At 31.4% G+C, this 922,746-nt stretch carries 852 protein-coding genes, 30 tRNA genes, 18 rRNA genes, 1 other RNA gene and 7 pseudogenes (2 of these 908 running past the window's edge); 575 read left to right on the forward strand and 333 right to left on the reverse strand.

Going from position 1 to position 922,746, the window contains the following annotated elements:
- Nucleotides 1-458, forward strand: the 3' portion of a protein-coding gene (locus ACUXZJ_RS07055) for a C1 family peptidase (protein WP_060383175.1). It extends 487 nt beyond the left edge of the window; the window shows 458 of its 945 coding nt (coding positions 488-945); its start codon lies beyond the left edge, outside the window; the stop codon is at nucleotides 456-458.
- Nucleotides 459-539: 81 nt separating this feature from the next.
- Here the strand turns inward: ACUXZJ_RS07055 and ACUXZJ_RS07060 are convergent, their stop codons facing one another.
- Entirely contained in the window at nucleotides 540-1,817 is a 1,278-nt protein-coding gene (locus ACUXZJ_RS07060; protein ID WP_088466756.1) for a replication-associated recombination protein A, read from the reverse strand.
- Nucleotides 1,818-2,325: 508 nt separating this feature from the next.
- On the opposite strand from ACUXZJ_RS07060, the gene ACUXZJ_RS07065 reads away from it, so the two are divergent.
- From ACUXZJ_RS07065 to ACUXZJ_RS07080, 4 genes are read left to right on the forward strand one after another with little or no spacing between them, the layout of a single operon-like run.
- Nucleotides 2,326-2,664 carry a hypothetical protein gene (locus tag ACUXZJ_RS07065; protein WP_446196139.1) on the forward strand — a complete coding sequence of 113 codons (339 nt, stop codon included), beginning with the start codon at nucleotides 2,326-2,328 and terminating at the stop codon, nucleotides 2,662-2,664.
- The gene (locus ACUXZJ_RS07070) at nucleotides 2,661-2,924 is read left to right on the forward strand and encodes a hypothetical protein (RefSeq protein ID WP_446196141.1); all 264 of its coding nucleotides are present in this window, start codon (nucleotides 2,661-2,663) and stop codon (nucleotides 2,922-2,924) included. The genes ACUXZJ_RS07065 and ACUXZJ_RS07070 overlap by 4 nt, the downstream gene beginning before the upstream one ends.
- On the forward strand, nucleotides 2,921-3,253 hold the full coding sequence (locus tag ACUXZJ_RS07075) for a hypothetical protein (protein ID WP_446196143.1): 333 nt from the start codon (nucleotides 2,921-2,923) through the stop codon (nucleotides 3,251-3,253). The genes ACUXZJ_RS07070 and ACUXZJ_RS07075 overlap by 4 nt, the downstream gene beginning before the upstream one ends.
- Nucleotides 3,253-3,714, forward strand: coding sequence for a hypothetical protein (locus ACUXZJ_RS07080; protein ID WP_446196145.1), 462 nt, complete (start codon nucleotides 3,253-3,255; stop codon nucleotides 3,712-3,714). Before ACUXZJ_RS07075 ends, ACUXZJ_RS07080 begins: the two co-directional genes overlap by 1 nt.
- Before the next feature lie 261 nt (nucleotides 3,715-3,975).
- On the opposite strand, the gene ACUXZJ_RS07085 is transcribed toward ACUXZJ_RS07080, so the two are convergent.
- From ACUXZJ_RS07085 to ACUXZJ_RS07180, 20 genes are read right to left on the reverse strand one after another with little or no spacing between them, the layout of a single operon-like run.
- Nucleotides 3,976-4,137, reverse strand: a complete 162-nt coding sequence (locus tag ACUXZJ_RS07085; RefSeq protein ID WP_446196147.1) for a hypothetical protein — start codon at nucleotides 4,135-4,137, stop codon at nucleotides 3,976-3,978.
- The gene (locus tag ACUXZJ_RS07090) at nucleotides 4,121-4,657 is read right to left on the reverse strand and encodes a hypothetical protein (RefSeq protein WP_446196149.1); all 537 of its coding nucleotides are present in this window, start codon (nucleotides 4,655-4,657) and stop codon (nucleotides 4,121-4,123) included. The genes ACUXZJ_RS07085 and ACUXZJ_RS07090 overlap by 17 nt, the downstream gene beginning before the upstream one ends.
- A 49-nt stretch (nucleotides 4,658-4,706) precedes the next feature.
- Nucleotides 4,707-5,117: a hypothetical protein gene (locus ACUXZJ_RS07095; protein ID WP_446196151.1), complete on the reverse strand. Its 411-nt coding sequence runs from the start codon at nucleotides 5,115-5,117 to the stop codon at nucleotides 4,707-4,709.
- Nucleotides 5,114-5,950, reverse strand: a complete 837-nt coding sequence (locus tag ACUXZJ_RS07100) for a hypothetical protein (RefSeq protein ID WP_446196153.1) — start codon at nucleotides 5,948-5,950, stop codon at nucleotides 5,114-5,116. Before ACUXZJ_RS07100 ends, ACUXZJ_RS07095 begins: the two co-directional genes overlap by 4 nt.
- The gene (locus ACUXZJ_RS07105) at nucleotides 5,947-6,348 is read right to left on the reverse strand and encodes a hypothetical protein (RefSeq protein ID WP_446196155.1); all 402 of its coding nucleotides are present in this window, start codon (nucleotides 6,346-6,348) and stop codon (nucleotides 5,947-5,949) included. Before ACUXZJ_RS07105 ends, ACUXZJ_RS07100 begins: the two co-directional genes overlap by 4 nt.
- A gap of 58 nt (nucleotides 6,349-6,406) precedes the next feature.
- Entirely contained in the window at nucleotides 6,407-7,249 is an 843-nt protein-coding gene (locus tag ACUXZJ_RS07110) for a nucleotidyltransferase (protein WP_446196157.1), read from the reverse strand.
- 1 nt (nucleotide 7,250) lies between these two features.
- Entirely contained in the window at nucleotides 7,251-7,550 is a 300-nt protein-coding gene (locus ACUXZJ_RS07115; protein ID WP_446196159.1) for a hypothetical protein, read from the reverse strand.
- Nucleotides 7,531-8,067 carry a phage holin family protein gene (locus tag ACUXZJ_RS07120; RefSeq protein ID WP_446196161.1) on the reverse strand — a complete coding sequence of 179 codons (537 nt, stop codon included), beginning with the start codon at nucleotides 8,065-8,067 and terminating at the stop codon, nucleotides 7,531-7,533. The genes ACUXZJ_RS07115 and ACUXZJ_RS07120 overlap by 20 nt, the downstream gene beginning before the upstream one ends.
- Nucleotides 8,064-8,345 carry a hypothetical protein gene (locus tag ACUXZJ_RS07125; protein ID WP_446196163.1) on the reverse strand — a complete coding sequence of 94 codons (282 nt, stop codon included), beginning with the start codon at nucleotides 8,343-8,345 and terminating at the stop codon, nucleotides 8,064-8,066. Before ACUXZJ_RS07125 ends, ACUXZJ_RS07120 begins: the two co-directional genes overlap by 4 nt.
- Nucleotides 8,342-8,830, reverse strand: a complete 489-nt coding sequence (locus ACUXZJ_RS07130; protein WP_446196165.1) for a hypothetical protein — start codon at nucleotides 8,828-8,830, stop codon at nucleotides 8,342-8,344. The genes ACUXZJ_RS07125 and ACUXZJ_RS07130 overlap by 4 nt, the downstream gene beginning before the upstream one ends.
- Nucleotides 8,800-9,309: a hypothetical protein gene (locus ACUXZJ_RS07135; protein WP_446196167.1), complete on the reverse strand. Its 510-nt coding sequence runs from the start codon at nucleotides 9,307-9,309 to the stop codon at nucleotides 8,800-8,802. Before ACUXZJ_RS07135 ends, ACUXZJ_RS07130 begins: the two co-directional genes overlap by 31 nt.
- Nucleotides 9,306-10,307 (reverse strand): hypothetical protein, encoded by a 1,002-nt coding sequence (locus ACUXZJ_RS07140; protein ID WP_446196169.1) that lies wholly within the window; start codon nucleotides 10,305-10,307, stop codon nucleotides 9,306-9,308. Before ACUXZJ_RS07140 ends, ACUXZJ_RS07135 begins: the two co-directional genes overlap by 4 nt.
- A complete protein-coding gene (locus ACUXZJ_RS07145) occupies nucleotides 10,300-10,887 on the reverse strand; it encodes a DUF6046 domain-containing protein (protein WP_446196171.1) in 588 nt (195 codons plus the stop codon). The genes ACUXZJ_RS07140 and ACUXZJ_RS07145 overlap by 8 nt, the downstream gene beginning before the upstream one ends.
- Complete coding sequence (locus ACUXZJ_RS07150; protein ID WP_261764989.1) at nucleotides 10,880-11,014, reverse strand: hypothetical protein; 135 nt, start codon at nucleotides 11,012-11,014, stop codon at nucleotides 10,880-10,882. The genes ACUXZJ_RS07145 and ACUXZJ_RS07150 overlap by 8 nt, the downstream gene beginning before the upstream one ends.
- Nucleotides 11,015-11,070: 56 nt before the next feature.
- The gene (locus tag ACUXZJ_RS07155; protein ID WP_446196173.1) at nucleotides 11,071-11,418 is read right to left on the reverse strand and encodes a hypothetical protein; all 348 of its coding nucleotides are present in this window, start codon (nucleotides 11,416-11,418) and stop codon (nucleotides 11,071-11,073) included.
- 27 nt (nucleotides 11,419-11,445) lie between these two features.
- Nucleotides 11,446-11,865 carry a hypothetical protein gene (locus tag ACUXZJ_RS07160; RefSeq protein ID WP_446196175.1) on the reverse strand — a complete coding sequence of 140 codons (420 nt, stop codon included), beginning with the start codon at nucleotides 11,863-11,865 and terminating at the stop codon, nucleotides 11,446-11,448.
- Nucleotides 11,865-13,103 carry a DUF2586 family protein gene (locus ACUXZJ_RS07165; RefSeq protein ID WP_446196177.1) on the reverse strand — a complete coding sequence of 413 codons (1,239 nt, stop codon included), beginning with the start codon at nucleotides 13,101-13,103 and terminating at the stop codon, nucleotides 11,865-11,867. The genes ACUXZJ_RS07160 and ACUXZJ_RS07165 overlap by 1 nt, the downstream gene beginning before the upstream one ends.
- Nucleotide 13,104: 1 nt before the next feature.
- Entirely contained in the window at nucleotides 13,105-13,302 is a 198-nt protein-coding gene (locus tag ACUXZJ_RS07170) for a hypothetical protein (RefSeq protein WP_446196179.1), read from the reverse strand.
- Between the two features lie 11 nt (nucleotides 13,303-13,313).
- The gene (locus ACUXZJ_RS07175; RefSeq protein ID WP_446196181.1) at nucleotides 13,314-14,234 is read right to left on the reverse strand and encodes a hypothetical protein; all 921 of its coding nucleotides are present in this window, start codon (nucleotides 14,232-14,234) and stop codon (nucleotides 13,314-13,316) included.
- Nucleotides 14,234-15,343, reverse strand: a complete 1,110-nt coding sequence (locus ACUXZJ_RS07180; protein WP_446196183.1) for a head maturation protease, ClpP-related — start codon at nucleotides 15,341-15,343, stop codon at nucleotides 14,234-14,236. The genes ACUXZJ_RS07175 and ACUXZJ_RS07180 overlap by 1 nt, the downstream gene beginning before the upstream one ends.
- Before the next feature lie 98 nt (nucleotides 15,344-15,441).
- Here ACUXZJ_RS07180 and ACUXZJ_RS07185 point away from each other — a divergent pair, with 98 nt between their 5' ends.
- The 7 genes from ACUXZJ_RS07185 to ACUXZJ_RS07215 all read left to right on the forward strand — a co-directional run bounded on the left by ACUXZJ_RS07185 (nucleotide 15,442) and on the right by ACUXZJ_RS07215 (nucleotide 23,638).
- Nucleotides 15,442-15,894, forward strand: coding sequence for a hypothetical protein (locus tag ACUXZJ_RS07185; protein WP_446196185.1), 453 nt, complete (start codon nucleotides 15,442-15,444; stop codon nucleotides 15,892-15,894).
- A gap of 2 nt (nucleotides 15,895-15,896) precedes the next feature.
- Nucleotides 15,897-17,477: a phage terminase large subunit family protein gene (locus ACUXZJ_RS07190; RefSeq protein ID WP_446196187.1), complete on the forward strand. Its 1,581-nt coding sequence runs from the start codon at nucleotides 15,897-15,899 to the stop codon at nucleotides 17,475-17,477.
- A complete protein-coding gene (locus ACUXZJ_RS07195; protein ID WP_446196189.1) occupies nucleotides 17,477-17,902 on the forward strand; it encodes a phage protein Gp36 family protein in 426 nt (141 codons plus the stop codon). Before ACUXZJ_RS07190 ends, ACUXZJ_RS07195 begins: the two co-directional genes overlap by 1 nt.
- A gap of 52 nt (nucleotides 17,903-17,954) precedes the next feature.
- The gene (locus ACUXZJ_RS07200) at nucleotides 17,955-20,483 is read left to right on the forward strand and encodes a phage portal protein family protein (protein ID WP_446196191.1); all 2,529 of its coding nucleotides are present in this window, start codon (nucleotides 17,955-17,957) and stop codon (nucleotides 20,481-20,483) included.
- A gap of 128 nt (nucleotides 20,484-20,611) precedes the next feature.
- Nucleotides 20,612-22,606 carry a phage tail tape measure protein gene (locus ACUXZJ_RS07205; RefSeq protein WP_446196193.1) on the forward strand — a complete coding sequence of 665 codons (1,995 nt, stop codon included), beginning with the start codon at nucleotides 20,612-20,614 and terminating at the stop codon, nucleotides 22,604-22,606.
- Between the two features lie 3 nt (nucleotides 22,607-22,609).
- Nucleotides 22,610-23,113, forward strand: coding sequence for a phage virion morphogenesis protein (locus ACUXZJ_RS07210; RefSeq protein ID WP_446196195.1), 504 nt, complete (start codon nucleotides 22,610-22,612; stop codon nucleotides 23,111-23,113).
- 15 nt (nucleotides 23,114-23,128) lie between these two features.
- Nucleotides 23,129-23,638: a hypothetical protein gene (locus ACUXZJ_RS07215; protein ID WP_446196197.1), complete on the forward strand. Its 510-nt coding sequence runs from the start codon at nucleotides 23,129-23,131 to the stop codon at nucleotides 23,636-23,638.
- A 32-nt stretch (nucleotides 23,639-23,670) separates the two neighbouring features.
- On the opposite strand, the gene ACUXZJ_RS07220 is transcribed toward ACUXZJ_RS07215, so the two are convergent.
- The 12 genes from ACUXZJ_RS07220 to ACUXZJ_RS07275 all read right to left on the reverse strand — a co-directional run bounded on the left by ACUXZJ_RS07220 (nucleotide 23,671) and on the right by ACUXZJ_RS07275 (nucleotide 31,881).
- Nucleotides 23,671-23,988 carry a hypothetical protein gene (locus tag ACUXZJ_RS07220; RefSeq protein ID WP_446196199.1) on the reverse strand — a complete coding sequence of 106 codons (318 nt, stop codon included), beginning with the start codon at nucleotides 23,986-23,988 and terminating at the stop codon, nucleotides 23,671-23,673.
- A gap of 48 nt (nucleotides 23,989-24,036) precedes the next feature.
- Complete coding sequence (locus ACUXZJ_RS07225) at nucleotides 24,037-24,387, reverse strand: hypothetical protein (protein ID WP_446196201.1); 351 nt, start codon at nucleotides 24,385-24,387, stop codon at nucleotides 24,037-24,039.
- Complete coding sequence (locus ACUXZJ_RS07230; RefSeq protein WP_446196202.1) at nucleotides 24,362-24,604, reverse strand: hypothetical protein; 243 nt, start codon at nucleotides 24,602-24,604, stop codon at nucleotides 24,362-24,364. Before ACUXZJ_RS07230 ends, ACUXZJ_RS07225 begins: the two co-directional genes overlap by 26 nt.
- Nucleotide 24,605: 1 nt before the next feature.
- The gene (locus ACUXZJ_RS07235; RefSeq protein ID WP_446196203.1) at nucleotides 24,606-25,328 is read right to left on the reverse strand and encodes a DUF2786 domain-containing protein; all 723 of its coding nucleotides are present in this window, start codon (nucleotides 25,326-25,328) and stop codon (nucleotides 24,606-24,608) included.
- A gap of 7 nt (nucleotides 25,329-25,335) precedes the next feature.
- Nucleotides 25,336-25,800: a hypothetical protein gene (locus ACUXZJ_RS07240; RefSeq protein WP_446196205.1), complete on the reverse strand. Its 465-nt coding sequence runs from the start codon at nucleotides 25,798-25,800 to the stop codon at nucleotides 25,336-25,338.
- A gap of 7 nt (nucleotides 25,801-25,807) precedes the next feature.
- Nucleotides 25,808-26,365, reverse strand: coding sequence for a hypothetical protein (locus tag ACUXZJ_RS07245; protein WP_446196207.1), 558 nt, complete (start codon nucleotides 26,363-26,365; stop codon nucleotides 25,808-25,810).
- A gap of 132 nt (nucleotides 26,366-26,497) precedes the next feature.
- Nucleotides 26,498-26,980 carry a M15 family metallopeptidase gene (locus tag ACUXZJ_RS07250; RefSeq protein ID WP_446196209.1) on the reverse strand — a complete coding sequence of 161 codons (483 nt, stop codon included), beginning with the start codon at nucleotides 26,978-26,980 and terminating at the stop codon, nucleotides 26,498-26,500.
- Nucleotides 26,981-26,983: 3 nt separating this feature from the next.
- Nucleotides 26,984-27,223, reverse strand: a complete 240-nt coding sequence (locus ACUXZJ_RS07255; RefSeq protein WP_446196210.1) for a hypothetical protein — start codon at nucleotides 27,221-27,223, stop codon at nucleotides 26,984-26,986.
- Between the two features lie 73 nt (nucleotides 27,224-27,296).
- The gene (locus tag ACUXZJ_RS07260) at nucleotides 27,297-27,755 is read right to left on the reverse strand and encodes a hypothetical protein (RefSeq protein WP_446196212.1); all 459 of its coding nucleotides are present in this window, start codon (nucleotides 27,753-27,755) and stop codon (nucleotides 27,297-27,299) included.
- Nucleotides 27,756-27,845: 90 nt separating this feature from the next.
- Nucleotides 27,846-28,523, reverse strand: a complete 678-nt coding sequence (locus ACUXZJ_RS07265) for a DUF3164 family protein (protein WP_446196214.1) — start codon at nucleotides 28,521-28,523, stop codon at nucleotides 27,846-27,848.
- A 158-nt stretch (nucleotides 28,524-28,681) separates the two neighbouring features.
- The gene (locus ACUXZJ_RS07270) at nucleotides 28,682-29,614 is read right to left on the reverse strand and encodes an AAA family ATPase (protein ID WP_446196216.1); all 933 of its coding nucleotides are present in this window, start codon (nucleotides 29,612-29,614) and stop codon (nucleotides 28,682-28,684) included.
- Nucleotides 29,615-29,643: 29 nt separating this feature from the next.
- The gene (locus tag ACUXZJ_RS07275; RefSeq protein ID WP_446196217.1) at nucleotides 29,644-31,881 is read right to left on the reverse strand and encodes a hypothetical protein; all 2,238 of its coding nucleotides are present in this window, start codon (nucleotides 31,879-31,881) and stop codon (nucleotides 29,644-29,646) included.
- A 155-nt stretch (nucleotides 31,882-32,036) separates the two neighbouring features.
- Between ACUXZJ_RS07275 and ACUXZJ_RS07280 the strand changes: the two genes are divergently transcribed.
- Complete coding sequence (locus ACUXZJ_RS07280; protein WP_446196219.1) at nucleotides 32,037-32,474, forward strand: hypothetical protein; 438 nt, start codon at nucleotides 32,037-32,039, stop codon at nucleotides 32,472-32,474.
- Between the two features lie 120 nt (nucleotides 32,475-32,594).
- Nucleotides 32,595-32,804 carry a hypothetical protein gene (locus ACUXZJ_RS07285; RefSeq protein WP_446196221.1) on the forward strand — a complete coding sequence of 70 codons (210 nt, stop codon included), beginning with the start codon at nucleotides 32,595-32,597 and terminating at the stop codon, nucleotides 32,802-32,804.
- A gap of 98 nt (nucleotides 32,805-32,902) precedes the next feature.
- Here the strand turns inward: ACUXZJ_RS07285 and ACUXZJ_RS07290 are convergent, their stop codons facing one another.
- Together ACUXZJ_RS07290 and ACUXZJ_RS07295 are read right to left on the reverse strand one after the other, a co-directional pair.
- Nucleotides 32,903-33,325, reverse strand: a complete 423-nt coding sequence (locus tag ACUXZJ_RS07290) for a hypothetical protein (RefSeq protein WP_446196224.1) — start codon at nucleotides 33,323-33,325, stop codon at nucleotides 32,903-32,905.
- Nucleotides 33,326-33,450: 125 nt separating this feature from the next.
- A complete protein-coding gene (locus ACUXZJ_RS07295; protein ID WP_446196226.1) occupies nucleotides 33,451-33,648 on the reverse strand; it encodes an XRE family transcriptional regulator in 198 nt (65 codons plus the stop codon).
- 94 nt (nucleotides 33,649-33,742) lie between these two features.
- On the opposite strand from ACUXZJ_RS07295, the gene ACUXZJ_RS07300 reads away from it, so the two are divergent.
- Nucleotides 33,743-34,471 carry a S24 family peptidase gene (locus ACUXZJ_RS07300; protein WP_446196228.1) on the forward strand — a complete coding sequence of 243 codons (729 nt, stop codon included), beginning with the start codon at nucleotides 33,743-33,745 and terminating at the stop codon, nucleotides 34,469-34,471.
- 365 nt (nucleotides 34,472-34,836) lie between these two features.
- Nucleotides 34,837-35,451 carry a rhomboid family intramembrane serine protease gene (locus ACUXZJ_RS07305; protein WP_446196279.1) on the forward strand — a complete coding sequence of 205 codons (615 nt, stop codon included), beginning with the start codon at nucleotides 34,837-34,839 and terminating at the stop codon, nucleotides 35,449-35,451.
- A 45-nt stretch (nucleotides 35,452-35,496) separates the two neighbouring features.
- Here ACUXZJ_RS07305 and rlmB read toward each other — a convergent pair whose 3' ends face one another.
- The 4 genes from rlmB to ACUXZJ_RS07325 form a co-directional block, all read right to left on the reverse strand.
- Nucleotides 35,497-36,237, reverse strand: coding sequence for a 23S rRNA (guanosine(2251)-2'-O)-methyltransferase RlmB (gene rlmB / locus ACUXZJ_RS07310; RefSeq protein ID WP_060383172.1), 741 nt, complete (start codon nucleotides 36,235-36,237; stop codon nucleotides 35,497-35,499).
- Nucleotides 36,238-36,298: 61 nt separating this feature from the next.
- A complete protein-coding gene (locus tag ACUXZJ_RS07315) occupies nucleotides 36,299-37,774 on the reverse strand; it encodes a SusD/RagB family nutrient-binding outer membrane lipoprotein (protein WP_088466757.1) in 1,476 nt (491 codons plus the stop codon).
- A gap of 3 nt (nucleotides 37,775-37,777) precedes the next feature.
- Complete coding sequence (locus ACUXZJ_RS07320; protein ID WP_060383170.1) at nucleotides 37,778-40,990, reverse strand: SusC/RagA family TonB-linked outer membrane protein; 3,213 nt, start codon at nucleotides 40,988-40,990, stop codon at nucleotides 37,778-37,780.
- 82 nt (nucleotides 40,991-41,072) lie between these two features.
- The gene (locus ACUXZJ_RS07325) at nucleotides 41,073-42,758 is read right to left on the reverse strand and encodes a hypothetical protein (protein ID WP_081248765.1); all 1,686 of its coding nucleotides are present in this window, start codon (nucleotides 42,756-42,758) and stop codon (nucleotides 41,073-41,075) included.
- 131 nt (nucleotides 42,759-42,889) lie between these two features.
- Here ACUXZJ_RS07325 and rpsL point away from each other — a divergent pair, with 131 nt between their 5' ends.
- The 64 genes and pseudogenes from rpsL to ctlX all read left to right on the forward strand — a co-directional run bounded on the left by rpsL (nucleotide 42,890) and on the right by ctlX (nucleotide 90,178).
- On the forward strand, nucleotides 42,890-43,270 hold the full coding sequence (rpsL, locus tag ACUXZJ_RS07330; RefSeq protein ID WP_014166289.1) for a 30S ribosomal protein S12: 381 nt from the start codon (nucleotides 42,890-42,892) through the stop codon (nucleotides 43,268-43,270).
- 112 nt (nucleotides 43,271-43,382) lie between these two features.
- On the forward strand, nucleotides 43,383-43,859 hold the full coding sequence (gene rpsG, locus ACUXZJ_RS07335) for a 30S ribosomal protein S7 (RefSeq protein WP_060383168.1): 477 nt from the start codon (nucleotides 43,383-43,385) through the stop codon (nucleotides 43,857-43,859).
- A gap of 11 nt (nucleotides 43,860-43,870) precedes the next feature.
- Nucleotides 43,871-46,015, forward strand: a complete 2,145-nt coding sequence (gene fusA, locus ACUXZJ_RS07340) for an elongation factor G (protein WP_446196232.1) — start codon at nucleotides 43,871-43,873, stop codon at nucleotides 46,013-46,015.
- Between the two features lie 11 nt (nucleotides 46,016-46,026).
- The gene (gene rpsJ, locus ACUXZJ_RS07345) at nucleotides 46,027-46,332 is read left to right on the forward strand and encodes a 30S ribosomal protein S10 (protein ID WP_014166286.1); all 306 of its coding nucleotides are present in this window, start codon (nucleotides 46,027-46,029) and stop codon (nucleotides 46,330-46,332) included.
- A 116-nt stretch (nucleotides 46,333-46,448) separates the two neighbouring features.
- Nucleotides 46,449-47,066 (forward strand): 50S ribosomal protein L3, encoded by a 618-nt coding sequence (rplC, locus tag ACUXZJ_RS07350; RefSeq protein ID WP_060383886.1) that lies wholly within the window; start codon nucleotides 46,449-46,451, stop codon nucleotides 47,064-47,066.
- Nucleotides 47,066-47,695 carry a 50S ribosomal protein L4 gene (gene rplD, locus ACUXZJ_RS07355; protein WP_060383166.1) on the forward strand — a complete coding sequence of 210 codons (630 nt, stop codon included), beginning with the start codon at nucleotides 47,066-47,068 and terminating at the stop codon, nucleotides 47,693-47,695. The genes rplC and rplD overlap by 1 nt, the downstream gene beginning before the upstream one ends.
- 6 nt (nucleotides 47,696-47,701) lie before the next feature.
- Nucleotides 47,702-47,989 (forward strand): 50S ribosomal protein L23, encoded by a 288-nt coding sequence (gene rplW / locus ACUXZJ_RS07360; RefSeq protein ID WP_060383165.1) that lies wholly within the window; start codon nucleotides 47,702-47,704, stop codon nucleotides 47,987-47,989.
- A 10-nt stretch (nucleotides 47,990-47,999) separates the two neighbouring features.
- Nucleotides 48,000-48,824, forward strand: a complete 825-nt coding sequence (gene rplB / locus ACUXZJ_RS07365) for a 50S ribosomal protein L2 (RefSeq protein ID WP_060383164.1) — start codon at nucleotides 48,000-48,002, stop codon at nucleotides 48,822-48,824.
- Nucleotides 48,825-48,830: 6 nt separating this feature from the next.
- Nucleotides 48,831-49,109 (forward strand): 30S ribosomal protein S19, encoded by a 279-nt coding sequence (rpsS, locus tag ACUXZJ_RS07370; RefSeq protein ID WP_014166281.1) that lies wholly within the window; start codon nucleotides 48,831-48,833, stop codon nucleotides 49,107-49,109.
- 8 nt (nucleotides 49,110-49,117) lie between these two features.
- Complete coding sequence (gene rplV / locus ACUXZJ_RS07375; RefSeq protein WP_060383163.1) at nucleotides 49,118-49,528, forward strand: 50S ribosomal protein L22; 411 nt, start codon at nucleotides 49,118-49,120, stop codon at nucleotides 49,526-49,528.
- A gap of 5 nt (nucleotides 49,529-49,533) precedes the next feature.
- Complete coding sequence (rpsC, locus tag ACUXZJ_RS07380; RefSeq protein ID WP_060383162.1) at nucleotides 49,534-50,277, forward strand: 30S ribosomal protein S3; 744 nt, start codon at nucleotides 49,534-49,536, stop codon at nucleotides 50,275-50,277.
- Between the two features lie 18 nt (nucleotides 50,278-50,295).
- Nucleotides 50,296-50,721 carry a 50S ribosomal protein L16 gene (gene rplP, locus ACUXZJ_RS07385; protein ID WP_060383161.1) on the forward strand — a complete coding sequence of 142 codons (426 nt, stop codon included), beginning with the start codon at nucleotides 50,296-50,298 and terminating at the stop codon, nucleotides 50,719-50,721.
- 12 nt (nucleotides 50,722-50,733) lie between these two features.
- Nucleotides 50,734-50,925: a 50S ribosomal protein L29 gene (gene rpmC, locus ACUXZJ_RS07390; RefSeq protein WP_060383160.1), complete on the forward strand. Its 192-nt coding sequence runs from the start codon at nucleotides 50,734-50,736 to the stop codon at nucleotides 50,923-50,925.
- Between the two features lie 19 nt (nucleotides 50,926-50,944).
- Nucleotides 50,945-51,202 (forward strand): 30S ribosomal protein S17, encoded by a 258-nt coding sequence (rpsQ, locus tag ACUXZJ_RS07395; protein WP_060383159.1) that lies wholly within the window; start codon nucleotides 50,945-50,947, stop codon nucleotides 51,200-51,202.
- Nucleotides 51,203-51,204: 2 nt separating this feature from the next.
- On the forward strand, nucleotides 51,205-51,573 hold the full coding sequence (gene rplN, locus ACUXZJ_RS07400) for a 50S ribosomal protein L14 (protein WP_014166275.1): 369 nt from the start codon (nucleotides 51,205-51,207) through the stop codon (nucleotides 51,571-51,573).
- An 11-nt stretch (nucleotides 51,574-51,584) separates the two neighbouring features.
- Nucleotides 51,585-51,896, forward strand: a complete 312-nt coding sequence (rplX, locus tag ACUXZJ_RS07405; protein ID WP_060383158.1) for a 50S ribosomal protein L24 — start codon at nucleotides 51,585-51,587, stop codon at nucleotides 51,894-51,896.
- Nucleotides 51,897-51,898: 2 nt separating this feature from the next.
- Nucleotides 51,899-52,450 carry a 50S ribosomal protein L5 gene (rplE, locus tag ACUXZJ_RS07410; protein ID WP_060383157.1) on the forward strand — a complete coding sequence of 184 codons (552 nt, stop codon included), beginning with the start codon at nucleotides 51,899-51,901 and terminating at the stop codon, nucleotides 52,448-52,450.
- A 3-nt stretch (nucleotides 52,451-52,453) separates the two neighbouring features.
- Nucleotides 52,454-52,723 (forward strand): 30S ribosomal protein S14, encoded by a 270-nt coding sequence (rpsN, locus tag ACUXZJ_RS07415; protein WP_014166272.1) that lies wholly within the window; start codon nucleotides 52,454-52,456, stop codon nucleotides 52,721-52,723.
- An 80-nt stretch (nucleotides 52,724-52,803) separates the two neighbouring features.
- The gene (rpsH, locus tag ACUXZJ_RS07420; RefSeq protein ID WP_014166271.1) at nucleotides 52,804-53,202 is read left to right on the forward strand and encodes a 30S ribosomal protein S8; all 399 of its coding nucleotides are present in this window, start codon (nucleotides 52,804-52,806) and stop codon (nucleotides 53,200-53,202) included.
- A gap of 14 nt (nucleotides 53,203-53,216) precedes the next feature.
- On the forward strand, nucleotides 53,217-53,762 hold the full coding sequence (rplF, locus tag ACUXZJ_RS07425; RefSeq protein ID WP_060383156.1) for a 50S ribosomal protein L6: 546 nt from the start codon (nucleotides 53,217-53,219) through the stop codon (nucleotides 53,760-53,762).
- Nucleotides 53,763-53,773: 11 nt separating this feature from the next.
- Nucleotides 53,774-54,127, forward strand: coding sequence for a 50S ribosomal protein L18 (gene rplR, locus ACUXZJ_RS07430; RefSeq protein ID WP_060383155.1), 354 nt, complete (start codon nucleotides 53,774-53,776; stop codon nucleotides 54,125-54,127).
- Between the two features lie 6 nt (nucleotides 54,128-54,133).
- Nucleotides 54,134-54,658, forward strand: a complete 525-nt coding sequence (gene rpsE, locus ACUXZJ_RS07435) for a 30S ribosomal protein S5 (protein ID WP_014166268.1) — start codon at nucleotides 54,134-54,136, stop codon at nucleotides 54,656-54,658.
- A 12-nt stretch (nucleotides 54,659-54,670) separates the two neighbouring features.
- Complete coding sequence (gene rpmD / locus ACUXZJ_RS07440; protein WP_060383154.1) at nucleotides 54,671-54,853, forward strand: 50S ribosomal protein L30; 183 nt, start codon at nucleotides 54,671-54,673, stop codon at nucleotides 54,851-54,853.
- Nucleotides 54,854-54,865: 12 nt separating this feature from the next.
- Nucleotides 54,866-55,318, forward strand: a complete 453-nt coding sequence (gene rplO, locus ACUXZJ_RS07445; RefSeq protein ID WP_060383885.1) for a 50S ribosomal protein L15 — start codon at nucleotides 54,866-54,868, stop codon at nucleotides 55,316-55,318.
- 14 nt (nucleotides 55,319-55,332) lie between these two features.
- Nucleotides 55,333-56,679 (forward strand): preprotein translocase subunit SecY, encoded by a 1,347-nt coding sequence (secY, locus tag ACUXZJ_RS07450; protein ID WP_060383153.1) that lies wholly within the window; start codon nucleotides 55,333-55,335, stop codon nucleotides 56,677-56,679.
- Between the two features lies 1 nt (nucleotide 56,680).
- Nucleotides 56,681-56,896 carry a translation initiation factor IF-1 gene (infA, locus tag ACUXZJ_RS07455; protein ID WP_026725626.1) on the forward strand — a complete coding sequence of 72 codons (216 nt, stop codon included), beginning with the start codon at nucleotides 56,681-56,683 and terminating at the stop codon, nucleotides 56,894-56,896.
- Nucleotide 56,897: 1 nt separating this feature from the next.
- Complete coding sequence (gene ykgO, locus ACUXZJ_RS07460) at nucleotides 56,898-57,014, forward strand: type B 50S ribosomal protein L36 (protein WP_014166264.1); 117 nt, start codon at nucleotides 56,898-56,900, stop codon at nucleotides 57,012-57,014.
- Nucleotides 57,015-57,016: 2 nt separating this feature from the next.
- Nucleotides 57,017-57,391 (forward strand): 30S ribosomal protein S13, encoded by a 375-nt coding sequence (gene rpsM / locus ACUXZJ_RS07465; protein WP_060383152.1) that lies wholly within the window; start codon nucleotides 57,017-57,019, stop codon nucleotides 57,389-57,391.
- Nucleotides 57,392-57,402: 11 nt separating this feature from the next.
- Nucleotides 57,403-57,786 (forward strand): 30S ribosomal protein S11, encoded by a 384-nt coding sequence (rpsK, locus tag ACUXZJ_RS07470; RefSeq protein ID WP_060383151.1) that lies wholly within the window; start codon nucleotides 57,403-57,405, stop codon nucleotides 57,784-57,786.
- Between the two features lie 123 nt (nucleotides 57,787-57,909).
- The gene (gene rpsD, locus ACUXZJ_RS07475) at nucleotides 57,910-58,515 is read left to right on the forward strand and encodes a 30S ribosomal protein S4 (protein ID WP_060383150.1); all 606 of its coding nucleotides are present in this window, start codon (nucleotides 57,910-57,912) and stop codon (nucleotides 58,513-58,515) included.
- A gap of 25 nt (nucleotides 58,516-58,540) precedes the next feature.
- Nucleotides 58,541-59,533: a DNA-directed RNA polymerase subunit alpha gene (locus ACUXZJ_RS07480; RefSeq protein ID WP_014166260.1), complete on the forward strand. Its 993-nt coding sequence runs from the start codon at nucleotides 58,541-58,543 to the stop codon at nucleotides 59,531-59,533.
- A gap of 62 nt (nucleotides 59,534-59,595) precedes the next feature.
- The gene (rplQ, locus tag ACUXZJ_RS07485) at nucleotides 59,596-60,081 is read left to right on the forward strand and encodes a 50S ribosomal protein L17 (protein WP_060383149.1); all 486 of its coding nucleotides are present in this window, start codon (nucleotides 59,596-59,598) and stop codon (nucleotides 60,079-60,081) included.
- Nucleotides 60,082-60,170: 89 nt separating this feature from the next.
- Nucleotides 60,171-61,283, forward strand: a complete 1,113-nt coding sequence (carA, locus tag ACUXZJ_RS07490) for a glutamine-hydrolyzing carbamoyl-phosphate synthase small subunit (protein WP_060383148.1) — start codon at nucleotides 60,171-60,173, stop codon at nucleotides 61,281-61,283.
- A gap of 54 nt (nucleotides 61,284-61,337) precedes the next feature.
- A complete protein-coding gene (gene eno / locus ACUXZJ_RS07495; RefSeq protein ID WP_060383147.1) occupies nucleotides 61,338-62,633 on the forward strand; it encodes a phosphopyruvate hydratase in 1,296 nt (431 codons plus the stop codon).
- Nucleotides 62,634-63,313: 680 nt separating this feature from the next.
- Nucleotides 63,314-65,704 (forward strand): fibronectin type III domain-containing protein, encoded by a 2,391-nt coding sequence (locus tag ACUXZJ_RS07500; protein ID WP_446196246.1) that lies wholly within the window; start codon nucleotides 63,314-63,316, stop codon nucleotides 65,702-65,704.
- Nucleotides 65,705-65,740: 36 nt separating this feature from the next.
- On the forward strand, nucleotides 65,741-68,476 hold the full coding sequence (locus ACUXZJ_RS07505; protein ID WP_446196248.1) for a hypothetical protein: 2,736 nt from the start codon (nucleotides 65,741-65,743) through the stop codon (nucleotides 68,474-68,476).
- A gap of 8 nt (nucleotides 68,477-68,484) precedes the next feature.
- Nucleotides 68,485-68,877, forward strand: coding sequence for a hypothetical protein (locus ACUXZJ_RS07510; protein ID WP_063743744.1), 393 nt, complete (start codon nucleotides 68,485-68,487; stop codon nucleotides 68,875-68,877).
- Between the two features lie 7 nt (nucleotides 68,878-68,884).
- Complete coding sequence (locus tag ACUXZJ_RS07515) at nucleotides 68,885-70,564, forward strand: hypothetical protein (protein ID WP_145915592.1); 1,680 nt, start codon at nucleotides 68,885-68,887, stop codon at nucleotides 70,562-70,564.
- Complete coding sequence (locus ACUXZJ_RS07520; protein ID WP_060383143.1) at nucleotides 70,561-71,148, forward strand: hypothetical protein; 588 nt, start codon at nucleotides 70,561-70,563, stop codon at nucleotides 71,146-71,148. The genes ACUXZJ_RS07515 and ACUXZJ_RS07520 overlap by 4 nt, the downstream gene beginning before the upstream one ends.
- 260 nt (nucleotides 71,149-71,408) lie before the next feature.
- Nucleotides 71,409-71,963, forward strand: a pseudogene (locus tag ACUXZJ_RS07525) (REP-associated tyrosine transposase).
- 57 nt (nucleotides 71,964-72,020) lie between these two features.
- Nucleotides 72,021-72,524 carry a deaminase domain-containing protein gene (locus ACUXZJ_RS07530; RefSeq protein WP_060383142.1) on the forward strand — a complete coding sequence of 168 codons (504 nt, stop codon included), beginning with the start codon at nucleotides 72,021-72,023 and terminating at the stop codon, nucleotides 72,522-72,524.
- Nucleotide 72,525: 1 nt separating this feature from the next.
- The gene (locus ACUXZJ_RS07535) at nucleotides 72,526-72,942 is read left to right on the forward strand and encodes a hypothetical protein (protein ID WP_060383141.1); all 417 of its coding nucleotides are present in this window, start codon (nucleotides 72,526-72,528) and stop codon (nucleotides 72,940-72,942) included.
- Nucleotides 72,943-73,678: 736 nt separating this feature from the next.
- Entirely contained in the window at nucleotides 73,679-74,233 is a 555-nt protein-coding gene (locus ACUXZJ_RS07540) for an AHH domain-containing protein (protein WP_060383140.1), read from the forward strand.
- A gap of 1 nt (nucleotide 74,234) precedes the next feature.
- On the forward strand, nucleotides 74,235-74,942 hold the full coding sequence (locus ACUXZJ_RS07545) for a hypothetical protein (protein ID WP_060383139.1): 708 nt from the start codon (nucleotides 74,235-74,237) through the stop codon (nucleotides 74,940-74,942).
- Nucleotides 74,943-75,279: 337 nt separating this feature from the next.
- On the forward strand, nucleotides 75,280-75,435 hold the full coding sequence (locus tag ACUXZJ_RS07550) for a hypothetical protein (RefSeq protein WP_235588310.1): 156 nt from the start codon (nucleotides 75,280-75,282) through the stop codon (nucleotides 75,433-75,435).
- Nucleotides 75,436-75,628: 193 nt separating this feature from the next.
- Entirely contained in the window at nucleotides 75,629-76,333 is a 705-nt protein-coding gene (locus tag ACUXZJ_RS07555) for a hypothetical protein (protein ID WP_063743747.1), read from the forward strand.
- Between the two features lie 750 nt (nucleotides 76,334-77,083).
- On the forward strand, nucleotides 77,084-77,602 hold the full coding sequence (locus ACUXZJ_RS07560) for a hypothetical protein (RefSeq protein ID WP_145915593.1): 519 nt from the start codon (nucleotides 77,084-77,086) through the stop codon (nucleotides 77,600-77,602).
- A gap of 142 nt (nucleotides 77,603-77,744) precedes the next feature.
- Complete coding sequence (locus ACUXZJ_RS07565) at nucleotides 77,745-78,347, forward strand: hypothetical protein (RefSeq protein WP_060383136.1); 603 nt, start codon at nucleotides 77,745-77,747, stop codon at nucleotides 78,345-78,347.
- Between the two features lie 183 nt (nucleotides 78,348-78,530).
- Entirely contained in the window at nucleotides 78,531-79,097 is a 567-nt protein-coding gene (locus tag ACUXZJ_RS07570; RefSeq protein WP_060383135.1) for a hypothetical protein, read from the forward strand.
- 79 nt (nucleotides 79,098-79,176) lie between these two features.
- Nucleotides 79,177-79,599 (forward strand): hypothetical protein, encoded by a 423-nt coding sequence (locus ACUXZJ_RS07575; RefSeq protein WP_158512431.1) that lies wholly within the window; start codon nucleotides 79,177-79,179, stop codon nucleotides 79,597-79,599.
- A 131-nt stretch (nucleotides 79,600-79,730) separates the two neighbouring features.
- Nucleotides 79,731-79,958: a hypothetical protein gene (locus tag ACUXZJ_RS07580; RefSeq protein ID WP_446196254.1), complete on the forward strand. Its 228-nt coding sequence runs from the start codon at nucleotides 79,731-79,733 to the stop codon at nucleotides 79,956-79,958.
- Nucleotides 79,959-80,302: 344 nt separating this feature from the next.
- The gene (locus tag ACUXZJ_RS07585) at nucleotides 80,303-80,992 is read left to right on the forward strand and encodes a hypothetical protein (RefSeq protein ID WP_060383132.1); all 690 of its coding nucleotides are present in this window, start codon (nucleotides 80,303-80,305) and stop codon (nucleotides 80,990-80,992) included.
- Nucleotides 80,993-80,997: 5 nt separating this feature from the next.
- A complete protein-coding gene (locus tag ACUXZJ_RS07590; protein ID WP_446196256.1) occupies nucleotides 80,998-81,705 on the forward strand; it encodes a hypothetical protein in 708 nt (235 codons plus the stop codon).
- 130 nt (nucleotides 81,706-81,835) lie between these two features.
- Complete coding sequence (locus ACUXZJ_RS07595) at nucleotides 81,836-82,045, forward strand: hypothetical protein (RefSeq protein ID WP_088467019.1); 210 nt, start codon at nucleotides 81,836-81,838, stop codon at nucleotides 82,043-82,045.
- A 5-nt stretch (nucleotides 82,046-82,050) separates the two neighbouring features.
- Complete coding sequence (locus ACUXZJ_RS07600; protein WP_446196258.1) at nucleotides 82,051-82,797, forward strand: hypothetical protein; 747 nt, start codon at nucleotides 82,051-82,053, stop codon at nucleotides 82,795-82,797.
- A gap of 128 nt (nucleotides 82,798-82,925) precedes the next feature.
- Nucleotides 82,926-83,129: a hypothetical protein gene (locus tag ACUXZJ_RS07605; RefSeq protein WP_446196260.1), complete on the forward strand. Its 204-nt coding sequence runs from the start codon at nucleotides 82,926-82,928 to the stop codon at nucleotides 83,127-83,129.
- Nucleotides 83,129-83,872 carry a hypothetical protein gene (locus ACUXZJ_RS07610; RefSeq protein WP_163444504.1) on the forward strand — a complete coding sequence of 248 codons (744 nt, stop codon included), beginning with the start codon at nucleotides 83,129-83,131 and terminating at the stop codon, nucleotides 83,870-83,872. Before ACUXZJ_RS07605 ends, ACUXZJ_RS07610 begins: the two co-directional genes overlap by 1 nt.
- A 51-nt stretch (nucleotides 83,873-83,923) precedes the next feature.
- Complete coding sequence (locus ACUXZJ_RS07615) at nucleotides 83,924-84,220, forward strand: hypothetical protein (protein ID WP_089047727.1); 297 nt, start codon at nucleotides 83,924-83,926, stop codon at nucleotides 84,218-84,220.
- A gap of 5 nt (nucleotides 84,221-84,225) precedes the next feature.
- Entirely contained in the window at nucleotides 84,226-84,486 is a 261-nt protein-coding gene (locus ACUXZJ_RS07620) for a hypothetical protein (RefSeq protein WP_060383131.1), read from the forward strand.
- Nucleotides 84,487-84,896: 410 nt separating this feature from the next.
- Nucleotides 84,897-86,174, forward strand: a complete 1,278-nt coding sequence (locus tag ACUXZJ_RS07625; protein WP_446196262.1) for an endonuclease V — start codon at nucleotides 84,897-84,899, stop codon at nucleotides 86,172-86,174.
- A 76-nt stretch (nucleotides 86,175-86,250) separates the two neighbouring features.
- Nucleotides 86,251-86,463: a hypothetical protein gene (locus tag ACUXZJ_RS07630; RefSeq protein ID WP_060383128.1), complete on the forward strand. Its 213-nt coding sequence runs from the start codon at nucleotides 86,251-86,253 to the stop codon at nucleotides 86,461-86,463.
- Between the two features lie 336 nt (nucleotides 86,464-86,799).
- On the forward strand, nucleotides 86,800-88,083 hold the full coding sequence (locus ACUXZJ_RS07635) for a citrate synthase (RefSeq protein WP_060383127.1): 1,284 nt from the start codon (nucleotides 86,800-86,802) through the stop codon (nucleotides 88,081-88,083).
- 115 nt (nucleotides 88,084-88,198) lie between these two features.
- Complete coding sequence (rocF, locus tag ACUXZJ_RS07640; protein WP_060383126.1) at nucleotides 88,199-89,155, forward strand: arginase; 957 nt, start codon at nucleotides 88,199-88,201, stop codon at nucleotides 89,153-89,155.
- 87 nt (nucleotides 89,156-89,242) lie between these two features.
- Nucleotides 89,243-90,178, forward strand: coding sequence for a citrulline utilization hydrolase CtlX (ctlX, locus tag ACUXZJ_RS07645; protein WP_060383125.1), 936 nt, complete (start codon nucleotides 89,243-89,245; stop codon nucleotides 90,176-90,178).
- Nucleotides 90,179-90,439: 261 nt separating this feature from the next.
- On the opposite strand, the gene ACUXZJ_RS07650 is transcribed toward ctlX, so the two are convergent.
- Complete coding sequence (locus tag ACUXZJ_RS07650) at nucleotides 90,440-91,075, reverse strand: MarC family NAAT transporter (protein WP_060383124.1); 636 nt, start codon at nucleotides 91,073-91,075, stop codon at nucleotides 90,440-90,442.
- 110 nt (nucleotides 91,076-91,185) lie between these two features.
- Between ACUXZJ_RS07650 and ACUXZJ_RS07655 the strand changes: the two genes are divergently transcribed.
- Nucleotides 91,186-91,542 (forward strand): CoA-binding protein, encoded by a 357-nt coding sequence (locus tag ACUXZJ_RS07655; protein ID WP_060383123.1) that lies wholly within the window; start codon nucleotides 91,186-91,188, stop codon nucleotides 91,540-91,542.
- Between the two features lie 155 nt (nucleotides 91,543-91,697).
- Here ACUXZJ_RS07655 and ACUXZJ_RS07660 read toward each other — a convergent pair whose 3' ends face one another.
- On the reverse strand, nucleotides 91,698-93,215 hold the full coding sequence (locus tag ACUXZJ_RS07660) for a sodium:solute symporter (RefSeq protein ID WP_127822139.1): 1,518 nt from the start codon (nucleotides 93,213-93,215) through the stop codon (nucleotides 91,698-91,700).
- A gap of 282 nt (nucleotides 93,216-93,497) precedes the next feature.
- Between ACUXZJ_RS07660 and ACUXZJ_RS07665 the strand changes: the two genes are divergently transcribed.
- From ACUXZJ_RS07665 to ACUXZJ_RS07790, 26 genes are all read left to right on the forward strand, one after another.
- Nucleotides 93,498-93,932 (forward strand): hypothetical protein, encoded by a 435-nt coding sequence (locus ACUXZJ_RS07665; protein WP_060383121.1) that lies wholly within the window; start codon nucleotides 93,498-93,500, stop codon nucleotides 93,930-93,932.
- Nucleotides 93,933-94,014: 82 nt separating this feature from the next.
- Nucleotides 94,015-94,635, forward strand: a complete 621-nt coding sequence (gene recR, locus ACUXZJ_RS07670) for a recombination mediator RecR (protein ID WP_060383120.1) — start codon at nucleotides 94,015-94,017, stop codon at nucleotides 94,633-94,635.
- Between the two features lie 142 nt (nucleotides 94,636-94,777).
- Nucleotides 94,778-95,563 carry a polysaccharide biosynthesis/export family protein gene (locus tag ACUXZJ_RS07675; protein ID WP_060383119.1) on the forward strand — a complete coding sequence of 262 codons (786 nt, stop codon included), beginning with the start codon at nucleotides 94,778-94,780 and terminating at the stop codon, nucleotides 95,561-95,563.
- Complete coding sequence (locus tag ACUXZJ_RS07680; RefSeq protein WP_063743750.1) at nucleotides 95,563-98,034, forward strand: polysaccharide biosynthesis tyrosine autokinase; 2,472 nt, start codon at nucleotides 95,563-95,565, stop codon at nucleotides 98,032-98,034. Before ACUXZJ_RS07675 ends, ACUXZJ_RS07680 begins: the two co-directional genes overlap by 1 nt.
- Nucleotide 98,035: 1 nt before the next feature.
- Nucleotides 98,036-99,001, forward strand: coding sequence for an SDR family oxidoreductase (locus ACUXZJ_RS07685; protein ID WP_446194636.1), 966 nt, complete (start codon nucleotides 98,036-98,038; stop codon nucleotides 98,999-99,001).
- 12 nt (nucleotides 99,002-99,013) lie between these two features.
- Nucleotides 99,014-100,285 carry a nucleotide sugar dehydrogenase gene (locus ACUXZJ_RS07690; RefSeq protein WP_088418927.1) on the forward strand — a complete coding sequence of 424 codons (1,272 nt, stop codon included), beginning with the start codon at nucleotides 99,014-99,016 and terminating at the stop codon, nucleotides 100,283-100,285.
- A 25-nt stretch (nucleotides 100,286-100,310) separates the two neighbouring features.
- Nucleotides 100,311-101,678 carry a UDP-glucose 6-dehydrogenase gene (locus tag ACUXZJ_RS07695; protein WP_060383115.1) on the forward strand — a complete coding sequence of 456 codons (1,368 nt, stop codon included), beginning with the start codon at nucleotides 100,311-100,313 and terminating at the stop codon, nucleotides 101,676-101,678.
- A gap of 10 nt (nucleotides 101,679-101,688) precedes the next feature.
- Nucleotides 101,689-102,738, forward strand: a complete 1,050-nt coding sequence (gene rfbB, locus ACUXZJ_RS07700; RefSeq protein WP_163444500.1) for a dTDP-glucose 4,6-dehydratase — start codon at nucleotides 101,689-101,691, stop codon at nucleotides 102,736-102,738.
- 68 nt (nucleotides 102,739-102,806) lie between these two features.
- Nucleotides 102,807-103,679 (forward strand): glucose-1-phosphate thymidylyltransferase RfbA, encoded by an 873-nt coding sequence (rfbA, locus tag ACUXZJ_RS07705; protein ID WP_060383113.1) that lies wholly within the window; start codon nucleotides 102,807-102,809, stop codon nucleotides 103,677-103,679.
- The gene (locus tag ACUXZJ_RS07710) at nucleotides 103,676-104,863 is read left to right on the forward strand and encodes a hypothetical protein (RefSeq protein WP_060383112.1); all 1,188 of its coding nucleotides are present in this window, start codon (nucleotides 103,676-103,678) and stop codon (nucleotides 104,861-104,863) included. The genes rfbA and ACUXZJ_RS07710 overlap by 4 nt, the downstream gene beginning before the upstream one ends.
- Nucleotides 104,863-106,077: an O-antigen polymerase gene (locus ACUXZJ_RS07715; protein ID WP_235588364.1), complete on the forward strand. Its 1,215-nt coding sequence runs from the start codon at nucleotides 104,863-104,865 to the stop codon at nucleotides 106,075-106,077. The genes ACUXZJ_RS07710 and ACUXZJ_RS07715 overlap by 1 nt, the downstream gene beginning before the upstream one ends.
- A gap of 5 nt (nucleotides 106,078-106,082) precedes the next feature.
- Nucleotides 106,083-107,132 carry a glycosyltransferase gene (locus tag ACUXZJ_RS07720; protein ID WP_060383110.1) on the forward strand — a complete coding sequence of 350 codons (1,050 nt, stop codon included), beginning with the start codon at nucleotides 106,083-106,085 and terminating at the stop codon, nucleotides 107,130-107,132.
- Between the two features lie 11 nt (nucleotides 107,133-107,143).
- Nucleotides 107,144-109,036, forward strand: a complete 1,893-nt coding sequence (asnB, locus tag ACUXZJ_RS07725) for an asparagine synthase (glutamine-hydrolyzing) (RefSeq protein WP_446194640.1) — start codon at nucleotides 107,144-107,146, stop codon at nucleotides 109,034-109,036.
- A gap of 112 nt (nucleotides 109,037-109,148) precedes the next feature.
- Nucleotides 109,149-110,150 carry a hypothetical protein gene (locus tag ACUXZJ_RS07730; protein ID WP_446194642.1) on the forward strand — a complete coding sequence of 334 codons (1,002 nt, stop codon included), beginning with the start codon at nucleotides 109,149-109,151 and terminating at the stop codon, nucleotides 110,148-110,150.
- A complete protein-coding gene (locus ACUXZJ_RS07735) occupies nucleotides 110,151-111,302 on the forward strand; it encodes a glycosyltransferase family 4 protein (protein ID WP_446194644.1) in 1,152 nt (383 codons plus the stop codon).
- Nucleotides 111,295-111,897, forward strand: a complete 603-nt coding sequence (locus tag ACUXZJ_RS07740; protein ID WP_060383106.1) for a sugar transferase — start codon at nucleotides 111,295-111,297, stop codon at nucleotides 111,895-111,897. The genes ACUXZJ_RS07735 and ACUXZJ_RS07740 overlap by 8 nt, the downstream gene beginning before the upstream one ends.
- Nucleotides 111,887-112,504 (forward strand): acetyltransferase, encoded by a 618-nt coding sequence (locus tag ACUXZJ_RS07745; RefSeq protein WP_201025131.1) that lies wholly within the window; start codon nucleotides 111,887-111,889, stop codon nucleotides 112,502-112,504. The genes ACUXZJ_RS07740 and ACUXZJ_RS07745 overlap by 11 nt, the downstream gene beginning before the upstream one ends.
- Nucleotides 112,497-113,624 (forward strand): aminotransferase class I/II-fold pyridoxal phosphate-dependent enzyme, encoded by a 1,128-nt coding sequence (locus tag ACUXZJ_RS07750; protein ID WP_060383105.1) that lies wholly within the window; start codon nucleotides 112,497-112,499, stop codon nucleotides 113,622-113,624. The genes ACUXZJ_RS07745 and ACUXZJ_RS07750 overlap by 8 nt, the downstream gene beginning before the upstream one ends.
- Before the next feature lie 44 nt (nucleotides 113,625-113,668).
- Nucleotides 113,669-115,618 carry a polysaccharide biosynthesis protein gene (locus tag ACUXZJ_RS07755; RefSeq protein ID WP_060383104.1) on the forward strand — a complete coding sequence of 650 codons (1,950 nt, stop codon included), beginning with the start codon at nucleotides 113,669-113,671 and terminating at the stop codon, nucleotides 115,616-115,618.
- Between the two features lie 3 nt (nucleotides 115,619-115,621).
- Nucleotides 115,622-116,398, forward strand: a complete 777-nt coding sequence (locus ACUXZJ_RS07760) for a polysaccharide biosynthesis/export family protein (protein WP_060383103.1) — start codon at nucleotides 115,622-115,624, stop codon at nucleotides 116,396-116,398.
- 7 nt (nucleotides 116,399-116,405) lie between these two features.
- Complete coding sequence (locus ACUXZJ_RS07765) at nucleotides 116,406-118,775, forward strand: GumC family protein (RefSeq protein WP_446194648.1); 2,370 nt, start codon at nucleotides 116,406-116,408, stop codon at nucleotides 118,773-118,775.
- Between the two features lie 545 nt (nucleotides 118,776-119,320).
- Nucleotides 119,321-121,612, forward strand: coding sequence for a TonB-dependent siderophore receptor (locus ACUXZJ_RS07770; RefSeq protein ID WP_063743768.1), 2,292 nt, complete (start codon nucleotides 119,321-119,323; stop codon nucleotides 121,610-121,612).
- Between the two features lie 92 nt (nucleotides 121,613-121,704).
- A complete protein-coding gene (locus ACUXZJ_RS07775; protein WP_446194649.1) occupies nucleotides 121,705-123,183 on the forward strand; it encodes an ankyrin repeat domain-containing protein in 1,479 nt (492 codons plus the stop codon).
- Nucleotides 123,184-123,186: 3 nt separating this feature from the next.
- Nucleotides 123,187-123,663, forward strand: a complete 477-nt coding sequence (locus ACUXZJ_RS07780) for a DUF2271 domain-containing protein (RefSeq protein WP_014166601.1) — start codon at nucleotides 123,187-123,189, stop codon at nucleotides 123,661-123,663.
- Between the two features lie 7 nt (nucleotides 123,664-123,670).
- Nucleotides 123,671-125,866 carry a PepSY domain-containing protein gene (locus ACUXZJ_RS07785; protein ID WP_446194650.1) on the forward strand — a complete coding sequence of 732 codons (2,196 nt, stop codon included), beginning with the start codon at nucleotides 123,671-123,673 and terminating at the stop codon, nucleotides 125,864-125,866.
- Nucleotides 125,866-126,846 carry an FAD:protein FMN transferase gene (locus tag ACUXZJ_RS07790; RefSeq protein ID WP_077226005.1) on the forward strand — a complete coding sequence of 327 codons (981 nt, stop codon included), beginning with the start codon at nucleotides 125,866-125,868 and terminating at the stop codon, nucleotides 126,844-126,846. The genes ACUXZJ_RS07785 and ACUXZJ_RS07790 overlap by 1 nt, the downstream gene beginning before the upstream one ends.
- Nucleotides 126,847-127,053: 207 nt before the next feature.
- Here the strand turns inward: ACUXZJ_RS07790 and lptB are convergent, their stop codons facing one another.
- From lptB to ACUXZJ_RS07810, 4 genes are all read right to left on the reverse strand, one after another.
- Nucleotides 127,054-127,794 (reverse strand): LPS export ABC transporter ATP-binding protein, encoded by a 741-nt coding sequence (gene lptB, locus ACUXZJ_RS07795; RefSeq protein ID WP_014166604.1) that lies wholly within the window; start codon nucleotides 127,792-127,794, stop codon nucleotides 127,054-127,056.
- A gap of 161 nt (nucleotides 127,795-127,955) precedes the next feature.
- Nucleotides 127,956-128,300: a carboxymuconolactone decarboxylase family protein gene (locus ACUXZJ_RS07800; protein ID WP_192188708.1), complete on the reverse strand. Its 345-nt coding sequence runs from the start codon at nucleotides 128,298-128,300 to the stop codon at nucleotides 127,956-127,958.
- Nucleotides 128,293-129,111 carry a twin-arginine translocase subunit TatC gene (gene tatC / locus ACUXZJ_RS07805; protein ID WP_060383094.1) on the reverse strand — a complete coding sequence of 273 codons (819 nt, stop codon included), beginning with the start codon at nucleotides 129,109-129,111 and terminating at the stop codon, nucleotides 128,293-128,295. Before tatC ends, ACUXZJ_RS07800 begins: the two co-directional genes overlap by 8 nt.
- On the reverse strand, nucleotides 129,112-130,077 hold the full coding sequence (locus ACUXZJ_RS07810; RefSeq protein ID WP_060383093.1) for a KpsF/GutQ family sugar-phosphate isomerase: 966 nt from the start codon (nucleotides 130,075-130,077) through the stop codon (nucleotides 129,112-129,114).
- Between the two features lie 234 nt (nucleotides 130,078-130,311).
- Here ACUXZJ_RS07810 and recQ point away from each other — a divergent pair, with 234 nt between their 5' ends.
- Nucleotides 130,312-132,507, forward strand: coding sequence for a DNA helicase RecQ (gene recQ, locus ACUXZJ_RS07815; protein WP_060383092.1), 2,196 nt, complete (start codon nucleotides 130,312-130,314; stop codon nucleotides 132,505-132,507).
- 457 nt (nucleotides 132,508-132,964) lie between these two features.
- Here recQ and ACUXZJ_RS07820 read toward each other — a convergent pair whose 3' ends face one another.
- On the reverse strand, nucleotides 132,965-134,155 hold the full coding sequence (locus ACUXZJ_RS07820; protein ID WP_060383091.1) for an acyltransferase family protein: 1,191 nt from the start codon (nucleotides 134,153-134,155) through the stop codon (nucleotides 132,965-132,967).
- A gap of 241 nt (nucleotides 134,156-134,396) precedes the next feature.
- On the reverse strand, nucleotides 134,397-135,134 hold the full coding sequence (locus ACUXZJ_RS07825; protein WP_060383090.1) for a tyrosine-protein phosphatase: 738 nt from the start codon (nucleotides 135,132-135,134) through the stop codon (nucleotides 134,397-134,399).
- 119 nt (nucleotides 135,135-135,253) lie between these two features.
- On the opposite strand from ACUXZJ_RS07825, the gene ACUXZJ_RS07830 reads away from it, so the two are divergent.
- From ACUXZJ_RS07830 to ACUXZJ_RS07975, 30 genes are all read left to right on the forward strand, one after another.
- Nucleotides 135,254-136,117: an ABC transporter permease gene (locus tag ACUXZJ_RS07830; protein ID WP_060383089.1), complete on the forward strand. Its 864-nt coding sequence runs from the start codon at nucleotides 135,254-135,256 to the stop codon at nucleotides 136,115-136,117.
- 2 nt (nucleotides 136,118-136,119) lie between these two features.
- The gene (locus tag ACUXZJ_RS07835; RefSeq protein ID WP_060383088.1) at nucleotides 136,120-137,406 is read left to right on the forward strand and encodes an ABC transporter ATP-binding protein; all 1,287 of its coding nucleotides are present in this window, start codon (nucleotides 136,120-136,122) and stop codon (nucleotides 137,404-137,406) included.
- A 10-nt stretch (nucleotides 137,407-137,416) separates the two neighbouring features.
- On the forward strand, nucleotides 137,417-138,301 hold the full coding sequence (locus ACUXZJ_RS07840; protein WP_060383087.1) for a hypothetical protein: 885 nt from the start codon (nucleotides 137,417-137,419) through the stop codon (nucleotides 138,299-138,301).
- A 444-nt stretch (nucleotides 138,302-138,745) separates the two neighbouring features.
- On the forward strand, nucleotides 138,746-139,879 hold the full coding sequence (gene wecB / locus ACUXZJ_RS07845) for a non-hydrolyzing UDP-N-acetylglucosamine 2-epimerase (RefSeq protein WP_106408008.1): 1,134 nt from the start codon (nucleotides 138,746-138,748) through the stop codon (nucleotides 139,877-139,879).
- A 76-nt stretch (nucleotides 139,880-139,955) separates the two neighbouring features.
- Entirely contained in the window at nucleotides 139,956-140,885 is a 930-nt protein-coding gene (locus ACUXZJ_RS07850; RefSeq protein ID WP_063743773.1) for an NAD-dependent epimerase/dehydratase family protein, read from the forward strand.
- Nucleotide 140,886: 1 nt separating this feature from the next.
- Nucleotides 140,887-141,921: a glycosyltransferase family A protein gene (locus ACUXZJ_RS07855; protein ID WP_060383085.1), complete on the forward strand. Its 1,035-nt coding sequence runs from the start codon at nucleotides 140,887-140,889 to the stop codon at nucleotides 141,919-141,921.
- A complete protein-coding gene (locus tag ACUXZJ_RS07860; RefSeq protein WP_060383084.1) occupies nucleotides 141,918-142,574 on the forward strand; it encodes a hypothetical protein in 657 nt (218 codons plus the stop codon). The genes ACUXZJ_RS07855 and ACUXZJ_RS07860 overlap by 4 nt, the downstream gene beginning before the upstream one ends.
- The gene (locus ACUXZJ_RS07865) at nucleotides 142,567-143,733 is read left to right on the forward strand and encodes a glycosyltransferase family 4 protein (protein ID WP_060383083.1); all 1,167 of its coding nucleotides are present in this window, start codon (nucleotides 142,567-142,569) and stop codon (nucleotides 143,731-143,733) included. The genes ACUXZJ_RS07860 and ACUXZJ_RS07865 overlap by 8 nt, the downstream gene beginning before the upstream one ends.
- Nucleotides 143,734-143,737: 4 nt before the next feature.
- Nucleotides 143,738-144,904 carry a glycosyltransferase family 4 protein gene (locus ACUXZJ_RS07870; RefSeq protein ID WP_063743774.1) on the forward strand — a complete coding sequence of 389 codons (1,167 nt, stop codon included), beginning with the start codon at nucleotides 143,738-143,740 and terminating at the stop codon, nucleotides 144,902-144,904.
- Nucleotides 144,883-145,761 (forward strand): glycosyltransferase family 2 protein, encoded by an 879-nt coding sequence (locus ACUXZJ_RS07875; RefSeq protein WP_063743775.1) that lies wholly within the window; start codon nucleotides 144,883-144,885, stop codon nucleotides 145,759-145,761. Before ACUXZJ_RS07870 ends, ACUXZJ_RS07875 begins: the two co-directional genes overlap by 22 nt.
- 349 nt (nucleotides 145,762-146,110) lie before the next feature.
- Nucleotides 146,111-146,902: a glycosyltransferase family 2 protein gene (locus ACUXZJ_RS07880; protein WP_060383080.1), complete on the forward strand. Its 792-nt coding sequence runs from the start codon at nucleotides 146,111-146,113 to the stop codon at nucleotides 146,900-146,902.
- Nucleotides 146,895-147,755: an FkbM family methyltransferase gene (locus tag ACUXZJ_RS07885; protein WP_060383079.1), complete on the forward strand. Its 861-nt coding sequence runs from the start codon at nucleotides 146,895-146,897 to the stop codon at nucleotides 147,753-147,755. The genes ACUXZJ_RS07880 and ACUXZJ_RS07885 overlap by 8 nt, the downstream gene beginning before the upstream one ends.
- A 2-nt stretch (nucleotides 147,756-147,757) precedes the next feature.
- Complete coding sequence (locus ACUXZJ_RS07890) at nucleotides 147,758-148,189, forward strand: acyltransferase family protein (protein ID WP_063743776.1); 432 nt, start codon at nucleotides 147,758-147,760, stop codon at nucleotides 148,187-148,189.
- Between the two features lie 91 nt (nucleotides 148,190-148,280).
- Complete coding sequence (locus tag ACUXZJ_RS07895) at nucleotides 148,281-149,717, forward strand: MBOAT family O-acyltransferase (protein ID WP_446194654.1); 1,437 nt, start codon at nucleotides 148,281-148,283, stop codon at nucleotides 149,715-149,717.
- A 1-nt stretch (nucleotide 149,718) separates the two neighbouring features.
- Entirely contained in the window at nucleotides 149,719-150,627 is a 909-nt protein-coding gene (locus ACUXZJ_RS07900) for a hypothetical protein (protein WP_063743778.1), read from the forward strand.
- 9 nt (nucleotides 150,628-150,636) lie between these two features.
- Nucleotides 150,637-151,797: an acylneuraminate cytidylyltransferase gene (locus ACUXZJ_RS07905; protein ID WP_060383077.1), complete on the forward strand. Its 1,161-nt coding sequence runs from the start codon at nucleotides 150,637-150,639 to the stop codon at nucleotides 151,795-151,797.
- The gene (locus tag ACUXZJ_RS07910; protein ID WP_060383076.1) at nucleotides 151,787-152,659 is read left to right on the forward strand and encodes an N-acetylneuraminate synthase family protein; all 873 of its coding nucleotides are present in this window, start codon (nucleotides 151,787-151,789) and stop codon (nucleotides 152,657-152,659) included. The genes ACUXZJ_RS07905 and ACUXZJ_RS07910 overlap by 11 nt, the downstream gene beginning before the upstream one ends.
- Before the next feature lie 11 nt (nucleotides 152,660-152,670).
- Nucleotides 152,671-154,071, forward strand: coding sequence for a hypothetical protein (locus ACUXZJ_RS07915; protein ID WP_063743779.1), 1,401 nt, complete (start codon nucleotides 152,671-152,673; stop codon nucleotides 154,069-154,071).
- Between the two features lie 87 nt (nucleotides 154,072-154,158).
- A complete protein-coding gene (locus ACUXZJ_RS07920; protein WP_063743780.1) occupies nucleotides 154,159-155,037 on the forward strand; it encodes a hypothetical protein in 879 nt (292 codons plus the stop codon).
- 43 nt (nucleotides 155,038-155,080) lie between these two features.
- Nucleotides 155,081-156,184 carry a glycosyltransferase family 4 protein gene (locus tag ACUXZJ_RS07925; protein ID WP_335583220.1) on the forward strand — a complete coding sequence of 368 codons (1,104 nt, stop codon included), beginning with the start codon at nucleotides 155,081-155,083 and terminating at the stop codon, nucleotides 156,182-156,184.
- On the forward strand, nucleotides 156,181-157,725 hold the full coding sequence (locus tag ACUXZJ_RS07930) for a glycosyltransferase family 2 protein (RefSeq protein WP_060383072.1): 1,545 nt from the start codon (nucleotides 156,181-156,183) through the stop codon (nucleotides 157,723-157,725). The genes ACUXZJ_RS07925 and ACUXZJ_RS07930 overlap by 4 nt, the downstream gene beginning before the upstream one ends.
- Nucleotides 157,715-158,704: a glycosyltransferase family 2 protein gene (locus tag ACUXZJ_RS07935; RefSeq protein WP_063743782.1), complete on the forward strand. Its 990-nt coding sequence runs from the start codon at nucleotides 157,715-157,717 to the stop codon at nucleotides 158,702-158,704. The genes ACUXZJ_RS07930 and ACUXZJ_RS07935 overlap by 11 nt, the downstream gene beginning before the upstream one ends.
- Before the next feature lie 11 nt (nucleotides 158,705-158,715).
- Entirely contained in the window at nucleotides 158,716-159,849 is a 1,134-nt protein-coding gene (locus ACUXZJ_RS07940) for a glycosyltransferase (protein WP_063743783.1), read from the forward strand.
- On the forward strand, nucleotides 159,846-160,907 hold the full coding sequence (locus ACUXZJ_RS07945) for a glycosyltransferase (protein ID WP_060383069.1): 1,062 nt from the start codon (nucleotides 159,846-159,848) through the stop codon (nucleotides 160,905-160,907). The genes ACUXZJ_RS07940 and ACUXZJ_RS07945 overlap by 4 nt, the downstream gene beginning before the upstream one ends.
- 482 nt (nucleotides 160,908-161,389) lie before the next feature.
- Nucleotides 161,390-162,238 (forward strand): O-antigen ligase family protein, encoded by an 849-nt coding sequence (locus tag ACUXZJ_RS07950; protein ID WP_163444481.1) that lies wholly within the window; start codon nucleotides 161,390-161,392, stop codon nucleotides 162,236-162,238.
- Nucleotides 162,228-163,184 carry a glycosyltransferase family 2 protein gene (locus ACUXZJ_RS07955; protein WP_060383067.1) on the forward strand — a complete coding sequence of 319 codons (957 nt, stop codon included), beginning with the start codon at nucleotides 162,228-162,230 and terminating at the stop codon, nucleotides 163,182-163,184. The genes ACUXZJ_RS07950 and ACUXZJ_RS07955 overlap by 11 nt, the downstream gene beginning before the upstream one ends.
- Nucleotides 163,171-164,757: a hypothetical protein gene (locus ACUXZJ_RS07960; protein ID WP_060383066.1), complete on the forward strand. Its 1,587-nt coding sequence runs from the start codon at nucleotides 163,171-163,173 to the stop codon at nucleotides 164,755-164,757. The genes ACUXZJ_RS07955 and ACUXZJ_RS07960 overlap by 14 nt, the downstream gene beginning before the upstream one ends.
- Nucleotides 164,758-165,435 carry a class I SAM-dependent methyltransferase gene (locus tag ACUXZJ_RS07965; protein WP_060383065.1) on the forward strand — a complete coding sequence of 226 codons (678 nt, stop codon included), beginning with the start codon at nucleotides 164,758-164,760 and terminating at the stop codon, nucleotides 165,433-165,435. It begins immediately after the preceding gene.
- Nucleotide 165,436: 1 nt separating this feature from the next.
- Nucleotides 165,437-166,444, forward strand: coding sequence for a glycosyltransferase family 4 protein (locus ACUXZJ_RS07970; RefSeq protein WP_063743785.1), 1,008 nt, complete (start codon nucleotides 165,437-165,439; stop codon nucleotides 166,442-166,444).
- Between the two features lie 84 nt (nucleotides 166,445-166,528).
- Nucleotides 166,529-167,920, forward strand: coding sequence for an exopolysaccharide biosynthesis polyprenyl glycosylphosphotransferase (locus ACUXZJ_RS07975; protein WP_063743786.1), 1,392 nt, complete (start codon nucleotides 166,529-166,531; stop codon nucleotides 167,918-167,920).
- 56 nt (nucleotides 167,921-167,976) lie between these two features.
- Here ACUXZJ_RS07975 and ACUXZJ_RS07980 read toward each other — a convergent pair whose 3' ends face one another.
- Both ACUXZJ_RS07980 and ACUXZJ_RS07985 read right to left on the reverse strand, forming a co-directional pair.
- A complete protein-coding gene (locus ACUXZJ_RS07980; protein WP_063743787.1) occupies nucleotides 167,977-169,104 on the reverse strand; it encodes a lipoprotein N-acyltransferase Lnb domain-containing protein in 1,128 nt (375 codons plus the stop codon).
- 58 nt (nucleotides 169,105-169,162) lie between these two features.
- Nucleotides 169,163-170,239 carry a putative type IX sorting system protein PorV2 gene (locus tag ACUXZJ_RS07985; protein WP_088419304.1) on the reverse strand — a complete coding sequence of 359 codons (1,077 nt, stop codon included), beginning with the start codon at nucleotides 170,237-170,239 and terminating at the stop codon, nucleotides 169,163-169,165.
- Between the two features lie 113 nt (nucleotides 170,240-170,352).
- Here ACUXZJ_RS07985 and ACUXZJ_RS07990 point away from each other — a divergent pair, with 113 nt between their 5' ends.
- Together ACUXZJ_RS07990 and ACUXZJ_RS07995 are read left to right on the forward strand one after the other, a co-directional pair.
- Nucleotides 170,353-171,093 (forward strand): CDP-alcohol phosphatidyltransferase family protein, encoded by a 741-nt coding sequence (locus tag ACUXZJ_RS07990; RefSeq protein ID WP_063743788.1) that lies wholly within the window; start codon nucleotides 170,353-170,355, stop codon nucleotides 171,091-171,093.
- 114 nt (nucleotides 171,094-171,207) lie between these two features.
- Complete coding sequence (locus tag ACUXZJ_RS07995) at nucleotides 171,208-171,951, forward strand: glycoside hydrolase family 25 protein (RefSeq protein WP_335583221.1); 744 nt, start codon at nucleotides 171,208-171,210, stop codon at nucleotides 171,949-171,951.
- A 180-nt stretch (nucleotides 171,952-172,131) separates the two neighbouring features.
- Here the strand turns inward: ACUXZJ_RS07995 and ACUXZJ_RS08000 are convergent, their stop codons facing one another.
- From ACUXZJ_RS08000 to ACUXZJ_RS08030, 7 genes are all read right to left on the reverse strand, one after another.
- Nucleotides 172,132-173,079, reverse strand: a complete 948-nt coding sequence (locus tag ACUXZJ_RS08000; RefSeq protein ID WP_081078431.1) for a M43 family zinc metalloprotease — start codon at nucleotides 173,077-173,079, stop codon at nucleotides 172,132-172,134.
- A 430-nt stretch (nucleotides 173,080-173,509) separates the two neighbouring features.
- Nucleotides 173,510-173,582: transfer RNA gene (locus tag ACUXZJ_RS08005), tRNA-Lys, on the reverse strand.
- Nucleotides 173,583-173,613: 31 nt separating this feature from the next.
- Nucleotides 173,614-173,698, reverse strand: a tRNA-Leu gene (locus ACUXZJ_RS08010).
- A gap of 38 nt (nucleotides 173,699-173,736) precedes the next feature.
- A tRNA-Lys gene (locus ACUXZJ_RS08015) sits at nucleotides 173,737-173,809 on the reverse strand.
- Between the two features lie 20 nt (nucleotides 173,810-173,829).
- Nucleotides 173,830-173,902: transfer RNA gene (locus tag ACUXZJ_RS08020), tRNA-Lys, on the reverse strand.
- A gap of 21 nt (nucleotides 173,903-173,923) precedes the next feature.
- Nucleotides 173,924-173,996 (reverse strand) — tRNA-Lys (locus tag ACUXZJ_RS08025).
- Nucleotides 173,997-174,017: 21 nt separating this feature from the next.
- Nucleotides 174,018-174,090 (reverse strand) — tRNA-Lys (locus ACUXZJ_RS08030).
- A gap of 124 nt (nucleotides 174,091-174,214) precedes the next feature.
- Between ACUXZJ_RS08030 and ACUXZJ_RS08035 the strand changes: the two genes are divergently transcribed.
- Nucleotides 174,215-174,736 carry a shikimate kinase gene (locus ACUXZJ_RS08035; RefSeq protein ID WP_060383882.1) on the forward strand — a complete coding sequence of 174 codons (522 nt, stop codon included), beginning with the start codon at nucleotides 174,215-174,217 and terminating at the stop codon, nucleotides 174,734-174,736.
- Here ACUXZJ_RS08035 and ACUXZJ_RS08040 read toward each other — a convergent pair.
- Genes ACUXZJ_RS08040 through ACUXZJ_RS08050 form a run of 3 tightly spaced genes read right to left on the reverse strand, consistent with a single transcriptional unit; the run spans nucleotide 174,724 to nucleotide 176,194 of the window.
- Nucleotides 174,724-175,221: a phosphoribosyltransferase domain-containing protein gene (locus tag ACUXZJ_RS08040; protein ID WP_060383058.1), complete on the reverse strand. Its 498-nt coding sequence runs from the start codon at nucleotides 175,219-175,221 to the stop codon at nucleotides 174,724-174,726. The genes ACUXZJ_RS08035 and ACUXZJ_RS08040 overlap by 13 nt on opposite strands.
- A 9-nt stretch (nucleotides 175,222-175,230) precedes the next feature.
- Entirely contained in the window at nucleotides 175,231-175,812 is a 582-nt protein-coding gene (locus ACUXZJ_RS08045) for an SAM-dependent methyltransferase (RefSeq protein ID WP_060383057.1), read from the reverse strand.
- A complete protein-coding gene (locus tag ACUXZJ_RS08050; protein WP_060383056.1) occupies nucleotides 175,799-176,194 on the reverse strand; it encodes an RNA-binding S4 domain-containing protein in 396 nt (131 codons plus the stop codon). Before ACUXZJ_RS08050 ends, ACUXZJ_RS08045 begins: the two co-directional genes overlap by 14 nt.
- 76 nt (nucleotides 176,195-176,270) lie before the next feature.
- Here ACUXZJ_RS08050 and ACUXZJ_RS08055 point away from each other — a divergent pair, with 76 nt between their 5' ends.
- Nucleotides 176,271-177,206, forward strand: a complete 936-nt coding sequence (locus ACUXZJ_RS08055) for an FKBP-type peptidyl-prolyl cis-trans isomerase (RefSeq protein WP_123867744.1) — start codon at nucleotides 176,271-176,273, stop codon at nucleotides 177,204-177,206.
- Between the two features lie 47 nt (nucleotides 177,207-177,253).
- Here the strand turns inward: ACUXZJ_RS08055 and ACUXZJ_RS08060 are convergent, their stop codons facing one another.
- From ACUXZJ_RS08060 to ACUXZJ_RS08080, 5 genes are all read right to left on the reverse strand, one after another.
- Nucleotides 177,254-177,904 (reverse strand): alpha/beta hydrolase, encoded by a 651-nt coding sequence (locus ACUXZJ_RS08060; RefSeq protein WP_063743791.1) that lies wholly within the window; start codon nucleotides 177,902-177,904, stop codon nucleotides 177,254-177,256.
- Nucleotides 177,904-178,239 (reverse strand): hypothetical protein, encoded by a 336-nt coding sequence (locus ACUXZJ_RS08065; protein ID WP_063743792.1) that lies wholly within the window; start codon nucleotides 178,237-178,239, stop codon nucleotides 177,904-177,906. The genes ACUXZJ_RS08060 and ACUXZJ_RS08065 overlap by 1 nt, the downstream gene beginning before the upstream one ends.
- The gene (locus ACUXZJ_RS08070) at nucleotides 178,239-179,495 is read right to left on the reverse strand and encodes a dihydroorotase (RefSeq protein ID WP_060383881.1); all 1,257 of its coding nucleotides are present in this window, start codon (nucleotides 179,493-179,495) and stop codon (nucleotides 178,239-178,241) included. Before ACUXZJ_RS08070 ends, ACUXZJ_RS08065 begins: the two co-directional genes overlap by 1 nt.
- A complete protein-coding gene (locus ACUXZJ_RS08075) occupies nucleotides 179,492-181,411 on the reverse strand; it encodes a BatA domain-containing protein (protein ID WP_089047559.1) in 1,920 nt (639 codons plus the stop codon). Before ACUXZJ_RS08075 ends, ACUXZJ_RS08070 begins: the two co-directional genes overlap by 4 nt.
- 106 nt (nucleotides 181,412-181,517) lie before the next feature.
- On the reverse strand, nucleotides 181,518-182,057 hold the full coding sequence (locus ACUXZJ_RS08080) for a DUF4442 domain-containing protein (protein ID WP_235588309.1): 540 nt from the start codon (nucleotides 182,055-182,057) through the stop codon (nucleotides 181,518-181,520).
- Between the two features lie 86 nt (nucleotides 182,058-182,143).
- Between ACUXZJ_RS08080 and ACUXZJ_RS08085 the strand changes: the two genes are divergently transcribed.
- Nucleotides 182,144-184,324 carry an ATP-binding protein gene (locus ACUXZJ_RS08085; RefSeq protein WP_446194667.1) on the forward strand — a complete coding sequence of 727 codons (2,181 nt, stop codon included), beginning with the start codon at nucleotides 182,144-182,146 and terminating at the stop codon, nucleotides 184,322-184,324.
- Nucleotides 184,325-184,981: 657 nt separating this feature from the next.
- Here the strand turns inward: ACUXZJ_RS08085 and ACUXZJ_RS08090 are convergent.
- From ACUXZJ_RS08090 to ACUXZJ_RS08115, 6 genes are all read right to left on the reverse strand, one after another.
- A complete protein-coding gene (locus ACUXZJ_RS08090) occupies nucleotides 184,982-186,328 on the reverse strand; it encodes a DEAD/DEAH box helicase (protein ID WP_060383050.1) in 1,347 nt (448 codons plus the stop codon).
- A gap of 277 nt (nucleotides 186,329-186,605) precedes the next feature.
- Complete coding sequence (gene dnaN, locus ACUXZJ_RS08095; RefSeq protein WP_060383049.1) at nucleotides 186,606-187,724, reverse strand: DNA polymerase III subunit beta; 1,119 nt, start codon at nucleotides 187,722-187,724, stop codon at nucleotides 186,606-186,608.
- Nucleotides 187,725-187,822: 98 nt separating this feature from the next.
- Nucleotides 187,823-189,490 carry a gliding motility-associated ABC transporter substrate-binding protein GldG gene (gene gldG / locus ACUXZJ_RS08100; RefSeq protein ID WP_060383048.1) on the reverse strand — a complete coding sequence of 556 codons (1,668 nt, stop codon included), beginning with the start codon at nucleotides 189,488-189,490 and terminating at the stop codon, nucleotides 187,823-187,825.
- A gap of 1 nt (nucleotide 189,491) precedes the next feature.
- The gene (gldF, locus tag ACUXZJ_RS08105; protein ID WP_060383047.1) at nucleotides 189,492-190,223 is read right to left on the reverse strand and encodes a gliding motility-associated ABC transporter permease subunit GldF; all 732 of its coding nucleotides are present in this window, start codon (nucleotides 190,221-190,223) and stop codon (nucleotides 189,492-189,494) included.
- A 71-nt stretch (nucleotides 190,224-190,294) separates the two neighbouring features.
- Nucleotides 190,295-190,591, reverse strand: coding sequence for a putative quinol monooxygenase (locus ACUXZJ_RS08110; RefSeq protein ID WP_060383046.1), 297 nt, complete (start codon nucleotides 190,589-190,591; stop codon nucleotides 190,295-190,297).
- Nucleotides 190,592-190,616: 25 nt separating this feature from the next.
- Complete coding sequence (locus ACUXZJ_RS08115; RefSeq protein WP_060383045.1) at nucleotides 190,617-191,438, reverse strand: SAM hydrolase/SAM-dependent halogenase family protein; 822 nt, start codon at nucleotides 191,436-191,438, stop codon at nucleotides 190,617-190,619.
- Nucleotides 191,439-191,532: 94 nt separating this feature from the next.
- Here ACUXZJ_RS08115 and ACUXZJ_RS08120 point away from each other — a divergent pair, with 94 nt between their 5' ends.
- From ACUXZJ_RS08120 to ACUXZJ_RS08130, 3 genes are all read left to right on the forward strand, one after another.
- Nucleotides 191,533-192,483: a PhoH family protein gene (locus ACUXZJ_RS08120; protein WP_060383044.1), complete on the forward strand. Its 951-nt coding sequence runs from the start codon at nucleotides 191,533-191,535 to the stop codon at nucleotides 192,481-192,483.
- A gap of 110 nt (nucleotides 192,484-192,593) precedes the next feature.
- Nucleotides 192,594-194,510: a pyroglutamyl-peptidase I family protein gene (locus ACUXZJ_RS08125; RefSeq protein WP_089047670.1), complete on the forward strand. Its 1,917-nt coding sequence runs from the start codon at nucleotides 192,594-192,596 to the stop codon at nucleotides 194,508-194,510.
- A complete protein-coding gene (locus ACUXZJ_RS08130) occupies nucleotides 194,497-194,976 on the forward strand; it encodes a hypothetical protein (protein ID WP_063743794.1) in 480 nt (159 codons plus the stop codon). The genes ACUXZJ_RS08125 and ACUXZJ_RS08130 overlap by 14 nt, the downstream gene beginning before the upstream one ends.
- Before the next feature lie 233 nt (nucleotides 194,977-195,209).
- Here the strand turns inward: ACUXZJ_RS08130 and ACUXZJ_RS08135 are convergent, their stop codons facing one another.
- Together ACUXZJ_RS08135 and hmpA are read right to left on the reverse strand one after the other, a co-directional pair.
- Nucleotides 195,210-195,638: an Rrf2 family transcriptional regulator gene (locus ACUXZJ_RS08135; protein ID WP_060383041.1), complete on the reverse strand. Its 429-nt coding sequence runs from the start codon at nucleotides 195,636-195,638 to the stop codon at nucleotides 195,210-195,212.
- Nucleotides 195,639-195,646: 8 nt separating this feature from the next.
- Nucleotides 195,647-196,843, reverse strand: coding sequence for an NO-inducible flavohemoprotein (gene hmpA / locus ACUXZJ_RS08140; protein WP_088466728.1), 1,197 nt, complete (start codon nucleotides 196,841-196,843; stop codon nucleotides 195,647-195,649).
- A gap of 155 nt (nucleotides 196,844-196,998) precedes the next feature.
- Here hmpA and ACUXZJ_RS08145 point away from each other — a divergent pair, with 155 nt between their 5' ends.
- The 6 genes and pseudogenes from ACUXZJ_RS08145 (at nucleotide 196,999) to ACUXZJ_RS08170 (ending at nucleotide 205,212) form a co-directional block, all read left to right on the forward strand.
- Complete coding sequence (locus ACUXZJ_RS08145; RefSeq protein ID WP_446194674.1) at nucleotides 196,999-197,958, forward strand: phosphoribosylaminoimidazolesuccinocarboxamide synthase; 960 nt, start codon at nucleotides 196,999-197,001, stop codon at nucleotides 197,956-197,958.
- Between the two features lie 128 nt (nucleotides 197,959-198,086).
- Entirely contained in the window at nucleotides 198,087-199,433 is a 1,347-nt protein-coding gene (locus tag ACUXZJ_RS08150) for a hypothetical protein (protein ID WP_446194676.1), read from the forward strand.
- A gap of 350 nt (nucleotides 199,434-199,783) precedes the next feature.
- Nucleotides 199,784-200,614, forward strand: a pseudogene (locus ACUXZJ_RS08155) (IS982 family transposase).
- A gap of 284 nt (nucleotides 200,615-200,898) precedes the next feature.
- Entirely contained in the window at nucleotides 200,899-202,284 is a 1,386-nt protein-coding gene (locus tag ACUXZJ_RS08160) for a hypothetical protein (RefSeq protein ID WP_063743796.1), read from the forward strand.
- A 386-nt stretch (nucleotides 202,285-202,670) separates the two neighbouring features.
- The gene (locus ACUXZJ_RS08165) at nucleotides 202,671-203,432 is read left to right on the forward strand and encodes a cyclase family protein (RefSeq protein WP_446194678.1); all 762 of its coding nucleotides are present in this window, start codon (nucleotides 202,671-202,673) and stop codon (nucleotides 203,430-203,432) included.
- A 475-nt stretch (nucleotides 203,433-203,907) separates the two neighbouring features.
- On the forward strand, nucleotides 203,908-205,212 hold the full coding sequence (locus tag ACUXZJ_RS08170; protein ID WP_158447603.1) for a M43 family zinc metalloprotease: 1,305 nt from the start codon (nucleotides 203,908-203,910) through the stop codon (nucleotides 205,210-205,212).
- 125 nt (nucleotides 205,213-205,337) lie between these two features.
- Here the strand turns inward: ACUXZJ_RS08170 and ACUXZJ_RS08175 are convergent, their stop codons facing one another.
- Nucleotides 205,338-206,426 (reverse strand): M42 family metallopeptidase, encoded by a 1,089-nt coding sequence (locus ACUXZJ_RS08175; protein ID WP_060383879.1) that lies wholly within the window; start codon nucleotides 206,424-206,426, stop codon nucleotides 205,338-205,340.
- Nucleotides 206,427-206,506: 80 nt separating this feature from the next.
- On the opposite strand from ACUXZJ_RS08175, the gene ACUXZJ_RS08180 reads away from it, so the two are divergent.
- From ACUXZJ_RS08180 to ychF, 33 genes are all read left to right on the forward strand, one after another.
- Nucleotides 206,507-207,217 (forward strand): DUF4294 domain-containing protein, encoded by a 711-nt coding sequence (locus ACUXZJ_RS08180; protein ID WP_060383034.1) that lies wholly within the window; start codon nucleotides 206,507-206,509, stop codon nucleotides 207,215-207,217.
- Nucleotides 207,218-207,339: 122 nt separating this feature from the next.
- Nucleotides 207,340-207,618: a hypothetical protein gene (locus ACUXZJ_RS08185; protein WP_060383033.1), complete on the forward strand. Its 279-nt coding sequence runs from the start codon at nucleotides 207,340-207,342 to the stop codon at nucleotides 207,616-207,618.
- Between the two features lie 395 nt (nucleotides 207,619-208,013).
- Nucleotides 208,014-209,529 (forward strand): 16S ribosomal RNA (locus ACUXZJ_RS08190).
- A gap of 72 nt (nucleotides 209,530-209,601) precedes the next feature.
- Nucleotides 209,602-209,675 (forward strand) — tRNA-Ile (locus tag ACUXZJ_RS08195).
- 152 nt (nucleotides 209,676-209,827) lie between these two features.
- Nucleotides 209,828-209,904, forward strand: a tRNA-Ala gene (locus ACUXZJ_RS08200).
- A 219-nt stretch (nucleotides 209,905-210,123) separates the two neighbouring features.
- A 23S ribosomal RNA gene (locus tag ACUXZJ_RS08205) occupies nucleotides 210,124-213,000 on the forward strand.
- Between the two features lie 181 nt (nucleotides 213,001-213,181).
- Nucleotides 213,182-213,290, forward strand: a 5S ribosomal RNA gene (gene rrf / locus ACUXZJ_RS08210).
- A gap of 334 nt (nucleotides 213,291-213,624) precedes the next feature.
- Nucleotides 213,625-215,140 (forward strand): 16S ribosomal RNA (locus ACUXZJ_RS08215).
- Nucleotides 215,141-215,212: 72 nt separating this feature from the next.
- Nucleotides 215,213-215,286 (forward strand) — tRNA-Ile (locus tag ACUXZJ_RS08220).
- A 152-nt stretch (nucleotides 215,287-215,438) separates the two neighbouring features.
- Nucleotides 215,439-215,515 (forward strand) — tRNA-Ala (locus ACUXZJ_RS08225).
- Nucleotides 215,516-215,734: 219 nt separating this feature from the next.
- Nucleotides 215,735-218,611: ribosomal RNA gene (locus ACUXZJ_RS08230) — 23S ribosomal RNA — on the forward strand.
- A 181-nt stretch (nucleotides 218,612-218,792) separates the two neighbouring features.
- Nucleotides 218,793-218,901: ribosomal RNA gene (gene rrf, locus ACUXZJ_RS08235) — 5S ribosomal RNA — on the forward strand.
- Nucleotides 218,902-219,235: 334 nt separating this feature from the next.
- Nucleotides 219,236-220,751, forward strand: a 16S ribosomal RNA gene (locus ACUXZJ_RS08240).
- 72 nt (nucleotides 220,752-220,823) lie between these two features.
- Nucleotides 220,824-220,897: transfer RNA gene (locus ACUXZJ_RS08245), tRNA-Ile, on the forward strand.
- A gap of 152 nt (nucleotides 220,898-221,049) precedes the next feature.
- A tRNA-Ala gene (locus tag ACUXZJ_RS08250) sits at nucleotides 221,050-221,126 on the forward strand.
- A gap of 219 nt (nucleotides 221,127-221,345) precedes the next feature.
- Nucleotides 221,346-224,222: ribosomal RNA gene (locus ACUXZJ_RS08255) — 23S ribosomal RNA — on the forward strand.
- A 181-nt stretch (nucleotides 224,223-224,403) separates the two neighbouring features.
- Nucleotides 224,404-224,512: ribosomal RNA gene (gene rrf, locus ACUXZJ_RS08260) — 5S ribosomal RNA — on the forward strand.
- Nucleotides 224,513-224,846: 334 nt separating this feature from the next.
- Nucleotides 224,847-226,362: ribosomal RNA gene (locus ACUXZJ_RS08265) — 16S ribosomal RNA — on the forward strand.
- Between the two features lie 72 nt (nucleotides 226,363-226,434).
- Nucleotides 226,435-226,508 (forward strand) — tRNA-Ile (locus tag ACUXZJ_RS08270).
- Between the two features lie 152 nt (nucleotides 226,509-226,660).
- Nucleotides 226,661-226,737 (forward strand) — tRNA-Ala (locus ACUXZJ_RS08275).
- Nucleotides 226,738-226,956: 219 nt separating this feature from the next.
- Nucleotides 226,957-229,833: ribosomal RNA gene (locus ACUXZJ_RS08280) — 23S ribosomal RNA — on the forward strand.
- 181 nt (nucleotides 229,834-230,014) lie between these two features.
- Nucleotides 230,015-230,123: ribosomal RNA gene (gene rrf, locus ACUXZJ_RS08285) — 5S ribosomal RNA — on the forward strand.
- 334 nt (nucleotides 230,124-230,457) lie between these two features.
- A 16S ribosomal RNA gene (locus tag ACUXZJ_RS08290) occupies nucleotides 230,458-231,973 on the forward strand.
- A gap of 72 nt (nucleotides 231,974-232,045) precedes the next feature.
- A tRNA-Ile gene (locus ACUXZJ_RS08295) sits at nucleotides 232,046-232,119 on the forward strand.
- A 152-nt stretch (nucleotides 232,120-232,271) separates the two neighbouring features.
- Nucleotides 232,272-232,348 (forward strand) — tRNA-Ala (locus ACUXZJ_RS08300).
- A gap of 219 nt (nucleotides 232,349-232,567) precedes the next feature.
- Nucleotides 232,568-235,444, forward strand: a 23S ribosomal RNA gene (locus tag ACUXZJ_RS08305).
- 181 nt (nucleotides 235,445-235,625) lie between these two features.
- A 5S ribosomal RNA gene (gene rrf / locus ACUXZJ_RS08310) occupies nucleotides 235,626-235,734 on the forward strand.
- Between the two features lie 334 nt (nucleotides 235,735-236,068).
- A 16S ribosomal RNA gene (locus ACUXZJ_RS08315) occupies nucleotides 236,069-237,584 on the forward strand.
- Between the two features lie 72 nt (nucleotides 237,585-237,656).
- Nucleotides 237,657-237,730, forward strand: a tRNA-Ile gene (locus ACUXZJ_RS08320).
- 152 nt (nucleotides 237,731-237,882) lie between these two features.
- A tRNA-Ala gene (locus ACUXZJ_RS08325) sits at nucleotides 237,883-237,959 on the forward strand.
- 219 nt (nucleotides 237,960-238,178) lie between these two features.
- Nucleotides 238,179-241,055 (forward strand): 23S ribosomal RNA (locus ACUXZJ_RS08330).
- A gap of 181 nt (nucleotides 241,056-241,236) precedes the next feature.
- A 5S ribosomal RNA gene (gene rrf / locus ACUXZJ_RS08335) occupies nucleotides 241,237-241,345 on the forward strand.
- Together the 16S, 23S and 5S rRNA genes with 12 tRNA genes alongside form the textbook arrangement of a ribosomal RNA operon.
- A gap of 246 nt (nucleotides 241,346-241,591) precedes the next feature.
- Complete coding sequence (gene ychF / locus ACUXZJ_RS08340; protein WP_088420298.1) at nucleotides 241,592-242,686, forward strand: redox-regulated ATPase YchF; 1,095 nt, start codon at nucleotides 241,592-241,594, stop codon at nucleotides 242,684-242,686.
- Nucleotides 242,687-242,839: 153 nt separating this feature from the next.
- Here the strand turns inward: ychF and ACUXZJ_RS08345 are convergent, their stop codons facing one another.
- Nucleotides 242,840-245,530: a TonB-dependent receptor gene (locus ACUXZJ_RS08345; protein ID WP_060381707.1), complete on the reverse strand. Its 2,691-nt coding sequence runs from the start codon at nucleotides 245,528-245,530 to the stop codon at nucleotides 242,840-242,842.
- Between the two features lie 162 nt (nucleotides 245,531-245,692).
- On the opposite strand from ACUXZJ_RS08345, the gene ACUXZJ_RS08350 reads away from it, so the two are divergent.
- From ACUXZJ_RS08350 to ACUXZJ_RS08365, 4 genes are all read left to right on the forward strand, one after another.
- Nucleotides 245,693-247,555 (forward strand): DNA topoisomerase IV subunit B, encoded by a 1,863-nt coding sequence (locus tag ACUXZJ_RS08350; protein WP_060381708.1) that lies wholly within the window; start codon nucleotides 245,693-245,695, stop codon nucleotides 247,553-247,555.
- 192 nt (nucleotides 247,556-247,747) lie between these two features.
- Nucleotides 247,748-248,128 (forward strand): GxxExxY protein, encoded by a 381-nt coding sequence (locus ACUXZJ_RS08355; protein ID WP_060381709.1) that lies wholly within the window; start codon nucleotides 247,748-247,750, stop codon nucleotides 248,126-248,128.
- Between the two features lie 52 nt (nucleotides 248,129-248,180).
- The gene (locus ACUXZJ_RS08360; RefSeq protein WP_446194684.1) at nucleotides 248,181-249,302 is read left to right on the forward strand and encodes a PDDEXK nuclease domain-containing protein; all 1,122 of its coding nucleotides are present in this window, start codon (nucleotides 248,181-248,183) and stop codon (nucleotides 249,300-249,302) included.
- A 111-nt stretch (nucleotides 249,303-249,413) separates the two neighbouring features.
- Nucleotides 249,414-252,116 (forward strand): DNA gyrase/topoisomerase IV subunit A, encoded by a 2,703-nt coding sequence (locus ACUXZJ_RS08365; RefSeq protein ID WP_446196284.1) that lies wholly within the window; start codon nucleotides 249,414-249,416, stop codon nucleotides 252,114-252,116.
- Nucleotides 252,117-252,131: 15 nt separating this feature from the next.
- On the opposite strand, the gene miaA is transcribed toward ACUXZJ_RS08365, so the two are convergent.
- The 11 genes from miaA to nadA form a co-directional block, all read right to left on the reverse strand.
- On the reverse strand, nucleotides 252,132-253,061 hold the full coding sequence (miaA, locus tag ACUXZJ_RS08370; RefSeq protein ID WP_063744130.1) for a tRNA (adenosine(37)-N6)-dimethylallyltransferase MiaA: 930 nt from the start codon (nucleotides 253,059-253,061) through the stop codon (nucleotides 252,132-252,134).
- Nucleotides 253,061-253,690, reverse strand: a complete 630-nt coding sequence (locus tag ACUXZJ_RS08375) for a CatB-related O-acetyltransferase (RefSeq protein WP_063744129.1) — start codon at nucleotides 253,688-253,690, stop codon at nucleotides 253,061-253,063. The genes miaA and ACUXZJ_RS08375 overlap by 1 nt, the downstream gene beginning before the upstream one ends.
- Nucleotides 253,691-253,733: 43 nt before the next feature.
- Nucleotides 253,734-255,095, reverse strand: coding sequence for an exonuclease domain-containing protein (locus tag ACUXZJ_RS08380; protein WP_063744207.1), 1,362 nt, complete (start codon nucleotides 255,093-255,095; stop codon nucleotides 253,734-253,736).
- A gap of 98 nt (nucleotides 255,096-255,193) precedes the next feature.
- Nucleotides 255,194-255,856, reverse strand: coding sequence for a YggS family pyridoxal phosphate-dependent enzyme (locus tag ACUXZJ_RS08385; protein ID WP_063744128.1), 663 nt, complete (start codon nucleotides 255,854-255,856; stop codon nucleotides 255,194-255,196).
- A gap of 1 nt (nucleotide 255,857) precedes the next feature.
- Nucleotides 255,858-256,910, reverse strand: coding sequence for an acyltransferase family protein (locus tag ACUXZJ_RS08390; RefSeq protein ID WP_063744127.1), 1,053 nt, complete (start codon nucleotides 256,908-256,910; stop codon nucleotides 255,858-255,860).
- A gap of 13 nt (nucleotides 256,911-256,923) precedes the next feature.
- On the reverse strand, nucleotides 256,924-258,150 hold the full coding sequence (locus tag ACUXZJ_RS08395; RefSeq protein ID WP_063744126.1) for a DUF1015 domain-containing protein: 1,227 nt from the start codon (nucleotides 258,148-258,150) through the stop codon (nucleotides 256,924-256,926).
- Nucleotides 258,151-258,223: 73 nt separating this feature from the next.
- The gene (locus ACUXZJ_RS08400) at nucleotides 258,224-259,114 is read right to left on the reverse strand and encodes a 3-hydroxyacyl-CoA dehydrogenase family protein (RefSeq protein WP_063744125.1); all 891 of its coding nucleotides are present in this window, start codon (nucleotides 259,112-259,114) and stop codon (nucleotides 258,224-258,226) included.
- Nucleotides 259,115-259,165: 51 nt separating this feature from the next.
- On the reverse strand, nucleotides 259,166-260,167 hold the full coding sequence (locus ACUXZJ_RS08405) for a PDDEXK nuclease domain-containing protein (RefSeq protein WP_063744124.1): 1,002 nt from the start codon (nucleotides 260,165-260,167) through the stop codon (nucleotides 259,166-259,168).
- Nucleotides 260,168-260,195: 28 nt separating this feature from the next.
- Nucleotides 260,196-261,161, reverse strand: coding sequence for a Gfo/Idh/MocA family protein (locus tag ACUXZJ_RS08410; RefSeq protein WP_063744123.1), 966 nt, complete (start codon nucleotides 261,159-261,161; stop codon nucleotides 260,196-260,198).
- A 49-nt stretch (nucleotides 261,162-261,210) separates the two neighbouring features.
- Nucleotides 261,211-262,785, reverse strand: a complete 1,575-nt coding sequence (gene nadB, locus ACUXZJ_RS08415) for an L-aspartate oxidase (protein ID WP_081248785.1) — start codon at nucleotides 262,783-262,785, stop codon at nucleotides 261,211-261,213.
- On the reverse strand, nucleotides 262,785-263,777 hold the full coding sequence (gene nadA, locus ACUXZJ_RS08420; RefSeq protein WP_060381720.1) for a quinolinate synthase NadA: 993 nt from the start codon (nucleotides 263,775-263,777) through the stop codon (nucleotides 262,785-262,787). Before nadA ends, nadB begins: the two co-directional genes overlap by 1 nt.
- 120 nt (nucleotides 263,778-263,897) lie before the next feature.
- On the opposite strand from nadA, the gene ACUXZJ_RS08425 reads away from it, so the two are divergent.
- Nucleotides 263,898-264,539, forward strand: coding sequence for a protein-L-isoaspartate(D-aspartate) O-methyltransferase (locus tag ACUXZJ_RS08425; RefSeq protein ID WP_060381721.1), 642 nt, complete (start codon nucleotides 263,898-263,900; stop codon nucleotides 264,537-264,539).
- 9 nt (nucleotides 264,540-264,548) lie between these two features.
- Here ACUXZJ_RS08425 and smpB read toward each other — a convergent pair whose 3' ends face one another.
- Nucleotides 264,549-265,004 carry an SsrA-binding protein SmpB gene (gene smpB, locus ACUXZJ_RS08430; RefSeq protein ID WP_060381722.1) on the reverse strand — a complete coding sequence of 152 codons (456 nt, stop codon included), beginning with the start codon at nucleotides 265,002-265,004 and terminating at the stop codon, nucleotides 264,549-264,551.
- A gap of 119 nt (nucleotides 265,005-265,123) precedes the next feature.
- Here smpB and ACUXZJ_RS08435 point away from each other — a divergent pair, with 119 nt between their 5' ends.
- Together ACUXZJ_RS08435 and ACUXZJ_RS08440 are read left to right on the forward strand one after the other, a co-directional pair.
- A complete protein-coding gene (locus ACUXZJ_RS08435; RefSeq protein WP_060381723.1) occupies nucleotides 265,124-266,635 on the forward strand; it encodes a S8 family peptidase in 1,512 nt (503 codons plus the stop codon).
- A 257-nt stretch (nucleotides 266,636-266,892) separates the two neighbouring features.
- The gene (locus tag ACUXZJ_RS08440) at nucleotides 266,893-267,450 is read left to right on the forward strand and encodes a hypothetical protein (protein ID WP_060381724.1); all 558 of its coding nucleotides are present in this window, start codon (nucleotides 266,893-266,895) and stop codon (nucleotides 267,448-267,450) included.
- Between the two features lie 133 nt (nucleotides 267,451-267,583).
- On the opposite strand, the gene ACUXZJ_RS08445 is transcribed toward ACUXZJ_RS08440, so the two are convergent.
- Nucleotides 267,584-269,035 (reverse strand): amino acid permease, encoded by a 1,452-nt coding sequence (locus ACUXZJ_RS08445; protein WP_063744122.1) that lies wholly within the window; start codon nucleotides 269,033-269,035, stop codon nucleotides 267,584-267,586.
- A 607-nt stretch (nucleotides 269,036-269,642) separates the two neighbouring features.
- Here ACUXZJ_RS08445 and ACUXZJ_RS08450 point away from each other — a divergent pair.
- From ACUXZJ_RS08450 to ACUXZJ_RS08490, 9 genes are all read left to right on the forward strand, one after another.
- On the forward strand, nucleotides 269,643-270,395 hold the full coding sequence (locus ACUXZJ_RS08450) for a hypothetical protein (protein ID WP_063744121.1): 753 nt from the start codon (nucleotides 269,643-269,645) through the stop codon (nucleotides 270,393-270,395).
- Nucleotides 270,385-271,776: an RtcB family protein gene (locus ACUXZJ_RS08455; RefSeq protein WP_063744120.1), complete on the forward strand. Its 1,392-nt coding sequence runs from the start codon at nucleotides 270,385-270,387 to the stop codon at nucleotides 271,774-271,776. The genes ACUXZJ_RS08450 and ACUXZJ_RS08455 overlap by 11 nt, the downstream gene beginning before the upstream one ends.
- Nucleotides 271,777-271,784: 8 nt before the next feature.
- Entirely contained in the window at nucleotides 271,785-272,363 is a 579-nt protein-coding gene (locus tag ACUXZJ_RS08460; RefSeq protein ID WP_063744119.1) for a hypothetical protein, read from the forward strand.
- 2 nt (nucleotides 272,364-272,365) lie between these two features.
- Nucleotides 272,366-273,064: a peptide chain release factor H gene (gene prfH / locus ACUXZJ_RS08465; RefSeq protein WP_088466773.1), complete on the forward strand. Its 699-nt coding sequence runs from the start codon at nucleotides 272,366-272,368 to the stop codon at nucleotides 273,062-273,064.
- Between the two features lie 44 nt (nucleotides 273,065-273,108).
- Complete coding sequence (locus tag ACUXZJ_RS08470) at nucleotides 273,109-273,654, forward strand: tetratricopeptide repeat protein (protein WP_063744117.1); 546 nt, start codon at nucleotides 273,109-273,111, stop codon at nucleotides 273,652-273,654.
- 314 nt (nucleotides 273,655-273,968) lie between these two features.
- Nucleotides 273,969-274,514, forward strand: coding sequence for a 3'-5' exonuclease (locus ACUXZJ_RS08475; protein ID WP_201030580.1), 546 nt, complete (start codon nucleotides 273,969-273,971; stop codon nucleotides 274,512-274,514).
- Nucleotides 274,515-274,610: 96 nt separating this feature from the next.
- Nucleotides 274,611-275,549 (forward strand): hypothetical protein, encoded by a 939-nt coding sequence (locus tag ACUXZJ_RS08480; protein ID WP_063744116.1) that lies wholly within the window; start codon nucleotides 274,611-274,613, stop codon nucleotides 275,547-275,549.
- A gap of 116 nt (nucleotides 275,550-275,665) precedes the next feature.
- Complete coding sequence (locus ACUXZJ_RS08485; protein ID WP_063744115.1) at nucleotides 275,666-276,958, forward strand: AAA family ATPase; 1,293 nt, start codon at nucleotides 275,666-275,668, stop codon at nucleotides 276,956-276,958.
- Nucleotides 276,959-276,970: 12 nt separating this feature from the next.
- Complete coding sequence (locus ACUXZJ_RS08490) at nucleotides 276,971-277,750, forward strand: RloB family protein (protein ID WP_063744114.1); 780 nt, start codon at nucleotides 276,971-276,973, stop codon at nucleotides 277,748-277,750.
- Nucleotides 277,751-277,821: 71 nt separating this feature from the next.
- Here ACUXZJ_RS08490 and ACUXZJ_RS08495 read toward each other — a convergent pair whose 3' ends face one another.
- From ACUXZJ_RS08495 to ACUXZJ_RS08565, 15 genes are all read right to left on the reverse strand, one after another.
- Complete coding sequence (locus ACUXZJ_RS08495; RefSeq protein ID WP_145915605.1) at nucleotides 277,822-281,025, reverse strand: VIT domain-containing protein; 3,204 nt, start codon at nucleotides 281,023-281,025, stop codon at nucleotides 277,822-277,824.
- Nucleotides 281,026-281,295: 270 nt separating this feature from the next.
- A complete protein-coding gene (locus ACUXZJ_RS08500; protein WP_235604493.1) occupies nucleotides 281,296-281,679 on the reverse strand; it encodes a transposase in 384 nt (127 codons plus the stop codon).
- Nucleotides 281,680-281,770: 91 nt separating this feature from the next.
- Nucleotides 281,771-283,900: a methylmalonyl-CoA mutase gene (gene scpA / locus ACUXZJ_RS08505; RefSeq protein WP_060381736.1), complete on the reverse strand. Its 2,130-nt coding sequence runs from the start codon at nucleotides 283,898-283,900 to the stop codon at nucleotides 281,771-281,773.
- Nucleotides 283,897-284,964, reverse strand: coding sequence for a PDDEXK nuclease domain-containing protein (locus ACUXZJ_RS08510; RefSeq protein ID WP_446194699.1), 1,068 nt, complete (start codon nucleotides 284,962-284,964; stop codon nucleotides 283,897-283,899). The genes scpA and ACUXZJ_RS08510 overlap by 4 nt, the downstream gene beginning before the upstream one ends.
- Before the next feature lie 85 nt (nucleotides 284,965-285,049).
- Nucleotides 285,050-285,370 carry a hypothetical protein gene (locus ACUXZJ_RS08515; RefSeq protein ID WP_063744113.1) on the reverse strand — a complete coding sequence of 107 codons (321 nt, stop codon included), beginning with the start codon at nucleotides 285,368-285,370 and terminating at the stop codon, nucleotides 285,050-285,052.
- Nucleotides 285,371-285,409: 39 nt separating this feature from the next.
- Entirely contained in the window at nucleotides 285,410-286,741 is a 1,332-nt protein-coding gene (locus ACUXZJ_RS08520; protein ID WP_063744112.1) for a methylmalonyl-CoA mutase subunit beta, read from the reverse strand.
- Between the two features lie 172 nt (nucleotides 286,742-286,913).
- Nucleotides 286,914-288,869, reverse strand: coding sequence for a lipase family protein (locus ACUXZJ_RS08525; RefSeq protein ID WP_063744111.1), 1,956 nt, complete (start codon nucleotides 288,867-288,869; stop codon nucleotides 286,914-286,916).
- A gap of 71 nt (nucleotides 288,870-288,940) precedes the next feature.
- Nucleotides 288,941-289,270: an FtsB family cell division protein gene (locus tag ACUXZJ_RS08530; RefSeq protein ID WP_060381741.1), complete on the reverse strand. Its 330-nt coding sequence runs from the start codon at nucleotides 289,268-289,270 to the stop codon at nucleotides 288,941-288,943.
- 30 nt (nucleotides 289,271-289,300) lie between these two features.
- The gene (udk, locus tag ACUXZJ_RS08535) at nucleotides 289,301-289,909 is read right to left on the reverse strand and encodes a uridine kinase (protein WP_060381742.1); all 609 of its coding nucleotides are present in this window, start codon (nucleotides 289,907-289,909) and stop codon (nucleotides 289,301-289,303) included.
- 102 nt (nucleotides 289,910-290,011) lie between these two features.
- A tRNA-Pro gene (locus tag ACUXZJ_RS08540) sits at nucleotides 290,012-290,086 on the reverse strand.
- 34 nt (nucleotides 290,087-290,120) lie between these two features.
- Nucleotides 290,121-290,195: transfer RNA gene (locus ACUXZJ_RS08545), tRNA-Pro, on the reverse strand.
- A gap of 367 nt (nucleotides 290,196-290,562) precedes the next feature.
- Nucleotides 290,563-291,312, reverse strand: a complete 750-nt coding sequence (gene tpiA, locus ACUXZJ_RS08550; protein ID WP_060381743.1) for a triose-phosphate isomerase — start codon at nucleotides 291,310-291,312, stop codon at nucleotides 290,563-290,565.
- A gap of 71 nt (nucleotides 291,313-291,383) precedes the next feature.
- On the reverse strand, nucleotides 291,384-291,878 hold the full coding sequence (locus tag ACUXZJ_RS08555) for a TlpA family protein disulfide reductase (RefSeq protein WP_060381744.1): 495 nt from the start codon (nucleotides 291,876-291,878) through the stop codon (nucleotides 291,384-291,386).
- The gene (locus ACUXZJ_RS08560; protein ID WP_060381745.1) at nucleotides 291,879-292,964 is read right to left on the reverse strand and encodes a MauE/DoxX family redox-associated membrane protein; all 1,086 of its coding nucleotides are present in this window, start codon (nucleotides 292,962-292,964) and stop codon (nucleotides 291,879-291,881) included.
- A gap of 56 nt (nucleotides 292,965-293,020) precedes the next feature.
- Entirely contained in the window at nucleotides 293,021-293,563 is a 543-nt protein-coding gene (locus tag ACUXZJ_RS08565) for a DUF1599 domain-containing protein (RefSeq protein WP_060381746.1), read from the reverse strand.
- Between the two features lie 67 nt (nucleotides 293,564-293,630).
- On the opposite strand from ACUXZJ_RS08565, the gene folP reads away from it, so the two are divergent.
- Nucleotides 293,631-294,458 (forward strand): dihydropteroate synthase, encoded by an 828-nt coding sequence (gene folP, locus ACUXZJ_RS08570; RefSeq protein ID WP_060381747.1) that lies wholly within the window; start codon nucleotides 293,631-293,633, stop codon nucleotides 294,456-294,458.
- 213 nt (nucleotides 294,459-294,671) lie between these two features.
- Here the strand turns inward: folP and ACUXZJ_RS08575 are convergent, their stop codons facing one another.
- From ACUXZJ_RS08575 to ACUXZJ_RS08615, 9 genes are all read right to left on the reverse strand, one after another.
- Nucleotides 294,672-295,088: a tetratricopeptide repeat protein gene (locus ACUXZJ_RS08575; RefSeq protein ID WP_060381748.1), complete on the reverse strand. Its 417-nt coding sequence runs from the start codon at nucleotides 295,086-295,088 to the stop codon at nucleotides 294,672-294,674.
- A 74-nt stretch (nucleotides 295,089-295,162) separates the two neighbouring features.
- Nucleotides 295,163-295,573, reverse strand: coding sequence for an acyl-CoA thioesterase (locus ACUXZJ_RS08580; RefSeq protein ID WP_060381749.1), 411 nt, complete (start codon nucleotides 295,571-295,573; stop codon nucleotides 295,163-295,165).
- A 10-nt stretch (nucleotides 295,574-295,583) separates the two neighbouring features.
- A complete protein-coding gene (locus ACUXZJ_RS08585; protein ID WP_063744110.1) occupies nucleotides 295,584-297,335 on the reverse strand; it encodes an ABC transporter ATP-binding protein in 1,752 nt (583 codons plus the stop codon).
- Entirely contained in the window at nucleotides 297,322-298,068 is a 747-nt protein-coding gene (truA, locus tag ACUXZJ_RS08590) for a tRNA pseudouridine(38-40) synthase TruA (protein ID WP_060381751.1), read from the reverse strand. Before truA ends, ACUXZJ_RS08585 begins: the two co-directional genes overlap by 14 nt.
- 117 nt (nucleotides 298,069-298,185) lie before the next feature.
- Nucleotides 298,186-298,749: a hypothetical protein gene (locus tag ACUXZJ_RS08595; RefSeq protein WP_060381752.1), complete on the reverse strand. Its 564-nt coding sequence runs from the start codon at nucleotides 298,747-298,749 to the stop codon at nucleotides 298,186-298,188.
- Nucleotides 298,750-298,822: 73 nt separating this feature from the next.
- Entirely contained in the window at nucleotides 298,823-299,404 is a 582-nt protein-coding gene (locus ACUXZJ_RS08600; protein ID WP_060381753.1) for a Maf-like protein, read from the reverse strand.
- Nucleotides 299,391-300,317: a geranylgeranylglycerol-phosphate geranylgeranyltransferase gene (locus tag ACUXZJ_RS08605; RefSeq protein WP_060381754.1), complete on the reverse strand. Its 927-nt coding sequence runs from the start codon at nucleotides 300,315-300,317 to the stop codon at nucleotides 299,391-299,393. The genes ACUXZJ_RS08600 and ACUXZJ_RS08605 overlap by 14 nt, the downstream gene beginning before the upstream one ends.
- A 24-nt stretch (nucleotides 300,318-300,341) precedes the next feature.
- Nucleotides 300,342-300,869, reverse strand: coding sequence for a KdsC family phosphatase (locus ACUXZJ_RS08610; protein WP_063744108.1), 528 nt, complete (start codon nucleotides 300,867-300,869; stop codon nucleotides 300,342-300,344).
- Nucleotides 300,862-301,614 carry a Rossmann-like and DUF2520 domain-containing protein gene (locus tag ACUXZJ_RS08615; protein ID WP_446194708.1) on the reverse strand — a complete coding sequence of 251 codons (753 nt, stop codon included), beginning with the start codon at nucleotides 301,612-301,614 and terminating at the stop codon, nucleotides 300,862-300,864. Before ACUXZJ_RS08615 ends, ACUXZJ_RS08610 begins: the two co-directional genes overlap by 8 nt.
- Before the next feature lie 163 nt (nucleotides 301,615-301,777).
- Here ACUXZJ_RS08615 and ACUXZJ_RS08620 point away from each other — a divergent pair, with 163 nt between their 5' ends.
- From ACUXZJ_RS08620 to ACUXZJ_RS08635, 4 genes are all read left to right on the forward strand, one after another.
- Nucleotides 301,778-302,221, forward strand: a complete 444-nt coding sequence (locus tag ACUXZJ_RS08620) for a hypothetical protein (protein ID WP_060381757.1) — start codon at nucleotides 301,778-301,780, stop codon at nucleotides 302,219-302,221.
- Between the two features lie 150 nt (nucleotides 302,222-302,371).
- The gene (gene ccsA, locus ACUXZJ_RS08625) at nucleotides 302,372-305,503 is read left to right on the forward strand and encodes a cytochrome c biogenesis protein CcsA (protein ID WP_446194711.1); all 3,132 of its coding nucleotides are present in this window, start codon (nucleotides 302,372-302,374) and stop codon (nucleotides 305,501-305,503) included.
- Between the two features lie 19 nt (nucleotides 305,504-305,522).
- Nucleotides 305,523-306,056: a glutathione peroxidase gene (locus tag ACUXZJ_RS08630; RefSeq protein WP_060383802.1), complete on the forward strand. Its 534-nt coding sequence runs from the start codon at nucleotides 305,523-305,525 to the stop codon at nucleotides 306,054-306,056.
- Nucleotides 306,057-306,270: 214 nt separating this feature from the next.
- Entirely contained in the window at nucleotides 306,271-306,885 is a 615-nt protein-coding gene (locus ACUXZJ_RS08635; protein WP_060381759.1) for a glutathione peroxidase, read from the forward strand.
- Nucleotides 306,886-306,904: 19 nt separating this feature from the next.
- Here the strand turns inward: ACUXZJ_RS08635 and ACUXZJ_RS08640 are convergent, their stop codons facing one another.
- From ACUXZJ_RS08640 to ACUXZJ_RS08655, 4 genes are all read right to left on the reverse strand, one after another.
- Nucleotides 306,905-307,969 carry a serine hydrolase domain-containing protein gene (locus ACUXZJ_RS08640; protein WP_446194713.1) on the reverse strand — a complete coding sequence of 355 codons (1,065 nt, stop codon included), beginning with the start codon at nucleotides 307,967-307,969 and terminating at the stop codon, nucleotides 306,905-306,907.
- A 62-nt stretch (nucleotides 307,970-308,031) separates the two neighbouring features.
- Nucleotides 308,032-308,676: a MarR family winged helix-turn-helix transcriptional regulator gene (locus ACUXZJ_RS08645; protein ID WP_060381761.1), complete on the reverse strand. Its 645-nt coding sequence runs from the start codon at nucleotides 308,674-308,676 to the stop codon at nucleotides 308,032-308,034.
- A gap of 5 nt (nucleotides 308,677-308,681) precedes the next feature.
- On the reverse strand, nucleotides 308,682-309,380 hold the full coding sequence (locus ACUXZJ_RS08650) for an SDR family NAD(P)-dependent oxidoreductase (RefSeq protein WP_446194716.1): 699 nt from the start codon (nucleotides 309,378-309,380) through the stop codon (nucleotides 308,682-308,684).
- A 243-nt stretch (nucleotides 309,381-309,623) separates the two neighbouring features.
- A complete protein-coding gene (locus ACUXZJ_RS08655; protein ID WP_060381763.1) occupies nucleotides 309,624-311,045 on the reverse strand; it encodes an SDR family oxidoreductase in 1,422 nt (473 codons plus the stop codon).
- A gap of 276 nt (nucleotides 311,046-311,321) precedes the next feature.
- On the opposite strand from ACUXZJ_RS08655, the gene ACUXZJ_RS08660 reads away from it, so the two are divergent.
- From ACUXZJ_RS08660 to ACUXZJ_RS08700, 9 genes are all read left to right on the forward strand, one after another.
- The gene (locus ACUXZJ_RS08660; protein ID WP_063744104.1) at nucleotides 311,322-312,779 is read left to right on the forward strand and encodes a phytoene desaturase family protein; all 1,458 of its coding nucleotides are present in this window, start codon (nucleotides 311,322-311,324) and stop codon (nucleotides 312,777-312,779) included.
- Between the two features lie 18 nt (nucleotides 312,780-312,797).
- Nucleotides 312,798-313,646, forward strand: a complete 849-nt coding sequence (locus ACUXZJ_RS08665) for a phytoene/squalene synthase family protein (RefSeq protein ID WP_060381765.1) — start codon at nucleotides 312,798-312,800, stop codon at nucleotides 313,644-313,646.
- Between the two features lie 31 nt (nucleotides 313,647-313,677).
- A complete protein-coding gene (locus ACUXZJ_RS08670) occupies nucleotides 313,678-314,151 on the forward strand; it encodes a sterol desaturase family protein (protein WP_174647494.1) in 474 nt (157 codons plus the stop codon).
- 4 nt (nucleotides 314,152-314,155) lie between these two features.
- Nucleotides 314,156-314,884 carry a lycopene cyclase domain-containing protein gene (locus tag ACUXZJ_RS08675; RefSeq protein WP_063744103.1) on the forward strand — a complete coding sequence of 243 codons (729 nt, stop codon included), beginning with the start codon at nucleotides 314,156-314,158 and terminating at the stop codon, nucleotides 314,882-314,884.
- On the forward strand, nucleotides 314,881-315,363 hold the full coding sequence (locus tag ACUXZJ_RS08680; protein ID WP_063744102.1) for an SRPBCC family protein: 483 nt from the start codon (nucleotides 314,881-314,883) through the stop codon (nucleotides 315,361-315,363). The genes ACUXZJ_RS08675 and ACUXZJ_RS08680 overlap by 4 nt, the downstream gene beginning before the upstream one ends.
- A 10-nt stretch (nucleotides 315,364-315,373) precedes the next feature.
- Nucleotides 315,374-316,660, forward strand: coding sequence for a cryptochrome/photolyase family protein (locus tag ACUXZJ_RS08685; RefSeq protein WP_063744101.1), 1,287 nt, complete (start codon nucleotides 315,374-315,376; stop codon nucleotides 316,658-316,660).
- Nucleotides 316,661-316,789: 129 nt separating this feature from the next.
- Nucleotides 316,790-317,212 carry a hypothetical protein gene (locus ACUXZJ_RS08690; protein WP_063744100.1) on the forward strand — a complete coding sequence of 141 codons (423 nt, stop codon included), beginning with the start codon at nucleotides 316,790-316,792 and terminating at the stop codon, nucleotides 317,210-317,212.
- Nucleotides 317,193-317,489: a DUF721 domain-containing protein gene (locus tag ACUXZJ_RS08695; protein ID WP_060381770.1), complete on the forward strand. Its 297-nt coding sequence runs from the start codon at nucleotides 317,193-317,195 to the stop codon at nucleotides 317,487-317,489. The genes ACUXZJ_RS08690 and ACUXZJ_RS08695 overlap by 20 nt, the downstream gene beginning before the upstream one ends.
- A 90-nt stretch (nucleotides 317,490-317,579) precedes the next feature.
- Complete coding sequence (locus ACUXZJ_RS08700) at nucleotides 317,580-319,256, forward strand: thiol-activated cytolysin family protein (RefSeq protein ID WP_081078383.1); 1,677 nt, start codon at nucleotides 317,580-317,582, stop codon at nucleotides 319,254-319,256.
- Between the two features lie 507 nt (nucleotides 319,257-319,763).
- On the opposite strand, the gene typA is transcribed toward ACUXZJ_RS08700, so the two are convergent.
- From typA to proS, 6 genes are all read right to left on the reverse strand, one after another.
- On the reverse strand, nucleotides 319,764-321,563 hold the full coding sequence (gene typA / locus ACUXZJ_RS08705) for a translational GTPase TypA (RefSeq protein WP_060381772.1): 1,800 nt from the start codon (nucleotides 321,561-321,563) through the stop codon (nucleotides 319,764-319,766).
- A gap of 269 nt (nucleotides 321,564-321,832) precedes the next feature.
- Nucleotides 321,833-322,084, reverse strand: a complete 252-nt coding sequence (gene rpsT, locus ACUXZJ_RS08710; RefSeq protein ID WP_014165564.1) for a 30S ribosomal protein S20 — start codon at nucleotides 322,082-322,084, stop codon at nucleotides 321,833-321,835.
- Nucleotides 322,085-322,241: 157 nt separating this feature from the next.
- Nucleotides 322,242-322,313 (reverse strand) — tRNA-Glu (locus ACUXZJ_RS08715).
- A gap of 27 nt (nucleotides 322,314-322,340) precedes the next feature.
- Nucleotides 322,341-322,412 (reverse strand) — tRNA-Glu (locus ACUXZJ_RS08720).
- Between the two features lie 36 nt (nucleotides 322,413-322,448).
- Nucleotides 322,449-322,520 (reverse strand) — tRNA-Glu (locus ACUXZJ_RS08725).
- A 120-nt stretch (nucleotides 322,521-322,640) separates the two neighbouring features.
- The gene (proS, locus tag ACUXZJ_RS08730) at nucleotides 322,641-324,119 is read right to left on the reverse strand and encodes a proline--tRNA ligase (RefSeq protein WP_063744202.1); all 1,479 of its coding nucleotides are present in this window, start codon (nucleotides 324,117-324,119) and stop codon (nucleotides 322,641-322,643) included.
- 98 nt (nucleotides 324,120-324,217) lie between these two features.
- Here proS and ACUXZJ_RS08735 point away from each other — a divergent pair, with 98 nt between their 5' ends.
- The 3 genes from ACUXZJ_RS08735 to rimO all read left to right on the forward strand — a co-directional run bounded on the left by ACUXZJ_RS08735 (nucleotide 324,218) and on the right by rimO (nucleotide 328,392).
- A complete protein-coding gene (locus tag ACUXZJ_RS08735; protein ID WP_063744099.1) occupies nucleotides 324,218-325,351 on the forward strand; it encodes a hypothetical protein in 1,134 nt (377 codons plus the stop codon).
- A gap of 64 nt (nucleotides 325,352-325,415) precedes the next feature.
- Entirely contained in the window at nucleotides 325,416-326,948 is a 1,533-nt protein-coding gene (locus ACUXZJ_RS08740; protein WP_063744098.1) for an OmpP1/FadL family transporter, read from the forward strand.
- A gap of 142 nt (nucleotides 326,949-327,090) precedes the next feature.
- Nucleotides 327,091-328,392, forward strand: a complete 1,302-nt coding sequence (gene rimO / locus ACUXZJ_RS08745) for a 30S ribosomal protein S12 methylthiotransferase RimO (RefSeq protein WP_063744097.1) — start codon at nucleotides 327,091-327,093, stop codon at nucleotides 328,390-328,392.
- 268 nt (nucleotides 328,393-328,660) lie between these two features.
- On the opposite strand, the gene ACUXZJ_RS08750 is transcribed toward rimO, so the two are convergent.
- The gene (locus ACUXZJ_RS08750) at nucleotides 328,661-330,853 is read right to left on the reverse strand and encodes a B12-binding domain-containing radical SAM protein (protein ID WP_063744096.1); all 2,193 of its coding nucleotides are present in this window, start codon (nucleotides 330,851-330,853) and stop codon (nucleotides 328,661-328,663) included.
- A 535-nt stretch (nucleotides 330,854-331,388) separates the two neighbouring features.
- Here ACUXZJ_RS08750 and ACUXZJ_RS08755 point away from each other — a divergent pair.
- A pseudogene (locus ACUXZJ_RS08755) lies at nucleotides 331,389-331,862 on the forward strand (integrase core domain-containing protein); the annotation flags it as partial.
- Nucleotides 331,863-332,049: 187 nt separating this feature from the next.
- Here ACUXZJ_RS08755 and ACUXZJ_RS08760 read toward each other — a convergent pair.
- The 12 genes from ACUXZJ_RS08760 to ACUXZJ_RS08815 all read right to left on the reverse strand — a co-directional run bounded on the left by ACUXZJ_RS08760 (nucleotide 332,050) and on the right by ACUXZJ_RS08815 (nucleotide 344,698).
- Nucleotides 332,050-332,361, reverse strand: a complete 312-nt coding sequence (locus tag ACUXZJ_RS08760) for a hypothetical protein (RefSeq protein WP_446194724.1) — start codon at nucleotides 332,359-332,361, stop codon at nucleotides 332,050-332,052.
- The gene (locus ACUXZJ_RS08765) at nucleotides 332,334-332,813 is read right to left on the reverse strand and encodes a DUF7738 domain-containing protein (RefSeq protein ID WP_446194726.1); all 480 of its coding nucleotides are present in this window, start codon (nucleotides 332,811-332,813) and stop codon (nucleotides 332,334-332,336) included. The genes ACUXZJ_RS08760 and ACUXZJ_RS08765 overlap by 28 nt, the downstream gene beginning before the upstream one ends.
- A gap of 72 nt (nucleotides 332,814-332,885) precedes the next feature.
- Nucleotides 332,886-333,650: a DUF7738 domain-containing protein gene (locus tag ACUXZJ_RS08770; RefSeq protein WP_446194728.1), complete on the reverse strand. Its 765-nt coding sequence runs from the start codon at nucleotides 333,648-333,650 to the stop codon at nucleotides 332,886-332,888.
- Between the two features lie 72 nt (nucleotides 333,651-333,722).
- Nucleotides 333,723-334,487, reverse strand: coding sequence for a DUF7738 domain-containing protein (locus ACUXZJ_RS08775; protein WP_158512437.1), 765 nt, complete (start codon nucleotides 334,485-334,487; stop codon nucleotides 333,723-333,725).
- Nucleotides 334,488-334,543: 56 nt separating this feature from the next.
- Nucleotides 334,544-336,973 carry an HET-C-related protein gene (locus ACUXZJ_RS08780; RefSeq protein ID WP_060381782.1) on the reverse strand — a complete coding sequence of 810 codons (2,430 nt, stop codon included), beginning with the start codon at nucleotides 336,971-336,973 and terminating at the stop codon, nucleotides 334,544-334,546.
- Nucleotides 336,974-336,976: 3 nt separating this feature from the next.
- Nucleotides 336,977-338,896: a type VI secretion system Vgr family protein gene (locus ACUXZJ_RS08785; protein WP_060381783.1), complete on the reverse strand. Its 1,920-nt coding sequence runs from the start codon at nucleotides 338,894-338,896 to the stop codon at nucleotides 336,977-336,979.
- A gap of 33 nt (nucleotides 338,897-338,929) precedes the next feature.
- Complete coding sequence (gene tssD, locus ACUXZJ_RS08790; protein ID WP_060381384.1) at nucleotides 338,930-339,319, reverse strand: type VI secretion system tube protein TssD; 390 nt, start codon at nucleotides 339,317-339,319, stop codon at nucleotides 338,930-338,932.
- A gap of 223 nt (nucleotides 339,320-339,542) precedes the next feature.
- A complete protein-coding gene (tssD, locus tag ACUXZJ_RS08795; protein WP_060381383.1) occupies nucleotides 339,543-339,929 on the reverse strand; it encodes a type VI secretion system tube protein TssD in 387 nt (128 codons plus the stop codon).
- Nucleotides 339,930-340,553: 624 nt separating this feature from the next.
- Nucleotides 340,554-341,417 (reverse strand): sigma-70 family RNA polymerase sigma factor, encoded by an 864-nt coding sequence (locus ACUXZJ_RS08800; protein ID WP_014164868.1) that lies wholly within the window; start codon nucleotides 341,415-341,417, stop codon nucleotides 340,554-340,556.
- A 127-nt stretch (nucleotides 341,418-341,544) separates the two neighbouring features.
- The gene (locus tag ACUXZJ_RS08805; RefSeq protein WP_060381786.1) at nucleotides 341,545-343,713 is read right to left on the reverse strand and encodes a polyribonucleotide nucleotidyltransferase; all 2,169 of its coding nucleotides are present in this window, start codon (nucleotides 343,711-343,713) and stop codon (nucleotides 341,545-341,547) included.
- 156 nt (nucleotides 343,714-343,869) lie between these two features.
- Nucleotides 343,870-344,139 carry a 30S ribosomal protein S15 gene (gene rpsO / locus ACUXZJ_RS08810; protein ID WP_060381787.1) on the reverse strand — a complete coding sequence of 90 codons (270 nt, stop codon included), beginning with the start codon at nucleotides 344,137-344,139 and terminating at the stop codon, nucleotides 343,870-343,872.
- A 103-nt stretch (nucleotides 344,140-344,242) separates the two neighbouring features.
- Nucleotides 344,243-344,698, reverse strand: a complete 456-nt coding sequence (locus tag ACUXZJ_RS08815) for a GAF domain-containing protein (RefSeq protein WP_060381788.1) — start codon at nucleotides 344,696-344,698, stop codon at nucleotides 344,243-344,245.
- A 73-nt stretch (nucleotides 344,699-344,771) separates the two neighbouring features.
- On the opposite strand from ACUXZJ_RS08815, the gene xrtF reads away from it, so the two are divergent.
- From xrtF to ACUXZJ_RS08920, 21 genes are all read left to right on the forward strand, one after another.
- Nucleotides 344,772-345,308 (forward strand): exosortase family protein XrtF, encoded by a 537-nt coding sequence (gene xrtF, locus ACUXZJ_RS08820; protein ID WP_063744201.1) that lies wholly within the window; start codon nucleotides 344,772-344,774, stop codon nucleotides 345,306-345,308.
- Nucleotides 345,286-345,735: an exosortase F system-associated membrane protein gene (locus ACUXZJ_RS08825; RefSeq protein ID WP_060381789.1), complete on the forward strand. Its 450-nt coding sequence runs from the start codon at nucleotides 345,286-345,288 to the stop codon at nucleotides 345,733-345,735. The genes xrtF and ACUXZJ_RS08825 overlap by 23 nt, the downstream gene beginning before the upstream one ends.
- Nucleotides 345,736-345,783: 48 nt before the next feature.
- Complete coding sequence (locus tag ACUXZJ_RS08830; RefSeq protein ID WP_063744093.1) at nucleotides 345,784-346,188, forward strand: HYC_CC_PP family protein; 405 nt, start codon at nucleotides 345,784-345,786, stop codon at nucleotides 346,186-346,188.
- Nucleotides 346,189-346,255: 67 nt separating this feature from the next.
- Nucleotides 346,256-348,256, forward strand: coding sequence for a TonB-dependent receptor plug domain-containing protein (locus ACUXZJ_RS08835; protein WP_060381791.1), 2,001 nt, complete (start codon nucleotides 346,256-346,258; stop codon nucleotides 348,254-348,256).
- A 53-nt stretch (nucleotides 348,257-348,309) separates the two neighbouring features.
- On the forward strand, nucleotides 348,310-348,648 hold the full coding sequence (locus tag ACUXZJ_RS08840; protein ID WP_060381792.1) for a heavy-metal-associated domain-containing protein: 339 nt from the start codon (nucleotides 348,310-348,312) through the stop codon (nucleotides 348,646-348,648).
- A gap of 66 nt (nucleotides 348,649-348,714) precedes the next feature.
- The gene (locus tag ACUXZJ_RS08845; RefSeq protein ID WP_060381793.1) at nucleotides 348,715-349,032 is read left to right on the forward strand and encodes a hypothetical protein; all 318 of its coding nucleotides are present in this window, start codon (nucleotides 348,715-348,717) and stop codon (nucleotides 349,030-349,032) included.
- A gap of 61 nt (nucleotides 349,033-349,093) precedes the next feature.
- Entirely contained in the window at nucleotides 349,094-350,695 is a 1,602-nt protein-coding gene (locus ACUXZJ_RS08850; RefSeq protein ID WP_060383806.1) for a SulP family inorganic anion transporter, read from the forward strand.
- 6 nt (nucleotides 350,696-350,701) lie between these two features.
- A complete protein-coding gene (locus ACUXZJ_RS08855) occupies nucleotides 350,702-351,385 on the forward strand; it encodes a carbonic anhydrase family protein (protein WP_060381794.1) in 684 nt (227 codons plus the stop codon).
- A gap of 5 nt (nucleotides 351,386-351,390) precedes the next feature.
- Nucleotides 351,391-352,026, forward strand: coding sequence for a carbonate dehydratase (gene can / locus ACUXZJ_RS08860; RefSeq protein WP_014166455.1), 636 nt, complete (start codon nucleotides 351,391-351,393; stop codon nucleotides 352,024-352,026).
- A gap of 85 nt (nucleotides 352,027-352,111) precedes the next feature.
- Nucleotides 352,112-352,789, forward strand: coding sequence for a DedA family protein (locus ACUXZJ_RS08865; RefSeq protein WP_063744092.1), 678 nt, complete (start codon nucleotides 352,112-352,114; stop codon nucleotides 352,787-352,789).
- Nucleotides 352,790-352,834: 45 nt separating this feature from the next.
- On the forward strand, nucleotides 352,835-353,227 hold the full coding sequence (locus tag ACUXZJ_RS08870; protein ID WP_063744091.1) for a hypothetical protein: 393 nt from the start codon (nucleotides 352,835-352,837) through the stop codon (nucleotides 353,225-353,227).
- Nucleotides 353,228-353,288: 61 nt separating this feature from the next.
- Nucleotides 353,289-355,778, forward strand: a complete 2,490-nt coding sequence (locus tag ACUXZJ_RS08875; protein ID WP_446194739.1) for a YbcC family protein — start codon at nucleotides 353,289-353,291, stop codon at nucleotides 355,776-355,778.
- A gap of 11 nt (nucleotides 355,779-355,789) precedes the next feature.
- Nucleotides 355,790-357,661 carry a proton-conducting transporter transmembrane domain-containing protein gene (locus tag ACUXZJ_RS08880; protein WP_446194741.1) on the forward strand — a complete coding sequence of 624 codons (1,872 nt, stop codon included), beginning with the start codon at nucleotides 355,790-355,792 and terminating at the stop codon, nucleotides 357,659-357,661.
- 21 nt (nucleotides 357,662-357,682) lie between these two features.
- Nucleotides 357,683-359,287 (forward strand): SulP family inorganic anion transporter, encoded by a 1,605-nt coding sequence (locus tag ACUXZJ_RS08885; protein ID WP_060381797.1) that lies wholly within the window; start codon nucleotides 357,683-357,685, stop codon nucleotides 359,285-359,287.
- On the forward strand, nucleotides 359,281-360,048 hold the full coding sequence (locus ACUXZJ_RS08890) for a DUF2490 domain-containing protein (RefSeq protein ID WP_060381798.1): 768 nt from the start codon (nucleotides 359,281-359,283) through the stop codon (nucleotides 360,046-360,048). The genes ACUXZJ_RS08885 and ACUXZJ_RS08890 overlap by 7 nt, the downstream gene beginning before the upstream one ends.
- Nucleotides 360,049-360,112: 64 nt before the next feature.
- Nucleotides 360,113-361,366, forward strand: coding sequence for a TolC family protein (locus ACUXZJ_RS08895; RefSeq protein WP_060381799.1), 1,254 nt, complete (start codon nucleotides 360,113-360,115; stop codon nucleotides 361,364-361,366).
- 9 nt (nucleotides 361,367-361,375) lie between these two features.
- Nucleotides 361,376-362,467, forward strand: a complete 1,092-nt coding sequence (locus ACUXZJ_RS08900; RefSeq protein ID WP_060381800.1) for an efflux RND transporter periplasmic adaptor subunit — start codon at nucleotides 361,376-361,378, stop codon at nucleotides 362,465-362,467.
- Nucleotides 362,467-363,807: a carbohydrate porin gene (locus ACUXZJ_RS08905; protein ID WP_060381801.1), complete on the forward strand. Its 1,341-nt coding sequence runs from the start codon at nucleotides 362,467-362,469 to the stop codon at nucleotides 363,805-363,807. Before ACUXZJ_RS08900 ends, ACUXZJ_RS08905 begins: the two co-directional genes overlap by 1 nt.
- Nucleotides 363,808-363,818: 11 nt before the next feature.
- Nucleotides 363,819-366,917, forward strand: a complete 3,099-nt coding sequence (locus ACUXZJ_RS08910; RefSeq protein WP_446194745.1) for an efflux RND transporter permease subunit — start codon at nucleotides 363,819-363,821, stop codon at nucleotides 366,915-366,917.
- A 144-nt stretch (nucleotides 366,918-367,061) separates the two neighbouring features.
- Entirely contained in the window at nucleotides 367,062-368,711 is a 1,650-nt protein-coding gene (locus tag ACUXZJ_RS08915) for a hypothetical protein (protein ID WP_446194747.1), read from the forward strand.
- 28 nt (nucleotides 368,712-368,739) lie between these two features.
- The gene (locus ACUXZJ_RS08920) at nucleotides 368,740-369,498 is read left to right on the forward strand and encodes a hypothetical protein (RefSeq protein WP_060381804.1); all 759 of its coding nucleotides are present in this window, start codon (nucleotides 368,740-368,742) and stop codon (nucleotides 369,496-369,498) included.
- A gap of 34 nt (nucleotides 369,499-369,532) precedes the next feature.
- On the opposite strand, the gene ACUXZJ_RS08925 is transcribed toward ACUXZJ_RS08920, so the two are convergent.
- Complete coding sequence (locus tag ACUXZJ_RS08925; protein WP_063744083.1) at nucleotides 369,533-370,789, reverse strand: NAD(P)/FAD-dependent oxidoreductase; 1,257 nt, start codon at nucleotides 370,787-370,789, stop codon at nucleotides 369,533-369,535.
- A gap of 106 nt (nucleotides 370,790-370,895) precedes the next feature.
- Between ACUXZJ_RS08925 and ACUXZJ_RS08930 the strand changes: the two genes are divergently transcribed.
- The 38 genes from ACUXZJ_RS08930 (at nucleotide 370,896) to ACUXZJ_RS09115 (ending at nucleotide 406,213) form a co-directional block, all read left to right on the forward strand.
- On the forward strand, nucleotides 370,896-372,413 hold the full coding sequence (locus tag ACUXZJ_RS08930) for an HAL/PAL/TAL family ammonia-lyase (protein WP_088466556.1): 1,518 nt from the start codon (nucleotides 370,896-370,898) through the stop codon (nucleotides 372,411-372,413).
- A 207-nt stretch (nucleotides 372,414-372,620) separates the two neighbouring features.
- Nucleotides 372,621-373,352 carry a 3-oxoacyl-ACP reductase FabG gene (gene fabG / locus ACUXZJ_RS08935; protein ID WP_060381807.1) on the forward strand — a complete coding sequence of 244 codons (732 nt, stop codon included), beginning with the start codon at nucleotides 372,621-372,623 and terminating at the stop codon, nucleotides 373,350-373,352.
- A gap of 18 nt (nucleotides 373,353-373,370) precedes the next feature.
- Nucleotides 373,371-374,594, forward strand: a complete 1,224-nt coding sequence (locus tag ACUXZJ_RS08940; RefSeq protein WP_060381808.1) for a beta-ketoacyl-[acyl-carrier-protein] synthase family protein — start codon at nucleotides 373,371-373,373, stop codon at nucleotides 374,592-374,594.
- A 1-nt stretch (nucleotide 374,595) separates the two neighbouring features.
- Entirely contained in the window at nucleotides 374,596-374,844 is a 249-nt protein-coding gene (locus ACUXZJ_RS08945; RefSeq protein ID WP_060381809.1) for an acyl carrier protein, read from the forward strand.
- Between the two features lie 6 nt (nucleotides 374,845-374,850).
- Nucleotides 374,851-375,729 carry an LpxL/LpxP family acyltransferase gene (locus ACUXZJ_RS08950; protein ID WP_060383808.1) on the forward strand — a complete coding sequence of 293 codons (879 nt, stop codon included), beginning with the start codon at nucleotides 374,851-374,853 and terminating at the stop codon, nucleotides 375,727-375,729.
- Nucleotides 375,730-375,744: 15 nt separating this feature from the next.
- Nucleotides 375,745-376,644, forward strand: a complete 900-nt coding sequence (locus ACUXZJ_RS08955; protein WP_060381810.1) for a hypothetical protein — start codon at nucleotides 375,745-375,747, stop codon at nucleotides 376,642-376,644.
- A gap of 4 nt (nucleotides 376,645-376,648) precedes the next feature.
- A complete protein-coding gene (locus ACUXZJ_RS08960; RefSeq protein ID WP_060381811.1) occupies nucleotides 376,649-377,782 on the forward strand; it encodes a beta-ketoacyl-ACP synthase III in 1,134 nt (377 codons plus the stop codon).
- Nucleotides 377,782-378,228 carry a hypothetical protein gene (locus ACUXZJ_RS08965; RefSeq protein ID WP_446194752.1) on the forward strand — a complete coding sequence of 149 codons (447 nt, stop codon included), beginning with the start codon at nucleotides 377,782-377,784 and terminating at the stop codon, nucleotides 378,226-378,228. Before ACUXZJ_RS08960 ends, ACUXZJ_RS08965 begins: the two co-directional genes overlap by 1 nt.
- On the forward strand, nucleotides 378,221-378,685 hold the full coding sequence (locus ACUXZJ_RS08970; RefSeq protein ID WP_060381812.1) for a hypothetical protein: 465 nt from the start codon (nucleotides 378,221-378,223) through the stop codon (nucleotides 378,683-378,685). Before ACUXZJ_RS08965 ends, ACUXZJ_RS08970 begins: the two co-directional genes overlap by 8 nt.
- A gap of 2 nt (nucleotides 378,686-378,687) precedes the next feature.
- On the forward strand, nucleotides 378,688-379,092 hold the full coding sequence (locus ACUXZJ_RS08975) for a hypothetical protein (RefSeq protein ID WP_446194754.1): 405 nt from the start codon (nucleotides 378,688-378,690) through the stop codon (nucleotides 379,090-379,092).
- The gene (locus ACUXZJ_RS08980) at nucleotides 379,092-380,087 is read left to right on the forward strand and encodes a BtrH N-terminal domain-containing protein (RefSeq protein WP_088466558.1); all 996 of its coding nucleotides are present in this window, start codon (nucleotides 379,092-379,094) and stop codon (nucleotides 380,085-380,087) included. The genes ACUXZJ_RS08975 and ACUXZJ_RS08980 overlap by 1 nt, the downstream gene beginning before the upstream one ends.
- Before the next feature lie 3 nt (nucleotides 380,088-380,090).
- Entirely contained in the window at nucleotides 380,091-380,846 is a 756-nt protein-coding gene (locus tag ACUXZJ_RS08985; protein ID WP_243825932.1) for an ABC transporter ATP-binding protein, read from the forward strand.
- On the forward strand, nucleotides 380,839-382,119 hold the full coding sequence (locus ACUXZJ_RS08990; RefSeq protein ID WP_089047354.1) for an ABC transporter permease: 1,281 nt from the start codon (nucleotides 380,839-380,841) through the stop codon (nucleotides 382,117-382,119). Before ACUXZJ_RS08985 ends, ACUXZJ_RS08990 begins: the two co-directional genes overlap by 8 nt.
- Entirely contained in the window at nucleotides 382,094-382,543 is a 450-nt protein-coding gene (locus tag ACUXZJ_RS08995) for an acyl-CoA thioesterase (protein ID WP_088466560.1), read from the forward strand. Before ACUXZJ_RS08990 ends, ACUXZJ_RS08995 begins: the two co-directional genes overlap by 26 nt.
- Nucleotide 382,544: 1 nt before the next feature.
- Nucleotides 382,545-383,660 (forward strand): beta-ketoacyl synthase N-terminal-like domain-containing protein, encoded by a 1,116-nt coding sequence (locus ACUXZJ_RS09000; protein WP_060381818.1) that lies wholly within the window; start codon nucleotides 382,545-382,547, stop codon nucleotides 383,658-383,660.
- Between the two features lie 2 nt (nucleotides 383,661-383,662).
- A complete protein-coding gene (locus ACUXZJ_RS09005; RefSeq protein WP_088466561.1) occupies nucleotides 383,663-384,277 on the forward strand; it encodes a 3-oxoacyl-ACP synthase in 615 nt (204 codons plus the stop codon).
- Nucleotide 384,278: 1 nt separating this feature from the next.
- Nucleotides 384,279-384,536 carry a phosphopantetheine-binding protein gene (locus ACUXZJ_RS09010; protein ID WP_446194759.1) on the forward strand — a complete coding sequence of 86 codons (258 nt, stop codon included), beginning with the start codon at nucleotides 384,279-384,281 and terminating at the stop codon, nucleotides 384,534-384,536.
- 79 nt (nucleotides 384,537-384,615) lie between these two features.
- Complete coding sequence (locus tag ACUXZJ_RS09015) at nucleotides 384,616-385,809, forward strand: beta-ketoacyl-[acyl-carrier-protein] synthase family protein (RefSeq protein ID WP_060381821.1); 1,194 nt, start codon at nucleotides 384,616-384,618, stop codon at nucleotides 385,807-385,809.
- 3 nt (nucleotides 385,810-385,812) lie between these two features.
- Nucleotides 385,813-386,874: a beta-ketoacyl synthase N-terminal-like domain-containing protein gene (locus ACUXZJ_RS09020; RefSeq protein WP_089047352.1), complete on the forward strand. Its 1,062-nt coding sequence runs from the start codon at nucleotides 385,813-385,815 to the stop codon at nucleotides 386,872-386,874.
- 59 nt (nucleotides 386,875-386,933) lie between these two features.
- Nucleotides 386,934-387,617, forward strand: coding sequence for a polysaccharide deacetylase family protein (locus ACUXZJ_RS09025; protein WP_318257350.1), 684 nt, complete (start codon nucleotides 386,934-386,936; stop codon nucleotides 387,615-387,617).
- A 12-nt stretch (nucleotides 387,618-387,629) separates the two neighbouring features.
- The gene (locus tag ACUXZJ_RS09030) at nucleotides 387,630-388,253 is read left to right on the forward strand and encodes an outer membrane lipoprotein carrier protein LolA (RefSeq protein ID WP_089047350.1); all 624 of its coding nucleotides are present in this window, start codon (nucleotides 387,630-387,632) and stop codon (nucleotides 388,251-388,253) included.
- Nucleotides 388,243-388,839, forward strand: coding sequence for a hypothetical protein (locus tag ACUXZJ_RS09035; RefSeq protein ID WP_318257349.1), 597 nt, complete (start codon nucleotides 388,243-388,245; stop codon nucleotides 388,837-388,839). Before ACUXZJ_RS09030 ends, ACUXZJ_RS09035 begins: the two co-directional genes overlap by 11 nt.
- Nucleotides 388,840-388,844: 5 nt before the next feature.
- Entirely contained in the window at nucleotides 388,845-389,513 is a 669-nt protein-coding gene (locus tag ACUXZJ_RS09040) for an outer membrane beta-barrel protein (RefSeq protein WP_446194763.1), read from the forward strand.
- A 3-nt stretch (nucleotides 389,514-389,516) separates the two neighbouring features.
- Nucleotides 389,517-389,888 (forward strand): 3-hydroxyacyl-ACP dehydratase, encoded by a 372-nt coding sequence (locus ACUXZJ_RS09045; protein WP_014166418.1) that lies wholly within the window; start codon nucleotides 389,517-389,519, stop codon nucleotides 389,886-389,888.
- Between the two features lie 77 nt (nucleotides 389,889-389,965).
- On the forward strand, nucleotides 389,966-390,448 hold the full coding sequence (locus ACUXZJ_RS09050; RefSeq protein ID WP_446194765.1) for a hypothetical protein: 483 nt from the start codon (nucleotides 389,966-389,968) through the stop codon (nucleotides 390,446-390,448).
- Complete coding sequence (locus ACUXZJ_RS09055) at nucleotides 390,448-391,629, forward strand: DUF2062 domain-containing protein (protein ID WP_081078388.1); 1,182 nt, start codon at nucleotides 390,448-390,450, stop codon at nucleotides 391,627-391,629. Before ACUXZJ_RS09050 ends, ACUXZJ_RS09055 begins: the two co-directional genes overlap by 1 nt.
- Nucleotides 391,630-395,304, forward strand: coding sequence for a 1-acyl-sn-glycerol-3-phosphate acyltransferase (locus tag ACUXZJ_RS09060; RefSeq protein WP_446194768.1), 3,675 nt, complete (start codon nucleotides 391,630-391,632; stop codon nucleotides 395,302-395,304).
- On the forward strand, nucleotides 395,304-396,824 hold the full coding sequence (locus ACUXZJ_RS09065) for a phytoene desaturase family protein (protein WP_446194770.1): 1,521 nt from the start codon (nucleotides 395,304-395,306) through the stop codon (nucleotides 396,822-396,824). Before ACUXZJ_RS09060 ends, ACUXZJ_RS09065 begins: the two co-directional genes overlap by 1 nt.
- Nucleotides 396,821-398,479, forward strand: coding sequence for a C45 family autoproteolytic acyltransferase/hydolase (locus ACUXZJ_RS09070; protein ID WP_446194772.1), 1,659 nt, complete (start codon nucleotides 396,821-396,823; stop codon nucleotides 398,477-398,479). The genes ACUXZJ_RS09065 and ACUXZJ_RS09070 overlap by 4 nt, the downstream gene beginning before the upstream one ends.
- Nucleotides 398,476-399,762 (forward strand): phenylacetate--CoA ligase family protein, encoded by a 1,287-nt coding sequence (locus tag ACUXZJ_RS09075; RefSeq protein WP_446194774.1) that lies wholly within the window; start codon nucleotides 398,476-398,478, stop codon nucleotides 399,760-399,762. The genes ACUXZJ_RS09070 and ACUXZJ_RS09075 overlap by 4 nt, the downstream gene beginning before the upstream one ends.
- A 3-nt stretch (nucleotides 399,763-399,765) precedes the next feature.
- Entirely contained in the window at nucleotides 399,766-400,578 is an 813-nt protein-coding gene (locus ACUXZJ_RS09080) for an SDR family NAD(P)-dependent oxidoreductase (protein WP_446194776.1), read from the forward strand.
- Nucleotides 400,579-401,336: 758 nt separating this feature from the next.
- Nucleotides 401,337-401,570: a hypothetical protein gene (locus ACUXZJ_RS09085; RefSeq protein ID WP_060383810.1), complete on the forward strand. Its 234-nt coding sequence runs from the start codon at nucleotides 401,337-401,339 to the stop codon at nucleotides 401,568-401,570.
- Between the two features lie 102 nt (nucleotides 401,571-401,672).
- Entirely contained in the window at nucleotides 401,673-402,413 is a 741-nt protein-coding gene (locus ACUXZJ_RS09090; protein ID WP_060381834.1) for a hypothetical protein, read from the forward strand.
- A 231-nt stretch (nucleotides 402,414-402,644) separates the two neighbouring features.
- The gene (locus ACUXZJ_RS09095; RefSeq protein WP_060381835.1) at nucleotides 402,645-402,908 is read left to right on the forward strand and encodes a DUF2024 family protein; all 264 of its coding nucleotides are present in this window, start codon (nucleotides 402,645-402,647) and stop codon (nucleotides 402,906-402,908) included.
- Nucleotides 402,908-403,258, forward strand: coding sequence for a gamma-glutamylcyclotransferase family protein (locus ACUXZJ_RS09100; RefSeq protein ID WP_060381836.1), 351 nt, complete (start codon nucleotides 402,908-402,910; stop codon nucleotides 403,256-403,258). Before ACUXZJ_RS09095 ends, ACUXZJ_RS09100 begins: the two co-directional genes overlap by 1 nt.
- A gap of 61 nt (nucleotides 403,259-403,319) precedes the next feature.
- Nucleotides 403,320-403,922 carry a MarR family winged helix-turn-helix transcriptional regulator gene (locus ACUXZJ_RS09105; RefSeq protein ID WP_060381837.1) on the forward strand — a complete coding sequence of 201 codons (603 nt, stop codon included), beginning with the start codon at nucleotides 403,320-403,322 and terminating at the stop codon, nucleotides 403,920-403,922.
- A 201-nt stretch (nucleotides 403,923-404,123) separates the two neighbouring features.
- Nucleotides 404,124-405,710, forward strand: a complete 1,587-nt coding sequence (gene bshC, locus ACUXZJ_RS09110; RefSeq protein ID WP_060381838.1) for a bacillithiol biosynthesis cysteine-adding enzyme BshC — start codon at nucleotides 404,124-404,126, stop codon at nucleotides 405,708-405,710.
- Between the two features lie 83 nt (nucleotides 405,711-405,793).
- On the forward strand, nucleotides 405,794-406,213 hold the full coding sequence (locus ACUXZJ_RS09115) for a nucleoside-diphosphate kinase (protein WP_060381839.1): 420 nt from the start codon (nucleotides 405,794-405,796) through the stop codon (nucleotides 406,211-406,213).
- Between the two features lie 622 nt (nucleotides 406,214-406,835).
- On the opposite strand, the gene ACUXZJ_RS09120 is transcribed toward ACUXZJ_RS09115, so the two are convergent.
- The 5 genes from ACUXZJ_RS09120 to ACUXZJ_RS09140 form a co-directional block, all read right to left on the reverse strand.
- Nucleotides 406,836-407,495, reverse strand: a complete 660-nt coding sequence (locus ACUXZJ_RS09120; RefSeq protein ID WP_060381840.1) for a lysoplasmalogenase — start codon at nucleotides 407,493-407,495, stop codon at nucleotides 406,836-406,838.
- Nucleotides 407,496-407,504: 9 nt separating this feature from the next.
- Nucleotides 407,505-408,770: a sterol desaturase family protein gene (locus ACUXZJ_RS09125; RefSeq protein WP_060381841.1), complete on the reverse strand. Its 1,266-nt coding sequence runs from the start codon at nucleotides 408,768-408,770 to the stop codon at nucleotides 407,505-407,507.
- A gap of 114 nt (nucleotides 408,771-408,884) precedes the next feature.
- Nucleotides 408,885-409,160, reverse strand: coding sequence for an ATP-dependent Clp protease adaptor ClpS (locus tag ACUXZJ_RS09130; protein ID WP_060381842.1), 276 nt, complete (start codon nucleotides 409,158-409,160; stop codon nucleotides 408,885-408,887).
- Between the two features lie 32 nt (nucleotides 409,161-409,192).
- Nucleotides 409,193-410,029: a 50S ribosomal protein L11 methyltransferase gene (gene prmA, locus ACUXZJ_RS09135; RefSeq protein ID WP_060381843.1), complete on the reverse strand. Its 837-nt coding sequence runs from the start codon at nucleotides 410,027-410,029 to the stop codon at nucleotides 409,193-409,195.
- Between the two features lie 289 nt (nucleotides 410,030-410,318).
- A complete protein-coding gene (locus ACUXZJ_RS09140; protein ID WP_060381844.1) occupies nucleotides 410,319-410,813 on the reverse strand; it encodes a GNAT family N-acetyltransferase in 495 nt (164 codons plus the stop codon).
- 35 nt (nucleotides 410,814-410,848) lie between these two features.
- On the opposite strand from ACUXZJ_RS09140, the gene ACUXZJ_RS09145 reads away from it, so the two are divergent.
- The 4 genes from ACUXZJ_RS09145 to ACUXZJ_RS09160 all read left to right on the forward strand — a co-directional run bounded on the left by ACUXZJ_RS09145 (nucleotide 410,849) and on the right by ACUXZJ_RS09160 (nucleotide 414,566).
- A complete protein-coding gene (locus ACUXZJ_RS09145; protein ID WP_446194782.1) occupies nucleotides 410,849-411,529 on the forward strand; it encodes a hypothetical protein in 681 nt (226 codons plus the stop codon).
- Nucleotides 411,530-411,563: 34 nt separating this feature from the next.
- Nucleotides 411,564-413,228 (forward strand): 2-succinyl-5-enolpyruvyl-6-hydroxy-3-cyclohexene-1-carboxylic-acid synthase, encoded by a 1,665-nt coding sequence (gene menD, locus ACUXZJ_RS09150; protein ID WP_089047617.1) that lies wholly within the window; start codon nucleotides 411,564-411,566, stop codon nucleotides 413,226-413,228.
- An 84-nt stretch (nucleotides 413,229-413,312) separates the two neighbouring features.
- A complete protein-coding gene (locus tag ACUXZJ_RS09155; RefSeq protein ID WP_060381846.1) occupies nucleotides 413,313-413,654 on the forward strand; it encodes a DUF2853 family protein in 342 nt (113 codons plus the stop codon).
- Between the two features lie 78 nt (nucleotides 413,655-413,732).
- On the forward strand, nucleotides 413,733-414,566 hold the full coding sequence (locus ACUXZJ_RS09160) for a CvfB family protein (protein ID WP_060381847.1): 834 nt from the start codon (nucleotides 413,733-413,735) through the stop codon (nucleotides 414,564-414,566).
- Between the two features lie 172 nt (nucleotides 414,567-414,738).
- Here the strand turns inward: ACUXZJ_RS09160 and ACUXZJ_RS09165 are convergent, their stop codons facing one another.
- The 9 genes from ACUXZJ_RS09165 to cas13b form a co-directional block, all read right to left on the reverse strand.
- Nucleotides 414,739-415,443, reverse strand: a complete 705-nt coding sequence (locus ACUXZJ_RS09165; protein ID WP_060381848.1) for a DUF6048 family protein — start codon at nucleotides 415,441-415,443, stop codon at nucleotides 414,739-414,741.
- Nucleotides 415,415-415,909, reverse strand: coding sequence for a DUF6452 family protein (locus ACUXZJ_RS09170; RefSeq protein WP_060381849.1), 495 nt, complete (start codon nucleotides 415,907-415,909; stop codon nucleotides 415,415-415,417). The genes ACUXZJ_RS09165 and ACUXZJ_RS09170 overlap by 29 nt, the downstream gene beginning before the upstream one ends.
- A 61-nt stretch (nucleotides 415,910-415,970) precedes the next feature.
- A complete protein-coding gene (rlmD, locus tag ACUXZJ_RS09175; protein WP_060381850.1) occupies nucleotides 415,971-417,383 on the reverse strand; it encodes a 23S rRNA (uracil(1939)-C(5))-methyltransferase RlmD in 1,413 nt (470 codons plus the stop codon).
- A gap of 141 nt (nucleotides 417,384-417,524) precedes the next feature.
- Nucleotides 417,525-418,226, reverse strand: a complete 702-nt coding sequence (locus ACUXZJ_RS09180) for a hypothetical protein (RefSeq protein WP_060381851.1) — start codon at nucleotides 418,224-418,226, stop codon at nucleotides 417,525-417,527.
- Between the two features lie 187 nt (nucleotides 418,227-418,413).
- The gene (locus ACUXZJ_RS09185) at nucleotides 418,414-419,262 is read right to left on the reverse strand and encodes an Rpn family recombination-promoting nuclease/putative transposase (RefSeq protein WP_063744073.1); all 849 of its coding nucleotides are present in this window, start codon (nucleotides 419,260-419,262) and stop codon (nucleotides 418,414-418,416) included.
- Nucleotides 419,263-419,316: 54 nt separating this feature from the next.
- Nucleotides 419,317-420,153, reverse strand: coding sequence for an Rpn family recombination-promoting nuclease/putative transposase (locus ACUXZJ_RS09190; protein WP_063744072.1), 837 nt, complete (start codon nucleotides 420,151-420,153; stop codon nucleotides 419,317-419,319).
- A 54-nt stretch (nucleotides 420,154-420,207) separates the two neighbouring features.
- Nucleotides 420,208-421,056 (reverse strand): Rpn family recombination-promoting nuclease/putative transposase, encoded by an 849-nt coding sequence (locus tag ACUXZJ_RS09195; RefSeq protein ID WP_063744071.1) that lies wholly within the window; start codon nucleotides 421,054-421,056, stop codon nucleotides 420,208-420,210.
- 1,058 nt (nucleotides 421,057-422,114) lie between these two features.
- On the reverse strand, nucleotides 422,115-422,456 hold the full coding sequence (locus ACUXZJ_RS09200) for a hypothetical protein (protein ID WP_418251502.1): 342 nt from the start codon (nucleotides 422,454-422,456) through the stop codon (nucleotides 422,115-422,117).
- Nucleotides 422,457-422,610: 154 nt separating this feature from the next.
- The gene (gene cas13b, locus ACUXZJ_RS09205) at nucleotides 422,611-426,252 is read right to left on the reverse strand and encodes a type VI-B CRISPR-associated RNA-guided ribonuclease Cas13b (RefSeq protein WP_063744070.1); all 3,642 of its coding nucleotides are present in this window, start codon (nucleotides 426,250-426,252) and stop codon (nucleotides 422,611-422,613) included.
- Nucleotides 426,253-426,398: 146 nt separating this feature from the next.
- Here cas13b and ACUXZJ_RS09210 point away from each other — a divergent pair, with 146 nt between their 5' ends.
- Complete coding sequence (locus tag ACUXZJ_RS09210; RefSeq protein WP_060381856.1) at nucleotides 426,399-426,935, forward strand: DUF1697 domain-containing protein; 537 nt, start codon at nucleotides 426,399-426,401, stop codon at nucleotides 426,933-426,935.
- Between the two features lie 32 nt (nucleotides 426,936-426,967).
- On the opposite strand, the gene ACUXZJ_RS09215 is transcribed toward ACUXZJ_RS09210, so the two are convergent.
- On the reverse strand, nucleotides 426,968-428,722 hold the full coding sequence (locus tag ACUXZJ_RS09215; RefSeq protein WP_063744069.1) for a cytochrome-c peroxidase: 1,755 nt from the start codon (nucleotides 428,720-428,722) through the stop codon (nucleotides 426,968-426,970).
- A gap of 180 nt (nucleotides 428,723-428,902) precedes the next feature.
- Nucleotides 428,903-430,354, reverse strand: coding sequence for a DUF839 domain-containing protein (locus tag ACUXZJ_RS09220; RefSeq protein WP_063744068.1), 1,452 nt, complete (start codon nucleotides 430,352-430,354; stop codon nucleotides 428,903-428,905).
- A gap of 260 nt (nucleotides 430,355-430,614) precedes the next feature.
- On the opposite strand from ACUXZJ_RS09220, the gene rocD reads away from it, so the two are divergent.
- Nucleotides 430,615-431,859 (forward strand): ornithine--oxo-acid transaminase, encoded by a 1,245-nt coding sequence (rocD, locus tag ACUXZJ_RS09225; RefSeq protein ID WP_060381859.1) that lies wholly within the window; start codon nucleotides 430,615-430,617, stop codon nucleotides 431,857-431,859.
- Nucleotides 431,860-432,006: 147 nt separating this feature from the next.
- On the opposite strand, the gene ACUXZJ_RS09230 is transcribed toward rocD, so the two are convergent.
- Nucleotides 432,007-432,318 carry a DUF2752 domain-containing protein gene (locus ACUXZJ_RS09230; RefSeq protein ID WP_081248778.1) on the reverse strand — a complete coding sequence of 104 codons (312 nt, stop codon included), beginning with the start codon at nucleotides 432,316-432,318 and terminating at the stop codon, nucleotides 432,007-432,009.
- 46 nt (nucleotides 432,319-432,364) lie between these two features.
- On the opposite strand from ACUXZJ_RS09230, the gene ACUXZJ_RS09235 reads away from it, so the two are divergent.
- Nucleotides 432,365-432,910 carry a Smr/MutS family protein gene (locus ACUXZJ_RS09235; RefSeq protein WP_060381861.1) on the forward strand — a complete coding sequence of 182 codons (546 nt, stop codon included), beginning with the start codon at nucleotides 432,365-432,367 and terminating at the stop codon, nucleotides 432,908-432,910.
- Between the two features lies 1 nt (nucleotide 432,911).
- Here ACUXZJ_RS09235 and ACUXZJ_RS09240 read toward each other — a convergent pair whose 3' ends face one another.
- Nucleotides 432,912-433,832 (reverse strand): hypothetical protein, encoded by a 921-nt coding sequence (locus tag ACUXZJ_RS09240; RefSeq protein WP_060381862.1) that lies wholly within the window; start codon nucleotides 433,830-433,832, stop codon nucleotides 432,912-432,914.
- 84 nt (nucleotides 433,833-433,916) lie between these two features.
- On the opposite strand from ACUXZJ_RS09240, the gene ACUXZJ_RS09245 reads away from it, so the two are divergent.
- The 5 genes from ACUXZJ_RS09245 (at nucleotide 433,917) to dnaK (ending at nucleotide 441,766) form a co-directional block, all read left to right on the forward strand.
- The gene (locus ACUXZJ_RS09245) at nucleotides 433,917-435,572 is read left to right on the forward strand and encodes a hypothetical protein (protein WP_060381863.1); all 1,656 of its coding nucleotides are present in this window, start codon (nucleotides 433,917-433,919) and stop codon (nucleotides 435,570-435,572) included.
- 83 nt (nucleotides 435,573-435,655) lie between these two features.
- The gene (locus ACUXZJ_RS09250) at nucleotides 435,656-436,543 is read left to right on the forward strand and encodes an EamA family transporter (RefSeq protein ID WP_063744067.1); all 888 of its coding nucleotides are present in this window, start codon (nucleotides 435,656-435,658) and stop codon (nucleotides 436,541-436,543) included.
- 168 nt (nucleotides 436,544-436,711) lie between these two features.
- Nucleotides 436,712-437,620 carry a hypothetical protein gene (locus tag ACUXZJ_RS09255; protein ID WP_063744066.1) on the forward strand — a complete coding sequence of 303 codons (909 nt, stop codon included), beginning with the start codon at nucleotides 436,712-436,714 and terminating at the stop codon, nucleotides 437,618-437,620.
- Between the two features lie 868 nt (nucleotides 437,621-438,488).
- A complete protein-coding gene (locus ACUXZJ_RS09260; protein ID WP_060381867.1) occupies nucleotides 438,489-439,394 on the forward strand; it encodes a hypothetical protein in 906 nt (301 codons plus the stop codon).
- Between the two features lie 482 nt (nucleotides 439,395-439,876).
- Nucleotides 439,877-441,766, forward strand: a complete 1,890-nt coding sequence (dnaK, locus tag ACUXZJ_RS09265; protein WP_060381868.1) for a molecular chaperone DnaK — start codon at nucleotides 439,877-439,879, stop codon at nucleotides 441,764-441,766.
- A 442-nt stretch (nucleotides 441,767-442,208) separates the two neighbouring features.
- Here the strand turns inward: dnaK and ACUXZJ_RS09270 are convergent, their stop codons facing one another.
- The 5 genes from ACUXZJ_RS09270 to ACUXZJ_RS09290 form a co-directional block, all read right to left on the reverse strand.
- Nucleotides 442,209-442,727, reverse strand: a complete 519-nt coding sequence (locus ACUXZJ_RS09270; protein WP_256366394.1) for a transposase — start codon at nucleotides 442,725-442,727, stop codon at nucleotides 442,209-442,211.
- Between the two features lie 89 nt (nucleotides 442,728-442,816).
- Complete coding sequence (locus ACUXZJ_RS09275) at nucleotides 442,817-443,152, reverse strand: hypothetical protein (RefSeq protein ID WP_201030578.1); 336 nt, start codon at nucleotides 443,150-443,152, stop codon at nucleotides 442,817-442,819.
- Nucleotides 443,153-443,164: 12 nt separating this feature from the next.
- The gene (locus tag ACUXZJ_RS09280) at nucleotides 443,165-443,425 is read right to left on the reverse strand and encodes an IS1182 family transposase (RefSeq protein ID WP_060383812.1); all 261 of its coding nucleotides are present in this window, start codon (nucleotides 443,423-443,425) and stop codon (nucleotides 443,165-443,167) included.
- 506 nt (nucleotides 443,426-443,931) lie between these two features.
- Nucleotides 443,932-444,312, reverse strand: coding sequence for a RidA family protein (locus tag ACUXZJ_RS09285; RefSeq protein ID WP_060381871.1), 381 nt, complete (start codon nucleotides 444,310-444,312; stop codon nucleotides 443,932-443,934).
- 117 nt (nucleotides 444,313-444,429) lie between these two features.
- Nucleotides 444,430-447,210 carry a putative LPS assembly protein LptD gene (locus ACUXZJ_RS09290; RefSeq protein ID WP_235604490.1) on the reverse strand — a complete coding sequence of 927 codons (2,781 nt, stop codon included), beginning with the start codon at nucleotides 447,208-447,210 and terminating at the stop codon, nucleotides 444,430-444,432.
- A 40-nt stretch (nucleotides 447,211-447,250) separates the two neighbouring features.
- On the opposite strand from ACUXZJ_RS09290, the gene ACUXZJ_RS09295 reads away from it, so the two are divergent.
- The 7 genes from ACUXZJ_RS09295 to bshA all read left to right on the forward strand — a co-directional run bounded on the left by ACUXZJ_RS09295 (nucleotide 447,251) and on the right by bshA (nucleotide 456,543).
- Complete coding sequence (locus ACUXZJ_RS09295) at nucleotides 447,251-448,417, forward strand: N-acetylmuramoyl-L-alanine amidase family protein (RefSeq protein ID WP_235820806.1); 1,167 nt, start codon at nucleotides 447,251-447,253, stop codon at nucleotides 448,415-448,417.
- Nucleotides 448,418-448,447: 30 nt separating this feature from the next.
- Entirely contained in the window at nucleotides 448,448-449,398 is a 951-nt protein-coding gene (locus ACUXZJ_RS09300) for an MlaD family protein (RefSeq protein ID WP_060381873.1), read from the forward strand.
- 29 nt (nucleotides 449,399-449,427) lie between these two features.
- Nucleotides 449,428-450,762 (forward strand): (Fe-S)-binding protein, encoded by a 1,335-nt coding sequence (locus tag ACUXZJ_RS09305; RefSeq protein ID WP_060381874.1) that lies wholly within the window; start codon nucleotides 449,428-449,430, stop codon nucleotides 450,760-450,762.
- Nucleotides 450,763-450,797: 35 nt separating this feature from the next.
- The gene (locus ACUXZJ_RS09310; protein WP_060381875.1) at nucleotides 450,798-451,589 is read left to right on the forward strand and encodes a (Fe-S)-binding protein; all 792 of its coding nucleotides are present in this window, start codon (nucleotides 450,798-450,800) and stop codon (nucleotides 451,587-451,589) included.
- Nucleotides 451,590-451,596: 7 nt separating this feature from the next.
- Nucleotides 451,597-452,079 (forward strand): hypothetical protein, encoded by a 483-nt coding sequence (locus ACUXZJ_RS09315; protein ID WP_060381876.1) that lies wholly within the window; start codon nucleotides 451,597-451,599, stop codon nucleotides 452,077-452,079.
- Between the two features lie 9 nt (nucleotides 452,080-452,088).
- Entirely contained in the window at nucleotides 452,089-455,094 is a 3,006-nt protein-coding gene (locus ACUXZJ_RS09320) for a glycoside hydrolase family 3 N-terminal domain-containing protein (RefSeq protein ID WP_446194796.1), read from the forward strand.
- Between the two features lie 327 nt (nucleotides 455,095-455,421).
- Complete coding sequence (gene bshA, locus ACUXZJ_RS09325) at nucleotides 455,422-456,543, forward strand: N-acetyl-alpha-D-glucosaminyl L-malate synthase BshA (RefSeq protein ID WP_060381878.1); 1,122 nt, start codon at nucleotides 455,422-455,424, stop codon at nucleotides 456,541-456,543.
- A gap of 395 nt (nucleotides 456,544-456,938) precedes the next feature.
- Here bshA and ACUXZJ_RS09330 read toward each other — a convergent pair whose 3' ends face one another.
- On the reverse strand, nucleotides 456,939-457,859 hold the full coding sequence (locus ACUXZJ_RS09330; protein ID WP_063744061.1) for a bifunctional metallophosphatase/5'-nucleotidase: 921 nt from the start codon (nucleotides 457,857-457,859) through the stop codon (nucleotides 456,939-456,941).
- Nucleotides 457,860-457,878: 19 nt separating this feature from the next.
- Nucleotides 457,879-458,631, reverse strand: coding sequence for a 5'-nucleotidase C-terminal domain-containing protein (locus ACUXZJ_RS09335; RefSeq protein ID WP_060381880.1), 753 nt, complete (start codon nucleotides 458,629-458,631; stop codon nucleotides 457,879-457,881).
- Nucleotides 458,632-458,732: 101 nt separating this feature from the next.
- Here ACUXZJ_RS09335 and ACUXZJ_RS09340 point away from each other — a divergent pair, with 101 nt between their 5' ends.
- The 12 genes from ACUXZJ_RS09340 to ACUXZJ_RS09395 all read left to right on the forward strand — a co-directional run bounded on the left by ACUXZJ_RS09340 (nucleotide 458,733) and on the right by ACUXZJ_RS09395 (nucleotide 470,754).
- Nucleotides 458,733-459,251: a DUF6913 domain-containing protein gene (locus ACUXZJ_RS09340; RefSeq protein ID WP_060381881.1), complete on the forward strand. Its 519-nt coding sequence runs from the start codon at nucleotides 458,733-458,735 to the stop codon at nucleotides 459,249-459,251.
- Nucleotides 459,252-459,255: 4 nt separating this feature from the next.
- Nucleotides 459,256-460,137, forward strand: a complete 882-nt coding sequence (dapA, locus tag ACUXZJ_RS09345) for a 4-hydroxy-tetrahydrodipicolinate synthase (RefSeq protein ID WP_060381882.1) — start codon at nucleotides 459,256-459,258, stop codon at nucleotides 460,135-460,137.
- Between the two features lie 111 nt (nucleotides 460,138-460,248).
- Complete coding sequence (locus tag ACUXZJ_RS09350) at nucleotides 460,249-461,043, forward strand: outer membrane protein assembly factor BamD (protein WP_060381883.1); 795 nt, start codon at nucleotides 460,249-460,251, stop codon at nucleotides 461,041-461,043.
- Nucleotides 461,044-461,052: 9 nt separating this feature from the next.
- A complete protein-coding gene (locus ACUXZJ_RS09355) occupies nucleotides 461,053-461,367 on the forward strand; it encodes a DNA-directed RNA polymerase subunit omega (protein WP_014165513.1) in 315 nt (104 codons plus the stop codon).
- Between the two features lie 14 nt (nucleotides 461,368-461,381).
- The gene (gene coaBC / locus ACUXZJ_RS09360; protein WP_063744059.1) at nucleotides 461,382-462,590 is read left to right on the forward strand and encodes a bifunctional phosphopantothenoylcysteine decarboxylase/phosphopantothenate--cysteine ligase CoaBC; all 1,209 of its coding nucleotides are present in this window, start codon (nucleotides 461,382-461,384) and stop codon (nucleotides 462,588-462,590) included.
- Nucleotides 462,583-463,470, forward strand: coding sequence for a type IX secretion system protein PorD (gene porD / locus ACUXZJ_RS09365; RefSeq protein ID WP_060381885.1), 888 nt, complete (start codon nucleotides 462,583-462,585; stop codon nucleotides 463,468-463,470). The genes coaBC and porD overlap by 8 nt, the downstream gene beginning before the upstream one ends.
- A gap of 9 nt (nucleotides 463,471-463,479) precedes the next feature.
- Nucleotides 463,480-465,132: a DNA repair protein RecN gene (recN, locus tag ACUXZJ_RS09370; RefSeq protein ID WP_060381886.1), complete on the forward strand. Its 1,653-nt coding sequence runs from the start codon at nucleotides 463,480-463,482 to the stop codon at nucleotides 465,130-465,132.
- A gap of 41 nt (nucleotides 465,133-465,173) precedes the next feature.
- Complete coding sequence (gene fabV, locus ACUXZJ_RS09375) at nucleotides 465,174-466,364, forward strand: enoyl-ACP reductase FabV (protein ID WP_060381887.1); 1,191 nt, start codon at nucleotides 465,174-465,176, stop codon at nucleotides 466,362-466,364.
- Between the two features lie 442 nt (nucleotides 466,365-466,806).
- Nucleotides 466,807-467,808: a glycosyltransferase gene (locus ACUXZJ_RS09380; protein ID WP_060381888.1), complete on the forward strand. Its 1,002-nt coding sequence runs from the start codon at nucleotides 466,807-466,809 to the stop codon at nucleotides 467,806-467,808.
- Nucleotides 467,808-468,395 (forward strand): dephospho-CoA kinase, encoded by a 588-nt coding sequence (gene coaE / locus ACUXZJ_RS09385; RefSeq protein WP_060381889.1) that lies wholly within the window; start codon nucleotides 467,808-467,810, stop codon nucleotides 468,393-468,395. The genes ACUXZJ_RS09380 and coaE overlap by 1 nt, the downstream gene beginning before the upstream one ends.
- A 68-nt stretch (nucleotides 468,396-468,463) precedes the next feature.
- Entirely contained in the window at nucleotides 468,464-470,047 is a 1,584-nt protein-coding gene (locus tag ACUXZJ_RS09390; RefSeq protein WP_446194802.1) for a sensor histidine kinase, read from the forward strand.
- A gap of 2 nt (nucleotides 470,048-470,049) precedes the next feature.
- Nucleotides 470,050-470,754: a response regulator transcription factor gene (locus tag ACUXZJ_RS09395; protein WP_063744057.1), complete on the forward strand. Its 705-nt coding sequence runs from the start codon at nucleotides 470,050-470,052 to the stop codon at nucleotides 470,752-470,754.
- A 578-nt stretch (nucleotides 470,755-471,332) separates the two neighbouring features.
- Here the strand turns inward: ACUXZJ_RS09395 and ACUXZJ_RS09400 are convergent.
- Both ACUXZJ_RS09400 and ACUXZJ_RS09405 read right to left on the reverse strand, forming a co-directional pair.
- Nucleotides 471,333-471,644: a DUF1493 family protein gene (locus ACUXZJ_RS09400; protein ID WP_063744055.1), complete on the reverse strand. Its 312-nt coding sequence runs from the start codon at nucleotides 471,642-471,644 to the stop codon at nucleotides 471,333-471,335.
- A 9-nt stretch (nucleotides 471,645-471,653) separates the two neighbouring features.
- Nucleotides 471,654-472,226, reverse strand: a complete 573-nt coding sequence (locus ACUXZJ_RS09405) for a hypothetical protein (RefSeq protein WP_063744053.1) — start codon at nucleotides 472,224-472,226, stop codon at nucleotides 471,654-471,656.
- A 127-nt stretch (nucleotides 472,227-472,353) separates the two neighbouring features.
- Here ACUXZJ_RS09405 and ACUXZJ_RS09410 point away from each other — a divergent pair.
- Together ACUXZJ_RS09410 and ACUXZJ_RS09415 are read left to right on the forward strand one after the other, a co-directional pair.
- A pseudogene (locus ACUXZJ_RS09410) lies at nucleotides 472,354-472,754 on the forward strand (transposase); the annotation flags it as partial.
- An 8-nt stretch (nucleotides 472,755-472,762) separates the two neighbouring features.
- The gene (locus tag ACUXZJ_RS09415; RefSeq protein WP_446194804.1) at nucleotides 472,763-472,996 is read left to right on the forward strand and encodes a hypothetical protein; all 234 of its coding nucleotides are present in this window, start codon (nucleotides 472,763-472,765) and stop codon (nucleotides 472,994-472,996) included.
- A gap of 211 nt (nucleotides 472,997-473,207) precedes the next feature.
- Here ACUXZJ_RS09415 and ACUXZJ_RS09420 read toward each other — a convergent pair whose 3' ends face one another.
- The 18 genes from ACUXZJ_RS09420 to blaOXA all read right to left on the reverse strand — a co-directional run bounded on the left by ACUXZJ_RS09420 (nucleotide 473,208) and on the right by blaOXA (nucleotide 491,950).
- Nucleotides 473,208-473,531 (reverse strand): hypothetical protein, encoded by a 324-nt coding sequence (locus ACUXZJ_RS09420; protein WP_060381892.1) that lies wholly within the window; start codon nucleotides 473,529-473,531, stop codon nucleotides 473,208-473,210.
- Nucleotide 473,532: 1 nt separating this feature from the next.
- Nucleotides 473,533-474,096 (reverse strand): hypothetical protein, encoded by a 564-nt coding sequence (locus ACUXZJ_RS09425; RefSeq protein ID WP_060381893.1) that lies wholly within the window; start codon nucleotides 474,094-474,096, stop codon nucleotides 473,533-473,535.
- 117 nt (nucleotides 474,097-474,213) lie between these two features.
- Nucleotides 474,214-475,008 carry a Fic family protein gene (locus ACUXZJ_RS09430; RefSeq protein ID WP_060381894.1) on the reverse strand — a complete coding sequence of 265 codons (795 nt, stop codon included), beginning with the start codon at nucleotides 475,006-475,008 and terminating at the stop codon, nucleotides 474,214-474,216.
- A 6-nt stretch (nucleotides 475,009-475,014) separates the two neighbouring features.
- Entirely contained in the window at nucleotides 475,015-475,227 is a 213-nt protein-coding gene (locus ACUXZJ_RS09435; protein ID WP_060381895.1) for a hypothetical protein, read from the reverse strand.
- A 300-nt stretch (nucleotides 475,228-475,527) separates the two neighbouring features.
- Nucleotides 475,528-477,300 carry an ATP-binding protein gene (locus ACUXZJ_RS09440; protein WP_063744046.1) on the reverse strand — a complete coding sequence of 591 codons (1,773 nt, stop codon included), beginning with the start codon at nucleotides 477,298-477,300 and terminating at the stop codon, nucleotides 475,528-475,530.
- Entirely contained in the window at nucleotides 477,300-478,451 is a 1,152-nt protein-coding gene (locus ACUXZJ_RS09445) for a hypothetical protein (RefSeq protein WP_063744044.1), read from the reverse strand. The genes ACUXZJ_RS09440 and ACUXZJ_RS09445 overlap by 1 nt, the downstream gene beginning before the upstream one ends.
- A gap of 214 nt (nucleotides 478,452-478,665) precedes the next feature.
- The gene (locus ACUXZJ_RS09450) at nucleotides 478,666-479,448 is read right to left on the reverse strand and encodes a hypothetical protein (protein WP_081248777.1); all 783 of its coding nucleotides are present in this window, start codon (nucleotides 479,446-479,448) and stop codon (nucleotides 478,666-478,668) included.
- 168 nt (nucleotides 479,449-479,616) lie between these two features.
- Nucleotides 479,617-480,384 carry a HincII family type II restriction endonuclease gene (locus ACUXZJ_RS09455; RefSeq protein WP_446194805.1) on the reverse strand — a complete coding sequence of 256 codons (768 nt, stop codon included), beginning with the start codon at nucleotides 480,382-480,384 and terminating at the stop codon, nucleotides 479,617-479,619.
- Nucleotides 480,381-481,982: an HsdM family class I SAM-dependent methyltransferase gene (locus ACUXZJ_RS09460; protein WP_446194806.1), complete on the reverse strand. Its 1,602-nt coding sequence runs from the start codon at nucleotides 481,980-481,982 to the stop codon at nucleotides 480,381-480,383. The genes ACUXZJ_RS09455 and ACUXZJ_RS09460 overlap by 4 nt, the downstream gene beginning before the upstream one ends.
- Before the next feature lie 247 nt (nucleotides 481,983-482,229).
- Nucleotides 482,230-483,012, reverse strand: a complete 783-nt coding sequence (locus ACUXZJ_RS09465) for a hypothetical protein (protein ID WP_081248777.1) — start codon at nucleotides 483,010-483,012, stop codon at nucleotides 482,230-482,232.
- A 557-nt stretch (nucleotides 483,013-483,569) separates the two neighbouring features.
- On the reverse strand, nucleotides 483,570-484,271 hold the full coding sequence (locus ACUXZJ_RS09470; RefSeq protein WP_446194807.1) for a hypothetical protein: 702 nt from the start codon (nucleotides 484,269-484,271) through the stop codon (nucleotides 483,570-483,572).
- Nucleotides 484,272-484,602: 331 nt separating this feature from the next.
- Complete coding sequence (locus ACUXZJ_RS09475; protein WP_446194809.1) at nucleotides 484,603-485,838, reverse strand: TCR/Tet family MFS transporter; 1,236 nt, start codon at nucleotides 485,836-485,838, stop codon at nucleotides 484,603-484,605.
- A 133-nt stretch (nucleotides 485,839-485,971) separates the two neighbouring features.
- Nucleotides 485,972-487,356 (reverse strand): IS3 family transposase gene (locus tag ACUXZJ_RS09480; protein ID WP_370515718.1). Its coding sequence is split into 2 segments (ribosomal slippage): nucleotides 485,972-487,041 and nucleotides 487,041-487,356, totalling 1,386 coding nucleotides; the frame shifts between segments, so codons are not numbered across the junction.
- Between the two features lie 387 nt (nucleotides 487,357-487,743).
- Nucleotides 487,744-488,073 carry a DMT family transporter gene (locus tag ACUXZJ_RS09485; RefSeq protein WP_088420000.1) on the reverse strand — a complete coding sequence of 110 codons (330 nt, stop codon included), beginning with the start codon at nucleotides 488,071-488,073 and terminating at the stop codon, nucleotides 487,744-487,746.
- A 71-nt stretch (nucleotides 488,074-488,144) separates the two neighbouring features.
- A complete protein-coding gene (locus ACUXZJ_RS09490) occupies nucleotides 488,145-488,705 on the reverse strand; it encodes a Crp/Fnr family transcriptional regulator (protein ID WP_088420002.1) in 561 nt (186 codons plus the stop codon).
- A gap of 180 nt (nucleotides 488,706-488,885) precedes the next feature.
- Nucleotides 488,886-490,541 carry a DUF262 domain-containing protein gene (locus ACUXZJ_RS09495; RefSeq protein ID WP_446194810.1) on the reverse strand — a complete coding sequence of 552 codons (1,656 nt, stop codon included), beginning with the start codon at nucleotides 490,539-490,541 and terminating at the stop codon, nucleotides 488,886-488,888.
- 55 nt (nucleotides 490,542-490,596) lie between these two features.
- Nucleotides 490,597-490,827: a hypothetical protein gene (locus tag ACUXZJ_RS09500; RefSeq protein WP_431413084.1), complete on the reverse strand. Its 231-nt coding sequence runs from the start codon at nucleotides 490,825-490,827 to the stop codon at nucleotides 490,597-490,599.
- Nucleotides 490,828-491,092: 265 nt separating this feature from the next.
- Nucleotides 491,093-491,950 (reverse strand): OXA-1327 family class D beta-lactamase, encoded by an 858-nt coding sequence (gene blaOXA, locus ACUXZJ_RS09505; RefSeq protein WP_069148676.1) that lies wholly within the window; start codon nucleotides 491,948-491,950, stop codon nucleotides 491,093-491,095.
- Between the two features lie 119 nt (nucleotides 491,951-492,069).
- Between blaOXA and ACUXZJ_RS09510 the strand changes: the two genes are divergently transcribed.
- Complete coding sequence (locus tag ACUXZJ_RS09510) at nucleotides 492,070-493,236, forward strand: tyrosine-type recombinase/integrase (protein ID WP_446196288.1); 1,167 nt, start codon at nucleotides 492,070-492,072, stop codon at nucleotides 493,234-493,236.
- Between the two features lie 2,119 nt (nucleotides 493,237-495,355).
- On the opposite strand, the gene ACUXZJ_RS09515 is transcribed toward ACUXZJ_RS09510, so the two are convergent.
- Nucleotides 495,356-495,676 carry a DUF4377 domain-containing protein gene (locus ACUXZJ_RS09515; RefSeq protein ID WP_081078390.1) on the reverse strand — a complete coding sequence of 107 codons (321 nt, stop codon included), beginning with the start codon at nucleotides 495,674-495,676 and terminating at the stop codon, nucleotides 495,356-495,358.
- A gap of 329 nt (nucleotides 495,677-496,005) precedes the next feature.
- On the opposite strand from ACUXZJ_RS09515, the pseudogene ACUXZJ_RS09520 reads away from it, so the two are divergent.
- Nucleotides 496,006-496,138: pseudogene (locus tag ACUXZJ_RS09520) on the forward strand (IS91 family transposase); the annotation flags it as partial.
- 210 nt (nucleotides 496,139-496,348) lie between these two features.
- Here the strand turns inward: ACUXZJ_RS09520 and ACUXZJ_RS09525 are convergent.
- A complete protein-coding gene (locus tag ACUXZJ_RS09525; protein WP_060381901.1) occupies nucleotides 496,349-497,080 on the reverse strand; it encodes a DUF1266 domain-containing protein in 732 nt (243 codons plus the stop codon).
- A gap of 1,176 nt (nucleotides 497,081-498,256) precedes the next feature.
- On the opposite strand from ACUXZJ_RS09525, the gene ACUXZJ_RS09530 reads away from it, so the two are divergent.
- The 3 genes from ACUXZJ_RS09530 (at nucleotide 498,257) to ACUXZJ_RS09540 (ending at nucleotide 500,436) form a co-directional block, all read left to right on the forward strand.
- Nucleotides 498,257-499,117: an Rpn family recombination-promoting nuclease/putative transposase gene (locus ACUXZJ_RS09530; protein ID WP_060381903.1), complete on the forward strand. Its 861-nt coding sequence runs from the start codon at nucleotides 498,257-498,259 to the stop codon at nucleotides 499,115-499,117.
- A 74-nt stretch (nucleotides 499,118-499,191) separates the two neighbouring features.
- Nucleotides 499,192-500,064: an Rpn family recombination-promoting nuclease/putative transposase gene (locus tag ACUXZJ_RS09535; protein ID WP_063744038.1), complete on the forward strand. Its 873-nt coding sequence runs from the start codon at nucleotides 499,192-499,194 to the stop codon at nucleotides 500,062-500,064.
- Between the two features lie 165 nt (nucleotides 500,065-500,229).
- Nucleotides 500,230-500,436, forward strand: a complete 207-nt coding sequence (locus ACUXZJ_RS09540) for a hypothetical protein (protein ID WP_060381905.1) — start codon at nucleotides 500,230-500,232, stop codon at nucleotides 500,434-500,436.
- Nucleotides 500,437-500,708: 272 nt separating this feature from the next.
- On the opposite strand, the gene ACUXZJ_RS09545 is transcribed toward ACUXZJ_RS09540, so the two are convergent.
- Nucleotides 500,709-500,942 (reverse strand): hypothetical protein, encoded by a 234-nt coding sequence (locus tag ACUXZJ_RS09545; RefSeq protein ID WP_060381906.1) that lies wholly within the window; start codon nucleotides 500,940-500,942, stop codon nucleotides 500,709-500,711.
- Nucleotides 500,943-501,248: 306 nt separating this feature from the next.
- A complete protein-coding gene (locus tag ACUXZJ_RS09550; protein WP_235588342.1) occupies nucleotides 501,249-502,415 on the reverse strand; it encodes a THUMP domain-containing class I SAM-dependent RNA methyltransferase in 1,167 nt (388 codons plus the stop codon).
- Between the two features lie 132 nt (nucleotides 502,416-502,547).
- Here ACUXZJ_RS09550 and ACUXZJ_RS09555 point away from each other — a divergent pair, with 132 nt between their 5' ends.
- The 7 genes from ACUXZJ_RS09555 (at nucleotide 502,548) to ACUXZJ_RS09585 (ending at nucleotide 506,989) form a co-directional block, all read left to right on the forward strand.
- Complete coding sequence (locus ACUXZJ_RS09555) at nucleotides 502,548-503,312, forward strand: class I SAM-dependent methyltransferase (protein ID WP_060381907.1); 765 nt, start codon at nucleotides 502,548-502,550, stop codon at nucleotides 503,310-503,312.
- Between the two features lie 76 nt (nucleotides 503,313-503,388).
- Nucleotides 503,389-504,081 (forward strand): ZIP family metal transporter, encoded by a 693-nt coding sequence (locus ACUXZJ_RS09560; protein WP_060381908.1) that lies wholly within the window; start codon nucleotides 503,389-503,391, stop codon nucleotides 504,079-504,081.
- A 40-nt stretch (nucleotides 504,082-504,121) separates the two neighbouring features.
- Nucleotides 504,122-504,931, forward strand: coding sequence for an N-acetylmuramic acid 6-phosphate etherase (gene murQ / locus ACUXZJ_RS09565; RefSeq protein WP_060381909.1), 810 nt, complete (start codon nucleotides 504,122-504,124; stop codon nucleotides 504,929-504,931).
- Between the two features lie 22 nt (nucleotides 504,932-504,953).
- On the forward strand, nucleotides 504,954-505,181 hold the full coding sequence (locus ACUXZJ_RS09570; protein WP_060381910.1) for a DUF6095 family protein: 228 nt from the start codon (nucleotides 504,954-504,956) through the stop codon (nucleotides 505,179-505,181).
- Nucleotides 505,168-505,707 carry a DUF1572 family protein gene (locus ACUXZJ_RS09575; protein ID WP_060381911.1) on the forward strand — a complete coding sequence of 180 codons (540 nt, stop codon included), beginning with the start codon at nucleotides 505,168-505,170 and terminating at the stop codon, nucleotides 505,705-505,707. The genes ACUXZJ_RS09570 and ACUXZJ_RS09575 overlap by 14 nt, the downstream gene beginning before the upstream one ends.
- Nucleotides 505,708-505,728: 21 nt before the next feature.
- Entirely contained in the window at nucleotides 505,729-506,100 is a 372-nt protein-coding gene (locus ACUXZJ_RS09580; protein WP_060381912.1) for a hypothetical protein, read from the forward strand.
- Nucleotides 506,101-506,134: 34 nt separating this feature from the next.
- A complete protein-coding gene (locus ACUXZJ_RS09585) occupies nucleotides 506,135-506,989 on the forward strand; it encodes a TerC family protein (RefSeq protein WP_060381913.1) in 855 nt (284 codons plus the stop codon).
- 540 nt (nucleotides 506,990-507,529) lie between these two features.
- Here the strand turns inward: ACUXZJ_RS09585 and ACUXZJ_RS09590 are convergent.
- The 3 genes from ACUXZJ_RS09590 to ACUXZJ_RS09600 form a co-directional block, all read right to left on the reverse strand.
- Entirely contained in the window at nucleotides 507,530-508,561 is a 1,032-nt protein-coding gene (locus ACUXZJ_RS09590) for a M28 family peptidase (RefSeq protein ID WP_060381914.1), read from the reverse strand.
- A gap of 257 nt (nucleotides 508,562-508,818) precedes the next feature.
- Nucleotides 508,819-509,856, reverse strand: a complete 1,038-nt coding sequence (locus ACUXZJ_RS09595; RefSeq protein WP_060381915.1) for an RluA family pseudouridine synthase — start codon at nucleotides 509,854-509,856, stop codon at nucleotides 508,819-508,821.
- A 2-nt stretch (nucleotides 509,857-509,858) separates the two neighbouring features.
- Complete coding sequence (locus tag ACUXZJ_RS09600; protein WP_060381916.1) at nucleotides 509,859-510,470, reverse strand: PASTA domain-containing protein; 612 nt, start codon at nucleotides 510,468-510,470, stop codon at nucleotides 509,859-509,861.
- A gap of 196 nt (nucleotides 510,471-510,666) precedes the next feature.
- On the opposite strand from ACUXZJ_RS09600, the gene ACUXZJ_RS09605 reads away from it, so the two are divergent.
- Both ACUXZJ_RS09605 and coaD read left to right on the forward strand, forming a co-directional pair.
- Nucleotides 510,667-511,653: a D-alanine--D-alanine ligase gene (locus ACUXZJ_RS09605; protein WP_060381917.1), complete on the forward strand. Its 987-nt coding sequence runs from the start codon at nucleotides 510,667-510,669 to the stop codon at nucleotides 511,651-511,653.
- On the forward strand, nucleotides 511,653-512,117 hold the full coding sequence (gene coaD / locus ACUXZJ_RS09610) for a pantetheine-phosphate adenylyltransferase (RefSeq protein ID WP_060381918.1): 465 nt from the start codon (nucleotides 511,653-511,655) through the stop codon (nucleotides 512,115-512,117). Before ACUXZJ_RS09605 ends, coaD begins: the two co-directional genes overlap by 1 nt.
- Nucleotides 512,118-512,344: 227 nt before the next feature.
- On the opposite strand, the gene ACUXZJ_RS09615 is transcribed toward coaD, so the two are convergent.
- On the reverse strand, nucleotides 512,345-513,376 hold the full coding sequence (locus ACUXZJ_RS09615) for an AMP-binding protein (protein ID WP_063744034.1): 1,032 nt from the start codon (nucleotides 513,374-513,376) through the stop codon (nucleotides 512,345-512,347).
- Nucleotides 513,376-514,305: a CPBP family intramembrane glutamic endopeptidase gene (locus ACUXZJ_RS09620; RefSeq protein ID WP_063744031.1), complete on the reverse strand. Its 930-nt coding sequence runs from the start codon at nucleotides 514,303-514,305 to the stop codon at nucleotides 513,376-513,378. Before ACUXZJ_RS09620 ends, ACUXZJ_RS09615 begins: the two co-directional genes overlap by 1 nt.
- Nucleotides 514,306-514,370: 65 nt before the next feature.
- Here ACUXZJ_RS09620 and arsC point away from each other — a divergent pair, with 65 nt between their 5' ends.
- Nucleotides 514,371-514,712 (forward strand): arsenate reductase (glutaredoxin), encoded by a 342-nt coding sequence (gene arsC / locus ACUXZJ_RS09625; protein WP_060381921.1) that lies wholly within the window; start codon nucleotides 514,371-514,373, stop codon nucleotides 514,710-514,712.
- Nucleotides 514,713-514,777: 65 nt separating this feature from the next.
- Nucleotides 514,778-517,255, forward strand: coding sequence for a TonB-dependent receptor domain-containing protein (locus ACUXZJ_RS09630; RefSeq protein WP_089047526.1), 2,478 nt, complete (start codon nucleotides 514,778-514,780; stop codon nucleotides 517,253-517,255).
- A gap of 53 nt (nucleotides 517,256-517,308) precedes the next feature.
- Here the strand turns inward: ACUXZJ_RS09630 and ACUXZJ_RS09635 are convergent, their stop codons facing one another.
- On the reverse strand, nucleotides 517,309-517,476 hold the full coding sequence (locus ACUXZJ_RS09635) for a hypothetical protein (protein WP_014165448.1): 168 nt from the start codon (nucleotides 517,474-517,476) through the stop codon (nucleotides 517,309-517,311).
- Nucleotides 517,477-517,598: 122 nt separating this feature from the next.
- The gene (corA, locus tag ACUXZJ_RS09640) at nucleotides 517,599-518,669 is read right to left on the reverse strand and encodes a magnesium/cobalt transporter CorA (RefSeq protein WP_060381923.1); all 1,071 of its coding nucleotides are present in this window, start codon (nucleotides 518,667-518,669) and stop codon (nucleotides 517,599-517,601) included.
- 368 nt (nucleotides 518,670-519,037) lie between these two features.
- Between corA and hutI the strand changes: the two genes are divergently transcribed.
- Nucleotides 519,038-520,273: an imidazolonepropionase gene (gene hutI / locus ACUXZJ_RS09645; RefSeq protein ID WP_063744027.1), complete on the forward strand. Its 1,236-nt coding sequence runs from the start codon at nucleotides 519,038-519,040 to the stop codon at nucleotides 520,271-520,273.
- Nucleotides 520,274-520,358: 85 nt separating this feature from the next.
- Here hutI and ACUXZJ_RS09650 read toward each other — a convergent pair whose 3' ends face one another.
- Entirely contained in the window at nucleotides 520,359-520,742 is a 384-nt protein-coding gene (locus ACUXZJ_RS09650; protein WP_060381925.1) for a nucleoside triphosphate pyrophosphohydrolase family protein, read from the reverse strand.
- A gap of 337 nt (nucleotides 520,743-521,079) precedes the next feature.
- On the opposite strand from ACUXZJ_RS09650, the gene ACUXZJ_RS09655 reads away from it, so the two are divergent.
- Nucleotides 521,080-522,087, forward strand: coding sequence for a GyrI-like domain-containing protein (locus tag ACUXZJ_RS09655; RefSeq protein ID WP_063744025.1), 1,008 nt, complete (start codon nucleotides 521,080-521,082; stop codon nucleotides 522,085-522,087).
- Nucleotides 522,088-522,112: 25 nt separating this feature from the next.
- On the opposite strand, the gene ACUXZJ_RS09660 is transcribed toward ACUXZJ_RS09655, so the two are convergent.
- The 3 genes from ACUXZJ_RS09660 to ACUXZJ_RS09670 all read right to left on the reverse strand — a co-directional run bounded on the left by ACUXZJ_RS09660 (nucleotide 522,113) and on the right by ACUXZJ_RS09670 (nucleotide 523,862).
- Entirely contained in the window at nucleotides 522,113-522,829 is a 717-nt protein-coding gene (locus ACUXZJ_RS09660; protein ID WP_060381927.1) for a tRNA threonylcarbamoyladenosine dehydratase, read from the reverse strand.
- A 24-nt stretch (nucleotides 522,830-522,853) separates the two neighbouring features.
- Nucleotides 522,854-523,489, reverse strand: a complete 636-nt coding sequence (locus ACUXZJ_RS09665; protein WP_060381928.1) for a TatD family hydrolase — start codon at nucleotides 523,487-523,489, stop codon at nucleotides 522,854-522,856.
- Nucleotides 523,490-523,550: 61 nt separating this feature from the next.
- Nucleotides 523,551-523,862: a DUF1684 domain-containing protein gene (locus ACUXZJ_RS09670; protein ID WP_088466699.1), complete on the reverse strand. Its 312-nt coding sequence runs from the start codon at nucleotides 523,860-523,862 to the stop codon at nucleotides 523,551-523,553.
- 279 nt (nucleotides 523,863-524,141) lie between these two features.
- On the opposite strand from ACUXZJ_RS09670, the gene ACUXZJ_RS09675 reads away from it, so the two are divergent.
- The 3 genes from ACUXZJ_RS09675 (at nucleotide 524,142) to ACUXZJ_RS09685 (ending at nucleotide 527,694) form a co-directional block, all read left to right on the forward strand.
- Nucleotides 524,142-525,356 carry an MDR family MFS transporter gene (locus ACUXZJ_RS09675; protein ID WP_060381930.1) on the forward strand — a complete coding sequence of 405 codons (1,215 nt, stop codon included), beginning with the start codon at nucleotides 524,142-524,144 and terminating at the stop codon, nucleotides 525,354-525,356.
- 126 nt (nucleotides 525,357-525,482) lie between these two features.
- Nucleotides 525,483-525,842, forward strand: a complete 360-nt coding sequence (locus ACUXZJ_RS09680) for a BlaI/MecI/CopY family transcriptional regulator (RefSeq protein ID WP_060381931.1) — start codon at nucleotides 525,483-525,485, stop codon at nucleotides 525,840-525,842.
- A gap of 1 nt (nucleotide 525,843) precedes the next feature.
- Nucleotides 525,844-527,694, forward strand: coding sequence for a M56 family metallopeptidase (locus ACUXZJ_RS09685; protein WP_446194824.1), 1,851 nt, complete (start codon nucleotides 525,844-525,846; stop codon nucleotides 527,692-527,694).
- Between the two features lie 748 nt (nucleotides 527,695-528,442).
- On the opposite strand, the gene ACUXZJ_RS09690 is transcribed toward ACUXZJ_RS09685, so the two are convergent.
- On the reverse strand, nucleotides 528,443-529,333 hold the full coding sequence (locus ACUXZJ_RS09690) for a hypothetical protein (protein ID WP_060381933.1): 891 nt from the start codon (nucleotides 529,331-529,333) through the stop codon (nucleotides 528,443-528,445).
- Between the two features lie 124 nt (nucleotides 529,334-529,457).
- On the opposite strand from ACUXZJ_RS09690, the gene ACUXZJ_RS09695 reads away from it, so the two are divergent.
- Both ACUXZJ_RS09695 and ACUXZJ_RS09700 read left to right on the forward strand, forming a co-directional pair.
- Entirely contained in the window at nucleotides 529,458-530,498 is a 1,041-nt protein-coding gene (locus ACUXZJ_RS09695) for a formimidoylglutamase (RefSeq protein ID WP_060381934.1), read from the forward strand.
- A 24-nt stretch (nucleotides 530,499-530,522) separates the two neighbouring features.
- Entirely contained in the window at nucleotides 530,523-531,794 is a 1,272-nt protein-coding gene (locus ACUXZJ_RS09700; protein WP_446194827.1) for a DEAD/DEAH box helicase, read from the forward strand.
- Nucleotides 531,795-532,006: 212 nt separating this feature from the next.
- Here ACUXZJ_RS09700 and ACUXZJ_RS09705 read toward each other — a convergent pair whose 3' ends face one another.
- Complete coding sequence (locus ACUXZJ_RS09705) at nucleotides 532,007-533,146, reverse strand: acyl-CoA dehydrogenase (protein ID WP_060381936.1); 1,140 nt, start codon at nucleotides 533,144-533,146, stop codon at nucleotides 532,007-532,009.
- An 88-nt stretch (nucleotides 533,147-533,234) separates the two neighbouring features.
- Here ACUXZJ_RS09705 and ACUXZJ_RS09710 point away from each other — a divergent pair, with 88 nt between their 5' ends.
- The 3 genes from ACUXZJ_RS09710 (at nucleotide 533,235) to ACUXZJ_RS09720 (ending at nucleotide 536,278) form a co-directional block, all read left to right on the forward strand.
- Nucleotides 533,235-534,305, forward strand: a complete 1,071-nt coding sequence (locus tag ACUXZJ_RS09710; RefSeq protein ID WP_446194829.1) for an anhydro-N-acetylmuramic acid kinase — start codon at nucleotides 533,235-533,237, stop codon at nucleotides 534,303-534,305.
- A 78-nt stretch (nucleotides 534,306-534,383) separates the two neighbouring features.
- A complete protein-coding gene (locus ACUXZJ_RS09715; RefSeq protein WP_446194831.1) occupies nucleotides 534,384-534,962 on the forward strand; it encodes a chalcone isomerase family protein in 579 nt (192 codons plus the stop codon).
- Between the two features lie 89 nt (nucleotides 534,963-535,051).
- On the forward strand, nucleotides 535,052-536,278 hold the full coding sequence (locus ACUXZJ_RS09720; RefSeq protein ID WP_060381939.1) for a Glu/Leu/Phe/Val dehydrogenase dimerization domain-containing protein: 1,227 nt from the start codon (nucleotides 535,052-535,054) through the stop codon (nucleotides 536,276-536,278).
- A gap of 224 nt (nucleotides 536,279-536,502) precedes the next feature.
- Here the strand turns inward: ACUXZJ_RS09720 and ACUXZJ_RS09725 are convergent, their stop codons facing one another.
- Nucleotides 536,503-538,038: a YifB family Mg chelatase-like AAA ATPase gene (locus ACUXZJ_RS09725; RefSeq protein ID WP_088466877.1), complete on the reverse strand. Its 1,536-nt coding sequence runs from the start codon at nucleotides 538,036-538,038 to the stop codon at nucleotides 536,503-536,505.
- A 155-nt stretch (nucleotides 538,039-538,193) separates the two neighbouring features.
- On the opposite strand from ACUXZJ_RS09725, the gene ACUXZJ_RS09730 reads away from it, so the two are divergent.
- The 7 genes from ACUXZJ_RS09730 (at nucleotide 538,194) to ACUXZJ_RS09760 (ending at nucleotide 549,256) form a co-directional block, all read left to right on the forward strand.
- Complete coding sequence (locus tag ACUXZJ_RS09730) at nucleotides 538,194-541,196, forward strand: amidohydrolase family protein (RefSeq protein ID WP_163444727.1); 3,003 nt, start codon at nucleotides 538,194-538,196, stop codon at nucleotides 541,194-541,196.
- 33 nt (nucleotides 541,197-541,229) lie between these two features.
- Nucleotides 541,230-542,531, forward strand: coding sequence for an amidohydrolase family protein (locus ACUXZJ_RS09735; RefSeq protein ID WP_060381942.1), 1,302 nt, complete (start codon nucleotides 541,230-541,232; stop codon nucleotides 542,529-542,531).
- 168 nt (nucleotides 542,532-542,699) lie between these two features.
- Nucleotides 542,700-543,773: a peptide chain release factor 1 gene (gene prfA / locus ACUXZJ_RS09740; protein WP_060381943.1), complete on the forward strand. Its 1,074-nt coding sequence runs from the start codon at nucleotides 542,700-542,702 to the stop codon at nucleotides 543,771-543,773.
- A gap of 176 nt (nucleotides 543,774-543,949) precedes the next feature.
- Entirely contained in the window at nucleotides 543,950-545,977 is a 2,028-nt protein-coding gene (locus ACUXZJ_RS09745; protein WP_060381944.1) for a DUF5723 family protein, read from the forward strand.
- Nucleotides 545,978-546,758: 781 nt separating this feature from the next.
- Complete coding sequence (gene pyrF, locus ACUXZJ_RS09750) at nucleotides 546,759-547,586, forward strand: orotidine-5'-phosphate decarboxylase (protein WP_060381945.1); 828 nt, start codon at nucleotides 546,759-546,761, stop codon at nucleotides 547,584-547,586.
- Between the two features lie 40 nt (nucleotides 547,587-547,626).
- The gene (locus ACUXZJ_RS09755) at nucleotides 547,627-548,457 is read left to right on the forward strand and encodes an ABC transporter substrate-binding protein (protein ID WP_060381946.1); all 831 of its coding nucleotides are present in this window, start codon (nucleotides 547,627-547,629) and stop codon (nucleotides 548,455-548,457) included.
- Nucleotides 548,458-548,482: 25 nt separating this feature from the next.
- Nucleotides 548,483-549,256, forward strand: a complete 774-nt coding sequence (locus tag ACUXZJ_RS09760) for an alpha/beta fold hydrolase (RefSeq protein WP_063744014.1) — start codon at nucleotides 548,483-548,485, stop codon at nucleotides 549,254-549,256.
- Between the two features lie 1,075 nt (nucleotides 549,257-550,331).
- Here ACUXZJ_RS09760 and ACUXZJ_RS09765 read toward each other — a convergent pair.
- Together ACUXZJ_RS09765 and ACUXZJ_RS09770 are read right to left on the reverse strand one after the other, a co-directional pair.
- On the reverse strand, nucleotides 550,332-550,709 hold the full coding sequence (locus ACUXZJ_RS09765; RefSeq protein ID WP_060381948.1) for a helix-turn-helix domain-containing protein: 378 nt from the start codon (nucleotides 550,707-550,709) through the stop codon (nucleotides 550,332-550,334).
- 458 nt (nucleotides 550,710-551,167) lie between these two features.
- On the reverse strand, nucleotides 551,168-551,578 hold the full coding sequence (locus ACUXZJ_RS09770) for a helix-turn-helix transcriptional regulator (protein WP_060381949.1): 411 nt from the start codon (nucleotides 551,576-551,578) through the stop codon (nucleotides 551,168-551,170).
- A 210-nt stretch (nucleotides 551,579-551,788) separates the two neighbouring features.
- Here ACUXZJ_RS09770 and ACUXZJ_RS09775 point away from each other — a divergent pair, with 210 nt between their 5' ends.
- Nucleotides 551,789-552,028, forward strand: a complete 240-nt coding sequence (locus ACUXZJ_RS09775; protein WP_123861986.1) for a hypothetical protein — start codon at nucleotides 551,789-551,791, stop codon at nucleotides 552,026-552,028.
- 1,049 nt (nucleotides 552,029-553,077) lie between these two features.
- On the opposite strand, the gene ACUXZJ_RS09780 is transcribed toward ACUXZJ_RS09775, so the two are convergent.
- The 6 genes from ACUXZJ_RS09780 to ACUXZJ_RS09805 all read right to left on the reverse strand — a co-directional run bounded on the left by ACUXZJ_RS09780 (nucleotide 553,078) and on the right by ACUXZJ_RS09805 (nucleotide 553,681).
- Nucleotides 553,078-553,151 (reverse strand) — tRNA-Arg (locus ACUXZJ_RS09780).
- A 28-nt stretch (nucleotides 553,152-553,179) separates the two neighbouring features.
- Nucleotides 553,180-553,254: transfer RNA gene (locus tag ACUXZJ_RS09785), tRNA-Pro, on the reverse strand.
- A gap of 16 nt (nucleotides 553,255-553,270) precedes the next feature.
- Nucleotides 553,271-553,354, reverse strand: a tRNA-Ser gene (locus ACUXZJ_RS09790).
- A gap of 50 nt (nucleotides 553,355-553,404) precedes the next feature.
- Nucleotides 553,405-553,478, reverse strand: a tRNA-Arg gene (locus ACUXZJ_RS09795).
- Nucleotides 553,479-553,506: 28 nt separating this feature from the next.
- A tRNA-Pro gene (locus tag ACUXZJ_RS09800) sits at nucleotides 553,507-553,581 on the reverse strand.
- A 16-nt stretch (nucleotides 553,582-553,597) separates the two neighbouring features.
- Nucleotides 553,598-553,681: transfer RNA gene (locus ACUXZJ_RS09805), tRNA-Ser, on the reverse strand.
- Between the two features lie 361 nt (nucleotides 553,682-554,042).
- Here ACUXZJ_RS09805 and ACUXZJ_RS09810 point away from each other — a divergent pair.
- The 4 genes from ACUXZJ_RS09810 to ACUXZJ_RS09825 all read left to right on the forward strand — a co-directional run bounded on the left by ACUXZJ_RS09810 (nucleotide 554,043) and on the right by ACUXZJ_RS09825 (nucleotide 558,138).
- Complete coding sequence (locus ACUXZJ_RS09810; protein WP_060381951.1) at nucleotides 554,043-555,218, forward strand: acetyl-CoA C-acyltransferase; 1,176 nt, start codon at nucleotides 554,043-554,045, stop codon at nucleotides 555,216-555,218.
- 84 nt (nucleotides 555,219-555,302) lie between these two features.
- A complete protein-coding gene (locus ACUXZJ_RS09815; protein ID WP_063744013.1) occupies nucleotides 555,303-556,064 on the forward strand; it encodes a C40 family peptidase in 762 nt (253 codons plus the stop codon).
- An 84-nt stretch (nucleotides 556,065-556,148) separates the two neighbouring features.
- A complete protein-coding gene (gene mnmE, locus ACUXZJ_RS09820) occupies nucleotides 556,149-557,537 on the forward strand; it encodes a tRNA uridine-5-carboxymethylaminomethyl(34) synthesis GTPase MnmE (RefSeq protein ID WP_060381953.1) in 1,389 nt (462 codons plus the stop codon).
- 262 nt (nucleotides 557,538-557,799) lie between these two features.
- Nucleotides 557,800-558,138 carry a helix-turn-helix domain-containing protein gene (locus ACUXZJ_RS09825; RefSeq protein ID WP_446194838.1) on the forward strand — a complete coding sequence of 113 codons (339 nt, stop codon included), beginning with the start codon at nucleotides 557,800-557,802 and terminating at the stop codon, nucleotides 558,136-558,138.
- Here the strand turns inward: ACUXZJ_RS09825 and ACUXZJ_RS09830 are convergent.
- Nucleotides 558,131-558,541, reverse strand: a complete 411-nt coding sequence (locus tag ACUXZJ_RS09830) for a hypothetical protein (RefSeq protein ID WP_446194840.1) — start codon at nucleotides 558,539-558,541, stop codon at nucleotides 558,131-558,133. The genes ACUXZJ_RS09825 and ACUXZJ_RS09830 overlap by 8 nt on opposite strands.
- Before the next feature lie 111 nt (nucleotides 558,542-558,652).
- Complete coding sequence (locus tag ACUXZJ_RS09835) at nucleotides 558,653-559,468, reverse strand: hypothetical protein (RefSeq protein ID WP_446194841.1); 816 nt, start codon at nucleotides 559,466-559,468, stop codon at nucleotides 558,653-558,655.
- A 956-nt stretch (nucleotides 559,469-560,424) separates the two neighbouring features.
- Between ACUXZJ_RS09835 and ACUXZJ_RS09840 the strand changes: the two genes are divergently transcribed.
- The 13 genes from ACUXZJ_RS09840 (at nucleotide 560,425) to ACUXZJ_RS09900 (ending at nucleotide 575,247) form a co-directional block, all read left to right on the forward strand.
- Nucleotides 560,425-561,564 (forward strand): site-specific integrase, encoded by a 1,140-nt coding sequence (locus ACUXZJ_RS09840; protein ID WP_446194843.1) that lies wholly within the window; start codon nucleotides 560,425-560,427, stop codon nucleotides 561,562-561,564.
- A gap of 102 nt (nucleotides 561,565-561,666) precedes the next feature.
- Entirely contained in the window at nucleotides 561,667-561,939 is a 273-nt protein-coding gene (locus tag ACUXZJ_RS09845; RefSeq protein WP_446194845.1) for a helix-turn-helix domain-containing protein, read from the forward strand.
- Nucleotides 561,940-562,407: 468 nt separating this feature from the next.
- Nucleotides 562,408-563,061 (forward strand): hypothetical protein, encoded by a 654-nt coding sequence (locus tag ACUXZJ_RS09850; protein ID WP_446194847.1) that lies wholly within the window; start codon nucleotides 562,408-562,410, stop codon nucleotides 563,059-563,061.
- A 20-nt stretch (nucleotides 563,062-563,081) separates the two neighbouring features.
- Complete coding sequence (locus ACUXZJ_RS09855) at nucleotides 563,082-564,389, forward strand: hypothetical protein (RefSeq protein ID WP_446194849.1); 1,308 nt, start codon at nucleotides 563,082-563,084, stop codon at nucleotides 564,387-564,389.
- 162 nt (nucleotides 564,390-564,551) lie between these two features.
- Nucleotides 564,552-564,716, forward strand: a complete 165-nt coding sequence (locus ACUXZJ_RS09860) for a hypothetical protein (protein WP_446194851.1) — start codon at nucleotides 564,552-564,554, stop codon at nucleotides 564,714-564,716.
- The gene (locus ACUXZJ_RS09865; protein ID WP_446194853.1) at nucleotides 564,713-564,892 is read left to right on the forward strand and encodes a hypothetical protein; all 180 of its coding nucleotides are present in this window, start codon (nucleotides 564,713-564,715) and stop codon (nucleotides 564,890-564,892) included. The genes ACUXZJ_RS09860 and ACUXZJ_RS09865 overlap by 4 nt, the downstream gene beginning before the upstream one ends.
- Nucleotides 564,893-565,054: 162 nt before the next feature.
- Nucleotides 565,055-565,648, forward strand: coding sequence for a hypothetical protein (locus tag ACUXZJ_RS09870; protein ID WP_063744012.1), 594 nt, complete (start codon nucleotides 565,055-565,057; stop codon nucleotides 565,646-565,648).
- Between the two features lie 360 nt (nucleotides 565,649-566,008).
- The gene (gene avs1a, locus ACUXZJ_RS09875) at nucleotides 566,009-567,184 is read left to right on the forward strand and encodes an AVAST type 1 anti-phage system MBL fold metallo-hydrolase Avs1a (protein ID WP_063744011.1); all 1,176 of its coding nucleotides are present in this window, start codon (nucleotides 566,009-566,011) and stop codon (nucleotides 567,182-567,184) included.
- Nucleotides 567,185-567,187: 3 nt separating this feature from the next.
- Nucleotides 567,188-572,341, forward strand: a complete 5,154-nt coding sequence (locus ACUXZJ_RS09880; protein ID WP_446194856.1) for a S1 family peptidase — start codon at nucleotides 567,188-567,190, stop codon at nucleotides 572,339-572,341.
- 70 nt (nucleotides 572,342-572,411) lie between these two features.
- Nucleotides 572,412-572,591 carry a hypothetical protein gene (locus ACUXZJ_RS09885; protein WP_446194858.1) on the forward strand — a complete coding sequence of 60 codons (180 nt, stop codon included), beginning with the start codon at nucleotides 572,412-572,414 and terminating at the stop codon, nucleotides 572,589-572,591.
- Between the two features lie 13 nt (nucleotides 572,592-572,604).
- On the forward strand, nucleotides 572,605-572,847 hold the full coding sequence (locus ACUXZJ_RS09890; RefSeq protein WP_145915603.1) for a hypothetical protein: 243 nt from the start codon (nucleotides 572,605-572,607) through the stop codon (nucleotides 572,845-572,847).
- Between the two features lie 160 nt (nucleotides 572,848-573,007).
- Nucleotides 573,008-573,970 (forward strand): Fic family protein, encoded by a 963-nt coding sequence (locus tag ACUXZJ_RS09895; protein WP_201030576.1) that lies wholly within the window; start codon nucleotides 573,008-573,010, stop codon nucleotides 573,968-573,970.
- Between the two features lie 404 nt (nucleotides 573,971-574,374).
- The gene (locus ACUXZJ_RS09900; RefSeq protein WP_063744005.1) at nucleotides 574,375-575,247 is read left to right on the forward strand and encodes an Rpn family recombination-promoting nuclease/putative transposase; all 873 of its coding nucleotides are present in this window, start codon (nucleotides 574,375-574,377) and stop codon (nucleotides 575,245-575,247) included.
- A gap of 434 nt (nucleotides 575,248-575,681) precedes the next feature.
- On the opposite strand, the gene ACUXZJ_RS09905 is transcribed toward ACUXZJ_RS09900, so the two are convergent.
- Nucleotides 575,682-576,668 (reverse strand): endo alpha-1,4 polygalactosaminidase, encoded by a 987-nt coding sequence (locus ACUXZJ_RS09905; RefSeq protein ID WP_060381967.1) that lies wholly within the window; start codon nucleotides 576,666-576,668, stop codon nucleotides 575,682-575,684.
- A gap of 647 nt (nucleotides 576,669-577,315) precedes the next feature.
- Between ACUXZJ_RS09905 and ACUXZJ_RS09910 the strand changes: the two genes are divergently transcribed.
- The 3 genes from ACUXZJ_RS09910 to ACUXZJ_RS09920 are packed head-to-tail and all read left to right on the forward strand — an operon-like array spanning nucleotide 577,316 to nucleotide 579,000.
- Nucleotides 577,316-577,888, forward strand: coding sequence for a TetR/AcrR family transcriptional regulator (locus ACUXZJ_RS09910; RefSeq protein WP_063744004.1), 573 nt, complete (start codon nucleotides 577,316-577,318; stop codon nucleotides 577,886-577,888).
- A 56-nt stretch (nucleotides 577,889-577,944) separates the two neighbouring features.
- On the forward strand, nucleotides 577,945-578,577 hold the full coding sequence (locus tag ACUXZJ_RS09915; protein WP_446194860.1) for an NAD(P)H-dependent oxidoreductase: 633 nt from the start codon (nucleotides 577,945-577,947) through the stop codon (nucleotides 578,575-578,577).
- Between the two features lie 6 nt (nucleotides 578,578-578,583).
- Nucleotides 578,584-579,000 carry an organic hydroperoxide resistance protein gene (locus tag ACUXZJ_RS09920; protein WP_063744002.1) on the forward strand — a complete coding sequence of 139 codons (417 nt, stop codon included), beginning with the start codon at nucleotides 578,584-578,586 and terminating at the stop codon, nucleotides 578,998-579,000.
- A gap of 723 nt (nucleotides 579,001-579,723) precedes the next feature.
- Here ACUXZJ_RS09920 and ACUXZJ_RS09925 read toward each other — a convergent pair.
- From ACUXZJ_RS09925 to ACUXZJ_RS09940, 4 genes are all read right to left on the reverse strand, one after another.
- A complete protein-coding gene (locus tag ACUXZJ_RS09925; protein ID WP_063744001.1) occupies nucleotides 579,724-580,584 on the reverse strand; it encodes a hypothetical protein in 861 nt (286 codons plus the stop codon).
- Nucleotides 580,585-580,902: 318 nt separating this feature from the next.
- Nucleotides 580,903-581,358, reverse strand: a complete 456-nt coding sequence (locus ACUXZJ_RS09930) for an ankyrin repeat domain-containing protein (RefSeq protein ID WP_063744000.1) — start codon at nucleotides 581,356-581,358, stop codon at nucleotides 580,903-580,905.
- Nucleotides 581,359-581,443: 85 nt separating this feature from the next.
- The gene (locus tag ACUXZJ_RS09935) at nucleotides 581,444-582,937 is read right to left on the reverse strand and encodes a catalase (RefSeq protein WP_060381973.1); all 1,494 of its coding nucleotides are present in this window, start codon (nucleotides 582,935-582,937) and stop codon (nucleotides 581,444-581,446) included.
- Between the two features lie 14 nt (nucleotides 582,938-582,951).
- On the reverse strand, nucleotides 582,952-584,421 hold the full coding sequence (locus ACUXZJ_RS09940) for a catalase (RefSeq protein ID WP_063743999.1): 1,470 nt from the start codon (nucleotides 584,419-584,421) through the stop codon (nucleotides 582,952-582,954).
- A gap of 375 nt (nucleotides 584,422-584,796) precedes the next feature.
- Between ACUXZJ_RS09940 and ACUXZJ_RS09945 the strand changes: the two genes are divergently transcribed.
- The 3 genes from ACUXZJ_RS09945 (at nucleotide 584,797) to ACUXZJ_RS09955 (ending at nucleotide 586,096) form a co-directional block, all read left to right on the forward strand.
- Nucleotides 584,797-585,432 carry a peroxiredoxin gene (locus tag ACUXZJ_RS09945; protein WP_063743998.1) on the forward strand — a complete coding sequence of 212 codons (636 nt, stop codon included), beginning with the start codon at nucleotides 584,797-584,799 and terminating at the stop codon, nucleotides 585,430-585,432.
- An 85-nt stretch (nucleotides 585,433-585,517) separates the two neighbouring features.
- The gene (locus ACUXZJ_RS09950; RefSeq protein ID WP_014164670.1) at nucleotides 585,518-585,826 is read left to right on the forward strand and encodes a thioredoxin family protein; all 309 of its coding nucleotides are present in this window, start codon (nucleotides 585,518-585,520) and stop codon (nucleotides 585,824-585,826) included.
- Nucleotides 585,827-585,838: 12 nt separating this feature from the next.
- Nucleotides 585,839-586,096: a DUF6952 family protein gene (locus ACUXZJ_RS09955; RefSeq protein WP_060381976.1), complete on the forward strand. Its 258-nt coding sequence runs from the start codon at nucleotides 585,839-585,841 to the stop codon at nucleotides 586,094-586,096.
- 41 nt (nucleotides 586,097-586,137) lie between these two features.
- On the opposite strand, the gene ACUXZJ_RS09960 is transcribed toward ACUXZJ_RS09955, so the two are convergent.
- The 4 genes from ACUXZJ_RS09960 to ACUXZJ_RS09975 are packed head-to-tail and all read right to left on the reverse strand — an operon-like array spanning nucleotide 586,138 to nucleotide 588,216.
- Nucleotides 586,138-586,767: an arsenate-mycothiol transferase ArsC gene (locus tag ACUXZJ_RS09960; protein ID WP_060381977.1), complete on the reverse strand. Its 630-nt coding sequence runs from the start codon at nucleotides 586,765-586,767 to the stop codon at nucleotides 586,138-586,140.
- On the reverse strand, nucleotides 586,748-587,380 hold the full coding sequence (locus tag ACUXZJ_RS09965) for a class I SAM-dependent methyltransferase (protein WP_060381978.1): 633 nt from the start codon (nucleotides 587,378-587,380) through the stop codon (nucleotides 586,748-586,750). The genes ACUXZJ_RS09960 and ACUXZJ_RS09965 overlap by 20 nt, the downstream gene beginning before the upstream one ends.
- Nucleotides 587,381-587,383: 3 nt before the next feature.
- Nucleotides 587,384-587,848 (reverse strand): DUF6428 family protein, encoded by a 465-nt coding sequence (locus ACUXZJ_RS09970; protein WP_060381979.1) that lies wholly within the window; start codon nucleotides 587,846-587,848, stop codon nucleotides 587,384-587,386.
- 41 nt (nucleotides 587,849-587,889) lie between these two features.
- The gene (locus ACUXZJ_RS09975; RefSeq protein ID WP_060381980.1) at nucleotides 587,890-588,216 is read right to left on the reverse strand and encodes an ArsR/SmtB family transcription factor; all 327 of its coding nucleotides are present in this window, start codon (nucleotides 588,214-588,216) and stop codon (nucleotides 587,890-587,892) included.
- A gap of 116 nt (nucleotides 588,217-588,332) precedes the next feature.
- Here ACUXZJ_RS09975 and tpx point away from each other — a divergent pair, with 116 nt between their 5' ends.
- The 7 genes from tpx (at nucleotide 588,333) to ACUXZJ_RS10010 (ending at nucleotide 595,185) form a co-directional block, all read left to right on the forward strand.
- Complete coding sequence (gene tpx, locus ACUXZJ_RS09980) at nucleotides 588,333-588,830, forward strand: thiol peroxidase (RefSeq protein WP_060381981.1); 498 nt, start codon at nucleotides 588,333-588,335, stop codon at nucleotides 588,828-588,830.
- Nucleotides 588,830-589,204, forward strand: coding sequence for a diacylglycerol kinase family protein (locus ACUXZJ_RS09985; protein WP_060381982.1), 375 nt, complete (start codon nucleotides 588,830-588,832; stop codon nucleotides 589,202-589,204). Before tpx ends, ACUXZJ_RS09985 begins: the two co-directional genes overlap by 1 nt.
- 39 nt (nucleotides 589,205-589,243) lie before the next feature.
- A complete protein-coding gene (locus tag ACUXZJ_RS09990; protein WP_063743997.1) occupies nucleotides 589,244-591,745 on the forward strand; it encodes a DNA translocase FtsK in 2,502 nt (833 codons plus the stop codon).
- A 7-nt stretch (nucleotides 591,746-591,752) separates the two neighbouring features.
- Nucleotides 591,753-592,391, forward strand: a complete 639-nt coding sequence (locus tag ACUXZJ_RS09995) for a LolA family protein (protein ID WP_235588343.1) — start codon at nucleotides 591,753-591,755, stop codon at nucleotides 592,389-592,391.
- 8 nt (nucleotides 592,392-592,399) lie between these two features.
- On the forward strand, nucleotides 592,400-593,860 hold the full coding sequence (locus ACUXZJ_RS10000; protein ID WP_060381985.1) for an LptF/LptG family permease: 1,461 nt from the start codon (nucleotides 592,400-592,402) through the stop codon (nucleotides 593,858-593,860).
- The gene (ribB, locus tag ACUXZJ_RS10005; protein WP_060381986.1) at nucleotides 593,841-594,974 is read left to right on the forward strand and encodes a 3,4-dihydroxy-2-butanone-4-phosphate synthase; all 1,134 of its coding nucleotides are present in this window, start codon (nucleotides 593,841-593,843) and stop codon (nucleotides 594,972-594,974) included. Before ACUXZJ_RS10000 ends, ribB begins: the two co-directional genes overlap by 20 nt.
- Before the next feature lie 126 nt (nucleotides 594,975-595,100).
- Nucleotides 595,101-595,185 (forward strand) — tRNA-Ser (locus ACUXZJ_RS10010).
- A gap of 146 nt (nucleotides 595,186-595,331) precedes the next feature.
- Here the strand turns inward: ACUXZJ_RS10010 and ACUXZJ_RS10015 are convergent.
- The 15 genes from ACUXZJ_RS10015 to ACUXZJ_RS10085 form a co-directional block, all read right to left on the reverse strand.
- Nucleotides 595,332-595,973 carry a DUF6266 family protein gene (locus ACUXZJ_RS10015; protein WP_063743996.1) on the reverse strand — a complete coding sequence of 214 codons (642 nt, stop codon included), beginning with the start codon at nucleotides 595,971-595,973 and terminating at the stop codon, nucleotides 595,332-595,334.
- 1,066 nt (nucleotides 595,974-597,039) lie between these two features.
- A complete protein-coding gene (locus tag ACUXZJ_RS10020; protein WP_446194866.1) occupies nucleotides 597,040-597,528 on the reverse strand; it encodes a GNAT family N-acetyltransferase in 489 nt (162 codons plus the stop codon).
- A gap of 40 nt (nucleotides 597,529-597,568) precedes the next feature.
- On the reverse strand, nucleotides 597,569-597,727 hold the full coding sequence (locus ACUXZJ_RS10025; protein ID WP_201030575.1) for a hypothetical protein: 159 nt from the start codon (nucleotides 597,725-597,727) through the stop codon (nucleotides 597,569-597,571).
- Between the two features lie 156 nt (nucleotides 597,728-597,883).
- Nucleotides 597,884-599,323: a hypothetical protein gene (locus ACUXZJ_RS10030; RefSeq protein ID WP_063743992.1), complete on the reverse strand. Its 1,440-nt coding sequence runs from the start codon at nucleotides 599,321-599,323 to the stop codon at nucleotides 597,884-597,886.
- A 173-nt stretch (nucleotides 599,324-599,496) separates the two neighbouring features.
- Entirely contained in the window at nucleotides 599,497-602,352 is a 2,856-nt protein-coding gene (locus ACUXZJ_RS10035; RefSeq protein ID WP_063743991.1) for a type I restriction endonuclease subunit R, read from the reverse strand.
- Nucleotides 602,353-602,411: 59 nt separating this feature from the next.
- The gene (locus ACUXZJ_RS10040; protein WP_063743990.1) at nucleotides 602,412-602,843 is read right to left on the reverse strand and encodes a hypothetical protein; all 432 of its coding nucleotides are present in this window, start codon (nucleotides 602,841-602,843) and stop codon (nucleotides 602,412-602,414) included.
- Between the two features lie 2 nt (nucleotides 602,844-602,845).
- Nucleotides 602,846-603,325 carry a helix-turn-helix domain-containing protein gene (locus tag ACUXZJ_RS10045; RefSeq protein WP_063743989.1) on the reverse strand — a complete coding sequence of 160 codons (480 nt, stop codon included), beginning with the start codon at nucleotides 603,323-603,325 and terminating at the stop codon, nucleotides 602,846-602,848.
- A 10-nt stretch (nucleotides 603,326-603,335) separates the two neighbouring features.
- On the reverse strand, nucleotides 603,336-603,902 hold the full coding sequence (locus ACUXZJ_RS10050; RefSeq protein ID WP_063743988.1) for a hypothetical protein: 567 nt from the start codon (nucleotides 603,900-603,902) through the stop codon (nucleotides 603,336-603,338).
- A 35-nt stretch (nucleotides 603,903-603,937) separates the two neighbouring features.
- Nucleotides 603,938-605,170 (reverse strand): restriction endonuclease subunit S, encoded by a 1,233-nt coding sequence (locus ACUXZJ_RS10055; RefSeq protein ID WP_063743987.1) that lies wholly within the window; start codon nucleotides 605,168-605,170, stop codon nucleotides 603,938-603,940.
- 2 nt (nucleotides 605,171-605,172) lie between these two features.
- On the reverse strand, nucleotides 605,173-606,741 hold the full coding sequence (locus ACUXZJ_RS10060; protein ID WP_063743986.1) for a type I restriction-modification system subunit M: 1,569 nt from the start codon (nucleotides 606,739-606,741) through the stop codon (nucleotides 605,173-605,175).
- A 104-nt stretch (nucleotides 606,742-606,845) separates the two neighbouring features.
- Nucleotides 606,846-607,697, reverse strand: coding sequence for a hypothetical protein (locus ACUXZJ_RS10065; RefSeq protein ID WP_063743985.1), 852 nt, complete (start codon nucleotides 607,695-607,697; stop codon nucleotides 606,846-606,848).
- A 22-nt stretch (nucleotides 607,698-607,719) separates the two neighbouring features.
- Entirely contained in the window at nucleotides 607,720-607,992 is a 273-nt protein-coding gene (locus ACUXZJ_RS10070) for a helix-turn-helix domain-containing protein (protein WP_014164649.1), read from the reverse strand.
- A gap of 1 nt (nucleotide 607,993) precedes the next feature.
- Nucleotides 607,994-608,275 carry a helix-turn-helix domain-containing protein gene (locus tag ACUXZJ_RS10075; protein ID WP_041253341.1) on the reverse strand — a complete coding sequence of 94 codons (282 nt, stop codon included), beginning with the start codon at nucleotides 608,273-608,275 and terminating at the stop codon, nucleotides 607,994-607,996.
- Nucleotides 608,276-608,384: 109 nt separating this feature from the next.
- Nucleotides 608,385-609,617, reverse strand: coding sequence for a hypothetical protein (locus ACUXZJ_RS10080; protein ID WP_063743984.1), 1,233 nt, complete (start codon nucleotides 609,615-609,617; stop codon nucleotides 608,385-608,387).
- A 37-nt stretch (nucleotides 609,618-609,654) separates the two neighbouring features.
- Nucleotides 609,655-610,956 (reverse strand): site-specific integrase, encoded by a 1,302-nt coding sequence (locus ACUXZJ_RS10085; protein WP_063743983.1) that lies wholly within the window; start codon nucleotides 610,954-610,956, stop codon nucleotides 609,655-609,657.
- Nucleotides 610,957-611,372: 416 nt separating this feature from the next.
- On the opposite strand from ACUXZJ_RS10085, the gene ACUXZJ_RS10090 reads away from it, so the two are divergent.
- The 4 genes from ACUXZJ_RS10090 to ACUXZJ_RS10105 all read left to right on the forward strand — a co-directional run bounded on the left by ACUXZJ_RS10090 (nucleotide 611,373) and on the right by ACUXZJ_RS10105 (nucleotide 618,063).
- Nucleotides 611,373-612,920 (forward strand): type I restriction-modification system subunit M, encoded by a 1,548-nt coding sequence (locus tag ACUXZJ_RS10090; RefSeq protein WP_446196290.1) that lies wholly within the window; start codon nucleotides 611,373-611,375, stop codon nucleotides 612,918-612,920.
- Nucleotides 612,917-614,107 (forward strand): restriction endonuclease subunit S, encoded by a 1,191-nt coding sequence (locus ACUXZJ_RS10095; RefSeq protein ID WP_060381988.1) that lies wholly within the window; start codon nucleotides 612,917-612,919, stop codon nucleotides 614,105-614,107. The genes ACUXZJ_RS10090 and ACUXZJ_RS10095 overlap by 4 nt, the downstream gene beginning before the upstream one ends.
- An 88-nt stretch (nucleotides 614,108-614,195) precedes the next feature.
- Complete coding sequence (locus ACUXZJ_RS10100) at nucleotides 614,196-614,957, forward strand: transposase (RefSeq protein ID WP_060381989.1); 762 nt, start codon at nucleotides 614,196-614,198, stop codon at nucleotides 614,955-614,957.
- Between the two features lies 1 nt (nucleotide 614,958).
- Nucleotides 614,959-618,063 carry a type I restriction endonuclease subunit R gene (locus ACUXZJ_RS10105; protein ID WP_446194870.1) on the forward strand — a complete coding sequence of 1,035 codons (3,105 nt, stop codon included), beginning with the start codon at nucleotides 614,959-614,961 and terminating at the stop codon, nucleotides 618,061-618,063.
- A 223-nt stretch (nucleotides 618,064-618,286) separates the two neighbouring features.
- Here ACUXZJ_RS10105 and uvrA read toward each other — a convergent pair whose 3' ends face one another.
- From uvrA to ACUXZJ_RS10155, 10 genes are all read right to left on the reverse strand, one after another.
- A complete protein-coding gene (gene uvrA, locus ACUXZJ_RS10110; protein ID WP_060381991.1) occupies nucleotides 618,287-621,094 on the reverse strand; it encodes an excinuclease ABC subunit UvrA in 2,808 nt (935 codons plus the stop codon).
- Between the two features lie 890 nt (nucleotides 621,095-621,984).
- Complete coding sequence (locus ACUXZJ_RS10115) at nucleotides 621,985-622,626, reverse strand: hypothetical protein (protein WP_060381992.1); 642 nt, start codon at nucleotides 622,624-622,626, stop codon at nucleotides 621,985-621,987.
- 54 nt (nucleotides 622,627-622,680) lie between these two features.
- Nucleotides 622,681-623,703, reverse strand: a complete 1,023-nt coding sequence (locus ACUXZJ_RS10120) for a hypothetical protein (RefSeq protein WP_060381993.1) — start codon at nucleotides 623,701-623,703, stop codon at nucleotides 622,681-622,683.
- Nucleotides 623,703-624,413, reverse strand: coding sequence for an NRDE family protein (locus ACUXZJ_RS10125; RefSeq protein ID WP_060381994.1), 711 nt, complete (start codon nucleotides 624,411-624,413; stop codon nucleotides 623,703-623,705). The genes ACUXZJ_RS10120 and ACUXZJ_RS10125 overlap by 1 nt, the downstream gene beginning before the upstream one ends.
- Entirely contained in the window at nucleotides 624,401-624,889 is a 489-nt protein-coding gene (locus tag ACUXZJ_RS10130; RefSeq protein WP_060381995.1) for a hypothetical protein, read from the reverse strand. The genes ACUXZJ_RS10125 and ACUXZJ_RS10130 overlap by 13 nt, the downstream gene beginning before the upstream one ends.
- 734 nt (nucleotides 624,890-625,623) lie before the next feature.
- Entirely contained in the window at nucleotides 625,624-626,643 is a 1,020-nt protein-coding gene (locus ACUXZJ_RS10135; RefSeq protein WP_446194874.1) for a YncE family protein, read from the reverse strand.
- A 6-nt stretch (nucleotides 626,644-626,649) separates the two neighbouring features.
- Complete coding sequence (locus tag ACUXZJ_RS10140) at nucleotides 626,650-627,045, reverse strand: thioredoxin family protein (protein WP_060381997.1); 396 nt, start codon at nucleotides 627,043-627,045, stop codon at nucleotides 626,650-626,652.
- 16 nt (nucleotides 627,046-627,061) lie between these two features.
- The gene (locus ACUXZJ_RS10145) at nucleotides 627,062-627,652 is read right to left on the reverse strand and encodes a redoxin domain-containing protein (RefSeq protein WP_060381998.1); all 591 of its coding nucleotides are present in this window, start codon (nucleotides 627,650-627,652) and stop codon (nucleotides 627,062-627,064) included.
- An 84-nt stretch (nucleotides 627,653-627,736) separates the two neighbouring features.
- Complete coding sequence (locus tag ACUXZJ_RS10150; RefSeq protein ID WP_060381999.1) at nucleotides 627,737-628,417, reverse strand: Crp/Fnr family transcriptional regulator; 681 nt, start codon at nucleotides 628,415-628,417, stop codon at nucleotides 627,737-627,739.
- A gap of 563 nt (nucleotides 628,418-628,980) precedes the next feature.
- Nucleotides 628,981-629,502: a superoxide dismutase family protein gene (locus ACUXZJ_RS10155; protein ID WP_060382000.1), complete on the reverse strand. Its 522-nt coding sequence runs from the start codon at nucleotides 629,500-629,502 to the stop codon at nucleotides 628,981-628,983.
- Nucleotides 629,503-631,276: 1,774 nt separating this feature from the next.
- Between ACUXZJ_RS10155 and ACUXZJ_RS10160 the strand changes: the two genes are divergently transcribed.
- Nucleotides 631,277-631,708 carry a hypothetical protein gene (locus tag ACUXZJ_RS10160; protein ID WP_446194877.1) on the forward strand — a complete coding sequence of 144 codons (432 nt, stop codon included), beginning with the start codon at nucleotides 631,277-631,279 and terminating at the stop codon, nucleotides 631,706-631,708.
- A gap of 481 nt (nucleotides 631,709-632,189) precedes the next feature.
- Here ACUXZJ_RS10160 and ACUXZJ_RS10165 read toward each other — a convergent pair whose 3' ends face one another.
- The 5 genes from ACUXZJ_RS10165 to ACUXZJ_RS10185 form a co-directional block, all read right to left on the reverse strand.
- Nucleotides 632,190-633,986, reverse strand: a complete 1,797-nt coding sequence (locus ACUXZJ_RS10165; protein WP_063743974.1) for an acyl-CoA dehydrogenase family protein — start codon at nucleotides 633,984-633,986, stop codon at nucleotides 632,190-632,192.
- Nucleotides 633,987-634,023: 37 nt separating this feature from the next.
- Nucleotides 634,024-634,377 carry a four helix bundle protein gene (locus tag ACUXZJ_RS10170; protein WP_060382003.1) on the reverse strand — a complete coding sequence of 118 codons (354 nt, stop codon included), beginning with the start codon at nucleotides 634,375-634,377 and terminating at the stop codon, nucleotides 634,024-634,026.
- 35 nt (nucleotides 634,378-634,412) lie between these two features.
- The gene (locus ACUXZJ_RS10175; protein WP_060382004.1) at nucleotides 634,413-635,597 is read right to left on the reverse strand and encodes an acetyl-CoA C-acyltransferase; all 1,185 of its coding nucleotides are present in this window, start codon (nucleotides 635,595-635,597) and stop codon (nucleotides 634,413-634,415) included.
- Between the two features lie 93 nt (nucleotides 635,598-635,690).
- Complete coding sequence (locus ACUXZJ_RS10180; RefSeq protein ID WP_063743973.1) at nucleotides 635,691-638,081, reverse strand: 3-hydroxyacyl-CoA dehydrogenase/enoyl-CoA hydratase family protein; 2,391 nt, start codon at nucleotides 638,079-638,081, stop codon at nucleotides 635,691-635,693.
- A gap of 7 nt (nucleotides 638,082-638,088) precedes the next feature.
- Nucleotides 638,089-638,532 (reverse strand): MarR family winged helix-turn-helix transcriptional regulator, encoded by a 444-nt coding sequence (locus ACUXZJ_RS10185; RefSeq protein ID WP_060382006.1) that lies wholly within the window; start codon nucleotides 638,530-638,532, stop codon nucleotides 638,089-638,091.
- A 450-nt stretch (nucleotides 638,533-638,982) separates the two neighbouring features.
- On the opposite strand from ACUXZJ_RS10185, the gene ACUXZJ_RS10190 reads away from it, so the two are divergent.
- The 7 genes from ACUXZJ_RS10190 to ACUXZJ_RS10220 all read left to right on the forward strand — a co-directional run bounded on the left by ACUXZJ_RS10190 (nucleotide 638,983) and on the right by ACUXZJ_RS10220 (nucleotide 644,748).
- Nucleotides 638,983-639,780 carry a helix-turn-helix domain-containing protein gene (locus ACUXZJ_RS10190; protein WP_063743972.1) on the forward strand — a complete coding sequence of 266 codons (798 nt, stop codon included), beginning with the start codon at nucleotides 638,983-638,985 and terminating at the stop codon, nucleotides 639,778-639,780.
- Nucleotides 639,781-639,791: 11 nt separating this feature from the next.
- On the forward strand, nucleotides 639,792-640,463 hold the full coding sequence (locus ACUXZJ_RS10195; RefSeq protein ID WP_060382008.1) for a type 1 glutamine amidotransferase domain-containing protein: 672 nt from the start codon (nucleotides 639,792-639,794) through the stop codon (nucleotides 640,461-640,463).
- A 231-nt stretch (nucleotides 640,464-640,694) separates the two neighbouring features.
- Nucleotides 640,695-641,417 carry a toxin-antitoxin system YwqK family antitoxin gene (locus tag ACUXZJ_RS10200; protein ID WP_063743971.1) on the forward strand — a complete coding sequence of 241 codons (723 nt, stop codon included), beginning with the start codon at nucleotides 640,695-640,697 and terminating at the stop codon, nucleotides 641,415-641,417.
- Between the two features lie 29 nt (nucleotides 641,418-641,446).
- A complete protein-coding gene (gene mnmA, locus ACUXZJ_RS10205; protein ID WP_060382010.1) occupies nucleotides 641,447-642,634 on the forward strand; it encodes a tRNA 2-thiouridine(34) synthase MnmA in 1,188 nt (395 codons plus the stop codon).
- Nucleotides 642,635-642,681: 47 nt separating this feature from the next.
- Complete coding sequence (locus ACUXZJ_RS10210) at nucleotides 642,682-642,894, forward strand: hypothetical protein (protein ID WP_060382011.1); 213 nt, start codon at nucleotides 642,682-642,684, stop codon at nucleotides 642,892-642,894.
- A gap of 250 nt (nucleotides 642,895-643,144) precedes the next feature.
- Nucleotides 643,145-643,543 (forward strand): hypothetical protein, encoded by a 399-nt coding sequence (locus tag ACUXZJ_RS10215; protein ID WP_063743970.1) that lies wholly within the window; start codon nucleotides 643,145-643,147, stop codon nucleotides 643,541-643,543.
- Nucleotides 643,544-643,809: 266 nt separating this feature from the next.
- On the forward strand, nucleotides 643,810-644,748 hold the full coding sequence (locus tag ACUXZJ_RS10220; RefSeq protein WP_060382013.1) for an NAD(P)H-dependent flavin oxidoreductase: 939 nt from the start codon (nucleotides 643,810-643,812) through the stop codon (nucleotides 644,746-644,748).
- A 17-nt stretch (nucleotides 644,749-644,765) separates the two neighbouring features.
- Here the strand turns inward: ACUXZJ_RS10220 and ACUXZJ_RS10225 are convergent, their stop codons facing one another.
- Nucleotides 644,766-645,449, reverse strand: coding sequence for an SIR2 family NAD-dependent protein deacylase (locus ACUXZJ_RS10225; protein WP_446194883.1), 684 nt, complete (start codon nucleotides 645,447-645,449; stop codon nucleotides 644,766-644,768).
- A gap of 113 nt (nucleotides 645,450-645,562) precedes the next feature.
- On the opposite strand from ACUXZJ_RS10225, the gene ACUXZJ_RS10230 reads away from it, so the two are divergent.
- The 7 genes from ACUXZJ_RS10230 to ACUXZJ_RS10260 all read left to right on the forward strand — a co-directional run bounded on the left by ACUXZJ_RS10230 (nucleotide 645,563) and on the right by ACUXZJ_RS10260 (nucleotide 652,600).
- Nucleotides 645,563-646,240, forward strand: coding sequence for a TrmH family RNA methyltransferase (locus ACUXZJ_RS10230; RefSeq protein WP_060382015.1), 678 nt, complete (start codon nucleotides 645,563-645,565; stop codon nucleotides 646,238-646,240).
- A gap of 236 nt (nucleotides 646,241-646,476) precedes the next feature.
- Nucleotides 646,477-647,037, forward strand: coding sequence for a 1-acyl-sn-glycerol-3-phosphate acyltransferase (locus ACUXZJ_RS10235; RefSeq protein WP_060382016.1), 561 nt, complete (start codon nucleotides 646,477-646,479; stop codon nucleotides 647,035-647,037).
- Nucleotides 647,038-647,230: 193 nt separating this feature from the next.
- Nucleotides 647,231-648,376 (forward strand): M14 family metallopeptidase, encoded by a 1,146-nt coding sequence (locus tag ACUXZJ_RS10240; RefSeq protein ID WP_060382017.1) that lies wholly within the window; start codon nucleotides 647,231-647,233, stop codon nucleotides 648,374-648,376.
- 60 nt (nucleotides 648,377-648,436) lie between these two features.
- The gene (locus ACUXZJ_RS10245; protein WP_014165284.1) at nucleotides 648,437-648,916 is read left to right on the forward strand and encodes an Lrp/AsnC family transcriptional regulator; all 480 of its coding nucleotides are present in this window, start codon (nucleotides 648,437-648,439) and stop codon (nucleotides 648,914-648,916) included.
- A gap of 668 nt (nucleotides 648,917-649,584) precedes the next feature.
- Entirely contained in the window at nucleotides 649,585-650,667 is a 1,083-nt protein-coding gene (locus ACUXZJ_RS10250) for an efflux RND transporter periplasmic adaptor subunit (RefSeq protein WP_060382018.1), read from the forward strand.
- Nucleotides 650,667-651,923, forward strand: a complete 1,257-nt coding sequence (locus tag ACUXZJ_RS10255) for an ABC transporter permease (RefSeq protein WP_446194887.1) — start codon at nucleotides 650,667-650,669, stop codon at nucleotides 651,921-651,923. Before ACUXZJ_RS10250 ends, ACUXZJ_RS10255 begins: the two co-directional genes overlap by 1 nt.
- Nucleotides 651,923-652,600: an ABC transporter ATP-binding protein gene (locus ACUXZJ_RS10260; RefSeq protein WP_063743969.1), complete on the forward strand. Its 678-nt coding sequence runs from the start codon at nucleotides 651,923-651,925 to the stop codon at nucleotides 652,598-652,600. The genes ACUXZJ_RS10255 and ACUXZJ_RS10260 overlap by 1 nt, the downstream gene beginning before the upstream one ends.
- Here the strand turns inward: ACUXZJ_RS10260 and ACUXZJ_RS10265 are convergent.
- The gene (locus ACUXZJ_RS10265) at nucleotides 652,590-652,958 is read right to left on the reverse strand and encodes a winged helix-turn-helix transcriptional regulator (RefSeq protein WP_060382021.1); all 369 of its coding nucleotides are present in this window, start codon (nucleotides 652,956-652,958) and stop codon (nucleotides 652,590-652,592) included. The two genes, ACUXZJ_RS10260 and ACUXZJ_RS10265, sit on opposite strands and share 11 nt — an antisense overlap.
- 92 nt (nucleotides 652,959-653,050) lie before the next feature.
- Between ACUXZJ_RS10265 and ACUXZJ_RS10270 the strand changes: the two genes are divergently transcribed.
- Both ACUXZJ_RS10270 and ACUXZJ_RS10275 read left to right on the forward strand, forming a co-directional pair.
- Nucleotides 653,051-653,341 (forward strand): nitroreductase family protein, encoded by a 291-nt coding sequence (locus ACUXZJ_RS10270; RefSeq protein WP_446194890.1) that lies wholly within the window; start codon nucleotides 653,051-653,053, stop codon nucleotides 653,339-653,341.
- Between the two features lie 80 nt (nucleotides 653,342-653,421).
- Nucleotides 653,422-653,664: a nitroreductase family protein gene (locus ACUXZJ_RS10275; protein ID WP_446194891.1), complete on the forward strand. Its 243-nt coding sequence runs from the start codon at nucleotides 653,422-653,424 to the stop codon at nucleotides 653,662-653,664.
- Nucleotides 653,665-653,774: 110 nt separating this feature from the next.
- Here ACUXZJ_RS10275 and ACUXZJ_RS10280 read toward each other — a convergent pair whose 3' ends face one another.
- From ACUXZJ_RS10280 to pyrE, 4 genes are all read right to left on the reverse strand, one after another.
- Nucleotides 653,775-654,344, reverse strand: a complete 570-nt coding sequence (locus tag ACUXZJ_RS10280; protein WP_060382023.1) for a pentapeptide repeat-containing protein — start codon at nucleotides 654,342-654,344, stop codon at nucleotides 653,775-653,777.
- Nucleotides 654,345-654,511: 167 nt separating this feature from the next.
- Nucleotides 654,512-656,329: a DEAD/DEAH box helicase gene (locus ACUXZJ_RS10285; protein WP_063743968.1), complete on the reverse strand. Its 1,818-nt coding sequence runs from the start codon at nucleotides 656,327-656,329 to the stop codon at nucleotides 654,512-654,514.
- A 289-nt stretch (nucleotides 656,330-656,618) separates the two neighbouring features.
- Nucleotides 656,619-657,011, reverse strand: a complete 393-nt coding sequence (locus ACUXZJ_RS10290; RefSeq protein ID WP_060382025.1) for a hypothetical protein — start codon at nucleotides 657,009-657,011, stop codon at nucleotides 656,619-656,621.
- A 19-nt stretch (nucleotides 657,012-657,030) separates the two neighbouring features.
- Nucleotides 657,031-657,678, reverse strand: coding sequence for an orotate phosphoribosyltransferase (gene pyrE / locus ACUXZJ_RS10295; RefSeq protein WP_060382026.1), 648 nt, complete (start codon nucleotides 657,676-657,678; stop codon nucleotides 657,031-657,033).
- Between the two features lie 7 nt (nucleotides 657,679-657,685).
- Here pyrE and ACUXZJ_RS10300 point away from each other — a divergent pair, with 7 nt between their 5' ends.
- From ACUXZJ_RS10300 to ytxJ, 9 genes are all read left to right on the forward strand, one after another.
- Nucleotides 657,686-658,291, forward strand: a complete 606-nt coding sequence (locus ACUXZJ_RS10300; protein WP_060382027.1) for an NUDIX hydrolase — start codon at nucleotides 657,686-657,688, stop codon at nucleotides 658,289-658,291.
- A gap of 590 nt (nucleotides 658,292-658,881) precedes the next feature.
- Nucleotides 658,882-660,552, forward strand: a complete 1,671-nt coding sequence (asnB, locus tag ACUXZJ_RS10305) for an asparagine synthase B (RefSeq protein ID WP_060382028.1) — start codon at nucleotides 658,882-658,884, stop codon at nucleotides 660,550-660,552.
- A gap of 403 nt (nucleotides 660,553-660,955) precedes the next feature.
- Nucleotides 660,956-662,896, forward strand: a complete 1,941-nt coding sequence (gene gyrB / locus ACUXZJ_RS10310; RefSeq protein WP_060382029.1) for a DNA topoisomerase (ATP-hydrolyzing) subunit B — start codon at nucleotides 660,956-660,958, stop codon at nucleotides 662,894-662,896.
- 178 nt (nucleotides 662,897-663,074) lie between these two features.
- Nucleotides 663,075-664,007, forward strand: a complete 933-nt coding sequence (mdh, locus tag ACUXZJ_RS10315; RefSeq protein ID WP_063743967.1) for a malate dehydrogenase — start codon at nucleotides 663,075-663,077, stop codon at nucleotides 664,005-664,007.
- Between the two features lie 192 nt (nucleotides 664,008-664,199).
- On the forward strand, nucleotides 664,200-667,166 hold the full coding sequence (gene secDF / locus ACUXZJ_RS10320) for a protein translocase subunit SecDF (RefSeq protein ID WP_063743966.1): 2,967 nt from the start codon (nucleotides 664,200-664,202) through the stop codon (nucleotides 667,164-667,166).
- An 83-nt stretch (nucleotides 667,167-667,249) separates the two neighbouring features.
- A complete protein-coding gene (locus ACUXZJ_RS10325; protein WP_060382032.1) occupies nucleotides 667,250-667,585 on the forward strand; it encodes a tRNA-binding protein in 336 nt (111 codons plus the stop codon).
- A 570-nt stretch (nucleotides 667,586-668,155) separates the two neighbouring features.
- On the forward strand, nucleotides 668,156-668,614 hold the full coding sequence (msrB, locus tag ACUXZJ_RS10330) for a peptide-methionine (R)-S-oxide reductase MsrB (protein WP_060382033.1): 459 nt from the start codon (nucleotides 668,156-668,158) through the stop codon (nucleotides 668,612-668,614).
- Nucleotides 668,615-668,627: 13 nt separating this feature from the next.
- A complete protein-coding gene (gene msrA, locus ACUXZJ_RS10335) occupies nucleotides 668,628-669,167 on the forward strand; it encodes a peptide-methionine (S)-S-oxide reductase MsrA (protein ID WP_060383815.1) in 540 nt (179 codons plus the stop codon).
- Between the two features lie 10 nt (nucleotides 669,168-669,177).
- A complete protein-coding gene (gene ytxJ / locus ACUXZJ_RS10340) occupies nucleotides 669,178-669,534 on the forward strand; it encodes a bacillithiol system redox-active protein YtxJ (RefSeq protein WP_060383816.1) in 357 nt (118 codons plus the stop codon).
- 343 nt (nucleotides 669,535-669,877) lie between these two features.
- Here the strand turns inward: ytxJ and ACUXZJ_RS10345 are convergent, their stop codons facing one another.
- On the reverse strand, nucleotides 669,878-670,495 hold the full coding sequence (locus ACUXZJ_RS10345; protein WP_063743965.1) for an outer membrane beta-barrel protein: 618 nt from the start codon (nucleotides 670,493-670,495) through the stop codon (nucleotides 669,878-669,880).
- 886 nt (nucleotides 670,496-671,381) lie between these two features.
- On the opposite strand from ACUXZJ_RS10345, the gene pheT reads away from it, so the two are divergent.
- On the forward strand, nucleotides 671,382-673,802 hold the full coding sequence (gene pheT / locus ACUXZJ_RS10350; protein ID WP_063743964.1) for a phenylalanine--tRNA ligase subunit beta: 2,421 nt from the start codon (nucleotides 671,382-671,384) through the stop codon (nucleotides 673,800-673,802).
- 260 nt (nucleotides 673,803-674,062) lie between these two features.
- Here the strand turns inward: pheT and ACUXZJ_RS10355 are convergent, their stop codons facing one another.
- Both ACUXZJ_RS10355 and fahA read right to left on the reverse strand, forming a co-directional pair.
- Complete coding sequence (locus ACUXZJ_RS10355) at nucleotides 674,063-675,250, reverse strand: hypothetical protein (RefSeq protein WP_063743963.1); 1,188 nt, start codon at nucleotides 675,248-675,250, stop codon at nucleotides 674,063-674,065.
- A gap of 78 nt (nucleotides 675,251-675,328) precedes the next feature.
- Complete coding sequence (gene fahA / locus ACUXZJ_RS10360; RefSeq protein ID WP_060382037.1) at nucleotides 675,329-676,612, reverse strand: fumarylacetoacetase; 1,284 nt, start codon at nucleotides 676,610-676,612, stop codon at nucleotides 675,329-675,331.
- 114 nt (nucleotides 676,613-676,726) lie between these two features.
- On the opposite strand from fahA, the gene glyA reads away from it, so the two are divergent.
- The 3 genes from glyA (at nucleotide 676,727) to ACUXZJ_RS10375 (ending at nucleotide 680,459) form a co-directional block, all read left to right on the forward strand.
- Nucleotides 676,727-678,001, forward strand: coding sequence for a serine hydroxymethyltransferase (gene glyA, locus ACUXZJ_RS10365; RefSeq protein ID WP_060382038.1), 1,275 nt, complete (start codon nucleotides 676,727-676,729; stop codon nucleotides 677,999-678,001).
- A 131-nt stretch (nucleotides 678,002-678,132) separates the two neighbouring features.
- A complete protein-coding gene (gene aroC, locus ACUXZJ_RS10370) occupies nucleotides 678,133-679,200 on the forward strand; it encodes a chorismate synthase (RefSeq protein WP_063743962.1) in 1,068 nt (355 codons plus the stop codon).
- The gene (locus ACUXZJ_RS10375; RefSeq protein WP_060382040.1) at nucleotides 679,200-680,459 is read left to right on the forward strand and encodes a dicarboxylate/amino acid:cation symporter; all 1,260 of its coding nucleotides are present in this window, start codon (nucleotides 679,200-679,202) and stop codon (nucleotides 680,457-680,459) included. Before aroC ends, ACUXZJ_RS10375 begins: the two co-directional genes overlap by 1 nt.
- A 139-nt stretch (nucleotides 680,460-680,598) precedes the next feature.
- Here the strand turns inward: ACUXZJ_RS10375 and ACUXZJ_RS10380 are convergent, their stop codons facing one another.
- Nucleotides 680,599-681,174, reverse strand: coding sequence for a GNAT family N-acetyltransferase (locus tag ACUXZJ_RS10380; protein WP_060383817.1), 576 nt, complete (start codon nucleotides 681,172-681,174; stop codon nucleotides 680,599-680,601).
- Between the two features lie 73 nt (nucleotides 681,175-681,247).
- On the opposite strand from ACUXZJ_RS10380, the gene ACUXZJ_RS10385 reads away from it, so the two are divergent.
- The 10 genes from ACUXZJ_RS10385 to katG all read left to right on the forward strand — a co-directional run bounded on the left by ACUXZJ_RS10385 (nucleotide 681,248) and on the right by katG (nucleotide 690,649).
- Nucleotides 681,248-681,529: a hypothetical protein gene (locus ACUXZJ_RS10385; protein ID WP_060382041.1), complete on the forward strand. Its 282-nt coding sequence runs from the start codon at nucleotides 681,248-681,250 to the stop codon at nucleotides 681,527-681,529.
- Nucleotides 681,530-681,905: 376 nt separating this feature from the next.
- Nucleotides 681,906-682,157: a hypothetical protein gene (locus tag ACUXZJ_RS10390; protein ID WP_060382042.1), complete on the forward strand. Its 252-nt coding sequence runs from the start codon at nucleotides 681,906-681,908 to the stop codon at nucleotides 682,155-682,157.
- 145 nt (nucleotides 682,158-682,302) lie between these two features.
- Nucleotides 682,303-683,163 (forward strand): helix-turn-helix domain-containing protein, encoded by an 861-nt coding sequence (locus ACUXZJ_RS10395; RefSeq protein ID WP_063743961.1) that lies wholly within the window; start codon nucleotides 682,303-682,305, stop codon nucleotides 683,161-683,163.
- Nucleotides 683,164-683,230: 67 nt separating this feature from the next.
- On the forward strand, nucleotides 683,231-683,764 hold the full coding sequence (locus ACUXZJ_RS10400; protein WP_060382044.1) for a carboxymuconolactone decarboxylase family protein: 534 nt from the start codon (nucleotides 683,231-683,233) through the stop codon (nucleotides 683,762-683,764).
- A gap of 17 nt (nucleotides 683,765-683,781) precedes the next feature.
- Nucleotides 683,782-684,183: a DoxX family protein gene (locus tag ACUXZJ_RS10405; protein WP_060382045.1), complete on the forward strand. Its 402-nt coding sequence runs from the start codon at nucleotides 683,782-683,784 to the stop codon at nucleotides 684,181-684,183.
- Nucleotides 684,171-684,581 carry an OsmC family protein gene (locus ACUXZJ_RS10410; RefSeq protein ID WP_060382046.1) on the forward strand — a complete coding sequence of 137 codons (411 nt, stop codon included), beginning with the start codon at nucleotides 684,171-684,173 and terminating at the stop codon, nucleotides 684,579-684,581. Before ACUXZJ_RS10405 ends, ACUXZJ_RS10410 begins: the two co-directional genes overlap by 13 nt.
- 1,452 nt (nucleotides 684,582-686,033) lie before the next feature.
- Nucleotides 686,034-686,597, forward strand: a complete 564-nt coding sequence (locus ACUXZJ_RS10415) for a Crp/Fnr family transcriptional regulator (RefSeq protein WP_060382047.1) — start codon at nucleotides 686,034-686,036, stop codon at nucleotides 686,595-686,597.
- 201 nt (nucleotides 686,598-686,798) lie between these two features.
- Nucleotides 686,799-687,476, forward strand: coding sequence for a type 1 glutamine amidotransferase domain-containing protein (locus ACUXZJ_RS10420; RefSeq protein ID WP_060383818.1), 678 nt, complete (start codon nucleotides 686,799-686,801; stop codon nucleotides 687,474-687,476).
- A 64-nt stretch (nucleotides 687,477-687,540) separates the two neighbouring features.
- On the forward strand, nucleotides 687,541-687,933 hold the full coding sequence (gloA2, locus tag ACUXZJ_RS10425; RefSeq protein ID WP_060383819.1) for an SMU1112c/YaeR family gloxylase I-like metalloprotein: 393 nt from the start codon (nucleotides 687,541-687,543) through the stop codon (nucleotides 687,931-687,933).
- A gap of 538 nt (nucleotides 687,934-688,471) precedes the next feature.
- Nucleotides 688,472-690,649, forward strand: a complete 2,178-nt coding sequence (gene katG / locus ACUXZJ_RS10430) for a catalase/peroxidase HPI (protein WP_063743960.1) — start codon at nucleotides 688,472-688,474, stop codon at nucleotides 690,647-690,649.
- Between the two features lie 294 nt (nucleotides 690,650-690,943).
- Here katG and ACUXZJ_RS10435 read toward each other — a convergent pair whose 3' ends face one another.
- The 3 genes and pseudogenes from ACUXZJ_RS10435 to ACUXZJ_RS10445 all read right to left on the reverse strand — a co-directional run bounded on the left by ACUXZJ_RS10435 (nucleotide 690,944) and on the right by ACUXZJ_RS10445 (nucleotide 697,708).
- Nucleotides 690,944-693,346 (reverse strand): alpha-ketoacid dehydrogenase subunit alpha/beta, encoded by a 2,403-nt coding sequence (locus tag ACUXZJ_RS10435; protein WP_060382049.1) that lies wholly within the window; start codon nucleotides 693,344-693,346, stop codon nucleotides 690,944-690,946.
- A gap of 178 nt (nucleotides 693,347-693,524) precedes the next feature.
- The gene (locus ACUXZJ_RS10440; protein WP_060382050.1) at nucleotides 693,525-696,329 is read right to left on the reverse strand and encodes a hypothetical protein; all 2,805 of its coding nucleotides are present in this window, start codon (nucleotides 696,327-696,329) and stop codon (nucleotides 693,525-693,527) included.
- Between the two features lie 549 nt (nucleotides 696,330-696,878).
- Nucleotides 696,879-697,708 (reverse strand): annotated as a pseudogene (locus ACUXZJ_RS10445) (IS982 family transposase).
- 178 nt (nucleotides 697,709-697,886) lie between these two features.
- Here ACUXZJ_RS10445 and ACUXZJ_RS10450 point away from each other — a divergent pair.
- The 6 genes from ACUXZJ_RS10450 to ACUXZJ_RS10475 are packed head-to-tail and all read left to right on the forward strand — an operon-like array spanning nucleotide 697,887 to nucleotide 709,810.
- Nucleotides 697,887-698,213 carry a helix-turn-helix domain-containing protein gene (locus ACUXZJ_RS10450; protein ID WP_201030574.1) on the forward strand — a complete coding sequence of 109 codons (327 nt, stop codon included), beginning with the start codon at nucleotides 697,887-697,889 and terminating at the stop codon, nucleotides 698,211-698,213.
- Nucleotides 698,210-701,203, forward strand: a complete 2,994-nt coding sequence (locus ACUXZJ_RS10455; RefSeq protein WP_063743958.1) for an Eco57I restriction-modification methylase domain-containing protein — start codon at nucleotides 698,210-698,212, stop codon at nucleotides 701,201-701,203. The genes ACUXZJ_RS10450 and ACUXZJ_RS10455 overlap by 4 nt, the downstream gene beginning before the upstream one ends.
- Entirely contained in the window at nucleotides 701,190-702,800 is a 1,611-nt protein-coding gene (locus ACUXZJ_RS10460; protein ID WP_063743957.1) for an Eco57I restriction-modification methylase domain-containing protein, read from the forward strand. The genes ACUXZJ_RS10455 and ACUXZJ_RS10460 overlap by 14 nt, the downstream gene beginning before the upstream one ends.
- Before the next feature lie 5 nt (nucleotides 702,801-702,805).
- The gene (locus ACUXZJ_RS10465) at nucleotides 702,806-704,890 is read left to right on the forward strand and encodes an ATP-dependent nuclease (RefSeq protein ID WP_063743956.1); all 2,085 of its coding nucleotides are present in this window, start codon (nucleotides 702,806-702,808) and stop codon (nucleotides 704,888-704,890) included.
- Nucleotides 704,872-706,803, forward strand: a complete 1,932-nt coding sequence (locus ACUXZJ_RS10470; protein ID WP_063743955.1) for a UvrD-helicase domain-containing protein — start codon at nucleotides 704,872-704,874, stop codon at nucleotides 706,801-706,803. The genes ACUXZJ_RS10465 and ACUXZJ_RS10470 overlap by 19 nt, the downstream gene beginning before the upstream one ends.
- Before the next feature lie 25 nt (nucleotides 706,804-706,828).
- Nucleotides 706,829-709,810: a DEAD/DEAH box helicase gene (locus ACUXZJ_RS10475; RefSeq protein ID WP_063743954.1), complete on the forward strand. Its 2,982-nt coding sequence runs from the start codon at nucleotides 706,829-706,831 to the stop codon at nucleotides 709,808-709,810.
- Nucleotides 709,811-709,890: 80 nt separating this feature from the next.
- Here the strand turns inward: ACUXZJ_RS10475 and ACUXZJ_RS10480 are convergent, their stop codons facing one another.
- Nucleotides 709,891-713,322: a methylmalonyl-CoA mutase family protein gene (locus ACUXZJ_RS10480; RefSeq protein WP_446194909.1), complete on the reverse strand. Its 3,432-nt coding sequence runs from the start codon at nucleotides 713,320-713,322 to the stop codon at nucleotides 709,891-709,893.
- A gap of 125 nt (nucleotides 713,323-713,447) precedes the next feature.
- Here ACUXZJ_RS10480 and ACUXZJ_RS10485 point away from each other — a divergent pair, with 125 nt between their 5' ends.
- The 11 genes from ACUXZJ_RS10485 (at nucleotide 713,448) to ACUXZJ_RS10535 (ending at nucleotide 726,942) form a co-directional block, all read left to right on the forward strand.
- Complete coding sequence (locus ACUXZJ_RS10485; RefSeq protein ID WP_060382058.1) at nucleotides 713,448-714,170, forward strand: DUF4197 domain-containing protein; 723 nt, start codon at nucleotides 713,448-713,450, stop codon at nucleotides 714,168-714,170.
- Between the two features lie 314 nt (nucleotides 714,171-714,484).
- Entirely contained in the window at nucleotides 714,485-716,014 is a 1,530-nt protein-coding gene (gene guaA / locus ACUXZJ_RS10490; RefSeq protein ID WP_063743953.1) for a glutamine-hydrolyzing GMP synthase, read from the forward strand.
- A gap of 96 nt (nucleotides 716,015-716,110) precedes the next feature.
- The gene (locus ACUXZJ_RS10495) at nucleotides 716,111-717,994 is read left to right on the forward strand and encodes a LysM peptidoglycan-binding domain-containing protein (protein ID WP_063743952.1); all 1,884 of its coding nucleotides are present in this window, start codon (nucleotides 716,111-716,113) and stop codon (nucleotides 717,992-717,994) included.
- A gap of 181 nt (nucleotides 717,995-718,175) precedes the next feature.
- Entirely contained in the window at nucleotides 718,176-720,092 is a 1,917-nt protein-coding gene (locus tag ACUXZJ_RS10500) for a PBP1 and LysM peptidoglycan-binding domain-containing protein (RefSeq protein WP_063743951.1), read from the forward strand.
- A complete protein-coding gene (locus ACUXZJ_RS10505; protein WP_060382062.1) occupies nucleotides 720,092-720,496 on the forward strand; it encodes an OsmC family protein in 405 nt (134 codons plus the stop codon). Before ACUXZJ_RS10500 ends, ACUXZJ_RS10505 begins: the two co-directional genes overlap by 1 nt.
- A gap of 220 nt (nucleotides 720,497-720,716) precedes the next feature.
- The gene (locus tag ACUXZJ_RS10510; protein ID WP_060382063.1) at nucleotides 720,717-720,941 is read left to right on the forward strand and encodes a DUF3820 family protein; all 225 of its coding nucleotides are present in this window, start codon (nucleotides 720,717-720,719) and stop codon (nucleotides 720,939-720,941) included.
- A gap of 158 nt (nucleotides 720,942-721,099) precedes the next feature.
- Entirely contained in the window at nucleotides 721,100-722,713 is a 1,614-nt protein-coding gene (locus tag ACUXZJ_RS10515) for a CTP synthase (protein WP_060382064.1), read from the forward strand.
- Nucleotides 722,714-722,792: 79 nt separating this feature from the next.
- Nucleotides 722,793-724,673, forward strand: coding sequence for a membrane protein insertase YidC (yidC, locus tag ACUXZJ_RS10520; RefSeq protein WP_060382065.1), 1,881 nt, complete (start codon nucleotides 722,793-722,795; stop codon nucleotides 724,671-724,673).
- A gap of 377 nt (nucleotides 724,674-725,050) precedes the next feature.
- On the forward strand, nucleotides 725,051-725,359 hold the full coding sequence (locus ACUXZJ_RS10525) for a hypothetical protein (protein WP_060382066.1): 309 nt from the start codon (nucleotides 725,051-725,053) through the stop codon (nucleotides 725,357-725,359).
- A complete protein-coding gene (locus ACUXZJ_RS10530; protein ID WP_060382067.1) occupies nucleotides 725,360-725,695 on the forward strand; it encodes a hypothetical protein in 336 nt (111 codons plus the stop codon).
- Between the two features lie 110 nt (nucleotides 725,696-725,805).
- Complete coding sequence (locus ACUXZJ_RS10535; protein ID WP_063743950.1) at nucleotides 725,806-726,942, forward strand: glutathionylspermidine synthase family protein; 1,137 nt, start codon at nucleotides 725,806-725,808, stop codon at nucleotides 726,940-726,942.
- Nucleotides 726,943-727,166: 224 nt separating this feature from the next.
- Here the strand turns inward: ACUXZJ_RS10535 and ACUXZJ_RS10540 are convergent, their stop codons facing one another.
- The gene (locus ACUXZJ_RS10540; protein ID WP_063743949.1) at nucleotides 727,167-727,967 is read right to left on the reverse strand and encodes a TIGR00266 family protein; all 801 of its coding nucleotides are present in this window, start codon (nucleotides 727,965-727,967) and stop codon (nucleotides 727,167-727,169) included.
- Nucleotides 727,968-728,050: 83 nt separating this feature from the next.
- A complete protein-coding gene (miaE, locus tag ACUXZJ_RS10545; protein ID WP_060382070.1) occupies nucleotides 728,051-728,632 on the reverse strand; it encodes a tRNA-(ms[2]io[6]A)-hydroxylase in 582 nt (193 codons plus the stop codon).
- A 73-nt stretch (nucleotides 728,633-728,705) separates the two neighbouring features.
- Here miaE and ACUXZJ_RS10550 point away from each other — a divergent pair, with 73 nt between their 5' ends.
- The 3 genes from ACUXZJ_RS10550 to ypfJ all read left to right on the forward strand — a co-directional run bounded on the left by ACUXZJ_RS10550 (nucleotide 728,706) and on the right by ypfJ (nucleotide 734,852).
- Entirely contained in the window at nucleotides 728,706-729,932 is a 1,227-nt protein-coding gene (locus ACUXZJ_RS10550) for a glycosyltransferase (protein WP_060383820.1), read from the forward strand.
- An 83-nt stretch (nucleotides 729,933-730,015) separates the two neighbouring features.
- Nucleotides 730,016-733,987, forward strand: coding sequence for a PAS domain S-box protein (locus ACUXZJ_RS10555; protein ID WP_063743948.1), 3,972 nt, complete (start codon nucleotides 730,016-730,018; stop codon nucleotides 733,985-733,987).
- 7 nt (nucleotides 733,988-733,994) lie between these two features.
- Entirely contained in the window at nucleotides 733,995-734,852 is an 858-nt protein-coding gene (gene ypfJ, locus ACUXZJ_RS10560; protein WP_446194918.1) for a KPN_02809 family neutral zinc metallopeptidase, read from the forward strand.
- Between the two features lie 406 nt (nucleotides 734,853-735,258).
- Here the strand turns inward: ypfJ and ACUXZJ_RS10565 are convergent, their stop codons facing one another.
- The 5 genes from ACUXZJ_RS10565 to tsaD all read right to left on the reverse strand — a co-directional run bounded on the left by ACUXZJ_RS10565 (nucleotide 735,259) and on the right by tsaD (nucleotide 739,556).
- Nucleotides 735,259-736,212: a zinc metalloprotease gene (locus ACUXZJ_RS10565; RefSeq protein ID WP_088420720.1), complete on the reverse strand. Its 954-nt coding sequence runs from the start codon at nucleotides 736,210-736,212 to the stop codon at nucleotides 735,259-735,261.
- 355 nt (nucleotides 736,213-736,567) lie between these two features.
- Complete coding sequence (locus ACUXZJ_RS10570; RefSeq protein WP_060382074.1) at nucleotides 736,568-737,077, reverse strand: TrmH family RNA methyltransferase; 510 nt, start codon at nucleotides 737,075-737,077, stop codon at nucleotides 736,568-736,570.
- Between the two features lie 4 nt (nucleotides 737,078-737,081).
- On the reverse strand, nucleotides 737,082-737,732 hold the full coding sequence (locus ACUXZJ_RS10575) for a DUF4159 domain-containing protein (RefSeq protein ID WP_060382075.1): 651 nt from the start codon (nucleotides 737,730-737,732) through the stop codon (nucleotides 737,082-737,084).
- A 69-nt stretch (nucleotides 737,733-737,801) separates the two neighbouring features.
- Nucleotides 737,802-738,506, reverse strand: a complete 705-nt coding sequence (locus tag ACUXZJ_RS10580; protein WP_060382076.1) for a 16S rRNA (uracil(1498)-N(3))-methyltransferase — start codon at nucleotides 738,504-738,506, stop codon at nucleotides 737,802-737,804.
- Between the two features lie 27 nt (nucleotides 738,507-738,533).
- Nucleotides 738,534-739,556 (reverse strand): tRNA (adenosine(37)-N6)-threonylcarbamoyltransferase complex transferase subunit TsaD, encoded by a 1,023-nt coding sequence (gene tsaD / locus ACUXZJ_RS10585; protein WP_060383821.1) that lies wholly within the window; start codon nucleotides 739,554-739,556, stop codon nucleotides 738,534-738,536.
- A 181-nt stretch (nucleotides 739,557-739,737) separates the two neighbouring features.
- Here tsaD and ACUXZJ_RS10590 point away from each other — a divergent pair, with 181 nt between their 5' ends.
- The 6 genes from ACUXZJ_RS10590 (at nucleotide 739,738) to ACUXZJ_RS10615 (ending at nucleotide 748,721) form a co-directional block, all read left to right on the forward strand.
- The gene (locus ACUXZJ_RS10590; RefSeq protein WP_063744192.1) at nucleotides 739,738-744,213 is read left to right on the forward strand and encodes a translocation/assembly module TamB domain-containing protein; all 4,476 of its coding nucleotides are present in this window, start codon (nucleotides 739,738-739,740) and stop codon (nucleotides 744,211-744,213) included.
- A gap of 160 nt (nucleotides 744,214-744,373) precedes the next feature.
- The gene (gene pfkA / locus ACUXZJ_RS10595) at nucleotides 744,374-745,363 is read left to right on the forward strand and encodes a 6-phosphofructokinase (protein ID WP_060382078.1); all 990 of its coding nucleotides are present in this window, start codon (nucleotides 744,374-744,376) and stop codon (nucleotides 745,361-745,363) included.
- Between the two features lie 170 nt (nucleotides 745,364-745,533).
- The gene (gap, locus tag ACUXZJ_RS10600) at nucleotides 745,534-746,532 is read left to right on the forward strand and encodes a type I glyceraldehyde-3-phosphate dehydrogenase (protein ID WP_060382079.1); all 999 of its coding nucleotides are present in this window, start codon (nucleotides 745,534-745,536) and stop codon (nucleotides 746,530-746,532) included.
- A gap of 233 nt (nucleotides 746,533-746,765) precedes the next feature.
- Nucleotides 746,766-747,617, forward strand: a complete 852-nt coding sequence (locus ACUXZJ_RS10605) for an N-acetylglucosamine kinase (RefSeq protein WP_060382080.1) — start codon at nucleotides 746,766-746,768, stop codon at nucleotides 747,615-747,617.
- A 5-nt stretch (nucleotides 747,618-747,622) separates the two neighbouring features.
- On the forward strand, nucleotides 747,623-747,991 hold the full coding sequence (locus tag ACUXZJ_RS10610) for a methylglyoxal synthase (RefSeq protein WP_060382081.1): 369 nt from the start codon (nucleotides 747,623-747,625) through the stop codon (nucleotides 747,989-747,991).
- A 160-nt stretch (nucleotides 747,992-748,151) separates the two neighbouring features.
- On the forward strand, nucleotides 748,152-748,721 hold the full coding sequence (locus tag ACUXZJ_RS10615) for a hypothetical protein (protein WP_060382082.1): 570 nt from the start codon (nucleotides 748,152-748,154) through the stop codon (nucleotides 748,719-748,721).
- A gap of 244 nt (nucleotides 748,722-748,965) precedes the next feature.
- Here ACUXZJ_RS10615 and ACUXZJ_RS10620 read toward each other — a convergent pair whose 3' ends face one another.
- The 3 genes from ACUXZJ_RS10620 to ACUXZJ_RS10630 all read right to left on the reverse strand — a co-directional run bounded on the left by ACUXZJ_RS10620 (nucleotide 748,966) and on the right by ACUXZJ_RS10630 (nucleotide 751,189).
- Entirely contained in the window at nucleotides 748,966-749,676 is a 711-nt protein-coding gene (locus tag ACUXZJ_RS10620; RefSeq protein WP_060382083.1) for a YebC/PmpR family DNA-binding transcriptional regulator, read from the reverse strand.
- A gap of 110 nt (nucleotides 749,677-749,786) precedes the next feature.
- The gene (rsmD, locus tag ACUXZJ_RS10625; protein WP_060382084.1) at nucleotides 749,787-750,374 is read right to left on the reverse strand and encodes a 16S rRNA (guanine(966)-N(2))-methyltransferase RsmD; all 588 of its coding nucleotides are present in this window, start codon (nucleotides 750,372-750,374) and stop codon (nucleotides 749,787-749,789) included.
- The gene (locus ACUXZJ_RS10630; RefSeq protein WP_060382085.1) at nucleotides 750,365-751,189 is read right to left on the reverse strand and encodes a DUF3822 family protein; all 825 of its coding nucleotides are present in this window, start codon (nucleotides 751,187-751,189) and stop codon (nucleotides 750,365-750,367) included. The genes rsmD and ACUXZJ_RS10630 overlap by 10 nt, the downstream gene beginning before the upstream one ends.
- 351 nt (nucleotides 751,190-751,540) lie before the next feature.
- On the opposite strand from ACUXZJ_RS10630, the gene ACUXZJ_RS10635 reads away from it, so the two are divergent.
- Nucleotides 751,541-752,965 carry an ATP-dependent DNA helicase gene (locus ACUXZJ_RS10635; protein ID WP_060382086.1) on the forward strand — a complete coding sequence of 475 codons (1,425 nt, stop codon included), beginning with the start codon at nucleotides 751,541-751,543 and terminating at the stop codon, nucleotides 752,963-752,965.
- Nucleotides 752,966-753,044: 79 nt separating this feature from the next.
- Complete coding sequence (gene kdsB, locus ACUXZJ_RS10640) at nucleotides 753,045-753,776, forward strand: 3-deoxy-manno-octulosonate cytidylyltransferase (protein ID WP_060382087.1); 732 nt, start codon at nucleotides 753,045-753,047, stop codon at nucleotides 753,774-753,776.
- Between the two features lie 92 nt (nucleotides 753,777-753,868).
- Here the strand turns inward: kdsB and ACUXZJ_RS10645 are convergent, their stop codons facing one another.
- A complete protein-coding gene (locus ACUXZJ_RS10645) occupies nucleotides 753,869-754,252 on the reverse strand; it encodes a DUF1573 domain-containing protein (protein ID WP_060383822.1) in 384 nt (127 codons plus the stop codon).
- Between the two features lie 309 nt (nucleotides 754,253-754,561).
- On the opposite strand from ACUXZJ_RS10645, the gene ACUXZJ_RS10650 reads away from it, so the two are divergent.
- Nucleotides 754,562-757,189, forward strand: a complete 2,628-nt coding sequence (locus tag ACUXZJ_RS10650) for a valine--tRNA ligase (protein WP_060382088.1) — start codon at nucleotides 754,562-754,564, stop codon at nucleotides 757,187-757,189.
- Between the two features lie 247 nt (nucleotides 757,190-757,436).
- Here ACUXZJ_RS10650 and ACUXZJ_RS10655 read toward each other — a convergent pair whose 3' ends face one another.
- Nucleotides 757,437-757,931, reverse strand: a complete 495-nt coding sequence (locus tag ACUXZJ_RS10655) for a metallophosphoesterase family protein (protein WP_060382089.1) — start codon at nucleotides 757,929-757,931, stop codon at nucleotides 757,437-757,439.
- A 188-nt stretch (nucleotides 757,932-758,119) separates the two neighbouring features.
- Here ACUXZJ_RS10655 and ACUXZJ_RS10660 point away from each other — a divergent pair, with 188 nt between their 5' ends.
- Together ACUXZJ_RS10660 and ACUXZJ_RS10665 are read left to right on the forward strand one after the other, a co-directional pair.
- Nucleotides 758,120-759,247: a cysteine desulfurase family protein gene (locus ACUXZJ_RS10660; protein ID WP_060382090.1), complete on the forward strand. Its 1,128-nt coding sequence runs from the start codon at nucleotides 758,120-758,122 to the stop codon at nucleotides 759,245-759,247.
- Entirely contained in the window at nucleotides 759,244-760,122 is an 879-nt protein-coding gene (locus ACUXZJ_RS10665) for a glycerophosphodiester phosphodiesterase (RefSeq protein WP_060382091.1), read from the forward strand. The genes ACUXZJ_RS10660 and ACUXZJ_RS10665 overlap by 4 nt, the downstream gene beginning before the upstream one ends.
- A gap of 60 nt (nucleotides 760,123-760,182) precedes the next feature.
- Here the strand turns inward: ACUXZJ_RS10665 and gcvT are convergent, their stop codons facing one another.
- Nucleotides 760,183-761,265 (reverse strand): glycine cleavage system aminomethyltransferase GcvT, encoded by a 1,083-nt coding sequence (gene gcvT / locus ACUXZJ_RS10670; RefSeq protein ID WP_060382092.1) that lies wholly within the window; start codon nucleotides 761,263-761,265, stop codon nucleotides 760,183-760,185.
- A gap of 497 nt (nucleotides 761,266-761,762) precedes the next feature.
- Between gcvT and hutH the strand changes: the two genes are divergently transcribed.
- On the forward strand, nucleotides 761,763-763,265 hold the full coding sequence (gene hutH, locus ACUXZJ_RS10675) for a histidine ammonia-lyase (RefSeq protein ID WP_060383823.1): 1,503 nt from the start codon (nucleotides 761,763-761,765) through the stop codon (nucleotides 763,263-763,265).
- A 155-nt stretch (nucleotides 763,266-763,420) separates the two neighbouring features.
- Here the strand turns inward: hutH and ACUXZJ_RS10680 are convergent, their stop codons facing one another.
- From ACUXZJ_RS10680 to ACUXZJ_RS10695, 4 genes and pseudogenes are all read right to left on the reverse strand, one after another.
- The gene (locus tag ACUXZJ_RS10680; RefSeq protein WP_060382093.1) at nucleotides 763,421-763,987 is read right to left on the reverse strand and encodes a YceI family protein; all 567 of its coding nucleotides are present in this window, start codon (nucleotides 763,985-763,987) and stop codon (nucleotides 763,421-763,423) included.
- A gap of 13 nt (nucleotides 763,988-764,000) precedes the next feature.
- A pseudogene (locus tag ACUXZJ_RS10685) lies at nucleotides 764,001-764,633 on the reverse strand (NAD(P)H-dependent oxidoreductase).
- Nucleotides 764,634-764,636: 3 nt separating this feature from the next.
- Nucleotides 764,637-765,089: a MarR family winged helix-turn-helix transcriptional regulator gene (locus tag ACUXZJ_RS10690; RefSeq protein WP_063743942.1), complete on the reverse strand. Its 453-nt coding sequence runs from the start codon at nucleotides 765,087-765,089 to the stop codon at nucleotides 764,637-764,639.
- Nucleotides 765,090-766,336: 1,247 nt separating this feature from the next.
- A complete protein-coding gene (locus tag ACUXZJ_RS10695; protein WP_446194930.1) occupies nucleotides 766,337-766,762 on the reverse strand; it encodes a hypothetical protein in 426 nt (141 codons plus the stop codon).
- A gap of 85 nt (nucleotides 766,763-766,847) precedes the next feature.
- Here ACUXZJ_RS10695 and ACUXZJ_RS10700 point away from each other — a divergent pair, with 85 nt between their 5' ends.
- Genes ACUXZJ_RS10700 through ACUXZJ_RS10715 form a run of 4 tightly spaced genes read left to right on the forward strand, consistent with a single transcriptional unit; the run spans nucleotide 766,848 to nucleotide 768,112 of the window.
- Nucleotides 766,848-767,075, forward strand: a complete 228-nt coding sequence (locus tag ACUXZJ_RS10700; protein ID WP_088418506.1) for a hypothetical protein — start codon at nucleotides 766,848-766,850, stop codon at nucleotides 767,073-767,075.
- Nucleotides 767,059-767,649 (forward strand): antA/AntB antirepressor family protein, encoded by a 591-nt coding sequence (locus tag ACUXZJ_RS10705; protein ID WP_446194932.1) that lies wholly within the window; start codon nucleotides 767,059-767,061, stop codon nucleotides 767,647-767,649. Before ACUXZJ_RS10700 ends, ACUXZJ_RS10705 begins: the two co-directional genes overlap by 17 nt.
- Nucleotides 767,649-767,792 carry a hypothetical protein gene (locus ACUXZJ_RS10710; RefSeq protein ID WP_163445087.1) on the forward strand — a complete coding sequence of 48 codons (144 nt, stop codon included), beginning with the start codon at nucleotides 767,649-767,651 and terminating at the stop codon, nucleotides 767,790-767,792. The genes ACUXZJ_RS10705 and ACUXZJ_RS10710 overlap by 1 nt, the downstream gene beginning before the upstream one ends.
- Nucleotides 767,793-767,812: 20 nt before the next feature.
- Complete coding sequence (locus ACUXZJ_RS10715; protein WP_446194935.1) at nucleotides 767,813-768,112, forward strand: hypothetical protein; 300 nt, start codon at nucleotides 767,813-767,815, stop codon at nucleotides 768,110-768,112.
- On the opposite strand, the gene ACUXZJ_RS10720 is transcribed toward ACUXZJ_RS10715, so the two are convergent.
- Complete coding sequence (locus ACUXZJ_RS10720) at nucleotides 768,081-768,278, reverse strand: KTSC domain-containing protein (RefSeq protein WP_088420441.1); 198 nt, start codon at nucleotides 768,276-768,278, stop codon at nucleotides 768,081-768,083. The two genes, ACUXZJ_RS10715 and ACUXZJ_RS10720, sit on opposite strands and share 32 nt — an antisense overlap.
- Nucleotides 768,279-768,379: 101 nt before the next feature.
- On the opposite strand from ACUXZJ_RS10720, the gene ACUXZJ_RS10725 reads away from it, so the two are divergent.
- The 18 genes from ACUXZJ_RS10725 (at nucleotide 768,380) to ACUXZJ_RS10810 (ending at nucleotide 778,213) form a co-directional block, all read left to right on the forward strand.
- On the forward strand, nucleotides 768,380-770,467 hold the full coding sequence (locus ACUXZJ_RS10725; RefSeq protein WP_446194937.1) for a hypothetical protein: 2,088 nt from the start codon (nucleotides 768,380-768,382) through the stop codon (nucleotides 770,465-770,467).
- Nucleotides 770,467-771,402 (forward strand): ATP-binding protein, encoded by a 936-nt coding sequence (locus ACUXZJ_RS10730; protein ID WP_088467032.1) that lies wholly within the window; start codon nucleotides 770,467-770,469, stop codon nucleotides 771,400-771,402. Before ACUXZJ_RS10725 ends, ACUXZJ_RS10730 begins: the two co-directional genes overlap by 1 nt.
- Nucleotides 771,402-772,118, forward strand: a complete 717-nt coding sequence (locus ACUXZJ_RS10735; protein ID WP_088420736.1) for an ATP-binding protein — start codon at nucleotides 771,402-771,404, stop codon at nucleotides 772,116-772,118. Before ACUXZJ_RS10730 ends, ACUXZJ_RS10735 begins: the two co-directional genes overlap by 1 nt.
- Before the next feature lie 2 nt (nucleotides 772,119-772,120).
- Complete coding sequence (locus ACUXZJ_RS10740; protein ID WP_376777299.1) at nucleotides 772,121-772,510, forward strand: hypothetical protein; 390 nt, start codon at nucleotides 772,121-772,123, stop codon at nucleotides 772,508-772,510.
- A gap of 2 nt (nucleotides 772,511-772,512) precedes the next feature.
- The gene (locus tag ACUXZJ_RS10745; protein WP_446194940.1) at nucleotides 772,513-772,776 is read left to right on the forward strand and encodes a hypothetical protein; all 264 of its coding nucleotides are present in this window, start codon (nucleotides 772,513-772,515) and stop codon (nucleotides 772,774-772,776) included.
- An 8-nt stretch (nucleotides 772,777-772,784) separates the two neighbouring features.
- Complete coding sequence (locus ACUXZJ_RS10750) at nucleotides 772,785-773,438, forward strand: DUF3164 family protein (protein WP_446194942.1); 654 nt, start codon at nucleotides 772,785-772,787, stop codon at nucleotides 773,436-773,438.
- Between the two features lies 1 nt (nucleotide 773,439).
- The gene (locus tag ACUXZJ_RS10755; RefSeq protein WP_446194944.1) at nucleotides 773,440-773,598 is read left to right on the forward strand and encodes a hypothetical protein; all 159 of its coding nucleotides are present in this window, start codon (nucleotides 773,440-773,442) and stop codon (nucleotides 773,596-773,598) included.
- A gap of 141 nt (nucleotides 773,599-773,739) precedes the next feature.
- Nucleotides 773,740-773,889: a hypothetical protein gene (locus ACUXZJ_RS10760; protein WP_165764122.1), complete on the forward strand. Its 150-nt coding sequence runs from the start codon at nucleotides 773,740-773,742 to the stop codon at nucleotides 773,887-773,889.
- A gap of 225 nt (nucleotides 773,890-774,114) precedes the next feature.
- On the forward strand, nucleotides 774,115-774,405 hold the full coding sequence (locus ACUXZJ_RS10765) for a hypothetical protein (RefSeq protein ID WP_446194946.1): 291 nt from the start codon (nucleotides 774,115-774,117) through the stop codon (nucleotides 774,403-774,405).
- Between the two features lie 133 nt (nucleotides 774,406-774,538).
- On the forward strand, nucleotides 774,539-775,021 hold the full coding sequence (locus ACUXZJ_RS10770) for a hypothetical protein (protein ID WP_446194948.1): 483 nt from the start codon (nucleotides 774,539-774,541) through the stop codon (nucleotides 775,019-775,021).
- 121 nt (nucleotides 775,022-775,142) lie between these two features.
- Entirely contained in the window at nucleotides 775,143-775,403 is a 261-nt protein-coding gene (locus ACUXZJ_RS10775) for a hypothetical protein (protein ID WP_446194950.1), read from the forward strand.
- Nucleotides 775,387-775,719 (forward strand): hypothetical protein, encoded by a 333-nt coding sequence (locus ACUXZJ_RS10780; protein ID WP_446194952.1) that lies wholly within the window; start codon nucleotides 775,387-775,389, stop codon nucleotides 775,717-775,719. The genes ACUXZJ_RS10775 and ACUXZJ_RS10780 overlap by 17 nt, the downstream gene beginning before the upstream one ends.
- Nucleotides 775,720-776,157 (forward strand): hypothetical protein, encoded by a 438-nt coding sequence (locus ACUXZJ_RS10785; protein WP_446194954.1) that lies wholly within the window; start codon nucleotides 775,720-775,722, stop codon nucleotides 776,155-776,157.
- Nucleotides 776,158-776,175: 18 nt separating this feature from the next.
- Nucleotides 776,176-776,403: a hypothetical protein gene (locus tag ACUXZJ_RS10790; RefSeq protein WP_446194956.1), complete on the forward strand. Its 228-nt coding sequence runs from the start codon at nucleotides 776,176-776,178 to the stop codon at nucleotides 776,401-776,403.
- A gap of 13 nt (nucleotides 776,404-776,416) precedes the next feature.
- Complete coding sequence (locus ACUXZJ_RS10795) at nucleotides 776,417-776,701, forward strand: hypothetical protein (RefSeq protein ID WP_446194957.1); 285 nt, start codon at nucleotides 776,417-776,419, stop codon at nucleotides 776,699-776,701.
- A 1-nt stretch (nucleotide 776,702) separates the two neighbouring features.
- Entirely contained in the window at nucleotides 776,703-777,203 is a 501-nt protein-coding gene (locus ACUXZJ_RS10800; RefSeq protein WP_446194959.1) for a hypothetical protein, read from the forward strand.
- A gap of 189 nt (nucleotides 777,204-777,392) precedes the next feature.
- Nucleotides 777,393-777,602 carry a hypothetical protein gene (locus ACUXZJ_RS10805; RefSeq protein WP_088418729.1) on the forward strand — a complete coding sequence of 70 codons (210 nt, stop codon included), beginning with the start codon at nucleotides 777,393-777,395 and terminating at the stop codon, nucleotides 777,600-777,602.
- Between the two features lie 59 nt (nucleotides 777,603-777,661).
- Nucleotides 777,662-778,213 (forward strand): hypothetical protein, encoded by a 552-nt coding sequence (locus ACUXZJ_RS10810; protein WP_446194962.1) that lies wholly within the window; start codon nucleotides 777,662-777,664, stop codon nucleotides 778,211-778,213.
- Between the two features lie 42 nt (nucleotides 778,214-778,255).
- Here the strand turns inward: ACUXZJ_RS10810 and ACUXZJ_RS10815 are convergent, their stop codons facing one another.
- The 7 genes from ACUXZJ_RS10815 to ACUXZJ_RS10845 all read right to left on the reverse strand — a co-directional run bounded on the left by ACUXZJ_RS10815 (nucleotide 778,256) and on the right by ACUXZJ_RS10845 (nucleotide 784,464).
- The gene (locus ACUXZJ_RS10815; RefSeq protein WP_446194963.1) at nucleotides 778,256-778,759 is read right to left on the reverse strand and encodes a hypothetical protein; all 504 of its coding nucleotides are present in this window, start codon (nucleotides 778,757-778,759) and stop codon (nucleotides 778,256-778,258) included.
- 3 nt (nucleotides 778,760-778,762) lie between these two features.
- The gene (locus tag ACUXZJ_RS10820; RefSeq protein ID WP_446194965.1) at nucleotides 778,763-779,314 is read right to left on the reverse strand and encodes a hypothetical protein; all 552 of its coding nucleotides are present in this window, start codon (nucleotides 779,312-779,314) and stop codon (nucleotides 778,763-778,765) included.
- 132 nt (nucleotides 779,315-779,446) lie between these two features.
- Nucleotides 779,447-780,646 (reverse strand): minor capsid protein, encoded by a 1,200-nt coding sequence (locus ACUXZJ_RS10825; RefSeq protein ID WP_446194967.1) that lies wholly within the window; start codon nucleotides 780,644-780,646, stop codon nucleotides 779,447-779,449.
- Nucleotides 780,647-780,708: 62 nt separating this feature from the next.
- Nucleotides 780,709-782,031: a phage portal protein family protein gene (locus ACUXZJ_RS10830; RefSeq protein WP_376777282.1), complete on the reverse strand. Its 1,323-nt coding sequence runs from the start codon at nucleotides 782,029-782,031 to the stop codon at nucleotides 780,709-780,711.
- 3 nt (nucleotides 782,032-782,034) lie between these two features.
- A complete protein-coding gene (locus tag ACUXZJ_RS10835) occupies nucleotides 782,035-782,493 on the reverse strand; it encodes a hypothetical protein (RefSeq protein WP_446194969.1) in 459 nt (152 codons plus the stop codon).
- Nucleotides 782,494-782,495: 2 nt separating this feature from the next.
- A complete protein-coding gene (locus tag ACUXZJ_RS10840) occupies nucleotides 782,496-784,031 on the reverse strand; it encodes a hypothetical protein (protein WP_446194971.1) in 1,536 nt (511 codons plus the stop codon).
- Entirely contained in the window at nucleotides 784,024-784,464 is a 441-nt protein-coding gene (locus tag ACUXZJ_RS10845; protein ID WP_376777279.1) for a DUF1804 family protein, read from the reverse strand. Before ACUXZJ_RS10845 ends, ACUXZJ_RS10840 begins: the two co-directional genes overlap by 8 nt.
- A gap of 57 nt (nucleotides 784,465-784,521) precedes the next feature.
- Between ACUXZJ_RS10845 and ACUXZJ_RS10850 the strand changes: the two genes are divergently transcribed.
- From ACUXZJ_RS10850 to ACUXZJ_RS10955, 22 genes are all read left to right on the forward strand, one after another.
- Nucleotides 784,522-785,559 (forward strand): phage protease, encoded by a 1,038-nt coding sequence (locus ACUXZJ_RS10850; protein WP_446194973.1) that lies wholly within the window; start codon nucleotides 784,522-784,524, stop codon nucleotides 785,557-785,559.
- A gap of 2 nt (nucleotides 785,560-785,561) precedes the next feature.
- Entirely contained in the window at nucleotides 785,562-786,518 is a 957-nt protein-coding gene (locus tag ACUXZJ_RS10855) for a hypothetical protein (protein ID WP_446194975.1), read from the forward strand.
- A gap of 62 nt (nucleotides 786,519-786,580) precedes the next feature.
- Nucleotides 786,581-786,865: a cell wall anchor protein gene (locus ACUXZJ_RS10860; RefSeq protein ID WP_088418749.1), complete on the forward strand. Its 285-nt coding sequence runs from the start codon at nucleotides 786,581-786,583 to the stop codon at nucleotides 786,863-786,865.
- Nucleotides 786,862-787,797 (forward strand): M15 family metallopeptidase, encoded by a 936-nt coding sequence (locus ACUXZJ_RS10865; protein WP_446194978.1) that lies wholly within the window; start codon nucleotides 786,862-786,864, stop codon nucleotides 787,795-787,797. The genes ACUXZJ_RS10860 and ACUXZJ_RS10865 overlap by 4 nt, the downstream gene beginning before the upstream one ends.
- Nucleotides 787,798-787,819: 22 nt before the next feature.
- Nucleotides 787,820-788,206 (forward strand): hypothetical protein, encoded by a 387-nt coding sequence (locus ACUXZJ_RS10870; RefSeq protein ID WP_446194979.1) that lies wholly within the window; start codon nucleotides 787,820-787,822, stop codon nucleotides 788,204-788,206.
- 2 nt (nucleotides 788,207-788,208) lie between these two features.
- Nucleotides 788,209-789,369: a DUF2586 family protein gene (locus ACUXZJ_RS10875; protein WP_446194980.1), complete on the forward strand. Its 1,161-nt coding sequence runs from the start codon at nucleotides 788,209-788,211 to the stop codon at nucleotides 789,367-789,369.
- A 2-nt stretch (nucleotides 789,370-789,371) separates the two neighbouring features.
- Complete coding sequence (locus tag ACUXZJ_RS10880; RefSeq protein ID WP_376777272.1) at nucleotides 789,372-789,812, forward strand: hypothetical protein; 441 nt, start codon at nucleotides 789,372-789,374, stop codon at nucleotides 789,810-789,812.
- A 12-nt stretch (nucleotides 789,813-789,824) separates the two neighbouring features.
- The gene (locus ACUXZJ_RS10885; RefSeq protein WP_376777271.1) at nucleotides 789,825-790,229 is read left to right on the forward strand and encodes a hypothetical protein; all 405 of its coding nucleotides are present in this window, start codon (nucleotides 789,825-789,827) and stop codon (nucleotides 790,227-790,229) included.
- A 176-nt stretch (nucleotides 790,230-790,405) separates the two neighbouring features.
- Complete coding sequence (locus ACUXZJ_RS10890) at nucleotides 790,406-792,121, forward strand: tape measure protein (protein ID WP_446194981.1); 1,716 nt, start codon at nucleotides 790,406-790,408, stop codon at nucleotides 792,119-792,121.
- 1 nt (nucleotide 792,122) lies between these two features.
- A complete protein-coding gene (locus ACUXZJ_RS10895) occupies nucleotides 792,123-792,734 on the forward strand; it encodes a DUF6046 domain-containing protein (RefSeq protein ID WP_088418765.1) in 612 nt (203 codons plus the stop codon).
- Between the two features lie 10 nt (nucleotides 792,735-792,744).
- Nucleotides 792,745-793,710 (forward strand): hypothetical protein, encoded by a 966-nt coding sequence (locus ACUXZJ_RS10900; protein WP_088418767.1) that lies wholly within the window; start codon nucleotides 792,745-792,747, stop codon nucleotides 793,708-793,710.
- Entirely contained in the window at nucleotides 793,707-794,222 is a 516-nt protein-coding gene (locus ACUXZJ_RS10905) for a hypothetical protein (protein WP_446194983.1), read from the forward strand. Before ACUXZJ_RS10900 ends, ACUXZJ_RS10905 begins: the two co-directional genes overlap by 4 nt.
- A gap of 6 nt (nucleotides 794,223-794,228) precedes the next feature.
- Complete coding sequence (locus ACUXZJ_RS10910; RefSeq protein WP_446194985.1) at nucleotides 794,229-794,528, forward strand: hypothetical protein; 300 nt, start codon at nucleotides 794,229-794,231, stop codon at nucleotides 794,526-794,528.
- Nucleotides 794,512-794,808, forward strand: a complete 297-nt coding sequence (locus ACUXZJ_RS10915) for a hypothetical protein (RefSeq protein ID WP_446194987.1) — start codon at nucleotides 794,512-794,514, stop codon at nucleotides 794,806-794,808. The genes ACUXZJ_RS10910 and ACUXZJ_RS10915 overlap by 17 nt, the downstream gene beginning before the upstream one ends.
- Complete coding sequence (locus ACUXZJ_RS10920) at nucleotides 794,808-795,650, forward strand: nucleotidyltransferase (RefSeq protein WP_446194989.1); 843 nt, start codon at nucleotides 794,808-794,810, stop codon at nucleotides 795,648-795,650. The genes ACUXZJ_RS10915 and ACUXZJ_RS10920 overlap by 1 nt, the downstream gene beginning before the upstream one ends.
- Nucleotides 795,640-796,107: a hypothetical protein gene (locus ACUXZJ_RS10925; protein WP_088418382.1), complete on the forward strand. Its 468-nt coding sequence runs from the start codon at nucleotides 795,640-795,642 to the stop codon at nucleotides 796,105-796,107. Before ACUXZJ_RS10920 ends, ACUXZJ_RS10925 begins: the two co-directional genes overlap by 11 nt.
- Complete coding sequence (locus ACUXZJ_RS10930) at nucleotides 796,104-796,925, forward strand: hypothetical protein (RefSeq protein WP_446194991.1); 822 nt, start codon at nucleotides 796,104-796,106, stop codon at nucleotides 796,923-796,925. The genes ACUXZJ_RS10925 and ACUXZJ_RS10930 overlap by 4 nt, the downstream gene beginning before the upstream one ends.
- Nucleotides 796,922-797,266 (forward strand): hypothetical protein, encoded by a 345-nt coding sequence (locus tag ACUXZJ_RS10935; RefSeq protein WP_446194992.1) that lies wholly within the window; start codon nucleotides 796,922-796,924, stop codon nucleotides 797,264-797,266. Before ACUXZJ_RS10930 ends, ACUXZJ_RS10935 begins: the two co-directional genes overlap by 4 nt.
- A gap of 29 nt (nucleotides 797,267-797,295) precedes the next feature.
- Complete coding sequence (locus tag ACUXZJ_RS10940) at nucleotides 797,296-798,054, forward strand: hypothetical protein (protein WP_446194994.1); 759 nt, start codon at nucleotides 797,296-797,298, stop codon at nucleotides 798,052-798,054.
- A gap of 5 nt (nucleotides 798,055-798,059) precedes the next feature.
- Nucleotides 798,060-798,224: a hypothetical protein gene (locus ACUXZJ_RS10945; RefSeq protein ID WP_163444998.1), complete on the forward strand. Its 165-nt coding sequence runs from the start codon at nucleotides 798,060-798,062 to the stop codon at nucleotides 798,222-798,224.
- 193 nt (nucleotides 798,225-798,417) lie between these two features.
- Nucleotides 798,418-799,242 (forward strand): DNA adenine methylase, encoded by an 825-nt coding sequence (locus ACUXZJ_RS10950; protein ID WP_446194996.1) that lies wholly within the window; start codon nucleotides 798,418-798,420, stop codon nucleotides 799,240-799,242.
- Nucleotides 799,243-799,422: 180 nt separating this feature from the next.
- Nucleotides 799,423-801,186, forward strand: a complete 1,764-nt coding sequence (locus ACUXZJ_RS10955; RefSeq protein ID WP_446194998.1) for an SPFH domain-containing protein — start codon at nucleotides 799,423-799,425, stop codon at nucleotides 801,184-801,186.
- 754 nt (nucleotides 801,187-801,940) lie between these two features.
- Here ACUXZJ_RS10955 and ACUXZJ_RS10960 read toward each other — a convergent pair.
- Both ACUXZJ_RS10960 and ACUXZJ_RS10965 read right to left on the reverse strand, forming a co-directional pair.
- Nucleotides 801,941-802,759: a lysophospholipid acyltransferase family protein gene (locus ACUXZJ_RS10960; protein WP_060382097.1), complete on the reverse strand. Its 819-nt coding sequence runs from the start codon at nucleotides 802,757-802,759 to the stop codon at nucleotides 801,941-801,943.
- A 39-nt stretch (nucleotides 802,760-802,798) separates the two neighbouring features.
- On the reverse strand, nucleotides 802,799-803,437 hold the full coding sequence (locus tag ACUXZJ_RS10965) for an NUDIX hydrolase (RefSeq protein ID WP_060382098.1): 639 nt from the start codon (nucleotides 803,435-803,437) through the stop codon (nucleotides 802,799-802,801).
- Nucleotides 803,438-803,539: 102 nt separating this feature from the next.
- Here ACUXZJ_RS10965 and ACUXZJ_RS10970 point away from each other — a divergent pair, with 102 nt between their 5' ends.
- On the forward strand, nucleotides 803,540-803,983 hold the full coding sequence (locus ACUXZJ_RS10970) for a DUF4268 domain-containing protein (RefSeq protein ID WP_060383824.1): 444 nt from the start codon (nucleotides 803,540-803,542) through the stop codon (nucleotides 803,981-803,983).
- A 219-nt stretch (nucleotides 803,984-804,202) separates the two neighbouring features.
- On the opposite strand, the gene purB is transcribed toward ACUXZJ_RS10970, so the two are convergent.
- A complete protein-coding gene (gene purB, locus ACUXZJ_RS10975) occupies nucleotides 804,203-805,546 on the reverse strand; it encodes an adenylosuccinate lyase (protein ID WP_060382099.1) in 1,344 nt (447 codons plus the stop codon).
- Nucleotides 805,547-805,827: 281 nt separating this feature from the next.
- Nucleotides 805,828-806,745 carry a prolipoprotein diacylglyceryl transferase gene (gene lgt, locus ACUXZJ_RS10980; protein ID WP_060382100.1) on the reverse strand — a complete coding sequence of 306 codons (918 nt, stop codon included), beginning with the start codon at nucleotides 806,743-806,745 and terminating at the stop codon, nucleotides 805,828-805,830.
- Between the two features lie 121 nt (nucleotides 806,746-806,866).
- On the opposite strand from lgt, the gene ACUXZJ_RS10985 reads away from it, so the two are divergent.
- Complete coding sequence (locus ACUXZJ_RS10985) at nucleotides 806,867-808,567, forward strand: pseudouridine synthase (RefSeq protein WP_446195002.1); 1,701 nt, start codon at nucleotides 806,867-806,869, stop codon at nucleotides 808,565-808,567.
- Nucleotides 808,568-808,638: 71 nt separating this feature from the next.
- On the opposite strand, the gene ACUXZJ_RS10990 is transcribed toward ACUXZJ_RS10985, so the two are convergent.
- Nucleotides 808,639-809,706 carry a glutaminyl-peptide cyclotransferase gene (locus ACUXZJ_RS10990; RefSeq protein WP_060382102.1) on the reverse strand — a complete coding sequence of 356 codons (1,068 nt, stop codon included), beginning with the start codon at nucleotides 809,704-809,706 and terminating at the stop codon, nucleotides 808,639-808,641.
- 88 nt (nucleotides 809,707-809,794) lie between these two features.
- Between ACUXZJ_RS10990 and ffs the strand changes: the two genes are divergently transcribed.
- The 4 genes from ffs to fsa all read left to right on the forward strand — a co-directional run bounded on the left by ffs (nucleotide 809,795) and on the right by fsa (nucleotide 812,589).
- An RNA gene (gene ffs, locus ACUXZJ_RS10995) (signal recognition particle sRNA small type) lies at nucleotides 809,795-809,893 on the forward strand.
- 77 nt (nucleotides 809,894-809,970) lie between these two features.
- A complete protein-coding gene (locus ACUXZJ_RS11000) occupies nucleotides 809,971-810,963 on the forward strand; it encodes an enolase C-terminal domain-like protein (protein ID WP_060382103.1) in 993 nt (330 codons plus the stop codon).
- 37 nt (nucleotides 810,964-811,000) lie between these two features.
- Nucleotides 811,001-811,807: an SDR family oxidoreductase gene (locus ACUXZJ_RS11005; protein WP_060382104.1), complete on the forward strand. Its 807-nt coding sequence runs from the start codon at nucleotides 811,001-811,003 to the stop codon at nucleotides 811,805-811,807.
- Nucleotides 811,808-811,932: 125 nt separating this feature from the next.
- Nucleotides 811,933-812,589 (forward strand): fructose-6-phosphate aldolase, encoded by a 657-nt coding sequence (fsa, locus tag ACUXZJ_RS11010; protein WP_060382105.1) that lies wholly within the window; start codon nucleotides 811,933-811,935, stop codon nucleotides 812,587-812,589.
- Between the two features lie 501 nt (nucleotides 812,590-813,090).
- Here fsa and kdsA read toward each other — a convergent pair.
- The 5 genes from kdsA to ACUXZJ_RS11035 all read right to left on the reverse strand — a co-directional run bounded on the left by kdsA (nucleotide 813,091) and on the right by ACUXZJ_RS11035 (nucleotide 818,683).
- Nucleotides 813,091-813,909, reverse strand: a complete 819-nt coding sequence (gene kdsA / locus ACUXZJ_RS11015; RefSeq protein WP_060382106.1) for a 3-deoxy-8-phosphooctulonate synthase — start codon at nucleotides 813,907-813,909, stop codon at nucleotides 813,091-813,093.
- 145 nt (nucleotides 813,910-814,054) lie between these two features.
- Nucleotides 814,055-815,638: a DHA2 family efflux MFS transporter permease subunit gene (locus ACUXZJ_RS11020; RefSeq protein WP_060382107.1), complete on the reverse strand. Its 1,584-nt coding sequence runs from the start codon at nucleotides 815,636-815,638 to the stop codon at nucleotides 814,055-814,057.
- A 10-nt stretch (nucleotides 815,639-815,648) separates the two neighbouring features.
- A complete protein-coding gene (locus tag ACUXZJ_RS11025; protein WP_060382108.1) occupies nucleotides 815,649-816,734 on the reverse strand; it encodes an HlyD family secretion protein in 1,086 nt (361 codons plus the stop codon).
- Nucleotides 816,735-816,743: 9 nt separating this feature from the next.
- Nucleotides 816,744-818,063, reverse strand: a complete 1,320-nt coding sequence (locus ACUXZJ_RS11030; protein ID WP_063743940.1) for a TolC family protein — start codon at nucleotides 818,061-818,063, stop codon at nucleotides 816,744-816,746.
- A complete protein-coding gene (locus tag ACUXZJ_RS11035; RefSeq protein ID WP_060382110.1) occupies nucleotides 818,060-818,683 on the reverse strand; it encodes a TetR/AcrR family transcriptional regulator in 624 nt (207 codons plus the stop codon). The genes ACUXZJ_RS11030 and ACUXZJ_RS11035 overlap by 4 nt, the downstream gene beginning before the upstream one ends.
- A 255-nt stretch (nucleotides 818,684-818,938) precedes the next feature.
- Here ACUXZJ_RS11035 and ACUXZJ_RS11040 point away from each other — a divergent pair, with 255 nt between their 5' ends.
- The 5 genes from ACUXZJ_RS11040 (at nucleotide 818,939) to ACUXZJ_RS11060 (ending at nucleotide 826,401) form a co-directional block, all read left to right on the forward strand.
- On the forward strand, nucleotides 818,939-820,153 hold the full coding sequence (locus tag ACUXZJ_RS11040) for an RsmB/NOP family class I SAM-dependent RNA methyltransferase (RefSeq protein WP_063743939.1): 1,215 nt from the start codon (nucleotides 818,939-818,941) through the stop codon (nucleotides 820,151-820,153).
- A 20-nt stretch (nucleotides 820,154-820,173) separates the two neighbouring features.
- Nucleotides 820,174-821,289 (forward strand): endonuclease, encoded by a 1,116-nt coding sequence (locus ACUXZJ_RS11045; RefSeq protein WP_063743938.1) that lies wholly within the window; start codon nucleotides 820,174-820,176, stop codon nucleotides 821,287-821,289.
- 82 nt (nucleotides 821,290-821,371) lie between these two features.
- Entirely contained in the window at nucleotides 821,372-823,759 is a 2,388-nt protein-coding gene (locus ACUXZJ_RS11050; RefSeq protein WP_103681670.1) for an endonuclease, read from the forward strand.
- A 617-nt stretch (nucleotides 823,760-824,376) separates the two neighbouring features.
- Entirely contained in the window at nucleotides 824,377-825,765 is a 1,389-nt protein-coding gene (gene lpdA, locus ACUXZJ_RS11055; RefSeq protein WP_063743937.1) for a dihydrolipoyl dehydrogenase, read from the forward strand.
- Between the two features lie 321 nt (nucleotides 825,766-826,086).
- The gene (locus ACUXZJ_RS11060; protein WP_060382115.1) at nucleotides 826,087-826,401 is read left to right on the forward strand and encodes a rhodanese-like domain-containing protein; all 315 of its coding nucleotides are present in this window, start codon (nucleotides 826,087-826,089) and stop codon (nucleotides 826,399-826,401) included.
- Between the two features lie 294 nt (nucleotides 826,402-826,695).
- Here ACUXZJ_RS11060 and ACUXZJ_RS11065 read toward each other — a convergent pair whose 3' ends face one another.
- Nucleotides 826,696-827,412 carry a potassium channel family protein gene (locus ACUXZJ_RS11065; protein WP_060382116.1) on the reverse strand — a complete coding sequence of 239 codons (717 nt, stop codon included), beginning with the start codon at nucleotides 827,410-827,412 and terminating at the stop codon, nucleotides 826,696-826,698.
- Between the two features lie 293 nt (nucleotides 827,413-827,705).
- Here ACUXZJ_RS11065 and ACUXZJ_RS11070 point away from each other — a divergent pair, with 293 nt between their 5' ends.
- The 6 genes from ACUXZJ_RS11070 (at nucleotide 827,706) to ACUXZJ_RS11095 (ending at nucleotide 833,486) form a co-directional block, all read left to right on the forward strand.
- Nucleotides 827,706-829,859 (forward strand): TonB-dependent receptor, encoded by a 2,154-nt coding sequence (locus tag ACUXZJ_RS11070; RefSeq protein WP_063743936.1) that lies wholly within the window; start codon nucleotides 827,706-827,708, stop codon nucleotides 829,857-829,859.
- A gap of 155 nt (nucleotides 829,860-830,014) precedes the next feature.
- A complete protein-coding gene (locus tag ACUXZJ_RS11075; protein ID WP_060382118.1) occupies nucleotides 830,015-830,638 on the forward strand; it encodes a hypothetical protein in 624 nt (207 codons plus the stop codon).
- 30 nt (nucleotides 830,639-830,668) lie between these two features.
- Complete coding sequence (locus tag ACUXZJ_RS11080; RefSeq protein WP_060382119.1) at nucleotides 830,669-832,003, forward strand: histidine kinase; 1,335 nt, start codon at nucleotides 830,669-830,671, stop codon at nucleotides 832,001-832,003.
- A 39-nt stretch (nucleotides 832,004-832,042) separates the two neighbouring features.
- Complete coding sequence (locus ACUXZJ_RS11085) at nucleotides 832,043-832,342, forward strand: 2TM domain-containing protein (protein ID WP_060382120.1); 300 nt, start codon at nucleotides 832,043-832,045, stop codon at nucleotides 832,340-832,342.
- Between the two features lie 9 nt (nucleotides 832,343-832,351).
- On the forward strand, nucleotides 832,352-832,708 hold the full coding sequence (locus ACUXZJ_RS11090) for a 2TM domain-containing protein (RefSeq protein WP_060382121.1): 357 nt from the start codon (nucleotides 832,352-832,354) through the stop codon (nucleotides 832,706-832,708).
- Between the two features lie 22 nt (nucleotides 832,709-832,730).
- A complete protein-coding gene (locus ACUXZJ_RS11095) occupies nucleotides 832,731-833,486 on the forward strand; it encodes a LytR/AlgR family response regulator transcription factor (RefSeq protein ID WP_060382122.1) in 756 nt (251 codons plus the stop codon).
- A gap of 409 nt (nucleotides 833,487-833,895) precedes the next feature.
- Here the strand turns inward: ACUXZJ_RS11095 and ACUXZJ_RS11100 are convergent, their stop codons facing one another.
- From ACUXZJ_RS11100 to ACUXZJ_RS11110, 3 genes are all read right to left on the reverse strand, one after another.
- Nucleotides 833,896-834,750 carry an OmpA/MotB family protein gene (locus ACUXZJ_RS11100; protein WP_060382123.1) on the reverse strand — a complete coding sequence of 285 codons (855 nt, stop codon included), beginning with the start codon at nucleotides 834,748-834,750 and terminating at the stop codon, nucleotides 833,896-833,898.
- 6 nt (nucleotides 834,751-834,756) lie between these two features.
- On the reverse strand, nucleotides 834,757-835,758 hold the full coding sequence (locus tag ACUXZJ_RS11105) for a glycosyltransferase family 2 protein (protein WP_060382124.1): 1,002 nt from the start codon (nucleotides 835,756-835,758) through the stop codon (nucleotides 834,757-834,759).
- Nucleotides 835,759-836,326: 568 nt separating this feature from the next.
- Nucleotides 836,327-836,773: a type I restriction enzyme HsdR N-terminal domain-containing protein gene (locus tag ACUXZJ_RS11110; protein ID WP_446195013.1), complete on the reverse strand. Its 447-nt coding sequence runs from the start codon at nucleotides 836,771-836,773 to the stop codon at nucleotides 836,327-836,329.
- Nucleotides 836,774-837,016: 243 nt separating this feature from the next.
- On the opposite strand from ACUXZJ_RS11110, the gene holA reads away from it, so the two are divergent.
- The 3 genes from holA to ettA all read left to right on the forward strand — a co-directional run bounded on the left by holA (nucleotide 837,017) and on the right by ettA (nucleotide 840,021).
- Nucleotides 837,017-838,021, forward strand: a complete 1,005-nt coding sequence (holA, locus tag ACUXZJ_RS11115) for a DNA polymerase III subunit delta (protein ID WP_060382127.1) — start codon at nucleotides 837,017-837,019, stop codon at nucleotides 838,019-838,021.
- Between the two features lie 47 nt (nucleotides 838,022-838,068).
- Complete coding sequence (locus ACUXZJ_RS11120) at nucleotides 838,069-838,257, forward strand: CAL67264 family membrane protein (protein WP_060382128.1); 189 nt, start codon at nucleotides 838,069-838,071, stop codon at nucleotides 838,255-838,257.
- A 75-nt stretch (nucleotides 838,258-838,332) separates the two neighbouring features.
- Entirely contained in the window at nucleotides 838,333-840,021 is a 1,689-nt protein-coding gene (gene ettA, locus ACUXZJ_RS11125) for an energy-dependent translational throttle protein EttA (RefSeq protein WP_063743935.1), read from the forward strand.
- A gap of 320 nt (nucleotides 840,022-840,341) precedes the next feature.
- Here the strand turns inward: ettA and ACUXZJ_RS11130 are convergent, their stop codons facing one another.
- From ACUXZJ_RS11130 to ACUXZJ_RS11145, 4 genes are all read right to left on the reverse strand, one after another.
- A complete protein-coding gene (locus ACUXZJ_RS11130) occupies nucleotides 840,342-841,415 on the reverse strand; it encodes a DUF3810 domain-containing protein (protein WP_063743934.1) in 1,074 nt (357 codons plus the stop codon).
- 9 nt (nucleotides 841,416-841,424) lie between these two features.
- Entirely contained in the window at nucleotides 841,425-841,838 is a 414-nt protein-coding gene (locus ACUXZJ_RS11135) for a thiol-disulfide oxidoreductase DCC family protein (RefSeq protein ID WP_060382131.1), read from the reverse strand.
- 10 nt (nucleotides 841,839-841,848) lie between these two features.
- Complete coding sequence (locus ACUXZJ_RS11140) at nucleotides 841,849-844,017, reverse strand: endonuclease MutS2 (protein WP_060382132.1); 2,169 nt, start codon at nucleotides 844,015-844,017, stop codon at nucleotides 841,849-841,851.
- A 96-nt stretch (nucleotides 844,018-844,113) separates the two neighbouring features.
- Nucleotides 844,114-844,566: a glucosaminidase domain-containing protein gene (locus ACUXZJ_RS11145; RefSeq protein ID WP_060383825.1), complete on the reverse strand. Its 453-nt coding sequence runs from the start codon at nucleotides 844,564-844,566 to the stop codon at nucleotides 844,114-844,116.
- A gap of 292 nt (nucleotides 844,567-844,858) precedes the next feature.
- On the opposite strand from ACUXZJ_RS11145, the gene ACUXZJ_RS11150 reads away from it, so the two are divergent.
- Nucleotides 844,859-845,962, forward strand: coding sequence for an SGNH/GDSL hydrolase family protein (locus ACUXZJ_RS11150; protein ID WP_446195018.1), 1,104 nt, complete (start codon nucleotides 844,859-844,861; stop codon nucleotides 845,960-845,962).
- A gap of 556 nt (nucleotides 845,963-846,518) precedes the next feature.
- Here the strand turns inward: ACUXZJ_RS11150 and ACUXZJ_RS11155 are convergent.
- From ACUXZJ_RS11155 to ACUXZJ_RS11175, 5 genes are all read right to left on the reverse strand, one after another.
- Entirely contained in the window at nucleotides 846,519-848,375 is a 1,857-nt protein-coding gene (locus ACUXZJ_RS11155; protein ID WP_060382134.1) for a DUF349 domain-containing protein, read from the reverse strand.
- Nucleotides 848,376-848,955: 580 nt separating this feature from the next.
- Nucleotides 848,956-850,440 (reverse strand): aminotransferase class V-fold PLP-dependent enzyme, encoded by a 1,485-nt coding sequence (locus ACUXZJ_RS11160; protein ID WP_060383826.1) that lies wholly within the window; start codon nucleotides 850,438-850,440, stop codon nucleotides 848,956-848,958.
- 129 nt (nucleotides 850,441-850,569) lie between these two features.
- Nucleotides 850,570-851,016 (reverse strand): sensor of ECF-type sigma factor, encoded by a 447-nt coding sequence (locus ACUXZJ_RS11165; protein WP_103681671.1) that lies wholly within the window; start codon nucleotides 851,014-851,016, stop codon nucleotides 850,570-850,572.
- Between the two features lie 17 nt (nucleotides 851,017-851,033).
- Nucleotides 851,034-851,333: a hypothetical protein gene (locus tag ACUXZJ_RS11170; protein WP_235820800.1), complete on the reverse strand. Its 300-nt coding sequence runs from the start codon at nucleotides 851,331-851,333 to the stop codon at nucleotides 851,034-851,036.
- Nucleotides 851,334-851,453: 120 nt separating this feature from the next.
- Nucleotides 851,454-851,996: an RNA polymerase sigma factor gene (locus ACUXZJ_RS11175; RefSeq protein ID WP_060382137.1), complete on the reverse strand. Its 543-nt coding sequence runs from the start codon at nucleotides 851,994-851,996 to the stop codon at nucleotides 851,454-851,456.
- A 93-nt stretch (nucleotides 851,997-852,089) separates the two neighbouring features.
- Between ACUXZJ_RS11175 and ACUXZJ_RS11180 the strand changes: the two genes are divergently transcribed.
- Nucleotides 852,090-852,743, forward strand: a complete 654-nt coding sequence (locus ACUXZJ_RS11180) for an HAD family hydrolase (RefSeq protein ID WP_060382138.1) — start codon at nucleotides 852,090-852,092, stop codon at nucleotides 852,741-852,743.
- A gap of 163 nt (nucleotides 852,744-852,906) precedes the next feature.
- Here the strand turns inward: ACUXZJ_RS11180 and ACUXZJ_RS11185 are convergent, their stop codons facing one another.
- The 3 genes from ACUXZJ_RS11185 to ACUXZJ_RS11195 form a co-directional block, all read right to left on the reverse strand.
- Entirely contained in the window at nucleotides 852,907-853,644 is a 738-nt protein-coding gene (locus tag ACUXZJ_RS11185; RefSeq protein ID WP_063743932.1) for a YggS family pyridoxal phosphate-dependent enzyme, read from the reverse strand.
- Entirely contained in the window at nucleotides 853,637-854,362 is a 726-nt protein-coding gene (locus ACUXZJ_RS11190; RefSeq protein WP_063743931.1) for an AAA family ATPase, read from the reverse strand. Before ACUXZJ_RS11190 ends, ACUXZJ_RS11185 begins: the two co-directional genes overlap by 8 nt.
- An 815-nt stretch (nucleotides 854,363-855,177) precedes the next feature.
- Entirely contained in the window at nucleotides 855,178-856,413 is a 1,236-nt protein-coding gene (locus ACUXZJ_RS11195; RefSeq protein ID WP_063743930.1) for an SGNH/GDSL hydrolase family protein, read from the reverse strand.
- Between the two features lie 293 nt (nucleotides 856,414-856,706).
- Here ACUXZJ_RS11195 and ACUXZJ_RS11200 point away from each other — a divergent pair, with 293 nt between their 5' ends.
- The gene (locus ACUXZJ_RS11200; protein WP_088420284.1) at nucleotides 856,707-857,552 is read left to right on the forward strand and encodes a DUF2911 domain-containing protein; all 846 of its coding nucleotides are present in this window, start codon (nucleotides 856,707-856,709) and stop codon (nucleotides 857,550-857,552) included.
- A gap of 408 nt (nucleotides 857,553-857,960) precedes the next feature.
- The gene (locus ACUXZJ_RS11205; protein ID WP_063743929.1) at nucleotides 857,961-858,791 is read left to right on the forward strand and encodes a universal stress protein; all 831 of its coding nucleotides are present in this window, start codon (nucleotides 857,961-857,963) and stop codon (nucleotides 858,789-858,791) included.
- A gap of 196 nt (nucleotides 858,792-858,987) precedes the next feature.
- Here ACUXZJ_RS11205 and ACUXZJ_RS11210 read toward each other — a convergent pair whose 3' ends face one another.
- A complete protein-coding gene (locus tag ACUXZJ_RS11210) occupies nucleotides 858,988-859,863 on the reverse strand; it encodes a hypothetical protein (protein WP_063743928.1) in 876 nt (291 codons plus the stop codon).
- A complete protein-coding gene (locus ACUXZJ_RS11215; protein ID WP_060382145.1) occupies nucleotides 859,863-861,296 on the reverse strand; it encodes an MBOAT family O-acyltransferase in 1,434 nt (477 codons plus the stop codon). Before ACUXZJ_RS11215 ends, ACUXZJ_RS11210 begins: the two co-directional genes overlap by 1 nt.
- Nucleotides 861,297-861,593: 297 nt before the next feature.
- Between ACUXZJ_RS11215 and acs the strand changes: the two genes are divergently transcribed.
- From acs to ACUXZJ_RS11250, 7 genes are all read left to right on the forward strand, one after another.
- Nucleotides 861,594-863,501: an acetate--CoA ligase gene (gene acs, locus ACUXZJ_RS11220; RefSeq protein WP_060382146.1), complete on the forward strand. Its 1,908-nt coding sequence runs from the start codon at nucleotides 861,594-861,596 to the stop codon at nucleotides 863,499-863,501.
- A gap of 572 nt (nucleotides 863,502-864,073) precedes the next feature.
- A complete protein-coding gene (locus ACUXZJ_RS11225; RefSeq protein ID WP_063743926.1) occupies nucleotides 864,074-866,743 on the forward strand; it encodes a gliding motility-associated C-terminal domain-containing protein in 2,670 nt (889 codons plus the stop codon).
- A 22-nt stretch (nucleotides 866,744-866,765) separates the two neighbouring features.
- On the forward strand, nucleotides 866,766-867,701 hold the full coding sequence (locus ACUXZJ_RS11230; RefSeq protein WP_063743925.1) for a PorP/SprF family type IX secretion system membrane protein: 936 nt from the start codon (nucleotides 866,766-866,768) through the stop codon (nucleotides 867,699-867,701).
- Nucleotides 867,702-867,759: 58 nt separating this feature from the next.
- Nucleotides 867,760-869,829 carry an OmpA family protein gene (locus ACUXZJ_RS11235; protein WP_063743924.1) on the forward strand — a complete coding sequence of 690 codons (2,070 nt, stop codon included), beginning with the start codon at nucleotides 867,760-867,762 and terminating at the stop codon, nucleotides 869,827-869,829.
- A 143-nt stretch (nucleotides 869,830-869,972) separates the two neighbouring features.
- On the forward strand, nucleotides 869,973-870,407 hold the full coding sequence (locus ACUXZJ_RS11240; RefSeq protein ID WP_060382150.1) for an RrF2 family transcriptional regulator: 435 nt from the start codon (nucleotides 869,973-869,975) through the stop codon (nucleotides 870,405-870,407).
- A 208-nt stretch (nucleotides 870,408-870,615) separates the two neighbouring features.
- Complete coding sequence (locus tag ACUXZJ_RS11245; protein WP_060382151.1) at nucleotides 870,616-871,203, forward strand: Crp/Fnr family transcriptional regulator; 588 nt, start codon at nucleotides 870,616-870,618, stop codon at nucleotides 871,201-871,203.
- Complete coding sequence (locus ACUXZJ_RS11250) at nucleotides 871,203-872,393, forward strand: hypothetical protein (protein ID WP_063743922.1); 1,191 nt, start codon at nucleotides 871,203-871,205, stop codon at nucleotides 872,391-872,393. The genes ACUXZJ_RS11245 and ACUXZJ_RS11250 overlap by 1 nt, the downstream gene beginning before the upstream one ends.
- Nucleotides 872,394-872,479: 86 nt before the next feature.
- Here ACUXZJ_RS11250 and ACUXZJ_RS11255 read toward each other — a convergent pair whose 3' ends face one another.
- The 10 genes from ACUXZJ_RS11255 to ACUXZJ_RS11300 form a co-directional block, all read right to left on the reverse strand.
- Nucleotides 872,480-872,725 (reverse strand): cytochrome C oxidase subunit IV family protein, encoded by a 246-nt coding sequence (locus ACUXZJ_RS11255; protein WP_060382153.1) that lies wholly within the window; start codon nucleotides 872,723-872,725, stop codon nucleotides 872,480-872,482.
- A gap of 3 nt (nucleotides 872,726-872,728) precedes the next feature.
- Nucleotides 872,729-873,310 carry a cytochrome c oxidase subunit 3 gene (locus ACUXZJ_RS11260; RefSeq protein ID WP_060382154.1) on the reverse strand — a complete coding sequence of 194 codons (582 nt, stop codon included), beginning with the start codon at nucleotides 873,308-873,310 and terminating at the stop codon, nucleotides 872,729-872,731.
- Between the two features lie 23 nt (nucleotides 873,311-873,333).
- Complete coding sequence (locus tag ACUXZJ_RS11265) at nucleotides 873,334-875,091, reverse strand: nitric oxide reductase activation protein NorD (RefSeq protein ID WP_060382155.1); 1,758 nt, start codon at nucleotides 875,089-875,091, stop codon at nucleotides 873,334-873,336.
- Nucleotides 875,092-875,187: 96 nt separating this feature from the next.
- Entirely contained in the window at nucleotides 875,188-875,967 is a 780-nt protein-coding gene (locus ACUXZJ_RS11270) for a CbbQ/NirQ/NorQ/GpvN family protein (protein ID WP_063743921.1), read from the reverse strand.
- A gap of 96 nt (nucleotides 875,968-876,063) precedes the next feature.
- Nucleotides 876,064-876,642, reverse strand: a complete 579-nt coding sequence (locus ACUXZJ_RS11275) for an SCO family protein (protein WP_060382157.1) — start codon at nucleotides 876,640-876,642, stop codon at nucleotides 876,064-876,066.
- Between the two features lie 11 nt (nucleotides 876,643-876,653).
- A complete protein-coding gene (locus ACUXZJ_RS11280; RefSeq protein ID WP_060382158.1) occupies nucleotides 876,654-877,493 on the reverse strand; it encodes a formylglycine-generating enzyme family protein in 840 nt (279 codons plus the stop codon).
- A 27-nt stretch (nucleotides 877,494-877,520) separates the two neighbouring features.
- Nucleotides 877,521-878,960 carry a copper-containing nitrite reductase gene (gene nirK / locus ACUXZJ_RS11285; protein WP_060382159.1) on the reverse strand — a complete coding sequence of 480 codons (1,440 nt, stop codon included), beginning with the start codon at nucleotides 878,958-878,960 and terminating at the stop codon, nucleotides 877,521-877,523.
- A 37-nt stretch (nucleotides 878,961-878,997) separates the two neighbouring features.
- On the reverse strand, nucleotides 878,998-880,254 hold the full coding sequence (locus tag ACUXZJ_RS11290; RefSeq protein WP_446195029.1) for an alginate export family protein: 1,257 nt from the start codon (nucleotides 880,252-880,254) through the stop codon (nucleotides 878,998-879,000).
- A gap of 62 nt (nucleotides 880,255-880,316) precedes the next feature.
- Nucleotides 880,317-881,648, reverse strand: coding sequence for a cbb3-type cytochrome c oxidase subunit I (locus tag ACUXZJ_RS11295; protein ID WP_060382161.1), 1,332 nt, complete (start codon nucleotides 881,646-881,648; stop codon nucleotides 880,317-880,319).
- A 15-nt stretch (nucleotides 881,649-881,663) separates the two neighbouring features.
- Nucleotides 881,664-882,098: a c-type cytochrome gene (locus ACUXZJ_RS11300; RefSeq protein ID WP_063743920.1), complete on the reverse strand. Its 435-nt coding sequence runs from the start codon at nucleotides 882,096-882,098 to the stop codon at nucleotides 881,664-881,666.
- 200 nt (nucleotides 882,099-882,298) lie between these two features.
- Between ACUXZJ_RS11300 and ric the strand changes: the two genes are divergently transcribed.
- From ric to ACUXZJ_RS11320, 4 genes are all read left to right on the forward strand, one after another.
- Nucleotides 882,299-883,024 (forward strand): iron-sulfur cluster repair di-iron protein, encoded by a 726-nt coding sequence (gene ric, locus ACUXZJ_RS11305; protein WP_063743919.1) that lies wholly within the window; start codon nucleotides 882,299-882,301, stop codon nucleotides 883,022-883,024.
- Nucleotides 883,025-883,163: 139 nt separating this feature from the next.
- Entirely contained in the window at nucleotides 883,164-884,258 is a 1,095-nt protein-coding gene (locus ACUXZJ_RS11310; protein WP_063743918.1) for a DNA adenine methylase, read from the forward strand.
- Entirely contained in the window at nucleotides 884,258-884,434 is a 177-nt protein-coding gene (locus ACUXZJ_RS11315; protein WP_235588346.1) for a hypothetical protein, read from the forward strand. Before ACUXZJ_RS11310 ends, ACUXZJ_RS11315 begins: the two co-directional genes overlap by 1 nt.
- A 174-nt stretch (nucleotides 884,435-884,608) precedes the next feature.
- Complete coding sequence (locus tag ACUXZJ_RS11320) at nucleotides 884,609-885,367, forward strand: hypothetical protein (protein ID WP_235588347.1); 759 nt, start codon at nucleotides 884,609-884,611, stop codon at nucleotides 885,365-885,367.
- Between the two features lie 862 nt (nucleotides 885,368-886,229).
- Here ACUXZJ_RS11320 and ACUXZJ_RS11325 read toward each other — a convergent pair.
- Nucleotides 886,230-886,703: a hypothetical protein gene (locus ACUXZJ_RS11325; RefSeq protein WP_446195033.1), complete on the reverse strand. Its 474-nt coding sequence runs from the start codon at nucleotides 886,701-886,703 to the stop codon at nucleotides 886,230-886,232.
- A gap of 97 nt (nucleotides 886,704-886,800) precedes the next feature.
- On the opposite strand from ACUXZJ_RS11325, the gene ACUXZJ_RS11330 reads away from it, so the two are divergent.
- From ACUXZJ_RS11330 to ACUXZJ_RS11345, 4 genes are read left to right on the forward strand one after another with little or no spacing between them, the layout of a single operon-like run.
- Complete coding sequence (locus ACUXZJ_RS11330) at nucleotides 886,801-887,028, forward strand: hypothetical protein (protein ID WP_088418506.1); 228 nt, start codon at nucleotides 886,801-886,803, stop codon at nucleotides 887,026-887,028.
- Nucleotides 887,012-887,593, forward strand: coding sequence for an antA/AntB antirepressor family protein (locus ACUXZJ_RS11335; RefSeq protein ID WP_088418508.1), 582 nt, complete (start codon nucleotides 887,012-887,014; stop codon nucleotides 887,591-887,593). Before ACUXZJ_RS11330 ends, ACUXZJ_RS11335 begins: the two co-directional genes overlap by 17 nt.
- Nucleotides 887,593-887,736 (forward strand): hypothetical protein, encoded by a 144-nt coding sequence (locus tag ACUXZJ_RS11340; protein ID WP_163445087.1) that lies wholly within the window; start codon nucleotides 887,593-887,595, stop codon nucleotides 887,734-887,736. The genes ACUXZJ_RS11335 and ACUXZJ_RS11340 overlap by 1 nt, the downstream gene beginning before the upstream one ends.
- A gap of 24 nt (nucleotides 887,737-887,760) precedes the next feature.
- Nucleotides 887,761-888,060, forward strand: a complete 300-nt coding sequence (locus ACUXZJ_RS11345) for a hypothetical protein (protein WP_446195036.1) — start codon at nucleotides 887,761-887,763, stop codon at nucleotides 888,058-888,060.
- Here the strand turns inward: ACUXZJ_RS11345 and ACUXZJ_RS11350 are convergent.
- Nucleotides 888,029-888,226 (reverse strand): KTSC domain-containing protein, encoded by a 198-nt coding sequence (locus ACUXZJ_RS11350; protein ID WP_088420441.1) that lies wholly within the window; start codon nucleotides 888,224-888,226, stop codon nucleotides 888,029-888,031. The genes ACUXZJ_RS11345 and ACUXZJ_RS11350 overlap by 32 nt on opposite strands.
- 101 nt (nucleotides 888,227-888,327) lie before the next feature.
- Here ACUXZJ_RS11350 and ACUXZJ_RS11355 point away from each other — a divergent pair, with 101 nt between their 5' ends.
- The 17 genes from ACUXZJ_RS11355 (at nucleotide 888,328) to ACUXZJ_RS11435 (ending at nucleotide 896,953) form a co-directional block, all read left to right on the forward strand.
- A complete protein-coding gene (locus ACUXZJ_RS11355; RefSeq protein WP_446194937.1) occupies nucleotides 888,328-890,415 on the forward strand; it encodes a hypothetical protein in 2,088 nt (695 codons plus the stop codon).
- A complete protein-coding gene (locus ACUXZJ_RS11360; protein WP_446195038.1) occupies nucleotides 890,415-891,350 on the forward strand; it encodes an AAA family ATPase in 936 nt (311 codons plus the stop codon). Before ACUXZJ_RS11355 ends, ACUXZJ_RS11360 begins: the two co-directional genes overlap by 1 nt.
- Entirely contained in the window at nucleotides 891,350-892,066 is a 717-nt protein-coding gene (locus ACUXZJ_RS11365) for an ATP-binding protein (protein WP_088420736.1), read from the forward strand. Before ACUXZJ_RS11360 ends, ACUXZJ_RS11365 begins: the two co-directional genes overlap by 1 nt.
- A 2-nt stretch (nucleotides 892,067-892,068) precedes the next feature.
- Nucleotides 892,069-892,458: a hypothetical protein gene (locus ACUXZJ_RS11370; RefSeq protein ID WP_446195040.1), complete on the forward strand. Its 390-nt coding sequence runs from the start codon at nucleotides 892,069-892,071 to the stop codon at nucleotides 892,456-892,458.
- A 5-nt stretch (nucleotides 892,459-892,463) separates the two neighbouring features.
- Nucleotides 892,464-892,727, forward strand: a complete 264-nt coding sequence (locus ACUXZJ_RS11375) for a hypothetical protein (RefSeq protein ID WP_163445129.1) — start codon at nucleotides 892,464-892,466, stop codon at nucleotides 892,725-892,727.
- An 8-nt stretch (nucleotides 892,728-892,735) separates the two neighbouring features.
- Nucleotides 892,736-893,389, forward strand: coding sequence for a DUF3164 family protein (locus ACUXZJ_RS11380; protein WP_446195042.1), 654 nt, complete (start codon nucleotides 892,736-892,738; stop codon nucleotides 893,387-893,389).
- Between the two features lies 1 nt (nucleotide 893,390).
- Nucleotides 893,391-893,591: a hypothetical protein gene (locus ACUXZJ_RS11385; RefSeq protein ID WP_446195044.1), complete on the forward strand. Its 201-nt coding sequence runs from the start codon at nucleotides 893,391-893,393 to the stop codon at nucleotides 893,589-893,591.
- 5 nt (nucleotides 893,592-893,596) lie between these two features.
- A complete protein-coding gene (locus ACUXZJ_RS11390; RefSeq protein ID WP_163444441.1) occupies nucleotides 893,597-893,743 on the forward strand; it encodes a hypothetical protein in 147 nt (48 codons plus the stop codon).
- 12 nt (nucleotides 893,744-893,755) lie between these two features.
- On the forward strand, nucleotides 893,756-894,211 hold the full coding sequence (locus ACUXZJ_RS11395) for a hypothetical protein (RefSeq protein WP_127821664.1): 456 nt from the start codon (nucleotides 893,756-893,758) through the stop codon (nucleotides 894,209-894,211).
- Nucleotides 894,211-894,399, forward strand: coding sequence for a hypothetical protein (locus ACUXZJ_RS11400; protein ID WP_127821663.1), 189 nt, complete (start codon nucleotides 894,211-894,213; stop codon nucleotides 894,397-894,399). Before ACUXZJ_RS11395 ends, ACUXZJ_RS11400 begins: the two co-directional genes overlap by 1 nt.
- Before the next feature lie 72 nt (nucleotides 894,400-894,471).
- Nucleotides 894,472-894,804, forward strand: coding sequence for a hypothetical protein (locus tag ACUXZJ_RS11405; protein ID WP_127822262.1), 333 nt, complete (start codon nucleotides 894,472-894,474; stop codon nucleotides 894,802-894,804).
- Nucleotides 894,801-894,995: a hypothetical protein gene (locus ACUXZJ_RS11410; protein ID WP_127821661.1), complete on the forward strand. Its 195-nt coding sequence runs from the start codon at nucleotides 894,801-894,803 to the stop codon at nucleotides 894,993-894,995. Before ACUXZJ_RS11405 ends, ACUXZJ_RS11410 begins: the two co-directional genes overlap by 4 nt.
- Nucleotides 894,958-895,401 (forward strand): hypothetical protein, encoded by a 444-nt coding sequence (locus tag ACUXZJ_RS11415; protein WP_446195047.1) that lies wholly within the window; start codon nucleotides 894,958-894,960, stop codon nucleotides 895,399-895,401. The genes ACUXZJ_RS11410 and ACUXZJ_RS11415 overlap by 38 nt, the downstream gene beginning before the upstream one ends.
- Before the next feature lie 18 nt (nucleotides 895,402-895,419).
- A complete protein-coding gene (locus ACUXZJ_RS11420; RefSeq protein WP_088418725.1) occupies nucleotides 895,420-895,647 on the forward strand; it encodes a hypothetical protein in 228 nt (75 codons plus the stop codon).
- Nucleotides 895,648-895,660: 13 nt separating this feature from the next.
- Complete coding sequence (locus ACUXZJ_RS11425; RefSeq protein ID WP_088418727.1) at nucleotides 895,661-895,945, forward strand: hypothetical protein; 285 nt, start codon at nucleotides 895,661-895,663, stop codon at nucleotides 895,943-895,945.
- Nucleotides 895,946-896,132: 187 nt separating this feature from the next.
- Nucleotides 896,133-896,342 carry a hypothetical protein gene (locus ACUXZJ_RS11430; protein ID WP_088418729.1) on the forward strand — a complete coding sequence of 70 codons (210 nt, stop codon included), beginning with the start codon at nucleotides 896,133-896,135 and terminating at the stop codon, nucleotides 896,340-896,342.
- A gap of 59 nt (nucleotides 896,343-896,401) precedes the next feature.
- Complete coding sequence (locus ACUXZJ_RS11435) at nucleotides 896,402-896,953, forward strand: hypothetical protein (protein WP_446194962.1); 552 nt, start codon at nucleotides 896,402-896,404, stop codon at nucleotides 896,951-896,953.
- Nucleotides 896,954-896,995: 42 nt separating this feature from the next.
- Here the strand turns inward: ACUXZJ_RS11435 and ACUXZJ_RS11440 are convergent, their stop codons facing one another.
- From ACUXZJ_RS11440 to ACUXZJ_RS11470, 7 genes are all read right to left on the reverse strand, one after another.
- Entirely contained in the window at nucleotides 896,996-897,499 is a 504-nt protein-coding gene (locus tag ACUXZJ_RS11440; RefSeq protein ID WP_088418733.1) for a hypothetical protein, read from the reverse strand.
- A gap of 2 nt (nucleotides 897,500-897,501) precedes the next feature.
- On the reverse strand, nucleotides 897,502-898,053 hold the full coding sequence (locus ACUXZJ_RS11445; protein ID WP_088418735.1) for a hypothetical protein: 552 nt from the start codon (nucleotides 898,051-898,053) through the stop codon (nucleotides 897,502-897,504).
- 132 nt (nucleotides 898,054-898,185) lie between these two features.
- A complete protein-coding gene (locus ACUXZJ_RS11450) occupies nucleotides 898,186-899,298 on the reverse strand; it encodes a minor capsid protein (RefSeq protein ID WP_163444989.1) in 1,113 nt (370 codons plus the stop codon).
- A gap of 149 nt (nucleotides 899,299-899,447) precedes the next feature.
- Nucleotides 899,448-900,770: a phage portal protein family protein gene (locus ACUXZJ_RS11455; protein ID WP_088418739.1), complete on the reverse strand. Its 1,323-nt coding sequence runs from the start codon at nucleotides 900,768-900,770 to the stop codon at nucleotides 899,448-899,450.
- A 3-nt stretch (nucleotides 900,771-900,773) separates the two neighbouring features.
- Nucleotides 900,774-901,232, reverse strand: a complete 459-nt coding sequence (locus tag ACUXZJ_RS11460) for a hypothetical protein (RefSeq protein ID WP_446195052.1) — start codon at nucleotides 901,230-901,232, stop codon at nucleotides 900,774-900,776.
- A gap of 2 nt (nucleotides 901,233-901,234) precedes the next feature.
- Nucleotides 901,235-902,770, reverse strand: a complete 1,536-nt coding sequence (locus ACUXZJ_RS11465; RefSeq protein ID WP_446194971.1) for a hypothetical protein — start codon at nucleotides 902,768-902,770, stop codon at nucleotides 901,235-901,237.
- Nucleotides 902,763-903,203 (reverse strand): DUF1804 family protein, encoded by a 441-nt coding sequence (locus ACUXZJ_RS11470; protein ID WP_376777279.1) that lies wholly within the window; start codon nucleotides 903,201-903,203, stop codon nucleotides 902,763-902,765. The genes ACUXZJ_RS11465 and ACUXZJ_RS11470 overlap by 8 nt, the downstream gene beginning before the upstream one ends.
- Before the next feature lie 57 nt (nucleotides 903,204-903,260).
- Here ACUXZJ_RS11470 and ACUXZJ_RS11475 point away from each other — a divergent pair, with 57 nt between their 5' ends.
- The 24 genes from ACUXZJ_RS11475 to ACUXZJ_RS11590 form a co-directional block, all read left to right on the forward strand.
- Complete coding sequence (locus tag ACUXZJ_RS11475; RefSeq protein WP_446194973.1) at nucleotides 903,261-904,298, forward strand: phage protease; 1,038 nt, start codon at nucleotides 903,261-903,263, stop codon at nucleotides 904,296-904,298.
- A 2-nt stretch (nucleotides 904,299-904,300) separates the two neighbouring features.
- Nucleotides 904,301-905,257 (forward strand): hypothetical protein, encoded by a 957-nt coding sequence (locus ACUXZJ_RS11480; RefSeq protein ID WP_446194975.1) that lies wholly within the window; start codon nucleotides 904,301-904,303, stop codon nucleotides 905,255-905,257.
- Between the two features lie 62 nt (nucleotides 905,258-905,319).
- A complete protein-coding gene (locus ACUXZJ_RS11485) occupies nucleotides 905,320-905,604 on the forward strand; it encodes a cell wall anchor protein (RefSeq protein WP_088418749.1) in 285 nt (94 codons plus the stop codon).
- Nucleotides 905,601-906,536, forward strand: coding sequence for a M15 family metallopeptidase (locus ACUXZJ_RS11490; protein ID WP_446194978.1), 936 nt, complete (start codon nucleotides 905,601-905,603; stop codon nucleotides 906,534-906,536). The genes ACUXZJ_RS11485 and ACUXZJ_RS11490 overlap by 4 nt, the downstream gene beginning before the upstream one ends.
- A 22-nt stretch (nucleotides 906,537-906,558) precedes the next feature.
- Nucleotides 906,559-906,945 (forward strand): hypothetical protein, encoded by a 387-nt coding sequence (locus ACUXZJ_RS11495; protein WP_446195053.1) that lies wholly within the window; start codon nucleotides 906,559-906,561, stop codon nucleotides 906,943-906,945.
- 2 nt (nucleotides 906,946-906,947) lie between these two features.
- Nucleotides 906,948-908,108, forward strand: a complete 1,161-nt coding sequence (locus ACUXZJ_RS11500; RefSeq protein WP_446195055.1) for a DUF2586 family protein — start codon at nucleotides 906,948-906,950, stop codon at nucleotides 908,106-908,108.
- A 2-nt stretch (nucleotides 908,109-908,110) separates the two neighbouring features.
- On the forward strand, nucleotides 908,111-908,551 hold the full coding sequence (locus ACUXZJ_RS11505; RefSeq protein ID WP_376777272.1) for a hypothetical protein: 441 nt from the start codon (nucleotides 908,111-908,113) through the stop codon (nucleotides 908,549-908,551).
- 12 nt (nucleotides 908,552-908,563) lie between these two features.
- Nucleotides 908,564-908,968: a hypothetical protein gene (locus ACUXZJ_RS11510; protein WP_376777271.1), complete on the forward strand. Its 405-nt coding sequence runs from the start codon at nucleotides 908,564-908,566 to the stop codon at nucleotides 908,966-908,968.
- 176 nt (nucleotides 908,969-909,144) lie between these two features.
- Nucleotides 909,145-910,860, forward strand: a complete 1,716-nt coding sequence (locus ACUXZJ_RS11515; protein ID WP_446194981.1) for a tape measure protein — start codon at nucleotides 909,145-909,147, stop codon at nucleotides 910,858-910,860.
- Nucleotide 910,861: 1 nt separating this feature from the next.
- Nucleotides 910,862-911,473 (forward strand): DUF6046 domain-containing protein, encoded by a 612-nt coding sequence (locus ACUXZJ_RS11520; protein ID WP_088418765.1) that lies wholly within the window; start codon nucleotides 910,862-910,864, stop codon nucleotides 911,471-911,473.
- 10 nt (nucleotides 911,474-911,483) lie between these two features.
- A complete protein-coding gene (locus ACUXZJ_RS11525; protein ID WP_088418767.1) occupies nucleotides 911,484-912,449 on the forward strand; it encodes a hypothetical protein in 966 nt (321 codons plus the stop codon).
- Nucleotides 912,446-912,961: a hypothetical protein gene (locus tag ACUXZJ_RS11530; protein WP_446194983.1), complete on the forward strand. Its 516-nt coding sequence runs from the start codon at nucleotides 912,446-912,448 to the stop codon at nucleotides 912,959-912,961. Before ACUXZJ_RS11525 ends, ACUXZJ_RS11530 begins: the two co-directional genes overlap by 4 nt.
- Nucleotides 912,962-912,967: 6 nt before the next feature.
- The gene (locus tag ACUXZJ_RS11535; RefSeq protein ID WP_446194985.1) at nucleotides 912,968-913,267 is read left to right on the forward strand and encodes a hypothetical protein; all 300 of its coding nucleotides are present in this window, start codon (nucleotides 912,968-912,970) and stop codon (nucleotides 913,265-913,267) included.
- Nucleotides 913,251-913,547: a hypothetical protein gene (locus ACUXZJ_RS11540; protein WP_446194987.1), complete on the forward strand. Its 297-nt coding sequence runs from the start codon at nucleotides 913,251-913,253 to the stop codon at nucleotides 913,545-913,547. Before ACUXZJ_RS11535 ends, ACUXZJ_RS11540 begins: the two co-directional genes overlap by 17 nt.
- A complete protein-coding gene (locus ACUXZJ_RS11545) occupies nucleotides 913,547-914,389 on the forward strand; it encodes a nucleotidyltransferase (protein WP_446194989.1) in 843 nt (280 codons plus the stop codon). The genes ACUXZJ_RS11540 and ACUXZJ_RS11545 overlap by 1 nt, the downstream gene beginning before the upstream one ends.
- On the forward strand, nucleotides 914,379-914,846 hold the full coding sequence (locus tag ACUXZJ_RS11550) for a hypothetical protein (protein ID WP_088418382.1): 468 nt from the start codon (nucleotides 914,379-914,381) through the stop codon (nucleotides 914,844-914,846). The genes ACUXZJ_RS11545 and ACUXZJ_RS11550 overlap by 11 nt, the downstream gene beginning before the upstream one ends.
- A complete protein-coding gene (locus ACUXZJ_RS11555) occupies nucleotides 914,843-915,664 on the forward strand; it encodes a hypothetical protein (RefSeq protein ID WP_446194991.1) in 822 nt (273 codons plus the stop codon). The genes ACUXZJ_RS11550 and ACUXZJ_RS11555 overlap by 4 nt, the downstream gene beginning before the upstream one ends.
- Nucleotides 915,661-916,005, forward strand: coding sequence for a hypothetical protein (locus tag ACUXZJ_RS11560; protein ID WP_446194992.1), 345 nt, complete (start codon nucleotides 915,661-915,663; stop codon nucleotides 916,003-916,005). Before ACUXZJ_RS11555 ends, ACUXZJ_RS11560 begins: the two co-directional genes overlap by 4 nt.
- A gap of 29 nt (nucleotides 916,006-916,034) precedes the next feature.
- Nucleotides 916,035-916,793: a hypothetical protein gene (locus ACUXZJ_RS11565; RefSeq protein WP_446194994.1), complete on the forward strand. Its 759-nt coding sequence runs from the start codon at nucleotides 916,035-916,037 to the stop codon at nucleotides 916,791-916,793.
- Between the two features lie 5 nt (nucleotides 916,794-916,798).
- Nucleotides 916,799-916,963, forward strand: a complete 165-nt coding sequence (locus ACUXZJ_RS11570; protein WP_163444998.1) for a hypothetical protein — start codon at nucleotides 916,799-916,801, stop codon at nucleotides 916,961-916,963.
- A gap of 193 nt (nucleotides 916,964-917,156) precedes the next feature.
- Nucleotides 917,157-917,981 (forward strand): DNA adenine methylase, encoded by an 825-nt coding sequence (locus ACUXZJ_RS11575; protein ID WP_446194996.1) that lies wholly within the window; start codon nucleotides 917,157-917,159, stop codon nucleotides 917,979-917,981.
- Nucleotides 917,982-918,234: 253 nt separating this feature from the next.
- A complete protein-coding gene (locus ACUXZJ_RS11580) occupies nucleotides 918,235-919,938 on the forward strand; it encodes an OstA-like protein (RefSeq protein WP_446195057.1) in 1,704 nt (567 codons plus the stop codon).
- A 214-nt stretch (nucleotides 919,939-920,152) separates the two neighbouring features.
- Nucleotides 920,153-921,349 (forward strand): aspartate aminotransferase family protein, encoded by a 1,197-nt coding sequence (locus ACUXZJ_RS11585; protein ID WP_088419125.1) that lies wholly within the window; start codon nucleotides 920,153-920,155, stop codon nucleotides 921,347-921,349.
- A 122-nt stretch (nucleotides 921,350-921,471) separates the two neighbouring features.
- Nucleotides 921,472-922,746: the 5' portion of a tetratricopeptide repeat protein gene (locus ACUXZJ_RS11590; RefSeq protein ID WP_063743827.1), read on the forward strand. 126 nt of this gene lie beyond the right edge of the window; 1,275 of the gene's 1,401 nt are visible here — the first part of the coding sequence; the start codon lies at nucleotides 921,472-921,474; the stop codon falls past the right edge of the window.

The raw sequence follows: 922,746 nt of genomic DNA on the forward strand, positions 1-922,746 counted from the left end.
TACAACAAAAAGGAGAATGTGGGGAAGATCAAATGCCTTATGTTGAAGGAGGTTGTTTTATAATGCCATCAGCTAAACAATTGGAGTATGCTACAGAACGCAAGATAAGTTCTTGGAAAAATATTTCAGCAACTAGTGTAGATGATATTAAATATTATTTAAGTAAAAATTATCCAGTGCCAGCTTGTTTTGATTATAATCAATCTTTTGAAGCAATTTCCAGAAATAATTACGTTTGGAATTCTGTATATGGGAAAAGAAATGGAGGACATTGTGTATGTATAGTAGGATATAATGATGTTACGAAACAGTTTAAAGTTCAGAACTCATGGGGTAGATCATGGGGACGTCAAGGTTATTTTTATGTGACTTATGATGCAATAAAACAAGGTGCTTTTAAATGGGCTGCAATTATGTTTCCTGAAGTTAAAACAGAAAAATTACAGCCTTTAGAATAATTATTATATGTTCAAGTAATTGAGCGGTTTAACTGCTTTAGAATAAAACGATATTAATAGTTTAAGTTCTAAAGCAGTTTTTTAATAATCATATTTATTTTTCCATCTGTTTTTTAAAAATTGACGTAATTCCTTTTCTCTAGCATTATCTGCGGGATCGTAAAATTTAGTCGTAGAAATAGTTTCAGGAAGATATTCTTGTTCGGTAAAATTATTTGCGTAATCGTGGGAATATTTGTATTCTTCTCCATATCCTAATTCTCTCATGAGCTTAGTGGGAGCATTCCTCAAATGTAAAGGAACTGGTAAGTCTCCTGTTTGTTTTACTATTTGTTGTGCTTTTCCTATAGCTATATAGCTAGCATTGCTTTTTGCTGAGGTTGCTAAATAAATAGCACATTGACTTAATATAATTCGGCTTTCAGGATATCCTATTGTAGTAACTGCTTGAAAAGTGTTATTGGCCATTATTAGTGCAGTAGGATTTGCATTTCCGATGTCTTCACTAGCTAATATTAACATACGCCTTGCAATGAATTTTACATCTTCACCACCTTCAATCATTCTTGCCAACCAATACACAGCGCCATTAGGATCACTTCCTCTTATAGATTTTATAAAAGCAGAGACGATATCATAATGTTGCTCTCCTGTCTTGTCATACAAAACAGTATTTTTTTGAACCAGTTGCATCACTTTCTCGTTGGTAATTGTAATGAGAGATTCGTTAGTGGCATTAATAATAAGCTCAAAAGTATTTAACAGTTTTCTTCCATCTCCACCTGATAAACGTAACAAGGCTTCGGTTTCTAGTAACTCAATGTTTTTTTCTTTTAAAAAGATATCATTAGTTATAGCACGATAGAGTAGGGCTTCTAAATCGTCTTTTGTAAACGGATTTAAGGTATACACCTGACAGCGTGACAGCAAAGCTGGGATTACTTCAAAACTTGGATTTTCGGTGGTCGCCCCTACAAGGGTTACCCACCCTTTTTCGACTGCTCCTAGTAAAGAGTCTTGTTGTGATTTGCTAAAACGATGAATTTCATCAATGAATAAAATAGGATTTTTAGCAGTGAATAATCCACCACTTTGTTTGGCTTTATCAATAACTTCACGCACTTCTTTTACCCCCGAATTAATAGCACTCAACTCATAAAAAGGGCGATTACTGTTTTGGGCAATAATTTGAGCTAAAGTGGTTTTTCCTGTTCCAGGAGGTCCCCAAAAAATTAGAGAAGGAATAATGCCGTTCTTAATTTGATGGGTCAAAGAGCCTTGATTTCCAACTAAATGAGATTGACTTATATATTCTTCTAAAGATTTAGGACGTATTCTTTCTGCTAGTGGTGCTTTCATAAGGGGTAAAATTAATTATTTCTGACAAAAAATCATTAAAACAGTTTTGGATCTTTTTTTGATAAAGATTTTAGTAATAGAAATATATAAAAAAGAGCTAATTAATAAAAAAATAACTTGTGTGTTTTATAATTGTTTGATTTAGAGATATGAAAGAGAGTGAATTTAAATTTACGCCATCTGTGGTGTTATTACCTTTATATTTTGTTTTGTGTCTTTGGATTGTTTTTTGGGTAGAAAAGGAATTTAAAATAAATCTAACGGAATATGGAATCTATCCTATAATCGGCAAAACCAAAGATAAAGTTTTTTTAAGCTATGAATAAAAGAGAAAAAGTAAAAAAAATAAATAAAATTAGAGTATGAAAGCATCTAAAACACCTCCAAAGTACGACCCAAACGGAGAGATAACTCCATTTCAAGTCAAACGAATAATGCAAAACTGCTCTTACCAAGTCGAAAAGTTAATAGTTGCTTTGAGAGGCATCGTAAAAAGTAGGTTTAAATAATGCTAAAGTGCAAACATACCGAAGATGGTTATTGCTTACGACCAGAAAACGACTATTGCCGCTCCGATGAATGCAAAGGAGTAATTATTGTTGATGATGTTAATACCAACCCGACACCAATAATAAAACCTTGTAAACACAACCCACAATTAAAATGTGAGTGGCCTATTTACTGCGAAAATTATAAGTGTGATTTTGCCGATATAACACCCGAAAACTGCGACCATAAAGATACAAGTATCGTTGTTATTGATGTTGTTATAAACTGCGAAAAAACCGCCTTACAATGCGATTATTATGGAAAGATTATAACAGAACCTAAAACCGACTGCAGATGAATGAATTTGACGAATATAATATCAGATACCAATCACCAGGTTTGTTATTCAATAGCGAAATTGAGAGAATAATTATTGATTTTGTTGATAAAAATAATTTGAGTTTACCTGATGACTTTAAAAGAAGTAATTATAGATTTTTTCAACAAATACATCCGACTGGAATTGAATATTCATTTTTATTCCTAGCTAGAAAAAAAACAGATTCCGAAATATTAAGGGAACAAATAGAATTTCAAATCAAACAATTAGAAAGATGAAAATAGACCTAAAAATAACATTTTCACAACTGGAGGTTTTAGTTTCTGCCTTTTCAGTAATCACAGAACCTCCTATTCAACATCGGGACACTCGAGTTGCCAGAAGCGTATTAGACAAAGTGATGGTTAAGATTGAAAAAAAGCATATTGATGAGAGTATGAAATCATCGCTTTTTAGCCAAAAGAAGAAATTTAAACTTTCATTTGAATATTACGAGGCTCACTTTTTAGAGAAGTTTTTAGAAATAATAATCACTTTTTGCGATAAAGACTACGAGCGTACAGTTTTGACTCGAATAACGGCAGAAATCAATCAGAAACTAGCATAATGGAACAATTCACTACCTACAGAGCCAAAGGCAAAGAAATAGGTTTGGTTTTCCTTTTTAAATACGATTTAAAAGGTAATTTAAAGCTATTTGAAATTGCAGAGGGCGAACTCAACCAAAATCAAATAAAGTGGCTTTTTACGGGCTATTTGCCACAGGATGCCACATACCAAGATGTTAAAGAGTTACTCTCAAAATTGCAAACCAATTTCCCTGCAGATGAAAGTATAATGCGCTCCATCTGGATGAAAGATAAAAAGTATTTGAAAGTATTTGAAATTGAAAAATCGGTTGCCAATTTATCCTTTGAGGCCCTTTGGAACTTGTACGATAACAAAGTAAAAAAATTCGAGTCCGAGAAGTCATTCAAGAAGCTAAAGGAAGCCGATATAATTAAGTGCTTTTTATCGGTGCCAGGATACAACAAATACCTCCAAAGAAAAGACTGGAGTAAAGCATAAAGAAAAAACACTTTTCAATTTTATTACTTGTACTCATTGTAATGAAGTTATTAGAACAAGCATTTTTACTAATAAAACAATATTTTAACGGACAATATCCACTTGTAAATAACAGAGACGAATATTTTTTTAACAAATTAGTCGAAATTCGAAATCGTTTTTACAACCCATTATTATAAAAAAAAACCGCTACTCTTTACAGAATAGCGGTTTTTTTTTTAAATGTTGGAGGACTTTTTTTTACATCTCCCTCCAAAGAGATTATTTTACGCCATCTTGCGAAAATACAAGCCCGATACCTGCCAATATAGCCGTCAAGGCTTCAATTGCTTTTGTTTTATCATTGATGAATAATAATACGCCCGACACTATAGAAACAACGCCTGCTGACGTTGTTTTCCAATTCTTAAAAAATAATTTCATTTTCGTTGTATATTTTTATTTTTACAATTTCACTACCTATACCCAAACATAAATAGCGTATGCCGTTTATGGTTGTAATGGCTAAATGGCCGATGATATTTGACGGGGCACCTGAAGACAACACAACGCCTGTACCGGTTGAAGCAGGTAACATAAATGTATTGTTTGTTTTGCCATAGGATGGGGCTATTCCTGTAAATACATTAAGTGTTTTATTTAAGAAATAGATGCTGTTGTTGGTCAGTTCTAAAGAAGAAAATGAATCGCTAAACTCGAGACCATTTTCTTTAAACGTTGTTTTATTATTCATGGCAGTACCATATTCACATGCTGGAGTGCTAAGAAGTATTCCTTGTAGTGTAGGCGGTATTGATTCGCCAATGAGGGTTCTTTTATCTACTTGCTTAACCATGCCGGCGGTGTCACGCACGAGTACTTTATCGGTACCTGTGCCTGGGGGTACGTTTGCCAGTCGTAAGGGTTTCAAAATGGCTTGGGTGGTCTGCGCACCTGCTATCATCCCGATAGCTAAGGTGCAAATTAAAAATAATTGCTTCATTTATTGTATATTAAATAGCTCCTTGGGAATTCCCCTCTCTAGGTACTTTAGAAAAATATATTTGGTTTACCACATCGTAAGAGGTTATGCTGTGTGTATCGCCACCTAAATAAACGCCCTCTATATATATGTCGCCTTGGGGGACGTTGATTATTGTTTTAACAAAGTCGCCAGCCTCAATGGCTGGGGCTATGTTACTGAATCGCTTGTACACAAGGGTGTCGCCTTTTGGAATTACTCGTATGCGTTGCATTTGTCTCGTTTCGTTAATAGCGTTATACACCTGTATAATACCCTCTATTTGGTTGATTGGTATTTTTTCGCTTTTATGAAAATACGAGTCCATCCATTGCCAAAATTGCTCCTGCGTGGGTGTTTCTCCAGTTTTAAACCATTGTTTTATTTGTTCTTTATCGGTCATATTCCTTTGTATTGAATGAATTTAACTACTCTATACGGTGACATGTTATTATGAGGTCTGTCTTTACCTTGGCTGGCAATTCCTGAAAATCCTAATCCTCCTCCAGTGCCTACGCCATCATATCCGTGTGCTAAAAATGATGAATCGCCTCCCGGACTATGATTATGCGCTGGTATTTCGTCAAGTATTAATTTATGCTCACGAACACCACCAGCATAACCTAGTTGATTTAAATTATAATTCTTTAAATCGCCGTTAGTGTTACTATCATAGGCATCGTCGTGACCAATAGGCATGCGCCCTTTTAAGGGTACGTATTCAATCCAGCCTGCTGGTATTTCGTTTGCAGGGCGATCCCATAAGGCAATCATATCTTTTGGAACATTACTAACAGGACGTGCCTCCAATTGCCTCACTCTTTCTATCAATTTTTCAAGTTCTGTTTTTTCTGCCTTCTCTTCGGTTAATTTTACGGTTGTCTTAGCACGCTTAAAATCTGACCAATTATAAACCGTTGAACCTATTCCAAACATGGCTTTTCTAACAAAAAGCACCTCTTTATTAGTACCATCTTTAAACTCTCGTTTGTAGGCGGTTTCTTTTATGATGATGGTTGGTGATTTCACCCCTCCCACAAATTCAAGTACTTCACCATTCAAATAGATAACTCCTTTGTTTATTATCCCGTTAGTTTCCTCGCATCCTGAAAGAATCGCATAATTTCCAGCTATTTCGCCCAAGTTGTTCAAGATAGACCAGCTTGTTTGCATATCGTTAAGCGTTTGTGTCTTGATAGGGAAACCACCGCTTTGGTTAAAATTTTGATAATTCATATTGTTTCAATTCTGTATCGCTTTCCCGCTAGTTTGTAATATTTTATAAGATAATTCAGCTTGTGATGGTTGATTTTACCGACTAATTCCGCAGGAACATAAACCACAAAATCAACGCCTGTATTTTCGTATTCTTCGTCTGAATAGACAAATAAGGTATCGCCTAAAAAAACCTTTTCACTTTCGTCTTGAGTAAAAATATATTCCTGAGCAAATGAATCACCGTCATCAATATAAATGCGCCTTTTTTCTTTGTCAAATTCATCATTTAACACCTTTTCCAACTTGCAAACCTGTCCGTTATGCGCCAGCCTATACCAATCCTTTTCACGTGATTTCACCCAATCTTTATAAATCAAATCAATAGGCTTTGTAAGGCATTGCAAAAAAGCTATCATTTTGGATTTTCTTAAGAAAGTTGGCAAGAGCAACACCACCAGCTTACGGTAATTGATGTTATACCACATACGCAATTGAGCTTTGGTTGTCTAATTCAAAATAACCCGCCTCAGGGATGTTTTTTATATTTATGCTCTTGTAGTCTTCATACCTACGGGTGTCATTGTTATACGTTGAACTTTGAATGTTTGAAATATTGACGTTTTCAACCCCCTCAACCGCTCGTAACTGTGCGATTAAATCATTTACCACGAGTTCACCATCAAAGGGCAAATTTTTAAGATAGCTCTTCAAAGCTAATTCTACCGCCTTTTTAGCCGTTCTTATATTTGTTCCATCGGTTGCTAGCACTAACGGATTTATAAACACTTCCATTTTTACAAGAAGTTTATCCGCTGGGTTGTTGACGATTAAAAATTTCACGCCTGCATAGCGTATTTTTTTAATATAATCCGTGAATCGCATAAGTTCTTTATCAGTCAGTTTTCTAAGTTCGCTACCTTCTTCACCTGCAATCTTGATAATTAAACGACTGCTTTCTATTCCTTCTTCAGGGATCGAACAATATTTGATAATTTTTGAGCTTTCAATTTCCGTATCACTAGCCCCCGCGTTATCAAACTGGTCATCATCTTGTTTTAAATCGAATCCCATTTGAAACGCTAACGCCATATTGCGATACCAGCGAGCTGTTCCGGGTTTGTATTCATAAATTACGGTGTCAATTTCTTTTTTGTGTGTATCGAATAACTTTTCTAGTGTCCAAATACAAACCGCAACGATATAAGTCATCAGCCTATAAATAGCCGTTTTTGAAGTGCTGTTTAATTCCGCTAATTCGGGTGTACTTCGAATTTCGGTGAGCATTATGTTTTGTATTTCGGATATTTCTCTTGCCATTTTAGCCTACTTTAAAATTTTGTTGAATTATCATATACCCAATACCAGTGGGGTTGTTCACTGGTTTTTCTAGGTCAGCGGTTAGAGCGGTGGCGGGTTGTTGATTGTATTTTTTTAAATAGTCAACCACTTCTCTAAACTCTTTTCCTGATTGTTCTTTGATTATTTCGGATGCTGGTTTTAGATTATCCGTAATAGATAGATTATTGAGAATAGCCAACTCTATTGCACTTTCGACATTACCCATATACTGAACGGATATATCAAAAATTGACTGGGCGTTAAGTACTTTTAGTTTCATCTATTTCAAATTTTTCATAAAACTGTTTGTTTATAATTCGAATTAATACCGAAGCGTATTTATAACCAAGGTTATTTAGATTTTCTAACAGGGAAATAAACAATTGCCAAATTATACCTAACAAAACCGCCCAATACAACCAAATAAAAGGGTCTACTTCATAGCCCATAATTATGGGGAATTCTGAATTTTTAGAAAATTGATTTAGAATGTAAATTGGTACTAAATAAGTAGCGATTTTAAGCAACATTCTCCCAAACTTTCGACTACTATGACTTTCGCCTTTTTTAAACGATGCTTTTACACCTGTAAACCATTCGAAAACCAGTAACACAACATAGGCTGTAAAAAATGCGACGTTGAAACCAAAAAGCGTATTAACAGAGCAAAAAGCAAAAGCCAGTAAACTATCTAAAAGGATTATTTTTCTATCCATTGTATGCCCAAACGTACTCTTTAAAAAGTCTTTAAAATTTAAAAAACCAAACCCATTTAGGATATAATCTATTGTTTTCATACATCAATTTTTAACTGACCATTTATTAAGTCAATTTTGCAATTTTTATAATTATCCTGTTCTAACTGAACTTTTAAATCTCTTATAAATTCAGCTTCTGAAACATTTGTCTTTAAATAATTAACAATTCCGAAGCCAAGAGTTGGATGCTGTTTAAACTCACCCTTAACTGATTCAAGTATATGTTCAACATGACGTTGGTCTGACGGAGCTAATGAAAAATCACCGTTTATGAAAAATAAGTCACCATCTTGATCTAATTCAAAATCTTTATTCATTTGAGTAAATTTTTAAATTTTCCTTTTAAATTTTTCAAAAGTAGTTTTGAATCAGGCGACACAGTTCCTGTCCCGTTAGGTGTTATGATATTTAAATCACTTATATTTTTTATCAAATCTTCCAATAAGTCACCAAGACTATTTGTTCCGTCTGAAATTTCAACTTTATCATTTTCTATACCCACTAAAATAGAACCTACTTTTAGCTCAATCCGTTCAATTTCGCTATATCCAACTATCAACGTTTCGCTTGGCTGGTTCTCAATTTCAAGCACAATTACCTGACTATTTATTTTAGGAACTACTTGTATAAAGCTTTTAGCTTTTTCTTCCAAAGCGCTCAAACGAACATCTAATAACTCAGCTCTTCCTTCTCGTTTAACGGTACAGGTGTTTTCTTGTACTGTTTCAACCTTGCCTAATGATGTTACTGCTCTTAAATGTTTTCCTACTTCTAAGGCAACGGCACGGCTAAACGCTTCCATAACTGTACTGCTTTAAAAATCATCCATAAGAAGAAAACTCCTGAAAAAAATTTCCCTAAACTGCACCATAATACTTCCCACCAAGTAAGGGGCTTTTTCACAAGCTTAGGAGGCATAATAATTGTTTTGTTATTCAGCTCTCTTATATGCTTTTCTTTCCATTGAAGAAAAAGCCTTTTCGCTTCCTGTTTACAATTAACAGTTAGAATACCGTTACTAAGTGCTGTATTTATTTTTAAAGATTCTTTAAACTTGGTTTTAGTGTCTTTTAAATTCTTTTCAATCAAAATAGGCTTGCCGTTTTTACACTCAATAAGTGCTCTATAAAATGTACTATCAGCCTGCAACTCAACAACGGTGTCTCTAATAATGGTTTCAATTATTTTTTGGTGTTGTTCTTGTTCAATTGGCTTTGCCGTTTTACAAGAAAAAAATAAGCTTGTTAAGGCTAATATTGATACTTTAATTTTTGTTTTCATTTATTTAGTTTGTAGGATAATTTACTTTGCCTTTTAAAGCCATCTGTTTCGTTTAATAATATTTTTACGCTATCCACCAAATACCTACCGTCTCTATGCTGGTCAGGATAGTTAGGGTCTCTTAAATCAACACAATCCCCATGTTCTACAGTAGGTACTGCCCAGCCATCAATTGTTCCAGTGTAACCACTTCGTTTGCGGTTTTTGTACTCGTTTTCTGCCAGTTGCTCAATAGCTTTTTTCGCCATGTTTAACGGAGCATTGATATTTATTTCATCTCCCCCTTTTTCTCCATATTCATAAAAAACTTTTTCTTTTCCTTTTTGGGGCGAGGTAACTTTTACTAACACTTTTCTAGCCTCACTAGTTTCAAATTTTAAATCCGTTGATTTTCTTATATTTTTTCCAAAAATATAGTTATGAGTTTGGTGCGGTTTTAAATCTATAAGTAAGCCAACTATTAGCTTTTTTTCTTTAAAATAGAACCATAACCGACAATCTTTTTTTAATTTTTCAAACACTTCAAAAGCTGAAGCGTTGTCAATCATAAACTTTCCTAAATCCATATCTACAACTTCGGTTTCATAAGTAGGAAGTAAAAAGCTTACTATATCTTTAAGACTGCAACTACTAAAAGTTTTACTTACTTTAGGTAGTTTCTTTAATTTGTACATTTCGTCTTCGCACTCTAAAACTAAAGGAATATCTGCACCAATATTAGCTATATAACCTTCAAACTCTTTGTTCAATTTTCCGTTATAACCTGCTTCTATTAGTATTGTGTCGCCTTTGTTTATGAGTTCGAAAATACTTTTGTTAGCAATAGATTCTTTCGAACCATTTTTCTTTAGATTATTAAACTCCCTTGGAAGCTCTATTTTAGCAGTGTCCGAAAATTTATCGATGCTTTTATCTATCTCTATGCTTTTAATCTGAGTTATCACCAATTTACCACCTATGGTAATTCTTATTTGAATATTATAATAATGACTATTCATTTGGATTAGATAGTGAATATGCTACTTCTTTTATGCTTCGAGCGGATAAATTAAAACGAACAGTGTCTGTATAACCTTCCAGTGGTTCGATATGAACCGCTTGAAAATAAATACTATCAATACCTTTGTCTAAAAACTGATTTCCTGAAACTTTCACAATGTTATTGTAATCAAACAGCTCTACTAAATCTTCTATTTTTTCTTTAGGATAGGCTCTATTTTCTACATCTATCAAAATTCCTGTTATATTGATAACCCAGTTAGACGTTCCCCAGCGTTCAATTACTACATTATCCGATCCGCTAACTTCCGTTTCTATAAGCTTTTTCTCTTTTGAGAAATTAAGCATCAGTGGCGGTGCAAAAATTCCAGTGTCGTCAAGTAGCATTGCCCCGAAAACCATTTTGTTACCGTCAAACTTAAAGGTAACTTCTTCTTGTGTTTCTGATTGATTTTGATAATATTCAACCTTGTACTTATTATCTTCTTTAACTACTACAGCTTTACTTTGAAATGCTACACCAAATGCAGTAGCGTAACGCATTGCAAGATTTATAAGTATTGAAGCCCCATCATCCATTACCCGACATTTTAGAGATTCCTAATATTCCTTTTTCTGATAACCAGCGTACTTGCGCCCATTTGCTAGCCCATGTTTCATCGTCTAACTCCTCAGGGAAGGGGATGTGTAGAAAGTGACTAATCATTGCGTCTACTTTATAATACAAATCCCCATCATCTTTGTAATTTAGACTTAATTCTTCTAGGCTCTTTCCGACTTTCCCTGTCTAATAGGCATAAGTTCTGTTAGTGCGGTAAAAGCGCTGTAAAATAGTCCGTCATCCGCTAAAACTTTTTCTTTATCAGTTAAAACACAGTTCTTAACCACGATTTCCTGAGCTTTTAAAGGGTCTATTCTTTCGAATTTTTGATACTGCCCAATCACTTTACGTTTTGGTACTACTGCCATCACTTCTAAGAATACGGTTTCCTCATCATTAGCAGGTAAAGTCAATTTTCGTAAATCACTACCATGTTCTGCTTTTAATGTTGCTATTGTTTCCTCCGATACTTTTCTTGTAACTTCTTGAGTGTTTTCTTTATTTGACATTTTTTAAAATTTTTAATAATTACTATTTTATGATGCAATATTCAACGCTACATCCAAAGCAAACAGTTCATACTGTTTCTCTAACCCCATATCACCAGTTACTTCCCTTCCTTCATTTTTGAATTTTGCAACTACTTTGTCCACTACTATTAAATTGTATTCATTGATGAACTCAATAGTTATCGTGAAGGGCTTTATATTTAGTAGGCTATTGCCTTGTGATGCAACCTCTAAAGGAACTGCATCGTGCATCGCTAAGGTGAATGAAGCCGAAGGGGTTATTTTTCCCATACTCCATGATGTTGCTTTTGCTCCTAACGAATGGTTTAACTGATGCTCCTGCTCATTGCCGTATGAGATACTTTTGACCTCAATTGGCACACCATTGATTTGAACTTTCACATCGGCACTATCATAAGCCTTAGAATTTCTAATTAAATCAGCCATTACACTTGTGTTTTAAGATTAATAGTTCCTTGAATTTCTCCAATAGTACCCTTTGGTACGATGACAAAAGAGACAATCAAAGTTTTTTGAACCAGTAAGTCGGAGCTTTTATCGACAATTGTCTTGCCGTAGGAAATATTTCCTTCTTTAATCATTTGGGCAAAAACTCTATTCCCGATATCTTCTAAGGCAACAATTGTAGCTGGAGACAAATTACCTGTAGCCTTATCCACAAACCAATCAGTTTTAACTTTAGGTAAATAGGCAGTCCTTAGCTTTCTTACCGCCTTTGTCATAACACTACCATAAGCAATAGTGTGTTCATTGATCACTTTATCAGAATCCATTTTAATAGGCGCACAAACGTGGTCATTATTGATTCTAACTCCAGCAAGTCCTGTGTAATTAATTCCAAAAACAAACCCTTTATTTTCTAAAGTTTGTAAGTCCGAATAACAATCAATGTTCAATACATGAGAAGATAAGGCAGGTTCTATCCATGCGTCTTTCGTTGCATCCGTAATATTAAAAAGCTCATTATTACCAATGTTTTGATGCACCAAAGCCTTTGAGGCTACACCTAAAACAGTTCCTATGTCAGCATACTTTCTAGCCAAGCCTGTTTTAGATTCAGCGTACTGATAATCTTGACCGATAAAAACAGTAACCTTATCTGCCTCTAAATTTGTTAAATCACGCAAATTTGCAACCGATGACGCTGAGCCGTTATAATGATACCCTTCTAAGAAAATTTGGCAAGGCATATTATTATCATAGCTCCAATTATAAAGAGCTTGTGCTTTAGAAATTCCGTCGATTACATTTTTAGGCAAGCCATTTAACATAATAGGCGTATCATTTGCGGGCAAATTAACAGCGATACCCAAGAGAGAAACATAGCCACCAGCATACACTAGAAGTTTTTTTGCTGATTCTGTCATATCAGAAATAGTTTTGTTTTGCTCAACTAGCATAATATATAACGGATTCCCCTCTTTGGCTAGACGATAGTATTCGTCAATGTGTCTAAAAACATTTACATTGTTAGCAGTGTCAAACTCAAGAGTAATCCCCTTTGATTTTGCATCATTTCGATTGTAGATAACAAATGGTTTTTGAAATTCAAGCCCTTGCGGTACTGGTGAAGAGACAATAAGCGCAGTAACTCCCTCAGAGTTATCCAAAACACTAGCCCCCTGTTTCCCTTTTTGTAAATTGAATCCTTTTAAATCTGCCATTTTATTTATCCTCTTTAGTAGCTTTATCGCTAGTTTTCTTTGCTGGCTTTATCTCCTCAACTTTATCCTTTTCCTTAGTAGCATTGAGTGCCATGTCTTTATCTGTAAAGTATTCTCCTTCAATGGTGAAGTACACAGTTTTAATATTAGGTTGCTCTTCTAAAATTTGCAGAGCAATTTCTTTTTCTTCAGCTGTCATAACTTTGATTTTTAAGCGTTATCTGAAATTATCGCACCGAACCCATGTTCTTGAATCTTATCGCACAATCCGTAAGCGTGTAAACGCAATTCGCTTTTAGGGTCTGCACTTCTTGTATCTCCAGACATTGGTTTATACTGAACCTTCACATCTTCGATATGGTAAACAGTATTAGGCTGATAAAAGAAAATTGACGCTTTTTGATCCCCTTGTACGGTTGTTGCCCCTAATGATTTTAGTTTACCATTACTAGTATATAAAGGTGTGGTCACATTTTCAAAAAGATTCAAATTGTAAAACCTTTTAATTTTCCCAGTTAAAGGATCAAATACCAAGTTATTTCTATGATTAGCAGTTCCTGCTTCATCATACATTAAATCCATACGATGCACCGTATTAAGTACGAGTTGCAAAGCATTTTGGTCTTTTAGATTTAAAGTCGCAACTTCCTCTAAGAAGTTTAGCATATCGGTATAGGTTAAACGCTTTCTTCCGTTAACAGTTGCCCCAGTAGTTCTAATAACAGGCATTTTACCTGACTTATGTTCTGATGGCGCAAGCTTATTTAGAGCATAATCTCGAACTCCAATTTTAAAACTATTAAAATGCTCTTCCTTAATAGCACTTTCCTTGTTAAACGCTAAAGCCCTTGCTTCACTATCACTACACTCAGTTGGTGTAGTATCTAATTTATCCCATTCAACAAGTGTTTTTTCACCATCCATTTTACTTGCTGTAAAATCATTAGTTTTATTAACATAGAATCCTACATTATTAACTAACTTATTAAATCGAATACCGTCAGCAGTTACGGCATTAGGATTTGGTGCTTTTAAAACACCAATAAAATCATCATTATAGTTTCTGAAATCTTCCAGTAACTGAGGTTCAACGTACTGCTGTAACCATAAACCTGTATTAGTTGTAGGCATTATTTTTTATATTTTTGATTAAACAATTTTTGAAATTTATCGGGATTAGCCGATGCCATAGCTTCAAGACCTTTCGGGTCTTCTTTTTGCCATTGATCAAACGTCCACTGGTCAGTTCCTTGTTGAGCATCAGCATTTGTAATCAGTGCAGAGATGTTTGGAGCTGTCGGTTTAACTCCTTCTAATACTTTTGCAAGGGCATCGAAACCAGCCTTTTCTCCAATATTTTCGTACAATTGGCGGTCTTCTTTTTTCAAAATCCCTTTTGCTTCAACTCGGTCTAAATAAGCTGTTATTTGACTTTTCTTATATTGTTTAAGCTCATTCAAAGCGTCGTTTTTTTCATCACGCTCTGTTTGTATTTGGCTCTGTAAGGCTTCTAAAACCGCAGTATCAGAACTTTGGGCTGTCACGTTAGGCAATTTTAAAGCCTGAATAATTAACTGTTTCATATTATCGTCTAATTTTTGACTATTCAAGTTTGGCATTGTGAGCAAAGAAGCATAAGCAGAAAAAACATCACTTGGTTGCATTTGCTCGGTTTGTATTTCTATAGCTGGTTGAACTACCCAAGGGACAATCTCACTCACTAATCCCATATCTAAACATTCTTGAGCATTGAACCAATGATCACCAATCATTAAATCATCAATTTGCCCTGCTGTCAAGTTTGTTTTTGTACTTAGACGCTCTTTAAAAGTGCTTTCCATTTTTCGAAGTAAAGAGGCTTGACTCTCTAATTCGGAAGCTGTTCCACTGCCGTATACGCTGGGAGCATGAATCATTACAAAACCATTATCTACTATCTTTACCTTATTGGATGCTAGAATGATTATGGCTCCCATCGATGCAGCTATACCGTCTATAATTATTTCAATATCACTTGTACTTTTATTGATGGCGTTAAACATTAAATTCCCTTCAAAAACACTTCCTCCATCTGTATGTAGCCTAATTGTGATTTGTGAATAAGATGACTCTAGGCGGTTCAGTGTTTCACAAAACCAAGTGCCGTCTCCCTGCCAAATACTACCGTATGCGTATAGTGTGTTTTCTATGGTTTTAATTAACATTTGTTTTTGATTTATCGTTTTGTATGATGCAAACATAAGGGAGGTTTTTGGGTTAGCTTTTTTCTAAAGAAAGGTTTGCACTTTTATTTAACTTACTCTTAATGAGGGGGTAGTTTTGAAAAAATATTATAAAAATGACAAAACTTACCCGTGTAAATAACCACCCGATGTATGCTATTTGCGAGCGTATGTATGTAGAGGAAGGTTTGACCAAGAAAGCTATTTCCAGTGCTACAGGAGTTTCAGAACAAACCATAGGCAAGTGGAGCAAGGGCGTTGGTGAAAGCAACATTTCTTGGGACGAAAAGAAAAACCAATACAAGGCTACGCCTCACAATATAAAAAAGATTCTTATTGATGAATTATCACATCTTGCCTCGGGTGGCGAAGCTACCCTTGATGTAAAAAGTATAGCCGAAGTTAGAAAGACCATTGAGCAACTTTCCGACAAAACATCGGTACAAGTTGTTTTCACGGTATTTAAAGAATTTGATAGTTGGGTGGCTACGCAAGACCCTGAAATTGCAATACTTTTTTTAGAGTGGCATAAAATGTTTTTACAGTTCAAAGCTTTGCAGGAGAATTAATTATGTCGCAAAAATTAAGCAAAAACATAGAAAAACTTTTAGCTAGTTATGACGAGCATTGTCGTTCCATAAAGCAGACCACGCACGTAAATGTTAATGACACACCACAAGAAAAAAGGAAAAAAAGATTAGAATTAGAAAAAAACTATGTGAAGTGGTTTGAGGAGATATTCCCCCAGTACGCCAATGTTCCATGCGCTCCTTTTCATAAGAAATTAGCTAAAATCATAATTGAAAATGAGGTGGTTGATTTACTTGCTGAAATATATCGGAGTGGTGCAAAATCAGTTCACTTGTCTTTAGGGATTCCGATGTTCTTATACGTGACGGGAAAGTTACGTTTTATGCTTTTGGCATCTCAAAGTGAAGATAAAGCCAAAAAATTAATTTCAGATATACAAGCTAATTTCTCACATAATCAACGCTTTTTACATTATTACGGTAAACGCTATAAGTTTGGCGATTGGTCAAATGGTGATTTTACAACTACAGACGGTGTTAAGTTTATGGCGCTAAGTGCCAACCAGTCACCAAGAGGATTACGAGAAGGTAATTCACGACCAGATTATATCGTAATTGATGATGTTGATACAAGACAAAGGTGCAATAATGATGAACTATCTAAGAAATTATTTGATTGGGCTTGGGAAGACTTAAAAGGAACATTTGACGAAGGAAGCCCACGTAGACGGTTTGTGGTTGCAAATAATAATTTTCACAAGAACACTTTAATTAATCAGTTAAAAAAGGAGTTTCAAGGCTACATTATTAAGGCAAAAGAAAGCGGATTCCCTGTGCGTCATTTTATAGTATCAGTACCAGCTGTGAAAAACCTAACCACTTTTGAGCCTAGTTGGGAGGCTAAAACATCAGCCGATTATTGGAAAGAAAAATTTAATACAACACCCTACCGCTCCTTCATGCGCGAATATCAACACGTACATATTGTTGAAGGTTCAATTTTTAAAAATGAGTGGATAGATTTTGTTACCCCATTGAAGTTAAATCAATACGAAGCCTTGGTTTTTTATGGGGATTTATCATATAAGGACGCAGGCGATTTTAAGGCAATGGTTTTTGTTGGTAAAACAGGTTTAGAATTTCACGTACTAGATTGTTTTGTTAGACAAACTTCAAGAAACAACACGGCTCTTTGGCTTTACGAAAAAGTAGCACAGGACAAACTTCTTGAATTAAATGTTAATTATTGGATTGAAGGATTATTTGCAATGGATGAGTTTGTAAATGATTTTGACAATGTAGGTGCACAGTTAGGCTGGTATATTCCAGTTAGAGCTGACAAAAAGAGTAAATCTGATAAGTATGATCGAATTGAATCGATGGCAGGATATTTTGAAAGGCGAAAAGTAAAGTTTAATAAAGCACTTGAAAATAATAATGATTTTAAAGAATTATTAAATCAGCTTTTAGCATTTCAAAAAGGAAGTGGGGCGCATGACGACGCTCCCGATTCATTGCAAAGTGCTATAGTAAAGCTAAACACAGCTTCAATTATTAACAGCATACCGCCTAAAATGGTGAGTAGAAAAGAAGTTATACAAAATCAAAAAAACAGGTTCTAATGAGTTTTATTTTAGAAGAAGATTATTCAGCATTAATTAGAAGTGAAATAAAAGATATTTTACTTGAAAATTACTCACCACAAAAATTGAGTATTGCACAGGATATGGCAATTAGCCAAATTAAAAACTATTTAAGCGGTAAATATGATGTGTCTACAATTTTCAATGCACAAGGTAAAGAGAGAAATCCGCATCTTGTGATGGTTGTTATTGACTGTACCCTGTACCATTTATACACATCCGCAGGAGCTCGTAAAATAAGTGAAATTAGATCGCAACGTTATCAAGATGCCATTGACTGGCTTAAAGAAGTTGCCAAAGGGGAAATTACCCCCGATTTACCTAAAATGACCGATTCAAACAACCAAGTAATGACGGGATTCAAGATTAGTAGCAAAAACAAACCATCAAACCATAGATGGTAATTCTTTAAACCATCTTTAAACTTCGATTTAAGCCATTTTAAAATAAAACACAATGAAAGTATTAGGTTTTGAATTTTCAATTAAAAAAAGCCCCGTTTCTGCAATTCAAGAAAAGACACGCACAAATACAAACCCTGCTATTTTAAACATAGTAAGTTCGTTTAAGGATAATTCAAGAAAAGACATACAGAAATGGAGGGATGCCCTAGCAATGGCAAACCATCCAAAAGAACCTAAATTAAACTTATACTATGACCTAGTTGATGACCTTCTTACAGACGGGCATTTGCAAAGCCAAATACAAATGCGGAAAATGGCTACTTTGAATACAGAATTTGAAGTATACAATCGCAAAACAGGTAAGACGAATGAAGAACTCACAAGTCTAATCAATAATCAATGGTTTTATGAGTTTTTAGAAATCACACTAGATAAGATAATTTTTGGTCACACCCTTGTTGAATTCAAAGAGTTTTCAGGCGACAAAGTGAATTTATCTGTTATCCCAAGACGTAACGTAGTACCAGCATTCAAACGTATTTATCCCGATTTGTCTAAAAGAGAGTTTTTACAATATGATAATGAAAATTTCAAGCCTTGGCTACTGCCATTAGGTAATGGAAACGATTTGGGCATAATAAACAATATCATCCCTAACCTTATTTGGCTAAGAAATGTATTTCAATCATGGGCTGAGTTTTGCGAAAAGTTTGGTTTACCTTTAATTACAGCCACCAGTTCCGCTAGTGACAATACCACTATAGAAAGAGTACATCAAATGCTTTTAGAATTAGCTGAAGCCTCTGTGGGTACATTTCCTCACGGTACAGAAATAAAATTCAATGAAGCTAACAGAACCGATGCCTTTAGAGTCTACAAAGAATTTATTCAATCTAACGCTGAAGTTGTAAGTAAACTACTTGTGGGAAGTTCTACACTTTCTGACCAAGCTGGTAATAGGTCGCAAACAGAAGTACATGAACGAACCTTGGACGGTAAAATTGCTATGGCTGACAAACGAATGATTGCCTTTGCTATTAACGACCAATTATTTGACTTGTTAATACTACAAGGCTACAAGATTACTCCTGACGATGTGTTTAGATTTAAAACAGCACAACAAGAGGTAGACATTAGTCAACTATGGACAATTACAAGCGGAATGATAAATAATGGCTTTACAATAGACACAAATTGGTTATCACAAACTTTCAATATTCCATTGACTTTAGAAAAGCAAAAAACGCCAAAACTTGATGCTACAGCACAAGTAAAAAAAAAATCTCAACCCGTAGCCTATAGCGTTGCAAATAAATGCGGTTGCGAGCCATTAGCTCTAGGAAAAAGCATAAGCTCCTTGTTAGATTCTCTTTGCAAAGAACTGGCACTAGCGGTATGGAATAACCAAGAAACAAAGGGAATTTTAGGACGTATGATACAAGCTGAAGGCTTGGAGCTATTACAAGGCTTGCGAAGCAATTTTAAAACTATCAATCCTTATACAGGTGCTGACGTACTTGCTTTACAAATGATGGAATACAATATTTTTATGTTTGCTACATCAAAGGCTGAAAAAAGAATGGCATCCATGAGCCAGTTATTAATTGATAAAAACAAAAAAGAACTGAGAAGCTACCAACAATTTGAATTATTATGTTTACAAGAATCGGAAAATTTAAACCGTAATCATTTACGAACAGAATATAATTTATCCGTTGCAGTTGGTCAAAATTCAGCTTCCTATTATCGTTTTATGAACGAAAAAGATACCGTTACCTCTTATGTGCAATATCAAACTATTGGTGATGATAAGGTGCGCTCAGCACATGAAGTATTAAACGGTAAGATTTTTAACTTATCAGATAAAGAAGCTATGGATTTGTTTCCCCCTAATGGTTTTGGTTGTCGTTGTGAAATGCTACAATACATAGGTGAAACAGAAGGAGTAGTAACTAAGGGAGCTGAGGCGAAACGATTATTAGAACTTACTGATTCTAAATTTAAAGGTTCTGCTTTTGATATTAATCGAGGCGACTTAAAACAAGTGTTCACGAAAAAAGAATTTTATGTAGATGCAAAAGGATTGCCTGAAAAAATTAACGACATGACTTTTGACAAATATCAATTAAAACTATATGAGGAATTTAAAGACTCTTTAAATAGTGTTCAATTGGATCAAACCATCACCCCGAAAAACGTAAAAGAACTGTTCAGAAAAGATAAAGAATCCGATTACATGGGTTTTTCTGATTACTTGGATAGGAAATTGATTTTGTCAGAAAAAGACTTTGATAGACACGTGCAAGGCTATTATACAGGTAAAGACGAATTAAGGCATCAACTGTTTCCACATATTCAAGAGGTACTATCTAACCCTGATGAACACTGGTATTTTGATTATAAAAACAATGGTCAAAAATTCCAAAGTCGATATATTAAATTTTACAAAGATAGAGCTATCGTTGTGGATTGCGACATAGACCCGAAAACCAAGTCGTTAAAAATAAACACATGGTATAATATGAAACAAGCAGACCACTTCGTTAGAAAAGGTCTGCTTGTAGAGAGGAAGAATCTTTAAGGCTTACCCCTTTTTCTCTAAACGAGTGGGTTTTATATGCATCCTATCCTCAGCTTTTCGGTAGCTTTAATTTAGAGCCTTAACTATTCAAAGACAAAAGTAATAAAATAATCAATACAAATATAAAAATGGCATCAGCTAAATTAACTATGCTCTTGGATTTGAGTGATAAAGTCAGTTCCAAGTTTGCTAAAATTCAAAACAAATTCGAGCGTGGGGCTTCACGAATGCGGGAATCATTCAGTGAAATAACGGGTGAAATTCCATTTTTAGATAAAGCATTAGATATAGCAACTAATAAATGGATTTTGCTAGGTGCTGGTATTATGGGGGTAGCCACCTTATTAACCAGTGCTACTAAACAAGCCAGTGACTGGCACACACAGCTAGCGGAGGTCAATGTCACAGCGGGAATGTCACAAAAAGAATTGCAAGGGCTCTCTAATAAATTACTAGATATAGGTTCAAGAAATGTAGCACCATTAGAAGAAGTTCCAAAGGCTTTTAATCGTATTATTTCTGCTGGTTTAGATGTAAACCAATCCATGGAAGCTCTTGAACCCACCCTAAGAGCTGCTAAAGCAGGATTCGTCGATATTGAAACGGTAGCTTCAGCTGGTATTGGAACTATGATGTCATCAGGAAAGGACATAAATCAAGTGTATGACGTACTTTTTCAAACTGTTAAGGCGGGTAATGCTAGCTTTAAAGATATAGCTAATTACTTACCTAAAGTTGTGCCTTTAGCTAGAAAGTTAGGATATGAGCTTGAAGATACCGCAGGAGCATTCGCCTCATTAACTACTAAATTAAGTGCTGAGCAATCAACTACAGCGCTTGAGGGAATAATGAGGTCGCTGGCAAATCCTGATGTAGCCATAGGAAAAACAGATAAAACTGGGAAAATGGTTAGTGGTTTTAAATCATTAGGTATAGAAGTTTTTAATACTTCAGGAAAAATACGCCCAATGGTTGAAATTATAGAGCAATTAAATCAGAAAATGGCGGGTTTAACTGACAAACAAAGAGCTGAGCAGTTTAGCAAATTAGGATTGGACGAATCAGCTTCTCTAGGTTTTAGCGTATTAATGCAAGATATAGAGGGATTGCAAAAGGCAACAGAGGGCGCTTTTAATTCTGCGGGTGCATTAAATAAAGCCTATTTTGATTCACTTACACCTTTAGAACAATGGTCTATTATTCAAAATCAGGTAAAAGCCATAATGATAAAACTAGGCGAAAAAATACTACCACTTGTAGCCAGTGCCATAGATGCACTAAGACCTTTTATAGATGCTTTATACAATAATTTTGACGATATTGTTAGTGTTCTAAAAGTACTCATTCCTGTAGCGGGCGGGTTATTTTTGTTTTTCAAAATTGCAACTGCTTTTCAACTTGCGTCAAAGGCAGTACAGGGATTAACAGTTGCTCAATGGATTTTAAATACAGCCATGAGTGCTAACCCTATTGGTCTAATTGTAGTAGCTATCGGGGCTTTAATTGCTTATATCACGATTGCCATTGTGAAATTTGAAAAATTTGGAGCTTTAATGTTATGGCTAATGGGGCCTATTGGGCGTGTTATTTCGGCTTTTATGCTTATACGTACACATTGGGACAGTATTACTGAAGCATTTCAAAACGGAGGGATAATAGGAGGCTTAAAGCGAATAGGAATTGTTCTTTTGGATGTATTTCTAAAACCTTTACAGCAATTATTAGAGAAATTATCTAGTATTCCATACATAGGTAAATTTGCTAAAGGTGCATCTAAGGAGCTATTAGGTATTCGCACAAAAATGGAGCTGGTAACACCCGAGGAAAAGGAATCAAAAAAAGAGACGAAACCTAAACCTAAGGTAGATCCTTTAAAAGGGCTGTACGATTCCATGCCCACTACTAAAGACAATAAAGAAGGTAAAACCAAATTGGCTAGTGATGTAAATAAAGTTACAGGGGAAAGTCAACAAATCAGGAATATTACTTTTAACATTGGCTCAATCATTAAAGGGGATATAAAAATGAATGATCCAAAAGTACAAGGAATGACTCAAAACGAGTTTGAGAGTTATTTAGAAGAAATGTTTATGCGAATGGTTAGAAATGCGGAAAATGCTTAAAAAATGGACTTAGAATTTAGAGACGAATATTTTGAAAAATTAAGCCGTATCAGTAGACACGGCTTTTTGAAACGACTAACGGAACATGCTGGGGTAACGGCGGTTAATTTTTCTAAACAACGCTTTGTTGATAAAAACTGGAAAGACAAAGGTACTGAGCCTTGGGTGGCAAGAAAACGTAAAGGAAGGGGAAACTCTTTAATGGTTGATTCTGCAAGATTAAAAGAATCAATAAGAAAAATAGCTAGCGGAAATTACTTTGTTTATGTAGGAACAGATGTGCCTTATGCAAAAGTACATAACGAAGGGGGGGATACCACTAAAACAGTAAATATTAGAAGCCATCAACGCAAACGTAATGGTCGATCGCATAATGTGAAGCTTCATACAAGAACGAGTCATTTCAAAGTGCCTAAAAGACAATTTTTAGGTGATTCAGAGTATTTAGCCAAAGGACTTGAAATGATGCTTAAAAGAGCTATTGAAGAAGAATTAAACCAATCTTAAACCTACTTTAAAGAAATGAAAGAGTTTTACCAAAAGATGGTGAGTGTGTTCAATGATGAACAAACCAAGGAAATTTATAGAAGTCAAGGCGTTTTACCTGTACGATTTGTAGACTTATACGCTGGTCAAGATTACGACCCGCAAAATTTTGATGCCCATTTATTTCCTGCTTTATTCGTTCATTGGAATGTTGACCATACTAGTCAAACTGCTACGATGACAATTAGGCTTGCCTATGAACAGTTAAGAGATTACTCCTCTGTGAGTTCTAACGCTAAAGAAGCTTTGAAATTTTTAGATTTCGTAAGAATAACAAACAAAATACTAGTCTCTTTCCACACAAAAAATACTGGGCGACTAGTGCTTGTAGGGGAAGAACTGGCGGTAGCCGATACTGTGGTGGATGTTTATGTTTTAACCTATAACTGCCGTTACCAAGGGATGTTAACCCCTAAAGAATATACAAAGGTAGGAATTGAAAATATACAAATAGAAGCTGATTTATACCAAAAAATGCTAGACTAAAAAAGCAGGCATTTAGCCTGCTTCTTTAGATGTTAAATGGAATCAAGTGCTTTTAGTGATTCATCTAATGTATCGAGTACTTTAGTTGTTTCTTTAGTAAAGTTGATCATTTGTTTTCCAAATTCCTCCTTCGTTAAGCATCCTTCAACTTTATTATCTACCATAGCAACAATATGCGTGTCATATATCCAATAAGAAGCTCCTAAAAGCGCTATTTCCTGTTTCTCTTTTGGCTCACCAACTAAATGAACTACTTCTTTAGTTGCCATTCCAACTTTAATTTTCGAGAAATCAGCCTTATTACATGATACTGCTAAAATAAAAGATAAAGTCAAGATTATTTTTTTCATATTTTTAATTTGTTTTTATGTTTTGTAAAATTATAAATTATAACTAGCTTATTTGTTTTTTTTACTTAAAATATCAATCCATGAATCTACTTTTTGTAGTTGTTTTTCGTAAAACTCACATATTGAGTTATCTTCATGATCCATAAAATCGAAATGCATTAAATAGACTTGATTCAATTCATGACCACTATAAATCCCTTTGTAACTACTTAATAATGCAGATTTGGCAAATGAATTTATTTCAAAAACAACTTTCTCACCTTGTAGTAATTTTTGAATACAAAGGCGTTGTACTTTTGTCAGTTTTGAAAAAAGCTCTTTCTTAAGCCTATTTACTCTTTCCTCTCTAAAAAGGATAAGCTCATCATGAGCGTTAATTTTCAATTGTTTTTTTCTCATTTTTATCGTTTAAAATAGTTAATTGTTCTATCTTTTTTTGTTTATAATCGATTATTCTTTTTAGCCGTTCTATTTCCTTTGTCTGCTCAATATGCTGGTCTAAAGCGTAAAAAAGGATTTCAGGAACGGTTTTAAAACCTTTTTTCGTCTGTACTTCTTCCATTTGCTTGCGTTGTTCAGTGGTGAAGCTTCGAATGTAGGTGCTTTGTTTAATCATACTAAAATGTCAGTTTCAATGAGGTTTTATCAACAGGTTGTGTTGATAGACCTTGAATCAAATTGATTTCTTTTCCTTTTTTTATCCCTTCCTCCATCGCTTCTAATTCGCCCGTTATAGGTCTGGATTTCTGCGTAAGTATTTTTAAATCTAACTTTTGAAAATCTTGTTTAACACGTTTATTTTTTTCTAAAACTATCAAACCGTAACCTTCAGGAATGTTAGATTTTCTATTTTCATACATTTCTCTCATTTTCTCCTGAACTTCTATAAGAAACCCTTTTATAAAGCTTGATGATAGTGTCCTGCCGTGATAGTTTTTTCTTAACTTCATGTATTTATCAGACTTAACAAATCTATCCTTTTCATTTAGACACGTTTTTGTTATAACATAATAAAAATATCCGCATAAATCTACATCTTGCTCATGTCCAAAAAACACTATTCGTTTACTATTATAGTAATATTCACAATCAAAAAGTCTAGCTAGACTGTTGTAAAATATAGTCAAATCAAATCCTGATTTTGTTAGTTCGAATTGTTTTGAAAGACATTTTTCAATAACCTGTTCATCCTTTAAATCATACTCTGAAATAAAAAACTCGGTCATCAATTGATTAGCTTTGTTTAATGCTGACTCCATTTCTTCTTTTGTAGCCCCATTGTCCACGGTTTTTGATAGTAGCGCTTTAATTTTGCCTTTTATTCTTTCTTTGTTTTCCATATTTCAACTATTTATTACTATTAAACCCTTTTGCTCCCTTCCAAATACGCTCAATATTTTGCGAGTAATTAAATGTTTCCTCGCTGGCTTGATCCTTATGCGCTCGTAGGCTGTTATTTTCTGCTAATTCAAAACGTTCCTCAGCATACTCTGAAAAAAAACGTAGCATTTTTGCAGAATTTAGTGCTTCAAAAAACTCTCCATATTTGCCCGAAATAATACGTTTGGTAAGTAGTGTGAGGTCTGTAATTTTTAAATACGCAAAGTCATTTATAATTTGTGTAGCGCACCATTCTATTTGATCCTCAGTAAGCGGTTTGTTCAAGTTTAATATATCATTAATGTAAATAAGCCACACCATAACCAAGCCTTTTGAAAAATTATCGCCTTTATCCCTACGAATTGCGCCTAAGCTTGGCGCATTTATATTCATGGCATCCTCTATTTTTATTACTTTATAGGCGTGTGACATGCAGTTTTTAGGACTGTAACGATTCAATAATTTTTCGTTGGAAACTGTCGCTATATTTGATTTTTGAACCACTATTACTTTGTTTGACATCTTGTAAAAGTTTATTAAGTTGGCTATTTATATACTTTAAGTCGGTGTTTTTATGGTGAAACTTATCTAGCTTATTCCAGTTATTCAAAAGGTTTTGCCAGACTTGTAAAGTTTCTTCTTGTGTAGTACATACACTTTGCAGGTAACTAATAATTTGTTTTAAACATTTACCATCTATTCCTGTAAACTTGGGAGGGAATCCTGTATAATTTTCATAAAAAGAGAACCAAGAAGTATTAAATTCTTGAAACAAATTCTTTTCTTTTACTACTTCCGTATAGCTTACAGTGTCTTTTAAAGTAGCTTTAAAACTTGTTAAATCACCTAACGTAGGCGGGAGTATTTTTCCTATTTTGTCCCATAAATTCGGGAGCATTTTACCTTTTTTTAGTTTTACAGATTCTAGTTTTCCTGACTTTGAATAAGTAAGTACAAAATGGCAGTCTGTTTTTATTGTGTGTGCGACTATTTGCATTATTCAAATTTTGGTTTGCCGATTACTTCTTTACACTTACAGCATACTTGTACTGTTTTTTCAACCGTTGTCCAAACCTCCAGTACTTTGGTGTAAGTACTGGAGTGGAAACATACGGTTTTTATACTTTCATTATTTTGTTTCATATTTTACATATCCGCTGGTGTCTTTAGCTAGTTTTGCTAATTGCCTCCATGTTAGATTTTTTTTCTCAAAGTGTGGCATATCTTTAAATCTTATCCAGCTACCACCCCAAACCCAACCATGCAGAGCAAAAATCTTAACACATTCCATCCAATCGGCTATTTGGTCATTATCCCAGTCCTTAGCCGTATCCCAACTAGCCGTTTTACCGTCTATAATTAGGCAGATGTCGACCGCAAATCCATAATTATGAATAGACTCACCGCCTTTAGCATTGGTCACTTTTTTTCCTTTCTTACTCCTGCCTATGGCGTACAAATCATTTTGTTCTTCGATAGTTCGTAAGCCTTGAGTGATTCGTACTTGCGCTTTACCTTGTAAAGCTTGATTACAACTATCGATAATCTTTGCCATTTCTACCCTTACGGAAGGGTGTAACTTACTGATGCGTTCCTGAGTAACTTTGTCCATGTTTTAAATATTAAAAAGTGTTAATTGATTATGCGTGTGTTCCACTTGGGTAATCTTTCTTAATTCTTGTTTAGCTGGAGTACCTAGGTAACTTGAAAATGTACGCTCGCAAATCTTATACTTGGGATAAATTATTTTCCAGTATATTTCCTTTTGCGTTAACCCTTTTTTGTATTTCTCATGAATTGTTATGTCTTGAATTTCAATAATACGTTTGTAAAGATTTTTTTTATTGTACGCCATGCCTAAAAAAGAATTTAATTTTTACCTTTACTTTGCTAAGAGGAAAGGCTTGTCAGGTATGGCAGGTCTTTTTTTAATTTTGGCTTAAATCATTTAAACCTAACTCATTATACCAAGCTGTTGTGTGAGGTATCATTTTAGCTCTTGAAACTTTAACACTCATCGCTTTGAATTGTTGAATTAGCTGTGGAAATTCGGATATTTTATATTCATTTAAAGATTTTTTAAAGATGCTTTTATGTATCATAAAACGATTAAATGTTACCCATGAATCAGGCGTGTATATCCCAATGAATTGCGCTTCTTTAATAATAATTGAGCGAAGTCTTTTTAACTCTCTTTCTTGCTCCATTTCAATTAAAAAATCAATAGCTGATTTCTTAGGAAAAAAACGATTGTAAAGCGCTTCAATTTCTTGACTTGAAAGCTCATTAATATCAGTAGTCCGCTTAGTTTCCATGTACACAGCCTGACCTAATGCCGAGGCACTAAATTTGCTACATAAAGCCTTAATTTTGTCTTGTATATTCATAATATCTTTTTTTATGCCCCTGTATAAACAGGGGACATTTAAAACTTTGCTCCCGCCCAGTACTCGAAACTGGGAGTGTGCCTCTCGGGATTATTCTTGATTTTCGTCTTTTATCAAGAAACTCAAATCAAAACCTTTTGGAAAATTCATCGAGGATATTGAAAGGGGTAAATGCTGGTCAATTCCTACGTTATTTTGAAACGAAGCTTGAATAAACCAAGCTGAACGTCGTGGCGAATAAGCATTTTCAATAATTTCAACTCCCTCCAGTAATTCAAAATTTTTATATTCTTTTGTAATCTGCTTTAGTTCCATTACTCGTTTTGGGTCTAAGTCCCCTTTTTTATCAGGTTTAAGCAGGTTGTTTATCTGTTTTACCAGCTTAGCAGTATCTTCATCTTTTATTAGCGAATTAATGAAGTTCTTTACTTTAGCAACCCCCATAAAAACGGTATCATCATAACTAGCAGTAACATGATAACCTATGGTGATTGTTTGTCCATTACTAGCACTAAAGGTGTGTGATTTCTGATTGGTTTTTGTGCTGTAGGTTTCAAACTTTAATTCTATAAGCTGTTTTAGACCTTGGTAGATTTCAGCTTTTATAACTTCGCCATCTTCTGACCACTGTTTTAATCTGTTGAACAATTGCGGAATGTGTTCCTCTTTTAAATCGTTAAAAGCCTTTTTATTTGCTTCTTTTTTCTCATTTCTACGAGCTAATTCGTTTAAAATTTCATCATCTGATAATTGTGCTAACACTTCCATCTTATTGTATTTCTGTTTGTATGTTATAATTGTGTTTTAAAAGTTCTTTTACTTTATCGTTTTCTATTAATTCAGGGCTTATGTAGATTGTTTTTCTGCGGGCTTTTACTCTTGCACCTAGTTTTTTTAAACACTTGTATAAGTAATACCGCTTTTGATTAATATCTGCCATGATGTATTGAGCTTAATAGTTCTGCCGTTATTGGTTCATTTGTTTCGGTTACTTCCTTTATTGCCTTTGTTAGGATGTTTTTCAACGTGTCAAAATCCTTTATTCTCATAACAAGCCAGTTAATCAGTCTTTTAGAAGTAATCCCCATTTCAAAGCATATATTTTCAATATCCTGCGCTATATCTTCAACACATCTACCACGATCTGAAAAACGGCGGGCTGTTTGTCTGAAATTTTGTTTGTTACGTTCAAATCCTTTGCTTAGGATTTCATTAATTCCCATCCCCACTAAACCAAATGCTACACGTCCTTCCAGTAAATCGGCTAGTGTTTTAATTACATTGATGTAGCCCGTTTTCCCTTTGATGTGTTCAGCTTCATCTATATACAGGATCACATCTTCTAATGACAGTAATTTTTTTACTACTCGTTTTATAATAGCTCCAGCTGTACCATGTGTTTCAACTCCTACTGTTTCAGCTATGTTTACGGCAAATTCTTTGCTGTTTTCTATTGCTGAAGCTGTTACTAGGAAAGTATTCGTGGGGAATTGTCGTTTATATTCTTTACAAGCGTATGTTTTACCCGATCCTGTGTCACCATCAAAAGTAAAACGCTTTTTTTCAGTACGAGCTTCATGTATAGTGGTCATAAAAAGCATGAAATTTGTTGTATCAAAATGCCTCCATAATTCCGCTTTTATTTCATAACCAATTACTTTACAAATAGCCTCATAATATTTGTCCTTTATTTCCGACTTTGCGATGCTTGTTTTTCCCTGTAAAATGTTTGATACATAAGCTTCGCCAATTCCTGCAACACGAGCCAAATTGGCTTGATTCGTATTTTTTTCAATTAAATACGTTTTTATAGCCTCGGGAATCTCTTTTGTTTTTTGAAAATTGTTTAATTTTGTCATAACTTTTTTTATTCGTTAGTTTCCATATATTAAGCACTAGCTTGATTGTTTAAGTTCTCCTGTAGTTGGGAGAACTTTCTTTTTGCCCTCTCTAGTCGTATTTCTTCGGCAGTTTTAGGCTTTTCCTTTTGGCTTTCCATTGCCTCGTTATATTGTTCTTTTCTTACCCCTAATTTTGCTTGATGCATATACGGTAATTCGCTTATTTCTTGAGTTTCTTCCTCATCATCATCATCATAAAATAAAGCATCAAAAATTTCTTTAACTTGTGTTGAAAAATCATCAGCTCGATTTATTTGGCGTTGCTTTCTTGCTAAATGATAATTTAAAGCCTGATCTGTTAATTCGTCTGATTCAGCCTGTGACTGACTAGCTTTAATTGCAGGTAAACAAGTCATTAAATATTTACCGTCCAAGCTGTACAAATCTGCCATTTCTTCATCCCAAACCACTCGTACTTCAGCTGTTTTGTAATGATTAGCTTTTTCTATCACCTCCATACTGTCAATGGGGTCAGGTAGCTCAAAAAGGAAGTCTTTTGTATTGTTATACCCGCCTAATGATTTACTCACTTTTATAAAACCACGCATATAAGCTGGGTTTACTTTTGTGTGATTTGCGTTTAGATAACGAAGTACTCGTTTATCCATGGCTTCACATTTTGGGTTTTTGTTTTCAAATCGCTCATTAGGCGATAATCCGTCAGCCCTTTTGGTTTCATTCCATCGCTGTACGATGTCATAAAACTGTATTATAGCCTCTTCATACGTAGGTAAATCATCAATTTCAAAATAATCAGGGTTTGATTGCCCCTCTATTCCAACATTCCATGAGGTAGAACCAAAGTTACTTAGCCCTCTAAGACTGTTTTTGAATAATCTGAATTGCATCTCGGCAGGATTTGCTTGTGAGTTACCCACTTGAATATTTCTAACCTTATTAAAAACCATATTTAAAAGGTCTTTACTTTCGCTAGAAGTATAAGCTGAGTGGTTATCACTCACAAACTCAAACATAGTTTGGTAATTACAGCTTTCCATTGCCATTTTTATTGCTTTATCTAGCATAGGGAAGGTTTCGGTACTTTCACCTTTATTTGCTACGCTCCATCCTACAATTTTACCTGAAGCAACATCTGATATAAGCATCACATACAACTTGCGGGATTTTTTATCCCCTTTTCTATTGTTGTAACGGTAGTTGATTGTTCCTGAGCCATCAGCACAAAACAACGAATGCGCAAATTGTAATTTAGCAGAAGGAACATAGGTCAAAGAGCTTTTTTTGTACCAATCTTCACCATGACGTTCTTTTAGCGTTAATAGTTTCAGACTATTTATTCTAAATGCCCTCGTGTATGTCTCATAAGAAATAGGCGTAATATCAAAGTACTGTATTGTGGGTATGTAAAAACTTACATATTGCTGACGCTTATTTAGTTTTTGTCCGCCTCCAACATTCATAAAGCCGTAAAACATAATCGCTTGGTGTATATTGATAATTTTTTCTTCACCAGTTTCTTCGTCATATATTTTTAGTTTACCAGCTTTTAAAGCGTTGATATTTTTGTATTTTTTAGAAATTAAAGCATTACGCTGGTTTAGAGTATTTTCCGATGGGAATGAATCAATTTTATTTCGTAAATACTCTCCGCTGGATACGTTTAAACCTTCTAAATTAAGAGGTTGTACTAATTCTGCACAAATAGTATAGAAGTCAGACTTAGTTTGTATACCAAGCTCTTTATAAAATTCGTTATTTGAGGTTTGCTTAATAAATACACACCACGCTCTAGCCATCATTAACTGAGTAGCTTTTTCCTGACTAAATCCAATTTCAGCATTAAAACGATAATAATTAACATCTGAACTATCATATAGTTCCTCTACGTGTTTTACGATGCTTTCTTTTGCATAGTTTTTTAACTCGCCTTTGCTTAATGATTCAAGTTCAGCGTAAGCCTCTTTTATATCGTTAAGCGTACCTAATTTGCTACGATAAAAACAAGGTTTGCGATCAGGAATATTATCGTAACAATAATAAAAAGTACCGTTTACTCTTGCCCAGCGCCAACCTTTACCGCTATCGGGTAAGTATGTTTTACTCTTGGCTAAATCACACGCACGTACTGTTTTTTTATACCGTACTCTTAGGACAGTAAATTGCTTCTCATTAATCTCAAATAATGCCGTCACAAGGCGTTGTGACAACCAAAACGTTTCCGTTTTGTCTGCTTTACGCAATAGTATGTCGCTTTGTTTGTACATGGGTTAATGAATTGAATTAAATTTGTTTGTTCCCGCCCAGTACTCGAAACTGGGTGTGTGCCTCTCGGGATTTTGCTTTTTTTAAAAAAAGGTAATTACCTTTGTTTGAATATCTTTATTACCTTTTAATAATAAATTAAACAACTTTGTAAGAGATGAGTCTTGAAAATTATCTTCTAAAATCGAATGCACCCGCTCAAGAGATACGCTATGCTTTTTCTGAGCAAGAGGTTGAACAACTTTATAATCTCGTATCAACGATGAAATTTCCTGAGTATTTACGCTTTGTTGGGGAGAATCTTGAAGACATTCAAAAATATACTGCAATAACAGATTCTCAACGCAAGCAGAAGAAGTGGGTGAATCACAGTAAAAATTTACTGATTCGCATGGCAGCTTTACAACTTGCTGATGCAACTGTCGAATTTTTGAATGATATATGTGATATTGCGCTGGTGGTAGATTCAGGATCTTACCGTAAATTTCATTCAATAATTTCGACAGGTCTTTTTGATAAGATTCTTTGTAATCCTTTCTTTTATTTCCCATTTCAAGAAGATGAGTATAGTCCAAATCCTTGGAAAACCTTTTAAATTCGTTTTTTGCCATTTTTTTAATTTTTAAATTTGTTCCCGCCGTGGTGTCGAAACCACGCAATGCCGTGGCGGGATAAATCACTATATTTACCCTCTCAATTATAAAATTTTAGTGATATGGAAAATGAAATTTTAAAAGAAGCTTTTTTTAAGGCTGTATCTAATCATTGTGCTATTCAGACTTTAAATGAAATCGTACTTACTAATGAACAAAAGGTTCTTTACAAAGAGATTTACTTAAAAAATATGGCTAAATATGCTAAAGAACTAGAGGCAAAATATTCTATAAATCTTGATCTTGAATCAATCTTAAAAAAAGCTCTTTAAAAAAATCCTCTTTAAATTTTGTTTCTTCTTCTTTTATAACTTCTCGTATTAATGGTGCGAAAAGTTGTTTTAATACTTTCTTTATCATTTGTACATTTTTATATTACTTCAAGTAGTGTTTTCTGTTGATTGAAAGCCTCTTTAAAAGAATTGGTGTGTAATTCGAATACTTTCCCCGTAGTATCTGAAACAACCTCTTTGAAATGTTCTTCGGCTAACCTTCTGAATTCTATTACTTCATGATGCCCTAGTGTTAGACTTACCACTCCATCGGGGTTTTTAAACTTAACAGATACACAATTACCATTTTGAAGTGCAAATGATTCGTTTTTATGCTTTTTCGAAATACTACTTAATGCGTTGTAATCCTTCTCAAATCCTAGCACGTCATAACTCCAGTTTACATGCTTTAAATATTTTTCTTTATATCGGATAATAGCTATTGTTAATCCTGAATTAATTAAATCGGTGACAAGTCCTCTTTTAAATTCAATTGTTTCACTGTATTCTAGTTCTTTCATATTAACGGTAAATGGTTTTTATATAAATCCCAAACAACAACATATAGTTTGCGGTTACACTTTTTTTTAATTGACAATCGTACACCATACGACTTTCAAACTTTATTGCTTTACTGAGCAGTTTTCTAACAATTTTCTTTAGTGTTTTCATTTTGTATAAGTTTTTCTAGTTCTTGTTTAATATTTAATCCCTTACCTCGCTTTGGAATGCGTTCACCTCTAGCAATTTGACCTACATACATTTCACATGTATTATACTTTCGAGCTATTACCTGATAAGGGGTAGGTACTCGATGGTTAATTTTTTGTGCTATCGTTTCCATATTTTCTTATTTTTGCTTAATTATTACACCGCAAATATAGAGTATTTACTCTATAAAACAAATAAAAATAGCAAATAATCTAAATAAACAACTTGTGATTACAGATCGTATACTGCAAATAATTGATTATAAAGGAATAAGTAAGTCTAAGTTTTACAAAGATACTGGGTTGTCAAACGGGTTTTTAGACAAAGTTAAGGATATTGGGGTTTCCAAAATTGAGTATATACTCAAAGCTTATCCCGAAATAAATATAAATTGGTTGTTATTAGGAACAGGAGAAATGTTGGTGACGAAAGATGAAAATTTTACTAACAAAATAAACGATAGTTTAATTGTTAGTAAAAATGATTCAAAACCAAATATGTATAAAAACCTAACAAATGAAGAATTAACAGGTTTTGTAACTGAATCAAAACAGGGTATTCCTTTATTGCCTTTTGATGCTTTTGCAGGGATAGGTGATAGTAGTGTGGCAGGGGTCGATTTTGACACTATAGAGGATCGTTATGTAGTACCTCTGTTTGATGGTATCAAAATAGACTTTATGATACCTGTAAGAGGCTCTAGTATGTATCCTAAGTATAATAGTGGTGATGTGGTGGCGTGTAGATTAGTAAATGAATTACTTTTTGTTCAATGGAATAAGGTATATGTTATTGATACCGTGAGTCAAGGGGTAATAATGAAGAGATTACTAAAAAGTAGTGAAGCTAACACAGTGGTTTGCAAAAGTGACAATAAGGATTACGGTGAGTTTACAGTACCTATGTCTGATATTCGAAGTATTGCACTAGTAGTTGGCGTAATTCGTCTGGAATAGTCTTTGAAAAATCTACAATTTTAAAATTTACAAACACACAACATTGAAAAGTCTACATTTTAAAAACAAGCACTCATGTAATTGTAAAAAATCTACTTTTTAAGCATAGGTTTACAAAGCAGTTATTTGCTGTATATTTAAGAGATGGCTTTTCTTAATTTGTATAGGTTCAAAGCATTTATTATTAAATTACACTTTAAGACAATTAAAGTGCGCCTTTTTTGGTGTTTATTAAACCTTGGTTTCATTTTTTATTCAATTTATTAAATCAAAATGAAACCAAATTAATGTTTTTTAGGGATTAAGCCTTTATATTTGGTTTTAATAATTATAATCCCCGAAGTTTGGCGGGGTTGAGAGGTGTCTTGTTTAGTCCTTTTTTGCATGGTGATATAGGGCATTTGTTCAATAATTCTTTGCCTTTGCTTTTTTTATTAGCCTGTTTGCGTTATTTTTATAGGGAACACTCTTCTTTGGTTTTATGGTTGGGATTGCTTTTATCAGGTTTAGGTACTTGGTTAATAGGTAGAGAAAATTATCATATAGGAGCAAGTGGATTGGTGTATGTTTTGGCTTCTTTTATTTTTTTTAAAGGGATTCAAACGGGATATTATAGATTAGTAGCTTTGTCTTTTACAGTAATTTTGTTATATGGGGGAATGATTTGGTATATCTTTCCAAGTGTAGAGGAACATATTTCTTGGGAAGCTCATTTATCGGGTTTTTTGGTAGGTTTGGTTTTTAGTTGGTTATATGATGCGCCAGTATATCAAAAACCACTGATATATGACTGGCAAGAGCCAAATTATGATTCTAAAAAAGATCCTTTTATGAAACATTTTGATGAGGATGGTAACTTTGTTTCGAGTTCTAAAATGCGTCAAATAGAATTAGAAAAATGGATTTATTTTGTTTCAAATCTTCCTGTCATGTATGAAGTAAAAAAGCCTGATGAAACATCAGGCAATAACTATAATTAATTGCAAACTCAAGGTAATACAATATTGCTTTAAATGTATAATATATTAAATTTCTTGTCTTTGTCTTACTGTTTCGTATAGGAAAGCACCACATGCTACCGAAACATTTAAGGATGAAATAGTGCCAAACATAGGAAGTTTAGCTTTCTCGTCAACAATTTTTAGAACAGATGGATTTACTCCTTTATCTTCGCTTCCCATAATAATAGCAAGAGGTTCTTTTAAGTCAATGTCGTAAATATTATTGTTGGTTTTTTCAGTAGCAGCTATTGTTTTGATACCCGAGCCTTGAAGGTAGAAGACAGCATCTTTAATATGATCAACTTTACAAATAGGGATATTGAAAACAGCACCAGCAGATGTTTTTACGGTGTCACCATTTACGGGAGCAGAACCTTGCTTTTGAACAATGATACCATCTACACCAGTACATTCTGCAGTTCGGATAATAGCACCAAAGTTACGAGCATCACTTAATTGGTCTAAAATTAGGAAAAGAGGAGTTTTTTTATTTTCTGTTACTCTTTCTACCAAATTTTCTAAGCTAACAAAAGAAATAGGGGCAATGGTAGCAACAGCTCCTTGATGATTATTTGAGGTTAAACGATTTAACTTTTCAATAGGGACGTAACTAAAGTTAATATTGTTTTTCTTTAAAGTTTTGAGTAATTCTTGCATTAAGTCTCCTTGTGCATCTTTTTGAACAAAAACTTTATCTATTTCTTTTTTTGCATGTATAGCCTCAAGGATGGCTCTGATTCCGAAAATTTGGTTGTCTTTTTCCATGGAGGCAAAGATAAAAAAAAAGTGTCAAATTTTTAATTTGACACTTTTATTATAAAAAGGTTTAATTTTTATCCCAGAAAATTTTGGTGTATAATTTATCGCCACCAATAGCTTGTGAGGCTTGTGTGTAATTTAAACCGTTTATTGTTGATTCAGATATAGGATAAGTATATCTAACTGGAACTTTTTTGTCCGCTGCAGCTACGGCTTTTGTAGGAGCTTTTAATATAGGATAATCTAGTCTTCTGTAGAAAGTCCAAGATTCAAAACCTCTATTATACATAGCTACCCAAGCTTGCATACCTATTTTTTCTTTCCAACTACCAGTGGCTGTTGTGTAGTTAATTGTAGGTTGAGACAAGTAAGTGTTAATGTCAGCTGGAGGAATATTCCAATAATTCATTGATGCTGTAATAGCACTATTATAATAATGTTCAGCATTATTTCCAACTGTATAACCTCTTTCAGCTGCTTCAGCTAATAAGAAATTGATCTCAGCTGCGTCAATAAGAACTCCAAAAGCATCTGATTTTTTGATTAAGTCTCCAATATGAGAATAGGAGGTTGCGTATGGATTAGCATTCTGAGCTCCATAAATACCACCTACATAATTATTTTCCAATTTAGTGAAAAATACACTCCTTCTAGGATCCGTAAGAGAATTCATGTAGTCGACAATTGTTTTTGCAGGGACAAAATCATTTCTATTGCTAGCTACTAAATTGTCATAAATGGGATTATATGTAGGAGCAGATGGTGAATACTTAAACAAGGCGTTATCGTTGTTAGATACTATTAAGCCTCCAGCTACTGCTGTTTCTACTGTTTGCTTAGATAAAGCTGGATTGAAATCGCTTAAGTTTATACCCAATTTTACTTTTAAAGAATTTGCGAATTTAAACCATTTTTCAACATTTCCATTGTATACTAAATCACCACTTTTAAAGCTCTCAGAGTGTAAATCTAGATTATTAATTGCATTATTTAATCTGTTTATCAAATCTGAGTATATTGTTGCTGCATCATCGTATTTCGGTAAGATGTTAGCTTGGTTTTTTAATGATTCAGTATATGGCACGTTCCCAAAAGTGTCAACCAAATTTTGATAAGTATAAACTCTTAAAATTTCAATTATTGCTTTCTTATTTGTTTGTATCTTTACCCAGTCAGTAGCTGATGTTTTATCAGGTTTTATTTCGTTTTGAATAACCTCTTCTGCGGACTTTAAATTTCCTAATACATCTCTGTATAAATTATTCCAATGAAAACCAGGGATATTTCGGTTTATTAGGTTATATCTGGATTCTGCAGTATATAATGTGGCTGCCCAATATTGTGAAAAATACCTAAAAACATTTTCGTTAACGCTAGGAGATGCTAACTGATCAGATATGCCTTTTTGAGAATTGCTTAATAATGATTCAGCGGAAACATCATAAGCTTTTTTACTATCATCATTAAAATTTAAATCTTCGCTTATACAGCTTGTTATTAATAATGATGAAATTGCTGTTAATTTTATTATCGTTTTTTTCATTTCTTAGAAGTTGATTTTCATGTTAAATGAATATGTTTTAATTGCTGGCATTACACCTGATTGAAATCCTTGAATATTTCCAGCTGAAGAACCTGCTTCAGGATCACTATATGGTGTATTTTTATGTATTATCCATAAATTACTTCCTAATAAACTAAAGCTAACGTTAGAAAGATCTAGTTTTTCGATGTATTTATTAGGTAAGTTATATGTTAATCCAACTTCTCTTAATTTAATGTATGAAGCATCGTAAATATAAGCTTTATTTGGATTAGTGTCAGTGCTAAAGGCCGTTCCTCCCGACGAAGAGGCATCTGCTATAATATTGTTAGGTTGTCCGTTTTCTAAGACTCCAGGTAGTATGATACCCCCATTGTTTGCGTTTCTTACGGGTACTCCTAGATGGTTTAATCCCGTTGTTTCAGGATATATACCTGTTTCTTGTCCATACGCCTGGTCTAAAGAATAAACATTACCTCCTTTTTTAACATCAATCAAAAAGTTTAAGGAAAAATCATTATATCTAATTTTGTTACTTAGACCTCCTATCCAATCAGCTTGTATAGTTCCAAGTACTTTATTGTTTTGTGTTAAATAAAATCCATTTGAACCTACTACCTTGTTGCCATTAGCGTCATATACATAGTCAGTTCCTCTTAATGTACCATAAGCTTCGCCTACGGTTGCGTTCAAAGATACACCTCCTTGAAAGTTTGCTAAAAGTAAATTGTCTCTTCCTTGGTTTAAGGATTTAACAATATTGATGTTTTTCGACCAATTAAGACCAACTTCCCAAGAGAATTTTTGCGTTTTTATAGGGCTTCCAGATAAGGCAATTTCAATACCTTTATTTTCCATTTCTCCAGCATTAATACGCGCAGATGTATAACCAGTTGCTCCAGTCTGTGGGACGTTAAAAATTTGATTAGTGATATTGGTTTTATAAAGTGATAAATCTAGATTTACTCTATCATATAGTCCTAGTTCTAAACCAGCTTCTATTGATTTTTGAACTTCGGGTTTTAATTTTCCTTGTTCGTAATAAGTTGTAGAATTACCAAATAAAGGATTTCCATCTATGATTCCGTTAAAAGCACGTGAGCCTAATCTTCCAAAAGCTAAATCATTACCTACTTCAGCATAATTTACTCTTAATTTAGCTAGATTTAACCAGTCTTTTTTGATTATTTCGGATAATATCAAACTTGTACCTAGAGAAAAGTAATTGTATTTGTTTTCTGCTCCTAATAAGGCCGTACTTTCATCATGGCGTATTGTTCCTTCTAGATAAATTATTTTTTTATAATCTAACGTTCCTTGGGTGTAGATTCCGCTTTTTTCATATTTTAGTTCTGATTGAAGTGGGGCAAGAAATACATTAGAATTTTGTAATGAATACAAGTAAGGTTTTGCAAGACCTCCTGTAGTTGATCCAAATAAACTTCTTGAGTTCGCTTTTTTAAATGTATATCCTCCTAAAATTCTTGCGCCAAAATCTTTACTTATATTAAATTTGTAAGTAGCTATTAAATCATAAGTTTGTTGTAAGAAATCTCTTGTAAAAATACTGTAACCAGAAGAAGCATTACCTCCCGTTATACCAAAGTTTTCAGCATGACTTCCTATTGCTTTTCTTAGTTCTTGGTTGTCGTATGAATATTCTAGTGTAGCTCTTCCTAAAATATTTAAATTTTTTGAAATATCATAACTAAGGCTACTACCTGTTAGAACCCTAGTTCTTGTGTCTGTTTCGTAATTTTCATATCTATCCCAGTATGGGTTATTCCAGAAGTTCGCTCTTAAATCACCATTTGTAGGGTCTATTTGATTCCATGTTATATTTTGTTTTGTTCTGAAATATTCTTTCTCTAATTCTTTAACATCTACGTTCACTGGCCACCATTGTCTAAAACCAGTTATTATATTGTCTCCGTAACCTGTTGCATTTCTACCTTTTGTACTTTGGTCAGTAAATGTAATAAAGGTATTTGATTTTAATTTATTTGTAAAATCTCTTGAGAAGTTACCATTAATTGAGTTTTTATTCAAACTACTGTTTGGTAAAATTCCAGTTTCATTGTTATTTGTATACGATAAATTATAAGCAGATTTTTCATCTCCTCCATTGAAATTGATATTATTTACAGTGGAAAAAGCAGTTGTAAAGAAACTGTTAGGGTCATTTGAAGCTGCTACCCAAGGAGTAGCTTTTCCATAGTTGGGGTTTCCTATTACAAATGAATTCCATTGGTATACCAATTGGTTAGGATTGAAAGCATTTCCGTAAGAAGCATCATCTCCTGTTGAATTTACTACAGCATTAGGATTGCCAAAAATATCAGCATTATAGTTACTGCCTTCACCAGCATAACCCCCTCCATATTCTTTCTGATATGTTGGTAAGGTTTGCTTATTTGCATTTGATATAGATAATGTTGAACTTATACTGATTCCTAAGGCAGTTCTTTTTTTACCTTTTTTAGTTGTAATAATAATAGCTCCATTTGCAGCTTCACTACCGTATAGGGCGGTTGCAGAAGTGCCTTTAAGAACATTTATAGATTCAATATTATTTGGATCTATATCAGAGGCAGAGTTACCAAAATCAAAGCCTTGTCTTCCACTTGCTGTGTCGGAATCATTTAGGTTAGAATTGTTGATAGGTACTCCGTCAATTACGATAAGAGCTTGGTTATTACCAGTTAAGCTTTTTGTACCCCTTAGGACGATATTACTAGAACCTCCGAAATTAGAATTATTTCTTATTTCTAGACCTGCAACTTTACCAGATAGGTTATTAATGAAATTACTAGTCGGAACTTGGTTAATTGTGGCCGCATCAAGTTTTTGTGTTGAATATCCTAATGATTTTTTTTCTCTTGATATACCTTGAGCTGTAACTACTACTTCTCCCAAAACTTTAGAATCGTTTTGCATTACGGTGTTCATTATGTTAGAAGCTCCAACAACTTTTGAAGTTTCTTTCATTCCCATAAAAGAGAAGATTAAAGTTTCTCCTTCTTTCGCCTTAATGCTGTATTTACCATCAAATCCCGTTGAAGTTCCACGTTGTGTACCTTTAACTAATACATTTACTCCAGGTAATGGTCCAGAAGCATCTGTTACCACTCCAGTAATAGTTTTCTCTTGTGCAAAAGAAAACTGAACTGTCAACACTATCAGTAGTGTGTAAATCCATTTAAATTTTGATCTCATAAAATAATTAATTGATTAGTTCATGCAAATATGTGAAATAAATTTTAAAGTTTATTTTTTTTATTTTATTTTTTAGTGATTATTATAAATTAAAAGATAAATTTATATGAAAAATAGAATTTTTAATCTTTAAGTCAGTATTATTGCTTCTTCCATTGCTATATTGTATGTGAATAAGACTTTTTTTGTTGATTAAATAAAAACCTAATCCAAAACTTTTTAAGTCGTTCTTTGTTTTTAAAGTTGCATCTTCGGTATGCGCGTAGTCAATAATACTGTGTATGTATAAGTTGTGGTTGATTTTATATCGATATTCTGATATGATTGAAGTTAAGAAATGAGCTTGAAGGCTATTGTCGTTAAAACCTCTGATGGAGTTAATTCCGCCGAATCGGAATAATTCATTGGTTAAATAAAAATTGCTGTTTAGGTAATAATTTTGACTTTTAATGAATAAGCTGTTTTGGTTGTTGAATAAGAATAGATGAGATAATTCTGCGGATATGAAATATTGTGTTGTATGGTTTGTTGTGTTTCTTTTTCCAGCTCCTGTTTTAAAGATCAGATTCGTTTTTTCGCTAAACGGTGTTTCGTTTGAAATTTGATTTGTCAATTGAAAGCTAATAGTATAAAAATAATTTTTATAATCTGTTAGTGTTCTTAGTTTTGAGTTTTGTATGTCGCTTGATTCAGTTTCTTGGTAACCTATATAACAACGAGTGTTGTAATTTATTAAATATCCTAATTCTATTTCGGATTTTGTTTTCTGAAAAGTGCTGTCTTGTTTGAAAAAGTTTAAATCGCCTTTTAAAGATAATGAAGTTCTGAATATGTAAGGTATTTCAGAACTTAAATTAAAAAGAGATTGCTGATCTCCATTATTGTTCCAGTATAGATTAAGTTTTTCTCCTGAATTTAATGTGTTTAGTAATTTTAAATCTAAATGACCATTTAGTTTTAGTTTGTTTTTTAAAGAAGTGAATCCGATATAGCCGTCAAAGGTGTTCTTTTTTTGTTTTTCTAAATAAGCGTAAATTATAGTTGAGTCCTTTGAGAAAAGAACTTCTTCTTCTTTTATTGTTTTGCAAAAAGGAAATTTTTTAAAACTATTTTTAATTTCTATAGAAATATTTTCATTAAAAGTTTTTCTTTGATAGTGTTTTTGTATGTGATGTAAATGATTTTTTGGAAAGTTGGAATAGCCATTTATTCGTATTTCGCTAATACTTCTTTTTGTGTCTTTAGGAATTGTGATTTCTGTATATAAAATTTGTTTTTCTTTCTTTATGTTGGAGAGTTTTATTTCAGTTAAAGGAAATCCTTTTTTTTCTAATATCTTAGTGAAATTTAAGAGTTGTGTGTCTAGGTTTTTAAAATTTATTTTTAAAGTGTCCTGTTTTTCCTCTAATAAGATTTTATGATTTCCTAGGTAAATGTGGATTTTTTGTATACGACTCCCGAGTTCATATTTTATGATGCGTGTGCTGTCGTTAAATTTAGTGTTGGATATTATTTTTTGTTCTATGTAGCCTTGTTGAGTTAAGGTTTTAGTGATTTTATTGATTTCTTTAAAAAGAGAAATAGAATCAAGATGTTTTTTTGAAAAGGGTATAGAATCTATTATTTTGCTTTGATAGGTAGAGTTTCCTTTGATTTCTAGGTAAGTGTATTGTCCCCAGTTTTTGTGAGGAAAAATAAAAAAAAATATGATATAATAAAAAGGTTTCAAGGCTTGTCTTTTGGGGTAAAAATAATGTAAAAAAATCATTTTGATTGTGTAGAAAAGAATAGTGCTGAAAATTAATGTTTTAGAGTTTGTTTTTTTGGAAATTATATATACCTTTGCAGCCCGCGTAAATAGCGGGATTTTATAAACTAGTAAATAATTTAGTATTAATTATGCCAACAATTCAACAATTAGTAAGAACTGGAAGAGCCAAATTAACTAAGAAGAGTAAATCGGCTGCTTTGGATTCTTGTCCTCAAAGAAGAGGGGTTTGTACGCGTGTATATACTACAACGCCTAAAAAGCCAAACTCTGCAATGCGTAAAGTTGCGCGTGTACGTTTGACTAACGGTAATGAAGTAAATGCTTACATCCCAGGAGAAGGACACAATCTACAAGAGCACTCGATAGTATTAGTTAGAGGTGGAAGGGTAAAAGATTTACCAGGAGTTAGATACCACATCGTACGTGGTGCTTTGGATACTGCCGGAGTTAACGGTCGTTTACAAAGAAGATCTAAATATGGTGCTAAACGCCCTAAAGACAAAAAGTAATTTTTAATTAAGTAAAGAGTGAAAAGTGAAAAGTAATTAGTGAAAAGCGAAGAGCTGTAAACTTGAAACTTCAAACTTGAAACTTGAAACTTTAAAAAAGTAACAAAAAGAAATGAGAAAAAGACAGGCCAAAAAAAGACCTCTTTTACCAGATCCAAAATTTAACGATCAATTAGTTACACGTTTTGTGAACAACTTAATGTGGGATGGTAAAAAATCGACTGCTTTTGCAGTATTCTACGATGCTTTAGAGATCGTTGAAACTAAAAAGCAAGATGCTGAAAAGACATCATTAGAAATTTGGAAAGATGCTTTAACTAATGTTATGCCTCACGTAGAAGTTCGTTCTCGTCGTGTGGGAGGTGCTACTTTTCAAATACCAATGCCAATTCGTCCAGATAGAAAAATTTCTATGTCGATGAAATGGTTAATTCTTTATGCTAGAAGAAGAAATGAGAAATCTATGGCAGCTCGTTTAGCGTCTGAAATTTTAGCTGCGGCTAAAGAAGAAGGTGCTGCTGTTAAGAAAAGAATGGATACTCATAAAATGGCGGAAGCTAATAAAGCATTCTCTCACTTTAGATTTTAATTCGTAAAGAAATGGCAAGAGATTTAAAATATACTAGAAATATTGGTATTGCTGCTCACATCGATGCAGGTAAAACTACCACTACAGAGCGTATCTTGTTCTATACAGGTAAGTCTCACAAAATTGGTGAGGTGCACGATGGTGCTGCTACTATGGACTGGATGGCTCAGGAGCAAGAAAGAGGTATTACTATTACTTCTGCAGCTACAACTTGTACTTGGAATTTTCCAACTGATCAAGGTAAAAACATTGCAGAATCTAAGCCTTACCACTTTAATATTATCGATACTCCAGGTCACGTTGACTTTACAGTAGAGGTAAACCGTTCATTACGTGTATTAGATGGTTTAGTATTCTTGTTTTCTGCAGTTGATGGTGTTGAGCCTCAATCTGAGACAAACTGGAGATTAGCTGACCAATATAGAGTTCCTCGTATGGGATTCGTAAATAAAATGGACCGTCAAGGTTCTAACTTCCTTAATGTGTGTCAACAAGTTAAGGATATGTTACGTTCTAATGCAGTAGCTATTACATTGCCAATCGGTGAGGAAAACGATTTTAAAGGAGTAGTTGACTTGGTGAAAAATCAAGCTATTGTATGGCATGATGAAACACAAGGTGCTACTTTTGATATTATTGATATCCCTGCGGATATGGTTGATGAAGTAAAGGAATATCGTTCTAAATTAATTGAAGAGATCGCTTCTTATGATGAAAACTTATTAGATAAGTACATGGAAGATGAAAATTCAATTACTGAAGACGAAATTAATAACGCGTTACGTGCTGCGACTATTGATATGGCTATTATTCCAATGTTATGTGGATCTTCATTCAAAAACAAAGGAGTTCAGTTCATGTTAGATGCAGTTTGTAAATATTTACCATCTCCTTTAGATAAAGAAGGTATCGAAGGTATTCACCCTGATGATGCAGATTTATTAGAAGAAGATCAAACTAAAATCTTACGTCGTCCAGATGTAAAAGAGCCGTTTGCTGCTTTAGCATTTAAAATTGCTACTGACCCTTACGTTGGTCGTTTAGCGTTCTTCCGTGCTTATTCTGGTCGTTTAGATGCAGGTTCTTATATCTTGAACACGCGTTCAGGAAATAAAGAACGTATCTCTCGTATCTACCAAATGCACGCTAACAAGCAAAATCCAATCGAATATATCGAGGCAGGTGATATTGGAGCGGCAGTAGGTTTTAAAGATATCAAGACAGGTGATACAATGTGTGATGAGAAAAATCCTATCATCCTTGAATCAATGAAATTCCCTGATCCAGTAATTGGTATCGCTATTGAGCCTAAAACAAAAGCTGACGTAGATAAAATGGGTATGGCTTTGGCTAAATTAGCTGAAGAAGATCCAACATTTACAGTTAGAACTGATGAGGCTTCAGGTCAAACGATTATCTCTGGTATGGGTGAGCTTCACTTAGATATCTTAGTAGACCGTATGAAACGTGAGTTCAAGGTTGAAGTAGATCAAGGAGAGCCTCAGGTAGAGTACAAAGAAGCCTTTACAAAATCTGCGCAACACCGTGAAGTTTATAAAAAACAATCGGGTGGACGTGGTAAATTCGGTGATATCGTTTTCCGTTTAGAGCCAGCTGAAGCAGGAACTGTTGGATTAACGTTTGTTAATGAAGTTAAAGGTGGTAACGTTCCTAAGGAATATATTCCAGCTGTTGAAAAAGGTTTTAGAGAAGCTATGAAACAAGGTCCTTTAGCAGGATATGTTGTGGATAGTTTAAAAGTAACTTTATTAGACGGTTCTTACCACGCGGTGGATTCAGATGCTTTATCTTTTGAATTAGCTGCTAAATTAGGTTACAAAGAAGTGGCAAAAGCTGCTGGAGCTGTAATCCTTGAGCCAATCATGAAAATTGAAGTTATCACTCCAGAAGAAAACATGGGTGATATCGTAGGTGACTTAAACCGTCGTCGTGGTCAAGTAAATGATATGGGTGATAGAAACGGTGCTAAGACTATTAAAGCAAACGTTCCATTATCAGAAATGTTTGGTTATGTAACTACTTTAAGAACATTATCTTCAGGTCGTGCTACATCAACAATGGAATTTTCTCACTACGAAGAAACTCCATCTAACATTTCAGAGGCAGTAATTAAGAAAGCTAAAGGTAACGCTTAATTTTTAAGAAAATGAGTCAAAAAATCAGAATAAAATTAAAATCTTACGATCATATGTTGGTTGATAAATCAGCAGAAAAAATCGTAAAAACTGTAAAAAGTACAGGTGCAGTAGTTACTGGTCCAATTCCATTACCTACTAACAAAAAGATTTTCACTGTGTTACGTTCTCCGCACGTAAACAAAAAATCAAGAGAACAATTCGAAGTGAGTTCATATAAAAGATTGTTAGATATTTATTCTTCATCTTCAAAAACGATCGACGCTTTAATGAAATTAGAGCTTCCAAGTGGAGTAGAAGTTGAAATTAAAGTGTGATAAATCACTTAAATTAAAATATTTAAGCATTATGTTTTGATATTCAAAACATAATGCTTACTTTTGCGCACTCAAAATTAGAGTTTTATATATTATTAATAATTAATTATTTAAGTATGTCTGGGTTAATCGGAAAGAAAATCGGAATGACTAGCATCTTCGACGAGAACGGGAAAAATATCCCTTGTACTGTTATTGAAGTTGGTCCTTGCGTTGTTACCCAAGTCAGAACCAATGAGGTTGACGGGTATGAGGCTCTTCAACTTGGTTTCGATGACAAATCTGCAAAGCACACTACAAAAGCTGCTGAAGGTCACTTCAAAAAGGCTGGGACAGTTGCGAAAAAGAAAGTTGTTGAATTCCAAGGGTTTGAAAATGAGCACAAATTAGGTGATGTGATCACTGTAGACTTATTCGCTGAAGGTGAATTCGTAGATGTTCAAGGTGTTTCTAAAGGTAAAGGTTTTCAAGGGGTTGTAAAACGTCACGGATTTGGTGGTGTTGGACAAGTTACTCACGGTCAGCACAACCGTTTAAGAGCACCAGGTTCAGTAGGTGCTTCATCTTATCCTTCTAGAGTATTCAAAGGAATGCGTATGGCTGGAAGAATGGGTGGAGACAATGTTAAAGTTCAAAATCTTAGAGTTTTAAGAGTAGTTGCTGAAAAGAACCTACTTGTTGTTAAAGGATGTGTTCCTGGGCATAAAGACTCTTATGTAATCATTCAGAAGTAATGGAAGTAAAAGTATTAGATATCAACGGAAAAGATACTGGAAGAAAAGTACAGCTTTCTGATTCAGTTTTCGCAATTGAGCCTAATAACCATGCTCTTTACTTAGATGTGAAACAATATTTGGCTAATCAACGTCAAGGGACACACAAAGCTAAAGAAAGAGCTGAAGTTGCTGGTAGTACTCGTAAAATTAAAAAACAAAAAGGAACTGGTACTGCTCGTGCAGGATCTAAAAAGAGTCCTTTGTTTAAAGGAGGAGGAACTGTTTTCGGTCCAAGACCAAGAAACTATTCTTTTAAATTAAATAAAGCATTAAAGCGTTTAGCTCGTAAATCTGCTTTAGCTTTAAAGGCGAAAGAATCTAACTTAATCGTATTAGAAGACTTCGGTTTCGAAGCTCCAAGTACTAAAAATTTCATTAACGTGTTAAAAGCGTTAGGGTTAGAAAACAAAAAATCATTGTTCGTTTTAGGTGGTGAAAACAAAAATGTTTATTTATCATCTCGTAACTTACAAAAATCTTCTGTAATCACTAACTCAGAATTAAGTACTTATGCGATATTAAACGCAAATAATTTAGTTCTTTTAGAGGGATCTTTAGAAGGAATCGAACAAAATTTAAGCAAATAATAGGCCATGAGTATCATTATAAAACCTATCGTTACAGAAAAAGTAACTAAAGACGGAGAAATATTCAACCGTTTTGGTTTCGTTGTAGATAAAAAAGCTAACAAAGTTCAAATTAAGAAAGCTGTTGAGGCTGCTTATGGTGTAACTGTTGTAGAGGTAAATACAATGAATGTACGTCCAGATCGTACTACTAAATATACAAAAAGTGGTATGATATCAGGGAAAACTAATGCTTATAAAAAAGCAATCGTACAAGTTAAAGAAGGAGAAACAATTGATTTTTACAACAACTAAGTAAAGTAAGATGTCAGTAAGAAAATTAAAACCTATTACCCCAGGTCAGCGTTTTAGAGTTGTTAATGGTTTTGACGCCATTACTACTGATAAGCCGGAGCGTTCATTAATCGCGCCGAAAAAATCATCTGGAGGTAGAAATAGTCAAGGAAAGATGACTATGCGCTATACAGGCGGTGGTCACAAACAAAGATATCGTATCATTGATTTCAAAAGAACTAAAGATGGTATTCCAGCTACAGTGAAATCAATTGAGTATGATCCAAACAGAACTGCTTTTATCGCGTTATTAGCTTATGCTGATGGTGAAAAAAGATATATCATTGCTCAAAATGGTTTAAAAGTAGGACAAACTGTTATTTCAGGTGCTGATGTAGCTCCAGAAATCGGTAACACTATGCCATTAAGCAAAATTCCTCTAGGAACAGTAATTTCTTGTATTGAGTTACGTCCAGGTCAAGGTGCAACAATCGCTCGTTCGGCAGGTACATTTGCTCAGTTAATGGCTCGTGATGGTAAATATGCTACTATCAAAATGCCTTCTGGAGAAACAAGATTAATCTTATTAACTTGTACTGCAACAATCGGAGCAGTTTCTAACTCTGACCACCAGTTAATTGTTTCTGGTAAGGCAGGTAGATCTAGATGGTTAGGTAGAAGACCAAGAACTAGACCGGTAGCAATGAACCCAGTTGATCACCCAATGGGTGGTGGTGAAGGACGTTCATCTGGAGGTCACCCACGTTCAAGAAAAGGTTTACCAGCTAAAGGTTATAGAACCCGTGCTAAACAAAACCCGAGCAACAAGTATATTGTAGAACGTAGAAAGAAATAATAAGATATGGCACGTTCATTAAAAAAAGGACCTTTCGTACACTATAAATTAGAGAAGAAAGTATTGGAGAATGCTGAAGCAGGAAACAAGAATGTTGTTAAAACTTGGTCTAGAGCTTCAATGATTACTCCTGATTTCGTAGGACAAACAATCGCAGTTCACAACGGTCGTCAATTTGTTCCAGTATATGTTACTGAAAACATGGTAGGACATAAGTTAGGTGAGTTTTCACCAACTAGATCTTTTAGAGGTCACGCTGGAGCTAAAAATAAAGGTAAAAAATAAAAGAAGACATGGGAGTTCGTAAAAGAGAAACAGCAGAGGCAAGAAAAGAGGCTAATAAGTCTATCGCATTTGCTAAGTTAAATAACTGCCCTACTTCACCTAGAAAAATGCGCTTAGTAGCAGACTTGGTAAGAGGTCAGAAAGTTGAGAATGCACTAAACATATTACGTTTTAGTCAAAAAGAAGCTTCAAGAAAATTAGAAAAACTTTTATTATCTGCAATCAATAACTGGGAGCAAAAAAATAGTGAAGGTGATGTAGCTGAAGCAGGCTTATTTGTAAAAGAGATCAAAGTGGATGGTGGTATGATGTTAAAAAGATTACGTCCAGCACCACAAGGTCGTGCACACAGAATTAGAAAACGTTCTAATCACGTAACAATCGTATTAGGATCAATTAATAACACACAAAGCAATTAATAAAGATGGGACAAAAGACTAATCCAATCGGAAATCGCCTTGGTATCATCAGAGGATGGGATTCTAACTGGTATGGTGGTAATGACTACGGTGATAAAATCGCTGAAGATTACAAAATCAGAAAGTATATCCACGCTCGTTTATCAAAAGCTAGTGTGTCAAAAGTAATCATCGAGAGAACTTTAAAACTTGTAACCGTTACTATCACTACTGCTAGACCTGGTATCATTATCGGGAAAGGTGGTCAAGAGGTAGACAAGTTAAAAGAAGAACTTAAGAAAATTACTGACAAAGAGGTTCAAATCAACATCTTTGAAATCAAAAGACCTGAGTTAGACGCTTATTTAGTTGCTAATAGCATCTGTCGTCAAATTGAAGGTCGTATTTCTTACAGAAGAGCAATCAAAATGGCTATTGCAGCTTCTATGAGAATGAACGCTGAAGGTATCAAAGTAATGATTTCTGGTCGTTTAAATGGTGCTGAAATGGCACGTTCAGAAAGTTTCAAAGAAGGACGTATTCCTCTATCAACTTTCAGAGCTGACATTGATTATGCTTTAGCTGAAGCGCATACTACTTATGGTAGAATGGGGGTTAAAGTATGGATCATGAAAGGTGAAGTTTACGGTAAAAGAGACCTTTCTCCACTTGTAGGTATGGATAAAAAAGCTGCACAAGGTGGTAAGGGTGGTGATGCTCCACGTGGTGGAAAATCAAACGGTAAACAAGGAGCTCGTAAAAGAAAGTAATTTTTAAATTAAAGAAAAATGTTACAGCCTAAAAGAACAAAATACCGTAAGGTACAGAAAGGTAGAATGAAAGGGAACTCTAATAGAGGTCACGAACTTTCAAATGGAATGTTTGGAATTAAATCGGTTCACGAAACAGGTGCTTTCTTAACTTCACGCCAAATCGAAGCGGCTCGTATTGCAGCAACTCGTTATATGAAACGTGAAGGGCAATTATGGATCAAAATTTTCCCAGACAAACCTATCACTAAGAAGCCTCTTGAAGTACGTATGGGTAAAGGTAAAGGTGCAGTTGAATACTGGGCTGCTGTTGTTAAACCAGGAAGAATTATGTTTGAGGTAGGTGGCGTACCACTAGCAGTTGCAAAAGAGGCTTTACGTCTTGCAGCTCAAAAATTACCAGTAAAAACTAAATTCGTCGTTGCTAGAGATTTCGAAGCATAATATAAGAAGATTATGAAACAATCAGAAATTAAAAATCTATCTGCAGCTGAGTTACAAGAAAAGCTAGTTCAATTAAAAAAGACTTATGCCGACCTGAAAATTGCTCATGCTATTTCTCCAATCGAGAATCCACTTCAAATTAGAAGTATCAGACGTTCAGTAGCGAGAATCGCAACTGAATTAACTAAAAGAGAGCTTCAATAAATAGTATTCAGCTGAAAAGATGGAAAAAAGAAATTTAAGAAAAGAGAGAGTTGGTGTTGTTACTTCTAACAAAATGGATAAGTCTATTGTTGTTTCTCAAGTAACTAAAGTAAAACACCCATTATATGGTAAGTTCGTGTTAAAAACTAAGAAATATGTTGCACACGACGAAAAGAATGACTGTAACATTGGTGATACAGTGAAAATCATGGAAACTCGTCCATTAAGTAAAACTAAGTGTTGGAGATTAGTTGAAATCATTGAAAGAGCGAAATAATTATGGTACAACAAGAATCAAGACTAAAAGTAGCAGATAATACGGGAGCTAAAGAAGTTTTAACTATCCGTGTTTTAGGTGGAACAAAAAGACGTTACGCCTCAGTTGGTGACAAAATTGTAGTAGCTATCAAAGATGCAACTCCTAACGGAAACGTTAAGAAAGGTGCGGTTTCAACTGCAGTTGTTGTTAGAACTAAAAAAGAAGTAAGAAGAGCAGATGGATCTTATATCCGTTTCGATGATAACGCTTGTGTGTTGTTAAATGCAGCAGGTGAAATGAGAGGAACTCGTGTATTCGGTCCAGTAGCTAGAGAACTTCGTGAAAAACAATTCATGAAAATTGTATCATTAGCACCAGAAGTGCTTTAATTATTATTACGATGATGAAGCTAAAAATAAAATCAGGTGACACTGTAAAGGTTATCGCAGGTGACCACAAAGGTGCTGAAGGTAAGGTTTTACGTGTAATTCGTGAAAAAAACAAAGCGGTAGTTGAGGGGGTAAATATAGTGTCTAAACACACTAAGCCAAGTGCTCAAAATCCTCAAGGTGGAATCGTTAAAAAAGAAGCTCCTATACACGTTTCAAACTTAATGTTAGTAGATGCTAAAGGTAATGCTACTAAAGTTGGTTTTAAAGTAGAAGGAGATAAGAAAGTAAGATTTTCAAAAAAATCTAATCAAGTATTATAGTGATGGCTTATATACCTAGACTAAAAGAAGAATATAAGAGCAGAGTAATTGCTGCTCTTACAGCTGAATTCGGTTACAAAAACGTAATGCAAGTTCCTAAATTGGAAAAAATCGTTTTAAGTAAAGGAGTTGGTGCAGCGGTTTCAGATAAGAAACTTATCGAATATGCTGTAGAAGAATTGACAAAGATTACTGGTCAAAAAGCAGTAGCTACTATTTCTAAAAAAGACGTTGCGTCTTTTAAATTAAGAAAAGGGATGCCAATTGGTGCAAAAGTAACTTTACGTGGAGAAAGAATGTATGAGTTTTTAGATCGTTTGATCACCGCTTCATTGCCACGTGTGAGAGACTTTAACGGTATTAAATCTACAGGTTTTGACGGTAGAGGAAATTACAACCTTGGAGTTCTTGAGCAAATTATCTTCCCTGAAATTGATATCGATAAAGTAAATAAAATTACGGGTATGGATATTACTTTCGTAACATCTGCACAAACAGATAAGGAAGCAAAATCATTATTAGCTGAATTAGGTTTACCTTTTAAAAAGAATTAAGACATGGCTAAAGAATCAATGAAAGCCCGCGAGGTGAAAAGACAAAAAACGGTAGAAAAATATGCAGAGAAAAGAAAAGCTTTGTTAGAAGCTGGAGATTATGTATCTTTGCAAAAATTACCAAAGAATGCTTCGCCAGTTCGTTTGCACAATCGTTGTAAATTAACAGGTAGACCAAGAGGGTATATGCGTCAATTCGGTATTTCACGTGTAACTTTCCGTGAAATGGCAAACCAAGGATTGATACCAGGAGTTAGAAAAGCTAGCTGGTAAGATTATAAAAGAGATTATTAACAGGTTATAGGTTCAACCCACGAGTGTGGGTTGAAAACCATAACCGCAATTTTGTTTATATGTATACAGATCCAATTGCGGATTTCTTAACAAGAATTAGAAATGCTTCGAAGGCAAGCCACAAAGTGGTAGAGATTCCTGCATCTAATCTTAAAAAAGAAATCACAAAAATCTTATTCGATCAAGGTTATATCCTTAGCTACAAATTCGAAAATGAGACTGTTCAAGGAACAATCAAAATCGCTTTAAAGTATGATAAAGATACTAAGGAAGCGGTAATCAAGAACATTCAAAGAATTAGTAAACCAGGTTTACGTAAGTATGCAGGTGCCACTAAATTACCTAGAATTTTAAATGGTTTAGGCGTTGCTATTGTCTCTACTTCTAAAGGAGTAATGACTGACAAGCAAGCTAGACAGTTAAATGTAGGTGGTGAGGTAATTTGTTACGTATACTAAAAAAGAGTTAAGAGATGTCAAGAATAGGTAAAAGTCCAATCGCCATTCCTGCTGGAGTAACTGTAGAATTAAAAGATTCAGTTATTACTGTAAAAGGGAAATTAGGAGAGCTTTCTCAAGAGATTACTGACAACGTAACAGTAACTATTGAAGAAAATCAGGTTCTTGTTTCAAGAGCTGCAGATAGCAAAGAAGAAAGAGCTCAACATGGTTTATTTAGAGCTTTAATTAATAACATGATTACTGGTGTATCTACTGGTTTTACAAAAGAATTAGAATTAGTAGGTGTTGGATACCGTGCTTCTAATCAAGGGAATAAACTTGATTTAGCTTTAGGGTATTCTCATAATATCGTTTTAGAAGTAGCTTCAGAGGTAACTGTGGAAACTGTTTCTGAAAAAGGTAAAAATCCTATTGTAAAGCTAACTTCTTATGATAAACAATTATTAGGGCAAGTAGCGGCTAAAATCCGTTCTTTCCGTAAGCCTGAACCATATAAAGGAAAAGGTATTAAGTTTGTAGGTGAAGTATTAAGAAGAAAAGCAGGTAAATCAGCTTAAAAATTAAGATTATGTCATTAACAAAATCTGAAAGAAGACAAAGAATACAGTACAGAATTAGAAAAATTGTAAGCGGTACAGCTGCAAGACCTCGTTTATCTGTATTCAGAAGTAACAAAGAAATCTATGCTCAGCTTATAGATGATGTAAATGGTGTTACATTATTAGCAGCTTCTTCTCGTGAAAAAGAGGTGGATGCTAAAGGTACTAAAATTGAAGTAGCAGCAGTAGTTGGAAAATTACTTGCTGAAAAAGCTTTAAAAGCAGGTATCGATACAGTAACATTTGATAGAGGTGGTTATTTATACCATGGTCGTGTTCAATCATTAGCAGAAGGCGCTAGAGCGGCTGGATTAAAATTCTAAGAAATTATGTATCATAATTATAAAAACGTAGAACTAGTAAAACCAGGAGGTCTTGAATTGAAAGATCGTTTGGTTAGTGTTAATCGTGTTACTAAAGTTACTAAAGGTGGTAGAGCATTTGGTTTTTCAGCTATCGTAGTAGTAGGTGACGAGAACGGTGTAGTGGGTCACGGATTAGGAAAATCTAAAGACGTTTCTGAAGCTATTGCAAAAGCAGTAGAAGATGCTAAGAAAAACTTAGTAAGAATTCCTTTGAGTGGACAATCTGTGCCACACGAACAAAAAGGTAAGTTTGGTGGAGCTAGAGTATTATTAATGCCAGCTTCTCATGGTACTGGAGTAATTGCAGGTGGTGCTGTACGTGCGGTTCTTGAATCAGTAGGAGTTCACGATGTATTATCTAAATCTCAAGGTTCTTCTAACCCTCATAATGTGGTAAAAGCAACTTTTGATGCTTTACTGCAAATGAGAAGTGCAGTTACTGTGGCTAAACAAAGAGGAGTATCTTTAGAGAAAGTATTCAAAGGTTAATTCAAGGAAATTATGGCTAAGATATTAGTAAAACAAGTAAGAAGCATTATTAATTGTCCTCAGGATCAAAAGAGAACAATGCAAGCTTTAGGACTTCGTAAAATGGGTCAAGTAGTTGAGCATGAAGGAACTCCTGCTATCCTTGGAATGGTAAATAAAGTTAAACACTTAGTTTCTACAGAAGAAACTAAATAACAAATGACTGTTATGAATTTAAGTAATTTACAGCCAGCTGAAGGTTCAACACATAACCAAAATAAAAGAGTAGGTAGAGGAGAAGGTTCTGGTAAAGGTGGTACTGCTGCACGTGGTCACAAAGGAGCTAAATCTCGTTCAGGTTACTCTAAAAAAATTGGTTTTGAAGGAGGGCAAATGCCTCTTCAAAGACGTGTTCCTAAGTTTGGTTTCAAAAATATCAATAGAGTTGAATATCAAGGTGTAAACTTAGATACTTTACAAGCTCTAGTTGATAATGGTGTTGTAACTGATACAGTAGATTTTGCTACTTTAGTTGCAAATCGTTTAGCTACTAAAACTGAAGTTGTTAAGATTTTAGGTAGAGGTGAGCTTAAAACTAAATTAAAAGTTAGTGCACACAAATTCACAGCATCTGCTAAAGCAGCTATTGAAGCAGCTGGAGGAGAAGCTATAGAATTATAAATTTTCTAGACACGATGAAAAAATTTATTGAATCGTTACAAAACGTTTGGAAAATTGAGGAACTAAGAAACAGAGTCCTATTTACATTAGGACTTCTGTTAGTTTATCGTTTCGGAGCTCACGTAACATTGCCGGGAATTGATGCGACTAAGTTGCAAGGGTTAACCAATCAGACTGATAAAGGTATTGGTTGGTTAATTAATGTATTTACGGGAGGTGCTTTTTCACAAGCATCTGTTTTTGCGTTGGGTATAATGCCTTATATTTCTGCTTCAATTGTAGTTCAGTTAATGGGAATCGCTATCCCTTATTTGCAAAAATTACAAAAAGAAGGAGAAAGTGGAAGAAAAAAGATGAACCAAATTACAAGATGGTTAACTATTGGTATTACGTTAATTCAAGGTCCTGGTTATATTTATAACTTATACCGTACTTTACCAGGTGAAGCATTTTTATTAGGATTTAATTCATTTGCTTTCTTGTTCTCATCTGTATTAATTTTAACTACTGGTACTTTATTTGCGATGTGGTTAGGTGAAAAAATTACAGATAAAGGTATCGGAAACGGTATTTCGTTGTTAATCTTAGTAGGTATTGTTGCTCGTTTACCACAAGCATTTGCTCAGGAGTTTTCATCTGCTGTTTCTCAAAACAACGGAGGTTTAATGAAGATTGTTGTAGAAATCATCGTGTGGTTACTTGTCATTATTGCCTGCGTTTTAATGACTATGGCAGTTAGAAAAGTGGCAGTGCAATATGCACGCCGTACCGTTTCTGGAGATCTAGAGCAAGACTTGATGGGGGGTAATCGTCAATTTATTCCTTTGAAGTTGAATGCTTCAGGTGTTATGCCAATCATTTTTGCGCAAGCTATTATGTTTATACCTGCTGCCGTGGCTGGTTTATCATCTTCTGAAACAGCTCAATCGATCAGTACAAGATTCCAAAATATATTTGGTTGGGAGTATAATTTAGTGTTTGCTACGTTAATTGTAATTTTTACGTACTTTTACACTGCTATTACTATGCCAACAACAAGAATGGCTGATGATTTAAAGAGAAGTGGTGGTTTTATCCCAGGAGTTAAGCCTGGAATGGAAACAGCTGACTTTTTAGATCATGTGATGTCTTTAATTACATTCCCAGGAGCTATCTTCTTAGCATTGTTAGCTGTGTTCCCAGCTATTGTTATGAATGTGTTAGGAGTACAGCAACAATGGGCATTGTTCTTTGGTGGTACATCACTCTTGATTTTGGTTGGAGTTGCAATAGATACAATTCAGCAAATCAATTCATACTTGTTGAATCAGCATTATGATGGTTTGATGAAAACAGGTAAAAACAGAAAAGCAGTAGCTTAATATGGCAAAACAATCAGCAATTGAACAAGATGGAACAATTATAGAGGCATTGTCCAATGCCATGTTCCGTGTAGAATTAGAAAACGGGCATGTTGTAATTGCTCACATTTCTGGAAAAATGCGTATGCACTACATCAAATTGTTACCTGGTGACAAAGTGAAACTAGAAATGAGCCCTTACGATTTGTCTAAAGCAAGAATTACTTATAGATACTAAAATGAAAGTAAGAGCATCAATTAAGAAGAGAAGTGCGGAATGCATTATCGTTCGTAGAAAAGGAAGATTATACGTTATTAACAAAAAGAATCCTAGATTTAAACAAAGACAAGGATAATTATGGCAAGAATAGCAGGGGTAGATATACCTAAAAACAAAAGAGGTGTCATCGCTTTGACATATATCTTCGGAATTGGAAAAAGTAGAGCTATCAAAATCTTAGAGAAAGCTCAGGTAAGCCAAGATAAAAAAGTGTCTGAATGGAATGACGATGAAATCGGTGCAATCCGTGAAGCGGTTTCTTATTACAAAATTGAAGGAGAATTACGTTCTGAAACATCATTAAACATCAAACGTTTAATGGATATCGGATGTTACAGAGGAATCCGTCACAGATCTGGTCTTCCTTTAAGAGGTCAAAGAACTAAGAACAATTCTAGAACAAGAAAAGGTAAAAGAAAAACTGTTGCTAACAAGAAGAAAGCAACTAAATAATAATTAGTAATATGGCGAAAGCAAATACAAAAAAACGTAAAGTTGTTGTTGAGTCTACTGGTGAGGCGCACGTAAGTTCAACTTTTAACAACATCATCATTTCTTTAACAAACAAGAAAGGTGAAGTTGTAGCTTGGTCATCTGCTGGTAAAATGGGTTTCAGAGGTTCTAAAAAGAATACTCCGTATGCAGCTCAAATGGCAGCAGAAGATTGCTCAAAAGTTGCTTTAGAAGCTGGTCTTAAAAAAGTGAAAGTGTTTGTAAAAGGACCTGGAAACGGAAGAGAATCAGCAATCCGCTCAATCCATAACTCAGGTATCGAAGTGACAGAAATTATTGACGTTACTCCATTACCACACAACGGATGTCGTCCTCCAAAAAGACGTAGAGTTTAAGGATGTTTGAATTTTTAACATCTTTATAGTTTGATTTAATTAAGTATAACTAGGTTGAATATAGATTATCGGAGGATAAATAAGACCTGAATTCATAATCTCAACCTTAAAAATGTATTAGAAATGGCAAGATATACTGGTCCAAAAACTAAAATTGCTCGTAAATTTGGCGAAGCAATCTTCGGAGATGACAGAGCCTTCGAAAAAAGAAACTACCCTCCAGGGCAACATGGTTTAGCTAAAAAAAGAGGTAAAAAATCTGAATATGCTGTTCAGTTAATGGAAAAGCAAAAAGCTAAATATACTTATGGTATTTTAGAAAAACAATTCAGAAATTTATTCGAAAAAGCTTCTGCTGCTTCTGGTGTAACAGGTGAAATCCTTTTACAATTATGTGAAGCTCGTTTAGATAACGTAGTTTACAGAATGGGTGTGGCACCTTCAAGAAGAGCTGCTAGACAAATTGTAACTCATAGACATATTACAGTAAATGGTGAAGTGGTTAACGTTCCTTCTTACCATTTAAAACCAGGTGACAAAGTTGCTGTTCGTGAAAAATCTAAATCTTTAGAATCAATCGAACGTTCTTTAGCTGCTGCTTCTCAAGTATATGAGTGGATCGTGTGGAATAATGATACAAAAGAAGGTACTTTTGTTTCTGTTCCTCAAAGATTACAAATCCCTGAGAACATTAAAGAACAACTAATTGTCGAATTGTACAACAAATAATAATAATTGACATCAGTCGAAATTTATGGCAATATTTAATTTTCAGAAGCCCGATAAAGTTATCATGATCGATTCTACTGATTTCGAAGGCAAATTCGAATTCAGACCTCTTGAACCAGGTTACGGATTGACTGTTGGTAACGCTTTAAGAAGAGTTTTACTTTCTGCTCTTGAGGGTTATGCTATCACTTCTATTCGTATTGAAGGAGTGGATCATGAGTTCTCTACTATACCTGGTGTTGTAGAAGACGTAACTGAAATTATCCTTAACTTAAAACAAGTACGTTTTAAACGTCAAATTGAAGATATCGATAACGAATCAGTTTCTATTTCTTTATCAGGTAAAGATCAAATTACTGCTGGTGATTTTCAAAAATTTATTTCAGGTTTCCAAGTGTTAAATCCTGAATTAGTAATTTGTAATTTAGACAGCAATGTAAATTTGAACATGGAAATGACGATCGAGAAAGGTCGTGGTTATGTTCCAGCAGAGGAAAACAAAAAACAAAATGCTGCAATCGGTACTATATTTACTGATTCTATCTTTACACCTGTAAAGAATGTGAAGTACGCTATCGAAAACTTCCGTGTTGAGCAAAAAACGGATTATGAAAAATTAGTTTTTGAAATCAAAACAGATGGTTCTATCCATCCTAAAGATGCTCTAACTGAAGCGGCTAAGGTATTAATTCACCATTTTATGTTATTCTCTGATGAGAGAATCACTCTTGAGGCTGATGAAATTGCTCAAACAGAATCATATGACGAAGAATCGTTACACATGAGACAGTTATTGAAAACTAAGTTAGTTGATATGGACTTATCTGTAAGAGCATTAAACTGCTTAAAGGCTGCTGAAGTTGATACATTAGGAGACTTAGTATCGTTCAACAAACATGACTTAATGAAATTCCGCAATTTTGGTAAAAAATCATTAACTGAACTTGATGAGTTAGTTGCCAATAAGAACTTAACGTTCGGAATGGATTTGTCAAAATATAAGTTAGATAAAGAATAATAGCCTTCATATTTTGCTCTCCAAGGTGGATTGATGCAAGATGAAGTTTAAAAAGCAACGTCATGAGACACGGAAAAAAAGTAAACCATTTAAGCAGACAGACTGGACATAGAAAAGCTATGTTAGCTAATATGGCATGTTCGTTAATCGAGCATAAGCGTATTAATACAACTGTAGCTAAAGCTAAAGCACTTAAACAATTTGTTGAGCCTTTAGTAACAAAATCAAAAGAAGATACTACTCATAATCGTCGTACAGTTTTCGCTTACTTAAGAAATAAATATGCGGTTACTGAATTATTCAGAGATGTAGCTGCTAAAGTAGGTGACCGTCCAGGAGGATATACTCGTATCATCAAGTTAGGTAACCGTTTAGGAGATAACGCTGATATGGCAATGATTGAGTTCGTAGACTTCAACGAAATCTATAACGGTGGTAAAAAAGAAGTTAAAAAAGCTAAAAGCCGTCGTGGTGGAGCTAAAGCTAAAAAAGCTGAAGGTGCTGCTGAAACTCCTGCAACTGAAGAATCTTCTGAATCTGCAGAATAATATGATGCTCAATTCATAAATATAAAAAAGGATAAACTTATTGGTTTATCCTTTTTTTTTTGAATAAATTTGTCAAACTTTTTTTAACAATGCAACACACAACAAAACAGTCTGCGACTTTACTTCTGGCAGACGGAACAATTTTTCACGGTAAATCTGTAGGAATATCAGGCAAAACTTTTGGAGAAGTTTGTTTTAACACAGGTACTACGGGTTATCAAGAAATTTTTACCGACCCTTCTTATTTTGGTCAAATCATGGTTACTACTAATGCACACATTGGTAACTATGGGGTAAATGCAGCGGAAGTAGAATCTGAAAAAATTATGATTTCAGGGTTAGTTTGTAAAAATTTTTCAAGTTCTCATTCACGCCCAAATTCTGAAAGTAATCTTTTTGATTATTTTAAAAAAGAAAATTTGATTTGTATATCAGATGTTGACACTCGTGCTTTAGTGAGTTATATTCGAGATCATGGTGCGCAAAACGCGGTAATCTGTACTGATGATACATCAATAGAAGAGTTAAAAAAAGAATTAGCAGCTATTCCAGATATGAAAGGTCTAGAATTAGCTTCTAAAGTTTCTACTACTGAGCCTTATTTCTTTGGTGATGAAAATGCAACGTATAAAATTTCAGCTTTAGATTTAGGGATCAAAAAGAATATCTTACGTAATCTTGCTAAACGAGATTGTTATATTAAAGTTTTTCCTTATAATGCTTCTTTTGAAGATTTAAAAGGTTTTGATCCTGATGGTTTTTTCTTGTCTAATGGTCCTGGTGATCCAGATCCTCTTTATAGTGCACAGGAAGTAGCTCGTCAAATATTAAATGAAAATAAACCCTTATTCGGTATTTGTTTAGGTCACCAAGTAATTGCATTAGCTAATGGTGTATCTACTTATAAAATGTTTAATGGTCACCGTGGAATTAACCACCCCGTAAAAAATTTAATTACTGGTAAAGGAGAAATTACTTCACAAAATCATGGTTTCGCTGTAAACAGAGATGAATTGGAAAAACATACAGATTTAGAAATTACACACGAACATTTAAATGATGGTACGGTTGCGGGTATGAGAATGATAAATAAAAATTGTTTTTCAGTTCAATATCACCCGGAAGCCAGTCCTGGACCTCACGATTCATCGTATTTGTTTGATCAATTTGTTGAAAATATAAAAAAATATAAAATTAAATAATAACTGTTTTAGAAAATCTATTTTTGATTTCTAAGATCTAAAAACTTAAACAAAATGAGTATTATAATAAAAATCCATGCAAGACAAATTTTAGACTCGAGAGGAAACCCTACGGTTGAAGTAGATGTAGTAACAGAAAACGGTATTTTAGGTCGTGCGGCAGTTCCTTCTGGGGCCTCTACAGGCGAGCATGAAGCCGTTGAATTACGTGATGGCGGTACTGCATTCATGGGGAAAGGTGTTATGAAAGCCGTTGAAAATGTAAATACAACTATTGCAGAAGCTTTAGTAGGTACTTCTGTTTTCGAACAAAACCTTATCGATAAAATTATGATCGATTTAGATGGAACAGCTAATAAATCTAAATTAGGAGCTAATGCTATTTTAGGAGTATCATTAGCAGTAGCTAAAGCGGCGGCTAACGAGTTAGGCTTGCCTTTATATCGTTACGTAGGAGGAGTGTCTGGAAATACGCTACCTGTACCTATGATGAATATCATCAATGGCGGTTCGCATTCAGATGCGCCTATTGCTTTTCAAGAGTTTATGATTATGCCCGTAAAAGCAACTTCTTTTACGCATGCTATGCAAATGGGAACTGAAATTTTTCATAATTTAAAGAAAGTTTTACACGATAGAAACCTTTCTACGGCAGTAGGAGATGAAGGTGGTTTTGCTCCTAATTTAGCGGGTGGTACTGAAGATGCTTTAGATTCAATCAAATTAGCAGTAGAAAAAGCAGGTTATACTTTTGGTGATGATATTATGATTGCTTTAGATTGTGCCGCTTCTGAGTTTTATGTAAACGGAAATTATGATTATACAAAGTTTGAAGGCGAAAAAGGGAAAATAAGAACTTCTGCAGAACAAGTAGAATATTTGGCAGATTTATGTGCTAAATATCCAATCATTTCAATTGAGGATGGAATGTATGAAGATGATTGGTCTGGTTGGAAATTATTAACAGAAAAACTTGGTAATAAAGTACAATTAGTAGGTGATGATTTATTTGTTACTAATGTTGAGCGCTTATCTCGTGGTATTTCGGAAGGTATAGCAAATTCAATATTGATTAAAGTAAACCAAATTGGTACGTTAACAGAAACAATTGCAGCCGTAAATATGGCACATAACGCAGGATATACCTCTGTAATGTCTCATCGCTCTGGAGAAACAGAAGATAATACTATTGCAGATTTGGCAGTAGCTTTAAACTGTGGTCAAATCAAAACAGGTTCAGCTTCACGTTCAGATCGTATGTCAAAATATAACCAGTTATTACGTATCGAAGAAGAATTAGGAGATGTAGCCTATTTTCCAAAAGAAAATGCTTTTAAAATAAATAAATAAAAACTTTGATATTTTAAAATCCTGATTGACTAGTCAGGATTTTTTATTTGAACATTGTGATGAAGTCCAAAGATATACGATTCTAGCTAGAAATGTTTATGCGTATGCTATTTAAAATTTGAATTTTATTTTATGATAATTATACTTACTTCTTTTTAGAGCATAGATCCCCAAAGAAATAATCATAATAATATGATTTAAGTGAAAATAAAAACTTTTTTAATATAAAGATCACATTTCGATGAATTCAAATTAGAAAAGTATAATATTTATAAATCAAAAAGGATGCTTGTTTTTGATGTTCAAGATAAGGAACAAAATAGAGTTTATAAAAAATAGATATAAGCTAGGATTCATAGTTTTTTACAAAAAAGATAAAGAAACTTATTGTTGTGCAATTCGTAGTGTCTAATCTAGAAGATTTTAGGACCCAAAGAAAATCTAGATTTAAACAATTCCTACAACAAAACAGTAATAAGTTTAAAAAACCAATATTACCAACAATTCAAAAAGGCAAAAGAACCGCTAGGAATCGTTGAAGCATTAGTAGTTAAAGGAATAGACACTTATGTAAAAAACTACAAAGAAAAATTTAAAAATAAGTCATAAAGACAGGAGTCATTTTTCACTCCATATAACTGATAAAAAATAAACAAACAAAATTCAATAAAAAATTGAATATGAATAGATTAAAATATTTTTTCTACCTTCTGTTACTACTGTTAAATAGCGTAGGATGGTCACAACTTTACCCAGTACAAGTAAACAGCAGCGTATTTCCTCCTTATTTATCCAGTTTGTCGAGCTATGCTACAACAGTTGATCAAAAATATCTAGTCAATATCTACACAGCGGATCTAAATGTTGTTCATCGTCAAGTACGATTACAGCTATACATAGAAGGAAATGGTATTCAAGCCCAATCCCTTCCAATGGTACAAGGTGCGCCCATTATGTACCTAAACGGAGGCGAAACCCTACAACTATCCAATCTAGATCTAGCCCCTTATTTTCAATTAGAAAACCTATCCGGAATTAATCAAAACCAATACAGCGGTACCTTACCACAAGGCAATTACAAATACTGTATAGAAGTATATGATTTTATAACCAACCAGCGAATTTCACAAAAATCCTGTACCTTCTATTATTTTGTATACAATGAACCCCCGTTACTGAATAGCCCTAGTAATCATGAACTGGTTGGTTTTCAAGACCCCCAAAACCTTATTTTTACCTGGACCCCGCGACACCTCAATGCCGTAAATATAGAATACGAATTTGAACTAGTAGAACTCCTAGACCAGCAAGTACCCTCTAACCATGCCTTTCTAACCAGCATACCCTTATACAAAACCACCACCTCCACGACCGTTTTACATTACGGTCCCGTAGAGTCCCAACTAATTGCAGGACGTAAATACGCTTGGCGCGTAAAAGCACTAAGTCAACCTGGATTTGGCGATAAAGCCATATTTAATAACAATGGTTATAGCGAAATTTTTGATTTTATCTACCCAGGTAATTGCCCCCCTCCAAAATTCGTAGTAGCTATTTCCCTTAATGCCACCCAATCCAAAATTACGTGGCAAACCAATCCCGACTTTGTAGATTATAAAATAGAATACCGTAAAAAAGGAACCAATAGTTGGTACCCAACAGCCTACTACAATAACGAAGCCAAACTATACGATCTAGAAGCAGGAGCAACCTACGAATATCGAGTAGGAGGAGAGTGCATAGGAGGACTTATAAATTATACCCCCGTAGAAGAATTTACCCAACCCCGTAAAGAAGAAATAGCCATCAAATGTGGCATAAAACCCAATATAGATTTAAGTAATACAACCCTTTTTGAAGGAGAATTACCCAATGATCAAATCATTCTTGCAGGCGATTTTTCCATCAAACTCACCGAAGTAAGAGGCAAAAGAAGCTATAGCGGCAAAGGCTACGTGAACGTCCCTTATTTATCCTTTGTAAAAATAGGCGTAGAATTTAAAGACATTACCCTTAATACAGACTTTAGGCTAGTAAAAGGCGAAATCAAAGCCCTATATGATCCAAGTTGGAAAAATATAACAGATCTCAGTAGCCTATACGATCAAATAGAAGACGGTTTTGATCTTCTTTCCCCCGATACCGAAGAACATCAATTTCAAACCAATTTTGATATTCCCGATCTGTCACATATTACAGTAAACAGTAATGAAGTAGTAGTCACCGGTACTAATGGACAAACCCAAAGTTTTGATCTAGACCCCAAAGAACTCATAATCATCCGCGACCCCAAAGGAAACGTATATGCAGTGCCCCCAGGAAGCGATAAGCCCGTGGTTTTAAATGAAGGACAAGCCGCAGGATTTATTCCTGATGCTTCTAATACACAAGGAATTACCAGCGCAGGCATGGTAACAAAGCTAGCTCCTATAGCCGCTCGTGTTACTTTTGAGCGATCGGCAGAAAGTAAGTATGCTGACGATGTAATGCCTGCAAAAGCACATCCTGACATTCAAAAACTATACAAAACCATTGCTGACGGAGCGACACCTTATACTTTATATCATAAAGGAATCCAAAATGATGGAAAAGGAAGTCGTAGTTTTGATTTTATAGATGCAGTAATAGCCGTTAATGGTACAACAATAAAGCCTGAGAGTATCCTATTTAATATCAAAGGCAGCGTGGCTAAAAAAATAGGGGGGCTGGTTATGAAAAATGGCAAGGCCTATCAACGACTAGAAGTACCCGTATATCATAGCTCAACCCCTGAGGAACTATTGGCACTAATACCAGGAAAAGACGGAGCCAAGCACCAAGTATTAGGCGCGGCAAAAATTATTCCAATCAAAACACAAACGGATGTAAATATAACCTTAGTACCCGTAAATAATGCGACCATACCTGATGGGATCGCTACGCAACTTAATGCCATTTATGCAGATGCTGGAGTACAATTTAAAGTGACAATTGCGCCCAACCATGAAGTAGCAAAAAACACCTTAGAATGTGGTAAAGATGCCCTATTAGAAAAATTATCCGAAGACCAATCGCAATTTGTAGAGCAATAGAAAGCGGGTAAAGACATCCAAAAAGACCAATACTATGTGTTTGTTACCAAGGGGATTACCCCAAGTAGAGCCATTTCAGGTTTCATGCCACGCCATTCACAATTTGGTTTTGTGTTTACCAATCAAAGTGGAGAAGAGGTAAAAGCAGGCAATGACCTAGCAACAATAATTGGGCACGAATTAGGACACGGCGTATTCGAGTTGCAGCACCCATGGGAACAATTTTCGACAGGTGATAAAAACAGTAATACCCCTTGGTTAATGGATTATGCTTTGGGCACAAAACTAGCTTATCCACATTGGCAACGCATTAGCCACCCTAAATTTGGGGTGTATGTGTTGGATGGAAGTGAGAAGGGGGAGAATGCAGTTAATGATAAATTAAGCGATACTTTCTTAAATAAAGATGGTAAATCCGTAACATTTGTTACACCTGATGCTCAATTGGTGAGTTTTAATAAAAATGAAATTGTTGAGTATAATCTAGTTAGTGGGGGTGTTTCTGGTTCACAAGATAATTTGAGCTATAATCCAGATTTGCCATATGGTAGTTTAAGAAAGATAAAGCTAAAAAAAGGCAATACAAATATTGAGTACAATTATAAAGCAAACATCGGTTATGTGAATGTTTCCAATGAAAAAGATGTTTATGAAGATAAAACTAATTTCGATACTATTGATGGATTTTTGTTTTTAATGACTGGTGAAAGTAATAAATGGTGGTTGTATAAACTTCCTTTAACAAGGTCTAATCAACTTCAAAAAATAAGCAAAAGCCCTGATTCAGTTGTTCTTTTAGAATATTTGAATAAAGTTTCACCATACACTGTTGGTTTATCTGATAAGAAAGTTTTACTAAGTGACAAAATTTACAGTGAGTGTCTTTATTGTAGAAGTGAATTAACTTTAAAATTATTAAATGGTAATATTGGAAAAATTCAACAGATATATATAGATAAAGTAGCTGAAATAGCTAATGTTTACCCTCAATTTTTTGATGAATTTAGAAAGGATAGTGTGTGGGAAAGCTGGTTTGAAAATTTTTTAATATCACCAGATTTTTCTCAAAGTTGGAGAAGCTATGAAACTACTAATTATAGTTCAGCAGAATATGTGAAATACTCAGAGTTAAAACAATTATTAGAAAATGATAAGAGAAAATACTTTGAAAAATATTTAATAAATCTAAAAGCATTTATTCAAAAAAGAAAAAATACTTTAAATAAATGTTTAGAAAATGTTTTGAATAATATAGATTCAGATAAGGCTTTAACAGATAGTCAATTAGAATGCCTCAAATATGCTACCGAAATTGAATATCAGAAAATAGACGTAAATAAGGCTAAAAATTTATTCAAATCATTAGTTAGAACGACGTTGAATACTAACGATAAAGAAAAAATCGCTATTAACTTATTCAAGTATGTTAAATTTAAATCAAATGAAATCATAGAATTTGTTGAAAACGAGAAAGTCTATTTTCGTTTGTACAATTACGAAGTGCCTATTTGGGTTTTACTTTATGATAAAATTAATGACAGTAGTATGTTCTTTTCTGGTGATAATAGAAAGGAACTAATGAAAATATTATATAAAAATTTTATCAATTCTGAAAGGTATAAAAACGAATTGACTAAAATTATCGAAAAATATGGAGCAAAAACACCTGAGGATCTAACTAAAATTTTAAATGATTCTAAAAATGGTATAAAAAATTATACTTATGATTATCAAAATATTTTCAAACGAGGATGGGCTGATTTAAAAAAACTAACAATGACTCCATCTATTGGTTATTGTTATAATTATATTAATTCCAGTAGTGCTTTTTTAAGTTTAGATTCAAAAGTAGTTAAAACTGGTGATTTATATGAGATTGAAGTAAATCAGGTTATAAAAGATGGACTTGTAGCAGAAATGCCGCTTGGAAAAGAAAAATTAAAGCCATTTGATTTTGCTTTGTTCAAAAATATTTCTGAACAGCATTTATTATCTGATTTTAAAACTTCTTTCGATGCAAATGGGAATCCATTGGCAATACCGGTTCCTGCAATTTTGATGTTGTATAGTAGCGATGTAGGTAGCTTGCAAACACAAACGGATATTATTCAAACAAGTCTTGATGTTTTATCCCTTGCTATTCCAGCTGCCCAATTTACAAAACTAGGTAGGGTTTTATTTTATGCAGATAAAATCAGTTCAGTAAGTAGTATGGCTGGAACCGCGTTTAGAGAGGAAAATCCTGCTTTGGCAGAGTTTTTCAATAAAACAAGTTTGATTACTGGAGGTATTTCAGCTACAGATTTAGTTATTAATTCAAAAAATCTTATTAAATCTCCAATTAATGATATTATAAAAAGTGAATATCTTACTGATGCAGGGAAAGTTGAAAAAGCTACCGAAGAATATGCTGATTTTGTATTGAAAAATTTGAGTGAAGAGCAGCTTAATTTGTTTTCAAAAGATACTCGTGCTGCTATTGTAGGATTATTAGAAAAAGATTTATCTGTTTTCTCTAAAATGGATAATGTTGTTTTGGCTAATAAAATTGAAAAGGCAATTGATAAGATTAATGGTGGAGCTTTTGAGCTTTCTAAAGAAGTTTTATCTAAATTGAAGGCAAAAGGAATTTCTGATGATGAAATTAAATTGTTTGTAAAAGACGTTAAAGGAAATCCCGAAATGCTTAAATTAATTAAAACAGATGCAGACGATGTTGTAGACTCTTGGTTACTATTAACTGAAAGAAAATTACCAATTTGTACAAAATAGATTTTTAGATGAAAACAAAAATAAGAATCCTTAAAAAACTTGAAACAAATATCAAATTGTTTGAAAATCACGATCAAAAACCAGCTGTTTTTAATTATTATTGTTCCAATTGTAATGCGTTGAATACAGTAAGTATTGATTTTTTTCAAATTTCAATTGATACCGATGAACTTGTAAAAAATCAGATACTAACGGAAGAGGAGATTTTGAATCATAAAATGTTAATTAAGAATTCTACAGGTGAATTAGTTGTGGATAGAACGTTATATTCCTCTCGTTATATCACTAAAGAATGTGAATTTTGTTCACAAAAAAGCCTAATTATTTTTGGTTTAGGCGAACATAATCCGAATCGTTTTGTATGCAAAATAGCTGGAGTTTGGAGTTATGAAGAAAAATAAAATAGATATGAAAAAAATATATTTTTATGTTATAGCCTTATGGAGTTTGTTTTTTGTAACATCAGGATTTACACAATGTACATTTTCTGAATTAGCAAAAGATTTTTCTCGCAATAGAACTTTAAAAGATTTTGTAAAAAGCGATCCTAAAGCATTTGATGCTTGGTATTTGTTAAATAAAGAAAAGCCTTCTTTAAGAAATAGCCTTTCTGAAGTTAAAATAGTAGCCGAAAATTTTCAAGAAGTAAAAAATGCTGGCGGGTATCAAAAATGGATTGACAAGCTTACAAGTGAAGAAAGAAATGTTCCTATCCCGTTTTTAGATAGTCAGCAAAAATTTGAACAAACAGTTGATGTTTCGAATCTTCCTAAACATTTAAGATCTTTAGCCTATCAATATTATAAAAAGGCAAATAATGAGAATAAATTACATTTATGGCAGCGGTTAGAAGAGATTTTTAAGGAGTATAAAATCAATGGAAATTGGCCTCCATACAATGGCGGATACAATATTGAAAGTGGTGTTTCACTCCAAAAGTATAAAAAATATGATCGTTTTGCTAACCCTATAGGAAACTGGGATGGAGTAGGGGAACCGCTATTGGGAGGCAATTTTACGAGTCCTATTATAAATGATCAGCCCTTTGATTTTTCTTCCAGAGCTTTAAATATACCTGAATCCAATTATACTTTTTATTATGAAATTGAAATACTTGAAGATTTAGGTTTTGATGGTGAACTTGCTGATGTTATTCCTTGGTTTGGATATAAAGGACAAGGGAAACAAATGAAATGGAACATCCCCAAAGACCCTGCGACAGGCAGACCTAAAACGTGGAATAAGCTAGCTGAAGAAGGTAAAGTAAAAATTACAATAAAGGACATTCCTAATGGTAATGCAGAGTTGATTAGAAAATGGAAAGGGTATGTTATTGGGAAAGATGTTGTAGATGGTATTGTTATTACATCAAAAGAAACTCAGTATCTGCAACGATTTAAGAGTAAATTTACGTCACTATCTGATATGGATTTTATAAGAGCATATAGAAGAATTGAGAATGCAGGATTTGATGTAAGAGGACTTCTTCAAAAAACTCAGATTAATGACGACATTGTTAGGCTTGAGAAAATGATTTCTTATGCTAAAAATGACGTTCAGAAAATAAATAATTTATTTGACAAAAATTTGCTATCAGGAGGATACAATCAATTTATAGAATTAGTAGATATATACTTACTAGCTTTTAAAAAAATACCTGTTTCTAATGTAAAGCCAAATTATTTTACTCAAGCTAACAGAATCTTTGATGATATTAATATGAAACACATTATGGATAAACATAGTGCAGAATGCTTCGATTTTAACGTAAATGGAATTTCAAATGATATTGATATGTTTCCTATTGGAACTACACAGCAACAAGTTTCTGCATACATTGATGAAGCATTGACTATATTGAAAAATACTAAAGGAGCTAACTATCCTTTGAATGGCAATGCTGAACTTGTAAAGTTATCTAATGGAATGGAAGTATTTATAGGCTCTAATCTAGGAGTTAAATTACTTAATGCTCCTGGAGTTTTTCCTAATAATGCGAATATAATAGGTCAATTTTATCCTAAAGCAGGAACAGGCGGAATAACAATAAAATCATCTATATTAAAAATAATAAATGAACTACAATGACAAAGATTTTTTTTGAGGTAGAGCTTGCAGAAAACTCTTATATAGGTTTTGAAGACTTAATGGAAAAGGTGGATTACGATGCAGAACTAAAAGCTAAATTATCTAAACCAAAATATAAAAATTCAAGATCTGAAATAGGTAGAGTGACGGTTCAGTTCTTTAAGCATACATTTGTTATTAATGAAGAATACATTGCTGCTGTATTGCTCAATTGTTATGTAAGTGCAGCAAGCAGTATTTTGGATGAAAGTATTTATAAACATAACTTAGAAGTGCTGTATAAAGATTATTTAGAGTTTGATTTTATTGATTGTAGAGATATTGGTGTTCGAATAAGACATTTTGGTTGTAAAACTTATGAAAATGATAAAGAAGAAGGGATTTTTTGGTCATATACAAATTATATGATTCAAGAAATAATGGTTCCCAAAAAGGACTTTATTGAACAAACAATTATCTGTTCAGAACAGTATTTTGCTTATTTAGAGAAAGTGAATTTTCCTGATCCACATTTAGATTCTTGGAAAAATACTGTAAGTGATTTGAAAGTTAAGTTTATTAATTCTGCGATTTTTCAAAGCTAACTTTTTTAGGATGAGACCCTTCGCACCCTATCGCTCGGATTTACACAATCCAAATCTAAGCGTCTAGTTTTCAACGTGGCAGTTAGCGCAGAATTGTACCCTATCGCTCGGATTTACACAATCCAAATCTAAGCGTCTAGTTTTCAACGCGGCAGTTAGCGCAGAATTGTATTCTGTGCCCACAATGACGAGAAAATAAACTAAAAAAACACAATTATAAATTGTGTTTTTTTAGTTTTGTAGTAAATAGTATATAAGCCATGTCAACAAAATATAAAGCCACTGCAACAGAAGATTGCCATTTCATTACCATTACAACTGTAGATTGGATAGATGTTTTTACAAGATTAAATCAAAAGCAAAATATCATAAGCGCATTACAATACTGCCAATCAAACAAAGGTTTAGAGATTTATGCCTATTGCATTATGTCAAATCACATACATATACTCTGTAAAGCTACAGTAGGTTTTATACTAAGTGATGTTATTCGTGATTTCAAAAAATTTACTTCCAAGAAAATTATTCAAACTATCATAGACCAACCCGAGAGCAGACGCGAATGGATATTGGATTATTTTAAAAAATCGTGTGAGCATTTAAAAAGGGATCAGACGTATAAAGTTTGGCAAAATGGATATCATGCAGAGCATATTTTTAGCAACAAATTTATAAAACAAAAATTGGAATAGATTCATCATAATCCTGTAAAAGATAAGATTGTCGATTTACCTGAGGATTATTATTTTAGTTCTGCTAGAAATTATGCTGGTTTAGAAAATGATCTAGAAGTGATACTTTTATATTTGTTTTGAAAGCCAATAGGAGTGGGCACAGAATGCAATTCTGCGCTAACTGTTGCGTTGAGAAATATGTTGAGTAGATCTGAGCGATCGGGTTATGCAAAAGCTAAAATAACTTTTAAGCAATTTAGAGAAGGAAGATTATATGAATTAAAAAGGCAATTCTCGGGACAACAACTTTTAGAGCAAATTCAACAGTTTGATAAAAGAAATTTAGCTTATTTTGAAGGTAAGATTGATAATGTGGATTTAGATTCAAATGATATTAAAATAAGTGGATCTAAGTATGAAGGAGAATCTATTTTTGATGCATATAAAGTAGATAAAGATGGTGGAATAGGAACAGACGGAGCTTGGAGTAGAGAGTTTGATACAGAATATGTAGGTTTGAGTGAAATTGCTCGCAAGTTAGGAGGTAAAAAAGGACAAAAGTTTCCTAATGTTAAAGGACAGATTATAATTTCTTCTGAGCTCCCATATTGTATTTCTTGTCAAGGAGTAATTCAAGATTTTGCAACCATGTTTCCAAATGTAAAAGTTTATCTTGTTGATGGAATAAAAGCCATAAAATGATATGACATATATAGATAATGATACAGCGCCAAACTGTAAGATAGAAGGGAAAAAGTTTGAATGGGGAGAACCTTATAATATTTACACACCTATTTTTAACTTAATAGATTTATCAAGTTCTAGATTAGAAAACTCCATAAAATTATTTGGAGAAAATAATTTTAAACATCAGCTTTTACTAATGTATAATACAATTAATAATTATGATGAATTTGAGAAGATTGTAAACTATGGAGGAGAACAGTTTAATAGAAATGCTATATTAGAATTAATTAATTCATATTTAAAAAAAAATGAAAATCTGGTATCTCCTTGGGATAAATATAACATAGGTTTAGATGAGAATGACTATTTGAGATATATTGAAGGGGAAATACAAGACAAGTTATATTATATAGCTGATAAAATTAATAGATAAAATCCAATCGCGCGGTTTGTAACCCGATCGCTCGGATTTACACAATCCAAATCTAAGCGTCTAGTTTTCAACGTGGCAGTTAGCGCAGAATTGTATTTTGTGCCCACAAAGACGAGAAAATAAACTAAAAAAACACAATTATAAATTGTGTTTTTTTAGTTTTGTAGTAAAAAGTATATAAGCCATGTCAACAAAATACAAAGCCACTACAACAGAAGATTGCTATTTCATTACCATTACAACTGTAGGTTGATTTAACTGTGGATTATTATTTTAGTTCTGCTAGAAATTATGCTGGTTTAGAAAATGATCTAGAAGTGATACTTTTATATATATATGTTTTGAAAGCCAATAGGAGTGGGCACAGAATGCAATTCTGTGCTAACTGTTGCGTTGAGAAATATGTTGAGTAGATCTGAGCGATCGGGGAAATTTTTTATGAGATAATATTGAATTAAGCCCAGAGGAATTAGCAGAAATTTTAGCTAAAAAACTGGATCCAAATAAAAAAGAGATTGTACTTTTATCATGTAATGATTTAGCCAGTGCCCAAGCACTTGCCCAAGCTACTGGTAAAAAAGTTTATACCACTGATGGTGCTATAACGATCTTTGAAAATGGTATAAAACGCGCTGATAATACCAAATGGTATGAGGTATCCTCAGACGGTACAGCAAAAGAACTATCTTCTCCGCCTGTTAAAGAATGTTCGACTTGTACAGGTGAAGGGGTTGAGATGGGGAAACCAAAAGAGTTCATACTAAATACTCCTGAGGATCTATACAAGAAAATAGAATACTATAGACATACTGTTCGTGATGTTTTAGAGACAGAAGAAGCAGTTATTTATGCAAGAAAATACTTTGACAAATATGTTAAAAACCAAAGTTTTGAAGAGTGGTGGGTTTATGCAAAAAAATACAATGTTGCCGATGATCTAAATTTTGAAGTACATCATGTTATTCCTATTAAAGTATTAGAAAAAAATCAAAAACTAAAAGATTTACTTTTCTGGGCTGAAAACAATGGAAAAAGTTTTGAGTTTAATGGATTAGATAATGCAATGCCTTTGCAAAAGAAAAAAGCTGCTATTGATTTGAACGGGCATACAAACCATCCTAAATATGATCAAGCTATGACTGTAAAATTAAATGAGATTCTAGGTAACGATTCTTATTCAGAAATAAGAAAGTTTAACGAAATAAAGAAATTAATAAATAACACTAAAATGAAGCTAGAAAATGATGTTTTATTAGGAAGTAAAGATGTAAATGAAATAATTAATTTATAAAATGAAATATTACAAAATTGCAATTAGAAGTTTTTATGGAGACAGGATAGTTTCAAGCGCAAATTTTATTAATAATCTAAATGAAAATTATTTTAAAAAAATTGGTGATGGAGAAATAATTATTGATGCACCAATTTTTGATTACTTTTTTTTAGAAAGCTTTGATAAAAAAAAATATTGGGATTGGAAATTATTTGATGTTCATCCATTTATTGGTGAATCGAGTAGTATGTTGGGTTCTTTACTTATATCTAAAAAGGCTAAAACAATATTTGACAAATTTAATATCTCAAATCCACATTATTTTTATAGTAGTAACCTAATTTTTGAAAATGATAAATATGATTATTTTATTTTTCAATTTACAGGAAAATTATTATTTAAAGAATTGGCAAAATATATTAGTTTTTCAAAATCAGAGTTTTTAAATCCTGCTTTAAAAACCTTAGTTTCATTTAAAAATATTGATGATTATATTGAAAAAAGTGAAGAGTTATATTTTGAAAAAGATATAGATTTTGTAAAAAAAAAAATAGTATTGAATGAGAAGCTAGATTATTTTCCTATGCAAAGTTTTTTTATAGACAATATAGTTTCGGAAAATCTAAAAGAAGCCATTGAAGAAAATAATATTACAGGCTTTGAATTTTCAGAATTAGATTACGAGATAATTATAGATCCATCACCCGATAGTCCGAGCATTAAGTAATCTTAGGCTATTGCGAGCTTCAAGCTAGTACTCATAAAATTGCGCAACCAAGTAAAGAACCACAATCAGTAGGAGCTTGTGGTTTTTGTTTGTATTTGCCTAAAATCTAATGAGTCGGAAATATAAATTCAATAAAAAAAAGATGCTTATTTTGTAAGTTTGGTTATTGTTAATTGGAGTGATGTATTTTCAAGAGATTTGTATTTTACTATAATAAAACCCGATGGCGCAAACTTGCATTCCGTAACCCGATTGCTCGGATTTACACATCTAAATTCTAAGCATTTTTTTTCACCCGCTGCGCAAAGTCTCCCGACTTTGAGCAACGATATATAAAATGAAAGAATGTTACATTTTAAGAAATCAAGAAAAAGCACATTTCATTACAGCTACAGTTGTAGATTGGATAGATGTATTTACACGACAAGTGTATAGAGATTGTGTGATAGAATGTTTAAATTATTGTGTAGCAAATAAGGGAATGATTGTTTAAATAAGAATATTGACTGTGTATAAAAAAGTCATCTTTTGATAAGTATGTTAGTTAGTAGCTCAAAGTCGGGAGACTTTGCGCAGCGGGGAATGGTTTTCGTTTTTGCAGGTAGCTCAAAACGACCTATAAGTATGCGTGTAAGATTATCAGAAAATGGAGCTGTTAAGAAAAACTATTTAATTTCAAATTAATTATGGAAGAAGTATTAGTTATTATAAATAAATTTTTCAAAGAAAAAGTTTGGGATAAAATTTTAATTGAAATAAATTTTACTGAAGCAGGTGGTTATGAACCAAAACTTACAGTAATTAAATGCGGTGAAAAATATTTATGGGGAGAGTTTGAATTGTTTGACATAGCTGATATAATACATAAAAAGCAAAAAGAAATATTAGATACATCAGAAAAATTTAACAAGGCAAAAATTGAGATTTATCCCGATGGAAAATTTTTAGAACATTACTGGTGGGATTCTGGTCTACAAAAGCAAAACCTTTTAAGTTATGCACAAGTATTTTATCAATGGGCAAATGACAGAATGATGTCTATGATATTTGAGTATGAGAAAGATAATAATTTGTTACCAACACAATATGATAATGATGGAGATTTAGAATACTTGAGTTCTTGGGATGGTGGAGTGTTTACTTTTTACATTAATAAAAATAATGAATTGGAGTATAAAATAGTCCTTATCAAAGATGAAGTTGAAAGAGTCTTGGAAATGCCATTGAAGGATTATTTTATCGAAGGTGTTTTAGAGCATCATAAAATAACAAATACTGAACTTTTAGATGTTTGGAAGCCTTGGAATACATTAATAATTAGGTCTCCCCACACCGGAATACCGTACGATAAAGTGGATGAATATGTAGAGTATAAAACTGTTGTGTCCTAAAAAAGTATCTTATCCCCCGCTCCCGCACGAACCCGATTGCTCGGATTTACACATCTAAATTCTAAGCATTTTTTTTTCCGATCGCTTGGATATGCGCAAACAAAATCTAAGCGCGACAGTTAGCGCAGAATTGTATTCTGTGCACACAAAGACGAGAAAATAAACTAAAAAAAACACAATTATAAATTGTGTTTTTTTTAGTTTTGTAATAAATATTTAGATAAGTCATGTCGACAAAATACAAAGCCACAACAACAGAAGATTGCTATTTCATTACCATTATAACTGTAGGTTGATTTACCTGAGGATTATTATTTTAGTTCTGCTAGAAATTATGCTGGTCTAGAAAATGATCTAGAAGTGATACTTTTATATATATATGTTTTGAAAGCCAATAGGAGTGGGCACAGAATGCAATTCTGCGCTAACTGTTGTGTTGAGAAATATGTTGAGTAGATCTGAGCGATCGGGTATTTGATTACAACTGGGAATATATATTTTTCCCTTTTCTAAAGAACACAATTCCACTCGAAAGGATTTGCTCAGGAGACGAGTCAAGAGTTTTAGAAGAAGTAGCTTTAATCATGAAAAATCCTACTAATCAAGTAGGTGGAAATATTAGAAAGTTTCAAGGGATAGCAACTGACGAGGTTACTAAGATCGAAGTAAGATTAACTGGACCAAACGGCAATTTAAATTTTGACACAGTTTTTCCTTATTAATTAAAACCTAAAATTGATTATGAACTATATGCAAAATTGTAAGGTAGAGAAATTGGACTTTATAGAAACTAATAGAATAATTAAAAACTTCAATCTTAAAAAATATTTTATTTTCATTGACAAACAAGAATTAATAGAAAATTCTTGTTTGTCAAAATTATATACACAGCAGGAATTAGATTCTCTAATCCAAGATGCAATTTATGATGAGTTAATAATCTTGAAATCTGATATTGCCAATTTCAGTTCTATAGAAGAATTTTTGATTTGCAGTATTGTGAAATCTAACTATATTGATTTTCAAAAGATGTTAATTGTAGAGTCTAAAATTTTGAGTTTCAAACAAGAGCTTTTAGAACAAGATTTTCAAGAGATTTTAGAATGGGGTTTTTTTGACTTATTTAACTATGAATTAGAGCAAAAATTAGAATTAAAGTATACACAATTTAAGGGTGCTTTCACATTTTTTGAACACCCATTAAAACCTCTTTTTGCATCCATATTGGATAATAATTATTATTTGTTTATTAATAATTCATATACTTAAATTACTTTAAGTTTACACCAGATGTTGCGGAAAATTTAATAGGTGGAGGGGTTAATAAAGAACATTATAATTTTGGAGAGTTTTCATTAGATATTTTTGATGAATTAAAATTTGAAGATTTGAAACTACATGAGCATGTAATATGGATAAATTAAGATATAACATAATTTCACAAAAATTCATTACGGAATGCAGTCAAGTGCCGTTAATAGAAACTTTACATTCAGGGTGTGGAAAATATAATATTTCACTAGATGTAATTAATACAGATTATATTACTTCGTTTTTTAGAAGTTATGATGTCTCTCAATTGTATTCAATTTATATTGTAGAAAAAGATAATTTTTGTTCTACAGATTATAATGTTATTTCCCTATTCAATAAATTTAATAAAAATATTTTTGTAGTAAAAGTCGAACCACGTTTTTTTATGAATATAGAATATAATAACCTAAATGATTTATCCTTGCCAATATTTTTTATGTCTAATGATATTGAAAATTTGAATATAGAAGATGTTTTAGGTAGTTGTTTGTATGAAAAAAAAATTATTTTAGGTAGTTTTGAAAAAAAAATTGTAAAAGCTGATGTTTTAAAGCTTCTTGAAGGAGTTGGAGTGGTTAATATTGTTAGATTTTATACTCGTATAACTGAAGAATTTATTGAAAATATTTTAAAACTACAGAGCAATGTACTTGATTCTAATGACGATTATGTTATAAAATTAGAGATAGGTTTAGTGTAACTTTTTCCCCAAGCTACTGGTAAAAAAGTTTATACCACTGATGGTGCTATAACGATCTTTGAAAATGGTATAAAACGCGCTGATAATACTAAATGGTATGAAGTATCCTCAGACGGTACAGCAATAGAACTATCTTCTCCGCCTGTTAAAGAATGTTCGACTTGTACAGGTGAAGGGGTTGAGATGGGGGTTACAGGGGCAGGGAAGATTACTACAAGTGCTGAACTTAAAGCATTTTTGAATACAATTGATGAAACAACTACAATAGCTCAGCTGGAACAAAAAGGTATAAAATCATTTTTCAGAGGCACAACTAGAAGTAAAGCCGACAATGCATTATTTCCTGGCAATCCAAATTCACAAGCATTTGGTATTTCAACTTCGACAGATCCAATAAAGGCAACTATCTTTTCAATAGAAAGTGCAACAAGTAATGGGGCTTATAAAGGAGTTTTACAAATTGGATTACCCAATGACTTAAGAAACATTGCTCTTTCTGCTCCCAATTATAGAGTAGCAAAAGAATTAGAAGTTGTCTTAAATACTCCAGCGAATAATTTTGCCAATTTGTCTAAAGTGGAAATTTCAGTTGAAAATGCACGAAAACTTGTTAAAGAGGTTTATGAAGTAGATTTACCATCTAATTTGTCTAGAAATTATGCTGATGAGTTATTGGAAACCATACCAGAATCATCTTTGGATAAAGCATTTGAATTTTATCAGAAAGCTCTACAGTATAATATTAAGTAAAATGGAAAGACAGTTTGAGAAAATATATTTAAAAGTTGAATCCGAAGGGTTGTTTGATGAAAATAAAACTCTCTACCTATTGGATTTACCTAATGCGGATATGCTTAAAAATATTCCAGTAAAGCCAATAAAAAATGAATTGTTTGTATTTGCAAGGGGGTACAACGAGGATTTGAAAATAGGAAGCCTATTTAATGTGATTTTCCCAAGTAAAAATCCTAACGAATATATTGAAAATCTTATTGAATTGAAATACGTATCAGTCAATCCTAAATACGAAATAGATTATTTGCCTAAGGGATACTCCGGTATTTGTCTTTTGAAATTTCAAAATGAGATACCTAATGAGATATTAAAGAAGTTAGCAGGTTATGATGAAAAAAAAGATAATCAAAAACACGATACATTGATTTTGACCCAAAAAGCAGGATTAAAGAAATTGTTGAAAGAAATAGAAACCCTCGCTCCCGCGCGAATCCTTTCGCGTGGTAAAAAAATGTAACATAATTATAAAACAATGAATCCAGTGCATTTTAATCACTGGATTTTTATATAACAAAATAGTATATTTGATTACAACTGGGAATATATATTTTTCCCTTTTCTAAAGAACACAATTCCACTCGAAAGGATTTGCTCAGGAGCTGGGGTTCTTCAGATCAAGTAGCTTTAAGTTTACATGCTTTAGATAATGGCAACTTTTTATGGGATAATATTGAAGTAAGCCCAGAGGAATTAGCAGAGATTTTAGCTAAAAAACTGGATCCAAATAAAAAAGAGATTGTACTTTTATCTTGTAATGATTTAACCAGTGCCGAAGCATTTGTCCCTATCGCTCGGATTTACACAATCCAAATCTAAGCGTCTAGTTTTCAACGCGGCAGTTAGCGCAGAATTGTATTCTGTGCCCACAATGACGAGAAAATAAACTAAAAAAAACACAATTATAAATTGTGTTTTTTTAGTTTTGTAATAAATATTTAGATAAGTCATGTCGACAAAATACAAAGCCACAACAACAGAAGATTGCTATTTCATTACCATTATAACTGTAGGTTGATTTACCTGAGGATTATTATTTTAGTTCTGCTAGAAATTGTGCTGGTTTAGAAAATGATCTAGAAGTGATACTTTTATATTTGTTTTGAAAGCCAATAGGAGTGGGCACAGAATGCAATTCTGCGCTAACTGTTGCGTTGAGAAATATGTTGAGTAGATCTGAGCGATCGGGTTTTCTAAACAAACATCCTCAGTTTGCACGTGGTTTTGTTGGTCACAAACAAGATCCTCTTTATAAAGCAGAAGATTATGAGTTGCTTACTCCAGAATCTATAGAGGAAATACCATTAGATAATAATCTAATAACAACTATTAATGAATGGTTAAAGTATTCGAAAGAAGATGCCAATAGGAGAAATTACTTTAAGATGGGTAAAGACTTTGAAAACTATATTATAAGTAAACTATCTTCTCCAGAATCTTTGGAATATAAAGCATTAGAACAAAAAATTCCAGATTTATCAGAACGATCTATCTATACACAAGTATATTTTTGTATTAATGGAGATCAAACAGGTAACTGTACCAATGAGGGCGATTATTTTATAGCAGACTTTGTATTTGTGAAAGAAATTCAAGTTGGTAATACAAGTATATTAGATGCTAGAATTGAAGACACTAAACTATCTGTTAATACGGATTTTACTAAAAATCAAAAAGCAGCAATGAATTTATCAAAATATTATATTAGGTCAATCCCAACTGAATCAAGAAGTAATCCTATAAAAGGAAATCCTTTGCCTAATTTTCAAAAAGGGGCTTCAGTGTCTAAATCTGGCAGTTTTATTAAAATATACAGCGGTGGTTCTGCTACAAGTTTTGGAGGAGTAAAATAGAATTTATGAACAATAAAATCGAAGAAATACAACATAAAATATCTTATCTGATGGGCATAACTTCTTTAGGGTTTGAGCTAAACTCTTTTGAAGATTATTTTGCAATTTTTTTAAAGCCAAAAAATGATATATCTTATAAAATCGTTTTTTCTCTTTTTCCTGTAAATGATAGAGTTTTTTTTAGCCAATTAAACTATAGTGTTATTTCGTTAAATGTTAACTCTTTGATGTCTTTTTTAGACAAAGGGTTTAATCTTTTGGAAGATACATTGATAGATAGAAAAGGATTTCATAACTCTCAAAAGATTAGGGAGGATATAAATATTCTGGTTTTACATAATACAGAAATTATAGAAAATAATATTTTAGTAGTAGGTGATATTTTTAAAAAATATTATTCAAACTATTCACTCCCTTTCTTTTCTGAATTCCAATCCTTACAAGATATAAATGATAAAATACTTGAGAAAGAAAAATGGCAGGATTGGAGTAACTATATATTCGGCAAAACTTATTTTAAAGCAATGATTATCTTAAAATTGGCAGGCAATGAAAAAGGTTATCAAGAATTTACTGCTATGTACATTTCAAGAATAGAAGAAGGCATAAAAAATGGGAGAGATGATTTGCAACAATATTTAGATGATGTTATTAGATTACATCATTATCTTGAAAGTGGAGCCTATAAAAATTTGCTAAAAAGAGTAAGATAATAATCGAGCTACTAAAATAAACTGTACCAATGAGGGCGATTATTTTATAGCAGATTTTGTTTTTGTTAGAGAAATAAAAGATGATATTACAGGAGAGGTAAAATTAGATATTCGTGTAGCAGATACTAAATTGAGTAAAAATACAGGTTTTACCGATAACCAGAAAAAAGCCAATGGAATGACTGATTTTTATGTAAAATCTATAAATAATGAATCCTTGATAAAAGGAGCTGTGATGAAAGACTTTGTTAAAGATAAAAATGTTAAAAAAACAGGAAAGATAACAAAGATATATAGTAACGGCAGTGGCGGATATACAAAAGGCAATATAACAGAGTAAAAGACATGGAAATATTAAATAGTTTAGATAAAGAAATCGTTTATGGACTATCCATTAGCAGATTGGGATTTTCTCATTTATCTTATGATAAAGATTACAATTTAGGTTTGTTATTTAAAGATACGAAAAACAAGATAGATATTATAACTTATGGTTTTGGTTATGATTATAGAAAGTATAATCCTATAACTGTATGTAAAGAATCATTTAGAGCAGGTATACATTTCAGAGAATTAGATAGTATCTTATATACAGTTTTAGAAGGTAGAATAATTTCAAAGGATACACCTACTCATAGTTATTATATTAATCATCCAATTACTATTAATGAGATTTTAGCCCCAAACATAACCACAGATACTCAGCATACTATAGTTTTTGAAGATAGTATAATAAAGGAAAAAGAATTAGAAAGAGTTGTTGCTGAAACAGATAGTTTTATTAATAAATATTATATTCCTTTCTTTTCTGAATTCCAATCCTTACAAGATATAAATGATAAAATACTAGAGAAAGAAAAATGGCAGGATTGGAGTAACTATATATTCGGCAAAACTTATTTTAAAGCAATGATTATCTTAAAATTGACGGGTAACGAAAAGGGATATCAAGAATTTACTGCCATGTATATTTCAAGAATAGAAGAAGGCATAAAAAATGGGAGAGATGATTTACAACCATACTTAGATGATGTAATTAGATTGCATCAATATCTTGAAAGTGGAGCCTATAAAAATTTGCTAAAAGAGTAAGGTAATGATCTAGCTATTAAAATAAACTGTACCAATGAGGGCGATTATTTTTATTTGTTAAGGAAATAAAAGATGATATTACAGGAGAGGTAAAATTAGATGCAAGAATAGCCGATACTAAGCTATCTGTGAATACAGATTTTACTAAGAATCAGAAAGGAGCATTCTTAAAGCCTTTATATTTACGGTCCACAGATAGGACTCCTATAAATGGTAAGAAAATAGAATGTTTTAATAAGCCTGCTCTTATTCAGAACAAACAGCCTTTTATCAAAATCTACAGTGGAGGTTCTGCTACAAGTTTTGGAGGCGTAAAAATTAATGGAGAATAATGAAAAAACAAATAAAAGAACTCAATCATAATCTTACGCAAAATGTTAATTTTTCTTCCTACGGATTTTCCTTATATGAGGAAGATGAAGTAGACTTTGCCTATAAATATCAACGGAAGGAAAACGATAAGATAGACAAGATAACATATTCGTTTGAAAAAGATAAATGGAGAGAAAAATCTTCCTTATCATCTATTGGTTTTGGAATTGTTTTTCCTATAATCAATACAATAATAGAAAATATAGAATTTGAAGAAAAATTTTATTCTCCAAAGGATGAGTATACGGTAATTCAAATCCCTAACTATGATAAAAAAGTTGACTACTATAGCAATTTAATTGGCAGTACAAATATTATAGAAAACAAGGAAATAAATTTCCAGCACTATGAATATGTAAAATCGGAATTTATAAATCAACTAAAGGAAAATGTTTTGCCTTTTTTCTCTAAATTCCAATCCTTACAAGATATAAACGATAAAATACTGGAGAAAGAAGAATTTTCTAATTACTACAAGTATATTTTTGGTGAAACTGGTGCAAAGGTTTTAATAATTATGAAATTATGCAATAGTAACAAATACCAAGAATATAAGAAATGGTCAGACAATATTATTGCAAAACAGATTGCAGATCCAATGTATGAAGATTATAAAGATATTTTAATAAACCAACAGGGAACAATGGATAAACTTTATAATTACCTTGAAAGTGGAGCCTATAAAAATTTGTTAAAAGAGTAAGGTAATGATTGAGCTACTAAAATAAACTATACCAATGAAGGTGATTATTTTATGGCAGACTTTGTTTTTGTTAAGGAAATAAAAGATGATATTACAGGAGAGGTAAAATTAGATACAAGAATAGCCAATACTAAACTATCAGTTAATACGGATTTTACTAAAAATCAAAAAGCAGCAATGAATTTATCAAAATATTATATTAGGTCTATCCCAACTGAATCAAGAAGTAATTCTATAAAAGGAAATCCTTTGCCTAATTTTCAAAAAGGGGCTTCAGTGTCTAAATCTGGCAGTTTTATTAAAATATACAGCGGTGGTTCTGCTACAAGTTTTGGAGGAGTAAAATAGAATTTATGAACAATAAAATCGAAGAAATACAACATAAAATATCTTATCTGATGGGCATAACTTCTTTAGGGTTTGAGCTAAACTCTTTTGAAGATTATTTTGCAATTTTCTTAAAACCAAAAAATGATATATCTTATAAAATCGTTTTTTCTCTTTTTCCTGTAAATGATAGAGTTTTTTTTACCCGATCGCTCGGATTTACACAATCCAAATCTAAGCGTCTAGTTTTTAACGCAACAGTTAGCTCCCAGCTGCCCGAAGTCTGAGCCATAATTTAAAGATGTAAATGCTTCGCATATGTACTCGGCTGCCCAGAGTCTGAGCCATAATTTAAAGATATGCATGCTACGCAAATGTCTCCTGACTTTGCGTTAAGATAATAATGTAACAATATTTTAAATTTTGCTTTTTCATTAAAAATCAAAATAAGTGATTTATTGAAAAAATAGTTTAATTTGTGGTAGCTCAAAGTCGGGAGACTTTGAACAGCTTGTGGGCACAGAATGAAATTCTGCGAAAACTGTTGCGTTGAAAAATACGTTGAGTAAATCTGAGCGATCGGATATTAAAATTGTTATAAGATGGAAAGTAAAAGGTCAAATTTTTAAACACATGGTTACTTGCCCGCATTGTTTTTATATAACGGAAGGGGTTTTCTTTCCTAATAGTAAATAAAATGATAAAATATTTTGAGCTACAAAACTGGGAAAAATTAAAAGTGAATGGTTCTATAAAACATAATGGTAAATCATTTACAGGAATAAAAGAAAATATAAATTTAGAAAATAACTCATGTAGTAAAGAAACTTATGTAAATGGAATAGATCACGGTTGTTCTTTGCAATGTGGTTTTAAAGATTGTGAATTATATTTGGCTATATATATATATGGGGTAAAAAGGTTCATTTTTAGGTTTCTTATGTCTAAAGAAATTTATAGCACTGAATATGAGTTGTGTTATGATTTTGTTTTATTAAATAATTTTGCTATTAATAATCGTGATAGAAAACAAAGAGAAGTGGGTTCAACTGAAATGTTGATTAGTCGTAATGATTTGGATTATGAAAAGTTAATTGCAAATAATCAAGATATAATAGATAAGTATCATTCTTATGATGAAAAAGGGTATATTGAAATAGATCTAGATACATTTGTTTATGTACATGGAGATGTTGAAAGATATTCAAAAGTTATTGTCGCTTATGCCATTCATAATCAAATGAAAGAATACCTAGGAAAAACAATTCCTGATACATTTATGGAAAAGTTTGTGTGGCAAGAAGAACAAATTGGTAAAACAATAAACGAGGATCAACTGCCAACTGATGTGCAATTTATTGGAGGAGTAACAGTAGCTTATCACGATATTACCCAAGTAATTGTAGCCGTTATCACAGTTATGAATGTAAATAGTCAAGAAATCGTTGACCAAGCAATTTATACTGAGGACAAGATCACTATGCATATTCCAGATGTTTTTGGTTTTAATGAAACGATATGGGCAATCAAAGCTTTTGAAAAATTAACCATAAAACCCCAACTTATTTTTTGTGATGGACACGGTATAGAACACCCTAAAAATATGGGCTTGGCTACTTTTTTGGGCATTCAACTGGATATGCCCACTATAGGTTGCGCTAAAAAACGTTTAGTGGGATATTGCAAAAAAGAAGATTTAGGAGGTAAAAGAGTAGATCATATAGAACTTATATTTGACCAAAAAGTAGTTGGAAAAGCCCTCCGAACAAAAGAAAATACAAACCCAATATATGTTTCTATAGGACATAAGATTTCTTTAGAGACAAGTGTAAATTGGGTGTTAGAAACAACGCAATCAACAAGACTTCCTTTTGTACTTGAAAAGGCAATTGAGATTGCTCGCCAACAGATGCCTGAGCAATTCAGAATCGATTTTATGAATGATGAACCTAATGAATACGGAATTATAAAATGATGAGCTAGGTTGTTTGGTGTGTTTTTTCATTAAAAATCAAAATAAGTGAGGGTGGGCTGATTTAAAAAAATTTGCAATGACAATAATCTATGTTGGAAAAACTGTAGATGATGGAAATAATCCGTCCGTTTATCGTTTTGAAACGGAGTTGTTTTATTGTGGAGATGAGTATGTCCCAGATTCAAGCAAATGGGGTTATCCAAAAGGTGTAAGCAAAGTGGCTTATAGTTTTAGTGAGATGATAAATATTATAGTTGCAGATAAAATTAAACAGCAGAACACTTTATGAAGTTGTTAATTCAAATATTATTCTTTCTAGTAACATGGTTTAGTTCTAATGTAAATGCAACTCCCGCGCGTACAATGCTATTAAGTTAAGGTCTTAATTAGTTTAAATTCAGTTTTTAAATTTTGTTTTATTTATCTGATTTTCCTTACGTCCTTTAGAGGAATGACCTTCTAGAAAAAAAATCTATATATGGTGTTTTTTTCTTTTCTAAAATTGTAAACTTATTGTAAAACATTTATTAAATTTGGAGAAAAGCATTGGGTAAGTTTTGAATTTAATATCAAATCCCTATTTTTGTTAAACCAATTTAAAAAGATAAATACCATAAACTTAATTATGTCAAAAACTGCGATATTAGAATTTGATGGCAATAAATACGAGTTCCCTGTAATGGTGGGTTCTGAGAATGAAACGGCTATCGATATTGAAAAATTACGCACCCTAACAGGAGCGATCACGATAGATCCAGGGTATAAAAACTCAGGTTCTTGTACAAGTGAAATTACTTTCTTAGATGGTGAAGAAGGAATCTTAAGATATAGAGGATATGCTATTGAAGATTTAGCTGAAAACGCTACGTTCTTAGAAGTGTCTTATTTGATTATTTTCGGAGAACTACCAACAAAAACTCAATTAGAAAAATTTGAAAATGATATTCGTAAATATACTTTGGTAAACGAAGAAATGAAGAATATTATTGATGGATTTCCTAAAACAGCTCACCCAATGGGAGTATTATCATCATTAACTTCTGCTTTAACTGCTTTTAATCCTAAAGTAGTAAATGTAGAAAATGAAACCGAGATGTACGAGGCAATCTGTAAAACTATGGGGAAATTCTTAGTAATTGCTACTTGGACATATCGTAAAATGATGGGATTTCCATTAAACTACTATGATAACACGAAAGGATATGTGGAAAATTTCATGCGTTTAATGTTTGAATTGCCTACAGCCCCCTATACCACTAATAAAACAGTTATAGATGCTTTAGATAAATTATTTACACTACATGCTGATCATGAACAAAACTGTTCGACTTCTACAGTTAGAATTGTAGGATCTTCACATGCAGGTTTATTTGCTTCTATTTCTGCTGGGGTTTCTGCACTATGGGGACCTTTACATGGGGGAGCAAATCAAGCAGTGCTTGAAATGTTAGAACAAATTCAAAAAGATGGAGGAGATGCGCAAAAAGCATTAGAAAGAGCTAAGGATAAAGAAGATCCTTTCCGTTTAATGGGCTTTGGACATAGAGTATATAAAAACTTTGATCCTCGTGCAAAAATTATTAAAAAAGCAGCAGACGAAGTGTTAGCAGAATTAGGAGTAAACGATCCAATTCTAAATATTGCTAAACAATTGGAAGAGGCAGCTTTAGTAGATCCTTATTTCGTAGATAGAAAATTATATCCAAACGTGGATTTCTATTCTGGTATAATTTATAGAGCATTAGGGATTCCAACCGATATGTTTACTGTGTTATTTGCCATTGGTCGTCTTCCAGGATGGATTGCACAATGGAAAGAAATGCGTTTAAATAAAGAACCTATCGGACGCCCACGCCAAGTTTATACAGGTTATCCATTACGACCATTTGTATCCATGGATAAAAGATAATTTAAAAATAAATAAAACATAAAAAAGCTTCTTCTCTCAAGGGGCTTTTTTTATATTTGCTATCGAAACAGATGAAATAGATGTTATCAATCATCATCATCCAATCTAAAACTTTATGGGTAAGTCAATTACTTTTCTAATAAACAAATCAGAAATTACAGCAGGTACACGTGGAGCTTCTTTAGGCCCAGAAGCCATTATAACCACAGCAAGGAAAAAAGAAAATTATATTTTTGGTGAGAATGATCTTCAAGAAATTAAAGATGTAAACACTTACCTAGATAAGTCAACAAAATTTCCTTTTGCAAAACGTATAGATGGATTACTTTCTATTTATGAGGAGCTAAATATAAAGGTTTCTTCTCTATTACAAAAAAAACAATTTCCTATTATTTTAGCCGCAGACCATGGTTCTGCTGGTGGAACTATAGCAGGTATTAAATCTGCTTATCCAGATAAAAGAATTGGGGTAATTTGGATTGATGCTCATGCAGATATTCATACGCCTTATACCACACCTTCGGGAAATATGCACGGAATGCCTTTAGCCTCTGTAATGGATATCGATAACTTAGAATGTCAAATAAATAAAGTAGATGAAAAAACAATTGATTATTGGAACCGTCTAAAAAATGTTGGAGGTATAACAAAAAAAATTAACCCAGAAGATCTAGTTTATATAGCTGTACGTGATACAGAGTCTCAAGAAGAAGCTGTTATTGAAAAGTTAGGTCTTAAATGGTATACAGTACAAGATGTCAGAAATTTAGGAATATGGACCTTAGTAAACAATATTAATACACAATTGCATCAATGTGATATCATTTATATTTCGTTTGATGTTGATTCTATGGATCCCCTCTTGACTTCACACGGTACAGGAACTCCAGTGCCTAACGGAATAACACCACAAGAAGCAAAAGATTTATTGGTACATTTAACCTCTAATCCTAAAACGGCTTGTGTAGAAGTAGTGGAAGTAAATCCTTGTTTAGATGAAAAAATAAATACAATGGCGGAAATAGCTCTAGATATAGTAGATTCTATTGTAAATGTAGTAAAAAACAGATGATTAATTTTATAAATAAAAAGTTCTCTCAATCACTAAAATATAATAAGTATCAGTAGTGTTTGAGAGAATTTTTTTTACTAAATAAATATGCAACAAATAACAAATTCTATATTAATGGTGCGACCTGCTTCATTTAGAATGAATGAACAAACGGCAGTAAACAATTATTATCAAAAACAAAAAGACACAATATTACCAGCAACTATTACGACTAAAGCACAACAAGAATTTGATGCTTTAGTTTATAAACTTCGTGAAGCAGGAGTTCATGTAATAGTAGTAGAAGATACGATAGATAGTGATACACCTGATGCGGTTTTTCCTAATAATTGGATTTCATTTCATGAAAATGGAGATATAGTACTATATCCTATGTTTGCCGAAAATCGTCGTTTAGAACGGAGAGAAGATATTCTAGATATATTAGAAGAAAAAGGTTTTGTTATTCAGGAAATAATGGATTACACACTTGCAGAAGAAGATGGCGTTTTTTTAGAAGGAACAGGTAGTATGGTTTTAGATCGCGTACATCAAAAAGCATATTGTGCTTTATCTCCTCGTGCCGATGAAGAATTATTTATTGAATTTTGTGAAGATTTTGAGTTTACTCCTGTTTTATTTAATGCCTTTCAAACAGTTGATGAAGAAAGAGAATTGATTTATCATACAAATGTAATGATGGCTATAGGTGAAACTTTTGCAGTTCTTTGTTCAGAATGTATAGATGATAAAACGGAAAAGAAAAATTTAGTAGAAAATCTAAAAAATGATGGAAAAGAAATTATTTATATTTCCGAAAGTCAAGTAAATGCCTTTGCTGGTAATATGTTACAAGTAAAAGGGAATGATGATAAAACATATTTAGTTATGAGTGAATCAGCTTATAATTCACTGAATAAAGGACAAATTGAACAAATTGAAAAACATACGGCTATTCTATATTCAAATTTAGAGATTATAGAAACCTATGGAGGGGGTAGTGCTCGTTGTATGATGGCAGAGATCTTTTTGCCTAAACAATAAAATATAAAAAATCCCAAGCAAAAAAGTTTGGGATTTTTTTATATGCCTTTTTTGAATCAAAAATTAGGTTAAATATTATAACAAAGAAAATATAAAAGGATTAATTAGATTGTTATTATTTATTGATATTCTGTCTAATTTAGACTAATAAAATTTGATTACGTACTTTGAATGCAAAGAAAAGTAAATAAAAAAAAGACGAATTTAATCAACTCAACTTATTCAAATCTGTGGGATTTGCTTTTAAATTTGATGTATTCATTACTTAATTAGATGACTGTTTTCTATGATTTTTAGAATAGCATTTACAATATACTGAACACCTATTGCAATTACAAAAAAACCAACAATTCTTGAGATAGCCACAATGCCTGCTTCTCCAAGAAAACGAACTAGATAATGAGCACTGTTTAAAACTAAGAAAATAGAAACAGCTACTGCTAAAATAGCGCTTATAGCTAAACTTATAGCTATCCAGTTATTATGTTCTTGATAAAAAGCTATTAATAAAGATATAGAACCAGGTCCCGCTAACAAAGGCATGGCTAATGGAGTAAGAGCGATAGCGTGTTTTTGTTGTGCCTCATCTTCTACCTTTTTGTTTATTCCTTTGCGCTTTTTAACCTTTCCTGACAATAAACCAAAACCAGAATTGGCTATAATCATACCTCCTGCAATTCGTAAGGCTTCTAAACTAATACCAAAAAAGTGCAAGACATATTCGCCTAAAAAATATGACACAATCATAATTATGAATACGTTGATTGCGGTCCATTTAGATGTTTTGGTAAGTTCTTGACGCGTATATCCATTCGTGAGTCCAACAAAAACAGGAATAGCACCAATAGGATTAAGTACCGAAAATAAGGCAGCAAAAATGTAAAAAAATAGATCCATAGTTTTTTTGTAAAATTAAAATTCTAAACGGCTTTATTAGTAAAGAAAATGTTAAGTTCTAGTTTGCTAAGTTTAAAAATAGTAAATTTATTGTTTTAAAAATAGTAAAAATGAAAACTTTAGTTTTAGGAGCTTCTAGTAACCCAGAGCGATACTCGTTTATAGCGATGAGTAGATTGTTGCAATATGAACATGAAGTAATTGCTTTAGGAGTAAAAAACGAACGTGTTTTTGGGATAGAAATTCAGAAAGGATTTCCTCTTTTAGAAGATATACATACAGTTACTTTGTATCTAAATCCGCAACGTCAAAAAGACTATTATGATTATGTAATAGGATTAAAACCTAAGCGAGTTATTTTTAATCCAGGTACTGAAAATTCTGAGTTTTATGATTTGTTAAAAAAAAATAATATCATAATAGAAGTAGCTTGTACACTGGTACTTTTAGGTACTAAACAATATTAAAAAAGATACTTAGAAAGAATTTTTGATATTCAGAACTTTACAAATAAAAGAGAAATCACATCGCGTATTTTGTGTGATTTCTCTTAGTGATAAAAAGTGTCAATTACTCTCTAGAACTTTTCTAAGCACCTCTTTGATGTGTGAAATATATTTTTCTAGAAACGTGTACTATTTGTTGCTGGTTTACTAATAAATAATAAGCCAATGAAAGTAATTAATCCGTTAAAGATTATTAACTCTTCCGCGATGGTATAGCCGTCAAACCATTCAGCAGAGTGAGTTGATAAAAAATAACAAATGATAGGAGAAATTAGACAAATAAAAGGAACTAGTTTATCTCGAACAGTTTTGGTTTTCATGAATAAACCAAAACCATATAAGCCTAATAAAGGGCCGTAAGTGTATGAAGCAATTTTAAAAATCATTTTTACAACGGAAGCATCGTTTACAGTATTAAAAAAAACAATTACTAAAAATATTAATCCAGAAAAAAACAAATGAACGATATGACGTGTTTTTTTAAGTTTTACATCATTATTTAAATTTTTGTCGCCATTTTCGGATTGTTTTTTCTCCATTCCTAAAAAATCAATACAGAATGATGTGGTTAAAGCAGTAAGAGCAGAATCAGTAGTGGCAAAGGTGGCAGCTGTAAGACCTAATAAAAAAACAATAGCCGGAACTAATCCTAATGATTTTAAGGCTATTTCAGGGAACAAGAAGTCTGTCCGAACTACGTTGTTAACCATAGGAATGGCAATGCTGTTTTTTTCTGCATACATATACAGTAATGCTCCTACACCTAAGAAAAAAATATTAATGATCACAAAAATTCCTGTAAATGTAAACATGTTTTTTTGGGCTTCTTTTATGTTAGGACAGCTCAGGTTTTTTTGCATCAAGTCTTGATCAAGACCTACCATGGCAATAGTTACAAAAACCCCTCCTAAAAGCTGTTTCCAAAAATAATTGCCTTTAGAATAATCTTGAAAGAAAAATATTTGAGAATAAGAGCTATTTTTAACTTTTTCAAAAGCTTGTAATGTAGATAAATCTAAACTTTGACAAATAAAAAAGATAGTAAGAAAAACAGAAGATACCAAGAAAAACGTTTGTAAGGTATCCGTAATGATAATAGTTTTAAGACCTCCTTTGTAAGTGTATGCAAAAATTAAAAATAAAGATAGGAATACAGTAACTGTAAAAGGAATTGCATAATAATCAAAAACATATCGTTGCAAAACTATAACCACAAGATAAAGACGAAAGGCAGACCCAATTGTTCGACTAATCAAAAAGATAGAAGCAGCTGTCAAATAACTAATTTTACCTAAACGTTGTTCTATATAACCATAAATAGAAGTCAAGTTCATTCTGTAGTATAGAGGTAATAATACTGTAGCCACAAGGATAAAACCTAAAGCATTGCCTATTACGAATTGAAAATATTTAAATTGTAATTCAGGATTGCCTACTTCTCCAGGTACAGAGATGAATGTAACACCTGATAATGCGGTTCCTATCATCCCAAATGCAACTAAATACCATTTAGAATTTTTATTAGCTTTGAAAAAGGCATCATTACCACTATTGTTTTTGCTCATGAAGTGGGAAATGAAAAATAAAATCCCAAAATAGATAATGATTAAAGAAAGAATTGCAAATGGTGACATAAGTTAAATGGATAATTTTAGTTTTGTATTGCAAGATAGAAAAAACTTGAATTATCTTAAAAAAACAGCTTCTTTTTTTGAGGAATTTGAATACATAAGTGAAAGATTTGTTGTTTTGAAGAATCCCTTATAAACTAGAAGTTCTAGTCAATACATAAGCATAAAAAGAAGAATTTGAATATAATTTTTTATAGATGAAAATTCAATGTGTAGAACTTTTTTATTTCGTTTTTTTTGTGAAAATTTCTGTGTATATTTGTAGTACAAATAATGATTTTTAACATGAAAAAATTTTATAAAATACTAATCATAGCGTTATTCCTGTGTAGTGGAATTGCGTATTCAAACGGTGAGATACATTATACATATTTAATGAAGTTTTTCTTTAATGGAGCTACTTATACTACTGTTCAAGGAAGTTCAATTACTTTTATGAAGAAAGGAACTGATAAGTACGAAGTATCGGGGTTGTCAGGATGTCAATTTAAAGTAAAAGATCTAGTTTTAGAGTTAGTTGAAGAAGTAGGAAATAAAAAAAAGTATAGCTTTTCAAAATGTAAAATAGATTTTTTAGGAGGAACGATAAATAATGAATTTGCTGAATTAAGTTACTTGTTTAAAAAAGGAGGCGAAATTTATATGGATGAAGTAGGTGATTTAGAAATTATTTATGAAGGTGTAGAAGGAGAAAGAAAGATAAAATTTAAAAAGAAATGATTTTAATTTCATCTAATTGATTTTTTAAATCCAAATATGAAAGTGTTTGGATTTTTCTTTTTTTTAAGCGTAATTTTGCCTTATGGATTTTTCTTCAAAAATATTAGAAAATGCAGTGCAAGAGATTGCGCAATTGCCAGGAATTGGAAAACGAACAGCATTGCGTTTAGTCTTGCATTTGTTAAAACAACCTATAGAACAAACAACCTTTTTGACAGGCGCATTATTAAAAATGCGAAATGAAATAAAATTTTGCAAATCATGTCATAATATTTCAGATCTAGACTTTTGTGAAATATGTTCAAACGATAATAGAAATCAAACATTAGTTTGTGTAGTAGAGGATGTAAGGGATGTAATGGCTATTGAAAATACGGGGCAATACAGAGGAATATATCATGTATTAGGCGGTAAAATTTCGCCCATAGAAGGAATAGGGCCAAGTCAGTTAAAAATTAATTCTTTAGTAGAAAAAATAAAATCAGGTAATGTTAAAGAAGTTATATTTGCTTTGAGTTCTACTATGGAGGGAGATACCACTAATTTTTATATTTATAGACAAATAAAAGATTATCCTTTAGTGATCTCTTCATTAGCAAGAGGGATTTCTGTAGGAGATGAATTAGAATATGCAGATGAAATTACTTTAGGACGTAGTATTTTAAATCGAATTCCTTTTGAAAACTCGCTAAGAACTTCTTGAAAATTTAATTTTTAAAGTTTTTCTATTTACAAAATGAAAAACTATATTTGTTTTTTTGAAGTGAATATTTTTTAAAATTTAATCAAAAATAAAAACCTGTTTCTATTGTAAGTGAAATATAAACTGATGTTATAATATTAAAATGAATAAACTATCCTTATATTTATTAACTTTTATTTTATTTACAATTTCTTCTTGTATATCAAACAAAGACGTGATTTACTTACAAGGAAATAGAAAATCTGTTACCTTAGAGCAAGTTGCACTTAAGCCTTATAGACTTCAGATTTCAGATGTACTTTCCATAAAAATTAAAGCTATTGATCCTAAATTAGTAGAAATGTTTAATGTCTCTAGTGTATCGCAAGGAGGGACTTCAGCAGATGAATTGTATTTTGATGGATATCTAGTAAACGATCATGGATATATCAGAATTCCTGTTTTAGGTGATTTACAAGTAGTTGGTTTAACGCTAGAAGAATTGAGAATTAAGATAGAAAAACAACTGCTCTCAGAATATTTTCATAAAGAAGCAGATATCTTTGTTATGGTGAAATTAGGAGGTCTTCGTTATACGATAAATGGGGAGATAAAATCACCAGGAACTAAAGTGTTAATGCAAGAAAAAGTGACAATTTTAGAAGCAATAGCAAATAATGGAGATATTCTTCTTACAGGAGATAGAAAAGAGGTTATGTTGATTCGTCAACAATCTCAAGGTACAGAAATACATACACTTGATCTTACAAATGTTGATCTGCTGAAGTCACCCTATTATTACATTCAGCCAAATGATTATATTTATATAAAGCCTATTAAACAAAAAAATTGGGGATTAGGAACAAATGCTTTACAATCGTTTACTACCATTGTCAGTGCATTATCATTATTGTTTACAACCTTTTTATTAGTAAAAAACGTTAAGTAATGTTAGATATTAAAGATTTTAATTTTTTGGAATCTCAAACTAATTTTGATGTTAAATCTTTTTTAAATAGAGTTTTAGGTTATTGGTATTGGTTTGTGATAACATTATTAATTACCTTTTTTGTAGCTTATCAGATAAATATTAGAAAAGAAAAAATATACAGTATGACTACTACTGTAGCTTATAAAGAAGAAAGTAATCCTTTTTTTACTTCTAATACAAGTTTGATTTTTAACTGGGGAGGAACCTCAGATCAAGTACAAACATTAATGAGTACTCTAAAATCAAGATCTCATAATGAAAAAGTGGTTAAAGAATTACGTTTTTACATTCAATATTTACAAGAAGGAAAATATAACTTAGAAGATGTATACGGAACAACTCCCTTTGTTGTAGATGCTAATATAAATTATCCTCAATTATTAGGAAAACATTTAATAATAGAGTTTGTAACTAAACAAGAATTTATTCTCTCAACTCAATTTGATGAAACCAGTGCAACTCTATATAATTACTCAATTGACGAGTTTACCACAATACCAGTAAATAAAGGAATGTTTTCAAAAAAATTTAAAATAGGAGAACCTGTTGTTTTACCTTTTTTAAATCTTAAATTAAAACTAGTTAAGAATCCAGGTTTTTATGAAAAAAATAAATACATAATCACTTTTGCTGATTTTAATAGCACAGTAGCCACTTATCAAGGAATAGAAGTAGAAAATGATTCAAAAACATCCGCTATTGTTAGATTAAGTTTGCAAGGAACCAATAAGCCAAGGTTAGTAGACTATCTTAATGGAACAGTTAAGTATTTAATCAAAAGTCAATTATTGTCAAAAAATCAATTCGCTCAAAATACAATAGACTTTATAGATAGTACTTTAGTGTCTATGGAAAGAGATTTAAAAAATACTGAAAACGAATTAAGAACTTTTTCAAAAGGAAAAAATATTTTTGAGTTAGAAGAAGGAGGTACCAAATACTCAGATAAATTAACAGAATATGATGTAGAAAAAGAACTATTAAATAGAAAATATAGTTATTACAATTCATTAAAGAGTTACTTAATCAGAAATTCTGATTTTTCTAAATTACCAGCACCCTCCGTTGCGGGTATTGATGACCCTAATATATTAACTAATGTTGCTAAATTAACACAATTATCAGCGGAACGAGCAGAATTATCGTATATTTTAAAAAACGATAAAAAATTTAAAGATTTTGATGCACAAATGGAGGCTTTGAAAAGAGTTCTGTTGGAAAATATAGAATCAGCCAAGCGTTCAGTAAACTCTGATTTAGTTGCTATAAATAGAAAAATAGAAACAGCAGAAAACCTGATTAATAAACTACCAGAACAACAACAAGAATTAGTAAAGATAAATCGTAAATATGATTTAAATAAAAATATATACAATTCTTTTTTAGAAAAACGCAGTGAAGCGAACATAGTAAAAGCGGCAAATCTTTCAGATATTCAGTTTATAGATCCAGCTAAAGATGTAGGAGGAGGATTAATAGGACCTAAAACAAGCACAAATTATGTTTTAGCTTTTCTAATAGGTGTTTTATTTCCTTTGAGTATAATTTTTGTATTGACAATTTTAGATAATTCAATTAACAAAGTAGAAGATATTGAAAGATTAACTCAAATTCCAGTTTTAGGAGTTATTGGACTTAAATACAAGCAATCTAATTTAGCTGTTTTTGAAAAACCAAAATCACCATTAGCTGAAAGTTTTAGAGGAATCCGTTCGTCTTTGCAATTTTTATACAAAAAACAGGTTCAAACAGGAGCTAAAGTTTTGATGATTACTTCTTCGGTAGGAGGTGAAGGTAAAACATTTTGTTCCCTTAATATAGCCTCCGTATTCGCACTAAGTGAAAAGAAAACAGTAGTAGTGGGACTTGATTTAAGAAAACCTAAGTTATTCCAAGATTTTAACCTTACAAATAATGAAGGTGTTGTAAATTATTTAATTGGACAAAAAAGTTTAAATGAAGTAATAAAACATACACATATACCTTATTTAGATCTGATAAGTTCAGGACCTGTACCCCCAAATCCATCAGAATTAATCCTTAGCGAAGGTATGGAGAGTTTAATTAATGAGTTAAAACAATACTACGATTATATAATATTAGATACACCTCCGATTGGATTAGTAGCAGACGCATTAGAATTAACTCCTTTTTGTGATGCTTCTATTTATGTTGTAAGACAAGGAGTAACTAAAAAAGAAATGTTACGTATTGTAAACGAAAAACATAAGACAGGTGTCTTAAAAAGTATAAGTATAGTATTTAATGGGTATCACAATAAATCAAAATATGGTTATGGTTATGGAGATGGCTATGGCTATGGTTATAGCTACGGAGCCTATGGGAATGGATATTTAGAGATAGATAAAAAAGAAACGTTTGTAAAAACGATCATAAATAAAATTGTAAATATTTATAAAAAATCTTAACATGAAGATTGTAATTACTGGTTGTGCAGGTTTTATTGGTTCTAATTTAACGGAATATTTTTTAAGTAAAGGCTACGAGATAGTTGGGTTAGATAATTTTGCAACAGGACATTTGAAGAATATAGAAGACCTGATGTTAAATGAAAATTTTAAATTCTTTGAAGGAGATATTAGAGATCTCGAAATGTGTAAGAAAGTATGTGATGGAGCTGATTATGTGTTGCATCAGGCGGCATTAGGATCTGTCCCTCGTTCTATAAAAGATCCTTTAACATCTAATGATGTAAACGTAAATGGTTTTTTAAATATGTTATGGGCTGCTAAAGAAGCGGGAGTTAAAAGATTTATATACGCAGCAAGTTCATCTACTTACGGAGATTCGGAAAGTTTACCAAAAATCGAAGAAGTTATAGGGAAACCATTATCACCGTATGCCATTACAAAATATGTAAATGAACTTTATGCCGATATTTTTGGGAAAATCTACGGAATAGAAACGATAGGATTACGTTATTTTAATGTATTTGGGAGAAAACAAGACCCAAATGGAGCTTATGCCGCTGTGATACCTAAATTTGTAATGCAATTTATGAAGTATGAAAGTCCTGTGGTAAATGGAAATGGTAATTATTCTAGAGATTTCACTTATATAGACAACGTGATTCAAATGAATGAATTAGCTATGTTAACTCAGGATTCTAGGGCCATAAATACAGTTTTCAATACAGCATTTGGAGAAAGAACAACATTGAATGACATGATTCATATTTTAAAGGAAGAATTGACAAAAAAAGATCCTAAAATTACAGATGTAAAGATTGTTTATGGACCTACTAGAGCAGGTGATATACCACACTCTTTAGCATCTATAGATAGGGCAAAAGATATTTTAGGATATTATCCGTTGTATTCTTTAAGAGAAGGACTGGCAGAAGCAGTGAATTGGTATTATAATAATTTAAAATAAATAGCATAAAAAATGAAGATTGGAGTAATAGGATTAGGTTATGTGGGATTACCATTAGCTAGATTGTTAGCTACTAAATATAATGTAGTGGGTTTTGATATAAATGAAATGCGTGTAAACGATTTAAATAAGGGAAAAGATTCTACTTTAGAAGTAAGCTCTGAACTTTTAAAATCGGTGCTAAAAACTGAGAATAATGATAGCTTGGGGCTTTTTTGTGCATCAGAAATAGAAGAGATAGCTAATTGTAATTACTATATCGTGACGGTGCCAACACCAGTAGATAAACATAATAAACCAGATTTGACACCTTTGTACAAAGCCAGTGAAACGGTTGGGAAAGTGCTCAAAAAAGAAGATATTGTAATATATGAATCTACAGTATATCCTGGAGTAACAGAAGAAGAGTGCGTGCCTGTTTTAGAAAAACTAAGTGGATTGAAATTTAATGAAGATTTCTTTGCAGGTTATTCCCCAGAGCGAATCAATCCTGGAGATAAAGAACATACAGTAGAAAAAATATTGAAAGTAACATCAGGTTCAACACCTGAAGTAGGACAAAAGATAAATGCACTTTATAGTTCAGTTATTACAGCAGGGACACATTTAGCTCCTACCATCAAAGTTGCTGAAGCAGCTAAAGTAATTGAGAACTCACAACGTGATATTAATATAGCTTTTGTAAATGAATTGGCTAAGATTTTTAATCTACTAGATATAAATACACAAGATGTGTTAGCTGCTGCGGGTACCAAATGGAATTTTTTGCCCTTCAAACCAGGTTTGGTTGGAGGACATTGTATAGGTGTGGACCCTTATTATCTAGCGCAAAAAGCACAAGAAAAAGGATATCATCCAGAAATAATTTTAGCAGGACGTCGTTTAAACGATAGCATGGGAGAATATGTAGCATCACAAGTGGTTAAAGTGATGATAAAAAAAGGAATTTCAGTTAATGGATCTAAAGTATTAATGCTTGGAATTACATTTAAAGAAAATTGTCCTGATGTTCGTAATACAAAGATTATAGATGTAATTACAGCCTTAAAAGACTATGGGGTCGAAGTAGTTGTTTATGATCCTTGGATTAGTATTGAAGAAGTTAAATACGAGTATAATTTAGAAGCATTAACAGAATTGCCTTCCGATAAATTTGATGGAATCGTTTTAGGAGTAGCTCATCAACAATTTTTAAGTCTTGATTTTGCTACTTTGCAAAAAGAAAAATCAATTATTTATGATGTAAAAGGAATATTACATTGTAAAGTAGACGGAAAATTGTAACTTTGCCGCTTCATAAAAGAAAATGATGAAAGTTAAGAATATTTGCTGTATAGGTGCAGGATATGTTGGTGGACCTACTATGGCTGTAATTGCACAAAAATGTCCTAATATAAGAGTAACAGTTGTTGATTTAAATGAAGAAAGAATTGCAGCATGGAATAATTCTGAACTTTCAAAACTTCCCGTATATGAGCCAGGATTAGATAAAGTAGTAATGGAAGCTAGAGGTAGAAATTTATTTTTTTCTACTGAAGTAGATAAAGCTATTGACGAGGCTGATATGATTTTTATATCTGTAAATACCCCAACCAAAACCTATGGTGCAGGTAAAGGTATGGCAGCTGATTTAAAATATATAGAACTTTGTGCACGTCAAATTGCACGTGTAGCAAAGACAGATAAAATTATAGTTGAAAAGTCAACACTTCCAGTAAGAACAGCGGAAGCTTTGAAGAGTATACTAGATCATACAGGAAATGGAGTAACGTTTCATATACTATCTAACCCTGAATTCTTGGCAGAAGGAACCGCAGTTCAAGATCTCCACACTCCTGATCGCGTGTTAATAGGAGGTGAAAACCAAGAGGCAATTCAAGCTTTAGTAGAGATATATGCACATTGGGTACCCATAGAAAAAATTTTAACCACAAATGTATGGTCTTCGGAACTCTCTAAACTAACAGCTAATGCTTTTTTAGCCCAACGTGTATCTTCTATTAATGCTATTTCAGAAGTTTGTGAAAAAACAGGGGCTGATGTTAATGAAGTAGCTAGAGCCATTGGAATGGATACTCGTATTGGAGCTAAGTTTCTAAAAGCATCTGTGGGTTTTGGAGGATCGTGTTTTCAAAAAGATATTCTAAATTTGGTTTATATCGCAAAAACATACGGTTTAAATGAAGTAGCCGATTATTGGGAGCAAGTGATTATACTGAATGATCATCAAAAACATCGTTTTGCAAAAAATATAGTAAAAACACTTTATAATACCGTTTCAGGAAAAAAAATAGCCATGCTAGGTTGGGCTTTCAAAAAAGACACCAATGATACGCGTGAATCTGCTGCCATTGATGTAGCTAAGGACTTAGTAATGGAACAAGCAAATGTGGTGGTTTATGATCCTAAGGTTTCAGAAAAGCAGATTTTTATCGATATGATGGGGCAAAGAACAGAAGAATTAGAGGTTGTAACAAATCCCTATTCTGCATGTGAAAATGCACATGCTATTGCTATTCTTACAGAATGGGATGAATTTAAAGAATACGATTGGAAGAAAATATATAACAGTATGTTAAAACCAGCCTTTGTTTTTGATGGTAGAAACATATTAGATCGAAAAAAAATGCAAGAAATTGGGTTTGTTTATAATGCTGTAGGTTCTTCAAACGAATAATTTAAAAAAGATGAAAAAAAATATTTTAATTACTGGAGGAGCGGGATTTATTGGATCTCATGTTGTAAGACAATTCACAAATAAATATCCCAACTATCATATTTATAATCTAGATGCTTTGACTTATGCAGGTAATCTAGAAAATATTAAAGACATTGAAGATAAAGAAAACTACACTTTTTTAAAAGGCGATATAGTAGATGCTGATTTTATTAATGAAATTTTTAAAAAGTATCAATTCGAAGGCGTTTTACATTTAGCAGCTGAATCACATGTAGATCGTTCTATTAAAGATCCCTTAGCTTTTGTTAAGACCAATATCATTGGTACAGTTAATTTATTAAATGCAGCCAAAATGATTTGGGAAGGCAATTACGATGGAAAACGTTTTTATCATATTTCTACAGATGAGGTGTATGGAACCCTAGGGCAAACGGGATTATTCACAGAAAGTACAGCTTATGATCCTAATTCACCGTATTCGGCATCGAAAGCAAGCTCCGATCATTTTGTTCGTGCGTATGGTGAAACCTATGGTTTGCCTTACGTGTTAACAAATTGTTCTAATAACTATGGGCCATATCATTTTCCAGAAAAATTAATTCCTCTTTTCATCAACAATATTATAAATAAAAAACCATTGCCTGTTTATGGCGATGGAAATTATACGCGTGATTGGTTGTTTGTGAAAGATCATGCAGTAGCTATTGATTTAGTATTCCACGAAGGTAAAAATCATGAAACTTATAACATCGGTGGGTTTAACGAATGGAAAAATATCGATTTAGTTAAGCTATTGTGTGCAAGAATGGATGAAAAGTTAGGTAGAAATGAAGGTGAGTCAGCTCAATTGATTACCTATGTAAAAGATCGTCCAGGTCACGATTTGCGTTATGCTATTGATGCAACTAAAATTAATAAAGAGTTAGGATGGAAACCTTCTGTAACTTTTGAAGAAGGTTTAGAAGAAACCATTAATTGGTATTTAGAAAATACGGAATGGTTGAATAACGTAACCTCAGGAGAATACGCTAACTATTACGAAAAACAATATCAATAAACAAATACGTTTTTAGACTTATCAGAATTGAAAAATTCTAATTTCTAAATTCTAATTTCTAAATTTCTATGAAAGGAATTATATTAGCAGGAGGTTCAGGAACCCGATTGCATCCACTAACGCAGGTGGTTTCAAAGCAATTGTTACCGATATATGATAAACCCATGATTTACTATCCACTATCAGTATTGATGTTGGCAGGTATTAAAGAGGTATTAATCATTTCTACACCTCACGATTTACCTAATTTCCAACGCTTATTTGGTGATGGAAGTCCGTTAGGAATGCAATTGTCTTATGTGGAACAGCCTTCTCCTGATGGATTAGCGCAAGCTTTTATATTGGGTGAAGAGTTCATTGGCGATGATGATGTGTGTTTGATTTTAGGGGATAATATTTTCTACGGAGCAGGATTACAAAATTTATTGAATAATGCGGTTAATACCGTAATAGAAAAGAATGAAGCAACTGTTTTTGGCTATTATGTAGATGACCCAGAGCGTTATGGTGTTGCCGAATTTGATGCAAATGGAAAAGTACTTTCTATTGAAGAAAAACCAGAAAATCCAAAATCAAGTTTCGCAGTAGTAGGTTTGTATTTTTATCCAAATTCAGTAGTTGAGATTGCTAAAAATGTTAAGCCATCTCATCGCGGTGAATTGGAAATCACAACCGTTAATCAAACGTATTTAGAACAAGGCGCATTGAACTTGCAGTTAATGGGACGTGGTTTCGCTTGGTTAGATACGGGTACTCATGAATCATTGACCGAAGCGACTGAATTTGTTAAAGCAGTTGAAAAACGTACGGGATTAAAGATTGCGTGTATTGAAGAAGTGGCCTATCGTAAAGGGTTTATTTCTAAAGAAGAGTTTAATAAATGTGCAGATGGCTTAGGTAAAAGTTCGTATGCGGAGTATTTGAGAAAACTAACCCTGTGATTTATAAAGAAAAATTAAATTTTGTAAAAGATTTTTTAAGTCATTCATTGAAGTTATTGAGTTCTGGTTTACTAACGTCTATAGGATTTATAGTTTTGGCTTCTGGTGGATTGAGCTTTATAAAATCGGATATGGCTTTACAACTTATACTTTTTGCCCAATATCAAATGATTGGTTTGACCGTTTGTAAGTTTGGTGTTGATAATCAGTTGTATGCTAGTTTTTTAGTTGATGCTTCAAAGAAATATGATCCCTTATGTTATATGAAAAATAATGGGGTATATTTAGCTTTGTTTTTTTCATTGATAATTTATTTTTTAGAAAAAGATTTATTAAATTCCTTTTTAGTTTTTTTATTGCTAGTATTAGATGTGATTTCAATACTTATAATTGTTCAATTGGGAGCTAGAAGATTATTCGGACAAGTTTTTTTATCTAATTTTTTATCATATCCATTATTTTTTATTGTATTTCTTATATTTGAATTTTTTATGAATCTTAATAAAAGTGAATTTATATTGATTTTCTTATTATGTTCCTTTATTAGATTTTTGATTACTCTCAAATTTTATAATCAAATTGTTGCTATTGAATTAAATCCTAAACTTGAATTTAAGTTGGGGATTCAGCAATTACTGAATTATATATTATTTAAATATGATCAAATAATATTTTCATTAGGAACTGTTTCTATGATATGGTTCGGGTATAATAGTGATGAACTACAAAAATATCTTTTTTTGACAAGATTTCCAGAATTAATATCAGGTGTACTAGTTTCTTTAGTTTTTTTATATGGTTCAGAAATGGTTGTTACTAAAAAGGAAGATTTTTTGAATCATATAAATAAAAATAGATTAGGTATAATTTTTTATTTTTTTTTGCTGGCTTTATTTTTTTTTGTGTATTTATTTTTTTGGAAAGGTAATTCAATAATAACTTATTATGATGTATTACCTTATTTTTTAATTTCGGTAATGATTATTTTTGTTAATATGATTACTCTGGGAATGTTGAAAGTTAAAAAAGTTAACAATCTGAATTTTAATCTGTTTTTGAGTATTTTTTTGAGTATTATATTTCAAATTTTATTAATGTTCTTAGAAATAAAATCTATTGTTTTATGGAGTGTTCCTTTACAGATGTTATTTTTTATTGTTTTAATTTTATTTAAAAAAAAATGATGAGAAGAGATTTGAAATTTTTAATATATGTGCCCTCTTTCTATGGATTTATAACATTTACTTTTTTTTATGTTTCTTATATATTGGGTATAATAGAATATAATGAGTGTAATAATTATTCTCACTTTATATTTATTATAAGTGCTTTGTTTTTTTTTGTATCAAGTTTTCTTTACTTAAAATTGTACAAAAATAGAATTGTTAATGATTTTAATTTTTATTCTTCTTTACAATACTTAGATATAAATAAAATTAAGAGATTTGTTTTTGTTTTTTATAGCTTAGGAAATATTGGATTCATTATGTATTTGGTCAAATTAATTTCTTATTTTGGAGGAGTTAGTTTTTTTCTTGGAATGATTTTTTCAGATGATTCTAAACAAATTAGAATTGAAGGGGATAATTTTTCGGATTCAATAGGAATTCAGCTTAGTTATTTTTCATGGTTAGCGGTTTCTGTTTCTTTATGTGTTATAAAAGAAATGAAAAGTAAGAAAATATATTATCTTTTTATTTTGATTACATTTTTTGAAAATTTACTCTTTATTGATAGGACGAGACCTATATGGATTATTTTTACCTCATTGATTGCTATACTTCCATTTGTTTATCATAAGATTAATAATTTTAAAATTATATTTTACTCTTTATTTTTTATGATAATGGTGTATGGTCTCTTTTCAGCAATAGCAATTTTGGCAGGTAAAGATACTGATGAAAAAATGTATAAAGGATGGGATATTTCTCCATCAGCTCAGAGTTTTGTATACTATGGGACTTCATCTTTTGCTTATTTTAATCACATCATAGAGAACGAAAATATAGATGAGCTAAATATAGATAGAACAATGTATCCTTTATTGAAAATTACAAATTCATTAGGATTAACAGAAGAGCCAAGTTCTTTAATTAACGAGTTTTATTTTATTCCCTCACCTACTAATGTAGGAACTTTTTTAGAACCTTTTTATAGAGATGGAGGTTTTCTATATGTAATGTTTGCCATTTTTTTACACTCCTTTTTATTGAATAGCTTAGGACTCTTTTTTTTGAGAGGGGCAAATCCTTTTGGTTTATATGCTTATTCAAATGTTTGTTATGTTAATTTAATGGCTTTTTTTACCCCTAAAATAAATAATTTTCCAATCTGGCTATTTTTAATGATTGGTGTATATTTTATGATAAGTACAAAGAAAAAATATAAGTTTAAATAATATTCATGGAGTTTATTTTTTTTACAAAATATGATGAGTCGGGACCTAGTAGTCGGTATAGGATATATCAATATATAAAACATTATGAGGCTGAAGGAATAATTTGTAAAGTCTATCCTTTATTTGATAAGAAATATTTCACTGTAAGGGGAGGAGGAAAAGTTGTTTATGTTCTGAGAAGATATTTTCTTAGATTAGTTCAATTATTCAAGATTATACAAATTAAAAATGTATATATTGAATATGAATTATTTCCATATTTCTTTCCTTTTTTTGAGGTTTTATTACATCTTTTTGGAATTAAATATATTGTTGATTTTGATGATGCGATTTTTCATAATTATGATTCACATTCTAATATAATAATAAGATTCTTATTTGGAGATAAAATAAAGAAAGTTATTAAAAACGCTAAAAAGGTAATTACAGGTAGTCCATATTTGACATATTATGCAAAGAAAAATAATATATATGTAGAAGAAATTCCAACTTCTGTTAGTTGTATTAAATATCCTAAACCAAATTTAAAAATTAAAAAGAATAATTTTATTGTGGGCTGGATTGGATCAAAATCTACTAGTGTTAATTTAATAGACCTAGTTCAGGTTTTTAAAAATATTGATGATATTGATTATTGTTTATATTTAGTTGGGTTTGATGTTGATTTGGAATATAAGTTGAAAGGAATTAATTATAAAATTATACCTTGGTCTGCTGATACAGAAGTATACTGGATAAATAAATTTGATGTTGGTATAATGCCTCTTGTTGATAATTCTTTCAATAAAGGAAAATGTGGGTTTAAATTAATTCAGTATATGGCTTGTGCTAAGCCAACAATTTCTACGCCTCTAGAAGCTAATGTTAAAATTAATAGAAATAGAAAAAATCTTCATGCTAATTCTAGCTTTGATTGGGAGATTGAAATTAGAAAAGTTTTTGAAAACAGAGAAGTTTTTAATCGAGTAGGAATGGATAATTATAATTGTTTTCTTGATTTTTATTGTGTTGAAAACAATAAAAATGAATATATATCTATTTTGAAAAAACTATAAAGATATCAGTTATGTGCGGAATAAATGGTTTTGTAATACAATCTATAAATGAACAAGCAGCTATGAATAAGTTAGGGAATATGAATGCTCTTATACATCATAGAGGACCTGATCAAAATGGTTTTTTTGTTAAGTCTTTAGAAAATTGTACCCTTGGTTTTGCCATGCAACGATTATCAATTATCGACTTGTCATCAGGTAAACAGCCTATATCTAGTACAGATGGTAATTATACCATTGTGTTTAATGGCGAAATTTATAATTATCGTGTACTAAAACAACAACTCTTAGATTTAGGGTATCAGTTTCAAACCAAATCAGATACCGAAGTTATTTTGAATCTCTATATTCACTACGGTGTAGATGCTTTCAGTATGCTAGATGGTATGTTTGCTTTTAGTATTTACGATAAAATCAGAAATAAAGTATTTATAGCTAGAGATTATTTTGGCGAGAAACCATTATATTATTCACAAACAGATGAAGGTGTGTATTGGGGAAGTGAATTGAAATCAATAGTCAATCAGTTATCTCGTAAACCTGAAATTTCAAAACATGGATTAAATCTTTATTTTCAACTGACTTATATACCTGCCCCTTTTACTATTTATGATGGGATTTCTAAATTAGAAGCCAATAATTATTTGGAAATTAATTTGAGTAATACAAGTTTTTCTATTCATACTATCAAAGAGTCAGTATATGAAAATTACAGCCAGCTATCAAAGTCTGATGCAGTTAAGGTAAATCACGATTTGGTTCAAGAGTCCGTTTTAAGTCGTTCTGAGTCAGAAGTTCCTTTGGGGACATTTTTGTCTGGAGGGGTTGATTCTTCAATTGTTTCTTTATGTTTAGCGCAACAATCAAATATAAAAATTGATACATTTTCGATAGGTTTTGACAAAAAAGAATTTGATGAGTCGGAAAAAGCAACTACTGTTGCCAATTTAATAGGTAGTAACCATCATAAATTTGTTATTTCTGAGAAAGACTTGATGCAAGATGTAAATCGAATTCTTTTGAATTTTGATGAGCCTTTTGCTGATTCTTCTGCTTTGCCTACTTTTTTAGTAGCACATAAAACACGTCAAAAAGTAACCGTTGCCTTAACAGGTGATGGCGGTGACGAAGTATATGGGGGATATAATAAATATTATATGGGGAAATTAAACCAAAAGTATACTTCAATAGTACCTAAGAGTGTAAATAACTGGATTAAAACAGGAGTGTCAAAATTTGTAGTTAATAAAGATGATCAACGTGGTTTTGCATTTAAGTTAAATAGGCTTATGAATGCAATGAATTATGAAGGAGATTACTATTATAATATTATTTCTTTAGCATTTCAAAAAAATGAATTAGAGAATTTATTGTATTCCAAATTTCAATATGCAGATGCTTTAAGTTATTACAAAGCTAAAATTACTAAAGAAAATTTAGGACTTACAGAATTTAGAAGTATTGATAGAATGTTGAGTTTGGAAGGGGATATGCTAGTAAAAGTTGATCGAACAACTATGTTATCGTCTTTAGAATCTCGTGCTCCATTTTTGAATAAAAAACTCTGGAATTTTACCTCACAGTTACCCGAACATTACCTTTTGAAAGGATTTGACAAAAAACACCTTTTGAAAGAATCATTTAAACAATATTTTCCTGAAAAATTTCTAGATAAATCTAAAAAAGGCTTCGGAGTACCAGTAGGAGATTGGTTAAGAGGGGTTTTAAAGCCAGAGCTTTTGCGTTATGTTGAAACTAAATTTCTTTTAAAGCAAGATCTTTTTAATGCCGCATATATTCAGGAGTTAGTATCGAATCATCTAAGTGGGAAAAAAGATAATACTTTTAGAGTATGGACTTTTTATTGTTTCCAAAAATGGTATTTTGAGACTTATGATAGCTGATTTTTCTATTGATTTAGTTGTATTGATAGAAGTTCTATTGATTAGTTTATTTCTCAAAAAACTTTATTTCAATATAACTAATAAAAAACAGATTTTTTTTCTTTTTTTTCTAATGTTAGAGCATTTTGTTATAGGTTATTTAGGGTATGAAATTATAATTCAAAATCCTATATCGGATATACAAGGTTATCTGATAGAAGTAACAAATACATCTTCTAAAGATCGATTTAATTTTGTTGGACATAACTTTTTTATACATTTATATCGTTTGCTTTTTAAAATAGGATTTAACTTTGAGTTATTGTATTTGCTCTCTGTTTTTTTGAGTTTTATTCCATTTCTCTTATTGTTTAAACGATATTTTGAATTAGATTCAGGAAAAATACATTGGTTACAGTATACTCTGTTAGTGCCCTCTTTTCATTTTTGGAGCGTCTTGCCAGGTAAAGATTGTGTGGTATTTGTAACGTTAGTATTTATATTTTACAAATTAAAAAAGATGAAATTAAGTTGGAGTATTTTAGTGGCATTATTTTTCTTGTTTTTAGTGCGCCCTTACGTAGGAGTAATAGTATTGTTGTCTTTAGTGTTTGTCTTATTTGAAAAATATAAGAATATAATTGATAAAAAGTTTTGGATTCCAATTGTACTACTTTCTTTTTTTGGAGTAGTCTTTTTTATGACCCAATTTGTAAAATTGGAGTCTCTTAGTATTGAATCGATACTGTTGAAATTCGAAGGATATCAAAATTATGTAGAAAAACACACCGCCTCAAACTATTTAGCAGATCTGGGTTATATAGGGAGGGTGTTGATGTTGTTGTGTTTGCCATTATTTTATAAAGTGAATAATGATTTGCAATATGTAACATCAATTGAAAATGCTTTAATCTTGATTTTTATTATGTATTTCTTTTTTAAAAAAATCTACAACCGGACTAGCAATTGGTTAGAATTAGATGTTAAATTTGCACTTTATACATCAATTTTGATATTTCTGTTTCTAAGTACTTATATTTATAATTTGGGGTTAGCTTCCAGAATGCGATTAATGTTTTATCCTCTGTTCTTTTATGTCATGGCGCAGAGTCTAAAAAATGATAAACTAAACTGAATGGTAAAGAAAAAAATAGTTAGGATAACTACAGTTCCTATCTCTCTAGAAAAACTTTTAACGGGGCAGTTGACCTATATGAGTCAATATTATGATGTAGTAGCTATTTCGTCTGAGAATGAGAATTTAGAAAAATTAGGTAAGGAAAATCAAGTGGCTATTTTTTGTTTAAATCTTACTCGTAAAATTACACCAATACAAGACACAATAGCAATTTTTAGATTGATTGTTTTTCTATTGAAAAATAAACCAGAAATTGTACATACCCATACACCTAAAGCGGGTATGGTGGGTATGATAGCGTCAAAAATTGCTGGAGTGCCTCATAGGTTGCATACAGTTGCTGGACTTCCGTTGATGGAAGCAGTAGGAGTAAAAAGAAAAATTTTAAATCTAGTAGAAAAATTAACTTACGTTTGTGCTACTAAAGTCTATCCAAACTCGAAAGGACTTGAAAAATTTATTTTGGAAAATAATTTTGCGCCAAAAGAAAAGATTAAAATTATAGGAAATGGGAGTTCAAATGGAATCAATACAGCATTTTTTGCACCTGAACAAATTTCTGAAGAAGAAACCTTAAAGTTAAAAGCACAGTTAGATATTGCAAAAGATGATTTTGTTTTTATTTTTGTGGGGAGGTTAGTAAAAGATAAAGGAATTAATGAGTTGATTACTGCCTTTACCAATTTGAATTTAAGTAAAACAAAGTTATTGTTAGTAGGGGCGTTGGAATCTGATTTAGATCCTCTATTGCCTGAAACGTTAACTGAAATTGAAGAAAATATAAATATTATAAATGTAGGCTACCAATCCGATGTTAGACCCTACTTTAAGGTTGCTAATGTATTGGTTTTCCCTAGTTATCGTGAAGGTTTTCCGAATGTAGTGATGCAAGCTGGTGCTATGGAATTACCCGCTATTGTTTCTAATATTAATGGCTGTAACGAAATCATTGAAGAAGGAAAAAATGGTTTGATTATTCCAGTGAAGAATAGTAAAGCAATTGAAGAAGCAATGAGAAAAGTATACCAAGAAAAAAGTTTGTTTGATCAACTTAAATCAAATGCTCGTCAGATGATAGTTTCAAGATATGAGCAAAAAATAATTTGGGAAGCGATCCGAAATGAATATGAAAATTTAGAACATGTATAATTTTTTTTTAAAGAGATTGTTAGATTTCTTAGCAACACTCATAGGAATTGTAATTCTAAGTCCTTTTTTTGTCCTTGTTTTTGTTGGCTTGTTTATTGCAAATAAAGGGAATGTGTTTTTCGTGCAACCAAGACCAGGGAAAAATGGAAAAGTCTTTAAAATATATAAATTTAAAACAATGACGGATGAACGCGATGAGAATGGTATACTTTTGCCAGATGCGGATCGATTAACTATTATAGGTAATCTAGTAAGAAAAACATCATTAGATGAAATACCTCAATTGTTTAATGTTTTAAAAGGAGATATGAGTCTAATTGGTCCAAGACCATTATTAACTCAATACCTACATTTGTATAATGATTTTCAGAACAGAAGACATGAGGTTAAACCAGGAATTACTGGTTGGGCTCAAGTAAATGGACGTAATGCTATATCATGGGATCAGAAATTTCAATATGATGTTTGGTATGTTGATAATATTTCGTTTTTAGTTGATATGAAAATTTTATTTTTGACATTTTTGAAAGTAATTAAAAAAGAAGGGATAAATGCCGTTGACTCGGCTACAATAGAACCATTTAATGGACAATAAGATAATATTATACGGAGCTAGTGGGCATTGTAAAGTAATAATAGATATTTTATTTGAAAACAAAATTCAAATAAAAACTATTATTGATGATGTGGAAAAATTAAAAACTATTTTTGATTTTCCAATTATTAATTCTAAAAAATTTAAATTTCATCCTTTTGATAACTGCATAATAGCTATTGGTAATAATTTAACGAGAAAAAAAATTGTCAATACTCTAAATGTTAACTTTGTTATCGCTATTCATCCAAAAGCTATAATATCTAAATTTTCTAGTGTAGATGAAGGGACGGTTATAATGGCTGGTGTAGTTTTAAATGCTCATGTAAAGGTTGGTAAACATTGTATTATAAATACTTCTGCATCTGTTGATCATGATTGTTGGATTGAAAATTATGCGCATATCTCACCAAATGCTTCACTGGCAGGAAATGTTTTTGTAGGAGAAGGAAGTCATATTGGTATTGGCGCTACCATTATACAAGGGATAAAAATAGGGAAATGGTCAACTATTGGTGCTGGAGCAGTTATCATAGAGGATGTGCCAGATTATGCTGTTGTTGTAGGAAATCCCGGAAAAGTAATAAAATATAATTCAAATGAATAATACAAAAATATGGCTTTCTTCTCCTCATATGGGAGGGAATGAGCAAAAGTATGTTAATGAAGCTTTTGAAACCAATTGGGTAGCACCACTAGGGCCTAATGTGAATGGTTTTGAGCAAGACTTAGAAAGATACTTAGGTGAAAATTTAAGCGTTGCTGCCTTAAGTTCAGGAACAGCCGCTTTACATTTAGCTTTAATTCTTTTAGATATTAAAGCAGGTGATGAAGTAATTTGTCAGAGTATGACATTTTCGGCTTCAGCAAACCCTATTGTGTACCAAGGGGCAATTCCTATTTTTGTGGATAGTGAATCAGAAACGTGGAATATGTGTCCAATTGCTTTAGAAGAAGCTATAAAAGATAGAATTTCTAAAGGGAAAAAACCAAAAGCAATAATAGCGGTTCATCTATATGGGATGCCATACAAGCACGATCAAATAAAAGCAATTTCTCAAAAATATCAAATTCCTGTTGTAGAAGATAGTGCAGAAGCATTAGGAAGTTCCTATAAAAAACAAAAATGTGGAACATTAGGAGATATTAGTATACTTTCTTTTAATGGTAATAAAATTATTACAACCTCTGGTGGGGGAGCACTGGTAACAAATGATGTGAATATTAAACAAAAAGCAGTGTTTCTTTCAACTCAAGCTCGTGATGATGCACCTCATTATCAGCATAGTCATATAGGTTATAATTATAGAATGAGCAATATATGTGCAGGTATAGGACGTGGACAAATGGAGGTTTTAAACAAACATGTTGAGTTAAGGAGAGATATGAATCAGTTGTATAAAACATTTTTTGTAAATATTCCGAATATAATTGTTTTAACTGAGCCAACGGATTATTTTTATTCAAATCACTGGTTAAGTGCAGTTGTATTAGAGTCTTATGAACAAAGAGAAGCACTCCGTTTAGCATTTGAAAAAGCAAATATTGAAACAAGACCACTCTGGAAGCCTATGCACCTTCAGCCAGTATTTAAAACATACCCTTATTACGGAGCGAGAATATCAGAGGATTTATTTGAAAGAGGTTTATGTTTGCCTTCAGGTTCTAATTTGACAGAAAGTGAAAAAGAGAGAATTCTCTCGGAACTTCAATTATTTTTTCAGTAATTTGTAGCCCGAAAAAACTAAATTAAAATAATGTTCTTAAAGAAGTGAGAGAGTACTTAAATAAAAAAATTAATAATAAAATTCTGTCTAAAATTGACTTAAATAATGTAGGTTATTTACCTAGATGGTCTGTTCTTTTTCTAGATATTCTAGTAATTAGTTTTGCTACGGCATTAACCTATTATTTATTTAAAGGAATTAATCTTAAATTTATAACAACGCAATACGAAGGAATTAAAATTCCCTTATATTTTTTCGTTAATATTTTCTTCTTTTGGATATTCAAAACGTATTCAGGTATAATTAGGCATTCTTCTATAGTAGATGCTGTTAAAATTTTTTTTGCACAATTTTTTGCTTTTTCATCATTAGTAATAATAGATGCTTTTAGTAAAACTTTTTTTTCCGTAGATTTATATTTTACGACTGCCTTGTTAGTAAACTCTTTTATAGTTTTTTGTTTACTTTTTTTTTATAGAGTTTTTGTAAAAAAAGTATTTGAAATATATTTTTCTAATATTTTAGTAGGGAAACAAGAAATATTACTCATTTATGGTTCAGATGCAAACGCCATAGCTGTTGCAAATGCTTTATTGTCAGAAATACCTAAAAGATTTCATATTAAAGGTTTTATAGATAGATATGAATCTAATGATTCTAAAAGAGCTTTGGGATTACCTGTATTCTCTATAAGAGAAAATATAGTAGATTTATTGAAAGAAAATAATGTTTCAGGTTTAGTTATTGCTGATAAGAGTTTAACAAGAGAAGAAGAGATTCAAATAGTAGAAGAATGCCTAGAAGTAGGTGTTAAAGTTTTTACGGTACCTCTTGTTACAGATTGGGAGAATCAAAAAGAAATTTCAAAGAAAATTAAGAATTTTGAGATAGAAGATTTATTAGATAGGAAGCCAATAGTTTTAAATAATAAAGCGATTTCTAGTACACATACCAATAAAACAGTTTTAATAACAGGAGCCGCTGGTTCTATAGGAAGTGAAATTGTTAGACAAGTAATAGCCTTTAGACCTACTATATTGTTATTGATAGATCAAGCTGAAAGTCCTTTACATAATTTATTAATAGAATTAGATAAGTATGATACCTCCTCCATAGAAATTATAACAAAAGTTGCAGATATCAGAGATAAACAGCGTTTAGATATTCTTTTTAAAAAATATTTGCCTGATATTATTTATCATGCCGCGGCTTATAAGCATGTTCCCTTGATGGAAGAAAATCCGTCACAAGCAATCTTTGTTAATGTAATGGGAACTAGTAATCTGGCTGATTTAGCCGTTCAATACAAAGTAGAACGATTTGTAATGGTTTCAACAGATAAGGCCGTAAACCCAAGTAATGTGATGGGGGCAAGTAAACGAATTGCAGAAAAATACGTTCAGTCACTACACTTTGAATTATTAAAAAATAATATCAAAAGTACAAAATTCATTACAACTCGTTTTGGTAATGTTTTAGGATCTAATGGTTCTGTAGTACCATTGTTTACAAAGCAAATTTCTGAAGGAGGACCAGTAACCATTACTCATAAAGATATAATTCGATATTTTATGACTATTCCTGAAGCCTGTCAACTTGTATTGGAAGCTGGAACTATGGGAAATGGAGGGGAAATCTATATATTTGACATGGGAAAACCTGTTAAAATTTACAGTCTAGCAGAAAAAATGATACGTTTAGCAGGTTTAATTCCAAATGTAGATATTCAGATAAAAGAAATAGGGCTAAGGCCAGGTGAAAAATTGTACGAAGAATTACTAAAAGATGACTCAAAAACCTTGCCTACTCACCACGAAAAAATATTAGTGGCTCAAGATATGATAGAAGACTATAAATGTGTAAAAGAAAATATTAAATTATTGATTGATACTACATTTAATTATTCTAATAATGATATAGTAGGATATATGAAAATGATCGTGCCAGAATTTAAAAGTTTAAATTCAGATTATGAAATTTTAGATAAAAATTGATATATGAGAGGTAAAATTTATTTAATTATTTTTGGAATAATTTCTTTTTTTGTATTAGGATGCTCGCAGCAAAAGAAGATAGCATATTATTCGGATTTGTCTAGTAATTCGAATTTTGAAAATGTAGTTTTTTTTGAACCTAAAATACAACCTGATGACTTATTATTAATTACGGTTTCTGCACCAGATCCTGAGGCAGCAGCTCCATTTAGTTTAGAAAGTACAATGGCACCAAATGTTGGTAATCAAAGTGCGCCTGGTCAGAGACAGCAGCAATTATATTTGGTGGATCAAAAAAATCAAATAGAATTTCCAATTATAGGAACTTTAACTTTTGGAGGATTAAAAAAAGAAGAGGCAATTAATTTGTTGAAAAATAAATTAAAAGCATATATAAAGAATCCTATTGTAAATGTTCGTATAATGAATTTTAAAGTAAGCGTTATAGGAGAGGTCGCAAAGCCAGGAACTTTTAACGTAGTTAGTGAGCGTATTACCTTGCCTGAAGCATTAAGTTTAGCGGGTGATTTGACTATATATGGGAAAAGAGAAAATGTTTTATTAATAAGAGAAAATGAAGGGAAGAAAACATATCATAGAATTGATTTGACGAAGTCTGATTTTATGAATTCGCCCTATTATTATTTAAAACAGAATGATTTAATTTATATAGAACCTAATAAAGCAAGAGCTAACGCGTCTACATTTAATCAAAATATACCCGTTTGGATTTCATTGAGTTCTGTTCTTATATCACTAGTACTATTGTTTAAAAAATAATGATAAAATGCAAAATAAATTCATGTCCCAAGAAGAAAATATTAGTGAAATAAATATAAAGGAGATACTAAATAAATTTTTGAGAAATTGGTATTGGTTTGTTGTACTGGTTATACTGTCACTATCCCTAGCAAAAGTTTATTTACGTTATGCAACATCCATATACAAGGCATCTACTACGGTATTAATAAAAGATAAAGAATCAGGAGGTTTGGCATCTGAGCTTTCTGTTTTGGAGGACATCAGTAGTTTTGGAGGAGCTAAAAATAAGATTGATGATGAAATTGAAATTTTAAAATCTAGAAATATTGTAAAAAAGACCTTGCTCTCTGGCGGTTTTAATATAAATTATTATGCTGTTGGAAGGATTAAAACTACTGATATTTATGGAAAAAGTCCTATAAAGATTTTCTTTGAAAATAAAGAAAAGTCGGATTTAGATACAACTCTTGTAGTATCGTTGAAAGGAACTCATAAATTTTTATTATACAATCAAAATAAAGATTTAATAGGAGAGTATCGTTATAATCAGATTGTAAAATCTGTAGAATTAGGTAATTTTATTATAGAAAAATTACCTGTTTACACCAATGACGGAAAATTAAGAAATTATGATCAAGGGGTATATCAGATAAGTATTAAAAATATAGATAGAGAAACTAGTATAGTTCAAAAGAAATTATTGGTTGAACCACTCAATAAAAAAACAAATGTAGTGGAAATAACATTTACAGATCCAGTGCCTCAAAGAGCCATTGATTTCTTAGATAAGCTAGTAGTAAACTATAATCAGGACGCTATCATTGATAAGAATTTAATATCAGAAAAAACGGCAAAATTTATTAATGATCGTTTAGCTATCGTTACAGAAGAACTACAAGGAGTTGAAAAAAATATAGAAAAATATAAAAAAAATAACGATCTGACTGATATTTCTGCTGAAGTAGAATTAGATTTGAAAACAGAATCTGCATTTAATGCAGAGCAAGTTTCTGTTGGGACTCAGCTTACTGTAATAAATATGATGATCGCTCAATTGAAGAGCGATAAGATAGATGTCCTACCTATAAATTTAATTCCTTCTGATAATGCGTCAGCGGCTGGTTTAATCAATGAGTTTAATTTGTTAGTAATTGAACGCAATAGATTATTAAAAAGTGCAACATCTGATAATCCGAATATAGAAAAATTAAATGATCGTATTTTAACTCTAAAAGGTTCTATAGCTCAAAGTTTATCAAAACAAAAATCAGCTCTAGAATTTAAAAATAGCGATTTACTAGGAGAACGCAATTCATTAAATTCAAAACTAAATAAAATTCCAAAGTTAGAAAGAGAATATAGAGGTATATTTCGTCAACAACAAATAAAAGAAGAGTTATATTTATATTTGTTTAAAAAGAGAGAAGAAACAGCAATTACTTTAGCAGCTACAGCACCTAATTCTAAAATAATAGATAAAGCTTATGCTTTAGAGAATCCTATTTCACCAAAACCCTTAATTATTTATTTTGTTGCAATTTTAGTTGGTTTATTAATTCCGTTTATAATCATTTATTTAAAAGATTTATTAAACACAAAGGTTCAAACAAAAGCAGATTTAGATAAATTAGGGATACCGTTTCTTGGGGATGTGCCTCATTCCGATTCGCACGAAGAAATTATTCAATTAGAAAGTCGTTCAAGTGCAGCTGAAGCTATGCGTATTGTACGAACCAATCTTGAATTTATTTTAAATTCAAAATTAGAAACCAATGCTAAAACTATTTTCTTAACTTCTACTTTACCTGCTGAAGGGAAAACTTTTATAACAGTAAATCTTGCAGGGACTATAGCACTAACAGGAAAGAAGGTTTTGTTAGTAGGATTAGATATTAGAAATCCCCGTTTAGACGATTATTTACAATTACCTAATAGAGGAGTTACTAATTATCTTACAACTATTGATCAAAAAATAGAAGATTATATAGTTAAACTACCTAATTATGATTCTTTTGATGTTCTCCCAGCAGGTGTCATTCCTCCTAATCCTGCAGAACTATTAATGAGTCAAAAGTTAGAAAAGATGTTTGACTATCTAAAAGAAAAATATGATTATGTAGTAGTTGACACAGCTCCAGTAAGTCTAGTAACAGATACTTTACTTATTGCTAAAAATGCAGATGTTTTTATATATGTAGTAAGAGCTAAATATTTAGAGAAAGAATTACTAAAAATTCCAAGTTCTATTTATAAAGAAGGTAAATTACCAAATATGTCTATGGTGCTAAATGATACTGATGTTATAAACGGATACGGATACGGATACGGATACGGCCAGGAAGTAAAAGAAAAAACTTTTTGGGAAAAATTTAGAGATTTCTTTATTATAAGATAAAGAACTAAATTCTGAAAATTTAAAAATAAAGAAATGAATTAAAAATTTATCTGATATATTATTTTAAGAGGCTATCCTAAAAAGTTTAGGATAGCCTTTTTTTGTGAAAATTTAATATCGTTTATATTTTAAATTGAATGAAAATTATAAAGAAAGCTAAAATTAGACTTATGTGTTATGCTTAATGATGAAGATGAAAAGAATAAAAAATATGAGAATTTTTCAAAAAATCTAATTTTACATTGAGGATAAAAAACATTCTTTTTTAGATTTAAAATTATTTTATCTGAAACAAATTTCTATTTCATAGTTTGGATTTACCACTCTTTAAATGTTTCATATTTTTTTAGTCTTACTTTAAAATATTTAGAATAATTATAGAAAATCTGATAATATTAAATTTTAGAAGTACCAAATACTTGATTACTTGATAACATAGTTAAGTTGTTTAAGTTTTATTTAGAATAATTAAAAATAATTTTCTTTTTTAAAATTCTAATCATATATTTGCAATCCAAAAACAATTTAAAATTAGTCTAAATAAAATGAAGTTATATTGGTTAGGATGTTTATTATTCTTGTCAGGGCAAAGTTTTGGTCAAGATAAGTTTCAAGGAGAAATAGAAAATACCGTTGAAAATGATACGGTTAGAAAAAAAAGATATTCGTTAAAAGAAATAGAAATAAGACAACATAAACAAAAAAAGTTTGTTTCTACCGTTCGTACTGGGTTAAAACCTTTTGATAACCCTCAGAGCTTACAATCTATTGCAGGAGAAGTGATTTCTCAACAACAATCAGTTCGTTTGAGCGATGTAGTAAAAAATGCAAATGGTGTTTATGTAGGCTCAGCACGTGGTGGAGCACAAGAATCCTTTTGGTCAAGAGGTTATGATATGGGTACGAATAATATTTTTAAAAATGGTTTTCGTCAAAATGGAGGGTCAATGCCTGAGGTGATTTCATTAGAAAAAGTAGAATTTTTAAAAGGAAATAGTGCCTTGTTATATGGAAATGTAGCACCAGGAGGAATTTTAAATTTAGTAACCAAAACCCCTTTGTTTGAAAGAGGAGGAGAGCTATCTTTTCAAACAGGAAGTTATGATTTTTACAAACCTGTAATTGATTTTTATGGGCCTCTTAGTAAATCAATTGCTTACCGAGTAGTGAGTAGTTTTGAAAAATCAAAAAGTTTTAGAGATGTAGTAAATAGAGAACGTTATTATATTAATCCTTCTTTTCTATTTAAGGCAACTCAAAAAACAGATATACTTCTTCAAATGGATTATTTACACGATAATTGGACACCTGATTTTGGAACGGGTGCTTTTGGGAAAACTATTCTTGATGTTCCTATTAGTCGCTATTTAGGTGCTAATTGGTCTAACGGACAAACACGCCAAGGATCATTATCCGCTCTTTTAAAACATCAGATTAATGATTCTTGGAAGTTTATTGCAAATATGTCATTTCAAAACTATTCAAGACAATTTGAAGGAACAGACAGAATTCAACCTTCTAACATAACGGGTGATTTAACTAGAAAATTAGGTAAGAACAAAAATGTTGAAACACTATTAGGACAACAATTAGGATTACAAGGAAGTTTTAAAACTTTTGGTTTCAAGCATGAACTATTTACAGGAATAGATGGAGAAACTAGTTATACGGATAGTTATTCCTATTTGTTTTATACAAAACAAAAAGATGGTAAATTTATTGCTATAACAGATTATGATAAGATCAATATTTTTGATCCTATTACATTTTCAAACGAAAAAGGATCACAAGAAAATTATAATTCAGTACTAACAAAGAATCAAGGAAAACGTTTTGGCTTTTTTGCTCAAGATTTAATATCTATTCATGAAAAATTAAAAGTACTTGCTGGTTTACGTTGGTCATGGCAAGAAGTTCAAAGTACTGTATATAATGCCAAAATTGATGGTGGAAATAATACAAGTCCTAAAGGACAAACTCCTTTTGTGCTTAATCATGAAGCAGATAAAGATAATACACCAATTGAAGGCGCTATACAAGTAGATAAAGCATTTTCTCCTAAATTTGGTTTGGTCTTTCAACCAATGCAATCAATAGCAATTTTTGGAAGTTATTCAAATTCATTCACTACCAACACAGGTGTTGATATTTATAACAATCCTATAAAACCTTCTATTATAAATCAATATGAAGCAGGGGTAAAAACAGAATTTTTTAAAGGTAATTTAACAACAGGAGTAACTGTTTATAGCATTGAAAATAATAATTTAGTCCAAATGGCAGCTACAACCTTAGATGGTAAAGCCAATTCTAATTCGAATATCAAAGAATTATCAGGTAAAACAAGAAGCAAAGGAATTGAATTAGATGTTACCATAACACCTATTGAAGGATTTAAAATTAATGCAGGTTATAGTTATAACGATATGCGTTTTGTGAAAACATCTGGATTAGTAGGTAGTTCAGTAGAAGGGGATCGTTTGGCTCGTACACCTGATCAAACAGCTAATTTAAGTTTCTTTTATACAGTACAAAACGGATTTTTCAAAAATCTTTCAATAGGAGCCATAAGTAACTATATAGGAAATCGTATAGGTGGTTGGAATAACCGTTATGCAAAAGATAAAAATGGAACAGTATTTATAGAAGAACGTGAGATTCCAGTTAGTGGTTATGCAGTTGCGGATGCAACCCTAGGATATACTTATAAAAATATAAGTTTATTATGTAAATTGTCTAATGTGGCTAATACTTTAAATTATACAGTACATGAAAATTACAGTATTAATCCAATACCGCCAAGACAATTTATGGCAACACTAAAATATCAATTTTAAAAGGTTTTGTTTTTGTGAAAGGCAAATAGTATAGTTTTAAAACTATACTTTTGCCTTTATATTTTTTTATTACTTATACATAAAAGTTAGAAATGAAAAGAATACATGTAATAATAGCAATACTATTTAATATAGTGTCAATTGCCCAACAAAAAAATACATTATTAGATGGAAATTTTTGGAAAAAAAATCCAAATCTAACCACCGTTCAAGCTGAAATAGCCAAAGGTAATAATGCTTCAGAGCTAAACTCTTTCGCTTTTGATCCCGTTACATTAGCTATTAATAATGATGTATCAAATGAAATAATTTACTATTTATTGGAACAAAAAGGAAATGAAATAAATAAACTCACACATGATGAAAGAACTTATTTGCATTGGGCTGCTGCTAAAGGAAATATAGAATTAGTACAAAATCTTATAAATAAAGGAGCTAATATCAATCACGAAGATTCTCATAATACGACACCTTTGGCTTATGCTTTGGCTAGTGGTAATGCTAAAAAAGAATTAATAGAAATCTTTTTTAAAGCAGGTTTAGACCCTAAAAAGTTATATAAAGATAAAGCAACCCTATTAATGTTAGCTGTGCCTTATGATAAAGATTTGTCCGTTACACAATTTTTAGAAACAAAAGGATTAAGTGTAAAAGATCAAGATGCCTTAGGAAAAACAGTTTTTGATTATGCTGCCAGAACCGGTAATATAACTAATTTAAAAAAACTTATTGAAAAAGGAAGTAAATGGACTCCTAATGCCTTATTAATGGCCGCTGAAGCTACTCGACGATCTGCTAATTCCTTAGAAATATTTCAATATCTTATTGACGATTTAAAATTAAAACCAACTGTTACGACTGCAAATGGAGAAACCATTCTTCACCTGATAGCTAAGAAGCAAAATCAAGTCCCAATTGCTCAATATTTTTTACAAAAAGGTGTTTTAATAAACGCAATAGATAACGAAGGAAATACCGCTTTACATAAAGTAGCAGGAACGCGTGATTTAGCATTTGTGAATTTTTTATTAGAAAAAGGAGTTGACGTAAGTAGAACCAATAATAAGGGGGAATCTGCCTTAATGCAAGCCGTTAAATCAGGCTTAGTAGAAACAATGAATACACTAGTAAATAAAGGAGCTACTATTGATTTGTTGGATAAAGACGGACAAGGTTTAGCCTACCATTTAGTGCAAAATTATAGAGCACCTAAAAACGGGAACGATGATTTTCTAGATAAACTAAAATGGTTAAAAGAAAAAGGAATAGATCTAAAAAAACCTTTAAGAAAAGGAGATACGCTCTACCATCTTGCCGTAATAAAAAATGATTTAGAATATTTAAAAAAGTTAGAAGGTTTTGAAATAAATATAAATGTTAAAAATGAAGCAGGATTAACCGCTTTACATAAAGCAGCCATGGTAGCTAAAGATGAAAATATAATAAACTATTTACTTACTCTAGGAGCTGATAAAAAGGCAAAAACAGATTTAGATGAAACAGCCTATTCATTAGCCCAAGAAAATGAAGTATTAGCTAAAAAACAAATAAATTTAGATTTTTTAAAATAAGAGATGAATAAGTACACAAAATATTTAGGACTGATTGTTTTTTCATTGTTTTTTAATAGCATAACAGCTCAAACCTCTAAATACAAATGTATGTTGCAAATGACAAACTATGTAGGAGAAGGAGCTTATATTGTAGTATCATTAATCAATCCAAAAGGGCAATATGAGAAAACATTATATGTAATGGGAGATGACAAAAAATGGTATAAAGACATCAAAGAATGGTATAAATTTTATAGCAAAAAAAATAAAGTAGATGCAAAAACAGGAGCTTCCGTAGCAGGAGGCGATAGAAGTGTAACCGTTTTAGAAATAGAAGACTCTAAAATAAATACAGGGTATAAAATTCGTTTCGAATCAGCTGTAGAAAATCAAAAATATCATATTACAGATGCAGAATTTCCATTAACCACAGAAACTTTATTAAATAAAGTAGAAGGAAAAGGATATATTCGTTTTGTTAAATTAAATAAATTATAAATAGGCAATGACCTTATCTATTTGGCGATTGGCTCATTTTGCCTTGGCTCTTATAGCTTCTCTATTTTTAGTACTAGCTTCTGTAACGGGAGGAATTTTAGCAATAGATACCATAAATCAAGAAATTCCATCCTATAAAGTTGATAATTTTAAGGAAATCAAACTTGCAAAAGTTATAACCCCTCTGAAAAAAGAGTTCATCGAAGTAGCAGAACTAACCGTTTCTCCTAGCCAGTATGTAATAATAAAAGGATTAGATACAGATGCTAATGAAGTAGAAGCTATTATTAACCCTAATACGGGTAAAATAATAGGAACTCCTAAAAAACACACACAATGGATCAAATGGGTAACTTCTTTACACCGATCGCTTTTTTTGCATAAAACAGGGCGAATTATTCTAGGAATCAATGCCTTTCTTCTGGCTGTTATAACCAGTACGGGAATTGCTTTATTGCTAAAACGCCAAAATGGCTTCGTAGGTCTTATAAAAAAAATTAAAAAAGATCATTGGTCTTCCTATCTTCATGTATTACTAAGTAGATGGATGGCTATCCCTATTTTGATTATGGCCCTAACAGGAGCTTTTTTAACACTATATAATTTTAAAATTTTAGAGAAAGATTCTTTACTAAATCATAAGGAAATTGTTTCTCAAAAACCGCTTTCTCAAAAAAAAATAGAAGATTTTCCCATTTTTAAAAAGGTTTTATTATCAGATGTTCAAAAGTTAGAATTTCCGTTTGCAGACGAAGTAGAAGAACACTTTACACTAAATTTAAAAGATCGAGTAATCTTAATCAATCAATGGAATGGAGAGATATTGAGTGAAGTTCCAATATCAAAATGGGTGAGGTTAGAAAACCTCAGTTTAGATCTACATACAGGAAGAGGATCTATTCTTTGGTCGTCCGTATTATTACTTAGCGTATTCAGTATTTTGGTTTTTATTGTTTCAGGATTTGTGATTTCATATAAACGGTTACGTCATAGACAGACCAATAGTTATACTTTAGAGGAGGGTGAATTAATCCTATTAGTTGGATCAGAAAACGGGAGTACGATGAAGTTTGCCAATGCCATTCATAATCAGTTTTTACAACAAGGAATCAAATCCTTTGTTGGATCTATGAATCAGTATCAAACAGCACCCAATGCACATACCATTTTATTTTTAACCTCCACTTACGGTGATGGTAATGCACCTGCTAATGCCAGTCGTTTTGAAGGATTAATTCAAAAATACAAACAATTACATACCATACAAACAGCCGTAGTAGGATTTGGTTCCTCCCAATATCCTGATTTTTGTGGATATGCTAAACAAGTAGAAACACTATTAAAAAAACAATCTTGGAATCAAAAAATAATTGATTTACACACAATAGATGATCAATCTATGAACGATTGGCTACACTGGATATCAAATTGGAATAAGACTACTACCATTCAATTAAGTAATTTAGAAACGACGTATTTAGATAAGAACAAAAAGAAAACCCTGTTTAAAGTGATTTCTAAAAGCCAAGTGGAAGGAAATTGCTCTAATTTTATACTGGTATTAGAACCTCAAAAAACAATAAAAGTAAGTTCAGGTGATTTGCTAGCTATAGAGCTAGGACATTCTCAAAAAGAGCGTTTATATTCTATCGGTAAGCTTGGAGATACAATACAACTCATGATAAAACTACATCCCAGAGGATTAGGATCTAATTATCTCTATCAATTAGAAGAAGGACAAACGCTAAAAGGAACTATTGTAAAAAATGTTAAATTTAATCGACCTAAAAATAAGAAAGTAGTGATGATTGCTAATGGTACTGGTATTGCTCCCTTTTTAGGAATGATAGCAGAAGCTACATCAAAGCAATCCCTATATTTATATGCAGGGTTTAGAGCAAAAAGTTCTTTTGTACAAAAAATAGAAGCTCAGATAAAAGTGTTTAAAAAAGAAGGTAGATTACAAGATTTTAAATTAGCCTTGTCTAGAGAAGGAAATCAATCTTATGTTACAGATTTAGTAAATCGCGATTTAGATTTTATTTTTCAGATATTAGAGGAAGAAGGAGTGTTGATGATTTGTGGATCTTTAGCCATGCAAAAAGACATAGAAACCTTGTTAGAGAATTATGCTTTAAGAAATGATACTAAAAAAATAGATTTTTACAAATCAAAAGAACAAATTTTAATAGATTGTTATTAATGAAAATACTAGTCTTGATTCTACTTTTTCCCTTTTTGCAGTATGCACAGGTACAACGTTATAGAACTGTTACACTTATGGGAAGCCGATTTGATATTACCATAGTAGAAAAAGATAGCATTTTGGCTGAAAAAAGAATTGATGAAGCCATAACTGAAATAGATCGCATAGAAAATCTGATTTCAGAATGGAAACCTACTACACAAATTTCACAAGTTAATCAATATGCAGGTGTACAACCTGTAAAAGTAGATAATGAAATAATACAACTCACAAAGTCAGGATTGTATTTTTCTAAAATAACAGAAGGAGCTTTTGACATTAGTATAGTAGCAATGGATAAAATATGGAAATTTGATGGTTCTATGACTGCTATGCCTACAGAAATTGCTATAAAAAAATCTATAGAAAAAGTAAATTATAAAAACATCGTAATAGATACAGTAAAATCTACTATTTTTTTAAAAGAAAAAGGGATGAAGATTGGTTTTGGTTCTATAGGAAAAGGCTATGCGGCTGATCGGGTACGTACCCTCTTAGAGACAAAAGGAGTTTTGGGAGGAATTATTAACGCATCAGGTGATTTGACTACTTGGGGAAAACAAGCTAACGGAAAACGATGGAGCATAGGAATTACCAATCCTTTTGGAAAAGAAGAATTTGTAGATATCGTGAAATTAGGACGATATGCTGTAACCACTTCAGGAAGCTATGAAAAATATGTAGAAATAAATGGAAAAAAATATTCCCATATTATTAATCCTAAAACAGGTTATCCAAGCCAAGGTATTTGTAGTGCGACTGTTTTTGGTCCTAGTGCAGAAATTGCCAATGGTTTTAGTACTTCTATAATGGTTTTGGGACTAAAAGAAGGAGCCAAGTTATTAGCTAATTATCCAGCTTATTCTTATGTTTTAGTTACAGATAAAGGGAGGATCATAAAATCTAAGAATTTTAAGAAAAGCAAAAAAAATATTTAGAATGTATAAGTCTAAATGTTTGGATTATACTTATGATTAACCAAAAAATAACTTTGTAATAAATATTAACCTAGTTTTATGTTAATATTCTACCTACATTAATATTTTCATATTGGTTTTATTTTGAGACTGAAAAGAACCCAGAAGAAAAATAGATCAAGAACTTAAAAAAAATATTTTTTTAAGTTCTTGATCGTAGTATTTGTATTAAAATTCTAATTTTTTTCTTCTCAATTCAAAATTTTGTCCTAGATATACACGACGTACCATTTCATCTTCTACTAATTCTTCAGGAACTCCAGCTTTTAGAATACCTCCTTCGAACATTAGATATGTTTTGTCTGTAATAGCAAGAGTTTCTTGTACGTTATGATCTGTAATTAAAATACCGATGTTTTTATTTTTAAGTTTCGCTACAATACGTTGAATGTCTTCTACAGCCACAGGGTCAACACCCGCAAAAGGTTCATCTAATAAAATGAATTTAGGATCAGTAGCTAAACATCGTGCTATTTCTGTACGACGACGCTCACCACCCGATAGTAAGTCCCCTCGGTTTGTACGGATATGATTTAATGAGAACTCCTCAATAAGAGCTTCCATCTTTTCTTCTTGTTGATCCTTAGTAAGATTAGTCAATTGTAAGACGCTCATTATATTATCTTCAATACTCATCTTTCTAAAAACAGAAGCTTCTTGAGCAAGATAGCCAATACCGTTTTGAGCTCTTTTGTACATAGGGAAATCCGTAATGTCCATGTCATCTAGGTAAATATTTCCCGAATTAGGTTTTACTAAGCCTACAATCATATAAAAGGAAGTTGTTTTTCCAGCCCCATTAGGACCTAAAAGTCCAACTATTTCACCTTGATTAACTTCAACAGATATCCCTTTTACAACGGATCTCTTTTTGTATGTTTTGACTAAATTATCTGCTCTTAATACCATGTTTTAAATTTGAAAATTTGAAAAATTTGAAAATGAATAAGATATTCAAAATCATTTTTTAAATCCAATCTGACAAATAAACTTAAAATTAATCAAAGAAAAAGAGAAATGAGTATAAAAATATAATTTCAATTTTTCAAAATGACTAATTTTAAAATAAATTAATTATTTTCAAGGGCTTCCCAAAACTCGTAAGCTCTTCTTAAGTGAGGAATTACAATAGTACCTCCAACTAATGTAGCAACGCTCATAGCTTCCATCATTTCAGCTTTTTTGATGCCTAATTTGTAACAAGTTTCTAGATGATATTTGATACAATCATCACAACGTAATACAGCTGATGCAACTAGTCCCATTAACTCTTTTGTTTTGGTATCTAAAGCACCTTCCGTATAAGTATTTGTGTCCAGATTAAAAATTCTTTTGATAACCTTGTTGTCATCACCTAAAATCTTTTCGTTCATTTTAGAACGATAATCATTAAAATCTTTTACTAAATCAGCCATTTTGCTCTTTTAATTGGTTTTTGTATACAATTCTGGAAATAATAATACTCATTTCGTAAATTAAAAGCATAGGAACTGCAACAGTTACCTGACTTACCACATCAGGAGGGGTAACAATGGCGGCTATGATTAATACGATTACGATAGCGTATTTTCGAGTATTTTGTAAAAAACTTGGTTTAATCAGTCCTAGTTTAGTTAATAAATAAATAATGATGGGCATTTCAAAAAAAATACCACCTGCTAATACAGATGTTTTAACCATTCCTATATATGAATTTAAATCAATATCATTTTTGACAACACTACTGATAGAAAAAGAGGCTAAAAAGTTTACAGACATAGGAACTATGACATAATAACCAAATAGAACACCAATAAAAAAAAGAATTGATGCTGAAATGATAAAAACTTTGGCATATTTTTTTTCGTTATCATAAAGGGCGGGGCTAATAAAACGCCATAATTCCCATAATATATAAGGAAATCCTAAAATAAACCCAGCTGTAATACACATCCATACAAACACATTTACTTGCCCTTCCATACTAGTGTTTTGAATGGTAAAAGGGAGTTCTTCAATACAAATTGTATCAGCAAAACCAAGATAGTGAGAGGCATCGCAAAAAAAACGATATGTAACAAACTCTACTCGTGTAGGACCAAAAATTATTTGGTCAAATATAAAATCAGCAAAAAAGAATACTACGATTGCTAATATAACAATCGTTATAGTGCTTCTTATAAGTAGCCATCTAAGTTCTTCTAGATGGTCTAAAAAAGACATTTCTGATAAATTTTTCTTAGCCATTTATATAATTCCTTCTTTTAAAATGTCATGTATATGTAATATTCCTACATAGTTTCCATCAGTTTCTACTACTAATTGTGTAATCGAAAAATCTTCCATTGTATGAAACGCATCCATTACCATGGCATCTAACGCAATTGTTTTTGGCGTTTTCGTCATAATATCTTTTGCTTTTAATCCAGATATAGTTTCGGTAGTATTCAGCATTCTTCTAATATCTCCATCTGTAATAATACCGATTAGTTGTTTCTCTTCTATGACTGCTGTCACACCAAGTCTTTTTTCAGATATTTCTACAATTACATCTTTTATAGGAGAATCAGGTGTAACTTGTGGTTTATGGGTTTTGTCTAATAAGTCACTAACTTTTAATAAAAGTTTTTTTCCTAATGCTCCACCAGGATGATATTTAGCGAAGTCTTCACTTTTGAAATCTCTTTTTTTCATTAAACAAATGGCTAATGCGTCACCTAATACCAGTTGTGCAGTAGTACTATTAGTAGGCGCTAAATTATTAGGGCAAGATTCTTTACTTACATAAGCATGTAAGACTAAATCAGATTCTTTGCCTAAAAAAGAGTGAAGATTAGCAGTCATTCCTATTAATTGGTTGCCAAAGCGTTTTAATAAAGGAACTAATACTTTTATTTCGGGACTATTCCCGCTTTTTGATATGCAAATAATGACATCGCCACTTTGTACCATACCTAAATCACCATGTATTGCTTCGGAGGCATGTAAAAACATAGATGGGGTTCCTGTAGAATTAAAAGTAGCAACCATTTTTTGAGCAATAATGGCACTTTTTCCTATTCCTGTAACGATGAGTCTACCTTTTGTATTGTATATGATTTCAACTGCTTGTGCAAAATCATCTGTCAAATAATTTACTAAGTTAGCTATTGCTTCACTTTGTTCTAATAAGGAGGCTTTAGCAGTGGCAAGAAGGGTGTCTTTGGTTATCAAAACAAGAGTCTCTTTTTAAAATTTGTATAATGATAAAGAAATTTGTAACTTTATTAAGTGCAAATTTATAAAAATACCTAGTTGAAAGGATTTTTTATTTGATTGAAATTTTATTAATTTTGTTTAAAATTTCTCAAAAATACCAAACACATTTTTTTTTACTAGTTGGGGATAGTATAAAAACTGTTTGATTTTCATCATTTCGTTAATTTATCAATAGAAAATAATTGAAGAATGAGTTCTGACCCAATTGATTTACACAAAGAATTAAAAAAGTATTTTGGATTTAGCCAATTTAAAGGATTACAAGAACAAGTAGTAAGAAGTATTGTATCTAAAGAAAATACTTTTGTTATTATGCCCACAGGTGGTGGAAAGTCGTTATGTTATCAGTTACCTGCGCTAATTCAAGATGGCGTAGCTATCGTGGTTTCGCCTCTGATTGCGTTAATGAAAAATCAAGTAGATGCCCTCAGAAGCTTAGGCTCAGGGGATGCGATTGCACATGTTCTTAATTCTTCATTAAATAAGACAGAAATTAATCAAGTTAAAAAAGATATAGCATCTGGTTTAACAAAGTTATTATATGTAGCACCTGAATCCTTAACAAAAGAAGAATATATTGATTTCTTAAAAGAACATAAAATTTCTTTCGTAGCAATTGATGAAGCACATTGTATTTCGGAATGGGGGCATGATTTTAGACCTGAGTATAGAAATTTAAGAAATATAATTAGAGCTCTGGGTGAAATTCCTATTATTGGACTTACAGCAACAGCTACACCCAAAGTACAAGAAGATATTCTTAAAAATCTAGAAATGTCAGATGCTAACGTCTTTAAAGCGTCGTTTAATCGCCCTAATTTATTTTACGAAGTACGAACAAAAACTAAAAATGTAGAAGCAGATATTATTCGTTTTATAAAACAACATAAAGGGAAGTCAGGCGTTATCTATTGCCTCTCGCGTAAAAAAGTAGAAGATATAGCAGAAGTATTAAAAGTAAATGGTATTTCAGCTGTACCTTATCACGCAGGTCTTGATGCTAAAACAAGAGCAAAACATCAGGATATGTTCCTGATGGAAGAGGTAGATGTGGTAGTAGCAACTATTGCCTTTGGTATGGGAATTGATAAACCTGATGTACGATTTGTAATTCATCATGATATACCCAAATCTTTAGAAAGTTATTATCAGGAAACAGGTAGAGCAGGTAGAGATGGAGGAGAAGGGCATTGTTTAGCCTATTATTCGTATAAAGATGTTGAAAAACTAGAAAAATTTATGGCAGGAAAACCTATAGCAGAGCAAGAGGTAGGTTTTGCTTTACTACAAGAGGTTGTTTCGTATGCTGAAACTTCTATGTCGCGCCGTAAATTTTTATTGCATTATTTTGGGGAAATGTTTGATAACGAAACGGGAGAAGGTGGAGATATGGATGATAATATGCGTAATCCCAAAAAGAAAACAGAAGCCCAAGACAATGTAGTCAAGTTATTAGAAACAATTCGGGATACTAAGGAAATATATAAAGCAAAAGAAATCATCCTAGCTTTAATAGGAAAAGTAAACGCTGTTATCAAAGCACATAAAACAGATACCTTGTCCTTTTTTGGAACAGGTAAAGATCAGGATGAAAAATACTGGATGGCATTAATCCGTCAGGTAATGGTTGATGGCTATATTCGTAAAGATATTGAAAGTTATGGCGTTTTAAAAATGACAGATAAAGGATATATGTTTTTAAATACGCCAGTATCCTTTATGATGACAGAAGATCATGAATTTGATGATAACGAAGACGATACAATCGTGACATCCTCTAAATCTTCAGGAACTTCAGATGAGGTTTTGATGACTATGTTGGTTGATTTGCGTAAAAAAGTAGGAAAGAAAGAAGGAGTGCCACCTTATGTAGTTTTTCAAGAATTTTCATTAGAAGATATGGCTTTAAAATATCCTATTACCGTTGCAGAGTTAAGCAATATTCAAGGTGTAGGAGAAGGAAAAGCTAAAAAATATGGAAAAGCATTCGTAGATCTCATTGCTAAATATGTAGAAGAAAATGAAATTATACGACCTGATGACTTGGTTGTTAAGTCCACCGGAGCTAATTCAGGCTTAAAACTTTATATTATTCAAAATATTGATCGAAAACTACCTTTGGATGATATTGCAAAAGCCAAAGGTTTAGATATGGATGCTTTGTTAAAAGAAATGGAACAAATCGTATATTCAGGAACTAAACTAAATATTAATTACTGGGTTGATGAAATTTTAGATGAAGATCAACAACAAGAAATTCATGATTATTTTATGGATTCTGAATCAGATAAAATTCAAGATGCTTTAGATGAATTTGATGGGGATTATGATACAGAAGAATTACGACTTATGAGGATTAAATTTATTAGCGAAGTAGCAAATTAATCTATATAAAAAACGGAATATGATAAAAGTCTTATTCCGTTTTTTTATATTTTCCTGAAAAACAAACTTTATTACTTAATGATTTTTATGAAATAATAAAGTTATATCATTTAAACTTTGAAATTTTTACATAATACTATTTTTTTAACCTTGAGACTGTCTAAAAAGTTTGTAATCTTATCGACCAAAGGGAGAAATTACATAATACGGATTATGAGACTCCTCCTTACGTTGGAGTGACAAAACGCATGTTGATTTAGGTACTATCTTACAAAAGCAATAAAATCATCGTTGGTTCTCTATTCGCCTCGCACTTGAACTAACGATGATTTCAATTATATACTCAACCGTTTGTTTGAGTTATTTTTAAAATAAAAAAAACAGATCGAGAATTTTCTTTTTAATCAGTATATTTTAAGTTTAAATGGTATTATTCATTACCAATTTGTCTTTATAATTACGCTTTTCTTTTGTAAAATTCTGTTATGCTATGCTTTATTTTATCATAATTAATTTTTTTTGAATAATCCATGAACGGTTTTTCAATGTTTCTATAAGATAAAAAGCTAGTTAAGATGATAATAGGGGTAATGAGAAATATTATAGAACAAAATGTTGAAGGAGGCATTTTTTCTACTACCTCTAGACTAAAACCAAAATAAAGCGTTATGAATATAATTATTCCGTGAATTAAATAAGTACTATATGAGATTTCTCCTAAGAATTTTAATGTAGTGTTTTTTAAAACTCCGAACATCTCATTGCCTAAAGCAATTAAGTTAAATACTATTATTATTAAAAGCTTACAGATATAGTTGTCTGAAGTATGAAAAAGTAAAATTAATCCCAAACATAATAAAATTATTATACTGTAAAAATTTGAATTAAAATTAATTTTTTTTGTATTATACTTAATGATAAAAGGAGGGATCACACCTCCTAAAAAAGAAAGTAGATGAGGAATACTTGATCCATAAATTTTAAAAAAACAAAGAATGAAAAAAAGGCTAATTACAGTATAAAAAAAGGATGTTTTCTTTTTGAAAATTAAAATAGAGATAATAGGCAAGCTGAAATAAAAGAGCCATTCATAAGGAAGTGACCATACAACACCTGCATTTATTATATGAGTAAATGATAAATCATTTATGGTTGGACTACTTAAAATGGTAAAAGTACCCCATTGCAGCACTTCTTTTAAAAGTTTAAAAGGAGGAACATTGAGTTGCCAATCACTAATTATAAATACAATTGATATTAGTAAAAATATTGAAACAAGGTACATAGGTACTAACCTAAAAAATCTTGATATAAATATAATAGGCCAATTAATTTTTTGATTTTCTGAGTTCAATAACTTGGTTATAAACAAAAAAGAAGTAATCATAAAAAAAAGAGAAACACTTGTTTGTCCTAATTGATTATATAAGTTTGATTTGGGAGCTACCCAAGATTTGATTTGTAAATATTGGAACCATATAGAGGCATGGTGAATAAAAACACCTATGGCAAGAAAACCTCTTATTCCATCTATTGTTTCGTATCTTGTGTCGTTATTTGTTATTTTAAATTTTAAATTTATAATATAGGCCGTTGTAAAAGCAATAAAGAAAATTATAATTGCAAAAAAAGGATTTAAAGGATTCATTTTAGCAGTAGGTGGATTTAAGAAATATGATTTGTTTAGATTTAAGTAGGTTTATGTTTAGGAATAAATAATTAAAAATGTTTATCAAAGCATAGTCTCAAGTATCATCTGATTTCTATTAAAACTGCCAGTATTCTATAGTTTTTTGACTAATACATAAAGATAAAAAAGGAATAATTTTAAAAATAAATCTGATTATAGTCAGGATAGCATAAACAATAAGGTTATAAAAAATAAAACATTATATTTTGAAATAATCATTATTTCGAATAGCATTTTTCAATGCGTCTGTATTTTTAATTTCTATTTTTGATAAAAAAGCTTTTAAATGTTTTTCGTGATGAACATCACTTCCTGTGAAATCAATTAGATCTTCTTTTAATAACTGGTCCGCAATATTTTTCACCTCTTTTCCATAATAACCAACAGTAGACAACAAGTTTAATTGAAACTTACATCCAGCATTTTTTAACTTTTTATAAGAATCAAATTGCTGATGGTAGAACAAGTAACGCTCAGGATGTGCTAATATAGGGGTATATCCTGCTACTTGTAAATCAAATAAAATATCAAATAAATTAATGGGAGCATTTAGGTAAGACATTTCCACCAAAACATATTGATCTTTTAAGGTGTGAATTTCCTTTTTTTTGAAGAGAGATACAAAATAATCATCCATTAAATATTCTGATGCGAAATTCATAGTGAAAGAAAGCCCTTTTTGATTCAATTCATTAACGGTATTGTGATAATTTGTAGCTATAGATTCATAAGTGTTGTCATAATACCCTGAAAAAGTGTGCGGTGTTGCCATGAATTGAGTGAAACCATAATCTGATAAAGTTGTTATTAAACGTACAGTATCCTCTATATTTTTAGCACCATCATCAATTCCAGGCAATATATGAGAATGCAGATCAATAAATTGGTTTTCAGTAAATTCTCTTAATAGAGGTTTTGATTTAGTAAAAAATAGCATAAAATTTCTTTATATTCTAGCAAAGGTATGGATTTAGACAATCTTTACATAATGATAATTTTTCTTTTTATTGTATTTAATAGTATATTTTATTAAGTTGCGCTCCTAACAAAGAAAAAATGAATATTTCTCAAGAAGATAAATGGGATCAGATTATTACAGCTAAATCTTCACTTTTTGATCTAAATTTAAAAGAAGCTTGGAGATACAGAGATTTGCTGCGAATGTTTGTAAAAAGAGATATTATTACGGTTTACAAACAAACCATTTTAGGACCACTATGGTATTTTATACAACCATTATTTACTGCAATAACTTTTACCATTATTTTTAATAGAGTAGCAGGGATTGAAACAGGAAAAGTACCTTCTTTTCTTTTTAATTTGGCAGGAATAATAGTTTGGAATTATTTTACATCCTGTTTAAATGAAACGGCTGATACATTTAAGAAAAATGCAAATATTTTTGGTAAAGTATATTTTCCCAGAATAATAATGCCATTATCAACTGTAATAACAAATTTACTGAAATTAGGAATTCAAATAATTATTTATATTGGATTTTATTTGTTTTATTTGTTTTTAGGAATGAAAAATATAATAAATTTTAATGTAATTTTTTTTCCTTTTCTTATAATTCTTATGGGACTTTTAGGGTTAGGCTTGGGAATGATAATATCTTCATTAGTAACTAAATACAGAGATTTGTCATTTTTGATCTCTTTTGGTGTGCAATTATTAATGTATATATCGGCTGTGGTATACCCTATAGAATTAATAAGTCAAAAATTGCCTAAATATGGTTGGCTTGTAGAATATAATCCGCTAGCATATATTGTTGAAACCTCTAGAATTATTCTTCTTAATCAAGGGGAAATATCCATTTTTGGTTTAGTATATACAATTTTTGTAACAATCATGATTTTTGTGTTAGGATTAGTAATTTTTAATAAAACAGAAAAAAGTTTTATTGATACAGTTTAAAAATGGAAAAAAGAGATATAATATTACGTGTCGAAAATATTTCTAAGCAATATCGTCTGGGGGTTATCGGAACGGGTACCTTAAGTCATGATATTAATCGTTGGTGGTATAAAATAAGAGGAAAAGAAGACCCCTATTTAAAAATAGGAGGATCAAATGATAGAACAACTAAAGGGGAGAGTGATTATGTTTGGGCATTAAAAGATATTAATTTTGAGGTAGAAAGAGGTGAAGTATTAGGTATCATTGGTAAGAATGGAGCAGGAAAATCTACTCTTTTAAAGATCTTATCTAAAGTTACCACCCCTTCAACAGGAGTTATAAAAGCAAGAGGAAGAATAGCTTCTTTATTAGAGGTTGGAACAGGATTTAATCCAGAACTTACAGGGCGTGAAAATATCTATTTGAATGGAACCATTTTAGGGATGACAAAAACAGAAATAACCTCTAAGCTTGATGAAATTATTGATTTTAGTGGATGTGAGCGTTATATAGATACTCCTACTAAGCGCTATAGTAGTGGGATGACTGTTCGGTTAGCCTTTGCTGTAGCTGCTTTTTTAGAACCTGAAATTCTAATTATAGATGAGGTGTTAGCTGTAGGAGATGCAGAATTTCAAAAGAAAGCCATTGGAAAAATGCAAGATATAGCTAAAGGAGAAGGAAGAACAGTTCTTTTTGTTAGTCATGATATGTCTACAATTAAAAAACTTTGTAAAAAAGTTATTTTACTAGAGCATGGAACTATTAAAATGATCGGAGAGACTGATTTCATTATATCCGAATATTTAAAAGTAACATATAATTCTCAGATAAATTTTCCTTTGGCAACATTTGATGAAAATTTAGTTGTGATAGATTCTTACGTTGCTAATGAATCTTTTGAAAATGTTGATTTAGTAGGTTTTAATAAAGATGTTAAAGTTGTAATGTGTCTAGAGTCAAAAGGATTTAAAGGGACTTTAATTATAGAATATAAAATTTACAATTATGAAGATAAGATTTTGACTACAGGCTCAACTTACCTTATGGCAGAAGAAGTAAAGATTGAAGAAGATGGATGTTTTCAAATTGCTTGTGATTTCTTAAATATTAATTATGTACCAAGTAAGTATTTTATTTCTGTTATTGTTATGGATGCAATTGTTGAATCTAAATACACGATATTTGACAAACTATTGTATTTCGAAGTAATAAAAAGTGAAAAATATCAGATAAAAAGAGAATTTAAGTCTAGACTTCATGGAGTACATCTTCTACCCCAGTATTGGTCTATTCAAAAAGTTTAATTCAAATAGAATGAAAACTAAAATATTACTTTTTTCTCCTGTTAGAAAACCAAATGAAATCGTTAAACTTCATCTTCACTCATTGTTAGATTTAGAGATTGCTGATTTTGAATTTACTTTTTCTTTCTTTGATGACAACCTTGATCCTCAAAGTACTGTTATATTAAATGAATTTGTATCTAAACAAAATAAAGCTTTGTTGTTGAATGCAATTTTTGATATAGAACCAGATACTAAAAAAAGAAAAGAGCGTTGGGAAGAAGATTTATACGATCGAATTACTTTGATAAAAGATAGCGCGATTCGATATTTTTTAAATCAAGATTATGATTATTTATTTTTTGTGGATGCTGATTTAGTCCTGCATCCAAAAACAATTATTAATTTATTTCAAGCTAAAAAAGATTTTGTTGCAGAGATATTTTGGACACATTTTTCGTACGCAGCTTCTTATATGCCTAATTGTTGGGATAAAGAGGGGAATTCGTTAGAACGTATGATGACGTATATAATACCAGGAACTTATGAAGTAGGTTTTACAGGGGCTTGTACTTTATTGACTCGAAAAATATTAGAATCAGGTGTTCGATTCCAACCTATAAAAAATATGACTTGGTTAGGAGAAGACAAACATTTTTGTACACGTGCAGCAGTAATGGATTTTGATATTTTTGTAAATACAGAATCTCCTGCATTTCATATTTACAGTACTACATTGGTTTCTCAAGCAAAGGAATTTATTGATTCAGGATATTCTTTGGCTTATTTACAAGTTTGGTTGGATGATGTTTGGGTTGAAAAAATTAAAATGTGGCAAAAGTTAACAACCTATAAGAAGCCATTAAGTGAAAAGATTAAAAAATATATTAAAAGATGGATAAAATACAATAATTAATCTTTTCTATATCTCTAGCTTAGTTTGTAATACTTATTTGATTGCTTCTTAATAAAATAAATTTGTATAAAGAGATATGTTATTGACTGTTTTTGAAAGTGAGAAAGTAGAAATCTCTTCGTATTTTATCATATTTTTATATTTAAATTGATGATAAGTTAAGCTATTCCTTTTTAATCAAATTTTTAGCTTTTGAATGAGATTATTTTAATAACATATTTTTTAAATTTCAATAGAGTCACTGTTTTTCAAGATATAGAATTTTGAAGTATTTGCATTTGTTTAAAAATATGAATGAAGATTTGAAATTTTCAATAGGCTATTAATTATTTGTTTTAAAATAATTGTAAAATAAAAAAGAAGGAAATATTTAGGTAGAAAACTTAGATTTGTTCGGAAAAATTGATAAAATATAAGTATTCTTGTAACGAATAAAAAAAAGTGATGAAAATTTTAATTTGTTTTGGGACTAGGCCAGAAGCTATTAAAATGGCACCTTTATATCATGTGTTAAAAGAAGAAGCATTTGATGTAAAAGTATGTGTAACGGCACAACATAGACAAATGTTAGATCAAGTGTTAGATTTTTTTGAAATTATACCTGACTATGATTTAAATTTGATGTCACCTAACCAAAGTTTGAATCAATTATGTGCCAAAATATTATTACATATTGATCCTGTTTTAGATGAAGTGAAACCTGATTTAGTGTTAGTACATGGAGATACAACAACTTCCTCAATAGTGGCATTAGCGGCTTTTCATAAACAAATTAAAATAGGACATGTGGAAGCTGGGTTAAGAACTTTTCATAAATATTTTCCATTTCCAGAGGAATTGAATAGACAATTAACGGCTAAGCTTGCGGATTATCATTTTGCTCCTACTTCTCAATCGGTTTCAAATTTACAACGAGAACTTATTAACCCAGAAGCTGTTTTTGAAGTAGGTAATACTGTAATTGATGCTTTGAAGTGGGCGGTAAATAAAATCAAAATAGGATATGAAAATGAGGCTATATCTAAACTAAAAGAGCAATTAGATCCTACTAAGAAAATGATATTAGTTACTGGGCATAGAAGGGAAAATTTTGGTAAAGGATTAGTTCAGATTTGCGAAGCATTACTCACCTTAGCAAAAAGGGCAGATGTTCAAATCGTATATCCAGTTCATCTAAATCCAAAAGTTCTAGTTCCTGTAACATCTTTATTAGAAAAAAAAGAAAATATTCTACTAATTGAACCTGCTGAATACCCATTGTTTATTTGGTTAATGGAACAATCTTTTATGATAATTTCAGACTCAGGAGGTATACAAGAAGAAGCTCCTACTTTGGGAAAGCCTGTTCTAGTTACTCGAACTTTTACAGAACGAACAGAAGGTGTTAAGGCGGGAATTTCATTTTTAGTAGGAACAAACAAAAAATTAATTGTTGAAAAAGCAATTGAATTATTGGATAAATTTCAAGGAGAGGTTTTACCTGTGAATCCTTATGGAGATGGAACTACATCAAGTAAAATACTAAAAGAATTACAAAAAATAGAAAATAAAAATAAATCTTCTTTTTTAAATGAATAAAAATCTTATGAGTAATTCATTTTTATTTCTATTTTTAGAGTTTTAAAGTAAATAATAAGTCAAAATAAAACAATAAATGACACATATTTTAATTACCGGAGGAGCAGGAAATGTAGGGAGTGCTTTAGCAAGTAAACTAGCAGAAGACAACTCAAATTATATAGTTATTATAGATAACTTATCTACGGGTTCACTGCATAAGATTCCACAAAAAGAAAATGTGAAGTTTATTAAAGCCAATTGTAATGTATATAACGATATCGTACCCATTTTTGGACGATATGATTTTAATTATGTTTTTCATTATGCAGCTGTAGTAGGAGTAAAACGCACATTAGCTAATCCAATTTCTGTTCTAGAAGATATTGAAGGTATTAAAAATATTTTGAGTTTATCTAAAAATTCAGGTGTTGAGCGTGTATTCTTTTCAAGCTCTTCAGAGGTATATGGAGAACCTTTTGAAATTCCTCAAAATGAAAAAACAACACCATTAAACTCAAGATTGCCTTATGCAATTGTAAAAAATGTAGGGGAAGCCTTTTTTAAGTCCTATCAACAAGAATACGGGTTAAATTATACTATTTTTAGATTTTTTAACACCTATGGACCTAATCAGAGCGAGGATTTTGTAATTACCCGATTTGTTAAAGCCGCATTGAAGAATGAACCCATTTATATCTATGGAGACGGAATGCAAACCCGTTCTTTTTGTTATGTAGATGATAATATTACAACTTGCGTAAAAATATTAAATGAAGGACTTTGTATGAACGATGTCATTAATATTGGAAGTCATAAAGAACAAACAATTTTGTCTTTAGCAGAAGAAATTATTAAGCATACACAATCGTTAAGTAAAATAGTATTCTTACCCGCTCTGCCAGAAGGAGACATGGCCAGAAGATGTCCCGATAATTCAAAAATGCTTTCCATATTAAATAAAGATTTGATAACTTTAGAGGAAGGGATAGCTAAATTGACAGCCTTTTATAAAAAACCTAATTAATATGCGTTTAGGAGACAATCCCACAAAAATAGGGAAACTGGTGGAACGAACTGCTTGTGATCATCGTGTCATAATTCCTTTACATATTCCACATGAAGAAGACTATTACAAAGATGCTTTTCGAATATTTGAAATTTGTTTACATTCCGTTCGTAAAACAGCTTATTCACCTTTAAAGATTTCAGTGATAAGCAATGGCAGTTCAGTACTAATTAATCAGCGTTTAAGCATTTTATATTCCAAAGGATCTATAGATGAATTAATAATAGAAAGAGAAGGAATAGGTAAAATAAACAGTATTTTGAAAGCTTTACGAACAGCAGAAGAACGATTGATTACCATTACAGATGCTGATGTATTGTTTCAAAACGAATGGGAAGAACAAGTAATAAAAATATTTGAATCTTTTCCAAAAGCAGGGGCAGTTAGTCCAGTTCCTGTTTTTAGAAAGCATTTTGAACTTACCCATAACATTTGGTTTGATTATTTTTTTAGCTCAAAATTACAATTTGAATCCGTGACTAATGAAGAGGAATTGGAAATGTTTGCCAAAAGTTTAGGATGGTTATGGCTAGAACCCACATGGAAAGATACCATTCTAAAATTACATGCTACCAATGGAGTAAAAGCAGTAGTAGGATGTCCTCATTTTTGCGCTACCTACAAACGCGAAGTATTTCAAAATTTACCAAAAGAAAACAGTATTTACAAAATTTTGGGAGATAGTGAGTATAAATATACAGACTTACCCGTTTTAAAAAATGACGGGTATCGTTTATCAACTGATGACAATTTTGCTTTTCACTTAGGAAATATATATGAGCCATGGATGCAAAAACGTTTTGACTCATTATATCAAGAAGTTATCAGGTATCGTTCTTATACCCACTTACCAATGCTTAAAAGAACTAGAATAGCTTTTTATTTGAAACAAATTCTGTTTAAACGAATTTTAAAAAAGACAAGAGTTACCCGATATATACTACAAAAAAAAGGATTAACCCGAGAACAAATATTTAATTTTATTGGGAAATGATTATGATTAACGAATTAAAAAAACTATACAAAAAAATCTTTGTTAAAGAATTACCCATGTACCAAAGAATTGATGGTTTTTGGGTACAATATGTGGATAAAAAGAGTGTAGAAAACCGATTTGAATTTTTCAAGCAAATATGTGCTGGAAAAGATATAATTCATTTCGGATGTAATGATTGGCCCATTTTTAAACCAGAATATAATTTACATATTTTTTTGTCAAAAGTAACTCGATCTATTCATGGTTTTGATGTAGATGTAGAAGGACTTGAGCATTTAAAAGCTCACGTAAATCAACCTTATTTTTCTAATTTTAACGATTTAAAAGAGAATCGTTACGATATATGTATAGTTCCAGAAACTATTGAACATGTAGATAATGTTAGAACTTTTTTAGAAGGAATAGAAAGTATAAATGCTCAAACGTTTTACATTACCGCACCAAATTGTTTTTCTAAACGTCATATAAATCGTAATCATTATGAAGATGATTCGTTTATAGAAATAGTTCACCCAGATCATAATTATTGGTTCAGCCCATTTACTTTAAAAAATGTTATTCATAAATACACTTCATTACAAGTAGAAGAAGTAATATTACTAGAAAGAGATACTATGGTTTGTTGTAAGGCAATAAAAAAGAATGTATAAGTTAAAAAAAATAATAAAACTTTTTATAGGTTATTATCATTTATTTTGTTTGAACCTCAAATTGATTCGGGTTTTACCTGATGTTGAAGTTATTTTCTTTTTTCCTTATTACCACACAGGAGGTGCCGAAAAAGTACATGCGGCTATATTAGAAGCAATACACCCCAAGAAATGTGTTGTTTTTTTTACCAAAGCTTCCGCAACTTCTAATATGCTTCCTTTTTTTACCCAATTTGCTTGTTGTTTAGAGCTTAATGATATTCTAAATAAAAAAAATACTAGGTTAATACGGATGTTAACTTCATGTATTGCAAATAAAATAAATGCAAGTAAAAATATTACAAAAGTTTTCGGCTCCAATTCTGATTATTACTATGAAATCTTACCATTTATAAGTGTTGATATCAAAAAAATTGATTTATTTCATGCTTTTAGTATAGATGATTGCCGAGAAAAAATAATTATTGATAGTGCTCGTTTTATTACCACAAGAGTTGTAATTAACGAAGTTGCTAAATCTGTTATTACAAATTATTATTTGAGAGCCGGAATATCATCTTTTACTTCCCATATTCAGGTTATTTCTAATGGCGTTGCTATACCATCTAAAGTTCCAGCAAAGTCTGCAAATAAAATACGAGTTGGTTTTATAGGTAGATGGTCTGAGGAAAAACGACCCGAACTTTTTTTGAAAGCCTCTCAACTCGTTAAACAAAAATATCCTGAAACTATATTTTATATGGCAGGTAGTGGAGTTAGTCTAAGAAAAGATTTGGTTTTATCTTATGGCGTTGAACCTTTAGGGGATATTCGTGATATTGAAGTATTAAAAACATTATATCGGTCTACCTCAATTTTAGTATTAACTTCTGTTTATGAAGGTTTTCCGATGGTTTTTATGGAAGGGATGAGTTTTGGTTGTATTCCTGTCACCACAAATGTTGGGGGTGTTGATTCTCATATTAAAAATGGTATTACGGGATATTTAATAGATGAATTAGAAGAAGATAAAATTATAGCAAATTTAGTTACACATTTATGTCATTTAATTAAGCAGCCTTCATTAATACAAGAATTAAGTGATAATTGTAGAAAATATGCGCGGGCTCATTTTTCAATTCAGCAATTTAATGAAGCTTATCAAAAACTTTTAAATTAGTCGGATGAAAATACTTTTAGTCGCCATACCCAATCATCATTTTTTTCAATGGACTAATCAATTGAAAGAAACAGGCTATGAAGTACATTGGTTTGATATTACAGATGGTGCAGGGTTTTCGGATAAAATTAGTTGGGTAAAACAATATCCAGGTTGGAAAATGAAATGGAACTATCCATTTCGACAAAAAATTAAAAAATATTTGCCAAGTTTTTATTCCACCATTCAAAAAAAAAATGAACGATCTGTAACTACTGTTTTTTCGCAGCTAATCAATAAAATACAACCTGATATTATTCATGTATTTGAAATGCAATTAGCAGGGCATCCTGTCTTTTCCGTATTAAAAAAAAACAAGACCATTCCTTTAGTCTATTCCTCATGGGGGAGTGATTTATTTCAATACGAACGTCTAGGACTTGACACTTCTTTTGTACAACAATTTTTAAATAGAGTAGATTATTTAATAACAGATTGTGATAGAGACTATGGAAAAGCGTTACAACTAGGTTTTAAATCCAATTTTTTAGGTATTTATCCAGGTAATGGAGGAATTGACTATCCTAAAGAATCAATCTTGGCTGTTGAAAATAGAACAACTATAATGGTAAAAGGATATGAAGATGGAGTAGGGAAAGCCCTAGTTATATTGAAATCTATAGAAAAATACATTCCAACTCTATTCAAAAAATATGATTTGTTAGTATACAGTGCAGATGCTGTTGTTGTAAATTATTTGCAGTCAAAACCGTTATTTAATCAAGAAAAAGTGCAAATTTTCGCCAGAAAAAAATATATACCCAATGCCATTTTGTTAGATTATATGGGTAAAAGTGCACTACATTTAGCCAATAGTTTGTCTGATGGTATGCCCAATGCTCTTCTAGAAGCAATGGGAATGGGAGCTTTTCCCATACAGTCAAACCCAGGAGGTGTAACAGAAGAAGTGATTCAAAATGGACAAAATGGATTTTTAATTCAAGATGCAAAAAATGAGCAAGAAATAGCTAATTTAATTTTACAAGCATTACAAGATCTTCAGTTGCGTAAAAAAGCCCAAGAAATAAATATAGTCAATGCTAATTACCATTATGATAGAGTCTTTCTTAAGTCAAAAATAGTAGATTTGTACCTTCAAATATCAAATGAATGGAGTTCTCGTACCTCATAGTAACACATAATCGTACTGATGATCTAAGCAAAACGTTATCAATTCTAAAACAAGCTATTGATCTAAAAAATGACGAAGTTTTAGTTTATATTGATGCTTGTCCTGAAACAGAAACGTTAAAAGAAGAATTTTCATGGGTAAAGTGGTACTCTGGTAAAACACGAATATCAGCTTCACCTGCCAGAGCTTTTTTATACCCTCATGCCATGGGTAAATATTTAATTGGATTAGATGATGACGCTCATTTAATTTCAACGAATTACAAGGAACAAATACGAACTTTGTTTACAACTTCAGTTATTGGAATATTAGCGTTTAAGGAAGTAAAAGGGATCTTTAAAACAGATCAAGCTGCCTTAGATTCCTATCAAGAACCTGTTCAATGGTACGAAACAAACGAATTTATAGGATGCGGATTTGCCATAAAAAAATCAGTTTATGAAAAAACGAAAGGATTTCCTGTATGGATTGATATTTATGGAGAAGAAACCTGTCTCTCCTTAGAAGTATTAAATTTAGGTTATGAAATATGGTATACTAATCAGATCATAGTAAATCATCGGGTAGATCTTATTAAGAGAAAAAAACAAGGAAAGAATTATTACCGTTTTCAAAAGCAATTACAAAACACCTTTTTTATTTTTTTAAACTATTATCCACAACCTGCCGTATCTATCTTAAAGTTACTATTACATAATCTTAAAAAATATGCACTACAAGATGTAATGTTTTTTAAACTATATTGTAAAGCATTACACTATATTTTTATAAACTATAAAAAAAAGAAAAAATTTAGAAAACCAATAGCTATTACTACAATAGATAAAATAAGAAAAGTAAAATCCTTAACCTATTAAATATACTTTTATACCCTTAATTTTATTTAGTTTATTAATATTATCCCTATTGGCTTCTAACAAAAAAAGATTTTAAAAAGTAAATATTACCATAAATTGAAATAAATATCATCCCAAAATAATGAACTTTATGTTATTTCATATTTAAACGAAAAATATTTACCCTTTTGCAAATAAGTTAAGTATCTGTTTAAAAAAAGCGTTGCGTTTAACTTGTATCAAAGATAAAAAAAACTTACATTTCGTAAATTCTTGCCAGAAATAATTTCATACCTAAAAGAAAATAATAGTTGAAACTATTAGAAGAGAGAATTGTTTCTAAAGGAATTTACATAAAATAAATAAAACTATGATAAGTATTGTTATTAGAAATAAAAACGAAGCCAAATTACTTGAACGAACTTTGAAAATTCTAACAAAGTTTTACAATGATGATATTGATGAAATTATTTTAGTCGATAATTATTCTAATGATAATAGTGTTGAAATAGCAAAAAAATATAATTGTAAAATTATTTTTATAGATAAGTTTACTTATGGAAAAGCAATCAATATGGGAATTAAATCTGCTAAGAATAATATAATTTTATTATTAAGCGCTCATGTAATACCTATGGGAAATAGTTTTTTTAAAAATTCTCTTTCATTTATTCAAAATAAAAAAAATTGGGCAGGTGTTCGTTTTATTAATTCTGCAAAAAATTTTGAACGTGCATTAGAATTTAATTTTGAAGTGAGACAACCATTAGATTTTGGCTTGATGGCAGCATGTTGTTTAGTTTCAAAGGAAGTTTGGGAAAAAGTAAAATTTGATGAATCATTAGTATTTAGTGAAGATAAAGAATGGTCAAATCGTGTTACCAAATTAGGTTATAGTATTTACGATATCAATGAAACTTTTTTTTATGATATAAAAAGAAATGAAAAATCCCAATTAGAAAGACTGAAAAATGAGACTTTAGCACATTTTCAATTACATACAGAACTAAAATTTCCCAATAAGTTAAAAATACTTCTCTCTTTTGTTAAAAAAATTGTTATATCAAATACAGTCTCATATTTTAAAACTTTAAAACGAGATTTTATGATTCTTAAAATTAAATTTAAGATTGTTAATCAATTAAATAAAAAAAATGATTAAACTAAGAAGTTTATATAGAATTAATTTTAAAAATAGAATAGTCTTATTTTTTTATTACGTACTAAAAATTTTTGGATTCAAGCCCACTCAAAAACAAATACTAATACATGAGCTTTATCATCATTTAATTGTTTCAAATGGGATTTTAGTTTTTGAAGATCCAGAAAAATATAAAGTAAGGTTATTTGACTCTAAAATTGAATTATATATAAGAAAATTTCCATCTAGCGATGTAAAGGTTTTTGGACAAATTTTTAGAGGAAATGAATATAAAAAAGTTGTAGAATTATATTGTACTTTTTTTGGAACAAATCCCGAATATATAATTGATGCAGGAGGGAATGTTGGGTACACTTCTGTGTATTTTAAAAGCATTTTTCCAAAAGTTAATTTAGCTATTATAGAGCCTAGCAGCACTAATTTTTGTATGATTCAAAATAATTTTCTTCAGAATAACATTGATGCTCATTTGTTTAAAGGAGGATTATGGAATAAGAATACGAGTTTAAAAATTGTGCATGATTTTAGAGATCAGTCTGATTGGGCTATCCGAGTTGAAGAGTCTGAAATTCAGTCAGATTTAAAGGCTTTTACGGTTGATTTTATTCTGGAAGATACCAATTTTAAAAATATTGATATTTTAAAAATTGATATTGAGGGTTCAGAAAAGCAGATTTTTAGTAAAAATGGATCCATAGATTTTCTGAAAAAGACCAAATGTATTGCAATTGAAATTCATGATGAGTTTGATTGTCGCGAAGATATTATGACATTATTAGCAAATTATGGTTTTGAATTAACAAATTATGGAGAGTTAACAATAGGAATAAATCAAAATTTAATTCTCGATTAGTTATGAACAGATTAAGAGAACTAGATTTTCTTAGAGGAATTGCAATTTTATTGGTTTTGTTTCGCCATCAATTTTTATTTTATTGGACAAAAAATATGGGATGGATTGGAGTTGATTTATTTTTTGTTTTAAGTGGTTTTCTTGTTTCGGGATTACTTTTTAAAGAATATAAAATTTATAATAAGATTGATGGGAAACGTTTTTTAATAAGAAGAGGTTTTAAAATTTATCCGATTTTTTATTTGTTTTACTTATTATATATGGTGCCATTTTTTATGAATGATACGACGTTAGATTTTAGGAAAATAATAACAGACTTATTGTTTTTACAGAATTATGCAACAGGTTGGGGCTATGCTTATGCTGCAAGTTGGTCATTGGCAGTCGAAGAACATTTTTATTTTGGGTTGGTTTTTATATTTTATTTCAAATAATAGATTAAAAGATATAAAAAAAATTAGAAAGCCCGTAACCGACACTCTTTTACAAAAAGTTAGAACACTCCAATCTTTATCTTACTAATTTATGCTGTTTAATTCTATAGATTTTGCTTTATTTTTTTTACTTATATTTATTTTCTATTGGTTCTTTACTTCAAAAAGTTTGAAGAGGCAAAATCTATTGTTATTAGTGGGCAGTTATTATTTTTATTCGCGTTGGGATTGGCGTTTTCTTTTTTTACTTGTATTTTCTACTCTTTTGGATTATTATTCTGCAATCCAAATTGAAAGAAGTAATTCGAAAAGGAGGAGAAAGTTTTGGTTTTGGTTGAGTATTGGCATTAATCTTGGTTTTCTAGGTGTATTTAAGTATTTTAATTTTTTTTCAAGTTCTTTTTCTGACTTGTTTAGAGTCTTTGGAATTCAGATAAACACTTGGTCTTTAAATATAATTTTACCTGTTGGTATTTCTTTTTACACTTTTCACGGACTTTCGTATGTAATTGATGTGTATAAAAGAAGAATTTCTGCGGAGAAAAATTTTGTTGCCTATTCCGTTTTTGTATCTTATTTTCCACTTTTGGTTGCTGGACCAATAGAGCGAGCTACCCATCTATTACCTCAAATAAAAAAAGAACGTAAGTTTGTTTATGGACAGGCTGTGGATGGTTTGCGGCAAATTTTATGGGGTTTGTTTAAAAAGATTGTAATCGCAGATAATTGTGCTGAGTATGCTAATTTAATCTTTAATAATTCTGAGATCTATTCGGGGAGTACACTAGTTATGGGCGCATTATTTTTTACGTTTCAAATTTATGGTGATTTTTCAGGCTATTCGGATATTGCTCTAGGAACTTCAAGATTATTTGGTATTGAATTGTTAAAGAATTTTTCATTTCCTTATTTTTCAAGAGATATAGCCGAGTTTTGGCGTCGTTGGCATATCTCCTTGTCGTCTTGGTTTAAAGATTATTTGTACATCCCATTAGGGGGAAGTAAAGGAGGAAAATGGATGCAAATTCGCAATACTTTTGCAATATTTTTAGTTAGTGGATTTTGGCATGGTGCTAATTGGACCTTTATTATTTGGGGATTGTTAAATGCCATTTACTTTTTACCTTTGTTGTTGTCTAATAAAAATAGAAATAATATTAACATAGTAGCAGAAGAGGGTACTCTCCCTTCCATTAGAGAGTTTTTAGCTATGGTAGTTACTTTTATGTTAACCGTTTTTGCTTGGATATTTTTTAGAGCTAATAATTTAACACACGCTCTTCAATACATAAGATCTATATTTACCAAACAATTATTGAGCCTTCTAGAGGTAAGACCAACGAATATGATAATACTTATTTTTGTTTTTATGACTATTGAGTGGATTGGAAGGAAAAATGATTATGCTCTAGCTACTTTTGGATTTAATTGGACCAAAGCTTTTCGTTGGTCATTTTATATGGTTTTGTTAATCGCTATTTTTATTTTAGGAACCAAAGAACAAAAATTTATTTATTTTCAATTTTAGTATGAAAAAGTTTCTATGTAAGTCGTTCCTATTTGCAGCTGTTTTTTTTATAATTGACAAGCTTTTTTATGTATTTATCCATCTGTCGCCTAACTATCAAGTAGATAACCGAATTGAATTACTCCTACAAGGGAAAATTAATAAAGATATTATTGTTTTAGGATCTTCACGTGGTGCAATGAATATCATTGCAAGTCAAATAGAACAAGAAACAGGACAATCGGCATATAATATTGCTTTTCCAGGTTCAGACGTAGAGTTCCATAATTTTATTTTAAAAACATTATTAAAGTATAATAAGAAGCCTAAAACTATCATTTTTTCAGTCGATGAACCATTTGAGTTAATTCCAACAACTTCTATAACGTATCGTTTGGATAGATTGTATCCATTGGTGAAATATAACTACATAAATCAAGAATTAATTAACAGAGGTGATCGTAATTTTACATCTTGGTTCATGTGCTTGTCGCGACTGAATAAAACTAATTTTACTTTAGAACGTAAGCCTACAAGATTTGATTCCATACTTCCTTGCGGTTCTATGCCAGTTAATTTTAAAAATCCTAAGCTCATAATGAAATATAAATATGAAATTCGACCCTATTCCATTGCTAGAGAATCATTAATTAAAAATACAGCTTATCAATCTATCCTAAAACAATGTGTGGTTAATAATATTCAAGTAGTTTTTGCCTTTTCACCCAATTTTGCAGCACATAGTAGTGCTTTTGAAAATAGAATACGTGATTTGGCTCTTAATAATTCTAAGTTTTTTGTTTACGATACAACAAATTCTGTTTATCAAAATAAATTGTATTTTTACGATGAATCGCATTTGAATAAGATGGGAGCCACTATTTTTACAAGGGAATTAAGTGGTTTTTTAAATCAGATGTGTAAAAAATAAATTTTAAATATGAAAAAAATAGGCATTATACCTTTACGAAAAGGATCAAAAGGAATCAAAGGAAAAAACAAAAAAAAAATGCTTGGACGGCCTCTCTTTTGTTGGGTGTTAACAGAAGCAATTTTTTCCGAATTAGATAAGATTTTTGTTTTTACGGATGATGAAGAAATACTAGCATTCATCGAAAAAGAATACACTTGGACAAATAAAGTATATCCCCTTTTAAGAAGTGCCGAAAATGCAAACGATACCGCATCAACAGAAAGTGCCATAAAAGAATTAGCAGAAAAAATTAATTACGATTTTGATATATTGTGCTTATTACAAGCAACATCACCATTTACAACATCCAATGATATTAATAAGGTTTTAAATAAACTCAATGAAAATTATGATGCTGCTTTAAGCGTTGTCAAAACACACCGATTCATTTGGTCTAATGAAGGTGAAGCCCAGAATTACGATATATTTAAAAGACCTAGAAGACAAGATTTTGAAGGACTCTTAATAGAAAATGGCGCAATATATGCCACTACAAAAAAAGAATTTCTGCAATCTAATAATAGAATAAGCGGTAAGATAGCAGTAGTTGAAATGCCAGAAGAATCATTAACAGAAATCGACAGCTTAACAGATTGGGAAATAGTAGAAATGCTTTTAGCTAAAAGACAAAAACAACTAAAAGAACAAAAAAGAATAGATTATTTAGTGCTAGATGTTGACGGAGTCTTTACTGATGGATGTGTATATTACAGCAAAGAAGGCGAATTAATGAAAAAATTTGATATGCGTGATGGAATGGGTTTAGAAATTCTTAGGCAAAATAACGTAGAGGTTGTTGTAATAACCTCTGAAAATTCCAAACTAGTAGAAGAGAGAATGAAGAAATTACAAATTAAAAACCTTTTTTTAGGAGTAAAAGATAAATTTTCATTATTAAAAGATTTTGTTTTAAATAAAAATACTAGTTTTGGAAATATAGCTTATGTAGGAGATGATGTAAATGATTTAACCTGTATTTGTTCCGTTGGTTGGTCTTTTACACCACAAAACGCCACGGTAACGCTGAAAAACAACGCAGACATTATTTTAAATAAAAATTCTTCTGAAGGAGCTATAAGAGAAACCTGTGAATGGATAATGAAATACAATAAAAGATATGATATTTAAAAAACCCTATGTAATTGCTGAAATAGGATGTAATCATAAAGGAAAAATAGAAATTGCCAAAGAACTTATAAAAATGGCAAAAGTATATTGTAATGTAGATGCCGTAAAATTTCAAAAACGAAACAACAAAGAACTCCTAACCGAAGAACAATACAATTCACCACATCCCAATCCTATAAATTCTTATGGCGATACTTATGGAGCCCATAGAGAATTTTTAGAATTTGATGTATATCAACATGCCCAATTAAAAAAATATTGCGAAGAATTAGGAATCGTATATTCTACCTCTGTATGGGATACTACATCCGCTAAAGAAATAGCTTCTCTACAACCAGAGTTTATAAAAATACCATCCGCATGCAATAATAATTTTGAAATGCTACAATGGTTGTGTGATAACTACAAAGGAGAAATACATATTTCAACAGGAATGACCACAAAGGATGAGGTAGATTCTTTAGTTAACTATTTTGTAGAAAAAAATAGAAATAAAGATCTTGTATTATATAATTGTACATCAGGATACCCTGTCCCATTTGAAGATGTTTGTCTTTTAGATATTAATTTCTTAATACAAAAATACGGTGATAAAGTAAAACATATTGGTTTTTCAGGACATCATTTAGGAATTGCTGTAGATATAGCTGCTTTTACTCTAGGAGCAAATGTGATTGAGCGTCATTATACATTAGATAGAACATGGAAAGGAACTGACCATGCAGCATCTTTAGAGCCAGAAGGAATGCGAAAATTAGCAAGAGATCTAAAAGCCGTTCATAAAGCATTGTCTTATAAAGAACAAGACATTTTACCAATAGAACAAATCCAAAGAGATAAATTAAAATTTAAAAAAGCTTAAAAAAGACATTTATGTCACAAAAAAAAATATTTATTTTTCTACCAGATGGGGTTGGTCTGCGAAATTTTGCACTTACAAATTTTAATCAAATAGGAAAAGATTTAGGATTTGAAATTGTATATTGGAACAACACCCCTTTTGATATCAAAAAAGAAATAGGATATGAAGAAATAAAAATTACCAATAATAAATTACATCCATTCACTACTGTTTTTACAAGAGCCAGAAAAAGAACAGAGTTAAATTTATTTGATAAAAAGTATAAAGAAACAGTATACAACACCTATAATTTTCCACAATCCTATAAAGGATTCAAAAACGCCTTTAAAAGTTTATACGTCGATTTTTTAGTAGTCACTAAATCCAATGAACAAGGCATAAAAACAATTCGAGAAAAAATAAAAAAATTAGAACGAACAACTGAAAAATACCAATATTCCAAAAAACAACTACAAGAACAAAAACCCGATTTTATTTTTTGTACCAATCCTAGGTCTACGCAAGCCATAGCACCTATTTTAGCAGCACAGGATTTAGGAATACCTACAGCTAGTTTTATATTTTCTTGGGATAATTTGCCTAAAGCAACAACCTTAATAGAACCAGACTATTATTTTGTTTGGAGCGATTACATGAAAAACGAATTGATTCAATACTGTCCTTATGTAAAACCAGAACAAGTTTTGGTCACCGGAACACCACAATTTGAAAGCCATTTTGATACGAGTTTGTTGCAATCAAAAGAAGATTTTTATAAGACACATCATTTAGATTTAGAAAAAAAATACATTTGCTTCTCTGGAGATGATATCGTAACATCACCATTGGATCAATATTATTTAGAAGACTTAGCAATATCAGTTAAAGAATTGAACCAACAAGGATATAATCTGGGGATTATATATCGTAAATGCCCTGTAGATTTTACAGATAGATATCAAAAAATATTAGATAAATATAAAGACGTTATCGTTTCCATAGATCCTTTATGGCGTCCCATAGGAAAAACATGGAACGAAATTATGCCAACAAAAGAAGATTTTGCCCTACAATCAAATATTTGTGAGCACACGGAATTTGTAGGCAACATAGCTTCTTCAATGGTTTTTGATTTTGTTGCACATAATAATTCATGCTTGTTCTTTGATTACGAGCAGCCACAGCTAAAAAAAGGAATTCGCGATATTGGTCAAAATTATAAATACATTCATTTTCGTTCCATGCCTTCCAAAGAAGCAGCTTTATTTGTACATGACAAAAAAGATTTAACAGCTATTGTAAAAAATATTTTAGATGAGAAGCTATCAAATGTTTCAGAAGGAAAAAAATGGTTTGATATTGTAGTTGGAAAAGAACCAACTTTAGCTTCGGAAAAAATTTGGAATAAAATAAAAACCCTTTTAACAAAGTAGTAAAAAATATTTTATTAGTAAGTACTTGGAAAAAAAGAGTTTTAAAAAGTAAATACTGTTGGTGATAACTTATTTGTTTTTAAATGAATGAAGAAATTTTTAATTTTTGTATTTAAAATAGTTGTACTTATTTTTTTAAGTGCTTTTCTTTTAGATGTTTTATATACTTCTGTTTATTTAAATTCAATAAATAGAGATAAAATCTTTAATGTCGTTAATTCTAAAAAAAAAGAATATGATCTTGTTATAGTAGGCTCATCTAGAGCTAATAATCATTTCATTACTAAAATATTTGTAGATAAGGGGATAAAAACATACAATTACGGTATGAGCGGTTCTACGTTACAAGAAACGCTATTGCTGTTAAAGATAATGATAGAAAATCAATTTAAAATTAAAAATGTACTAATTGAAGTAGATCTGAATCTTAGCACGGAAGGATTTTCAGAGGGGACAAGAGCAAAGTTTATGCCTTTTATAAAAAAAACAAAAGTTATTTCAGAATTTTATGAAAATAAAATAGATAGTTACAATTGGTTATGTTACCTACCTTTTTATAGATATATTAAATACGAAGCGAAAATAGGATTAAGAGAATTTTTTTTAAACCTAATAGAAAAAAAATCAGCTTATTTGTTAAATGGAGGTTTTACTCCTTTGATAGGAAAAGGAACTGAATTAGCTTATGATCTAAGATTAAGAAAGGCTAAAACGAATGTATACTATGAAGAAATAAAAAAAATTTGTATACAAAACAAAATTAATTGTATTGCTATAACAACACCTATATGTGCAAATACAAAAGGAATGAATTATTTTAAAAAAATAAAAGAAATTTATCCAGAGATAATACGTTATGATAAATTTATTGATGAAGATGTTTTTTTTTCTAGTTGTGGTCACATGAATGAAGAAGGCGCAAGAGTCTTAACAGAAAGAGTAATTCAAGATTTTTTTAAAAAATAATATGCATATAGCTTTTTTAACTCCAGAATACCCGCATGTCAAAATGAAACAGACAGGAGGTTTGGGAACCAGTATTAAAAACTTAGCAAACGCTCTAGTTATTAATGGAGTGAAAGTTACGGTATTTGTTTATAGACAAAAAAAAAATGAAATATTTAATGAAGACGGAATTGATTTTCATCTTATTCAAGATAAAAAATATTTATTTGTTAAATGGTATCTTTATAGAAAATATATTCAAAAATACGTAAATAAAGTAATTGATTTAGAAGAAATTAATTTAATAGAAGCCCCCGATTGGACAGGAATTACAGCTTTTATGAATTTTAAAGTTCCTTTAATTATTCGTTTTCATGGAAGTGATACTTACTTTTGCCATTTAGAAAAAAGAAAGCAAAAAATTAAAAATAAACTTTTTGAAACACTTGCCGTTAAAAAGGCGCAAGCTTATATAGCCCCCACTAAATTTGCAGGAGAACTTTCCGCCAGACTTTTTGGTTTGTCAAAGGAAAAAGTTACGACAATATATTATGGTTTAGATTTGGAGCAATTTCAAAATCCAAACTCAATAGAATTTGATAAAGGACTTATTTTATATATAGGAACATTAATTAGAAAAAAAGGAGTTTTTGAACTTCCCTATATTTTAAAAAAAGTATTTAAAGAAAACCCTTATGCAAAATTAGTACTGATAGGAAATGATTCCTACGACATAAAAACCAATTCAGTTTCTACATGGGAGTTATTGCAAAACGAATTCAAAAAATTAGAAATCTTTGATAAAATAGAATATTTAGGAAAAATTCCCTATAATGAAGTAAAAGATTATATTCAAAAATCAAACGTATGTGTTTTTCCAACGTATGCAGAAACATTAGGGATGGTTACTATAGAAGCAATGGCTATGCAAAAAGCCATAGTAAATAGTAATATTGGTTGGGCGCAAGAATTAATGGAAGATGGAAAAAGTGGATTTCTAGTTTACCCTGCCAATCATAAAAAATATGCTCAAAGAATAAATAGGATATTAAAAGAGGAAGACTTTGCAAAAAACATGGGAATAGAAGCCTCTAAATTTGTAACCTCTAAATTTGATGTTAAAATAATAGTACAAAAAAATATGCAATTTTACAAGAGTTTACTATGATTATAATTGTACATAATTTTTCATTTGTTACAAAAATAATTAATGATGATGCTGTATTTATTGATCCTTTCAAAAAAAAGAGGATAGGAGAGGTTATTTATAAAGTAGCAAAAAAAAATCCTGAGGAAATTATAGTATGGAGTCATGAAGACGCTCAAGAATTTATAAATAAAGAATATATTTTGAAAATTATGTCTTTTGATCGATTAATGATTTCATATACTCCCAATACGAATTATTTATCAGAAGATATAGGCTATATTGAAGATTCACCATTTATTAATATTAATAAAAAAATAAAATATCCCACTTGGCAAATGAGTAGTTTAGTGGGAGCTATCAATAGTAGTATTATATTACAAATGCCTATTGCTTTATGGTATTCTAAGAATTCAATTGATTTTATTCTTAATTCAGTAGCTAAGTTGTATCAACCATTAGGCTTGTTTTGTTATTCAGAACCTAGGTTGCTACTAAATTCTATTAATTCCTTTTCAAAAAAACAAGGAACACAAGGAGAAATTTTTAAGTTTGTAAGTCAACACTATAAAATAGTATGGTGTTATTTACTTTTTACAAATTATCTTGTTTATGAAAAAAGAATAACTCTTTTCAATCTTGTAAAAACTCTCTTTTATTCAAAGACTAAAAATAAAGGAAATGAATTAATTTTTAAAAGAATTTCACAAAGTATTGATTATAAAGAAGAAACGATTGATGTGATTATTCCCACTATAGGGAGGAAGAAATATTTATATGATATATTAAAAGATTTAAGTTTACAGACACATTTACCCAAAACAGTTATTATTGTAGAGCAAAATTCAGTACAAGGAAGTGTTTCGGAACTTGAGTATATTAATAGTGAATCTTGGCCTTTTTTTATAAAACATATTTTTACTCATCAAGTAGGAGCTTGTAATGCGCGTAACTTAGCATTAGAAGAAGTGAAAAGTAAATGGTGTTTTTTAGCAGATGATGATATTAGAATAGAACCAAAATTTTTAGAAAAAGGATTTGAATTTATTGTCAATTTAAAAATAGACTCGGTAGTTTTTAATTGTTTACAGAAAAATCAAAAAAATGAATGTACGGAAATATCACAAACCACTATTTTCGGTTCAGGATGTAGTATTTTTAATAGAAGATTCTACAATTTTATATATTTTGATAAAAAAATAGAATTTGGTTTTGGAGAAGATTTAGAGTTTGGAATGCAGTTACGAAATAAAGGATGTGATATAATCTATTTACCAGAACCATCAATATTACATTTAAAGGCACCGGTTGGAGGATTTAGAACTAAGTTTGTACATTCATGGGAGAATGATGTATATAAACCTAAACCATCGCCCACTATAATGTATGTAAAAAGGAAATATAGTTCTCTAAAGCAATTGCAGGGATATAAAACAGTATTGTTTTTAAAATTTTATAAAGTTCAAAATATAAAAAATCCCCTTGCATACTTTTTAAATTTTAAAAAACAATGGAAAATAAGTGAAAAATGGGCTGAAAAATTAAAAGAAAATGAAATTTAGTGTTATTATCTGCACCTATAAAAGGAAAAGCTCTTTAACTAATTTATTAGAGTCTATAAAAGCGCAAAAAACATATCCTCATCAAATAATTATTGTAGATGGTTCGCCCGATTCCGAAACAAAGGATACACTTTTTACACATCAGTATAAAAATCTGACATATTATCAAGTTTCTGAAGAAGAACGAGGTCTGACACGTCAAAGAAATTTTGGTATTACAAAAGTAAATAAAGAAACAGAAATTGTTTGTTTTTTAGATGATGATGTTATTTTGGAAGCAAATTATTTTGAAGAAATACTAAAAACATACCTAACCTTTCCAGACGCATTAGGAGTAGGAGGTTATATAACCAATGAGGTGAAGTGGGAAAAAAGCCAAAAAGAAAACATCGGATTAAAGTACTTTTATTGGGATGGATTTATAAGAAAAGAACCCAGTCGATTCAAATTTCGTAAAAGAATGAAGTTAGATACTAACTGTCCTCCAGGATATTTGCCTTTATTTGCTCATGGAAGAAGTATAAGTTTTTTGCCTCCAAGTGGAAAAACATATCCTGTAGAACAACTAATGGGAGGAGTTTCTTCTTTTAGAAAGAAACTATTTGAAAAGATTCAGTTTTCAACTTATTTTGAAGGGTATGGTTTATATGAAGATGCTGATTTTACTATTAGAACTTCTCAATTAGGGGAATTGTATTGTAATACTGCTGCAAGATTAGCCCATTATCATGCACCTTCGGGAAGACCTAATAAGTTTAAATATGGCAAAATGGTAGTAAGAAACGGATGGTATGTTTGGAGAGTGAAAAATCCTAATCCTAAATTTATAGACAGATGTAAATGGCACGTAATAACAGGTATATTACTTATGATTAGAATTGCCAATATATTTAAAGGAAGTAAAAAGAAAGAAGCCTTTCAGGAATCTTTAGGAAGAATTTGGGGATGGATTAGTATATTTGTCAAAATACCTCAATAAACGAATAGTTAATGAGATTTGTAATAATTACTCACGTACAACATATAGAAAAAAAGGGCGAAATATATGGTTATGCTCCCTATGTACGCGAAATGAATTTATGGATAAAAAATACAGATGAATTAATTTTAATAGCTCCAAAATCGAAAGGGGATATTGACCCTATTTGGTTATCCTATGAGTATAAAAAAAAAAAATGGCTAGAAGTACCTAGTTTTAATCTTACTAGTTTCAAGGCTATCGTTCACTTTATAATCAGTTTACCTATTCTGATTTATCAGATCAATAAAGGTTTTCGAAAAGCAGATCATATACATTTACGTTGTCCAGGAAACATGGGGTTATTGGGAGCTATTATACAAATTTTTTTTCCAAGAAAGAAAAAAACAGCAAAATATGCAGGAAATTGGGATCCAAATGCAAAACAGCCTTGGTCTTATAAATTTCAAAAATGGATTTTATCGAATACTTTTCTTACGAGAAATATGCAAGTGTTGGTATATGGAGAATGGCCTAATCAAACGAGTAATATAAAACCTTTTTTTACTGCAACTTATGAGGAAAAAGAAAAAGTAAAAAGTTATTTTAGTGAAAAGTTCAATAATGTACTAAAGAAAGAAATCAAAATCTTATTCGTAGGAACTTTAACATTAGGTAAAAATCCTCTATACTCAATACAAATAGTTCAAGAATTACTTAGACAAGGATATAATATTTCTTTAGAATTATATGGAGAAGGTATATTAAAAGAAGAATTATTATTATATGTAAAACAAAACCATTTACAAAAATCTATCTTTTTTAGAGGAAATCAAACGAAAGAAAAATTAAAAGAAGCCTATATAAAAAGTCATTTTTTAATTTTACCATCTAAAAGTGAAGGATGGCCTAAAGCAGTAGCAGAAGCCATGTTTTGGGGTACTATTCCTTTAGTAACTAGAGTTTCATGTGTTTCTAATATGCTTAATAATGATGAACGAGGAATCTTATTAAAGGAAGATATTGATGATGATGTAAGAAGAATTATTGATTTTTTACAAAAGGAAAAGTTTTTAAAAAGGAAAAGTGAAAAAGCACAAATATGGTCACAATATTATACCATTGAACAATTTGAATTGGCAATTAGTAAATTATTAATCCCATGAGAATAGTACAACTAATAGACACTTTAGAAATAGGTGGAGCAGAGCGTATGGCAGTAAATTATGCTAATGCTTTATCTAAAACGGTTGAATTTTCAGGTCTAATAGCTACAAGAAGTGAAGGACTATTAAAGGAACAAATTATTAAGAATGTAAACTATTTGTTTATCGATAGAAAGAAGGTATTAGATTTTAAACCGTATTTATCTTCACGGAATTATTTAATAAAAAATAGGATAACCCATATTCAGGCTCATAGTTCGTCCTTTTTTTGGGCAGTTTTACTAAAATTAACGGTTCCAAAGATTAAAATTATTTGGCATGATCATTATGGGTTTAGCGAAAATATAGAAGAAAGATCATTTCTCCTCTTGAAATATTTTTCTTGTTTTTTTACCAGTATAATTTCAGTAAATAAAAAATTAGAATCTTGGGCAAAGTATAAATTACTTTGTAAAAAAAATATATACATACCCAATTTTTTTGATTGGAAGTTTACAAATGAGGTAGTTAATTTAAGAGGAAAAAAAGGGAAAAGGATTTTGCATCTGGCTAATTTAAGACCTCAAAAAAATCATGAATTTTTATTAAAAATTGCAAAAGAGATTGTTTTATTACATCCAGATTGGAGTTTTCATTTAGTGGGACAAGATACAAATGATGCGTATTCTAAATCTATAAAAGAAAAAATAGTAGATTATAATTTAAACAATAATATTTTTATATACGGAGGATTATCTAATGTAGCTGAGGTTATTTCTGGCTGTGATATAGGAATTTTAACCTCAATTTCAGAAGGATTACCCGTTGCGTTGTTAGAATATGGTGCAGGAGGACTTCCCACAGTAACAACAGATGTAGGGGAAATCCCGAATTTTTTTAACGAAAAATTCGGTGCAATTATAAAAGTAACAGAAACAGCTGAATTTATAAAAGAATTAAATGATTTAATTCAAGATGGAGACAAACGTTTAGAGAAAGGTTTGGCCTTTCAAAAATTTGTAAACGAATTTTTTAATGAATCTGAAGTAATAAAAAAATTTATTGAATTTTGTAAATGACAATATCAAAGAAGAAACAAACAGATATATTAACTCTTTTAAAATCAAATAAGTTATTAAAGATTGCTATCTATTTAATGATATTTTCTTTTTTTTATAATCTTCCCATAATTGGATATAGTTTAAAGGGAGATAATGAATTAAGAATTTATGATTTTGTAGGCATCTATATACTTGGATTGTATTTTAAAAACAAAACAGAGCTTGATAAATATATATATAAGATTTTTTATTATAGGTATTTCCATCAGTTCATACTTTGGTGTACACTAACGATATTATTTACGTTACTCTTTTCTGTTTTTATGGATAGGGTTTTATGGTTTGTTCAATCAGTACTTTATTTATATCATTTTTGGGTTTTTTATCTAACTACTGTATTTCTTTCCATTCTTATAACAGATCTTAAGTTTTTAAAAAATATAGTGTCATTTATTTTATTTGTATCAATTATTTCATTTGTAATAGTTATATTACAAAATATGAATGTAGTTCCTTTTTTGTGGTCAGATAAATATTTAATAAGTTACCACGGATTTTTGTCAGGAACTTTTGGTCCCAATAAAATAGTAGTTGGAATTTCGGCTCTTTTTATTTTTGTATTTTCTTTAGGATTAATAAATGATGAAAGAGTTTCAATAAACACCATACTGTTAATAGGGGCAATTGCAACCTCATTACTTACAATTGGATTAAGTGGATCTCGAACTACTTATGTAGGAGTGCTTGTTTTTATGGTCTATTATGCACTAAGAAATACATCTAAGTTCTTTATTTCTATGGTTTTACTAGTCATAATTTTAGTTAGCGTTTCTTTTTATAATTCTAGTATTATAGATAGAATTAGCGAAACTTTTGAAAAAAGGATAGAAAATAAAATTAGGAACCCTAAGGTCTTAAGGGAAGGAAATGTAAATGAACTATATGAAGATTTGGGATCTGGAAGAAAAGGTTTGTCATTGGAATATATTAATTACCTTTTAGAAAAACCATATATAATACCTTTTGGGATAGGTTTTAATAATAGATTGATTATAGGTTTTTCAGCCCATAACATTTATTTAAGTTTAATAAACGAAGTGGGACTTGTAGGTTTTTTCTTTTATTTTAGATGGCTTTTTTCTATTTTGTTACTAAAATTAAAGCCTTTTACTCAATTAGAACACGCTTTAAGAGGAATAGTTCTTGCTATGATAGTAACACTTTTTTTTGGAGAACATTTGTACGTATATAGACCTTTATTTGGATTATTCGGATTATTTTTTTCAATTATAACTTTGTTAAGCTCTCCTGTTTTTTGTTATATTGCGGAAAAAAAATATGAGAAATGACAAAACAGCAATTATAATTCCTTACTATAATGCAAGAGAGCATATTATAGATGTTGTTTCTCAAATTCCTGATTTTATTGATGCTCTAATTATTGTTGATGATAAAAGTCCTGATGTTTTTCCTGAAAAATTAGTTTTAGAAAACCTTAATAATCAAGTGAAATTCGTTTATTTAAAAAATGATAGAAATTTAGGAGTAGGGGGGGCTACTATACAAGGTTTCTTGTATGCAATAAAAAATGATTTTCAAATTGTTATAAAAGTAGATGCTGATAATCAAATGGATTTGAAATATTTGCCTGATCTGATAGAACCATTGAAAAAAGGTAAAATTCAAATGACAAAAGGAAATCGTTTTAGAGATATTAAAGCCTTATCAAAAATGCCTTTTGCTAGAAGAATAGGAAACTTAATGTTATCTTTTATTACAAAAATGGCTACAGGTTATTGGAATAATTTTGATCCGACCAATGGTTATTTTGCAATTCAAATTAATACCTTGAAAAAAATAAATTTTAATAATTTATCAAATAGATATTTTTTTGAAACCTCATTGCTTTCCGAGATGTATTTTACAGGTGCTAAAATAAAAGATATTTCTATGCCTGCAATTTATGCAAATGAAAAATCACAAATGCAACTTTGGAAAATTCCTTTTGAATTCAGTTTTAAACTAATGAAACTATTTATTAAGAGAATAGTAAAACAATATTTTTTATATGATTTTAATATAGGCTCAGTATATTTGTTTTTTGGAGTGCCTCTTTTTTTCTTCGGTATTACATACGGAGTTTACAATTGGATATACTATTATTTCAAAAAAGTGTTGGCTCCTACAGGTACAATTATGATAATCACACTTTCCATTATACTAGGGTTTCAAATGCTGTTACAAGCAATCCAATTTGATATATCTCAAGCTCCTAAAGCAAATGAAGAAAATTAAAGATGTTCCCTTTTGGTTCGTTGTATTTTTTAACCTGATGATTGCATCGGGTTTTTATTGGCAACAAAAAGAAGCAACCGTTTTAGACTTGTCAAGTGATTTGGCTAACATAATTCCTATTTGTAAAAAAATAGATGATCCATCTTTGTTTTCTAAAGACTTATTTTTAGCAGATATAAAAGATGTAGAATATTATACACCATTTTATGTAGAAACACTTCGTTTTATAGCTAAGTTTGTAGATCACAATTATATAAAAGCATTAAATATATTAGGCTTAATAACCCATTTCATGTTTGGTATATTATGGTATTTAGCTTTTTTAAAAATGTATAGATTTTCTTGGATTGCTTTTTTAATGTCTATATTGGTTCGTGGAATAGTTTGGCCTCCAGGAGGAGAACTATTAGGAATATCAGAACTATGGACTATAATGCCTCGTACATTATTCCAAGCATTTTTACCATTACCATTTTTGATTTATACGTATCAAAAAAAAGAGAAAATATTAACTCCTTCTTTATCTTTGGGGATTATTTCCAATTTTCATCCTATTTCGGGAATTGGTGGATTTATAATGTACTTGAGTTTGTATATAAGCTATCGTTTTTTAGAAGAAAGACGATGTGAAAAAAAAATAATTGGTCAAAGTATCTCAATAGCTCTTTTTTTTACGATAGGCGTTTTCCCCTTTATTACTAATTATTTTAGTCATATAGATAATATAGTAAAAGTGGATAAACAACTTTTTAATGATGCTTTTTTGACCCGAATCCCAGAAGTTTTCATTAATCCTTTACAATTTATTGTTCAATGGAATAGAAAGGTATTTTGGTTTTTTTTATTTAGTTTTTTCCTATTTATATTTTTAGATCAATCTCATAAAAAGAAAATAAGTAAAATTTTATTTTTTACTATTATAGTTATATTCATAATGTCCAATTCAATTTATTATATAGAAAATTTTATAAATCAAATAGCAGGAACAAGTTTAAGGATGGCTTTTCAATTTATACGATTTCAAAAAATTATTTTAATTCTTTTGGAGATTAGTTTTGGTTTTCTATTGATAGAATTTATAGAGAGATTTAAGCTTAAAAAACGTTATCAAATGTTTGGAATATTTAGTTTTGTATTTCTGTTAGTATTTTCACATACAAGAGTTATAGGTAAATTACCACTTATTGGAGATGATTTAGGAAAATCAATTTTACCTGAAATTTTTAGGATAAATACGCAAAAAACAAATCATAAAAAATCAGACTTAATTACAATTATTGAATATATTAAGAAAAATACATCTAAAGATGAATTATTTTACGGACATTTTTTAGTACGTGCTGGAGCAGATAGAAGCGTATATTTAGATGGCAAAGGAGCAGGAATGTTAATAGAAGGGAATCCAATAAAATTTATGAATTGGTACAATGATTATAATCAGTTTACTAAATTAAATGGTCAAAAACAATTAGAATTTTTAAAACAAAAAAAGGTTAATTATATAATAAGTAAAGAAAAATATTTTCTTGAAAAACTGATTGAAACAAAAACATATAAACTTTATAAATTATAGATGAAATTAGAAAGAAAAATTTTTAAAACAGCCATTCAAGAAATTTTGGTTAAAGAAGGGACTGACGAAGTACTCTCTGAAGCTGCTTTTCCTGCTTATGCTCATAAAAATCCATTAATAGACTATATTTTTTGGAAAAGATTAAAAATTGTTGTTAATTATATTATTAAAAAGAAACAAGAAAAAACAGAAATATTGGATTTTGGATGTGGTTCAGGAGTTTTTTCTTATACTTTAGCGTCTAAAGGATCTCATGTTACAGCGATAGATCTAAATCTAAAGCCAGTAAGGATTCTTTCTGAAAAAATAAAGTTTCCTCAAAATATACATTTTATAGAAAATGATATTTTTAAGATAGACTTCAAAGAAAATAAGTTTGATTATATTGTAGCTTTAGATGTTTTAGAACACATTCCTATAGCAGAATTAGATAATTATTTAGAGCTCTTTATTAATCTTTTAAAAGAAAATGGAGAGATAATAATATCAGGTCCTACAGAAAATGTTATCTATAAAATAGGAAGAAAATTAGCAGGAAATGATTTTACAGGACACTATCACGAAACAGATATAGTTAAAATAAAGCAGGTTTTTTTACGTAAATCTAAAATCCATATATTATCTAAAATATTTTGGCCAATTACACTATTTGAAGTTTTTGTAACAAAAAAAGGATAAATTGAAAGAACTTATTTACATAGGTAATAAACTATCAAAGAAAGGGTATAATGTTACGACAATTGATACATTAAGTTCTCTGTTAGAGTTAGAAGGGTATAGGTTGGTAACAGCATCTTCTCTTAAAAATCCATTATTAAGATTAATGGATATGTTGTTTGTAGTTCTTAAAAACAGAAAAGCAGATTATTTATTAATAGATACTTACAGTACTTCGGCATTTTGGTTTGCTTTTTTAGCAAGTCAATTAGCCAGAATTTTAAATATAGAATATATTCCTATTTTACATGGAGGTAACTTGCCTAATCGTTTAAGGAAAAATCCTAAATTATGTCAATTGATTTTTGGAAATGCCTATAAAAATGTTGCTCCGTCTAATTATTTGCTAAAATATTTTACAGAAGCAGGTTTTGAAAATATTTTTTTTATTCCTAATTCAATTGAAATAGAAAAATATCAATTTAAATTAAGGACTGATTTAAAACCCAAGTTGCTTTGGGTAAGAGCTTTTGCTTCTATTTATAATCCAAAAATGGCGGTAGATGTTCTGATTGAACTGAAGAAAAAATATCCCTTAGCAGAATTATGTATGATAGGACCTGATAAAGACGGTAGTTTAGAACAAACAAAAAAATATGCCCATCAGCAGGGAGTAGATATTGTTTTTGCAGGAAAATTATCAAAAGAGCAATGGATTACAATTTCCCAAAACTATGCTATTTTTATAAATACAACCCATTTTGATAATACACCCGTTAGTGTTATTGAAGCAATGGCTTTAGGATTGCCTGTAGTGAGTACAAGAGTTGGAGGAATACCTTTATTGCTCTCAAATAAAGAAAATGCTTTGTTAGTAGCTGATAACAATCCTAAACAAATGGTATCAGCTATTCATTTTTTACTGATGAACCCAGATAAAGCTTTAGATATAGTTAATCAGGCTAGAAAAAAAGTCGAAGCTTTTGATTGGAAACAAGTAAAAAATCTTTGGAAAGAGATATTATCTTAAAAATAATAAGCTAGACAATATATTTGACTCTATTTTTTTCTCTCCTTGAATTTGTTTAATTTGCGAGGAACTTTAAAAATGAATATGATAAATAAAAAACATTGGCATTTTGAGATTTCAGAAAGAAAAATTTTACTTCGATTTTTTGATGTTTTTGTTGTTGTTTTTGTTCTATACTTTATAGGAAATCATTTTGATTTCAGTTATTTAAAAATTTCAGATCAAAATTTCTATTGGACGTTAGTTTTATCAGTATATCTGCTTTTTTTTGGAACTGTTTTTGAAATGTACGATTTGCCTACAGCAAGTAATCAAACCAGTATTTTAAAAAGTATAGTACTCACAAGTTCTATTACCGTTCTAGTTTATCTTTTAACCCCTTTTCTTACGCCTTCTCTACCCGAAAATAGATTGCAAATACTGTTGTTTTATCTTGCCATCACGACTTCTTTAATGGGATGGCGATTAATGTATGCCAATTATTTAGCATCGCATCGTTTTGTAAAAAAAGCATTACTAATTTGTGAAGAAAAAGAAATAGATGAGTTGATAAATGGACTTCGAAAAAATGATCCACATTACATTATATTAGGGTATGTAAATTTATCCAAAATTTACGCGAAAGATACGAATCACACGGTGGCTAATATTTTAGTAAACGATTTAATTAATTATATTAAAAAAAATCAAATTTCAGAAATAGTAGTAGCTTCCTCAAGATCAGTAGGAATGCCTGTAGAATTATATGAAAAATTATTATATCTTGTAGAACATGGTTTTTCTGTACGAGAGTATTCGCAGGTATACGAAGCTATTACCCAACGAATACCCGTTCAGTTAGCAGAAAGAGATTTTTATCGTTATTTTCCATTTTCTCGTAATAATCAAAATCAGCTATATCTGATTTATGTTCGAATTATGGAAGTTTTAATCTCTTCTATAGGATTACTAATAGGGATATTTATTCTTCCTTTTATACTTTTGGGGAACCTACTAGGCAATCAAGGACCGTTATTATATAAACAAGAGCGTGTAGGGAAGAATGGAAAAGTATTTAATATTTATAAGCTGAGGTCTATGTTAGTAAATGCTGAGAAGAATGGGGCTGTTTTTGCTACTCCAAACGATGTTCGAATTACTTCTTTTGGTAAATTTTTACGTAAATCACGCTTAGACGAAGTTCCTCAATTCATTAATGTATTAAAAAATGAAATGGGAATTATAGGTCCTAGACCTGAGCGTCCTATTTTTGTTGATAAAATTAACAATATGATGCCTTTTTATCAAACAAGACATGTTATTAAACCAGGATTAACAGGTTGGGCTCAAGTTAACTACTCCTATGGAGAATCATTAAAAGATAGTTTAGTAAAATTACAATATGATTTATATTATATAAAGCATAGAGGTGTTTTCATAGATCTTAATATTATGATAAAAACAATCAGTACAGTTTTGTTTTACCGTGGACAGTAAAATATATTAAAAATGACAACCTACTTTTGTGCTTCTAACAAAAAAACGTTTTATTATCATAACTTTATTTTTTTTGCTAAGTTCTTCTTATAAAACCTTAGCAGAATAACTAAATTTGTGATAAATAAAGGACTTATAAGAAATAAATGTGGTTTATTCAACATATAAACTAAATAGATCCCCATACTGATAAAACAAAGGAAAGCTACTTTTGAAGCTATTTGAATTTGTTTTTTAAAGAAAAAATAAACCAATACCAAGTAAAAAGGATTAAATAAAAGAATATTATAATTCCAGGTTACTTCTCGGTGAAGAGAATATACATTTACAATCATAAAAAATATTCCAAAACATCCTATTAGAGTAAAGAAAATTATATTTAATCCTTTTTTATTCAATAGAACAAAAATAAGTAATACAATAATTAGCGGAATACAGCTATTCAATAAAGAAAAAGGTTTGTCTTTTGCAGTCGTTTTGTATAATGTTTGAGGTTTTTCAGCCAAAGGTTTTCCGTTATGTTGCGTTACTTCTAGTACTTTCATTAAATCAAGTGGTAAAAATAAAAGTTCTGCTTGTTCATCTGGGCGATGACCAAATATGATATTAATCCCTAAATTTAGCCAATACTGTTTTGTTTGATAATTATACAACACTTCTCGGTAGGTTTCTTCTTTATGTAGTGTATTTATAATAGGCTTATCCTCTAACGTAGAATTGAGGATGTCAATTACTTTAGTAGTACAGTTTCGATCAATAAACTTATAAGTGTAATATTTACTTTTAGAAAAAACAGAATGGTTTAATTTTTCAAATAATTTATTTTTTTCAAGAGAAGAAAGATTTAATCTTTGCTCATAAATACTCCGATTTTCGTCTCTATAGGCGTATTCAAAATCAGCATAAGGATAAACAGCCGCATAATATTGTAAATCACCCTTAATGAATTTTAATATAAAGTTAGGCGTTCTAAAATCAAACATTCCATAATTATAAACCACATCAAACCCAGCCATAGGATCCTGAATACGTAAAGCAGTATGTCCATATAATGTATGAGATTCTTGAGCAACATCTACTGTTAAGATGCTGAATACCGCTTTTTCAGATAGACTAGGAATTTGTGAATAAGAAAAAAAAGAGAGTTGTACTAAAACTAATAAAAAGATAAGTTGTTTTTTCATTGTTTAATCTATTAGTTAAACCTTATTCTTTGTAAATGTAATATAACTGATTTTATGATTATCTAAAAATAGATAAATCTACTTTTAAAGAAAAAACATTAGAGTATAAAGCCACGCTTTGATTACCTATGTCAGTTAAAGCATAATCAATAGAAATACCTTTATAATGAAAGCCAAGACCAAAATTCGGTTGAAAACCAATGCTTTTTTTACCATCTATTCCTAGTGTGTTTTGAAAATTGCCAACTCCAGTTCTTAAAAAAGCAAGATTGTTGTAGCCTAATTCAAAACCTATAGCAGGTGTAATACTTACTAAATCAGAAGAAATAATATCTTTAGTACGTTGAAACTCCATATTTAAGTTGGTAGCAACTAAAAGACTCATATCATTATGAAAATTATATTTTTTAGCTAACCCCAATTGTGCCTTCGGTAATGTAATTTCAGATGTTGTAGGTAACTCTTGATTTTGTAATGGAATTTGAGTTTGTGCTTCCCGAATCTTTTGGAATTCCTTGTCATTAATAATCCAAATATTATAAGTAGTCGTAATATCACGCACTAGAAAACCTAATTTCCAATTGTTTTTTTCGAATTGCATGCCTGCATCAAAACCAAAGCCCCAAGAACTCGCGAAATCTCCGATAATTCTTCTGATAACCTTCGCATTTACGCCATATTTTAAGCCTTGAATAGGCAAATTACGAGCATACGAAAATGTTGCCCCATAATCTGCAGCAGAAAATAAGCTAATTCTATTATAATCTATAGTACCATTAGCATCAATTAGTTGAGTAGTGTTTAAAATATTATCAACCCCAAATCGTATGATAGATGCTCCCCAAGCACTTTGAGAATCTATTTTTTTTGCATAGGCTAAGTAATCATATTGAGCAATGTTAGCAAAATAACTAGCGTGCATAAAGGCCGCTTCACTATCTTCAATTTTTAATAAACCAGTTGGATTCCAATAGCCAGAATTTACATCACTCGTATGAGCCACCATGGTATTAGCCATTCCAAAAGCTCTAGCATCAACACCAATATTCATAAATTCGTTAGAATATTTACGAGCCGTTTGAGCCTGAAAGGATTTGAAGACAATTAAAAAACTAAAGGTTAATATCTTTTTCAAAGGAACAGTTTTGGCAAATATCAAATAAAAATCTGATATATTAAACTCTAGAACTTATAAAGTTATTATATTACCTTTGTGAGTTTAAAATTAAAAATTACAAAATCATCTTTATGTCAATAAAATCGCAAATTCCAAATTTAATTACATTATTAAACTTGTTTTCAGGTTGTATAGCTATTGTTTTTGTTTCAGAATTACAGTTCGAGTGGGCCTTTTTCTTTGTGTGTTTAGGAATATTTTTTGATTTTTTTGATGGCTTTTTTGCGCGTCTTTTTAAAGTTCAAAGCCCATTAGGATTACAGTTAGATTCATTGGCAGATATGGTTACAAGTGGAGTTGCTCCAGGATATGTTATGTTTCAAATGATATTAAAAACAATAGGCGGAGGGCAGGAGTTAAATCATATTACTTTAGAGAATTCGGTTGTTTTGCTTCCCTTTCTAGGTTTTGTTATCTCGTTAGGAGCTTGTTTTAGATTAGCTAATTTTAATATAGATACTCGCCAAACAGATTCATTTATAGGCGTTCCAACTCCAGCTAATTCATTGTTTATAATGAGTTTGCCTTTAGTTATTAAATTTACGGATATTTCTATTATTGTAGATGTCTTGCAGAATCCTTACATTCTTTTATTAATTACTGTTTTAAGTGCTTATGTTATGAATGCGGAAATACCATTGTTTTCTCTGAAAATAAAACAATTTACTTGGTCTAAAAACACATTACAAATTCTCTTTCTGATATTGAGCGTTATTTTATTACTAGTTTTTAAATATCTAGGAATCCCTCTAATAATTATTGCCTATGTGCTACTTTCAGTTGCTAATAACTTATTTTTGAAGAAGAGGTAAATGACTCAAAAAAAATATTCTAGAGAAGTTAGAAAGCGAACTAATACACGATCTCAAAAAAAAACAAAAAATCAAGTATCTTTTTTTTCGAGCTCTTTATTCTTTAAATTAGTCATGATACTAAGTGTCGCAGTGCTTTTTTATAGTCAAAAAAGAAGTATTGCTCGTTATTTAGGATTTACTACAGATAAGATTGTTTATAGTGAAGCTCGATCTATGCCTATTGATAAAGTATTAGATACGCATATTGAAAAATCTTTCGGAATTGATCTTTCAGAATATCAAGATGATATAAATTGGGCGAAAGTAAAAGAAATAGAAGGAGGGTATCCTATAGAATTTGTTTTTATTAGAGCAACTGCAGGAAGTAATAAAGTAGACAAAAAATTTAAAAAATATTGGCTAAAAGCAAAAGAAAAAGGATTTTTAGTAGGAGCGTATCATTATTATAGACCTAACGAAAATTCAATAGAACAAGCCGAAAATTTTATAAAACAAGTTACCTTGGTAGAAGGTGATTTCCCGCCCGTATTAGATATAGAAAAATTACCTAAAGCCCAATCAATAAAACGTTTAAAAGTAGGATTGAAACGATGGTTAGAAAAAGTGGAATCACATTACGGAATTAAGCCTATTATTTATAGTAGTGAAAGTTATTACGAAGACTTTTTGAAGGAAGATTTTGAAGACTACCCTTTTTGGATTGCCAATTATACCGCCTTCTATAAAGAAATAGATCCAGAATGGTCTATATGGCAGTTAACGGAAAATGGTAAAATACTAGGAATTAAAGGTTCTGTAGATGTTAATATTTATAATGGAACTTCTGTAACAATGAAAGATTTGTTGATTAAATAAAAAAAGATCCTTAATTAAGTAAAAAGAGGATGTCCTAAAAGTTTGTAATCTTGTCATAGACTATATTGCTTCTTCTATTGTTGAAGTAATAAACTAACTTAAGTTACTATTTTTTTAGTACATCCACTTTTTTACATGAACCTCTTTGGAATAATATTTATAGAAATAAAATTTTAATATTTATTTCTTTGATCCCAGTTTTTGATGAGGCTTTCCATCTTGAAAAGTAAAAAACATTTTATTTGCCTGTCCTTTTGTAAACATTGTTCTTTGTTCATCAGCAGCATAATCCATATAGTTTACAAACATTTGAGTATACTCTTTGCCATGACAAATCTCTTTTAAAGGATGCTTTTGAAATCCATAATGCTCTTTTGGAGCTAGAGGAGTGTCAGATACTAAATCATCGCCACAATTGCCAGTAGGTCCAGAAAGGTGATATAATCCAAAATAATGTCCTACTTCATGAACAAGTATTTTTCCCTTAGTATATCCAAATTTTATGATACTTGGATTTTGAGGAGCAGAATCGTAAAGATATAATGAATTTAATGCAATTCCCCAATAATTTCTATCGCCTGATAGTGGAGAAGCATATCCTGCAAAATCATCACCATCTTCATCATATAAACTGTCTAAAATCCATATTGTTAATGTTTTTTCAGTATTTTCAGCAAGAAAACCATGCTCTTTTGTTTTAAACCATTCTTGCTGACCTAATACAGCATCAAATTCAGTTTCTTTTCTATTAATCCCTTTCAATACAAAAGAAATGTTAGTATTTCCAGAAGCAAGTTTAGAAAATTCCTGAGGAGTATTAGCAAAATTGTCGTCTTTTCCTTCGAAAGATTTATTTAAAATTTCGATTTGTTTTCTTATATCTTGATCGGTTATTTTACTTCCTCTTTTTCCTTTTTTGTATAAAATATTAAATTGAACTGGGATTTCTCTTTTTTCTGTAAGGGTATAAGTCTTTTTAGAGTCGTAAGAGTCATCATACCTGTTTTTTAGGTTGTTAAAAGTTGTGTTTTTTGCATAATTTACAGTTTTATCTTCTGTAATGTTTTCTTTTTGGCAAGAAAGTACACCTAAAGATGCAAATAGCATCGTAATAAATAACTTTTTCATAAGATATTATTTAATTTAGTTTAATTCTATGTTGATTGTTTATCGTTTATTTATTATAAAAAAACAATTAAGGAGAAAACGATAAGCATTAAAAAAATAAAGCTTTTGTTATTTGGTGTCATTAGATTTTCCAAATTTGGAGTTTCTTTGTTATGAAGAACAAAAAGAATAATGAACCATTTGGGTTGCACAAAGATATAATACTTTATGTTTTTTTATGTGTTAAAAAAAGAATTAGTCTTGTTTGTGAAATGTAATTTGCTTTATTTTAGGGTTTTATGCTTTTTGTCTTTTGTTTTTTTATGTTTTATTTAACTTATTTTTTGTAAAAAATTATTAGTCTATTAAGGTTTATGACTTGATCAGAGATTAGATTTGATTAACTTGTGGTAATAAAAAAGGTCATTCTATATAGAATGACCTTTTTTAGTGACCCCGCTGGGGCTCGAACCCAGGACCCCATCATTAAAAGTGATGTGCTCTACCAACTGAGCTACGGAGTCAATATTTTAATTTTAATTTTCAATAAATATGTGGTGACCATGATGGGATTCGAACCCATACGTCTTTCAACACCACCCCCTCAAGATGGCGAGTCTACCAATTTCTCCACATGGCCATTGAGAATAAAAAAGCCAAACTTTTGTTTGGCTTCAGTGACCCCGCTGGGGCTCGAACCCAGGACCCCATCATTAAAAGTGATGTGCTCTACCAACTGAGCTACGGAGTCAAAAAAATATCAATATGTAGTGACCCCGCTGGGGCTCGAACCCAGGACCCCATCATTAAAAGTGATGTGCTCTACCAACTGAGCTACGGAGTCAAAAAATTTAGCAATATGTTGTGACCCCGCTGGGGCTCGAACCCAGGACCCCATCATTAAAAGTGATGTGCTCTACCAACTGAGCTACGGAGTCAAAAAACTTAGCAATATGTTGTGACCCCGCTGGGGCTCGAACCCAGGACCCCATCATTAAAAGTGATGTGCTCTACCAACTGAGCTACGGAGTCGTAAACATTACTTGTTTGCGGGTGCAAATATATTACCTTATTTTTGATTTTTCAAAGAAAAGAAGCTTTTATTTCTTTTTTTTTTGTAGTTTTTTGTAAGTTGTTGATTTTTAAATTGTTTTATATGTGTAAAATTGTATTAGTTGGTTATATGGGGGCTGGTAAATCAAGTATAGGAAAGACTTTGGCCCAAAAGTTAAAACTTGATTTTTTAGATTTAGATGATCTAATCGTAGAACAAACAGGAAAAACGATCAGAGAAATCTTTGAAAAGGAAGGAGAAATCTATTTTCGAAAGTTAGAACATACTATTTTGAAAGCTCAATTACTAAAAAAAGAATCTTTTGTTTTAAGTCTAGGAGGAGGCACTCCCTGTTATGCGGGAAATCATTTATTGTTGCAAGAAGATAATGTGCTTTCAATTTATTTAAAGGCTTCAATTCAATTGTTGGTTGACCGTTTGATAGTAGAATCACATAAAAGACCTTTGATAGCTAATTTAAAAAAAGAGGAGATGATTGAATTTATAGCAAAACATCTATTTGACAGAAACTATTATTATAATAGTTGTAAAAAAATAGTCTCTGTCGATAATAAGACGATTGATGAAATTTGTGAAGAGTTGGCAACTCTTTATTCTAAATAGGCATATTGATTATTGTTCTCAAAAACAACATGTACATGCTCTAATATAGAAGTAGATAAAGAAATACCTTTGAAATCAGCTTTTATGGGGTATTTTTTGTGATTACGGTCTACAAGAACAGCTGTTTTGAATTTTTGAAGAGGAGTTTCTAAAAAGTGTTTTACGCCATATATAAGTGTTGTTCCTGTGTTGAGTACATCATCTACTAAAACAAGTCCTTTATTGCTGTAATCTTCCTTTTGTAGGCTTGTTTGTATAGGTGAGTTGGGATTTTTTTTGTCAATTATAACTTCGCAAAATCGAATAGATAGAGGAGAAATATCTTTTAGAATTATAATGAGTTTTTGAGCTAATATGCTTCCATTTCCTTGTATTCCTGCGATAATTATTTCTTTTTCATCTATAAACGTTTCATATATTTGGTAGGCAATACGTTTAATTTTAAATTCTATTTCGATGTTATTAAGTATAATATTTGTATTCATTGTGTGTTATTATTTTTTTGTGAATATAAAAAAGAGTTCTTTGTTTTGTCTGGGCTTGATAGAATTGTAGGCGGGTTCTAGTGTTTTTATATAGAAATCATTTGAAAACAAAATTTGATATTCTTTACTAGAACCGCCAAAAGGAGGCCCCTGTTTTGTTAAAGGGAAATCAAATAAAAGACCTGCTATTTTTCCCTGTGGATTTAATAGCGAAACCATTTTTGATACATATTCTTTTCTTAAAGAAGGAGGAAGCGCACATAAGAAAGTTTGTTCAATAATTAAATCATAATAATTATGATGTAAAAAAAAATCTTCGCATATAATCTGATTAGAAGATACTAAGGGTAATCTTTTTTTAATGTTTTCAATAGGAGTTTTTGCGTAATCAAGAACATACGTATTATAGAAACCTTTATGTATTAAATATTCAAATTCATACGAGTTGCCTCCTCCAGGAATTAATATTTTTAGGTCTTTATTTGTTAACTGGTCAATATATTCTTTCAAAGGCTGCGTAATATAGCCTACATCCCAACCTATTTCGTTGTTTTGGTAGCGATTTTCCCAATAGTTATTATTCAGATCCATCTTCTAACTCATTTTCAAAATCTAATTCAAATTCATCTAGGTCACGACGATCTTTTTTGGTGGGTCTGCCTTCTCCGTATTTTCTATAATGTGCTTTCGAGAGCTTAAGCATTTCTAAATGAGCAAATGCTTCTTCAGGAGTTTCATCCCTGCGATATATGTCAACCAATTTAGCACCTATTCGGTTTGGAGGAATGTCTAAAACTTGAATGCTGTAAGTAATCTGATCTTTTCTAAAAGTAACCTTATCTCCAGGGAAAATCTCTTTAGATGGTTTTGCTGTAATTCCGTTTACAGTTATTTGGTTTTTTTTGCAGGCTTCAGTTACCATGTTGCGAGTTTTGTAATATCGTACACACCATAAGTATTTGTCAATACGCATAAAATCAAAATTCTTAGTTAAATTAGTATACAAAAATAATTCAAAATTGTATCTTGCAGACAAATTTTTAAAAAGAATGAATAAAATAAAAAAAATAATAGGAGGCTTTTTTTTTATGGCTGCTTTAGTTTCTTGTAGTAAAAATAATGAGTCAGGAGAAATAGTACCTCCTAAAGCATATTCAGAGCAAATACCTGGAGAAATTTTAGAAATAGAGAAGTTTTTTGAAGATTACCACATGGATGTTGATGGGGATAAAAATGTTGAATTTGTAAAAAGAATTGGCTCTAAAGCAGGTCTGATTTCTATAAAAGATCAATATGCCCCAAAGTTTAAAATTATACGCCATAATGATTATGATTTTAAAGTATATTATATTAACCATAACGGAGGGGGAGAGTTAAAGCCTGAAATATCTAAAAGTCCTTGTCCTATAGATTCTGTTTTGGTTGCCTATCACGGTATGTTATTAAAAGAAAAAACAGGTTTTGATCAAGAGAAAACAACATTTAATAAAAACCAATTGTTTGACCGAGCAGAGTATCCAGTTCGATTTGATTTAGACAAGGTAATAGTTGGTTGGTCTAAAATGTTATCTTTTATGACTACAGGAACCGCAGAGGTAGATGCTGTTACAAATGTTCCGAATTTTAAAGATTTTGGTGCAGCAGTATTGTTTTTGCCTTCAGGATTAGCTTATTATTCTACTACTCAGGTTAATATTCCAGCATATTCGCCTTTAATTTTTAATGTAAAATTAATGTCAATGAAGAGAAAGGATCATGATTTTGATGGTCATACAACTTTTGAAGAAGAATATAGTTTTGATGCTTCAAACTTAAATGCTCCTTGGACTAATTTAAAGCGTGATACAGATGGTGATGGGTATCTTAATTATGTTGATCGTGACGATGATAATGATGGAATACTTACTAAATATGAAGCAGAAGGGGATGATAATCGTAATGGGATTCCCAACTATTTAGATAAAGAAGATAGAAGAAGAAAATAAAAAAATAATAATAAAAAAGGGTGTCTTTTGTACACCCTTTTTTATTATTATTCAGTTTCTAGAAGCCAATTTTTGAAATCATAAAAATTTTGAGGAGCTACCCCGTGACCTACAGGATATTCTTTATAAATGTTTTGGATTCCTAAATTATTTAATATAGGTTGTGCTTTGCGAGCCCATTCTATAGGAACAACTTGGTCTACACTCCCATGTGAGGCAAATATTTGCAAATTACTGAAATCATTTTGATTGTAATTTTCTAATGCAATTTCTTGATTAAAGTAACCACTCATACCTACTATTCGTTGAATTTTATTAGGATATGATAAAGCGGTGGCATAACTTAAAATACATCCTTGGCTAAAACCAATTAACGTTATTTTATTGGGATCTATAGGGTAATTTTTTATTAATTCATCAATGAAGCTAATGATTAATTCTCTTGAATTGCGCGCTTGATCTAAATCTGAAAATTTGTTTTCATCTGCATCAAAGTTGATGGCATACCAAGCGTAGGCATTAGGCATAAGATTATAAGGTGCACGAGCGGAAATAACGTAATAATGTTCAGGGAGTTCAGAGGCAAACGAAAATAAATCCTCTTCATTACTTCCGTAACCGTGTAGTAATAAAAGTAAGGGATTTTTGTCTTTTTTAACTTTAGGTTCTTTGACTAAATGGTATAGAGATAAATTCATTAGATGGTTTTTAAAAATTTTTGAAATAAATTACCTAATAAAGGCAATGGACGTGATTCTCCTTTACCGGCAGTGTACAAGCCGTAAAAACTCAATAAAGTTATAAAAAACCACATACTGATTGTTGCCATTGGTATGTTGAAATTGGATAACATAAGTCCTAGTGCTACAAATGTAAGGGTTAATCCTAAGCCTTGTCGTACATGAAAAGAGCCAAATTGAGTTTTGTCTTCTCCACTATTCATTGATAAGGCAATAAGAGGTCCTATTATAAGTATGTAGCTTATTATGGCGGTACTTTTTCCTTTCTTAATATCGTTTAAGTCAGTCTTCATTATTGGTTTTTGATAAATTGATAGTTGTTAATAATTCCAAATACTTTTCCTTTTGTAGGAAGGTTTATAAAAGCAGAATTTTTAGACTTAGATAGAATATTTTCTTTTAGGAAAAATGAGTTTTCAGTAGGACTAAAAAGAGTCAGATTGGCTATTTCTCCTTCTTTTATACTTGGTTCTTCTATGTTGAAAATTTTTCGACCAGCAGTTAATTTTTCGATAATGACTTCTATAGGTAAAATGTTTTGTAAGATTCCATAACCACTTTCTAATCCAATAGTTCCGTTTTTAGCTAAATCAAATTCTAGATTTTTGTGTTCAATGTCTATAGGATTATGATCCGTTGTAATGCAGTCAATTGTATTATCAAGGATTCCGTTAATAAGGGCCTTACGGTCTTCTTCTGTTCGAATAGGAGGTGTTACTCGATAATTAGAATCAAAGCTGGTTAGAACTTCATCATTTAGGGTTAAATTATGAACAGCTACACTACAACTTATTTGTAAACCTTTGGCTTTTGCCTGTCGGATTAATTCTACAGAATGAGCTGTGGAAAGAGTTGGAATATGGAGTTTTCCTCCAGTATATTCTAATATATATAAATTACGAGCTATAATTAATTCCTCTGCTAAAGAAGGAATTCCTTTTAATCCTAATTGGGTAGAGATTATTCCTTCATTTACAATACCTTTACCTTTTATATTGTGATCCATTGAATAGGCAATAACCTTTCCATTAAAATCTTGTGTATATTGTAATGCTATTTTTAGAATATTAGCATTATCTAAACTTTTATTGTAATCCCCAAATGCTATTGCCCCAGCATTTTTCATGTCTAAAAGTTCAGCTAATTCATTTCCATTACTGTTTTTTGTAAGTGCTCCAATCGGATATAAATCAGTAGCATTTTGATTTGCTTTTTGTTTTACAAAAAATATCTGAGATTGATTGTCTAAAATAGGAAAAGAGTTAGGTTGTAGAAGAACTGCTGTAAAACCTGACTTACTTGCTACTTGTAATCCGTTACTAATGGTTTCACAGTCTTCAAAGCCAGGTTCTCCTAAAGATACACTGGTGTCTATCCACCCCTTTGAAATGTGTAAATCAGGGAATGTAATGACCTCATAATCGTTTAGAATAGGTAGGTTTTTACCAATTTTTTCTATTTTTCCATGGCTGATTTGAATATCAGTGATTTCTTGATTTAGAGGATGGTTTTTTTCAATAATTCGAGCATTACGGATAATTAAATTCATTTTACAAATTTTTGAATGAGCAATTCGATGATCAAAAAGAATAAAGCTAAAATAAGAAACCACTTCCATATTTGCTGGTCAGTACGTTCTAATTGAAGGGTTTCAAAGAAGTTATTTAAGCTGTTTATAGTATTGATTTTATTATGGTTAGTAGCGATTAATTGACTTTCTTTACGATCATAATTAAAGCTAATAGGGTAAAGATTTTTTTTGTTTTGGTAGATGTGATAATTACCAGCTTTTTTAGGATTATCTCCACAGCTAAATTTAAGTTTGTTTTCCAAAACTTGCTGGATAGGAATAAAGTTTTCTTCTTTATTGGTAATAGAAACTATTTCATCTTTGTTGAGATCAACATTAATTATAGAAGTTTTATTTTGACCAATTATTTGATATTGTATTCCATTTTCATTAGTTGAAGTACCCATTTTATAAAAGGTAGGAACAATTAATGGTGCGTTTTGAAAATTAGAGTTTTCTTTGTTTAAAGGGGCTGAGAAAATAAAAACAGTTCCTGTGTTTTTATATAATGTACTTAAGAATGCTGATTGATCTTCATAAGAAAGAGCATGAGGAAGATTACTTCTTATTTCAAAAGATTGTTTTGTAATAGGATATTGAAAATTATGAATTTTTTTTTCAAAAACATTATTATATAAAGGATTTGAAAAGTTAATTTTAGTTATTTTCTTCTCTTCATTTTGTGAATTAAGAAATAGGATGTTTGCAAAATTTTTTAAAAAAGAATTTAGATTGGAAGGAGGGATTTTTTCAGAAGGTATGATTATTAAACTGCCTCCTTTTTCTACAAACTTTTTTATGTTAGTGTGCATGGCTAAAGGAATATTTTCTAATTCGTTTAATATAATACAATCTTGGTTTTCGATATTTCTATAATCTAAGCTATTAAGAGGAGTATTAGAAAAATTAAATTCAGGTTGTGTGTAAATTCGAGAAAGGAAATTAGATTTAAAAGGGTCTCCAATGCTCAGGATTTTTAGAATTTTAGGTTTCAAAAAATTAAAATAAAAAGTATTATCAAAAGCTAAACTGTTATCTTGTAATGAAACATACCCACTAAAGGTTTCTTTAGGAATTGTAAAAAGTAAGGTTTGTTTACTTTTGTTTAGAGGCATGATTGCTTTGGCTATCAAATTGTTTTGATTATATAAGGAAACAGGTATTGATCTAGCTTCTTCAAAATTAGAAGAAACTAATACGCCAATTTCATAAAAATGATCAAGAGTTTGATTTATAAAAACGCTATCAATAGCTGCATTACTTGTTTTTTCAGCTTCGGGAATTAAGAAAAAAGTTTTATTAGTTGTGGGAGACTTTGTTAGAGATTCTGTTTGTAATCCAATTGCATCTGTGATTACAAGAATGTCTTTTCCTTGGTTATTATTGTGTGATTTTGTTTTAATCAAAGAATTTTCAAGAGAAAAAGGAATTGGACTATAATTTAGATTTTGAAGTTCTTTGGAAATAGTTTTTATATTAGTGTTCCAAAAATCAGTATCATTTGTTAGAATTGAGAAAGTTGTTTCTTCGGGTACGTTTTCTAATAAATCTTGTATGGCACGTTTAAGTAGCTCTCCCTTTTTTCCTTTCGCCTGCATACTAAAAGAGTTATCTAATAGTATGATCAGTTCATTGTTCTTACCCGTTTGATCCACGGCCTTAAAGAAGGGTTGAGAAAAAGCAATGATAAGAGTTGTTAATAATAACAGCCTAGTTGCTAATAGTAAGTATTTTTTTATTTTAGAGCTTTTGCGTGTTTGAACAATCAGTTCTTTTAGAAAGCGAACATTTGTAAAATATTCTTTTTTAAACTTACGTAATTGGAATAAATGCACAATTACTGGGATAATCAGTAAAAAAAGAAAATAAAGAATTTCAGGATGTTTAAATTGCATTTATATTTTGAGTTTGTCAAAGATACATTTTTTAGATTGAATCTTATGAATAGATTAATATGTTAGTAATTTTTGTTGGGAAAATAAGAAAAAAACAAGTCGAAATTCAAGAAGACAGTTCTCTTTTCTTTAATTTTTCCTTATAAAATTCTTTCTCTGCTATGTAAATAGTTTTTGTTACTTCACAAAATGTAATATCTCCTGTTTTATTGGTGATATATGTTGTTTTAGTATGTTCTATTTCTTTATTTATACGTACTTTTTCAATGATTTCGTTTATTTCCTCATCACTAAAATGAAAAGTTGCATATACGTTTTCTCGTGCAGGTTTTTTAAAACGAATTAAGGCTGCTTTATCCCATACAATATAATCTTCTTTAAGAAGGTACATTAATTGCGTCATAGGAATAGGATCTACCGCAGAAAAAAGACTACCACCAAAAATAGACCCAACATAATTTTTATTTTTATAATTATGAGGGATCTTAATGTATATATTTTTTAGGTTTTCTGATATATACATAACCCGAGCTGTACTTCGCCTGTACATAGGAGATAAGTTAAACCCATATTTTAAAAAAATAGAAGGTTTGATGAATTTTTGAGCAAATTTAGAAAGACGTTGATACATTGGTGTTTCATTCATTAAAATTAATGTAAAACAGTTTTAATTGTCAAAAATAAACTATTTTTGACTAAATTCCTTTCTTTAAAAAATCAAATAGTGAGAAGATGCGTCCTTTTTTTATAATTATATTGAGTCTTATTATTAGAACTAATGATGTTTTTTCACAAGAAGTAGATGCCGTAAAAAAAACTGAATTAAAAATAGAAAGAGCAAAAAAAGCATTGAGAGAGTTAGATCCCAAAAAATCAATGATGTTAGCTCAAGAAATACTATCAGAATCCTTTCAGTTAAACAACAATGCTTTGAAATCTAAAGCCTATCTGATTTTAGGGTCTAATTTTACTGAATTTGCAAATACTAAAAAAGCAAAAGATTATTTTTTAAAATCATTATATTATGCTAATCTAGAGGATAATGATACTCTTAAGAATTTAATATATAATAATCTTGGAGCTCTTTGTTCTTATTATGAAAATAATTTTGAAGAAGGTATTAAATATTATAAAAAAGGATTATTTTATACAGAAAAAATAAATAAACCTATTCAAACCGTTTATAACTCTTTGAATATTGCAGGAGCTTACGTTGATGAAAATCGTTATGAAGAAGCAATACCTTTTTTAAAAAAGGCGAGTTTGTATATAACGGGGCAAAAGGAATCAGAGGCACAATTGAATTACAATGCTTTATGGGCGCGTTATCATAGCTATAAAAATGAAAAAGCTAAAGCAGAATACTTTTTTGAAAAAGCAATTCATTATGGATTAAAAGAAAAAGAAAATTTGCTTGATAGTTATTTGTCAGAAGTTTATCTTGATTATGCTTTGCATTTTGAAAAATTTAAAGAGTATCAAAAAGCTTTAAAATACCAAAAATTAAGTTCTCAATATAAAGACAAAGTTTATAACGAATCTCGTTCAGAATCAGTAAAAAGTGAAGAGGATGCTATCAAGATAAAAGAGTATGAGGAACAAATAAATTATATTGAAAAACAAAAAGAAGAACAAGAGCTTAGTTTTAAAAAAACCTATCTAATCATTTTTTTGTTTATGATTATTGTAGGGTTTTTAATTATTTTGGTCTATATACTATATCAGAACAATCAGCATAGACGTAAAAGTTTTGTGCGTTTGAAAAGAATTAATAACGAGTTAGAAGAAGCCAAAGATAGAGCAGAAGAATCTACACGACTTAAATCACAATTTGTTTCAACTATTATACATGAATTGCGAACTCCTTTGTACGGAGTTATAGGGATTTCTGATTTATTAGCAGATGAATATCCCGAAATTAAAAATAGTAAATATTTAGAGTCTTTAAAGTTTTCAGCCCAATATTTGTTGTCTTTAGTAAACGATGTTTTACAAATTTATAAAATAACAGAAAAAAAAATTGTCCTAGAAAAGAGTAATTTTAATCTTTGGGATAAAATGGAAGCTATTAAAAATAGTTTCTATATGCAATCAGTTAAAACAAAAAACACAATTAATATAAAAATTGATCCTAGAATACCAGAAAAAATTATAGGAGATGGTCTTAGATTATCTCAGATTTTAATGAATTTGGTTAGCAACGCCCTCAAATTTACAGAAAAAGGGAAAGTAGATGTAAGTGTTCAATTGCTTACCAGAATAGATAATCAAATATGTTTAGAATTTGTTGTAGAAGATACAGGAATAGGAATTGCCAAAGAAAACCAAAAACGTATTTTTGAAGAATTTGTTCAAATAGAACGAAGAGAAGAAGACTATCAAGGAACAGGTTTAGGATTGCCAATTGTAAAAAAACTAATAGCTCTGTTTGGAGGTGCCATTTTTTTAGAAAGTGAAGAAGGTAAGGGGACAAAGGTAATATTTCAGTTGAGTTTTGAAATAGATGATCAGATTTCTTTACCTCACTTATTAGTAGAAGAAAAACAAGAAAGAAAACTTAAAGTACTCTTAGCAGAAGATAATAAGATTAATCAAATAGTAACAGAAAAGATATTACAATCTTTTGGCTACCACGTTATAATTGTTGAAAATGGTTTACAAACAATAGAAATTTGTAAAAAAGAACAATTTAATATCATCTTTTTAGATATTAATATGCCTATTTATGACGGATACGAAACCGCTATTCATATAAGAAACTTAAAAATTAAAACCCCTATTATTGCATTGACTGCTTTTGATAGATTTGAGGTGTTCAATAAATGTAAAAAAGCAGGAATGAATGATGTATTGATAAAACCTTTTGAAAAAGAACAATTATTGAATGTTTTAAATGAGTATGTTGAATTTTAGAAAACGTTCTAAGTAATACCATTTAAACTTAAAATGTACTGAATTAAAAAGTAAAATTCTTGATCTGTTTTTTTATTTTAAAACAACCCGAACAAACGGTTGAGTATATAATTGAAATCATCGTTGGTTCGAGCGCGAAGCGTATCGAGAACCAATACTAATTTATTGCTTTTGTAGAATAGTATCTAAATTAATATGCAGTTTGTCACTCCGATGTAAGGAGGAGTCTGATAATCGTATTATGTGATTTCTTTCTTTGATTGAAATGAACAAGATTGCGAACTTTTTGGACAGTCTCAAGGTTAAAAAAAATAGTATTATGAGGGAATTTTAAAGTTTAAATGGTATAAATTATTGTAGTAAAGTTAACTTTTTTCAATGGTTAACATTGTAATACTATTGCTCCCCAAGGAAAGTTTTAGAAGAAGAAATAAAGATTAGATTATTTGTGTGAAAAAATATTAAGCGATTAAAATAGAAGTAAATAATAACTTGTTTCTTCAGTTTGCTTTCTGTGTTTATATTGTGTGGATCATACTTAATTTGATGAATAAAAGTATCCTAAAAGTAAATAATTAGACTTATCTAGTTTCTTGAGTCCGTTGACTTTGTTTAGAATTAAGGTTTTAGACTTTTAGGATACTTTTTTTAGTAGTTTTATTTTTTCTTACGTTTTTCTGCGCGTTTGCGTTCAACGGCACGATTTCTAGGGGCTGTTTTACGCGGTTTTCTTTTGCCAGGGCCTCCTAAATTTATTTTTTTATTTTTTTCTGATTTTTCTTGAAAAGCGCTATTCTCTGATATTTTTGTTTTTTTAAGTAAATGTTTTATTTTTTGCTTTTCTTTTTCAGGACCTATTAGTTGTGTAGAAATTTCTATGCTGTCAGGAAGCTCTAAAATAGGAATTTCTAAATCCATTAGCATTTCAGCTTCTATTTTTATATCTTCTTCTTTAGGTGTAATAAAACTGATAGCAACGCCTTCTGAATCTGCGCGTCCAGTTCTACCAATGCGGTGGATGTATTGTTCTGGAATTTCAGGCATTTCAAAATTTATGACATGTGTAATGTTAGAAATGTCTAATCCTCTTGCCATTACATCAGTAGTAATGATTCCTTTTATTTCCCCTTTTTGAAAAGAAGACATAGTAAGTAAACGATAATTTTGCGATTTATTTGAATGAATTATACCAAATTCATCAGGGAATTCTGCCTCTATTTTATCATGAAGCATATCCGCAATTTTTTTATTATTAACAAATATTAGAATTCGTTCTAATGATTCACTTGTTTGTAATAAGTGTTTTAATAAATTGACCTTTGTATTGAAGTTAGGGACATGATATGATAATTGTTCTATCTTCTCTAAGGGAGTACCTGATTTGGCAAGAGTAACTTCCTCAGGGAAATCAAAATAATCATTCAGCATTTCGTCTACTTCATCTGTCATTGTAGCTGAAAAAAGAATGTTTTGACGTTTCGGTTTTAACATACTTAAGATAGATGTAATTTGAGGACGGAAGCCTAAATTTAACATTTCATCAAATTCATCAACTACTAGTTTAGTGACTTCTTGTAGTGATAAGACACCATCTAAAGATAAGTCCATTATACGTCCAGGTGTTCCTACTAGAATATCTATGCCTTGATATACTTGGTTTTTCTGAGTATTTATGTTCACACCTCCATAAATTCCCAAGGTTCTAACGGACATATATTGTGTGAGTTTTTCTACTTCATCTACTACTTGTACTACGAGTTCTCTGGTAGGAACTAAAATCATTATACGAGGATTGTATGTTTGAGCAAATTTATATTGCTTTAGTAAAGGAAGTAAATAGGCAAATGTTTTACCTGTTCCTGTTTGAGCAATTCCCATTACATCTCTACCCGACATGATTACATTAAATGATTTTTCTTGTATGGGAGTAGGACTGACAAATTTTAATTCGTCTAATGATTTTTGTAAAGATTTTGGTAGATTAAATTGCTCAAATGAAGACATATTTCTAATTATATTTTTTGCAAAGGTATTGTTTATAGTCGATATTTTTAAAATAAAGAACTATAACTTCAATTGAAATTTATATTTAGAAGTATTTTTCTTGTGAAAAAGAGAAATTAGCTGCTTAGGAAGTCTAGAAAGGTTGTCCGAAAAGTAATGACTTAATGTTTTGATTGTTTCTTTTTATAAAGAGGACAATTTTTATAATAAAGTTTATTATTTTCTTTTGTTATAGCAATGATAAGATTATGATCTTCTCGGACAGCCATTAGTATTTTTAACTATTTAGCATTACAGGCATTACAAGCATAGTAACGGTTTCTCCTTCGTCTAATCCATCAGCGGGAGTTAATATACCAGCACGATTAGGCATAGACATTTCTAACTGAATCATGTCGCTTTGTAAATTTGTCAACATTTCCATTAAAAAACGAGAGTTGAATCCAATTTGCATATCATCGCCTTGGTAATCACAAGTAAGACGTTCTTCTGCCTTATTTGAATAATCAATATCTTCTGCTGAAATGTTTAATTCAGCACCTGCAATCTTAAGACGGATTTGGTGTGTAGTCTTGTTTGAAAAAATAGCCACACGACGTACTGAACTTAAAAATTGTGCACGATCTATTAATAATTTGTTGGGATTTTCTTTAGGAATAACAGCTTCGTAATTAGGGTATTTTCCATCAATTAATCGACAAGTTAAGACGTAGTTGTCAAAAGAAAACGTGGCATTAGCATCGTTATATTCTATAGTAACTTCTGAGTCAGAGGCTGCTAATATACCTTTTAGAATGTTTAAAGGTTTTCTTGGCATGATAAAGTCGGCAACTTGAGAAGCTTTTACATCAGCTCTAGCATATTTAACTAATTTATGAGCATCTGTAGCTACAAAAATTAATCCTTCTGGTGAAAACTGAAAAAACACACCACTCATTACAGGGCGAAGATCGTCATTACCTGCTGCAAAAATAGTTTTACTTACAGCTGTTGATAATACTTCTGCTGGTACTAATGTTTTAGAAGGGTCTTCTAAAACGACAGCTTTAGGGAACTCAGCACCTGGTGAGTATGCTAAGGCATATTTACCAGATTGAGAACTAATTTCAATAGTGTTATTCTCTTCTACTGTAAAGGTAAGAGGTTGTTCTGGAAATGTTTTTAAAATTTCTAATAGCAATTTAGCGGGTACAGCCACGCTTCCCTCACTGGTAGAATCTATGTTTAAAGAAGCCGACATAGTAGTTTCTAAATCTGAGGCAGAAACGACTAATTGGTCTTGTTTTAATTCAAATAAAAAATTGTCTAGAATAGGCAAAGTATTGCTACTGTTTATTACACTACCCAAGACCTGTAGTTGTTTTTGTAAATAAGAACTCGATACAATAAATTTCATCGCAAATTATTTAAGTAAGTAACCTTATGGTGTATAGATTTTAGTTTTTACAAATATATCGTAAACTAATTAGTTTTTGAAATTATTTTTTTAAATAATTATTGAGCAAATTTTCGCTTTCTTAAATAGTTTAAAATAATGCCAAAAAGAATTAAAATAAGTAATGGTGCACCAACGGTAATGAATTGAATATAAGCATATTCTTCGTATACTTTTTCTTTGTCTAATAATGGTAGATTTACCTCTTTACTACGTATGTAAATCAGTCCTGTATCGTCTAATAAGAAGTTTACACAATTCATCAAGAACTCTTTATTAGCATATATTTGATTGGTCCACTTGTCAAAACCTAGCTCCATTGGTTGTCCATTTTGATCAAGTTGGTTTTTAATAATGTCACCATCAGATACTATTATCATTTTAGAATCCTTACCTATATTTTTAAATTCAGATGATTTAAAGGCCAATATACGATTTTCAAAAACAGAATGAAATTTGCCTTCTAATAATAATGCTATAGGAAAATTTCCAGGAGTATAATCTTTTGCAAGAGGTTTTTCATTTACCATTTCAAGACTAACTTCCACAGGTGTACCTACTGTTTTTGAATAAGGAGAGGATTTTAGTAAAATAGTTTTTTTGATATTATTTTTTAAAGTGTCAATAGGACTCGAAAACTCAAACTTGACACCATCAATATTATTTACAATGGGGTGTTTGCTTTCTGTATATGCAAAAGGAGAATAGAACCAAGGATAGTTTTGATATTGTGTTTCACTTCCTCTTTTGCCTGTAGCTAATGCTATAGGAACAGCTTGCATATCTTTAATTAAAACAGGATTTATACGAAAACCATATTTGAAGAACAAATCATTTAAACCTAAATCGTTTGTGAATGCTAATGTATTTCCTGTTTGATTAAGATCTTCCATAGAAACATTTACAGCGTCTATTAACCAAAGTGTTTTTCCTCCATTTACTATAAATTGATCTAATACTTGTTTTTCAGCATCAGTAAAGCTGGATTTTGGTTTTGCAATAATAGCTAAATCAAATGTTTTGAGTGCTTTTTGTATTAATTCAGGTTTTGTTTTTACAGAATCAATAGGGAAAGGGGCAATAAAATAATTATCACGAACCGTTTGTAAAAAATCAGCTTTTAAAATATCTGGGAGCTCATTTTTGCCCTTTATGATTGCAATTTTTTTCTTTTTTGGGGTAGTTATTTTATGAAAGGCATCTGTAAAAGCATATTCTAGATGTTGTACTGAATGAATAACTTTTTGTTCTGTGCTAGCTCCCATACGATTTTTAAGTAGAGGAACTTTTGTGCTTTTACCCTTATATGTAGCAATAGCCCAAGGATAGACAACTTCTTGTGATTGTTTTCCTTTGTCATCAACCGTTATTTTGACAGGAGTTAGTCCACGTTCATAAAATTGTTGCATTACAGCTTCTGCTTCTTCGGGGTTTTCAAGTGGATTAACGAATTGAAAGATAATATTAGAATTATAAGCTTTTAATTCTTCTAATATTTGTTTTGTTTCTCGTTGTAGGCGTTTGAACTCTATAGGGAAATTGCCCTCTAAAAAAACATCCACATAAAGTGGTTCTTGTGCGTTTTTTAGAATATTTAAAGAGGTTTCTGATAATGTATATCTTTTATCTTGTGTTAAGTCAAAACGTTTGAAAATATAATGACTAATACTATTTAGTAGAACTAATGCAAGGATAAGACCAATTATTTTTTTTGTGGAATCTTTCATCTTATTTCTTGTATTTTTTAAGGTTAGTAACAGTTAGTGTATAAAAGAAAAAAATGACACTCATAAAATAGATTAGATCACGTGTGTCAATGACTCCTCGGCTGATACTTTTGTAGTGATAGTCCATTCCTAATGATGCTACAAAGTCATTAAAATTTCCAAAAAAGGTGAGTGTAGAAATACCTTGAAATCCAAAATAAAATAAAAAGCAGACTAATACAGCCGTTAAGAAAGCCACAATTTGATTATCTGATAAAGTAGAAGTATAAACACCTATTGAAGTATATGATCCTATTAGAAATAATAATCCAAAATAAGATCCTAATGTACTGCCAAAATCTAAATTTCCTTCGGGCAATCCTAAATCATAAATCATTTTTATGTAAACTAAGGTAGGGATTATAGCAATAAGAATTAATAAAAAAGCACCTAGGGATTTACCAATAACAATTTGACCTAAACGTATAGGTTTGGTTAATAGGAGTTCGATAGTTCCTTGTTTTTTTTCATCGGCAAAACTACGCATTGTTACAGAAGGAATTAAAAACAATAAAATCCAAGGAGCAATTGTGAAAAAAGGAGCTAAATCGGCAAAACCAGAATTAAGTATATTATAGTCACCTTCAAAAACCCATAAAAATAATCCCGTTATGAGCAAAAATAAAGCAATAACTAAATAACCAATAGGAGATCCAAAAAATAATCGAAATTCTTTAAAAAGTATGGCTTTCATAAAATATGGTATAGGTTCAAAAGTCCTAAAAATATAATAAAAAATTAATAGATAGATATAGAAGCAAAGCTTTACGCTAAAGAAACCAGTTTGTTTACACTCCAAGCCTCTGGTTTATCATTAAATAGTTTTTTTGTAAAGGTCCAAACTTCATCAAATAATGCAGAATTTCTATAATTTTCTAGATCTTCTGCGCTTTCCCAATAGCTGTAAGTAAAAAATATACACGGATTATCTTGATCTTGATAAAGTTCTAATAATTGATTTCCAGGTGAATTTCGAATTTCATTTTTTATTTGCTCAAAATTTTTTAAAAAAGTGGGTATGTTTTGCTCGTGAAAACTAAGTTTTACTATTCGGACTAGCATATAGATGGTTGTTATGGATTTAAATTTATTCAAAAATAACGCTAATAGTATCTCTATATTTTAAACCCAATAAAGATTTAGCTGTGCCAGTGGTGTTTGGGTTGCTTTTAAATATAGCAATTTCTAAGTAGCCTGCTTCATTAAAGAGTGCTAATTTTTCGCCCTCATAGTCTTTAAGCGTATAACCTTCTCTGATATTAAAATCAGAATAAGAACGATGTATTTTCTTTATGGTCTTGTTACCAAATTTTATTTCAAACTTTTTATCAATATTTAATTTTTCAAAAGAATTACGAGTAATATTGGTCACGCAGTTTCCGTAATGATCAATGTATATAACATTTCCTTTTATTTTGTTTGATTCTACTATTTCTTGTAGTTGATTTTGTGGCTTCAAATCCTCAATCTTTTTGCCAATGATATCTAATTGTCCTCCTTTTGCAATATGACAAGCTACAGCTAACAAAATGTCCGTATCAGTAGCCGTTTGAGGGAGGTGATTTGTAACATTAATTTCGATTATGTTTTCTGGTTTTTGGTTTTGACAGACCAAGCTCATGATGCCGTTATCAGCACACACAAAATAATGTTCGTTCCAATACACTACCAGATGCCTTGTGTTTATGGTTTGTTCACTATCTACACCTATTAGATGAACAGTACCTTTGGGAAAGTTGTAATATGCAGCACTAATTACGTAACTTGCTTCTATTATGTTGAATAGGTCTATTTGATGAGAAATATCAACAATTTGAGCATTAGGAATTTGTGTGAAAATTTTTCCCTTTAGTGCACCTACAAAGTGGTCTTTGACTCCAAAATCGGTAGTAAGTGTAATTATTGACATTCGATTGTTTATAACTATTGCTGTATTATTGAGGCAAAATTAGTAGATTTGGGATAAACAAAACGAATTTATTTTTAACTAAATTAATCTGACTTTGAACGAAAGGGTTATAGAATTAGAAAATATAGCTCCTAAAGAATTTTGGGGAGCTCATGACAAACATTTAGAAACAATAAAAAAATACTATCCAAAGCTAAAAATTATAGCAAGAGGAACTACGTTAAAAGCCTTTGGAGAGGAAGAAGTGTTAGATGAATTTGAAGTGCGATTTCGTAGATTGATGCTTCATTTTACACGTTTCAATAGTATAGATGATAATGTTATTATGCGGATTATAGAAGGAGATGTACAATCAAATTCTAAAATATCTGATCATGATAAAATATTAGTTCATGGTGTAGGAGGGAAGCTAATAAAAGCCATGACCCCCAACCAACAATTGTTAGTAGATACTTTACAAAAAAATGATATGGTTTTTGCTGTAGGACCTGCAGGAACAGGAAAAACCTATACAGGAGTTGCTTTGGCTGTTAGAGCTTTAAAAGAAAAACAAGTAAAGCGAATTATATTAACTCGACCTGCTGTAGAAGCTGGCGAAAATCTGGGCTTTTTACCAGGAGATATGAAGGAAAAGTTAGATCCGTATATGCAACCACTTTACGATGCTCTGCGTGATATGATTCCTCCTCAAACTTTAGAAGATTATATTATGAAAGGGGTTATTCAAATTGCACCTCTAGCTTTTATGCGTGGTCGTACATTAGATAATGCGTTTGTTATATTAGACGAAGCTCAAAATACAACACATAGTCAGATGAAAATGTTTCTGACTCGTATGGGACGAAATGCTAAATTTATTATTACAGGAGATCCAGGTCAGGTAGATTTACCTCGTAGAACAATATCAGGATTAAAAGAAGCTCTTTTAGTATTAAAAAATGTAGACGGAATAGGAATAATTTATTTAGATGATAAAGATATTGTACGTCATAAATTAGTTAAAAAAATTATTGATGCTTATAAAAGCATAGAAAATCAAGATTAATCAATAAACGTTGCTAAAATAACCTTGTGAGAATGGTTGTTGAATACGAGTAAATACACAAATAAGGATGTTCTGCGTCAGCAACGAGAACCTTTAACCAAAGAAGGAAAATGCGAGAAACGACAAAAATATTTACTGGAGGAAGCAAGACAATCATAGTTGACGGAAAAATAACCGAGACAGTTGGTGGAGATTATCATATTTGGGCAGAAAGTATTGAATATAATGCTGGTGAACAAATTATAATGAGCGGAAAAGAAAAAGGAGTTACATTTGGCGAATATGTTCCACCTGAAAAATATTACACTACGCATCCTTATGTTGAAAAAGTAGAATTTTTTGACCAAAACAATAAACTACTCAATCAAAACACCAAAGATTTTTATTATGGTCAAAAACTCAAAATAAAAGTTACCACCAAAAATGCCAAAGACAGCAAAATGATTTATCTTACCTTGCAAGGAAAATCAAAAAGCAAGAACCAAAATTTTGATATGATGAACGGTAGCGGTTACCGTTGGGGCTTTGTTCCTGTTTTTAACAATCAATACGAAACGCCACTTTTTGAACTCAATCCAAATTGGTACAGCGATGATTTAGAAGAATACGATTATGACCAACACATAACCAAAATAAAAGAAGAAGATTTAAACGAATTTTATGTCAAAATTAGCTTTGAAGCCAAACCCGTTTATTTCCCACTCGAAGGCGAACGCCTAAAACCAGTAACCTACAAACGAAATTATGAAGAGTTAATAGGTTTATTCAAAACAGATGATTCAGGTTCAAAAGATTTATTAACCAACTACGAAAATAAATTTATAGACGCGCACAAAGAAAAAAACGATGCCATAAAAAACATTGTAGATGGATTCTCTGAATATCTATGCGAGGATAACAGAGATTTAACCACAGACCAAATCGAGGCAAAAGTAATAAAAAGTGCTAAAGAATTGTGGGATTATGCCGTTTGGCAACACAAAGACCATACTTCTACCATTGTTACCAATATCAAAAAAACAGGCGAAAAGAAAAAGGAAATAAAAGAAATAGAAGCCATTCTTGATGACCGACCATTGTATTGGGCAAGAATTGCAATGCAAGTAATCCTAAAACGCCAATATGTTTACATAGAAGATATTAAAACATTACCCCAAAAAGACCAAGACGATTTCTTTATCAAATCAATAGTTCCGAAAAATAGTAAACTTTACAAAGCAATACAGCTTTTTGAAGAAAACAGCCGTAATTATACTGGAATAGATTTCTCAAAAGCGAGTGGCAAGAAAAAAGTTTTGATTACGGGGTTTGATCCGTTTGTTTTAAATCCTTTCCACAAAAAAATAAAAGGAGATATTAAAACTTCAAATCCTTCAGGAATATCAGCTTTATACCTTAATGGATTAACAGTTGGAAATGCTTATATTCAATGCGTTGTTGTACCTGTTCGTTATGAAGATTTTGACAATGGTATCATAGAAAATTTGGTGGAAAAATATATTTCTCAATTTGATATAATGATAACAACAAGTAGAAATGATTCTAACTTTGATTTAGAAAGATTTGCTAGTAAATTTCGTGGTGGATTTTTGGATAATGCGAATATAGGTTCTACGTATTTAGAATATAATCAAGAAAGATTTAAACAAATTTTAACAGGTAATGAGTTTTATGAAACAACCTTGCCTATTAATAAAATAATGACAGGAGATTTGTCTCCTTCAACTGGAAAAATTTACTTTGATCAAACCTATATTGATGATCTTAACAATTCTGAAGATCATCCCTCTAAAAATAACAATTCACCAACATTTAAAAAAATAAATATAAAAGGAAAATCAACAAATGATTCGGGATCTGGTGGGGATTATTTATCTAATGAAATTATGTACAGAGCCGCCAAAAAAAGAGATGATTTGGCTATGAATAATTTTAAAGCAGTTGGACATATACACATTGCTGACAATTTGAATACCGATGATTTTTTAGATATAATGACTAAAATAATTAAAAATGCGACTAAATAAATTATTACTTTTCTTAGCTTTTTTGTTTTTTATCAATATTTACGCACAACCAAGTACGAAAAAATATTATTTTGATGGAAATATTTATGTTTTAGATAACAATAAAAAGCTTCAATTTATTACTAAAGACTCAACTCACTTATTTTCAAAAACTGCTCAAATGGAACTATCAATAGTACAAACTGAAATTGATACTCCTAAAAACAACAAACCTCTAATGTTTGAAAATAGGGTTCATAAATTTATAAAAATTAGAAGTATAAAATCAGAATATTGGAATGAACAAAAAATAGGTGTATTTAAACTAATTTTTAAAATTGAAAAAAATAGTAAGATTATGTTAATACATTTTAATTTTTTAAATTCTAAAAAAGACACTAAATTAGAAAAATTTGTCATCAATTTTAAAGAAGGAGAATATGAAGTTACTGATTCTCAAAAACCAGAGTTGATTTTTGTAAAATAAATGAACAGTAAACGAACTATAATTGCACCAATTTTGCCGACCGCACAACAAGAGTTTTGAAATAGTGTGGCTTCAGACTCAATTTAATGTTGGTTTTGTATTTGTAAAGTTCAGTATCTCTCAAACTGAAAGTCTAGGCTTCTTTACTCACACCATCGCAAAGCTCTAAGACGACAAATACTAATTTATAAAAAAAAATAAAACAATTACAATATAAGAGGTAATAAAAATTATTACGATTGGTTAAGTATTTCATTCCAGTTTTTAAAACGAAGGTCTTCTAAAGTATACTCATTTAAAGTTAGGATAAATGAATTATAGCCTTTCTGTAATAAATGTTTTAATTGGCATTCACTACTCGAAAAAATACAAGGTTTAGCTTTGCAATCAATAATAGGATTTTCATCCTGTTCTAATAAATGAATTAAATTGCCAAGAGGGGTTTCTAAGGTTTTTTCAGCAATACGTATTCCGCCTCCTTTGCCTCTTTTGGTTTCTATTAAATTATGATTAGAAAGAAACTGAATCACCTTTATGAGATGATTCCTAGATAAATTAAAAGTACTAGCTAGCTCATCTAAAGAAGTAGCTTTTTCTTTATTTAGATGAATTAAAAAAATTAGTACTCGCATAGAAAAATCAGTAAAATGATTCAGTTTCATAAACTTTTTTAATTAAGATTCAAAAGCTGTGGACCAAATTCTTCAAAATGAATAGCGTCTTTATCCACACCTAAATTAATGAGCGATTGATAATGTGATTTTATAAATAATTCAGGTCCACAAATATAATATTTAGCATCTTCTATTAAAATTTCTTCTTGATGATTTACTAAATTAATCCGTCCTCTCCTTACACTGTCCGTTTCAGAGTCTATTTGTTCATAATATGTATACGATTTTAAATTTTTGTCTTTTTGAGCTATTTCTTCTACTTCATCTCTAAATGCTTGTACTTTTTCATTACGACAACTATGTATCCATATAGTCTGATTGTCATAATCTTTTTGGCTTTGAAGCATACTTAATAGTGGAGTAATTCCTATTCCTCCGCTTATTAGAACCATTGGATAATCTATTTTCTTTTCAATATTAAAAATGCCTGCTGGTGCTGATACAAATACTTCACTTCCTTCTTTTTTATGATGTAGAGTATTAGAAACTAATCCGTCAGGATTATTGTTAGTGCCTTTTTCTGATTTTACAGATATTCTATAATATTTTTCGTTAAATGAGGATGAAAGACTGTATTGTCTTGGTTGTTCATGCCCTAATTCTTCTATATGAGTTTTTATTGTAATGTATTGTCCAGGTAAGTAATCAGCAATCGCTTCGTTGTCTTTGGGAGCTAAATAAAAAGATTTAATCTCTTCACTTTCTTCAATTATTCTCGTAATGATAAAACTTCTCCATCCTTTCCATCCTCCTTTTTTGCTAAGATTATTTTGATACATTTCTTCTTCTATTTGTATCATTAGTTGAGCTAATTGCCAGTAAGCTTTAGTCCAAGCATTTAATAAATCCGCTGTTGCTGATTCTTGTAAAACTTCTTGTATGGAAGCAATTAAATGATTTCCTACAATTTCATATTGCTCTTTAGTAATATTAAGACTAACATGTTTATTGCCAATTGTTTTAAGTACATTTATTAATACACTTGGGTTTTCTATATGTTCTGCATAAGCTAATACAGCCATAGCTAAAGCAGTTTGTTGTTTACCACTTGCTTGATTTCCTAAATTAAAAATATTTTTCAATTCAGGATTATAAGTAAACATTCTATTGTAAAAATGTTTTGTCAATAATACACCATTTTCTCTTAATACAGGGATAGTTGCTTTAATTAATTCTTTTTCGGTTGTTGTCATTATAAATTGTGTTTTATCAAGCAAATATATTAAAAAATAATAATAAGTTGTATTTTAAATACAACAAATAAAAAAATGATTTATCTTGTAAGTAAATAGGAAACCTTTACTTTTGTAGTACTGTTTACAACAATGTAAATTATAACAACAACACAATGAACACTATTACTTCTACCCAGTTTAATTTTCCTGGGCAAAAATCAGTTTATCACGGAAAAGTACGTGAAGTTTATAATATCAATAATGATCTATTAGTAATGATTGCTACCGATAGGTTATCCGCTTTTGATGTTATCATGCCAAAAGGAATTCCGTATAAAGGACAAATACTAAATCAAATTGCTACAAAATTCATGGAAATGACAAAAGATATTGTTCCTAATTGGTTAGTGGCAACACCAGATCCTAATGTAGCAATTGGTCATTTATGCGAACCTTTTAAAGTAGAAATGGTTATTAGAGGATATTTATCTGGTCATGCAGCTCGTGAATATAACGCAGGAAAACGCACATTATGTGGTGTTACAATGCCAGAAGGAATGAAACCTAATGATAAATTTCCAGAGCCTATAATTACACCCACAACTAAAGCAGAAGTAGGAGTACATGATGAAGATATTTCAAGAGAGACAATTTTAACAAAAGGAATCGTTTCAGAAGAAGATTATCTAATTTTAGAAAAATATACACGTGCTTTATTTCAAAGAGGAACAGAGATAGCGGCCTCACGGGGATTAATCCTAGTTGATACAAAATACGAATTTGGTAAAACAAAAGAAGGAAAAATAGTCTTAATTGATGAAATTCATACACCCGATTCCTCTCGTTATTTTTATGCTGACGGTTATCAAGAAAGACAGAATAAAGGAGAAAATCAAAAACAATTATCAAAAGAATTTGTTCGTCAGTGGTTAATATCCAATGGGTTTCAAGGAAAAGAAGGACAACAAATACCGGAAATGACTAACGAATACGTAGAAACAGTTTCTGATAGATATATAGAATTGTATGAAAATATTATAGGAGAAAAGTTTCAAAAATCTGATATTTCAAATATTCATGATCGAATTGAAAAGAATGTTCTAATTTTTTTGAATGAAATAAAATATATTTAATTTTTTGTTATATTTGCACTCTTAATCTGATTTACAAAAATAAGTTTATAAATATAATGATATGAAAAAAATAATTTTAGTTTTATTTATTTATTTATTTATTACTATCCTGTAGTAATGATAAAGATTTGGTTAATCTAAATACAAACCAACCTACTGATGTAGCTGCTCAAGACCCAACAGAAAATGATATAAAAGAATATTTTGATTTTCCAGTAACATCTATTAAAAAGCCAGATGAAATCGTTAATACTATCACTAACACCAGAGGACTTAAAAAAGTAGGGTATAAACAGGTAGATTTATTAGTTGAGAATACCATAATAGAAAAAAAAGATGCTGTTAAAGGGGAGGTAATTGCAAAAAATTCTGGAAAATTTGCTAATAAACCCTTTTCTAAATCATATACGTTTTTTTGCTCGCCAGATGGACCTAATGATAATTCTGAAGATTCATATATTGCCGAAAATATAAAAATGGAATGGAAACCTGAATTTAAAGACAGTCCAGAAGAGTTAACAGATCTAGATTTTGATGCTCTTTATAGGTTAAAAAAGACTGATTTATTTACTATAGAATACCTAAGTAAATGGATTGATTTCTATTCTAAAAAACCAAACTCTGATAAGAAATATAAATTTACTTCTGAGGATTTAAAAAATATTAAAATTACAGAAATAAAAAGTTCCGAAATAAGATTTGAATCTGTAGACATAATTTTAGAATATAAAAATAAATATTCATTTTATTTATCTTTTGAATTTAATAAACAAAAATATTATAAAAAAAAGATTGTTTTAAACAAAGATGAAATAAGAAAATATTATGCGTCTGGTGTGTATGAAAATTTAGAAGAATTCAAAGAAACGTTGTTTAAAACCTCAAATGATTTTGTTTTAAAGATTTCTAATAAGTACTTTGTAGATTATAAAAATAATGTTATTATATGTTCTGTTTTTTTATTAGGAAAAGGAAGAGGAAATGAAAAGTTAGCTGATATCGTTAGATATGAAATTACAGGTTTCAAGCCTTTATCCGACTTTTCTAAAGAATTTATAGTTCAAAGAACCGATAGCTTAGATCGTTATATGCAAGATATTTTGAAAGATACACCTGATGGAGATGTAAAAGCAATAGTTTCTCCTTTAAGTAATAAAATTGAAAAGGAGCTTCAATACGGTATGATTAGAGAAGATAATATTATTAATACCTTAGGAGATAATCTTGTTATTCGTTTATCAAATGGACAATTAGCACTAAAGTTAAAAGAAGAATCTGGTAATAATCCTAATTTAAAACCTTTGATACCTCTGAGTCAAGATATTGCACATAAAGATATACACTTTATCCCTCTTTTTACTATAGAGTCAGCAGTTAAAAAACAAGGTAAGTTAATACTTGAATTAAACTTTCTTATTTATAGATACTCTTCTACTATAGGTATATTTAAAAGAGTAATAGTAGTCAATCTATAAAAACGGTAATGTGGTGAAAAAATACCAACTGTTTTTTTACCTTTTAATCCTTTTATTGTCCTATTAAATTAGAGAGGACCTTTGATCTGCTGAGGGGAAACCAAACAGTAATAAGTTTGATGATTATACGATAATTGAAGAAGGTGTCCTAAAAGTCGAACTCACTTTCTGAGAATCGCTTATATGAAAATTCTCTCAAATAGGTGTCCGAATATTTTAGTTATAAAAAAGGCTGTGCATTTTGGACAGCCTCTTTTCATCTAATTAATTCAAGTTGGTAGTTTAAAAGAGGTAAGAAAGAAAAGCAAAGGTTAAGTAAATTTGTTTTGCGAACCAATAAAAAAACCCCGATGCTTAATAAAGACAAAATTATATCAACTTATTGTTTAATCGATGATATTTTACAAGGAATTGATCATAAAGAAGACATTAGAAGACGTGTTAGTGATAGTGAAATTATTTTAACAATAATTTTGTCATCAACAAGCTTTTATGGTAATCATTGTTCGGCTATTAAGTTTGTCAAATAATATGGATTTATCCCAGAAATGGTGGATACAAGTAGGTTTAACAGACGATTACACAAAATAGCAAATCTACTTTATGAGTTATTTGAAATTGTAAGTTCCTATTTTAAAGAATTTTCTTTTGAAATGCAGTATATCATTAATTCATTTCCTGTTCCTGTATGCAATAATATAAGAATTATGAACTGTAAAATTCTAAAAGAAGAAAAATACAGAAGCTATACAGCAAGTATGCGAAACTATTTTTATGGCATTAAAGTGCAATTGCTTACGACAAAAGATGGAGTTCCAATAGCTTTCCTTTTTACACCAGGAAAAACTGGAGATGCCAAAGCTATAGGAAAAATGATTGGCAAATTACCTGTAAAAGCTTCATTATACGGCTATAGCGCTTATACCGATTATGGATTAGAAGATATTGCCTTAGAAAGAAAAGGTATTTCATTGAAAATTCAACGTAAATCAAATGCTAAAAGAATAGATACTTTAGAGCAGAAAAATGAAAAACTAAAAATGAGAAAAAGAATAGAAACAACAATAAATGATATTAAAAAAATATTCCCTAGAACCATACATGCTATGACATTGGAAGGATTTTTAATAAAACTAACATTGTTCATTTTTGGACTTCAATTAAACAAAACAATCAACTAGCAACTTGAATTAAATAACAAAATTTTATTGAAATTTGTTTCAATAAACTCTTCGAAGCTTCATGTTTTACAATACTTAACAGCTATTTCACGAACTATTTTTGACTATAAAAACCTTTTATCTATAATAATGATATAAAAATAGTACTGGAAAGATCTTATATTTCTATTTGTTAAATAAAATTAAACAAAAAAGTTTATTATTTGATTTTTGGTATTATATTTGTAGTCTTCTTTTTAGATTTAGTTTATAATGAATCTAAATAAAATTAAAAATAAAATGCTATGAAAAAAATGATTTTACTCCTTTCGGTTAACCTGTTATTGTCTTGTAGTAAGGACAAAGAACTTACAGACTTAAAAACAGATAATACTGTAAATACTACTGATGTAGTTGCTCTAGTAGATCCAACCGAAAATGAATTAAGACAATATTTTGATATAGAATCTACACAAGATATTGATAAAGCAACTAACCATATAACAACAATAAAAGAACCAAAGAGTATTAAAAACAAAGAATTATCAATAAAAGAAGCAATAATAGAAAAAAAAGATATTGATAGAGGTATAATCGAAGCGAAAGTCTCTGGAACATTTGGAAAAAAAAACTTTTCAAAACTATATACATTCTTTAATTTTGTTCAAAAGCCCAATGACTGGCACATGATAAATCGTGCCTACATGAATTGGAAACCTGAAATTAAAGATAATCCAGAAAAATTAACAAACATAGATTTTGATTCCTTTTATAGATTAGGAAAAAAAGATATAATTACGATGGAGAACTTGAGTAAATGGGTGGATATATATTCTAGTAGTCCAAATAATGTTGTCTATAAATTTACTCCAGAAGATTTAAAAGACACAGAAATCGTAGAAATTAAATATACAGATAGAAGATTAAATTTTAAATTAAAATACAAAAATATAGAAGGAAAAGAAATCAACCTACACTTTGATAAAAATAAGTATTATAAAACAAAAGTAGTATTAAATAAAGATGAAATAAAAAAATACTACCTTCAAGGGACTTTTGAATATTTTGAAGATTTTTATGCTGATTTAACAAATGTATCAAACGATTTTAATTTAGAATTAGTAAATAATAGTAAGAATTTACATAAAGGTGACAATGCTATATCATGTCATTTGTCTTTATTAACAAAAAATGATGTTGAATTAGCCAATTTTGAATATTATTTTGAAGGATTTAAACCATTATCTGACTTATCTAAAGAATTAGTTGTTCAAACAACAAGTGAATTAAACCAATATATGATACGTTATCTAATAAAAACTCCTGATGGTGATGTTCTAGAAAAAGTAAAAAGAACATCACAAATTTGGATAAAAATGGCTCAATTTGGAGTTATCAGAAAAGATAATATTATTAATACACTGGAAGGAAGTTCCGTTATTCGTTTACCAGATAATCAAATAGCATTAAAACTACAAAATGGAAAGGCAACTCAATATAATATTTCAGTAGATGCCTTATTCCCTACAAGTAGAAGAGTATTTCATCAAGATATACTATTAATTAATCCTTATTTTAAAATAAATTCAGCAGTCAAAAAACAAGGAAGATTAATAGTAGAATTAGAATTATATGATGTTAACGAGCAATGGTTAAATAATGTTAAAAGAGAAATGATAATAGAACTATAAAACTTATCATATAAACATATAATTTTATTCAATGAGGGTACTCTAAAAGGTCGTAATCTTTCATTTTAACAAAAAGAAGGCTAGAGACAAATGAATAGACAAAGTAAATTCACAGTACTGGCAATATAACTTTTCCTATCATTTAAGTGATAAATTAAATATTAAGTTACTACTTTTTAGACACCCACATACAATAAAAGAAACAAACCAAAATATCTTAGATATAATCTAAATATCGTTTTCTATCAAATTAGACCTTCCTCGTTATTCTATAAAAGAAATACTAAACAAATAGATTTTTTATCATATATTATATTGTATTTGATTTAAAATCACGATCATTTCATTTTATAATGATTCCCATCTTAGTTAATAAAAAAATAAATATGAAAATAATTGATCTATCCAAAACAATTTATCAAAATCCTAAGGATCCTTTCTTTATGAAAGTGAAAATCAAACATAAAACACATAAAAAATCTAAATGGATTATAAGATTATTTGGATTGCCTTTTAATTTATTTCCAAAACATTTTACAGGATGGGCTGATGATATGATAAAGCAATTGGGAGTACATGCAACCACACATTTAGATGCTCCATATCATTATGGGCCAACCAGTGAAGGCAAACCAGCCAAAACAATAGAACAAATACCTCTAGAATGGTGTTACGGAGAAGGAATTGTTATAGATATGAAACACAAAAAAGATTTTGAAATCATAACAAAAACAGATATCGAAAATTTTTTAAATCAAAAAAATATAGATATTAAACCAGGAAATATTATACTAATAAAAACAGGTCGAGATAAATATATATACGATAAAGATTATTACAAAAAAGGAACAGGAATGTCCGCAGAAGCAACGTTATTTTTAATTCAAAAAGGAGTAAAAGTAATGGGAATAGATCAATGGGGTTGGGATTTGCCATTACCTTATCAAATAGAACAAGCAAAAAAACAAAACCGAAACGACATATTTTGGGAAGGTCACTTAGTAGGCATAGATCATGAATATTGCCACATGGAACAACTTGTTAATTTAGAACAACTTCCTTATACAGGCTTTAAAATTGCTTGCTTTCCCCTAAAATTAAAAGGAGCTTCTGCAGGTCCATCTAGAGTAGTTGCTATATTAGAATAAAAAAACTAATCTACCTACCCCATATAATCACCTCTTAAATACCAAGAATACTTTAATAGACTATTTTTTCCACAAAATTTATTGTAAATAACAATACATTTTGTGGAAAATATCCACTTTATCTAGAAGAAAAAACGCTAGATAAATCAATTTTCTATTTTTCTTCATGTGCAAATCACATATCAAGCAAAACCTATTTGTAGTAATTTCAAAAAAACTTAACTAAAAACTAATTCTAACCTAGGAATTTAAAACATAAAAAAGAAAGTAAAAAAACATACTTTCCGCTCAATTGTATTTTCTAAACAGTAAGTAAAGCTGTTTACATTATATGATTTTGTAGACTTTTAGACGTTATTAATCAAAATATTTGATAAGAAAAAATAACTAAAAAGACTTTATTAAAAACATAACAACCATGTTCTTAAAAAACCTAGTCTAAATTATTGAAAAATTAACAAAAATTAATATGAAAATGATCAATAAAGTTAAAACACTTCTATTTTTAGCGTTAAGTTATCCCGTTTTTGCCCAAAATATAAAATGCAAAACAACAGAAACCAATAAAAACCAAGTAAATAAAATAAGAGTTCAAGCAAATAAAAAATGGGATGAAGAAGTAAACATACCAGAGATAACAGATAAAGATTTAGAAAAAGAGTTTATCATCCCTGTCGTTTTTCATATTTTCGATGAAGGATATGTTTATTACCCAGAAACTAAAAAAGCAAAACCCAATGGCTATTATCTGGCAGATGAGAAAAATATTACAATAGAAAAAATAAAAAAAGCACTCGAAAAAGTAAATGAAGATTTTAACGGACTCAATCATGATTACAATACAGTTGATCCAGATTTTCAAGCTATAAAATCCAAATTAAAGATAAAGTTTGAATTAGCAAAAATTGGAAAAAATGGAAAATATAGACCAGAAGGATGTGTTATATTTTATAAAAAAGATGAAAAAGGCTTTGGAAATAATGATCAAAAAATCAAAAATTTAATACAAAACAAATATGCCTGGGACAACAATAAATACATCAATGTATATATTCAAAATGATATTTTTGATGATCAAGAAAATAACTCCGGTGTAGCCACATATCCAGATCAAGAAAAAACAAATCATAATTTTTCAAGAATAGTATATAGCGGTACATCCATTTATGGTAATACAAATGATGAATTTGCCTCCACACTTACTCATGAATTTGGGCACTTTTTAGGACTCATACACACCTTCGAAAACGGATGCAAAGGAACAGATGAAGTAGATGACACCCCACAAGAAGATACCATAGTAGCAAATACCCAATGTATTTCAGCCTTTAACTGTAATAAAGAAAAAATTAACAGCGAAAATTATATGGGATATAATGGAGCTTACGGATGTTATAAAATGTTCACAAAAGGACAAGTACAACGCATGTACAAAGCATTACATCACTCCAGTAGAAAAAAACTATGGCAAAAAGAAAACCTCGTAGTTACAGGATTACTACAAGAAGAACTTTTATCTAATAATCAATATGATGCAAAAAAAACAATAAACATATATCCAAACCCATTCAACTCCAAAATAGAAATTTCAGTAGAAGAAGATATAAAAGAAATAAAAATATTTGACATCCTAGGAAAAGAAATATTAACCAATCTTCAAACAACTAATCAAAAGATAATAAATATAAATCAACTAGAAAATTTAAAAACAGGACTATATATAGTTAAAATAATCACCGTTTCAGGAAAAATCATTTCTAAGAAAATAACAAAAAAATAAATACTAATAAAAAGAGACTGTCCAAAAAAGTTCGCAATCTTGTTCATTTCGACCAAAGGGAGAAATCACATAATGTTGATTTATTACTTTTAGGACAGCCTCTTCTTTAAAAATAAAACTATTTTCTATTTAAAATAAGAAAAAGTCTCATTATTCTCGATTCTTAAAAGACTTTCATAAATTAACTTTATAACATTTTCTACATCCTCTCTGTGTACCATTTCAACAGTTGTATGCATATATCTTAAAGGTAAAGAAATTAATGCAGATGACACCCCACCATTACTATAAGCAAAAGCATCCGTATCAGTTCCAGTAACCCTAGAACTAGCATGCCTTTGAAAAGGAATTCCTTTCTCTGTAGCAGTATCAACAATTAATTCTCTCAAATTATTTTGTACAGCAGGAGCATAAGCAATGACAGGACCACGTCCTATTTTTAAATCACCTTCAATTTTCTTATCAATCATAGGAGTTGTAGTGTCATGACATACATCTGTTACAATTGCAACATTAGGTTTAATAGTTTGTGTAATCATTTCAGCACCACGTAACCCAATTTCCTCTTGCACAGAATTTACTATATACAATCCAAAAGGTAATTTCTTATTATTTTCCTTAAGCAAACGAGCCACTTCAGCTATCATAAAACCACCCATTCGATTATCTATAGCACGGCATACAAACTTATCCTTATTTAAAATCATAAATTCATCAGGATACGTAACAACACATCCGACATGTATACCAAGAGCCTCTACCTCCTCCTTACTACCACAACCACAATCTATAAAAATATTATGCAAAGACGCACATTCTTCCTTACCTCTTCCGCGCGTATGAATTGCAGGCCAACCAAAAACACCCTTCACAATACCATTTTTAGTATGAATATTAACTCTTTTCGAAGGAGCAATTTGATGATCAGAACCACCATTTCGGATCACATATATTAATCCCTCTTCCGTAATATAATTTACATACCAAGAGATCTCATCACTATGACCCTCTATCACCACTTTATAAGGGGCATCAGGATTTATAATACCAACAGCCGTTCCGTATGTATCCGTAACAAAAGTATCTACATAAGATTTAAGATAATCCATCCAAATTTTTTGCCCTTCACTCTCATATCCCGTAGGAGAAGCATTGTTTAAATAACGTTCTAGAAAACTTATAGAAAGATCATTTAATATTGTTTCAGTACTCATAAAATTTTTTTTGCTAAAATAAAAAAATGGTACAACACTTGTAGAATAAATGTATAATTTTGAAGCAAAAATAAAACCCAATGTACAAATATAACATAACCCTAGTATTTCTCTTCTTATCCATGTTTACTATTACCGCCCAAGAAGTAAAAATTGATTCTACCGAAATCGAGAAAAAACTAGATATAAAAGATACAATAGCACAAGTATCCTATCAGTTAGAAGAAGTATTAGTAACCAATAGAGCCTACAATTTTAAAACAGAAGAAGAAAAAAAACGCTTCATGGTATTAAAACGTCGTGTTATGAGAACCTACCCTTACGCTAAAATAGCAGCCGATAGATTAGTAGCACTCAATAATGGAATGAAACTTTTAAAAACAGAACGAGACAAAAAAAAATATTTTAAACTAGTCGAAAAATTTTTAACAGAAGAATTTGAAGAACAACTAAAAAAATTAAGCAGAAAAGATGGACAGATTTTAGTAAAACTAATACATCGTCAAACAGGAATTACTACCTACGACCTAATCTCAGAGTTAAAAAGCGGATGGAAAGCTTTTTGGGCCAACAATACAGCAAGTTTATTTGATATAAACTTAAAGACCAAATACGAACCTGATTTAGTTGCAGAAGATTATTTAATAGAAAGTGTATTGTATCGTTCATTTATAGATGGTAGGTTAGTAGCACAAGAATCTAAATTAGGGCACAATTACAACGAACTTCAGAAAAATTGGCGTCAAAAAGTAAAAGAATATAAAGAAAGACATTCTGAACAACAAAAATAAATTATACCAACAAAGGCTATTTTCTTTTATCGAGAAAATAGCCTTTGTTAAATTACCCCTCTTCCTTTGAATAATAAAATTTTTAAAAATAAAAAAAAACTAAAATCTCAATTACAATATTTATGAGCGTGCCCCTTCGGGTCGGGCTGTCCGTTCTATCTTTTGCTGAAAGAACCATACCTATAAAAAAGAGCCATACAAATCAGCAAAAGGATGACACTTCCATCCCTCACGCATCCTTAGCCTCAAATAAAAAAAAAGAAACAAAAAATATCCTAGAAACAAACAAGAAAAAACAAAACAGCCAAATAGCTACAATTAAACCAAATACCAAACATATAATAACAAAGGAAAACAAACCGAGTTTTTTAGAACCAAACACGACCCAAAATAACAAATAAAAACCCCAAAACAAATAAAAAACAAAGTTAAATATTTGAAAAACAGCAACTAAAAAACAAAAAACAAAAAAAGCAAAAAAAGACTAGGAAAAAACAAAAAAAAGAACGTACCTTTGCAGCCGCAACAGCGAAGTTCTTTAACAAAACCTTAAGATAAATTTTAGAAGCTTACTTCAAAAAAAGTTTTCAAAAAAAATCTTGCGAATTTAAAAAGAAGTTTTACCTTTGCAGCCGCTAAGACAATAAGTCAAAAGCGAAAAACAAAAGAAACAAGTTCATAGACATATTGGATTGACAGCACGTTTTAATAGCAATATTAAAACAAAAAAAATAAGAGAGTAAGAAAACTAGCATTCTTTGTCAAAAATATTTAGCTCAAAAGCTATAAAAAACATACGATGAAGAGTTTGATCCTGGCTCAGGATGAACGCTAGCGGCAGGCTTAACACATGCAAGTCGAGGGGTAGAAGGAGCTTGCTCCTTTGAGACCGGCGCACGGGTGCGTAACGCGTATGCAATCTACCTTGTACAGGGGGATAGCCCAGAGAAATTTGGATTAATACCCCATAGTATTATTAAATGGCATCATTTAATTATTAAAGTTCCAACGGTACAAGATGAGCATGCGTCCCATTAGCTAGTTGGTGTGGTAACGGCACACCAAGGCGACGATGGGTAGGGGTCCTGAGAGGGAGATCCCCCACACTGGTACTGAGACACGGACCAGACTCCTACGGGAGGCAGCAGTGAGGAATATTGGTCAATGGACGCAAGTCTGAACCAGCCATGCCGCGTGCAGGATGACGGTCCTATGGATTGTAAACTGCTTTTGTACAGGAAGAAACACTCCCTTGCGAGGGAGCTTGACGGTACTGTAAGAATAAGGATCGGCTAACTCCGTGCCAGCAGCCGCGGTAATACGGAGGATCCAAGCGTTATCCGGAATCATTGGGTTTAAAGGGTCCGTAGGCGGTTTTATAAGTCAGTGGTGAAATCTGGTCGCTCAACGATCAAACGGCCATTGATACTGTAAGACTTGAATTACTTGGAAGTAACTAGAATATGTAGTGTAGCGGTGAAATGCTTAGAGATTACATGGAATACCAATTGCGAAGGCAGGTTACTACGAGTACATTGACGCTGATGGACGAAAGCGTGGGGAGCGAACAGGATTAGATACCCTGGTAGTCCACGCCGTAAACGATGGATACTAGCTGTTTGGAGCAATCTGAGTGGCTAAGCGAAAGTGATAAGTATCCCACCTGGGGAGTACGCTCGCAAGAGTGAAACTCAAAGGAATTGACGGGGGCCCGCACAAGCGGAGGAGCATGTGGTTTAATTCGATGATACGCGAGGAACCTTACCAAGGCTTAAATGGGAAACGACAGATTTGGAAACAGATCTTTCTTCGGACGTTTTTCAAGGTGCTGCATGGTTGTCGTCAGCTCGTGCCGTGAGGTGTCAGGTTAAGTCCTATAACGAGCGCAACCCCTGTTGCTAGTTGCCAGCGAGTCAAGTCGGGAACTCTAGCAAGACTGCCGGTGCAAACCGTGAGGAAGGTGGGGATGACGTCAAATCATCACGGCCCTTACGCCTTGGGCTACACACGTGCTACAATGGACGGTACAGAGAGCAGCCACTACGCAAGTAGGCGCGAATCTACAAAACCGTTCTCAGTTCGGATCGGAGTCTGCAACTCGACTCCGTGAAGCTGGATTCGCTAGTAATCGCAGATCAGCCATGCTGCGGTGAATACGTTCCCGGGCCTTGTACACACCGCCCGTCAAGCCATGGAAGCTGGGGGTACCTGAAGTCGGTGACCGCAAGGAGCTGCCTAGGGTAAAACTGGTAACTAGGGCTAAGTCGTAACAAGGTAGCCGTACCGGAAGGTGCGGCTGGAACACCTCCTTTCTAGAGACAAAAAAAAGAAAATAGACCCTTACTCTCGCTGTTAATTCAAAAAAAAAAAGACTTAAAATACAGAGTCTCGTAGCTCAGCTGGTTAGAGTACTACACTGATAATGTAGGGGTCGGCAGTTCGAGTCTGCCCGGGACTACAAGTAAATTTGAAAATTGATTAATTTGAAAATTTAAAAAAATTAAGTTTAAAAGGAAATTCTAGAAGCGAATTTTGAATTATAAATTTTAAATCATGAATTTGAAAAATAATTCAAAATATATAAATCAACATTCAAAATAGAAAAAGAATGGGGGATTAGCTCAGCTGGCTAGAGCGCCTGCCTTGCACGCAGGAGGTCATCGGTTCGACTCCGATATTCTCCACCAAATTGATTTGAAAATGAATTGATTTGAAAATTTGAAAATGAATAACATCTTCAAATTAACGAATCATCAAATCTTCAAATTGAATAAAGTTCATTGACATATTGAGATAAACATACAAACAAGTAGAAAGAACACTTTAGTAATTAGTACAGAGTGAATAGTAATTAGTCTTAGGGCTAGTCACTAATTACTAAGAACTAATCACTAAAAAAAAGAAAACAATAAGCAAAATAAGGGCGTATGGGGGATGCCTAGGCTCTCAGAGGCGAAGAAGGACGTGATAAGCTGCGAAAAGCTACGGGGATTGGCACACACGAATAGATCCGTAGATATCCCAATGGGGCAACCCAATGCATTGAAGATGCATTATCCAATAGGAGGCAAACCCGCTGAACTGAAACATCTAAGTAGGCGGAGGAGAAGAAAACAAAAGTGATTCCGTAAGTAGTGGCGAGCGAACGCGGAATAGCCCAAACCGTTGTTGTTACGGCAATAACGGGGTTGTAGGACCACAATATTTCTTATAAACAGAATTAGAATAACCTGGAAAGGTTAACCAAAGAAGGTGAAAGTCCCGTATAAGCAAAGAATATAAAGAATAGTGGTATCCTGAGTAGGGCGGGGCACGAGAAACCCTGTCTGAATCTGGCGGGACCATCCGCTAAGGCTAAATACTCCTGAGAGACCGATAGTGAACCAGTACCGTGAGGGAAAGGTGAAAAGAACCGTGAATAACGGAGTGAAAAAGAACCTGAAACCATACGCCTACAAGCGGTCGGAGCAGCATAAGCTGTGACGGCGTGCCTTTTGCATAATGAGCCTACGAGTTACCGTTACTGGCAAGGTTAAGTGATTAAGTCACGGATCCGTAGCGAAAGCGAGTCTGAATAGGGCGCTATAGTCAGTAGTGGTAGACGCGAAACCGTGTGATCTACCCATGGGCAGGATGAAGCTGTGGTAACACACAGTGGAGGTCCGAACCGGTTGACGTTGAAAAGTCTTCGGATGACCTGTGGGTAGGGGTGAAAGGCCAATCAAACTCGGAAATAGCTCGTACTCCCCGAAATGCATTTAGGTGCAGCGCTGTGGTTGAGTTATATAGAGGTAGAGCTACTGATTGGATGCGGGGGCTTCACCGCCTACCAATTCCTGACAAACTCCGAATGCTATATAATATACACAGCAGTGAGGGCTTGGGTGCTAAGGTCCAAGTCCGAGAGGGAAAGAACCCAGACCATCAGCTAAGGTCCCCAAATGTATGCTAAGTTGAACAAACGCGGTTTGATTGCATCGACAGCTAGGATGTTGGCTTGGAAGCAGCCATTCATTTAAAGAGTGCGTAACAGCTCACTAGTCGAGCGATCGAGCATGGATAATAATCGGGCATAAGCATACTACCGAAGCTATGGATTTGTACACTGTACAAGTGGTAGGGGAGCATTCTAACATCGCCGAAGGTGTCTTGTGAGAGATGCTGGAGAAGTTAGAAAAGAAAATGTAGGCATAAGTAACGATAAGGGGTGCGAGAAACACCCCCGCCGCAAAACTAAGGTTTCCGCAGCTATGCTAATCAGCTGCGGGTTAGTCGGGTCCTAAGGCGAATCCGAAAGGAACAGTCGATGGCCAACGGGTTAATATTCCCGTACTACTTATAATTGTGATGGAGCGACGCAGTGGTGAAAGTACCGCGAACTGACGGAATAGTTCGTTAAAGCACCTAACTATAGGCCCAGTAGGCAAATCCGCTGGGACTGGTGAAATGCGATAGTACTCGGAGTCTTCGGACAAAGGGATAGAGTACCTAAAGGCTGCCAAGAAAACCTTCTAAACATAGATTATAAGTACCCGTACCGTAAACCGACACAGGTAGTTGAGGAGAGTATCCTAAGGCGCTCGAGAGATTCATGGCTAAGGAATTAGGCAAAATAGACCTGTAACTTCGGGAGAAAGGTCGCCAGCGCAAGCTGGCCGCAGTGAAAAGGTCCAGGCGACTGTTTATCAAAAACACAGGGCTCTGCAAAATCGTAAGATGACGTATAGGGCCTGACACCTGCCCGGTGCTGGAAGGTTAAGAGGAGATGTTATGAGCAATCAGAAGCATTGAATTGAAGCCCCAGTAAACGGCGGCCGTAACTATAACGGTCCTAAGGTAGCGAAATTCCTTGTCGGGTAAGTTCCGACCTGCACGAATGGTGTAACGATCTGGACACTGTCTCAGCCATGAGCTCGGTGAAATTGTAGTATCGGTGAAGATGCCGATTACCCGCAGTGGGACGAAAAGACCCTGTGCACCTTTACTATAGCTTAGTATTGGTCTTGGATAAGTGATGTGTAGGATAGGTGGGAGACTATGAAATGGCGTCGCCAGGCGTTGTGGAGTCATTGTTGAAATACCACCCTTTGCTTATCTGAGATCTAACCCGCCCTTGGCGGGGACATTGCTTGGTGGGTAGTTTGACTGGGGTGGTCGCCTCCAAAAGAGTAACGGAGGCTTCTAAAGGTTCCCTCAGCACGCTTGGTAACCGTGCGTAGAGTGCAATGGCAAAAGGGAGCTTGACTGAGAGACATACAGGTCGATCAGGTACGAAAGTAGAGCATAGTGATCCGGTGGTTCCGCATGGAAGGGCCATCGCTCAAAGGATAAAAGGTACGCCGGGGATAACAGGCTGATCTCCCCCAAGAGCTCATATCGACGGGGGGGTTTGGCACCTCGATGTCGGCTCGTCACATCCTGGGGCTGGAGAAGGTCCCAAGGGTTGGGCTGTTCGCCCATTAAAGTGGCACGCGAGCTGGGTTCAGAACGTCGTGAGACAGTTCGGTCTCTATCTACTGTGGGCGTTAGAAATTTGAGTGGATCTGACTCTAGTACGAGAGGACCGAGTTGGACCAACCGCTGGTGTATCTGTTGTTCCGCCAGGAGCACCGCAGAGTAGCTACGTTGGGAAGGGATAAGCGCTGAAAGCATATAAGCGCGAAACCCACCACAAGATGAGATTTCTTTTAAGGGTCGTGGAAGATCACCACGTTGATAGGCTATAGATGTAAAGGCAGTAATGTCACAGTCAAGTAGTACTAATAACCCGTAAGCTTATTGGTGCCCCACCCAACCTCCCCAAAGGGGAGGAGCAAGGGTGGGGCGTAAAATTCTTTCCAAATTGAATATTTATCTCAATATGTTAAAATATTGGCAAGCAAAGCTTGCAGTGAAAAGTAATAAGTAACCAGTGACTAGATTTAAGCTAATCACTTCTCACTAATCACTCATCACTAAAAACCTTAAGGTGGTTATTGCGGCGGGGCTCACCTCTTCCCATTTCGAACAGAGAAGTTAAGCCCGCCTGCGTCGATGGTACTGCATACTGTGGGAGAGTAGATCGCCGCCTTTCTTTATTCTGAAAAAACAGAATTAAACATAAAAATCCCCTGCAAAACAGGGGATTTTTTATCCCAGCAAAGCAACTACGTTCCTATTATTAAAGAAAACCAAGAAAATAAAAAACTTTCAAAAAAAAGTAAAAAAACACTTGGAAATACTAAAAGAAACACTACCTTTGCAGCCGCTAAGACAATAAGTCAAAAGCGAAAAACAAAAGAAACAAGTTCATAGACATATTGGATTGACAGCACGTTTTAATAGCAATATTAAAACAAAAAAATAAGAGAGTAAGAAAACTAGCATTCTTTGTCAAAAATATTTAGCTCAAAAGCTATAAAAAACATACGATGAAGAGTTTGATCCTGGCTCAGGATGAACGCTAGCGGCAGGCTTAACACATGCAAGTCGAGGGGTAGAAGGAGCTTGCTCCTTTGAGACCGGCGCACGGGTGCGTAACGCGTATGCAATCTACCTTGTACAGGGGGATAGCCCAGAGAAATTTGGATTAATACCCCATAGTATTATTAAATGGCATCATTTAATTATTAAAGTTCCAACGGTACAAGATGAGCATGCGTCCCATTAGCTAGTTGGTGTGGTAACGGCACACCAAGGCGACGATGGGTAGGGGTCCTGAGAGGGAGATCCCCCACACTGGTACTGAGACACGGACCAGACTCCTACGGGAGGCAGCAGTGAGGAATATTGGTCAATGGACGCAAGTCTGAACCAGCCATGCCGCGTGCAGGATGACGGTCCTATGGATTGTAAACTGCTTTTGTACAGGAAGAAACACTCCCTTGCGAGGGAGCTTGACGGTACTGTAAGAATAAGGATCGGCTAACTCCGTGCCAGCAGCCGCGGTAATACGGAGGATCCAAGCGTTATCCGGAATCATTGGGTTTAAAGGGTCCGTAGGCGGTTTTATAAGTCAGTGGTGAAATCTGGTCGCTCAACGATCAAACGGCCATTGATACTGTAAGACTTGAATTACTTGGAAGTAACTAGAATATGTAGTGTAGCGGTGAAATGCTTAGAGATTACATGGAATACCAATTGCGAAGGCAGGTTACTACGAGTACATTGACGCTGATGGACGAAAGCGTGGGGAGCGAACAGGATTAGATACCCTGGTAGTCCACGCCGTAAACGATGGATACTAGCTGTTTGGAGCAATCTGAGTGGCTAAGCGAAAGTGATAAGTATCCCACCTGGGGAGTACGCTCGCAAGAGTGAAACTCAAAGGAATTGACGGGGGCCCGCACAAGCGGAGGAGCATGTGGTTTAATTCGATGATACGCGAGGAACCTTACCAAGGCTTAAATGGGAAACGACAGATTTGGAAACAGATCTTTCTTCGGACGTTTTTCAAGGTGCTGCATGGTTGTCGTCAGCTCGTGCCGTGAGGTGTCAGGTTAAGTCCTATAACGAGCGCAACCCCTGTTGCTAGTTGCCAGCGAGTCAAGTCGGGAACTCTAGCAAGACTGCCGGTGCAAACCGTGAGGAAGGTGGGGATGACGTCAAATCATCACGGCCCTTACGCCTTGGGCTACACACGTGCTACAATGGACGGTACAGAGAGCAGCCACTACGCAAGTAGGCGCGAATCTACAAAACCGTTCTCAGTTCGGATCGGAGTCTGCAACTCGACTCCGTGAAGCTGGATTCGCTAGTAATCGCAGATCAGCCATGCTGCGGTGAATACGTTCCCGGGCCTTGTACACACCGCCCGTCAAGCCATGGAAGCTGGGGGTACCTGAAGTCGGTGACCGCAAGGAGCTGCCTAGGGTAAAACTGGTAACTAGGGCTAAGTCGTAACAAGGTAGCCGTACCGGAAGGTGCGGCTGGAACACCTCCTTTCTAGAGACAAAAAAAAGAAAATAGACCCTTACTCTCGCTGTTAATTCAAAAAAAAAAAGACTTAAAATACAGAGTCTCGTAGCTCAGCTGGTTAGAGTACTACACTGATAATGTAGGGGTCGGCAGTTCGAGTCTGCCCGGGACTACAAGTAAATTTGAAAATTGATTAATTTGAAAATTTAAAAAAATTAAGTTTAAAAGGAAATTCTAGAAGCGAATTTTGAATTATAAATTTTAAATCATGAATTTGAAAAATAATTCAAAATATATAAATCAACATTCAAAATAGAAAAAGAATGGGGGATTAGCTCAGCTGGCTAGAGCGCCTGCCTTGCACGCAGGAGGTCATCGGTTCGACTCCGATATTCTCCACCAAATTGATTTGAAAATGAATTGATTTGAAAATTTGAAAATGAATAACATCTTCAAATTAACGAATCATCAAATCTTCAAATTGAATAAAGTTCATTGACATATTGAGATAAACATACAAACAAGTAGAAAGAACACTTTAGTAATTAGTACAGAGTGAATAGTAATTAGTCTTAGGGCTAGTCACTAATTACTAAGAACTAATCACTAAAAAAAAGAAAACAATAAGCAAAATAAGGGCGTATGGGGGATGCCTAGGCTCTCAGAGGCGAAGAAGGACGTGATAAGCTGCGAAAAGCTACGGGGATTGGCACACACGAATAGATCCGTAGATATCCCAATGGGGCAACCCAATGCATTGAAGATGCATTATCCAATAGGAGGCAAACCCGCTGAACTGAAACATCTAAGTAGGCGGAGGAGAAGAAAACAAAAGTGATTCCGTAAGTAGTGGCGAGCGAACGCGGAATAGCCCAAACCGTTGTTGTTACGGCAATAACGGGGTTGTAGGACCACAATATTTCTTATAAACAGAATTAGAATAACCTGGAAAGGTTAACCAAAGAAGGTGAAAGTCCCGTATAAGCAAAGAATATAAAGAATAGTGGTATCCTGAGTAGGGCGGGGCACGAGAAACCCTGTCTGAATCTGGCGGGACCATCCGCTAAGGCTAAATACTCCTGAGAGACCGATAGTGAACCAGTACCGTGAGGGAAAGGTGAAAAGAACCGTGAATAACGGAGTGAAAAAGAACCTGAAACCATACGCCTACAAGCGGTCGGAGCAGCATAAGCTGTGACGGCGTGCCTTTTGCATAATGAGCCTACGAGTTACCGTTACTGGCAAGGTTAAGTGATTAAGTCACGGATCCGTAGCGAAAGCGAGTCTGAATAGGGCGCTATAGTCAGTAGTGGTAGACGCGAAACCGTGTGATCTACCCATGGGCAGGATGAAGCTGTGGTAACACACAGTGGAGGTCCGAACCGGTTGACGTTGAAAAGTCTTCGGATGACCTGTGGGTAGGGGTGAAAGGCCAATCAAACTCGGAAATAGCTCGTACTCCCCGAAATGCATTTAGGTGCAGCGCTGTGGTTGAGTTATATAGAGGTAGAGCTACTGATTGGATGCGGGGGCTTCACCGCCTACCAATTCCTGACAAACTCCGAATGCTATATAATATACACAGCAGTGAGGGCTTGGGTGCTAAGGTCCAAGTCCGAGAGGGAAAGAACCCAGACCATCAGCTAAGGTCCCCAAATGTATGCTAAGTTGAACAAACGCGGTTTGATTGCATCGACAGCTAGGATGTTGGCTTGGAAGCAGCCATTCATTTAAAGAGTGCGTAACAGCTCACTAGTCGAGCGATCGAGCATGGATAATAATCGGGCATAAGCATACTACCGAAGCTATGGATTTGTACACTGTACAAGTGGTAGGGGAGCATTCTAACATCGCCGAAGGTGTCTTGTGAGAGATGCTGGAGAAGTTAGAAAAGAAAATGTAGGCATAAGTAACGATAAGGGGTGCGAGAAACACCCCCGCCGCAAAACTAAGGTTTCCGCAGCTATGCTAATCAGCTGCGGGTTAGTCGGGTCCTAAGGCGAATCCGAAAGGAACAGTCGATGGCCAACGGGTTAATATTCCCGTACTACTTATAATTGTGATGGAGCGACGCAGTGGTGAAAGTACCGCGAACTGACGGAATAGTTCGTTAAAGCACCTAACTATAGGCCCAGTAGGCAAATCCGCTGGGACTGGTGAAATGCGATAGTACTCGGAGTCTTCGGACAAAGGGATAGAGTACCTAAAGGCTGCCAAGAAAACCTTCTAAACATAGATTATAAGTACCCGTACCGTAAACCGACACAGGTAGTTGAGGAGAGTATCCTAAGGCGCTCGAGAGATTCATGGCTAAGGAATTAGGCAAAATAGACCTGTAACTTCGGGAGAAAGGTCGCCAGCGCAAGCTGGCCGCAGTGAAAAGGTCCAGGCGACTGTTTATCAAAAACACAGGGCTCTGCAAAATCGTAAGATGACGTATAGGGCCTGACACCTGCCCGGTGCTGGAAGGTTAAGAGGAGATGTTATGAGCAATCAGAAGCATTGAATTGAAGCCCCAGTAAACGGCGGCCGTAACTATAACGGTCCTAAGGTAGCGAAATTCCTTGTCGGGTAAGTTCCGACCTGCACGAATGGTGTAACGATCTGGACACTGTCTCAGCCATGAGCTCGGTGAAATTGTAGTATCGGTGAAGATGCCGATTACCCGCAGTGGGACGAAAAGACCCTGTGCACCTTTACTATAGCTTAGTATTGGTCTTGGATAAGTGATGTGTAGGATAGGTGGGAGACTATGAAATGGCGTCGCCAGGCGTTGTGGAGTCATTGTTGAAATACCACCCTTTGCTTATCTGAGATCTAACCCGCCCTTGGCGGGGACATTGCTTGGTGGGTAGTTTGACTGGGGTGGTCGCCTCCAAAAGAGTAACGGAGGCTTCTAAAGGTTCCCTCAGCACGCTTGGTAACCGTGCGTAGAGTGCAATGGCAAAAGGGAGCTTGACTGAGAGACATACAGGTCGATCAGGTACGAAAGTAGAGCATAGTGATCCGGTGGTTCCGCATGGAAGGGCCATCGCTCAAAGGATAAAAGGTACGCCGGGGATAACAGGCTGATCTCCCCCAAGAGCTCATATCGACGGGGGGGTTTGGCACCTCGATGTCGGCTCGTCACATCCTGGGGCTGGAGAAGGTCCCAAGGGTTGGGCTGTTCGCCCATTAAAGTGGCACGCGAGCTGGGTTCAGAACGTCGTGAGACAGTTCGGTCTCTATCTACTGTGGGCGTTAGAAATTTGAGTGGATCTGACTCTAGTACGAGAGGACCGAGTTGGACCAACCGCTGGTGTATCTGTTGTTCCGCCAGGAGCACCGCAGAGTAGCTACGTTGGGAAGGGATAAGCGCTGAAAGCATATAAGCGCGAAACCCACCACAAGATGAGATTTCTTTTAAGGGTCGTGGAAGATCACCACGTTGATAGGCTATAGATGTAAAGGCAGTAATGTCACAGTCAAGTAGTACTAATAACCCGTAAGCTTATTGGTGCCCCACCCAACCTCCCCAAAGGGGAGGAGCAAGGGTGGGGCGTAAAATTCTTTCCAAATTGAATATTTATCTCAATATGTTAAAATATTGGCAAGCAAAGCTTGCAGTGAAAAGTAATAAGTAACCAGTGACTAGATTTAAGCTAATCACTTCTCACTAATCACTCATCACTAAAAACCTTAAGGTGGTTATTGCGGCGGGGCTCACCTCTTCCCATTTCGAACAGAGAAGTTAAGCCCGCCTGCGTCGATGGTACTGCATACTGTGGGAGAGTAGATCGCCGCCTTTCTTTATTCTGAAAAAACAGAATTAAACATAAAAATCCCCTGCAAAACAGGGGATTTTTTATCCCAGCAAAGCAACTACGTTCCTATTATTAAAGAAAACCAAGAAAATAAAAAACTTTCAAAAAAAAGTAAAAAAACACTTGGAAATACTAAAAGAAACACTACCTTTGCAGCCGCTAAGACAATAAGTCAAAAGCGAAAAACAAAAGAAACAAGTTCATAGACATATTGGATTGACAGCACGTTTTAATAGCAATATTAAAACAAAAAAATAAGAGAGTAAGAAAACTAGCATTCTTTGTCAAAAATATTTAGCTCAAAAGCTATAAAAAACATACGATGAAGAGTTTGATCCTGGCTCAGGATGAACGCTAGCGGCAGGCTTAACACATGCAAGTCGAGGGGTAGAAGGAGCTTGCTCCTTTGAGACCGGCGCACGGGTGCGTAACGCGTATGCAATCTACCTTGTACAGGGGGATAGCCCAGAGAAATTTGGATTAATACCCCATAGTATTATTAAATGGCATCATTTAATTATTAAAGTTCCAACGGTACAAGATGAGCATGCGTCCCATTAGCTAGTTGGTGTGGTAACGGCACACCAAGGCGACGATGGGTAGGGGTCCTGAGAGGGAGATCCCCCACACTGGTACTGAGACACGGACCAGACTCCTACGGGAGGCAGCAGTGAGGAATATTGGTCAATGGACGCAAGTCTGAACCAGCCATGCCGCGTGCAGGATGACGGTCCTATGGATTGTAAACTGCTTTTGTACAGGAAGAAACACTCCCTTGCGAGGGAGCTTGACGGTACTGTAAGAATAAGGATCGGCTAACTCCGTGCCAGCAGCCGCGGTAATACGGAGGATCCAAGCGTTATCCGGAATCATTGGGTTTAAAGGGTCCGTAGGCGGTTTTATAAGTCAGTGGTGAAATCTGGTCGCTCAACGATCAAACGGCCATTGATACTGTAAGACTTGAATTACTTGGAAGTAACTAGAATATGTAGTGTAGCGGTGAAATGCTTAGAGATTACATGGAATACCAATTGCGAAGGCAGGTTACTACGAGTACATTGACGCTGATGGACGAAAGCGTGGGGAGCGAACAGGATTAGATACCCTGGTAGTCCACGCCGTAAACGATGGATACTAGCTGTTTGGAGCAATCTGAGTGGCTAAGCGAAAGTGATAAGTATCCCACCTGGGGAGTACGCTCGCAAGAGTGAAACTCAAAGGAATTGACGGGGGCCCGCACAAGCGGAGGAGCATGTGGTTTAATTCGATGATACGCGAGGAACCTTACCAAGGCTTAAATGGGAAACGACAGATTTGGAAACAGATCTTTCTTCGGACGTTTTTCAAGGTGCTGCATGGTTGTCGTCAGCTCGTGCCGTGAGGTGTCAGGTTAAGTCCTATAACGAGCGCAACCCCTGTTGCTAGTTGCCAGCGAGTCAAGTCGGGAACTCTAGCAAGACTGCCGGTGCAAACCGTGAGGAAGGTGGGGATGACGTCAAATCATCACGGCCCTTACGCCTTGGGCTACACACGTGCTACAATGGACGGTACAGAGAGCAGCCACTACGCAAGTAGGCGCGAATCTACAAAACCGTTCTCAGTTCGGATCGGAGTCTGCAACTCGACTCCGTGAAGCTGGATTCGCTAGTAATCGCAGATCAGCCATGCTGCGGTGAATACGTTCCCGGGCCTTGTACACACCGCCCGTCAAGCCATGGAAGCTGGGGGTACCTGAAGTCGGTGACCGCAAGGAGCTGCCTAGGGTAAAACTGGTAACTAGGGCTAAGTCGTAACAAGGTAGCCGTACCGGAAGGTGCGGCTGGAACACCTCCTTTCTAGAGACAAAAAAAAGAAAATAGACCCTTACTCTCGCTGTTAATTCAAAAAAAAAAAGACTTAAAATACAGAGTCTCGTAGCTCAGCTGGTTAGAGTACTACACTGATAATGTAGGGGTCGGCAGTTCGAGTCTGCCCGGGACTACAAGTAAATTTGAAAATTGATTAATTTGAAAATTTAAAAAAATTAAGTTTAAAAGGAAATTCTAGAAGCGAATTTTGAATTATAAATTTTAAATCATGAATTTGAAAAATAATTCAAAATATATAAATCAACATTCAAAATAGAAAAAGAATGGGGGATTAGCTCAGCTGGCTAGAGCGCCTGCCTTGCACGCAGGAGGTCATCGGTTCGACTCCGATATTCTCCACCAAATTGATTTGAAAATGAATTGATTTGAAAATTTGAAAATGAATAACATCTTCAAATTAACGAATCATCAAATCTTCAAATTGAATAAAGTTCATTGACATATTGAGATAAACATACAAACAAGTAGAAAGAACACTTTAGTAATTAGTACAGAGTGAATAGTAATTAGTCTTAGGGCTAGTCACTAATTACTAAGAACTAATCACTAAAAAAAAGAAAACAATAAGCAAAATAAGGGCGTATGGGGGATGCCTAGGCTCTCAGAGGCGAAGAAGGACGTGATAAGCTGCGAAAAGCTACGGGGATTGGCACACACGAATAGATCCGTAGATATCCCAATGGGGCAACCCAATGCATTGAAGATGCATTATCCAATAGGAGGCAAACCCGCTGAACTGAAACATCTAAGTAGGCGGAGGAGAAGAAAACAAAAGTGATTCCGTAAGTAGTGGCGAGCGAACGCGGAATAGCCCAAACCGTTGTTGTTACGGCAATAACGGGGTTGTAGGACCACAATATTTCTTATAAACAGAATTAGAATAACCTGGAAAGGTTAACCAAAGAAGGTGAAAGTCCCGTATAAGCAAAGAATATAAAGAATAGTGGTATCCTGAGTAGGGCGGGGCACGAGAAACCCTGTCTGAATCTGGCGGGACCATCCGCTAAGGCTAAATACTCCTGAGAGACCGATAGTGAACCAGTACCGTGAGGGAAAGGTGAAAAGAACCGTGAATAACGGAGTGAAAAAGAACCTGAAACCATACGCCTACAAGCGGTCGGAGCAGCATAAGCTGTGACGGCGTGCCTTTTGCATAATGAGCCTACGAGTTACCGTTACTGGCAAGGTTAAGTGATTAAGTCACGGATCCGTAGCGAAAGCGAGTCTGAATAGGGCGCTATAGTCAGTAGTGGTAGACGCGAAACCGTGTGATCTACCCATGGGCAGGATGAAGCTGTGGTAACACACAGTGGAGGTCCGAACCGGTTGACGTTGAAAAGTCTTCGGATGACCTGTGGGTAGGGGTGAAAGGCCAATCAAACTCGGAAATAGCTCGTACTCCCCGAAATGCATTTAGGTGCAGCGCTGTGGTTGAGTTATATAGAGGTAGAGCTACTGATTGGATGCGGGGGCTTCACCGCCTACCAATTCCTGACAAACTCCGAATGCTATATAATATACACAGCAGTGAGGGCTTGGGTGCTAAGGTCCAAGTCCGAGAGGGAAAGAACCCAGACCATCAGCTAAGGTCCCCAAATGTATGCTAAGTTGAACAAACGCGGTTTGATTGCATCGACAGCTAGGATGTTGGCTTGGAAGCAGCCATTCATTTAAAGAGTGCGTAACAGCTCACTAGTCGAGCGATCGAGCATGGATAATAATCGGGCATAAGCATACTACCGAAGCTATGGATTTGTACACTGTACAAGTGGTAGGGGAGCATTCTAACATCGCCGAAGGTGTCTTGTGAGAGATGCTGGAGAAGTTAGAAAAGAAAATGTAGGCATAAGTAACGATAAGGGGTGCGAGAAACACCCCCGCCGCAAAACTAAGGTTTCCGCAGCTATGCTAATCAGCTGCGGGTTAGTCGGGTCCTAAGGCGAATCCGAAAGGAACAGTCGATGGCCAACGGGTTAATATTCCCGTACTACTTATAATTGTGATGGAGCGACGCAGTGGTGAAAGTACCGCGAACTGACGGAATAGTTCGTTAAAGCACCTAACTATAGGCCCAGTAGGCAAATCCGCTGGGACTGGTGAAATGCGATAGTACTCGGAGTCTTCGGACAAAGGGATAGAGTACCTAAAGGCTGCCAAGAAAACCTTCTAAACATAGATTATAAGTACCCGTACCGTAAACCGACACAGGTAGTTGAGGAGAGTATCCTAAGGCGCTCGAGAGATTCATGGCTAAGGAATTAGGCAAAATAGACCTGTAACTTCGGGAGAAAGGTCGCCAGCGCAAGCTGGCCGCAGTGAAAAGGTCCAGGCGACTGTTTATCAAAAACACAGGGCTCTGCAAAATCGTAAGATGACGTATAGGGCCTGACACCTGCCCGGTGCTGGAAGGTTAAGAGGAGATGTTATGAGCAATCAGAAGCATTGAATTGAAGCCCCAGTAAACGGCGGCCGTAACTATAACGGTCCTAAGGTAGCGAAATTCCTTGTCGGGTAAGTTCCGACCTGCACGAATGGTGTAACGATCTGGACACTGTCTCAGCCATGAGCTCGGTGAAATTGTAGTATCGGTGAAGATGCCGATTACCCGCAGTGGGACGAAAAGACCCTGTGCACCTTTACTATAGCTTAGTATTGGTCTTGGATAAGTGATGTGTAGGATAGGTGGGAGACTATGAAATGGCGTCGCCAGGCGTTGTGGAGTCATTGTTGAAATACCACCCTTTGCTTATCTGAGATCTAACCCGCCCTTGGCGGGGACATTGCTTGGTGGGTAGTTTGACTGGGGTGGTCGCCTCCAAAAGAGTAACGGAGGCTTCTAAAGGTTCCCTCAGCACGCTTGGTAACCGTGCGTAGAGTGCAATGGCAAAAGGGAGCTTGACTGAGAGACATACAGGTCGATCAGGTACGAAAGTAGAGCATAGTGATCCGGTGGTTCCGCATGGAAGGGCCATCGCTCAAAGGATAAAAGGTACGCCGGGGATAACAGGCTGATCTCCCCCAAGAGCTCATATCGACGGGGGGGTTTGGCACCTCGATGTCGGCTCGTCACATCCTGGGGCTGGAGAAGGTCCCAAGGGTTGGGCTGTTCGCCCATTAAAGTGGCACGCGAGCTGGGTTCAGAACGTCGTGAGACAGTTCGGTCTCTATCTACTGTGGGCGTTAGAAATTTGAGTGGATCTGACTCTAGTACGAGAGGACCGAGTTGGACCAACCGCTGGTGTATCTGTTGTTCCGCCAGGAGCACCGCAGAGTAGCTACGTTGGGAAGGGATAAGCGCTGAAAGCATATAAGCGCGAAACCCACCACAAGATGAGATTTCTTTTAAGGGTCGTGGAAGATCACCACGTTGATAGGCTATAGATGTAAAGGCAGTAATGTCACAGTCAAGTAGTACTAATAACCCGTAAGCTTATTGGTGCCCCACCCAACCTCCCCAAAGGGGAGGAGCAAGGGTGGGGCGTAAAATTCTTTCCAAATTGAATATTTATCTCAATATGTTAAAATATTGGCAAGCAAAGCTTGCAGTGAAAAGTAATAAGTAACCAGTGACTAGATTTAAGCTAATCACTTCTCACTAATCACTCATCACTAAAAACCTTAAGGTGGTTATTGCGGCGGGGCTCACCTCTTCCCATTTCGAACAGAGAAGTTAAGCCCGCCTGCGTCGATGGTACTGCATACTGTGGGAGAGTAGATCGCCGCCTTTCTTTATTCTGAAAAAACAGAATTAAACATAAAAATCCCCTGCAAAACAGGGGATTTTTTATCCCAGCAAAGCAACTACGTTCCTATTATTAAAGAAAACCAAGAAAATAAAAAACTTTCAAAAAAAAGTAAAAAAACACTTGGAAATACTAAAAGAAACACTACCTTTGCAGCCGCTAAGACAATAAGTCAAAAGCGAAAAACAAAAGAAACAAGTTCATAGACATATTGGATTGACAGCACGTTTTAATAGCAATATTAAAACAAAAAAATAAGAGAGTAAGAAAACTAGCATTCTTTGTCAAAAATATTTAGCTCAAAAGCTATAAAAAACATACGATGAAGAGTTTGATCCTGGCTCAGGATGAACGCTAGCGGCAGGCTTAACACATGCAAGTCGAGGGGTAGAAGGAGCTTGCTCCTTTGAGACCGGCGCACGGGTGCGTAACGCGTATGCAATCTACCTTGTACAGGGGGATAGCCCAGAGAAATTTGGATTAATACCCCATAGTATTATTAAATGGCATCATTTAATTATTAAAGTTCCAACGGTACAAGATGAGCATGCGTCCCATTAGCTAGTTGGTGTGGTAACGGCACACCAAGGCGACGATGGGTAGGGGTCCTGAGAGGGAGATCCCCCACACTGGTACTGAGACACGGACCAGACTCCTACGGGAGGCAGCAGTGAGGAATATTGGTCAATGGACGCAAGTCTGAACCAGCCATGCCGCGTGCAGGATGACGGTCCTATGGATTGTAAACTGCTTTTGTACAGGAAGAAACACTCCCTTGCGAGGGAGCTTGACGGTACTGTAAGAATAAGGATCGGCTAACTCCGTGCCAGCAGCCGCGGTAATACGGAGGATCCAAGCGTTATCCGGAATCATTGGGTTTAAAGGGTCCGTAGGCGGTTTTATAAGTCAGTGGTGAAATCTGGTCGCTCAACGATCAAACGGCCATTGATACTGTAAGACTTGAATTACTTGGAAGTAACTAGAATATGTAGTGTAGCGGTGAAATGCTTAGAGATTACATGGAATACCAATTGCGAAGGCAGGTTACTACGAGTACATTGACGCTGATGGACGAAAGCGTGGGGAGCGAACAGGATTAGATACCCTGGTAGTCCACGCCGTAAACGATGGATACTAGCTGTTTGGAGCAATCTGAGTGGCTAAGCGAAAGTGATAAGTATCCCACCTGGGGAGTACGCTCGCAAGAGTGAAACTCAAAGGAATTGACGGGGGCCCGCACAAGCGGAGGAGCATGTGGTTTAATTCGATGATACGCGAGGAACCTTACCAAGGCTTAAATGGGAAACGACAGATTTGGAAACAGATCTTTCTTCGGACGTTTTTCAAGGTGCTGCATGGTTGTCGTCAGCTCGTGCCGTGAGGTGTCAGGTTAAGTCCTATAACGAGCGCAACCCCTGTTGCTAGTTGCCAGCGAGTCAAGTCGGGAACTCTAGCAAGACTGCCGGTGCAAACCGTGAGGAAGGTGGGGATGACGTCAAATCATCACGGCCCTTACGCCTTGGGCTACACACGTGCTACAATGGACGGTACAGAGAGCAGCCACTACGCAAGTAGGCGCGAATCTACAAAACCGTTCTCAGTTCGGATCGGAGTCTGCAACTCGACTCCGTGAAGCTGGATTCGCTAGTAATCGCAGATCAGCCATGCTGCGGTGAATACGTTCCCGGGCCTTGTACACACCGCCCGTCAAGCCATGGAAGCTGGGGGTACCTGAAGTCGGTGACCGCAAGGAGCTGCCTAGGGTAAAACTGGTAACTAGGGCTAAGTCGTAACAAGGTAGCCGTACCGGAAGGTGCGGCTGGAACACCTCCTTTCTAGAGACAAAAAAAAGAAAATAGACCCTTACTCTCGCTGTTAATTCAAAAAAAAAAAGACTTAAAATACAGAGTCTCGTAGCTCAGCTGGTTAGAGTACTACACTGATAATGTAGGGGTCGGCAGTTCGAGTCTGCCCGGGACTACAAGTAAATTTGAAAATTGATTAATTTGAAAATTTAAAAAAATTAAGTTTAAAAGGAAATTCTAGAAGCGAATTTTGAATTATAAATTTTAAATCATGAATTTGAAAAATAATTCAAAATATATAAATCAACATTCAAAATAGAAAAAGAATGGGGGATTAGCTCAGCTGGCTAGAGCGCCTGCCTTGCACGCAGGAGGTCATCGGTTCGACTCCGATATTCTCCACCAAATTGATTTGAAAATGAATTGATTTGAAAATTTGAAAATGAATAACATCTTCAAATTAACGAATCATCAAATCTTCAAATTGAATAAAGTTCATTGACATATTGAGATAAACATACAAACAAGTAGAAAGAACACTTTAGTAATTAGTACAGAGTGAATAGTAATTAGTCTTAGGGCTAGTCACTAATTACTAAGAACTAATCACTAAAAAAAAGAAAACAATAAGCAAAATAAGGGCGTATGGGGGATGCCTAGGCTCTCAGAGGCGAAGAAGGACGTGATAAGCTGCGAAAAGCTACGGGGATTGGCACACACGAATAGATCCGTAGATATCCCAATGGGGCAACCCAATGCATTGAAGATGCATTATCCAATAGGAGGCAAACCCGCTGAACTGAAACATCTAAGTAGGCGGAGGAGAAGAAAACAAAAGTGATTCCGTAAGTAGTGGCGAGCGAACGCGGAATAGCCCAAACCGTTGTTGTTACGGCAATAACGGGGTTGTAGGACCACAATATTTCTTATAAACAGAATTAGAATAACCTGGAAAGGTTAACCAAAGAAGGTGAAAGTCCCGTATAAGCAAAGAATATAAAGAATAGTGGTATCCTGAGTAGGGCGGGGCACGAGAAACCCTGTCTGAATCTGGCGGGACCATCCGCTAAGGCTAAATACTCCTGAGAGACCGATAGTGAACCAGTACCGTGAGGGAAAGGTGAAAAGAACCGTGAATAACGGAGTGAAAAAGAACCTGAAACCATACGCCTACAAGCGGTCGGAGCAGCATAAGCTGTGACGGCGTGCCTTTTGCATAATGAGCCTACGAGTTACCGTTACTGGCAAGGTTAAGTGATTAAGTCACGGATCCGTAGCGAAAGCGAGTCTGAATAGGGCGCTATAGTCAGTAGTGGTAGACGCGAAACCGTGTGATCTACCCATGGGCAGGATGAAGCTGTGGTAACACACAGTGGAGGTCCGAACCGGTTGACGTTGAAAAGTCTTCGGATGACCTGTGGGTAGGGGTGAAAGGCCAATCAAACTCGGAAATAGCTCGTACTCCCCGAAATGCATTTAGGTGCAGCGCTGTGGTTGAGTTATATAGAGGTAGAGCTACTGATTGGATGCGGGGGCTTCACCGCCTACCAATTCCTGACAAACTCCGAATGCTATATAATATACACAGCAGTGAGGGCTTGGGTGCTAAGGTCCAAGTCCGAGAGGGAAAGAACCCAGACCATCAGCTAAGGTCCCCAAATGTATGCTAAGTTGAACAAACGCGGTTTGATTGCATCGACAGCTAGGATGTTGGCTTGGAAGCAGCCATTCATTTAAAGAGTGCGTAACAGCTCACTAGTCGAGCGATCGAGCATGGATAATAATCGGGCATAAGCATACTACCGAAGCTATGGATTTGTACACTGTACAAGTGGTAGGGGAGCATTCTAACATCGCCGAAGGTGTCTTGTGAGAGATGCTGGAGAAGTTAGAAAAGAAAATGTAGGCATAAGTAACGATAAGGGGTGCGAGAAACACCCCCGCCGCAAAACTAAGGTTTCCGCAGCTATGCTAATCAGCTGCGGGTTAGTCGGGTCCTAAGGCGAATCCGAAAGGAACAGTCGATGGCCAACGGGTTAATATTCCCGTACTACTTATAATTGTGATGGAGCGACGCAGTGGTGAAAGTACCGCGAACTGACGGAATAGTTCGTTAAAGCACCTAACTATAGGCCCAGTAGGCAAATCCGCTGGGACTGGTGAAATGCGATAGTACTCGGAGTCTTCGGACAAAGGGATAGAGTACCTAAAGGCTGCCAAGAAAACCTTCTAAACATAGATTATAAGTACCCGTACCGTAAACCGACACAGGTAGTTGAGGAGAGTATCCTAAGGCGCTCGAGAGATTCATGGCTAAGGAATTAGGCAAAATAGACCTGTAACTTCGGGAGAAAGGTCGCCAGCGCAAGCTGGCCGCAGTGAAAAGGTCCAGGCGACTGTTTATCAAAAACACAGGGCTCTGCAAAATCGTAAGATGACGTATAGGGCCTGACACCTGCCCGGTGCTGGAAGGTTAAGAGGAGATGTTATGAGCAATCAGAAGCATTGAATTGAAGCCCCAGTAAACGGCGGCCGTAACTATAACGGTCCTAAGGTAGCGAAATTCCTTGTCGGGTAAGTTCCGACCTGCACGAATGGTGTAACGATCTGGACACTGTCTCAGCCATGAGCTCGGTGAAATTGTAGTATCGGTGAAGATGCCGATTACCCGCAGTGGGACGAAAAGACCCTGTGCACCTTTACTATAGCTTAGTATTGGTCTTGGATAAGTGATGTGTAGGATAGGTGGGAGACTATGAAATGGCGTCGCCAGGCGTTGTGGAGTCATTGTTGAAATACCACCCTTTGCTTATCTGAGATCTAACCCGCCCTTGGCGGGGACATTGCTTGGTGGGTAGTTTGACTGGGGTGGTCGCCTCCAAAAGAGTAACGGAGGCTTCTAAAGGTTCCCTCAGCACGCTTGGTAACCGTGCGTAGAGTGCAATGGCAAAAGGGAGCTTGACTGAGAGACATACAGGTCGATCAGGTACGAAAGTAGAGCATAGTGATCCGGTGGTTCCGCATGGAAGGGCCATCGCTCAAAGGATAAAAGGTACGCCGGGGATAACAGGCTGATCTCCCCCAAGAGCTCATATCGACGGGGGGGTTTGGCACCTCGATGTCGGCTCGTCACATCCTGGGGCTGGAGAAGGTCCCAAGGGTTGGGCTGTTCGCCCATTAAAGTGGCACGCGAGCTGGGTTCAGAACGTCGTGAGACAGTTCGGTCTCTATCTACTGTGGGCGTTAGAAATTTGAGTGGATCTGACTCTAGTACGAGAGGACCGAGTTGGACCAACCGCTGGTGTATCTGTTGTTCCGCCAGGAGCACCGCAGAGTAGCTACGTTGGGAAGGGATAAGCGCTGAAAGCATATAAGCGCGAAACCCACCACAAGATGAGATTTCTTTTAAGGGTCGTGGAAGATCACCACGTTGATAGGCTATAGATGTAAAGGCAGTAATGTCACAGTCAAGTAGTACTAATAACCCGTAAGCTTATTGGTGCCCCACCCAACCTCCCCAAAGGGGAGGAGCAAGGGTGGGGCGTAAAATTCTTTCCAAATTGAATATTTATCTCAATATGTTAAAATATTGGCAAGCAAAGCTTGCAGTGAAAAGTAATAAGTAACCAGTGACTAGATTTAAGCTAATCACTTCTCACTAATCACTCATCACTAAAAACCTTAAGGTGGTTATTGCGGCGGGGCTCACCTCTTCCCATTTCGAACAGAGAAGTTAAGCCCGCCTGCGTCGATGGTACTGCATACTGTGGGAGAGTAGATCGCCGCCTTTCTTTATTCTGAAAAAACAGAATTAAACATAAAAATCCCCTGCAAAACAGGGGATTTTTTATCCCAGCAAAGCAACTACGTTCCTATTATTAAAGAAAACCAAGAAAATAAAAAACTTTCAAAAAAAAGTAAAAAAACACTTGGAAATACTAAAAGAAACACTACCTTTGCAGCCGCTAAGACAATAAGTCAAAAGCGAAAAACAAAAGAAACAAGTTCATAGACATATTGGATTGACAGCACGTTTTAATAGCAATATTAAAACAAAAAAATAAGAGAGTAAGAAAACTAGCATTCTTTGTCAAAAATATTTAGCTCAAAAGCTATAAAAAACATACGATGAAGAGTTTGATCCTGGCTCAGGATGAACGCTAGCGGCAGGCTTAACACATGCAAGTCGAGGGGTAGAAGGAGCTTGCTCCTTTGAGACCGGCGCACGGGTGCGTAACGCGTATGCAATCTACCTTGTACAGGGGGATAGCCCAGAGAAATTTGGATTAATACCCCATAGTATTATTAAATGGCATCATTTAATTATTAAAGTTCCAACGGTACAAGATGAGCATGCGTCCCATTAGCTAGTTGGTGTGGTAACGGCACACCAAGGCGACGATGGGTAGGGGTCCTGAGAGGGAGATCCCCCACACTGGTACTGAGACACGGACCAGACTCCTACGGGAGGCAGCAGTGAGGAATATTGGTCAATGGACGCAAGTCTGAACCAGCCATGCCGCGTGCAGGATGACGGTCCTATGGATTGTAAACTGCTTTTGTACAGGAAGAAACACTCCCTTGCGAGGGAGCTTGACGGTACTGTAAGAATAAGGATCGGCTAACTCCGTGCCAGCAGCCGCGGTAATACGGAGGATCCAAGCGTTATCCGGAATCATTGGGTTTAAAGGGTCCGTAGGCGGTTTTATAAGTCAGTGGTGAAATCTGGTCGCTCAACGATCAAACGGCCATTGATACTGTAAGACTTGAATTACTTGGAAGTAACTAGAATATGTAGTGTAGCGGTGAAATGCTTAGAGATTACATGGAATACCAATTGCGAAGGCAGGTTACTACGAGTACATTGACGCTGATGGACGAAAGCGTGGGGAGCGAACAGGATTAGATACCCTGGTAGTCCACGCCGTAAACGATGGATACTAGCTGTTTGGAGCAATCTGAGTGGCTAAGCGAAAGTGATAAGTATCCCACCTGGGGAGTACGCTCGCAAGAGTGAAACTCAAAGGAATTGACGGGGGCCCGCACAAGCGGAGGAGCATGTGGTTTAATTCGATGATACGCGAGGAACCTTACCAAGGCTTAAATGGGAAACGACAGATTTGGAAACAGATCTTTCTTCGGACGTTTTTCAAGGTGCTGCATGGTTGTCGTCAGCTCGTGCCGTGAGGTGTCAGGTTAAGTCCTATAACGAGCGCAACCCCTGTTGCTAGTTGCCAGCGAGTCAAGTCGGGAACTCTAGCAAGACTGCCGGTGCAAACCGTGAGGAAGGTGGGGATGACGTCAAATCATCACGGCCCTTACGCCTTGGGCTACACACGTGCTACAATGGACGGTACAGAGAGCAGCCACTACGCAAGTAGGCGCGAATCTACAAAACCGTTCTCAGTTCGGATCGGAGTCTGCAACTCGACTCCGTGAAGCTGGATTCGCTAGTAATCGCAGATCAGCCATGCTGCGGTGAATACGTTCCCGGGCCTTGTACACACCGCCCGTCAAGCCATGGAAGCTGGGGGTACCTGAAGTCGGTGACCGCAAGGAGCTGCCTAGGGTAAAACTGGTAACTAGGGCTAAGTCGTAACAAGGTAGCCGTACCGGAAGGTGCGGCTGGAACACCTCCTTTCTAGAGACAAAAAAAAGAAAATAGACCCTTACTCTCGCTGTTAATTCAAAAAAAAAAAGACTTAAAATACAGAGTCTCGTAGCTCAGCTGGTTAGAGTACTACACTGATAATGTAGGGGTCGGCAGTTCGAGTCTGCCCGGGACTACAAGTAAATTTGAAAATTGATTAATTTGAAAATTTAAAAAAATTAAGTTTAAAAGGAAATTCTAGAAGCGAATTTTGAATTATAAATTTTAAATCATGAATTTGAAAAATAATTCAAAATATATAAATCAACATTCAAAATAGAAAAAGAATGGGGGATTAGCTCAGCTGGCTAGAGCGCCTGCCTTGCACGCAGGAGGTCATCGGTTCGACTCCGATATTCTCCACCAAATTGATTTGAAAATGAATTGATTTGAAAATTTGAAAATGAATAACATCTTCAAATTAACGAATCATCAAATCTTCAAATTGAATAAAGTTCATTGACATATTGAGATAAACATACAAACAAGTAGAAAGAACACTTTAGTAATTAGTACAGAGTGAATAGTAATTAGTCTTAGGGCTAGTCACTAATTACTAAGAACTAATCACTAAAAAAAAGAAAACAATAAGCAAAATAAGGGCGTATGGGGGATGCCTAGGCTCTCAGAGGCGAAGAAGGACGTGATAAGCTGCGAAAAGCTACGGGGATTGGCACACACGAATAGATCCGTAGATATCCCAATGGGGCAACCCAATGCATTGAAGATGCATTATCCAATAGGAGGCAAACCCGCTGAACTGAAACATCTAAGTAGGCGGAGGAGAAGAAAACAAAAGTGATTCCGTAAGTAGTGGCGAGCGAACGCGGAATAGCCCAAACCGTTGTTGTTACGGCAATAACGGGGTTGTAGGACCACAATATTTCTTATAAACAGAATTAGAATAACCTGGAAAGGTTAACCAAAGAAGGTGAAAGTCCCGTATAAGCAAAGAATATAAAGAATAGTGGTATCCTGAGTAGGGCGGGGCACGAGAAACCCTGTCTGAATCTGGCGGGACCATCCGCTAAGGCTAAATACTCCTGAGAGACCGATAGTGAACCAGTACCGTGAGGGAAAGGTGAAAAGAACCGTGAATAACGGAGTGAAAAAGAACCTGAAACCATACGCCTACAAGCGGTCGGAGCAGCATAAGCTGTGACGGCGTGCCTTTTGCATAATGAGCCTACGAGTTACCGTTACTGGCAAGGTTAAGTGATTAAGTCACGGATCCGTAGCGAAAGCGAGTCTGAATAGGGCGCTATAGTCAGTAGTGGTAGACGCGAAACCGTGTGATCTACCCATGGGCAGGATGAAGCTGTGGTAACACACAGTGGAGGTCCGAACCGGTTGACGTTGAAAAGTCTTCGGATGACCTGTGGGTAGGGGTGAAAGGCCAATCAAACTCGGAAATAGCTCGTACTCCCCGAAATGCATTTAGGTGCAGCGCTGTGGTTGAGTTATATAGAGGTAGAGCTACTGATTGGATGCGGGGGCTTCACCGCCTACCAATTCCTGACAAACTCCGAATGCTATATAATATACACAGCAGTGAGGGCTTGGGTGCTAAGGTCCAAGTCCGAGAGGGAAAGAACCCAGACCATCAGCTAAGGTCCCCAAATGTATGCTAAGTTGAACAAACGCGGTTTGATTGCATCGACAGCTAGGATGTTGGCTTGGAAGCAGCCATTCATTTAAAGAGTGCGTAACAGCTCACTAGTCGAGCGATCGAGCATGGATAATAATCGGGCATAAGCATACTACCGAAGCTATGGATTTGTACACTGTACAAGTGGTAGGGGAGCATTCTAACATCGCCGAAGGTGTCTTGTGAGAGATGCTGGAGAAGTTAGAAAAGAAAATGTAGGCATAAGTAACGATAAGGGGTGCGAGAAACACCCCCGCCGCAAAACTAAGGTTTCCGCAGCTATGCTAATCAGCTGCGGGTTAGTCGGGTCCTAAGGCGAATCCGAAAGGAACAGTCGATGGCCAACGGGTTAATATTCCCGTACTACTTATAATTGTGATGGAGCGACGCAGTGGTGAAAGTACCGCGAACTGACGGAATAGTTCGTTAAAGCACCTAACTATAGGCCCAGTAGGCAAATCCGCTGGGACTGGTGAAATGCGATAGTACTCGGAGTCTTCGGACAAAGGGATAGAGTACCTAAAGGCTGCCAAGAAAACCTTCTAAACATAGATTATAAGTACCCGTACCGTAAACCGACACAGGTAGTTGAGGAGAGTATCCTAAGGCGCTCGAGAGATTCATGGCTAAGGAATTAGGCAAAATAGACCTGTAACTTCGGGAGAAAGGTCGCCAGCGCAAGCTGGCCGCAGTGAAAAGGTCCAGGCGACTGTTTATCAAAAACACAGGGCTCTGCAAAATCGTAAGATGACGTATAGGGCCTGACACCTGCCCGGTGCTGGAAGGTTAAGAGGAGATGTTATGAGCAATCAGAAGCATTGAATTGAAGCCCCAGTAAACGGCGGCCGTAACTATAACGGTCCTAAGGTAGCGAAATTCCTTGTCGGGTAAGTTCCGACCTGCACGAATGGTGTAACGATCTGGACACTGTCTCAGCCATGAGCTCGGTGAAATTGTAGTATCGGTGAAGATGCCGATTACCCGCAGTGGGACGAAAAGACCCTGTGCACCTTTACTATAGCTTAGTATTGGTCTTGGATAAGTGATGTGTAGGATAGGTGGGAGACTATGAAATGGCGTCGCCAGGCGTTGTGGAGTCATTGTTGAAATACCACCCTTTGCTTATCTGAGATCTAACCCGCCCTTGGCGGGGACATTGCTTGGTGGGTAGTTTGACTGGGGTGGTCGCCTCCAAAAGAGTAACGGAGGCTTCTAAAGGTTCCCTCAGCACGCTTGGTAACCGTGCGTAGAGTGCAATGGCAAAAGGGAGCTTGACTGAGAGACATACAGGTCGATCAGGTACGAAAGTAGAGCATAGTGATCCGGTGGTTCCGCATGGAAGGGCCATCGCTCAAAGGATAAAAGGTACGCCGGGGATAACAGGCTGATCTCCCCCAAGAGCTCATATCGACGGGGGGGTTTGGCACCTCGATGTCGGCTCGTCACATCCTGGGGCTGGAGAAGGTCCCAAGGGTTGGGCTGTTCGCCCATTAAAGTGGCACGCGAGCTGGGTTCAGAACGTCGTGAGACAGTTCGGTCTCTATCTACTGTGGGCGTTAGAAATTTGAGTGGATCTGACTCTAGTACGAGAGGACCGAGTTGGACCAACCGCTGGTGTATCTGTTGTTCCGCCAGGAGCACCGCAGAGTAGCTACGTTGGGAAGGGATAAGCGCTGAAAGCATATAAGCGCGAAACCCACCACAAGATGAGATTTCTTTTAAGGGTCGTGGAAGATCACCACGTTGATAGGCTATAGATGTAAAGGCAGTAATGTCACAGTCAAGTAGTACTAATAACCCGTAAGCTTATTGGTGCCCCACCCAACCTCCCCAAAGGGGAGGAGCAAGGGTGGGGCGTAAAATTCTTTCCAAATTGAATATTTATCTCAATATGTTAAAATATTGGCAAGCAAAGCTTGCAGTGAAAAGTAATAAGTAACCAGTGACTAGATTTAAGCTAATCACTTCTCACTAATCACTCATCACTAAAAACCTTAAGGTGGTTATTGCGGCGGGGCTCACCTCTTCCCATTTCGAACAGAGAAGTTAAGCCCGCCTGCGTCGATGGTACTGCATACTGTGGGAGAGTAGATCGCCGCCTTTCTTTATTCTGAAAAAACAGAATTAAACATAAAAATCCCCTGCAAAACAGGGGATTTTTTATCCCAGCAAAGCAACTACGTTCCTATTATTAAAGAAAACCAAGAAAATAAAAAACTTTCAAAAAAAAGTAAAAAAACACTTGGAAATACTAAAAGAAACACTACCTTTGCAGCCGCTAAGACAATAAGTCAAAAGCGAAAAACAAAAGAAACAAGTTCATAGACATATTGGATTGACAGCACGTTTTAATAGCAATATTAAAACAAAAAAATAAGAGAGTAAGAAAACTAGCATTCTTTGTCAAAAATATTTAGCTCAAAAGCTATAAAAAACATACGATGAAGAGTTTGATCCTGGCTCAGGATGAACGCTAGCGGCAGGCTTAACACATGCAAGTCGAGGGGTAGAAGGAGCTTGCTCCTTTGAGACCGGCGCACGGGTGCGTAACGCGTATGCAATCTACCTTGTACAGGGGGATAGCCCAGAGAAATTTGGATTAATACCCCATAGTATTATTAAATGGCATCATTTAATTATTAAAGTTCCAACGGTACAAGATGAGCATGCGTCCCATTAGCTAGTTGGTGTGGTAACGGCACACCAAGGCGACGATGGGTAGGGGTCCTGAGAGGGAGATCCCCCACACTGGTACTGAGACACGGACCAGACTCCTACGGGAGGCAGCAGTGAGGAATATTGGTCAATGGACGCAAGTCTGAACCAGCCATGCCGCGTGCAGGATGACGGTCCTATGGATTGTAAACTGCTTTTGTACAGGAAGAAACACTCCCTTGCGAGGGAGCTTGACGGTACTGTAAGAATAAGGATCGGCTAACTCCGTGCCAGCAGCCGCGGTAATACGGAGGATCCAAGCGTTATCCGGAATCATTGGGTTTAAAGGGTCCGTAGGCGGTTTTATAAGTCAGTGGTGAAATCTGGTCGCTCAACGATCAAACGGCCATTGATACTGTAAGACTTGAATTACTTGGAAGTAACTAGAATATGTAGTGTAGCGGTGAAATGCTTAGAGATTACATGGAATACCAATTGCGAAGGCAGGTTACTACGAGTACATTGACGCTGATGGACGAAAGCGTGGGGAGCGAACAGGATTAGATACCCTGGTAGTCCACGCCGTAAACGATGGATACTAGCTGTTTGGAGCAATCTGAGTGGCTAAGCGAAAGTGATAAGTATCCCACCTGGGGAGTACGCTCGCAAGAGTGAAACTCAAAGGAATTGACGGGGGCCCGCACAAGCGGAGGAGCATGTGGTTTAATTCGATGATACGCGAGGAACCTTACCAAGGCTTAAATGGGAAACGACAGATTTGGAAACAGATCTTTCTTCGGACGTTTTTCAAGGTGCTGCATGGTTGTCGTCAGCTCGTGCCGTGAGGTGTCAGGTTAAGTCCTATAACGAGCGCAACCCCTGTTGCTAGTTGCCAGCGAGTCAAGTCGGGAACTCTAGCAAGACTGCCGGTGCAAACCGTGAGGAAGGTGGGGATGACGTCAAATCATCACGGCCCTTACGCCTTGGGCTACACACGTGCTACAATGGACGGTACAGAGAGCAGCCACTACGCAAGTAGGCGCGAATCTACAAAACCGTTCTCAGTTCGGATCGGAGTCTGCAACTCGACTCCGTGAAGCTGGATTCGCTAGTAATCGCAGATCAGCCATGCTGCGGTGAATACGTTCCCGGGCCTTGTACACACCGCCCGTCAAGCCATGGAAGCTGGGGGTACCTGAAGTCGGTGACCGCAAGGAGCTGCCTAGGGTAAAACTGGTAACTAGGGCTAAGTCGTAACAAGGTAGCCGTACCGGAAGGTGCGGCTGGAACACCTCCTTTCTAGAGACAAAAAAAAGAAAATAGACCCTTACTCTCGCTGTTAATTCAAAAAAAAAAAGACTTAAAATACAGAGTCTCGTAGCTCAGCTGGTTAGAGTACTACACTGATAATGTAGGGGTCGGCAGTTCGAGTCTGCCCGGGACTACAAGTAAATTTGAAAATTGATTAATTTGAAAATTTAAAAAAATTAAGTTTAAAAGGAAATTCTAGAAGCGAATTTTGAATTATAAATTTTAAATCATGAATTTGAAAAATAATTCAAAATATATAAATCAACATTCAAAATAGAAAAAGAATGGGGGATTAGCTCAGCTGGCTAGAGCGCCTGCCTTGCACGCAGGAGGTCATCGGTTCGACTCCGATATTCTCCACCAAATTGATTTGAAAATGAATTGATTTGAAAATTTGAAAATGAATAACATCTTCAAATTAACGAATCATCAAATCTTCAAATTGAATAAAGTTCATTGACATATTGAGATAAACATACAAACAAGTAGAAAGAACACTTTAGTAATTAGTACAGAGTGAATAGTAATTAGTCTTAGGGCTAGTCACTAATTACTAAGAACTAATCACTAAAAAAAAGAAAACAATAAGCAAAATAAGGGCGTATGGGGGATGCCTAGGCTCTCAGAGGCGAAGAAGGACGTGATAAGCTGCGAAAAGCTACGGGGATTGGCACACACGAATAGATCCGTAGATATCCCAATGGGGCAACCCAATGCATTGAAGATGCATTATCCAATAGGAGGCAAACCCGCTGAACTGAAACATCTAAGTAGGCGGAGGAGAAGAAAACAAAAGTGATTCCGTAAGTAGTGGCGAGCGAACGCGGAATAGCCCAAACCGTTGTTGTTACGGCAATAACGGGGTTGTAGGACCACAATATTTCTTATAAACAGAATTAGAATAACCTGGAAAGGTTAACCAAAGAAGGTGAAAGTCCCGTATAAGCAAAGAATATAAAGAATAGTGGTATCCTGAGTAGGGCGGGGCACGAGAAACCCTGTCTGAATCTGGCGGGACCATCCGCTAAGGCTAAATACTCCTGAGAGACCGATAGTGAACCAGTACCGTGAGGGAAAGGTGAAAAGAACCGTGAATAACGGAGTGAAAAAGAACCTGAAACCATACGCCTACAAGCGGTCGGAGCAGCATAAGCTGTGACGGCGTGCCTTTTGCATAATGAGCCTACGAGTTACCGTTACTGGCAAGGTTAAGTGATTAAGTCACGGATCCGTAGCGAAAGCGAGTCTGAATAGGGCGCTATAGTCAGTAGTGGTAGACGCGAAACCGTGTGATCTACCCATGGGCAGGATGAAGCTGTGGTAACACACAGTGGAGGTCCGAACCGGTTGACGTTGAAAAGTCTTCGGATGACCTGTGGGTAGGGGTGAAAGGCCAATCAAACTCGGAAATAGCTCGTACTCCCCGAAATGCATTTAGGTGCAGCGCTGTGGTTGAGTTATATAGAGGTAGAGCTACTGATTGGATGCGGGGGCTTCACCGCCTACCAATTCCTGACAAACTCCGAATGCTATATAATATACACAGCAGTGAGGGCTTGGGTGCTAAGGTCCAAGTCCGAGAGGGAAAGAACCCAGACCATCAGCTAAGGTCCCCAAATGTATGCTAAGTTGAACAAACGCGGTTTGATTGCATCGACAGCTAGGATGTTGGCTTGGAAGCAGCCATTCATTTAAAGAGTGCGTAACAGCTCACTAGTCGAGCGATCGAGCATGGATAATAATCGGGCATAAGCATACTACCGAAGCTATGGATTTGTACACTGTACAAGTGGTAGGGGAGCATTCTAACATCGCCGAAGGTGTCTTGTGAGAGATGCTGGAGAAGTTAGAAAAGAAAATGTAGGCATAAGTAACGATAAGGGGTGCGAGAAACACCCCCGCCGCAAAACTAAGGTTTCCGCAGCTATGCTAATCAGCTGCGGGTTAGTCGGGTCCTAAGGCGAATCCGAAAGGAACAGTCGATGGCCAACGGGTTAATATTCCCGTACTACTTATAATTGTGATGGAGCGACGCAGTGGTGAAAGTACCGCGAACTGACGGAATAGTTCGTTAAAGCACCTAACTATAGGCCCAGTAGGCAAATCCGCTGGGACTGGTGAAATGCGATAGTACTCGGAGTCTTCGGACAAAGGGATAGAGTACCTAAAGGCTGCCAAGAAAACCTTCTAAACATAGATTATAAGTACCCGTACCGTAAACCGACACAGGTAGTTGAGGAGAGTATCCTAAGGCGCTCGAGAGATTCATGGCTAAGGAATTAGGCAAAATAGACCTGTAACTTCGGGAGAAAGGTCGCCAGCGCAAGCTGGCCGCAGTGAAAAGGTCCAGGCGACTGTTTATCAAAAACACAGGGCTCTGCAAAATCGTAAGATGACGTATAGGGCCTGACACCTGCCCGGTGCTGGAAGGTTAAGAGGAGATGTTATGAGCAATCAGAAGCATTGAATTGAAGCCCCAGTAAACGGCGGCCGTAACTATAACGGTCCTAAGGTAGCGAAATTCCTTGTCGGGTAAGTTCCGACCTGCACGAATGGTGTAACGATCTGGACACTGTCTCAGCCATGAGCTCGGTGAAATTGTAGTATCGGTGAAGATGCCGATTACCCGCAGTGGGACGAAAAGACCCTGTGCACCTTTACTATAGCTTAGTATTGGTCTTGGATAAGTGATGTGTAGGATAGGTGGGAGACTATGAAATGGCGTCGCCAGGCGTTGTGGAGTCATTGTTGAAATACCACCCTTTGCTTATCTGAGATCTAACCCGCCCTTGGCGGGGACATTGCTTGGTGGGTAGTTTGACTGGGGTGGTCGCCTCCAAAAGAGTAACGGAGGCTTCTAAAGGTTCCCTCAGCACGCTTGGTAACCGTGCGTAGAGTGCAATGGCAAAAGGGAGCTTGACTGAGAGACATACAGGTCGATCAGGTACGAAAGTAGAGCATAGTGATCCGGTGGTTCCGCATGGAAGGGCCATCGCTCAAAGGATAAAAGGTACGCCGGGGATAACAGGCTGATCTCCCCCAAGAGCTCATATCGACGGGGGGGTTTGGCACCTCGATGTCGGCTCGTCACATCCTGGGGCTGGAGAAGGTCCCAAGGGTTGGGCTGTTCGCCCATTAAAGTGGCACGCGAGCTGGGTTCAGAACGTCGTGAGACAGTTCGGTCTCTATCTACTGTGGGCGTTAGAAATTTGAGTGGATCTGACTCTAGTACGAGAGGACCGAGTTGGACCAACCGCTGGTGTATCTGTTGTTCCGCCAGGAGCACCGCAGAGTAGCTACGTTGGGAAGGGATAAGCGCTGAAAGCATATAAGCGCGAAACCCACCACAAGATGAGATTTCTTTTAAGGGTCGTGGAAGATCACCACGTTGATAGGCTATAGATGTAAAGGCAGTAATGTCACAGTCAAGTAGTACTAATAACCCGTAAGCTTATTGGTGCCCCACCCAACCTCCCCAAAGGGGAGGAGCAAGGGTGGGGCGTAAAATTCTTTCCAAATTGAATATTTATCTCAATATGTTAAAATATTGGCAAGCAAAGCTTGCAGTGAAAAGTAATAAGTAACCAGTGACTAGATTTAAGCTAATCACTTCTCACTAATCACTCATCACTAAAAACCTTAAGGTGGTTATTGCGGCGGGGCTCACCTCTTCCCATTTCGAACAGAGAAGTTAAGCCCGCCTGCGTCGATGGTACTGCATACTGTGGGAGAGTAGATCGCCGCCTTTCTTTGGAAACCCTTCATCCGAAACGATGAAGGGTTTTTTGTTTTATACGAGTTTGTACTATCAAACCGAAATCACCGCGTGAGCGGGCGTAGCAAGCTACTGTGTAGCGCGAAGCACGCGACCCGACGAAAGGAGGAACTCGCGCCAAAGGCTGACGAAAGTTTTGTTTGAGGCGGGGCACGCCCAAAAAATTAGTATTTGAAGGATAAAAAGGCTATATTTGCAGACTTTTTAAAAATAATTAACCATGAAAGCAGGTATTGTAGGCTTACCGAATGTAGGAAAATCAACTTTATTCAATTGTTTGTCGAATGCGAAGGCACAGAGTGCTAATTTTCCGTTTTGTACGATTGAACCGAATATTGGGGTGGTGAATGTACCAGACCCGCGTTTGGAAAAATTAGAAGAATTGGTTAACCCAGAGCGTGTGTTGCCTGCGACTGTTGAGATTGTGGATATTGCCGGATTGGTAAAAGGTGCGAGTAAAGGGGAAGGATTAGGAAATCAATTTTTGGGGAATATTCGCGAATGTAACGCAATTATTCATGTGTTGCGTTGTTTTGATAATGATAATATTGTGCACGTGGATGGGAATGTGAACCCGATTCGTGACAAAGAGACGATTGATATTGAATTGCAATTGAAAGACCTTGAAACGGTTGAAAAACGTTTAGATAAGGCTAAGAAAACGGCTAAGTCTGGAAATAAAGAAGCGATTGTTGAAGCGGATTTATTAGAGCGTATTAAGGCGGTTTTGTTAGAGGGGAAATCGGCTCGTGTCATTGAGCCTAAAAATCAGGATGAGGCGGATTGTTTAGATATGATTCAGTTGATTACTTCAAAGCCTGTGTTGTATGTGTGCAATGTGGATGAAGCATCGGCAGCTAACGGGAATGCGTATGTTGAGCAAGTGAAAGAGTTGGTGAAGGATGAGAATGCGCAGGTGATTGTGTTAGCGGTTGCTACTGAAGCGGATATTACGGAGTTAGAAACTTATGAAGAGCGTCAAATGTTTTTAGGGGACATGGGGTTAGAAGAGCCTGGTGTGTCGAAGTTGATTCGTTCTGCATATAAATTATTGAATTTACAGACGTATTTTACGGCTGGGGTGAAGGAGGTTCGTGCTTGGACAATTCAAGTTGGAGATACGGCTCCGAAAGCTGCGGGTGTGATTCACTCAGATTTTGAGAAAGGGTTTATTCGTGCAGAGGTGATCGCTTATGATGATTATGTGACTTTTGGTTCTGAAAGTAAGGTGAAGGAAGCTGGTAAATTGCGTGTGGAAGGTAAGGAGTATATAGTGAAGGATGGTGATGTAATGCACTTTAGGTTTAATGTATAGCTTGGTTATTGGTATTTTTAATATTGGTTTATAAGAAGGTGTACTAGTAATGTAGAGCTTACTTTCTAAGAATCGATTATATGAAAATTATTTCCGAGGTATCCGGATAATTTAGTAATAAAGAAGGCTGTCATTTTGACAGCCTTCTTTGTTTTAAAATTTATAGTTTAAAGATAGATTGAACATAGTTCCTAATTGGCTGAAATGGTATCCGTCATAGGTCATCTGCGAATAACGTTGGTTGAAAGTAATTAAATTTGATTGTGTTTTTACAAAATTAGGGTCTGTTAAACTAGCTTCTCCCGTACTATTTTCAGCTTTAAATTCCCATTTAGGTAAAATATTAAATAAGTTATTGATGTTTAAGGCGAAAGTTAATTTGTTTGTGGGATTAAAATTTATTCCTAAGTCAGTTACGACTTTTGGTTTGAATTCAGTTCTTAAATTAGAATCTAATCCAGCTTGTTTGAATACTGTTTTTCCAAATAAGGTATTGTTTAATGAGAAACCAAATTTTCCAATGTCATAATTAGTTCCTAAAATCCATTTAGTTTTAGGACGAGAAGTAAATAATAAATGCTGTTGTGTGGCATCTATAAGATCTTTTCCGAACTTTACAGGGATTTTATTGGTATTCCAGTTTTCAAATGTGTAATTTCCAGATAAATTAAATCCTAAATCTCCACTTCCTAATTTAATGTTTCGTATGCCTGCAACAACATCAATACCTCTTGTTCTTGTATCCAAAGCGTTAGTAAAGAAAGATAATGTTCCGAGATTTTTTCCGTTAATAGTTACATCTTTAATTTCATCACTTAAAACGATTCTGTCGTAAACATTGATGTGGTAGTAGTCAAGTGTTAATGTTATGTTTTTCATTGGTTTAAAACCTAGTCCAATTGTGTAATTTTCAGATTTTTCAGCTTTTAGTTTTTCAATTCCCATTTGACGTGCTTGAGGTGATACATTGTTTACTAATCCGCTTGCTAAAACACCTTGTCCTGGGAAAAAGCTATATTGAGATTTTTGGGTGTAAATTTGATGTAATGAAGGAGCTCTGAATCCAGATGATATAGATGCTCTTAATGTTATTTTGTCATCTAAAAATTTATATCTGCCACTTAATTTACCGATGTAAGTTGTACCAAAGTCACTGTAATTTTCACCACGTAAAGTAGCATCTAGTAGAAAATCTTTTGTAAAATCTATTGTGGTTGCTATATATCCTCCAATGTTATAGCGATTGAATTTTCCTGAGTTTTCGGGTCTGTTGCCAGCAAATGAATCGGCACCCATTCCATCCCAAGAAGCTTTGTCTCCTTCAATAATGGTAAAGTTTTCAGTTCTGAACTCTGTGCCTATAGCAAAACTGATTTTATCAGTTAAATTTTTATTTATGTCTATATTTCCTACTATGTGATCAAATTTTGTTCCTCCTGGTTTAAATGAAATAGGACTGTTTTGAAGATAAAGATTGGCACCGTTACTATCTAGAATATTAGAACGGTTAAATGAATTGTTTACTGTGTATTCTTGCATATTACCTCCAAAAGTGATGCTTAAATCAGTATTCCATCCGTTTTTGGTTGATTTTAAGCCTAAGGTAGCATTGTAATCGTTAAGATCTCCTTCAAATGTAGGGGCATATCCATCATATCCATTTTTTCCATTTCCTGGGAATAATTGATTTAAAAAAGGATAGTCTGTTAAGGTTCTCCAGTAGGGAGTTCTGTAGTTTGCAAATGAATTTACTTTTTTGTAAACATAAGCACCATTGAAATATAATTTTGAATTTTCAGATGTATCTACGCCTCCATTGATTTCAAATTTAGCAGTTGCGGTTGCAGGCGCTCCATTTATGTTGCCTGCATCTGGATGTCTGTTTAGAAAATCTTGTACATCTGTTATGTTGGCACCAAAATCTTTAGCTTCACCTTGTGCATCAACAGTGCCTGGTCTATTAGCTAAAGTTACTTTGGAAAAATCTAAGGTGTAATTAATAAACCCTTTTTCGTTAAAAGCAGTGGTGCCATTATTAAGGCTTGCGCCAATCATTTTTCCATCTCCTTTTCCTGTAATTCCTGTTCGTAGAGTGGTAGAACCTGAATTAGGATTGTTTTTTAGTATGATGTTCATAACCCCAGCAATAGCATCGGATCCGTATTGAGCTGAGGCACCATCACGTAATATTTCAACTCTTTCAATAGCGTCTTGCGGAATAGCAGAAATATCAGATCCTGTTTCGCCACGTCCAGGAGAGGTTTGTGTATATACTAAGGCACTCATGTTTTTACGTTTGCCGTTTATTAATATTAATGTACGGCTAGGTCCCATATTTCGTATCTCATAGGGATCTAATAAAGATGTAGCGTCATTTACAGGAGTTTGAACGGTATTAAATGAGGGAATTCTATATTGTAATGCTTTATCAAATGTTGCTTGCCCTGTTGAAGCTAGTTCTTTAGAAGATAATAAGTCTACAGGTAGGGGAGTGGTAGTATTACTTCGGGGAGCTGTTCTAGTGCCTACTACAACTACTTCGTCTAGACTTTTATTTTCTTCTTGAAGTATTATGTTTAGTTCAATATTTTGGTCCTTCATTTCAATTTCTCTAACTTCTGTTTTGTACCCCATATAATTGAATTTTAAGGTATGCTTTCCTGGATTTAGTTTTAAAGAAAAACCACCATCAAAATCAGATGTAGTAGAACCTGCATTGTTAGCAATAATGTTAACTCCTGGAATTCCTAGGCCTCCAGTGTCTTTAATAGATCCTTTTATGAAGTTTTGAGTAAAACCTGTCCAAGTCATTATTAGTAATAATAAGCAATGAATTTTTTTCATATTTATTTTTTTTAGGTTATTGTTTTATCAAATATCTAAAAAAAATGTTAATAAAATAATAATGTATGTATTTTTTTTCTTTATTTATTTTTGTTAATAGGTTGTTTTATTTTCTTTTTACATACTTTTCAAGTATCTTAGCACCAAATCGATTTTTTATTTATGTTCGAACAAAATCAATACACCGAAGACAATATTCGTTCTCTCGACTGGAGGGAACATATCCGTATGCGTCCTGGGATGTACATTGGTAAATTGGGAGATGGGTCATCTCCTGATGATGGTATTTATATTTTAGTAAAAGAGGTTCTAGATAACTGTATCGACGAGTTTGTGATGGGGGCAGGAAGAACCATAGAAGTTACTCTTAAAGATCGTACCGTAACGGTGCGTGACTACGGACGTGGTATTCCTTTAGGGAAAGTAGTAGATGTAGTTTCTAAAATGAATACGGGAGGAAAATACGATTCAAAAGCTTTCAAAAAATCAGTTGGTTTAAATGGAGTCGGTACTAAAGCAGTAAATGCACTCTCTACTTTCTTTAGAGTAGAATCAGTACGTGATAATCAACAAAAAGCAGCCGAATTTTCTGCTGGAACACTTACCTTAGAAGAAGATGTTATAGAGACTACTAAGCGTAAAGGTACCAAAGTTAGTTTTATAGCAGATGATACGATTTTTAAAAATTATAAGTATCGTAACGAATACATTGTTAGGATGTTAAAAAACTATTGTTATCTTAATAAAGGATTGACAATAGTTTATAATGGTGAAAAATTCTTCTCTGAAAATGGATTGAAAGATTTGTTAGAGGAGACCATTACTGAAGAAGATATGCAATATCCTATCATTCACCTGACTGGTGAAGATATCGAAATTGCCATGACCCATAGTAAAACACAGTATTCGGAAGAATATTACTCGTTTGTTAATGGTCAAAATACAACTCAAGGAGGTACACACTTGGGAGCATTTCGTGAGGCTATAGTTCGTACGATAAAAGAGTTTTACAATAAAAGTTTTGAGGCATCTGATATTCGTAAATCGATAGTTTCTGCTATTTCGGTTAAAGTAGAAGAACCTGTCTTTGAATCGCAAACGAAAACCAAATTAGGTTCTACCGATATGGGACCTAATTCGCCATCTGTTCGTACTTATGTTAATGATTTCATCAAAACGAATTTAGATAACTTTTTACATAAAAATCCTGAAATTGCCGATTTATTACTTCGTAAAATTCTGCAAGCTGAACGTGAACGTAAAGAATTGTCAGGTATTCGTAAGTTGGCTAAAGAACGTGCTAAGAAAGCGAGTTTACACAATAAGAAATTGCGTGACTGTCGTGTACATCTTACCGATGCTAAAAATTCACGTAGTTTAGAGAGTACTTTGTTCATTACCGAGGGAGATTCAGCTTCGGGTTCCATAACGAAATCACGTGATGTGAATACTCAAGCGGTATTTAGTTTACGTGGAAAGCCTTTGAATACCTATGGAATGACCAAAAAGATAGTGTATGAAAATGAGGAATTCAATTTGCTTCAAGCCGCATTGAATATTGAAGAAAGCATGGAAGATTTGCGTTACAACAACATTGTAATTGCAACTGATGCCGATGTCGACGGGATGCACATCCGTTTGTTGTTAATTACCTTTTTCTTGCAGTTTTTTCCAGAAATCATCAAAGAAGGACATTTGTATATTTTGCAAACGCCTTTGTTCCGTGTGCGTAACAAGAAAGAGACGATTTATTGTTATAGCGATGAAGAACGTAGAGATGCCATTGAAAAACTAAAACCAAAACCAGAAATCACCCGATTCAAGGGATTAGGGGAGATTTCACCTGATGAGTTCAAGCATTTTATAGGGGAAGATATTCGTTTAGACCCTGTAATGTTGGACAAAGCGACTTCTATCGAAAAATTATTAGAATTCTATATGGGTAAAAATACTCCTGACCGTCAGGAGTTTATTATCAAGAATCTGAAAGTGGAGTTGGATACGGTGGAGGAGTTGACGTCGTAGCACAAAGTCACACAAAGTTTGGCACGAAGTCAAAGAAGTTTTTTAGGTTTAACTTTGAGAAATTTAGTGTTATTACTATTTATTGAGAAAAGGTCACACTGAGTCACACTAAGTTAAGCACAAAGTCAATGAAATTAAAAAACTTTGTGAAACATTGTGAAGTACTTTGAAAAACATTGTGAAACAAAAAAAATGAATATGCAAGAAGAAAACGATATCAGTAAAATAATTTTAGACTGTGCTTATAAAGTTCATACAAAATTAGGCTCAGGATTATTGGAAAAAGTATATAGAGAGTGTTTAGCTTATGAATTAGAAAAATGTGGATTAAATGTTAAACAAGAAAAAGGATTTCCAGTAGTTTATGAAGATATCAAATTTGATTGCGGATATAGAGTAGATATAATAGTAAATGATAAAGTTATTATCGAGTTAAAAGTAGTTGAAGAATTTACAATCGAACATACTGCACAATGTTTGACTTATATGCGACTAGCAGATTGTAGATTGGGATTACTTTTAAACTTTTATAAAAGATCATTAAAAGACGGAATAAAAAGATTAGTTATTTAATAACATAGTGAAGCTTTGTGCTAAACTTTGTGAGACTTAGTGAAACTCATTAATGTACAAACAATTAAACAATAAAACATCCCTCAACCCTGAAAACAATTTCTTTCAGGAGGTGATTACTATTGTTAAAAGTTCACAACAGCAGTTACTTCGTACCGTTAATCAAACTTTGGTTATGACTAATTATGAAATTGGTCGTAAAATAGTTGAAGAAGAACAAAAAGGAGAAAATAGGGCTGAATATGGAAAACAGCTACTCAAATTATTATCAGATAGGTTAACTACAGAGTTTGGAAAAGGTTTTTCAGTTGATAATTTAGAACGATTTAGGAAGTTTTATATTGTATATTCAAATTCCGCGTCACTGACTCGGATTTCTAATATTGAAATTTCCGCATCACTGATGCGGAAATCTGAAAGTTCAAAATATGAGGCTCTATCTCAGATTTTTGGTATTGATAAAAAGACGCAATCACTGACTACGGAATTTAGATTGACTTGGACACATTATGTTTTTTTAATTAGCATAGAAGATAAACTAGAACGCAATTTCTATGAAATAGAATCTATCAAACACAATTGGAGTGTTCGTGAATTAAAACGTCAATACAATTCGGCATTATTTGGAAGATTATCATTAAGCAGAGATAAAGAAGAAGTTTTAAAACTTGCCTTGGAAGGTCAAATTATCGAAAAACCAAAAGATTTAATAAAAGATCCGTATATATTAGAGTTTTTAGGATTAGCTGAAAAAGCACAGTATTCGGAAGAAGAACTAGAAACTGAAATCATAGACAAATTAGAAGCCTTTTTGATGGAATTAGGGCATGGATTTACCTTTGTGGCGCGTCAAAAAAGAATTTCATTTGATGAAAAACATTTTTATATTGACTTGTTTTTTTATAACCGAGTTTTAAAATGTTTTGTGTTAATTGATTTGAAAATTGGCGAACTCAAACATCAAGATTTAGGCCAAATGCAAATGTATGTCAATTATTACGATAGAGAAATGCGTTTGGAAGACGAAAACAAAACCATTGGAATAATTTTATGTCAAAATAAAAGCGATTTGTTAGTAGAATATTCATTGCCAGAAGAAAATGACCAAATATTCGCTAGCAAATACAAAACAGTGTTGCCAACAGTAGAAGAATTTAAAAAGATAATTTCGTAAGAATGGTTACACAAAGTCACCCTAAGTTTAGCACAAAGTCAAAGAAGTTTAAAAAACTTTGTGAAACATTGTGAAGTACTTTGAGAAACTTCGTGTAACAAAAATATGATTATGCAAGAAGAAAACGAAAATATAGAAGATTTAACCCCACAAAACGAAAACCAAGCCGAAGAAAATCCTACAGCGGAAGGACATTTTGAAGGGGAACATTTTTACGAACAAGACGAAAATCCAGAAGCTACGATTACCAAGGTTACTGGAATGTACAAGGATTGGTTCCTAGATTATGCTTCTTATGTAATCTTGGAGCGTGCAGTACCTGCCATTGAGGATGGATTCAAACCCGTGCAGCGTCGTATCATGCACTCCATGAAAGAGTTGGACGACGGGCGTTATAATAAAGTGGCCAATGTAGTAGGACATACCATGCAATACCACCCACACGGTGATGCCAGTATTGGTGATGCCATGGTGCAAATTGGTCAAAAAGACTTATTGATAGATACCCAAGGAAACTGGGGGAATATACTAACGGGAGATGGTGCTGCGGCATCCCGTTATATCGAGGCACGCTTGAGTAAATTTGCTCTAGAGGTTTTATATTCTCCTAAAATAACCGAATGGGGATTGTCGTATGATGGTCGTCGTGCAGAACCCATTAACTTGCCCGTGAAATTCCCATTGCTATTAGCACAGGGTGGGGAAGGGATTGCTGTAGGTTTATCTACTAAGATTTTACCCCATAATTTCAACGAGTTAATTGACGCTTCAATTAAAATATTAAAGGGAAAAGCATTCACACTTTATCCTGATTTTCCAACGGCTGGTATTGCTGATGTGTCCAACTATAACGATGGATTGCGAGGCGGTCGCGTACGCGTGCGTGCAAAGGTTTCGCAATTGGATAAGCAAACGTTGGTAATTACACAAATTCCTTTTTCTACTAATACAACTTCCTTGATTGATAGTATCTTGAAAGCGAATGATAAAGGGAAGATTAAAATCAAGAAAATTGAAGACAATACGGCAGCGGAAGTTGAAATATTGATTCATTTGCCACCAGGTGTTTCTCCAGATAAAACAATCGATGCGTTGTATGCTTTTACGGCATGTGAAACTTCTATTTCTCCATTGGGCTGTATTATTGAGGACAACAAACCTTTGTTTATTGGGGTTTCTGATATGCTTAGAATGTCCACGCATCGTACTGTCGATTTGTTACGTCAAGAGCTAGAAGTGCAATTAGCAGAGTTGGAAACCAAATGGCATTTTTCAACCTTAGAAAAAATATTCATACGTGAAGAAATGTACATTGACTTTAAGTTGTATAGTGATAAAGATTCGTTATATACCTATATGTACGAGCGTTTTGAACCTTTCAAAAATCTATTATTGCGTGATATAGTCGATGAGGATTTACAAAAGTTAACCCAAATTCCGATGATTCGTATCACTCGTTTCGACTCGGCTAAAGCAGATGAATTGATTGCGAAATTAGAAGATGAAATTGCACAAGTCAAGCATCATTTAGAGCATTTGACTCAGTTTGCGATAGATTTCTTTGCCCGATTGAAAGAGAAATATGGTAAAGGACGTGAGCGTAAAACTGAAATCAGAAATTTTGAGAATATTGAGGCTACAAAAGTAGTTTTACGTAATACAAAACTCTATGTAAACCGAGAAGAAGGCTTTATAGGTACTGGTTTAAAGAAAGACGAATACGTAGCGGATTGTTCCGATATTGACGATGTAATTTGTTTCTTGCGAAATGGTAAAATGATTATTACCAAAGTAGACGAGAAAAAATTCATTGGTAAAGATATTATTCATATTGCTGTTTTTGATAAAAATGATAAGCGTACCATCTATAACATGATTTACCGCGATGGGAAATCAGGACCATCGTTTATCAAGCGTTTTAATGTTTCGGGGGTAACTCGTGACAAGGAATATGATTTAACCCAAGAAAAAACAGGTTCACAAGTTTTATATTTTTCAGCCAATCCTAATGGAGAAGCAGAAACGGTTACGATTTTGTTGCGCCAAGTGGGTAGCGTGAAGAAACTGAAATGGGACGTTGATTTTGCTGAAATTATGATTAAAGGACGTGCTTCAAAAGGAAACACGGTGGCTAAATATCCGATTAAGAAAATTGAGTTAAAAGAAAGAGGTATTTCTACGTTGCGCCCGCGTAAGGTATGGTTTGACGACACAGTGCAACGTTTGAATGTAGATGGAAGAGGAGAGTTGCTAGGAGAGTTCAAACCTAGTGACCGTTTGCTAATTATCCATCAATCGGGTAAAATAAAAACGGTAGTTCCTGAGTTGACTACCCATTTTGAGGATGATATGATAGCATTAGAAAAATGGCATCCTAAAAAGCCTATTTCAGCTATTTATTATGACGGTGAAAAGGAACGTTATTTTGTAAAACGTTTCTTAATGGAAAACGAGAACAAAGAAGAATTGTTTATTTCTGAACATGAAAAATCACAGTTAGAAATTGTTTCAACCGATTGGCGTCCAGTGGCAGAAATTGTTTTTGCTAAAAAAGGAGGCGTTCAAAAAGAAAATATGACAGTTGATTTGGAACAATTTATTGCTGTAAAAGGAATAAAAGCTCTCGGAAATCAATTAACAGCTGACAAAATCAAACAGATTAGTATGCTTGAACCATTGCCGTATGAAGAGCCTATTGAAGTGCATCCCACAGAAATAGTGCGTCAAGATAACGAAAATGGTGAAGGAACCGATTTAACAGATTACAACATCACTTTAGAAGATGATGGTCAGATTACTTTGAGTTTGGACTAAAAGAAATGGGAAGTTTTAGCTTCCCATTTTTGTTTCAATACTTTTAATAACTTCAACTAATGCGGTTTTAAAATCAAACCATAGCGCATTTTCAGTACGTTTGAACCAAGTCATTTGGCGTTTGGCAAAACGACGCGTATTCATTTTAATTTGGTCAATGGCGTCTTCTAAAGAAACTTTTCCTTCAAAATAATCAAATAATTCGCGATAGCCTACAGTTTGTAAGGCGTTAAGTTCTTTGTGTGCTAAAAGAGTTTTAACTTCTTCCAACAAGCCTTGTTGCATCATCAAGTCAACTCTAAGGTTAATGCGTTCATACATCAACGTACGGTCTGCTTCTAAATCTATAATTATAGGCGTGAAGTTGCGTGGATTTTTGCGTTTGCCTAAAAAACTGGAGTAAGGTTGCCCTGACCCTATACAAACTTCTACAAAACGTTTCATACGTTGTGGGTTTTGAAGCGTTTGTGGATTTTCGCTCGCTATTTTTTGATAATAATCAGGGTCTAATTTTTTTAAATTATCTTGAAGATAGGAGATGCCTAATTCATCATATTTGCTGTTAATGGTTTCACGTACCGAAGCATCAATGTCAGGAAATTCATCAAACCCTTTTAACACGGCATCTACATACAGACCACTACCCCCCACAAGCACTTGAATGTTATTTTTTTGGAATAACTCCTCCAGCCTTGCTAAGGCTTCAACTTCATAATCACCAACTGAGTAACTTTCAAAAATGGATTTGTTTTGAATAAAATGATGTGGTGCTTGTGCTAATTCTTCCTGTGAAGGCACAGCCGTTCCGATACACATTTCCTTAAAAAACTGACGGCTATCACAAGAAATAATCTCGCAACCAAAATGATTAGCTAGTTGAATAGCCAAAGCTGTTTTGCCAATAGCTGTGGGACCTATAATGGTAATCAAATAATTTTGTGCCATTAGATTGTTTTTAATTTATCAAAATCGTTACTCGTAAGAAGTTGTACATTTTGGGTGATTTTTTCAATATCCCAATGCCACCATTGCTTTTCTAATAAAAGCTCAATAACCTCATCAGAGAAGCGTTTGCGGATTACTTGCGCGGGATTACCACCTACAATAGTGTAGGGCGCTACGTCTTTAGTAACCGTGGCGTTGGTCGCAATAATGGCGCCATCGCCTATAGTTACGCCAGCCATAATCGTGGCATTATGACCTATCCAAACATCGTTACCTATTAGGGTGTCGCCTTTTGTAGGATACGATTTACCTTCCATAGCGTCTTGCCAATCCTGTCCAAAAATAGCAAACGGATAAGCCGAAATGGCTTCCGTGAGATGATTTGCTCCATTCATAATGAATTTAACTCCTGATGCAATCATGCAAAATTTACCAATGATTAATTTATCCCCTGTAAAATCAAAATGATATTTGACGTTCTTTTTAAAATTTTCAACATCTTCAAAATCATCATAATAAGTATAATCGCCCACTATGATATTTGGATTTTGAATGATATTTTTTAAAAAACAAAGTTTGTTATATCCGTTTAATGGAAAGGGATTGTTTTTATCTGGAATATTGAACATGTTTTGAATTTAGTTTTTAGTTTACAGTAAACCGAACTTAATGTTAATATTTTACAAGCTTCAACATCTTATTTTTATTGATATAATGCTGAATAATATTACGACTGTCACGAGTGTTTTGCATCGGAACAAGGATGTTTTTTAATATTTGTAAGGTATTGATTTGATGGTTTAAATCGTAAAAACAATAGCCTTTGTAAATTCCGTTTTCAATGACCACCGCACTTCTTTCTTCTAACGTTCGACCTTTATCAACAATCACCATAGTATTATTATGGAATTGATGGTTGCTGATGAATTCATTCACACGCAAGTTGTAAGCATCAGGTGCTTCTTTTTGGATACAAGCACCAAAACATTGTTTAATGTCATACTGAAAACAGCTTTTTTTTGTATCGTATAAGCCGTTAATTTTCTGACACAATTGGTATTTTTCTGTAATTTGGAACAAGGCATTTTTGCCTTCCAGTTGACTGCTGAAAGAAGTGATTTCCTTTTTGCGACCATCAGCTTTCAACACTTTCAAGGCTAGATAGCCTTGAGTGTCCTTTTCTGCATACAGCGCCCAAGGGAAAATGGTTTTGCGTTGCGCTCTGTTATAAATGGGTTTATTTATCTTAATTTCCTCGCTTTCTTTTAAAAGTGCAATCAATTCACTGCCTGTTTCTTCAAAAGTAACAGCATAGACTTCTTTTTGTATTTTCTTGCTTTTTTTAGAAGTGCCGGTAAAATGTTGGTTGACCCTTTTTTTGATATTTTTACTTTTACCTATATAAATCAAGTCGCCTTTTTCATTATGAATATAGTAAATACCCGTTTTAGAGGGTAAAGCCTCTACAATATCCAATAATTTAGGCGCCATCCCCGATTTGATTTCGGTTTTTACAAAACTTCTGACAATATCTTTTTCAATATCTTTAGCTAAAAGAAGTTTGAATAAGCGTACAGTAGCCATAGCATCACCACTCGCACGATGCCTGTCGGCTACAGGAATGCCTAAACTACGAACCAACTTACCTAAACTATACGAGGGCAAATCAGGAAGTAATTTTTTAGATAATTCTACGGTGCAAAGCGTTTGTTTTTGAAAATCAAATCCCAATCTTCGGAATTCTGTTTTTATCACTCGATAATCAAAGGATGCATTGTGAGCCACAATAATACAACCCTCGGTGATTTCTATAATACGTTTGGCGATTTCGTAAAATTTAGGAGCACTGCGCAACATGGCGTTGTTGATGCCCGTAAGTTTAACCACAAAGGGTTGAATCGGAATTTCGGGATTAACCAAGCTGATAAATTGGTCTACGACCTCATGCCCATCAAATTTATAGATGGCAATTTCGGTAATACCCTCTTCGTTGTATTGACCGCCCGTGGTTTCTATGTCGAGTATGCAGTACAAGCCCCTAACCCCCAAAGGGGGAATATTTATAAGTTAATAATTCGTGACAAATATACATAATCTATTTCGTTCCCCCTTTTGGGGCTAGGGGGCTTTTTTTATCTAACCCCAAAAATACTACTTCCAATGCGAACCATAGTACTCCCGCAATCGATAGCCAGCTGATAATCACCACTCATTCCCATAGAAAGAGTTTGCAGATGACAATTTTTAGTTTTTACAGTTTTGTGTTTATCAAACAAAGATTTTAACTCTAAAAATTCTTTTTTTATTTGGTTTTGGTCCTCAGAAAAGGATGCCATTCCCATCAAACCAATAATTCTAATGTTTTGTAACGAATGTTCATTTTGCACTAAGTGAAGAATTTCTTCTAGTTCCGTTTCATTTAAACCAAATTTTGTTTCTTCCTCAGCGATATAAATTTGTAACAAACAATCAATTACACGGTTGTTTTTTTGTGCTTGTTTGTTGATTTCTTGCAATAATTTTAAGCTATCTACACCATGAATCAAACTCACGAAAGGCGCCATATATTTTACCTTGTTAGTCTGTACATGACCTATCATGTGCCATTGGATATCTTTTGGCATTTGCTCCCATTTTTCTGTCATTTCTTGGATTTTGTTTTCACCAAAAATGCGATGCCCAGCTTGGTAAGCTTCCATTAAGTCACTTACTGGTTTGGTCTTTGAAACTGCAACCAAGGTAACTTGTGATGGTAAAGAGGATTTTATGTTGTTGAGATTTTGTTGGATTGACATTTTAATAAGTCTTGAGTTTTAAAAATTTCTTTTCAAAAAAGTGAAATGATAAATATGAAATAAGTATCGTTAAGATAAAAACAGAAGTATAAAAAATTAATATGGAAACTGCTTCTGGTGCATAATGTGATATTTGAGTTTTTATAAAAATAAAACCAATAAGTTGAAAAACAATTGGATGATACATATAGATACCATACGAAATTTCACCAAGTTTTTTTAATATGTTAATTTCTAGTAATTTGATGGGTCTTATAGATAAAAAATAAATTGTGATTGAAAAATTAAACATGCAAATTAAATTGTAGAGGTTTTCATTCAAATTATTTTTAAAAATATCTGTAAAAAAAATGAGTATAGTTATGAAAAATGAAATTAAAGAAGTGGTGCGTCCTATATTGTTTTTTTTCTTAATTGACAAATAGGCTATTATGCCACTGAATGAAAAGAAATAAAAATACATTCCATATTTTAATAATATTGTGTTAATCATACTGAAGTGTGCCAAATAAAAATAAAATATGGTAAACAATATTAGAAAAATGAAGATGTTTTTTGCCTTTAAATAGTAGACAATTGGTGCGATAAATAAATAAAACTGTTCTTCTATTCCTATAGACCAAAGTATTTCAATGATTCCTCCTGGTTTATAAGTTGCTAAAATATTAGGGAAGAGTGTTAAGCCTAATGATAATCCAATGCCTAAGCTATAACCAGAATTTGGAATATAACCGAATTTAGGTGCAATTAAATGATAAAATAAAAGACCTATAAAAAAAACAATGTAATAAAGTGGAAAAATTCTTAAAACTCTTCTTAAATAAAATTTTTTTAGATTGATTTTGTTAATACTTTTTTCTAAGAATAAATTTCTAATTATTAAAAAACCACTTAATGAGAAAAATGCATAAACAGCTTCTGTTCCTCTAAAAAACAATGGGAGATTATTGAAATGAGGAAAGTTTCTGTTGATGCAGTATTCCGGAAGATGGAATAAAACTACAAATGATGCTAAAAAAAAGCGAAGAGATGTTAAATTTGGTAAACGATTCATTTTTTATGCATAGTTACAATTCATACACCAACAACCCACTTCTAAACTTCGGTTCAATATAGGTTGATTTAGGAGGCATAATCAGGTTATTATCAGCTAGTAACTTAATTTCATGAATGTCCGATGGGTACAACATAAAACCTACTTCAAAAGTGCCTTCGTCTATCAATTCCTTCATGTGCAATATAGCTTGTTTGCCAGGAATATAATCAATGCGTTCGTCGTTGCGAAGGTCGCCAATGCCTAAAATAGGTTGGAGCACATAGTCGTACAAAATTTGCGCATCTAGGTTTTTTAAAATTTGATTATTCGTACTATTGTTGTCATTTTTCTTGTATTCTAAAGCATAAAAACGACCGTCTAAATACATCCCAAATTCATATTTGCGTTTGGGTTGGTAGAGTTCACTTTTTTTGTCTTTAATGATGAAATTTTCTGCCAAAAGCTTGATGAATTCTTCCTTAGTATGTCCATTGAGGTCATGAATTACACGGTTAAATTCATAAATTTTGACATTGCTTTCCGCAATTAAAAAACTCATAAAATAATTCAAATTCGGATTGCCAGTTGTTTTGTCTTGCTCGTATAGCATTTCCGCCGATGCTGAGCGATGGTGTCCGTCTGCAATGTATAAATTAGGAATCGATTCGAAATGTTCTATCAAAAGATTGATTTCTGTTTCCGTATCGATTTTCCAAAGCGTGTGTTTTTCCTTGTTAGGCGTAGCAAATTCATAAATAGGTCTGTTCTTTTTATGAATCGCAATAAAAGTGTTGATTTCAGTACTGTCTGGATAAGTAATCAACACGGGTTCAGTATTAAATCCCGTTTGATGTAAATAATCTTTGAACAATTCCACGCGGTATTGTAGGGTGTCTTCGTGTTTTTTGATGTGATTATTTTGATAATCCTCAATGGAAGTTCCAGCTACGATACCAGTAAAAGTATTTGTTTTGGTTTGGATTTCGTATAAGTAAAACATTGGTTTTTCTTCCTGAAATAGGATGTTTTCTTTTTTGAAATCGTTGTATTTATGAGTAACTCCTCTAAAACGTTTGTCCGCCGTAATTTTTTGCGAATGCGTGTAAGCAGGATGAATAACATGCAAAAACGAATAAGGATTAAAATCCAACCAAGCAGCTAATTCTGCTGCGGAATATTCATCATAGGTTCTACACGTCACTAACGCTACTTTATCATGCGTGGGGCGAACTGCTTTAAAAGGGATAATTTTGCTCATTTTTTTGAGTGATTCGTGAAAAGTGAATAGTAATTAGCTCGTTTTGCTACTACTATTCACTAATTACTTTTTGCTATTTACTAAATTGAGATGAAACTTTCTCTGCTTTTTTACTTTCTGAGTAATCGTAGAAACCTTCCCCAGATTTCACACCTAATTTACCTGCCATAACCATATTAACTAATAAAGGACATGGAGCATATTTCGGGTTTTTGAAACCATCGTACATTACGTTTAAGATGGACAAACATACATCAAGACCAATAAAATCGGCTAATTGTAAGGGGCCCATTGGGTGTGCCATACCTAATTTCATAACCGTGTCAATTTCATACACACCACCTACACCATTGTATAAAGTTTCGATAGCTTCGTTAATCATTGGCATTAAGATACGATTTGCCACAAATCCAGGGTAATCGTTTACTTCGGTAGGTGTTTTACCTAATTTAACCGATAAATCCATGATGATTTTAGTTACTTCGTCAGAAGTGTTGTAACCACGAATAATTTCAACTAATTTCATGATAGGCACAGGATTCATAAAGTGCATACCTATCACACGTTCTGGATGTACTACGTTGGCAGCAATTTGTGTAATAGAAATAGAAGAAGTATTTGTTGCTAAAATGGTGTTATGGTCGCAAACTTCGCTTAATTGTTTGAAAATGTTGAATTTTAATTGCACATTTTCGGTAGCAGCTTCTACAACTAAATCGCAACCTACCACACCGTCTTTAATGTCTGTGTACGTGATAATGTTGCATATTGTTTTATGTTTATCTTCTTCTGTAATAGAACCTTTAGCCACCATACGGTCTAGGTTGTTAGCAATAGTTGCCATCCCTTTTTCTAACGATTTTTCAGAAATGTCAATCAATTTTACGGTAAATCCGCTTTGTGCAAAAGTATGAGCAATTCCGTTGCCCATAGTACCCGCACCTATAACTGCAATGTGTTTCATAGTTAGCCCCTAATCCCGCCATGGCGGATTCCTACTAGGGGTGAGTAGGGATTAATGGTTTGGTTTATTATTGAATTCTTTTTTTATTTCATTTAACAACTGCTCTTCCGAAGGTAAAATCAACTCATATTGACTAGCAAGTATTGTTTTGTTTTCTTCGGGCAAAGAAAATTTTACGACGGCATTGTTTTTATCGGCACACAAAAGTACACCAATTGTTGGTTTTTCATGAGGTAATTTTTCTACTCGGTCAAAATAGTTGACATACATTTGCAGTTGTCCTAAGTCTTCGTGAGTGAGCTTGTGTGTTTTGATTTCGAAGATAACAAAACTCTGTAATATGCGATTGTAGAAGACTAAATCCACAAAGAAATCATCGCCTTCTAAATGAATTCTCTTTTGTCGCGCCACAAATGAAAAACCGTTGCCTAATTCCAATAAAAAATCTTGAAGATGTGTAATAATAGCTTGTTCTAAATCTTTCTCATAATAAGCACTTTCTCTTTTTAATCCTAAAAACTCTAGTACCATAGGGTCTTTGATAATTTCATTAGGATGGGTAGGAAGCACTTCATTGCGAGCTACGGCCAATACACTTTCTTTGTCATTACTTAGAAGTAGTCGTTCGTACAATTGGCTATTGATTTGACGTTCCATTTGTCGTACGGACCAATTGTTTTTAGCAGTTTCGGCTATGTAATATTCTCTTTTGTCTTCATTGTCAATGCGAATTAGCGTTCGATAATGCGTCCAACTCAATTGTGTACGCAGTGAGTTCACAATTGGAAAAGTTCTATAAAATTGTCTATACCAATAGAGGTTTCGATATGAAAACCCACTTCCAAACTCAGGTTGTAATTGTTCCGAAAGATATTTTATCAAATACTCTCCGTAATCAGCTCTATCTTTTCCTTGTTGTTCTTCGTTGAAAATCCGCTCGCCTATATGCCAATATAATAAGGTGCGCTGATAATCTACAGCCTTTATGGCTGAGGTTCGCGCATTTGATATTAAAGATTTAATATCGCTTATTATCGTTGGATTGGAGAGCATTTTTATTTTTTAAAAAAGTATAAAGTAATTACTTTTCAATACACTCAATAATCTGATACGCCACACGTAAGGCTTCCGTGCCATCTTCCAGTGTAACCACAGGTGTCGCATCTTGATTAATCGCATCGGCAAAAGACTCTAATTCGTCTAGGATAGCGTTGTTCAAATGTACATCAGGGTTGTCAAAATAAATTTGTTTTTTAACTCCTTCAGCATTTTGAAGTATCATGTCAAAATCACCAGGTGTTTCAGGCGCATCTTTCATACGAACTACTTCGCACACTTTGTCTAAATAATCCACCGAGATATAGGCATCTTTTTGGAAAAAACGCGATTTGCGCATGTTTTTCATCGAAATACGACTTGAAGTAATATTGGCCACACAACCATTTTCAAATTCGATACGAGCATTCGTAATATCAGGAGAGTCAGAAATAACCGCCACACTACTAGCATTAATCGACTTTACTTTTGATTTTACAACGCTTAAAATCGCATCTATATCGTGAATCATCAAGTCTAAAACCACAGGAACATCTGTACCACGGGGGTTAAATTCAGCCAAGCGATGGGTTTCTATAAACATCGGGTTGCTGATTTTGTCTTTAACCGCCATAAAAGCTGGATTAAAACGCTCTACGTGTCCTACTTGTCCTTTTACGTTGTGTTTTTTAGCCAAAGCAATGATGGCTTCCGCTTCTTCAACCGTGGTCGCTATAGGTTTTTCTATAAAAATATGTTTACCCGCTTCGATTGCTTGTTGAGCACATTCAAAATGTTGTAGCGTAGGGGTTACGATGTCCACCACGTCAACAGCATTAATTAATTCGGTAATAGAATCAAATTTTTTATAACCAAATTCTTGCGCTACTTTGGTCGCATTATCTTCAAAAGGGTCGAAGAAACCTATTAATTCGTATTTTTCAGATTGATTAAGTAATCGCAAATGTATTTTTCCAAGGTGACCAGCACCTAAAACGCCTACTTTAAGCATAATTAAGAATTTGAACAAATGTAAATCATTTATTCGATTTATTCAAAAATCAATGTAAATCTAAGTTGTAAAAAGCACCTTTATTTTTACGACTTTCTAGCGAATGTTTTACAATTAAATAAGCGGTGGCATTAATGTTTCGTAGTTCACATATCTGAGGCGAAAGGGTTACTTTTTTAAATAATTTTTCAGTGTCTTCGTATAAGTAATGCAAGTGATCTAATGCTCTTTCTAAACGCTGATTTGAACGTACAATACCTACTAGATCGTTCATAATATTTTGAACTGACTTTTTGTTATGTGAAATAAGTATTAGTTCTTTTGGAGCTACTGTTCCCTCAGAGTTCCATTGAGGTATTTCGGGTAAATGCGTTTTTAAATGGTTGTGATTTGTTATTATATCTTTTGCTATAATATGGCCAAAAACTAAGGCCTCTAAAAGTGAGTTAGAGGCGAGTCTATTTGCCCCATGAAGCCCTGTGTTTGCTACTTCGCCATTAGCATATAGATTATGGATAGAGGTGTGTCCTAGCTTATTTACCTTTACGCCACCACACATATAGTGCATAGCGGGTAGTACTGGTATATAATTTTTAGAAACATCTATGCCTATATTTTGGCATTTTTTAACAATATTAGGGAAATGATTATAGAAGTTTTGCTGATCTAAATGAGTACAGTCTAGGTATACACATTCGTTTCCAGAGATGTTGATTTCCATGTTAATAGCACGTGATACAATATCTCGAGAAGCTAGTTCGGCTCTTTGATCATACCGAAGCATAAAGCGTTCGTTAGATTGATTGCGCAAATAAGCCCCAAAGCCTCTTACGGCTTCAGATATTAAGAAAGCAGGGCTTTTGCCTGGTTCATACAATGCTGTAGGGTGAAATTGTATGTATTGCATGTCCTCAATAACGGCTTTGGCCCTAAAGGCCATACCTATTCCGTCGCCTGTTGCAATGATGGGATTTGTAGTCGTGGCATAAGTTTGTCCTGATCCTCCTGTTGCTAAAATGGTTTTATAAGCTAAATAGGTGTTAATACTACTTGTTTTTTCGTTTAAAATATAGGCACCATAGCAGTGAATGTTTTCTTGTCCTACTTCAATTTTTATATTTGTAAAATGATGTTCGGTAATTAATTCGATGGCAAAATGATGGGAAAGAAATTCAATATTTGGTAAGTTATCTATTTGTTTTAATAATGTTGTTTGAATTTCATATCCTGTTATGTCCTTATGATGTAAAATTCTATTTACAGAATGGCCTCCTTCTTTACCTAAATCATATTGATTATTTCTATTCAAATCAAATTCGGCTCCCCACTGTATTAGTTCCTGTAAGCGATTAGGGGCGTTTTCTATTACAAGTTTTACAGTATTTAAATCGTTTTCGTAATCGCCTGCTTTTAAAGTATCTTCTATATGACTTTCAAAAGTATCTTCTTGGTCCCAAACAGCTGCTATGCCGCCTTGTGCATATTTAGTGTTTGATTCTTCTTTAGTATCTTTGGTAGCTATAGTTATTTTTTTATTAGGTAAAGCTTTTGCTAGCTTAATAGCTGTTGAGAGACCAGCTACTCCTGAGCCTAAAATTAAAAAGTCGGTTTTAAAGATACTCATTATTTAGAAATTTCTAACATGGCATTAATTGATTTTATGGCTTTTTTTTGTAAGTTTTCTTCTATTTCTATGTTTGGTAATTCATGTTTCATACATAAGTAGAGTTTTTCTAGGGTGTTTAGTTTCATAAAAGCACATTCGCTACAATTACAATTAGCTTCATTAACAGGAGCGGCAATAAAATTTTTGTTAGGAACTTCTTGTTTCATTTTATGAAGAATACCTACTTCGGTAGCCACGATAAATGTATTGGCATTAGATGTTTTTACATAATTTAATAAACCAGCAGTAGAACCAATATATTTTGCTACTTTTAAAATATGAGCTTGAGATTCAGGATGTGCAATAATTTCGGCATTGGGATTTTCTTTATATAATTCTAGGATTTTGTCAATAGAAAAAGCTTCGTGTACTAAGCAAGCTCCATCCCAAAGGAGCATATCACGTCCTGTTTTTTTTATTAAATAAGCTCCTAAATTTTTATCGGGGGCAAATAGTATAGGTTTGTCAAGCGGAATGGCGTTAATTATTTTTTCGGCATTTGATGAGGTACATACAATATCTGTTAAAGCTTTAATACTTGCCGAAGTGTTTACATAGGAAACTACAACATGATTAGGGTGTTGTTTTACAAACGATTCAAAATCAGGAGTAGGACAAGAATCGGCTAGGGAACAACCAGCTTTTAAATCGGGTAAAACCACTTTTTTTGTAGGATTTAAAATTTTAGCTGTTTCTGCCATGAAGTGAACCCCTGCAAAAACAATTAGATCGGCTGTTGTTTGCGCAGCTTGCTGAGCTAATGAGAGGCTGTCACCTACAAAATCGGCAATATCTTGAATTTCAGGACGTTGGTAGTAGTGAGCTAAGATGATAGCATTTTTTTCTTTACGTAATGTATTAATTTCTTCAATGTAATTAATATTTTGTTTCTCTAGCTTTAAATAACCATTTTTAATTAAATTTTTTCTGGCAATTTCTAAATCGTTCATACCTAAAAAGTTTGGACAAAACTAGGGAGTAGATCAAAATTAAAATATGATAATTGTTAGTTTAATTAGAAAAAGAGGTTTTGTTAAATGTGATTTTTGTCTTAATTTTACCCGAGAATTATGAGAGATTTACCCAAACATCAAGGACTTAGAAATCAGTTAGTAAGCCTTTTAGAGCAAAAAGGAATTACGGATCGAAATGTATTAGAGGCTATTAGGAAAATTCCAAGGCACCTGTTTTTAAACTCTGGTTTTGAAGATTTTGCTTATCAAGATAAGGCTTTTCCTATTGGAGCAGGTCAAACGATTTCGCAACCATACACGGTGGCTTTTCAATCCGAGCTTTTGCAGGTTAAAAAACATGATAAAATATTAGAAATAGGTACAGGAAGTGGTTATCAAACTGCTGTTTTGTGTGCCATGGGAGCTAAAGTCTATTCCGTAGAAAGACAAAATGAATTGTATAGAACTACTTCCTTGTTATTGCCTAAGCTAGGTATACTACCCAAGCATCTGACCTTTGGAGATGGTTATAAGGGTTTGCCTAATTTTGCACCATTTGATGGGATTATTGTTACGGCAGGTGCTCCTTTTATTCCACAACCCTTGATGGCACAGTTAAAAATAGGAGGGCGACTAATTATACCAGTAGGAGAAAATGTTCAGATCATGACCATGTTAATTCGTAAAAATGAAACCCAGTTTGAAAAACATGAGTTTGGCGATTTTCGATTTGTACCACTGCTAGAAGATAAAAACTAAGCCTATAAATTACTTATAGGCTTTTTTAATTCTATCTAAATCACGCTTGTTGTCACGATCTTTTATAGTTTCTCGTTTGTCATAATTTTTCTTACCTCTACATAAAGCAATGTCTAATTTTGCAAGTCCTTTTTCGTTTGTAAACAAGCGCAAAGGGATAATGGTTAAACCTTTGTTTTGAACGTCCTTTAAAAGTCCTTTTAATTCTTTTTTGTTTAAAAGAAGTTTTCGTTCACTTTTAGCTCTATGGTTATAATGTGTTCCAAAAGCATATTCTTCTATAGTAGAGTTAATGACAAATAATTCACTTTCATTAAACTCACAAAAGCTTTCAGCAATTGAAGCTTTTCCTAATCGAATAGATTTTATTTCAGTGCCAGTTAATACGATTCCAGCCGTGTATTTATCAATTATTTCGTAATCAAACTTAGCTCTTTTATTTAGTATGTTGATTGTTTTTTGCATAGGACTGCAAATTTATAAAAATTATTATGTATTAAAATGAATTTATAAGTATGAGTAATTATTTTTTTTAATTTTTAAATTATTATATTCGTAATTCAAACCAAAAAAAAATACTGAAAATGAAAAAAAAGTTAATTAAAATTTATTTTTTATCTGTAATATCTTTTACTTCTTGTGTTAATGATGATTCTTCTTCTAAAGAAGAGAGTGTTGTAATCGCTCAAAATCAAAAAGAACCTTTGTCAAATAAAGAAATAAATGATAAGGTTCTTTTTCGTGTAAAAACAGGCGAACAGTTTAACTGGAATATGGCTACAGCACATGAAGTTTGGAGTGCAATTCAAAATGGAAATAAAATCTGTACCATAGGTTTTGGGAACAATAAAAATGAATTTGATAGAAAAAAAACAGTAAACCAAGCAGAATTACAAAATCAATTACTCAAAATTATAGCCAAGTATGAAGAAAAAGAAATAGGGAAAATATTACTAAAAGAAGATCCTTATCTTAATCTTGTAGATGTTTATATTGAAAAGCAAGAAACCATCATAGCTCTAAAAAGATTGGGATATGTACGTTATGTTGAACCAGGAGATTTTAAAATAGAACCAGGATCAGATCCTACAAGTAAAGATTCTTCATCTTCGTCTGGATGTGGACTAGAGAGCGAAACAATTAGTTCAGGAGATTTTACAACAATTACACCTAATGCCAAAGTTCCTTGGGCATTTTATAATCACAATATACCTTCTGCATGGGGATACTCTACAGGTAGAGGAATTACGTTAGCTATTGTAGATACAGGAGCTTCTACTGTTAATTCATTACTTAATGCAAATTTCAATAATGGAGATTCTTCAGGAAGAACAATTCAAAAATATGGCGTTTATGTAGATTCTATTTGGCCTTGGTCCACAGGATATGATGGAGCAAACGATAAATGTGGTCATGGTACAAGTATGTCCTCTGTGGCAGCCTCTCCTAGAAACGATAAAGGACAACCCGTTGGAGTGGCATATAACTGTAACTTAATTACCTATAGAGCTGCTTCAAATGTTGTGCTAGATGGTTATCAAGAATTAGAAGGTGTTAAAAAAGCCTTTACGGATCTAGGAAATAATCCATCTGTTCGTGTTATATCTATGTCAATGGGGAATATTATTTCTTCTAGTAAAATTGAAGACGGTATTAAATATGCTTATAGTAAAGGAAAATTAATTTTTTGTGCAGCTGGAACCTCTACTAATTTTACCTCATCAGTTGGAGTTATTTTTCCAGCATGGATGCCTGAAACCGTTGCTGTTACTGGTTTAAGAGAGGCAAATGGTTATGAAGCATGTGATATTTGTCATACAGGAAATAAAGTTGAATTTGCTATTATGATGCAAAGAAACAATACAGGAAATAAAATACCCGTAAATAGTTATTATGAAGGACAAAGTGATTATGTAGGAGGCTCCTCTGTAGCTACAGCAACAACGGCTGGTATAGCAACCTTAATATGGGCTAAAAATCCTACTTGGACGAGGGATCAGGTTTTAAATAAGTTACGCCAATCTTCCGAATTTTATGGAAAGAAACATCCTGAATTTGGTTACGGTATGCCAGATGCTTTAAAAGCAGTTCAATAATAAATAGTACTTATCAAAGAGGTTGTCCGAAAAGGGAGCAATCTTTCGTTTCGACCAAAGGGAGGCTCGAATGAAGTGAGCAGGTGGAGCAAATCACATAACGCTGATAACGTCACTTCGGCGATAGAAAAAGTGACAGACTAGACGTTGTGTTTTGACTTTTCAGACACCCTCTTTGTTTGTATAAGTTTTAATAAAATTGGTTCTCCTAAAAGTAAAAACAGTAACTTCGCAAGTTCTATTTTTATTGTAAGAAAATGGCAAAAATTATTATACTCACTCCTATGGAGATTGAAAAGGAGAAAGTAGAAACGGCATTATCGCAATTCTCTAACTTAACACATTCTTATCACATTGTTGTTTCTGGAATAGGAAGAGAGAGTACCGCAAAGACCCTAATGAATTTACCAGCCCATGATCTTTGTGTATTAATGGGCTTTGCAGCAGTTGTAGGAAAAGAAAGCGAACTACCTGCTTATCTTGCTATGGGGAAACCTATCGAGATTACTAATGCCTCTTTGTATGGATACGAAGGAGGATTGTTTGAAAATGGAAAACCCATAGCGGTCAATCCTCAAACAAATTTACCGTGTTTGCATTCACTAACTTCAGATAAATTTGTTAGAACGACTAATCTAGCCGTTCAAACAGTGGTAAATATGGAGGATTACACTTTTATGTATTTAAAAAAGCCGCAGGATTTTATCATTCGAATTATCTCAGATTTTTTACCTCACGAAACCGAAATCGATTTTTTTGAAGAAGTAAAAGGAATACAATTTCTAGAAGCTGTAATGGAATTAGAAAAAATATGATAGTTACCTAAGGTCAAAATCATCAGGTAAAATCAAATATATATTTTCTCATTAAAATTGAAAAGGCTCGTTTTTTATCCTAATAAAGGAGTATAAAAAACGAACCTTTTGTTATGTTTTAGAAAGCAGAAAATTAATTGCTTGATGTTTTATCGTTTCGTAGCTTACTGTTTTTCTTGCCGTAAAAGAAATAAATTAATATGCCTATTGCCAGCCATGCAAAGAGCCTAATCCAAGTACCTAGAGGTAAAGAAAACATCATTAACAAACAAGTAGCTATACCTAAAATAGGCACAAGAGGAACTAACGGCGTCTTAAATGGTCTAGGTAAATTAGGTTCTTTTTTTCGTAAGATTAAAATACCTACACATACCATTACAAAAGCCAATAAAGTACCTATACTAGTCATTTCACCCACCACATGAATGGGAACTAATCCAGCAAACAAACTAATGAATACACATAACAAGATGTTTGATTTATAAGGAGTATGAAACTTAGGGTGCAATTGCGAAAACACCTTAGGCAACAAACCATCATTACTCATGGCATAAAATACGCGTGATTGTCCTAATAAGTCGACTAAAATAACAGAAGTATACCCAATTAGAATAGCCATAATTACGGCAGTAGCTAACCATATATAAGGCGTTTTTGCAATGGCAATAGCCACAGGTGCAGCACTATTTTTAAATTCTGTATAGTGGGCTAATCCAGTCATTACATAACCAAAAGCAATGAATAAAAGCGTACATACAATTAATGACCCTAAAATCCCAATTGGCATATTTTTTTGTGGGTTTTTAGTTTCTTGTGCCATCGTAGCCACGATATCAAAGCCTATAAAAACAAAGAAAACAACTCCTGCACCACGAAGTATTCCAGAAACACCAAATTCTCCAAAAGTTCCTGTGTTAGCAGGGATAAAAGGACTGTAGTTTGCTGGATTTATATATTGCCAACCTAAGCCTATAAATAACAATACGACACCTACTTTAAGGGTTACAACAATAGCGTTAAATATCGCAGATCCTTTTGTTCCTCTGATAATAACAGCTGTAATTAATGCAATGATTAATACGGCTGGAAGGTTAATAAAACCGCGAACAATTTCTCCATTTTGTCCTGTAGCAGTTTCAAATGGTGACATAATTAATTGGGGCGGGAGGTATATCCCAAATTTCTCTAAAAATTTGACCAAATATTGAGACCAACTAATACCTACTGTAGCTGCGCCTACAGAATATTCTAAGATCAAATCCCAACCAATTATCCAAGCAAATAACTCTCCTATGGTAGCATAAGCGTAAGTATAAGCACTACCAGAAACAGGTACCATCGAAGCAAATTCTGCATAACATAAAGCACTAAAAGCACAACCTACCGCGGCAACAATAAAGGATAGGATAACTGCCGGACCTGTATTGTTAGCTGCGGCAATTCCAGTTAAAGAAAATAGACCAGCACCAATAATAACACCTATTCCAATCATGATTAAATTGAAACCACCCAAGCTTCTTTTCAAACTATGGGTTCCCGTTGTGGCAGCCTCTCTCTGTAAGGCTTCTATAGATTTTTTTAGCATAAAAGTATATTTATAACAGTCCTTTGGACTGGCTTTTTTAAAAACGGGGCAAAGGTAAGCCAACTAATTTTTAGTGCTTTAGAAATCAACTGAAGAATATTCTGGGGTAAAGTGCTATAGGTTAGTGTTTTTCATACGTCTCGCTCATTAGTTGATAATAAGTTTGTAAATACACCGCAACGTAATTTTTTTTACTAAAATGATGGTATGAACAAGATCAAAAAAATCAATACAATGGTATAGACTTCTTTAGACTGAATAAAAATTTTAAAAATCATTTGGAAATTAAAAAAAATAATTACAAAATTTGCGTCAGAAAATTAGTAACAATTAAAAACGAAGAAAAAATGTTTGTATTCAATTTAGCAAATTACCGTTACGGATCAGCAGGAGCTGGTGTAACGCTTCTTCGTGGTTTTACTTTAAGTTAGAAAAATAACTTCACTATATGAGAAAACCCGAAGACAATTAGTTTCGGGTTTTTTTGTACATTCTAGATACCTCACAAAATTTTCCCGACAGCGACGCGCAAAAGTCTGTAATGACTTAGTTCACATTGTATTTAAGAAAATTTTAAAATTAATCACTTAACAGTTACAACAATGTAATGGATTGTAGTGCCAACGATTATGCGTTGGGAGCTCGTTTAAAATCGAAACGAAGAAGAAAGCGTTTGTCTAAAAAGGCAAAAGAAAAACAATTGATTGCTTTACACCATTTGGAAATGGATTTGTGGCATCAAAAAAGAAACTTGCCTTTAGTACCACTCGAGAAACCATATCAAAAAGGTTGGGTGCGTTTTTTTGTAGTGCGTGACGACGTACAACGAGTAGATACATTGGGATTTTTTACCGAATTGCTTGAGAAAATTAATAACCAATTATGGTCTGAAAATAAGCGATTCACCAAAAGAAAACGAAAATTCCGACGCAGAATTGATGTTCCTATCGAACAAAAATTAAAAAGATTTAGTGAAACAGAATGGACACATCCAAATTTTAAACTAACACCAAAAGAGAAAGAATATTTTGAAGCTGTAGAAGAATGGGATATACACAAAAAGTGCTACTGTACTTATTATGAGTTTAAGGAAAAATGGCGCTTTGTACTGCGAGTACGACCGTATATGATTACCCATACCAAAGCACTAGATGTAGAATTAGAAAGAGATATTAGTAGAATAAGAAATTACATCGAAAGAAATCAACTCAGATACCTTCAAAATAAATTAGTTTATGGTAGGAGTTTTAAGTGGGATTTAGAGGTAAAGGATATACAAAACCCTCTAAAAGCAAAGTCCATCGTCCAGATATATCAAGAATATCTTGACGAAAGTAAAGAAAACAATTATGGGAAATAAATTATCAGGAAAAGACCTTATTAAAATAGGTTTTCCAAAAAATAATGCCATCAATATTGCTTTAGGGCAAATTAATAGATATCGCAAAAGAGAAAAAAAAGAAAGTATTCTTAACGAAGCCAAAGAGGTTTTACTATACCCTGAAAAGTTCAAAAATCACGGAACTTGGGGCAAAGTAGCCGAAGGATTAGTGAATCCAGTACAAGTAAAGTTCAATGAATTACGAAACACACGAGCGCCATTTTCGATTTTTGGTGAAAACGAAATCGAAGAGCAAGCCAAGTTTCAATTGTATGATGCTTTGAAATTACCTGTTGCTGTACAAGGAGCCTTAATGCCAGATGCACATTCTGGTTACGGATTGCCTATAGGCGGTGTGTTAGCCACAGATAATGCAGTGATACCGTATGGGGTGGGAGTAGATATAGGTTGCCGAATGAGCTTGTCTATATTCGATTTACCCGCTTCGTATCTCAAAGGAAAAGAACATCAATGGCGAAAAATACTGTTGGATAACACCAAGTTTGGAATGTACGAAACACACAAAATCAAATCCGATCACGAAGTGTTTTCTCATCCTGCTTTTTCAAATATTCCTTTGGTAAAACAATTGTTAGATAAAGCATACAAGCAATTGGGTACTTCGGGTGGAGGAAACCATTTTGTCGAAATAGGAATCGTAAAAATCGATACCCCTATGAACGAATGGAAACTAGACGTAGGTGAATATGTAGCGGTTTTATCGCACAGTGGTTCCAGAGGTTTGGGGGCCAATATTGCAAAACATTATACTTATTTGGCTACTAAACAATGTCCGTTACCTAAAAATGTACAGCATTTGGCTTGGTTAGATATGAACACACACGACGGACAAGAATACTGGATGGCAATGAATTTAGCGGGCGAATATGCTAAGGCGTGTCACGAAGATATTCACAGACGAATTGCGAAAGCCATCGGGAAACGAGTGTTAGTAACCATCGAAAACCATCACAATTTTGCTTGGAAAGAAATGGTAAACGGACAAGAATGTATTGTACATCGCAAAGGCGCAACACCTGCTGCCAAGGGCGAACTAGGAATTATTCCGGGTTCGATGACAGCACCTGGTTTTATTGTACGAGGCAAAGGAAATGAAAGTAGCCTGAATTCTGCTTCGCACGGTGCAGGACGATTGCATTCTAGAGCCAAGTGTAAAGCCAAGTTCACGCAAAGCGATATCAAAAAAGTTTTAAAAGACAAGGAAGTCGATTTGATTGGTGGTAGTATCGATGAAGCACCTATGGCGTATAAAGACATTCATAAAGTAATGGCGCTTCAAGAAGAATTAGTAGAAGTATTGGGAACATTCACCCCAAAATTTGTGCGAATGGATAAATAAGATGTACAATGGGAGCACCACATAATATAAATAGATACGGCGAATTGTGGAATCAATCACGTATTGACGAAGGATTGAAAATTCTTTCGATTTTAAAAGAATACATAATTATTTCTGGAGGTTGGGCTTGGCACTTTATGAGTGCCCCTAACCATACAGAATACAAACACGCTCACGATCATAAGGATATAGATGTTTTTGTACATCCTAAAAATGTTTCAGAAGTAATGGTGCTTTTACAGGCTAATGGCTTTCAAAAAGTATGGACACGTTATGATCATTTGCCTAGTCAAGAGAATTTTCGACGCTATGAAAAGGTAATTGAATTGGAAAAGGAAAAACCTTTTAGAGTCACTATCGATTTTTTTGAAAGAGAGGATATTGAAACAGTAGAAAGCAATGGCTTTAGTGTTGTAAAACCTAGTCAATTGCTAACCTTTTACAGAAATATTCATTCTAGTGATAAATGTTGGGCGGTAATGAGAGCGAAAGCGTTTTTAGAAAAAGGGATTAACCCTATGGGACGAAAAGAACTTTCTGAAATTCCTAAAGAGTTTCAAAAAGGGAAGCCAGCAAAAGAAAAATAGTAATGGAAACAAAAATAATTCAAATCACCTCAGGAAGAGGTCCAGCCGAATGCGATTGGGTAGTGGCGCAAGTGCTCAAAAGAGTATTAGTCGAAGCCGAAGAAATGAAGCTGAAAGTGGAAGTAATTAAAAGAGAGCCTGGACCCGAAAACGGAACCGTAGTTTCGGCATTAGTAGCGATAAATGGTGCCAATACCAACGACTTTGTCCGTAGTTGGGTGGGTACCATTCAGTGGATTGGGAAAAGTACGTTTCGGAAATTTCACAAACGTAAAAATTGGTTTATTGGAATTTTTGAAGTGCCTCCAACCCTCTTGCCTACTTTTTCAGAAAAGGATTTTCAATATCAAGCGATGCGTAGTTCAGGAGCAGGCGGACAACACGTAAACAAAGTGAGTTCTGCCATTCGTGCCACACATCTTCCTACTGGAATAAGTGTAGTGAGTATGGATTCTCGTTCGCAACACCAAAATAAAAAATTGGCAACCGAACGATTACTAGCTAAACTGAAAGAGACGCAGTACGACCAACTCCAACAGCAAGTGCAAAACCAGTGGACCAATCAAATGGCAGTGCAAAGAGGAAACCCAATTCGCACTTTTGAAGGTTCCGATTTTAAAAAAGAAAAGAAAAGTAAAAACAACAAAAAAGAACGACAAGAGGGAAAGAAGATGATAAACAATAGTTTATATGATGAGTAGTATCATCCATCATCCAAAACTTGTCACCCAACAAATTCAAAAAAATGAAAACAATAGATAAATATTTAGTTCAAGCCTTGGATAATTACCCATATTGGTTAGAAGGTTCCTTAGAATCTTTAGGGTATGCGTTAGCGTATGATGACAAAAATGCCATGGCATTATGGTTGTACGGACGATTCTTTGCAGAGCAAATGCAGGATTATGAATCGGCGAAGCAGTATTTTGCCGAAGCTCTTGCTACCGATATTCACACCTTAGTCGTATATCCATACTATGCTGAGGTATTATTGCAAAACGAAGATTATGACGAAGCAGCCAAATTGATTGATTTCGCACTAACCGTAAAAGGAATAGATAAACCCCAAATGCTTTTGCGTAAAATCCAACTTTTAGAAAGACAGCAAAAGTGGAAAGAAGCGTTACAATTAATCAAAGAAGCCAAATTAAATGATTATTCAAATTCGTTACACACTATCGAAGAAGTGGAAAAACGAATCAAAGACAAAAAGGCACTTCTAAAAGAAAAGAAGCCTAAAAAGAGGAAATTGGAAAAGAAGAAATCCGAGAAAAAGAAAAGTAATAAGTGATCAGTGTTTAGTGTTCAGTCACAGTTTTCAGTTTTCAGTCGCAGTAATCAGTTTTCAGAGTTCAGGAATCATTCCTTATAAGTTATTCGGTTTGTTTGTCACTCCGACCTTAGGAGGAGTCACATAATCAAATTTTAAAACTAGCTTGTAAATTATAATCTGTGCATCTGTGGTTGCTAAAAGTATTTGTAAGAAAGAAAAGTAATCAGTGTTCAGAACTTAGTGTTCCGATATTTTAAACGAAAAACGTAGTGTGACTTTGTGCTAAACTTCGTGATACATTGTGAAACACTAAAACAAAAAAATAAAAAATTATGGCAAAAATATTAGATAAAATACTCGTAGTCGATATAGAAGCTACGTGTTGGGAAGGCAAACTTCCCGAAGGTATGATTAGTGATATTATAGAAATTGGTATATGTTTACTCGATGTACAAACAGGCGAAATAAGCGATAATCGGGGTATTTTAGTACATCCGGAACGTTCCACTATTAGTCCATTTTGCACTGAGTTGACTACCATTACACCCGAGTTAATCGAAAAGGAAGGGATTTCGTTTTCAGAAGCATTACGCATCTTAAAGAATGAGTATAAGAGTCAAAGTTGCGCTTGGGCAAGTTTTGGTGCTTACGATTTGAAGCAGTTTCAAAAACAATGTCAAGCCTTAGAAAAAGGCTATCCGTTTAGTCCGTCGCATATCAATGTCAAAACCCTGTTTGCATTAAAAAACAAACTCGGTCACGAATTAGGAATGGATGGAGCGCTTAAATTCTTAGGTATTCCTCTGGAAGGGACACACCACAGAGGGGTGGATGATGCCAAAAATATCGCGAAGATTTTAAGGGAGATTTTGAAATGATTTCTATAAAAATCAATTTTAAAACTAACTTAGTAGTTATTATAATACAAAACCTAACAGGTTTTCCAACCTGTTAGGTTTATAAAAAAGAAAAAAATGTTTACAGCCGAAATAAAAAGTAGAATAGGAGAGGACATCTCCATTTTAATAAAACCCGAAAATTATTCGTATAACTTTATTTGCGAATGTGGCGACGCGAGTGATTTGACCGTAAAAGTTTGTCAAAACACCGAAGCGATCTTCATCAGTCACACCCATATTGATCATTTTATCAATTTTGATACGATACTCCGACACCAAATAGGTATACAACGCCGAGTGGTCATTTGTGGACCAACAGGGATTACCCAACAAGTGCAATCGAAGTTAAAAGGCTATCAGTGGAACTTGATTGCAGAGGATGCCATTGTGTATGAAGTACGAGAGATTCAAAACGAGGGTAAAATTACCTGCTCCGAAATTAAACCACCATTTTGGAAAATTGAACCCATAGATAAGGAATTGGATTGTCTATATCAAAATGAAAAATGCACCGTCGAATTTGTATTGTTGGATCATAAAACCCCTTCTGTAGCCTATCTTTTTAAAGAACACGATACATTAAAAATTGATTTAGGCAAAGCCCAATTTAAAGGTGGGGCTTGGGTGAATGCATTGAAAAATGCTTATACCAACCATGAGGACGATGCGCAAATCACGATTGCAGCGGTTACTTATTTAGCCAAAGAGTTATATTACTTGCTTGATCTTAAAAAAGGCCACCAACTAGGAGTTATTATGGATCACGCGGCTAATACAGCAAACCACGATTTGATTTATAGCATGTTTAAAGATTGCGATACCGTTTATATCGAGAGTTTTTACAAAGCCGAAGATCAAGAGCAAGCTCAACAAAATTACCATAGCTATTCTATTGAATCCGCCCGAATTATGAAAAAATGTCAAGTAAAAAATGCTATCCCTGTACATTTCTCCCGCAAGTACAATGATGAGGATATCAAAATGATTTTGCAGGAGTTTAGGGAGGTGTTTTAGGGATAAAATCAACTGAATGATGTTGATTTTTTGTTTTAAAAGCTGTTTCTGTTAAAAAATACGCAAAAACCTTTTTTAAGTTTAAAAAAATATTACATTTGATTAAAATTTGAGAAATGTTGGTTCAGTTTTCTGTTAGGAATTTTAAAACTTTTAAAGATAAAGTTACCTTAAGTATGGTAGCTTCAAATTATGATAAATCTGATTCAGAGGAATCAAATGTTTTTGAAATTAAAAATTATCCTCATAGGCTATTAAAAAGTGCTGTAGTTTATGGTGCGAATGCTAGTGGTAAAACAAATTTAGTGGACGCTTTAGCATTTATGAGATGGTTTGTTGTTAATTCATCGACCAAGACTCAGAAAGGTGATCCAATTAATGTGGAAAATTTTAAATTCAATACAGCATCAGAAAACGATTCTTCCGAATTTGAAATTATTTTTTTATTTGACAAAATGCAATTTAGATATGGTTTTGAAGTAAATAAAAAAGGTGTTGTAGCGGAATGGTTATTTCAAAAAAAGCTTAATCAAAAACCTAAAGAAGTAGAGTTGTTTTATAGGGATGAAGTTAGTATAGATTTTCATACTTCATTTAAGAAATTTGAAATTTTGCAAAAACAACTTGATATTATTAGAGATAATGTTTTGATTTTATCTTTGGCAAATCAATTTAATGTAGGAGAAGCAAGTGTTATTGTCGATTATTTTAGGAAAATACATTTTTTCTTAGGAAATGAACCAGAAATTTATGAAGAGTTTTCTTTTAAAGAAATTTCGAAAAGATCAAATTTAGGGTTAAAGATTATTGAGACGCTAAGAAGATTTGATATTGGCATATCTGATATTTATGTTAATGAAATTAAGCTAGAAAACTTACCTAAAGAACACAATACTCAATTATTAGAATTGTTTAAATTTAAAAAAGGAATGGTTTTCTTCGAAGCAAGATCAGTTCATAAAAAATATGATACTGATTATAATTTTGTAGCCTATGAACAAGCTGATTTTAAGAAAATTGAGTCGGCTGGTACTCAAAAATTATTAGCAGTATTAGGATTTGTTTTGTTTTCTTTAGAAACAGGTTGTCCTATGTTTATTGACGAATTAGATTCAAGATTGCATCCTAATATTGTATCATTTTTGATTGAATTGTTTAACTCAAAATCGACAAACCCGAATAATGCACAATTAATTTTTAATACACATAATACTAACTTATTGCACAAATCATTATTTAGAAGGGATCAAGTTTGGTTTATGCAAAAAAATAGATATGGTGAAGCTAAAATATTTTCACTAGCTGATTTCAAAGTCAGGAAAGAGGAAAATTTTGAAGAAAAGTATTTAGAAGGTAAATATGGAGGAATCCCATTTCTTGAAGATATTTCAGATTTGTTTAATAAATAGATTTTTTTGACAATGAAAATGCAAGATAAAAGGTCTAAAGATCAATTAAACAAACTTACACATAAGGAATCACTTCAAAATGTTAAAAGAAAAAAAAGAGGGGAACCAATTCTTGAGAGATCCTTTGATATTAAGAGAGGTAACCCTGAAATTTTAATAGTTTGTGAAGGGAAAAATACTGAAAAAGATTATTTTGAAAAATTTAAAATACCTACATTAGAATTGGAGGTTATTGGTATTGGAGATAATACTTTGTCATTAGTAAAAAAAACAATTGAAAAAAGAGATGATAAACCTGTAGGTTATTATCAAGAAGTTTGGTGTGTTTTTGACGCTGATCCTAAGGCTGATAATCCCAAACAATTAATAAATTTTAATAATGCTATTTTTTTAGCAAAGCAAAATGATATTAAAGTTGCTTATTCTCACCAAGCTTTCGAATACTGGTTGTTACTTCATTTTAATGATTATCAAGGTGAACCTATGGATAGGAAGTTATATAAAGATCGATTAAATAAATTTTTATCACCTTATGATTTAAAATATGATGACAGTAATGATGAACGAGGAAAATCTATATCGAATGAATTTTTTGAAGTGCTGTTAGCTTATGATAAAGGAAAAAGAAGAATTTGCCAAGCAATTAAGAGGGCAGAAAGAATTTATGAAAATTTAGAAAATAAAGAAAATCCATCAAAATGCGAATCTTCTACTACAGTCTTTTATCTTGTGAAACGAATTTTAGGGATTGAAGACGAAGAGGAATTATCTTGTGAAGAATTAGAGTTCTAAAAAAAAACACCAGTGTGAGCTGGTGTTTCTTGCAAGAAAAAATCTTGCTATAGAAAGAATCAGTTATACGATTAATCGATGGTGATTTCGGCTAGGTTTTGGTTTTCTTTTACTTTGCCTAGTTGGATGGTTTGTAGTTTGCGAACTATTTTACCGTTTTTGTCTTTTATATAAATTTCTACTAAAACGGTGGCTGGGCCTGTTTCGGTGAGTTTGGTCTCTCCATAATAATTGGTTTTGATTTGGTATTTTCCTTTAATCGCATTGCGTAATAAATACTGCTCGGGACCATAGCCTTGTGTGAAATCTTTGGAAAAACGAGCGCCTATTTCGGTGTCTTTATGAGCGTAGTAGCATTCTTCATTAGTGGGTTCAATGATATGTAAATCAATATCCGTATCCATTTGATTCCAATTCAAAATAATACGTAAATCCAAGGGTTTAGCATCGACATATTTTTTGTCGAGTTTACCCGTATTGATGTTGTGGGTTGCTGCTAAACGGTTAATATCCATCAGGATAATATCTTCAATACCTTCGTAAACACCACTCATTTCGCCATAGTAATTGGTTTCAAGGGCTTTGAGTAAGGTATCATAAGCCTCTTGGTATTGTTTATTATCTTCAAGCGTCAAGGCTAAATCTCGGTAGGATTGTGGTTCGTGCGCTCTCCACATAGCAATTTTCTTAGCCACGTGCAAGGCGAGTTCGTTGGCACCCCACTGGCGTAATACGAACAATAACGATTTGTACAATTGGTGATTTTCTAAATCCAACTCGGCGATATTGCTTAGTACCAACAACGCTTTTTCAGTTTCGCCAGTGTTGTAAAAATGAGTCGCTACATCAAAATAATAACTCGGATTGGCTTGATTGACTTCCCGTAATTTAAGATATAAAGCATATTTTTCGGCTGGGGCTACTTTTTCTAGAGCTTTTAAATAAACACGATCTGGATTCCAAGAGTTGGTTTTGATCGAATTAGCATTCGACCAAGTATTTGTATTTGAACTATCTATTGTATCTGTACGGGTTAAGTACCCTTGTTGGAAAAAACCTTGTTGTGGAGTAGCAGATCTAGATTCATTTTCTGAAATTGCTTTGTCTTTAATTTCTTCTGTTACTCTTAAATCTTCTTTTGCTTCTCTAACAGTACTCGGACTTGGAGAATTAGAACTGTAACCAGAAACAACAACTTCACTTAATTGTTGACCATTATCTTCTAAAGTTACATTATACGATGAATTGTTGTTGATTCTCACTTCTCTACTTGTCATTCCTATAAATTCAATAACTAAAACATCTCCATTTCTTGCTTTTATTGAATAACTACCATCGAAACCAGTTTGAGCGTTCCTGTTGGTCCCTTTAATTTTAACTACAGCACCAGGAAGTGGTCCATGTTGGTCGCTAACGCTACCTGTAACGGTTTTTTCTAATCCTGTTGGGTTGGGTTGTAAATTGGTTGTGTGACGAATGTTTTTTTTGTTTTTAATAGGTTTAGGTTCTTTTTTCTTTACAAACTTGATATTCTTTTTCCACCAGTTATCCAGTTCGCTATGATAACGATCAATATTCTCCCAATTGCTTTTGGTTTTAGCTTCGGTACTCGCTAATTGTGTTTTTTTAATTTTATCAAACTCCTCACGTAATTCGGCTGGAGGGACAATGTCATATAAAATGTAATCGTTTACCGTTTCGAGTACAATTAAAGAGGTATTAGGGGTGATAATGCCAAATTTTTTACCTAGGGTTTCAATTTCTTCAGCGTTTTTATTGTACTGAATTTCTAAATTGGCAATCTTTTTTTGTGCCCATAATTTCTCGATATTGAGGTCGGTATTTGTTTCTTTATTTGTCGCAATAGTTAAGGTTTGTTCTGTAAGATGTTCGGCATCATAACCAAATAATAAAGTAACCTGATTTGTAGGTAACAACGAAATACCTGCCACACTAAAATTAGGCGTTACAGGCGTGCCTTCCATAGGATAGGTTTCTACGACAGTATTGTTATTTTTAATACCGTAGAAAAGGAAATTTCTATGGGTTAATAAAGTCAGCGCATCTTCGGTTTTTAAGGTGTTGAGGTTCAAAAAAGCACCACCCGTTTTTATGGCTTGGTAATTTAAAAAGGCATAATTAGCCGTTACCGATGAGGTGATGGTATAAAGCGGTTGTTTGGTTTCGGGAAGTGTGGCATCGCTCAAAGTCGATAAACCATCTGTAAAGAAAAGGATTTCATCTTTTTTAGGGAGTTCGATTTTGGTATAATTCGTTCCGCAGTCATAGGTAATGGTTTCTAAAGTCTTACGTAACTCCGACCAATTACCATTGGAAATTACATAATCAGCTTTCTTTTCAAAATGAAATCCAGCCAAGTACAAACTTACCGCTACCGAAGGCATTTTTTTGAAATACAAATCCAATAGTTCCAGTTCTTTTTTACTATCGCGTTTGTGACTACTTAGTGAAACATCCCAAATAAGTCCGATAGATTTAGGTAAGGTTTTCGCTTTTTTAGCTCCGTCGAGATGCATTGTAGCATAAAAATAATATTGGTTGTCCTTTTCCTGCGTCACCACCGATGGGATGGAAGAGGTAACAGGAATTTTAACCAATAGTTTGTCTTTTGGGATATAATTTTTTTGTTGGATAGACGCTTGGTACGTAGTGCCTAACTTTTCGATGGTAATTTCTTTGCCGTCATTTGAGATTTTGGGTTGGGCATCGCTGCCTATCACACTAATATTGAGCTCAAAAGTATCAATGGCTTTGGTGTACGAACTCATCATTTGGTAGCCCAAATAGGTTTTGTCTAGCATACTCAATTCTTGTTCGTAGCCTATAATGACGATGCGTTCGCTATTAGGTAACAAAGGGAAAATTCGGGTTTTAAAGTTATTACCTTCTACTTTTTCAAGCAATCCAGGATCGACTCTACGATGTTCGACGGCTTCAAAAACTTGTTTTCCTTTGTTTTTATTCACAGGTACTGCTTCGCGTATTTTTCCGTTAATATCAATGGCATAGCGCGACACCGAAATTCCTTCAGGAAGCGGGAAAAGTAAATCGGCCTCCATTGGTCGGGTAGAAGCATTAAAAAAATGCATTTCGGTAGTGGTGTAAGCAATGTTGCCCACAATTTTTACCTGCACTTTGAGTTGGCTAAGTTTTACTAAGGAAGAGTCTTTGTCTTTTACTGTCAGCTGCGGATTTTGCGCCCAACTGTAAAGGCTGATGAATAATAGGATGAAGAGGAATGATTTTTTAAACATAACTAATTCTATAAAATGGCTTATAAGTATAGAGGTTTTTTTTGAATAAAAGGTTGGGAAGGGGGAAAGATTTTTAGACCTGACAGGTATTAAAAACCTGTCAGGTCTAAATTACATTTTTCCTGATGGGATTGTTTGAAATTTTCGATATCGTTAAATAGTTCCATTACTTCTTTTCTTTTGAGTTTTGTTGATCTGTCAGAAGTACAACTTACATACGAACTCCACGGATATTGTATAGGATGATCACAAATGTTATGATGTACAGGATTATGATGGACGTATATGATTACATTTTGAAAATAGGTTCTGTTGTTGATTTGTTTTCGGCAAAAAAGGTCTTTCAAATAAAGCACCATGCCGTTTTGTACTTTTATTGTAAGCTTTTGTGTAAGCATTGAATAAGTTAGAAAAAGACTGAGAGGGTAAAATAATTTTATCCGTTGAAATTTCTGAAATTTCTTTTATCCTCACCACAAAGTGAAAATGATTTTTCATTAAACACCAAGCAAAAGTCTCAGCAATAGGATCAATGTGAAGGGAATAGAGAGTAAGGAAATACTCGTAATTTTCTTTATTATCAAAAAGTGTAACACTATTAATTCCACGATTGTAGATGTGGTAGTAATTTCCACGTTCTAAGGCTTGTATCATAACTATTTTGGCTTATATATAGAAACAAATATAAGTAAAATAGTATAATTACACCTGACAGGTTTTTAAAACCTGTCAGGTGTGAAAAAAGTTATTCGGCTATTAAAACCTCTAATATCGTAATCGCAGCCTCACTAATTTTAGTTCCAGGACCAAAAACGGCAACTGCTCCAGCATCAAATAAGTATTGATAATCCTGTGCAGGAATTACGCCGCCAACAATTACCATAATATCCTCACGACCATATTTTTTTAATTCTTCAATTACTTGAGGGACTAATGTTTTGTGTCCCGCTGCTAAAGAAGATACGCCTAAAATATGTACGTCGTTTTCTACGGCTTGTTTAGCTGCTTCTTGTGGCGTTTGAAATAAAGGTCCAATGTCTACGTCAAAACCTACATCGGCGTAGCCTGTGGCTACTACTTTAGCACCACGATCGTGTCCGTCTTGCCCCATTTTGGCGATCATGATACGAGGACGACGACCTTCTTTTTTTGCAAATTCATCGGCTAACTGACGTGCTTTTTCAAAGCTTTCGTCATTTTTTATTGCTGCACTGTACACGCCACTAAAACTTCTAATTTGTGCTTTATATCTTCCAAAAACGCTTTCTAAGGCGTCACTTATTTCTCCTAAAGTCGCTCGGTTACGTGCTGCATTTACGGCTAAATCTAATAAGTTGCCGTTACCTGTTTTAGCACATTCGGTTAGTTTGGCTAAGCAATCTGCTACTTTTGCTGTATCGCGCGTGGCTTTTATTTGTTCCAAACGTTCAATTTGTTGCTTACGAACGGTTTGGTTATCGACTTCAAGAATATGTAACGGATCTTCTTTTTCTAAACGGTATTTGTTTACCCCAACAATAATATCTTGTCCGCTATCAATACGAGCTTGTTTACGAGCTGCGGCTTCTTCAATGCGAAGTTTAGGAATTCCCGCTTCAATCGCTTTGGTCATTCCGCCCAGTTCTTCTACTTCTTGGATTAATGCCCATGCTTTTTCGGCTATTTCAGCGGTTAAACTTTCTACATAATAACTTCCCGCCCAAGGATCGACCGTTTTACAAATTTTGGTTTCCTCTTGTAAATAAATTTGGGTATTACGAGCAATACGCGCTGAGAAATCGGTGGGTAATGCAATCGCTTCGTCTAAGGCGTTGGTGTGTAACGATTGTGTTCCACCAAAGGCTGCCGCAGCAGCTTCAATAGCAGTACGCGCCACATTGTTAAAAGGGTCTTGCTCGGTTAAACTCCAACCCGATGTTTGACAGTGTGTACGTAAAGCAAGCGATTTTTCATCTTTTGGATCAAACTGTTTTAAGAGTTTTGCCCAAAGCATACGACCTGCACGCATTTTAGCAATTTCCATAAAGTGGTTCATTCCAATCGCCCAGAAAAACGAAAGGCGTGGAGCGAACTCATCAATATTCATTCCCGCGGCTAAACCTGTACGTATGTATTCTAGACCATCGGCTAAAGTATAAGCTAATTCAATATCTGCGGTAGCTCCAGCTTCTTGCATGTGGTAGCCTGAAATAGAAATCGAATTGAACTTTGGCATATTTTTACTGGTATAGTCAAAAATATCGGCAATGATTTTCATTGATGGGGTAGGTGGGTAAATATAGGTATTACGCACCATAAATTCTTTTAGGATATCATTTTGAATCGTTCCTGAAAGTAGGTTAGACGCTACGCCTTGTTCTTCGGCTGCTACTATATAAAACGCCATGATAGGTAATACGGCGCCATTCATGGTCATAGAAACCGACATTTCGCCCAATGGAATTTGGTCGAAAAGGACTTTCATGTCTTCTACAGAGTCAATGGCTACTCCAGCTTTTCCTACGTCTCCCACTACGCGCTCATGGTCTGAATCGTAGCCACGATGCGTCGCCAAGTCAAATGCCACAGATAAACCTTTTTGCCCAGCGGCTAAGTTTCTTCTGTAAAAAGCATTACTTTCTTCGGCAGTGGAAAATCCTGCGTATTGACGAATGGTCCATGGACGACGAACGTACATGGTTGCATAAGGTCCACGTAAGTTGGGGGCAAAACCCGCTCCAAAACCCAGGTGTTCTAATCCTTCTATATCCGATGGGGCATAGGAAGGTTTTACCGCTATGCCTTCGGCAGTGGTAAAGTCTTGGGCTGCGTTTAACGTTTCTTGTTTAACGTCTTTGGATTGCTCCAAAGTTAAATGTTGTATGTTTTTTCTCATGAATTTTTCTTTAGTAATTCTTCAAATTCATTTACTGTTGGGATATTTTTTTCTAATTGTTTTGGTAATATTTCTGTAAATGTATATTCACTCACGCCTATTGGTTTGTTGATGTCTTTTAAAGCGTATTCAACTTCAATCCCATTTTTGCCATTGCATAGCAAAATACCAATGCTAGGATTGTCATTTTCTGATTTTAATAAATCATCAACCGCTGACAGATAAAAGTTTAGTTTTCCTGTAAATTCAGGTTCGAAAGAAACGGCTTTTAATTCTATAATGATATAACACTTTAAGGTTATATGATAGAAAAGTAAATCTAATGTATAGGATTTGTTTCCAATTTCAATTGGATATTGTCTTCCTATATATGCAAAACCTTTACCTAATTCTAATAAAAATTTTGTGATATGATTAGTTAATGATTTTTCAATTTCTAATTCATGAACTTGCGGTTCTAAAGTGAGGAAGTCAAAATTATAAGGGTCTTTTAAAAGCTGGTTGGCTAAAAATGCTTGTTTTACTTCAAGTGTTTTATCGAAATTAGTTATCGCTTTACCTTGTCTTTCAAAAAGATTTTGTTTTAGTTGTAATGATAAAATTGCTCGGCTCCAGTTATTTGAACGGGTTTCCTTTATGTAAAAGGCTGCTTCTTCAATCGTTTTTGTTTTTTCTAAAATTAACACATGATGCCCCCAAGGGATGGTACATAATTCGTTTAATCCAACGACTTGTTGGATTGGTGCATTTGATGAATTTAGTCCAACAGCTTGTTGGATTGAAGCGTTAGCGTAAAAAAGATAAAATTTTCTAATGTTGAATAAATTGCTTCTAGAAAAACCAGATAGGTCAGGAAAAATACTTTTTATATCTTTTGAAAGTTGCTCTATATAATTATTTCTTGTTTCAAATAAATTTTGGTTTTCAATAATCATTTTTCCGATATTCCAGTATAAAAGAATGAGTTCTTTATTTACAGATATCATGGCTTTTTGTTGAGAATTAAGAATTTGATTCTTGATTTCAACAATTAAATCTTGATATTTTAAGAGATTCGGTGACAATTATTAAGTTTATAAATAATTTAAAAGAGATTTTAAGGACAATTATTCTACAATTTTAAAAATATAATTGCGATAGATTAAGGTTTTATGCTTGTTGTTGACTAATGCACCCATTAGTACCTCCAGTAAACAAGGCTAAAGCACTTCCGTTTTTAGATTTGCGACCACCATGAGGGTAGTTCTTAATGCTACTGATGTTTTTTAAAGCAACTTCTTGTCCCTCAATAGTAAGTGTTTCGGCATTTTTAATTAGCATTTTACTCCTGTCCTGTGTGGTTAGTTTTACTCGAGAGCCTTCCAAAATCGTGGTTGCTTGTCCACTTTTTTTGTCTGTCGCTTCAAATTGTTTTTGTCCAAATAAATTGAAGCAAGCAATTAAGAATACTATTGAAAATACTTTTTTCATCTGGTTAAGGGTTTAGAAATACAGATTATCGTTTTTTATTTATTCTTCTGTGGCTAAACGTTCTTGTTCTAACTTTTCTGCTAAACGACGTTCTATAACAGGAGTGATTAATGTTTTACGTGGGTTCTGTTTGATGAAAGGATACAATTCCAAATCATCTTTCATTCGGTCGTTTTTATTAGGGTATTTGTTTGTTCCTAACAATACTTCTTTGCCCGTATCAAATAATTCTTGTTCTTTATCAGCACTTTCTTTGATTTTACGTTGGATAGTACCTTCTATCAATTGAGTGATAAGACCACCATTGTTTTCAATGTCTTTGAATAAGGTTAACGCTTTGTCCGCTAATTGCTGCGTTAATTCTTCAATATAATAGGCGCCGTCAGAAGGGTTGTTTACTTTATCAAAATAACTTTCGTGTTTTAATACTAACAATTGGTTTCTCGCAATTCTATCCCCAAATTCGTTGTCTTTATGATAAATGGCATCATACGCAAGATTAGCCACTGCATCTGCACCACCTAAAATAGCACTCATACATTCTGTAGTGGTGCGCAACATATTGACATTGTAATCATAAAGTGTTTTGTTGCGTTTGGTAGGTGTAGCTAAAATATGGCAATCGAAAGTATGGTTGTATTCTTTAGCTAAAGTGTTAAAAAGTAAACGTAAAGCACGGAGTTTAGCTATTTCAAAGAAATAATTACTGCCTATAGCAACATGAATGGTTATAGGTTTAGTAATAGTTGTGATTCTGTTGAAATATTCATTAATATGGGCTAGGGTATAGGCCAATTGCTGTACGATGTTAGCTCCAGCATTTTGGTAAATTTCTGCATTAATGGCTAAAGTCGGTTTGATTTCATTGAGCAATTTGAAGTCAGCTTCTAAATTGAGGTACCAATTCCCGTCTTTGGTCAACTGACCTATAGGGTCAATTTCAATAATGGCATTAGGTCGAATTGTGTTTATCTTTTTAATGAAAGCTTCATTCAAAAAGGTAGTTTTGATGTAAACAGGAATGGGCTCGGGTATGGACTGTAAAAGTGTTTCAATAGCCGTATCTTCGTTTTCTATGGTAAAGCGTAAACTTTCAGCACCACGGTTTAAAGTTTCTAAAGCTCTTTTGATAGATTTGTCTAAATCGTAGACAAAAATATTTTGAACTATGGTAAAGGCATCTGTTTTGGTCGTAGGTTCGTAGGGAACAATCGTTTCATCTTGGTGATAAAAAGGCTTTATTTTAATTCCTTCAGGACTTTCCCAAACAAGAGTATCATTATAATCGGCACCTTTTAGTTCGTATTGAATTTGTTGCTTCCATTGTTTGGTAGCAACATTATCGAAGGCATGGAATAGTTTTTCTTTCATGTTGTAATAAACAAACTATTTTTAGATGAAATAGTTGATTGATTTTTCACAAATTTAAAAAAATAACATTTAAGAAAAGAATCTTGCTTTAAAATGATTATAATTTATTGTAAAAAAGACAAGGAGGTAGTCTAAAAACTACCTCCTTGTTGTTTTATAGAACTCAATTTAATTACCAAACGATTTTTTTAGTTTCGTAATCGCCATTTGTATAAGTTACTTTTGTAATGATTACGCTGTTTGTTTTAGGTAAGTTTTTAGTAAAAATTTTAGTATTGTTTACTGTTTCTTGTGAAAGAATTTTACCTTGTACATCAGTTATTAAAATAGTACTAAATTCTTTGTTAGATTTTAGTGTGATTTCTTCGTTTTCGGTTAATATGATCAATTGATCTTTTAGCTCCATTGCTTTACGGAATACTTCGGTATTTAAAGAAATAGTAGGAGTTACTAGTTCTAAAGTATACTGGTCTGTGTTAAGATCTGAATAATCAATTGTTATATCTTCGTTTTTATTGAAACTTTCAGTTTGAACTAAATTGTTTTTTTGGTCAAAAACATAAATTGTTATGTCTTCATTATCAAGTCCTTTTCTGTTAATAGTCCAATTGCCTTCTTTGTGTTCAGTTATTAATTGTTCAGTTGCTACTTTTATAGAGTTTTCTTTTGCATAGGCGATCTTATAAATTTGGTTGTCATGTTTCATTTCTAGAATATATGCACCTTCTTTTAGGTCTTCTAGTTTTTTGCTAACCATTCTGTTACTAGCTGAATTTTGGTCAAAACCATAGATGTTTGTGATTTCAAAATCAGGATTTTTACTTTTTGCTGTAATGAGTGGATGTAACTGTGATTTGTTGAGTTCTAATGTAGGATTTTTAGAAATTCTATCTGAACTGATTGCGTTCCAGTTTAATAGTCCGCCTGTTCTATGCCAGTTGAATTTTGCAATAGAAGCAATTAACCAAGGGAAAACGCCTCCTGCATGACCTAAAGGACCTAGATTGGTAGCGTTAATTTTGTATTTAGATAAATCAAAAAGAGAATAGTAGTTTCTTTGTACTTTTTCAGTTTTAAGGGCATTTAGAAAAGGGATTTCAGCATCTGCTGTAGTGTATGACATGGTTGTAGGTGTTGTATTATGGAAGTCATATACATCGCTTTTCTTTAAGAAATCTCTTAGAGGGTTACTAGGGCTAGATGCTGTTTCAATATATTCTTTAGTAAATAGGGTTTTCCATTTTAGAGGTCCCCAATCAAGTCCTCCTTCTTCTTGAAGAACGTGTTTTTTGTAAATTTCTTGAAATTCTGGAGAAATCATTTCTGTAAAGTTTTTCTGATATTGTTTATATCCTAAACTATGTGCTCCATTTACAATATATGCAATAAAAGCAGATGAAGGGTAGTCTTCATTGCCTAAGACGCGATCTTCATAGGTTGTTTTAGATAAATCGTATGGACCTGCTCCAGCATATACTTGTTTGAAGTTAAAACGTTTGTATTTTTCTGTATTGTATTTTAGTACAGCCATAGTGGAGTGTCCGCCTTGAGAATAGCCAGAAAGGAAATATTCGTTGTATCTTTTTACTCCTTTTTGGTTTAAGAATGTGTCAGCAGCTGTAAGCATATCTATACTAGCAGATGCTTCTGTTTTTGCATCAGCATAAGGGTGTACGCCTTCTGAATCACCTAATCCCAAGTAATCAGGAGAGACTACATAGTAGCCGTTAAGAGCGTATAACATATCAAGAATGAATCCGCCTTCTCGTGTGCTTTTTAAATTGGAAGGTACATTAACTCTTTTGTCTGCTGTAGGATGTTCTAATAGAACGGTTGAAAGAGGGTAGTCTACTTTTGGAAACATAACTAAACCATGTGCTTTTACAAGTTTGTCATGATGGTCTGTAGTCCAATAGGTTACTTTGTATCCTTCTAATCCTTTAACAAGAAATTGAAAAAGTTTAGCTACAGCAGTAGGTAATTTAATATTGCCAAAACCAGCCATTCTTTGAAGTACTTGGGGGGCTGAATCGTCCATTTTTTTTTCTACACTAATCAAATCGCCTGGTTGCTGGGCAAGGGTTGATAGAGAGAAGATTAATGATAATACGAGTAAAGTTTTTCTCATAAAAAAAGGGTTAAATTGTTATTAGTAATAAATGCAAATTTAACCCTTTTTTAAAATAATAGCAATAATGTTTATTTTAATGTGTCATTTTCGAATTCTATGATGTAAATATCTTCGTTTTCGCGTTTCATATAATATTTTTCACGAGCGTATTTTTCAATTTCATTTGAACTTTTTAATTTTTTAATTTGTTCAAGGTCTTTTTGAATTTCTTCTTTGTAATATTTTTTGTTATCTTCTAGTTCTTCAATTTCTTTGTTTAGGACTTGATGATCTAAATAGGAGTAGTTGTCTAGAAAAAGCATCCATATTAAAAAGAAGGCACTTACTAAAAAGTATTTATTACTGATTATTTTAAACCAATATTTTCTTTTTAAGAAGTTTTTGAAGGATTGAAACATATTCGATAATGAATTAAAAAGGGGGTGTATTTAAGAAATACGTTGATTGATAACTGCTCTCACTACGTCAATAGCAACAGTATTGTATTTATCATTAGGTATGATGATGTCTGCAAATGCTTTAGTAGGTTCTATAAACTGTTCGTGCATTGGTTTTAGTGTGGTTTGATAACGATTTAATACTTCTTCCATGTCACGTCCTCTTTCGGCAATGTCACGTTTTAGTCGTCTGATTAGTCGCTCGTCCGAGTCGGCATGAACAAAGATTTTAATATCAAACATGTCTCTTAGTTCTGGGTTTGTTAGTATTAAAATACCTTCAACGATCATTACTTTACGAGGTAGCGTATGAATGGTGTCTCCGGTACGATTGTGTTTGACAAATGAATAAACAGGTTGGTCGATTGCCTTTCCTTCTTTAAGGTCTTTTAAATGTTCGGTTAGTAATGCGAAATCAATTGAACGAGGGTGGTCAAAATTAATTTTTGTTCTTTCTTCTAAGCTTAAATCGCTAGTTTCTCTATAATAATGATCTTGAGAAATGATACCTACCTCTGTTTCGGGTAATTCATTCATGATTTGATGAACTACAGTTGTTTTTCCTGAGCCTGTACCGCCTGCAATACCTATAATTAACATATTTTTGTGGGATTTAAAAATGCAAAAGTAGGATTTTTTGAAGTTCTATCAAATTTAGTTAGTATATAATAAAAAAAACCTTTCTGAATAGAAAGGTTTTAGTCGGGGTGGCAGGATTCGAACCTGCGACCTCCTGGTCCCAAACCAGGCGCGATGACCGGGCTACGCTACACCCCGAAGGTGTTTTTGAATTTTTATTGGTAAGCTTTCGTCGGGGTGGCAGGATTCGAACCTGCGACCTCCTGGTCCCAAACCAGGCGCGATGACCGGGCTACGCTACACCCCGAAAGCGGCTGCAAATATAGAAATTTTTGTTTGTAATATGCAAGTGTTTTTTAGAATATTTATTATTTAGGATTGATTTTTTTACTAAAATGTTTAAATATTGGTTGTTTTTGTTTAAATGAATGGTTTTTAAGATTGAAATTATTGTTTTGGATTGTATTTATGAAAAGAGTTTTATATGAAAAATAAAAGAGGTGTGGAAAAAGTAAAATAATAGAACTTTTTTTACTTTTTTAGAAGGGCTAAAGGAAAATAGAGAGATAGGGTTTTTATTGAGCTTTTCGTTTTTAAGTTTTTATGGAAAAGAATGGGTTGATATTTTTATAACCACTTCAAAAAACTCCGGTTTTTGAAGTGGTATTATTAACTTATATTCCTTTTATAATATTTATAAAATCATTTGTAGTTAAAGAAGCACCTCCTATTAAACCTCCATCAACGTCAGGTTGAGAAAAAATTTCTTTGGCATTTTCTGGTTTAACACTTCCTCCGTATAAAATGGAAACATTTTCGGCAATTTCATTTCCGTAACGTTCTAGGATTGTTTGTCTGATGAATTTATGCATTTCTTGTGCTTGTTCAGGAGAAGCTGTTTCTCCTGTGCCAATGGCCCAAACAGGTTCGTAAGCTAAAATTATATTTTTCCAATCAGAAGCATTTAAATGAAATAGAGCGTCTTTTAGTTGGTATTCTACTATGTTAAAATGTTGTGTGTTTTGACGGTGTTTTAATTCTTCTCCAAAACAGAAAATAATGTTCATTTGATGCTTTAGTGCTGTATCTACTTTATTGGCTAATAGAGCATCGGTTTCATGAAAATAAGCACGGCGTTCAGAATGTCCTAAAATAACGGTTTGGATTCCAATATTTGTTAACATATCAGCAGATATTTCTCCTGTAAAAGCACCGCCTTCTGCTTGGTGCATATTTTGCGCAACTACTTCTATAGTTGTATCGTTTGTTTGTTGAACTGCTTGTGATAAGTTAACAAAAGTAGGAGCTATGATTATTTTAGCGTCTGTTTCTGGAAGATTTGTAATTAGGTCTGCTATCAATTCTTGTGTTTGCTTAGCATTTTTGTTCATTTTCCAGTTACCAGCTACTATTTTTTGTCTCATATTGTATTTGTTAGTATTTTAAGATGCAAAGATATGTCTTTTAAAGAGTTAAAATATTTTTATTGCATGTTTTATAATGTTTTTAAAAGAAGGTTTATTTTTTCAGTATCTTTTTCAATGGCTCTAAATAAAACTACTTTTCCTTTTTTGTCTAAAACAATGTATCTAGGAATCCAGTCTAGATTTACTGATTTTCCAAAATTTCCTTTCATGTTTTCTCCTACAAACAATTGATCTCCTATTAATTCGTGTTTTTCAATTCCTGTTTTCCATGTTTCTGGAGTTTTGTCAAAAGAAATGAAAATAAATTTAGTATCAGGATTTTCTATTTGTAATTTTTTTAGATTGGGCATATTTTTAATGCAATCTCCACACCATGAAGCCCAAAATTCTAGAACAATACTTTTTCCTGCATTTTGAGATATTATTTCTTTTAATGTAATTTTTTGACCGTTAATGTCAGTTAAAGAATAATTTAAGGTTTCATTGTTGAGTTGTGTATCTTGTGCTTTTGAGCATGAGATATTAAGTATCATTGTGAGTATTAATGTTATTATTTTTTTCATTTATTTTAATTGTGTAAAGGGTTTATTAATTAATTCTTGGTAGTCTTTAGGATTGAATTGATTTTCGTTTATTCCAAAATAGTATTTATATTCATTTCCGTTCCATAAATATTTTACACCAGGGGTATCTTTTCCTGTTCCTAATAATTTCCAGAAGGGTATGATTTCTATGATTTTATAAGGGTATTCTGCGCCTGTTTCTTTGAAGAAATCAGGTATTTTTTCTGGTTCTTCGTTCATGAATAGAACTAGGATTTCAGGGAAATTTTTATTTGTGCGTTTTAACTCTGTTAGTTCTTTTGCTGCTTGACGACAATGATCACAACCAGGAACAAAGAAGCACAAGGTTTTACGACCATTATCAATTTTAGAAAAGAATTGAGTATAGCCTGATTTCTTTTTTAGAGGTTCATTGGTTGTTTTTTCTTTCTCTTCTTTTTTCTTTTCTGAGTTTTTTATTATAGAATCTTGAATAGTTATTTGTTCTTTTATACTATCTTTTTTAGTTGTAGAGGTGTCTATGGAAGTTGTATTTGTTACAATTTCAGTTGGTAATGCTAACTCACTTGCTGATTTGATAGGGGCTAATATGAAAATTATAAGGATAGAGACTAATGTGATTAGATTTATTGGCCAAATTTTATGGATTTGTGTATTGTCTTTTGGTAGCATAAAAAGAATTAAGCCAAGAATGATAATAGCAATGAAGTTTTTGATGATGGCTTCTATGGGAGTCATAGGTATTAATTCTCCAAAACAACCGCAGTTCCCTGAATTACCACCATTAATGAAAGTTTCATAAGACAAATGAATAATAAAAACAATAAGCAACGTAATGGTTGCAGGAATAATTACTTTTTTAAGATAATTATTTTGTAGAATTAGTATTCCTAGCGCCATTTCGATACCTATCAAAATTCTTGAAAACCAAGGGGCTATGCTTTCAGAAAATCCTAAAGGATACAATTGTTTTACTTCAAAAGTTGAAATTGCAAAATAGGGTGATGGGTACATTTTTGCAATAGCTGATATAATAAAGAGTAATGCTATTATAATTCGTAATAGGAGCGTCAGGTTTTTTTTCATTTTTTTATTTTTAAAGCATATAAATCCTGTATATTTCAGGATTTATAAAGTTGAGATTATTTCATGTTTTCTAATAAAATTAAGGCAAAAACGGAATAATTAATCATGTCTTGATAATTTGCATCAATGCCTTCACTTACTAAGGTTTTTCCTTTGTTGTCTTCAATTTGTTTTACTCGTAAAATTTTTTGTAAAATAAGATCTGTTAATGAACTTACTCGCATATCACGCCAAGCTTCTCCATAATCATGATTTTTAGCTTCCATAAGTTGTTTGGTGATTAGTACTTTTTCATCATATAGTTTTGTGGCTTCTTCTACATTTAGATCGGGTTGTGTTGCAACGCCTTTATCCAATTGGATTAGAGCCATGATAGAGTAGTTTATGATTCCTATAAATTCAGAGGTTTCTCCTTCATTTATTTTTCTTATTTCGTTTTCTTGTAAGGAACGAATACGTTGAGCTTTTATAAAAATTTGATCTGTAAGAGAAGGTAAACGTAAAATACGCCAAGCACTACCATAATCTTTCATTTTTTTAGTGTATAAATCGCGACAGTTGTTTATTATTGTGTCGTATTGTTGAGATGTATTACTCATTTGTATGCTATATTTGTGTCAAATTTTTCCAAAAATAGGGATTTTAAAATAAAATGTTGTTAATAAAATGCAAATGACTACGATAAATTGTAAAGGTAAACTTATTGATTTGATGATTCCAAGGGTTATGGGGATCTTAAATATAACGCCTGATTCTTTTTATGATGGAGGAAAATTAAAAACGGATGTTTCTGTTTTAAAACAAGCGGAAAAAATGCTGCTTGATGGAGCTACTTTTTTAGATATAGGAGGTCAATCAACAAGACCTAATGCACAGTTCTTGTCTGCAGATGAGGAATTAGGTAGGATAGAAGCAATTGTTTCGCTTTTGATAACTAAATTTCCAGAAGTATTGTTATCTATTGATACTTTTCATAGTAAGGTAGCGGATGAGTGTTTGCAAATAGGTGCTTCTTTGATTAATGATATTTCAGCTGGCGAATTAGATGAGAATATGTTTCGGATTATTGCTAAGCATAATATTCCATTTATTATGATGCATTTGAGAGGAACTCCTAAAACAATGCAGAAAATGGTAGATTATGATGATTTGCTTAAGGAAATATTGTTTTATTTTTCAGGAAAAATAGAAAAGGCAAGGAGTTATGGTATTAACGATTTGATTCTTGATCCTGGTTTTGGATTTTCTAAAACATTGGAACAAAATTTTGAGTTATTATCTAAAATGGAGCTTTTATCTATAGCTGAATTACCTATTTTAGTAGGGATGTCTAGAAAATCTATGATTTATAAGACATTAGATATTACAGTGCAGGAGGCATTAAATGGGACTACTGTTCTAAATACGATTGCAATAACTAAAGGGGCTTCTATTTTGCGTGTGCATGATGTAAAGGAAGCAGTAGAGGCTATCCGCCTTTGTCAAATGATATAGAAGAGACTGTCCAGAAAGTTTGCAATCTTGTCATTTCAATCAAAGGGAGAAATTACATAATGTTGATTATGAGACTCCTCCTTATCGGAGTGGCAAACTGCATATTGATTTATTACTTTTTGGACAGCCTCTTGAATGTTTTGAAATCTATTAGATAAAATTTTATTATATCGGATATTTTTCTAGAAGGAAATATTGTTAAATAAGATTCTTTTAGTTACAATATTTTAATAATTCTTTTTCTTGAGTACCTGATTTTTTCAAATCGTTACATACTGAATCTGTTTTTCCCAGTTCAATATTAGCCTTAGCTCTATAATAATTTAATGCATTTTCCTTTGGACCAATAATTAAACCTTTAGTACAAATTTCAGCACATTCTGAATATTGTTTGTTTTCAAAATAGGCTTGTGCTAAATAAAAATAAGGTATTTTCTGTTCTTTATTAGATGAAATTAATTTGTTTAGCATCTCTATAGCATCAGGGTATTTTTTAGAATTTAATTTTTCTAGTGCTTTAGAAAAAAGAGTATCTTGTTCAGGTGTAAAAGGATTATTAATTATTTCTCCATTTTGAGCAAATGTGATAAGACTTGATAATAAAGTAATAATAAAGATTATTTTTTTCATATTAGTAGGATTTAAAGATCAAATTTAATTAATTTTAATTAGTTGATTATTTGTTTTAGAAAAAAGTTTTATTATTAAATAACTGCTGTTGTAAATAATTGTGCTATTTGTGGGATAGTGTCGGGAGCTACAGGACGACCATTTTTTATAGCTACTCCTGTTATCTTAGCAGATACAATGAGTTTGTTATCGGATACTCGAATGATATTTTGATGAAAGATTACTTTTAGATTTCCTTCTTTTTCAGCACTTACTTCTACTTTAAAATGGTCTCGGCTAACAAGTGAATTTTTAAAATTGATTTCAATATTTTTTACAACTAATAAGATGTTGTTTTGAGCAAATTCAACAAAGTCTACTCCATGGTGGTGTAAAAATTGGTGTCTAGCGTGTTCTAGGTAGTTCTGATAAACGGAATTGTTTACAATTCCTTGTACATCTAATTCGTAATTGCGAACAGACATTTCAATAAAAAATTTTTCCATTGTATTTGGTTTATTTTATGTGATTACTAAATTGTGCTTCGTATAATTTTCTATAGACTCCTTTCTCTTTTTTTAAGAGAGAAGTATGAATGCCTTCTTCTACAATGATTCCTTTGTCTAGGACTAAGATCCGATCTGCATTTATAATTGTTGCTAAACGATGTGCAATGATAATAGAAGTTCTATTTTTTGTTAGGGTTTGCGTTGCTTTTTGAATTTTTTCTTCTAGATAAGGATCTATAGAAGACGTAGCTTCATCTAAAATTAATATGCTAGGATTGCTTACATAGGCTCTTAAAAAAGCGATTAACTGTCTTTGACCTGATGAAAGAGATGCACCTCGTTCTTTGACGTTATAATGATAATTGTTGGGTAAAGTCATGATGAAATCATGTACTCCAATTATTTTGGCGGCTTCTATGACTTGATCTTTAGATATTTTAGGATTTCTTAAGGTAATATTGTGATAGATGCTATCAGCAAATAAGAATACATCTTGAAGAACAATAGCTATTTGGGTTCTTAAGCTTTCTATGGTAAAATCTTTAATGTTTTGATTGTCTATGTAAATAGATCCTGCTTGGATATCGTAAAATCGGTTGAGTAAGTTAATAATAGTTGTTTTGCCAGCTCCAGTAGCTCCTACTATGGCAACGGTTTCGCCAGGGTTTAAACTTAAATTAAGATTTTGGAGTATATAGTCATCAGATTTATAACCAAAATAGACGTTTTTGAACTCTATTTTTCCTATAAATTTAGGAGCTTCAATCCTTCCATTTTTTTCTATGTTTTCTTGATAATCAAGAACTTCAAATACTCGTTGAGCAGCAATCATTCCCATTTGCATTTCGTTAAATTTATCTGCTATTTGCCTTAAAGGGGTAAAGAAGATTGTAATATACATAGTATATGCAAAAAGATGTCCTATGTTAGTAAAAGAATCATGTTCTAATAATAAATTACAGCCAAACCAAATTATAGCACTTAAGGTTAAATAGGTAACAATGTCAGCAATTGGAAAAAAAATAGAGTTATACCAAACATTTTTAACCCAAGCTTTACGATGTAAATGGTTTATTTTTTTAAAATTTTCAAATTCTTTTTCTTCTCGTGTGAAAAGTTGAACAATTTTCATTCCTGTTAATCGTTCTTGAATGAAAGTGTTCATGTTGGCAATTTGAGTTCGAACATCTTCAAATGCGTTTTTCATTTTTATTTGAAATATACGAATGGCGTACAATAATATTGGCATAGCTGCTATTACGATTAGAGTTAGTTTCCAATTCATGTATAGCATAAAAAAAAAGATAGTTCCCATTTTCATTAAATCGCTCATGATCATGAATAAACCTTGACTGAATATACGAGCTATAGCTTCAATGTCAGAGACAGAACGAGTAATTAATTTTCCCACAGGTTCTTTGTCAAAATATTGTATTTTGAAACTACTTATATGATGAAATAATTTTACACGGATATCTTTTACTATATCTTGCCCTAATACATTGGCCCAATAAACGAAGTAAAACTGGGCTAATACTTCAAGTAATAATGTAGTACCCATGATGCTTAGCATAATCAAAAAACCTGTTAGTTTTTTAGGAATGACATAATGATCTATAATGTTTTGTAACAAGTAGGGGCGTAATGCAGCAAAAATAGATAATAGAATAGCCCATATAATAACGCTGTAGTACCGCCATTTGTAGGGTTTGGTATAAGTGAGTATTCTTTTGAATAATGTACTATCAAATGCTTTCATCTATGTAAGGATAGGTTACTTTACTTAAAAATAATCCTTGTGCAGGAACTGAAAAACCTGCTTTTTTCCGGTCTTTACTTTCAATAATGGAAATTAAATCTTCTTTGGTGATTTTATGAGTACCAATATTAACCATAGTTCCTACAATAGCTCTTACCATATTTCGTAAGAAACGATCGGCAGTGATGGTGAAAACTAAATTTTGGTTTTCTTTACGCCAGTAGGCTTCTGTTATTTTGCAGTTAAAAGTGTGTACGTCTGTATGTGTTTTTGAAAAGCATTCAAAGTCAATGTATTTAAAAAGAATTTTGCATGCGTTATTCATGGCATCTATATCTAAAATATGATGATTATACCAAGCAAGTTCTGTATTAAAGGCATTTTTTTGAGTGCTGATATAATAATGGTAGGTTCTAGAGGTGGCATCAAAACGAGCATGTGCTTCATCATGTACTGGAATAATACGAAAGAGAGCAATATCTTTTGGTAAAAAAGAATTAACCCTTTGTTTTAGTTTCGCTAAATCTAGTTCTTTTTGAGTGTCAAAATGCCCATACATTTGCGAAGCGTGTACGCCAGTATCGGTTCTACCAGCTCCTACAATTTCTATATTTTCTTGTAAAAGTGTAGAAAAAACTTTATTTAAAGTCTCTTGTACGGAAATAGCATTGGGTTGATATTGCCAACCGTGATAATGAGTGCCTTTATATGCAAATTCAATAAAATATCTCAAGGTGTAAAAATTTGAGAACAAAGATAAAAGAAATGAAACAGATATTGAATGATCTTATAATACTATTAAAAAAAGCAGTATGTGATATTACTGCTTTTTTGATTTGATTAAAATGTTTTAAAATCGTCTACCATGTGCATGGTTAGGTTCTCTTTCCTCAGTTCTATACTCTTTTTGATCTCTATAGGAATTGTTATTTTCTCTTCTGTCTTCATAATGATCATCATTTCTTCTGTAATAATAATCATGATCATAGTCTCTATTTCTATAAGTTACATAATTTCCTCTTCTTGAATAAGCAGGTCCGTAATATTCGCTATGGTAGTTACGGTAGTTGTTTTTCCAATGATGTTTTTTGTGATAATTAAAAGAGGTCCAAGGACAGTTTCCTCTATAATCTATAATTACTCTAGGTGCTCTTTGTATATCATATTCTCTGCAATAGTCTGGAATAGTACTTGAACGACACCAGCCTCTTGGTCCTAAGTAGATATATGTTTGGTTAAAGTTATCATAATAGCATTCTAATTCAGGTAAATACACATACTGAATTTGGTTTTCAGAATAATTGGTACACCAATTAGGGTGTTCTGCTATGTTTAAATTTACTGAAACCTGAGCAGAAATTTGAAAATTTAGTATAACTAAAAAGACTCCGATTATAAATGATAGTTTTTTCATATTTTATGGTTTTGTTGAATTGTCTTTGTTATACTTTTCAATTATTATGCCAAAAAAATGAAGAATGGATCGTTTAAAAATTTAATAAATATTGGTAAACTTTTTCTGTTGGTAATCCTACTACGTTGGTATAAGAGCCTTCAATTTTTGAAATTCCAATTAAACCTATCCAATCTTGAATACCATAACTTCCCGCTTTGTCAAAAGGTTTGTAGTTTTTTAAATAATAATGTATAGTTTCGTCTGTTAGTAATCCAAAAGTTACTTTTGTTATTTCGTTAATAAGATCTTCTCTTTCTGTGGTTTTAAAACAAACAGAGGTAATGACTTCATGAGTGTCATTAGATAAGCTTTTAAGCATATTAAATGCGTCGTTATAGTCTATGGGTTTTCCTAAAGCTTTGTTGTTATGCCATACTAAAGTATCACTTGTAATAAGTAATTCGTTGGATTGTAATTCTTCATTAAAAGCAGAGGCTTTTAACTTTGCTAAGTAATCAGTAATTTCTAAAAAACTTAATGTTTCAGGGTATTTTTCTTCAATTTCTTTTAATTTAATAGTAAAATGAATGTCTAAATCTTTGAAAAATTGTTGACGACGGGGTGAGCCAGAAGCTAGTATTATTTGATGATTTTTAAATTTAGTGTGTAGCATAAAAATTCATGTTTAAACCAATAATTCCTATAGAAAGACTGCCTAATAATATGATTAGTTTTAATACATTACTCAGATGTTTATAGTCTTTTTGAGATTGAGCATTCCATACTTTTATAGCAAAATAAATAAGAGGTCCTATGATAAAAAAAAGAATATAAAGAGTGGCGTATAGGAGTTCAAAAAGGTTGATATATACATAAGATAAGATTAGGGTGATGGGAATAAAAGTAAGACCAAAAACAAGTTTTAATGTTCTGTTAGTTCCCAAGATAATGGGTAGTGTACGTATATCTTCGTTATAATCGCCTTTTATATCTTCAATATCTTTTATAATTTCTCGTAAAAAATTAATCATAAAGGCTATTATGGAAAAATCAATTAATACTGAGAATAAAAAGAGTAAATGTCCTTTATCTCCCATGGGAAGTACAGGGAAGAGGGTGAATAATCCAATAATAATAACGCTAAAGGCTAATAATAAAGACACAATAATATTCTTAATGAGTACTATTTGTTTTAGATCGGTAGCATATAAATACAATAGAGAAGCACATAAAATAAAAACAATTACAAAGTTGGGATGCTTAATTACGTGTGATAAATAATAGCCTGTAAGAACCCCTATGAGAGTAAAAGCAGTATAGAGATTATATGCTTTAGATTCACTAATGGTGTTACCTATAGGATTTTTGTTGGGTTTGTTAATAGCGTCAGTACCTTGATCAAAAATAGCATTTATAATGTATCCACCTGCTGCAATAAAAAGGGTTGCAACGATTAGTAATATATATTGCCAATTGTTAATAGCCAAAAGAGTAGGTTGTAGTTTTAAAAAACCAAAATAACATACTAATTGCATTAGTGCAATTAGGAGTAAGTTTTTGTATCGTATGAGGTGTAGGAATTTCATATTTTTTAATTTTATTTTGAATGTTTAAAAAAACTTTCCATCAAAATAAGTATTCCATTTTTCTTGGACTTTCATAACTTGTTCAATGACATCTCTAACGGCTCCTTTACCTCCGTTTATGTGTGAAATATATTTGGCAATCATTTTTATTTCAGGACTTGCATCTTGAGGACAAGTAGGAAGACCTACTAATTGCATGACATGATAATCAGGAATATCATCGCCCATATATAATACGTTTTGGGGTTGGATATTATAAATGTCGCAATATTCTTTAAAAGTTTCTACTTTGTTAGTTGATCCAAGGTAAATATCTGTTATGCCTAAGTTTCGTAATCGGATTCGTACGCCTTCATTACTACCTCCAGAAATAATACACACATTATAGCCACTTTCTATGGCTGCTTTCATGGCAAAACCGTCGCGTATGTTCATTTCTCGAAGCATTTCGCCTGTAGGAGTAATATGTACGGTTCCATTGGTTAAAACACCGTCTACATCCAATACAAATGTATTGATTTCGTTCATTATTTCTTTATAACTTTTATACATTGTCTATAATCGATTTTGTTAATAATTTATAAATTTCTTTATGAGTATCATTTTGTAAAAAATGAAGGTGTTCATTAATTGTAATGGAGTCTTTTCTCTTTGCTGGACCAGTTTGTGCATCTTTTGGGTTAAGTTGTTTTATTTTATTAGCTGTTTCTTTTATGAGAGGATAAAGGATTTCAAAAGGGATTTTATGTTCCATACAAATTTCATGTCCAATTTGGTATAAATGATTTACAAAATTACAAACAAAAACGGCTGATACGTGTAATGATTTTCGCTGATCTGAGTTAATTTTAAATGTTTGATTACTAATGGATTGTGAAATTTTTTCTAATAAAAAATAATCTTGATCAGATTCTGCTTCAATACAAATAGGAATTTCTTGAAAGTTAAGGGGTTTGTTTTTAGAAAAGGTTTGTAGTGGATAAAAAACACCTTTTCTTGCGGTTTTAGGAAGTATTTGAATGTTTAGAGTTCCTGATGTATGTACAATTAATTTGTTTTGAAAAGGTATTTTTTCTGCCAAAGAGTGTACTGCGGTGTCACTAACTGATAGAATATATATATCTGCTTCTTTTAATTCTTCTAAAGTATGAACTATATTTTCTTTTTTAAAATTAGGTATTTCAGTTGTAGTGTTTCGTGTATATACTTGTGTTATTTTTATCTCTTCTGTTAGTAGAAAAGCATTTATAAGATGAGAGGCTACATTTCCTGAGCCTAAAATTACCACTGTTGTCATGAAGCGAAATTACTAAAAAAGAAATTTCGTCCAAAATTTTACCTTAGAATGCTTGGGTGCTAAGAAAAAATAATGAAAAAGTGAATATATTTTTTATTAAATCGACAAACGAAAAGAAAAAAGTTTTATTTTGCAGATATTCAATTTCTAAAAATAATATTTTATGAGAAAATTATTAAGCTTATCCCTATTTTTTATTTGTTCTTATTCTGGTTTTAGTCAGATAAAAGTAATCCCTACGACTCCTTTAGAGCGTTTAGGAAGGGTAGGGAACAATAGTATATATGTGCATAAAGAAGGAAATATTTATACCTTTTTTTATAAAGATATAGAAAATCCAGAAGAATCACCTATACGTAATTTTTCTTTTAAAAATTTAGAGAATGATTATGAAAACTTTTTTAAAATCATAATAGACGGTTTTAGTGCTTCTCCAATGTATGATATAAAATTAGAACTACCAAACGATTTTATTTGGTTGCATTACACAAAGTCAACAGCTAAAACAACAGTGCAGTTTATGACTACTAATAAAGCTACAGCTACCACAGGTATTTCGGAAGCAATGACGTTAGATGAGGTTAAAAAATTATTTGAGAAATCTTAATATATTTTATAGAGCATTTGTATAACGAGATCTTACTTGTAGGGTCTCGTTTTTTTATTGATAAAAAAATCTTAAAAAAGAGCAAGATAAAAGTATTAAAGAAACAAAATAAGTATTTTTGTGCAGCTTAAAAATTTGAATTTCCCAATCATGGATAAAAAGATCTATTCCTTTCTGTTTTCAACCCGATTGATGGCTCTCTTATTTCTAGTTTTCGCGGCGGCTATGGCGGCTGGAACTTTTATAGAAGATGCCTATAATACAGATACCGCACGTATTATTATTTACAATGCTTGGTGGTTTGAGGTGATAATCGTGTTTTTTATTATTAATTTCTTAGGAAATATAAAACGATATCAATTGTATAAAAAAGAAAAATGGGCTACCCTTATGCTTCATCTTTCTTTTTTATTCATAATATTAGGTGCTTTTATTACCCGTTATATTAGTTATGAAGGAATAATGCCCATTAGAGAAGGTGCTACTGAAAATCAATTTTATTCAGATCGTACTTATTTGACTTATTTTGTAGATGGTATGCGCCAAAATGAATTTAAAAGAAGAATTTTTGAAAAACCTCTATTATTGTCAGCCACTGTTAATAATCACTTTATGGATGAGGAACAATTTGATGAAATTCCATTTAAAGTAGAGCTAGTAGATTTTATAATGGGAGCTAAAGAAATTGTAAAAGAAGATCCAAAAGGTAAATTGTATCTTAAGATGGTAGAAGCAGGAGGAGGACAGCGTCATGAACATTATCTAAAAGAAGGAGAAGTAGCCAGTATACATAATATTTTGTTCTCACTCAATCAATATACAAAAGGAGCTGTTAATATTACAATTAATGGTCAAGAATCTACAATAGAATCACCTTTTGATGGTAATTTTATGAGAATGGCAGATCAGTTAAAAGGAGTTGTTGTAAAAAACAATAAATCCACATTAATGTATCGTTCTTTATATAACGTGGGAGGCGCGCAATTTGTGTTTCCTGAAACAGCAATAAAAGGAGTAAAAGATTATCAGTCTAATGGAAACTATAAAGATAAAGAAAGCAATGACGCTTTGGTACTTAAAATAACAAATGAAGGAAAAGAAAAAAGAATAATTCTATTAGGTCAAAAAGGGAGTCCTGGTGAACCAGTTGCTTTTAAACAAGGAGGTTTAGAATATACCTTTCAGTATGGTAGTAAAATTTATGAATTACCATTTAAAGTTCGTTTGAACAAATTTATAGCCGCTAAATATCCAGGTACCGAAAAAAGCTATTCCGCTTTTGAGAGTCAAGTAAGTATATTAGACGACAAACCATTTGATGCACGTATTTATATGAACCATATTTTAGATTATAGAGGATACCGTTTTTTTCAATCAGGATTTGATCCTGATGAAAAAGGAACAAAATTATCTGTAAATCATGATTTTTGGGGGACTTGGATGACTTATCTAGGTTATACTTTATTATATATAGGATTAATAGCGATATTGTTTTTCGGAGATACTCGTTTTAATGATCTTAAAAGAAAATTAGAAAAAGTACGTAATAAGAAAACTAGTATGTTAACTATTGTTATTTTATTTTTTGCATTTTCTTTAAATGCCCAAAAAAAACATGCACACGCAATTCCTACAGAACAACAGATTGATTCAATACTAAATCGTTATAAAGTACCTGAAGAGCAAGCAGCCAAATTCGGTCGTTTAGTAATTCAGGACGAAGGAGGGCGTATGAAGCCAATCAATACTTTTTCATCCGAATTATTGCGTAAAGTCAGTAAAAAAGATACTTATAAAGAAATGAACTCTGATCAAGTTTTTTTGTCTATGACACAATTTCCACAAGTTTGGTATGAAATTCCTATCATTTTTATGCAAAAAGATAATGATAGTATTCATAAACTATTAGGTATTGAAAAGAAAGCTAAATATGCTAAACTAATTGATTTTTTTGATGAAAGAGGGAATTATAAATTATCCCAACAATTGGATAAAGCTTATAAAGCAATAGTGCCTAATCAATTTGAAAAAGATTTTATAGACGCAGATAAAAAAGTAAACTTATTATATTCGGCTATTTCAGGACAAATTTTAAAGATATTTCCAGTACCAGCTGATAAAAATAATAAATGGGTTAGTTTTTTAGAAATTAGCCATTCTACTGGAACTTCACTAGACACAATTAAAAATGTTTTGCCTTTTTATTTGAATTCATTGGATAAAGCAACAGCTTCTAAGGACTATAAATTAGCCAATAGTTTAGTGATAGGATTAGAAAAGTATCAAAAAAAATACGGATCAGCTGTAAGACCTTCGGATAAAAAAATTAATGCAGAAATATTATATAATAAATATGATGTGTTTAAAAAATTGTATTCTTGGTATATGTTAGCAGGACTGTTAATGTTTGTTTTTGTTATTGTGCAAATATTTAATAAGGCAAAATGGGTTCGTCTTTCTGTTAAAATTTTTCATGTACTTTTAGGAGTGTTTTTTCTGATCCACACTTTAGGTCTTGTTGCTAGATGGTATATTTCAGGACATGCTCCTTGGAGTAACGCGTATGAATCTATGATTTATGTAGGATGGTCTATTATGTTATTTGGGTTGTTTTTTGGAAGAAAGTCTAATTTAACAGTGGCTTCAACAGCTTTTGTGGCTTCTATGATTTTATGGGTGGCACATCAGAGCTGGTTAGATCCTCAGATAGCAAATCTTCAACCCGTATTAAATTCGTATTGGTTAATGATTCACGTAGCAGTAATTGTAGGAAGCTATGGTCCCTTTGCTTTAGGTGCCATTTTAGGATTGGTAGCTATGTTCTTAATGTTATTTACTAATAAAAAGAATCAGAAAGTAATGGATTTAAATATTAAAGAAATTACTTATATCAATGAAATGGCATTAACAATAGGTCTAGTTATGTTAACAATAGGTAACTTTTTAGGAGGTCAGTGGGCTAATGAGAGTTGGGGACGTTATTGGGGCTGGGATCCCAAAGAAACATGGGCCTTAATTAGTATTATGGTTTATGGCTTTGTTATTCACATGCGTTTTGTGCCTGCTTTAAGAGGAAAGTTTGTTTATAATTTTTTCAGCGTTTTAGCTTTTGCTTCTGTATTAATGACCTATTTTGGGGTTAATTTTCATTTAAGCGGACTCCATTCCTATGCAACTGGAGAGCGTCAAAATGTAGAAATTTATATTAAAATTCTGACTGGATTTTTATTGTTTTCAATAATAGTATATTATAAAATTTTAAAATTTAAAAAAAATGAATAGAATTATTGCAACTTTATGTATGCTTTTTTGTGCGATAACATGGGCACAAAAAAGTAAATCAAATACTGAAATTGAGAATACCATTTATCAATTTAAAGTAAAAGATATAAACGGAGAAATGTTTGATTTTGCTAAATTAAAAGGCAAAAAGATCATGATTGTTAATACCGCATCAGAATGTGGTTTAACACCTCAGTATGTTCAATTAGAAGAATTATACAAAACTTTTAAAGAACATAATTTTGTTATTGTAGGGTTTCCCGCTAATAATTTTGGAGCGCAAGAACCAGGTAGTAATGAACAGATTGCTACTTTTTGTAAGAAAAATTATGGAGTTTCTTTTCCTATGATGGAAAAAATATCTGTAAAAGGAAGTGATATACACACTCTTTATTCATTTTTAACCGAAAAAAAGAAAAATGGGGTGTTAGATAGTGAAGTAAAATGGAATTTTCAGAAATATTTGATAGATGAAAAAGGAAAACTAGTTAAGGTGGTAGCCCCTCAAACTTTACCAAATGCTGAAGAAGTGATTAATTGGGTGAAATCATAATATAGATGCTATCGTAAAAAATATTGAAACCTTAGTTTTTTTTCAAAAAGAAGATAAAATTTATTACGTATTCTAAGGATCTTTCATTCAAAAAAGATAGAATGATTATAATCTTTTACTATTTACACTTGTTTTTATTAAAAAGATAAGCATAGTCTTAACTTTTTTTTTAAATTCGCTATATCCACAAACAGCAAATTAAAATAAGACCAAAATGAAAAGAGGAGTTTTATTGTTAATGTCTATACTTGTATTTTCATGTAAAAATCAAGAAGAGACGTTAAAAAATGATGATTCAAGTAAAGAAGCTAAGAGTTTACAAGAAATTGTTATTGAAAAAAATTTAGAAGGACAGACTATTTATCAATATCAAGTTGTAGATATAAATGGAAAAATTTTTGATTTTTCAAAATTAAGAGGTAAAAAGGTTATAGTTGTTAATACTGCTACTGACTGCGGTTTTACGGATCAGTTAGAGTCCTTACAAAAAATGTATACTAAATACAAAAGAAGAGGATTAGAAATTGTTGCGTTCCCATCTAATGATTTTGGAGATTCTGAACCTTTGGAAAATGAAGAAATCAATGCTTTTTGTAAGACAAAATATGGTGTAACATTTCCGATAATGAGAAAAGTTAGCTTAAAGGGAAGTAATAGACATCCTGTGTATCAATTTTTGATGAGTAAAAATAAAAACGGTTTAAAAGATAACGTACTCCATTGGAATTTTCAAAAATATTTAATTAATGAAAGCGGTCATGTAGATCAAGTTTTAGGACCTCATGTAGCACCAGATAATCCAGCTGTTTTAGAGTGGATTAAATCATAAAAAATAAATGCGTTATTTCTTAATTGATTAACGCATTTATCTTTTGCCATAGGGTGTTATCAAAATCAGACAAAGCAAAATTAGGATTTTTAGGATTACTAGGTTCTCCCATTCTTATGATAACCATCTTTTTGCTAGGAATTACATATATTCTTTGATCAGAAGCTCCCATGGCAGCATACATATCAGAAGGAGCATTTGGGATTAATGTGCCAGTAAATACATTTTGTGAGTTAGGTAGCATAAAAGAAGTTTTACCATTTAACCACCAAAAATAGCCATAAGCTTGATTTATATTTTGAGAACTTGAAGTACTCTCATTAAAAAAGGTTTCATTTATTATTTGTTCATTATTCCACTTCCCTTTATTGAGAGCTAATAGACCAAAGCGAGCCATACTTCGAGTAGTGCTATAATAAATTCTATAAATAGGTCCCAAATACCAAGAACCATCCATTCCAATTTTATTTTTTAGTTTCAAATTATAATAATCCTCAAAAGAAGAGTTACTAGCATTTGCTATCACATCCATTTGTTTTTGAAAAATGTTATGATAAGCCCATCTATTACCTGCATCTGATTTATAGATAAGATCAGAAGGACTTGTTTTTTCTCCTTGTTCGTCATCAATACCTGAAGTCATCGTTAGGAGGTGTTTACACGTAATTAAATTTTCTTTTTCAATAGGAGTAATAGTCCATCCTATTCCTAAGTATTTAGAAACTTTATCGTTTATATTTAATATTCCTTCTTGTTGTGCAATTCCTGTAAGAGTAGAGATTAGGGTTTTTCCTGCGCTATTCCATTGCCATATTTGAGATACTGAATGACCATTTAAATATTCTTCTACCACAATACGACCGTTAACTAAAATCATAAATGATTTAGTATTCGTTTCTTTTAAATATATTTTTAATGTTTCAAAAGCAGCAGAATTCCAGTTAAGATCACTCCTGTTTTTAGTTTCCCAAGTACCTAAAGAGTTAGGAGGAAAATACATTTCTTCTGTTATAATGTTATTTTCAAAGGTTTTCTCGGATTGACAACTGATTATTCCTAAGAAAATAAATAATAACTTAGTCATTAGAATATTTTTTTTCATAAACTATTTTAGATTTTTATAAGTAATGAAACAAAAACAAGATTTTAGATCAATTCATTAATTTGATCAATACTAGAATCTTTATGGTTATGATATACATTAAAATGAAATTCATTTAGTTTTTTGAGTAATGAAAGTAAATTCTTTTTTTCTTCCTCATCTAATTTTGCTGAAAGTATTCTTGCTATTTGAGTTACATCTTCTACGGATTCGTTGAAAAAAGATTTTCCTTTTTGAGTGACTCGTAATCGTGTAATACGTTTGTCTTTTTCGTCAGGAAATTCTTCTAATAAAAGATTTTTTACGAGGCGTTTTATTATTTCAATACCAGTTTGTTTTTCGTGGGCATTTCGTTCAATTAACTGCATTTTTGTCAAGGATTCTTCATCTATGATGCGATACAAATAAGTAAATTCCTCGTTTGCTAATTGAGGGAAATCTTTTAATCCTCTACGAATCATTTGTTTGGAAAAACGACCTAATAAAATGACTTGTTTAGCAATTTCGTTTTCAATATCAAATACCGTCTTTTTTTTCTTTTTGAACAAAGCTGTAGGATTAGTGTTTTGATAAGCTTTTTCGTTCATCCATAGCCTAAAGTCATCAATACTAACATTTGTTTTGATAGGTATTTCTTGTTCAAATTCTTTGACCTGTAGTAATAGTTGTATGAAAAAATCAGTATTCATGTTAATTACAGTTTTATATTACTCATTCCGCCGTCTATGCTAATAATTTGTCCTGTTATCCAAGAGGAGAAATCGGAGAGCAAAAATACGATCATTTTTGCAATATCATTAGGATCGCCAATGTTCTGTAATGGATGCCTTTTTGCAGCGACTTCTATTTTTTCAGGAGTAGATAGTAATGAAGCGGATAGTTTTGTTGTAGTTAATGATGGAGCTATTGCATTAATGCGGATATTATGTTGAGCAAATTCAGCGGCTAAACTCCGAACCAATCCTTCAATTGCACTTTTACTAGTTGCAATAGAAGCATGAAAAGGCATGCCAATTTTTGCTGCTACACTACTAAAAAGGACTATACTGGCAGAATTGGATTTTTTTAAACGAGGTAATAATTGTTGAATTATTTTAACAGCACCTAATACATTTATTTCAAAATCTGCTCTAAAATCTTCTTCTATAAAACGATGAAAAGGTTTTAAATTAATGCTTCCTGGAGCATAAATAATTCCATCAATAATTTCCGGAAATACAATATCATCTAATTGATCAGTTATGATGTTTTTTTTATAAAACTGAATGTTTAAAGAATCAAATTCTGTAGAATACGTTTTTGAAATACCTATGACATGATTGGTATTATGTAATGCTTTTAAGGTAGCAAGTCCTATACCACTTCCACAACCTATAACAACTATATTTTTCATTTTTTTAATGTTTATAAAATGAATACTTATAATTCTTTTGTAATCAAAAGTTTAACGAAACAACGATTGCTAAAACTAGATTACACATTAGTAATTTATGACACATAAAAATGACTTTTAATTAAAAAAAGAAGTTCTTTTTTGTTTTCAATGTGATTCATCTACATTTGTGAAAAAAAAAAGGTGTTGTTATTTTCTTTTTCATCAAAAAGGCCAACGTATAATCTGGGGTAAAAATTCATCCTAGTCTTTTTTAATTAAATGGTCAATCATCCCATTAAATACAAAAACATGAAATGGAGAGACAGCATACCAATAAATTCGACCAAGAACTCCTTTAGGTCTAAAAACAGCTCGTTGATACAATTTGTTTTTCTTGATAGAAAATTCCAACCAAGCTTCGCCAGGTAATTTCATTTCTGCGAATAATAATAAACGTTTTTGTTGTTTATCAGCTAAAATAACTCGCCAAAAATCCAGAGAATCACCTGATTGAATTTCATTTTGATGTGTTCTGCCACGACGCAATCCTACTCCTCCAAAAAATTTATCTACAATCCCTCTTAATTCCCACATCCAGTTAAAAGCGTACCATCCGTTTTTTCCTCCTATAGACCAAATTTTTTCTAATGTTAATTTTTCATCAATTATATTTCTTACTCGTAAATCTTTAAAACAACCATAGGAAGGAACTTGTATATAATCATGTAATTGATTCTGAAAAAAACCACTACTCATAGCATCTTTCCAACTAGAAATAACAGCATTTTGCTCTATTTTTTGAAAGGCTAAAGCAACGGATTCTTCATAAGGAATAGGACTAATGTTTAACAACTCATTTATAGTACTTGGTTTTCCTATGACTTCAACCTTTAAACTATCAACTAAAGCTTTAGCTAAATTAAATGAAATAGAAGTAACAAAATACAGCCAATAAGAAGATAACTTTGGGGTCAAGACGGGTAGGGTAAAAATAGATCGTTTTAAGTTTCTAACAGCTCCAAATTTTAACAACATCTGTTTGTAAGTAAGTATTTCTGGACCAAAAATATCAAATGACTTATTATATGTTGCTTTTACTAAAATAGTTTTGGTGAGATAACTTAAAACATCTCTTATTGCTATAGATTGGGTTTTTGTATTGAGCCATTTAGGAGTTATCATAAGAGGCAATTTCTCTACAATATCACGTATAATTTCAAAAGAAGCACTGCCACTTCCAACGATGATGCCTGCTCTAAAAGTTGTTAGAGCATATTTTTCTGATTGTAAGGTTTTTTCAACACACAACCTAGATTGTAAATGTTTTGATAAAGTATTATTGTTTACAATGCCACTTAAATATACGACCTGTACACAATTTGTTTTTTCAATTAATATTTTAAAGTTTTCAGCACAAATTTTTTCCATTTTTTCAAAATCTCCTCCTGAGGCAGACATAGAATGGATTAAATAGTAAGCAACATCAATATCCTGTGGTAACTGAATTGTTTCAATATTTAAAAAATCTATTTTTATAAAAGTAATGTTAGGATGGTTTTCATAGATATAAGGAGTTCGGTTAAAATCGCGAATGCAGCATACCAATCTATGATTTGCTTCTAGCAACAAGGGAATTAAACGTTGTGCTATATATCCTGTAGTCCCTGTAATTAATATCTTCATCTGTAAACATTTTAAAAGTTATTGGTTTTCTTTGAGATAAACTAATACTAAATGTCCTTTTTTGAATTAGTAAAGTGTTTTTTTATCATTAAAAAACTAAATAATAACTACTTGTTAATTGTGTAAAAAAATATTCTTAAATAAGAAAAATTACTGTATCTTTATGTAAATAGCTGTATTCTAGTTTAATAACTTATTAGGTTAATTCAAATTTAGTAAAATATTTTTCTATTTACAATAAAATAGTATAGATTTGTACTAATTAAATTTTTCAAAATGAAAAAAGCAGTTATCATAGGTTCAGGATTTTCATCGTTAACAGCAGCCTGTTATATGGCAAAGGCGGGCTATAGTGTACAAGTTGTTGAAAAAAATGAACAGCTAGGAGGGAGAGCTTCCATGATGGAAATTGACGGTTTTAAATTTGATATGGGACCCAGTTGGTACTGGATGCCCGATGTGTTTGAACGTTTTTTTGCTGATTTTGGAAAAAAAGTAGAAGATTATTACTCGCTAGAAAAATTAACCCCCGCTTACCGAGTGTTTTTTGGTGAAAATGACTCTATAGATATTGATGATAACCTTGAAAAAATTGTAGACACATTTGAAAATATAGAGCAAGGAAGTGGAAAAATATTAAAACAATTTATAAAAGAAGCACATCATAATTATCAAATAGCTATTCACGACCTAGTATACAATCCAGGAAGATCAATAACGGAATTAATTTCAATACAAACAGCTAAAAGATTACATTTATTTACCACAACCATAGCAAAGCAAGTACGAAGTAGAATAAAAAATACTAAGCTGCGCAGTATTTTAGAATTTCCTGTTTTATTTTTAGGTGCTAAGCCTAGCAAGACTCCTGCTTTTTATAACTTTATGAACTATGCCGATTTTGGTTTAGGAACCTGGTACCCTAAAGGAGGTTTTAATGCTGTAGCATTAGGTATAGTACAGTTAGCTAAAGAACTGGGTGTTGTTTTTCATATAAATGAAGAAGTTCTATCTATTGAAAATATAAAACATAAAATAACTAAAATACGTACCACAAATAAAGAGTTTGAAGCAGATGTATTTATTTCAGGTGCAGATTATGCTCATACCGAAAATTTATTAAATAGAAATAGAAATTACCCCCCTAATTATTGGTCAAATAAAACATTTGCCCCAAGTTCTTTTTTGTACTATGTGGCATTTAATAAAAAAGTAAAACATTTGTTACACCATAATTTATTTTTTGATACCGATTTTGAACAACATGCAACAGAAATTTACGATACTTTTGAATACCCTAAAAAACCTTTATTCTATGCTAATTTTTCAAGTATAACAGATGATACCTTGGCTCCAGAAGGAAAAGAAATTGGGTTTTTCTTAATACCCGTAGCAGTGGATCTAAATGATAACCCAACCATACATGAAAAATATTTTGATATCATTTTAGAAAGAATCAAAAAATGCACCGGAGAAGATTTAAAGGAAGCGATAATCTTTAAAAAATCTTTTGGAGTAAATGATTTTAAACAACGCTATCATTCTTGTAAAGGCAATGCCTATGGACTGGCTAATACGCTACTACAAACCTCTGTTTTACGCCCCCGTATAAATAATAAAAAACTCAAAAATTTTTTTTATACAGGGCAACTTACCGTTCCAGGACCAGGAGTACCTCCCGCCTTAATTTCGGGTAAAGTAGTAACTGATTATATTCTAAAAAAACAATTATAAACTTCTAAACTTTAGACTATGAATAACGAGCAACTTTTTGATCATATTTCAGGGCTTACTTCAAAAATGGTAACCCAAAAATATAGCACTTCTTTTTCATGGGCATCTAAATTGTTTAAACCTGAAATAAGACAGCATATTTATAACATTTACGGATTTGTTCGTTTTGCTGATGAAATTGTAGATACCTTTCATCAATACGATAAAGCTAAATTAATGATGCTTTTTGAAAACGAATACCGAGCCTCTATTGAAAATGGTATTTCGCTTAATCCTATTATTAATTCGTTTTGTAAAACCCAGCGCGAAAAGAATATTCCACAACATTTAGTAGATTCTTTCTTGCATTCTATGAAAATGGATTTAGGAGAAATACAAAATCTAAACGATCAAAAATACAACGAATATATTTACGGAAGTGCAGAAGTAGTAGGATTAATGTGTTTAAAAGTGTTTTTAAATGGAAACGTTCTGGAATATGAACAATTAAAACCTTATGCACAAAGTTTAGGAGCTGCTTTTCAAAAAATTAATTTTTTAAGAGATATTAGTGCTGATTTTAACGATTTAGGGCGAACTTATTTTCCTCAGGTTAATTTTAAATGTTTTTCTACGTATGAAAAAATAAATATAGAAAATGACATTGAAAATGATTTTCAAAACGCTTTAATAGGAATAAAACGATTGCCTATTTCTTCTAAAATAGCCGTTTATATGGCTTATAAATATTACTTAAGCCTATTTAAAAAAATTAAGCAGTGTAAACCCGAAGTTTTAATTACCCAAAGAATTAGAGTTTCTAATATTAGAAAAGTTTACCTTTTTGGCGAAATGATGGTATTTAAAAATTTAAATTTAATTAAATAAAATCCCTTACAATAACAAACATAAAAAAATTATGCAAATGATTTATTACACACTTATTACGCTACTTGTTTTTATAGCAATGGAAGGTATTACTTGGCTTACACATAAATACATTATGCACGGTTTAGGCTGGTATTTTCATGAAGACCACCATCAACCAGGATATCCTCATGTTTTCGAAAAAAATGATTTCTTTTTTATAGTATTTGCCACCCCAAGCATTTTATTATTCTTTTTTGGAGCAAACAACGGGATAAATGCACTTTTTTTTATAGGATTAGGCATCTTTTTTTATGGATTAGCCTATTTCTTAATACATGACATTCTTATTCACAGAAGATTCAAATGGTTTGAAAATACAAATAATTGGTATTTACGAGGACTAAGAAAAGCTCATAAAGTACATCACAAACACCTAGGTAAAACAGATGGCGAATGTTTCGGAATGTTATTTGTACCCATAAAATATTTTAAAGAAGCTAGAAAATCGAATACAAAATATTAAAATCTTGGAAAAATACTACTACCTCATATTAGATATAACCAGTTTTGCCATTCCCTTTCTATTTAGTTTTGAGAAGAAATGGATCCACTTTATTCGTTTTTGGAAACCTTATTTTCTATCCATTATTGTTGTAGGGTTATTTTTTATTATTTGGGATATTTATTTTGCCTATCAAGAAATTTGGGGTTTTAATAACACCTACTTAATGGGTATTCGCTTTTTAAAATTACCCATAGAAGAATGGTTGTTTTTTTTGCTAATACCCTATGCTAGTAACTTTATACATTATTCCATGTGTTATTTTTTTCCTTACATTAAATTGACTAAAAAAGCAACCCAAAACATAAGTGTTAGTCTGTTTATTATTAGCGTATTATTACTTGTTTTTAATTTAGAAAAAAAATACACCGCTTCAAGCTTAGGTCTTTTTGCATTAATTATGTTCTTACAAAGCATATATAAATGGCGTTATGCTCGTCAGTTTTATATAAGTTTTGTTATTATTTACATTCCTTTTTTTTTAGTTAATTCAGCACTTACAGGAATGTTTACCTCGCAAGCTGTTGTGTATTACAACAATACCGAAAACTTAAATATTCAAATAGGAACCATGCCTTTAGAAGATAATTTTTATTGTTTTACAATGCTTTATAGTAGCATACTCCTGTTTGAATATCTTAGAGAAAAATGGAACTATACTACTCAATTATCCTATAAAAATTTAAAAAGATGAATATTAGCATAAAAAAACAATCAGGTATTTATACCCTAACTTCTAAGCAAATACTACCTATTAGCTTAGATGAAGCATGGCATTTTTTTACCTTGCCCAAAAATCTTGATAAAATTACACCTAAGGATATGGATTTTCGTATTACTAATAACCCCAGTAATACTACCTATGCAGGGCAAATTATTACCTACAAAATAGGTGTTTTTCCTTTTTTTAAAAATAATTGGATAACCGAAATTACACATTTAGAGAACCAAAAATTTTTTGTAGATGAACAACGTTTTGGTCCCTATACTATGTGGCATCATGAACATCATTTTGAAGAAACACCACAAGGAAACGTATTAATGACCGATATTGTTAATTTTAAACTACCACTAGGGCTTCTAGGTAATTTAATGGCAGGATGGTGGGTGTCTAATAAAGTGCGTTATATTTTTCAGAGTCGATACCGTATTTTAGCTAACATGTTTCAATAATTAATTAAAAATGACAATTTTTTGGTACAGAAGAGATTTACGAGTAGAGGACAATGCAGCCTTATACTTTGCTTTGCAAGAAAACCAGAGCGTATTACCCATTTTTATTTTTGATACTACTATTTTAAATCAATTAGAAAAAACGGATGCTCGGGTTTCCTTTATTCATCAACAATTACAATATATAGACAAGCAGTTTAAAGTAGTAAACAAGTCTTTAGCTATTTTTTATGGCAATCCGGTAGAAATTTTTTCAGAACTTATAAAAAAGCATAAAATTGAAAATGTTTACACAAACCATGATTATGAGCCAGCCGCCAGAAAACGGGATAAAGCCATTAATGAGCTACTAAAATCACACCAAGTAGCTTTTAAAACATGTAAAGATCAAGTTATTTTTGAAAAATCAGAAATACTAAAAAACAATCAAACACCTTATGTGGTTTATACACCCTATTCTAAAAAATGGAAAGAAAAATTAAATACAATACAATTACCATATTACCCCTCTGAAAAATTAATACATAAAATAATACAACATAATTACCCTTTTTTAAGTTTAAATGACATTAGTTTTAAACCTACTACTATTGTAGTACCTAAATATAATATTTCAGATGCCTTGATAAACCATTACGAAACCACTCGTAATTATCCCAGTTTACCAGGAACCTCATTATTAAGCATTCATTTACGTTTTGGAACTCTAAGCATACGAAAATTAGTAGAACATGTGCGCACCTTTGAAAACCCAACGTTTCTAAACGAACTGATTTGGAGAGAATTTTTTATGCAAATTTTATGGCATTTTCCCCATACAATTCACAAGAGTTTCAAGGATAAATATGATCATATACCATGGGAAAATAATGAGCTTTTTTTTCAAAAATGGTGTCAAGGACAAACAGGTTATCCCTTTGTAGATGCAGGTATGCGAGAGCTTAATGCAACAGGGCACATGCACAACCGCGTACGAATGATTGTGGCAAGCTTTTTATGCAAACATTTATTAATAGACTGGCGTTGGGGTGAAGCTTATTTTGCTACAAAATTATTAGATTATGAGCAATCAAGTAATGTAGGTAACTGGCAATGGGCTGCAGGGAGTGGGGTAGATGCAGCACCTTATTTTAGGATTTTTAACCCAACCGAGCAGATTAAAAAGTTTGACCCTAATTTACAATACATCAAAAAATGGATTCCAGAGCTAGAAACTCCTAACTATCCTAAACCTATAGTAGACCATAAAATAGCTCGTGAAAAATGTTTAACAATATATAAAATAACAGTGGGTTAAGTGTGTTTTTAGTGTTTATTGTTATAAAAAATAGAAAAAATACAAGGTTTTTTTATAAAAAATTCTATAAAATAGTTTTATTATCGTTTTATACTCCTTATTTTCGTCCACATAATAATAACAATAAATATGAGGTTAACCTGTAATATTCTACTTGTTTTTTTACTTATTTCATGTACTAAAAAAATAGAATTAAAAGAATTAAATAAATTAAACGGTTATTGGCAAATAGAAAAAGTAGAAGTTGTTGAAGGAGAGGATAAAAAATATGAAATAAATGAAAATTATGATTATTTTGAGGTCATAGAAAATCAAGGATTTCACAAAAAAGTACGTTGGCAACCTACAGGTAAATTTTTAATTAACGATTTACAAGAAACAATAAAAGGAATAGAAAAAGAAGGTAAGATTTATTTAGAATTTAGTTCCAAATTTGGAAAACACAAGGACAAACTCCTAAAAATTACAGACCAAGAAATGATTTTAGAAACAGAAAATGGAAATGAAAATTATTATACTAAAGTAATGAAAGATGGCAAAACGATTGAATAATGATAGTCCAATAGGAGATATTCTAAAACAAATTATTCAGACCAACAAATTAGAGAAAGGACTAAATCAAATTTCGGTAGTTGATGCTTGGAAAAATTTAATGGGAAATGGAGTAAATTATTATACACAAGGAGTTATATTAAAGGGCTCTGTTTTATATGTTGAATTAACATCTGCCGTTTTAAGAGAAGAATTAAGTTATGGAAAAGATAAAATTATAAAAATGATAAACGAAGAGTTAGGAGGAGAAATTGTAAAAGACGTTGTTTTACGGTAACTTTTCAATTTATCCAAAACAACTAGAGTTATGTATAATGTTTAAAATAAAGAATAAGCTTATTGATTAGATAATTACAAATAAATGTGTATGAATTTTTTAAAACTAAATGCTAGGTTGGCATTACTATTTGTAATGCAAATGTCAGTCTTGAGTTGTAACAACGAAGACGTTTCGGGTAATGAATCCTTAAAAGAGGATAAAGTTCTTAATGAGAAAGGGATTTATGCTGGTCCTAAAACAGAATTAAAAATTAGTAGAAGAATCCTTTCTCCATCATCAAATGAAAGAGGCTATTCAAGCTGTCAAATTATTAAAGAAAATTTTGATAAAACATTTGGTAACTTTTCAAAATTAGGAACGGGATCTCACCTAATGTGGCCAGGTAACCTGATTCAAGGAAGCACTATTGCTACAGGAAACTTAGGTTCTATTCCTGTAGATGCAAGTGGAAGAAATAGCATTGAAGTAAAAGTTGATGCCTTCTCATCCAGTTCATCCAGTCCATCCAGTTTAAATGTAGAAAATCCAACAGCAGGAAAAGTACAAGGTGCCTTAGAAAAAATCATTGAAGGATATTATACATCAGGAACTAAATTTCCTGCTAACTATACCATTGATATTAAAAGAACGTATGATAGCAAACAATTACAAGTGGCTTTGGGGGTTGGTTATACAGGACCAGCTATAGGGTTGTCAGGTAGTTTTGGAATAGACTTTAAAAAGAATAAAACCTATTATGCTGTTACGCTTAAACAAAAATTCTTTAACGTGTCAGTATCTGCAAAACCAGGACTTCAAGGCGATTTTGGTTGGATAAAAAAAGAATATCCAAGATCTGAATTTGATAAATATATAGGAGTAGATAATCCAGCAGTTTATATATCGTCTGTAACGTATGGTAGATTATACGCATTGGTTTATGAATCGGATGAAAGTTCTTTAGAAATAGAGCAAGCTTTAAACTTTGCTTATAAAAACCCTACGGCTAATATTACAGTAGATCAAAAAATAAAATATGCTAATACACTACAAAATACAAGAGTATATGTAAAACAATTAGGAGGTAATGCAACCAGTGGATTAGAATCTTCATTAGGAGCTTTTGCAGGGAATTTTGATAAAGTAAGAGACTTTATAGTTAAAGGAGCAGAAGTTTCTAAAGAAAACCCAGGATACCCAATAGAGTATACCGCTGTAAATATTGAATCAAACCTTGATGTTACCATTAATGTTAACGGAGTATCAAACTATTCAGAATGTGAAGAAACTTTATATACAGCAAAGACTTATGATGAAGCCAAAAAAGCAGTGGATAAACTAAAATCAGATTACGGTATAGCTAATTGTGCCAGAATTATCATATTCAATAATACAGATAGAGAAATTGTATTGAAAAATTATACACCTTGGTATGGAAGTTATTTTTACAATACACCACCAACCTCTATTCCAGTAAAAAAATACGGATATGTTTTAGCAGTTCATAAAACAGGAGCGTCAACAGGTACATTTAACCAAATAGCATATACTATAGATGATAAAACAGTAAGTTTTGGAACCTATGCACCTTGGGATCAGTTTAGAACCAATAATGTTTTAGTTGATTTTAAAGAAATAACAGAATCAGAGTTATATAATAATAGTGTGCGTCCTTCTATTGAAAAACTACAAGGCTCTTTTAGAGTAAGAGGTACTATTGCAACAGGAGATGCTCCTTATGTAAATTTTGAAGTTAATGGAAAAGGAAATAGCTATGTAAACTAAATAGTATTTAATTTAGAGAGGCTGTTTGAAAAGTAAAAAATTAACGTTAATTTTTTACTTTTCAAACAGCCTCTTTTTATTTCCGAAAACGAAGAGGAAAATAAGGTTTAATAGTCAAAAATAATATAATTTAAACTTAAAATATACTGGATTTAAAAGTAAAGTTCTCGATACGTTTTTTAAAAAACAACTTGGACAGACGGTTGAGTATATAATTGAAATCATCGTTCGTTCGAACGCGAAGTTCATCGAGAACCAACACTAATTTTTGTTGTTTTTGTAGATACCCTATTTTTAAAAAGAAAATTCAAAGTTTAAATGATATATGCACTTTATCTGATTCCTACTAGGGTCGGGATGACAAGAAGAACCCTAAATAAAATACCTCATGTTTATCACTCCGGTAAGGAGGAGTCACATAATCAATATTTAAAAAGGAATCATAATTAGGATTATATTTCATAAAATAAAAAAACCAGCCTTTAAAGACTGGTTTTAGGTATTTAATTATGCTATTTTATTACGTTTTCTGTCATTTTCATTTAAAAAGATTTTACGTAAACGAAGTGATTTAGGAGTTACTTCCACATACTCATCTTTTTGAATATATTCTAATGCTTCTTCTAATGTGAATTTTATAGCAGGAACAATTCTAGTTTTATCATCAGCGCCCGCACTACGGAAGTTTGTTAACTGTTTCGTTTTAGTGATATTTACAACCATATCGTCACCACGAGAGTTCTCGCCAATTACTTGACCTTCGTATACATCTTCATTTGGATCTACGAAAAACTTACCTCTTTCTTGTAATTTATTAATTGAATAAGGAATTGCTTTTCCGTTTTCCATACAAATTAAAGAGCCGCTGATACGACCTGCAATTTCACCTTTATATGGTTGATATTCTAAGAAACGGTGTGCCATAATAGCTTCACCCGCTGTAGCTGTTAATAATTGGTTACGTAATCCAATGATACCACGAGAAGGAATGATAAATTTAATAATCATACGTTCACCTCTTGGCTCCATACTTAACATTTCACCTTTACGAACCGTTACAAATTCTACTGCTTTACCTGATACGTTTTCAGGTAAATCAATTGTTAATTCTTCAACAGGCTCACATTTTACGCCATTAATTTCTTTAATAATAACTTGAGGTTGACCAATTTGTAATTCATAACCTTCGCGGCGCATCGTTTCAATTAAAACAGATAAGTGTAATACACCACGACCAAAAACCATAAATTTATCAGCAGAATCAGTTTCGTTAACACGTAATGCTAAGTTTTTTTCTAATTCTTTTGTTAAACGATCTTTAATGTGACGAGAAGTTACAAATTTACCTTCTTTTCCGAAGAAAGGTGAGTCGTTAATTGTAAAAAGCATACTCATCGTAGGTTCATCAATAGCAATAGTAGCTAACGCTTCTGGATTTTCAAAATCAGCTACAGTATCACCAATATCAAAACCTTCTAAACCTACAATAGCACAAATGTCACCTGCAACGACTTCTTGTACTTTTTTACGACCAAGACCTTCAAAAGTATGTAATTCTTTAATTCTAGACTTTGTGATTGATCCGTCACGTTTTACGAGTGAAATATTCATTCCTTCACTCAAAATACCTCTCTGTAAACGGCCAATTGCTATACGACCTGTAAATGATGAGAAGTCTAATGAGGTAATTAACATTTGCGGAGTACCTTCAGAAACTTTAGGAGCAGGTACATTGTTTAAAACCATGTCTAAAAGAGGTTCTATAGATGAAGTTTGAACTTTCCAATCCTCGCTCATCCAGTTGTTTTTTGCAGAACCATATACACAAGGGAAATCTAATTGTTCTTCAGTAGCTCCTAACTCAAACATTAAGTCGAAAACTTTCTCGTGTACTTCTTCAGGAGTACAGTTTTCTTTGTCTACTTTGTTTATAACCACACATGGTTTTAAACCTAAATCAATTGCTTTTTGTAATACAAAACGGGTTTGTGGCATAGGTCCTTCAAAAGCATCTACTAACAAGCATACTCCGTCAGCCATATTTAATACTCGTTCTACTTCTCCTCCAAAATCCGCGTGACCAGGAGTGTCTATAATATTAATTTTTGTCCCTTTGTAGGTAACTGATACGTTTTTAGAAGTAATTGTGATACCGCGTTCGCGTTCTAAATCATTATTATCAAGAATTAAATCCCCTGTGTTTTCATTTTCTCTGAATAATTGACAGTGGTACATAATTTTGTCAACCAAAGTTGTTTTACCGTGGTCAACGTGTGCGATAATGGCAATATTTCTAATTGATTCCATGTGTGTGATTTTTGAAGGTGCAAAATTACAATTATTTTTTTCTAATTCAATCGTTAAGTGATGATTAGTTTAAAAAGATTTATCTCCTTTATAGTAAATTTGATATTATGTATTAAGATATTTGGTTTTTGGAATGAATTTATAAGGAGATGTCTTTTATGTGTATAGATTGTTGATCTTATTCTGGGTTTATAATGAAGTTTTGATTTGTATTATAAAGAAAAAATCCCGAATTATTCGGGATTTGCTTTTGAACACTTAATTATAAATTATAAAGCTGCTACGTGTCTTGTTAGTTTTGACTTTAAGTTAGAAGCTTTATTGTCGTGTATGATGTTTTTCTTAGCTAATTTGTCGATCATTGAAATAACGATTGGTAACTTAGCAACTGCTTCTGCTTTATCTGTAGCTAAACGGATAGTTTTGATAGCGTTACGAGTAGTTTTGTGTTGGTATCTGTTTAATACTCTTCTTTTTTCGTTACTTCTAATTCTTTTTAAAGCGGACTTATGATTTGCCATTTTTTTTTAATGTTAATTGTAATAATAATTTATAAACTATTAGTTAAAAAAGAAAAACCTCCCATAATTATTTGAATAATCACTTTGGTTTTAACTAATAAAATAATACTTGAGACACTAAGTAGTTATTTTATAAAACTTATTTACAACTAATTTGTAGCCCGTAGGGGAATCGAACCCCTCTTGCAAGAATGAAAATCTTGAGTCCTAACCGATAGACGAACGGGCCAAGATGCCTTATAGTGTTTTAAAGTTGTAGCCCGTAGGGGAATCGAACCCCTCTTGCAAGAATGAAAATCTTGAGTCCTAACCGATAGACGAACGGGCCATAAGGCATTTGTTTTTTTCAGTATTTCAATTTTTGTAGCCCGTAGGGGAATCGAACCCCTCTTGCAAGAATGAAAATCTTGAGTCCTAACCGATAGACGAACGGGCCTTTTTGTACTTTGATTGCTTTTGTTGAGCGATCATTTCCGTATTGCGAGTGCAAAGATACACACATTTTTTGTTTTTGCAATAGCACTCGCAATTTTTTTTTGTTTTTTTTTGTCTTTTTTTAGTAAGCCTTTGCAAATAAGACTCTTCCGTTTGAAGGATTTCCTGAAAAAATACAAATTCCATTTTCTTCTTTTCGTTCCAAAGGGATGCAACGTATAGTTGCTTTGGTTAATTCTTTTATTTTTTCTTCCGTTTCTGGGGTTCCGTCCCAATGAGCAGATACAAATCCTCCTTTGTTTTCTAAGATATCTTTAAACTCATCAAATGTGTTTACTTCTGTAATATGGGTATTTCTATAATGTAAAGCTTTGGCAAACATTTCGGTTTGGATTTCTTCCATTAAGCTTTGAATAAAGGATACTACTTTCTCTTTGGTTACTACTTGTTTAGATAAAGTGTCACGACGAGCAATTTCAAAAGTTTCATTTTCTAAATCTTTAGGTCCTATAGCTACGCGAACAGGGACTCCTTTTAGTTCCCATTCAGCAAATTTAAACCCTGGCTTTTGTGTGGTTCTGTTGTCAAACTTAACAGAAAGTCCTAGTTTTCTTAAGGAGTCAGTTAGTTCATCAGCTGCTGCTGTGATCTTTTTTAATTCTTCATCTGATTTAAAAATAGGGACTATAACGACTTGAATAGGAGCTAAGTTAGGAGGTAGTACTAATCCGTTATCGTCAGAGTGAGTCATAATTAAAGCTCCCATTAAACGAGTAGAAACTCCCCAAGAGGTTCCCCATACATATTCTTGTTTTCCTTCAGCATTTGTGAATTTTACATCAAAAGCATTTGCAAAATTTTGACCTAAAAAATGAGATGTTCCTGCTTGTAATGCTTTTCCGTCTTGCATTAATGCTTCAATGCAAAAAGTTTCTTCAGCTCCTGCAAAACGCTCATTAGCGGTTTTTACCCCTTTTACTACTGGTATAGCCATAAAGTTTTCAACGAAATGAGCGTATACATTCATCATTTGTACTGTTTCGTCTAATGCTTCTTGTTTTGTAGCATGTGCTGTGTGGCCTTCTTGCCACAAAAACTCAGCTGTACGTAAGAATAAGCGTGTGCGCATTTCCCAGCGTACTACATTGGCCCACTGGTTAATTAATAATGGAAGGTCTCTATATGATTGAATCCAGTTTTTGTAGGTACTCCAAATAATGGCCTCAGAAGTAGGGCGTACAATTAGTTCTTCTTCTAATTTAGCATTAGGGTCAACTATTAATTTACCAGGTCTATCTTCATCATTTTTTAAACGATAGTGTGTAACCACAGCACATTCTTTTGCAAAACCTTCTGCATTTTTTTCTTCGGCTTCAAACATGCTTTTAGGGACAAAAAGAGGAAAATAAGCGTTGCTGTGTCCTGTCTCTTTAAACATTTTATCTAATTGCGCTTGCATTTTTTCCCAAATGGCGTATCCGTAGGGTTTAATAACCATACATCCTCTAACTGCTGAATTTTCAGCTAAATCTGCTTTTACTACTAGTTCATTATACCATTTAGAATAATCGTCTGCGCGTTTTGTCAAGTTCTTGCTCATTATCAATATTTTGGCACAAAAATTGTGATTTGTTAAAGTTGAAATAATTTGTGCAAAACTAGTTATTTTTGTATTGTCCAACAATAAAAAATTGAGAAATGAAAACAAACTTTCAATATTTAAGAAATGCTGTTGTTAAAATAGTATTGGTAAGCATAAGTATACTTATACAGGCTTGTGCTTCTTATCAAAATATTTCCTATTATGATAATGATGGGATTTATGGTTCTACTCATAAGGAAACCAAAATAATTCAAGAGGTTAGAGATCAAAATAATGATGGTGGACGTTATAAAGAGTATTTTGGTGCTAAAGCAAATGATTTTAAAATCTCTAATAAGGAAGTGTTTACAGATATTGCTAGTTATACTTCAACTTTAGATACTACTAAAATAGTATCTAGAAAGAATTATGAAGGTTGGGGAGGCAATAATAAAGAGGTAACGGTAAATGTATACAATAATTCTTGGAATCATTGGGGTTGGAGTTATGGAACATGGTGGAACCATTGGGGATATAGACCTTATTATTCTGGATTTAGTTATTGGAATGATTGGTATTATAGCCCTCATTGGGGATATACTTATTATGGTCCTTATTGGGGATCTGGTTGGTATGACCCTTACTACACTAATACGTATTATGGTTGGAATAATTCTTATTATTATGGAAGAAATTACAGTTATAGTGGAGAAAGAAGGTTTGGAGGATATGATGGAGGAAGTTATTTAAACTATTCAAATTCGTTCTTAAATTTTGATAGAACTACGGATGTATTGTATAAAAGAAATTATAATACGAATCCATATTATATTGGTTCAAGAAGAAATGGGGGAGATACACAAGATTATATAACTAATACTAGATCTAGAAACTATGAATCTTCACCAAGGAGTTATGAAACACCTAGAAACTATGAATCTTCACCAAGGAGTTATGAAACACCTAGAAACTATGAATCTTCACCAAGGAGCTATGAAACACCTAGAAACTATGAATCTTCACCAAGGAGCTATGAAACACCTAGAAACTATGAATCTTCACCAAGGAGCTATGAAACACCTAGAAACTATGAATCTTCACCAAGGAGCTATGAAGCGCCTAGAACTTATGAATCTTCACCAAGGAGTTATGAAGCACCTAGAAACTATGAATCTTCACCTAGAACTTATGAAACACCTAGAAATTATGAGTCTTCACCTAGATTTTATAATAATGGAGGACGTAGGTAATCATAGTTTAAGATTCAAAATTTGTTAAATGCTATCTTATATTTAAGGTTTTATAAGTAAAAAAATGAAAAAGTTTTATTTAGTATTTATTATTCTTATAAGTTTTTTGAATAGTAATGCACAAGGAGTAAAAGAAGCTCTGCAATATTCCATAATAGATATGAATGGAACCGCTCGATTTAGGGCACTAAGCGGTGCTTTCGGTGCTTTGGGAGGAGATTTGTCAGCGATAAGTATAAATCCAGCTAGTTCTGTGGTATTTGCAAATAATCAATTTGCTTTTACCCTGAATAATAGATACAATGCTATTAGATCTCAATATTTTGAAACAAGTACAAATACAAATACTAGTAATTTGAATTTTAATCAAATAGGAGGTGTTTTTGTTTTTGAAAATAATAATAAGTATTCAGATTGGAACAAATTTGCTTTAGCGTTGAATTATGATAATCAAGCAAATTTTAAAAATGCTGTAACTGTATTAGGTGAAAATTCAATAAATTCTATTGATAAATATTTTTTAAACCATGCAAGAGGAATGCGCTTTTCTGATATTGCAGGTTTAAATTATGATCAAATGGGCTTTACTCAAACTCAGGTAGCTCTAGGTTATAGGTCTCAATTGTTAGATTATGATACAGTAAATAATGTATTTTATGCTAATATTTCACATGCTTCCGATGGTAAGAAATATACACAACAAAGTTACATAACAAATACAGGATATAATGGCAAATTAGCTTTTAATTTTTCTACAGAATATGATAAAAAATGGATGTTAGGTCTTAATTTAAATGCTCATTTTTCTGATTATACACAACAAAAAACGTTTACAGAAAAAAATGACAAAGCATATTATTCAAAAGGAGCTACTATTAATGAGGTGTTATTTTATAATGAATTAACAACAAAAGGTTCGGGGTTTTCATTTCAAGTAGGGGCTATTTATAAACCTGTTGCTGGGTTGAGACTAGGGCTTACGTATGAATCGCCTACTTGGATGGTTTTAGAAGACCAACTAATACAAAGAATTTCTACTTCAGGAGTCGTTGTCAAACCAGTAGGAGGAAGTACGATTTATAGTCCTGTTGCTAATAAAGTAGATCCGAGAACAACCATTATTTTTGCGCCCTATACAGTAGTTACACCTAGTAAATGGAGTTTTAGTGGGGGATATGTTTTTGGTAAACAAGGGTTTATTAGTTTTGATTATAGTGTAAAAGACTATTCTGCAATTATTTTCAAGCCTATTAACCAATTTAATAATCCAAATGAAAATAATTCTAACAATATATTCTCAAATTTATTTAGAACATCTAATGAGTTTAGAGTAGGTGTTGAGAAAAAAATAAAACAATGGAGTTTACGTGGAGGGTATAGATATGAAGAGTCACCTTATAAAGAGAAAAATTTAATGAGCGATTTAATTGGTTTTTCAGGAGGTTTTGGATATAATTGGGGAGGCACAAAATTAGATTTTGCTTTTTCTACTTCAAAAAGAAACTATAAAGAATTGATTTTTGAAGGAGTTCCTGATTTTGTTAGTTATTCTAGAAGGAATAATAATGCAACCCTAACACTTTCATTTGAGTTATAAGTAAATTAAATAAAAATATATTAAACCTCTTGTTTATAAAGACTAACAAGAGGTTTTGCTTTAAAGTAATAGGTGTTTTTGAATTAGAGTGTCTTATCTTTCAAAATTTTATCGTAATTTTGCACTCCAATTTTTTACAGTCATGAGAACCAAGTCGTTAAAAAAAAATAAAATCAATGTAATTACCTTAGGTTGTTCTAAGAATGTATATGATAGCGAAGTCTTAATGGGGCAACTAAAAGCAAGTGGCAAAGACGTAGCGCATGAACAAGAAGGGAATATTGTAGTAATTAATACTTGCGGTTTTATTAATAATGCAAAAGAAGAATCGGTTAATACAATATTAGAATACGTAGATAAGAAAGAACAGGGTTTGATTGATAAAATTTTCGTTACAGGATGTTTATCGGAAAGATACCGTCCCGATTTAGAAAATGAAATTCCAGACGTAGATCAGTATTTTGGAACGACAGATTTGCCTTTGCTTTTAAAAGCTTTAGGAGCTGATTATAAACATGAATTATTGGGTGAACGTTTAACGACTACCCCCAAAAATTATGCGTTTTTAAAAATAGCAGAAGGCTGTGATCGTCCTTGTAGTTTTTGTGCGATTCCTATTATGAGAGGAAAACACGTATCACAATCTATAGAAAAATTAGTTAAAGAAGCTGAAAATTTAGCCAAAGACGGTGTAAAAGAATTAATTTTAATTGCGCAAGATCTAACTTACTATGGATTGGATTTATATAAAAAAAGAAATTTAGCAGAGTTATTAGAAAACTTAGCAAAAGTAGAAGGTATAGAATGGATTCGTTTGCATTATGCTTTTCCTACAGGGTTTCCTATGGATGTATTGGAGTTAATGAAACGAGAGCCTAAAATTTGTAACTATCTAGATATTCCTTTGCAGCATATTTCAGATAGAATTTTAAAATCAATGCGTCGAGGTACTACGTATGAAAAGACAACCCAATTGATACATGATTTTAGAAAATTAGTTCCTAACATGACCATCCGTACAACGCTTATTGTTGGGTATCCAGGTGAAACAGAAGAAGATTTCCAGATACTTAAAAATTGGGTTGAAGAAATGCGATTTGAGCGTTTAGGTTGTTTTGCTTATTCTCATGAAGAAAATACAACTGCTTTTGAATTAGAAGATGATGTGCCAGATGAAGTAAAACAAGCACGTGCTAATGAAATTATGGAAATTCAGGCTCAAATTTCGTGGGAATTAAATCAAGAAAAAATAGGTAAAACTTTTAAATGTATTATAGATCGCAAAGAAGGACCTTATTTTGTAGGAAGAACGGAATTTGATAGCCCAGATGTAGATAATGAGGTTTTGATAGATGCTTCCAAGTTTTACTTAAAAACAGGAGAGTTTGCAACTATTACTATTATTGATGCAAGTGAGTTTGATTTGTATGGCGAGCCCGTTTAAAATAGTAGATTATTGATAAAAAAGACTGTATAAAAAAGGAAGTTGTTGTGTTATTTGGATTCTCTAAAAAACACAGAAGTGAATGCCCGTCAACAATAGAAGAAGAGCAATTGAATCTTAAATATTCTTTTTTATACAGTTTTTTTATAAAAGAACACCAAATGAAATTAATGAAATTCTTTAATTTTAGTATAAAGAAGTCTATAATAACTCGTAAAATGAATATATAGATTATAGTATAAACTGATAGACATAATTTTAAATAATACTATAAACATATTAAACCATTTTCTTTAATTAGGTTTAATGATTTTGAAAACCAAAATATTTCAAAATCTTCAAATTTTTCTTCAAAGCTATTTTTCATTTGCCCTAAATTTTGTACAACATTGTTTCTAATATCTAAATCAGTTAGCTTTTGAAGTAGCCAGAGGCCGTGTTCTTTTTCTAGATGAATTGAAAAACGGTTTGTTTTTGTATCAAAAATCATTTCTGCCATTTCCCAAGATTTTCCTTTTTTATTTTTTGTAAAAAATTTAATTTGAGGAAGAGGAGCTATGTAATAAACTTTTTGATTAGGTTTAAAGTTAAATGAATCTTCAGTTAAGAGGCAATTTTCAATAAAATTAGGGGCAATTTTAGTTCGAGGAATTTTAAAATCAAACCAATCTTGCAAAGGAAAATCAAAACATAAACCGTGCATATAATTGAAAAGTGATTTTTTTAAACCAAAACTAAACTGATCGTGATTAATTCCTGTTTTATCTCTAAATACAATATCATTATTAGCAAAAGTGATCTCGTTTATTTCTGGAATTACACCAAAATCATCAGGATTCATTCCCACAGGGCTATGTGCAGTCATGGCAAACTGATGCCAAAAACCACTTTGTAATACACCCATCTCAAAAAGTTGACGTACCATTTCTAGACTGTCAATTGTTTCTTGAATTGTTTGGGTTGGATACCCATACATGAGATAAGCATGTACCATAATACCTGCTTCGGTAAAATTACGTGTTACACGAGCCACTTGTTCTACTGTTACACCCTTTTTTATTAAAGTTAATAAACGATCAGAGGCTACTTCTAATCCGCCTGATACTGCTATACAACCTGAGAGTTTTAGAAGCAAGCACAGATCTCTCGAGAAACTTTTTTCAAAACGAATGTTTGTCCACCAAGTTACCACTAGATTTCTTCTTAAAATTTCTAATGCCACTTCTCTCATAAGAGCAGGAGGAGCTGCTTCATCAACAAAATGAAAACCACTTTCACCTGTTTGCTGAATGAGGTCTTCCATACGGTCTACTATAATTCGGGCATGAATAGGTTCGTAAATTTTAATGTAATCTAATGAAATATCGCAAAACGTACATTTTCCCCAATAGCAACCATGTGCCATAGTAAGTTTATTCCAACGACCATCACTCCATAAACTGTGCATAGGATTGGCTATTTCTATTACTGATATGTATTGATCAAGTAATAAGTCAGAATAATCAGGAGTACCTACCTCACTTTGTTTATAATCAGGTTGTGTACAATTGTTTTTAAATATAACTTCATCATTTTTAAGGATAAAAGTTCGTTTTAGTTGTATTTCTTTAGAGTTCGTATTGTGAATATGAGTGTATAATAATTCTAATGGTAACTCACCATCATCAAGAGTAATGAAATCAAAGAATTCAAAAACTCTTTTGTCCTTTAAATCGCGGAGTTCTGTATTTGGAAAACCTCCCCCCATAGCGGTTTTTATTTCAGGATAATGTTTTTTAATGAATTGTGCGCAACGAAAAGCACTATATAAATTACCTGGAAAAGGAACAGAAAGACAAATGAGTTTTGGTGCTGTATTTTTAATTTTCTCTTGTAGAATTTCTAGTGTAATAGAATCTATATAAGTAGGTTTTTCTTTTAGGAAATTATATAATTCATCAAAAGAATTAGCACTTCTTCCTAATCGTTCAGCGTAACGACTAAAACCGAAATTTTCATCAACACATTCTATAATAAAATCAGATAAATCTTCAAGATATAAAGTGGCTAAATGTTTTGCTTTATCTTGCATTCCCATATTACCAAAAGCCCAATCCATGTCGTCTAATTGTTGGAAACGAGAGGCTTCGGGTAAGAAATTTCCTGAACAGATCTGGCGCGCTAGTGACGGTTTTTTTCCTTGTAAAAAGGCAATAACACTTTCAATTGTTTTTATGTAGTCATTTCTAAGAGAATAGATTCGTTGATTGTTTTTAGTTAAATGTTTGATTTCTAAATTTTTAATTTCAAATATTTTTTCAATACCTTCTTTAGAAAATAATTTTAAAATAACTTCAATACCTAGATCCATTTGAAAAGAAGAAATAGATTTAGTATTCAAAAAACCCTTTATATAGGCAGTAGCTGGGTAGGGTGTATTTAGTTGGGTAAAAGGAGGAGTTATGAGTAAAATGGTTTTCAAGGGATTATTTTTTTTGCAAAGGTAAATCTAAAAAAGCATTTTGTTAAGGTTTTAAATCTATGAAATTGTTTTTTTTTATACTTTTTGAGTGATCTATAAAAAGGATTAAGAAGCAATTACTGCTTATGAGTTTTAAATAATTTTATATCCTAATAAATTAGTACATAATTCATTCATAACTCTACTAGAGCTTCTTCTTTTTTCTTATCTTTAAGAGCTTATAGTTTATTTACTATTCAATCGACTATGTCATAATCAATATTACTTAGTGTAAAATTCAAAACGATTATTTTGCTTTGTTTAAATTTTAAAAACACTTCATTCAATGCTACTTTTTAATTTCAAAAATATTTGTTTTATTTAATTTACCATTTAAAATAGCCTCCTTAAATTCACATTCTAATCCCTTTTTCTTATTTATAATAAAAGTATCAAATTTGAAACTATAGATTTTAAATAAATTATTATCAATGTTTATTTTGATTGTATCTTCTAATTCAAAACCATATCCATATTTATATTCACAATAGTAATCGATAAAGTGCTCCCATTTTATCAAGGACAAGATGTTTCTTTACTTAGAATACTTACCGATAGAGGAACAGAGTATTATGGTTCAGAAGATCACGATTTTCAACTTTATCTAGCTATTGAAGGCATAGATCATACTAAAACCAAAGTTAGAAGTCCTCAAACTAATGGTATTTACGAACGTTTTCATAGAACTATACAAAATGAATTTTATGCCATAGCTTTTAGAAAAAAAGTTTATAACTTAATTGAACAACTTCAAATAGACCTTGACCTTTGGCTGATAGAATACAATCAAAACAGACCCCATTCTGGTAAGTTTTGTTATGGACAAACTCCTTTAAAAACTTTTTTAGATACCAAATATTTGGCAGATGAAAAAAACTTGAATAAATTGCATCGGAATCATTTTTTTCTTTCATCTGAAAAAGCCCCTCAGGGAATTGAAAAAACAAACAATCTGACAAACTTAATTTAACTTACAACTGTCAGGTAAAGTATTGGCTATTACATCATTGTAAGGTAAGAGTAAATACCACAACTATCTACTTTGATCGTAGCGGTTTCTAAATCTATTTTTTTTCTTGTTTCATTTGACAACTTACATTTATGAAACTTAAAAGGATCAGATATAGATAAAAACTTAACTTCACGACTTAGTACTATTAGTTATTTTTTCTGTATTCTTTCCTGAATTCATAATTTGTTTTCTCTTCACGAGCTATTTTAAGGAACTCTAGTGTTCCGTTAGAGGTAAAAGTTAATTCATAATACTGTAACCTACCGTCTTTACACTCGCAACCTGGTGCGCGATAATCGCCTCCAAAAGTATCTGTTGAATTGTGAGAATCATTCACGCCATCAATATCTTGATCAACATAACCAAACCGATCTGAAAAAGATAATTTTTCACGATTTTCGTTGATTTCTTTAACTTTCATTCCTGCTCCTACTGGATTTCCATGTAAATTAACCATTCCTTGATAAGTGGTAAAAGGATAGACAAATTTTTTTTATATAATTCATCAATTTGTCCCTTAATAATTTGAAAATCTTCTTCTTTTTTATATTCAGGAAGTTTTTTCATTTCTTCCGCCCATTTTTCAGCCTCTTTTATTTCTTCATCTGTACTCTGTTTCCACTCTCTAGCCTTACTTAATAATCCAGCTTTTCCATCAGGACTGTCCAAATTGACAAAATAAATGTAAATAGCATCTACCACGTTTTCTCCTATTTCCCAATCGCTTATGGAAATTCCTAATTTATCCCAAGTGTAACCTTGATCCGTAGTTCTATCTGGTTTTCCTAAAACTTTTTCCCATTGTGCCACCGAGTCGCCTAAATCTAAGCGATGGCCTTTGTAATAAATACCACAACTATCTACTTTGATCGTAGCGGTTTCTAAATCTATTTTTTTTTCTTGTTTCATTTGGCAACTTACATTTATGAAACTTAAAAGGATCAGATATAGATAAAAACTTAACTTCATGACTTAGTACTATTAGTTATTTTTTCTGTATTCTTTCCTGAATTCATAATTTGTTTTCTCTTCACGAGCTATTTTAAGGAACTCTAGTGTTCCGTTAGAGGTAAAAGTTAATTCATAATACTGTAACCTACCGTCTTTACACTCGCAACCTGGTGCGCGATAATCGCCTCCAAAAGTATCTGTTGAATTGTGAGAATCATTCACGCCATCAATATCTTGATCAACATAACCAAACCGATCTGAAAAAGATAATTTTTCACGATTTTCGTTGATTTCTTTAACTTTCATTCCTGCTCCTACTGGATTTCCATGTAAATTAACCATTCCTTGGTAAGTTGTAAAAGGATAGACATAATTTTTTTTATATAATTCATCAATTTGTCCCTTAATAATTTGAAAATCTTCTTCTTTTTTATATTCAGGAAGTTTTTTCATTTCTTCCGCCCATTTTTCAGCCTCTTTTATTTCTTCATCTGTACTCTGTTTCCACTCTCTAGCCTTACTTAATAATCCAGCTTTTCCATCAGGACTGTCCAAATTGACAAAATAAATGTAAATAGCATCTACCACGTTTTCTCCTATTTCCCAATCGCTTATGGAAATTCCTAATTTATCCCAAGTGTAACCTTGATCCGTAGTTCTATCTGGTTTTCCTAAAACTTTTTCCCATTGTGCCACCGAGTCGCCTAAATCTAAGCGATGGCCTTTGTAATAAATACCACAACTATCTACTTTGATCGTAGCGGTTTCTAAATCTATTTTTTTTTCTTGTTTCATTTGGCAACTTACATTTATGAAACTTAAAAGGATCAGATATAGATAAAAACTTAACTTCATGACTTAGTACTATTAGTTATTTTTTCTGTATTCTTTCCTGAATTCATAATTTGTTTTCTCTTCACGAGCTATTTTAAGGAACTCTAGTGTTCCGTTAGAGGTAAAAGTTAATTCATAATACTGTAACCTACCGTCTTTACACTCGCAACCTGGTGCGCGATAATCGCCTCCAAAAGTATCTGTTGAATTGTGAGAATCATTCACGCCATCAATATCTTGATCAACATAACCAAACCGATCTGAAAAAGATAATTTTTCACGATTTTCGTTGATTTCTTTAACTTTCATTCCTGCTCCTACTGGATTTCCATGTAAATTAACCATTCCTTGGTAAGTTGTAAAAGGATAGACATAATTTTTTTTATATAATTCATCAATTTGTCCCTTAATAATTTGAAAATCTTCTTCTTTTTTATATTCAGGAAGTTTTTTCATTTCTTCCGCCCATTTTTCAGCCTCTTTTATTTCTTCATCTGTACTCTGTTTCCACTCTCTAGCCTTACTTAATAATCCAGCTTTTCCATCAGGACTGTCCAAATTGACAAAATAAATGTAAATAGCATCTACCACGTTTTCTCCTATTTCCCAATCGCTTATGGAAATTCCTAATTTATCCCAAGTATAACCTTGATCCGTAGTCCTGTCAGGTTTTCCTAATACCCTTTCCCATTGAGAAACTGAGTCGCCTAAATCTAAGCGCTTGCCCTTGTAGTAAATACCACAGCTATCAACTTTGATAGTAGCGATTTCTAAATCTATTTTTTTATCTTGTTTCACTTGGCAACTTACATTTAAAAAAGTTAATATGATAATGCATAAAAATGATTTTATTTTCATTGAGTGTTTTCTTTAAAATAGTTCATTATTTCTTTTATTTTTTTGACCGTTTTATCATTGAGAACTTCTGTCTTATGATGGCTATGCTCATAGATAGTAGCATATTTTAATTTTTCTAGAATACTTTGAGGGGTGTCTTTTAACCAATCGTTTATTTTTTTATTTGTCCACATCGTTTTAGTTGATGAAGGATGAACAAAGTAGGTTTCTGCTACATAATTGGCTAATTGAGTACCATTCATCCCTTGTTTAAATTTTCTACCCACATCTTCAACGGCAATTTTTGACAATTCGGCAGAGAGTTTGTTGAGAGGGTGGGTTAATGAATCTTTTGCTAGTTGAGAATGAGAGGGACTGTTACCATATTTTGTATTGATGTGACTTTGTGCTTCTGGGATTACTTCGTCAAAAGAATTGAGTATAATATTGATGACTAGCTTTGGGAATATAGACATTATCTGGGCACTATAATCCATCGATTTTTGAGTAGCTTCTAATACTTTAACACCAGCTTTTTCAGCAAAAGTAGTAATGCCCCATTCTTTTTTATCAGCGTTTTGATACATAGTTGCCATAGCATCTTGAAATTTCAAATAGCTCTCAAACCAATTAAGCCAAGTAGAAATTTCAACACCTACATATGATGAACTCTTTTTTGCCGTATCACTTTTCTGTCCTTTAGCCAAATCTTGTAATGCTTGCAAAACAAACATTTCTCCTAAAGTTCTTTCTTTTGGTTTTCTACGTTTATACTCTTCAATATGAGGCTTAAAAAAAAGCTCGGCAACTTTAGGTCCTACACTGGCAATGGTATCATCAGTAAGAAAAGTTCCACTTACTACAGGCAATTCTTTGTAACTTTTTCCTTTGTATTTTTCAATCCAAGGATAAACATCTGCTCCAGCTTTTCGCAATAATAATTCTACGAAATTAGTATGGGCAAAAAAATCTTCCAGTACGTGTAAGGCAGCACCTAAATGTCTGAATCCTTCTACAGTTTGACCTTTAGAACAAGCTAAAACTATTTGTTCCTTCATATAGGTCACGGTTGCTGGACGTTCAGGATAATCTATCCAGAAAAAGTTGGACATATTGCGAGTTTTGTCAATTTTCCAAGATATACCATTATCGCCTGCATAAAGCGTTTTTAACTTTCCATTGTAAGTAAATGAAATTATTTTGCCTTTATCATCAGTAATTTTAGATTCATCAAGTAAACCTTTAGGATTGTCAATATGTTCTTCAGGTCTATAAATTCCCAAAATATCTTTTGTTAATCCGCCAAAATTTTTATTGAATTTTTCTCTGAGAGTATAATAATTTTCAGAAGGTGTTCTTTTATCTTCCTTTTCGGCTTCATAAACGAATTCTTTAATTGCTAATATTTCCATCAATGAAACTAATCCTTGATGTGAAAATTTCATCGGAGCTGCCTCTCTAACTACTTTGTATTTTTTCTGAACCTCTGTTGCTACATTTGTACTTCTAATAGAAATTCCTACGATAATTTGAGAAAAATCACGGAGCCAATTCCCATAATAAATATTTCTGACTTGCTGGCTAGAAAATAAATCTTTCTTCCTCAGAGCTTCAAACTCAATATCCCCGTGTGCGTATGCATTATTTTTATTTTCTTTACGGTTTCTTCCTGCGCCATAGTTAGAAATGTCTTCTCCTGATACTTCATCAAATTGATTCGTTTCATCTACAAATTTTGTAATTTCATTTTGTAATTTAGAAAAATCTACTTTTAAATCTCCTTTATAAGATGGTATCTCTGCTTTTGCATAAGTTAAAGTGGTCTCTTTAAATATGTCGAATTTGAATAGTTGATATGCAAATCTAGCTCCTTCATCAATTACATCTTCATCAGCAATTTCATTAGTTAACAATTCAGTTCTTAATAAATTATCTATATGATGGCCATATTCTTCAACTAATGTAGCGAGAAGTTCCGCACTTTTTTCATTGTCCTTGGAAGCTTCTTCTATAAATTTTTCATACACAATTATTTGTTTTCTTTTATTGCTATAGCCAGCTGGTTTTCCTTGAACAGGATATATTGAAACTAAAATCTCTGGATTATTGATTTTACGATCACTTAATGCTCTGTATAGTTTACTTAAAGCTTGAGTTTCAATATCGGATCCAAAAATTTTATACGCAAAAAGCATAAACGTTATTTCGCCTAATTCATCAGCTAAATTACATAATTGATTGTGTGCATAATCACTTTCCAGTTTGTATGTTGATTTTTCTACGGTTATTTCTGGACTTTCAGGCTTCCCATAACTCACACCTTTTTCATCACCTTTAAAACTTATAGATTTAAGTGAATTTAATACTATATCTTCTTTGGCATACCAAATATCATTTCCTTTTGTTGTCTCTATAATTTTTCCGCCAACATTTCTTATCCTAGTCATTTTTTAAAAAGATTTAGATTGTTCAGCACTGTTTATTTTTGCTTCTTTTTTTGAATGTTTAGCTATTTCGCCTTCACTACTAGAGGTAATTCCTTTTTGGCTATTTGTAATCCTTTCCTTTTCAGTGTGCGATTCTAGATTTCCAATAATATTCTCTATTAAGTTACCTTTGACATCTATTAAACTATTGCCTGCTACAAATAAACTATTCATCATACCCACTGTTACTGATTTATTAGCTCTAGCACTTTCAGTTATATTCATACCAGCGGAGGTTGTAATATTCATTCCTGCTGTCATGCTAATATTTCCACCAGCATTCATAGTAATATCATTAGGCGCATTCACATTAATATTCCCATGACCGTCCATCGTCCAAGTGTTGCCACTAGGATCCTCTATAAAAACAGAACCTTGGGCATCGTTTAGAATAATTTTAGTTCCAGATCGGGTATGAATGGCTTTTACATCATTGCCGCTAGTATGGTACCCACTGGTTTCGCTTCCGTTATAATGAGTGCCTAGTACAAAAGGTTTTTCTGCATTGCCGCTTTCAAAACCTACAAGAACTTCTTCGCCTATTTCGGGGATAAAATGAAATCCTTTGCCTGCTCCTGAGTGGGGTTGTATTAGGCGAATCCATGGGGTTTTTTGGTTTTTTCTTTCTTGCCATGGAAATTGTACGCGTATACGCCCCATACTCATAGGATCGTTGTTGTCTACTACCCGTGCGGTTTGTTCTTCGCAATTAGGATAGGTGTTGTCGTCAAAATAAGGAGGGGTCCATAAATCGGGAATGGCTACGAACTCGTTGTAATAGCTATTGCCATCATGAAAATGTTGAATTTCTATGATGCGATAGGTTTCCATAGGACGGTCGTTTATATCAACTAGTTTGGTTAGATCGCCTTGTTTGAGTTGGGGGTCTTTGCTTTTGCCTTTTACGATCATCAGGTTTTCTCTGAGTTCTTTTTGTTTTCGTACGGCATCTTGTAACTCTCTATCGGTTCGGTTGTTGATACCCGTGGGGTTGTGGAGTTTGTTGGGTTTTTTATGGAATACGTTTTTTGAGGCTTTTAGGGCTACTTGTTGATAGGGGTTGACTTTATTTTGTAATTGAGCCGAGGCGCTATCTCGTTGTAGGCTGGTGCCTGATTCTACATCGTAGGTGGTGTAGGTAAATTGTTGTGGTTTTACTGATATTTCAAAGGATACGTGTACTAGGTCTACACTTTCGTCTAGGTTTATGATTTTAGGGCCTACTTTGTTGCCTAACACTAGGCTCTGTCCGTTGTAATACAGGTATTCGCCATAGCGTATGGCAAGTTGTTGTAAAAATTGATAATCTGTTTGGTTGTATTGTACGGTGTAAGGCAACACATTTTGGGTGTTGTTGTTTCGGACAATGGTATGAAGGGTGTCTTTGGGGTATTGGGCGGTTATGTCTTGAAAGATTTCTTCTAGGGTTTTGTTTTCAAAACTTTGGGATTCAAGTCCTTGTTCTAACATAATGGTAGGAGCGTGTCCTGTAATATATAGTCTACCGTAACCGTCTTTTTTTAAAAGGTTTAAATGGGTTATAATGCCTGTAAAGGTTTGTTTTATTTCTCCAAATCGGTGCAGGTGGATGTGTATGGTTTTTCCTAGATAATTTTTAGAATTTTCCATGATGTAGGCTTCTTCATTGTCTAGGGAATCGGCACGGGTATCTAGGGTAAAGGTGTCGTGTTCGTTGGTTTTTTGATGGAACTGTAGGTTAAAATGGGATTTTTCTAGGAAGGATTTGCCTTCTATGGTAAGGGTGCAGTAGACTAATGGACTGGATTTGTCGGCTAAAAAGTCTTTAAAGGAACGTAATGAGGCGTATTGTGCTATATCATCAGGATGATTGAGTCTTCCGTAGTCACTGTTATAAGTATCCATAGCGTGTATGTGTTTTAGTTGTTTAGTTGTTGTTTAATCTTTCCATTTCTTTTCGTGTGTAGCTTCGTTTAGAACAAATCGTTTGGCCATTAGGCGTAGGGCTATTTGTAGCGGTTCGTTGTTTTTAGCATCAAAGTATTCGGAAAAGGAAACACAATAGGCTTTTTCAAATTTTAACTCTTGTAGTTTGCTCATGGCATCTCTTCTAAAGAATGTAATGGTACCGTTTTTGGTTTGACTGTGGTCGAGCATCCATTGTAATAGGTTGGATTTTCCGTTGCTTTCTATACGGATATTAATTTCGCCTCCTTGAGGCATTCCTTCGGGTTTTCCTGTAGCGTCTATTTGTTGTGTAAAATTATAGTCGCAACTGAGTATGTTATAGGTGTTTCCGTCTAGTTCTAATTTAGCTAAAAAGGACATGTTTGTTTGTTTTTAGGGTTGTTTATTTGAAAGAAAAAAGAAAAAAGGCGATCCCAAAAGATCGCAACTATCATTTAATGGAGTTCTTTTTAGACTAGGGTTGACCAGTGTAAAACCTAGGGGGTAATACAATGATTGATCTAGCCAATGTCATTTCCTTATGGAAAGTAACAAAGAACTGGGGGTTAAAAAGTTGCTTTTAGGGAACGCCTTTTTGAAGGGATTATACCCATTCGTTTTCGTAAGCTCCTGAACCTAGTTCAATTTTTTTAGCTGAAATGGTAAAGGTTTCTGTTAATGGATTTACGCCTGTTGAATCAAAGTTTTCTCTGAATTTTACTACGTAAGCTTCTGAAAATTTTAATTCTTTTAGAACTGCTTCGCTGTCTCTTTTAAAGAATTTTACACTTCCGTCTTTTCTTTCAAATGAGTTGGTCATCCACTCGAAGAATGAAGTGTCTGCAGTACCTTCAATTGTTAATTCAATTTTTCCTCCTCTAGTTACAGTAGAAGGTCTACCCGTTGCGTCTGTTTCTTGAAATAAACCGTAGTTTACATTTAATACTGTGTACTCTTTTCCTGCTACTGCTAATTTTGCTTTAAATGACATAATTATAAATATTTAAAAAATTAAGAAATACATAAGGATATACCTATAAAGGTATAGAGTAGGTTAAAAAATGATTTGGGGGTGGGTTTTGTTAGGTAATAACCAATTTGAGTAGGATCGTTTGGTTTTTGTGCTTTCATAACATATTTTGTTTTTAATAATAATAACCATTTATGGAAATATGATTAAGTCAAATATAGTAAACTTGTTTTATAAAAACAAGTTTTTGTTATAAAAATATTTTGTTTAATTTAATAAAATATAAAATAAGATTTTTGTTTATTATAGGAGGGGTATGTTTTAAATTTTATAATAAAAAAGTAAAAGGAGGAAGTAATATAAAGGATTTTTTTACAGATGTAGTTTTGTTATGTTGTAGGCAAAAAAGAATATTTTTTAGATTTAAAGTTCTTTTTATTTTTAATAAATTTCTATTAATGGGTTTGTGTTTAGTGAGTATGGTTTGTAATTATTCTATGAATTAGATATAAAATAAAACTCCGGTAATCAGCCGGAGTTTCAATCATCAATCAAAAAACGAACAGTCTTGGACTGTTGTTGCGGTATATAATCTTTTAATTATAACTTTTATTGGTAAAGTTAGTAATTATTAGAAAATTGATCTTATCCGAGATAAGTTTTTAAGATTTTGCTTCTAGAGGTATGTTTTAATCTTCGAATTGCTTTTTCTTTAATTTGACGAACACGCTCACGGGTTAAGTCGAAGGTTTCTCCAATTTCTTCTAATGTCATGGGGTGTTGATCGCCTAAACCGAAATATAAACGTACTACATCTGCTTCACGAGGTGTTAGTGTTTCTAAAGAACGCTCGATTTCGGTACGTAGTGACTCATGGATTAATTCTCTATCAGGATTTGGTGATTCTCCAGATCGTAGTACATCATACAAATTAGAGTCTTCACCTTCTACTAACGGGGCATCCATAGATAAATGACGTCCTGAGTTTTTCATTGATTCTTTTACGTCATTTACAGTCATATCTAACTCAGCTGCTATTTCTTCAGCAGATGGAGCGCGTTCGTTAGATTGTTCTAGGAGCGCATACATTTTATTGATTTTGTTAATAGATCCAATTTTATTTAAAGGAAGTCGTACGATACGAGATTGTTCTGCTAAAGCCTGTAGGATAGATTGACGAATCCACCATACAGCGTATGAAATAAATTTGAAACCACGTGTTTCGTCAAAACGCTGAGCTGCTTTAATTAGTCCTAAATTTCCTTCGTTGATTAAATCGGGAAGGGTTAAACCTTGATTTTGATATTGTTTTGCCACGGATACTACGAAACGTAGGTTCGCTTTTGTTAATTTTTCTAAGGCTCTTTGATCCCCTGCCTTGATGCGTTGTGCTAATTCTACTTCTTCATCTGCAGTGATTAGATCTACTTTACCAATTTCTTGTAGGTATTTGTCTAGGGAAGCAGTTTCACGGTTGGTTACCTGCTTAGTAATTTTGAGCTGTCTCATTTAAAAATCTCTTTGCTTTTTAAAAGTTGTAATGGTTATACGTAAGCACTTGATAAAAAGTTACAAAAAATAAAAAAAAACCTCGAAAAAAAATCGAGGTTTCATCTATTTGAATTAATAAAATTAATTAACCTTGAGGGTTTGTTTTTTTATCATCTTTTTTTTCTTCACGGGGTGGGCGAGGAAGTAATTGTTTTCTTGAAACTTTTTCTTTTCTGTTTTTAGGGTCAATACCTAGGTATTTAACCATAAAAATATCTCCTAAGTTTATGATGTCGCTTGGTTTTTCGGTGCGCTCCCAAGCCAATTCAGAAACATGTAATAGGACTTCGTTACCAGGTGCTTTGGTGTATTCTACAACCGCGCCAAAGTCTAGCATTTTAGTTACTTTTACTTCGTAAGCTTCTCCTAATTGAGGTTTAAATACCATGGCTTCAATTTTAGCTAATACGGTTTCTATACCTGCTTGATTTGTTCCTAAAATTTCAACAATACCTTTATCTCCTTCTTCTGTTAGTACGATGGTTGTTTCAGTGATTTTTTGTAGTTCTTGAATGTTTTTGCCGCCAGGTCCAATAAACGCTCCAATCATACTGGCAGGTATTGAACTCATAATGATTTTAGGTGCTTTTGGTTTAACAGCGGCTCTTGGTTCAGAAATGGTTTCAATGATTTTATTTAAGATGTGCATACGTCCATCACGAGCTTGAGCTAATGCTTGTTCCATAATGTCGTAGCGTAGTCCATCAATTTTGATATCCATTTGACAGGCTGTGATGCCATCAGCTGTACCTGTTACTTTAAAATCCATATCACCTAAATGGTCTTCATCTCCTAAGATGTCTGATAATACGGCAAACTTTTCTCCGTCTGTAATGAGTCCCATTGCAATACCAGAAACAGGTTTAACCATTTGTATACCAGCATCCATTAATGCTAATGTTCCTGAACATACGGTTGCCATAGAAGAGGAACCGTTAGATTCTAAAACCTCTGATACAACACGAATGGTGTAAGGACAATCTGATGGAATCATGTTTTTTAGTGCACGTTGTGCTAAATTACCATGTCCTATTTCACGACGTGAAGTGCCTCTTAATGGTTTTGCTTCACCTGTAGAGAAAGGAGGGAAGTTGTAGTGTAAGTAAAAACGTTCTTCTCCTTGTTCAGAAGGTAGATCAATAATATTAGCTTCTCTAGAAGTGCCTAAAGTTACAGTAGCTAAAGCTTGTGTTTCGCCACGTGTAAAAATAGCGGAGCCGTGAGCAGATGGTAGATAGTCAATTTCAGACCAAATTGGACGAATTTCAGTTGTTTTACGACCATCTAAACGAATTCCTTTTTCAAGAATTACATTACGAACAGCTGCTTTTTGTGTTTTATAGATATATCTGTTTACTAATTCTTTTAAATCTTCGTTTTCAGTGTATTCTTCTTCTGAATACAAGGCTTTTACTTCCTCTGCAATAGTTGCAAATTTTTCACCTCTTTCGTGTTTTGCTGATGCTTCTTGAGCTACGGCATAAAATTGGTCATAACAAGCATCTTTTACTTTATTGTAAATAGCTTCGTCATTTTTTTCTGGTTCGTATTCACGATAGGTTAAAGTACCAATGGCCTCACGTAGTCTTTCTTGTGCTTCGATTTGAATTTTGATAGCTTCGTGAGCAAATTTGATGGCTTCTATCATTTCGGTTTCTGAAATTTCTTTCATTTCACCTTCTACCATACAAACGGAATCTTTAGAAGCACCAATCATCATGTCAATGTCTGATTTTTCGAGTTCTGTTCTGTTTGGATTGATAATTAGTTTTCCATCTACGCGTCCTACTCGAACTTCTGAAATAAAATTATAGAAAGGAATATCCGAAACGGCTAATGATGCGGATGCAGCTAAACCTGTTAAAGCATCTGGCATTACATTTTCATCATGAGACATTAATTGAATCATGATTTGAGTTTCAGCATGATAATCATCTGGGAAAAGCGGACGTAGTACGCGATCCACTAATCTCATTGTTAATATTTCGCTATCACTAGGACGTGCTTCTCTTTTAAAAAAGCCTCCAGGAAAACGACCTGCTGCCGCAAATTTTTCGCGATAATCTACAGTTAAAGGTAGAAAATCTACCCCAGGGTTGGCTGTTCTAGCAGATACAGCTGTTGCTAAAAGCATCGCGTCGCCCATTCGCACAACTACAGACCCATCGGCTTGCTTGGCTAATTTCCCAGTTTCGATTGTAATAGTTCTTCCATCTCCTAAATCGATAACTTCTTGAAATACTTTTGGGATCATAAAATCTTTTTTTGTTAAATTAAACAATGGGTTCTAGTTGTGTTGTTGATGTGTTGTTGTGTGTGTAGTTGTTTGAAACCCAATGAAAAACCAAACTTTAGTTTTGAAATATTTAAAAAATAAAAAGAGGCGCGCGGGCACCTCTTTTCTTTTGGATTATTTTCTGATGTTTAATTCTTTGATAATCGCACGGTATCTGTTAATCTCCTTGTTTTTTAAGTAGTCAAGAAGGGATCTTCTTTTACCTACTAACTTTACTAATGAGCGCTCAGTGTTGTAATCATGACGATTTTTCTTTAAGTGCTCAGTTAAGTGATTAATTCTGAAAGTAAATAATGCTATTTGACCTTCTGCAGAACCAGTGTTTTCAGCTTTTCCTCCGTGTTGAGCGAAGATTTCAGATTTTTTTTCTTTTGATAAATACATTCTAATATTATTTAAATGATTATTATGTAGACTGAGATATTCTCAATACGGGTGCAAAGTTAAAAATATTTATGAATTATAAATTATGATTTATGAATTATTTTTAAAAAAGTTTAGCAACTTCTGAAGTTACGAATTCTAAAAAGCGTTCGTCCGCTTCTGTAAAAGGGTCTATGACATGACTGTCAATATCTATTTGTCCAATGTTTATGCCATTTACAAATAAAGGAACAACAATTTCAGATTTTACGGTAAAACTGCAAGCTATGTAATTGTCTTGTGCTTTTACATCAGGTACTACAAAATTCTGATTAGATTCTGCTACTTGTCCGCAAATTCCTTTCCCAAAAGGAATAATAGTATGATCTGTTTCTGCTCCCGCATAAGGGCCTAAATGCAAGGTGCGTGTTTCATGATTAGCAAAGTAAAATCCAACCCAATTATAATAGGATATTTTATCTTGTAATAATTGACAGATGTTTAATAGTTTTTCATTTTTGGATAATGAATCATTTGCTATGATAGATATGATCTGTGGTTTTAGATTTTCGAATGGCATGATTTTTAAGTTTTTTGCAAATGTAAATGACTTGTTTTTTAAAAATTATATAAATTTGTTAAAAAATGATTTTTTGAAGACATTGTTAAAAGAATATCGCCCCTTTTTTCTTTTTTTAGGAAAATTTTTTGTTTCTTATTTGATGCTTACAATTCTTTATAGGCTTTATTTGTCAGGTTTTGTAAATCAGGTAGATGGTTTTACTGAAAATGTGTCTTATACAACGGGAAAAATATTAGTCTTTTTAGGTCAAAGAGTTCAAATTGTAGAAGACGCTCTGAATGAACAGTATCAGTTATATTTTAATGGGAAATATTTGGCTCGTATAATAGAAGGTTGTAATGCAATAAGTGTTATTATTCTTTTTGAATCTTTTGTAATCGCTTTTTCGACAAGTTTTAAAAAAACATTTATGTTCTTGTGGTTTGGAAGTGTTCTTATATATGTTGTCAATATTTTAAGAATCGTTTTATTAACGATTTTGTATGATCTTTATCCTGAATATGAACATTTTTTACATTCAGTATTGTTTCCTTTCATTATTTATGGTATAGTGTGTTTACTTTGGTTGTATTGGATAAAAAAATATGCGAAATATATTTCAAAATAAATATAAGATTGCAATAATTATTCTGTCAGTATTTGGTTTGATATTGATTAGGAATTATGAATCAAATTGGTTTTATGATCCTTTTATAGCGTATTTTAGAGGAGAATTTCAAGGAAGTTTATATCCAGAATATAGTTTGTTTAAGCTAGTGTTTAGTTGGTTGATTCGTTATAGCTTAAATACAGTATTAAGTTTGGTTATTTTGTATATGCTATTCCAAAAAAAATCGATCATTAAAATTTCAATTTTTCTTTATGTTGTTCTTTTCTTTTTTCTAGTTTCTTTAATTGTTTTAGTTTTAGAATTTTGTGATGAAACTTTTGTAATGACCTTGTTTTATATGCGTCGATTTCTAATTCAACCGTTGTTTTTAATTTTGTTTATTCCTGCTTTTTATTACCAAAAAAAGAATTTGGAAAATAATTAACATTTGTTTTAGAATTATGGATTGTAAATAATTAATATATTTGTGGTGATGAAACTCCGCCGTTTTATAAATATTTGTTTGGCTTTTCTTGTATTGATTTCTAATACAGGTTTTGCGATTAATGTCCATTATTGCGGTGAGGTAGTTGCAGCTGTTACTGTTGAACATGTTGAAAAACAAAGTGATTCAGATTGTTGTGAAAATAAAGTACAGATACAAGATTCTTGTTGTAAAGACAAAAAGGTTGAAATTAAAAAAACGACTTCAGAAAATGTTTTAATAAAATCATTTCAACTTAAAATTCCTTCTTTTGTTGTTTTAGAATCGTTCAAACTTATATTAAAGAGATATAAAGTAGCTTTAATAAAAAAAGACAATCTACTTGCTTATTATTGTGATACACATGCGCCACCGCTCTATAGATTATATTCTAGGCTAGTATTTTACGCTTAATTGAATTAGTGAAATTGGTTTTCGGAAATTTTTTCGATTGTAAATTTTTACTAATTTAATTAAAAAGATGAAATATAGCTATTTATTTATATGTTTGTTAGTTAGCACTGTACTACTCGGACAAGATGTAGACACTCTACAAACGATCACGGTTCAATCTAAGCGTGAAAAAATACAAAAATCATTACTAAAGCCCACTAATACCACCGTTTTGTCTAGTAAGGAGTTGTTAAAGGCAGCTTGTTGTAACCTAGCCGAAAGCTTTGAAACGAATCCTACTATTGATGTTAATTATTCAGATGCTCTGACGGGAACCAAGCAGATAAAAATGCTAGGATTAACTTCTCCTTATTTATTAATCACGGAAGAAAATATACCTTCTGTTCGGGGTGCTTCACAGGTATATGGTATGTCTTTTACTCCAGGAACTTGGGTAGAAAATATTCAAGTCACAAAAGGAGCAGGAAGTGTGATTAATGGATACGAAAGTATTTCGGGGCAAATAAATACAGAGTTGTTAAAGCCAGCTAAAGAAATACCTTTCTACTTGAATTTTTATGGTTCTACTGATTCTCGTTTTGAATTAAATACACATCTCACAGAAAAAATAGGCACTAAGTGGAGCACTCTTTTATTAACGCATTCTAATATGAGGGTATCTAAAATGGATATAAATGGAGATGGATTCTTGGATAATCCATTAGGTCGTCAAGTAAATGTGATGAATCGTTGGCAATATGCTAACGCTGAAACAGGGTGGGTGAGTTTTTTGAATTTTCGTTATATGAAAGATGAAAAATTAACAGGACAAATAGAGTTTAATCCGATGGTAGATAAATTGACTAAAAATAGATGGGGTTCAGAGATTAATACGGATCGGATGGATTTTTCTTCTAAAATTGGTTATGTATGGAGAGATGCTCCTTATCAAAGTATTGGTTTACAAAACGCATTTACAACACATAATCAAAATTCTTATTTTGGGTTACGAACTTATGATATAAAACAAAACAGTTTTTATTCTAATTTAATTTTCAATTCCATTATACAAAATACAAAGAACAAATTTGCCGTGGGTTTGAATTTTACTTCTGATGATTATAATGAATTTGTTTTGGGGAAAGATGTAAGTCGAAGAGATAATTCTATTGGAGCATTTTTTGAGTATACGTATGATAATATGGATAAATTTAGTATTATTTTAGGCGGACGTACAGATTATCATAATCGTTTAGGTTTTTTTATTACGCCTCGTGTTCATGCTCGTTATAATCCATGGAAAGATGCTGTTTTCAGAATTTCAATAGGAAGAGGGAAACGAGCAGCTAATGTTTTTGCCGAAAATCAAGTTCTTTTTGCAAGTAATAGAAACTTGAATGTTTTGGGAGATTCAGGTAAGATTTATGGTTTACACCCAGAAATAGCATGGAATTATGGCTTTGGGTTTTTACAGAAATTTAAATTTTTTGGGATGAATGCTGATGCTTCGGTCGATATTTATCGTACTGATTTTCAAAATCAGGTGGTGATAGATGTTTTGCAATCATATCAAGATGTGAATTTTTATAACCTAGAAGGACGTTCATTTGCCAATAGTTTTCAGACAGAATTTAATATAGAAATTATTAAACAATTAAACTTGCGTTCAGCATATAAATTATATGACATCGAAACAGATTATAAATTGGGTAGATACCAACGTCCTTTACAACCAAAACATCGTTTTTTCTTTAATATCGAGTATGCAACAAGGATGAAAGAAAAAGGAAAGCAATGGCGTTTTGATTTTACACTGAATTGGACAGGTAAGCAACAATTACCTAATACAAATCTAGAATTAACTTCATTTTCACCTGATTTTGTTGTAATGAATTCACAGATAACCCATACATTTTCTTCAGTCTTTGAGATATATACAGGAGTTGAAAATTTAAGTAACTATAAACAACAAAAGGCTATTGTAGGAGCAGAAAATCCATTTGGGGAAAATTTTGATAGTTCAGTAGTATACGCGCCCATTTTTGGACAAATGATTTATGCTGGCTTGCGTTTTAAAGTAAACAAATGATACTTTTATTGAATAATATTTAATACTTTTTAAAAATTTAATATTCTAAAAAAATGAAAAAAATAATTCTAATTTTAGCTGTATTGATGAGTATTTTGAGTTTTGCTCAAGAGAAAAAAAATAAAAAAGCAAAATACGATATAGAAGTAAATGGTAATTGCGAAATGTGTAAAAAACGAATAGAAAAAGCTGCTTTTTCTATTTCAGGAGTAAAAATGGCACAGTATACTATTGAAGGAAAAGTATTGCATTTAGTAATAAATGAAGAAAAATGCACATTGTTAGATGTGGAGAAAGCTATAGGGAAAATAGGTCATGACACTAAAAATGTAAAAGCAAGTCAAGAAGATTACGAAAAACTTCATGGTTGCTGTCAATATGAACGGAAATAAATAAAAAGCGTGTTAAAAAAAACTTATTAATTATAAAATGAATATTATATTTGGTATTTTAGCTCTATGAAACCATTAATTAAAATAGTGTTACTATTTTTATTCCTTTTTCAATTTACTCCAAGTGTTATTTCTTTGGTAGATAGAGAGAAGGGAGCTAAGTTATCATTGGTTTTACTAGAAGAAGAAGAGGAAGAAGAGTCTACTAAAGAATCTAAAGAAACTAAAGAAATTAAGGAAATAAAAACGGAATTTATTTCTTTTTTTATTGACTATCAAATAACTTCTAATTTTACAGATTTACAAAAAGTTGTAGATATGTATCTTTTGTTAGATTATACTACTGAATTTACATTGCAGATATTACCTCCTGAATGGATTTAAGGCAAAAATGAGTTGAGTGTTTTTTATGCTCAAATGTTTTATGGATTTAAATTTAATTAGGATGACAAAAAAAATAAATATTTTTGGAAACCTTGGTTCTGACTTGCCAGCAGGACTAGTGGTTTTCTTAGTAGCATTGCCTTTGTGTTTAGGTATTGCGTTAGCTTCTGGTGCGCCTCTTTTTGCAGGAATTATTTCGGGAGTAATAGGCGGTATAGTTGTAGGTTATTTGAGTAAATCACATTTGTCTGTATCAGGACCTGCAGCTGGTCTTACTGCAATTGTTTTAACTGCTATTTCGGATTTAGGATCATTTAATGTCTTTTTATTAGCTGTTTTTATAGCAGGAATCATTCAAATAATTTTAGGATTTCTAAAAGCTGGAGCTATATCTAATTATTTCCCTAATAATGTAATTGAAGGAATGTTAGCAGGTATAGGAGTTATTATATTTTTAAAACAATTGCCTCATGCCTTTGGTTATGATAAGGATTATGAAGGTGATTTAGCATTTTTGCAACCCGATGGAGAAAATACTTTTTCTGAATTATTTTCGGTTATAGGAAATATACATTTGGGAGCTACTCTAATAGCCATTATATCTTTGTCCATTTTAGTTTTATGGCCTAAAATACCCGTGTTAAAAGATTTGAAATTAGTGCCATCAGCTTTAGTTGCCGTAGTGGTAGGAATTATCCTAAACCAAGTTTTTGTAAGTTTGGGTTCTTCTTTAGCAGTTTTAGACGATCATTTAGTAAAATTACCTGTCCCAAAATCATTTGTAGAGTTTCAAGAGAGTTTTACAATGCCTGATTTTTCACAAATTTCAAATCAAAAAGTGTGGATTGTTGGTGTTACAATAGCAGTGGTTGCTTCTATAGAAACGTTGTTGTGTATTGAGGCAGCTGATAGAATGGATAAGCATAAAAGATATACAGATACCAATAACGAGTTGAAAGCACAAGGAATTGGTAATTTAGTGAGTGCTCTTTTGGGAGGTTTGCCTATGACATCTGTTGTAGTTCGTACGACAGCTAATGTTAATGCAGGCGGTGAAACTAAAATGGCAGCCATTTTTCATGGGGTTTTGCTAATTGTTTGTGCGGTAGCCATACCTTCTGTTCTTAATAAAATTCCATTAGCTACTTTGGCAGCAGTTTTACTATTAGTGGGGTATAAATTGGCCAATCCTAAAGTAATCAAACATTTTTATGAACGAGGGAAGTATCAGTTCATTCCTTTTATTGCAACTATGATTGGAGTGGTGTTTACAGATTTACTAAAAGGAGTAGCATTAGGTTTAATAATAAGTGTGATTTTTATCTTAAAAGGAAATATGAAACGTGCTTATAATTTTAGAAAAGAAAATTATAAAGAAGGTGATTTTATTCATATTGATCTAGCGCAAGAAGTTTCCTTTTTAAATAAAGCGGCTATTAAATTAACTCTAGCTTCTATTCCTGAAAAATCTTCGGTAGTTATTAATGCGTCAGACACAGTATACATAGCACATGATGTATTGGATTTGATTAAAGAATTTAAGAAAGTTAGAGCTAAAGAAGAAAATATTAAGGTAAAATTGATTGGTTTTAAAGAAGCGTATGAATTAGAAAATACAGGAGAGGAAGAAAAACATATTTATGTAGAACACACAACTAAATGAGGTATCATGAGAACTTTAAATAAAGAATTACAGTCACAAATAAGTCCAAAGAACGCTTTAGAAATATTAAAAGAAGGAAATCAACGATTTGTAAAAAATCTAAAGATTCATAGGGATTTATTAGAACAAGTAAATGATACACGAGACGGACAATGGCCTTTTGCCACCATTTTGAGTTGTATAGATAGTCGTACTTCAGCAGAGTTAATCTTTGATCAGGGATTAGGAGATGTTTTTTCGGTAAGAATTGCAGGAAATGTAATAAATACGGATATTTTAGGGAGTATGGAATTTGCCTGTAAAATAGCAGGGTCTAAACTAATAGTGGTACTAGGACATACTAAATGCGGTGCTGTGAAAGGAGCTTGTGATCATGTAGAAATGGGAAACTTAACAGAACTCCTTTCTAAATTGCAACCAGCAGTATATGAAGAACGTATGACAAAAGAAAATAGGACTTCAGACAATAGTACATTTGTAGAAAATGTAGCGCAAATTAATGTGAAGAGAACCGTCAAGTCAATTTTACAAAGAAGTTACATTTTAGAACAAATGGTAGAAAATGGAGAAATAGGAATTATAGGCGGGATGTATAACATAGAAACAGGTTTAGTTGAGTTTTATGAAGACTACGCTTTTATAAAATCCGATTTAGATACTAATTTTAATCTAAAAGAATTAATTAAATAAAAAAAATGAGTGATTTCTATAAAAAATTATTAGATAATAATAAAAAGTGGGTAGATACAAAATTAAATCAAGATCCCAATTTTTTCAAAGATTTAGCAAAAGGACAAAATCCCCCTTTATTATGGATAGGTTGCTCAGATAGCCGTGTACCCGCTAATGAAATTACAGGAACTAAATCAGGTGAGGTTTTTGTACACCGTAACATAGCTAATATGGTGGTACATACAGATATGAATATGTTAAGTGTTCTAGATTATGCTGTCAATGTATTAAAAGTGCGTCATGTAATTGTTTGTGGTCATTATGGATGCGGAGGAGTAAAAGCAGCCATGGGAAATACCTCTTTTGGTATTATTGATAACTGGATACGACATATAAAGGATATTTATCGTTTTAATAAAGAAAAACTTAACTCTATAGAAAATGAAGAAGAACGCTTCAATAGATTTGTAGAACTTAATGTCAAGGAACAAGTATTAAACTTAGCGAAAACGTCTATTGTACAAACAGCGTGGAAAAACGGACAAGAATTGTTTTTACATGGTTGGGTGTATGGCTTGAATTCAGGATACGTAACAGATTTACAAGTAAATTTTTCTTGTAATTCTGATTTACATGAAATGTATCAACTGGATGTTTAATCATTTTTATGATTAATTTAATGAATAAAATAAGGGTGATTGTGCTAAAAATAGTACCTTCGCCCTTTTAAATGTTTAAATATTTATGAAAGAGTTCAATTGGTTGCAATTACTAAATCCAGAATTTTATATCCTATTAGAATTTGGTGGAATTAAAATAGGATTAATTGTCGTTTTATTTATCGTTTTTGCTGAAACAGGATTGTTAGCTGGTTTCTTTTTGCCTGGAGATAGTTTGCTTTTCCTTGCAGGAATTTATAGTGAAACCTTAATGAGTCAAATAACTTTGGGGAATGACTTTTTAAATGTAACGGTTTTTGCCTTCCTAGTTGGACTTATGGGAGTTATTGGTAATATGGCAGGTTACTGGTTTGGAGCTAAAAGCGGAAACTATTTATACAATCAAAAAGATACATTCTTTTTTAAGAAAAAATATTTATATCAAGCAAAAGATTTTTTTGATAAATATGGCAACAGAGCCATTGTGTTTGCTCGTTTCCTACCTATTGTCAGAACCTTTGCTCCTGTGGTAGCGGGTATCGTTGAAATGGATAAAAAGAAATTTATGTTCTACAATATACTAGGATCTTTTTTATGGGCTTTTTCCATGATTTTTGCAGGACACTATCTTCATACATTATTTTTACAAAGTTTTGGAATAGATCTAAAACATTATATAGAGTTCATAGTAATAGGAATTGTAGCTTTTACCACTTTGCCTGTTTTATGGAAAATATTTAAAAAGAAAGTACATATTGAATAAAAAACTATTAATTTTGACTTTGTTAGATTAAATAAAAAACACTCGATGTTTAAGATACTAAATAATAAAAAAGTTTTTAAAAAAAAGGGATGGATTTCATTCCTTTTGGCTTTTTTGTTATTATTATCAATATCAGGTAAAAGTTTCTCTAATGCTGAGAATTTTTTAAAAATTCCAGTAAAAATAGATAAAGAAAAGAATTCTTCTAAATCAAAAATTATTTCTGTTAATCAGAGCTTAGACGATGAAGAATTAACAGAATTAGACCTTGAAGATGATAACATTGAGGAATTTATTTTCTCTAAAGAATATGTTTTTTCGCTTCAGTTACTTTTATTAAAAAAAGACTACAATGCAATAGGTTATAAGAGTTTTAAACTCATATATAATCAACCCCTATATATACTCTACTGTAACTGGAAATACGATCTAGTTTAATTAATTCCTTAAGCGATGTATTTACATCAAAATAGAGGTATTAATTAAATATTTCCTAAAAATGAATTTAACGAATCAGCGATTCGTGGAGCATGATGTACTTCACGAACTATCGCATTACTTACCTGCGCAAAATCCATTGAAAGACTTTGTGCACCACAATACTTTGCATGCTTTTCAAAAACAACCTTTTTTTGATGCTTTACATCAAGCATCTACAGTATTTGGTTATAAAACCTATTTATCATTAGCTGAATTCAGAGCTAAATACGCTAATGGTGAAATTTCGAAAGAAATTCTAAAAAAAGTTGTATATGATCGGAAACTAGAATATTCATATAAACTATGGGAACATAAAGTATTAAATGAAATTTATGATGAATCCTTATCTTCAAGAATAGGTAGTGTACGTTCTTTATGGAAAGAATACTATGCTATGAATTTAGACAAAGCAACACATGGAATTTTGTTTAGAGTATTATGTAGTTACTTAGATCAAGGAATTTCAGTATGGCCTTTTCCTGTTCATGATAAAGGATTTTTAGCTTCTATAAAAGAATTAGATAAAAATGGAATCACCGGTTTCTTTAAAACGCCAAGAGCAAAAGCATTATTACAAAGTGAAATTAGTATAGAAGAATTGTTGCATATTATAGTGGGTAATGAGGCTTATTATACCCATTATTTGTTTGATCAACAATTTTCACATCCAGGTTGGAGTGGTATGGTGGCAACATTGGAGCAAAATCCAGTTTCATTATTAGCCAAAAAGAGGATTACATTACAAGAACTTATAAAGTTTGAATTACTATTAGAAATAGATGTTTTAGATCAAAAATTTGGCAAAAATTGGAAACCAATTGCTTACAATTTACAAGAACCACTTGAAGATATTTTTTCAGCTCCTGAGTATTCTGAATATTTTGAAGTATTATCTATATGGCAAGAAGCTTTTGAATGGAGTTTTTATAACCAAGCATTATTAGGGATACAACAAACGAGTACCCAAATACGACCTAAAAAACAAACGAGTTTTCAAGCCATGTTTTGTATGGATGATAGAGAATGCTCTTTTAGACGATATATAGAAGAAGAAGATCCTAATGCTCAAACCTTTGGTACAGCAGCCTTCTTTAATTTTGAATTTTTTTATCAACCAATACAAGGGAAATTTTTTACAAAGCTTTGTCCAGCTCCAGTAGCACCTAAATATTTGGTAAAAGAATTACCCAGAAAGAAAAAACATGCTACAGATCTTCATTATCACAAGCGTACACATTCTTTGTTATTTGGATGGTTAATAAGCCAATCATTAGGTTTTGCGTCAGCTTTTAAATTATTTTTGAATATTTTTAAACCCACCATTACCCCTGCAACATCAGCTTCATTTAAACATTTAAATCCAAAATCACAATTAGTAATTGAAAACGATAATGGGTTACAACAAGATGGGTTACAAGTAGGTTTTACAGTAGAAGAAATGGCTACTCGTGTAGAAGGATTATTTAGATCTATAGGCCTTGTGAAAAATTTTGCTCCCATAGTATATGTAGTAGGGCATGGTGCCACTAGTGTAAATAATACTCATTTTGCAGGTTATGACTGTGGTGCTTGTAGCGGAAGACCAAGTTCCGTAAATGCCAAAGTTTTATCTTTTGCAGCCAATCATCCTGAAGTACGTATTCTTTTATCAAAAAAAGGAATAGAAATTCCTAATACTACTCAATTCTTGCCAGCACTACATGATACAACTCGTGATGAAATTGAGTTTTATGATGAAAAAGTATTGACCCAAATCAATTTAGATATTCACATCCAGAACAAAAAAACTTTTGAAAAAGCTTTGGATAAAAATGCTGTTGAGCGTTCTCGTCGTTTTGAAATCATAACCAAATCAGATGATTTAAAAAAAATACATAATTCCGTTAAACGTCGTTCTGTTTCTTTATTCGAACCACGTCCAGAACTCAATCATGCTACCAATGCCATGTGTATAGTCGGGAGAAGAACAGTATCTGAACAATTATTCTTAGATAGACGTTCCTTTTTAAATTCTTTTGATTATAAAGTAGATCCTAAAGGCGATTATTTGGCAGGAATATTAAATGCAGTAGCTCCAGTAGGAGGAGGTATTAATCTGGAATATTATTTTTCTAGAGTAGACAATCATAAGCTAGGAGCAGGATCTAAACTGCCTCATAATGTTATGGGATTAATAGGTGTTGCTAACGGAATTGATGGTGATTTACGTCCAGGACTACCCAATCAAATGATTGAAGTACACGACCCTGTTCGATTGTTAGTAGTTGTCGAACATTTTCCAGAAGTGGTAAAATATGCAATTACCAAAAATTCAGCTACTTATGAATGGTTTTATAATGAATGGGTTAATCTAGTTGTATTGCATCCAGAAACGAAACAACTTTTCCGATTTATTAAAGGCAGTTTTGAGTTATATAAACCTCTAAAGGTTGCATTAGGTGATATTCAGGACATACTTAAATATACACAAACTAGTATGGATAATTTAAAAGTAGGTATTATTAAATAAGAGGAACGGATATGTGGAATGAAATTTTAATAGCATTTGTGTTAATCCCTTTTGCTGGTTTTTTTATTAGTTTTTGGTTGCCTGAAGAAAAAGAATCATGGTTATCTAGAACCGCTTTAGGTACCGTTTTAGTTCAATTGTTTTCCTTGGTAGTATTCTTGTTTTATTGGATATTAAAAGGTGCTAAACCATTTAATCTTTTTGAAGTAAGTTTAGTAAAAACAAATCATTATGAGTTTTTTATTGATTTCTTTTTTGATAAAGTAACCGCTGTTTATCTATTTGTAGGAGCCTTGTTAATTTCAATGGTTACCACCTATAGTCGTTATTATTTACATCGAGAAAAAGGATATAAGCGTTTTTTTATAACGGTTTTATTTTTCTTTTTTGGGTATAATTTAGCTGTTTTATCAGGAAATTTTGAAACCTTATTTATAGGTTGGGAAATTATAGGAATTTCCTCCTTTTTATTGATTGCATTTTATAGAGAACGCTATTTACCAGTAAAGAATGCGTTTAAAGTATTTTCGATTTATCGAATAGGAGACGTTGGCCTATTGTTAGCCATGTGGGCAAGTCATCACTTGTTTCATGAAAATATTACCTTTATGAAGATGTATAATTATGAGTTAGTAAGCGAACATCTTCAAACGCATTCTTTTATTGGTGTTTTTATTGGTTTATGTTTAGTATGTGCAGCAGCTGTTAAATCAGCCCAAGTCCCTTTTTCTTCTTGGCTGCCTCGTGCTATGGAAGGACCTACTCCGTCGAGTGCTATTTTTTATGGTTCCTTATCCGTACATTTAGGCGTATTCCTTATGTTACGAACTCACCCTTTTTGGGAACATCAAACTTCGTTACGAATTGCTATTGGAGTAATGGGGGGGCTGACTAGCTTAGTAGCCACTTTTATGGCTCGGGTTCAGTCTTCTGTTAAAAGCCAAATTGCTTATAGCTCCATTTCTCAAATAGGATTAATTTTTATAGAAATAGCTCTTGGGTTAGATACTTTGGCCTTACTGCATTTTGCAGGTAATGCTTTTTTAAGAACCTATCAACTTTTGGTTTCTCCGTCTGTTGTAAGTTATCTTATAAGAGAACAATTTTATCATTACGAACCCGTACAACACACATTTGAAGACTCTTTGCCTAAACGTTTAGAATATGCACTCTATATATTAAGCATTAAAGAGTTTAATTTGGAAAAAATAGTAAATTTATTTCTATGGAAACCCCTTAAATTCATTGGTAAATTTTTGAATTTCTTGAACTTAAAAAGAATATTTCTTCTTTTTGTGCCAATTTATATAGGAGGTATACTATTACTAAAAAGTAAGATCCATTTATTAGAACAACTAAATAATAGATTGCCTGAATTTTTTGCTTTTATAGGTTTAATCTCAGTCTTTAAATCATTTTCAGAAAGAAAAAGCCCTTTTGTAGCTTGGGTTTTGATAATATTTAATCACTTTTGGATTGTTTTAGCTATTCTATTTAATGAAAAAGTTGATTTTTATGAAATTTCTCTATATCTCACAGGAATAATAATGGCTGGGATATTAGGATATATAGCACTTGTAAAATTAAGTAAAATAGAAAGTAAAACCTCATTAAATCAATATTTAGGACATGTATATGAACATCCCAAATATGCCTTTTTCTTTTTAGTTGCAGCTCTTGGTGTAACAGGTTTTCCCATTACGACTACTTTTATAGGTGAAGACCTATTGTTTAGTCATATAGAAAGTGATCAAGTAATACTTGCCTTTTTTATAGCCAGTAGTTTTGTGGTTTCAGGAATTGCAGGAGTACGTATTTATACACGATTATTTTTAGGACCACACGTAAAAACATATCATGAATTACCTTATAAATCTTCTTAAATAAAAAAATATTCATTATATATGAACACAAAAAATAAAATTAATATTCCTACTGACGGATTAGCAGGATTAAAAGAAAATTTTTCATCTGATGCCATTTCAGGTTTTATCGTTTTTTTATTAGCATTACCTCTAAGTTTAGGAATTGCTAAAGCATCAGATTTTCCACCGATAATGGGTTTAATTACCGCAATTATAGGAGGTATCCTAGTAAGTATACTATCTGGATCAAAGTTGACTATCAAAGGACCAGCAGCTGGGTTAATTGTAATTGTTGCAGGTTCTGTAGCCGAATTTGGTAAAGGAGATGCAACTTTAGGTTGGAAACTTGCTTTAGGAGCCATGGCGGTAGCTGGGGTAGTGCAAATACTTTTTGGACTACTAAAGTTAGGAAAACTAGCTGATTTCTTTCCGCTTTCGGCTATACATGGAATGTTAGCTGCAATAGGTATCATTATTATTGCAAAACAAATTCCTGTTTTGTTAAATGATGATCCAACTTTAGCAAAAGGTAAAAAACCTTTAGAATTGTTAATAAATATACCTAATTTTATTATAAATCTTGATCCAAAAGCGACTTTAATAGGTATAATTAGTTTAACGATTATGATGGGATGGCCATTTATTAAAAATACTTTTATCAAAAAAATCCCAGCACCACTTGTAGTTTTGCTTTTTGCTATTCCTGCGGAATTGTTTATGGATTTTAAACACACGGAACCACCTTTTGCTTTAGTCAAAATAGGAAATCTAGTAGAAAATCTAAATATAAATGTTGATTTCTCAGGAATATCACAAACAGGACTTTTTATAAAATATGTCATTATGTTTGCCTTAGTAGGGACTTTAGAATCATTACTGACAGTAAAAGCAATTGATTTACTAGATCCATTTAAAAGGAAATCAAACAACAACAAAGATTTAATTGCAGTAGGAGTAGGAAATGTGTTGGCAGCATTTTTAGGAGGATTACCTATGATTGCTGAGGTAGCTCGTAGTTCTTCCAATGTAAATAATGGCGCAAAAACACGTTGGGCTAACTTTTTTCATGGACTATTTATTTTATTATTCTTATTAGTGGCTGCTCCCATATTAGAAATGATTCCTAATGCAGCTTTAGCCGCAATGCTCATTACAGTAGGAATTAAATTAGCACATCCTAAAGAATTTATTCATACTTTTGAAATAGGAAAAGAACAATTAGCAATATTTTTAGTAACTATTTTCTTTACTTTATTTGAAGATTTATTAGTAGGTATCGGTGCAGGTATGCTTCTTAATATAATTATTCACTTGTATCACGGTACTCCTCTTAGTTCTTTTTTTAAAGCACCTACTGAAGTTTTGTTTGAAGGAAATGAATATCAGATAAATATTAGTAAAGCTGCAATTTTTACCAATTTTTTAGGAATTAAAAGAAAATTAGAAGAAATACCTTACGGATTTAACGTAACTATAAATCTCAAAGAAACAAAAATGGTTGATAATTCCGTTTTAGAGAATTTAGAACATTTTAAACATGATTATGAAGCCAATGGAGGAAAAGTAAATATAGTAGGCTTAGAATCTCATCAAGCTTTTTCAAATCATCCTAATTCATCTAGAAAAAAAATTACAATATGTTAAATAACGAATTTAAAAAACTATTTCTTTTTTTTGTTTTATCTTTCATAACAATTCAAAAATCATTTTCTCAAAAAGTAAACCACAACAATGATGTTTGGTTACATTATGTTGGAAAAAATATGCTTACAAAAAGGCTATCTATTACCCTTGAAGCAACTATGCGTTATGCCAATGGTTTTAATGAAAAGCAACAATGGTTTATTAGACCATCGGTAGATTATCAATTTAACAAAAGTATAGTAGGTAGTGTAGGGTATTCACATTATGATACTTATGTGTATGGTGAAACTCCTCTAAATAAAATAGATACTCCAGAAGATCACGTTTGGATACAAGGAACCTATACCGCAAATCTTGGTAATTTTAAAATTATAAATAGATTACGTGATGAATTTCGATTTGTAGGGATTCCAGTTAAAAACGCTTCTGGAGATTATGTAATAGATCATTATGAGCATAGAAACCGTTTGCGTTATATGTTTTTAGTTAATTATCCTTTAACTAAAGATACAAATGGAAAATCTAAATTGTTTTTAAACGTTGGTGATGAAGCCTTTTTAAATATCGATGTAACAGGTGCTAAAACTTTATTTCAACAAAATAGAGCCATTGCTGGTTTTGGATATAATATTAATGCACACCATCAGGTACAATTAAATTACATTCACCAAAATATTTGGAATCTAGGAAATACAATTCAAGAAAATAACCCAACATTAAGAATATCTTACCTAACAAATTTTGATTGGTATACTAAATAAAAGATTTTTGAGTTATTTATTACGATGAATAAAAAACTTATGCTATCTAAAAAAATAAATAAAAATGTTAAATAAAAAAATAAAAAGTTTTTTTTTCTTTCTTATTTTTAGTTCTATTTATTCACAAAAAGTACTCAAATTAGAAGAATGCGAATTAGCTTTAAAAAAAAATAATTTACAACTAATTGCACAACAATATAATATTGAGGTATCTAAGGCTCAGATAATCCAAGCCAAGATTTGGCAGCAACCTCTAGTGTCGGGAGAAGTAAATCTTTATAATCCTGAAAAAAAACTTTATTTTGATGTGGGTGTAACAGGGCAAAAAGCTTTTGCTATTCAACAGCTAATTTATATGGGAGGTAAAAAACGGAATGAGGTTGCTTTTGCAAAATCAAATTCTCAGCTTGCCGAGTTACAATTTGAGCAGGTCATGCTAAGTTTAAAATACCAGTTAGCACAAAGTTTTTCTAGTGTTTACTTTGATAACCAAAAAATAAAAGTCATTAATGAACAAATTGAAAAATTAGAATCATTATTAAGTGCCTATAATGAACAAGCAAAAAAAGGAAATGTTTCTTTAAAGGATGTAGTACGTTTGCAAACACTTGTTTTAGGTCTAAAAAATGACAAGATTTCCATCACAAAAGATATTATTTCTAATCAGCAAACTTTATCATTAATTACAGGTATTTCTGAAGTTATAGAACCCAATTTAAACGAAAAAAAAATATTGGATGATTATTCAGCCACCTTCTTTTCCAAAGAAGATATGAAGAAAAAACTTATCGAAAATAATCCAGAATATTTGTGGACCCAAAAAATGACCGAAAGCCAAGAATTATATCTCAAATGGCAACGATCATTAAATACACCAGATGTTACTTTAGGAGGGTCTTACGATCAAACAGGAGGAGCATTTAAAAATCAAGTAAATTTAACTTTTGCTGTTCCTCTACCACTTTGGAGACAAAATAAAGGAAATGTAGCTATAGCAAAAGCACAATTAGAGCAAAGTAAAACCAATTTAGAGTATAAAAAACAAGAACTTGAAAACAGTTTAGATACAGCATATCTAATTTGGCAGCAATATACCCAACAATATAAAACTATTTTAGAAGACGATAAAAAAGAACTAGAAGCAGTATATGAAGGAATAGTTCAAAATTTTGAAAGAAGAAACATAACCCTTTTAGAGTTTACAGATTTTATGGAAAGCTATAATGAAGCTGTCATACAAAAAAATGAAATCAAAAAACAATGGGTAATTTCAGGTATAGGAATTAATTATATAACCAATAGTCAAATTTTTAAATAACCAATAGGTATGAGATATTGTAAAATAATTATAGTAATTATAACAGGCGTTTTTTTTAACTTATTGAGTTCTTGTAAACAAGAAAAAAAAGAAGAAGTTCAAGAATCCTTTTCTCTAACAGATAAAGTATTGGCATCTACACAAATGAAAGAAGCCAAAAAAGAACAACTAAAAAATGAAATTCAATTTTTTGGTAAAATTACCGCTGATAATAACAAATACATAGAAGTATACCCCGTAGTAGGAGGAAATGTTACAAAAGTTTTTGTACAATTAGGCGATTATGTTGAAAAAGGACAGGTTTTAGCAACAATTAAAAGTACCTCAGTCGCGGGATTTCAAAAAGAGTATGATGATGCCCAAAATGAAGTAGTAGTAGCCAAAAGCAATCTAAAAGCCGCACAAGAAATGTACGAAGGAAAACTTAATACAGAACGCGATGTATTAGAGGCTAAAAGCGCCTATAATAAAGCTTTAGCCCAGTTAAAAAGAACACAAGAAACCAATACAATTTATCAAATACACGCAGGATCAATTTTTGAAGTTCGAGCTCCTATATCAGGATTTATTACACAAAAGTCAATTAATGAAAACACATTATTGCGTGACGATAAGACAGATAATATTTTTGATATAGCACAAATTAACAAAGTATGGGCCATAGCCAATATTAATGAAAGTGATATAGAACTAGTAAAAGTAGGAGAAGATGCTGAAATTACAACCCTCAGCTATCCAGACAAAAAATTTTATGGGAAAGTAGATAAAATTTTCAATATCATTAACCCAGAAACAAAAGCCATGAGCGCACAAATTGTGTTAGATAATCCTAAATTTTTGCTTAAACCCGAAATGCGCGCTAATATAAAGCTATCTTATAAAGAAAATGAATATATGATGGCTGTACCTTCCAATGCGGTTATTTTTGATAAAAGTAAAAATTTTGTGATGATTTTTAAATCAAGAACCAATATAGAAACACGTCAGGTTGAAGTTTTTAGACAAGTTGGTGATGTAACCTTTATATCAGCAGGATTGAACGAAAGAGAAAAGGTTATTACAAATAACCAATTGTTAATTTATGATGCTTTAAACGACTAATGAAAAAATCAATTTTTATTCTTGTAATGTGTTTTGCCCTAAAAAGCATTGCACAAGTTAATGATACTATAAATCATCAAAAAGGATTTACTATACACGCACAAACTACCGTTATCAATCAAACAAAAGCAGGGTTTAATGCTCCTTATTCAGGTGATAATAGTTTAGTAACAGATAATGAAAGTAAAACTTCTATGACAGGTACACTTTATCTAGGAGCTAAATTATGGAAAGGTGCAAGTATTTATCTTAATCCTGAAATAGCAGGAGGTTCTGGTCTTAGTGAAGCATTAGGGCTAGGAGGTGCTACAAATGGAGAAACATTTAGAATAGGCAATCCTGAACCAAAGATTTATGTGGCTAGGATGTTTTTTAAACAGATCTTCGATTTGAACAGAGGTGAACACAAAAAAGATATTCAAAATTATTTTCATAATCACAGTGATTTTAATCAGTTAGACGAATATATTCCAAATAACTATTTAACCTTTACAATAGGAAAGGTAAGTCTTGCCGATTTTTTTGATGATAACCGTTATAGTCATGATGCGCGTACGCAGTTTATGAATTGGGGCTTAATGGCTAATGGAGCTTGGGATTATGCAGCTAATACCCGTGGTTACACTCCCGCAATTGTTTTAGAATATGTAACACCAAAACACGAATTACGTTACGGTACCGCTTTATTGCCTTTACTAGCAAATGGTAATGATATGAACTGGAATTACCCTAAATCTTCTTCACATAATTTAGAATATACTTATAAGTTTAGTATAAATAAACGACCAGGAGCGGTACGAGCACTTACTTTTTTCAACACAACTTATATGGGCAATTATGAAAAAAGTATTGCCCTAAATCCTTTTAGTCCAGATACAAAACAAGTACGAGTGCATGGCGGAACCAAGTTCGCTTTTGGTTTGAATGCTGAACAAGAATTAGCCAATGATTTTGGTGTTTTTGCGCGTTTAAGCTGGAATGACGGAAAATATGAAACTTGGGCATTTACAGAAATAGATAGAAGTTTTAGTTTAGGAGGAGTTTTAAACGGTAATCGTTGGAATCGTAAAAGCGATGTTTTAGGCTTGGCTTATTTAGTTAACGGACTTTCAAAACCTCATCAAGATTATCTAAAAGCTGGAGGAAAAGGCTTTATGTTAGGTGATGGTTATTTAAATTATACTCCTGAACATATTGTTGAAACTTATTATTCTGCGGAGTTAGTTAAAAATCAAATGTATTTAACAGGAACCTATCAGCTTATCCTAAATCCAGGATATAATGCAGATAGACAAGGTCCAGTAAATGTTTTTTCAGTAAGAGTACATTGCCGAATTTAAAAAAATAAATTATGAACAAATTCATAAAAAATATAATTGCTTTTTCATTAAAGAATAAACCTTTTACATTTTTTTGGGTCGCAATACTTGTTATTTCTGGTTTTGTTGCTTTTAAAAATATGCCTATTGAAGCCTTTCCAGATGTAACCAATACACAAATTATTATTGTGACAGAATGGAATGGAAGAAGTGCCGAAGAAATTGAACGCTTTGTAACTACACCTGTGGAAATTGCTATGAATTCAGTACAAAAGAAAACAAGCGTTCGTAGTATTACCATGTTTGGTTTGTCAGTAATTAAAATCATTTTCGAAGATGATGTTGACGACTTTTTTGCACGGCAACAAGTAAACAATCAGCTACGAAATGTGTCGCTTCCCGATGGAGTAACTCCAGATGTACAACCTCCTTATGGACCTACAGGCGAGATTTTTAGATATACACTTCAAAGTAAAAAACGCGATAGTAAAGAATTATTGACACTACAAAATTGGGTAATCGATAGACAACTAAGAGCAGTGCCAGGTGTTGCTGATTTAGTTGCTTTTGGAGGGCAAGAAAAAACATACGAAATAAGTGTAGATCCTAATAGATTGGCAAAATACGGTGTAACCCCGTTACAAGTATATGAAGCCGTAACCGAAAGTAATATTAACGTAGGAGGAGATGTCATCGAAAAAAATGGTCAAGCTTATGTGGTTCGTGGTGTTGGTTTACTAGGAAGTATTCAAGATATTGAAAATATCATTGTTGACGATGCAGGCGGTAATCCTATTTTAGTTAAAAACCTTGCCGATGTTCATGAAAGCGCAATGCCACGAGTAGGACAAGTTGGTTTAAATGATAATGATGATGCTGTTGAAGGAATTATCGTGATGCGTAAAGGTGAAAACCCAAAAGAAGTCTTAGAGCGTGTAAAAGCAAAAATAGAGGAATTAAATACGTCTATTTTGCCTAAAGATGTTAAGATGGTGACATTCTACGACAGGGATAATTTGATGAATTTCACTACCGAAACGGTAATGCATAACATGTTTGAAGGGATCATTTTTGTAACAGTTATTGTATTTCTTTTCATGGCCGATTGGAGAACCACCATTACGGTATCTATTATTATTCCGTTATCTCTTTTATTTGCATTTTTATGCTTGAAACTAAAAGGAATGAGTGCTAATTTACTTTCTCTTGGTGCGGTCGATTTTGGAATTATTATTGATGGAGCCGTCGTTATGGTCGAAGGGGTCTTTGTGACACTAGACCACCTCGCACATCAAAAAGGAATGGATAAGTTTAATAAGCTTGCCAAAGGAAAAATTATTAAACAAACAGGAACCACCTTAGGGAAAGCTATTTTCTTTTCAAAGCTTATTATCATTACTGCTTTACTTCCCATTTTTGCTTTTCAAAAAGTGGAAGGAAAAATGTTTTCTCCTTTAGCTTATACTTTAGGTTTTGCTTTATTAGGAGCCTTAATTTTTACATTAACACTCGTACCAGTACTATGCCATATCTTTTTGAATAAAAATGTAAAAGAAAAGCACAATCCTTTTGTGAATTTTTGGGACAACTTGGTTCAAAAAGGCTTTGGTTGGACTTTTGCAAACAAGCGAATTACATTGATTGTATCCACTTCTTTAATTGCCTTGATACTTTTTTCAGCCAAATTTATGGGAACCGAATTTTTACCACAGCTTAATGAAGGGGCTTTATGGGTAGAAGCAAAATTCCCTATGAGTCAAAGCTTAACAGAAACGGTAAAAAAAACAGCCCTTTTACGTAAAGAACTACAAAAATTCCCTGAAGTAAATGGTGTTTTAAGTCAGGTAGGTCGTAGTAATGATGGTACAGATCCAAGTGGGTTTTATTACGTGCAGATGCAAGTAAACTTAAAGCCTAAAGACGAATGGAAACGCAAAATATCTATGGACGATTTAGTTCGTGAAATGGATAAAAACCTATCGCAATATCAAGGAATAGGATTTAATTATTCACAACCCATTATTGATAACGTAGCCGAAAGCGTAGCAGGTATTAATGCTTCTAATGCGGTGAAAATTTATGGTGAAAATTTAGAAGAATTAGATCGGTTAGCAAATCTGGTGATCTCTAATATAAAGAAAGTAGAAGGAATAAAAGACGTAGGAATTTTACGTAATGTAGGACAACCCGAAGTGAGTGTAATTTTAGATCGCGATAAAATGGCTGCCTATGGAGTAAAAATTTCAGATGCACAAGCAGTTTTAGAGATGGCTTTTGGAGGAAAAACAGCTACCGAAAAGTACGAAGGTGAAAGAAAATTTGATGTACGTGTTCGTTATTTAAAAGAATATAGAAAAGATGAAAAAGATATGAGCAACTTGTTAGTACCCACTATTAACGGAAGTAAAATCCCTATTAAAGAGTTTGCAACCATCAAAAAAAATACAGGACCAGCATTTATCTATCGTGATAATACCAAACGTTTTATTGGCGTTAAATTTTCAGTTAGAGATCGTGATCTAGGGAGTACCATTGCAGAAGCACAACAAAATGTATCTAAATTAAAATTGCCTACAGGATATAGCATAGGATGGACTGGCGAATTTGAAAATCAAGTACGTGCCACAACCCGTTTGGGACAAATGGTGCCAATCAGTTTATTAGGAATCTTTGTATTATTATTTATTATGTTTGGGAATATAAAAGATTCATTATTAGTCCTAACTAACGTTCCTTTTGCTATTATAGGAGGTATTTTAGCACTGCACATTACAGGTATGAACTTTGGAATTTCAGGAGGAGTAGGCTTTATAGCCTTATTTGGAATTTGTATACAAAATGGCGTAATACTAATAGCTGAATTTCACCAAAATATAAGAGAAAGAATGCCTATTGAAGAAGCCATTTTACAAGGAGTAAAAATGCGTACAAGACCCGTAGTCATGACCGCTCTAATGGCATCAATAGGATTATTACCTGCGGCTATAAGCACAGGAATAGGTTCCGAAAGTCAAAAGCCTTTAGCAATTGTAATTATAGGAGGATTGATTACCGCAACTGTACTTACCCTACTCGTTTTTCCTATTATATTTTGGTTATTCAATAGAAGTAAACAAATTAAAATAGTATAGTATATACCACGTAACTAAAAATATATTTTAAACCTAAAAATACCTCAAAATCTATTTCACTCTTGAGGTATTTTGTTTTTTAAGCTTTTATACTCCTACATCTTTTTTGAAATTAATACCTTTGAACCCAATTAAAAAAATAAAATGGAAAAAACATTTTTAATGCTTCTTGTCTCGGTTTTAGCCATTACAACAAATTATTCCCAGATAAAAATATCGCCAGAATATTCTTATAAGATAAGTGAACCATATAAGGTTTTTGATGCCCGAAATAAAGTTTATTTATCCAAAGGAAATGAAGTTATGGCAGTTAAATTAGATAGAGAAGAAATTTTAATTCAAAAATTTGATTCAAATAAACCAGCTTTTATAAAAGAAACAAAATATGAAAAGATATTCCCTAGAAACTACTCTTTCGAAGAAATTTTAGAAATAAATAACAAATATTATTTGTTTTATTCTTCTTGGGATGGCGATGCTGAAAAAGAACAATTGTTTTTTAGAGAAATTAATTTTGATAAAGGAGAGTTTTTCCCAGAATCAAAATTATTATTCCAAGTTGGAGGTAAAATAGCAGGAACATTAATGTCAAGCGGAATGGGATTTTCCTATGCAGTAGAAGACAAGTTTGACTTTTATCAATCTAATGATAAAAGCAAATTATTAATTCAGTACAGAAAAAAACCCGAAGTAAAGAGAGATACAAAGAGCTATGATATAATTGGTTTGCGTTCGTATGATAAATCACTAAATAAACTGTATTCTAATGAAGTTACGATGCCTTATACAGAACGTAGAATGGAAAATTTAGATTACCAACTAGATTCAAAAGGAAATCTGTATATGTTAGAAAAAATTTATCATGATGATTCAGCAGATGAGAAAAAAAGAAAAAAAGATGAAGAAGCAAACTATCATATAGAATTGTTAACAGTTAAAGCAGGTACTGATAAAATAAATATTTCAAAATATGAAAATGCCAACAAGTTTGTGAATAACCTTTGGATTTTAGACACAAACAAAGATCAATTAATTTGTGGTGGTTTTTATAGTGAAATAGCTAAAGGGAAATCAGATTATGATGATATAGATGGAGTGGCTTTAATTAAATTTGATAGTCAAGGAAAAACAATTTATTCAACCTTTCAGCCAATCTCTTTAGAAATCATCAATCAGTATGAAAGCAATAGAACAAGAAGAAGAAACGAAAAAAAAGAAAGAAAAGGAGATGATCCTCAGTTTAGGAATCTTGTTTTTAGAGATATGGTATTAAATCCTGACGGAAGTGTCGTATTAATAGGAGAACAAAACTATATTATTAATAACTATATTCAAGGAGTGAATGGCTCTCCAGGAGGAAATTATTATACCTATCATTACTGTAATATTTTAGTAACAAAATTAAAAGCAGACGGATCTTTAGCTTGGATGAAAAAAATACCTAAGAATCAAATGGGATTTAAAGGAAGAGGAGGGATGTCTTATAAATACTTTAGTGCAAATAATAAACATTATTTAGTGTTTTTAGATAATATTAAAAATATAGATTTGCCATTAGATAAAGAACCTGCTCTTCATAAAGATGAAAAAGGAGGATACCTGACTTCTGTAAAAATTGACGATGTTACAGGAGAGTGGTCTAAAGGAGCTATTTTAAATTCAAAAGAAGTAGAAGATTTTAAAATCTATCAGTTTTCTGTAAATGGTATCATACAAATAGCTAAAAGTACATTCATGTTTGAAGTGTATAAAAAGCGTAAAGAAGATGTTATGATTAAAGTTGATTTAAATTAGTATTATTGATTTCTAAAATTAAATAAATATGAAAAAAGTAGGATTATCATTATTGTTCATAACAAATGTTATGATGGGGCAAACAGTAAAGTTTGAAAAAGAAAAAATTAAAGAAATGGAAACTGTTCTTTTTGAAGAGACTTTTGTTACCGTTAACAATAAAAAGACTTCAACGGTTATTTTAAAAGATGGTCGTACAATTATTGGTTATTTTAAAGATATCAATAGAAAAAAAGGTCAAATAGAGGAAGTTGAGGTAAAAGACAGCGTTACAGGAAAAGTAGAAGATTTTGAAGCTTCAAAAATTTCTGAATTGTATTTATCTCCAAGTGGCTCTGAAAAATTTAGAAAAACTATGAAACATTTTACAAATATTCGTAGCATGAGTACAAAAAATCATAAAAAAGCCACTAATAAAGAAACCGTTTTTTATAAAAATCAATTGGTTTCTTTGAAAAATAAAAAAGAAGAAAAGGAATATTTGATGCAATTAATAAACCCTTCTTTTAATAGTATTATTGAAGTTTATGGAGATCCAAATGCAAATGAAACAGGAGGTGTAGCTATTGGAGGAATGAAAATGGGCGGAGGTGTTATTAAATCTTATTATGTCAAAAAAGGAGATAAAATGATTTGGTTACATAAAGATGAATTTAAAGAAACATATAACAATTTATTTGGAGATAACGCGGAGTTTATGAAAAATTACCCTTTAGATTCAGTAAAATGGGATTATTTTAGTTTCTTGATTTATGAATATACAAGAATGACTTTAGAATCTAAGTAATAATCAAAATAGAAGTTAATGAAAAACCCAAGTTTTAAACTTGGGTTTCTTTTTGCTCTTTTTCCATGTGAATCAAGTGTGCCATATTTTTAATAACACTATCGTGTTTTTTTACAAAAGGATTTGTTTCATCCCAAACATAACCTGCTAAAACAGCACATATTTTCTTTTTTACATCTGGATTTTCAGGTTGATGAAAAAATAAAGTTTGAAGATTTCCTGTATACCATTCTTTTACATAAGTGGTGAAAACATCAATACCAGATCGCATATATTGAGTAAATTCAACTTCCCAATCAATTTTTTCTCCCTTTAACTGACGATGAACTAATTTGGCAGATAACATTCCAGATTCTGTAGCAAATGCCACACCTGATGAAAATACAGGATCTAAAAATTCAGAGCTATTACCTGTTAAAGCAAAACCTTCTCCATACATTTTTTTAACAGATCTAGAATAGTTCTCTAATTTAACTGGTTCAAACAAAAAATCAAGTCCACCAAAACGTTTAATGTAATAATCTGATTTTTGAATCGCATTTTTTAGAGCCTCAGCAGTGTCATTATTTTTAGATAATGAATTAATAAATGAAGTTGGACCAACTATACCTACGCTCGTATTTCCGTTAGAAAAAGGAATAACCCAAAGCCACACCTCAGTTTCTAAAATGTCAAAAGAAATTAAAGTCCCTTCCTCACCTTCAGGTCTATTAATATCCTTTATGTGTGTGAAAATAGAAGAGTGAGGATCCAATTTAGAAGGTGTGTCTAAATCCAATAAACGAGGTAATACTCTACCATAACCACTAGAATCAATTATAAACTTAGCATGAATTTCTTTAGATTCGCCATTTTTCTCCTTTACAGTTGTTATAGAGTTTGATCCATTAAATACTACATCTAATACTTCTGTTTCAAACTCTAAGTCAATACCTTTTCGAATAACTTCTTCTGCTAATGTATTATCAAAATCTGCACGAGGAACTTGCCAAGTCCAATCCCATCCTTTACCATGTTTGACACTAAAATCAAAAATACATATTTCCTCTCCCCTTATAAACCGAGCCCCTAATTTCTTTTCAAAATTCATAGAATCCAAGGCAGAAAAAAGACCACTTTCATAAAAATGATCCATAACTCGGGGTATTAAACTCTCGCCCACAACCAGTCTTGGAAATTTTGTTTTTTCAACAACTTTTACATGGATACCATTGTTATGTAAATATGATGCTGACACACAGCCTGATGGTCCTGCGCCAATTATTAAAACATCTACAAATTCTTGTTTCATATTTGCTTTTTTCTTTATAAGAATGTGTTAACTTTGCCCTTTCAAAAGTAAATACATAATATCAAATAAAAAAGATATTATTCAATTGTTGTAAAAATTAGTTTTAATGAGCGTTATACAAGAATATCTAAAACTTGAAGAATTTATAGCCATAGTCTTTAAAAATCAAAATGTAGAGATTAGTGAAAAAGTTTTGAACAGAGTTGAAGAAAGTTTTAAATTTTTAAAAGAATTTTCGGAAAATAAAGTGATATACGGAGTTAATACAGGTTTTGGACCTATGGCACAATATCGTATAAAAGATCAGGATAGACTACAACTCCAGTATAATCTAATAAGAAGTCACGCATCAGGTACAGGTCAACCTTTAAGCCCCATTAATGTAAAATCCGCAATTCTAGCAAGATTAAATACATTATCATTAGGAAATTCAGGCGTTCATCCATCTGTAATCCATTTAATGAAAGAATTCATTAATCGGGATATTACACCATTAATTTTTGAACACGGAGGAGTAGGAGCAAGTGGCGATTTAGTACAATTAGCTCATCTAGCATTAACCCTCATAGGAGAAGGTGAAGTTTTTTATAAAGGCGAAAGAAGAACAACCAAAGAAGTTCTAGAATTAGAAGGATTAGAACCTATAAAAGTAGAACTAAGAGAAGGATTAGCATTAATGAATGGTACCTCTGTTATGACAGGTATAGGTATTGTTAATGTTCATAACGCCCGAAAAGCACTCGATTGGTCTGTTAAAATAGCTAGTGCTATCAATGAAATTGTACAAGCTTATGATGATCATTTATCAGCGGAATTAAACAATACAAAACATCATTCTGGTCAGCAAGAAATAGCCAAAATGATGCGTCAGCATTTAAGTAATAGTACATTAGTACGTAAAAGAGAAGACCATTTATATAGCGGAGAAAACACAGAAGAAGTATTTAAAGAAAAAGTACAAGAATATTATTCATTACGTTGTGTACCTCAAATTCTAGGACCTGTATTAGATACCATTCATAATACAGCCAAAGTTTTAGAAAATGAAATAAATTCCGCAAATGATAATCCTATAATAGATGTAAAAAATAAACACGTTTATCACGGAGGTAATTTTCATGGAGACTATATTTCCTTAGAAATGGACAAGCTAAAGATTGTCATAACCAAAATGACCATGTTAGCCGAAAGACAACTAAATTATTTATTAAATTCTAAAATTAATGAATTATTACCACCATTTGTAAATTTAGGAACTTTAGGTTTTAATTTTGGGATGCAAGGCGTTCAGTTCACAGCTGTATCAACAACAGCGGAATCACAAACATTATCAAACCCAATGTATGTACACAGTATTCCAAATAACAATGATAATCAAGATATTGTATCTATGGGAACCAATGCCGCAGTTATGACAGGAAAAGTTATTGAAAATGCTTTTGAAGTCTTAGCAATTGAAATAATTACAGTTGTTCAAGCTATAGACGCATTAGGCTTTGCCGATAAAGTATCCTCTTCTACACGCGCGTTTTACGATCAAGTACGTACTGTTGTGCCTCCTTTTAAAGATGATATGATAATGTATCCCTATATACAACAAATAAAAGACTATTTAATGCAATAACCAACGTGAAAAGAAAAACGTTCGGTACTTAGTCATAATTTGTTAACAAAATAATATATTTAAGTGGTATCTATGAAAGTGAATCAAATACATCTTTCTAAATACCGCCCTAACAAAAAATAAAGAAACAGAAAGAATAGTCTAATTTGAAAAGATAAAAAAGAGTTTCTTCTGAAATATAACGATATAAATAAAGACTTATACAAAATGAAGTGTGCATTAGTTACAGGTGGCTCAAGAGGTATTGGAAGTGCAATTTGTAAAAAATTAGCGGCTGAAAAGAACTACCATATTTTAATTAATTACCAAGGTAATCAAGAAGCAGCCTTAACAACGTTGAAAGAAGTTCAGGCTCTAGGAGCAACTGGAGAAATACTAAAGTTCAATGTAGGAAACCATGCAGAAGTAACACAAGTCTTAACACAATGGCAAGATGAAAACCCTAATGCTATAGTAGAAGTTCTTGTTAATAATGCAGGCATTACGCGTGATGGATTATTTATGTGGATGACTCCAGAAGATTGGAATAACGTTATCAATACCAGTTTGAATGGTTTTTATAATGTAACCCATTTCTTTATTCAAAAAATGTTACGTAATAAATACGGTCGGATCGTAAATATGGTTTCTGTTTCTGGTGTAAAAGGAACTCCAGGACAAACTAATTATTCCGCAGCCAAAGGAGCAGTAGTGGCTGCTACAAAAGCATTAGCACAAGAAGTAGCTAAAAGAAATATTACGGTAAATGCTGTAGCACCAGGATTTATTCGTACTGATATGACTGGTGATTTAGATGAAAAAGAATTAGTAAAAATGATTCCAGCTAATCGTTTTGGAGAAGCGGAAGAAGTAGCTGCTTTAGTAAGTTTTTTAACTTCTAAAAATGCGGGATATATCACAGGAGAAGTGATTAATATTAATGGCGGTATTTATTCTTAATAATAGCTTGTAGATAAAATGGAAAAAAGAGTAGTTATAACAGGTATGGGGATTTACTCTTGTTTAGGAACTTCTTTAGCAGAAGTTAAAGAATCATTATATCAAGGTAAGTCAGGTATTGTTTTTGATGCAGAAAGAAAAGACTTTGGTTTTCAGTCAGCACTTACAGGTATGGTTCCTAACCCTGAATTAAAAACATTATTAAATAGAAGACAAAGAATTAGTATAGGACAAGAAACTGAATTTGCATACATGGCCACTATAGATGCTTTAAAAAATGCAAATATAGATGACGCTTTCTTTGATACGAATGAAGTAGGAATCCTTTATGGTAATGATAGCGTATCAAAGGCAGTAATAGATGCTACGGATATTGTAAGAGAAAAAAAAGATACGGCTTTAATAGGTTCAGGAGCTATATTTAAGTCGATGAACTCCACTGTAACGATGAATTTAGCAACTATTTTTAGATTGCGAGGAGTAAATATGACCATTAGTGCTGCTTGCGCAAGCGGCTCTCACTCCGTTGGTTTAGGATTTCATTTGATTAAAAGTGGGTTACAAGACATAATCATTTGTGGAGGAGCTCAAGAAATTAACAAATACAGTATGGCTAGTTTTGATGGATTAGGTGTTTTTTCTCCAAGAGAAAAAGATCCCATAAAAGCTTCTAGGCCATTTGATAAAAATAGAGATGGTTTAGTTCCTAGTGGTGGTGGAGCCACTTTAATACTAGAAAGTTATGAGTCTGCCATAAAAAGAGGAGCACCCATTATTGCTGAGGTTGTAGGTTATGGTTTTTCGTCTAATGGAGGTCATATTTCTACTCCAAATGTAGATGGTCCTTCAACAGCCATGCGTAGAGCTTTAGAACAAGCAGGCCTAAAAGCAGATGAAATACAGTACATTAATGCACACGCAACCTCTACTCCTTTAGGAGATGCAAATGAAGCAAAAGCCATTTACGAAGTGTTTGGAAGTAAACCTTATGTAAGTTCAACCAAGTCTATGACAGGGCATGAATGTTGGATGGCGGGAGCCAGTGAGTTGATTTATTCAACCCTAATGATGCAAAATGATTTCATTGCTCCTAATATTAATTTTGAAGAGCCAGATGAGGATTCAGCAAAGTTAAATATCGTAAAAGAAACTATAAATAAAAAATTTGACCTATATTTGTCAAATTCATTTGGGTTCGGTGGAACAAATTCTGCCGTTATAGTTAAGAAATTTAAAGTATAAAATGGAATCAGTAGTTATTTTAGAAAAAATTAATGAAATTTTAGTAGACGAATTTGAAGTAGATGTAGAAACTATTTCACCAGAAGCAAATTTAAAAGAAACACTAGGATTGGATAGTTTAGACTATGTTGATTTAGTGGTCTCTATAGAAGCTAATTTTGGTGTTAAATTAGTAGAAGCAGATTTTGCAGGTGTTAATACTTTTCAGGATTTTTATCATTTAATTGAAACAAAAATAGCACAAAAATAATTGCTTATGAGCCAATGGGATGGTAAATCCAAAGGGACTCTTTTAGGTTATAAGATTTTTGTATTTTGTATAAAAAAGCTCGGAATTCGAACAGCTTATGCCGTTCTTTTTTTCGTAGCTTTTTATTATTTTCTTACACAATTTAAATCTAATAGAGCTATTTTTTATTATTTACACAATCGTCAAAAACAAAATAAATTTCAAGCCTTTCTTAATATCTACAAAAGTTATTTTGTTTTTGGACAAACATTAATTGATAAAGTAGCTATTTCTGCAGGGTTAAGAAATAAATTTACCTATGAGTTTGATGGTATCGAAATTTTAAAAAAACTATTAGCCCAAAAAAAGGGAGGAGTACTAATTAGTGCTCACGTAGGTAATTTTGAAATAGCGGAACACTTTTTTGGAGAAATAGATCTAGAATGTCAGATTAATCTAGTAACCACAGATTTAGAACACTCTATTATTAAACAATATTTAGAAACGGTTACCCAAAAACCATCTGTAAAATTTATAATAGTAAGAGACGATTTATCTCATATATTTGAAATTAATCAAGCATTAGCTAATAACGAATTAATCTGTTTTACAGGTGATCGCTATTTTGAAGGAAGTAAATGTTTTGAAGAAGAACTTTTTGGAAAAAAAGCTCTATTTCCTGCTGGTCCCTTTTTAATAGCATCTAGGTTAAAAGTTCCCGTTGTCTTTGTATACGTAATGAAAGAACCCAAACTACATTATCATTTGTTTGCAAGAATAGCCCAAGTAAAACAAAGAGATGAAAAAGGTTTACTAAAAGCTTATACAGAAAATGTAGAAGAAATACTTAAGAAATATCCTTTACAATGGTTTAATTATTTTGATTTTTGGAAAGCTAATTCATAGTAGTGTTTAAGAATAATGAAAAAAATTTTAATAGTACATTTTAGTCAATCAGGACAGTTAACACAAATTATTAAAAACATTACAGCTCCATTAATAGGAAATCAAGATGTTGAAGTTAACTATTATGACGTAGCAATAGAAAAAGAATTCCCTTTTCCTTGGGACAAAGCCTCTTTTTTTGATGCTTTTCCAGAATCATTTTTACAAATACCATATCCGTTAAAGGATTCTCAAAACGCAATTTTACATCAAAAATATGATTTGGTCATACTAGCATACCAAGTTTGGTATTTAAGCCCCTCCATTCCCATAAATTCTTTTTTAAAGAGTGATGAGGCAAAAAAAATATTAAAAAACACCCCTGTTGTAACTGTTATAGGAGCAAGAAATATGTGGGGCTTAGCACAAGAAAAAGTAAAAAAACAATTACAAGATTTAGGTGCTATTCTAAAAGGAAATATAGCTTTGGTAGATCGAAATAATAATTATATTAGTGTTATTACCATTGTTCAATGGATGTTTTCAGGGAAAAAGGAAAAATACTTAGGAATTTTTCCTGAACCAGGAGTATCTAAAAAAGAAATAGAAGATTCTAATAAATTTGGAACAATCTTATTATCCTTTTTAAAAGATAATACAATTAACCTACAAGAAGAATTAATAAAAAAAGGAGCTGTTGAAATTCGCCCATTTCTACTAGAAATGGATCAAAAGGCTAACAAAATGTTTAATATTTGGGCTAATTTTATTATCAAAAAAAAACAATCCAGACCTTTTTGGTTGAAACTCTTTAATTATTATTTATTTGTTGCTATTTGGTTCATTTCACCATTAGTATATTTAATATATTTGTTTAAAAAACCATTTATAAAAACTAAAATTAAAAAACTAAAATCCTACTATCAAGGAGTATAAATATATGTTTGACGTTTACATTACTCGATCTGGAAAATTTTTGCCTAATAACCCTATATCTAATGAAGATATGGAGACCTATTTAGGATTAATTAACAACAAACCATCTAAAGCGCGTCGTATTATTTTGCGTAATAATGGAATTATATCACGTTATTATGCTTTAGATACACAAGGGATACCCACCCATTCAAATGCTGATTTAACACAAAAAGCAATTGAAACCCTTTTAGACCATGCATTTGATGTAAATGATATTCAACTTTTATCCTGTGGAACTTCTACTCCTGATCATTTATTACCGTCACATGCCGCTATGGTACACGGATTACTAAAAAATAAACCAATAGAAATTAACTCTTCTTCAGGAGTATGCAATGCAGGAATGATAGCCTTGAAATTTGCCTATATGTCTATAAAGTCAGGCAATACCGTAAATGCAGTAGCTACAGGATCAGAAAGAGTATCAACTTGGATGTTGGCCAATCGTTTTGAAAGCGAAATAGTAAACCTGAAAAATTTAGAAGAACAACCTATTATAGCCTTCAAAAAAGATTTTTTACGTTGGATGTTATCTGACGGAGCAGGTGCTTTCTTATTAGAAAATAAACCTAGAGGAGAATATTCTTTAAAGATAGAATGGATGGAGTCCTATTCGTATGCTCACGAATTAGAAGCCTGTATGTATGCAGGTGGAGATAAAAATGAAGACGGATCTATTAAACCTTGGAGTGACTATCCAACAAACGAGTGGCTAGAGCAATCTGTTTTTTCAATCAAACAAGATGTTAAGTTATTAGATGCCCAGATTCTAGTAAAAGGAGCCATAAGTATGAAAAATGCACTAGATAAAAACAAAATAAATGCAAACGAAATTACTTATTTCCTACCACACGTATCCTCTCATTATTTTGTCAAAGGATTAGCAGAACAACTACAAAAAGTAGATGTTAATGTACCAATGGAAAATTGGTTTATGAATTTACATAAAGTAGGAAATGTAGGCTCGGCTTCAATTTATTTAATGTTAGAAGAACTAATGAACTCAAAACAACTGAAAAAAGGAGATACCATCCTATTATCAGTTCCCGAAAGTGGAAGATTTTCATATTCGTATGCTTATTTAACTGTTTGCTAATGACCATTACACAATTCCCAATACTAGACAAAAAAATTGTGGAAAATTTAATACCACAAAAATTTCCTTTCGTAATGATAGATAAACTAATCGCTTACGAAGAAGGAAGTGTAATAGCAGGATTAACAGTGACTATAGATAACATATTTACTAGCAATGCTATTTTTCAAGAGTCAGGATTAATTGAGCACATGGCACAATCAGTAGCCATTTACACAGGTTATCAATATTTCTTAAAAAATGAACCAGCCCCTACGGGTTATATAGGTTCCATAAATGGAATAAACATCATAAAATTACCTGAAATAAATGATCAAATAACGACACAGGTTATTGTTTTACATGAGTTTATGGGGGTTACGCTAGTAGAAATAAATTCGTCCGTAAATGGAAAAATAATAGCAACAGGCAAGATGAAAACAGTAATTGCAGAATCTAATGAATAATATTCAGGAAGTAATTGAAATACAAAATTTTTTACCACATAGAGCTCCTATGCTAATGGTAGATTATATCCTAAATTTATCAGAAACTACTGTAAAAACTATTTTTAAAATACAAGAAGACAATATTTTTCTAAAAAATAACTTTTTTGTTGAAACAGGAATGCTTGAAAATGCGGCACAAACCTGTTCAGCTATTGTAGGACAGACTTTTTTTGTTGATGAAAATAAACAAATAAAAGAAAATGTAAAACTAATAGGTTTTATTAGTGGAATAAAAAAAGTACAGTTGTTTAATATACCCAAAGTAGGACAAACAATTATTACAGAAGCTCAATTAAAATCCCGTTTTGACGGTGATAATTATTGTATTTGTACAATGAATTGTATATCCAATACAGAGGATGAAACTCAGCTTTTAGAAGCTGAAATTAATTTATTTATTCAACAAACTCACTAATTATGAAAAAAGAAGAAGTGCCTCAAGATCAAAGTAATCTTTCTAAACATAACATGAAAGAACTTTGTTACGCAGTAGATAAAGACGGATCTTATACAACCGCTTTAAGTAGTGGTTGGGAACCCAAAACCATTGCATTAGAGCATTCTATGAAAGATATTGAAGAACGAGTTGCACAGGCTAACGAAGCAGTGAAGAAAGGAACTCAAAGTCCAATTGTTTATTTTATGGAACGCCATAAAATGGATTGGGTTACGCTTGCAGGTTATGTTAATATGTGGACTTGGCGAGTAAAACGACATGCAAACCCCTCTGTTTTTAAAAAATTAAGCCAAAAACAATTACAGCGTTATGCAGATGCGTTTGAAATAACAATTGAAGAATTGAAAAGTTTTAGAGGAATATAATGGAGATTCGTTTTACACATCATCAATCAGCTCATTGTGAAAATGGTGTAGCATCTAATTTGTTAAAGTTTAATGGGATTAATCTTAGTGAACCCATGGTTTTTGGTATTGGTTCAGGTTTGTTCTTTTTTTATTTTCCATTATTAAAAGTTAATCATGCACCTGCTATTAGTTATAGACCAATGCCCGGAAGTATCTTTAATAAAGCAGCCAGAAGATTAGGAATAAAAGTAAAAAGAACACGCTTCTCAAACCCTCAAAAAGCCCAGCAAGCACTAGAATCTAATTTAAAAAATAATATTCCTACAGGTTTACAAGTAGGAGTATACCATCTTACCTATTTCCCTGATGAATATCGTTTTCATTTCAATGCTCACAACCTAGTGGTATATGGCAAAGAAAATAAAAGCTATCTAATTAGCGACCCTGTTATGCAAACGGTTACCACTTTGAGCGAAAAAGAATTAGAAAAAGTACGTTTTGCAAAAGGAGCTTTAGCTCCCAAGGGACACATGTATTATCCCGTAAATATCCCAAAACAAGTACAATTAAAACCAGCTATTGTTAAAGGAATTAAAAATACATGTAAAGATATGTTAGCCCCATTGCCATTTATAGGAATTGCCGCAATGCGTCGTTTGGCTAAACACATTCGGATTTGGCCCACTAAAAGAGGTGTTAAAGTAACGAATCATTACCTAGCACAAATGGTACGGATGCAAGAAGAAATCGGAACAGGAGGCGGTGGTTTTCGATTTATTTATGCAGCATTCTTACAAGAAGCTTCTATTATTTTAAAAAATCCTTATTTAGCCGAGTTATCAAAAGAAATGACAACAATAGGTGATAAATGGAGAGATTTTGCTGTAATGGCAGCAAGAGTGTACAAAAATAGAAGTAATCAGCACGATGTGTATAATACTCTAGCTAATGAATTAGAGGCACTAGCACAATTAGAAGAAAATTTTTTTAAAAAACTTAAAAAAGCAGTGTAATTAATGAATAAAGAAATCATACATATTACGAAGCTTTATAAACAATATAAAGGAGCTGATTTTTTTTCAGTAAACGACCTAAACTTATCAATTGCTGAAAATGATATCTTTGGTCTTTTAGGACCTAATGGAGCAGGTAAAACAACATTGCTTTCTATCTTATGTGGTTTAGTAAAACCTACCTCAGGTACTTTTACTATAGATGGATTAACATACTCAAATGATGCCCAAAAAATCAAACAAAACATAGGAGTGGTACCACAAGAATACGCCTTATATCCTACTTTAACAGCCCGTGAAAATTTATTGTATTTCGGTAGTATGCTAGGTCTAAAAGGAAATCAACTAAAAACAAAAGTCGATCAATTATTAGAACACCTTGGCTTGTTAAAGTTTGCCCATAAACGAGTTGAAACGTTTTCAGGAGGGATGAAACGAAGAGTGAATTTGATAGCTGGTATTTTACATGATCCTAAAGTCCTTTTTTTAGACGAACCTACTGTAGGTGTAGATGTACAATCTAAAAATGTCATTATTAATTTTTTAAAAGAATTAAATACAAAAGGAACAACCATTATTTATACCTCTCATCATTTAACAGAAGCACAAGATTTTTGCAATAAAATTGCTATTATTGATAGAGGAACCATTTTTGCAGAAGGAACACCAGATGAATTAATACAAAAAACACCAGATGCTTACAATTTAGAAGATGTTTTTATTGCTTTAACCGGAAAAGAATTAAGAGATAATGTATAAACTTTGGATGTCTATATACAAGGAAATAATATTACTGAAACGCGATTTTGGCGGTTTGGTAATATTATTTGTAATGCCTTTAGTATTAATAATTACCATTACACTCATTCAGAATGAGGCTTTTAAAACAGTTTCAGATACTAAAATACCTGTTCTTCTAGTAGATTTAGATCACGGAACCATTGCCGAAAATATCATTCAGAGTTTAGGAAAAAGTGGCGCTTTAGAGGTAATAACCCAAAATGAGAGAATAAAATTAAACGAAGAAAAAGCAAAGGAATTAGTTTTACAAGGAAAATATCAATTAGCAATAATAGTTCCTGAAAATTTAAGTAATGATTTACAAACCAAAGTAAATCAAAATGTTGAAAAAATAATGAGTAGTTTCGGAGTAACAGAAGCTCCTCAAAACCAAACTCAAAAAAATATTAGCTCAAAAGAAATTAAATTATATTTTGATCCTGCTTCACAGTTAAGCTTTAAAAACAATATAAAAAATGCTATTGATAAAATGGTAGCTACTATCGAAAATAAAACAATCTATACCTCTTTTCAAGAACAAATAGGGGAGACAGACGAACCTATTTTTGAACAAAAAAACTTTATTACTTATAAAGAAATAATACCAAAAATAAATAACAAAGAAATAATACCTAATTCAGTACAACATAATGTTCCTGCTTGGACATTATTTGCTATTTTTTTCATCGTAGTTCCCTTATCTATCAACATAGTCAAAGAAAAGAGTCAAGGAACATTTATCAGACTAATTACTAACCCCGTTTCTTATAGCACCGTCATATTAGGCAAAACAATTACCTATTTAATCATTTGTGTGATTCAGTTTTGGTTAATGATGCTTATAGGTCTGTACATATTCCCTTATTTAAATTTACCTCAGTTAGATATAAGTGGACGTTTTTTACTAATGAATTTAGTTACAATATGTGCAGGTTTAGCAGCCATAGGATTTGGAATTTTGTTGGGTACTATAGCTACAACACAAGAACAATCAGCACCTTTTGGAGCCACTTCAGTAGTTATCCTTGCCGCTATAGGAGGAGTTTGGGTTCCCGTTTTTGCCATGCCAAAAATAATGCAATATATTTCACATATTTCCCCAATGAACTGGGGATTAAACGCGTTTTACGATGTACTTTTAAGAAATACAGGAATATTATCTATCCTGCCCAATTTAATCCTTTTAATATTATTTTTTATTTTAACAGTTACAATAGCCATTGTGTATGATAAAAAGAAAAGAGCTGTGTAAAGAAATTCCTCAGCTAACAGTAGCTCATGATATACGTATTCGATTTAACGAAACAGATCCTTTAGGAATCGTTTGGCACGGATATTATATTACTTATTTTGAAGATGGAAGAGAAGCTTTTGGTCGACAGCACGGAATTTCTTATCTAGATGTACAAGCTAATGGTTATACAACTCCCATTGTAAAATCATCATGCGAACATAAATTATCATTGCGATATGGAGATGTCGCTAGGATAGAAACTACCTTTGTAGATACCCCCGCCGCCAAAATGATTTTTAGATATAAAATTTTTGATAAAAATAATAATATCGTTTGTACAGGAGAAACAGTCCAAGTTTTTTTAGATGCTAACGGAGATTTATCATTAAGTCTTCCCGCTTTTTTTAAAGAATGGAAACGCAAATGTGGTTTAATAGAATAAAATGAAACGTTGTTATATAACAAAAACCAACTGTATTACTCCTTTAGGTAATTCCGTTGAAAAAAATTGGTTAGCCATACAATCAGAAGAAACAGGTATAAAAAAGCATTCACAAATAGGAATGCTAAAAGATTTTTATGCAGCTATCATACCCGATAACTTAATAGACCAATCAATAAAAGCTAATTCAAAAATAGAACGTACCTTAATTCAAGTATTACAGCCAATTCTAGATACAAATAAAATAACAGAAAAAACAGCTTTTATTTTTTCCACCACTAAAGGAGATATTGTTCAGTTAGAAAATACATCTAACAGTCTTACCGAAGCTTTTTTAAGTACTTTAGCAAAAAAAATAGCCCATTTTTTCGGGTTTAAAACAGAACCCATAGTTGTTTCTAATGCATGTGTATCAGGCGTACTAGCTGTTTCTGTAGCCAAAAGACTTATACAAGGAGGATTGTATGATAACGCATACGTGGTGGCTGCAGATGAAGTTACTGAATTCGTATTATCAGGATTTAACTCATTTCAAGCAATGAGTGACGAACCTTGTAAACCATACGATGCTAATAGAACAGGAGTAACATTAGGTGAAGCAGCCGCAGCAATTTATATAACCTCTTTACAAGAAGAAGTTAAACCTAATGACTTTGAAATACTAGGAGAAGGAGCCGTAAATGATGCCAATCATATATCAGGTCCTTCTCGCACAGGAGAAGGACTTTATAGAAGTATACAATCCGCATTAAAAGAAGCTACTATTTCCAGTAATTCCGTAGATATAATTTCAGCCCATGGAACAGCTACCCCTTATAACGACGAGATGGAAGCAATAGCCTTTAATAGACTAGAGTTGCAAAATAAACCCCTAAATAGTTTAAAAGGGTATTACGGACATACACTAGGCGCTTCAGGATTGTTAGAAACGATTATGACTATCGAAAGCGCAAAGCACAATACATTAATCGTTTCAAAAGGATATAAAACCTGTGGAGTAACGCAACCTATTAATGTAATTACCCAACCATTAAAAATGCCTATTAATGTTATATTAAAAACAGCATCAGGTTTTGGAGGATGTAATACCGCTATAGTATTAAAAAAAATAAAGTAATTTTGGAAACTAAATTATATATAAAAAAAGTTTGTACAATTACATCCAAAGGATTAGTTGTAGATGGACAAAAACTAATGATTAACGATCAGAATTCATTTGTAGAATTTGCAAAAAAAATTTATAAAAAATATGAAATCAATTATCCAAAATTTTTTAAAATGGATAATTTAAGTAAGTTGGCTTTTCTAGCATCTGAAATTGTATTAAGAGAAGAAATTAAAAAAGAACAAGAAAATAATATAGCTATTGTCTTTGCAAACCAATCAGCTAGTTTAGATACAGATGTTAAACATCAAGAATCTATCGCAGACAAAGAAAATTATTTTCCAAGCCCAGCCGTTTTTGTTTATACTTTACCCAATATATGTATAGGCGAAGTAAGTATAAAACATAAGTTAAATTCAGAAAATGCCTTTTTTGTTTTTGACCAATTTCAACCATCGTTTATATACACCTATACAAAACAATTGTTGGATTTAGAAAAAGCAGATAAAGTACTCTGTGGTTGGGTAGAATTATTTCAAGAAAACTATAAAGCAGTAGTTTATTTAGTAGATAAAAAGAATACAGGTACTGTACACCAAATAGATAATATAAAACAAATTTTTAATTAAGATGGAAGCATTAAAAGGAGAGCTAAAAGCTAAAATTATTGAAATATTAAATTTAGAAGATACAACAGTAGAAGATATTCAAGATAACGATCCATTATTTGGAGACGGTTTGGGTTTAGATTCAATTGACGCGTTAGAACTAATCGTTCTATTAGATAAAGAGTATGGAATAAAGTTAACAGATCCAAAAGAAGGAAAAACTATTTTTGCTTCGGTTGAAACAATGGCAGAATTTATTGCAAAAAATAGAACAAAATAATTTTGAGGCTGTTTGAAATTCTTTTAAACAGCCTTTTTAAACTCCTTTTGTTAATTAATTACCATAAACTTTCGTTTAAATGAAAATTGCTATAACAGGTATGGGAATAATTTCTTCTGTAGGAAATACAGTAGAAGAAAATTATGAAGCACTTTTGAATAAAAAAGCAGGAATTTCCCAAATTCAAAATTTTGAAACCCTTCATAAAGATGCCATTAAAGTAGGTGAAATAAAATTAAATAATAAAGAATTATCTACCATGTTAGGTTTATCTGAGAATAATAATTTTTCTCGTACAGCCATGTTAGGTGCTTATGCCGCTAAAAAAGCAATTGAAAATGCGAGTATCTTTGATCTTAACGAATACAAAACAGGACTCATTTCTGCAACTAGTGTAGGAGGAATGGATATGACAGAAAGATATTATTATGAATATTTTAAAAATCCAGCATTACAAAAATACATAGAGGCACATGATGCAGGTAATTCTTCTCATAAAATAGCAGATTATATTGGATTAAAAGGATTTGTCTCTACTGTAAGTACCGCTTGTTCATCAGCAGCAAATGCCATTATGTTAGGAGCTCGAATGATTGCTTCAGGTCAGTTAGATCGAGTAATTGTAGGCGGTACAGATGCCCTGTCAAAATTTACAATTAATGGTTTTAAAACATTAATGATCCTTTCAGATACTTATAATACCCCTTTTGATGATGAACGAAAAGGACTCAATTTAGGTGAAGCAGCTGCTTTCATTGTTCTAGAATCGGATAGAATGATCACAAAAACAAATAAAAAAGTGTTAGCCTATCTTACTGGATTTGGAAATGCTAATGATGCGTACCACCAAACAGCTTCATCAGAAAATGGAGAAGGAGCCTTTTTAGCGATGCAAAAAGCATTTAAAAAAGCGACTATTACACCTGATAAAATTGATTATATAAACGTACACGGTACAGCCACACCTAATAATGATTTGTCTGAAGGAAAAGCTATCATAAGAGCATTTGAAGGATACAAAATACCTCAATTTAGTTCTACTAAGGCTTTTACAGGTCATACACTAGCCGCCGCCGCCGCTATTGAAGCAGTATATAGTATTCTTGCCCTTCAGAATAATAAAGTCTTTCCAAATTTAAACTTTAAGACTCCAATGAAAGAATTTGATTTAATTCCTCAAACAGAAGTACTAGATAAAGAAATAAACTATGTATTATCTAACTCATTTGGTTTCGGAGGAAATTGTTCAACCCTAATTTTTTCAAAAAAATAACCAATGAAAACGTGTTATATAAATGGTGTTGGGAGTGTATCCGCTCAAAAAACACACGAAGGAAATTTTTTGAATGAAATAACAATTCATGACAATCAAAATGTATTATTTGCCCTTCAACCTTCTTATAAAGAAATAATTCCACCCGCGATGATTCGTAGAATGGCTAAAGGAGTAAAAATGGGTATTTTTGCATCTAATAAAGCATTGGAAGAAGCAGGTATAAATTATCCTGATGCTATTATTACAGGAACAGGTATGGGATGCGTAGAAGATTCTGAAAAATTTTTAAAAGCAATTATAGATAACCAAGAACAATTTTTAACACCTACTTCATTTATTCAGTCTACTCATAACACAGTAGCAGGACAGATTGCTCTAGGACTCCAATGTAAAAGTTATAATTTTACGTATGTTAATGGAGCTGTGTCTTTTGAAACCGCTTTATTAGATGGGAAAATGCAAATAGAAACAGGAGAGGCAGAATCAGTTTTAGTAGGAGGAATAGATGAAACCTCTTCTCATACATTAGAACTTTACAAGTTAGTAAACATAATAAAAAAAGAAGAAGACAAACCTTTCTCTATCAAAAATACAAAAACAACAGGTGTAGTTTTTAGTGAGGGAGCTACCTTTTTTACACTTTCTAATCAATTAAAAGAATCGACCTATGCAAAGGTAGAAGCAATAAGCCTACAAAATATATTAGATAAAGAAGAAATTCAAGATTTTGTACGTAAATTCCTTTTAGAACAAAAAATAGACTTAGAAGACATAGATGCTTTAGTTTTAGGATATAATGGCGACGTACATTACGATGTGTTTTATGATAAAATAGCCTCTATGTTTAGTTCTACATCGCAACTATACTATAAAAATATATCAGGAGAATATAATACAGCTTCTGCTTTTGGATTGTGGATTGCCTCCCATTTGATTAAAAAACAAGAAATTCCCGAAGTCTTACAATGGAATGGTATAAAACCAACCAGCTTAAAAAAAGTTTTATTATATAATCAATATCAAGGAAGAGATCATAGTTTAGTACTGTTGTCACAATGTTAAAACATACCTACCTAAGTTTTTTATTTTTCCTATTATTGCCTTTGTTTATATATTGGCAAATGCCTTGGTGGGTATACCTTATCCTGATTCATATATATATAAGTTGTACAGCTTGGGGAGCATTTGATATCCGTTTAGGTTACTTTTTGCCCACCATCAATAGTTTCAAAACAAATAAAAAAATAATAGCCTTAACATTTGATGACGGGCCTACGGAATTTACCCCCAAAATACTTGATTTGTTAAAACAACATCAAATGAAAGCTACTTTCTTTTGTATAGGAAAACAACTAGAAAAATATCCGAAAATAGCCCAAAGAATAGTAGCAGAAGGCCATATAATTGCCAATCATACCTATTCACACTCAAATCGAATGGGTTTTTTTAGGAAAAAAAAAATATTAAAAGAATTCGATCAAACCGACCAACTTATACAAGAACTAACGACTCAAAAAAATAAATTTTTCAGACCCCCTTTTGGTGTTACAAATCCTCATATAGCAAGAGCCGTTCGTGAAAAAAACTATCAAGTTATTGGTTGGACCATTCGTTCATTAGATACTGTTATTGAGGATGAAAATAAGATTTTAGATAGAATCATTTTCAGATTAGAAAAAGGAAAAATTATACTACTTCATGATATTTCTCAAAAAACAGTAAATGTTTTGGCACGATTATTGATATTCTTGAGTGAAAATCAGTATGAAACCATTACTATAGAAGAGTTAGAAAACAATAATTAGAAAAAGAGTATAATGATAAAAAAAAATATACTGATACTATTCGCTTGTTTGTTCTTTGTAAGCTTTAGAGCACAAGAACAAAAAATGACAGATTCTGAAATTATTAATTTTAAGAATTTGATAGAAAAAGAAAATAAAAATATTAAAACGATAAAAACAGACTTTATACAATATAAACATCTAGATTTTTTATCAAAAGATATTGAAAGTGCAGGTAAAATGTATTTTAAGCTACCCAATCTGCTGAATTGGCAATATAATAAACCATACCAATACAGTATTGTTTTTAAGAATAATAAAGTTTTTATCAATGATCAAGGGAAAAAAAGTACAGTTGACGGAAAACTATTTGAAAAAATCAATAAAATGATTATTGGTAGTGTAAGTGGTAATATGTTTGATGATAAAGAATTTATAATTTCGTATTTCAAAACAAAAGAAGAATATCTTGTAAAATTAGTATCAAAATCAAATCAAGTAAAAAAATACATCAAACGAATTGAATTAATATTTCCAAAAGAAGATCTAAGCGTTTCACAAGTTAAATTAATAGAACCTACAGATGATTTTACGAGGATAGTATTTAAAAATAAACAAGTAAATGCAAAGTTTAACGATGAGGTTTTTGATAATTAGTATATGTATAATTTTTTTTCAAAGCTGTAAAGTATACGAGCCTCTTCCTAATTCTGTAATAGAACAAAAAGAGCAAACGATCGTAAATCCTTATTTTGCAAACCCTGAACTGGATTATGTATACAAAGCTCAGATAGAAGTATACGGAAATGCTTTAAGCGGTTTGTTAGTTGTTAAAAAAATAGACCAAAATTTACATAGAGTCGTTATGACTACTGATTTTGGAAATAAATTATTAGATTTTACTATAGGAGAAAAAGAAGTAAAACTAAATTATGTAGTAGAAGATCTGAATAAAAAGATCGTATTAAAAATACTAACAGATGATCTAAAATTATTAGTTCAAGAAAAACATATAGCTAAAACAGAAAGAAAAAACAAAGAAGAAAAAGTTTTAGAAACAAATCAAAACTATTTTTACTTTAAAAATAATACAAATCAGTTGTTTAAAATAATACAATCTTCAAAAAGGAAAGCTAAATTTTCGATAGTTTTTGATGTTAAAAACATAAATTTTGCGGACCAAATTTTTTTAGAACATTATAATTTTGATATAAAAATAATTTTAAAACAAATAATTAAATAATAAATATGAAAAGAGTATTTATAGCATTAGCTTTATTTATTGCAGGAGTAAGCGGAGTTCAAGCTCAAGTAACTTTTAACCCTATAGTTCGTGGAGGTTTAAATGTTTCCCGTTTTACTAATGGAGAATTAGGATTTCAATATTCTTATACTTATGATGCAAACACAGGACAAACTATTAAAAATGAAAATAGTAATCTTTTTTCGTCAAAAGTTGGTTTTTATTTAGGTCTTGGAGCGTCGTTAAAATTCAATAAACTTTATACGTTACAGCCAGAGCTAAACTATTCATCTCAAGGAGCTAGCGCAAAAATAGTTTATAATCCCAGAACGAATAAATTAGAGGATGGAAACTTAGATGTTTCTTATTTAGGAGTACAAGCTATAAACAAATTTAATTTTAAGAAATTTAATTTGCATGTAGGACCTGGATTAGATTTTATCACGAGTAAGAACTTTAAAGCTGAAAATGATGTAGATTTAACTCTTTCTATGGGAGCAGGTTATGACATTACTAAAAACTTTGGGGTAGAAGCTAGGTTTAAAGTAGGAGTAGCACCAGTAGTTCAAACGACACATTCTACGTACAGCGGAACTTCTTTCTCTTCTAGAACAGAAAATCACTCAAATGTGCTTTTCTCTTTTGGAGCCTATTATAAATTTGATATAAAATAATAAATGCTTTTAAACGGTTTTTATAACGTTAATCAGTTAGATCAGTTAACAGATAATAAATATCTGGCGCAAGTAACTTTAAATCCAAGACATGAAATTTTTAAGGGGCATTTTCCAGGAAATCCTGTAACCCCTGGGGTTTGTATGATGCAGATTATAAAAGAACTTTTAGAAGAAATTCTTCATACTGAATTAAGAATGACAGCCTCTTCAAATGTGAAATTTATGGCTATTATTAATCCAGAAACAAATCCTGAATTAGTTTTAGAGTTAGATCTGTCAGGAGATTTGGATACCGAAATAAAAGTAAAAAATACAACAAAGTTTGGTGATACCGTAGCGTTAAAATTAACAAATACATATCGTAAAGCTTAAATAAATTTTTATCGACTTAAGTTTAGTTTGTATTTTTGCAAACTACTTAAGTCGTTTTTTATTTTAATAAAAATTATATGAACCCTCTTTTTATTTCAGGAATTACTTTTTTATTAGTATTATTTCAGAATTTTTCAGATTTGCGCAATCAGTATGAATATGCCTCTAAATCAAAAAAAAATACTGAAAACTTTTACGAACTACTTCAAAAAACAAATGGGGATTCTCCCGTATTAATGGCTTATAAAGGAGCTGCTATTTTATTAAAATCACGTTTTGCAACTAATAAAGAAGAGCGAAAAGAACAATTCATATTAGGAGTAAAGACAGTAGAACAAGCCGTAAGCAAAGATGAAAATAATGTTGAAATCCGTTTAGTTAGACTTAGTATTCAAGAACATACTCCTAAGTTCTTAAAATACAAGAGTAATATAGAAGAAGATAAAAAAAAAATATTGGAAGGCTTTAATAAACAAAATGTCGCTCTAAAAGAATATATGCATCGTTATATTGCTCAATCTAAGGTTTTTATGGATTCTGAAAAATCTAAATTAAAATAATGATTTCCAATTTATCGTTGTCTGAACGCATCAATAATTTAAAATTGTGCGTCATTATTCCTACATACAATAATCATAAAACTCTTAAGAGAGTAATAGATGGAGTATTAAATTATACTTCAAAACTCATTGTTGTAAATGATGGATCTACAGATAGTACATCATCTGTTTTAAAAACCTACGCTAAGACCATTACAGTAGTCAATCTACCTAAAAATAAAGGCAAAGGAAATGCTTTGAAAAACGGATTTAAAAAAGCACTCGATTTAGGATACGACTATGCTATTACAATTGATTCTGATGGACAACATTATCCAGACGATATTCCTGTTTTTGTAAAAGCATTAGAAGAATCAAATAATCCTGTTTTATTTATTGGTAGCCGAAACATGAATCATGATTCAGTACCTAAAAAAAGTAGCTTTGGTAATCGTTTTTCTAGCTTTTGGTTTTGGTTTGAAACAGGTATTCAGTTAACAGATACACAATCAGGTTACAGATTATACCCACTTTATGCCATTCCCAAAACATTTTATACAAATAAATTTGAATTTGAAATAGAAATTATTGTACGAACAGCTTGGAATGGTACTGCTGTTCAAAACATTCCCATTCAAGTTTTATACGATCCTACCGAAAGAGTTTCTCATTTCAGACCGTTTAAAGATTTTACCCGGATCAGTATTTTAAATACAATATTGGTCTTAATTCTATTTTTGTACATAAAACCTCGTGATTTTTTAAGAAATTTTAAAAAAAAAAGTTTTAAAACATTTCTAAAAGAAGACCTTTTTTCTACCCAAGATTCTGCTACTAAAAAATCGCAATCAATAGCATTAGGTGTTTTTTGTGGCGTTGCTCCCTTTTGGGGGTTTCAGACTGCTATTGTAATTACCTCTGCTGTGCTATTGCGATTAAATAAAACTTTAGCTTTTGCTTTCTCAAACATTAGTGTGCCTCCTATGATTCCTATTATTATCTATAGTTCGCTAAAAATAGGAAGCCTATTTGTAGAAAAAGAAGCACCTTTTAAACTTGTTAACGTTTTTGATTTTTCGCAACTCAAAGAACACTTTTTTCAATATCTTATAGGAAGTTTTATCCTAGCATTCATAACAGCATTTATTTTTGGAGTTGGAAGTTATTTAGTACTTTCGCGTCGGGAAAATAATAGGGTATAAATGCACTTTTTTTTTATTAAAATTCATGAATTCGTTCAAAAGAACCGGATTCTAACATTCTTGTCATCATTAGCGTTTTTAGTGATAATAACTTTTTTTGCTTTTCAAATTAAATTCGAAGAAGATATTACACGTGTTTTACCAAAAAATGACAAAGCAGATGTAACTTCTAAAATTATTAAACAATTAAAATTTGCGGATAAAATTACCGTTATTATTGAAAAAGAAAGAACAGGCTCTGTTGAAGATTTAACACAAGCGGCTCATGTTTTTATAGACAGCCTTCATTTGGTAAAACCTTATATAAAAGGAATTCAAGGAACGGCTGCAGAAGAAAATATTAACCAAGTTTTTGAATTTATCTATCAAAATATTCCCTTATTTCTAGAAGAAAAAGATTATAAAACAATTAGACAAAAAATCCAATCCGATAGTATAAAAGTATTGGTTGAAAATAATTATAAATCCCTAATTAGTCCATCCGGTCTAATTACTCGTGATTTTATCATAAAAGACCCATTAGGAATTACTTTTATAGGATTAAAAAAAATGCAACAATTGGCCATAGGAGATGAGTTCATCATGAAGGACGGTTATTTGCTAACTCGTGACCAAAGCAAGTTGTTGTTATTCATCAATCCTCGAAATGGTGGAAGCGAAACTGAAAAAAATGCTGAGTTTGTAGACTTGTTAAAAAGCATCCAATCAGCTATTAACAAAGAATTTAAAAATAAAGTACAGTTATCGTATTTTGGCTCTCCTATTATTGCGGTGGCTAATGCTAACCAAATAAAGGCAGATATCATTACTACAGTCCTTTTATCTATGGGAACACTTATGTTGATTCTTATCTTATTTTTTAGAAAAATAACAATTCCTATAATCATCTTTATACCTACTATTTTTGGTGTTTTATTTGCTATTGCCAGCCTTTATTTCTTACGACAAACGATTTCCGCTATTTCATTAAGTGTAGGAGCTGTTTTGTTAGGCGTAACTATAGATTACTCGCTTCATATCATGACACATTATAGATATAATGCCGATATAAAACAGTTGTATAAAGATACTGCTAAGCCTTTAATAATGAGTAGCTCAACAACGGCAGTCGCTTTTTTGTGTTTGTTATTTGTAAAATCAGATGCACTTAAAGACTTGGGGATATTTGCCTCTATAAGTGTTATGATATCTGCTTTGTTTTCATTGTTAATCATTCCTCATTTGTATAAACCTAAAAACAATGGCTTATCCCATGCAGGAATGTTAGATCGTTTGTCAAAAATACCTTTCGAGAAAAACAAATTTTTGATTATAGGAACATTTTTATTGCTTTTTATAAGTTGTTTTACCTTTAGTAGAGTAAGCTTTAATAATAATTTAAGCGACCTAAATTTTATTCCAAAAGAAGTAAAAGAAGCCGAAAAAAAGTTAGAAGAATCTACACGTTTAACCTCTAAAGCCATTTATATCGTTGTATATGGTAAAAATGAAAAAGAAACCATTGATGGCAACACAAAATTAAATGCTATTTTAACTCAGCAAAAACAAACAAAAAATATTTATAATTACAGTTCGTTAGCTGCTTTATTACCTTCAGAAGTAGAACAAACGAATAAGATTAAAAAATGGAAATCTTTTTGGTCAAATTCTGTTTGTCAAAAAGTGCAAAACGAATTAGTACAAAACGGTAAAACTTTTGGGTTTAAACCAACAACCCATCAGGCTTTTTATGATATAATCCGTTCGGATATTAAACCACTTCAATTAGGTGATTTAAAACAATTACTACCTGATTTGACGGATGAATATGTATCTAACTCAACCAATTGGTACACGATAGCTACAGTTGTAAAAATAGATGAAAAAAAGAAAGAAAAATTAATTAAAACCGTTGAACATTTAGCAAACGTTGTAGTCATAGATCGTCAACAATTAAATGAAACTTTTCTAGGAAAACTGCGTGATGATTTTAACAATCTGATTAACTATTCTTTTATAGCAGTAGTTATTATTTTATTTGTTTTCTTTAAACGTATTGAATTAGTCTTAGTCAGTTTATTGCCTATTATAGCCACAGGATTCGTTACCGCGGGTTTAATGGGAATTTTTAATATTCCATTAAATATATTTAGTACCATCGTTTGTACCTTAATATTTGGGCATGGAGTAGATTTTACTATTTTTATGACAAGTGCTTTACAAAAAGAATATACCACAGGAAAGGATGAAATGCCTGCTTATCGTATTTCAATTATTTTAGCAGCGTTAACCACTATTTTAGCCATTGGAGCCTTAGTTTTTGCCAAACATCCAGCCTTAGTTTCTATTTCCTCAGTATCCTTGCTAGGGGTCCTCAGTGCATTATTAATAACATTTGTTTTTTATCCAATAGTTTTCAAATGGTTGTTTTTTAATCGTCCTAAAAAAGGAAAAATCCCCATTCGTTTTTTTACTCTTATAATTTCTATAATAGCGTTAACATATTATGTTCTTGGAGGGATTTTCTTATCTACCATAGGCCGTTTTTTAATGGGTATTTTGCCCTTAAAAAGAGAAACAAAAATGATGTGTTTTAGAAAAATGATGGTTCTTTTTTTTAAAACCGTATTACATACAAACCCTATCGTAAAAAAGAAAGTTATAAATCCTAATAGAATTAATTTTAGCAAACAAGCTATTGTAATAGCCAATCATGTATCCGTTTTAGATACTTTAGCATTAGGTATGCTAAGCCACAAAATGGTATATCTTGTAAATGATTGGGTTTATAAATCGCCTATTTTTGGCAAAGCAGTAAAAGCCATGGGATATTACCCTGTTTCTAAAGGAATAGAAGGAGGATTAGAGCATTTACGCGATAAGATTAAAAAAGGTTATTCCTTGATGATTTTTCCAGAAGGAACTCGTTCTGAAGATAATGTAGTAAAACGCTTCCATAAAGGAGCTTTTTACTTAGCCGAAGAATTTAAATTAGATATTTTGCCTGTATACTTACATGGAAATGCAGAAACATTGCCTAAAGGTGATTTTATGATTCATAATGAAAGTATTACAGTAGTAGTGGGTAATTATATATCATATCAAGACAAAAGCTTTGGAGAAGATTATATTGCTAGGACAAAAAAAATAAATAAATTTTATAGACTAACGTTTGATAAAATACGACATGAACTAGAAAACGAAGATTTTTTCCGTAGAAAACTCATAGACGGGTATCTGTATAAAGAAGAAGACATTTATAAAAAAGTTTTAAAAGATTTTGATTTAAATAAAGAGCATTACCATACATTGTTTACCACTATAGCAGAAGATGCTAAAATTTTGCATTTTGCCAATGATTATGGTCAGTTAAATACAATTCTTACTTTGCAGTATCCTAAACGTAAAATTCAAACTTTTTTTCATTCATTAGAAAAATTTGAAATAGCATCTACTAATTATTTAAACAAAATAAGAAATATACAATATTTAAATCCTCAAGATATTTTGAAACCGTATGATTGTTTATTAATTTCGACCTCATCTTTTGATGAAAAAGAATTATTTCCTCACTTAGAAAAACTTAACAAAGTAGTATTGTTTGAAACTGATCTGTATGTTGAATATATTTTAAACAATGGATTTGAACTTTCAAAAGAAATAGGTAAAATCAAAATTTTTAATAAAGTAGTCTAGTGAAAAAAAAGTACGATGTTGTTATTGTTGGAAGTGGATTAGGAGGATTGGTATCTGCTATTATTTTAGCAAAAGAAGGCAAAAAGGTTTGTGTTTTAGAAAAAAATAATCAATATGGAGGTAATTTACAAACCTTTGTGCGAGATAAAACCATTTTTGATACAGGTATTCACTATATAGGTGGTTTATGTAAAGATCAAAATTTACATAGTTATTTTAAGTATATAGAAATAATTGATAAGTTAAAGCTAAAAAAAATGGAAGAAGATGCTTATGACTATATTACTTTTGATAACGATCCTAATAAATACCCTCATGCCCAAGGATATGAAAATTTTATAAAACAATTGGTCTCCTTTTTTCCAGAAGAAGAAGAAGCGTTACAGGCATATTGTCAAAAAATGCAATATGTATGTAATTCCTTCCCCTTGTATAACTTAAAAACAGAGGGAGGTTATCAACAAGAAATCTTATCTATAAACGCAAAACAATATTTTGATGAACTCACGTCTAATGAAAAATTAAAAGCAGTATTGCTAGGCTCTAATTTTCTTTATGCAGGCGTACCTAACAAAACCCCTTTTTATGTACACGCCCTATCAGTTAACTCTTACATTCAAAGTGCGTGGCGTTGTATAAACGGAGGAAGTCAGATAACCAAACAACTTATAAAAATAATCCGCAAATATAACGGTGAAGTTTTTAAACATCAAAAAGTAAATAAATTTCAAGTAAAGGATCAAAAAATCGTTTCCGTTTCAACTAAAAATGGAGAAGAGTATTTTGCAGAAACATTTATTTCCAATATAGAGCCCAAAACCACCTTAAAATTAGTGGGAGAAGAATATTTTAGAAAAGCCTATTTTACACGAATTCAAAATCTTGAAGCTCAAATTGCCCCATTTAGCATTTATATAGTTTTTAAACCCCAAACATTTCCTTATTTAAATCATAATTGCTACCATTTTAAAGATCACAAGCGAATCTGGCAAGCCAGTGAGTATACAGAACAATCATGGCCAGAAAGTTATATGTTATCAATGAATATCGCTTCGGATAATCAACAATGGGCTGAAAGTCTTACAGCCTTAACCTATATGCGTTTTGAAGAAGTAGAAAAATGGAGTACCACTCATAATACCGTCTCAGAATCAAAAGAAAGAGGTGAAGATTATGAAATTTTTAAAAAACAAAAAATTGAAATTTTTTTAAATGAAATTGAAAAAAAAATTCCCAACATACGATCTTCTATTAAATCAGTGTACGCATCTACTCCTTTGTCTTATAGAGATTATATAGGAGGACAAAACGGTAATTTGTACGGATACGTAAAAGATTCTAATAATCCTATGCTAACCTTTATTTCGCCTAAAACAAAAATAGAAAATCTTTTTTTTACAGGACAGAGTGTTAAAATGCACGGCGTATTAGGGGTAACAATAGGAGCAGTAGCTACTTGTGGAGAGATCGTTGGAACCGAATATTTAATAAACAAAATAAATGAAGAAATTTTAAAATGAGTGATTTTAAAAAACATATATGCTTTTTTTTCTTTATTTCGATTTTTTATTCGTGTGGAATTAATAGATCACTTCATCATGTTCCATTAGAACTTCCTAAAGAAAGTGATAAACCTACAGTAATTCGTTTGTCCGATACGCTAATAACCCATCAACAAGGATATTTAGTAAGAAATGCTCATAAAATTTGGGAATTATATATTCAAGGAAACCCTTCTCAATTAGGATTGCTTTCAGGAGCCTTAGCCGAAGATTTAGTAAAAAAACAAGAACGAATTTTTTTAAATCACCTAAGAAAAATTGTTCCTTCTAAATTTAAACAAAAACTATTACGTACTTTTTTAAGATGGTACAACAGAAAACTCTATTTGAATATAAAAGAGGAATACAAAACAGAAATATATGGAGTATCCCAATATACCGATACTTCTTTTAATTATATGGCATCACCTTATCTAAGAAGTTTATATTTACACGGAGCCCATGATATAGGACACGCTGTACAGGATTTAGCATTAGTAGGATGTACTTCATTAGCTGTTTGGGGAAATAAAACAATGGATGGAGAATTGCTAATAGGTAGAAATTTAGATTTTTATGCTGGAGATGATTTCGCTGAAGACAAGGTAATCAGTTTTGTTAATCCAGAAAAAGGAATCCCTTTTGCTAGTGTTAGTTGGGCGGGTATGATAGGTGTACTTTCAGGAATGAATAAAGAAGGACTAACCGTTACCATAAATGCCGGAAAATCTAAAATGCCATTAGTAGCTAAAACACCCATTTCTCTTCTTACGAGAGAAATATTACAATACGCCACAACTATAGATGAAGCAATAAAAATAGCAAAACAAAGACCCGTTTTTGTGTCAGAGTCTATCTTAGTAAGCAGTGCAAAAGATAAAAAAGCAGTAATTATAGAAGTATCTCCTAATAATTTTGGCGTATACGAAGTACAAAACACCAATCAATTAGTTTGTTCGAATCATTTTCAGAGTTCATCTTATCAAAATGACAAAAGGAATATAAAACATATAAAAGAAAGCCATTCTTTGTATCGTATGGAAAGAATACAAGAATTATTAGCAAATGAAGAAAAAATGACCCCCGAGAAAATAGCTCAAATTCTCAGAAATAAAGAAGGGTTAAAAGAAGGGACTATTGGTTACGGAAATGAAAAAGCTATTAATCAACTTCTAGCACATCATGCCGTAATTTTTAAACCAGAAAGTCGTATCATGTGGGTTTCTTCTAGTCCCTATCAATTAGGAGCCTTTGTAGCCTATGATTTAAATAAAGTTTTTGATCAACAAAAAACAAAAGTCACTCATTTACCTGAGCTAACCATTGCTAAAGATTCTTTTCTAGACACTAAAGCGTATGCTGATTATCAACTCTACAGGAAATATGACAAACTACTAGATAAAACAATTAATGAAAAAGAAACTCTAACACCTGATTTTATTAGAAAATACCAAGAATTAAATCCTAAACTATGGTCTGTTTATTATAAATTAGGCGTTTATCAATACTCTCATAAACTGTATACAGAGGCATTACATAATTTTGAAAAAGCACTTACATTAGAAATTACAACCCTATTGGATCGAAATAAGGTTCAAGACTATTTAAAAAAGACAAAAAAGAAATTATCATGATACCAGAAATAGAAACACTATCATCTCTTGCAATTAAAGAATTTCAAGAGCAAAAATTAAAAGAATTACTGGTATATTTAAACACACATTCAACATATTATAAAAATATGTTTGATCATTATCAGGTAGATATAAAACAAATACAAACACTAGAGGACCTACAAAAATTACCGTTGACCTCAAAAAATGATTTACAACAACATAATGAAGATTTTTTGTGCGTACCTAGACATAAAATTATTGATTATAGCACCACTTCAGGAACACTAGGAAACCCTGTTACTTTTGGTTTAACAGATTCAGATTTGGATCGATTAGCATATAATGAAGCACTGTCTTTTGCCTGTGCAGGCATACAAGAAGGCGATGTGGTACAATTAATGACTACGATGGATCGTCGTTTTATGGCAGGATTGGCTTACTTTATGGGCTTGCGGAAATTAAAAGCAGGTATTATTCGAGTAGGAGCAGGGATTCCTGAACTCCAATGGGATTCCATCCTCAAATACCATCCCAAATATTTAATTGGAGTACCTTCCTTTGTATTAAAAATGATCGAATACGCAGAAAAACAAGGAATAGATTATCAAAAATCAAGTGTAAAAGGGGTTATTTGTATAGGAGAATCATTGCGTAATCAAGATTTTTCACCTTCTCTTTTAACCCAAAAAATTACTAAAAAATGGAATGTCCCATTGTACTCTACATACGCTTCTACCGAAATGAGTACAGCATTTACAGAATGTAAAGAATTTCAAGGAGGACATCATCATCCAGAGTTAATTATTACAGAGGTATTAGACGAGTGTAATAACCCAGTTACTGAAGGATCGGGAGAATTAGTTATAACAACTCTAGGAATAGAAGGAATGCCTTTATTGCGTTTTCAAACAGGAGATATTGTACAACTTCACACACAACCCTGTGCTTGTGGTAGAAATACACAACGAGTAGGTCCTGTGATAGGAAGAAAACAACACATGATTAAGTACAAAGGAACAACTCTATATCCACCCGCTATGCACGATCTGATGACTTGTTTTGAATCTATAAAAAGCCATTTGATTGAAATATCAACAAATGATCTAGGAACAGATGAAATTATAATTAAGATTGCATCAACGGATACAACGGAACGATTTTTAACCGAAATTAAAGATCATTTTAGAGCGAAACTAAGAGTTTCTCCTAAAGTTGAAGTTTTAGCTATGGAAGAATTACAAAAAATAATTTTCCCTCCTATGAGCCGTAAACCCATTACATTAATAGACAAACGAAATTAAAAAATGAAAACTATTCTAATAACAGGAGCTTCTAGTGGTATAGGAGCCGCTACAGCAAGATATTTTGCAGCAAAAGGATGGCATGTTATTGCTACCATGATTTGTTTAGAACAAGGCAAAGAAATAGCGGATCTACCAAACATAAGTAGCTATTTGCTTGATGTTACAAATACAGAAAGCATAGAAAAAGCAAAGCAAGAAATACTTGAAAACCATCCTGTTATTAATGTTATTATAAATAACGCAGGTATTGGCTATCGCTCATTTGTTGAATTTTCAGAAGATAAAGGTATAGATAATATTGTTTCCACAAATTGGTTAGGATGTGTAAAAGTTTGTCGTGCTTTTATACCTGTTTTTAGAAAGCAAGGCTTTGGACATTTTATAAACGTTACATCTATTGCCGGTTTAGTGAATTTACCTTTAGGAAGTTTTTATCATGCTACTAAATGCGCAGTAGAAAGTTTTTCAGAATGTATGTCGTATGAACTGATGAACTTTGGAATAGGAGTAAGCACTGTGCAATTTGGAAATGCTCCCACTGCTTTTCAAAAAAATGTGGTGAAAAGTAAAAATACAGGGATAGATGTATATGATCTTATGATGGATAAAATTTCAGGGATATTAATCAAAAAACAATCAAAAAATACAAATTTGATAGAAGAAGTCGTACAAACATTTTTTAAAATAGCAAATACTCCACGTGTAAAATTTACCCGTTATACCGTTGGTTTTGATGCAAACGCCATGAGTACCCTGCGTTCTGTATTAGGATATCGACTTTTTAACAAAATAATAAGAAAACAGGTGTTGTAAAAATACCTGTTTTTTTTAAAATCTTTCCTAATATCCCCAAACCTCTCTATAAAATTAGCAGTTTTTATACTCTCATTTTTCATAAAATACGTTACTTCCTGTATTTAATAGATAATACCATTTAAACTTAAAATATACTGGATTAAAAAGTAAAATTCTCGATCTTTTTATTCATTTTAAAACAACTCGAACAAACAGTTGAGTATATAATTGAAATCATCGTTAGTTCGAGCGCGAAGCGCATCGAGAACCAATACTAATTTTTATTGCTTTACAAACTTTTTAATACATTACCTTTTTTAAATCAGATTACACATTAGAAATTTAGTACAGATAAAATGATTTTGAATCTAAAAAAGTACTTCCTCTTTTATCCTAAATGTTCACCTTATTCATTTTAAAATTTTGTAAAGAGATCAACAGTTTTAGAAATTGTTAGCCCCGCTGCCGCATATATTAACATAATAAATATGTTATAATCTAAATAATACAAATCTAATGGAAGTAAAACTATATCCGTAAGAAAAAAACGCGTCTTTTTAACATTCCTTTTCCTTATTATTTCATCACAAGTCTAATGCAATTAAGTTCTAAATAAATTATATCCAATAAAAATGGTCTTTTTATAAAGTATTTTACCCAAGATATTTTCATTTAACTTGTAGTTTGAAAAAAATATAAAAAAATATTTTATTTAATTAGGAATCCTAACTATATTTGTACCAGCAATAGTGCTAACAATAAAATCAATTAATAAAATGGAAAAATCAATTTTTTATCATGCAGGTTGTCCTGTTTGTATTAGTGCAGAACACGATATTGTAAACCTTATAGGTGAGGCTAATGTTGAAATTGTACATCTTGGTGAAGATCGTAATCGTATTACAGAAGCAGAAAAAGCAGGTGTAAAATCAGTACCCGCTTTACTCACAGTAAACGGAAATGTACTTCATATAAATTTTGGAGCTACTTTAGCTGATGTAAAAGGGTAAATTTTTTTAGCCTATTTAATTAGGAGTCCTAATTGCTTATTGATATTTCAAAAATTAGGATTCCTATTTTTAATCTTTTTAATAATTTAAAATCATACAAAAATGAAAAATTTATTTATTTCTTTCGGATTTTCTCTTTTCACATTTTATGGTTTTGCCTGCGATAAATGTGGTAAATATGATAATGATAACTTTAAAATTCAAAAAGTAAATGTAAAGCATTCAGCTGAAATAGGAGCTACTATTTGGGAAATAACAGTTAAAGGACAAGCAGGAAAAACAACACCTAGACCAGTAGGTCAACTTAATGGAGCTCCTGTTTTGGGATATGTATTTCCTACAACTTTAAAACCAACTGATGTTGGATTTGGTAAAACAGAAGGAATTGTAGCATTAGCTTTGACATCTCATCCAGATTTTGATGATACGCCATTATGGGATGAAAATGCAGATCGTAATTTTCAAAATGATGGAATAATATGGCATCCACATTGGGTAGTTCTAACAGAGGATAAGCGTGTTCAAGGAGGATTGTCTGTAAAAGAATTTGATCCTAAAGATAAGACAATTATTTTGCCGTCAACCAATCCTGGTATGCCTATGTATATGGATTCGCCTGGTTTCCAGGTTGTAACTAAAGGAAATACAATTAAAGTGATTGTTCCAGATTATAGAATAAACAATAAAAAAGATTTCTCGTATGATGGCGTAACGGTTTATATGCAGGTTAAGGCTAATGATAATGGTGGCCACGAAGGAGGAGGAGATAAGCCTATGTTGGGTGTTTATAAAGTATATTCTATAGCCAGTGAAAAATTATCATTACCTTTTAAAGTAAAATAATTATCTTATTTCATACGTTTAGAAATTTAATAAGAATCTTAATAATAAATTAATATCGTTGAGGTCATAGTTTACCTTAAATCTAGAAAATAAAATAAAAATGTTTTTGATTTATTAACTGTTTTAAAAAATACTAAAATAATAATTAAAGACATTATACTAGATATTCGTATTACAACCTTTCATGAATACTGTGTAGTTAAATTATGACCTCTATAACACCTAATAAAAATGAAAATAGCAGTTTGGGACACCTATGTAACAAAAAAAGAAGGAGATGTTATGCACTTTGATATAATTGTACCTCAAGAAATTATAACAGATCCAGCCATCGTTTATGATTATGGTAGAGAATATTTAAAAACGAAAGGACAAGAAGGACAAAAATTAACTTCAGAAGAATGTAAATTTTGTCATATAGATTTTCTTGAACCTAAATGGGAAGAAGAAATAAATAAAAAAGGATATTTTATTATAGAAATAGAAAATTGCTAATGAAAGATACTATACACTTACTCTTTTCTTACGGTACTTTACAATTAGAAAAAGTTCAGCTTGAAAATTATGGAAGAATTCTAGCAGGTCAAAAAGATGTTTTGAAAGGATATAAAATTGAAAATTTGTTAATAACAGATCCTAAAGTTTTGGCTAAAAGTGAACTCGAACAGCATCCAATAGCAGTAAAAACAGAAAATAAATCAGATTTCATTAAAGGAATGATATTTGAAATATCCTCTGCCGAATTAGAAGAAACAGATAGATATGAAGTAGATCAATATCAAAGAATAGAAGAAACTTTTGAATCGGGAAAAAAAGCTTGGATATATGTAGAAAAGACATTCTAAATATAAACCTGAATAAAAAAAGGTCAAGTAAAAAGGATTAAACCTTATATGTTTTAAATAAATGAAATATTCAGTATTTAATTTGGACGATCAAAATCAAAAGATAGAAAGTCGTATAGTAGTTGCTTTAGAACGTATTTCAGAAGCATTTAGAGTCTTGCTATGGAAAGAAAGTAAAGAAAATTCTCTGAGTCCTATTCAAATTCAAATTTTAATTTTTATCTGTTTCCATTCTGAGGAAAAATGTAAAATAAGTTATTTAGCAGAAGAGTTTAATATGACCAAAGCCACTATAAGTGATAGTGTTAAGATTTTGATAGCTAAAGGTTTATTGATTAAAAAAGTCGATTTTTCAGACACTAGAGCTTTTTTGCTATCATTAACAGAAGAAGGGAAGAGAGTTGCTTCAAAAGGATCTTTTTTTGCTTCTTTTATGCAAAAACCTTTTGAAAGTTTATCAAAAGAAGAAAAAACAATATTACTAAATAGTTTATTAAAATTGATATATGATTTGAATAAAACCAATGTAATAAACATCCAAAGAATGTGTTTTAGCTGTTTTTATTACACCTTTGAAAAAGAGTTGCATTATTGTAAACTGATGGATGTTAGGTTAGCAGATTCAGATATTAGAATTGATTGTCCAGAATACAAATTAGCATAAAAATAAGAGTCTTCAATATATTAAAAATGATGTAAATGAGAAGAAAAGAGGTTGTTAAAGGTTTTAAATTTAGATCTTGACAGCCTCTTTTTACTTCGTGATTTCTATAAAAAAATGAGTACAGATAGAAATCATTTTTTAAGAAGATGTTAAAACCTAAAAAGAAAAGAATCTATTTGCTATTTTTACCTAAAAAAAGATATGCCAACAGATTGTATAACTTTTCAAAACTCGGGTTATTTTACGCCATTAATTATTGATTATTTAAATGAAGAAAAAGCCATACAGTCATTCTATAATAGATCGCCTAAAATTGAAAATTTTTTAAATCAGATAGAAGAAAAATCAAGTAATTATAATTTAAAAAATCGAGCAGTTTTAATAAAATCTTTGTTAAAACAAAATCAAGGTATTGATATTAGTCAACTTACCCTTGATAATATACATTCATTAAATCAGCCAGAAACGTTTACAATTACGACAGGTCATCAACTAAATTTATTTACAGGACCTTTGTATTTTATATATAAAATTATTTCTACCATTAAATTGTGTAACGAATTAAAAGTAAAATATCCAGAATACCGTTTTGTGCCTATTTATTGGATGGCAACTGAAGATCACGATTTTGAGGAAATTAACCATTTTAAATATAATAAAAAGACAATTAGCTGGAACAAAAAATCTAAAGGACCTGTAGGAAGGCTATCCACGGAAGGACTAGATGATGTTTTCGAAGAAATAAAGACATTCTTAGGAACCAGTGAACACGCTAAAAAACTTACTTTACTTTTTGAAAAATCCTATTTAGAACACGATAATCTAGCGAATGCAACACGTTATTTAGTTAATGAACTATTTAAAGAATACGGACTAGTCATTTTAGATGGAGATGACAAAGAGTTAAAACAACTTTTGATACCTGTTATTAAGGAAGAATTACTTCAACAAACATCTTATAAAAAAGTTACAGAAACATTATCTAAATTATCTTATGACATTCAGGTAAATCCAAGAGAAATAAACCTTTTTTATATGGAAGATCATTTGCGCGAACGTATTCTTTTTGAAAATGGAGTTTATAAAATAAATAATACACAGCTTGTTTTTTCTGAAACTCAAATTTTAGAAATACTTCAAAAAGCACCAGAAAAATTTAGTCCTAACGTTATTTTAAGACCTTTGTATCAAGAATTGATATTACCTAATTTATCGTATGTAGGAGGAGGAGGAGAGATAGCCTATTGGATAGAATTAAAAAAAATGTTTGAAGCATTTAAGATAACCTTTCCAATTTTGTTACTTCGTAATTCAGTAGTTATAGCTTCTGAAAAACAATGTAAAAAAGCAGATAAATTAAAATTAACTTGGTTTGATTTGTTTCTTAAACAAGCTGAATTAGTAAACTATAAAACAAGACAATTTTCAGAATTTAAAATAGATTTTTCAAAAGAAAAGGAACATTTAAGAAAACAATTTGAAAATCTTTTAGATATTGCAAACAGAACAGATAAAACATTTATAAAAGCAGTAAAAGCCCAAGAAGTAAAACAAATAAAAGGATTAGAAAATCTAGAAAAACGTCTTTTAAAAGCAGAAAAAAAGAATCAGAATGATAAACTAATGCGTATTGTGGATTTACAAAATATATTATTTCCTAATAAAAGCTTGCAAGAAAGACAGCTCAACTTTAGCATGTTTTACATAGAATATGGCGAAAACTTTATTGCTACTTTATTAGAAAAGCTAAATCCGCTTAGTAACGAATTTAATACCATCGTTTTTTAAAAAAACTTAAAAAATAAACTTTTAAACTCTTAAACTTTTAAACTAAAGTTTGTACTTTTGCACCAAAATTAAAAAAATAAAAAATGGCAGGAAATAGAACTTTTACAATGATTAAACCAGATGCTGTTGAAAAAGGACACATTGGTGGAATTTTAAATATGATTACTGAAGGCGGTTTTAGAATTGTTTCTATGAAATTAACTCAGTTAACAGTTGCAGATGCACAAAAATTTTATGCTGTACACGCTGAAAGACCATTCTACGGTGAATTAGTAGAGTTTATGTCTCGTGGTCCAATTGTTGCAGCTATCTTAGAAAAAGATAATGCAGTAGAAGATTTCCGTACTTTAATTGGTGCTACTAACCCAGCAGAAGCTGCTGAAGGAACTATTCGTAAAAAATATGCTACCTCTATTGGAGAAAATGCAGTTCATGGTTCTGATTCTGATGAAAATGCTGCTATTGAAAGTGCTTTTCATTTTGCAGGAAGAGAAATGTTTTAATCAAACATATTTTTAAAAACATTGTGGGTGTCTAAAAAGTAGTACCTTAAAATAAGATCTAGTTTATTGCTTCAACGATAAGACAAGAACGATATAAGTACTATGTAATTTTATTTTCTACCTTTGGTTGAAATGATAATAAGAAAACTTTTAAGACACCCTCATTGTTTAAACTACCTATCTTGATATTGGAGATCTTCTCATTTAATTCTCCGAGCCACGTAAAGTCTCTCTTTAAAAATATCATTTTATACCTCATTACCTCAGGATCTATTTTTCTGCGTATTTATATGTATTCTTATATAAGATTTAACCTGTTTTCAAGAAACTTGTTTAGGCTTATATTGCATAATATACAGATTTTTATTTAAATGATAGTTTAGGTTCAGATTATGGATTGAAAATTTATTACAGATAAAAATAACCATTTTCTATCTTCAATGCAAAAACTACATCTACGAAAAAAAAACAGGGATTTTTATCGCCTCAGCTTTTTACCTTCATCATAAATTTTAATACATAGTTTTGAGTTGATTTTTGTATCTGTTTATTTGATGAAATTTAAACCCAAATTTCACAACGAAGTCTAATGCGTAATTTGGGTTAAATAGGAAAAAGAATGCTATTTATTTTTGTTTAGACCTAAAATTCCTTTAGTTATAAGGAATTGAGCAACGATATATGTTAGCATGATTAGAAAACCAGATTTGGGTAGTTCTGAATGAAATTTGTTGATTGCTAATATACTATCAGAGCTTACAAAAAATAAAGCGCCTATTAGTACGATTAGGTTGTTTGGTTTAGACCACTTAAAATAACCTTTAATAGCCATTAACAACATAATAGAAATGGTTGTGGCATATAATGCAACAGGTATTTTTAAATTTCCTAAACTAGGGGAAAGTAGATTTAGCATACCTAATAAATACATCATTACAAATATAAATCCTATCCAAAACAAGTTAGAATTGGGTTTGGTTTGCTCTTGTTTTATAAATAAAAAGATAAAGAAAATATGGCTTATTAGAAAAGAGGTTAAGCCTAAAATAAAATATAGCTCAGCTTTGTCTGCAAACATTAAAACGACATCGCCAATCCAAGAAAACAACAAGGCAAAAAGGAGGTGTTTTTTTATTCGGAAATTATGAGAACTATAAGTTTCTAAAATTAGTAAAGGAAGTAATAGAGGTTTGAAATACCAAGCAATAGCTTCTTGTTTAGTTAGTAGTAGAAGTAAATAAAATAGGCTAATACCTATAAAACTCTTTAAATATTGGCTCATAAAATTAGTTTAAAAGGAATTAATGTTTTTTTGTTTAAATTCTATTTTTACAAAATAAAAACTCATAAAAAGAGCAATTAAAAAATAGCCGAAGACTATGTGTGTACCGTATGGAATAATTTGATCTATTTGAAACCAGCCATTTAAGTGATAAATGATAACAATAGCAAATACGAAACGGATGGTCTCATAAATATGTGCAAATTTGTTTTTTCCCATTAATTCAGTATAGCTATATATTGTTATGAAAATAAAGAAGCCATAATAGAAGATATTCGGCAAACCTATTTTAGCTATATTGTCAAATAAATAAGATATTAATATAAGGGTTAAAAACAGCTGAATGAATGACCAGCCTATCAATAATGTGGAATGGTTAGTGCCAAATTTTTTAAAATTATAGACATCTTCAATTTTGTAAATGGGGTATTTTTTATCGAAACCTTCAGGTCTCCAGCCAGTAGGCATAAACCAAATTTTTAGTTTGTCCATAAATTTTTCAGCATACCAAGCATCTTTAATTAATACCCAAAGATGTTGAAAGTTGATTTTAAAAGGATTCCAAGTTTGGGCAGGGCGTGTGATACCGAAAACGGGTGGTACATCTGCTAATTCTTCTTGAAAAGTACCGAAAAGTTTATCCCAAATAATGAATATCTGCGCATGGTTTTTGTCCATGTATTCAGGATTAATAGCATGATGAACTCTATGATGAGAGGGGGTTACAATTATTTTTTCTAAAAATCCTAGTTTATTAATATAACGTGTGTGATACCAAAATTGCAGAAAAAATTGGATAGGTAGGGTAATTGCAATTACTCTAGAAGGAATGCCTAATAAAGCAGCAGGTAATAATAAAAAAGTAAATAATTTAAAAAAATCAGAAACAGATTGTCTTAATGCACAGGATAGATTAAACTCTTCGCTGCTGTGATGAATAGCATGCTTGTTCCAAAAAATATTAATCTGATGTGCCAAACGGTGTGTCCAGTATCCTTGAAAATCAATGGCAATAAATGCAATAATATAGGCTAAAATAGATTCTTCAATATGAAAAAAGGCTATTTTAGAAACCATGATTTCATACGTAATGATAGAAATACTTAAGCCTAAGACATCTCTAGTAGCGTTAGTCATTCCAGAGCTTAAACTAGAGATGCTATCCATCATAGGAGCGTAATCTACTTTTTTATAATAGCCATATATTTTCTCAACGATAATTAAGAATAAGAAAACAGGCATTGCAATGATCAGTATTTTGCCGTAAGTTTCCATTGTAATATTTAGATTTTAAAAATTCAGAAATTTTAAAAAATGATTATATCTGCTTTTAGTAAATCTAATTATTTTTTTTAAATAAATTTATTTTTTTATAACTTTATTTAAGAATTATGTAATTTCTGCGCTTAGTCCAGCATCAAGAAGAGCAAGGCATAATGGTTGTAATTCGTCAAAAGAACCTGTTTTTACAGCACATTTGCCTGTATAATGTACTAAAATAGCGCATTGTTCTGCTTGTAATTCCTCGTGATTACAAACGCGTATTAATGTTTCTATTACATGATCAAACGTATTTACATCATCATTGTATAGAATTATTTCGTGATTAATAGAAACTTTTTCTAAAATGGCAACGTCTTCCTGTGTTTTTTCAATAATACTCATGTATGTTAAATATTTATTAATGGAAAATTAGTCTATGAATTTATATATTTTAATGATACCCAGTTGTTACGGTTAATTTTTTTGACAAAAGTTAAGCCTTTTTCTATGCAAGAAGCATCAATAGTAGGAATGTCTTGTTCGTAAAAACCGCTGAATAAAATAATACCATTAGGATTTAAACAATCCACATAAGTTTGCATATCATTAAGGAGTATATTTCTATTAATGTTTGCAATAATTAAATCGTATTTTTTGTTTTTTAATAAAGAAGCATCTCCTTCATAAACCGTTATATGTTTACAATTGTTGCGTGTTGCATTTTCAATAGAATTTAAATAACACCAATTGTCAATGTCTATGGCATCTATAGGTTGTGCTCCTTTCATTTCAGCAAGTATTGCTAGAATAGCAGTTCCACATCCCATGTCAAGTGTTTTTAATCCTTTGAGATCCAATTCTAATAGATGTTGGATCATCATGTGGGTGGTTTCGTGATGCCCTGTTCCAAAGCTCATTTTGGGTTCTATTATAATGTCAAACGGAGCGTCTGTTTTAGGATGAAAAGGTGCGCGTACATGACATAAACCATCAACATCAATTGGATCAAAGTTTTTTTCCCATTCTGCATTCCAATTTTGCTGTTCAATTTCTTCAAAAGTGTACGAAATTTTAAATTCGGGATTTTGTAATATATAAATGTCTTCTAGAATATTTTTATTCCAATTTTCTTTGGGAATATAAGCAGAAAAACCTTTATCTGTTTCAATAAAACTGTCAAAAGGAAGCTCTCCTAGTTCAGCTATTAAAATTTCAGAACCCAACTCTTTTGGTTCTACCTCAAAATGGTATCCTATGTATGTATTTTGCATTGATTTATTTTTTGCAAAGGTAGTTATTTAGTAGATTATAGTTTTGAGTTTAGGGATCTTTATTAAATAGAAATTGTAAATTTGCGCACGAAAAAAAATAAAATATGAAAAAGAATGAACATTTTTCTAGTGTTAGGTCTTTTAATTTTTTTGTTTAAGAATAAATTTTTTATAAAATTAAAATATTTTTATGATCGGAATAACTAGGATTATAAGGATCAAGGTTAAAAACTGTCATTATAATTTAGATAAAATTTCTCAAAAGAATGAGTCGTAAATAGTTGTTAACTCATAACATAATTTGTACAAAAATAGAGTCAAGCCATCTGTTAAATTTAAAACCAGTTTCTTTAATATGCCCAACTTCTTGGAATCCTAATTTTTTATGGAATGCAAGGCTTCCTAAATTTTCAGAATCAATAACACCAATTAAAGTATGAATTTTTTCTTTTTTTGCAATTTTAATGAGTTCTTTTAAAAGGAGTGAGCCAATTCCATTTCCGTGGTAGTCTTTATGTATATATACTGAGTGTTCTGCGGTAAATTGATACCCTATTTTAAAACGAAATGAACCATAAGTCCCAAATCCTACTATTTTATTTTCTTTTATCGCAATTAAAAAAGGTTGATTATTTATTTTTTTTTCTTCAAAAATCTTTTGTTGCTGTTCTAAAGTTCTGATATGATATTCCCAAATAGAAGTACTATTTAAAATTTCATAGTTTATTATTTCAAGAATTTCAGAAAGATCTTCATACTTAGCCTCTTTTATTAGAATGGACATTTGTTTATAATTAAAAGTATTAATAAATTGAAGTTATGAAATTACAAAAAATTGCTCAAATTTTTGATTTTCTATTTATTATTAACCTTGTTTTGTATAGTGTAATGACTATTTTACAAGTTGATATACTAGAAGAATATTTACGCTATACAGGAATTCCTATACTTTTTGTGCTATATGTTGTGTCATCTTCAAGAATAAATATGAGTTTCTTATTGTGTTTGGTATTGTTTCAAATAACATCTTCATTATTTGCAATAGAAGAAAAAATAGCCTTTAAAATAGCAACACTCTTTTCTTTAGCCTCTAAAATAGGATTAATTTATTTAGTACTAGAATTTATCCAAAAAAAATATAGAATAGCTATTGGAATTGCCTTAATACCTTTGTTCGTTCTATATTTATATATGATTTATTTTGTTTTTAATCAAGTAGAAGAATATTATATTTATTGGGTTTTTAACTCTTTGTTTACCGCTTTTTTAGGTGCTGTTGGAATAATTACTTGTATTAACGAAATGAAAAGAGATAATTTGTTTTTCCTTCTAGCTACAGCTTTTTTAGTTATTAAAATGTCGCTCTTTTTCTTTAACATGTTTTATTGCAAATCAATTTTTTTGCATAAATTGACTGTCATTTTTTCTGCGTTAGCCTATTACATGATTTATAAATTTTTAATTTTAAAAGAAAATACTCAAAATATGACGATAAGTTAATACTTTTGCGATAGAACATGAGTTTATTATAAAATTGAAACCTACCGCTATTTACCCCAAAATTCCTTTGGCACAAAGCATAATTGAAATGTGCAAAAAAAAAGGATTAAAACATATAGTCATTTCCCCAGGTTCGCGAAATGCACCTTTGACTATAGGATTTTCTAATCAAGCTGAATTTAATTGTTATAGTATAGTAGATGAACGCTGTGCAGGCTTTTTTGCATTAGGCTTGGCGCAACAATTACAGGAGCCAGTAGCACTAATTTGTACTTCGGGATCAGCCTTGTTAAACTATTATCCTGCTATTTCAGAAGCATTTTATAGTCAAATACCTTTAGTTGTTATTTCTGCCGATCGACCAATTGATAAAATAGATATAGGAGATGGGCAAACTATTAGGCAAGCTAATGTTTTTGCTAATCATATCTTGTATAATGCAAATCTACAAGAAGCCGCATCTCTAGAAAATGATAGATTGATACAAGAAGCCCTTTTTTTTAGTGTTTCCCAAAAAGGACCTGTTCATATAAACGCACCTTTTGAAGAACCTTTATATGAAACAATTTCTGAACCAACTATTGAACCAACATGGTTTAATTTTGAAAAACAGAATGAACCTTTAGAAACCCTAGATTTTTTTGCAGAAGAATGGAGTCAAGCTCAAAAAAAAATAATATTAATAGGAGAAAATCACTCTGATTCTATTGATACTAAATATTTAGACATACTAGCTAGAGATCCTTCTGTTATTGTTATGACTGAGGTTACGTCTAATCTACATCATGAAAATTTTATTACTAATATAGATACAATCATAACCCCTTTTTCTGAAAAAGAATTTGAACGTTATAAACCCGAAATATTGTTGACTTTAGGAGGAATGATTGTTTCAAAACGCATAAAAGCGTTTTTTAGGAAATATCAACCCAATGCACATTGGCATATAGACCCGTTAAGGGCTTATAATACCTATGATTGTCTTAATTATCATTTTAAAGAAAAACCTAACACTTTTTTTGAACGCTTCCTGAAATTAACATCTTATAAAGAAAGTTCTTTTCAAAAAGAATTATTAGCTATTCGTTTTCAAAGAAAAATAGCTCATAACAACTACTTAAAAGAATTGATTTTTTCTGATCTAAAAGTTTTTCAAATTATTACGGAATTATTGCCTAAGAATATTCAATTACAAATTAGTAATAGTTCTGCCATACGATACGCCCAATTATTCCCTATAGATCCTAGTATTTCAGTATATTGTAATAGAGGAACTAGTGGGATAGAGGGAAGTACTACAACGGCTATTGGTGCTGCTGTGGCAAGTAAAAAAACAACTTATCTTATAACAGGAGATATTAGTTTTTTTTATGATAGCAATGCGTTATGGAATCATTATATACCCAACGATTTTAAAATTATTATCATAAATAATGGAGGAGGGGGGATTTTTAGAATTTTGCCAGGTCATCAAGAAAATGAAACATTCAATACTTTTTTTGAAACATCTCATAATTTAACAGCAGAATATTTAGCTAAAATGTATGGATTGGATTATTTTAAGGCTAAAGAAGAAAAAGAATTACGAACTAATTGGGCATTTTTTTCATCATTAAATAAACCTGCCATATATGAAATCTTTACACCTGAAAAACAAAATAATGAAGTTCTTTTGCAATATTTTAAGAAATTAAAATGATTGTTTTTTTCCTTTTTAAATCTTGCTTATTCTGATATATTTTTATATATTTGGTAGATATACAATAACATAACTAGAAAAAATATGAGTAAAAGAGATGAACTGATTGAAAAATACGCTACAGATTTAAAAGAAAAATGTGGAGTAACACCTGATATGGAATTATTGACAAAAGTAGTAATAGGATGTGGTCCCTCTATTTATAATCAAGATTCAGCAACCGTTTCAGGATCACAACAATCGGAATTAGATACAGTTAAAAACAACTTTTTAATAAAAAAATTAGGTCTGTCTGATAATCCAGAGCTAGATGCTGCAATTGATAGTGTAATGGAACGATATGGACGCTCCAACCGTAACAAATACCGTGCAGTCGTGTATTATTTGTTAACGCTTCACTTTAAAAAAGAAAGTATATATAATTAATTTATACAATAAAGTTTATAAATCCCGATTTTTATCGGGATTTATTATTTGTATCTTTGCGATTCTAAATACTAACAGATGATTGAAATAGGAAAATACAATACCCTAAAAATAGCTCGAAATACTAATGTAGGATTATATTTAACAGATGGTGAAAAAGATGTGTTATTACCTAATAAATATGTACCCAAAGAATATGAGATAGAAGCGGATATAGAAGTATTTATTTATTTAGATCATGAAGAACGCCCTGTAGCAACTACTTTAGAACCTTATATATTTTTAAACGAATTTTCGTTATTGAGAGTTAATTACGTTAATAAGTTTGGAGCTTTTATGGATTGGGGCTTAGAAAAAGATTTATTTGTCCCATTCAAAGAACAGGCAAGACCTATGGAAGAAGGAAAAAGATACCTTGTATACATGTATCTAGATAAACAAACAAATCGTTTAGTAGGTTCTAGTAGGTTGAACCAATTTTTAAACAACCAAAATTTAAATGTTGAAAAAGGAGAAGAAGTAGATTTGATCGTTTCTCATATTTCAGATACAGGTATTAACGTAATTATTAATGAAAAACACAAAGGATTAATTTATAAAGATCAAATTTTTGAAGATTTAAGAACAGGAGACCGTATCATTGGATATATCAAAAATATTCGCCCAGATGGCAAAATAGACATTTCAAGACAACCATTAGGTTTTGAACGAATAGATGCTTCCGCTCAAAAAATATTAGAAGAATTAAAAGCAGGAAGAGGAATGCTAAAATTACACGATAATAGTAGCCCAGAAGATATTAAAACAATTTTACAAATGAGTAAAAAGACTTTTAAAAAAGCCATTGGGACTCTTTATAGAGAAAAGATAATAGAATTAAGACCAGATGGTATTTATTTATTAAAATCATAATAAACCCTTACAAGAGAAGGTTATCTAGTAAATGTTTTTTTGTTTCAATGCTAAGATGATTTTTAGTTAACGTTATGTTTTTACCTATTATTAACACTATTTCAGCCTAAGCTTTTCATTGAATTATATAACTATATTTTATTAGATAACCCTTCAAAGTTCAATATAAAAATTACCCCTTCTTTTTATATAAAGGAATAAAATAGGTAATGCTATAATTCCAACCAGCACCAAATTGCCCATCATACGTCCTGTTAAATCCAGGGATATACAAATTGTTAAAATTTTCTGGCTTCTTTTCGGATAATAGATAATTAATTCTTAAGCTAAAGCCTGCATAAAAATTATTAAAAATTTTAGCTTTTATTCCAGCTACAACCTCCGTCCAATGAGCTGTTAGATCTTTATAATTTTGATTTGCTATCACAGCATCTGCTTGCGGAAAATATCCCGTAGTATTATATATTTTGTAACTTGTAAGTGCTTGACTAAAAGAAGAAAAACCATAGCGCAAACCAAGATGAACCATATCTTCCATATTGAGCCAGTTTTGATAAAAATTGTAATCAAATCCTACTTTTAAATAACTACCAGTCGTTGTAAAATTAAGACGTTTATCTTCTGTTATTTTTTTTTCGTTGCCTATCTCGGTTGCTAGATACATCTTCTGACCTATCCTGTAATCACCTACTAATTCTAATCCTTTATAATTTTTATCAAAAATAGAACGAGTAATTTTGGATAAATCCGTTCCTATTCGTATTCCATAACGTTCTGTTTTTTTGATAGTATCGTTTGTTTTTTCCTGTGCCTGACTAATTGTAAAAGTATAAATCGTTAACAACAGGCTAAAAGAAAATTTTGAGATGTGTTTCATTTTCGTTTACTATAGATGTTTTTTGAATAGTTACTTCTTGTATCCAGTTTTTAGGTGTTGTAAGGGTGGCTCCATTAAGTGTATTTAGAGTAAATTCAGTTTTATATCCGCAAGCCCTTGAAATATAAACATCGTTACGTGAGTAATTAAGAGTAATTTGATCTTCCTTAGCTAAAGTACTGTTTTTTGAATTAATTTGAAAAGTATAACGTACTTGATTATTATTTACTTTTAAAGGTAATTCAATTTTGTTACTACTAGCAAAATCCAAGGAGCTAGACATGCCTTCAGCAGTGACTTTTAAATCCGTTATTGTTTTAGGATTAGTAGGATTGTTGTTGTCAAAAAATTGTACAATCATTCTAGGAGTTGTGGGTGTTCCTTGTGGACAGACATCATCGGGTTCGCAATTTAAAAAAGGCAAAGTAGACAGAATGACGAATAATCCCAAAAATATTTTTTTCATATTTGTTTTAGTAATTAAATAAAAAGTGATTAGTTATAGATTGCTAATCACTTTTTATTATTTATCTCTTTTCCAAAAGTACAACATTTTCTACGTGATGGGTTTGTGGAAACATGTCCACAGGACGTACACGAGTTACCTTATACATCTTATCCATTAACGCCAAATCACGTGCTTGTGTAGCAGAGTTACAGCTTACATATACCACTTTTTTAGGTGCAATCTTTAAGATTTGTTCAACCACATCTGCGTGCATACCATCACGAGGGGGATCTGTAATAATGATGTCAGGATGTCCATTTGTAGCGATAAAGTCATCATTGAATACGTTTTTCATATCACCTACAAAAAACTCACAATTACTAATGTTATTACGTTCAGCATTTATTTTTGCATCAGAAATAGCTTCTGGAACAGCTTCTACTCCGATTACTTTTTTTGCTTTTTTAGAAACAAATTGCGCAATCGTTCCTGTTCCTGTATATAAATCATATACCAATTCGTTCCCTGTTAATCCAGCAAAATCCCTAGTAATAGAATATAATTCATACGCTTGTTCTGAATTGGTTTGGTAGAAAGACTTAGCATTAATGCTAAACTGTAAGCCTTCCATTTCTTCTAAGATATAATCTCTACCTTTAAACAAAATAATCTCTTGATCGTACAAAGTATCGTTTGCTTTTTGGTTGACTACATACTGTAGCGAAGTAATTTCAGGGAAACGTTCTGCCAAAAAATTCATAACCATTTCTATTTGTTTTTGATTATGATCAAAAAATTGAATAACTACCATGATTTCTCCCGTAGAAGCAGTACGAATCATAAGAGTACGTAACAAACCACCATGTTCTCTAGGGTTAAAGAAGGTTAAGTCATTTTCGTTAGCAAAACGTCTTATTTCATTACGAATATCATTAGAAGGATCTTGTTGTAAATGACATTTGTTGATATTAAGAATCTTATCCCACATTTTTGGAATATGAAAACCTACTGCATTTTTATTGTCTAATTCTTCGCCACTATTAATTTCTTCGGGGGTCATCCAACGACTAGAAGAAAAACCGAACTCCATTTTATTACGATAGAAAAACTGTTTTTCAGAGCCCAAAATTGGTTCAAATACGGGTAATTCTATTTTCCCAATGCGCTTTAAGTTATTTTCTACTTCTTGATGTTTGTAAAATAACTGTTGGTTGTAATTCATGTTTTGCCATTTGCAACCACCACATACACCAGAATGTTCGCATACGGGATCTACACGATGCTCAGAATACGAATGAAATTTGAAAGCTTTGCCTTCATAATACGATTTTCGCTTTTTGAAGGTTTGAATATCTACTACATCACCAGGTACTACATTACTTAAAAAAATAACCTGACCTTCTGGGGCTTTTGCCACACATACGCCTTTTGCTCCTGCATCAAGGACTTTTACGTTTTCGAATACGACTTGTTTATCTTTTTTTCTTCCCATAGTGCAAAGATAATAATTGCTATCATATTTATGATTTTTGCTCTTGGATTTTAGAAAAAACCAGTTTAGTTTGAATAATAAATAATCTATTATTCTTGAGTCTGATAAAACGTTAATTTGAAATTTCTATTTATTTTTAGATTATTCCAAATCTATTTTTTTGATGATGTGAATACCTCCAATGCTATATGCCATATCTATAGGGATTGGAATGCCATTTAGAAGAAAATTACCGTTTTGAAATGGCGTAATTCTTTCATCAATTAAAAAAAAGTAATTGTCTTTGTCGGATAATATATCTAGATTGTCATCTTTTAGTTCAACGGGTTCTATGTATTCAACCAAACCAATTTTGTTTAATTCAGGAATTGTTATTTTTTGTCCATTCATCTCACAGGAATGTTTCTGACCAAGGCCAGGCATTCCAAACCAAGGAATAGCTTGCCCTATTTGTAATGAAATTTTAGACGTATCTCCAACAAAGAGAAAATGTTTGGTTTTAAAAGTTTCAAAAATAGGGGGTAAAGATTTTTTAGGAAAAGGCTCTTCTGCTTTCCAAAAGAACATGACTTTATTTTGCCATTCAGGATCATTACGGTCTTTACAAACTAAATGATCTGTCCAATAGTGCATATAAAGTTGTCCCGCTTGAAGCAAAATAGTCGATTTATGAATAGCTTCTCTTTGTTCATTTGTTAAAGATCGAATTATCTTATGTTCTAAATGATCAACTGTAGAAACGAACGTATTTTCTTTGTTTAGTTGAACGTCTTGAGTTTGCTTTGAGTTTTCTAAATTAGTTACAGCTTGCTTTTTCTTAAAGAAAATGTCAAAAAATCCCATAAGTACTGATTGAAATAGATGTTTTTTACTTGTTTTTGAAATATAGTTTCGAATGTTTTACAATTTTAGAAACTTGTAAACTTCGGAAGTTATCATTGTTTAGTGTGCTTTACGTTTTTATATAATTAATTTTAGTTTCTTATTTGTATATCATGGATAAGAAAAAAAGTTCTTGTATTATAGACTTTTATAACTCGTTGATTTCTTTTTTGGATAGTCCTGTTAGCTTTATTATATCAGGAATTGAAAGCCCCATTGTTTTTGCTTGCTTAGCAATTTCAATTTTTCCTTGAATCTTTCCTTCTTCTTTACCGTCGTCAAAAGCTGTATCAATAATACTTTTTAGGTCTCTGTACACTTTTAAACTACTTTCGTATTTATCTAATTCCCATTGTCCAAAATTAGCCAATTCAGCTTTTTCAAAAGCTTGAGTAAAAACTTCATCTTTGAAAATGGTAGGTATGTTTTGGAAGTCTTCTAGGTTTTTAATAAAATACAACCACTTGTCTAAACGGGAGTTTAAGTCGGTTTCCTGTTTTTTAAAGTTGGGCATTTCTAAATAAATATAGGTTAGTTTATCGTAAAAAACTTTTCCATTTTGGTTTTTTAGTTTAATGGTATGTACGACTTCGCTTTTTTCGGGTTCAGATTCGTAATCGTCAAAAGTAAAATCTAAAATACCTATACAGTAAACGGATTTGAGGTTATAGTTCCATTCTCCTTTTTCGGCTTGTTCTCTGATAGGAAAAGTGGCGTAATAAATGGTTCGTTCTTTAAAGAAATTTTGTTTTGCTTTTTGTAGTTCTACGATGAATTTTTCGCCTTTTTCGTTTTCGCAATAGATGTCGTAGATGGCTTTTCTGTCGAGGTCGGTAATTCCGAGTTGCTCGGTGTTTTTAAAAGAAAGTTCTTTAATTTGGTCGTGTTCAGGCAATAGTGTGTTAAGGAAGTCTATAAGCAAATTTTTGCTGGCTTCTTCCCCAAATATTTTTTTAAATCCAAAGTCGGTAAACGGATTGATGTATTTAGCCTTCATGATTCCAAATGGTTTGATGATTCAAATTTACAAAAAAGGTAGGAGCACTGCTTTTTATAATTTGTTTATTTCTTCTTGGGTCAATCCTGTTGATTGGATGATTATTTCTATTGAAATGCCTAATTTTTTTAAAGATTTAGCAGTTTCAATTTTACCTTCAATTTTACCGTCGTCAAAAGCCGTGTCAATAATACTTTTTAGGTCTCTGTACACTTTTAAACTATTTTCGTATTTATCTAATTCCCATTGTCCAAAATTAGCTAATTCAGCTTTTTCAAAAGCTTGAGTAAAAACCTCATCTTTGAAAATGGTAGGTATATTTTGGAAGTCTTCTAGGTTTTTAATAAAATACAACCACTTGTCTAAACGGGAGTTTAAGTCGGTTTCCTGTTTTTTAAAGTTGGGCATTTCTAAATAGATATAGGTTAGTTTATCGTAAAAAACTTTTCCATTTTGATTTTTTAGTTTAATGGTATGTACGACTTCGCTTTTTTCGGGTTCAGATTCGTAATCGTCGAAGGTGAAATCTAAAACACCTACACAATAAACCGCTTTCAAGTTATAGTTCCATTCGCCTTTTTCGGCTTGTTCTCTAATGGGAAATGTGGAGTAATAGATGGTTCTTTCTTTGAAGTAGTTTTGCTTGGCTTTTTGGAGTTCTACGATGAATTTTTCGCCTTTTTCATTTTGGCAATAGATGTCGTATATGGCTTTTCTGTCGAGGTCGGTAATTCCGAGTTGCTCGGTGTTTTTAAAAGAAAGTTCTTTAATTTGGTCGTGTTCAGGCAATAGTGTGTTAAGGAAGTCTATAAGCAAATTTTTGCTGGCTTCTTCCCCAAATATTTTTTTAAATCCAAAGTCGGTAAACGGATTGATGTATTTAGCCTTCATGATTCCAAATGGTTTGATGATTCAAATTTACAAAAAAGGTAGGAGCACTGCTTTTTATAATTTGTTTATTTCTTCTTGGGTCAATCCTGTTGATTGGATGATTATTTCTATTGAAATGCCTAATTTTTTTAAAGATTTAGCAATTTCAATTTTTCCTTGAATCTTTCCTTCTTCTTTATCGTCGTCAAAAGCTGTATCAATAATACTTTTTAGGTCTCTGTACACTTTTAAACTACTTTCGTATTTATCTAATTCCCATTGTCCAAAATTAGCTAATTCAGCTTTTTCAAAAGCTTGAGTAAAAACCTCATCTTTGAAAATGGTAGGTATATTTTGGAAGTCTTCTAGGTTTTTAATAAAATACAACCACTTGTCTAAACGGGAGTTTAAGTCGGTTTCCTGTTTTTTAAAGTTGGGCATTTCTAAATAGATATAGGTTAGTTTATCGTAAAAAACTTTTCCATTTTGGTTTTTTAGTTTAATGGTATGTACGACTTCGCTTTTTTCGGGTTCAGATTCGTAATCGTCAAAAGTGAAATCTAAAATACCTATACAGTAAACGGATTTGAGGTTATAGTTCCATTCTCCTTTTTCGGCTTGTTCTCTGATAGGAAAAGTGGCGTAATAAATGGTTCGTTCTTTAAAGAAATTTTGTTTTGCTTTTTGTAGTTCTACGATGAATTTTTCGCCTTTTTCATTTTGGCAATAGATGTCGTATATGGCTTTTCTGTCGAGGTCGGTAATTCCGAGTTGCTCGGTGTTTTTAAAAGAAAGTTCTTTAATTTGGTCGTGTTCAGGCAATAGTGTATTAAGGAAGTCTATAAGCAAATTTTTGCTGGCTTCTTCCCCAAATATTTTTTTAAATCCAAAGTCGGTAAACGGATTGATGTATTTAGCCTTCATGATTCCAAATGGTTTGATGATTCAAATTTACAAAAATATCTTAGGTGTTGAGGTTAAATTATAAGGAAGTTTAGGAGGCAGTATATGGATCATATTTACTTGATTGTGTTATAGGTTTGTTTTTGTTATTTTTAAAAAAGAGGTATTTCTATGAATAAGAATTATGGTTTATTTATTTTTTAAATAATTAAATTTGGTTTCAAACGCCTGCTCGCTATTTTGCTAGAGACTGTCCAAAAAGTTCGCAATCTTGTGATTTTGACCAAAGGAAGAAATTACATGCTATTGATTATGAGACTCCTTCTACGTAGGAGTGACAAACTGGATGTTGATTTAGTACTTTTTGGACAGCTTCCTTAACGCTCGTCCCTCCTTCAAAAAAATTGAATTCGGTTTCAAATGCCCACGCGCCTCCTGGCTACATCGCTAAAATAGTCCACTGGACTATTTCTTAACGCTTGTCCCTCCTTCAAAATAAGGGCTTTCCCAACCGTCAGTCGTTCGTTAATGGGATGATGGTGTTGTAGATACCCTTCAAAAAAAATGAATTCGGTTTCAAATGCCCACGCGCCTCCTGGCTACATCGCTAAAATAGTCCACTGGACTATTTCTTAACGCTCGTCCCTCCTTCAAAATAAGGGCTTTCCCAACGATAGATTCACGGATTATTTGGCTGATTTAGTTGTAGATACCCTTCAAATAATCATTCACGAACTCCTATAAAAAAACAATAGAAACAGCGTGAGTAAAATAAGGGCTATCACAACAGATGTATGTCACTAGACAATTTCCAAGTAGTTGTAGATACCCTTCAAAAAAAATGAATTCGGTTTCAAATGCCCACGCGCCTCCTGGCTACATCGCTAAAATAGTCCACTGGACTATTTCTTAACGCTCGTCCCTCCTTCAAAATAAGGGCTTTCCCAACCTTTTAAATTTAGAAATTATGCCAAATAAGTTGTAGATACCCTTCAAAATAAGGGCTTTCCCAACATGGAGTCAGTGGACATGTCTGATCATGTCGTTGTAGATACCCTTCAAAAAAATTGAATTCGGTTTTAAACGCCCACGCGCCTCCTGGCTACATCGCTAAAATAGTCCACTGGACTATTTCTTAACGCTCGTCCCTCCTTCAAAATAAGGGCTTTCCCAACCTTGTTGCTTCTATCGAAGACGCAATAACAGTTGTAGATACCCTTCAAAATAAGGGCTTTCCCAACAGTTTTGGGGGTTATAAGTGCCATATCTGTGTTGTAGATACCCTTCAAAATAAGGGCTTTCCCAACATCATCACTTTTGAAGGAAACTACCACGAAGTTGTAGATACCCTTCAAAATAAGGGCTTTCCCAACAAAAGCCACCTCATTTGAGGTGACTTTAAAGTTGTAGATACCCTTCAAAATAAGGGCTTTCCCAACCTAAGTGTTGGTAAGCCTCTCGTAGTAAGGGATTACTACAATTTTTTATACAAAAAAATGAACTTTTTCTGAACTTTATACCCCAAAGCTACTCCTTTTTTTAAATCCTTCTCAAAATATCAAAGAGCAATAGCTTTTAAACTATTTCTTTAGCTTTTTTTTTGTTTTCCCATAATTCTGTTGTTATGGTTTCAAAAACTCGGTTGAAATAGCAAGCAAAGTATTCTTCTTCTTTTTTTGGAACAAAACGAGTCGCTAAATCGTAAATAAATTTAGGTGGATATTGATTGTGCGCCATTTTGTTGCGAATGATAATTAAAACAAGTGCTTTTTTAATTAAAACATTGGTTATTTTGTTATAATTCTCTTTAGTATTAACTATTTTGGCTTTTTCATCCTCATCCATATTTTTTATTTTTTCCTTCAACTTTTCAGTATTATAATCATAATATTTAATTAAAATTTCAATATCTATGTTTTCTAAATTTATGATTTCAGATTCATTTTTTAATAAGGCTTTTGTAATGTAAAGTTTAAAATTAGGGTGTCTTTTTCCTTTTTTATCCTCAATTTCTAAATCTTCAGGATGAGTAGCATTATTAGAAAAATCATAAAATTTATCTAAAATCTGTTTCTCTAATTCTTGTACTTGTTTTAGTAGTTTTTTACTACGCACTTTTTCATACTCTTGCAATTCCATATTAAGTGCGGTATAGTGCAATTCTTTATAATCGTTTTCATTTTCCTTCTCAGGTTTTTGTAAGGCATACGTCCACGTTCTATCATCATAAGTAAGTAGCGTGGCTATTTTTTCATCTTGCAGGGCTCTCTTGTATTTTCCTATGTCTTTCAGTTTCGGATTAGCAGTAATCCTATTATTTTGTAAAGATAAATGGATGACTTTATTCCATAAGAAGCTATCGTTGCGCTTTTGGTAAGCTTTGGCATCGGCTTTTATTTTTTCTCTATCTGTTTTGGAAACATAAAAATCTGATAAGGATTTATCTAATGGCTGATTGAACAAGTCTTGATACAAAGTATCTACCATTAATTTTAAATAATAGTCTTGAATTTTTACTTTGTTAATCGCTCGTAGGTTTTTGTATTTTTTCTTTTTATCATTCTCTATTTTGTCTGGTGTCAATTCATAAAAAGATTGATAATTGTTGTATTGATAAGATGCGACAAACCAAGAAGCAAACTCATCTGGATTTGGTTTTTTAAACGGAATCATTGTAGGTTTCTCGTCAAATATACCGCGGGATAAATTGATGGCATCAGCATATAAATTGTTTTTCTTTTCTTCTAATTCTTTAATTATAAATTGGCGTTTTTGAAATACAATGAATATATAGTTGAGCCTTTTTGATAATTCTTTTTTTAAAATTTTTGGTGGTAACCCAATAAACCCATTTTCTAAAAAAGTAGATTCAGTATTCAAGAAGTCTTCTTTTAATTTTAAATATTCTTTATAGAAATCAATAAAATTACCATGCTTGAGAAATAAATTTTTTAAGTCTTTTGTTAAAATACAATCTTCTTTTAGGTTAAAAACAGTTTCTAATAAGGCTATACAGTCATTTTTTTTATCTTCAAAAAAAGCTAAAAATGATTGTAATTCGTTATGCATGTACCCTTTCCATAACGATTTGTTTTTCATAAAATGGATAAGGTCGCTGGCTAACCAATTAGCTTCTTGTCCAATTTCGTTACGATAAAATACATATTTACGTTGGAGTTTATTATCATCAACTTTATCTTTTGGCTGATTCTTAAATTTATATGTATTCTTATTTCTGTTGTAATTGTTCACTTCAATTTCATGTTGCTTAACATTTAGAAGTTTTTCTTGTGTTAACGCTAATTCTTTTTGAATGGCATTTTTTAAACGAGGGATATCTATGGGTTGATTTTCAAAAGTAACTGACGTGTCTGTGCTTATTGTTTTTATTAATGTAGTTGGTATGTTGTCTTTTTGAGGACTATTAAGGGTGAAATCTCTAATACTTTGGTATTGTTCTCTTATTTTTTGAGCAATTTTATTTTCAAGTTCAGCTCCTTTAATATCTTTAACAATCACTTCATAAAGCATACTAGGCAGTTCGTTGCAGCTTAATAACCCAATAGTACTTCTTTGTTGTAAATCTTTTACACCAATTTCTTTTTGAAGCATTGCTATAATAGCATCTTTAGATTGTTCTTTGTTATACTTTTCAAAAGTAAGATTCCTTTTTCTATTTTGACTTTGCGCTTTTTTCTTTTGGTTTAGATATTCATCTAAGTTGTTACTTCTGCTATCTATATAAAAAGGTATATTGTTATTAGCCATTACGTAACTGGGACTAGGAAATAAAGGAAAACGACTAAGGTCTATATTGGAAGTTTCTTTTAAGTATACGTTTTTTTTATATTCAGTAACTAGACCCAGTTTTTCAAAAAGATGGATTTCTTTTTTGATGATTCTTTCGGAATCAAATTGGATAGATTCCAATATTTTCTTTTGACGATCTTTGATATAGTCGCCAAAATTGACCATAAATCGCAATGTAGGTAGTTCGGCGTATTCATCTAAAAAGCGCATTGCAAAATAGTTGAACTTATTTTCATAGCGTTTGCGAATGACTTTGTGAGAAACTATTGATGAAAAAGTTGAGTCCTCATTTTCTGGATTCTCACGCATATACTCATTTATGTCTTCTTCAAACTCTTTCTGTTGTTTTTCAGAAAGAGTTTCGTAGATTTCATTTGGTACTTTACTCAAGTAGTCTACTATTTGAGTTAGTAGAGCTTCTTTTGTATTAGTATTTGTTAAGCTGTGTGTAGTATTGTTTTGTTCAAGGGTGCTAACGCCTTGGTCTGTTTTTATACGATGTTTTAAACCTTTAAAATTGTAATATGAATACGACCAATGTGTAATCATATATACAATATTGTTTTTATTTAAAGAGATTTTTTCTTCCTTAATAGTGTTTACTTTTGCCTTAAATCCTTCTAATCCAGATGTGAAAACTTGAAACTCTTTTCGATGTAAAAAGAAGGACATTAAAAAGACTAATCCACTTTGGGTCAACGTAATCGATGTTTCTTCGTTTGGTTTAGATTTTCTATATTTTCGTAAAGAAACTGTTTTGTTTTGTTTATCATCTGTTTTGTTTTCCTCTAAAAAAGGTCTTAGACAGTGATTGAAAACTGCATTTTCTAAATTTTCTTCTAATAGTTTTTTGCCTTTTTTAATTAACTCTTCTCTTTTTTGATTTTTTAATTGTGTTAATTCAGGTCTAAGTTTTTCTTTTAGTAGTTCTCTAGAGGTATCGTTTTTTACTTTCTTTTTTTTAATTGTAATTAAAACATCTAATAAGGTGTCATCTAAAAAATCATATATTTTAGGATTAATAGTGATGGGTTTGTGATAATGATGTGTATAATAATCTCTTAATTTTTTTATTGTATCAAGTAACAATTCGAAAATTTCTCTGGTTTGTTCAAAGTTATGATTAGTATGCTTTTGAATTCGTTCTAAAACAGGAAAGTAATTACTTAATAAGTTTAACGCATGCTCTCTTTTGGCAACTGATTTTTCTTTGTTGAAATAATCTTTAAAAACACTTGCTAATTCATTATTGTTGTGATTAAAATTAATCCTTGTTTTGAACTCTTTGCCAACTTGTCTTAAATTGTCGTCAGCATTATTCAAAAAGCCACCAAAAAAGTATTTGTCTTCTTGTTTGTAGTGGTTAAAAGTTTTTTGTTTGTTATAAGATTCATTTTTTGAACTCATTGTAGATGTGTTGGTTTTATAGTTGTGTTTGACTGTTCTAAAATAAGGAATTATTTAAGGCTTTTTAAATTTTATCTTGTGAACTTTTTAAATTAATCTAAATTTGTTATTCTATCTCTTTTGATAATTTTTTAAAAAAAGTAATAATGAAAAAACACCTTGCACTCCTTCGCGGTATAAATGTATCAGGACACAATATGATAAAGATGGATGATTTGAAAGTTTTATTGGAGCGAATGGGGTTTGAAAATGTGGTGACTTATATCCAGTCAGGAAATGTGTTTTTTGAATGTGAGGAAGCAAATGGTCCTTCGGTAGGGTTCAAAATCAAACAAGAAATTTTTAAGGAATGGGGCTATGAAGTACCTGTAATGGTTTTAGGGAAAGAAGATTTAGAAGGAGCTCTTTCTAATAATCCATATTTAAAAGAAAAGGAAGCTGATCCTTCAAAAATATACTTTGCTTTTTTGAATAAAGAACTAAATGAAAGTGCTATTCATGATTTAAAAATAAGTCAGGTTAAACCAGATGAGGCAACAGTAGATAAGAATCGGATATATTTGAAATATATTAATGGGGCTGGTAAAACCCGAATGGATAATAAGTATATAGAAAAAAAATTAAATGTACTTTCTACAATTCGTAATTTTAATACTGTAACTAAGTTGTTAGAAATGTTTTAAAAATACCTGAACAATCCATAGTGGTTTTAGAACTATGGATTGTTTAAGGTTTGTATAAAACGAATTATGTTTTGCATTTCTTCTTTAGATAAAAGGAGCGGATTTTGGGCTAAAGTTTGGTGTTCTACTATGATTCCGTTTCCTTTGCCACCTCCTTTATTGTAAAAATTAATGACTTCTTCTAGCGTGTTAAAAACACCGTTGTGCATATAAGGAAAGGTAATCGAGGCATTACGAACGGTTGGTGTTTTAAAAGCATATTTTTTGAGTGGTGCTTTTGTAATATGATATTCTCCTAAATCGGGATCTATTTGTTTTGAATGTATACGGGAGGGAACACCTAATATTTCGCTTTCTGTTTTTTGGTATAAAGGAGGAATGCTGCCATTAAATAAAGGAAAGAAATGACAAGTTGCGCATTTTGCTTTTCCCATAAAAAGATTAAAACCTTTTTTTTCTTGTATGGTTAAAGAAGCTTTTCCTCTTAGATATTCATCAAATTTAGAATTTAGTTTGGATAGACTTCTGACAAAACTAGCAATGGATTGTAATAAATTTTCTTCGGTTATATTTTTTGAACTAGGAAAAACTTTATGAAAAAGATTTCGATACATTTGGTTTTTATTAAGTTTTTTAAGGGCTAATGTAAAGCTACCGTGCATTTCATCGGGATTATTTATAACGGCTTTGGCTTGATCTTCTAAATAACGAATGCGATTGTCTGCAAATTGGGTGTTTTGCAATCCTGCGTTTAATAAGGTTGGCGTATTGCGTGATGTTTTATTTGCAACGGCTTTCGTTTTGTGGTCTGCATAAGCCTGGTTAGGAATGTGACAACTGGCGCAGTTTATTTGATTATTGCCACTCAAAATTTTGTCAAAAAAAAGTTGTTTGCCCAAGTGAATTTGTAATTTGCTAGGGTTTTTGTTGTAAAAAGGAGCAAAGTAGTTTGGGTCGTAAGCTTCTGTTTCAAAAGGCGTTTTTTTATTAAAATTAATAGCTGTTAAAAAGGGATTGTTTTTAATATGCAATTTTTGTTGAATTCGAAAGATATTTTGAAATATCGGATTGGCGTATTGTGTGATAAATACCGCACGATCAAAGGTGTTGAACGAATTGTTTTTTTTGAGGTAAGATATTGCTTTACTAATAGCTGTATTGAATGATTTATCAAATTGAAAACCGTTAATAACTTCTTGAATACCTTTTAAGGAACTTTGTGCTTCGGGTAATGAATGTAGCGCTAGAGCGGAGTCAAAACCTGTAATTCCTAAGCTTAGAACGCGAAGTAATTGTAATTTTTGAATTTCAAATATGTTGCTGTCATTTAATTGTAAGTTGTTAATTTGTTGGGTTAATACTACGAGATGTCCTTTTAGTATTTCAATGTTTTCTAATAACAGAATTTTGTTAATTGAAGGGCGGAATATTAGTTCTTCAATTTTTTGAAATCCTGTGGCATATTCTATTTTTCTATTGGTTTCGTTGAGATCATTTTCGTCAATGGGAGCACCGTTTATTTTTATAAAACTACTAGGAAAATAGTAAGCAATAAATTCTTCTGATTTTTTAAAAGCTAACCGAGTTTTTTGGAATTGATTTCGTAATTGATCCGCTGTTACATTTTTTTTTGTTATTTCTTCAAATGTATTTATTTCATTAGTAAAGTACTTGAAATTAAGTTTGAGTAGGTTTTGCGTGTTTTGTATGCTTTGTATGGATTGGTATTGATTTTTTTTGCAGGAGATAGAACAAATGAATAGGATTAAAAAGACTATATTTTTCATGAAAATTGGGTTAGTAAAAAAAAAGAGACTGCTTTTACTCTTTTCATCTTTATCATAAAGACTAATGTATAATTAGAATTTAATTCGTTTAATAGTTTGGTTCTTGTTGAACAACAGATGATAGATGAATATTCTTTAGACAGTCTCTAGGTTTCGTTTATAGAATGTATTTAGAAAGGATTATCTTGGTAAACCATTAATAAGAATAACCTGGCTTCCTTGTTTTTCATCTGGGCGTAAACCGCCACCATCTTTACCTTTAAAATCCTCTTTTTCCCAAGAATGGGGTTGTATAGATAACATAAAGGTATTGTCTTTTCCAATAATATCAGAAATGTCTAATAAAGCACCATATTCCCAAGAGCCTTTGGGCGATTTAGCACCTAAATACTTATCAGAAGTGTCATTTCGTCTGTGATCTAATTCAAAAACTACTTTTAGTGTTTTTTTAGCGATATCATATTGATAAATATATGCGTCATGTGACTCGTCACCATAACCATTAGCATCTTCTTGTAGATACACATAGTTTTTTGTAACACAAATATTATCTATGTTTTGAAATGTTTTTGCTAAACCTGATTTGTTATCACCGTCTAACATAACAGTTAATTTTCCTTTTAAAGGATTGCTAGGATCTAATTCTAAACGATACAATCTTCCGTATTTAGTTCGGGTATTATTTGCGTTTACTCCCGTATTGTTTTGACCTGTAACATTAAAATAAATCTCTCTTTCTTTTCCTGTGGTTTTATTCCAGTCAATATCTTCTACACGTCCAAAAATAATGGCATTTGCAGCTTGGGCTGCTTGATTGTTTTGTAAGCCTGTATTGGTTTTAGCGTTTGTAATTTCAACGAACTCTATGTCATAGGTGTTATTTTCAGTCATTTTAGTTTCAATAGATTCGTTATCTGTACGTTTGATTACATATACTTTTCCATTGTTTAAATCGCCTGTTGTTGATTTATACATTACCAGTTGACCTCCATAATCTTTGTTGTCATCATCTCCAATCATAATAATGGTTTGACCAGCGTAAGCATTTTTAGACAAAGGAACTGCATTTTCAGCACTCCATCTACCAAAAGCAGGAATGGTTTTAGGAATACTGGCATTTATGTGAGTATCAGTAGGCGCTATTTTATGTACAAGAGATTCACTATCGCTTTCACCACAAGTTAAAAAGAAAGGACCAAAACCGTGAATTTCAGGCATTACTAAAGTAGCAGAACAAAGTCTTGTTCCTGCACCTTTAGAATTTAAAACATACTCACCAGCAATAGGTTTAAAGGTTTTATCAAAAGTTATTTTAGAAACAGAAAAATTATCTTCATTGTTTACTAAAAAGGTAAAACTGTCGTCTGGGTTTTTTATAAGTCCCGATCCGTCTGCGGAACCCCCAAAAACGAAGCTAGGAGAATTAATAAATTGGTCTTCACTTGAAAATAAAGAATAGGTTTGAATACTTGAAAACTCAGGCATTGTTTTTATAAGAGCAGGAGTTTTAGAATGGTTTTTAAATTCAATACGAGTATTTTCAACTGCTGAATCCGTGTTTGTGTTTTCCTCTTTATTACAAGCTATTACTGATATAATAATAGAGGTAAAGAACATGTTTTTTAAGTTCATAAATTTATTTTTTGTTTTGGCAAACCTACAAGCTTTATGTTAGCTAAACGTTTGTGGTTTTTTTTTAGATTGTTATATTACGATTTCCTTATAGTTAAAAAATAAAAATGTTTGTTAATAAAATGTTTCTTGAAAAAGATCAGATGTTTGAAATTGAATTGTTTGGAGAATGATCGTAGAAATTTGTACTTTTGACGTTTATAGGGTTGATTTCTCACCATAAGAAGGAATTGCGATTTTACCAATCAATAAGAATTATTATGTCAGTTTTAGAAAAATTAAGTTCAGCTGAAGCTATTGCATTAGAAGACAAACACGGAGCACACAATTATCATCCACTACCAGTAGTCTTAAGTAGAGGAGAAGGAGTGTACGTTTGGGATGTGGAAGGTAAGAAATATTACGATTTTTTATCAGCGTATTCTGCCGTAAATCAAGGGCATTGTCATCCAAGAATTGTCGATGCTATGGTAAAACAAGCTCAAACATTAACTTTAACTTCAAGAGCATTTTATAATGATAAGTTAGGTGTTTATGAACGATACGTAACCAACTATTTTGGTTTTGATAAGGTATTGCCAATGAACACAGGAGCTGAAGCAGTTGAAACAGCTTTGAAATTGTGTCGTAAATGGGCTTATGAAAGAAAAGGAATTAATGAAAATGAGGCTCAAATTATAGTTTGTGAAAATAACTTCCACGGAAGAACAACCACAATCATTTCATTCTCTAATGATGAAAATGCTCGTAAGAACTTTGGTCCTTATACAGCAGGATTTATAAAAATTGCATACGATGATTTAGAAGCTTTAGAACAAGCAATTACGTCATCTCCTAATGTTGCAGGTTTTTTAGTAGAACCTATTCAAGGAGAAGCAGGAGTTTATGTTCCTAGTGAAGGATATTTAGCAAAAGCAAAAGCATTATGTGAAAAACATAATGTATTGTTTATAGCCGATGAGGTTCAAACAGGTATTGCTCGTACTGGCAAATTACTGGCAGTACATCATGAAAGTGTTCAGCCTGATATTTTAATTTTAGGAAAAGCATTATCAGGAGGTGCATATCCTGTATCAGCTGTATTGGCTAATGATGGTATTATGAATGTAATAAAACCAGGTCAACACGGATCTACTTTTGGAGGAAATCCAGTAGCTGCAGCTGTGGCTATAGAAGCTTTAGAGGTGGTAAAAGAGGAGCAACTAGCCGAAAATGCAGAACGTTTAGGGAAAATATTTAGAGAAGAATTAGCTAAATTTATAGAAACATCGAATGTAGCTACTTTAGTCCGCGGTAAAGGGTTGTTAAATGCTGTTGTAATTAATGATACAGAAGAAAGTGATACAGCTTGGAATATTTGTGTGAAATTGGCAGAGAAAGGCTTATTGGCTAAACCAACACATGGCAATATTATTCGTTTTGCACCACCTTTAGTGATGAATGAAGAACAATTAAGAGATTGTGTTGCTATAATTATAGATACTCTTAAAGCGTTTGAAAAATAAAAACTAATAGGCTGTCTACAAAATAAGCATAGAAAATCTTATTTTGTTTATTTAATAACACGAAAAGCTTCATTTTTGATGCTATTTCTTACTGTTAGGGTACAAGATGAAATGATATAATTATTATCTTGTAGACAGCCTCCTTTTTTATGTTAAATGTTTAATAAAATAAGAAATAAACATAATAATTAAGTTTATATAGCCTAATGATCGGATGTATTTATTAGAAAAACTAAAAGCTTTATAATATTGTCCAGTTATTAGTAATATATAAGGCAGTACGCTAAAAAGAGGAGGATACATAAAAAAAGCATTTTTAAACTCTCCTTTTAGTAATAAAATAAAAGCTCTTTGTGCCCCACACCCCAAGCAATCTACTTTAAAAACCATTTTAAACAAACAAGGAATCATAAAATCGTTCATGATTATTTTTTCTACCCATGTAAAAACAAAGTTCATTGCAAAATTAAATATTTACTTCCTATTTTTGTCAAAAAAAAAAGTTATGTTTTCCAAAGGAGATAAAGTATCCGTTTTAGATGATAATATTAATGGAGTAGTAATTAAGATAGCTACAGATCAAGTTTGGATAGAAACAGAAGAAGGATTTGAGTTACCTTTTAAAAATAACGAATTAATCTTGATTGGAGAATCAGGAATGGATTTTTCTACAACAAATTTTTATGCAATAAAAAAAGAAAAAGAAATTTCTAAACCTAAAAATTTTATAAAAGAAAAGAAGTCTAAAAAAGATGAAACTATTTTAGAAGTAGATCTTCATATAGAAAAATTAGTACAAAGTACTAAAGGCATGAATAATTATGATATTTTAAATATTCAAATTGAAACAGCACAAAGACAGCTAGATTTTGCAATAAAAAATAAAATTCAGAAAGTGGTACTTATTCATGGTGTTGGAGAAGGGATCTTGAAAGCTGAATTAGATTTTCTATTAAATAAATATAGTTACATCAGCTTTCAAGAAGCTAGTTTTCAAAAATACGGTTTTGGTGCAACAGAAGTATATATTAACCAAAAAAATTTTTTGTAAACTAGTTTATAATTTCGCCAAATTCATAATCTCCATTAGGATTTGGACTGTATGTTTTAATCCCATTCTTAAAAAATACTTTTCTGAGTTTTATAACATGACGATAAGTGGTAGAGGTTTGTTGAGTGGTTTCTATCACAATAATACCATCGTTATCTATTGTCCCGTTTTGTGCAATCCATTCTCCAGTTAAACTAGGACTTGTAGGAGGGATAGATTGACAGAAAAAATTACTATTTAAATTACCATTGTAAACTCTATAGCTTATTTTATTAACGTTATTTATTAATGCCGTTTTTGTACCAACCGTTTGGTGTTTATATAAATTAGGATCTATATCTAACAATAAGGCGTTATTATTATTGTATTTAAATATAAGGTTATTTCCAGAACAATTTTGCATAACAGCATTTTTATAATCAAATTTTAAATCAATTAAATCAGTTGTGTAATTGCCAAAATCATATTGATCATATACCAGTTGTTTGTTAGGGGTGTTGAATGTTATATTTTTAAATAAGATCTTGTGGTTGTAACCTACTATTTTAGAAGGATCATTGGTAGAGATTATTTTGTTAGAAGTTATTTCAATAGTCCCGCCCGATACGGTCCATTGTTCTGCAATAGGAACACTGCCCGTAGAACAGATTTCATTACTGCTAATTGTAGAATAAAACTTTTTATAAACTAAATTATGAGTTGTTCCAATAGTGTACGTTTTAGTTCCTTCTTCATTAGGAAAGCTTGTTTCAGGAGTAATAAAGATAAGAGCTTCTCTATCATTAATTTTATATAGTGTGTTAGTATTGTTACATTTTTGAGTTGTAATGCTACTGAAATTAAATGTTTCCTCTATTATATTCCCATCATCACAAGAGTTAAGTAGTACTAGTGAAGTTAGTAAAAACCAAAAATTTTTCATATTTCTTAAATTTAAAACAAAAATACAATTTTAAAATTTTAATCAAAGTTATTGTTATATTTGGATCGCTAACTAAAAAGATTTATGAATTCACAAGTAACAAAAACAAATTATCCAGCTTTATATACCCTGGTAACGGTTTTCTTTTTTTGGGGTTTTATTGCTGCTGGAAATAGTATTTTTATTCCATTCTGTAAAAATTATTTTTCTCTAGATCAGTTTCAGTCTCAGCTAATAGATTTTGCATTTTATACGGCATATTACTTAGGAGCTCTATTATTATTTGCTTTTGGAAATGCTAAGGGAAAGGATATTGTAGGAAGTTGGGGGCATAAAAAAAGTATAATTTATGGGTTGTTATTTTCTGCTTTAGGAGCAGGAGCCATGATTTTAGCCGTGAAAGGAAGTATTTATGCTGGAATGTTAATAGGTTTGTTTATAGTGGCACTAGGTTTTTCGTTGCAACAAACAGCCGCTAATCCTTTCGCCATTTTATTAGGAGATCCTAAAACAGGAGCAAGTAGAGTAAATTTAGGAGGAGGAATTAATTCATTAGGAACAACAATTGGGCCAATAATTGTAGCTTTAGCCTTGTTTGGAACAACCGCTACAGTTTCAGATGATCAAATTAAACATTTAGAATTAGATAAAGTTATTTTTCTTTATGTGTGTGTAGGTTTACTATTTGTAGGTTCAGCAACATTGTTTTATTTTTCTAAAAAGGTACCCTCAGGAATTTCTAATGAACCTATGGAAAAAGCTAATAAAGCCTTAATGACATTGGTCGTTATGACCATACTTTTAGCCGCTTGTTTTACCTTTATTTTTAAAACATATCAGAATGTAAATGATTTAAATTCGTCTGATTTATTAGATTTAAATAAGTATAGAATGAACTGGCTAATTGGAGCTTTAGTAGTAGTTCTAGGCGGCATTTTTTATGCTTATACATCTGCTAAGAAAAACCCTGAAGGCTGGGGAGCTATGCAGTATCCTCAACTAGTATTAGGAATGTTGGCTATTTTTGTTTATGTAGGTGTTGAAGTTTCTATAGGAAGTAACCTAGGAGAATTATTAAAATTACCTGAATTTGGTAGTTTACAATCTTCTGATATTGCACCTTACATATCTATGTATTGGGGAGGTTTAATGATAGGACGTTGGGCTGGTGCTATTAGTGTTTTTGATTTGAAAGTAATTAAAAAGATAATAGCATTAATTGTAGTCCCTCTAATAGCATTTGGAATAGTATTAGGGGCTAATATACTTTCTGGTAAAGATATGAAACCTTTATATTTTTATGTTTTATGTGTTCTATTACAAATTATAGCCATGTTTTTATCTAAAGATAAACCAGCAAGAACATTAATGATCTTTGCCTTATTTGGTCTGATGGCTATGCTGATAGGTTTGTTTTCAACAGGTATTATTGCAGTTTATGCGTTTTTAGCGGGAGGATTAGCTTGTAGTATTATGTGGCCAGCAATTTTTAGTTTATCTATTTTTGGTTTAGGAAAATATACTTCACAAGGTTCCGCTTTTTTAATCATGATGATATTAGGTGGTGGAATAATACCTCCTATTCAAGGTAAAATTTCAGATTTAATAGGTATACATAATTCATATATTGTAGCTGTTCTTTGTTTTGCCTATTTAACATTTTTTGCAATTCTAGTTAAGAATATATTAAAAAAACAAAATATTGATGTTGACTCAATAGAAGTCAAAGAAGGACATTAGAACTTTGAAAAATATTAATTTTAGAAAAGGATAAAAGGAATTGAGTATTTTTATCCTTTTTTTATAATTATAAATCTGATTTTATGAACCTTAACAAATATTTTGTAGCTGCCTTTTCATCCTTCTTTATATGGGGCTTTTTTAGTTTGGCGATAAAAAAACTTCATGCTTATCCTTCTTTAGATATATTATTCTACCGCGTTTTTTATGCCACCTTTTTGTTGTTACTCATTAATTTGTTATTCAGAAAACACGTCGTTTTTAATAATTTTAAAACGTTTAATGAATTAAGTATAAAGATCAAGAAAAAAACAATTTTTTTAACCGTTTTAGGAGGTTTGTTACTTGTGTTAAATTGGTTTTTATTCATGTATTGCGTAAATCATGTTAGTATACAATCTGCTTCATTTGCCTATCTAATTTGTCCAATAATTACAACAATATTAGCTTATTTTATACTCAAAGAAAATTTGAATAAAGGACAATGGATAGCAGTAGGATTATTTATTATTAGCTGTGGTATTTTATCTTATGGACATATTGAAGATTTGATCTATTCCTTAATAATTGCATCAACCTTTGCAATGTATCTTATAAGTCAAAGAAAAAATAACCAGTTTGATCGTTTTGTGGTATTAACAATTCAATTGATAATTTCATCATTACTGTTATTGCCTTTTTATTTTTTTTATAAATCAGAAACTCCTATAGTATTATTATTTTGGGAGGTAATGACTCTTATAGTCATATTATTTACCATCCTTCCTTTGTTTTTAAATTTGTACGCCCTTAGAGGTGTTGACTCAAAAACAGTAGGTGTTCTAATGTATATTAATCCACTGATTAATTTCTTTTTAGCATTATTTTATTTTAGAGAGGAAATAAATCTAATTCAATTAAGTGCTTACTTATTAATAATAGTTGCTATAATTTTATTTAACATCAATTATTTTGTAAAAAAGGAGGGTTGATTTTTTACACAAAATTTTACTTTTTTGTTAAAAACATGGAAAATAGGGTTAAAATTAATCTATTTTGTCTTTTTGTTTAAGTTTTTGTTAAAACAAATGTTTGTTTTATTCTTGTTTTTTAAAAAAATGTTATAGGTTTGCGTAAATAATTTAAAAACCAACCAATTTATGAAAAAAGCTATCAAAGTAAGCACTTCGTTGCTAAGTGTGGCTACATCAGTAGCATTATTTTCTTGTTCCAAAGAAAAAGAGGCATTAACCAATCAAGAAGAATCTGCAATTGTAGAACAACCAACAGGGGGTGAACACGAATGTAGTTATGTAGATTCTTCTTGGCCAGCTTCAGCTATTTTATCTACAACCTTATCTGCTAGTGCAGGAACATCAGCAGATGCTACTTTTATGACAAATCAAAATACTGCTATTAAAACTTTTTGGAGGGGGACTTCTGTAGCAGCTCCAGTATTTAGATTTGTAAAAAACGGCACGGACTGGAATTCCACCTATAATGCAGTTTCTTATAGTAATGGAAAAATTTATTATGGAGAAGGAATTTTTAGAGATGCAAAATCTAAAGATGCTTCAAACTTAATCAATGTAATGATACTTGCTCATGAGTACGGACATCAATTACAATATGCGTTCCGTTTGCCTTCTAAAAAAGAATCAACAGCTAGAGCAGGTGAATTACAGGCAGATGGAATGGCAGGTTATTATTTAAGAAAAGGATATGGCAAATCTACTTACTCTGAAATAGCTACAGCTTATGAGTTTGCTTCTTCAATTGGAGATAGAGAAACAAAAAGTCCTGATCATCACGGTACGCCTGAACAAAGACGTTCAGCAGTTCGTTTAGGATTTTTATTAGCAGATCCTACGAATGCTAAATTAACTGCAACTCAGTTTGATTCAAACTTCTTCCGTTATTATGATGGAGTCTTAGCAGGTACTCACAGATTAGCTAAGCCAGAAGGAATGAGTGATGAAGGTCATCAATTAATTATGAGCAAAATGGAGGAGTTACGAAAAATTCAATCAGGAAAAATGTCTGATAAAGAATATTTTAATCTATACTAAATTCAGCTAATATTATTTTAAGCCAGCTATAAGTTTGTAGCTGGCTTTTTTGTAATCTTATTTTAATCGAAATCGCGTATTAGAAAATATTAGAGAAAATAACCCTCTTTTTATATATTTTTTTAGTTTGGTAATAAAATCATTTAGATTTATCGCTTTTTAGATATATTCATTTTATGACGTTTTTTATACTCCTTTTTTATTATTTAAAAAATAAATCCTTTCTAAATGATTTTGAGGTTTTTAGAAACTAAGTATGAAGACTAGAAAAAGTAATTTAGAAGGTTTGTTACTTATGCTAAAATGGAGTTTTATTGATACGTTATAAATGATGTTCGTAAATGTTCTATTTGTCTAATAATATAATAATGTTGACTTATTTATATATCCAAAGAAAAACAATACAAGAAATAATGATGAGGTAATAGAATTAGTTATAATATTAAGAATTATTTCATAGCTAAACTATTATCTTGTTATTTTTTTAAAATTATAAATATTATCTACAAGATCATTTTTTAGTAGGTAATTCTTTTGTAATTATATTGCTTACTATCCTATTTTTTCTTTGTTTTTAAATTTGCATGAACTTAAAGATACTAACTTAAAAAAGTAGGCGTTTTAATGAATATTAATCTACTGATCATTTATTTTTGATATTATTTTATTTTAAAGAAGAAATAAATTTAATTATATGAAGTGTTTATTCTTTTATGATATACTATAATTTTATTTATGATTTAAATTTAACAAAAAATTAATTAAATTATAATTATGTGTTTTTTTTGAAACATTGTTGTATTTTGTAATTTATTTATGATTTTTAAAATTTAAATTTGTAGAAATTATTTTAAAACAAACTAAGTTTATGAAAAAAAAAATCAAAGTAAGCACTCTGTTGTTGGGTGTAGTTTCTTTAATATTATGTTCTTGTTCTAAAGAAAAAGAAGAAGTAAAAAAACAAGAAGAAGCAGTAATTATTGAAAAACCAATAGAGGTAGAAAAAGAATGTGATTTTGTTGATGATAATTGGCCAGCTTCGGCTACTCTATCAAAAACCTTATCTGATGGAGCAGGAACAGTAACAGATGCTATTTTAATGAATGATCAAAATACAGCTATTAAAACTTTTTGGAGAGGAATTTTTGTAGCAGCTCCAGTTTTTAGGTTTGTAAAAAATGGCACGGATTGGAAATCTACTTATAATGCTATTTCTTATAATACTGGAAAAATTTATTATGGAGAAGGAATTTTTAGAGATGCAAAATCTAAAGATGCCTCAAATTTAGTTAACATAATGATTCTTGCTCATGAGTATGGACATCAATTACAATATACGTTTCGTTTACCTTCTGTAAAAGAATCAACCGCCAGAGCAAGTGAGTTAGAAGCAGATGGAATGGCAGGATATTATTTAAGAAAAGGGTATGGGAAAACTACTTATTCTCAAATAGCCGCAGCTTATGAATTTGCATATTCAATTGGAGATAATCAAATAACAAAATCAGATCATCATGGTAAACCTGCACAAAGACGCTCAGCAGTTCGTTTAGGATTTTTGTTAGCAGATCCTGCAAATACTAAATTAACAGCAACTCAGTTTGATACTGAATTCTTTTATTACTATAATGGAGTATTAAATGCTTCTTATAGAATGGCTAAACCAGAAGGAATGAGTGACGAAGGCCACCGATTAATTATGAGTAAAATGGAAGAATTACAAAAAATTAAATCAGGAAAAATGTCTGATGAAGAATATTTTAACCTATACTAAATCAATTAAAAATATTTTTAGCCAGCTACAAACTTATAGCTGGCTTTTTTGTGATCTTATTTCACCTATAAAATAATCAAATTAAAAAAATAGAAAATTATTAGATATAAAAAATGATTTTAAGTTTAATAAAGAATTCGATTTTTTTATTCTCTATGCAATAAAACCATATCTGTGAAAAAAAACTATATTTTTTGTCATTATAACAAGGCTTACAAAATAAATTCGATAAAATGTAATCATATCATTATTTTCAGTATTATCTAATACAAAATAGATAAAAAACTTTGGTCTTTTTGTCAATTTTTAAACAAAAAAAAGTTATTTATTTGTCATTTTGTCATAAAGGAGTAGAACAGTACTGACAAACAGAGAAGTTTTTTGTATTGGCATAGTCCTTGTCATTTCGAAAGTGTTTGAGAACAAGACTAAGATAAAAAATAGTCAATTAAAAAGAATTAAAATTTAAGGAGAATTATATTATGAGTAAAATTATTGGAATCGACTTAGGTACTACTAATTCATGTGTTGCAGTAATGGAAGGTGGAGAACCAGTTGTAATTGCAAACGCAGAAGGTAGAAGAACTACTCCATCTGTAATTGCTTTTGTTGAAGGAGGAGAAATAAAAGTAGGAGATGCAGCAAAACGTCAAGCTGTAACAAACCCAACTAAAACAATAGCGTCTGTTAAGCGTTTTATGGGTAATAAATACTCCGAAAGTGCAAAAGAAGCTTCAACCGTAGCATATAAAGTAGTAAAAGGAGATAATGATACACCACGTGTAGACATTGATGGACGTTTATATACACCACAAGAATTGTCAGCCATGACACTTCAAAAAATGAAGAAGACAGCTGAAGACTATTTAGGACATGCAGTAACTGAAGCAGTTATTACAGTTCCTGCTTATTTTAATGATGCTCAACGTCAGGCTACTAAAGAAGCAGGTGAAATTGCAGGTTTAAAAGTAATGCGTATTATTAATGAACCTACAGCAGCAGCTTTAGCTTATGGTTTAGATAAAGCAGCTCACGATAAAAAAATAGCCGTTTATGATTTAGGTGGAGGTACTTTTGATATTTCTATTTTAGAATTAGGTGATGGAGTATTTGAAGTATTGTCAACTAACGGTGATACTCATTTAGGAGGAGATGATTTTGATCAAGTAATCATTGATTGGTTAGCTAGTGAATTTCAATCAGCAGAAGGGTTAGATTTACGTCAAGATCCAATGGCTTTACAACGTTTAAAAGAAGCTGCTGAAAAAGCAAAAATTGAATTATCAGCATCAGCACAAACTGAAATCAATTTACCTTATATTACGGCTACAGCCTCTGGACCAAAACACTTAGTGCAAACTTTAACACGTGCTAAATTTGAACAATTAGCAGATAGTTTGGTAAAACGATCAATGGAGCCTGTTGTTAAAGCATTAAAAGATGCAGGTTTATCAACCTCTGATATTGATGAAGTAATCTTAGTAGGTGGTTCAACTCGTATTCCAGTTATCCAAGAACAAGTAGAAAAATTCTTTGGTAAAAAACCATCTAAAGGTGTAAATCCAGATGAAGTAGTGGCAATTGGAGCGGCTATTCAAGGAGGTGTGTTAACAGGTGATGTGAAAGATGTATTATTACTAGATGTAACACCACTTTCTTTAGGTATTGAAACAATGGGAAGTGTAATGACTAAACTAATTGAGTCTAATACTACAATTCCTACTAGAAAATCACAGGTTTTCTCAACAGCAGTAGATAATCAGCCATCAGTAGAAATTCACGTATTACAAGGTGAAAGACCAATGGCTAACGATAACAAAACAATTGGTCGCTTTCATTTAGATGGTATTCCACCAGCACCAAGAGGAGTGCCGCAAATTGAAGTTACTTTTGATATTGACGCAAATGGTATTATCAAAGTGTCAGCTACAGATAAAGGAACAGGTAAATCACATGACATTCGAATTGAAGCTTCTTCTGGATTAACACAAGAAGAAATTGATAGAATGCGTAAGGAAGCTGAAATGAATGCCGAAGCTGATAAAGCAGCTAAAGAAAAAGCTGATAAGCTGAATGAAGCAGATAGTATGATTTTCCAAACCGAAAAACAATTGACAGAATTTGGAGATAAATTATCAGAGGGTAATAAAACAAATATTGAAAATTCTTTAAGTGAGTTAAAAGCTGCTTATGAAACTAAGGAAATTTCTGCTATTACTCCAGCTTTAGAAAAAATCAATGAAGCGTGGAAAAATGCTTCAGAAGAAATGTATAAAGCTCAAGCAGAAGGGCAGCAAGCTCCTCAAGGACAGCCACAAGCCGATGCAAGTGGTGACGCTACTCAAGATGTAGAGTTTGAAGAAGTAAAATAAAATATTATAAATAAGAAAGTTGTCCGAAACAAAAAATGCACTGCATCCAAAAGTTTAGACAGATTTATAATTAATTTTGAAAATAATGAGGCTGTCCTAAAAGGGCAGCTTTTTTTATGTCGCAAATTCACGATATTGGTGATTGCTAGTAAAATTTAATTTTTCTAAAACAATTAGACGCTAAAATCGAGTTATATAGTTGTATGTTGAACAAGAACGAGTTGTTTTAAAAACTTTTTTCAGTGAACTTGCAGTTGTAGCTACCATTTTTCTGAAATTATGACCAAGCACCATTAGTAGAAACTCCATTTCTACCATTTCAATTCCAAAAAATGTAAACCGATTTTTGAGTTTAGTAATTCTTTAGCTTCGTTTTTTAGGTAATTTAGATGGTGATTGACTTCTATTTTTCGATTCCCTTTTGCTTTGTGGAATAAACTTCTTAATGGCATCCTACGCATCGTTTAGCTTGATAATAAGTCACTTCTGATTCATATCCATTGCTAAAGATTCGCTTGCCTGTTCCTATGTTTTCTATTTTTTGCCTCATCGGACAGATATAAAAATCGTATTGTTGATTGTAAAATAAATTTTGCACTAAAAAAGGATTTTCTTTAAGTTTCTTTTTCTGCTTTGCATGAAAATAATTGTACTTTATAAAGGGCTCAATTTGCTTGTTTTTAAGCATTTCGTAGTTTTCTTCACTGCCATATCCAGCATCGGCGACAACTTCTTTACTTTGTCTATTATAGTTTTCATCAAAACTGTTTAAGTGTGACTCTAATGTGTTGGTATCGTTGGTTGTTTGATGTATAGAAACGTGTGTAATAAATTGATTTTCAATTGATATTTGAGGATTGTAAGTTGGTTTGAGTTGTCCATTTCTCATGTGGTCTTCCTTCATTCTCATAAAAGTAGCGTCAGGGTCTGTCTTACTATAAGAGTTTCTATTTCCGAGTATTTCTAAATCCTTTTCGTATTTCTCTAATCTTGGAAGATGTTCTTCCTGTAATTTCTGTAGTTCTTTTACCTGTTTCTTAGTAGGTTCTTTTAACTTTTATTCAATTCTGATAGCTTTTCTTTTAACACTTCTGAATTGATTTTTTTAAGTAATTCTTCCTTGTTAAGTTCTTGATTATCTGATTGTATACTATTTTCTATATCGGATAAAATTGTATTGATTTTAGTTTCTAGTTTTTCCTTGTATTTTTCAACCGAACCACGCCAAACAAAAGTGTATTTATTAGATTTTACTTCGATTTTTGTACCATCAATATACTGAACTTCAAGACTTACATATCCTAACTCAACTAACATTTTACCACTTCTGCGAATAAAACCTTGAATTGTCCTAAAGACTGAAGTAGAATTACCCGAGATAAACATAAAATGAATGTTCTAATTAAGTGCTTTGGCTATTTTTTGGCAGGAATAAACATTTGATAAATAATTGTAAAATAATACTTTGATTAGCATTTTGGGGTGGTAGGCAGAGCATCCACCACCGCGATAAAGCTTAACTATGTCGCTAATATCAAGTCTGTCAACAATAGAATTGACCAGTCGAACAGGGTGGTTGTCATCAATTTTATCGAAAATGTTGATTGGAAAAAGTTCTGGAGAATTGCTTGTCTGGTTTTTAAATGTTACTTTAGCCATTGCTTGTTTTTTGTCACCTCTAAAATACATGTTTTAGAGTAAAACAGCAATAAAAAAGGCTGTTCTAAACTTTTTGGACAGCCTCTTCATAATCAAAATTATGTGATTTCTCCCTTGGGTCGAAATGACAAGATTGCGAGCTTTTTGGGCAGTCTCTTTTTTTAAATAATTAGTAAGTCTTATCAGAAGGAATCAAATAAAAATATTATATCATTTAAATTTTGAATTTTCTTTTTAAAAATAGTACATCTACAAAAGCAATAAAAAATTAGTATTTGGTTCTCGATGCGCTTCGCGCTCGAACTAACGATGATTTCAATTATATACTCAACTGTCTGTTCGAGTTGTTTTTAAAATGAAAAAAAATCTATCGAGAACTTTACTTTTAATCCAGTATATTTTAAGTTTAAATGGTATAAAATTTTAGTTTAACCACTAGTTAAAGTAAAAATGAGACGATATCTAAGAAAGATCATCTCATTTTTGCTTTGTATTGAAATATAATTTTACTTAACAGCAATCATAGAAATTTCAATGTTTACGTTTTTAGGAAGCGTAGCAACCTGTACTGTTTCGCGAGCAGGAGCAGTAGCTTCTTCGAAATATTTTCCATAAATAGAGTTGATCTTTGTGAAATCGCCCATATTCATAATGAAAATAGTTGTTTTAATAACGTTTTCAAAAGTCATATCAGCAGCTTCAAGTACTGCTTTTAAATTTTGCATAACTTGTTCTGTTTCTTCCTCAATTGAAGTTAAAATCAATTCGTTATTTTCGGGATTAATAGCTATTTGTCCAGATGTATATAAAGTGTCTTTAATGAGTACTGCTTGATTATAAGGTCCAATAGGAGCTGGTGCTTTTTTTGTGAAAATTATTTTTTTCATATACTAAAAATTCATTTTTTATTGGTTAAAATATATTATTATCTTATTAACTCCTGTTTTTTTGTTTTTAAAACCTCCTTATTCTATAGTGTTTTATATATTTTGTTAAGTAAATTATTATAGTCTTCTGTCAGGTAAGCTTCTTTTATCCCACTTAATATCACTTAGTACAGAAGAACTAATTCCTATGAAAAAATACCATGAGGCTCTATCTCCAAATGGATTCCATTGGAAATCCATACGCCAACTTAATAAATCTCTTTGAAAACGTAATTGAGTATATGTAACGCCCTTTTGTACAAAATCATATCCAGTTGATATTCCTGTTTTCCAACGAGGAGTAAGATCTACATTTCCTGAAATCATGAGTGAATTTTGAGTAATAGTATTTTCTCTTTTATTATTAGAGTAGGTTAAAGAATAAGCAAGGTTTAAATCCCAAGGAATCACTGAAGAATAAAAGCCTTTGAAATTAGAGTCTTCCTTGTCTTTTTTATCGAAAGGATTTTGATTTCGATTACTGAAATCATTAGAACTACCAAAAAGATCATCTGCTCTACCGCCATTTCTTAAACCTGAATTGTTAAGGTTATTTTGCTCAGATTTTCCTTTCCCGCTTAATTCATTACTATTAATAGAGTAGTTTAAAGTGATATTAGCACTGGTCATACGAAACAAGCTACCACCATTATTAATGTTAAGTTTCTCTATCATATTACCTTTTTTATTAATAGCATAAGGATTTAAGGTCATACCAAAATTAATATTGAGCTTGTTTTTGAGTAGGGTAGTACCACCGCTTAATCTTAAAGGTGACCATTTTAAGGAGTCAGCATCAATGTTGTAGTTAGTAGATATATTTAAGTTGTTAATTAAAATTATTTTTTTAGGAGTTGTTTTTGTAGAATCTTTGTCTCTTACTTTTGCTTCAAAAACGTTGTTAAGAGAAAGAGAGAGATTGTTATTTCTTCTTTCAGAAGGACTTCCAAAAATGCCTTTTTCAAAACGTGTATAATTGGCCATTTTTCCACTGCCGTCAATTGCGTATGTGTCGTAATATTTTTCAAAACTAGGAGCATAGGCATAGCTAACATTTGGACGCATAGTATGTCTTATAGATTGTATTTTTCCACTTTTTTTAAAATTAAAAGTTCCATAAATAGTGGTTCCTATACTACTTGAAAAATCATAAGTTCTAAAAGAGTCAAAACCTGATTTTTCTATATCTTCTACCTTTTTTAGAGTTGTATTGTATTGTTTTCTTATAGTTTTAAAATACCAAGTTTCATTAAAATTAGAAGAAGCTGTGATACTAAAGTATTTAAGGAGTTTAAAGTTTGTACTAAAAGGGATGTTATGCTGAATCCCATTTTGCATATTTCTAAACATAGCAGGTTTGAAGAATAAAGAATCCGTTGTTTGGACACGATTTTCACCACGTAAGCTATAAGTGAAATTTAAGTTTTTAATAAAACCTTTTTTAGTGCCACTTTTAGAAGCAAACGGAAAAACACGATCTACACCAATTTGAAGGGTAGGCAGTGTCATATTAATTTGTTTTGTATTTGTGTTTTGAGAGTGTGAAGCAGTTAAAGATAGGTTTACCTGCGGAGTCCAGTTAAATGTTTTTCCGTATGAAATAGAAGAACTTAACGTATTATTTAAAAAATTAGAAGTATTTAATTGATTAAATGACTGTTGGTAGTATTTACTACTTCCTAAGTTTACCGAGGCAGAAAACCTTGAATTAGGTGTTGCTTTAGCATCTGGAGAATGATTCCATTGTAAATTATATAATGTAGATTTTCCATAACCAGGTAGTCCTCTTTCTCCATTTATTTGATTTTCATAACGAAAATTAAAATTGCCTCTATATTTATATCGTTTAGCATAATTTGTTTCGGCTCTTAGTCCATAACTACCATTTGTAAAGTAATCTCCTAGTAATGCTAGATCTAGATTATTGCTAATTGCAAAATAATATCCACCATTTTGTAATGAGTATCCTTGTGTGTTATTTTGTCCAAAAGTAGGCATTATAATCCCAGAAGTTGCTTGTTCAGTCATAGGGAAAAAAGCATAAGGTACCCCTATAGGAGTAGGGACATCAGCAATTACCATATTGGTTAGACCTGCTACTATTTTCTTTTTTGGAACAAATTTTATTTTTCGAGCTAAAAAATAATACTCAGGATTATCTAAATTTTTGGAAGTCGTAAATCTTGCATTTTTAATAAAAAAAACAGAATCATTTTCTTTTTTTGTTATTTCGCCTTTAATCTTAAATTCACCTTGATCAGTTCTAGAATTCCAAATTAATGCCTTTTTTGTTTTAAAATTAAAACGAATTGAGTCGGGTTCAACAACGTTGTTTCCTTGTTTAAAAACAGGATATTGTATGTATTTACCTGTAGAGTCTTTTAGTCTACCAGCATATACTTCGTCCTTGTTATAATTTATAACAATAATACCAGACTTAAGTTCAATGTCCTTATATTTTACTTCAGCTTCATCTTTTAAAATAGCAAGCTTTTTTTTGTTGTCTAACTTAACAGAGTGTTTTGATTTATAGAATATTTTGCCCTCTAAAAAAGATTTTTTCTTTTTTATACTGTCTTTACTTTTGGTAACGTCTTCTTTTTTATTTAAAATATTAGAATTAACTTTAATGCTATCTTTCTGTTTTACAGATAGTAGACTAGTGTTTTTTTTAGGAAGTTCCTGCGATCGTAGATTAAGACTACAAACGGTTATGAAAAAAGGAACTAAAACGATGTAAAATAAGTTTGTACGCAAAGCTATAAATACTATTTTTGTAAAAATATGGCTTAATTTTTGAAGCCACAAACTTACAGCTATTTTTAGAAATAAGTAAGTATTTAATAAAATTATAACCATTTAATTCATTAGTGAAATGAAGGTGAAAAATAGAAATAAAATGAAATATGTTTTTTTTACAGCCTTATTTATTTTGTCAGGTATTCTTCAGGCACAAAATAATGGTAAATTTAAGGTGTGTTTAGATGCAGGACATGGTAATCAAGACTTTGGAGCTACGTATCATGGTTATGTGGAAAAACAAATTAATTTGGCTATTGTTTTAAAATTAGGAGCTATTTTAGAAAAAGATCCTACTATTGATGTTATTTACACTCGTAAAACAGATACTTTTATAGAACTCGTTGAACGCGCTAATATTGCCAATAAAAATAAAGCTAATATTTTTGTTTCCATTCATTGTAATGCTAATAAAAATTTAGAAGCGTATGGATCAGAAACCTATGTAATGGGACTTTCAAAAAGTGCCTCTAGTCTAGCCGTAGCAAGAAAAGAGAATGAAGTTATTAAATTAGAAGATAATTATAAAACTAAATACGCGGGTTATAATCCTAATGCTCCTGAATCCTTGATTAGTGCTACAATTGCACAGGAAGAATATTTAGATCAAAGTATTGAGTTAGCCAGTAGAATTCAAGACAATTTTGATCAAAAAGTAAACCGTAAAAATAGAGGAGTACATCAAGCTCCCTTTATGGTTTTACATAAAGCCTTTATGCCAAGAGTTTTAGTAGAAACAGGTTTTATATCTAATCCAATAGAAGGAGCTTATTTAAATTCAGAAGAAGGACAAGAAAATATGGCAAGATCTATAGCAGATGCAATCTATAGGATGAAAGCAGAACATTTTGGAGGTTCTATCCCTTTTTTGGATATAAAAAAATCAGAAAAACCAGCACCAAAAGATACAACACCAAAAACTAAAGAAATATTGACACCAGTAAAAGAGGTTGTAAAACAAGACCCCGTAAAAATAGAAACAAAAAATAAAGTAGTCGATAATCAAAAAGTTATTTTTAAAATACAATTGAAAGCAAGTAACATGCAAATAGATATTAAACCTGAAAATTTTAATGGTTTATCTAGTATTTCTTCTGTTTTTGAAGGGGGATACTATAAATACATGTATGGAGAAACAAATGATTATCAAGAATCTAGAAAAATGTTAATAGAAGCTAAAACCAAAGGGTATGAATCAGCTTTTATTGTTCCCTATAAAAATGGAACTAAAATTACCCTTAATGAAGCAGTGAAATCTGCCAAGTAATTAGTATTTTTGCAAAAAAAAGTTTATATTTTGAAAATAACACGTGAAATTAAAACAGCAATCCTAGTAATTGCCTCTATTTTATTATTTATCTGGGGATATAGTTTTTTAAAAGGAAGTAATCTGTTAAATAGCCATAAAAGATTATTTGTGGAATTTGATAATGTAGAAGGTTTACTCTCTTCTGCGTCCGTTACCATTAGTGGTAAAGTAGTTGGTAAAGTAAAATCTTTAAATTTAACAGAAAACGGTAAAATTTTAGCTGAATTACAAATTAATCAAGATGATTTTCCAATCTCTAAAACAAGTGTAGCTCAAATATATGAGCCTGGTTTTATTGGTGGAAAACAAATAGCCATTATTCCTAATTTTAATGATAAAAATATAACAGTTGACGGAGACCGTTTAAAGGCAGATGTTAAACTAGGATTAACAGATAATTTAGGTAAAAAGTTAGCTCCAACTCAACAAAAAATAGAATCATTAGTTCAAGATGCAGATCAATTAATGGTCAATGTTAATCAAATTTTAAATGATCAGGCAAAGAACGATCTTCAACAAGCTATAGCTCAGCTTAGTCAAACAATGGCAGAGTTTAATAAATTAGGTAAAGGAGCTAACCAATTATTAGCAACTAATCAAAAAAGCTTAAATCATTCATTAGGAAATATAGAAAAAATCACAACAGATTTTTCTAAAGTATCTACCGAACTAGAAAAAGCGGAGTTAGGAAAAACTTTAAAAAATTTAGAAGGAACCTTAGTTAATGTTAATAAACTAATGGCAGATATGCAAGCGGGACAAGGAACTTTAGGAAAAGCAATGAAAGATGAGGCAATGTATAATAACTTCACGAAAGCCGCTAAAGAAATTGAACTGTTATTACAAGATTTACGTTTACATCCTACCCGTTATGTAAATGTTTCCCTTTTTGGTAAAAAAGAAAAACCTTATAAAGGACCTGAATTACAAACAAAATAATTTTAAACCAATCAATCTTTTATAGATATATGAATTATTTAAGCAGTTTATTTTTTCTAATTATTCTTGGTGTAGGAATAGGATTTTTTGCAAAAAATGTAAAAAAAATCATTCGAAATATAAAGTTAGGAAAAGATGTAAATCGGTCAGATCGCGCATCAGATCGTTGGAAAAATATGCTCCTAGTAGCATTTGGTCAAAAAAAGATGTTTACACGTCCAATACCTGCAGTTTTGCATTTCGTATTGTACACAGCTTTTATAATTACTCAAATAGAATTAGTTGAAATTCTTATTGATGGCATTTTCGGAACTCATCGTTTTTTTAAGCCGATTTTAGGCGGGTTTTATACATTTTTAATCAGTTTTATTGAGATTTTATCAGTTACCGCATTAGTGGCAACAGTTGCCTTTTTAATGAGACGAAACTTGTTAAAATTACCACGTTTAAATAAGACAGAATTGTTAGGATGGCCTAAAAAAGATGCAAACCTAATCCTGATAATGGAAATTGTATTAGTATCTTGTATTTTTACAATGAACGGAACCGATGAAGTTTTATTCACACTAGGAAAATCACACTTTGAAGGACAAGGAACTTTTAGCTTTGCTGTATCTCAGTATCTAGGACCTGTTTTTTTTGGAAGTTTAAACGAAGGAGCCTTACATATCTTAGAAAGAGTAGGATGGTGGGGACATTTTACGATGGTAATGGTGTTTCTGAACTATTTATATTTTTCTAAACATTTACATATTATATTAGCCTTTCCTAATACATTTTTTGCAGATTTAAACCCTCTAGGTAAATTTGATAACCTAGAAAGTGTTACTAATGAAGTAAAATTAATGATGGATCCCAATGCTGATCCTTATGCGGCAGCACCAGCAGATGTAACACCAAGTAAGTTTGGAGCTTCTGATGTAACAGATTTAAATTGGGTTCAATTGTTAAACGCTTATACATGTACTGAATGCGGACGTTGTACATCTTCTTGCCCAGCCAATCAGACAGGTAAAAAATTATCTCCTCGTAAAATTATGATGGATACGCGTGATCGTTTAACAGAAGTAGGAGATAATATAAATAAAAATAAAGGGGTATTTGTAGAAGATGGAAAAACATTACTAAATGATTACATAACACAAGAAGAATTGTGGGCTTGTACCTCATGTAATGCTTGTGTAGAAGAATGTCCAGTTAATATAAGTCCTCTTTCAATCATTATGGATATGCGTCGTTATTTAGTAATGGAACAAAGCGCAGCACCTCAGTCTTTAAATGCCATGATGACAAATATTGAAAATAATAGCGCACCTTGGCAATATAGTCAGATGGATCGTTTGAATTGGAAAGACGAAAATTAATAGTTGAAATTGCAGACAAATCAATATAGAGAGTTATGTCAGAAAATTTAATAGTGCCTACAATGGCAGAAATGTTAGCTCAAGGAAAACAGCCAGAAGTTTTATTCTGGGTAGGATGTGCAGGTAGTTTTGATGATAGAGCTAAAAAAATAACAAAAGCATTTGTTAAAATTTTAAATAAAGCAAGTGTTGATTTTGCGGTTTTAGGAACCGAAGAAGCTTGTACAGGAGATCCTGCAAAACGTGCAGGAAACGAATTTTTGTTTCAAATGCAAGCTTTTATGAATATTGAAGTACTAAAGGCTTATGAAACAAAAAAAATTGTTACAGCTTGCCCTCATTGTTTTAATACTCTCAAAAACGAATATCCTGAATTAGGAGGAGAATTTGAAGTAGTACATCATACTGAGTTCCTAAAAGAGTTATTAGATCGAGGTCGTTTGACTATTGAAGGAGGTCAGTTTAAAGGTAAAAAAATAACATTCCACGACCCATGTTATTTAGGGCGAGCCAATAAAATATATGAAGCACCTCGTGACCTAATTCAAAAGTTAGATGCAGAACTCGTTGAAATGAAACGTTCTAAGGCTAACGGATTATGTTGTGGAGCAGGAGGAGCACAAATGTTTAAAGAACCTGAAAACGGAGATAAAGACATTAATGTTGAACGTACAGAAGACGCACTAGCAACTAAAGTAGATATCATAGCTGCTGGATGTCCTTTTTGTAATACAATGCTAACAGACGGTACTAAAGCAAAACATCGTGAACATGATGTAAAAGTACTGGATGTAGCAGAATTAATTGCTAACGCCCAAGATTTATAATATTAAGATGTATATACCTTTTGAAAAAATGCCACTTGATTCACGTGTTTGGATTTATCAATCCAACCGTAAATTAAGTGATGACGAAGTGGTAGAAATAGCCGCTCATGTCCAAAAATTTATTGATGATTGGTCAGCTCATGGTGCTTCTTTAGAAGCATCATTTGATATTAGATATAATCGTTTCGTTATTTTAGCAGTGAATGCTGATGTACAAGCACCTACAGGGTGTTCAATTGATAGCTCAGTACAATTTATTCAGCAATTAGAAAAAAAATATGACATTGATTTGTTGGATAAAATGAACGTTACTTTTAAAAATGGGGATTTTATAGCGCATAAATCATTAATAGATTTCAAGAAAATGGCTAAAGAAAAAGCAGTTTCAGCGTCTACCATTGTTTTTAATAATTTAGTTAATACTATAGAGGAACTGAATGATTCTTGGGAAGTTCCTGCAAATGAAAGCTGGCATAGCCGCTTTTTTTAATCAATAAACATGAAGTTTTCTATTTTTAAGTATTTATTCTTTTCTGTAATAGCTTTATTAATGATGCAATGTGCGGTTATAAAAAATCGTAAAAGACAAGGCACTGTTATGACAGAAACAAAAAATATACCTGTAATTCAAAAATTTATAGATCCTACTAAGGAAGGATTCAATCTATTTAACGAATTAACAGGGGAACGTCAATGGGTTGATAGTATCTATAATTCGTTAAGTTTTGAAGAAAAATTAGGACAACTTTTTATGGTTGCAGCGTATTCTAATAAAGATACAGTTCATTTTAACGCATTAGATAAACTTATAAAGAATTATAAAATAGGAGGACTAATTTTCTTTCAAGGAGGTCCAATGCGTCAAGCAAAATTAACAAATCGTTTTCAAGCAAATTCTAAAATACCCCTTTTTGTAGGTAATGATGCAGAGTGGGGACTTAATATGCGATTAGATTCTACTTATGCTTATCCTTGGAATATGACTTTAGGTGCTGTTCAAGATATGAAATTAATAGAACAATTAGGAGAAAGAATGGCTAAGGAAACCAAAAGAATGGGATTACAGTTTAATTTTGCTCCTGTAATTGATATTAATACAAATCCTAATAACCCCATTATAGGAAATCGCTCTTTTGGGGAAAATAGAGAAGAGGTAACCAAGCGAGCAGTAGCCTTAATGAAAGGAATTCAAAGTCAAGGCGTATTTGCTACAGGAAAACATTTTCCCGGTCATGGCGATACGGAAACAGATTCTCATCATACCTTGCCCGTCGTAAACTTTACAAAAGAACGCATAGACTCAGTTGAATTATATCCTTATAAAAAAATGTTCAACTTGGGATTATCTTCTGTTATGGTAGCTCATTTAAATGTGCCAAGTTTAGAAGAACGTCAAAATTATCCTTCTTCTACTTCTTATAATATAGTAACAAATATTTTAAAGAAAGAATTAGACTTTAAAGGATTGATTTTTACAGATGCTCTTAATATGAAAGGAGCAAGTAGTTTTAAAAAACCAGGCGATATAGATTTAGAAGCCTTCTTAGCAGGCAATGATATTATGTTATTTGCAGAAGATGTTCCAGCAGCCATTACTAAATTTACACAAGCCTATAACGATAAAATAATTACAGATGATCGTCTAGAACATTCTGTAAAAAAGATTTTAAGTTATAAATATAAAGCAGGTTTACACCAGTATAAGCCTATAGATTTAGTAGGGTTGTCTAATGATTTAAATGATCCAGAAGGTAATAAATTACAATATAAATTATTTGAAAACGCAATTACGGTTTTAAAAAATGAACATTCTCTATTACCTATAAAAGATCTAACAAAAGCTAAAATTGCCTACGTAAAATTAGGAGATGATTCGAGTACTGTCTTCTTGAACACATTGAAAAAATATGCAGAAGTACAAGAAATGGAAGAAAAAAATCTAGATAGTCTTTTAATTAATTTAAAAGAATTTAATACGGTAATTATAGGATACCATAAGTCGGATAAAGCATGGCGTAAACATGATTTTTCTGAAAAAGATTTACTTTGGTTAGAAAAAATAGCAGCTCAAAACGATGTAATCCTAGATGTTTTCGTGAAACCATACACATTGCTTAAAATTAAATCCTTTGACAATATAGAAGGACTAATAGTTAGCTACCAAAATGGGGATATACCACAAACTATTTCAGCTGAATTAATTTTTGGAGCAATAGAATCAAAAGGTAAATTGCCTGTTTCTATTAAAGAATATTTTAAGGTAGGAGAAGGGCTCTCTACCGAAAAAATTGATAGATTAGGCTTTTCTGTCCCAGAAGGAGTAGGGATGAGTTCTAATAAATTAAAACAAATTGATGATATAGTTAAAAAAGCAATTGATGATAAAATAACACCAGGAGCACAAATTTTAGTTGCAAGAAAAGGAAAAATAATTTATCATAAATCATTCGGTTATCACACCTATGAACAAGATTCAAAAGTTAAAAATACAGATGTTTACGATATTGCATCTTTATCTAAAATTATAGGTACTTTACCCAATGTAATGATTGATTATGATAAAGGAAAGATAAATTTAGAAACCCGTTTAGGGGAAATGCTTCCTAAAGCAAGAGGAACAAACAAAGATTCTATTTTTTTTAAAGATTTACTGTCACACTATGCACGATTAAAACCCTGGGAACCTTTCTATAAAAAAACAATTGATTCACTTACTAAAAAACCATCAGAAAAATTATATCGTCAAACAGAAACAGAAGGTTTTACAACACAAGTATCTGAAAGTTTATTTTTAATAGACAGTTATAAAGATTCAATTATATCCAAAATATTAAAAAGTCCGTTATTACCTAAAAAAGAATATAAATACAGCGATTTTACCTTTATTTTGTTAAAAGAATATTTAGAAACAAATCATAATACCACCTTAGATAAATTGGCAAATGAAAATTTCTTTTCAAAAATGGGAATGAATTATACGATGTATAATCCTTTGAAAAAAATAGAAATAGATCAAATACCACCCACAGAAAGAGATACTTATTTTCGTCAGGATATAATTCAAGGATATGTACATGATATGGCTGCAGCTATGCAAGGAGGCGTAGCAGGTCATGCAGGGGTATTTTCAAATGCGAGTGATATTGCAAAAATGATGCAGCTTTACTTGAATAAGGGAAGTTACGGAGGAATTCAGTTTTTTTCTTCTAAAACAATGGACGATTTCAATACTTGTTATTTTTGTACTGAGGGAAATAGAAGAGGAATAGGGTTTGATAAACCTCAATTAAAAGGGGAAAGCCCAACTTGTGGATGTGCATCAATAACTAGTTTTGGACATACAGGTTTTACTGGTACTATGACTTGGGCTGATCCAGAAAAAGAACTCATTTATATATTCTTATCCAATAGAACTTTTCCTGATAGTAATGCCCCAAATAAACTAGCAAAAGAAAATACAAGAGAAAAAATTCAACAAATAGTTTATGATTCAATTCTTGATTAATCGTTAATATTTAGTGAAACTAGTATTTAATTTTTTAAAATATAGTAAATTCGTAAAGTAATAAATTTACTTTACGAATTTTTTTTTTGAGACTGTCCAAAAAGTTCGAAATCTTATCATTTCGACCAAAGAGAGGAATTACATAATATTGAATGAGACTCCTCCTTCGTCGGAGTAAAAAACTGTATGTTGATTTATTACTTTTTGGACAACCTCATTTTTTTTAATAATTTTTAAAAAATATCTACTCCTATTAGTTTGTTAACACCATAAAGATTAGGTGAAAGAGTAGAACAATTTTTAGAATAATAATATTTTTCATTATTTATGAAAATAGCAATAGTTTGTTATCCAACATTTGGAGGTAGCGGTGTAGTAGCAACAGAATTAGGTTTAGAGTTGGCTCGCCGAGGTCATGAAATTCATTTTATTACCTATCGTCAACCTGTGCGTTTGGCACTTTTGAATCATAATGTACATTATCATGAAGTAAATGTGCCTGAATATCCATTATTTCATTACCAACCCTATGAATTAGCTCTTTCGAGTAAACTAGTAGATATGGTAAAACTTTATAAAATAGATATATTACATGTACATTATGCTATACCTCATGCTTATGCGGGTTATATGGCCAAACAGATCTTAAAAGAAGAAGGAATTAATCTGCCAATGGTTACCACATTGCACGGTACAGATATAACCTTAGTAGGAAACCATCCTTACTATAAACCAGCTGTTACTTTTAGTATCAATAAGTCAGATGTAGTAACATCTGTCTCAAAAAGCTTAAAAGAAGATACGTTGAAATATTTTGATGTAACAAAAGAAATAAAAGTAGTCCCTAATTTTATAGAAATTGAAGAAACAGAAGCTCAGAATCTAATTTGTAAGAGGTCTGTAATGGCTACACCAGAAGAGAAAATTATTACCCATATTAGTAATTTTAGAAAAGTTAAAAAAATACCTGATGTTATTAAAGTTTTTTATAAAATACAAGAAAAAATACCTGCTAAACTGATGATGGTGGGTGATGGACCTGAAAAAGAAAAGGCAGAATGGCTTTGTAGAGAATTAGGTATTGAAGAAAAAGTTATTTTTTTTGGGAACAGTCATGAAATTAGTCAGATCTTATGTTATTCAGATCTGTTTTTATTACCTTCTGATACAGAAAGTTTTGGATTGGCAGCATTAGAAGCTATGGCTAATAAAGTACCTGTCATATCAAGCGATTCAGGTGGTTTGCCAGAAGTTAATATAAATGGTGTTTCAGGTTTTTTAAGTTCGGTTGGAGATATAGATGATATGGCTCAAAATGCTCTTAAAATTCTTTCAAATGATGATGTGCTAAACGAATTTAAAAGAAAAGCTTTTGAAACAGCCAAATTATTTTCCGTAGAAAATATAGTGCCTATTTATGAAAATATTTATAAAGAAATCATTAATTAAAAAGAAAATGATTTGTAATTCTTTTTTCTTTTTTTAAAGTATCTTTCTTATACCATTTAAACTTTGAAATTTCCTCATAATAATAATTTTTTAACCTTGAGACTGTTCAAAAAGTTCGAAATCTTTTTCATTCCGACCAAAGGGAGAAATTACATAATGTTTATTATGAGATTCCTCCTTACGGAGTGACAAACCGGATGTTTTAAAATGAAAAAAGAGATCAAGAATTTTACTTTTTAATCCAGTATATTTTAAATTTAAAAGGTATTAAATCTATAAACCCCGTTTTTGAAAAAAATCAAGACGGGGTTTATTTTATTATTAGGCTATTTCTTTTTTTAAATAATAAAGTAATTGTCTTCAGTAGAGACTAAAGAATGCCTATCGTAACCATTTTATATAACGATTTTTCTTCCTGTTCCTGGAGCTATGTTTTTTTGATCATCTATATAAAAGTCAATACGACCTAAATTAATACCATAAGCGCCTACTTGATTAATTAAGACTTCTTTGTCATCTAAATTTCTTTCAATTACAGGTTTATCTAGGAAAGTATGTGTATGACCTCCAATAATTAAATCAATATTCTTTGTTTTTTTTGCTAAGTTGATGTCTGAAATTCTTTCTGGTTCATTTTTATACTCAAAACCTAAATGGGATAAACAAATGACTAAATCACATTTTTCAACCTCTTTTAGTTTTTTCGTTATATCATTTGCTATTTCTACAGGATCTAGGTATTTAGTCTCTTTGTAATACCTAGGATCTACTAAACCATATAGTTCTACTCCTAAACCAAATATTCCTATTTTAATTCCTGCTTTTTCAAAGATTTTATAAGGTTTGATATGTGTATCTAATATAGTGTTTTTAAAATCATAATTAGCACAAACAAACTCAAAAGAAGCGTTAGGTAATTGCCCATATAATCCTGTAATGCCATTGTCGAAATCATGATTACCTATCGTAGCAAGGTCATATTTCATCATGCTCATAACTTTGAATTCAATCTCTCCTCCGTAGTAATTAAAATATGGTGTACCTTGAAAAATATCGCCTGCATCTAATAATAATACATGATCTTCTTCTTTGCGAATTTGGCTAATGAGGGCAGCCCTTCTTGCAACTCCTCCTAGGTTTGGATTTTTAGGATGTCCTTCAGGAAAAGGATCTATTTGGCTATGTGTGTCATTAGTATGTAAAATAGTAAGTTTTCGTAAAGAACCAGCTGTATTAAAGCTACTTAAAGATAAACCTCCTAATCCTAATAAAGTAGAACTAGCAACTGTATTTTTTAAAAAATCTCTTCTTTTCATAATCTCTTTTCTTTAAGTGTTATTCTTGAGTAACTTTAATAATTTGTGGAACTTTTACAATATCTACTGAATCAAAATAGTCAATTAGCATATCTCTTAATTTATAATCAATAGATATTTTGCGAGTAGCTCTTAAGAAAAATTCCATTCGATCGCCACCACTAGCTAAATAGTCATTGGCTGCTACATAGTAAGTTTTTTCTAAATCTAAATTATTTTTACCTATTTTAATATCCTTAGGTTTGTTGTCAGCCGTTATAGAAAAAGTCATTCCTGCAAAAGGATGTGGTTTTTTTTCTTTAATAAAGAAATTAATAAAGTCTAAAATAACATCTCCTTTCACTTCTAAAATCATAGCTGCATTTTCAAAAGGCATTACTTCAAAAGCGTTTCTAGCCGTCACATTTCCTAGAGGAATAACAGTTCTTATTCCTCCACTGTTTAAAACTGAGATGTCAGCCACTTTATTTTCTCTTTCTTTTAGTACTTGACTACTTCTTTCCAATATAATTTCAGCAAATAAATCGCCAATATTACTTTGGAATTTTGTTCCTTTTGTTTTGTCTAACAATTGAGGATTGTAAGCTAGTACTTTGTCTAGATCTTTGTTTATTTGTTGCCTGTAAGGTAAAATTAAGGTTTCATATTCCTGAATACTACCTACACTAGCTTCCACCTTAATTTGTTTACCATGAATTTCTGTTACTACATTTTGAGCACCTGTAGCAAAGCTAAACGTTATTAACGTTAAAATTAAACCAAAATGTTTCATTTATTCCTACTCTTTTTTATACTTTTACCTAGTATTTAATATACTATTTAAAGCTTGTTAACATTAATTCGTTTCAAAAGAAACAAGACGACAAAAATAATATGTTTATAAACTATATAAAAGCATTATCGTTAAAAAAAATATTAAATTCTACTTTACAACCCGTAAAAGATACTTTATTAGTTAATTCTGTCAAAAAAGTAGGGCTTTTATTAGAAGATTCTTACTCTTTTAAAAAAGAAGAACTCATAAATGAATTGATAAATAAAGGGTTTAAACGAGATAATATTAAAGTTTTAGTTTATAGAGATCCGTTAGAAAAAAAGGTAAATTTAACTTTTCCCACTTTTTCTTTTAAAGATATTAACTGGAATGGACAATTTTCGGCTCCGTTTGTTAATGAATTTATATATACCCCTTTTGATCTGTTAATAAGTTATTATGATGTAGAAAAAGCACCTTTGTTATTAGTTACACACAACTCAAAAGCCTTATTTAAGGTAGGTTTTTCAACAATAGATAAAAGGTTAAATCATTTGATAATAAATACAAATGCTCAAAATTTCAAGATTTTTCTAGAAGAATTAGTTAAATATTTAAAAATTTTAAAAAGAATATAATAAAATGCAATCATTCATAGGTACGGGTGTAGCTTTGATAACACCTTTTAAAAAAGATTTTTCGGTAGATGTGCAAGCATTAACAAGAATAGTTAATTACGTTATTGAAGGAGGAGTAGAGTATTTGGTAGTATTAGGAACTACCGCAGAATCAGCTACTTTGTCATCAGAAGAAAAAGAATTAGTAATAAATACTATCGTTGCAGCTAATGCAGGTAGATTGCCTCTGGTTTTAGGAGTAGGAGGAAATAATACAATGAAAGTAGTAGAAGAGTTAAAAACACGTGATTTGTCATCTTTTAATGCTATCTTGTCAGTTTCGCCTTACTATAATAAACCTACACAAGAAGGGATTTTTCAACATTTTAAAATGGTGGCAGAGGCTTCACCTCTTCCTGTTATTTTATATAATGTACCAGGGAGAACATCAAGTAATATGCAACCCAATACCGTTTTGCGTATTGCTAATGAATGTAAAAACGTGATAGGTATAAAAGAAGCAGCAGGAGATATAGTGCAAGCGATGAAATTAATACAATTACTACCTAAGGATTTCTTGGTTATTTCAGGAGATGATATGATAACTTTACCAATGGTATTAGCAGGTGGAGCTGGTGTAATATCCGTAATAGGAGAAGGTTATCCAAAAGAATTTTCAGAAATGGTACGTTTAGGACTGAAAAGAAAAGTAGATGAGGCGTATGCTTTACACTATAAATTAATGGATAGCATAGATATGATTTTTGAGCAAGGAAATCCAGGAGGAGTAAAAGAAATTTTCAAATCTTTAGGCTTATCTGAAAATACGTTACGTTTACCTTTAGTGAATGTAAATGAAGATTTAGCTAATCGTTTAGATGCGTTTACAAAACAATTGACTAAATAGCAGAAAAATAAAGTTTTGAAGTAAAAAATTAATAATTAACTTTGCACTCTGACTTTTGAGAGTGTTTTGTGGTATTCTAAATAAGTCTTTGAAAAAAGTTGGTGAATTTTTATGAATAAATATATAAGCGGTATTTTATCTGCAATGTTGTTAGCTTCTTGTAGTGAATATCAAAAAGCATTAAAATCAGAGGATCCAGCTGTAAAATTAACAGCTGCCACTCATAAGTATGAGCAAAAGAAATATACTAAGGCTATTCGTCTTTTTGAACAAATAGCTCCCGTGTATAGAGGAAAATCAGAAGCTGAGGATCTTTACTATATGTTTGCTAAATCATATTTTATAACAGAACAATATTATCTAGCAGGTTATCAGTTTGAAAGTTTCAGCGCTTTATATCCTAAAAGTAAAAATGCAGAAGAATCAGCATTCTTAGGAGCTAAGGCTTACTCAGAGTTATCACCTGTTTATTCGTTAGATCAAGCAGATACTGAAAAAGCCATTTCAAAAATGCAAGAATTTATTAATAAGTATCCTAGTTCAACATACCTATCAGAAGCAAATAAAGTGGTTTTAGAATTAGAACAAAAATTAGAAAAAAAAGCATTCGAAATAGCAAAGCAGTATAATACCATTTCAGATTATAAAGCAGCTTTAAAAGCATTTGATAATTTCTTAATAGATTATCCAGGAACAACTTATAAAGAAAAAGCATTATTCTATAAACTAGATTCTTCTTATAAATTAGCAATAAATAGTATTCCTAGTAAGATGGAAGAACGTTTAAAAGAAGCTCGAATAGCTTATAATGGATTAATGAAATTTAAAACAGATTCAAGTTTTAAAAAAGAAGCGGATCAAATGTTGGTTCGTATAGAAAAGGATTTACAACAATTTCAAAAATAGGATATTAGAATGGATTTAAAAAAGACAACAGCTCCAGTTAACACGGTTACTTATAATAAAAACAAAATTGAAGAACCAACCGGAAATATCTATGAAGCTATCACAATTATGGCAAGAAGAGCTAATCAAATTAATTCTGAGATCAAAAAAGAATTAATAGAAAAATTAGACGAATTTGCTACTTATAATGATAGTCTTGAAGAAATTTTTGAAAATAAAGAACAAATAGAAGTTTCTAAATTTTATGAAAGATTACCAAAACCACATGCTTTAGCAGTACAAGAGTGGTTAGAAGGAAAAATCTATCATAAAAATACTAAATAATATAGGCTTATAACATGTCGGTTTTAAGTGGTAAAAAAGTAATACTAGGCGTAACTGGTGGAATTGCCGCTTATAAGTCGGCTTCATTAGTAAGACTTTTAATAAAAGCAGGTGCTCAGGTTCAAGTAATTATGACACCTGCTTCTGTTGATTTTGTTACTCCGTTAACCCTCTCAACATTATCTAAAAAACCTGTTTATATCCATTTTTTTAATGAAGAAAATACTTCAGCTTTATGGAATAATCATGTAGAGTTAGGGATATGGGCTGATCTTATGATTATAGCACCAGCTACTGCAAATACAATGTCTAAAATGGTAAATGGAAATTGCGATAATCTTTTATTAGCAACCTATTTATCTGCTAAATGTCCAGTATATTTTGCACCAGCAATGGATTTAGACATGTACAAACATCCCTCTACTTTAGCAAGTTTTGAAGCTTTAAGATGTTTTGGAAACACTATGATACCTGCTGAAAATGGCGAATTAGCAAGCGGTTTATCTGGAGAAGGACGTATGGCTGAACCTGAAAATATCATAGCTTTCATTGAAAAAGATTTAGAAAGAAAATTACCGTTAAAAGGAAAAAAGATATTAGTTACCGCAGGACCTACTTATGAAGCTATAGATCCAGTTCGATTTATAGGTAATCATTCAACAGGAAAAATGGGATTTGATATAGCTGATGCCGCAGCCAATTTAGGAGCCCAAGTAATGCTAGTTACAGGCCCTACTCATCTTCAGCCTAAAAACAAAACAATTCAGATAAAACGAGTACGTTCAGCAGAAGATATGTATAATGCCTCTCTTGAATATTATGACACAGCAGATGTAGTCATCGCAGCAGCAGCAGTAGCAGATTACAAACCTAAAAATATCGCCACTCAAAAAATAAAAAAGAACGACCCAACGTTTACAATAGAATTAGAAAAAACAAAAGACATATTAGCTTCTCTTGGGAGAAATAAAAAAAATCAATTCTTGATTGGGTTCGCCTTAGAAACGGAAAATGAAATTGAACATGCAAAACAAAAAATTCAGAAAAAAAATCTAGATTTAATTGTATTAAATTCATTGAATGATTTAGGAGCTGGTTTTGGACAACCTACCAATAAAGTCACTTTTATTGATAAAAACTTCCATATAGAACCCCATAATCTGAAATCAAAAGAAGAAGTAGCTTTGGATATAGTAAATAAAATTGTCAATCATTATGCGTAAAATTTTCATCTTATTTATCTATTTCTTCTTCAATTCCTATTATGCACAGGAGTTGAATTGTATAGTAGAACTTAATACAAGTCAAGTTACAGGAACTAATCAGCAAATATTTAAAACTTTGAAAAAATCACTTACAGAGTTTATGAATAATACAAAATGGACAGATAAAAATTATAAATCAAATGAAAAAATCAATTGTTCATTTTTCTTTAATATTACTTCTTTCGATAATGTAAATCAATTTTCTGGTAGCTTACAAGTTACAGCTACTCGTCCTGTATACAATACAACCTATACAACCCCTATTTTAAATATCAATGATAAAGAATTTAGTTTCACCTATAATGAATTTCAAAATTTAGTTTTTAACCCAAACGCTTACGAATCTAATCTCATCTCAGTTGTAGCTTTTTATGCTAACATGATTATTGGAATAGATGCAGATACCTTTGCTCTAGAAGGAGGAACAAAATCTTTCGAAACAGCATCTAATATTGTAGCACAAGCACAAGTTACACAAGAAAAAGCATGGGGGAATACCTCACCACAAAGTCGTTATTTCTTAGTAAATGATATATTGTCACCAACTTTTTCGCCTTATCGCAAAATGACTTATGACTACCATTTAGGAGCGTTAGATAGAATGAATGAAAATCCTAAACAAAGCAAAGAAACCATTCAAAAAGCTATTTTTAATTTAAAAGAAATAGCCACATCTCGACCAAATGCTTATTTAACTCGCGTTTTTTTTGATACTAAATCAGATGAAATTTTAAATATATTTTCTGGTGGACCTAAAATGGAAGTTAATCAATTAGTTGAAACATTAAGTAAATTATCTCCTACAAATATTAACAAATGGAGTCAAATTAGTTTTTAATTTTACCACATGCTCGTACAATTATCAATTAAAAATTTTGCATTAATAGAACAATTAGAAATGAATTTTTCTAATCAGTTTTCTATAATTACTGGTGAAACAGGAGCTGGTAAATCTATTTTATTAGGAGCACTCGGACTAGTTTTAGGAAACCGAGCAGATTTAGGCTCTTTAAAAGATAAAGAACAAAAATGTGTAATAGAAGCACATTTTAATCTATCAGCATATAATCTTAGAGAATTTTTCGAACAAAATGATATGGATTTTGAAGAAATTACTATTATTCGACGTGAAATCCTTCCTTCTGGAAAATCAAGAGCTTTTGTAAATGATAGTCCTGTTAATTTAACCGAATTACAAGAATTAGGTACATTTTTAATTGATATTCATTCACAACAACAAACAAGAGAATTAACGGAAGAATCCTATCAGATTGAAATATTAGATGCCATTGCATCTAATGCAAACCTATTACAACTCTATCAAAAAAATTTAAAACATTATAAGTCGCTTCAAGCAAACTTAAAAAAGATTTTATCAGAAAAAGAATCCTTAGCAAAAGAAGCAGATTATAACACTTTCTTACTACAAGAATTACTTCAAGCCAATCTCAAAGAAGGAGAACAACAAGAATTAGAAGATATTTTTGAAAAACTAAATAATATCGAAATTATAAAAGAAAATCTCGACAAATCCATTGCGTTAAGTAATGAAGAACAAATAGGTGTTTTACAAAATTTGAAAGAAGTAAAAAATTCACTTCAAAAAATAGGAGATTTTTCTCCAGAATATCAAATTCTGTTAGAAAGAATAACAAGCATCTTGATAGAAATGGATGACCTAGTTACAGATTTAGAAAATCAAAGCGAAAAACTAGTTAATGATCCTGAAAAATTAGAATTCGTTAATCAGAAATTACAACTTATCTACAACCTTCAAAAAAAACACCAAGTAAATACAGTTGAAGAATTAATTGAAATTCAAAAAAACTTAGATGCAAAAGTGATATTTGCAGATGATCTTGATGAACAAATACAAAAGTTACAAGCCGAAATAAATATTAAAAATGAACAAGTAACAGAATTGGCAACAAAAATTTCAAAAAAACGTAAAGAAATAGTCCCAGTTTTGATCACTCAAATTACAGAAATTCTAAACGAATTAGGAATGTCAAATGCTCGTTTTGAATTTGATATAAAAGAGTCAACAACATTCTTGCCAAATGGAAAAGATGAAATCCAGTTATTGTTTTCTGCTAATAAAGGAACTGATTTTGGATTGCTAAAAAAAGTAGCATCAGGAGGAGAAATGTCTCGTATAATGCTAGCTGTAAAAGCAGTTTTAGCAAACTATTCAAAATTACCTACTATAATTTTTGATGAAATAGATACAGGAGTATCTGGCGAAGTAGCTCAAAAAATGGCCAATATCATGCAACAAATGAGTCATAAAATGCAAGTCTTTGCTATTACACATTTACCTCAAATTGCTTCAAAAGGACAACAGCATTATAAAGTTTTTAAATCAGATCGAGTAGATGTTACTATTTCTGAATTAAAACTACTATCCCAAGAAGAACGAATTATAGAAATAGCAGAAATGTTATCAGGTAAAAATATTTCAGACTCAGCCATTGCACATGCAAAAGCTTTGCTTAACTAATTATTTAAATTAAATTTGCTAATCAAACTAATTGAAAAGATATGATTATTGAACCAAGAATGAGAGGTTTTATATGCCTGACAGCGCACCCTGATGGTTGTGCTCAAAGTGTAAAAAACCAAGTTAATTACGTATTATCTAAAGGAAAAATAGATGGACCAAAAAGAGTATTAGTAATTGGTGCTTCTACAGGATTTGGTTTAGCTTCTAGAATTACAGCTGCTTTTGGTAGTAATGCTTCTACAATTGGAGTATTCTTTGAAAAAGAACCAACAGAAGGAAAAACAGCTACCCCAGGATGGTATAATTCTGCCGCTTTTGAACAAGAAGCTAAAAAAGGAGGCTTATACGCTAAAAGTATTAATGGAGACGCTTTTTCAAAAGAAATTAAAGAAAAAACAATTAATATGATAAAATCAGATCTAGGACAGGTCGATCTTGTCGTATATAGTTTAGCTTCTCCTGTACGTATGCACCCAAATACAGGAGTGTTACATCGTTCTGTATTAAAACCTATTGGTCAGATTTTTAGTGATAAAACGGTTGATTTTCATACCGGAGTAGTATCGGAAGTTTCTATTCAACCCGCTGTACAAGAAGATATAGATAATACAGTAGTTGTAATGGGGGGAGAAGATTGGACAATGTGGATTGATGCTATGAAAGAAGCTGGAGTATTAGCCGAAGGAGCTACTACTGTTGCCTATTCTTATATTGGTCCAGAAGTAACAGAAGCAGTATATAGAAAAGGAACGATTGGTCGTGCTAAAGATCACCTTGAAGCAACAGCCTTTGAAATAGACGAAAAATTAAAGGATATTAACGGACGTGCTTTCGTATCTGTAAATAAAGCTTTGGTTACGCAAGCCAGTTCAGCAATTCCTGTCATCCCATTGTATATATCATTATTATATAAAACAATGAAAGCAAAAGGAATACACGAAGGATGTATTGAACAAATGCAGCGTTTATTTTCAGAATGCTTATATAATGGAGCAACAGTACCAGTAGATGAAAAAGGACGTATTCGTGTAGATGATTGGGAAATGCGCGATGATGTTCAGGAAACTGTTAAAACTTTGTGGAAACAAGCTGATACAGAAACTTTAAAAGAAATTGGAGATTTAGCAGGTTATAAAAATGATTTCTTAAACCTATTTGGTTTCGGTTTTGAAGGAGTTGATTATTTAGCTGATACAAGCGAAATAGTTCCTATTGAAAGTATAAAATAAATAGCCTAATAAATAAATAAAAAGAGGTTTTCTAATTATTTAGAAAACCTCTTTTTATTTAGACTTAAAATATACTGGATTAAAAAGTAAAATTCTCGATATGTTTTTTAATTTTAAAAATTAAATACAAACAAAAGGTATTTAGAATTCTTTTTTTGAAATTTTCAGAGCAGGCTTAAACCTCTTTAAAAAATGTTTCACAGTGATTTTGGGTAACTAATTCCAATAAAATAAAGAAAATAAACTTTTGTAAAAATAAAAAGATAGTATTTTTATAAAAAAATGAATAAACTGAGATATAATGACAAAATTAAAGTAGTTTATATTAGAACCCTATTTTGAAATGTTTTTTGTAAAAAAAAGACAAATTAAGGTAAAAAAGCACTTATTTTTCATTATTATTTTTTGTTAAAAATGTAACTTTGTCAAAAAAGTAAGAAGAATGAATTTTTCTTTTGTTATCCCTGTTTACAATAGACCAGATGAAATAGATGAATTATTAGAAAGTTTGACTAAACAAACTTATAATAAACCTTTTGAAATTATAATTGTTGAAGACGGTTCTACAATACCTTGTGAACATATAGTAGATAAGTATAGAGCAGAGTTGAATTTGACTTATTATTTAAAATATAATTCAGGGCCAGGAGACTCTCGTAATTTTGGAATGCAATATGCAAAAGGAAATTATTATATTATTTTGGATTCAGATTGTATACTTCCGCCACAGTATCTGTTAGAAGTAGAAAAATCCTTGTCAGAAAAATATGTAGACTGTTTTGGCGGACCAGATGATATGTTGTCCACGTTTACACCAATTCAAAAAGCAATTAATTTTGCTATGACCTCCGTACTCACTACAGGAGGTATAAGAGGAGCTAGTGAAAAAATTGGAAAATTTCAGCCTAGAAGCTTTAATATGGGAATTTCTAAAAAAGCCTTCGAAGCATCAAAAGGATTTTCTAATATTCATCCAGGAGAAGATCCTGATTTGTCAATTAGATTATGGAAAATGGGATTTGAAACAAAGTTAATTCCTAGCGCGTTTGTATACCATAAAAGAAGAATTGATTGGGAAAAATTTTATATTCAAGTTAATAAATTTGGTAAGGTAAGGCCTATTTTAAATAAATGGTATCCTGAACACGCAAAACCCACATTCTTTTTACCCTCATTATTTGTGTTAGGTTTTTTTACAGGTATACTTCTGAGTTTCCTATTTCTGTTTGATTGGTTATTAAAACTATATTTTTTATACACAGTAGCCATATTTCTTGTTTCAACCTATAAAAATAAAAATTTAAAAGTAGGGCTGTATTCTATTATAGCTGTTTGGAGACAGTTTTTTGGATACGGTATGGGCTTTATAGAATCGTATTACAAAATTAATATCTTAAAAAAAATGCCAGAGGAAGCTTTTCCTGAATTATTTTTTAAAGTTTAATGACAAAAGTTATTGGATTAACAGGAGGGATAGGAAGTGGAAAAACCACAATAGCCCGTTTATTTCAAGATAAAGGAATCCCTATCTATATAGCTGATGAAGAAGCTCGTAAAATAATGGAACTACCCCAAACAATTCAGCAAGTCACCGAATTATTTGGGAGTAGTGTATTGCTAGAAGGTAAAATAAATCGAAAACAATTAGCTCAAATTGTTTTCAATAATCCTTCCAAATTAAAAACATTAAATAATTTGATACATCCTTTGGTAGCGAAACACTTTGATCAATGGTTGCAACTACATCATTTTCATTCCTTTGTAGTAAAAGAATCAGCCATACTTATTGAGAGTGGAAATTATAAAAAATGTGATAAAATTATTTTAGTTACCGCTTCAGAAGAAACACGTATCAAAAGAGTAATGCAACGTGATAACTTAACTAAAAAAGCTGTTTTAGATCGTATGCAAAATCAATTATCAGATGAGAAAAAGCGTCTAAAAAGTGATTTTGTTATAATAAATGAAAATTTAAAAGAAACTCAAAAACAATTTGATGATATTCTTAAAATTTTATCAAATTCATACTAAAATCTTTTATTGTTAATGTTTGGTTAATTTTTTTAACAAATGAATGTTAAAATATTATATTTGCTTCAATGAATAAGAATTGGTTCCGTTTTGTCGTAGTATTAATGTCCATCGCTCTTCTAGGAATTGTAGTTGTGCAAGGATATTTGATAAATGTTTCTTTTAAAAATAAAGAAGAACAATTTAAATATCAAGTAAAACAAGTTATTGATAACGTAGCAAGAGAAGTAGAAGAGCAGGAAGTCTATACCTTTTTGAGTCGATTTAGTAAAATAAAAGACAGTATAGGAAAAGAACCAGAACGAAGTGAATTAATGAAGTTTTTTTATGTAGAAAAAAATGAATTAACAAATCAAACCATAATTTATTCAAATAGTATAATTCCCGAAGATTACTCCGTATCTTCATCGTTCTTTGATAAAAACAATGATTCTACACGAATCAAAAATTATGTGGCAAAACGCGTAACAGAAGTGTATAATGAAACCACTTTAAATGATCAAAAGATGAGTTCAGTGGTTTATCCTTCTGAACGAATAGAAAAAGCAGGGGTGGTTGAAATTTTAGATAAAGCAACTTTTGAACTTAATTTTAAAGATATAGCAGCAACCAGACAAGTTTCGCAAAGAGTAAGTGTAGAACAATTACAAGTTTTATTTGCAAATGAACTAAAAGCATTAGGGATAAATACTCCTTTTGAGTTCGGAATTTATAATAACGGTTTAGCCACTAAAGTTAAATCGGAACATTTTAAATACGATAAAAAAAATACCTACGATACACCCCTATTTACGGATAACGATGGCATTAGTAGATATCAATTATTGTTGAGTTTTCCTAAAAAGAAAGTCTTTTTAGCCTCTGACTTTGTTGGAATTGCATTTCTAGCTTTCTTATTCACATCTATTATAATCGTAGCCTATTATAGTGCTTTAAAACAGCTTAATACTCAACGTCATATTTCCGAAATCAAGACAGATTTTATCAACAATATGACACATGAATTTAAAACCCCCATTGCAACAATTAACTTAGCTTTAGATGCTATTCGAAATCCTAAAGTAATTGATGACAAGGAAAAAGTGCAACGTTATTTGCAAATGATCAAAGACGAAAATAAAAGAATGCATGCACAAGTAGAGAATGTTTTAAGAATTTCAAAATTAGAAAGAAAAGAATTAGATATAACAAAAGAATGTCATGATGTACATGATATGTTAGAAGAAGCAATTGAACATGTAAGTTTAATTGTAGAAGATCGACAAGGCGAAATGAAAACCGATTTTAAAGCATTAAAATCAAAAGCCTTACTAAATGATATACACTTTACGAACGTTTTAGTAAATGTTTTAGAAAATGCAGTTAAATACACACCTGAAAAACCTGTAATAAATATAAGCACAGAAAACGTTAAAAATTTTATTGTTATAAAAATTAAAGACAATGGAATAGGAATTGGTAAAGTAGCACAAAAAAAGATTTTTGATAAATTCTATAGAGAACACACAGGCGATATACACAATGTTAAAGGACATGGATTAGGATTGGCCTATGTAAAAAGAATTATGGATGACCACCATGGAGAAGTGGTAGTAGAAAGTGAAAAAGGTAAAGGAAGTACATTTATAATAAAATTACCCTTAATAGTTTGATTATGGAAATGGTAAAAAAAATATTGTTAGTAGAAGATGACCCTAATTTTGGTTCAATTCTTCGAGATTATTTAAGTATGAATGATTTTGAAGTAACGTTGGCTAAAAATGGAATGGAAGGCTTCGAGAAGTTTAAAAAAGACGAATACGATTTGTGTATTCTAGATGTTATGATGCCTTATAAAGATGGTTTTACATTAGCCAAAGAAATAAGAGAAAAAAACAAAGAAGTACCTCTTATTTTTCTTACAGCAAAAACCATGAAAGAAGATGTTCTAAAAGGATATAAGGTAGGAGCAGACGATTATTTGAACAAACCTTTTGATTCAGAAGTGTTGCTGATGAAAATCAGAGCTATTATTCAACGAAAAGCTTCTGAAATGAAAGGAGATAGTAGTAAATATGAGTTTAGTATAGGTAAATTCCATTTAAATGCTAAATTACGTTTTTTAACATATCCTGGTGACGAGCCAGTAAAACTTTCTCCAAAAGAAAATGAGCTATTGAAAATGTTAGCGTTGCACGAAAATGATTTAATGCCACGTGAGTTAGCTTTAACTAAAATCTGGAGAGATGATAATTATTTCACTTCTCGTAGTATGGATGTTTATATTGCAAAGTTACGTAAATATCTTAAACACGACGAAAACGTCGAAATACTTAATATTCATGGAGAAGGATTTCGATTAGTTGTAAAGAATAGCTAAAAAGACAATGTAGTAAAAAATAGCACCTAAAAAATGTTATTAAGCCCAATGAAATAAGTAGATAAAGAGAAGTATATTGAAACTACTTTCAATGTACTTCTTTATTTGTGAAAAAAATAAAAAAGTGTCCTAAGTGTGGCTCAAGTTACACTATAAACATTACAAGTCATAAGGGATTTAAAAAAGCAGATGACACTTTCTATAGAGGAGCTCACAAGACGTTTTGTCTTGCATATACTCCCCAAAAAACTTTTTCAAAATAAAGTAGTACGGGGATTTTCCCATAAGTGAAGGAAATCACTCAAAAAACCACCTAAAGTAGACTTCAAAAAAAAGAGGCGTTAAATACCTCTTGTATATCCTTAAATAGCATTGCTTAAAACAAAGTTATGTCAGTTTGGTGGGATGAATTGTATTCAAAAAAGAGGTTTTTTCACAGCCTGACGTTCCGCGGCTTTGCATAGTTGCGGATTACGTGACAACTTACTTTACACTAGAATAAACATTCTAAGCGAAATAAAAATATAATATTACTGTATAAATCGCAATTTTGCAAAACGCTTGTTAGCCGACGTAATTTACTCAAATTTTCCATTTATTATGGCGGATTTTAAATCTTGTATTGTTAATTCTGATTTATTATTCTTTCTGAATTTTTCTTTAAAAAATAGACTAATTCTGTCTATTTCAGGATTAAAATATTTTTCAAAATTAAAATTATCAAGATTAACGTTAAATCTATTAGCAAATTTTTCTATAAATTCAAATGCATCTTCACCATATATATTTAGGTCTTTCTCTAATCTGAAATTTGGAGAATTTTCATTAATGTTAATGTTAATTTCTTCTTTCAAAAAAGCATAAAATTCTTTATTTAAATTACTTTTCATATCTTTATTTTAAAATCTTCCTCCTGCTCCACCTCCGCTAAACGAACCTCCTCCAAATCCTTCATAAAACCCTTTAGCATCGTCCTTATGTTCTGTACATTCAATGATTATTTCTACTATATCAATTGCCAATAATGTCCATCCAACATATGGAACAATTCTTCCAATTGCACGACCTACGACTGTAGTTCCAAGAACTCTAAATGGCAACTTTTGTGGCAAAGCTTTGGATAAATATTTTGAAGCTATTGATGTTCCAATGGATGAACCTGACATTACAAACCGTTTTTTTATGATTGGCTGACCTGCTATTATGAGACCTGAACCAATTATAGATTTGTAACGTGAATTACTTTTCTCTTCTAATACTACTTTTGTAAGTTTAACTTTATCTACAAATAATATTGAGGGTTTTGGATTATGACTTTGAAAAAAATTTAAAGTATCAAAATTTTCACTTATTTTCTTCTTTAAAATTTCTTCGGGTACTTCTTTTAGGTTAACGTGTCTAGATTCTAAATCAATTTTTGCTTTTTGAATTGATCTTTTAATTTTATCTTCTAGAAAAGAGTCTATAAACATAATATTTAATATTTATGTCAAGTTTTTTTAATGTTGGCTAACGGCAGTCTGTGAAAAAACTTCACAAACTCCACCAAATATAACTAAAATAGATTGTTAAAAAAGAGGGATTTTCGTATTTTTAAAAATGCAGCATATCCAAGGGATTTCCCGTAATCAGCTACATGTATCGAGTTTAGAAGACAAAATTACTTCTGAAAACCCAGTTCGATTCATAGATGCTTTTGTTGAACACATAGACTTTCAAAAAGTAGGATTTACAGCAGTGATTTTAAAAAAGAAGGTCGTCCAAGTTTCAATATCCAAGTGTTTCTTAAAATCTATTTATACGGTTATTTGAATGGTATTCGCAGCTCCAGAAAGCTAGAAAAAGAGTGTATTCGTAATATTGAAATGCAATGGTTGTTAGAAGATATTCGTCCTAATTATCACAGTATTTCTGATTTTAGAAAAGACAATCCCAAAGCTCTTAAACAACTCTTTAAACTATTTGTTTCTTTTTTGAAAGATGCCGATGGGGATACAATCATACCAATTTGATAGGATTAGAAAAAGTAAACGGTGAACATAGCTTGATTATGCTAGTGTACAACATCAAGCGTACCATAAATATTCTTGGAGTCCCTGATTTAATAGCAAAAATCAAAGCTTGGAACTCACCTTACAAGACAAAGGACTTGTTTTTGATAAAAACGACTTATTTAAACCTGTTTATAGGCTTTATATTTTTTGAAACACCTCAAAATAAGTTCAAAAATAGCATTGTTTAAAACAAAGTTATGTCAGTTTGGTGGGATGAATTGTATTCAAAAAAGAGGTTTTTTCACGGCCTGACGTTTCACGGCTTTAAGAAGTGGCGATGAACCAAGACCAAGCCTTCACAAATATAAACAAAACTTTAAATTAATAACCTTTCCAATTTCTGATAAATCCCAAGCCTCGCCATTTCTTGAAACCGCTGTTAGCGGTAGTTTTTTCTCTTTAATAGTTCTTAAAAACTTTATTTTCAGTGTTATTCAAAATAATTGAATATTCTCCTTTGTATATTGAATTTGGAAAATTGTTTTTCAACTGTTTTTTTATATTTAAGTCATTAATTTCATGCAAAGCTATTTTAACATTATGACCTTTACCTGGAATTATCATTACTAAATTAAGTATATTATTTTTATTGTTAATAGTTTCGTCAATCAAAAATCTACGAATTTCATTTCTTAACAAGTCAATATTCTGTTTTAGAATCGTTTCAGAAATACTATTTTTTCTAATTTTTCCAATTCTTACTAAATCAAATTTTACTTCCATTTTATTTTCTGAATTTGTTAATTATTTCATTAAAATTTAAACCAATTCCCGCAATATTAGGTTTCAATTCAAGATTGTCAATATCTAAAATCTTATTCCAAAAACTATCATTTTCGCCTAAATTTAATTTTCGTTCTTTTTTTAAACTTCTTTTTATTTTATCAAGTTTAGCTTTGTATTCAGGCGTATAATTAGGTTTTTTTAAAAAGTTGGTTTCAAAATTTTCCATATTTTCTGTAAATTTAAAAGGATTTTCTTCCATAAATTTTTTACAGACTTCCATATGAAGCCATATTGATAAATTATGCAATCTCGATTGATAACCTGTTAATTTAATCTCGCCATTTTCAAGTATCAAATCACCGTTTTCAATTAATAAATCATTTTCTCCTTTTCTATCAATATCTTTAATTAAATAAAAAATGTCTTTGTAGAGAATTTCAATAAAGTTTTCATTTTCACTCCTTATTGGTTCAAGAATTTTTTCAATGAATTCGTCAATTGATTTTTTATCAGTATTTCTGATTTCTTCAATTATCGCTAAATAATCTTCTCTTTTTAACATCTTCAAATATTAAATTTTATTGTTAAACGTCTCGTTTTTAGTAAAATTACCGCTGTTGTAGGTAGTTGTTATTGGGACTTTTGTGATTTTTTTAATAAGTCGGCATAAATTTAAATATCAACTATTAATTCTTTTCTGAAGATACATTGTCATTCCTTTTGCAAAATATTCAACTAATAAATCATCATTTTTATTTTGCTCACATTTTACAATTGTTGAGATATATTCTATTTGTTCATCTTGGGTTGTGACTTCTGGAAATATTGGTGGGCAATTATTAGTCATTAAAACTGCTCCTATGATAATTCGGCATACACGACCGTTTCCATCGGCAAATGGATGTATGTCATTTAAAAATTTATTGTGAAAGAAAGCAATCCTTGTCAATAAATGTTTTTCTATTACTGTGTTGTCAATATCATTTAGTCTATCGTTAAATATATCAACCCAAGAAGCCATTATAAATTCTAAATTAAAATGAGGAGCATATTCTTTATTGTCAAAAAAGGGTTGTCTAGATCCAATCGTTGGGACATTTCTGTAATTTCCAACAAGTTCTGGTTTAAAATCGGTTTCCCATGCTAATGGAGAACTCATTAAGCACGAATGAACATTTTTGATTATTTCTTCAGTTAACTTGAAATTTTCTAAATTTTCAAGAAGATTTTTTAAAACAGATTGATGTTCTGAGATACCAAGTAAAGAATCAAGATTGATACCTCGTACAGTTTCGTTATTTAAAAAACGAATTGTGTCGCCATATTGAAGTTTTGAATCCTCAACTCTAGCTGAATAAAAAGAATAATCATTTATTAGTGAATCTCTAAACTCAGAAGACCATTCATTTCTAGGAAATTTATCTTGGAATCTTAAAAGGACTTTATTAAATTCTAATAAATAGTCTGGAAGCATTGACTATTACCCGCTATATTTATTAAACATAAAGCGAGTCCACTTTTTAATATCATGAGGATATGCAAATAAAGTATCGTCTTTTTTTAAAAAAGTCTTTCCAAAAAAGAAAAGTTGAAAGTCTTTTTTAAAGGTACTAGGAATCCCATCAACTGCAATAAGTTCTTTTGTAGTTGATAAATTTTTTAAAATTATTATGTCTTGTCTTGTAACTAACATATTGCAAATGTACTAAATACTTCTGATTTTTCAACATTCATAATTGAATTTTTTAATGATAAAATAATCAAAAGTTTTTCAAATATTCTACAAATTTTATTCCAAAGCATAATTTTAAGTTGTTTTTCTTTCAACGCGTGGTTCTCTACAATTACCTACAACGGTTTGCAGCTTGGCGAAGTGGCGGAAATCGAAGCACAAATGTTCCGTTTTGCACAAAAGTTCAATCGAAGAACTTCCGTTGAATTTAGCACTAAACCCGCCATTTTGCCAAACTGCTGTTGTGCGTTCGTTCTTCTTTTATGTCGTCCATTTTGTCGTTATAGTTTTGAAGTCAACTTTGTCAAACCATTCATTTTTCCACTTTTCAAGGTACGGAATGTCATTGGAAGATGGTTCGTGTTCGCATCTGTCAATTTTTACAATTGAGGGCATTACTGTTGCCTCACCGATTAACAAAGCTTCACCTGATTGCAAAGATGGAAGTATATCTGTCACTGAACCAAGTGTGTCAGGCAACAAACGTTTTACATAATTTTGGTCATCTGGATTTGTGAGCCTCATTGCTATAAAGTTATTGCATTGAGAAAATATAGTCTCAGATAATTCACTTGGTCGTTGACTTATTATAGCTAAGGAAATTCCATATTTTCTTCCTTCTTTAGCAATTCTTTCAATTGAAGCTCGTGAAGATTTAAACCTCGCAAGGTCGCTTTTAGGGACATACTTATGTGCTTCTTCATAAACTAATAAGAGTGGCATATCGTTGTCTCCATTCTGTTTTTTGTAGTAATATGAATAGTCAAATAGTAAACGAGAAATTAACGAAACGGTAATGCTTAAAACTTCAAATGGAACACCACTTAGGTCAATAATTGTAACATTTGATTTTGCGTTTTTTCGCTCACCTTCTTTGTAACCATATCCAAGAAACTGTTGAAGTGTTTCCTCAAAAGTAATTTTCTTACTTTTTGTGCCAAACAAAAATTGTTGTAAACGAGGTGTATTGACTTTTGCTGACAACCGAGAAATAAACTTGTCAATTTTGCCATCTGCGAATATTCCGTTAGAAATTCCGTGGCCTGCTGCTGCACTTGCCCTTCTCGTTGCTGCAAAATCATAAACTGCTTTAAAATAATGTTCGTGTTTTTCTTTTTCTGAAGTAAATATTTTATGACTTGGTGAAATTTGAATATCCAGTTCATTGTCACTGTTAACAGTTTCTCGTTTAAGGTTATTGAAGCAGTTGAGTACCTCATTAATGTCAAATTTCAACGGGCTATCAAAATAAACCCTGTCAACACCTGGATTATTATATTCCTTATTCTCTGTAATAATTGCTCTTAGTATTGAAGATTGATTGTAGTTGTTGTTATCTCCAGATTCCAAGAAAAGTTCTTCAAGTTCGTCTGCATTTAATAACCAATATGGGAGAACTAAGTCGTCAATACTAATAATATTTGCTTCAGGAAATGCAGTAGAATATTCAGAATGAATATCAAATATTACAATGTGCGAATTGTTTAATCCTTTAAAATTTGATTTTTTTTCTATGGTTGCATTTTGCAAAACCTTTGCTGTCGTATGAGATTTTCCTGAGCCTGTTGAACCAACAATAGCAAAATGCTTATTGAAAAATTTATTTCCATTTACTGGAACTTCAATTCTTTCCTTTGGGGATTGAGCCAATGAAGCAAAACAAAACCTTTCATATTTGCTTTCTTTACTACCACTTGAATATATCGCCTTTATATCCTCTGTTGATGCCTTTGTTGCTTCTTTAGGGGGCAATGCGATAGAATCACCTCCTCGCCTAAAATTTCCATCTTCGATTGTTCCAAGTGGATTGGCTTCAATTAAGTATTTTCTATCCCCATTGTCCGCTACTTCAATAAGAAAACTCTCAATAATTGCGATTAGCTTAATTGATGAGTTTTCATTGTCTGCTATCTGAATGTAAGACCCAACTTTTAGTTGTTCTGCTCCTCTAAAAGCATTTAAGTCATCAACTTTAATTTTTACTTTGTTTGGTAGGACAGCGATTACCTCTCCATTTGCATTTGTTTCAGCCATTAGATTATGTTTTTAATGTCTTCAATTTCTTTGATTTCTATTTCAATATGTTTTCCAGTGAACAAAATGGTAGCTGGGCTATCAATGTAAAATTGATAGACTTCACCGGTTCTATTCAGGTTGTTCAATATATCTTCAAGGTCTTGTTGCTTGTTTATAAATTTAAAAAACAATTTGTTTGTGAATGTGGGTCGTATATTTATGCTATCAATGTTGAAATTTGCATTCATAAAATCGTATCCATCTTTAATCACATAGCCATCATTTTGCAATTCGGTTTTTAGTTTTACCAAATCACTTTCTTGTATCCCGTTGAAGTATACATAAGGAACAAATCGGTCAGTATCGGGAATAGTCTTTGTTTTGTTTTTGCTCCATTTGTTTTTTATCAGAAGAACTAACTCCTTCAATAGTTTAACTTCAACTGTAGGTTTAACTTCAATTATAAATATTCTTTCAAGGGGTTCTGTATTTAGTGAGGTTTTAAAAAACAATCTATTCAGGTGTTTTAATTGTTTTTCCTTCGCAACTATTTCAATATATGCAGATTTAAAGATTAGCTTTTTACCATTAGAAATTAATTTGTCAATCTCACTTTTTGATGTTTTCCTTTTTGAATTTACAGAGGGTGGGTTATTAGTAACAATATCCAATAAATGACTTGAAATTACTGAATAATATATTTCTGCTTCTTTATCTGTTTTAGAGTATGCAGCCTTTATCTTTTGAATAACAGCTTTGTATTGGTTCTCAAAATCTTCTGCATAAATTAAAGTGAAACGACTAATGAAATCAGCTTTGTCCGTAGCGGTGTATTTCTTGATTTTTCCTAGTATTGCGTCAAGTTCTGCAACTGATAGTGTTTTCTTCGATGGCGAAATTCCTTTAAAGTAAATAAACAGAATGAAATATTTAGTCTTGTTTTTTAAATACTGTTCAAAGAGTTGAACTAATGGCTTTTTTATTTTTTGTTTTTGTTGTGCAGGAGTGTAGTCGGTATTATGATATTTTACTTGAACCAAATAGTCGTCAAAGCCATAGTCTTGGAGTTGTTCAATTTCAATAGTCTTGTTCGAATTGTTGAATATTTCCAATATAGTCCTGTCGAACTGGAATTTATATCCTCTAAGTGCTATGTATGCTCCGTCCATTCGTTAAATATTTTAGTCTATAGTTTCATTTTTAGCACTGTCGGTTGATGTTTGCACTGTCGCCATAGAATGACGCACAACGTTCCGGCGCTTGGCGAGGTTGCGAACTTCGGAACCTATTATTTTCTATCAAAGATAAAATTTCTTGCGAGAATTAAACGTGTATTTACTACAAAATTCGCAATCTTGCCAAACGCCTGTTGTGCGTAGTTTTTTATATTTTTTTTCTATAAAAATGCTTATAGAATCCATTTTCTCTAATTGAATCTAGTTCTTCTTTTAAAGTTTTATTTCCATACTCCTCTGATTCTATTCCTCTTAAAGTTATAATCGTAGGAATTGAACCAGTAGACATTCTTATATTTTTAGGTAATTTTTCTCCATTTTTGCTTAAATGTATAAAAGTTGCTTTCTCTAAAAATTCTTTACTAGTATCGTTTAACTCTTTTAAACTTGTTCTAATAAATGTTAGTACATATTGACCATATTCAATTGCTTCGTCTGAAGAAGGAATATATCCTTTATGAATAACATTATTTCTGAAAGAAGATTTTTTTTCATCCCAATTTGTAGGATTACCTTCTTGTAGTCTTATTATAAAGTAAGCACCAAGCTGTCTTTCGGATTGATTCGACATCTGTTTCCAGATTTTTGTAAAATCTTCTAATGTTACTGAATTTTTAAGTGAATTCACAAGAATATAATATTCTATAAATCTTTCTAAAGCACCAGAATAACTTGAAACAGCTTCTTTAGTGTATCCATCATTTAGAGCCATAGAAGCTAAATCGAATAAGATTTGAAATTTTTGTTCTTGAAGTTGAGTATAACTTTTGTGTCCTTCAGAACAAATAAATAGATGGATATTCTCATTATCTAACTCAACTTCATAATCAACTTTTGAATTTAATTTTTTTTCGAGTTCATCGTATGCTTCTTTAGATTGATCAGTCTTTGCAAAGCATTCCCAGCAGAATGATGAAATAGCTATTTTCATATTTTAGATTTTTCGATGAAATTACGCACAACGTTTCGTGGCTTGCCGAAGGTGGGGGATTAGAAGCACGAAGTTTCAATTTAGCACAAATGCTTATTAGAAGCACAAATGTTGAATGAAGCACTTCAGCCCCACTTTTGGCAAACCCTTGTTATGTGCCGTTTTTCGTTAGTCAATATATTTTTCAAATGGTTTTGCGTACTTTTCAATCATATATTCCGAACGCCTGTAAACTTGTGCTACAAAATGTTTTAAGTAAGTTTTTGCCCACTCTTCAATCGTGCCTTTAAAGTCTTGGTCTAAATTGCATACGTGAAATTGAATTTGCATAGCAGCAGCCCAATTGATATACAAATTTTCTGGGATTGACTTAAATAGACTTACAAAATGTGCATCTTTGCACACCAATTTATCATCTTCTAAAAGCCAATCTACTTCAAAATAGTTAATTGAAAGGTTATCAAACTCTTTGTTGTCTAACATAATAGCACAAAGTTGGGCTAATTTGAACGCTGAAATAATATTTGGTGCTTGTGCTGTTTTTGATAAATTTCTTGTCTTTATGTCAATTACTTCATAAAAATCGTCTTTTACAACGAGAATATCAGCCGTATCATCTTGTTTTTCATCAAATGGATTTTCTAACGACCACTTTTTTGTCGCCTCTTTTCCTCTGCTCAACAAAAACAGAACGCTTGGTGAGTTAAACAAGGCTTGTCTTGCTTCAACGCCTATGATTTCAGCGTTTTTACTATATAAATCGTTTAAATATTCGTATTGTCTAAATGTATTATCGGGTAATTGCTTTTTTATTTCACTATAAACGTGTTTGTCAAAAGGTTCACCTGCCGAATGTCCTGATAAAGTTCCTGAAAGTGGTTTTTGTACATAAGTTCCCTTTACGTTTTTGATTAATTCTGTATAATTTACGTTCATCGTGTTATGTTAAATAATTTGTTAAATGATTGATTTATCAATTCAAGAAAAGACTTGTCTTGATTTTTTAGATAATTTTTGGTTTGTTCTGAAATTGAATTGTGTAATTCCACTTCTTTTTCATTTGTCCAATCAATCACTCTAAAAGGAATACTTGATATTGGTTTTTCAGAAAACTCTACAATATTACCTTTTACTATACCATTACATTTTAGCCAATCAAAAACAATTGGATTGTTTAGGTACCCTAAAATATATTCAATACTTTCTTTTGTATTAGGTTTTCTAAATATTGCAGTTACATCTTGTGTCGGAAAAACGCCTTCATCTACCAAAGAAAAACGAAAATAATCTTTATTAGAAATTCGCTCTTTACAAGGAACAAAAATTCGTTTTTCTTCTTTTTTGAATAAATTGAAATTCCGTAAAAAAACCCATTCCCAATAATTTATATTTCTATTATATTGGTATCTTTTGTCTAAATCCGATTTGTATTTTTGAAAATGATTATAAAAATTAGGATACGTTTGTTTAAAATCTTCTTCTTCTAATCCTTCGTTTATGTAAATGTATTTTGTTATACTGTCTATTACAAAAGGCTTCAAATCTTTTGCTTTAACTACATTAATTGTAGCGTTGAGTTCATTTTCTGTTAAAACGTGTCCATTTACTTGAAATGCCTTGTCCAAACCACTAACCAAGCCATTGCCAATATCACAAAATTCTCCGATAGTATGAAACTCTTGTTTGTTGTCATCAAACAAATTAAGTAATGTGTTTTGATTTTTCTTTAAGCAGTTAGTTTCTAAAATTTGTAATTCCTCACGTACTTCATCTGATTGTAAAAGCCATCTTTCATTTGTTTTGAATTGGGTTACTTTTAAATACTCTGCATCTTTCAATTCAACTTGAAATTTCAGTTTTTGAAGCGTTTCATTTGTCAGTTTTTGGTTTGCATAAAATTTAGCCACTTTAATTTTGTTCGATTTATGTTTGCTTTTGACAAACTTAAAAATCACAATAGAAACGGTTACTTTATCAAAAATTGGTGTTTCATTGAAGTGATAAATTTCTTCAAAATAGCCATTTTGAACCATATAATTTCTTAATGAAATGGAATGAGTAGTATTCATCCAATATTCAGGACAAATAAAAATAAGTTGTCCGTTGTCATTAAGTAACTCGATAGATTTTAGAATGAAAATATATAGATAGTCGCAAAGTGAGTTAAAATATTTATTCCAAATTGGATTATTAGAAAGTTCTTGTTTTAGTTCATCTTCAAGATTTTTCCAACGGATATAAGGCGGATTACCAATAATTAAATCGAACTTTTCGTCAATTTTTGCAGATATAAAACTCTCATATCTTACACAATCAAATTCTTGTGCTAATTCTTGGTCTATCTCAAATGCTGTTAAATCATTAAATCCTTTTTGTTTTAATAGGTCTAAAAATACGCCTTCTCCACAAGAAGGTTCTAAAATTTTTGATTTTTGTGAAATGTTAGCCATTTCAATCATAAAATCAGCAACTACTTTTGGTGTAAAGTATTGTCCAAATTTATTTTTTGTACTTTGTTTTACGGCTAATTCCATTCAAATATTTTTTTATGCAAAGTTACAATTTTTAGTTGTTGTTCTGGTCTTGAAAATTCAGTTTTTTGTCTAATTGTTTGTCGTCTGTACGGTCTTCTTAAAATGGCACATAACGTTCCGGCGCTTGGCGAGGTTGCGAACTTCGGAACCTATTATTTTCTATCAAAGATAAAATTTCTTGCGAGAATTAAACGTGTATTTACTACAAAATTCGCAATCTTGCCAAACGCCTGTTGTGCGTAGTTTTTTATATTTTTTTTCTATAAAAATGCTTATAGAATCCATTTTCTCTAATTGAATCTAGTTCTTCTTTTAAAGTTTTATTTCCATACTCCTCTGATTCTATTCCTCTTAAAGTTATAATCGTAGGAATTGAACCAGTAGACATTCTTATATTTTTAGGTAATTTTTCTCCATTTTTGCTTAAATGTATAAAAGTTGCTTTCTCTAAAAATTCTTTACTAGTATCGTTTAACTCTTTTAAACTTGTTCTAATAAATGTTAGTACATATTGACCATATTCAATTGCTTCGTCTGAAGAAGGAATATATCCTTTATGAATAACATTATTTCTGAAAGAAGATTTTTTTTCATCCCAATTTGTAGGATTACCTTCTTGTAGTCTTATTATAAAGTAAGCACCAAGCTGTCTTTCGGATTGATTCGACATCTGTTTCCAGATTTTTGTAAAATCTTCTAATGTTACTGAATTTTTAAGTGAATTCACAAGAATATAATATTCTATAAATCTTTCTAAAGCACCAGAATAACTTGAAACAGCTTCTTTAGTGTATCCATCATTTAGAGCCATAGAAGCTAAATCGAATAAGATTTGAAATTTTTGTTCTTGAAGTTGAGTATAACTTTTGTGTCCTTCAGAACAAATAAATAGATGGATATTCTCATTATCTAACTCAACTTCATAATCAACTTTTGAATTTAATTTTTTTTCGAGTTCATCGTATGCTTCTTTAGATTGATCAGTCTTTGCAAAGCATTCCCAGCAGAATGATGAAATAGCTATTTTCATATTTTAGATTTTTCGATGAAATTACGCACAACGTCCCAGCGCTTTGCGAGGTTGCGGGCTTTTAGCACTAAAGTTTCTGATAATTACTAAACTTTGTATTAGCACTTTAGTTTCTAAAAAAGCCCAAAACCCGCAATCTTGCAAAACGCTTGTTGCACGATGCCTTAATTCTCGATAATTCGTTTTTTTCGATAATAGAAATATTGCAAAAAGCAGAATAAACCTATCAAAATGTTAAATAAAATAATCTTGGGTGAATAAATTTTTAAATAAAAAATGTTTAAAATATTAAATACTGATATTGCTAAAACTGGTAATATCATAAAATCCTCAATGTTTTTAAACTTTAAATTTATTGGATAAATTATAAGTCCAAAAATGAGAGATAAAATAGAAAGCATATACTTTTGAAAAAGTGTAAAATAGTTTAAGAAATAATCTATAAATAAAATGATAAAAACTAAAGACAGTAAAACTAGGATGATTTTTTTTGTCATAATATAAAATTTAAAAACCATCAGTAAAATTAATTTACTGATGGTTTTGTTAGAAAAAAATTAATCAAAAGCAGCAGAAAGTAAAGCTCCTTGAACAATAGACCAAACTGGACCACCGTATAAACCTAATATTCCGCCAACAGCATCAGCAGCATATGGTTGCCAACGTGCAGTTGTATTATTTGGATTCCAAAACTTATTGGAATTTTCATAAACGTTTGTATAAACTGCAAAATATTGTTTTTCTTTTGCAGTATAAACACTTGATAATAACAATTCATCTGTTTTAGTTTTCATTTCAGGAATACTTAATGTTGACAAATTATTAATTTCATCTTTTGCTCCTAATGAGATTTCATTTTTGGAAACTAAAAAGTTAAGAGCATCTTCTTGAAGTTGTTCAACATTTTCCACTTTTGACAAAGTTGAATTTTGAGCTTTCTGAAAAAATTTAATTTGATATAAATTATTCGTAGCATTTGAAATGTCCACATCTGAAACTCTACTATCAAAATTTGAATTTTGAAGTGTTAAAATGATTTCCTCTTTAGAACCTTTTACTTTACCATTGTCTTTTAAAGATTGTAATGCTTTATTATGTAAATCTCCAATTTCAGCTGACGTAAAGTTGCCTATTTTAACTGTCTTATAATTTAAGTTTTCAGTTTGTGGTTCTGTTGTGACTTCATCTTGATTACTACAAGAATAAAGAACTCCTAATGATAATGAAAGAACGATGAACGATTTAATTGTTTTAATCATATTTATAAATTTATTTAATTTTGCCTACTATCATTTTCGGGTTTCTGTTCGGCTTCTTTTCCCCGCTACACGCTACATTATACCTTGTTAGATTCTAATCGTTTCTTCAATTTCCTTGCTTAGTTCAGTTTTCTGTCTGCAAGCGATTTTCCGACAACGTTGGTCAAAGGTTTCGTGCAACGGGTTGCGGCTAAAAGAAGTGGCGGCTTTGGAACACTAAACTGTCTAAACGCACAATGTTTATTAGTTGCACAACTGTTTATATTCGCACTTCGCCCGCCATTTTTTTTAGGTGCTGTTAGCGGTTCGTTGTTTTCTGTCTATATGGTCATTACTTGTCCACCGATTTTATCAGTCTATTTGATTTTTTAAAACTTTTAAGAAACAAAATTAAACTAATTAATGTCAATATTGAAGCAATTAAAAAAGGAATTCCTGGAAAATAAATCTCGGATTGTTTTCCCGTAAAGTAAGAAAAACTGCTTGTCATTAACGGTGGTGCAATCAGAGTTGTCAAGCCCATTAAACTGCCTAAAGCACCTTGAAGTTCACCTTGTTCGTTGTCGGGCATTGCAGAAGACATAATACTTTGAACGGCTGTGCCTTGAATTCCACCAACTATGAAAAGTAATAAAGCGGTAAAGAGCAACCATTGCCACGGTGTAAAAGCAAACAGAAAAAAGCCCGTCATCATAAGTACAAATCCTAATACTGCCATTCGTTTGTCGCCCAATTTTTTTGCCAAAATACTGACTAACCATAACTGAACGATAATTGATAGAATGCCTATAAATGCTAATGAGTAGCCAACAAGAGAGGTGCTCCACTTAAATTTTTCAATGGTGAAAAATGCCCAAACACTTTCCATACTGTGATTAGCGATGGAAACAAAAATCATTGATAGCACTAAAGTTTTTATCAATGGGAATTTCTGTAAGTGTTTGAGGGAACCAAATGGATTAGCTCTTTTCCATTCAAATTTCCTGCGGTTATTTGCTTTTAACGATTCCGGGAAAAAGTAATAGCCGAAAATAAAATTGATAAAACTTAAAATAGCAGCAACAATAAAGGGTGTATGAGTTCCGAATTGTCCCAATGTTCCGCCAATTATGGGTCCAATTATAAACCCCAAACCAAAGCCTGCGTTTATAAGTCCGAAATTTTTAGTTCTATTATCGTCTGTGCTAATGTCGGCAACACAAGCAGATGCAACGGAATAGCTTGCTCCTGTTATACCTGCAATTGTCCGCCCAACAAAAAGCCACAAAATACTTGGTGCAAAAGCAAGAAAAATGCAGTCGATGCTAAACCCAAACAATGAGCTTAAAAGTACTGGTCGCCTGCCATATTGGTCGCTTAAATTCCCTAAAACTGGTGCAAAAACAAATTGCATAATTGCATAAGCAAATGAGAGCCAGCCTCCGTATTTGGCGGCTGTGCTGATGTCTGAATGAAGTAGATTAATTAGTAGTTGTGGTAGAACTGGAAAAATTAGTCCAAAACCTGCGGTGTCAATTACGACAACTATTAATACAAATATGAGTGTTGATTTATGATTTGATTTCATTTTTATGAAGCGATAAATTATAGCATTACTCTGAAAAGTATAATGCAGTTTGTTAATAATAAATTCAATTAAGAAGAGTCTCAACCATGTACGTCTTCAAACTAAAGTGGACTTTTCCTAAGAGAGTATTTAGTTAATAATTCAAAGATAAATGTTTTTTTTGATTTGTTGTTAATTTTAATTTTTGGTACTCATTTCTTCGGCCAATAATAGCCATTTTCTTTAATCGTTCACGTTCTTTTAAAATCATTTCACCTCTTCCAAAATAGACATCTGCTGGGGTTAAGTTGTTTAATGATTCATGATAGCGTTCATTGTTATAGCGATAAACAAACTTTTCTAAAGCAGCTTCTAATTCTTCGGGAGCAAAGTAATTATCAAGTTTTACCACGTTTTTCATAGTTCTGTGATAGCGTTCAATTTTTCCTTGTGTTTGTGGATGATTGGGTCTGCCATGTACTTGTTGCATTTGATAATTGTCTTTTAAATACGTTTTTAATTCGCTTGCAATATAGCACGAACCATTGTCTGACAAGAGTTTTGGTTTTTGTTTAGTTACCAATTTTGCTTTTTTAATGGCAGTATCCACAGTTCTTTTTACATCATCGGCTTTCATGCTTGAGCAAAGTTCCCAATGCACAATGTATCGGCTGTAATCATCTAAAACCGTACTCAAGTAATACCAACCCCAACCCAATATTTTAAAATAGGTAAAATCCGTTTGCCACATTTGATGAACAAAGCCTGTTTTGTCTGTAAATTCATTACCTGCACTCAGAAAAATATGAGCTGGAGCTGTAATTAAACCTCTTGACTTTAAAATCCGATAAACACTTGATTCTGATAGGAATATCTGTTGTTCATCAGTGATTTTATAGGCTAATTCTCGAGAAGACAAATCAGGATAATCTAAAGCTAATTTTACAACCAAATTCTTCTGCTCTTGTGGAATGCTATTCCATTGCCTGTTTGCTGCTCTTTTGGTTGGAAGCAATCCTTCAACACCATTTTCGCTGTAAGCATGATACCAATTGTAAAACGTACTTTTATTGATTCCAATCTCCCGAAGTGTTCGATTTACGCCAATTTCTGAACGAGTAACCATGTGAATGATTTCTTGTTTTTCGGATACTGTAAGTCGCATATATTTCTTAAACTTTTCAGTTAATCCAGCATGTCCAAGCTTTTTTTTACAATATCGTAGCGTAAAACTAAATCGGCAATCATTACTTTTAAAGACTGATTTTCTTTCTTGAGCTCTGATACTTCATCACTCGTAGCTTCTCTTGTTACATCGCCTGCTAAACGCTTTTTACCTGCTTCCAAAAATTCTTTGTTCCACTTATAAAACTGAGATTCATTAATGGAATACTTACGACACAATTCTGCAACTGACATTTCTGCTCGTAAAGCTTCCATAACAATCTGAATTTTTTGTTCAGAACTAAAGATTCTTCGTGTGTTTCTACGAATGTCTTTGATGAAATTCTCTGCTGTTTTTTTCTTGGGTGTTTTCATAATAATTCAAATTTAAGGATTTTGAAAACACTCTCTTAGTTTTGAACTAAATCAGTCCACTTTTTGCTGACGATTTACATCAACCAGATTTGGTTAAGAAAAAAAGCGTAGAACGCTATGAAAATATTATTGCCTCATAATGGCACAAATATAAACAAAAATGTCGAGTTGCGAAAAATAATTAACAAGACCAACGAAGTGTTAGTTTTTTTGTCGGGCGTTTAATGCTTGTACATTTACAATGACCGCTAACGTTTTGGGTATTGCCGAAGGCGGGGTTTTTAGCACTAAAGTTCAATCGAAGTACGAATGTTGAACCTTGCACAAATGCTCAATCGAAGCCTTTCAGCCCCGCTTTTGGCAATACCTTGTTATGTGCAGGCATTGTTAGTGTATTGCTGATTTTGAAAAAAAGTTCATCACTATAACTCCAGCAACTATTAGAACTATTCCAATTATTGCAGGAATGTCCAAAGATTGCTTAAAAACCACTACCGAAATCATTGCAGTTAATACGATTCCTAAACCTCCCCAAATAGCATACGCTATACCTAAGTTAATGGATTTTAATGCTTGTGAAAAGAAGAAAAAGCAAGTGATATAAGCTAATACTGTAACAGCCGTTGGCAATAACTTTGAAAACCCGTTTGAGGTTTTCATAAAACTAGTACCTACAACTTCAAAAACGATTGCTAACCCTAAAAATAAATATTTCATTGTCCTATTATTTATACTGATGCAAAGAAACAATAAAATAGAGATGCCTTTTTTGATAAATGTCAAAATCGTTATTTCTTTCTTATACGACTGAGTGTTTCTTGAGAAATTCCTAAATATGAGGCGATGTGTCCTAATGAAATTCGTAAGATAGCTTCTGGTTCACGTTTCAGGAAATCATTGTAGCGTTCTTCGGCTGAATGTGTTTGTAATGAAAAAGAACGCTCTTCTAAAATTTTACAATATTCTTCTGCCATTTTTCTTCCGATTATATTCATTTGCAATGAAACTTTATAGAGTTCGTTTAGGTCGTTACTCGAAATATAATACAAAGTTGAATCTTCCAAAAACTGAATGTTTTCGATTGAGGGTTTATCAAAAAATAGAGGCATAACAGAACCTAATGTTGTATTCTCAAAACCAAACCAAACATTTATTTCTCTTTCGTTCGATTGGTAAAAAGAGCGGACAAGTCCTTTCTCAATTACAAACAAGTTAGAAATTACTTGTCCAGATTTCAATAAAAAATCTCCTTTTTGTTTTTTCAGAAATTTGATTTTGCTTTTTAGTTCGGCTTCCAATTCCAAAGTTAGGTTTCCATATTTTTTAAATTGGTCGATTAGGGGATTCATTGTCTGTCAGCGGTTTTTTTGGTGCTTGCACATAACGTTTTGCGGCTTTGCGAAGAAGCGGATTTCGAAGCACTAAACTGTCAATAAACCACAAATGTTGATACGAGGTAGAATGTTCAATTAACCACTGAACCCGCTTTTTTGCAAAACCGCTGTTACCTGCTGTGTTTCTTTCGGTCGTCATATGTTGGTCGTGTCAAAATAGTGTTTAGCAAAGTCAGAAATACGTTTGTGTCGTTCCGTAATTTCTGTTTCTGTCCATTGAGTTTTTTCTCTGATTTCTGTGTAACTTGATAAAGCTGTGTCCTGAAACAATTCACTTTTCATGTCAAAGGATTTGTTACCGAACTTACTGTTTTGGCTCTGTGTCAATAAAGCCAAGTTGCCTGCAAGTTGTAAAAAGTTCTTTCTAAACTCTTCGCTGTATTCTTCGTCTGTCGGGTTTTGTGGTTTGATATGTTCAATAGTATAACTGTTATAGAGGTCTTTGTCTAACAATGCACCTGAACGGTTTTTAAGTCTTAAACTGTTTTCGTATTGCCACAAAACAAACTTGATTGTATTTCGGTTGTAATGCCATTTTTCGTTGTCAAAATAGTTTGTGATTATGTTTTTAAATCTGTCTCCGTCATTCCAATACCACTTAAATCCTGCTTCTGTTACGTTCTTAATGTCTTGATACAGATTGTCAATATTGTAAGCAACCTTTGGGTTGAAATACTGCTTTGAATAATGAGGCAAATAGTCTGTCCGATAGTCGCCAAGTTTAAGTTTGAAGCAAAGCACTTCTAATAATTTCAAAATCTTTTTGAATGTGTCGCCTGTTACTTCTCCCTTGTAGAAAATTGTCAGCAAAACAAGTTTCCAATTTGCTTCGTTACCAACAAAAAATAGGTTTGTAATATCTGATTGGTTTTTGTTACTTACAATACTTTTAGCACTATGAGTTAGTTCAACGAAGTTTTCAAAGAACAACTTTATCCATTGCGTTTTATTTTCTTCTTTGTTTAACTTTTCTTTTATGGTTTCAATGTTACCACCAATGTTGAAAAACAAATTGCAGTAATTATCTAAAAGTTCATTTTCCGTGAAGTAGCCTTCAACTGCTTCAATGTATCGGTATGTTTTGGAAATAATGCTTTGAATTTCCGCAATGTCATTGTTTGCTTGGTTGTTGTTTGTGCTTTGAATGTAAATCTGGTGCATTAAATATGCTTTGATTACTTCAAATCTTGAAAGTTCTTTGCCACGATTGTTTTGATATTCAAAAACCTGTGTTGCTTCAACTTTATTGGTAATATAAAATGTGCTGATTACAGCATTTTCTAATGTCTGCTGAATTAAGTTTAAATTCTCATTGTCAAGTTTGCTCAACTCTGTTTCAAAGAAGTTAAACGCTTCAATAATTCTCTTTTGTGAAATTGTTTCGGTGTCGTCAATTGCTGAAACCAAATGTTTTTGAGTTACTTTTTTGAAAATCACTTGGTCGTCATCAATAGTCTTGAAAACGTCTGTCAAATAGATTTCTCTAATGCTGTCAATGTTTTCGCCTTTTAGAATTTTGATTTTGGCGATTGCAGAAAGAAAAAGAATTGTTGTTGTAAGTCTTTGCTGTCCGTCAATTATAAAAAGTGTGTTTCCATCTTTTTCAAAAAGGAATTGCCCTAAATAATATTTCTTTCCTTTTTGTTCTAAAAGGTCTTCAAGAAATTGAGAACATTGTTTGTCGCCCCAACTGTAAGCTCTTTGATATGCTGGTATTCTAACACAGTCCGAACTTTTAAAAAGTTTTTGAATGCTTTCGGCTGTTTTATTTTCTGTTTGAATTGCTTCCATTTCTTTGAATTAAAAATAAAATAAAGGTGGCTTCGCCACCTTTATTTTATCGGTTTTAGAGTTTTGTCCACGAGTGAAAAGTTGAGTCAGGACATCCTGAATTACTTGGTGAAGATTTAGCTTGTATTGTTGTTCCACACTTTTTACAACTGTAATTAGTGTCGCCAACTTCTGCAAGTTTTGTCCACGAGTGAAATGTTTTAGCTGAACAACCTGAGTTGCTTGGGCTACTGTCTTTTTTAATTGCTGTTCCGCAATTTTTGCATTGATACCAACTTAAAGCCATTTTTAAAATTGTTTTTTTGTTTGTGCTTACTCTATTCGGTTTTCAGCGTTCCCCGTTTTCTGCGAATTTCGTTTGTCAGTCCGTCAAACTGTGTCGTTGTGAACGGTCGTCCTAACATAGCAGGTAACGTTTTGCAGCTACCCGAAGGTGGCGATTTCGAAGCGGTTCACTGTCAACCAAGCACAAACTTTGATAGATGCACAAAGCTTGATTTAACCACTGAACCGCCACTTTTGGGTAGGTGCTGTTACCTGCTGGCATTCTTTTAAATTATATTCAAGTCTTTAAATACTTTTTTGGTGATTTCTTTTCTGCAATTACCGAAATCTGACCTATTCATTTTTCTATTTTGAAGAATTCTTGTTGCAAAAATATAAGTCCCCTTTTTGGCTTCAACATACCCTGTCCACCATCCTGTATTGGTATTGTTTTCTCTTGTCCAACCTGTCTTAGCTCTTATAGTATAGTCGTCTGTTTGCTCTGTAATCATTACATTTTTCACGATGTCAGTATTACGCTTAGAAAAGGGAAGTTTTTCTTCATATAAAGATTTTAGAAATTCAACCTGATTTTTAGGTGAAATTCCAAAGTTTCCAAAATTCCAAAAATCGGCTTCTGTTTGAGACAAATTATTGTTCCCATACTTGCTCTCAGTTAGGTATTTTTTGTAAGTATCCTTTCCAATTTTCTTTGCAAGTTCAACAAAAACCCAACCTGCTGATGATTCAAAAGCTTCTTTAACTGGCATATCGTGATAAATCTCAGGTCTGTACCCATATTTAATTGTATCTGTACTTCCGACCCATTTAACTATTTCGTTTTCATCTTTGATTGTATTAGTTTCAAGGGCAATCAATAAATTTATAATCTTGAATGTAGAAGCTGGAAGCGTTTCAATCTCTATTCCAACCGTGTCTGATACAATCCATTTTTGACCTTCTACGTCATAAATAGCTATTGAGCCATCAACTCCACAACTGTCAAAGTAGCCTTTGAAGTCGTTCCGTACAGTCATATCGTTTAGATGTAAATTATTTGATTTTTTGTCTGCTTCTTTACTTGACGAACATCCGTTAATAAAAGATAGTATTGCAATAAAAAAGATTAGATTTCTTGATTTCATTTTTTGTTTGACGGTTTTGTTTTATGCTTGCAGGTAACACACAAATATACGCAACTCAGCGATGATTACAAGGAAAAACAAACAAAACTAGGTTCATCTAGCTAATGCCTTTAAAATCAATACTTTTAAAAGATACATCAAATACGTATTTTATGTATCTTTATATAGTTTTATTGCGAAAAATAATATTTAAATATTTAAAATGCGCAGTTATGGATTTATCACAATATCAATTTTCATTCGGCATACATCAAGGTCGAAACATCATTTGGATTCAGTTTAAATATCAGCTTAGTTTGAAAGACGCACTCCGCGAACGCTTTCCATCAGCCCGTTATAGTAGTACACATAAAGCATGGTATTTACCTGACTTAGCTGCCGTTCGTAAGGAGCTAAAACTGCCTCTTAAAACTTTGGAAGAGCAAACTTTTAGTCATATTTCAGAAAATAATCGCTTGGCTGTAATTCAATATAGTAATCAGTTAGATTTAATGGCTTACAGCCCCCACACCAAGCGTACCTATCTGCAAGAGTTTATGCAATTATTGTCACTACTGGGGAACGTTTCTGTAAATTCTCTAACACCAGATAGATTGAAAGATTACTTTCTGTACTGTTTGCAAAAAAATGAACTTAAGGAGCAAAGTATGAACTCTAAAATTAATGCAATCAAATTTTATTTTGAAAAAGTCTTGCATCGCGAACAAATGTTTTTTGATATTCCCAGACCCAAAAACCCTTTAACATTACCCAAAATGTTATCCAAAAATGAAATTGTGAAATTATTCTCAGTTTTGGAAAATAAAAAACATCGGCTTATTTTAAAATTATGTTACGGGATGGGACTACGCGTGAGTGAAATTGTTAATCTAAAAGTAGAACATATTGATAGTCAGTCTATGCGGGTTTTGATTGTAAATGCAAAAGGAAAAAAAGATCGTTATACGAATCTTCCTGAATCGGTTTTAGAAGACCTCCGAGCTTATTATTTAGAATATCGTCCTAAGACATGGTTGTTTGAAGGGGCTTACGGTGGCAATTATTCGATTCGTAGTATTCAAGCTGTTTTTAAAAGTGCTATGAAAAAAGCTAAGATTACTAAAACTATTGGAATACATGGATTGCGACATAGTTATGCTACACATTTAATTGAAGGAGGGGCAGATATTCGTTTTTTGCAAAAGCTTTTAGGACATAGCAATCTTAAAACAACTCAAATTTACACGCATGTTACCGATGTGACACTTTCTAAAATAAAAAGTCCTCTAGATGGATTATTTTTGTGATACCATTTGAAAACCTTAGATTTTCTGGATTTTTTAATATATATTGCTATTTTGTGGTTTAGAATTGGGCGGATATAACTTTTGCTAATACTGACCATTCTGTCTGGAACGTTTTTGCTCTTTTTAATTCCTTTTTTTCTCTTTTTTTGAATATTTTTTGTATCGCTTACGCTAATCTAAATATTTAGTTCTTGGTAGTTTTATCCATTTAAACTTAAAATATACTGGATTAAAAAATAAAGTTCTCGATCTGTTTTTTTCATTTTAAAATAACTCGAACAGACGGTTGAGTATATAATTGAAATCATCGTTAGTTCGAGCGTGAAGCGCATCGAGAATCAAGACTAATTTTTATTTCTTTTATAGGATAGTCTCTAAATCAACATGTAGTTTGTCACTCCTACACAAGGAGGAGTTTGATAATCAACATTGTGTGATTTCTCCCTTTGGTCGAAATGACAAGATTGCGAACTTTTTGGGCAGTCTCGAGGTTAAAAAAATAATATTATAAGGAAATTTCAAAGTTAGATGGTATAAATCAACATGCAGTTTGTTACTCAGTAAGGAGGAGTTTCATAATCAATAGCATGTGATTTCTCCCTTTGGTCGAAATGACAAGATTGCGAACTTTTTGGGCAGTCTCGAGGTTAAAAAAATAATATTATAAGGAAATTTCAAAGTTAGATGGTATAAATCAACATGCAGTTTGTTACTCAGTAAGGAGGAGTTTCATAATCAATAGCATGTGATTTCTCCCTTTGGTCGAAATGACAAGATTGCAAATTTTTTGGGCAGTCTCAGGGTTAAAAAATAGTATTATGAGGAAATTTCAAAGTTTAAAATAATATAAATAAACATGCAGTTTGCACTCCTGCGTAAGGAGGAGTCTTATAATCAATAGTATGTGATTTCTCCCTTTGGTCGAAATGACAAGATTGCGAACTTTTTGGGCAGTCTCTAGGTTAAAAAAATAGTATGATGAGGAAATTTCAAAGTTAGATGGTGTAAATCAACATGCGGTTTGCACTCCTACGAAGGAGGAGTCTTATAATCAATACTATGTGATTTCTCCTTTTGGTCGAAATGACAAGATTGCGAATTTTTTGGGCAGTCTCAGGGTTAAAAAAATAGTATGATGAGGAAATTTCAAAGTTTAAATCGTATAAATCAACATGCGGTTTGTCACTCCTACGTAAGGAGGAGTTTCATAATCAATAGTATGTGATTTCTCCTTTTGGTCGAAATGACAAGATTGCGAATTTTTTGGGCAGTCTCAGGGTTAAAAAAATAGTATGATGAGGAAATTTCAAAGTTAGATGGTATAAATCAACATCCAGTTTGTCTCTCCTACACAAGGAGGAGTTTCATAATCAATATTATGTGATTTCTCCTTTTGGTCGAAATGACAAGATTGTCAGCTTTTTGGGCAGTCTCAGTGTTAAAAAAAGTATTATGAGGAAATTTCAAAGTTTAAAATAATATAAATAAACATGCGGTTTGCACTCCTGCGTAAGGAGGAGTCTCATAATCAATAGTATGCGATTTCTCCCTTTGGTCGAAATGACAAGATTGCGAACTTTTTGGGTAGTCTCGAGGTTAAAAAAAGTATTATAAGGAAATTTCAAAGTTTAAAATAATATAAATAAACATGCGGTTTGCACTCCTGCGTAAGGAGGAGTCTTATAATCAATAGTATGTGATTTCTCCCTTTGGTCGAAATAACAAGATTGCGAGCTTTTTGGGCAGTTTCAAGGTTAAAAAAATAGTATTATGAGGAAATTTCAAAGTTAGATGGTGTAAATAAACATGCAGTTTGTTTCTCCTGCGTAATCCTGCGTGAGGAGGAGTCTTATAATCAACATTGTGTGATTTCTCCCTTTGGTCGAAATGACAAGATTGCGAGCTTTTTGGGCAGTCTCGAGGTTAAAAAAAAGTATTATAAGGAAATTTCAAAGTTTAAAATAATATAAATCGACATGCAGTTTGTCACTCCGACGTGAGGAGGAGTCTTATAATCAATAGTATGTGATTTCTCCCTTTGGTCGAAATGACAAGATTGCGAGTTTTTTGGGCAGTCTCTTGAAATTGGATTTTTTTGAATGTTTTTTAAGGAAAAACTTTATTTTTTCTTTTTATAGACTTCTTTTATCAGAGTATATTTTATACTTGATCCGTCAGCTGGTGGATTTGGTATTTTTTCTTCTTTAATAATAAGTTCATATTCATTGCCTTGTTCGTATTTAAATCCTTCTATATTATTATAGAGGAATTCCCATTCTTTTTGATTTTTGTCCCATTTTATTTGTAAACATTGGGTTTCCATTACTCCTGCGTTACAAGGTTTTGTTTGAGCTCCAATATAAATGGTTTTTTCGTCTTTGTTCATAGAATTACAAGACATTAGTAAAAAGGTAAAGGTTGATAAAATTATTCGTATCATATTTATTTAGAGAATATAAATTAAACTGTAATTAAACTATGTTGAACTAAATCTTCGGTAGTTGCATTGCGTATTTTGATTATTTTTCAAAGATAACTTAATTATTTATTATGGCTACAAAAAAAAGCATCCTGATGATTTAAGAGAAAACAAAATCCTAAATCAAGCCAAACGAGAAGTAGAAGGCTTTTTAGTACTTATTTACCGCTTTGAACGTAGCATTTCTATATTAGGGAGAAGTCAAAGCACATTTAGCAATTATGCTCGACACGTTGCCGTCGCCGCGCTTTATTTCGGGAAGATTCCAACGGAGTTGGAATCTTCCCACCATTAGTAACCATCGACTCCAAGAAGTAAATTTAAAAGGTGTAACTTTTAGTTACAAGGATTACAAGACGTTTTGCTTTGCATATACTTCCTAAAAACTTTTTTAAAATAAGACATTACGTTTTTTTGAGTAGTATGGGGATTTTGTACCCATAAGTTAAGGAAATCACTATAAAAACCACCCAAAGTAGACTTCAAAAAAAGAGGCGTTTATGCCTCTTGTATATTCTTAAATTTTCACTTCGATATTCCCATAGTGGATGGAATCTCAACGGTTCCGTTCAACAGAGGTTTCATTGTTAGCTTTTCGAGCCCAACGAAACCTTAGCTGTTGGCGGTAGTTTTTTATTTAAATTTATATTTTGTATAAATATCTATGTCTTCAATTTTTCTATAAGCCGCCCCTTTACTTGTGTAGATTTGCTTCGTTTCAATTATGATTTGATCTAAGTCAAATCCCTGAATTGTTCTTCCTAGTAAAAAGGATATTGTGTAGTCATCCCAATTTTTACCTTTAATATTTGCTATTTCAGAAGCTTTTTTCATAATTTCCCAAGTTTCGTTTTCTGTTAAATACCCAACCCAATGACACCATTTTGTAAGTGATACAGCTCTACAAATGTCCCAAGCATAAGCAGATTTTACTTGCTCTACTTTATTTTGCTCAATTCCTAACCCTTTTGCAATTTTTTTTTGAATGGAACTCAATTCTTTTGATTGTTGGTTAATAATTGGTTCAAATTCATTACTTCTTTCTAAATTTAATAATTTATTTAGGGTTTCTTTTGCTTCTGCGGTATTTGAAATTTCCCACTGTTGTTTTAGTCCTCCTATATATTCAAACAAGTTTTTTTCAGGTTTCATTCCAAGTATTTTTTCGCCTCTATAATAAAATAATATTCCTCCAAAGGATAGTAATCTTTTTTGTTCTTCGGTTAATGGTAACCCTGAATTATTTTTCTCAAATTCATCTAAGAGCTTTTGATTTCTTTTTTTCATTATTGTTTTTAAGAAAATCATATAGACAATAAATAGTACTGTAACTCCTCCAATAATTAAATAAGTGTTTGTTGTCATTTTTTGTTAATTGTTTTTATTAAAAGTTATAATTTATTTTATCCTCGGTCATTTTACAAAATTGTACTAACGTCAGTCTATGAAAAAAATTCACAAACTATGTCAAGTATAACTAAAATGATTAGTTTTTAAAAAATAAATTTTGTGCTTTTAAGTATGTAACCTATAAGTGAAGATCTTGATTTTTTAGAAAAATTACTAACAAAGACATCAGGTTCTTTGAAGAAAGACCGAGTAAAGACCTTGATCCTAATTAAGAAAGGGAAATGTGTTTGTTTTAGTGATATAACTAAGAAGCTTGGGAGAACTGAAAAGACAGTAAGAGTTTGGTTTAAAGACTATTTAAAAAATGGTATTTCTGAAATGTTATGTGTTAGAAGTAGGGGAAACAATACTAAGCAAATATCAGATAAAATGGTGAAGTCTATTGAGTAGAAATTGACTGATTCAAAAACAACAATTACATCTTATATAGAATTATTAAGATTACTTGAAGCAAAACGAAACGGTTAACTATGGAACTTTATATTGTAAACGAAAACATCAATCAAAGTTAAAAATAGCAAGAAAATCCCATTACAAAAAGAAAGAAAACACGGAAGTGTTTTTGGAAAACCTTGTAAATAAGCTCGAAGAGTACAGAATTATTCTTGATAAAAATAATTTAAAATCTGTAAATTTATACTTTCAAGATGAAAGTCGCTTCGGGTTGATCACAAAATAAAAAGAGTTATTATGGCAAAAAGAATGAAAGCCATTGGTACCTATAAGCTCAGTTATCTCTAATTGGCTTTGGGGAAGTTTTTCCCCCATAACAGTTGAGAGTTTTTGTATGACAACACAGAGTGTTTGTAAAGAATTATTTATAAAATATTTGGAATCATAAACCAACAGAATTAAAGATTATGATAATTGATAATGTAGCATTTCATTCCACAAAAAATGTAATATCACTGAGAACATATTTCTGTTACCAATTCCTCCATATTCTCCAGGACTCAACCCTGCTGAAAAAATCTGGCAATGGATGAAAGGTAAAATTGCAATGAAAATTTATGATACTCTAGCCGACTTAAATCAAAAAACGTTAGTTAGAATACCGTCACCGAAACTCCTCCGAAATTTAACATCAAAGATTATTTTTTGTAAATTTGACAAAGAAAACAAGTTGAGAACATGAAGGCAAAATACATCAATCCCTTTACGGATTTTGGGTTTAAGAAGATATTTGGGGAAGAAGCCAGTAAAAACCTACTTATCGACTTCCTCAATGCCTTGTTGCCAGAATATGACCAGATCAAAGAACTTTCTTTTAAAAACACCGAGCAACTCGGGCAGAGCGACCTCGATAGAAAAGCCATCTACGACATCTATTGCGAAAACGAAAAAGGCGAAAAATTCATCGTAGAACTCCAAAAAGCCAAGCAAAACTACTTCAAAGAAAGAACCATCTATTACTCCACATTTCCCATTAGAGAACAAGCCGAAAAAGGCGAATGGAACTATAATTTGAAAGCGGTTTATTGCGTAGGTGTTTTAGATTTCACCTTCGACGATTACGAAACAGAACCCGAAAGAAGCGAAGTAGTACATACCATCAAACTAAAAAACCAAAACGGAAAAGTATTTTACGATAAACTGACCTATATCTACTTAGAAATGCCCAATTTTGACAAACAGGAAAACCAATTAAATTCCCGTTTAGACAAATGGTTATATTTCATCAAAAACTTGGAAGATTTTCAAAATATTCCCACAATTTTCAAAGACGAAGTATTTACCCAAGCCTTTGAAAAAGCAGAATTGGCAAATTTCGGGCAATTAGATTTAGACAAATACGAGAGCAGTCTTAAAGTTTACCGAGATTTAAAAGGCGTTATTGACACTGCTTTCGACGAAGGAAAGATGGAAGGATTAATTGAAGGAAAGATGGAAGGAAAAATAGAAATGGCGAAATTAATGAAATCGGAAAACGAAACAATTGAAAAAATCATAAGATATACAGGACTTTCCAAAGAAGAAATCAACAAGCTCTAAAATAAGATACTAGAGGTAACATCAACATCAAAGGTTATTTTTTGTAAATTTGACAAAGAAAACAAGTTGAGAACATGAAGGCAAAATACATCAATCCCTTTACGGATTTTGGGTTTAAGAAGATATTTGGGGAAGAAGCCAGTAAAAACCTACTTATCGACTTCCTCAATGCCTTGTTGCCAGAATATGACCAGATCAAAGAACTTTCTTTTAAAAACACCGAACAACTCGGGCAGAGCGACCTCGATAGAAAAGCCATCTACGACATCTATTGCGAAAACGAAAAAGGCGAAAAATTCATCGTAGAACTCCAAAAAGCCAAGCAAAACTACTTCAAAGAAAGAACCATTTATTACTCCACATTTCCCATTAGAGAACAAGCCGAAAAAGGAGAATGGAACTATAATTTGAAAGCGGTTTATTGCGTAGGTGTTTTAGATTTCACCTTCGACGATTACGAAACAGAACCCGAAAGAAGCGAAGTAGTACATACCATCAAACTAAAAAACCAAAACGGAAAAGTATTTTACGATAAACTGACCTATATCTACTTAGAAATGCCCAATTTTGACAAACAGGAAAACCAATTAAATTCCCGTTTAGACAAATGGTTATATTTCATCAAAAACTTGGAAGATTTTCAAAATATTCCCACAATTTTCAAAGACGAAGTATTTACCCAAGCCTTTGAAAAAGCAGAATTGGCAAATTTCGGGCAATTAGATTTAGACAAATACGAGAGCAGTCTTAAAGTTTACCGAGATTTAAAAGGCGTTATTGACACTGCTTTCAACGAAGGAAAGATGGAAGGAAAGATGGAAGGATTAATTGAAGGAAAGATGGAAGGAAAGATTGAAACGGCTAAATCCTTAAAAAAAATAGGTGTTTCAGTAGAAATCATTACGCAGGCAACAGGCTTAACCAAAGAAGAAATCAACAAACTATAATAAGGTGCTACTACGACAGCTAAGTTTTCGTTGCGTGCGGAGCACGAACATGAAACCTCTGTTTCCAGTCTGCATATCCAGGACACACGCTGTCGATTGAACTAAACCTTCGGTAGTTGCATTGTGTATTTTGATTATCTTTCAAAGATAACTTAATCATTTATTATGTCTACAAAAAAGCATCCTGATGATTTAAGAGAAAACAAAATCCTCAATCAAGCCAAACGAGAAGTAGAAGGCTTTAGCGAATTTATTTACCGTTTTGAGCGTAGCATTTCTATACTCGGTAGAAGTCAAAGTACTTTTAGTAATTATGCTCGGCACGTTGCTGCCGTTGCGCTTTATTTTGGGAAGATTCCAACAACGTTGTGAACTACCCACCATTAGCTACCACGGACTTCAAGAGGTAAATCCAAAAGGGGTAACGTTTAGTTACAAGGATTTGTAGATAATCTAGGAAAAAACATAGAGTTTGTGTTTATAAAGGTGTGAAAAAGGGAAGTGGGTGTTTAAAAAGCAGTAACTTAATGTTTAACTTGTTGCTTCAACGGGAAGAAAAGTTATCTTATCAAGGACTATGAGATTTCGTTTGAGTTTCTTTTTGATCCAATGAAAGATTGCGAACTTTTAGAACACCCTTTTTGTTATTCTATTGTTTTAACTCCTTTAATAAAAATCCACTTCATAAAAATTTTTTCTCCATCACGTGTTGTAATTGCTTGAAATTTAGGTGCTAATATGGTGCTAATAACAAAAGCAGTCATAGGAATCCACCAGCCATTTAAATGGGTATATTGATTAACCAAGTAACGTGCTGAAAAAAAGAAAAGAGCGAAGGATAAAAAATTATAAATAAAGGTTTTTGTTTTTTTGTTCATTATATGTTTTTTAGAATTTTTGTACGTAAAAATTGATTAAGTTTTTATTTAGATTTTAGTGTAGATGTAATCTTTTTTGAATAAAATTGTATCCTGCTTTATTATTAAAACCAATATTAAGAAAACTAATAATGTAAAGGGGTGTTTGTTCCTATAACTAAGGGTTGAGTTAAATAAAGAAAAAAATAATTCTATTAATGCAAAATAATACAGTGTTTGTATACTACTTAATAAACATTCTAGAATTATATTTTTCAATATTTATATTTTTAAAATAATAACGGCTGAATTAATGATAGGGTAATTTTAACTATTGGTGTTTAAAAATTTTCCTTTTTTACTACCTTCATACATTTCAAATTTAGCTAAACGGGTTTCTAGCTTTCCATTGAATAGTTTGATCTTTCTTGAAGGTTTTAATCCTACGAATTTCAATGCGTCTATATTACCCGTTATGAACCAAGCATGGGTGTTTGGATATCCTTGTTTTAGGGTATCACCTATTTCGCGATAAAAACGTTCTAAATGAATATCAAGACGCTCTCCATAGGGTGGATTAAAAACCATGTGTAATGGGCCTTCCAATGTTTTTTTAGTTTCAAAAAAGTTTTGTTCGCGAATAATGATGTATTCATCTAGATTGGCTTGTGTAATATTGGTTCGGGCTTTCATTACAGCACTTGGAGCTTTATCGTAACCGATAATTTTATAATGAAATTCTTTTGTTTTGTTTAACAATGAATCCATTATTTTATCAAATAAATCATTATCCCAATCATTCCATTTTTCAAAAGCAAATTCCTTGCGATTGATATTGGCAGGAATGTTGCAAGCAATCATAGCAGCCTCGGCTAAAATAGTGCCTGAACCACACATGGGATCCATAAAATGACAACTACCATCCCATCCTGATAATAATAATATTCCAGCTGCTAATACTTCATTTATAGGCGCAATATTGGTTGCTGTTTTATATCCTCTATGGTGTAAAGAATCTCCTGAAGAATCTAAGGAAACAGAACAGTTTTCTCTATCAATATGTACATTGATACGTATATCTGGACGTTCTTTGTCAATACTCGGACGATGGCCTAATTTTTCTTTAAATTGATCTACAATGGCATCTTTGCATTTTAATGCCACAAATTGCGAATGATTAAAATATTCTGAATTTACCGTTGTGTCAATTACAAAAGTTTGATTGGCTCCAAAATATTGAGCCCAATCTATTTGTTGAATCCCTTTATATAAACTAGATTCGTTATAAACTCTAAATTGATGAATTGGTTTTAATATTTTTAAGGCTGTACGCAATGCTAAATTAGCTTTGTACATAAATCCTTTATCGCCTAGAAAACTCACCATACGAGTTCCTATTTCTACTTTTTGAGCACCTAAAACTTGTAGTTCTTTTGCCAACACTTCTTCCAAACCAAAAAGTGTCTTAGCAACCATTTTAAAATTATTATCCATAAATTATTTTAAATTCCAATAGTCAAAATTTTAATTTCCCAATCTCAAATCCTATAATATTTTCAAACATCAAATTTTAAAACTGAAATTGGAATGCAAAAATACTTTAAATTTGTATGCAAATAAGTATAAATGTCAGAATTATCAAATCATAAAGCACAGACCCCAGAAGCCAAATCAGAAAATTGGTTTGAAACTTGGTTTAATTCCCCTTATTATCATATTCTTTATAAAGAACGAAATGACCAAGAAGCACAGTTATTCATGGATAACTTAACACATTATTTAAACTTACCTGAAGAAGCTAAAATTCTAGATTTAGCGTGTGGAAAAGGACGACATTCTATTTATCTGAATCAATTAGGATATGATGTTACAGGAGTAGATTTAGCAGAAAACAGCATTTCAGAAGCAGCTCAGTTTAGTAATGAAAAGTTACAATTTAAGGTACATGATATGCGCGAACGTACAGAAGAAAAATACGATGCGGTATTTAATCTTTTTACTAGTTTTGGTTATTTTGAGAATGAAAGTGATAATTTAAAAACCTTAATAGCTATCAAGGAAAGCTTAACGGAATATGGTTTTGCGGTTATTGATTTTTTAAATGTTAATTATGTGATCAATAATTTAGTTCCTGAAGAGATCAAAACAGTTGATGGAATTGATTTTTATATTAAAAGGGATCTAAGAGAAGGACATATTTTTAAAGAAATTAATTTTGAAGATAAAGGGAAAAAATACCATTTTACAGAAAAAGTTCGTGCCTTGACACTACAAGATTTTGAAACTATGATGGAAGAAGCAGGGATCTACCTTTTAGAAATTTTTGGAGATTATAAACTGCGTAAGTTTTATAAAAACGAATCGGAACGATTAATAATGATTTTTAAATAAAAGTTGACGGATTCATTTGAATATTGGTTTATTTCAAAATCCGCTTTTCAAATGAATTTATCAGAAATAAACATAAATGATATATTTAATTCCTTTTTTATCTGTTGTATTAGGTTATATAGTAGCTATTTTTTTGCAACCTAAAAACAAGAAGAATCTAAAATTATTATTAGCTTTTAGTGGTTCTTTTCTATTAGCGTTGACTGTTTCTCATTTGCTTCCTCAAATTTTTACAGGTGTAAATAAGGAGATAGGGGAGCATTTGCATAACAATATAGGAATGTTTATTATGGCTGGAATTTTATTTCAGATTATCTTAGAATATTTTTCACAAGGAGCAGAACACGGTCATGTACATGGACACAATGATTTAGCACATATTCCTTGGGCTTTATTTGTAAGTCTGTGTTTGCATGCTCTATTAGAGGGAATGCCAATCAGTCAACACCCTCATGTGGCATGGGGAATATCAATACATCACTTTCCTATTGCAATTATTTTGACAATTTTTTTAATTCAATCCCATCTAAATAAAATTCAAATAGCTATATTTATGTTAAGCTTTGCTTTAATGACTCCTATGGGAACGTATATTTCAGTTAGTATGAATTTTCTTGTACCTTTTCATAAAGAAATTACAGCATTTGTTATAGGTATTTTATTTCATATTTCTTCTACTATTATTTTTGAAAGTAGTGAAGGACATAAATTTAATCTAGCTAAATTAATTGCTATTATATTGGGAATTGTTTTAGCTTATTTTATGTAAAATGTAAATTAAAGATGCTTTCACTTTAAATGTATAAAAAATGACCTTCATAAAAACCACAGAACAATCATCAGAATATCAAGATTTAGAAAAAATGTCGGTTCATGACTTATTGATTAATATTAACAATGAGGATAAAACCGTTCCCTTAGCAATAGAAAAAGCATTGCCACAAATAGAAGCATTAGTTCATCAAATTGTAGAAAAGATGAAAATAGGCGGAAGATTGTTTTATATAGGAGCTGGAACTTCTGGAAGATTAGGAATTGTAGACGCTTCAGAATGCCCTCCTACGTTTGGAGTTCCGTTTGATAGAGTCATAGGAATAATAGCAGGAGGAGACACCGCTATCCGAAAAGCAGTAGAATTTGCAGAAGATGATAGAGAACAAGCATGGAATGATTTAGAAGCATGGGATATAAATAAAGATGATGTCGTTATAGGTATAGCCGCTTCGGGAACTACACCTTATGTTTTAGGAGGGTTAGAAAAATGCAATGATAAAGGGATTATAACAGGCGGAATTACCTGCAACGCTGGAAGTCCCTTAGCATTAACCTCTACATTTCCCATAGAAGTAGTTGTAGGACCAGAATTTGTAACAGGAAGTAGTCGTATGAAAGCAGGTACAGCTCAAAAGTTAGTTTTAAATATGATTTCAACCTCTACTATGATTCAATTAGGACATATAAAAGGGAATAAAATGGTTGATATGCAATTAAGTAACATAAAACTAATTGATCGCGGCGTAAGAATGATAATGAATGAAATACCTGTAAATTATCAGGAAGCCGAAAGACTTTTAAAAGAACATGGAAGTGTTAGAAAAGCAATTGTAAATTATCTTTAAAATATAAACAACATTAATCAATATGTCAACTAATAAAGATGTTTTATTAAAAGGAATAAAAACGTTAGCAATGGCTCTGCCTCTTATGTTTATAGGGCCGTCTGTTATTTTTAGCGCATTCAAAAATCAAGGACATCCATTTTATATTCCTGTTCTAGGTCTAGGAGTTATTTTATGTTTCTTTTCAATATATCTTATATTCAAAGGAATTCAGACTATCATGAAAAGTTTGTTTGATGGAAAATACTAATCTCTATTTAGAAAGTGTAAAAAAACAGATGTTTTATTACAAAACTATTGCTGAGAAGGCTATAGATCAGTTGAATTCAGAACAATTATTTGTAATGTCTAACGAAGATACCAATTCAATTGCTGTAATACTACAACATATAGCGGGTAATATGTTATCACGTTGGACCGATTTTCTTACTTCTGATGGAGAGAAAGAATGGCGTGATCGAGATGCTGAATTTGAAAATAAAATAATGACTAAGGAAGAGCTTTTAGTCTTATGGGAAAAAGGATGGAAATGTTTTTTTGATGCAATTAATGACTTAAAACCTCAAAATTTAAGTCAAATTATTTACATTCGAAATGAAGAACAAACTGTTATAGACGCTATTAATCGTCAGTTAGCACATTATCCATATCATATCGGACAAATTGTTTTTTATGCTAAAATGCTAAAAAATAAAACCTGGAACAGTTTATCTATTCCTAAAAATCAGTCAAAAGAATATAATAATATCAAATTTTCAAAAGAAAATAATTTATAAAATCCTTAAACAACTATTAAAATGTTTAAAAATTTATTTTTCCTTCTAACACTTTTTTTTGTTTCTTGTTATAATGTAGAACGTAATTGCAATGATTTTAAAACAGGTACTTTTAAATTTGATGAAGAGATAGAAGGGGTTAAACACACTTCTACTTTTGTACGTAATGATTCTTTACAAATAGAAACATTTGGAGGAAAAATAGATACAGCTAAAGTACGATGGGTTAACGATTGCGAATACATACTGCAAAAAGTAAATCCTAAAAATTTAGAAGAAAAAAAAGCAATTCAGATAAAGATACTGAGTACCAATCAAAAAGGTTATTATTTTGAATATTGTTTTGTAGGAGAATCAAAAAAACAAAAAGGTTTTGTAACAAAAATAAAATAGTCGCGTATAATGATTGTAAATTCAAAAAAACAAAATGGAAATCTTATTTAACCCAGATGCTTGGATAGCATTATTAACTTTAACATTTTTAGAAATTATTTTAGGAATTGATAACATTGTTTTTTTATCAATCGTTTCCGGAAAATTAAAAGAGGAAGAGCAACCCAAAGCGCGTCGAATAGGGTTGTTATTAGCCATGGCTTTTCGTATTGTATTACTATTTGGTATTACATGGGTTTTAAGCTTGCAAGAAGTTTTATTTCACCTTGATTGGGGATGGCTTCAAGCAGGAATAACAGGGCAAAGTCTTATTATATTTGGAGGAGGTTTGTTTTTATTATACAAATCAGTATCTGAAATACATCACAAATTAGAAGGCGAAGAAGAAGGTGAAAAAGGAAGTGCAAGTAGTAGTTTGTCAGCAGCTGTTTTTCAAATTGCAGCACTAAATTTAGTTTTTTCTTTTGATAGTATTTTAACCGCTGTTGGATTGGTAAGTATGAAACCTGCTCCTGAGGGTTTTGGATATGAAGGAGCTTTAGTGATTATGATTCTTTCAATTATTATTTCAATTGTTATTATGATGATATTTGCGGGACCAGTGAGTAAATTTGTAAATAATCACCCAACGATTCAAATTTTAGGGTTATCATTCTTAATACTAATAGGTGTAATGTTGTTAGCAGAAGGAGGACATCTTGCTCATATTGCTTTCTTTGGAGGCACAGAAGTACATAGTATTCCTAAAGGATATTTATATTTCTCAATCTTTTTCTCTCTATTTGTAGAATTCTTAAACTTAAGAATGAAAAAATCTAAAAACCCTGTTAAATTACATAATAATAAAATAGCAGATGCTAAATTAGAAGATCAAGATTTTACTAATTAAGGATCGTTTTAAAAGAAAAAAAACTATTTTATTTTAGACTTTTAATATAAAGGATGTCCTAAAAAATAGTAATTCTTCAATATCCAGTTTGTCACTTCGACGAAGTAAGAACACATTTTTAGTATTATGTGTATTTCACTTGTTCAATTCGTTCGAATTTTTCTTTTCAAACATAGGATGAAGGTTACAATTTTTTTAGGACATTTTTATTTTATATAAAAAATGAATATTCTATTATAATAAAACCAGATTGTACATTATACCATTTAAACTTTGAAATTTCCTTGTAATACTATTTTTTTAACCTTGAGACTGTCCAAAAAGTTCACAACCTTGTCATTTCAACCAAAGGGAGAAATCACATAATGTTGATTTAGACACTATCCTACAAAAGCAATAAAAATTAATGTTGGTTCTCGATGTGCTTCGCTCTCGAACTAACGATGATTTCAATTATATACTCAACCGTTTGTTCGAGTTATTTTAAAATGAAAAAAAATATATAGAGAATTTCACTTTAAATAAAAGGGCGTTTTGTTTTTAAAGTTTATCTACTACAGGTTTTTCATTTCTGTTAGCTAAATTCCATATAATGGCAAAGGCAAGTTTTGCACGTTTTGCTAACGCATCATATTCAATTTTATCAGGATCATCCGTTGGTTTGTGATAGTCTTCGTGGGTGCCATTGAATAAAAAAACAGATGGAATGTTGTGTTTTGCAAAGTTATAATGATCTGAGCGATAGTAGAAACGATTTGGGTCATTCTTGTCATTATATTTGTAATCTAATTTTAGATTTACAAAATCAGAATTGGCATTTTCAACAATTGTATATAAATCAGATGATAAATAATCGGATCCTATTATATAAAGATAATTGTTAGAATCTTTATGTAAATCATCTCTACGACCTATCATATCAATATTAACATTGGCAATTGTGTTTTTTAGAGGGAAAAGAGGATTTTCGGAATAAAAACGAGATCCGTGTAATCCATGCTCTTCACCTGTTACATGCAAAAATAATATAGAACGTTTAGGACCATGTCCTTCATTTTTTGCTTTTTGAAAAGCTTCTGCAATTTCTAGCAAAGATACGGTACCAGAGCCATCATCATCTGCTCCGTTATAGATTTCACCGTTTTTCATTCCTACGTGATCATAATGAGCAGAAACAATTATTATTTCTTTAGGTTTTTCGGTTCCTTTTATAAACGTCCAAATATTTTCAGAATCACCCAAACGGGGGCTAAATGCTTTTTGAAAATAAGAAGAGGGGATAGGTTGGTAGTAAGATGTAGTTTCATCTGGAAAGCTAATATTGTTTTTTATATATTCTGAAATGATATATTTTCCTGCTTTTTTTTGTCCTTCTTCTCCCGTATTTCTTCCTTGCATTTCGTCAGAAGCAATTATATAGAGGTGGTCTTTAAGTTCTTTTTCTGTTATGGTATTTAGATAGGTTGTAACTAAATTTTTATTGTTATGGTCTGATTTTGTCACTTTTTTTTGACTAAAGCAGTTTAGTGATAGGGAGGAAAGAAGTCCTAATAAGATCGTCTTTTTATTCATGATTTAACATTTGATAGACGAATATAGGTAAATGTTGGCTTACAAGCAAGAATTATATCTTTTAAATAGTGCAAGTAAAATCGTTGAGAAAATAGAATAGGTGTCCAGAAAGTAATCAAATTTGTTTTATGAATCTCTAGTTTTCTTGTTTTGATTGAAAAGAATCTAAGAATTAAGTACGATGTTTCTTTTCTTCTTAGAGTGCTCAATTAACTATTTATTTTTTACTTTTTGGACACTTTATATATTGGGTATGGTTATTCTAAATGATTAGATTTTCCATAAAGTCTCCATTTTTCTATACATAAAACCATATCTTCTGGTAATTCAGTATTAAAACGCATGTATTCTTTTGTAACAGGGTGTTCAAATCCTAGTGTTTTTGCATGAAGAGCTTGGCGAGGTAAAATTTTAAAACAATTTTCTACAAATTGTTTGTATTTAGAGAAAGTAGTTCCTTTTAGAATGAGATGACCACCATAACGTTCATCATTGAATAAGGTATGTCCTATATGTTTCATGTGAACACGTATTTGGTGTGTACGTCCTGTTTCTAATTTACAGGATACAACAGTAACGTAGCTTAACCGTTCTATGATTTTATAGTGTGTTACAGCGTGTTTCCCTATAGATGAATCAGTATATACGGCCATTTGCATACGATCAGTGGAGTGACGGGCTATATTGCCTTTTATGGTTCCATAATCTTCTTCTACATTTCCCCATACAATGGCTATATATTCTCTTTCTGTAGTTTTTTCTTCAAACTGTTTGGCTAAATGAGCCATAGCTTGTTCGGTTTTTGCAACAACTAAAAGTCCAGAAGTATCCTTGTCAATTCTATGTACTAGCCCTGGTCGGTTACTTGAATTCATAGGTAGGTTTTCAAAATGAAAAGCCAATGCGTTAGCTAAAGTGCCGGTATAGTTTCCGTGACCAGGATGAACAACTAATCCTACAGGTTTGTTAATGACTATAAGAGCATCATCTTCATATATAATGTCTAAAGGAATGTTCTCAGGAATAATCTTATTCTCAAAAGGAGGATGTGATAGTACAACCTTTATTTCATCAAATGGTTTTATTTTATAACTGGATTTTACAGCTATGCCATTTGCTAATATAAATCCTTTTTCAGCGGCTTGTTGTATTTTGTTACGTGTAGTATTTTCTATGCTGGTCATTAAGTATTTGTCTACACGCATTGAGCTTTGCCCTTTTGGAATATCAAATTTATAGTGTTCATATAAATCGTTTTCCCATTCCTCTTCCTTTTCTATAAATGTAATAGCCATTTTTATTCTGTAACAGTAGAGTCTATAGATTCATTTTCAGGATCAGTATTTTCTTCTTCAAAACCTATTTTACCATCTCCTAATATAAGATTAACACGTGTCATTTTTAAAACTTGTTGCCCAGGTCTTATAGGTTTACCATTAATATTCATTTCTAATACCATGTCTTTAGCAAGGTTAGGGACATAGGTTGTGTCTCCTACAGATAATCCTAATGCGTTAAGAGTAGGAACGGCTTGACGATATGTTTTTTGTATTAGATCTGGAAGTCTTACTTTAGCATATTCTTCTGCATTAATTTTTACATAGATTACACGGTTTTGTTTTACTTTACTTCCAGGTTTAGGGTCTTGTTGAACAATAGAAAGTTTTGGAAATGCAGGATTATAATCTGTAGTGTCTAATAATTCATAATCTAAATCTAGTTCATCTAGTTTTTCTTCCGCTTGTTCTAATGTTAATTTGTTTAGGTTAGGAACTGTAATTTCTTCTCCATGATTAGTAGTAAAATGAATCCATTGCATGAAAATAAATAAAGAAGCAGATACTATTAAAAATGCGAAAAATAGTTGCTTAAAAAAAGTAAAACTAAGTATAAAACGTTTCCAGTTCATATAAAAATGCTAATTTTCAAAGGGTTAATTTTTTTATGCTGTTTTTTTTAGAAAAAAAGCAATATATGCAAAGATATAAAAATAGTAAAACGAATTCATTTGAAAAAAAATGATATTTTTGTTTGAAGAGATTTTAGATAAAAAATAAGTTTTTAAATCTTTCTTAAACGATTTTATAAAAAATAAATATACAAATATGAAAGTTGCTGTGGTAATGGGAGGCTATTCAGGCGAAAGTGTAATTTCGTTGCGTAGTGGTCAGTTGATATTAAATAATTTAGATCAGAGTAAATACCAAACTTTTGAAGTGCATATTCTTAAAGAAGGGTGGTATGTTTTGATAAATGATCAAAAGTATACTTTGGATAAATCAGATTTTTCATTTACATTGAATCAAGAAAAAATAACATTTGATGTAATCGTAAACACAATTCATGGTACTCCAGGTGAAGACGGTCATCTTCAAGCTTATTGGGAGTTGCTAGAAATTCCTTATACAGGATGTAACTTTTACCAATCAGCGTTAACATTTAATAAACGAGATACACTTTCTGTATTAGCTAAATTTAATATTTCTAAAGCTAAATCTATTTATCTAACAAAAGGAATGAAAATAGATAAACAAGTAATTATAGATGAGTTAGGATTACCTTTTTTTGTTAAACCAAATCAATCAGGAAGTAGTTTAGGTGTTTCAAAAGTAACAGATTTAAGTCAGTTTGATAAAGCATTAGAATTTGCATTTGCTGAAGATAGTGATATATTAATAGAATCCTTTTTGGAAGGAACAGAAGTTTCGGTAGGAGTATTTCATTATAAAGGAGAAACAAAAGTTTTAGGAATAACAGAAATTGTTTCGCAAACAGATTTTTTTGATTACGAAGCGAAATATCTTGGTAAATCAGAAGAAATTACACCTGCAAGATTAACTGATGAGGTACGTATAAGAGTAGAACAAACGGCAAAAAAAGTATATGAGGCTTTAGGAATGAGTGGTTTTTCTAGAACGGACTTTATTATTATGAACGAGGTGCCTCATTTTATAGAAATGAATACAAATCCAGGTTTGTCACCACAAAGTATTTTTCCACAACAAGCTCAGTACGCAAAGTTAGATTTTGGAGAAATGTTAGATAACGAAATTCAATTAGCATTTCAAAGAAAATTAATTTGGAGAAAATAATGAGAAAAGCGATTTTTCCTGGGTCTTTTGACCCAATAACTTTAGGACATATTGATATTATAGAAAGAAGTCTTCCCTTGTTTGATGAAATTGTAATAGCTATAGGGGTTAACGCTGATAAAAAGTATATGTTTTCATTACAAGAACGCATTCATTTTATAGAAGAAACATTTAAGTATGAAGACAAAATTACAGTTGTATCTTATGAAGGACTAACAATTGATTTATGCAAACGTTTAGAAGCCGATTTTATTCTAAGAGGACTTCGAAATCCAGCTGATTTTGAATTTGAAAAAGCTATTGCACATACTAACAGATTATTATCAAAAATAGACACCGTATTTCTTTTAACCGCACCTGATACTTCATTTATTTCTTCCAGTATAGTACGTGATGTGATACGTAATGGAGGTGATTATACAGGTCTAGTGCCAGAAGCAGTAAGAATCAATAAGTCAAAATAAAATGTTGAAATCTAGGAAAATGAAATTTTTTCATTTTCCTAGATTTCAGTTTCTTTATGTACTCTGAAGAATAGTAATTTTAAGATTAGAGTACGCTATGGGAATTTTTTTGGGGTATGTTTCAGACTGTTAGTTTAGTGGGACTGTATGAAAATGTTTCATATCAATACTCAAAATAATAAGCTTATGAGTTTTAATATATTATTTTTGGTAGCCTTTTTTATAATTCACATATATTTTAATACAGTTTCTTTTCTTTTTATTTTTCCTGTTTCCGTTTCTTCAAATTTAGTTATAAAAACCACTTGCTTAGGTGTTTCATAATGAGTTAATTCACTAAAAATAGAGGGGTTTGTATCTTTTTTTAATCCTTCTATTACGAGTATGATTTTTTCTCCTAATCGTTCATCAGGTAAACCATATATAAAAAAACGTTGTGTGATTTTTTCTATTAATTTAGCTTCTATTTGTTCAGGAAATAATTTTATACCCCCACTATTGATAACATGATCTACTCTTCCTTTCCATATAAATTCTGTTTCGGAAACTAATTCTATTAAATCGTTAGTCACTATCATTTCATCATTTATATTAGGTGCATCTATTATTAAACATCCTCTTTGATCTTGACTAATTGTTATCCCTGATAATAATTTAAAACTTTCTGTTCCTATTTTTTTTAATGCAATATGTGTAATAGTTTCGGTCATACTATAAGATTCATAAGCATTAACCTTATTTTTAATTAGTTTTTGAGCTAAATTGGGATTTACTTTTGCTCCTCCTATTAATACAATTTTAATATTTGATAATTTTTCTAATGATTGTTGAACTTGTAAAGGAACCATAGCTACAAAATCATATTTAAGATAAGAATCCTTTAAAGGAGATGAACTTGGCTCTACAATGGTTAAATCCCATCCTAGCACCATTGCTCTAACTAACATCATTTTACCTGCAATATATTTAACGGGTAAACAGCATAATGCTTTTGATCCTGCATTTAAATCAAAAAAGGCACCTGTGCTTTTAGCGGAATAAATCATCGCTCTTTTTTTTAGTGCTATTTGTTTAGCCGTTCCTGTTGTTCCTGATGTTTGCACTTTTAGATCAGAATCATTATTTAACCATTCTAAAAAGAATGTTCCTATAATTTTTTCGTATTCTTTTCCTACGTTGCTTTTTTCTTTTGCCCAAAAAGACAAAGTTTTTGCATCATAAGATATTCCATTTAATTTAAATTCCGAATGAATTATCATTATTTATTTTGTATTAAAATCGTACCTTTTAATTTTTCTTCCCAATTTTTCCAATGATATTTATTAGAGAAAATCATTAATAAAATAGGAAAAATTATAACTATTGGTAAAAAAAGTTCGAAACTTAATTTTGGATTAGAAACATCCTTTAGAACTGATGCCGTTTGTAACACAGTCCATTTGGAAGTTACCAACAAAGCGGTAATTAAATTATTTGCGGCATGAAATCCTAATGAAAGTTCCATTCCTTCATCCATCAAAGTTATAATGCCTAAAAATAGGCCTGTACCTATATAATAGAGTACTAGGATATTACCTAATTTAGCGACTTCAGGATTACTGATGTGTAATACTCCAAACAAAACAGAAGTAAAAAATAAGGGTATTAATTTATTTTTAAATACTAATGCAAAACCTTGCATTAAATAACCTCTAAACATTAATTCTTCTATGGAAGTTTGTATAGGAATCATGAATAAAGCTATAAAAAACAAGATTAAAAAAGGTTTTAATTCAAAATTTAATTGGTAATCAGCAGGTGATATAAAATAAGAAACTAATAATATTAAAACCTGAAGAACAGCCCAAACGGTAAACGAAAAAAGAATACGATTCCAGTCTATAGATGCTCTACTTGTAATAATTTTAACAAGAGGTTGTTTGTGCAACGTTTTAACGACAAAAATAAAACCCAAAAAAGCAAAAACAAAACTTAATAACATTAGAAAAAGTTGAAAATTACTATCTAAAACTTGTAAAAGAGCTGTCTCATCTTTTCCATAAATAGTATCTCTTTTTTCTTCTAATTTAGAAAAAACAGCAATCATAAAGGGTATTTGCCCTATTAAAGTAAAAATAAAAATAATAAAGGTTCCTAAAAGGTATTTCCAAAATTTATTTCCATTAAAAAAAGCTTGTTCTAAAAACATATATTTATTTTTAAAGTATAAGAGCAATTTAATCTATTTTTGTTACAAAAAAAATATTTTAATTTATGATTACAATTTACCATAATACCCGTTGTTCTAAATCAAGAGACGGAGTTTGTTTTTTAGAAAATCAAAATCAAAATTTTGAAGTTGTTAACTATTTAGAAAACACACCTACTGCAGAAGATTTGAAAGATTTATTAAAAAAATTAAATATACCTGCTATTGATTTAGTTCGGAAAAAGGAAACTATCTGGATTGAGAATTTTAAATCGAAAGAATTAAACGAGGAGGAAATTATTCAGGCAATGGTAGAGTTTCCCAAACTTATAGAAAGACCCATTGTAGTTAAAGGGGATAAGGCTGTCATTGCAAGACCTACTGAACGGATCAATGAAATTTTATAAATTAATATTTTATTAATTTTTTAATTCAAGCATATCCGTTAATTTTACCCATTAATTCCCTCTAAATGAAAAAAATACTATTTCTCTTTTTTATTCTTTTTACAATTGTTTTTAATGCACAAGAAAAACAATTTATTAAGAAAATCACAATTACAGGTAGGCTTGTTGATAAGACAACTCAGCAACCACTTGAATATGCCACCATAACTGTTATTAATCCGAGTAACAATAAACCTGTTAATGGTACAGTTACCGATTTAAAAGGAGAATTTACTCTTCAAAATACATCGGGTAATTTTATATTAAAATATGAATATTTATCATTTAAGACTTTATTAACCACTCCTAAATTATACAACGAAAATTTAGATATTGGAATTATTTCCTTAGAGCCTGATGCTAAAATATTAAGTGAAGTAGTGGTAAGATCTGAACGAACAACGGTAGATCTAAAACTTGATAAAAAAGTTTTTACTGTAGGTAAAGATATATTAGTTAGAGGAGGAACTGTAAGTGATGTTCTTGATAATATTCCTTCTATTTCTATCAGTAGTGAAGGAACTGTAGCCCTAAGAGGGAATGAAAATGTTAGAATCTTGATAGATGGTAAACCAACTAATGCAGTTAGTGTAACTGATGCTCTAAAAATGATTCCTGCCGATGCAATAGATAAAGTAGAAACGGTTACAACACCTTCTGCTCGTTATGATGCTGAAGGAGGAGGAGGAATCATTAATATAATTCTTAAACAAGGTAAAAACCAAGGAATTAATGGAAGTATTATAGTGGCAGTAGGAACACCAAAAAACAATAGTCTTTCTACTAACGTAAATTACAAAAATGAAATGATAAATTTTTTTTCAACCGTAGGTTATAATGATCGTGCTAATCCAGGAAGAACAAAAATTGATCAAGAAACTTTTAATAAAAAAACGGGGCTTTTAGATTCTTATTTAGAAGAAAGAAGAGAAAGCGAAAAGTATGCTAAGGGAATCAACTTAAATTTTGGTCTTGAAATTGCTATCAGTAAGAATACATCTTGGACCAATGCTTTTAATTATAGAAATAACAAAGGGGGAAATAATGAAGCCGTTTTATACTATAACTTTGATGCTAATAAAATTTATAACAATACATCTAAACGTGATAATCAATTAGTATCTACAGGTGATAATGTAGAATATACCACTAATTTTACTAAAAATTTTAAAAAAGAAGGACATAAAATTACTTTTGATGGTGCTTTTTCAAAAAACACGGATAAAGATGATTCTGATATTTTACAAATAATCCTAAATAACAATCAATTTGTTAGAAACGAACGTAGTAAAAAACACGATACACAACTACGAAATTTATTACAATTAGACTATGTACTACCTTTAAAAAAAGATTCCCAATTTGAAGCAGGCTATCGTGGTAATTTTGTAAAGTTATTAGCTGATTTTTCTGTACAAAATTTTAATACAAATACAGGTATTTTTGAAAATATTATAGGTTTTTCTAATACAATGAACTATGTAGAAAATGTAAATGCGTTTTACACACAATTTGGGTCTAAAATGAATAAAATATCCTATCTTTTAGGAGTGCGTCTGGAAAATTCACATATAGAAATCAATCAATTGACCTCGCAAATTTTTAAATCAAAAAATTACAATAATTTTTTTCCAAGCGTTTTCTTAACTTATGAATTAGGGAAAAATACAAGTATATCCACCAATTATAGCAAACGTATTACTAGACCGAGAGATCGTTTTATTAATCCTTTTGCTTCTTATACAAGTAATATTAACTTATTTCAAGGGAATCCTGATATTAATCCTGCTTATAGTGACGCTTTTGATATTGGTTTTTTAAAGAAGTGGAATCAATTGACATTAAATACCTCTGTTTATTTAAATCATACAAAAGATGCTTTTCAGGTTATTCGTAAAGAAAGAGGTGATTTTATTGATGGTACTCCTGTAATCATTAATACACCATTTAATCTTTCAATAGACGATAAATATGGCCTAGAAATTACAGCTAATTATACCTTAAAAAAATGGTGGAAATTAAATGCTAATGCTAACTTTTTCTATAATATTACAAAAGGAGATTATCAATATACCAATACCAAAAATGAATTAATTGTTCAAGATTTTAATTTTAAATCTTCTACTTGGACAGCACGTTTAAATTCAAGAATTAATTTACCTTATAAAATTGATTTTCAATCTAATTTTACTTACAACGCATCACAAAAAATGGCACAGGGAATTCAAAAAGGAATTGCAGTACTTAATTTAGGATTTAGTAAAGACATCCTAAAGGATAAAGCTACTTTAGCCTTTAATATCAATGATGTTTTTAATTCACGTAAGATGATACGTGATTTAAATTTACCAAGTGTAAATTCTTATTCTGAAATGCAAAATCGTATGCGTGTAGCTACTTTATCTTTTACTTATCGTTTTAACAAATCAAAAACCGAAAAAGAAAAAGATTCTAAGCAGAGACTAAATCATGATGGTAATGATAATGATTATATGGGGGGGTAGTATAATTAAAAAAGCCCCATTTGTGGGGCTTTTTGTTTAAAACAATAATAAAATTACTGTTTTAAGCTTTCTCTATTAGCTCTCTTTTCTTTGTATTCATTCCATAAATAACCTCCTACCCAATAGAATACGAAATTAATTAAGAAAATCATTAACCAAAATCCCATAGTTAAAATGGTTAAGAAAAGTAAGAAACCTAAATACTGTTGAAATTCAAACATTTTCCGGATTTTTTTGTATACTCTACAAAAGTAAAAATACTATTTATTATAGCCAATAATTATGACTCTTTTTTTATTTACTAAAGTTTTCTTTTTTAAAACAATTAAATGTTATTTTTATCCTAGAACCATTTTCTCCATTTAAAATAAATTGCCATAGCTATTAATAATATCACCATAGAAACTAATACCATAAAATAACCATATTTCCAGTGTAATTCAGGCATATTGTCAAAATTCATTCCATAAACACCTACTATAAAAGTCAAAGGCATAAAAAATACGGAAACTATAGTTAAAGTTTTCATTACCTCATTCATCTTGTGGCTTTGTGAAGCAAAATAAAAATTTGAAGCACTCTCTAAAGTTGTTAAATCATATTCTATTTGCTCTAATAACTCTAAACATTTTTGATGTAATCGTTCAAAAAAACTATAATTTTCCTTTTTTATTACATTAAATACATTGTCGTCTTTTGTTGTTCTTATAGAGTATAATGAATCTCGTAAAGGAATTATTGAACGTTTTAAAAAATTAAAATTGTCTCGATGTTTTTCTATTTGCTCTAATATTTCGGGTTTAGAATTTGTTTTAGAAATATTAATTAACGCCTCTACTTTATCTTCTTCTGCCTCTATTGTTATAAAAAAATTTTCTATGATAGCATCTAATAATAAATACAATAAATAATCAACTTCTTTATCACGTACTATACCTGAATGTGTTCGGATGCGCTCTCTTATATGTGCAAAAAAATCACTCTTCTTTTCTTGAAAAGAAGTTAAAATTCCTTCTTTTAATAAAAACGATATTTGCTCTACCTTTATATTATCAGAATGCTCAATGGGTAAAATAGACTTGATGCTAAAAAAGAGGACATTATGATACTCATCTATTTTTGTGCGTTTTGTTGTATTAAGAATATCTCCTAAAATAAATTTATCAACATTTAAAAAAGCACCTATTTTTTGAATTTTTTCTAAATCTGTTAATCCATGAATATTAATCCAATTTTGTTTTTTTAGATCTACATCTACAATCATTTCTTCAAAAAATCCATCAGCACTTTCTACTAGAGTATGTGTGTCATAAACAAATAACTGCATGGTGGTGGGTATACTTTTATAACTTCCTGTATACTCTAAAAAAGTAGGAATTATTTTTTTTCCTTTTTTATATTTTATTTTTCGCAAGATTCATTTCTTTTTAGTACAACACAAAAATATATTTTAAAAGACAAAAAACTGTTAAAAAAATAAGCAGTTTTAGTGCGTTTAATGATGTCTTCTTAAAAAACGTAGTTTCTTTTTTTTGATAATAATTTTTTAACACACTTTTATATGAAGAATCTATAATACTGTTATCTTTTTTATTTCTTGAAAATCATTTATCTTATTTTTATAAAGGCTATTAAAATCAGTCTTTTATATCTATTTTTAGAGTAAAAAGAACAGTTTAATAAGATTATTATTCTAAAAAAAACATCTGATTTCTTTTTAAAAAACATTTTTTTGTTGAATACTATAAAACAAAGTACTTTAGCAAGACTATTTTTATAAAGATGAAAAAATTAATTATAAACATACAAGAATTATTACAAATAAGAGAACAATCTATTCTGAAAGTTTCAGGAAAAGATATGGCTGAACTTCCAAAAATCAACAATGCGTATTTATTAATTGAGGATAATCTTATTTCTGATTTTGGACCTATGGAAAACTGTCCGGAAAAAGTAGATGCTCATATTATAGATGCTAAAGGAAAAGTAGTTTTACCTACTTGGTGTGATAGTCATACACATCTTGTGTATGCGGGCAACAGAGTACAAGAATTTGTAGACCGAATCAAGGGCCTATCATACGAAGAAATTGCTCAAAAAGGAGGTGGGATTTTAAACTCTGCAAAAAAATTAAATGAAACCTCTGAAGAAGAAATTTTTGAACAATCAAAAATTAGATTAGAAGAAGTTATCCAACAAGGCACAGGAGCTATTGAAATAAAGTCTGGTTATGGGTTAACAGTTGAAGGAGAACTTAAAATGTTACGGGTTATTAAAAAATTAGCAAAGCAATATCCTATTAAAATCAAATCTACTTTTTTAGGAGCTCATGCCTTTCCTGCTTCCTACAAAGAAAATCATAGTGCTTATATAGATCTAATTATAAATGAAATGCTGCCTATAATTGCTAAAGAAAACTTAGCTGATTATATAGATGCTTTTTTAGAAACAGGTTATTTTTCTGTTGAAGAAACAGAACGTATTATGAAAGCAGGTCAGGAATATGGCTTACGAGCTAAAATTCACGTTAATCAATTTACTGCCATTAACGGAATTGAGGCCTGTGTAAAACACCAAGCTCTTAGTGTTGATCATTTAGAAATTGTAACGGATCATGATATTGAAGTATTAAAGAATTCAAATACCATGCCTGTAGCATTACCTAGTTGTTCATACTTTATTAGTATACCATATACACCTGCCAGAAAAATGATAGAAGCAGGTCTTCCGTTAGCTCTTGCTACTGATTTTAATCCTGGTACTACTCCGTCAGGAAACATGAATTTTGTAGTAGCTACTGCTTGCATTAAAATGAAAATGACTCCTGAAGAAGCCATTAATGCAGCCACGTTAAATGGAGCGTATGCTATGGGCATCAGTGATACACATGGTAGTATCACGAAAGGAAAAGTTGCTAATTTAATTATTACGAAAGAAATTCCAACCTATTATCAGTTGCCATACGCTTTTGGAAGCCATCTTATTGATCAAGTAATTATAGAGGGTAAAATTATGTAATTTCTTATTTTTATATCAAAAAAAGTCTGTCCTTAAAACCTGAATTAAAGATTATCATTCGTTTTTTATGAACAGACTTTTGTTTTTAAAATAAAATTTTTTCAATATTGGGTTTAAAATAATGAGGTCCTTTTAAAACTTTTCCATCTTCTCGATAGATAGGTTTTCCATCTATACCAAGTTTGCTCATGTTACTTTTTTGGATTTCTTCAAAAACTTCTTCTATTTTATATTGTAATCCATGCTCTAAAATGGTACCACATAATATATAAAGCATATCTCCTAAAGCATCTGCAACTTCTACTAAATCATTGTTTTTAACTGCTTCTAAATATTCTTCATTTTCTTCTTTCATCAAATTAAAACGAAGTTGGTTTAAATCATTGCCTAAATCTGCCACTGGGACTTCTTTTACCCCTAAACCAAAAGATTGATGAAATACGCGTACTGATTCGAGTTGTTTTTCCATTTTTATTTGATTATAAATTTTATATGATAATTAAGATGTTTAAAATAAAAATATACCAATACTAATACTTAATTTTGCAATAAAAAACTATGTTTAGTCAAGGTCAAATTATATTTGCAATTTCTTTTTTTATTTGCTTTGTTATATTAATGATTTTTTCTTACAGAAAAGATATAAAATTACATAAATTACATTACAAAGGTAGTTTTTGGATACTGATCTCTTTTTTAATTTTCATCGGAATTTTATTTCTGATAAAAACAACACTCAAAAATCAATAAGAAATTTGCGTTTTTAACATTTTTTTATAGCTTTACATGAGTTTACACTTAAAAACATGAAGGTAGCTAAATACTTATTCTTATTAATGCTATTACTTACAGGGACTATAGCTGTATTTGTAGCCACAAAAGATGGAAAATATAAGATACAACATGAAAAGTTAATAGGGGTTTCTAAAGAAATCGCTTTTAAATATGTGAGTGATCGTGCCAATTGGGATTCTATTAACCCTTGGAAGGATGGAAAAATTAAAGTAATTCAACTCCAAAAAGTTTCTAATGAATCTATCTCTCATCAAATTGTTTTGAATGAAGCAGTAAATAAATTGATGCTAAAGTTTAAAGATACTTTACAAAATAAGACCAAAGCTATTTGGTCTACCGAAGGAGAATTAACATTTAAAGATAAATTTCTTAGTATTATAGGTAAAGGTGTACAAAACGATTTTGAAGATCGTTTTGAATCGGCTTTAAATTTTGTAAATACAACATTAACAAGAGAGATTAATAGTTTTCAGATAAAACTAGATGGATTTGTAAAAAGAGATACTCTTTATTATATACAACGACCTATAGTTTCTAAAAAAGAACAAATTCCATTGATGATTAAACGTTTTGTTCCTAAATTACAAAAAATACTAACCAGTACAAATACCCCCATAAACGGAGCTCCCTTTCTTATTTACCATGCTAAAGATAGTATACAAAACCAATTTAAGTACTCTATTGCCATACCTATAAAGAAAAAAATATATACGAGTGGAGATAGTGATATACTAAGTGGTCAGATTAATCCTTCAAGTACTGTAAAAGCAACTGTAAAAGGAAATTATATTCATTTAGCAAAAGCTATACCTCAATTATATGCTTTTATGCAAAAAAATAAATTAGAACAAAGTGATAAGTATAGAGAAATAGAAGTTTTAGTTAAAAATAGTACAGCATACCAATCCGCTTCTTCTTGGGTAACTGAAATTTACATTCCTGTCAGACCTATAAAAATAGCTACCAAAGTGAGTGTTGTAAAAAAAGACACAACAAAAACTCAAATTGATAGCCCTTAGAATCCGCAAAAAAGATAGTGGATTTTTATTTTTTAAGTAAATCTCTAATTACCTTTTCGGCTGCATGTAAACCAAACAAGGCAGGCATCCAACTGTTCGTGCCATAAAATGACTTCTTAAAATTAGATCCATCGGTCATTTTTACACTTGAATAATCAGGTCTTTCGTATGAATAAACTACTTTTACTCCTCCTGAAATTCCTTCTGATTTAAGTCTTTTACGCACTTGCTTAGCTAATGGACAATAGTCTGTTTTACTAATATCTTTCACGCATACTTTACTTGCTTCGAACTTGCCTCCAGCTCCCATATTGCTGATTATTTTTACTTTTTTCTTTTTAGCTGCAATAATAAGATTTAGTTTAGGCGTAATACTATCTATACAATCCATAACATAATCAAAATCCTCTGTAACAAGCTCATAAGCTCTTTCTGGCGAAAGAAATTCTTCGATAACAGTCAGATTTATGTCAGGATTTATATCCTTAATACGTGCGGCCATTAACTGCACTTTAGGTATTCCTACAGTAGAATGTAAAGCGGGTAATTGTCTATTAATATTTGTAATATCAACTACATCACCGTCTACAATAGTCATTTTACCTACGCCTGCACGTGCTACAAATTCTGCTGCAAATGAACCTACTCCTCCCATTCCTACAATTAAAACGTTGGAATTTCTTAATTTTTCTAAGCCTTCTGTTTTAAATAATAACTCTGCTCTTTCCTGCCAAACTGCCATTCAATTTTATTTTTTATTTATTCATTAAAGTTGAAACACTTTCATAAAATTAGCTTCAATTAATTTTTCTATATTTTTGCCTTTAATTATTGAAGCCTTATTGTATACTTCTTCAATCGTTTCTTCTATTGTATCTGTCTCTAAAAAAAAACGATCTTCTGGTACATAATTAAACACTGATGCTAATTCAGGATTTCTTATTAAATATTTTCCAAAAGAAAGATAAAATCCGTTGTCTAATAAGCTTTTAGCAACTTGAATATTCTTAGAAAAGCCATGTATGATAACAGGTTCCTCTATTTTTATTGCTTTTTTTAAACTAATTATTTCCTGAAAAGCTGAAACGCAGTGCAAAATTAAGGGTTTTTTATATTTTTTTGCAAGTTCTAATTGTTTTTCAAAGACTTGTATTTGATCCTCTAATTTTATATCTATTCGTTTATCTAAACCACATTCTCCTATTGCTAAACAATTTTTTAATGGTAATTTATCTTCTATTATTTTCAATTCTGTACTAATATGTTCTTCTTTTATATACCATGGATGTATACCTATAGAAAAATATGGTGTTTTTTCATTAAATTCCAAAGGGTATTGGTTTACAATTTCTAATACCTCTTTTTGATTTTTAAATGAATGTGTATGTAAATTATATTTCATCAGTCATGAAATTTTTTAACTCCAGTAGGAATGGAGATTGATAAAGTATTTTTATAAAGTACTAAAGAGCATGAATATTTTTCATTATAAGTAGAATAGGGGGGGGTGATTGATTAGAATTAACTAATATCGAAGAGTTTTTAGGAATACATATTTCTAAATGTTTTCTGTTTGCATAGGTTGTTATTCCGTTTGTTTTATCTTTAAATGAAATAAAAAAGTAATTTTTTAAATCTTTTTTATTTTTTAACTTTTGATAGACAGATGATTCTTTTTTTACGTTTTTTATTTTAAAATCTAAAAGACCATATCTTTTGTACCTTACTTTGTGTTCCGTTGTTGTAGTCATTTTAAAAATTTTGCCGTCTTTCATCTGAAAAAAATGCTTTAACTAAATATTTGTCGTTCATAGGAGAAAAAAGTAAGCTTTTAAATTAGTAAGATCTGTTTTTTCTAAAGGTGTGCTTAAGTTATCTAAAAACTCTTTATTTAAAGGTGTTTTTTGAAGAGCCTCCTTTTGTCCAAAAAGATAAAAAAAATAAAAGACTATAAATAAATGTTATTTTTTCATTTGTTAAAATTAAGTAAATATCTATAAATTACATATATTTTCTATTGATGTTTAGTATTTTTGAAAAACTATTACATTATTATGATAAAAGCTGGAATTATTCGTTATGTTAACAATTTTAAGGGATTTTCAAGAGAAATTTGGATATTAACTCTAACCACTTTTATCAATCGCGCAGGTACTATGGTACTTCCTTTTTTATCTAAGTATTTAAAGGAAGATTTGCATTTTAGTTACAAAGAAGTGAGTTGGGTCTTAGTAAGTTTTGGTATTGGTTCTATGATCGGTTCGTGGTTGGGGGGAAAACTTTCAGACAAAATAGGTTTTTATAGAGTCATGCTTTTTAGTCTTCTAACCAGCGGTATTTGTTTTATTATTTTACAATTTATCACTTCATTTATAGGTTTATGTATAGGAATCTTTCTTATTATGATGATAGCTGATATGTATAGACCTGCCATGTTTGTTTCCTTAAATACTTTTGCTACTAAAGAAAATAGAACAAGGGCTTTAACGTTAGTTCGTTTAGCTATTAATTTAGGGTTTGCATTAGGTCCCGCTATGGCTGGATTAATTATTATGGGAATAGGGTATAAAGGGTTATTTTGGGTTGATGGTATAACTTGTATACTGGCTATTAGTCTTTTTAGATATTTTATAAAAATAAAAACGAATAGGCATAACTCTAAAAAAGACGAAAGTTTATCTAGTAATAGCATCAGCGTATTTAGTGATACTCTTTTTTGGATTTTCTTATCTTGTTGTGTGCTTATAGCTGTTTTGTTTTTTCAACTTTTCACTACTTTACCTCTTTATCACAAGATTCAGTTTAATTTAACGGAATTTCAATCGGGATTACTTCTGATGTTCAATGGTTTACTTATCTTTTTTTTAGAAATGCCCATTGTAAGTTATGTTGAAAGAAAACAAATTAATAAAATAAAAATTATTACGATAGGTGCATTTGTAATGTCTTTAAGTATGTTTATACTTTTAGTTTCGTCATGGAGTATAATATTAATAATTATGATGATTTTAATGTCTTTGGGCGAAATGTTTGTTTTTCCTTTTTCAAACTCTTTTGCTATGAGTAGAGCTCCTAAAGGACATGAAGGCAGATATATGGCTATTTTTAGTATGAGTTTTAGTGCTGCTAATATAATAAGCGCAAAAATAGGTATGTCTATCGTAGATTATTTTGGATATACGACAAATTGGTTAATTATGGGGTTTTTAGGAATCATTGCTGTTTTATTAGGTATACTTATCTATAATCTTACCCTCAAAAAAGAATAGATTGTTTTGTCTTTTTCTTAAAAATAACTTAATTTTTAGTTAAACAACTATAAAAATAGTTGCCTAACTAAAAACATCGTTTTAGTTTTGCTTTACTTATTAAAAGTAGTAGAAACGATTTTAATTATGCAAAAGTTAACAAACAAAGAAGAAGAAATTATGCAAATTTTGTGGAAGCTTAAAAAAGCTTTTGTAAAAGACGTAATGGCTGAAATAAAAAATGAAACCCCACATTACAATACCCTTTCTACAATTATAAGAAATTTAGAAGACAAAGGTTATGTAGGCCATTATATTTTTGGTAATACACATCAATACTACCCAATTATTACCTTGGAAGAATATAGAAAAAAGTTTTTTAATAATGCTATTGAAAACTACTTTAATAATTCATATAAAAATTTAGTTTCCTTTTTTGCAGAACAAGAAAAAATTTCCGCTGCTGAACTTAGAGAAATCTTAGAATTAATAGAAAATAAGGAATAATATGGAAACACTTATTTCATATATAACCAAAGTAAATATATTGATAACCATTTTTTATATTGCGTATCATTTTTTTGTAAGTAAAGAAACTTTTTTTTACAAAAATAGATGGTTTTTACTATCTGGATTAATAACATCTGTTATTTTACCTCTTATTTTTATTCGTAAATATATTATAATCAGGTCTCAAATAACATCTAATCCTTCTTTTTTACAAACAACTGCAAATTATAGCTCAATAGATTATTCTGAATCCACATCGTTTATTAATTGGACTATCATAATAGCATCTGTTTATTTTATAATTTCTCTGACTTTATTCATTAGACTCGTCATTAGTTTTTTTTCGTTGTATAAACTCCTTAGTAAAGAAGACGTTATTAGAAAAGGATCTTTCAAATTAGTAGATTCAGATAAAGATATTGCTCCCTTTTCATTCTTCAATTATATAGTCTATAATTCTGATTTTTATACCGAAGAGGAATTACAATATGTGTTAGTACATGAAAGGGTTCATAGTAAAGAAAAGCACACAATAGATATGCTAATTACTTCTATATTCTGTATTCTTTTCTGGTTTAACCCATTTATTTGGTTATACAAAAAAGCAATTGTTCAAAACTTAGAGTATATAGCAGATCAAAAAGCAAGTTATTTATCAAAGGATAAAATCAAATATCAAAAAACATTATTAAAAGTAATTACACAACGAAATTATTTTTCAATTTCAAATCATTTTAACTCATCATTAATTAAAAATCGAATCATTATGTTAAACCAATCTCAATCAAAAAAAAGAAAATCTTGGAAATACGCATTAATAATTCCAATGTTAGCCGTTTTTATATTTTTTTTTCAAATAAGAACAATAGCACAAGAAAGAAACATGAATCAGTCAAGCTCTAATGGTTTATATATTACTACTGATAAAAATTCGACTGATCAAGAAATGAAAGACGATGCTAAAATTGCAAAAGAAAGATTTGGTATTACACTTAAATTTTCTAGGATCAAACGTAATACAAAAGGTGAAATAACAGCTATAAAAATAGAATATAAAGATGCTGATGGTAAAAAAGGAATGACTCATATTCAGGGAGAAGAACCCATTAAACCTATTTATTTTCATAAAATAAAAAATAAAATTGGTTTTGGAAAATCAAATGAACCCAGTATATCTAAAAATTTTCATAAATCAAATAATGAAGAAGATTACTTTGGTTTTTCATTTTTAGAAAAAGAAAATGATCTAATATATGATCCTAATGAACGAATTGCTATACCTGAAATTTCAGATACACTAAGCCAATTAGATAAAAAAAATGATTCCAAAGAAACGCTAAAAAATTATACTAAAAGCATCGTTATAAAAAAACGAAATAATGGAAAACCTGAAGTAATCATAAATGGTAAACCAATAGAAACTGATTCTGAAGAATATAAAAAAATGCTAAATGATTTTAATGGTAATTTTGAATTCAATATCCCAGAAGGAGGTCCTATGATGTTAAAATTTAATAATGAAAATATTTTGAAATTTGATTCTAAAGAAATTGAAAAAATAACCGAAGATGCGTTATCTAATACACAAAAATATTTTCAAAAATTACATGATAAAATGAACAATATTCGTCCTGAAATAGATCAAATGAAAATTGAAATGAAAAAAATTAAACCCGAAGATTTTGATTTTAACTGGAATGAAAAAGAGAGCGAGTCCGAAATAAAAAAAGCTAAAGAAGAAATGCTAAAAGCAAGAGAGGAAATGTTAAAAGCAAGAGAAGAAATGCTAAAGGCAAGAGAAGAAATGCTAAAAATAAAGAATCAACAAAATAAAATAAAGAAAGTATAAGTATTATCCTGAATATATTCCTATCATAGAGGGGATAGATTAAATATTAATTTTTATAAGATATTATCTTTCCAGAAAGAATGTAAGTTAAAAAGTAAGGCTTGGGTTTTTATAATTCGGGCCTTTTCTTAAATAAAAAATGGATTTAAAAAAATGCTTCAATTTTAAATTAGTAATTATCATTTTTAATTGTTTTTTTTAATACTAAGTAGATTGATCTTAAAGTGCTATTATCAATAGATGAAGACATTTTTTCGTTTTTAATTTTTAAAATTCTGTTTTTGATAAGGTTCAATTTTAGTAGTAAAAGAAGAAAAAAATCTTCAATAGGTTAAAAGTAAGAGCCTAAAAAAACATATATTTTTATAAAGATTGTAATATCTTAAATACTCCTAGTATAGTGTGTTTTAGGGGGTGAAAATGCTTCAAAAAAAGAGTTTTTTGATCTCTTACTATAATGTTTTTGCCATCTTGACAAATTTCTAAAATTCTTTATTGTTTAAAGAAGTTGTTTTGTTAATTATAACTATATGAATTTAAATAATAAAAAGTCATTCGGGAAAATTAGCTCTTTTAAAAGGAGTTGATTTTTTAGAATGACTTTTTAATTTATACAATTTGTATTGTATTTACTGCCTAATGTAATGTTTATACATCACGTGACTATTATCTTCTTTATCTAATTTGAATTTGTTATTTTTAGATCAGCTTAGCTTGGAGTGAAGTGAGGTAAAAACAATGTAATTTTTTATCTTAGAGAAAAACTTGTTTTGGCAACTAATTCGGTTTTATCAAAAACATTTACAAAAAAGGTACCTTCTGAAATATCTTCTACAGGAAGATCTTTTTCTACTTTTACAGTTTTGTTTTCATAACGAACAGAAGACATAAAGCTATAAGTAAGCATTTTATCGCCAAAGCTTTCAATCTTTTTATCGCCTAATACATTATTTTTACTATCTATGATTTGTACGTAATATGATTTATCTCCTGATTTGGCAATTTGATTTTCAGCTATTGTAAAACTAATTTTTAAAAGATTAGCGCGACTTGCTTTATCTGTAACAATTTGTTTACCACTGCTTTTTTGCTTAACGGCCGTTGTTTGTAGGTTTACAATAGAAAGTTTTGATCCTTTTTCAATTGCTTTGGCAAGCATATTGTTTTTTGAGATTAAAGTGTCATTTTTAGAACGAGATTCTTTTAATACAGTATTAGTACTATCAATTTTAGTATTAAGTGTTGCATTCTCTTTTTTTAATCCATCAATTTGTTTTATCAAATTTGCAATTTTTGATTTTAGTTTCTGAACTTCATTTTTATATTTGTTGATAGAAACTGTGTCTGTACTTTTTGTTTTTTCTAATTCATTCATTAATTGCTGAATTTTCTCTTTTTCAGCCATTAATTCTTCAGTCATTGTAGTATTTGATTCCATGGCAGTTTCTAAAGATTGCTTAGTTATTTCTAAATCTTTCATTAAAGCCTCTTTTTCATTTTTTACTACAGATAAGGTATTTTTAGAATCTTCATTTAGTTTGTAAATGTAAACCAAGCTGGCAGTTAACATGATTAATAAAATACCTATAACAATTTTGAATCCTATGTTGTTAGGTCTTTTTGGAGCATTTCTTTGCATATTAAATTTATTTATTTAGGGTTATTATAGTATGCTAAAATAATTTTTTAATGTGATTGTACCAAGAGTTAACGTAACTTTACATAAAAATAGTATTTTTGACCCAATATAATTTCGTTCCCCAATGGAAAAATTAATTCGTTTTAGACAATCTGATCTTTCAAAAATTACATCTTATCGTAATGGAGAAATAAAATTTGGAGAAAAAATTCAAATTCTCCCTAAAGATGAAGATGTTTTTAGTTTTTTAAAAAGAAGTGAAGCAAGATACGTACTAGTAGGAATTCCAGAAGATATAGGAATACGTGCTAATTTAGGAAGAAAAGGAGCTAAAACAGCATGGGAAAGTACCATTCAAAGTGTAGCTAATATACAACATAACAAGTTTTGTAAAGGAAGCCAAATTATTATTTTAGGACGTGTAGATGTTTCACAAGAAATGAGTGAGGCAGAAGATTTAGATCCTAATAATCCTGATGATCGAAAACAATTATTTAAAATAGTTGAAAATATAGATAAAGAAGTATCTCATATTATTTATCATATTATAAAAGCGGGTAAAGTACCTATTGTGATTGGCGGAGGACATAATAATGCTTACGGAAATATTAAAGGAACCGCATTGGGATTAGGGAAATCTATTAACGCTGTAAATTTTGATGCCCATTCTGATTTTAGAATTTTAGAAGGAAGACATAGCGGTAATGGTTTTTCGTATGCCTTTGAAGAAGGCTTTTTAAAAAATTATTTTATTTTCGGATTACATGAAAGTTATACATCTAAAAATGTATTAGATATTATAAAAAGTAAAAATGATCGTGTCAGATATACTACCTATGATGAAATTAAAATTCGTCAAGAAAAACACTATCAGTCAGAATTAAAGGCAGCCTACGAACATGTAAAAGGAGATCCGTATGGAATTGAAATAGATTTAGATTCTATTCCTAATATACCTTCTAGTGCCATGACATTAAGTGGTTTTTCTGTAGAAGAAGTAAGACAGTTTTGTTATTTTTTTGGTAAACATAAAAATGCTTCTTATTTACATATTTGTGAAGGAGCTCCTTCTTTAGGAGAAGATAAAAATCCTCAATTAGTAGGTAAACTAATAGGATATTTAATAACTGATTTTATAAAAGCACATTCTTCAGTCACAAAATAGTACCTTTACCTAAAATATATATATATGACTTTTGAACAGTTTAGTTTTCATCGAAATATAGTACAGTCAATAAAGGAAGCAACCTATATAAAACCGACAGAAATACAAGAAAAAGCAATACCAATCATTCTTGAAGAAGAAGATTTAGTAGGTTGTGCCCAAACAGGAACGGGAAAAACAGCCGCTTTTGCAATTCCTATCCTAAATTATTTAATTCCTATAGTAGGATCTTTTAAAAAAAGAAAACACATTCGTACACTTGTTTTAGCTCCCACAAGAGAATTAGCCTTACAAATAGAAGAAAGCTTTAATAAATACGGAAAATATACAAATTGTACAACACTTACCATTTATGGAGGTGTATCACAAACCACTCAAGTAGAAAAGTTAAAAGAAGGAATAGATATATTAATTGCTACCCCAGGACGATTTTTAGACCTGAATAAACAAGGAGTAATAGATATCAATCACCTACATCATTTAGTTATAGATGAAGCAGATTTAATGCTTGATATGGGATTTATAAATGACGTAAGAAAAATAACGAAAATAGCTCCTCAGGACAGACAAACCCTATTGTTTTCTGCTACAATGCCCATAGAGATTAGAGAAATTGCTGAAGAATTTCTTAAAAAACCTAAATATATAGAAGTTAAATCAACCATACATAGTAGTCAGAACATAACACAATTGGTTTATTTTGTAGAAAAAACCGAAAAAAAACAACTTTTATTGCGAGTTATTAAGCAAAAAGAACTCGTTAATACCATAATATTTGTAAGAACAAAACAAGGAGCAGATAATCTTGCTGAGTTTTTGCAAAAAAATCAATTAAACTGTGATGCTTTGCATGGGGATAAATCACAAAGTGCACGCCAAAAAGTATTAGAAAATTTTAAAAATAAAACAATTGATTTCTTGATAGCCACAGATGTTGCTTCAAGAGGAATTGATATAGATCAGCTTCCTGTAGTTCTTAATTATGATTTGCCCAATATTCCTGAAACCTATATTCATAGAATAGGAAGAACGGGGAGGGCAGGACATTCAGGTATAGCAATTTCTTTTTGTGGAAAAGATGAAGAAACATATTGGAAAGATATAACCAGATTATTAAAGAATAAAGTAACAATAGAAGAAGATCATCCCTTTCCTTGGAAATCAAATAATAGTAAAAAAAATCAACTAAATCAAAAAAAAGCCATCCTTAAAGGCAATATCCAACCAAAGGAAAAAAGTGGAAAAAAATCAAGGAAGTCAGATAATTCTAAGAAAAATAAAAAAAGATGGTATTAAAAAAAATATTCTAACGAAGATAAGTTATAAATATATATAATCTTTTTAGGAATAAATTTTACTGATAAAAATACACTTTGGTTTAACTTAGCTCATAATATTTTCCGAGTTCTTTTTTAGAACTGAGTATGATGTGTGTTCTTTTGTAAAAAAGAAGCTCTTTAGAAAATAACAATTTAGTATGTTGTTTTAGAGAGCTTCTTTTTTGAGTTTTATTTTATTAAACCTCTAGAAATTACAATTCTTTGAATTTCAGAAGTTCCTTCGTAGATTTGAGTGATTTTAGCATCACGCATCATCCTTTCTACATGGTACTCACTTACATATCCATTACCACCATGTATTTGAACGGCTTCTATTGTTACGTTCATAGCTGTTTCTGAAGCAAATAGTTTTGCCATTGCACCAGAATGAGAAATATCTTGTCCAGCATCTTTTTCACAAGCTGCTTTCAAGCAAAGCATTCTAGCAGCCGTAATTTGAGTAGCCATATCTGCCAATTTAAAAGCAATAGCTTGATGTTGGAAGATAGGTTTTTTAAATGCTACGCGTTCTTGTGAATATTTTAATGCTAATTCGTATGCACCAGAAGCAATCCCCAAAGCTTGAGAAGCAATCCCTATACGTCCGCCATTTAGGACAGCCATAGCAAAATTAAAACCAAAACCATCTTCACCTATGCGGTTTTCTTTTGGTACTTTTACATCTGAAAACATAAGAGAATGTGTGTCAGAACCTCTGATCCCCATTTTTTTCTCCTTAGGACCTATAGAAAAACCTTCCCATCCTTTTTCTACGATGAAAGCATTAATTCCTTTGTGTCCTTTTTCAGCATCTGTTTGAGCAATAACTATATAAGTAGAAGCTGAACCACCATTTGTAATCCAGTTTTTAGTACCATTTAATAAGTAATAATCTCCTTTGTCAATAGCAGTCGTTTTTTGAGATGTAGCATCTGAACCCGCTTCTGGTTCAGATAAACAAAAAGCACCAATAACATCACCTTTAGCTAGAGGAACTAAATACTTCATTTTCTGCTCTTCACTAGCAAATTTTTCTAAACCTGCGCATACTAATGAGTTATTTACAGACATAATTACAGCTGCAGACGCATCAATTTTAGCTATCTCTTCCATAGCTAATACATAAGAAACGCTATCTAAACCTGCTCCTCCGTATTTAGGATCAACCATCATACCTAAAAAGCCTAGTTCAGCCATTTTTTTTACTTGCTCCGTTGGAAATATAGAATGTTCATCTCTTTCTACAACTCCTGGTAATAACTCAGTTTGAGCAAAATCTTTTGCCGCTTGCTGAATCATTAAATGTTCCTCGCTTAAATTAAAGTTCATTGTATTTTTGTGTTTTTGTTTTTATAAAAGTTTTCAAATATAGTTATTTATACTAATTTACCAATGAGTTTAATTATTTTTGCAAGTCATGAAAAAGAACTTTTTTAACGTTATAGGCGTTATGTCTGGTACCTCCCTAGATGGAGTTGATTTGGCTCATATATTTCTAAAAAAAGAGCTTCAAACTTGGAAGTTTGAAATCCTAGAAGTAGAGACCATATCTTATGAAGAAGAATGGTTGTATAAATTAAAATCTGCCGTAAATTTTAATAATAAAGAATTACAGATTTTAAACGAAGAATACACAGTCTATTTAAGTTCTATTATAAATAGATTTATTGATAAGTATCAACTAAAAGACTTAGATGCTATCTGCTCTCATGGGCATACGATCTTACATCAACCTCAAAACGGTTGTACTTTACAAATTGGAAATTTGCCTATACTAGCCGAGCTAATAAAGCAAAAAGTAGTGTGTGATTTTAGGGTTCAAGATGTTGAAAAAGGAGGACAAGGAGCTCCTTTAGTCCCTATAGGAGATCAGATTTTGTTTTCAGATTTTGAATATTGTCTAAACTTAGGAGGATTTTCTAATATTTCATTTGAATTCCAAGGAAAAAGAATAGCTTTTGATATTTCTCCTGTAAATACAGTTTTAAACTTTTTATCAGAAAAAGTCGGAAATAAATTTGATAACAAAGGAAAAATGGCTGCTTCGGGTTCTGTTAATGATCTTTTATTAGCAGAACTAAACGAATTGAACTTTTATAAATTACCATTTCCTAAATCGTTAGGAATAGAGTATGTCAAAAAAGAAGTATTGCCTATAATTAATAAATTTCATTACTTAATTATTCCAGATATTTTATCAACATTTTCAGAACATATTGCCATTCAAATTAAAAATATACTATTAAATAAATCAGGTAAAATGTTGGTTACAGGAGGTGGAGCTTACAATGATGATTTGATAGAAAGGATAAAAAAGAATAATCCAAATATAGAAATTGTTGTGCCTGAACAAAAAATAATTGAGTTTAAAGAGGCACTAATTTTTGCATTTTTGGGAGTTTTAAAGTTAGAAAATAAAATTAACGTACTTTCAAGTGTTACAGGGGCTTTTGAAGATCACTCATCAGGATTTATATATACGTTTTGAATGAGAATAAAAAAAAATCATTTTTTGGAATGAAATTTAAATGTAATACATTTGTATTACCCTAAAAAATTCAAAAATATGAAACTAAAAAAGTTATTTTTTACCGCTTTTATGTTTGTAACATTCTGGTCTAATGCACAAACACAATTTGAGACAGAAGGCGTAATTGTTCCTAGAAACATAGAAATAAATGGAGGAAAAAAAATTCAATTAAATGGATTTGGAACTCGTTCAAAAGCTTGGGTTGATGTATATGTACAAGCTTTGTATTTAACAGCTTTATCTCAAGATCCACAAGTTATTATGGATAGTGAAACAGATATGGCCATTCGTATTGAAATAATTTCAAAAATGGTTACAGCTCGAAAGTTAACCAGTGCAATGGAAAAAGGTTTTGAAAAATCATGTGGAGAAAAACTAAACGCTATGATGCCTAAAATTAACCAATTTAAATCATTGCTTTCCGAAGAGATTGTAAAAGGAGACGTATACGTATTATCTTACAATCCAAAAGAAGAAGCTATTTCAGTTACTAAAAATGATAAGTTAAAAGGTAAAGTAGAAGGAAAAGATTTTAAAAAAGCTCTTTTCGGTATTTGGTTATCAAATGAGCCAGCAGATGAAGATTTAAAGAATGAACTTTTAGGAAAACATTAAAAAATTAACCTATAAAAAAAGTTGTGCAAAATATTTACATTTGCGCAACTTTTTTTATAAGATACACATCTAAAAATAAATAGAATAACATGAAAGAGCTTTTAAAGAAATTTGAAAATAAAGAACCAGAAGTAGTATTTCATTGGAAGGATCCAGAAACAGAAGCAGAAGGTTGGACTGTAATTAATTCGTTGCGTGGAGGAGCTGCTGGAGGAGGAACTCGTATGCGTAAAGGATTAGATATGAATGAAGTTTTATCGTTAGCCAAAACAATGGAGGTTAAATTTTCAGTTTCTGGACCAGCTATAGGAGGCGCAAAGTCAGGAATTAATTTTGATCCAAATGACCCTAGAAAAAAAGAAGTATTACAACGTTGGTATAAAGCAGTTTCTCCTTTACTAAAAAGTTATTATGGTACTGGAGGAGATTTAAATGTAGATGAAATTCACGAAGTAATACCAATGACCGAAGAATGTGGCGTTTGGCATCCACAAGAAGGTGTTTTTAATGGACATTTTAAACCAACTGAGGCTGATAAAATAAACCGTATAGGACAATTACGTCAAGGAGTAGTAAAAGTTATAGAAAATACCACCTTTTCACCTGATATTCATAGAAAATATACTGTAGCAGATATGATTACAGGGTATGGAGTAGCGCAAGCCGTTAGACATTATTATGATATTTATGGAGGGAGTGTTGTAGGTAAAAAAGCCATTGTTCAAGGTTTTGGTAACGTAGGTTCAGCAGCTGCGTTTTATTTAGCAGAAATGGGAGCCAAAATTGTAGGAATAATAGATAGAGATGGTGGTCTTATTAATGAAAATGGTTTTAGTTTTGAAGAAATTAGAACATTATTCTTAAATAAAGATGGAAATAAATTAGTAACGAATGATATGATTTCTTTTTCTGAAATTAATGAAAAAATTTGGTCTATAGGAGCAGATATTTTTGCACCATGTGCCGCATCACGTTTAGTTACAAAAGAACAGGTTGAAAGTATGATTACTTCAGGATTAGAAGTGATTTCTTGTGGAGCCAATGTTCCTTTTGCAGATAAAGAAATTTTCTTTGGTCCTATTATGGAAGAAACAGATAGCAAAGTAAGTTTAATTCCTGATTTTATTTCAAATTGTGGTATGGCTCGTGTTTTTGCTTACTTTATGGAACGAAAAGTACAAATGACAGACGAAGCTATTTTTAATGATACTTCAGACGTTATTAAAACAGCTATCCAAAAAACATTTGATTCAAGTTCTGATAAAAAGAATATAAGCGCAAGAGCTTTTGAAATAGCATTAAAACAATTAGTTTAAAAAAATTAAATTTCTAAAAAAGAAAAATTTTATGCACATAAATAATATTGTAAAAATCATATAAAATATTTTGACAACAATGTCTTTGGCGATTAAAATGAAGATAGTTGATCAAGTTAAGTGGATAAGATTTTAAACTTTTGGATAGTCTTAGATATTATAGATTTATATAAAAAGAGAATATTATCATTATATGAATATTCTCTTTTTTAAATTTATAGGATCTAGCCAAGCCAACCTTCTCGATCTAGACTCCTGTATTGTATAGCTTCCGCTATATGATGAGCGTGTACACCATCTGAATTTTCAAGATCAGCAATAGTACGAGATACTTTTAATATTCTATCATAAGCTCTAGCGGATAAACTTAGTCGTTCCATTGCAGCTTTTAATAAATGAAGAGAATCATTATCTAAAGAGCAATATTCTCTTATTTGTTTTGTAGTCATTTGAGCGTTATAGTGTAAATAATCATATTTCTCAAATCTTAAACTCTGTATTTCACGTGCTTTACAGACTCTTTTTCTAATTTCTAAACTACTTTCGGAAGGACGATTGTCTGAAAGTTTTTCAAAAGGAACAGGTGTTACCTCTATATGTAGATCTATTCGATCTAATAAAGGACCTGATATTTTGTTCATATACCGTTGCATTTCATTAGAACTTGAACTTAATTTAGAAGAAGAATCATGAAAATAGCCACTCGGACTAGGATTCATACTGGCAACAAGCATAAAGGATGAAGGGTAGGTAATTGTAAATTTAGCTCTGGAAATAGTTACTTCTCGATCTTCCAATGGTTGACGCATTACTTCTAAAACTTCTCTCTTAAACTCAGGGAGTTCATCTAAAAAAAGAACACCATTATGAGCTAAGGAAATTTCTCCAGGCTGTGGATAACTGCCTCCACCTACAAGAGAAACACTTGAGGCAGAATGATGAGGAGCCCTAAAAGGACGTTGATTAATTAAACCTGAATCTTTTGATTTTCCTGCAACACTATGTATTTTTGTTGTTTCTAATGCCTCTTTTAATGTCATAGGAGGTAAAATGCTGGGTAACCTTTTAGCTAGCATGGTTTTGCCTGCTCCAGGCGGACCAATTAATATAATATTATGTCCTCCAGCTGCTGCTATTTCCATACATCTTTTAATTGATTCCTGACCTCTCACTTCTGCAAAATCAAATTCAGGAAAATCAATAGTCTTAAAAAAAATTTCTCGAGTGTTTATTTTTATAGGTTCTAGTTGTGTTTTATTTTCAAAAAAATCAATAATTTCACTCACGTTTTCAATGCCATACACCTCTAAATCAGATACGATTGCGGCTTCATTGGCATTTTGTTTGGGTAAGAAAAATCCTTTAAAACCCTCTTCTCTAGCCTTTATAGCAATAGGCAAAGCACCTTTTATAGGTTGTAAACTTCCATCTAAAGAAAGTTCGCCCATTATGACATATTGGTCTATTTTATCCTTGCTAATTTGTTCTGAAGCGGCTAGAATACCAATAGCAATCGTTAAGTCATAAGCGGATCCTTCCTTGCGTAAATCAGCAGGAGCCATATTTACGATTATTTTTTTTCCTGGAAATTGATAATGATTATTTTTAAGAGCAGCTGCTATTCTAAAACAACTTTCCTTGATGGTGCTATCAGGCAATCCTACTAGATGATAACCAATCCCTTTTTCTGTGTTTACTTCTACTGTAATAGTAGTAGCATCTACGCCAAAAACGGCACTTCCAAATACTTTTACTAACATGGCTTATATTATTTTAAAGGCTTTATATCTAATAAAATTAGTAAAAAAAGAATATTAATTCTTATTTTGAACTTAAAATTTTGTTAAAATTTAATTAAAATAAAATATATTGACTGCTTATTTTTAATTTTCAAGAATTAAACAAAACTTTAATAATGAAAAATATAAAAGCATTTTTACTCCTAAATTTAGTGTTTTTACAAACAATAAATTCGCAAGAATATTTTCCAAATAATGAAAATGTTAAAAATAGATTCCATAACCTAAAAGCTTTTATTAATGCAAAAATTTACATTACACCTTCTGAAATAATAGAAAACGGAATACTATTAGTTAAAGAGGGTAAAATAATAGAAGTTGGTCAAAATGTAATAATTCCTAAAGAAACTATTAGTATTGATTTAAAAGGAAAGACAATTTATCCTTCATTTATTGATTTGTACACTAATTTTGGAATCGAAACAACGACAAAATCTAATACAAATAGAAATGATAATCCTTTTTATGATACTAAAAGAAAAGGATATTATTGGAATGAACACATTAAAACAGAAAATAATGCTTTTGAAGTTTATAAGTATGACAATCAAAGAGCAGAAGAATTTTTAAAAGCAGGATTTGGTCTTTTATGTACCCATATTCCAGATGGAATTGCTAGAGGTACAGGTGCTTTAGTATTTTTGAATAATGAACAAGAAACCCATAATTTTTTAGAAAAAACAATAACTCATCATTTCTCTTTAATGAGAAGTACATCTTCTAATCAAGCGTATCCATCTTCATTAATGGGAACATTAGCACTGTTGAAGCAGATGTATCACGATGCTAATTGGTATAAAAAAGAAAATTCAGACTATAAAGATACTTCTTTAGAATCTTTGATAAAAAATGAAAAACTAGTTCAAATTTTTGACACAGAAGATAAATTAAACAGTTTACGAATAGCCAAAATAGGAAAACAATTTGGAATTAATTATATATTCAAAGGAGCAGGAAACGAATTTGAACGTATTGAAGAAATTAAAAAAATAAATTCTAAATTTATTATCCCGATTAATTTTCCCGAAGCTTATGACGTATCAGATCCTTATATAGCCAATCAAATAGAATTGGCTGATTTACGATTCTGGAATCAAGCTCCCTTAAACCCTAAAATATTAGATGATAATGGCGTTGTATTTGCCCTAACAACAGATAAATTAAAAAAAATAGAGGACTTTAAAACGAATTTATTAAAAGCCATAAAATACGGTTTAAACAAAACTAAAGCACTAGAAGCATTAACTACAGTTCCAGCTAGTTTGCTAGGGAAAACCAATAAAATAGGATGTCTGAAAAAAGGAGCTTATGCCAATTTTTTAATTACTTCAGGAGATATTTTTGATGTAAAAACTACCTTGTTTGAAAATTGGGTTAATGGTAGAAAATATATAATAAACGATTTAGAAACAAAAGATATCAGAGGAACCTATCAATTAACCATTGGAGATGAAAAATATAAAATGAATATAGAAGGAGAAATAAATACTCCCAAAATAGAAGTTAAAAACGATCAGGATAAAAAAGTAAACTCTAAATTAACAGTTTCTCATAATTGGATAAATCTTCTATTACAAACAACAGATTCCACCACAACAAAATTTCATAGATTAACAGGGTTTATTTCAGATGCTAAAAACATACAAGGAAAAGTTGTAACAGCCCAAGGATTAGAATCTACTTGGGAAGCTAAACAAACAAATGTTTTTGTAACAACCAAAGAAAAACCATCGAAAGACGAGATAAAAAAAATTTCCCCTATAACCTACCCAAATTTACCGTATGGAAACCCTGAAAGGCCTAAAGAAAGAAATATACTATTTAAAAATGCCACAGTTTGGACTAATGAAAAAGAAGGAATACTAACAGAAACAGATGTCTTAATAAAAAATGGAAAAATAAGAACAATAGGAAAGAATATTAGTGATATTACAGCCGAAGTAATAGATGCAAAAGGCAAACATTTAACAAGTGGAATTGTTGATGAACACTCACATATAGCAATATCTAAAGGAGTAAATGAAGGAGGACATAATTCATCAGCCGAAGTAACAATAGAAGATGTTGTTAATTCAGAAGATATTAATATCTATAGAAATTTAGCAGGTGGAGTAACCACCTCACAATTATTACACGGTTCAGCCAATCCTATAGGTGGGCGGTCAGCTATAGTACGTTGGAAATGGGGATTAGCACCCGATGAAATGATTTTTCAAAACGCACCTCAATTTATCAAATTTGCTTTAGGAGAAAATGTAAAACAATCTAATTGGGGAATTTCAAATCCAACCCGTTTCCCGCAAACCCGTATGGGAGTAGAACAAGTATTTATAGATTATTTTACCCGAGCATTAGAATATGATAAAATGTGGAAACTCTACAATACACAAGGAAAATCAGGTAAATTAAAAGAACCACGGATTGATCTTGAATTACAAACAATAGCTGAAATCTTAAATAAAAAACGATTCATCTCATGTCATTCTTACGTTCAGTCTGAAATTTTATCTTTAATGAGAGTAGCTGAAAAATTTAACTTTAAGGTAAATACCTTTACGCATATATTAGAAGGATATAAAGTTGCGGATGAAATAAAAAAACATGGGGCAGGAGCTTCCACTTTTTCCGATTGGTGGGCCTATAAATATGAAGTAAATGATGCCATACCTTATAATGCTTCCATTCTTCATAAACAAGGAGTACTTGTAGGAATAAACTCTGATGATGCCGAAATGTCAAGACGATTAAATCAAGAAGCAGCAAAAATAGTTAAATATGGCGGCATATCAGAAGAAGAAGCTTGGAAGATGATAACATTAAATCCAGCTAAATTACTACACCTAGATGATAGAATAGGAAGTATAAAAATAGGTAAAGACGCAGATCTAGTTTTATGGAATGATAATCCATTATCAATATATGCAAAAGTAGAGAAGACCATAATTGAAGGAACTATATATTATGATAGAATACAAGATCAACAATACAGACAAACAATTCAACTGGAGAAAATAGAATTAATAAATCAAATGTTGCAGCAAAAAAACCAAGGAGCCCCTGTGCGACCAGCAACTAAAACAGAAAAAAAGCATTACCATTGCGATACAATAGAAGACTAAAAGACTCATGATAACCAATAAAGATTTAAATAAATGAAAACATATATAAAACTTCTATATTCCGTATTATTTATAACAGGAATGTATGCTCAACAAATACCAGCTCCTAAACAAACTAAATCAATACTTATTATAAATGCTATAGCCCATTTAGGAAATGGTCAGCTAATAGAAAATAGCGCGATAGGATTTAAAGACGGGAAGCTAAATTTAATAGCAGATGCACGTCTGACACGTATTGATTTAAACTCTTATGATGAGGTAATAAAGGCAGAAGGTAAACACATATATCCTGGTTTTATAGCACCTAATTCCACCATAGGACTAGTAGAAATAGACGCAGTAAAAGCAACCAATGACGAAAGAGAAATAGGAAGTTTTACTCCTAATGTAAGAAGTTTAATAGCCTATAATACAGAATCTAAAATAATAGAAACAGCTCGTATAAATGGAGTTCTCACGGCTCAAATTACACCTAGAGGAGGATATATAGCAGGAACCTCTTCTATTGTACAAATGGATGCTTGGACTTGGGAAGATGCAATAATTAAGGAAAATGACGGAATTCATTGTTATTTTCCAATTACATTCAAAAAAACAGGTTGGTGGGCTGAACCAGGTACTATAGAAGTAAATAAAGAGTATCTAAAAGAAGTAACCGAATTTTCAGATTTCTTAAAACAAGCCAAAGCATATTTGAATAACGAACCAATAGAAAAAAATATTGTTTTTGAATCTATGAGAGGAATTTTTAATGGAACCCAAACACTATATGTAAACGCCTATGAAGAAAAACAAATCATCGACGCTATTCGAATAATAAAAGAAAATAATATACAAAAAATGGTAATCATTGGAGGCTATCAAGCAGATAAAGTAGCCCCCCTTTTAGTTCAAAATAATATTGGAGTTTTAGTAGGAAGAGTACACAGTTTGCCCAATTTAGATCACGATGATATAGATCAGCCTTTTAAACTAGCAAAGATTTTAATGGATAAAGGAGTTTTAGTAGGATTAGAAAATAGTGGTGATATGGAGCGAATGAATACAAGAAACCTTCCATTTTTAGCAGGTACAACAGTAGCATACGGATTGACAAAAGAACAAGCCCTACAAACCATTACACTAAATACAGCCAAAATTTTAGGAATAGATTCAACTTGTGGTTCCTTAGAAGTAGGTAAAGAAGCAACATTATTCATCTCAGAAGGAGATGCTCTGGATATGCGAACAAATAATTTATCACAAGCTTACATTCAAGGAAGAAAAATTTCTTTAGAATCGCATCAAACTCAATTAAACGACAAGTATAAAAAAAAATACAATATCCAATAAAAAAATATAAGAAAAGTAAGAATAATATAACAAATAACACTCTGTTTTTACACTAAAACAAAGACACAAAAGAAGATATTTAGATCAGATAAAAAAACTTAAATCTCTAATTCTTGGTTCTTGAAACAAAAATCGTAATTTTGTATTCCAAAATAGAAGAATTACAATATGTTAGACAGACTTCAATATGTAAAACAACGTTTTGATGAAGTATCAGACTTAATTATTCAGCCAGATGTTATAGCTGATCAGAAACGTTATGTACAATTAAATAAAGAATACAAAGATTTAAAAGCATTGGTTGAAAAACGAGAAGAATACGTAAATCTTGTTGGAAATATTAATGAAGCTAAAGAAATAATAGCAGATGGTTCTGATGCAGAAATGGTAGAAATGGCCAAAATGCAATTAGAAGAAGCACAAGAAAGACTACCACAATTAGAAGAAGAGATCAAGTTTATGCTTATTCCTAAAGATCCAGAAGATGCTAAAAATGTAATGGTAGAAATTAGAGCAGGTACAGGTGGAGATGAAGCTTCTTTATTTGCAGGAGATTTATACAAAATGTACACCAGATACTGTGAAACAAAAGGATGGAGAACCTCTGTTGTAGATCTAAACGAAGGAACAGCAGGTGGATTTAAAGAAATTATTTTTGAAGTAACAGGAGAAGACGTTTATGGAACTCTAAAATATGAAGCAGGTGTACATCGAGTACAACGTGTACCACAAACAGAAACACAAGGACGAGTACATACCTCAGCAGCTACTGTTATGGTATTACCAGAAGCAGAAGAATTTGATGTACATATAGATATGAATGATGTACGTATAGACTTATTCTGTTCTTCAGGACCAGGCGGACAGTCCGTAAATACAACTAAATCAGCTGTTCGGATGACACATATTCCAACAGGATTAGTGGCACAATGTCAAGACGAAAAATCCCAACATAAAAATAAAGATAAAGCCTTATCAGTACTACGTTCCCGCTTATATGAAATGGAACTAGCTAAAAAACAAGAAGAAGACGCTAAAAAACGTAATTCGCAAGTTAGTTCAGGTGACCGTTCTGCAAAAATTAGAACTTATAACTTTCCACAAGGACGTGTAACAGATCACCGAATAGGAATGGATATCTTTGATATGGATGGGGTGATGAGTGGGAAAATTCAAAAATTCATAGACGAATTACAATTAGTAGCTAATACAGAAAAACTAAAAGAATCAGAAGTATATTAATAAGACTGTCCCGAAAGGAACAGTCTTTTCATTTTGACCAAACAGAAACTCCAACGAAGTGAATAGTAAAAGTAAATTATATAACACTAATAATGTGTTTATCCTATAATAGATACTGATCTTTAACTTTTCAGACCCCACGAAAAAAAAACTTTTTAACCATCAAATAAATTTAAATGAAAAAAATTTTAGCATTATTTTCCCTATTTCTTTGTACAGAGCAAATAGAAGCACAATCCTATATAGGATTTGTACCCGATAATTACAGTGGTGTGCATGGGATGATTTATAACCCTGCTACTATAGTAGCATCTCCTTATCGTTTGGATTTAAATCTAGTTTCAGGGAGTGCCTTGCTAGGCAATGATTATTTTGGTGTAAAAATTACAGATCTTTTAAAAAAAGATTTTGACATAGATTTACAATCTAAAAAATTTGCTTCATCAAATAATAATATAATCGTAAATGCAGACATACTAGGTCCTTCATTTATGTTTAATATAACACCAAAACATTCTATTGGATTCTTCTCCAGAGCTAGAGGAAATGCAAACATACACGAACTAAATGGTACTCTATTTGATAAATTTAGAAAAGACTTTAAAGACATTAAAGACTACAACATAGATGAAGGAGACTTTAATATGGTAGCAAATAGCTGGGCAGAATTAGGGCTATCTTATGGAGCTATTATATTAAATAATGAGCAATATTCATTAAAAGGAGGTATATCACTAAAATACTTACAAGGATTTGCTAACTCCTACGCTTATGGAAAAAACATAAACCTATTTTTCAACGCAAACAATTTTCCTAATAATCAAAAAATTACAGCTACAGGAGATTTTGTTTATGGAGGTACAAAAGATTTTAATAACCTAGATAAAGAACTAAAATACAACCCAAACTCAAATGGTTTTGGAGGTGATCTAGGATTAATTTTTGAAATAAAAAACCAAAATGTTCAAAAAAAATATGGACCTAATTATAAATGGAAATTTGGAGTATCTGTAACAGATATAGGTACTATTAATTATAAAACAAATACTGAAAACCATTACGAATTTAATAGCATCACCGTAAATCAAGTATTAGTAGAATCAGCAGGTAATTTAGAAAAGATATTAGCCCTATTTGATACAAGACCAGAAATCTATTCTTCACAAAAAGTAACGCTGCCAACAGCCTTGCATACTAATATAGATTGGAATTTTTTTAGAAAATTTTATTTAAATATTAATGGAGATTTTAATCTAAATGATAAAAAAGCACTAAATACAACATCAATTGCAAACACCTATATTGTAACTCCACGTTACGAAAGCAAATGGTTTAGTTTTGCAATACCTATTAATTATTTAGAATATAGAGGACTAAATGTAGGAACTAGTTTACGCTTAGGTCCTTTATTTATAGGATCAGGATCTGTTTTAAGCAATTTAATTTCTTCAGAATCAAAAGGAGCAGATGTATATTTTGGATTAAAAGTGCCAATCTACAAAGGAGAAAAACGTAAAAAAGAACCAAAAGAAATTAAAATACCAGAACCTACTCCCGTAGCTCAAGAAAAAATAATACCTGATACAGATAATGATGGAGTCCTAGATAATCTAGACCAATGTATTAACGAAAAAGGACCCAAAGAAAATAAAGGATGCCCTTATAAAGACACAGATAATGATGGTGTTATAGACCCTGAAGATAAATGTATAACAGTAGTAGGACCTGTTGAAAACAACGGTTGCCCTTGGCCTGATACTGATGGAGACATGGTTTTAGATAAAGATGATAAATGTGTAAACGTTCCTGGAACAATTAAAAATAATGGATGTCCAGAAGTTACACAAGCAGTTGTTAAAAAACTAAACGATTATGCAAAAACAATTTTATTTGATGCAGGAAAAAACACTTTCCAAGCCTCTACCTATTCAGTATTAGAAGCCATGACAGCCTTATTAAATGAATATCCTACAGCTAAATTTTCATTAGAAGGACATACTGACAGTGTTGGTAAAGCAGAAGTTAATAAAACACTTTCAGAATCTCGTGCATCTGCTATTATGAATTACCTAGTAGATAAAGGAATTGATAAATCTCGACTAAAAGCTATAGGTTACGGAGAATCAAAACCCATTGCCTCTAATAAAACAAAAGCAGGAAAAGCATTAAATAGAAGAGTAGAAGTGAAATTAATCATTGAATAATTCATCCTTCTTTAGTATATTGAACGTTATTGAAACACAATAACGTTCAATATGAAAAAAATAAATTTTTAAAAAAGAGACTGTTCAAAAAGTTCGCAATCTTGTCATCTCGACTAAAGGAACAAATCACATAATCTTGATTTATTACTTTTAGGACAGCCTCTTTTTTTTCTTACTGCTCAAGAAAAAGAAACGAATGAATTAAAAATTAGCTGCCGAATAGTTTCCATAAATAATATTATAAATACTGTTACGAACAGCTACCAGACCAGCAAGTTTAGGAACCATACCAATTGACAATGAAGTCAGTAAAGGTACATTTACTCTAGAGTATAACTATGCAATAATTAATAGATTAAATTTATGATTACATCTAGCTTATGAAGTTTTTGAATCAGATGTATTATCTAATAATAAAGTAATTAATAAGCAAAAAGAAGATAACATTACCCTAGCCCTAAAATCTAATTATAACTATTTTTTAAACCATAAATTTAGACTATGTTCAGGACTAGCAATAGGATATACTCTTATACGAAATAGAACAAATCAATTATTATCAGAAGGAATATCCTTTGATAATTCAAGCCAATTTAATTTTTAAATCAAAGACATAGTATTTAGGTGTGGGAAAAAATTAGAAATCAGCGTAGAATCAGGATTAGGTTATAAAAGAATTTTAAACAGAGGAATTTCCTATCAATTCTAAAACTAATATATTTCTTAAAAGGATGTTCAATTTGAATATCCTTTTTTTATTTTTGCACCACAAAATAAGATGATGACAACACAACAATTGATCCAACAAATCCAACAAAAAAAATCATTCCTTTGTATAGGTTTAGATGTAGATTTAGAAAAAATTCCACAACACCTATTAACAAAAGAAGACCCTATTTTTGAATTTAATAAAACCATTATAGATGCTACACACGATTTGTGCGTAGCTTATAAACCCAATATAGCTTTCTTTGAAGCCTATGGAGTTAAAGGATGGATTTCACTAAAAAAAACCATCCAGTACATCAACGAAAATTATCCTCAAATTTTTACCATTGCAGATGCAAAAAGAGGAGACATAGGCAATACTTCTACTATGTATGCTAAAGCTTTTTTTCAAGATTTAGAATTTGATTCAATTACCGTAGCACCCTACATGGGAAAAGATTCAGTAGAACCCTTCCTATCATTTGAAAATAAACATACAATCATGTTAGCCCTAACATCTAATGAAGGAGCCTTTGATTTTCAAACACTAACTACTAATGGAAAAGAATTATACCAACAAGTAATAGAAACTTCTAAAACTTGGAAAAATACCCAAAATTTAATGTATGTAGTAGGAGCAACTAAGGCAGAATATTTTCAAGAAATTAGAAAAATAATTCCCGAAAGCTTCCTGCTAGTTCCAGGAATAGGAGCACAAGGAGGAAACCTACAAGAAGTATGTAAATACGGAATGAATAAAAATGTAGGTTTATTAATTAATTCCTCCAGAGGAATAATTTATGCCTCTAAAAATCAAGATTTTGGTATAAAATCAAGAGAAGAAGCCCTGAAAATACAAAAAGAAATGAAACAAATTTTAATAGAAAGAGCAATTCTATAAAAGGAAACTATAAAAGAGTTGAATTATCAAACTTAAACAAATGATTTATACGGATCAAATAGGAAATCAACATAATTTAGAAACAACACCAAAAAGAATAGTTTCATTAGTACCTTCACAAACAGAACTATTATATGATTTAGGATTAGAAAATAAAATTGTAGGTATTACAAAATTTTGTGTACATCCTTTCCATTTTAAATCAACTAAAACCATAGTAGGAGGTACAAAAAATATAAAATTTGATAAAATAAAAGAATTAAAACCTGATATTATAATTTGTAATAAAGAAGAAAACACACAAGAAATAGTTCAAGAACTAAGTTCAATCTGCCCAGTTTGGGTAACTGATATTTATACACTAGAAGATAATAACAAGATGATTGAAGATTTTGGCAAACTATTCAACGTTCGTACCGAATCACAAAAATGGATTGATAAAATTAATTTTCTAAAAAATGATTTTCTACATTTTATAGAAAATTATGAAAAACAAACCGTAGCGTATTTCATTTGGGGAAAACCCTATATGGCAGCAGGAAGAAATACTTTCATAAATCACTTATTAGAGATCAATAAATTAGAAAACATTTATGCAACTAATGATAAGTATCCTGAAAGATATCCTGAAGTTATTGTACAAAAAATGCGTATTCAAGGCGATCCCGATCTTATTTTCTTATCATCAGAACCATATCCATTCAAAGATGAACACGCATTTGAATTAGGACGATATTCTCATCATGCCAAAACCGTTTTTGTTGATGGAGAAATGTTTTCTTGGTACGGTTCACGACTAGTAAAAGCCTTTGATTACTTTAAAAAATTACGTTTAAGAATAGGAGAACTACATCTTCACCACACACATTGATAACATAATAAACATCTCAAAAAATATGATTCATTATACCATTTATGAAAATACTTCCACAAATCAATGGGTAACCTTTATACATGGAGCAGGAGGGAGTTCTTCTATATGGTTTAAACAAATTAGAGAATTTCAAAAACACTTCAATGTCTTACTGTTGGATTTAAGAGGACATGGAAATTCTAAAAAAACAAGCCTCTCAAAAAAATATACCTTTACATCTATAGCTCATGACGTACTAGAAGTTATAGACTATCTAAAAATACAATCATCTCATTTTATTGGAATTTCCCTAGGAACTATAGTAATTAGACAATTAGCCGAAATACAACCAGAAAGAGTTAAAAGTATGATAATGGGAGGAGCAATCTTAAAAATGAATTTCCGTTCACAAATATTGATGAGAATAGGAAATGTTTTTAAATACATACTCCCTTATTTAGTTCTCTATAAATTATTTGCCTTTATTATTATGCCAAAGGAGAACCATAAACAATCTCGTTTAATGTTTATCAATGAAGCCAAAAAAATATATCAAAAAGAATTTATAAAATGGTTTAAACTAACAACCGAAATAAATCCCGTATTAAGTTGGTTTAGACAAGTAGAATTAAATATTCCAACTTTATATATAATGGGAGAAGAAGACTATATGTTCCTTCCAGCTGTAAAAAAGGTAGTAGAAGCACATTATAAATCAGCAAAACTAACCATTATTGAAAAATGTGGACATGTTGTAAATGTAGAACAAGCCCACGCCTTCAATAAAAAAGCAATTGATTTTTTAAGAAAATTGTAATAATCAATTTAAAATCTTTTAACTCAGATTATATATTAGACTTTGTGATGAAAATGAAAAAGAATAAAAAAAATTTCATATAGACAGTTTACCATACTAACAACAAAAATCGTTAGTTCGAGCGCGAAGCACATCGGGAACCAATACTAATTTTTATTGATTTTGTAGGATAGTGACTAAATTAACATGCGGTTTGTCACTCCGATAACGTAAGGAGGAGTTTGATAATCAATATTGTGTGATTTCTCCCTTTGGTCGAAATGACAAGATTGTCAGCTTTTTGGGCAGTCTCAAGGTTAAAAAAATAGTATTATGAGGAAATTTCAAAGTTAGATGGTATAAATCAACATGCGGTTTGTCACTCCTGCGTAAGGAGGAGTCTTATAATCAATAGTATGTGATTTCTCCCTTTGGTCGAAATGACAAGATTGCGAATTTTTTGGGCAGTCTCAGGGTTAAAAAATGGTATTATAAGGAAATTTCAAAGTTTAAATGGTATAAATCAACATGCAGTTTGCCACTCCTAAACAAGGAGGAGTTTGATAATCAATAGTATGTGATTTCTCCCTTTGGTCGAAATGACAAGATTGTCAGCTTTTTGGGTAGTTTCGGGGTTAAAAAAATAGTATGATGAAATTTCAAAGGTTAGATGGTGTAAATAAACATGCGGTTTGCCACTCCGACGTGAGGAGGAGTCTCATAATCAGCATTATGTGATTTCTCCCTTTGGTCGAAATGACAAGATTGTGAACTTTTTGGGCAGTCTCGAGGTTAAAAAAAGTATTATAAGGAAATTTCAAAGGTTAAATGGTATTATTCTAAAAAAAATCTAAATGAGTTCTAAAAAACACATTTACCTATTAGATAAGCATCCTTGATAATTATCTAAAAAATAAAAACAAAACTTCAGTTTATCATTTTTGAGCAAAAAAACGATATAATCAAGTATGCAATTTAAAGTACACCTTCCCGTAATCTATTTTTTTATAGTAAAAAGACAGGTGAAAAATGATAAAATCTAACTTTTTATTACTTTCATTATTCTTAAAAATCATTTAAAAAATTAAATAAGATTCTAGCTATTATCATTCTCTTTAAATAGGTTTATATATTTTATTCGTTCCTTGTAAATTTGAATCATCTCTAAATTGTGATAATAATCTAAAGAATTTGGATTTAGAATTTTTAAGATTTCCTCACGTTGAGCAATCATATCATTCAAATGCTTGATCGTTTTATCATGTTCGTTTTCTTTGAAATAAATAGAAGCAGGTTCGTTTACATAATTTGCACTGAATAAGACATTTTCTAAAATTTGATATTTTGTTGATGGAATTTTCTTCCCATTTTCGTATCCGTTATAAGTTTGGAATGAAACACCTATTAAATCAGCTACTTCTTTTTGAGTCAAGCCCTTCTTCTTTCTAGCTATTTTTAATTTTTCTGGAGTCATAGATTTTTCTGTGGTTTGGTCTAATTTTAAAATTGTTTATTATTTAATAAATTATTTGATTTTTTATTTATTTAAAATCAAATATTTTATATATTTGTATGTCTGGTTTTCATATATAATTTGAGCGTGTATATAATCCGTTTAATTATAACATGCAGTTTACGCAAACTATTTGTGAAAATAGTTATGGTATTACTCTAAAAAAAAATCTATATCAGTTCTAAAAAACACATTTACCTAATTAGATAATCATCCCTAATAATTATCTAAAAAAATAAAAACAAAACTTCAGTTTATCATTTTTGAGCAAAAAAAACGATATAATCAAGTATGCAATTTAAAGTACACCTTCCCGTAATCTATTTTTTTATAGTAAAAAGACAGGTGAAAAATGATAAAATCTAACTTTTTATTACTTTCATTATTCTTAAAAATCATTTAAAAAATTAAATAAGATTCTAGCTATTATCATTCTCTTTAAATAGGTTTATATATTTTATTCGTTCCTTGTAAATCTGAATCATCTCTAAATTGTGATAATAATCTAAAGAATTTGGATTTAGAATTTTTAAGATTTCCTCACGTTGTGCAATCATATCATTCAAATGCTTGATCGTTTTATCATGTCCGTTTTCTTTGAAATAAATAGAAGCAGGTTCGTTTACATAATTTGCACTGAATAAGACATTTTCTAAAATTTGATATTTTGTTGATGGAATTTTCTTCCCATTTTCGTATCCGTTATAAGTTTGGAATGAGACACCTATTAAATCAGCTACTTCTTTTTGAGTCAAGCCCTTCTTCTTTCTAGCTATTTTTAATTTTTCTGGAGTCATAGATTTTTCTGTGGTTTGGTCTAATTTTAACATTGTTTATTATTTTATAAATTATTTGATTTTTTATTTGTTTAACATCAAATATTTTATATATTTGTATATCTGGTTTTCACATATAGTTTGAGTGTGTATATAATCCGTTTAATTATAACACACAGTTTACACAAACTATTTGTGCAAATATTTTGTGCATATATTAAAAACAAATATACAAAAGTTATGTTAGTTGATTCTAAAAATACAATGAAGAAGAGAGAACTGTCTACATTAAAACGTATTGAGCTAATTCAGCGTTCAAGTAGCCTTTTGATGGGTTTTTTTCATAAAGGTTTTAGAAGTTTTGATGCCTTCAAAGCAGTTATTCAAAATTATTATCCAGAAATACCAGAATCAAAAGTGTTTGATTTTTGGCATTTCAGAAATGTAAATGAAGAAGTGTGTAATAAAATAGAATTAGTTCTAGGAGTCTTGGTTAATCAATAAGACCCCAAAAATAAACTTAAAAAAAGAGTTAATTCAGAGATAATATTTCAATAAATTATTTAGTAATCAAACTATTACGAAATAGATAGTGAAAAATAGATCTTATAGAGATAATTTATTTGATAAAAAGATATTTATTGATGAAATAAAGAAGTCATTAAAAACAGATTCAGATAATATAACAAAAATAAAAGGATAAAAAATCATGAAATCATTATCAAATCTATTTTTTATTAACATTGAAAATTATATATGAAAACTATAAAAAAAATAGGAATGTGTAATAATTGTTTGGTCTGGTTATTAATAGGAGTAATATTAAACCTATTCGTTCAAGCTATACTTTATTTGATATTATAATCAAAAAAATACATTAGAAGAAATACAATTTGTTTTTAACTCATGAAATAAAAACACCTAAAAATAAAAGACCTAAAAGTCTTGTGGCATCCTTATATAATCTATTAAGCTTACAGTTTTTAGTTTTTTTTTAGTTTTTTTAGTCTTTAATTTTAGGTCTATTAATGAGGTCTAATGTATTTCCCCTAGGAATGTCTACAGTTAAATGTTTGTAGAAAAAAAGTTTTAAAAATGACAAACTTGGTGGTTGGGAGTCGTTTTTTAACTTCTGTTTTTTTAATAAAAAAGATAAACTATTAAACTAAACTTAGGCATTCCTTTTTTTAATCCTTTGCAATCAAAAGAAAAGTTGTATTATAAAATATGTTTTAAGTCTAAAAAAAATAAATAAAGACTTGTTAATACTTCTGGCTAAAAAGGGGGGCTACTTGTCTAATGTATAAGATCTGTGTTGAGATAATCTAAAAAAATAATCTTATTTAATTACTCTGCTAGTGGTAATAATCTTGTTAGATATGATAAAATAATCTATAAAGTTTATATTCAGATTATCTAAATTTTTGTATAATTAATTTCTAACTTTTTTCTTGATCCATCATTAGTTTGATGAATTGTTGATAAAACTGAAAAGCTCATACATCATTATAAAATGATCTATGAGCTTTATAGCTTTAAACTGTTATGTTTTGTGATCCAATCAGGATTCGAACCTGAGACCTACTGCTTAGAAGGCAGTTGCTCTATCCAGCTGAGCTATTGGACCTTTTAGATAAAATCTAAATTTTTCTTTGTCGGGGTGGCAGGATTCGAACCTGCGACCTCCTGGTCCCAAACCAGGCGCGATGACCGGGCTACGCTACACCCCGTAAGACTTTAGAAAAGCGGAGAGACAGGGACTCGAACCCTGGCATCGGTTACCCGATGACAGATTAGCAATCTGCTCCGTTACCACTCCGGCACCTCTCCTTAATTTTAAATATTTTAATGAACTTTCAACCTATTTAAGTTGATTTTTGTGATCCAATCAGGATTCGAACCTGAGACCTACTGCTTAGAAGGCAGTTGCTCTATCCAGCTGAGCTATTGGACCTTTTAGATAAAATCTAAGCTTTTCTTTGTCGGGGTGGCAGGATTCGAACCTGCGACCTCCTGGTCCCAAACCAGGCGCGATGACCGGGCTACGCTACACCCCGTAAGACTTTAGAAAAGCGGAGAGACAGGGATTCGAACCCTGGCATCGGTTACCCGATGACAGATTAGCAATCTGCTCCGTTACCACTCCGGCACCTCTCCAACGATTTTTACAAGAACTTTTATTTCGTTTTGCGGTTGCAAAGATATAATAAGATTGTGTTTTTACAAGTATTTATTTGTTTTTTTTTAAAAAAAAATAAGGATCATTTTATTTAAAAACATAATGTCTTAAACTCTAAATGTTTAGAGTTGTTAAATCATATTAACGAACTCTTAATTTAATATCTTCAATACAAAATAAGATAAGAAAATAAATCAAAAAAGGAAAACCCATGATAAAACAAATTAAAATCAAATAAAGTTTTATACCAACTTCTTATACGAATTATCATTAAAAGAGTTTACTATTTCTATTTTAAATTAGTATTTTCGCACAAACTAATTTAGAAAATTATTCGTAATGAAAAAAGTGGTTATAGTATCAGCTGCCCGTACACCAATAGGAAGTTTCATGGGGGCTTTATCAACGGTTACAGCTCCACAACTAGGTGCTGTTGCCATTAAAGGTGCTTTAAATAAAATAAATTTAGATCCAGCCTTAGTAAATGAGGTATATATGGGAAATGTTATTCAAGCAGGAGTAGGACAAGCCCCAGCTAGACAAGCAGCATTATTTGCAGGACTTACAAATGAGGTTCCTTGTACTACTGTAAACAAAGTATGTGCATCAGGTATGAAAGCGGTTATGATGGGAGCACAAGCTATTATGTGTGGTGATGCAGATATTATTGTAGCAGGAGGAATGGAAAATATGTCGTTAATTCCTCATTATGTACACATGCGTAATGGTGTGAAATTTGGTCCTACCACATTTGTAGATGGAATGCAAAAAGATGGTTTAACAGACGCTTATGACAATAACGCTATGGGAGTATGTGCAGACTTATGCGCAACAGAACATAATATTACCCGTGAAGAACAAGACCATTTTGCGATCCAATCATATCAAAGATCAGCCTCTGCTTGGGAGTCAGGAAAATTTGATAACGAAATTATTCCCGTTACAATTCCTCAAAGAAAAGGAGAGCCCATTGTAGTCTCTAAAGATGAAGAGTATACAAATGTAAAATTAGATAAAATTCCAGCTTTAAACCCTGTATTCACAAAAGAAGGAACTGTTACAGCAGCAAACGCTTCAACAATTAACGATGGAGCAGCCGCATTAGTTTTAATGAGCGAAGAAAAAGCAAATGAATTAGGATTAAAACCATTAGCCTATATAAAAGGATATGCGGATGCCGCACAAGAACCTAAATGGTTTACAACAGCCCCAGCTAAAGCATTACCATTAGCCCTAGCCAAAGCAGGTCTAACCTTAGATCAAGTAGACTTTTTTGAATTTAACGAAGCTTTTTCAGTAGTAGGATTAGCAAATGCTAAAATACTAGGGTTAAATAATGAAAAAGTAAATATAAATGGAGGAGCTGTTTCATTAGGTCATCCACTAGGATGCTCTGGAGCAAGAATCATCGTTACTTTATTGAACGTATTAGAGCAAAACAATGCAAAAATAGGAGCAGCAGCCATTTGTAACGGTGGAGGAGGAGCCTCTGCTATTGTAATAGAAAAAATCTAATAATAAAATCCCTATGAGTTATGAGTAAAGTCCTTAAAAAAGAATTTTTTCATAACTCATAATTTAAAAAATAGAATACACAAAATGTTTGGCATTTGTAATTTAGCTAATATCCCTTTACGTCTAGAACCAAGTGATCGCAGTGAACTCGTTTCACAAGTTTTATTTGGCGAGCATTTTCAGATAGTAGAGCAAAACCCAAAATGGTCTAAAATAAAATTAGCCTTTGATGCCTATGAAGGATGGGTAGACAATAAACAATTTAAACCTATAACAGCTCAAACCTATCAAAAACTTGAAAACTCTGATTTACTACTAAATGGCGATTTTATAGAATATGTTACAACGTCAGAAAAAGGACTAATGGCTATCCCTCTTGGAGCTTCTCTACGTTTTTTAGATCTGCCAACCATAAATACAGAAAACTATCATTTTGAAGGATTAAAAATAACAGGACAGAAATCAAAAACCGAAATTATTAATACGGCCTTTATGTACTTACACAGCCCCTACTTATGGGGAGGAAAAACACCTTTTGGAATAGATTGTTCCGGTTTCACTCAAATGGTATACAAATTAAACGGCTATAAACTACTCAGAGATGCTTCTCAACAAGCCGCACAAGGTGATGCTCTAAGTTTTATAGAAGAAAGCGAACCAGGTGATTTAGCCTTTTTTGACAACGAAGAAGGTAATATTATTCATGTAGGAATCATAATGGAAAACAATTATATCATACATGCCAGTGGAAAAGTTAGGATAGATCGCTTAGACCATTTAGGAATATACAATGCCGAACAAAATAAACATACACACAAATTAAGAGTGATAAAAAAAATTATCTAATTCATCTTTTTTAATACATCATTAGCATTCATTTATTCTTAAAAAAATATAGTTAACTTTGCTACTAAATTTTTTAAGATATTCATGAATCTAGACACTATTGTAGCGCTTGCTACTCCATCAGGAGCGGGAGCCATAGCTGTAATCCGTATTTCAGGTAAAGAGGCAATTGTTAAAGCACAACAAGTTTTTAAATCCATTAAAAATAAAGACTTAGCCAAACAAAAATCCCATACGCTACATTTAGGGCATATTGTAGATGGAGATAAAATTCTAGATCAAGTCCTTCTTTCCTTATTCAAAGGACCCAATTCCTACACGGGCGAAGACACCGTAGAAATTTCCTGTCACGGATCTATATTCATACAACAACAAATCATCCAGCTACTACTTCGCAAAGGCTGCCGTATGGCACAAGCAGGCGAATTTACTCTGCGCTCTTTCCTAAACGGAAAAATGGACCTTTCACAGGCCGAAGCCGTAGCCGACTTGATTGCCTCGGACAACGAAGCCAGTCATCAAATTGCCATGCAACAAATGCGTGGCGGCTTTAGCAACGAATTAGCAAAACTACGCGAGGAATTATTAAACTTCGCTTCCTTAATTGAATTGGAATTGGATTTTGCCGAAGAAGATGTAGAATTTGCCGATAGAAGTCAGTTTATAGATTTATTAAACCGCATCGAATTTGTTTTAAAACGCTTAATCGACTCCTTTGCCGTAGGTAACGTCATTAAAAACGGAATCCCCGTAGCCATTGTAGGCGAACCTAATGTAGGTAAATCGACCCTATTAAATGCCCTATTAAACGAAGAACGCGCCATTGTTTCTGATATTGCAGGAACCACCCGTGATACCATAGAAGATGAACTAGTCATCAACGGCATAGGCTTTCGTTTTATAGACACCGCAGGCATACGCGAAACAAAAGATGTCGTAGAAAGCATAGGAATCCAAAAAACCTTCGAAAAAATCGAACAAGCACAAGTGGTTCTATTTTTAGTTGACAGTTCACAGCTAATAGTCAACAGTTTAGATTCACTTAAAAATGAAATAGAACAAATTAAAAACAAATATCCTCAAAAAACGTTACTGACAATTTTCAATAAAATGGATTTGATGCCAACCGAATTAATGTCAAACATCAAATCTCAAATTTCAAATTGTTTATTCATCTCAGCTAAACAAAAAATAGGTATCGATGAGTTAAAGAACACCCTATTATCATTTGTAAAGACAGGAGCCCTGCGCAACAACGAAACGATTATAACGAATACCCGTCATTACGATTCGTTACTCAAAGCCCTAGAAGAAATTCAAAAAGTACAATGGGGCATACAACAAGGTTTGTCTTCAGATTTGATGGCAATTGATATACGACAGGCATTGTATTATTTTGGTGAAATTACTGGGGAAGTAACTAACGATGAATTGTTAGGTAATATCTTTGCAAACTTTTGTATCGGAAAGTAATTTACGATTTCAAACCACTATAAAACTACTTAAAAAGTACGATTAATAAAGGGTTTTCTATGTTTCAATGGATAACTTTGTTTACCCTTATTTACTAAATCTTTGTTACTAATTGTGATACTAATTTTTAAAAATAGAAAGATTTTGTAAAATTTATACCACTACACTCTGTAAACACTAATGAATAAAGGAAAGTTAATTTCCATTTTGTTTATATAGATAAATTATTGAAATTCAGTGTTGTAAATCTAAATATTCAACAATGAGTTATCTTTCTATCAAAAGAAAATGTGTCGTTTGTAATGGGGAATTTGTAGCAAAAAGTAGTAAAGGTATGTATTGTTCTAAAAAATGTTTCAAACGAAATTATAGACGATTACTTAAAGAAAATTCAGTAGTTATTCCAAAGGTAAAGCCTATTATTATCAAAGAAAATCTCCAAAATAAAAAATATCTATCTGTAAAAGAATCTGTTGTTTACTTTGGTATTTCGGAGGTTACTCTCCGTAGAAAAATCAAAGAAAATAACTTAAATTATGTGTGTTTAAAAAATAGATTTTACTTTTTAAAAGAGGATTTGGAGGAAATCCTAACTACTTAAAATCTTTATACTTTTCGTAGTTTATAGGATTACTCCAAAATTTGTATAAATTTTCAGAATATTTATTAAAAATTTCCAATCTATTTTTCTGTAATAAATCTTCTTTATGTTTCCTAAAACCTTTAATAATTTTATAAAATTTATCAGATGGAAGATATTCGTTATAGTATTTATCTTTGATTCTATTTATTACAACTATTGTTAAAAAAGGTCTCTTTTTTCTATTTTCATATCGTAAAATATTTTCTAATATTCTTCCAATTTTAGCTCTATCTCCACTATATTCATCACTAAAATTCAATTTTAAGTCGAATTTTTCATTAATATCTGTATAGTTTGTAGTTCTATTATTTTTTGCTAATTCAATCAGAAATTTTCTAATTTCAATCTCAATTTTTTCCACAATTCTTAAAAATTATACATTTATCACATTCAAAAATCGATTATCTTTTCAAAGATAATGTTTACACTATTTTAAAATTTCAAACGGTAGAACACTTTTAAAATTAGAATTTCAGAAATTTTCATCATTATCTTCTTCATCATCATAGTCAAAATCTTCATCATCATCTTCCTCATTGTTATATTTATTTTCCTTTATTCTTAATTGGGAATATCCTTTTACCCCTCCTAATGGAAGAATCTCATATTCTTCTTCCTTATTAATTTTCCTTTCAGTTGTATTATTAGTTTTAATTTCATCACTAATATAGGTAACATCATTAAAACCATTTATATCATTAATTTCTTTTGTTCGTATAGTTCTTTGTTTCGTATAATAACCACTTTTAATTTCGTATTCTTCCAATAATTCCAATCTGTTTAATTCCTTAGTCCAATTAGTTATACTGTCCTCAGATACATTAAATCTCAAAGCAGTAGTTTTCCTTTGTTGGAAATATCCATCTCTATTTTCTCTAAAAGAATGTACATCACTCCAAAAAAGTTTAGCACCATCTGTTAAATTAGGTTTATTGTATATTTCAAAAGGTAAAATAAGTATTCTTCTGTCTGTTTTACCATTAATCAATGGTAGTTCTACTTCCTCTAACTTTTTTGTTATTAGAGTATGTTTCCTTTTATCTTTGGAATCTTTTTCTAAATATCCTTTTTCAATTAACGATTTTCTATTTTTCCCTACTGTATTTTGGTGTAAATTCAATAATTTTCCAATTTCTACATTACTCAAAATAGTATATCCTTTTTTACTACTAAACGAATAATCCAATGCTAAAACCAATTTTTCACTAATATTCAATTCTTTGTTAGTATATATTTTAGGAGGAATTCTTATAGTAATCTTCCTTTTTATGTCATTATTTTCCTTCATAAAAAAATCTATTTTTCAATCTTTTTTCGTAACTTTATTTATAGAAATTCAAACTACAATATTTTTACACAATATTCAAAAGGGTGTAATCACTTTTTTTCATCTTCTACATTACTAAATTTCATCTTTAATAGTAGTTTTTTTTATTTTCAATATTGCAAATTTTCATTTACTTAATTACAAATTTTCAACTACAATATTACAAAAAATCGCCTTATAATTAGGTAGATAATTAAAATAAACAATTACATAAAGAATTAAAAAGGTAGATACCAACAACACAGTTGTTGCCTTTGCTTTTTTAAATTCAAATTTTTTCTTTCCCCTTTGGAAAACATTAAACTATTGTTAATTATCACTACTACTACTTTTTCCTTTGAAAATATCTACTATAAGTAGTTTAGTTTTTCAAAAATTTCAATTACCATTAATCTCTACTACCATTATTAAAAATAATAACAGTAGTAGAGATTAATACTAATTATATTTAAAGGAGATTTTCTCTTCCTTTGAATTGTTTATCTATAAGTTATTATAAGTAGTAAGTCTATCGATTTTTTTGTTGGCGATAAATTAGAATGTTGTACAGCTTTAAAATATTTTTTGGTGTTTAGTATCGTTTGAAGATTAAAAGTTATTGTACTCCAAAATAAACAATAGTACAATAAATGTATTGTGTATTCCTTTGAACAAAATTTTATAAAAATTGTTTTGATAGTATCATTTGATAGTATCATTTTTTTAATTATTTGTGATTTAACATTTTAGGTTACGATATTTTTTAATGAAATTACGATTAACAAACAGTTATTTTAGTGGTTAATTGTGGGATATGGGAAGTAACTTAAAAAATACAAAAAGTAATTTTAGGTTTATTCATCGGAGGTTTCTGTTGTTTTGTGTTACTGATTAGGGGGAATGTTACCCAATAATTAGTAACACAAAAAAGAGAAACGATGAAAATATATTTAATGAAAAGAGGGGGACAGATTTCCAAAAAGAATTTAGAAAAAGGTAAATCCAAAAAGAATAGTTTGTATTTAATGTACTATGATGAAGATACAAAAAAGAGGAGTACAGAGTGGTTAAATCTTTATTTGTATGACAAACCAAAGGATTTTTTGGAGAAAGAACATAATAAGGAAACACAACAGTTAGCAGAAGCGATAAGAGCCCAAAAGGTATTGGATTACCAAAGTAAAAAAAATGGTTTTGTAAGTAATGTAAGTGGAAAAATTGGTTTTGTAGAATATTTTAAATCGTTGGTAGATAAAAAGTACGAAAGTAATGGGAATTATGGAAATTGGTACAGCACACACAAACATTTAAAAAACTTTTTGAAAGGAAAAGATATACAGATTTCTAAAGTAGATGAATTGTTTTTGGAGAATTTTAAAATTTACTTATTAACTTCCAAAATATCCAATAGAAATGGTAAGTTATCCCAAAACTCCGCTTTATCCTACTTTAATAAGGTAAGAACTGCTTTGAAAGAGGCGTATTACAATAAAATGATTGTAGAAAATCCTACCAATAGAGTAAAAGGAATAAAGGAAAAAGAAACTGATAGACAATATTTAACCTTTGAGGAATTACAAAAATTAGTAAAAACAGATTGTGATTATCCAACAATGAAAGATGCGTTCATTTTTAGTTGTTTGACGGGTTTAAGATTTTCTGATGTTAAATCTTTAAAGTGGAAAAATATCTACTACGATAAAGAAAACGGTTACTTAATAAAATTTACCCAACAAAAAACAAAAGGTGTAGAATATCTCCCAATAAATGAACAGGCTGTGGATATTTTAGGAGAAAGAAAAAATGATGATGATGTAATTTTTGAAAATTTAGTTTATAGTGCTTACCACAATAAAATTTTGAGAAAATGGGTAGAAGATGCTGGAATTGAAAAACACATAACTTACCACAGTTCACGACATACCTTTGCTACACTACATTTAACAATGAATACAGATATTTATACGGTAAGTAAACTATTAGGACATAGATATTTGAAAACCACAGAGATATACGCAAAGGTTATAGACAAAAAGAAGATAGAAGCGGTTACCAATATTCCTAAATTGGATTTATAGAATAGAAAAATCGTTGAATAGTACCAAAGTTTCATAATGACCATTGAATTATGAAATGTAATCGAAGAATCGAAATTGATTAACATTTTAAAATTGAATGGTATGAGTGTACAAAAAAATTCCGTTGAGGAAACGATAAATCTTATAAAATTAAGAGGTTTCGCCAATACAGTAGAAGCGTCGTTATATTTGAGTTTGAGTATTCATTATGTAAGAAGATTAGGGAGAGAGAAAGAAATACCCTCCTATAAACCAAATGGAAAATGTATGTATTTTAAAGTAGAAGATTTAGATAATTACCTTTTGAGTAATAAGAGAGTATCTAAAGAAAAAATAATGGAGAACGCTACTAAATATTTGTTCTACAAAAGGTAATAGTACGATTGGTGCTTTAAGTGGTTTGAAAATAATTAGGTAAGATAATTAAATATTTGTTGTGTGTTTGAATTAAAAGTAGGGAATTTACAAAACAAATAAGGGAGTCGAAAACCATTACAACAAAGTGTAAATCCAAATACTAAAGGTGTTTGGATTTCCTTTTTAACAGAAAAAAGTTGTAGTGAACAGAAAAAATATCTACTTTTACTTTTGAAAAAATAGGTAAAATATAAGGATAAAAAAGAATTAATTTAAACACATACCGCATTTAGCGAACTGATTTCTGCCTTTGAAAAGTCGAAAATATCAAATTTACAACAGAGAGAAGTTTAGCAAATGCTCAAGTTATGGCTTGAGCGTTGCTTTACTTTGTTGTAATGGGCTTCGACTCCCACAAAGGCAGGTAGAGATAACGTCTCAAGCCTGTTTTTTTTGTTTTCTATTTGTGGTGAAAAGTAAAGTAATATGAAAACAAAAATGTTGTTTTGGTGGTTAATAACGGTATTGTTAATTAGTTGTAAATCCGATAGAATAGAGGGAACTTACTATTTTGTTGATACCAAAAGTAAAGATTTTTTTGAATTAGGTAGAGATATGGCGTGTTCTTCCGTTGGTAGATTTGAGTTTAAAAATGGAAAATGTTATATCAATGTAATGGGAGTAGAAAAAAGGTTAGATTATGATATTGAAAACAATGTTATTTACCTTAAAAACTATAATGGTGGTAGTGGAGAAACTGGATTAACAATTGTAGATGATAATACAATTAGTTTTATGGGCTGTATGTTTAAAAAGAATGAAGATGTTGTAAATGAAAATTCTAATAAAATAGAAGAAGCAAAGGAAGAGTTAAAAAATTCTAATATAGATGGAGAAGAAAAAAGTAAAATTATTAATCCTAAAAAAGTAATTAAAGGTTCTGTTGAAGTATATACATATTACTCCAATAGAAAAATAGATGATATAAAAGAGGAACTTAAAAAATTTGGGGTAAAATTTTTTAAAAGTGAGTCTTTTGGATATATAGAAGAAAATGGTAGTTCATGTTATTCTGTGCAATTAGAACAGATGAATAATAAGGTTAAAATTACCTATGGTTATGAATGTGATAGTTTATAGTATTATCAAAAATAGTAAATATGAAAACAAAATTAGGTATTGTATTGGTGGTTATTCTGTTTTTTAACAGTTTAAATGGACAAATTTTAAGTAAAGAAGTAAGAAATGACTTTTGTAGAAATGCTATCGTAAATGCCTATTTTGGTAGTGGTTCTCTTAAAAGTTGGATAATTGTATCTGCCCAAAGATTAGGTTATAAAACACCTTTAGAAATTGAGAGTGCAGTACGAAGTTTATGTTCTAACGTAACATTACAGAATGAAATTTTAAATAGTATTGATAGATTAGGAGGTAGTAGAGAATTTAAAGAACAACAATTTTTAAGTATTGGTATGACTCCTAAAAATTCTAAACTTATTAGTGATTATCTATTATTGAAAAGGAATAATGAACAAAAAAATACTCCTAATGTTGAAAATTTTGACTATAATTTTGTAAAGGATTCTATTGTAATTGATAAGAAGGATTTATTAAGGAGTATTCCTAAATCTAAATTTACAAATGATAGTACCGCTGTATTGAGAAAACAATTTGTAACATATACTGATGGAAAAGATGGAGAAATTGAGTATAAAACCTCTGTTTTGAAAGAGTATTACTATATTGGAGAAAACAATGAAAATCACGATGATGAAGAAAGAGTTAATGTTGTTTTACTATCTGAATATAATGGGAAAAATGCTTTTTTAGAAACTTTAATTTTTAACATTTTGAATAATGGTAAAGATTATCAAAACATAAGAAATAGGAGGTTGGATATTAGTAGTAGAAAGTTAAATAATTCTGTTTTTAAAACAATAAAAGAGAAAGGATACACATTTTTTACAATAGAATATTTAGATGAAGATAACAGTAGGAAAATAGATTATTACTCTCCTTTGGATTTAAACTATTTAAAAACTGTTATAAAGGAAGAAGTAGTACAGAAAGAAACGATAAACAAAGTTGTTCCGAAAAAAAATACTACTAATACTAATTTGGGATTTCTTAAAAAATACAATGGAAAATACACTTATGAAGTAAAGTTATTGAGTAATCCTACTTTAAAGAAAAGAATAGTTGATTTAATTGGAAACGAAAGGTATAACTATATGAAGACTACTTGGAGAGTGGAAGGCGGTATTACAGTTGAAAATAATATGTTTGATGCTTCGGGTTGTGAACAACACAATTGTGGAAATACAAATTTTATAATAGTAGTAGATTTAGAAAAGGATATTTTGTACATTGGATATAGAGTTGAAAACGAAATACTAAAATTTGGAGAAGATCAAAATTATCCAAAATTGATATTGGATTGGGAAAGTGAAAATATAAAAGGAGAGTAATTTTATGAATAAATTAATTTGTTCAGTTAAAATATATACAATACAAATTAGAAATTTAAAGGATGTGTTTTTCGGTTGTTACACAGATTTAGGATTGATTTATGTGTTTTGTAGTTTGGAACAATTAATCAATTTATTGATACATAAATTTCTAAAAACATTTTGGAAAAAATTGATTTAGAACTTCCAAAGAAAGAAAATTTTTATATTGAAAAATCTAAATATTGTGAAGATATTTTTGGTTGGGATTTTCCAAAAGGATTGAATTTAATAAAATTTGAAAATAAAGAATTTGGTTGGGAGAAATGTTATAAGCTAATTATATGATTAAAAATTATAAAGTTATTATTTTTACTAAAGAATGGTTAGAAGATAGGAAAAAAGCAATGTTTGTTATTCGTAAAATGAGAAAAAGACAAATGGAATTACCTTTTGAAATTGTTTTTAAAGAAGCTATGGAACAGTCTAAAAGAATTAAATTTGAACGAAAAAATAATCTGTGATATTTACTAATTGGGATACTACTTTTATAAAACACCCCTAAAAATGTGTGGAAACAATTTCTGTATCGGAAAGTAATGTTGCAAATAGTAGAGAAGTTACTTATAAATTGATATAGGTAATGTCCAATAATCCTATTGTAAAAACAAAATGAAATTCCCCCCATGACCGAAAACATAATTTTTACATTACAATTAATCCAAATCGATTTTTTTACAGCTTTTGGATTATATACTTTTCTCTATTTATTCGTATCGATTTTTACTAAAAATCCAGTCCTCAAAAAAGTAGATAACAAAGCCACTGCCTTTATTTCCTTTGCAGGAATTGTGTATTTACTAGTATGGATAACGGGATTAATTGTAGAACTAACTATTTTAACCCCAGAAGACAAAACCGCACTTTTAAACAGAATGTTTGGCAAATATTGGGTAGCATTTTGGACACAACCCTTATTATGGGTATTCCTAACCCAATTGTTACGATTCCCAATCGTTCAAAAAAATGTTTTTACCCGATTAGTAAGTAGCATTTTCTTGATCTTATCTATTGAAAGAATGGTGATTAGTATCACTATTTTCCATCGTGATTACCTCCCTAGTTCCTGGACCATGTATAGTGATTTAGACATCTACCCATCCAACTATTTCCTTGCTTTACTCCTTAAAATCATAGTATTTTTAGTGTTTGTAGGTATTTTTAGTGTCATTACCACTAAACTAAAGGAAATTAAAAAGAACAGCAAAACAACAGCATAAATCAAAAAGTAACGTATTACCCCACATTATTTTGCTTTGGGGTAAAATAACGTCCCATATTGTTTTTTACTCCCCTCACTTTTTTAAAATAACATTCCCACACCCCTCCTTAGCAGACTGTTTAAAAAAAATCAAGCAATACCCTACCCCATACACTTTTTTTTCATAGTTCCGTTGCGGTTTTCCGTAATCGTAACCATTTTTATTTGATTAGATTTGTTTTCATCGTCACTTTTTTTCCTTATGTTTGAATTGACACAATTAGCCTTAAATGTATGTTACTAGAACCGCGCAAAGCCTTAAATAAAGCCTTTTTAAAAATAAAGCAACCACAATTGGAATAATTTTATAAATTTAATTATGAAACTAACTGTATTCCCTGCATTAAATGGTGATTCTTTTCTTTTAGAAACAGAAGCATCAACACTTTTAATTGATGGAGGTTATGTTGATACTTATAAAAAATACATAAAGCCAAAAGTCATTGAATTAAAGAAAAACGGCAAATCATTATCTCATACAATAATTACTCATATTGATAATGACCATATTTCGGGAATAATAAAATTCATAGAAGAAAACAAAACTTATGAGCTTATTAATATAGATTTTATTTGGCATAATTCATATAATCAAATAAAAGATATCGATGATAGTCTTGAATTTAAAGGCAAACCTTTATCAGAGTTAACTATAAATTATGTTTTAAAAGAAGAAAATGATACAACTAATAAAAATATATCAGCTGTTCAAGGCTCAACTTTAGCTTCCTTATTAAAAAAACACAATTATAATTGGAATACACAGTTTAAAAACCATTTAGTATCTACTGATTCCGAAATGGAAGTAATAAGTAATGATATAACTTTTAAAATTCTTTCCCCAAATAATGATAAACTCAAAGAACTGAAAAAATATTGGAAAAGGGAGTTATACAAGAAAGGGTTTTCATCTGATGAAAATTTGGATGATTTTAATGAAGATGCTTTTGAGTATATATTATCATTAGAAAAAGAAAAAAAGCGGTTAGCAAAAAAAAATGTTTCCTCATCTTCATCAATCATTATTGATGATTTAGTAAAGGATAGTTTTATTGAAGATGATACAGCAACAAATGGAAGTTCAATAGCATTTATATTAGAAAATAAAAAACATAAATTTCTTTTTTTAGCAGATTCACATCCATCGATAATTGTCCAGAATTTAAAGAAATATTATAAAGATGATGAATTTCCAGTAAAATTTGATTTAATTAAAATTGCCCATCATGGCAGTAAGAGTAACACAAGTCCTGAACTTCTCAATCTAATCGATTCAGAAAAATATATTTTCTCTACAAATGGTTTAATTCATAATCACCCAGATAAAGAAACGATTGCAAGAATAATTTCTCGCCCTTCAGAATTTACAAGGAATCTATATTTTAATTATCCATTAGAAATTCTAAATGATTTTAAAGATGAAAAGATGATGGAAAAATATAATTTCAAAATTATTGAAACCTTAGATGAAAAGCCAATAGAATTTAATTTTTAGGAAATGAATAGAATCATAAACCCTCAACAGATACAACTTTCAACAGTAAAAATCATTTACAAGAATGAGCAAGGAACTGGCTTTTTCATTACCAAAAATTTAATATTAACTGCTTATCATATAATTTTAGATGAAGTTATTATTGATGATTCTATACAAATAGTACTAAATGATGGTTCTATTCAAAAATGTCAAGTACATTCAATTGATGAAGATAACGATATTTGTTTATTAAGTTCTCAATTTGAAAATCATGACTATCTACCATTATTTCAATCATCCATCAGAATAAATGAAAATTGGGAAACTTACGGTTTTCCATACCAAGGAGAGCAAGAAGGATTAAGATTGTATGGGGCTATTAATCAGCTAATCGATAATGAAAAATATGATTTTACATTGAGTTGTAATGAAATAGATGCAAATTATAATTATGAAGGTCTTTCAGGCTCAGCTGTAGTATCAGATGGAAAAGTTATAGGCGTTGTTTTAAAACAATTGGACGATAAAATTGGAGCAGTTTCTTTAAATAAGATAATCGATTTGTTAAAAAATGAAAATGTTTTTGTTCAAACAGAAGAATCAATAAATGAAATTCCAAAACAATTTGGAGAGGATATAAAGAATATTGTTTCAAATTATAATGTGTTAAATCTACTAGATGAAAGTATTAAAGAAACTGGTAATTGGATATTATTAGAGGGAAATCCAGGAACAGGAAAAACTTTAAATGTTGCTTCGTACGTTTCTGAAGAGTGTTTGATTTTAGGTAAATATTTTACAAAAGTACCAAATGATGACAAGCCAAAAAGTCTAAGGGTTTCAAAAGAATATTTTTTAAATTGGTTAGAAGAAACAATTTCAATAACCATAACAGGAAATATAGCACCAAGAAGCAATGAAACCTTCAATAAACGTGTTGAAGTACTAAGCTATCAGTTAATAGAATTAGGACATTATCTTGAAAGTATTGATAAAGTTGGAGTGTTTTTTATTGATGGATTAGATGAAATAAATAATTTGGAAGATTTCTTGGGTATTATACCTTTCAATATTCCAATTAATATCAAAGTAATACTTTCATGTACTTCAAAGGAAATTCTGCCCAGTGAAATTAAAAACAATCTTAATAAAAATCAGAGTGTTTTAGTTAGTCCGCTTGACACTAGCCAATGTGAATTTTATATTCAGCGAAATCTTGATGACAAAATTGACTTTGAAAGCATTCAAAAAATTGCTTTAAAATCAGAAGGTCATCCCTTATATTTAAATTATTTGATAGATTTCATAAAATTATCTGATATCAGCGATGATACAGATGAATTAAATCAATGGATTGAAAATATACCTGCAATCAGTGGGGATATTATAAACTATTATAATACAATTTGGGATAAAATTTATGACGATAAAAATAAGTTGTGGATTTGTTTAATCCTATCTCAACTAAGACAAGCTGTTGAAAAAACTGAGTTTTTGGAAATGCTTTCACCAGAAATAAAAAGTAATTTTTATTCAGTTTTCCCTAAGATAAGTTACCTTATAAAAGACGATGAGTTTCTTGAAATCTATCATAACTCGTTTAAAGAATTCATTTTAAACAAAATTCCTTTATTGATAAAAGATGGAAATGACTTGATTGTAAAATTCTGCGAAGACCATCCAAATGACAGATATTCTATAACTAATAATCTTTACCATTATTCATTATCAAATAATCCTGAAAAAGCAATTATCAATTGTAATCAAGATTGGGCAGATAAACTAACTATCAATCATATTGAACCAGACTTGATAATTTATGATATTAAAAGTATCATTCAATTATCCATTGAGCTAGAAAAAACAACAGAGGTAATTAGACTACTATTGTTGCTTCAAAGAATTGATTTCAGGTATAATAGTGTTTTTGTAGAATATGCTCATCAAATTGCTTTATCATTAATTGCTAACGGAAAATTTCGTGATGCTTTAAAATATATAGTACGAAGCAATGAGTTATTAATTAGTAATGATGACGCATTATTGTTTTTACAATTATTTTATGAAAAAGAAGCATTTGGAGAAGCACAAACCTTATTGAGAGCAGTTGATTCTCGTCATCGAAGAACTTTAGAAACACAAATCAAATCTGGAAAAGGAATTAATCCAGCACTCTTTATATACAAATCTCAATTTCTAACACTTTCTGTATTTGAAAATTTTAAAGATGGTTTCTTGAAATTTATGAACTATCAAAGGTACTTATCGAAGTTGAAAAACGGAAATGAAGAAATGGATAGTTTAATTGATGAAGTTAGAGAGGTTTGTGCTGGTTGGAATAATGCCTATCTTCTTAGAATTTCAAATAAATATTTAAGCGTTGAAAAAATTTCCGAGGAAAATGGACTTCAATTAGATGAAAAGTGGCTTCCAATTCTAACTAAGACTAGATACTTCTATTCTAAGATTTTAAAAGCATACAATACTAATTACTTTGAAAAAAATGAAAGTGAAGAACTCTTAATCAAGGATATAGAACTTATTATCGAGAAGTATGGATTTGAAAAAGATATACAAAATATAGTTTTTTTAATTAATTCAATATTTAAAGACTCGACTAGACCAGACTTATTAGTAAAAGTATGTGAGGAGTTTTTAAAATTAGAATTTGAAACCTCAATCAGAAACATTAATGGTGTTGACTTTGAATATTTAAACTATGAGAATTTATGTTTAAAACAGAACTGTTTAGGTTTTTTAGATAGTGCTGACAGTCTAAAAGTCTCTCATAAATTTTGGTACCACAGCAGTTGGGAAAATGATTTAATCAAGTTAATTGAAGAAATTCATTTTTTAGAAGGGAAAGCATACAATTATAAATCGTCTAATCAGCTAACTGAAAAATCAACTTTTATTAAAACAAAACTTGAAGAAATAATTAAAAGTATAGATTTTACTTTTGACTACAGGAGCCATTGGGAAAGATCTTATCAATTACCAGAACAGGTTTTTCCATCGATATACTCAAGATTAATTAATTTATGTTATGAGTTTGACAATGAGAGACTAGAAATATTTTTAGAATCTTTAAGAATTAAATCTACTAATCAGTTAGGGTTGTATAGTGAAGGTTACCGTAAGACTTTGCATGAAATTATTAAATCGTTAATATTAATTGAATATGATAAAACAAAGATATTACTATTTGCAGAGTTATGGGAAGAACATATTCTAAGTGGTGTTCAAAATAGATGGGAAAGAACAGATGAACTATTAAAAATAAATGAAATATATGGGATATTAGGATTTGGAGAAAAGTCAGATGTTATTTTTCAAGAAATGTTAAATACTTCTATGGGACCAAGTTGGTATAAGGAATCTCAACTTACTCCTATCAATACAACCTTAAGAATATTAAAATCCGAACCAAGTAATAATATTATCCAAAATTTTGCATCTCTTTTAGATTATGCTTCTGGCGAAATGACTTTTCAGAGATATGTCAAAAACAACAAAGAAAGTTTTATTAGCTCTTTAATGATTAATGATAGGCTAAACGAAGCATTAGAATACTATAAATTTGAAGTTTTACCCAATCCAAAAATATTGATAAGAAATGCGGAGATAAGCAATTTTGATGCTCCAAGAATTGGAGATGGATATTCTTTAGGAGCACGAAACATTACTGAACAAAATGGCATTTTAAATGTGTTAGAGAATGAAAATATAAATCCCTATTTTAAGTGGGCTTTATGTGAAATTTTCACGGTAAATGATGATATATTTAGATACATAAGAGATTATGCAGAGGAGATTGCAAATGCTTTAAATGAGATTGAAAATTTTAATGATGGTAATATTGATTCAGTTTGCAAAAGTATATCTGTTTTAGTGGCTTCCCCTTTTATAGAAAATGATGACAGAAGAAGTTTGCTTATTGAAATGGGAAAATCTTTAACCGTATCGAATGTAAAAAGGGTTCAGGAATTTTTATTAGAACACAATATAAATTGGGGGCCAAATGAAGATATTGAAAATAAAGATTCATTAAATACAGGCATCACTAAAGAGAAAGATGTATTTGATTTATTTAACGATTCAGTTAAGAAAAACGGTTTAACGAATAAGGGAGACTTTTTAAAAGAAGGATTAGGAATTTTTGAAAAAGAAAGAAAAAGTATTTGGTTTAATAATTGGTCAACTGCTACGGATAAAGCTAAAGACAATATTAAATTACTTCTAGAAAATGACAAATCGGTAATGAATAACTTGAAAGAAAATATTCTAAAATTTGATGATGAATATTGGGTTATATGTAAAGAATTAATTTGGTTTTTAGAAGGAAAATTAGATTGCTCTCAGATTTCAGAAATATACGAAAGTGTAAATAATCATTTTCATTATATAGTTAGACCTAATGATGAAGTAAAACAAAAATATTCATGGTTAAACAATGATTTTGACAATCAAAACACGAATGATTTAATAGTCAACTTTATTATTTGGCATTTAAATCATCCTGATAATTACATAAAAGACAAAACGTCTGAAGTTTTGAAAAAATTGGCAATGTATAATTCATCTATAATAAAGAATTTAATACATACTTGTGCATCTAACAAACCTGAGCATTCTACCGAAATGTGTAGTGAAATTTTGAAAGAAATTGGAAATAACACCCCTAATTTAATTATTGATTTTTTAAGTCAAAATCCTGAATTAATTGACGAGATTTCTGAAATTAATCATTTTACTATAAAGAAAAATTTATTTAATCTAGCTGTTGTTTTAAATGAAAAAGGATTTGATAGCTTACTTTTAAAAATTCAAGGTTCTATTCCTAAACATATAGCTGCATCAGGAGAAGTCTACTTAGAGGAAGATTTTTTAAACTTAATTCAATACGAAATAGATGAATTAAACGAAGAGTCAATACTAGATGAAAAATTTTGTAAAAAGTTAATTGTACTAATTGATGAATATTGTGATCCTCTACAAAAATTAGAGGTAGTTAAATCTGATAAATATTTAGCAAGGAGTTTTTATAATGAGCAAGATTTTACTGGAAGATATTATTATATTTTGAGACATGCGCTTAATAACGCAATATCACATAGAGTTGATGAAAATAATATTGAGTTAATAGATGAAATAATTAATGATCGTTATGTTTGAGAGTAGAAAGAGCGGTCGAGATTCTAGAGTTGGTTTCGAAAGAGAAATTAATATTTTGGGAGAAAATATTATGAACGGGAGAATTTTTTTTTCAGAAGAGACAAGAAAAAGTACAAAAGACTTATCAAAAGTTAGATACTCTTCTAATAAGAGAGTAAATTTAGATACAATATCTGAAATGGTTAGAACAATGGCTATGAGTGTAAATTTTAATACAGATGAATTTATTCCAAAAGGAAAAGATGAGTAAAAATAAATATGGCATGCCTCCACCTAGAACGAGATATGAAATGGAACACAATTTATACCTAGTAATTGAGGATTTTACAGCTAGAATTAATTCAGGAGATGATGATGCAATAAAAAATGCTATGTGGGCAACTTATAGGCATTTAAAAGATGTAAAGAAAACACCTAATGGCAGAATAAATATGATAACTTATAATGAAATGATTAGAAATCAAGCTAACATGCTTGAATGGATGAAAAATATAAATGATAAATAAATATTTAAGATCATTTAATAACTTCAATAATCCACTTGATATAATGAAAATTTAATCTTACAAATAAATATATGTCCAACTAACAATAAATAAAAAAGAATTAGTTAGTTGTTTATTAATCAATTTCCTCCTACCTTTGATACTATCAAATGATACTATCATGTATAAGCCGCCTTATCAAATTACAAATGAAATTTTAAAATTAATTACTACCATTTCAGAACGAATTGGAGAAATTAATGCAACCCATTTATATAAGCCTGCAACAGAGTTAAGAAAAAGGAACCGCATAAAAACTATTCAGTCTTCTTTAGAAATAGAGGGCAATACCCTCACAGAAGAACAAATAACAGCCCTATTAGAAAACAAAAGAGTTTTAGCACCTCAAAAGGACATTTTAGAAGTACAAAATGCTATAAAAGTATACGACCAACTCAGAACATTTAATCCATTAAAATTAAAAGACCTAGAAAAAGCACATCAAATATTAATGGAAGGCTTGATTGAACAAGCTGGTAAATTAAGAACAACTAATGTTGGGATTGTAAAAGGTTCTAAAGTCGAGCATATTGCTCCAAGTGGAAATATGGTTAATGGACTGATGAAGGATTTGTTTGAATACCTCAACAAAGATGCCGACTTGATTTTAATTAAAAGTTGTGTGTTTCACTATGAATTTGAATTTATACATCCGTTTATTGATGGTAATGGAAGAATGGGAAGATTATGGCAAACATTGTTACTAATGCAACAATATCCCGTTTTTGAGTATTTACCAGTTGAAGCCTTAATTAAAGACAACCAAACAGAATATTATGCTGTTTTATCCAAATCAGATAAAATAGGAAGCTCTACACCGTTTATTGAGTTCATGCTAAACATTATACTACAAGCATTAGAAAACCTCCTTAAAACGCAAAATAATAGCCTAACAACTGTAGACAGAATTAACCTCTTTAAAGAAATAATAAAATCTAATTCGTTTAGTAGAAAAGATTATCTGTTACACTTCAAAGAAATTAGTGAAGCTACAGCCAGCAGAGACTTGAAATGGGGTTTTGAAAATGATATTTTAATTAAATCAGGAGATAAAAGGCTTACAACTTATAGCTACACTTCTTGATTTTAGTTTACTTTATTTTGCTTTAAATTTTATTATTTTGCTACGTTTTTAAAACTAAAAACTTATTAACCCTTATAAATAAACACTTTTAAATTTCTGTATCGGGAAATAAATTAACTTGACAAAATAAACTTACCTATATTTATTATAACCTAATCTATTAATTATTTTGAATATACTATAAAAGAAGTATTTACACAATACCACTCATAACTTACTGATCAAATTAACAAAACAGAGACGGAAATATTTATCTATCAAAATGATGTAACAAATAAGTAGAAATTAGTTAAGAAAAAGGTTAAAAAAAAATTCAGTTGATTGTGAGGATAAAGCATTTGATTTATCGATTTAACATCAAAGATTATTTTTTGTAAATTTGACAAAGAAAACAAGTTGAGAACATGAAGGCAAAATACATCAATCCCTTTACGGATTTTGGGTTTAAGAAGATATTTGGGGAAGAAGCCAGTAAAAACCTACTTATCGACTTCCTCAATGCCTTGTTGCCAGAATATGACCAGATCAAAGAACTTTCTTTTAAAAACACCGAGCAACTCGGGCAGAGTGACCTCGACAGAAAAGCCATCTACGACATCTATTGCGAAAACGAAAAAGGCGAAAAATTCATCGTAGAACTCCAAAAAGCCAAGCAAAACTACTTCAAAGAAAGAACCATCTATTACTCCACATTTCCCATTAGAGAACAAGCCGAAAAAGGCGAATGGAACTATAATTTGAAAGCGGTTTATTGCGTAGGTGTTTTAGATTTCACCTTCGACGATTACGAAACAGAACCCGAAAGAAGCGAAGTAGTACATACCATCAAACTAAAAAACCAAAACGGAAAAGTATTTTACGATAAACTGACCTATATCTACTTAGAAATGCCCAATTTTAACAAACAGGAAATCGACTTAAACTCCCGTTTAGACAAATGGTTATATTTCATCAAAAACTTGGAAGATTTTCAAAATATTCCCACAATTTTCAAAGACGAAGTATTTACCCAAGCCTTTGAAAAAGCAGAATTGGCAAATTTCGGGCAATTAGATTTAGACAAATACGAGAGCAGCCTTAAAGTTTACCGAGATCTAAAAGGCGTTATCGACACTGCTTTCGACGATGGAAAGATGGAAGGATTAATTGAAGGAGAAATAAAAGGAGAAATAAAAGGAAAGATTGAAACGGCTAAATCCTTAAAAAGATTAGGTGTTTCAGTAGAAATAATTACGCAGGCAACAGGTTTAACCAAAGAAGAAATCAGCAAATTATAATAAGGTACTACCGCCAACAGCTAAGGTTTCGTTGCGTGTAGAGCAGGAACAATAAATTGTAATCACTAAACTAGAACAAAGGATTGAGTATATAATTAATACAGTTTGCCATTTCTGTGTAAGGAGGATTCTGATAGTCAACATTATGTGATTTCTCCCTTTGGTCGAAATGACAAGATTGTGAACTTTTTGGGTAGTCTCAGGGTTTAAAAAATAGTATTATGAGGAAATTTCAAAGTTTAGATGGTATAAAAACCAAAATAAAATAACTATTACACTTCAAAAAAAGAGGCGTAAATGCCTCTTGTATATTCTTAAATTTTCACTTCGGTATTCCCATAGTGCATGGAATCTCAACGGTTTCGTTCAACAGAGGTTTCATTGTTCGTGCTCTGTACGCAACGAAACCTTAGCTGTTAGCGGAAGTAATTTTTTTAATTAGTATAATAGTCAAAAGCATCAATTATGTCTAAATAGACTCCGTCAAAGTTAGCATCTAGTATTTTTTTTAGATAAGAATTATTGTTTCCATAAATAATGCTTTGCCATTTTTCATCCCAATATTTTACTTTAAAGTTACCTTTCCAATCAGGATTTTCTTCATCTAACCAGGAAGGTTTGTTGGCAAACCAATTGGTTTGCCAGTAATAACGATAACTTTCGGCTTCTCCAATTGACATATATGAGATAACGAGTCTTCGTCCTCCGTTTTCTTTGTTTTTAAGTTGATTTATTTCGGTAGAGGTAAAAGGGACTCCTTTAAAAAATAGATCCATTATTATTAAATCATAGTTTGTTTTATTTACGGCTGCAATAAAATCAGTTTTAGATTTGTATTGAGTAGGGTTTATGATATATAAGAAATTTTTGATGTTATTGATGTTGTTAATATTTGTGTCATTTTCTTGATTTATAGGATTGGGTAGGGGGGGGATGGAGTTTAATCCTATTTCGGTTGTGGCAAAAGAGGTGTAATTGTTGTTATTGTTTTGTAAATAAGAATCAGAAATATCAGTATTGTTTGAACAAAAATCAATCACTAGAATTTTATTTCCTGAATTTTTAGATATATTAAGTAATTTTTTTAAATATTCTGTTCGATTGCTAGGAGTTGCTTGATTGTCATTTTCAGAGCTATAAAACAGGTCTTCTTGTCCATTAGCATCAATAGCATCAAGGTAAGAATCGTGAGGATTTCCTAAATCATTTCCAGTTGTTGAAACTAATTCGATACCGTTCTGAGGAATTATATAAAAATCAGAATTAATTGCTTTAGAGTATTTGCTGATACCGATTACAAATTCTCTCATTTTTTGTTTAAAGTCAATTGGTTCTTCAGTCTTTAAACTTGCTATTTCGTTTTCTTTATTACAAGAAAAGAGTGTTGCTATTAGGGTAAGAGTTAAAAGTTTAATTTTCATTTTATTAGTTTGTTTGGTAAGAAGGTTTAACTATGATTTAAAAAGTTATGTTTTTATATTTCGTATATAAAATTAGTATTGAAATAAAGATATTATTTTAACGATAAATGTTTCTATTTAGTATTTATATGATTAAATGTTGAATAGATATGATTTTAATTATGTTTAATAAAAATAATTGATTTTAGAGGGTATTCCTAAAAATAATAAGGAATGAGTTGTGTATTGTGTAAGGATATAAGGGTTTTGTGATTTTTTTTCATTAGATATTCTTTTGTTGATTCATGAAGCCAAGGTATAAAAATGATTTAATTAATAATTACGGAAAATCCGTACAAAAATATAAGATTTTAAAGTGATAAGACTTTTTTATTTAAATAGTGTAAAGATGATTTTGTACAGATAAAATGATTTTAGGTCTGGTAAAAGTGTGCTTTTTTTGTTTTTAATGAATAAGGAGGGATTTGAAGGAAGAGATTTTTAGTGTTTTGTTTTTATTAGAGAGGTTTGTAGTAAGTCAGTATTTGATAGAATGATATAGGGGAGGATAGAAAAATAAAAAAGTATTTCTTTTTTTAAAAAAAGAATAAAAAAAACGAACGTTCATTCTTTTTATGTATATTTGTCATCACAAAAGAGTAGTAGAGATGAGAGCTGAATTAAAAGATAAAGAGAAGGCTATATTAGAGGCAACTTTAGAATTAGTAAATAATAATGGTTTTCATGCTTCTTCAGTGTCAAAAATTGCACAAAAAGCAAATGTAGCACCAGCTACTATTTATATTTATTTTGAAAATAAGCAAGATCTTATAAATAAGCTTTATCTCCATTTAAAAGAGGAGATTAGCCATTGTATTTTTGCAGATTACGAGGAAGGAATGTCGGTAGAAGAGGGGTTTAGAGTAATCTGGAATGGTATAGCTAATTATAAACGTACTCATATTAAAGAAGCTCTTTTTCAATCGTTGTGTGATATTACGCCTATGATTAATGAGGAAACACGTAGTAAGGGGATTTCGTATTTGCAAAAGTTTATGGATTTATGTAAACGAGGGCAAGAAGAAGGAATCATTAAAGATTGTTCTCTTTATTTGATCTATGGATTTGCTATAAATCCGCTTTCCTTTTTGGTTGCAAAACAGCAAACGGGCGAACTTTTTTTTGATGAAGAAGTGTTAGAAAACGCATATAATATGGCTTGGTATAGTATTAAGAAGTAATAGATACTTACAAAAATAGAATAATAAAAATAATAGATTACATTAAAATAAATAAAATGGATTTTTTAGAATTATTGAATAATCGTTATGCTTGTAAAGCAATGACGGGAGAAACGATTCCAAACGAAAAGATAGAAAACATTTTGGAGGCTATTAGATTGACTCCAACTTCTAGTGGATTACAACCTTTTGAAGTTTTTGTAATTACAAATCCAGATGTTAAAGCAGAAATTAGGAAAATAGCATGGAATCAGTCGCAGGTTACTGATTGCTTTCATTTGTTAGTTTTTGCGGCTTGGGATAATTATACAACAGAAAGGATCAATCACATGTTTGATTTGACTAATGAAATAAGAGGAATTAAAAATGAAGGATGGGAAGCGTATCGCCAAAAACTTTTATCATTTTATCCAGACCAAGACCCAGAAGAAAACTATAATCATGCTGCAAAACAGACTTATATAGCTCTTATGTCAGCTATGACACAGGCTGAGTATGAGGGGATAGATAGTACGCCTATGGAGGGTTTTGATCGTGATGAGTTAGATAAGATACTTGATTTAAGAGTGAAGAATTTAAGAAGGACATTAATTCTTCCTTTGGGATACAAGAATGTGCCTAATGATTGGTTAGTAAATCTTAAAAAGGTACGAAAACCTATGAATGAATTAGTAACGTTAATAGATTAATAAAAAATGAAAACATTATATTCTACAAAAGTAACTGCAACAGGAGGAAGAGAAGGTAGTGTAAAATCTGAAGACGGTGTTTTAGATTTTAAAGTAGAAATTCCAAAAGAATTAGGAGGAAAAGGAGGTGCTTTTACAAATCCAGAACAATTATTTGCGGCAGGTTATGCGGCGTGTTTTGATAGTGCGTTAAATTTAGTTGCTCGTAATTTAAAAATTAAATTAGGAAGCACTAGTATAACAGCTGAAGTAGGCATTGGTGCTAATGAAAATGGGGGTTTTGATTTAAGCGTAAATTTAGTTGCTCAAATAGAAGGAGTAGAAAGAGAAGTGGCTGAAGATTTATTAGCTAAAACACACCAAATCTGTCCTTATTCTAATGCAACTAGAGGTAATATTCAAGTAGAAATATCATTAAAATAAATAATTTTGAGTAATTGTGGTTTTTAATTAGATTTTAATATTTGTTAGTAAAGAGATCATTGGTTTGATAGGTATTGTAGCAAAAGATATTTTCTAATGAATAGAATATAAAATTTAAAATAATTAGAAATCTATATTATACGCCCTAAAGGTAATCGTCTATATTTATGTAGAGGTCATGCTTTTAGGGCATTTTTTTTGATTAAAGTTTCTTAAAATGTTAGGATTATACCATTTAAACTTAAAAAATATTGGATTAAAAAGTAAAATTCTCGATATGTTTTTTTCGTTTTAAAATAACTCGAACAAAGGGGTGAGTATATAATTGAAATCATCGTTAGTTCGAGCGCGAAGCGCATCGAAAATCAACACTAATTTTTATTGCTTTTGTAGGATAGTGTCTAAATCAACATACAGTTTGTCACTCCTACGTAAGGAGGAGTTTCATAATCAACATTATGTGTTCTCCCTTTGGGAGATGAAAAGATTGCGAACTTTTTGGATAGTCTCAAGGTTAAAAAAATAGTATTATGAGGGAATTTCAAAGTTTAAATGGTATTACTGTAAAGTCTAATGTGTAAGCTGAATTTTAAAAGTAATTTGAGGGGGAGTTGAGGAAAAGGAAATAGTTTTGATGTTTTTCTAGAGAAGAAAAGAAAAACTAGAGGTTGGGTTCTTTGTTTTTTAAACCACCTCTAGTTAAAATTTTATGAAAATAAGGTATTATAATTTATATGTAACACCAAAAGCTATAATGCGTTGTAAGAACCAAAAATGTTGGCTTGCTCTGTCTGATGAATCGTAGGAAGTACGAATATCAGGCATGTTAATATAGCCTCCTTTGAGTTCTCCTTGTACAAAGAAATGTTTTAAAAAGGTTAAATTTAAACCAGCTTTAGCAGCTATACCATAACCTGCTAAATGAAATTCATCGTAGCGTTCTTTATGAAAAAGTTTGGTATTTGTTTTAGGTAATAAAATACCAGCACCAATTCCTTCTGTCAGATTTAGTTGTACTTTATCTGTATTAAGGGTAGGAACGATGTATTTAGTGAGATCATCAACTCGGCTGATTTCTGCATTAACATAATTAAGCCCGTCAGTATGTTCAAATGTTAAAAAATCCTCGGTTAAATTTATTTGATTTGAACTGATAGGTTGACCTAATTCATTTTTATCTTCACCATATAAACCTCTGTTAGGGTAATTACCTGTGTAATTTACGACTTTATTTTGATACATAACATATTTCATGTGGTCTAAGCCTAATGAAATATTGTAATGATCGTTAATAAAATATCCTAATCGGAAATTTGTTTGTGGGATGGTCATTCTAAGCGGATTGATATAATCTATATGCCAACCTTTAGGTTTGTCTTGAGCTGGTACATCATAAATGGTAAAGTTGTAATCATTTCCTTTAAAAGTAATGTCAGAATTACTGAAAGTTTCGCGATTTCCTCCCCAATATACATAGAACTTACCTTTATTATGTGCAGTATAACGTTCTGAAACCGTTTCTTGAGCTAATGAAAAAAGCGAAATCAAAGAACTGAAAACGGATAAATAAATTGTTTTTTTCATTTTAAAATATATGATTCTTTGTGTTAAAAATTATAAACAAAGATAACTTACATTTTTAACGTTTTTTAGATATTTTTAGATTAAATTCTACTAGACAATAAAATTATAAATGCAAATATGTTTTTAAGGATTGTTATTTAATCAATATTCTAAAATTGTTTATGATTCATCTTGTATGTTATTAAATTTATAGAGTTAGTGATATTGGCTACTCAATGTTTTGTGAGTAAAATAATTTATTGAAATGAATTATTTTAAATTAGGAGGGTATGCTTTTTAGACTAATTGATATTAAATTTTGTTAAAAACAGATTGTTTTTATTTGGTGTTTTTTGTAGATAAAAACTTAATTATTTCAGTTCTTCCAAAACGTTGTGCATATTCAAGAGTTCTTTTATTTGTTTCTTCATCGCATTTTTCGTTATTTATTAAATATTTAGCAATATCATCTTCACTAGCCACGATTGCTCCCATTAAAGCAGTATTTCCTCTTTTATCCTTTATACATAAATCGGCTCCTTTAGAAAGTAAAAATTCTACTGCTTTTTTCTGCCCATTGTATGCCGCAATCATTATTGCAGTATAGCCGTTTTCACCTTGATAATTAACACTCACACCCGTTTTAATAAATTCATCTAGTATTTCTATGTTAGATGTTCTTGCTCCATAAAAGAAAGATTTTTCAAGTTCATGTTGCGCATTAGAATTTTGAGCATAGGAAAAGAAAAAAGCGTTTATTAATAAAAGAAGTGTGAAAATTTTTTTGATATACATAATCTTATGTTTTAAAAGAAAGAATGCTATAGATATTAGAACGGTTAAAAACTAATATTATAGCATTCTAACGAGTTAAGGGAATTTATTTATTATAACTATCTTTAGATAAACCTAGAGCATTACCAACTCTTGTTCCGTATTCTTGATCTGCTTTGTATAAAAAGCTAACAATGGTAGCCTGAATGTTTTTATCTTTAACTTTACTTAAATTATTAGTCCAGTTTTTTATTAAGTTATCTTTTTCTTGTTTTGAGTAACCTCGATATAAGATACCTGCTTGATAAAAATCTTTAGAGTCTTTTATTTCTTCACGTACCATATAACCGTCTAAAAGTCTTTTATCATCTGCGTTGAATTCTGTATATGTAGGATTATTATGACTAGGAAAGTAGTTTGTGTCTCCTGTTCTTTCTTCAAAATTCATTGCACCGTCTATATGGTAATTATTTACTTTTACTAAAGGTCTATTAGCAGGTAATAATTGATGATTTTTACCTAATCTGTACATTTGTGCATCAGCATAAGAAAAATTTCTACCTTGAAGCATTTTGTCAGGAGAAAAACCAATTCCAGGTATTACTCTAGAAGGAGCAAAAGCAGCACTTTCTGTATATTGAAAGAAGTTTGCTGGTATACGATCTAAAACTAGTGTACCTACTTTTATTTCTTCAACATTAAACCATTGTTTTGTGTCATCAAAAATATTAAAATCGTATTTGTTAATGTCTTTATTAGGTATTATTTGTACATATAAATCCCATTTAGGAAAATTACCAGCAGCAATGTTATCGTATAAGTCTCGGGTCATGTGACTAAAGTCTTTCCCTTGCACTTGAATTACTTCTTCTGCTGTTAAATTTTTAATTCCTTGTAATGATTTGAAATGAAATTTAACCCAAGAAATGTCTCCTTTGTCATTAATAAATTTAAACGTATTTACGCCAAAACCATCCATTTCTCTATAAGATTTAGGGGTTCCATTATCAGACATTAACCAAGTTAATGTTTGAGTAGCTTCTGGTGTTTTTGAGAAGTAATCAAAAATTCTATTTTCATCCTGAAGATCCGTGATAGGAGATGGTTTGTTAGCGTGTGTGAAATCAGGAAATTTAATAGCGTCTCGTATAAAAAATGTAGGTATATGATTGCCTACTAAATCCCAGTTTCCTTCTTCTGTATAGAATTTTATAGCAAATCCTCTTGGATCTCTTGCTGTTTCAGGAGAACCTTTAGAGTGAATAACGCTTGAGAAACGAACTAAAACAGGAGTTTTTTTATTTACCTCTGTAAAGATTTTAGCTTTAGTAAGATCGCTGATATTTTTAGTTAAAATGAAATAACCTTGAGCGCCAGTTCCTCTTGGGTGCATAACACGTTCAGGAATTCTTTCTCTACTAAAATGTTGTAATTTTTCAATTAAATGCACATCTTCTAGTAAAACTGGACCATTTGGTCCTAGAGTTAAGGACTGTAAGTCACCATTTACAGGTGCTCCAGCACTGGTTGTAAGTGTTTTTTGGGCAAATGCACTCATTGAAATAATAAGTGATGCACAGGTTAAAAATGATTTTCTCATTACTATTTAAATATTTATATTAAATCTAAATCGGTTAAGCTGATGCCTAAAGCTGCGGCAACTCCTTTGCCATAGTTAGGGTCTGCTTTGTAACAATTATGAATATGACGTTCTTGTATAAATCTTTCAGCTCCTCCTACAGAACGTGCTGTGTTTTCAAACAATGTTTGTTGTTGTTCAGGAGTCATGATTCTAAATAGGTTACCTGGTTGTGTGTAGTAATCATTATCATCTTCTCTAAAGTCCCAATGATCAGCAGCTCCTTCCAGAGCTAAAGCAGGTTCTCTATATTCTTTTTGTTCTTGCCATTTTCCATAACTATTAGGTTCATAATGTACTGTTCCTCCGCCGTTACCGTCAATACGCATAGCACCATCTTTATGATGATTATGAAACGGACATCTTGGGGCGTTTACAGGGATTTGATAATGATTAACTCCTAATCTGTAGCGTTGTGTATCTCCGTAAGAAAAGAGTCTACCTTGTAACATTCTATCGGGAGAAAAGCCTATACCAGGAACGATATTTGCTGGGTTAAAGGCAGATTGCTCTACGTCTGCAAAATAGTTTTCAGGATTTTTATTTAATTCTAATACTCCAACATCAATAAGAGGATAATCCCTATGAGGCCAAACTTTTGTTAAATCAAAAGGATTAAAAGGATATGTTTTAGCATCTTCTTCAGGCATTATTTGTACTTTCAGGTGCCATTTTGGATAATTTCCTTCTTTGATGCTGTTGTATAAGTCTCTTTGATGACTTTCTCTATCTTTTCCTATTATTATTTCTGATTCTTGATCCGTTAAACATTCTATTCCTTGAGCTGTTTTAAAATGAAATTTCACCCAAAAACGCTCATTGTGAGCATTTATAAAGCTAAATGTATGGCTACCATAACCATTCATGTGACGGTAACTTTTAGGAATACCACGTTCACTCATAGTCATGGTGATTTGATGTAAAGATTCGGGTAACAATGTCCAATAATCCCAATTATTATTAGCACTTCTAAGATTTGTTCCAGGATCTCTTTTTACCGCTTTGTTTAAATCTGGAAATTTATACGGATCACGAATAAAAAATACAGGAGTATTGTTTCCTACTAAGTCCCAATTGCCTTCTTCAGTGTAGAATTTCACTGCAAAACCACGAATATCTCTTTCTGCATCAGCTGCTCCGCGTTCTCCAGCAACTGTTGAAAACCTTAAAAATAAATCTGTTTGTTTGCCAATTTCAGAAAATATTTTAGCTTTGGTATACTGGGTAATATCATGTGTAACGGTAAACGTTCCAAATGCAGCTGAACCTTTTGCGTGCATACGTCTTTCAGGAATTACTTCCCTATCAAAATGAGCTAGTTTTTCTAAAAACCAAATATCTTGTAAAAGCATTGGTCCTCTTTTGCCAGCAGTTAGGGAATTTTGATTATCAGCTATAGGTCTGCCTGATACTGATGTCATTTTGTTTTCTTTATTATAACTCATTTTCAATCGTTTTATAATTAATTAATAATGAAGAATAAGGTTTAAACTTTATAAATAATACTTTTTATTAAAAGGTGTATAATGCGTTTTTAAAAGTTTATATTAGGTTCACTATACTATTTTAATGGTGTATTGTTGTATTTGTTTAATTTCTTATTTCTTAGGCAAAACTAAAGTGATTTTATTTATTCATTTTTTATTTTTAATAAATATTTCTTATAGTGTTATTGTTTTGTTTTAGTTTGAATAAAGGCTTATTAGAGCTATAAAGAATATTTATGTTTCAATAGAAAATTAATAGGTTAGGAGGGTAAAAAGAGTGTTTTTAATAGCTAAATTTGCATCCAGAAAACAATAATTTAACAATTAAATATTATGGCTTTAGTAGGCAAAAAATTTCCAAATATTACGGTAGATGCAATTTCAGAAATGGGAGACAATTTAAGAATTAATGTTCTTGAAGAAGCAACAAAAAATAATAAGAAAGTTTTATTATTTTGGTATCCAAAAGATTTTACATTTGTTTGCCCAACTGAATTACATGCTTTTCAAGTTGCTTTACCAGAATTTGAAAAAAGAAACACAGTTGTAATAGGAGCTTCTTGTGATACGAATGAAGTGCATTTTGCATGGTTAAATACACCTAAAAATAATGGAGGTATTGAAGGTGTTACATACCCATTATTAGCTGATACTACTCGTAATTTATCTAAAGCATTAGGTATTTTAGATGCAGAAGAGGTATATGATGAAGAATCTGATGATATTTTATTAGATGGTTCAAATGTAACTTTCCGTGCTACTTACTTAATTGATGAAACAGGAAAAATATTCCACGAAAGTGTAAATGATATGCCATTAGGAAGAAATGTAGGTGAATATTTACGTTTAGTAGATGCTTATACACACGTTCAAACGAAAGGAGAAGTTTGTCCTGCAAACTGGGAAGAAGGTAAAGAAGCTATGAATGCAGATAGATTAAGTACAGCTGCTTACTTAAGTCAAAACTAATTTATTCCAAATAATTTTACAATATATCAATGGCAATGTTTTGTCAATAATAAACATTGTCATTGGTATTACAATTTTTAAAAATATGTTACTAGAATTAAACGAAGATATATTACAAAACGTAATTAACGAAAATGAAAAAGTAATTGTACAATTTTCTGCGTCATGGTGTGGTAATTGTAGAATTATGAAGCCAAAGTTTAAAAAATTATCAACTGAAAATGAAGGTCTTACTTTTGTAATTGTAGATGCTGAAAATTCACCAGAATCTAGAAAATTAGCAAATGTTTCTAATTTGCCTACATTTGCAACTTTTGTTAATGGAAAATTAGTAAAAGAAACACAAACTAATAAAGCAGAAGTATTAAGTGAATTAGTTAGTGAAATTCTTTAAGAAAAAGAAATTATGAAATTACCTGTTATAAAACATTTGACTCAGTTTATAGAAGAAAATGACAGTGATTATTTAGTAGAAACAATTGCTGTACTGGAAAATCTTACGGAGTTAGAGTCGTTAAAAGATGAAGAAATAGACGTTATTGGAGAGTTAATTTCTAATCTTTATGGAGCTTTGGAAGTTCAAAAATTAGTTAAAGAAGGAAAAGAAAAAAAGGTAGCGTTAAATGAATTTATGAAACGCGTGTTAGGATCTATTGATAAATAAAGATGAAAGCCAGCAAATGCCGGCTTTTCACGTTATTTGATTTATACGTTTTTTAGTATATATTTTTTAATTTCTGAAAAAATATAATAAAATTCACTTGCAATTTCAATGCTTTTTTCTTCGTACTTTAAATCCATTAGTTCTGTGTTGTCAAATAATTTAGGATCCTCATATCTTATTGTAATTTTTTTATCTGCTCCTATAACAATAGGACATCCCTCATCTGCATTACTACAAGTCATAATAGCCGCAAAATTTGATTTAGGATTAAATGCGTGATCATAAGTTTTTGAAAAACAAATAATCCCAGTCTTGTTTTCATCATATTTTACACTATAAATAGCATTTGCTTCATTACTTAATTGAATGATGGAAAAACCTTGTTTTTTTAGAGTTTCAATTACCTTATGAAAGAAAGTGGTACTTTCTGTTCCTCCAGAATAGCAATAAATATTAGGTATCTCAAAATAAGAAGCTAAAGTTTGAGCCCATATTTGTGAAAGATGACTTCTTCTGGAATTGTGCGTGCAAATAAAATTAAGATTGATGTTTTCTTTCTCTTCTGTTTTTTCTTTTATATATTCAATGAGCGGTTGAAGAATTAATTTTCGGTCGCTAGAAGGTGAAAACGACGCTATTTTTTTAATGTTTTTAGATAGATTTAAAAGCATAAGCGTTTTTTTTAAAAGTACAAAATATAAAATTTTGGATTGTTTCAAAAGGTGTTTTGTGTTCTATGTCACGATTTTCTATAAGTTGAAAATCAGATTCAAAAATTTCTTTTAATCCACTAGCAGTGTATTGTGTGATAGGAAGACCACTGCATTTTAAAGGACCAGATGTTGAGAATGTGCCAAGAATAAGTGTACCGTTTTCTTTTATACTCTCAATGGCTATTTTTTTATAGATATTAATATGAATAGGGTTGGTTAAGAAGTGAAAAGAAGCTCTATCATGCCAAACATCAAATTTTTCTTTGGGCATAAATTGTATGATGTCACTAGTTATAAAATGAACTTTATCAGAATTTGCTTGTAATCTTTTTTGTATTCGTTCAATTGCTTTATTTGAAATGTCTAATAAATATAAATTGGTGTAACCTAGATCTAAAAGAGAATCTATTAGATAACTATCACCACCTCCAACATCTATTATTTTAGCATCTTTTGGAAGATTGAGTTTTTGAATAGATTGAATAGAAGTTTCAGGTTTTTTTTCGTACCAACTAACTTCGTTTTCTTTTTTTGTGGAAAAAACATTTTCCCAGTGTGCTTTCTTATTCATAATCTAACAACAACCAGAATTGGGTATACAAGAGTTAACAAGTTCATTTAAATTTTTTTTAATTTTTTCATTCGGAATTCCACAATTATCTTGAGCAAGACAAGTTGTTTGAGTAGGTAAAAGCACGAAGTGTTCTTTTTGAAAATCTAATCTGTATTTGCCAATAGTATTTTTGTCCTGATATTCTACTAATATTTCATAATCACTACAAACAATATTTTTTTCTATGGCTTCAATTATTTTAATTGTTTTATGACTGGTTAATCTATGGCAAGTATCTTCTGCGTGCCATAGTTGAAAGGTAAAATAATTTTCTTCTCTAAATGTATTTCCACAATCAGTGTATTTTTTGTTTAATACTCCCATTTCTGTAATATGGAAATGTTTTGGAATAAAAGTTCCGTCAACAAATGAAATATCAAAAGAATCAAGTTTTGATAAGTGTTGTTTAAATTCAGATAATTTCATAGGCTATGTGAAATTTGTAGTGTTAAGTATATATTTTTTGATTATTGACAACAATTAGTGTTTTTTATATTTTCTAAGAACAAAAAATAATGTTCTATTTTTTGTAATGTTTCTTTATTTATACAATAGCAAATAGATTTTCCTTCTATATTTCCTTTAATGAGCCCTACCTGTTTTAGCTCTTTTAAATGTTGTGAAATAGTAGGTTGGGCTAGGGGTAATTCTTCTACTATATCATTGCAAATACAGGAGTTTACTTTTATTAAATACTCTATAATAGCTAAACGAGCAGGATTACTCAGAGCTTTAAATAAATTGGCTAATTCATTTTGTGAATTACTGAAAAAGGCTGATTTTGAGGCTCCCATATTTTTTTTATTTACATATTGCAATATTACGATATTAAATATAAATAATTACACTTTTATTAAGAAAAAATATTTGAAAAATATCCTTATTTTTGGAGCTTTAAAAAAATAAAATTATGGGACAGATAACATTTAAAGGAAATGCGATAAATACAGTTGGAGAATTACCTGTAGTAGGATCAGTGGCAAAATCGTTTGAATTAGTAGCAACGGATTTATCCGTAAAGACACTAGAAGATTTTAAAGGACAAAAATTAGTGTTAAATATTTTTCCTAGTATAGATACTGGAATTTGTGCTGCTTCTGTTCGAAAATTTAATGAAACCGCATCGAATTTAGAAAATACAAAAGTATTGTGTATTTCTAGAGATTTACCATTTGCGCAAACTCGTTTTTGTGGAGCAGAAGGATTAGATAATGTTATTAATCTTTCAGATTTTAAAACAGGTGATTTTGGGGCTGATTATGGTTTGACTATAGTAGAAGGGCCTTTGGCAGGTTTGCACTCACGTTGTGTAATAGTATTAGATGAAAACGGAGTAGTAAAATATACGGAGCAAGTAGCAGAAATTGCTCAAGAACCTAATTATGAATCTGCTTTAGCTTCTTTATAATGAAATTTGAAAAAGACGAAACCTTATTTACAGGTAGATTAAAGAGTATAGGATTTGCTGCTAAAGGAGCGTTTAAATTAATTACTACTGAACATAGCGTAATGGTTCAGTCTTCCTTGGCGGTTTTAATGTCATTAGCAGGATATTATTTTCAAATTACTCGTGAAGAGTGGATGTTTCAGATATTTGCCTTTGGATTGGTTTTAAGTATCGAAGGATTGAATACAGCGGTTGAAAAATTAGCTGATTTTGTACATCCCGATTTTCATGAAAAAATTGGCTTTATAAAAGATATTGCGGCTGGGGCTGTTTTTTTTGCAGCTATGACAGCTTTTGCTATAGGAAGCTTTATTTATTTGCCTAAAATGTTGTAAGCTAAATTGTTATAAATCGACCTATTTTTTTAAATTATAATGGCTAAATCAAAAAAGAAAAAAAACACATCTGCCGAAGTAGAATCTGAAATTATACAAAGACGATTTTCATTAAATCGTCAGCAAAAAATTACATTTGGAATTTTACTGATACTATTCTCTATAGCGTTGGCAATTTCCTTTGTTTCTTATTTTGTCAATGGCAAATTAGATCAAAGCGAAATACATGAATTTAGTAATAGAGAATCACAGGTTCAAAATTGGTTAGGTAAATTCGGCGTATTTTTAGCTAATTCCTTTGTTTACCAAGGATTTGGCGTTGCGGCATTTTTGTTCGTTCGTTTGTTGTTTTTAACAGGTTCTTATTTGGTTCTAGATTTAGCTGTTTCTAAATTAAAAAAAACATGGTTTTGGGATATTTTTGTAATAATAATTCTGTCTATTCTTTTTGGTTTTTTTAGTACCTCTCTTCCAGAATTAGGCGGAGTAATTGGATTTGAAATGAATTCTTTTTTACAAGATTATTTAGGGAAAGCAGGTACTTTACTTACATTACTTTTTGGAATTTTTATTTACCTTATCTTTAAAATAAAAATATCGCCTGAGAAAATAAAAGCCGCTTTTGAAAAAACAAAATCAGAATTAAAAGAAGATTTTAAAAACCCGTTGTCTAAAGAAAGTACAACAGCTTATAATTTAGAAGAGTTTGCTGTTCATGAGGACGAAATACAACCCGTTTTAAAGAATAAAAACGTTTTTACAGACCCCATAAAGCCTATAGAAGAAGAATATGAGGATGAAGATTTAGAAGGGATAATACTAAAAACCATTCCTTCTCAGCAAGAAATTAATGATGATTTTTTGAAGCCCATTAAAGGGAACTCTTCAGAATTAACCTTAGATGTTAATCCTATTATAAGACCCTTAATTGAGTCAGAATCTACCTCAGATGAATTAGTAATTCAAAAAATAGAAGAAGAAGATATTATAGAAGAAAATTTAGCAGAGCGTTTAGTAGCTCATTTTGGTGAATTTGATCCAACTCTAGATCTTTCTAATTATAAATTTCCAACAATAGATTTGTTAAAAGAATACGGTTCCGGAGGCATAACAATTAATCAGGAAGAATTAGAAGAAAATAAAAATCGTATTGTAGAAACACTTCGAAACTATAAAATAGACATAGCTCAGATAAAAGCTACTGTCGGTCCTTCTGTAACTTTATATGAAATAGTACCAGAAGCAGGAGTTCGTATTTCTAAAATAAAAAGTTTAGAAGATGATATAGCACTTTCCTTAGCAGCATTAGGTATTCGTATTATAGCCCCAATGCCAGGTAAAGGAACTATAGGTATTGAGGTACCTAATAAAAACCCAACGTTAGTTCCTATGAAAGGGGTAATAGCCTCAGCGAAATTTCAAGAAGCAGAAATGGAGTTGCCAATAGCTTTAGGGAAAACAATTTCAAATGAAACATTTGTGGTTGATTTAGCTAAAATGCCTCACTTGTTAATGGCGGGAGCAACAGGACAAGGTAAATCAGTTGGTTTAAATGCTGTACTTACTTCATTGTTATACAAAAAACATCCAGCCGAAGTCAAGTTTGTTCTAGTAGATCCTAAAAAAGTTGAACTAACTCTTTTTAATAAGATAGAAAGGCATTATTTAGCAAAATTACCTGATACAGAAGATGCTATTATAACAGATAATTCAAAGGTAATTACTACACTAAATTCATTGTGTGTAGAAATGGATAATCGCTACTCTTTATTAAAAGATGCGATGGTTCGTAATATAAAAGAATACAACGAAAAGTTTAAACAACGTAAGTTAAATCCTGAACAAGGACATAGATTTTTACCTTATATTGTTCTTGTAGTTGATGAGTTTGCGGACTTAATTATGACGGCTGGTAAAGAAGTTGAAACGCCCATTGCTCGTTTAGCGCAATTAGCTCGAGCAATTGGTATTCATTTAATAATAGCTACGCAACGTCCTTCAGTAAATGTAATTACAGGTATTATTAAAGCCAATTTCCCTGCTCGTATTGCTTTTAGAGTAACTTCTAAAATAGACTCTAGAACCATTTTAGATCAACAAGGAGCTGATCAACTAATAGGTAGAGGAGATTTATTATACACAAATGGAAATGATTTAGTGCGTGTACAATGTGCTTTTGTTGATACTCCAGAAGTAGAAAAAATAACAGAGTATATTGGCGCTCAAAAAGCCTATCCAAACGCTTATTTGCTCCCTGAGTTTATTGGTGAAGAAGGAAGTGGGTCAAGTCTTGATATAGATATTTCAGAACGAGATTCTCTCTTTAGAGATGCTGCCGAGGTAATCGTTACAGCTCAACAAGGTTCAGCTTCTTTAATTCAACGAAAACTAAAGTTAGGTTATAACCGTGCAGGCCGATTAATAGATCAGTTAGAAGCAGCAGGTATTGTAGGACCTTTTGAAGGTAGCAAAGCTCGTACCGTAAATATACCTGATTTAGTGGCTCTAGAACATTTTTTAAATAATGAGAAAAACAATTAAAAATAAAATGAAAAAAATAATTGCATTACTATTAGTCTTAACATCTTTTACTTTTCAAGCTCAAAATGAAGCAAAAGCAAAAGCTTTGTTAGATAAAGTAGCAGCAAAAGTTAAGTCTTTTAAAACGATTAGAGTAGATTTTAAATATAATTTACAAAATACAAAGGAAGGAATTAATCAAGATAATAAAGGGAGTGTTGCTTTATCAGGTAATAAGTATCTTTTAAATTTTCTTGGTGTTACAAAAATATGCGATGGAACCAAGGTATATACTATATCAAAAGAAGACGAAGAAATCTCAATTGCAAAAGTTGGAAATGAGGAAGAAGCAGACACACCCGCTAAAATGTTAACCTTTTTTAATAAAGGGTTTAAATACAATTGGGATATCAGTCAGACAATTAAAGGTAAAAAAATTCAATATATAAAACTAATACCAATAGGATCGAAAGATGATCGTAAACAAATTTTAGTAGGAGTGGATCTGTCTACACAATTAATTTACAATACGATTACATTAAATAAAAACGGTACTAAAGTAACCTTACTAGTTGATTCTCTAAAAACGAATGAAACTTTACCCAAAAACTATTTTACTTTTGTAAAATCAAAATACCCAAATTATTACATCAATAACCTGGATTAATTTTGCTAATGAAAATCCTAGACCGATATTTGCTCAAATCTTTCTTGATTACATTTACATCAGTATTTGTAATCTTATTTTTTATATTTATTCTACAAACAGTTTGGTTATTTATATCTGAATTAGCAGGAAAAGACCTTGATTTTTTTATGATTATCAAGTTTTTAATTTTTGCAACCCCTAAATTAATGCCAATGGTCATTCCCTTGACGGTACTACTGGCTTCCATTATGACATTTGGAGATTTAGCAGAACATTATGAATTTGCTGCAATGAAATCAGCAGGTGTTTCTTTCTTTAGAAGCTTAAGAATCTTACTAGTGTTTATTTTAGGTTTGAGTATCCTAGCTTTCTTTTTTGCCAATAATATTATACCTTATTCTGAATATAAATTTACTAATTTTAGAAGAAATTTAGCACAGGTTAAACCTGCGCTGGCTATAGCAGAAGGACAGTTTTGTGATATAGGAGAATTTAATATAAAAGTTGAAAAAAAGACAGGAGAAAAAGGAGAAAAATTAAAAGGAGTTACCATACATAAAAAATCAAACACAGGAGAAGGAGCAAAAACAGTAATAAAATCAAAAGAAGGTCTTTTGTTATCTTCAGAGACAAGTGATTTGTTACAGTTAGTACTAAAAGAAGGATATTACTATGAGGATATTAGTCCCGTTAATTACGAACAGCGTCAAAAATTACCTTTTGTAAAAGTTTTTTTCAATAAATATACAATCAACATTGATTTATCCAAATTAAATACAAGCGCAGCATTAAAAGATGAGTTAAAACATTCAGATGCAATGCTCAAAATTAACGATCTAAAATATACTGCAGACTCCTTAAAAGCTAATTACAATAAAGAACTCATTGCACTTGCCGATAATACTTATCAACGTCTTGGAGTTACTAGTAATTATAATGTAGATACAGTAAAGATTAAGAATACAAAAAAAATTGATTTGTTAAGTATTGTTAAGGAAAAAACATCTAAAATTAATGTTTTAAACGTAGCAGAAAGCGACTTAATAAGTTCTAAAAGTAATTTAGAAATGTATGAGTTTGCCATGCTAGCCAAGGAAAAAGAAATTAACGGATACCTGAACGCTATTTTTGAAAAATTTACTTTTAGTTACGCTTGTATACTCATGTTTTTTATAGGTGCACCCTTAGGAGCTATTATCCGAAAAGGAGGATTAGGATTGCCAATTGTATTTGCCATGCTCATCTTTATTTCGTTTCATTTTATGAATACATTTAGTAAAAAAATGGCGCAAGAATCTCAAATTCCTGTTTTTTTAGGAGCTTCCTTGGCATCTATACTATTAACTCCTTTGGCAATTTATTTAACTAGGAAAGCAATAAATGATAATGGTGATGTTAATTTTGACTTCATTACAGAGCCATTTAAGAATATATACACAAAACTAACACAACTCAAAAAAAACAAAAATGGAAACACAAACCATTAAATTAAATACCATTGAAGAAGCAATAGAAGATATCCGTCAAGGAAAAGTAATAATTGTAGTTGATGATGAGGATAGAGAAAATGAAGGTGATTTTTTAGCTGCTGCTGAAAAAATAACACCAGAAATGGTAAATTTTATGGCTACGTATGGTAGAGGGCTTATTTGCGCACCACTTACAGAAACACGTTGTAAAGAACTAGGATTAAATCCAATGGTAACGAATAATACGGATCACATGGAAACAGCTTTTACGGTTTCTGTTGATTTAAAAGGACATGGTGTTACTACAGGAATATCAGCTTCAGATAGAGCTAAAACAATTCAAGCATTAGTTAATCCTGATACAAAACCTTTTGATTTAGCACGTCCAGGACATATTTTTCCTTTAATAGCAAAAAAAGGAGGCGTTTTGCGTCGTACAGGACATACAGAAGCAGCTATAGATTTTGCTCGTTTGGCTGGTTTAAAACCAGCTGGAGTTATTGTAGAAATTATGAATGAAGATGGGACAATGGCTAGATTGCCCCAATTAGTTGAAGTTGCTCAAAAATTTAATTTAAAATTGGTTTCTATAGAGGACTTAGTAGCCTATAGAATGCAACATGATAGTCTAATTGTAAAAAAAGAAGATTTTGATATACAAACTCGATTTGGTGTTTTTCGCTTAAGAGCCTATGAGCAAATAACAAACAAACAAATTCATATTGCTCTAACAAAAGGAAACTGGAATTCAGGTGAAGCTGTTTTAACAAGGATTAATTCATCTCAAGTAAATAATGACTTACTAGGGACCTTAACCAATAATGTTGATAAACAATTAGACGATATGTTTAAAGTTATTAACGAACAAGGAAAAGGAGCCGTTATTTTTATTAATCAGGATATACAAACGATAAGCCTTTTAAATCGTATTACAGAATTAAAGGAATTACAACAACAAGGTGAAATGAAAGCCCCTAAAATAGTAATAGATAGTAAAGATTATGGGATAGGAGCTCAAATTCTTCATGATATAGATATTACAAAAATTCGTTTAGTTTCTAACACAGAAGTAGGAAAACGCGTAGGAATGATAGGTTACGGATTAGAAATTGTAGAATATGTAAAATACTAATTATTTGATATTAAAAACTTTATAAAACGAAATTGTTTTTTTTAAAAAATCGTTTTAAAATACTTGTAAAACTAAAAAACATTTGTATATTTGCACTCGCATTACAAAAGTAGTGCATAATATACTGGAGAAATGGCAGAGTGGTCGAATGCGGCAGTCTTGAAAACTGTTGACTGTAACAGGTCCGGGGGTTCGAATCCCTCTTTCTCCGCAGGTTTAAACCCCTAACCCTTGTAAATAAAGGAGTTAGGGTTTTTTGTTTTGCAAATATCCCCACATTATCCCCACAATTTTAAAATTTTAGACATAAAAAAACCACCCTTTACAGGTGGTTCTTGAAATAAGTATCTACTAATTTTATGAAGCCGTACCAGAGCCAATATAGATACTATTTGATAATTGTGTTTCTTCTGCATTCATAAACGATATAAAGAGCTGTAATTCGTCTCCAGCATAGCTGTTAGGTATAATTACCGTTTGTGATAAATCTGCTCTTGTAGCTCCTCCTGATAAATAAACACTTTCTCCTTTTATCGGATTGTATGCAACAACCATAACTTTATCAGTAGGTAAAGCATTTCCATCAGTTGAATTATCATCCCAACTAAATTGCACTTGACCCGAAGTTGTCAAATCAAAAACTGGATTTAATGCTCCTGTTAGATTTCCTCTTGATAATAAAGCTAAAGAATAATCAATTTCAAAATCTGGAGATACTCCAATTATCGCATTATTCAAAATATATGACATTGCACTATTAAACTGCGATTTCTTTACAGCATAATTTTTATAACCAATCTTAATGAAATTTAAGTTAGGTTGTAAAAACCTCAACACTAAAGCAAATTTTGTTCTTTGGTTTACTTGTAATAGCGTTCTCGGATTGGCTACACTTTGAGGTTTAGCTCTAATATAATCAATTCCTTTCCATCTTGAACCAACAACGTTGGCAACTTTCCCTGATACTCCTCCTAGAATACCTCTACCTATTTTACCCATTTGTATATAGTTTTAAAAATTAAAATTCAATTTCGTGGGCTTGGTACGGCTTTGGTATTGATTTTATTACTTCAAAAGTATTATTTCTATATCCTATTATTTTAAAGTCTGTTTATATTGTTAAAATTTGTTATCAATTAGCTTATTTTGTTTCCCATTTATAATCATTCAGATTTTTTTATCTACTCAACAAATACAAGTGAGCCTCAAACATTCCATTCAAAATCAAGATTCCGATTTGTTGTATTTTGAGCTGTTTTTTTTGAAATAATGCCTAACGTGAGTTAACAATCAGAATAGAATTTTTGTGGCATTATTTTAAAAAAAATTGCACCCAAAGGGGTTTGGGGAAATGGGAGATTTCCCCTACTGTACTTTCGTAGTGCGCTGGCAGTAGCGAAGCAAGGGTATAGCTTTTTATTTGCTTACTAGATTTTTGTATTTTATTCGATTTTTCTGGCAAATGAAAAGCTATACTCTTGCGGGCAATTTTGTTTTTTGAGGATGCCTTATTGCACTTTAGAAAGGCATACTTTTTATATACTGCAATTACTGTTGTGGAACGAATTGGCATCGTCAAAAAACAATGAAAATACTGTTCCTATTTCGGGTGGGAGCGTTGGCAGAGCGGATATTTTACATAATGAAATTATAGTTCTAAAAAAATTCTACTAAAAATATAAACGCTTTTTTTTGAACTATAATGTTGCCTTCATTATGTAAAATAGCTTGGGAGTGGTTTTTAGCGTTGGAAAGCTCTTGTTTTTCGAGCGTTGGGAAAGTGCAGGGCTTTTTTTGCCTGTTTTATGTGCGATGGGGTTGGGAAAATAAAACAGGCAAAAAATGCTTTGCACAGCTTGGAAAAAACAAGTGCTTATTGCGTTGGGAGAAAACCACTAGAGCGTTGGCAGAGCGTTGGACGGGTGGGACGCAAAAACGACAGCGATAGCGTTCCTATATTTCAATTAATATTCTTTTAATTATTACCGAAATGAATCAAACAAAGATTTGAGTTTAGGAATACTTGGACTAAACGAGGATTTTGTGCAGATGAAAGAGATAATGATTAAGAAATACTTTCTAAGTTAAAATACATTAGTCTTGTGTCAGATTTTTTGTCTTTACTAGACAAATATTTAAATCCCATCTTCTCATAGAATTTTAGAGAATCTCTGTAAGCATCTACAGTTATAAATTTACAACCAGTTTTGTTTTTATTTGTAAACAACCCTTTAGTGAAGTTTATAATTTTTCTACCATACCCGCCTCCATTTTGACAATCAATATGAACTGCCAATCGTCCTATTTTAACAGCGGGATAACTTTTGTAGTGACTTTTTTCTTTTGGCAAAAGTATGCCTATTCTTTCTGCAAATTTTTCAATATTCCCATCTAAATCTGTGTGGGAAATTTTATCATTTAGATAATTGAAATATGCTATTGTTTTATCATTGTCTTGAATGAGATATGTTACTGCCATTAAATCTTTGGCATAATTTTTAGCATCATCAAAAAGAAAGCCGTTCAAATCTGTGTCTCCACAATCGAACGGCAATATAACAGTTTCAGGTTCAAGCCTGATTAATTTAATGTTATTAGATTCCAAATTCTGCTAAGCTCATTAGCGTTTCATAATCTTCTTTAATCTCCTCTTTTTCTTCTTTGGATACTTTCTTTACTTCTTTGTTTTCTTTTACAAACGTATCAGCATCTTTACCATAAAGAACAGGAGTTTCTTTTATTGGTTTTGCCATAATTTATTGTTTTAGTTAGTGTTTGAAAGCTTTTGCAAATATATAAAAAATATAATATGTTATACACATTCTTTACTATGTGTTCTATTACCATATTGTACTATACTAATTTAACGCATTAATCTATAAAAAGTTACAAATGATTTGTTAAATCTTTTACACCTTATTGTTTAAAAAGAAATCATTGACAACTTCTTTTAATTTTTTATTCTTCATTTGTATTGCTTTATCTTTTAAATCATTACCATTGAAGTACTCTACTTTGAAACGTTTTGAAGTATTCTTTAAATGATTTAATCTTTCTAATGCATTTTCTGTAAATCCACTAATAGACCAATATTCAAAAACTATTTCTTTTTCTTTATATGGTTCAATACCTTTAACCCAATCATAAAAAGCAGGTATTTTAATTTGCACCCAATTATTAATAGTTTCTAAATCAATTTGAGATTTTGTTGCCTTGCATTCGGAAATTACAATTTTATCTGAATAGATACTTACTACATCTGTTTCGTGTTTGCCATTCTCATCAATTATTTCTCTTCCTAAATCTAAAGATTGACTCTTTGTTGAATGTATATGACCAATTACAAATTCAAATAATGTACCTTTTATATTGTTTGCTAAGCCTTCATTATATTTTTTTAGTTGCTTGATTAAATCTAAATATTTTTCTGGAGTTTGCTTTAGACTTGCACCTGCATTATTAAGGATATTTACTAGTTCAACTAGTGTTTTAGCGTATTTTTCACCGAATAATTCTTCAATAAATCCAATTATAACTCCTTTACTTTTAAGTAATCTTAAAGCTTCATCATTTAAATTATCTACAATTAAGAATGGTATTAGTCTAGGAGAGTTTTTAAATTTACTTATTGTATCTAATTTATCAATGAAAAACCTTATGTCACTTTCATATATAGGGTGACCTATCAAAATATCAGCAACAACAAAGCCATTTTTAGATCCTTGCATTAATCCAGAAACATAGGAAACACCTTTGAAACCAAACCTGAATTTACCATATTCAGCAAATAATTCACCTGTTTTATAAGATATTAAACCAATATTTTTTGAAAATGTTCTAAAGTTATCTAGTACATTATCTTTTATAGATTCAATGGCTGTATAATGGGAATAATTTGTAAATGATTTTTCATATTTAGGAGATAACATATAGCATTCATTGTTATACATCAATATTCCTTGTTCTATGAATTTATCAAGTATTTCATTAAATGGTTTATGACTTGTTAATGGTAAAATGGGATAATTTGTATAGCATTCTAAATACTTTTTACTTACTATACCACCACACATTTTTAGTGCATTTAATACATACCAATATTTTTTGCCATAATTGAATAATGAATCTTGAAATATATCAAAGAAATCAGTTTTATTTTTATGTTCTTCAAGAAAGCAAAAGTGTTGACCGCTTACATAAAAACCGCTAATTCTTTTAATAGTTTTATCGCGCACAATAATTTTACTTGCTGTGTTAGCAATCAAACCGTATTGGTTTACAAGAAGAGTACCTAGCGCACCTGACATCATAGGTCCATTTTGTTTCAGTATATTTTCACAATTTGTCATATGACGCTATATATAAAAAACTCTTTAGAGTTTTTTGTGTCAACATATTTTTTTTAAAAGATAACCCAATAAAAACGTTCTAAAATTTATTTTCCATTTCAAAAAACACTTAAAAAAAACTCTTTTTAGTGTCATATTAGTTTTTAAATATACTAATAAAAAGATTTAATCTCTTAATTTCCTGAAACACCATTTATAAAAGTCTCTACGAAACCAACAATTTTATTGAGGATTTTATCACCTATTTTTTTGCGTACTAATACGGATGGTTTTTCACCTTCAATTAAATCTAACACTTCATCTCTTAAAGGTTCTCTTTCGGCAAATAAGTAGCTTTCTATTAATTTATGTGTTTTATCTGCTGATAGATTTTCTTCTTGAACTAATTGATTAAATGCTTTTTGTTGTTCTTTACTCCAATATTTATCAAATTCTTCTGGGATTGTATCGGTATCTTCAATAACGGGTAAATTTTCTAAAATGAATTTTTCAATTAATTCTCTTTTACTTCTTAAATTGGCTTCTCCAGTTAATAAATCAACAATTTCTTTTTGTTTTTTTTCTTTATCTGCTTTTGTGGTGTCTTTTAATGCTGCTAATAATTTTAATATATACGTTACATTAACTTCATCACGGTGGATTAACTCTAACTCAAAATCAACATCTTCAAGAATTGATACTTTTTCTATTTGGTGTTCATTTTTTACTTTGTCGTATAAATCAAGATATTTGCTTTTATAGTCTTCAAATAATTGTTCGTTCATTGCTAAATCTTCCCAAACAAAATCTGTAAAAGTTACCATTGTATTTTTAATACGCATTAACTCTCGGAAAGCTTTAATAAATTCTAATTCATCTTCTTCGCTTTGTAGATTATTAACACTGTTTACTGTTGGAACAACCTTTAATAAACCTATAAATGCTTCATTAAATTTATTTACATAATCTTCATAAGGTTGCATTATAATTTCTTCAATTGCTTCCTTATTACTAAACAATGTAATTGCTTCATCGGTGGCTTTCTTTAGATTCCTGAATACAATTATATTTCCTTGTGACTTTTGTTCATTTAGAATACGATTAGTTCTTGAATAGGCTTGAATTAAACCGTGATATTTTAGGTTTTTATCTACGTATAAAGTATTTAGAGGTTTGCTATCAAATCCTGTAAGAAACATATTTACTACTAACAGAATATCTATTTTACGCTCTTTTACTTTTTTAGAAATATCATTATAGTAATTGTAGAAACTTTCGCTGTCTTTAGTAGAAAACTTTGTTTCAAACATTGTATTATAATGACCTATAAACTCGTCTAGTTTTTCACGAGTGTGAACATTCAAACCGTATAAAGCTCTTGGTTCTTCAACTACAGATAATTCTTCAGGGATAAATCCATTAGCATCTGCATCGTCTTCATTAGCTGAAAAACTAAATATTGTTGCTACTTTTAAGTTATGTTGACCTGTAATTTTCTTTTGTTGTAAAATATCATAGTACTTGATTAATGTATCAACACTACTCACACAAAACATTGCTGTAAATTCTTTGTTATACGTTTTACGATTATGATTTGTAATAATATAATCTACAATCTTTTCTAAACGCATTGGAGCTTCCATCAATTCTTTAGTATCGATGTCTTCAACTTCAATATCTATTGCCGTAGCACTTTCCTTTTGTTTGTATCTGCCTACATATTCAATAGAAAACTTTAATACATTTTCATCTTTTATGGCATCTGTAATTACATATTTATGCAAACATACTCCAAATAGTTCTTTGGTAGTTCTTTTTCCTAATTCGTTTTTAACCGCATTATCGGCAAATATTGGTGTGCCGGTAAAACCAAACATTTGATAGTTGTTGAAAAACGATTTGATTTTATTATGAGTTTCTCCAAATTGTGAACGATGGCACTCATCAAAAATAAAAACAATACGTTCTTCTTTAAGCTTTTCCATTTTACTTAAATACTGACTTTTACTTATGGCAGTATTTAGTTTTTGAATAGTGGTTACTATTAATTTTGTATCGTCTGAAAATTGCTTTACTAATGCTTTTGTATTATCAGTACCATCAATACTTCCTTTGCTAAAACTATTGAACTCTTTTGTGGTTTGGTAATCTAAATCTTTTCTATCTACTACAAATACCACTTTTTTAACTTGTGGCATTTGCATAATAATTTGACTAGCTTTAAAAGAAGTTAGGGTTTTGCCCGATCCTGTTGTATGCCAAATATATCCGTTGTGATTACTATTTTTTACCTTATCAATTAATGCCTCAACCGCATAATATTGATATGGTCGAAGTACCATTAATATTTTATTGGCTTCATTCAAGACAACATACTTGCATATCATTTTAGAGATGTGACAAGGCTCAAGGAAATCACTTGTAAAACCATTCAAAATATTGGTTAAACGTTTGTTATCTTTATCTGTCCAGTAATACGTTTGCTTGAATGATTGGTATTTATTGTTTGCGTAATACTTTGTATTTACTCCGTTACTAATGATAAATATTTGAATGTATTGAAATAAAGCAGCACCTGCTCCAAAGGAATGTCTTTGATAACGATTGGTTTGATTGAATGCTTCTTTAAGTTCTAAACCTCTACGTTTTAATTCTATTTGTACTAATGGTAAACCATTTATCAAAATAGTAACATCGTATCTGTTTTTATAACTGCCTTCCATTGTAACCTGATTGGTTACCTGGAATTGATTTTGACACCAGTATTCTGATTGAATAAATTCAAAATACAGATTATCTCCGTTATCTCTAACTATATGTTGTTTTTCTCGAAGTGTTTTGGCTTTTTCAAACACCGAACCTTTACTTAAAATATTTAAAACTCTTTCAAATTCTTTTTCTGAAAAGGTGATATTATTGTGTTTTTCTAACTGCTTTTTAAGGTTTGCAAGAAGTGCTGTTTCATCTTTAATTTCAACATAACTATAACTCAACTTTTGAAGTTGCTCTATTAGTTGTTCTTCTAAGATTTGTTCGGGTTGTTTTGCCATATATTACATTAAAAAACCTTGCCGAAAAACGACAAGGTGTATGCTTTCTTACTTAACTATTATTTTATTTCAAAAACTACATCTTTTGCCACTAGGTTACTTACATTTAATGTTGGAATAATAAATCTATTAAAAGTTGTGTTTTCTGTTTTAGTGTGCAATATTCCTCTAGAAGTTCCTACTGTAATAACACAAAGATGTTCTAAAAAATGTTTAGGCAATGTTATTTTTTTACCAGAAATAACATTAGAATTCCAAGAGCTTTCTTCTATATCAAAATTACATATTACTGTTAAAACAACAATTGGTTGTTTTTCGTGTAAAAATTGAAACTTCATTTTACAAGCAACTAATCTGTTATCAGGGTTTATTGAAAATTGTAAGTCAGTTTGTAAATCATTAGCATCTGGAAGATTATCTATTTCAAATGTTGCAAACTGTTCAGTAACTATATTTAATAGTCTAAAACTAATACTTTTTTTAGTTTCCATTTTTATGATTGATAATATTTTATTTCAGGGCAGTCCTTTTCATTTATATAATCATTTAAAGGAATTATTTTTGTTTCTTTTTCTGCAACAATAGTTTCCTCGATTTTATTCAAATAGGAATGAACTTGATTGCTAATTTTAATGATATTAGTTGAAGTTATCATAAGACTAGTATCATTATCATAAATGTGCATTAACTTTATATCTAATGCTTTTTCTATTTTAGCTATTGTAAAGAAACCAAAATTTTCAGAACCTTTAACCCATTTATTAACCGTTTGTGGTGTAACTTTCAATAAATCGGCTAAATCTTTTTGTGATAATTTTTTTTCTCTTAAAGTTCTTAAAATACGAACCGCAACTTGTTGAGAATAACGTAATCCTTCTTTATCCTCAAATCTTTTGTTGCTTTCTTCTATCCATTTACTAGGAGTTTTAGAAACTAATGCTTCTAATTTATTACTCAATTCTTGATTTTTCATAATGGTAGTTTTAATTAATGATGTCTATATATCCGAAGTCATCTTCTTCTAATAGTCCATTTTTTTTTAAATATGCAGCTGTAATTTTTAGTTTTGTCAATTCGATTTCTGTGTGGTCTTTCTCACCCATAGCTTCTGTTAGCTTGATTGCACTTCCCGACACCACAAAGCATTCGGGACTAATACGAACGGCAAATACACGAAGCCAGGATTTGTTTCCTGTACCGTATGCTCTTGTTTCTTGTAATTTATAGGTTTGGTCATTTTTGTGTAATGGATAAAAAACTAAATCTTGTAATGAACTTTGTGTTTTAAATTTTCCAATTTTAGCCACTCTTCTAATTGTTGCTTCAAATACTTCTGCTTCTTCTATTGTTGAAAAAATAGCTTCTTCTACTGATATATTGCCATAAAAACCTGATTGTAAATCATTTTTATTATTTTCAAAAAAATCTTCTAAATACTCTGTATCGTTCCAGTTTCTGAATGCTAACGTAAACTCATCACAGTCGTTAGGTTCAAACTGAACCGACAATAACTTGTTTTTTATGATAGCAAATATATCAACTATTTCCATATAATCAACTTATAGGCTTATTTTTTAACTTTTATTTACACAAACATTTTTTGCAATAGCCCTTTTTTGTACTCTAGTGTATTTTCTATTTGTGCTTGTGTTCGGCTTATTTTATCATCTATTGTTGACAAAAAAGTGGCTATTTTTTCTTGTTCTATTTCACAGGGAAAGTTAAATGAAAAAGAATTTAAACTTTTTGTTGTTACCTGATTAATTGTAGCGCCAAGATGTTCATTTATTTGACTAAAGAATAAATCTGTTTGAAAAAGATGATATATAAATCTATTAAATTTACTTCTATAAATTGACATAAAAGCACCAAATGCATAACCTTCATTTTCTTTACTTATCAAAGCGCATTTACCTATAAGACTTCTACTACCATTTCTTGCACAAATCAAAATATCATTCTCTTTAACATAATTTTTTTCTGAGATTACTGTATTTACAAATACATTATCTTCAAAAGCCAACCTGCCATTCTGTATATTTGAAGAACGTAAAACTAGAGTACCTTGACTTTCTACAACATCATTTGGGGAGTAAGTTAATCCAATGAAACAATCACCTAAATTACCGAGTTTTTTTCTTTCCCATTTTGGAAAATCATTTCCATTCTCATCCTTAAACCTAAGTTCTTGAGCGAATATTTTTTGCATAATGCCTTTTTTATAATCTTCCAATAACTTTTTCTTTTGTTTTAGTTGCTCTATTTTTTTATCTAAAGTGTTAAGAAATAGGGTTATCTTTTTTTGTTCTGCAACTGATGGTACAAATATTTTATCGTGTAATACATAAGCATTACTAATTTTCATATCGTTTTTAGCTCCTTTTTTTACTAACGGTCTCAGGTAACGATTGGTATTTTCATCTAAAGAGAAATAGTGTTCTATAAATTCACCGTGTGCGTTTTCTTCTTTAACATTATAAACCGCATAAAGCGTTGAAACAATACCCGCTTTCTTTTTGTTTTGTTTTATAATACCGTAAGGATTGGCTTTTAAAGGGCTTTTGGTATAAACAATATCGCCAACTTCCACTACATGATAATTATGTACTGATGCTCCCGCATAGCTTCTTCCTAAGTGTTCGATTTGGTTTACAATACCCATTTCACCAGAAACAGAAAGTACTTCGTCTTTGGAGTATTTTAAATCGGTATTTCGTTTTTTAGCTTCTTTTAAAAGTTCGCTCAATTTTGTGTTATTCCAATGGTCTGTAAACTCTGGAAAACGTATTACTGGTTTAGCAGTTTGTTGTTTTTCCATAATTAAAAAGGCGTTTCAATATTTAATTCTTTACAGAAAGATAGTAATGCTTCATCAGTAGCACTCATTTCCTTTTCCAATTCTTTTAGTTTTTTAGATACTAACGGAATATCAACACTATCCTGTTCTTCAAAAGTATTTACATATCGAGGAATATTAAGATTGTATTCGTTGTCATCTATTTCTTTTAAGGTTGCTAAATGACTGTATCTTTCAATAACTTTTCTTTCTCTATACGTATCAATTATTCTATCAATATCAGATTGTCGCAACATATTTTGAGTACCACGTTCAAAATGTTCAGCAGCATTGATAAATAATATATCGTTTGGGTTTTCTCTACATTTTTTGAAAACCATTATACACGTTGGAATTGGTGTACCATAGAATAAATTAGCCGGCAATCCAATCACAGCATCTAAATAATTACGGTCTTCAATTAAGTATTTACGAATATGTTGTTCAGCACCACCACGAAATAATGCACCGTGTGGCAATACAAGAGCCATTGTGCCGTTATCGGCTAAATGGTGTATCATGTGTTGTACAAAAGCAAAATCGGCTTTGCTACCAGGTGCTAGTTTGCCATATTGCGAAAATCTATCGTCGCTTGTAAATAAAGGATTTGCACTCCATTGAGCAGAAAATGGGGGATTTGCCACAATGGCTTCAAATTGTAGTCCATTGTGTTGTGGATGTTCTAAAGTATCTTCTTGTTTAATATCGAATTTGCGGTAATGTACTCCGTGCAAAATCATATTCATACGTGCTAAGTTGTAAGTAGTTCGGTTCATTTCTTGTCCGTAATAATTACTTACTTCTTTAACTTCTTTTGCCACACGAAGTAAAAGTGAACCCGAACCACACGTTGGGTCATATACTGATTTTAGTTTGCTTTTTCCTGTAGTGACTAATTTAGCCAATACCATACTTACTTCTTGTGGTGTATAAAATTCACCTGCCTTTTTACCTGCACCACTAGCAAATTGCCCTATTAAATATTCGTAGGCATCGCCTAAAACATCCAGTTCAGTGTCTTCTAATTTGAAATCAATCTTGTCTAAATGAGAAAGTACTTTAGCAATAATTTCGTTTCTTGCCTCTGGTGTTTTTCCTAATTTGGTACTGTTTAAATCCATATCCTCAAAGAGATTGTCAAAATCATCTTCGCTTTCTGTACCCATTGTACTTAATTGGATATTGATAAGTATTTTTTGAAGGTCTTCAATAATAAAATTACTTTGACCTTCTACATCACTATTACCACGTTTGGCTACTTCACTAAAAAGTTCATTAGGTTTTAAAAAATAGCCTAAAGTTTCTAATGCTTCTTCGCGAATTGCATCTATGTACTCTGCTCCGTTTTTTGTGTTTTCATTAATGGATTTATATTTGATACCATCGGTTTTTAATATTCCGTTGGCATAAATTTCCATTTTTTCAGCAAGGTATTTATAGAATATGAATCCAAGTATATAATCTCGAAATTCATCGGCATTCATTTTACCTCTAAGGGTGTTGGCAATATTCCAAAGTTGTTGTTCGAGTTGTTTTTTTTGGTCTTCTGACATTTAGTACGGCATTTTATTTAAAAGATGTAAATATATAAAATTGAAAGTATCTATAATAAATAGAAACCATTTAAGAAACTATTTAAAATGTGCAGTTTCCAAGTTTATAGTAGTTGGAATTTGCACACTTTTAGATAATTGATTTTATCTTGCATTATTTTTTTGATATTTATATATAAACTATTTGCCCCTAATTTTTTATAGTATAGTCTCTTTTGATTATTGAATTTATTACGATTACCGTTTTTAAGAATTTCTTCCCAAAAATTAGTGTTGAAAAATTTATCTTCTACTGCTTTAGATTTGTCAAATAATAATACGTTATCCCATTCTTTTAATAATGAATGTATTAGTGAATCATACTGTTTGATTTCTGTGAGATTTTGAAGCGTAAACAATCCAAGACTATTAACAAATTTTGCTTGTTTGGTTTTTACTTCGAATCGAAATGTATTATTACATTGATTTGGAAATTGCACACTTTTGTCATAGGCTTTTACTTGTTTGTAAGCTTCGTTACCAGCTATTTTGTAGTTAAAATGTGTTGTAGGTCGCGTAAATTGTCTTTTTTCGTGATAAATTAAATTTTGTACCAAGTCAACTACAGGAATAATTGGATTTACATTTACACCATATTCTAAATTAATGAGTTTGCATTTGTTCAAATCGAGTTTAAACAGTTCTTTTATTTGCTCTATTGTTTGAATGCAATCATAAATATTGAAATCGTTAGCATTGTGTAAACCATCATTAAAAAAGTAATGCAAAGATCCTTTTATTTCAAGTCTGTTTTGAAATTTTGTAAAATAAAGGTTTTTGTAACTTTTTGTCACTAACTCTTTTATTTCATCGTCAAATCGTTTTTCAGATTTGCCTTGATAAATTAAAAGTTCATTACTCCAAACTTGGTTTATAAGTGCTTCATCATTAATTTTTATTTTGACAAAATCTATCATTACTTAAAAATAAACTTTGCAATTACTTTTTAAATGGTCGATAGTTATCGTCAAGCATCTTATTTATATCCTCAATTTTATAGACAATTTTATTGTTTATCTGACTGTATGCGATTAATCCTTTTTCTCTCCAATTTGATGCAGTGCCTGGACTAATTTTGAATAATCGTTGAAACTCATCATTGTCAATAATAACTTTATCGAATATTTTTTCCTGTTTGTTGGTAACTAATTGCGTTAGTTCCTCCAAACGTTTTTCGATGTTGCTTAAACTTTCTTGAAATGGATGGCTCATATTATTTCTTTTTAGAATTAATACTGATTAAAGCCTGTTCTATTTCTGAACGTTTGTATCTGATGAGATTACCAAGACGGTAAGGATTTAGAATTTTCTTTTTGTTCCAATCGGAAAGTGTAACCAAAGATACTTTTAGTATCTCGGCTGTTTCTTGTCGAGTTAGATACTCTTCTGGTGTAATAGGTTGGAAATTTTGAGCTAAAGATTTAATTTCTGCTCTTACATCAGTTAAGATGCTTTCTTTGAATTCATCTGGAGAAACTCCGAATACTTGTGTCATTTTACTTTGTTCCATCGTGATATAAAATTTATCGTTTGTGATGGAACAAAGCTATTGTGAGGTTTTCTATTTCTTATGGTTGGAGTAACTCCAAAAGGTACTCCAGAGGTTACTCCAAGTTGTTTAAAATTCGTTCTATTTTATCAATATCCTTTTGATGATTGGGTTTTATCTCGTTTGGTTTTAATTCGAGTTTTTCAATCGCAGTCTTTATGTTTTTATCATTTTTCCCAATTAATTGACTAATCAATTTGGCTTTTTTTGTATTGGGTAGGTTTTCAAGCATAGTTGAACTGAATAAACCTAATCTGTCTAAAAGTATTATTGCTTGATTAACTGATAATTGATTTACATTTTCAGTTTCAATGATATTTGTTTCGCTGATAGTCATTTTGGATTTAAAATATTCAATCAATTCATCTGCATAATACTTACAGAAATATAGATAAAAATCATCTTGAATATCATAAGCTAAATCCTTTTCTTTTGAAAACTTTTCCATGTCGTTATAATGACTGTCAATTAAGCCAGTTATAGAACTACTTTGAAAAGTATTATTTAAAATTTCTTCTATTGAAATACTATAATTTTTCAACCACTTTTCTACATAATGTATGTCAGCATTATTATCATAATTACATTTTTCAACTTCATTAATTTTAAATTCTAAATGGTCATTTCTATTAATGTCTTTTTGTTGGAGTTCTAAAAGAGTTTCTGATTTTATTTCCTTGATACAAAGTTGTAAATCTATCATCACGCCAATTGCTGTACTCTTTTTTAGAATTGTATAATCATCAATTAATTCACAAAACTTATCGAAATAGGTGTCTTTATAATTGTTTTCTGATATGTCCAAACTTTCTATTTTACTATTTTTTAAAGGTATGTTGCTTATGCAGAAATCAATAACATAGTTTGCATATATTTTACTGAAGTATTTATTGAATTCATCTTGAATATTGAAAAGAAGTTGTTTTTCTAGACCATTTTCAAATCCATCATACTTATTATAATCTGCGTTTAACTTATTGTAAATGGCTTCGTGAGTAATATGATCATTTAGTATTTTATCTAATGAAATATCATATTTTACCAACCATTTTTTTAAATTATTTTCGGAATAATTTATATCAAAAGTTGAATTTGTAATTTCATTTATAACATATTTTAAGTATTCCTCTTTTTTATTGTTCTCATAACTAAGACAATTCAATAGAATTTCTGATTTTATTGAAGGTAAATAATGTTTTAATTCTACTAGTAAAGCATATGAAGAAAAGTCTTCAAAAACTTCTTTTTTTAATAACACACAATATTTATCTAAAATATCTCTAATCATATGGAAGAAATTATTTCTAAATATATTAAACTTTGAACTACTTTATTACTTTCATTTTTTTCTCCTCAATATTTTGCTCTTCATTTTGTTTGTTCCAATAGTCTTTTAATTTTTCAGCTTTTTCTGTATTTGTAATTTTGATGTATTTCAAAAACTGTGTTTCGGTTTGGTGTCCCGTAACTCCCATAATGGTAAGATTGTCTAATTTTCCATATAAATTAGTAGCAAAGGAACGACGACAAATGTGTGATGATACTAATTCCCATTTTTCGAAAATTCCTTCTTCTTTACGCTTGGTATCTTTGTTTATTTTTGAACCTTGTGTTAACTCTTTAAATCCAGCAACTTTACACAACTCTTTAACGTGTTCATTAAATTTTTGGTCTGAAATAGCTCTTGGGAAACCGTTTCTTTTTTCTAAAATTGCCTTTACTTGTTGGTGTAATGGTATCGTAACTGTTTGCCCTGTTTTTTGTGTTTCAATTTCAATGTACCCGTTTTTGATGTTGGCATCTTTTAATCTTAAAAAATCTGAAATTCTCAAACCTGTACGCAATCCAATGATAAATAAATCTCTTGTGTTTTCCAGCCTTTCTACTCCTTTAAAATCGTGATTGAAAATTGTGTCGATTTCTTCATCTTTAAGATAGATACTGTCAGCTGTAATTTTCGGAACAAAAAAGTTAGGATGTTCGATGTGTGGATGCACTGGTAAACCTTTTAATTTAGCATCTCTAGCAATAGTTTTTACAGTTCCGATATAGTTACCGATTGTTCCTAAATTTATCTTTTGTTCTTGAGATAAGAAGTTTATAAATCTATCATAGAAAGTCAAATCTAAATCGGTAAATTTTAGCTTCGTTTTAAAGCGTTCTTCGTACTCTTTTAGCTTGTTGAGTGTAGTGTTATACTTTACGATGGTTCCTTTAGCAATTGGCTTATTTTTACCTTTAATTATTCTTGTTGGAGCTTGTTTGATAAAAGTATCTATAAATGGGATAAAAAATATTTGATCAATGGCTGTTTCGTCAATGGGTCTATTAAAGAAGTTTGCAATCTTTTTTCTTAACCAATGCTTGTCTATAAATTCTCCTTTACTATTATCGGAATTGAATTCATCAAAAATGAATTTTTCAAGCTCAGACAATTTTTGATTGACTTCATCTTTTGTAGTGTCATCAGCAGTAAGTTTTACTTTTTGCTTTGCTGAACTCCATTTTTTCGGCTCTACTTTTAAATCGGTTGAAGCTGTTAAATCAAATTTTCTACCATTTTTGAAACGTAAAAGTATATTTGTTGTGTTTTTTTCTCCTTTTATGAGGTAGTTAATAGTTGCCATTGGTACGGAATTATTAGTAATTTCAATACTTTAAAGATACAAAATTATCCCCACATAATCCCCACATTGACTATATTTATATATATTTTGCTTAATTTTATTTAACTGCAATATATTAAAAAACCCTTATTTTATAAGGGTTAAGATTGTTTTTGATAAGTTTTGATATATATAGAAAAGGTGGGTGTTTGTTCCTCTTTCTCCGCAGCTTTAAAACCCTAACCCTTGTAAATAAAGGAGTTAGGGTTTTTTGTTTAATAAATATTCCTAACTTTTGTTCTTGATCAAAAAAAATCACTATAAAGTGTGATTTTTTTGTTATTTCAAAACACTATATTTGGAGATTATCTAATTAACTTTAACAAATAAAATTCTTTCTAAAAATTTAGTGCATTTAGAATTTACAACTTAAAATGATGACAAGCACCATTCAAAAACAAGAATTACAAAATAAAATATGGAAAATCGCTAACGAGGTACGTGGTGCCGTTGATGGTTGGGATTTCAAACAATTCGTTCTGGGCGCATTATTCTATCGCTTTATTAGTGAAAACTTCAAAAATTACATCGAAGCTGGTGATGATAGCATTAACTACGCCAACTTATCGGACAGCATTATTACGCCCGAAATTAAAGACGATGCCATTAAAACGAAGGGGTATTTTATTTATCCAAGTCAGCTTTTTGAAAACTTGGCTAAAACTGCCAATACAAACTCCAATCTGAATACCGACTTAAAAGCGATTTTCGATGCTATTGAAAGTTCGGCAAATGGCTATCCTTCAGAACAAGATATCAAAGGTTTGTTTGCCGATTTTGATACCACAAGTACCCGTTTAGGAAATACAGTTGAAAACAAAAACACGCGTTTAGCTGCTGTTCTAAAAGGAGTTGAAGAATTAAACTTTGGTAATTTCGAAGACAATCAAATTGACCTTTTTGGTGACGCTTATGAGTTTTTAATAGGTAATTATGCTGCCAATGCAGGTAAATCGGGAGGTGAATTTTTTACCCCACAAACGGTATCGAAACTGATTGCACAATTAGCCATGCACAAGCAAACCACGGTGAATAAAATTTATGACCCAGCTGCCGGTTCAGGCTCTTTATTATTGCAAGCTAAAAAACACTTTGATAGTCATATTATAGAAGAAGGATTCTTCGGGCAGGAAATCAATCATACGACTTACAACCTAGCGCGTATGAATATGTTTTTGCATAACATCAACTACGATAAGTTCAACATTGCTTTAGGGAATACCTTGTTAGACCCCCATTTTTTAGATGACAAACCGTTTGATGCCATTGTATCTAATCCACCGTACTCAGTAAATTGGATTGGTTCTGACGACCCTACCTTGATTAACGACGACCGTTTTGCGCCAGCAGGCGTATTGGCACCAAAATCAAAAGCCGATTTTGCCTTTGTCTTGCATTGCTTAAGTTATTTATCAGGTAAAGGACGAGCGGCTTTGGTTTGTTTCCCTGGTATCTTTTACCGTGGCGGTGCCGAACAAAAAATTAGAAAATATTTAGTAGATAACAATTTTGTTGAATCTGTAATTGCTTTAGCACCCAACCTTTTTTATGGTACTTCTATAGCCGTAAATATTTTGGTACTCTCTAAAAGCAAAACTGAAACCAAAACCCAATTTATAGATGCTACGGGCGAAAATTTCTTTAAAAAAGTAACCAACAATAATGAGCTGACTAACGAACATATTGATAAAATTATGGATATGTTTGATAGCAAAGAAGAAGTACCTCATATAGCAACTACCATCGACAATGCTAAAATTGCCGATAACGACTATAACTTATCTGTGAGTTCGTATGTGGAAGCTAAAGATAATCGTGAGAAAATAGATATTAAGGAACTCAACCAACAAGTTGCCAAAACCGTAGTAAAAATAAACCAACTTCGTGCCGATATTGATAACATCATTAAAGAGATTGAAGCATGAGTTTCTTAGATAAATTATTAGACCTGTCTGCCGAACAGGCAGGAGGTGTGGAAGTGGAATGGAAATCTTTAGGAGAAATTTGTGAGATTAAGACAGGGAAAGGTATAACTAAAAATGATAGTTCAGATTCTGCTCCATATCCAATTATAAGTGGAGGAAAAGAGCCAATGGGCTACTTTGAGAAATTTAATAGAGTTGAAAATACTGTTACAATTTCACGTGTTGGAGCTAACGCAGGTTATGTTAGTTATTTAGAAAGTAAATTCTACTTAAATGACAAATGTTTTTCAGTTCTACCTCTTGAGGAGTACAAGACTAAAATTGATAGTAAATTTTTATTTTATATCCTTAAAGCAAAAGAGAAGAGTATTACGGAATTGCAAAGCGAAGGAGGAGTGCCAACAATCAATACAACTAAGGTCGGTGGTATTCAAATCCCCATCCCATCACTCGAAATTCAACAAAAAATAGTTGGAATTCTTGATACCTTCACCGAACTTACAGCAGAACTTACAGCAGAACTTACAGCAGAACTTACAGCACGTAAACAGCAGTATAGTTATTATCGTGAGCAGTTGTTGCGTTTTGATGATAGTGTAGAATGGAAAACGATGGGAGATGTTATTTTACCAACTTCAAATATTCGCTGGAGAGATACAAATAAATCTTATCGATATATTGATTTGACGTCTGTTTGTCGCGAGAAAAATACGATTATCGAAACAACCGAAATCAACACTAATAATGCACCAAGTAGAGCTCAAAAGTTGATTTTAAAAAATGATGTTATTTTTGCTACTACTAGACCAACTCAACAGCGCCTTTGTTTGATTACAGAAGAATATTCAGGTGAAATAGCAAGTACTGGATATTGCATTTTAAGAGCTGACACAAATCATATTCTCTCAAAATGGATTTATTATTGGATTACTTCTAGTGAGTTCAAAAAATATGTTGAGGAGAATCAAAGTGGTTCTGCTTATCCTGCTATTTCAGATACTAAGGTAAAAGAATTTAAAATCCCTGTTCCATCAATTGAAGAACAAGAGCGCATCGTTTCCATATTAGATAAATTTGACGTGCTTACCACTTCCATAAGCGAAGGTTTACCAAAAGAGATAGAATTGAGACAAAAACAATATGAATATTATAGAAATCAGTTATTATCGTTTTCAGCATCACGATAGGGGCGAATTGCAATTCGCCCCGACAATTCGCCCCGACAATTTGCCCCGACAATTTGCCCCGACGACGATAAAAAATAAAATAAAATAAATGAAATACAATCCAAATATTCATCATCGTCAATCTATCCGATTAAAAGGATACGATTATTCGCAGGCAGGATTGTATTTTATAACTCTTTGCTGTGAGGATAGAGCCCCTCTATTTGGGCACATTGAAAATGGCAAAATGATTTTAAATTCATTTGGAGAAATTGCCTTGACAGAATGGTATCATACAGAGCAGGTACGTGATAATTGCGTGATTCATGAATCTGTAGTAATGCCCAATCACATGCACGGCATTATAGAAATTACCCAAAAAAAAGGAACAGAAGATGAAATTGGAAAATTTCAATCGCCATCCCAAACTATCGGCTCAATAATTAGAGGCTATAAAATAGCCACCATAAAAAAGATTAAGGATTTAATATTAGAAAATAATAAAGATATTATTAGCACGGGCGAATTGAATTCCGCCCCAAATAAAGGCGAATTGAATTCCGCTTCAAATATAGGCGAATTGGATTTCGCCCCAAATAAAGGCGAATTGGATTTCGCCTCAAATAAAGGCGAATTGGATTTCGCCTCAAATAAAGGCGAATTGGATTTCGCCCTGAGTACGGGCGAATTGCAATTCGCCCCAACCGCCCCAACCGCCCCAACCGCGGAAATAATTAAATCTTTAGATTTTAAAATCTGGCAACGCAATTATTGGGAACACATCATCCGTAACGAAAACGCTTACCATCGAATTTCTAATTATATTATAAACAACCCACAAAAATGGGAAAACGATAAACTAAAAAAATAAAATGTCAAACTACAAAACCATCGCCGAATCCAACAATTTTATTGTTTTAGATAAATATACTAAACATTCCGCATTTAACGATTCACCGTCTACGTATCAAACCGAAGCCGCTTTGGAAAAGGAATTTATCCAAGATTTAATCAATCAAGGATATGAAAATGCTTTCGATATTAAATCAATAGAATCCATGTTAGCTAATGTACGGGTACAACTACAGGCATTAAACAACATGGAGTTCACCAATAGCGAATGGGCACGTTTTGTAGAAGAATATTTAGACAAACCAAGCGATAACTTAGTAGATAAAACAAGAAAAATACACGATAATTATATTCACGATTTTGTATTTGATAGTGGTCGTATTCAAAACATCTATTTAGTAGATAAAAAGAATATTACCCGTAATAAAGTGCAGGTCATTTCTCAATTTGAACAAAAAGGAACCCACGCCAACCGTTACGATGTTACCATATTAGTAAATGGGTTGCCTTTGGTACAAGTGGAACTTAAAAAACGTGGAGTGGCTATACGTGAAGCCTTCAATCAGGTACACCGTTATTCAAAAGAGAGTTTCAATACTACCAATTCCCTTTTTAAATACTTACAACTATTTGTTATTTCTAACGGTACCTATACCCGATATTTTGCCAACACTACGAAACGCAATAAAAACAGTTTCGACTTTACTATGGAATGGGCAAAAGCCGATAATACCTTAATTAAAGACTTAAAAGATTTTACGGCTACCTTCTTTCAAAAAAATACGCTTTTACATGTATTGTTAACCTATTCGGTTTTTGATACAAGTGATACCTTGTTAGTTATGCGTCCTTACCAAATAGCAGCTACCGAAAGAATGTTATGGAAAATAGAAAGTTCTTTTAACGCTAAAAATTGGTCTAATGTAGAGAGCGGTGGGTACATTTGGCATACCACAGGTTCAGGAAAAACCCTAACCAGTTTTAAAGCCGCACGTTTAGCTACCCAACTGGATTTTATAGACAAAGTATTCTTTGTGGTCGATCGAAAAGATTTAGATTTTCAAACCATGAAAGAATACCAACGCTTTTCGCCTGATAGTGTAAATGGCTCTGATAGTACGGCTGGTTTAAAACGCAACTTAGAGAAAGATGATAATAAGATTATTGTTACCACCATTCAAAAGTTAAATAACTTGATGAAAACTGAAAGTGATTTGGCTATTTATCAAAAGCAAGTGGTGTTTATTTTTGATGAAGCACATCGCTCACAATTTGGCGAAGCACAAAAAAACCTAAATAAAAAGTTTAAAAAATTCTACCAATTTGGTTTTACAGGAACGCCTATTTTTCCGCAAAACGCTTTAGGTGCAGAAACTACGGCAAGTGTTTTTGGTCGTGAGTTACATTCCTATGTGATTACAGATGCCATTAGAGATGAAAAAGTACTAAAGTTCAAAGTAGATTATAATAATGTCCGCCCGCAATTTAAAAATATCGAAGCAGAACAAGACGAAAAAAAATTAACCGCTGCCGAAAACAATACCGCTTTACTGCACCCGAAGCGTATTAAAGAAATTTCGCAATACATTTTACAAAATTTCAGACAAAAAACACACAGAACAAAAGGAGGCAACGCTGGGTTTAACGCAATGTTTGCCGTAAGTAGTGTGGATGCGGCTAAATGTTATTACGAGGAATTAAATAACCTACAAAAAGACAGCGAAAAACCGCTTAAAATAGCAACCATTTTTTCTTTTGCAGCAAACGAAGAGCAAAATTCCATCGGAGAGATTTTAGATGAAACATTTGAGCCAACTGCATTAGATTTGAGTGCAAAAGAGTTTTTAACAAAAGCCATCAACGATTATAATGCAATGTTTAAAATGAATTTTAACATTGAAAGTGGATTCCAAGAATATTATCGTGACCTAGCAAAACGCGTAAAAAGTAAAGAAATCGACTTGATTATTGTAGTCGGAATGTTTCTTACCGGTTTTGATGCGCCAACCTTGAATACCTTGTTTGTAGATAAGAATTTACGTTATCATGGGTTAATGCAAGCCTTTTCACGAACGAATAGAATTTACGATGCAACCAAAACTTTTGGAAATATTGTAACGTTCCGAGATTTAGAACAAGCTACCATTGATGCTATTACTTTATTTGGAGATAAAAACACCAAAAATGTAGTGCTTGAAAAAAGCTATAAAGAATATTTAGAAGGTTTTACAGATATTGTTACAGGTAAAGCACGTAGAGGATTTAAGGATGTAGTGAATGAGTTAAATGAAAAGTTTCCAAATCCAGATGAAATAGTTACCGAAAAAGACAAAAAAGAGTTTGCAAAACTTTTCGGAGAATACTTACGTGTTGAGAATATTTTACAGAATTACGATGAATTTACTCATCTAAAAGCTTTACAGGATATTGATATAAATGATAGTGAAGCAATCGAAGCTTTTAAGGAAACTTACTTTGTATCTGATGAAGATATTGCCGTAATGCAAGAAATAAGTGTATTGCCAGAAAGAACCGTTCAGGATTATCGTTCCACCTATAATGACATTCGCGATTGGTTACGTCGTGAGAAAAACGGTAAGGAAGCGGAAGAATCAAAAATTGATTGGGATGATGTAGTATTTGAAATTGATTTATTAAAATCACAAGAAATTAACCTAGATTATATTCTGGAATTAATTTTTGAGCACAATAAAAAGTCCAAAGATAAAGCTGCGTTAATAGAAGAAGTTCGTCGAGTTATTCGTGCTAGTATTGGCAATAGAGCAAAAGAAAGTTTAGTAGTTGATTTTATTAACGAAACAGAATTAGACGCCATCGAAGAAAAAGCAAATATTATCGATTCATTCTTTAAATATGCACAACAAAAACAAAAGATAGAAGCAAAAGAGTTAATTGAAGAAGAGAATTTAAATGAAGAAGCCACAAAAAGATACATCACGGCATCATTAAAACGTGAATTTGCAAGTGAAAACGGCACAGAACTCAATGCCATTTTACCAAAAATGAGTCCTTTAAATCCTTTATACCTCACAAAAAAACAAATTGTATTTCAAAAAATAAGTGCATTTGTGGAGAAGTTTAAAGGGGTAGGTGGAAATTTATAAAGAAACTATCTTACCAAAGTGTGTAAGTTAATTAACTTTTAAATAAGAATGATACGTTTTTTTGCCTGTTCAATTCGTTCAAATCTCTTTTAGATGATAGAGGAGATTGAACGAAGTTAAACGGCGAGATTGTGTATTTTGATACACACTTTATAAAAACAAAACGAACCAATTAAATTTAAATCAAATTCTTGGTTTTTGACTTTACAAATAGCGTGCCAATTTATAATTTACTTTTTAGGTAATATCCTGTAATTGATTTTTTTTCTTTTGTTATTTGTTCAGGTGTACCAAAAGCTAGTAATTGTCCTCCATTTTCTCCACCTTCAGGACCTAAATCTATAATATAGTCAGCACATTTAATCATATCAAGATTGTGTTCGATAACTAAAATAGAATGTCCTTTTTCTATTAAGGCATCAAAAGATTTTAATAATTTTTTAATATCATGAAAATGAAGACCTGTTGTAGGTTCGTCAAAAATAAAAAGAGCTTTATCTTTTGTAGTTCCTTTAACTAAAAAAGAAGCAAGCTTAATTCGTTGTGCTTCGCCTCCAGATAGAGTGGAAGAAGATTGACCTAATTGTACATAACCTAGTCCAACATCTTGTAGAGGTTGTAGTTTTTGAATGATTTTATTTTGATTGTTTGTTTTAAAGAAAGCTAAGGCATCGTCTATAGTTAAGTTGAGGATGTCATCTATATTTTTACCTTCAAATTGTATTTCTAAAATTTCTTTTTTAAAACGTTTTCCGTTACAAGTTTCACAAGGTAATGAAACATCTGCCATGAAAACCATTTCGACATTGATTGTTCCTTCTCCTTTGCAACTTTCACATCTACCTCCATCTACATTAAAAGAAAAATGTTTAGGTTGGTATCCTCTTAGTTTTGAAACTTTTTCTTTAGCAAATAAATCACGAATATCATCGTATGCTTTTATATATGTAACGGGATTGGATCGAGAACTACGACCTATAGGGTTTTGGTCTACATATTCTACATGTTTAATATGAGAATAGTTGCCAGATATTTCGGTAAATTGACCTGGTTTTTCGCTTACACTTTCCAATTGTTTTTGTAGGGCGGGATATAGTATTTTTTTTACTAATGTGCTTTTACCGGATCCTGATACACCTGTAATGATGGTTAGTACATCTAGAGGAATAGTGACATCAATATTTTGTAAATTGTTTTCTCTAGCTCCAATAATATCTATATGATTTTTAAATTTTCTTCTTTTTTTAGGAACGTCTATAGTGCGTTTTCCATTTAAATATTGGGAAGTAAGAGAGTTAGATTTTAGTATTTCTTCATACGTGCCTTGTGCTACTAAGTTTCCTCCGTAGGTACCTGCTTCGGGACCAATATCTATGATCATATCAGCTGATTTCATAATATCCTCATCATGTTCTACTACTATTACGGTATTGCCTAAATCGCGTAATGATTCTAGTACTTTATTTAGTTTTTCAGTGTCTTTAGGATGTAATCCTATACTAGGTTCATCTAGTATATACATAGAACCTACTAAACTGCTTCCTAGTGATGTAGCTAAGTTGATACGTTGTGATTCGCCGCCTGAAAGAGTAGCAGAATTTCTATTTAAAGTCAGATAATCTAGACCTACATTTTCTAAGAAAGCTAATCTATTATTGATTTCTATAAGTAATCGTTTGGCTACTTTTGCATCGTATTCTGATAATGTTAGGTCGTTAAAAAAAGGGATTAATTTACGGATGGGCAAATCTACAAGTTCTGGTAATGTCTTGTGATTAATTTTTACATAACTAGCCTCAGGTCTTAATCGTTTTCCTTTGCATATTGAACATTTTGTTTTGCCTCTATAGCGTGATAGCAAAACACGATTTTGAATTTTATAGTTTTTTTCTTCTAATTCTTTAAAAAAAGAAGTAAGTCCTTCAAAGTATTGATTCCCTTCCCAAATTAACTGTTTTTGTGATTCTTCTAGCTGAAAATAGGGTTTATGAATAGGGAAATCAAATTTATGCGAATTATTTACTAATTGATCGCGGTACCAACTCATGCTTTCGCCTTTCCATGGTGCTATGCAGTTTTCATACACAGATAATGCCGTATTAGGGATTACGAGATCTTGATCTATTCCTATTATATTTCCATATCCTTCGCAGGTAGGACAGGCCCCATAAGGATTGTTGAAGCTAAATAGATGAACGTTAGGTTCTAAAAAAGAAAGACCATCTAATTCAAAATTAGCACTAAAAATTATTTTTTCAGTAGTATTAAGCTCTTGTAAATAACAAAATCCTTTGCCTTCATAAAAAGCTGTTTGAATAGCATCGGCTAACCGATTGTAAAAATCTTCTTCGTGTTTTACAACTAAACGATCTATAATTAATAAAATTTCCTTGTCTTTATAAATATCTTTTGAGTGTAATTCTTGGGAATCAGTAAATTCATCTAGACGAATGGTTTCATTATTAATTAATATTCTACTGAAACCTTGTTGTAAGAGAATTTTTAATTTGTTTTCTAATGTTCTTCCTTTTTCTAAATGTATTGGAGATAAAAGTAAGTAGCGTTTTCCTTCTTCTAGTTTTTGGACGTGTTCTATTACATCAGTTACTGTGTGTTTTTTGACTTCTAAACCAGAAATAGGAGAGTAGGTTTTACCTATTCGAGCAAATAGTAGTTTTAGGTAATCATAAATTTCGGTAGAAGTACCTACTGTAGATCTTGCGTTTGTAGTATTTACTTTTTGTTCTATTGCTACAGCTGGTGCAATTCCTTTAATATAATCAACTTTTGGTTTGTCAAGCCTACCTAAAAATTGTCGTGCATAACTAGAAAGACTTTCTACATATCTGCGTTGACCTTCTGCATATAATGTATCAAATGCTAAACTTGATTTTCCAGAGCCTGATAATCCTGTGATAACAATTAGTTTATTTCTGGGAATTGCAACATCTAAATTTTTTAGATTATGAATCTGTGCTCCTTTTATAAGTATATTTTTTTTGGGGTCTAGAGTATGAATATCTTGTATCATTTTAAGCAAAACCAATTTTTACAAAGGTAAAGAAATATAATTTCAAAATAAGAGCTATAGATTTTCATTTTACAGACTTTTTAAAATAATATGTAGAGTTTTATGGGTTTTATATTTTTTAACGAAATAATTAAAATTTTAAATTAAATAAACCCTTTTATATAATTGAAAAATAAATATTTAAAATAGATAAAGAAAAATTTAAATTAACTGATTTAAATGATAATAAAGAAAGTATTATACCATTTAAACTTTGAAACTTCCTCATAATACTATTTTTTTAACCTTAAGACTGTCCAAAAAGTTCGCAATCTTTCATTTCGACCAAAGGGAGAAATCACATAACGCTGATTATGAGATTCCTCCTTATATAGGAGTGACAAACTGCATGCTGATTTAGACACTATCCTACAAAAGCAATAAAAATTAGTGTTGGTTCTCGATGTGCTTCGCGCTCAAACTAACGATGATTTCAATTATATACTCAACCCTTTGTTCGAGTTGTTTTAAAAATGAAAAAAACAGATAAAGAATTTTACTTTTTAATCCATTATATTTTAAGTTTAAATGGTATTATATACTGTAATATTGTGTAAAATATGCCTACTAATAAAAATTGTTTATTAAACAAATTATGATTTAATTTATTAATTTAATTAATATGTTATAAAATAGATTATATCAATTCTATACGTTTTTTATCTTTACCTTTAAAATTAATAGTTTATAGATTACTTCTTGGATATAAGTAAATAATTGGAGGGTGTCTGAAAAATTAAAACTTTCAACGTTTAGTCTATTATTTTGACTATAAGAGAAATCATATTATCAGATAACATAAATATTAAAAAGAAGAATGTAATAATATATAATACTTGTATAAGGAATGTTTAGTTTTTAGAAATGTACCTGTTTTTTATTAGGATAAAACTCTGCCAAATGGCTAAAGAAATAAAAAAAACAGAGATGTATTTTTGAAGTGGTAATTGAATATAGTTTGTAGTTTTATCTAAAAAAATAATTAAGCTAAGCATACCAGTATAAGTTCCTACTACAGCTCCAAAAGTGTATAAAAGAAGTCCGTTTTGTGAAGGAATTATATATTTTTCGTTTAGGATATATACATTCCAACTCAACCAAAATGGAATTTGGGAAAAGTTAAGACCACTAAATAGCATCCCTGTACAAAGAGGATGTTCTAGTATTTGTTTTAAAATAAAAACTTGATTGTTTGTTTTTTCTAAATCAACGGGTTGTTTAGCTAAATAGGAGAGAAGTAATAAGAAAAGTATACTGAATAAAGAAATTTTTGTTTTTAATTTAGGATTTAAATTAATTCTAGAAATACCTTTAGCTGTAAAATAAATTATAAAACTTTCTATAAGCACTACACCTAGTAAATAAACTAGGGTAGAAAACAGGTTGCTTTTTTTATAATAATGTAAACCTATTATGTTTAAATAACCAAGTGGTATAGAACCTATAAAGCTAATAGTAAAACCTACTACTATATTTTTTATTTTTAAATTCAATAGTATAAAATTTATTCTGTCTTAAGTTATATTTATAATTTTTTTAAATTATGATTAAATTTGAGTAAGCTTATAAAAATGTTCTTGATGCTTACGATATTCATTCATGCCTTCTTTATGGTTAAGATAAGGAACTCCTTTTATATGATTTTGTTGACTAATTTTAAACATATAACGAACGTGTCGAGCTATTTCTTTCCAAGCAAAGAAGATAGAATGATTAGGATCGTAAATATGGGTAGGTTCACTTGCAGAGCCGTTTAATTCTACAATCATAAAATTTTTTCCATTTTCTAACTCTTCCCAAGTATTATACATTAAGTCCATGCGACCATAATAAAAACCATTTATTTGTTGACACATATTGTCGATTACTTGTGTTAGTCTTTCGGAAATTTTGTAGCTGATATCAACAAATTTTGTTCCTCTAGAATGATTACCAAAAGGGACAAGATTATAGGTTTTTCCTTTGGGTAAAATAGTATGAATTTTTGAGCCTAATTCTTTTCGTAAGACATTTAGCTGTAATTCATAACGCGGATTTAGTTTGATGAGGTTTTCAATAGTGTTTTTTCCGTCGCCTGTTATAATCATAAACTCTTTTGATACGATTCCTGTAATACGACCTTGTTTTTCGTTCGGAAAACGAACATAAAAGATCCCAATTTCGTTAGAAAAAGGAATTAATTCTTGAAGGAGGTAATTAAAATTAACATTTTTATGGTATTTTTTTAAATCTTCCAAAGAATAAATTCGTCTTACAGCACTTCCTCGTAAACCAATGTCAGGTTTTGCAATAAAAGGAAAAACAAGCGAATGTGTTGAAACCTGTTCAATAGAATCTTTGTAATTTATTAAATATGTTTTAGGATAGTACTGCTGTGGGATTAAATGATATATATCATTCTTACTTTCATTAAAAAAACCTCCATTTTTAATGGTTGGATTTACGGTATTAAAGAAGAATAAAGTACGAGAACGGATAGCATAATAGATCCATAAAAAATAAATAGGTATATAAAGAATCTGAAAGGGCCAATATTCCCAATGTGTTAGTTTATGTATGAAAAGTTTCATTATAACATTAAAAAAGAGTTCTCGTAAATTTCTTCAGTAATCAAATCTTTGTAATTAAAAATCATTTTATTTTGATTTATAATCGTTTGAGTAATACTTTGTGTAATGAAAGTATCATTTCGGTTAATGACCAATCCATTTTCTTTATCATCTGAATTTGTATGTTGATGAAAATAGGCTATATCTTTAGCATAAATTATATCCTTATTTTGGATAAATGTGTTAAATAATGATTCTCTTTCTTTTCTTATAAGATTAGAATACAGTGTAGAAGAAGACCATATATATTTTCCTTGAGGATTTAATTTTAAAGTATTTTTTGCAGTACCATCCCAACGTAGTTGATAGAGTTGTTTATGAGTATAAACAATTAATGTAAAAGGTTCTATATCAGTTAGGTTTATTTCTAACCATTTATTTATACAATGACCGCTATCAAAAATTTCAAGCAAAATTAAACCCCTACTTTTTCGGTAATTTTCTTTAGGAATGTGTTTTTCAGATGCACCATTTAGTAAAACAATTATATTTCCCTTATCATCTAATACATACCAAGTGCCACCTGCTTTTGAGTCTTTTGGGAAAAACATTTTTTTTTGCTGACCCATATAAGATTTTGGAACTAATGCTTTAGGGCGACCCATTTTTTCATCTCTATTAGAAGTAATGATGATCGTGTTATTGCTAAAAACGTAACTTACTGTGCACATATTTTTCGAAATTCAATAGTAGATGGAGCAATACCAAATGTTTCTGAAATTTGTATATAATTAAAATTTAATAAAGCAACTTTTATTAGAGCTTGATGATGAATACAATGTTCTAAATTATAAAGCACTTCTCTAAAATAATTCGTTTCTATAAAAGTTGGAATACCAGAAATAAAATGCTCTATTATCAATTTTTTATTTTCTTTTTCTATTTCATTAATAATTAAATCAATAGCTGAAATAGCACACTTTTTTACAGTTTGTATACTAACATCTCGTTCTCTAGTATCATAATTAATTATATTATTATCATATCCTTTTAAAAGAGCTTGATATAATTCAATAATATGTCGAATATGTTCCCCTATTGTAGCGTTACTTAAAGAAGAAATAGGAATAATAAAATCACAATCATTTAATTGTATCATAATTTCTTTTAGCTCAATAAGCCTATTTTTAACTGAAGTAAAATTCATAAAAACGTCTTTTTAAATTGATTAAAGTCTTTTTTGAAATCTATTTTATATAAAATAGAGAAGTAAACATTTATTGTAAAAGAAATATAATTTAGGCTAGTAATAAATTTATAAAATGCTATTCAAAATAGTATAATTGGTAAAATTAATTTTATATCTTAAAGGAATAAATGTTCTTAGAGAATAGTAGAGAAAGGAATAATAATTAGTCATAATTTTTATTATAGCAAGAATTTTTATTACTACATTACTATAAAATCTTGTTTTTGATAGACTAAATTAAATGATTGAATGATATAAGGGATTTTTAAAAATATTCCTTTCTCCACTAAAGATATATTACATTGAAAATTTTATTTAAATAGATACTTGATCGTATTTATTATACCATTTAAACTTTGAAATTTCCACATAATACTATTTTTTTACCTTTGAGACTGTCCAAAAAGTTCGCAATCTTGTCAACCAAAGGGAGAAATCACATAATGTTGATTATAAGACTCCTCCTCACGTCGGAGTGACAAACCGCATGTTGATTTAGACACTACCCTACAAAAGCAATAAAAATTAGTGTTGGTTCTCGATGCGCTTCGCGCTCGAACGAACGATGATTTTAATTATATACTCAACCGTCTGTTCGAGTTATTTCTAAAATAAAAAAAACGTATCGAGAACTTTATTTTTTAATCCAGTATATTTTAAGTTTAAATGGTATTATTAAAATAATAAAAAAATTATTTATTTCTTATATAATAGGTTAGACCAAATGGATTATTTTCAACGGTTATATCTTGCTCATAAACTAATTTGTTCTGATTTATTTTATATACAGATACAGTTGTACTATTTGAACCTGAATGAGTGGCAAAAATTTTATTCCCATCTTTATTTAAAACTAAATTATGAGGTAAAGGTTTACTAGTTGAAATAGGATCATAATTTTGAACTAAATCATTTGTCTTAATAGAATACATTTGTCCACCCATAATGTTGGTAACAAAAATATTTTCTAAGTTAGGACTAGGATATAGACCATGAGCACCAGGATATGACTTTTGTGAAATAATTTGTAAATTTTCTCCATTTATATTATATATTTCACCAGATTGACAAGGAACAATTAACCTATTATTATTTGATAAGTGAAATAAATGAGGATCTTTACCAACATTTACTTCTTTTAACTTTTCATAGTTACTAGTAGAATATAAATATACCTTGTCAGGCATTTGCTGATCAGAATTAAAAACAGATATATAAGCCTTCGTTCCGTCTTTTGTTAAAAAAACATCATGAGGTTTCATATCTACATTTATAGTTTTACTAACGGAATTAGTATTCAGATCAATAACAGAAATCGTGTTGTCTATATCATTATTAACCCAAAGTTGTTTCCCTAGTCCATCAGCCCACATGTGAAAAACCCCATTGCCAACGTTTATTGAACTTTCTAATTTTTGTGTACTAGGATTAATAATATGAACCTGTTTGTTTTTTCGATCTCCAACATATAGTTTATCCTTTGAAGGAACAAAAACAAGATACATGGGCTCTGAATTGGCAATTTTTAATGTATTGGTTACAGCATTTGTGTTAGCATTCAAAAAACTTATAGATGAAGAATTTTTGTTTGCAACGACAACCGTTTCTTCATATAAATTTTGGTTATGATCATCATTATTCTTATCACAAGATAAAATTATAAAACTTGCAAAAAATGCCTTTAATGTTAGAATTAAAAATTTGTTTTTCATAATAGATTAATTTAATTTTTTTAAAAGTTCTTCTTCGTTTATAAAACCTAAATTTTCCCAAATTAATTTACCTTTTTTGTAATAATGTAAGGTGGGAAGTCCTTCAACGTTTAATTTTTGAGCCAATTCAGGATTTTTGTCAGTATCTATTTTAATTAGCTTGATTTTTTTTTCCTTAGAAACTTTTTCTAAAATAGGAGCTAATTTTTTACAAGGACCACACCATTTAGCATTAAAATCAACAATTATTATTGAATCTCTTGATAATAATTGATTATATTTTTCAATTGTTAATTTTTCTAATTTTATTTTTTCCTGTTGATCTAATTTTAAATTTTTGGAAGTTTGCCCGAAAAAAGAAAAACTAATTAAAAGTGTGGCAATAGTGGTAAGTAATTTCATGTTTAATTTTATTTGATTATAAGTTTTTTAATACATTAAGTAATAGTTTGTCTGAAATACGATTCTTGTAATCAGGAGCTATATATTCAAAAATGACTTTATTTTCCTCATTAATTACAAATAACGAAGACACAGGTAAGAAATTTTTATTTACTTTATTAGAACCTTTACTAATGATAGGTTTGTAGGTTAAAGGAGCTTCGTATGTAATTCCCATAGCGGTCAATAACTCTCCTTTGCTATCAGAATAAAGAGTATACTTTAATTTATCTTTATCCGAAGTTTTAATCAAAGAACTAGGAGAGTCTGGACTAATTGCAATTATTTGATAACCTAATTTGATAATGTCATTTTCTATTGATGCTATGTTGCTTAAATGAACATTGCAATAAGGACACCAACCACCGCGGTATACGATTAATACCGTTTTCTTTTTGTTAATAATAGAATGGCTAGAAACAAAACTACTATCTATTTTTTGAATTTGAGCATTAGGTAAAGTTTCTCCTATTAAGATAGGGTTGATTTCAGTAGAAGAAGAAGCTATATGTTTTTGTCCTAAAAGTGTTAAAGGTAAAAACAGTAAATAAAAAAATACATTTTTCATAATTCTCTTTATTTTATTGTTACAGTGTAAAATTAAGAGGACTAAAAAATGTATTTTGTAAGATAGTTTACAAAAACCTAAATATTATTGTAAAAGTTCAATGTTAGGAATAATTATTTCCTTACGAGTATATCGGATAATACCATTTTCTTCTAACTCTATTAATAATTTAGTAGCGGTAGGCCTTGAAGTACAAATAATTTGGGCAATATCTGTTTGAGTTAAATAATTTTCTAAAATAATATTATCCCCTTGATGACTTCCTTCTTTTTCGCACCAATCTAATAAAAATGTTTTAAGACGTGTTTTAGCATCCTTTGACATTAGGTTTGAATAATTGTTTTTAACTCGTTTTAGTTTTAGTCCTACAAATTTCATGTAACTTAATGCTAAATCAGGATATTTGAGCATTAAATTTTCAAAATCAGATAATAAAAAACTGCATATAGAAACTTCTTCTGTAAGTGCCATAGCTAGTTCATTAGATGTTCTATCAGGTTCTAAAGTTAGCTCTCCAAAAAGATCCCCTTTTTGGATAATGTCTTTTATAGTTTCATTTCCTTCTTGATCTATAGCTACAATCTTTATACTTCCCTTTTTTAATAAAAAAACCCGAGGTGTTTCAGAATCAGAAAAATATATAATTTCACCTTTTTTTGCTTTTTTAAAACCAACAATAATACATAATTGTTTAAGTTGAGACATACTTAAGGTTTTAAAAAGTTTATGATCACGTAAATACCAGTATTTAAGTTCGTCGTACATAAATGTCAAATTGAGTGTTAAAAATAATAAATAGAAACAATAAAGATCAAAACTTAACAAAACTTTATTTAAAAACAATTATTTTTTCCTAACTCTTAATTATTTTTTTATACATTTTAAAAAATAATTAAGAGTTAGGAATATAAGTGATAGGTATGAAATTAATCTATATTATGTGTTAGATTTTATGATAAAGATGAAAAGAATAAAAAATCATTTTGATCTATAATAAATTGATAACTCTTAATTAGGGTTTAATATGAAAACATTTTCATACTTTTCGTTAATAATTCATAATATTATTTCATTATTAATAAAGCAGAACCAGAAGATAAACGTTATCAAAAATTTTAAGGAAAAAATAAATCCTTTAGTAGTCTAAATAGATTTTTTAAAGAGGCTGTTATAAGGTACTTTATCTTATTATTTCATTTCTTTTTAGTTGAGCTAAAAAAGACTTAAAATTAAACAGAAGATATAAATTATATAAAATCAATATAATATTTACTAAAGCAATAAACAAATAATTTATAATTTGATTTTTGAACAGCCTCTTGAAAAAATTATTTTAAAATACCAGCGCAAGCAATTCTACCTCCAGCATTTCCAGTAGGTTGAGTCGTAAAATCGTCAACTCCTTTATGAACGATTAATCCTTTACCTGTTATGTCTCTTGCTGGATCACCGCACCCAATACACCATTCATTAGTTGAAAACGTTACCACCGCATTTCCTTTATCATCTGCAGTAAAGTTCCCAATATCTCCTCTATGATATTCTGCCTGTCCCCACTTGCCGTGCTTTTTAAAAGTAGGATTCCAGTGTCCACCTGTAGAAGTTCCGTCTGGAGCAGAACAATCTGCTTTTTCATGTAAATGAATAGCATGTTCTCCAGGTGTTAAACCACTCATGTTAGCTACCATTGTTATAATACCATTTTTTTCGGAAAAAACAGCAGTTCCTGTTACTTGACTATCACTTTTTGAATTAAGAACAACTTTAATTTCATTTTTTGTTACATGAGAACTTTGACAGCTAGCACATAATCCTAAAATAAAAAGACTAGATACAATTTTTTTTTTCATTATTTTAAATATGTTTGAGATTAATGAGACTGTTCAAAAAGTTCACAATCTTGTCATTTAGACCAAAGGGAGAAAATACATAATGTTGATTATGAGACTCCTACTTACGTTGGAGTGACAAACTGCATGTTGATTTATTACCTTTTGAAAAGCCTCTTTTTAAGTTTATATTCTATTAAACATAATAGAACTTCACCGTATTGCAAATTTAAAATATAGAATTAATCATTTTGTTATTGATAATAGTTAAAATTTATATAAATATAAGTTAAACAAAATATTATTTTCATTTTTTGTTTTAAAAAGGACGTTTTTGTGATTAAAATAAAAATAAATAAACTTAAAATTTTATGAATATCTATTATGCCATTTAAACTTTGAAAGTTCCTCATAATACTATTTTTTTAACCTTGATACTGTCCAAAAAGTTCGCAATCTTTTTTTTCATTTCGACCAAAAAGAGAAAACACATAATACTGATTATGAGACCCCTCCTTACGTTGGAGTAACAAACAAGAGGTATTTTACTTCTGGTTCTTGTCATCCCGATATTAGGAGGGATCTCATAAAATGCGTGACATTCGGAGTAACAAACAAGAGGCATTTATTTCGGGTTCTTGTCATCCCGACTTTAGGAGGGATCTCATAAAGTGCGTAACATTCGGAGTAACAATTAAGAGGCATTTATTTCGGGTTCTTGTCATCCCGATATTAGGAGGGATCTCATAAAATGCGTAACATTCGGAGTAACAATTAAGAGGCATTTATTTCGGGTTCTTGTCATCCCGATATTAGGAGGGATCTCATAAAATGCGTAATATTCGGAGTAACAATTAAGAGGCATTTTACTTCGGGTTCTTGTCATCCCGACTTTAGGAGGGATCTCATAAAATGCGTAACATTCGGAGTAACAATTAAGAGGCATTTATTTCGGGTTCTTGTCATCCCGATATTAGGAGGGATCTCATAAAATGCGTAACATTCGGAGTAACAATTAAGAGGCATTTATTTCGGGTTCTTGTCATCCCGATATTAGGAGGGATCTCATAAAATGCGTAACATTCGGAGTAACAATTAAGAGGCATTTATTTCGGGTTCTTGTCATCCCGACTTTAGGAGGGATCTCATAAAGTGCGTAACATTCGGAGTAACAATTAAGAGGCATTTATTTCGGGTTCTTGTCATCCCGATATTAGGAGGGATCTCATAAAATGTGTAACATTCGGAGTAACAAACAAGAGGCATTTACTTCGGGTTCTTGTCATCCCGATATTAGGAGGGATCTCATAAAATGCGTAACATTCGGAGTAACAATTAAGAGGCATTTATTTCGGGTTCTTGTCATCCCGACCTTAGGAGGGATCTCATAAAGTGCGTGACATTCGGAGTAACAATTAAGAGGTATTTTACTTCGGGTTCTTGTCATCCCGATATTAGGAGGAATCTCATAAAATGCGTAACATTCGGAGTAACAAACAAGAGGCATTTATTTCGGGTTCTTGTCATCCCGACTTTAGGAGGGATCTCATAAAATGCGTGACATTCGTAGTAACAATTAAGAGGTATTTTATTTCGGGTTCTTGTCATCCCGATATTAGGAGGGATCTCATAAAATGCGTAACATTCGGAGTAACAAACAAGAGGCATTTATTTCGGGTTCTTGTCATCCCGACTTTAGGAGGGATCTCATAAAATGCGTGAGATTCGGAGTAACAATTAAGAGGTATTTTATTTCGGGTTCTTGTCATCCCGATATTAGGAGGGATCTCATAAAGTGCGTAACATACCGTTTTTAAATTCTGATGATTATATTCCTCTTTTATTAAGTGTTTTTGATATCGATTATATGACTCTTCCTTACTTAGTGACAATCAAGAGATTAAAAATAGAACCAAAAAGAGTCTTCGTTGAATCAAAAAGAGTCTTCATTGAATCTAAAAGAGTCTTCATTGAATCTAAAAGAGTCTTCGTTGAACCAAAAAGAGTCTTCGTTGAACCAAAAAGAGTCTTCGTTGAACCAAAAAGAGTCTTCGTTGAATCAAAAAGAGTCTTCATTGAACCAAAAAGAGTCTTCGTTGAATCAAAAAGAGTCTTCGTTGAACCAAAAAGAGTCTTCATTGAACCAAAAAGAGTCTTCGTTGAACCAAAAAGAGTCTTCGTTGAACCAAAAAGAGTCTTCGTTGAACCAAAAAGAGTCTTCATTTAATCTAAAAGAGTCTTCGTTGAATCAAAAAGAGTCTTCGTTGAACCTAATATCATTTAAATTTTGAAATTTCCTCTTAATACTTTTTTTTAACCTTGAAACTGTCCAAAAAGTTCGTAATCTTGTTCATTTTGATCAAAGGGAGAAATCACATAATGTTGATTATCAGATTCCTCCTTATCGGAGTGGCAAACTACATGTTGATTTAGGCACTATCTTACAAAAGCAATAAAAATTAGTGTTGGTTCTCGATGCGCTTCGGGCTCGAACTAACGATGATTTCAATTATATACTCAATCGTCTGTTCAAGTTGTTTAAAAATGGAAAAAACGTATTGAGAATTTTACTTTTTAATTCAGTATATTTTAAGTTTAAATAATATTATTTTTAATCAATTCGTTCTAGAAAAGGTTTTATTTATAAAAAAGGCCACTATTTTTATTAAATAGTGACCCTTTTAACCAAACTAATTAAAATTTAAAGACTAATAGCAATAGCCGTTTTCTGCAATCATTTTAGCAGTAATAGTTTCGCGAAGTGCTACTACATTTGGCATATTGGTATATTTTGTAAAACGACGTAATCCCATTAACATCATGCGTTGTTCATCGCCATCAGCAAAAGAAACAATGCCTTCTTTTCCTTTTTGAGAAACGATGTCTACCGCTTGGTATAAGTACAATTGCGCCATAGCAATTTGTTCTTTTACATTTTCAGCTCCTTTAGCTTTCGCTAATTTTTCTGTACGTAAAATTCCTGACTCTGCCATGTAAATCTCGATTAACATATCAGAAGCACACATCAATAATTGTTGGTGTTTTTCTAAATCTGGACCAAATTTTTGTACAGCAGATCCTGCAACCATTAAGAACGCTTTTTTCAATTTGCCGATTAATTCTTTTTCTTCTGCAAATAGTTCCGTGTAATCAGGAGTATTGAAATCAGGAATACCCATTAATTCTTCAGCCACTTTCATTGCAGGACCTAATAAATCTACCTGACCTTTCATGGCTTTTTTCACTAACATACCTACCGATAACATACGGTTAATTTCGTTAGTTCCTTCATAGATACGAGCAATACGAGCATCTCTCCAAGCCGATTCCATTGGTGTTTCTTCTGAGAATCCCATACCTCCAAAAATTTGGATACCTTCGTCAGTACAGCTTTGAACGTCTTCTGAAACTGCTACTTTAAGGATTGAACATTCGATAGCAAATTCTTCCACTCCTTTTAATTCTGCTTCTTGGTGGGTGTTACCCGCTGCTTCACGTAATTCAATTCTTGTTTCGATATCTTTAGCGGCACGGTATGATGCTGCTTCATCTACATAAGCGTTAGTAGCCATGTTAGCTAATTTAGCTTGAATAGCGCCAAAGTTTGCAATTGGGGTTTTAAATTGGATACGCTCGCTAGCATATTTTACAGCTTCTGTAATGGTACGACGTTGTGCATCTAAACAAGCAGCTGCCAATTTGATACGACCTACGTTCAACGCATTCATTGCAATTTTGAAACCTTCACCACGTCCTGCTAACATGTTTTCTACAGGAACAACTGTATCGTTGAAGAATACTTGACGTGTAGAAGACGAACGAATACCTAATTTGTGTTCTTCTTCACCTAACGTAATTCCGTTTGAATTTGCTGGGTCATACTCTACGATGAATCCCGTGATGTTTTTGTCATCTTCAATACGAGCAAAAACAATCATTACGTTACAGAAACCAGCGTTAGAAATCCACATTTTCTGACCGTTGATTTTGTATGATTTACCATCTGCTGATAATTCTGCTTTTGTTTTACCAGAATTAGCGTCAGAACCTGCTCCAGGTTCTGTTAAACAGTAAGCGCCAAACCATTCACCCGATGCTAATTTTGGAACATATTTTAATCTTTGTTCTTCTGTACCGTATAAAGTGATTGGCATAGTACCAATACCTGTGTGTGCTCCGAAAGCTGTAGAGAATGAACCTGTAGCACCAGAAATATAGTCACAAGTTAACATCGTTGATACGAAGCCCATACCTAAACCACCGTAAGCTTCAGGAACCGCAACTCCTAAGAAACCAAGTTCACCTGCTTTACGCATACATTCTTCGGTGTAAGCGTAGTCTTTTTTCTCAAAACGAGGTTTTTCTGACCATAATTCTTTGTCTACGAATTCTTTGATAGAATCACGCATCATGATTTGTTCTTCTGAGAAATCCTCAGGAGTAAATATATTTTCGCATTTCGTTTCTTTAACTAAGAACTGTCCGCCTCTTGTAATATCTTCCATTTGTTATTATTTTAAATGTTGAATTATAAATTTTAAATTAGTTTATACTTTCCTGAGAAGTTTTTACAATTTTGGTTATTATGTTTATGATATGCTCAATTTCAGTTAAATAAATTTCAATATTAATTTTGGTTATTTCTGATTTATCTAAAAGTCTCAACCAGTATTTAGTTTCTCTGGCTTCTTTTGAAGCGATTGACATTTTACTAATAAAGTCTTTTTTAGATTGAGCAGCTATAGCTTCTTCAACATTTGCACCTATACTTGTAGCACTTCGCATTAATTGTTTTGAAATAATGAACTCGTTTTCTTTTTTAAGTTGAATTGTTAGATTGATAACTGATAGTGCAAATTCAAATGTTTTGATAGCAATTATATTATCGTTCTTCATAATTCATTTAAAATTTAAAATTTAAAATCCATCATTTATAGTAACTCAAATATCCCCGCTGTACCTTGTCCAGTACCCACACACATGGTTACCATACCGTATTTGTTACCGCGGCGTTTCATTTCGTCAAATAATTGAACTGATAATTTAGCTCCCGTGCAACCTAGTGGGTGACCTAAAGCGATTGCACCACCATTTACGTTGATGATTTCAGGGTTTAAGTCTAACTCACGGATTACCGCTAATGATTGTGCTGCGAAAGCTTCGTTTAATTCGAATAATTCGATATCAGAAATTTTTAAACCAGCTTGTTGTACCGCTTTTGGAATGGCTTTTACAGGGCCGATACCCATGATTCTAGGTTCAACACCTGAAGATGCAAAGTTTACCAAACGTGCAATAGGTTCTAAATTTAATTCTTTCACCATTTCTTCGCTCATAATCAGTACGAAAGCGGCACCGTCACTCATTTGTGATGAGTTACCCGCAGTTACTGAACCATCTGCAGCAAATACAGGCTTTAATCCTGAAAGCGCTTCAACAGAAGTACCTGCACGTGGTCCTTCGTCTTTAGTAACTACATAAGATTTAGTTTCTTTTTTGCCAGCTTCGTTGATGAACGTTTGTTCTACGGTGATAGGCGCGATTTGAGCATCAAATTTACCTTCTGCTTGTGCTTTCAACGCTTTCATGTGCGACTGATAAGCAAATTCATCTTGGTCTGCACGTGAAATATTAAATTGCTTTGCTACAGCTTCAGCGGTTAATCCCATACCCCAGTAGTAATCTTCGTTACCTGCTGCGGCTACTTTATAATCAGGAGTTGGTTTATAACCTCCCATTGGAATATAACTCATACTCTCTGCACCACCGGCAATGATACAATGTGCCATTCCTGCTTGGATTTTTGCAGTTGCCATACCAATGGTTTCTAAACCAGAAGCACAGTAACGGTTCACTGTTACTCCAGGAACATCGGTCACTTTTAATCCCATTAAAGAGATTAAACGTCCCATATTTAATCCTTGTTCCGCCTCAGGCATCGCATTACCTACCATTACATCGTCAATTCTTGACTTGTCGAAGTTGGGTAATTCAGCCATCATGTGCTCGATGGTTTCAGCGGCCAATTCATCTGGACGTTTAAAACGGAACAGTCCTTTCGGTGCTTTACCTACTGCTGTTCTATATCCTTTTACTATATATGCTGTTTTACTCATTATTTTGAATTTTGAATTATAAATTTTAAATTATTTGTTGTTTTTCAAATTATTTATGTTTCATTTAAAATTCAACATTTATAATTTAAAATATTAATTACGAAGCGGTTTCCCTTTAGTTAACATAAACTGGATACGCTCCAATGTTTTTCTCTCAGTACAAAGTGATAAGAAAGCTTCTCTTTCTAAATCTAACAAGTATTGCTCCGTTACTAAAGTTGGTTCTGATAAATCACCCCCCGCCATTACGTAAGCTAATTTGTTTGCGATTTTTTGGTCGTGTTCCGAAATGTATTGTCCCGCAACCATTTGGTCTGTACCCACAAGGAACATACCTAAAGCTTGTTTTCCTAATACTTTAATGTCTTTACGACGTACTGGTTGTGTATATCCTGCTTCAGCCATTAACAAGGCGTGTTTTTTAGCTTCGGCAATTTGACGGTCTTTGTTAACCACCACCACATCTTTACCTTTTTGTAAAATGCCTAAGTCGTAAGCCTCATAAGCAGAAGTTGCCACTTTTGCCATACCTACAGTTAAGAAATATTCTTGTAAAACGTTTAATTCCACGTCATTTTTACGGAAGGTATCCGCAGCGCGTAGTGCCATTTCTTTAGAACCACCACCACCAGGGATTACACCTACACCAAACTCAACTAAACCGATATAGGTTTCAGCCGCAGCAACAATTTTATCCGCGTGCATAGAAAGTTCACAACCACCACCTAAAGTCATTCCGTGTGGTGCAGCAATCACTGGAATAGAAGAGTAACGCGCGCGCATCATTGTGTCTTGGAACATTTTGATAGCCATATTTAACTCATCGTATTCTTGCTCTACCGCCATCATGAAAATCATACCGATATTAGCTCCAACAGAGAAGTTAGCGCCTTGATTTCCAATTACTAATCCGTTGTATTCTTTTTCAGCTAAATCAATAGCTTTGTTGATTCCTTGTAAAACACCACCACCAATAGAGTTCATTTTTGAGTGGAATTCTAAATTTAAAATCCCATCGCCTAAGTGGTGAATTGTACTGTCGGCATTCCCCCAAACTTTTTTGCTTTCGCGAATGTTGTTTAAGATGATAAATGCGTCTTGACCAGGAACTTTAACTTGCGATTTTGATGCGGTATTGTAGTATTGTGTAGCTCCTTCTTTTACAGTATAGAAAGATGTGTTTCCAGACGCAACCATGTCAGTTACCCAAGAAGCAGGTGTATAGCCTTCTGCTTGCATCATTTCGATACCTTTTTGAACACCTATTGCATCCCAAATTTCGAATGGTCCATTTTCCCAACCGAAACCTGCTTTCATAGCATCGTCAATTTTGTAGAAGTCGTCTGTAATTTCAGGAACACGGTTAGAAACATAAGCAAACATCGCTGAGAAGTTTTTACGGTAAAAATCACCTGCTTTGTCTTTTCCTTTAACTAAAACTTTGAATCTATCGATAGGTTTTTCGATAGTTTTGGTCATTTCTAAAGTAGCAAATGACGCTTTTTTGTTGGCACGGTATTCTAATGTATCTAAATCTAAAGAAAGGATGTCTTTCCCTTCTTTTTTGTAAAACCCTTGTTTTGTTTTACTACCTAACCATTTGTTTTCCATCATTTTGTTGATGAATTCAGGTAGTTTGAACAATTCGTGTGCTTCGTCGTTAGGGCAGTTTTCGTAAATACCATTAGCTACGTGTACTAAAGTATCTAAACCTACTACGTCAACAGTACGGAAAGTAGCCGATTTTGGACGACCAATTACAGGACCTGTTAATTTATCTACTTCTTCAATAGTAAGTCCTAATTCTTTCACTTGGTGGAATAAACTCATGATTCCAAAAATACCAATACGGTTTCCGATGAAAGCAGGGGTGTCTTTAGTAACTACCGAAGTTTTTCCTAAGAATTGTTCGCCATAATTATTCAAGAAATCCAATACATCCGAAGAAGTTTGTGGTCCTGGAATAATTTCAAATAATTTCAAATAACGAGCTGGATTAAAGAAGTGTGTACCGCAGAAATGCTTTTGGAAATCTTCGCTACGACCTTCGCTCATGAACTGAATAGGAATACCTGAAGTGTTTGAAGTTACTAATGTTCCAGGTTTTCTGTGTGTGTCAATTTGTTCAAAAACTGACTTTTTGATGTCTAATCTTTCAACAACTACTTCAATAATCCAATCACAATCTTTAATTTTTGTGATATCATCGGTTAAATTTCCTGTAGTAATTCTATCAGCAAATTTTTGATGATAAATAGGAGAGGGCTTCGATTTTAAAGCGGCAGTTAAACTGTCGTTTACGATTCGGTTTCTAACTATTTTATTTTCTAGTGTTAACCCTTTTTTTTGTTCTGCTTCTGTAAGTTCACGTGGTACTATATCAAGGAGTAAAACTTCTACTCCGATATTAGCAAAATGGCAGGCAATTCCTGAACCCATAATCCCTGAACCAACTACAGCAACTTTTTTAATTGTTCTCTTCATTTTGTAATTACTCTGGTTGATTGAATATTTTTTTATCTTGTATTAATTCATTTATTTTTTCTGTGACTTCTATGAAGTGTATTAATTTTTCTTCATTAATATGTTGTTTGATGACTTCATTAAATCTAAGAACAGTTTGTTTAGATAGTTCTCGTTTTAATTTTCCTTCTTTAGTAAGATAAATCAAAACGCCTCTTCCATCTTTAGGATTTGGTTTTCTTTCAATTAATCCTTTTTCTTCCAATGATTTTAAGGTTCGGGTTAAACTGGTAGCTTCCATACCCATTCTTGCACTTATGCTGGTAGAAGGGGTACCTTCTTCTTTGTCTATGCTTAAAAGGGCAAAACCAATAGCCATAGAACCCTCATATTTAGATCCTTCTTCATTATACATTCTAGAAACGGCTTGCCAAGTTGTTCTAAGTAAATAATCTATTGTTTTATCTTTCATTTGGATTCTAAAATTCAAATATACAAAAAAAATAATATGCGCGCATATTATTTTTTTTGATGTCGTTTTTTTACAATTCTTGATTGTGTAAAAGGAGTAAATTTGTACTTAAAAATAAACTTTAAAAGGTGTACTAAATTTATAAATAATAGGGAAAACGATGAATATAACGGTGAAAAGAAAGTATAAAATCAATATGTATCACTTTTTTAGAAAAGGCTAAAGTAATAAATAGAGGATATGAGAGAATAAAAAGGAAATATTTCGTATACCTTATATAGGCGATAATAATAAATTTAATTTTATTTTTGTTGGAGAATTTATAAAAATTGAAATTTTTGAATTTTATTTGCATGCAGGTTATATAAATAACTTATAGGCATATTAACTTTGATTTTGAAATAAAATTCTATATTAAGTCTTTATTCTTGATTAAAATTAAATATTTGTATGGCTAAATTGTCCGTAAAACCTTCTACTAAATTACAGCCTTATATAGATAGATATTTTTATGAAGACAAGGAGTACTGTGATGATGAATCATTATCTTTTTTTTTGCCAGGTACAGGTTTAGACCTTTTTTTTCATTTTGGCGAAAGTGTTTTTATGTCTAAATCAGAATTAAGTTATTCTTATCTTGTTTGTCCAAGAGAAATATTAAATAAAAATGTTTTAAAAGAACAATTTATAGCAGTTCGTTTTAAATCAGGAATGTTTCGACACTTTTCTAATGTTTCTTATTTAGATGTTAAGAATAAAATTGTTTGGGCTGATGATGTTTGGGGAAATCAGTTTAAGGAATTTCAAAAAAGATTTTTAGATACAACAGAAATTTCAAAAAAGATAGAATTAATAGAAGATTTTTTAATAGATCTGTTGTCTTCTTTTAAAAAAGAAGAATTAGTTAATTGGGATTGTTTTAATCAAAAGATTTATAGTGACTATAAAACAATAAGAATAATGGATTTAGTTGATTATTCAAATTTTTCGAAGCGTACTTTTGAACGAAATTTTAAAGATCATTTTGGTGTAACCCCCAAATATTTTCAAAAGCTGGTTCGCCTTGAAAAGACAATTAAATCAATTCATCTATCAAAAAGAAATTTATTAGATTGTCTTGAATTTGGTTATTATGATCAAAGTCATTTTAATAAGGATTTTAAAGAATTTATTAGAATGAGTCCTAGAGAATACTTTAAGAAAAATAAATTTCATTATTATTTTGAAAGTTTAAATAATATAAAATAAATATACAAACTATGAAAACAAAAATTTTATTTGTCCTAACAAGTCATAATGTTAAAGGAAGTACAGGAGAATCGACAGGTTATTATTTGTCAGAAGTAAGTCATTGTTGGGATGTTTTAGTCAATGGAGGATATGAAATAGATTTTGTGAGTCCTAAAGGAGGAGTTGCTCCAGTTGAAGGTTTTGATTTAGAAGATCCTATAAATGCTAAATTTTGGAATGATTTAACGTATAATAATAAAGTGCATAATACTTTAAAACCATCAGAAGTTAATGCAACGGATTATTCTGCTATTATTTATATTGGAGGTCATGGTACTATGTGGGATTTTGCAGATAATGTTGAGTTGGCAGAAATAGCAGCAAAAATTTATGAAACAGAGGGTGTTGTAGGCGGTATATGTCATGGCCCTTCTGGATTAGTAAATATTAAACTTAGTAACGGAAAATATTTAGTTGATGGAAAAAGAATAAACTCTTTTTCAAATGATGAAGAAATCTCTATAAAGCAAGAAAAAGTAGTTCCTTACATGCTTGAAACTAAATTAATAGAGAGAGGTGCTATTTTTGAAAAATCAGGTTTGTGGGAAAAACATATTACTGTAGATGAAAGAGTGGTGACAGGTCAAAATCCTGCTTCTGCTAAGGGAGTAGCAGAAGCAATATTAGAATTGTTATCTTAAAAATTATATAAAATACTATTTTTAGAGATTAAGATGTCTAAAAAGTGATAAGTTTGATTTTTAATTTATTGCTTTTTAGACATTTTTTTGTCTTTTATAAAGACTGTTTAGGGATTCTTATTTTGAAGATAATTTTTTGAGAAGTACTTATTCAAATGAGATTTAAATAGGTTTTATTTTTGTTTACAAAATAAAACTAATAATTTTGAGTTTTATTTTTAAAGTAAAAAGATGAAAATACATAGGTTGTTTATAGTTCTGTTTTTAAGTTCATTTAGTATTTTTTCCCAAATTAAGAAAGAATCAGAAAATCAAATTAATAATAAAGGAGAACGTATTGGTTTTTGGAAAGGATATTATGAAGGATCCAATAGAGTTCGTTATGAAGGAAATTTTAAAAATGGAGTAGAGGATGGAGTGTTTAAATACTATACAGATAGTGATAAAAAAATTTTAAAAGCAACACGCGAATTTGATGGTAAAGGAGGAGCCTATACCATTTTTTTTGATGAAAACGGATTAAAAGTAAGCGAAGGAAAAGTTATAAACAAACTTCGACAAGGAATATGGAAATACTATCACAAAGGATTAAAAACTGTTATGTGTATAGAAAACTATATAGATGATAGAGTAGAAGGAAGTAAAAAAATATTTTTTACAGATGGAGTATTAGCAGAAGAGGTAATGTATAAAAATGGCGTTAAAAATGGAATTTCTAAGATTTATTCTAAAGGAGGAACTTTAAAAGAAGAAGCTGTTTTTTTACAAGGTTTTATGCACGGTGATTATAAAGTTTTTGAAGATAATGGTGTAATCCTGATTCAAGGACAATATAAAGAAGGTAAGAAAAAAGGTCTTTGGAAATATTTTGATGCCAATAAAAATCTAGTAAAAGAAATAAATACGGATACAATTAACGGTTATAAGAAGCCTTCATTGGTTAAAAAGAAATAATTATCTTTGTGGGCTAAAAAAAAGAATACATGAAAAGAGTTGTTGTAGGTTTATCAGGAGGAGTAGATTCAAGTGTAGCCGCTTATTTATTAAAAGAGCAAGGTTATGACGTAATTGGCTTATTTATGAAAAACTGGCATGATGACTCAGTCACTATTTCTAATGAATGCCCTTGGTTAGAAGATAGTAATGATGCCTTATTAGTTGCACAAAAATTAGGAATTCCTTTTCAAACAGTTGATTTAAGTGAACAATACAAAGAAAAAATTGTAGATTATATGTTTGCTGAATATGAAAAAGGACGTACCCCTAACCCTGATGTTTTATGTAATAGAGAAATTAAATTTGATGTTTTTCTTAAAATAGCAATGTCATTAGGTGCTGATTATGTGGCAACAGGGCATTACTGTCGTAAATCAGAAACTCAAGTAGAAGGACAAACCATTTATCAATTATTAGCGGGTATAGATAGTAATAAAGATCAGTCCTATTTTCTATGCCAATTATCACAAGAACAATTATCAAAAGCCTTATTTCCTATTGGAGAATTGACAAAACCTCAAGTACGTGAAATAGCGGCTAAAATGGAACTGATTACAGCTGAGAAAAAAGATTCTCAAGGATTATGTTTTATAGGAAAAGTTCGTTTACCTGAATTTTTACAACAGCAATTACAACCTAAAGAAGGTTTTATATACGAAATAGATGCTACAAATAATCTATATAGTACGCCTAAACCTGAATTTACTACAGAAGAAGAAAAATTAAAGTTTGAAGCATCCAATATTCAATATACACCAGAAATGGGAAAGCTTGTAGGGAAACACCAAGGAGCTCATTATTACACTATTGGTCAAAGAAAAGGACTTAATATTGGAGGTACTAAAGAACCTTTATTTATAATAGCAACAGACATATATAGTAACTCTATCTATACAGGTCAAGGTAATACACACCCTGGTTTATTTAAAAAAGCATTATTTGTAGCTAAGGAAGAGATCCATTGGATCCGAACCGATCTAGCTCTTAAAACAGGTCAAAAAATGCAAGTAAAAGCGCGTATACGTTATCGACAAGAATTAAAAAATGCTATTTTACACCAGTTTGATTCAGGAATGTATGTAGAGTTTGAAGAACCTATGTCTGCTATAACCCAAGGACAATTTGTATCTTGGCATATAGGAGAGGAGCTTATAGGTTCAGGAGTAATAGCTTAAAAGATCAGGTTTTCTGTGTATATTTGGAAATAAAAGGATATAAGAATATGAGATTAAAAATACTTTTAGCATTCCTGTTGTTTTTAAATTATTTTTTTACTCAAGAGGATGTTTGCATTTTTTCTAAAGACAAACCTGATGCACCCACTTTCTTTGCTAATCCATTATTAGAACTGTCACAACGTTCGCTAGATAAAAGAAAAGTTCAAGGAATTCTTTTAGATAATAAAGATGGTTTTTATTCATCAACTGTATGTTAATCAAATAGGCTCTATCTATAGAAATTATTATTTTAGCAAAATCTAAATCGTTAAATTGCGTACACATAAAAGAAATACAAAAAACATAGAGGTCCTTACTAATCTTTTTTGTAGACGTATTGAGTAGGCTAATCATTCATTAAATAGAAAAATAATGAGCCAAGATAATAGATTTTTTGTTAACAAATAGTCTGAACAAAATGCTTTAAGAGTTGATTATAATTGTGGTAATTCAGCTCCTCAAATTCAAATGTTGAATGCGCGTTTTTTACATAAGCAAAATTATACAGAAAAAGGAAAAATAGTGGCTATTTTAGACGCTGGTTTTCTAGGAGTAAATACACCCACACTGTTTGTAAGCTTACATAATAAAAAAATAATTCTAGTATGTTATGATTTTGTAAAAGATTCGAATAATTTTTATAAAGGTAATTCGCATGAAACAAATATATTATTCATAATGGGAGTTAATACAACAAATTTAATAGGAACGGTACCCGATCCAAGTTATTATTTGTTTATAACAAAAGATTTTGCCACGGAAAAAGAAATAGAACGATCTAACGGGGTAGAAACAGTAGAAAAAACAGATCGTTTTATTTCACCAGATAATATGGTTACGGAATACCTAATTTTCAGAATGCTTTAAATAATGAATTAAGTATAAAAGAATTTGAATGGAATTCAAACAAGTTTATTCTAATTCAACAATTGAAGTAATTACTTGTGAAATTCATTAGATAGTATTAATTCAAAATTAAAGATTGATGGCAATTTAGGACAATTGATAACACAAAAAAAATTGACTAATAAAGCCGAAGAAATAAATGTAAGTTATTTGAATACAGGTGTTTAATATTATGTAGTAGTTAATTCGATTAAAAATCAAGATAAATTAATTAAAAAATAAATATTTTGAATACAATAACATCACTTTTCGATATTAAATATCCAATTATTCAAGGAGGAATGATCTGGAATTCAGGATATAAACTAGCTAGTGCGGTAAGTAATGCTGGCGGTTTAGGATTGATAGGAGCGGGATCCATGTATCCTGATATTTTACGAGAGCACATCCAAAAATGTAAAAAAGCAACGAATAAACCTTTTGGTGTAAATATACCAATGCTTTATCCAAATATTGAAGAGATAATGCAAATAATTATAGAAGAAGAAGTTAAAATAGTTTTTACTTCCGCTGGAAATCCTAAAACTTGGACTTCTTTTCTAAAAGAAAAAGGAATTGTAGTTGTCCATGTTGTAAGTAGTACAAAATTTGCATTAAAAGCGCAAGAAGCAGGAGTAGATGCGATTGTAGCAGAAGGATTTGAAGCGGGAGGACATAATGGACGTGAAGAATCCACAACTTTTACCTTGATTCCTATGGTCAAAGAACAAATAACAATTCCATTAATAGCTGCAGGAGGTATTGCTACAGGTAGAGGAATGTTAGCAGCTATGGTTTTAGGTGCAGATGGTGTACAATTAGGATCACGATTTGCAGCTTCTATAGAAAGTTCTGCCCATCAAAAATTTAAGGAAAGAATACTTACCACCGAAGAAGGAGGAACTCAGCTTACTTTGAAAGAATTAGCCCCTGTACGTTTAATTAAAAATAAATTTTATAATGATGTGCAGGAACTCTATACTCAATGTCCTTCGCCAGAAGAATTAAAGGTTTTATTAGGGCGGGCTAGAGCAAAAAGAGGAATGTTTGAAGGAGATTTAGAAGAAGGTGAGTTAGAAATAGGTCAAATAGCAGGATTAATAAAAGATATAAAGCCCGTTCAAGAAATAGTTGATGAATTATTAAAAGAATTTGAACAGGCTAAAAATGAAATGTATTCTTTGTAAAAACGTTAGAAAGAGGGTTAAATTCCTCTTTCTATTAAACTTTGTATCCCTTCACTAGCATTTAAAGGAATTGTTTCAATAAGATTACGTGAATTTTTTACATGTGCGGGTTTAGGATCTATGTAATAAATAGAAGTCTGTTTTGAAACATAGTGCATAAGTCCTGCTGCTGGATAAACTTTTAAAGAAGTTCCAATGATAATTAAAATATCAGCTTTTTCTAATATAGGAATTGCTTGGTTTATACCAGGAACGGCTTCGCCGAACCAAACAATATGGGGTCTTAGTTGTGATCCATCTGGAGCTGTATCACCTATATGTAAATCTTCCGTCCAATCAATTATATAAGTATTGTTTTTTGTGCTTCTCGCTTTCGTTAATTCACCATGTAAATGCAATACTTTTGAACTACCAGCTCGCTCATGTAGATTATCTACGTTTTGTGTTATGATATGTACATCAAAATTTTTTTCTAATTCTGCAATTATTTCATGTCCTCTATTAGGATGAACTCGTTTCAGTTGAGCCCTACGTTGATTATAAAAATCTAAAACTAATGCAGGATTTTTCTGCCATCCATCTGGAGAAGCCACCTCCATAATATCATGGTTTTCCCATAAACCATTAGAGTCTCTAAAAGTACTGATACCACTTTCAGCACTCATACCAGCTCCTGTTAAAATAACTAGTTTTTTTTTCATTATATTGGGTAATTTTAGGATTTAAAAAGATAACGGTTCTATCATTAAAGTAATTCATAAAAACATATAGAGAACTTTAATTACTTTTGCCAATATAATTAAAAACATTTACAATGCAATCTTTATTTCAAGATGAAAAATATTTAGAATATTTAGAAACGTTTATAACAGAGAATAGAAAAGAAGGTTTTAAAAAAATTTTAGCTAATAGAACTAAACATTTTACTGTAGTTTGTGAAGATGTTTATCAATTACATAATACCAGTGCCGTAATGAGAAGTTGTGAGGTTTTTGGTATTCAAGAGTTAAACGTAGTAGAACAACGATTCGGGAAAAGAATTGATAAAGAAATTGCGCTTGGAGCAGAAAAATGGGTAGATATTAAGCGGTTTTCTAATAATCAAGATTGTATTAATGATTTAAGAACTAAAGGATACCAGATTATAGCAACTACTCCACATGAAAAAGATAGTATGCTTGAGGATTTTGATATTTCTAAGCCATCGGCAATTTATTTCGGAACTGAAAGACTAGGAATATCAGAAGAAGTTATAAAAAATGCAGATGGATTTTTAAAAATTCCAATGGTTGGATTTACTGAAAGTTTAAATATTTCAGTATCAGCAGCTATTATTATACAAAGTTTAACCAATAGACTACGTCACTCTAATGTTAATTGGCATTTAACAGATCTAGAATTTTTAGAAAAAAGAATTGATTGGACTCGTAAATCTATTAAAGATATTGATTTTATTACTGAAAGATACTTTGAACAGATTAAGATGGAATGATTCTAGTTTTTTTATTTTAGATGTGTGAAATTTTAAAATTTTTAAACAAAATAACTGTGATACGGTTTGTAATTAAGCAATGTTAACCCTGTATTTGAATTATTATATTAACCCAAATAAAAACAGATTTAAAACACTTAAAAAAGTCTTTTTTAGACTTTTAAAAACAATTTTTTTGATATAAGATGAAAATTTTGAATTACTTTTGTATGCAATAGATATGAAGCCTCAAAGAAATGAAAAAAAGAGTATACCAATTTATATTTTTTAAGTTAATGGGATGGAAAATTGTAGGGGACTACCAATCCTACATGATTGATATAAAAAAAAGTGTAATGCCTGTAGTTCCACATACTAGTTGGCATGATTTTTATATAGGATTATTAACAAGAGGTTCATTAGGTATTAATATTAATTTTGTTGCTAAAAAAGAACTTTTTAAATTTCCTTTTGGTTATTATTTTAAATGGGTAGGAGGAGAACCTCTTAATCGTTTTAAAAATGAAAACAAAGTAGACGCAATTGCCAAAATCTTTTCACAAAAAGAAGAATTTAGATTATCTATTTCACCCGAAGGGACTCGAAAAAAAGTATCCGAATGGAAAACGGGATTTTATTATATAGCTATAAAAGCAAATGTTCCTATTGTTGCTATTGGTTTTGATTGGAAAAATAAACAAGTTATTGCTTTTCCTAAAATGATACCCTCTGGAGACAGAGAAAAAGATTTTGCTATCTTAGAAAGCTATTTCAATGGAATCGTAGGTAAAGTTCCTGAATATAGTTTTACCAAATAATTTTTAGATAATTTATATAAAATAAATTATCACCACTATTTCTGTTAATTTGATTTTTACATAGCCTTTAGTATATATAAAGAGAAAAATTTAAGTTCTTAAATTTGATGAATTTTAAAAAATAAATTTTTTCTTGGATGAGGTATGTGACTGTCTCAATTAAATTTTTTTTTAAAAAAATCAAGTAAAGCAAATGAAATTTTATTCGGATTATAAAGAAAAAAGTATTTCAGGGCGTTATATTACCAATACCCACCTAGAAGCAATATTAGATCAATTAAACTCAAACTTTGAAATTGAAATATTGGGACAATCTGTTCAAGAACGTCCTATTTATTCTGTTAAATTTGGAACTGGAGCTACAAAAATATTTATGTGGTCACAAATGCACGGAAATGAATCTACAACCACTAAAGCATTGTTTGACTTTTTAAACTTTTTAGCTTCAAAAGAACCATTAGCTCAAAGGTTAGCAAAAACGTGTACTTTTTTTATAATTCCTATAGTTAATCCTGACGGAGCACTTGCCTATACAAGAGAAAATGCAAATCAGGTGGATTTGAATAGAGATTCTATAACTTTAACGCAACCTGAATCAAAAATTTTACGTAAAGTTTTTGAAAAAATTAAACCTCATTATTGCTTTAATTTACACGATCAACGAACAATATTTGGAGTAGGAGATTCAGGTATGCCAGCAACTGTTTCTTTTTTGGCACCTTCTTTTAATGAAGCTTGTGAATATAATGAATGTAGATTACGTGCGGTAGAGGTTATTTTAGCAATGAATAACGAATTACAAAAATATATACCCAGCCAAATAGGTAGATTTGATGATGCTTTTAACTTAAATTGCATTGGCGATTATTTTCAATATTCAGGAGTACCCACTATTTTATTTGAAGCAGGACATTACCAAAATGATTATGAAAGAGAAGAAACAAGAAAATATATTTTTATAGCTTATATAACAGCATTAGAAAGTATTATTTCTTCAGAAAAGACAAAAGTAGATTTAAACAAATATTTGAATATTCCGCAAAATAAAGTTGTTTTTTATGATTTTATTTATAAAAATGTTAGAATAAAAGATGATTCTTTAGATATTATTACTAAATTTGCATCCCACTATAAAGAAACCCTTCTTGATGAGAAGGTTCATTTTGAAGCCGAGATCGTAGAAATCGGAGAGCTAGAAAGAAGTTTTGCACATCAGGTTTACGACTTAAAAGGTGAGTTATATCAAGATGAATTAGGGAACTATCCCAAACTAAAAAAAAACACTAACTTTTCTGTAAACATTAACAATATTTTTGTAAATGGAGTGCTTAAAAAGTAATATTTTAGACGTATTTAAACAAAAACTAAAAAATAAAAACACAAACAAAGAAATAATTATATGAGTAAGTTTAAACTAGATGAGGTTGATCATCAGATTCTTGATATGTTAATTGATAATACGAGAATACCATTTACAGACATTGCAAAAAAACTTTTAATTTCAGCAGGAACTGTCCATGTACGTGTTAAAAAACTAGAGGATGCTGGTATTATTCAAGGATCATCATTAACATTAGACTATGAAAAATTAGGTTATTCGTTTATTGCCTATGTTGGAGTATTTTTAAATAATACATCACAAACCAAGTTTGTTTTAGAAAGAATTAATGAAATACCATTTGTAACTGTTGCTCACGTGACAACAGGAAAATTTAATATTTTTTGTAAGATTAGAGCAAAAGATACAAAACACGCTAAAGATGTAATTTACATGATTGATGATATTGATGGAGTATATAGAACAGAAACCATGATTTCTTTAGAAGAAAGTATTAATGATAAAAAAAGATTAATGCACACAATCTTTAGAGAGATGTAAAATTATAAGTATTAATAATTTTAAAAAAAGAGTATTGAAAAAACATTTTCAATACTCTTTTTTTATTTATATCAATTGATTATTATCCGAAATTAATACCATTTAAACTTAAAATATACTAGATTAAAAAGTGAAATTCTTGATCTGTTTTTTTATTTTAAAACAACTCGAACAAACGGTTGAGTGTATAATTGAAATCATCGTTAGTTCGAGCCCAAAGCGCATCGAGAACCAACACTAATTCTTGTTGCTTTTGTAGGATCAAGGAATCTCCCTCTGGTCGAAATGAAAGATTACAAACTTTTTGGACAGCCTCAAGGTTAAAAAATATTATGAGGAAATTTCAAAGTTAAAATGGTATTACACTTTTTTTATGTAAAGAAATAATAAATAAATTTATTATCAATACCTCTAATTAGATTTGTGAACAATCTTAAAAGGTTTGTAAATTTGGTTACAAAGTAAAAAACTAATTATATAAAAACTTTCACCTTATTTTTAGAAGAAATTTTATCCATATAAGTTTGTCTGATTTTAAATTCTATTAATACACTTTAAGAATATATAATATGCCTTATTTTTTTAATAGAGAATGAAAAGTCTTAGTTTGGGTTAATAAAAAACTAATAAAATTCGTAAATTTATTCATTCGAATTTAATTACCTTAAATGAAAAAAATATTACTGGTTTCGTTATTTTCTATTATTGCTTGCTCTAAAAAAGCAACTAAAGAAATAAAACCTGAAAAAGGAACAGTTACAGAAAGTGTTTATGCTTCTGGTGTAGTAAAGGCAGACAAACAATATATAGTTTTTAGTACCGTAACAGGTGTTTTGCAATATATTAATGTAAAACCAGGACAACCTATTATAAAAGGACAATCATTATTTCAAATAGAAAGTGAAAAAGCTAATCTAGCCACCGAAAATGCTCGTTTATCGTATGAAATCACACAAGAAAATGGGAGATATATCCAAGATAAAATAGCAGAAGCAGAATTACGCATTCAAAGTGCTAAGGACAAATTAATTTTAGATGAATCACTTTACAAACGTAGTAAAAATGTTAAGGAGTATAACGCTATTTCGGAAGTTGATTTTGAAAAGGTAGAGTTAGCCTATAAAAATTCTAAATTAGCCTACGAAACGGCTATAAAACAATTATCTCAATTAAAAAATCAGTTGCGAAATGAACAAGATCGGAGTAATATAAACTTAAAAATAAGCCAAAAAACAGAAAGTGATTTTACTGTTAAAAGTGCCTTTTCGGGCGAGCTATTTGATGTTCTAGTAAAAGAAGGAACTGTTGTAAATCCACAAACACCTCTAGCGATCGTAGGTAAAAAAGATAATTATATATTAGAGTTAGATATAGATGAAAATGATATGGTACGCGTGCAAGTTGGTCAAAAAATAAGGGTTACAATGGATAGTTATAAAGGTAAAATTTTTCAAGCTACTGTTACTAAAATTTATCCCATTATGGATGTGCGTTCACGAACATTTAAAATAGAAGCCCATTTTGTAAAATCACCACAAAAACTATATCCTAACTTAACTGCTGAAGCAAATATTATTATCCAAACACGTAAAAATATACTCACTATACCAAGGAATTATTTAGTAGAAGAACAATACGTTTTGGTGAAGGAAAACGAAAAAAGAAAAATAAAAACAGGACTAAAAGATTACCAAAAAGTAGAAATAATGAGCGGATTAAAAGAAGATGAAATCATTTATTTACCTGAGTAATGAATTGTAAATTAATTTTTTCTATAGCACTACACTTAATGCGCTCTAGACTCAAACAAACAATCATTGCAGGAGCAGGGGTCATGTTTGGAATTGCCATGTTTATTACTTTGGTTAGTTTTATGTATGGAATGAACGATTTGTTAGATGGTTTAATTATTAATCGTACACCGCATGTTCGTTTGTATAACGAAATAAAACCTTCTCAAAATCAACCTGTAACTATTGATCAAGAATATAAAAAGCATAGTAATTTCATTCATTCAATAAAACCTAAAGATAGAGGAAAATCTATTTACAACGCTAAGTCAATTATTCAGAGTTTAAAGCAAGATAGCCGTGTATATGATGTGGCAGCCAATATTAATACACCTGTTTTTTTTAATTCTGGAACAATAGAAATTTCTGGAGTTGTAAACGGTATTGATGTTCTAGTAGAACAAAAATTATTTGCTCTTAATGATTATATGATAGAAGGAAAAATAGAAGATTTACAACAAAACAATAGTATTGTGATCGGGAAAGGTTTATCTGATAAAATGTTATTAAAAAAAGGAGATATTCTTAAAATTACTACACCCAAAGGAAATTTAACTTCTATGAAAATTGTAGGAATTATTCAAATAGGTATTGCAGATATAGATGATATAACCAGTTATACCTCTTTGTCCATGGCTCAAAAAATTTTAGGTGTTCCCAAAAACTATATTACTGATATTCAAGTAAAAATTTATGACATTTTACAAGCCTCCGTCTTAGCTAAAGAATATAAAATAAAATATGAAACAGATACAATAGATTATCAAACAGCTAATTCACAATTTGAAACAGGTACTACTATTAGAAGTATTATATCCTATGCAGTAGGTGTTGTCCTTTTAATCGTAGCAGGTTTTGGAATCTATAACATATTAAATATGATGATTTTTGAAAAGATGGATAGCATTGCAATTCTAAAAGCAACAGGCTTTTCAGGAAATGATGTGAAATGGATTTTTATATTGTTATCTATGGTTATTGGAATTACAGGAGGTGTTTTAGGTTTGTTTTTAGGTTTTGTTTTTTCAAACATTATAGACCTAATTCCATTTAATACAGCCGCTCTACCTACAGTTAAAACATTTCCAATTAATTACAACCCTCTTTTTTATATCATAGGAATTACATTTGCTTTATTAACTACTTTTATAGCAGGTCTGTTTCCAGCACTCAAAGCCAGTAAAATTGATCCAGTAGAAATTATTAGAGGAAAATAATGAATAATATTGTTTTAGAAACTAAAAAACTAATAAAATACTTTAATGACCCTGTACGTATACAGGTTCTTAAAGAAATTGATTTACAAATAGAATACGGTCAATTCGTTTCTATTGTTGGAAAATCAGGTTGTGGAAAATCTACTTTATTGTATTTATTATCAACTATGGATACTGATTATGAAGGACAAATTTTAATGGATAAACAACTAATTACAGATAAAACAGATAAAGAATTAGCTCAAATTAGAAATGAAAAAATAGGATTTGTATTTCAATTTCATTATTTACTTAATGAATTTAGTGTATTACGAAACGTAATGCTTCCAGGACTCAAGTTAGCTAAACTTTCAGAAGAGGAAATAGAATATAATGCAATGGAATACTTGCGTACATTGGATATGCACGAACAAGCATTAAAAATGCCCAATCAATTAAGTGGTGGACAAAAACAACGAGTCGCAATTGCTAGAGCACTTATCAATAGACCTGTTATAATCATGGGTGATGAACCAACAGGTAACCTAGATAAAAAAAATAGTGATATCGTCTTTGATATTTTTAATCAATTAGCTGAAGAATTCAATCAAACCCTATTAATTGTAACACATGATCCTGATTTTGCTAATCGTACACACCGTATTATAACCATGGAAGATGGTAGAATTAAGATTTAAGAATTGTTGTGCAAGGCTCTGTTTTTATACGTAAGTGTTCTTCAGCAATAAATTTGCCCCAGTTTGAAATTTCATTCAATAAAGGAATTAATGTTTTACCTAATTCTGTAAGTTCATATTCTACCTTTAAAGGAGCTTTATTCGTAAAAACAGTTCTAGATATCAAACCATCTTCTTCTAACTCTTTTAACTGTAAACTAAGAGTTCTCTCCGTTATCATAGGTATTTCTTTTCGTAGCTCGTTATACCTTTTTTTATTAAAAAGATGAATTAAGATAACAGCTTTCCATTTACCTCCTATAAAATTCATAGTTAGACTCGTGCTACAAGGAAATTTTTTATGATCTATTTTATACATTTTACTATCCTTTTTGACCGTTATTGCAAATATAAAAAACTATAAATATGTTTGCAACTATAAAAAGTATAGTTTAATTAAAATAAATAAACATGAATTTTCTAGAATTAGCAAAAGAACGCTACACTACAAAAAAATACGATCCTAATGAAAAAATTTCATTAGAAATGATTGAAAAATTAAAATCAATATTAAACTTGTCACCATCCTCTATTAATAGTCAACCTTGGCATTTTACATTTGTATCAAATACAGAGATAAAAAAACTTTTGGCAGAAGCATCCTATTTTAATGCCTCAAGAGTTTTAGAGTCAAGCCATACGGTAGTGTTTAGTGTAATTGATGATGTACAAAAATTTGAAGAAAAATTTGAAAAAAAATAGAAAACAAATTACCAGAAGGCGCAACAGGGTATTACAAACAATATTTAAAACCTCTTCCAGAAGAAGAAATAAAATCTTGGATGAAAAATCAAGTATACTTATCATTAGGGTATTTTTTATCAGCTTGTGCCAGTTTAGGAATTGATTCAACTCCTATGGAAGGAATAGAAACAGATGCTTATAAAAAAATATTAGGATTAAAAGATTATCAGCCTTTATTTGCAGTAGCAATAGGAAAAAGAGATCAAAAAGATGGAAACCAACCTCATGTAAGATCTAAATCACGTCTAGAGCTAAACGAAGTGATAAACGAGTTTAAATAAGCTTTATTTGTTATATATTACCTCTTACTTTTTTTAGTTTATACTTTCTATAAACATCAGATTGAAGTAGGAGGTATGTATTTTTATTTGAACTTTTACCTAAAAAATACTTACTTAATTATAATCTCATACTGATCTAATAAGCCTTTTATGTTTTCTTGAGAAAAAATAGCTTTTTTTAATTGATTCTTTTCAGGATTAATTGAAAAATTATGACTGGAATAAAAATCAGATTTTGTAAGATTTGTATTTGAAAAAACGGCTAATCGAAGATTACAGTTGTCAAATAAAGCCTCCGTAAGGTCACTTTCCATAAAATCTACCGAAACCATACTGCAATTTGTGAATTGAATTTTTTTAAGTTTTAGTTTATAAAATTGAGCATAATCTAAAAGACAATTTGTAAAATGAAACTCATAAATAACTTGATCAGTCATAGCAAAATTTACATTTGTAAAATTACTATCCACAAATAACACATTTCGTAAACCTACATGACCTATTTTTGCTTCCTTGAAATTACAATTTTTAAAATTACAATCTACAAAGATAGTTCCCGTAAAAAAGGCTTGTGTAAAATCACAATCTATGAATGTACAGTTTTCAAATTCTTTATTAGTAAGCTCATAAAGACCGTATGTAATATGATTAAAATTTTGATCGTATATAAAATCGTGCATATATTTTGTGTAAAGTAAAGAATAGCAATTATTCTTATTCAAGTAAAATAATTATTATTCCTTTAGGTTATTATTCAAGTATAATATTTATTAAAAGAATTATTTAAAAAATAAAAAGCTGTTCAATTTTTGAACAACTTTTTATATACTGTAGTTTTAAAAAATAATTAGCTTCTACGACTTCTACGATCAGATGAAGAAGAATCGGAACGTCGAGGACGTCTTTCGTTTTTAGGAGCTCTATCATCAGAAGAGTTTCTTCTGTCAGATTTTCTACCTCCATCACGTCTTTCGCCTCTAGGAGCACCTTCTCCGCGTCTTTCTCTACGATCTGTTCCTTCGCGTTTTCCTCCTCTACCGCCATGATCACGACGTTTACTGTTAGAAGAACCATCGTTTTTAGATATTTCTACGTTTATACGTCTGCCTTCTAAGGTAATGCCGTTTAAAGTGTTCATAACTAAATCTACATGCTCAGCATCTGTATTAAAGAACGAGAAACCTTCTTTTACATCTACTTTAAATACGTCATCACGACCTAATTCTAGTTTTTCTTTTAAGAAATCCTTTAATTCCATCCATTCAAAACCATCACGAGCTCCAATGTTAATGAAGTAACGAACAGCACCTTCTGTAGGGATAGTTGCCTTAGCACCTGAAGACTCTTGATGTAAATCACGTGATTTTTTATAGTAAGACAAGAAACGATTGAACTCTACCGATACCATTTTTTTAATTAATTCTTCTTTAGTTAAATCTTGAAGAACGTCATAAATAGCGGGTAGGTAAGTATCTATTTCATGGTCTACCTCTACATCCTTTATTTTGTTGGCTAAGTGATATAATTGGATTTCACAAATTTCAATTCCATTAGGAATTGGTCTTTCTTCAAATTTAGTTTTGATGATTCGCTCAATTTGATTAATCTTACGAAGTTCACTTTTCGTTATAATAACCATTGAAGTACCTGATTTTCCAGCACGACCAGTACGACCAGAACGATGAGTATAGGTTTCAATTTCATCAGGTAATTGATAGTTAATTACGTGAGTTACATCATCTACATCTATACCACGAGCTGCAACGTCAGTAGCTACTAACATTTGAATCTGACGACTACGGAATGCTTTCATAACAGCATCGCGTTGTGCTTGCGATAAATCACCATGTAAAGCAGCAGCATTATAACCATCTTCGATTAATTTTTCAGCAATTGCTTGTGTATCTCTTTTGGTTCTACAAAAGATAACAGAAAAAATATCAGGATTAGCATCTGCTAAACGCTTTAGAGCAGCATAACGATCACGAGCATTAACTAAATAAAACTCATGAGATACATTAGTTGAACCTTGGTTTTTATGTCCTACTGTAATTTCTTGTGGAGTGTGCATGAACTGTTTGGCAATTCTTGCTACTTCAGCTGGCATAGTAGCCGAAAACAACCAAGTGTTTTTGTCTTCTGGAGTATCCGCTAAAATAGAACAGATGTCATCATAGAATCCCATATTTAACATTTCATCTGCTTCATCTAATACACAGATTGAAATGTTTTTTATGTTAACCATTCCACGGTTAATCATATCTTGCATACGTCCAGGAGTAGCTACAATAATTTGCGCACCTCTTTTTACTTCTCTTGCCTGTTCATTAATGCTTGCACCACCATATACTGCCACGGTATGTAAACCCTTAATGTACTTAGAATAAAGTTTAATTTCATTTGTGATTTGCAAACATAATTCACGTGTAGGCGATAAAATTAATGCTTGAGTTGTTTTGTCTTCTGCATTAATCTTTTGAATAAGAGGGAAACCAAATGCAGCTGTTTTTCCAGTACCAGTTTGCGCCAATGCAACAATGTCGGTATCTTGCTCTAATAATAGAGGAATCGCTTTTTCTTGTACTTCAGAGGGATTTTCAAATCCTAGATCTTTAATCGCCAGCACTAGCGATTCATTAAGACCTAATTGTTCAAATTTATTCATTACTTATTTTTAAATTGGGCGCAAAGGTAATGAAAAGTTATAAGTTAATGCTGCGAAATATATTTTTTTTTAAATATCCTCAAAAAAATAAGAGTTTGATTATTAAAATTTTAAATAAAATTTAAAAAAAGAGGGTGAACTAAAAGATTCTGATCTTATCATTTCGATCAAAGGAAGGCTCGAACGAATTGAAAAGATGAAACAAATTTGTTACTTTTCTTGTTGTCAAAGTGACAAACTAGACATTAAGTTACTAATTTTTAGACACCCCTTGTATTATTGTCAAAAATTATAATTTACTCATATTTTGAGCTAATGTTTCGATAAATTTAGTAATAGGTGCTTTTATCATCATTGCCATCATAGCATTAAATTCACCTTCAAATATTAATTGGATGTCTGTAGAGTCAACAGCCGTTTCATTTATATTAGCGGTTAATGTAAAAGGTAATTTGCTAGAAGCAGCTCCTAAAACAATCTTTGAAGTAGGTACAGATTCTTTTTTAACTAATTTAATTTCAGGCATACCCTTTAAACCAAATTCAAAGCAATTTTCATCAATTACCTCAAATTTAGCCGTATTTTCAGGCATTAATTTTTCAAAATTTTTAACCTCAGATAATTCTTTAAATATATATTCTGCAGATTTTGCTACTGTTACTTTTGGGCTTTCTAAATTCATACTTGATTTTTTTTAGATATTATATGTTAATATTCCATTCAGCTGGATTTTTTTTCCAATCTATAAGTAATTCATGTTCTTTTTCTGTAATATACTCTTTTATTACAGCTAATTCTAAAAGATTTTCATAGTTACTCAAGGTAAACAAGTCTACATTTGCATTTTTAAAACTTTCTTGAGCAATTGGAAAACCATAAGTAAAAATAGCAGCCATTCCTTTAATATTAGCACCTTCATTGCGTAAAGCTTCTACAGCTAATAAACTACTATTTCCTGTACTGATCAAATCTTCAACTACTACCACATTTTGACCTTTTTGTAAAAAACCTTCCACTTGATTTTTACGACCATGTTTTTTAGGTTCAGGGCGTACATATACAAAAGGGAGTCCCAATTCTTGTGCTACCAATATACCTATACCTATAGCACCTGTAGCTACCCCTGCAATTACATCAGGTTTACCAAATTGTTTCTCAATGTTCTTTGCAAATTCATCTTTTACATAATTTCGTATTGCCGGGAACGAAAGTAATATCCTATTATCACAGTAAATTGGCGATTTCCAACCAGAGGCCCATGTAAAAGGATTTTTAGAATTCAATTTAATTGCATTTATTTGTAAAAGCAATTCGGCAGTTTTACTCGCTGTATCTTTATTAAAAATCATACTGCAAATGTATAAAGTTTTTGTGAACGACAAACCACTTTTCCTGACAAATCAATTTGTTAAGGAAACTGATTTCAAGTTTTTTTTGCTTGAAAGTATTGACATCGAACAGCTTATTGTGAGCTATTTTCAAAACAAAATTCAAAAGGCCTATTTGTATCATCCTGATGAAAAAGAAATTCTTAATACTTTAAAATCTAAGATAAAAGTAAATTTTGCAGGAGGAGGTTTAGTATATAATAATAAAGGAGAAGTTCTTTTTATTTATCGAGGAGGAAAATGGGATTTACCTAAAGGTGGGATTGATAAAGGAGAGGAAATAGAAGAAACAGCTATTCGTGAAGTTGAAGAAGAAACAGGGGTTACAAATCTTAGAATTACTAAAAAACTTCAAAAGACATACCATATTTTTAGAAGAAATGGTAAGTATAGGTTGAAAATTACTCAATGGTATGAAATGCAGACCGATTATGAAGGCTTATTAGTAGGACAATTAGAAGAAGGTATTGAAAAGGTAGCTTGGCTTAATCCTAATCAAATAGACGAAGCATTAACTAATTCTTACGAAAATATTAAACTTCTCTTTGAAAAAAATAAAAAAATGCAAGAATAAAATATTATCTTAAAAGAGGCTGTCCGAAAAGGTCGCAATCTCTCATTTCTACGAAAGGGAGGTTTGAACGAAGGAAACAAGGAAAAGAAAGTTATATAATGCTGAAAATGTGATTTATCCTGTCATTTAAGTGATATGTTAAACGTTGAGTTTTGACTTTTTAGACACCCTCTTTTTTTAAAATAACTATAAAAGAATTTTCAAATTATTACTTTTAATACGGCTGGAAATAAATGTTAATAGAAGTAATAAAATTACTATTTAACTTCTTAATTAAACTTGATTAATAAAGCATCTTCAGTTTTATTATATCATTTATTTTCGTCTTTTTTTAATAGCTTATCAGAGTAAAAAAATAGAATAGACCTATTAAATAGTGCTTTTAAATATTAAATAAATTACAGATTTTAAGTTTTAATTATGTAATAATATACTTTTGTTTTTTTTTGTTTGTTATATTGTGTTTTTTGTTTAAAATTATAATTAAAACATTGTTTATGGTTTAAAATTAAAATTAAATACATCAATTTTGCTTCATAAATATATTATTAATCAAATCTGGATTCAGGTAATTAAAACTAAAATATAGTATGTGTGGAATTGTATGTGCCTTTGATTTAAAACAAAAAACAGAAACTTTAAGACCTCAAGTGTTAGAGATGGCAAAAATTATACGTCATCGCGGACCGGATTGGAGTGGGATTTTTTCTAATGACAAAGCTATTTTAGCGCATGAGCGTTTAGCAATTGTAGATCCAGCTTCTGGAAAGCAACCTCTTTTTAGTCCTGATCAAAAATTCGTTTTAGCTGCAAACGGCGAAATATACAACCACCGTGAATTGCGTAAACAATTTGAGGGTAAATATGAGTTTCAAACTCAAAGCGACTGTGAAGTTATTTTAGCATTGTACCAAGAAAAAGGACCCACATTTGTGGATGAAATGAATGGAATTTTTGGTTTTGCATTGTACGATGTTGAAAAAGACGAATATTTCATTGCTAGAGACCATATCGGAATTATTCCATTGTATATCGGTTGGGACAAACACGGAACTTTTTATGTTGCCTCTGAATTAAAAGCTTTAGAAGGATATTGTTCTAAAATCGAATTATTCCCGCCAGGGCATTATTTACATAGTAAAGACGGTCAGTTGGTAAAATGGTATGATAGAGAATGGACAGAGTACGAGGCAGTAAAAGAGAATGAAACGAGTATTCAGGCCATACGTGAAGCTTTAGAAGCAGCTGTACATCGTCAGTTGATGAGTGATGTACCTTATGGAGTATTACTTTCTGGCGGATTGGATTCTTCCATTACTTCGGCTATCGCTAAAAAGTATGCGAGTCGTCGTATTGAAACTGATGATAAATCGGAAGCTTGGTATCCACAATTACATTCCTTTGCTGTAGGTTTAGAAGGTTCTCCAGATCTAGCTGCGGCTCAAAAAGTGGCTGATCATTTAGGAACGATTCACCATGAAATTAAATTTACTATTCAAGAAGGTTTGGATGCTATTCGTGATGTGATTTATAATTTAGAAACCTATGATGTTACTACGGTACGTGCCAGTACGCCAATGTATTTAATGGCTCGTGTAATTAAATCTATGGGGATTAAAATGGTGCTTTCTGGAGAAGGTTCTGATGAGTTATTTGGTGGCTATTTATATTTCCATAAGGCACCTAATGCGAAAGAATTTCACGAAGAAACGGTTCGTAAATTAAGTAAACTCCACATGTACGATTGTTTAAGAGCTAATAAAAGTTTAGCGGCATGGGGAATTGAAGGGCGTGTTCCTTTCTTAGATAAGGAATTTATGGACGTGGCTATGAGAATTAACCCCCAAGATAAAATGATTAATGGAGAACGTATGGAAAAATGGGTTTTACGTAAAGCTTTCGAAGATATGTTGCCAGAAAGCGTAGCTTGGCGTCAAAAGGAACAATTTAGCGATGGAGTGGGGTACAGTTGGATTGATACATTGAAAGAAATTGTAAACAAAGAAGTCTCAGATGAACAATTAGCAAATGCTAAATTCAGATTCCCAATTCAAACGCCAATGAATAAAGAAGAGTATTATTATCGTACCATTTTTACTGAACATTATTCAAGTGATACAGCAGCATTATGCGTGCCACAAGAAGCTAGTGTGGCATGTAGTACAAAAATAGCATTAGAGTGGGACGAAGCTTTTAAAAAACTAAACGATCCTTCAGGACGTGCTGTGGCAAAAGTACATGATGATGCGTATGAAAAATAAATAAAATGATTTTGTGTTCTGATTGACTTTCTTATCAATTCAATAGAAAGTATAAACCTCAATAGTTTTTCTTTTGAGGTTTTAAATTTTAATTTAAATTACGTATTGGCTTTTATTACAAAAAAGAATTAATATCTATCCCGTAATTTGACTTTAAATGTATAAAAAGGTAAATAGAGAGATTTTAAAAGGTTTTTTATAAGATTTTAATTTTAACATTTTCTAAAAAATAAAGAAAATATGATTTAAGGCTGTTTTTGGTTGATTTAAAGAATGATCTCTTTGTTAACGCTTTAATGTTAATAAACTAAAAAGGTTTTAAACGATTTTGTAATTTTAAAAAGCAGTATTTCACTATATTTGCGTGTTTGACAAAAGAATATAATTACACGAAAAAGATATTATGAGCGAAGAAGTTAAAAAGAATAATTATTCTGCTGACAGTATTCAGGCGTTAGAAGGAATGGAACACGTGCGTATGCGCCCATCCATGTATATTGGAGATACTGGAGTTAGAGGTCTACATCATTTAGTATATGAGGTAGTAGACAACTCAATTGATGAGGCTTTAGCAGGACACTGTGATACTATTTTTGTAACAATTAACGAAGATAATTCAATTACTGTTGAAGATAATGGTCGTGGTATTCCAGTAGATATTCATAAAAAAGAAGGCGTTTCCGCACTTGAGGTTGTAATGACTAAAATTGGTGCTGGAGGTAAATTTGATAAAGATTCTTATAAAGTTTCTGGTGGTCTTCACGGGGTTGGGGTGTCGTGTGTTAATGCACTTTCTGACCATTTAAAAGCGACAGTTTATCGCGATGGTAAAATTTACGAACAGGAATATGAAAGAGGTAAAGCGCAATATCCTGTAAAGCAAATAGGAACTACGGAAAAAAGAGGTACCACCGTTTGGTTTAAACCTGATGGAACAATTTTTCAACAAACTTTGGAGTACTCTTATGATACGCTTGCAGCTCGTATGCGTGAGTTGGCATTTTTAAATAAAGGAATTACAATAACGCTTACGGATAAACGAGAAAAAGATAAAGACGGTAACTTTTTAGGTGAAACTTTCCATTCTAAAGAAGGTTTAAAAGAGTTTGTTAAGTTTCTTGATGGTAATCGTGTGCCTATCATTGGTCACGTGATTTCAATGGAAAATGACAAAGGAGAAATTCCGGTTGAAGTAGCTTTAATTTACAATGATAGCTATTCAGAAAATATATTCTCGTACGTAAATAATATCAATACACACGAAGGAGGTACACATTTACAAGGTTTCCGTATGGGGTTAACTCGTACGTTGAAAAAATATGCAGATGCTTCTGGTTTATTAGATAAGTTGAAATTTGAGATTTCTGGTGACGACTTCCGTGAAGGTTTGACAGCTATTATTTCGGTAAAAGTTGCTGAACCACAGTTTGAAGGTCAAACAAAAACAAAATTAGGAAATAGAGAAGTAGTTTCTCCAGTATCCCAAGCAGTAGCTGAGATGTTAGAAAATTACTTGGAAGAAAATCCTAATGATGCTAAAATCATTGTTCAAAAAGTAATCCTTGCAGCACAAGCACGTCACGCAGCTAAAAAAGCACGTGAAATGGTGCAACGCAAAACCGTAATGGGCGGTGGTGGATTACCAGGTAAATTATCAGACTGTTCCGAGCAAGATCCAACAAAATGTGAAATATTCCTTGTCGAGGGGGACTCGGCGGGTGGAACGGCTAAACAAGGACGTGACCGTAATTTTCAAGCGATTTTACCACTTCGAGGTAAGATTTTGAATGTAGAAAAAGCAATGCATCATAAAGTGTTTGAAAACGAAGAAATTCGTAATATTTTTACTGCTTTGGGAGTAACAGTGGGGACTGCCGATGATAGTAAAGCATTGAATCTTGAAAAACTTCGTTATCATAAAGTAGTAATCATGTGTGATGCTGATATTGATGGTAGTCATATTTCTACACTTATTTTGACTTTCTTCTTCCGTTTTATGAAAGAATTAATAGAAGAAGGACATGTTTATATTGCCACTCCTCCTTTATATTTAGTTAAAAAAGGAAATAAAAAAGAATATGCTTGGGATGAGAAAATGCGTGACGCGATTAATGAAAGAATGGGCGGTGGTGCAAATATTCAACGTTATAAAGGTCTTGGAGAGATGAATGCTGAACAGTTGTGGGAAACAACATTAAATCCTGAATACAGAACATTGCGTCAAGTAACGATTGACAGCTTAACAGAGGCTGATAGAGTGTTCTCTATGTTAATGGGAGATGAAGTTCCTCCTCGTAGAGAATTTATTGAAAAGAATGCTATTTATGCTAATATTGATGCATAATTTATAAAGTATAAAAAAAGATATAGAAAGACTGGAATAAAACACCAGTCTTTTTTATTTGTATAAATTTTCCTGTTAATGAATTGATATTGTATTTTTTCGTATATTCGAAAGAAGCTAATTACTTAAAACAGCTTAAAAAAATAAAATAAAATTTAACAAAAAAAGATAGTTTATTATGAAAGTATCAATTGTAGGAGCAGGTAATGTTGGAGCTACCTGTGCAGACGTTATGGCTTATAGAGGTATTGCTAGCGAGGTGGTTTTATTAGATATTAGAGAAGGATTTGCAGAAGGAAAAGCATTAGATATATCACAATGTGCAACTAATACAGGATTTAATACTAAATTAATAGGCGTAACGAATGATTATTCTAAGACAGCTAATAGTCATGTAGTAGTTATCACTTCTGGAGTTCCAAGAAAGCCAGGAATGACAAGAGAAGAATTAATAGGGATTAATGCAGGAATTGTAAAATCAGTTGCTGAAAATCTTCTTGCTTATTCACCTAATGCAATTTTTGTTATTGTTTCAAATCCTATGGATACAATGACTTATTTAACTTACAAAACTTTAGGAATTCCTAAAAACAGAGTGATAGGAATGGGAGGAGCTTTAGATAGTGCACGATTTAAAACATATTTAGCTCTAGCTTTAGATAAACCAACTAATGATATTGCAGCTATGGTTATTGGAGGTCATGGAGATACCACGATGATTCCATTGACGCGTTTAGCATCTTATAATGGAATTCCAGTATCACAGTTTTTATCAGAAGAACAATTGACTAAAATAGCTAAGGATACAATGGTAGGAGGTGCTACTCTTACGTCTCTATTAGGTACATCAGCTTGGTATGCACCAGGAGCTTCAGTAGCCTATTTGGTAGATTCTATCCTAAATAATCAGAAAAAAATGATTGCTTGTTCAACATATTTAGAAGGTGAGTATGGTCAAGATGATATATGTATAGGAGTTCCTTGTATAATAGGAAGTAATGGAGTAGAAGAAATAATAGATATAAAATTAGATAATCAAGAGAGCGAATTGTTTGTGAAATCTTCATTGGCAGTTCGTGCCATGAATGATACTCTTTCAGAATTATTATGAAAAGAATTTTAATTTTATTAAAAGACTGTTTTTTAAAACAGTCTTTTTTTTGATATAATTTTCTTAAATTAATTGGTTTATCGTATTCAGAATTATATATTTGCAAGTTCTAGTAAATACTCCTATTGTGTTTAGGAGTCTTTTATTAACCAAAAACTAACGTAGAACAAATTAATTAATTTTTTACAAAGAATGCAGAATAGAGGACTCATTAAGTTTTTTGCAATCATCTTTGCTTTAGTAAGTATTTACCAGCTTACTTTCACTTTTGTAGCCAATAAAGTTAAAAGTGATGCAAAAGCATTTGCAAATGGAAATCAAGAAAAGGAGATTAAGTATCTTGATTCAATTGGTAAACAAAAAGTTTTTAGTTTAGGGTTTACTGATTTCACTTACAATGAAGTAGCTGATAAGCAAATTAACAAAGGTTTAGACTTAGAAGGAGGTATTAATGTTACCTTGCAAATTTCTGTGAAAGATGTATTAAAAGGTTTAGCTAATAATACATCAAATGCCATATTTAATAAAGCTTTAGCAGAAGCAAAGAAAAACCAACAAGGAAATCAATCTTTTCTAGATGCTTTTTTCGAAGCATTTGAAAAAGCTTCAGCTGGCTCAGGAACTAAATTGGCTTCTCCTGATGTTTTTGGAAATAGAAATTTAGCTGATGAAATCAACTTTAATATGTCAGATTCACAAGTGAAAGCTGTAATTGCTAAAAAAGTTGATGAGTCTGTACAAAGTGCATTTGGAGTATTACGTGAACGTATAGATAAATTTGGTGTAACACAACCTAATATTGTTAAATTAGGAAATACAGGACGTATTTTAGTAGAATTACCAGGAGCTAAAGACGTAGATCGCGCTAAAAAATTATTATCTTCTACCGCTCAATTAGAGTTTTGGGAAACGTATAAAATGGAGGAAGTTGCTTCTTATTTAATGACTGTTAATGAAGCTTTAAAGAAAACAGAAAAAGTAGAGCCAGTTATTAAAGAAACTAAATCTTCTTCTAAAGTAAACGATTTATTAGTTGATAAATCAAAAGATTCTACAAATAATACAAAAGGAAACAATCCATTGTTTGATAAATTAATGCCGTTACAGCAAGGAGGTTCTATTATAGGTATGATTGCAACTAAAGATACAGCGGTAGTTAATGCTTATTTGAGAAGAACTGATATAAAAGCTTTGTTACCCGCTAATCTAACAGATGTTAAGTTCTTATACGGAAAAGCAAAAGATGACGAAGCAGAAGCAGTTGAGGTCTATGCTATTAAAGGTAATAGAACTAATACTCCTCCAATGAGTGGAAGTGTTTTAATAGATGCAGCAGATACTTTTGATCAAATGGGTAAACCAGCTGTTTCTATGCAAATGAATGGAAAAGGAGCTAAAATTTGGGAAGAACTAACAGGTAGAGTGTTTTCTCAAAAAAATGCAATTGCAATTGTTTTAGATGATGTAGTTTATTCTGCACCAGGTGTAACTTCAGGTCCTATTGCAGGTGGTCGTTCTGAAATTTCTGGAACTTTTAAAATTGATGAAACAAAAGATTTAGCTAATGTTTTACGTGCTGGTAAATTACCAGCAGCAGCTGAAATCGTTCAATCAGAAGTAGTAGGTCCCTCTTTAGGTCAAAAAGCAATTGATAATGGTACTATGTCAGCTATTGTAGGTTTATTAGCTGTAATGTTATGGATGTGGGTATATTATGGTAAATCAGGTACTTATGCAAATATAGCATTAGTAGTTAATTTATTATTCCTATTTGGTATTTTAGCAAGTTTAGGTGCTGTATTAACATTACCAGGTATTGCAGGTATCGTACTAACGTTAGGTACTGCAGTAGACGCTAATATCATTATTTATGAAAGAGCAAAGGAAGAGTTGAGACACGGTTTAAATTTAGGAGAAGCTGTACAAAAATCATTCTCTTGGACTGGAGCTATGCGTTCTATTATTGATGCAAACGTAACACACGTTTTAACAGGTGCTATTTTATATACCTTTGGAACAGGTCCTATTAAAGGTTTTGCCACTACTTTATTAATAGGTATCGTAACTTCATTATTTACATCTATTTTTATCACAAGAATATTCTTAGACAGAGCGGTAGCTAAAAACATTACTTTATCATTTACTACAGATTGGTCTAAAAATTGGTTTACAGGATACCATTTCGATTTCTTAAAAATTAAAAAATTCACGTATGGTTTCTCATTAGTGGTAACTGTAATCAGTTTAGTTTCAATTTTCTTTATAAATGGTTTAGATCAAGGTGTAGACTTTGTTGGAGGTAGAACTTTTCAAGTAAAATTTGAAAAACCAGTTGATGCTGCTGTAGTATCAGAGGAATTAGGAAAAGTATTTGGTGTACCTGCTGAAGCAAAAGTATTTGGTGATTCAGATCAATTAAGAATTACAACTAAATACAAAATTGAAGAAGAAGGTGTAGCTGTAGACGAAGAAGTTAATAAATTATTATACCAAGGATTATCTAAATATTTCCCTGGTATGGATTATAAAACATTTATTACCCTAACAGATGGTAAAAAAATAGCAGTATTATCAGGTTCAAAAGTAGGTGCTGCTATTTCTAACGATATCAAAACAAACTCTTTTTGGGCAGTTATCGGAGCAATGTTAGTAGTAGGACTGTACTTAGTAATTTCATTCCGTAAATTAGGATATTCACTAGGAGCAGTAGCAGCAGTAGCACACGACGTAATTTTTGTATTAGGTATTTATTCTATATGTTATAAGTTTATGCCTTTCCACATGGAAATGGATCAGCATTTTATTGCAGCTATCCTAACAGTTATTGGGTACTCAATGAATGATACCGTAATTGTATTTGACCGTATTCGTGAGTTCTTAGCAGGTAACTTAAAAGGTAACTTTAATCATATTGTAAATGAATCTATTAACACCACTTTATCAAGAACAATCAATACATCATTAACCATGATTCTAGTATTAGCTATTATGTTCGTGTTTGGTGGAGAGTCTATTAGAGGATTTATCTTTGCTATGTTAATAGGTATTATTGTAGGTACTTATTCTTCATTATTCATTGCAACACCAGTGTTAGTAGATACTTTATCTAAAAAAGATAAAGAAGAAATAGAAAAAAGACATGCAGAAATAAATGCTTAGTGTCAGACATTTTTTAATAAATTAGAAGTCCCGATTTCTCGGGACTTTTTTTATACATCAAATAATCATTAAAAATAATAAATATGAAAATTTCTTGGTCTGATTTTGAACGAGTAGAAATGAGGGTTGGAACAATAATTACCGTAGATGATTTTCCTGAAGCACACAAGCCCGCCTATCAACTAACAATTGATTTTGGAAGTCAATTAGGGATCAAAAAAACTTCGGCTCAAATAACAAAACGATATTCAAAAGAAGAATTGATTAGTAAGCAAATTATAGCTGTTATAAATTTTCCTGAAAAACAAATAGGCAAGTTTATGAGTGAATGTTTGATTCTTGGAACCCTAGGAGAAAATAATGATGTCGTATTGCTATCTACAGATCAAAAAGTAATAAACGGTTTGCGTATTGGTTGAAAACCTAAGATTGTTAGGTCTATTTTGTTCTAAAAAATGTCTTACGATTTTTATGTTAGAAGAATATAGATTATCCAATTTTTTTATACTGTTTATTTATTTTATCTAACGGACAAAGAAAAAATGAAATCAAATAATAAAACTAATATTCTTTTTAATTAAGATATGCAGTTATAATTGTTTAAAAATAATATAGGTATATAAAAACAGATTTAAAGATAATCTAAGAAGCATACAATATGTTTTTTTTATTTTTAAAACAGCTCGAACAAAGGGTTGAGTATATCATTGAAATCATCGTTAGTTCGAGCGCGAAGCACATCGAGAACCAATACTAATTTTTATTGCTTTTGTAGAATCAAGGAATCTCCCTCTGGTCGAAATGAAAGATTACAAACTTTTTGGACACTCTCAAGGTTAAAAAAATATTATGAGGAAATTTCAAAGTTTAAATGGTATAAATGGTTTTTAAAGAAACGGGAATTATTTACCAGTTTTAAGGAAAAATGAACAATTCTTTTAAAGTTACTTAATCGTAACTTTGTATAATAAAACAAAAATAAAAGAGTTATGAGAAACAAAGAATTAAATTGGACAGATGTAATTCGATTTGCTACAAAAGGAAACTTAACTCCAGATATAAGAATTAAAAAAACAGATGATGAATGGAAAGAAATACTAACCCAAGAGCAATTTTATATTACGAGAAAAAAAGGTACAGAAGCTCGTTTTTCGGGTGAACATTGTACTCAATATCAACCGGGTGTGTATAGTTGTATTTGTTGTAATACACCTCTTTTTGATTCCTCAGAAAAATTTGATTCAGGAACAGGATGGCCTAGTTTTACCCAGCCAATTAAAGAAAATGTTATTCAATATATAAAAGATAGTTCTTACGGAATGATTAGGGTAGAGGTAATGTGTAATATATGTGATAGTCATTTGGGACATGTTTTTCCTGATGGACCAGAACCTAGTGGATTACGTTATTGTATAAATTCTGTCTCACTATATAAAAATGAAAATTAAAAGAATAAAAAGCATGAAAAATATAGAAATAGCCACTTTTGGAGGAGGATGCTTTTGGTGCATTGAGGCAATAATTCAAAGACTAAAAGGAGTAGAAAAAGTAGTGTCAGGTTATACAGGAGGTAAAATAATAAACCCTACTTACGAAGAGATTTGCAAAGGAGATACTGATCATGCTGAAGTAATACAAGTAACTTTTAACACAGATTCTTTATCTTATGTAGAATTATTGAATGTTTTTATGATTTATCATAATCCTACAACCCTTAATTATCAAGGAGCAGATTATGGAACCCAATATAGATCCGTTATTTTTTATCATAATGAAAAACAAAAAATATTAGCACAAGAAGTAATCAAAAAATTAAATCCTGTCTTTGAAAACAAGATAGTTACGGAATTAGCTCCTCTAAGAGATTTTTATCCTGCAGAGATTTATCATCAAAATTATTATAATAAAAACAAAAATAAAGGATATTGTCAAGTAGTTATTTCTCCTAAAATAGCTAGACTTAAAAAAGAATATGCCGATAAACTTAAAGAAAATATTTAAAATAAAATATATGAAAACACAAAATTGGAATACAATAAAAACAGAACAAGAAGTACTTAATATTGTTGAAAAATCTAATAATAAGCCACAAGTTATTTTTAAAGATAGTGTAACTTGTGGTATTAGTGCATTTGCAAAAGAACGACTAACAAATGGTTTTAATCTAATAGAAAATATATGTGATTTTAATTATTTAGACCTATTAACTTATAGATCCGTATCAAATTTTATAGCAGAAACCTTAGAAGTAATTCATCAATCACCACAAATCATTGTTCTTATAAATGGTAAAGTAATTTATAGAGATTCTCATCATACTATTGAGGCACATAAAATAGCAGAAAAAATTAATGCTTTTACAAAATAATACTACTACATAATATAGACTATATATTTTGCCCCAAATTAAATGTTATACCTTGTAATAAAGGAGAAAAAAGATAAAAGAAACGGGTTATATTAAAGCTAAAATAACTTTTTAGATTCAAAGTTATTTTAGCTTTAATACGTTTTTACCACGTAAATTAAATTTATAAAAAGAGACTGACTTAAAAATAGAGTATAATATATCATAATATATAAGAGAGAACCATTAATAAAAGGTGTTATATAATTATGAATCTCTTTTAAGATAAGATGAACTAAAAATATTCTAGACAGTCTCCTAATTAAAAATTTATTGTTTTTTAGTATGAATAATTTATCTTATTCTACAAAGTATAATAAATACCTACGTTAAATCTATTTCCTAGAGAATTAAGATCAAAATTAAATGTGTTCGTTTCTTCTTTTACATCTGTTTCTTTATTTTTTGATGTATGAGATGAAAAGCCTAAAACACCTAAAGAACCTACTACCGTAATTTTAGGAGAAAGAGCATAACCAAATCCTGCATTTAAATTTGTATTAAGTTCAAAAAGAGTATTTTTAGATTCTAGATTACCTAAAAGAGTTTTTTTAGTAGTAGTATAGTTTCCAGGTAATAATCCAATATTAACCCCTACGAAAGGTCTAAAAGCTTTACTTCCTTCTCCAAAAAAATAACGACCATAAAGTGTACCTCCGTATTGATTTTCTTTTACTTCTGTATTCCCAAATTCTTTTGTAGAACCTTGAGTTGTAAAGCCCACACCTAATTGTACATTATTTGTTAAAAAAGTACCTACTTCTGGTGAAAAGTTCCATGTTGAACCCTCTAATGTAGTTGTACTCTCTATTTTTGTCTTACTACTTGAATAGCCCACTTGACCTCCTACATAAAAACTTCCCTTTTGAGCAAATACACCTGAAGTAATTAATATTGCACTTGCAATTAAAAAATTTTTCATAAAAACTATGTTTTAAAAATTAACAAAATGACTTTTTTAAATTTTATTCCAAAAAAAAAGTTAAAATTAATAATTAAGGTTTTTTGAAATGTTATTTTTTTATAATATTCAATTTAAATAAAACAAAAATGTTTTAATTTAAAAATAAATAGTGATATTTAGATTAATTTTGATTGTGTTATTGTTTATGTTGATTATATAACAAAACGAATTTTTGAGTAATAATCTGTTTCGGTATGTCAAAAAAAACTTTATTTGTGAAATTATGTCAGTATATTATGTCAGTATTTTTATATTTGTTGTTTTTTATTGTTTATTTGTTTAATTATTTTTTAAAAGTTAAATAAAGTTATTTGTTTAAATAAAAAAACTTATTTGTTTTATAATGATAATAAATTTAACCTGAAAAAATATTTAGATTCAAAGTATCTGAAAAGTCAAAATTGAATGTTTGCCCTGTCACTTTGACTAAAGGAAGAAGTTAGATTATTAGCGTTATGTAATTTTGTTTAGCTTGTTTACTTCGTTTGAACCTCTCTTTAGTTGAATCAGAAGATTGTCACCTTTTTGCACTGCCCTCTAAAAAAGTTAAAAATTTAATCTAAAAGTATAAACATTAGATTGTCATTATGACAAGTGTATAATAAATACTTAAATTGAAGAGATAGATTTTAAAACCAGATTAGATATAATGGAAATAAAAGAGATAATCATAAAAACCTATTAATTATTTGCTTATCCAAAAAAATCTAAATACTATCATTCAAAAGAAAAAATCAAATAAAAAATAAGGATTATATATAAAAAAGTAGGTATAAAATTTATCTTTAAACTCCTAAGTAATTTTTTATCTTTGCGATGCTTTAAAATTTGATAAATATTCAAAATGAAAATTTCATATAACTGGTTAAAACAATTTATTAAGACGGATTGGAGTTCTGAAAAGACAGCTGAATTATTAACTGATCTTGGTCTTGAAGTAGAAGGTATTGAAAAGTTTTTTTCAATAAAAGGAGGATTAGAAGGTTTAATAGTAGGACACGTGTTAACTTGTGAAAAACACCCAAATGCTGATAAACTAAAAATTACTACAGTAGATTTAGGAAATGAAGAACCAGTTCAAATAGTTTGTGGAGCTAGTAATGTAGCGGCGGGTCAAAAAGTAATAGTAGCAACTATAGGAACAAAATTATATGATAAAGAAGGAAATTCTTTTGAGATAAAAAAAGGTAAAATTAGAGGAGAGGAAAGCCACGGAATGATCTGTGCAGAAGATGAAATAGGTATCGGAAATAGCCATGAAGGTATTATAGTTCTAGAAGAAACTGTAAAAGCAGGAACGTTAGCCTCGACCGTTTTTAATGTAGAAATAGATGAAGTTTTTGAAATAGGACTTACTCCTAATAGAGCAGACGCTATGAGTCATTGGGGAGTAGCCAGAGATTTACGAGCAGGTATGCTTCAACAAGATATTAGTACAGAATTAATTACACCATCTGTAAGTTCTTATAAAGTAGAAAAAAGAACTTTGAAAATAGATGTAAATGTTGAAAATACAACATTAGTACCTAGATATTGTGGTGTTACAATTTCAGATATAAAAGTAGCACCATCACCAGAATGGTTACAAAATAGATTAAAAGCAATAGGACTTATACCTAAAAATAATGTTGTAGATATAACAAACTATGTATTGCATGAATTAGGACAACCTTTACATGCTTTTGATGCTTCTAAAATACACGGTAAAATTATTGTAAAAAATGCCACAGAAGGAGAAAAGTTTATCACATTAGATGATGTAGAAAGAACTTTACATAAAGAAGATATCATGATTTGTGATGAAAAAGGACCTTTATGTATTGCAGGTGTAATGGGAGGCAAAAACTCAGGAGTATCAGAAAGAACAACTTCTCTATTTTTAGAAAGTGCTTACTTTAATCCTGTTTCCGTGCGTAAAACAGCCAAAAGACATGCAATTAATTCAGATGCCTCTTTTCGTTTTGAAAGAGGAATAGATCCTAGTATTACAGAATACGCTTTAAAACGAGCAGCAATCCTTATATGCCAAATTGCAGGAGGAGAGATGACTTCAGATATAATGGAAGTTTATCCTAAAAAAACAGAAGATTTTCCTGTTTTTTTAAATTTAGAGAAAGTTAAAAAAATCATAGGTCAAGAAATTCCAGATGAGGAAATTAAAAATATTCTCGTTTCACTAGATATAAAAGTAAATAGTATCTCAAAAGTAGGTCTAGGATTAACAGTACCAGCTTATCGTGTGGATGTAACTCGTGAAATAGATGTGATAGAAGAAATTCTAAGAGTTTACGGTTATAATAATATAGAATTTTCCCAAAAATTAAACGCTACAACTGCACACTCATCTAAAACAGAAGATTATAAGATACAAAATATTATTGCTAACTTGTTAGTAGGTAATGGATTTAATGAAATGATGGCAAACTCATTAACTACCCCTAATTATGTGAGTTTAAGCGATAGTTTGCACGAGAAAAATAATGTTTTGATGCTTAATCCTTTAAGTAATGACCTATCTGCTATGCGTCAATCTATGTTATTCTCAGCCTTAGAAGCAGTTTCCTTTAATGTAAATCGTAAAAATGCTGATTTACGCCTGTTTGAATTTGGGAAAACCTATCATAAACAATTAGCAGGACATGAAGAAAAAATGCACCTAACCTTAACTATGAGCGGAAATAGTTCAAAAGAATCTTGGACAAATCCTCAAAAAATGACCAATTTCTTTTTATTTAAAGGATATATACTAAATATTTTTGAAAGATTAGGAATCAAAAATATTGTTACCATGCCAATGAAAAGTGATATTTTAAGTGAAGGAATGGTTTATGAATTAGGAACTTCTTGTTTAGTAGAATTAGGAACAGTAAAAAAATCAATTTTAAAACATTTTGATATCAAACAAGAAGTATTTTTTGCTGATTTTAACTGGAGTGCTATATTAAAACATTTATCAACTAATGTGAAATTTGTTGAAATTTCCAAATATCCAGAAGTTCGTCGTGATCTAGCCTTATTAGTAGACGAAGGTGTAGAATTTGCAAAAATCCTTGATATAGCAAATAAAACAGAAAAAAATCTATTAAAAGGAATTGATTTATTTGATGTTTACCAAGGTAAAAATTTACCAGAAGGGAAAAAATCATACGCAATAAGTTTCTTATTACAAGATAGTACTAAAACACTTACAGATTCACAAATTGATAAAGTGATGAATAAATTAACTCAAAATTTTGAAACAGAATTAGGAGCTACTTTAAGATAAAATACCTATTTAAGTAAGATACCAAGGCTCGGATTTTTTATAAATCCGAGCCTTAGTTTTGATTGTACTAATAATTAAGCTTCTTTAACAAAAGTAATAGAGCTGAGCTATATAAATTTTAAAAATAAAAATCTATTAATACAGATACTTTATCAACCTATTTTATTATTCAATTAGTGCAATCTTAGATGTCAAAAATAAAGTAGATAAATTGAAAAAAGATAATTATGAAATATTTTAAGAATTTAAATAAAACATATTTATCGTCTAAGTCTATTTCTTGTAATAGTACTTTTTAACTTATTTTTTAAATCCTCTCCTGAATCATATATCATTTGCTCATTTGTTGGAAAAGAAGTAGGCCTACGATTAAAATATGGTAAATAGTTTTCATCACAAGCTCTAGGATCACCATTATAATTAGCATAAATGTTTTCAAATACGAAATTACTGGTTATAGGAAATGTATTTATTAACTGATTAGTATTTAAATTTAAATAATCAATTTTGGCACTAATACTACATGATTTGTTTTGTCTAAACTCATATACAGTACTTCTAACAGTAATCATGTTATCTATCATAATTGTATTTCCTTTTTCATCTTTTACGGGTTGACCATTTGAATTTAATTGAGGTTTAGTGCCATTTTTAATTAATTTTTCTTTTGAAAACTCTCTTTCAAAAACCTTTTCAGGAGAAATATTAATGCCTCTAAAACTAACAACCATCGCAAAATCATAATTTGTATTTTTTTGTTTATTACTATGATATATAGTCCACTTATCATTTAATCCAAGAGTGCTAAAATCTAAAAGATCATTTTGTAAACGAGAAGGAATAACCATGTTAGTTTCATTTTTCGTGTAAACATGTACAAAATCAGTTCCCTTAAGATGACATTCATCCATTAATTTATTACAATCTTTATATCCTGGATTTATAGTATTTAAATATTCAAAGTCATCAAAAGCACGACGAAAACTAATCTTATCTTTTGTTTTCATTAATTTTAATGCGTTTTCATATAAAAAATCAGAAAGTTTACTTTTAGTAGTAATTAAGGCAGTTGAATAATCTTCAAAAGAAAATTGTGCATTTCTACCTTCTTTTATTAAAGTTAGAGGTAATAAAGGTTGTATTTTTTCTTGACGGTTTTGTAGCTTGATATACGTATTGTATATTTTTTCTAAGTGATTAGGATTGCCTTCTTTTTCCCAGATAGAAATAGCTTCTAAATCCCTTTTCTTGGCTTTAGAAAAAGCTTCTTCTAGTAAATAAACATAATCTTGTTTGCCTTTGGAATTTTTATTACTCTTCAAATTGTCAATTGATTTACTAATGGCTCCATCATAATTGCCATCATTTAACATTGATTGTGTTTGTTTTACACCACTACAGCTAAATAAAAAAACAACAAATACTATTAGGGAGGTAATTTTTTTCATACAATTTAATTTTAAATCTGATTATGCAAAATTCAAGCCAAAAAATACTCCGAATCTTTCGGAGTATTAAAAAATGTTTTATTTAGTAGGAATAGGAGGCAATAATTTGCTTGAAACCTCACCAAAACCAATTCTTATCTCTTCATTTTGGCAGTAGCCTCTCATAATAACAGTATCACCATCATTAATGAATTTTCTTTCAGAACCATCTTTTAAAAGAATAGGGTTTTTTCCACCCCATGTTAATTCTAACATAGATCCAAGAGAATCTTCAGTAGGGCCAGATATTGTACCAGATCCCATCATATCACCAGAGTTTATACGACAACCGTTAATAGTATGATGTGCTAACTGTTGATTCATAGTCCAATACATATATTTGAAATTAGTATTGCTAATAATGGTTTCTTCCGAATCCTCAGGAGTTATACTTACCTGTAATTTGATGTCAAAAGCATGTTCACCAGTTTGTTGTAAATAGGGAAGAGGTGTTGGTTCCTGAACAGGTGATGCACAACGGAAAGGTTCTAAAGCATCCATAGTAACAATCCAAGGAGAGATAGAGCTTGCAAAATTTTTAGCTAAAAAAGGACCCAGAGGAACATATTCCCATTTTTGAATGTCACGAGCACTCCAGTCATTTAGTAATACCATACCAAAAATATAGTCTTCGGCTTCAGCTACTGGGATATTTTCGCCCATTAGGTTGGCATCTGTAGTTATAAAGGCTGTTTCTAATTCAAAATCTACCAAACGAGAAGGACCAAATATAGGAGCTGTTGCATCAGGAGGCATAGTTTGTCCCATAGGACGATGCACTGGAATTCCTGATGGCACAATCGTAGAACTTCTTCCATGGTACCCTACAGGGATATGTAACCAGTTTGGTAATAAAGCATTAGCGGGATCACGAAACATTTTTCCTGTATTTGTAGCATGTTCTCTACTTGAAAAGAAATCAGTATAATCCCCTACAAAAACAGGAAGTTGCATTTCTACATCTTCTATTTTAAAAATGACTACTTCACGATGTTTATCATTATCTCTTAAATCTGCATTTTCAGCATCAAAAATATCCGCAATACGATTACGAACTAATCGCCATGTTTTTTTTCCACAAGAAATGAATTCATTTAAAGCATCTTGAAGAAAAACATCATCTGTTAAATCAATTCCTTCAAAATATCCTAATTGATGCAATGCTCCTAAGTCAATAGCGTAATCTCCAATACGAGTACCAACGGTTACAATATCGTCTTTTGTTAAAAAAATACCAAATGGAATATTTTGAATAGGAAAATCGCTGGTAGATGATACTTCTAACCATGATCTTCTTTCAGGATTGTTAGCTGTAATAGGCATATTATATTTTTTTGTGATTTTAATTAATTTTTACACCTCAAATATAGTTTCTATTGGGATTATACCAAACACTTTTTGTATTTTTGACAACCATTTATAAAAAAATATTCAAAAATGTTACGCGACGAACAAATATTCGATTTAATTCTTGATGAACAAGATAGACAAATTCACGGTATTGAATTAATTGCTTCTGAGAATTTTGTAAGCGACCAAGTAATGGAAGCGGCAGGTTCTTGTTTAACTAATAAATATGCAGAAGGTTACCCAGGTAAAAGGTATTATGGAGGTTGCGAAGTAGTAGATGTGGTAGAACAAATTGCTATTGATAGAGCGAAAGCTTTGTTTGGAGCAGCGTATGTAAATGTACAACCTCATTCAGGATCTCAAGCTAATACAGCTGTTTTTGCAGCTTGTTTACAACCAGGAGATACAATTTTAGGTTTTGATTTATCACATGGGGGCCATTTAACGCACGGATCTCCTGTAAATTTTTCAGGAAAATTATACAACCCTGTTTTTTATGGAGTAGATCAAGAAACAGGAATGTTAAATTATGATAAAATTCAGGAAATAGCTACGAAAGAACAGCCTAAAATAATTATTGCAGGTGCTTCCGCGTATTCTCGTGATATGGACTTTAAACGTTTTCGTGAAATTGCGGATTCTGTAGGAGCTATTTTAATGGCAGACATTTCTCACCCAGCAGGTTTAATAGCAAAAGGATTAATGAATGACCCAATTCCTCATTGCCATATTGTAACAACCACTACCCACAAAACATTACGTGGTCCTCGTGGAGGTATGATTATGATGGGACAAGATTTTCCAAACCCTTGGGGCTATACAACCCCTAAAGGAGAAGTAAAGATGATGTCTAACTTATTAGATATGGCTGTTTTTCCTGGTAATCAAGGAGGTCCTCTAATGCACATTATAGCTGCTAAAGCAGTTGCTTTTGGTGAATGTTTATCAGATGAGTTCTTTACTTATGCAATGCAAGTACAAAAAAATGCAAAAGCAATGGCAGAAGCATTTATAAAAAGAGACTATAACATTATATCAGGAGGAACAGACAATCACATGATGTTAATAGATTTACGCAATAAAGGAATAACAGGAAAAGAAGCCGAAAATGTATTAGTAAAAGCAGAGATTACAGTAAATAAAAATATGGTTCCTTTTGATGATAAATCACCTTTTATAACATCAGGTATTCGTGTTGGAACACCCGCTATTACGACTCGTGGTCTAGTAGAAGCGGATATGGATAAAATTGTAGAACTGATAGATCGTGTATTGATGAATCATACAAATGAAGAAGTAATTGAAGAAGTAGCTAATGAAGTAAATGAAATGATGAGCGAGCGAGCTATGTTCGTTTTTTAATTCATAGTACAAATATTAAATAAGGCTGTTTTAGATAGACAGCCTTAATTTTTTTGAATGTTCTGAAAAAAAACAAAATAAACTTATTTAAAAAACATTCTCTTACTATTTGTTAATAATACTCTAATCTAATGGCAGGAAATTCTTTTGGAAATATATTAAAAGTAACCACTTTTGGAGAATCACATGGACAAGCTTTGGGAGGTGTAATTGAAGGATGTCCATCAGGAATTGAGTTAGATATGTCCTTCATTCATCAACAGATGCAAAGACGTAAGCCTGGTCAATCCTCTATTGTTACACAACGTAAAGAAGAAGATGAAGTACAATTTTTATCCGGAATTTTTGAAGGAAAAACAACAGGTACTTCTATAGGTTTTATAATCCCTAATACCAATCAAAAAACAGAGGATTATAGTCATATAAAAGATACATACAGACCTAGTCATGCTGATTATGTTTATGATCAAAAATACGGTTTTCGTGACTACAGAGGAGGAGGACGCAGTTCTGCAAGAGAAACGAGTTGTAGAGTATTAGCAGGAGCCGTAGCAAAACAAATAATTCCTCAAATCAAAATAAACGCTTTCGTATCTTCCGTAGGAGAAATAAGTATAAACAAACCGTATCAAAAATTGGATTTCTCTAAAATAGAATCTAATCCCGTTAGATGCCCTGATTTAGAGGTTGTAGAATTAATGGAAAACCATATCAAAGAAATCAAAAAACAAGGCGATACAATAGGAGGAACCATAACTTGTGTAATCCAAAATGTACCAATAGGTTTAGGTGAGCCTGTTTTTGATAAGTTACACGCTGAATTAGGAAAAGCTATGCTATCTATAAATGCAGTTCATGGTTTTGAGTATGGAAGTGGTTTCTGTGGAGCTAAAATGAAAGGGAGTGAACATAATGATCGTTTTAATCCAGATGGAACCACCCAAACCAATTTATCAGGAGGAATACAAGGAGGAATAAGTAACGGTATGGATATTTATTTTAGGGTAGCTTTTAAACCTGTGGCAACTCTAATTCAAAAACAAGAAGTACTAACGGTTGATGGACATATTGTAGAGCAACAAGGAAAAGGCAGGCATGACCCTTGTGTGGTGCCAAGAGCCGTACCAATTGTAGAAGCAATGGCTGCTTTAGTAATGGCAGATTATTATTTATTAAATAAAATTTATCAATTTAAATAATGGAAATAACTAAAAACGAGGTTTCTAAGAAATCTATTTTTTCAAATCTTACTATGCAAATCTTATTAGCAATGCTTTTAGGTGCAACATTAGGGATTTTTATACATAATAATTGTGATGAGGCTACTGCTAAAGATTTTAGTGGATATATAAAAATGTTAGCCACTATTTTCATTCGTTTAGTTCAAATGATTATTTCACCTCTAGTTTTTACAACATTAGTAGTAGGTATTGCTAAATTAGGAGATATCAAAGCGGTTGGACGAATAGGAGGAAAGGCCTTAGGCTGGTTTTTTACCGCTTCTTTTATATCATTATTAATAGGCATGTTTTGGGTAAATATTCTAGAACCAGGAGCTGGATTAAACTTAAGTGGAGTAGATATAACCACAGCAGCGGAAGTTACCGAAAAAACACAAAATTTTTCTGCACAGAATTTTATTGAACACATAATTCCCAAAAGTGTTGTAGAAGCAATGGCAACTAATGAAATTTTACAAATTGTAATCTTTTCAATCTTTTTTGGTTTAGCAGCTGCTTCCTTAGGAGAGCAAACAAAATCGGTTATAAACGCATTAGATAAAATGTCTCATATCATTTTAAAAATGGTAAACTATGTAATGAAGTTTGCCCCACTAGGTGTTTTTGGAGCTATAGCAGGCGTATTTGCCATTCGTGATTTAGGAGAACTTTTATTAACTTATACAAAGTACTTTGGTTCCTTTTTAGTAGGAATTACTTCATTATGGATTGTATTACTAATTATAGGTTCTTTGTTTTTAGGAAAAAGAATAAAAATACTTTTAAATCATATTATTTCACCTTTAGTAATTGCATTTGGTACAACAAGTAGTGAGGCTGTTTTTCCTAAACTAACAGAAGAATTAGAAAAATTTGGTATAAAAGACAAAATTGTATCATTTATGTTACCATTAGGTTACTCCTTTAATTTAGATGGTAGTATGATGTATATGACTTTTGCCAGTATTTTTATAGCACAAGCCTACGGTGTATCATTAGATTTAGGAACTCAATTAACAATGTTATTAGTTTTAATGCTAACAAGTAAAGGAATAGCAGGAGTTCCAAGAGCTAGTTTAGTAGTTGTAGCAGCCACTTGCGGAATGTTTGATATTCCCGTAGAAGGCATTGCTTTAATATTGCCAATAGATCATTTTTGCGATATGTTCAGAAGTGCAACAAATGTTTTAGGTAATGCCTTAGCAACTTCCGTAGTTGGAAATTGGGAAAAAGACTAATGAAAGATAAATTCATAGAGGGTTCTAAATACAACCATTATTAGGTAGATCTTGTAATTTTTAAAACTCCATTTTTTAGAACTTTTGTCTAAAAAATGGAGTTTTTATTTTAATCAAATTTTTATGCTTAATATGAATGCTACTTCTTTCTATCTTTTAAGTTAAATTCTGATTTTAAGATCGAATAAATAACAGAATCCCAAAATTTACCCTCAAAATATTCATTCTCTCGTAAATGACCTTCTTTTATAAAGCCTAATTTCTCTAATACTCGTGCAGAAGCTTGATTTTTGGGATCTATTACAGCTTCTATAGAATGCAATCCCATTTGACTAAAACCATACTCCAATATAAGTTTAGTAGCCTCTGTAATGATACCTTTGCCTCTATATTCGGGTAATATCATATAACCTATTTCAGAACGATAATTTTCTCTTTGTATGCGATAATGACCTAAAAAACCTATTAATTTATCATTCGGTTTTTCAGTAATTGCCCAATTAATTCCTTCATTTTCCTTAATTTTATTATTGATTGTGTCAATCAATTCTAAGGCTTCTATTTTGTTTTTTAGTAAAGGACGCGGTATAAATTGCATATTATCAGCATTACTTCGTAATGCAAATACCTCATCTACATCATTATGAGTCATTTTTCTTAAGATTAATCGTTCTGATTCTAAATTTTGAAACGGTAAAAAAGCAAAGGAATTCATAAAAAAATGTAATTTATTGTAAAAAATCATTAAATTTATAATATCTCAGACCCATAAAAATAAGTGTAAATATATGGAAACAAAATTTGAATTAATAGAAAAAGAATTAATTGAAAATCTACATTTTCCTACAGAACAAGTATTGGAAGAATTAAAGGATAGAAAACAGTTAAAAGCAGAGTTAGAAAGAGCACAGGTATTAGGAAATGTAGAACATGCTAAAATTAAAATTTATTTTGAAGATGACGTTTCAAAAAAAGTAGTGGATACAACGGTTTGGGGAGTAACAGATCAAGAAATAATTCTAAAAAAAGGAGTTACTATTCCAATACATCGTATTTATAAAATTATGTAAAAACTTAATGAAATAAAGAAGTAACTTCTGTTAGACTTTTTTAGATTAACAGAAGTTTTTTATTTGTTTATTACGAAAGAAATAAGAAAGACAAAATCATATAAGAAGTATTATCATTTCCTTTTTATTTAAATAAATATTAAGGTTTTATACATACTAAACACCTACAATAAAGTGAAATTGTAAAAATTTATTGATGAAGAAACGAAAATAAATAGCTCTTATTTTATACCATGCGATGATTTCAATTATATACTAAAACGTCTGTTCGAGTTGTTTTTAAAATGAAAAAAAACGTATCGAGAACTTTATTTTTTAATCCAGTATATTTTAAGTTTAAATGGTATAAATTAGGAGGATTGTTACTTCTTCAGAATTGGGTAATATTATTTCTAATAACGAACAATATTATAACGGAAAGAAAAAAACTTATAATAATGGATTAGTTTGCGAAAGGACGCTAATTGATACGTTTTATCACAAGACAAATTCGAGATTTACTAACTTTAATTTTGAATTTAAGAATAAAACAGGAATAGAATTTACTCCTATTGATAATTTTGATAATGAAACATTAGAATACAGAAGCAAACTACTTTATGAAATAGTAAAAAAATATGGGAAATAAGATAAAATAACTACTAATGAATACTATCCCAAAAAGTACTATTACATTTCAAAGGGTTCATTTATATTTGTATACAATTTTATTTATAAAATAATAACAAGTCATAACAAAGAAAATATTTACCCATTTACAAAATAAAATTTAAATGATATATAGAGGATTAAATGACGAATACATAGAGTTAATAAACTTACAAAAAGGAAGTTCATTAACCTTTGATGATACTTCATCTTATCCTCTTTTATTTGTATGGGTAAAAGGAAATGAATCCGAAGTATCTTATGAAGGCATAAAATTATCTCTTAATAATAATACTATTTTTTGTCTGACAGCATTCCATAAAATAGAATTTATAAACTTAGAAACAGCAAGAATAATAAAATTCAATCGCGAGTTTTATTGTGTTAAAGACCATGATAGTGAAGTAAGTTGTAAAGGACTTTTATTTTATGGAGCCAATCAATTACCTTATTTTCAAATACCTAAAGAAGAAATTGATAAATTTGAAATATTTTGGCAAATGTTTCAAGTAGAAATGCAATCAAAAGATGATTTACAATTAGAAATGTTACAAATGATGTTAAAAAGATTTATCATACTTTGTACACGTGTCTATAAATCTCAAATGAACTTTTCTAAATTAGAGATAAAAGAAGTAGATTTAGTTAGAGAATATCATTATTTAGTAGAACAACATTTTAGAAACAAACATACCGTAAAAGAATATGCTGAATTATTAAATAAATCAGCAAAAACTCTTGCTAATCTTTTTTCAAAAGTTTCGGACAAAAGTCCATTACAAATTATTCATGAAAGAAAACTTTTAGAAGCTAAAAGAATGCTTAGATATACAGACAAACCTATAAAAGAAATAGCATACGAAATAGGGTTTGAAGATATACAAACTTTCAGCCGTTTCTTTAAAAAATCTGAAAATCTAAGTCCGTCAGAATTTAAAAAACATCTTTTGGGAAATATGGACAACTCATCGGGAACGATAACCTAACAGATTCCTTTATTCTTACCTCATCTTTGCATTGTAATTAATTTATTAATATTTAAAATTAAAAACAATGACAAAGTTTACAGTTCCTACACGAGTAGAAGTATCCGAAAACAATCAAGTAATTTTTGATAATTTACAAAAAGACTTAGGTTTCGTACCTAATTTATATGCCTATTATGCAAAAAACGAAACAGCACTAGGTGATTACTTAACTTTACAAAATAGAAAAAACACTTTAAAAGCAAAAGAAAGAGAAGTTATTAATCTTGTTACAAGTCAAATTAATGGTTGTCGTTATTGTCAATCAGCGCATACTGTTTTGGGAAAAATGAATGGTTTTACCAATGATCAAATCATAGAATTAAGAAAAGGAACAGCTTCTTTTGATTCTAAGTTAGATGCCCTAGTTAAGTTTACCGCATCAGTAGTAGAAAATAAAGGAAGAGCTACAGAAGAAACTAAAAAGACTTTTTTTGAAGCGGGTTATACAGAAGCTAATTTAATAGACTTAGTTATTACTGTAGGGGATAAAATCATCAGTAATTATATTCATAATTTAGCTGGTTTTGAAATTGATTTTCCAATAGCAACTGAAATTTAATTATTAACAAAAAAAAAATGAATTTAGGAAATTTAATTATCAGAATAGCCTTTGGTTTATTATTCATTTGGGGAGGACTTGAAAAATTCTTTGAAGGTTTTTTAGGAGGAGCAGGTTTACAAAATATGGCAGGTTTTCTAAAGTCCACAGGTTGGAGCTTTTTAGGAGATACAGGCGTTTTTATTTTAGCAATTATTTTAGCATCATTAGAACTACTTGCAGGAATTTTACTCATTATTAATAAAAAACTATTTTATTCCTATAGCTTTTTATCATTTGTTATGTTTGTTGCTCTAACAACAGTTCATATACCTTCCGCAAATTGGATGAATATTATGATTCATATAGCATTATTGGGTTCATTATTAGGTTTAGCATTAGATCAATTTAAAAAAGAAAAACCATTATGGGAGCAGTAATCAAGATAAAAAATTTACCAGAAGGATACCAAAGTATTATTACTAACGGAACACATACCATAGTTGGTGATGAACCTTTGGAAAGCAAAGGTACTGATCTAGGCTTAAGTCCATCAGAATTAGTCTTGAGTGGTTTAGCTATGTGTAAGGTAGCAACAGTTCGTTTTATTGCACGAAAAAATAACTGGGAAATAGGAGAAGTCAAAGCAGAACTTTCAGAAGAGATAAAGAAAGAACCTAGCAGATTAAAAACCACTATAAAAGTGGCTATTCATATTGACGGAAATATATCCCAAGAACAAAAAGAAGAATTACTCAAACAAGCCAATGCGTGTTATATTCATCGTCAAATAATGGGAGAATGGAACATAGAACATGCTACAGAACTAGAATACTAAAAAAATAAAAATTAACTTGCAAATTATAAGAACATATAAGAATGCACTGCACCTAAATAGATTTAACTTTTTTAGAGCAGTGCATATTGCGATTATAGATAATATGGTAAATTAATAGATGAGATAAAGTAACTATATTAATTGATTTATAAATATTTGTATTTATTTGTTAAACCTTTAATTTAGTTTTTTAAAACACATTAAAAATAACAGGTTGTCAAACCTTGTCAAGAGATAACGACCATTAAAAAACAATTAAGTAAAATAATATATAAAGTTTTCATGCTATCTGATAGTATCTTTAATGTTTAATTTATAGTTGATAAAAAGTTATTTAGTAAAAAATAATATTCAAAGAAAAATAAATAAATAAAGAAGAATTATCAAACACACACAAGATATGTCATATTATTCTTTATCCCTTTTATTTTAAGAGAGTTTTGGATCTTATTATTTACTGTAATAAATATTTGTAAATCAGAAAAAACAAAGTATTGAATTGAAGTAATTGCTGAGGTTGAAAATCTAACGTCTGCTTATAATAACAAAGACAAGTTATCCGAAGTTAAGATTAGGTACGTATATATTGTTTAAAACAAAAAATATAAAAATAATAAAATTGCTTTTGGTTATGGATCTAACAGCGTGGAAGATTGTGAAAAGTTATTTGATAAATTAAAAAAAGCTTAAAAAATAAGAATTTATATAAATCCTTATAATCATTCAGATTCCATATTAGTTAGAGGACTCAATGACCCAATAATTAAGATGCTAATTTTTTCTATAATCAGGAACTCCTTACTTTCACTATTTTTAATTCCCTTATTCACAAAAGAGGACTCTGGAAATACACATAAAAAAAAATCGAAAATTGTATTCATAGTATGGAGTGTTAGTCTTTACCTAATATTTATAAAACCAATCTGTATTTCCATAGTAAAAAAGATAAAAATAATTGAAAATAAATTAGTAATACCATTTAAACTTTGAAATTTCCATATAATAATATTTTTTAACCTTGAGACTGTCCAAAAAGTTCGCAATCTTGTCATTTCTATCAAAGGGAGAAATCACATAATGTTGATTTAGACACTATCCTACAAAAACAATAAAAATTAGCGTTGGTTCTCGATACGCTTCGCGCTCGATATACTCAACCGTTTGTTCAAATTGTTTTAAAAAAGAAAAAACGTATCAAGAACTTTATTTTTTAATCCAGTATATTTTAAGTTTAAATGGTATTATGAAAGTTGAATAATGTAGAAAAATAGACAAAACATTATTGTTGCTAAAGAACCAATATTTCTAAAAAATCATACTTTTTACATCAAGATTAACAGAAAACCATCTAGCTAAACTTTGTCTTTTTTATCTTTTACACTATATTTACCTAATAGCAGGTTAAACAACCAAAAATAATATCCGATTAAAAAAAATACAGTTTACAAAAAGATGAGCGAGATACTAAGACATCAAATAGAAAAAATTACGCCATTAACAGATAAAGAATTTGAATATATTTTGTCTCATTTTACAACCAAAAAGTTAAAAAAACACCAATATTTGATTCAAGAAGGAGATTTTGTGCAAAATGATCATTTTGTCACAAAAGGTCTTTTAAAAGCTTATTATGTTAATCAAGACGGTAAAGAACACATCATGCAGTTTGCAATGGAAGATTGGTGGATTACGGATTATCAAGCTTATTTTAATGAAACAAAGTCTATATTAAATATAGACTGCATTGAAGCAACAGAAGTACTTTGTCTATCCTTGTGTAATAGAGAAAAATTATGTGCAGATATGCACAAAATAGAACACTTTTTTAGAAAAAAATCCAATTCAGGTTATATGGCCTTACAAAGAAGAATACTATCTTTATTAAATAGCAATGCTAAAGAAAGATACGAGCAACTTCGTGAAAATTATCCAATATTATTTCAAAGAGTGCCTAAAACCCTAATTGCTTCTTATTTAGGTGTTTCAAGAGAAACCCTTAGCCGTTTTAGTTCTTAAGTGTGATATACATCACATAAAACTTGTGATTTATCTCCTATGAGAAGAAAAAGAATGCGATGAAATTTGCAACCAACTAAAAACAGTAAGACAATGAATAAATTGTTTCAAAACATTTCGACAAGAATTATAATAATTCTAAGTTATATTACTTTTAGTGGTTTATGTCAAGTAAATGCGCAAACTTTAAATAGAAAAAAAATGAATAAAAAAATTTTATTTGTGGTTACGAGCCACAACAAACTCGGAGAAACAGGTCAATCTACGGGATATTATTTAGGAGAAGTAACTCACCCTTGGGCTGTTTTAAGTGATGCAGGATATGAAATAGAATTTGTTAGCCCTAAAGGAGGTAATCCTTCATATTATGGAGAAAATAATGAAGACCCTATCGACCAAAGATTTTTAACTGACAAAAAATATCAAGCTAAAATCCAAAATACAATGAAACCATCGGATATTAATCCGTCAGATTACGTAGCTATCTTATATGCAGGAGGACATGGCACCATGTGGGATTTTGCAGACAATGAAGAACTAGCACTAATTGCACAAAAAATTTATGAAAATAATGGTGTAGTAAGTGCTGTTTGTCATGGACCAGCAGGTTTGGTAAATATTAAACTTAGTAATGGTAAATATTTAGTTGATGGAAAAAAAATAAACGCTTTTACCAATGAAGAAGAAAGTGCAATAAAATTAGAAAATGTCGTGCCATTTAGTCTAGAAACTAAACTTATTGAACGTGGTGCAAAATTTGAAAAATCAGGACTATGGCAATCTCACGTAGCAGTTGACCAAAGAGTCGTGACAGGACAAAATCCACAATCCGCTCATGGAGTTGGAGAAGCTGTTTTAAAAGAACTTCAAAAACTTTAATTTAATTCTCAAAAATAATTTAAGGCAACAATTATATGTTGCCTTAATGCGTTTAAAACAAAATATGTTAAAGAGTATTCATCATATAGCCATTATTTGTTCAGACTACGAAAAGTCAAAATATTTTTATACTAAAATTTTAGAATTAGAAATCATTAAAGAAACATATAGAGAAGAAAGACAATCTTATAAACTAGATTTAGCATTAAATGGAAACTATATTATTGAACTATTTTCCTTTCCAAATCCTCCAATGAGAGTTTCAAGACCAGAAAGCTGTGGATTAAGACATTTAGCCTTTGAAGTTTCAAATCTAGAAGAAATGATAGAAAAATTAAAAAAACATAATATCATAGTCGAATCTATAAGAATTGATGAATTTACGCAAAAAAGATTTACCTTTTTTCAAGATCCCGATCAATTGCCAATTGAATTGTACGAAATCACCATAAATTAGTTATTAATATATAAGTCAAACATAATAAACCCTAAATAATTGAACAAAAAAAGAGATATTTTCAAATTACCTTAATTTTTACACCCTAGTTCATAAAAAGGGAGAAGAAATACCAAACTAAAATTTTAAAATACTATATCGTAATAAATTTCAATCGTATAATTTTATCTAAATAAATTATCATTGAAAAATTCCTATTCCTTTTAGAAAAAACACTTTCACTAAAAAACATTTATTTTAAAAACAAAAGCATACTATTTACTTATATAAAAACTAATATTAAATATTAGAAAAATTAACTCATTTGACTTAATAATAATAAATAATTCAGGTAGTCTTTTTTAGAAAACACAACGATTTTTGGTATATTTGAGTTAGATAAAAAATAAAATCTTTATAAATTGACTATTCTTTAGGTTTGTAATCAAACCAAAATGATGATACACTTTTATAAAAGTTATTACTGAATTACAAAAAAGCCATGAGGTAAATTTTTAAAACCCTAATATAATAAAAAATAAAATTTAAATAAAAAACTATGAACAAATCAAAAGAAGGAAAATGTCCCTTTCACCAAGGAGCTAACACCGAAATTAAAAAATCGGTTGTAGATAAATGGCCTAATGCACTTAATCTTGATATTCTACATCAACACGATACTAAGACAAATCCTTTAGGTGAAAATTTTAATTATGCAGAAGAATTTAAAAAACTTGATCTTGAAGCATTAAAAAATGATTTAAAAAAACTAATGACAGAAAGCCAAGACTGGTGGCCAGCAGATTGGGGACATTATGGAGGTTTAATGATTAGAATGGCATGGCATGCAGCAGGTACGTATCGTTTAGCAGATGGACGAGGTGGAGCCAATACAGGAAATCAACGTTTTGCTCCACTTAATAGTTGGCCTGATAATGGTAATTTAGATAAAGCACGTAGATTGTTATGGCCCATTAAGAAAAAATATGGAAATAAAATTTCTTGGGCAGATTTAATAATCCTAGCAGGAAATATGGCTTATGAATCAATGGGTTTTAAAACATTTGGTTTTGCAGGCGGGCGTGAAGATATTTGGCATCCTGAAAAAGATATTTATTGGGGAGCAGAAAAAGAATGGTTAGCAAAAGAAAGATATTTTGATGATGCGGATAGCGACTCTCTTGAAAATCCTTTAGCAGCGGTACAAATGGGATTAATTTATGTAAATCCTGAAGGAGTTAACGGAGAGCCAGATCCGTTAAAAACAGCTCAAGATGTTCGAACTACGTTTAAACGTATGGCTATGGATGATGAAGAAACCGTAGCATTAACAGCAGGAGGACATACAGTAGGTAAAGCACACGGAAATGGTGATGCTTCTATCTTGGGACCAAATCCTGAATCTTCAGATGTTGAAACACAAGGTTTTGGTTGGATCAATCCAGAAGGGAAAGGAAATGCCGAAAATACTGTAACCAGTGGGTTAGAAGGAGCATGGACAACCACTCCAGATAAATGGAATCATACGTATTTTCATCTTTTATTAAATTATGAATGGGAACTAAGAAAAAGTCCAGCAGATGCTTGGCAATGGGAACCAATCAATATAAAAGAAGAAGACAAACCATTCGATGCGCATATACAAGGAGTACGTAGAAATCCTATTATGACAGATGCAGATATGGCTATGAAACTAGATCCTGAATATAGAAAAATAGCAGAAAAATTCTATAAAGATCCAGCTTATTTTGAAGATGTATTTGCAAGAGCATGGTTTAAATTAACACATCGTGATTTAGGTCCTAAAAATAGGTATCTTGGAGCTGATGTGCCAAAAGAAGATTTAATCTGGCAAGATCCTATCCCAGTTGTTGATTACAAATTAAATGATGCTGAAATAGAAGAGTTAAAAATAAAACTTTTGAACTCAGGACTAACTAAAACAGAACTAATTAATACAGCATGGGATAGCGCAAGAACTTTCCGTAGTTCTGATTTTAGAGGGGGAGCTAATGGTTCGAGAATTCGTTTAGCACCTCAAAAAAATTGGGAAGGAAATGAGCCTCAAAGATTAGAAAAAGTATTAAATAAACTTCAAGAAATTAAGACCCAATTGGCTCAGAATATTAGTATAGCAGACTTGATTGTTTTAGGAGGTTGTGCAGCTATTGAAAAAGCAGCAGCAGAAGGAGGCATAAATATTAAAGTACCTTTTAATGCAGGAAGAGGAGATGCAACAGAAGATATGACAGATGTGGAATCATTTTCTGTTTTAGAACCAATTCATGATGGGTACAGGAACTGGCTAAAAAAAGACTATGCTGTTGCCCCAGAAGAGTTACTTCTAGATAGAACACAACTGATGGGACTTACAGCACCTGAAATGACTGTTTTAGTTGGTGGTATGCGAGTTTTAGGTACTAACTATGGAGGTCTAAAACAAGGTGTTTTTACAGAAAGAGAAGGTATTTTAAGTAATGACTTTTTTGTAAATATTACAGATATGAATTATACTTGGACCCCTGTTTCAGAAAATCTTTATAATATTGTTGATAGAAAAAGCGGAATCACAAAATGGACTGCTACAAGAGTTGATTTAGTATTTGGATCAAATTCTGTTTTAAGAGCTTATGCAGAAGTTTATGCACAAGATGATAATAAAGAAAAATTTGTACACGATTTTGTTAAAGCTTGGGTAAAAGTTATGAACTCTGATCGCTATGATTTAGTAAAATAGCCTTTGTTTATAAAATAATAAAACTAACCTCCTTTAAAATAATTAATGAGGTTAGTTTTGTTAAGATAAAATTTACGTGTAATTCTTTTTCCTTGTCTTTTTTATGCTCTAAATAAAAAAGAGAGTGTCTAAAAGTAATAACGTGACTTCTAGCTTGGGTACTTGGAGGATAGTAAAATCCTTATTATCAGTACTTTTTAATTCATATTGTCTATTTACATTCTTTGATGAGAATGATAAAAAGGAAAAATTTTAAAAAGACTTTCCTTTTTTATTTAAAATAAAAAAATAACTTTAGTATAAGCTTGGAAATTTGCTAGGATTAGATTCGTGCATAATTTCATACACTTTTTCAAAAATATCTTCCACAGAAGGTTTTGAAAAATAATCGCCATCAGTACCGTAAGCTGGACGGTGTGCCCTTGCAGTAAGAGTTTCTGGTTGGCTATCTAGGTATTTATAAGCTTTTTGTTCTTCTACAATTTGTTGTAAAATATAGGCAGCAGCACCACCTGGTACATCTTCATCAACAATTAACAAACGATTTGTTTTTGCTACTGATTTTACAATGTCATGGTTAATATCAAAAGGGAGCAATGATTGAATATCAATAATTTCTATATCAATTCCTATTTCTAGTAATTCTTTTGCTGCCTGTTCTACTAAACGTAAAGTAGAGCCGTAGGATACTATAGTTATGTCTTTCCCTTCTTTGAGTGTTTCTGTAATGCCTATAGGTGTCTTGAACTCACCTAGATTCGTAGGCATTTTTTCCTTTAAACGGTAACCATTTAAACATTCTACTACTAATGCGGGTTCATCTGTTTGTAATAGAGTGTTGTAAAATCCAGCCGCTTTTGTCATATTACGAGGAACTAATACATGAATGCCTCGAATTGCATTTATAATCATTCCCATAGGTGACCCAGAATGCCAAATGCCTTCTAAACGATGACCGCGAGTTCTTATGATTAAAGGTGATTTCTGACGACCTGCTGTACGATACTGTAGTGTTGCAAGATCATCACTCATGATTTGAATGGCGTATAATAAGTAGTCTAAATATTGAATTTCTGCTATAGGTCTTAATCCTCTCATAGCCATACCAATTCCTTGACCTAGAATAGTGGCTTCACGAATACCGGCATCACTCACACGCATTTCGCCATATTTTTCTTGCATTCCTTCCAAACCTTGGTTTACGTCTCCAATGTTTCCAGAATCTTCACCAAAGATTAAAGTTTGTGGGTATTTTGCAAAAATAGCATCAAAATTGTCTCTTATAACTAAACGAGCGTCTACTTCTTCTGAATTTTCATCATAAGTAGGTTTTATTTCATTGATAGCAAGTACATTGTTTTCTGATTGAGAGAACAAATGAGAGCTAAATTTAGGTTGAATTTTAGTAATATATTGACTAATCCAATTTGCTAGAGTTGTTTTGGTATTTTCTTGTATTAGCATTCTTAACACTTTACGTGCAGTTATAAGAATGTCTTTACGAATAGGTTCTTTTATGTTATTTAAATCATGAGCATATTTTTCTATAAAAACTTTATTTGTTGACTCAGATGCAATGTTTTGTAAGATCGTTACTAGTTCGTCTCTTTCGGTTTTTATAGGGTTTGTAAAATTATTCCAAGCTGTTTTTTTGCCTTCTAATACATCCTTTTTAGCTTGAGTATCAATTTCGTCTAATTCTTCGGTTGTGGCTAAACTGTTTTCTAGCAACCATTTACGCATTTGAGATAGGCAGTCAAATTCTGTTTCCCAAGCGAGACGTTCAACGGATTTGTAACGTTCATGCGATCCTGAAGTTGAATGACCTTGGGGTTGGGTTAATTCATTTACGTGAATTAATACAGGTACATGTTCTTCTCTTGCTATTTTAGAAGCTTGTTGGTAGGTTTCTACTAAGCCAGGATAATCCCAACCTTTTACATTTAGTATTTCGAAACCATTGTTTGTTTGATCTCTTTGGAAACCTTTTAATATTTCGGATATATTTTCTTTTGTGGTTTGATAACGTGCGTGTACTGAAATACCGTATTCATCATCCCATACGCTCATTACCATAGGAACTTGTAATACGCCTGCTGCATTGATTGTTTCAAAGAACAATCCTTCTGAAGTTGAGGCATTTCCAATGGTTCCCCAAGCTACTTCATTTCCTTTTACAGAAAAATTAGTAGTGTCTATTCCTTCTACATTTCGAAATATTTTAGATGCTTGTGCCAAACCTAATAAGCGTGGCATTTGTCCCGCTGTAGGAGAAATGTCAGCACTTGAATTTTTTTGTTTGGTTAAGTCATTCCAATTTCCATTTTCATCTAATGAGTGTGTTGAAAAATGGCCTCCCATTTGACGACCTGCACTCATAGGATCGAATGCTAAATCTGTATGTCCATAAAGACCCGCAAAAAATTGTTCAATACTCAAAGCACCTATGGCCATCATAAAAGTTTGGTCACGATAATAACCAGAACGGAAATCGCCATTTTGAAATGCTTTTGCTAAAGCAAGTTGAGGGATTTCTTTTCCATCGCCAAAAATGCCGAATTTTGCTTTTCCTGTTAAAACTTCTTTACGACCTAATAAACTACATTCGCGACTGATGCGCGCAATTTTATAATCATTTAAAACTTCTGTTTTAAAATCTTCAAAAGTTAATTCTTTTTTTTCTTCTACTTGTGCCATTTTCTTAAATGTAAGTACGCAAATTTAATTAAAAAGCCGTTATGTTGTGCTTTATTTTGAAAAAATAAAATTTAATTATTCGTATTTTTAATTCAATATAATCTTTTTTAATTATTTATTTTTTATAAAAATGTTGTTTTTTATTAGATATTTTTACTTAAAATGTGTTTTTATTGTTTTAAAACCATTTTCTGTTGAAAATACCTAAAAGAGTTTTGGGATTAATAGTAAATTGGAAACGTATTTTTTCGGCATAATTTTTTTGTCCTATTTCCCATCCATTTTTTGAATAAATAGGACAAAATATTTCGAAATAATCAGGGACTATATTAAAATGAATTCCAGTGTCATAAACCCAATTAGGATTACTATATTTGTTTTTGTAGAGGCCTACATCGCCATATACTTGAACCCATTTCCATAAAGAGGAAGTTATGTTAACGGCGGTTAACCATTGATTAGCATAAGGATTACTAAATTTAGATTTAAATCCACCTTCTGCTATAATAATTTGTTGGCTAAAAAAACCTGATTTTTCACTTCTTCCATAAAATGAGTAGTCAAAAAGATAATCTTTTGGACGATCTAATCCAAAATCATAATAGGAAGAATTAGTGTTTTTGTAAAGAAATATTCCGCCGTAAAAGCGAAAACCTATTTGATAATTATTTTCAAAAAGTTTTCTATAACTAATTTCATTAATATATTTTGCAAATTCATTACCTATTTGTATTTGATTTGATATATGGTATCCTTTTGCGGTTTCATTATTTCCAAATGAATAACGAGCGTTGAAGACGGAGTATTTTAATGGAGATAACGTATCTTTAGACAAAGGACTAAATTCTTTGTTTACAAAAACTTGTCTAAAAGAAAGGGTTTTGTATTCATTTTTCGTAATATCTAAATTTCGGAATCGAAAGATAAGAGCAGGTATAACCCTAAAATAGGAAGCATTTTGTATGTAATGGTAGTAAGAAGTAGATAAGGTAAAACGAGTTTGGAAATTAGTATTAGAAGGTTTGTTTAATGAATAACCTATAAATCCACTACCTGTTAAGGACTGGGTGTTAAATGAATAACTAGGATTTATTTCGTAATTAAAAGGACGTGCAATAAAGCTTTCATTGTTTAAAATCAAGGAAATTAAAGCACCATCATACACATTATAATCAATATTGGGATAATAAAAAATTTGGTTTCGTTTAGAATTTTCTAGATCCCTAAAAAAAGTAAAATCTATTGGGCGGTTAGGTTTAAAAAAATTAGTAGTCTTATAATTATTTTTTTTATTTAGTTCTGGAAAATAATTATTTTCATTGATAACAAATTGATCTAATTCTTTTGTATTAAAAGCAAAAGTTGTATCCTTTTCAAAATGAGGAATAATCCATTTTTGAAATATCTTTTCTTTGTTTTTATAACCACTTAATGTAAAGGGAATACTAGAATTGTGATTTTTTTTAATTTCTAGTTGAATTTGATTATTATGTTTTTGAATTTTACCAAAATGATAGTCAACTAATTCTTTAGAAGAAACTAATTCGTGAAAAAACCAATCTATATTTTTTTCAGTATTTTTTTTTAAAATAGTTTCAAAATCAATTGTGTTACAAAATTTTTCTTGATTAATATTAAAGAATTCTTGGATACTTTTTTCTAATGATCGATCTTCTAAGTAATTTTCAAGATATTTAAATGCTAATCCAGCTTTGTATTTGAGTGCAATTTGCTCGTTGAATTTACTGAGTTTGTTCTTAGGAGTGTTTAAAGCTTGATCTAGTGTTTTTCTAGCCATTATAAGATAAGCATGATAATACTGTTCGTTAAACTTAGCATTTGTGAACTCATATCCTTTTAGTATTTTAAATCGGTTAAGTGTTCCCGCTAAATTTATATTAGGGTAATATTCTTCAATGTAATTAATCAGGTAATAGTGTTGAATAGCATCTAATAAATAATGATCTTTTCGCCAATCAATGTTTAAATTAGATTTCAAAAAACTTTGTGAATACACTTTTAAAAATTTTAATTCATATAAAAAACTATCAGGAAAAGGACTCAAAAGACTTGGTAGTTGATTTAACCCATAGAAAGGATTTCGGTCATAGTCAACTTGTGAAATAAGCAAACGTTTTGTTTTAGACTTTCCTATGTGTTTTTCAAAATACTTAATGATTCTATCAATGATAAGGAATTTTTGAATATCATTAACATTTTTACTTTCTAGATTGGTTATAATAGATATATTATCGTTAGAAAGAGTTTCAAACGTTTTATTTTTTTCTATTATGAATTGATATTCTTTTGAATGGGTGCTTTTAAACGTTTTGGAATTTATTGAGTCCAAGTTAGAAATAATATTATATTGATCGGGAATTTCAAAAGAAAACAGCATTTCCTTAACTTCTTCATAAGTAGCATCTTCTGTGTTTTCATTGCTATAAGTAACACCCGTATTACTGTTTATCTGTTTGTTGATTAACAAAAAACAATCTTTCAAATAAAAATCTTCTTTATTTGTTCCCCATCGAGTAAATTTACTATTAGGTATTTGGAGTTCGTAGTTTAATTGTATTTCTATTGAATCACCCGATTTTAGATTAAAAACAGGAATAGAAAATAGGTCTATTTGATTTGAAAATCTTTGTGGTGTAACTACGTTATTATTAACTGTAATTGTGTTTAAAAAAGTTTCTCCTCTTTCACTTTTATTGGATAAGTGAAAATTTCGAACAAATTGATCCGATAATTTTTTTCCAAGGGGTGTTTGCCTGTTAGAAAAACTATGATTCCAATCACTAAATGTTAATTGATCAATAGGATAGGGGTACTGATTTTTATAAATTATTTTTTGCTGAACAACCAGTTTTTTAGAATGAGATTCTAGAAAAACTTTACAATTTAGTGATTGCTGGCTGTATGTATAATTTATATGACCAAGTATGAAAAATAAAATGATTATTAAGAGTTGTTTCTTCAAAATTTTAGTTTTATTGCAATATAAATAAAGAATTTTAAATTATAGATTATTCTAAATAAATGGAAATCAATTTTTTCTTTGCATATTGTTATCAAAAAAAACAAAGTATTAATAAAATATTAATTTGTGCTTAAGAATATAGGGAAGGAATTTATTTTTAATGATTTTTATGCTTGTTTTTAACGTATTTTTTAAATTTGAATGTAAAATTAAAATTGTGTTAAAATTTGTTATTAAGTGGTTTTCTTAAGAATTAGTTAGAAAGAATAGAATCTATTCATAAAAGAATAACAAAACAGGAGATTCTACAAAAAGTTCGCAATCTTTTTCATTTCGACCAAAGGGAGACATCTTAATGCTAAATTTTGATGAGGCTTCTTTGTTACTAAAATTCTTCAAATTTTACTTTTATATTTTTTTTAAATCTAATAGGAATGGGAACTTTAAGTATTTTTGCGATAACTGGGTATGGCTCCACAGATAAAGAAATAAAATTGGCAGATAGTATTTGGAAAAACTTTAAGCTAGGAAATTAAATAATTCAAGTTGCTAGTTAATTGATTTATTTAATTGCAAGCCAAAGACAAATAATGTAAGTTTTATTAGAAAACCTTCTAAAGTTATTGCATGTATAGTTCTTGGAAACATTTTTTTAATATCGCTTATTGTTGTTTCTACCCTTTTTCTCATTTTTAGTTTTTCATTTTTTTGTTCTAAAGTATCCATTCTTTTAGCATTTGATTTACGCTGAATTTTTAATGAAATACATCTTCTTTCATATACAGCATCTTCTAAACTATAATCAGTATAAGCACTATCTCCATATATTGAAGCCTCTACTGGTAATTTGTCAATCATTTTTCCTAGTGCTTTTGCATCTGCTGTTTTTCCTGGTGTAAAATGAAAAGCTATTGGGATTCCATTTTTTGTGGTAAGTAATTGTACTTTAACTCCATAAAAATAATTTCGCATACTTGCTGTGTAACCTCGCCATTTTTCTTCTTTGAGGATTTTGCAGTTCGAAATCCTCATATTATTGCAAACAGCAACTGGAAATGAATCTATGATATACTGCATCTCACAGCATAAATCTTTAAAATATGAACTTATTATTTCAAATAACTCATAAAGCAAACTTCCAATCTTATGTAATCTTCTATTAAATCTACTCTTGTCAAGCATCTTTGGTATAAATCCATATTGTTTCATAAACTTTATAGCTGAACTATGATTTCCATAAAAGCTTGTCGATGACACAATCGCAGTTAAAATAATTTCACTATCGCTAACCTGTCTTCTTATATCTTCTGGATGTTCAATTCCTTTTAAAATATCATCAATTAAACAAAAATTGATATAATTTTGTCTTTGCAAAGCATTGGTGTTGTTTTTTTGGTTCACAAAACAAAATTACTTAACCTTTGCTTTGTTTTTTATAAATATCAACTTGAATTAAATACTTAAAAAATATAAAATTTTTAAATATTACAATTTTTGTTGAAAAACAATTCCAACAATGTAAATATTAAAACATTTTATCCCTATTTTTGACACATTATGTCAACAAGAAGTATATCAACAGAAACGATAGGCGAAAAGCTAAGACACATTCGAGAAGAAAAGGAGCTTCCCTTACGGAAAGTTGCTGCATTACTCGACATTGACGTTGCTATTTTGAGCAAAATGGAGCGAGGAGAACGCAGAATTACAAAAGAAGTAGTTCTGAAACTTGCCAACATATACGAATATAACGCGAACGCCCTTTTGATTTCATTCCTAAGCGACAAGATTTTATATGAAATTCAGGACGAAGATTTAGGAATAGAAGCGTTGAAAGTAGCGGAGGAAAGAGCCAAATATATTAAAGCGAATAAGAAGAAATGACAATAAAGCAACTCATAGAAAAATATAGAGCCGACAGGGATTATTACTTGACAAGTAAGTATAATGAAACACTGCTTCGCAGTGATTTCTTAGACCCGTTTTTCGAGTTGCTAGGTTGGGACATTAAAAACAATGCAGGTAAACCAACCAATGAAAGAGAAGTAATTTTGGAAGAAGCACTAAAAGCAAACGCTTCCGAACACTCCAAAAAACCAGATTACACTTTCCGACTTTTTTCTGAAAGAAAATTCTTTTTGGAAGCTAAGAAACCGTGCGTTTCCATTGAATCAAATAATGACACTGCAAAGCAAGTCAGACGATATGGATTTACAGCGAAGTTGAAAATTTCAGTTCTTTCAAACTTTGAATATTTAATCATTTACGACACTTCTGTAAAAGTTGAGAAAGACGATAACCACATAAAGGCACTTGTAAAAAAATATCATTACACAGAATACGAAAGTAAATTTGAAGAAATCAAACAGCTTTTAGGAAAGGAATCTGTTTATTCAGGAGCATTTGAAACGGAATGGAAAGAAATTGAAAGTAAAATCAATCAATACTCGATTGACAATTTATTCCTAAATCAAATCAATGAATGGAGAAAAGTCCTCGGTACTGAAATATACAAACACGACCCGAAAATTGATGAGCAACAACTGAATGACATTGTTCAAAGCTATTTAAACAGGGTTTTGTTTCTGCGTGTTTGTGAGGACAGAAATTTAGAAGATTATCAAACGCTTTTGAAGTTTGCCAACAGAAACGACTTCAAAGCACTCATAAAGAAATTTGAAGAAGCCGACAAACGATATAATTCAGGACTTTTTGACCAGCTTCTAAAAGACAAGATTATTGAAAATATCAGTTCTGTTTTTTGGACGATTATCAAACAATTGTATTATCCCGAAAGCCCTTATTCTTTCAGTGTTTTTTCTTCTGATGTATTAGGAAGCATTTATGAAATTTTCCTTTCTGAGAAACTAAACATTCAAAGCGGTGCAGTTGTTTTGGTAAAGAAACCTGAAAATGTTGACCGTGATATTATCACAACACCGACTTTCATTATAAGCGATATTTTAAGAAATACCGTTTTGAAAAAATGTGAAGGGAAAACAGATAAGGAAATTCTAAAGCTGAAATTCGCTGATATTTCTTGCGGTTCAGGTGCGTTTTTATTAGAGTTATTTCAGTTACTAAATGATATTTTGATTGACTACTATCTAAAAAATGAGAAATCAAAACTCATTCAAACTAATATCAATACCTACAAACTGCCGTTTGAAATTAAGCGACAACTTTTATTGAATTGTATTTATGGTGTCGATAAAGATTATAATGCCGTTGAAGCAGCTAAATTTGGTTTGCTTCTCAAATTACTTGAAAGTGAAGATGTGAATTCAACTAACAAAACAAAACCAGTTTTACCCGACCTTTCTGAAAACATCTTTTTCGGAAATAGTTTACTGAATCCAGAACAAGTCACCAATAAAAAAGACCAGATAATTATTAATCCATTTGATTTTTCAAAACTTCGTTTTGATGTCATTGTAGGCAATCCGCCTTATATGAAGTCGAAGGATATGATAAGATTTACCCCCCTAGAATTTCCACTATATAAGAAATCAGAAAACTATAAAACATCATACAAACAGTTTGACAAATATTTCCTATTTATTGAGCAGGGAATTAATTTGTTAGCTGATGATGGAATTTTAGGCTACATCGTTCCGAGCAAATTCACAAAAGTTGGTGCAGGCAAAAAACTTCGTGAATTGCTTTCAAACAATGAATATCTGCATTCAATTGTTTCATTTGGAGCAAATCAAGTTTTCGTAAATAAAACAACATACACTAGTCTTTTAATTCTTAATAAGAAAAAACAAAAAACATTTTCTTTTACTGAAGTTAAGAGTTTGAAAGAATGGAAAGTTAGAAATTATGAAAGAATTGAATTTGACAACCTAGAATCCAAGAAACTTTCAAATGAATTATGGTTTTTGATACCACCACATTTAAAACCTGCTTATAATTCTATTTTAAGTCAAAGCGAAACTCTTGAAAAAATTGTAGGCAAAAAGAATATAAACAATGGAATTCAGACAAGCGCCAATGATGTTTTTGTGTTAAATCCAATAAAGACTGACAAACATTTTATTTTTTTTGAAAAGAATGGAAATTCTTATAAAATAGAAAAAGATATTACAAAGCCGTATTATGAAACGGTTAGAAAAAAAGGAGAAGATAAATTACATACCTACAGAAATTTTAAACCCAATACTTTTGTTATTTATCCTTATCAAATAGGTAACGAAAAAGTAGAATTTATTGATGAAATACAACTTAAAAAGAATTATCCACTTGCGTTTGAATATTTGAACAAAAACAAAACTCGATTATTAAAAAGAGACATTAAACCAACTCCAAAATCTAACAATGAATGGTACAGATACGGAAGAAGTCAATATCTTGAGCTTGGTAATATAAAGGAAAAAATTATTATTGGAGTTAACTCAACAGGTGAAAAATATCCTATAGACAAATATCAAACATTACACACTGCTGGAGGAACTGCGGGGTATTGTAGCATTTTTTTAAATCAAGACAGCCCATATTCCATTTATTATATCCAAGCTATTCTTAATTCAAGATACGTAGAGTGGATTATTACTTTAAGAGGTGAAGTTTATAGAGGAGGCTATAAAGCAAGAGGTACAAAGGTTTTGAAAAATCTTCCCATCAGAAAGATTGATTTTTCAGATCCCAAACAAAAAGCACTTCACGACAAAATCGTAGAAACTCAAAAAGAGTTAATCAGCATTTATGACCAAATAGATGCAAACGCAGGAAATAAAAGAGCTTTAACTCCACTGCAAGGACAATTTGTTAGAGAAAAAGCGAACCTAGAAAAGCTATTAGCTAAACTATACGATTTAGGTAGTGAAGATTCATTAATCCCATTAATAAAAGAATTGTATGAAGCTAATTAAAAACGCAACAGCCGAGAAATTGAGAGGTGGGTTTTACACACCAGAGCCAATTGCTGCATTCATTTTGAAATGGGGCATTAATGGAAGTTCTGATTATGAAATTTTAGAGCCGAGTTGTGGCGATGGGGTTTTTCTTGAACAATTGAAAGAAAACAACCATAAATTCAAATCGGTAACAGCCATTGAGTTTGATGATGTGGAAGCAGAAAAAGCTGATAAAATCAGACTCAACAACAAGAATGTCATCAATACCGATTTTCATTTGTATTGCAATGAAACCACACAGAAGTTTGATTTAGTGGTTGGTAATCCGCCATACATTCGATACCAATATTTTCAGGAAGAACAGCAAAATGAAGCCATTAAAGTTTTCAACCGGGCTAAACTAAAATATTCCAAACTGACCAATGCTTGGGTTTCTTTTGTGGTTGGTTCAAGTTTGTTGCTCAAAGAAAAAGGAAAGATTGGTTTTGTAATTCCTGCGGAATTGTTGCAGGTATCTTATGCTCAACAACTCCGTGAGTTTTTGGCTCATTTCTACAATAAAATCAATATCATTTCTTTTGAGAAGTTAGTTTTCCCTGACATTCAGCAAGAAGTTGTTTTGCTATTGTGTGAGAAAAACGAAAGCGATTCACATTTGATTGAACATCTTGAATTAAGAGATGCTTCAGACCTTAAAAAGCTTGATGTGAATATCCTAAAAAGTCCAACCAAAAAGATAGATTTTAAATCAAATAAATGGACTTATTACTTTTTAGAACAAGAAGAAATTGATTTTTTGGAACAGATTACCAAAAAACGAAAAGTTCCGACAATTGGAAATTACGCAAGTATTGAAGTTGGCATTACCACAGGAGCAAATGATTACTTCACTGTTCCTTTGCCAGTTGTAGAAGCTTATGACCTTAAAGAATATGCAAAACCAATGGTTGGCAGAAGTGTTCAAGTCAACAGTGTAATTTTTACGGAAAAGGATTGGAAACTTAATAGACAAACCAAAGCCAAAGCACACTTATTGGTGTTTCCAGCCAAAGAGAAAATAAACGAACACAAAGGAGCGAACTCATACATCCGTTTAGGTGAATCAATGGGCGTAAACAAAGGTTACAAAACAGGCATTCGTGATGATTGGTTTGTTATTCCTTCCATCAAACTTTCTGATGCGTTATTTATCCGCAGAAACAACCTTTATCCTCGTTTAATCTTAAACGAAGCAAACGCCTATACCACGGACACAATGCACCGTGTATTTATGAAAAAAGACACAAACAAAAATGCATTCATTGCCAGTTTTTACAATTCCTTGTCTTTGGCTTTTTCTGAAATTGTTGGACGTAGTTATGGCGGAGGCGTATTGGAATTGATGCCAAGCGAAGCAGAAAAAATACTGCTCCCCTACCAAACCGAAAATGCTGATTTACTAACCGTCATTGACAAAATGATGCGAGAGAAAAAAAGCATTGATGAAATTTTAAAAATCACCAATAAGCAAATCCTGAAAGATGGATATGGCCTCACTGATAAAGAAATAAAATTGGCGGATAGTATTTGGAAGAAGCTTTCGGCTAGGAGATTAAATAGAAATAAAAATTAAGCATTATGAAAATAACTAAACTGCAAATAGATAATTTTCGTTTGCTTAAGCAATTTTCAATGGATTTAGAAGAAGATCTTTCCTTAGTTATTGGTAAAAATAATACAGGAAAAACTTCTATTCTTTCTGTTCTTGATAAGTTCTTGAATGAGAAAAGTAAATTTTCTTATGACGACTTGAATATAGATTTTAGGAACGAATTAGAAAACCTTATAAAATCCCCTGATGTTGCTGATGAATTTCACCCCAAAGGCATCAAATTAAAGGTATTTATTGAATATAACGAGAAAGATGATTTATCAAACGTCAGCAGGGTATTGATGGATTTAGACCCTGAAAATAATAAAATTGTATTGGGTTTTGAATATACATTAAGCTATACTAATTTTCTAAAATTAAGGTCTGATTATGTAGCTTTTTCCATAAGTGAAAAGGCTAAAGTTGAAGAGAAAAAGAAAAACAAGCCCAGAGAGTTAAAAGAATTTCTAAAACAAGAGTTAGATAATTATTTCAACACTCATAAGATGTCTTTTGAGTATGACATACCAACCGAAACAGCTAATGAAAATAACTTTATTGACTTAAAGGATGAAATTACTGGTATTAAAGATATTATTAGCTTTAAGTACATTAGTGCAAGAAGAGACGTAACCAATAAAGAAAAAGAAAACACCCTGTCCAAACAAACTTCAAGCCTATATAAAAAGAAAGAAGATAATAGCGACAAAAATCAAGCTACCGAAAACTTTAAAGACCAACTTTCAGAAACCGATAGTACATTAAGTGAAATATACAAAGTCTTGTTCAGTGATGTAATAAAGAAAGTACAAGATTTTGGAGGAATAAAACTGAACGATACAGACATAGCAATAATTTCAACATTGCAACATAGAGAATTACTTGAAGGAAATACAACCATAGTATATACCCACGATGACCATAAGCTACCGGAACATTACAATGGCTTAGGTTATATGAACCTTATAAGTATGATTTTTGAAATTGAAATTCTTGTCCAGGATTTCAAAAGGGATAAAGACAAAAAGCCAGCAGATATTAATTTGTTAATCATTGAAGAGCCTGAAGCACATACCCACCCACAAATGCAGTATGTCTTTATTAAAAACATAAAAAAATTACTTGCTGAAGGTATCAAAAGAGATGACGGAATAAATAGACCACTTCAATACATAATTACAACACATTCATCTCACATTGTTGCTGATAGTGATTTTGATGATATTAAATATTTGAAAGCGGAAACAAAGAACAATGTAACTGCAAAAAATCTTTCAGATTTGAGAAAGCAATATGATGCCTACCCAAATCAATACCAGTTTCTAAAACAATACTTAACTATAAGTAGGGCTGAAATTTTCTTTGCTGATAAGGCTGTTTTAATTGAGGGGGATACGGAAAGAATATTGATACCAACCTTTATGCGAAAAGTCGATTTGGAAGAAGCAGCTCGTCTAAAAGCAGAGGGTAAAGAAGACACCTTTCTTCCACTATTATCTCAAAATATATCCATAATTGAAGTTGGTGCTTATTCACAAATCTTCGAGAAGTTTATAGAATTTTTAGGTATTAAATCTTTGATTTTAACGGACATTGACTCTATTGGAGATATAGGAAATAAAGACGAAAAGGGAAATCCAAAAATTGAAGCTTGCCCCGTAATTAATGGCTCTGAAACAAGTAATTCTGCGATTAATCATTTTTTGAAAGAAGTTACTTGGGATGATTTAAAAGCACTTCCTGTTGCAAATAGGACAATTACTATTGGAAGTGCTACAGTTTGTATATGTTATCAACAAAATGAAAATGCCTATCACGCAAGGAGCTTTGAAGATGCTTTTATCCATTTGAATAGAGAATTTGTGAAAGGAGGCAAAGCTACTTTTCAAGGATTAAAAAATGCTTCTTATTTTGATGATGATGCAAAAAGTCCTTATGAATTAGCGGGTTCTTGCATCAAAAAGAAAACTCATTTTGCATTAGACATTTTATACCACAGTGATATGAATTTTAGTAACTGGAATATTCCTGCCTACATAAAAAATGGTTTATTATGGTTGAAGGAAGATTAAGTTTAGAACCTGAAGTACAGCAAATTTTCCAATCAATTGATGAGGGAAGAAATTTTCTTTTAAGTGGCGGTGCAGGAAGTGGTAAAACCTATTCGTTGGTAAGTGTTATAAGACAGGTAATAGTTGAGAATCCAACTGCAAAAGTAGCTTGTATGACATACACCAATGCCGCAGTAAAGGAAATCGAAGAAAGAGTAAACCACAAAAACCTCAATGTATCTACAATCCACGATTTTTTATGGGATAATATAAAACACTTTCAAAAAGAGCTTAAAGAAGCAATTATTTCCTTAGCAAATGATGATGAAGTTAGTAACGTTTCAATAGATGGAGTAAATCCTATTCCCGAAAACCATTTTGATATTTTGCCAGACGGAATACAATATAAAGAGTTTGTTAGGTTGCGTGAAGGAATAATCTCTCACGATGAGTTGCTCATCGTTGCAAATTATCTTTTTGAGAAATACCCGAAACTTAGCAGTATCGTAAAGGATAAATACAAGTATATTTTTATTGACGAATATCAAGATACAAGCAAAACTGTTGTTGATACATTTCTTACTCACTTCAAAAAGAGCGAAAGAAAAAATATCATCGGTTTCTTTGGTGATGCAATGCAATCTATTTATGATGATGGGATTGGAAATTTAGACGAATACAAAGGAGATGATGCAGATACAGTAAATGAAATTCCAAAGAAACAGAATAGAAGAAACCCTCAGCTTGTTATTGATTTAGCAAATAAACTTCGGACTGATGGTATTACACAAGAACCTTCTACCGACCCCAATGCACCCAATATATTTAAAGGTATAGTAAAACAAGGCACTGTACTATTCCTTCATTCTACTGATGGTGGTATTGATAAGGTTGAAAAATTCTTGGAAGAAACATATAGTTGGGATTTCAATAATTCAAAAGAAACAAAGGAACTGAACCTAACCCATAATTTAATAGCAGGGAAAGCAGGGTTCAGAACGTTAATGGATATTTATGATAGAGACCCTGTGCTTGGATTGAAATCTGAAATTCTTGAAAAGATAAAATACAATAAGAAAAATAACAGACCCGAAATTGAAATCACCGATGAAGATACTTTTGATGCTGTGGTTGATAAATTTGAATTAAAGAACAGACAAGGAGAACTCAAAAAGAATCTTTTATTATCTGACCCTGCAAAAGCGGAACTGTACAACCAGTTGAAAAATAAACCATTTTCCGAAGTACGGAAGATGTATTTGGGAAAAGATGCTCTTGTAGATGACAAAAAGCAAGATGAAGATGATGAAGATAAGAAGGGATCAAAAAGAGACAACTTAATAAAGCATCTTTTCAAAATTCAAACGAATATTTCATTGTATCAAAATAAAAAATTCAATGAATTTTTGAGAGCCACAGATTTTCGTTTTAAAATTACAAGTATAGCAAGCAAAAGAACTTTAAAAGAAAATATTGAAAACCTTATAAATGTTGGCGATAAAACAATTGAGGAAGTAATTACAGATGCCAATGAAAAGGGAATTTGTATGATTGATGATAAGCTAAATGATTTTAAAGAGAAAAAAGAGTACCTGTATAACCGTGTGAAAGATGTCAAGTTTAGTGAATTTCAAAAGCTATATGAATATTTAGAAGGTCAAACACCATTCTCAACACAGCATAAAACTAAAGGAGCTGAATTTGACAATGTTTTAGTTATTCTTGATAACGGAGGATGGAACAATTATAATTTTGAAAAAATGTTTTTAGGTACAGCTTCGCCAAGTGTGTCCGAAAGAACTCAAAAGATATTTTATGTTTGTTGCACAAGAGCTAAAGAGAATTTGGCAGTTTTTTTTCATAGCCCTGCTCCTCAAGTGATAGCAAAGGCTAAAGAATGGTTTGGAGATGAAAATGTAATTGATATTGGTTAAATACTGTTACATAAAATAATACTTTATGAATGTTTCCTCAACTCAAATTCAAGTCTTCCGCTCCCTCCTCAAAGGACGTGAAGATGTGTTTGCTTTTCGTTGGGAGAAAAACTCAAAATCGGGTTATATGCCAGCCTATTTTTATGACCGTTATCGTCTTCGGGCACATAAAATGAATGGTGGAACATTTCAGAATTTTACTGAAAAGTCTTATTTGAAACTTACAAATGAACAAATACAAAAGCATTTGGACGGTTTTCACCATATTGGAATTTATCCCTTACTGCAAGACAATACCACTTGGTTTTTAGTAGCTGATTTTGACAAAACCAATTGGCAAAATGAAGCTATTACTTTCCTAAACGCTTGTAAAGAAAAGGCAATTCCTGCCTACTTGGAGCGTTCCCGTTCAGGAAATGGCGGACACGTTTGGATATTTTTTGACAAACCTTATCCTGCCATAAGAAGTCGAAAAATATTCATTTCGATTTTAGAACAATCGGGTGTTTTTTCAATGTTTGACAAAAGTTCAAGTTTTGACAGATTGTTTCCAAATCAAGATTTTCTTTCAGGAAAAGGTTTCGGGAATCTGATTGCATTGCCACTTTTTAAACCAACTTTTGAAAAAGGAAATAACTGTTTTATCAATCCTGAATCATTTAAACCTATCACTGACCAATGGGACTTCCTGAAAAATATCAAAAAAGTTTCCACAAATCATTTAGACGAACTATATGATGCTTTAAAACCATCAGTACAAACATTGAAATCAGGTATTGAACCTAATATTTCGGTAATAAAAAACGGCAAACTCAGCATTTCTTTAAACAATAATATAAGACTAACCCGAATTGGATTAACACCCACATTGATCAATTTTCTGAAAGAAGAATTGAATTTTGCTAACTCTGAGTTTTTTGTCAAAAAGAGATCAGGTAGAAATACATTTGAAACAGCACGATATTTTAAATTAGTTGAGGAAACGGAAAGTGAAATTTTCATTCCAAGAGGTTTTATCGGAAAGCTTTTACGCTTTTGCAAGGAATCACAAATCGAATTTGAGTTTGTTGATGAAAGAAAACTAAAAGTATCTATTCCTTTTGCGTTCAATGCAGCTTTGCGAAATCATCAACTAGATGTAATTGAAACTGTTTCTAAAAAAGATTTCGGAGTAATAGTTGCCCCACCTGGTTCAGGAAAAACAGTTATTGGCCTAAAAATAATTGCGAATAAAAGACAACCTGCGCTTATTCTTGTGCATCGAAAACAATTGCTAGAGCAATGGGCAGAACGGATTGAAGCTTTTTTGGGTATTCCAAAAAGAGATATTGGGGGTATTGGACAAGGAAAATCAAAAATCGGAAAACAAATCACAGTAGCAACAATTCAAAGTTTGCTAAAACAAATAGAATCTGTTCAAAATCAATTCGGAACTATCATTGTGGATGAATGCCATCACGTTCCTGCCGAAACATTCAGAAATTCAATTGAAAAATTACAAACATATTATTTGTATGGATTGACTGCTACCCCTTTCCGCAAATACAGTGATGGAAAAATGATTTTCACTCATTTAGGAGAAATCATTACCAATATTAAACCAACGGAAATTGAGAATTATAAGCAGGCTAAAATCATTATCCGCAACACAGAATTAGATGTTCCATATAACTCCAAGACAGACAGTTTTGAAACATTATCAAAAATTTTGGTTCACGATACCATCCGAAACAAAGTTATTTTAGAAGATGTAAAAAAAGAACTAAATCAAGGAAAAAAGATAGTTATCATTACCGAACGAAAAGAGCATATTGACACCCTATATTTGTTTTTAAAACAATCGTATGAAACCATTACACTAAGCGGGGAAGATTCAGAAAATTCTAAAAAATCTAAATGGAAAACATTAGAAGAAGGTAATTTTCAGGTTTTAATTACCACAGGACAATATTTTGGTGAAGGATCAGATTTACAAAATATAAACTGTTTATTTTTGGTCTATCCATTTTCTTTTGAAGGTAAACTAATTCAATATATAGGTAGAGTGCAACGCTCGGAAATAAACCCTACTATTTATGACTACAGAGATTATAAAGTTGAATATCTCAATAAGCTTTTCCTGAAACGCAATACTTATTATCGAAAAATTGACAAGCAAGCAACTTTATTTGATGAACCAAAGGAAGAAATCATTTCTTCAAATAAAGTTGTAAATATTGAAAAAACAATCAAAGTTCCAATTGAAGAATTGGAGTTTCATTATGGAAGTGTCACATTTGAATATACTATATATGAAATGAACACCACACTTGCATTCCAAATTGAAAACATTGAAATAAGACCTGAGTTTGAGGTATTAAAACACTATTTCATCAAAACATTAAAATCGAAGAAGATTACTATAGAAATATTCGCCGAGTTTGAAAACGGAAAATTGGTTTCTCAATTAGCACTATCAACTGATATTGACCATATAAATAAAGAAGTCGTTGAGGGTGTGAAATTTCAATTCTTAAATAAAAGTTTGTTAAGGCAAATCGCATCAAAAAAACAAAACATCCTGACATCTGATGAATTACAAGAGCAGGGAAAAATTTATTCTAATGCAGAGGAGTTGATGAATGAAATTCTCAAAAACAAGCAATACAAACATTCACAGCAAATTCAATATTTAGCAGACAAACACGAAAGTCAAGTAATGAAGATTCGATTTGTGTTGAACCCTTTTTCATTCTTATTTCTCCTCTCAGGAGAGCAAAATTATTTTGTTGTTTTGGAAACATTAGACACAGAAGAAGCTACTTACATTTGGCATACCCCTAAAAACAAATTGTCTCTAATTGAAGAAATAAAACAAATTGACAACCAATTAAATATCATTAGAGAAAAAGGGAGACATATTTTTTTAGAAGATAGCCCAAACAACTTTACAAGAATTATTCACGATTATTCAGATAAACTAAAAGGTTTTTTGACTTGGAAATCAACTATAGGTCAATACATCTGAGTTGAACAAGAAATTATTTTAAAAACATAAAAAAGGTTGTCTAAAACTTTTCAGACAACCTTTTGATTTATTAATTCATCTTACATATTCCTTCTATATTGCCCACCCACTTCAAACAACGCGCTCGTAATTTGTCCTAACGAACACACCTTAGCGGCATCCATTAGTTTTTCAAAGATGTTGTGGTTTTGGATTGCGGCTTCTTGAATGATCGTGATTTGTCCTTCTACTTCTTTAGCTTTGGCTTTATGTAGGTTTTCTAGGGTTTTGATCTGGAATTGTTTTTCTTCTTCCGTCGCACGAATTACTTCCGCAGGTACAACCGTTGGTGATCCTTTAGAACTTAAGAAGGTATTTACCCCAATAATTGGGAATTCACCGGTATGTTTCAAGGTTTCGTAATACAACGATTCTTCTTGGATTTTCGAACGTTGGTACATCGTTTCCATTGCTCCTAGTACCCCACCTCTTTCGGTGATTCGGTCGAACTCGGCTAATACCGCTTCTTCCACTAAATCGGTTAACTCTTCAATGATAAATGAACCTTGGATAGGGTTTTCGTTTTTCGCTAAGCCTAATTCTTTATTAATAATCAACTGAATAGCCATGGCACGACGAACGGATTCTTCTGTTGGTGTCGTAATCGCTTCGTCATAGGCATTGGTATGTAACGAGTTACAGTTATCATAAATCGCATACAAGGCTTGTAAAGTCGTACGGATATCGTTAAAATCAATTTCTTGTGCGTGTAACGAACGTCCAGATGTTTGGATATGGTACTTCAACATCTGCGCTCTTTCGTTGGCACCGTATTTATTCTTTAAGGCTTTTGCCCAAATTTTACGCGCTACACGTCCTATCACGGCATATTCTGGGTCAATACCATTAGAGAAGAAGAACGATAAGTTAGGACCAAAGTCGTTGATGTTCATTCCTCGGCTTAGGTAATATTCTACATACGTAAATCCGTTTGCAAGTGTAAATGCCAACTGCGTAATAGGATTGGCACCAGCCTCGGCAATATGATACCCTGAAATAGAAACCGAATAGAAGTTACGTACATTTTGTTGGATAAAATATTCCTGTACGTCACCCATTAAACGTAAGGCAAACTCAGTCGAGAATATACAGGTATTTTGGGCTTGGTCTTCTTTTAAAATATCGGCTTGAACGGTACCACGCACTTGCGCTAAAGTTTTTACTTTGATGTCTTGATACACATCGGCAGGTAACACTTGATCCCCTGTTAGTCCTAAAAGCATCAACCCTAATCCGTCGTTACCTTCTGGCAATTCGCCGTTATAGCGAGGACGTTCTAATCCTTTCGCATCATAAACCTCTTTGAATTTTTTCTCTACTTCGGCTTCCAAACCATTTTCTTTGATGTATTTTTCACAGTTTTGGTCAATCGCCGCATTCATAAAGAAGCCTAACAACATAGGCGCTGGTCCGTTTATCGTCATCGACACAGAAGTGGCAGGATGGCTTAAATCGAAACCAGAATATAATTTTTTAGCATCGTCTAAACAACAAATAGACACCCCTGCATTACCAATTTTACCGTAAATATCAGGTCGGTGGTCTGGATCGTTTCCGTATAAAGTAACCGAGTCAAATGCGGTGGATAAACGTTTAGCTGGCATTCCTAAGGATACATAATGGAAACGGCGGTTGGTTCTTTCTGGACCTCCCTCACCCGCGAACATACGCGTAGGATCTTCACCCTCACGCTTAAATGGATATAATCCCGACGCAAATGGAAATTCCCCTGGTACGTTTTCTTGTAAGTTCCATTTTAAGATATCGCCCCACGCTTGGTATTTAGGAAGCGCTACTTTTGGAATTTGGGTATGCGAAAGTGACTCGCTATGTGTTTTTATTTCAATTACCTTATCACGTACTTTAAAAGCGTAAATAGGGTTTTTATACTTGTTTACTTTCTCGTCCCACGTTTGAATAATTTCCCAGTTGTACGGGTCTAAATTCATTTTTACGCGGTCGAATTCTTTGATTAATAAGCCTAAGAAATCTTTGTTTCCTTCATTTATTTTCAACGAAGACTCAATGATTCCAGCTTTATCGATTTGTGGCAGATTCCCATTCACCGATTCGATAGTTTTGAAAATACCGTATAACTTTTGTGCTACTTCCACTTGCGATAAAGCCTTTTCGTCATATTTACGATTATTTTCGGCAATTTCAGATAAATAACGTGTTCTATGTGGTGGAATCACGAAGATTTTCTCGCTCATTTCACGAGTAATCTCAAAAGTCGATTTTAGGTCGGCTCCCGTTTTTTCCACAATTTTATCCATAATCGACTTATACAAAGTATTCATCCCTGGATCATTAAATTGAGAAGCGATTGTACCAAAAACAGGCATTTTATCAGGATCTACATCCCATAAATTGTGATTGCGTTGGTATTGCTTTTTCACATCGCGAATCGCATCAAGTGCCCCACGTTTGTCAAATTTATTTAAAGCTACTAAATCGGCGAAATCTAACATATCGATTTTCTCCAATTGCGTAGCCGCGCCAAACTCAGGTGTCATTACATACAACGAAACATCTGAATGATCTAAAATCTCCGTATCCGACTGACCAATTCCCGAAGTTTCCAGAATAATCAAATCGTATTTAGCTGCTTTAAGCACTTGAATGGCTTCGGCAACATATTTAGACAAAGCCAAATTCGATTGACGCGTCGCCAACGAACGCATATACACACGTGGGTTATTGATCGCATTCATACGAATTCTATCTCCAAGTAAAGCACCACCAGTTTTACGTTTTGAAGGATCGACAGAAATTAATCCGATGGTTTTTTCTGGAAAATCGATTAAAAATCGACGTACTAATTCATCTACTAACGAAGATTTACCCGCGCCACCTGTACCTGTGATACCAAGAACGGGAAAAGCCCCCCCCGCCCCCGAAGGGGGTGCCTGAAATACTTTATGAAAAGTATCGGGTTCGTTTTCTGCTAATGTTATAAGTCTTGATATCGTGTTAATATCTTTTTCAGCCAATTTATCGTTTATCTCGTTGGCTCCCCCTTCGGGGGCGGGGGGGGCTGGTTCTGCTAGTTGAACCAATTCGTTAATCATTCCTTGTAACCCTAAGGCACGACCATCGTCTGGAGAATAAATTTTCGTGATTCCGTAAGCGTGTAATTCTTCAATTTCAGAAGGAAGGATTACTCCGCCACCGCCACCAAAAATTTTGATATGACCTGCTCCTTTTTCTTTAAGCAAATCATACATATATTTAAAATATTCGTTATGACCACCTTGGTACGAAGTCATCGCGATGGCATTGGCATCTTCTTGAATAGCTGTATTTACTACTTCTTCTACACTACGATCGTGTCCTAAGTGAATTACTTCGACTCCTGTAGCTTGGATAATGCGACGCATAATATTGATGGCTGCATCGTGTCCGTCAAATAAAGAGGCTGCGGTTACAATTCTAACTTTATTTTTAGGTTGATAAGGTTGTACTTGTTCCATTTTGATTTTTAGTTATCGGGTGCAATTTACTGATTTTAGGGTAAAAAAGAGATGAAAAAAAGGAAAGCAAATAAAAAAAAATTAGGCACATAATTTGTGTATTTTTGAAAAACATAATTAGAAAAATGAAAAAAATATTTATCCTAGCTTTTTTGATTCCTAGTATGAGTCAAGCTCAATTAAAAGACTTTATAAAAAAAACAACAGAATCCGTAATGACTAATACTACTAAAAAAAATGTTTTAGATATTTCAGGAGGTTTAAAAGAAGCGTTAAACAAAGGGGTTACCAATCAAGTTTCTAAGCTTACTGCAATGGATGGTTTTTATGGTAATGAATTAGTTAAAATTGTACTTCCTGACGAACTTCAAAAAGTAGATAGTATGTTACGGAAGATGGGGATGGGAAATTTGGCTGACGATGGAATAAAAGCATTGAATAGAGCAGCCGAAGATGCAGTGAAGGAATCTACACCCATTTTTGTGAATGCTATTAAAAATATTACGATAACGGATGCTAAAAATATTTTATTGGGCCAAGAAGATGCTGCTACTGAGTTTTTACAGACGGGAACTCGTAAGCCTCTTTATCTAAAATTTAACCCAGTTGTACAAAAATCAATTGGAAAGGTAGGAGCGGATGCTGTATGGAAAACAATTATAGATAGATATAATATGATTCCTTTTGTTTCTAAAGTTAATCCTGATATAACGGATTATGTAACGAATAAAGCGCTTGATGGTGTTTTTAAAATGATAGCAGTAGAGGAGAAGGATATTCGAACTAATTTTGATTCTCGTACGAGTGATTTATTGAAAAAGGTTTTTGCTTTACAAGATAAAAAATAAGTTTAAATATATTTTTTTAATTTATAAAAAGAAGGGAAAGAGGGTGTTTTAAAAGATTTTAATTGGGTTTGTTTTAGTCAAAAAGAAGACTAAAATGAATTTTACAGATGGAAAAATGGAGTATTGATAATGTGATTTCTTTTACTTTTAAAAAGTAGAAAACCAAAAATTAAGTTACTACTTTTAAAACACCCACTTTTGAATAAATGATTTTTAGAAATTCATTTATTAGGTATAGAATTTGTTTTAGGAAACATTAAAAATCTTCTTATAATTAAAATTTTCATTTTTTAAGATTTTTTTTAATTTTGTACATGCAACACAATGTACTTATTTTAGATTTCGGGTCGCAATACACACAGCTTATTGCACGCCGCGTTCGCGAGTTAAATATTTTCTGCGAAATTTTTCCTTTTAATCATGTTCCATCAGATTTAAGCAGCTATAAAGCTGTTATTTTATCAGGAAGTCCTTTTTCAGTTCGTGCTGAAGATGCGCCTCATCCCGATTTATCTCAAATTAGAGGTAAAATGCCATTATTAGCGGTTTGTTATGGAGCGCAATATTTAGCTCATTTTAATGGAGGTGAAGTAGCTCCTTCTAATATTAGAGAGTATGGTAGAGCCAATTTGTCATTTATAAAAGATGATGAGACTTTTTTTGAAGAAGTAAATATCAATAGTCAGGTATGGATGAGTCATAGTGATACGATCAAACAGTTACCAACAAATGGGATTCGTTTAGCCTCTACTAAAGATGTTGAAAATGCAGCTTATCGTATTGAAGGAGAAACTACTTATGCTATTCAATTTCACCCAGAAGTTTACCATAGTGAAGATGGGAAGCAAATGCTTGAAAATTTTTTAGTAAAAATAGCGCAAGTTCCTCAAAATTTTACACCTAATTCATTTGTTGAAGATATAGTAGTTGAAATGAAAGCTAAAATCAATAATGATAAGGTAGTATTAGGGTTATCAGGAGGTGTAGATTCTACTGTAGCAGCTGTTTTGTTAAACCAAGCTATAGGAGAAAATTTGTATTGTATTTTTGTCAACAATGGTTTATTACGCAAAGATGAGTTTCAAAATGTATTAAATCAATATAAAGGAATGGGATTAAACGTAAAAGGAGTTGATGCTTCAGAACGTTTTTTATCTGAGTTAGCGGGTGTTGAAGATCCTGAAACAAAACGAAAAATTATAGGTCGCGTATTTATTGAAGTATTTGATGATGAAGCGCATAAGATAGAAGATGTAAAATGGTTAGCACAAGGCACAATTTATCCAGATGTTATAGAATCTGTATCTGTAAAAGGTCCTTCGGCAACTATAAAATCACATCATAACGTAGGAGGATTACCTGATTTTATGAAATTGAAAGTAGTAGAGCCTTTGCGTATGCTATTTAAAGATGAAGTGCGTAGAGTAGGTAGAAGTTTAGGTATAGATGAAGAACTTTTAGGACGTCATCCTTTTCCTGGGCCAGGATTATCTATTCGTATTTTAGGTGATATTACACCAGAAAAGGTAAGAATTCTACAGGAAGTAGATTCTATCTTTATAAAAGGGTTAAAAGAGCATGGTTTATATGATAAAGTATGGCAAGCAGGTGCTATTTTATTACCTGTAAATAGTGTAGGTGTTATGGGAGATGAACGTACTTACGAAAAAGTAGTGGCACTTCGAGCGGTAGAATCTACAGATGGTATGACAGCTGATTGGGTTCATTTACCTTATGATTTCCTAATAAAAGTGTCTAACGAAATTATAAACAAAGTAAAAGGTGTTAATAGAGTAGTTTATGATATTAGTTCTAAACCACCTGCAACTATAGAATGGGAGTAATTCTTTGCAGTTGATATTTAAATAAAAATGCCGTGTAAAATAAAAATACACGGCATTTTTATTTAAATTGGTGTTCTCAAATAAATTACTAAACTTATGCTTAAATACCTACTTTTTATTTTCTTTTTTTTATCCCAATATTATTACGCCCAACAAGAAAAGACATTTAAACACCTGATTCAAAAAAGCGAAACCTTAGAATCTATTGCTTTAAAATACAAAGTTTCAAAAACAGAAATTCTAAAACTAAACACAGGTGCTGAAAAAGGAATTCAGGAAAATACGATTTTAATAATACCCAATGTGCATTCTATTTCTTATATGTTTAAAAAAAATGATGTAAACGCGGTATCTTATGATAAACATGAGGTTTCAAATAAAGAGACTTTATATAGTATAGCAAAACAGTATCAACTTTCCGTAGAAGAATTAAAAGAAGCTAATCCGTTACTTGTTCAAACCAATATTAAAGAAGGCTATGTTTTAAATATTCCCCAAAGAGGAATTCCTTATCAGAAAAAAGTAGTCTTTGATGGTAAATTTCATGAAGTACAATCACAGGAAACATTATTTAGTATTGCTCGTTTGTATAATGTATCGGTAAAAGATTTAGATGAAAAAAATGAAATTATACTAAAAGAAGGACTTCAAATAGGACAAAAGATAGAAATTCCTAATAAAAAAAAGACACTAGACGGAAAAGCAAGAATTATAAATGAAGAAACTATTTTTCATATAGTTCAGGCTAAAGAAACTAAATATTCAATTACAAAAAAATATGGTATAACAATTGATCAGTTAGAAAAACAAAATCCTGAAATTATTAATGGTCTGATTATTGGTAATAAATTAGCTATTAATAAAAATATGATTAAAGCAAAAAACGAAAATGAAGAATTAATGATTGCGCTAGCAGAAAAACAAGCTGTTATTGAAAAGTCAAAATCACAAACCTTAAAAATTGAAGATTTAGAAGATCGTTTAAAAGTTCAAAAAGAATTTAATAAAAAAATGATCACACTCAATAAATTAAATATTAATTTAAATACTATTGATGAAACAAAAAATGGTTCTGTAGAACGATTGCGATTAATTTTAGATGCTAATAAAAAAATTCAAGAAGTTTTGATTGCTAAATTAGATTCTTTGGTTATTACGATGGAATATGACTTGAAACAATTAAAAATAAAAAATATAGAATCTTTAGAAGAATCAAAACGTTTGCAAAAAGAATCAGATCAAAAAAGAAAAGAAACAACGGATTTGGTACAACAATTAAAACATGATTTATCTGAAAATCGTCGCATAATTGTTGGAGTTATGCAAAAAGTCCAAAAGATAAATCAACAAGAAAATCAAGAATATAAGAAAAAAATACGAGAGCAACTTTCTGATAGAGATCAAGTAAGACTTAATGAAATAAAAAAAATAGATCAAGATTTGACAATGAAAGAAGAAAGGAAAGAAAGTTTACTGTCTAAAATCAATGATTTAGAATTAGAAGAAAAAACAGTTTTAAAACGTAAAATTGCGAAGGCTACTTTTTATAGTACTGAAGCAAGAGATTATGATGATCGGTTAGCCTTAGTGAAATTAGAACGAGTTCAAAAAGAAATACCAATAACAGAAATTTCTAATACAGAAACAACACTTGAAGAAAAAAGAAAAATTTTAAATGAAAACACTAATGAAGAATCTACTAAAATTGAAATTATTAATAACCTTCCAGAATTAGAAACAGGTTATTATTTAGTTGCAAACACTTTTACTGAATCAATAGAGCGCGATGCTTTTGCGCTTCGGTTAAGTTATTCTGGTGAGCGTCAAACCAAGTTTTTTTATAATATAAATAATTTTGGATATTACGTTTATACTAATAAATATCAAACATTAGAAGAAGCTTTGTTTGAATATAAGGTAAAACCAAGATCTGATTTATTTAAAAAACTGTTCATTGTTCAAATCAAAAAAGAACTCTAAATTTGGCCTTGCAAATAGTACTAAAAACCTTTTGAATAAAAAGAGGCGAATCATTTTGTTATCAATTGTTTATAGTAATCTAATCAAGATTTTGAAATTGAAAACGCATAATAAAGTTTTGCTTTAAAGGACTAGTTGTCATAATAATTTAAAAGAATTGTAATAAATATAATTTACACACATGAAAAAATTTTTTGGGATTTTATTGATTTTAGGAGGGCAATTTGTGTCAGCTCAAGTAGCAATGATCAAGCACAAAGTGGTAAAAGGGGAAAGTATTTCTCAAATTGCACAAAAATATGGAGTTCCAGCTTCTGAAGTATATGATTTAAACCCAGATGCGCGCGTCAAAATAACAGAAAATACAATATTAATCATACCTGTTAAAAAGAAAAAAGAAACCGTTAAAAAAGAAGATTTAAAAATTATAAATCACACAGTAGCTGAAGGTGAAACATTATTTAGCATTGCAAAAAAATATCAGGTAACACTAGCTGAAATAGAAAAATTAAATCCTTCAATTGTAACAGGTTTAAAGATGGATGAAGTATTGAAAATACCTGTAAAATCAGAACTTAAAACAATTCCTAAAAAAATAACACCACAAGAAAAAACACGTATAGAGCATACGGTTGAAGCTAAAGAAACTAAATTTGGAATAGCTAAACAATATGGTATTACAGTAGATGAATTAGAAACTAAAAATCCTGATATCGTTGGAAAAGAATTGGCTATAGGTCAAATCCTATTTATTAGAGGAAATAAATCAAAAGAAACAATAAAACTCAAAGTAGAAGAAGGAAGTCAAGTAAAAAAAACAGAAATACCTAAAGGGTTAGGAACGACATATACAGTGAAAGCTCAAGAGACTTTGTATGCTTTAGCTAATCAGTTTAGTTGTTCACAAGAAGAATTAATAGGACTTAATCCAGAGTTAAAAGAAGGTTTAAAAGAAGGTATGATATTAAAAATACCAACTATTTCTAAAAGAAAAGAAATGAAAAAAGAAATCATTGATTTATCAAAATACATTTCAATGGGAACTTCTAAAAAAATGGCTCTTTTACTACCTTTTAATATAGCCAAACTAGATCAAGATACGATCAATTCAACTAAATCAAGATTGAAGAAAGATAAGTTTTTAAATATGACTTTAGATTTTTACTCAGGAGCTTTGATGGCTATTGATTCAATTAATAAGCTAGGCGCAAAAGTAGATGTAACCATTTTAGACTCTGATGAAACTCGCTCTTCTTCAAATGTATCAGCCTTAGTAAATGAATACGAATTAAAATCATACGATGCAATCATAGGTCCTTTTTATCAAAATAATGTTGAAAAATTAGCAGCCATATTAGAAAAAGTACCTGTTATTTCACCTTTGTCTAAAGATTATGATAAAAAATATCCTAATCTTTATCAAGCTACTCCATTGCCAGATGATATAAAGAAAACCATGTTTGAATTTATGCGATCTAAAAATGGAAATATTATAGCAATAGTAGATCCTAAAAAACAATCAGCAAAACAATATATACAAGAAAATTGTAAAGAAGTTAGGTTTGTAAATGTTTCTGATTCAGGTGTTTTAGATGTTTCTAGTCTAAAATCATTATTAGTTACAGGTAAAACAAATTATGTGGTAATGGAAACAGAAAAGACAAATTTAATTTTGTCTATTACAACTAATCTTTTAGCATTACAAAAACAGTTTGATGTAAAATTAGTTATTCTAGGAGAAAATGAAGCACTTGATTTTGAAGAAATTCAAATGAAAAGATTGACCAAATTAAAAATGCACTATCCTTCACAACATAGAGTAAATACCTCTAAAGAATACCAAAATTTTGAAACCCAATACAAAAGAAAAAATAAAATTAATCCTAATACATTTGCAATTAGAGGTTTTGATGTAACATTTGATACTCTTTTAAGACTTATGCAAGAAAAACCTTTTGCCGATACTGCTAATGATAACAGTACGGAACAAGCAGAGAGTCGATTTGATTACCAGTCTAATTCAGAAGGAGGATTTTATAACAAAGGAATTTATATTTTATATTACGATACTGATTTAACAATTAAACAAGCAAATTAATGGCAACTTCTAAAGTAACTTATTTAGGGGCTTTACGCACCTCTTCTGTTCATTTAAATTCAGGTTCTGAAATTATTTCAGATGCCCCAATAGATAATCATGGTAGAGGAGAGGCATTTTCGCCAACAGATACAGTAGCTAATGCTTTAGCTTCTTGTATGTTAACGATTATGGCAATTAAAGCACAAGAAATGGAGTTAGAAATTCTAGGTTCAACAGCAGAGGTAACTAAAATCATGGGAACAGAACCTAGACGTATTGCCGAAATCCATATTGTTTTTTCAATGTCTATAGATTCGAATGAAAAAGTAAAAACTATTTTAGAACGTACTGCTATGACTTGTCCCGTTTTTTATAGCTTACATCCTGATATTAAAAAAGAAATAATTTTTAATTGGAAGTAATTTAAGAATCATTATAAATGGTTTTAAAATCAAAAAATAATTTCATTACTATTTAGAAAAAAATGAAGTAATTCAATAAAAATAGGATGAGATTATTTTTTTTGAATTGTAATAAATAAAAAGGACTTTACATAAAAGAGTATTTTGTTCTATAAAAATATTGATTTTTATAATTTTAAAAATTTCTCTTAAAAAGTAATAGTTTTTTAGTAAAAAAGGAATGGACAAAGAACAACTTATAAAATTAGCTCATGCTAAAATGCCTTTTGGAAAATATGAAGGACATTATTTAATTGATTTGCCAGAACATTACATAGTTTGGTATAAACAAAAAGGATTTCCAAAAGGTGTATTAGGACAACAATTAGCATTAGTCTATGAACTTAAACTTAATGGAATTGAGGAATTAGTGCGTAATATTCAACGAAATTTTCCTAAAAAATAATATGAATTTTAAAGATCTGAAAATTTTGTTTTTTTGAAATTCTAAATTTAAAATTGTTGTTTAAATTTATTTGTTTTTTGTGATTTCTAAATTGGAAATTCATTCTAAATAATTGTATTTTTGCGCGGTTTTAAACAACAACACAACAACACAACAAAATGAATCAAACAAAGTATATTTTTGTTACAGGAGGGGTAACATCTTCCTTGGGTAAAGGAATTATAGCGGCATCATTAGCAAAATTATTGCAAGCAAGAGGTTATAGAACCACTATTCAAAAATTTGATCCTTACATTAATGTAGATCCAGGAACACTAAATCCTTATGAGCATGGAGAATGTTATGTAACAGATGACGGAGCAGAAACAGATTTAGATTTAGGTCATTATGAACGTTTTTTAAACGTGCCTACCTCTCAGGCTAACAACGTTACAACTGGTAGAGTTTATCTGTCTGTTATAGAAAAAGAAAGACGTGGTGAGTTTTTAGGAAAAACAGTACAAGTGGTACCTCATATTACAAATGAAATCAAGGAACGTATGCAGTTACTTGGTAAAAGTGGTGAATATGATATTATCATTACAGAAATAGGAGGGACAGTAGGAGATATTGAATCTTTACCTTATATAGAGTCAGTTCGTCAGTTACTATGGGAGCTAGGCGATGATAATGGAATTGTAGTACATTTAACCTTAGTTCCATTTTTATCAGCAGCTGGAGAACTTAAAACAAAACCAACACAACATTCTGTAAAAACATTAATGGAAAGTGGAATAAAGGCTGATATATTGGTTTGTAGAACAGAACATGAACTAACTTCCGATATGCGTCAAAAGTTAGCTTTATTCTGTAACGTAAAAAAAGAAGCTGTAATTCAGTCTATAGATGCTTCTACTATTTATGATGTACCTAACCTGATGCTAGAAGAAGGATTAGATCAAGTAGCTCTAAAAAAATTAAATTTACCAGAAAAAAATACACCTGATTTAAAACAATGGAATGAATTTTTACATCGTTTAAAAAATCCAAAGCATCAAGTAAATATAGGACTAGTAGGAAAATATGTAGAATTACAAGATTCATACAAATCCATATTAGAAGCGTTTATTCATGCAGGAGCAAGAAATGAAACGAAAGTAAACGTTATTTCTATTCATTCAGAGTATTTAGATGCTAAATCAGTGGAAACACAACTAAAAGGGTTAGACGGAATATTAGTAGCACCTGGATTTGGTGAACGAGGTATAGAAGGAAAAATAGAAACCGTTCGATACGCCCGTGAAAATAAAATACCTTTTTTTGGAATTTGTTTAGGAATGCAAATGGCTGTTATAGAATATGGTCGTAATGTATTAGGATTAAAAGATGCCAATTCTACAGAGATGAATAAAGGAACTTCAGCACCTGTTATCAACTTAATGGAAGAACAAAAAAGTATAACAGATAAAGGAGGGACAATGCGTTTAGGAGCATGGAAATGTCAGTTAAAAGAAGAATCTCTAGCTAAAAATATTTATGGCGTAACTGACATTTTAGAGCGCCATCGACATAGATATGAATTTAATAGTGATTACCTAGAAGCAATGGAAAAAGCAGGTCTAAAAGCTTCTGGAGTAAATCCAGATACGGGCTTGGTAGAAGTAGTTGAATTAGAAAATCACCCATTTTTTATAGGAGTACAATACCACCCAGAATATAAAAGTACAGTAGCTAATCCACATCCTATTTTTGTTAAGTTTGTGGAGGCTGCCGTGAAAAATAAAATTAATTAGTTTAAAATAAAATGTTTGATGTTTAGGTGGTTCTAAAACATTAAACTTTCCGAATTTTAAACGCTGAACTAAAAAGGAAATGGAAGAAAAAAAGTTAGACCTTAATTCGATTATCGGATTTACGTTAATTTTCGGTATTATGATGTGGATAATGTATAAAAATCAACCCACACAAGCCGAAATTGATGCTGAAAAAGCTAAAAAAGAAAAAATAGTAAAAGCTAAACAGACACTAATTAAAACAACAGATTTAACCTCTGTAGTAGAAGATTCTACTAAACTAACAGCGGCTTTAAAGGCTACATTAGGAAGTTTTGCTTATTCAGCAACCTTGCCTTCAGCTAAAGGGGAATTTACGACTTTAGAAAATGAATTAGTACGTTTAAAAATTGCTAACAAAGGAGGATATATTGTAGAAGCTACTTTAAAAAACTTTAAATCAATAGATGAAAAAGGACCTCTAGTGCAATTAATAAAAAATAATAATGCGCAGCTCAATCTGGCTTTTCAAACCAAAGAAGGAAAGAATTTAAATACAAAAGATTTATTTTTTGAACCTACTTTAGTAAAAGAAGGAGCTAATCAAGTACTTTCAATGCGTTTAAAAACAAATGAAAAAACTTATTTAGAATATAAATATACATTAAAACCTAATGATTATATGTTAGATTTTAATGTGCGATCACAAGGTTTAGCTAATGTATTGAATACTTCAGCACCTGTTAATCTAACTTGGGATTTAAAAACGTACCGTAATGAAAAGAGTGTAAGCTATGAAAATCGTTACACCGAAGTAGTTTATGAATATGAAGAAGGAAAAGATAATTACTTAAACCAATCAGAAGAAGAAGAAAAAGTGTCAAATTTGACCTATGTGGCTTTCAAACAGCACTTTTTTACATCTATTTTATTAACTAAAAAACCTATTAAAATAGCAAAATTATCAACTCAAAATTTAGTAAAAGATGCCGCTATAGATACTACTTTTACTAAAAAATTTGCTGCTGTTTTACCTTTAGCTTATGCAAACGGTGAATTAGATTATAAGATGAACTGGTATTATGGTCCTTCAGATTATAAGATTTTAAATGCTTATGATCGTAATTTAGATGAAATTATTCCTTTAGGTTGGGGGATTTTTGGTTGGATTAACAAATTTATTTTTGTCCCATTATTTGGATTAATGAGTACTTTTCTGCCTTACGGAATAGCCATTATCTTATTTACAGTGTTAATAAAATTGACCATGTCTCCATTTACTTATAAATCATTTTTATCGCAAGCTAAAATGAAAGTTTTGCGTCCAGAAATGAATGAAATAAATGAGAAGTTTTCTAAAGATCCAATGAAGAAACAACAAGAAACAATGAAGCTTTATAATAAAGCAGGAGTAAACCCTATGGCAGGATGTATTCCAGCTTTGATCCAGTTGCCTTTCATGTATGCTTCTTTTCAGTTTTTCCCATCAGCTATACAATTAAGACAACAAGGATTTTTATGGGCAAAAGATTTATCATCGTATGACTTAATAGCTAAATTACCATTCAATGTTCCTCTATATGGAGATCATATCAGTTTATTTCCAATTTTAGCTGCTATTGCTATTTTCTTTTATATGAAATATACAACAGGAGATCAAGCTATGTCAGCACCACCACAAGAAGGTATGCCTGATATGGCAGGAATCATGAAAATGATGATTTGGATTTCGCCTATTATGATGTTAATTTTCTTTAACAACTATGGTTCAGGTCTAAGTTTATATAACTTATTTTCAAATTTAATGACTTTGGGATTAATGTTTTATATTAAGAAGTTCTTAGTAGATGATGCAAAAATTCATGCACAAATACAAGAAAACAAACAAAAAGAACCTAAAAAACCAGGTAAGTTTCAACAGAAATTGCAAGAAGCTATGGAACAAGCTCAAAAGCAGCAAGAAGAAAAGAAAAGAAAGTAAAAAATATTATTACAAAATAGATTTTATAAAAAAACGTCTCAAGTTTAAATTTGAGACGTTTTTTATTCGATATAGGTTACCCAAGTAATGTATTATACCATTTTAAACTTAAAATATACTAGATTAAAAAATAAAATTCTCAATATGTTTTTTCATTTTAAAACAACTTGAACAGATGGTTGAGTATATAATTAAAATCATCGTTAGTTCGAGCGCGAAGTGCATTTAAAGTTTAAATGATATTAAACCCCTAAAATTACATGTTAAGATAGCGTATTAGGAAGAAAAAGAAATCTTTTTGTTGTAACGAAAACTAGAAATTACGACTAATGCCTGTACTTCAAATAATAAAATACAATTTAATTAATTTTTAAAAAATGTACAAAAAACTAGTTGTTCTATCACTATTAGGCTTTGTTATGTCTAATTGTTACGATTATAAAGAAGATATAGTAACAGAGGTAGATAAAGGAGGATCAGTTGAAACAGAGATGACTATTGAGCATATTGATAGTGAAAAAGATCTTGTGATTACTAAGCATAAAGTTTGGTCAAAAGGAAGTTTAACTAAAGAAATCGTTTATAAAGATACAATACCAGCATTAGGAGAATACGAAGAGGAAGATGAAGAAGGCGAAATTGTAAAAGGGAAAAAAGAGTATGAAATATATTTTACAGCAAAATAAATGAAAAAATCTAACATTATCAATTTAGTTTTGGTGGCAACTATTACAGCTGCCTGTGGCAAAAAAGAGGAAGACTGGGAAGGTGGAGGAGGATCTAATAGAAAAGTTTATTTACGCTCAGATACTACAGCGGTTTATACTAAAAGCGAACAACACCAGCATTCCTATCATGCTTTTAGAGCTTATAGTTCATCAGGAGGTTCAGGGAGTTATTCAAGACGAACAGGTTATTATTCAGATGGAATACATTATAGCTCAAATGTAGGACATAATACTACTAAAGGTAGTGTGAGTAGAGGTGGTTTTGGACATTCAAGTTTTCACGTATCATCTTAAAAATAGATCACTAATTTTTAGTTTATATAAAACTATTTAAAATATTTATTGTCAAATTTTTAAACTAGTTTAATTATATAGTTACTCTAATTAAAAATAAACAAACTAGAATGAATAGAATTACAATTACTCCAAGAGTTGATTGGAGAAATAAAGTAGAAGAACTAGGTTTTAATTTTCATTCTACAGGAGATAAATACTGGGATGAATCAGTATTTTACGAATTTTCTATAGATGAAATTACAAGAATTGAAAAAGCTACTGCTCAGTTATGGGAAATGTGTTTACATGCTGTAGAGTACGTAATTGAAAATGATTTATTTCATAAGTTTCATATTCCTAATTGGTTTATACCACATATAAAAAAAACTTGGGAAAATGAAGACCCTTCTATTTACGGTCGTTTTGATTTTTGTTATAAAAAAGGTAAATTAAAACTATTGGAGTTTAATGCGGATACTCCTACATCATTATTTGAAGCGAGTATTGTACAATGGTTTTGGTTACAAGAATGTTATCCGTATTGTGATCAGTTTAATTCTATTCATGAAAAACTAATTGCTTATTGGGAATATGTTAAACCTTATTTAAAAGGCTCAAAATTACACTTTACTAGTGTGCCAGATTCATTAGAAGATATTACCACGGTGCGTTATTTACAAGATTGTGCAATGCAAGTAGGTTTAGATACATATTATACATCTATAGACCAGTTGGGATGGGACACTGATAATCAAATTTTTGTTGATGATAAAAATAACAGTATCTCTTCTATTTTTAAATTATATCCTTATGAGTGGATGATTAATGAAACGTTTGGAAAAAATATTATATTAGATAAAAATGAAACATTTTGGATAGAACCTAGTTGGAAAATGTTATTATCTAACAAAGCATTACTTCCTATTTTGTGGAGATTATATCCAGATCATGAATTTTTATTAGCCTCCTATTTTGATTCGCCTGAAAATTTGACCTCTTGGTGTGAAAAGCCCATTTTGTCAAGAGAAGGATCTAATATAAAATTAATTAAGGAAGGAGACTTGTTAGCTATGACAGGAGGAGAATATGGAGAAGAAGGTTTTATATATCAAGAACTAGCAGAATTACCAGATTTTCATAATAATTATCCCTTAATAGGTAGTTGGATTATAGGTCAAGAACCTGCAGGTATTGGAATAAGAGAGTCAAAATCTTTAATAACAGATAATACATCTCATTTCGTTCCTCATCTTATAAGAACATAATTAAGTAAATTTTGGGTATATAAAGACTTGTTTATCAATTTTAAAATAATAATACATGAGGCTGTCCAAAAAGTTCGCAATCTTGTTCATTTCGACCAAAGGGATAAATTATATAATGTTGATTTATTATTTTAGGACAGCCTCATGATTATCCAGTCAATTCTGAAAATTGTTATTTTTTTTAGAGTGTATTCTTTTATAATGAACTTTTTATCATTTAAAGATTAAAATCCATTATCACCATCTAATAACTTACCAAATCCACCTAACAAACTACCTTCTTCTTTGTTTTGCCCACCAATATTAGATGCAGTAATGATGCGTCCAGCTAAACGACTAAAAGGTAAAGATTGTATATATACTATACCAGGTCCCCTTAAAGTAGCATAGAATACACCTTCTCCTCCAAATAAAGTATTTTTTATACCTCCTATAAACTCTATGTCATAATCTACATCTTTTGTGAATCCTACAATACATCCTGTGTCAATTTTTAAAATTTCTCCGTTTTGTAGTTCTTTGCGAGCTAATGTTCCTCCTGAATGGACAAATGCCATACCATCTCCTTCTATTTTTTGCATGATAAATCCTTCTCCACCAAATAAGCCTCGACCTAATTTTCGAGAAAATTCAATACCTACAGACACACCTTTTGCTGCACATAAAAAAGAATCCTTTTGACAGATAAATTTACCTCCATATTTCATTAGATCTATTGCAATAATTTTTCCAGGATAAGGGGAGGCAAAGGATACTTTTCTTTTTGAAAAATCCTGATTTTGATAAGCGGTCATAAACAAACTTTCGCCTGTTAATACGCGTTTACCAGCACTTAAGAGCTTGCCTAATATTCCTGAACCCTGATGGTTTGAACCATCGCCAAAAATAGTTTCCATTTTAATTCCATTTTCCATCATCATGAAACTCCCAGCTTCAGCTACAACGATTTCTTGTGGATCTAACTCTATTTCTACATATTGCATTTCCTCACCATAAATATGGTAATCTATTTCATGTGCTTGCATTTTCTTAGTTTTTAATGTTTAATAATAAGTTTTATATTATAAGAAAATGTTACAAAAAAGAGTTTAATTTTTTTGAATGTTTCTTAACCATGTATAGTTTCTTTTTTACCATAATTTACAATAATACTTTCTTCAAAAGCAATCCATTCTTTCCAACGATTATCTACGTAATCTCTTTCTCCGTATTTTCTAGCAAAATTTAAAAAAATAGTGTAATGATTAGCTTCAGAAATCATGAGTTCTCTATAAAATTTAGATAATTCTTGATCTTGAATATTTTCTGAAAGTACCTTAAAACGTTCGCAACTTCTAGCTTCAATCATAGCAGCAAATAGCAAACGATCAATCATAGATTGTTCGCGACTTCCGTCTTTTTTAAGGAATTTAGTTAATTGACCTACATAATCGTCTTTACGTTCGCGTGTAAATTCATAATTACGTTCTTTAATAATATCATGAACCATTCTGAAATGATCCATTTCCTCAATGGCTATTTTGGTCATTTCGGTTACCAAATCTTCCTTTTCAGAATTGTTAATGATAAGGTTGATTGCGTTAGTAGCTGCTTTTTGTTCGCACCACGCATGGTCTGAAAGAATTTCAGCAAGGTTTCCTTCTGCTATATTAGCCCATCTAGGGTCTGTTTTTAATTTTAATCCTAACATATAAAAATTATTGAAATACAAAATTACATTTTTTACTCCTAAATTATAATTGTTATTTTGTACAAAAAAAGACTTGGAGACAGTTTTATTTATAGGTTTAGTTTTTCCAGAGCCTACTTCTTCTGCGGCTGGAACTAGAATTTTGCAGCTCATTAATTTATATAAGGAGTTAGGATATAAAGTTGTTTTTGCTTCAACAGCTCAAAAAACAGAAAATTCTTTTGATTTGTTATCTATTGATGTACTTGAATATGCTATAGAACTAAATCATAATAGCTTTGATGAATTCATTTTACAACTTGATCCAATCATGGTTGTTTTTGATCGTTTTATATCAGAAGAACAATTTGGTTGGCGCGTGGCTACTATTTGTCCTCAAGCAATACGAATATTAGATTCAGAAGATTTGCATTGTTTGCGTTATGCAAGACATACAGCAATAAAAAAGAATACGATTTTTGAAGTAAAAAATATTTTAGAAGAACCATCAGCATTCAGAGAAATAGCTAGTATATACAGATGTGATTTAACTTTGATAATTTCTGAATTTGAAATAGAAATACTCAAAAATGTTTTTAAAATAGATGAGTCATTACTCCTTTATTTACCTATTTTTTATTTAAACAAAGTTCAAACGATTGTTTACGAGGATAGAAAGGATTTTGTTTTTATTGGCAACTTTTTACATGAACCCAATTCTGATGCTGTTGTTCAATTAAAAAAGATTTGGAAAGAGATACGTAAAGAATTACCAGATGTTAATCTTAATGTTTATGGAGCCTATGTTTCTCCTAAAATAAATCAGTTGAATAATAAAAAAGAAGGATTTAATATAAAAGGAAGAGCTTATTGCGTGTATGAAGTACTTGAACAAAGTAAAGTTTTATTAGCTCCCTTACGATTTGGAGCAGGAATAAAAGGAAAATTATTAGAGGCTATGGTAACAAATACACCATCTGTAACCACACCTATAGGGGCTGAAGGGATAAGTACTACAAATTTTTGGAATGGTTATGTAGTTAATGATATAGATGATTTTATAAAAAAGGCAATAATTTTGTATAAAGAAAAACAAGTTTGGATGAAATCCTGTAAAATAGGAGAGCAAATTCTTTTTGATAAGTTTAAAAAAGAATTATATGAAAAAGTATTCAAAGAACTCATTTCAAAGTTAAGAGAAGATTTAAATAATCATAGGAATCAAAATTTTATTGGTAAGTTGTTATTACAAAATCAATTCGCAACCACAAAATATATGTCAAAATGGATAGAAGAAAAAAATAAAAAAATAATTACTTAAAAGCTCTGTTTTTTTGTATTTTTAATAAAGATTTAGGATAAAAATTAAATTTTATACTTTTGATTAAGATTTTGTATTTTCAGATGATTCAATTATTAGGATTAAATATTAACCAGTCTTCATGGTTTGTATTTTTTTCTTTGTTTGTTGTCTTTTTTATTTTTTATTATGGTTTTTTAAATAAATCTGTACTAAACCGAGAAATCATACGTGATTTTTCAGAATTAGAAAATTCTTATGAGCAATACCGCTTATACTTTTTATTTGTAGGGATAGGATTAGCCTTGATAGAATTTACAGTTGTCATTTTTAATTTAAGAGAAGACGAAATTTTTCCTATTAATTTTACAATTGCTGCTATTTTACTTATCCTGTATGCAGCCAGTTATAAAATTAAATTTATAGAAAAGCATCTAAGAGTATTTTTTACTCTAATATTTTTTGCCTATTTTTTAATTACTTTATTAAGAATAGTAGTACATCCAGAATATATATTTACTTATTTTGATTGGATTGTTTTATTCTTTTTTTCATATTATCTTTTTGCTACCATACATTTTTATTGGGTTTTTGTAATTTTTAATTACTTACTCATAATCTTTCTGTTTTTTTATAAAATACTAAACGAAGTAATGTTCGTTACCTTAGGATGCAGTTGTTTAATGATTTCTTTAATTAATCAAGTACGTTACATTATAAAATATAAAGCAAAAGATACTTTTTTATTTACCAATAATGCTATTAATAAAAAAGCAACTTTGGTTATAGGAATTAATAAAAATGGGACAATAGTTTATTGTTCCCAAAATGTAAGAAATATTTTAGGATATACTTCTGAAGAACTTAAAGGAATGAGTTTTTTAAGCTTAATTGAAGATCCAGAGTTTACAATTGAAAATTATCAAATAAACCATGAGTTTTATACTCGTAAAGTATTAGCAAAAGAAGGCTCCTATAAATATATACAATGGAAGAATGTACAATATTCTGATGATATGTATTTAAGTATAGGTCAAGATATTACAGAAGTAATTAATTTAGACCATCAATATAAAAATTTGATAGAAACCGCTACTGATATTATTTATGAAACAGATAAAGAAGGGAGGTTTACTTTTGTAAATACTTTTGCTAAATCTTTGTTTAATTTGACAAACGAGGAGGTAATAGGTGAAAATTTTGCTCTATTTATTAGAGAAGATTATAAAATGAAAGTCCTCCAGTTTTACCGTTCTCATTTATTAGGAAGAAAAGATATTCCTTCAATAGAATTTCCTGTTATTTTTAACAAAGGAACAGAATTATGGTTATCTCAAAAAGTAAATATAAAAAAAAATAAAGAAGGAAAAATTCTTGGTTTTTCAGCAATAGCAAGAGATATTACACTACTCAAAAATATAGAAATAGAACAAAAGAATAGACAAAAGAAAAACGAAATTTTTAATAAAACAATACATAAACTAGCTATTTTATCTTACAGAGAAAAAGAAAATTTTAATGATAGAATTAATTTAATATTAAAATCTGCAGCAGAAGGAATAAAGATTGATAGAGTAAGTTATTGGACGTATGATAAATTAAGTTTAAAATGTTTTTCTTTATATGATTTAGAATTAGATCACTTTAAAAAGGGTTTAGTATCCTTTAGATCAGATCGTCCTAACTATTTTGAGTATTTAGAAAAGGAAAAATTAATAGTAGCAACCGATGTATATGAATGTTTTTATACTAATGAATTTGTAGATGATTATTTTTTAAAAGAAAAAATTAAATCTATGTTAAACCTTCCTGTTTTTATTAACGGAGAATTACATTCCTTATTAAGTTTTGAAACAACCAAACAAAAAAGAGAGTGGGATAATGATGATATTAATTTTGCAAGATCAATAGCAGATGTCGTTTCTTTGGCAATTGAAACGTATAAAAGAAGAGAAACAGAAGAAAAGTTAGAAGAAAAAACAAAAATATTAACAGCAATTGCTGTTTCAACAGAAAAATTGCTTAAGAATAACAACTTAAATCAATTATTTGAAGAGATCTTTTCTATTGTAGGACAAGCTACTAATATTGATCGAATTTATTATTTCGAAAATAACGAAGCAGAACATTATTTTAGCCAAAAAAATGAATGGGTAAACAAAAATAAAAAGATACAACCTGAAATAGATAACAAATCATTGCAAAAAATGCTTCATAAAGACAATTTAATTTATTACGAAGTATTGTCAAAAAAACAAGTATTTAAAGCCAAAAGTTCCCAAATAAAAAATCCTTTTATTTATCAAAGATTACGTTCACAAGGAATACTATCTATTTTGCTATTTCCTATATTTATAAATGATGTATTTAGAGGTTTTCTAGGATTTGATGACTGTTCAAGAGAACGTGAATGGACAGAAGAAGAAGTAAGTATTTTACAAATTCTAGCTAATAATGTTTCTATTACAATAGAAAGAATAGAAAACTTAAATCTAATAGAAGAATCTCAAAAACAATTCAATCTATTAGCTGATAACATCCCAGGAGTCGTATTTCTGTCAGAATACGACCAGAAATTTTCTAAAATATATATCAGTGACAAAATAGAAAATTTAACAGGATATACTCGTGAAGAATTTCTAGAAGGTAAAGTGTATTTGCTTGATTTGACCCATAAAGATGATAGAGAAAATGTAATATATGAAAATAAAAGAGCATTTGAAGGAAATATACCATTTCAATTAATCTATAGAATTAAGAGAAAATCAGGTGAATATATTTGGATTGAAGAATTTAGTGACACCGTAATTAAAGAAGGAAAAGTATCTTATATAGGAGGGATTCTAGTAGACGTAACTGAAAAAAAAATAATAGAAAAAGAAATCAAAGCACGAGAATATGCTGAAACTTCTAATAAAGCTAAATCTGAATTTTTGGCCAATATGAGCCATGAAATTAGAACACCTTTAAATGCTATTATAGGCTTTTCAGGTTTAATGAAACAAACAAAGTTAGATATGATTCAAAATGAATATCTATCAACAGTAAATGAATCAGCTAAGATTTTATTAGAGGTGGTAAACGATATTCTTGATTTTTCTAAAATTGAAATGGGGAAATTAGACTTAGAATTTAAAAAATCTGATTTACATGATTTAGTATTGCAAATAGTAAAAATTATACGTTTTGATTCCGAAAAAAAAGGAATAGATCTAATTTTTAAATTTGATAAAAAAATTCCCAAATATGTTTCAATAGATCCTTTAAGAATAAAACAAGTCCTATTAAATTTGTTATCAAACGCCGTGAAATTTACAAATGAAGGAGGAGTATTGTTAGAATTAAAACTTAAAGAAATTCAAGAAAATAAAGCTAAAATTCAGTTTTTAGTTCAAGATAGCGGAATAGGAATTAAAAAAGGAAATCATCAGAAAATTTTTGAGCCTTTTTCACAAGAAGATAATTCAACAACTAGAAAATATGGAGGTACTGGTTTAGGTTTAACAATTTCTAATAATATTTTGAGCTTAATGGGAACACAACTCCAATTAGAAAGTAGTCATAGATTAGGAAGTACCTTCTTTTTTGAATTGGATTTGATATTTTGCGAACAAAATGTGGAATGTAAAAAAGAAGAAACTCATAAAAAAGAAGTAATTTATGAAAATTTTACTGCTGAATATTTAAAAACTACGAAAGAAAGAGAATTCAAAATATTAATTGTAGAAGATAATAAAATTAACATGATGTTAGCCAAAACTCTTTTGAAAAAAATATTACCCAATGTGATTCTTATTGAAGCTGAAAATGGAATCATAGGAGTAGAAAAATATATTGAAAGTAGTCCAGATTTAATATTGTTAGATATTCAAATGCCTTTAATGAATGGATATGAAGTTTCATTAGAAATTAGAAAGACAGATCCAAATATTCCAATTGTTGCACTAACAGCAGGAACTATAAGAGGAGAAAAAGAAAAATGTCTAGAAGTAGGTATGAATGATTATATATCTAAACCTATAGACAAAGAATTTTTTGAAGTAACAATACTTAAATGGTTAAAAATTATAAAATAATAAGAATATGAAATGGCAAGGAAGACGTCAAAGTGATAATGTAGAAGATAGAAGAGGTGTATCTAGAGGAGGAAAGATGGTTGTAGGCGGAGGAGTTCTAGGTATTGTTATTCTATTGTTAAGTCTTTTTGGAGGAGAAACAGGAAAAATGATTATCCCCGTTTTAGAACAAGTAAATCAATCCAATTCACAGGAAACTCCATCAATACAACGTTCACTTACAGCAGAAGAAAAAGAGATGGGTAAATTTGTAGCCACTGTTTTTGCTGATACAGAAGATATTTTTGGTAAATTATCTAAAGAAAATAATATTAATTATAGAAATCCTAAAATGGTTTTATTTACAGAAGCAATTGAAACAGCCTGTGGTAGTGCTTCTTCAGCTTCGGGTCCTTTTTACTGTCCTGGAGATGAAAAAGTATATATGGATTTAGCATTTTTTGAAGAATTAAGAACGCGTTTTGGTGCTAAAGGAGGAGATTTTGCAACAGCTTACGTTATTGCGCATGAGGTTGGACACCATTTACAAACAGTTATAGGAACTTCTAATAAGGTACGACAATTACAACAAAAAACCACTCAAGAAGAAGGAAATCGTTTATCTGTAGCTTTAGAATTACAAGCTGACTTTTATGCAGGTGTTTGGGCTAAACATAATCAAAAATATTTAGATCCAGACGATATTGATGAAGCTTTAAGCGCCGCACAAGCAGTAGGGGATGATGCTATTCAAAAAAGAATGCAAGGATATGTTGTACCTGAATCATTTACCCACGGTACGTCCGAACAACGTAAAAAATGGTTTTTAAAAGGTTATCAAACAGGTGATTTACAAGCAGGAGATACTTTTTTAGAAATAAAGTAGGAAAAATATAGGGTTTTTAAGAATTTCCTTAGAATAGATAAAAACAAAAATATTTTATATCGTTTATGTTAAATTTTGGTTTACTTAAGAGATTAAGAAGAATAGGGGAAATTATAAAGTATAGATAGAAATTATTTGAAAAGGGATTTCTGAAAGATGTTTTAGAAGAGGAGATGATAATGTTAAAAAAAATCCTAAAAAATTTCTAGTTTATATAATATAATAGAAATTAAGGTATTCAAAAACAATGATTTCATTGTATGTTAATTATTAGAATTATTTAAAGAGAAAACAATTAGGGTATTTTTAGTAAAATGAAGTAAAAATAATAACATAAAAACAAAAGCCTAATCGAAAGATTAGGCTAAGGTTTAAAAAATATTATTATGAGGAAAATATGATTCTATTATGGTTGAGCAAAAGATGCTCTAGCGCCACCAGCAGCAAAGATAGCTAATGATCTTTCTTTTTGTCCTTGTGAGAACATATACATGCCTCTGTCGTCAGTATAATCCATATAATTCATATACATTTCTAGTGGGGTACCAGTACAAGTAGATCTATGTCCTACAGCAGGCACTCCGTAATTTGAAGAATCATGTAGCGGTGTGTCAGCTACAAAATCATTTCCGCAATTTGCATCACCCCAAATATGACGTAAGTTCATCCAGTGACCTACTTCGTGAGTAGCTGTTCTACCTAAATTAAATGGAGCTGTAGCTGTACCTGTTGTACCTGTATATTTATAATGTAGTACTACACCGTCGGTTGCAGCGGCACCTCCAGGAAATTGAGCATATCCTAATAAGCTTGAACCTAAATTACAAACCCAAATATTTAATTTTGTAGTTGGAGATGTAGGGCTTATACCACCTTGTGTTGATTTTTTCATAGAATCATCAGTTCCCCAACTTCTCTTTTTAGTGCTTTTACGAATTACTTGGTCTAAAACAAAGCGAACGTTAAAATTACCACTTCTTACAGAAGAATAAGGATTGTTAGCTGTGTTATAATCAGCATTTGTAGCTGCATAATCGGCATTTAACACATCAATTTGTGATTGTAATTGAGCTAGTGAAATATTTTCTGTGCTACCATTATATAGTACATTGAAAACAACAGGGATTTCAATAACACCGTTTACTAAACGGTTGTTTTTAATTGCCTCAGATGCTTGTTTTTCAAAAGATGCCATTCTAGAAGCTAAAGAGGGATCTTCTTGCATTTGTCTTTCTAATACTTCATGTGAAGCACATCCTCTCTGAGCTAGAGTATCTGCTTGAGTTGTCGAAGAGCTATCTTCTTTTTGACAAGAAAAAATCATTAACGCTACTGATGCGGATAATAAAACTTTTTTCATAATTGATTGGTTTTTGGTTGATAAAGTTTCTTTTATTGTGTTGCAATGATATAAAATATATTTTAATTTAAAAAATATTTTTTTTATTAAATTGTTTTTATTTTGATAATATGTTTATTTTATTATGTTTTAAAATGTGTTATTTGTATTTATTTTTGTTTTTTATTGCATATTTTATATGTTTTTGTGTTTGATTTTCTGTAGATATTAAGGTGTTTTTAATGATTATCCCTATTCTTTTTATAGTGTAATCCTTATAGGCTAAGAAAATGGAATTAAGAATAAGATTTAGATAATGATAATAAGTTTTGTCAAGAGATAATTATATCTTGGTAAATTAAAAGTTAAAATAGTATTATTTATTTAATTGTAGAGTTAATTCGTAAAGAGCTATAGATAGAGCTTGGACAACATTCATGCTGCTATTATGTCCAAACATAGGAATATGGGTATGAATTTTGCAGCAATTTAGTATTTCAGATGAAATTCCCTGTATTTCGTTACCTATTATTAAAATTATAGGTTGGTTTGGATTTATTTTTACTTTATTAAGAGAGATGCTAGATTGAGTAATTTCTAATGCAATACAGATAGAAGGGCTTGAATGAAGATAATTGAGTAGTAATTCTTTTTCTTGTATAATTTCAAAAGAAACTCTTTTGTGAGTACTTCTAGATGTTTTATTGATTTTGCGCTCAGAAAAGATAAAATTTGAACCTGAAAAAATAATTTTAGAAACACCCATTGCGTCACAAATTCTAAAAATACTGCCTATGTTTTCTTGAAAATACACACCATCGCATACTAAAGTTATAGGGTGCTTTTTAGTTTCAAATACAGTGTTGTAATGAGTAAGCTGTTCCAAATGTTTAATGATTAAAAACGTAATTTAAAATATTAGCTCCCATTTTTAATGCTTTTTCACGTACTTCTTTTGGGTTGTTATGAACTTCATAATCTTCCCATCCATCGCCTAAGTCACATTCATAAGTGTATAATAAAACTAAACGATTGTTTATAAAGATACCAAAGGCTTGTGGTCTTTTTCCGTCATGTTCATGAATTTTAGGTAAACCATAAGGGAAAGGGAAAGGCTTTTCAAAAATAGTGTGCGAAGTGGGAATTTCGGTTAAAGGTTGATTAGGGAAAAGTTTTTTAATTTCATTTCGTATATATTGATCCATACCATAATTGTCATCAATATGTAAAAAGCCTCCTGCATTTAGATAGTTTCTTAAATTTTCGGCTTCTTGTGAACTGAAAACAACATTTCCATGTCCTGTCATGTGTATAAAGGGATATGAAAATATATCGCTACTACCAGGGGTTACAGTAGAAGGTTTTTGTTTGATACGTGTGTTAATTGTTTGATTTGTAAACTTTATTAAATTAGGTAATGATGTAGGATTAGCATACCAATCGCCACCTCCATTGTATTTTAGCAGAGCTATTTCTTGAGAAAAAAGAGGATAACTAAAAAATCCTAAAAAACTAAAAATTATAAGATATATTCTAAACATTTTGCCTCGTAAGTCTTATTTTTTAAAAATAATATTGTAATTGATATAAATTTCTAAAAAGTGTTTTAATTATTCATTACTAAAAACCACACTATGACAGGCAATAACCGCTGCGGTTTCTGTTCGTAATCTTGTGTTTCCTAAAGTTACAGGTATAAAACCTTTGTCTATGGCTAATTTAATTTCTTTTTCTGAAAAATCACCCTCAGGACCAATTAAAATAGTGTATTTAGAATTAGGATTAATTTCATTTTTTAATTTTTTTTTATCAGAATCTTCACAATGTGCAACAAACAGTTGTCCTTCAAAATCTTTACTAATAAAATCTTTAAAAGAGATAGTATTGTTTAATTTTGGTAAATAAAATTGATTAGATTGTTTCATAGCAGATTGTAAGATTTTATCAAAACGATCTACCTTGATAGTAGTTCTTTCAGAATGTTCGCAAATAATAGGAGTTATTTCATGTATACCTATTTCGGTTGCTTTTTCTAAAAACCATTCATAACGTTCGTTCATCTTAGTAGGAGCAACAGCTAAATGTAAATAAAACCCAGTTTGGTCAAACATTTTATGATTGTTAATTTTTATAGAGCATTTTTTTTCTGAAGCCAAAGTAATTTCTGTTTCAAATAAAAAACCAACACCATTGGTAACAAATAAGATATCGCCTTCTTTTTTGCGTAATACCTTTACTATGTGTTTGCTTTCTTCTTTGTCAAAAGAAAAATCTGTCGAAGCAATAGTTATGTCTGGATTGTAGAATAATTGCATTATTTCTTATTGGTCGTTAATGGTTTTTTAAAACTCGATTCTTGCTTTGGAAGTTACGGAATTGTTACTAAAATGATTTTCTAAAAATTTATAATATCCCACTATACCTATCATAGCTGCGTTGTCGGTGGTGTATTCAAATTTTGGGATAAAGGTTTTCCAACCATATTTTTTTTCGGCATCTTTTAGTGTTTGGCGAATACCGCTATTAGCAGAAACTCCCCCTCCTATAGCAATTTGTTTAATTCCTGTTTGTATAGAAGCTTCTTTAATTTTATCCATTAATATTTTAATAATGATATATTGTATAGAAGCACAGATATCATTTAAGTTCTCACTAATGAAATTAGGATTTTCTTTGATGTTTTTTTGGATGAAATATAAAAATTGTGTTTTAAGTCCACTAAAACTAAAATTAAGACCATCAACTTTTGGTTTTGTAAATTCAAAACGTCTGGGATTTCCTAGTTGAGCATATTGGTCTATAAGAGGTCCACCAGGATAGGGTAAGCCTAATATTTTAGCAGATTTATCAAAAGCTTCCCCTACGGCATCGTCAGTAGTTTCTCCAATAATTTCCATTTCAAAAAAGCTATTTACCTTTACAATTTGGGTATGTCCTCCTGATATGGTAAGGGCTAAAAAAGGAAATTCTGGTTTAGAAAATCCTTCTTCATGTATAAAATGAGCTAATATATGAGCGTGCATGTGATTAACGGCTATTAAAGGGATGTTTAATGCCATTGCCATACTTTTGGCAAAAGAACTACCTACTAATAAAGATCCCATTAATCCAGGACCCTGTGTAAAAGCTATGGCAGATAATTTTTCTTTGGTTATTCCTGCTTTTTTTAGTGCCACATCTACTACAGGTACAATATTTTGTTGATGTGCCCTAGAGGCTAATTCAGGGACAACGCCTCCATATTCTTCATGTATATTTTGACGAGCAACAACATTTGATAACATTTTATCGTTCTGTAGGACAGCGCAAGCCGTATCATCACAAGAACTTTCGATTGCTAGTATGTAAATATTTTCTCTTTTCATTTGAGACATAGATTTTATTTCTAAAGTTGTGTAAAATCAAGGAATAGATTATTTTTACAACCTGTGCAAAGTTACTAAAATTTAACTCAAAAAAATATTTCCTTTGGAAGAGCAAAAAGATGAAATAAAAAAAAATAAAAAAAATAAAAAAAATCTATGGGTAGTGATTTTAAAATTCAAGATGTATTTTTTTCTTGGAATAATATTATCGTTACTTACATTGGTTATTGCTCTTTCTATGCCTTCTGTTCAAACGCGATTAGGACAGTATGCAACAGAGTTTTTAAATAAAGAATTTGGAACTGATATAACTGTTCAAGAAGCTAACTTTACCATTTTTGGAGGAATTAAACTAAAAAAAGTTTTTATCAGAGATTATAAAAAAGATACATTGTTTCATATTAATGTATTGAAAACGAATATTCTTGATTTTAAAAAACTTACAGATGGTGATTTGCATTTTGGAGAAGTCAGAATGGATGGACTTAAGTTTAAAATTAGGAATTATAAAGGAGAGCGTGATACCAATCTAGATAAATTTATTGAACTTTTTGACGATGGAAAATCTTCTACCTCTAAGAAAAAATTTTTAATGACCATAAAAAATATTCACTTGATGAATAGTGAATTTTATTTTTGGGATGATAATATATCCAATCCTCTGCTCTTTAGTGCTAAAAAATTGAATGCAGAAGCAGCTAATCTAAAAATTTTAGGACCTGATGTTACAACTCAAATCAAAGAAATGTCTTTTACAGACGATAGAGGAATAGAAATAGAAGAGTCATCGTCAGATTTTACATATACAAAGAAAAATATTCACCTTGCTCAATTAAAATTAAAAACTAAAGAATCAAATTTAAAAGGCGATGTAGAATTACGTTATGATCGTAAAGATTTTGCAGATTTTAATAATAAAGTTCTATTTGATGTAAAAATACAAGAAGGAATAATTTCATCTAATGATTTGAATAAATTTTATGGAGAATTTGGGAAAAATCTAAAATATCAAGTAAAAGGCAAATTATTAGGAACATTAAATAATTTTTTTACAAAAAAATTGATTGTATTAGACGATTTCGGATCGCAAATAAAAGGTAATTTTCAATTTAAAAATCTTTTTTCAAAAAATGAAAACACTTATTACGTAAAAGGACACTTTTCTAAAATAACTTCTACTTATCAAGATTTAATTAAAATATTGCCTAATGTTTTAGGAAAAAAAATACCCACTAATTTTAAAAAATTAGGTGTTTTTTCGTTAAGCGGTCAAGCAGAAATAGATTTTAATAAATTAAAAGCAAACGTTTCACTTTCTTCTGCCTTAGGAATTGTAAAAACAAATTTAGCAATGACTAACATCAATAACATTGATAAGGCTACTTATCTAGGAAATGTTAGGTTAACAGAGTTTGATTTAGGAACATTTTTAAACCGTAAAGATTTAGGAATTGTAAACTTAGATACAGAAGTAGACGGAACAGGTTTTGTTGAAAAGTATTTAAATACAAAAATAAAAGGAACCGTAGGGAGTATCTATTATAACAAATATAATTATAGAAATATAATCGTTGATGGTCAGATGAACAAAGCCATTTTTGAAGGCTCTATAAAAACTAATGACCCCAATTTAATTATGGAATTTGATGGTTTCCTTGATTTAACTAGAAAAGAAAATAAATATAATTTTCATGCAAAAGTAGAATACGCCAACCTAAAAAAACTAAATCTATATACTCCTGATGCTGTTTCCGTTTTTAGAGGAGATGTAAGAATGGATTTACAAGGAAATTCAATTGATGATATTTATGGTAATGTATACATAAATAAAACTTCGTATGAAAATCCTAAAGAAACCTATTTTTTTGACGATTTTATGGTTAAATCTACTTTTGAAAAAGATGGATTTAGAACCATTATAGTCAATTCTCCTGATATAGTAGAAGGAAAAGTAGAAGGAATCTTTAAGTTTAAAGAATTACCTGATTTGATAGAAAATTCACTAGGAAGTCTATACGCCAATTATTCACCTAACAAAGTGAGTAAGGGACAATTTATGAAGTTTGATTTTAATGTATACAGTAAACTAATAGAAATATTTTATCCTGAAATTTCATTAGGTGAAAATACTTTTATGAAAGGAGAAATAGATTCTAATGAAGGATTATTTAAACTTAATTTTAAATCCCCTAAAATAAAAGCATACGATAATGAATTTGATAATATAAGTGTAGATATAAACAACAAAAACCCTCTTTATAATGCTTATGTAGAAATGGATAGTATCAAAACAAAATACTATAAAATTTCGAAAATGAGTTTGATAAACGTAACCTCAAACGATACATTATTTGTTCGAACTGAATTTAAAGGAGGAGACAAAGCAGAAGATTTTTATAATTTAAACCTATACCATACCATTGATAAAGATAATAAGAGTGTAGTAGGAATTAAAAAGTCAGAAATTAATTTTAAAAATTATTTATGGTTTTTAAATGAAAAAGAAGAACATAATAATAAAATTATATTCAACAAAAAATTAACTGATTTTTCTATTGAAAAAATTTCCCTATCCCATAATAATCAAGCAATGGAGTTAATGGGAGTTTTACAAGATTCTACCTATAAAGACCTCCGATTATCATTTAAAGATGTAGAACTAGATAAAATTACGCCTGCCATAGATAGCCTACGGTTTAAAGGGAAACTAAATGGAAACGTAGATTTTAAACAAGAAAAAAACATTTACGAACCAGCCTCTGAATTAACAATCGATGATTTTAGAATAAATGATTTAATCTTAGGTAAATTTGATATAGGAGTAATAGGAGATGATAGCCTTAGAAATTTTAAAATTAATTCTGTTTTAAATAATAAAGGAAATGATATACTAAAAACAGAAGGAAGTCTTTATTTTCAAGGTAAAAAAACGTTGATGGATCTTGATGTGAGACTCAAAGATTTTGATCTTTCCTTTTTTACCCCCATGGGAGCTGATATAATAACAAATATAAGAGGGCTAGCATCAGGTTCAGCCAAATTTGAAGGAGATATTTACAACCCAGAAATAAATGGACGATTTTATTTAAATCAATCAGGTTTAAAAGTTCCCTATTTAAATACAGATTATAATTTTGGAAATAATTCCATAGTAGAAGTTACAGAAAATCAATTTTCATTTAGAGATGTAAAAGTAACAGATTCTAAATTTAAGACAACCGGTACAATGGAAGGTTGGGTAAAACATAATAAATTAAGTGATTGGTATCTAAATTTTAATATTAATTCAGATCGAATCGTCGTACTTGATACAAAAGATCATGAAGATGCTTTGTATTATGGAACAGCTTATATGGATGGAAAAGCAACGATCAAAGGTCCTACAAATGCTTTGGTTATTAATGTTAATGCTACTTCAGCAGAAGGATCTTCCTTAAAAATTCCTATTAATGATGATCAAGCCAGTTCAGAAAAAAACTATATTAAATTCATAAATTCTAAAAATACTACCCATAAAGAAAAAAATAAAGAAAAAGACTATAACGGTTTAGAGTTAAACTTTGAATTAGATATCACTCCTGTTGCAGAAATAGAAGTAATTGTTAATAAAAATAATGGACATGGGTTAAAAGGTCGTGGACGAGGTTCTTTGTTAATGGAGATAAATACCCTAGGTAAATTTAATATGTGGGGAGATTTTCAAGTATATGATGGAGTATATAATTTTAAATATGGTGGTTTTATAGACAAAAAAATAAAAGTTAAAAACGGAGGATATATTTCTTGGGATGGAGATCCATTAAACGCAACTCTAAACATGGAAGCCGTTTATAAAACGGAAGCAAACCCCTCTATATTATTAGATAATCCTAGTTTTAATAAAAAAGTTCCAACAGAGGTAGTTATTAAACTAACAGATAAATTAACAAATCCAACACCTGAAATTTTTATAAATTTTCCAACTGTTAGTTCTGTGCTTCGTTCAGAAATAGATTACAAATTAAATGATTTTGATACACGTCAAAAACAAGCCTTATCATTAATCTCTTCTGGAAGTTTTTTATCAGATAAAGGGGTCGTAGAAAACGTTATTAGCGGAAATATCTTAGAGCGCGCAAATAGTTTATTTGATGACCTATTTGCTAATGATGATCGTTTTAAATTAGGATTAAACTATGTGCAAAATGATCGATTAAATCAAGAAACAACTACGGGAGGACGAGTAGGATTTACAGTTTCAACCCAAATTAGTGATAAAATTACTATTAATGGTAAATTTGGGGTACCGGTAGGAGGCGTAAATGAATCAGTTGTAGTAGGTGATGTAGAAATCCAATTGCGTTTGAATGAAGATGGTTCATTAAAAGCTCGTGTATTTAATAGAGAAAATGATATAACCTATTTAGGACAAGGAGGAATAGGCTACACCCAAGGAGTAGGGGTAAGTTATGAAGTAGATTTTAATACATTTAAGGAACTAATGTATAAAGTTTTTAATTCTAAAAATAATAAAAACAAAGGAAAATCCGATAAACCTAAAGATCAAATACCAGATTCTGATTTATTACCAGAAATTATCCAATCTACAGAAAAAAGACAAAAAAAATCTTCTGATAAAACGAAAGAAGATGAGGATAGAATTCCAGAACTAAATTAGTTGTTTATTTCTAAAAAAAATACTACCTTAGACTTTCGTTGAGTACTTTTGTCAATCTTCTTTACTTTTTGATTGTAAAAAAATACTTAAAAAATAATATTTATCATTTTTAAGTAAAGTGAGTGTTTGTACCTTTACTTATTCTGAAAATCCTTTTTTAATGTCAAATAATAATATAAAAAAAATAGGAGTCTTGACCTCTGGTGGAGATTCCCCAGGGATGAATGCGGCAATTCGATCAGTTGTAAGAACATGTGCCTTTTACAATGTAGAATGTATAGGTATTTATAGAGGTTATCAAGGAATGATAGAAGGAGATTTTAAAGAAATGGGACCTCGTTCCGTAAATCATATAATAGATAAAGGAGGTACAATACTTAAATCTGCTCGTTCTAAAGATTTTAGAACCATAGAAGGAAGAACACTAGCTTTTAAAAAAATAAAAGAAGCCCAAATAGATGCCCTAGTTGTAATAGGAGGAGATGGAACCTTTACAGGTGCAGAAATCTTTAATAAAGAATTTAATTTTCCCGTAATGGGAATTCCTGGTACCATTGACAATGATATTTATGGTACAAGTCATACATTAGGATATGATACAGCCCTAAATACCGTAGTAGAAGCTATTGATAAAATTAGAGATACAGCCAGTTCTCATAACAGGCTTTTTTTTGTAGAAGTAATGGGACGAGATGCTGGACATATTGCATTAAATGCAGGTATAGGAGCAGGAGCAGAAGAAATCTTAATTCCTGAAGAAGATTTAGGATTAGAAAGATTATTAGAATCATTAAAAAAAAGCAAAGCTTCAGGAAAATCATCAAGTATAGTAGTAGTATCAGAAGGAGATAAAATAGGTAAAAATGTGTTTGAGCTAAAAGAATATGTCGAAGAAAATTTGCCTGAATATGATGTCCGAGTTTCTGTATTAGGACATATACAAAGAGGAGGTTCCCCTTCCTGTTTTGATAGAGTATTAGCAGCTCGTTTAGGTGTAAAAGCCATTGAATCCCTTTTAGAAGGAAAATCCAACTATATGGTAGGATTATTAGAAGATAAAGTAGCTCTAACTCCTTTAGAACAAGCTATAAAAGGACATTCTAAAATAGATCAAGACCTACTTAAAGTTTCTGACATCATGTCTACCTAACAAAATATTAAAAATAAACAAAAGTAAAATTAGACACAAAATAAATACATAATGTAAAATTATATCATATAGAGATTAGTGAAAGTAAATATATTGAAGTTGCTAAAGAATTTTAAAATATTGAAAACGAATCACTATAAACGATTGAAAACGAATTAAAAAAATAGTATATGAAAGTAAAAATAGGAATTAATGGTTTTGGACGTATAGGACGTATAGTATTTAGAGAAGTATTAAAAAGAGACAATGTAGAAGTAGTAGCAATTAATGATCTTTTAGATATAAATCATTTAGCTTATTTATTAAAGTATGATTCAGTTCATGGACGTTTTGATGGTAAAGTAGAAGTAATTGACGGAAAATTACTCGTAAATGATAGATATATTAGAGTAACTGCTGAAAAAGATCCGAAACTAATAAAATGGAATGAAGTAAATGTAGATATAGTTGCAGAATGTACAGGAATTTTTACAAAACTAGAAACAGCCCAAGCACATATTGATGGGGGAGCTAAAAAAGTAGTAATTTCTGCACCTTCAGCAGATGCTCCAATGTACGTAATGGGCGTAAATCATACCGAAGTTTCTGCCAATGATACAATCGTATCAAACGCATCTTGTACAACCAACTGCTTAGCTCCTTTAGCAAAAGTTATTCACGATCATTTTGAAATTGTAGAAGGATTAATGACCACAATACATGCAACAACAGCTACCCAATTAACAGTAGACGGTCCTTCTAAAAAAGATTTTAGAGGAGGACGTTCAGCATTAGTAAACATAATCCCTTCTCAGACAGGAGCCGCTAAAGCAGTAGCTAAGGTAATTCCTAGTTTAAAAGGTAAACTTACAGGAATGTCAATGAGGGTACCAACAGCAGATGTATCTGTAGTAGATTTGACAGTAAAACTAGCCAAAGAAACATCTTATGAAGAAATTATGACAGTACTTAAAAAAGCATCTGAAACCACAATGAAAGGAATTCTTGGTTTTACAGAAGAAGATGTAGTTTCACAAGATTTTGTAGGAGATACTAGAATATCTATTGTTGATGCCAAAGCAGGTATTGGTCTTAATTCAACTTTTTTTAAGATCGTATCATGGTATGATAATGAATATGGCTACTCAAGTAAATTAATAGATTTAGCCGTACATGTAGCTAATTTATAACTAAAATGATTATTTTTATATCCCGTTTCTTTATCTTAATGAAACGGGATTTTTATTATAAGTAAATCAAAACTATTTGATTGTTCGTCTTATTCCCTAAAAGATATAAAGTAAAAATTTATAAACAATTAAAAAACCATTTTAAACAAGAAAGAAAAGTTTATTTGTCAATCTAAACTTTTAAATGATTATATTAATAAAACTTAAAACTATAAAGAGATAAAATTATACAAATGAAATTAATAATTGATAGTGGCTCAACTAAAGCAGATTGGATTGCAATAGATGAATTAGGAAACATTTTATTTTCTACAAATACACAAGGCTTAAATCCTGAAATTTTAACAGAAACAGAAGTTCTAAAACGTTTAGATGATAATTTAGAGTTAAGTTCAAATAAGGAAAACGTTTCAAATTTATATTTTTATGGAGCAGGATGTGGAACGAATCGTATGAAAGATTTTTTGACTTCAATCTTTGAAAAATATTTTTTAAAAGCAAAAATAGATGTTTATGAAGATACTTACGCAGCTGTATATGCTACAACTTTAAAAGAAGAAAAAGCCATTGTTAGTATTTTAGGAACAGGTTCTAATTGTAGTTATTTTGATGGTTATCTATTACATCAAAAAGTACAATCATTAGGGTATATTATAATGGATGATTGTTCAGGTAATCGTTTTGGTCGTCATTTATTAAGAGGATATTATTATAACAAAATGCCTAAAAAATTAGCTGAAATTTTTGAAAATTCATATAATTTAGATCCAGATGTTATTAAGCAAAATTTATATAAAGAAGCCAATCCAAATGCTTATCTAGCTTCATTTACAGAGTTTTTAATTAAACATAAAGAAGAAGCATTTTGTCAGCAAATTATATATAAAGAAATAGAATCCTTTATAGAAAATAGCATCAAACAGTTTGAAAATTATGATGAAGTATCTAACCATTTTATAGGATCAGTTGCTTATTTTTTACAAGATGAAATTAAATCTGTCCTAAAAAAACATAATATAAAAATAGGGAAAATTTTACAAAGACCAATAGATGGACTAATAGCATACCATTTACAGAATAATTAAACAATATGGAGATAGCACTAATAGCACATGATGTAAAAAAGGCAGACATGGTTCAGTTTGTAAATAGAAATTTAGATTTACTTTTAAAAGAAAATATGAAAATTATAGCAACAGGAACCACAGGAAGCAAGGTAGAAGTAACAGGTATAAAAGTAAAAAAACTATTGAGTGGACCTTTAGGAGGAGATGCTCAAATAGCAGCTAGAGTTGCCGTTGGTAAATGCAAAATGGTTTTGTTTTTTAAAGATCCTATGAGCAGTCATCCGCATGAACCAGATATTAATATGCTCATAAGAATTTGTGATGTACATAATGTCCCTCTTGCAACTAACGAAGCAACAGCACAATTGTTGTTAGATGCAATAGCAGGATAAATGAGGATTCTTATAAAATCAACAAAAAAAAGAATGTTTTTTTAAAAAAAAGTTTTATATTGTATTGATTCTTGTTTTTAATACCGTGTGTTGCATTTTGCGGCTTATTTGTAAAAATAAAATCCTTGCTAGAAAATTATAACTCATAAAATGTCTGTCCATGAATAAAATAATTCTACTATTAAGTTTTCTTGTGTTGAACTCAATTCAAGCTCAAAAAACAAAACCTATTGATTATACAAATAGTCTTTTATTAGTTAAAAATGGAGAGGCAACTATTGTATTTAATAAGAAGAAAGAATTGTATTTAGTTGTATTAAAAGATAGTATGTTATTAACTAAAAACAACCCGAACCTTATGCCTAATACAATGAAAGTTAGTGCATTAAAAATTAAAAATAAAACGTTTTATCATGTTAACTGGAAAGCCACTGAAAAAAGAGAAACTTCGATACGTAAAGAGTTTGCTATTCTAAATGAAAATCAAATTTGGAATCCAGTAACTAAAACACTTTTAATAGCTAATACAGAAAAAACAACAGATATAACCGAAGTAGAATATTTAGATAAGTTGAAGAACACGTCGCAAACTATTTCCAAAAAAAGAAATGAAGGATACTTATTTACTTTATTATCTAATGGTGATTTTAGTTTGAGTAATAAATCAATGATAACTAAATATAGTTATAATGATAAAACAGATAGATATGAACCAACAAAGAAACAATAAACTAAAATGAACTAGAATTTTAAAAAAATATGAAAGATCTAGTATTTTTTATAGATTTTATGATTGTATAAAAATAGAAAATCCATCTTTTTTGTATTATTTTGGTGATAATTGCTTGTTTTTTAAGGGTAAAATAAAATTGAATTGTTAAATTAAAAATAGTCCATTTTTTGATTGTAATATAGAAAATGGACTATTTATAAAGTTATCTAGTGCGGGGTATTTTAAGGGGTTAGGTATTTTATTATTCTTGCATGGTGTGAAATACATTCATGACATCATCATCTTCTTCGATTTTTTCGAGTAGTTTTTCAACATCAAGTATTTGTTCTGGTGTTAGTTCTTTGGTTACTTGAGGTATTCTTTCAAATCCAGATGATAAGACTTCTATACCACGATTTTCTAGTTCTTTTTGTATAGCTCCAAAGCTTTCAAAGGGAGCGTACATGACAATTCCGTCTTCGTCTGTAAATATTTCTTCTACTCCAAAATCGATCATTTCTAATTCTAATTCTTCTACATCTTGTCCTTCAGAAGAGATTCTGAAATTACAGGTATGATCAAACATGAATTCCACAGAACCTTGTGTACCCAGCGTGCCGTTGCATTTATTGAAATAGCTTCTGATATTGGCAACAGTTCTATTATTGTTGTCTGTTGCGGTTTCTATTAAGATGGCGATACCATGTGGAGCATAACCTTCGAACAGTACTTCTTTATAATTTGCTGTGTCTTTATCGGTTGCTTTTTTTATTGCTCGCTCCACGTTGTCTTTAGGCATATTAGCTGCTTTGGCATTTTGTATAACGGCTCTTAATCGAGAATTAGTTTCAGGATTTGGACCGCCTTCTTTTACGGCCATTACAATGTCTTTACCAATTTTTGTAAACGTTTTAGCCATTGCTGACCAACGTTTCATTTTACGTGCTTTTCTAAATTCAAACGCTCTTCCCATTTCTATTTATAATTGGACTATATGAATGTTTATTGATTTTTATTGTTACAAAAATACTACATGTATGGTTAAAAAAAAATTTTTAAAAAGTTTTGATAAGCTGTTTGTTTTTATTCTTCGTTTATTAATTCTTCTTCATCGTATTCGTCATCTTCTTCTTGTTCAAATTCAAAAAAAGTAAATACAGAACCTCCATAGGCTTTTTCGAATGAAAAATTTTCTTTATGTGAGAGTTTTGTGTATTTTGAATGTTCTATAATAAGCATTCCATCTAAATTGAGCAGATTGTTTTCGAAAATTAGGTCTAATATTTTTTCAAAACTTTTTTGATCTAGATCATAAGGAGGATCCGCAAAAATAATATCATAATTATTTTTGTTTTTTTCTAGAAATTTGAAGACATCACTCTTTATTGGGGTAATGTTCATTTCAAATTCTTTAGCTGTTTTTTTGATATAATTAATACATCCGAAGTCTCCATCTACACTGATTATATTTTCTGCTCCTCTGGATGAAAATTCGTAGCTTATATTACCTGTACCACTAAATAAATCTAATACGCGTAAGCCATTAAAATTAAAGTAGTTGTTTAATATGTTAAAGAGTGATTCTTTTGCCATATCGGTTGTTGGTCTTACGGGTAGATTTTTAGGGGCAACTAAACGTCTACCTTTGTATTTGCCTGAAATTATTCGCATGCGTGTATTAAAATAAAGTTTTTTAAATAGTTGTCTTCGGATATTGATTGGTCAAATTGTAGGTTTTCGGTGTATAAACTTACATTTCGGATATACTTATATGCTATTTGAAATAATTGACTGGTTTTTGTTATTTTTCCAAGTAGTTTTACAACAATTGATTCGGGGTTTAGTTTTAGTTGTTCGGCTGTGAAAAGTAGATGGTATATAAAATCTTCTTCTTTGTTATATTCGAATGAATTGTAGAGGAGTAATTTTTGGTTTTGAACGACGATTATTTGAAAATGTTTTTCTTGTATATGAACAAAAATTTGAGGTTCTGCTACATTTTTACTTATTTCTAAGATTTTTTTAACTAAAATGGAGGCTGTGTGTTTATAATGAAATTCGCCATACAATTCGATTAATGAATTGTTAAGTTTAGTAAAAGGAATGTATATGTTATTCATATCGTTTCCAGTTATTTGATCGTAGGTAACGAAATCAGTTGGAGAAATTTTTACATTGTAGTGTAAATATGATTTTAGATTTTGTTCATCAAATAGTGTTTGTGGAACAAAAGTATTTAGCGCGTTATCATGTAATATTAATACATCATCGAAGCCTGTTTGTAAAATAGTACTTTGGCGAATTAAATTCAAAATTTCTTCTTCCGTTTCTTGAACGGTATTGTTTTGGGTTAAAATATAGTTGCTAAAGAACTCTATTTTAGAGTCTAAAGTGTTATATAAGCAAAATGATACTTCATGTAATGATATTTGAAGAAGTAATTTTTTATATTTTTTATTAAGTATTGTATTAGTTGATGTTTGCATTCGTTTTTGTACCCTTATTAATGACAAAACTACGATTTTTTTGATAAAGAATTACTTTTAATGAGTTTTAGATTAGTAATATTTTGAGTGTTTTTATAAAGTTAAATTACGGAATAGAAAATTATTACGAATAATAATGGATTTAAATTTTAAAATGGGTTTAGTTTTTTGTTTTAAATGTTAACAAGGTGGATCTATGGGGGATTTTTATATTTTTTATTTTGATCGGAAAGTTTGATGTATAATTTTAGATGAAAGAAGATTGATAATGTTTGGGTAATATTAGCTAACTAAGAATATGATATTTTATTATATGTTTTATATTTGGCTTCTTTTTTAAATAAATATTTTATGAGTTCAGGATTATTTTATAGTATTTTACGAAAAAAGTTCCCTTTTCAACTTACAGTAAAGCAGGATCTATTTTTTGGTAAGGTGGCTGAATTTATAGAAAGTTCAAATAAGAATGAATTATTTGTTTTAAAAGGGTATGCTGGTACAGGTAAGACCACTTTAATTTCTACTATAGTAAATCATTTAGTGGAAGTCCAAAAAAAATATGTTTTGTTAGCTCCTACAGGTAGAGCTGCAAAGGTTATTGCTAATTATTCTGATAAAAAAGCTTTTACGATACATAAAAAAATTTATTTTCCAAAGAAAAGCAATGGAGGTGGTGTTCGTTTTACTATGCAAACTAACAAGCATACGGATACAATTTTTATTGTAGATGAATCGTCTATGATTTCGGATGTGGATACGGATTCTAAAATGTATGAAAATGGGTCATTATTAGATGATTTGATATCGTATGTATATTCTGGGCAGAATTGTAAAATGATTTTTATAGGTGATACGGCTCAGTTACCTCCAGTTAATTTAGATATTTCTCCTGCTTTAAACGTAGAGACTTTAAGTTTAAATTATACAAAAGAGGTTTATTCTATGGAATTAGATGAAGTTATGCGTCAAGAATTTAATTCTGGAATTTTGCATAATGCTACTGAATTAAGAGAGTTATTAAAGGAACATTTTATTACAGATTTTAAATTTAAATTAAAAGGTTTTAAGGATATAGTGAGACTTACTGATGGGTATGATATACAAGATGCTATTCATCAAGCATATAATAATTACAGTATAGAGGATACAACTTTTATTGTTCGTTCAAATAAAAGGGCTAATCAATATAATCAACAAATACGCTCTAAAATTTTAGGAAAAGAAAGTGAATTATCTACAGGTGATTTTTTAATGGTTGTAAAAAATAATTATTTTTGGCTTAAAGATTCAGATGAGGCGGGTTTTATTGCAAATGGTGATATTATTGAGATTTTAGAAATCCGTTCTATAAAAGAATTATATAGTTTTAGGTTTGCAGTAGTAAAAATAAGAATGATTGATTATCCTAATCAACCCCCTTTAGATACTATTTTGTTGTTAAATACGATCATGAGTGAATCACCTTCTTTGACTTATGAAGAGTCAAATTTATTGTATCAGGAAGTAATGAAGGATTATGAAAACGAACGTGCACATTATAAAAAATACCTAAAAGTAAAAAATAATGAATATTTTAATGCTCTTCAAGTAAAATTTTCGTACGCTATTACTTGTCATAAATCGCAAGGAGGACAATGGAATACTGTTTTTATAGAACAACCATATTTGCCTAGTGATATAGATAGAGATTTTGTACGTTGGTTGTATACTGCTATGACACGTGCAAAAGATAAATTGTATTTGATTGGTTTTAAGGATGAATTTTTTATAACTTAATTTATTTTTAATTCTGTTTTTGTCCCTAATGTATTTAAATAGAATTTACTATATTGATAGATAATTAAAAAACAAAAAAATGAAAATAATAGCTGTAATACCTGCTCGTTATGCCTCTACTCGTTTTCCTGCGAAATTAATGCAAGATTTAGGAGGTAAAACGGTTATACTTCGTACCTATGAATCTGCTGTGAAGACTCAATTATTTGATGATGTATTTGTAGTAACTGATTCCGATTTGATTTATAATGAAATTGTTTCTAATGGAGGGAAAGCTTTAATGAGTATAAAAGAGCATGAAAGTGGAAGTGATCGTATAGCCGAGGCAGTTGAAGATATGGATGTTGATGTTGTAATAAATGTACAAGGTGATGAGCCCTTTATTAATGAGGAACCGCTAGTAAAAATTATTGAAATTTTTAAAAAAGATGTGGATAAAAAGGTAGATTTAGCTTCTTTAATGTTTGAAATAAAAGATAAAGAGGAAATTCAAAATCCTAATAATGTTAAAGTAATTGTAGATCAAGAAGGATTTGCCCTGTATTTTTCACGTTCAGTAATTCCTTATCCAAGAGAAGAAAATGTAGGGGTTAGATATATGAAACATATAGGTATTTATGCTTTTAGAAAAGAAGCTTTAATGGATTTTTATTGTTTGCCCATGTTACCTTTGGAGTCAGCAGAAAAATTGGAGCAATTGCGTTATTTAGAGTATGGCAAACGTATTCGTATGGTTGAAACTACGCATGGAAGTATAGGTATAGATACTCCCGAAGATTTAGAAAAAGCAAAGGCGTTTCTAAAGCAATAAGTTGGGCTTGATGTTATAATTTAGAGAAAATAGAAAACATAAAAAAACCAATCTTAACTTGCAGATTGGTTTTTTATGATGATTTTAAGAATCTAATTAATCTCAACGATTCCTTTTATTTTTAAATGAGTTAACCCACTTTCGGTATTAGTTGCATTACTTTCTACCATAATAGATTTGCGAATAGGACCTGGATTCATATTATATTTAACCTCAATCTTTCCAGACTTTCCAGGATCAACAGGATCTTTAGAAAAAGAAGGAATTGTACAGCCACAGGTTGATTGCACATTTTTTATAATAAGAGGAGCATCTCCTGTATTTGTAAATTCAAAAAAACGAATGCCATTGTCAGTAGATTTACTAACTGTGCCATAATCAATTTCATGTGTTTTAAATTCTATTTTTGCGCCATCTTGAGCTTGTAAGGAAAAACTGAATAATATTAGTGTTGTAAAATATAAAACTCGTTTCATTTGATTTAATTGATTAAGTAAAAAAACTTTCTTTGAAGTAAACCTACAAAAAAAAAACTTAAACTTTTTATTTTTATGTGGTTTATTTATTTTTGCATAAAAATACAAAAATTGTACCAAAAAAATACTTATATTTTTCTACAAGAACGAGTCTGTCTTTTGTGTCAGTAATTCTTAAAAATTTCTAAGGATTGACTATATAATAGTTAATTAAATTAGAACTATTTGATTATTTCTAGTACTTTTATAAAAATATTTCAGAAATTCTGAATTCTAATATTATTTAATATCAAAAATCAAAAATTTAAAATGATACCAGCACAATTCGATCCAAAGTCAGTAGAGAAAAAATGGTATGACTATTGGATGGAAAATAAATATTTCCGTTCTATTCCAGACCATCGTAAACCTTATACAATTACCATTCCACCACCTAATGTGACAGGAGTTTTGCACATGGGACACATGTTAAACAACACGATTCAAGATGTTTTAATTCGTCGTGCTCGTTTAAAAGGATTTAATGCTTGTTGGGTTCCAGGTACAGATCATGCTTCTATTGCTACTGAGGCAAAGGTAGTAGCTAAATTAAAGGCAGAAGGAATTAATAAAAATGATTTATCTCGTGAAGAGTTTTTAAAACATGCTTGGGATTGGACAGAGAAATATGGAGGAACTATTCTTGAACAATTAAAACAGTTGGGATGCTCATGTGATTGGGATAGAACCAAATTTACTATGGATGATGATATGACGGCATCAGTAATTAAGTCATTTGTAGATTTATATAACAAAGGAATGATTTATCGTGGTTACCGTATGGTAAATTGGGATCCTGAGGCTAAAACAACTTTGTCAGATGAAGAAGTGATTTATGAAGAGCGTCAAGGAAAATTATACCACTTAAGATATAAAATAGAGGATAGTAATGAGTTTGTAACGATTGCTACAACTCGTCCTGAAACTATTTTAGGAGACACTGCCATTTGTATTCATCCTGAAGATGAGCGTTACCAACACTTAAAAGGAAAGAAAGCAATTGTTCCTATTTGTAACAGGGTAATTCCTATTATTTTTGATGAGTATGTAGATATGGAATTTGGAACAGGTTGTTTAAAAGTGACACCAGCACACGATATAAACGATAAAGAATTAGGAAATAAACACAATTTAGAAATCATTGATATTTTTAATGAAGATGCTACCTTAAATAGTTTTGGTTTGCATTATATTGGCAAAGATCGTTTTGTGGTTCGCGATGAAATTGCAAAAGAGTTAGAAACTATTGGAGCATTAGTTAAAACCGAAAATCACCTAAATAAAGTAGGAACTTCCGAAAGAACTAAAGCTGTAATTGAGCCAAGATTGTCTGATCAATGGTTTTTACGTATGGAAGAATTGGTTAAACCCGCAATTAAAGCAGTATTAGAAACCGAAGAGGTAAAATTATATCCATCACGTTTTAATAATACTTACCGTCATTGGATGGAAAATATCCGCGATTGGAATATTTCCCGTCAACTATGGTGGGGACAGCAAATTCCTGCGTATTACTATGGTGAAGGAAAGGAAGATTTTGTAGTAGCTGAAACAAAAGAACAAGCACTTGAATTAGCTAAACAAAAAACAAAAAACCAAGAGCTAACAAAGGATGATTTACAACAAGATGCAGATGCTTTAGATACTTGGTTTTCTTCATGGTTATGGCCTATGGCCGTTTTTGGAGGTATGTTAGATCCAAAAAATGAAGATTTTAGATATTATTACCCTACTAATGATTTAGTAACAGCTCCTGATATTTTATTTTTCTGGGTAGCACGTATGATTATTGCAGGTTATGAATATACAGACGCAAAACCTTTTACGAATGTATATCTAACAGGTTTAGTGCGTGACAAACAAGGACGTAAAATGTCTAAATCCTTAGGAAATTCACCAGATCCGTTGGATTTAATTGATAAATTTGGTGCCGATGGAGTTCGTTGTGGATTGTTGTTAAGTGCAGCAGCAGGTAACGATATTTTATTTGATGAAGAATTATGTAATCAAGGGAAATCTTTTGCCAATAAAATTTGGAATGCTTTTCGTTTAATAAAAGGTTGGGAAGTAGCAGATATTGCACAACCAGAAGCCTCTAAATCAGCAATTGCTTGGTATGAAGCTAAATTACAAAAAACATTAGTAGAAATTGAAGATAATTTTGATAAATATAGAATTTCCGATGCTCTAATGGCAATTTATAAATTAGTTTGGGATGATTTTTGTTCGTGGTTTTTAGAAATGATTAAACCAGGTTATCAGCAACCTATTGATAAAACTACTTTTGATAAAGCAATCGAAATGTTAGAAGCTAATCTAAAGTTATTGCATCCATTTATGCCCTTTTTAACAGAAGAAATATGGCAACATATTGCTGATAGAACCTCTGAAGAAGCATTAATCGTTGCTCAATGGCCAGAAATAAAAACTTATGATGAAAAATTAGTTTCAGATTTTGATTTTGCAACAGAAGTAATTTCAGGAATTAGAATGATTAGAAAAGATAAAAATATTTCGTTTAAAGATGCTATCGAATTGAAAGTAGTGAATAACGAAACAATTTCTACTTTTTTTGATAGTGTAATTATTAAGCTAGGAAATTTATCTCATTTAGAATATGTTTCCGAAAAAGTAAATGGAGCTTTATCTTATCGTGTAAAATCAAATGAATATTTTATTCCAATAGGTGAGGGAATTGATATTGAGGCTGAAATAAAGAAATTAACCGAAGAGTTAAATTATATAAAAGGATTCTTAAAATCAGTTCAAGGAAAACTTTCTAATGAAAAATTTGTTTCAGGAGCTCCAGAACAAGTAATTGCTAATGAGCGAAAAAAAGAAACGGATGCTTTAGCTAAAATTGCAACTATTGAACAGAGTTTGGCAGGACTGAAATAAGAAAATATCCTACTAAAATTTTATGAGGGTGTCTAAAAAGGAGTAACTAAACCTTTAGTTTGTTATTTCAACAAAAGAAAGTATATTATATCAGTACTATCTGATTTTTTCTTTGGTAGAAATAATAGAGTTACGATCTTTTAGGGTACCCTCATATTTATTTATGATTTTTATTTTATTCTGGGATCTCTTTTTCTTGATTCAGAAATTTAAAAATTAAAGAAATTATAAAAACTATTATAGATCTTTATCTAGAACCTAATTCAATAACTTCTAGTTCTTTAATGGCCTCGCCATCAATAATAAATCGCAACATAGTTCGTATTTGATGAAATCCACTTTTACCACAAGCACCAGGGTTCATGTGCAAAAGGTTCAATGTCTTGTCAAATTGAACTTTCAGTATATGAGAATGCCCACAAATAAATAATTTAGGAGGATTTTTATAAAGTTCTTCTTTAATTTCTGCATTGTATTTATTTGGGTAACCTCCAATATGAGTAATTAAAACATCAACCTTTTCACAATAAAAACGATTGTGTAAAGGAAATTCCATTCGAGCACTGGTTCCGTCTATGTTTCCATAAACAGCACGCAATGGTTTATATTTTTTTATAGTATCTGTGACGATTAGATTTCCTATATCGCCAGCATGCCATACCTCATCTGCCCAATTTATATGTTTAAGTATCAATTCATCTATATGTCCGTGGGTATCAGATAATAATAAGATTTTTTTCATACAAGGAAAAGCTAATGGATAATTTTAAAAGTTGTTAGATGATTTAAAAAATATTCTTTTTTATTCAGAAGTATTTTCAGATTCAAATATATAAAATCATTAAATTTGAAATGAACAAATACAAAAGATAATTTCAGATAAAAGTTATATAAAATTAACTATTATTTTAGCTGTTTTAAGATTTAAAAATGAAAAAAGTATATTTAGATAATGCCTCTACAACTTCATTGTATCCTGAAGTAATTGAGGAAATGACTCGAATATTAAGTACTCAATATGGAAATCCATCGTCTTCTCACGAAGTAGGTAGAGAAGCAAAAAATGAACTTGAATTAGCCCGAAAAAGTATAGCTAAAAACCTTCAATGCAATGCTCAAGAAATTATTTTTACATCTTGTGCAACAGAGGCTAATAATTTAATACTTCGTTCAGCTATAAAAAGTTTGGAAGTAAAAAGGATTATTACAAGCAAAATAGAACATCATGCCGTTTTACATACAGTAGCCGTTTTACAAAAAGAATTTGAAATACAAGTAGATTTTGTCTCTATTAACCCTGATGGGACAATTAATTACGCTCATCTAGAAAACTTACTAAATTCAGATGTTAAAACCTTAGTTTCATTAATGTATGTTAATAATGAAATAGGAACCATTTTAGATTTAGAAAAAGTGGCCCATCTATCAAAAAAAAGCAATGCTTATTTTCATACAGATGCGGTTCAAGGAATAGGAAAATCAGTTGTTGATTTATCAAAGATTTCAATAGATTTTTTGGTAGCCAGTGCTCATAAATTTCACGGACCTAAAGGGGTTGGTTTTGCATTTATCAAAAAAAATATTGTTTTAGAACCCATATTGTATGGAGGAGAACAAGAAAAAGGACTTAGAGCAGGTACCGAAAGTATTCATAATATAGTAGGAATGGCTAAAGCCTTAGCTATTTCATTAGCTCATTTAGAAACGAATAAAGAATACCTTCAAGGGTTAAAAAAATATTTAGTAGAAGCATTAAAAAAATATTTTCCAGAAAGTATTTTTGTTGGAAACCCAGAAACAACTCAATATAATATTGTAAATATTATTTTACCATTAGAAGAAACTAAATCAGGGATGATTGTTTTTTTAATGGATATGAATGGAGTAGCTATTTCAAGAGGAAGTGCTTGTCAATCAGGAAGTTCTAAACCTTCGCATGTTTTAGAAACATTTATTCCTACTGAATATTTAGCTAAACCCAATATTCGAATTTCATTATCTAAATACAATACCTTAGATGATATTGATTTTTTAATTGAAACTATTAAGAAACTATGAAACAAATACTAAAACTATTATTATTTTTACCTTTTATGAGTCAAGCCCAAAAATTTGATATTCAAGGGCATCGAGGATGCCGTGGGTTACTTCCTGAAAATTCAATAGAAGCAATGAAAAAAGCTATTGATCTAGGAGTTACTACTCTTGAAATGGATGTCGTTATTAGCAGAGACAAACAAGTTTTATTATCACATGAACCCTTCTTATCACATGAAATTTGTTTAGATAAAGATAATCAAACCATTAGTGAAGCCACAGAACAATCATTTAATTTATATCAAATGAATTATGATGAAATAAAAAAATGTGATTGTGGTAGTAAAATACATCCCCGATTTTTAGAACAAGAAAAGATAAAAATCAATAAACCATTATTAATAGAAGTAATTGATTTTGTTGAAAAATATGTTCAGACAAAATATCCTAGTAAAAAAATCTTTTACAATATAGAAACTAAATCAGATCCCAAAGGAGATGAAATATACCACCCGTTACCCAATGAATTTGTAGATTTATTGGTTAACGTTTTAGAAAATAAAAATATTATAGATAGGACTTATATTCAATCTTTTGACGTTAGAACGTTACAGTATTTACATCAAAAATACACTTCATTTAAAACCGTTCTTTTAGTTGAAAATAAGTTGTCTATTAATGAAAATTTAAAGCAATTAGGTTTTAAGCCAACTGTTTATAGCCCAGAATTTATTTTATTAGATAAAGAAAAAGTAGATTATTTGCATACAAAGAATATAAAAGTAATTCCTTGGACTGTTAATAAAAAAGAAGATATGCAAACAATAATGTCATACGGAGTAGATGGGTTGATTACAGATTATCCGAATCGTTATTTTGAGTTAAAAAGAACATAAATTTTTCTAAGTTCAAAACATAAGTGATTATATTTTGAACTTAGAAGGTAAAAGAGGGAATTATTTTTTATAAAAAGGTAATTTAACCACTTTTGCAGCAATGTCTTTATTTCTAATTCTGATAAAAATTTCAGAGTCAGGAGTAGATAAAGTTGTTGGTACATATCCCATACCAATTCCTTTGTTTAATGAGGGAGATTGTGTACCCGATGTTACAATACCTATAATATTTCCATTAGCATCTACAATTTCGTAATCATGACGAGGAATACCTCTTTCTAATAATTCAAAACCAACTAATTTACGAGTAACTCCTTCTTCTTTTTGCTTTTTCAAATTTGAAGAATTTGTAAAATCTTTATCAAATTTTGTAATCCATCCTAAACCTGCTTCAAGAGGAGATGTTGTATCATTAATATCATTTCCGTATAAACAAAAGCCCATTTCTAAACGTAAGGTATCGCGTGCAGCTAATCCAATAGGTTTAATTTCAAAAGAAGCCCCTGCCTCAAAAACTTTATTCCAAATAGTTTCAGCATCTTCGTTTTTAAAATAAATTTCAAATCCTCCAGAACCTGTATAACCAGTAGCAGATACAATTACATTATGTACACCCGCAAATTCGCCTATTTGAAAAGTGTAATAACCCATATTTACTAAATCAATTGAAGTTAGACGTTGCATAGCTTCAGCTGCTTTAGGTCCTTGAATAGCTAATAAGGAGTAAGCATCTGAATGATTTTCCATTGTAACACCTAAATCATTATGAGATGAAATCCAGTTCCAATCTTTTTCAATATTAGAAGCATTTACGACTAACATATAATGATCATCAGCAATTTTATATACAATTAAATCATCTACAATACCTCCTTCATTGTTTGGAAGACAAGAATATTGTGCTTTACCATTAACTAATTTTGAAGCATCATTTGAAGTTACTTTTTGGATTAATGCCAAAGCATTTTCACCTTTGAGCATAAACTCACCCATGTGAGAAACGTCAAAAACACCTACACCGTTACGAACCGTTTCGTGTTCTATATTTACACCTTCGTATTGTACAGGCATATTAAATCCTGCAAAAGGAACCATTTTAGCTCCTAAATTCTCGTGAATATGAGTTAATGCTGTGTTTTTCATTTTAAAGTAGTTTGTAAAAAATTGATTGCAAAATTAATATTTTTAAATAGAAGTTTCGTGTTATTATTCTTTGAAATCAAATGAAAATTGTTTTATTTTATTATACTATACCATTTAAACTTTGAAATTTCCTCATAATACTATTTTTTAAACCTTGAGATTGTCCAAAAAGTTCGGAATCTTGTCATTGACCAAAGAGAGAAATTACATAATATTGATTATGAGACTCCTCCTTACGCAGGATTAACAAACTGTATGTTGATTTAGACACATTCTACAAAAACAATAAAAATTAGTGTTGGTTCTCGATGCGTTTCGCTCTCGAACTGACGATGATTTCAATTATATACTAAACCTTTTGTTCGAGTTGTTTTAAAAATGAAAAAACTACATACTTAACTTCAGTTAGTGTGTAAATTTTTATTTGAAATACTAAAACTTCTTTTTGATTTCTGATCTTTTTTATGGAATTTTGGGCAACAAATTTTAGAATAAAGATGGATACTACTCATTATATTTCTTCTGATATATTTTCATTAGAAACGTTACAAGAAATTATTTCACAAAATCAAAAATTAGCATTATCAGAAGAAGCACGCTTAAACATTGTAAAATGTCGTGAATATTTAGATAAGAAAATGGTGGAACACAAAGACCCCATTTATGGTATAAACACTGGCTTCGGTTCGTTATGTGATGTGAAAATTTCAAATGAAAATTTATCAAAACTTCAAGAAAATTTAATGAAATCACACGCTTGTGGAACAGGAGATGAAGTACCACAAGAGATTGTGAAAATTATGTTGTTGTTGAAAGTAAAATCTTTAAGTTATGGACATTCAGGTGTACAACTAGCAACAGTAGAGCGTTTGATAGATTTTTATAATAATGATGTTTTTCCTGTAGTGTATACACAAGGATCATTAGGAGCCTCTGGTGATTTAGCACCATTGGCGCATTTATGTTTACCATTAATAGGAGAAGGAGAAGTATATTTAGATGGATTTCGTCAACCAGCTATGAAAGTACTTGAAAAAATGAATTGGCAACCTATTATCCTGCAATCTAAAGAAGGACTAGCATTATTAAATGGTACACAATTCATGAGCGCTTACGGAAGTTATGTCTTGCTAAAAGCGTTGAAATATAGTTATTTAGCTGATGTGATAGGAGCTGTTTCATTAGAAGCTTTTGATGGTAGAATTGAGCCATTTAATGATTTAATTCACATGGTTCGTCCACATAAAGGACAAATTGTAACCGCACAACGTTTTCAAGAGTTGCTAGATGGAAGTCAAATTATTAAACAACCCAAAAAACACGTACAAGATCCTTATTCTTTTCGTTGTATTCCACAGGTACACGGAGCGTCAAAGGATACAATTGATTATGTAAAAAAAGTTTTCAAAACAGAAATCAATTCAGTTACTGATAACCCGAATATTTTTGCAGAAGAAGATTTAATTATCTCAGGAGGAAATTTTCATGGGCAACCTCTGGCGTTAACCTTAGATTTTCTAGGTATGGCATTAGCTGAATTAGGAAATATTTCAGAAAGAAGAACTTATCAATTAATTTCAGGTTTACGTGAATTACCAGCATTTTTAGTAAGTGATCCAGGATTGAACTCTGGATTTATGATTCCACAGTATACAGCTGCTAGTATTGTAAGTCAAAACAAACAACTAACAACACCAGCCAGTACAGATAGTATTGTTTCTAGTAATGGGCAAGAAGATCATGTTTCTATGGGAGCTAATGCCGCAACGAAGTGTTTGAAAATAATGGAAAATCTAGAACGTATTTTAGCTATTGAATTAATGAATGCTTCACAAGCTATTGAATTTAGACGACCATTACAATCTAGTACGTTTTTAGAAAGTTTCTTAAAGTTATATAGAGAAGAAGTTCCTCTTGTAAAAGAAGATCGAATTTTACATTATGATATAGAAAAATCAATTGCTTTCTTATCTAGTTTTTATGTAGAAGATTTAGAATAATTTAAAAAGCTATCCGAAAAGTTCAAAATCTTGTTATTTTGACTAAAGGGGGAATTACATAGTGTTGATAATATGATTTCTCCCTTTAGTTAAATGACAGATTATATGTTGAGTTTTTTTCAGATAGCCTCTTTTATTAGGATTTAAAAATTTATTTAGTATTTTAATTGAACTTTTAATTCAAATTCATCATCAATAGCTTTGTCTGCTAGGGCACCAAAGTTTTTAGAAGCATATTTTACATCGTATTTAGTTCGGTCTACCATTAGGGTAGCATTTGCAACATTTTTATTAGTTACTAGATCAAATTTTATAGGATTTGTAATTCCTTTTATAGTTAAATCAGCTTCTATACTATAAGTGTTTGTGGACTTTTTACCAATTTTTTTGAATACTAAAGTTGAGGTAGGAAATTTATCTACAGCAAAAAAGTCACCATCTTTAAGATGTACATCTAATTTGTTTTTCCATTCACCTTGTAAATCCAAAGTATTAATAGTAGTCATATCTACTGTAAAATTTCCGCCTTTTAATTCTTTTCCATTAAAAATTAATTGACCTTCTTTTAGTTTTATATCTCCATCGTGTTGACCACCAAATTTTTTTGCCAACCATAAAACTTTACTTTTTGATGCGTCTACTTTTTTTGAAGTTTGAGCAGTGGCAGTTAAGCCCCCTAAAGTTACGAGTATTGCTAAAGCAAAAGATTTTAAAATTTTCATTTTTTATGTAGTGTTAGATATTAATAAATAATTCTTCGTTTGATTTTCTTACTTTTTTATCATGTTGAGTAAGATCTTACTCATGTCTATAACCTATAGTAGCTACTAAAGAGGCATTTAAATTTTGAGAATTTAGATTTAGTATTTCATTGTACTTTTCGGCTTCAAAACCTTCCATAGGAGTTACATCTATTTTTAGTTCAGCAGCAGCATTTAACAAATTACCAAGTGCTAAATAAGTTTGTTTAGAAGTCCATATATTTTGTTCTTTAGTGCTTAGTTCTAAAATTTTACTTTTCATAAATGCACTATAACCAGTTAAATGTTCTTGTGGTACTTCTCTAACAAAACTCACTCTTTTTATAAAATCATCAATAGTAGTTTCATCTAAATGACTATAGTTTGCAAAAACAAATAGATGAGAAGCATCTGTTATTTGGGACTGATTCCAAGAAGCAGGTTTTAATCGTTCACGAATCTCTGGATTATCAATAATTAGTACTTTATAGGGTTGAAGCCCATAAGAAGAAGTACTTAATCGAATAGCTTCTTTTAGTATATTTAGATCCGATTCACTAACTTTTTTAGAAGAATCGAATTTTTTGGTGGCATATCGCCAATTTTGGTATTCAATAAATTTACTCATTATTTAACTTCTGTATTTTTCTAATAATTCATTGAAAATTTCTAATTCAGCAGGTGTTAACTTATTAGCAAACTCATTTTCGTGTGCTAATACTAAAGGATCCAAGGCCTCTAATACTTCTAATCCTCTTTCTGTAATTGTAATTTCCATTTTTCTTTTGTTCTCAGGACAAACTTTTCGAACGACTAGTTCTTTTATTAATAATTTGTCAACCAATCGGGTAGTGTTACTAGTTTTGGCCAACATACGTTCTTGTATACATGCCATATTAACAGGTTTGCCTTTTTGTCCTCTTAAAATTCTTAATACATTATATTGTTCACTTGATAAGTCATGAGGTTTTAATATTTCTAAAAATTTATCTCCAACAACATTTCGTGTGAACGTAAGATTTAGAAGTACCCTTTTTGCTAGCGATAAGGTAACTGTACTTTTAATTTCTTCTTCTATTTTCATTTCTATAGAAATTTGATACAGCAAATGTAAAAAAAATAAACATTTGTATATACAAATGTTTGGTAAAAAAATGTTAATTTATTTTATGTAATAATAAAAAGAAATTCTAAAAGCTATCTTTTTATTTTTATTAAAAGTAAGCTCAAATGAAATGAATAGATGAAGAAAATTATATAACATTGATAATGTGATTGCTTTTGTTGTTGAAGAGATAAACTAGATTTTAAATGACTATTTTTTAGAGAGTCATTTCGATATTTGTTTTTATATAAAATGTTTTTGCAATTTTGTGTAACTTTTTTTGTCAACAAACGTACAATTAAGGTATTTAAATTTAATCAATGTAAGAATGGCACTAAGGTGTTACTAAATTAAAAATAGAATTCTAAATTTTACTGCAGTAAGAATTCCTATTTGTAATAAATCGAAAAATAAACCCCTATTTCATTTGGTTAAATTTTATTAGAAATATTTTATTCAAACTAATTAATTGTTTTATTATGACATCAATTATTTCATTATGGTGGTTATTACCATTGGTATTAACTGTTGTATTTTACAAATTTGTTTTAAGAGTTTTTTTTGGAATGGTCATCGTACCTGAGGACTATCCCCCCTAAATACAGATACCCAAATACACTAAAACATAAAAACCCCTGAAAACCCTTGTAAAATAAGCCTCTCACGAATGTTGGGAGGTTTTTTTTTGAAAAATACAAATGCCCAGATTATACCATTTGCTACAGTTATGCTACCGTTTGAGGATGCGATATTGTACCATTTTAATGATACACTACCATTAGCAAGACAAATATAGCAAAAAAAGCCCTTAAAACCCTGTAAATACAAGCTTTTAAGCTATAAATACCCTAACACACCACCACGCTAAAAACCCTTTTTAAAACCAATTTAAATGCGATTTTACAAGAAATACGACTTTTTGTATTTTACCTGTTTTTTTGCAATGGATGAACAGTTGGGTGAACAGTTGGGTGAACAAAAATAAGATTTAAAAACACGACTTACACCCTATACCCTAGTATTAAAAACCATAGTTAAGGCGTAAAAATAGCCACTTAACCCCCCTATAATTGCAATAAAAAAAGATAGCTATAAGTGTTATGTTTTTGAATTTCAATAAAATAACGATTTTAAGCCTTTTTTCACACCTTCTTTTATTAGCGTTTTAGGTATTTTACACCTCCTCCAGCACCTCGTTTTTATGCACAACCCAGTGCCTTGGCACTTTATCCTGCCACTCTGGACTGTCCTGACCCTGATGAACTGGCTAGCTCTTGTTTTAAACGAGCAACCTCGGATTCTAAAAATGCGATTTGCTTTTCACTCATTTCCGAATTCTTTTCCAATAGTTTGATTTTATCATTAAGTAATCCAACAACTAGTGATGAGTCAGGTTGTGCTACTTTGACTTCGTTAGTAATTTTGAGCATTTCGCCTTTACCAGTTAATAACCAATTAGCGTCAATCTCTTCAAATCGAATCAGTGTGTTTTGTATCGGAGTTATACCCGCATTAGTTCTTTTTTTACAGATTTCTGTAATTAAAGATGGACTTACTTCGATTTCATTTGCGAATCCTTTCGGAGTGTATACTTTTTTTTCCTTTTTTAGATAATCATAAACATCTAAAAACCTTATAGTTATGTCGTTCATTTAGAAAATTTTACAAAAAAATGTATAAAAGCTGTTTTTAAATACAGAAAACTGTATATATTTGCAACATCAAAACATTATAACAATGACAAAAGTAGTAGAATTATCGGAGATTGTTACGATTTGCGAACAAAATAAACAAACAGGCGATGTGTACACCTTATCTAAGATGTTCAACATGACCACCGATGCAATTCGTATGCGCATATCACGCAAGGATGAAAGAACTTACAGAGCCTTATACATCATTGTATGTCAGCGTGAACAACTTATAAATGACTTTAAAAACCATCAATATGAATCAACTAATTAACATTACCAACCAAAACGGAACCTCAGTAGTTTCAGCAAGGGATTTACACCAATTTTTAGAAGTAGAAACAAAATTTACAATGTGGATTGAAAGAAGAATTGAAGAATACGGATTCGTTGAAGATGTAGATTTTGTTTTGCTTCCCAATCTTGGGAAGCAAAAAGAAAGAGGAGGACACAACCGAAAAGAATATGCTATCACTTTAGATATGGCTAAGGAGTTGAGTATGGTGGAAAAGACAGACAAAGGTCGTGAGGCACGTCGCTACTTTATAGCGGTCGAAAAAAAGGCACTCGCTCCACAGCTATCAGCAACGCCGTCGGTTTCAGTAATTGAAGAAAGAAACAAAAAGCGTGATGAGCTATTACTTCTTATCAGAAATAATCTTTTGCAAGGCGATATTAAGCAAGTAGCAATAAGTAATGACTGGAGTTACGAAATGGTTAGAAATGTAGTAAGGCGAAAACACTTTAACTCTAAAATGGTAGAGGCTTTATTTAACAAGGCAATGAGTAACAAGCAAAATCAAAATATTGAAATCACCGAAATGATTAATCAATTAAAATACCAGTAATGAACGACCTAAACGCACAGTACCGAGCGCAAATAGAAGCCTTACAAAAGGAACTTGAGCGCAAGAACAAACAACTAAAAGAGGCAACCACGCTCATTCAGGAACTACACGACTTGTTTGCCTCTGAATTAAAAGAGCTTTAAAACCTTATTATATACAGACAATGGAACAGACAGTTATTATAAATATTGATAAGTTAATAGATAATATCTCTATTACTCATCCCTCACAAGCTGATAATCATCAAGCACTTAATGAGCAACCTGAACACAAAGAAATAGAAGTATTAATAAAGGTAAGCGATTTAAGTGAAATGATTAACGAAATAAAAAGGCTTCGTTATCACGAAGCTACTACGGTAGGGCTTTGGGCTATTGACCAAAAACCCTCAAAAGTAAATCACAAATGGATTAGGAAAAATGCTTTTAAGATTAAGAAACTCGGTACTCATCCCTTATCCTAAGGCTAAAAAACGAACCTTTCGAACGTGCATTTAAGAAGTCTTTAAAAACATACTCGGGTACACGATGATATTTATAGAGCATACCAGACTTAAATTTTACATATAAAACAGAATTTTCGGAATCATAGCCAATAGCACTAATAACAGAAGAACGAACAGCAATCATATTACTATATTTTTTGATTAGACACCTCAAATATAGTAAAAATCCCGCCACGGCATTAGCGTGGTTTCGACACCACGGCGGGAACAAAAACTAAAATTCAAATGGAAAAAGAAACCCCATACGAATACCACGATAACAAACTGGGCGTAAAGCTCAAGTACTTAATTGCTGATAGAAATAAACATGAGGATAGTCTTTGTCTTTTTACCTATAGAGCTTTAAGACAAAGACTAGATAGATTTAGTTCACAAGAAGAAGAGCTACGTCGTGGATGCTATGGTAAAGATGCATTAGTAGTATTCGAAAGTTTGGACAGACGCACTAAAGATATTCTAATACTAACTTTTGGAGAACCTGAAAAAGAGGTTAAGAAAAATTGGTTTGCAAGTGCTTATATGCCTGATTCATACGCTAGGCAGTTTTTTGAAAAACACACCTACGGTGAAGATAACAAAAAACTGAAAAGCAAAGATATAGACTTGTACACAAATAATGCTTCTGTATTAAACACAGTAATTAAAATAAAAGAACAAAGAAAATACGGTAATAAAGCAAGGCAAGTACAAGGAGTTGATATTTGGGAAACCTTAAGTAATGATGTAAATGCGTTTAGAGAAATTACACATAATTTACCTACTTCAAGTCATGGACTAAGACGTAAAATTAGAGAATACCAAAAAAATGGATATGCTTCGCTTATTTCGGGCAAATTAACAACCAAAAATGCGATCAAGGTAAAATCAAGAGAGCAAATGGCATTGCTAGATGAATTGATTTCAAAACATAACAATTTTGAAAATCAAACTATATCAGAAATATACAACGCATTAGCAGAACGTTTAGAATGGAAGTTAATAACAGCTCAAACAGTAGGTAACAGAAGAAAATTAAGCAATCTAACCACTTATGCAGGTCGAAAAGGAACAAAAGCATTGAGTAATAATATTCTAATGCAAAACAAACGAAGTAAGCCTACTAAACCAATGCTTTACTGGACACTCGATGGATGGATGGCTGAGCTTTTATATCAAAAAACAACGGTAGATAATAAAGGATATTCAACAACTACATATCACAATCGATTGACAATTGTTGTAGTACTTGACCCTTTTAACAAATATCCTGTAGGTTATGCCATAGGTCAGCAAGAATCTTCTGAATTAATAAAGGAAGCAATGCTTAATGCGGTAATGCATACAAAGGAGTTATTTGGTCAGTATTTCAAACCTGTACAATTACAGTCAGACAACTATCAGATGAAGAAATTAAAACCAATGTATGAAGCCTGTACCAAATATTTTACCCCAGCAAAAGTGGGTAATGCAAAAGCAAAAGTCATTGAACCCTACTTCGCTCACATAAATAAAAAATATTGTCAAATGTTTGAAAATTGGAGCGGATTTGGGGTTGAAAGTGGAAGTAAAAAGCAACCTAACGATGAATATTTAAACAAAATTCGTCACTCCTTTCCTGATGAAGCAGGTTGCCGTATGCAATTAGAGTCTATCATTTCGGCAGAACGATCCAAAAAACAAAAAGAATATTTACAACAATGGAATGCTGTCGAAGATGAACTAAGGCTTCCGTTTGAAAAGGAAAGTTTCTTAATGGCATTAGGAAGCACTACAGGAGGGACAAACAGATTAACTGGAGAAGGAATACGATTAAAAATAAATGGCAGTCCAGTATTTTATGATTGTTTCGATATGAGTATGAGAAAAAAAGCGCATTTGGACTGGAAGATTCTCTATAATCCTCACAATTTAGAGGAAGCCATAGCACTGAGCCCAGAGGGAGATTACCGATTTGAATTGGAACAAAAATACATTCAACCTATGGCACTTGCAGAACAGTCTGAAAACGATACAGCTCAAAGATTAAGGATAAAAGAGTTTAATGAAAAAACCACAACATACATTATTGAGAAACGTCAGGAAAATATTGAAACCTTAAAGTCGGTTTTTGAAAATCCTTTATTAAACGACACACTAGCAAAACATTTACTAGTAGATAGTAGAGGACAGCACAAAGACACACAAAATAAAGAAAGAATGCTACAAGTAAAAGCAGAAAAAGTGATGCTAAAACAAGAAAAAGAAAAAGCCAAAAAAGAAGAAAAAACGTGGCTTGAAGAGCAAAACGAATACATAAAAGAGAAAATTGACCTAACCAAATACGCACAATACTAATGACAACAGAACAAAAAAACACAATAGTAAACGCACTAGAAGCATATTTAAGCAAATATGATATATCAGCAAATGTATTTGTTGAAAAAACAGGAATTAACGAATCCTACATCACTAACATGCGCAACCGAAGCTTTAAAGTAGGTAAGACAGAAATTAAAGAAAAATGGTTTATAGCAGTTGCCAAAAATATAGGATTTGAACTTGAAAAAAATTACTGGAAAAGACAGTTTACAAATCAAACCACAGCTATGCTAGCGGTTTTGGAAGATGCTAAATTTTATGGTTTGACCAATGTAATTATAGGCGAAACAGGATGCGGTAAAAGCTATACAGCTCAATGGTTTGCAGATGCGAACCCTCAATATATGTTTATTATCAAAGTAGGCTCTAGCGATAACCTTTCGGATCTGATTGATAAAATCTTAGAGGTAACAAAAATTCCTATTTCTAAAACCAAATCAAAAAACATTAGTTCGATTGTAAAATATTTTAAAAAGCTAAAGTTCGAAGGTTATAAGCCTATGTTAATTTTTGATGAGTGTGAGTATATGAAACAAGCTACTTTGTGTATGATGAAAGAACTTTACGATGACTTGTTGAAAGAGTGCTCTATTATACTCATTGGCACAGATGAACTACTAGATAAGCTAGATAAAATGCGAAAAAGGAAAAAGGAAGGAATGCGCCAGTTTTACCGTCGTTTAAAATTTAGAGTTAGAGTACTACCGAGTATCGATACTTCTTTTAAACTGTTTTTAAATGAAATTGAAGATAAAGATTTAAAAACCTTTTTACAGCGTAATTGTGAAAATTATGGAGAATTACATGATGCCTTAGTTCCAGCCATGCGTGAGGCTGATAGAACAGGTGAGCCTCTAACGGAAGATTTTGTTCGTAAAGTTTTAAATATACCAAAAACAATGTTTTTATAATGGAAAATACCCTAATGCAACCTACAGATGTAATTGCAAAAGCATCGGAAATAAAACAAGAAAAAAAAGCGAAAAAGCAAAAAAGTATTATCCCGCTTTCAGATGTTTTAGCTCAAAATTTTAAAACAATTAAACTTGAAGGCGAATGGTATGAAGCTTTTGGAGAACCACAAGACAAAGGGGTTTGGTTAGTTTGGGGAAGTTCGGGAGGTGGTAAGAGCTACTTTGTTATGCAGCTCGCAAAAGAGCTCGCAAAAACAAAAAAAGTACTTTACAACGTGCTTGAAGAAGAAACCTCCGATACTGATTTTATAAATCGAGTAAAAAATGTAGGGATGAATGATGTTAAGGATAAATTCAAAATGCAACGTCACGGTTATGAAGACTTGGTAAACTTTCTGAAAAAAGCAAAGAAAAGTTATAATCCAGAAGTAATTATAATTGATAGCCTACCTTATTTCATTAAAACATTTGATCAATACATAAAATTAAAAAAACAATTTCCTAGTAAAATATTCATTTTCACCGCTCACGCTAAGGGAGCTAATCCGAGGAGCGAACTAGAAACGAGAGTGCAGTATGATGCTAAAATGAAAATTTTTGTAAACGGTTACTTAGCATCTTGCAAAGGGCGAACCATAGGACCTAACGGTGGACACTTTATAAGTTGGAAAGAAGGTTACGAAAAAGTAAGAGGTACAATAGAAAATGAATAAAAATGCAAACAACAAACAACATTCACAAGCTACTTGGCATAACGCCACAAAAATACCAAGAACAAGATTTTGAACGCTATATAGGCTGGTGTGAAAGTGTAACCAGTAATACTAGAGACTTTCAAAAAGTAATAGCCAACTCGCTTATTAAAAATTGGTACAATATGGAAATGAAAAAATGCGAGCTAACTTTTTTAGAAGATATAAAAGGCTATAGCAATGCAAGTACTACAGACTATATTCAAGCTTATGACAAAAGTGTGGTCAAACTATTTAGCATTTTCCCAAAGTCATTACTCCAATTAGCTAAGAAAAGACCTCCCGTAAATGAGCGGTGTATGTACCAAATAGGATGTGTACGACTTGAACCTGATTTTTTAACACTTAACTAATAATGAATCCGAACGAAATTAAACAACGATTAAAAGTGCTTTACTTGGTATTACAGTTCCACTCGCAATACCAATCTAAGTTCACCACAGGCGAACGCATAGTTATCAATCAGGAACGAGGACAACTCTTGCAACTGCTACAAAACACAGAACAAGAACCTCGACCTGTACCTGCAAGTATTGAGAAAAAAATTAAAGAAGTGCTACACTTAGTAGATAGCATTGACTGGATTCCTTTGAATTTTATTGATTTTATAGACGAATAGATTTAACCATGAACACAGAAGGAACAATAGACATCAGTAAGATGTCAGTAGCAGAACTGGAAGCCTTTTTGAAAAAAAAGAAAGACAAAGAGGCTAAACAATTAGCTAAAGAAAAAGAAACCTACGAAAGGGAGCGAGACGAAAAAGCGCAAACGATGGTCAGAACGGCAAAAGCTTTTTTTAAAGAACTCAGCGAGTTCAAACAATATTGTCATATAGAAATGGAAGACCAAGCTAATAAGCTGGCTAATTATGGCAAAATCAGGGGAAATAGTAAAGGTGGTTTTTCTATATCGGACACAAACGACAGCGTTAAAGTAACCCGCCGTAGAGATACCGAGCCTGTGTGGGATGAACGCTCTAACAAAGCCGTGGAATTAATAAAAGACTTTTTAAGTGATTCCATAAAAAAACGTGACTTGGATATGTACGAAATTCTAATGAGTTTTTTAGAGCGTAACGAAAACGGCGACCTCGAGTACAAGCGTGTAATGGACTTATACAAGCACGAGGACAAGTTTAACGACCCACGATGGAAAGAAGGCTTGCGATTGATAAAAGAAAGCTTTAGCAATCACTTAAAAGGCTATGGCTACGAGTTCAAGTTTAAAAACGAAAGTGGAAAGTGGGAAAATGTAATCTTAAATTTTTCAAGTTTATAGTATGAGCATTGTAATTGAACCCAAAACCGACCACGAAAGCTATTTAGTAAATGGCAAAGAAGTGTATAAAAACAGTTATAACCATTGGTTTTCGCCCGTAGAACTAACCACACAGGAACGTAAAGCCTTCGAGTTATACAAACGTACGGATAGAAAATAAAGCTTTTAAGAAACACACTAGGGCAACCTATAAGATTTGAGTTTTTTGGTTGATTGGTGACCCCAAGTAGTTTAAATGGAAAAACTTAATGATGCAGGTTCGAATCCTGCCTTGGGAACTAAATTTTAAAAATAAGTAAACATGAATAATCTTACAGTACTAATTTACTACATCTATGTAGTCGTTATTTGTTCACTAACTGGATATGTGGTATTTATTCTTAACGAATCAGTATGGTGGTTTATACCCGCCTTTTTATTAATTCAAATTACTCCTTATTCTAAGAAATAAAAAAAATGCGACTAGGTAAACCAAAAAACAAACCAACTGACGGAACGTTCCTTGGCTTTACGCAGGTGGGGCTTTAGAATGATAAACTTTCAACTTGCACAAAAGATTATTAAAAGCACGTAAGCTGGGTTTAAACGCTAACCCCCACTTGCGTAAAACCAATGTTAGCAGATGTAATTTATCCCTTTCGAGCGTGGGATGCTCACAACATAAAAAATAAAAACAATGTTACAATTAACGAAAAACTTACAATTAACAAGCATTGACGAAAACAATGTTCAAGGCGACAAATTATTAGCAGTAGTTTGCTATTTCACATTCTTTGGTGAAGAAGGAATCGCTTACATTTCAACCAATAAATTAGATGGTGATTATCCTTCTTATGGTATGACTGAAATTTCATCGGAGTTAAGCGATTCATTCAATGACTTACTTGAAGATGATGACAACTGGCAAAAGATAGTTGCTAAAGTGAAAGAGTATATCAAAGAATGGGAATTGCAAAATGCCGATTAGAACGGTGTGGTGGCAGGGATAAATTATTTCTGCTAACTACCATATTTGACGAAATGAAACTCGCAAGACAAAAAGCCTTGGAACTTTCTAAAAAAAGAAAAGAAGTAAAACCCATAAAATATATTTTGAAAAGATGACAACAAAAGTAAAACCTGTGTATGACCCGAATGGTCAAATAACTGACCATCAAAAAAAGAGCATTCTTAAACTTTGTAATTACGATATGGCGTTTAAGGACAAATTAATCCTTCAAGCGACCAATGGAGCGACCAGCTCAATTAACAAACTAACTCAAGCGCAAGCTACCAAAATAATGAGGAAATTTGATGGACACAAACAAGCACAACCACAAGAATCCTCACACGAGGCGAACTGGGGTAATTTTGACCCTAAAAACCCTCAGCACGTAAAAATACTATCCGTATTGCGTACCGCAAATATTACGATAAAACACCATCGCTGGGGCGAAGTAGCAGATATGAAAGGGTGGTTTTGCCATTTTCTGCATTCCAAACGATCACCTGTTCAAAAACCACTCAACAAAATGACCAAGGAAGAAGTGACTAAAATCATTGTTGCCCTTGAAGGAGTAGCGGTATGGAAAATGAGCATTTAAAAAACTGCAAGCACAAGCGCACCATAATAAAAGTACTTAAAGCATTTTGCTCCTGCGAAACCACCGCCGTAAAATGCCTTGATTGCGGTGCTTTATTAACCGAACCTAAAACAGACTGCAGATGAGCGATATACAGGAATTTATAATAAAACATACTTCACAATTTGAATTACATCTAATAGAATTACAAAAAATATTTTCCTCTTATATAGAGGAAAAAAACTTGGTTAGTTGTAGTACACCAATGGTTTATAAAGACGACCTTCCAATGAGCTTAACCTATTTTATTTCTTTTACTGCAAGAAAAAAAACACATTCGGAGATATTAAGAGAGCAAATTGAATTTCAAATAAAACAATTGACTGATGAGAATAATACTTAAAATAAACTACGATGCGAATGTAGCTATTATAAAACTAATGTGTCAAATGATTGAAGCCCAACCTATGACGAAAGAGGCAAAATTGGTGCAAAGTATAATTTTTGAAACATTGCCTAAATTTCAAAAAGCAAAAAATACAGCAATTGAAAACCAAACTGTTTTTATAGACTCAAAAAAAAATACGATTACGTTAAAATATCACCAAGCCTATGCTTTAGAACAGTTAATTATCAATTTAATTTTTACGGTCAACTGTTTTCTTGCAAAAAAGCATTTAAACGATATTAAAGACTTTTTAAATCAAAAATTAGCTTAAATGGAACAACTCACAACTATATACAGTGTCAAAATGCCGTCGGGTGAAATATGGCAATTTAAATACAATTTAAAAGGTGTTTTAATTGCTTTTAAAGCACTCGATGGAGAATTAAGCGAAAAGCAAGAAGAGTTTTTATACTTAAAGGGCAAATTTCCTTGGAAAGAAAGTCATATAAAAAATTGGAAAACTGAATATAAACACGTTCAAATAGAAGTTGGAGAGCCGAATATTGAGTTCGAGGTGTTTTGGAAGCTTTATCCTTACAATGCTCTAAGTAAAAAGAAAATAGCCCGTGACAAATGGGGAAAACTCAAAGAAAGCGAAAAGATTAAGCTATTAATGAACCTACCCGAATACAAAAAACTAAAGGCTAAAGAAGGTACTGCCTTTCCTTATGCGGAGGTTTTTATAAATCAAAGATGGTGGGATAAGTAATTTAAAAATAAAAAAGATATGGCAAAACTAATTTTTAGAACAAAAAAACCAAGAAAAGACTACGTAGGTCACGAGTCTTTTATGACCCACGAAACGGTAAATTTTATTGATAAATTACCCCCTTCGGAGACACAAAGTGAAGCTCATAAACTAGTTCAAGAATCAATGTGGGAACTTATCAAAAAACTGAAAGAGATAGGTTACGATGAAACGAGGGTAGGATTTTTTATACATTATTCAAAATAACAAAAGGCGATATATGTCACAATATTTCATAAAGGTTTCAAGAACCTATACTACAAAAAACAAAATTCAAGAGATTTGTCTGAACGAGTTGAAGGAATTAAACTTCTCCCTGGTGTCAGATTTAGCAACGGCAAAGAAAGTTATAAAAAAACATTTTGAACAAGCCGTAAATAGCTATATGGGAAGAGCCAAGCATCCAGAACTAAAGGAATTTGACAAAGCAGGAAAAGGGGCAATATCTTTCTATATTGAAGACGTTATTTACCTAGATGTTTATCCTGTTTTAAATGTGATTTAAGATGAAACTAAAATTTAATACTACAATAAACGGGAAGCCTAATTATTTCATAGAGCGTATTCATAAAAGTTTTAGAATAAAAGAAGTGTACATGATTGCAGGTTTGTGTCCCCAAACACATTATCTCGTAGGATATAACTTTAGAGCAAAAGACATCTTACCACCAAAAATTCACACGATAAGAAGGGATATTGAAAACCTATGGAACAAAGGTGTAACAATCGAATTTTGGGCAGGTGATTTTTTCAAATTTGCGCCTGAAATTCCTGTAATAAGTACACAAAAAATAGTGATCAAGCATATTTTAACCATTCCAAAAGGGGAATTGCGCCCCGTCGTTTGGATAGACGATAAGCTCTATTTTGATATGGCTGGTATTAATCATCCCCAAATGTTAGAACTAGCTCAAAACGACGGTTTTGATACGATTGAAGATTTTTTCAAATATTTCAATAAAGACTACGACGGTAAAATTATTCACTGGACTACAAAAAAATACTAATGACTCCAGAACTTTTAAAAATAGAAAAACATCAATCCTTTTTTAATGGGATGATGGTGGGAACTATAGTTACTGTAGGGATAATTTTTGCACTGATTATATTAACAGAAAGCTACTGATTTTTCAGTAGCTTTTTTTGTGCTTAAAAGTCGCCTTGACCGATATTCTTTTTAGGTCTATTTTTGTAAAATGGCGTACAATAAAAACAATTACTTCAAGCGTGCCCGCTATATCATAGCGGTTTACAATGCGCATAAACATGAAGATGTACCCGACACTAAAATTATAAATCAAATCTTCCCGAAACATAATATTTACCTTTCGTACCGTCAATGGATGAACATCAAAGGGATGAGTGTTCCTAAAGAAAATCCAGCCAATCAACTTAGTTTGTTTTAGTTTTTTTGTTTTTAAGCTCATATTTTAATTACTTTACATTCTAATTAAAACAAATAGTTATGAATATATCTAAAAAATGGACTGTAATTGTGTTAGTAGCCATAGTGTTATTTGCGTTTGGCAAATACAATGAATATCAAAAAGGAAAAAGTAAAAGGGAAGAAACTCAAGAAGAATCAGAAATCAATGTTAATGACAAAGCTATAAAAGGGCTTATGCCAGTTGATATCTATATGAATTTAGAAAAAAAAGGGTATCAAATAACTAAAAATCATTCAGCTGAATATGGTAATATAATTAACTGTAAAAACTCTGATTCAGGTATTGATTATATAGTAGATGTGTATGGAGATAACGAAAATCCAGTTTTAGAAGTGCGCGCTACAGCTAGTCTTAATGGTATGGATTCTGAAAAAAAGATAATTGCTGTTAAACCATTTATTAAATATATATCCAGCATTCCTTATGAAGGAAGCAATCCAAGTAAAATTTCAGATTGGTTAGAAAAGAACTTTGATAATAATGGTGCTTCTATTATAGTTTCAGATGTTAAGTTTACTTTGAATGCTCCGACAAAATTTGTAAGAATGTTGAATATACAAAAAAGTTAATGAATTTTTCAAATCTTAAAAGCCACTATTAAGTGGCTTTTTTTATAGCATAATCTCACCGCTAAAATTAAAAGTTACATTCTTATATTGGTCATCCTCCAAGCTCCAATCCTCGTATGAAGTTGTAAAGGTTAGCTCTCGAGCACGCATTCCTATTTCGTTGTTATTACGGCTTTGGGTATTGGTGTGAGCTAATGGAGTAAAATAGTCCTCATTCCATCCCTGCAGTGCGTTTACTACTTTTTGTTCTATTCGTAAATACTCTAAACCTTTTTCTTTGACCTCTTGAGGTGCTAAATGATGGGTTTGCGAATAGTTGTTAAATAATAACAGTATTGATATTGAAGGTTTCACCAGCTTAATATTTTGCCCCATATACTCCACTGGAGCGGTGGGAAAATCAATAAGCATCGTGGGGAAAATCATACGCCTGTATTCGTCTGAGGCTAATTGTCCTAAGTCTTGGTCTATCCATAATATTTCAGGAACTTCTTGAGTAATTCGGTTTTGAATAGCTAAGAAGATTTTTTCGAAAAATGAATCCATACGTTATTTTAATAAGTTTTTTAAATCTCGTGTAACTTCCCTTTTTATAGCATTGTTTAATGTAGGACTGTCGTTTTGGTCTATAGGCATAAATTGGCGTTGTTCAATATCTACATTACGAGTATGCGCCTTTACGGTTCTTTCTCCTGTTTTAACGGTTACGCTTCGGGTGCGTTCCGTACCATTACGAGTAAATAAACCCGTTCCTACACGCTCTGTTTTATACGTATTGCGGGTATGTGCTTTTACGCTTACTACGCCCTTAAATCCCTCGTTATGCGTTTTAGCATAAGGTATATTGTTTTTAATGGTAGCTTGACCATTTTGAGTAGTGAAAAAATTAGCTGACCGTAAAGCACCCGTTTTCACAAGTGTAGTGCCTTTACTTTTTTTCCACTTCTTAAAGGTTGCGCCTTGAAACCCCTGAGCTCTAAAATTACCATTGATAAAACGTAAGGTAAGTTCACCCGCTACACGAGGGAAGGCAACGGAGGCGTATTGTCTGACCTCTCTTGCATTGTTTCTAAGTGCTTGTTCAAATTCTTGCGGTGTCATGTTATCGGTTTTAAAAAATTTGTATATTTGTAGTGTCAAGAGGTCAGAAATGACTATGGTTATAGGAGGTCTAAACAATCTCGGCTATAATCGCCGCCTTGACTAAAAAGCACCTTCTAACGAGGTGCTTTTTTATTTCTTAAAAAGTAACACTCCTTTCCTTGTTCTGTTCAATTCTCCTGTATTTTGCTCTTTAATGTCATATAGGGTCACTGCTTCCATTTTTTCATTTACAACCAACTTTAATGTAGCTTGTTCATAGTACTTAATGTAAAACCTAGAATTATCATCTAGAGTATTAAACCATATTTCGTCGGGATCTTTTATGATATTAGTGGCTTCTGTTCCATATTCAAAACGATTTTCTTTTTGCTTTTTTAAGATATGTTCTTTAAATAAATCGTACGATTTTCTTTTTTTACCTTCATGTGAAGGAAAAAGGATGTCTTGCCCTAATACATCTCTTAAAATAAAGTCATCGCCTGTGTGCTTTTTTTGTTTTTCCCACCAATCATAATATTCTTGTAAACTTGTTTTTGGGTACTCAGGGAGTTTGTTAGTTTTAATTTGATCTAATGAACGCAAACCATATTGTTGCCAGCTCAGGTTTTTGACCTCACCATCTACATTTTTAAAATACGGGTGATTGTCATTGAAAACCAATCTACTCAACCCTACATTATTATCAAAAGGCGTGTTTTTAATATGCGGGTTTATTGCTTTAGCGGCTTCAATAGCAGTCATTTTCTTTTCATTATTAACCTTCTTTCCTGGTATAACAGTACACCTGCAGTTGAATGCTAGAGGCGGGTAAATTTTTTTCCATACTGGATCCGATTTTAAAGCCGTGAACTTATCCAGTACAGCGTGTTCTGGACGCACTCGGTCATCGCCCACGGTTGAAAACTCTAAATACTCAGTATCTAAAACCTCCCATTTATGTGCCATAATAGCACTTTGTTGTGCTGTGTTAAATTCTGTGTTAAGGAAGCGGTCGTTAAATAATAATCCCGCATCGGCTATTTTCTTTCGATAAGAAGCGTAACTACGTATTTTTCCCTCTTCGTCCAGCATAGCGTCCTGAAAGTACAATAACTGAGTAAAAGACTTAGCCGCACTAAAAGCATAAATATTGTGCTGGAGGTGCGCTCCTAAAACCGCCCTTTGGTCGTCGTATTCAAATTGCGTAGCTCCCAAACCTTGATAAACCGCATCCATCAATATTCCCGCCGTTTTGAAATACAAATCTGAGGGTACATCCTCGATATTTCCATCTAGTATTTTTTTTGCAATTCGGTCATATATGGCATTCCACCCTGATTGGTCAACCAAATTAGGTAATGACCCACCACAACAATCACAAGAGTCACTATAAAGTGTGTTGATTTGCCCAACTAGTGTTGGGCTTGGTCGAAAAAATCGGCTAATCTATTAAGAAACCCATCCATCAAACGTTTCTTTTTCTTATCCTCTAAGACGTTTTCTTTAGGTTTTTTTTGAGGTTTTTCCTTGCTTTGCTTTTCCTCCTCACTGTCCTTATTCTCGGGGATTATTTCTTTTGCTTGCTTTTCCTGCATTTGTTTTTTTAACTGCAGGTAATTTTTTGGCTTGGGAATACCATAAGTGCTATACCAATAGTCGTCGTCAATGGGTACTTTTTCACAAACGACTGTATCAATTTCCAAACGTTGTTTAAGTTTGGCTAAATTAAGTTCTAACTCAAAGGCGAATTTACCTCCTTCGGGATTAAACCCATAGGATTTTAGAATAGCGAAAAACTTTTTGCTATTAAGGTAGTTCTCTACCATAATAAGGTCGGAGGCGGTTATTTCGTCTTGTTGTTCCCCATGTTCTTTACTTTGAGCATAACCAGAGCTTTTACTTGACGATGTGGTTTCGGTGTTCCCTAAAATAGCAATTGCCATTTCTTCATTACACGCCCTTTTAAAGGTGTCTTGAAGTTTACCGTCGCCATTACTAGCCTTACCGTCTTTCATTTCAAATTGCGCCTGCTTGGGTAGCATAATAGCCAGTGATGTACCACTTTCAGTAAGTGCTTTTCTTAATTCCTCTTTGGTTAAATTATCGTAGGCATCATAATAAGCAATTCGTACAGGTTGTCCGAATATTTCAACATATTGCGCCCAATCCCCCCAATTACCACGTTTGTAAACGGCATACAAGGAGCAAGTTAGCAATAAGCCTAAATTTGTTTTATTTCCAATAACCCACACCATAGGCATGTCGTCGTATTTGAAACCATCTGCTTCACTAATACTGTATTGGCTTTTACCTATAATTCCTTTTTCGGGTTTAATGTGTTTGCGTGGAATTTCCTCTAAAGCAAATTCGTCGCCAATTTTAAACTCAACGCCTGATATTCCCCATAGTTCACTTTCAATAATTTTGGTAATTAAATTGCGACCGTGCAAAGAAGTAATCAGTTTGGTTAAATTCTCATCTTCTTGCCCTTGCGTATTAGTAAACTTAATTTTCTTGTTTACTACCGAATTGATTCTTTTTTCAACAACTCCCTTTAAATAACCATCCATAGAAAGTAGGTCATGGTATAAGTCATACAATTGCACACGGCTTGGGTAATGTATGGCTTCTGCTGTTATTACGGCAGTTTTCAAGTTAGCAATATCTTTACGATTACGGTCAGGAGCTACAAGCGTTAAATCGTGTATAATGTATTGTTGGTCTTTTTTTTCCATCGTTTAAAATCTGTTAATTCGTTTTTTTTCAGAGTTCCAAAAAAACCCGTTTACCTTTTGACTTTCGTCTTCTACCGTTTGGGGATTATCAGGTTTTAGTGGCCAGTCGGGAACTATTATACCTTTTTTTATATCGGTTAGCCATCCTGGTTCTTTCTCCGTTCCAACCATCAAAAGCCAATCTTCCCGAAAGAGTTCGATGCTTCCGCTAGGATTTGCCTTTCGGACAATGAAATAGCTAGCTATAACTTTAATAGCCTTTGTGAGCATTTCATCATGAATTATTGGCGGTGTTTGCGCATCACCAAAAAGGGCTTTTAAATCAAATTTAAAAAGGTAGGCTTTAGCAAAGTCCTCCGCTGCTTTAAGTTGTTTTTTTAGTTCGTCACGGTCGCCACGTGAAATTACTGAGAGCACCTCAGTGTACATTTCCGTTTTTAAATCTTCAATAGTCACTAACATAATTAAGCTCTGTGTTTATTTGGTTTTCTTGGAATTGTTTCAATATTGCCCGTTGCTTGTGTGATTTCAATATTTTCAAGAATTTTCACACCTCCTTCCACGGCATCAGGACCATCTATTTTTTTGGCTTTAGGGCTAAAGTTTTTAAACTGTGAAACGAGTCTCTCCATGTGTGGGTTCATCAATTCTTTAATATTAAAAAGCAAGTATCCCAATCGCACGAGTGGCTCTAGTGTTCCCTCAACACGCACGTACTTATTGGGCTTTTTTCGCTCATCTGGTCGAATAGGCAAAACCGTTTGTCTTTCTTGCGAAATTCTATAAATGAGAGGCAAAAGCACTTGTTCATAAAAAGGGTTTTGAAGCTTGTTATTTTCAATATAAACATACACAGGGTCAACCTGTGCATTTTTACAAATCAAATGAGCTTCAAATAAATACTCACAAAATTTTGCGTTTGTCATTTGATCAAGCCAAACTTTATAAATGTAGTAAAACAATCCTTTTTTAGCTAAAATAACCACAGCCTTACTGGATGATTGTTTAAGCTCTGAATCACTTGGAGCGGGGTCAGCATAGATAACCACACCATTACAAGAGCGAAGAGGCGGACATTTTTCAAAAAGAATATTCTTAAACGTATCACCTCCATCCATAGGGTTATTGAAATATTCCTTTTGTGAAGATTCGTGGCTAATAGTATTTAAAACTCGGTCTATGGCTTCTTCGGTGTTCTTTTGAGGCCAGGTACTTTTACCTTCATTGTCTCTAATATTTATCACGTCCCATCTATCGGCTTTTTTACCCATTTCGGTAACGCAACAATAATTAGCAATAATGTTACCGCAAACGATAATTAGTAATCCGTTTGATATTGAACGTGTTGGTATTAAAGCCTGTTCTATCCAGTTTATTTTGTTTTGGATTATTTCAGAATTTCGGCAGTCTTCATCTGTATCGATGTCGTCAATAAGAATTACATCGGGTCTAAAGTTTTCATTCCTTGTACCCCTTGGCGATTGTCCAGCACCCAAGGCACGAAAGGACGCCCCTATTCGCGTTTTAAATTCGCCCGACTCCCAAGAACCTATCTTTTTTTGTTCGCCGTAATCGTTTATAATTCGATTGTTGGATTCAAAAATTACCTTATAGGGCAATAATAGACGTTCGGCATTGTCGTAGGAATTAGAAACTAAAAGGATGTTCTTTTTCTTTTTAGTCATTACCAGATACACAACCTCCATCATAGTACGCCCCGACTTTGACAACTCACGTGCCCAAGAGCGCACCTCGTACCACTCAGCATTTTTTAAAACCCTTTTGGTGGCTTTTATATGAAATTCGGCAGGCTCACTGGTATAGAAATTCGGGAAGTAATATTTAAACCACTCTTCGGGATTAGCCTCTAAGTGTTTGATGCGTTTTAGTTTATCCGAATGCGATTCGGATAAATCTATAGGCGTAGCATTATCCATATTAGCGGAAAACTGCTTCCATAAGTCTAAATACGCTTTATTGCTTATCTTTTTCTTAGCCATGCTTCAATTTGGCAGTTATAAATTCGTCGTAATAATTCTTAAATTTTTTCGCATCTTCAAGGTGTATCTCTTGAATGAATGTTAAAACCTTCATGCCTACCTCGATGTATTCGCCCAGGTTAGTTTCAACTTCTAATTTTTGAATGTTAGAAGTAATCTTACTCATTGTATCAGCTTCTGTATTGGTTGGGATATTATCCCGTGAGGCTACTTTTTCATTAATTGCCTCGAGCTGATTGTACCAATGCGTAAGCTGGTTTTGTTTAGTTGTCAAAAGGCTTTTTCTGAGTTTATCCCAGTTTTCCTCTTCCGCCCACTTGCTCACCGTTTTTTCGGTGACTTTTACACGACTAGCAATTTCCTTATAAGTAATTCTCTCGTTGACGTATAGAATCCGTGCGTACTCCCTCTCTTCTTTCTTCTGAATCCCCATTTTGTTACTCTTTTATAGTGCAAAAATGCCCACAAATTCACCTTTAAAGAAAAAACTATGCAATCCTTACTTGTTAATTTTCAAGGGTTTGCAACTATTCGCAAGTTTGCATCAACAAAAAAACGCAAGGTGGAGAAAGCAAAGAAAATCGATAAGGAATTTTGTCTAACTGACGACTCGGTAAACGTGTACGGTTATAGATGTTTAACCTCTGGTTTACTACTGGATGAAGTAAAAAGAAATCCTATAGGTTTCAAAATGCATAATCGTGACAATGGTATTGTTGTGCGTTGGGAGGACTTTCGTTTAGAAGGTGATAAGGTAATGGCTAAGCCTGTTATAAACTTATCACATCCTGAGGGAGAGCAAACCGTTTCAGAAATTGAAAACGGGTTTTTAAACGCCGCTTCGGTTGGGCGAATTGTCGTCCTAGAAGCCACAAACGCTCCAGAACTACAACTGGAAGGACAAACACAGCCAACGGTTACTAAGTGGTTTCCTCGTGAAATATCCTTAGTGGACATTCCTGGAAATTACAACGCATTAGCAAACCTGTTTGATGAGAATGACAATGCGCTAAACCTTGCAGACTTCACAAATAATTTAGAACCTATGAGTAAAACAGTACTGAACGCCGCACAAATTTTGACGGCACTCAATTTAAGTGATTCCGCTGCGGAAGCGGATGTACTAAATGCGGTAACCAATTTGATTGACACGGCGGCTAAAGTACCGCAGTTAGAAAAAGATTTAAGCGATAAGACTACAGAGCTTAACAGCTTGAAAAGTGCAACCCAAAAGAAAGAGGTTGAGGATTTAATTGCAAAGGGTAAAGCCGATAAAAAACTAACCGTTGAGCTTGCTAATACTTTGTTAGCAGACTACGAGGCTAATCCAAGTGGCTTAAAAAAATTAATCGATGCTTTACCAGCACAAATGTCACTTATGGACAATTTAGATTCAGGTGCAGTACCTGAAAAATTTGCGGGTAAATCGTGGGATGATTTATATGCGAGTAATGAACTTGAAATAGTTAGAACTAAGTACCCTGATTTGTTCGAGAGTTTAAGAAAAGAAAAATTTAAAACCAATTAAATATGGCAAACCCTAAAATTCCACAGGAGTTCTGGAACTCCTATATCGTGGAAAAATTAAGACGTACTAACCCGCATCTAAATTTATGTTTTGATGAATCTGCACATGTAGTAGGTGGAGCGGTTGTGTATATTCCGCAAGCTGGAGCAAAACCCAATGTGGTTAAAAATAGAGGTTTTGGAGCGGCTACGGCAGTTCAACGAGGCGATACCGCTATTAGTTATGTACTTGATGTATTTACAACTGACCCAACCGCAGTATTAACTTCTGAAAAACTAGAAATCAGCTACGAAAAACAGGACAGTGTACTTGCTGACCATACGGACACGTTAGCGGAAACTATTGGTGACGAACTTTTATTCTCATGGGTTAGAGGATTAAAACCTACGGTTGGCGGAGGAGTAACTGTAGAGTATATTCCAACTTCACGAAGATTTGCTACAACTGGTGGATCAACAGCGGTTAATACCGAAGATGGACAAACAGGAAGCCGTAAGGCAATGACTTATAAAGAAGTTCAAGCCGTTAAAGCAAAATTTGACAAAGATAACGTGCCTAAAGATAACCGTTACGCAATGTTGGAAAGTTATATGCAACAAGAGTTTGTGGATAGTTTATCGAGTAATCAAATGGCGGCATTTCAAGCGACAGCTGATTTAGCTAATGGAGTGATTGGGAAATTTGCTGGTTTTACCTTCTTAGAGCGTAGTTCTGTTTTAGCCTTAAAGGCAGATGGTACTTTTAGACTACCAGGAGAAGCACTAGGGGCGACGGATAATCTAGCCAGTTTGTTTTGGCATAAAAACAGCGTGACAAAATCGGTGGGTGATACAAAATTATTTCAAGATTTTGACAACCCATTATACTACGGCGACATTCATTCAGGACTAGTAAAAATGGGAGGTCGTTGCCGTCGTGAAGACTGGAAAGGAATTGCCTTAGTCGTGCAAAGCTCTTAATAGAACATAGAATAGAAACATAAGCAAAAAGGCTTCTTTTTGAAACCTTTTTTAAAGACAACATGGAACAAATTTTTCAACATTCAATTACCGCCTTTTTGTCCTCTTTAATCATGTGGGTGTTTTCAAGGCGAAAAAATTTAGCTGAAGATCGAGGGAAAGAATTGGATAATGCCGTAAAAGCAGTTAAATATTACCGTGAATTATTAGATGACATGGCTAAACGTTTAGCTGAAGCAACAGAGGCATTAATGAAGTTGGAAGAAAAGCACCATGATTTAATGCGTATAAATCAAAGCCTAGTATCAGAATTACAAAAATATAAACAACTTGACGGTAAACTATGATAACATCAACAGCCTGTACAAAGGCATTCGGAAAACCTGATATAGATTTCGAAATAAAATATATGGTAGTATGGAAAGTGCCTGAGGCTATCAGGGTGAAAATACCAGTGTTACCACAAAAAATATACTGCCATAAATTAATGGTAGCACCTTTAGAAAAGGCTTTTAAAAACATCATTGATAGAGAATTAACATCCGAAGTTATTTCGTGGAATGGTTGTTTTTGCATCCGTAGAAAAAGAGGTCAAAGCACTTTATCCATTCACAGCTGGGGATTAGCCGTAGATATAAACGAAAAGGAAAACGCTTTTGGAGCTAAACCAACAATGAGTGCCGCTTTAGTAAAATGTTTTACAGATGCTGGATTTGAATGGGGTGGAAAATGGAGCAAACCCGATGGAATGCATTTTCAATTGTCAAAAATATATAGTATGAAAAATATTAGTTTGTTTAGAGTTGTGTTGTTTGCAATGCTTGTTGGAATGCTGGGAGCTTGTAAAAGTTCCCTAGCTCCAACAGTTACAAGCCAAACGAACGACACTATCATTAAGGTGCAAACCCTTAGAGACACCATTATAAAAACGAAACAAGATAGTAGTTTTTATAAGGCACTACTAGAGTGTCAAAACGGAAAAGTTGTAATTAACAGACCTATCAGCGTTACACCGGGCGAAATATTGAAAATACCAGGAGTAGAATTACAGGATAACTATTTGACTGTAAAATGTAAGATGGAATCGCAAGAAGTGCCTGTTCAACTCAAGGAGAACCACACCCAGCGAATTAAAACCGTTTTGAAAATTAAAACGCAATATGTTCCAAGGGAATTAACGTGGTGGCAAACTACCCAAATTAATATGGGTAGAGTGTTTATAGGACTCGTATTACTCATCTTAATCATAACCTTTTTAAGACTTTTAAAAATTGTTTAAAAATCATTTAAAACAAATTGAAATGAATCAAGATAAAAAAGAATTGGCGCAAGACTATTTTAAGCGTCACGCAGGCAATACTGAATGTTTTATCACAAGTGATAACCGAGTATTTCACACACAAGGGAGTGCGGCAGGTTATGCCAATACGCTAAAGGATGATGCAGTTGACAAATTCACAAGAGGGGAAGAAACTCCTGTATTTGATGATTTAGAAGAGGAAGAAGAACAAGAGAATCAATTCAGTGAAGAAGATATTTTAAATTTCGATACAACAAAATCTGAATATCCTGAGATAAAAACTTTGTTTACTTCTTTGAATTTGGAAGCACCTACGCAGAAAAAACAGGATTTAGTAGAGGCAATCGAGAAAGAAAAAAGTAGAATCTTAAACGAGAAAAACCAATAATCATGGCACAAGGAAACGGAACGCCTAAAGTGAACGTAGCGGTCACTAGTGGTAATCTACAGCGTCAAATAGTAGTTTTAGACAGTATTGCTGGAATTGTTGCAACGGCTGAAAAAGCGGTAAACATAGGCGTAATAAAAACCGTTTTCGGCTATGAAGACGCTCTAAAAAAAGGGTACACCGAAGCAGATGAACCTTTTTTACACCGTCAAATCAAGGACTTTTATCAAGAACTAGGCGGAAACCAAGAACTATGGGTTATGGGGGTAGAAGATACCATGACTTTAAACAATATGGTTAATGCCACTAATGCCAATGGAGTAAAAAAACTGTTGACGGTAGCGCAAGGTAGAATCACGCTTTTAGGAGTTTGTCGTAAACCAGCTCCAAGTTACACAATGGTGGCGGGGAAGTTCTTAGATAAGGACGTAGAAGACGCAATTCTAAGCAGTAAATCCATTTGTCAATATCAACAATCTATTAACCGACCTATTCGATTATTAATTGAAGGACGAACCAATGATATTGCAAAAACCCCTTTTAATAGTAAAGGGGCGGAGAACAGTTACGTCGGAGTGGTTTTAGGAAATTCATACGGCGATGGTTCGGCTAATGTAGCTACTGCTCTAGCTCGAGCGGTCAAATATCCAGCGCATATCAAGTTAGGAAATGGACAAAACGGAGCTTTAACCTTAACAGATGCCTATATAGGCAACAAACCTCTTGAGCAATTCTATAATGAGGAATTGGATGCGCTAACTGATGCTGGTTATATCATTATGCATCGCCGTGAAGGTTCTGCTGGTTATTATTACTCGGTAGATACAATGGCTGGTGCTGACGACTATCGAATATTAGTACATGGCAGACTGATGGACAAAGCCCAACGAATAGCAACGGCTACCACTAGCGCACTTATTGAAACTTCGGTACGAATGGAGAAAGATGGTAGCATTAACAAAGCCGATGCAACTTATTTAGAGGATTTGGTAAAAGCTCAAATCCGTTCTAAAATGGAGGGGCAAATAAGCAATGTTGACGTACTAGTCCCAACCGATCAAGATTTAATAAACACCAGCACGTTAAGCATGCAAATCAAAATACAACCTTTAGGTTATATGACTTGGATTGCGATAACTATGGGTTTAACTAAAAGCATTTAAGTATGAATATCAATTTAACATCTTCTGAATGCGCTTGGGCGCAATTTGAAATAAAAATCTTAAACCGAAGCATCAAAGGACTGCGTGGTTTTAGTTTAAAAAAGTCAATTGAAAAGGAACATTTGTACGGTGCTGGCGATGAGCCTATAGACATACAAAGCGGGAACAAAAAGTACGAAGGAAGTATAAAAGTACTAGGCTTTGAAGCTGATGCATTAAACAAAGCCGCCTTTTTAGCAGGGTACGATGATATTACCGAAGTATCGCACGAAGCTATTGTTCTAATCTGTTCGTTTAAAAAGCGAATTGCTGACCCTACTAATATTTATACCATTACAGGTGTAGCCTTCACCGAAACGGGAGCGGATTTAGAACAAGGTGCAAAATACAGAGAGGTCACACTCCCTTTCATCGCTATGAATATTGATTACAAACAAATTTAACAACTCATAAAAATGAATAAATCAAATGCAAATCCTTTTCAAGCTCGTAGAGCAAAAGGGGAACAAAAAGTAAAAGAAGAGCCGAAAGTGGTTGAGAATAAAATGGAGGTGTTTATTGAACGTTTCGGACAACCGCAATTGGACGGATGGAAACAAATGTATGGTAATCGCCTGTTAATTTTCTTGAAAGTTGAAAATTATTTAGCAGTTCTTAGACCGCCTACAGCTGAGGATTTGGGTGAGTATCTAATGAGTGTGGGAACTGTAGGAATGAGTAAAGCGGTTTTAATGATTGTAGAAACCTTATGGCTTGATGGAGACTACGAACTTATCCAGGATGAAGACAACTTTATGTTTGTGTTCTTACAAGTAAATAATTTCTTGGAGGGGAAAAAAGGCGAGTTTTTTCGCGCTTAGCCAAAAAGGAAAAGAAGACTGCAAAAAAAACAAAGCAGGTTTAGATTTCCTTATTGTATTTGGGAGTATGCAATTTGGAGCTAATGCTTTAAAAGAATGGGGTTGTGAAACCTTCTTTTACAGAACAGGAATAGCCTTGGAACTTTGGGAAAAAGGTATGAAAACAAAAATTTAAGATGAGTAGTACAGTTGAGTTTGTTGTAAGAATGCGTGATATGATGAGTGGTGGCTTGAATCAATTAGCCACCACCTCACAAAGTGCCTTTTCTCGCATGAATCAACAAGCGCAACAATTCACAGGCAGGAATCGAATTTTAGCCCAAAGTTATTCCGAAATACAAAGGCGAATTCAAGAAGTGGAAACTACGATTCGTAATAGTACATCAGTTTCGCAAATTCGTGAAGCTCGAAGAGAATTGAGCTTATTGCAACGACAGACAAACAATCATAGTTCGGGTATGGGTTCGGGCGGTGATAAAAAAGGGTTAGGAATTGGCGGTATTGCTTTAGGTTCTATGGTTGGTGGTGTAGCCACTCAGGCTATGGGCGCAATTGCGGGGGCAGTTAGTAGCGGTGTAGGTGCTATGATTCAAGGCTCTATGGATAAAGAACAAGCCATTACGGGTTTGAAAACCTTTTTAGGTGAAAAAGGAGCGAATGATGCTTACGCTAATATTAGAAAAGATGCCGCCGTAACTCCTTTTGACACAGCCTCTTTATTAGAAGTTAATAGAGCTCTTATTTCGGCAAAGCTAAATGCTACAGATGCTAGAAAAGACACTATGAACCTAGCCAATGCCGTAGCGGCTGTGGGTGGTGGTAACGATGTTTTATCGAGAATGGCAGCTAATATGCAACAAATAAAAACCGTGGGTAAAGCTACGGCTATGGATATTAAGCAGTTTGGAATGGCGGGAATTAACATTTACGAAATGTTATCCAAGTCCACAGGTAAAAGCATTGCGCAAGTTCGTGAAATGGACGTCTCTTATACTGATTTATCCAAAGCGTTAGAAATGGCTAGAGCTAAAGGCGGTATTTATGCTGGAGCACTCGAAGCACAAGGGCAAACCAAAGCGGTTAAATGGAGTACGTTTAAGGATAACCTTAGTAATGCGGCTACAGATATAGGTGATGCCTTTTCGCCTGTGATGAACAAGCTCCTTGATTTAGCCGTTCGATTTAGTAATAGTATAGCTCCAGCTATACAAAAAGCTCAGCCCTATATTGATATGATGGCTAATGGTGTTGGTAAAGCCGTGGACTGGATTATGAGCCTTGTAAACGGCACCAGTAAATGGTCGGACTGGGTAACGATTGTTCGTGACATTTTCAAAGTAGTTGTTGACCATGCTCAAAATATGCTGGCTAAAATATGGCATATTGTACAAGGTGTAATTGAGTTTATTAAGAAAAGTGAACTATTAAAAGATATATTTCGCTTTTTAGGTTGGTTACTAGAAAAAACATTCGGAATTATTGGTAAAATGGCTGATGCGTTGGTTTGGCTTTGGGATAAACTCATATTGCCCTTTTTTGAAAAAGTTGAGTGGGCTTATAAAATGATTAAAGATTTATGGTCAGACGACGAAAAACATATAAAGGTAACGGCAACCAAAAAACTACTGCTTGCAAAAGCCAAGGATGAACCAATAAAAGACAGCCCTTTAATTACTGGAGGTAAACTAGCTCAAGAAAATTCAAGCTCAGGAAAAAGTGCAGGAGTAACCGTATCAGGTGGAGGTCCTAAAACGATAAATATTTATGTAGAGAAATATGCCGATGGATTGAACTTTTATACAATGAACGCACAGGAAACGGCGGAACAAATATATAAAATTGTTTCTGAATTTTTAGGCAGAACATTAATAGACACAAGTAAGGTAATTTAAAATGAGTAATGTAATAAACTTAGTAGGACTTTATAAAACCTATTTCAACGCAACACCTTTCTCCGTAAATAAAGACGGTGTAAAAGAAAAAAGTGAAGAGGTCAATTATACGGGGCTCAAGCAAAATAATTACGCAAAGGATTTTATTCATTATACAAAAAATCAAATTGCCTTAAATAAGGTTGGTTTATACGGTCGGTCTATTTGGTTTCCTGTCACGTTTTGGAAATCCACAGAGGCGGTTTTGGAAATAGATGCGTGTACAATTAATGTTCAATTGGCTAAAAACATCGTAAAAACGGCAGTAAGTGAGCGCAAGGGTACAGTGAAAGAACAATTTTCAATTGAAGATTACAAATTCACCATTAAAGGTTTTTTGATTGGTAAAGACAGAAAATTTCCTGAGAGTGAAATTTTAGCTTTAAAGGATTTGTTTGAAAGCCAAGAGCCTATTTCATTACACGGCGGTTATCCTGAATTGTTCCTGGATAAAAGTTGCCAGATTGTGATAAATACGCTCGACTTCCCCGAAGTACAAGGCAAAGCACATTGGATTAGACCTTTTAGCCTAACGTGTGAAAGTGATTTTATTGATGATTTAATTTTAGAATAATATGTTTTACATGACCAGCGACATCACCATTGGTGGACTAAAAAAAGTAAAACCTGCCAAGGTAGTTTGGAAAACAGATGTAAATGGATTTATAGACACTTGTACTATAGAACTACCTAGAATTAGTTATCTAAAAAATGATAAAACTAACACCGAGGGGCAAAAAGTAAATGATTATTTAATTCAAGAAAATGACTTTGTTTCAGTTGCTCTAGGCTATGACGGCAGAAATGAAAAAAGATTTGAAGGTTTTGTAAAAAGAGTAAATACAGGGACTCCTTTACAGGTAGAATGCGAAGGTTATAGTTACCAATTGTATGATGTAGTGTTTAGTAAAACCTATGCAAGTACCACGGTAAAAGAGCTTTTAACTGATGTTTGCCAAGGAACGATAATAAAGCTAGCGGATAAGATACCTCATATACCTTTAAGCAACGTTCGTTTTAAAAATGCTGGGGGTTTACAAGTTTTAGAATGGTTGCAAAAGGAATGTAAACTAGCGGTTTATTTCAATTTTAATGAATTATATGTAGGAACAAAGTTTGGTAAGCTACAAAATAAAGTAAAGTTAAAATTAGGCTGGAACACAATAAAAGATGATGATTTTAAACAGCGTAAAATCGATAAAACAACTAAAATAGTTATTAAAGAGAAATCAGGCACGGGTGAAGTAAAAAAAACACCTGCAGACGTTGAAAAATACAGTAACGAAAAAGCCGTAAAAATAAAGCAAGGTTTCCCTGCAGATGTTTTAAAAGACATTGCCAATCGTTTACAAACAAAGAGTAACTATAAGGGATATGAGGGCGGTATTAATTGTTTTTTAGAACCTTATATGATAAAGGGAATGCTCGTGGAAGTTGACGGGTATCGCTACCCTGAAAAGTCAGGTACTTTTTTCATTGAAAGCATTGAGGGGGAATTTTCAAAAAGTGGCGGTAGACAAAATATAAAACTAACATACGTAAGTCCATGACACCCGAAGAGTTTAGAAAAAGGTTTCAAGATTTAGCCTCGCAGTATGGTCCTGCAGTAAGCAATATCGCCAAGGTTAAGGCAATTGACAAGGAAAATTGGATTTGTACCCTTGAAGATGAGGACGGTCAGGAAATACCAGCCGTAAGACTTCGACCTGTACAAAGTAGTAACAAAAGTATTTTGTTGCTCCCATCCATTGGTTCTTATGTGCTTGCGGTTCGTATTGAAGATGATGAAGATTGGTTAGTTATCGCTTGTGATAAACTTGAAAAAGTAGGCATCTACGTAGAAGAAACACTACTAGAGATTGACAAAGAAGGGTTTCTTTTAAAAAAAGAAAACGAAAGTTTAAAAGCAATTCTTAGCGATTTAGTTAGCTATATAAAAGCGATGAGTTTTACAGTAAGCACTACAGGAACTGCAACTGCACAGAGTGGCGCAACGCAAATACTAAATAATTCAGCCGACTTTGAAACTATTGAAACACGACTTAAATCCCTTTTAAAATAAGTTTAAATGATACCTAAGGATATAATGCTAGACGACGATATGGATTTGCTTATTCAAGGTAACGATTTGGTACTTGGAGAAAGCACGCACCAGCATCAAAAAATTTTGATTATGGTGGATAAAGGCGAATTCAAAGAAAATATTACCCGAGGCGTGGGAGCTTTACGATACGCTGAGATGCATAATCCAGAGAGCTTAATGCGTGAGATCAGACAGGAGTTTATAGCCGATGGAATGATAGTAAACTCTTTGAGTTGGAATGATGGAAATTTAGAAATAGACGCTAATTATGATAGTAAAAGTTAAGGTGCTACAGAACTGGTTCGATGTAGCCAGCATTTATACAGGTGATGCCTCTAATGCTTATCCATTGGCATTCTATAACAATTCATCAATTACCGATGACTTACAAAGCGGTCAAGAGGTAGAAATACCTAACACTATAGCAATTAACCAAAAAAACAAAAAATATTTAGAGGCTAGAAACCTTCAACCCGCAACGGGATTGACATTAGAACAAACACAATACGATAAACCACTAGGCATTGGCGAAATGGTTATAAACTCAAGTTTTATAGTACGATAATGGCACGAACTGAAAAAGAAATACACGATCAAATTTTAAACGAATTATATACCAGTTCGGTTTTAGATATACAAGCTCCTTTGAGTTCAGCTAATCTATTTTATCGTTTCACGAGAATTAATGCTGCCGTTATTCAAACTTTTGAAAAATTGATGGATACGCATAAAACCCAAATAGACACCGCAATTTACGAATATAAACCTGGCACAGCAAGATGGTACAGAAATATGGCGTTAGCCTTTCAAATGGGGTTTGATTTATTGCCTGACGACGACCAGTTTAATAACTCAAATGCTACATCTGAACAAATTGAAGCGTCAAAGATTGTGAAGTATTGTTCCATACCCGAGGAAGGCGTGGAAAGTTCAAGACTAATCATCAAAATTGCAGGCGAACAAGGCGATATTTTGCGAAAATTAAGCGATTCCGAACTAGTTAGTTTTACGGATTACATCAAAAAAATACGCTATGCGGGTGTGAAGTTTTTAATCGTGAACAACCCCGCCGATAAACTGCTTTTGCAGATGAAAATTTACGTGAATCCTTTGGTTATAGGTAATGATGGCGTAAACATTCGAACTGGTTCAAAGTCGGTAGAATTAGCTTTAAAGAATTATTTGAAAAGTTTGCCATTTGACGGTGAGTTAATCATAAACGATTTAATTGCTAAGCTTCGGGAGGTTGATGGCGTGGAAAATGTCAACATTTCAAACATTCAAAGTTCGAAGTACAATAATGATACAAGAAGTTATGAAGGTTTCAAAAGTATTAACATTAAAACAATCCCCGAGGCAGGTTATTTCGAGTTAGACAACCAAAGTAGTTTGAATTATGTGGTATGAAGTTGACTTTAAGAAATTAGCAGTATTACTGTTACCAATAGCACTGCGTAAACCCAAAACAATTGCTTTTCTACATTGTTTGGTACAACCAATTGACAGCGTTTACAGGTCCTGGAAATCGAAGCGTGACGACGATTGGTATAAGCTGGCGCATAATGGGCAAGTGTGCAAGCTTGAAGCCGTTTTGAATGACGAATTTGACAAAACACTAAGGCGCATTTATATAGACGACGGAGACTCTTTTCAACAGGAGTACATTTTTACAGACGAAGAGGGCGAAGAAGTTTTTTTAGATGATACGCTTTTTGTCTTTTCCGAAGATGAATACGAAAACACAGGCGTTGACTTTGTAGTGTTTGTGCCGTCGGAATTGGTGGATGCAAACATTCATAAACTAAACTATTTGATAAAATATTACAAACTGGCGGGTAAACGCTACAGAATAGAAAAACTATGAATTATCAAAAAATTAACCAAAGTGGTGGTTTTCCTATCAAAACCCAAACTTTAGAAGATATGCAAACAAGCTGGCAACTTTTAAACAGCTTGGGCGAACTAGCGGGGAATTTTGCCATCTTGAAAGGATGTCAGGAAAGCAATGGTACTGTGAGCGATGGCGTTGTGTATATCAACGGTGAAGTGCTTGACTTTGTTGGAGGTCTGAAAGGACCTACTGTTATAATTACTGAAACAGCTTATAAAAGGGAATTTAAAGACGGTACAAACAAAGATGTTCTATTCGTTCGAAAAGCAATGTTTGGAATTGGGTCAGTTACTTTTAATTGGGCTGATTTCAAACGCCCAAAATCGACCATACAGCTCACGTCGGATTTAAAAACAGTTAATGAAGAGTTGCCTAAAAAAGCTGACAAAACGATAATTCAAAGCTTAATTGATAGAATTATAGAGCTTGAAAAACGTCCAACGTTCAATAATCCTATTAAAAACAAAGGGTACTTCACTTTAGGTGATATTACAGGTGGACAGCCTGTAGGCTCAAACCTTCCTGTCTTTGGGGATTGTGTTTCTGCTGTTGTAGCATCTTATGTCGATGGAGGTAATCATTATATAGATGTAAGCTTTTTGAATCCAATGCCATCAGTTAATTATAAAGTAAACTTAATGGTCGAATCTTTAGGTACTATATCGAATGACGACGACGCTGGAAATCCTGTATTCAAAATCATCGACACCAACAAGTTTAAAGTAGGCTTGTACGAAGCTGCATCAACAGTACAGTCTATTAGAATTCATTTCGAAATCACAGAACTATGACAGCGAAAGAAAACATAAAAAAATGGTTTAAAACAGGTTCGAAACCAACCGAAGAACAATTCAGTGCTACATGGGATTCGTTTTGGCACAAGTCAGAAAAAATCCCAATCAATCAGATTGAAGGAATTACCCAAGTCTATGAAAGCATCAACCAAATCAGTCAGCAAAACCCACGAATTGTACCCGTCGGGCAGTTGCAGATATTTAAAGTAGCACCAAATGCTAATAATAACGTTTTAGAATCGGGCGATTTTGTGGTAGGATTTGTCGAAGAGCATTTTATAAATGCTACCTATTTAGAAGGTGACCCGCAACGGCTTGCCAGTTATGGAATTATTTAAAATATTGAAAACTAAATCTAAAATCTAAAATGAGTAAACAAATTATTAATAAGCCGATTTGCCTTAATAAAGTGGCAAAAGGAAGACTTACCGACAGTTGTCTATTGGTAAGAAGTAAAGATAATATTATAAAAGAAATTGACGTGAAAGATTTGAACTCTTCTAAACAATGGATGTGGCATATCCCTTTAACCTCATACCCCTCAAATATATTTTTCACAAATGTGAAATCTGCGGGTTCTTACCCTGTTCACTCAAAATATATAGGCGTTAATTACTTCCAATTAATGAGTGACTCTCCCTATAATACAGATTTGAATATCAATGCTTTTGAATCAGGTGTTAATCTTTTTATAGGAGACAGTTTATCTGTTGATTTTCTATATGATTCGACGATTAATCCTGTCCCTGAATTTTATAACGACACGTGCTGGCGTATTGCTATTGGACAGACAGGAGTAGAAACTGATTTCACAGGTCTTGACTTTTCTTTAAGCGCAAGCTTTGAAATAGCGAGCAAACGGAATACTGATATCACAAGAATTGACACAGGAATTTTATTTGCTAAAGATGTCATATACAACGTACAAATAACACGAAGCGCACAGGGGTATAACGTTAAAATTTCAGATAAAAAAACAAGCGAAGTTCTTTTTGAAAGCGAGCTAACTACAAACGTTTCAGAACTAAGTGGTTTTTCTGTGTTTCCGTACAACAAAACGGGTTCAAGCCCTTCAGGGTTATTTAAAATGGGTATTGTTCGATTAGGATATTGTCCCTCAAAATAATTTATATGATGAAAGCAATTTTTAAAAACTGGAAAACCACGTCCGCTGGCGTTGTTTCCATCGTGTCAGGAGTTTTGTTGTTTGTTAATGACAAAACAAAAACTATTGAAGCTTTAACAGCGGTATTAGCGGGAATTGGATTAATATTTTCGCAGGATGCCGTAAAGTAAAATTTCCTTTGGAGGAAGGGAATAAAAAAGTCCTCCGCAAAATTAAACATCTCACCTTTTAATTTTAGTGCAAAAACCACACAGCGGAGGACTAAAGTCTTCTGTAGTGTGGTTTTTTATGCTAAAAAGGTGAGTTTGCAAAGACAATCATCAAATTTAATTAAACAATCATCGATCAAAAAAAATCAAAAAAATGAAGAAAGTATTTTCATCCGCTCCGTTACCATTTATGGGGCAAAAACGAAAGTTTTTAAAACAATTCAAACCTGCTTTAAATGTATTTCCAGCCGATGCCATTTATGTAGATATGTTTGGTGGTTCGGGATTATTAAGCCACACAGTTAAGGCTTATTATCCAAATGCCACGGTAGTTTATAACGACTTCGACGGGTATAGCCAGCGACTGGCAAACATCGACAAAACCAACGTTTTGCTTGATGATATTAGGCTAATCTTGGTAAATCATCCAAAAGATAAACTCATTAAAGGAGAGGCACGTGAGCAAGTATTAGAGCGTGTCAAGTCAGAGGAAACCAAAGGCTATGTTGACTATATTACGCTTTCAAGCTCAATTCTTTTTAGTATGAATTACGCCACTTGTTATAAAGAATTTGAAAAATCTACGCTGTACAACTGTGTGCGACAATCCAACTACACCGCAGACGGTTATTTGGATGGAATTGAGGTCGTGCAAATGGATTATAAAGAATTGTTCAAGAAGTATAAGGACAGAAAAAATGTTGTGTTTTTGGTAGACCCGCCATACTTATCAACTGATGCCAGTACATATAAAGACTACTGGAACCTTAGGGATTATTTAGACGTTTTAAACGTGTTGGAAGGCTCAAATTATTTTTATTTCACGTCTAATAAGAGTCAAATCGTTGAGCTTTGTGAGTGGATTGAAACAAAAACGCCAATGAGTAATCCGTTTCACGGTTCGAAAATGGAAACTATGAATACACAAGTGAACAAAGCGAATTATACGGATATAATGTTGTATAAAAAAATAGCATAATGATAATGAGATAAAAAAACAATGGTTTAAATAGAGTTTAAAGTTAATTTAAAAAGGCATTGCGTGATAAGCAATGCCTTTTGTAATTTTGTAAAAAAATGGGCATTTGAATTTGAAAAAATGGGCATTTGAATTTTTTGATTATAGGACAAAATAGGTTTAGTAACCAAAAAATTTGTATTGTTTGGGACAGATAAATCGTTGCCAGATGGTAGAATTATAGCAACAAAGGGAGAAGCTGGTTTTCAGGCACAAACATTGGCTCCAGGATTGTATTGGGGGATGTGGATCTGGCAATATTCAGTAGATATGACCGCATTTACGATTATTCCAGAAGGAAAAATAGGTTTAATATTAAGCAAAGATGGAAAAGAAATTCCTACAGGTAGAATTTTAGCACGCAGAGTAGAATGTGATAATTATCAAGATGCTACAGGCTTTTTGGATAGAGGAGGACAAAAAGGTCGTCAAACAGCCTTTATTACGAGTGGATCGTATCGTATTAATACCTATTTATTTGAGATCGTTATCGTAGACCAAATTAAGATTTTTGAAAACATGGTTGGGATTGTAACAGCACTTGATGGAGAGCCTATACCTCATGGTCAAATTGCTGGAAAATTTGCTGATGGGCATAATAATTTTCAAAATTTTGATCGTTTTTTAGATCAAGGTGGAAATCGTGGTTTGCAACCGCAAGTAATGTTAGCAGGTTCTTATTATATAAACCCTTGGGCAATACAAATAGAACAAAATCCTATGACTGATGTTCCAATTGGGCATGTAGGAGTAGTGATTTCTTATATAGGAGAAGATGGACAAGATGTAACAGGAGAAACTTTTAAACACGGTAATATTGTTTCTAAAGGACAAAGAGGTGTATGGATGGAACCGCTAGGACCTGGTAAGTACGCGTTAAATAAATATACCACTAAATTAGAATTAGTTCCTACAACGAATTTGGTTTTAAATTGGGCAAATGCACGTAGTGAATCACATGATTTAGACAAAAATTTATCAACTATTACGGTTCGTTCAAAGGATGGATTCCCGTTTAATCTAGATGTATCTCAAATTATTCACGTTCCTGCAAATGAAGCACCTAAAATTATTGCCCGCTTTGGTAGTATGACTAATTTAGTTTCTCAAGTGTTAGAACCAACAATAGGAAACTATTTTCGTAATTCAGCACAAGATAGTGATGTAATATCATTCTTAAGTACACGTAAAGAGCGTCAGGAATCAGCAAAAGTACACATTAAAACCGTTTTAGATGAATATAATGTAAACGCAGTTGATACCTTAATTGGAGATATTATACCTCCTGAATCATTAATGAAAACATTAACGGATAGAAAAATAGCAGAAGAAGAACAAAAAACATATCAAACGCAAAAAATGGCACAAGAACAACGTCAAGGAGTTGAAAAAGAAACAGCCATTGCAGATATGCAAAAAGAAATTGTTCGAGCAGCTCAAAGCGTAGAAATAGCACAGCGTACAGCGGATGCTACTGTTAAAAAAGCAGAAGGAGATGCTGCTAGTTTAAAATTAAATGTTAATGCAGAAGCTGAGGCTACTAAAATGAGAGCTATTGCCGAGGCTGAGGCTACTAAGGCAAAGGCTGCTGCTCAAGCAGAAGCAACTAAATTAAATGCAAGTGCAGAAGCTGAAAAAATATCAAAAACAGGTCTAGCCGAAGCTGAAAAAATTATGGCTATTGGTAAATCAACAGCAGAATCATATCAATTACAAGTTTCCGCAATGGGTGGCGATAATTTTACTAAATATAAAATTACAGAAGAAATTGGTAAAGGAAATATTAAAGTAATTCCTGAAGTACTAATTTCAGGTTCAAATGGAACGGATGGAGGTATTAGTGGTCTATTAGGTATGAAATTAATGGAACTTATGAACACATCTAACGACTCTAAAAAAGAATAACGATTTTTTTATCATTTATTTGTTACTGTTTAATAATGACTAACAACTGGGTGTCCGAAAAGTAATATTTTAATGTGTAGTTTGTTTTTTCAACAATTAAATCCAAATTGCCATTAGAAAATGTTACAAATTAAGACACCCTTTTTTATAAAATACCTATCATTAACTTTTGATTAACTAACTCTTAACCTACGATAACCTAGTGTTTGCGCAATTTTGAATAAAAAAATATACGTCATTCAGTTGTTTTATTATTTCTATTTCTAAATTGGAAATTAGTCAGTAAAGAAGTTAAAAAAGATTCAAGAAAAAGGATTCAAGAAATTCAAATTCTTAATACACAAAAAACTATTGAGCGAAAAATAGATAGAGTACAGTTTATAACAACTCCAACCAATAAAGCCAGTACTGTATGGGGTATTTAAAAAAAATCTCAAGGAATTATTACCAAAGGTAATAACTTGACAGTAAAAGGAAAAAGTATTAAGCTTATGATAAATGATAAAACTATTAATCTGTCAGGAGAAGAACTCAAATCGTTTTTAGAAAACATGAGAGGGGATGAATTAAAAAAAATGAGATCATAGAAAATCCACCTGTACGATATGATGCTCAAAATGGAGTCATCATTAATTGAAAAACTAAAAAAAGGGATCAACTTTAATTAAAAGTTAAACCCCATTATTATAACTTACACACTTTAGTGCCTAAAAAATATTAAAATAAGTTAATTTACTTTTAGTACCCTGTTTTTTTAATCAATATGCCATTTTCGTAGCTTATTTAGTTCTTCCTGTTCTCTAATTTCTTCTACAGATAAGACCTTTAAAAAAGAAGGATGCTGTTCTATTGCAAATTCAATCTTTTCTACAATAGATTCAATAGACTCGTTATCATAATCTATTTGTAGAGGTTCTTTAACTGTAAAACTTTGTAAAATACCTTTTTTCTTAGTAATAAGTCCCTTTTTATCAAAAGATCTTCTAAAACCATCTATTACAATAGGTACAACAATAGGTTTATATTCTTTTATAATATGGGCAGTTCCTTTTCTTACAGGTTTAAAGGATTTAGTAGTACCTTGTGGAAACGTAATTACCCAACCATCATTTAAAGCAATTTCAATATTTCTAAAATCAGATAGATTAACTTGTTTTTGTTCGTGTTTTTCTAAATCTTTACCACCCGCTCTCCATGTTCTTTCAACAGATATGGCACCTACATAAGACATAATTTTAGTAAGTAAATTAGCATCAAGTGTTTCTTTAGCTCCTATATAATAAAGATTTAACTTAGGTTTCCATAAGTAACCAATATTTTTAATATTATTTTCACGACCTTTTAGGCTTGCATTAAAAACATGAAACATGGCTACTACATCAGCAAAATAAGTTTGATGATTAGATATAAATAATACATTCGTATTAGGTAAATTACGTATGATTTCCGATCCCTCAATGTTAAGTTGGTTAAATCCTCGGTATCTACGATGAGTACAAATTCCAAATAGAATAATGATCCATCTTTTTATAAGTAGTATATGTCCGAAAGGATTTCGTTTAAATAGTCCCATATTTTTTAATTTGGAGCTGGCAAATGTATGAAAAAAAAATTACAAGACTTTTTTTATAGTATCTTTAAGTTCGCTCATCATCATAGCAGTTGCGCCCCAAATGATACGATTCTGTATTTCAAAAGCAGGAATTTTAATTTCAGTTGCATAAGATGTGTTCATATTTACATAAGTAATGTTGCGATCGTCTAAAAAATCTTGTAAAGATAGTTCTATTATACCAGCGACTTCTTCTGGATTTAATTGAAACAAAATTTCTTCATGACAAATTCCTAAAAAAGGGGAAACTAAGAAATTACTAGGTGGAATATATACTTCTGTAAAAGGTCTTATGATCTCTATTTTATCTTTAGATATTCCAATTTCTTCATAGGTTTCTCTTAGAGCAGTTTCAGATAAATCTTTATCAAAAGGTTCAACCTTTCCTCCAGGAAATGCTATTTGAGAAGAATGTACTCCAGGGTATGAATTTCGGATAATTAAAGCCAAATAAGTAAAATGATCTTTAGGATAAAAGAGCATCATTACAGCCGCCTTTTTAGCTATGATACTATCTGTATTAAGTTCTTCTAAAAGCTTGATACGTTCAGGAGGAATCATTTTAGAATGAGACTTTATTGCAGGGAGTGTTTCTTTTGCTATTTTTGGGATATATTTTAAAAAACTAGTAAATTCCATCTAAATCAAGTTTTAACAAGATTATTTGTAGTAAGGATGCTACATAAATCTTATAAATTTAAAATTATTTTTTGGGATATACAATTATTAAAAGTTTTAACTATGTATAGTAAAGAGGAAAGTATACAAATAAAAAAGGAATTTTGGACAAAATTTGCAGAAGCCTACCCTAGAAAATGGCTGTTGTATAATACAAAAATAAAAGATGTTAGTTTTAAGTTTTTTATAGACAATAAAAAAGCGCAAGTTTTATTAGAAATAGAACCTAGAGATGAAGAAAAAAGAAAAATATATTTTGAAAAGATAGAATCTTTAAAAACTATCTTATTAGAGGATTACTTACCAGAGGCCATTTTTGAACGTAATTATTATCTTGAAAACGGGAAAATAGTAAGTCGTATTTGGGTGGAACTCTCAGGTATTAGTATTAATAATAAGTCAACTTGGGATCGTGTTTTTGATTTTTTCTATGAACAAATGGATGCTTTTGAACGATTTTTTTATGAAAATGAAGATTATATAAAGGATCTTGAAATTAATACTTAAAGAGTAATAAAAACAAGAAAAGAAATAAATTTTAGAAAAAGATAAAGAGGGTGTCCTAGAAACATACAATCTCATTGTTTTATTTTCAAAGGAAGCTTAAGCGAAGTAAAACGGAAAAATCCATTACTATTATATTGATTATGAAATTTCTTCTGTTCTTAGAGTAACAGATGAAGTTTTAATTTTTTGTTTTGGACAGCCTCTTTATTTGTAAAAATATTAAATACCTAAATAATTATTAGGGGTTATAGCTTTTAACTCTACTTTAATAATATCAGAAACATTTAGCGTATCGATAAAAGTATGTATAGAATCTTTGTTGATAATTGTATTAGTTCTTGTAAGATCTTTTAAAGCTTCATAAGGATTAGGATAACCTTCTCTTCTAAGGATAGTTTGAATAGCCTCTGCCACTACAGCCCAATTTTTTTCTAAGTCTTCTGTAAATTTTTCTTCGTTTAGTAATAATTTATTAAGTCCTTTAAGAGTAGCTTCAAAAGCAATGAGGGTATGTCCCATAGGAACTCCTATATTTCTAAGAACGGTACTATCTGTTAAATCACGTTGTAGTCTGGAAATAGGTAGTTTAGAAGACAAGTGCTCAAAAAGAGCATTAGCAATACCTAGATTACCTTCTGAATTTTCAAAATCAATTGGATTTACTTTATGAGGCATAGCACTTGATCCAATTTCTCCTGCTTTTATTTTTTGTTTAAAATACTCCATTGAAACATACGTCCAGATGTCTCGATCTAAATCAATAAAAATAGTATTAATTCTTTTTAAAGCATCAAAAAAAGCTGCAAAATGATCGTAATGTTCTATTTGTGTAGTAGGAAAAGAATGGTGTAATCCAAGCGTTTTTTCTACAAATTGAGTTCCAAAAGACTTCCAGTCATGGTTAGGATAAGCCACTTTATGAGCGTTGTAATTGCCTGTAGCACCTCCAAATTTAGCAGCAAAAGGAATGCTATATAATAATTTGAGTTGTTCTTCTAAACGTTGAACAAAAACAAAAATCTCTTTACCCAAACGAGTAGGAGATGCAGGTTGCCCGTGTGTACGAGCAAGCATAGGCACCTCTTTCCATTCTATCGCCAACTCTTTTAGTTTTTCAATAACACGGGTTAAGCTAGGTATATAAATATTTTCAAAAGCATCTTTCGTAGAAAGAGGGATTGCTGTGTTATTAATATCTTGTGAGGTAAGCCCAAAGTGAATAAATTCTTTGTATTCTTCTAAACCTAATTCATCAAATTGCTTTTTTATGAAATATTCAACAGCTTTTACATCATGATTAGTGGTTTTTTCAGTATTTTTTATCCATAATGCGTCTTCTGTAGAAAAATTCTGGTAAATTTTTCGTAGTTCAGGAAAAATAGAAGCGTTGATTTCCTTAAGCTGTGGTAGACCAGTCTCAATGAGAGCAATGAAGTACTCAACTTCTATTAAAACACGGTATTTAATTAAAGCTTCTTCTGAAAAATAAGGAGAAAGACTAACGGTTTTACTTCTATAACGACCATCAATAGGTGATATAGCATTTAATTCTGTTAATAGCATTTTGTGTGTTGTTTTTAAAAAGAGCAAATATAGTCAGAATTCTTTTTTTAGACTTAGAAAATATGATTAAGAAAGAGAGATTTTAATCTTTGTTTATGTTAAATAATAAAAAAAGGGGGAGGTTGTCTGAAAAGGAAAAATTTAATATCTACTTTGTTACTTTAGCTAAAAAGGGAGAACTCACATTATGAATGTTGTGTGAGTTCTCCCTTTGCCTAAAATGAAAGATTGTACATTTTTCAGACAATCTCATATTTTTTTATTTATGGAAAAATAAAATGTTATTTTTTAGAGGCTTTGATAACTAAATAAATACCTATAATAATAAAAGGAACACTCAACCATTGTCCTGTACTCATAATGCCTAATGTGTTTTCAAAACCACCTTGACTTTCTTTTATTGATTCTACAATGATTCGTATGGTGAATAAAGTAATAAGGAAAGTACCAAACAATAACCCTTCTTTATTTCTAGCATCCGTTTTCCAGTACATATAAAATAATAAGACAAAAACAAAAATGTAACCAAATGCCTCATATAATTGTGAAGGATGTTTAGCTGGTATACTATCTACTAATGAAGCATATTTTGGATTTGTGGTTAATTCTTTATATGCTTCTCTATAGTTGCTAATGCCTGTTGTAGTAATAGCTTCATTTTTAGAAATGGCATCTTGAACAAATTTTATTCCAAAGATTGATTGAGTCTGATTTCCTACAATTTCTGAATTAAAAAAGTTTCCTAGTCGGACAAATATAGCTCCACTTGCCACCGGAATTACGATTCTATCTAATACCCATAAAAAAGGTCTGTTGAGGATGTTTTTAGAATAAAAATACATACAAGCAATTACAGATATAGCAGCCCCATGACTTGCTAATCCTTGAAAGCCTGTAAATTCAAATTCAGGTCTAAAACGTACAGGAAGTAATATTTCTTCTAGATGGTTTTTATAATAACTCCAGTCATAAAAGAAAACATGACCTAAGCGAGCTCCCAATAAAACAGAAACTACCATCCAGATAAAAAGAGAATCTAATTTTTCAATTGACTCTCCCTCTCTTATAAAGATTCTTTTCATAATGGCAATTCCTAAAGAAAATGCAATTACAAACATTAAACTATAAAAACGGATTGTAAAATTGCCTATTGAAATACCATCTACTGGATTCCAAATAATAGCTAATAAATGATTCATAAGTTATTTTTTCAAGTCTACCAAAAGTAGAATTATAAAAATAGAAATCCAAATCTACATATAAAAATAGTTTAAATAGAATATAATATATAACTCAGAATAGTTTCGGATTGATGATTTTATGAATCCTTTATTTTATCTTTGTCCCATGCAAAATTTAATGTTTTTTCAGCCTTTTAAAAGTAATATTTCAGGGATTACGTTGCCTAAAAAATTTACATTTCCGTTTTATTATGAACCGCATGAGTTAGCTGTAATTGCTAGTCAGGAATTACAGGCATATTTAGAAAATCAAAATGATTTTGAACATAATTTTGGTTTAAAACAAGGACAAGAAGGGCTTATTATAGGTAAAATGTTTGGTGTTTTAGTATGTCAGGATTTAGAAGGAAAAATGGGGTATTTATGGGCATTTTCAGGTAAATTGGCAGAACAAAATCAACTTAATTATTTTGTGCCCACAGTATATGATATGCTAGATTCTTCTAGTTTTTATAAAGAAGAAGAAGCCCAGATTAATCAATTAAATAAACATATTAATTTAGCAGAAACAAATCTTGAATATTTAGCCTCATTGTCTTTTTTAGAAAAAGTAAATGCAGAAGCTGAGAAGGATATTCAAAGTCAAAAAGAACGTATAAAAGAACAGAAAAAAATCCGCGAAGATTTACGGAATAAAGCTTTCTTGAGTATGACTAAAGAGCAGCAAGAACCTTATTTTATACAATTGAGTGAACAAAGTAAAAACGAAGCTATTTTACTAAAAAAAATGACAAAATATTGGAATTTCAAAAAAACAGAAGCAAAAGAAAAGGTTCAAGTTTTTGAAAACCAAATTTTAGCATTAAAAGAACAAAGAAAAAAACGATCAGCTCAAACGCAACAACGATTATTTGCTGAATATTCTTTTTTAAACCAATTTGGAGAAACCAAGAGTATAGGAGAAATTTTTAATAATAATCCGCCTGCTGGAGCAGGGGAGTGCGCAGCACCTAAACTATTGCATTATGCTTTCAAGAATAAATTAAAACCTTTATGTATGGCTGAATTTTGGTGGGGACAATCACCTAAAAGCGAAATACGTAAACATAAACAGTTTTATCCTGCATGTAAAGGTAAATGTGAACCTATTTTATTAGGACACATGTTAGAAGGTATTAAAATGGAAGACAACCCATTTTATAAAAATCCTGCGGAAGGAAAAGATATTGAAATTATATATGAAGATAATTATATGTTGGCAATTAATAAACCAGCAGAGTTCTTATCAGTACCTGGTAAATTAGTATCCGATTCAGTATATGAACGAATTAAGAAAAAATATCCAAATGCTACAGGACCTTTAGTAGTACATCGTTTGGATATGTCAACTTCTGGTATCATGTTAATTGCTAAAACAGAAGAAATATACGTGGCATTACAAAGTCAATTTATTAAACGGACAGTAAAAAAGTGCTATGAAGCTATTTTAGATGGTTTGATAAAGGATGATAAAGGATATATAGATTTACCATTGCGAGTAGATTTAGAGGATCGTCCAAGGCAAATGGTATGTTACGAATATGGAAAACCAGCGCAGACAGTTTGGGAAAAAATTTCAGTTGAAAATAATAAAACAAGAGTGTATTTTTATCCAATAACAGGACGTACTCATCAGCTAAGAGTACATGCTTCACATTCTCTAGGATTAAATACTCCTATTGCAGGTGATGATCTATATGGTACAAAGGTTGAACGATTGCATTTACATGCTAAATCTATAACCTTTGTACATCCAATAACTCATCAGAGCTTGACTATAGAAGTAAAAGCTAATTTTTAGTTTATGCTTTTATTTTAGTGCGAGGGAATAAAAAAACGATTAAAATTCGTTTGTAAAACGAGTCAAAATTTTTATTCTATAATTTTTATTTCAAACATTTTATCCCAATTTTTACCCGTTACAAACAAAGTTTTGCTACTAGGATTATAGGCGATACCATTTAAAACGTCTAAATCAGGATGTTGTGTTACTTTATTTTTTAATTCACCCAAGTCAATTACTGACTCAACAGCACCTGAAGTAGGATTGATAATAACAATAGCGTCTTTTTGATAAATATTGGCATATATTTTATCATTTACCCATTCTAATTCATTGATAGCAGGCACTTTTGTGCTATTTGTATAAACATTAATGTGGTCTATTTCCTTGAAATTTTCAGGATTTATAATGCTAATTCTTTCAGAGCTATCAGTCATAAAAAGATTTTTACCATTTGTAGTTAATCCCCATCCTTCCATTTTTTTGAAATACTTAAAAGTTTTTTCTTTTTTAAAAGTACGAGCATCATATACATAACCTTCATTATTTAGCCAAGTCAATTGGTAAATTTTGTTATTTAAAAAAGTAATACCTTCACCAAAAACAGATTCAGGGAGTTCTATTTTTTGAATTACCGCACCTGTTTTATAATTTGTTTTTCGAAGGCTAGAAATACCTTTTTGTCCCGTAGAAACTCCTGATCCGTTACCTGTTCCTTCATATAAAAAGCCTTGATAAAACTCTAATCCTTGAGTATATGCTTTTAAATCATGAGGATAAGTAGCTACTAGCTGATATTTTAAAAGTTTGGGTTCTTCTTTAGCAACTAATTCTACTCTTGCTGCTAATTCTTGTACATCGCCTTCGTAATATACCATGGCTTTTAGGTTCTGATAACCTAGTTTTATTTCATTGAGAGTATATATAAAGTTATTATTTCCTTTTATAGAACCAATTCTTTTTTCATTATTAAAAAAAGAAATAGAGTCGATGTTTTTCTCATTTTTGTTTGTTACTGTAATAGAAATTTCATCACCTGAGTGATAAAAGGCTTTAAATTGCGTCTCGTCTATAGAAAATAAATTTTTTTTATCACCTTCGCAACTGCTTCCTATTACAAGTAATGATATGAAAGTTAGTAAGTTATAATTTTTCATTTTTCATTTTTTTTTCATTCACAATATACAAAAGGAATTTTGTTTATCAAAAGGCTTGCAAAAATATAAAAAGGTTGTATATTTGCACCGGCAAGTCCTACACGACCAGCTCCTGCAAACTCCTCCAGGGTGGGAACGCAGCAAAGGTAAGCGGTTGTAGCGGTGCGATGTAGGTCGCTTGCCTTTTTTGACGAAAAAAAAATGTTTACAACTATATGATCCCGATTTATTCGGGATTTTTTATTTTAGACGAAATTTTATTCCATGGAACTAACTTGGCAAAAGGTTAAATTACCATTAAAAGAAACTTTTTCTATAGCTTATGGAAATTATTCTTTTAGAAATGCTTTGATTGTAGTTTTAAAAAAATCAGGAACCATAGGTTATGGAGAATGCACGGAAATAGATTATTACAATATTAAAATAGAAAATTTAATAGTTGAACTAAACTCAATCAAAAAATGGATTGAAAATCAAAAAATAAAGCACCCTTTCGAGTTCTATAAATTAATTTCTCAAAAAAAACTTTCTTCTTTTATTTCTTCGGCTTTAGACTGTGCTTATTGGGATTTGTATGGGAAACTTGAGAGAAAACATTTTATAGAATTAAATAAAATAGATAATAAAATTATACCTGAATCATCTATTACAATTAGTGTAGATAGCTTGGAAAAACAAAAGGAAAAAATAGAGTCATTGACTTGGAGAAAATGTAAAGTAAAATGCAAAGGATTGCAAAAAGATTCTCTTTATATGTTATCTCAGTTACAAAAGGATATAGCTATTGATTCTAATGCTAGTTTTACAAAAGAAGATTGTAAATGGTTAGAAGCACAAGAATTTGTTTCAAAATTTATTTATTTAGAACAACCTATGAAGGTTGGAGAATATAAGAACCTAAATAAATCTAGTTATGCCAACTGGATGGCAGATGAAGATTTTCAGAATAGCTTACAGTTAGACGAATTAGCAGATCATTACGGAAGTATAAATATAAAATTAGTTAAATGTGGGGGATTAACACCTGCTTTAAAAATTATTTATGAGGCTAGAAAATTAAAATATAAAATTATGATAGGATGTATGACTGAATCTACCATTGGTATTTCAGCAGGTGCAGTATTGGCTCCTTTAGTAGATTATGTAGATTTAGATGGGGCTAATTTACTAGCGTCAGATATTGCCTATGGGTCAGAAGTAATAGGAGGTAAAATTATTTTAAATGAAGCGCCAGGATTAGGAATATCAGTTAAATAAAAAAAAGAATAAAATCAGTTTTTTCATAAATAAAAAAATGGATAAAAAAGTAGTAGTAATTACAGGGGCATCTTCAGGAATAGGAAAGGCAATAGGAGAACTTTTACAAGATAAAGGATATATTGTGTATGGAACGAGCAGAAATCCAGTAAGAGTAGAGAAATCTAAAATTCAATTAATAGCATTAGATGTTAGAAATGTTGATACAATAAAAAAAGCGGTAGAAGAAATTATTGCTAAATCAGGTAGGATAGATGTATTAATTAATAATGCAGGCGTTGGAATTACAGGTCCTATAGAAGAAATTCCTACAGAAGAAATGCGTATTCATTTTGAAACAAATTTATTTGGACCTATTGAAGTTATAAAAGCAGTTTTACCTCAAATGCGCTCACAAAAATCAGGTCTAATTATAAATATAACATCTATAGCGGGCTATATGGGATTGCCTTATAGAGGGGTTTATTCCGCGTCTAAAGGAGCTTTAGGTTTGGTTACAGAAGCTTTACGTATGGAAACAAAACAATTCGGTATAGAAATTACAAATATTGCTCCTGGTGATTTTGCTACTAATATAGCAGCAGGACGTTATCATGCTCCCGTAATCAAAGGATCCGCTTATGAAAAAGTATACGGAAACACTCTTAGCGAAATGAATATACATGTAGACAATGGTCATGATCCTATAGAAATGGCGAAAGCTGTATTAAAAATTATTCATACTTCTAAACCTAAAGTACATTACAAAGTAGGTGCTTTTATGCAAAAAATGTCTATTGTACTAAAAAGGATATTACCTGATAGAATGTACGAAAAAATGCTAATGAATCACTATAAACTTTAATTCGTCAATATTTAAATCATAATTATTTTTTTGACAGAATTGTTTAGGATAATTACTATTGATATTGAAATTGAATTCGTAATTTTGCTTTATACACAGCTATAATTTAATATTAAAAAAAGAAGATGAAATTTTTTATTGACACAGCCAATTTAGATCAAATTAGAGAAGCGCAAGCATTAGGAATCTTAGATGGGGTAACCACAAACCCTTCTTTAATGGCAAAAGAAGGTATTACGGGTAAAAATAATATCTTAAAACATTATGTTGATATTTGTGCTATCGTAGAAGGAGACGTAAGTGCAGAGGTAAATGCAATGGATTTTGAAGGAATGATAAAAGAAGGCGAAGAGTTGGCTGAATTACACGAGCAGATTGTTGTTAAGCTACCTATGACAAAAGAAGGTATAAAAGCTTGTAAATATTTTTCAGATAGAGGAATCAAAACAAATGTAACTTTAGTGTTTTCTGCAGGACAAGCATTATTAGCTGCAAAAGCAGGGGCAACTTATGTTTCTCCTTTTTTAGGACGTTTAGACGATGTGTCTACAGATGGTTTAAATTTAATAGCAGAAATTCGTGATATTTATGATAACTATGCTTTTGAAACTCAAATTTTAGCAGCTTCTGTTCGTCACACAATGCACATTGTAAACTGTGCTAAAATAGGAGCAGATGTTATGACAGGTCCTTTATCTGCTATTACTGGTTTGCTTAAACATCCTTTAACAGATATTGGAATTGCACAATTTATTGCAGATTATGAAAAAGGAAATAAATAATTTCTGATTTTAGATACACAAAAAGAATATATTAAAAAAAAACACTTACCAATCTTTATGGTAAGTGTTTTTTTTTAATAATTAGTAAATCTTATCAGACGGAATCAAATAAAAATATTATACCATTTAAATTTTGAATTTTCTTTTTAAAAATAGTACATCTACAAAAGCAATAAAAATTAGTACTGGTTCCCGATGCGCTTCGCGCTCGAACTAACGATGATTTCAATTATATACTCAATGGTCTGTTCGAGTTGTTTTTAAAATGAAAAAAAACGTATCGAGAGCTTTATTTCTTAATTCAGTATATTTTAAGTTTAAATGGTATTAGTTTTCAATAAGACTTTTTTATACTGAATTATTTTTTATATAAAAACCTGTTTTTGACTATTTTTGTTCAAAAACAGGTATGTATTGTATTAAATAAGTTGAATTTTTGATTTATCTCTTAAAATAATTTATTTTAAGAATAAAAAAATTTTAGAATAAGAAAAAAACTAATTAAAATTGATTAATTGTTTGTCTAATTGCAACTAATTTTTTCATTAGATTTTCAAAATAATCTAAATGTAACATATTAGCTCCATCACTTTTAGCATTAGCAGGATCAAAATGTGTTTCTATAAATATACCATCTACACCTACTGCTATTCCTGCCTTTGCAATGGTTTCAATCATATCAGGTCTACCACCTGTTACACCTACTAATTGATTAGGTTGTTGTAATGAATGAGTTATATCTAATACGGTAGTAGCCATTTGACGCATAGTAGGAATTCCTCTGAAATCAACAATCATGTCTTGATATCCAAACATAGTTCCTCTATCTGTAACCATTACGTTTTCATTATTAGAGTCTAATACTTTTTGAACAGCATGTTTCATACTTTCAGGACTCATGAATTGTCCCTTTTTTAAATTGACTGTTTTTTTTGTTTGTGCAGCAGCTACAACTAAATCTGTTTGGCGTACTAAGAAAGCAGGTATTTGTAAAATATCAACAAATTCGGCTGCCATTGCAGCATCTTCGTTAGTATGAATATCAGTAATGGTAGGAATATTGAACTCCTTACTTACTTTTTGTAAAATTTTCAGGGCTTTTTCATCTCCAATACCTGTAAAACTGTCTACGCGAGAGCGATTAGCTTTTTTAAATGAACCTTTAAATACATAAGGAATTTTTAGATCATCTGTAATTTTTACTAAACGTTCAGCTATTTTCATGGCCATTTCTTCACCTTCTATGGCACAAGGTCCAGAAAGAACAAAAAAATTGTTGCTATCTAAATGTTTGATATTAGGAATATTTTCTAGATTCATTTTAGATTAATTTTTGCAAATATAATTTATATATATGAGTGTAGCAGTACTTCAATCGAAAATCATCTTCTAAACAATACGGATTTCATATTATTTTGGAATTTTTATTTTAAGTATTTTTTCTATAACTTTTATAGTTTAAAATTTAGTGCATAGCATCTGCAGCACTAATATTAGATTTTCGAGTTTTGATGACTACTACTATAGGAATGCAAATTAAAAACAAAATGCCTAAATACATAAAGATATCCATAAAGGCTAATATATTAGATTGTTTTATAATTTTTAATTCAAGAACTTGATATGCTTTGTTCAAAGCTTCATTATAGGAATATCCCTTAGCAATGAAACCTTTTTGGATCATAGTTATTTGATTTTGAATTTGAAAGTTTGTTTTGTCTAAATGAGCTACTAAATGAGCTCTATGTTTTTGTCCCCATCTAGAAATAAAAGTTGTAACAATGGCTATACCAAAAGATCCTCCTAATTGTCTTAACATCCCTGTAAAAGCTGCTCCATCGCCTATATCCTTACCTGTTAGTTCACTTAAAGAATAACTTGTTACAGGTACAAAAAGGAGTCCTAAACCTAAACCTCTCAAAATTAAAGGCCACCAAAAATGTTCTTCACCTGTATTAGGAGTTAATATGTTATATAACCAAAAAGCAAAAATAGAAAAACAAGTAAAGCCAATGATTAATAAATACTTTATAGAAACTTCTTTTTGTAATAGTTTGCCTACAAAAGGCATGGCAAATGCAGTCATTAATGAACTAGGAATTAGTAAAAGTCCTGATTGAGTTGCGTTCCATCTTAAAATAGATTGGGTATATACAGGTATGACAAAAATTGTGGTATAGACTCCAAATCCTAAAATAGTGGAAAACAAAATACCCATTTGCAGCGAATTATACTTTAAGACTTTTAGATTTACAATTGGAAACTCGTAAGTTAATTCTCTATGAATAAAAAAGACAAAGCCAAATAATGAAACGATGCACAAATTAATAATCGTTTTACTATTAAACCAATCATCTTGTTGTCCGTGTTCTAAGACATACTGAAGGGAACCTACAAATAGGGATAGATAAATAATGCCTAACCAATCTACCTGATTTGCTTTTAATTTAATACTAAATTTAGGGCTTTTTACATACATTATAGACAAAACGGTGGCAATAATTCCGAGTGGAATATTGATGTAAAAAATAAAAGGCCAAGAAAAATGATCTACTATGTAACCTCCTAATGGAGGACCAAAAGTAGGACCTAAGATTACACCTAATCCGTAAATGGCTTGAGCCATTCCTCTTTTTTTGATAGGATAACTTTCTGTTATAATGGTTTGTGCAGTTACTAATAAAGCACCTCCGCCTAGACCTTGAATAAATCTAAAAAATACGAGTTCCCAGATATTGGTTGAGTTTCCACATAAAAAAGAAGTAATGGTAAAAATAATAATTGAGGCTGTAAAATAGTTTTTTCTACCAAATTGTTGAGAAAGCCAATTGGTCATGGGTATAATAATTACGTTGGCTATGGCATAAGCCGTAATTACCCATGAAACATCGCTTAATGTAGCTCCCAAACTCCCTTTCATTTCGTTAAGAGCTACATTAACAATGGTCGTATCTACTATTTCTAGTAGTGAACAGAGTATGGCAACTATTGTTACCATAATTCTTCTATAGCCATATTCTACTAGATCATTTGTAGTGTCTTGTATCATTTTAGAATTATTATTTTAAGTGTACATCTACATGTGCATTCATACCAGAGCGTAGTAATTCAATTTTTTCTTTTTCATTATCATTAGTGAATTCAATTTTAACGGGAATTCTTTGTACTGTTTTTACAAAATTTCCAGTTGCATTGTCAGGAGGAAGTACAGAAAATTGAGAGCCTGTAGCTGGCGAAAAGGAAGAAATTTTTCCTTTTAATTCAAGATCTCCAAAAGCATCTACCTTTATTGTTACTTCTTGGCTTACTTTCATCTTTCCTAATTGTGTTTCTTTAAAATTAGCTATTACCCATGTTTCGGCAGTATTAACTAGATAAAAAAGAGATTGTCCTTGATTAACCAATTGACCTGGTTGAATATTTACTTTAGAAACTTGTCCATCTATAGTTGCTTTTACCACAGTGTATTCTAAATTTAATTCAGCGGCATTTAAAGCGGCCTTTGCTCTACTGATATTAGCAGATGCTACTTGCGTTTGTTTATTAGAAACGATTGCTTTAGATGCTACTACATTTTTTTGATAACTACTGGCTTTTTGTTGATTGGTTAAGATTTTTATTTGGTTTTCGGCTTCTAATTTAGCAGCTAAAGCCTGTTCATATTGTTGCTTTGTAATAGAACGATTTTTATAAAGATTATGGTATCGCTCATAATCACTAGTAGCACGTTCTAAACGAATTTTAGCTGTTTCAATGGTTCCTAGTGCAGAAGCTACATTAGCATCTGAAGCAGCAACACTTGCGTTGGCACTTCCTACATCTGCCTTTGCCACTTCAAAAGTACTTTCTGCTGCTACTAATGAGGCTTTAGCTTCTTCTACTTTTACTAAATAATCGCGATTGTCTATTACAAATAAAGTATCTCCTTTTTTTACAAAATCATTGTCTTTAACATATACTTTTGAAACATAACCAGAAACACGAGGAATAATAGGAGTCATTTTTTTTTCTATTTGTGCATCGTCCGTTTCTTCGTGTGTTTGAGCATGTAAATATTTACTAATTCCATAGCTTCCACCACCAATTACTAATGCTCCTAATATGATTGCGAATTTTTTATTAATTGCTTTTTTTTCAGTTTCCATAAGACGAAATTATTTTGTTAAATTGAATGATGTAGTTAGTTGACCTGATGTAGCTAGCATTTCATAATACTTTAAAAGAACATTTGCTCTAGAATTAGCATAATTTATTTTAGCATTTAATTGTTCAACATCTGCATCAATGAGTTCTGTAGCTGTTGCTAAACCATTGTCATGTTTATCCTTAACAATTCTATAGTTTTCACTTGCTTGCTCTATAGCTTGTTGATATACCTTATTTTGATCTTGTGCAAGATTAAAATTTTCTATACTTTGTTGAGTTTGAATTTTTATTCCTTCTTTTAATAAATTTTGAGTAAGTTTTAATTCTTCGGCTTTATTCTTAGCTGTTTTTACTTCTTTTGAAGTTTTGTATAGAGAGCTTAGATCATAAGAAATCCCACCGCCTATATTTATTGCATTGGTAACATTTATCACGTTTTGTAAACTCATGGCTATATATCCTGCGGATAAGCCTATTTTAGGAAAATAATTACTTTGTGCTATTTTTATATTATTTTCATTAGCTTTTTGTAGGTAATTTATAATTTCTAAATCTTTTCTGTTTTGTAAAGCATCTTGTTCGTCTATGGTTTTAGAAATTGGAGACTGTCCATCAAATTGATGTTCATCAATTCCTATTTGATATCCTTCAGGAAGATTTAGCAATGTAGTTAGAGCATAGTTTGTGATATTTACATTTTTATTTGCTTCCTGTAAACTTAGTTTGATTTTGGCTAATTGTAATTGTGCTTTTAGGAGATCATTTCGAGCAATAATTCCGTTTTGTTCCATATTTTTAAAATCTTTCACACGTTGCTCAGCACTTTTAATATTATCGCCTATGAGCTCTACGGATTTTAATGATCTATATAATTGCGCATAATATTCAATTACTTTTAGTGAAACATCTTCTTTTGTACTAGATGACTTTGCTTTTTCAGCTAAATATAAATTTTTTGTTACTTGAATACTATTTTTAATTTTTCCTCCTGCAAATAGAGGTACACTAACATTTGCTTGCCCCATCATAAATTGGTTTATATTAGATGGGTTTACTGAAGAATGAAAAGGTAATTTTAGTTTTAGATCAATTGTTGGTTCGGTAAGATAAAAATAGTTTCCACCTATTTTAATATCTGGGTACTGATGATCTTTGGCTTGTTGCCATTCTAATTTTTTTGTATCAGCTTTTGTTTGAGCCAATAAAATTTCATTATTGTTTTTTTCTAGAAGTATTAAAGCATCCTTTAAATTTAAATTGGTTCTTTCTTGTGCGTACCAATTATAATTTATTAGTATCAATAAAGGGAGAAATTTATTTGCATTCATTTTTTTACTAATGATTTTATAACTTGTTTTATATGTTTAGTAAGCTCAATATTTATATAATTTTCCCATTGATTTTCATCCTCTATACCTATTAGTTTTTGATAAAAAGAACGACTATTATAAAAATGAAAATAGGTGCCTAATATAGTAGGAGCTAGTAAAAAAGTGTTTATATCCTCTTTAAATAAACCTTGTTCTTGCCCTTCTTTAATTACTCTATTGAGTTCAATATAATTACCTTCTTTAGCTTCGTTTATCAGTTCAAAATCAATTTTTCTTTTTTGATTATTGAACTCCATATTTATTATTTGATAAATAGATTTATTATTGTGTATTATTGCAACATAAAATTCAACTAAATTATCTAATTTTTCAAAAGGACTTGTTTCGCTATTTCGAATATTTTCCATTTGAAAATTTAAACCTGCTGAACGATAAAGGACGATTCCTTCCAATAATTTTTCTTTAGAACCAAAATAATAAGAAATCATAGCTACGTTGATGTTTGCAGCTTTTGCAATATCTCTTACAGACGTTCCGTCAAATCCTTTCTCCGCAAATAGTTTTTCAACTACTTCTAATATGGCAATTTGTTTATCGTTAAATGGATGTGTTCCCATGATTATAATAATTTTCGGCAAAACTAAACGATTGTTTGTTTTAATCGGTTGTTTGAAATTGTTTTAACATTTTTTTAACATTTACTGTTTTCATAAATATCCTTATAACTATTTAAAAAATGAAATGATTTTACAGAATTAATGTTTTAATTTAAAAAAAACGAAGAATATCTTTTAATTTTTCAAAATAAAATACCATAGAGTGTTTATAAGCTTATAACTTTATCATATATTTGCGCCCTCAAAAATAATGATATGCGATTACATAGAAACCTTGTTTACACGACTATAGACTCTTTAAATGCTATTTTTAATGAAGGAGAATACGCTGATAAAGTAGTAGCTAGAGCTCTAAAAAAAGATAAAAGATGGGGGAGTGCTGATAGAAAGTTTGTAGCTGAAACAATCTATGAAATAGTAAGATGGAAACGTTTATATGCTGAAATCGGAGATGTTAAAGAACCTTATAATCGTGAAAATTTATGGAGAATGTTTGCTGCTTGGGCTGTTTTAAGAGGTTATCCTATACCTGATTGGACTCAGTTACAAGGTACTCCAGAACGTAAAATAAAAGGACGTTTTGACGAATTATCTAAAAAAAGAGTTATAAAAGAGTCTATTCCAGACTGGATGGATACTCTTTGTGTAAAGGAATTAGGAGAAGATCTTTGGAGTAAAGAAATTAAGGCTCAGAATGAGCAAGCAAAAGTAATCCTACGGGTTAATACTTTAAAAACAACCAAAGAAAAGTTACGTGCGATCCTGATGGATTTGAATATAGAAACGGAATTTTTAAAAGATCAGCCTGATGCCCTAGTATTAAAAGAACGCGCAAATGTATTCTTAACACAAGCCTTTAAAGAGGGTCTTTTTGAAGTACAAGACGCTTCATCACAATTAGTTGCCCCATTGTTAGATGTTCAACCAGGTATGCGTGTAGTAGACACTTGCGCAGGAGCTGGAGGCAAAACACTCCATTTAGCGTCTATTATGCAAAATAAAGGACAATTAATTGCTTTAGATTTATACGAAAGTAAATTAAATCAATTAAAATTAAGAGCACGTCGTAACGGTGTTCATAATATTGAAACTCGTGTAATTGAAAATTCTAAAACAATCAAAAAACTTCATGGAACTGCTGATCGTGTATTGATAGATGCTCCTTGTAGTGGCTTAGGCGTTTTAAAACGAAATCCAGATAGTAAGTGGAAATTACAACCAGAATTTATAGATAATATTCGAAAAGTACAAGCTGAAGTTTTAGAAAATTATTCTAAAATAGTTAAGCCAGGAGGAAAGTTAGTATATGCCACTTGCTCTATATTACCATCTGAAAATCAAGAACAAATTCAAAAATTTTTAGCAACAGAAAACGGTCAAAATTTTACTTTAATTAAAGATTACAAAATATTAGCACATCAAACAGGGTTTGATGGGTTTTATATGGCATTATTAGAAAAAAAATCTTAATATAAGTTTTTAATCAATATATGAAAAAGAATTGCCTTTTTTTTATTTTTATTTTCAGTTCCTTTTTTGGAGTTGGACAAAACTGTCCTAATGATTTAAAAACGTATTATTCTTCCGCAACAGGAGTGGGCTATATTTTAAAAACACAGCTTTATAATATTATTAAAGATCATACAGTAATTAGTTATACGCCCGGTTTATGGAATTTATACTATACTTCGGATGTAAATTCTGATGGAAAAGTCTGGGATATATATTCAAACTGTAATTTTGTTTTTGGAGCTCCCCTCTTAACAGGAGGTAATCAAGATGACGGAAAAGGAGGGAAAGTTGAATGCGAAAGATATAACAGAGAACATACTTTTCCTAAAAGTTGGTTTGGCGGTTCATCAGGTATGCCCATGTATACAGACGCATTTCATGTTATGCCTACTGATAAAAAAGATAATGGAATGAGAGGAAGTATGCCTTATGGAATAGTAGGAAATAATCCTACTTATATAACAAATAATAATTCCAAAATAGGAATTTGTACAGCTCCCAACACACCCACTAATCTTACCGTCTTTGAACCTGCAGATCAATATAAAGGAGATATAGCAAGAAATTATTTTTATATGGCTACACGCTATGAAGATAAAATTTCAAACTGGCAAAATATCACAGTTGATGCAAATGCTGTTTTAGATGGATCTAATGATCAAGTTTATGAAAAATGGTATCTAGACCTAATGATTGCTTGGCATCTTCAAGATCCCGTTAGCCAAAAAGAAATTGATAGAAATAATGCAGTTTGTGCAGCACAACATAATAGAAATCCTTTTATAGATCATCCAGAATATGTTTGCCAAATATGGTCAGCACAATGTCAAGCTTTATCTAATGTTGAAGTTGAATTACAAACCAATATTAGTTTATATCCCAATCCATCCAATGGAGAATTAATTATTATTAATTCAGAAATTCAATTAGATGAAATTCAGGTATATAATATAAATGGACAATTAATACAAAAAGAAAAAAATCCTATAAAGAAAGGAATAAGTTATGATTTAACAGGTTTGTCTAAAGGATTCTATTTATTGAAATTGACTGCAGGAACGCAATCTATAACGAAAAAAATTATCGTACAATAACAAAGTGGCTATGCGCCACTTTTTTTATATCTATGTTTTTTAATAAATTAATTATACACCCAAAACAATTTAAAAACAACCAATGAAATCAAAAACTACTTTTTTTGCACTTTTTTGTGCATTAGTGGGACATGCACAGGCACCCTCAGGTTATTACAGTTCCGCTACAGGTTCTGGTTATACCTTAAAAACACAATTGTATAATATTATCAAAGACCATACGGATAAAGGGTATGCTGGACTTTGGACTACTTATCAAACTTCTGATAGAGATAAAGAATACGAAAATGATAATTCAATCATTGATGTTTATTCTGAAAACCCTACAGGAGTAGATCCTTATGTATACCAATATGGTACAAACCAGTGTGGAACTTATTCAGGAGAAGGTGGATGTTATAATCGAGAACACATGATTCCGCAATCCGTTTTTAATAATGCAGCACCTATGGTATCCGATGCACATTTTATTCCACCTACTGATGGTAAGGTTAATGGAATGCGATCTAATTATCCTCATGGTATGGTAGCTGTTGCTAACTGGACATCAAGAAATGGAGGGAAATTAGGATCAAGTGCTGTTTCAGGTTATACAGGTACCGTTTTTGAACCAATTAATGAATTTAAAGGAGATATTGCTCGTATGTATTTTTATTTTGCTACACGCTATGAAAATACAGTTGCTAATTATTCTTCTTATGAAATGTTTAACAGAACTTCAAATCAAGTTTTTGCAAAACCTTTCTTAGATATGTTATTAAAATGGCATGCACAAGATCCTGTAAGTGCTAGAGAGATTGCTAGAAATAATGCTATTTATGCTCGCCAAGGTAATCGAAACCCATTTATTGATAATCCTAATTATGTAAACCTTATTTGGGGAGGTTCTACTGCTGATACGATAGCCCCTACCGTACCGTCTGATCTGACATCTTCAGGAATAACAACGACCGCTTGTACTTTATCATGGACTGCATCTACAGATAATGTTGGTGTAACCAGTTATAATGTGTATCTAAATGATGCTCTAAAAATAACGGTTACAGGTACTAATGCTATTATAACAGGATTAACAGCTTCTACTTCTTATTCATTTATAGTAAAAGCAAAAGACGCAGCAGGGAATTTGTCAAATGCAAGTACTACATTAAATGTTATAACAGCTACTGGTGCTGATACGATTGCGCCTTCAAATCCTACGAACTTAATTGCTTCAAATATTACAACAACAACTTGTACATTATCATGGGGAGCTTCAACAGACAACATAGGAGTAACAGGATATGATGTATATCAAGGAACAATATTAAAAACATCTGTTACAAATACTAATGCTACTATAACAGGATTAACAGCTTCCAGTAATTATTCATTTACAGTAAAAGCAAAAGACGCAGCAGGGAATGTTTCAGGATCAAGTAGTGTATTAAATGTTACAACAGCTACTGGTGCTGATACGATTGCGCCTTCAAATCCTACGAACTTAATTGCTTCAAATATTACAACAACAACTTGTACATTATCATGGGGAGCTTCAACAGACAACATAGGAGTAACAGGATATGATGTATATCAAGGAACAATATTAAAAACATCTGTTACAAATACTAATGCTACTATAACAGGATTAACAGCTTCCAGTAATTATTCATTTACAGTAAAAGCAAAAGATGCAGCAAGAAATGTTTCAAGTTCAAGCAATCTATTAAATGTTACTACAAAAGCTAATGTTACTTCTGTTTCTGATTTATATTTTTCAGAATATTTAGAAGGATCTTCAAATAATAAAGCTTTAGAAATTACAAATAAAACAGGTGTTGCTGTTAGTTTATCTTCTTACGTAATAAAAAAACAAACCAACGGATCTGGTTCATGGAGTACAGGTTTAAAATTAGCAGGTACATTAGCAGATAATCAAAAATTTGTAATTGTAAATAGTTTAATAGCGTCATCTTGCTATTCTTCTACATTAGCCAATTTATCAACCACTGCTGGAGAAATGGCTTATAACGGTAATGACGCTATAGGGTTGTTTAAAAATGGTATTCTAATAGATATTATTGGTAAATTTAACGGAGGTACTGCTGATTTTTCAATAGATGAAACAATGAGAAGAAAAGAAACAGCGGTTGTACCAAGTACTACCTTCAATAAAAATACTGATTGGGATATATACGGAGTTGATATTTGTTCGGGTTTAGGAAATAGAATAGGAAAATCAAACCAAAATAAAAAAGAAATAAATATAAAATTATATCCAAATCCAACAAACGGAAACTTTGAAATAATTTTCGAAGATTTATCAGATAGATATACAGTTGAAATTTATACTACCTTAGGTCAAAAAATTCATGAAATTACAGAAATTACTTCTGGATCAATTTCTGTTAACGATTTATCTAAAGGAATTTATTTAGTAAAAATAAATCAAAATGAAAACTCTATTATTAAACAAGTTGTAGTAGAATAAAAAAATACTATAAAATTAAAAAAGAGGGATAAAAAGTTATAACCTTGTCATTTTCGACCAAAGGAAGACACGAATGAGATGAACAGTTGAAATGATATAACGTCTAATATATGACTTCTAAAATAAGAGAAATTATAATATTATAACGTTAAATTATTACTTTTTAGCCCCTTTTTTTTATATGCCCCTAGTTTAATATTAGAAATTTATTACAAATAAAAATTTCCATCCGTTTTATCTTCTTTGCCCTTTTTATCTTCATCACAAAGGAGAAACCACATAATGTTTATTATGAAACTCCTCCTTACGTCAGAGTGACAAACTGTATGTTGATTTAGGTACTATCCTACAAAAACAATAAAAGTTAGTGTTGGTTCTCGATGCGCTTTGGGCTCGAACTAATGATGATTTCAATTATATACTTAACCGTTTGTTTGAGTTGTTTTAAAATGAAAAAACATATTGAGAATTTTGCTTTTAATCCAGTATATTTTAAGTTTAAATGATGTTATATTAATTCTATAATTAAACATAAAAACATAATTGATGTATTTTTTTATTATACCATAAATTATATTTATTTTCGTGCTCTGAAAAACTTGAAAAATCAAAATAAAATGAAATACGATATTATAGTTTTAGGTAGTGGACCAGGTGGTTACGTTACTGCTATTCGTGCATCTCAATTAGGCTTTAAAGTAGCTGTTATTGAAAAAGAAAACTTGGGAGGTATCTGTTTAAATTGGGGATGTATTCCAACAAAAGCCTTATTAAAGTCCGCTCAAGTTTTTGATTACCTAAAACACGCTTCTGACTATGGTTTAAAAGCGGATAATGTAGATAAAGATTTTGGTGCTGTAATTACTCGTTCAAGAGGTGTTGCTGAAGGAATGAGCAAAGGAGTTCAGTTTTTAATGAAGAAAAATAAAATTGATGTAATTGACGGTTTTGGAAAGGTTAAACCAGGAAAAAAAATAGAAGTTATAAATAAAGAAGGTCAAATCACCGAATATGCTGCTGATCATATTATTATAGCTACAGGTGCTCGTTCACGTGAATTACCTAATTTACCACAAGATGGTAAAAAGGTAATTGGATACCGTCAAGCAATGACATTGTCTGAACAACCTAAAAAAATGATTGTGGTAGGATCTGGAGCTATTGGAGTAGAATTTGCGCATTTTTATAATTCAATGGGAACTGAAGTAACAATTGTTGAATTTATGCCTAACATCGTTCCTGTAGAAGATGAAGATATATCAAAACAATTTGAACGCTCTTTAAAGAAAGCAGGAATCAATATTATGACCAATGCTTCAGTTGAAAAAGTAGATACTACAGGAGAGGGAGTAAAAGCAACAGTTAAAACCACTAAAGGAGAAGAAATACTAGAAGCTGACATCGTACTTTCTGCAGTAGGAATTAAAACCAATATTGAGGGAATAGGATTAGAAGATGTTGGAATTGCAACTGATCGCGATAAAATTTTAGTAAATGATTACTATCAAACAAATATACCAGGATATTATGCTATTGGTGATGTAACGCCAGGGCAAGCTCTTGCGCACGTTGCTTCAGCAGAAGGAATTCTTTGTGTTGAAAAAATTGCAGGCCTACATGTTGAGCCACTAGACTATGGAAATATACCAGGTTGTACTTATGCAACTCCAGAAATTGCTTCAGTTGGTTTAACAGAAAAAGCAGCTAGAGAAAAAGGATACGAAATAAAAGTAGGAAAATTTCCGTTTTCGGCATCTGGTAAAGCATCAGCAGCAGGAACAAAAGATGGTTTTGTAAAAGTTATTTTTGATGCTAAATATGGCGAGTGGTTAGGTTGTCACATGATTGGTGCTGGTGTAACAGATATGATAGCAGAAGCGGTTGTAGCTCGTAAATTAGAAACTACAGGACACGAAATTCTAAAAGCAGTACATCCGCATCCTACGATGAGTGAGGCTGTAATGGAAGCAGTTGCAGATGCTTATGGAGAAGTTATTCATTTGTAAATTAAGATTACATTAAAAATAGATATAAAGAGGGAGCCTTAAAAAAATAAATTTTTTCATTTAGATTAAAGTGAGAAAGCATACAGTTTTAATACCAGATTTTAGTTAACATAACTAAATCAAACGATGAATTGTAATTTAAGACCTCCTCTTTATATTTTCTTTCAATTACATTACCTATTTAAAAAGAGGTAATAAAAAATATTTTTTAAATATAAAATAATTTAAAATTAAGTATAATTAAATAATATCAAGAAAGTTTTAGATTTTTTTTAGTTGAAAAATTATAGATCTTTTTTAAATTTGATAAAAACAAATATTATGGATTTAAAGCAAGAAGATTGGTGGACTAAATTACAAGAAGATACTAATGCAGTCGTATTAGATGTGCGTACGGCGGATGAGTGTATAGATGGAATTATTCCTAATGCTGTAAATATAGACATTTATAAAGGTCAAGGTTTTATTTATCAAATAGAAGAATTAGATAAAACTAAAAATTACTATGTATACTGTAAAGCAGGAGGGCGTAGTGCACAAGCATGTAATATAATGAATCAAATGGGATTTAATGTTACATATAATCTAATAGGAGGTTTTTCAGAGTGGAATGGTCCAGTAGATCAATTGAAATAAAAATTTAAAGATTTTACAAAAAAGCTACCTTTAGATAGCTTTTTTGTTTTGTATTATGTTATAAAACTAATTTTAGAGAAGTTATACCATTTAAATTTAAAGTATACTGAATTAAAAAGTAAAATTCTCGATTTGTTTTTTTATTTGGTCGAAATGAACAAGATTGCGAAATTTTTGGACAGTCTCAAGGTTAAAAATAGACATCTAGAAAAGCAATAAAAATTTTTTAGACTAAAATTCCATTTTGATTAAATAAATCAAAATGGAATTTTCTTTTTTAAAGAAAAAATCAAATTACGATTCTCCTTCATGATCAAAGTAGCCTTTAACTTTGACCTTAGTAGAAAAGAAATTTAAAAATAAAACAACAAAAGATAAAAAAAACATAGATTGTATACTTACTAAAACCCGTCCTAATAAAGTTATAGGATGAAAATCGCCATATCCTATAGAATTAGATGTAATAAGACTAAAATAAATAGGCTCAAACCAATGTTTAAAAGGCTTATTCATTTGATTACCCATAGCATATAATACCCCAAATCCAATAACAACTTCGGCATAATTTAAAAATAATAGTAACATAGAACGTTTATATGAACGAGGTCTTGAAAACAAATCTGAAGCAAATATTAAAGTAGGAATATAAAAAAAAGTTTCTAGTAAAAGATAAATCATTATACTAATGATAAAGATATTATTTTGCCATCCATTTATTAATATAATAAGTGGAAAAACAACCTTTGCCACTACATAAAAATCTATAGTAATGTCTTCGTACTCAAAATTTATTTTGTGCGCAAGCTGCTTTATATAAATTCCAGGAAAAAGCAGCTGAGAAGAAGATAAAAGTAAACGTACAATTTTTTCAATACCGCTATCATCCTGATGATCATTATTCCATATAGAAAGGATATTTAGTATTCGTTTTTTTATAGGATCATGTTTAGGCTTATCTTTTTTATGTTGTTTCCCTAAAATTAGTTTTTTATAAAAATGTTTTAAAGGCATGGTAAAAATATTACAATGTTAAAAGATAAATATTTTAGAAATGATTCAATTTTGAAAACATAATAGATAAAGATGAATCCTATAAAAACATTTCTAAAAGCTGTAGAATTACAAATATACATTTTCAAAAGATACCATTATTAATAAAAGCAAAGTTATTAGAACAAGTAGTATAGAGTATTTATTATAAAATAAGAAATAACAATTCAGTCATTAGAATTTACAATTCAGTATTAAATAATTTTTTTAGAATTTATAGTTTTTCAATTTTGGACAGTAAAATAACGAAATCAATGAAAAAAATAGTAAATTTTTTAATGATTGTTTTTAGTACTCTTTCTCTTTCACAAACTAAAATAGAAGGAAAAGTGATCGATAAAAAACAACATGTTATATCAGGTGCTAACGTTTTTATAGAAGGAACTTATGATGGAAGTATAACCTTAATAGATGGAACTTTTTATTTTGAAACCTATGAAAAAGGAGTACAAAACTTAATTATAAATCAGTTAGGGTTTGATGAATTAAAAGTGCCAATAAACATAGAAAAAAATCAAACAAACACCTACATCTTAAAAACTACTATAAATGCCTTAGATGCTGTAACAATTACTGCGGGAACTATTAAGGCAGGAGATAATAGCAAAGTATCAGCCTTAAAACCACTAGATATATTAACTACAGCTGGTGCCTTAGGTGATGTTGTAGGAGCTTTTCAGACAATGCCAGGAGCACAAATAAATGGAGAAAGCGGCCGTTTGTTTGTTAGAGGTGGCGAAAGTGATGAAACACAAACTTACATAGATGGAATTAGAGTAGCGCAACCTTATGGGGTTACACCAAACAATTTGCCTACTCGAAGCCGATTTTCTCCCTTATTGTTCAATGGAATGACATTTTCGACAGGAGGTTATTCAGCAGAATTTGGAGATGCTTTATCGAGCGTTTTGCTAATGAATACAATTAATGAACCAGAAATAGAAAAAGCTGATTTTGGAATCATGTCAGTAGGCACCTCAATAGGTAAGACTAAAAAATGGAAAAAAGGTTCATTAAGTTTAAATACCTCCTATATTAATTTAGGACCTTATCAATGGTTAATTCCCCAAAATATTCAATGGAATAAACCCTATCAGACTTTGGGAGGAGAAAGTGTTTTAAGACAAAAATTAAATAATGGAATTTTTAAGTTTTATGTAGCATTAGATCATTCTTCATTTGATTTAAATCAAACAGAAATAGGTACATTAATCTTAAAAAGAATTCATAATACTAATAACAATCTATATCTAAACTCTTTCTATAAAAAAACGTTTATGGATAATTGGACCCTTACAACAGGGGGGAGTTTAGGTAGAAATGAAATAAATATGTTCGTGAAACAAGATGATTTATATACAAAAGAATTGGCAACACATCTAAAATTAAAAATAGATAAAAAATTTTCAAATAGATTTACATTATCCTTTGGTGGAGATTATTTTTATACTCGCTTTAATGAAAAATACACACTTGAAAATAAAACAGAATATAAATTAGGTTATCAAAGCCAAATAGGAGCATTATTTGCAGAATCAGATTTGTACCTATCAAATGATTTTGCATTAAAATTAGGTACTCGTTTTACATACAATAGTTTGATAAACCAAAAGGTATTAGAACCAAGAGCATCACTAGCCTATAAAATTTCAAAAAATAACCAATTTTCATTTGCCTATGGTGATTTTCATCAAGCACCTAAACAAGATTATTTAAAATATACAGCTTCATTAGACTTTGAAAACACACATCATTATATTCTAAATTATTTATATACTGCCAATAAAAGAACACTTCGTGCCGAATTATATTTTAAAAACTACAAAAACCTTATAAAATATAATACAATACAACCTTTATATAATTCGCAATTTACTAATACAGGACATGGGTATGCACAAGGAATAGATCTATTTTGGAGAGATAATAATACGTTTAAAAAACTAGAATATTGGATAAGTTATAGCTACATTGATAGTAAGCGGGATTTTAAAAATTATTCGTATGAAGTAACTCCCTCTTTTGTAGCTAATCATACCTTATCATTAGTCGGTAAATATTGGATAGAAGACTGGAAATCCCAAATAAGTATAACAAATAGTTTTGCTACAGGTAGACCTTATAACAATCCCAACGAATCACAGTTTATGAATGGCAAAACCAAAGCCTATAATAATTTAAGTCTTAGTTGGGCTTATTTATTAACAACTCAAAAAATACTTTATTTCTCAATATCAAATGTTTTAGGACGCGATAATGTTTTTGGTTATCAATACGCCTCAAAAGCAGATTCAAGCGGTGTTTTTCAAAGAGAAACTATTGCTCAACCAGCTAATCGTTTTTTCTTTATAGGCTTTTTTTGGACAATAAGTAAAGACAAAAAAAACAATCAATTAGAAAATTTATAGATTTTAAAAAAGAGTGTTGTTGTTATTTATCAATTAATAACAATCCATCTATAAAAAATTACAGTTCAGCTAGAATTCGTTTTTAAAACATACTACTTACAGTAATTTTGAAATAGAAAAAATAGAATATTCAAAAACAATTAAATTTAAAAATTATGGTACGTCTTTTAACATTTTTAGCATTTATAATCAGTTCAGTAATCTTTGGACAAGAAGGGAAATATGAACAAACCATGGGAAAAGCATTAGCAATTTGGAAAGAAGGGAAAACAATGGAAGCATCTGCTATTTTTGAACGAATAGCATTCGCTGAAAAAAAAGAATGGTTACCAGATTATTACATTGCTTTGATTAATTGCACAGAAGCATTTAATCCAATAAATAAAGAAAAAAGTACAGATCTAATAAATAAAGCACAAACAGCCTTAGAAAGTGCTAAAAATAAAAGTCTTAAAAACGATGAAATCAATGTATTACAAGCACTAATCTATCTAGTAACTTTAGTTCAAGATCCTATGAATAATTCTATAAAATATTCACCATTAATCATGACTGAATACCAAACAGCTTTAATCATTAACCCTAATAACCCACGTGCTGTTTTTGGAAAGGCAGAGTTTGAATTAGGAGGTGCTAAGTGGACAGGAGTTGATACAAAGCCATTATGTGAAGAAATAAATCGGTCATTAGAACTTTTTGCTAATTTTAAACCTGAATCACCCTTACACCCAAAATGGGGATTTGAAAGAGCAAAACAAGTTGCAACTACTTGTAAATAATAAAATAAAAATAGAATAAAAAGACATCAAATGAATAAATGGATCAAAACAATACCTACAGCTATTCTAATTAGCTTTTTTATAGGACTAGCATTGTTATTTATCAACTATCTTAATGGGGCAATTATAACTTGGACTTATTTAAAATGGAGCTTTTTTTATGCTTTTCTTTATGGAATAAGTTTGTATTACGCTAATGGTATTGTTTTTGTCTTTTTTGATCGTCTGTTTAAAGAAAATAGATTTGCTCCAAAGCGACTTATTTTAGGAAGTGCAACTTCTTTTGTTGTTTCTCTATTTATGATTTTTCTTTTAAGAATTTTTGAAAGTGTTATGATAGATGATGAAACATTTTTAGAATTTATAAAAAATGAAAAAGCATCTAATTATGTGGTTTCTATGGTTATTACCTTAATTGTTACTTTAGGTCTATATTTATTCCATTTCTATAAAAATTATCAAGAATATAAACTCACAGAACAAAAAGTAATAGCGGGTACAGCTTCTGCTAAATTTGAAACATTAAAAAATCAAATAGATCCTCATTTTTTATTCAATAGTTTAAATGTTTTAAGTTCCTTAATTGAAGAAAATCCAGAACAAGCACAACGGTTTACTAGCTCATTATCTAAAATTTATAGATATGTTTTAGAACAAAAAGATAAAGAATTAGTACCTGTAGAAGAAGAATTATCTTTTGCAAAAACATATATGAATTTACTTAAAATGAGATTTGAAAATAGTTTGAGCTTTGAATTGCCCGTAGATTTTAATAATTCAGACGCTAGAGTTGTTCCTCTTTCTCTTCAGTTACTTTTAGAAAATACCATTAAACATAATGTAGCAAGCGAAAAAAAAACATTGTACATAAAAATTTTTATAGAAAACAATTATTTAGTAGTAGAAAATAATTTACAAAAAAAAGAAGTATTACAAAAACATAAAGGAGTGGGCTTACAAAATATTATTAATCGTTATGAATTAATTTCTTATCGGAAAGTTTTAATTCAACAAACAGGTACTTGTTTTAGGGTTTATATTCCTATTTTAACAAAACAGATTACTATTATGGAAACACAAGATATTTATAACGAAAATTTAGCCTTTACTAAAGCTAAAGAAAGAGTAGAAAAAATAAAATCTTTTTATGCAAATTTAATATCCTATTGTAGTATAATTCCTTTTTTAATATTAATCAATTCAAAAACATCAAATTTTAATTGGTTTTGGTTTCCACTAATAGGTTGGGGAATGGGATTATTTTTTCATGCTATAGAAGTTTTTGGTTATGGAAAAAATTGGGAAGAACGAAAGATTAAAGAAATTCTAAGAAAAGAAAATCTTCAAAATAAAAAATGGGATTAGTAAAATGATATAATAATTTTTAGATAAAATTATAAAAAAATGGAAAATTTTAATGATGGTTTTCAACGTTATGAAAAAGCAAGGAAAAAAGTAAAAGAAATCAAAGATTTTTACTCACATCTTATTTCTTATTTATGTATAAATACTTTTTTCATTTTTATAAACCTAAAATATTCATCAAATCATATTTGGTTTTTTTATCCAATGCTAGGTTGGGGGATAGGCTTGTTTTTTCATGGTTTAAAAGTTTATGACTTTTCTTTTATTAGTAAGAATTGGGAAGAGCGAAAAATTCAAGAACTCATAGAAGAAGAAAAAAAAAGAAATAATAATAAATAAACAAAAAGAATGGAAAATAGAGAAGAATATAAAAAAATGAAACATTTTATCCCTACAAATGAAGAAGAATCTCGTTATTTAGAAGCTTATAAACAAGTAAAGAAAATAAAAGGATTTTATACCCATTTAATAATATATATATTTATTAATACAATACTTTATATAGCAAATATTCAAAATATAAAAGAAAATGAAAGTTATTTAGAATGGCATTATTTTTACACAGCATTTTTTTGGGGAATAGGTTTACTTGCACACGGATTATCCGTATTTTTACCCAATATGATTTTAGGCTCTAAGTGGGAACAAAAAAAAATACAAGAATTAATAAAACAAGAGCAACAAAATAAAAAGCAATGGAATTAATCTATAAAATATATTTAAAAAAATGAATATTATAATTATAGAAGATGAAAAACCATCAGCACGTTTATTGCAACGTAAAGTAGAAAAATTAGGACTACTTGTAAATCAATTATTACATTCTGTTGAAGAAGCAATACAGTGGTTTCAAAATAATCAACACCCCGATTTGATTTTTTTAGATATTCAATTATCAGATGGTTTATCATTTGAAATTTTTGAAACAATTGATATAAAAAGTGCTGTTATTTTTACAACCGCTTATGATGAATATGCCTTACGTGCTTTTAAATTAAATAGTATTGATTATTTATTAAAACCTATTGATGAAGATGATTTAGAGAAAGCTATTCATAAGTTTAAATCTCGTACATCAACTCTACAAAATCTTTCATTAGATTTTGATATGATTAGGCGTATGCTCGTAAATCCTGTTGAAAAAGAATATAAAAAACGTTTTACTGTAAAAATAGGACAACAATTAAAACTAATTGAAATTCAAGAAATAGAATGTTTTTATAGTCAAGATAAAGGTACCTATTTGCATACTCTAGATAATCGTGATTATTTATTAGAAGGAACTTTAGAACAATTAGAAAACGAACTTAATCCAGAAGATTTTTATCGAATATCTAGAAAATTTATTGTGCCTTTAAAATCAATTAAAGAAATTCAATTACACAGTAATTCAAGATTAAAATTAATATTACCCTCATATAAAGATGATGAAATAATAGTTGCTCGTGAAAGAGTGAATGATTTTAAAAAATGGATAGGTTGATACTATTTTTATTCATAATGCCATTTAAATTTAAAATATACTAGATTAAAAAGTAAAGTTTTCTATACGTTTTTTATTTTAAAAACAACTCGAATAGATGGTTGAGTATATACTTGAAATCATCGTTAGTTCGAGCGCGAAGCACATCGAAAAAAACATTAATTTTTGTTGCTTTTGTAGATGTACTATTTTTAAAAAACAAAATTTAAAGTTTAAATGGTATAAGAATTAAGTTAGAAAACACAAATAAAACCCTAAAGAGAAAAGATTAATGAATATTAAAAAGTAGAAAAAGTAATGAAGAGTAATTATTTCCTACTTTTATTTGTCTTTTTTGGATCAACCAAAAAATAAATATAATAAGGATAAAAAATAAGAGGAAATATTGAATAGATCCTCTTATTTAATTTTATTTACTTAAGTTTTTCATTTCTTTTTCGATCATTTCATAAAATTGATCAATTTTTGGCATGATAATAATTCTTGTTCGTCTGTTTTTAGAACGATTTTCAGGAGTATCATTATCAACTAATGGAATGTGAAAACTTCTTCCCGCAGGTATTAATTGCTTAGGATTTACGCCTAAATCTTTTTCTAATACACGAACAATAGAGGTAGCTCTTTTTACAGAAAGATCCCAATTGTCTAGTAAAACACTATTTTTTATAGGCAAATTATCAGTATGACCTTCTACCATACACTCAAAATCAGGTTTGCTATTAACCACTTTGGCAACCTTTCCTAGCACTCCTCTAGCCCTATCACTCACATCATAGCTGCCTGATTTAAATAACAAATTATCTGCTATAGAAATCATTACAACTCCTTTTTCTACATTTATATTAATATCTGGATCATCTATTCCTACTTCACGTTTTAAACTTGTAACAAGTGCCAAGGTTACGGAATCTTTTTTAGTTAAAGCATCTTGTAAACGATTAATTTTTAAGTCTTTTTCTTTAATTGTTTCCAATGCTTTTTCTATATTCTGAGCTCCTTTTTGCGTTAAAACAGTCATTTCTTTCGAACTATTAATCAAATCAGAAGTGTTTTTTCTTAAATTTTGATTTTCATTTTGTAGAGCAGCTAAACTAGCATTAAGTCCCGATTTTTCTTCTAAACAAGAATTTAACTTAATAGTTGCAGTATTCAACAAATCTTGTGTTTCTTTATTTTTAGCTTCTAATTCAGTATATTTTTTTTTAGAAACACATGAGGTCGTTAAAAGACCTAAAAGTGATAATGTTAAAAATGTTTTATTCATTTTATTTTAATTTTGATATAGATCAGCAAAAATTTTGCCATTTTTAATAAAATAACGATAAACTATAGAATTTATTTTGTAATAATTTTCTTTTTGATTTAGATCTCTATTTTTTAAATATTTAGGAAGATTAGTGTATAAATAGTAATGTGATTTTAAAACAGCCCAAAAATGTTTAGGTTTTAATTCAATTAAAAATTTTATACCAGCTATTCCATCTAATAGCATTCTTACAAGCAAGATAGGAATTAATTTTGATGTGGGAAGATTTTTAGTCATCATCCACAATGAGTTTCTAAAATTTAAAAATGTTTTTTGAGGAGAACCTGTTTTTAAAGTACCTCCACCAAGATGATAAACAGTAGATAATCCACAATACTTAGTTTGGTAACCTTTATTAAAGGCTCTCCAACACAAATCAATTTCTTCTTGATGCGCAAAAAAATCAGAATCCAATCCATTAAGTTCTCTAAACACGTCTTTTCGTATAAAAAAACAAGCACCTGTAGCCCAAAAAATATCAATAATATCGTTGTATTGACCTTTGTCCTCTTCTAAAGTATCAAAAATTCTACCTCTGCAAAAAGGAAATCCATATCGGTCAATAAACCCTCCAGCAGCACCTGCATATTCAAACATAGTTTTATTTTTATAATCTAATATTTTAGGTTGTGCAATAGCAACTGTTAGATCTTTTTCAAATAAATCTATAATGGGGTTTAGCCAATCTTTTGTTACTTCTATGTCAGAATTTACTAATGCGTAAATATCTTCTTCAACATACTTTAAAGCTTCATTATAACCTTTTGCATAACCAAAATTCCCTGTATTTTGTATGATTTTTACAAAAGGAAATTGTGTTTTTATAAATTCTACAGAATGATCAGTAGAAGCATTATCTGCAACATAAATAGTTGCTTCTGAAGAATGCTGAATAATTGATGGAAGAAATTGATCTAATAATTTTTGTCCATTCCAATTAAGTATGACAACGGCAATTTTTTTCATATTTAGGAGTTTTACTAAATAAGCCTTTTAATTTTTTTAATAATTAATCAAATATTTTACAACTACAAAAATAAGTGTAATAAAAGAGATAGTGTAATAGATACCTTTAATTATTGTAAAAAAACTCGATAATTCAATTAAATTTTTAGAAAGAATAGGATGGATTTCTAGTATGCAGATAATGCAAATGTTTTCGGTATAATCAAATAAAGCCGAAATGATAGGTAATAAAACTATGTAAATAAATTGAGTTTCTAATAAATTAAGTTTTTTGAGAAAATAAATACAGATAAAACTAATTGCAAATAAAATAGGAAAGATCAAATCTAGGGGAATTTGCTGATACAAATAAGCTTGACGACCTTTTGTGTCTAAATTATGAAATAAATTTTTTGCTTCAATGTAAGAATAACCCAAAAGACGAACGTCAAATATTCTTATTTTAATTTCATCATTTTTTACATTAGGGATATTAATACTCAGGATTAAAATAAATACTATGATTGTACTAAAAAATAAAACGAGTACTTTTTTCCGTTTATGTTTTGTGAGATATTATTAAGCACAATTAAATAGGATATTCAGGAAGGTTATGTAAAAAAATATATTTCTCATTTTCAAAATCCATTTTACAAAAATAATGATTTAAGCCATTTGTAACCATTAAATATTGAGCATTTAAAACCAAATTATAACGAGCTATTTGATCAAAAGTTTGTTGTGAAATTTTTACTTCAGGTGCTTTGCATTCTATTAATAAAAAAATAGATCCATTAGGTTGAAAAACAGCAATATCATACCGTTTAATTAAATCATTAATTTTAATTAATTTTTCAACATTAATACATGATTTAGGATATTTTTTTTCTTCCAATAAGAAACGAATTACATTTTGACGAACCCATTCTTCAGGTGTAAGCATTATAAATTTTTTACGAATTTCATCAAAAATAGATACTTTATTTTCGTTATTTTTGAACCGAAATTGATAGCTAGGAAAATTTAATTTTATCATTTTCCAAAAATAGTTTTTTTACTTTCAGGTTTCAAGTTCTTTTTAATCTGGATTATGCGTTAGCTTTTGTATGAAGATAAAAAAGACAAAGAGGATAAAAATGCACGAAAATTTTTATACAAATATATTTTTATTATATCGAGAATAAAAAACGTACTACTTTTTTAGATTCAAAGTTATTTTTTTGTAATAAACTGACAATGCGTAAGCTAGGTTTAAAATTTAAACCTTAAAAAAAGAAATATGGATGAAGCACTAAAGATTATAAAAGACATAAAGGCAGGAATTATTAAACCTATTTATTTTTTAATGGGGGAAGAACCTTATTATATTGATAAACTTTCAGAATATATAGAACAAAATATTTTACAAGAACACGAAAGAGATTTTAATCAAACAATACTTTATGGTCGTGATGTTACAATAGAAGATATTGTAGGAAATGCGAAACGTTATCCTATGATGGCAGATAAACAAGTAGTTATTGTAAAAGAAGCTCAAGAATTATCACGTACCATTGATAAATTAGAAGCTTATGCTGAAAATCCACAAGATACCACAGTTTTAGTACTCTGTTATAAATATAAAACATTAGACAAAAGGAAAAAGGTTACTAAAGTTTTAGAGAAAAACGGATTAGTTTTTGAAAGTAAAAAGTTATATGAAAATCAAGTAAGTACTTGGTTGACCCGGGTTTTACAAGGTAAAAAACTACAAATAGAACCTAAAGCAGTACAAATGTTTGTTGATTTTTTAGGAACTGATTTAAGTAGAATTGCCAATGAAATAGACAAACTTTCTATAATATTAAAGCAAGGAGAAGTTATTACACCTGCTATTATAGAAGAAAATATTGGGTTCAGTAAAGATTTTAACCCCTTTGAATTACGAAAAGCAATCGGTGAACGAAATCAGCTTCAAGCATATAAAATAGCAGATCATTTTGCTCAAAACCCAAAAGATAATCCAATTGTTTTAACCATAGGTTTAGTGTTTAGTTTCTTTTCACAATTATTACAATATCATGGATTGAAAGATAAAAATCCTAAAAATGTGGCATCAGTATTAAAAGTAAATCCCTTTTTTGTAAAAGACTACGAATTAGCAGCCCGAAATTATCCTATGAAAAAAGTAAGCGGTATTGTAGCAACACTAAAGGATATAGATTTAAAAAGTAAAGGAGTAGGAGCAACTAATCTTTCACAAGATGATTTATTAAAAGAAATGTTAGTTAAAATTTTTAACTAAATTTACGATATTTGCAACTTTAAAGTAATTAAAATATTGAGTTTAAAATGAGTGTAGGAATGAATAAAAATACAGTTCTAGCATGGGCAACATTTATAATGATTGTTATGGGAGTAATTTTAATAGGGTTAGGTATTTATCGTTATGCAGAGGTAGCAGGATGGGGATTCAGTGCAGTAGGAATTGGTTTTTTTGCTAATGCTTGGGTTTTTAATGCTTTAAAAGGAAGAGTTTAAAATAATAATCAATCATAGTTTTTAGTTTTCAATCATTATTTTGAGTTCTAAATTTTAAAATTATAAATTATAGTTATGTCAGACGATAAGAAAGTAATATTTTCAATGTCGAAGGTAAGTAAAACTTACTCTTCAACAAACAAACAAGTATTAAAAGATATTTATTTAAGTTTTTTTTATGGTGCTAAAATTGGTATTTTAGGATTAAATGGTTCAGGTAAATCATCTTTATTAAAAATTATAGCAGGGATTGATAAAAATCACCAAGGAGACGTGGTTTTTGCGCCAGGTTATACAGTAGGGTATTTAGAGCAAGAACCTCAATTAGACGAAGAAAAAACAGTAATAGAAATTGTTAGAGAAGGAGCAGCAGAAGCCGTTAAATTACTTGAAGAATTTAATATAATTAACGATCAGTTTGGTTTGCCTGAAGTTTATGAAAATGCTGATAAAATGCAAAAACTAATGGATCGTCAAGCAGAATTACAAGATAAAATAGATGCTTGTGGTGCTTGGGAACTAGATAATAAACTTGAAGTAGCAATGGATGCACTTCGTTGCCCAGATGCAGATACGCCAATAAAAGTATTATCAGGAGGAGAACGTCGTCGTGTAGCATTATGTCGTTTATTATTACAAGAACCTGATGTACTATTATTAGACGAGCCTACTAACCACCTAGATGCAGAATCAGTTCATTGGTTAGAACAACATTTACAACAATATAAAGGAACTATTATAGCAGTAACCCACGATCGTTATTTCTTAGATAATGTGGCTGGCTGGATTCTTGAACTAGATAGAGGAGAAGGTATTCCTTGGAAAGGAAACTACTCATCTTGGTTAGATCAAAAAGCCAAACGATTAGAACAAGAAGAAAAAACAGAATCAAAACGACGTAAGATTTTAGAACGAGAGTTAGACTGGGTTCGTCAAGGAGCTAAGGGACGTCAAACAAAACAAAAAGCACGTCTTCAAAATTATGATCGTTTATTAAATGAAGACTCTAAACAATTAGAAGAAAAATTAGAATTATATATACCTAATGGACCTCGTTTAGGAACGAATGTAATTGACGCTAAAAATGTTGCTAAAGCATTTGGCGATAAATTATTATATGATAATTTAAATTTTACTCTACCACAAGCGGGCATTGTGGGAATTATTGGACCTAATGGTGCAGGTAAGTCAACCATTTTCCGTATGATAATGGGAGAGCAGCAAGCTGATTCAGGTTCATTTGAAATAGGAGAAACTGTAAAAATTGCATACGTTGATCAAACCCATAAAAACATTGATCCAGAAAAATCTATATGGGAAAATTTCTGTGATGGTCAAGAATTAATTATGATGGGAGGACGACAAGTAAATTCGCGTGCCTATTTATCTAAATTCAATTTTTCGGGTAGTGAACAAAATAAAAAAGTTTCAACATTATCAGGAGGAGAGCGTAATCGTTTGCATTTAGCAATGACCCTACGTGAAGAAGGTAACGTATTGTTATTAGATGAGCCTACAAATGATTTAGATGTAAATACTCTTCGTGCATTAGAAGAAGGTTTAGAGAATTTTGCAGGTTGTGCTGTAATTATTTCTCACGACCGTTGGTTCCTAGACCGTGTGTGTACACATATTTTAGCTTTTGAAGGTGATTCACAAGTATACTATTTTGAAGGAGGATTTACAGATTATGAAGAAAATCGTAAAAAACGCCTAGGCGATTTAGTACCAACCAGAATAAAATATAAAAAATTGGTTAGATAAAATATTATTTTAATAAATTTCCTAAATCCCCTAAAAGTATTTTTAGGGGTGTTTTTTTAAATAATATGATAAAAAAATACCTAAAATAATGTGAAAAAGGTATAATATCATTCAAACTTTGAAAATTCCTCATAATAATATTTTTTAATCTTGAGATTGTCCAAAAAGTTCGCAATCTTGTCATCGAGACCAAAGAGAGAAACTACACAATGTTGATTATGATACTCCTCCAATGTACTTATAGTAATTTTTATTCAAAATATAAATGATATGAAAAAATCACTTTACTTAAGATCTGTCTAAGTATAGAATTTAAAAAATTAATTTTCTTGATAGTTAATTAATAAATCAATAAACTTACTGTAACTTTTCATACCCTCTTTCTGTTGATTTAGCTTTAAAAAATAATCATAAAAGATTTCAAAACCTTCATTTATGATAGATTCATGTGATGACCAAAAAAAATTACTTTCATCAAAGTTTTTTAAAATCCCAGGATTGATTGTTTGTAGTATTCTTTTGAGTTCTTTTTGATCTTTAGATTCAATATTTACTAGACAATAACGTAAAGCATACGTATAACCGGCGTATTGAAAGAATAAATTTTGGTTATGGATAGTAGCTAGAAATCCAATAAAATTACACTCACTCTCACTAGAATACCCGATTTGATGAGCCATTTCATGACAAACTATTGCGGGTAAATTATAAGATGGAAGCATATTATTTATTTGTGCCTCATTTGTAAAAGGATTTAAATAACCTCCAAACCCCATATAAGTTAGTGGGTAGCTAAACAAAGAGTTTTTTATACTGGTCTTTTTATACTCAAAAAAAGAATGTCTGTTTTTTAAATTAATATATCCAGATTGAGCTAACTCAAATATTTGAACAGCTGTATAAGGACTGATTACTTTTTGATTTATATTACGTGTTAATTTAAACTGAATTTTATTTGTTTTGTGTATAAGATTTTGGGTAAATTGTAAAAGTTCTTTTTGACTATAATCTGTTTTAAGATTCATCTTTTTATAAAGAGGTATTCGATAATAGTTATAAGCCCAAAGTAAATGAAAAATAAAATACATGGTTACTAAAAAAGAAAAGAGATTTTTAGTGTTTTCTTTCCAACATATTTTACGATTTTTATATAACCAATATGGAAGATAAATTAATGTTAAAATATAAATACAATCACCAATAGAAAAAGGAATCCATCCAAAAATAATTCTATTTAATTTTGAAATCATAAGGTAAAATCCATTACTATAATATTGCTCTACAATAGTAGGGAATTTTGAAAATATCTTTAAGAGTAATATTTGAAATACAAAGAATATAAAAAATAAGATATTTTTTGATATTTTTAAATTATTGATTTTTAGTGGTTTCATGTTTTTTAATTAATCAATAAATTTAGTTTTTAACTCTGGAGAAGGGATCATACAAGTTACTTTTTTTCCATACCATTTATAACGATTTTTAGCAACAAAATCATATAGAAAGTCTCGTAAGTTAATTGGAATTATTTTAAAAATAAAGAACCAATTTAGAATAGATAAACTTTGTGCAATCTTTAAAACAGCTTCTGATTTATAATAATAAGCTTGATTGGGAATATATAATACAATACTTTCTATATTTCTATTTTTAATTCCCAGATATTGAAGTACTTCTTGTCCTAACTCAGATTCTAAAGTTACAAAACGAAAAATATCATTTTTGTCATGCTTAATGATATATTGTACCCAATAATTACAAAGATTGCACACTCCGTCAAAAAGTATGATTTGTTTATCTTTTGGTAGTTTCTGCATTAATTTAATATTATTTAGGTTGAATATATTCTAATTGTTCTAAACTGACTTTAGAGGTAAAAAAGCCATAATTTACAATGGCATTGTTTTTTTCAATTTTATCAATAGTACCTATAGACTTACCGTCAATCATGCGAACACGATCACCTACTTTAAGTACTACTTTAGGTTTGTTTTCTTCTATTTTTTTAGCAATTTCTTTCTTTTCTTTTTTCTCTTTCCGAATTTCTTCTACTTTAATATTTACTTCTGCTAATACTTCTTTTTCTACTTTTTCTTTGACTTTCTTTTCTTTTAGGGTAATTTTTTTACGTTTTGAATTTTCTATTTCTACCATTTTTAAAAATTCACCAATTAAATCTTTTTTGTTTTTATCATTAAAATATTTTTCAGAAATATCATCTATTTTTTGCCCCATATAAATCAAACGTTGATTAGTATCATATAATTCTTGATAGCGTTCTAGCTTATCTTGAATTTTGGCATTGATGGTTTCCATTTTTTTATTTTCTTGGCGAGCTTTTGTTTCTTCTTCTTTTAAATTTTGTGAAGTTTTTTCTAGTTTAGAACGTTCTTTTTGAAGGGAGGAAATGGTTTTGTCAAATCGTATTTTGCTACCTTCTACCTTTTTTTTAGCACGATTAATTAATCCGTAAGGAATACCATTTTTTTGAGCTACTTCAAAAGTAAATGAACTACCTGCTTGACCTATAATTAATTGGTACATAGGTTCTAGTGATTTTTCATCAAAAAGCATATTAGCATTGGTTGCGCTTGGTAATTCATTAGCTAACATTTTTAAATTGGCATAATGAGTTGTTATAATACCAAAGGCTTCACGATGATAAAATTCTTCTAGAAAGACTTCTGCCAAAGCACCACCTAGTTCTGGATCGGAACCTGTACCAAATTCATCAATTAAAAATAAAGTGTTGGAATTACATTTTTTTAAAAAGTAATTCATGTTTTTTAAACGATAACTATAAGTACTTAAATGATTTTCAATAGACTGGTTATCTCCAATATCCGTTAAAATTCTATCAAATAAGCACGTTTCACTACGTTCATGTACAGGAATTAGTATTCCTGATTGTAACATTAGTTGTAGTAAACCAACGGTTTTCATAGAAATGGTTTTACCACCAGCATTAGGTCCTGATATAACAACGATTCGTTTACTTTGATCAAATTCAAAAGTTTGAGGATAGGTAGTTTTTCCTTTTTCTTTATTATTTAAAAATAAAATAGGGTGAAAGGCTTCTTTTAAAAAAACTCTTTTTTCTTCATTTATTTTAGGTAATAAGCCGTTTATTTTTAAGGCATATTTAGCTTTGGCCGAAATAACATCTAGATCACTTAAAAAATCTTGGTATTGTGTTAATAATTCATGAAAAGGGCGAATATTGTTGGTTAGTTGCTTTAGAATTTTAATAATTTCTTCTCGTTCTTCATATTCTAAATTAGCTAGTTCACGAGAATAACGAAGGGTAGATTCAGGTTCAATATAAGCAATGCTACCTGTTTTAGAACTTCCTAATATAGAGCCTTTTACTTTACGGCGATACATTGCTTGAACAGCTAGTACTCTGCGATTTTCTACCACAGTTTCTCGAATTTCATCTAAATAACCTAATGAATTGTATTGGTTTAGTGCCATCCCAAAACTTTGATTTACTTTACCTCTAACTAAATTCATATTTCTACGGATTTCTAATAGAGTAGGAGTAGCCTCATCTTTTATTTCACCATATTTATCAAAAATAGCCTCAATGGCTTTTGTTATTTCTTTTGTGATAGTTATTTGACTTGCTTTTTTGTGTAAAGCAGGATAATAATCATCAAATTTTTTTAAGAAGATTAATAAAGCATTAGTGTTTTCAGCTAGTGAATGAATCTTTTTAAAACTTGAAGCTTCTAGATAACTATCTTCTATAGCTAAAAATTTAAGCTCATTTATTATGGGGTCAAAATTATGACTAGGTAGGGCGTTATTATTATCAAAAGAAGAACGATATTCAGAGGTTTGAAATAAAATATCGGTTAGTTCTTCTTTATTTTTATAAGGAATTATATGTAATGTTTTTTCAATTCCTATTTCAGTTGTACAATATGCCGAAATGGTTTCTAAAACGGTTTGAAATTCTAAATCTTGTAAGGTTTTACTATGTATTGAAATCATTTTATCTCTTAATGTAGTCACAAATTTACAATTTAAATTAAAAAAGGAGATTGAATTTTCAATCTCCTTTTAAATTAAATTTATTAAAAGTTATCTTTAATGTAGATTATGTTTTAAAATGGTTTTTTTGATCTTATTTCTCCATAAAGTAGGTTTTGTTGAATACCCAGTTAAACTTATTTTTTTTAACCATAGTAAATAATCATCACTTCCTTTTAGATTTAAATAAAACTTTTTTGAAGCCATTTTTAAACAAAAATCTCTAAAAGAATCTTCAACACTTGAGTATTGCTTAAAACTAGACCAAGTTACTTGATTTTTTCCTTTAATTCCAAAGTGGTTATTTAATCTTTTTGCAACTTTACTATTACCGTAGCCTGATTCTACTATGGCAATACTTAGAATTATAGATCTTGGTATTCCAAATTCAAAGGATAACTTATCTGCTATTTCACCATATTCTTTAATGTACGACTCACTTTGTGAATAGCTGTTATAAAAGCTAAGAAAAGTAAAAGCAAATAAGAAGTATAATTTTAGATTTTTCATAAGCATAAATTTCTTTATAATTAAGTTGGTATTACTTAAAATATTGACCAAATTTGCCAAATGATTAATAATTATATTGCTTCTTTTTGAAGAAGTAGGGTACAAATTTAATAAAAAAAGTTTTCTAAACATCCTTTTTATCAACAAATTAACTTAGAATTAATATTTTATGTCTTTTAAGAAAAGAGTTTTTTTATTTATTTATTTTGTTTTACAGACTGTTTCAGGGCAAAATATATCTTTATTTCAATATAAAAAAGCAGACTCCTTATATCCTAAGATAAATTTAAATTTGGAGAAAAATATAATTATAAATGAAAATCATTTAAAACCTCTTTTTCTTAAACTTTTAAAATTAAAAAAAGATAATTTAAAACAAGTTTCATTTGTTCATATAGGAGATTCTCACATACAAGCTGATATATCTACTAAAGTTATACGTACTGAATTACAACGTTATTTTGGGAATGCTGGTAGAGGCTTAATATTTCCATATCAATTAGCTAAAAGTAACGCTCCAACAGATATTATTTTTAGTTCAAATTCTAATTGGAAAGGAAGTCGATTAATTAAAAAAAATCCAGAAATACCCTGTGGTATAAGTGGTTTTGCGATAGAATCTATGGAACCCAATTCTCTTATTAATTTTAAGTTCAGAGGAACTGAAACATTTCATAAATTTGATAAGCTTACTTTGTTTACAAATAAAGAAATTAAAAATGTTAATTTAATTGAAGATACAGCAAAATATAGTGTTAAAGATGGTGTTTTAGATTTTAAATTTGATGGTCTTCGGTCTAATTTTAATATTGTATGCAATGATTCTATTTGTACTAAATTATATGGTATATTTTTAGAAAACTCTATTGATAAAGGAATTATTTATAGTGCAATAGGAGTAAATGGAGCTAAATATTCTGATTATAATTCTGAAGTTTTATTTTGGGAACAAATTAAAAATGTTAAGTCAGATTGTTATATTTTATCTATGGGTACTAACGAAGCACAAAATATTGTTTTAACTCCTGAGAGCTTTGTAGAGTCAATAAAGGAAACAATTGATAAAATAAAAATATTTAATCCTGAAGCTGTTTTTATATTATCAACTCCTCCTGTTTCTTTTTATAAGAAAGTAGTACCTAATAAAAAATTAAAAGATTTTTCTGATGCAATTATGGCTTATTGTATTGATAATGAAATTGCATTATGGGATTTATTTGAAATTTCAGATGGATTAAAAGGAAGTTGTGAGTTTGCAAAAAATCAACTTTTAGTTAATGATCTTGTTCATTATTCTAGAAAAGGATATGAATTACAGGGGTATTTATTTATTGAAGCATTTGCTAAAAGTTGGAATAATTATATAAATTCACTCTCTACAATTAAAATGAATTAATACCATTTAAACTTAAAATATACTGGATTAAAAAGTAAAATTCTCGATACGTTTTTTTTCATTTTAAGAACAACTGGAACAGACGGTTGAGTATATAATTGAAATCATTATTAGTTCGAACGCGAAGCGCATTGAAAACCAACACTAATTTTTATTGTTTTTGTAAGATAGTGTTTAAATGAACATACAGTTTGTCACTCCTACATAAGGAGGCGTTTTATAATCAACATTATGTGGTTTCTCCCTTTGGTCGATTGACAAGATAGCGAACTTTTTGGACAGTCTAAAGGTTAAAAAAATAGTATTATGAGAAAATTTCAAAGTTTAAGTGGTATAAATTAAAATATGAAAAAGTGCGTTGTTTTTAACTGTATTCAATAAGGAGATTTTTAGAATTAGAAAAAGGCTCAGATTATAAAAATCTAAGCCTTAATTTTTTTGTTTACAACTTTTAGGAAGTTGTTATTAATGTTAATGATTTTCTTGTGTTAAGAGAGTGTAAATAGAATTTTGAATATTTCTTTTTTGTTGTACCCTCTTTTAAGTTTTATATAGATTAGATATTATAAATTTGTTTTAATTTATCTTTCCACATTGTTAATTCTTCTCTATTACGTTCAATACTTTTCTTTACTTCAATAATCATTGGATTATCTTTTTTAGCATTTGAGAAGAATTGGATATTGTTTTCTAATTGAAAAATTTCATTTTGTACTTCTTCTATTTTTCTTTGAATGAAAATCTTTTCTCCATCTATTTTATGTTGACCTTCTTGGCTTAGTTGTTCTAAACGACTGTTAAATCGAACCATTTCAGCTTCACGTTTACTTGATGTCAAATTTTCAAAAAGAGTATCTAATACTTTGTTAAATTTTCCTTCTATATGACGTCTAGAAAAAGGTACTTTGCCAAAGGATTTCCATGTTTCTATGTGAGTTTTTATAAGGTCTAAATCTTTTCTATGATCTCCAGAGAGAGTCAATGTTTTTACGATTTCTAAATAATCCTTTTTCTTATCAAAAGCAATAATTTCAATTGCTTCATTTTGATTTCTAAAGGCTGTTAATCTGTCAAAATAGTGATTGCAAGCTTCTTTAAATTCTCCCCAAACATGATCCGAAAACTTTTTAGGAACATGACCTATTAATTTCCAATCTTCTTGGATTTTTTTCATAATAGGGGTTGTTTCATTAAAGTTATCGTTATTCATTAATTCTTTTGCTCTAGCAACTAGGGCGTTTTTTTTATCTAAGTTAGCTTGTTGTTCTTTTTTTATATCTTTATAAAAAGAGTTTTTGTTAGCATTAAAACTTCGGACAGCATTTTTAAAATCAGCCCAAACTTCTTCATTGATTTCTGAAGGAACTTTTCCTGCTTCAAAAAATGCTTTTCTTAGAGTTTCTATTTTGTTTATTTGGCCTTGCCAAGAGGAATGTGCTGTTATTTTTTCTTCGGCAATTTTATAGATTTGATTTATTATATCCTTTTTTGTGGCTAAATTTTCTTCTTCTTTTAAGCGTTGTTGTTCAAATAAATTTTCACGTTTTTCGTGCATTTGTTTGGTTACTTCGCTAAATGCGTGCCAAATTTCTTCTCGATTTTCTTTAGAAACAGGACCTATTTCTTCTTTCCAAACTTTATGTAATAATTGAAGTTCTCTAAAAGCTTTGAAAACGTCTAGTTCGTTTAAAAGATTTTTAGCTCTTTCTATAATTTTTAGCTTTTTATCTAAATTATGTTTAAATTCTAAATCACGTGCTTCTCTATCTAAATGCAGTAGATCATAAAAGTTTTCTACATGAAAATGATAATTATTCCAAACATGATTGTATTTGTCTTTAGGTATTGCACCAGCACTTTTCCAACGATCACGAATGTCGTTAAATGGTTTCAATAAATCCTTTATTTCAGCATTTGAAGTTAGTAATGTCTTTAGTTCTTCTATTAGATTTAATCTATTTTGGAGATTTAATTTTAGCTTAGCTTCAAGATTTTTAAAATAAACGTTTCTTTTGTTTTTATATTCGTTATAAAGAAAGTCAAATTTAGATTTTGTAGGGGAATGATACTCGAAATCTTCATTAGGATTTTCATGTAAAAATTCTTCTTTTTTTTCTTCAATAAAATGATTGTATTTAGATAAAAAAGCTGATTTTATTTCCTCTATGTGATTACGGATAACCATAATTTTGTCTAGGGCTAATAATTGTTCAAATTCTAGCACTAGGGAATCCATACTCATGGTATGATAATCTTTCATTGGAATTTCATGTTCGTGTTCCAATGTATTGTCTTCATTTACTTCTGCATTTAAGTTCTCGATGGTTTCTATCGCTAATTGAGTATCTGATTGCGATAGATTTTGATCATTTCCATCTGCTTTTAGCAGGTTATCATTCATTTCTTCTTGCATATTGCAGGATATTTACAGTTAATAATATTTGCACAAGTTAATAAAATCAAATTTAAATAAAAAGAGACTGTCCAAAAAGTTCGCAATCTTTCATTTCGACGAAAGAGAGAAATCACATAATGTTGATTATGAGACTCTTTCTTACGTTGGATTGATAAACTATAGGTTGTATTTTGATATATATTTTTAAAGGAAAATCCTGTTTTTAACTTTTTTTGAGCTTTTTAGGGGGTATTTTTTTTAATATAATCTATATTTTATTGATATACAAGCTTTTATTTGATTATGAATGAGCTTATAAATTGGTTAATCTAAAAAAATATTTCTAACAGCTCTAAATTTTTTACTTCTAAATGCTTTCATTTTAGTGTTAAATTTATGCTGAATATTAGTAACTTCTATTGTTAAATTATTTGGTATTGTTTTGGTGATAGTTTTAAAAGAGATTCGTTCTAAACTATGATGATTTGTAAAAACAAAAGAAGTATGCTGAAAATGTGTTTATACTTCTTTTGTTTATTTATTTTATTAAGGTTAAAATAGGATAGTTTAGATTCTATTTTTAACTACGTTATCTGTTTTAAATTTCAAACCAGTTTTTAATAAGATTATCAATGGACTGGGCATTTTTATGTGTATATTCATTAGTTTTAGGATTGTATAGGTAATCTTTACCCCATTCTTTATGATTTTTTGCTAGAGAGATGATGGCATCACAAACATATTTAATTTCCTCATTTGTAGTGGTGGGGTGTATAGACATTCTTATCCATCCTGGTTTAACAGTTAAATCACCAGAGTCTATATTACAAGTAATAGCATTGGATTTATCTTGATCAACATGTAATAAGTAATGACCGTAAGTACCGGCACAACTACAACCACCCCTGGTTTGAATACCGAAGTGATCGTTTAATATTTTAACTCCTAGGTTGTAATGTAGGTTATCTATATAAAATGAAATAACTCCTAATCGTTCTTGATGTTGTCCTGATAAAATGGTTAAATTAGTTTCTTTGTTTAATTCTTTAAAAATATAATCGACAATTTCTTTTTCGCGTTTTAGTATATTAGCTACTCCCATTTTTTCTTTTAATTGTATAGCTAATGCTGTTTTTATTACTTGAAGAAAGCCTGGGGTGCCTCCATCTTCGCGATCTTCTATATTGTCAATGTATTTATGTTCTCCCCAAGGATTAGTCCAAGATACTGTTCCTCCTCCTGGACAATCAGGGACATTATTTTTGTATAAATTTTTATTAAAAACTAACACGCCTGAGGTACCAGGTCCTCCTAAAAATTTATGAGGAGAAAAGAAGATAGCATCTAGATAGGCTTCTTGATCTTCAGGGTGCATATTGATTGTTACATAAGGACCTGAACAGGCAAAATCGACAAAGCAAACACCTCCATTTTGGTGCATAATTTTTGCTACTTCATGATAAGGCGTTTTGATACCTGTAACGTTTGAACAAGAAGTAATGGAAGCTATTTTAAAACTTCTATCTTTATATTGTGCTACAATTTTCTTGAAATTTTCTAAACAAAAAAGACCTTCTTTATTAGCAGGAATTATGACTACATCAGCAATTGTTTCTAACCAAGAGGTTTGATTAGAATGATGTTCCATGTGAGATATAAATACTATAGGTTTTATTTCTTTAGGTATATTGGTATAATTTTTTAAGTTTTCGCTAATTCGTAAGCCTAAAATTCTTTGAAACTTATTAACAACACCTGTCATTCCTGTGCCATCAGTAATTAATACATCGTTTTCATCAGCATTTACATGTTTTTTTATGATTTTTCGAGCTTGGTGATAAGCTATGGTCATAGCAGTGCCGGAAACAGTGGTTTCGGTATGAGTATTTGCTACAAAAGGGCCAAAATCTTTTAAGATTTTTTCTTCAATGGGTCTGTATAGTCTTCCTGAAGCGGTCCAATCTGTATAAATAATTTTCTTTATTCCAAAAGGAGAATCAAATTCTTGATTAATACCTACAATATTTTCTCTAAATTTTAAAAAATATTGTTCTAATGTTGTAGATTTTTCGGTTGTAATCATTTGTTTTTTATTTGGTTTCAAATATACATTATTTACTTATTTTGAAATAGATTTTTAAAAAAAATGATTAATAAATTATAATATTTTATTGAAAATAAAAAAAGTGTATTTGAAGTATGAAATAAAATTTTAAAATCTTTTTTGTTTTCGTTCTTTTATTTGATTGAGTAATTTATGTTTGAACTCTATTTCTATTTGTTTTAGTTGAATAATTTTTTGATTTGGTATAATACCTTGTAAATTTTTGACTAATGATCGTTTGTTTTGTCTTATTTCATTTTCTATTTTTTCTTCTTGATCCATTAAGTTTTGCATTTCTTTATCTGATAAGGAATTTGTATTTTCTGTATTTAATTGGTGAATTAATTTCTTTTTTTGTTTTTGAAGTTCCAATTGTGTATCATCAAATTGATTGAATATAGGCCAAAATTTTTGTGCTTCTTCAGAGGTTAAATTAAGTTTATCGGATATAAAAGCTATACGTAATGTTTTTATTTTTTCCATTTTTTCTTCTCTTCCTTGTCCAAAAGTAATTTGGTTTAATATAATTATAAGGAAAGTTATTATCTTTTTCATGACAATCATTTTATTGGTTAATTTGTGTATTCGTTTAAAAAAATAGGAGTTTGATGATCTATAGGAATAACTTCTTTTTCTAAATCTTTTAGATCTTCAATTGTTAGGTAATCAACTAGTTCTTCTGTGGTTAGATCATCTGCATAGGTTAAGTATTCTTGTGTAGAATTGATGGTGTAATTGTCTATTTGATTAAAATAAATATTTGTAAAAATTGAAATAATTATTGTAGCGGCAATTGCATAAAGTATAATATTTTTTTTCTTCCAAAATGAAATTACGTTTGTTTTTTCTTTTTCGTCATTAATTATTGACATTAGACGATTTTCAAAATTTAAAAAATAATCATCGGGAACTTTATATCCGGAATTAATTTTTGGGTCTGTATTTATATTAATAGGATTCATATTAGTAGGACAAAAATAAAAGGGAAAGGTTTAATTTGAGTTTAGAAAATATTCAATTTTTTTGACTGCATGGAAATAGGAGGCTTTTAATGCTCCTACGGAGGTTTTTAATATTTCGCTAATTTCTTCATATTTTAATTCTTGAAAATATTTCATCTTAAAAACTTGTTGTTGTTTTTCGGGTAAGGAGGCTATTGCTTTATGCAGTTTTAATTGAATTTCATTTCCGTCAAAGTGTATGTCTGCTTCTAATTTTTCTATCATTTTTCCTTTTAATTCTTCATTTGACAAGCCTTTTTTCCTTGCTTTGCTATTTAAAAATGTGATGGTTTCATTTGTAGCAATACGATAAATCCATGAATAAAGTTTACTTTCTCCTTTAAAATTTTCGAGATTTTGAAAAACTTTTATAAATGTATTTTGTAAAATATCGTCTGAATCATCATGATCTGATACGATATTTCTTATGTGGTAATATAGTGGTTTTTGATACTCACGAATCAATTTCCTAAAAGCTTCATTTTGAGTTTTAGGATTTAGGAGTTCATTTAAGAATAATTTTTCGTCTTGCAAAATGTAAGGTGTTTGAGTATAAGACTAAAGATATTTAAAAAGGTTTAATTTAAAAGGAAAAGGCTTTGTATATTTGGTTAAAAATTAAATTTTATGATTAAAACAGTTATTTTTGATATGGATGGTGTGATTGTAGATACTGAACCAGTTCATAAATATGCTTATTATCAATGTTTTAAAGAATTGTCAATAACGGTTTCAGATAGTATGTATGCGTCATTTACAGGGAATTCTACACGCAATGTTTTTCAAAAATTAAAAGAAACTTTTAATCTAGATTATGAAGTAGAAACTCTTGTGTTAAGAAAAAGAGAATTTTTTAATGAGGCATTTGATATAAAACCTGATTTAGAATTAATTGAGGGGGTTTTAGATTTAATTAAAAAATTACACGCTCAGGGTATTCAGCTTATTCTAGCTTCTTCTTCTTCTGCAAGTACTATAAATCGTGTATTTAATCGTTTTGATTTAAATCAATATTTTACTCATAAAATAAGTGGTGAAGATTTTCCTAAGTCAAAACCAGATCCTGCTATATTTTTACATGCAGCCTCACTTTCGGAAGCTTCTAAAGAAAATTGTATTGTAATTGAGGATAGTACTAATGGTGTAAAGGCAGCCCATTCAGCTGGAATTTATTGTATAGGCTATAATAGTGTTAATTCAAAACTTCAAGATTTATCCTTAGCTAATGAGGTAATTCATCATTTTGATGAATTTGATTTTTTAAAGGATATTATGAATTAATGAGAACACGTTTTGTGTTTGAATAAATTTTTTAAGAAAGGGGAGTTGTTATTTGTTGTGAGTATAATTTATGGATATAGAAATAGTTTCTAAAATAAATTATTAATCTTTATTGTATTTTGAATTTTATTTATTTCAGTACTATTTTTTATTTGATAATAAATTAGTTAGTTTTATTTTCATTCCAATAATAACTATCAGGATAAGCTCTTTGTCCAAATATTGCAGTGCCTATTCTTATGATAGTTGCTCCCTCTGCTATGGCTGTTTCTAAATCTCCACTCATACCCATTGAAAGTTCTTTCATTTCTACATTGGGGATATCTAGTGCTATTATTTCTTCTTGAATGTTTTTAAGTAAGCGAAAACAATCTTTAACTTTATCAGTTTCGGCACTAAATAGACCTATAGTCATAAGTCCTTTTATTTTTAGAGTATTAAATTGAGCTACTTTTTCTATAAAATTGCGAGCATTATTAGGATTTATACCAAATTTACTTTCTTCTCTTGATGTGTTTATTTGTATTAAAACATCTATGGTTTTATTTTCAAGTTGTAATCTTTGATGTAATTTTTCAGCTAGATCTAAACGATCAAGAGATTGTATACATGAAACATCATATTTTAAAATTTCTTTTATTTTATTGGTTTGTAAATGTCCAATAAAATGATTTACATGAGAGATTTCTTTTAACGATTCATATTTTTCCTTTAGTTCTTGTACTTTATTTTCAGCTATTAATTTACTACCTGTACTTAATGCAATTTTTATACGCTCAGCTGAAACGGTTTTCGTTGCTAAAAGTAATTTTATTTCATCAGGATTTCGGTTGTTTTGTTTGCAAGCATTATTTATACGTTCTTTTATAATGTTAATGTTTTTTAAAATTTCTTCAGTCATTGGATGATTTTTTATTTTTTTCTTCTAGGTTTTTAATTAATATTGATTTTATAATGGTATATGCGTAGTCTTTAGCTTCAGCAAAAGAGATATTATATTTACGTTCTATATTTTGTAAATCTTTAGGAAATCGGAGTAAGAGGTTGTTGTAATATTGTTCTAAAATTTCTTTTTCTGGGATTGCAAAATTTACTTGTAATTGAAACCGTCTTAACAAGGCTATATCAATAATTTCTACATGATTTGTAGCGCATATCAATAAAGATTTATTAGGAAAATAATCTATAAGTTGGATAATTGTATTTACTAATCTTCTCATTTCTCCTACGTCTTTATCATCATTACCTCTTGCTTTTCCTATTTGGTCAAATTCATCTAAAAATAGAACAGCATTATCTCTAGCTGCTTTGTCAAAAATTTGTTTAATATTTTGTGACGTTTCACCTATTCGTGAACAAACTATATTACTTAAATTAAGTATTAAAATATTTTTACCTAATTCTTTTGCAATAGCTTTTGCAGTCATTGTTTTACCACAACCTGAACTACCATGAAGTAAAATTTTATTATTTATAGGTAACTGATATTTATTTAATTCATCAAAATAGGTATGTTCTTTTATCAGTTGGAGGATATTTTTTTTATTGTTTTTTTCTAAAAAAACATCCTTTAAGAATATTTGTTCTTTGTCTTCTATAATAAGATTTTGTACATTCATTCTACTTTTATTATGAATTTTCTATTTATATTTTAGAAACAGAATTAATGATTCAAATTTAGTTAGGATAACTAACTTAAGCAAGTAAAATTTATTTTTTTTTTGAATTTAAAGAAGGACTTAAATTGTGTAATTAATTATCTGTATGCTAAGGCAATGATTTTATATTAAGTTTATCCTTTTATTAATGTCAACTTAAGTTAGCCGTCAAATTTTAGGATAAATGGAAAAAAGGAAAAGGCTATCCAAAAGTAATAAATTAACATGCAGTTTGTCACTCCGATAAGGAGGAGTCTCATAATCAATATTATGTAATTTCTCTCTTTGGTCGAGATGACAAGATTACGGATTTTTTGGACAGCCTCAAGGTTTAAAAAATAGTATTATGTGGAAATTTCAAAGTTTAAATGGTATAATTATTTAAAATGTGTATTAAATGTACACCGTAACTATATTTACTAAAAAAAGAAATTATTTTTGAATCATTTTGTACAAAATCTTTAAAATAATAAAAATATTCCAATAGAAATCATTAGTACGTTAGGAATTAAGAATGAATCAAAAACCTCCATAAAAAAACTTTATATTTTGATGCAAAATAAGTTCTTAATATTGAATACTCCAAAAAGAAAAGGGATTACTATTCTTAAAACCCTTTTTCTAAATATTCTTTTGTGTTTTTATAGCTTTTAGAAAAAAATCAAAGTTACCGAAATCTATTGGTAGAGTATTTCAGATGAACTATGTAAAAAAATAAGACTAAATGTAGCCAAGACTCTTAAAAAAGTTATCAATTCAAATTTTGATGATTCATTTTAGTTTTTTATTAGTTTTATTTTACTAATTGTATTTTCCTGATTAAGTATCAGGATATAGATTCCACTATTTAGGAAACTAGTATCTATATGATTTTTTACTAAATTTTCTTCTGAAATAATAATTTTTCCACTTAAATCAGTGATACTAAATTTAGTTTGAGCATTTTTTTTAGTTTCTATATGTATAAAATCTCTTATTGGGTTAGGATAATAGTCATAATTTATTGGTTTAGTTTGATCTAGGTTTAAAGAAATAATCGGAATAGTTTTAGTAATAGATTCTGAACAATTATTTTTGCGAGTTGTTAAAGTAATAGATTTATCACCTGTTGATTGAAAATTATAAATAGGGGATAATTCATTTGTTCTATATTCATTATTAATATTCCATGATATAGAATCATAATTATTAGATTGATTTTGTAATTGAATATTTGTTCCATTAACTAAAAAAGAGAAATCAGGGTGTAAATTATAAGTATTTATAAGCCAATTAGGTTTATTTTTAAGTACAACACTATCGGATATTTTTTGTAGGTAGATAGCCGTAATCTCATCAATACCTCCATAAAAATTACAAGGTGCTATATTTTCTTGATATAATGTATTAAATATAGAACAAGCTACAAGATATGAGCCTTTTAATCCGGGGTGAACGTCATTATAAGTAGAATGTAATAAAAGATCCTTGCTAGAAATATAATGTTCTTTGAAACATTCACCTGCTGAAGCGAAAGGAACTTTCATACCATGCGCAATTGCAGTTATTGAATCTTTTATTTTTGTTTGACTTGCAAAATAATTTTCGTAATTACCTCCGCCATTGTTATTACTACCAATACCATTTGATATTTCATACAATATTATTTTAGAACAAGGACTATATTTTTGTATAGAATCCATTAGTCTTCTTCCTCTATTTATTGTTGTTTTTGTAGAGGAAGAAAAACCTACAGACTCTCCTGTACCAGGTTGAAGAATGATTGCATCCCATTTCTGTGAAGAAAATAAGCGATAAATATTATGATCATTTACATGATTTACAAATCCAGTTCCTCCTTGTGCATATTGTTGTACCTCAACATTCTTTCCTTTTGTGTTTGCAAGATTTTGAAATAATGTGGGCATATTATTATAGTAGGTCATACTATTTCCTATAAATAATATTTTTTCTTGTGCAAAGAAATTAAGATAAGAATATAAAAAGAAGGTTAAAATTATAATTTTTCTCATTTATTATTATATTTCCGTTAGTAGTAAATTAATGTTTTTATAAGGAAAAACAGAATTGCGAATACGATCTGTATCTTATTTACGATTATCTAAATAAAACTTGAATAGATAAATTTAGTGATGATTAATTATGTAAAAGTACTAAAATCATTGTGAAAATAAGATATGTGTAAAAAGAACAGAATACATTTTTATTTAATAGAACTATTATATTGTAATGAAGAGCCTAATCTTTATATTTTTATTAACATTTTATTAAATATTAGAAGCTTATATTTGGGAAAACGATTTTACTGATGCGATTTATAATAAAAGCCACTATTTTTCTAGGTTCTTTGTTTGCACAAGCTCAAATAAAAGTTCCACAAGCAAGCCCTAAAGCTCTTTTTACACAAACTGTTGGTTTAACAGAAGTAGAAATAGAATATTCTCGTCCTAGTGTAAAAGGAAGAATTATTTATGGAGATTTGGTCCCCTTCGGAAAAATATGGCGTGCAGGTGCAAATGCTAATACTACAATTAATTTTTCTGATGATGTAATAATTAATGGCGGTACCTTAAAAAAAGGGAAATATGCTTTATATGTAATGCCTAAAGCAGAAGAATGGGAGATTTATTTTTATAATGATACCCAGAATTGGGGAACTCCCGAAAAGTGGGACGAAACAAAAATAGCTCTCAAGGCATCTTCTAAAACCGAAATATTACATAAATCAGTAGAAACATTTACAATAGGAATTTCTAATATAGATTTTAGTGGTGCCAATCTTGAATTTTTGTGGGAAAAAACTTCTGTATCCTTGCATTTTGAAGTGCCTACAAATAAAATAGCTATTGCTTCTATAGAAAAAACATTAAACGGACCTACCTCAGGAGATTATTTTGCAGCTTCTCAGTATTATTATAATACAAACACGGATTTTAATAAAGCTTTACTATATATTAATAAAGCGTATGAAATGAATGAAAAAAAACCTTTTTGGTATATGAGGCTTAAATCACAAATTCAAGCCAAATTAGGAGATTATAAAGGAGCTGTTGAGACAGCAAAAAATTCATTAGAAGGAGCTAAATTAGCAAATAATTTAGATTACATAAAGATGAATGAAGAGAGCATTAAAGAATGGACTAAAAGATAAGCTAATAAAATTATCTTTATTATCTATAGTATAGATTGCTTATTATAAGCTGTTTTTTATCCGTTTTGCTTTTCTAGAGTTCTATCTTTAAATAATCAATTTTAAACAATTTTATATTATAAGAAAAGAAAATATATTTAAAAACTAACGATTCTATTATTTTGCTTTGTTTTAGCGGATCAAAAGAGAAAATATTCAATAGGAAAAAATTAGTATATTGATTTTGAGGTGTTTTCTAATATAAGAACGATAAGTTAAAAGTTATTTTTTACTTTAAGAATACCCTCTTTTATATTTAGTGATAATTATCATTTTTTATATGAATATTTAAGAGTAAATTAGAGCATAAAATAAGCTAAAGAACTAAATCTTTTAATAAGTAAACTATCTTAACTAAAACTTATATATATGAAAACCATTTTAGTCCCTACTGATTTTTCAGATGCAGCTAATAATGCAAGCCTTTTTGCTCTAGAATTAGCAAAAAAAAATCAAGCAAAAGTACTTTTGCTGCATAGTTATAACCTACCTATAGTAGATGTACAGTCAGGTATTTTAAGTGCCAATATGCTTTATACGAGTGTAGATCTAGATGAATTTGATCTTTTTAAAGAAAATAATGAAAAATTAAATAAGTTAGCTTATTCAAAAGGATTGGAAGATGTAGAAATAAGTCATAAAATTGTTCTAGGAGAATTGAGTGTTAGCATAAATCAATGTGTAAAAGAAGAAAAAGTAGATTTTATTATAATGGCAACTTCTGGAGATGATGATTGGTTTTCTAAAGTAATGGGAACTAATACTGATTCCGTAATTTTAACAGCAAGTGTACCCACATTAGTATTACCCGACGGATGCAACACAAAAGAATTAGAAACTATAGGGTTTACTACAAGATTTAAAGAAAAAGATAGAGAACCATTTATTCAAACAATAAATTTAGCTAATAAATTAGGATGGTTCGTTAAATGTTTGCATGTTATAACTTCAGAAAATGAAGTGTCAGAGGAGATCATAGATTCTTGGAGAAAAGAGTTTGAAAATGATAACGTTAGTTTTATTCTTAATAAATCAGAAAACGTAGTAGATGCTATAGAATATTTTATTAATCATTATCAAATAGATTTATTAGGAATGGTTACTTATAAAAGAGATTTTTTTACAGAGCTTTTCACTAAGCGATTGACTCAAAAAATGACTCATAGAGTACAAGTTCCAGTACTTGTTTTTCATGCTTAGTAATTATTGAACATACATTATAAAAGGCTGTCTTAAATAAAGTAATCTTTAATTTCTAGTTTGTCAATTACATAAATAATAAGTAACAATGTTATGTAATTCTTTAGGTGTCCATATCTTACAAAGACTAGACAAAAATTAGATGTAAAAAAGAAATTGTAACTTTTAAGACAGCCATTTTAGTATGATAGTATAACTAAAATTTCAAATGATTTAATATATATTTAGTAAATTCGGTAGCCCCTTGATTATTTAAATGACCACAAGATGAAAAATAATGATCATCAGTTATTGCGTTTTCAAAATTGTGAATTTCAGGATAAATTTTGTTTATTTTTTCAAAATAGCTCATCCCTTTAGTAGATTTACACATAGGTGTCATTACCAAAAATAATTGAATATTGTGTTCCTTGCAAATTCGTTTAATATCATCTAAATAACGGTTACGCATAGGTTTTAATCCTGAAATATTGTTATTCATTCTTTTCCAATTTGTACCCCTTAAAGGATAATACCCTTTATTATCTAATAAATTTGTCCTCTCTTTTAAAAAAGATTTATTTACTTCTCTAAAACCAATTTTATTATCAAATTTTAGGTATCTATAAAAAGGAATATAGTAAAGTTGTAAAAAATCAACCTCTGATCTAAAATGATCTTTTATTATTGGATTAGAGTGTAAATAGGGCATAAAGCGAGAAGTAGTTCCTTCATCTCTTTTTTCATTACAAATACTTAAATCTGCTTCCAATAATAAATTTTTGATTTTAAATTTTTGTTGGAGCATTATTTTTAACATAAGATTGGTTTCAAAAAGATGTGATCCACTCATACCAAAATTAAAGGTTTTGTATCCTTTTTCTTCAAAAATAGAAGGAACAAAATGATTATTAGCTCTAGATGTTCCCATAATAACTACATCATAGACCTTATTTTTTGTATGCAATACATATTCAACTTTATTTCTCTTATTTGAAGAAGAAATAATAAAAGTATAAAGTATATCAAGGAAAATACTACTTATTAGGATAATAAATAGTATCGTTAAAGCATGTTTGAAAAATTTTTTCATTAGAATTGAAAATATATAAACTCTTTATAATCAGAATAAACACCTAATGCAATTAAAGCTAAAATTAAGATAAATAATTTAATATAAACAAATTTACCAGAAATAGGCTCTATTTTATTTCTATTAAACCATTCAAATAAAATAAAAGATAATATTAATGGAATTAATTCATAAGAATAACGTTCATTATCTAAATACTGTGCAGAAAAATCGTTATTAGTAAATAATTTATAAATATAATTATAGGCATCTGTTATAGATTTAGCTCTAAAAAATATCCATGCTAAAGAAGAAAGAAGAAAGGTATTTATAATATTGATCAAGGTTTTAATTCCCGAAAGATTCCATTTGATATATATATATCCAATATTATCTCTATTTTTATTAAATAATAGTAGAGGTAAAAAATAAATTGCATTTATAAGTCCCCAGACAATAAAAGTCCAATTGGCTCCATGCCAAAATCCACTCACTAAAAAGATAATAAACGTATTTCTAACTTGCATCCATTTTCCTCCTTGACTACCACCTAAAGGGATATATAGATAATCTCGAAACCAAGATGATAAAGAAATGTGCCAACGACGCCAAAATTCAGCAATGTCCCTAGAAAAATAAGGATAATCAAAGTTTTTTAATAAATCAATTCCAAATAATTTAGACGTTCCTAAAGCAATATCCGAATAACCGCTAAAATCACCATATATTTGAAAAGCAAAATAAATAGCCCCTAATAATAAAGAATAAGAATTCATTGCGCTCGAATGGTCAAAAATAGCATTTGCATACAATGCACAAGAATCAGCAATGACAACTTTTTTTACTAATCCCCATATCATTTGATAGGTTCCTTCTTTCGCTTTTTCGAAATTAAATTCTCTTTTTACTTTTACTTGAGGAAGTAAATGAGTTGCTCTTTCAATAGGTCCAGCTACTAACAAAGGAAAATAACTTACAAATAGAGAATAATCAATAAAATTATATTCAGCTCTGATTCTTTTTTTATAGATGTCAATAACATAAGACAAGCCATGAAAGGTATAAAATGAAATTCCAACAGGTAGTATAAGTTTTAACAGATAAGGATGCGCCTCAAATCCTATTTTATTACATAAATCAGCAAATGATTGAGCAAAGAAATTATAGTATTTGAAAATTCCTAAAAAGCCTAAATTTATTCCAACACTTAACCAAAACCAAAATTGAGCAACTTTTTCATTAGTACTTCTTTCAATTTTTATGCCTGAAATATAATCTAAAAGTGTTGAAAAAATTAATAAAAATAAAAAATGCCAATCCCAACAAGCATAAAAATAATAACTAGCTACTATTAGTAAAGTGTTTTGTCCTTTTTTAGATTTGTTAAAAACAAACCAATAAAGAATAAAAATAATAGGTAAAAAAATTGCAAATTCTAAAGAATTAAAAAACATTGTATCTTAACATTTTATTTAAAAATCAAAAAAGTATAAGAAAATTAAAAGACTTATATAATTTCTAGACGATTTTGAGTGTACAAAAATAATTCAATTTATACTTGTTAGGTACTATTTTATCTAATTCTTTTGAAGAGCATAGGAAAATGATACCCTATATAAATAGTATAAATAGATTTTTTTAACCTTTAGTAAATATTTAATCATTTATAAATTGCGCACTCATTATAAATATGGTATTTTCGCTTTTTAGAATTTTAACGAGTCATAAACCATTTTATAAAAAGGCAAATCATGAGTTATTATACCATAAAGGATTTAGAAAACTATTTTAAAATGTATAAAAAATCGGTACGAGAACCCAAAAAATTTTGGGATAAAATAGCCGATGAAAATTTTATTTGGTATCAAAAATGGGATAAAGTCTTTGATTTTGATATGCAAAAAGCTGAATTTAAATGGTTTATTGATGCAAAAGTTAATATAACAAAAAATTGTATTGATCGTCATTTAGCAAGAAAAGGAGATAAAACAGCGATTATTTTTGAGCCTAATAATCCCGAAGAAATATCACAAAAAATAAGCTATAATGAACTTTATCAAAGAGTTTCAAGAATGGCCAATGTTTTACTTGAACAAGGTATAGAAAAAGGAGATAGAGTTTGCATTTATTTACCAATGATACCTGAATTAGCAGTAGCCGTTCTAGCTTGTGCAAGAATAGGGGCTATTCATTCTGTGGTTTTTGCAGGTTTTTCAGCAGGTGCTTTAGAAGCTCGAATAAATGATTGTCAAGCCAAAATGGTAATTACATCTGATGGTGGTTATAGAGGTGATAAAAAAATCAATCTAAAAGGAATTGTAGACGAGGCGTTGGAACGTTGTCATGGTGTTAAAACCGTTTTAGTTGTTGAGCGTACCAAAGAAAAAATAGATATGAAAATAGGACGTGACCACTGGTTACAACCCTTATTAGAAAATGCTTTAGATACCAGTGTGGCTGAAATAATGGATGCTGAAGATCCATTATTTATCCTATATACTTCAGGTTCTACAGGAAAACCAAAAGGAATGTTACATACAACAGCCGGATACATGGTTTACACAGCTTACACATTTAAAAACGTTTTTAATTATAATGATGGAGATATATTTTGGTGTACAGCAGATATAGGCTGGATTACAGGACACTCTTATTCATTATACGGGCCACTTTTAAATGGTGGAACAACCGTAATAAGTGAAGGCATATTATCATATCCCGATTTTTCACGTTATTGGCAAATAATAGAAAAACATAAAATAACACAATTTTATACAGCTCCTACAGCCATTCGTTCTTTAGCTAAAGAAAATTTAGACTATGTACAAAAATTTCCTTTAAAATCATTAAAAGTAATAGGTTCAGTAGGAGAACCTATTAATGAAGAAGCTTGGCATTGGTATAATGACCATGTAGGAGGAAAACGTTGCCCATTAGTAGATACATGGTGGCAAACAGAAACAGGTGGAATTATGATTGCACCCATACCTTTTGTAACTCCTACTAAACCCACTTATGCTACTTTACCATTACCTGGAGTTCAGCCCGTTCTGATGGATGAGTTGCGTAATGAAATAGAAGGCAATCAAGTTGTAGGAAGTTTATGTATTAAATTTCCATGGCCAAGTATTGCAAGAACTATTTGGGGAGACCATGAACGTTATAAAAAAACTTATTTCTCTCAATTCCCTGGAAAATATTTTACAGGAGACGGAGCACTACGCGATGAAGTGGGATATTATAGAATAACAGGTAGAGTAGATGATGTAATTATTGTTTCAGGACATAATTTAGGAACCGCTCCTATTGAAGATTCTATTAATGAGCATCCAGCAGTAGCTGAAAGCGCTATAGTAGGATCACCTCATGATATAAAAGGAAATGCTTTATATGGTTTTGTTATTCTAAAAGAAACAGGAGAACATCGTGATCGTGAAAATTTAAAAATTGAAATTAATCAAATTATTTCTGACCAAGTAGGACCTATTGCTAAATTAGATAAAATTCAATTTGTTAGCGGTTTGCCTAAAACCCGTTCAGGCAAAATTATGCGTAGAATTTTAAGAAAAATAGCTTCTGGTGATCTAGAAAATTTTGGTGATACTTCTACTTTATTAAATCCAGAAATAGTGGAGGAAATAAAAAAAGGAAAAATATAAATAAACCTAATTATTTAAATTGCCCCAAAAAGTAATAACTATTTGGGGCAATCCGTTTTTTTGAAAACTTTTTTTACAACCAATCTTAAAACCTAAAATTTATTACTATTTAAAAACACTAATTCTCTAAAATCTTACATTTTTATGATCTTCCATAAGGCTGATTTCTGATCTTTTCTAAATAATTACACTATTGATATTTCCTATTTATTTTTAATTTAAAATAACATTTTTTATTTGTAACTTTATGTGAATTAAAATAGTTCTTGTTTTAAAAAAAAAATATTTTATTTGATTGTTTTTGGAAATTTTGTTTGTGGTACAAACTTTATAAAAGTTATGAAAAAGTAATAAGTTTTTTAAAATGATTTATAACAGACTTGTATCGGATGAAAGATTATAACATTTTTAGTTATATAAAAGAAAAATAGACATGACTTAAAGTATTATTGTCTCTTTTTTCTTCTATGTAAAGTGTTTTTGAGCGATTAAAATCGTGTTTTGTCGATTTTTATCTATAATATACTTAATACTATCAATATTACGTATTTTTGTATAAATTTTCATATAAAATGAAGAGAACGTTACCCCTTTTTGGGAAAATTGCTCCCACAGTTTTCCTATTCGTATTCGTGATACTATTTAGTCAAATTTCAAAAGCCCAATGTGGTGGAGATGACTCTGGCGTTATTACGGTTTGTGATATTACCAATCCAGGTAATAAAACTATTGATTTATTTTCTTTATTAGGAGGCAATCCTGTTAGAGGAGGAGTTTGGCTAGATGATGAATTATCTGGAGGATTAAATCCAACAACAGGCATCCTAAATGTCCAGAAAATTAGAAGAAGTGGTAAGTATACTTATACTTACACAGTTTCAAATGTTTCTGGCTGTGTAGATACCACTGGTACTGTAGAGGTAACAGTAGGAAATTATGCTGGTGTTCCAGGACCAAAAGGAACTGCTTGTGGAGATAATGTTTATAATTTATTCTTATTATTTGACGGAACAGGATCCAATAATATAAGCCCTCAATTTAATGGAGTATGGGTGAATGAAACGAATAATTTAGGCGTTTCATCTAACTTTTTTGATACTTCTGTTGAAAATCTAAAAGAACCTAAGACTTATACATTTTCTTATACCGTAAATGAAGTAAATGAATGTCCTGCAAGTAGAGCTATAGCGCAGTTAACCGTTTATCCACCAGCACAAAAAGGAACAGCTTTACCTCTTAAAATTTGTGATAACGAGGATTTTTCAGTATATCAAAATATAAATTTGTTTGATAGATTAGAAGGAGAAGATCCAGGAGGTAGATGGTATGATGACAATAATACGGGTGAATTAACTTCTTTATCAGATTCTTTTATAAATGTTGAAAGAATCTACAAAAAATTTGGAGTAGGATCTTATTCTTTTACTTATGAAGTATATCCTACTAATCCGATATGTGATAAAAAAACATCAGTTTTTGTTATAACAATAGAGAAATTTATAGATTATTTAAATGTATCATTAGTCGTTACTCCAAATAAAAGATGTATTGATGAAGTTCAAACAACTTCTTTTAACGCTATATTATCTCAAAATCCAGTTTTAATACCTGATGGGAATTATTTGGTCACTTATAATGTTGCAGGCGATAACGGTAATTATTATAATACTAAACAAGGAATTGAATTTAAAAAAGGAGTTGCTGATTTTACGATTCCTAATATGAAATTTAATATATCAGGTAATTATTCAGTTAATGTTACAGATCTTGTGTATGTTGATGCGTTAGGAATTTGTCCTAATAATTTTATAGATCAATCATTTATGGTTAAAATTAATCCATTACCTAATCTCCAAAATAGTATTTTAACTGTAAATGAAGTCTGTCAAAATTACAATGCTAATGCAACTATAAAGAATGCCTTATTGTTAGAAAATGGTAGTTATTCTATTCTATACAATTTGAGTGGAGCCAATGTAGCAGTTAACCAATTTTTAACTTTTAACGTATTAGGAGGAGTTGCTAATTTTAACATACCTAAGAATTTATTGCTTAATGCTGGAAAAACAGAGATTATAGTTACAAAAATAACAAATAATGAAACAGGATGTTCAAGTATAGTTAACTTAAGAAGTATCTTTAATGTAAAGCCTTTACCTTTCGTTTCTAATTTAAAAGTATTAGTTAATGATGTATGCAAGGATAAAGAAGTTGAAGTATTTATTACAGGTTTAGAATCATTAAAACACGTCAAATTATTTTATGATCTTAATGGAGCTAACAATTCTCATAATAATGAAATAGATTTAGATATAGTTTCAGGAAAAGCTAAATTTATTTTGCCCAAAAAAGTATTACCCAATATAGGTATTACAACAATATTATTGACTGAATTGACCAATATAGATAACTCCTGTAATATAGTGTTGAATAATATTATAGATACTTTTAGTATATATAATTATCCTGAATTACCTATTGTATCAGATCAAGTTTTCTGTGAAACAGAAAATGCTACAATACAAAACTTAAAACCACAAGGAAATGATTATTTATGGTATAGCTCGGATCTTGCTATTAGCTCATTATCAAGTACTTTTTCTTTAAAATCAGGTAAGTACTATGTTTCAAAAATTAATTTAGCAACAGGTTGTGAGACAGAGCGAGTACCTGTAAATATTATGATTGATATTGTTGAAGCCCCGATATTAAATCCGAATGGAGAAAATTTTTGTGGATTAAATAAACCTACAATTAAAGATTTGTCTAATAAAACAAATGCCTCTTCAACTATAGAATGGTATGATGCTTTAGTCAAAGGAAAACTAATGCTACCCTCTAATTTACTACAGGAAGGAATGACCTACTACGGATTTAGTACAAATTCAATAAATGGATGTAAGTCAAAAGAGGTCCTAACCGTGACTGTTTCATTGACAGATTGTAATGTTCCTGATAACTTTTTTATTCCTGATGGTTTTTCTCCTAATGGAGATGGTATAAATGATACTTTTCATATTCCGAATATAGAATTTGTTTATCCTAATTATACTATTGAAATTTATAATAGATATGGTAATTTATTATTTAGAGGAAATAAAGATAATGATTGGGATGGTAAAAACTCTGCCTCAGTTAATTTGGTTGACTCAGTAGTCCCTAATGATGTATATTTTTATTTAATCAATTTTAATAAAGATAATATTCCAGCAAAACAAGGACGTCTATATTTGAATCGTTAATATTATTAAAGTAACAAGATCAATGAAAAAGTATATATATATAGGCTGTTTATTATTAATTAGCCTTACGGATTTTGCTCAACAAGATCCTCAATATACACACTATATGTATAATATGAGTGTGGTAAATCCAGCTTATGCTACAGTAAAAGAATCCGTTTTAGACTTAGGTGTGCTATATCGTTCACAATGGGTTGGAGCTGTTGGAGCTCCTAAAACGATGACTGCCTTTGCTCATATACCTGTAAATAAAAAAATAGAATTAGGACTTTCATTAGTTACAGATAATATAGGAGATGGTGCTAAAAAAGAAAATAATTTTTATGCTGATTTTGCATATATACTTCAACTGGAAGGAAGCCAAAGATTATCTTTTGGGATGAAAGCAGGATTTACGAATTTAACAACAAATTTTAATGGTTTCAAATTAGAATCAGGAAATACAACTACAGATCAAGCTTTTAATAATAATATAAATGCTTTTAAACCAAGTGTAGGAGTAGGAGCTTATTACTTTACAGATACGTATTATATAGGAATTTCAGCTCCCAATTTATTACCAACTAAACATATTGAGGAACGTCAAGGAATTAATGCATTAGGATCAGAAGAAATACATTTATTTGCTACAGCAGGATATGTTTTCGATATAAATGAAATGTGGAAACTAAAACCTTCTATCATGGCAAAAATTGTAAAAAACGCCCCAGTATCATTAGATATTTCAGCAAATTTTTTATATAATAATCGTTTAGAATTAGGAACTTCTTATAGATTAAATGATTCAGCAAGCGGTTTAATAGCCATTAATGCTACGAGTAACTTAAAAATAGGATATTCATACGATCATACATTGTCTAATTTAGGGAGATTTAATTCAGGTACACACGAAGTATTCTTAATTTTTAATTTAGATTTATTGACAAAAGGATATGATAAATCACCAAGATTTTTCTAACAATATACAATATCAACTTCCTTTTAATTGCGACCGTTAAAAAATAAATTTTAAAAAGATGAAAAGATTATTATATATATCAATTCTTTTATTTTCATTATTGGGATTTACTCAAGAAAATAATTTAGAACGAGCAAGAAAATATTTTAATAGAACCTATTACAGTGAAGCGATACCATTGTATGAAAAGCTAGTAGTTGAAAATCGTTCACAAGAGATCATTCAAAATCTTGGGGATTCATATTATTTTACAAATGATTTGAAAAGTGCACAGCGATATTATCGTTTTTTGATTAAAAATTATGGAAAAGATTTATCTGAAGAATACTATTTTCGTTTTTCAGAATCATTAAAAGCTACCGCAAATTATGCAGAAGCAAATCAAGTTTTAATTGATTACTATTCTAAAAAAGGAAAATCTTCTGAATTGATACTATTAGAAAAAGATCTTAAAATATTGGAAAATGTAACAGCTATTGGTGAACGTTTTAAAATTAAAAATCTAGAAATAAATACTAATAAATCTGAGTTTGGAGCTGTTATTTATAATGATAAATTAGTTTATGCAGCTACTAAAAAAGAACCAAATTTTTTAGATAAAATATATAAATGGAATAATGAATCTTATTTAAATTTAGTTTCAGTTCCATTAAAAAACATTTATATAAAAGATTCAGTAGTAAACTATTTTGCAAACGAGTTAAAATCTTCAATGCACGAAGCAACTCCTGTTTTTACAGCAGATGGAAAAACAATGTATTTTACTAGAAATTACACAAAAAAAAATGGTAGAAGGGCTAAAAATGATGATAAGATTTCAGTATTACATATTTATAGAGCTCAATTAATTAATGGTAAATGGGATAATATAATTTCATTACCCATTAATAATCCTAATTATTCTACAGCTCATCCAGCATTAAGCCCTGATGAAAAAATGCTTTATTTTTCATCTGATATGCCTGGAAGTAAAGGTTCTTTCGATATTTATAGTGTTGAAATTAATGATGGTTTGTTTGGAAAACCAAAAAATTTAGGCAATTTAATAAATACCACACGTCGTGAACAATTTCCTTTCGTTTCAAAAGATAATAAGTTATATTTCTCTTCTAACGGACATATAGGTTTTGGAGCTCTGGATGTTTTTGTTTCAGATATTGCCAATGAAAACTTTTCTAAGCCAACAAATATAGGTTTGCCAATCAATTCAGGAGTAGATGATTTTGCTTTTAATATTGATTCAAACACTAAAGAAGGTTTTTTTTCATCTAATAGAAAAGGAGGAAAAGGAGGAGATGATCTTTATTTTATATCTGAAATAAAACCTCTTATTCTAGAAGATTGTAAACAATATATATCAGGTATAATTACGGATCTAGATACAACTTTACCATTAAAAGAAGTAAAAGTTATTTTATATGATCTAATTAATAAAAAAGATATAGAAATTGTTACAACTGATTTTAATGGTAAATTTAGATTCACAGTCGAATGTGAAAAAGAATATACAATAAAAGCATCAAAAGAAGGGTATATAGATGATAAACACTCATTATTAGTTCAAAAAGAACGAAATAAAGAAAATGATGCTTCTATGAAATTAAAATCTTTAGCCAAAATTCAAGAAGAAAAAGATATTGCAGAACAAGTAAAGAAAAAGGCAGAGGAAGAAGAAAAAGAAAAAGAAAGAGCTATAGAAGAAGAAAAGAAAAAAGAAAAAAGAAAAGAAATTTTAGCAAAAGAAAAAGATATTATTGTTCAAAAAGATAAACTAATTATAAAAACAGATCCTATATATTTTGATTATGATTTGTGGTATATTCGTCGTGATTCTAAACCAATACTAGATAAAGTAATTGATTTGATGAAAAAATATCCTGATATGATTGTAGAAATTGGCTCACATACAGATATAAGAGGAGGAAAAACATATAATTTAATTTTGTCAGAAAATAGAGCAACTTCTACAAAAGATTATTTTATAGATAAAGGAATAGAATCTAAAAGAATTATTGCAAAAGGATATGGAGAAAGTCAACCTGTTATAAAATGTAGTACTGAAGAATCTTGTACAGAGGAAGAACATGAGTTAAATCGTAGAAGTGAATTTGTTATTAAAGATTTGTAGCAAATATTTATATTAAATATACTAAAGCCGTTTCATTTTTATAGAAACGGCTTTTTTTGATATTTATGCCTAAAAAAAGTAATAGTATTACAGTAAATATTTTATTGAATTATTTTTTATGAATAAATTTACATAAAAAAAGTATGTTTTCTAAAACTTGTAAATATGGGATTAGAGCAATTATTTTTATTGCATCTGAATCTGTAATTAATAAAAAAATGAGTCAGAAGGAAATAGCTAATCAAATAGATTCTCCAATGGCTTTTACAGCTAAAATTTTACAAAAGTTAGTTCATAAAAATATTGTTTCATCTTCTAAAGGAAGTGGAGGAGGGTTTTATATTGAAAAAAATAGATTGAATAAAATAACACTGCTAGAAATTATTGAAGCTTTAGATTGTGATTCTATTATTAAAGGTTGTGGACTTGGGTTAAGAGATTGTTCTGAAGAACATCCATGCCCCTTTCACGATAAGTTTAAAATAATAAAATCAAATTTATTGAATGTTTTTAGAAATACAACCCTAGAAGAATTAGCATCAGGAATAAAGAAAGGTAGCGCATTTTTAAAATACTAAATACTGATAAAAGTCATAAAATAAAACCTTGTAATAAGATATTTTTATCCTATTATAAGGTTTTTATTATATAAATAGATGAAAACTAACCAAGGTAAGACTTTCTATTAAGAGATGCTAATTACAAACTGTTGAAACCTATTTTTGAAATAAAAATATGAGATAAGTAAATATAAAGTAGAATTAAATTTAGTTTAATAAATAGAATATGATTAAGTATTATGACGATTTTATAAAGTATGGGGGGGTAGAAAAAATATTTAAAAAAAATGAAGTAATTTTTAATGAAGGTGAATCAGCTTTATTTTTTTATTTTATTATAAGCGGTGGTATTAGGATGTTTAACAGAAACGAGGAAGGAAAGGAGTTTGTACAAGGTTATTTTTTGACTGGACAAAGTTTTGGAGAACCTCCTTTATTTATTGATGAAAGTTATCCTACTACAGCAGCTTGTATAAAAGATAGTATGGTTTTAAAACTTTCTAAAAATAAATTTTTCAATATGCTTGAAGACATACCAGAATTGAAGACATTATTCATTAAAATTTTATCTAAAAGAATTGTAGGAAAAGCTAAGTCTTCAAAGGATATAATTAATCAAAATACAGAACAAAAAATAATTTCTTTTTTAATGATTCAAAAACCAGAAAACATAAAAAAAAAGATTTTTATTCCTTTTACTCGTCAAGAAATTGCAAATTTTACAGGGCTTAGAGTAGAAACTGTTATTCGAGCTTGTTCAAAATTAAAAAAAACAGGCATTATTGAAATTATTAATCATAAAATCTATTTTTAATGAAAATTACGAATAAGAATTGGTTATTCATTTCTATTTTTAATTTGTTTATTGTTGTAATTTTAGGAACTATAATGCGTTATAAAATAGCTTTTGAATTTCCTTTTTTTCAACAAAAAAATCTTCTGCATTCACATTCGCATTTTGCCTTTTCAGGTTGGATTACTCAAACATTATTTATTTTATTAGGATCATTTCAAAATCAATTAGTTTCTAAAAAGTATAATATGTTACTTGTGATAAATCTAATTTGTTCTTATGGAATGCTTTTTTCATTTATAATGCAAGGTTATGGTTTAATATCCATAATACTATCAACTTTATCTATAATTATAACTTATTTTTTTGTTTATTACTTTTACAAGGATAATAAAGAAAATACTATTTCAAATATATGGATTAAAGGAGGATTGTTTTTTAATATTTTTTCTACTTTAGGAACTTTTTGTTTAGCCTATATGTTGGCTACAAAAAATATAAATGAAACAATTTATTATTCTTCTATTTATTTTTATTTACATTTTCAATATAATGGTTGGTTTTTCTTTAGTATTATTGGATTGTTTATTAAAAATTTATCATTGGACATAAAAACAACAAAACAGTTAAGAAATTCTTTTTATGTATTTTTTATTTCTTGTATAATAACGTATGTATTGTCTATACTTTGGGTTAAAATTCCCAAATGGTTGTTTGTATTAACTGCTATTTTTACTTTTTTAAATTTTTATTTTTGGTTAAAGATTCAATATGTTTTTACTATAAAATTTAAAGAAAAATATAGAATATTACCTTCTATTGTAAAAAGAATTTTATTGATAATTCTGATAGCAACTAATTTAAAATTTCTTTTACAAATAGGTTTACTTATAGATGATTTAAAAGAGTTTGTATGTACTAATAGAACTATCATAATTGGTTATTTACATTTAGTATTTTTATGTATCGTTACATTGTTTTTATTAGTTATTTTGTTTATAGAAAGAATATTAGATCTCAAAAAAAATACTATTTTGGGTTTAAAAATATTTAGTTTAGGAGTAGTTTTAAATCAAGTATTTTTATTTGCTCAAGGAGGTTTCCCTTATTTTAATATTTACTTGCCTTTCACAAATGAAGTTTTAATTTATATTTCTTTATTAATATTAGTAGGAGTGTTATTAGTATTGATTTCTCAAATAAATAAATAGCACTAATACAATATAATTTTGTTAATTCAAGAAATTTTATCATTCAGGTATTTTGGATTTTATCCGTTACTTATATAGTTTATTGTTTAAATATTGATAAAAAGAACAATTATTATAATTAGAAATAAAAAACTTATTAGGATAAATTTCCAAGCGATATTTGCTTTTTTTAGTTCCATAAATTCAAATGCTACTACTACTAATTTTATTAAAAAAAGAAGCATTGTAAGGCTAATCTTGATAATATGATGTATATCAGTTGTTTGTAAAAAAGATGTTAATAAGGTTAATATTAATAAAAGACTATACGTTTTAATTAAATGTTTTTCCATAGTTTAAAAAATTAAATATAAAGTAGGAAATAAGATTAACCAGATTAGGTCACACATGTGCCAAAAAGCTGCAGACGCTTCTATATCAAAGAGATTTTTGGTTAAATTATTTTTGTCTTTGTTAAAATAAATAGCTAAGAGAATGAATAAACCAATTAATACATGTAAATAGTGAAAACCTGTTAGTAACCAATAATAAGTAAAGAATGTATTTGTTTCTAAGTATATATTATGACTTAGTTTTTCAAAATACTCATAGCTTTTTAAGACTAAGAAGAACACTCCTAGTAGCATGGTTATTTTTAGGTATAGATTAAATTTTTTATGATTATTCTTTTTAGCATAATTAACAGAAACAGCCATAAAGAAACCACTTGTAAGTAATATAAAAGTATTGATAACTCCTATTAGATTATTTAACTTTAAACGTGATTCGTTAAATATTTTTATTTCTTCTTGTGCATTATAGCTCATAGCTATAATTGCCATTCCGAAAGTTAAAATTTCTAAAAAGATAATTATCCATACTAAAATACCTCCAGGAGGATAATAAAAGTTTTTATAGTTTTTTGTCGTTTTGTTCATTTACAATGTTTTAGAGTTATATATTATTGTCTTTTAATTTTATCAAACAAATAGACTAGGGCATTTATTAGTTCGATAGGGTTTTTAAGTATTTGAAAATGATTTTGACCAAACATTTGAGGTAAATAATATTTAGCTTGTGCTTCTATAGTTAAGGCATAAGAATTTATTTGATTCACATATAATTCTTTTAATGCTTGTTTTACATCATTTATGCCATATTTACCTTCATATTTATCATAATCATTTGGTTTTCCATCAGAAATTAAGATAATCCATTTGTTTTTAGTTTTACGTGTTTTTAATCTATTTCCCGCGTGTCTAATAGCACCTCCAATGCGTGTGTAACCTCCAGGTTTTATATAACCAATTCTTTTTTTACCGATGTCCCAAGTTTCGGTAAAGTCTTTTAGTGTAATATAATTTATATGATTTCTTGTTTTTGATGAAAAGCAGTCTATTGAAAAGTCAATATTAAATTCATGTAAAATTTCACCAAATAAGATAGAAACTTCCTTTTCTACATCTAAAACTTTGTTTCCATCTACATAACTATCACTAGATAAGCTGACATCCAGTAATAATAAAATGGAAAGATCTTTCTCTTTTTTTCTATTTGAAAAATAAATATTTTCAGAAGGTGTTTTTTGGGTATGTACATCTACATATAAATCAGTTAGAGCATCAATATCAAATTCGTTGCCTTGTGTTTGTTTTTTTTGTTGTAATAATTTATTATTTATATGAGTTAATGATTTTCTTAATTTGTTTAGAACAGGAGTATAGTTTTTTATAGTATCATAATAAAACTTAGGATCTGTTTTTAGTTGAAGTTTTGGATATACTTTACAAAAATTAGTACGGTATTTTAGTGCAGAAAAATCCCATTCATTGTAGTATATATAAGTTCCTTTTGCATCTTTTTCGGTTGATTCTGCTATGGTTAGGTTTTCAATAAAATCAGATTGATAAATAGAATGGGCTGTGTCATCTACTCGTACAGTAAAACGCATTTTTATTTCTTCTAAAGCATCGTTATGTTCTTCTAACTCGTCTTCACCATCAAAATTTTTCCAATTTCCATAAAATTCATCTACAGTTTCTACTTTTTCAAAACTATGATTAAGTACATCATCATCTTGTTGTTTTTTATCTATTTGAAGGGATTTTATTTCTTCAACTCCTACGGTTTTTAAAGTCGTTTTTACCTCATCATTCTTGGTAGACTTTAAACTTGTATGATTTGTATTTTCTTCTTCTATATTTTCTTCTTTTTTTGCAAACATAAATTTTCCATATAACCAGTACAAATGTGGATTCGTTGCTTTTTTACTAAGAAAATGATCTAATAAAAAAGCATATATATATTTAGTTTTAGGGAAATTTTCAAAAAGGATAGGAAGTATTTGAACGGAAGCTATTTTTGCTTCATTTTGTGATTTTTCTACGTCATTTTCTGGCTCATTCCAATTTAATTCAAGGGATTGCTGTGTTGAGAGGTATAGAATTCTAAAGAAATAAAAAGCAATATTTTTCTCATAGGATTCAAATTGGTTAAAATATTCAGGCAAAAAGAAGTTGTTGTTTTTGTAACCGCCTTCTTTTTCAGCGGGATAAATAGTAATAGATTTTCCACTAACGGCATTAGCTATAAGTGTTAATCGTGGTGTAATGTCTTTTAAAAAAACGGTATTTTTATTGGATTCTAAAGCTTTTTTTTGTGATTTTCGTAGATATTTTGCTACAAAACTAAATATTATTTCGTCTAAATCTATACTCATAATTGATTCCTTTTTTAATTTGTAATTTAGGGTTGTTAATTTGTACTATATGATTCATAGATAAAGAGTTCAGTCAATTTTAATATTGAAAAGATATTATATCATTAAATCACACAAATCTTTTAAGGATTGAACAGTTTGTAAATCGTCCGTTAAAGGTTCTACAACAGCGGTGTGTATAGACAATCTTTTGGGCAATCCTGAATGAATAAGTTTAGCGGCATCTACGAGTAATCTTGTTGAAACGGTTTCGGTTAAACCAAGTTCTGTTAGATTTCTAATTTTATTAGCAATGGTTACAATTTTATTAGCAATGTTAGGATCAATACCCGTTTCGCTAGCAATAATTTCAGTTTCAATTTTACTTTTTGGATATTCAAAAGACAAGGCCACAAAACGCTGTCTTGTAGAAGGTTTTAGCTCTTTGAATCCTCTTTGATAACCAGGGTTAAAGGAAGCAACGATCATAAAGTTTTCATGTGCTTTATAGGTTTTTCCAAGTTTGTCTATGAATAGTTCTCTTCTATGATCTGTTAATGAATGGATGGCCACAATTACATCAGGACGAGCTTCGGCTATTTCATCTAAATATAAAATAGAGCCTTCTTTTAAAGCAGTTGTTAAAGGACCATCAATCCAGATTGTTTCGGCTCCTTTTATGATAAATCGGCCTATTAAGTCAGTAGATGAAGTTTCTTCATGACAACTTACGGTTAAGAGTTTTTTATTGAGTTTATATGCCATATACTCAACAAATCTAGATTTACCTGTTCCAGTAGGACCTTTGAGTAAAAGAGGAAGTTTATTTTGATAAGCATGAGTAAAGACATCTTCTTCTTTACCTAAAGCAAAATAATAGGGTTTTATATCTTTCATGATTAAATAAGATAAACGGAATCTTATCCGATTTTGTAAATAAGGTATGAACGTGTGTAGAAGGGGATAAAGATTCCGTTTGATTGTTTGTATAAATTAATTTTTTAGAGTTTCAGTAATTTTATGGATTGTATTTTCATTGTTTACTCCTAATCCTTCTTGTTGATAAATAAGTTCTCCGTTTTTATTAAATACACTTATAATATTTGAGTGTGAAAAATCCATAGGAGAAATTTTTTTATATTTAACAGCAAGTACGTTAGCAAATTCTTGAACGGTATTTGGATTACCTTGCAAAAAAGTCCAATGTGGTGCATTCATTAGGTTATCTTTGGCAAATTTTTTTAATCTTTCAGGGGTATCGTTTTCAGGATCTATACTGACTAAAACAAAATTTAATTGTGTTAATTTGTTTTTAGGTATTTTTGATTCTATATCGCGCATATCCGCTACTAATCTAGGACAAGCCGCCTTGCAGCTTGTATAAATCATAACCATTACAGTTACCTTTCCCTTTAAGTTTTCAAGGTAAATGGTTTTGTTATCTTGGGTTTTCCATTGGCTGGTTAGGTTAAAAATAGATTCTTCTGATATAGTGTTATTTTCTGTTTTTGAGTCTATTTTTTTACATCCCAATAATGAAAGAAAACTAAGTATAAATACTAATTTTTTCATGTATATAAAATTTATCTTTTTATGGAATCTTTTACGCATCTAAATCCAAGGTTTTGTATGGCATAATTAGCTTTTATACTACCTCTAAAAGCGTATCGCATAAAGGCTGCATAATTCATTAGATCCGAAGCGTTTAATGAGCCGCTGCCACAAAATAGGTTTTTGTCAGTAGTAACATCATTTCTAGATTCTCCTGTTAAAAGGATGGAGCTAAAGTCAGAAGTCCATTCCCATACTAATCCGTGTAAATCGTATACACCATAGTAATTTTTGAATGTTTTTCCTACTTCATGATCAAATGCTTGTGGTTTTTCGTACCAATCTAAAATGAATTGATTATATGATTTTTGTTTTCGTGCATCGGGGAGTTTATCATTTGCCATAGCCACATATTCCCATTCGTCTACTGTGGCTAGACGTTTGCCTTGACATTCGCAATAGGCATTTGCCGCATACCAAGAAACATTTGTAACAGGGTAATTTAATTTATCTTTATTCTCAATTTCAGTATTAGATTTCCAATTTTTAAGATAGTTTTCATCAGCAAAAATTTTTTTAATTTTTGATTTTTGCCATTTACTATTGGTTTTTACAAAAGCTAAAAAGTTTTGATGGGTTACAGGATATACATCCATATAAAAACTAGAAATATTAACTTTTTTATTATTTTTTCCATAAAGAGGGATATAAGCCCCTCCTTTTATGTATACCATCTGAGTTTCTACTCCGAAAGACTTGTCTTTAAGAGTAGAAATAGATGGTTTGTTTATATTTCGATTCGTTTCTAAATTTGTTTTTTCTTGACAAGAAATAAAAATAAGTATTATTATAAGGAAATATAAACGTTTCATAGAATTAATAATTAAAAAATTTGGATATTATTTTTTAGCTCTAACAGCTGCAACCATGGCAGATGTAACTTCTTTTTTACTATTACCCCATTGGCTATATACGTAAGTAAGAACATTTGCTACTTCTTCATCTGTAAGTGTTTGAGCGGTCATAACACTATTAAATTTTTTACCATTTACAGTTATTTCACCTGTTTTACCTTTTAATATAATTTCAATAGCTCTATTAATATCAGCATTTAAGAAATCAGATTTGGCAAGAGGAGGGAAGGCATTAGGTAATCCTTCTCCATTAGCTTGATGGCATGCAAAACAGGTTTTTCCATAAACTGATTTACCGTCAGCAATACGTTCTGTAAGTGTAACTGCTTTAGCAGGTTTAATGACTTTTTCGTTAGGCATAGACTGAATTGTTCCTCCTTCAGGAAGATATACTTGATCTGATTGAGTTCCAGAATATACTTTTTTATTATCCTCTCCAGTAACGTTAATCATTCCTAAACTACCTTTATTAAAAGTTCTAAAGATTGAGTGATCTACTAATATTAAGGTACCAGGAACTTCTACTTTAAAATCTACAATAGCAGCGCCACCAGCAGGTACTAGAGTGGTTTGTACATCATGATTAATTGTTTTTCCTCCTTCTATGTGAACATTATCAAATATTTCGCCTATAACATGGAAAGAAGAAACTAAGTTAGGACCACCATTGCCTACAAACAAACGAATTCTTTCTCCGACTTTTGCGGTTAAGGCATTATCACCTACTAACGAACCTGTTTTACCATTAAAAACAACATAATCAGGTTCTTCTTTAATGGCTTTTGCCATATCAAAAGGTTGTAACCCTTTTTCACCGTTGGCTCCTTTTGTATAGAAATCACCTTGCATTACGTAGTATTCTTTATCAACTGGGGGTAACCCTCCTTCTGGTTCAACAAGTATTAAACCGTACATACCATTTGCAATGTGCATACCTACTGGAGCAGTAGCGCAATGGTATACATAAAGACCTTGATTGAGTACTTTAAACGAAAAGGTAACTTCATGACCAGGAGCTACAAACGAAGACTTTGCGCCACCACCAGGACCTGTAACAGCGTGTAAATCTATATTATGAGGAAGTTTATTGTTAGGGTGATTTTTTAAATGAAATTCAACTTCATCGCCAATTCTTGTTCTAATAAAGCTTCCTGGTACAGAACCACCATAGGTCCAATATACATATTTTACACCATCCGCCATTTCACCTTCTTTTTCAATAATTTCCATATTGACAATAAGTTTTTTGGCAGATCGATCGCCTACAGGTTTGGGAACAAAAGGAGGAGCTGTTAATTCTGCCTGAATTGGATCGCCTTCTACTTCGATTGAAGCGGGATCAATAGATGAGGAATTAGATGCTTTCTTACAGCCAATAAGCAATAAGCTGGCTAAAGAGGCCGAGAATATTAAATGCTTAATCATAATGTAAATTTTAAATATTATTGTATTTGTATTAGGGTTAATTTTGAATCTTAAAGTTTGAATAGAATAGGTTGGGGTTAATTTTTATGGATAAAAAACCCCAATTATTACCATTGTTTTTATTACCACCTTTTATAATTTCCATAGAGGTTGTGGCAAACATTTGAGAGAATCCACCGTCTAGGGTTATATTTTCAAATAGTTTATAAGAAGCTGTAAAATCAATTTCAGTACCTAAATAATTATCTTTTTTTTCTCCTAATTGATAAATATTTGCACTTGATAAAAAGTAATGAGGTGAAAGACGTGCAGAAAATTTATCTTTTTCGTATTGTAAATTCAGATAAAAATCAGTTAAACCTACAGTATTAATGTGATTTCCTACATAAAAATAATCCATATATCCATTAAACTTATGATTTGTTCCATACAACGGATTAAATGATTTAATGTCGCTACTAGTATCATCTTGATCTTTTCCTGATATATATTCAAAACCAAGACCTGCTAGGAATGACGGAACAAATTTGTAATTTATGTTTGTAGTAAAGTAATTAGCCATTACACGATTTGTATTTATTTTTCCTGTTTGAAGATAAGTAGCTCCATCAATATTCCAATTTCCTTTCTTGAATACGAATCTAGGTCCGAATGTTTGACTATAATCTATTTTTTCTTCTCCATTTATCAAATAAGGCATACCATTGTTTAAGATTAATAAGCTTAAATTTAAATTCTTAAAAGTTCCATTATACCAAGCATATTGGAGCGATTTATATTGAGAAGGAAGATAAATTTCTTTAAAATTAGTTTCTTTATTTGCATTGTATGCAAGACCTAGATGTATGATTTGTTTACTAGAAGGAATAATCTTAAATAGAAAAGCATCATGACTTTTAGCCTGCATTGTCCAGTCTATACTTCCTAAAATTCTATGATCGTCATACGCTATTTCTTGTCGTCCTATTTTAAAAGATAATTTGTCATTTAATTTTACTTCTCCATAAGCTTCATGGAAATTTATACCTGTATCATTTTTTGAATTAGTTAATACATCCCCCCAAGTTCTCACGTTTTGAGGCGAAGCGACTAATTTTATATTATTATAACTATAATCAAAAGAAATACGAGTTCTTTGAGTAGTAAAAGTGGCTGCTTTTTCATTAACAGGTTTTAATGTGCTATAACCATTTCTATTTTCTAGTCGTACTCTTAAATCAGCATTTATATTAAATTGTTGAGAAAAAATTACAGAAGAGAATAATCCCGCAATTGTAAAATATACAGGTTTCATAACTATTAAAATTTATTTGTTAGTAACGGTTGTTATGGTTTGTTTTTTAGCTGTTATATTTTTTAGCCAATTATGGCCTCATCGTTCGTTTTACCATGTTTAATAAAATCGTATATGTATAAAGAAATTCCTAGAGTAAATAATGTGGCACACAGTAGTAATACTACAAAGTGAATAGCTATTTCATTCTGAACGGTCATGAACTCCATTTTAAACTTTCTTTCAAGATATACTTGAGCTACTCCAGCTACCCCAAAAGCGGTGGTCATACCTAACATACCAATATTTGATAACCAAAATGCCATACGTCCTGTAACTGAATCATATCTTTTTCTTCCTGTAAGATTAGGTATAGCATAACTAATAATTGCTAATACAATCATGGCGTATGCTCCCCAAAATGCTAGATGTCCGTGCATTGCGGTAACTAGAGTTCCGTGTGTATATACATTGGTTTGAGGAAGGGTATGAGCAAAACCCAGTAGACCAGCACCTATAAAAGATACAATTGCGGATCCTAATGTCCAGTATAGAGCTAATTTATTAGAATGTTTTTTTTCTCCTTTTCTATACATATTTACTGCAAATAAAGCCATACCTAAAAAAGCTAAAGGTTCTAGAGCCGAGAAAATGCCTCCTATGATTAACCAAATTTTATTTACGCCTATGTAGTAATAATGATGACCTGTTCCAAGAATACCTGATAAGAATGTTAATCCCACAATTACATATAACCATTTTTCAATAACTTCACGGTCAACACCTGTTAATTTGATTAATAAGAATGATAAAATACCTCCCATGATTAATTCCCAAACGCCTTCTACCCATAAATGAACTACCCACCAACGGAAAAAAGAATCCATTACTTGACTATCAAACCAAATCATACCAGGTAAGTATAACAAAGCCGCAAATACTAAGCCCATTGATAGAACCAATGCAGTTGTTGTTTTTCTTTCTGCTTTAAATAGGGTTGTTATTATTAATCCTAGGAATAAAAGCACATTTATGACTACTAAATAATCTAATTCTCTTGGTATTTCTAAAAATTTCCTACCTTCCCAATGATTAAAGTGATAGCCTATTACAGCTACTACACCTACAATACCAAGTGATATTAATTGAACATAAGCTAATTTTACATTTACTAATTCTCGTTGTGCTTCTTCGGGAATAATGTAATAAGCAGCTCCCATAAAACCTGTTAATAGCCAAACTACGAGTAAATTAGTGTGTACAGCTCTAGCGGTATTAAAAGGAATGATGTTGTGTAATCCATCCAATCCAATTCGGGCAAAGCCCATAATAAAACCATAGATTATTTGAAGTGCTAATAACAGCATACATAAGGCAAAAAACCAATAGGCTACTTTTTGTGATTTATATTTCATTTTAATTACTTTTTATTAATTATTTACTTTTGATAATGGAGAAACGATTCTGTCAAATCCATTTAAATCAATATCACCAATCCATTTTAAGTAAGCTACCACAGCATCAGCATCTTCAGAACTCATTTTATAGGCTACCATTTTTCTTCCGTTAGGAGCCCAAGGTATAGGTGACATTAAAACAGCTTTAATATAATTTTCACCTCGTCTATCAATAACTTTGGTTAACTCAGGAGCATAATAAGCACCCTCTCCCAAAATCGTATGACACCCCATGCAATTATTAGATTCCCAAATTTCTTTGCCACGGATTACCTGTGTGTTAATCTTAGTGTAGTTTGTTTGATCGTTGTTTGAGGAAAATGAATAGATTGTTAATCCAATAAAAATTAGAAACGTTACTAATGTACCTCCCAAAAAAAACATTCTTGCCTGCGATTTTGATAGCATAATTATTCTTTTTTTAATTATTATTAATGAGATGTTTTTGTCTTATTTGAATAACAAATTTCATTAACATTAGCTTAACTATATATGATATTTGTCATACAAAGGTTTTTTAATAAAGGTTTTTTGCTATATGATCTGAGTCATAAAAAGAAAAAGAATTAAGAAGTAATTTCGAGAGATTAATTATAAAACAGACAAAAATGGATATAGTAAAAAATAAATTAATAGGCGAATATGTTGCAGAAGACTATAGAACGGCTCAAATTTTTTCAAAATATGGAATAGATTTTTGTTGTAAAGGAAATAGAACCATCAATGAAGTATGTGAGATAATAGGAATTAAAGAAGAGATTTTATTAGATGAACTAAATTCCTTTGATAAAAATGTAAATGATGATTTAAATAATTTTAAAACGATGCCATTAGATAGACTTATTGAACATATAGAATCAAGACATCATACCTATGTCGAAGAAAAACTACCTATCATAATACAATTTCTAAATAAAATTTGTGATGTTCACGGGACGAAGCACCCAGAACTTTTTGAAATAAGAACACTTTTTGTAGCCAGTTCAAATGATTTAACCCAGCACATGAAAAAAGAGGAATTAATTCTTTTTCCTTTTATAAAAAAAATGGTAGAACTAGCCAATGATAATACGGAAATTCCTCTACCTAGTTTTATAACCGTTAACAATCCTATTCAAATGATGAAGCATGAACATGAGAATGAAGGAGATAGATTTAGTAAAATTAGTAAGCTCACTAACCAATATACACCCCCTCAAGGAGTTTGTAACACTTACAACGTTACCTATGCAATGCTGAAGGAATTTGAAGAAGATTTGCACAAACACATTCATCTTGAAAACAATATTCTTTTTCCTTCTGCTATACAATTAGAAACAAAATTAATTCATTAAAAAAATTGTTATGTCTCATTATAGGACGACCGCGAAAAAATAAATATTCGAGCTGACATTGGACAAATTTTTCAAAGCTTCGTAAAATTAAGAGAGTTAAATTTAGTAACTTGAGAACTTAAAATTAAGACAGATAATAATGCTTTTTGAAGAATATAAATACTTTAATTACCAATTTCCTGAACCTCAATATTTAGGTGCAAAGTATACTTTATTGCCTTGGCTTAATCAATTCATTCCTAAAAATATAAACTCTGCGATTGATGCCTTTTCTGGCTCGCAATCTGTTGGTTATTTATTGAAACAACAAGGATACAAAGTAATTACAAACGATTTTCTAAATTTTAATAACCAAATTGGTAAAGCATTAATTGAAAATAAATCGACCAAATTAGAAAAAAAAGATTTAGATATTCTATTTCAACCTGCAAAAAACAAAAGTGAGTTTGACTTATTTGAAAGTACATTTACCAATGTGTTTTTTGAGAAAGAAGAGGCACAGTTTTTAGATAATTTTAGAGCAAATATCCCATTATTAGAAAATGAGTTTAAGCAAGCTCTTGCTTTCACGGTTATGAATAGAAGTATGACCCGAAAAATAACAATGGGGCATTTTGGTCATACACAGGCTTTAGTCTATGCAAACGACCCAGAAAGAATAAAACGTAACAGGAGTCTAATCAGACCAGTCAAAGAAATTTTTGAAGAATTACTTCCAAAATACAATGATGCCATTTTTGATAATAAGAAAGACAACCAAAGTTTCAACCAGAATATTTTAGACTTACTACCCAAAATCGAAAATATTGATTTGGCTTATTTCGATCCACCATATTGTGACAGTCACGCAGATTATCAAGGATTTTACCATTTATTAGAAACTTATACGGAGTATTGGAAAGACAAAGATTTTATAAATGGTATTAAACGTTATGAACCGCAAAGATTTAGTGGTTTTGAAAAGAAAAGAGATGTTATATCTTCTTTTGAAAAACTATTTGAATTATCAGAAGGAATTCCTAATTGGTTAATTAGCTATAACAATAGGAGTTATCCTGGAATTGAAAAATTTGAGAAATTAATCTCAAAATACCGAAACGTAACAGTAGAAGCTAAAACATATCAAAACGGAAGAGGTGGAAAAGGAAGTGTTGCAGGTAGTCAAGAAATACTATTTGTCTGCAGTCCCAAAAAAAGCATTTCGTTTCAAGTATTCAAAAAAACAATTAGTTAATGAAGGACTTTAATTACTGGGATAAATTACACAAAAACGAAGAACTAGAAGAATTTAGTAATAATAATGTTGGGCTTTTATGGCTCAAAACAAAATCAATTATAAGAAAAAAACTTATTGCTGAATTTTTAAAAATCAATAACATTACTTTACAAGAAACTGCTCTTGCCAAATAATTCAGCGAATTATTTGGCATTTTAAATTCTGATGTATTAAACTCAAACAATCTCCTTCACGACTTCATTAAATCAGAAAATGCTAAACAAGTAGGAGCGTTAAATACAGATGAACTCGTATCTGAATTATACAAATTAAAGAATTTTGATTGGGGTGGAGATTATCAAAATTCTTTGGACAAATATTTAATTAAACGTTACGTAAAAATCCAAAATCCTTCTTATGAAAACTTACTTTCTAAATTTGAAACTGAAATCAACGCAGCAGTTCAAGGATATGTTTTAAATAGTTGGTATAACCATTGGAGCAGTATTTTAATCGAACATATTTTCAAATCTCATACGGAAGTTTTGCCAACGGTTGGACAAATCAAAAGCGTTGACTTTTTTATTAATCATATACCATTTGATTTGAAAGTAACCTACTTACCAGCAGAGTATATAAAAACTAAACGCAAAGAAAAAGGATTGCCAGTTGAACTAACTTTTCTAAAAAAGAAAGCAACAGAAGCAAAAATTATTTTTGACAAAACAGCAAAATCAGCAGACATTTTCTACGAAATAGTTGAAAAAATGAAAGATAGGAATGATACTTTCTGTTTGAACGCTTTAAAGACCTTAAAAGACGAAAAATTAGAAATTTTAAAAGAAGTACAAAACAACCCAAAAGTATTAGCTACTTGGCTTTATGAAAATCAAGGAGAAATGCGTTTTGGCTCTGAAAATCGTTTATTCCTTGTGTTGGTTGACACAGATGACTTTACAAATTCGTGGAAATTGAAAAGAAATATTGACCTTTTAAAGCCAACAATCCTAACCTATTTGGACAACTTCAAAACCAAAAAGATAGAAGATCTGAAAATTGAATTCGAATTCAAAGGAAAATCAAAAACATTTACAGCATTGACAGACATAATATTTGTAGTGAAATAGGATACTCAACGGCTGAAAAAACAACGAAGGTATAACAGCAGTTTGGTAAAATGGCGCATTTATTGCTAAAATGAAAGTAAGTGCTTTTAAATTCATCACTTCGCTAAGCTTCAAATCGTTATATCCTATTAAAAATATTAATAAGAGAGAGTGTATGTTAGATTTTAGAGAAGAAAAAAAATAAAATTCTTTTTTCTTCTTTAGTCGTTTTATAAATTTAACCTATCCCCCCTAAATACAGATACCCAAATACACTAAAACATAAAAACCCCTGAAAACCCTTGTAAAATAAGCCTCTCACGAATGTTGGGAGGTTTTTTTTTGAAAAATACAAATGCCCAGATTATACCATTTGCTACAGTTATGCTACCGTTTGAGGATGCGATATTGTACCATTTTAATGATACACTACCATTAGCAAGACAAATATAGCAAAAAAAGCCCTTAAAACCCTGTAAATACAAGCTTTTAAGCTATAAATACCCTAACACACCACCACGCTAAAAACCCTTTTTAAAACCAATTTAAATGCGATTTTACAAGAAATACGACTTTTTGTATTTTACCTGTTTTTTTGCAATGGATGAACAGTTGGGTGAACAGTTGGATGAACAAAAATAAGATTTAAAAACACGACTTACACCCTATACCCTAGTATTAAAAACCATAGTTAAGGCGTAAAAATAGCCACTTAACCCCCCTATAATTGCAATAAAAATAGATAGCTATAAGTATTATATTTTTGATTTTCAGTTAAATAACGATTTTGAGCCTTTTTTTACACCTTCTTTTATTAGCGTTTTATGCATCTTACACCTCCTCCAGTACCTCGTTTTTATGCACCACACGCATATACACGCTACTAACCTGCCGCTCTGTTACCGCCTTGCCTTGTTGCGTTAGCTAACTCTTGTTTTAAACGGGTTACCTCGGATTCTAAATAGTTTATTTTGTCATTTTTTGCAATTATTTCATTTTTTTGGCTTTCAAGAGCAATGTTTTGGCTATCTATGGTTAGTTTATATCCCTCAATAACTTCTTTTCGTGCATCAGCAAGTTCTTTGTAATCAAAATCTTTGTATTGATTTAGTTGATTTGGCACAATACGAGTTTTGAGCATGTCGCCACGTCCTAAAATCCAAAATTTGTTTATATTTTCATTTGCCTCACATAGTTTTGTTATGAATTTATCCGAAAGCGGTACTTTTTCATTAATTATCTGTGAAAATGAAGACTTTGTGTAGCCTAATTTTTTAGCTAGTTCAGTATCATTTTCAGCGAATCCCTCATAAATCAACCATTTACACAGTTTCCTAACCCTCTCTATTTTAGTCATATAGAATTATTTCGTTTATTTTTTAAAAAAAGTTTCGATTTTAAATAAAAAAATAGAAACTTTGTTTATATATTTGCCACATCAAAACATTATAACAATGACAAAAGTAGTAGAATTATCGGAGATTGTTACGATTTGCGAACAAAATAAACAAACAGGCGATGTGTACACCTTATCTAAGATGTTCAACATGACCACCGATGCAATTCGTATGCGCATATCACGCAAGGACGAAAGAACTTACAGAGCCTTATACATCATTGTATGTCAGCGTGAACAACTTATAAACGACTTTAAAAACCATCAATATGAATCAACTAATTAACATTACCAACCAAAACGGAACTTCAGTAGTTTCAGCAAGAGATTTACACCAATTTTTAGAAGTTAAAACAGAATTTAAGGACTGGATAGCTAGAAGAATCGAAGAATACGGATTCGTTGAAGATGTAGATTTTGTTTTGCCGCTCAATTTTGAGCAGCAAAAAGGTAGAGGTGGTCACAACCGAAAAGAATACGCCATCACTTTAGATATGGCTAAGGAGTTGAGTATGGTTGAAAAAAACGAAAAAGGTCGCAAAGCACGTCAGTATTTCATCCGTATAGAAAAGGAACAACGTCAAAACAGTATTCTTATTCCTGCCAAAGTAGTTTCTAACGGGGTTACGTGTCTGCCTTACACGCATTGGTTATTGCAAAATGGTTATTCTGTAAATAGTGGTGCTTTTAGAAGGCGTATCAAGAAAAACCCTAGCCAATTTGTAAAAGGTGCAAAAGGCTGGTACATCAGCGAGGGTATGGCGCAGTATTTTTTGAACCACCGTGAGAATACGCAAATGGTTCAACAATTGCCACCAGCTAATCCTTTACAACTAAACATTTTTGAATAATGAACGACCTAAACGCACAGTACCGAGCGCAAATAGAAGCCTTACAAAAGGAACTTGAGCGCAAAAACAAACAATTAAAAGAGGCAACCACGCTCATACAAGAACTACACGACTTGTTTGCCTCTGAATTAAAAGAGCTTTAAACCCTCATAAATAATATACAGAAAATGGAACAGACAGTTATTATAAATATTGATAAGTTAATAGATAATATCTCTATTACTCATCCCTCACAAGCTGATAATCATCAAGCACTTAATGAACAACCTGAACATAATGAAATAGAAGTATTAATAAAGGCAAGCGATTTAAGTGAAATGATTAACGAAATAAAAAGGCTTCGTTATCACGAAGCTACTACGGTAGGGCTTTGGGCTATTGACCAAAAACCCTCAAAAGTAAATCACAAATGGATTAGGAAAAATGCTTTTAAGATTAAGAAACTCGGTACTCATCCCTTATCCTAAGGCTAAAAAACGAACCTTTCGAACGTGCATTTAAGAAGTCTTTAAAAACATACTCGGGTACACGATGATATTTATAGAGCATACCAGACTTAAATTTTACATATAAAACAGAATTTTCGGAATCATAGCCAATAGCACTAATAACAGAAGAACGAACAGCAATCATATTACTATATTTTTTGATTAGACACCTCAAATATAGTAAAAATCCCGCCACGGCATTAGCGTGGTTTCGACACCACGGCGGGAACAAAAACTAAAATTCAAATGGAAAAAGAAACCCCATACGAATACCACGATAACAAACTGGGCGTAAAGCTCAAGTACTTAATTGCTGATAGAAATAAACATGAGGATAGTCTTTGTCTTTTTACCTATAGAGCTTTAAGACAAAGACTAGATAGATTTAGTTCACAAGAAGAAGAGCTACGTCGTGGATGCTATGGTAAAGATGCATTAGTAGTATTCGAAAGTTTGGACAGACGCACTAAAGATATTCTAATACTAACTTTTGGAGAACCTGAAAAAGAGGTTAAGAAAAATTGGTTTGCAAGTGCTTATATGCCTGATTCATACGCTAGGCAGTTTTTTGAAAAACACACCTACGGTGAAGATAACAAAAAACTGAAAAGCAAAGATATAGACTTGTACACAAATAATGCTTCTGTATTAAACACAGTAATTAAAATAAAAGAACAAAGAAAATACGGTAATAAAGCAAGGCAAGTACAAGGAGTTGATATTTGGGAAACCTTAAGTAATGATGTAAATGCGTTTAGAGAAATTACACATAATTTACCTACTTCAAGTCATGGACTAAGACGTAAAATTAGAGAATACCAAAAAAATGGATATGCTTCGCTTATTTCGGGCAAATTAACAACCAAAAATGCGATCAAGGTAAAATCAAGAGAGCAAATGGCATTGCTAGATGAATTGATTTCAAAACATAACAATTTTGAAAATCAAACTATATCAGAAATATACAACGCATTAGCAGAACGTTTAGAATGGAAGTTAATAACAGCTCAAACAGTAGGTAACAGAAGAAAATTAAGCAATCTAACCACTTATGCAGGTCGAAAAGGAACAAAAGCATTGAGTAATAATATTCTAATGCAAAACAAACGAAGTAAGCCTACTAAACCAATGCTTTACTGGACACTCGATGGATGGATGGCTGAGCTTTTATATCAAAAAACAACGGTAGATAATAAAGGATATTCAACAACTACATATCACAATCGATTGACAATTGTTGTAGTACTTGACCCTTTTAACAAATATCCTGTAGGTTATGCCATAGGTCAGCAAGAATCTTCTGAATTAATAAAGGAAGCAATGCTTAATGCGGTAATGCATACAAAGGAGTTATTTGGTCAGTATTTCAAACCTGTACAATTACAGTCAGACAACTATCAGATGAAGAAATTAAAACCAATGTATGAAGCCTGTACCAAATATTTTACCCCAGCAAAAGTGGGTAATGCAAAAGCAAAAGTCATTGAACCCTACTTCGCTCACATAAATAAAAAATATTGTCAAATGTTTGAAAATTGGAGCGGATTTGGGGTTGAAAGTGGAAGTAAAAAGCAACCTAACGATGAATATTTAAACAAAATTCGTCACTCCTTTCCTGATGAAGCAGGTTGCCGTATGCAATTAGAGTCTATCATTTCGGCAGAACGATCCAAAAAACAAAAAGAATATTTACAACAATGGAATGCTGTCGAAGATGAACTAAGGCTTCCGTTTGAAAAGGAAAGTTTCTTAATGGCATTAGGAAGCACTACAGGAGGGACAAACAGATTAACTGGAGAAGGAATACGATTAAAAATAAATGGCAGTCCAGTATTTTATGATTGTTTCGATATGAGTATGAGAAAAAAAGCGCATTTGGACTGGAAGATTCTCTATAATCCTCACAATTTAGAGGAAGCCATAGCACTGAGCCCAGAGGGAGATTACCGATTTGAATTGGAACAAAAATACATTCAACCTATGGCACTTGCAGAACAGTCTGAAAACGATACAGCTCAAAGATTAAGGATAAAAGAGTTTAATGAAAAAACCACAACATACATTATTGAGAAACGTCAGGAAAATATTGAAACCTTAAAGTCGGTTTTTGAAAATCCTTTATTAAACGACACACTAGCAAAACATTTACTAGTAGATAGTAGAGGACAGCACAAAGACACACAAAATAAAGAAAGAATGCTACAAGTAAAAGCAGAAAAAGTGATGCTAAAACAAGAAAAAGAAAAAGCCAAAAAAGAAGAAAAAACGTGGCTTGAAGAGCAAAACGAATACATAAAAGAGAAAATTGACCTAACCAAATACGCACAATACTAATGACAACAGAACAAAAAAACACAATAGTAAACGCACTAGAAGCATATTTAATCAAATATGACATATCAGCAAATGTATTTGTTGAAAAAACAGGAATTAACGAATCCTACATCACTAACATGCGCAATCGAAGCTTTAAAGTAGGTAAGACAGAAATTAAAGAAAAATGGTTTATAGCAGTTGCCAAAAATATAGGATTTGAACTTGAAAAAAATTACTGGAAAAGACAGTTTACAAATCAAACTACAGCTATGCTAGCGGTTTTGGAAGATGCTAAGTTTTATGGTTTGACCAATGTAATTATAGGCGAAACAGGATGCGGTAAAAGCTATACAGCTCAATGGTTTGCAGATGCGAATCCTCAACATATGTTTATTATCAAAGTAGGCTCTAGCGATAACCTTTCGGATCTGATTGATAAAATCTTAGAGGTAACAAAAATTCCTATTTCTAAAACCAAATCAAAAAACATTAGTTCGATTGTAAAATATTTTAAAAAGCTAAAGTTCGAAGGTTATAAGCCTATGTTAATTTTTGATGAGTGTGAGTATATGAAACAAGCTACTTTGTGTATGATGAAAGAACTTTACGATGACTTGTTGAAAGAGTGCTCTATTATACTCATTGGCACAGATGAACTACTAGATAAGCTAGATAAAATGCGAAAAAGGAAAAAGGAAGGAATGCGCCAGTTTTACCGTCGTTTAAAATTTAGAGTTAGAGTACTACCGAGTATCGATACTTCTTTTAAACTGTTTTTAAATGAAATTGAAGATAAAGATTTAAAAACCTTTTTACAGCGTAATTGTGAAAATTATGGAGAATTACATGATGCCTTAGTTCCAGCCATGCGTGAGGCTGATAGAACAGGTGAGCCTCTAACGGAAGATTTTGTTCGTAAAGTTTTAAATATACCAAAAACAATGTTTTTATAATGGAAAATACCCTAATGCAACCTACAGATGTAATTGCAAAAGCATCGGAAATAAAACAAGAAAAAAAAGCGAAAAAGCAAAAAAGTATTATCCCGCTTTCAGATGTTTTAGCTCAAAATTTTAAAACAATTAAACTTGAAGGCGAATGGTATGAAGCTTTTGGAGAACCACAAGACAAAGGGGTTTGGTTAGTTTGGGGAAGTTCGGGAGGTGGTAAGAGCTACTTTGTTATGCAGCTCGCAAAAGAGCTCGCAAAAACAAAAAAAGTACTTTACAACGTGCTTGAAGAAGAAACCTCCGATACTGATTTTATAAATCGAGTAAAAAATGTAGGGATGAATGATGTTAAGGATAAATTCAAAATGCAACGTCACGGTTATGAAGACTTGGTAAACTTTCTGAAAAAAGCAAAGAAAAGTTATAATCCAGAAGTAATTATAATTGATAGCCTACCTTATTTCATTAAAACATTTGATCAATACATAAAATTAAAAAAACAATTTCCTAGTAAAATATTCATTTTCACCGCTCACGCTAAGGGAGCTAATCCGAGGAGCGAACTAGAAACGAGAGTGCAGTATGATGCTAAAATGAAAATTTTTGTAAACGGTTACTTAGCATCTTGCAAAGGGCGAACCATAGGACCTAACGGTGGACACTTTATAAGTTGGAAAGAAGGTTACGAAAAAGTAAGAGGTACAATAGAAAATGAATAAAAATGCAAACAACAAACAACATTCACAAGCTACTTGGCATAACGCCACAAAAATACCAAGAACAAGATTTTGAACGCTATATAGGCTGGTGTGAAAGTGTAACCAGTAATACTAGAGACTTTCAAAAAGTAATAGCCAACTCACTTATTAAAAATTGGTACAATATGGAAATGAAAAAATGCGAGCTGACTTTTTTAGAAGATATAAAAGGCTATAGCAATGCAAGTACCGCAGACTATATTGAAGCTTATGACAAAAGTGTGGTCAAACTATTTAGCATTTTCCCAAAGTCATTACTCCAATTAGCTAAAAAAAGACCTCCCGTAAATGAGCGGTGTATGTACCAAATAGGATGTGTACGACTTGAACCTGATTTTTTAACACTTAACTAATAATAATGAATCCGAACGAAATTAAACAACGATTAAAAGTGCTTTACTTGGTATTACAGTTCCACTCACAATACCAATCTAAGTTCACCACAGGCGAACGCATAGTTATCAATCAGGAACGAGGACAACTCTTGCAGCTGCTACAAAACACAGAACAAGAACCTCGACCTGTACCTGTAGGTATTGAGAAAAAAATTAAAGAAGTGCTACACTTAGTAGATAGCATTGACTGGATTCCTTTGAATTTTATTGATTTTATAGACGAATAGATTTAACCATGAACACAGAAGAAACAATAGACATCAGTAAGATGTCAGTAGCAGAACTGGAAGCCTTTTTGCGAAAAAAGAAAGACAAAGAGGTAAAACAATTAGCTAAAGAAAAAGAAACCTATGAAAGGGAGCGAGACGAGAAAGCGCAAACCATGGTCAGAACGGCAAAAGCTTTTTTTAAAGAACTCAGCGAGTTCAAACAATATTGTCATATAGAAATGGAAGACCAAGCTAATAAACTGGCTAATTATGGCAAAATCAGGGGAAATAGTAAAGGTGGTTTTTCTATATCAGACACAAACGACACCGTTAAAGTAACCCGCCGTAGAGATACAGAGCCTGTGTGGGATGAACGCTCTAACAAAGCCGTGGAATTAATCAAAGACTTTTTAAGTGATTCCATAAAAAAACGAGACTTGGATATGTACGAAATTCTAATGAGTTTTTTAGAGCGTAACGAAAACGGCGACCTCGAGTACAAGCGTGTAATGGACTTATACAAGCACGAGGACAAGTTTAACGACCCACGATGGAAAGAAGGCTTGCGATTGATAAAAGAAAGCTTTAGCAATCACTTAAAAGGCTATGGCTACGAGTTCAAGTTTAAAAACGAAAGTGGAAAGTGGGAAAATGTAATCTTAAATTTTTCAAGTTTATAAGATGAGCATTGTAATTGAACCCAAAACTGACCACGAAAGCTATTTAGTAAATGGGAAAGAAGTGTACAAAAACAGTTATAACAGCTGGATTGCGTCAACTGAATTGACATGTCAAGAACGCAAAGCTTTTGAAATTTACAAACAAAAAGTAATTGATAATCCAGCCTTTAAAAAGCATACAAAGGCTACGTTTAAAATTTAAATTTCATGATAGAGATAATTAGAAATGGTATTCAAGAAACTTGGGAGTGTTGGATTGGAGGTAGAATATGGGAATGGAACGATGATCTACAAGCACTTTTAAAAAAGTTAGCCTCTCAAGCAGAAGATATAGAAGAAGATATAAATAGTTAAAAACAATAAAAAATGGCAACAATAAAACAACTTCAAACCCTATTTAGCAAGCTTGGAATACTAAAAGAGCAACGCGCCGAACGCATAAACGCTTGGACTTCTGGCAGAACTCAAAGCAGTAAAGAGCTACAACAAGATGAATTAGACGAACTATGCGAATCTTTAACAAGCGAAGTAAAATTGCAAAAGCAACTTTTAGAAGATACAAAACGTCAAAGACGTTCTATCATTCTAACTATTGCTACAAGAACGGGTATTAAACAGCCAAACGACTGGGACACATTCAACCATTTTATGCTACACAAAAGCTGTGTGAGAAAATCATTAAGGCTTTGCAATTTAGACGAATTGGAGCAGGTTATACTTCAATTTAGAGCTTTAGAACATAGTAATGCTATTTCTGCTCAAAAAGCAGGAACAAAGGCTTATTTTAATCAGTTTGGAATGCAAAAACCAAGTAATAATTAATGAAGACAGCAATATTAAACTACTATATTGATGAGAATGGCAGAAAACAACCCATATATGGTAATAGCTGCGATCATAAAAATACTCATATAAGAGTAATTAATAATATAGTAACCTGCGAAACAACTATTGTAGTTTGTGATGATTGTAAAATAACAGTAACTGAACCAATAACCGATTGCAGATGAAAAAAATAAAAATAGGAAAAGTAATTGACAATTGTCCCTTAGAAGATTATAAAGGAAATAAAAAATAGAAGAATGAAAATACCCATAATAGTCACGCTAGAAACTTTAGCAATAGTTACAATAACTTTACAACCAGTATATAATACAAGAGCACACACAAGGAGAGAAAAGTCAGCCTTATCAATTGCCTTTGATGTCTCTAAAAAAATAGAGAGTAAGACTTTTAGTTTGAAAGGACAACCCTTTGGAAAGAAAGTAACAATATCATTAAAGCATCACGAGGCTGATATGCTAGAACTTTTACTTATTGACCAAATAAAAAATTCCAAAGATGAATTTATCGATGAATTTATCAAAACTAAAATTCAGGGAGTTATAAACCAAATAAATCAAAAATTAGCATGACAAAACCCAATTATATAATCGTTGATGATTTGGACGACGATGCTCAACCAAAAGTTAATTTAAAACTTTGGATTGAAAATCACCTTCCAGAGATAGAAAAAGTAAGACAGGTGTCAGCATTTCACTTGAATAGAATTAACAGAATTTTAAAAGATGACAGAACAACTAATAACCTACACAGTCAAAAGTAAAACTGACGGCTTTATATGGCTGTTTAAATACGATTTAAACGGCATTTTTAAAAGCTTTGAAATATTAGACGGCGAACTATCACCAAAGCAATACCAATGGCTATTTTGTTCGGATCGTTTTCCTGGTAAACAAATAATGATTGAAGCTTGGAGAGAAAAACTAAAAGCCAATTTTGAAATCCTAAAAGCGGATCCAGTAATAGACTTTGAAACCTTCTGGCACACCTATCCAAAAAACGAACTGTCTAAAAAGAAAATCGCCCGTGACCGCTGGGAGAAACTCAAAGACGGTGAAAAAATAAAACTGATGATGAATCTACCCGAATACAAAAAACTAAAGGCTAAAGAAGGTACTGCTTATCCTTATGCGGAAGTTTTTATAAACCAACGTTGGTGGGATAAGTAATTTAAAAATAAAAAAGATATGGCAAAACTAATTTTTAGAACCAAAAAACCAAGAAAAGGCTACGTAGGTCACGAGTCTTTTATGACACATGAAACGGTGAATTTTATTGATAAATTACCACCTTCGGAGACACAAAGTGAAGCTCATAAAGTAGTTCAAGAATCAATGTGGGAACTTATCAAAAAACTGAAAAATATAGGTTACGACGAAACGAGGGTAGGATTTTTTATACATTATTCAGAATAAAAAAAGGCGATATATGGCACAATATTTCATAAAGGTTTCGAGAACCTATACTACAAAAAACAGAATTCAAGAGATTTGCCTGAACGAGTTGAAGGAATTAAACTTCTCCCTGGTGTCAGATTTGGCAACGGCAAAGAAAGTTATAAAAAAACATTTTGAACAAGCCGTAAATAGCTATATGGGAAGAGCCAAGCATCCCGAACTAAAGGAATTTGACAAAGCAGGAAAAGGGGCAATATCTTTCTATATTGAAGATGTCATTTACCTAGATATTTATCCTGTTTTAAATGTGATTTAATATGACTAAAGAACTTTTAAAAATAGAAAAACGTCAGTCATTCTAATGGGATGATGGTGAGAACTATAGTTACCGCAGAAAATTTTTGCACTGATTATATTAACAGAAAGCTACTGATTTTTCAGTAGCTTTTTTTGTGCTTAAAAGTCGCCTTGACCGATATTCTTTTTAGGTCTATTTTTGTAAAATGGCGTACAATAAAAACAATTACTTCAAGCGTGCCCGCTATATCATAGCGGTTTACAATGCGCATAAACATGAAGATGTACCCGACACTAAAATTATAAATCAAATCTTCCCGAAACATAATATTTACCTTTCGTACCGTCAATGGATGAACATCAAAGGGATGAGTGTTCCTAAAGAAAATCCAGCCAATCAACTTAGTTTGTTTTAGTTTTTTTGTTTTTAAGCTCATATTTTAATTACTTTACATTCTAATTAAAACAAATAGTTATGAATATATCTAAAAAATGGACTGTAATTGTGTTAGTAGCCATAGTGTTATTTGCGTTTGGCAAATACAATGAATATCAAAAAGGAAAAAGTAAAAGGGAAGAAACTCAAGAAGAATCAGAAATCAATGTTAATGACAAAGCTATAAAAGGGCTTATGCCAGTTGATATCTATATGAATTTAGAAAAAAAAGGGTATCAAATAACTAAAAATCATTCAGCTGAATATGGTAATATAATTAACTGTAAAAACTCTGATTCAGGTATTGATTATATAGTAGATGTGTATGGAGATAACGAAAATCCAGTTTTAGAAGTGCGCGCTACAGCTAGTCTTAATGGTATGGATTCTGAAAAAAAGATAATTGCTGTTAAACCATTTATTAAATATATATCCAGCATTCCTTATGAAGGAAGCAATCCAAGTAAAATTTCAGATTGGTTAGAAAAGAACTTTGATAATAATGGTGCTTCTATTATAGTTTCAGATGTTAAGTTTACTTTGAATGCTCCGACAAAATTTGTAAGAATGTTGAATATACAAAAAAGTTAATGAATTTTTCAAATCTTAAAAGCCACTATTAAGTGGCTTTTTTTATAGCATAATCTCACCGCTAAAATTAAAAGTTACATTCTTATATTGGTCATCCTCCAAGCTCCAATCCTCGTATGAAGTTGTAAAGGTTAGCTCTCGAGCACGCATTCCTATTTCGTTGTTATTACGGCTTTGGGTATTGGTGTGAGCTAATGGAGTAAAATAGTCCTCATTCCATCCCTGCAGTGCGTTTACTACTTTTTGTTCTATTCGTAAATACTCTAAACCTTTTTCTTTGACCTCTTGAGGTGCTAAATGATGGGTTTGCGAATAGTTGTTAAATAATAACAGTATTGATATTGAAGGTTTCACCAGCTTAATATTTTGCCCCATATACTCCACTGGAGCGGTGGGAAAATCAATAAGCATCGTGGGGAAAATCATACGCCTGTATTCGTCTGAGGCTAATTGTCCTAAGTCTTGGTCTATCCATAATATTTCAGGAACTTCTTGAGTAATTCGTTTTTGAATAGCTAAGAAGATTTTTTCAAAAAATGAATTCATAGTTATTTTAATAAGTTTTTTAAATCTCGTGTAACTTCCCTTTTTATTGCATTGTTTAAAGTTGGACTGTCGTTTTGGTCTATAGGCATAAATTGGCGTTTTTCAATATCTACATTACGAGTATGTGCCTTTACGGTTCTTTCTCCAGTTTTAACCGTTACGCTTCGGGTGCGTTCCGTACCATTACGAGTAAATAAACCCGTTCCTACACGCTCTGTTTTATACGTATTGCGGGTATGTGCTTTTACGCTTACTACTCCCTTGAATCCCTCGTTATGCGTTTTAGCATAAGGCATATTATTTTTAATGGTCGCTTGACCATTCTGTGTTGTAAAGAAAGTTGCCGACCGTAAAGCACCCGTTTTCACAAGTGTAGTGCCTTTACTTTTTTTCCACTTCTTAAAGGTTGCGCCTTGAAACCCCTGAGCTCTAAAATTACCGTTGATAAAACGTAAGGTAAGTTCACCCGCTACACGAGGGAAGGCAACGGAGGCGTATTGTCTGACCTCTCTTGCATTGTTTCTAAGTGCTTGTTCAAATTCTTGCGGTGTCATGTTATCGGTTTTAAAAAAAATGTATATTTGTAGTGTCAAGAGGTCAGAAATGACTATGGTTATAGGAGGTCTAAACAATCTCGGCTATAATCGCCGCCTTGACTAAAAAGCACCTTCTAACGAGGTGCTTTTTTATTTCTTAAAAAGTAACACTCCTTTCCTTGTTCTGTTCAATTCTCCTGTGTTTTGCTCTTTAATGTCATATAGGGTCACTGCTTCCATTTTTTCATTTACAACCAACTTTAATGTAGCTTGTTCATAGTACTTAATGTAAAACCTAGAATTATCATCTAGAGTATTAAACCATATTTCGTCGGGATCTTTTATGATATTAGTGGCTTCTGTTCCATATTCAAAACGATTTTCTTTTTGTTTTTTTAAGATATGTTCTTTAAATAAATCGTACGATTTTCTTTTTTTACCTTCATGTGAAGGAAAAAGGATGTCTTGTCCTAATACATCTCTTAAAATAAAGTCATCGCCTGTGTGCTTTTTTTGTTTATCCCACCAAGCATAATATTCTTGTAAACTTGTTTTTGGGTACTCAGGGAGTTTGTTAGTTTTAATTTGCTCTAATGAACGCAAACCATATTGTTGCCAGCTCAGGTTTTTAACCTCACCATCTACATTTTTAAAATACGGGTGATTGTCATTGAAAATCAATCTACTCAACCCTACATTATTATCAAAAGGCGTGTTTTTAATATGCGGGTTAATTGCTTTAGCGGCTTCAATGGCAGTCATTTTCTTTTCATTATTAACCTTCTTTCCTGGTATAACAGTACACCTGCAGTTGAATGCTAGAGGCGGGTAAATTATTTTCCATACTGGATCCGATTTTAAAGCCGTGAACTTATCCAGTACAGCGTGTTCTGGACGCACTCGGTCATCGCCCACGGTTGAAAACTCTAAATACTCAGTATCTAAAACCGCCCATTTATGCGCCATAATAGCACTTTGTTGTGCTGTGTTAAATTCTGTGTTAAGGAAGCGATCATTAAATAATAATCCCGCATCGGCTATTTTCTTGCGATAAGAAGTATAGCTACGTATTTTACCTTCGTCATCCAGCATAGCATCTCTAAAATGCAATAACTGAGTAAAAGACTTAGCCGCACTAAAAGCAAAAATATTGTGCTGGAGGTGCGCTCCTAAACCCGCCCTTTGGTCGTCGTATTCAAATTGCGTAGCTCCCAAACCTTGATAAACAGCGTCCATTAATATTTCCGCAGTTTTGAAATACATATCTAAGGGTATAGCTTCAATATCTCCCTGAAGTATTTTTTTTGTAATTCGGTCATATATATCATCCCACCCCGATTGGTCAATTAGATCAGGTAATGCTCCACCGCAACAGTCGCACGTGTCACTATATAGTGTATTGATTTGCCCAACTAGTGTTGGGCTTGGTCGAAAAAATCGGCTAATCTATTAAGAAACCCATCCATTAAACGTTTCTTTTTCTTATCCTCTAAGACGTTTTCTTTAGGTTTTTTTTGAGGTTTTTCCTTGCTTTGCTTTTCCACCTCACTGTCCTTATTCTCAGGGAGTATTTCTTTTGCTTGTTTCTCCTGCATTTGTTTTTTTAACTGCAGGTAATTTTTTGGCTTGGGAATACCATAGGTGCTATACCAATAGTCGTCGTCAATGGGTACTTTTTCGCAAACGACTGTATCAATTTCCAAACGTTGTTTAAGTTTGGCTAAATTAAGTTCCAGATCAAATGCAAATTTTCCACCCTCGGGATTAAAACCATACGTTTTTAGAATAGCAAAAAACTTTTTGCTATTAAGGTAGTTCTCTACCATAATAAGGTCGGAGGCGGTTATTTCGTCTTGTTGTTCCCCGTGTTCTTTACTCTGAGCATAACCAGAGCTTTTACTTGACGATGTGGTTTCGGTGTTCCCTAAAATAGCAATTGCCATTTCTTCATTACACGCTCTTTTAAAGGTGTCTTGAAGTTTACCGTCGCCATTACTAGCCTTACCGTCTTTCATTTCAAATTGCGCCTGCTTGGGTAGCATAATAGCCAGTGATGTACCACTTTTAGTAAGTGCTTTTCTTAATTCCTCTTTGGTTAAATTATCGTACGCATCATAATAAGCAATTCGTACAGGTTGCCCGAATATTTCAACATATTGCGCCCAATCCCCCCAATTACCACGTTTGTAAACGGCATACAAGGAGCAAGTTAGTAATAAGCCTAAATTTGTTTTATTACCAATAACCCACACCATAGGCATGTCGTCGTATTTGAAACCATCTGCTTCACTAATACTGTATTGGCTTTTACCTATAATTCCTTTTTCGGGTTTAATGTGTTTGCGTGGAATTTCCTCTAAAGCAAATTCGTCGCCAATTTTAAACTCAACGCCTGAGATCCCCCATAGTTCACTTTCAATAATTTTGGTAATTAAATTGCGACCGTGCAAAGAAGTAATCAGTTTGGTTAAATTCTCATCTTCTTGCCCTTGCGTATTAGTAAACTTAATTTTTTTGTTTACTACCGAATTGATTCTTTTTTCAACGACTCCCTTTAAATAACCATCCATAGAAAGCAGGTCATGGTATAAGTCATACAATTGCACACGGCTTGGGTAATGTATGGCTTCTGCCGTTATTACGGCAGTTTTCAAGTTAGCAATATCTTTACGATTACGATCGGGCGCTACAAACGTTAAATCGTGTATAATGTATTGTTGGTCTTTTTTTTCCATCGTTTAAAATCTGTTAATTCGTTTTTTTTCGGAGTTCCAAAAAACTCCATTTGCCTTTTGGCTTTCGTCTTCTACCGTTTGTGGATTATCAGGTTTTAGTGGCCAGTCAGGAACTATGATACCTTTTTTAATATCCGTGAGCCATCCTGGTTCTTTCTCCGTTCCGACCATCAAAAGCCAATCTTCCCGAAAGAGTTCGATGCTTCCGCTAGGATTTGCCTTTCGGACAATGAAATAGCTAGCAATAACTTTAATAGCCTTTGTTAGCATTTCATCATGAATTATTGGCGGTGTTTGCGCATCACCAAAAAGGGCTTTTAAATCAAATTTAAAAAGGTAGGCTTTAGCAAAGTCCTCCGCTGCTTTAAGTTGTTTTTTTAGTTCGTCACGGTCGCCACGTGAAATTACTGAGAGCACCTCAGTGTACATTTCCGTTTTTAAATCTTCAATAGTCACTAACATAATTAAGCTCTGTGTTTATTTGGTTTTCTTGGAATTGTTTCAATATTGCCCGTTGCTTGTGTGATTTCAATATTTTCAAGAATTTTCACACCTCCTTCCACGGCATCAGGACCATCTATTTTTTTGGCTTTAGGGCTAAAGTTTTTAAACTGTGAAACGAGTCTCTCCATGTGTGGGTTCATCAATTCTTTAATATTAAAAAGCAAGTATCCCAATCGCACGAGTGGCTCTAGTGTTCCCTCAACACGCACGTACTTATTGGGCTTTTTTCGCTCATCTGGTCGAATAGGCAAAACCGTTTGTCTTTCTTGCGAAATTCTATAAATGAGAGGCAAAAGCACTTGTTCATAAAAAGGGTTTTGAAGCTTGTTATTTTCAATATAAACATACACAGGGTCAACCTGTGCATTTTTACAAATCAAATGAGCTTCAAATAAATACTCACAAAATTTTGCGTTTGTCATTTGATCAAGCCAAACTTTATAAATGTAGTAAAACAATCCTTTTTTAGCTAAAATAACCACAGCCTTACTGGATGATTGTTTAAGCTCTGAATCACTTGGAGCGGGGTCAGCATAGATAACCACACCATTACAAGAGCGAAGAGGCGGACATTTTTCAAAAAGAATATTCTTAAACGTATCACCTCCATCCATAGGGTTATTGAAATATTCCTTTTGTGAAGATTCGTGGCTAATAGTATTTAAAACTCGGTCTATGGCTTCTTCGGTGTTCTTTTGAGGCCAGGTACTTTTACCTTCATTGTCTCTAATATTTATCACGTCCCATCTATCGGCTTTTTTACCCATTTCGGTAACGCAACAATAATTAGCAATAATGTTACCGCAAACGATAATTAGTAATCCGTTTGATATTGAACGTGTTGGTATTAAAGCCTGTTCTATCCAGTTTATTTTGTTTTGGATTATTTCAGAATTTCGGCAGTCTTCATCTGTATCGATGTCGTCAATAAGAATTACATCGGGTCTAAAGTTTTCATTCCTTGTACCCCTTGGCGATTGTCCAGCACCCAAGGCACGAAAGGACGCCCCTATTCGCGTTTTAAATTCGCCCGACTCCCAAGAACCTATCTTTTTTTGTTCGCCGTAATCGTTTATAATTCGATTGTTGGATTCAAAAATTACCTTATAGGGCAATAATAGACGTTCGGCATTGTCGTAGGAATTAGAAACTAAAAGGATGTTCTTTTTCTTTTTAGTCATTACCAGATACACAACCTCCATCATAGTACGCCCCGACTTTGACAACTCACGTGCCCAAGAGCGCACCTCGTACCACTCAGCATTTTTTAAAACCCTTTTGGTGGCTTTTATATGAAATTCGGCAGGCTCACTGGTATAGAAATTCGGGAAGTAATATTTAAACCACTCTTCGGGATTAGCCTCTAAGTGTTTGATGCGTTTTAGTTTATCCGAATGCGATTCGGATAAATCTATAGGCGTAGCATTATCCATATTAGCGGAAAACTGCTTCCATAAGTCTAAATACGCTTTATTGCTTATCTTTTTCTTAGCCATGCTTCAATTTGGCAGTTATAAATTCGTCGTAATAATTCTTAAATTTTTTCGCATCTTCAAGGTGTATCTCTTGAATGAATGTTAAAACCTTCATGCCTACCTCGATGTATTCGCCCAGGTTAGTTTCAACTTCTAATTTTTGAATGTTAGAAGTAATCTTACTCATTGTATCAGCTTCTGTATTGGTTGGGATATTATCCCGTGAGGCTACTTTTTCATTAATTGCCTCGAGCTGATTGTACCAATGCGTAAGCTGGTTTTGTTTAGTTGTCAAAAGGCTTTTTCTGAGTTTATCCCAGTTTTCCTCTTCCGCCCACTTGCTCACCGTTTTTTCGGTGACTTTTACACGACTAGCAATTTCCTTATAAGTAATTCTCTCGTTGACGTATAGAATCCGTGCGTACTCCCTCTCTTCTTTCTTCTGAATCCCCATTTTGTTACTCTTTTATAGTGCAAAAATGCCCACAAATTCACCTTTAAAGAAAAAACTATGCAATCCTTACTTGTTAATTTTCAAGGGTTTGCAACTATTCGCAAGTTTGCATCAACAAAAAAACGCAAGGTGGAGAAAGCAAAGAAAATCGATAAGGAATTTTGTCTAACTGACGACTCGGTAAACGTGTACGGTTATAGATGTTTAACCTCTGGTTTACTACTGGATGAAGTAAAAAGAAATCCTATAGGTTTCAAAATGCATAATCGTGACAATGGTATTGTTGTGCGTTGGGAGGACTTTCGTTTAGAAGGTGATAAGGTAATGGCTAAGCCTGTTATAAACTTATCACATCCTGAGGGAGAGCAAACCGTTTCAGAAATTGAAAACGGGTTTTTAAACGCCGCTTCGGTTGGGCGAATTGTCGTCCTAGAAGCCACAAACGCTCCAGAACTACAACTGGAAGGACAAACACAGCCAACGGTTACTAAGTGGTTTCCTCGTGAAATATCCTTAGTGGACATTCCTGGAAATTACAACGCATTAGCAAACCTGTTTGATGAGAATGACAATGCGCTAAACCTTGCAGACTTCACAAATAATTTAGAACCTATGAGTAAAACAGTACTGAACGCCGCACAAATTTTGACGGCACTCAATTTAAGTGATTCCGCTGCGGAAGCGGATGTACTAAATGCGGTAACCAATTTGATTGACACGGCGGCTAAAGTACCGCAGTTAGAAAAAGATTTAAGCGATAAGACTACAGAGCTTAACAGCTTGAAAAGTGCAACCCAAAAGAAAGAGGTTGAGGATTTAATTGCAAAGGGTAAAGCCGATAAAAAACTAACCGTTGAGCTTGCTAATACTTTGTTAGCAGACTACGAGGCTAATCCAAGTGGCTTAAAAAAATTAATCGATGCTTTACCAGCACAAATGTCACTTATGGACAATTTAGATTCAGGTGCAGTACCTGAAAAATTTGCGGGTAAATCGTGGGATGATTTATATGCGAGTAATGAACTTGAAATAGTTAGAACTAAGTACCCTGATTTGTTCGAGAGTTTAAGAAAAGAAAAATTTAAAACCAATTAAATATGGCAAACCCTAAAATTCCACAGGAGTTCTGGAACTCCTATATCGTGGAAAAATTAAGACGTACTAACCCGCATCTAAATTTATGTTTTGATGAATCTGCACATGTAGTAGGTGGAGCGGTTGTGTATATTCCGCAAGCTGGAGCAAAACCCAATGTGGTTAAAAATAGAGGTTTTGGAGCGGCTACGGCAGTTCAACGAGGCGATACCGCTATTAGTTATGTACTTGATGTATTTACAACTGACCCAACCGCAGTATTAACTTCTGAAAAACTAGAAATCAGCTACGAAAAACAGGACAGTGTACTTGCTGACCATACGGACACGTTAGCGGAAACTATTGGTGACGAACTTTTATTCTCATGGGTTAGAGGATTAAAACCTACGGTTGGCGGAGGAGTAACTGTAGAGTATATTCCAACTTCACGAAGATTTGCTACAACTGGTGGATCAACAGCGGTTAATACCGAAGATGGACAAACAGGAAGCCGTAAGGCAATGACTTATAAAGAAGTTCAAGCCGTTAAAGCAAAATTTGACAAAGATAACGTGCCTAAAGATAACCGTTACGCAATGTTGGAAAGTTATATGCAACAAGAGTTTGTGGATAGTTTATCGAGTAATCAAATGGCGGCATTTCAAGCGACAGCTGATTTAGCTAATGGAGTGATTGGGAAATTTGCTGGTTTTACCTTCTTAGAGCGTAGTTCTGTTTTAGCCTTAAAGGCAGATGGTACTTTTAGACTACCAGGAGAAGCACTAGGGGCGACGGATAATCTAGCCAGTTTGTTTTGGCATAAAAACAGCGTGACAAAATCGGTGGGTGATACAAAATTATTTCAAGATTTTGACAACCCATTATACTACGGCGACATTCATTCAGGACTAGTAAAAATGGGAGGTCGTTGCCGTCGTGAAGACTGGAAAGGAATTGCCTTAGTCGTGCAAAGCTCTTAATAGAACATAGAATAGAAACATAAGCAAAAAGGCTTCTTTTTGAAACCTTTTTTAAAGACAACATGGAACAAATTTTTCAACATTCAATTACCGCCTTTTTGTCCTCTTTAATCATGTGGGTGTTTTCAAGGCGAAAAAATTTAGCTGAAGATCGAGGGAAAGAATTGGATAATGCCGTAAAAGCAGTTAAATATTACCGTGAATTATTAGATGACATGGCTAAACGTTTAGCTGAAGCAACAGAGGCATTAATGAAGTTGGAAGAAAAGCACCATGATTTAATGCGTATAAATCAAAGCCTAGTATCAGAATTACAAAAATATAAACAACTTGACGGTAAACTATGATAACATCAACAGCCTGTACAAAGGCATTCGGAAAACCTGATATAGATTTCGAAATAAAATATATGGTAGTATGGAAAGTGCCTGAGGCTATCAGGGTGAAAATACCAGTGTTACCACAAAAAATATACTGCCATAAATTAATGGTAGCACCTTTAGAAAAGGCTTTTAAAAACATCATTGATAGAGAATTAACATCCGAAGTTATTTCGTGGAATGGTTGTTTTTGCATCCGTAGAAAAAGAGGTCAAAGCACTTTATCCATTCACAGCTGGGGATTAGCCGTAGATATAAACGAAAAGGAAAACGCTTTTGGAGCTAAACCAACAATGAGTGCCGCTTTAGTAAAATGTTTTACAGATGCTGGATTTGAATGGGGTGGAAAATGGAGCAAACCCGATGGAATGCATTTTCAATTGTCAAAAATATATAGTATGAAAAATATTAGTTTGTTTAGAGTTGTGTTGTTTGCAATGCTTGTTGGAATGCTGGGAGCTTGTAAAAGTTCCCTAGCTCCAACAGTTACAAGCCAAACGAACGACACTATCATTAAGGTGCAAACCCTTAGAGACACCATTATAAAAACGAAACAAGATAGTAGTTTTTATAAGGCACTACTAGAGTGTCAAAACGGAAAAGTTGTAATTAACAGACCTATCAGCGTTACACCGGGCGAAATATTGAAAATACCAGGAGTAGAATTACAGGATAACTATTTGACTGTAAAATGTAAGATGGAATCGCAAGAAGTGCCTGTTCAACTCAAGGAGAACCACACCCAGCGAATTAAAACCGTTTTGAAAATTAAAACGCAATATGTTCCAAGGGAATTAACGTGGTGGCAAACTACCCAAATTAATATGGGTAGAGTGTTTATAGGACTCGTATTACTCATCTTAATCATAACCTTTTTAAGACTTTTAAAAATTGTTTAAAAATCATTTAAAACAAATTGAAATGAATCAAGATAAAAAAGAATTGGCGCAAGACTATTTTAAGCGTCACGCAGGCAATACTGAATGTTTTATCACAAGTGATAACCGAGTATTTCACACACAAGGGAGTGCGGCAAGTTATGCCAATACGCTAAAGGATGATGCAGTTGACAAATTCACAAGAGGGGAAGAAACTCCTGTATTTGATGATTTAGAAGAGGAAGACGAACAAGAGAATCAATTCAGTGAAGAGGATATTTTAAATTTCGATACAACAAAATCTGAATACCCTGAGATTAAAAAGTTGTTTACTGCTTTGAATTTGGAAGCACCTACGCAGAAAAAACAGGATTTAGTAGAGGCAATCGAAAAGGAAAAACTTAGAATCTTAAACGAGAAAAACCAATAATCATGGCACAAGGAAACGGAACGCCTAAAGTGAACGTAGCGGTCACTAGTGGTAATCTACAGCGTCAAATAGTAGTTTTAGACGGTATTGCTGGAATTGTTGCAACGGCTGAAAAAGCGGTAAACATAGGCGTAATAAAAACCGTTTTCGGCTATGAAGATGCCCTAAAAAAAGGGTACACCCAAGAAGATGAACCTTTTTTACACCGCCAAATCAAGGATTTTTATCAAGAACTAGGCGGAAACCAAGAACTATGGGTTATGGGGGTAGAAGATACCATGACTTTAAACAATATGGTTAATGCCAATAATGTCAATGGAGTAAAAAAACTGTTGACGGTAGCGCAAGGTAGAATCACGCTTTTAGGAGTTTGTCGTAAACCAGCTCCAAGTTACACAATGGTGGCGGGGAAGTTCTTAGATAAGGACGTAGAGGATGCTATTTTAACCAGTAAAACCATTTGCCAATATCAACAATCTATTAACCGACCTATTCGATTATTAATTGAAGGACGAACCAATGATATTGCAAAAACCCCTTTTAATAGTAAAGGGGCGGAGAACAGTTACGTCGGAGTGGTTTTAGGAAATTCATACGGCGACGGTTCGGCTAATGTAGCTACTGCTCTAGCTCGAGCGGTCAAATATCCAGCGCATATCAAGTTAGGAAATGGACAAAACGGAGCTTTAACCTTAACAGATGCCTATATAGGCAACAAACCTCTTGAGCAATTCTATAATGAGGAATTGGATGCGCTAACTGATGCTGGTTATATCATTATGCATCGCCGTGAAGGTTCTGCTGGTTATTATTACTCGGTAGATACAATGGCTGGTGCTGACGACTATCGAATATTAGTACATGGCAGACTGATGGACAAAGCCCAACGAATAGCAACGGCTACCACTAGCGCACTTATTGAAACTTCGGTACGAATGGAGAAAGATGGTAGCATTAACAAAGCCGATGCAACTTATTTAGAGGATTTGGTAAAAGCTCAAATCCGTTCTAAAATGGAGGGGCAAATAAGCAATGTTGACGTACTAGTCCCAACCGATCAAGATTTAATAAACACCAGCACGTTAAGCATGCAAATCAAAATACAACCTTTAGGTTATATGACTTGGATTGCGATAACTATGGGTTTAACTAAAAGCATTTAAGTATGAATATCAATTTAACATCTTCTGAATGCGCTTGGGCGCAATTTGAAATAAAAATCTTAAACCGAAGCATCAAAGGACTGCGTGGTTTTAGTTTAAAAAAGTCAATTGAAAAGGAACATTTGTACGGTGCTGGCGATGAGCCTATAGACATACAAAGCGGGAACAAAAAGTACGAAGGAAGTATAAAAGTACTAGGCTTTGAAGCTGATGCATTAAACAAAGCCGCCTTTTTAGCAGGGTACGATGATATTACCGAAGTATCGCACGAAGCTATTGTTCTAATCTGTTCGTTTAAAAAGCGAATTGCTGACCCTACTAATATTTATACCATTACAGGTGTAGCCTTCACCGAAACGGGAGCGGATTTAGAACAAGGTGCAAAATACAGAGAGGTCACACTCCCTTTCATCGCTATGAATATTGATTACAAACAAATTTAACAACTCATAAAAATGAATAAATCAAATGCAAATCCTTTTCAAGCTCGTAGAGCAAAAGGGGAACAAAAAGTAAAAGAAGAGCCGAAAGTGGTTGAGAATAAAATGGAGGTGTTTATTGAACGTTTCGGACAACCGCAATTGGACGGATGGAAACAAATGTATGGTAATCGCCTGTTAATTTTCTTGAAAGTTGAAAATTATTTAGCAGTTCTTAGACCGCCTACAGCTGAGGATTTGGGTGAGTATCTAATGAGTGTGGGAACTGTAGGAATGAGTAAAGCGGTTTTAATGATTGTAGAAACCTTATGGCTTGATGGAGACTACGAACTTATCCAGGATGAAGACAACTTTATGTTTGTGTTCTTACAAGTAAATAATTTCTTGGAGGGGAAAAAAGGCGAGTTTTTTCGCGCTTAGCCAAAAAGGAAAAGAAGACTGCAAAAAAAACAAAGCAGGTTTAGATTTCCTTATTGTATTTGGGAGTATGCAATTTGGAGCTAATGCTTTAAAAGAATGGGGTTGTGAAACCTTCTTTTACAGAACAGGAATAGCCTTGGAACTTTGGGAAAAAGGTATGAAAACAAAAATTTAAGATGAGTAGTACAGTTGAGTTTGTTGTAAGAATGCGTGATATGATGAGTGGTGGCTTGAATCAATTAGCCACCACCTCACAAAGTGCCTTTTCTCGCATGAATCAACAAGCGCAACAATTCACAGGCAGGAATCGAATTTTAGCCCAAAGTTATTCCGAAATACAAAGGCGAATTCAAGAAGTGGAAACTACGATTCGTAATAGTACATCAGTTTCGCAAATTCGTGAAGCTCGAAGAGAATTGAGCTTATTGCAACGACAGACAAACAATCATAGTTCGGGTATGGGTTCGGGCGGTGATAAAAAAGGGTTAGGAATTGGCGGTATTGCTTTAGGTTCTATGGTTGGTGGTGTAGCCACTCAGGCTATGGGCGCAATTGCGGGGGCAGTTAGTAGCGGTGTAGGTGCTATGATTCAAGGCTCTATGGATAAAGAACAAGCCATTACGGGTTTGAAAACCTTTTTAGGTGAAAAAGGAGCGAATGATGCTTACGCTAATATTAGAAAAGATGCCGCCGTAACTCCTTTTGACACAGCCTCTTTATTAGAAGTTAATAGAGCTCTTATTTCGGCAAAGCTAAATGCTACAGATGCTAGAAAAGACACTATGAACCTAGCCAATGCCGTAGCGGCTGTGGGTGGTGGTAACGATGTTTTATCGAGAATGGCAGCTAATATGCAACAAATAAAAACCGTGGGTAAAGCTACGGCTATGGATATTAAGCAGTTTGGAATGGCGGGAATTAACATTTACGAAATGTTATCCAAGTCCACAGGTAAAAGCATTGCGCAAGTTCGTGAAATGGACGTCTCTTATACTGATTTATCCAAAGCGTTAGAAATGGCTAGAGCTAAAGGCGGTATTTATGCTGGAGCACTCGAAGCACAAGGGCAAACCAAAGCGGTTAAATGGAGTACGTTTAAGGATAACCTTAGTAATGCGGCTACAGATATAGGTGATGCCTTTTCGCCTGTGATGAACAAGCTCCTTGATTTAGCCGTTCGATTTAGTAATAGTATAGCTCCAGCTATACAAAAAGCTCAGCCCTATATTGATATGATGGCTAATGGTGTTGGTAAAGCCGTGGACTGGATTATGAGCCTTGTAAACGGCACCAGTAAATGGTCGGACTGGGTAACGATTGTTCGTGACATTTTCAAAGTAGTTGTTGACCATGCTCAAAATATGCTGGCTAAAATATGGCATATTGTACAAGGTGTAATTGAGTTTATTAAGAAAAGTGAACTATTAAAAGATATATTTCGCTTTTTAGGTTGGTTACTAGAAAAAACATTCGGAATTATTGGTAAAATGGCTGATGCGTTGGTTTGGCTTTGGGATAAACTCATATTGCCCTTTTTTGAAAAAGTTGAGTGGGCTTATAAAATGATTAAAGATTTATGGTCAGACGACGAAAAACATATAAAGGTAACGGCAACCAAAAAACTACTGCTTGCAAAAGCCAAGGATGAACCAATAAAAGACAGCCCTTTAATTACTGGAGGTAAACTAGCTCAAGAAAATTCAAGCTCAGGAAAAAGTGCAGGAGTAACCGTATCAGGTGGAGGTCCTAAAACGATAAATATTTATGTAGAGAAATATGCCGATGGATTGAACTTTTATACAATGAACGCACAGGAAACGGCGGAACAAATATATAAAATTGTTTCTGAATTTTTAGGCAGAACATTAATAGACACAAGTAAGGTAATTTAAAATGAGTAATGTAATAAACTTAGTAGGACTTTATAAAACCTATTTCAACGCAACACCTTTCTCCGTAAATAAAGACGGTGTAAAAGAAAAAAGTGAAGAGGTCAATTATACGGGGCTCAAGCAAAATAATTACGCAAAGGATTTTATTCATTATACAAAAAATCAAATTGCCTTAAATAAGGTTGGTTTATACGGTCGGTCTATTTGGTTTCCTGTCACGTTTTGGAAATCCACAGAGGCGGTTTTGGAAATAGATGCGTGTACAATTAATGTTCAATTGGCTAAAAACATCGTAAAAACGGCAGTAAGTGAGCGCAAGGGTACAGTGAAAGAACAATTTTCAATTGAAGATTACAAATTCACCATTAAAGGTTTTTTGATTGGTAAAGACAGAAAATTTCCTGAGAGTGAAATTTTAGCTTTAAAGGATTTGTTTGAAAGCCAAGAGCCTATTTCATTACACGGCGGTTATCCTGAATTGTTCCTGGATAAAAGTTGCCAGATTGTGATAAATACGCTCGACTTCCCCGAAGTACAAGGCAAAGCACATTGGATTAGACCTTTTAGCCTAACGTGTGAAAGTGATTTTATTGATGATTTAATTTTAGAATAATATGTTTTACATGACCAGCGACATCACCATTGGTGGACTAAAAAAAGTAAAACCTGCCAAGGTAGTTTGGAAAACAGATGTAAATGGATTTATAGACACTTGTACTATAGAACTACCTAGAATTAGTTATCTAAAAAATGATAAAACTAACACCGAGGGGCAAAAAGTAAATGATTATTTAATTCAAGAAAATGACTTTGTTTCAGTTGCTCTAGGCTATGACGGCAGAAATGAAAAAAGATTTGAAGGTTTTGTAAAAAGAGTAAATACAGGGACTCCTTTACAGGTAGAATGCGAAGGTTATAGTTACCAATTGTATGATGTAGTGTTTAGTAAAACCTATGCAAGTACCACGGTAAAAGAGCTTTTAACTGATGTTTGCCAAGGAACGATAATAAAGCTAGCGGATAAGATACCTCATATACCTTTAAGCAACGTTCGTTTTAAAAATGCTGGGGGTTTACAAGTTTTAGAATGGTTGCAAAAGGAATGTAAACTAGCGGTTTATTTCAATTTTAATGAATTATATGTAGGAACAAAGTTTGGTAAGCTACAAAATAAAGTAAAGTTAAAATTAGGCTGGAACACAATAAAAGATGATGATTTTAAACAGCGTAAAATCGATAAAACAACTAAAATAGTTATTAAAGAGAAATCAGGCACGGGTGAAGTAAAAAAAACACCTGCAGACGTTGAAAAATACAGTAACGAAAAAGCCGTAAAAATAAAGCAAGGTTTCCCTGCAGATGTTTTAAAAGACATTGCCAATCGTTTACAAACAAAGAGTAACTATAAGGGATATGAGGGCGGTATTAATTGTTTTTTAGAACCTTATATGATAAAGGGAATGCTCGTGGAAGTTGACGGGTATCGCTACCCTGAAAAGTCAGGTACTTTTTTCATTGAAAGCATTGAGGGGGAATTTTCAAAAAGTGGCGGTAGACAAAATATAAAACTAACATACGTAAGTCCATGACACCCGAAGAGTTTAGAAAAAGGTTTCAAGATTTAGCCTCGCAGTATGGTCCTGCAGTAAGCAATATCGCCAAGGTTAAGGCAATTGACAAGGAAAATTGGATTTGTACCCTTGAAGATGAGGACGGTCAGGAAATACCAGCCGTAAGACTTCGACCTGTACAAAGTAGTAACAAAAGTATTTTGTTGCTCCCATCCATTGGTTCTTATGTGCTTGCGGTTCGTATTGAAGATGATGAAGATTGGTTAGTTATCGCTTGTGATAAACTTGAAAAAGTAGGCATCTACGTAGAAGAAACACTACTAGAGATTGACAAAGAAGGGTTTCTTTTAAAAAAAGAAAACGAAAGTTTAAAAGCAATTCTTAGCGATTTAGTTAGCTATATAAAAGCGATGAGTTTTACAGTAAGCACTACAGGAACTGCAACTGCACAGAGTGGCGCAACGCAAATACTAAATAATTCAGCCGACTTTGAAACTATTGAAACACGACTTAAATCCCTTTTAAAATAAGTTTAAATGATACCTAAGGATATAATGCTAGACGACGATATGGATTTGCTTATTCAAGGTAACGATTTGGTACTTGGAGAAAGCACGCACCAGCATCAAAAAATTTTGATTATGGTGGATAAAGGCGAATTCAAAGAAAATATTACCCGAGGCGTGGGAGCTTTACGATACGCTGAGATGCATAATCCAGAGAGCTTAATGCGTGAGATCAGACAGGAGTTTATAGCCGATGGAATGATAGTAAACTCTTTGAGTTGGAATGATGGAAATTTAGAAATAGACGCTAATTATGATAGTAAAAGTTAAGGTGCTACAGAACTGGTTCGATGTAGCCAGCATTTATACAGGTGATGCCTCTAATGCTTATCCATTGGCATTCTATAACAATTCATCAATTACCGATGACTTACAAAGCGGTCAAGAGGTAGAAATACCTAACACTATAGCAATTAACCAAAAAAACAAAAAATATTTAGAGGCTAGAAACCTTCAACCCGCAACGGGATTGACATTAGAACAAACACAATACGATAAACCACTAGGCATTGGCGAAATGGTTATAAACTCAAGTTTTATAGTACGATAATGGCACGAACTGAAAAAGAAATACACGATCAAATTTTAAACGAATTATATACCAGTTCGGTTTTAGATATACAAGCTCCTTTGAGTTCAGCTAATCTATTTTATCGTTTCACGAGAATTAATGCTGCCGTTATTCAAACTTTTGAAAAATTGATGGATACGCATAAAACCCAAATAGACACCGCAATTTACGAATATAAACCTGGCACAGCAAGATGGTACAGAAATATGGCGTTAGCCTTTCAAATGGGGTTTGATTTATTGCCTGACGACGACCAGTTTAATAACTCAAATGCTACATCTGAACAAATTGAAGCGTCAAAGATTGTGAAGTATTGTTCCATACCCGAGGAAGGCGTGGAAAGTTCAAGACTAATCATCAAAATTGCAGGCGAACAAGGCGATATTTTGCGAAAATTAAGCGATTCCGAACTAGTTAGTTTTACGGATTACATCAAAAAAATACGCTATGCGGGTGTGAAGTTTTTAATCGTGAACAACCCCGCCGATAAACTGCTTTTGCAGATGAAAATTTACGTGAATCCTTTGGTTATAGGTAATGATGGCGTAAACATTCGAACTGGTTCAAAGTCGGTAGAATTAGCTTTAAAGAATTATTTGAAAAGTTTGCCATTTGACGGTGAGTTAATCATAAACGATTTAATTGCTAAGCTTCGGGAGGTTGATGGCGTGGAAAATGTCAACATTTCAAACATTCAAAGTTCGAAGTACAATAATGATACAAGAAGTTATGAAGGTTTCAAAAGTATTAACATTAAAACAATCCCCGAGGCAGGTTATTTCGAGTTAGACAACCAAAGTAGTTTGAATTATGTGGTATGAAGTTGACTTTAAGAAATTAGCAGTATTACTGTTACCAATAGCACTGCGTAAACCCAAAACAATTGCTTTTCTACATTGTTTGGTACAACCAATTGACAGCGTTTACAGGTCCTGGAAATCGAAGCGTGACGACGATTGGTATAAGCTGGCGCATAATGGGCAAGTGTGCAAGCTTGAAGCCGTTTTGAATGACGAATTTGACAAAACACTAAGGCGCATTTATATAGACGACGGAGACTCTTTTCAACAGGAGTACATTTTTACAGACGAAGAGGGCGAAGAAGTTTTTTTAGATGATACGCTTTTTGTCTTTTCCGAAGATGAATACGAAAACACAGGCGTTGACTTTGTAGTGTTTGTGCCGTCGGAATTGGTGGATGCAAACATTCATAAACTAAACTATTTGATAAAATATTACAAACTGGCGGGTAAACGCTACAGAATAGAAAAACTATGAATTATCAAAAAATTAACCAAAGTGGTGGTTTTCCTATCAAAACCCAAACTTTAGAAGATATGCAAACAAGCTGGCAACTTTTAAACAGCTTGGGCGAACTAGCGGGGAATTTTGCCATCTTGAAAGGATGTCAGGAAAGCAATGGTACTGTGAGCGATGGCGTTGTGTATATCAACGGTGAAGTGCTTGACTTTGTTGGAGGTCTGAAAGGACCTACTGTTATAATTACTGAAACAGCTTATAAAAGGGAATTTAAAGACGGTACAAACAAAGATGTTCTATTCGTTCGAAAAGCAATGTTTGGAATTGGGTCAGTTACTTTTAATTGGGCTGATTTCAAACGCCCAAAATCGACCATACAGCTCACGTCGGATTTAAAAACAGTTAATGAAGAGTTGCCTAAAAAAGCTGACAAAACGATAATTCAAAGCTTAATTGATAGAATTATAGAGCTTGAAAAACGTCCAACGTTCAATAATCCTATTAAAAACAAAGGGTACTTCACTTTAGGTGATATTACAGGTGGACAGCCTGTAGGCTCAAACCTTCCTGTCTTTGGGGATTGTGTTTCTGCTGTTGTAGCATCTTATGTCGATGGAGGTAATCATTATATAGATGTAAGCTTTTTGAATCCAATGCCATCAGTTAATTATAAAGTAAACTTAATGGTCGAATCTTTAGGTACTATATCGAATGACGACGACGCTGGAAATCCTGTATTCAAAATCATCGACACCAACAAGTTTAAAGTAGGCTTGTACGAAGCTGCATCAACAGTACAGTCTATTAGAATTCATTTCGAAATCACAGAACTATGACAGCGAAAGAAAACATAAAAAAATGGTTTAAAACAGGTTCGAAACCAACCGAAGAACAATTCAGTGCTACATGGGATTCGTTTTGGCACAAGTCAGAAAAAATCCCAATCAATCAGATTGAAGGAATTACCCAAGTCTATGAAAGCATCAACCAAATCAGTCAGCAAAACCCACGAATTGTACCCGTCGGGCAGTTGCAGATATTTAAAGTAGCACCAAATGCTAATAATAACGTTTTAGAATCGGGCGATTTTGTGGTAGGATTTGTCGAAGAGCATTTTATAAATGCTACCTATTTAGAAGGTGACCCGCAACGGCTTGCCAGTTATGGAATTATTTAAAATATTGAAAACTAAATCTAAAATCTAAAATGAGTAAACAAATTATTAATAAGCCGATTTGCCTTAATAAAGTGGCAAAAGGAAGACTTACCGACAGTTGTCTATTGGTAAGAAGTAAAGATAATATTATAAAAGAAATTGACGTGAAAGATTTGAACTCTTCTAAACAATGGATGTGGCATATCCCTTTAACCTCATACCCCTCAAATATATTTTTCACAAATGTGAAATCTGCGGGTTCTTACCCTGTTCACTCAAAATATATAGGCGTTAATTACTTCCAATTAATGAGTGACTCTCCCTATAATACAGATTTGAATATCAATGCTTTTGAATCAGGTGTTAATCTTTTTATAGGAGACAGTTTATCTGTTGATTTTCTATATGATTCGACGATTAATCCTGTCCCTGAATTTTATAACGACACGTGCTGGCGTATTGCTATTGGACAGACAGGAGTAGAAACTGATTTCACAGGTCTTGACTTTTCTTTAAGCGCAAGCTTTGAAATAGCGAGCAAACGGAATACTGATATCACAAGAATTGACACAGGAATTTTATTTGCTAAAGATGTCATATACAACGTACAAATAACACGAAGCGCACAGGGGTATAACGTTAAAATTTCAGATAAAAAAACAAGCGAAGTTCTTTTTGAAAGCGAGCTAACTACAAACGTTTCAGAACTAAGTGGTTTTTCTGTGTTTCCGTACAACAAAACGGGTTCAAGCCCTTCAGGGTTATTTAAAATGGGTATTGTTCGATTAGGATATTGTCCCTCAAAATAATTTATATGATGAAAGCAATTTTTAAAAACTGGAAAACCACGTCCGCTGGCGTTGTTTCCATCGTGTCAGGAGTTTTGTTGTTTGTTAATGACAAAACAAAAACTATTGAAGCTTTAACAGCGGTATTAGCGGGAATTGGATTAATATTTTCGCAGGATGCCGTAAAGTAAAATTTCCTTTGGAGGAAGGGAATAAAAAAGTCCTCCGCAAAATTAAACATCTCACCTTTTAATTTTAGTGCAAAAACCACACAGCGGAGGACTAAAGTCTTCTGTAGTGTGGTTTTTTATGCTAAAAAGGTGAGTTTGCAAAGACAATCATCAAATTTAATTAAACAATCATCGATCAAAAAAAATCAAAAAAATGAAGAAAGTATTTTCATCCGCTCCGTTACCATTTATGGGGCAAAAACGAAAGTTTTTAAAACAATTCAAACCTGCTTTAAATGTATTTCCAGCCGATGCCATTTATGTAGATATGTTTGGTGGTTCGGGATTATTAAGCCACACAGTTAAGGCTTATTATCCAAATGCCACGGTAGTTTATAACGACTTCGACGGGTATAGCCAGCGACTGGCAAACATCGACAAAACCAACGTTTTGCTTGATGATATTAGGCTAATCTTGGTAAATCATCCAAAAGATAAACTCATTAAAGGAGAGGCACGTGAGCAAGTATTAGAGCGTGTCAAGTCAGAGGAAACCAAAGGCTATGTTGACTATATTACGCTTTCAAGCTCAATTCTTTTTAGTATGAATTACGCCACTTGTTATAAAGAATTTGAAAAATCTACGCTGTACAACTGTGTGCGACAATCCAACTACACCGCAGACGGTTATTTGGATGGAATTGAGGTCGTGCAAATGGATTATAAAGAATTGTTCAAGAAGTATAAGGACAGAAAAAATGTTGTGTTTTTGGTAGACCCGCCATACTTATCAACTGATGCCAGTACATATAAAGACTACTGGAACCTTAGGGATTATTTAGACGTTTTAAACGTGTTGGAAGGCTCAAATTATTTTTATTTCACGTCTAATAAGAGTCAAATCGTTGAGCTTTGTGAGTGGATTGAAACAAAAACGCCAATGAGTAATCCGTTTCACGGTTCGAAAATGGAAACTATGAATACACAAGTGAACAAAGCGAATTATACGGATATAATGTTGTATAAAAAAATAGCATAATGATAATGAGATAAAAAAACAATGGTTTAAATAGAGTTTAAAGTTAATTTAAAAAGGCATTGCGTGATAAGCAATGCCTTTTGTAATTTTGTAAAAAAATGGGCATTTGAATTTGAAAAAATGGGCATTTGAATTTTTTGATTATAAACCAAAGAGACCAAAATTAAATAAGAATCACTTTTCATCTTAAAATTTTATGATTATATTATTACTCAAATGGTCATAATTAATTAATTTTGGCAGAAAAAACACTTTGAACTCTATATTATACAAAATACTTATTGTAGTTACTTTCTTAAGTATTCAAATTACAACTGCTCAAATTACTAGTCCAATAGAAGCTTTACCTGTAGAAACAGGTAAACAAATTATAATTGAAGGTGCCGATTTTTTGGACAAATCAGAAACAGAAGTACCTGGAGCGATTGTTTTTACAGGGAATGTTCGTATTTTACACCAAGGCATACGTATGTCTTGTAATAAAGCATATCATTTTACTAAACAAAATTATGTAAAAGCATTTGGAAATGTAAACTTAGTTCAAGGTGATACGCTTACTATGTCTAGTCGTTACGCCGAATATAATGGAAATACCAAATTTGCTTTTGCAACAGGAAATGTGGTAATGACGGATCCTAAAATGACTGTAACTACCGATACTATTAACTTTGATCGTAAAAGCCAACAAGCTTACTATAATACCTATGGAACCATTCGAGATGCTGAAAATACGCTTACTAGTAAATCAGGACGTTATCATTTAAATCAAAAGAAATTTGAGTTTAAAACGGCTGTTACAGTAAATAATCCTACTCATACAATTCGCACAAATCATCTTGATTATTACACTAATTCAGGACATGCGTATGTTTTTGGTCCCTCAACCATAGCGTCCGCCAATAATACAATTTATACAACTAAAGGTTTTTATGATACAAAAAAGGATGAAGGAAAACTACAAAGAGGTTCTAAAATCAAATATAGAGATCGGATAATAGAAGGAGAAGATTTGTATTATAATCGAAAAAATGATTTTGCACGCGCTCGTAATAATGTTAAGGTAACAGATACAATTAATAAAACAATAATAAAAGGACATTATGCAGAAGTATATAAGAAAAAAGATTCTATGTACATCACTAAAAAAGCATTAGTATCAGGTCTTTTTGAGAAAGATTCAGTCTGGTTTCATGCAAAACGTATTGTAATTACAGGAAAAACAAAAAATCGAATCATAAGAGGATATAATAATGCTCGTTTCTTTAAAAAAGATATGAGTGGTAAATGTGATTCTATTCATTTTAATGAAAAAAAAGGGATTACTCAAATGATTGGAAAACCAGTGTTTTGGAATGAAAAAAGACAGCTTACAGGCGATTTAATACATATTATTTCAGATACAATTGCTAAAAAAGTAGATTCCTTAAAAGTGTTTAATAATGCTTTTATCATTTCAAAAGATACTATTGGAGATGGATTTAATCAAGTAAAAGGAGTTAATTTATACGGTAAATTTATAAACAATAAATTAAAAGAAGTAAATCTGATTAAAAACACAGAAGTTATTTACTACATGCGTAATGATAAGCAAGACTTAATCGGTATAAATAAAAATGTAAGTAGTAAAATAAATATGTTAATGGGAGAGGGAAATGCAATAGATAGCGTTACGTTTTTTACCAAACCAGATGGTCAAATTTATCCAGAAGATGAACTTCCCGAAAATGATAGAAAACTAAAAGGTTTTCTTTGGCGAGAAAACGAACAAATTTTAAAACTAGAAGATATTTTTCCAAAAGAAGAAATAGAACTAGATACTAAAGCCAAAGCAGAAGTTAAGAAAAAAGAACAAGAGCCCAATGTACCACTAAGTCCTACTAAAGAAACATTGGAATTTGATAAAACCAATAAGATTAAAACAAACAAAGAAAAAAATAAATCAAATTATAAAAAATAATTCAAAATTATCTTAACCCAAGATGATGTGTTAAATTTTTTGATGAAGGTAAAAGATACAAAAAAAATCAGAGATATAGTTTTTCTATATTAACGACAAAAAACAATACTTTTTTAGATTCAAAATTATTTTTATCAGTAATAAATTTTTAATACATAATCTGAGTTAAAAAATAAATTATCCTTTTTTATTTTAGAATATTTAGATAATAATCATGTTAAAAGATTTTTATAAATACCAAGCACAAACCTCTCCTCATCCCTTAGGAATGGAAGTATCTCACGCCATAGGTTCTTATATATACGATACAAAAGGGAAGAAATATTTAGATTTTGTAGCTGGAGTTTCAGCTTGCACTCTAGGACATCAGCATCCACGTGTTAAACAAGCCATCATAGACCAAATGAATAAGTATGCTCATGTAATGGTTTATGGTGAATACGCACAAGATCCCGCAGTAGAATTTTGTACGTTACTAGCTCAAAATATGCCAACTCAGTTAAACAAAACCTATTTAGTAAATTCAGGTACCGAAGCAACAGAAGGAGCTCTTAAATTAGCTCGAAGAGTAACAGGACGTAGTCAATTAATTTCTTGTTATAATGCGTATCATGGAAATACCATGGGATCAATGAGTGTTATGGGATTCGAAGAACGAAAACAAGCCTTTCGTCCATTAATTCCAGATGTAAACTTCATTACTTTCAATAATGAAGAAGATTTACAAAAAATTACGTCACATACAGCAGGTATTATTTTAGAAACAATTCAAGGAGGAGCTGGATTTATTCAGCCTCAAAATGATTTTTTAAAGAAAGTACGCCAGCGTTGTGATGAGGTAGGAGCTTTAATGATTTTAGATGAAATTCAGCCTGGTTTCGGACGTACAGGAAAACTATTTGGTTTTATGAATTATGATGTTATTCCTGATATTGTTGTGATGGGTAAAGGAATGGGAGGAGGAATGCCAGTTGGTGCTTTTACTGCCAATGAAAAACACATGGATTTATTAAGTCAAAATCCAAAATTAGGACATATAACCACTTTTGGGGGACACCCTGTAATAGCAGCAGCTAGTTTAGCTACCTTAAAAGAATTACTTGAAACAGATTTAATGCGTCAATGTTTGGAAAAAGAACAATTATTTCGTAAATTGTTGATACATAAGTTGATAAAAGAGATTCGAGGAGAAGGATTAATGCTAGCTATTATGACAGATAGTCCAGAAATTACAAATCAAGTTATCTTTAAATGCCAAGAAAAAGGATTAATCCTTTTTTGGTTATTATTTGAAGGAAACGCTATACGTATAACACCGCCTCTAACTTTATCAAATCAAGAAATAGAAGAAGGATGCAGAATTATTATTGAAGCTATGAATGAAATAGCCCCAATTAACAATCAAAATTAAAGGCATAGAATAAGCAAAAACCTATTTGTTTTGTTGACTAAATTGTTCAAAACAAATCGTTTTTTAACCCATTATAAACGCTAACTTTACTATTTTAGTAAGGATAATAAAAACTTAGGAGTATGGATTTGAGTCACGATGAAGAAGATTACAGTTTATCCTTATCAAAATTTGAATCAATGTTAAAAACCAATAAAATTTTATTTTTTGATTCAGAAGAATTTGAGGATATCATCCTCCATTATATGGATATTGGCAAACCTATTCTAGCCAAAAAAGCCCTAAAACTAGGACTAGAACAACATCCTAAATCCTTTGGATTAAAGTTAGTCCAAGTAGAAATGTTGTTATTTGAAGACAAACTAGAACAAGCCGAAAAGCTACTTAATGATTTATACGCTATAGAACCCACAAATGAAGAAATTTTTATACAAAAAGCAAACATTTGTTCTAAACGAGACGATCATAAACAAGCCGTTGAGTTTCTAAAAATAGCCTTACAATACACAGATGACTATGCTGATGTTCATAACCTTTTAGGCATGGAATATTTATTCATGGATGAACTAGAACTAGCCAAAACACACTTTATAGCTTGTTTAGAAGAAGAACCCGAAGAACAATCCGGACTCTACAACGTCATCTATTGTTTTGAATTTCTAGAACAATATCAAGAAGCCATTACCTTTTTACAAAACTATATAGACACAAATCCTTATAGCGAAATTGCATGGCACCAACTAGGTAGATTAAACTCAACTATAAAACACTACCAAGAAGCCTACATAGCATTTGATTATGCAACCGTTATTGACGATCAATTTATGGGAGCCTATATGGAAAAAGCCAAAGCACTTGAACGTTTAGAACGCTATGAAGAAGCCATCTGGAACTATCAAGAAACCATTCGATTAGAAGATCCAACCTCCTATGCCTTATTACGGATAGGTAAATGTTTTGAAAAAATGGGAAATGATTCAGAAGCCCTAAATTATTACAACAAAACAGTACATGAAGATCCTTTATTAGATAAAGGATGGATTGCCATAACAGATTTCTATATACGCCAAGAAAACTTTCAAAAAGCACTCTATTATGTAAACAAAGCCCTTGGTATAGATACAGAAAATCCTTTATACTGGAAACGATACGCCTCTATAAATAAAGAATTAGAACTATTTGAAGAAGCAGAAGAAGGATATAGAAAAACAGTAGAATTAGGAGATACCCAATTAGAAACCATTCTATTTTGGGCTGACACACAACTATTTATTGGTGATCTTCAAGCTTCTGTAGAAACCTTAATAAAAGCAAATATTTTATTTTTAGATCATTACGAAATAGAATACCGTTTAGCAGGCTTATATTATACTTTAAACAATCCTACTAAAGGATTA

The sequence above is a fragment of the Flavobacterium sp. TN-1 genome (assembly GCF_052828645.1).

Excerpts from the sequence above, each read along its gene's own strand:
- ACUXZJ_RS07060 (WP_088466756.1), bottom strand. The coding sequence starts at position 1,817 with ATGAAAGCACCACTAGCAGAAAGAATACGTCCTAAATCTTTAGAAGAA.
- ACUXZJ_RS07065 (WP_446196139.1), top strand. The coding sequence starts at position 2,326 with ATGCTAAAGTGCAAACATACCGAAGATGGTTATTGCTTACGACCAGAA.
- ACUXZJ_RS07070 (WP_446196141.1), top strand. The coding sequence starts at position 2,661 with ATGAATGAATTTGACGAATATAATATCAGATACCAATCACCAGGTTTG.
- ACUXZJ_RS07075 (WP_446196143.1), top strand. The coding sequence starts at position 2,921 with ATGAAAATAGACCTAAAAATAACATTTTCACAACTGGAGGTTTTAGTT.
- ACUXZJ_RS07080 (WP_446196145.1), top strand. The coding sequence starts at position 3,253 with ATGGAACAATTCACTACCTACAGAGCCAAAGGCAAAGAAATAGGTTTG.
- ACUXZJ_RS07085 (WP_446196147.1), bottom strand. The coding sequence starts at position 4,137 with ATGAAATTATTTTTTAAGAATTGGAAAACAACGTCAGCAGGCGTTGTT.
- ACUXZJ_RS07090 (WP_446196149.1), bottom strand. The coding sequence starts at position 4,657 with ATGATAGCAGGTGCGCAGACCACCCAAGCCATTTTGAAACCCTTACGA.
- ACUXZJ_RS07095 (WP_446196151.1), bottom strand. The coding sequence starts at position 5,117 with ATGACCGATAAAGAACAAATAAAACAATGGTTTAAAACTGGAGAAACA.
- ACUXZJ_RS07100 (WP_446196153.1), bottom strand. The coding sequence starts at position 5,950 with ATGAATTATCAAAATTTTAACCAAAGCGGTGGTTTCCCTATCAAGACA.
- ACUXZJ_RS07105 (WP_446196155.1), bottom strand. The coding sequence starts at position 6,348 with ATGATAGCTTTTTTGCAATGCCTTACAAAGCCTATTGATTTGATTTAT.
- ACUXZJ_RS07110 (WP_446196157.1), bottom strand. The coding sequence starts at position 7,249 with ATGGCAAGAGAAATATCCGAAATACAAAACATAATGCTCACCGAAATT.
- ACUXZJ_RS07115 (WP_446196159.1), bottom strand. The coding sequence starts at position 7,550 with ATGAAACTAAAAGTACTTAACGCCCAGTCAATTTTTGATATATCCGTT.
- ACUXZJ_RS07120 (WP_446196161.1), bottom strand. The coding sequence starts at position 8,067 with ATGAAAACAATAGATTATATCCTAAATGGGTTTGGTTTTTTAAATTTT.
- ACUXZJ_RS07125 (WP_446196163.1), bottom strand. The coding sequence starts at position 8,345 with ATGAATAAAGATTTTGAATTAGATCAAGATGGTGACTTATTTTTCATA.
- ACUXZJ_RS07130 (WP_446196165.1), bottom strand. The coding sequence starts at position 8,830 with ATGGAAGCGTTTAGCCGTGCCGTTGCCTTAGAAGTAGGAAAACATTTA.
- ACUXZJ_RS07135 (WP_446196167.1), bottom strand. The coding sequence starts at position 9,309 with ATGAAAACAAAAATTAAAGTATCAATATTAGCCTTAACAAGCTTATTT.
- ACUXZJ_RS07140 (WP_446196169.1), bottom strand. The coding sequence starts at position 10,307 with ATGAATAGTCATTATTATAATATTCAAATAAGAATTACCATAGGTGGT.
- ACUXZJ_RS07145 (WP_446196171.1), bottom strand. The coding sequence starts at position 10,887 with ATGGATGATGGGGCTTCAATACTTATAAATCTTGCAATGCGTTACGCT.
- ACUXZJ_RS07150 (WP_261764989.1), bottom strand. The coding sequence starts at position 11,014 with ATGATTAGTCACTTTCTACACATCCCCTTCCCTGAGGAGTTAGACGAT.
- ACUXZJ_RS07155 (WP_446196173.1), bottom strand. The coding sequence starts at position 11,418 with ATGTCAAATAAAGAAAACACTCAAGAAGTTACAAGAAAAGTATCGGAG.
- ACUXZJ_RS07160 (WP_446196175.1), bottom strand. The coding sequence starts at position 11,865 with ATGGCTGATTTAATTAGAAATTCTAAGGCTTATGATAGTGCCGATGTG.
- ACUXZJ_RS07165 (WP_446196177.1), bottom strand. The coding sequence starts at position 13,103 with ATGGCAGATTTAAAAGGATTCAATTTACAAAAAGGGAAACAGGGGGCT.
- ACUXZJ_RS07170 (WP_446196179.1), bottom strand. The coding sequence starts at position 13,302 with ATGACAGCTGAAGAAAAAGAAATTGCTCTGCAAATTTTAGAAGAGCAA.
- ACUXZJ_RS07175 (WP_446196181.1), bottom strand. The coding sequence starts at position 14,234 with ATGCCTACAACTAATACAGGTTTATGGTTACAGCAGTACGTTGAACCT.
- ACUXZJ_RS07180 (WP_446196183.1), bottom strand. The coding sequence starts at position 15,343 with ATGTTTGCATCATACAAAACGATAAATCAAAAACAAATGTTAATTAAA.
- ACUXZJ_RS07185 (WP_446196185.1), top strand. The coding sequence starts at position 15,442 with ATGACAAAACTTACCCGTGTAAATAACCACCCGATGTATGCTATTTGC.
- ACUXZJ_RS07190 (WP_446196187.1), top strand. The coding sequence starts at position 15,897 with ATGTCGCAAAAATTAAGCAAAAACATAGAAAAACTTTTAGCTAGTTAT.
- ACUXZJ_RS07195 (WP_446196189.1), top strand. The coding sequence starts at position 17,477 with ATGAGTTTTATTTTAGAAGAAGATTATTCAGCATTAATTAGAAGTGAA.
- ACUXZJ_RS07200 (WP_446196191.1), top strand. The coding sequence starts at position 17,955 with ATGAAAGTATTAGGTTTTGAATTTTCAATTAAAAAAAGCCCCGTTTCT.
- ACUXZJ_RS07205 (WP_446196193.1), top strand. The coding sequence starts at position 20,612 with ATGGCATCAGCTAAATTAACTATGCTCTTGGATTTGAGTGATAAAGTC.
- ACUXZJ_RS07210 (WP_446196195.1), top strand. The coding sequence starts at position 22,610 with ATGGACTTAGAATTTAGAGACGAATATTTTGAAAAATTAAGCCGTATC.
- ACUXZJ_RS07215 (WP_446196197.1), top strand. The coding sequence starts at position 23,129 with ATGAAAGAGTTTTACCAAAAGATGGTGAGTGTGTTCAATGATGAACAA.
- ACUXZJ_RS07220 (WP_446196199.1), bottom strand. The coding sequence starts at position 23,988 with ATGAAAAAAATAATCTTGACTTTATCTTTTATTTTAGCAGTATCATGT.
- ACUXZJ_RS07225 (WP_446196201.1), bottom strand. The coding sequence starts at position 24,387 with ATGAGAAAAAAACAATTGAAAATTAACGCTCATGATGAGCTTATCCTT.
- ACUXZJ_RS07230 (WP_446196202.1), bottom strand. The coding sequence starts at position 24,604 with ATGATTAAACAAAGCACCTACATTCGAAGCTTCACCACTGAACAACGC.
- ACUXZJ_RS07235 (WP_446196203.1), bottom strand. The coding sequence starts at position 25,328 with ATGGAAAACAAAGAAAGAATAAAAGGCAAAATTAAAGCGCTACTATCA.
- ACUXZJ_RS07240 (WP_446196205.1), bottom strand. The coding sequence starts at position 25,800 with ATGTCACACGCCTATAAAGTAATAAAAATAGAGGATGCCATGAATATA.
- ACUXZJ_RS07245 (WP_446196207.1), bottom strand. The coding sequence starts at position 26,365 with ATGCAAATAGTCGCACACACAATAAAAACAGACTGCCATTTTGTACTT.
- ACUXZJ_RS07250 (WP_446196209.1), bottom strand. The coding sequence starts at position 26,980 with ATGGACAAAGTTACTCAGGAACGCATCAGTAAGTTACACCCTTCCGTA.
- ACUXZJ_RS07255 (WP_446196210.1), bottom strand. The coding sequence starts at position 27,223 with ATGGCGTACAATAAAAAAAATCTTTACAAACGTATTATTGAAATTCAA.
- ACUXZJ_RS07260 (WP_446196212.1), bottom strand. The coding sequence starts at position 27,755 with ATGAATATACAAGACAAAATTAAGGCTTTATGTAGCAAATTTAGTGCC.
- ACUXZJ_RS07265 (WP_446196214.1), bottom strand. The coding sequence starts at position 28,523 with ATGGAAGTGTTAGCACAATTATCAGATGATGAAATTTTAAACGAATTA.
- ACUXZJ_RS07270 (WP_446196216.1), bottom strand. The coding sequence starts at position 29,614 with ATGACAAAATTAAACAATTTTCAAAAAACAAAAGAGATTCCCGAGGCT.
- ACUXZJ_RS07275 (WP_446196217.1), bottom strand. The coding sequence starts at position 31,881 with ATGTACAAACAAAGCGACATACTATTGCGTAAAGCAGACAAAACGGAA.
- ACUXZJ_RS07280 (WP_446196219.1), top strand. The coding sequence starts at position 32,037 with ATGAGTCTTGAAAATTATCTTCTAAAATCGAATGCACCCGCTCAAGAG.
- ACUXZJ_RS07285 (WP_446196221.1), top strand. The coding sequence starts at position 32,595 with ATGGAAAATGAAATTTTAAAAGAAGCTTTTTTTAAGGCTGTATCTAAT.
- ACUXZJ_RS07290 (WP_446196224.1), bottom strand. The coding sequence starts at position 33,325 with ATGAAAGAACTAGAATACAGTGAAACAATTGAATTTAAAAGAGGACTT.
- ACUXZJ_RS07295 (WP_446196226.1), bottom strand. The coding sequence starts at position 33,648 with ATGGAAACGATAGCACAAAAAATTAACCATCGAGTACCTACCCCTTAT.
- rlmB (WP_060383172.1), bottom strand. The coding sequence starts at position 36,237 with ATGGAAAAAGACAACCAAATTTTCGGAATCAGAGCCATCCTTGAGGCT.
- ACUXZJ_RS07315 (WP_088466757.1), bottom strand. The coding sequence starts at position 37,774 with ATGAAAAAAACGATAATAAAATTAACAGCAATTTCATCATTATTAATA.
- ACUXZJ_RS07320 (WP_060383170.1), bottom strand. The coding sequence starts at position 40,990 with ATGAGATCAAAATTTAAATGGATTTACACACTACTGATAGTGTTGACA.
- ACUXZJ_RS07325 (WP_081248765.1), bottom strand. The coding sequence starts at position 42,758 with ATGATTTTTTTACATTATTTTTACCCCAAAAGACAAGCCTTGAAACCT.
- rpsL (WP_014166289.1), top strand. The coding sequence starts at position 42,890 with ATGCCAACAATTCAACAATTAGTAAGAACTGGAAGAGCCAAATTAACT.
- rpsG (WP_060383168.1), top strand. The coding sequence starts at position 43,383 with ATGAGAAAAAGACAGGCCAAAAAAAGACCTCTTTTACCAGATCCAAAA.
- fusA (WP_446196232.1), top strand. The coding sequence starts at position 43,871 with ATGGCAAGAGATTTAAAATATACTAGAAATATTGGTATTGCTGCTCAC.
- rpsJ (WP_014166286.1), top strand. The coding sequence starts at position 46,027 with ATGAGTCAAAAAATCAGAATAAAATTAAAATCTTACGATCATATGTTG.
- rplC (WP_060383886.1), top strand. The coding sequence starts at position 46,449 with ATGTCTGGGTTAATCGGAAAGAAAATCGGAATGACTAGCATCTTCGAC.
- rplD (WP_060383166.1), top strand. The coding sequence starts at position 47,066 with ATGGAAGTAAAAGTATTAGATATCAACGGAAAAGATACTGGAAGAAAA.
- rplW (WP_060383165.1), top strand. The coding sequence starts at position 47,702 with ATGAGTATCATTATAAAACCTATCGTTACAGAAAAAGTAACTAAAGAC.
- rplB (WP_060383164.1), top strand. The coding sequence starts at position 48,000 with ATGTCAGTAAGAAAATTAAAACCTATTACCCCAGGTCAGCGTTTTAGA.
- rpsS (WP_014166281.1), top strand. The coding sequence starts at position 48,831 with ATGGCACGTTCATTAAAAAAAGGACCTTTCGTACACTATAAATTAGAG.
- rplV (WP_060383163.1), top strand. The coding sequence starts at position 49,118 with ATGGGAGTTCGTAAAAGAGAAACAGCAGAGGCAAGAAAAGAGGCTAAT.
- rpsC (WP_060383162.1), top strand. The coding sequence starts at position 49,534 with ATGGGACAAAAGACTAATCCAATCGGAAATCGCCTTGGTATCATCAGA.
- rplP (WP_060383161.1), top strand. The coding sequence starts at position 50,296 with ATGTTACAGCCTAAAAGAACAAAATACCGTAAGGTACAGAAAGGTAGA.
- rpmC (WP_060383160.1), top strand. The coding sequence starts at position 50,734 with ATGAAACAATCAGAAATTAAAAATCTATCTGCAGCTGAGTTACAAGAA.
- rpsQ (WP_060383159.1), top strand. The coding sequence starts at position 50,945 with ATGGAAAAAAGAAATTTAAGAAAAGAGAGAGTTGGTGTTGTTACTTCT.
- rplN (WP_014166275.1), top strand. The coding sequence starts at position 51,205 with ATGGTACAACAAGAATCAAGACTAAAAGTAGCAGATAATACGGGAGCT.
- rplX (WP_060383158.1), top strand. The coding sequence starts at position 51,585 with ATGATGAAGCTAAAAATAAAATCAGGTGACACTGTAAAGGTTATCGCA.
- rplE (WP_060383157.1), top strand. The coding sequence starts at position 51,899 with ATGGCTTATATACCTAGACTAAAAGAAGAATATAAGAGCAGAGTAATT.
- rpsN (WP_014166272.1), top strand. The coding sequence starts at position 52,454 with ATGGCTAAAGAATCAATGAAAGCCCGCGAGGTGAAAAGACAAAAAACG.
- rpsH (WP_014166271.1), top strand. The coding sequence starts at position 52,804 with ATGTATACAGATCCAATTGCGGATTTCTTAACAAGAATTAGAAATGCT.
- rplF (WP_060383156.1), top strand. The coding sequence starts at position 53,217 with ATGTCAAGAATAGGTAAAAGTCCAATCGCCATTCCTGCTGGAGTAACT.
- rplR (WP_060383155.1), top strand. The coding sequence starts at position 53,774 with ATGTCATTAACAAAATCTGAAAGAAGACAAAGAATACAGTACAGAATT.
- rpsE (WP_014166268.1), top strand. The coding sequence starts at position 54,134 with ATGTATCATAATTATAAAAACGTAGAACTAGTAAAACCAGGAGGTCTT.
- rpmD (WP_060383154.1), top strand. The coding sequence starts at position 54,671 with ATGGCTAAGATATTAGTAAAACAAGTAAGAAGCATTATTAATTGTCCT.
- rplO (WP_060383885.1), top strand. The coding sequence starts at position 54,866 with ATGAATTTAAGTAATTTACAGCCAGCTGAAGGTTCAACACATAACCAA.
- secY (WP_060383153.1), top strand. The coding sequence starts at position 55,333 with ATGAAAAAATTTATTGAATCGTTACAAAACGTTTGGAAAATTGAGGAA.
- infA (WP_026725626.1), top strand. The coding sequence starts at position 56,681 with ATGGCAAAACAATCAGCAATTGAACAAGATGGAACAATTATAGAGGCA.
- ykgO (WP_014166264.1), top strand. The coding sequence starts at position 56,898 with ATGAAAGTAAGAGCATCAATTAAGAAGAGAAGTGCGGAATGCATTATC.
- rpsM (WP_060383152.1), top strand. The coding sequence starts at position 57,017 with ATGGCAAGAATAGCAGGGGTAGATATACCTAAAAACAAAAGAGGTGTC.
- rpsK (WP_060383151.1), top strand. The coding sequence starts at position 57,403 with ATGGCGAAAGCAAATACAAAAAAACGTAAAGTTGTTGTTGAGTCTACT.
- rpsD (WP_060383150.1), top strand. The coding sequence starts at position 57,910 with ATGGCAAGATATACTGGTCCAAAAACTAAAATTGCTCGTAAATTTGGC.
- ACUXZJ_RS07480 (WP_014166260.1), top strand. The coding sequence starts at position 58,541 with ATGGCAATATTTAATTTTCAGAAGCCCGATAAAGTTATCATGATCGAT.
- rplQ (WP_060383149.1), top strand. The coding sequence starts at position 59,596 with ATGAGACACGGAAAAAAAGTAAACCATTTAAGCAGACAGACTGGACAT.
- carA (WP_060383148.1), top strand. The coding sequence starts at position 60,171 with ATGCAACACACAACAAAACAGTCTGCGACTTTACTTCTGGCAGACGGA.
- eno (WP_060383147.1), top strand. The coding sequence starts at position 61,338 with ATGAGTATTATAATAAAAATCCATGCAAGACAAATTTTAGACTCGAGA.
- ACUXZJ_RS07500 (WP_446196246.1), top strand. The coding sequence starts at position 63,314 with ATGAATAGATTAAAATATTTTTTCTACCTTCTGTTACTACTGTTAAAT.
- ACUXZJ_RS07510 (WP_063743744.1), top strand. The coding sequence starts at position 68,485 with ATGAAAACAAAAATAAGAATCCTTAAAAAACTTGAAACAAATATCAAA.
- ACUXZJ_RS07515 (WP_145915592.1), top strand. The coding sequence starts at position 68,885 with ATGAAAAAAATATATTTTTATGTTATAGCCTTATGGAGTTTGTTTTTT.
- ACUXZJ_RS07520 (WP_060383143.1), top strand. The coding sequence starts at position 70,561 with ATGACAAAGATTTTTTTTGAGGTAGAGCTTGCAGAAAACTCTTATATA.
- ACUXZJ_RS07530 (WP_060383142.1), top strand. The coding sequence starts at position 72,021 with ATGTTGAGTAGATCTGAGCGATCGGGTTATGCAAAAGCTAAAATAACT.
- ACUXZJ_RS07535 (WP_060383141.1), top strand. The coding sequence starts at position 72,526 with ATGACATATATAGATAATGATACAGCGCCAAACTGTAAGATAGAAGGG.
- ACUXZJ_RS07540 (WP_060383140.1), top strand. The coding sequence starts at position 73,679 with ATGGGGAAACCAAAAGAGTTCATACTAAATACTCCTGAGGATCTATAC.
- ACUXZJ_RS07545 (WP_060383139.1), top strand. The coding sequence starts at position 74,235 with ATGAAATATTACAAAATTGCAATTAGAAGTTTTTATGGAGACAGGATA.
- ACUXZJ_RS07550 (WP_235588310.1), top strand. The coding sequence starts at position 75,280 with ATGAAAGAATGTTACATTTTAAGAAATCAAGAAAAAGCACATTTCATT.
- ACUXZJ_RS07555 (WP_063743747.1), top strand. The coding sequence starts at position 75,629 with ATGGAAGAAGTATTAGTTATTATAAATAAATTTTTCAAAGAAAAAGTT.
- ACUXZJ_RS07560 (WP_145915593.1), top strand. The coding sequence starts at position 77,084 with ATGCAAAATTGTAAGGTAGAGAAATTGGACTTTATAGAAACTAATAGA.
- ACUXZJ_RS07565 (WP_060383136.1), top strand. The coding sequence starts at position 77,745 with ATGGATAAATTAAGATATAACATAATTTCACAAAAATTCATTACGGAA.
- ACUXZJ_RS07570 (WP_060383135.1), top strand. The coding sequence starts at position 78,531 with ATGGGGGTTACAGGGGCAGGGAAGATTACTACAAGTGCTGAACTTAAA.
- ACUXZJ_RS07585 (WP_060383132.1), top strand. The coding sequence starts at position 80,303 with ATGTTGAGTAGATCTGAGCGATCGGGTTTTCTAAACAAACATCCTCAG.
- ACUXZJ_RS07590 (WP_446196256.1), top strand. The coding sequence starts at position 80,998 with ATGAACAATAAAATCGAAGAAATACAACATAAAATATCTTATCTGATG.
- ACUXZJ_RS07600 (WP_446196258.1), top strand. The coding sequence starts at position 82,051 with ATGGAAATATTAAATAGTTTAGATAAAGAAATCGTTTATGGACTATCC.
- ACUXZJ_RS07610 (WP_163444504.1), top strand. The coding sequence starts at position 83,129 with ATGAAAAAACAAATAAAAGAACTCAATCATAATCTTACGCAAAATGTT.
- ACUXZJ_RS07615 (WP_089047727.1), top strand. The coding sequence starts at position 83,924 with ATGGCAGACTTTGTTTTTGTTAAGGAAATAAAAGATGATATTACAGGA.
- ACUXZJ_RS07620 (WP_060383131.1), top strand. The coding sequence starts at position 84,226 with ATGAACAATAAAATCGAAGAAATACAACATAAAATATCTTATCTGATG.
- ACUXZJ_RS07625 (WP_446196262.1), top strand. The coding sequence starts at position 84,897 with ATGATAAAATATTTTGAGCTACAAAACTGGGAAAAATTAAAAGTGAAT.
- ACUXZJ_RS07630 (WP_060383128.1), top strand. The coding sequence starts at position 86,251 with ATGACAATAATCTATGTTGGAAAAACTGTAGATGATGGAAATAATCCG.
- ACUXZJ_RS07635 (WP_060383127.1), top strand. The coding sequence starts at position 86,800 with ATGTCAAAAACTGCGATATTAGAATTTGATGGCAATAAATACGAGTTC.
- rocF (WP_060383126.1), top strand. The coding sequence starts at position 88,199 with ATGGGTAAGTCAATTACTTTTCTAATAAACAAATCAGAAATTACAGCA.
- ctlX (WP_060383125.1), top strand. The coding sequence starts at position 89,243 with ATGCAACAAATAACAAATTCTATATTAATGGTGCGACCTGCTTCATTT.
- ACUXZJ_RS07650 (WP_060383124.1), bottom strand. The coding sequence starts at position 91,075 with ATGGATCTATTTTTTTACATTTTTGCTGCCTTATTTTCGGTACTTAAT.
- ACUXZJ_RS07655 (WP_060383123.1), top strand. The coding sequence starts at position 91,186 with ATGAAAACTTTAGTTTTAGGAGCTTCTAGTAACCCAGAGCGATACTCG.
- ACUXZJ_RS07660 (WP_127822139.1), bottom strand. The coding sequence starts at position 93,215 with ATGTCACCATTTGCAATTCTTTCTTTAATCATTATCTATTTTGGGATT.
- ACUXZJ_RS07665 (WP_060383121.1), top strand. The coding sequence starts at position 93,498 with ATGAAAAAATTTTATAAAATACTAATCATAGCGTTATTCCTGTGTAGT.
- recR (WP_060383120.1), top strand. The coding sequence starts at position 94,015 with ATGGATTTTTCTTCAAAAATATTAGAAAATGCAGTGCAAGAGATTGCG.
- ACUXZJ_RS07675 (WP_060383119.1), top strand. The coding sequence starts at position 94,778 with ATGAATAAACTATCCTTATATTTATTAACTTTTATTTTATTTACAATT.
- ACUXZJ_RS07680 (WP_063743750.1), top strand. The coding sequence starts at position 95,563 with ATGTTAGATATTAAAGATTTTAATTTTTTGGAATCTCAAACTAATTTT.
- ACUXZJ_RS07685 (WP_446194636.1), top strand. The coding sequence starts at position 98,036 with ATGAAGATTGTAATTACTGGTTGTGCAGGTTTTATTGGTTCTAATTTA.
- ACUXZJ_RS07690 (WP_088418927.1), top strand. The coding sequence starts at position 99,014 with ATGAAGATTGGAGTAATAGGATTAGGTTATGTGGGATTACCATTAGCT.
- ACUXZJ_RS07695 (WP_060383115.1), top strand. The coding sequence starts at position 100,311 with ATGAAAGTTAAGAATATTTGCTGTATAGGTGCAGGATATGTTGGTGGA.
- rfbB (WP_163444500.1), top strand. The coding sequence starts at position 101,689 with ATGAAAAAAAATATTTTAATTACTGGAGGAGCGGGATTTATTGGATCT.
- rfbA (WP_060383113.1), top strand. The coding sequence starts at position 102,807 with ATGAAAGGAATTATATTAGCAGGAGGTTCAGGAACCCGATTGCATCCA.
- ACUXZJ_RS07715 (WP_235588364.1), top strand. The coding sequence starts at position 104,863 with ATGAGAAGAGATTTGAAATTTTTAATATATGTGCCCTCTTTCTATGGA.
- ACUXZJ_RS07720 (WP_060383110.1), top strand. The coding sequence starts at position 106,083 with ATGGAGTTTATTTTTTTTACAAAATATGATGAGTCGGGACCTAGTAGT.
- asnB (WP_446194640.1), top strand. The coding sequence starts at position 107,144 with ATGTGCGGAATAAATGGTTTTGTAATACAATCTATAAATGAACAAGCA.
- ACUXZJ_RS07730 (WP_446194642.1), top strand. The coding sequence starts at position 109,149 with ATGTTAGAGCATTTTGTTATAGGTTATTTAGGGTATGAAATTATAATT.
- ACUXZJ_RS07735 (WP_446194644.1), top strand. The coding sequence starts at position 110,151 with ATGGTAAAGAAAAAAATAGTTAGGATAACTACAGTTCCTATCTCTCTA.
- ACUXZJ_RS07740 (WP_060383106.1), top strand. The coding sequence starts at position 111,295 with ATGTATAATTTTTTTTTAAAGAGATTGTTAGATTTCTTAGCAACACTC.
- ACUXZJ_RS07745 (WP_201025131.1), top strand. The coding sequence starts at position 111,887 with ATGGACAATAAGATAATATTATACGGAGCTAGTGGGCATTGTAAAGTA.
- ACUXZJ_RS07750 (WP_060383105.1), top strand. The coding sequence starts at position 112,497 with ATGAATAATACAAAAATATGGCTTTCTTCTCCTCATATGGGAGGGAAT.
- ACUXZJ_RS07760 (WP_060383103.1), top strand. The coding sequence starts at position 115,622 with ATGAGAGGTAAAATTTATTTAATTATTTTTGGAATAATTTCTTTTTTT.
- ACUXZJ_RS07765 (WP_446194648.1), top strand. The coding sequence starts at position 116,406 with ATGCAAAATAAATTCATGTCCCAAGAAGAAAATATTAGTGAAATAAAT.
- ACUXZJ_RS07770 (WP_063743768.1), top strand. The coding sequence starts at position 119,321 with ATGAAGTTATATTGGTTAGGATGTTTATTATTCTTGTCAGGGCAAAGT.
- ACUXZJ_RS07775 (WP_446194649.1), top strand. The coding sequence starts at position 121,705 with ATGAAAAGAATACATGTAATAATAGCAATACTATTTAATATAGTGTCA.
- ACUXZJ_RS07780 (WP_014166601.1), top strand. The coding sequence starts at position 123,187 with ATGAATAAGTACACAAAATATTTAGGACTGATTGTTTTTTCATTGTTT.
- ACUXZJ_RS07785 (WP_446194650.1), top strand. The coding sequence starts at position 123,671 with ATGACCTTATCTATTTGGCGATTGGCTCATTTTGCCTTGGCTCTTATA.
- ACUXZJ_RS07790 (WP_077226005.1), top strand. The coding sequence starts at position 125,866 with ATGAAAATACTAGTCTTGATTCTACTTTTTCCCTTTTTGCAGTATGCA.
- lptB (WP_014166604.1), bottom strand. The coding sequence starts at position 127,794 with ATGGTATTAAGAGCAGATAATTTAGTCAAAACATACAAAAAGAGATCC.
- ACUXZJ_RS07800 (WP_192188708.1), bottom strand. The coding sequence starts at position 128,300 with ATGGCTGATTTAGTAAAAGATTTTAATGATTATCGTTCTAAAATGAAC.
- tatC (WP_060383094.1), bottom strand. The coding sequence starts at position 129,111 with ATGGCTAAGAAAAATTTATCAGAAATGTCTTTTTTAGACCATCTAGAA.
- recQ (WP_060383092.1), top strand. The coding sequence starts at position 130,312 with ATGAGTTCTGACCCAATTGATTTACACAAAGAATTAAAAAAGTATTTT.
- ACUXZJ_RS07820 (WP_060383091.1), bottom strand. The coding sequence starts at position 134,155 with ATGAATCCTTTAAATCCTTTTTTTGCAATTATAATTTTCTTTATTGCT.
- ACUXZJ_RS07825 (WP_060383090.1), bottom strand. The coding sequence starts at position 135,134 with ATGCTATTTTTTACTAAATCAAAACCTCTATTAAGAGAATTTACTGAA.
- ACUXZJ_RS07830 (WP_060383089.1), top strand. The coding sequence starts at position 135,254 with ATGAATATTTCTCAAGAAGATAAATGGGATCAGATTATTACAGCTAAA.
- ACUXZJ_RS07835 (WP_060383088.1), top strand. The coding sequence starts at position 136,120 with ATGGAAAAAAGAGATATAATATTACGTGTCGAAAATATTTCTAAGCAA.
- ACUXZJ_RS07840 (WP_060383087.1), top strand. The coding sequence starts at position 137,417 with ATGAAAACTAAAATATTACTTTTTTCTCCTGTTAGAAAACCAAATGAA.
- wecB (WP_106408008.1), top strand. The coding sequence starts at position 138,746 with ATGAAAATTTTAATTTGTTTTGGGACTAGGCCAGAAGCTATTAAAATG.
- ACUXZJ_RS07850 (WP_063743773.1), top strand. The coding sequence starts at position 139,956 with ATGACACATATTTTAATTACCGGAGGAGCAGGAAATGTAGGGAGTGCT.
- ACUXZJ_RS07855 (WP_060383085.1), top strand. The coding sequence starts at position 140,887 with ATGCGTTTAGGAGACAATCCCACAAAAATAGGGAAACTGGTGGAACGA.
- ACUXZJ_RS07860 (WP_060383084.1), top strand. The coding sequence starts at position 141,918 with ATGATTATGATTAACGAATTAAAAAAACTATACAAAAAAATCTTTGTT.
- ACUXZJ_RS07865 (WP_060383083.1), top strand. The coding sequence starts at position 142,567 with ATGTATAAGTTAAAAAAAATAATAAAACTTTTTATAGGTTATTATCAT.
- ACUXZJ_RS07870 (WP_063743774.1), top strand. The coding sequence starts at position 143,738 with ATGAAAATACTTTTAGTCGCCATACCCAATCATCATTTTTTTCAATGG.
- ACUXZJ_RS07875 (WP_063743775.1), top strand. The coding sequence starts at position 144,883 with ATGGAGTTCTCGTACCTCATAGTAACACATAATCGTACTGATGATCTA.
- ACUXZJ_RS07880 (WP_060383080.1), top strand. The coding sequence starts at position 146,111 with ATGATAAGTATTGTTATTAGAAATAAAAACGAAGCCAAATTACTTGAA.
- ACUXZJ_RS07885 (WP_060383079.1), top strand. The coding sequence starts at position 146,895 with ATGATTAAACTAAGAAGTTTATATAGAATTAATTTTAAAAATAGAATA.
- ACUXZJ_RS07890 (WP_063743776.1), top strand. The coding sequence starts at position 147,758 with ATGAACAGATTAAGAGAACTAGATTTTCTTAGAGGAATTGCAATTTTA.
- ACUXZJ_RS07895 (WP_446194654.1), top strand. The coding sequence starts at position 148,281 with ATGCTGTTTAATTCTATAGATTTTGCTTTATTTTTTTTACTTATATTT.
- ACUXZJ_RS07900 (WP_063743778.1), top strand. The coding sequence starts at position 149,719 with ATGAAAAAGTTTCTATGTAAGTCGTTCCTATTTGCAGCTGTTTTTTTT.
- ACUXZJ_RS07905 (WP_060383077.1), top strand. The coding sequence starts at position 150,637 with ATGAAAAAAATAGGCATTATACCTTTACGAAAAGGATCAAAAGGAATC.
- ACUXZJ_RS07910 (WP_060383076.1), top strand. The coding sequence starts at position 151,787 with ATGATATTTAAAAAACCCTATGTAATTGCTGAAATAGGATGTAATCAT.
- ACUXZJ_RS07915 (WP_063743779.1), top strand. The coding sequence starts at position 152,671 with ATGTCACAAAAAAAAATATTTATTTTTCTACCAGATGGGGTTGGTCTG.
- ACUXZJ_RS07920 (WP_063743780.1), top strand. The coding sequence starts at position 154,159 with ATGAAGAAATTTTTAATTTTTGTATTTAAAATAGTTGTACTTATTTTT.
- ACUXZJ_RS07925 (WP_335583220.1), top strand. The coding sequence starts at position 155,081 with ATGAAACAGACAGGAGGTTTGGGAACCAGTATTAAAAACTTAGCAAAC.
- ACUXZJ_RS07930 (WP_060383072.1), top strand. The coding sequence starts at position 156,181 with ATGATTATAATTGTACATAATTTTTCATTTGTTACAAAAATAATTAAT.
- ACUXZJ_RS07935 (WP_063743782.1), top strand. The coding sequence starts at position 157,715 with ATGAAATTTAGTGTTATTATCTGCACCTATAAAAGGAAAAGCTCTTTA.
- ACUXZJ_RS07940 (WP_063743783.1), top strand. The coding sequence starts at position 158,716 with ATGAGATTTGTAATAATTACTCACGTACAACATATAGAAAAAAAGGGC.
- ACUXZJ_RS07945 (WP_060383069.1), top strand. The coding sequence starts at position 159,846 with ATGAGAATAGTACAACTAATAGACACTTTAGAAATAGGTGGAGCAGAG.
- ACUXZJ_RS07950 (WP_163444481.1), top strand. The coding sequence starts at position 161,390 with ATGAATGTAGTTCCTTTTTTGTGGTCAGATAAATATTTAATAAGTTAC.
- ACUXZJ_RS07955 (WP_060383067.1), top strand. The coding sequence starts at position 162,228 with ATGAGAAATGACAAAACAGCAATTATAATTCCTTACTATAATGCAAGA.
- ACUXZJ_RS07960 (WP_060383066.1), top strand. The coding sequence starts at position 163,171 with ATGAAGAAAATTAAAGATGTTCCCTTTTGGTTCGTTGTATTTTTTAAC.
- ACUXZJ_RS07965 (WP_060383065.1), top strand. The coding sequence starts at position 164,758 with ATGAAATTAGAAAGAAAAATTTTTAAAACAGCCATTCAAGAAATTTTG.
- ACUXZJ_RS07975 (WP_063743786.1), top strand. The coding sequence starts at position 166,529 with ATGATAAATAAAAAACATTGGCATTTTGAGATTTCAGAAAGAAAAATT.
- ACUXZJ_RS07980 (WP_063743787.1), bottom strand. The coding sequence starts at position 169,104 with ATGAAAAAACAACTTATCTTTTTATTAGTTTTAGTACAACTCTCTTTT.
- ACUXZJ_RS07990 (WP_063743788.1), top strand. The coding sequence starts at position 170,353 with ATGTCAATAAAATCGCAAATTCCAAATTTAATTACATTATTAAACTTG.
- ACUXZJ_RS07995 (WP_335583221.1), top strand. The coding sequence starts at position 171,208 with ATGATACTAAGTGTCGCAGTGCTTTTTTATAGTCAAAAAAGAAGTATT.
- ACUXZJ_RS08000 (WP_081078431.1), bottom strand. The coding sequence starts at position 173,079 with ATGAAAAAGTTATTTATTACGATGCTATTTGCATCTTTAGGTGTACTT.
- ACUXZJ_RS08035 (WP_060383882.1), top strand. The coding sequence starts at position 174,215 with ATGTGTAAAATTGTATTAGTTGGTTATATGGGGGCTGGTAAATCAAGT.
- ACUXZJ_RS08040 (WP_060383058.1), bottom strand. The coding sequence starts at position 175,221 with ATGAATACAAATATTATACTTAATAACATCGAAATAGAATTTAAAATT.
- ACUXZJ_RS08045 (WP_060383057.1), bottom strand. The coding sequence starts at position 175,812 with ATGGATCTGAATAATAACTATTGGGAAAATCGCTACCAAAACAACGAA.
- ACUXZJ_RS08050 (WP_060383056.1), bottom strand. The coding sequence starts at position 176,194 with ATGCGTATTGACAAATACTTATGGTGTGTACGATATTACAAAACTCGC.
- ACUXZJ_RS08055 (WP_123867744.1), top strand. The coding sequence starts at position 176,271 with ATGAATAAAATAAAAAAAATAATAGGAGGCTTTTTTTTTATGGCTGCT.
- ACUXZJ_RS08060 (WP_063743791.1), bottom strand. The coding sequence starts at position 177,904 with ATGAATTTATCTCTATACCATTTAGTCAAAGAACCTAAAGTTAAAAAA.
- ACUXZJ_RS08065 (WP_063743792.1), bottom strand. The coding sequence starts at position 178,239 with ATGAAGACTGACTTAAACGATATTAAGAAAGGAAAAAGTACCGCCATA.
- ACUXZJ_RS08070 (WP_060383881.1), bottom strand. The coding sequence starts at position 179,495 with ATGAATTTAATTATCCGTAATGCTCGAATTATTGAAAAAAACCATCCT.
- ACUXZJ_RS08075 (WP_089047559.1), bottom strand. The coding sequence starts at position 181,411 with ATGCAATTTAAACATCCTGAAATTCTTTATTTTCTTTTTTTACTGATT.
- ACUXZJ_RS08080 (WP_235588309.1), bottom strand. The coding sequence starts at position 182,057 with ATGAATGAAACACCAATGTATCAACGTCTTTCTAAATTTGCTCAAAAA.
- ACUXZJ_RS08085 (WP_446194667.1), top strand. The coding sequence starts at position 182,144 with ATGCGTCCTTTTTTTATAATTATATTGAGTCTTATTATTAGAACTAAT.
- ACUXZJ_RS08090 (WP_060383050.1), bottom strand. The coding sequence starts at position 186,328 with ATGTCTTCATTTGAGCAATTTAATCTACCAAAATCTTTACAAAAATCA.
- dnaN (WP_060383049.1), bottom strand. The coding sequence starts at position 187,724 with ATGAAATTTATTGTATCGAGTTCTTATTTACAAAAACAACTACAGGTC.
- gldG (WP_060383048.1), bottom strand. The coding sequence starts at position 189,490 with ATGAAAGATTCCACAAAAAAAATAATTGGTCTTATCCTTGCATTAGTT.
- gldF (WP_060383047.1), bottom strand. The coding sequence starts at position 190,223 with ATGAAAGCCATACTTTTTAAAGAATTTCGATTATTTTTTGGATCTCCT.
- ACUXZJ_RS08110 (WP_060383046.1), bottom strand. The coding sequence starts at position 190,591 with ATGCTAGTCCGAATAGTAAAACTTAGTTTTCACGAGCAAAACATACCC.
- ACUXZJ_RS08115 (WP_060383045.1), bottom strand. The coding sequence starts at position 191,438 with ATGTCAATAATTACACTTACTACCGATTTTGGAGTCAAAGACCACTTT.
- ACUXZJ_RS08125 (WP_089047670.1), top strand. The coding sequence starts at position 192,594 with ATGCGAGAAACGACAAAAATATTTACTGGAGGAAGCAAGACAATCATA.
- ACUXZJ_RS08130 (WP_063743794.1), top strand. The coding sequence starts at position 194,497 with ATGCGACTAAATAAATTATTACTTTTCTTAGCTTTTTTGTTTTTTATC.
- ACUXZJ_RS08135 (WP_060383041.1), bottom strand. The coding sequence starts at position 195,638 with ATGAAACTGAATCATTTTACTGATTTTTCTATGCGAGTACTAATTTTT.
- hmpA (WP_088466728.1), bottom strand. The coding sequence starts at position 196,843 with ATGACAACAACCGAAAAAGAATTAATTAAAGCAACTATCCCTGTATTA.
- ACUXZJ_RS08145 (WP_446194674.1), top strand. The coding sequence starts at position 196,999 with ATGAACACTATTACTTCTACCCAGTTTAATTTTCCTGGGCAAAAATCA.
- ACUXZJ_RS08160 (WP_063743796.1), top strand. The coding sequence starts at position 200,899 with ATGAAAAAAATGATTTTACTCCTTTCGGTTAACCTGTTATTGTCTTGT.
- ACUXZJ_RS08165 (WP_446194678.1), top strand. The coding sequence starts at position 202,671 with ATGAAAATAATTGATCTATCCAAAACAATTTATCAAAATCCTAAGGAT.
- ACUXZJ_RS08170 (WP_158447603.1), top strand. The coding sequence starts at position 203,908 with ATGATCAATAAAGTTAAAACACTTCTATTTTTAGCGTTAAGTTATCCC.
- ACUXZJ_RS08175 (WP_060383879.1), bottom strand. The coding sequence starts at position 206,426 with ATGAGTACTGAAACAATATTAAATGATCTTTCTATAAGTTTTCTAGAA.
- ACUXZJ_RS08180 (WP_060383034.1), top strand. The coding sequence starts at position 206,507 with ATGTACAAATATAACATAACCCTAGTATTTCTCTTCTTATCCATGTTT.
- ACUXZJ_RS08185 (WP_060383033.1), top strand. The coding sequence starts at position 207,340 with ATGAGCGTGCCCCTTCGGGTCGGGCTGTCCGTTCTATCTTTTGCTGAA.
- ychF (WP_088420298.1), top strand. The coding sequence starts at position 241,592 with ATGAAAGCAGGTATTGTAGGCTTACCGAATGTAGGAAAATCAACTTTA.
- ACUXZJ_RS08345 (WP_060381707.1), bottom strand. The coding sequence starts at position 245,530 with ATGAAAAAAATTCATTGCTTATTATTACTAATAATGACTTGGACAGGT.
- ACUXZJ_RS08350 (WP_060381708.1), top strand. The coding sequence starts at position 245,693 with ATGTTCGAACAAAATCAATACACCGAAGACAATATTCGTTCTCTCGAC.
- ACUXZJ_RS08355 (WP_060381709.1), top strand. The coding sequence starts at position 247,748 with ATGAATATGCAAGAAGAAAACGATATCAGTAAAATAATTTTAGACTGT.
- ACUXZJ_RS08360 (WP_446194684.1), top strand. The coding sequence starts at position 248,181 with ATGTACAAACAATTAAACAATAAAACATCCCTCAACCCTGAAAACAAT.
- ACUXZJ_RS08365 (WP_446196284.1), top strand. The coding sequence starts at position 249,414 with ATGCAAGAAGAAAACGAAAATATAGAAGATTTAACCCCACAAAACGAA.
- miaA (WP_063744130.1), bottom strand. The coding sequence starts at position 253,061 with ATGGCACAAAATTATTTGATTACCATTATAGGTCCCACAGCTATTGGC.
- ACUXZJ_RS08375 (WP_063744129.1), bottom strand. The coding sequence starts at position 253,690 with ATGTTCAATATTCCAGATAAAAACAATCCCTTTCCATTAAACGGATAT.
- ACUXZJ_RS08385 (WP_063744128.1), bottom strand. The coding sequence starts at position 255,856 with ATGTCAATCCAACAAAATCTCAACAACATAAAATCCTCTTTACCATCA.
- ACUXZJ_RS08390 (WP_063744127.1), bottom strand. The coding sequence starts at position 256,910 with ATGAATCGTTTACCAAATTTAACATCTCTTCGCTTTTTTTTAGCATCA.
- ACUXZJ_RS08395 (WP_063744126.1), bottom strand. The coding sequence starts at position 258,150 with ATGAGCAAAATTATCCCTTTTAAAGCAGTTCGCCCCACGCATGATAAA.
- ACUXZJ_RS08400 (WP_063744125.1), bottom strand. The coding sequence starts at position 259,114 with ATGAAACACATTGCAGTTATAGGTGCGGGTACTATGGGCAACGGAATT.
- ACUXZJ_RS08405 (WP_063744124.1), bottom strand. The coding sequence starts at position 260,167 with ATGCTCTCCAATCCAACGATAATAAGCGATATTAAATCTTTAATATCA.
- ACUXZJ_RS08410 (WP_063744123.1), bottom strand. The coding sequence starts at position 261,161 with ATGCTTAAAGTAGGCGTTTTAGGTGCTGGTCACCTTGGAAAAATACAT.
- nadB (WP_081248785.1), bottom strand. The coding sequence starts at position 262,785 with ATGAGTATCTTTAAAACCGACTTTTTAATTTTAGGCTCAGGAGTAGCT.
- nadA (WP_060381720.1), bottom strand. The coding sequence starts at position 263,777 with ATGAACGATTTAGAAATTGCCAGAAAAAATTTAATTAAAAATGGTTAT.
- ACUXZJ_RS08425 (WP_060381721.1), top strand. The coding sequence starts at position 263,898 with ATGAGAGATTTACCCAAACATCAAGGACTTAGAAATCAGTTAGTAAGC.
- smpB (WP_060381722.1), bottom strand. The coding sequence starts at position 265,004 with ATGCAAAAAACAATCAACATACTAAATAAAAGAGCTAAGTTTGATTAC.
- ACUXZJ_RS08435 (WP_060381723.1), top strand. The coding sequence starts at position 265,124 with ATGAAAAAAAAGTTAATTAAAATTTATTTTTTATCTGTAATATCTTTT.
- ACUXZJ_RS08440 (WP_060381724.1), top strand. The coding sequence starts at position 266,893 with ATGGCAAAAATTATTATACTCACTCCTATGGAGATTGAAAAGGAGAAA.
- ACUXZJ_RS08445 (WP_063744122.1), bottom strand. The coding sequence starts at position 269,035 with ATGCTAAAAAAATCTATAGAAGCCTTACAGAGAGAGGCTGCCACAACG.
- ACUXZJ_RS08450 (WP_063744121.1), top strand. The coding sequence starts at position 269,643 with ATGGATTGTAGTGCCAACGATTATGCGTTGGGAGCTCGTTTAAAATCG.
- ACUXZJ_RS08455 (WP_063744120.1), top strand. The coding sequence starts at position 270,385 with ATGGGAAATAAATTATCAGGAAAAGACCTTATTAAAATAGGTTTTCCA.
- ACUXZJ_RS08460 (WP_063744119.1), top strand. The coding sequence starts at position 271,785 with ATGGGAGCACCACATAATATAAATAGATACGGCGAATTGTGGAATCAA.
- prfH (WP_088466773.1), top strand. The coding sequence starts at position 272,366 with ATGGAAACAAAAATAATTCAAATCACCTCAGGAAGAGGTCCAGCCGAA.
- ACUXZJ_RS08470 (WP_063744117.1), top strand. The coding sequence starts at position 273,109 with ATGAAAACAATAGATAAATATTTAGTTCAAGCCTTGGATAATTACCCA.
- ACUXZJ_RS08475 (WP_201030580.1), top strand. The coding sequence starts at position 273,969 with ATGGCAAAAATATTAGATAAAATACTCGTAGTCGATATAGAAGCTACG.
- ACUXZJ_RS08480 (WP_063744116.1), top strand. The coding sequence starts at position 274,611 with ATGTTTACAGCCGAAATAAAAAGTAGAATAGGAGAGGACATCTCCATT.
- ACUXZJ_RS08485 (WP_063744115.1), top strand. The coding sequence starts at position 275,666 with ATGTTGGTTCAGTTTTCTGTTAGGAATTTTAAAACTTTTAAAGATAAA.
- ACUXZJ_RS08490 (WP_063744114.1), top strand. The coding sequence starts at position 276,971 with ATGAAAATGCAAGATAAAAGGTCTAAAGATCAATTAAACAAACTTACA.
- ACUXZJ_RS08495 (WP_145915605.1), bottom strand. The coding sequence starts at position 281,025 with ATGTTTAAAAAATCATTCCTCTTCATCCTATTATTCATCAGCCTTTAC.
- ACUXZJ_RS08500 (WP_235604493.1), bottom strand. The coding sequence starts at position 281,679 with ATGATACAAGCCTTAGAACGTGGAAATTACTACCACATCTACAATCGT.
- scpA (WP_060381736.1), bottom strand. The coding sequence starts at position 283,900 with ATGAGAAAAAACATACAACATTTAACTTTGGAGCAATCCAAAGACGTT.
- ACUXZJ_RS08515 (WP_063744113.1), bottom strand. The coding sequence starts at position 285,370 with ATGAAAAAAGTATTTTCAATAGTATTCTTAATTGCTTGCTTCAATTTA.
- ACUXZJ_RS08520 (WP_063744112.1), bottom strand. The coding sequence starts at position 286,741 with ATGAAAGAAAAACTATTCCATGCCTTCGATAATGTTGCTACCAAACAA.
- ACUXZJ_RS08525 (WP_063744111.1), bottom strand. The coding sequence starts at position 288,869 with ATGAGAAAAACTTTACTCGTATTATCATTAATCTTCTCTCTATCAACC.
- ACUXZJ_RS08530 (WP_060381741.1), bottom strand. The coding sequence starts at position 289,270 with ATGTTTCAATCCTTCAAAAACTTCTTAAAAAGAAAATATTGGTTTAAA.
- udk (WP_060381742.1), bottom strand. The coding sequence starts at position 289,909 with ATGTTAATTATAGGTATTGCAGGCGGTACAGGCTCAGGAAAAACAACT.
- tpiA (WP_060381743.1), bottom strand. The coding sequence starts at position 291,312 with ATGAGACAAAAAATAGTAGCTGGTAACTGGAAAATGAACAAAAATGCT.
- ACUXZJ_RS08555 (WP_060381744.1), bottom strand. The coding sequence starts at position 291,878 with ATGAAAAAAATAATAACATTAATACTCACAATGATACTTAATATCTCA.
- ACUXZJ_RS08560 (WP_060381745.1), bottom strand. The coding sequence starts at position 292,964 with ATGAAAAAAAACCTGACGCTCCTATTACGAATTATAATAGCATTACTC.
- ACUXZJ_RS08565 (WP_060381746.1), bottom strand. The coding sequence starts at position 293,563 with ATGAGTAATACATCTCAACAATACGACACAATAATAAACAACTGTCGC.
- folP (WP_060381747.1), top strand. The coding sequence starts at position 293,631 with ATGCAAATGACTACGATAAATTGTAAAGGTAAACTTATTGATTTGATG.
- ACUXZJ_RS08575 (WP_060381748.1), bottom strand. The coding sequence starts at position 295,088 with ATGAAAAAAATAATCTTTATTATTACTTTATTATCAAGTCTTATCACA.
- ACUXZJ_RS08580 (WP_060381749.1), bottom strand. The coding sequence starts at position 295,573 with ATGGAAAAATTTTTTATTGAAATGTCTGTTCGCAATTACGAATTAGAT.
- ACUXZJ_RS08585 (WP_063744110.1), bottom strand. The coding sequence starts at position 297,335 with ATGAAAGCATTTGATAGTACATTATTCAAAAGAATACTCACTTATACC.
- ACUXZJ_RS08595 (WP_060381752.1), bottom strand. The coding sequence starts at position 298,749 with ATGAAAAAACTATCATTTATAATCGGAGTCTTTTTAGTTATACTAAAT.
- ACUXZJ_RS08600 (WP_060381753.1), bottom strand. The coding sequence starts at position 299,404 with ATGCTACACACTAAATTTAAAAATCATCAAATAATACTAGCTTCTGGC.
- ACUXZJ_RS08605 (WP_060381754.1), bottom strand. The coding sequence starts at position 300,317 with ATGAAATTCCTACACCTCATACGATACAAAAACTTACTCCTAATTGCA.
- ACUXZJ_RS08610 (WP_063744108.1), bottom strand. The coding sequence starts at position 300,869 with ATGTATAAAAGTTATAAAGAAATAATGAACGAAATCAATACATTTGTA.
- ACUXZJ_RS08615 (WP_446194708.1), bottom strand. The coding sequence starts at position 301,614 with ATGACAACAGTGGTAATTTTAGGCTCAGGAAATGTAGCCTCTCATCTT.
- ACUXZJ_RS08620 (WP_060381757.1), top strand. The coding sequence starts at position 301,778 with ATGAGAAAATTATTAAGCTTATCCCTATTTTTTATTTGTTCTTATTCT.
- ccsA (WP_446194711.1), top strand. The coding sequence starts at position 302,372 with ATGGATAAAAAGATCTATTCCTTTCTGTTTTCAACCCGATTGATGGCT.
- ACUXZJ_RS08630 (WP_060383802.1), top strand. The coding sequence starts at position 305,523 with ATGCTTTTTTGTGCGATAACATGGGCACAAAAAAGTAAATCAAATACT.
- ACUXZJ_RS08635 (WP_060381759.1), top strand. The coding sequence starts at position 306,271 with ATGAAAAGAGGAGTTTTATTGTTAATGTCTATACTTGTATTTTCATGT.
- ACUXZJ_RS08640 (WP_446194713.1), bottom strand. The coding sequence starts at position 307,969 with ATGACTAAGTTATTATTTATTTTCTTAGGAATAATCAGTTGTCAATCC.
- ACUXZJ_RS08645 (WP_060381761.1), bottom strand. The coding sequence starts at position 308,676 with ATGAATACTGATTTTTTCATACAACTATTACTACAGGTCAAAGAATTT.
- ACUXZJ_RS08650 (WP_446194716.1), bottom strand. The coding sequence starts at position 309,380 with ATGAAAAATATAGTTGTTATAGGTTGTGGAAGTGGTATAGGACTTGCT.
- ACUXZJ_RS08655 (WP_060381763.1), bottom strand. The coding sequence starts at position 311,045 with ATGAAGATATTAATTACAGGGACTACAGGATATATAGCACAACGTTTA.
- ACUXZJ_RS08660 (WP_063744104.1), top strand. The coding sequence starts at position 311,322 with ATGAAAAAAGCAGTTATCATAGGTTCAGGATTTTCATCGTTAACAGCA.
- ACUXZJ_RS08665 (WP_060381765.1), top strand. The coding sequence starts at position 312,798 with ATGAATAACGAGCAACTTTTTGATCATATTTCAGGGCTTACTTCAAAA.
- ACUXZJ_RS08670 (WP_174647494.1), top strand. The coding sequence starts at position 313,678 with ATGCAAATGATTTATTACACACTTATTACGCTACTTGTTTTTATAGCA.
- ACUXZJ_RS08680 (WP_063744102.1), top strand. The coding sequence starts at position 314,881 with ATGAATATTAGCATAAAAAAACAATCAGGTATTTATACCCTAACTTCT.
- ACUXZJ_RS08685 (WP_063744101.1), top strand. The coding sequence starts at position 315,374 with ATGACAATTTTTTGGTACAGAAGAGATTTACGAGTAGAGGACAATGCA.
- ACUXZJ_RS08690 (WP_063744100.1), top strand. The coding sequence starts at position 316,790 with ATGAGGTTAACCTGTAATATTCTACTTGTTTTTTTACTTATTTCATGT.
- ACUXZJ_RS08695 (WP_060381770.1), top strand. The coding sequence starts at position 317,193 with ATGGCAAAACGATTGAATAATGATAGTCCAATAGGAGATATTCTAAAA.
- ACUXZJ_RS08700 (WP_081078383.1), top strand. The coding sequence starts at position 317,580 with ATGAATTTTTTAAAACTAAATGCTAGGTTGGCATTACTATTTGTAATG.
- typA (WP_060381772.1), bottom strand. The coding sequence starts at position 321,563 with ATGGAATCAATTAGAAATATTGCCATTATCGCACACGTTGACCACGGT.
- rpsT (WP_014165564.1), bottom strand. The coding sequence starts at position 322,084 with ATGGCAAATCATAAGTCCGCTTTAAAAAGAATTAGAAGTAACGAAAAA.
- proS (WP_063744202.1), bottom strand. The coding sequence starts at position 324,119 with ATGAGCAAGAACTTGACAAAACGCGCAGACGATTATTCTAAATGGTAT.
- ACUXZJ_RS08735 (WP_063744099.1), top strand. The coding sequence starts at position 324,218 with ATGAAAACAAACTTTCAATATTTAAGAAATGCTGTTGTTAAAATAGTA.
- ACUXZJ_RS08740 (WP_063744098.1), top strand. The coding sequence starts at position 325,416 with ATGAAAAAGTTTTATTTAGTATTTATTATTCTTATAAGTTTTTTGAAT.
- rimO (WP_063744097.1), top strand. The coding sequence starts at position 327,091 with ATGAGAACCAAGTCGTTAAAAAAAAATAAAATCAATGTAATTACCTTA.
- ACUXZJ_RS08760 (WP_446194724.1), bottom strand. The coding sequence starts at position 332,361 with ATGGTTAATTTACATGGAAATCCAGTAGGAGCAGGAATGAAAGTTAAA.
- ACUXZJ_RS08765 (WP_446194726.1), bottom strand. The coding sequence starts at position 332,813 with ATGAAACAAGAAAAAAAAATAGATTTAGAAACCGCTACGATCAAAGTA.
- ACUXZJ_RS08770 (WP_446194728.1), bottom strand. The coding sequence starts at position 333,650 with ATGAAACAAGAAAAAAAAATAGATTTAGAAACCGCTACGATCAAAGTA.
- ACUXZJ_RS08780 (WP_060381782.1), bottom strand. The coding sequence starts at position 336,973 with ATGACTAGGATAAGAAATGTTGGCGGAAAAATTATAGAGACAACAAAA.
- ACUXZJ_RS08785 (WP_060381783.1), bottom strand. The coding sequence starts at position 338,896 with ATGGATACTTATAACAGTGACTACGGAAGACTCAATCATCCTGATGAT.
- tssD (WP_060381384.1), bottom strand. The coding sequence starts at position 339,319 with ATGTCCTTTTTAGCTAAATTAGAACTAGACGGAAACACCTATAACATA.
- tssD (WP_060381383.1), bottom strand. The coding sequence starts at position 339,929 with ATGTCATTTAAAGCAAAATTAGCAGTAGCAGGAAAAGAGTACACAGTA.
- ACUXZJ_RS08800 (WP_014164868.1), bottom strand. The coding sequence starts at position 341,417 with ATGAGACAGCTCAAAATTACTAAGCAGGTAACCAACCGTGAAACTGCT.
- ACUXZJ_RS08805 (WP_060381786.1), bottom strand. The coding sequence starts at position 343,713 with ATGATCCCAAAAGTATTTCAAGAAGTTATCGATTTAGGAGATGGAAGA.
- rpsO (WP_060381787.1), bottom strand. The coding sequence starts at position 344,139 with ATGTATTTATCAAAAGAAAAAAAATCTGAAATCTTCGCTCAACACGGA.
- ACUXZJ_RS08815 (WP_060381788.1), bottom strand. The coding sequence starts at position 344,698 with ATGCCATTCGAAAATCTAAAACCACAGATCATATCTATCATAGCAAAT.
- ACUXZJ_RS08825 (WP_060381789.1), top strand. The coding sequence starts at position 345,286 with ATGCGAAATATATTTCAAAATAAATATAAGATTGCAATAATTATTCTG.
- ACUXZJ_RS08830 (WP_063744093.1), top strand. The coding sequence starts at position 345,784 with ATGAAACTCCGCCGTTTTATAAATATTTGTTTGGCTTTTCTTGTATTG.
- ACUXZJ_RS08835 (WP_060381791.1), top strand. The coding sequence starts at position 346,256 with ATGAAATATAGCTATTTATTTATATGTTTGTTAGTTAGCACTGTACTA.
- ACUXZJ_RS08840 (WP_060381792.1), top strand. The coding sequence starts at position 348,310 with ATGAAAAAAATAATTCTAATTTTAGCTGTATTGATGAGTATTTTGAGT.
- ACUXZJ_RS08845 (WP_060381793.1), top strand. The coding sequence starts at position 348,715 with ATGAAACCATTAATTAAAATAGTGTTACTATTTTTATTCCTTTTTCAA.
- ACUXZJ_RS08850 (WP_060383806.1), top strand. The coding sequence starts at position 349,094 with ATGACAAAAAAAATAAATATTTTTGGAAACCTTGGTTCTGACTTGCCA.
- ACUXZJ_RS08855 (WP_060381794.1), top strand. The coding sequence starts at position 350,702 with ATGAGAACTTTAAATAAAGAATTACAGTCACAAATAAGTCCAAAGAAC.
- can (WP_014166455.1), top strand. The coding sequence starts at position 351,391 with ATGAGTGATTTCTATAAAAAATTATTAGATAATAATAAAAAGTGGGTA.
- ACUXZJ_RS08865 (WP_063744092.1), top strand. The coding sequence starts at position 352,112 with ATGAAAGAGTTCAATTGGTTGCAATTACTAAATCCAGAATTTTATATC.
- ACUXZJ_RS08870 (WP_063744091.1), top strand. The coding sequence starts at position 352,835 with ATGTTTAAGATACTAAATAATAAAAAAGTTTTTAAAAAAAAGGGATGG.
- ACUXZJ_RS08875 (WP_446194739.1), top strand. The coding sequence starts at position 353,289 with ATGAATTTAACGAATCAGCGATTCGTGGAGCATGATGTACTTCACGAA.
- ACUXZJ_RS08880 (WP_446194741.1), top strand. The coding sequence starts at position 355,790 with ATGTGGAATGAAATTTTAATAGCATTTGTGTTAATCCCTTTTGCTGGT.
- ACUXZJ_RS08885 (WP_060381797.1), top strand. The coding sequence starts at position 357,683 with ATGAACACAAAAAATAAAATTAATATTCCTACTGACGGATTAGCAGGA.
- ACUXZJ_RS08890 (WP_060381798.1), top strand. The coding sequence starts at position 359,281 with ATGTTAAATAACGAATTTAAAAAACTATTTCTTTTTTTTGTTTTATCT.
- ACUXZJ_RS08895 (WP_060381799.1), top strand. The coding sequence starts at position 360,113 with ATGTTAAATAAAAAAATAAAAAGTTTTTTTTTCTTTCTTATTTTTAGT.
- ACUXZJ_RS08900 (WP_060381800.1), top strand. The coding sequence starts at position 361,376 with ATGAGATATTGTAAAATAATTATAGTAATTATAACAGGCGTTTTTTTT.
- ACUXZJ_RS08905 (WP_060381801.1), top strand. The coding sequence starts at position 362,467 with ATGAAAAAATCAATTTTTATTCTTGTAATGTGTTTTGCCCTAAAAAGC.
- ACUXZJ_RS08910 (WP_446194745.1), top strand. The coding sequence starts at position 363,819 with ATGAACAAATTCATAAAAAATATAATTGCTTTTTCATTAAAGAATAAA.
- ACUXZJ_RS08915 (WP_446194747.1), top strand. The coding sequence starts at position 367,062 with ATGGAAAAAACATTTTTAATGCTTCTTGTCTCGGTTTTAGCCATTACA.
- ACUXZJ_RS08920 (WP_060381804.1), top strand. The coding sequence starts at position 368,740 with ATGAAAAAAGTAGGATTATCATTATTGTTCATAACAAATGTTATGATG.
- ACUXZJ_RS08925 (WP_063744083.1), bottom strand. The coding sequence starts at position 370,789 with ATGAAACAAGAATTTGTAGATGTTTTAATAATTGGCGCAGGACCATCA.
- ACUXZJ_RS08930 (WP_088466556.1), top strand. The coding sequence starts at position 370,896 with ATGAGCGTTATACAAGAATATCTAAAACTTGAAGAATTTATAGCCATA.
- fabG (WP_060381807.1), top strand. The coding sequence starts at position 372,621 with ATGAAGTGTGCATTAGTTACAGGTGGCTCAAGAGGTATTGGAAGTGCA.
- ACUXZJ_RS08940 (WP_060381808.1), top strand. The coding sequence starts at position 373,371 with ATGGAAAAAAGAGTAGTTATAACAGGTATGGGGATTTACTCTTGTTTA.
- ACUXZJ_RS08945 (WP_060381809.1), top strand. The coding sequence starts at position 374,596 with ATGGAATCAGTAGTTATTTTAGAAAAAATTAATGAAATTTTAGTAGAC.
- ACUXZJ_RS08950 (WP_060383808.1), top strand. The coding sequence starts at position 374,851 with ATGAGCCAATGGGATGGTAAATCCAAAGGGACTCTTTTAGGTTATAAG.
- ACUXZJ_RS08955 (WP_060381810.1), top strand. The coding sequence starts at position 375,745 with ATGAAAAAAATTTTAATAGTACATTTTAGTCAATCAGGACAGTTAACA.
- ACUXZJ_RS08960 (WP_060381811.1), top strand. The coding sequence starts at position 376,649 with ATGTTTGACGTTTACATTACTCGATCTGGAAAATTTTTGCCTAATAAC.
- ACUXZJ_RS08965 (WP_446194752.1), top strand. The coding sequence starts at position 377,782 with ATGACCATTACACAATTCCCAATACTAGACAAAAAAATTGTGGAAAAT.
- ACUXZJ_RS08970 (WP_060381812.1), top strand. The coding sequence starts at position 378,221 with ATGAATAATATTCAGGAAGTAATTGAAATACAAAATTTTTTACCACAT.
- ACUXZJ_RS08975 (WP_446194754.1), top strand. The coding sequence starts at position 378,688 with ATGAAAAAAGAAGAAGTGCCTCAAGATCAAAGTAATCTTTCTAAACAT.
- ACUXZJ_RS08980 (WP_088466558.1), top strand. The coding sequence starts at position 379,092 with ATGGAGATTCGTTTTACACATCATCAATCAGCTCATTGTGAAAATGGT.
- ACUXZJ_RS08985 (WP_243825932.1), top strand. The coding sequence starts at position 380,091 with ATGAATAAAGAAATCATACATATTACGAAGCTTTATAAACAATATAAA.
- ACUXZJ_RS08990 (WP_089047354.1), top strand. The coding sequence starts at position 380,839 with ATGTATAAACTTTGGATGTCTATATACAAGGAAATAATATTACTGAAA.
- ACUXZJ_RS08995 (WP_088466560.1), top strand. The coding sequence starts at position 382,094 with ATGATAAAAAGAAAAGAGCTGTGTAAAGAAATTCCTCAGCTAACAGTA.
- ACUXZJ_RS09000 (WP_060381818.1), top strand. The coding sequence starts at position 382,545 with ATGAAACGTTGTTATATAACAAAAACCAACTGTATTACTCCTTTAGGT.
- ACUXZJ_RS09010 (WP_446194759.1), top strand. The coding sequence starts at position 384,279 with ATGGAAGCATTAAAAGGAGAGCTAAAAGCTAAAATTATTGAAATATTA.
- ACUXZJ_RS09015 (WP_060381821.1), top strand. The coding sequence starts at position 384,616 with ATGAAAATTGCTATAACAGGTATGGGAATAATTTCTTCTGTAGGAAAT.
- ACUXZJ_RS09020 (WP_089047352.1), top strand. The coding sequence starts at position 385,813 with ATGAAAACGTGTTATATAAATGGTGTTGGGAGTGTATCCGCTCAAAAA.
- ACUXZJ_RS09025 (WP_318257350.1), top strand. The coding sequence starts at position 386,934 with ATGCCTTGGTGGGTATACCTTATCCTGATTCATATATATATAAGTTGT.
- ACUXZJ_RS09030 (WP_089047350.1), top strand. The coding sequence starts at position 387,630 with ATGATAAAAAAAAATATACTGATACTATTCGCTTGTTTGTTCTTTGTA.
- ACUXZJ_RS09040 (WP_446194763.1), top strand. The coding sequence starts at position 388,845 with ATGAAAAGAGTATTTATAGCATTAGCTTTATTTATTGCAGGAGTAAGC.
- ACUXZJ_RS09045 (WP_014166418.1), top strand. The coding sequence starts at position 389,517 with ATGCTTTTAAACGGTTTTTATAACGTTAATCAGTTAGATCAGTTAACA.
- ACUXZJ_RS09050 (WP_446194765.1), top strand. The coding sequence starts at position 389,966 with ATGAACCCTCTTTTTATTTCAGGAATTACTTTTTTATTAGTATTATTT.
- ACUXZJ_RS09055 (WP_081078388.1), top strand. The coding sequence starts at position 390,448 with ATGATTTCCAATTTATCGTTGTCTGAACGCATCAATAATTTAAAATTG.
- ACUXZJ_RS09060 (WP_446194768.1), top strand. The coding sequence starts at position 391,630 with ATGCACTTTTTTTTTATTAAAATTCATGAATTCGTTCAAAAGAACCGG.
- ACUXZJ_RS09070 (WP_446194772.1), top strand. The coding sequence starts at position 396,821 with ATGAGTGATTTTAAAAAACATATATGCTTTTTTTTCTTTATTTCGATT.
- ACUXZJ_RS09075 (WP_446194774.1), top strand. The coding sequence starts at position 398,476 with ATGATACCAGAAATAGAAACACTATCATCTCTTGCAATTAAAGAATTT.
- ACUXZJ_RS09080 (WP_446194776.1), top strand. The coding sequence starts at position 399,766 with ATGAAAACTATTCTAATAACAGGAGCTTCTAGTGGTATAGGAGCCGCT.
- ACUXZJ_RS09085 (WP_060383810.1), top strand. The coding sequence starts at position 401,337 with ATGGAAAAATCAATTTTTTATCATGCAGGTTGTCCTGTTTGTATTAGT.
- ACUXZJ_RS09090 (WP_060381834.1), top strand. The coding sequence starts at position 401,673 with ATGAAAAATTTATTTATTTCTTTCGGATTTTCTCTTTTCACATTTTAT.
- ACUXZJ_RS09095 (WP_060381835.1), top strand. The coding sequence starts at position 402,645 with ATGAAAATAGCAGTTTGGGACACCTATGTAACAAAAAAAGAAGGAGAT.
- ACUXZJ_RS09100 (WP_060381836.1), top strand. The coding sequence starts at position 402,908 with ATGAAAGATACTATACACTTACTCTTTTCTTACGGTACTTTACAATTA.
- ACUXZJ_RS09105 (WP_060381837.1), top strand. The coding sequence starts at position 403,320 with ATGAAATATTCAGTATTTAATTTGGACGATCAAAATCAAAAGATAGAA.
- bshC (WP_060381838.1), top strand. The coding sequence starts at position 404,124 with ATGCCAACAGATTGTATAACTTTTCAAAACTCGGGTTATTTTACGCCA.
- ACUXZJ_RS09115 (WP_060381839.1), top strand. The coding sequence starts at position 405,794 with ATGGCAGGAAATAGAACTTTTACAATGATTAAACCAGATGCTGTTGAA.
- ACUXZJ_RS09120 (WP_060381840.1), bottom strand. The coding sequence starts at position 407,495 with ATGAGCCAATATTTAAAGAGTTTTATAGGTATTAGCCTATTTTATTTA.
- ACUXZJ_RS09125 (WP_060381841.1), bottom strand. The coding sequence starts at position 408,770 with ATGGAAACTTACGGCAAAATACTGATCATTGCAATGCCTGTTTTCTTA.
- ACUXZJ_RS09130 (WP_060381842.1), bottom strand. The coding sequence starts at position 409,160 with ATGAGTATTATTGAAAAAACACAGGAAGACGTTGCCATTTTAGAAAAA.
- prmA (WP_060381843.1), bottom strand. The coding sequence starts at position 410,029 with ATGCAAAATACATACATAGGATACCATTTTGAGGTAGAACCAAAAGAG.
- ACUXZJ_RS09140 (WP_060381844.1), bottom strand. The coding sequence starts at position 410,813 with ATGTCCATTCTAATAAAAGAGGCTAAGTATGAAGATCTTTCTGAAATT.
- ACUXZJ_RS09145 (WP_446194782.1), top strand. The coding sequence starts at position 410,849 with ATGAAATTACAAAAAATTGCTCAAATTTTTGATTTTCTATTTATTATT.
- ACUXZJ_RS09155 (WP_060381846.1), top strand. The coding sequence starts at position 413,313 with ATGAGTAAAAGAGATGAACTGATTGAAAAATACGCTACAGATTTAAAA.
- ACUXZJ_RS09160 (WP_060381847.1), top strand. The coding sequence starts at position 413,733 with ATGATTGAAATAGGAAAATACAATACCCTAAAAATAGCTCGAAATACT.
- ACUXZJ_RS09165 (WP_060381848.1), bottom strand. The coding sequence starts at position 415,443 with ATGAAACACATCTCAAAATTTTCTTTTAGCCTGTTGTTAACGATTTAT.
- ACUXZJ_RS09170 (WP_060381849.1), bottom strand. The coding sequence starts at position 415,909 with ATGAAAAAAATATTTTTGGGATTATTCGTCATTCTGTCTACTTTGCCT.
- rlmD (WP_060381850.1), bottom strand. The coding sequence starts at position 417,383 with ATGGGAAGAAAAAAAGATAAACAAGTCGTATTCGAAAACGTAAAAGTC.
- ACUXZJ_RS09180 (WP_060381851.1), bottom strand. The coding sequence starts at position 418,226 with ATGGGATTTTTTGACATTTTCTTTAAGAAAAAGCAAGCTGTAACTAAT.
- ACUXZJ_RS09185 (WP_063744073.1), bottom strand. The coding sequence starts at position 419,262 with ATGAAGGCTAAATACATCAATCCGTTTACCGACTTTGGATTTAAAAAA.
- ACUXZJ_RS09190 (WP_063744072.1), bottom strand. The coding sequence starts at position 420,153 with ATGAAGGCTAAATACATCAATCCGTTTACCGACTTTGGATTTAAAAAA.
- ACUXZJ_RS09195 (WP_063744071.1), bottom strand. The coding sequence starts at position 421,056 with ATGAAGGCTAAATACATCAATCCGTTTACCGACTTTGGATTTAAAAAA.
- cas13b (WP_063744070.1), bottom strand. The coding sequence starts at position 426,252 with ATGAGTTCAAAAAATGAATCTTATAACAAACAAAAAACTTTTAACCAC.
- ACUXZJ_RS09210 (WP_060381856.1), top strand. The coding sequence starts at position 426,399 with ATGAAAAAACACCTTGCACTCCTTCGCGGTATAAATGTATCAGGACAC.
- ACUXZJ_RS09215 (WP_063744069.1), bottom strand. The coding sequence starts at position 428,722 with ATGAAAAATATAGTCTTTTTAATCCTATTCATTTGTTCTATCTCCTGC.
- ACUXZJ_RS09220 (WP_063744068.1), bottom strand. The coding sequence starts at position 430,354 with ATGAACTTAAAAAACATGTTCTTTACCTCTATTATTATATCAGTAATA.
- rocD (WP_060381859.1), top strand. The coding sequence starts at position 430,615 with ATGTCAGTTTTAGAAAAATTAAGTTCAGCTGAAGCTATTGCATTAGAA.
- ACUXZJ_RS09230 (WP_081248778.1), bottom strand. The coding sequence starts at position 432,318 with ATGAACTTTGTTTTTACATGGGTAGAAAAAATAATCATGAACGATTTT.
- ACUXZJ_RS09235 (WP_060381861.1), top strand. The coding sequence starts at position 432,365 with ATGTTTTCCAAAGGAGATAAAGTATCCGTTTTAGATGATAATATTAAT.
- ACUXZJ_RS09240 (WP_060381862.1), bottom strand. The coding sequence starts at position 433,832 with ATGAAAAATTTTTGGTTTTTACTAACTTCACTAGTACTACTTAACTCT.
- ACUXZJ_RS09245 (WP_060381863.1), top strand. The coding sequence starts at position 433,917 with ATGAATTCACAAGTAACAAAAACAAATTATCCAGCTTTATATACCCTG.
- ACUXZJ_RS09250 (WP_063744067.1), top strand. The coding sequence starts at position 435,656 with ATGAACCTTAACAAATATTTTGTAGCTGCCTTTTCATCCTTCTTTATA.
- ACUXZJ_RS09255 (WP_063744066.1), top strand. The coding sequence starts at position 436,712 with ATGAAAAAAGCTATCAAAGTAAGCACTTCGTTGCTAAGTGTGGCTACA.
- ACUXZJ_RS09260 (WP_060381867.1), top strand. The coding sequence starts at position 438,489 with ATGAAAAAAAAAATCAAAGTAAGCACTCTGTTGTTGGGTGTAGTTTCT.
- dnaK (WP_060381868.1), top strand. The coding sequence starts at position 439,877 with ATGAGTAAAATTATTGGAATCGACTTAGGTACTACTAATTCATGTGTT.
- ACUXZJ_RS09275 (WP_201030578.1), bottom strand. The coding sequence starts at position 443,152 with ATGTTTATCTCGGGTAATTCTACTTCAGTCTTTAGGACAATTCAAGGT.
- ACUXZJ_RS09280 (WP_060383812.1), bottom strand. The coding sequence starts at position 443,425 with ATGGCTAAAGTAACATTTAAAAACCAGACAAGCAATTCTCCAGAACTT.
- ACUXZJ_RS09285 (WP_060381871.1), bottom strand. The coding sequence starts at position 444,312 with ATGAAAAAAATAATTTTCACAAAAAAAGCACCAGCTCCTATTGGACCT.
- ACUXZJ_RS09290 (WP_235604490.1), bottom strand. The coding sequence starts at position 447,210 with ATGGTTATAATTTTATTAAATACTTACTTATTTCTAAAAATAGCTGTA.
- ACUXZJ_RS09295 (WP_235820806.1), top strand. The coding sequence starts at position 447,251 with ATGAAATATGTTTTTTTTACAGCCTTATTTATTTTGTCAGGTATTCTT.
- ACUXZJ_RS09305 (WP_060381874.1), top strand. The coding sequence starts at position 449,428 with ATGAATTATTTAAGCAGTTTATTTTTTCTAATTATTCTTGGTGTAGGA.
- ACUXZJ_RS09310 (WP_060381875.1), top strand. The coding sequence starts at position 450,798 with ATGTCAGAAAATTTAATAGTGCCTACAATGGCAGAAATGTTAGCTCAA.
- ACUXZJ_RS09315 (WP_060381876.1), top strand. The coding sequence starts at position 451,597 with ATGTATATACCTTTTGAAAAAATGCCACTTGATTCACGTGTTTGGATT.
- ACUXZJ_RS09320 (WP_446194796.1), top strand. The coding sequence starts at position 452,089 with ATGAAGTTTTCTATTTTTAAGTATTTATTCTTTTCTGTAATAGCTTTA.
- bshA (WP_060381878.1), top strand. The coding sequence starts at position 455,422 with ATGAAAATAGCAATAGTTTGTTATCCAACATTTGGAGGTAGCGGTGTA.
- ACUXZJ_RS09330 (WP_063744061.1), bottom strand. The coding sequence starts at position 457,859 with ATGAAAAGAAGAGATTTTTTAAAAAATACAGTTGCTAGTTCTACTTTA.
- ACUXZJ_RS09335 (WP_060381880.1), bottom strand. The coding sequence starts at position 458,631 with ATGAAACATTTTGGTTTAATTTTAACGTTAATAACGTTTAGCTTTGCT.
- ACUXZJ_RS09340 (WP_060381881.1), top strand. The coding sequence starts at position 458,733 with ATGTTTATAAACTATATAAAAGCATTATCGTTAAAAAAAATATTAAAT.
- dapA (WP_060381882.1), top strand. The coding sequence starts at position 459,256 with ATGCAATCATTCATAGGTACGGGTGTAGCTTTGATAACACCTTTTAAA.
- ACUXZJ_RS09350 (WP_060381883.1), top strand. The coding sequence starts at position 460,249 with ATGAATAAATATATAAGCGGTATTTTATCTGCAATGTTGTTAGCTTCT.
- ACUXZJ_RS09355 (WP_014165513.1), top strand. The coding sequence starts at position 461,053 with ATGGATTTAAAAAAGACAACAGCTCCAGTTAACACGGTTACTTATAAT.
- coaBC (WP_063744059.1), top strand. The coding sequence starts at position 461,382 with ATGTCGGTTTTAAGTGGTAAAAAAGTAATACTAGGCGTAACTGGTGGA.
- porD (WP_060381885.1), top strand. The coding sequence starts at position 462,583 with ATGCGTAAAATTTTCATCTTATTTATCTATTTCTTCTTCAATTCCTAT.
- recN (WP_060381886.1), top strand. The coding sequence starts at position 463,480 with ATGCTCGTACAATTATCAATTAAAAATTTTGCATTAATAGAACAATTA.
- fabV (WP_060381887.1), top strand. The coding sequence starts at position 465,174 with ATGATTATTGAACCAAGAATGAGAGGTTTTATATGCCTGACAGCGCAC.
- ACUXZJ_RS09380 (WP_060381888.1), top strand. The coding sequence starts at position 466,807 with ATGAATTTTTCTTTTGTTATCCCTGTTTACAATAGACCAGATGAAATA.
- coaE (WP_060381889.1), top strand. The coding sequence starts at position 467,808 with ATGACAAAAGTTATTGGATTAACAGGAGGGATAGGAAGTGGAAAAACC.
- ACUXZJ_RS09390 (WP_446194802.1), top strand. The coding sequence starts at position 468,464 with ATGAATAAGAATTGGTTCCGTTTTGTCGTAGTATTAATGTCCATCGCT.
- ACUXZJ_RS09395 (WP_063744057.1), top strand. The coding sequence starts at position 470,050 with ATGGAAATGGTAAAAAAAATATTGTTAGTAGAAGATGACCCTAATTTT.
- ACUXZJ_RS09400 (WP_063744055.1), bottom strand. The coding sequence starts at position 471,644 with ATGAAAAGTAATTTAAATAAAGAATTTTATGCTTTTTTGAAAGAAGAA.
- ACUXZJ_RS09405 (WP_063744053.1), bottom strand. The coding sequence starts at position 472,226 with ATGTTTATAGACTCTTTTCTAGAAGATAAAATTAAAAGATCAATTCAA.
- ACUXZJ_RS09420 (WP_060381892.1), bottom strand. The coding sequence starts at position 473,531 with ATGGAAGTAAAATTTGATTTAGTAAGAATTGGAAAAATTAGAAAAAAT.
- ACUXZJ_RS09425 (WP_060381893.1), bottom strand. The coding sequence starts at position 474,096 with ATGTTAAAAAGAGAAGATTATTTAGCGATAATTGAAGAAATCAGAAAT.
- ACUXZJ_RS09430 (WP_060381894.1), bottom strand. The coding sequence starts at position 475,008 with ATGCTTCCAGACTATTTATTAGAATTTAATAAAGTCCTTTTAAGATTC.
- ACUXZJ_RS09435 (WP_060381895.1), bottom strand. The coding sequence starts at position 475,227 with ATGTTAGTTACAAGACAAGACATAATAATTTTAAAAAATTTATCAACT.
- ACUXZJ_RS09440 (WP_063744046.1), bottom strand. The coding sequence starts at position 477,300 with ATGGCTGAAACAAATGCAAATGGAGAGGTAATCGCTGTCCTACCAAAC.
- ACUXZJ_RS09445 (WP_063744044.1), bottom strand. The coding sequence starts at position 478,451 with ATGGACGGAGCATACATAGCACTTAGAGGATATAAATTCCAGTTCGAC.
- ACUXZJ_RS09450 (WP_081248777.1), bottom strand. The coding sequence starts at position 479,448 with ATGAAAATAGCTATTTCATCATTCTGCTGGGAATGCTTTGCAAAGACT.
- ACUXZJ_RS09455 (WP_446194805.1), bottom strand. The coding sequence starts at position 480,384 with ATGAACGTAAATTATACAGAATTAATCAAAAACGTAAAGGGAACTTAT.
- ACUXZJ_RS09460 (WP_446194806.1), bottom strand. The coding sequence starts at position 481,982 with ATGGAATTAGCCGTAAAACAAAGTACAAAAAATAAATTTGGACAATAC.
- ACUXZJ_RS09465 (WP_081248777.1), bottom strand. The coding sequence starts at position 483,012 with ATGAAAATAGCTATTTCATCATTCTGCTGGGAATGCTTTGCAAAGACT.
- ACUXZJ_RS09470 (WP_446194807.1), bottom strand. The coding sequence starts at position 484,271 with ATGATTAAAACAATTAAATCGTTCATCGTTCTTTCATTATCATTAGGA.
- ACUXZJ_RS09475 (WP_446194809.1), bottom strand. The coding sequence starts at position 485,838 with ATGAAATCAAATCATAAATCAACACTCATATTTGTATTAATAGTTGTC.
- ACUXZJ_RS09485 (WP_088420000.1), bottom strand. The coding sequence starts at position 488,073 with ATGAAATATTTATTTTTAGGGTTAGCAATCGTTTTTGAAGTTGTAGGT.
- ACUXZJ_RS09490 (WP_088420002.1), bottom strand. The coding sequence starts at position 488,705 with ATGAATCCCCTAATCGACCAATTTAAAAAATATGGAAACCTAACTTTG.
- ACUXZJ_RS09495 (WP_446194810.1), bottom strand. The coding sequence starts at position 490,541 with ATGGAAGCAATTCAAACAGAAAATAAAACAGCCGAAAGCATTCAAAAA.
- ACUXZJ_RS09500 (WP_431413084.1), bottom strand. The coding sequence starts at position 490,827 with ATGGCTTTAAGTTGGTATCAATGCAAAAATTGCGGAACAGCAATTAAA.
- blaOXA (WP_069148676.1), bottom strand. The coding sequence starts at position 491,950 with ATGAAATCAAGAAATCTAATCTTTTTTATTGCAATACTATCTTTTATT.
- ACUXZJ_RS09515 (WP_081078390.1), bottom strand. The coding sequence starts at position 495,676 with ATGATACGAATAATTTTATCAACCTTTACCTTTTTACTAATGTCTTGT.
- ACUXZJ_RS09525 (WP_060381901.1), bottom strand. The coding sequence starts at position 497,080 with ATGACAACAAACACTTATTTAATTATTGGAGGAGTTACAGTACTATTT.
- ACUXZJ_RS09530 (WP_060381903.1), top strand. The coding sequence starts at position 498,257 with ATGAAGGCAAAATACATCAATCCCTTTACGGATTTTGGGTTTAAGAAG.
- ACUXZJ_RS09535 (WP_063744038.1), top strand. The coding sequence starts at position 499,192 with ATGAAGGCAAAATACATCAATCCCTTTACGGATTTTGGGTTTAAGAAG.
- ACUXZJ_RS09540 (WP_060381905.1), top strand. The coding sequence starts at position 500,230 with ATGTCTACAAAAAAGCATCCTGATGATTTAAGAGAAAACAAAATCCTC.
- ACUXZJ_RS09545 (WP_060381906.1), bottom strand. The coding sequence starts at position 500,942 with ATGAACAAAAAAACAAAAACCTTTATTTATAATTTTTTATCCTTCGCT.
- ACUXZJ_RS09550 (WP_235588342.1), bottom strand. The coding sequence starts at position 502,415 with ATGGATAATAATTTTAAAATGGTTGCTAAGACACTTTTTGGTTTGGAA.
- ACUXZJ_RS09555 (WP_060381907.1), top strand. The coding sequence starts at position 502,548 with ATGTCAGAATTATCAAATCATAAAGCACAGACCCCAGAAGCCAAATCA.
- ACUXZJ_RS09560 (WP_060381908.1), top strand. The coding sequence starts at position 503,389 with ATGATATATTTAATTCCTTTTTTATCTGTTGTATTAGGTTATATAGTA.
- murQ (WP_060381909.1), top strand. The coding sequence starts at position 504,122 with ATGACCTTCATAAAAACCACAGAACAATCATCAGAATATCAAGATTTA.
- ACUXZJ_RS09570 (WP_060381910.1), top strand. The coding sequence starts at position 504,954 with ATGTCAACTAATAAAGATGTTTTATTAAAAGGAATAAAAACGTTAGCA.
- ACUXZJ_RS09575 (WP_060381911.1), top strand. The coding sequence starts at position 505,168 with ATGGAAAATACTAATCTCTATTTAGAAAGTGTAAAAAAACAGATGTTT.
- ACUXZJ_RS09580 (WP_060381912.1), top strand. The coding sequence starts at position 505,729 with ATGTTTAAAAATTTATTTTTCCTTCTAACACTTTTTTTTGTTTCTTGT.
- ACUXZJ_RS09585 (WP_060381913.1), top strand. The coding sequence starts at position 506,135 with ATGGAAATCTTATTTAACCCAGATGCTTGGATAGCATTATTAACTTTA.
- ACUXZJ_RS09590 (WP_060381914.1), bottom strand. The coding sequence starts at position 508,561 with ATGAATAAAAAGACGATCTTATTAGGACTTCTTTCCTCCCTATCACTA.
- ACUXZJ_RS09595 (WP_060381915.1), bottom strand. The coding sequence starts at position 509,856 with ATGGCTATTACATTTATAGAAAAGGAAGAGGAATGGGAAAACGATTTA.
- ACUXZJ_RS09600 (WP_060381916.1), bottom strand. The coding sequence starts at position 510,470 with ATGAACTGGAAACGTTTTATACTTAGTTTTACTTTTTTTAAGCAACTA.
- ACUXZJ_RS09605 (WP_060381917.1), top strand. The coding sequence starts at position 510,667 with ATGAAAGTTGCTGTGGTAATGGGAGGCTATTCAGGCGAAAGTGTAATT.
- coaD (WP_060381918.1), top strand. The coding sequence starts at position 511,653 with ATGAGAAAAGCGATTTTTCCTGGGTCTTTTGACCCAATAACTTTAGGA.
- ACUXZJ_RS09615 (WP_063744034.1), bottom strand. The coding sequence starts at position 513,376 with ATGATAATTCATTCGGAATTTAAATTAAATGGAATATCTTATGATGCA.
- ACUXZJ_RS09620 (WP_063744031.1), bottom strand. The coding sequence starts at position 514,305 with ATGTTTTTAGAACAAGCTTTTTTTAATGGAAATAAATTTTGGAAATAC.
- arsC (WP_060381921.1), top strand. The coding sequence starts at position 514,371 with ATGATTACAATTTACCATAATACCCGTTGTTCTAAATCAAGAGACGGA.
- ACUXZJ_RS09630 (WP_089047526.1), top strand. The coding sequence starts at position 514,778 with ATGAAAAAAATACTATTTCTCTTTTTTATTCTTTTTACAATTGTTTTT.
- ACUXZJ_RS09635 (WP_014165448.1), bottom strand. The coding sequence starts at position 517,476 with ATGTTTGAATTTCAACAGTATTTAGGTTTCTTACTTTTCTTAACCATT.
- hutI (WP_063744027.1), top strand. The coding sequence starts at position 519,038 with ATGAAAAAATTAATTATAAACATACAAGAATTATTACAAATAAGAGAA.
- ACUXZJ_RS09650 (WP_060381925.1), bottom strand. The coding sequence starts at position 520,742 with ATGGAAAAACAACTCGAATCAGTACGCGTATTTCATCAATCTTTTGGT.
- ACUXZJ_RS09655 (WP_063744025.1), top strand. The coding sequence starts at position 521,080 with ATGAAGGTAGCTAAATACTTATTCTTATTAATGCTATTACTTACAGGG.
- ACUXZJ_RS09660 (WP_060381927.1), bottom strand. The coding sequence starts at position 522,829 with ATGGCAGTTTGGCAGGAAAGAGCAGAGTTATTATTTAAAACAGAAGGC.
- ACUXZJ_RS09665 (WP_060381928.1), bottom strand. The coding sequence starts at position 523,489 with ATGAAATATAATTTACATACACATTCATTTAAAAATCAAAAAGAGGTA.
- ACUXZJ_RS09670 (WP_088466699.1), bottom strand. The coding sequence starts at position 523,862 with ATGAAAGACGGCAAAATTTTTAAAATGACTACAACAACGGAACACAAA.
- ACUXZJ_RS09675 (WP_060381930.1), top strand. The coding sequence starts at position 524,142 with ATGATAAAAGCTGGAATTATTCGTTATGTTAACAATTTTAAGGGATTT.
- ACUXZJ_RS09680 (WP_060381931.1), top strand. The coding sequence starts at position 525,483 with ATGCAAAAGTTAACAAACAAAGAAGAAGAAATTATGCAAATTTTGTGG.
- ACUXZJ_RS09685 (WP_446194824.1), top strand. The coding sequence starts at position 525,844 with ATGGAAACACTTATTTCATATATAACCAAAGTAAATATATTGATAACC.
- ACUXZJ_RS09690 (WP_060381933.1), bottom strand. The coding sequence starts at position 529,333 with ATGCAAAGAAATGCTCCAAAAAGACCTAACAACATAGGATTCAAAATT.
- ACUXZJ_RS09695 (WP_060381934.1), top strand. The coding sequence starts at position 529,458 with ATGGAAAAATTAATTCGTTTTAGACAATCTGATCTTTCAAAAATTACA.
- ACUXZJ_RS09700 (WP_446194827.1), top strand. The coding sequence starts at position 530,523 with ATGACTTTTGAACAGTTTAGTTTTCATCGAAATATAGTACAGTCAATA.
- ACUXZJ_RS09705 (WP_060381936.1), bottom strand. The coding sequence starts at position 533,146 with ATGAACTTTAATTTAAGCGAGGAACATTTAATGATTCAGCAAGCGGCA.
- ACUXZJ_RS09710 (WP_446194829.1), top strand. The coding sequence starts at position 533,235 with ATGAAAAAGAACTTTTTTAACGTTATAGGCGTTATGTCTGGTACCTCC.
- ACUXZJ_RS09715 (WP_446194831.1), top strand. The coding sequence starts at position 534,384 with ATGAAACTAAAAAAGTTATTTTTTACCGCTTTTATGTTTGTAACATTC.
- ACUXZJ_RS09720 (WP_060381939.1), top strand. The coding sequence starts at position 535,052 with ATGAAAGAGCTTTTAAAGAAATTTGAAAATAAAGAACCAGAAGTAGTA.
- ACUXZJ_RS09725 (WP_088466877.1), bottom strand. The coding sequence starts at position 538,038 with ATGTTAGTAAAAGTATTTGGAAGTGCCGTTTTTGGCGTAGATGCTACT.
- ACUXZJ_RS09730 (WP_163444727.1), top strand. The coding sequence starts at position 538,194 with ATGAAAAATATAAAAGCATTTTTACTCCTAAATTTAGTGTTTTTACAA.
- ACUXZJ_RS09735 (WP_060381942.1), top strand. The coding sequence starts at position 541,230 with ATGAAAACATATATAAAACTTCTATATTCCGTATTATTTATAACAGGA.
- prfA (WP_060381943.1), top strand. The coding sequence starts at position 542,700 with ATGTTAGACAGACTTCAATATGTAAAACAACGTTTTGATGAAGTATCA.
- ACUXZJ_RS09745 (WP_060381944.1), top strand. The coding sequence starts at position 543,950 with ATGAAAAAAATTTTAGCATTATTTTCCCTATTTCTTTGTACAGAGCAA.
- pyrF (WP_060381945.1), top strand. The coding sequence starts at position 546,759 with ATGACAACACAACAATTGATCCAACAAATCCAACAAAAAAAATCATTC.
- ACUXZJ_RS09755 (WP_060381946.1), top strand. The coding sequence starts at position 547,627 with ATGATTTATACGGATCAAATAGGAAATCAACATAATTTAGAAACAACA.
- ACUXZJ_RS09760 (WP_063744014.1), top strand. The coding sequence starts at position 548,483 with ATGATTCATTATACCATTTATGAAAATACTTCCACAAATCAATGGGTA.
- ACUXZJ_RS09765 (WP_060381948.1), bottom strand. The coding sequence starts at position 550,709 with ATGACTCCAGAAAAATTAAAAATAGCTAGAAAGAAGAAGGGCTTGACT.
- ACUXZJ_RS09770 (WP_060381949.1), bottom strand. The coding sequence starts at position 551,578 with ATGTTAAAATTAGACCAAACCACAGAAAAATCTATGACTCCAGAAAAA.
- ACUXZJ_RS09775 (WP_123861986.1), top strand. The coding sequence starts at position 551,789 with ATGAAGAAGAGAGAACTGTCTACATTAAAACGTATTGAGCTAATTCAG.
- ACUXZJ_RS09810 (WP_060381951.1), top strand. The coding sequence starts at position 554,043 with ATGAAAAAAGTGGTTATAGTATCAGCTGCCCGTACACCAATAGGAAGT.
- ACUXZJ_RS09815 (WP_063744013.1), top strand. The coding sequence starts at position 555,303 with ATGTTTGGCATTTGTAATTTAGCTAATATCCCTTTACGTCTAGAACCA.
- mnmE (WP_060381953.1), top strand. The coding sequence starts at position 556,149 with ATGAATCTAGACACTATTGTAGCGCTTGCTACTCCATCAGGAGCGGGA.
- ACUXZJ_RS09825 (WP_446194838.1), top strand. The coding sequence starts at position 557,800 with ATGAGTTATCTTTCTATCAAAAGAAAATGTGTCGTTTGTAATGGGGAA.
- ACUXZJ_RS09835 (WP_446194841.1), bottom strand. The coding sequence starts at position 559,468 with ATGAAGGAAAATAATGACATAAAAAGGAAGATTACTATAAGAATTCCT.
- ACUXZJ_RS09840 (WP_446194843.1), top strand. The coding sequence starts at position 560,425 with ATGAAAATATATTTAATGAAAAGAGGGGGACAGATTTCCAAAAAGAAT.
- ACUXZJ_RS09845 (WP_446194845.1), top strand. The coding sequence starts at position 561,667 with ATGAGTGTACAAAAAAATTCCGTTGAGGAAACGATAAATCTTATAAAA.
- ACUXZJ_RS09850 (WP_446194847.1), top strand. The coding sequence starts at position 562,408 with ATGAAAACAAAAATGTTGTTTTGGTGGTTAATAACGGTATTGTTAATT.
- ACUXZJ_RS09855 (WP_446194849.1), top strand. The coding sequence starts at position 563,082 with ATGAAAACAAAATTAGGTATTGTATTGGTGGTTATTCTGTTTTTTAAC.
- ACUXZJ_RS09865 (WP_446194853.1), top strand. The coding sequence starts at position 564,713 with ATGATTAAAAATTATAAAGTTATTATTTTTACTAAAGAATGGTTAGAA.
- ACUXZJ_RS09870 (WP_063744012.1), top strand. The coding sequence starts at position 565,055 with ATGACCGAAAACATAATTTTTACATTACAATTAATCCAAATCGATTTT.
- avs1a (WP_063744011.1), top strand. The coding sequence starts at position 566,009 with ATGAAACTAACTGTATTCCCTGCATTAAATGGTGATTCTTTTCTTTTA.
- ACUXZJ_RS09880 (WP_446194856.1), top strand. The coding sequence starts at position 567,188 with ATGAATAGAATCATAAACCCTCAACAGATACAACTTTCAACAGTAAAA.
- ACUXZJ_RS09885 (WP_446194858.1), top strand. The coding sequence starts at position 572,412 with ATGAACGGGAGAATTTTTTTTTCAGAAGAGACAAGAAAAAGTACAAAA.
- ACUXZJ_RS09890 (WP_145915603.1), top strand. The coding sequence starts at position 572,605 with ATGCCTCCACCTAGAACGAGATATGAAATGGAACACAATTTATACCTA.
- ACUXZJ_RS09895 (WP_201030576.1), top strand. The coding sequence starts at position 573,008 with ATGTATAAGCCGCCTTATCAAATTACAAATGAAATTTTAAAATTAATT.
- ACUXZJ_RS09900 (WP_063744005.1), top strand. The coding sequence starts at position 574,375 with ATGAAGGCAAAATACATCAATCCCTTTACGGATTTTGGGTTTAAGAAG.
- ACUXZJ_RS09905 (WP_060381967.1), bottom strand. The coding sequence starts at position 576,668 with ATGAAAATTAAACTTTTAACTCTTACCCTAATAGCAACACTCTTTTCT.
- ACUXZJ_RS09910 (WP_063744004.1), top strand. The coding sequence starts at position 577,316 with ATGAGAGCTGAATTAAAAGATAAAGAGAAGGCTATATTAGAGGCAACT.
- ACUXZJ_RS09915 (WP_446194860.1), top strand. The coding sequence starts at position 577,945 with ATGGATTTTTTAGAATTATTGAATAATCGTTATGCTTGTAAAGCAATG.
- ACUXZJ_RS09920 (WP_063744002.1), top strand. The coding sequence starts at position 578,584 with ATGAAAACATTATATTCTACAAAAGTAACTGCAACAGGAGGAAGAGAA.
- ACUXZJ_RS09925 (WP_063744001.1), bottom strand. The coding sequence starts at position 580,584 with ATGAAAAAAACAATTTATTTATCCGTTTTCAGTTCTTTGATTTCGCTT.
- ACUXZJ_RS09930 (WP_063744000.1), bottom strand. The coding sequence starts at position 581,358 with ATGTATATCAAAAAAATTTTCACACTTCTTTTATTAATAAACGCTTTT.
- ACUXZJ_RS09935 (WP_060381973.1), bottom strand. The coding sequence starts at position 582,937 with ATGAGAAAATCATTTTTAACCTGTGCATCACTTATTATTTCAATGAGT.
- ACUXZJ_RS09940 (WP_063743999.1), bottom strand. The coding sequence starts at position 584,421 with ATGAGTTATAATAAAGAAAACAAAATGACATCAGTATCAGGCAGACCT.
- ACUXZJ_RS09945 (WP_063743998.1), top strand. The coding sequence starts at position 584,797 with ATGGCTTTAGTAGGCAAAAAATTTCCAAATATTACGGTAGATGCAATT.
- ACUXZJ_RS09950 (WP_014164670.1), top strand. The coding sequence starts at position 585,518 with ATGTTACTAGAATTAAACGAAGATATATTACAAAACGTAATTAACGAA.
- ACUXZJ_RS09955 (WP_060381976.1), top strand. The coding sequence starts at position 585,839 with ATGAAATTACCTGTTATAAAACATTTGACTCAGTTTATAGAAGAAAAT.
- ACUXZJ_RS09960 (WP_060381977.1), bottom strand. The coding sequence starts at position 586,767 with ATGCTTTTAAATCTATCTAAAAACATTAAAAAAATAGCGTCGTTTTCA.
- ACUXZJ_RS09965 (WP_060381978.1), bottom strand. The coding sequence starts at position 587,380 with ATGAATAAGAAAGCACACTGGGAAAATGTTTTTTCCACAAAAAAAGAA.
- ACUXZJ_RS09970 (WP_060381979.1), bottom strand. The coding sequence starts at position 587,848 with ATGAAATTATCTGAATTTAAACAACACTTATCAAAACTTGATTCTTTT.
- ACUXZJ_RS09975 (WP_060381980.1), bottom strand. The coding sequence starts at position 588,216 with ATGGGAGCCTCAAAATCAGCCTTTTTCAGTAATTCACAAAATGAATTA.
- tpx (WP_060381981.1), top strand. The coding sequence starts at position 588,333 with ATGGGACAGATAACATTTAAAGGAAATGCGATAAATACAGTTGGAGAA.
- ACUXZJ_RS09985 (WP_060381982.1), top strand. The coding sequence starts at position 588,830 with ATGAAATTTGAAAAAGACGAAACCTTATTTACAGGTAGATTAAAGAGT.
- ACUXZJ_RS09990 (WP_063743997.1), top strand. The coding sequence starts at position 589,244 with ATGGCTAAATCAAAAAAGAAAAAAAACACATCTGCCGAAGTAGAATCT.
- ACUXZJ_RS09995 (WP_235588343.1), top strand. The coding sequence starts at position 591,753 with ATGAAAAAAATAATTGCATTACTATTAGTCTTAACATCTTTTACTTTT.
- ACUXZJ_RS10000 (WP_060381985.1), top strand. The coding sequence starts at position 592,400 with ATGAAAATCCTAGACCGATATTTGCTCAAATCTTTCTTGATTACATTT.
- ribB (WP_060381986.1), top strand. The coding sequence starts at position 593,841 with ATGGAAACACAAACCATTAAATTAAATACCATTGAAGAAGCAATAGAA.
- ACUXZJ_RS10015 (WP_063743996.1), bottom strand. The coding sequence starts at position 595,973 with ATGGGTAAAATAGGTAGAGGTATTCTAGGAGGAGTATCAGGGAAAGTT.
- ACUXZJ_RS10025 (WP_201030575.1), bottom strand. The coding sequence starts at position 597,727 with ATGGCAAAACCAATAAAAGAAACTCCTGTTCTTTATGGTAAAGATGCT.
- ACUXZJ_RS10030 (WP_063743992.1), bottom strand. The coding sequence starts at position 599,323 with ATGACAAATTGTGAAAATATACTGAAACAAAATGGACCTATGATGTCA.
- ACUXZJ_RS10035 (WP_063743991.1), bottom strand. The coding sequence starts at position 602,352 with ATGGCAAAACAACCCGAACAAATCTTAGAAGAACAACTAATAGAGCAA.
- ACUXZJ_RS10040 (WP_063743990.1), bottom strand. The coding sequence starts at position 602,843 with ATGGAAACTAAAAAAAGTATTAGTTTTAGACTATTAAATATAGTTACT.
- ACUXZJ_RS10045 (WP_063743989.1), bottom strand. The coding sequence starts at position 603,325 with ATGAAAAATCAAGAATTGAGTAATAAATTAGAAGCATTAGTTTCTAAA.
- ACUXZJ_RS10050 (WP_063743988.1), bottom strand. The coding sequence starts at position 603,902 with ATGGAAATAGTTGATATATTTGCTATCATAAAAAACAAGTTATTGTCG.
- ACUXZJ_RS10055 (WP_063743987.1), bottom strand. The coding sequence starts at position 605,170 with ATGGAAAAACAACAAACTGCTAAACCAGTAATACGTTTTCCAGAGTTT.
- ACUXZJ_RS10060 (WP_063743986.1), bottom strand. The coding sequence starts at position 606,741 with ATGTCAGAAGACCAAAAAAAACAACTCGAACAACAACTTTGGAATATT.
- ACUXZJ_RS10065 (WP_063743985.1), bottom strand. The coding sequence starts at position 607,697 with ATGATAGATTTTGTCAAAATAAAAATTAATGATGAAGCACTTATAAAC.
- ACUXZJ_RS10070 (WP_014164649.1), bottom strand. The coding sequence starts at position 607,992 with ATGAGCCATCCATTTCAAGAAAGTTTAAGCAACATCGAAAAACGTTTG.
- ACUXZJ_RS10075 (WP_041253341.1), bottom strand. The coding sequence starts at position 608,275 with ATGACACAAGTATTCGGAGTTTCTCCAGATGAATTCAAAGAAAGCATC.
- ACUXZJ_RS10080 (WP_063743984.1), bottom strand. The coding sequence starts at position 609,617 with ATGATTAGAGATATTTTAGATAAATATTGTGTGTTATTAAAAAAAGAA.
- ACUXZJ_RS10085 (WP_063743983.1), bottom strand. The coding sequence starts at position 610,956 with ATGGCAACTATTAACTACCTCATAAAAGGAGAAAAAAACACAACAAAT.
- ACUXZJ_RS10090 (WP_446196290.1), top strand. The coding sequence starts at position 611,373 with ATGACAAGCACCATTCAAAAACAAGAATTACAAAATAAAATATGGAAA.
- ACUXZJ_RS10095 (WP_060381988.1), top strand. The coding sequence starts at position 612,917 with ATGAGTTTCTTAGATAAATTATTAGACCTGTCTGCCGAACAGGCAGGA.
- ACUXZJ_RS10100 (WP_060381989.1), top strand. The coding sequence starts at position 614,196 with ATGAAATACAATCCAAATATTCATCATCGTCAATCTATCCGATTAAAA.
- ACUXZJ_RS10105 (WP_446194870.1), top strand. The coding sequence starts at position 614,959 with ATGTCAAACTACAAAACCATCGCCGAATCCAACAATTTTATTGTTTTA.
- uvrA (WP_060381991.1), bottom strand. The coding sequence starts at position 621,094 with ATGATACAAGATATTCATACTCTAGACCCCAAAAAAAATATACTTATA.
- ACUXZJ_RS10120 (WP_060381993.1), bottom strand. The coding sequence starts at position 623,703 with ATGAAACTTTTCATACATAAACTAACACATTGGGAATATTGGCCCTTT.
- ACUXZJ_RS10125 (WP_060381994.1), bottom strand. The coding sequence starts at position 624,413 with ATGTGCACAGTAAGTTACGTTTTTAGCAATAACACGATCATCATTACT.
- ACUXZJ_RS10130 (WP_060381995.1), bottom strand. The coding sequence starts at position 624,889 with ATGAATTTTACTTCAGTTAAAAATAGGCTTATTGAGCTAAAAGAAATT.
- ACUXZJ_RS10135 (WP_446194874.1), bottom strand. The coding sequence starts at position 626,643 with ATGAAAAACAAATTTTTAATTCTAACATTAAAGGCATTTTTTGCAAGT.
- ACUXZJ_RS10140 (WP_060381997.1), bottom strand. The coding sequence starts at position 627,045 with ATGAAATTACTTACCACTATTGCCACACTTTTAATTAGTTTTTCTTTT.
- ACUXZJ_RS10145 (WP_060381998.1), bottom strand. The coding sequence starts at position 627,652 with ATGAAAAATGTATTTTTTTATTTACTGTTTTTACCTTTAACACTTTTA.
- ACUXZJ_RS10150 (WP_060381999.1), bottom strand. The coding sequence starts at position 628,417 with ATGTACGACGAACTTAAATACTGGTATTTACGTGATCATAAACTTTTT.
- ACUXZJ_RS10155 (WP_060382000.1), bottom strand. The coding sequence starts at position 629,502 with ATGAAAAAAAAAATTGTATCTAGTCTTTTTATTTTAGGATTATGTGCT.
- ACUXZJ_RS10165 (WP_063743974.1), bottom strand. The coding sequence starts at position 633,986 with ATGGAAGATATTACAAGAGGCGGACAGTTCTTAGTTAAAGAAACGAAA.
- ACUXZJ_RS10170 (WP_060382003.1), bottom strand. The coding sequence starts at position 634,377 with ATGAAGAACGATAATATAATTGCTATCAAAACATTTGAATTTGCACTA.
- ACUXZJ_RS10175 (WP_060382004.1), bottom strand. The coding sequence starts at position 635,597 with ATGAGTAAAACAGCATATATAGTAAAAGGATATAGAACAGCAGTAGGT.
- ACUXZJ_RS10180 (WP_063743973.1), bottom strand. The coding sequence starts at position 638,081 with ATGAAGAGAACAATTAAAAAAGTTGCTGTAGTTGGTTCAGGGATTATG.
- ACUXZJ_RS10185 (WP_060382006.1), bottom strand. The coding sequence starts at position 638,532 with ATGAAAGATAAAACAATAGATTATTTACTTAGAACAACTTGGCAAGCC.
- ACUXZJ_RS10190 (WP_063743972.1), top strand. The coding sequence starts at position 638,983 with ATGGCTAAATTGTCCGTAAAACCTTCTACTAAATTACAGCCTTATATA.
- ACUXZJ_RS10195 (WP_060382008.1), top strand. The coding sequence starts at position 639,792 with ATGAAAACAAAAATTTTATTTGTCCTAACAAGTCATAATGTTAAAGGA.
- ACUXZJ_RS10200 (WP_063743971.1), top strand. The coding sequence starts at position 640,695 with ATGAAAATACATAGGTTGTTTATAGTTCTGTTTTTAAGTTCATTTAGT.
- mnmA (WP_060382010.1), top strand. The coding sequence starts at position 641,447 with ATGAAAAGAGTTGTTGTAGGTTTATCAGGAGGAGTAGATTCAAGTGTA.
- ACUXZJ_RS10210 (WP_060382011.1), top strand. The coding sequence starts at position 642,682 with ATGAGATTAAAAATACTTTTAGCATTCCTGTTGTTTTTAAATTATTTT.
- ACUXZJ_RS10215 (WP_063743970.1), top strand. The coding sequence starts at position 643,145 with ATGTTGAATGCGCGTTTTTTACATAAGCAAAATTATACAGAAAAAGGA.
- ACUXZJ_RS10225 (WP_446194883.1), bottom strand. The coding sequence starts at position 645,449 with ATGAAAAAAAAACTAGTTATTTTAACAGGAGCTGGTATGAGTGCTGAA.
- ACUXZJ_RS10230 (WP_060382015.1), top strand. The coding sequence starts at position 645,563 with ATGCAATCTTTATTTCAAGATGAAAAATATTTAGAATATTTAGAAACG.
- ACUXZJ_RS10235 (WP_060382016.1), top strand. The coding sequence starts at position 646,477 with ATGAAAAAAAGAGTATACCAATTTATATTTTTTAAGTTAATGGGATGG.
- ACUXZJ_RS10240 (WP_060382017.1), top strand. The coding sequence starts at position 647,231 with ATGAAATTTTATTCGGATTATAAAGAAAAAAGTATTTCAGGGCGTTAT.
- ACUXZJ_RS10245 (WP_014165284.1), top strand. The coding sequence starts at position 648,437 with ATGAGTAAGTTTAAACTAGATGAGGTTGATCATCAGATTCTTGATATG.
- ACUXZJ_RS10250 (WP_060382018.1), top strand. The coding sequence starts at position 649,585 with ATGAAAAAAATATTACTGGTTTCGTTATTTTCTATTATTGCTTGCTCT.
- ACUXZJ_RS10255 (WP_446194887.1), top strand. The coding sequence starts at position 650,667 with ATGAATTGTAAATTAATTTTTTCTATAGCACTACACTTAATGCGCTCT.
- ACUXZJ_RS10260 (WP_063743969.1), top strand. The coding sequence starts at position 651,923 with ATGAATAATATTGTTTTAGAAACTAAAAAACTAATAAAATACTTTAAT.
- ACUXZJ_RS10265 (WP_060382021.1), bottom strand. The coding sequence starts at position 652,958 with ATGTATAAAATAGATCATAAAAAATTTCCTTGTAGCACGAGTCTAACT.
- ACUXZJ_RS10270 (WP_446194890.1), top strand. The coding sequence starts at position 653,051 with ATGAATTTTCTAGAATTAGCAAAAGAACGCTACACTACAAAAAAATAC.
- ACUXZJ_RS10275 (WP_446194891.1), top strand. The coding sequence starts at position 653,422 with ATGAAAAATCAAGTATACTTATCATTAGGGTATTTTTTATCAGCTTGT.
- ACUXZJ_RS10280 (WP_060382023.1), bottom strand. The coding sequence starts at position 654,344 with ATGCACGATTTTATATACGATCAAAATTTTAATCATATTACATACGGT.
- ACUXZJ_RS10285 (WP_063743968.1), bottom strand. The coding sequence starts at position 656,329 with ATGAATAAATTTGAACAATTAGGTCTTAATGAATCGCTAGTGCTGGCG.
- ACUXZJ_RS10290 (WP_060382025.1), bottom strand. The coding sequence starts at position 657,011 with ATGAATTTAGAAAGCCCAAAAGTAACAGTAGCAAAATCTGCAGAATAT.
- pyrE (WP_060382026.1), bottom strand. The coding sequence starts at position 657,678 with ATGATTTTTAATAAAGATACAGCGAGTAAAACTGCCGAATTGCTTTTA.
- ACUXZJ_RS10300 (WP_060382027.1), top strand. The coding sequence starts at position 657,686 with ATGTATAAAGTTTTTGTGAACGACAAACCACTTTTCCTGACAAATCAA.
- asnB (WP_060382028.1), top strand. The coding sequence starts at position 658,882 with ATGTGTGGAATTGTATGTGCCTTTGATTTAAAACAAAAAACAGAAACT.
- gyrB (WP_060382029.1), top strand. The coding sequence starts at position 660,956 with ATGAGCGAAGAAGTTAAAAAGAATAATTATTCTGCTGACAGTATTCAG.
- mdh (WP_063743967.1), top strand. The coding sequence starts at position 663,075 with ATGAAAGTATCAATTGTAGGAGCAGGTAATGTTGGAGCTACCTGTGCA.
- secDF (WP_063743966.1), top strand. The coding sequence starts at position 664,200 with ATGCAGAATAGAGGACTCATTAAGTTTTTTGCAATCATCTTTGCTTTA.
- ACUXZJ_RS10325 (WP_060382032.1), top strand. The coding sequence starts at position 667,250 with ATGAAAATTTCTTGGTCTGATTTTGAACGAGTAGAAATGAGGGTTGGA.
- msrB (WP_060382033.1), top strand. The coding sequence starts at position 668,156 with ATGAGAAACAAAGAATTAAATTGGACAGATGTAATTCGATTTGCTACA.
- msrA (WP_060383815.1), top strand. The coding sequence starts at position 668,628 with ATGAAAAATATAGAAATAGCCACTTTTGGAGGAGGATGCTTTTGGTGC.
- ytxJ (WP_060383816.1), top strand. The coding sequence starts at position 669,178 with ATGAAAACACAAAATTGGAATACAATAAAAACAGAACAAGAAGTACTT.
- ACUXZJ_RS10345 (WP_063743965.1), bottom strand. The coding sequence starts at position 670,495 with ATGAAAAATTTTTTAATTGCAAGTGCAATATTAATTACTTCAGGTGTA.
- pheT (WP_063743964.1), top strand. The coding sequence starts at position 671,382 with ATGAAAATTTCATATAACTGGTTAAAACAATTTATTAAGACGGATTGG.
- ACUXZJ_RS10355 (WP_063743963.1), bottom strand. The coding sequence starts at position 675,250 with ATGAAAAAAATTACCTCCCTAATAGTATTTGTTGTTTTTTTATTTAGC.
- fahA (WP_060382037.1), bottom strand. The coding sequence starts at position 676,612 with ATGCCTATTACAGCTAACAATCCTGAAAGAAGATCATGGTTAGAAGTA.
- glyA (WP_060382038.1), top strand. The coding sequence starts at position 676,727 with ATGTTACGCGACGAACAAATATTCGATTTAATTCTTGATGAACAAGAT.
- aroC (WP_063743962.1), top strand. The coding sequence starts at position 678,133 with ATGGCAGGAAATTCTTTTGGAAATATATTAAAAGTAACCACTTTTGGA.
- ACUXZJ_RS10375 (WP_060382040.1), top strand. The coding sequence starts at position 679,200 with ATGGAAATAACTAAAAACGAGGTTTCTAAGAAATCTATTTTTTCAAAT.
- ACUXZJ_RS10380 (WP_060383817.1), bottom strand. The coding sequence starts at position 681,174 with ATGAATTCCTTTGCTTTTTTACCGTTTCAAAATTTAGAATCAGAACGA.
- ACUXZJ_RS10385 (WP_060382041.1), top strand. The coding sequence starts at position 681,248 with ATGGAAACAAAATTTGAATTAATAGAAAAAGAATTAATTGAAAATCTA.
- ACUXZJ_RS10395 (WP_063743961.1), top strand. The coding sequence starts at position 682,303 with ATGATATATAGAGGATTAAATGACGAATACATAGAGTTAATAAACTTA.
- ACUXZJ_RS10400 (WP_060382044.1), top strand. The coding sequence starts at position 683,231 with ATGACAAAGTTTACAGTTCCTACACGAGTAGAAGTATCCGAAAACAAT.
- ACUXZJ_RS10405 (WP_060382045.1), top strand. The coding sequence starts at position 683,782 with ATGAATTTAGGAAATTTAATTATCAGAATAGCCTTTGGTTTATTATTC.
- ACUXZJ_RS10410 (WP_060382046.1), top strand. The coding sequence starts at position 684,171 with ATGGGAGCAGTAATCAAGATAAAAAATTTACCAGAAGGATACCAAAGT.
- ACUXZJ_RS10415 (WP_060382047.1), top strand. The coding sequence starts at position 686,034 with ATGAGCGAGATACTAAGACATCAAATAGAAAAAATTACGCCATTAACA.
- ACUXZJ_RS10420 (WP_060383818.1), top strand. The coding sequence starts at position 686,799 with ATGAATAAAAAAATTTTATTTGTGGTTACGAGCCACAACAAACTCGGA.
- gloA2 (WP_060383819.1), top strand. The coding sequence starts at position 687,541 with ATGTTAAAGAGTATTCATCATATAGCCATTATTTGTTCAGACTACGAA.
- katG (WP_063743960.1), top strand. The coding sequence starts at position 688,472 with ATGAACAAATCAAAAGAAGGAAAATGTCCCTTTCACCAAGGAGCTAAC.
- ACUXZJ_RS10435 (WP_060382049.1), bottom strand. The coding sequence starts at position 693,346 with ATGGCACAAGTAGAAGAAAAAAAAGAATTAACTTTTGAAGATTTTAAA.
- ACUXZJ_RS10450 (WP_201030574.1), top strand. The coding sequence starts at position 697,887 with ATGTCAACAAGAAGTATATCAACAGAAACGATAGGCGAAAAGCTAAGA.
- ACUXZJ_RS10455 (WP_063743958.1), top strand. The coding sequence starts at position 698,210 with ATGACAATAAAGCAACTCATAGAAAAATATAGAGCCGACAGGGATTAT.
- ACUXZJ_RS10460 (WP_063743957.1), top strand. The coding sequence starts at position 701,190 with ATGAAGCTAATTAAAAACGCAACAGCCGAGAAATTGAGAGGTGGGTTT.
- ACUXZJ_RS10465 (WP_063743956.1), top strand. The coding sequence starts at position 702,806 with ATGAAAATAACTAAACTGCAAATAGATAATTTTCGTTTGCTTAAGCAA.
- ACUXZJ_RS10470 (WP_063743955.1), top strand. The coding sequence starts at position 704,872 with ATGGTTGAAGGAAGATTAAGTTTAGAACCTGAAGTACAGCAAATTTTC.
- ACUXZJ_RS10475 (WP_063743954.1), top strand. The coding sequence starts at position 706,829 with ATGAATGTTTCCTCAACTCAAATTCAAGTCTTCCGCTCCCTCCTCAAA.
- ACUXZJ_RS10480 (WP_446194909.1), bottom strand. The coding sequence starts at position 713,322 with ATGGAACAAGTACAACCTTATCAACCTAAAAATAAAGTTAGAATTGTA.
- ACUXZJ_RS10485 (WP_060382058.1), top strand. The coding sequence starts at position 713,448 with ATGAAAAAAATATTTATCCTAGCTTTTTTGATTCCTAGTATGAGTCAA.
- guaA (WP_063743953.1), top strand. The coding sequence starts at position 714,485 with ATGCAACACAATGTACTTATTTTAGATTTCGGGTCGCAATACACACAG.
- ACUXZJ_RS10495 (WP_063743952.1), top strand. The coding sequence starts at position 716,111 with ATGCTTAAATACCTACTTTTTATTTTCTTTTTTTTATCCCAATATTAT.
- ACUXZJ_RS10500 (WP_063743951.1), top strand. The coding sequence starts at position 718,176 with ATGAAAAAATTTTTTGGGATTTTATTGATTTTAGGAGGGCAATTTGTG.
- ACUXZJ_RS10505 (WP_060382062.1), top strand. The coding sequence starts at position 720,092 with ATGGCAACTTCTAAAGTAACTTATTTAGGGGCTTTACGCACCTCTTCT.
- ACUXZJ_RS10510 (WP_060382063.1), top strand. The coding sequence starts at position 720,717 with ATGGACAAAGAACAACTTATAAAATTAGCTCATGCTAAAATGCCTTTT.
- ACUXZJ_RS10515 (WP_060382064.1), top strand. The coding sequence starts at position 721,100 with ATGAATCAAACAAAGTATATTTTTGTTACAGGAGGGGTAACATCTTCC.
- yidC (WP_060382065.1), top strand. The coding sequence starts at position 722,793 with ATGGAAGAAAAAAAGTTAGACCTTAATTCGATTATCGGATTTACGTTA.
- ACUXZJ_RS10525 (WP_060382066.1), top strand. The coding sequence starts at position 725,051 with ATGTACAAAAAACTAGTTGTTCTATCACTATTAGGCTTTGTTATGTCT.
- ACUXZJ_RS10530 (WP_060382067.1), top strand. The coding sequence starts at position 725,360 with ATGAAAAAATCTAACATTATCAATTTAGTTTTGGTGGCAACTATTACA.
- ACUXZJ_RS10535 (WP_063743950.1), top strand. The coding sequence starts at position 725,806 with ATGAATAGAATTACAATTACTCCAAGAGTTGATTGGAGAAATAAAGTA.
- ACUXZJ_RS10540 (WP_063743949.1), bottom strand. The coding sequence starts at position 727,967 with ATGCAAGCACATGAAATAGATTACCATATTTATGGTGAGGAAATGCAA.
- miaE (WP_060382070.1), bottom strand. The coding sequence starts at position 728,632 with ATGTTAGGATTAAAATTAAAAACAGACCCTAGATGGGCTAATATAGCA.
- ACUXZJ_RS10555 (WP_063743948.1), top strand. The coding sequence starts at position 730,016 with ATGATTCAATTATTAGGATTAAATATTAACCAGTCTTCATGGTTTGTA.
- ypfJ (WP_446194918.1), top strand. The coding sequence starts at position 733,995 with ATGAAATGGCAAGGAAGACGTCAAAGTGATAATGTAGAAGATAGAAGA.
- ACUXZJ_RS10565 (WP_088420720.1), bottom strand. The coding sequence starts at position 736,212 with ATGAAAAAAGTTTTATTATCCGCATCAGTAGCGTTAATGATTTTTTCT.
- ACUXZJ_RS10575 (WP_060382075.1), bottom strand. The coding sequence starts at position 737,732 with ATGTTTAGAATATATCTTATAATTTTTAGTTTTTTAGGATTTTTTAGT.
- ACUXZJ_RS10580 (WP_060382076.1), bottom strand. The coding sequence starts at position 738,506 with ATGCAATTATTCTACAATCCAGACATAACTATTGCTTCGACAGATTTT.
- tsaD (WP_060383821.1), bottom strand. The coding sequence starts at position 739,556 with ATGAAAAGAGAAAATATTTACATACTAGCAATCGAAAGTTCTTGTGAT.
- ACUXZJ_RS10590 (WP_063744192.1), top strand. The coding sequence starts at position 739,738 with ATGTATTTTTTTCTTGGAATAATATTATCGTTACTTACATTGGTTATT.
- pfkA (WP_060382078.1), top strand. The coding sequence starts at position 744,374 with ATGTCAAATAATAATATAAAAAAAATAGGAGTCTTGACCTCTGGTGGA.
- gap (WP_060382079.1), top strand. The coding sequence starts at position 745,534 with ATGAAAGTAAAAATAGGAATTAATGGTTTTGGACGTATAGGACGTATA.
- ACUXZJ_RS10605 (WP_060382080.1), top strand. The coding sequence starts at position 746,766 with ATGAAATTAATAATTGATAGTGGCTCAACTAAAGCAGATTGGATTGCA.
- ACUXZJ_RS10610 (WP_060382081.1), top strand. The coding sequence starts at position 747,623 with ATGGAGATAGCACTAATAGCACATGATGTAAAAAAGGCAGACATGGTT.
- ACUXZJ_RS10615 (WP_060382082.1), top strand. The coding sequence starts at position 748,152 with ATGAATAAAATAATTCTACTATTAAGTTTTCTTGTGTTGAACTCAATT.
- ACUXZJ_RS10620 (WP_060382083.1), bottom strand. The coding sequence starts at position 749,676 with ATGGGAAGAGCGTTTGAATTTAGAAAAGCACGTAAAATGAAACGTTGG.
- rsmD (WP_060382084.1), bottom strand. The coding sequence starts at position 750,374 with ATGCGAATAATTTCAGGCAAATACAAAGGTAGACGTTTAGTTGCCCCT.
- ACUXZJ_RS10630 (WP_060382085.1), bottom strand. The coding sequence starts at position 751,189 with ATGCAAACATCAACTAATACAATACTTAATAAAAAATATAAAAAATTA.
- ACUXZJ_RS10635 (WP_060382086.1), top strand. The coding sequence starts at position 751,541 with ATGAGTTCAGGATTATTTTATAGTATTTTACGAAAAAAGTTCCCTTTT.
- kdsB (WP_060382087.1), top strand. The coding sequence starts at position 753,045 with ATGAAAATAATAGCTGTAATACCTGCTCGTTATGCCTCTACTCGTTTT.
- ACUXZJ_RS10645 (WP_060383822.1), bottom strand. The coding sequence starts at position 754,252 with ATGAAACGAGTTTTATATTTTACAACACTAATATTATTCAGTTTTTCC.
- ACUXZJ_RS10650 (WP_060382088.1), top strand. The coding sequence starts at position 754,562 with ATGATACCAGCACAATTCGATCCAAAGTCAGTAGAGAAAAAATGGTAT.
- ACUXZJ_RS10655 (WP_060382089.1), bottom strand. The coding sequence starts at position 757,931 with ATGAAAAAAATCTTATTATTATCTGATACCCACGGACATATAGATGAA.
- ACUXZJ_RS10660 (WP_060382090.1), top strand. The coding sequence starts at position 758,120 with ATGAAAAAAGTATATTTAGATAATGCCTCTACAACTTCATTGTATCCT.
- ACUXZJ_RS10665 (WP_060382091.1), top strand. The coding sequence starts at position 759,244 with ATGAAACAAATACTAAAACTATTATTATTTTTACCTTTTATGAGTCAA.
- gcvT (WP_060382092.1), bottom strand. The coding sequence starts at position 761,265 with ATGAAAAACACAGCATTAACTCATATTCACGAGAATTTAGGAGCTAAA.
- hutH (WP_060383823.1), top strand. The coding sequence starts at position 761,763 with ATGGATACTACTCATTATATTTCTTCTGATATATTTTCATTAGAAACG.
- ACUXZJ_RS10680 (WP_060382093.1), bottom strand. The coding sequence starts at position 763,987 with ATGAAAATTTTAAAATCTTTTGCTTTAGCAATACTCGTAACTTTAGGG.
- ACUXZJ_RS10690 (WP_063743942.1), bottom strand. The coding sequence starts at position 765,089 with ATGAAAATAGAAGAAGAAATTAAAAGTACAGTTACCTTATCGCTAGCA.
- ACUXZJ_RS10695 (WP_446194930.1), bottom strand. The coding sequence starts at position 766,762 with ATGAACGACATAACTATAAGGTTTTTAGATGTTTATGATTATCTAAAA.
- ACUXZJ_RS10700 (WP_088418506.1), top strand. The coding sequence starts at position 766,848 with ATGACAAAAGTAGTAGAATTATCGGAGATTGTTACGATTTGCGAACAA.
- ACUXZJ_RS10705 (WP_446194932.1), top strand. The coding sequence starts at position 767,059 with ATGAATCAACTAATTAACATTACCAACCAAAACGGAACCTCAGTAGTT.
- ACUXZJ_RS10710 (WP_163445087.1), top strand. The coding sequence starts at position 767,649 with ATGAACGACCTAAACGCACAGTACCGAGCGCAAATAGAAGCCTTACAA.
- ACUXZJ_RS10715 (WP_446194935.1), top strand. The coding sequence starts at position 767,813 with ATGGAACAGACAGTTATTATAAATATTGATAAGTTAATAGATAATATC.
- ACUXZJ_RS10720 (WP_088420441.1), bottom strand. The coding sequence starts at position 768,278 with ATGATTGCTGTTCGTTCTTCTGTTATTAGTGCTATTGGCTATGATTCC.
- ACUXZJ_RS10725 (WP_446194937.1), top strand. The coding sequence starts at position 768,380 with ATGGAAAAAGAAACCCCATACGAATACCACGATAACAAACTGGGCGTA.
- ACUXZJ_RS10730 (WP_088467032.1), top strand. The coding sequence starts at position 770,467 with ATGACAACAGAACAAAAAAACACAATAGTAAACGCACTAGAAGCATAT.
- ACUXZJ_RS10735 (WP_088420736.1), top strand. The coding sequence starts at position 771,402 with ATGGAAAATACCCTAATGCAACCTACAGATGTAATTGCAAAAGCATCG.
- ACUXZJ_RS10740 (WP_376777299.1), top strand. The coding sequence starts at position 772,121 with ATGCAAACAACAAACAACATTCACAAGCTACTTGGCATAACGCCACAA.
- ACUXZJ_RS10745 (WP_446194940.1), top strand. The coding sequence starts at position 772,513 with ATGAATCCGAACGAAATTAAACAACGATTAAAAGTGCTTTACTTGGTA.
- ACUXZJ_RS10750 (WP_446194942.1), top strand. The coding sequence starts at position 772,785 with ATGAACACAGAAGGAACAATAGACATCAGTAAGATGTCAGTAGCAGAA.
- ACUXZJ_RS10755 (WP_446194944.1), top strand. The coding sequence starts at position 773,440 with ATGAGCATTGTAATTGAACCCAAAACCGACCACGAAAGCTATTTAGTA.
- ACUXZJ_RS10760 (WP_165764122.1), top strand. The coding sequence starts at position 773,740 with ATGAATAATCTTACAGTACTAATTTACTACATCTATGTAGTCGTTATT.
- ACUXZJ_RS10765 (WP_446194946.1), top strand. The coding sequence starts at position 774,115 with ATGTTACAATTAACGAAAAACTTACAATTAACAAGCATTGACGAAAAC.
- ACUXZJ_RS10770 (WP_446194948.1), top strand. The coding sequence starts at position 774,539 with ATGACAACAAAAGTAAAACCTGTGTATGACCCGAATGGTCAAATAACT.
- ACUXZJ_RS10775 (WP_446194950.1), top strand. The coding sequence starts at position 775,143 with ATGAGCGATATACAGGAATTTATAATAAAACATACTTCACAATTTGAA.
- ACUXZJ_RS10780 (WP_446194952.1), top strand. The coding sequence starts at position 775,387 with ATGAGAATAATACTTAAAATAAACTACGATGCGAATGTAGCTATTATA.
- ACUXZJ_RS10785 (WP_446194954.1), top strand. The coding sequence starts at position 775,720 with ATGGAACAACTCACAACTATATACAGTGTCAAAATGCCGTCGGGTGAA.
- ACUXZJ_RS10790 (WP_446194956.1), top strand. The coding sequence starts at position 776,176 with ATGGCAAAACTAATTTTTAGAACAAAAAAACCAAGAAAAGACTACGTA.
- ACUXZJ_RS10795 (WP_446194957.1), top strand. The coding sequence starts at position 776,417 with ATGTCACAATATTTCATAAAGGTTTCAAGAACCTATACTACAAAAAAC.
- ACUXZJ_RS10800 (WP_446194959.1), top strand. The coding sequence starts at position 776,703 with ATGAAACTAAAATTTAATACTACAATAAACGGGAAGCCTAATTATTTC.
- ACUXZJ_RS10805 (WP_088418729.1), top strand. The coding sequence starts at position 777,393 with ATGGCGTACAATAAAAACAATTACTTCAAGCGTGCCCGCTATATCATA.
- ACUXZJ_RS10810 (WP_446194962.1), top strand. The coding sequence starts at position 777,662 with ATGAATATATCTAAAAAATGGACTGTAATTGTGTTAGTAGCCATAGTG.
- ACUXZJ_RS10815 (WP_446194963.1), bottom strand. The coding sequence starts at position 778,759 with ATGGATTCATTTTTCGAAAAAATCTTCTTAGCTATTCAAAACCGAATT.
- ACUXZJ_RS10820 (WP_446194965.1), bottom strand. The coding sequence starts at position 779,314 with ATGACACCGCAAGAATTTGAACAAGCACTTAGAAACAATGCAAGAGAG.
- ACUXZJ_RS10830 (WP_376777282.1), bottom strand. The coding sequence starts at position 782,031 with ATGGAAAAAAAAGACCAACAATACATTATACACGATTTAACGCTTGTA.
- ACUXZJ_RS10835 (WP_446194969.1), bottom strand. The coding sequence starts at position 782,493 with ATGTTAGTGACTATTGAAGATTTAAAAACGGAAATGTACACTGAGGTG.
- ACUXZJ_RS10840 (WP_446194971.1), bottom strand. The coding sequence starts at position 784,031 with ATGGCTAAGAAAAAGATAAGCAATAAAGCGTATTTAGACTTATGGAAG.
- ACUXZJ_RS10845 (WP_376777279.1), bottom strand. The coding sequence starts at position 784,464 with ATGGGGATTCAGAAGAAAGAAGAGAGGGAGTACGCACGGATTCTATAC.
- ACUXZJ_RS10850 (WP_446194973.1), top strand. The coding sequence starts at position 784,522 with ATGCAATCCTTACTTGTTAATTTTCAAGGGTTTGCAACTATTCGCAAG.
- ACUXZJ_RS10855 (WP_446194975.1), top strand. The coding sequence starts at position 785,562 with ATGGCAAACCCTAAAATTCCACAGGAGTTCTGGAACTCCTATATCGTG.
- ACUXZJ_RS10860 (WP_088418749.1), top strand. The coding sequence starts at position 786,581 with ATGGAACAAATTTTTCAACATTCAATTACCGCCTTTTTGTCCTCTTTA.
- ACUXZJ_RS10865 (WP_446194978.1), top strand. The coding sequence starts at position 786,862 with ATGATAACATCAACAGCCTGTACAAAGGCATTCGGAAAACCTGATATA.
- ACUXZJ_RS10870 (WP_446194979.1), top strand. The coding sequence starts at position 787,820 with ATGAATCAAGATAAAAAAGAATTGGCGCAAGACTATTTTAAGCGTCAC.
- ACUXZJ_RS10875 (WP_446194980.1), top strand. The coding sequence starts at position 788,209 with ATGGCACAAGGAAACGGAACGCCTAAAGTGAACGTAGCGGTCACTAGT.
- ACUXZJ_RS10880 (WP_376777272.1), top strand. The coding sequence starts at position 789,372 with ATGAATATCAATTTAACATCTTCTGAATGCGCTTGGGCGCAATTTGAA.
- ACUXZJ_RS10885 (WP_376777271.1), top strand. The coding sequence starts at position 789,825 with ATGAATAAATCAAATGCAAATCCTTTTCAAGCTCGTAGAGCAAAAGGG.
- ACUXZJ_RS10890 (WP_446194981.1), top strand. The coding sequence starts at position 790,406 with ATGAGTAGTACAGTTGAGTTTGTTGTAAGAATGCGTGATATGATGAGT.
- ACUXZJ_RS10895 (WP_088418765.1), top strand. The coding sequence starts at position 792,123 with ATGAGTAATGTAATAAACTTAGTAGGACTTTATAAAACCTATTTCAAC.
- ACUXZJ_RS10900 (WP_088418767.1), top strand. The coding sequence starts at position 792,745 with ATGACCAGCGACATCACCATTGGTGGACTAAAAAAAGTAAAACCTGCC.
- ACUXZJ_RS10905 (WP_446194983.1), top strand. The coding sequence starts at position 793,707 with ATGACACCCGAAGAGTTTAGAAAAAGGTTTCAAGATTTAGCCTCGCAG.
- ACUXZJ_RS10910 (WP_446194985.1), top strand. The coding sequence starts at position 794,229 with ATGATACCTAAGGATATAATGCTAGACGACGATATGGATTTGCTTATT.
- ACUXZJ_RS10915 (WP_446194987.1), top strand. The coding sequence starts at position 794,512 with ATGATAGTAAAAGTTAAGGTGCTACAGAACTGGTTCGATGTAGCCAGC.
- ACUXZJ_RS10920 (WP_446194989.1), top strand. The coding sequence starts at position 794,808 with ATGGCACGAACTGAAAAAGAAATACACGATCAAATTTTAAACGAATTA.
- ACUXZJ_RS10925 (WP_088418382.1), top strand. The coding sequence starts at position 795,640 with ATGTGGTATGAAGTTGACTTTAAGAAATTAGCAGTATTACTGTTACCA.
- ACUXZJ_RS10930 (WP_446194991.1), top strand. The coding sequence starts at position 796,104 with ATGAATTATCAAAAAATTAACCAAAGTGGTGGTTTTCCTATCAAAACC.
- ACUXZJ_RS10935 (WP_446194992.1), top strand. The coding sequence starts at position 796,922 with ATGACAGCGAAAGAAAACATAAAAAAATGGTTTAAAACAGGTTCGAAA.
- ACUXZJ_RS10940 (WP_446194994.1), top strand. The coding sequence starts at position 797,296 with ATGAGTAAACAAATTATTAATAAGCCGATTTGCCTTAATAAAGTGGCA.
- ACUXZJ_RS10945 (WP_163444998.1), top strand. The coding sequence starts at position 798,060 with ATGATGAAAGCAATTTTTAAAAACTGGAAAACCACGTCCGCTGGCGTT.
- ACUXZJ_RS10950 (WP_446194996.1), top strand. The coding sequence starts at position 798,418 with ATGAAGAAAGTATTTTCATCCGCTCCGTTACCATTTATGGGGCAAAAA.
- ACUXZJ_RS10960 (WP_060382097.1), bottom strand. The coding sequence starts at position 802,759 with ATGGGACTATTTAAACGAAATCCTTTCGGACATATACTACTTATAAAA.
- ACUXZJ_RS10965 (WP_060382098.1), bottom strand. The coding sequence starts at position 803,437 with ATGGAATTTACTAGTTTTTTAAAATATATCCCAAAAATAGCAAAAGAA.
- ACUXZJ_RS10970 (WP_060383824.1), top strand. The coding sequence starts at position 803,540 with ATGTATAGTAAAGAGGAAAGTATACAAATAAAAAAGGAATTTTGGACA.
- purB (WP_060382099.1), bottom strand. The coding sequence starts at position 805,546 with ATGCTATTAACAGAATTAAATGCTATATCACCTATTGATGGTCGTTAT.
- lgt (WP_060382100.1), bottom strand. The coding sequence starts at position 806,745 with ATGAATCATTTATTAGCTATTATTTGGAATCCAGTAGATGGTATTTCA.
- ACUXZJ_RS10985 (WP_446195002.1), top strand. The coding sequence starts at position 806,867 with ATGAATCCTTTATTTTATCTTTGTCCCATGCAAAATTTAATGTTTTTT.
- ACUXZJ_RS10990 (WP_060382102.1), bottom strand. The coding sequence starts at position 809,706 with ATGAAAAATTATAACTTACTAACTTTCATATCATTACTTGTAATAGGA.
- ACUXZJ_RS11000 (WP_060382103.1), top strand. The coding sequence starts at position 809,971 with ATGGAACTAACTTGGCAAAAGGTTAAATTACCATTAAAAGAAACTTTT.
- ACUXZJ_RS11005 (WP_060382104.1), top strand. The coding sequence starts at position 811,001 with ATGGATAAAAAAGTAGTAGTAATTACAGGGGCATCTTCAGGAATAGGA.
- fsa (WP_060382105.1), top strand. The coding sequence starts at position 811,933 with ATGAAATTTTTTATTGACACAGCCAATTTAGATCAAATTAGAGAAGCG.
- kdsA (WP_060382106.1), bottom strand. The coding sequence starts at position 813,909 with ATGAATCTAGAAAATATTCCTAATATCAAACATTTAGATAGCAACAAT.
- ACUXZJ_RS11020 (WP_060382107.1), bottom strand. The coding sequence starts at position 815,638 with ATGATACAAGACACTACAAATGATCTAGTAGAATATGGCTATAGAAGA.
- ACUXZJ_RS11025 (WP_060382108.1), bottom strand. The coding sequence starts at position 816,734 with ATGGAAACTGAAAAAAAAGCAATTAATAAAAAATTCGCAATCATATTA.
- ACUXZJ_RS11030 (WP_063743940.1), bottom strand. The coding sequence starts at position 818,063 with ATGAATGCAAATAAATTTCTCCCTTTATTGATACTAATAAATTATAAT.
- ACUXZJ_RS11035 (WP_060382110.1), bottom strand. The coding sequence starts at position 818,683 with ATGGGAACACATCCATTTAACGATAAACAAATTGCCATATTAGAAGTA.
- ACUXZJ_RS11040 (WP_063743939.1), top strand. The coding sequence starts at position 818,939 with ATGCGATTACATAGAAACCTTGTTTACACGACTATAGACTCTTTAAAT.
- ACUXZJ_RS11045 (WP_063743938.1), top strand. The coding sequence starts at position 820,174 with ATGAAAAAGAATTGCCTTTTTTTTATTTTTATTTTCAGTTCCTTTTTT.
- ACUXZJ_RS11050 (WP_103681670.1), top strand. The coding sequence starts at position 821,372 with ATGAAATCAAAAACTACTTTTTTTGCACTTTTTTGTGCATTAGTGGGA.
- lpdA (WP_063743937.1), top strand. The coding sequence starts at position 824,377 with ATGAAATACGATATTATAGTTTTAGGTAGTGGACCAGGTGGTTACGTT.
- ACUXZJ_RS11060 (WP_060382115.1), top strand. The coding sequence starts at position 826,087 with ATGGATTTAAAGCAAGAAGATTGGTGGACTAAATTACAAGAAGATACT.
- ACUXZJ_RS11065 (WP_060382116.1), bottom strand. The coding sequence starts at position 827,412 with ATGCCTTTAAAACATTTTTATAAAAAACTAATTTTAGGGAAACAACAT.
- ACUXZJ_RS11070 (WP_063743936.1), top strand. The coding sequence starts at position 827,706 with ATGAAAAAAATAGTAAATTTTTTAATGATTGTTTTTAGTACTCTTTCT.
- ACUXZJ_RS11075 (WP_060382118.1), top strand. The coding sequence starts at position 830,015 with ATGGTACGTCTTTTAACATTTTTAGCATTTATAATCAGTTCAGTAATC.
- ACUXZJ_RS11080 (WP_060382119.1), top strand. The coding sequence starts at position 830,669 with ATGAATAAATGGATCAAAACAATACCTACAGCTATTCTAATTAGCTTT.
- ACUXZJ_RS11085 (WP_060382120.1), top strand. The coding sequence starts at position 832,043 with ATGGAAAATTTTAATGATGGTTTTCAACGTTATGAAAAAGCAAGGAAA.
- ACUXZJ_RS11090 (WP_060382121.1), top strand. The coding sequence starts at position 832,352 with ATGGAAAATAGAGAAGAATATAAAAAAATGAAACATTTTATCCCTACA.
- ACUXZJ_RS11095 (WP_060382122.1), top strand. The coding sequence starts at position 832,731 with ATGAATATTATAATTATAGAAGATGAAAAACCATCAGCACGTTTATTG.
- ACUXZJ_RS11100 (WP_060382123.1), bottom strand. The coding sequence starts at position 834,750 with ATGAATAAAACATTTTTAACATTATCACTTTTAGGTCTTTTAACGACC.
- ACUXZJ_RS11105 (WP_060382124.1), bottom strand. The coding sequence starts at position 835,758 with ATGAAAAAAATTGCCGTTGTCATACTTAATTGGAATGGACAAAAATTA.
- ACUXZJ_RS11110 (WP_446195013.1), bottom strand. The coding sequence starts at position 836,773 with ATGATAAAATTAAATTTTCCTAGCTATCAATTTCGGTTCAAAAATAAC.
- holA (WP_060382127.1), top strand. The coding sequence starts at position 837,017 with ATGGATGAAGCACTAAAGATTATAAAAGACATAAAGGCAGGAATTATT.
- ACUXZJ_RS11120 (WP_060382128.1), top strand. The coding sequence starts at position 838,069 with ATGAGTGTAGGAATGAATAAAAATACAGTTCTAGCATGGGCAACATTT.
- ettA (WP_063743935.1), top strand. The coding sequence starts at position 838,333 with ATGTCAGACGATAAGAAAGTAATATTTTCAATGTCGAAGGTAAGTAAA.
- ACUXZJ_RS11130 (WP_063743934.1), bottom strand. The coding sequence starts at position 841,415 with ATGAAACCACTAAAAATCAATAATTTAAAAATATCAAAAAATATCTTA.
- ACUXZJ_RS11135 (WP_060382131.1), bottom strand. The coding sequence starts at position 841,838 with ATGCAGAAACTACCAAAAGATAAACAAATCATACTTTTTGACGGAGTG.
- ACUXZJ_RS11140 (WP_060382132.1), bottom strand. The coding sequence starts at position 844,017 with ATGATTTCAATACATAGTAAAACCTTACAAGATTTAGAATTTCAAACC.
- ACUXZJ_RS11145 (WP_060383825.1), bottom strand. The coding sequence starts at position 844,566 with ATGAAAAATCTAAAATTATACTTCTTATTTGCTTTTACTTTTCTTAGC.
- ACUXZJ_RS11155 (WP_060382134.1), bottom strand. The coding sequence starts at position 848,375 with ATGCAAGAAGAAATGAATGATAACCTGCTAAAAGCAGATGGAAATGAT.
- ACUXZJ_RS11160 (WP_060383826.1), bottom strand. The coding sequence starts at position 850,440 with ATGATTACAACCGAAAAATCTACAACATTAGAACAATATTTTTTAAAA.
- ACUXZJ_RS11165 (WP_103681671.1), bottom strand. The coding sequence starts at position 851,016 with ATGAAAAAGATAATAACTTTCCTTATAATTATATTAAACCAAATTACT.
- ACUXZJ_RS11170 (WP_235820800.1), bottom strand. The coding sequence starts at position 851,333 with ATGTCAATAATTAATGACGAAAAAGAAAAAACAAACGTAATTTCATTT.
- ACUXZJ_RS11180 (WP_060382138.1), top strand. The coding sequence starts at position 852,090 with ATGATTAAAACAGTTATTTTTGATATGGATGGTGTGATTGTAGATACT.
- ACUXZJ_RS11185 (WP_063743932.1), bottom strand. The coding sequence starts at position 853,644 with ATGACTGAAGAAATTTTAAAAAACATTAACATTATAAAAGAACGTATA.
- ACUXZJ_RS11190 (WP_063743931.1), bottom strand. The coding sequence starts at position 854,362 with ATGAATGTACAAAATCTTATTATAGAAGACAAAGAACAAATATTCTTA.
- ACUXZJ_RS11195 (WP_063743930.1), bottom strand. The coding sequence starts at position 856,413 with ATGAGAAAAATTATAATTTTAACCTTCTTTTTATATTCTTATCTTAAT.
- ACUXZJ_RS11205 (WP_063743929.1), top strand. The coding sequence starts at position 857,961 with ATGAAAACCATTTTAGTCCCTACTGATTTTTCAGATGCAGCTAATAAT.
- ACUXZJ_RS11210 (WP_063743928.1), bottom strand. The coding sequence starts at position 859,863 with ATGAAAAAATTTTTCAAACATGCTTTAACGATACTATTTATTATCCTA.
- ACUXZJ_RS11215 (WP_060382145.1), bottom strand. The coding sequence starts at position 861,296 with ATGTTTTTTAATTCTTTAGAATTTGCAATTTTTTTACCTATTATTTTT.
- acs (WP_060382146.1), top strand. The coding sequence starts at position 861,594 with ATGAGTTATTATACCATAAAGGATTTAGAAAACTATTTTAAAATGTAT.
- ACUXZJ_RS11225 (WP_063743926.1), top strand. The coding sequence starts at position 864,074 with ATGAAGAGAACGTTACCCCTTTTTGGGAAAATTGCTCCCACAGTTTTC.
- ACUXZJ_RS11230 (WP_063743925.1), top strand. The coding sequence starts at position 866,766 with ATGAAAAAGTATATATATATAGGCTGTTTATTATTAATTAGCCTTACG.
- ACUXZJ_RS11235 (WP_063743924.1), top strand. The coding sequence starts at position 867,760 with ATGAAAAGATTATTATATATATCAATTCTTTTATTTTCATTATTGGGA.
- ACUXZJ_RS11240 (WP_060382150.1), top strand. The coding sequence starts at position 869,973 with ATGTTTTCTAAAACTTGTAAATATGGGATTAGAGCAATTATTTTTATT.
- ACUXZJ_RS11245 (WP_060382151.1), top strand. The coding sequence starts at position 870,616 with ATGATTAAGTATTATGACGATTTTATAAAGTATGGGGGGGTAGAAAAA.
- ACUXZJ_RS11250 (WP_063743922.1), top strand. The coding sequence starts at position 871,203 with ATGAAAATTACGAATAAGAATTGGTTATTCATTTCTATTTTTAATTTG.
- ACUXZJ_RS11255 (WP_060382153.1), bottom strand. The coding sequence starts at position 872,725 with ATGGAAAAACATTTAATTAAAACGTATAGTCTTTTATTAATATTAACC.
- ACUXZJ_RS11260 (WP_060382154.1), bottom strand. The coding sequence starts at position 873,310 with ATGAACAAAACGACAAAAAACTATAAAAACTTTTATTATCCTCCTGGA.
- ACUXZJ_RS11265 (WP_060382155.1), bottom strand. The coding sequence starts at position 875,091 with ATGAGTATAGATTTAGACGAAATAATATTTAGTTTTGTAGCAAAATAT.
- ACUXZJ_RS11270 (WP_063743921.1), bottom strand. The coding sequence starts at position 875,967 with ATGAAAGATATAAAACCCTATTATTTTGCTTTAGGTAAAGAAGAAGAT.
- ACUXZJ_RS11275 (WP_060382157.1), bottom strand. The coding sequence starts at position 876,642 with ATGAAAAAATTAGTATTTATACTTAGTTTTCTTTCATTATTGGGATGT.
- ACUXZJ_RS11280 (WP_060382158.1), bottom strand. The coding sequence starts at position 877,493 with ATGAAACGTTTATATTTCCTTATAATAATACTTATTTTTATTTCTTGT.
- nirK (WP_060382159.1), bottom strand. The coding sequence starts at position 878,960 with ATGATTAAGCATTTAATATTCTCGGCCTCTTTAGCCAGCTTATTGCTT.
- ACUXZJ_RS11290 (WP_446195029.1), bottom strand. The coding sequence starts at position 880,254 with ATGAAACCTGTATATTTTACAATTGCGGGATTATTCTCTTCTGTAATT.
- ACUXZJ_RS11295 (WP_060382161.1), bottom strand. The coding sequence starts at position 881,648 with ATGAAATATAAATCACAAAAAGTAGCCTATTGGTTTTTTGCCTTATGT.
- ACUXZJ_RS11300 (WP_063743920.1), bottom strand. The coding sequence starts at position 882,098 with ATGCTATCAAAATCGCAGGCAAGAATGTTTTTTTTGGGAGGTACATTA.
- ric (WP_063743919.1), top strand. The coding sequence starts at position 882,299 with ATGGATATAGTAAAAAATAAATTAATAGGCGAATATGTTGCAGAAGAC.
- ACUXZJ_RS11310 (WP_063743918.1), top strand. The coding sequence starts at position 883,164 with ATGCTTTTTGAAGAATATAAATACTTTAATTACCAATTTCCTGAACCT.
- ACUXZJ_RS11315 (WP_235588346.1), top strand. The coding sequence starts at position 884,258 with ATGAAGGACTTTAATTACTGGGATAAATTACACAAAAACGAAGAACTA.
- ACUXZJ_RS11325 (WP_446195033.1), bottom strand. The coding sequence starts at position 886,703 with ATGACTAAAATAGAGAGGGTTAGGAAACTGTGTAAATGGTTGATTTAT.
- ACUXZJ_RS11330 (WP_088418506.1), top strand. The coding sequence starts at position 886,801 with ATGACAAAAGTAGTAGAATTATCGGAGATTGTTACGATTTGCGAACAA.
- ACUXZJ_RS11335 (WP_088418508.1), top strand. The coding sequence starts at position 887,012 with ATGAATCAACTAATTAACATTACCAACCAAAACGGAACTTCAGTAGTT.
- ACUXZJ_RS11340 (WP_163445087.1), top strand. The coding sequence starts at position 887,593 with ATGAACGACCTAAACGCACAGTACCGAGCGCAAATAGAAGCCTTACAA.
- ACUXZJ_RS11345 (WP_446195036.1), top strand. The coding sequence starts at position 887,761 with ATGGAACAGACAGTTATTATAAATATTGATAAGTTAATAGATAATATC.
- ACUXZJ_RS11350 (WP_088420441.1), bottom strand. The coding sequence starts at position 888,226 with ATGATTGCTGTTCGTTCTTCTGTTATTAGTGCTATTGGCTATGATTCC.
- ACUXZJ_RS11355 (WP_446194937.1), top strand. The coding sequence starts at position 888,328 with ATGGAAAAAGAAACCCCATACGAATACCACGATAACAAACTGGGCGTA.
- ACUXZJ_RS11360 (WP_446195038.1), top strand. The coding sequence starts at position 890,415 with ATGACAACAGAACAAAAAAACACAATAGTAAACGCACTAGAAGCATAT.
- ACUXZJ_RS11365 (WP_088420736.1), top strand. The coding sequence starts at position 891,350 with ATGGAAAATACCCTAATGCAACCTACAGATGTAATTGCAAAAGCATCG.
- ACUXZJ_RS11370 (WP_446195040.1), top strand. The coding sequence starts at position 892,069 with ATGCAAACAACAAACAACATTCACAAGCTACTTGGCATAACGCCACAA.
- ACUXZJ_RS11375 (WP_163445129.1), top strand. The coding sequence starts at position 892,464 with ATGAATCCGAACGAAATTAAACAACGATTAAAAGTGCTTTACTTGGTA.
- ACUXZJ_RS11380 (WP_446195042.1), top strand. The coding sequence starts at position 892,736 with ATGAACACAGAAGAAACAATAGACATCAGTAAGATGTCAGTAGCAGAA.
- ACUXZJ_RS11385 (WP_446195044.1), top strand. The coding sequence starts at position 893,391 with ATGAGCATTGTAATTGAACCCAAAACTGACCACGAAAGCTATTTAGTA.
- ACUXZJ_RS11390 (WP_163444441.1), top strand. The coding sequence starts at position 893,597 with ATGATAGAGATAATTAGAAATGGTATTCAAGAAACTTGGGAGTGTTGG.
- ACUXZJ_RS11395 (WP_127821664.1), top strand. The coding sequence starts at position 893,756 with ATGGCAACAATAAAACAACTTCAAACCCTATTTAGCAAGCTTGGAATA.
- ACUXZJ_RS11400 (WP_127821663.1), top strand. The coding sequence starts at position 894,211 with ATGAAGACAGCAATATTAAACTACTATATTGATGAGAATGGCAGAAAA.
- ACUXZJ_RS11405 (WP_127822262.1), top strand. The coding sequence starts at position 894,472 with ATGAAAATACCCATAATAGTCACGCTAGAAACTTTAGCAATAGTTACA.
- ACUXZJ_RS11410 (WP_127821661.1), top strand. The coding sequence starts at position 894,801 with ATGACAAAACCCAATTATATAATCGTTGATGATTTGGACGACGATGCT.
- ACUXZJ_RS11415 (WP_446195047.1), top strand. The coding sequence starts at position 894,958 with ATGACAGAACAACTAATAACCTACACAGTCAAAAGTAAAACTGACGGC.
- ACUXZJ_RS11420 (WP_088418725.1), top strand. The coding sequence starts at position 895,420 with ATGGCAAAACTAATTTTTAGAACCAAAAAACCAAGAAAAGGCTACGTA.
- ACUXZJ_RS11425 (WP_088418727.1), top strand. The coding sequence starts at position 895,661 with ATGGCACAATATTTCATAAAGGTTTCGAGAACCTATACTACAAAAAAC.
- ACUXZJ_RS11430 (WP_088418729.1), top strand. The coding sequence starts at position 896,133 with ATGGCGTACAATAAAAACAATTACTTCAAGCGTGCCCGCTATATCATA.
- ACUXZJ_RS11435 (WP_446194962.1), top strand. The coding sequence starts at position 896,402 with ATGAATATATCTAAAAAATGGACTGTAATTGTGTTAGTAGCCATAGTG.
- ACUXZJ_RS11440 (WP_088418733.1), bottom strand. The coding sequence starts at position 897,499 with ATGAATTCATTTTTTGAAAAAATCTTCTTAGCTATTCAAAAACGAATT.
- ACUXZJ_RS11445 (WP_088418735.1), bottom strand. The coding sequence starts at position 898,053 with ATGACACCGCAAGAATTTGAACAAGCACTTAGAAACAATGCAAGAGAG.
- ACUXZJ_RS11450 (WP_163444989.1), bottom strand. The coding sequence starts at position 899,298 with ATGTATTTCAAAACTGCGGAAATATTAATGGACGCTGTTTATCAAGGT.
- ACUXZJ_RS11455 (WP_088418739.1), bottom strand. The coding sequence starts at position 900,770 with ATGGAAAAAAAAGACCAACAATACATTATACACGATTTAACGTTTGTA.
- ACUXZJ_RS11460 (WP_446195052.1), bottom strand. The coding sequence starts at position 901,232 with ATGTTAGTGACTATTGAAGATTTAAAAACGGAAATGTACACTGAGGTG.
- ACUXZJ_RS11465 (WP_446194971.1), bottom strand. The coding sequence starts at position 902,770 with ATGGCTAAGAAAAAGATAAGCAATAAAGCGTATTTAGACTTATGGAAG.
- ACUXZJ_RS11470 (WP_376777279.1), bottom strand. The coding sequence starts at position 903,203 with ATGGGGATTCAGAAGAAAGAAGAGAGGGAGTACGCACGGATTCTATAC.
- ACUXZJ_RS11475 (WP_446194973.1), top strand. The coding sequence starts at position 903,261 with ATGCAATCCTTACTTGTTAATTTTCAAGGGTTTGCAACTATTCGCAAG.
- ACUXZJ_RS11480 (WP_446194975.1), top strand. The coding sequence starts at position 904,301 with ATGGCAAACCCTAAAATTCCACAGGAGTTCTGGAACTCCTATATCGTG.
- ACUXZJ_RS11485 (WP_088418749.1), top strand. The coding sequence starts at position 905,320 with ATGGAACAAATTTTTCAACATTCAATTACCGCCTTTTTGTCCTCTTTA.
- ACUXZJ_RS11490 (WP_446194978.1), top strand. The coding sequence starts at position 905,601 with ATGATAACATCAACAGCCTGTACAAAGGCATTCGGAAAACCTGATATA.
- ACUXZJ_RS11495 (WP_446195053.1), top strand. The coding sequence starts at position 906,559 with ATGAATCAAGATAAAAAAGAATTGGCGCAAGACTATTTTAAGCGTCAC.
- ACUXZJ_RS11500 (WP_446195055.1), top strand. The coding sequence starts at position 906,948 with ATGGCACAAGGAAACGGAACGCCTAAAGTGAACGTAGCGGTCACTAGT.
- ACUXZJ_RS11505 (WP_376777272.1), top strand. The coding sequence starts at position 908,111 with ATGAATATCAATTTAACATCTTCTGAATGCGCTTGGGCGCAATTTGAA.
- ACUXZJ_RS11510 (WP_376777271.1), top strand. The coding sequence starts at position 908,564 with ATGAATAAATCAAATGCAAATCCTTTTCAAGCTCGTAGAGCAAAAGGG.
- ACUXZJ_RS11515 (WP_446194981.1), top strand. The coding sequence starts at position 909,145 with ATGAGTAGTACAGTTGAGTTTGTTGTAAGAATGCGTGATATGATGAGT.
- ACUXZJ_RS11520 (WP_088418765.1), top strand. The coding sequence starts at position 910,862 with ATGAGTAATGTAATAAACTTAGTAGGACTTTATAAAACCTATTTCAAC.
- ACUXZJ_RS11525 (WP_088418767.1), top strand. The coding sequence starts at position 911,484 with ATGACCAGCGACATCACCATTGGTGGACTAAAAAAAGTAAAACCTGCC.
- ACUXZJ_RS11530 (WP_446194983.1), top strand. The coding sequence starts at position 912,446 with ATGACACCCGAAGAGTTTAGAAAAAGGTTTCAAGATTTAGCCTCGCAG.
- ACUXZJ_RS11535 (WP_446194985.1), top strand. The coding sequence starts at position 912,968 with ATGATACCTAAGGATATAATGCTAGACGACGATATGGATTTGCTTATT.
- ACUXZJ_RS11540 (WP_446194987.1), top strand. The coding sequence starts at position 913,251 with ATGATAGTAAAAGTTAAGGTGCTACAGAACTGGTTCGATGTAGCCAGC.
- ACUXZJ_RS11545 (WP_446194989.1), top strand. The coding sequence starts at position 913,547 with ATGGCACGAACTGAAAAAGAAATACACGATCAAATTTTAAACGAATTA.
- ACUXZJ_RS11550 (WP_088418382.1), top strand. The coding sequence starts at position 914,379 with ATGTGGTATGAAGTTGACTTTAAGAAATTAGCAGTATTACTGTTACCA.
- ACUXZJ_RS11555 (WP_446194991.1), top strand. The coding sequence starts at position 914,843 with ATGAATTATCAAAAAATTAACCAAAGTGGTGGTTTTCCTATCAAAACC.
- ACUXZJ_RS11560 (WP_446194992.1), top strand. The coding sequence starts at position 915,661 with ATGACAGCGAAAGAAAACATAAAAAAATGGTTTAAAACAGGTTCGAAA.
- ACUXZJ_RS11565 (WP_446194994.1), top strand. The coding sequence starts at position 916,035 with ATGAGTAAACAAATTATTAATAAGCCGATTTGCCTTAATAAAGTGGCA.
- ACUXZJ_RS11570 (WP_163444998.1), top strand. The coding sequence starts at position 916,799 with ATGATGAAAGCAATTTTTAAAAACTGGAAAACCACGTCCGCTGGCGTT.
- ACUXZJ_RS11575 (WP_446194996.1), top strand. The coding sequence starts at position 917,157 with ATGAAGAAAGTATTTTCATCCGCTCCGTTACCATTTATGGGGCAAAAA.
- ACUXZJ_RS11585 (WP_088419125.1), top strand. The coding sequence starts at position 920,153 with ATGTTAAAAGATTTTTATAAATACCAAGCACAAACCTCTCCTCATCCC.